The following is an 859,252-nucleotide window of genomic DNA, read 5'->3' on the forward strand; positions in this document are numbered from 1 at the left end:
GTGTGGATCGGCTTTACGCAGCCCGTGCAGTTGGAAACTCTGTCTGGTGGCTTGGTCCTAGCCGGCGACTATGTCATCAGCGACGCGTCATATGTGCTGGAAGACCTTACACCGGGCTATCTTGGCACCAGTATTTTTGCAGAAGATGAGGGATGAACATGTCTGATCAGACCCCACAATCTGAAACCCGCCCCCGCCGCCGCTGGTCACGGTGGGTCTTGGTTGCGTCATTGACGGTAAATTTGCTTGTTCTTGGGCTTGTGGTCGGGGCGAATTTCTCGGGCCATCGCGGGCATGACTTTGATCACCGGGGCCCAGAACGAGGGGCCATTCGGGATCTGGGTTTTGGTCCAATTGCCAAAGCGCTGGACGACAAGGACCGTCGCGAGATTGGCCGCGCGTTCCGTCGCGAAAGCGGATCGTTCAAGGAAAACCGCGCCGCACTCGAGCAGGATTTCAACACGCTTTTGCAGGTTCTGCGCAGCGACCGTTTTGATCCGGTACGCTTTGAAACGGCTCTATCCGCACAAGCCGACCGGTTGCGCGCCCGTGGTGAAACATTGCGCAAATTGGTGGCGGAAAAGGTTGCGGCCATGTCCGTTGATGAGCGAAATGCGTTTGCAGATCGACTGGAAGATGCAGTGGATCGTAAATCCAGTCGCAAATCCCATTGATGGCGATGCTGCCGCCAGATCAGGCGGCGGAACGACCAAAGGTCACAACATTCCGGCCATCGGATTTCGAGGCATAGAGCGCCTGATCGGCTGCTTGCGTCAATTCATGCGCACTGCGAGCATCATTTTTCATGTCGCCCCATACGGCGACACCAACCGAGACTGTGACACGGATTGGGAACGTCGCGTCGGCGACATCAATCGGGTGATCTCCAATGGCACGCCGCAAGCGCTCTGCCATGGTGGCCACGTCTTGGCTGCTGACATCGGGTAGGGCGACCATGAACTCTTCCCCGCCAAAGCGCGCCAGCAGATCAAACTCGCGCAGGTTGTTGCGCAGGCGGTTCGCCACCTCGACCAGCACCTGGTCACCGACACCATGCCCGAACCTGTCATTGATGGATTTGAAGTGATCCAGATCCAATACGAGGATTGCATAGGGTTGCCCGTTGGTCAGGGCCTCTTGCTCTAGCCGGTTCAAATAGCTTTGCGCATAGCGCCGGTTGTGAAGCCCCGTCAGAGGATCCTGCACGGCCAGTGACAAATCTTGGTCAAAGCGTTTGCGTAGCGTGTCCAGCTCTCGCTTGCGAGCCAGAAGGGCCTTCAGGCGTAACGCAAGTTCAGCAGCTTGAAACCCCACATGCAAAATGGCGTCGGCACCAAGATCCAATGCCATGGCACCATCGCTTGGCCGCTCCTCATCCGGCACAACGATGATGATAGCATGACGGGTACGCACACGCGCACGGAGTTCACTGACAAGACGAAGCCCATCGGAATCTTCGTCTAAGGATGCGCTGATGATGAAAGCGTCTGGCACAGTGTTAACGGCATTCATGTCGCCAAGTGCTTGCACTTTGGTCATGACATTTAATCGGTGTGGAAGTTCAGTTCCCAAGGTGCGCCGCCAAAGAAGACCCGTTTCCGGGTCAGGTGCAACTAGGGCGATATGCGCCGCAGGTACAAAGCTTGCCGCACTTTCTGCGCAGCCGAATTTTGCCGAAGTATCGCGATGGCGGGTGACTTCCTCGCAGGTGGCGCGGGCGCGGATAAGGTTTCGTACCATAGCCGATAGCGTGCTTTCCTTGACGCCGCGCGAATAAACATCATCCGCTCCAGCCTGTAGGGCTGCGTTGCGGGCAGCTGGGCCGTCTTTCTCGGCAAAGAGGATTACGGGGATTGAGCGCAGGATTGGGTCGCTCTTAAGAGACGTGCAGACTGACAGGTTTTGAACAGCCTGACCGCGACCCAAAATGATCAGGTCGGGCTGCGCCCGCCGTGCTGTATCCAGCACGTCATCAACCTGTTCGACCTGAATGACATCATAGCCTGAAACCGTCAGCTTAACTTTCAGGACAATGCGATTGGTCGCAAGGTCGTCAGCTATAAGGATCCTTCCGCTCATATGACCTGTCTGTTAAAAGTTGAACTAAGTGGTGTGGATATTGCGCGCTATTGGTTAAGAAATCCTTTCCAAATGAAAAGGAGTGTTAATGTGACATCTGATCAAGCGGAGCGGATTGCGCTGAATATGCTGGTCTGGCTGGTCTCGAATGACGAACTGCTGCCAGTGTTCATGGGAGCGACCGGAGCAGGGCAGGATGACCTCCGAGAACGAGCGGGCGATCCCGAGTTTTTGGCCGCAATGTTGGATTTCTTAATGATGGATGATCGATGGATCATTCAAGCCTGCGATGCGCAGGGATTGGCCTATGATCAAATTTTGCGGATTCGCAAAGCTATGCCCGGAGGGGCGGAAATGCACTGGACCTGAGCATCCGTTAGCGGCAGGGTGCCTTTGAAAACAAAGGTAGGAACCCTCATGACCATCAAAGCCCTTCTCTTCGACAAGGACGGTACGCTGTTCCATTTTAAAGCAACATGGGAGGCATGGGCTCACGCGGTTCTCCTGCGCTTGACAGATGGTGATCATGCGCGTGCGTCCGAGGTTGGGCGGGATGTCGGGTTTGATATGGAGTCTTGCTCTTTTGCCCGCGATAGCGTCGTGATTGCAGGTACGCCAGCCGAGATCGTCGAGGCGTTGAAAAAACATTTTGATATTACAACTATCGCACTGGAAACTATCCTTAACGACGAAGCCGCGACTGCGCCTCAGGTCGAGGCCGTACCCCTCGTTCCCTACATGGAAAGCTTGCGTGCTAGAGGTTTGGCCCTTGGTGTGGCAACCAACGATGCCGAACGTCCGGCGCGCCAACATCTGACCGGAGCGGGCGTGTCGGACCTGCTCGACTTCATCTCGGGCTATGACAGCGGCAATGGTGTCAAGCCTGATGCGGCCCCCTGTCTTGCTTTCGCGCGCGAAATTGACGTGCCAGCAGGGCAGGTCGCTATGGTCGGGGACAGTCTACATGATTTAAAGGCGGGTCGCGCGGCCGGTATGCGAACAATTGGTGTTTTGACCGGTTTGGCCACGCAGGACGAGCTATCCCCCTTCGCCGACGTGGTTCTCCGCGACATCGGAGAAATTCCAGCGTGGCTTGATCAACAAGCATAATCGATGTGCGCAGATTTCCGAATTGTTAAGATATCTTGCATAGCAATATCTATGTGAACTGACGCGTGTGATGATGATGCATGGCTTGATTCTTTGGATATTCGAATCCTTTGTGCGCCTGACCTATGGGGATCAGGTCTGGGAAAAAGTGCTTTCTGATCTTGATCTCCATCTTCACTCGGTTGAGCCGATGTTTCACTATGATGACCAGATTGGCTTGTCCATTCTGCGACAGTTGTCGATTGAACAGAAACGCGACAGGCATTCTTTGCTCGAGGATTTCGGCACGTTCCTTGTCACGGACGCGCGCGTCGAACGCGTGCGTCGCCTACTGCGGTTTGGCGGGGTCGACTTTACCGAATTTCTACACTCGCTCGAGGATCTCAAGGGGCGCGCACGGCTAGCTGTTCCCGATCTGATTTTGCCTGAGATGCAGGTGGATGAAACTCATCCCCATCGTTTTGAGATTACCTGTGAAAACATTCCGGTAGGCGCTCCGTACGTTCTTTTGGGCGCGCTGCGCGCATTGGCGGATGATTATGGCTCGCTGGTGTTTCTCGAGGTCAGCGAGGAAAAAAGTAGTGGCGTTGTGATATTAGCGAGCCTGCTGGAAAGCCAGCACGCCGAGGGTCGTGAGTTCCTTTGGGCGACGGAAGGTGCACCATGAATATCGAACGCCCCATTTCGCTGACTTATGGCGCTTTGGACCATGTGCTGCCAATGCATATGATGATCGACAGCAATGGTATTGTGCAGCACGCCGGGCCTACGATTCAGAAGGTGTTCTCGAACCGTAAAATTGTGGGCCGTAATGTTTTCGGGCTGCTTGAGCTGAGGCGTCCTCGGAACATCACTCGGATCGAGGACGTGGCGAAGATCGATGCTAAACGTGTGCAGCTGCGCACCCGCGATTCATTTCATACCCCGTTAACCGGGGCGGTGGCGTTGATGCCGGGTCTTGACTATGTGCTGCTGAACCTTTCATTTGGGTATTCAATCGCTGAAGCAGTCGTGCGATATGAGTTGGCGGGGTCGGATTTTGCACCGACAGACTTGGCTGTCGAGATGCTCTATCTGGTTGAGGCGAAGTCTGCCGCGATGGATATCGCCAGCCAGCTGGCCCATCGGCTGCAGGACGAAAAGGAAATGGCACAGTCCCAAGCGTTGACCGACGGATTAACCGGCTTGGCTAACCGTCGGGCCCTTGACGTTCGGCTGGATCGGCAGTTGTTGCGAAAAATGCCGTTCTCACTTATGCATCTGGATTTGGATTTTTTCAAATCTGTGAATGACACTTACGGCCACGCCGCAGGAGATGCAGTGCTGGAAGCCGTGGCGCAGATCTTATGTGATGAAACGCGTAGAGACGATCTGGTTGCGCGCGTTGGTGGTGATGAGTTCGTGATCGTCTTGGATGATCAAGTGGATCCCACGGTTTTAGAACAGATCGCAGCTAGATTGATCAAGTGTATTGAAGCACCAATTGTTTTCCAAGGGCGGGAATGTAAAGTTTCCGCAAGTATTGGTGTGGTGTCCTCAACAAGCTATACCTCTCCTGATCCGGCTTTGATGGCTGACGATGCAGACAAAGCGCTCTACGCATCAAAACACGCCGGACGCGCGGCCTACACGATTGCCGGGTCTTGAGTGCGCGTATGACTATGCTCGTTAGGTTGGGTATTGGACATAGCCTCGCCCCATCTAGCTCCCATACAGTCGGAGTTGCAGTGTCGTGACTATTGCGCGTAGGCCAATTCGTCGCGACGATGCCGACTTGCGCATCATTTATCTATACAACTGTTTGGTGGACGCCGATGAGATTACTCGGGCCATCTTGAGATGAAATCTGAACGGTTCGCGGATGTCTTAGGCCCATACCTGTTCGGAGAAATTGCTTAGGGTATCTGGCGTCAGAACGCGCGGGGACAGAAAAGACCTGCGATCTGATTGGCTGATAGGGCGCGTTGCACAGCGGATGAGCGGATCGGGTGTGTTGCCTTCGAAAAGGCTGCTGATCGAACTAAAGATAGATGCAGAAATGCGGTTAATTTGGGAATAGTTTCTAGTTTCAGTCTGCTATTCCGCATGAGCGACACAAGCTGCATATCGCAAGTCTCGAAGGGAATTCCAACTGGCAGCCCGTAGGGGAATCGAACCCCTCTTTCCAGGTTGAAAACCTGGCGTCCTAACCGATAGACGAACGGGCCACTCTGTTGGTAGGCGGGTTATTAGGCGAGCCAATTTGCAAGCGCAAGAGCTGAAATGCGCGAAGTGCAAAAAAGTTTTACAAAGACAGGAACCAATTGAAGTCGCGCAATAGAAGCGCAATCTGATGGAAAGGTGTCTTTGCTGTAGGGGAATAAATGGCAGCCCGTACGAGAATCGAACTCGTCTTTCCAGGTTGAAAACCTGGCGTCCTAACCGATAGACGAACGGGCCACGCTGTGGTGAGGGGTTTTTATGTCAAAGCCCTGTGTCGCGCAAGGGGCATTTTCACTTTTTTACACCTTCAGAAAGTCGATGAATTTCAGGCCTTTGCGGCGTCTTCCAGGCGAAGCTGGGGGCTAAGGCGTCCCTGCCATTGATTAACTTCGAGTCGCCCAGCCAAATGAAATCTGGCGCCGCTATGTTGCTCTAGCATCGGGCCCAATGGGCCATCAAACGCGCCAAACGCAATTGCATCAATGCGTGTGCCCAGCCCATCGCCAAAGCTGACTTTCAGATGGTTTTGCCCGACGCGTTTGGCAAACATGATCTGCACATCTGGAAAGACGAAACGCGGAGCAGGGGCAGAGGCGCCAAAGGGACCTGCCTCTTCCAAGCTTTCAATCAGCTCGATCGTAGCGGCCGAGGGCATGAGAATACCGTCGACACGCAGATCGGCAGCACCCAGATCGTCTGCACCCTGTTTCACCAGCAACTCGGTCAGGCGCTCCATTGCGGGGGCTAATTGATCGCGGGTCAGGCTGAGGCCCGCTGCCATCTTGTGCCCTCCGCCCTTTTCGATCAATCCGTCCGCCGCGAGCTTCTGGATGGCTGCACCAAGGTCAATACCCGATACGGACCGGCCCGAGCCTTTGCCGTCGTCGGCGTCAAAGCCGATGACAATTGCAGGTCGGTTTGTTGTTTCCTTCAGGCGGCTGGCGACAATGCCGACCACGCCGGGATGCCAGCCATCGCCGGCGGCCCAGACCAGCGGCGCAGTCAGCCCGCGGTCTTCAGCCTGTTCCAGCGCCAGATCTTGCACACGTGCTTCGATTTCGCGGCGTTCACTATTGAGTTCATTCAGCTTTTCGGCAATCGCGCTGGCTTCGTTCGCGTCAGTAGTGGACAGAAGGCGCGTGCCCAGATCCGCCTTTCCAATTCGTCCGCCGGCATTCACGCGCGGTCCCATCAGATAGCCAAGGTGATAGGCGCGAGGTGCTTCGTTCAAGCCAGCCACATCAGCCAGTGCGACCATGCCCGGGCGGGCGCGGCGGGCCATGATCTTCAAGCCTTGGCGGACAAAAGCGCGGTTGGCGTGGATCAGGGGCGCAACATCTGCGACTGTGCCAAGTGCGACAAGATCCAGCATAGAAATCAGGTCCGGCCCTTTGCGCCCACCTTCGCGCAGCAGGCGGCCGATCTCGACCAGCACAAGGAACACAACGCCCGCGGCGCAGAGGTATCCGGGCGCGTCGGCCTCGTCCTGACGGTTGGGGTTCACCACCGCATTCGCGTCGGGCAGGGTTTCCGCACCAAGGTGATGGTCCAGCACGATCACATCTGCCCCTTTGGCGCGCGCGGCCGCGATGGGGTCAAAGCTAAGCGTGCCGCAATCGACGCAGATGATCAGGCTGTGATCAACGGCAAGCGTCTCCATCGCGGGTGTGTTGGGGCCATAACCTTCGTCGATCCGATCCGGAATATAGAGCGTAATCTGACGCCCCATCTGACGGAACCAATCGATCAACAGCGTGGCCGATGTCGCGCCATCCACGTCATAGTCAGCAAACACAGCAATGCGTTCGTTGTGATCAAAACCCGCCAAAATGCGTGTGGCGGCTTTGTCCATGTCTTTCAGTTTTCGGGGGTCAGGAAGGAGCTCGCGCAGGGTTGGGTCGAGAAACCCGGTGGCTTCATGCGGGGGGATGCCGCGTTGGGCCAGTAATGTACACAGCGGCAGGGGCAGGGATGTGTGCTGAGAAATGGCCTCGGCCTGTCGTTCGACTTCGGTCGACGGACCAATCCATTTCCGCCCGGTCAGAGAGCTTTCGACCCCAAGAAATGCGCTCATGCAAGCACCTGATCGGTCGAGGTGACAGCGGCGAATTCGCCGTTCAACTGGTCCAATGCTGAGATATGGATTTCTTCTGCAGTCATGGCTGCCCCGGTACGCCAACTGTTGTCTGCGTTGCCCGCGAAGGTGGCGCAGGCGTCATGGACCAGCGTGGCGCTGAAGCCCAAATTGGCAGCCATGCGCGTGGTCGTCGACACGCAATGGGGGGTGGTCAGGCCGCAGATTGTGACCTGTTCGACACCCTGCTTCTGCAACAGTTTCTCGAGACGGGTGCCAATAAAGGCTGAATTTACATGTTTGGTTAGAACGGGTTCACCGTCGCGCGGCGCAACCATGGATTTCAGCGCAATCAGCCCGCCATCCGGGTTCAGGGGACTTCCCGCTGTGGTCGACAGGTGCTGGATGTGAAAGACGGGCGCGTCTTGCGCCCGCCAATGGGACAGAAGCCGGGCTGCATTTGCCTCGGCTTCTGGATTGTTGCGCGTACCCCAAACCGGGTCGTCAAACCCTTCCTGAATATCGATCAGGATCAGGGCGCCCAGCGTCATTTAGCGGTGACGGGGTTGCGATAAATCATGCGACGGACCGAACCGGTTTTCGAGCGCATCAGCAGCGTCTCGGTGGTCAGCCAGCCGGGTTCGCGCTTGATGCCGGACACGATCGAACCATCGGTGACGCCGGTGGCTGCAAAGATCACGTCAGCGGTGACCATTTCGTCGCGCGAATAGATGCGATCCAGATCCGTAATGCCGGCTTTGGCCGCACGGCCACGTTCGTCATCATTGCGGAAGGTCAGTTGCCCCCACATCTGACCACCCATGCATTTCAGCGCGGATGCTGCCAGAACGCCTTCAGGCGCGCCACCACGACCCATATACATGTCGATGCCGGTGATTTCGGCTTCGGCACAGTGGATCACGCCCGCAACGTCACCATCGGTGATCAGGCGAATGGCGGCTCCGGTCGAGCGGATGCCCTCGATCATATCTTCATGGCGCGGACGTTCCAGAACGCAGACAGTGATGTCCTTGGTTTCGCAGCCTTTGGCCTTGGCCAGAGCTTCGACGCGTTCTTTCGGCGACATGTCCAGCGATACCACGTCCTTCGGATAGCCCGGGCCGATGGCCAGCTTTTCCATGTAAACGTCAGGCGCATGCAGCAAAGTGCCACGCGGTGCCATCGCGATCACGGTCAACGCGTTCGGCATGTCTTTGGCGGTCAGTGTGGTGCCTTCCAGAGGGTCCAGTGCGATGTCCACAGCGGGCCCCTCGCCGGTGCCGACCTCTTCGCCGATATACAGCATTGGGGCTTCGTCCCGCTCGCCTTCACCGATGACCACGGTGCCTTGAATGTCCAGCAGGTTCAACTGGTCGCGCATGGCGTTAACGGCAGCTTGGTCTGCAGCTTTTTCATCTCCGCGACCCACAAGGTCGGCGCTGGCCGTGGCGGCGGCTTCGGAAACACGTGCCAGACCAAGCGAAAGCAAACGGTCGGCGAAAACGACTTTATCGGCCATAGGGGGCAATCCTCACTGTCTCTACTCGTGAATCGGTTTAAGGGCCGAGAGGGACAGGGGCAAGCGGATTACGCGGCGAAAGGGCGCTGTGCCCTATGTTTCAGGGCGTTTGTCGCAGATCCGGGCTGCGAATAAGGCCCTGAAACAGCAAGGCGATCATGACCCCGTTCAGGATATGCCAGATGAAATGGGTGCCGGTTGGCCAGATTTCGCATATATGCATGTCGAGCGTGCGGAATGTGAGCGATATCATGAAGGTGATCGTTGCCGCCGTGACCCAAGACGCGATCTGATGGCCACTGCGACGGGTCATAAAGGTAAATACCAGAAGCGCCAACACCGCAGGCAGATATTGCTCGGAACCGTTCAGAAGGCTTTTTTCGGCAGCGTGGCCGTGGTCATGATCATGAATCAGCGGGGTGGCGATCTCGTCCGATGTGGCGGGGGGGTGTTCGGATTGATTGTCGGCCCCGTCGCCTCCGAAGGCTATGAGCACGGCAATCAAGGTGGCGGCAATCGCGACGCCGATTCCGAGCGCTCCGGGTTTGATGCCTGCGATGCGACGCAATGCGACCAGCACGAACAGGGCGACGAATGTCCAGATTGGGATGACGTCTGCCAGCTCGGCCCAAGCGTTTGCTAAAGTGTGGAACAGGAAACTGCCCACGCCGATCATTGCGGCCAGCAGGATCAGGATGCCGGTCATCAGATCCAGCCGGTCACGGCGTTTTGCTTCAATCCAGCCCCAGACCGCCGCCAGAATGAATGAAATATTCGAAATCGCGTTCAGCGGCTCGGCCCAGAAAGCTGTGCCGACGCGTTCGCAATAGATGTCAATCGGTGTGAACCAATCCATAAGCGCCTCCCTTTCAGGTTGCACTTTGTCGGCTCGTTGCAAGCAGGTCCAGTATCAAGCGCGCTGACGTCGCGAAAGGCGCGGTGGCTGGTTGCCTTAAAGGTTTTCGATACGGATCGCGACGGGGGCGCCGTCCACGACACCCGTGTCTGCAAAGCCTTGGATCGCCGCGTCCAGCGCGTCGCGGGTGCATTTATGGGTCACGATCAAGACCGGGGCTAACTTCTCGTCATGGCTGGTCTGGCGCATGCGGTTGATCGAAACGCCGGCGTCGCCCAGAACGGCGGCGACTTTGGCCATCGCGCCGGGTTTGTCCAACAGTGACATGCGCAGGTAATAGGGCGCAGGCTTCGCGGCCTTCGCACCGGTGACCGGGCGCAGGGTTGTCGCAGGCTGTCCGAAGGTCGGGATCCGAATGCCACGTGCAATATCCATCACATCGCCCATTACCGCGCTTGCGGTTGGGCCTTCGCCCGCTCCGGGGCCACGCAGAACAACCTGTTCCACCGCGTCGCCTTCAACAACGACCATATTGGTGCCGCCTTCCAGCTGACCCAGCGGTGATGTTGCGGGCACAAGGCATGGCGACATGCGCTGCTCCAGCCCGCGGCCAGTCATCTGAGCGACCCCCAGAAGCTTGATGCGGAAGCCCATTTCGGCTGCGTGTTCAATGTCTTCTAGCTGGATGCGCTGGATGCCTTCCAGCTCGACCGCGTCGAAATTGACCTGTGTGCCAAAGGCGATGGAGGACAGGATCGACAGTTTATGACCCGCGTCAATGCCGCCGACGTCAAGGTTGGGATCCGCTTCCAGATAGCCAAGCTCGGCGCATTCATCGAACAGCGCGTTATAGCCACGGCCCGTCGCCTGCATCTGTGTCAGGATATAGTTACAGGTGCCGTTCATTACGCCCATGATGCGGGTGATCTCGTTCCCTGCCAGACCTTCCAGCAGCGACTTGATGATCGGGATGCCGCCGGCAACAGCAGCCTCATAGCGGATGCGCACGCCTGCAGCTTCAGCAGCCAGCGCCAACTCCTGGCCGTGATGGGCCAGAAGTGCTTTGTTCGCAGTCACGATGTCTTTGCCTGCGGCAATTGCGGCTTCGACCGAGTCCTTTGCCGGGCCGCCGTCGCCGCCCATCAGCTCGACAAATACGTCAACGTCGTCGCGTTTCGCCAGCGCGACAGGATCGTCTTCCCACGCATAGTCGGATAGATCCACGCCACGATCCTTGTCTTTTGATCGGGCAGAGACGGCGGTGATGACGACCGGACGGCCCGCGCGATCTTGCAGCAATGCAGCCTGACGACGAATGATTTTCACAACGCCGATGCCGACGGTGCCAAGACCTGCAATTCCAAGGCGCAGGGGGGCGGTATCTGTCATGTCGGTCTCCGTCGGCTAGATATGTGTCCAGCGACGTGTAGCCAAAGCGGCAAGGCTGTGCAATCCACGGCGCACTTGCAGGGTAGGATTTGTTGTTGAAATCATCGGCGAGCGCGCCGTGTCGTGGTTTACCCGTCCCCGACCGTCGTTCGGCGCAGGCGCTCGGCCCGTGCCCGTAATGCGGCGGCGCGAGTGGCGAGTGAATCTGTACCATAGCCCCCGTGATCCTCAGGGACCTGCGCCAGAAGGTCATTCATTGACACGATCTTGGGGTAGGGTGCATTCGCTGTCGCGTCGTCCGCGAAGTCGGGGATGTCAGAACAAGCTGTCAGCGCGACGAACCCAATAAATAAACAGGTCTGAAACGGGCGTGTCATGCTGGGGATCCTTAGGCAGTGCTCTTGCGTGACAATAGACAGGCGTGGCGGGCGCTGCAAGGCAACATGATATGCTCAGTAAGTAGTGGCGAAGCATTGCAAAAAGCTTTGATATGAACGTTTGTTCATTTAACACTACCCTATGGCGCGAAAAACTGGATCCCACAGCGAAATAACTGGCCCCCGCGTCCGTGCGGCGGCGCTGACCCTTTTTGCACAGCATGGCTTTGCGGCCGTGTCCATGCGCCAGATTGCGCGCGAGGTAGGGGTTCAGGCCGGTGCGTTGTACTTATACACAAAGGACAAGCAAAGTCTGCTTTTCGATCTGATGCGCACGCATATGGACGAATTGCTGGCGGCATGGGCGGATGAACCCAAGGGCCAAAGCGCGTTGGATGCGCTTCAAGCGTTTTCCCGCTTTCACATCCGATTCCACCTTGAACGCCCAGAGGCCGTTTTCATCGCCTATATGGAACTACGGAATCTGACCGACGAGAATTTTGCGGCGATCGAAGCGTTACGTCGTCAATACGAAGGCGAGCTAGAGGCAATCCTGCGTGCAGGGCAAGACGCGGGCGAACTGGATCTATCCGATATACGCTTAAGCTCGATGGCAATTATCGCCATGTTGACTGGGGTAAACACCTGGTATCGCGAGGGCGGGCGTCTATCGCGCGAAGCTGTTGCCGATCGTTACTGGGATATGGTGCGCGGCGCCGTCGGTGCGTGAGCACTGGACTCTTTGATCCATGACGACAATATATAGCCTATGTCTCTGCCACCCGGATTTTTGGATGAACTGCGCACGCGCCTCAGTCTGACACAGGTTGTTGGGCGCAAGGTTATGTGGGATCAGCGCAAGTCCAATCAGGCCAAAGGTGACATGTGGGCGCCATGCCCCTTCCATCAGGAAAAAACCGCGTCTTTTCATGTGGATGACCAGAAGGGATTCTATTACTGCTTCGGCTGTCATGCAAAGGGGGACGCGATCAGTTTCGTGAAAGAGACCGAGAATGTCTCGTTCATCGAAGCGGTTGAAATTCTCGCGGGCGAGGCTGGCATGAAGATGCCCGCCCGTGATCCGAAGGCGCAGGAAAAGGCCGACCGGCGCACTCAGTTGATCGAGGTTATGGAGATGGCGGTCAATCATTTCCGCCTTATGCTGAAGACCGGTGCCGGGGCCGAAGCGCGCGCGTATCTGACCCGCCGTGGACTGACTGAAGCAGCCTTGGATCGCTGGGAAATCGGCTTCGCGCCGGATGCGTGGCAGGGGTTGTGGGATCATTTGAAGGGCAAGAATGTCGAGGATGATTTGATCCTTGGCGCGGGGCTGGCCAAGCCCAGCCAGAAGGGCGGCAAGCCCTATGACACGTTCCGCGGTCGCATCATGTTCCCCATCCGCGATGCACGCGGCCGCGCGATTGCTTTTGGCGGTCGTGCGATGGACCCGAACGACAACGCCAAGTATTTGAATTCGCCCGAGACAGAGCTGTTTGATAAAGGCCGCAACCTTTACAACCACGGACCCGCCCGCGAGGCGGCGGGAAAAGGCCAGCCGCTGATCGTCGCCGAAGGCTATATGGACGTGATTGCCCTGTCAGAGGCTGGGTTTAATGCGACCGTTGCGCCGCTGGGTACCGCGATTACCGAAGACCAGCTGCGCCTTCTGTGGCGCATTGCACCCGAGCCGATCATCGCGCTGGATGGCGATACGGCGGGCCTGCGTGCCGCGATGCGGGTGATCGATAACTCTTTGCCCATGCTTGAAGCGGGGCAAAGCCTGCGCTTTTCAATCATGCCGGAAGGCAAAGACCCGGATGACCTTCTGAAAGAAAGCGGTGCCAGCGCGATGAAAACCTTGATCAACGGCGCAATTCCTATGGTTGATCTGCTTTGGCGGCGGGAAACCGAAGGCAAGGTTTTTGACAGCCCCGAACGCAAGGCCGCATTGGATAAAGATCTGCGCATTGCAATCGCCCGCATTCAGGATCCGTCGATTCGCAATCACTATGGTCAGGCCATCAAGGACAAACGGTGGGAGTTGTTCCGGTCCCGCCCGCCGCAACAGGGCGGGGGAAAGAAGCCATGGGCGCCCGGCGGGCGGCGCGGCTGGCAGGCAACGCCTCCGGTTTTGGCGTCCACCAAAGGATCAGTGCTGGCAAGCGCAGACGAGCGGGCACAGGATGCCCTGCGCGAGGCCGTGATTCTGGCCATTTTGATCCGCCGTCCCGATATGCTGGATCAAGTGGAAAGCCGGATGGAGCGTTTGGATATGATTGGTCCAGACCATGACGCGATGCTTGGCTGTATCCTGTCTGCCGCGCATGCTGGGGCTGACGCCTTAGAGGAGCGATTGCTGAACCATGTGGGCGGCGATGTGCTGGACCGCCTGTTCTCGCTGAACCATGTGCGTATCGCGCCGGGAATTCGGCTAAGCGAAGACGATGAGATCGTGCAAGCCTGCTTGAACGAAGAGCTTGCCAAGCTCGAGGCGAAACGCGGGGTGGTGCGGGAAATTCAAGATGCCGAAGCTGACATGGACGCCCTTCCTGATGAGGGCGTTACATGGCGTTTGGGGCAGGCAGCCGAGGCACGCAACAAGGCATTGCGTAGCCAGACGGAAGATAAAACCACTTACGAGATTGCCGACAACGGCACCCTGATGGACCGCGACGAACGGGAAGCGCTTGACGCATTGCTGGCACAGATCGACCCGTCGAAGGGAAAAAAACACTGATGCGCACGGCAGGTGCTGCCGTCTGCTTGCAAACAGGGCCTAAAGCACCCACCTTACCACTGTGGGCGAATCACTGATTCGGATCTGTGACGTCCAACCCGAATCACCCTAAGCGCGGGTGGCTGATGGCAGGGGGCACTCTGTCGGACCAGATCAGCCCATCACGCGCCTTTCGTGCAAGGAGAGCCCATGGCTGCCAAGGACACCGCCAACGATCAAAAAGACGAGCAGCACGCCGAGCCGATGACGGACATGTCGCAAGCTGCGGTCAAGAAGATGATCGCCGAAGCGCGCGAGCGTGGCTATATTACCTACGATCAGCTGAATCAGGTTTTGCCACCTGAACAGGTCAGCTCGGAACAGATCGAGGATGTGATGTCGATGCTGTCCGAGATGGGCATCAACATCATCGAAGATGAAGAGGCGGAAGAGGAAGACAAGGGCTCGACCGAAGTCGTTGTGAAGAACGCTGGCGGTGAAGTGGCCGTTGCGGGCGCTGAGACCGAAAAGCTGGACCGTACCGATGACCCGGTACGTATGTATCTGCGCGAAATGGGGTCGGTCGAACTGCTTAGCCGTGAAGGCGAGATCGCCATCGCCAAACGGATCGAAGCTGGCCGCAATACAATGATCGCCGGGCTGTGCGAAAGCCCGCTGACTTTCCAGGCGATTACCATTTGGCGCGACGAACTTCTGAACGAAGACATTCTTCTGCGTGACGTAATCGATCTTGATGCGACCTTTGGCAATCAGCTGGATGATGACGACGAAGAAGATGTCACACCCGCTGCCAATGGTGCTGAAGCACCTTCTTCCGAAAAGAAGGAAAAGGCACAAGAACTGGACGCAGACGGCAATCCGATTGCCAATGACGATGATGATGACGACGAGGATGAAGCAGCCAACATGTCGCTGGCTGCGATGGAAGCCGCGCTGAAACCGCGCGTGCTTGAGACCCTCGAATTGATCGCCCGCGATTACGAAATGCTGTCGGAAATGCAGGACCTGCGGATGTCCGCGACACTGAACGAAGATGACAGCTTCTCGAAGAAGGAAGAGGGTGCGTATCAGAAGCTGCGCTCGGAAATCGTGCTGCTGGTGAACGAACTGCACCTGCATAACAACCGTATCGAAGCGCTTGTTGACCAGCTCTATGGCATCAATCGCCGCATCATGTCGATTGACTCGTCCATGGTGAAACTTGCCGACCAAGCCCGTATTAACCGTCGTGAATTCGTCGAAGCCTATCGTGGCCGGGAATTGGACCCGACATGGCTGGACGAGATGGGTGAGAAGACCGGCCGTGCATGGCAAAGCTTCATCGAACGCTCAACTGACAAGGTTGAAAAACTGCGCGGAGACATGGCGCAAGTTGGTCAGTATGTCGGTGTCGACATTCCTGAATTCCGCCGCATCGTGCAGCAGGTTCAGAAGGGTGAGAAAGAGGCGCGTCAGGCCAAGAAGGAAATGGTGGAAGCCAACCTGCGCCTGGTCATCTCGATCGCCAAGAAATACACCAACCGCGGCCTGCAATTCCTTGATCTTATTCAGGAAGGTAACATCGGCCTAATGAAGGCGGTGGACAAATTTGAATACCGTCGCGGTTACAAATTCTCGACCTATGCGACGTGGTGGATCCGTCAGGCAATCACCCGCTCGATTGCTGATCAGGCCCGCACCATCCGTATTCCGGTCCATATGATCGAAACGATCAACAAGCTGGTCCGGACCGGTCGCCAGATGCTGCACGAGATCGGCCGCGAGCCGACCCCGGAAGAACTGGCCGAGAAGCTGCAAATGCCGCTTGAGAAGGTCCGTAAGGTGATGAAAATCGCCAAAGAGCCGATCTCTCTGGAGACGCCAATTGGCGACGAGGAAGACAGCCAGCTGGGTGATTTCATCGAGGATAAGAATGCCGTCCTTCCGTTGGACAGCGCCATTCAGGAAAACCTCAAGGAAACTACGACCCGCGTTCTGGCGTCGCTTACGCCGCGTGAAGAACGTGTGCTTCGGATGCGTTTTGGTATCGGCATGAACACGGATCACACTCTGGAAGAAGTGGGCCAACAGTTCAGCGTGACCCGCGAACGGATCCGTCAGATCGAAGCCAAGGCGCTGCGGAAACTGAAGCACCCCAGCCGGTCGCGAAAGCTGAGATCCTTCTTAGACCAATAAGTTTGCAGAAATCCTTGAAAACGCCCCGCTTTTGTGGGGCGTTTTTTGTTGGTTGTGCCCGCTGGTTGGTCTTTGGGATATGTACTTTCTACTTGCCAGCTTTCACTAAGGCGATCGAACGTCTGATTTGAATTGGTTGGCCGTGCCAATGCTTGCGGTGGATTGCCTTATTTAGAACAAATTGTTTCCTTGAGAGCCGTAAATACTCACAATCTTTTGATTTCCTTCTAATTTAAAATATGTCACAAATGTGACGGGGACGTTCAGGTCAGATATTTTACTGGCCGTATGACGGGTATTTAAAATGCATGATGTTGTGAGGGGAGAGCCGCTGGCGCTGCTGCCAGAATGGCAAATTGAAGACCCAAAGCGCCGGATGAGAGCAAACGGGGTGTTTGCAATCCGGCGCGGGCGGGTCCTTGCGTTGCAAGGGTTGGAAGATCGTAGACGTATGGGCGCTGCTGTGTTGCGGCCTATATATTCGCATCTCTAGTCGAACGCTTGCATACTTTGAAAGTAAGGTTTCCGCTTGTGCATTGCGTATGCGGGGCCGTCACCGATACATGATACACCATCGCCAATAGGGCGCTGGTTTATCATGTGTGGGGAAGATCGTGCAGAAATTTCAGATCGCTACGAACGGGTCAGGGCTTTACGAGTTTACAGACCAGGTACATGGATGGATTCGCGGCTCTGCGCGCAATGGTCTGCTGACGCTGTTTGTGCGCCATACCTCATGCTCATTGCTGATTCAGGAAAACGAGGACCCCGAGGTTCAGACGGATCTGCGGAATTTCTTTCACCGTTTGGTTCCACCGACGACGGATCCTTCCATGTCTTACCTGACGCATACCTATGAAGGCCCCGATGATATGCCCGCCCATATCAAAGCCGCCATGATGCCGGTCAGCCTATCCATTCCGGTCAGCGCCGGGCGCATGGTATTGGGCACTTGGCAGGGGATCTATCTGTTTGAGCATCGGACCGCGCCGCACCGGCGGCAGGTGGTGGCGCATCTTTCGAACTGATGCGAAAAGGAACGCGCCGTTAAGTGTTCCACATCGGCGCGTTCAATGCTTTTTAGGAAAAGATCAGTCTTCCAAAATGAAGGTTACCATCAGATTGACCTGATAGTGTTCGATCTTGCCGTCTTTAACCGAAACTGACTGTTCTTTGACCCAAGCGCTGACAACGTTGCGCAGGGTTTTCGCGGCGCGCTCGACGCCTGTTTCGACAGCGTCGTCGAAGCTTTTCTTGGATGTCGCGGAAATTTCGGTGACACGTGCAACGGACATTTGTGTTCCTCCTGTTTCTGATGGGACGAGTTATTATGCAAATAAATGCGCGTGGCAGGGGAATAATTTCTATCTTTCCCAGTTTAGCCTATTAGTCGCTCTATCTTGGGGTATGGGTTTTACCCCTACACAAGACCTAGGCGCTGCCCTATAGTGCCTGTGGATAAGTGGTTAAAGCCCACATCAACGGGGAACAGTGAAGGAAAGGGATCGCCCATGCGCTGTCCGTTTTGCGGAAATATAGACACTCAGGTGAAAGACAGCCGCCCAGCCGAGGATCACGTTGCGATCCGACGTCGGCGGTTCTGCCCGGCATGCGGAGGACGGTTCACAACCTATGAACGGGTGCAGCTGCGTGATCTGGTGGTGATCAAATCTAACGGTCGCCGCGAGGACTTCGACCGCGAGAAGCTAGAGCGTTCGATCCGCATTTCCATGCAAAAACGCCCGGTCGAGCCAGAGCGGATTGATCAAATGATCTCGGGCATCGTGCGGCGTCTGGAAAGCATGGGTGAAACCGACATTCAGTCGAAAACCATCGGCGAGATCGTGATGGAGGCATTGGCCCGAATCGACACGGTGTCCTATGTGCGGTTTGCCAGCGTTTACAAGAACTTCCAAGCCGCAGATGATTTCGATAAGTTCGTCAGCGAGCTGCGCCCGGACATCCCGACAGACGACGAGTAACCACTGATGCATTCGGATATTTCAGGCGCAGATCTTCGATACATGCGCCTGGCCTTGTCGCTTGCACGCCGTGGTCTTGGCCGTGTGTGGCCTAACCCGGCGGTGGGGTGTGTGATTGTGCGTGATGGACGCATCGTTGGGCGCGGTTGGACACAACCCGGTGGACGTCCCCATGCCGAGCCGATCGCACTTGAACAAGCCGGGGCCGCTGCCAAAGGGGCAACCGCCTATGTGACGCTTGAGCCTTGCGCCCATCACGGAAAGACACCTCCATGTGCCGAAGCATTGATCAGTGCAGGCATCGCCCGCGTGGTCTGCGCTTTGAGGGATCCAGATCCGCGCGTGGATGGCGGAGGTTTTGACATGCTCCGTGCTGCGGGGATCACCGTCGACACTGGTGTTTGTGAAGCCGCGGCGCGTGCCGATCAGGCGGGATTCCTAAGCCGGGTCACGCGCGGACGTCCGATGCTGACGTTGAAACTTGCCAGCAGCTTTGATGGACGCATCGCCACGGCCAGCGGTGAAAGCCAGTGGATCACGGGTCCTCAGGCGCGACGGCATGTTCATGCGATGCGGGCGACGCATGATGCAGTGATGATCGGTGCCGGGACGGCGCGCGATGACGATCCGTCTCTGACCGTTCGTGGCTTAGGGGTCGCGCATCAACCGGTACGTGTTGTCTTGTCGCGTCATCTGGATCTGCCGTTAGGAAGCCAGTTGGCCCGGACCGCACACGACGTACCCTTGTGGGTCTGTCACGGGCGCCGCGCCGCACCCGAGCTGATCGCCGCATGGAAGGGGATTGGGGCCACGTTGATCGAAGTGGCCGAGGCTCAGGCCACACTGGACCCAGTGTCGGTTCTGACAGCGTTGGGAGATCGCGGGTTGACCCGTGTCTATTGTGAAGGCGGTGGGGGGCTTGCGGCGTCGCTTCTCATGGCAGATGTGGTGGATGATCTGGTCGGCTATGGCGCAGGTGTGGCGCTGGGGGCCGAGGGCCGCCCGTCGCTTGCGGCTATGGGGATCAGTCGTCTGTTCGAGGCTCCGCGCTTTGGTCTGGTGGAGTGTCGTGACATCGGAGGTGATGTGCTGCATCGCTGGACGCGGATCGCGCGGGCCTAGTGGTCTAGCGCCATAGATAGGCATAGCTGGCGAAAAGCCCTTGTAGTTTTGCCAAAATCCGCGTGCCCGGACGACCTTTAGGGAGTGTGCCGGTTGCCAACCGATCCACCACCACTTCGACCGGACATGCAGTTTTTGTGATTGGGTCGAAATAGCGCGGATAGTCGATCAGAACGGCATGCACCAATGCGATCAGATCCGGGCGGGCTGTGCGACGTTCCGGAATGTCGCCCAGATCGGTGGTTAGACCCCACCCCGCATAGAACGGGGCCCCCAAGCAGGTGACCGGAACACCACGCAACAAAGCCTCAAACCCCATGGTCGATGTCATGGTCCATAACGCGTCTACGTGGTCCAGCAACGCGATCGGATCTGCCTGATCGGCAACCATATCGGCGTAATTGGCAGCTACGTCTGGCGGGATATGTCCATCACGCAGGCCCGCTTCGACATCCGGGTGGGGTTTGTAAATGATGACGGCATCCGGATTGTCCGCACGGGCGCGTTTCAGAAGGTCAAGATTGGTCGCAACCTCTGTCGCCCCCAATCGGATCGAGGCATCGTCTTCAACCTGACCCGGGACCAAAATGCGCAGTCCATCATGCAGATCCGTCAAGCCCACGGGCAGGGGGCGGTCCAGATTGTACTTGCCCAGCCGGTTCTTCGTGATCTGTGCCACCAAGCGGTGTGTTCGGTCACGGGCATGGTCGGGCAGGGTGGTGGACGCCGCGATATGATGTTCCAAGCGGCTCTCACGCGTTGGGTCATAATAGATCCCCAGATCATCGCGCACCAAAGACAAAGGCGGGACAAGCGCAGCCCCCAAACCACGCGAACGCAGAAAGCCATCTTCAACTCGCAAAGGGGGGCGGTGTGTGCTGTGGTCCGGGGCTTCTTTTCCAGCCCACACCATCAACGGGCGCTCCATCGTTTCCGCCCCATCGGCAGCCCGAACCGCGTTGTCGTCAAAGATCATCGCGGTATCTGCCTTGAAGAACTCAGCCAAGGGGCGGCGTTTCCACAGACGCATTCCGCTGGCGACATAGCCTTGATGATCCTCGCGCCATGCGCGGGCGCGGGCCTCGAGCGTGTCCAGAACCTGTTCAATCTCGCACAGTTGATCACGGTAGGGATCGTACCACGTGGGATAGAGCATCATGGCGCCTGCAAATAGCTGCGCACGGGTCAGCTTGCGCCCGCGTCGGTTCACGGGTTGCCGGTCTTCGGTCAGGCCCCATCCGGCATAGCAAGGTAAGCCGAACACATGGGGTTTATGACCGGCCAGAATGGCTTCGAACCCCATGCCAGAGCTGACGGTATAGACGGCCATGGCCCCGTCCATAAGCGCCCAAGGACTGACCGGGTCCGTGATTAGCTGTACCTGTTCATTCTCATCTTCTGGTCCGAAGTACCCATCGCGGTGGCCCGCCAAAGTCTCGGGATGCGTTTTGATCAGGATGCGCGCGTGCGGATGCTCGAGCCGTGCCGCGACAAGCATGTCACGGAAAGTGGCCTCGCTAGCGCCGCCGAAGCGGATTGACGCATCGCCTCGCGTTTGGTCCAGTACCAAAACGTAGGGGGCATCTGGGACGGGAAGGTCCGGATGGAAGGCGTTGTACTTGGATAGATGACCTGTTGCCATCCGTGCCATCGCCGCGCGGGCACGCTTGAGCAATGCGCTGTCGTCCAGCGGATCGTCAGTCAGTATTTGTTCCAGGCGTGAGCGTTCAGACCCATTAAAATGCACGCCGATGTCATCCAGCATCAAGCCCAATGGTGCCTCGCCTGACCGACCGGGCAGCACCGACCGCAGGAAAGCATCTTCGACGCACAGGATTGGGTTTTCTTTGCGGGATGCCACCGCCTCGCCCCGGCTTGATGTGGGGCTTTTTCCCCAGGTGCCGACCCAATCCCCGTCGCCGGGCAGGCCGAGGCGAATTTGCCAGCCTGCCAATTCAAGGATGCGCTTAATGCGTGTTTGGGTTAGAAATCCGCCATTATAGACGAAAAGCCGCCGGGGCTGTTCTGACCCAGCGGTGGAGCTAATTGACATGTCCATGGGAACGGGCAACCCCGCTTACTTACTCGAAAGGCTTTGGTTCAACGCCGAGATTGATCCGGCGGTGGACAATGTGCCTGTCAAGGCAGACAGCACCTTAGACCATTGAGTATAGGGGGCTTCGGTCACGTAGACAGTGTCGCCATCGCGGATCACGAAATCACGCGACAGAAACAGTCCGTTTGCTTCAGTCATGTTCAATACATAGACCATGCGCTGCGGGCCGATCAGATCGTTGCGGCCAAGGACCGAATTGGCGATTTCTGACACTTCATTGCGCAGCACAAACACGCCAGTTGGATCAGCTGACGCTGCGGAAAGTCCGCCCACCTGTGCAATCGCTTCGACGGCCGAGAGGGTCTGGCTTGCAAACCCGACACGGTTTTGCGCACCAGTCGCGCCAAGTGCAGTAAACGACCGGGTGTCAGCTTCGACCAAGATTCGATCGCCGCCGCGTAGGGCGATATTCATTTCGGGATGCCTGAACAGGTCATTGAACCAGATCTCGCCGGATTTTGCGCCCCGGATGACTTTGACTTTCGCGATTTCGGGTTCGATCGATACGCCGCCTGCACGTGCCAGCATGGCATTCAGCGTGCGTGTCGGACGTTCAATTGGATAAACCCCTTGTCCACCCACGGATCCCGTGATCGACACGGTTGCGCCATCTCCGGCCGTGCGACGTACTGTGACCTGCGGGTCAGGAGTCTGTTCTGCCAGTTTCCGAGTAATGATGCGGCGAATGGCTTCCGGAGAATTGCCCGAAGCTTTCACGCGCCCTGCATAGGGAATGAAGATGAAACCAGATCCGTCCACCTGCACCTGATCAAGAACCGCAGGGGCTCCGGCAGAGGTCAGAATTCCGTCTTCGACATTCTCCCAAATTGAAATGCTGAGCGTGTCGCCCGCGCGGATCGTATCGGATCCGACAAGGCCTCCGTCTTGGAATGCTTTGTCAAATCCAAGGGCAGGTACGACGGCTGTGGCACGAGTCACACGGTCATTTACGCGGACAACAAAGGCATCGCCCTGACGTTGGACCGAGCCAGCATTGATTTCGCTCTTTGTTGGGCCGGTGCGCGGAAGGCCACAGGCCCCAAGCGCCGCGACTGCGGTTGCCAAGATTAAGCTCTTGGCCCAATTGTTTTTTCTTGCCTGCACTGCCCGGCCCTATTTTCGAGGTAAGATTCATTTCAGGAAGGTTACATCGAGATGTGATTAAATTCCAGCCAAGCTGGCTTCTAGGAAGAGTTGACTACACTTAACTGTTGCCGTGGTGCCGCTGTTCCGCGTTCAAGGGCCTGATAGGGATCGTCCTTTGCCAGCATCATATCCACAACCTGCCGCAAAAGCTGTCGTCGTCCACGTGCCGAATAAAAACCGCCCGCCACCTGACTGGTTTCCAAAAGAAAATGGCGATAGTCGCGATAGGCGCGTTTGTCAGGGCGGGTGGGCGTGTCAAAGAATTCTGGAAGCGGCTGTTCAGAAACGAATTCCGGTTTGGCGTAGACCGCGTTGCCAAACAGTTTCAACGGCAGACCGCGCCACAGAACTTGCTGGGCTGCAGTCGAATTGATGGTGACCGCCGAACGCGCGTGATCGAGAAGTTTTGCCAGCTTACCTCCGCGCACATAGTGAACGCGATCCGACAATCCATATTCCTGCGCCAGCCTGTTGATCTCGCGACGTTGTGGGACGCGGCCATCTTCCAGCGGGTGGGCTTTGAAAACCAGGTGATGATGGGTCGGGGCACCTTCTGCGAAACCAGCGATGACGCGCTCAAGAAACTCGGTCATTGTGTCAAACGGGCTGTGCATTTGAAAGCTGGAGTCGTGCTCAAGCTGTAGCAGTGCAAGATGATAAGGGAAGCCGCCATATCGAATGCGCAGCGACGCAGAGATACGGTCAGCGGCGATTGCAGGCATTAGAACAAGGCGTTGAACATAAAGCAAGAACTCCTTTCCAACGCCGATGGCCCGATGGGGCCGAAAATTGCGATAGCGCTGGTTCAGGAACATCACGAACCAATGATACAAAGCGCCGTAAAACACGTGGTGGCGCATGTCCCCCCAATGGGCGGGTGCTTCGGGCATATCCGGGTCGGCGTCTTCAAGAATGCGCTGCATATGGGCAACGTCATACTTCATCAAGCGCGAGTTTCCATTCGATCCATCCCGCTCATACGTCACCCAATAGGGGCGCAGGTATCCTTCTTCAAACACATGGACGGTTAGGCCGCGAGCACGCGCAGCCGCGACGGCTTGTGCATGGATAGGTCGCGTATCGCCATATAGAACGATATCTGTGATGCCATGGGTCTCTACGATGCGCGCAAACTGATCAGCCCACCGATCCTGTGGCTGCGTGAATGGAATATAGCTGGATTGGTCCGACCAGAACGCTTGGTCCCCACGATTGAAGCCAACGCGCCAGACCTGTGCGCCCGAGCGACGCAGCATCTTGGCCAGACGTGAAAAAAACGGCCCATGAGGACCTTGCAGAAACAGGAAATTCCGATTTTCACCTGTTATGCGCGCCATGCCAGTCAATCACCAAATCGTTAAGCGTGAATGCGTTATAGACCTACAAGAGGTTGGTTAAAGGGGAAATAACAACGGCTTGCGGCAAAATTGGGGCCAAGTGGCGGGACCGAGCGCCGCAACGACACAAATGATCATCTTGGATGGCGAAAGGGCTATCGTGGCTTCAAACTTGCCCGCGTTTGCGCTAGATCAGGGCCAACAACCCGAAGCAGGAGGCGACATGTTTACAGGGATCATCACCGATATTGGCCGTGTCGAGGTGCTGGAGCAATCAGGCGATATGCGGGCGCGGATCGCGACAGCCTATGACACGTCAGGGATTGATCTGGGGGCGTCGATCGCTTCGGACGGTGTGTGTCTGACGGTCGTTGCTATGGGTGACAATTGGTATGATGTTGATATTTCGGCGGAAACCGTATCGAAAACCAATCTTGGGGATTGGGCGGTTGGCCGTCATGTGAATCTTGAGCGCGCACTGAAAGTGGGTGACGAACTGGGCGGTCATATCGTGTCTGGCCACGTGGATGGCGTGGCCGAAATCGTGTCGATGCAGGTCGAGGGCGACAGCACACGCGTACGTTTCCGCGCACCATCGGACTTGGCGCGTTTCATTGCGCCTAAGGGCTCGGTTTCTTTGAACGGCACATCTTTGACCGTGAACGAGGTCGAAGGCGACGAATTCGGCGTAAACCTGATTTCGCACACCAAAGAGGTGACGAATTGGGGGCAGGCGCAAGTCGGGGACCGTGTGAACCTCGAGATTGATACGCTGGCGCGCTATGTGGCCCGGTTGGCGGATTACGGGAAATCCTGAAACCCGATTGACGGGATCTCTGATTGAAATATTCGCAAGTGGGCATATGATTGGCGAAATCCTTTTCTGACGGAGATCGCCCATGCCCCTCATTCGCCCCACGCGCCGTGATCTGCTACGACTGGCTGCAGTCGCACCTGCCTTTGCCATGCCTTCCGCTGCGCGGGCTATGCTGGGGGCGCCAACTGACGGCAATCCGGCGCATTTCAGTTTCACGCTGGGGCAGGCGAAAATCACCATCGTCTCGGATGGCTATTTTACGCTGCCCTTTGGCGGGCAAGCGATCAATGCCGCTGAGGACGAAAAACTGGCCTTCATGGCCGCGCATTACATTGATCCTAAGGTCGGGTATTCCCACACCAACCACATGTATATTGAACTGGGCGACGCCAAGGTCTTGGTTGATGTCGGATCGGGGACGCGTTGGTTTGATACGACGGGCCAGCTGATGGGCAATCTGGAAGCTGCTGGGATCGACCCGATGGGCATCACGCATGTTGCAATTACCCACGCGCATCCCGATCATATTTGGGGCGTTCGCGACGATTTCGACGAGCCCATCGTCCCGGACGCGGAATATGTGATGGGGCAGGCCGAACATACGCATTGGATGCAAGATGGTTTGGTCGACCGCGTGTCGCCTGAAGACCAACAGTTCGTGTTGGGGGCGGTGAACTCGATCGACACCGAGGGACTGGAATGGACATTGGCGACGAATAATCACGAGATTGCGCCGGGTATCCGCCTGATCGACACGCCGGGCCACACGCCGGGCCATATGTCGGTCGCAGTGGAAAGCGAAGGTCAGCAGCTGATCGCGCTGGGCGATTGCATGACCCACGCCATCCTGAACTTCGCGCACCCGGAATGGTACTCGGGCCGCGATGCTGACGGCGCGCAAACAGGTGCGACCCGCAACCGCTTGCTGGACATGGCCGCCAAGGACCGCATCGCAGTACTGGGGTATCATTTCCCGTTCCCCGGCGTCGGCCACGTGCGCCGCGATGGAGATGCATATCAATTCGTCCCGGCTTTGTGGCGTTTTTGACGGTAGAATATTGGTCTTACCGCACTGATATGAGGCGCTACTCAATGCTCTCGCAGCCACCCGATGGATCGCGCCTGAAAAGCTGAATTTCGTTTCGGTGGCAACGCGGCCTTCAGACGCCTGTGTGCCAGAAGTCTTCTTCGTTTTGTCATAATCTGGGCGCATCGCAGGATTAACTGGCACCGAGAGGCCTGTTTGGGTAGATATCTCACGATTTGGAAACGAATTGGATGTATAGCACTGGGTAGGCTGTTGTGTTTGATGCCTCCGGGACGTGCTTCACGCCAACTGGTGATTGGATGGTTTAATGGTTGCGATTAATTTTGCCACGCTTCTTTCGAATGGGTCGCAGACTGTCACAGATGCAGACGGTGATACGGTTGTTGTGACCGCCACATTTAGCAGTGACTTCTATATCCACCCGTCCGGGATTGTACGCAGTGACGATGCTGTGGATACAGACGCAGATTCGTTTACGTTGTCTTTTTCCAAACCTGTCGAGAACCTAACCTTCACAGTGGGCGATCTTAATTCCAACGGGTACCAAGGCGGCTTCAATGACCGGATAGAGGTGCAGTCAACGCTAGACGGCACACCTGTTGTTACCAACCTCAGCGCGGGGACCAGCGGCACTACAGCTGTATACGAAGCGGCGTTCGGCACCAACATCACCGAAACCGTTACCGTCACCGGGCCATTTGACCAGATCACGCTGACAAACTTTGACCCTGATCAACAGCATGGTTGGCTGTATCTGACGACGGGCGATATCGGAAATGTCACCTGCTTTGTTGACGGCACACTTATCGAGACCGGGGGCGGGTTGATTGCAATTGAAAACCTGTCTCAGGGTGATTTGGTTGTCACACGGGATCGCGGCCTGCAGCCGATCCGGTGGATCGGCAAAACTACGCTGTCTCGGGAAACTCTTCTGAAAAGCGAAAAGCTTCGGCCAATCCGGATTAAGTCGGGTGCGTTGTCCGAGGGGGTGCCAAACCGGGATCTGTTGGTGTCGCGCCAGCATCGTATGCTGTCCGTATCGCAACTATCGAAGCGTATGTTCGGCGAGGCCGAGGTGCTGATTGCCGCGGTCAGGCTGACGGGTCTTCCCGACATTGCGATTGAGCCGTTGACCGGATCTGTGACCTATTATCATTTGCTGTTTGACCACCACGAGATCATCTATGCCGAGGGCGCGCCGACGGAAAGCCTGCACACTGGAGCTCAGGCGCTGACCAGTCTTCCCGCTGCAGCGAAAGACGAAATCTTCACCTTATTCCCGGAACTGACCGAACGTACCGAAAACCGGCGCTCAGCACGCCAGATTCCAACGGGCGGGCGTCAGAGGGAATTCATCACGCGCCTTGATAAGAACAAGAAGACATTCGTCTCGGCCTCTGTTTAAGGTTCCACGTAGAAAACACACTGTGTTGTGTGACGCGTTGCATGGCGAGCGTGCCGATTATATGGCGCTGACGTGGGGAATCTTGCCGGGTTTTGACTGGCAATAAAGGCGTCTCTGCGTTACTCAGCCTCGAGCTTTAGGGGAATGCGCTATGACTGAAAGCACCACGTACGAAACACCTGGCCCAATCGAAGCCGGTTTGTCCGATGCCATCGCGACGGCGGAAGAGATTATCGCCGAGGCGCGCGCAGGCCGGATCTATATCCTTGTGGATCACGAAGACCGCGAGAACGAGGGTGACTTCGTCATTCCGGCTGATGCATGTGATGCAGCGGCTGTGAACTTCATGGCGACCTATGGGCGCGGGCTGATCTGCCTGCCGATGGAAGCGGGGCGCATTGACGAGTTGGGCTTGCCGATGATGGCAACGCATAATTCCTCGCGCCACGAAACCGCATTCACCGTGTCAATCGAAGCACGCGAAGGTGTGTCCACCGGCATCTCTGCCGCCGACCGTGCGCTGACTGTCGCGACCGCCATCAACCCCGAAAATGGCCCGGCCGAGATCGCTACACCTGGCCATGTTTTCCCGCTGCGCGCGCGCAATGGTGGCGTGTTGGTGCGGGCGGGTCATACTGAAGCTGCCGTCGACATCTCACGCCTTGCAGGCCGCAACCCCTCGGGCGTGATCTGCGAGATTATGAACGAAAACGGCACAATGGCACGCCTGCCGGAGCTGGTTGAAATTGCGAATAAACACGGTCTGAAAATCGGCACCATCTCGGACCTGATCGCGTACCGCCGCCGCCATGACAATCTGGTGCGCGAGACAGGGCGCGAGAGCATTACCTCGGAATTCGGGGGCGAATGGGAGATGCGCATCTTCACCGACATGACGCATGAGATTGAGCATGTCGTGCTGATCAAGGGTGACATCACCACCGATGAACCCGTTCTGGTCCGCACCCACGCGCTTCAGGAAGCGCAGGATGTGTTGGGTCTTGGCCCAAAACCCGCAGACGAGCTGCCCCGTGCTATGCAGATCATTGCCGACGAGGGCAGGGGCGTTGTGTGCCTGTTCCGTGAGCCGCGCAAGACGCTGCACGCCGATGAAGAAGAAGGTCCACGTACCGTGCGACAGATCGGCCTCGGATCGCAAATTTTGTCCACTTTGGGCCTGAACGAGATGGTTCTTTTGACCGACAGCCCCGAAACCCGTTATGTGGGTCTGGACGCCTATGGGCTGACCATTACGGGAACTCGCCCCATTCAGAAGGACTGAACCATGGCCACCGCAGAACAGCATTATATTCTGGACCGCCCCAGCTTTGATAAGCCGGTGAAAATCCTGATCGTCGTCGCGCCGTACTATAAGGACATTGCCGACAATCTGGTGGCCGGCGCCAAGGCTGAAATCGAGGCTGCTGGCGGGACGTGGGATCTGATCGAAGTGCCTGGAGCGCTGGAGGTGCCCACCGCTATTGCCATGGCTGATCGCCTGTCAAATTTCGATGGCTATGTCGCGCTGGGCTGTGTGATCCGGGGTGAAACCACGCATTACGAAACTGTCTGCAACGACAGTTCGCGTGCCATTCAATTGATGGGTCTGAACGGTCTGTGCATCGGTAATGGCATTCTGACCGTGGAAAACCGCCCGCAGGCCGAAGTGCGTGCTGACGTGAACGATCAAAATAAAGGTGGTGGAGCGGCCGCTGCGGCCTTGCATCTGGTCGCGCTTTCGCGCAAATGGGCGTCTTCAAGCAAGGGCGTCGGGTTCAAGACACTTACGGATTCGATCAAGCTTGCTGGTGACACGAAGGATACCCCAACCGCATGACGCTTTCCGGCAATCAGAAACGCAAGATGAAATCCGCTGCTCGCTTGTTCGCGGTGCAGGCGTTGTTTCAGATGGAGGCCGCGGCCCAGACCATGGACCGTGTGATGGTCGAGTTCGAAGATCACCGTTTTGGCGAAGAGTTCGACGACTACACAATGGCCGAAGGCGACAGCCGCTTGTTTCGCAAGCTGGTAAGCGATGCGGTAAACCATCAGGCAAAAATCGACCAGATGACCGACCGCGCGTTGGTGGCGAAGTGGCCGATCGCACGCATCGATCCCACGCTACGCGCTTTGTTCCGTGCAGCGGGCGCTGAGCTGGTTGAAGGCGCCGCCCCGCCCAAAGTTGTGATCACCGAATATGTGGATGTGGCCCGAGCCTTCTTCCCGGAAGGGGACGAGGCGAAGTTCACCAACGCCGTTCTGGATCACATGGCCCGCGAGGCGAAGCCCGAGGCGTTTTAAGATTGGGGGGCCTTCGGTGGGATAATCCGAGTTTACTCTCGTTATTTATTGTATTGATTTCCTATTGTGGGTAGATGGTGATTATCGTTTATCCCTTGATCAGTGTTCATCTCGCGAAATGAAAAACTCGAGCTTTCAGGCTAGGTCCGTTGCATTTTTTGCCATTCTGATTGGTTTGCTTGCGCTTGGTTGTTGGGCCGTATTGCTTCACGAACTTCATGGTGGCCGAGTTCTGGCTCCAACCGCATTTGTTGCTCTGTTGGCCTACTCAGTGGTTTTGTATCTTCGGCCGCGATCAGGATCTCATATCAAGCGCCCAGTTGCTGTGATTTACTGGGTGTTTGCAGGTCTGTTTTACCCTTGGTTGGTTCTGCGTCAGTATTTTGGGCCGGTTACAGTAAGCGCTGTCATCTTTCATTGGGGTGAAGGTGTTGAGGGCGGCGTGACCATCGCATCCGTTTTGGCACATATTGCGGCCCTTATTCTTATCGCCATTCTGCTGCATGCGATTTATCTGTTTGTTGCTCAGTCGCGATGGGGCAACTTTTTGTTGTTGATTGCGGCCACGGTTTTTTTGATCTTAAATCCAGTCACGCGATATGCAGGTGAAAAATTTCGCTACTGGGGGAAAGCTGAACTCGAAGGCGTTCGCTCATTTGCATCAGATCCGATCATCACTGCCGAGCCTGATACGCCACGCAATCTTGTGATTGTCCTGCTTGAAGGGCTTGAGGCAACCTATGAGAACCCAATGTTCGGGGACGCATATGCGCCGCTTGCGGATTTGCGCGATACAGCAACCAGTTTTTCGAATATTCGTCAGTTTCCAATGACAGGTTGGAGCGTTGCAGGGTTGGTCGCATCGCAGTGTGGATATCCGACACCACCCCGTGGCGTGCGACCAACTTTTCTTATGGTCGACAAGAATCTGGACTTCATGTCTGACCGTGTATGCTTAGGGGATATTCTATCAAAACATGGCTATCAGGTTGAGATGCTGCTTGGAGCAAACGCGGTATTCGGCGGCTTCGAAGCCTTCCTGAATAGCCATTCCTTTGATCGTGTAACAGATCTTCAGGGATTGAAGGCATTTGGTGCAGCTGATTTCGGACCTTGGGGATTTCATGACGACGAGGTTTTTAAAGCCGGGCTTGCGCGCATTCGCGAGCTTGAACAGGCTGATGCACCCTATGCTCTGTCTTTGTTTACAATTGGTCCCCACGGGCCATATGGTTATCTGTCCAAGGTCTGCCGCTCCGATGGTATGCCTGATGCCGTTTCTGATGTGCTTTTGGCAGTGGAATGTACCGGCCGTTTGGCGCGCGACTTTATCAAAGAGGCACGTAAAGTTGCAGACCCATCGACGCTTTTTGTCGTGATGTCCGATCATTTGGCGCATCCAAATGTCAGTGCGATTGGTCAATTAAAGACACTGGAGCGCCGGAACACTGTGTTGTTTGTGAATGCGGGCGAAGAGGGAACTGTTTCTGACAAACCTGGAACCATGCTTGATGTCTATCCGTCCATCCTGGAAGCTCTGGGTTTTCAATTGAAAGGTCGAAAAGCCGGGCTTGGAACTTCGTTGTTCTCTAACCTAAAGTCCTTTGCAGACGGCGAGGATGGTTTAACCACGCAACAGCGACTCCGTCGGGACGTCAAGTTCGTTAAGTGGCTCTGGCGCAACGAAGGTGATGGCGAGAAAGAGTAGCCGGACCTGATCGGGTATAATCTGAACTTCCCAGATTATGAAATTAAGCATGCGGCCAGGCAAGCACGAGAAACAACCTACGCTGTGCTTATGTCCTGTACCTGCGACGCCATGTCTGCTTTCATGTCTTTTTGCATCGGAATAATGCTGGTCGTGTATTAGGGGAAAAATATGCCAAAACTCGTCCGTGTATACATCCAAAATGTTCTTGTTGGCTTCGGTTTGTCCGCTGCCTTCGTGGTTGCACTGCTCTACATGAACATCGGCAATCTGTGGCACCTGATCTCGACCTCGGACATGGGGTGGATTGCGGTTTTGATGCTGTTCATGTTTAACGGGATCGTCTTTGCAGGCGTCCAGTTTGCCTTTGTCATTATGCGGATGGGCGGGCGTGACGACACGCCAAAGGGCGGCAAACGTCAACCGGTGATCACCGGCGAACCTGCCCGTGTGAAAGTGGCCGCCAACCGCTGAGCATTTTGCAGGGCAGGCTGATTGCGGTAATGATCACCTGTCAGTGAAGGGGATCCCATGGCCGGTGGTTGGGCGCGTGATGGCGCAGTAAGCGAACAGATTGAAGCGTCGGTTTCCGATGAGCTGGCCCGCATGAAGGCCAAGACCCAGCCCGTAGGCGAGAGCTTCACTCATTGCGCAGAATGCGAAGAAGAAATCCCACAAGCCCGCCGCGAAGCAGTGCCCGGTGTGAAGCTGTGCATCGATTGTGTGCAGGAACGCGATGCGGCGTTCAAGAAACGCCCGGGGATCAATCGGCGCGGGTCGAAAGACAGCCAGTTAAAGTAAATCCATCAATTTCAATAATTTGAGTTTTCCGAGAACCCAATGACAAACGACATTTCTGCGTTGTTCCAAAAACTAACCATACAAGTTCGAGAAGCGCTCGACCCATTAGGGTATATGGACGGGGCGAATGGTGCGTTTAAGACAGGCCACGTTCCCGGTATCGCTCCTCTTGCTTATCTTGCCACTTTTTATGCTGGTTTGGACGACAATGGGATTCAAGCGGCTGAGGCGGAGTGTGACCGTTTCATTCCCGATCTTTACCGTGCACTGTTGAGGCACACGAATGGGCTGCGTTTAGGTAAGCTGAGTTTGCATGGAACGACGTTCCAGTCGGCCTACACATCGGGTCCGGGAATTGGGCAACCGATTAGCCTCGTCTATCAAAACGTCTATGAACGCCCTAACTATATTCCAAATGGGCATTTGGGGATTGGGGCGATGAACGGCGAGTGGCATTCGCAGGGTCACTTCTACCTCGCCTCTACTGGCGAGGTGGAAATGTACCATCGCGACGCGAATCTATTAGGCGCGCGATGGGCGTCGATTGAAGAGTTTCTTCAGAGCGAGATCCCACGCCAGCTGTCTTTATATGATGCTGAAGGACGGATTAAGTCGGATGTTAAGCAGCTTCCGGGGGATACAGAAACTTGGGAAGCCATCGCGGAAGCAAAGAAAGGTGAACAGGCTCGAGCGTCTGGTCTTCGCGGCAAGATTGCCGACATGTTCAGGCGGTAGGTTTCAAGCAGAGAAACAAAACCCGAATACTTCCATAACAGAATTCGTAGTGCTAAAAGCCTTTTGGGACACGGCGATGGCGTCGCTGCGGGGCATCCTCCCCGGTTCCTTAACCACGCTCCTGTACGCCGGGACTTTCAATCGGGAGATTGAAGGCCCCGCCTTGCCTCCCACCAGACAGGAGGCGTCCATGGCTTGGTCACCGGACAAAACTGAAGTCAAAAGCTGGAATGAATGGGACACGCTGCGCCATGTGATCGTGGGCCGTGCCGACGACTGTCACATCCCGCCGGAAGAACCTGCACTGGATGCGAAAGTGCCGGAAGACAGCGATATGCGGGGCCAGTGGGGCCGTCGCCCGCAGGAAACCATCGATCGTGCGAACGAGCTTTTGGACAACTTCGCCGATCAGCTGCGCAAGCGCAGTGTTCGTGTGGATCGTCCCGTCTCGATCGACCATTCGCAGCCCGTAGCCACCCCCGATTTCCACACAGACAGCCAGTTCGGCTGTATGCCGCCGCGTGACGTGTTGTTGACCGTCGGACACGAGATGCTGGAAGCGACCATGTCTTATCGCTGTCGTTGGTTCGAGTATCTGAATTATCGCCCGCTGTTGAAGCAATATTGGGAAGAAGACCCGAATTTCCGTCACGAGGCGGCTCCCAAGCCGCGACTGACGGACGCCGATTACAATCCGGATTACCTGTCCGAGAAGATCGGCGACGCCCAGCGTCTGGAATGGGCCGCCGAGAAGTTTTTTGTCACCACCGAGGAAGAGCCTCTGTTCGATGCTGCAGATGTGCTGCGTTTCGGCAAGGATCTGGTCGTGCAACACGGGTTCACCACGAACCTGAAGGGCATCGAATGGCTGCGTCGTCACTTCCCCGATCACCGCGTGCACACGGTGAATTTTCCGGGCGATCCGTATCCGATCCACATTGACGCGACTTTTACACCGCTGCGTCCGGGCCTGATCCTGAACAATCCGCAGCGCCGTTTGCCAGAAGAGCAGCGCGGCATGTTTGAAAAGAACGGGTGGGAGATCGTGGACGCCGCTCAACCTGCGCACAACACGCCGCCGCCGCTGTGCTATTCGTCGACTTGGCTGTCGATGAACGTTCTGGTTCTGGACCCGAAAACTGTCTGCGTCGAGAAATCCGAGGTCTATCAGGCCGAGCAGATGGACGAGCTGGGCATGGAAGTGGTCGAAGTCGAGCTGCGCGACGCCTATGCGTTTGGTGGCGGTCTGCACTGCTGCACGGCGGACGTGTATCGCGACGGGGATTGCGAGGATTACTTCCCGAAGCAGTAAGTTCTGCACTCGGAAAATAAGTAACCCGCGCTTTTGGCGCGGGTTTTCTGTTTGGGGGAATGCACCTTTGCGTGCCTCACTCCATTGCTACGAGTTCGTCAATGAAACCTTCGATCATCGACAGACCTTTGGCCCAGAAGTTGGGGTCTGAGGCGTCCAGTCCGAAGGGGGCCAAAAGTTCTTTGTGGTGTTTTGACCCACCGGCTTTCAGCATCTCGAAATACTTCTCTTGGAAGTCAGCGTCGCCTTCTTCGTAAACGGCGTAAAGCGCGTTCACTAAGCCGTCGCCGAACGCATAGGCGTAGACGTAGAAGGGCGAGTGGACGAAGTGGGGGATATAGGACCAAAAGGTCTCATACCCTTCCATGAAATCAAAGGCTTCGCCAAGGCTTTCGGCTTGAACGGACATCCACAGAGCGTTGATGTCATCCGGGGTCAGTTCGCCCTCGGCGCGGGCGTCGTGCAGTTTGCATTCGAAGTCATAAAAGGCGATCTGGCGCACGACCGTGTTGATCATGTCCTCGACCTTGCCCGCCAGCATGACTTTCTTTTCTTCGGGCGTTTTTGCCTCGGACAGAAGTTTGCGGAAGGTCAGCATTTCACCAAAGACGGATGCGGTTTCGGCCAGCGTCAGCGGGGTCGAGGACAGCATCTCGCCCTGTTCGGCGGCCAGAACCTGATGCACGCCGTGGCCCAGCTCGTGCGCCAAGGTCATCACGTCGCGCGGCTTGCCCAGATAGTTCAGCATAACGTAAGGGTGGGCATCAGTGACGGTGGGGTGAGCGAAAGCGCCGGGGGCTTTGCCGGGTTTTACGCCCGCATCGATCCAGCCATCAGTGAAGAAGGGTTTGGCGATTTCGGCCATGCGTGGATCAAAATCGGCATAGGCGTCCATGACGATCTTCTCGGCCTCGGGCCAGTTCACAAGCTTGTCGTCTTCCATCGGAAGTGGCGCGTTGCGGTCCCAAACCTGCATCCGGTCCAGACCCAACCATTTGCGTTTCAACTCGTAATAGCGGTGCGACAAGCGCGGATAGGCGTCGACAACCGCGTTGCGCAGGGCCTCGACCACTTCGGGTTCCACGTGGTTGGACAGGTGACGTCCGGTCTGCGGGCTGGGCATGTTGCGCCACTGATCCTCGATGGCCTTCTCCTTGGCCAAAGTGTTGTGAACACGCGAGAAAATCTTGATGTTTTCGCCCAGAACGCGGGCGATCTCTTCTGACGCAGCCTGACGCGTGGCGCGGTCGTGTTCGGTCAGTAGGTTGGCGGTGGCTTCCAGCCCGCGCTCTTCGCCGTTCACTGTGAACATCAGCCCAGCAACGGTTTCATCAAACAGAGTGTTCCACGCCGATGCCCCAACCGAGGACTTGTCATGCAGGAACTGCTCCAGCTCGTCTGACAACTGATAGGGGCGCATGGCACGCAGGCGGTCGAAGACAGGCTTGTAGCGGGCCAGATCTGCGTTGTCCGCGAACCAGCTGTCCAGCACTGCGTCGTCAATCCGGTTCACTTCCAACGAGAAGAAGACCAAAGGTGCGGTGAAGACGGTGATTTGCTCTTGGCAGTTCTGGAAGAACTGCGCGCGGTCCGCATCGGTTGTTTCTTGGTAATAGCGCAGTCCCGCGAAGGACATGATGCGGCCGCCGATCATCTCGATCTTCTCATAGGCCAGCACGCAATCCAGCATGCCCGCAGCGTCCAGATCCGCCAGTTTCCCCTGATAGGTCTGGGCGAAATCAGCGCAGGCGTTTTCCAACCACGTCAGATCGCGCTCAAGTTCGGGTGCGTCTTCAGACGGGTACAGATCTGACAGATCCCATTCCGGCAGGTCCCCGAACGGGGTGTCGCCCGTACCGGCCGTGGCGTCGCGCAGAATTTGAGGGGTTAGGGTGGAAAACATGGGACCTCCAGAATGTGGTTTCCCAAGACATAGGGGGTGGCGTGCGCGGTTGCAATCAGCCGGTCACGACTTGGCGATCATGCGCGAAAGGGGCGGGATATGGCCGAATTTCCCCCCTTGGGGGTTTTGACCCCGCTTCGTGGTCCCTTTATACGGAGGGTGACTTTCCGTAGGAGCATTTGGCGTGGTCAGATTCGTACTTGGCATTTTCGGTGCCGTCTTTACCGGCATCACACTTGCGATCTTCATGGCAGCCTTGGCCATCGGGGGCGTTTTCTGGATGTATTCCAGGGACTTGCCCAGCCACGAGCAGCTTGCGAACTATACGCCTGCCACGATTAGCCGCGTGTATTCGGGTGAGGGCCAATTGATGGATGAGTTCGCACGCGAGCGCCGCCTGTTTGCACCTGCCGATGAAATCCCGGATCTTGTGAAGCATGCCTTCATTTCGGCTGAGGATAAGAATTTCTATAACCACGCTGGTTTTGACCCTCGTGGGATCGCTGCGGCGGCCATTGAAGCGGCGCGGGGGGGGGCCTTGCGCGGGGCGTCGACCATTCCGCAGCAGGTCGTGAAGAACTTCCTTCTATCGTCCGAACGTTCGGCAGAGCGGAAGATCAAAGAGCTGATCCTGTCTGTGCGTTTGGAAAGCACTCTGTCCAAGGATGACATTCTGGCCTTGTATCTGAACGAGATTTTCTTGGGGCAGAACTCGTATGGTGTGACCGCTGCGGCGCAGACCTATTTTAACAAGACGCTTGATCAACTGGCCCCGCACGAGGCGGCTTATCTGGCGACGCTTCCGAAGAAACCCGCGAAGCTGCATCCGGTGCGCAACAAAGAGGCCGCTTTGGGGCGCCGCAACTATGTTCTGCGTGAGATGTATCAAAACGGTTATCTGGATCAGGCAGTCTATGAGGCAGAAAAAGAATTGCCGCTCCGCTCGGTTCAGAATGGTGATTTCGAGGGCTTCCGCACCGCTTTGCCGGATCGCGACTATTTCTCGGACGAGATCCGTCGGCAGTTGAGCCGTGATTTCGGCGAGGAAGAGTTCTTTACTGGCGGTCTTACGGTGCGAGCGACGGTGAACCCGGATCTGCAAAAAATAGCTGCGGCAAGCCTGCGACAAGGGCTAGAGGAATATGACCGTGGTCGCGGCGTTTGGCGCCCGACCGGCGTCACATTGCCTGAAAGCGTTCTGGGCGATGAAGCAGGCTGGCGGCAGGCGCTGGCTGATACGAAGTTTTCGCGGGATATCGAGGGCTGGTATCCGGCTGTTGTGCTGGAAATCAGCGGCGGCAACGCACGGATCGGTATTGAAGGCGTCGAGGATGACGGCGATGGTCACTGGGTTCCGGCCAAAGATGCGACATGGGCCCGCCGCTTGAATGAAGATGGCAGTCTTGGCCGTCGTGCGCGTGGGGCGGGTGACCTGCTGAAAATCGGCGAGGTCGTGCATGTGCGTCGCATGGTGAAAGATGCTGATGGCAGCTTCATCCGCTGGACCTTGCGCCAGATCCCGGAAGTGCAGGGCGGGTTCATGGCGATGGACGTGAACACTGGTCGTGTGATCGCGATGCAGGGCGGGTTCAGCTATCAGCATTCGGTTTATAACCGCGCAACTCAGGCGCAACGCCAGCCGGGATCAAGCTTTAAACCCTTTGTGTATGCGGCTGCTTTGGACAGCGGGTTCTCGCCCGCGACCATCGTGATTGACGCCCCGATCGAGGTGGAAAGTGGTGGCAAGATCTGGCGTCCGAAGAACGCCTCGAACCAGTTCTATGGCCCGACGCCGTTGCGTACCGGGATCGAGCAATCACGAAACCTGATGACCGTACGTCTTGCGCAGGAAATTGGGATGGATACCGTAGCGGGCTATGCCGAACGCTTTGGTGTCTATGACCGGATGAACCCGTTCCTTGCGAACTCGCTTGGGTCGGAAGAGACCACTCTGTTCAAGATGGTTGCGGCCTATGCCATGTTTGCCAATGGTGGCGAACGGGTAGAGCCCACATTGGTTGACCGTGTGCAGGACCGTTGGGGGCGTACGGTTTATCGCCACGACCGCCGCGACTGTGTAGATTGTAAAGAGCCCGTGCTGGCCGCCGGAGCCGAGCCCCGGATTGAAAGCGACCGCGAGCGTGTGATGGACGCGATCACGGCTTATCAGCTGACCTCGATGATGCGCGGTGTTGTGCAGCGTGGTACCGCCCGCCGCACCGTGAACCTGCCGGTGCCGACAGCAGGTAAAACCGGAACCACCAACGATTCTCGTGATGTCTGGTTCGTGGGCTTTACCTCGAACATCGTGGCTGGTTGCTATATCGGTTATGACCGTCCGCGCCACATGCCCGGCGCATCGGGTGGCGGAATGTGTGGCCCGGTCTTTAATCGCTTCATGAAAGAAGCGGTGAACCAGCTGGGCGGCGGAAGCTTTGATGTGCCCCAAGGCGGACACTTCATCAAGATCGACCGTTTCTCGGGCGCGCGCCTTCCAAACGACGCCAGCGGCGACCATGTTGTGGCTGAATACTTCCGCGATGGCGAAGAGCCGCTGTTCGGCGTGATGTTCGATGGTGGCTTTGCGATGGGATCTAACTTGCCGTTGTTCGACCGTGGTGGAGCAGGGGGCGAACAGGTCAAGACCTCGACCGGGAAAACCGTCGTTGTGCCAGACAAGGCCGATTTCGGATCGCTGTCATCTGGTGGTCTGTACTGATCGGTCAAAGCAACCTTAAATAGAATGTTTTTTGCACCTCCAAACGGGGTGCGCATGAAACTTCTGCAAAGAAACGCATTTTGCCCATTGTCTTTCCGTCCCCTCAGCACTTATGTTCAGGGGACGGAGATGCGTTATCCAAAGGCACTCCGATCACAGAGTTTCGCTGTCATGGCGACGGATGCCGGCCCGAAAATGCCGCAGACCACATCATGACAGGCTAAAAGCGCTTCGGGACGCAGCCGCAGGACGGCTGGCCGCCGAAGCCGGAAATTGATGACACGGCAGCAGGTTTACAACGATCTGCCCCGGCGTCTGAAAATACGCCGACGCTTTGCGGTGCAAAGGGTGGGTACATAAATGGGTTTCGTGCGAACCGCCGGGATAACCGGACAGGATAGACGAGGCCGGAGAAGAAACGCGATGATGCGTGCGAGGATCGAGCAAGGACAGGCACAGGGGCATTCGCCCCTTCAGCTGTTGTCCCATCCCCCGCATCTGCTCGCCCTGACAAGTCACCCCTTTCCTCAAGCGCGTCCTCCGGGGCGAGCGCGGCGATCCGGGTGCGGAAAGACAACATGGCAAAGAAGATGCTTATCGACGCCACCCACGCCGAGGAAACTCGGGTTGTGGTGGTCGACGGAAACAAGGTTGAGGAATTCGACTTTGAATCCGAGAACAAACGCCAGCTCGCTGGCAATATTTATCTGGCAAAAGTAACACGGGTCGAACCGTCGCTTCAGGCGGCGTTTGTAGACTATGGCGGAAACCGCCACGGGTTCCTGGCCTTTTCGGAAATCCACCCGGATTACTATCAGATTCCGGTTGCAGACCGTGAAGCGCTGCTAGAAGAAGAGCGTGCCTATGCAGAAGCAATGGCCGCCGAAGAAGATAAACCCAAATCCCGCCGTCGCCGCCGGTCGCGCTCGCGTTCCAAAGCGGAAGAGACCAAGACGGATGATGCGGTCGCCACCAAAGAGCTGGACCAGTCCAGCAATGGAATGGATGTGATTGATCTGGACGAAGGCGGGGCGAATGCCGATGAAGGCCATTCGCCAATGGATCTGGTTGCGGATACGCCGGTGGAAGAACCGGCTGAGGCTGCTGATACCGAAGCAGAAGACAATGCAGCCAAAGATGCTGACGCTGAAACAACATCGGATGATGATGCTTCGGCAGCGGACGCGACAAAGTCTGATGAAGACGTTGCCCCGGCAGAAGCCCAGCACGTATCGGACGAAGACGAGGCCGATTCTGATTCTGACAGCGATGATGACGAAGACGAACCGCTGGAAGCGTCCGAGAAGGATGACCAGATCGAACGCGTGGCGGACGACGATTCAAGTGACGACATCCGCCCGCGTCGCAAGCCGCGTCCCAAGCGCTATAAGATCCAGGAAGTGATCAAAGTGCGCCAGATCCTTCTGGTGCAGGTTGTGAAGGAAGAACGCGGCAATAAAGGCGCTGCGCTGACCACCTATCTGTCTTTGGCAGGCCGGTATTGCGTTCTGATGCCCAACACCGCGCGTGGTGGCGGGATCAGCCGCAAGATCACCAATGCGTCCGACCGTAAGAAGCTGAAAGAAATCGCTGCCGAGATCGACGTGCCCAAAGGGGCAGGCCTGATCGTACGCACGGCAGGTGCCAAGCGCACCAAGTCCGAGATCAAGCGCGACTATGAGTATCTGCAACGCCTGTGGGAACAGATCCGCGAGCTGACGTTGAACTCGATCGCGCCTGCGAAGATCTATGAAGAAGGCAACCTGATCAAACGCACCATCCGCGACCTGTATTCGCGTGAGATTGACGAAGTGTTTGTGGAAGGCGAGGCCGGCTATCGCGTGGCCAAAGACTTCATGAAAATGATCATGCCGTCCCACGCCAAGAACGTGAAACACTATCAAGACGCGATGCCGCTGTTCGCGCGCTATCAGGTGGAAAGCTATCTGTCGGGCATGTTTAACCCGACGGTTCAGCTTAAATCCGGTGGCTATATCGTAATCGGAGTGACCGAGGCCTTGGTCGCGATCGACGTGAACTCGGGCCGAGCCACCAAAGAAGGCTCGATCGAGGAAACCGCGCTGAAGACCAACCTTGAGGCCGCAGAAGAAGTCGCGCGTCAGTTGCGTCTGCGCGACCTTGCGGGCCTGATCGTCATCGATTTCATCGATATGGATGAACGTCGCAACAACAACGCCGTTGAAAAGCGGATGAAAGACAAGCTGAAGACCGACCGCGCCCGCATTCAGGTGGGCCGCATCTCGGGCTTTGGTCTGATGGAGATGAGCCGTCAGCGTCTGCGTCCCGGCATGATCGAGGCAACGACCCAGCCTTGTAACCATTGTCACGGCACTGGCTTGATCCGTTCGGACGACAACCTTGCCCTGAACATCTTGCGTCAGCTGGAAGAAGAGGGCGTACGCCGTCGTTCGCGCGAGGTTCTGGTGAAAGCGCCCATCGGGATCGTGAACTTCCTGATGAACAACAAGCGCGAGCATATCGCGCAGATCGAAGCCCGCTATGGCATGTCGGTTCGGATCGAAGCAGATCCGTTCCTGATCTCGCCGGACTATACGATCGAGAAGTTCAAGACTGCCACGCGCATCGTGCCCGAAGCGGCTCCGGTTGTGTCTGTTGATGCGTCGATCATGGCAGACATCGACGATGTTGAAGAGGCCGAGGTGATCTCGGATGAGACACCGGAAGCCGAAGGCGAGGGTAAGCCCAAGAAGCGCCGCCGTCGCCGTCGTCGTCGCCGCGGTCGCGGTGGGGATGACCAGCAAGAGAATGGCCAGGCCGAGAACGGAGAAGCCGAAGAGGTTGCTTCGGAAGCTGATGCGAAAGCCGATGACGCCTCGGGCGCTGAAGACGCGCCCAAGGATGCTGCGGACGAGGCACCGGAAGAAAAGCCCAAGCGCAAGCGGGCCACGCGGTCGCGTAAGAAGAAGACGGACGAGGTTGCCGCGGACGTTGACGCTGCTGATGCCGTTTCGACGGAATCTGTAGATCCCGAAGCCGCTGCTGAGGAAGAAAAGCCCAAGAAGCCAGTGCGCAAGCGCCGGACATCAAAGGCGAAGGCCGAGGAAGACGCGAAAGCCGCCGAGGCCGAGGCGTCCGACGAGGCAAAGCCGGAAGCTTCCGAAGAGGCAAAAGAGGAAAAGCCCAAGCGCAAGCGGGCCAGTCGCGCGAAAAAGCCGAAGGCGGACGAAGCGCCGGCCGAGGTTGAGGCAGACGCCAAGACGGAAGAGGCCCCGGCTGAGGAAGAGAAGCCGAAAAAGCCTGCGCGCAAACGCGCGCCGCGTAAAAAGGCTGAACCGGTCGCAGAAGAAGCTGTATCTGAACCTGCCGAGGCCCCCGTTGCGGAACCTGCACCGGTCCCGGTAGAGGCCGCCGTCGCTGAAGCGCCGACCGCCGCACCCGAGCCTGCACCAGTGGCCGAGGTCGCACCGGACGAGCCGCCCAAGCCCAAGCGCAAAGGGTGGTGGTCGCTGAACCGCTAATCGAAGGCACAAAACGAAAAAGCCGGGCATCGTGCCCGGCTTTTTTTGTTTTGCGCTTCATTCACTTGTGTTTGATGAAGTAATAGGTCACGCCGTCCGGGCCTGATGTCTCATCCTGCCCGACAAACTCGTGTCCCTGTTCAGCGCAGAAATGCGGCACGTCGATCACGGCTGCGGGGTCAGTGGCCTGTAGGCGCAGAATTTGACCCTTCTCAAGCGATTTCAAGCGCTTGCGGGCTTTTAGAACGGGCAGGGGGCAGAGCAGCCCAATGGCATCCAGATCGTCATCATAGGTCATAGTTTTGCATAATCCCTGCGGAAATCTCTGTCCATCCATTGCGTGATCGCAACTTGTCGCGCAGATGTGACAAAGCGGCAGGTGACGCCGCGCTGAACCCGCGCTATGTCGGGTGTTATGTTTGGAATTGAACTTATCGACGCAAGCCTTGTGCCCGCTCTGACCATCGCGTTTTTCGCGGGCATCTTGAGCTTCCTCAGCCCCTGTGTGCTGCCCATCGTGCCGCCTTATCTGGCCTATATGTCCGGCATCAGCATGTCAGAAATGAACGAAGGTGAATCGGGTCGGGGAAAAGTGTTTCTGACGGCGCTGTTTTTTGTTCTCGGGCTGTCGACGGTATTTCTGTTCCTTGGTTTTGCTGCTTCGGCTTTCGGTGCGGTGTTTCTGTCCAATCAAACGCTCTTTGCGGGAATTGCTGGTGTGGTCGTCATGATCTTTGGCGCGCATTTTCTGGGCGTGATTTCGATCCCGTTTCTGAACCGCGAGGCGCGTTTGGATGCAGGCGATCAGGGCGGCAGTGCTTTTGGGGCTTATCTGCTTGGGCTGGCCTTTGCCTTTGGGTGGACGCCCTGCATTGGACCGCAACTGGGGGCCATTCTGGCCCTCGCAGCGAGCGAAGGATCGGTTGTGCGGGGCACAGTTCTGTTGGCCGTCTATGCGATCGGCCTGGGTATTCCATTTCTGCTGTTTGCAGCCTTCTTTACGCGTCTTGGTGGCCTTATGGCCTTCATGAAGCGCAACATGGAACGGATCGAGCGGATCATGGGGCTGCTGCTCTGGACCATCGGGCTGTTGATGCTGACCGGTGGTTTCTCGCGCTTTTCGTACTGGCTGCTGGAAATGTTCCCGGCTATGGCCACGTTGGGCTGACCCAAGCTGCGAATTCTGCATGCCGGGGGTTATGTCCTTAATCAATCCGGTTTAACCTGCCTCAAAACACAGGCCGGGCAGATGAGTAACCACGCCGAGACATCGAAGATCGTGCGCCGCCGCCGGGTGTTTTACATCCCCGGCTACGACCCGATTCACCCGCGCCGCTATCGCGAGCTTTACCGCAAGGAAGGGGCCACGCAGGCCGAGATCTCGGACTATGAGCTGGACCTGATCGGACGCCAAGGCGCGGCGACCTATGGCTGGCAAGTGTTGGGTCGGATTGGTGGTCATGAAGTCGAGGCCGAATTTGACGTTCTGGTTTGGTCCGACATTGTTCGCGACAGCATGAACCTGAACATTGCCCAAACCTATCTGATGATGGCCCGTACCGCGTGGACCTATATCAGCACGGGCGCGCTTCGCCGGTTGATGTGGTTGCGCAAGGGGCCGGTGATTGCTGCGCTCTATCCGGTGGTGGCACTGGTCTTGCAGCTGTTGCTGGCGGTAATCGTCGGCTGTATCCTTGGCGGGCTGACACAATGGGTCGTGGGCGAGGTTTCTCTGCTTCTGGGGCGCGTTTTGGGCTGGGCGGTTGCGCTAGCCGTTGTAACTGCACTGCTGGTGTGGTTTCGCAAGATCGACAACAAGCTGTTCATTTACTATTTGATGCATGACTATAGCTATTCCGCGTCAACTAAGGGGGCGAACCCACCTGCGCTTGAGGCAAGGATGGCCCAGTTTGGTAGCCAGATTGCCGACGCACTGACCACTGATGTCGACGAAGTGCTTGTGATCGGTCACAGCTCGGGTGCGCATCTGGGCGTGTCGATCCTGTCGGATCTTCTGGCGCAGGGCAGAGTGCCGACGGGTGGCCCGCAGCTGAACTTCCTAACCCTCGGCCAAGTTGTCCCGATGGTCAGCTTCCTGCCCAAAGCAGGGCGTCTAAGACGGGATTTGCATTTGCTGAGCCAACAGAACCAGATTGCGTGGGTGGACGTAACTGCGCCGGGGGATGGCTGCGCCTTTGCGCTGTGCGATCCTGTGTCTGTGTCAGGCGTTGCACCAGGGCAAGGTAAGCGCTGGCCGCTGGTTTTCTCTGCGGCCTTCACCCAAAGCCTTAGCCCCGAACGCTGGGCCGCGCTGCGCTGGCGATTTTTCCGACTGCATTTCCAGTATCTCTGCGCCTTTGATCGCCCACGGGACTACGACTATTTCCAGATCACCGCCGGGCCGAAAACGCTTCGGGATCGGTATAGGGATCGCAATCCGTCGAAAAGCCGCATTGACGTCCCGGCCTCGAAATACACATCAATGGTGTCATGACGGACCCGTTGCCACCCAAACCGCCCTCGCGCCCCGGACGGGTGTCGCTGTGGCGCTATGCGAAGCTTTTTCGCAAAGACATCTTGTCGGCCCAGCCCGCCCGGTTGTACCGCGCGTGGATGGCCGAGTTTCGGACCCCGTTTTTTCGCAGTTATATGTGCAACGACCCGGAACTTGTGGATCTGGTGCTGAAAAAGCGCCCGGACGACTTCCCGAAATCCGATCGGATCCGCGAGGGGCTGGCCCCGCTGTTGGGTAACTCAGTTTTCGTGACAAATGGCGAGGTTTGGAAACGGCAGCGCCGTATCATTGACCCGGCCTTTGAAGGCGGACGCCTGCGCGAGGTGTTTCCTGCCATGTGGGACGCGGCCACTGCAGCGGTGGAACGGTTTGACGCGCACGCCACAGGCCAGCCGGTCGAGATCGAAGGCCATACCAGCCACGCTGCCGCCGATGTGATATTTCGCACGCTGTTCTCGATCCCCATCGAACACAAGGTTGCGGGGCGTGTATTCGACGAATTCAAGAACCACCAGCGCGCCCAGCCCGTGTTGAACCTTGGGGCATTTCTGCCTCTGCCCAAATGGGTCCCGCGCTTTCACAAGCGCGACACCAAGCGTACGGCCAAGGTCATCCGCGGGTTGATCCAGCAGCTGACGCAGGACCGCATGCGCGCCATTCAGGCGGGAACCGCGCCGGATGATCTGGCCACCAAGATCATGACCACCCCGGACCCGAAGACGGGGGCGTGTTTTGACACGGATGAGATGGTCGATCAGGTTGCCATCTTCTTTCTGGCCGGGCACGAAACCAGTGCCTCGGCCCTGGCCTGGGCACTGTATTTGCTGGCGATGCATCCCGAATGGCAGGATCGGGTCGCAAAAGAAGCGCAGGACCACATCGACCCCGAGAAGGTCTATTTCTCGGTTATGTCCAAGCTGCGCCTGTCGCGCGATGTGTTTCGCGAGACGATGCGCCTGTATCCACCTGTCCCCATGATGGTGCGCGAAACCACCTGCCCCGAGGAATTCCGGGCCCGCAAGGTTCCCGTCGGAAGCCAGATTGTGCTTAGCCCTTGGCATCTTCACCGGCATGAACGGTTGTGGGACAGGCCCGACGAATTCGATCCCGAGCGGTTCCAAACCCCGAATGGCAAAGACTGCCTGCGCGATGCCTATATGCCGTTCTCGGCCGGGCAAAGGGTGTGCCCGGGGGCGGGCTTTGCGATGATCGAGGGGCCTTTGATCCTGTCGATGCTGGTGCGCGCCTTTCGGTTCGAGTTGGTCGAAAAACGTCCCGCGATGCCCGTCGCGCACCTGACTGTGCGCGGAAAATCGGGGATCTGGCTGTCAGTATTCCCTCGGAAGAATCTGGAAAATTAGTTTAAAACAAACCCTTGCTGGATGACGTGCGTGTCCGGTGACAAGCGGGCCGCTTTTCCCCGTTTACGCTTACGTCAACTGATCCAATATGTTGCCCACTAGGGGAAACACATTGGGGAATGTGATGATGTCAAATTTGGGCAAACCGACGTTGCGCAAGAAGCTTAGCTATCGCATGGCACTGCCGACCTGGCGCGTCTTTGGTGTCCAGCGGCATAAGCGCGTTGAGGACGAAACGATCTCGCGTGAAGAGATTGAGGGGATCTTCGAAGATGAATTGCGCCGAAAACGGCGTAGCAAGGGGCCGAAATCGCAGGCCCCCCAAAAGAGCCGTAACACAGCTGTTCCCCTCATCTTGAAAAACTGACAACAACCCGGTCAACTTTTGGCGTGCGTTTTGGTGTATTCCAATACATAGACGCGAATGGCCGACGCCAGCCCACGATCCACCCCGCGCGCGTTATCAATCTCGGCAGCTAAGGCATTTAGGGGCATTCCCCGGGCGGCTGCGATCTCTTGAAACGCTTTCCAGAACTCGGGCTCCAAGGACACGGAAGTGCGGTGTCCATGCAGGGTGAGTGAGTGTTTTTGCGGACGATGTGTCAAAGTAGGGATTCCCTGAATATGAACCAGTTCTTGCGGTCAACCGTTTGGGTGCAGGACCCCTTTTCGGTCCATTGTGGCAGAGATGGCCAGCTCCAATTTCCAATGTATCCGTGTGTTCGATGGGTAAGAGAGACTGCAAGGATGAAAACCGAAACGACGATCGGGGGCAAGCTCGCAGCGGTTAGGATCGTTATTGTTGCTCTTTTACTAAGTCCAAGCCGGTTGACGAACCACAAGAGCACAAAACAGATAGGAACACCAAAAATGACCGCGTTCAGGAATAGCGGAGGGTAGTAGATATAGTTGTTGGTCCAACCTCTGGGATTGTGACTTTCTAGGAAGTTCCAGAAATTCCCGTAGGATTTATAGTAGGGGATTTTTGCGTCCGGCACTTCGCAATGGATGGACACCGAAGCAAACAGAAAGTTCAAACAGATCCCAGTAGCGAGAGCCGTGATCATGAAGGTGATGATGCCGATCGAACGGCGCCCCATCAATCTCGATCCTGTTTATGGCCGTCGAACAGGCGCTTTACGCGCGCCGCGTCGGACTTTTCTGCGTCTTTCTGGGCCTTGGTCCGCCCAAATGTCACGGCATTATTGTCTGCGCGGGCCTTCTTTTCGGCCCGCGCTTTGCCTTTTCGATACCGGTTCAGGTTGACCGGCTTTTCCATCAGGCTTTCGGGCCGATCATCTGTTCTGGACGGACCACAGCGTCGAAGGTCTCTTCATCCACGAAGCCAAGGGCGATGGCCTCTTCCTTCAGGGTGGTGCCATTCTTGTGCGCGGTCTTGGCCACTTTGGTTGCGTTGTCATAGCCGATGGTGGGGGCAAGTGCTGTGACCAGCATCAGGCTTTCCTTCATCAGCTTGTCGATGCGCGGCTCGTTGGCTTTGATGCCGTTCAGCATACGCTCGGTGAAGCTGTCGGTGGCGTCGCCCAGAAGCTGGATCGACTGCAGAAGGTTATAGCTCATCATCGGGTTATAGACGTTGAGTTCAAAGTGGCCTTGCGACCCGGCGAAGGTCATCGCAGCATTGTTGCCCATGACGTGGGCAGCGACCTGAGTCAGCGCCTCGGCCTGCGTCGGGTTCACTTTGCCCGGCATGATCGACGAACCGGGTTCGTTTTCCGGCAGTATTAGCTCGCCCAGACCCGAGCGTGGGCCGGAGCCCAAGAAACGGATGTCATTGGCGATCTTGTAGCAGCTGCCAGCAACGGTTGCCAAAGCACCTGACATGAAGACCATGGCGTCATGGGCTGACAGGGCTTCGAACTTGTTGGGGGCGGTGACGAAAGGCAGGTCGGTAATGCGTGCCATATTGGCAGCGACTTCTTCGCCCCAGCCTATTTTGGTGTTCAGGCCAGTGCCAACAGCTGTACCGCCTTGGGCCAGTTCATAGATGCCGGGTAGGGTGGATTTCACGCGGGCGATGCCCTGACGGATCATGTGGGCGTAACCCGAGAACTCCTGACCCAATGTCAAAGGCGTCGCGTCCTGCGTATGCGTACGGCCGATCTTGATGATGTCTTTGAATTCTTCTTCCTTGGCCTCAAGACCTTTCAGGAGCTTCTCCAGACCGGGCAGCAGCACGTCACGGACCGACATGGCGGTGGCGATGTGCATAGCAGTCGGGAAAGTGTCGTTCGACGACTGACCCATGTTGCAGTGATCGTTCGGGTGCACCGGATCTTTCGATCCGATGACGCCGCCCATAATTTCAATCGCGCGGTTGGCGATGACCTCGTTGGCGTTCATGTTCGACTGGGTGCCCGAACCGGTCTGCCAGACCACCAGCGGGAAGTTGTCGTCGAACTTGCCGGCAACCACTTCACTGGCGGCTTGAATGACCGCATCCGCGATGTCAGCGTTCATCGCGCCCGAGGCTTTGTTGGCTTCGGCACAGGCTTGCTTGATCACGCCAAGCGCGCGCACGATGGCGACGGGCTGTTTTTCCCAACCGATGGGGAAGTTCATGATCGAACGCTGCGTCTGAGCGCCCCAATACTTGTCGGAAGGAACCTCGAGCGGGCCAAAGCTGTCGGATTCGGTGCGGGTCTGGGTCATGTCTTTGCGCCTTTGTCAAAAATACCGCGTTCTTCATAGCGGAACGGGCGCAAAGTTCAATCGTGTATACCGTGGGATACCGCTAACGTTGGCGGTATCCCAAGCGTATTTTTGCTTAATGGGTCTGGCGGCGGAACTCGTAGACGCGTGCGGGGGGCAGGTTGTTCCACACGACACCGCGATGGTGGGCGAAGATCCCCAGCTCAATCTGCATCTCCTCTGAGATCGGGCTGTTGGGCGCATAAGTGATTTGCGTAAAGAACCCAGTGGGGGACATGACATCGAAGGCGCGCCCCACAACTTCGCGTTGGATCTGGGGGCGGGCAAGAACGGGAACGCCCGAAATGACTGCGCCGATGTCACGTAGCCCAAGATCCCGGATGTCCTGTGCCGGACGGTTCAGGACGGTGACGCCCGGAAAATCCCGTGCCAAGGCTTTGCAGAATTCCGGGTTGGTTTCCAGCAATGTCAGGCGTTCGGGGGCGACGCCTCGTTTCAGAATGGCGCGGGTGAAGCTGCCTGTGCCCGGCCCAATTTCCACCACTGGGCCGGTCGAGTTTTCCAAGCCCTCGGTCATCTTACGTGCGACTGCGGCCGACGAGGGTGCTATTGCCACCACCTGCGTCGGGCGACGCAGCATTTGACCAAGAAAAAGAGAGATATTTGCCGCCATCACAGCCTCCGAAGCTTACATTTTGCCCAGTCTGTCGGGGGAATGTAACGGCTGTGTGGCGCGCGGACGGAAACCGCACTATTTGCGGAAGCTGTCCAGACTGACGATCTCGGCGTCTTGGTGCTGTTCCTCAACATCCTCGGCAAATCCGGCCTCAGTGTCATCATGCTCGGGGTCAGTCACCGGCTGTTCTTCTTCAGCCAAAAGGTCCTCATCCCCAGCCACATGCAGATCAGGGTGGTGCTCTTCCTGAAGTTCAAACCGCAGGCCGAATTCGACCGAGGGATCCACAAAAGTGCGAATCGCGTCGTAGGGCACATAAAGCGTTTCTGGAACGTCACCGAAATTCAGGGTGACCGAAAAGCCGTCGTCCCGCACGTCCAGATTTTCGAACCAATGTTGCAACACGATGGTCATGTCGTCGGGAAACCGGTCATGCATCCAATCGGCGATTTCGACATCTTCATGATGCGTGTCGAAATTGATGAAGAAATGATGCTCGCCCGGTAATCCATTTAGGGACACGTCATCCAGAACCTTTTGGATCAGACTGCGCATGGCGTCATGCATCAGATTGCCATAATCGATCTGGTCGGACATGCGGGGATCCTCCTGCGCTTTGGGTCAGAATAGGGGGTGGATGCAGCGAAGGGAAGACGGGAAGTGATTAGAAGATCAATAGATTGCCGGTTAATCCTGCCAGCGCCATACACATCAGCGTGAGCGGAAGCGACAGGCGCGTCAGCAACAGTGCGGATAATGCGCAAAGCCCGGCGGCCATCGGGTCTACGCTTGATAAGATAGGGCGTGCACCGGGCAGGCCGTCCCAGATGGGTTGGGTCTGGTCGAAAAAGACGTTCAGTGCGAACCACAGCATCAGATTGGCGATGACGCCCACGATGGCAGCGGTAATGGCACGCAAGGCAGCATCTAGCCGGGGTTGGCTTGTCAGCCATTCTACATGGGGGGCTGCGGTGAAGATCCACAGGAAGCAGGGCATGAAGGTGGTCCAAAGCGTCATCAGCCCTGCAGCGAAGGCCAAACCGACGCCTGCCAGGTTGTAGCCTGCCATGAAACCCACAAACTGTGTGACAAGGATCAGGGGACCGGGCGTCGTCTCGGCCAACCCCAGCCCATCAACCATCTGTCCTGCGCTGATCCAGCCCTCGGCCTCGACCGCGGCTTGCGCCATATAGGCCAGCACTGCATAGGCGCCGCCAAAGCTGACCACGGCCAGTTGCGAGAAGAAAAGCCCCACATCCACAAGGAAATCTGCGCCCACCACAAATGCCAGAGCGATAGGGGCGATCCAGAGCCCGCCCCAAAGGGCGATGGTGGACAGTGTGGTGCGGCTTTGTGGGGTAGGTGCTGGCACGGTGGTGCTTGAAGAGACAGGGCGCAAAGCGCCAAACAGCGCTGCCATGGCAATGACCAGTGGGAAGGGCAGGCCGAACAGGTAAAGCGCCACGAAGGCCATCAAAGCGATGATCCAATGCAACGGGCGCTTCAGGGTCTTTCGCCCCAACCGCCACAGGGCTTGCAGGACCACCACAACAACGGTGGCCTTGATCCCAAGGAAAAGAGCCTCGACCGCTGGGATGTTGCCCCAGTTCGCATAGGCTAGAACCAGCGCAAACATGACGGCAGCTCCGGGCAGGACGAACAGCAGTCCGGCGATCAACCCGCCCAACGTGCCACGCAACCGCCAGCCCGCATAGGTGCACAGCTGCATGGCTTCCGGGCCGGGCAAGAGCATGCAAAAGGACAGGGCGCGCAGGAACTGATCCTCGTTCAGCCACGGGCGTTCTTCCACCAACTCTTTATGCATGACCGCAATCTGCGCCGCAGGTCCGCCAAAGGACATCAGGCCAATGCGGGTGAAAATGCGGGTCAGCTCCGCCAAGCTGGGAGGTGTCATTTTGTCCCCCGGTTGTCGGGCCAGTCATGGGTTTCGTCCGCCCCGTCGCGCGCCCAGCGATAGAGCGCATCATAGAAGGGCATCGCCGCGTCCAGCTGTTCGGTGTCGCTTTTATATTGCCGCGACAACCCGACCGAAAGCGCCAGCAGCCCTGCGGCCTCGGGCACCTCGGCAAGCCGGTTGGTGTCCGCCGCGCGCACGACATCCGCCAGACGGGACAGGGCGGGGGTAGCCAGCGCAAACTCCTCGATCATCGTGTCAAAGCTGCATCGTGGGCCGCGATGGGACCAAAACGTGTCCTCGATATCGAACGGGGTGGCGTCATAGCGCGCGGCCACATCCACGACCTGCGCCGGCGGGACAAACAGGAACCGCGCGTCCGGGTCGACAAAGCGACGGATCAGCCACGGGCAGGCGATGCGGTCGATCTTGGGGCGGTGACGGGTGACCCAAAGCGTGGCGCCGCCCTGTTTGGCTGGGATCGAGGCCGCAGGGATGCGCGGCAGTTTGGCGTCGCGCCATCCATAGTTGCCGCCTGCCAAAACCTCGGCTCGCAATCCGGCGTCTCGCAATATCGCGGCCGCTCCGTGGCTTAGCTTCCCGCCTTTCTGGCAAATCGTGACAACGGGGCGGTCCCCCAAGGAAGGCAGCAAGGTGCGGATATCAGTGTGTGGATGGCGGACCGCGCCGGGGACCAGAAACGGGTCGGCGTCAAAGTTCTCGTCGATCGAGACATCTATTAAAACCGGCGCGTCGGGCGTGCCGATCAAGCGCATCAGCTGGGCGGGGGATATTTCTGCAAAAGCAGGCATGGCTGGGCATCCTTCAAACGGGCTTGGTGATGGATGCGAACCTTGAGCCTTGGCCTCACGGGGTGGTCACGCGAACCCCATAGGCAGTTTGTGCCAGACCCAAGGGGCAGGGGTCAAGGTCTTGAGGTGCCTAAGAAATGGAAGTGCAGGTTTCTGTTGCCAGGTACCTGCGAACCCCGCCCAAGGCGGCTAGGCCAAGGGACTTAGTTTCGGCAACCCGAACTGCTTACGCAGCCAGAGCCATAGCCGGAGCTTTGTTGTCATTTGCAACTAGCTTAAATGAACCGATAACGGTGGTATCTCACCGAAACAAAGCTAACCCCTTTAGACGTCCGTCGATCCTATTTCGTCCCCATGATCCCCAAATGAAGGATGTTTGGTGGAGACGCCGGGTACCGCCCCCGGGTCCGATCCGCTTATTACGAGCGCGTTTATGTCCATAGTCCCCGAGGGGACAGGCAACATATAAATATGGTGGATGTGCTTTGAAAGGGGAAAACGGAAAGTTTCGTGCCCTATGGTCTGATTTTTGCAATGGAAACTAGAATGGGCGAAGTCGCCCAAACCAACATTAATCGTCCAACAAATGCTGATGGAGGGTCTGCTAAGAAGTGTTCATAGCAGTGTCTTTCCAAAGTTAGCTAAGTCTCTGAGGTTGGTGAAACGTTGATGCAAGCCGCTATCAATCTCTGCCCAGATCCGCAGTCAGCCGATAGTGCCCCGTTATTGGGAAAGCGAACAAAATATCGTCTTCGTGTGTGCCGGCTCCAATATTGTGGATCACCAGAGGATGCGTGCCCGCGCGGTTCATGCGGTCCGACAGGATGCCAATGTGCGGCAGGGTGCCGCTGACGGTCCAGGTGACCAAATCTCCGGGCTGATAATCGGCAGGGTTTTGCGTCACGGCCATATCCATGCCCTTGCGCTGAAAGAAGCGCTGTTGATTTGGAACGCGGCGGTGATCGATATTCTTATCGGGACGGGTAAGTCCCCAGTTCTTGGGGTAGGCGTTGAAATTGCGGGCCATGTCTTCATGCACGGTCTTTTGCAAATCGACCCCGTGGGCGTCACGCAAGGCGCGTACAATGACATCGGTGCAAACCCCGGTTTGGCGGTCGACGTCTCCGTTAGGATAGGCAAGTCGCACATAGGCCCCGCTATAGCGCGTGGTTACGCCAATCTGGCTGCGCGCGGCGGTGATCAGGGCTTGGGACCATTCAGATATGGGGCGCGATTGGGTAACGGAATCAGGCCCACTGCTGTTAGGTGCAGGTGGGTTGGCCGACGTTGCGGTGTAGAGAAACCCACGCACCACCAGCTTGTGCTGATGTGGCAGGGCGGCCCAGCCGATAACAGGCAAAGCAATTAGTGTGAGGGGAAGAAGCAGTTTTCTCATTGCCGCATCATGGGACCCTTTGTCCCCAATGGCGAGCCGCGCCTATTCAGATGGCGAGGTTTTGCCTGTCGCTGTCGCAGACAATCGAGAACGCCCCATCTCGATTGTATATTGCGCAAGCTTCTGCAGTGAAGCGTCGGTTTGCTCTGGTATTTGCGCCTCGATCGCGTCGGTGATTTCGGTATGCAGACCCACGATGCGCTCGCGATCCCGTTGCGTATAAGTGATCATGTTCATCAGGGGCTGCATCGCCTCGACCGCACCCGCCAGTTGATAGGACAGCACTGGATTGCCCGCGCCATCCACCAATGCCCGGTGGAAGGCCACGTCTGAGGCGCAGAAGGCCTCGTCTGTCAGGCCGGGCTGGGATTGGCGGTGGATTTCGGCACGCATGGTCGCCAATTGGTCTGGTGTTCGGCGCTGGGCCGAGAGCGGCGCGCAAGAGCGTTCCAGCGCGTATCGCGCCTCGCAGGCAGTTTCAAAGTCCACGCTATTCATCGATAGGAGCAAGGTCGAGGTCGTGATCTGCTGGTCATAGGCATCTTCGAACGACATGCGGTTCACGAAGGCCCCACCCGTGGCGCCGCGCTGGGTGCGGATCAGGTTCTGTGCGGCGAGCCGTTTCAGCGCCTCGCGCACGGTGGAGCGACCTACGTCAAATTTTTCGCACAGCTCCGCCTCGGACGGCAGGCGTTGATCGACGATCAGGTTGCCCTCGATAATGGCATCGCGGATGGCCTCGGCGATCTGTGCTGACAGGTCTTTATTCTCGTCCAGTTCTGTTTTCACGCCGCGTCACATCCCACAATTGTCGTAATTGTCTGACAATTCATTTGCTCGATTTGCAATTGTCAGACATTATCAATCCCGACTCGCAAGATGGGGGAAGCATGTCCGTTTCGTCAAGGATAAGAACCATGGGTGCGCCGCATTGGCTGGCGCTGTTCGGGTTGATTCTTGTGGGGTGGGTGCTTCTGTATGCGATGGCGCTGCCACCCGACGCGCTGGAACTGTCGCGCATCTATGGTGCTGACTTCTGGCGCTCGCTCTGCGTGGTCGAGCCTGACAAGGCTGGGTTTATGGGGCTCTTTGCCATGTGGGCGGTGATGTCCGCCGCGATGATGGCCCCGACGGCCCTGCCGACCTTCGCCACCTATGACGACATGATCGCTTCGGGTGCCGGGTCTCAGCGCGGGTTTTTGGAACTGGTCGCGGGCTATCTGGTGATTTGGCTGGGCTTTGCAGCCATCGCGGCTGCCGGGCAGTTGGCACTGTTCCGCGCTGGGCTTCTGTCACCGCTGGGCCAAAGCATCTCGCCGTGGCTGACGGGCGGATTGCTGATCGGCGCAGGAGTGTATCAATTCTCGTCCCTGAAGGACCGCTGCCTGAGCCAATGCCGCCAGCCGATGACCTTCTTCATGCAATATTGGCGCGAGACCCGTTGGAACGCGGTCGCGCTGGGCCTGCGTTTGGGGGCGATTTGCCTTGGTTGCTGTTGGGCGCTGATGCTTTTGGGCTTCGTGGGCGGGGTGATGAACCTCGCCTTCATGGGGCTCGCCACTCTCATCATGATTTTTGAAAAACTGCCGGATCTCGGCCGCTATCTGACCTGCCCCTTGGGCTGGGCGTTGATCGCGGGTGGGATCGTGGCGCTTGTCCAGGGAGGATAACATGGACGGATCGCAAATAGGAACGGTCGAATGGACCATCAAAGGGGAGCTGATCCTCAACTGTAACTGCACGGTGTTCTGCCCCTGCGTGGTCAGTCTTGGCGACCACCCGCCGACCGAAGGCTACTGCATGGGCTGGGCGGGCATCCGCATCGACAGCGGTCAATATGGCGACGTGGACCTTTCGGGTCTGAATGTCGGTCTACTACTGGAAATCCCCGGCCGCATGGCGCGGGGGAACTGGAAAGCAGCGGCCTATATCGATGATCGCGCCAATGACGAGGCGTTCGAAGCGCTTTGCCATATCTTTACCGGGGCCGCCAAAGGCACTACCGGCTTGTTCAAAATGCTGGTCAGTGAGTTCTTGGGCGCCGAGCGTGCACCCGTATCGTTTGAAACCGAAGGCAACACCCGTCGTCTGATCGTCGGCAAAGCCATTCGTGGCTCGGTCACGCCGGTGCCGGGTAAAGGCGGGGCTGAACAGGTGATCACCAACACCAACTACTGGATGGGCCCGGATATCACCGTCGCCAAGGCAGACGAGGCCCGCGTGCGCGCCTTTGGACGCGTATGGGATTTTGACGGCAAATCCGCCGAGATCTGCCAGATCGATTGGAAAGGCCCCGGTCGCTAACGCGGCCGGAGGACCCCACGGGAGCGCGACCCATGGCCCTGATTTCTCCGTCCCGCCGTCTGCGGCGCACCCCTTTCTCTGACGGCGTCGAAGCTGCCGGGGTCAAAGGGTACACGGTATATAACCACATGTTGCTGCCGACCGTCTTTCGGTCGGTGGAGGAAGACTATCGTCACTTGAAGTACGCCGTTCAGGTCTGGGACGTCGCTTGTGAACGTCAGGTGGAAGTGCGTGGCCCCGATGCAGCCCGCCTGATCCAGATGCTGACCCCGCGAGACCTGTCCAAGATGCAAGACGGGCAGTGTTTCTATGTCCCTATGGTGGATGAGACCGGCGGGATGCTGAACGACCCGGTGGCTGTGAAACTGGATGACGACCGCTATTGGATCTCGATCGCTGACAGCGATCTGATCATGTGGGTGAAGGGGCTGGTTTATGGGTTCCGGCTGGACGTTCTGGTTGATGAACCTGACGTGTCGCCCTTGGCCATTCAGGGGCCACTGTCCGATGATCTGGCGGCGGCTGTCTTTGGCGATGCTGTGCGCGATATCCGCTTCTTCCGCTATAAACGGCTGGAGTTTCAGGGGCGTAGCCTTGTCGTGGCACGTTCGGGATATTCCAAGCAGGGCGGTTTCGAGATCTATGTCGAAGGCAGTGACATCGGAATGCCGCTGTGGAACGCGCTTATGGAAGCTGGCAAGGGCATGGATGTGCATGCGGGCTGCCCCAACGGGATTGAGCGCGTCGAGGGCGGACTTCTGTCCTATGGCAACGATATGACCCGCGAAAATACACCGCACGAAGCCGGGCTGGGGCGGTTTTGCTCCACGGAAAGTGCGCTGGGCTGCGTGGGGCGCGATGCGCTGTTGCGTGTGGCCAAGGAAGGCCCCGTGCAACAGGTGCGCGCAATCGAAATTTTGGGCGGCGTGCCACCTTGTGACCGCGCGTGGCCCCTTATGGATGGGGATCGGCAGGTGGGTCAGGTGACCTCAGCCGCGAACTCGCCCGATTTTAACACTGGCGTTGCGATTGGCATGGTGCGGATGACCCATTGGGACACGGGCACCGAGCTGGATGTGATGACACAAGACGGACCGCGTGCGGCGACCGTCTATGACACTTTTTGGATATAAGGACATGACGATGTTTAAAGCACTGGTAATGGAACAAAATGACGAGGGGTTGGCCCAAGCGTCGATCAAGGACATCGGTGAAGACGCGCTGCCCGAGGGCAATGTGACCGTCGCCGTGGAATACTCGACCGTGAACTACAAGGACGGGCTGTGCTTGTCGGCCAAGGGCGGGGGCCTTGTGCGCAACTACCCCCATGTGCCGGGGATCGACTATGCGGGCACTGTGGAAGCGTCGGAAGATGACCGCTATAAACCCGGCGACAAGATTGTGCTGACCGGCTGGCGCGTGGGCGAGGTGTCTTGGGGCGGGTATGCCCAGAAGGCGCGCATTTCGGCTGACAAGCTTGTGCCGCTACCTGAAGGCCTGACCACCCGTCAGGCGATGGCCGTGGGGACGGCGGGTTTCACCGCGATGCTTGCTGTTATGGCGCTGGAGGATCATGGTTTGAAGCCGGGGCAGGGACCGGTGCTGGTTACCGGTGCGGCTGGAGGTGTTGGGTCCGTTGCGACCGCCATTCTGGCCAATCTGGGCTACGAAGTCGCAGCTGTCACAGGCCGACCGGATCAGGCGGACTATCTTAAAGGGCTTGGCGCCACCACTATTGTCGCACGTGAAGAACTGAACGAGACCACCAAGCGTCCGCTTGAAGCCGAGACATGGGCGGGCTGTGTGGACGCTGTGGGTGGTGATATGCTGGCGCGCGTTTTGGGACAGATGAAGTACGGGGCGTCCGTGTCCGCCGTGGGCCTTGCTGGCGGCGCTGGGCTGCCAGCGACCGTCATTCCCTTCCTTCTGCGTGGTGTGAACCTTCTGGGCATCGACAGTGTTATGCAACCCTATGACAACCGTGTGCGTGCATGGCAGCGCATCGCCAATGACCTACCGATGGACAAGCTGGAAGCTATGATCACCCCTGCGACATTGAGCGACCTTCCCGGATTGGGGGGCGATATCCTAAAAGGGGGTGTCAAAGGTCGTGTCGTGGTGGATGTAAATGCCTGAAGAACATGAGGGGCGCGTGATCGCGCCCCTCGCCAACAAAACACTGGAAGAGATTGACGGGCAGCGCTGGGGAACACCCTGCTGCGCGTCCTATATCGAGGCGACATGTGCCTCGCTACGCAAGAAACCCATTGGACAATTCACCACTGAAAACCTGCGCATGATGATATCGCAGGATATCGGCACGGATGTATTGAAGCCCTTTGCACTGGCAGTGTTGCAGGACGATCCCATGGCCGAGGGGGACTATTACCCCGGCGATCTGCTTGAGGCCGCGGCCAAGCGGTGGCCAGATGATCCCGAGCTTCAAACCCTGACATAGAAACGGCGCCGGAAACCCGGCGCCGCATTTGTTTTCAGATGTTGGAGCTGCGTTACTCAGCCGGCTCTGCCTGAGCATCTGCGTGCTTGTCACGCAACCCGTCGCGGTAAAGCGCTTTGGTCAGCGACACCATCATCAGCCCCATGACCGCAGTAAAGGGTAGCGCGCCAATGATCATCGCGTTTTTCAGCGCGTCCATCGGGTTGTTTTCCCCTGCCGCCAGAAGCAGCGTGCCAATTACGGCAGTCAGGACGACACCCCAGACGATGCGGTGTTTGATGCCCGTTTCCTGCTCGCCGCCCGACATGATGGTGTTCATCACAAGGATGCCACTGTCTGCCGAGGTGACTAGGAAGGTTAGGATCAACACAACACACATGATGGTGATGGCCGACAGGAATGGCCCCGAGATCATTTCGCCCAGAGTTACGAAAAGCTTCGCAGTGTTCGATGCACCAATGATAGCTCCTTCTGCCGCGCCACTTAGCTCCAGATCAATTGCGGTGCCGCCAAGGATAGTCATCCAAGCAAAGCAGACCAGTGCCGGAGCGAACACACAGCCGATGATGAATTCGCGAACCGAGCGACCCTTGGAAATGCGGGCTAGGAACAGGCCCACGAAAGGTGAGAATGCGATCCACCATGCCCAATAGAAGGTGGTCCATCCCGCCTGCCAGCCGAACTGACGGGCGGGTTCACCGGCAGCGTAGACTTCGCGTAGGACGTCCTCGGGCAGAGCGGCTGCGTCGCCTTCCAGACCGGATACGAAGCCACCATAGCTGCCCCAAGCGTTGGTTGCGCCACCTTTTAGGACGTCGGCCAACGGTGCGGCGGCTTCAGGCAGGTTTGCCACAAAGTCACCTGCAGGCTGTGGGCCATAGGCACCGAAGGACAGTTGCACTATATGCAGTATATAGTCGATCAGGGCCGATCCATACGTTGTCATCGCAAAGAAGAACGACCCGAAGATGATGAAAGTCATCAGTAGGATCAATGACAAAACGAGGTTCAGGTTCGACAGGTATTTCACTCCGCGACCAACACCAGAAACAGCCGAGATGATCGACAACCCCATGATGCAGACCAGACCCGTAATCAGGCCAACCTTACCCGGAGCAGGCGCTTCACCCGACATATCCATCATCCACTCCATGCCGGTGATGGCATACAGGCCGTCGATAAACTGGCTGACACCGAAGCCGATGGTAACCGATACACCCAGAATGGTGGCGACAACGCCCAGAACGTCTACGATATGGCCGAAGAATCCATTCACGTATTTGCCGAATAGCGGGGTCAGGGCCGAGCGGATGGTCAGCGGCATATCACGCGTATAGGCATAATATGCCAGCGATAGGCCGGTCATCACGTAGATGGCCCAAGCGTGAAACCCGTAGTGTAGGAAGGTGTAGCGATATCCCGACTGCAGGCTTTCTGGTGTGTTGGGCGCGACATCGCCGGTCAGAATGACAGGGTTCGATCCCCAAAGGCCCAGTGGCTCGGCAGTTGCGAAGACCATCAGGCCCACGCCAAGACCAGCACCAAACATCATCGAAAACCACGAGAAGTTCGAGAACTCGGGTTTTTCACCAGGAAGTCCCATCACGCGACTTCCTGTAGACGGAATTATGGCCACAATGGCCAGAAAGAAAAGAAACATGCCTACAATGATAATGTAGAAGCTGTTGAACCCTTCAAGCAGGCGCCAGTTCAGGCTACCGAGGGTGGAATTTGCGTTTGCTGGGAAAACTAGTGCCCAGATCACCAATGCGACCATGACCCCTTTCGAGATCAGCGCAATCGGGAGGCTGTTGCCTTCGTAAAAACCTGACGGTGCCTTCGGAATGTGAAGATCCGTGAAAGGTGGTTTGATACTCATGTTCCCTGTCCTTGATTGTTTACCTAGCTCAATCGGTTGCTCCGAGTGGCCCCTTATGAGCCTGAAGGACGTGGTTTGAGCGACATTCGCCAAAACGGACAGGATTGTGTTCAGATGCGACAATTTGTCGTTTTCCAGCTGGTTTGAGACCGTGTCTTTGGTGTGCGAATGTATGCAGAACTTGTTGGCCTTGACGCTTAAAACAATGCGGTTTAGCCAGGTCGTGTCCTCGTATCTGTCGAGGGCTGCCCGTTGTTCTGAAATGTTACGGGTTGGCTGGAAGACCTGCCGGATCTGGGGTGGCTCTGATCTGAAAGGCACCTCTCGAACATGACTGAAGGAGCCTACAATGGCCGAACTGGACATCAACTGGGTGCGCGCGCAGTTTCCCGCTTTTTCCGAACCCACACTGCTGGGCCAGGCGTTTTTCGAGAATGCAGGCGGGTCCTATACCTGTAAGCCGGTGCTGGATCGTCTGAACCGCTATTATACGCAGCGCAAAGTGCAGCCCTATGCGCCCTATGGTGCCTCACGCCTAGCAGGCGAGGAAATGGACGAAGCGCGCGCGCGCCTTGCGGCCATGATGGGGGTCAAGACAGACGAACTGTCTTTCGGGCCGTCCACCACACAGAATACTTATGTTTTGTCGCAAGCCTTCCGGCAGCACCTGACGCCGGGTGATGCAATCGTTGTGACCAATCAGGATCACGAGGCGAATTCTGGCCCTTGGCGGCGTTTGGCAGACGAGGGATTCGAGGTTCGCGAATGGAAGGTCGATCCCGAGACCGGACATTTGGATCCTGCAGATCTGGATGCACTTTTGGGTGACGGGAAGGTTAAGCTGGTATGCTTTCCGCATTGCTCGAACGTGGTAGGCGAGCTGAACGACGTGGCTGCGATCTGCGCTAAGGCCCGCGCCGCTGGGGCCTATAGCTGCGTTGATGGCGTCAGCTATGCGCCGCATGGGTTTGTGAACGTGGATACGCTGGGGGCGGATATCTATTTGTTCTCGGCCTATAAGACCTATGGCCCGCATCAGGGGATCATGGTGATCCGTCGCGCATTGGGGCAGGCGCTGCCAAATCAGGGGCATTATTTCAACGCGGACAGCTTGTATAAGCGCTTTACACCAGCTGGCCCCGATCACGCACAGGTCGCGGCGTGCGCAGGGATGGCGGATTATATCGAGGCCTTGGCGACGCATCACGGCGCAACGGGCGACGCAGCCGAATTGTCCGCATCCGCGCATAAGCTGATGCGCGACCACGAGGTCGAATTGCTGCAACCCTTGTTGGATTACGCGTCAGCCAAGAACTCGGTCCGGCTGATTGGGCCGTCTGTGGCGGCCAATCGCGCGCCGACCGTATCGCTTTTATCGGCCCAGAAGGGCGAAGATCTGGCGGCTGCTTTGGCTCCGAAGGGCATCATGGCGGGCGGCGGCGACTTCTACGCTGTGCGCGCCTTATCCGCACAAGGTGTGGACCCGGATCACGGCGTCCTGCGCGTCAGTTTCACGCATTATACCAGCGCCGAAGAGGTCACAAAATTGATCGACGCCTTGGACCAGGTGCTCTGATCCTGCTGCCCTGGTCCTAACGGGCTGGGGCAACCCATAGGCATACTGCGCCTGCAAACAGGTTTCCGCAGTTGCATAGCAGCCATCTTGCCAGCCTGCCTGTCCACGACATAGCCTTCCCATAGCATTCATATGTTTTTGGGAGGGGACATGATCCTGACCGATACAAAAAACCAAGCCGATCTGCCGCGCTATTTCGCGCAAGTCTTTGCTGTTGCCAAACGAATGAATAAAGGGCGGTTAGAGTTTGTGATGCCCGATGGACGCCGCTTTCGCGCGGACGGGGCGCAGCCGGGCTATGTCGCCGAGCTGCATGTGCACGACCCGGATGTCTTTGCACGCCTGATCCGCGAAGGTGATCTTGGCTTTTGCGACGCCTATATCGAGGGGGGGTGGTCCACGCCGGATCTTCAGGCCTTTCTGGATTTGGTGCAGGATGACAATGACATGGTCTATGACGGCTTTCCGGGCCAGATATTCCTGCGTGCTTACGAGCGGATGCGCCACCTGATGCGGGAAAATACCAAGAAACAGGCGAAGAAGAACATCTCGGCTCATTACGATTTAGGTAATGATTTCTATGGCTTGTGGCTGGATGATACCATGACGTATTCGTCCGCGCTGTTTCGCACTGGGCAAGAAAGCCTTGAGCGCGCTCAGGAAGAGAAATACGCGTCGATGATCGACGAGATGGGCGTGACGCCGGGCGATCATGTTCTGGAAATTGGCTGTGGCTGGGGGGGCTTTGCGGAACATGCTGCCCGCAAAGGGATCCGTGTCACCGGGTTGACCATCAGCCAAGAACAGCACGATTTCGCGGTCGAGCGGCTGGAGAAGGCAGGCCTGTCCGATATGGTCGAGATCAAGCTGCAGGATTACCGTGACGAAACCGGGCAGTATGACGGAATCGCCTCGATCGAGATGTTTGAAGCTGTCGGTGAGAAATACTGGCCCATCTATTTTGAAACGGTAAAGTCCTGTTTGAAGCCCGGTGCGAAAGCAACACTTCAGATCATCACCATCGCCGAGCGCCGGTTTGCTGCCTATCGCAAGGGGGTTGATTTCATTCAGAAATACATCTTCCCCGGTGGAATGCTGCCGTCAAAGACGATATTGCAGGATGAGGTGGCGAAGGCAGGGTTGGACACGCGTAACCGGATCGAATTCGGTGAAAGCTACTCGGTCACCCTGCGTCGCTGGTTTGAGCGGTTTAACGCAAGCTGGGCAAACATTGCCCTCATGGGGTTTGACGACAAGTTCCGTCGGATGTGGAACTTTTACCTCACTTCCTGTGCCGCGGCGTTCCATTCCGGCAGTTGTGACGTCGTTCAGTTGACGGTGGCCCGTCCTTCTGGATAAATCGGTGCAACTACCGAACTTTATGTCATATTGTGGCTATAAGTAATCCTGAAGACCTGACACACAAAGAGGGCAGAAAGCCTATGCCAACAGCTGCGAAGTTTATTTCTGCCGTCATCCTTGCTGCGATCGGCTGGATGTGCGCCGAGATGGTGAAACCGTTGATGCCCGAGGGCAGCGATCCCAGATATTTTTCCCAAACCTGTGCCATCGCGGGATGGTTGGTGGGGTGGTTCTATTTGGGGCCGCGCGCTGATCGCGAGCTGGGTACAATGGGTTCCAATGCGGGAACGACCACTTTTGTTCAGGTGATTTTCACGCTTTTTATTTTTTCCTTCGTCGAGATGATCGAGCGCTCGCTAAAGAAACGCTACGATGGTCCAATTGAAGGATTACAAGACATCTTTGTTATCGGTGGTGAAATGATGCTGGAATATACCACCGCCGAGATTGTTGCCGTTGCAATTCTTGGCGGGTTTATCGCCTCTAAGGTTGCCTTCTATGCCGCGCGCAAATGGGGCTAGCGACGTCACCCGACCCAACAGGCTTTGCATGTAAGTTGAAAGGGATCCTGTGAGCTCTATGTTTTTTTATGGCACGCTGTGCCATCGCCCGCTTCTTGGCGTTGTTTTAGGAGCGGAAAGCACTTGTCGTGTTCGACCGGCATCCTTGTCGAACCATGTTGCACATTGGGTTTGTAACCAACCTTTTCCAATGATTTCGTCAAGTGTTGAAGGCGACGTAGTACACGGGCTTCTCGTACAGGATTTGTCTCCCAGTGATGTGGCCCGTTTGAACTTCTATGAGGGCGGGTTTGACTATGCATTGGGCGACGTAACAGTACAGCCTGATGCGGGCGGGCCTTTGGTGCCAACACAGGTATATTACCCAACGCCGGGGTTGTGGGCGCCGGGGGGCTTGTGGGATCTTGCCGCTTGGGACGCGCGTTTTGGCGCAATGGCTGTGGAAGCCGCGAAAGAGGTGATGGATTTCTATGGTCAGGTCACGCCCGAGGATATCGCGCGACGCTTTCCGATGATCCGAACTCGCGCCAGCAGCACGCTGCGCGCGCGTCAGGAGCCCGCTCCGACCGCATTGCGCACGCATTACGGCCTGCAGGATGTAGACGTGCAAGACAAGCGGACACCTTACGCACAGTTCTTCTCGATGGAAGAGCAGGTCTTGTCCTTCCGCAAATATTCCGGCGAGATGAGCGACGTGGTTGACCGCGCCGCCTTCGTGGGTGGGGATGCGGTCATCGTGCTGCCCTATGATCCCGCGCGCGACCGCGTGCTGCTTGTCGAACAGTTCCGCATGGGGCCTTTGGTGCGCGGGGATCAGTACCCTTGGACATTGGAACCCATTGCGGGGCGGATCGACGGTGGTGAAGTGCCCGAGGAAAGCGCCCGTCGCGAGGCGATAGAGGAAGCTGGCCTTGAACTTGATCGCTTGATCCCTTTGACGCCAAACTATCCCAGCCCGGGCGCCAGCACCGAATTCTTTTATCCCTTCATCGCCATATGCGATCTGCCCGATGATGCAGGCGGCATTGGTGGTGTCGAAAGCGAAGCCGAGGACATCCGAAGCCATGTCATCCCCTTTAATCAATTGATGTCTCTGATCGCTACAGGAGAGGCGAATTGTGGCCCCTTGGTCTTGGCTGGTTGGTGGTTGGCTGCAAATCGTCAGGAATTGCGCACGCATTCGTGATGGTCGGCCCTTGAACCGCCTATGTTCAGGTCATACAGATGATAGGAACGACGCGCGATAAGGGGCTGAAACAATGGACATCAAACGCGATCTTGAAGCAACCGTGGGCAACACGCCCCTGATCCGATTGAACGCGGCCTCCGAGGCAACAGGCTGTGAAATTCTGGGCAAGGCCGAGTTCATGAACCCGGGCCAGTCCGTCAAGGACCGTGCGGCGCTGTTCATCATCCGCGATGCCGTTGCGAGTGGCGCGTTGAAGCCGGGTGGCACGATTGTGGAAGGGACAGCTGGTAACACCGGGATCGGGCTTGCGCTGGTTGGCGCGTCGATGGGGTTCAAAACGGTGATTGTGATCCCGGAAACCCAATCCGAAGAGAAGAAGGACATGATCCGTCTGGCTGGGGCTGAATTGGTTCAAGTTCCTGCAGTGCCTTACAAGAACCCCAATAACTATGTGCATTATTCGCGCCGTCTGGCAGAGAAGCTGAATGAAAGCGAGCCAGCGGGTGCGATCTGGGCCAACCAGTTTGACAACGTGGCCAATCGTCAAGCGCATATCGAAGGCACCGGGCCCGAGATCTGGGCGCAAACTGGTGGTAAAGTCGATGGTTTCACATGTGCCGTTGGTTCTGGCGGGACGCTTGCAGGCGTTGGTATGGCATTGCAGCCCAAGGGCGTGAAAGTCGCGCTGAGCGATCCAATGGGATCGGGGCTGTTCTCGCTGTATGAAACCGGGACTGCGGCCGCAGAAGGTGGTTCGATCACCGAAGGGATCGGGCAGGGGCGGATCACTGCGAACCTTGAAGGTTTCACGCCCGACATGCGGTTCCAGATCCCCGACGACGAAGCCTTGCCAGTCATTTTTGACTTGTTGCAGGACGAAGGTCTGTGTCTTGGTGGCTCGTCCGGTATTAACGTGGCGGGTGCAATGCGGATGGCGCGTGAAATGGGGCCGGGCCATACGATCGTGACGGTTCTGTGTGACTATGGCACGCGTTATCAGTCGAAGCTGTTCAACCCCGACTTCCTGCGTGAAAAAGGCTTGCCGATCCCCGCGTGGCTGGAACGTGCGCCTGCCTTTATGCCTGAGGTGTTCGAGGATATCTGATGAGCTCTGAACTGCGCCGTTCGACTCTGCCTTCCCGGTTCTTTTGGCTTTTGCGGGTGTGGCTGTGCGCTGTCATGCTGTTGATGCCGATAGGGGCCAGCGCGCAAGACGCAGATACAAGCACGGATATATCCAGTTTTGTTCTGACAAAGGAAGGCGCGCCGGATTATCTGGCATGGTCGCGCGTAGCAGAGCGGGGCGAACGTGTGCTCGAAATTGGGCGGGCCTCGGACCAAGCTCTTAGCGAGCTACGTAGCGAAATTGCCCAATGGCGCGGCCTGTTCAAATCTGCGCAAGACGAGAATTCTATCCGTATTGATACGCTGAAAACACAGCTCGCCACTTTGGGGCCAGAACCTGAAGATCTCGGAAGTGAGCTGGCGGTGCTGGCACAGCGCCGCAAAGAGCTGAATGCTGAACTTAGCAAAGCACAGGCGCCGGTTAAGGAGGCGGAAGAATCCTATGCGCGGGCGGATTTTCTTGTTCGTGAGATCGACAGCATGTTGCGGACGCGCCAGACAGATCAATTGTTCAAGCTCGGTCCGACTCCGTTGAACCCAGCGGCTTGGTCAACTGCATTTGCTGCGCTGAAAAAGACCTTTGCGACTGCAGCGTCTGAGACACGCAATGCTTGGGGAAGCGACGCGCAGAGACGAGACCTGCAAGCAGATTTGCCGGTTACCATCGCCTTGCTGGTTATCGGCCTTGTGCTGCTCACGCAGTCGCGCGGATGGTTGATCCGACTTGGGGGGCGTTTGCGCCAAATGCGCAAAGGGCCATCGCGTGGCGTTGTGGGGTTTGTCATTTCACTAGGCCAAGTCATCGCGCCTATGTTGGGATTGTCAGCCTTCCTGATTGCCTTGAACCTTGCCGGTGTCCTGGGGCTGCGTGGTCAAGCGATCGCGGATGCATTACCTGCGGCAGGACTGCTATTCTTCGTCGCGTTGTGGATTGGTACACGCGTTTTTGGGGCCGAGGCATCGCATGCATCTCTTTATCTGCCCAGCTCGGTGTTGCGGGCCGAAGCGCGGATTAATGTCACGCTTCTTGGCCTGTTGCTGGGTATCTTGGTCGTCCTTCGGCAAGTTGGTGCGGCGGAAGCATATTCGGAAAGCACAGTGGTTGTTCTGGCGTTCCCGGTGCTTGTGGGCGCGAGTGTTCTGTTGGTGCGTATGGGGCGTTTGCTGCGGCGCCATCTGGGCGCGCAGGATTCTGGAAACCATAGTGCGTTCAGGACGCGCGTGATCTCGGGAATTGGTCGCGTATGTGAAGCGGTTGGGTTCGTTTCTCCGATTGCAGCGGCTGTAGGCTATACCGCCTTTGCCGAAGCGTTGCTGCTGCCGACCATTCTGACCCTGGCAGTTCTTGCTGTTCTCGAGATCCTGAATGTATTTGTGAAAGCAGTCTATGCCACCGTCATCCGTGCGGATGATGAGATCGCGGATCAGGCGCTCTTTCCTGTCATCGTCAGCTTCTGCCTATTGTTGGCAGCTTTGCCTTTGCTAGCTTTGATTTGGGGTGCACGAGCAACAGATCTGGCCGAACTCTGGGCGCAGTTCCTGAACGGCTTCCAGATGGGAAGCACGCGCATTACGCCACGGGCTTTCCTCGTCTTTGCAATTATATTTGTCGGTGGCTATGCGGCGACCCGCGCGCTTCAGGCAACTCTGCGAAGTTCAATTCTTCCCAAGACCAACTTGGACAAGGGCGGGCAGAATGCCATCGCGGTTGGTACCGGATATGTGGGCTTATTTCTTGCAGCGGTGATTGCGATCACCGGAGCAGGGATCGACCTGAGCTCAGTCGCGATCATCGCGGGTGCTCTATCAGTCGGGATCGGGTTTGGCTTGCAGACCATCGTTTCCAATTTTGTCTCGGGCATCATTCTTCTGATCGAGCGCCCAATTTCTGAAGGCGATTGGATCGAAGTGAATGGCCAGATGGGCTATGTGCGCGACATTTCTGTCCGCGCTACGCGGATCGAGACGTTTGACCGTTCGGATGTGATCTTGCCGAACTCCGACTTGGTATCGGGCGTTGTAACGAATTATACGCGCGGCAATTCGATTGGGCGGGTGATCATTCCGGTTGGCGTGGCATATGGCACCGACACAAGGTGCGTAGAGACCATTCTGCGCGAGATCGCCGAAGCGCACCCAATGGTTACCGTAAATCCATCGCCAGCGGTGATTTTCCAGGGGTTTGGTGCAGATAGCCTTGATTTTGAGATCCGTGCGATCTTGTCAGACGTGAATTTCATGCTGTCGGTCAAAAGCGAGATCAACCACGAGATCGCCCGCCGCTTTGTCGAAGAAGGGATCGAGATTCCGTTCGCACAGCGGGATATCTGGCTGCGCAATCCCGAGGCTTTGAGCGGAGGGGCAACCACGCCGAAAGCGGACCTTGCAGACGTGCCAGCACAGAATTTAACTCGGGATTCCTTCACGGTCGAAGACATGAATGGTGAGGGGGAGGGCGATGAGTAAACCTTTGGATCAGGACGATGCCTAGTTGACCGATGTCGCCGACAAGGATCTGCTGCAAGTTGCCATGATGTTTCACAATGGCTGAATTGAGATTTGCGCCTGCGCCACATGCGGATGCACACGGCGCTGAATCCTCGGTCGGTTGTGGCTCCATTGTCCGTCGCTGCTGGGGGATCTGGACCGAGAGTTCTCGATTGAACTTCTCTATCGGATATCCCTAATGGATAAGCAGTCCATTGAGGACTTACTGAATGCCCGACTTTCCGCGATTTTGAGCCGGTGAAGAACTGAAACTTGGACCCAAATCATACTGGTCGATTTGCAACCGTTTGGCGGACCCCCTTGTGCGCTGCATCTGAAAACCTAGCGTGGTCGCGCAGGATTGCCCCCGACCGGCGGCACCCACTTAGCGGCGGCCCCAGCAGGCTGCTGAGGATCCGAGGTCTTGGGTAGGTGATTGTTGCGGCCAATGGTGCTCGATTGGTTCAGCTTTCCTTCGTGTTGGTCTATCGAAAATCAATCCATGAAAAGTGACAATGACGGCTTGAACCCTGAAGCACTTCCGAATAACAACGTCGGCGGAGCGGTGGCCGAGTGGTCGAAGGCGCACGCCTGGAAAGTGTGTAGGCGGGGAACCGTCTCGAGGGTTCGAATCCCTTCCGCTCCGCCAGAAATTTTTGTTTATGTTGTGAAACGTACAAAATTCAGCTCACCAACAGCCATATGAGGTGTCGGTGTTGGCTGGGTTTTTGTCAGCGGTGACGCTCCAGAAATCTCTGTTTTGGCTTGTATTGCTTCCTATAGCTCTGATGGCGTGCGTGCGTTAGAAATGTGCGCCCCATCTAGGGTGTGCATCATCTATGACCAACGCGTGGGAATGTCTGCGATGCCCCTGAAGATGCGGGTGGTCAAGTGGTAGATTATCGTGTGTATGCGGCACCTCGACCGGGTCATCTGCTGGCCAGAACTGAAGGGCAGCAGCGATCCCGGTGGCTGATAGCGCAGCAAGGGTCAGCAGCGTTGGTACTGTGCCAAACGTGGTGAGAAGCCAGCCCGACAACGGATACGTAAACAGCCAGCAGGCGTGGGATAACGCAAATTGCGCGGCAAAGATCGCTGGGCGGTCTTCAGCATGTGCGGATCGCGCCAGCAGGCGACCCGAAGGGGTTAGAACGGTCGAGTAGCCCAGTCCGATCAACACCCATGCAGCCAACAGTGCCATCCAGCTTAGTCCGATCATCGATACCATCACACCAAACCCCAGAAGTGTTGCCACCATCAAACTGGCTCCGGTCAGCATCAACGGACGCTCGTTCCAGGTTTTTAGCGCTTTGGGCAGGGCAAAGGCGGCGACCATACTGCCCGATCCGAAGGCAAACATGGTCCAAGCCAAGGCGCTTTCCTCTAGCCCCAAGTGACTGCGCACCAAGATGACCGAGTTCACCAGCACCATTGCCCCGGCGCTGGACACGGCAAGGTTCAGCCCCAAGAGCCCGCGCAGCCGCGGAGTGGCCAGATAAATGCGGACGCCCAATGTGGTGCGCTCATAGAAGCCGCGCGGCGCGGCTGGTTTCGGGTTGGGCAGGCGTGTGCTTATCACCATAAACGCCGAGATCAGGAAGCCAAATGCCGTGCCAAGAAACAGGCTGCTATAGCTGGCAACGGTCAAGATCAAAGCGGCAAGGGTGGGGGAGAGGATGTTTTCAAGATCAAAGGCCAGACGCGACAGCGACAGCGCTTTTGTATAGCGCTCTTCATCCGGCAATACATCCGGGATGGTGGCCTGAAAGGTGGGCGTGAACGCCGCCGAGGCGGCTTGCAGAACGAAGATCAAGCCATAGACCTGCCATAGCGTTGTAGCAAAAGGCAGACATAGCACGACGGCTGCGCGGATCAGATCGAGCACGACCAACAAAGCGCGTCGGTTCATCAGGTCTGCCACGGCGCTGGCGATCGGGGCAAGTCCGACATAGGCGACCATCTTGATGGTAAAGATCGTGCCCAACACCAGCGCCGCATTCTCGCCCGCCATATCGTACGCCAGAAGCCCCAGCGCGACGGTGGCAAGTCCGGTACCCAGAAGGGCCACAATCTGCGCCATGAACAGGTTGCGATAGGCTTGGTCGCCGAGAACTTCGAACATGCGTGCCTCACAGATACCGGGTGATGGCTTTAAGTTCAGCCACGGCGGCCGAAGTTTCATCTCCAAGGCAGTGATCTAGATGGTCGTGGATCAGCGCCTGTTTCGCATTTCGAATGGCGCTTTCAACTGCTTGTAATTGCTGGGCAAGGTCGACGCATGGGCGGCCTTGCTCGATCATCTCGATCACCGACTGAAGATGCCCACTGGCGCGTTTTAAGCGGGCCGAGATCTTAGGGTGGCTGGCATGTGTATGTGTCTGTTCCATCAGGCAATGATATCCCCCCTAGGGGGATGCGACAAGCCCGGCGGCGACACCGTGATCCGTGATCAAGACCGGTTTCGCTTTCCCCCAGCCGGTCAAGCGCGTATGCGGGGGCATGACACAAAATCGCGGAATTCTACTGAAACTAGGATCGGTTGCGTTTTTCATGTCCATGCAGGCCATGATCAAGGCGGCATCGGGCCATATTCCGCCGGGCGAGATCGTCTTTTTCCGCTCTGTCTTTGCGTTGCCGGTGATCGCCGCATGGCTGGCCTATGAAGGCCGGTTACATTCAGCGCTGCGCACCACCCAGCTTTGGGGGCATATCAGTCGCGGCACCGTGGGGGGTATGGCGATGGGGCTGAATTTCACGGCCGTCGCGTATTTGACTCTGCCTGACATCACCGCGATCCTTTACGCTTCGCCCATTATCACCGTGGTCTTGGCCGCCATCATATTGGGCGAGCAGGTGCGCGCGGTGCGGATCGGGGCGGTGCTGGCTGGTCTGGTGGGTGTGTTGATCACTATGTGGCCGCAGCTTCAGGGCTGGGGGGACGGCAACGACATGCGGGCCTTTGGCGCAATGTTGGCGTTGACGGCGGCCTGTTTTATCGCGGTCGCCAAGATCCTTGTGCGCAAGCTGGTGGGGGTGGACCCGCCGTCGACCGTCGTGATCTATGCGTCTTTTACGGCAATTGCCCTGTCACTGCTGACTCTGCCATTCGGTTGGGTCTGGCCAACGGGGCCGGAATTTACTCTGTTGCTTGCTGCTGGTTTGGCGGGTGGTGTCGGGCAGCTGATGCTGACCACCGCCTATACCCATGCCGAGGCATCTACGATTGCGCCGTTCGACTATTCCTCGATGATTTTCGCGCTGGCCTTCGGATACCTCTTCTTCGGAGATCTGCCCACCGCGCAAACCCTTCTGGGCGCGGGTATCGTGATTTCCGCCGGTCTGGTGATCATCTGGCGCGAGGCGCGTCTGGGTAAAGACCGTTCGAAATCCCGCGCCGCCGGTTCGTCAGGCGGCTGATTGCCAATAGGTTTTACTGCTCACGTAAATTCACTGGAAATATTGGGAAAACCCAACTATTATTGGCGCAAGCCCTCGCGTAAGACGAAGGCACAGGCGCCGGCACCAAGAACCCGCAAAGGGGTGGGCCGGATTTTATGAGCGGTACAAGTAAATTGCAGGCGGTTACTCATGACTGAAATGGTGTATGGCGCGGTCCCCGCACAAAGCGGCGATCCCATTCTTCCCCGTTGGTGGCGCACGATCGACAAGTGGTCGGTTTCGTGCATTTTGATCCTGTTTGGCATTGGTATGTTGCTTGGCTTTGCCGCCTCGCCACCGCTCGCCGAGCGCAACGGGCTGGGTTATTTCCACTATGTCGAACGTCAGTTGATCTTTGGTGTTGCAGCCCTGATTACTATGCTTGCTTTCACCATGCTAAGCCCCAGAATGGTGCGCCGCTTGGGCGTGCTTGGGTTTGTGGTGGCGATGATCGCCGTGATGTTACTTCCCGTACTGGGAACCGATTTCGGAAAAGGGGCCACGCGCTGGTATTCGCTTGGATTTGCGTCGGTCCAGCCGTCTGAGTTTCTGAAACCCGGCTTTGTGGTGGTCGCCGCGTGGCTGATGGCAGCGAGCCAAGAAATCAACGGACCACCCGGACGCGCCATGTCCGCCGGGCTGGTCACCGTGATCGTGCTGTTTCTGGCGATGCAGCCAGACTTCGGTCAATCCGCGCTGATCCTCTTTGGCTGGGGTGTGATGTATTTCCTTGCCGGTGCCCCGATCCTTTTGCTGGTGGGTGCTGCTGGATTGGTCGTGCTGGGCGGCACGTTCGCCTATCACAACTCGCAACACTTTGCGCGCCGGATTGACGGCTTCCTGAACCCAGAGGTCGACCCCACAACACAGCTTGGCTACGCCACCAACGCCATCCGCGAAGGCGGCTTCTTCGGCGTTGGTGTTGGCGAGGGGCAGGTGAAATGGTCGCTGCCGGATGCGCATACGGATTTCATTATCGCCGTCGCGGCCGAGGAATATGGCCTGCTTCTGGTTCTGATCATCATTGCGCTTTACGCCACTATCGTTGTGCGCAGCTTCCTGCGCCTGATCCGCGAGCGGAACACATTTATCCGACTGGCTGGGTCTGGCCTGGCCGCCATGTTTGGCGTGCAAGCGCTGATTAATATGGGCGTGGCCGTACGCCTTCTGCCGGCAAAAGGCATGACCTTGCCGTTCGTCAGCTATGGCGGTTCGTCTTTGATCGCCGGGGGTATTGCACTTGGCATGCTTTTGGCTTTTACCCGCACGCGGCCTCAGGGCCGGATGCAGGACGTATTTGCAAATAGGCAGGGCAGATGACAACGACACAACCGCTTCTTGTGATTGCGGCCGGAGGCACCGGCGGCCACATGTTTCCCGCGCAAGCGCTGGCCGAGGCGATGCTGGCCAAGGGCTGGCGGGTGAAGCTGTCGACCGACGCACGCGGCGCACGCTATACGGGCGGCTTTCCCCATGTCGTCGAGATCGAGCAGGTCTCGTCTGCCACCTTCCAGCGCGGCGGCATCTTGGCGAAGGCAATCGTGCCGTTCCGTATTGGCGCAGGCGTGCTGGGCGCAGTTCTGAAAATGCGCCGGGATCGCCCAAAGGCTGTCGTTGGGTTCGGAGGCTATCCGACCATCCCCGCTTTGGGCGCTGCCAAGCTTTTGAACCTGCCGCGTATGATCCACGAACAAAACGGCGTGCTGGGACGGGTGAACACACTATTTTCTAGCCGCGTGAACCGCGTGGCCTGTGGCACTTGGCCAACTGATCTGCCCGAAGGGGTCGAAGGCGTCTATACCGGAAATCCCGTGCGCGGGGCTGTCATGGCGCGTCAGGGCGCGGGCTATATTGCGCCGGGCGATTACCCCATGTCGGTGCTTGTGATTGGTGGCTCGCAGGGCGCGCGTGCCCTGTCCGATCATGTCCCTGCGGCTTTGGCCAGCCTGCCGGATCATCTGCGCCGTCATATCTCGGTCAGCCATCAGGCACGCGAAGAAGATATAGAGCGCGTCAGTGCATACTATAGCGAGCACGGCATCCGCGCTGATGTGCAAAGCTTCTTCACCGACATTCCACGCCGCATGTCCGAAGCGCAGCTGGTCATCAGCCGGGCCGGGGCCTCGTCGGTCGCGGATATCTCGGTTATTGGGCGTCCCTCGATCCTGATCCCGCTGCCGACCGCCACAGATGATCACCAGACCGCCAATGCCCGCGGGCTGGTGGACGCAGGTGCGGCGATCTTGCTGCCTGAAAGCATGTTGACGCCCGACAGCCTGGCCGAGCAGGTCGCGCTGGTGTTGGGAACCCCTGAGGGGGCCGAGCAGATGGCCCGCGCCGCGCTGGCCCATGGCCGCCCGGACGCCACCGATGCGCTGGTCGCTTTGGTCGAAGATCTGGCCGCGCAGGCCTAAGTATTGAATTCGAAGGATAAATAGATGAGTGCAGCAGCGACCAAGCTTCCCACCGAAATGGGTAAGATCCACTTTGTGGGCATCGGCGGGATCGGTATGTCCGGCATTGCCGAGGTGCTGTTGAATCACGGTTATCAAGTGCAGGGCTCGGATTTGAAGACCTCGAAAATCACGGATCGCCTGACTGATCTGGGCGCCGAGATTTTCATTGGCCAGCGTGCCGAGAACCTTGAGAATGCCGAGGTCGTGGTGATCTCGTCCGCGATCAAACCGGGCAATCCAGAATTGGACACCGCGCGCGCCCGTGGCCTTCCCGTCGTGCGTCGGGCCGAGATGCTGGCCGAATTGATGCGCCTGAAATCAAACATTGCTGTTGCGGGAACGCATGGCAAAACCACGACCACAACCATGGTGGCCGAGTTGCTGGTCAAAGGCGGTATCGATCCAACCGTGATCAATGGCGGCATCATCCATGCTTATGGCTCGAACGCGCGGATGGGGCAGGGCGAATGGATGGTGGTCGAAGCTGATGAAAGCGATGGCACCTTCAACCGTCTTCCCGCCACCATAGCCATCGTGACGAATATCGACCCCGAGCATATGGAGCACTGGGGCGACTTTGATACGCTTCGCCAGGGGTTTCTCGATTTTGTGTCGAATATACCTTTCTATGGGCTTGCGATCTGCTGTACCGATCACCCCGAGGTGCAGGCGCTGGTCGGCAAAGTCACTGACCGCCGTGTCCTGACCTATGGTTTCAACGCGCAGGCCGACGTGCGTGCCGTGAACCTGACCTATAAGCGCGGTGTTGCGCATTTCGATATCGAGCTGAACCACGAAGGCACCAAGATCGAGGGCTGCACGCTGCCGATGCCGGGGGATCACAATGTCTCGAACGCATTGTCCGCGGTCGCCGTGTCGCGTCATTTGGGCATGAAACGTGATGAAATCCGCGCAGCACTTGCCAGTTTTGGCGGTGTGAACCGTCGCTTCACCAAAGTGGGCGAGGTGAACGGCGTCACCATCATCGACGACTATGGGCATCACCCGGTCGAGATTGCAGCGGTTCTGAAAGCCGCCCGTCAGGCGACGGAGGGGCGCGTGATTGCGGTTCATCAGCCCCACCGCTTTACCCGCTTGCACGACCTGTTCGAGGATTTCTGCGCCTGTTTCAACGAGGCAGACGTCGTTGGCATCGCCGAGGTCTTCGCCGCAGGTGAAGCGCCCATCGAAGGCGCATCACGCGATGATCTGGTGGCGGGCTTGGTTCGTCATGGCCACCGCCACGCCATGGCCGTGGAGGATCAAGATGCCTTAACTGCGCTGGTCAAGGAGCACGCCAAACCTGGCGATATGGTTGTCTGTCTGGGCGCGGGCACCATCAGCGCTTGGGCGAACGGGCTGCCGGTGCGTTTGGGGTAAAGCGGGATCGAAGGTGCAAACACTCTATCAAATTGTGTTCTGGCCAGTGATTATTGCGCCTTGGGCGTCCATTCCAGTTTGCGGATACATGACCTATCGGGGACGGCCTGTCCGGGCGCTGCTCACCGCAATGTTCCTGTGCTTTGGGCTCTGGTTTGCACATTTTGAAGTCGTATCCTATTTGGAAGGGGGGAGCATCGACCGAGGGCCCGCTTTTGTACTGCATCTTGTGCTGGATTACGCGACCATGGCTTTTGGGATCTGCGTTGTCGTCATGTGCGCCATATGGATTTGGCACCGCTGGCGAGGGTCCAATCGGCAAAAGGGAGCCTGATCTATGTCCCTAGCGCTTGTTTGCGCCGCATTGTGGGTGATTGCGGCCAGCTTTGTTGCGATGCTTCCGATGCGGATGCAGTTCCCCCCCGGCTTGGCCCTGCTGATCCTCGCACCTGCCCTGATCATCTGGATCGGAATGAACCATGGCTGGCTGTGGGTCTTGGTTGGCACCTTTGGCTTTGTATCCATGTTCCGTCGTCCCCTATGGTACTTCGTCCGAAAATGGACGGGGCGCATATGACACTATCGTTGATTCTAGCCTGCCTTTGGGTGGTGGGCGCGCAGGTGATCGCGCTTACGCCATCGCGTGATCACCATTGGCGGGTGGCTTACGCCTTGATCACGGTGGGCATTCCGTTATTGGGGTATGTGGTTTATGAGAACGGCCCTTGGGTAGGGCTTCTGGTTATGTTTGGTGCGATGTCGATCCTGCGCTGGCCGGTGATCTACCTGACGCGCTGGTTAAGAAAGAGGTAAACATGCCCCGTCCCGATCAGATTGACATTCGTGGCAGCCTTATGGTGGACAAAGAGCTGGCAGGATTGACCTGGCTTCGTGTTGGCGGTCCTGCAGACTGGCTGTTCATGCCCGCCGATGAAGATGATCTGGTGCATTTCCTGTCCGAACTGGATGTGAATATCCCTGTTTTCCCTATGGGCGTAGGCTCGAACCTGATTGTCCGCGATGGCGGGATCCGAGGGGTCGTGATCCGCTTGGGCCGCGGCTTTAACGGGGTTGAGATTGACGGTCAGACGGTGACCTCTGGCGTTGCGGCGCTGGATGCACAGGTTGCCAAGAAGGCCGCAGCCGAGGGCGTGGACCTGACATTCCTGCGCACAATTCCCGGTGCAATTGGGGGGGCAGTGTGCATGAACGCTGGCTGCTATGGGTCTTATATCGCTGATGTTTTTCAATCGGCGATCGCTGTCACGCGGGCCGGTGAACGTGTGACGTTAACCGCTGAAGATTTGCAATTCCAGTATCGTCAAAGCGCCTTGCCAGACGGTTGGGTACTGACCCAAGCCGTGTTGAAAGGCCCTGCTGGGGATCCCGATGCTTTGGCCGCGCATATGGACGCGCAGCTTGCCAAGCGCGATGAAACCCAGCCCACAAAAGATCGCACAGCGGGATCAACGTTCCGCAATCCTGCGGGCTTTAGTTCGACCGGGCGGGCCGATGATAACCATGAATTGAAGGCCTGGAAGGTGATTGATGACGCCGGAATGCGCGGCGCGACCAAGGGCGGCGCGCAAATGAACCAGATGCATTCGAATTTTCTGACCAACACGGGGGATGCCTCCGCCGCCGACCTTGAAGGATTGGGCGAAGAGGTCAGAAAAAAGGTTTACGAACACAGCGGCATAAAGCTAGAATGGGAAATTAAGCGCGTAGGTGATCCGGCAGCAGAATAAGTCGGACGCCAAGATACGAGACAACGCGAAAATTACGGCCGAAATGGCCGAAAATTGAGGGGTCGGGCAGGCCCTGAACGCCGAAAACAGACGCAGATAACTGCGCAATCCTTCGGTTCGGGGCGGTACGCCTCATGGCAGACACCGTGGTTGCACGGGATTAACGCCGGAAACGGCAGGGCATTTTGGCCGCTTTGCGGTCATGTACGAGGCATTACAGGCATGTCGGGTTCTTCCGTCAGCAAAGTTGTGGTTTTGATGGGCGGTCCATCGGCCGAGCGCGATGTGTCGCTAAGCTCGGGCGGGGAGTGCGCCAAAGCGCTTGCGGGCGAAGGGTATGACGTCGTGAAGATCGACGCGGGCTCAGACCTGGCCGAGCGTCTGAAGGCCGAAGCCCCGGATGTTGTGTTCAACGCGCTACATGGTCGTTGGGGCGAAGACGGCTGCGTGCAAGGCCTGCTGGAATGGCTGCAAATCCCTTATACGCATTCGGGCGTTTTGGCGTCGTCGCTGGCGATGGACAAAGAACGTGCCAAAGAAACGTTCCGCGCTGCGGGTCTTCCCGTGGTCGCCAGCATTCTAGCCGACAAAGATGAGGTTCAGGCGCAACACGTTATGGACCCGCCTTATGTGGTGAAGCCTTACAACGAAGGCAGCTCGGTTGGGATTTATATCGTCAACGACCGAGCAAATACTCCGCCGAAACTGGCCTCGAATATGCCGGACACGGTGATGGTTGAAACCTATGCCCCCGGGCGCGAGCTGACCACCACCGTGATGGGGGATCGCGCGCTGGGTGTCACCGATATCATCACCGACGGTTGGTATGATTACAACGCAAAGTATGCCGAGGGCGGTTCACGCCACATTATTCCCGCCAAGATACCTGCCGAAATCGAGGCTGCGTGTCTGGACTATGCCCTGCGTGCCCATTCTGCCCTTGGATGTCGCGGTGTCAGCCGTACTGATTTCCGCTGGGATGAAACTCGTGGGCTGGATGGGTTGATCATTCTGGAAACCAACACCCAGCCTGGAATGACGCCAACCTCGCTTGCGCCTGAACAAGGTGCACATCAGGGGATAAGCTTTGGCCAGTTTTGTGCTTGGATGGTGGAGGATGCGTCGTGCAACCGATGAATTCTTCACAACAGGATAAGACCGACGTACAGCGCCGCGACCCTGCGCCTTCGCGTCTTGCCTATAAGGCCCACCGTTTGTGGCTGACCCCGGTGTTTCGCGCGTTCCTGCGCGTCGGGCTTCCGGTCTTTGCCGTCCTGATGGCGACGGGCTGGTACTTGGCCAACCCGACCAACCGCTATGCAATCGGCGAGAAGCTGACCAATGTGAAGCGCTCGGTTCAGGAACGGCCCGAGTTTCTGGTCAAACTGATGGCCGTCGAAGGCGCGACCCCTGTGGTCGACAACGCTGTGCGTCAGATCCTGCCCATCGACTTCCCGATTTCCAGCTTTGATCTGGATCTCGAACGGATGCGCGTCGAGATCATGAAGCTTGATGTGATCGAAGATGCGGATCTGCGCATCCGCCCCGGTGGGGTGCTTGAAGTTGCGTTGACAGAACGCCAGCCCGTCATCCTGTGGCGCCACGGTGGCGTCATTGACATGCTGGATGCAGGGGGACATCGGGTGGCCAGCTTGCTGGACCGGTCGGCCCGGTCGGATCTGCCACTGATCACGGGCGAGGGGGCTGCCGATGCGGTCCCTGAGGCGCGTGCGATCCTCAGTACCGCTGGACCTCTGCGCAGCGAATTGCGTGGGTTGATCCGCGTCGGAGAACGCCGTTGGGACGTTGTTTTGAAAAGCGACCAACGCATTCAGCTTCCTGCTGACAACCCAGTCGCAGCCTTTGAGCAGGTGATCGCATTGCATCAGGCGCAAGACCTGATCGGCCGCGATCTGGTTGTGATTGATATGAGAAACCCCCAGCGTCCCACGTTGCGTCTTGGCGAAACTGCCATGAATGAGCTGCGCCGCATCAATGGGGTCGAGATTGAAGAGGTTTCCCAATGACCGATATTTACAGCCAGCAACGCGCCATGCGGGCCATGCGCGAAGCCGCCATGCAGCGCGGCGTGATTGCCATTCTGGATATTGGCAGTGCCAAGGTCGGATGCTTGATCCTGCGCTTTGACGGACCGGATCAGTTCCGCGACAGCGATGGGGTAGGGTCCTTGGCCGGGCAAAGTGCTTTCCGTGTGATTGGTGCTGCGACGACGCGTTCGCGTGGTGTCCGTTTTGGCGAGATCGATGCCATGGCCGAGACCGAGCGCGCCATTCGCACTGCGGTGCAAGCCGCGCAGAAGATGGCGAACTTGCGTGTGGATCACGTGATTGCCTGTTTCTCGGGCGCGAACCCGCGCAGCTATGGTCTGGACGGCGTGGTCGAACTGGACGGACGCGCCGTGACTGAAGACGATGTAGCGCGTGTTTTGGCTGCTTGCGATATGCCCGACATTGGCGATGGCCGCGAGGTGCTGCACGCACAGCCAGTGAACTTCGCGCTTGATCATCGCTCGGGCCTTGGGGATCCGCGCGGACAGATCGGCAATCGGCTGGCGGTCGATCTGCATGTACTGACCGTTGATTCCGCGGTTATTCAGAACCTGCTTTACTGTATCAAGCGATGCGATCTTGAGGTCGCAGGTCTGGCAAGTTCGGCCTATGTGTCTGGCATTTCAGCGCTGGTCGAGGATGAACAAGAGCTGGGTGCTGCCTGTATTGATTTAGGTGGTGGTTCAACTGGCATCTCTATCTTCATGAAAAAGCACATGATCTTTGCAGACAGCGTGCGTTTGGGCGGAGATCATGTGACGTCGGATATCTCGAAGGGGTTGCAAGTGCCCTTGTCGACAGCGGAGCGGATCAAGACGTTTTACGGAGGCGTCATCGCCACCGGCATGGATGATCGCGAGATGATCGAAATCGGCGGTGACTCTGGCGATTGGGAGCATGATCGCCGCACCGTAAGCCGGGCTGAGCTGATCGGCATCATGCGTCCGCGCGTCGAAGAAATCTTGGAAGAGGTGCGGATGCGCCTTGACGCTGCTGGGTTTGACCACCTTCCCAGCCAATCTATCGTGTTGACCGGAGGGGGCAGCCAGATCCCCGGTTTGGACAGCCTGGCTCCGAAAATTCTGGGGCAGAATGTCCGCAGCGGCCGGCCGCTGCGGGTGCAGGGACTTCCGCAGGCCGCAACCGGGGCGGGGTTTTCCTCTGCTGTGGGGCTGTGCCTGTTTGCGGCGCATCCGCAGGACGAATGGTGGGACTTCGAAGCGCCCGCCGAAACCTATCCGGCGCGCAGTTTTCGACGGGCGTTTAGGTGGTTCAAAGACAATTGGTAGGCAGAGCAGGAAGCCACAATATGCGGTGTATTCGGCGAAATCCTGCTGAAAAACCCATCAATTCCTCAATATTTTGCGTTAAAACGCTCCTTTTGCAGGTGACGCACACTGCAAAATTGGGGTAACATGAAAAAAAAGAGGCAGTCTCCGGCGATTCAGTCGGAATAAGAAACATAGAAGCCGCCTTCGGGGTACATCGAAGCGGCGAGGACCTATACAGGCGGAAAAATCATGACTTTGAACCTTACCATGCCCGGTCAGGAAGAGTTGAAACCTCGTATCACAGTGTTCGGTGTAGGCGGTGCTGGTGGCAACGCTGTCAACAACATGATCGAGAAAGAACTTGAGGGCGTAGAATTTGTCGTAGCTAACACGGATGCGCAGGCTTTGCAGCATTCGCACGCTAAAGATCGTATCCAGATGGGTGTGAAAGTCACCGAAGGTCTGGGCGCGGGCGCGCGGGCAACAGTCGGCGCTGCGGCAGCAGAAGAAAGCATTGAACAGATTGTGGACCACCTGGCGGGCGCACACATGTGCTTTATCACCGCTGGAATGGGTGGGGGAACTGGGACGGGGGCAGCTCCCATCATCGCGCAAGCCGCGCGTGAGCTTGGCGTTCTGACCGTGGGCGTTGTCACCAAACCCTTCCAATTCGAAGGTGCCAAGCGGATGCGTCAGGCTGAAGATGGCGTTGATGCTCTGCAGAAAATGGTCGACACGCTGATCATTATCCCAAACCAGAACTTGTTCCGCCTGGCCAACGAGAAGACGACCTTCACCGAAGCGTTCTCGATGGCAGATGATGTTCTGTATCAAGGCGTTAAGGGTGTCACGGATCTGATGGTTCGCCCAGGTCTTATCAATCTCGACTTTGCGGATGTACGTGCCGTAATGGACGAGATGGGCAAGGCGATGATGGGTACTGGCGAGAGTGAAGGCGAAGATCGCGCGGTTCAAGCTGCCGAGAAGGCCATTGCCAACCCGCTTCTGGACGAAATCAGCCTGCGCGGCGCGAAAGGTGTGTTGATCAACATCACTGGCGGCAGCGATCTGACCCTGTTCGAATTGGACGAAGCAGCCAACCGCATCCGTGAAGAAGTGGACCCGGACGCCAACATCATCGTTGGCTCAACGCTGGATGATGGCCTGGAGGGCGGCATGCGTGTGTCGGTTGTGGCCACTGGAATCGATGCGTCAGAGGTACCGATGGACATCCCGGTTCCGCGCCGTTCGTTGGCACAGCCGCTGCAAGCCCCGATTGAGGTCGAGCAAAAAATTGAAGCCGAAGCCCCTGCCGCTGTGGCTGCTACGGCTGAAGTGGACGAAGTTGTTGCTGAGACCGCTGAACCGACGCTGTTTGGAGAGATGGACAGCACTGCTGGGGTTGCTGAGACTGATATTCAGAGCAGCTTTCCCGCTGAAGCCGCGGGTGGCGATGTTCCTCCGCCTATTTATCAGGCACGCGAAGAGGAAACCGTTGAAGCGACACCCGTCGCCGAGACCCGTTTTGATGACGAACCTGCTGTGGCTCAGTTCGTAGCGCCCAAGGCTCCAGCCCCTGGTACTCCGTCGCCCGAGGCGATGGCGCGTCTGCAGGCAGCTGTTCACAACCAGCCCCGCGTTGGTCAGCCAGAACAGCCGGTTGATTCGATGGAATCATCCGTTCCGCAAGAGAAAGCACGCTTTGGAATCAACTCGCTGATCAACCGGATGACTGGGGCAAGTGCTGCTGATGGCACTGTCCGCTCGCAGCCGCCGGTACATAGCGAGCAACCCGTTCAGCATCAAGCCCCTACGGCTGATCCTGAGCAGGAGAAAGTCGAGATCCCCGCGTTCTTGCGCCGCCAGGCCAACTAAGCCGGGCAAAATCGATCGGAAAGTCAAACCGCTGCGCAGAGATGTGCGGCGGTTTTTCGTTTTTATCCGAGCCGTTCCGCGTGAGTGGAACGGGAGTTTTGATTTCGTTGTGTTTCACCGGCGAAGCTTTGCCGGTAGGGGGGGGGCGGAGAAATCCGGGGACTTCATCACACGATTTTGAAAAAAATATATATTTCAGATTGTTATCCTACTTCTTGTTTTTGGTGCGCAGTTTTTCGCGCACGAACTGGACCATGTTACAAACCGTTACAGAGGTTTGAATTGTGAATGATCTCTTGGGGGCGTACCCACAGTGGTGCCAGTCGAACCTGATTGGAGCGCATCGTTTGGGCACTTGCCTAAAGAATTTGCAACCGCCATTGATTGCCGCCTTGTTGTTTCAAACGGATAGCTGGGCTTTAGGCCGATCGAACAGATTGGATGGCAGCGGATAGCGGTGCGCACGAAGAAATAAGAAGGCGGGACTGTCCAAGGGCAGAGCATCGCGAGCGGATCGAGGCAAAGAAAGAGGCGTCACGTGCAGACAACTGTAGCCAGCACAGTCAGTTTCAATGGCACTGGATTGCATTCCGGTCGTCCGGTTCGCATGAAAGTTCAATCTGCCTCGGCGGAGTATGGCATCTGGTTCAAACGCGTCGACGTCGAGGACCGTGATAACCTGATCGCGGTGCACTGGGCGTCTGGCGTGCCGTCACCTCTGTGTACGGTGATCCGTAATGACGCAGGTGTCGAGGTTCGGACGATCGAACATATTATGGCTGCCCTTGCAGGCTGCGGTATTCACAACGCGCTGATTGAGATTGACGGTCCTGAAGTGCCGATCATGGATGGCAGCTCGGCCCGGTTTGTCGAAGGATTGATTAAGGCAGGGCAACGCAGGTTGGCCGCGCCAGTACGCGTGATCGAAGTGCTTGAGCCTGTGGAATTCCGTGATGGCGATGCTTGGGCGCGGCTTGAACCCGCGGACGGGTTTTACATTGATTTCCACATCTCATTCCCAGATGCCGCGATTGGCACGCAAGAGATGAGTCTGGATATGTCCAACGGCAATTTTGTGCGCGAATTATCAGATTGCCGGACCTTCTGCCGTCAGGCAGATGTCGACGCCATGCACAAGGCCGGGCTGGCACTTGGCGGTACCTATGAGAATGCTGTTGTGGTAGATGGCGACCAAGTTCTGTCCCCCGGCGGTCTGCGTCGGATGGATGAAGCTGTGCGACATAAAATGCTGGACGCATTAGGTGATTTGGCTTTGGCTGGCGCACCCTTGCGCGCACGCTATTCCGGCCATCGTGCGGGGCATGCGATGACAAACAAATTGTTGCGTGCGCTGTTTGACACTCCCGGCGCTTGGCGTTTGGCGGAGTGCAGCGATCAAGATGCGGGCAAACTTCCCGGCGTTGGTGTGTGCACCTCTGACTTTCCCATGACGGCATGATCCGGTATTCGGAATAATTGCATTATCGCGCGTGGTACGCCGCTACCGGCTGGCGAATTTCGGCTTGCCGCCTGATAAACTCTTCTCGAAGATCGAATTTTGACGCGCAAACCATTTTGCACTGAAAAATTCTGTGTTAGGACTTTCTGGAAGATGCCGGAACTATTCTATCGGCCGCAAAAAATTGGGGTTACTCGGGTTATGATCCGCGTGAAATTATGTAAGACCGTCAGCGTTACATTGGTATCTGGTATGGTTCTGGCGGGCTGCAGTGGCGGTTCTGGGAGCTTGGGATTCGGCAGCTTGGGCGGCGGTTCCTCCAATCAGGGCGTTTTGGGAAGCCGCGTCGAAAAGCGTCCAATTGATCAATGGAGCGCCGAAGAGATTTTCAAACGTGGCGAATATGATCTGGAGAGCGGCGATCCTTCGGAAGCAGCCAAGTGGTTTGGTGAAGTCGAGCGTCTGTATCCCTATTCGGAGTGGGCCAAGCGCGCATTGATCATGCAGGCGTTCTCGCACCATAAAGACCGCGAATACGAATTGGCCCGTGCCAGCGCGCAACGCTATATTGACTTCTATCCCGGCGATGAAGATGCCGCCTATGCGCAGTATCTTCTGGCTATCAGCTATTACGATCAGATTGACCTGATTGGGCGCGATCAAGGCCTGACCTATCAGGCGCTTCAGGCGCTGCGCGTGGTGATTGAACGGTATCCCGATACGGAATACGCCAAGTCGGCCATTTTGAAATTTGACCTTGCCTTTGACCACCTCGCTGCGAAAGAGATGGAAATCGGGCGTTACTATCTGAAACGCAAGCATTACACGGCGTCGATCAACCGCTTCCGCGTGGTGGTCGAGCAGTTCCAGACCACCACCCATGTGGCCGAGGCGTTACATCGTCTGGTCGAAGCTTATCTGTCACTTGGGCTGGAAAGCGAAGCCCAAACTGCTGCGGCCATTTTGGGGCATAATTTCAAGTCAACCGAATGGTACCAAGACAGCTATCGTCTGCTGACCAATCGTGGACTGAAGCCGGAAGCCAAAGGTGACAGCTGGTTGCGCAAAGTGCACCGTCAGATGATCAAGGGCGAATGGCTCTGACCGGGTCGGGCCAAACGGCCCGCATGATGGGTCTTGGGCGTATGATGGGCGGGGCATAGGATGCTGCGGTCTCTGGATATTCGGGATATGCTGATCATTGACCGGTTGGAGCTTGAGTTCCAGCCGGGCCTTAACGTGCTGACGGGGGAAACCGGAGCCGGTAAATCCATCTTGCTGGACAGTCTTGGGTTCGTTCTGGGCTGGCGTGGCCGGGCCGATTTAGTGCGCACGGGTGCCGAACAGGGCGAGGTTGTGGCCGTCTTTGATCTGCCCGTTGATCACCCCGCGCATGCGGTGTTGGACGAGGCAGGGATCCCTGCTGACGACGAAGTGGTCCTGCGCCGGGTGAACCGCTCGGATGGGCGCAAGACAGCATGGGTGAATGATCGCCGCGCCAGCGGTGAGGTATTGCGGGCCCTGTCGGATACACTGGTCGAGCTTCATGGCCAGCAGGATGACAAAGGTCTTTTGAACCCACGTGTTCATCGGCAATTGTTGGACGAGTTCGCCGGGCTTTCGGGCAAGGTCGATCAGGTGAAAACCGCCTGGCGATCGGTCGCACAGGCATCAAGTGCCCTTGACGAGGTCCGCCTGCGGATCGAGGCTGCAAAGGCAGAGGAAGAGTTTCTGCGTCATGCGGTCGAAGAGCTGGACGCGTTGGATCCGCAACCCGGCGAGGATGCAGAGTTGGATGCGCGACGTCGGTTGATGCAGGCCTCGGAACGGATCGGGGAAGACATCTCGCGTGCACATCAGGCGCTTGGCGTGGGCGAAGGGGCTGAAGCACGTCTTGGCGATGCGTTGCGGTGGTTGGAAGGTGCAGCCGAACAAGCAGGCGAAACGCTGGACGCCCCTATTGCGGCGCTTGGTCGAGCGATGGATGAACTGGGCGAGGCCGTCTCGGGCGTGGAAAGCGCGATGGACAGCCTGTCGTTTAACCCCCACGAGCTGGAGCAGGTCGAGGAACGCCTGTTTGCCATTCGTGCAATGGCCCGAAAACACATGACCACGCCGGACGAGCTGGGTGTGTTCGCTGAAGACCTGCGAAGTCGGTTGGCGGCATTGGATGCGGGCGCGGACGAAATCGCCGGATGCGAGACGGCTTTGGCTGATGCGCGTGCGCACTATGACACGGCGGCGCAAGCGCTATCCAACGCACGGCGTGAAGCTGCCGCGCGTCTGGATCAGGCCATGGGGGCTGAGTTGGCGCCGCTGAAGATGGAACGCGCTGTTTTCACAACGGATATTACAAATTCAGATCCCGGCCCGGATGGCATCGATGCCGTAACCTTTACCGTCGCCACAAACCCCGGCGCGCCGTCTGGACCGTTGAACAAGATTGCCTCGGGTGGCGAACTCAGCCGGTTCCTGCTTGCCCTGAAAGTTTGCCTGACACGTGATGCGGCAGGCCTGACCATGATCTTTGATGAGATTGATCGCGGCGTCGGTGGTGCGACTGCGGATGCGGTCGGGCGCCGGTTGGCCGACCTGGCGGCAGCCGGGCAGGTGTTGGTCGTGACTCACAGCCCGCAAGTGGCGGCCCTTGGTGGGCATCATTGGCGCGTCAGCAAAGCCGTGACGGATGGTGTTACCCTGTCAACTGTATCACCCTTATCCTCAGATCAGCGCGTGGATGAAATCGCGCGCATGATCTCGGGGGATACAATCTCGGATGCGGCGAAGGCCGCCGCGAAAGAGCTGCTGGCAGGTTAGGTGCCCTGCGGTACCAGTTTGCCGGGGTTCAGGATATTGCGCGGATCCAGTGCGGATTTGATATCCCCCATAACAGCCCAGCCATCGCCGTGTTCTTCTGCCATCAAGTGCAGTTTCCCCATGCCGATACCATGTTCGCCAGTAATCGTGCCGCCAAGCGCCAATGCACGGCGGCTCATTCGTTCGGCAAGATCCTTGGCAACCGCCAGTTCCTCTGGGCTTTCGGGATCTATTAGCAAGATGGCGTGAAAATTCCCATCTCCGACATGTCCCAGAATGGGACCGGGCAGGATTGAGGCTTCGATGTCATCACGCGTTTCCTCAACCGCGTCCGCCAGTTTCGAGATCGGGACACAAATGTCGGTGACAAGTGCATGTGCGCCAGGCCGCAGACTTTGCACGGCATAAAAGGCGTGATGTCTGATCTTCCACAGGGCATTGCGATCTTCGGTCTTCGTTGCGTGTTCATATCCAGTTGCGCCGAAGTCCTGGCTTATTTCATCAAAAAGCGTGTTCGCTTCTGAAACCGCAACGGGGCTTCCGTGGAATTCCACCAACAGATGCGGGCATTCTGCCATTTCTGTGCCTGCATATTGATTGAAAGCGCGGGCGGTGGCGTCATCCACGAACTCGATCCGTGCGATGGACAGCCCCATCTGGATCACCTGCTGCACAGCCCCCACCGCCGAGGCCATGTCAGGGAACGCGCAGATTCCTGCGCGGATTTCTTCGGGCTGACCATGCAGACGTAGCGTGAGCTCGGTAATGATGCCCAGCGTACCCTCAGAGCCAAGGAATAAGGCGGTCAGATCATACCCGGACGACGATTTGGGCGCCTGCGATCCGGTGCGGATCACCCGCCCATCTGCCAGTACCACTGTTAGCCCCAACACGTTTTGCCGCATTGAACCATAGCGTACCGTTGTGGTGCCCGACGCACGGGTGGCAGCCATCCCCCCCAGCGTGGCATTCGCACCCGGATCAACCGGGAAGAACACACCAACTGCGCGCAATTCATGGTTAAGCTCTTCACGTGTCAGGCCTGCTTCAACCCGTGCAATCATATCCCCTGGATCATGGGACAACACGCGGTTCATCCGGGCCATGTCCAAGCAAACACCGCCTTTCGTGGCGCTTGTATGCCCCTCAAGTGAAGTGCCAGCCCCAAACGGGATCACGGGAATGCCAGCTTGATTGCAGATCCGCAGGATTCGGCTAATTTCGCTTGTATCCTTGGGCCAGACCACAATATCGGGTGGCGCAGGGGCGAAATGTGTCTCGGACCCGCCATGTTGATCCAGAACGGGCTTGGACCGGCTGATCCGATCGCCTAGAAATGACGAAAGCTCGGTAAACGCGGTGTCGATGGCCATCCCATCCCTCCCTGAGAAACCGGAACAACTTATGGTAAATGACGGGCCTTGGGAAGGGTTCTACACACGCAGCGCAATGATAAAACAGATAAAATTGATAATGGTTGAGCGCATGCAAAATCTGACTGCAAACATGCGCAATGCGTGGCACCTATTGGTCGAAAAAGGGCCAAGCCAAATACAGTTCTGGCTGATTGCCCTTATCATCGGTGTTGCGTCGGGTACGGCCGCCTTAGGGTTCCGTAAGGGGATCGAGATTTTACAGGCATCGCTTTATGGGACCGATGATCTGACCCGGTTGCACAGCTTTGCGGAAACCCTGCCATGGTACTGGATTTTGCTGCTGCCAACAGTAGGTGGTTTGATTGTAGGGGTGATCTTGAACTGGTTTACCCATGACGGGCGTGTGCGCTCGGTCGCGGATGTGATTGAAGGCGCAGCCCTGTGGGAAGGCCGCGTGGAAAAACGCGCAGGGCTGGGGTCTGCGCTGGCGTCATTGGTGACTCTGTCCACGGGCGGATCCTCTGGTCGCGAAGGGCCGGTTGTCCACCTGGCCGCCGTGATCTCGACCTGGATTTCCGTGCGCATCAATGCAAGTGGTATCACCGGACGCGACCTTTTGGGGTGCGCAGTCGCGGGCGCAGTTTCGGCCAGCTTTAACGCGCCGATTGCCGGAGCGCTCTTCGCGCTCGAGGTTGTATTGCGCCACTTTGCTGTCCACGCCTTTGCTCCGATTGCCATTGCCGCCGTGTCGGGCACTGTGATCAATCGGCTGGAATACGGCGGCGTAACGGAGTTTATATTGCCCGAAGAAGGCTCTCTTGCCTTCTATATCGAACTGCCCGCATTCCTGATTCTTGGTCTCATTTCGGGAATGGTCGCAGTGATCCTCATGCGCTCGATTTTCTGGGCCGAGGATCTGGGAAACGCTGTTCAGCACCGCTTACGTCTGCCGCGGATTCTCCGCCCAGCCCTGTCTGGTTTCTTGCTGGGGGGCATCGCAATCTATTTTCCGCACATCATCGGGGTTGGGTATGAAACGACGTCGGCTGCGCTGACTGGTCAAATGACGGCAGGCGTCGCGATCTTATTCGTCGCAGTAAAGGTCGCGGCCGTTGCGATTACCATGGCCGGCCGGATGGGCGGAGGTGTGTTTTCACCTGCGCTAATGGTAGGGGCTTTGACAGGGCTGGCCTTCGGCATCATCGCCACGGCGATATTCCCGGATGTCTCTGGGTCGGAAACGCTTTATGCACTCGCTGGGATGGGGGCGGTGGCCGCGGCAGTCCTTGGCGCTCCGATTTCTACCACGTTGATTGTGTTCGAGTTGACAGGAGATTGGCAAACCGGGATCGCCGTCATGTCTGCGGTTTCGCTGTCAACGGCCCTGTCCAGCCAGCTGGTCGATCGCAGCTTCTTCCTGACCCAGCTGGAACGGCGCAACATCCATTTGGCGGCGGGGCCACAAGCCTATTTGCTGTCGACCGTGCGCGTCGCGCAGGTGATGCGTGATCTCGAACACACGCGCGCTGCCGGGGAAGAGCATTGTTGGGAACTGATCGAGGCAGGCGTTTATGTCGATGGAAACACAACGCTGGATGTCGTGATGCCCCTCTTCGAAGCGACCGGCGAACGCTATATCCCGGTCGTTACGCTTGGCGGCGAAGGCGACCCGCCCGAGCTGTGGGGCGCGGTCTTCCACGTAGATGCATTGAAAGCGTTCAACCGCGCGCTATCGGAAACAGCGGCCGAAGAACATTCGTAGCGTCTCTTTTTTCTTGTCCAAAATATCCCGGGGTGAATGCCGCAGGCAGAGGGGCAGCGCCCCTCCAGGCTCACAACGTGAGCCACCAAATGCGTTTATCCCAAGGCGCGTGACAATGCGCAAAAGGCTTCGACATCGATCTCTTCGGCCCGTGATGTGGGCTTGATTCCAACCGATGTCAGTACGTCCTCGATCTCGGGATGCATTCCCTTCAGTGACGCGCGAAGCATCTTGCGGCGCTGTCCAAAGGCTTTCGCCACGACAGCTTGTAATTTACGCGCATCTGCCTCGAAGCGGGGGGCGGGCAGGGCGTCCAGATGCACCACGGATGAATGGATTTTGGGCGGAGGTGTGAAAGCCTCGGGTGGCAGTTCCATCACTATACGTGGCGTGGTGCGCCACTGGGCCAGAACAGCCAATCGACCATATTTTTTCGATCCCGGCTGCGCGACAATGCGTTCCGCCACTTCCTTTTGGAACATCAGTGTCAGGCTGGACCACGCGGGCGGCCAGCTGGGTGGAGTCAACCAACGGACCAGAAGTTCGGTCCCAACATTATAAGGCAGGTTTGCCACGATGCGGATGGGCGGGGTCAGATGCTCAAGCGGATCCAACTCCAGCGCATCCGCGTTCACGACCTCAAGCCGTCCTGGGTAAGCGTCCGAGATCTCTGCCAGTGGCGCCATGGCACGGCTGTCTTTTTCCACGGCCAACACCTTGCGCGCACCTTCCACCAGAAGTCCGCGGGTCAACCCACCGGGGCCGGGGCCAACCTCTAACACGTCACATCCCGTTAGATCCCCCGCCTGACGCGCGATTTTGGCGGTCAGGTTCAAATCCAGAAGGAAGTTCTGACCCAGTGACTTCTTGGCCACCAGTCCATGGGTGTTGATCACCTCGCGCAAGGGGGGCAGGCCGTCAATCTGGCTCATGAATTGTCCTCGTTTCGGCGCGCAAGGCCCAACTGATGGGCCATGCGCAGCGCATTGATCAGCGATGTTGCGTCTGCTTTTCCGCTGCCTGCGATGTCATACGCTGTGCCATGATCTGGCGAGGTGCGCACGAAAGGCAGGCCAAGCGTTACGTTGACACCGCCCGCGAAATCAATTGTCTTGATCGGGATCAGCGCTTGATCGTGATACATGCATACCGCAGCGTCATATCCTGCACGTGCGCTGGCGTGAAACATGGTGTCGGCTGGCAGTGGGCCAAGCAGATCCAACCCCTCGGTACGCAGATCGTCCAGCAGAGGCGTGATCATATCAATCTCGTCCATCCCCATTGTGCCGCCTTCGCCCGCATGGGGGTTTAGGCCAGCAACCGCAATGCGGGGCGTTGCATGGCCAAAATCACGGATCAGCGCGGCGTGGGTGGTACGGATCACTTGGGTCAGTTTTTCACGGGTCAGTTGCGTGGGCACGTCCGACAGAGCGATATGGATCGTTGCAGGCACAACACGCAGCTCGTCACATGCCAGCATCATGACGACGTCTGCATCCCCAGCGAGATGCGACAGGTATTCTGTATGGCCCGGAAAGGGAAACCCGGCACCGTCCTTAAGGGCCTTCTTGTTGATCGGGTTGGTGCACACGGCCAAAGCCTGCCCCTGTTGGGTCAGCTCGACCGCGCGGGCAATCACGTCGATCACCGGTTGGGCATGTTCAGGTTGCGCCTCTCCGGGCACACGGGGCGAAGCGAAATTATGGGGCAACACAGGAAGCGTTGTTGCACCCAACGCATCGGACGGGCGTTCAATGGGCGTAAACGCCACGCTGCCGGGCAGGTGACTGGGATCTCCGATCAGAAAGAACGGAACGTCACCCTGCAATGCTCCAAAGGCCTTGGTAGCGATTTCTGGTCCAATGCCTGCAGGTTCGCCCATGGTCAAAGCCACCGGCGGAACAGGACCAGACGCACCGTGATGCAAGGTCATTGGCCGCGATAGTCTTCGATAAATGCCGCCGCCCGCAGTTCTTCTAAATAGGCGGTCGAGTAGGCTTGCAGCCGTTGGTTCTGCAGGCGCACACGCAATTGATCTCGGCTGACCTCTTCCGGCAGATCGCGGCTGCGCGAACATAGCATCAGGAAGACCAAGTTTTGCCCGTTTTCGGTCGTAAGCGCGGTCGAAACTTCACCTTCGTCAAGCTGAGCCAATTCAACAGCATAGCGCGTAGGCAGTTCGCCAATCGGAAGAGATTGATGCCGGATCTGTGCCTCGGTCGAGCCGGGGAATAGGCCGAAAAGATCATTGCAACCGTCTGCCTTCGCGCGAAGCTCAGCGGCTTGCGCAAGCGCCTCGGCGCTACGACCGCCGGGGATCATCAAAGCGGAATAAGTGACCGTTACGTCTGCAGGAATTGGGCGATCGAGTTCTTCAATGGCACGCAGCTGAAATACTGCGACACCGTTTTTCACGGGAACCGGTTCAGTGACGTGCCCCGGTGCGAGCGCCACAACCTGCGCCACAATGGCGGGCGGAAGATCCGCAGCATCGATCCAGTTCATCCGCCCCGAAACCTTACGCGAGGGGGCAACCGATACGCTACGCGCCGCAGTGGCGAAAGCGCCCAGAGTCGTAATCTTAGACAGTTCCGAGGCCCGGAGGTTTGCTGACTGGAGCTCTTCCGGATTCCGCGCAGGCAAGATGATTTCGGATAGCAATACACGGACGTTCTGCCCAGGCGCTGTCAGCGAAAGCTGGCGGTCAATCTCGTCATCCGTAATATTCACACGTCCACGCCACCGTGCACGTACAACGCCACGCCAAGCCAAGCCATGCGATACGAAATCGCGGAAGGTTTCTGGCGCGACACCTGACTGGGCGATGATGTTGTTAAATGCCTCAACCTCCAGATTGAAGCGCCCGGTGAATTCGGACATCCCGGCCAGAACTTCCTCGGCAGTGACCGACACGCCGGCCGTATCCGCCGCTTGCTGCTGCAGCGCTTCGTCAGTTAGCTGTTCTATCGCCAATTCGCGCAGGTTTCCGGGTGCGCGCAGCACGGTTAGGAATGCAACTCTCTGTTCCAACTCGTAGGCAGTGATCACCCGATCATTGACCTTTTTCACTGGGGCAAACAAATTTTGAGCGTGCACCGGGGAAGCCCCCAATCCAAGCAGCGATACCAAGCCCAATACCACGCCTGAGGCGGCGCTGGTCCATGCGGAAGCTGTCGATTTACGCGGAGCGCTTTGCTTGTTCAGTTGGCGAAAAGATCCCATTGGTGTTGTCCTGTCTCGCATAATGCTCGTATCTTCAGGCCTTGCATGGTCGCGTCTGGAGCGCCTTACTTAGCCGTTACACTTATTCACGGTGGCCCCGCGGCCGCTTCCAAATCCGATAAGATCGAATTGCAGACCAAAATCAGTTGTTGGCCTCACATTAGTAGAGGTTGTGAAGCGACGCGAGAGGGAAAGATCAACCGAAAGGCATTCATTTCGGTATCCGACCCCCAAACGTGCGCGAGTGGCCTGTTTTGCGTCGACATCAAAGCTTCCGTCGGCGGAAACTGTCCAGAAGTCGCCAACCTTCCACCGGCTGTCCACACGCAATTCGTGGGTTGGTTTCAACCTGTTTTCGTCCGGATCGTCAATAACCCAGATATGTGCAGCACCCAATTGAAAATCTTCGGTCAGCCACGCGGCGCGGGTCTCCGATTTGGTCAGGCCAAAGTCATCGCCCAGAAGTGCACGCCCCTGGACCGAAAACCGCCCACCGAGATTAACAGCTGCCCCGAGCAGCCAGTCAGATTGGGTGCCGCCAAGGCCGGACGCCTTGGTGAACTGACCAAGGTCCAGATCGTGATACACGCGTCCCACGGCCAGCGTGTAGCCCCAGCCCGAAAGTGTACTGCGTGTCCAGTTCAGACCAACGGCTGCCCGTGTTCCTTGTTCGCGCCGGTCGCTTCCAGGGAACCGATTTAGGTCAAAAAGATTCCCCTGGTCGAACTCGACGAAACGGCTGTCTTCATTGGGAACATCTGCTCCGACTTGCTCAGACCATGCCAACGAGACAACCGGTTCCAAGACATCAACCGCACCGTTTCTGGTGACGCGTGACAAGGGCCAGCGTAGCGTCACACCCGCAGATGGTGTCGCAAAGCTTTGCTGCCTTTGATAGGTACTGTCCTGCTCGATCCAATAGATGTCGGCATCAATCGCTGCATGCGTTTCGAGCACCAGCCCACCAAAGCCAATCCAGTCGCGTCGCCAGTTCAGCCCGGCGCTCATACGTGCCACGTCTCGACCGAGTATGTCTTCTTCACTTTCCCGGAAATGTGCCTGCCAAGACAGGTTAGTGCGCAGTTCGCCTCCGATCCCCCAACTGGGGAAAACGCGGCGCTCGTAGAATGCGTCAATCTGGCCAAACGCCAGCTCTTCCGACGTGTTCAGCTCGGATGCGCGCAGCGTTTCGTACCGGGTAACCCCGGCAAAGGCGAACTCATCACGACGTGCGCGCATCACTGCAATAGCATTGCGTAACCGGTCTTGGTCAGAATAGCCATAGTCCAGCAGGTAACTTGGGTCCGAGACCTCTTGCAACTGAAAGGACAAGGTGAAGTCGTTCGGCAGATCAAATGTGCCTTCACCAAAGACGTAGAAACGTGTTGTGTCTTGTCGGATGCTGTCGCGGCTGATTGCGCCATTAAACAGTATTTCGCCTTTGCGGAAGGCTTGACGATAGCGCAGCTCAAGCGTGCGGGATTTGTCTGCGAAATACGGCGAGACTGTTAGGTCCGCGTGATTACCAAGCTTGATGAAGTATGGAACTGCAAGGCCAAAGCCTAGCGTGGTATTTGTGCGGATTCTAGGCGGCAAAAAACCAGTTGCGCGGGTTTGTGTTGGGTCTGGTAGGCGTAAGCGCGGCAGATAGAAGATCGGCACGTCGGCCACGCGAAGCTGTGCACCATGGAAATAAAGCTGTCGGGCCTCTTCGTCATGAACCACACGTTCAGCCCGGATTTGCCACAGAGGAACCGGGTTTTTCAGGCAGACATGACAGGATGAGGCTGTAACGCGCGAAAGCTGGGTGTAGCGATCTTCAACGCGGTTGATCTGGGCCGCCGCGATCTGCAACTGTTGGTCTAAAACCAAGCGCGCGCTGGACAGAATGCCGTTGCGCAGATCGGAAGATAGTTGGGCGGCTTCTGCCACCAACAATGTGCCATTTGGGCGCGTGATGGTGATCGGTCCGGAAATGGTTAGCTTGCTGCCGGACTTGTCATAGGTCACCCGAGAGGCTGTTAGGCGTGTGCCATCAAACAGGACTACCACATTGCCTTCCGCCACTAAGCCGCTATTGCCCATTACGCGCACGTGATCTGCAATCAGATTTGCGGTCTGTGCTAATGCAGTTTGTGCGCAAAGCGTCGCTGCACTGGCAGATACAGCTAAAAGAGTCAGCGCCAACCGACCTGCGCGCAGACGTTGTGCCAAGCCCATCATCCATCCTCCAGATGAAGTAGAATTCCTAGCGGTAAAAGGATGGCTGCTATGGGAGGCGCCCAGGCTGCCAGAATGATCGGGATTTGCCCATTCTCTCCGAGAATTTGAGCAAAATTTCGTATGAAATAGATGCCAAATCCCATCATCAGGGCATACAGGACCATGACCCCGGTGCGTCCAAACCGCGTATGGCGCATCGTGAAACCTGCACCAATCAATACCATCGCAACCAGAAACACCGGCATCGCAAGCTCCATATGCAGCCAAACACGATGCGATCTGGCTGAGAAACCGGCGGCTTCTAGTTGACGAATAAAGGCGGGCAGGTCCCAGATCGGGATGGTGCTTGGCTTCCCAAAGCTGTCGAGGATCTGCTCCAAGGTCAGGTTCGAGGCTAGTGTGAACATGGGATATTCAATGGCAGTCATTTCAGGGTTTTTTTCACTGATCAGATCCCAAACCTTTGCGCCACGAATGGCCCAGTAACCGGGTTCCAGTTTGGCACTGTCGGCTTCGATGCGCAGGGTTGGCGGACCTTCGGGCGAGAAGGAAAAGAAAGTGACTTCGAATAGCTCGGTTCCCTCCAGATTGGCTCGGTCCGCACGGATCACTGTCTGTCCCGATGCGATTCCCTGACGTAGCCACACACCGTCAGATGCAATCGACAGAACCGATGCACCGCGCCCTTCATACTGGGCCGAGATACGTTCATACTTCTTGGTTGTGCCTGCGGCGATTGGATTTCCAATGGCAACAGCCAGAATGCCAAACAACAGCACAGTTAGCACCGGAGAGATCAGGGTCATCAAAGCCGAGCGACCGGCTGCTCGCGTCACCACCATTTCCGAACTGCGTGACAGGCTGAGGAACATCCAGACCGTGGATAAAATCACAATCAAGGGCAGAATGCGATACATCCAGACAGGCGCGTTCAGCAGTGTTAATCCAAGCACATTCATGAATCCAACAGATGCTGCATCGAATCTTCGCATGCCTTCAACCATGTCCAGCAGGACAAAGATCATAGCCAGCACGATGAGCATGCTGAAAAACGCGCGCAGAAAGCGGCGCGCGATATAGAGATGCAACCTCATGCACGAGCCTCGGAGAGTTGGCGGTCGCGTTCGCGCTGGGTGCGGCGACGGCGGCGTAAATCAGAAAATGACGGGCGCGTAGCCAGGTAAAGAACGATCACGTTGAACACGACACCTATTAGAGTGGCAACGTAGACTAGCCATACGCGGCCCTCGGTTCGGCGGGCCGTATCGAGCATCGTGTTGTCCACGGATTGTAGTGTGGCTACCACGGCCAGCGCGATTACCACCTGTCGCCACAGCCCGAAGCGACTAAAACCTGCGACGATCAGCATCGAAAAACCGGACATCGCTGTAACTACGGAGTAAAGAGCCTGAGCGTTACGGAAATGCCCTTCTGCGCGCAGTGCTGCACGCGTCTGCCCGGTTTCTTCCAGCGTGGCGACCGGCGGATCAAGCAATTCGGGCGTGTAAATTTGAGCAATATAGCGCGCGCCTTGCTGGCCTGCGGTCAACAGGGTTGCAATGTTATAGGTGAAATCTTCAAATCCTGTTGTGGTCAGTCGCTGGCTTGCTGTGTTGATTACCTGCGCCAATCCATCAAACATCACGAGGCGCGGACCGAACTCGGTTTTCACAATCAGCGCGCGACGGGCGGTATAAGTGTAGTGCTGTTCTTCGTCCCGTTCATCAGACAAGAATATGTCAAACAGCTCACCTGCTGGGCTGATCTCGCGGATATAAAGCGTGATTCCGTGCGCGGGATGGACAAAGCTGCCCTCGGTCAAAAAACGCGCGGTGACGTTCTCAGCGATCTCAGCCTGACGTTCAGCAAATCGCAATTGGCTCATCGGGACAAGGATATGGGTGAGTAATAGCATGAACAGCGCCGTAAGCAGACCAAAAACAAGTACCGGTCGGGCCAGTCGAAAGGGGCCATAGCCCGCCGCCTGCGCTACGACCAATTCGCTTTCCGAATTCAGTCGATTGGTGACGGACACCGCTGATGCAAAAGACGCAATCGGGGTGATGAACACGATTACGCCGGGCAGGATCATCGCTGAAAATTCAAGGAAAACCAGCGCCGTTTGACCGTTGGCGATTAGCTGGTCAAACAGCTGAACTGCCCGGTTCACCCAAAAGAGCAACACAAGGACAAGCCCGTAAAAGCCGAACAGCACCACAAGCTGCGACAGCATATACCGGTCGAATCTAGCCACGTTCCCCCCTGAGAACTCAATATCTTGTGGTTTGGTTTCTAAACCATCCGACGGGCGGGGAAAACTGCTATCTGGTCAAACCCGCGACAGGGGGCTACCAATGGCAGAAACCTGCCAGACAAAGGACCTGTCATGACCGCTCCGATCCTTCCAAGTTTTACCGAAATCGACCTAGAATCGATTGGCACCCATACGGGCCGCGTTGCCGTGGTTCTGTCCGAACCCGGCAAGCTGCATCCGGCCGCGCGGCGTGTAAACAAGCTGATGCGTGGGGCGTTGGTGCGCTTCACCGAAAGCGATGCATTCTCGAAAATGAAGGATGGCGAGGCGCAGGATCTGGCCTGGCCCGTAGGGATGGAGGCCGAAGCCGTTCAAGTTGTCCGCCTGTCACCGCGCGCCGACGAGAATACCGCGCGTAAAGCGGGGGGTAAGATCGGTAAGTCTCTGCTAGGCAAGGATGTTCTGGTGCTGGCAGGGCCGTTGAAGTCGCCCGACGAACTGGCACTTGGCGCAAGTCTGCGAGCCTATGCGTTTGACGATCATCAAACCAATGACGATGCGCCCGAAGGGGGCAGCCTGAAGATCATGGTGTCGAAACCCGAAAACTTCTCGGGCGCAACTGACTCCGTCAAGGCGCTGGTTGAAGGTGTCTTCTTCAGCCGCGATCTTGTGAACGAGCCGGCCAATGTGCTGACCACCAGCGAATTCGCGGCGCGTCTTGAGGCGCTGAAGGATTTGGGCGTAACCGTCAAAGTGCTGGATGAACCCGAGCTTGAGGCACTTGGTATGCGTGCTCTTTTGGGTGTGGGGCAGGGTTCGGAAAGCCCGTCGAAAGTGGTCATCATGGAATGGCTTAAAGGCGAGGCGGGCGAAGCGCCGCTGGCGTTGGTAGGCAAAGGGGTTGTGTTCGACACCGGCGGGATCAGCTTGAAGCCCGGTGCAGGCATGGAAGATATGACCATGGATATGGGCGGTGCGGGCACCGTTTCGGGTGTCATGAAAACGCTCGCGCTGCGCGGGGCCAAGGCCAATGTGGTCGGGCTGGTCGGGCTGGTTGAAAACATGCCGGACGGTCGCGCACAACGTCCCGGTGACATCGTGACCTCTATGAAGGGCACGACGATCGAGGTGATCAACACTGACGCCGAGGGTCGCTTGGTTCTGTGCGACGTGATGTGGCATGCGCAAGAGGAATATAAACCCGCCGCGATGGTGGATCTGGCCACGCTGACCGGCGCGATCATTATCGGCTTGGGCCATGAAAACACGGGCGTTTTCTCGAATGATGATGCGTTCTGCAACAACTTCCTGAACGCGGCTTCCGCAGAAGGTGAAGGCGCGTGGCGGATGCCGATGGGACCGGGCTATGACAAGCTGATCAAGTCGCACAAGGCGGATATCAAAAACGTCGGCGGGCGTGCCGCTGGTTCGGTTACGGCCGCCCAGTTCCTTGGCCGTTTCGTAAAAGAAGATCAGCCTTGGATCCACTTGGACATCGCGGGGACCGCCCAACTGTCCAGCGAAAGCCCGCTTGCGCCCAAAGGGGCGACGGGCTGGGGTGTGCTGGCGCTGAACCGTCTGGTGAAAGACCAGTTCGAAGGCTAGGCACATGACGGATACAGCGGAAACCGGAATGAAAGAGGGAAAGGACGACGCGTCGCAAGGCGAAGTCTTCTTTTACCATCTGACCCGGTCTCCGCTGGAAGCCGCACTGCCCATGCTGCTTGAGCGAAGCCTTCAGGCCGGATGGCGTGTGTGTGTTCGTGGGCCGAATGCAGCGCGGTTGAACTGGCTAGATGAACGGCTGTGGCTGTTCCCTGAAGACAGTTTTTTGCCGCATGGGCAGGCGGGTGGCCCACAAGACGCCCTTCAACCTATCTTATTGACCAACGCGACGGATAATCCCAATGACGCCGAGGCGCTGATGGTCATTGATGGGGCCGAGATTTCTGCGGAAGACATGCGCGGCCATACCCGTGTATTTGTTGTCTTTGATGGCAATGACCCCGACGCGGTTGCGCATGCGCGGACCCAGTGGATGGCCGCCAAAACCGCGGGCGTTACTGCAAAATACTGGAGCCAGGAAAGCGGACGTTGGGAAATGAAGGCCAGCACCGCGCCTGAAGATGCCTGATCCTGTGCGTCGCTTGGCCCAGATACCAAAAACGTGGAACTGGCGCGCGTTAGTTGCGCGTCAGGATCAACTTGTTACGGTTGATCTCGATCTTTTCGAAACGTTGAAGATAGTCATTACCCAGAAGCGAGCGCGGCATCTCGCCTTCGTTTACCCAGACCTCGACTCCGTAATCATGCACGCCCATAAGCTGGACATTTGCGATGCGGGCCGGGGCTGTACGGACCTCTCCGTTTGCGCTCATCGCGCGGCCATAGAAGCGTAGGGCGTTCATTTCCACCCCGACGCGGGCGGCGTCTTCTTTGGTCAAAACGATGTTGCTGGCCCCGGTATCGACAATGAAATCAACAGGTTGCCCGTTCATCTTCAAAGTCGCGTAGAAATGACCATCAAGGGCACGCGGCAATACGATCTGGCCGGTATCTTGTACAAGGCTTTGCCGCGGAGAGATGTCGTCGCGGATATCGTTCCAAAGCCCGACGCCTGCTAAAACACCAATGAAGATCAGCGCCCAAATCAGTGCATAGCGCAAATTCTGCCCAAGATTGGCGCGGCTCTCGGCCACGAAATACCCCCCCACTGCCGTCAAAAGCAGGGCAAGATAAGCAAGTCTGGCGATATCGTCTCCGGTCATGGTTTCGATATAGGCACACTGGCGCGCAATGTCACCGGGTCAGCGTGACGCGTCAGAACCTAAATCACCCCATCAGCCCGAAATCGCGCAAGCCTTCCAGCACAAACTGAACCGCCAGCGCGGCCAGCAGCATGCCCAGAAGCCGGGTCACCACTTTGATACCAGTTTCGCGCAATAGGCGCTCAAGAAGGGGGGCTGCGTTGAACAGAACAAAGGCAATGATCAGTACAAGGGACATGACGACCAGCGCCAATCCGACGCCCGCCAAACCGTCCCCTTGGCCCGCCAGCAAGATCACCGTGGCAATGGACCCCGGTCCCGCGATCAAGGGCATGGCCAACGGGAAAACGGAAGGGTCGTCATCGCTTTCTGTCTCTTCCGACTGGTCCTTACGGCGCTGCGTGCGCCGTTCAAATAACATGTCCAAAGCCGTTAGCAGCAGCAAGATCCCACCAGCGATGCGGAAGGCCGGCATCGAAATGCCAAGGAAATTCAACACCCCTTCACCAAGGAAGGCAAAGAGTGTCAGAAGTACGCCCGCAATGATGCAGGCGCGTATCGCGACGGCACGGCGTTTGGCTGCACTCATCCCCTGGGTCAGCGCCATGAACAGGGGCGAAATCCCGATCGGGTCCATCACGACAAACAGGGTCACAAAGGACGGGACGAATAGATCAAGATCCATGCCTAAGCCTCTGCCTTTTCAAGTTTATCTTGCGCGGACATCCAAAGATCCTCGGCCTTGTCCATAGCCTCCATCACTTCGGCATATTTCTTTTGCCAGACCCCCAGATCACCGGCACGCCCATCTTCATACAGCTCGGGATTGGCAAGTTTCGTGGCCAGCTTGTCGCGCATTTCTTCGATCTTCGCCATGCGGGCTTCGCATTTGCGCACCTCGGCGCGCAGGGCCAACACCTGATCACGGCTTGGGCGTTTTGGTTTGGGCTTTGTGGCCGCTTTCTTGTCTGTCTTCTTGGCCGTATCGGGCGCCAACAGCAACTTACGATAGGCCTGCAGGTCTTCCTCATACGGAGCGACATGGCCGTCCTTCACAAGCCACAGGCGATCTGCGACCATCGACAACAAATGCATGTCGTGGCTGACCAGAATAACCGCACCGCTGTAAGCGGTCAGCGCTTCGACCAGCGCTTCGCGGCTCTCAATGTCTAAGTGGTTGGTCGGTTCATCGAGGATCAACAGATGCGGGGCGGGCAGAGTGGCCAACAACAGCGACAGACGCGCCTTTTGGCCGCCGGACAGGCGCCCAACTTCTGTGTCCGCCTGATCCGGCCCCAGACCGAACCCCGCCAAACGTGCGCGAAGCTTGGCTTGCCCTTCCGACGCACGCTCGCGCATCAAGTGTTGCAGGGGTGTTTCGTCGACATACAGCTCGTCGACCTGATGCTGCGCAAAGAACCCGATACGCAACTTGCTTGAGGACACCATTTTGCCGTCCATCAGATCCAGCCGACCCGACAACAATTTGGAGAGCGTGGATTTCCCTTCGCCATTGCGCCCCAAAAGAGCGATGCGGTCGTCTTGGTCAATGCGCAGGTTCAGATTGCGCAGAACGACAGTTTCGCCATAGCCCACAGCTGCCTTTTCCGTGGCGATGATGGGGGGCGACAGCTCTTCTGGTTTGGGGAAGGTGAAGACGGTGCGCGCGGCATCTTCGGGCGCACGGATGGTTTCCATCCGCTCCAACGCTTTTACGCGCGATTGCGCCTGTTTCGCCTTTGATGCTTTGGCTTTGAAGCGATCCACAAAAGCTTGCAAATGCGCCCGTTGCGCATCTTGTTTCTTGGCCGCAGATGCCTGCAAAGCACGCTTTTGGGCGCGCTGCTTGGCGAACATGTCATAGGTGCCAGTGTAATAAATCAGCCCCTTGTCTTCGAGGTGCAGAATACCCCCGACCGAGCGGTTCAAAAGCTCGCGGTCGTGCGAAACGATCAATACAGTGTGGGGATATTTGACCAGATAGGCCTCAAGCCACAATGCGCCTTCCAAATCCAGATAGTTGGTCGGTTCGTCCAGCAGCAGAAGGTCAGGTTCGGAAAACAGCACCGCCGCCAACGCCACGCGCATCCGCCAGCCGCCCGAAAAGGCCGAACAGGGCATTTGCTGCTCTTCATGCGTAAACCCAAGACCTTTCAGGATTGACGCGGCCCGCGCCTCGGCCGACCACGCGTCGATATCAGACAATCTCGTTTGGACTTCGGCGATCCGGGTCGGGTCTGTGGCGGTCTCGGCCTCGGCCATCAAAGCTTCGCGTTCCGTGTCCGCGCGCAAGACCGTGTCGATCAGTGACACTTCGTTGCCCGGCACTTCTTGGCTGACACCGCCGATCTTCCAGCCTTTGGGCAGTGAAACCGTGCCCGTGTCCAACACCATCTCGCCGCGGATGACCTTGAACAGCGTCGTTTTGCCCGAGCCATTGCGCCCCACAAGGCCCACTTTGTGACCTGCCGGAATGGTCACGCTCGCGTTTTCGACCAAGGTGCGACCAGAGATGGAATATGTGATGTCTGAGATTTTAAGCATGACCCCATGTGCCTGACATGCGCCAGCCCGTCAATCGCCGCTTTTCAAAATGCTGATCCCATGCTACGGGGGCGCAAATCACACGCGCATCGGGGCAGGGGTCTTGGTGCCACAAACGCAAAGAGGACCATCATGGCCATTCAACGCACATTCTCGATCATCAAACCCGACGCAACCAAGCGCAACCTGACCGGCCAAATCGCCGCCAAGTTCGAAGAAGCAGGCCTGCGCATCGTCGCGTCCAAGCGCATTCAACTGACTCTGGCACAAGCCCAGAAGTTCTATGGCGTCCACTCTGAGCGTCCGTTCTTTGGCGAACTGTGTGAGTTCATGATCTCCGAGCCGATCGTTGTTCAGGTTCTGGAAGGTGAAGACGCCATCGCGAAAAACCGCGAAGTTATGGGCGCAACCAACCCGGCTGAAGCTGCCGAAGGCACCATCCGTAAAGAGTTCGCCCTGTCGATCGGCGAAAACTCGGTCCACGGTTCGGACGCCCCGGAAACCGCAGCAGAAGAAATCGCATTCTTCTTCTCGGGTCTGGAACTGGTTGGCTAAGCCGATTTATCAGATTGTCGAAAGGCCGCGCGGGGTAACTCGGGCGGCTTTTTCATATCTTGGGTCCGAAACTATCCCGGGGTGAGGCCGCAGGCCGAGGGGCCGCGCCCCTCAGGCTCACGATGTGAGCCACCGAAAGCTATGAGGATTGGCGAATGCCAATCTCGTCCAGAATGGCTTTCATCTTGTCTTCGGGGGGCTTGTTGGTTGCGGCTTCGGCCTTCAACGCATCAAACCGCGCACGCAGGGCGTCTTTTTCTTTGCCTTTGCAGTCATTCCACGGACGGCCCTGCAAGCCCATGACCATGGCGTAGTAGGCGATGAAATGCGCGCGCGAGCCGGTGGCCAGAAGGCGGCGATAGGCCTCGTCCGGGCCAAGGGTGCGCAGCTCTTCGGCGGTATGGATGCCTGCGCGGGCATAGACCGCGTCGGAGGCTTCGCCAAGATTTCGAATGGATGATACAGGGTCGCTCATGCGCCGAGGTTAATCGGAACAATAAAATTCTTAAACCCGTCTCAAGCCCAAATCTTAAATGCTGGCCCAATCGGTAAATAGAACCGTCGGCTCTTTCGGCTCGTCCGTGCGGGTGCGATCCCGCTTGGGCGGTGCCTTGACATGCACGTAACGCGTGCCGCCAGACGGTGGTTTATGCTTTTCTTCGGTCTTTTCCCCAGCCATATCCTTGCTCCATTACTCATCCAAAACGCGTCAAAATAGACGCAAAAATTCCCCACAGGAGCCTTTCGGCTTTCTCATATTAACATATTGTTGCGCAATATTCGTAAAAAATTGAACACAAATTGTTTCCAAAGTGGAAAGGTGTGGCGTCGCGGCGACAACGGGTGCAGCACGGAATTCCTTTGAGCAGAACTGATCTGGTCCTGTGGCGTGTCGCTAAATTACGGAAAACAAGGGATATTGCGGATCAATAGTCCCGTTCGAAATACACGCCGACACCTGTGTTGCCATCCGAGCCCAAAGTGCCGCGTGCGGTCAGCGACGGGGTTAGCGTCAGGTTCAGATTAACTTCGGCCTTGCCCTCGGCGCCGACAGTCACGTCAGTATAGATGTTTTCCGAGATGTACTTGCCTGCTCGGACAGAAGCAGCCCCCGTTTCATCCGTGGTTACATCCAAGTCATCCAGGGCGAATTCTCCGCGCAGGCGCCCCAACACGCCTTCGCCACCCTTACCGGCCAAGGTGCGGACGGCTGCGGCCAGCCGCAGGGCCTGTATGGCTGAGATCTGCGTGATATCCTTGCCAAACAAAAGCCGCGCAAGCACTTCGTCCTCGGGCAGTTCAGGCGACGAGGTGAAGCTGATTTCGGGGGCCGAGGCCGGGCCAGTCACGCCAATCCTGATATCGGTATCTTCCGCTTTGGCCGTTGCCAGAAAGCGCAGGTAGGCGTTGAAATCACCTTGCAGGCTGACGTCGCCTTCGGTCAGGGTCAGGCGCTTACCCAGCATGTCCAGACGACCCCGAATTAGGTTGAATTCGCCTTGTGGGATAACGTTGGCGCTGGTGCCTGTGACACGCAAAGATCCGCCCAGCTCAGCATCCAACCCACGCCCACGGACGAAAATCTGACCGGGTGCATTCAGGGTGATGTCCAGGGGATAGGGACGTGCAGGGGCGGTGGTGCTGGGGGCGACGATCAGGCCTGCAAATTTCCGGGTCTGGCGCACGGCCGTAGGTTCACCCACATGTTCGAGCCCCTCCATCACCGGCAAGGTGCCGGGTGCGGTTTCTGGAATGCGCAGTTCGGTGCGCCCTAGGGTTAGGGCGGCCCGCAATGTGGCTCCGCCTTGCAGTGGGCCGCGCAGGTTGGCTGTGCCATCTATTGTGGTTTCAAACAGTGCTCCGTCCGTCAGGCGAAGTTGGTTCAGGAAAAGTGACAGATCCGCCTGCATGGGGGCGGTCAGGCCAATTGATCCGCTGGTTGAAATGCGCCCACCCGCGGGGATCGAGCTTTGAATGTTCACGTTCGCTGTGCCGTTGTCCAAATTGACCTGTCCGCTGTCAATATCGATGGATTGCCGAAGCCGTGGCAGCGCGAGACGTGCGTTTTGAGTGGCGATTGAGCCTGTCAATGACGACAGATCCAGCGGTCCGCGCAGGGCAAGGTCATAGCTTGCGGTACCTGTGGCCAGACGTGGGCGGATTGCTGGGTTGGCCAATGCCAGTGGAGCCGTGCCTGACATGGTCAAATCGGCGCGTGCGCCATCAGTGCTGATAGTGCCGTTTACACGTCCGTTCACGCCTGCAGGGCCGGTGCCATCCACGCTGATACGCCACGTATCTGCGGCCAGCTCGGCGCTTCCCTGTGCTTGCGCCGGGCCTGTGATTCCGTCGGCCAGAAGGCCAAGATTTGATAGGCGAGACTGGAAGGTAACGCGCGTGCCATCATCCGAAGGCTGGCCCTCGGCAGTTAACGTCAGCGCTTCATTGCGCAGGTTGAGCCGATCCAGCAAAATGGGGGCATCACCGTCTCGACCCGCTTTCAAGGACAGGGTGGTCGTGCCGCGCAGGATGGCATCTACTTGTGATTTGCCGGTGCCCAATGACTGTGTCGTGCCATCGAGAGAGACCGAGAAGCTGCCAGTGTCAGGGCGCATATTGCCGGTGGCTTCGAAGGTTAACCCACCGGACAAGCGACGCTGCGCCTGCCCGCTATAAGGGGCGAGTTGGGCAATCTTGCCCTGTGCGGATATGTCGATCTGGTCCAACACTCCATCCACAAATCCCAGCAGAGATGATGCTGTAAGTTCTGCATTGCCGGGGCCGGTAAAGCTTTTATTCACCTGCCAGTTCGCACCCGCTTGTGTCAGGATTGCAGACAGCTGTGCAGGCCCGGTCAATTTGGGATCAACAGCGCCAGAATTTGGCAAGTTTAACGTGAGGGCAGCGGTGGATCCTTGGGTTTTCAGGTCGGCAGAACCGTCCAGCCGCGCTTTGTCGGTTTCAAGTTTGAACACCGAAACACGCGTGCCGTCGGCATCGCGCACGGCCTGGACATCCAAGCTGCTTTGTCCCCCGACCAGTGCGTCCAGTTGCGGTTGGTTCACGCCCAGATCTGCGCCGCGCCCATTCAGCGCGATGTTAAACGCACCGCCTAGAAGGTTGGTTTCTCCGCTGACGTCCAGCCCAACACGCCCCGAAAGTGGCGCGCCTGCGACGCCCGAGAAACGTGACAGGTCGTGTGCGGTCAAACGCAACTCTTCGCTGCGCAAAACCACGCCTTCGGCAAAGTCAGATAAGGTCAGTGCACCGGTCAGGTCATAGTCAGCCCCAGCCAGATTAAGCCCCGAGATCGCCAGGATTGTGTCGTCCAACCAGTCAAAGCGCAATGTGCCGCTTAGGTCTGATCCAATGGCAGCGGCCAGTTCGGGACTGCCGGGATCAATGGAGCGTAGGTCGACTTGGAGTGCGCCATTGATGACGGGGTCCGTTTCCGCGTTGCCTTGGACCAATTGGCCCGAACCGGTCAGACGCGCGGCGTCAAGGCGCAGAGCGTCTTGGGTCAGGTTCGACAGGTTGGCGCTAGCGGTCCACAGATCTCCGGTTTGCGCGTCATAGGCCAGGTTCAAATCGACCGAAGACACCAGAGTAGGCGGGCCGGACATTGGCAAGCGCACGGGACTGCCATCGGGCGATGCGATCTGTCCATTCAAAGCCAAGCGTTCGGGCCAGCCACCGGGGGCAAGGGTCATGTCACCGGTCAGCGACAGGGACGCCGATGTCAACGACAGCGTCTCGATCCGTGTCGCGCCATTCGCCGCCTGTGCCGCACGCGCCGTCAGATTAACAGCATCGCCAAAGAAGCCGTGATAGTCAGAATGCACAAGTGGGGTTAGGTCGCCGGACAGGTCCACCGCGAATTGCCGGTCGGGTTTGGTGTCACCGGCCTGTTCCGACGCAGCCAGAGTTTCAAGCACTGTGACACTGCCGCTTAGTCGTTCCTGTCCATCCGTCGCCAATGCGATCTGCGCTTTGAAATCAGCGAGGGGGCCATCACCTTTGACGCTTAGGCCAAGGGCAGGGCGGTCAGGGATGTTCAGAATGGATGCCGCAAGCCCGTTTTCAGCTTCGTCCAATGCCAGTGCCAGTGACAAGATACGGGTCGTGTTGTCATAGCTGCCCGCCAATTCAAGTGCGCCCGTTGGGCCATCCAGACGGGTGACGTCGAAGTCGATATGCCCAGCACCTGACTCCAGCGATGCAGAACCTTGAAGCGAAATTGCGGCGGCCGCACCCAAGATGTCTTCGCCCAAGTTTACCCGGCCTGCGCGGATCGATCCGATGTTCAGAGATACCGGAAGTTCGGGCAAAGCAAACCCAGACGCTTCGGGTGACGGAAGGCCGGGGTCGGGGATAGGCTGGCGTAATAACGAAATCTCATCGGCTTCCAGTGCGTCGATTTTCACGTTTCCAGTCAGCAACGCGCTGCGTGTCCAAGACAGCGTCAGGCCGCGCATCGACAGCCAGATGCCCTCGCTATCGGCGATGGTGATCTCGTCCACCGTTGCTTGCGAACTGAGCGCACCCTGAAACCCAATAATTTTGATCTCGCGCCCGGTGTCGGACAGGTTGTCTTCCAGAAGTGCCTGGATATAGCCACGGTCATCGACGGCCGAGGCGTCGTTGCTTTGCCCCATCGCCATGAATGGCAAGATGATCAGCGTGATCAGGACCGGTAAGATACGGTGAAACATCAAAACGCCTGCCCAATCCCAAGATAGATCTGAACTCCGTCACCTGTGTCGCCGGAAACCGGTCCGGCCACATCCAACCGCAGCGGCCCGATGGGTGTTTTATAGCGCAGTCCCAACCCCGCGCCTGCGTGCCAGTCTCCGTTCCCTGCAAACAGGCTGTCATCACTGATATGCCCGGCATCTGCGAATGCCACGACGCCGATTGTGTCGGTGATGGTCGCGCGCAGCTCGGTCGATACGGCCAAATACGATCGCCCACCGCGCAGCCCGTCTGTTCCGACAGGAATGCCCAAAGATTGATACGGTTGCCCGCGCACGGAATTTCCGCCGCCCGAGAAGAACAGGTATTCCGGCGGGATGTCCTGTACACTGTCGGAATAGACTGTGCCCGCGTGCACACGCCCTGCCAGCACAAAGCGGTCGCCTGCTCCCAGCCCACGATAGGCGCGGGCATCGACAAAGCCGCGCGCGCCGCTTCCACCATCGTTCAAGGACAAAAACGGTGTGATTTCAGCCCGGACATAGGTGCCGTCTGTGGCATCCAACATGTCATTGCGTCGATCCCAGGTCAGGCCCACGGGTAAAGTCAGGTGGAAAAACTCTCGGTTTCCAAAGACATCTGTCGTGTCCGAGTAATGAACGCCAACACCGATTTCGCCCGTCAACGTATCTGAGAATATACGCGTCATGCCGACACCCAAATTGACGTTGCGCGAGATATAGGCCGGTTCGTCCTCGTAGGCCGCATTCACAAAGCCAAAAGCCGTGGTGTCAGGTCCAAAGGTGGCGGGTTGTTCCAGTCGCGCGCCAAGGCGGTAATCGATGCCGCCGCTTTGCCCCCCGATCCCGGTGACCTCGCCCTCGACGCGGAACCTTTCGGCACCGCCCAGAAAATTGCGGTGCATCCAGAAACCGGATAGGCCGATCCCTTCAAGGGACGAAAGCTCGGCCCCGAACCCAAAGCGGCGCGGCTTTTCATCGGCCAGCGCCAAATCGACATCCAGCGTGTTGTCGGGGTTTAGAACCTCGGCCTCGGTCAGGGCGACGGACGAAAACGCGCCCGTACGGCGCAGCCGGTTGGCGACCTTATCCAGCGCTTCGGGCGAATACACGGTTCCCGTCGGAAAGCCAGCAATTCGCGCGATGCGATCAGATCTGATGGTGCTGTCAGACGTTTGGGTCATTGTGCCAAAACGGGCTTTGGGGCCGGGTGAAAATCGTAGATCAGCGGACAAGGTCTTGCGGGTGTGATCGGCGGTGACGCGTTGCCCCGTCAGAGTGGCCTTGGGGTGTCCGGCTTGGCGCCACGACAGATGGGCTGCGTCGGCGGCGGCCTGGATTTGCGTGCTTTCGGCGCGCTCGCCACTGCGAAACCCCTTGGGCAACACGGTACCCTGCGCCAGTGGGGCCACACGTGCAGTGCCAAAGGTAAAGGGGTGTCCCGGGTCGACCGTGACGGCGATCTTGTTGATACGTGCGGGCAGGTGGAACACCGGAATGCGCCCGGCTTCGCGCCCGTCGACCAAGACCCGTACCACGCCGCCATAGTACCCGTTGGCATAGAGCACCTCGGTCAGGCGGCCATATTCTGCCAAGGCGGCGGCCATGACATCACGGGGATCGGTTTCGTCGTCCGCTTTGGCAGTTTGCACCAAAGAAGCTGCGTTGATTGCGCTTTCAAGATCGCTGTCAGCGCCCAGTACGGTGATCTCGACTTCGTCCAACGCCAGCGCAGCTTGCCCAAACACGGCCAAAGCAGCGGGCACACACACGTGGCGCCATACCGGCGCGACACTTAACTTTTTCAAACTAAAGTTCCTTGCGAGCAGCACAACATTCCCCAATGAAGAAAGCCTAGCCCGTCGGGGGGGAAAGCTCCACAGGAATTGCCGGGTCGGCAGGATTTCGCCTTGCACCCTACACGGGCTTAATCTGCAAGTTCCACATCGAACAACCGGCAGATCTGAGGTCGCCGATCTGACACGCCTGCAAGCCTTAGCATGTGCCAGACAAGTGCGGTGTTGCTGGACAGAACAGGGATCCCCAGCTCGGCCTCTAGCTGCGGGATGATGTTCAGGCACCGCAGATTTGTGCAGGATATGACCAATGCGTCGCACGGTGTGGCTTTGGGGGCGGCATTGGCAACGTGTCGGGCGGCGTTTTGAATGGCTTGTTCGGAAATTCGCGCAACCACGCGGTCATCGCTTTCCTCGAACGATCCACCAGCAGAAATGTGAAACCCCGCCTCTTCCAGCTTGTCCCGCATCCGCTGCGAAACGTCGGGGATGTAAGGTGTGATGAAGCCAAGGTTTGTCACGCCTAGGGCACGTGCAGCCGCAATCAGCGCGGCCAAGGGGTCGGTCACTTTCACGTTTGGGCGCACGCTTTGAATGGCAGCGGCCACTTTGTCGGACCCGATCACGGTCGAGGCCGACGTGCAGCCATATCCGATCACATCAAAATCCAACGATGACGGCAATAGACGGGTCGAGGCGGGCAGGTCCTTCAGCATCATCGCCAGCGTATCCGGGCGGATCTCGGTCACCATGGGGATGCGGCTGTGATAGCGCGCAACGCCGTCGATATCCGCCATTCGGGCAAACTCGGCCTCGAGCGTCTCGTCTGTTTCCAAAACGATCATGCCCAAATTGGCGCGGGTCCCGATGCCGTCATCTGTGTCAAACTCAAGTTTCAGCATAAGTGCCTCATATCACCGGCAGATCCACAGGCGCGCGCTTCGTCAACAGCTTTGCGCCGTCTGCCCGCACAACGATGTTTTCTTCATGAACCATGATGCGCCCATCCCCATAAGAAAGCGAGGGTTCCAGTGTCAGGACCATGTTTTCCTCGATCACCGTGTCGTCAAACGCGGCGTGGGATGGCCATTCGGTCAGCTGCATGCCCAACCCGTGCCCCAATCGCCCGACATCTCCGCCCTGATCATCAAGTTCTGCGATCACGGCCTGCATGGCGTGAAACAGTTCGCGACAGGTGGTGCCGGGGCGTGCAGCAGCAATGCCGGCTTCTGTTGCGCGCCACAGAACATCATAGGCCCGGCGCGAGGCATCGTCGGCGCGTCCAACGGCCCAGTTCCGGTCAAAGTCGCAGTAATACCCATCCCACGTGGCACCGGTGTCCAGCATGAAGATATCCCCGCGTTGCAACGGTCGGGGCGAGGGCGGCGAGATCACATCGTGATACCCCCCCTGATCCGCGCCGCCGACCAGATAGGGCACGTCATCTGCGCCCTGATACAGCGCCTCGCGTCGGAACAGCCGGAACAGATCTTCGAATGCCAGCCCCTCGCGGGCAAGTTTCGGTACTTCGTCGAATGTGCGGGACCCGATAGAGCAGATATGGGTCAGTTTTTCGATTTCGGCCTCGGATTTCACCATGCGCAGGGCGCGGATCAACGGTGTTGCGTCCGTAACCTTCAAGCCGGGCAGGGCGGCCATCAATCGTTCATAGTCGCCCAATGGCATGCGAAGATGGGTCTCGTGCCCCTTCAGCATGCCCAACCGTCCGCCTGTGTCGGCGACAGGGGCCAAAAGCTCGGTCAGCAAGCTGATCCCATCATCGGACGGGGCGGGCGCGCTCCAGGTGCGGATGTCGTCAATCCACGTCTGGTGCATCAGCTCGGCTCCGATTTCCGGGATGATCGCGATGGGTTTGCCAGCTGCCGGGACGAACAAGAACCACGGTCGCGTGGGGCTTTGCCAAAACAGCGTATGGAAACCGCTGAAATAGCGAATTTCCGGTTCGGTCAAAAGCAACAGCCCGTCCAGCGCGTGCTGCGCCATAAGGGCTTGCAGCTTTTGGGTGCGCAAGGCGAACTCGCTGGCTGGAAACCCGCGTATCGGCGCGTTTGGCGCACCAAGGGGAGGCTGCACATTAGACATGATCAGCACCAGCCATGATGGCTTCGAAAATGGCCGGATCGGTGACACCTTCGGAACCAATCAGCAAAACACGTGAATTTGCATCCAGACCAAGCGTGTCAGACAGTGCCGGATCCTGCCGTGCAGCGATCAGCGCTGCCAATCCCGCCACCGCGCTTTCACCTGCCTCGACCACGTGATCTCCGGTTTCGCCATTTGCCAGCAGACGCACTGTCGGGGCGACTATGCTGTCGGGAATGGTCAGGAAATCTGCGGCCTCTTCCGTCAGGATGCTCCACGCCATTTCGGAAGGCTCTCCGCAAGACAGACCCGCCATGATGGTTTCTTCGGCGATCTCGAACGTTGTGGGCTTGCCGGATTTCGCGCTGTCGAACAAACAGGCCGCCAGTTCTGGTTCAACGATCACCACACGAGGCGAAATATCTTTGTAATACTGTCGCAGGCCTGCTGCGACCGAGGCTGCCAGCCCGCCCACGCCGCCTTGCAGGAAAACATGTGTGGGCGGCTGTTCCAGTGTCTCGCAAACCTCGCGAGTCATGACGCCATAGCCCGCCATCACATCGCGGGGCGGTTCGGTATAGCCGTCCCATGATGTGTCCGAAACCACGAACCAGCCGTTTTCTTCGGCCTCGGTTTTGGCCAAGATGACCGATGCGTCATAGTCGCCGTCGATGCGGATCACGTCGGCACCCAAATTGCGCATCGCCTCGGCGCGGCCTTCGCTGACCTCGGCGTGGATATAGATGCGGCAGGGTGCGCCGAACCGCTGACAGCCCCACGCCAAGGATCGCCCGTGATTGCCATCGGTGGCCGACACTAAGGTGATCTTTGCGCAGGCCTCGCGGTGTTCGCCGCTGCGGATCTCTTCCAAGCTGGCATCACGGCCCAGCTGCGTAGTTAACTGGCGTTGTAACACGCGCAGGGCGGCATAGGATCCCCCCAGTGCTTTGAAGCTGCCCAGCCCAAAACGGGCCCCTTCGTGTTTATAGTCGATCCGGGCAACGCCCAGCTGGTCGGCCAATCCGTCAAGCGACACCAATGGGGTTGGCGTGTATCCATCCCAGGCCATGATCTCGTCGCAGGCATTTGCGAAGTCTTGTTCGGACAAAACACGAAACGCAGCTTTCGCAGCGGTTGGGTTTCCTGCCGTGTGGCACAAGGTGGCCGTATTGAAAATATCTTTCATGATCAGTCCTTTCGGGCGGGCAGGCGATCCTGCACGAGCTGTGTCCAGAACGCGGCCCCAATGGGCAAAAGCGCGTCGTTAAAGTCATAATCCGAGGCGTGCAAGGGCTGGCCATGCGCGCCCTCGGTGCCATTTCCAAGCAGCAAAAAGCAGCCCGGAACGGCGGCAGAGAAATGAGCGAAATCTTCCGAAAAGCTCATTGGTTGGCGATCCGGGATAACGTCACATCCTGCCTCTTGCGCAGCGCGGCAGACGGCTTGTGTTGGAATGTCTGCATTTATGGTTTCGATGAACTCGGTTTGGAAACCGACGGTCGCAGTAACCCCATGGGCCGCGGCTACTCCATCGGTGATCTGGCGCATGAAACGCTCGATCGCGTGACGGTCATCCGGCGTGCGGGCGCGCACATCTCCTTTCAATACGGCACGCCCCGGCAACACATTGCGCTGTCCGTCTGTCACGAACTCGGTCACCGAGACCACAGCCCCCGCACCGGGGGGAAGTTTGCGCGACACGATGGTCTGCAGGGCTTGCACAAGTTCGGCTCCGACGGTGATCGCATCCACCCCAACCTGCGGCATCGAGGCATGGCCCCCCTGACCTTGAACGGATATTTCAAACAGGCTTTCGCTGCTACAGATAAGGCCGGGCCGGGTCGACACCTGACCCACCGGCGCACCCGGCAGATTGTGAATGGCATAGACCTCGTCGATTGGGAAACGTGTCAGGGTGCCATCGTTGATCATGGCCTGAGCACCAAGCCCATGTTCTTCATTCGGTTGGAAGATGAACACCACAGTGCCGTCAAAATCCGCGTCATTTACCAGCGTTTCAGCCGCGCCCAGCAACATGGTCATATGTCCGTCATGCCCGCAGGCATGCATCACGCCAGGGGTGTCCGACGGGTAATCGTGATCCGAGGTTTCAAGGATCGGAAGCGCGTCCATATCTGCCCGCAAGCCGATGGCGCGATTTCCTGTGCCTTTGCGCAATATGCCGATGACGCCAACACCTTCATGCACTTCAATCCCCATATCGCGAAGATGCTGGGCAACCATGGCTTTGGTTGCGTCTTCTTTAAAGCCAAGCTCGGGGTGGCGATGAAACTGTCGCCGCAATTCAACCAAGTGATCCACGTAGTTCTCCTGTTTCGTCTGCATATCATAGCGAGCTTCCAGGCATGTTGATCGTCGAAATTTTTCAAAGGCTTTCTGAAAATTCTTGTATATCGGATCAGATGATATGATTTTCGGACCATGGACGACAAAGACCTTCAAATCCTCAGCTTGGTGCAATCGAACGCGCGCCTAACCGCAGATACCCTTGGCGAACAGGTGGGCCTGTCCCCGGCGGCGGTTCAAAAGCGCCTGAAAAAGCTGAAAGAGACTGGCGTGATCGAACGTGAAATCGCAGTGCTTTCTCCGTCCAAGTTGGATCGGGAACTCACTGTGATTGTTGAAGTCATTTTAGAGCGAGAGAACCGGCAGAAACTGGATGCTTTCAAGAAGAAGATGCGCAATACGCCGTCGGTTCAGCAGTGCTATTACACGACCGGCGAGGCGGATTTCCTGCTGATACTATCCATGCGTGACATCAAGGAATATGAAGCTTTCACGCAGGAGCATTTCTTTGAGGCCTCCAATATCAGCCGTTTCAAAACCTCGATCGTAATGGACCGGGTGAAGACGTCTTTGGATGTGCTTTAGCGCGGTTCTTGTACTGGTTTGACGATGTATCCTGCCTTCCCTGCGACTGGCGTGCACCTCAAAATGTCCCGTGACATTATGGCGGCGATCTAATGTGGCAATGGCGGGTCCTGAAACTCGCGGCAGAGTGGTTCAGACAAGGCAACCTTTGATGCTTTCATCAGCTTAGCAAAAGTCGCGAATGGTAGCAGGTGTTTTGCTTGCTCGTGTGGGTGGCGAGCACTGCCTGCAGCGCGTTGGGAGCGTGGGGCGTCGTCAGTTTCGGGGCAGGTGATGCCAATAGTGCCCTCCATGGGATGGCCCAGCTCGGTTGTCCAGTTAAATGGGGTGTCGTGATCTCGGGATGCATATCTGTCTCCGCGTTAAAGTGGAGCTCTCTGATTATCATCAGTCGACGGGCACGCTCTGCGGACACGCGGGGGACGTGGGTTCGCGGGGAAAAACAGAAAATGCATGTGTGGACCGGCTTGATCGCGGGCAGGAACGCGCCTGCGCCAGTAAAAACCGGTTTTTCAAAGTTTGAGGTGGGGTAATGAAATGGTCAAATGCACCTCTTAAGAATAGGAGGTGCCGGGCAATGGGTCAGAAGTTCTGTGCAAGCTTTTGTGCAAAGCTTTGTGCAACAAAAAAACCCGCCCGATTTCTCGGAGCGGGTTTTTTGTTTTCAATCAATGCCTTGCGGTGTGATTGGCTCCGGCGGTAGGGATCGAACCTACGACCAATTGATTAACAGTCAACTGCTCTACCGCTGAGCTACGCCGGAACATGGGGGGCTTATAGCTAGGGCGATTTCGGGCTGCAAGAGGCGAATTTAACTTTTTTCGTCCATCATTCGGAAAAATGCATTGGCCTCGAGATGTGGAGCGGCGCTCACGATTTCGCGGGTCGCCAGGTCAATCAAATGGGCAAAGACATTTCGCTCGGCGGCGGGGATCAAGGCGCCTGGTGTATCGGTGTAGATTTCCCGAGTTAGGCTGGACACAGATGCTGTTTTCATTCGTGTCAAAGCGGTACGGATCTCGGCCTCGCGTGTTAGACGGTGCTGAATCAGCCAGTTCAACCTTGTCGCCGGATTATCAATTTGACCGCCATGAGCCGGATAGAAAACGCGGTCCTTACGGGCGGCCAATTTGTGGCACGAGGCCATAAACGCAGTCAGGTCACCATCGGGTGGTGACACAAAAGAACTGGCCCAAGCCATAATATGGTCGCCTGTAAAAACAGCGCCTTGCGTGGCGAAGCATAAGTGGTTGGCGAAGTGGCCGGGGGTCCAGATGGCCTCGATTTGCAGTCCGCCTGCGGTGAAGATCTCTCCATCCGACAGGGTGATGTCGCACTTGAACGATGCATCCACGCCCTCGCCGCCGGAACTCAACCCGCGTTCCACGAGATCACGCATGACGTCGCTGCGACCTGACTGCGCGTCTCCAAAGGCTAGGACGGGGGCTTTGGTTGACTCAGACAGGATGCGTGCCAGTGGAGAGTGGTCCAGGTGGGCATGAGTCACAAGAATATGCGTGATACGTTCGCCTTGCTGAAGCCCGTCCAGCAGGGCTCGCATGTGCGAAAGATCAGGTGGCCCAGGATCGATCACAACCACATCACCTTCCCCCAGAACGAATGTATTGGTGCCCCAATAGGTCATGGGTGAGGGGTTGGGCGCGATGATCCGGCGTATGCCGGGTTCGATCCGTTGCATGATACCTGTACCGGGCGGTGTTGCGTGATCAGGTGCCATCAGCTTGCCTTTCGATGTCCTAACTCTTCCTGACGTGCGACCTGCCGCTTGGCAAGCGCGCCGCCGCGTCATAGGGTCGAGCCATGTCGCAGGTAAATCGTTCTTCTCGCGCAAGTTGGCGTGATTTTGCTTGGCTGAAACGGGCCATGCCGCGCGGGCTATACGGCCGTGCAGCTCTGATTTTGATCGTGCCCATCGTCACCTTGCAGCTTGTTGTTTCTGTGGTTTTCATACAGCGGCACTTCAACCGGATCACAGTACAGATGACCGAGGCGGTGGTTGCCGAGGTGCAGCTGATCGTCAATCGGGTGAACGCAGCCCGCACAGTTCAAGAGGCCTTGGTGCGTGCTGAAACCATCGCTTTGCCGCTAGGTATCCATTTGACCTTACCGACGGAACCTGTGGAATCTCAGCGCCGCCTGACGGATTTCACCGGTCCAAGGGTTGAAAGCACATTGCAGCAAGGGGTGCCGGGGTTCATCGGCGTTGATCTTCTGACAAATCGTTCATTGGTGTTCATCGCGGTTGCCACGGATCACGGGGTTTTGGGGGTTGTGTTGGATCGTGGGCGGGTTTCGGCTACCAATCCCCACCAACTGCTGGTCCTGATGGTCGTCACGGGCTTTTTGATGACGTTGATCGCATATCTGTTTTTACGAAATCAGCTGAGACCGATCCGCCGTCTTGCACGTGCGGCGGAAGCATTCGGGAAAGGGCAGGTGGTGCCCTATCGCCTGGCCGGCGCGACCGAGGTTCGGGCTGCTGGCAAGGCGTTTCTAGACATGCGCTCGCGTATTGATCGACAGATCGAACAGCGCACCTTGATGTTGTCCGGGGTCAGTCATGACCTGCGTACGCCTTTGACGCGGCTACGCCTTGGGCTTTCCATGGTCGAGGATGAGGCACGCGTAGATCTTGAGCGGGATGTTGAAGATATGGTGCGTCTTGTGGACGGTTTTCTTGGGTTCGCACAGGCTGACGCGCTTGAAGATGCCCCCGAGTCCGTGGATCCCGTCGGCCTTATTTATCATTTAGCAGAGAACGCACAGCGCGCCGGAATGAATGTGGCTTTGGGCGAGGTCGCGGATCTTGGCAAGCGCCCATTCCGGCGGGCAGCACTTGAGCGGGCATTGGACAACCTTCTTGCGAATGCAACCCGCTATGGTTCGCGCGCACGTCTGTCGTTGCTTCTTGGGCGCGCAGACATGCGCTTTGTTGTTGAAGATGACGGGCCAGGGATTGCTGTCGAAGACCGTGAAGAAGCTATGAAACCTTTCGCGCGGCTCGACAAATCCCGCAATCAAAACAAAGGCTCGGGCGTTGGTTTGGGGCTTGCGATCGCCAGCGACATCGCCCGCAGCCATGGCGGTCATTTGCGTCTGGGGCTAAGCGAGGATTTGGGGGGATTGAAGGTTCAGCTTGTCTTGCCGTTGTGAACCTGCGCAGGTGTGCAACTAGCGCTGGTCCCAATCTGATGCTTTGATTTTGAAGCATATACCATTGCTAGGGACGACGGTCAGCCCGTCGCATGCTGCTCTCTACGGTATCGGATTTGGAATGAACGAGACGAATTCGCGGGTGGAAATGGGTGTCGCAGGTGAGCTTGTCCAAAGCGATGGTGAACTTCTTTGTCGCACATGGAATGTGGTATACAGCTTTTTGCAAGGGGTTAGCCCGTTTTGCATAAAGCAACAGAATTACCCAGGTGCTGGCAACCGTGTGTTGAAGGTAGGGTGAGCTTCGTCATCAAGTTGCAAGACGGCACCGGAGATACCGTACGTTGTGGTCCGCCGACCTAATCGCGGATCAATTTTCACCGGGTGCTCGTCGTACAGGCACATATTTGGCGAAAAATGACGCTGAGCGTAAGACTGTTGACAGATACCGTACAGTTTTAATACCAAAGGTGTATTGATGACATTGGATATGATAGCCAATGGGCTTTCCGGCTGCGCACTCGTGATCGCAGTCTATATTGGGCAATGGGAGGGTTGTATGTTTGGTTTGGTCCTTTGGTACAACGAGAAAAACCAAAACGGCTTAGTCTGGTGCGAAGACCAGGGGCCATTGGCCTGCATTTGCCAGAAAAACACGATTCTGGAGGATTTGGAAACGTTAAGGCAAGGGCAGCTCATTCGCTGTAAGGTTGCCAAGCGTGATGGCATACGCACCGTCTTGATCGTTTCCGAAGTTGAAAAGGACATTCCGTCAGAGGTGCTTCGCGAAATCTTGACTCGTAAACGGACAAACTTTGGGAAGTCGTCGCTGCAAGTCGTCGCCTAACCCCCCGGTTCTTAAAGAGGAACGCCCGGTTGAAGTTCCAGCCGGGCGTTCTTTGTTTTTGTAGAGGTTTTTACGCGCCGCGCGACAAGGCGGCGACACCGGTGCGCGCGACGTCGCTTAGCCCCAAGGGCCGCATCAGATCCGCGAAAGCATCGATCTTCTCGGTCGTGCCGGTGATTTCAAACACGAAGCTGTCCAGCGTGCTGTCCACAACATTGGCACGGAAGATATCAGCCAGACGCAGGGCCTCGACGCGCTTGTCGCCTGATCCCTCGACCTTCAGCAAGGCAAGTTCACGCTCTACCGCGGGGCCTTCGACGGTCAAATCGTGGACTTCGTGTACTGGAACAATTCGGCCCAGCTGCGCTTTGATTTGCTCGATCACGGCAGGGGTGCCCGTCGTCACGATGGTGATACGCGACAGGTGACCTTCGTGGTCAACTTCGGCCACGGTCAGGCTTTCGATATTATACCCACGTCCGGCAAATAGGCCAATTACCCGCGCCAAAACACCCGCTTCGTTATCGACCACACAGGCCAGCGTGTGGCGCTCAATGATGTCCGAGTTTGGGTCACGTAGGTCATAGGCTGACTTGCGGGAAGAGCCTTTTTTGATTTTTAGTGCAGACATTTAGAGGCCCTCCTTAAACCAGTGTTGCGCCAGCGGAACCGATAACGCCTTGCGTCTCGGCTTCGCCCATCAGCATGTCGTTATGCGGTGCGCCCGACGGGATCATCGGGAAGCAGTTGGCGTGTTTCTCGACCAGCACGTCCAGAATGAACGGGCCGTCATAATCCAGCATTTCCTGAATGGCGTCGTCCAGTTCGGCAGGGTCAGAGACCTGACGGCCTTTGCAGCCAAACGCCTCGGCCAGCTTCACGAAGTCCGGCAGGCTTTCCGACCAGCTGTGCGAATAGCGTTCGCCATGCAGCAGTTCCTGCCACTGGCGCACCATGCCCAGACGCTCGTTGTTCAGGATGAACTGCTTGATCGGTGCGCGGAACTGAACCGCGGTGCCCATTTCCTGCATATTCATCAGCCATGACGCGTCGCCAGCCACGTTGATCACGCAGGCATCGGGATGCGCGATTTGCGCACCCAGTGACGCGGGCAGGCCATAGCCCATCGTGCCCAGACCGCCCGAGGTCAGCCACCGGTTCGGGTCCTCAAACCCAAGGAACTGCGCGGCCCACATCTGGTGCTGGCCCACTTCGGTGGCCACATAGCGATCCTTGTCTTTGGTCAGTGCTTCAAGGCGTTCCAATGCGAACTGCGGCTGGATGATCTTATCGGTGTTGGAGTAGCTCAGGCAGCGGCGCTCTTTCCATTCGCCAATCTGCTCGGACCATTTGCCCAGACCGTCTTTGTTGGTTTTGCGCCCGCGTGCTTTCCAGACCTTCAAAAGATCCTCCAGTACATGGCCCACATCGCCAACGATCGGCAGATCAACATGAACTACTTTGTTGATCGAGCTGGGATCAATGTCGATATGCGCCTTTTTCGAGTTCGGGCTGAACGCGTCAAGGCGACCGGTGATCCGGTCGTCGAAGCGGGCGCCAACGCAGATCATCAGATCACAGTCATGCATGGCCATATTGGCTTCGTACAAACCATGCATGCCCAACATGCCCAGCCAATGTTCACCCGAGGCAGGGTAGGCGCCCAGACCCATTAAGGTCGAGGTGATCGGAAAGCCAGTTGCATCCACCAGTTCACGCAGAAGCTGGCTGGCTGCAGGCCCCGAGTTGATCACGCCGCCACCGGTATAGAAGATGGGGCGCTCGGCCGTTTCCATCAGCTCGGCCAGCTCGGTGATCGCGGCAATATCGCCGCGCACCTGCGGCTGATAGTGGCCGATTTCGGTCTTAGCGGGCGGCGTATAGCTGCCGGTTGCGAACTGAACGTCCTTGGGGATGTCTATCAGCGTTGGTCCCGGACGACCTGACGTCGCCACATGGAACGCCTGATGCAGCGTCTCGGCCAGCTTATCGGTTTCTTTCACCAGCCAGTTATGTTTGGTGCAGGGGCGGGTGATGCCAACGGTATCGGCCTCTTGGAAGCCATCTGTGCCGATCATGAAGGTGGGCACCTGTCCGGTCAACACAACCAGCGGGATCGAATCCAACAGCGCGTCGGTCAGGCCCGTCACAGCGTTCGTCGCGCCGGGTCCGGACGTTACCAGAACAACACCGGGTTTACCTGTCGCGCGGGCATATCCTTCGGCGGCGTGAACCGCACCTTGTTCGTGACGCACAAGGATGTGACGAATGTCGTTTTGCTGAAAAATCTCGTCATAAATCGGTAGGACAGCGCCCCCGGGATAGCCAAAGACTGTGTCCACACCCTGATCCTTCAGGGCTTGGACTACCATTTTCGCTCCGGTCATCTGACGTGTCATCTTCTTCTCCATTCCACGTGCGCTTCTCATAAAAAAGCCCCCGATCATCTCGGGGGCGCATGGGGTTCCAATATGGTTCCGTTACCGGCCCATGCGCCAATTTCCAACAAGTACTAGGACGCTGCGCATTGCAGTTTTTCCCGTGTTCTTGCCCAAGGGGATCCTTGAAGGCTTCATCAATCTGTGCGCGGGACATTATGAGGGCATGTGGGGGGCGTCAACAGCGAAAGCGCGTATAAAATGTCGCGCAGACGAAAATTTTGTAATTTTCGGTCTGTTTTTGGCGGGTTTCTGGAAATTTATGGAAATGGGGCGCCGGATTTCATCCACGTGCATGCAGAAATGGGGATCTGTGCACTGCTCTGTTGGGGATCACGCGTCGCGGTGGGGCTTTCCAGCTGTGTCGGGCAGGGTAATGCCAGCCACCTGTTCGGCAATCGGGTCCGTAGACAGGGGATGCAGTTCGGCCGAATAATCTTCGTCGACATTCAGAGGCGTCCAATGATTGTCGCGATAGATTTCAATCGCCGAAAAGGATGCCTTGTAATCCATCTTCGGACTGCCAGGCACCCAATAGCCAAGATACACATAAGGAAGGCCCGCGTCGCGCGCGATGTCGATATGATCAAGGATCATATACGTGCCCAAAGATTTGCTTTGCCATTCTGGGTCATAGAAGGAATAGACCATCGAAAGCCCGTCTTCCAACACGTCCGTCAAACACACAGCGCGCAGGGGGCCAATGGCATCGTCTCCGGGGTGTTGATCGGGGCCGCGCTCGGCATATTCAATCACCCGGCTTTTGATCGGCGTTTCCTCGATCATTGCGGCGAACTCGAACACATCCATGTCTGCCATGCCCCCTTCGGCATGGCGCGTGTCCAGATAGCGTCGGAACAATTCATATTGGTCTTCGCTGGCCCAAGGCGCACGGGCACGCCGTTCCAGCATTGCATTGCGTTTCGCCGTGCGGCGCTGGCTTTTGCTGGGTTTGAAATCTGCAACGCGGATTCGCGCTGACAAACAGGCCGAGCATTCTGCGCAAGAGGGCCGATACAGCACGTTCTGCGATCGGCGAAATCCTTGCTTTGACAGCGTGTCGTTCAACGTCTCGGCATGCTCGCCTTGAAGGGCTGTAAACAGCTTACGCTCCATCCGGCCGTCAAGATATGGGCACTCTTGTGGTGCGGTCACATAAAATTGGGGGGCAAGCGGAAGGGTATGGCGCATGGTCACTCGAAATCACGTCAAATCGTGACGAGCCTAGCCTGTCCATATGGGGTCGGGCAAGCCCCCGTCGTTCCACAGAGTAAACAGGACCCGAGAACGGGGGCTTGGGGGAGGGGTTTTAGCGACGTTCCGCCGTGCGATTGATGGCGGCTGTCCCCAGCACCATGTCGGCCAAACCTTGGCCACGCGCTGTGGTGAACATCATGACGATCGAGATGATCTGAAGAACAAAGGTGGTCATGGACAGATAATAGCCCAACGTGTGCAGCGCGGCGGTCTGGCGGTCAAAGCGTTGCCCGTCGTGACGACGCAGTTCGATCGCTGTGAAACGCATACCGATCGTCGCAGATCTACTGTTCAGCGTGGTCATCCGATAGACAAATCCGACGGCCAGATAGACCAAGCCCCACAGGAAAAAGCCAATGCCAAAGGTCAAAAGTCCGATCAGGATACACATCCCGACGATCAGAACGACATCAATAAACCAGGCCAAAAGACGTTTCAGTGTCACATCCTGATAGAACTCGGCCTGCGTATCAGGATCGGGTAGGCCCCAATGGTCCGCGCTGTGAGAATGGCCGTGATAATCGAAAGACTGCGTCATGAGTTCAAAAGATCTCGTTTCAGGTTAAAGGAAACCCGGCCCGAAGGGGCCGGGGGAACAGTAAGCCTGCGTTCAGCTTACTTCTTTTTGCGCGTGGGTTCATCCAGGATTTCGACATCTTCAGCCCGGTCGTCTGCGTCGTCGTCCATATCCTCGTCTTCAATATGCGAGCTGCGGGCGGCTTCGGCGCGTTCGTCCATGAACTGGTCGAACTCGGACTTGTCCTTGGCAGCGCGCAGGCGCTCAAGGAAGGCTTCAAAAGCTTCCTGTTCGCTCATCAGGCGGCGCAGGGTTTCAGCCTTATAGGCGTCAAACGCGGTGTTGCCCGAGCTTGCAAAGCCGTGGCGATGCGACATGTGACGGTCCTGCCAAGCCTGGCTGTCATGGTTGCGGCGGTGAGAACAGGATTTAGAAAACATGCGTTTGCTCCAGATCATATAGGCCAGAAGGGCAAGGCCGACGGGCCAGAACAGGATGAAGCTGACGACCATGGTGGCGATCCAGGCGCCTTTGCCACGTTCGTCCAGCCACGCCTCGGTGCGGGAAAACCAACCACGTGGGGCGTTTTCGTAGCGGGTGGTGTGGGCGGCGGTGTTCATATTGGTCTCCATCGTTCTGTCTGCGTTACGTTTAATGTGAATGTCTTTCACATGACTAAGATGTGGGGTTTTCGTGGTTGGGTTCAAGGATGTATGTGAAAGTATTTTACATTATTTTTCTAAGGGGTTGAAGACACACAAAAAAAGCCGCCAAAACTGGCGGCTTTCAATGGTGCGTGACGTTGGATTAGCTGCGCGAGCCAAACCACATGCGGCTAAGAAGCCCATTTTTCAACTTGAATTGGTGATAGGCCCAGCCGGCCAGGTGGGCCAGAATGGTCAACATAAGAAGTTTTGACAGGATACCATGCGCTGTACGCGGAATAAGGTGATCAAAGCTTTCGGGCAAGGGCGCACCGGATCCGAAGAACACGATATCTGGCAGGCCCGCGCCGATCGAAATGCCGATGCCGCTGGCGACCATCAAGAACACAAGAATATAGAGAACCCAATGCGCTGCGCCGCCAGCAAAATTCAACAGACTGTTGCCGGTATCTGCTTTGGGCGGATGCGTGCTGCGCAAACGCGTGACAAGGCGCACAATCATCAGCACGCCGACAATAATACCGATCGACATATGCCCGCGCAGGCTGAACATTTTGTCTGGGTGATCGTTCGGAAGGGCGGCAAGAACATTCGAGCCCATGACCAAGGCGACAATGATCATCAGGGCAAGAAGCCAATGCAGGGCGACAAGTAATGGGTGATAACGTTTCATGGCTTTTCTCATTGGCTAGTAACTTTCAACACGATACTTGCAATTGCAAATATTGCAAGCAGAAAGTTGCAATTGCAAATGTTGGCGCTTATATTGAGGCCGAAAGCAGAAACAGACTTGCCAAAGTGTGACCATGAACAAGCCCACCCCAGTCCACCCAGAATTGCGCGACCAAGCGCATCAGACGCGTACCACCAGCGCTGGTTGGATGCTGCAACGCCTGGCGTGCATGACTGAAACGCAGATGCAGACCCGTCTTAAAGTGCACGGGTTGAAGATGGATCATTTCATCGTGCTTATGGCGCTTACCGAGAAAGAAGGCGCCAGCCAGACCGAAATCGGCGAGGGACTGCGACTGGCGGGCTATACAGTTTCGCGTGCACTGGATGCGCTGGAAAAGCAGGGGCTGGTTGAACGCAAACAAGACGCGCAATCCCGTCGCACACATCGTGTGTTTTTGACGGATGATGGTCGGGCGCTTATGCCCAGTATCTTTGGGATCATCGGCGATCTGAACAAAGATCTGCTGGATCAGTTGCCCGCCGAAGACCAGCAAGAATTTCTGCGCCTGTTGACAGTTTTGACGCAGGCAGTGGGTTCTGGATGCGGCTGAAACCTAAGTAAAGTCGCCGGGAACTGCGCCACATATGCGGATCAGATCCGCGGGGGGCGCAGGGAAAACGTGCCGCGGCGTGCCTGCAGCAGCCCACACTTCCTCAAATTCCAAAAGACGCGCGTCATAGAAAGCGCGAACCGGACTGGTCAACCCGACAGGGGACACACCTCCGATCGCAAATCCAGTTTCGGCGCGGATCAGTTTCGCATCTGCTTTGCCCAACGTCTCGCCCGCCAGCGCCGAGGCTTTCACCGCATCCACCTGATTTCCGCCCGCCGTTAGAAACAACACCACATGACCCGAGCTTTCGCCGCGAAAGATAATGGATTTTGCAATCTGATCTATCTCGCACCCACAGGCGCGGGCGGCATCCGCAGCGGTGCGCGTGCCTTCGGACATTTCCACCACATCAATGGCGATGCCTGCGTCTTCAAGCGCAGCTTTGACCCGTTTTAGACTTTTGGACATATTGGTTCCTGTCGTGTTCAGCGATCCTTAACGGGACAGTAGCCATTCATCTCCCATGATCAAGCTGGTCCGTATGGTCGCAACCTGCTTTCCCATGTTGACCCGCCCCGCCGCCCGGCGCAATTTGCGCATATGAGCCAGAATTCTTTCGCTGCCCGCATCACCCGTACTCCCATCGCATACGAGGCCGAACCCGCCGCGGATATCGACGCGCTGTTTGCGGATTTAACGCCTGATCTGCGTGGAGTGTTGTCGGGAGCGGCTGGCTGCTCACCCTATCTGAAGGGATTGATGGAGAAACAGGCGGGTTGGCTGCGCGAGGCGCTGAGCATTGCTCCTGAAGACGCCATCCGCACCGCGATGAACGACATGAACCGCGACAGCGACAGCACCTTGCGCAAATCCCTGCGCGTGGCAAAGCAGCGCATCGCGCTTCTGACCGGGCTTGCCGATTTGGCAGGGGTTTATCAGCTAGAGCAGGTGACCGGTGCGCTGACAGATCTGGCGGATTTCGCCACCCACTCGGCAATGACCTTTCAGGTGGGCAACGAAATCCGGCGCGGCAAACTGCCGGGTATGACTGAGGATGATGTTGAGATCGCCGGGGGAATGGTCGCGCTGGCCATGGGCAAGATGGGGGCGCACGAGCTGAACTATAGCTCGGACATTGATCTGATCATGCTGTTTGACGACAGCCGCTTCGAAGGCGCCGATTTCCACGAGGCACGTGCCAGCCACGTCCGCGCCACCCGCAAGATGAGCACAATGCTGTCTGAACTGACGGAAGATGGCTATGTTTTCCGCACGGATCTGCGGCTGCGCCCGGACCCGTCCGTTACGCCGGTCTGTGTCTCGATGGAGGCGGCAGAGCGCTATTATGAAAGCCTTGGCCGCACGTGGGAGCGTGCCGCCCATATCAAGGCGCGCCCTTGCGGTGGCGATATTGCAGCGGGCGAGGCCTATTTGGCACGTCTGCGCCCTTTTATCTGGCGCAAGCATCTGGATTTCGCGGCCATTCAGGATGCCCACGACATGCGTTTGCGTATCCGCGAGCATAAGGGGCTGCATGGCGATATCACACTGCCCGGCCATGACATGAAACTGGGCCGTGGTGGCATTCGCGAGATCGAGTTTTTCACGCAGACCCGTCAAATCATTGCCGGGGGGCGCGACGAAGGATTGCGGATGCGTGGCACAGTACCGGGATTGGCTGCGCTCGCAGACAAAGACTGGATCCCCTCGGATGTGGCCGAAATTCTGACCCGACATTACCGCTTCCACCGCGAGGTTGAACATCGTGTGCAAATGTTCCGCGATGCTCAGACCCATAACCTGCCCAAATCAGATGATGAGTTCGACCGTTTGGCGCGGATGATGGGCGAGGGGGATACCGATGTTCTGAAGAGCCAGATCCATGATGCGTTGGCCGAAGTGCACGAGGTGACCGAAGGCTTCTTCGCGCCCGATGACACAACTGCTGATGGTCGCGAACTGACCGAAAGCGAGGTCGAAATCGTGAGCCGGTGGGAGACCTATCCCTGTCTGCGTTCGGCCCGCGCGGTCGAGATCTTCAATCGCTTGAAACCTGATCTGTTGGCGCGGCTGGCCGATGCGCCACGTCCGCATGACGCGCTGATCCAATTCGATGGGTTCCTGAAGCGGTTGCCCGCAGGCGTTCAGCTGTTTTCCCTGTTCGAGGCAAACCCAACGCTGGTTGATCTGATCGTCGATATCGCGGCAACGGCACCGGCGCTGGCTGCTTATCTGGGACACAACGCCCAAGTTCTGGACGCGGTGATCGGGGGTGGCTTTTTTGAACCGTGGCCGGGCGGTGAGGCGCTTGAGGCAGAGCTGGCCGCGCGTCTGGAAAAGGCACCTGATTACGAGGCGAAACTGGATGGCGCCCGCCGCTGGATGAAAGAATGGCATTTCCGTATCGGCGTGCATTTCCTGCGTGGCCTGATCCAGGCACGTGAGGCGGGGGCTCAGTATACCGACCTTGCCGATGCTGTCATTCGCGGGCTTTGGCCAATAGTTGTGGACAATTTCGCGCTGAAACACGGCACTCCGCCTGGGGCGGGGGCTGCGATCATCGGAATGGGATCCTTGGGCGCGCGGTCGCTGACGGCCACATCAGATCTGGATCTGATCATCATTTATGACCCGCAAGGCGTGGATATGTCGGACGGACGCCGCCCCTTGGCGACACGCCCGTATTATGCGCGTTTGACGCAGGCCTTTCTGACGGCTCTATCTGCACCGATGGCGGAAGGACGGCTCTACGAAGTCGACATGCGTTTGCGCCCCTCGGGGCGGCAAGGGGCTGTTGCCACCTCGATTGAAAGCTTCAAGTCCTATCAACGAGACGAAGCCTGGACGTGGGAGCATCTGGCCCTGACGCGGGCGCGCGTGGTTGCCGGACCAGATGTGCTTGCACAGGATTATGAAACCGCGCGGGCCGAGGTGCTTGCGGTTAAGCGCGACCCGTCCAAGGTGATCTCGGATGTGATCGAGATGCGCAACCGGATCGCAGACGCGAAGCAGGCGGGCGGCGCATTGGACGCCAAGCTGGGTGAAGGCCACCTGCAAGATGTCGAGCTGGTTGCCCAGGCCGCAGCGCTTTTGTCGGGTGACACGCCTCGCACGCCAGATCAACAGATCGCGCAGGGTGTCGCCATTGGGTGGTTTTCTGACGCGCAGGGGCGCGATATGGCGCAGTCCCACGACTTAATGTGGCGCTTACAGGCCGCGTCGAAACTTCTCTCGGATGGTCCTTTGGATCTGGACAGTTTAGGGCAGGGCGGGCAAGGCTTGCTTTTGCGCGAGACCGGGGCAGAAAGCGAAGCCGCCCTGATCAGGGATCTGGAGGACAAGGCGCGGGCGGCAGCCCTTGCCATCGACGAAGTGCTGGCAAACCCACCCGGGTGACGCCGCCGGAGGGACATATGACCGAGCTTATCCAAGCCATCGACCAGCGCGGGTTGATCCGCGACAGCTATGTGATCGAAGGGATCTCTGCGGGCGAATGCCGGTCCATTTTTTTAGATTGGGCGCTGTTTGAAGATCACGACATGCCGCAGGCGGATCGGATCAAGGCTTTGTTGGATCATTATGGTGCCACTGCGCCTGACCATCCGATGACCGATGTCCTGACCGCCGCACTTGAAACGCCCACCGCGCCCAAGCGGCGCGGTGGGCGCAAGGGGCGGGTTGGGTGATCCCACATTTGGGCACCTCGGCAGTCGGGTCTGCATTCGGGTGTTATCAGTGGGCGAAGATAACTATTTTATAGAAAATACATGACAGCGCCTTGGTGTCCGGTCCAGACTAGATCCTATCACGTAGTATAGGGCGCTTCGGACCCACCAGTCTTGGTCGCCCCTGAGGGTGCGAGAGTGGGAGTTGAATGGACGCCATAGTATTCACGACAGAGATGGGGGTCGTGCTTGGCCTTCTTTCATTTACAGTTTTCCTATTTGTTTCCGAGATAATTCGAATAGATTTGGCCGCCTTGCTTGTTCTTGTGACGGTCGGCATCCTAAGTTACCTGCCCGGTCTCGAAAGTTTGGCAGACGTCAATCACCTGTTTGACGGGTTCGCCTCAAACGCAGTGATATCGATCATCGCGGTTATGATAGTGGGGGCCGGACTTGACCGGACCGGGATCATGAACAAGGTCGCCGCGGCGATCCTGAAACATGGCGGCACATCCGAAACCCGTGTGCTTCCCATTGTGTCAGGAACTGTGGGCTTCATTTCCAGCTTTCTTCAAAACGTCGGCGCGGCGGCATTGTTCCTGCCAGTTGTCAGCCGGATCTCGGTGCGTTCAGGCATACCGCTAAGCCGTCTGCTGATGCCAATGGGGTTCTGCGCGATCCTGGGTGGCACCATGACCATGGTGGGGTCGTCGCCCCTTATTTTGCTGAATGACCTGATCCTGACGGCCAACGAAGGCTTGCCTGACCATTTGAAGATGGAGCCGTTCGGACTGTTTTCAGTGGCGCCGGTGGGCGCTGCATTGATCGTGACTGGCATCGTGTATTTTCTTGTCTTGGGCCGCTGGGTGCTGCCCGGATCATCCGATCCGATCGAGCCAAGTTCCGGGCAGGGGACGACAGAGTATCTTGAACGCGTCTATGGACTTCATGCGCAGGTCTTTGAGGTGGATGTGCCCGCCGACAGCCCCTTAGTCGGTCAAATCCTTGCCGACATCAATAACGAAAACAACATCTATATTATCTCGACTTTCTATCGTGGTAAGGCGTCGATGATCCAGATTTTAACCGCCGAGATCGCCGCCCCGTGCCGGTTGGCGATCATCGGAAGTGACCAGGCGGTTCATGAGTTTGCAGAGCGCTATAAGCTGATGGTGCGCCCTGATTTGGATGTGTTCATCGAAGAATTCGCCCCAACCAATGCGGGGGTGGCCGAGCTGGTCATTCCGCCGGATTCCAAACTGATTGGGAAAAGCCCTCGTGACATCTTGCTGCGTAAAACCTATGGGCTGGGGCTGATGGCCATACACCGCGGTGAAGAGACGTTAAGCCATGTGAAGACTGAAGATCACGAGGCAACTCAGATTGGTCTGGTTCCCTTTCATGCAGGTGACATGCTGGTGGCGCATACACGTTGGGACAACCTGACGCGATTGAAGCGCGACCGCGATTTCATCGTGGTGACCACAGACTTTCCACAAGAGGAGCTTCGTCCGCACAAGGTCAGCTGGGCGTTGTTTTTCTTCTTGATTTCATTGTCGTTGATCTTGTTCACGGATGTGCGCCTGTCATTGTGTCTGCTGACGGGCGCTGTCGGGATGCTGCTGTCGCGCGTCCTCAGCATTGACGAGGCGTATCGCGCTGTCGGCTGGAACACAGTTTTCTTGTTGGCCAGTTTGATCCCGTTGGGGCAAGCGGTGCAGAATACGGGCACGGCTGAATGGATTGCCCAGCAAATCCTGACGGTGCTGGACGGATGGCCGATTTGGTCGCTTCAGGCGGGTGTCGCCGTTTTGGCAACGGTGTTTTCGCTGGTCATGTCGAATGTGGGGGCGACGGTTCTTCTGGTGCCCTTATCCGTCTCGATTGCTGTGGCTGCCGGTGCCAATCCGGCGATATTTGCCCTGACGGTGGCGATTTCGACGTCAAATTCCTTCATCATTCCGACCCATCAGGTGAATGCGCTGATCATGGGGCCTGCGGGCTATAAGGTGATGGACTTCGTAAAAAGCGGAGGGATCATGACGATCCTGTTCCTGCTTGTCTCGCTGGTCATGCTGAACGTCGTCTTCTAACGGTCGCGCGGGTGGCTGCGTTTGGGTTGTGACGTTTAGGTCAGCTCGTCTTGTGGGCGCATCATCAGCCAGATCAGCGATGCACCCGCAAGGGCCAAGAAGGGCACCATGGCAATGTTCACGGCGCTCCAGCCTTCGACAGCTGACCCACCCGAGCAGTTCATCAGCCCGCCCGACGCCAGCGACGCCACGGTTACGCAGCCGAAGACGATCATGTCGTTCATGCCTTGAACGCGGCCGCGTTCTTCAGGTGCGTGGGCACCTGCCAGCATCGAGGTGGCCCCGATGAAGCCGAAGTTCCAGCCGACGCCCAACAGGATCAGGGCGATGAAGAAGTTCTCAAGCTCGACCCCCTGCAAGGCGACGATGCCCGCCAAGCCCAGAATGACCAGACCCGCGGCAATGACCATGCGTGTCCCGTAGCGGGCGATCAGGTGGCCGGTAAAGAAGCTGGGCACGAACATTGCCAAAACGTGGGCGGTGACGATATTGCCTGCCATATCGGTTTCAAACCCGCATCCCACAACCGCCAAAGGTGTCGAGGTCATGACAAGGTTCATCAGCGCATAGGAGACCATCCCGCAGATGATCGCCACGGCGATCACTGGATCGCGCAGAAGTTCCATCCGGGTCCGGCCCTTCGGCGCGTCCTCGTGCGGTTTTTCGGGCTTGGGAATGTCCAGCCCCAGAAACAGAAGCGATCCCAGAAGGTTGATCACGATGATGGTCAGATAGGCTCCGAGGAAGGGCACGACCATGGCGTCATTGGTCAAGTTGAAAAGTTGCGGACCGATAATGGCGGACGCAAGGCCGCCTGCCATAACATAGGAAATCGCCTTGGGTCGGAAGGCAGCCGACGCCGTGTCTGCCGCCGCAAAACGGTAAAAGCCCTGCGCAGACTGATAAAGCCCCATAAAGAACGACCCGATCAGAAAGATCGTGAAGTCATATTGCATCAAGCCGTAAGCGCTGATCGCTGCACCAAACGAGCCCCCAAGCGTGCCCAGCCAGAACCCGACCCGACGTCCATAGGTCTGCATGACCCAGCTGACTGGATTGGCGAAGACCATCGAACCGCCGACCATCAAGGATATCGGCAGGGTCGCCCAGCAGGGGTTGGATGCCAGCGATTGCCCCGCCAGACCGGCCATGGTGAAAATCATCGGCATCTGCGCACCCAGAATGGCCTGCGCAAGCACAAGTATCGTTACATTGCGCTTGGCGCGGGCGTCGTCGGCTGGTGTCAGGGTCACATCGGTCATGCGCATATGCGTATCCATGCATGTGGGTTTTGACCAGAGCGAAATTGTACCCCTGAATGTGGGCGGATGTCGCAGTTAGGCTTGATCAATCAGGTGGGCGAAGCTGCCGGACACATGGCCCTCGATCAGTCCCATTGGGGCAAGCGCACGGCCTTCGGCATCGGTGGCGTCAAATAGCGGCGCACCTTCGGCCAAAAGCGTTGTGGCATAGTGGAATTCATGCGCGTTCCAGCGTCCTGAGAACGGGCCGTCGGTCGCGTGCAGCGCGCGGTATCCAAGATGCAGCTTGCGCTTGGCAAAGCTGGTTTCCAGCCCCAAAAGCCCCAGCATTTCATGGCGATTGCCGTTTTTGTCGGTGATCGCTCGACCAAGAGTCATATAGCCACCACACTCGCCATAAATCGGGCAGGTTGCGGATTTCATACCATGCTTGAAACCCTGTGCGGCAGCCAGTTTCCCCGCGTGAAGCTCTGGGTATCCGCCGGGTAGAAAGATGAAATCAGCATCTGGGGCCGGGGCGTCGTCCGCAAGGGGTGAGAAAGGCAAAACCTCGGCCCCGGCGGCGCGCCAGTCTGCCAAGATGTGCGGATAGGCAAAGGCGAAGGCCTTGTCCGAAGCAACAGCTATCCGTTGCCCCGGAGGAGGCAGGCGTTTGGCAGCACCCGGAGTGTCCGCAACATGGCCCGCCAAAGCGACCAGAGCATCAAGGTCGATCGCGGCCTCAACCACATCTGCGACCCGGTTAAGATAGGCTTGCAGATTGGGATGTTCCTCGGCCTGAACCAAGCCCAAATGACGCGAGGGATGTTCCAGCCCCGCCTGACGATAGACCGCGCCCAGAACCGGGATCAGGCTGTCTTGCAGGCTGGCCCGCAGCATAGCTTCGTGTCGCGGGCTGCCTACGTGGTTCAGAATGACACCCGCGACGCGCACGTCAGAGTCGTGTTGGGCAAAGCCGTTCACCAAGGGCGCGACCGAATGTGCAAGGCGGGCGCAATCGACCACCAGAACAACGGGAAGGGCAAAAATGCGTGCCAGATCCGCTGTGGCACCGCGCCCTTCTGGGGGCGCGCCGTCAAACAGGCCCATCGCCCCTTCAATCAAAAGAAGCTCGGCACCGGATCGTGCTAAATCATGCAGCCGCGCAGGCCCCATCGCCCACGCATCAAGATTGGGGCATTCGCGTCCGCAAGCAGCAGCATGAAAACGCGGGTCAATATAGTCTGGGCCGGATTTCGCACCGCTGACATCCACACCGCGCCGCGATAACGCGCGCAGCAGGCCAAGCGTCAGGGTGGTCTTCCCGCTGCCCGATGAGGGCGCGGACAGAATCAAGCCGGTTGGCGACGACATCAGCGATCCTCGGCCGGGCGTCCACGGCCCAGAGGATCGGTGTCGCGGGGTTCCAGACCAGCGGCCATCGCTTGCCAGTCCAAGGCCTGTCGCATCAAGACGGCACGCCCGACGCAGATGATGGCCGGGGCACCAATGCCTTCGCGGTCTGCATCTTCGACGCAGGTGCCAAGCGTAGTTTCCAGCACGCGCTGATCCGGCGTCGTCGCGTTCATGGTGATGGCCACAGGTTCGTCTTCCGGGCGGTCAGCTGCAATCAGCTCGGATCGGATGCGGTCCAGATGCTTCATGCCCATATAGATAACAATGACTTGCGACCCCTGTGCGATCGCTGGCCAGTTCAAAGATCCGGTGGCGTTGCCAGACTGGTCGTGACCCGTGACAAATGTCACGGACTGGTTCACATCGCGGTGGGTGACGGGAATACCTGCATAGGCCAGCCCGCCAATTCCGGCGGAAATGCCGGGGATGATACGGATCGGAACGCCATGCTGTACAAGCGTCTGACCTTCCTCGCCACCACGCCCAAACACGAAAGGATCGCCGCCCTTCAGGCGCAATACGCGCTTGCCGTCCTTGGCCAGATCCACAAGCCTAAGCGAAATATCGCGCTGTTTTGCTGACGGTTTGCCGCCACGCTTGCCGGCATAGATCACGTCGGCCTCGGGACGGGCCCAATTCAGGATCTCGGGCGAGACCAGCGCGTCATGCACAATCACATCCGCCTGCATCAGAGCATTCACAGCATGAATGGTCAAAAGTCCGGGATCCCCGGGGCCAGCACCGCATAACCAGACCCAGCCGGGTTCCAGTGTGGGCCAATCATGGCCGGGCAAAACAGGTGTCGTATATGCGTGCGAGTCGGTCATGTGCCCCTTATGCACCCGAACGCGGCGGGCGAAAAGCGCAACTGCGACGTCACAGAACGGATTGGCGGCGCTGGATTGTCGACATATAGTCGTTCGTATGAATGATGTTTCCCCACCTGAACTACGCCGTGGCTGGACCACCGGCGCTTGCGCCACCGCTGCGGTGAAGGCGGCTTTGGATGCGCTGTGGGGGCAGGGCGCGCCGTCGCGTGTCACCATCACCTTGCCGCGTGGCGAGACACCGGATTTTCTGGTCTATGACCTTGTGCAAGGTCAAGGCTGGGCCGAAGCTGCAATTGTCAAAGATGCGGGCGATGATCCGGATGTTACCCATGGTGCGGTCATTCGCGCGCGTGTGGCGCCCGCGAAACCCGGTCAGGGCGTATTTTTCGTCGCAGGTGAAGGCGTAGGCACAGTGACGAAACCCGGCTTGCCGATCCCTGTCGGTCAACCCGCCATCAATCCGGTGCCGCGCCAGATGATAAAAGGCGTCGTGCATGACGCAGCGGCGACCTATGACCAAAGGGCAGATGTCATCGTTACGATTTCTGTCGAAGATGGCGCGGCCTTGGCTGAAAAGACATGGAACCCACGGCTTGGCATCAAGGGCGGGCTGTCCATTCTGGGCACGACGGGCATCGTGCGCCCTTTTTCCTGTTCTGCGTGGATCGCCTCGATCCATCGGGGGATTGACGTGGCGCGGGCCGAGGGGTTGACCCATGTGGCGGGCTGCACCGGAGCGACCTCTGAGAAAGTGGTGCAAGAGCTGTTTGGCTTGTCCGAAGGCGCGATGATCGACATGGGTGATTTCGCGGGTGGGATGCTGAAATATCTTGCGCGCAATCCCGTCGAGCGTGTGACCATCGGCGGTGGGATTGGCAAGCTGACCAAGCTGGCGCAGGGCGCACGGGATTTGCACTCGGGCCGCAGTCAGGTGGATTTCGAAACCCTGTCAGATTGGTTGTCTGACCCAGAGGTGGCACGTATGAACACCGCGCTTCAAGCGTTTGAAAAGCATGGGGAAAGAATGTCTATGATGATTGCCGAAAAGGCGCAAGCGCAAGCGCTTCAGCTCCTTCGCGGTGCGCCCGTGTCGGTCGACATTACCGTCATCAATCGAAAGGGCGATGTGATCGCGCAGACCCGGTGAAGATCCTGCTTCTGGCGGGCACATCCGAAGCGCGAGAATTTGCGGAACTGGCAGCGACAGACGGGCATCAGGTGCTGGCTTCTTTGGCGGGCGTGACGCGTTTACCGAAACCCTATCCCGTTCCGACACGTCACGGCGGGTTCGGGGGGCAGAAGGCGCAGTTGGACTTCCTGCAAGAGGGGGCGTTTGACGCGATCATCGATGCGACGCATCCCTTTGCCACGCGGATCGCGCCGCGCAGCCAACGGATCGCAGAGCGATTAGACGTGCCATATCTCCGCTTACTGCGCCCGGCATGGACGGCCGGCCCAGAGGATCGCTGGCACGTGATTGCCACCCCTGGCGAGGCCGCACAACACATTCCAATCAGCGCGCGCGTGCTGCTTGCGACCGGCGCGATGTCTTTGGAAGAATGGTCAGGACTGGCAGGTGACCGCATACTCTTTTGTCGCCGCGTTGATCCGACCGACACGCCATTTCCCTTTGAAGGGGGCTGGATCATCGGACGTCCACCATTTTCAATTGAAGATGAGGTCGAGGTGCTGCGTGGGCGTCAGATCACGCATATTGTGTGCAAGAATGCTGGCGGACCTGCACGCGCCAAGCTGGACGCGGCGCGACAACTTGGGTTGCCCGTGATTATGCAATCACGACCGCCCATGCCTGACTGCCCCATCGCTGAAACCCCGCAGGAGGCCATGAGATGGCTGAACACTCTGAAACGCTGATCCGCGGGCAGGATTGCCTGAGGCGGGAAGCGCGGGCGCTGTGTGTGAACGAGCCCCGCTTTCAGCCCATTCTTGATCAGATGGACGAGATCCCTTTACGGCTGCGCCCAGACGGGTTTGCGGCCTTGATGTTTGCCATCGTCGGACAGCAGGTTTCGACCGCATCTGCGGCGGCGATCTGGTCGCGGGTGCAGGCGGCAGGGTTTGATGCCGTTCAAAATGTCGAACGCGCCAGTGATCAAGACCTCGCAGATGTGGGCCTGTCACGTCCCAAAATCAGATATGCGAAGGCGTTGGCAGAAGCGCAGATCGACTATCCCGCGTTGCATGACCTGCCCTCTGATGAGGTGACGAAGACCCTGACGGCGGTTCCCGGCATTGGAACGTGGACGGCGGAAATCTATATCCTGTTCGCATTGGCGCGTACAGACGTGTTCCCCGCAGGTGATTTGGCCCTGCAAGAAGCTGCGAGGCGGCTGTTTGATTTGGCCGAGCGGCCCAATGAAAAAGCCATGCGCACCCTGGCGCAGGACTGGTCCCCCAACAGGGGCGTTGCGGCGCGGTTGCTGTGGGCCTATTACCGGATGGAAACAGATCGCGAAGGGATAGGCGAATGACCCGCATTTTGGAAAGCAAACGGCGCGAGGCCGCCTCGGGCGTCGCAAACTCGGTTGTGGTATTCTTGCACGGATACGGCGCGGATGGTGCGGATCTGTTGGGCCTTGCCGATCCCTTGTCCGAACACATGCCCGACACCACATTCATCGCGCCTGACGCGCCCGAGAAATGCTTGGGCAATCCGATGGGATACCAGTGGTTTCCCATCCCGTGGCTGGACGGATCGTCGGAAGAAGACAGCATGCGTGGCGTTGAAATGGCGACCGCGGATATCAACGCGTTTCTGGATCAGGTGCTGGAAGATGAAGGCATTGAACCGTCGCAATTGATCGTCTTCGGCTTCTCGCAAGGCAGCATGATGTCGATGCGCGTGCTGCCACGCCGGGACGAACCGATTGCCGGTCTTGTCGCCTTTTCCGGCCGCATGCTGGAACCTGACCAGTTTGCCGAAAACGTGGTCTCAAAACTGCCGATCCTGCTTGTTCATGGGGATCAGGACGACATGGTACCTCCGGGTCATTTCAGCGAAAGTGGCGAAGTGCTGCAAGCTGCCGGGTTCGAGACCTATGGCTTTATCATGAAGGAGACCGGTCATGGAATCGCGATGGACGGCCTGTCTGTCGCGCTTAGCTTCATGATGGATAAACTGGGTCTGGCTTCGGACAAACCCTCTGATTGATCACATCTGACGCGCGCGCTGTCACATCCCTGAGATAATCCAATGTTATCCCGCTGATGACCCCATATGTTGGGGTTGTCAGGTTGTCGTATCAATATATAGTCAACCTATAAGCATGGGGCGGCTGTCCCGCCCCGACAACCGATTGAGGGTGTATACGGGCGAGGATTGGATGCGTCATGGATGGAGATTTCAGGACTGACTTTGTACGGGAAGGCGGCGGTGCCAAACAGCACTCGGCCTTGGTGCTGAACGCGGATTTCAGGCCTTTGTCTTATTATCCGCTGTCGTTGTGGCCATGGCAGGAAGCCGTGAAAGCTGCGGTGTTGGATCGGGTCAATATATTGGCTGAATATGACGAAGTGGTCAGAAGCCCGTCGCTTGAGCTGAAGATCCCGTCGGTCGTGCTTCTGAAAGACTATGTGAAACCTCAAAAGCGCGTTGCTTTCACACGCTTTAACTTGTTTTTGAGGGACCAGTTCTGCTGTCAGTATTGCGGCGCAAAGGGCGACCTGACCTTTGATCACGTGGTGCCACGGGCCGCAGGGGGCGTCACCTCGTGGGAGAATGTCGTAGCGGCCTGTCAACGCTGCAATCTAAAAAAGGGCTCGAAGCCCCTTCGTCATTCGGGTCTGACCTTACGCCGACCGGCGCGCCAGCCCACAGCGGAAGAGCTGCGCAATGTCGGACGCAAGTTCCCACCCGGCCATCTGCATGCCAGTTGGATGGACTTTTTGTATTGGGACGCCGAGCTGGACGTTTCTTGAGCGCAATCTGTGACTTTCTGAGAGCAGATGCTCGTCATCTGCTTGTGACCCACACGAAGGGTGCTAGACTTAGCCGAACGAAGCGGTTAGAAGGCCATGAGCAACGTGGTTAGCGCTAACATATCTGGAGTTCCCAATGGTCTCGCGTGTTATTCCTGTGGATCCTTTTGATCTGGTGATTTTTGGCGGGACGGGGGATCTGTCGCGCCGCAAAATCCTTCCCGGCCTGTATCGTCGTTTCCGTGATGGGCAGATGCCCGAAGGTGCCCGTATCATCGGTGCCGCGCGTGGTGATCTGGACAATGAGGGCTTTCGTGACTTCGTAGAAGAGGCCGTGCGCAGCTTCGTTTCAAAGCGCAAATGTGACCCGGAAACTCTGGCCGCATTCCGCGAGACGCTCAGCTATGTGCGTGTGGATGCATTGGGCGATGACGGCTGGGACGATCTGAAAGCCATCTGCAAATCCGACCGCGTGCAAGCCTTCTATTTCTCGGTCGGGCCGCGTCTGTTCGGACCGATTGCCGAGCGGTTGCATACACGCGGCATTGCGGGACCCGAAGCGCGGATCGTAGTGGAAAAACCTTTCGGTCACAATCTGGAAACAGCCCGCGCCTTAAATGCAACGCTGGCCGAGCATTTCGACGAAAGCCAGATCTATCGCATCGACCACTATCTGGGCAAAGAAACCGTTCAGAACCTGATGGCGCTGCGTTTTGGCAATATGCTGTTCGAGCCGCTTTGGAATGCGCAATACGTGGACCATATCCAGATCACGGTCGCCGAGTCTGTCGGTGTTGAAGGGCGGGGCGGTTATTATGATAAGTCCGGCGCGATGCGGGACATGGTGCAAAACCACCTGATGCAGCTTTTGTGTCTGACCGCCATGGAGCCTCCATCCAAGTTTGATCCGGATGCTGTGCGTGATGAAAAGTTGAAAATTATCCGTGCTTTGGACCCGGTGTCGCCGGATGACATCGTGCGCGGCCAGTATTCTGGCACGGATGATGTGGCCTCGTATCTGTCGGACGCGGAAGCCGAGGCCAGCACGACGGAAAGCTTCGTTGCGATGAAGCTGCAAATCTCGAACTGGCGCTGGAATGGAACGCCGTTCTATCTGCGTACAGGTAAGCGTTTGAAGGCCCGGATGTCCGAGATTGTCGTGCGGTTTAAAGAGCCGCCGCATTCGATCTTTGAAGCCGATACGGGACAATCCGCCAATGAATTGTCCATCCGGTTGCAGCCGAACGAGGGCATGGATCTGAAGGTCACGATTAAAGAGCCGGGGCCGGGCGGAATGCGTCTGATTGACGTGCCGCTGGACATGACCTTCGCCGAAGCTTTGGGCGAGGAACTGGCCGATGCGCCAGATGCGTATGAGCGCCTGATCATGGACGTGATTCGAGGCAATCAGACCCTGTTCATGCGCGGGGACGAGGTCGAGGCCGCCTGGGCTTGGACTGATCCAATCATCGAAGATTGGGAGCGCCGCCGCGACAAGCCGTACAGCTATGAACCGTCCTCGACCGGACCAGAAGAGGCACTGATGCTGCTGCACAAAGATGGCCGTCGCTGGAGGGAGATTCGCGAATGAAATTTGTAGAATACGCAGATCGCGACATGATGATGCTGGATCTGGCTGATGTGCTGGCGTCTGAATTGTCCTCGATGTTGGATCATGAAGAGCGTGCGTCTCTGGCTGTGCCCGGCGGGACCACGCCGGGGCCGGTTTTCGATGCGCTCAGTGCGGTGGATTTGGATTGGGCTCGGGTGGATGTCCTGTTGACCGACGAGCGTTGGGTGCCGGAAAGCAGCCCGCGTTCGAACACTGCGCTATTGCGGTCGCGCCTGCTGGTTGGGCATGCCGCCAAGGCCAATTTGGTTCCGCTTTACGCCGAGCACGCAAAGCCCGAAGATGCCATGTCTGCGCTGTCACAAGCGATCGAAGCGATCACGCCGATTTCGGTTGTGTTGCTGGGGATGGGGGAAGACATGCACACGGCCAGCTTGTTCCCGGGGGCTGACCATCTGGACGAAGCGCTGTCACGCCACGCGCCGCCATTGCTGCCCATGCGTGCACCCGGAGCCGATGAACCGCGTGTGACCCTGACCGCGCCGATCCTGAACGGGGCGATGTCCAAGCATCTTCTGATTCTAGGTGATGCAAAACGGTCGGCTTTGGAGAAAGCTACCGCCGAGAAACACTCTAGGCTTGCACCCGTGAAGGCGGTGATGTCAGATATGACTGTCCATTGGGCAGAATAATATCGGGCTAATCCAAGCCCTTGGGGAAGAACATGACGATTAACGATTTGATTGCCCATCGCGGCAAGCTGAAGGACGTGCGCCTTCAGGACCTGTTTGATGCCGATCCGAAGCGTGCTGATCGTTACAGCTCGCAGATGGGAAATCTGCACTTTGATTGGTCGAAAACCGGGTTGGATGATCAAGCGGTCGAACTGCTTCAGGGCTTTGCTGATAAGGCCGGTGTGGCCGCGCGGCGTGATCAGATGTTTCAGGGGGATAAGATCAACCTGACCGAAGATCGGGCGGTTTTGCATACTGCTTTGCGTGCTGCGTCTGATGCGGATGTCCGGGTGGGTGGTGATAACGTCATTCCCGAAGTTCACGAGACTCTGGCCCGCATGCGGGATTTCGCGACGCGGCTGCGCTCGGGGCAGATTCGCGCGCCAGGGGGCGGGCGGTTTCGCGATGTGGTGAATATCGGTATCGGTGGCTCGGATCTTGGCCCCGCCATGGCCACGCAGGCGCTGTCGCCCTATCACGATGGGCCGCGGGTGCATTTCGTCTCGAATGTGGACGGGGCGCAGATCGCGGATGTGCTGCGCAAGCTGGATCCGGCGGAAACGCTGATCATGGTGGCCTCGAAGACGTTTACGACCATTGAAACCATGACCAACGCTGCCACCGCGCGCGATTGGCTGGCGCGCGATGTGCCCGCTGAATCTGTTGGGCTGCATTTCGCGGCGTTGTCCTCAAACCTTGAAAAGACTGCCGAATGGGGCATCGCCGACGAGCGTGTCTTCGGCTTTGAGGATTGGGTCGGTGGGCGCTATTCCATGTGGGGGCCGATTGGTCTGTCGCTGATGGTTGCCATTGGGCCGGATCGATTTGACCAGATGTTGGCTGGCGCCCGCGCGATGGATCAGCATTTTCAGTCCGCCGAGGGTCGGGCGAATATGCCGCTGATGCTGGCCTTGGTTGGCTTTTGGCATCGCCAAGTCTGCGGCTATCCCACCCGTGCCGTTCTGCCTTACGAACAGCGTCTTGCACGACTTCCCGCATATCTTCAGCAGCTCGAGATGGAGAGCAACGGCAAGCGCGTGGGTTTGGATGGCACAGCGCTGGATCTGCCGTCCGGGCCGGTCGTCTGGGGTGAGCCGGGGACCAACGGGCAGCACGCGTTCTATCAGTTGATCCATCAGGGCACGGACATCATTCCATGCGAATTCATGGTTGGTGCCGAAGGGCACGAGGCCGATCTGGCGCATCAGCACCAATTGTTGGTCGCAAATTGTCTGGCGCAGTCTCAGGCCTTGATGGCCGGTCGCAGCCTGGAAAAAGCACGTGCATTGATGCATGAGAAGGGGTTTGAAGGCGACGAACTTGAACGCCAAGCCGCCCACCGTGTCTTCCCGGGCAATCGTCCCTCGACCACGCTGCTCTATCCGAAGCTGACGCCCGAGGTTCTGGGCGCGATTGTCGCGCTGTATGAGCATCGCGTGTTTGTGGAAGGCGTTCTGCTTGGCATCAACTCGTTTGACCAATGGGGCGTCGAGCTGGGCAAGGAGCTTGCCGTCGCGCTTACCCCTGTATTGCAGGGTGAAACGTCAGCTGAAAATCTGGATGGCTCTACCCAAGCCCTGATTAAGCGATTGGATCAGATGTCGACCGTAAGCGATTGATATGTATTGATATCAGGCGACATCCTGATTTTCGCTATCCTGCGTCAATACATCCAACGCGTCATAGACTTGCGACCGGATCGGCTCGGCCTCCATCAGCACTTCATGTTCACAACCGGGCATCAGCTGAAGCCGTCCGTTGTGCCAGCGGCGCATCAAATCGTGGATCGGTCCCGGCTCGACGATGCGTTCCTGCGTGCCAAGGAAGGTGACCGTTTGCACATTCGGTGCAGGCTGCTTCATCAGGTCTGACGTCTCGCGCAGAGCGGCATAAAGCCATCCCGCCGTCGGGCCGCCCAAGGTTAGCTCGGGACGCGCGCTGGCCTGCAGTTGCATCAGCGCATACATCTCGGGGTCGGTGGTCAGCATGTTGTCGTCGAAGGGCTGAATATCGACATAGGTTTTACGTGCAGTGCCGGGGGTCAGCATCAGCTTCCAAGGCGTGTTATGCAGGGCCCAAGAGATACCCCAAGCGACAGGGCGCAATGCCGACGCGATGGTGATCCCCCACATGGGCGCCGAGAAACAGGCACCTTTCACGTCCAGCCCTTCATGAAGTGACCGCAACCCGATGCAGCCCCCCATGGAATGGCCCAGCAAGATAAAGGGACGCGGCAGGTCAAGCTCGTCCGCCAGTGCCATCATGGCGGCAACATCAAGCTGATATTCCGAAAAATGGCCGACATGGCCCAGCAAACGATCTTTATCGGCACGATCCGACAGGCCTTGCCCCCGCCAGTCGATGCTCAGCGTCGTGTATCCACGATCTACCAGTTCAGCGGCGACCAGGCCGTATTTCTCAATATATTCAGTACGACCGGGGAAAAGCAGGATGGTTCCGGCTGGCGCACTGTCTTCGGCGGCAGGCCACATGGCCAGCCGAATACGGACCCCATCCGAGGTCTTGCGCCAAAAGGCCCGCCCGTGGGCGGGACCTTGTGCAATGTCGTCGAACAAAGGGGCGTCAGAGTGGTGCATGCCGCATATCCTTGTCGAAGCAGGGGAAACCCTTGCGGTTTTTAAGCGAGAACTGCGCCCAATTGCATGGCCAGCCCCATGTTGCCGTCCACAGCCAGTTTGCCGGTCATGAAGGCGGTGGTCGGGTTCAATTCGCCCGACAGCATCTCTTGAAACACATCCGCATCGGCGGTCAGCGTCACATCCGCTTCGTCATCACCAGCGCGCGCGCCGTCGGCGTCGATGATGATACCACCTTCGCCGTTAATCACAAACTTGGCCGTGCCGCCGTCAAATCCGTTAATTTTCTCGTTCAAAGCGGCCACCGCCGTATTGATTACATCACTCACCGTGTTTCCTCCGAAATTGGCCCATTGGGCGTTGGTGTCCCGCTTATGCTAGATCAAAGTTTCCGTGAACGTAAACCTGTTTTCTGGCGTCCGACGCAAGGGAACCTGCGTGGCTTCTTAGGGTCAGGTGCAGGATTACACACGAATGTCACTATGCCCGAACGTTTTTGCGCGGTAGCATTTCATATGCGCATTTTCTTGCTGATCATGGTGTTCGTTTTTGGGGTGGGGGTTGTCGTCCCTTCCGTGACCTACGCGCAAGACCGGCAAGAGCAGCTGGATGCGCTGTTTGAGCAGCTTCAAACCGCAGATGACAGCAATTGGGAAGCACTTGAGACCGAGATATGGGAGCTGTGGGCCCGATCCGGGTCGGACGCGATGGATCTGTTGTTGCAGCGCGGGCAAGATGCGCTGGAAAGCGGGAAGCTTGATCACGCCATCTCGCATCTTAGTGCCCTAACCGATCATGCGCCAAATTTTGCCGAGGGATGGAATGCCCGCGCCACCGCATTTTATCTGGCAGGTGAATTGGGGCTGTCGCTGGATGATATTGCGCGTACGCTGGTCTTGGAGCCAAGACATTTCGGGGCTCTGACTGGGCTTGGTCTGATCTTGGAAGAACTTGGCGATGACGTCCGCGCACTGGACGCTTATCGTCATGCCCTTGCTATACATCCGCAGAGTGACGACATAAAAGGCGCCGTGGCCCGTTTGGAACAGAAGCGGGTGAAGGATATTTAGCACCCGCTTAGGGTGCGGCGTCGAAAGGGCAGAATATGGTTTCCGACAGCGCACGTGGTGGCCCGCGGATCACTGCCGTATTGGGTCCAACCAACACCGGGAAAACCCATTATGCGCTTGAACGCATGCTGGGCTATCGCACGGGGGTGATTGGTCTGCCGCTGCGCCTGCTAGCGCGCGAGGTCTATGACAAACTGGTCGGTTTACGCGGTCCAAACGCCGTGGCGCTGGTCACCGGCGAAGAACGGATCGTTCCCGACCGTGCCCAATATTGGGTCGCCACGGTCGAGGCCATGCCGCTGGGATTGGGCGCTGATTTTGTCGCCATTGACGAAATCCAGCTGTGCACAGATGCCGAGCGGGGCCATGTCTTTACAGACCGCCTGTTGCATATGCGCGGCACGCAGGAAACCCTGTTCATGGGCGCAGACACAATGCGTCCGGTGATCGCGGGGCTGATCCCGGATGTTCAGTTTCTGCGGCGCGAGCGATTTTCCGAGCTGATCCATTCCGGATCAAAAAAGCTCAGCCGGATGCCGGGGCGGTCTGCCATCGTCGGGTTCTCGGTCGATAACCTTTATGCAATTGCAGAGCTTATGCGCCGTCAGAAGGGGGGTGTGGCCGTGGTAATGGGCGCGCTTTCCCCTCGCACGCGCAACGCGCAGGTCGAGATGTATCAAAATGGCGACGTGGACTATCTGGTGGCCACCGACGCCATCGGTATGGGGCTGAACCTTGATATCGACCACGTGGCGTTCTCGGCCTTGACCAAGTTTGACGGCCACCGCATGCGCCCATTGCTGCCCAGTGAGCTGGCCCAAATCGCCGGACGGGCAGGGCGGCATATGAACCACGGGTCTTTCGGGGTGACGGGCGAAGCCCCGCTTTTGTCGGACGAGGTTGCGGATGCGATCTGTTCGCATCAATTCGCGCCCGACAAAAAGATTTTTTGGCGCAACCGCGACTTGGCTTTCGGATCGGTGCCCGCGCTTATTCGGTCGCTGGAAGCGCCGACCAGCAATGATTGGCTGACCCGTGGGCGGGACGCGGACGACGTTATGGCGTTGAAACTTCTGGCAAAGGATGCCGAGGTGACGGCGCGCGCCAGCGACGGGCGCTCGGTCTCTTTGCTGTGGGAACTGTGCCAGTTGCCAGATTTTCGGGGCATCAGCCACGGTGAACATGCAGGCCTGATCACCCAGCTTTTCAACGATATTCACCAGTTTGGCCGGGTGAAACGCGATTGGTTTGCACGTCAGGTCAAGCGCATCGACCGCACGGATGGCGACATAGATATGCTGTCCAAACGCTTGGCATATATCCGCACATGGACCTATGTCGCGCAACGTCGGGACTGGCTGGATGATGTTAGCCATTGGCGGGACGAGACTCGTGCTGTAGAAGATCGCCTGTCGGATGCACTACACGAGCGTCTGACCCAAAGATTTGTTGATCGGCGCACCAGCGTTTTGCTGCGCCGATTGAAGCAGAAGGAGAGCCTTGTGGCTGACGTGAACGATAATGGTGAAGTGACGGTAGAAGGCCAATTCGTTGGCCGTTTGGAAGGGTTCCGATTCAGTCAGGACACTGCCCAGACACCGGAAGAGGCCAAGACCCTGCGGGCAGCCAGCCTGAAGGCATTGGCACCGGAATTTCATCTGCGGGCGGACCGCTTTTACAACGCGCCCGACACGGAAATGGATTTCACCGAACAAGGTGGCCTGATGTGGGGCGAACATGCCGTGGGCAAGCTCGTCAAGGGCGACGACGTGGCCAAGCCGCGTGTGCAGGCCTTTGTTGATGACGAAGCGGGCACGGATGTGGCCGAGAAAGTCACGCGCCGTCTGCAGCACTTCATCGACCGCAAGGTGCAGGCTCTGTTCGAGCCGCTAAGCGCGATCGAAAAAGACGAAACCATGACCGGCATTGCCCGTGGCTTTGGCTTCCGCTTGATCGAAAACCTGGGGCTTATCCCGCGCGACCAAGTTGCGGGTGAAGTGAAGGATCTGGATCAGGACGCTCGTGGCGCGCTGCGCAAACATGGCGTGCGTTTCGGCCAGTTCACCATCTTTATGCCGCTTCTGCTGAAACCTGCGCCGACCCGTTTGCGTCTGGTTTTGGACAGCCTGTGGAAAGGCCTTGCTGAGTTCCCGGAAAGCCCGCCCCCCGGTCTGGTTACGATTCCGGTGATCGAAGGTGTTGATCACTCGGCTTATATGTTGTCGGGCTATCGCCCCGCAGGTGCCCGTGCGATCCGCATCGACATGTTGGAACGTCTGGCCGATCAGTTGCGGGTGGAAGACAGCCGTGGTGGTTTCGAAGCCAAAGCAGACATGCTGTCGATCACCGGCATGACACTGGAACAGTTCGCCGACCTGATGCAGGGTCTGGGCTATAAGGCCGAGAAGGGCGAGCGCGAGAAGGTGAAAGCTGTGGTTGAAGGCGCTGATGCGCAAGCAGAGGCCCCGGCTGCTGAAGAGGCTCCGGCTGAAGCAGCTGCCGAGGCACCTGTCGCCGATGCCGCGTCGTCAGACGCTGCAGAGGATACCGGTCCTGAAATGGAAACCTTCTTCACCTTCACATGGGGCGGCTTCGGTCGTGCCCGTCAAGGTGGCGCTGGAAACCCCCGCGGTGAACGTGGCCAGGGGAACGCTGGTGGCAAACCGGGCGGAAAGCCGCGCGGAGACCGGTCGGGTGGCAAGCCCAAGCGTGGCAAGGGGCCGAACAAGGGCCCGCGCGACATGAAGCCGAAAAGCTTCCATTCTGGTCCGAAGAAGGAAAAAGCCATCGATCCGGACAACCCGTTCGCTGCGGCCCTTATGGGGCTGAAAGACAAGGGGTAATCCGCAATGGCGGAGACACAGGGGAAGGGCGGTCAATCGCCCGCCCCATCAGGATCAAAGATGCGCGTGGACAAATGGTTGTGGCACGCGCGTTTTTTCAAGACCCGAGGGCTTGCCAGCAAATTGGTTTCGGCAGGTCACGTGCGGGTCAACAGCGATAAGATCGCAAAAGCATCATATGGAATCACCGAAGGCGATGTCCTGACCTTTCCGCAAGCCAAGCAGGTGCGTGTGATCCGCATTGTCACCCTGTCGACGCGCCGAGGGCCAGCGCCGGAAGCTCAAGCGCTGTATGAAGACCTTGATCCGCCCTCGGATCGTGCGGACAATGTTCCGAAAACAGATGCGGCTGCGCCGAAAACGGTCGGGAAGGGCCGTCCGACAAAGAAAGATCGTCGCATCTTCAATCAAACCCGTGGGTCGATGCTTGATTGATCCCCCGCACTGTCCTAAGTGAGGCCGAGACCAACTTGAAGGTGCCACAATGACTTATGTCGTCCAAGACAACTGCATCGCATGTAAATACACCGATTGCGTGGAAGTTTGCCCCGTAGATTGCTTCTATGAAGGTGAAAACATGCTGGTGATTCATCCGGATGAATGCATTGACTGCGGCGTCTGTGAACCGGAATGCCCGGCAGATGCCATCCGTGCTGATACCGAGCCGGGGACGGAGAAATGGGTCGAATTCAACCGAAAATACTCGGAGCTGTGGCCGGTGATTGTCGAGCGTAAGGATCCTTTGCCTGAGGCAGAAGAACGCGACGGTGAAGAAGGCAAGCTTGAGAAATATTTCTCGGAAGCTGCAGGCGAGCAGTAAGCAGGCTGGGGTATAGGGCGCAAACCGCCCTGCGCCAAGCTTGACCGATCGGTCAAACTTCTGCGCTGCAGCGCTTTTCCAACCCCTGTTTTTGTGATATACTGGTTCCAAATATCGGGTCAGCTGTGACGCCCTGTTCTTTCGGCAGGGCGTTTTGTTTCGGTGAATCGCATCTGTGTCGCGCGCTTTATTGCACTGCATAACAGGATCACCAGACAACGAACTCATGGCGCCCGAATGTAACAAAGACGCAAAGGATTGCTGTCATGAGCAAGAAGAAACTGGATTTCCGCCCGAACGAATACGTTGTCTACCCCGCCCATGGCGTGGGTCAGATCGTGTCGATCGAAGAGCAGGAGATTGCGGGGATCGAGCTTGAGCTATTCGTCATCTCGTTTGAGAAAGACAAAATGACCCTGCGGGTGCCCACCAACAAAGCCACAGAAGTCGGCATGCGCAGCCTGTCCAGCCCGGACGAGATTTCGCAGGCAATGACGACGTTGAAAGGCAAGGCCCGTGTGAAACGCGCCATGTGGTCGCGCCGGGCGCAGGAATATGAACAGAAGATCAACTCGGGCGACTTGATTGCCATCGCGGAAGTCGTGCGCGACCTGCACCGCACCGACGATCAGCGTGAACAAAGCTATTCCGAGCGTCAGCTTTACGAAGCCGCGCTGGAGCGTCTGACCCGCGAAGTTGCTGCCGTGGGTGGTGGGGACGAGCTTGCCGCCCAGAAGAAAGTCTCGGACGTTCTGATGTCGCGGGCTGCTGCGGCCTGATCACGTCATACCTATTCTGAAAAGCCGCCTGCCACTAAGTAGGCGGCTTTTTCTATGCGACCAGGCTGACGATGACGGCCAATCCTATGATTTCGGCGATTTGTTGGGATGCGCCCAAAACGTCTCCGGTTTGGCCACCGATTTTCGCCTTGGCTAGTGCGGTCAGCGCAAGGGTGCCTAGTCCAGTGAACACCAAAAGCGCGGGCAGGGCGCTTGGCATCAAGATCAATACAGCCAGTGCCGAGATACCGCTTGCCAACCATGCAGTGGCGGCAGGGGGGCGACCGACCTGACTGGCCAGACCATGCCCGCGCGCATTGGGTATGGCAGCCATAAGAAGGACCATGGGAAGGCGGCTGCTGATGGCGATGACGATCAGCGCAGGCAGCCCGCTTGATGTGGCAAGCAAGACAGAAAGAGCTGAGGCACGTAGCCCAAGCGACAGGATCAACGCAATCACCCCATAGGCGCCAATCCGGCTGTCTTTCATGATCTCAAGCCGCCGTGGCCGGTCATACCCGCCCCAGAACCCGTCTGCGACATCTGCCAAACCATCCTCGTGCAGGGCACCGGTGACCATGATCTGACCAAGCAGCGCCAGACAGGCTGCGAATAGTGGTGAAAGCCCGGCAGAGATGGCCGCACAGCCCAGCCCCCATCCGATCACGGCCGGCACGACACCGGCCAAAGGCCACGCCCAGGCCGAAAGTGATGCGCGTTGCGTTGCCTGCGTTAGATCTACGCGTATCGGTAGACGGGTCAAAAGCCCTATCGCCGCAGGGATATCTGCCAGATGAAGGATCGGCTGTGAACTGTCGCGTTTGGTCATATTTGGTCTTTTGCAGTCTGGTTGCAGCTGATGCTCATGGGTAAAGAGGGTTAGGAAATGAATCAATCAAGGAGTCTCGCCATGTCGCAACAGCCATTCTCGTCTCTGGCCGAGTTCAAGGCGCTGCTTGAGGCGGCAGAGGGTCCAGACGCTTCTGCTCTCCACGCAGCAGAGGACCGCAATGGGCAATTGACCAAACCCCCCGGAGCGTTGGGGCGTCTGGAAGAGCTGGCGATTTGGGTCGCCGGTTGGCAGGGCAATGGTCGCCCCGCGATCAACGCGCCTCAGGTTGTTGTCTTTGCGGGCAATCATGGCGTGACTGCGCAAGGCGTGTCGGCCTTCCCGGCTGAAGTCACCGAACAGATGGTGCTGAACTTCCAGCACGGCGGAGCTGCGATCAATCAGCTGTCTAAGGCGGCTGGTGCGAAGATGGATGTCCACGCGCTGGAGCTTGATCGCCCCACACAGGATTTCACCCAAGGCCCCGCAATGGACGAGGCCGAGGTCGTATCGGCTTTGTTGGTTGGCTGGAATGCCGTTGATGAGGCAACGGATCTATTGGTCACGGGCGAAATGGGGATCGGCAATACGACTTCTGCCGCTGCATTGTTCCTGGCGCTCTATGGTGGCGAGGCTGAAACTTGGGTTGGCCGTGGAACAGGCGTAGATGATGCTGGGCTTGCCCTAAAGGCCCGCGTGATCCGCGACGGGGTCAATGTGAACGCTTCGGCAAGCGAAGATGGGTTAGAGGCGCTACGCTGTCTGGGTGGCCGTGAAGTTGCGGCTATGGCTGGCGCAATGGCACGGGCGCGTGTGCTGCGTGTACCGGTCATTTTGGACGGTTTCATCTCGACCGCAGCCGCCGCATGTCTGCAGGCCAGCGTGCCCGGGGCACTTGATCACGTGGTCGCCGGGCATGTCTCGGCTGAGTCTGCACACGCATCAGCGTTGGACCATCTGGGCAAAGAGCCCTTGCTGTCGCTGGGTATGCGGCTTGGCGAGGGATCCGGTGCTGGGGTAGCAATCAATATCCTGAAATCGGCGGTCGCCTGTCATTCCGGCATGGCCACATTCGCCGAGGCCGGCGTGTCTGACGGATAAGCACCTGGTCCAGAAAGAAAGTGTAAGGCCGGGGCGCGAATGCGTTTCGGCCATTCTTCAACTCGGGATCAACCGAAGGGTAGAATGTTCAGTGTGACGGTTTTACGGCCCTTCTGATAGATCAGTTTGGTTGTTGAAATCGACACAACCTTGCCGCCATCAAGGCGGCTTCCCACACCTACTTTGACATAGCGGCCCGACGGCATACGCACCAAGGCGCGGCGAGACGAGGCTGATCCATAGATACCGATCAGGCTGACCTTGCGCAGGTTTATCGCATTCTTGATCGTGGCCTGTTTAGCGACCGAGGCGCGGGTCGGGATCGAAGGGCCAGCAGAAGGCGCCGCGGCGACCGCAACGCTGCCATCAGACGCATTGTCGCGATTGGGACGTGCCCGCGCCACAATGCGCGAGAAGTTTTTGGGGCGTGCCTTGGGCGTCGTTGAGCGTTCAACCGCAAGAGCCGTCGGGGCTATACCCGCCGCCGCAGCGTTTGCACCGGACAGGGCTGCTGCGATTGCGTCAGCTTGCGCCTGCGCTTTTTCTTGCGCTGCGGCAATAATGGCGTCAGGGCGCGCGCGCGGACGTAGGGCCGCCAATTCGGTCCGGGTGCGGCCACCCAGAACGCGGCGTTCGTTTCCTTCCACCAACCCCTCAGGGCGCGCGCGGGGGCGGATTTTTGTTGCAACTTCGAAGGTTTCGGTTGTTTCAGCGGCAATCTCTTCGAGCACTTCCGTGCCCGTGTTTACTTGCTCAGGACGGGGCGCAGGGCTTGGAACAAGCCTAGGGCGGCCGGCAATCACAATAGCCCCTTCAGGGGTCAGAGTTCCGCCAGGAGTTGCCTGTACAAAGCCACGCTCATCCAAGTCAAAAACAGTCCCCGGAGGCGGAGGCGGCGTCGTATTCGGCATGGGGCCGCCAAATTGATCCAATCGCAATGGCGTCAGTGCGATGGCATCGTGCCCGAATGTGCGCGGATCGATGGATGCCACATAAAGATCATCAATTCGATCAATCTTCGCGTCCGCCAGCGGTTCGGGCGCACGTTGCCATATTCCGGTTGCGGCATACCGCGCCTGCGCGGCTTCCTCGGATAGCGGTTCCGGGGCCTCAAGCTTCGATACCTCTTCTCCTTCAACCAACGCTGGGTCGATCAGATCGCTGTTCGTGCCAAATACCGTGGATTCATCGGTGCCGGTTTGACCGGTGGTGATCGCGGATTCAAATGGGTCGGCGCTCTGTGGGTTATTCGCGGTGGTGTCCGACAGAAACAGCATCGACCAGATGGCCAGGATGGCCATAAGCAGCACCAGGCCCAGCACAAGGTACAACGCAAGGAAGCGAGGTTTGCCGCCTACTTGCTGAGGCTGTCGCGCGCCGAAGATGGTGAGGGATTCTGCCTCTCTGGCTGGGCTGTTCGAGACATCCGCCGCTTGTCCGATCATGTCGGCAGCTGGTGGGGGGGCAACAGCTGTGACTACAGGGGCAGGGGTAACTGGCTGCGCCTCGTTCTTTTTGCCCGCTGCTTTCGCCTTCTTCGCGGGTTTGAGGTCGTCTTCGAAGGCGACTGGCGCTGTTACGGGGACATGAACCTGAGTGGGGGGGGATAGCTCAGACTCGGAATTCTCACTAAGGGGGAGGCCAAAGGACAGGCGTGGCTCGGGTTCTGTCTCTGTCGTGTGTGGTGCGCTCTTGGGGGCATCACGGTCTTCCCAAGTGCTATCCGCAGCCGTCTCGGTCGTTCGGCTGGAGGAGAACCCGACAGGTGTCGCGGCATCTTCGCTTTTGGCCGCAGAGTTTGAGCGGTTTGACTTCTTTGGTGAGTTTCCAGAGCGAGATTTGGCATGTGATGCGATACGGTGCGCGGGAGTGTCCGGCGTCGGTGGGAATGGGGCCAGTTCAGGAATGTCAGTGGGGGCCGGTTCTGACGTCGAAGTCTTTGGCTCTGCTACGGCTATGACCGGATCGATAGATTCTTCGATGACTTCTGGTGCGGGATCCGTATCCAAAAGTTTGGGGACAGGATGTTTTTCGCGGTCCAATTCGGCACCGCTTCCTTTCACCGATCCCAAATAGACCTCACCCGTGAACGCGCCCTTTGGGCGGGCCACGAATCCCACCGGATTCATCCCATGTTCCTGAGCAAAGCCCAAGGCTTCGTCCAGTGTGACCTGAGCCACGACCGCTACATGAACCGTTGCGGTGTCATTCACATCGGGTTGCCAGTCAAAAATAAGATCCTCGACCGGATAGGGGGTGAGGCCTTCCAACCCCTCACGGATGCGTGCTTCGCGGGTGATGTTGTCAGGGCCCGCTGCGGTCATCGAGGTGAACAGGATCTGCGTGCCAGGAACGATCAATTTGCTGGACAGAGCTCCTGATCCCAGCGCAGTCGCGGTATCACGCAACGTGGACATCGCCGTGCCAAGATCCGGATCATCCAGTGCAACCTTGCCAACAAGTTGCCAGCCGCCCTTGCCGCGATGAACAAGGCCGATCCCGTCGTGATTGAGATCAAGCGCAAAGCTTGGTTTCATACAGCCCCTGTCCTTCTCAATACCAACGACGACTAGGCACACCTTTTGCGGCTTTGCAGCCGCCGAATACTCGCTTGAAACTATAGCAGGAAATTGCCAATGGGAAGGGGGCGTGTGGTCGCGGGGTTGCCCGCGGCGGAAGACTGCGCAATCTGGCCATAATCAAAGGAGCACATAATGCGCAAACTCTTATCCATACTTGCAATTTCCATCGCTGCGACGGGAATTGCGCATGCAGACACGGCGAATGTGTCGCAGTTGACAGTAAGCGGGCAGGGCGTGGCGCAGGTCGTCCCCGATATGGCGCGGATCAGCCTAGGGGTAAGCGAGCGCTCGGACAATGCAGGGCAGGCGCTTGATGCGGTCTCTGTGTCGATCTCGGCCATGCTAACCAAGCTGACCGAGGCTGGGGTTTCTGAGCGCGATGTTCAAAGCACGCAGGTAAACCTGTCCCCGCAATATGACTATAACCGCAAGAATGACGGCACACCCGTTCTGGCCGGGTTTGTTGCCAGCTCGACCCTGTCGGTCAAGCTGGATGATTTGTCAAAGCTTGGGGCGATCATGACCGCAGTGACGTCCGTTGGCGCGAATGAGATCCACGGGTTGCAATTTGACGTGCAGGACCGCGCCGGGGCCGAAGACGCTGCGCGCGCATTGGCCGTCAAAGACGCGATGAGTCGCGCCAAAGTGCTGGCCGAGGCGGCCGACTTGAAACTTGGATCCGTCCTGATGATGCAGGAAGGCGGGGCATCGCCCGTGCGTCCTGTCATGATGGCGATGGAGCGTGCGTCGGCGGATATGCCAATTGCCGCGGGTGAAATGGGCATCAACTCTGGCGTTACAATGGTGTTTGAGCTGATTGAATAATATTCAGTAAGGTGCTGAGAATAAAAAGAACCCCGTCAGATTGGCGGGGTTCTTCATTTGAGATGGCGCGACTTATGCAGTCGCAGCTGCCAGCGCCTGATCCAGATCGGCGATGATATCCGCAGGGTCTTCCGTCCCGATCGAGATGCGAACCACGTTGGGGGCAGCGCCTGCAGCGACCTGCTGTTCTTCGCTCAGCTGACGGTGCGTGGTTGATGCCGAGTGGATGATCAGCGAGCGTGTGTCGCCAAGGTTGGCCACGTGGCTGAACAGCTTCAGGCTGTTGACCAGCTTCACGCAAGCCTCGTATCCGCCTTTCACACCCACGGTGAACAGGGCACCCGGCCCTTTCGGCGCAATCGCCTTGGCGCGGTCGTGATAGGGCGAGGACGGCAGGCCAGCATAGCTGACGCTTTCGATGCGATCATCGGCTTCCAGCCATTCAGCAACCTTCTGGGCATTCTCGACATGTTTCTGCATGCGCAGCGACAGGGTCTCGATCCCCATCAGCGTGTAGTGCGCGCCTTGCGGGTTCATGGTCATGCCCAGATCGCGCAGGCCGATGGCGATGCCGTGGAACGTATAGGCCATTGGGCCAAGGGCCGCACCGAAGGTCAGGCCGTGATAAGCCGGTTCCGGCTGGCTGAAGGATGGGAACTTGTCGGACGCCATCCAGTCAAACTTGCCCGAGTCGACCACACAGCCACCGGTCACGGTGCCGTTGCCGGTCAGGTATTTGGTGGTTGAGTGCACGACGATGGTCGCGCCCATTTCAATCGGGCGCACCAGATAGGGCGTCGCCGAGGTGTTGTCGACGATCAACGGAACGCCTGCCTTGTCAGCAATTGCGGCCATTGCCGGGATGTCGGTGGGCATACCAGCCGGGTTCGCGATGCTCTCGCAGAACACAGCGCGGGTGTTTTCGTCGATGGCGGCTTCTACAGCGGCCGGATCGTCGAAATCCACCAGTTTGGCTTCCCAGCCGAAGCGTTTGAAGGTCTGGGTGAACTGGGTGACGGTACCACCATACAGCTTGTTTGACGCCACGATGTTCAGGCCCGGGCCCATCAGCGGGAACAGCGCCATGATCTGGGCTGCGTGACCGGACGAGCAGCAGAACCCGCCTGCGCCGCCTTCAAGCGCCACGATGCGATTGGCGAGTGCACCAACGGTTGGGTTGGTCAGGCGCGAATAGATATAGCCGACCTCTTCCAGGTTAAACAAACGCGCCGCGTGGTCTGCGTCTTGAAAGACGTATGCGGTGGTCTGATAGATCGGAACCTGACGGGCGCCGGTGGCGGGATCAGGTTCGGTGCCTGCGTGGATTTGCAGTGTGTCAAAGCCCTGTGGGCGCGCGTCGGACATGGTTCTCTCCCTCATTCTTGGTCGCGGAAAGGCTAGGGGAAAGGGGGGCAAGCTTCAACGCCTCAGCGGTGCTTACTCCGCGAATTTTTGCGCTTTAGACGGCTTGTCGCGTTTTCCATGTGGGCTGGTCCTTCGTTCTGGATTTGCTAAGTTAGGCGGGAAATCATTCCGGAGGTCCCTATGTTGACGCCCTTTCACCTTGCCATCAATGTGACCGATCTTGACGAAACCCGCGCGTTCTATGGCGATCTTCTGGGTTGCACCGAGGGACGCGCGACCGCCACATGGGTCGATTTCAACTTCTTTGGTCATCAACTCAGTTTCCATCTGGGGGAACCATTTGTGACGGCGAACACCGGAAAAGTCGGCGCGCATATGGTCGCAATGCCGCATTTCGGCGTGGTGCTGACCTATGACGATTGGCGCGCTTTGGCAGACCGGTTAGAGGCCGCGGGCATCGACTGGGTCATCGCCCCAACCGGACGGTTTATTGGCGAGCCCGGCGAGCAATGGACCATGTTCTTTCGCGATCCGTCAGGCAATCCGATTGAGGTGAAGGGGTTCAAAGATTTAGAGGGTGTTTTTGTGGGGTAACGGAGACAGCCTAGCCGGGATCACGGACAAAACTGCCTCCGGTCTCGATCATTCGAAAGACCGAATTCGCAAAGGAACTGCCTGACGATCCGTCATACTAGATCGATTTGCAGATGGGGTTTGCCATCGCTTGTGACCTCTTTGGAATAGCCCTTTGGCCCAACGATGCCACGGACGCGCTTGCGAAAGTTCGAAAAGCTGTCGGACGTGACCACATCTACTTCCTCTTCGAGCTGCAATCCCAGTTTGAACCACCCAGGCGTAAGAGCCGACACCGAAATTATGTGGGCAGAGAATGGTTGTGACAGGTAGGTGCCGGTTACACGATCACCGACTGCCCACCCATGCTTCTGGCTGCTCTCGATGGCAGCCAGCATTGTGTTCCAGTCTCGGAACCCATGCTGATGGGCGACAAGTTCCAAGGACCGCGCATGGCCAACCTCAGTCCCATCCGCGAGCATCTTCGTCCGCAGACGTTTGGCTTGGTCCTTGGCGTGCATTACTGAAGGCAATTGTGTGTTCATTGCACTGCTCCTTCTTCCGTGTGGAAAATTCCCCATTTTAGCTTCGAGCCCTTCGATGCATACCAAAGCACAATTGCCGTCAAAGCCAGCATCAACACCTCGGCGACTGGGCCCGCATACCAGATGCCAGCTTCACCAAACCAAACAGGTAACAAAAAGGTAAGCGGGATCGCGAAAGCATAGGGTTTTGTCAGTCCCAAAAACGCAGCTTTGCCCGCGGATCCAATGGCCTGAAAATAGGTCGCTATCATCATCAGTGGGCCGATCAGAAAAAACACGCAAGTCATGATCGGTAAGATCCGAGCGACCTCTGCAATGACGGCGGCGTCATCAACAAATGCGCTGGCAATACGGCTGGGAGTACTCATCACGACAACCTCGATCACGCAACAATATACCAAGGACACCCAAAGCGCGGTGCGCAGGCTTGTATCTGATCGCTTCCACAGACCTGCACCGTAATTGTTCCCGGTGATCGTTTGCATTGCAAACGACAACCCAAGCAGAGGCAGGAATGCAAAGGTAATGACACGGGTGATGATGCCATATGCCGTAACTGTGTCTGCGTAACCCGGTCGCCCAACCCATTGCAGCGCCGTGATAATTGCCGCGGATCCAAGCGCCAACCCAATGAAACTCAGGCTTTGTGGCGCGCCCAATGCAAGTATTCGCCCCCATTTCGCGTACAGAGAGTGCGATAGCAACGTGGCCGGACGCAATGTCGTGTCCCCAAAGAAGCGGAAGGACACAATGATCGCAAATGCAAGCGCCTGGGCTGCCGCTGTGCCGTAGGCCGAGCCAGCCACCCCCATGTCCAATAGTACGATCAAAACGAAATTGAACCCGATGTTTGAGATCGACACCAGAAGGCTCATCGCCGCCATGAAACCAACACGTCCTTCGTTGCGCAGTGCGTCAGAATTGACTGAAAGCACAAATAAGAGGGGCGAGAAGAGAACCGTAATGGACAGATAGACCAACCCCATCTGCGCCAATGCTTCTACTCCCCCGGCAGCAAGCAACGCGACGGACTGCCCAGAGAGGAAGAACAACAGGATCAAGCAAAAGCCCAACCCGACAGCAAGCCCATGCGCGCCTGCAAAGGTCGCGCGCGCTTGGTCTGTGTCACCTGCACCAAGTGAGCGTGCCAAAATGCTCGACATACCGTTTGCCACCAACGTGGAAAGTGCCACGATCAGCATATAGATTGGGAACATCAACGTTACAGCCGCCAGCGCATCCGGGCCGACATAAATGCCAAGAAACAGGGCATCTGCGACGGACAGTAATCCGTTCATACTCATTACGAAAATGATAGGCAAAGCGGTCTTAAGATAGATGGCGCCAAGCGGTCCATCGGTGAATGTGTTCGAAGGGGTATCTGTCATATCCCATTTCTCTCTAGCCAAATCGCGCAGTATGAGATGGGGCCCGCATTGCCATCCGCGCGATATGCGGAAAGAGGAAGATCGAGATATCGATGTGTAGAACTTAACCAAGACAGATGTCAGCGGAAGGCAGGCGTCCACAGCCTACGAAATTCGTAGTCGGGATGTCTTCCGCCGTCAAGTGTCTGGAACAACGAACTCAGATTGCTGTGGCTGCCGTTCGTTGCAACGCGGAAGAGGGGGGCGGTCTGACCTCGAACTTGATCCTCATGTATGCTTTGCCGATCTCTTGGCCGTCGACCCGCCCCTCACCGCATCCAAAACCCTTCGCGCTTAATGGTGTTGCGGATGGTTTGTTCTTTTTTGGGCAGGTTGCCCTGGTCAAACAAGGCCCGCACTTTCTGACCGCGCCCCTGAAAGATCATCCGTTTCATCGGATCGTATTCCTTCAGGACTTTCTTGATCTTGTTGGGTGCGGTGGCCGCCTCGATCACGTCGATCACCCGGTCGCTTTCGCGGGCATAGGCCAAGGGCAGGATGCGCCAGTGACAGCTGACATCGCCGTCCAGACCGTCCAGTTCCGGTCCAGGGCGACCTCCGCCAAAGCTTGAGACCACCAAGGGCAAGGCAATTTGATCTAGCCACGGGTAGAGCGTCTGGCAGACCAGTTCGTCGGGGCCGTCATGGTGGATCGCGATGGCGTAGTCTTTGAAGCGGCGACCAAACTCGCGCGGGCAGGGGCCAAAGAACCAACCGGCGTTGAAATACATATAGCGCTGCCAGTATTCGTCGGGATGGCTTTTATCCAGCGAAGCTTCGAAATCCAGTTCGAACTTGTCGTAAAGCGATTTCCAAATCTGGGAATATCCCGGACCATAAAGTTCGATCGTGGGCCATGTGTTTTCACGCTTCATCGAGGCCGATGGGCGATCATAGGGGATCGGCAAATCGGACAGTTTTCCGGTGATGACCGTGTCCGTGTCAAAGAACAGAAATGGCTCGCCCTCGGGCAAAGCCAGGAGCGCTTCGATCTTGTTACCGTGGGGATAATGACGGCCGAATTGCTGACATTCGAAAGGGGCGATTTCGGCCCCCAGCATTTCCAACGTTTCGCGTATATGCGGTTTCAGGCGGGGGTCTTCCAGCCACAGGTCTCCGGGCTGGGGTTCGGCCACCAGCAGGCGGCCCTGAAACTCGGGGTCACTGTGGCGCAGACTGGCGGCAAACAGGATCGCCTCATAGCCAAGTCGCCCGTCCTGCGCGACGATGACAATATTGGGCGCGTGTGTGGTGCTCGGTGCCGCCATGCCATTGGATTTGCCTGATTTCGTCGTTTTCGCCATCACTGCTTTGCCCGCGCTGTCATTTCAGGCAGTATAGTCAGTAAAGGGCCGAGTCTGAAAGGCGTGATCACGGCATCGGACAAGAATATGGGCCGCCCCTGAAGGAGGATCTTATGCATAAAGTCATCGTATTGGCTGGGGTGTTGGTCACAACTGCGCTTCCAGCATCCGCGCAAAATTTCACAACGGCGGCTGAGGTGCGTCCAATCCTGAACGCCACGCAAGGCAATTGGGTGGCCGTTCGGGAATATGATGGGCAGGACTTGCTGTACTTTACGCATCTTTTGGCGTGGCGCTGCGGATTGGACGCCATTCATTTCAGTGTGAATGGCGGGGTCGAACAGAAGTTTGACGCCGAGCCTTGCTATGAGGGCGAAGCCACGCCCAATGCGCTGAAGGTCACAGATATGCTGCCCTACCAGCGGTTCGATCTTCAGTCGGTCGACACCGTAGATGTCCGCATCGTTTACGATGACGGAGAGGAATCAGCCGCAGGTTTCAACCGCGGGCAGATTCAAATCCAGTAGGGACTGACGTGTTGCGCTAGCTGGTCTGCGTGAACCGCCCGAAATGTCCGGCTTGAAATGCCAGCGGAGCGCCCGGCTCCAGCGTTACCCGCAGGACCTCTCCGACCAGGATCGAGTGATCTCCTCCGGGGTGGACTGTATGTGTTGCGCAATCGAAACGCGCCAAGCAGTCTTCGAAAACCGGGACATCATGGGCGCCATGGATCAGATCGACGGGCGAAAAATCCGCACCATTGGTGGCGAAATGGCGGGCCAGATCGGTCTGGCCTTCCTTCAGGACATGAATTGCGAAATGCGAAGCTTTGACGAAGGCGTCATGGCGTTCGGACACATGCGCGGGGCACCACAGGATCAGCGGTGGATCCAGCGAGACCGATGTGAAGCTGTTCACCGTCATGGCAATCGGACCTGTGTCTGACGCAGCAGTCACCACGGTCACGCCGGTTGCGAACTGCCCCAAAGCTTGACGGAATGCGCCCGCGTGGTCGGGGCTTGGTGTGAAGCTGCTCATCGGCAATCCGTCCTGTGTTCGCGCAGTCAGAACAAGGTGCGCCAAAGAGGGAGGCGACCAAAGGTTTCGGCGCGGACACTAGCCCGAGCGATCAGGTGAGGAAAGGGCGAAAAGCGACCAAAATGAACTGGAAATGTCATTCCGCCACGGCAAAGCCATGGATCAGTTGCCGCAGGCCCAGTGCGGCCCCTGCGATGATCGCCATGAAGGTCACCGGGGCGCCATAATAAAGGATCGAGAATGCTGACAACCCTTGCCCGATTGAGCAGCCAAAGCCGATGACAGCCCCAAAACCCATAATGACCGCACCACCGATTTGGCGTTTCAGCTCGCGCGGGTCTTCGCAGGCTTCCCACCGAAAATGCCCTTTGAACAAGCTGCCGATAAATGCGCCAGCCAGAACGCCAACCACAGACCCGACGCCGAAGTTCAGATTATTGCCAGACGATGTCATAAGATAGATCATCATGTCGCCCAATGGCGCGGAATAGGTGTGGCTTTCCACAGGGATGGCCGAGAACCCGTTGGCCAGCACCCACGCGGTGCCACCCCAGCCAATAACGACGGCAACGCCCGCTGCACTGGCCCAAAGAAGCTCGGTCTGTGCATTGCGCAGTTCCCTGTTGGCCAGCATGGCCGCAAGCAAAATCAACCCCAGACCTATCCCGACATGGGCCGCGGTCAGGCCCGTCAAATGCTCAAGCGTAGTGGAAATTGAGGGCAGGGCGGATGGATTTGCCGGTGCTTCGGGAAACAGCGCGATGCGCAGCCCCGCCAGCGGCCCCGAGATCATGACATAGGCGGACAGGCCCATCACTAGTACAATCACAAACGACCGCAGGTCTCCGCCACCCAGTCGCGCCAATGCGCCGAACCCACAATTTCCGGACAGCGCCATACCATACCCGAACAGCAGGCCGCCGATGATCGAGGCGAGCGGGTTCCAGCCCAAACGCAGGTAAATCGCCTCGGATGCGGGCAGGTGTCCAATGGCCATCAAGGCATGGCTGCCGATCATCGCCACACCGATTGCGACGCCCCACATGCGCATCCGCAGACCGGACCCTGCATAAAGCGCGTCTTCGATGGCACCCAACGTGCAAAACCGCCCCAACCGTGCCGCCAGCCCCAGCAATACACCACCAATCAGCCCAACAAGGGCGGCAAGTGTGGCGTCGCTAATCCAGTCGTACATGGAACCTCACAATTCCAAAGGGCGTTGGACGGGCTTGTGACCAAGGGGCCGTTATTCGGCCGCTTTAGGCTCTTCCGAAGCCGGCGTGTCGATCGAACAGAACAGTTCGTAAATCACTTCCAAGATCCGACGCGGTCGGTCATCGGTCAGCGAATAATAGATGGTCTTGCCGTCGCGGCGCGGTGTCACAAGACCTTCAAGGCGCAGACGCGCCAGCTGTTGCGAGACTGCCGCCTGTCGGGCGTGCAGAAGCTTTTCCAGTTCGGTCACAGATTTTTCGCCGGTGACCAAATGGCACAGGATCATCAATCGCCCTTCGTGGCTGATCGCCTTCAAAAGGGTCGAGGCATCGCAGGCGCTGGTCATCATCTTGTCCAGCTCGTCGCGCGACATGTCTTCTTTTATGACGGGCAGTGCCATTCCGACAGGTCCTTATGCTCCGTTTCCGTTACCGGCCTGTCTTAATAGGCAGGTTATAAATTTGCAATCATCCTTGCAGTCAGATGACTAAGTCGTGTTCTTGCTGCAACCCTTAAAACAAGGGCTTCGGGCGTGGTTTCAGCTTCCTTGGTCCAAGGATGGCGCGACGTAATCTGTGTGCTCGATCAGCATCTGTTCGAGCAGCCCCCAGAAAAAGTCCTCGCCGGGATAGCCCTGAAGCCGGGCAATTTCCTTGCCGTCATCAACCAGCAGAAAGGTCGGAGTGAAGACAACGGGCGTGGTAGGCATCACGCCCAAAACCTCGGGGCCGTCTTTGCGTTTCAGGTCGCTCAGTTCCACTTTGCGCAACGGCGCATATTTGCCTTCCGAGGTCTTTGGATAGATCTCGCCCAGTTCGTTTTCCCATTTCGCGCACCACGCGCAGCCGGGTTCCTCGACCATAATCAGCTCGGCCGCCTGTGCCGTAAAACCAATTCCAATCAAGGCGGTGGTCAGAAAACTTAATGTATACTTCCGCATTTCGCCGCCTGTGTCTTGACATCTGGTTGATCTTTAACTCATGCAATAGATAAATTGAATATGTTGTGATTTCAAGGAAGCCTTCATGCTGGACATATCCTTTGCCGGGGCGGCGCTTGCGGGGCTTCTGTCGTTCTCTTCGCCCTGTATCCTGCCGATGGTTCCGTTTTATCTGTGCTATATGGCGGGTCTTTCGATGACCGAGCTGACGGGCGCGGGAAAGATCAATCCCGGTGCGCAACGACGGCTGGTTGTGGCAGCCATCGCCTTTGCATTTGGTGTGACCACGATCTTTATGCTTCTCGGCTTGGGAGCGACAGCTTTAGGGGCAGCTTTCGCGCAATATCAGCAGGAACTCAGCTATGTTGGGGCAGCTATCCTTGTGCTGTTCGGGACGCACTTTCTGGGAATCATGCGCGTTCCGTTTTTGTATCGCGAAGCCCGGATCGAAGGCCCGTCGCAGCCAAGCTCGGTACTGGGGGCGTATCTGATGGGACTGGCGTTTGGGTTCGGTTGGACACCCTGCGTGGGCCCCGCGCTGGCATCCATCTTAATGATTGCTTCTGGGTTGGGGGATCTGTGGCGCGGTGCGCTTTTGCTGGCCGTCTATGGGCTTGCGATGACGCTGCCTTTTGTCCTGGCAGCGATGTTCGCGCGCCCGTTTCTGGCATGGGTTGGGCGCAATCGAAAATACTTGCCCTGGGTCGAGAAAATCATGGGTGCCATGCTGATCCTGTTTGCGCTCCTGATCGTCTCCGGGCGGGTGAACAAGATCGGGCAGTGGTTGCTTGAGACATTCCCGACACTGGGAAATGTCGGGTAGATCAGATTTCCGGCGGCATCGAAATTTCGCATGAAATTAGAGCGCTAATGCCTGCTTGCGGGCGGTGAGATAATAATAATTCAAATAACGGAATTTGATGTTGCGAAAATTGCTTCACATGCGTAGTTTGGCCGCACAACGGATACGGGAGGAAACATGAAGCGGACAACGATCTCGCTTTGCACCCTGCTTATTGCAGGTCTGGGAGCGGCACAAGCCGAGACGGTGGTACCTACCGCCGTCGCATTCGAAGAAGGGGCCGTGGCCCAATCACTGACTGGCGTTGCAGGGGATCCTGTTGAAGGCGCGAAAGTGGTCTCGACAAAATCGCAGGGGAACTGCGTTGCATGTCACGAAATCACTGATCTAGCGGACATCCCGTTCCACGGCGAAGTTGGTCCCATGTTGGATGGGGCAGGCGATCGCTGGAGCGAGGCAGAGCTGCGCGGCATTCTTGTGGATGCGAAGATGACATTCGATGAATCGATGATGCCATCATTCTACAAGACGGAAGGCTTCATTCGCCTTGGCAAAGCCTATACCGGGAAAGCCCATGAAGGTGACGTCGAACCGCTGCTGAGCGCTCAGCAGATCGAAGATGTTGTTGCCTATTTGATGACGCTCAAAGACTGAGCGGGCCGGGCATAGAAATACACTCACAGGAGACAAGAGATGAAATTCACTCGACGTGATGCTCTGGCACTTGGGCTTGGCGCAACCGCCGTTGCCATGTTGCCGATGCGCGCACTGGCTGCTGCAGACGAGGCTATCGCGGCCTTCACTGGTGGCGCTGAGACCGGCGAAGGTGGGATCACCCTGACTGCGCCAGAAATCGCCGAGAACGGCAATACTGTTCCGATTTCGGTCGACGCCCCCGGCGCGGCATCGATTCTTATTCTGGCAGCGGGCAACCCGACGCCGGGCGTGGCCCAGTTCACCTTCGGTGAGGCTGCTGGCTCGCAAGCTGCATCAACCCGTATTCGTCTGGCCGGAACACAAGACGTTGTGGCCATTGCCAAAATGGCTGACGGCAGCTTTGTGAAAGCGCAATCGACCGTAAAAGTCACCATCGGCGGCTGCGGCGGCTAAGTTAGGAGATCAGAGATATGGCAAAAGGTTCAAAACCCCGCGTAAAGGTCCCCAAGACGGCTGCTGCCGGCGAAGTTGTGACCATCAAGACCCTGATCAGCCACAAGATGGAATCGGGTCAGCGCAAGGATAAAGAGGGCAACCTCATCCCGCGTTCGATCATCAATCGCTTCACCTGCGAGTTTAACGGCAAGTCGGTCATTGACGTGACGCTGGAGCCCGCAATCTCGACCAACCCTTACGTCGAATTTGACGCAAAGGTTGATGAAGCCGGTGATTTCAAATTCACATGGTACGACGACGATGGTGACGTGTACGACACCACCAAGTCGATCGCCATCGGCTAAGGCCAGCGCAGGGAGGAATATATAATGAAAAAAGGCATCGCAGCTATTCTGGCCGCCTCGACCATCTTCGGGGCAGCCACAGCCACGGCCGACGAAAGCGCTGAACTTACCGTGAACGGTGAAATTGACATCGTAACGAAGACGGCCGCGCCTGCACATCTGTCGGATGTGCTGGACGAAGTAATGTCTGGCTGGCGTTTCCGCTCGGACCAGACGCAAGAAATGCAGATGGACGACTTTGACAATCCCGGCATGCTGGGCGTTGAAAATGGCGCGGAAATCTGGGCAACGGTAGATGGCTCGGAAGGAAAATCCTGTGCGGATTGTCACGGCGAACCCGAGGAGATGGCAGGCGTCAAAGCTGTTTATCCGAAATGGAACGCCCAGGCCGGGAAGGTCTTCACCCTGCAGATGCAGGCGAATGATTGCCGGACCAATCGTATGGGCGCAGAAGCCTGGGGCACAGACAAGGGTCCGGCGATTGACGTCGAAGCACTGTTGGCGTCAGTGTCGCGCGGTATGCCGGTTAACGTGGCGATTGACGGCCCCGGTCATGAGACCTGGAAGCTGGGTAAAGAGCTTTACTATACCCGCACTGGGCAGCTCGAGCTGAGCTGTGCAAATTGTCACGAAGACAATTACGGCAACATGATCCGCGCTGACCACTTGTCGCAGGGCCAGATCAACGGTTTCCCGACCTATCGTCTGAAAAATACCAAGCTGAACGGGGTGCAGTCGCGCTTCAAGGGCTGCGTACGTGACACGCGTGCCCAGACCTACAAGCCCGGTTCGGACGAGTTCGTGGCGCTGGAAATGTATGTCGCGTCGCGCGGCAATGGTCTGTCGGTCGAAGGCCCGTCGGTCCGCAACTAAATTCACAACCCCGCCCGAACTGGTTTTGGGCGGGGCTTTCTTTATTCGAACACATTCAATCCCAAGCATGGGTTAAGCTTGCAAGGGGTTGGGAACAAGGAAAACCGCACATGATCTCTCGCCGCGACTTTCTTCAGGTCTCGATGGCTGCGTCAGCGCTTTACGGTACGTCGGGCTTTGGCAACTGGGCCAAATTGGCCGCACAGCAGGCGCTGACCCAAGATGACCTTCTGAAGTTTGATACGTTTGGCAATGTCAGCCTGATCCACATCACTGACATTCATGCCCAGCTGAAACCAATCTATTTCCGCGAGCCCGAGATCAATCTGGGCGTCGGCGCGGCCAACGGCCAGATGCCGCATGTGACCGGTGCTGATTTCCGCAAAGCCTATGGGATCGAAGATGGTTCGCCTTCGGCTTATGCACTGACATATAACGACTTTTCCTCGCTGGCGCAGGGATATGGCAAAGTGGGTGGCATGGACCGCGTCGCAACCGTTGTGAACGCTATTCGCGCCGATCGCCCCGATGCGTTGCTGCTGGACGGCGGTGATACGTGGCACGGGTCATACACCTGTCATCACACCGAAGGGCAGGATGTGGTCAACGTGATGAATGCGTTGAAGCCAGATGCGATGACCTTCCACTGGGAATTCACGCTGGGATCCGAGCGTGTGAACGAGATCGTAGAAGGTTTGCCCTTCGCAGCGCTTGGCCAAAACATCTTTGACGCTGAATGGGACGAGCCTGCCGAGCTGTTCAAGCCCTATAAGTTTTTCGAGCGTGGTGGCGTGAAGGTGGCCGTGATCGGTCAGGCCTTCCCCTATATGCCCATTGCCAACCCGCGTTGGATGTTCCCGGAGTATTCGTTCGGGATCCGCGATGAAAACATGCAAGCCATGGTCGATGAGGTCCGCGCGGCAGGCGCCGAGCTTGTTGTCTGCCTAAGCCATAATGGCTTTGACGTGGATAAGAAAATGGCGGGCCGCGTGAAAGGCATCGACGTGATCTTGTCGGGCCATACACATGACGCGCTTCCCGAGCCGGTGCAGGTCGAGCAGACGTTCATCATTGCTTCGGGCTCGAACTCGAAATTCGTCAGCCGCATCGATCTGGATGTGCGCGACGGGAAGATGATGGGCATTCGCCACAAGTTGATCCCGATCTTTGCGGACGTAATCACGCCGGATGCCACGATCACCAAGCTGATCGACGACCAGCGCGCGCCCTATAAGGCCGAGCTGGAAGAGGTAATCGGCACCACTGACACGCTTCTCTATCGTCGCGGTAACTTTAACGGATCGTGGGATGACCTGATCTGTGACGCGCTGATCAATGAACGCGAGGCGGACATCGCCATGTCACCCGGCGTCCGTTGGGGGCCGTCGATCCTGCCGGGTCAGGAAATCACCCGCGAGGACATCTGGAACGTGACCTCGATGTCTTATGGCGAAGCTTACCGCACCGAAATGACGGGTGAATTCATCCACACGATCTTGGAAGACGTCGGTGACAACTTGTTCAACCCGGACCCGTATTATCAGCAGGGCGGCGATATGGTGCGCATCGGTGGCATGGGCTATCGCATTGATATCAATAAGCCACAGGGCGAACGCATCACCGAAATGACCCTGTTGAAGACTGGCGAGGCGATTGACCCATCCAAGACCTATGTGGTCGCGGGCTGGGCCAGTGTGAACGAAGGCACCGAGGGTCCGCAGATCTGGGATGTCGTTGAAAGCCACATCAAGAAACAAGGCACCATCAAGCTGGATCCGAATAACTCGGTTCAGGTTGTAGGCGCCTAAAAAGGTTCGGCCCGGGCGCAGCTGCATCCGGGCCATTTTTCAAGCTTATTTATGCAAATAGGCGAATATGGATATGTAATGGGAGAGATGCCAGATGGGTGACAGCTCGAACAATCACGGACCCAGCCGGCGCGGGTTCCTGAAAGGGGCCGCTGCGACAGGTGCAGCCCTTGGCGCTGCGGGTGCAGTAAAGGCAGAAGGTGATCCGCTGATCACTGAAGTACAGGAATGGGCTTCTAGTCTGGGCGAGGGCGTGGACGCTACGCCTTATGGCATGCCGATTGAGTTCGAAAGCGATGTCGTGCGCCGGAATGTGGAATGGTTGACGGCGGATCAGATCAGCTCGATCAACTTCACGCCGATCCATGCGCTGGACGGCACGATCACCCCGCAGGGTTGCGCGTTCGAACGCCACCACTCGGGCGCGATCACGCTGAAGAAAGAAGACTATCGCCTGATGATCAACGGTCTGGTCGATACGCCGCTGGTGTTCACCTATGAAGACCTCGAGCGTTTCCCGCGTTCGCAGCAGACTTTCTTCCTTGAATGCGCGGCGAATACCGGCATGGAGTGGGCGGGCTCGCAGCTGAACGGCGCGCAGTACACTCATGGCATGATCCACAACATGGAATATACCGGCGTGTCGCTGCGGACCTTGTTGGAAGAGGCTGGCCTGGATGCCGCTGGCGATCTGAAAGACAAATGGGTTTACGTCGAAGGCGCAGATGCGTCGTCGAACGGTCGCTCGATCCCGATGGAAAAGGCGCTGGACGACTGCATGGTCGCCTTCAAAGCCAACGGCGAAGCCCTGCGGATGGAGCATGGCTATCCGGTGCGTCTGGTTGTGCCCGGCTGGGAAGGCAATATGTGGGTCAAATGGCTGCGTCGGATCGAGGTGATGGACAAGCCGGTTGAAAGCCGCGAAGAGACTTCGAAATACACAGACACGCTGGAAGACGGCACCAGCCGCAAGTGGACATGGGCGATGGATGCGAAATCCGTCGTGACCAGTCCCAGCCCGCAGATGCCCATCAAACACGGCAAAGGCCCGCTGGTTATCACCGGCTTAGCATGGTCCGGCAACGGCGCGATCACCGCGGTTGATGTCTCGCTGGATGGTGGCGTGACCTGGCAAGAGGCGCGTTTGGCCGAGCCCGGCAAGAAGATGGCGCTGACCCGCTTCTATCTGGACATCAACTGGGACGGATCCGAGATGTTCCTGCAATCCCGCGCGATGGACGAAACCGGCTATGTGCAACCCACCAAGGCGCAACTGCGCGAGGTACGCGGCCTGAACTCGATCTATCACAACAACTGCATCCAGACGTGGCACGTGAATGCAAAAGGAGAGGCGAACAATGTCGAAGTTTCCTAAATTCCTGATGGTGGCCTCGGTTGCCGCTTTGACCGCCGCGCCTGCGATGGCCGAAAAACTGGGCCTGGGTCGCGCTGCGACCGAGGCCGAAGTGGCGGCTTGGGATCTGGATATCTTCCCGGACGGATCAAACCTGCCTGCAGGCAAGGGAGATGTTTGGACCGGAGAAGAAGTGTTTGCAGACGCTTGTGCGGTGTGCCACGGCGAATTCGCAGAAGGCGCGGGCAACTGGCCGAAACTGGCCGGGGGTGCGGATACGCTAGATCACGAAGATCCGCTGAAAACCGTTGGGTCCTATTGGCCGTATCTGTCGACCACCTTCGACTATGTGCGCCGTTCTATGCCTTTTGGTGCCGCTGGCACGCTGTCGGATGATGATGTCTATGCCATCGTGGCTTACATCCTCTATTCAAACGACCTTGTGGATGATGATTTCGTTCTGTCGAAAGAGACGTTTTCGGATGTGGTTCTGCCCAATGCAGAAGGCTTCATCGTCGATGATCGTGCTGAGACGGAATATGGCACGTTCACCAATCGCTGCATGAGCGACTGTAAGCCCGGCGCGGTCGAAATCACGACAACCGTGGTGTTCCCCGGTGATCCGAACTCGGGTTTTGATGCGACGCCAATCAGCCAGGCTGTGATGGGCACCGCCGGAGCAACACCTGATGCGGCGGCCTCGACAGAAGAGGCGTCCGCTGAAGACGCGCCGGCCGAAGAAACCGCAGTCGTAGGAGAGGTTGCAGCACCCGCTGTGATGGCGCTTGACGAAGAACTGGTCGCCAAAGGCGAGAAGGTCTTTAAGAAGTGTAAGGCTTGTCACAAGGTGGGCGACAAGGCCAAGAATGGAACCGGTCCAATCTTGAATGGTGTCTTTGGCCGTGCGGCAGGCACGGTTGATGGGTTTAAATACTCGAAGCCCATGCTGGCAGCAGCCGAAGGTGGTCTGGTCTGGGATGAGACTGAGCTGTCCGGCTATCTGGCCAACCCACGCAAATATATGAAGGGGACGAAGATGTCCTTTGCGGGGTTGAAAAAGGACAAGGATGTCGCGGCAATTTTGGAATTCCTGAAGTCGCACAGCCAATAATCTGGCAAAGGTCGTCATGAGGCGGGCGTGGCCAACTTGGCTGCGCCCGTTTCTGTTTGCTGCGCAATAATTGTGCGCAATATGCATGCATCAGTATATGAAAATTATTGAGTGGATTTGCTTCACCCGTTAAACTCGCGTCTATGGGACGGATTCGAAACGCTGCGATAGGGCTTGTGATAGCGATTTGCGCCGCAACGCCTTCTTTTTCAAACGAAATCGGCAGTGCCGAGGATGGCGAGACGCTGTGGAAGGAATGCAAGTCCTGTCACGCGATAGGTGAGGGGGCGAAGAACCGCGTCGGCCCGCATCTCAACGGTATATTTGGCCGTCGTGCGGGGGCCGAGGACGGGTTTAAATACTCGAATGGTCTAACCCGAATGGGCAAAGATGGCCTGATTTGGGAATTTGATCTGCTAGATCGGTATATCGAGAACCCAAAGGCTTTCGCGTCGGACACGCGCATGTCGTATCGAGGGCTGAAAGACGAACAGAAACGCGCAGATTTGCTGGCATTCTTGCGCCGTTACTCGGACAATCCGGGCGATATACCCGAAGCAGCCCCCACTGTGGCGGGCACAGATCATTCCGTCGATCCGACCATTCTGGCCATTCAGGGGGACCCCGAATATGGCGCGTACCTGTCGTCGGAATGTACGTCCTGCCATCAGCTGTCAGGGGAAAATGACGGCATTCCGGGCATTGTTGGCTGGCCTGCCGAAGACTTCGTGATTGCAATGCACGCCTATAAGGACAAGTTCCGCCCGCATCCCGTGATGCAGATGATGGCTGGTCGCCTGTCCAACGATGAAATCGCCGCGTTGGCGGCATATTTTGAAGCACTCGATTCTTAACGAATTAATGCGCGCCAGGAAGGGTTCGCGAGTCTGCGATGGCGGTGCGCTTATACCGCCAATAAGGGAGGAAGAAATGAAGATTAACAGACGTTTGTTCATGGGGGGCGCTGCCGCTGGTGCGGCCGCCACAACCCTTTCCGCGCCGATGGTCCATGCGGCCGGTCATGGGAAGCCGAAGGTCGTTGTGATCGGTGGCGGTGCCGGTGGTGCAACTGCCGCGCGCTATATTGCGAAGGACAGCAAGGGCGAGATCGAGGTCACGCTGGTAGAGCCGACGCGCAGTTACTATACCTGTTTCTTCTCGAACCTATATATGGCGGGCTTCCGCGAGCTGGGGTCTATTGCGCATAGCTATGGTAAGCTGGCTGCCGAATACGGCATTAACGTCGTTCATGACTGGGCTGTTGGGATCGACCGCGAGGCGCGTACTGTGTCGCTGGCGGGCGGTGGCACGCTGAGCTATGACCGTTTGGTTCTGTCGCCGGGTATCGACTTTATCGATGGTGCCGTCGAGGGATGGGACATCAGCCACCAGAATGCCATGCCGCATGCCTATAAGGCTGGATCGCAGTCCGAGCTGCTGAAAGCACAGGTCGAAGCTATGCCCGAAGGTGGGACGTTTGCGATGGTGGCTCCGCCCAACCCGTTCCGCTGCCCTCCTGGGCCGTATGAGCGTATCTCGATGATCGCGCATATCCTGAAAGACAAGAACCCGACGGCGAAGATCATCATCGCTGATCCGAAGCCCAAGTTCTCTAAAATGGCGCTGTTCCAGGAAGGGTGGGGCAAGCATTATGACGGAATGATCGATTGGGTTGGTCCAGATTTCGGCGGCGACAATGTGTCGGTGAACCCGCATGATATGACCCTCACCATTGATGGCGAAGTCACCAAAGTTGATGTGTGTAATGTCATTCCCGCCATGAAAGCGGGCAAGATCTGCGATATGGCAGGCATCACAGATGGGAACTGGGCCCCGGTAAACCCGCATACAATGCAATCGCGTGTTGACGAGAACATCCACGTTCTGGGCGATGCAAGTTCGCAAGGCGATATGCCTAAATCCGGCTTTGCCGCGAACAGCCAAGCGAAAGTGGCTGCAATGGCAGTGCGGTCGGCCCTCACAGGGTCGAAGCTTTTCCCCGCCAAGTTTACCAATACGTGCTGGTCGCTGATTGACACCGATGATGGTGTCAAAGTCGGCGCAAGTTACGAGGCCACAGACGAGAAAATCGCCAAAGTGGATGGCTTCATCAGCCAGACTGGCGAGGATGCTGAGCTGCGCAAAGCAACATATGAGGAAAGCATCGGCTGGTACGCCGGGATTACCTCGGACATGTTTGGCTGATCTTCTTGCCTGTATTCGCCCTGGCGAATATGTTTAACACAATGCGGGGTCCGGTTGTCCGGGCCTCGTTTCAGTTTGGGGCTTCGCGCGAACGGCCCTCATTACAGGAGGATACTTAATGCGCAATTACCTTGGATTGGCTATGCTGGCGGCAACGGTTTTCGCCACGCCGAGCTTCGCAGATGGTCATGGAAAGCAGATGACGGACCACGCTGTTACCTATGCTTTTGATGGCGAATTCGATGATGCGACCTTTGCTGTGGAATCTGCGATCGTAGGGCAGGGGCTGGTGATCGATTATGTCAGCCACACGGGCGAGATGTTGGAGCGCACCAAGGGTGATGTCGGGTCTGACATTACGATTTTCGATGCTGCGGACATCTTCTTGTTCTGCTCGGCACGGGTTAGCCGCGAGGTGATGGAGGCGGATCCGCAGAACATCGCGTTCTGCCCGTATAGCATCTATGTGACCCAGACAGATGGCGAGGTGCGCGTGGGATATCGCACCTATCCTAACGGCCCCATGCAAAAGGTTCAGTCACTTCTGGATGGGATTGTTCTGGAAGCGGTCGCCGAATAGGATAGATTTGGCTTGAATATCAAGGCCTCGCATGTCGCAATGACGAGCGAGGCCTTTTTGCTTGACGTAGGGTTGTAGAAAAAACATTCAAAAAAATGAATGTATGTCTTGTTCCTGCGATGGGGCTGCCCTAAGTTTAACACGCGAACAGAAAACCTGGTGAGGCATGATATGATCGAAACTGAATTCACACCGCTGGCGGCATCATTCGGAGGCGCGCTGATTGGCTTGGCCTCGGTGCTTCTGATGTGGGTCCGCGGCAACGTGCTGGGCGCCACAGGCATCTTGGCGGGGTTCATGCAGCCCAACAGCTCGGCTGATTGGGCTTGGCGCGCGGCTATTCTGGCCGGTATGCTGACGGGCCCGTTCGTCTATCTGTTTATCACAGGCGGGTTTCCTGAAATCCAAGTTCCCGTCAGCACTCTGTCGATGATCATCGGCGGTGTCATTGTCGGGATCGGCGTGACCTATGGGTCGGGCTGCACCTCGGGGCATGGTGTCTGCGGCATGTCGCGCTTTTCTCCGCGCAGCTTCGTGGCCACGCTAGCCTTCATGGCAGGGATCACCGTCATGGTGTTCGTCACCCGCCACGTTTTTGGCCTGTAAGGAGGGACCGTTATGCAGTTGATCGTCATCTATGCCATCGGCCTTATCTTTGGTCTTGGAATCTCTATCTCGGGCATGGCTAACCCTGCCAAAGTATTGAACTTCTTCGACTTTGCGGGGACATGGGATCCCAGCCTGATCTTCGTGATGGGCGCGGCCATTCTGGTCACCGCTCCGGGATATTTCTTGGTTCTCAAAGGGCCAAAGCCTGTTTTTGGCAATGCCTTCACGCTGCCTGGCACCAAGTTGATTGACCGCCGTCTGGTTGGCGGGTCCTTCACGTTCGGTTTGGGGTGGGGGCTGGCCGGCTTCTGCCCGGGTGCCTCTCTTCCTGTGATCTCGACGGGTAACCCGGATGTTCTGATTTTCACAGTGTCTCTTATAGCGGGCATTTTCATCGCCCGCTTCTTGATCCAGCGGAGTGCGCAGCAACGCGACGCCGCACAAGCAAGTTAACCCGGAATTTATCCCGGACCTCAAAGAAAGGACATGTCATGACCGACAATTCCGTACACACAGACCTGATCCCCGAAGTGAAAGCCTTCTTCGAGCCGGATTCGAATACGATTTCCTATGTGGTCAAAGACCCGACTTCGAACGCTTGCGCTGTGATCGACAGTGTCATGGATATTGATTACGCCGCTGGCCGGATTTCGCATGAACATGCGGATGAGATCATCGACTATATCAAATCCGAAGGTCTGAAACTGGAATGGCTGATTGAAACGCATGTTCATGCGGATCACCTGTCAGGCGCCCCCTATATTCAACAGGAACTTGGCGGCAAGATCGGTATCGGCAGCCAGATTACTGTTGTGCAGGATGTGTTCGGCAAGGTCTTCAATGAAGGCACTGAGTTCCAGCGTGATGGCAGCCAGTTTGATGCCCTGTTTGAAGACGGGGACACCTACATGATTGGCAACATGAAGGCGCTTGCCCTTCACACGCCGGGTCATACGCCAGCATGTATGGTGCATGTGATCGGGAATGCCGGGTTTGTTGGCGACACGCTGTTCATGCCGGACGGAGGATCAGCCCGTGCTGATTTCCCGGGCGGAGATGCGGGTATCCTTTATGATTCGATCCAGAAGGTGCTGGCGTTGCCGGACGACACCCGTCTATTCATGTGCCACGATTACGGCCCCAACGGCCGTGACATCCAGTGGGAGACCACCGTGGCTGTAGAAAAAGAGCACAATATTCACGTCGGCGCTGGGAAAACGCGCGAAGAGTTCGTGAAGTTCCGTACGGAACGGGATGCTCAGTTGGATATGCCGCGCCTGATTATTCCCTCGCTTCAGGTCAATATGCGTGCGGGCGACATGCCCCCCGCGGATGAGGACGGAAACACCTTCCTGAAGGTACCGGTAAACGCGCTTTAAGAGGTTCCAATGCAAACCAAAAAACTGGATGACACCATCACTGTGTCCCATCAGATCGCGATCGAGGATGTACAGACCATTCGCGATCAGGGCTTCACTCTGCTCATGTGCAACCGTCCGGATGGCGAAGATCCGGGACAGCCCGCATGGGGCGAAGTGAAAGCCGCCGCCGAGGCCGCCGGCCTGAAAACAGCGTTCCTGCCCGTTAGCTCGCGGGATGAAGCAATCGCGATGAAAGAGCCGTTTCAGGTGGAAATGGCGTCTGCAGATGGACCGGTCTTTGCATACTGCCGTACCGGCACGCGTTGCGAGATTTTGTGGACGCTCTCGAAAAACTGATCCGGTCTGACTTTTGCTAACTGGACTGAAATAAACGGAAAACTGCCATGAATGTGATCAAGGCTCTGGCAGCGCGCGGCGCTGCCCTAGGACAATTCGTGCCTATTCTTGACTGGGGGCGTCGCTATGATCAGGGGGCGTTTTCCGCCGACCTATTGGCGGCGGTGATCGTGACGATCATGTTGATCCCGCAGTCACTTGCCTATGCGCTTTTGGCAGGGCTTCCGGCGGAAATGGGGCTGTACGCATCTATTCTGCCGCTTTTTGCCTATGCGGTTTTTGGCACCTCGCGGGCCTTGGCTGTGGGGCCGGTCGCAGTGGTCAGCCTGATGACCGCTGCTGCCATTGGTAATCTGGATCTACCCAGTCAGGCCGATTACATTTCCGCTGCTGTGACGCTGGCATTTCTGTCGGGCTTGATCCTGCTTGTCATGGGCGTGTTTCGTCTGGGCTTTCTGGCAAATTTCCTGAGCCATCCGGTCATTGCTGGCTTCATTACAGCCTCGGGGCTTTTGATTGCGACCAGCCAGTTGAAGCACGTTCTGGGGATCGAGGCGCATGGCCATTCACTGATAGAACTGGCAGGGTCACTGCTGGCGCATCTGGGTCAGACGAATGTCATCACGTTGCTCATAGGCGCGGGGTCTGTTGCGTTCCTGTTCTGGGTTCGCAGGGGCTTGAAACCTTTGTTGATAAAACTTGGGCTTGGTGAACGACTGGCAGACAGCCTTGCCAAGGCAGGCCCCGTCGCAGCTGTCGTGGTCACGACGTTGGTCAGCTGGGGCTTTGATTTGCAGGCGAAGGGCGTTGCAATTGTGGGCGATGTTCCGCAGGGCGTGCCGCCGTTGACCATGCCCAGTTTTGACGCGGATCTGTGGAGCAGCCTATTTGGATCGGCGCTTCTGATCTCAATCATTGGCTTTGTCGAATCCATCTCGGTTGCGCAGACATTGGCCGCAAAGAAACGCCAGCGCATTGTCCCGGATCAAGAACTTGTCGGGCTGGGTGCGTCAAACGTTGCCGCAGCGATGTCAGGCGGCTATCCGGTGACAGGTGGCTTTGCGCGTTCAGTTGTGAATTTCGACGCTGGCGCGGAAACGCCAGCCGCAGGGATGTTCACCGCCATCGGCATTCTTCTGGCCGCGATGTTTCTGACACCGCTTTTGTATTTCTTACCCAAGGCGACCTTGGCGGCCACAATCATCGTTGCTGTTCTGGGGTTGGTAGACTTCCACATCCTGAAGGCAACGTGGCGCTATCACCGCGCGGATTTCACCGCGGTTCTGACCACCATTTTGCTAACGCTTGGCTTTGGCGTCGAGATCGGAGTTTCGGCGGGCGTGGTCCTGTCGATCGTGCTTTACCTGTACAAAACCTCGCGCCCGCATATCGCCGAGGTTGGCCTGGTTCCCGGCACGCAGCATTTCCGAAATATCGATCGGCACCACGTTCTGACACATCCAGAACTGGTCACATTGCGGCTGGACGAAAATCTGTATTTCGCCAATGCGCGCTATATCGAAGACTACCTTCTGGCCCGCACCGCGCGTGGTGGTTTGAAACATGTCGTTCTGATGTGCTCGGCCGTAAACGAGATCGACCTTTCTGCCCTTGAAACGATTGAGGAATTGGACCGGCAACTTGCGGACAGCGGCATCACGCTCAGCCTGTCCGAGGTCAAAGGACCCGTGATGGATCGTTTGAAACGTACGGATTTCATGGATCACCTGTCTGGTGATGTCTATCTGACCCAATACGCCGCAATGCGTGCATTGGGCCCTGTGGACTAAGGGCGACGCTGCGTCATCTGGGGCAGGGCTGTCGGATTTATTGAACGCTTGTGCAATTCTTGCTAGGGCGAGCCAACATCGAACGGAGGCTCGCCCATGCAAATTACTGAAAACACCGTTGTCACCATTTCTGGCGGGGCATCCGGCTTGGGCGGCGCTGTCGCCGAAGCATTCGCTGCTGCTGGCGCCAAGGTCGGCATCTTCGACCTGAATGAAGAGGCCGGTCAGGCAATGGCCACAAAGCTGGGCGGTGCGTTTGCCAAGGTTGACGTGTCTGATCCTACATCGGTTGCTGACGGGTTCAAAACCCTGCGTGCAGCCCTTGGGCAAGAACGCGTGATGGTAAACTGCGCAGGCATCGCACCCGCCGCAAAAACCCAATCCAAAGGCGAACCCCATGACGCGGGCCTTTATGCGAAAGTGATCAGTGTAAACCTGATTGGGACCTTCAATTGTGCCAGTCAGGCCGCTGCCGGGATGGCGATGACCGATCCCGTGACCGATGATGGCGAACGTGGCGTGATCATCAATACCGCATCAGTTGCCGCAATGGACGGCCAGATTGGCCAGCTTGCTTATGCGTCGTCCAAAGCTGGCGTGGTTGGTTTGACCCTGCCGATGGCGCGCGATCTGATGCGTGACGGCATTCGCGTTATGGCGATTGCACCGGGCATTTTCATGACCCCCATGCTGGCCGGACTTCCTCAAGAGGTTCAGGACAGCCTTGGGGCGCAGGTCCCGTTCCCGTCACGTCTGGGTGATCCGACCGAATACGCAGGAATGGTGCGCCACATTGTCGAGAACGCGATGCTGAACGGTGAAGTGATCCGGTTGGACGGTGCCATTCGCATGGCTCCACGGTAAATCGTAAGCGGAGTTTATACGCAGCGCGTGGCGTATTGGGTTTGTCTGCAGACCCTTCCGGCGACCGGGTTGGGGAAAGCTTGGCAGTGCAGGGTGGGTGCGCCAACGAATTGCGCCACAAGTGGTTGTCCCCCCGTCCCGAACAAATCGAAGCCTTAATTTCTGTGATTGCAGCGCCCCGTGTGTCGAATAACTCAGCACGCGATCCGGGTCTTTAACGAAAAGTGTTAGCTCAAGGGCACGCATGTGCTTCGACCGACGGGATGCTGCTGGGAGCTTCCGGCGGTTTAATGTTGGATAAGCAGTTGCTTAGGTTGCATTTTACCTCCGGCTGAGGTGGTCAGATGTGTAAAGGTAGCCGAGAACCTCGTCGGGAGCTTTTCAGCAGTGATAGCCGCTTGCATCTGCCATCACGGATCGTCATGCCCTTCATGAACCATGTCTAACTGATAGCGAAGCGGATCCATACCCGGGGGCGCGTTTAGGAAAAAGGCAGGAGAGTTGTTGGTGAAATCATGCATGTGAACGGTGACGCTCTGGTCATCCACCAGCACGACCCCATAGGCTGGGGCCTCGAAGTTGCCAGGGATCTCGGTTTGCCCTGCTGTCAGGTTAAGGGATACCTGATGATTAAGACCCCGCATACATGAAAAACTGATGCCGCGCCAGTTGCCGAAAATCGCACGGTGGATGTGCCCAAAAAACAGGTGCCGGATGCGGGGTTTGTGGGGGCGGATGACGTCGTAAAGAGCATCTGCGTCCAGCATCATGATCTCGTCCATTGCCGTGATGCCGACCTTAAACGGCGGGTGGTGCATAAACAGCAGAACCGGATCATCCGACCCTTGCAGCTGGTTGTGCAGCCACTCCAACCGCGCTTGGCAGTAGCCGCCAGCGTGGGAGCCTTGGCTTTTCGTATCAAGACAGATTGCGCGGCCATGGCGCATGTCGAAGGTGAATTGGACAAAGCCGTTTTCGTCGCGTGGAGCGTCGGGGAAATGCGTTGCAAATGCGGCTGTGTCGTCATGGTTTCCGACAAGAAGGTGGACTGGCATTTCCAGGCGGGAAATCTGTTTCTGAAACGCTGCATATGCGTCCGCATCCCCCCAATGTGTCATGTCCCCGGTCACCATAACAAATTCTGCATCACCATGTTCAGCGTTGATACTATCGACAGCCAGTTTCAAACGCTGTGCAGGGTTAGCGCCATAGAGCAAACGATTTCCGCCGATGATATGCGTGTCGGTCAGATGGATGAACTTCATTCCGCATTCTCCTCTGGTTTGGCCCAATCATTCCAAGCCGTACCTGCAGTTATCACTGGGCCGTCCCAGGCAAAGGGAATCTGGTGAATGGTAGTGTCATTCTGGTCGATCAAAAGCACCGAATAAGCCGGTGGCAACGGCGCACCTTTCAACAACTTGGATTCGTTTAAGTCGGGGATGGACTGGTTGCCGGTTGAAGGGGCGCTGGCGAAAGAAACCCCCGCAAGGCGCCCGTGGATCGGTGCGTGTACGTGCCCGAAATGGAGGTAGTCGATCTTACCAGCATACTGGCGGATCAACTCAAGGAACGGGCCGCGATCTTCTTCGATTAAGGCGATTTGATCTTCGGCTGGAAGGCCCAAAGGCATCGGGTTGTGATGCAGGAAAACGCGCGCCCGTTCGCATGCCGCCAGCTCCTCGCGCATCCACGCGCGTCGCAAGTCACAGAAATGCCCAGCATGGGTCTTTTCTCCCACGCTATCGAGATACAAGAACCGCACACCGTTCAGAGTTTCGGCATGGTTGACGAAGCCATTCGCATCAACCGGATGTTCGGGAAACACAGATCGGAAGGTTGCGCGGTTATCGTGGTTGCCTATCAAAAGCCGCACCGCAACTGGCAGGTCTGCAATCGCATGTTGAAGTGCCTCATAGGCGCGGGTTTCACCCCAATGGGCCAAGTCGCCTGTTATGATGATCCGCGCTGCGTCTGGATGGTGTGCGATGACATCGGCCAGCGCACGGGCAAAACGTTTATGAGGGTTCAGCCCCCCCATCGGTTCGCCTGGGATCGTGAGGTGAATGTCTGAAATATGGATGATTTTCATGATCTTTGCCCGAAACAGGAAACGGCCGCGCAAACATGGTCGCGCGGCCGGAAGTTGAGATTAGCTGGTTGGCAGTAGATCGTTAACTTCTTCGACCAGCTCTTCCTGCAGTTCTTTCATGTCGGTTGCGTCGCCGGTGACAATGCGTTCGATCCCGTCATAGATCACCTGGGTGATCGCCAATCCGTTGTCGCCGGGATAGGCCAACCAGTCGCGCAGCAATGGCAACTGATCGACAGCGGTCTGCTTGTTCGGGTTCTGCTCGTAAAAGTCGGCCAAGATTACCTCGTTGGCAGCCTTGTTCGGCGGCATGTAGCCCGTGGTCTTGGCCACTTCTGCCGCGCCTTCACCCGAGGTGATGAACTTCAACCACGCCCAGGCTGCTTCCTGCACTTTGGGATCCTCTGAAGTCGACGTGAAGAGGGCTGCGTTGCCACCTGCAGGCAAACCTTTGGGCGTTTCGCCCATCCCCGGGAAAGGGCCGGTTACAAGTTCGAAATCGCCTTGCGAGCGTTCGACGGCACCCAATGCCGAGGTTGACCAGAACATCATGCCGATCTCGCCGGCCGAGAAAGACGACAGCGCGGCTTTCCACTCAAGGTTCTGCATGTCGCATTTGGTGAAAATTTCCTGCATCTGCTCAAGAGCAGCCAAGGCTTCAGGGGTGTCTAGCTTCACCCGACCATCTTCAACAATCGCTTTGTCTTGCGACCACAGGAGAGCCTGCATGAACCAGTTGCCGGTAATGCTCCAACCCCAGAAGATCGGGTTGTCAACGCCATTTGCCTTCATTGTCTCGCACGCGCCGATCACCTCGTCCCAAGTGGTGGGCAGTTTGTCCACGCCGGCCTCTGTCAAGATGTCCATGTTGTAGTATCCGACGGGCAACGACACCGAGAACGGCAGCCCATGCACATCACCATCGAAGGTTGACAGCGACAGCATCGCGTCATGATACCCTTCCTTGGCGAAATTGGCTTCCTTGGCGATAAAGGGTTCCAGCGACTTTGCGATGCCCTTTTCAACCAGGATCTGCTGACGGTTCAGGCCTTGCATGGTGACGTCAGGTAGGTTGCCAGAGACAGCTTCGCGCAGGATGGTATTGGTTCCGTCTTCATACGACTCGTAGGTTGCACGGAACTTCACTTCGATGTTCGGATGCGCTTGCTTGAAAGCTGGCATCATGGCTTCGTAGGTCACGTCGAACAGGTGGCTGTAGGGATAGGCAAATTCGATGGTTACTGTGTCGTCGGCCATCGCAGCGGTGGCGCTCAGCACCAAGGCCATTGCGGACAGGGTAGTTTTCATGGAAGTGTTCCTCTCATTCCTGACATGGAGCGCTTGTGTTTGGCGATGCACGCTCCTGGTTGATCCCATGTGGGATTTCGGGTGGGTGCGGGGTGACCCGCACCCGTATTCATTTCATGCCGTTCAGGGTGATCCCCTCGATGAAGCGCTTCTGTGCTAACAGAAAGGCGACAATCAAAGGGGTGACGATCACCGTGGCCGTGGCCATCATCGGCCCGAAATACGATCCATCCCCATCGCCTTTGAATTCGCGCAGACCTAACGGAGGCGTGAACAGGTCGCGATTGCCGGTCACCACGATGCGGGGCCAGAAATAGTCGTTCCAGTGGGCCACGATAGAAAAGATCGCAAAGGCCAGCAGTGCCGGGATCGCCGTAGGCAACATCACGCGCCAGACGATGGCAAATTCACCCATCCCGTCCATGCGGGCCGCGTCAATTAGGTCATCGGGCACGGTCATGAAAAATTGCCGCATCAAGAAGATACCAAAGACCGAAATCGTCCACGGCACCACCAGTGCCGCATAGGTGTTGGTCAGCCCAAGTTTCGCCAGCATGATGTAAAGCGGCAGCGCAATCGCATGGACCGGGATCAACAGGCAAAATAAGACCAGGGCGAATACAGCGTCTCGCCCCCAGAACTTCAGCTTGGCGAGCGCATAGGCCGCCGGTAGTGCGACCACGACCTGGATCAGGAAAATCGACGCAGTGACGATCACCCCGTTGAGCAGGTAGCGCAGGAGGGGGGCCTCGCTAAACGCCTTTGTATAGTTGAAGACCACAGGGCGCACGGCGCAGTCGGCCTCGGCCTCGGCAACCAATGCGTTGCGAATGTTCCCATCCGTGGTGTCGGGGAAGCGAAGTGCGGCGGCAGCAATGTCTTCGCGGCTCGGGTCGCGCAGTTTCACGCAGCGTTCATCCACCATCATCTCTTGGCGCCCAAAGAAGCCGCCTTCGCCTCGGTCGATTTCACCCGGAGATTTGAAAGAATAGCTTACCATCATGTAGAACGGCGCAATGACAATGATCACGCCAAGGATCAGTATCAAATGTTTCCACCAGTCGCGGGTCATCAGTAATGGACCTTTCGTTCTACCAGCCAGCGCTGGATCAGTGTGAGGAACATGACGAACGCCAGAAACAGCATGGTGATCGCAGAGCCGATGCCGATCAGGTTCTGCTGTACGCCCTTCTCAAAAATGGCAAACATCATCACATAGGTGGACTTGTTCGGCCCGCCACCTTGCGGCCAGAAAGCTTCGATTGTGTCAAACACCTGAAAGGCGCGGATGCATGTGATGGTGACAACAAAGACTGTTGTCGGCCCCAATGCCGGCCAAGTGACAAGACGAAACCGTTCCCAAGCCGATCTGACGCCGTCCATTTCAGCAGCGTGATACAGTTCGCGGTGAACGCTTGTAAGTCCGGCCAGATACAGCACCATATTGAAGCCGAAACCCTGCCAGATGCCAATAAAGCAGACCACCCATATTGCATAACGTTTGTCGCCAAGCCACAGCGGGAAACGTTCAGCGCAGCTATTTGCCATGAACGGCCAAATACGTTCTAGAACTGTTCCGCAACCCATCTCTAGCGTCCGGTTGATCATTCCGATCGACGGATGCAGCATGAATTCCCATGCAATCGCCATCGCCAAGAGCGTCGCCATGACTGGCAGGAAATAGATCGTTTTGTAGAATTCGCGAAACCGCCCTAACGAATTGATAAGCAATGCAGCCCCAAGGCCCAACCCCACTGAGATTGGCACCACCGTCACCACATAGGTCAGCGTGGCGATAAACATCTTTTCATAGGTCGAGCGGGTGAATAATTTTTCGTAGTTGTGAATGCCAACCCAATCGAAACTGCCGTTCCCAAGCGAATAGTTTGTGAAGGAAAGCAGCCCCGCGATTACGACCGGTGCCAGCAGAATAACCACCATCAGCGACAGGGCAGGCGCAGTTAAAATCCATGCGGCGCGGCGTTCTTTGGTTGCGTGTCTAATGGCAGCTGCTGGCGCAACGCATGTAACAGGTGGTTCGGTGGCTGACATCTCAGGCCACCTCGCTTGTCGTTGCGCTTAGATTGCGAAGCTTGCGCAAACGTGCGCCATCTGCATCGAAAACCAAGGCCTTTGCAGCGTCGAAATCAAGCGCAACCGGTGTCCCAAGGGTAAGCGCTGAGCGCCGGTCTGGCATGGTGCGCAGAGTGACTTGCTCCTCTAGCCCAGTAACTTCGACCTGAACATACAATTCGGAACCTAAGTTTTCGCTGTGCACAACGTGGCCGTGAATGGGGGCACCTTCGCCAGATAGGCGCAGAGCTTCGGGGCGTAGGCCAAGTGAAGCTACCCCCCTGTTTGCGCCAGGAACTGCAAGGTTCAGCGGTTGATCTAGTAAACTCAGTCTTCCCTCGCCAGACACTTCGACTGGAAGGATGTTAATCTTGGGCGAGCCGATGAATTCTGCCACTTCGATCCGGTCGGGGTCTTCATAGACCACATCAGGTGCAGCGCATTGCAAAATGCGCCCTCCCATCATCACCGCGATCCGGTCCGACATGGTCATCGCCTCGACCTGATCATGGGTGACATAAATGAATGTGGCGTCCAGCTGACGATGCAGTTGAGCGATTTCGGCACGGGTCTGCACGCGCAGTTTGGCATCAAGATTTGACAAGGGCTCGTCCAGCAGGAATGCTGCTGGGTTTCTAACCAAGGCCCGGCCAAGCGCAACGCGCTGACGCTGCCCTCCCGAAAGCTGTCCCGGCTTGCGATCCAGAAGGTGCCCGATTTCCAGTATCTGAGCTGCGTGGCTGACGTCCTGCTCAATTGTTCCTCTGGCTTCACGTGCTCCTGGCATGATATTCCCAAGCAGGGGCAGGCGTTGCAGCCCGGTCATGCGGCGCATCTTCAGCGGTACGGCGATATTCTCGCCCACGCTAAGATGCGGATAAAGCGCATAAGATTGAAAAACCATCGACAGGTTGCGATCCGCGGCCCGCTGACCCGCCACCGATTGACCTGAAATGCGAATATCGCCCGAGCTCTGTTCTTCGAGCCCTGCAATGATCCTAAGCAGAGTGGATTTCCCGCACCCTGAAGGCCCGACGAGTGATACAAACTCTCCGTCAGAGATATCAATTGATATTCCCTTGAGCACCTCGGTTTCGCCAAAGCGTTTGGCTATGTTTTCGATGCTTAGCTCGGCCATCTGATTCCTCCATCTGACGGAGGCGTTGTACGAAGGTGAGCTTTCATTTTTGTGACGTCATATTAGTGAAACTAATGGGTGATACGCGCCCTCCGACAGGGGAAGAGAGATGCGCGCCAATCACCATCAATTTGTTGCTTTTGCATATGTGGTCCGCGAGGGCAGTTTCTCGGCCGCAGCCATCCGACTGGGCGTGACGCAGTCTGCAGTTACTCAGCACGTCGCCAAACTTGAAAAACAAGTCGGCTCAAAACTGCTTCTGCGCGGTCGCGAAGGGATTTCCCTCACCCGGACCGGGCAGGAGTTCTATGATCTTGCAGACCGTATGGTTACGCTGGATTCCGAAATCAATGAAAGACTCGAGGGCTTTGAGGCCATGGCGCGTGGCCATATCAAAGTCATTGCCAATGCACCGCTTCCAGCCCTTAAGGCGATCAGTGTGTTCCGGAAAACCTACCCTGACGTCGAGATCGACTTTGCACTTTACGCTTGGACCACAGCGACACGGCTGTTGCGGGAACGCAGAGCCGATGTCGGGTTGATCACTGATCCACCCAAGGCTGATGATTGGGAGCGGGTGCCCGTGCAAACGACACATTATGTCGCTTATCTTCTGCCTTCCTCACCCCTTGCCAGTCGGGACTTGCTGTACTTCAAGGACTTGGAGCAGGAAACGATCATCTTGCCTGAAAACGGCTCCCTGACCGAGCGCATTGTGCGCGAAGCGCAAGATAAGTACGGAATTCAATTTCAACGCACCATAAAAATGACGACCTTTCCTCTGATGTGTGAGGCCGTATTTCAAGGGGCCGGTATCGCCATTTTTCTTGGCAATAGCGGGTTGATTTCGCATGGGTTGGTCGAGGTGCCGGTTTCAGAACTGTCAGAAACGCACGAGATTGCTGTCGTTGCGCCAAAAGACCGAGCTCGATTGCGATTGGTCAAAGCCTTCATCGACATCGCATCTTCCTCGGATTTTCGATAGCCAATGAAGTTAAAGGGGACTCGTTGATGAGAGGCTTACAGGTAAACCTTGCCTCATAGCAGACCCGGTTCGAAGCCTTTCATAGGCCCGTTATCCTTCTTGCTCGCATCTTGAAATTGATGCTCTGACGGCAAAAGGCGACACCATACAACTGGGTTGCTTTTGTATTTTTCAGCCTGCATCCATTCCGTAAAATTCAGAGCATGCATTGGCTCTGCGATGGGGGGCAATCTGGCGGCTGTCCGTGCTGTGAAGATGTGCTACACGGTAGCACATCAGAATCGCCCCCTCGAAAGTTCGCGGAAAATTATGGAAGTCGCGCAAATCCGCATATAATAGAGTATGGATCTAACACTTTGAAGAGTAACGCACAAATAGCTGCGCGTTTCAGTGTGGCACCCATGATGGACTGGTCTGATAGGCATTGCCGGTATTTCCACCGGCTGATGAGCTGTCACACCTTGCTGTATACGGAAATGGTCACCGCGCCTGCCTTGGTGCGCGGAGGAGCTGTGCATCTTCTGGACTATAACGTCGAGGAGCATCCGGTTGCCGTGCAACTTGGTGGTTCAGACCCGAAAGAGCTGGCTGCGGCGGCGAAGCTGTGTGTCGAGCGCGGCTATGACGAGGTAAATCTGAACGTAGGCTGCCCGTCGGATCGGGTACAGTCAGGGACGTTTGGCGCGGTGTTGATGCGCGACCCGTGCTTGGTTGCTGATTGTGTGGCGGCTATGAAGGATGCGGCCCAAGATATTGAAGTTACAATTAAATGCCGCATTGGGGTTGATGATCAGGAACCAGAAGTGATCCTTCCAGATTTCCTTGAGAAAGTTTCGGCTGCAGGGATCAATCGCTTCACCATCCACGCGCGCAAAGCTTGGCTTCAAGGCCTCAGCCCGAAGGAAAACCGGGATATCCCGCCCTTGGATTATCCGCTGGTGCACCGCATGAAGACGGCCTTTCCGCATCTACATCTGTCGATCAATGGGGGCATCACCACATTGAACGAAACCTGCGCACATCTGGATGTGATGGATGGCGTGATGATTGGGCGGGCGGCCTATCACGATCCGGCAACCGTACTGTTGAATGCCGATCAGGCGATCTTTGGCGACACCACTCCCGCACGTTCGGCGCATGAGGCAGTCGAGGCCATGTACCCCTATATCGAGGCCCGCATGGCCGAGGGCATCCGATTGCATTCAATCACCCGCCATATGCTGGGCATTTTCACGGGTCGTCCCGGCGCACGTAAATGGCGTCGTATTCTATCCGAAGGCGCGACGAAACCGGGGGTAGGGGTTGCTTTGGTCGCCGAAGCTTTGTCATCTGTGCCTGAACACATCCCCGCTGATTGAGGACTTTATGCCTGATCTATCCTTGCTTCTCCTAATGGCTGCGGTTTTGGCTACGATTGGGGCCATTGCGGGTGTCCTTGCCGGGTTGCTGGGCGTGGGTGGTGGCATTGTTCTCGTGCCTGCGTTCTTCTATACGTTCTCGGCGCTTGGCTACGGATCGGACCAGTTGATGCAGATCTGCTTGGCGACCTCGCTGGCGACGATCGTTGTGACCTCGGTGCGCTCAGTCCTGTCGCATCACAAAAAAGGCGCGGTGGACTGGGGGATCCTAAGGGTCTGGGCGCCTGGAATCGCAGCTGGGGCATTAATCGGTGTTATCGTGGCGTCGGGGCTCAAGTCAGTTGTTTTGCAGGCGATATTTGGCGTCTTAGGGCTGTGCATCGGAGTATATATGGGCCTTGGCAGAACCCACTGGCGTTTGGCTGAGGATATGCCTAAAGGTCCGCGGGTCGCTATGATCGCGCCGCTTATCGGATTTCTATCGGTCTTAATGGGGATCGGAGGCGGTAGCTTCGGCGTGCCGTTGATGACCTTGCATGGTCGCTCTATCCACAAGGCCGTGGCGACCGCAGCAGGGTTCGGTGTGCTGATTGCTGTGCCTTCGGTTCTTGGGTTTATGTTCGTTCAAATTGACCCGGCAGGACGGCCACCATGGACGATCGGGGCTGTAAATCTGCCTTCCTTTTTGCTGATTGTATCGATGACGCTTATTACGGCACCGTTGGGTGTGAAGTTGGCACACGCGATGAACCCGAGGCCGCTAAAGCGTGTTTTTGCTGTGTTTCTTACACTTGTTGCGCTTAGCATGTTGCGAAAATCGCTGGGATGGTAGCAGAACTGCCCACGACGTTTGCCCACTGTTTCTAGGTCAGTGGCCTTTGTCGCAGGGATCTTTGCCACCTGAGGTGATCATGTCGGTCTCCTCGTGCTCGAGTTATGAAACCATCCAGATCAGATCAGAACGGGCCTCAGATCGGGCACGACCTGCCGGTGTGAGACTGTGGAATTTTGTGGGATAAGAGGGAGGGCGTTTTGACTGGCACGAGTTGCCCTGGTCATGGCCGTCGATAACCCAACCAGTCCTGCGCACCTGCTCACCCGGCCTTAGATGCGCCATCCGCCGTTAGTGCGGCAATAACCTCGGAGCTTAGCACACGTTTTGTTTTCCCATCCTGTTCCAGTGTGACAATCACCGTTTCGCCACCACAGCGAAGCTCTCCGTCCACGAAAATCCCGTATTCCAGCACAAACGAGCTGTTGCGGAAGCTGGTCGCTCGGGCGGCGATGACATAGGTCTCGCCCAGAAACATCGGTTTGAAATAACGGGCAAAATTGGTGGCCAACACGACCTGGGGGTCGTCGCGGCCGTCATAGCTTGTCACCGCATAAGCATGAAAATAGGGGATGCGGATATCTTCGAACCAGCGCAGATAGGTGATGTTGTTGACATGGTTCAGCGCGTCCAGCTCGTGAAAGCGCACACGATCCATCTGCCCGAAATTCCAGCCTTCTGGGACGCCTGCTTGGCGCAGTTTCTGGGCGGTCAGCGGCGTGACCAGCGGAATGTCGGCAAGGGGATCGGACATGGTTGGCTCGTACGCTTGTCTGGTGGGAAAAACTGGAGCGGGTGAAGGGAATCGAACCCTCGTCGTCAGCTTGGGAAGCTGCTGCTCTACCATTGAGCTACACCCGCATTCCCCCTTGAGCTATGCCAAGGGCTAGGGAATTTCAAGCGCTTATCGGTTCATCCCCGACGGCGACGTCGGCGGCGTCCGCCACCGTCTTCGTCACCTCCACCAGTATTGAAGCTGGGGTCGGGCAGCTGGACCACTGAACGCAAGATCGGGAACGGATCGGACGAATTCGGCATGGCCGAGGCATTGACGAAATGCTCTTGGAACTTCTCTTCGACGGCGGTTTCGATCTTGGTGATCTTGCGCACGGTGTCTTCGATTTCAGCCCGTGCAGCACGGTTCAGCAGCGCGATCCGCGCACCGGTGCCCGCCGCGTTCCCGGCGGATGTCACCTTATCCAGCTCGCAATCGGGGATCATACCCAGCACCATCGCGTGTTTGGCCGAGATATGCGCGCCAAACGCGCCTGCCAGCACCACGCGATCGACGTGATCGACTTCGCGCTTGTCCATCAACAGGCGCGCGCCGGAATAGAGCGCAGCTTTTGCCATCTGAATGGCGCGGATATCCGCGTTGGTGACCGTAATGGGTTTCTGATCTTCGTTGCCATCCCACAGGCGATAGGCGTTGGTGCGACCGTCAGCAAAGCAACGGTCGGTGCCGGTCTGCTCGGACGATCCGATCAGCCCGCCTGCATCCACAAGACCCGCCATACGCATTTCGGCAATCGCTTCGATAATGCCGGATCCGCAGATGCCAGTTACACCCGTGACGGCGGTTGCGGCGTCAAAGCCTTCCTCATCCGACCATAGATCCGAACCGATGACGCGGAAGCGGGGCTCTTTGGTGACCGGATCGATCTCGACCCGTTCAATTGCACCGGGGGCTGCACGCTGGCCCGAGCTGATCTGTGCACCCTCAAACGCGGGGCCAGTGGGCGAGGAGCAGGCCAAAACGCCGTTTTTGTCGCCCAGAAGGATCTCGGCATTGGTGCCCACGTCGACGACCAGCACAAGGTCGTCGGATTTATCCGGGGCTTCGGACAGCGCCACCGCGGCGGCATCCGCACCTACATGGCCCGCAATGCAAGGCAGCATGTAAAGGCGGGCAAGTGGGTGGATCGTCAGATCCACATCCGTGGCGCGCAGACGCAGCGCGTCCGAGGTCGCTAGCGCGAAAGGCGCTTGTCCCAGTTCAAACGGATCAATGCCAAGGAACAGATGGTGCATGACCGGATTGCAGACAACGACCACATCCATGATCAGGTGTTTGTCGATCTCGGCATCAGCAGCGATCTGGGTGAACAGAGCGTCCATGCCTTCACGCACGGCGTCGGTCATTTCCTGCGCGCCGTCGCTGTTCATCATGGAATAGCTGACGCGGCTCATCAAATCTTCGCCAAAACGGATCTGAGGGTTCATCAGACCGGACGAGGCGACGACATCGCCCGTCGTCATGTCGCACAAATGCGCGGCGATGGTGGTCGATCCAAGGTCCACAGCCATGCCGTAAACAGCGCCTTCGTGATATCCCGGCCAGACATGCATGATGCGTGGCGGGTTTTCTTCGTCGCCCAGATGGACGGCAACAGTGACCTTCCATTCGCCCTTGCGCAGGCAAGGTTGGAGCGTCGAGAGAATGTGAAGGTCGGCGCGTACACCTTTGATTTCCCACTGTTCTTCAAGGGCGATGACAAGGCGTTCCAGGTCGCCCGAGGGTTCGTGCATGTCGGGTTCTTCGACCTCGACATAGAAAAGCTTTACAACCGGGTCCAGCGTGATGTCGCGTGCCTCGGCCCGTTTGCGGACCACCTGTTTGTGAACTTGGCTTTCCGGGGGCACATCGACCACCACGTCGCCTTGCACCGTCGCCTGACAGCCCAGACGGCGCCCCTTGGGCAGGCCGCGAATGTCGTCATAACGCTGCTCAACTTTGTTCCATTCGGACAGTGCGTCCTCGGACACGGTCACGCCGTGTTTTGGAAACTCGCCAAAGCTAGGGGTAATCTGACATTTCGAGCAGATGCCGCGCCCGCCGCATACGGAATCCAGATCAACACCCAATTGACGGGCCGCGGTCAAGATGGGGGTGCCGACCGGAAAATGCCCCCGTTTGCCGGAGGGCGTAAAGATGACCAAAGGATCCTGAGACATTGCGCGCGTCTTTCCTGTTGATTTTCAACCAATTTAAGGAACGTACAGGCGCGCGCAATGCCTGCTAGCGGCATTACTTGTCCCAAAACGCCGTTTTTTCGACTTGCTGCCAGATTTAGGCTTCGCGTTGTACCAACCAGTCCAAAATCGCGACGCGGTTTTCATCTAACAGCGGCGCGGCCTGTGGCTGTCGCGCATCGTCGATACTGTCCATTTTGATTGGGTTGCCAGCGGCAGCGAAAGGTGCGCCGCCGTCTGGGGCAGGCAGGTGTTTGACCATGTTGCGGGCCAAGATCTGAGGATCTTCCATTGCTTCGGCCACATTCTGGATCGGCGCACAGGGAATACCTTCGGCGGCGAGAAGGTTTAGCCAAAACTCTCGCGGATGGGCCAGTGTTACGGTTTCGATCCGCCGACGCAGCAACATCACGTTCTGGCAGCGGGACAGATTGTCTGCAAATTCGGGCAGAGTGGCCCATTGCGGCTTGCCAATCACCTCGCACAGCTTGGCGAAAAGCACGTCATTTCCGCAGGCGATGACCATCAGGCCGTCAGCGGTGTGATAGGTCTCGAACGGGGCAATTGAAGGGTGGCGTGCCCCCGACGGTTCGGGTGGAATGCCGGTTTCACCGGTGATGGCGATGGCGTGTTCCATGATGGCCAGCTGGCTGTCCAGCATCGCCACATCCACTTTTTGCCCCTCGCCGGTTTTTTCACGCTGATAGAGCGCGGCCAACAGCCCGTGGCCCAGAAACATGCCTGCGACAATATCCCCAACAGATGCCCCCACGCGCACCGGCTCGCGGTTCTTTTCGCCGGTGATCGACATAACACCGCCGCGCGCTTGCACCACCATGTCATAGGCCGGCCGCAGGGCATCAGGGCCGGTATGGCCAAAGCCCGACACGGCGCCGTAAATTAGGTGCGGATGGCGTTCAGACAGGTCGTCCCACCCATATCCCAAACGCTCCATCACGCCGGGGCGATAGTTTTCCATCACGACATCCACCTGCGCCAAAAGCCGTTCGAACACCGCGCGGTCACCATCGTCTTTCAGGTTCAGAGCGATGGATTCCTTGTCACGATTGATCGTGGCGAAATAGGCGCTGTGCCCGTCGCGGAAGGGCGGGAAGTGACGTGTGTCGTCGCCGGTGCCAGGCTGTTCCACCTTGATCACCTTCGCGCCCAGATCTGACAGGATCATGGAACAATAGGGGCCTGCCAGCACGTGGGTCAGGTCCAGAATGGTGATGTCGCAGAGCGGCGGCCGATACGTCTGTTCTATGGGAGTGTCCGTCATTTGAACGATCCTTATGTTCGCGGGTTTATGCGACAGATAGCGTTCGGTTTTGAGGCGCACATTGAGGGAAATCAAGTTCCCGATTGGACCGCCAAATAACAGCGATCAAAGACCGGCAGGTTTTCCGGTCTTTGTCGTGGTAGCGGGATCAGTTGGTCCGGTTACCCAGTTTGTCATAGGTTGCGTCTGGGACGATCGGCGCAGGTGCCGGCTCGGGCTCTGATGCGCAGGCGGCGAGTGTTACAGTAGCGATCAGTGCAAGGGCAGCTGTCAGTTTCATGGTCGGCTCCATCGTTGGTTGTTGAGGGTTTAGGCCTGCGGGGATTCGCAAGTTTCCCAACTGCGAAGCTTAGAGGTCGGAGCAGTCGCAGCAAGCGTTAATCTTTGTGGCTAGGGGGGTGGCAGATGTTCGCATGCAATCGCACAGGAAAAACAGAAGCAGGCCCACCAATTGGGCGGGCCTGTTTTGATGTTGACGTATAGGCGGAACATTACATCTTGAACCGAAGGTGTGTAAACATGGTGTCAGACAGTTTGATCAACGCGTCATATCACCCCCGACGGCGGCGGCCTCCGCGGCGGCCACCAGCTGCACCAGCGGCCCCGGAATTGGTCGAGTTGAACTTGATCCACTCGGCGCCGCCTTCGTCATTGTTGGTCAGGAAGTTGGCGGCGCGGATGGCCTCCATTTCCTTCCCGGCTTTGGGTTGGGTCGAGCCAAGTCCGAACAGCTGACAAAAGGTTTCATCATCCATGTCGGCCGGAACGATGATGCCTTTGGCTTCGATCTCGGCTTTCTTCTCGGCCAGTTTTTTTGGGCCAACGGGCAGGGCGATCGGGTTCATGATCGCCGAGGTCATACCAGTTGCCATCGCCATTGGCAGGAAGGCGTTGTTGATGCCATGACGGTTGGGCAGACCAAACGAGATGTTGGAGGCACCACAAGTGGTGTTCACGCCCAGTTCATTGCGCAGGCGGTTGTTCAGTTCAAAGACCTGCAGGCCAGCTGTGCCCATGGCGCCGATCGGCATGACCAGCGGGTCGACCACAATGTCATGTGCCGGGATGCCGAAATCAGCCGCGCGTTCCACGATCTTCTTGGCAACCGCAAAGCGCACCTCGGGGTCTTCCGAAATGCCGGTGTCGTCGTTCGAAATCGCAACAACAGGCACGTTGTATTTCTTGACCAGCGGCAGAACCAGTTCCAGACGTTCTTCTTCACCAGTGACCGAGTTCAGAAGCGGGCGACCATTGGCGGCTTCCAGACCTGCTTCCAGAGCGCCGGGAACTGACGAGTCGATGCAGAGCGGGCAATCGGTGACGGCTTGCACCACTTCGACCAGTTTGCGCATCAGGTCCGGTTCAACAAAGTTGTTGTCGGCGTAACGCGGATCTTCGGCCATTTTGTTCGAGAATACAGCGCCCGAGTTGATGTCCAGAATGGTCGCGCCGGCAGCCACCTGTGCCAGTGCATCGCGCTCCACGCGGCTGAAATCGTCGCGCTCCAGCTCCTCGTTCAGGATCTTGCGGCCGGTCGGGTTGATGCGCTCGCCGATCACCGAGAACGGCTGGTCAAAGCCGATGATCGAGGTCTTGGTCGCGCTTTCGACGATGGTACGTGTCATTCTTGATTATCCTTTGGTCGCGTTCACGGGGGCAGTGTTGTCACCGCCATGCTCGATGGCCCAGTTGGCATTGGTTTTGATCCCGCCCAGCGGGAAGAAATGCACCTGGGTGATGTTGAAGTCGGGGTTGGCGGCTTTGTGCAGCGCCAGATCGTTCAGAACTTCGGTCGGCTCGTGCGGCAGCAGCAGCTTCGATACGTCTTTGGCGCGCTTTTGCAGCACTTTCAGCGACGGACCCACGCCGCAGGCAATGGCGAACTTGATCATGGTTTGCAGCTTGGCCGGACCTGCGATGCCGATATGGATCGGAAGGTTCATGCCACGCTCGGCCAGTTCGTTCGCCCATTGGATGACCGGTTCAGATTCAAAGCAGAACTGGGTGGCCAGCGCCATCTCGGCGTCGGTGCGTTTCGAGAACTCTTGTTTCCAGTCCAGCGCCGCATAAGTGTTGGCGCGCCCGCCCTTAGGGTCGATGTCCAGATTGGGCTCGGGGTGACCGGCAACGTTCAAGTGGGTAAAGCCCGCCTGATCAAAGAGACCCGTTTCCAGAAGTTGCATCGAGCTGTCGAACTCGCCAACTGGCTGGGCCACACCACCGGCAAGGATCAGGCCCTGCTTGACGTCTGCTTCACCCTGATACTGGGCGATCCAGTCAGCCAAGGTTGCTTTGTCTTTGATGATACGCGCCGGGAAATGCGGCATCACGTCAAAGCCTTCTTCCTTGATACGCTTGGCGGTGGCAACCATGTCTTCGATTGGCGTGCCTTCGATATGGGCGATATAGACGCGCGTGCCCTCGGGCAGAAGGTCGCGGAAGTCTTCGACCTTGCCAGCTGTGCGGGGCATAACTTCGATTGAATAGCCCTTCAGAAAGGCTTGAAGTTCGGGGCTTGCTGCATTGGCCTGACCATCGTCAGACTTTTTGCGGAAGTTCAACAGCGCCATGGCTGCCTCCTTGATAGAGGGTGGGATCAAGCCCATCCGTCGTTGCCAATCAGAGCGACAAGGCGCTCTTTGTCATATTCCGCATCCAAACGCGCGGCTTCAGCCGTTGCGATTTCCCGCGGATCACCGTCAACCGAGAAAGGGTCAGCCTTGCGCCATTCCGCCAGATAGGCGTCGCTGTCTTTTGCGTTCACCTTCATGGCAGCCCGGTCAATGGCTTGTTCGAACCGCTCGGGCAGGGGGGCTTTGGCCCCACGGCGCCCTTTGCCCACGATCACTTGGGCGGGGATGTCCCTCCAGTAAACGATGGTGACGTCCGGCATTGCGATTCTCCCTTTTCCTCGTTCTCTATTCCTAAGCGCGCTTGCCCGTTGCCTTGTGTCGAATTTCGACACGCCGCGTTTCAACAGCGACTTCGCAGGCATCGCGGGATCACGTTCGAACGATCCGCGCCAAAGGAATACGAAAAAGCACTGGCGCAGGCTATGCCCTGCGCGGTGAAAACCATTCATGTTGATTATGACCTAAGAGTGTCACATTTGCCGTCCAGCAGGGATTGCCAGCACCGGTCATGCACCCTATCTTGGGGATAACTCGAAAATGGAGGGCGTGACCAATGGCGCCCAAGCGTCCCAAAGGTGCGGGCGTGTTCCCGAAAGCGGTAGTAGCCCCCGTGCCATCCCCCGTGGATCCGGCAAGCCTGTATGCGGCGCTGGACCTCGGTACAAATAGTTGTCGGATGCTGATTGCCCAGCCAAAGGGCAGTCAGTTTCACGTCGTGGACAGCTTCTCGAAATCGGTGCAGCTGGGCCGGGGGCTGGAAACGTCTGGTCGCCTAAGCCGTTCATCCATGGCGCGGACGATCCAAGCCCTGCGTATTTGCCGTAAAAAACTGATCAAACATGATGTGAAACGGATGCGACTTGTCGCGACCGAAGCCTGTCGTCGCGCCTCGAACGGTAAGAACTTCATGGCCAGTATCCGGCGCGAGACCGGGTTGGATCTGGAGATCATCAAGCCGGAAGAAGAAGCGCGTCTGGCCGTGGTGTCCTGCGCACCTTTGGTGTCCACCAAGACCGAACAGCTTTTGGTGGTGGATATCGGTGGCGGCTCGACCGAGCTTGTCTGGATCGACCTGTCGAAAGTTCCGCCGCTGGATCGTGCGCAATCCATTATGCGGATGGGACGCGGATTTTCGGGTGGTGTGGGCGATTTCCCGGCCGCCAGCGTGGTTGACTGGATTTCGGTTCCATTGGGCGTGGCGACATTGCGCGAGATGTTTGACGATGTGGAAGACGATTCCGGGCGCTATGCGCTGATGTCGGTTCATTTCGAAGAACAGCTGGCCGATTTCAGCCCGTTCCACCATGAACCCCCGCGTGAAGGTTTTCAGATCATTGGCACCTCGGGCACGGTCACAACCGTGGCCGCGACCCACCTGGGCCTGCGTCGCTATGACAGGACCCGCGTTGATGGGCTGCGCATGACCTCGGAACAGATCGAGCGCGTGATCCAAGGGTATCTGGCGATGGGCCCCAAGGGGCGGCGCGTGAACTCGCATATCGGACGGGACCGGCAATCGCTGATCATGTCCGGCGCGGCGATTTTGCAGGCGCTTTTACGGGTCTGGCCGACAGATCGCTTGTCAGTTGCCGATCGTGGCCTTAGAGAAGGCATCCTTTATTCTCAAATGTCCTCGGACGGCGTGTTGGAAGGCGGACCTTTCTGATGTCTCAAGACGGTGGTAACTCCGGCGGCTCCCAAGGGGGCGGCAATAAATATTCAAAACGGACGCGCAAAAGCTCGGGCCGGGGGCAGCGCGATCTGACTGTGAAGGTGAAAACCGCACGGGGCCGTCGCAGTTCGTCGACACGTTGGTTGCAGCGCCAGTTGAATGACCCCTATGTGCAACGCGCTCAGGCCGAGGGCTATCGCGGTCGTGCGGCCTATAAGATCATGGAATTGGACGATAAATACCGGTTCCTTGTGAACGGCGCCCGCGTTGTTGACCTTGGCTGCGCGCCGGGGGGCTGGGCGCAGGTTGCCGTGCCCCGCATCAATGCACTGGGTGAGAAGTCTGGCAAACGCGTCGGCACCTATCTGGGCGTGGATTTGCAAGAGGTCGAACCTTTTGCAGGTGCCCGTTTCGAGCAGCTTGATTTCATGGACGAGGGTGCCGACCAAGTCGTGCGTGACTGGTTGGGCGGCAAAGCGGATGTGGTCATGTCCGATATGGCGGCGTCCAGTTCGGGCCATAAGCAGACCGACCATTTGCGGATCATCTCGCTGTGTGAAGCAGCCGCCTATTTCGCGTTCGACGTGCTGGATGAAGGTGGCACTTTCGTGGCGAAAGTGCTGGCCGGCGGGGCTGAAGGCGAGCTTCAGAAGCTGTTGAAGACAAAGTTCAACAAGGTGATGAACGTAAAACCGCCCTCAAGCCGCTCGGACAGTTCGGAAAAATTCGTGGTCGCGATGGACTATAAGGGCTAAGCCAGATGCCGGGCCACGCGGCGCGTGCTGGCCTTAGCTTGTCGTCTTTTGAACAGCCCCCTAAATCCCATCGTGACACAAAGTATTCAAAATGAATGTACCGCCCGTGCGCATCGCCGGGCGCAGATCTGAAAGGTGCAACATGCGCGCACAACCTCAAGCCAGCCATTTCATCAATGGTGCCTATGTCGAAGACACGGCAGGTGCAGAAATCGATGTGATCTTCCCCGCCACCGGCGAGGTTATTGCAAAGCTGCATTCCGCAACCCCTGCAATCATCGAACAGGCCATCACATCGTCGTTGGCAGCGCAGGCGGACTGGGAAGCGATGACCGGAACCGAGCGTGGACGCATTCTGCGCCGCGCTGCTGACATCATTCGCGAGCGCAACCACGACCTGTCGGTGCTTGAGACACTCGACACCGGTAAGCCGTATCAGGAAACCAGCGTTGCCGATGCGACCTCGGGTGCGGATGCGCTGGAGTATTTTGGCGGTTTGGCAGGGTCGCTGACAGGCGAACACATCCAGATGCCAGACGGGGATTTCGTCTATACGCGCCGTGAAGCGCTTGGGGTTTGCGTTGGCATCGGCGCGTGGAACTATCCGACCCAGATCGCCTGCTGGAAAGCCGCACCTGCATTGGCCTGTGGCAACACATCGATCTTCAAACCCTCTGAAACCACACCGCTTTCTGCGTTGAAAGTGGCCGAGATCATGATCGAAGCGGGCGCGCCGGCGGGTATCTTCAATGTCATCCAAGGCTATGGTGATGTGGGCGCTGCGCTGGTCACCGACCCGCGTGTGGCCAAGGTTTCCCTGACCGGATCGGTGCCAACTGGCCGCAAGGTTTATGCTGCCGCCGCAGAAGGCATGAAACATGTCACGATGGAGCTGGGCGGCAAGTCACCGATGATCGTCTTTGACGACGCCGATGTGGACAAAGCCGTCTCGGGCGCCATTCTGGGCAACTTCTATTCGTCGGGGCAGGTCTGTTCGAACGGCACGCGCGTGTTTGTGCAGAAAGGCATCAAGGAAGCGTTTTTGAAGCGCCTTTCTGAGCGTCTGGAGGGCGCTGTGATTGGCGATCCGCTGGACCCCGAAACATCGTTCGGACCGATGGTCAGTGAAGGGCAGATGAATATCGTTATGAACTATATCGAGAAGGGCAAGGAAGAGGGCGCGCGTCTGGCCTTCGGCGGTGCCCGCATCGACGGCGACGGGTTCTATCTGCAGCCCACGGTCTTTGCGGATGTGACTGACGATATGACGATCGCCCGTGAAGAGATCTTTGGGCCAGTCATGTCGGTTCTGGATTTCGAGGACGAAGACGAGGTGATGGCCCGGGCCAATGACACCGAATTCGGTCTGGCCGCTGGTGTGTTCACCAACGACTTGACCCGCGCGCACCGCGTGGTTGCCGGGTTCGAGGCAGGCACCTGCTTTATCAACACTTATAATGATGCGCCGGTTGAGGCGCCGTTTGGTGGCTCCAAAGCTTCGGGCGTCGGGCGTGAAAACTCGAAAGCAGCGATCGAACATTACTCCGAGCTGAAGACTGTTTATGTGCGTTTGAGTGATCTGGAAGCGCCGTTCTAAGCTACAATAGCGGGGTGAGGGGCGTTGCCCCTCGCGCATGCGCGCTCACCCCAGGATATTTTGAACAAGAAAAAGTGCGCAGCTATTGGTTGCGCGTTTTTTGTGGGTGTATCGGAGTGGTTGGTTACTGGAGGACGGGCCTGTTGTCAGGCGTCGCGTTCTGCGATTTGCTTGACCTCGGGCGCCAGTTCGAACCGCCATTTGCGCAGCGGGCCTGCCATGACGTTCAAATAATACATCTCGAACCCATAAGGTGCGCCGCAGGGGTGGTGGCCCTTGGGCACGCAAACAACATCGCCATCAGAAACAGCCATCGTTTCATCCAAGGATCCGTCGTCAGTATAGACGCGCTGTATGCCAAACCCATCCGCCGGGTTCAGTCGGTGGTAATAGGTTTCTTCCAGATAGGTGATGTGCGGGTAGTCGTCTTCGTCATGCCGATGGCTGGGGTACGAGGACCAGTTGCCCGCAGGCGTGAATACCTCGGTCACCAGCAGGCTGTCGCAGAAATCTTCTGCCTCCATCGCGATGTTGTTGATGTAGCGTGTATTTGCGCCAGTTCCGCGTTGGGTCAGGGTGATCCCGTCCGGGCCGATTTTGCGGGCAGGATGACCACCTTTGCCCGGGGCCGCGCAGACGGCGATCACGCAATCCGTCTGGGCCGCGACCTGCCAGTCGCTGCCATTGGGCAGATACAGGCTGTGGGGCGGGGTCTTTTCGAACACGTTCATGCGGTCGCCCAAAACACCCCAATCCTGCCCTGCACCGGTGATTGCGGCCTTGCCTTCGACCATGACCAGAATGACCTCATTCTCGCCAGTGGCGTCGGACACGCTGTCGCCCGCCTTCAGCTTGTGAAGGCCAAACCCGACATAGGTCCAGTCCGCGCTTTCGGGCGTGATGTCATGGACCTTGCCATTGGACCGGATGGGTTTGTGCAGTAGCTTTGACATGACGTGTCCTTTAAATTACGAGTGCCCGCCGAGATCCCCGGCGGGCAAAGCTTTTATGCCGATTGCCTGATTTGCAAGGCTAGCAGATCGTTGTGCAGCTTGTCTGTGGCCCATTGCTCGGCAACCGCTTGGCGCAGGATGTCGGCCTGCGTTTGCGGGGCATTGCCTCCGACGGGCGGATCCGTGTCCAGATTGGTCGGAAAGGAATACCCCTCGGCCGTGGCGGCGATTGCGGCTTGCAGGTCCGGCGCGCTGAGCGTGTCCTCCAGCCCCAACAGGGCCGGGAAGATCGCATTGGCCATCGCCTGCCGATCCACGCTTTCCATGGCGCGCCCGAAGGCAGACGAGATCTGGACCAGATTGGCCATACGCTCGATGTCTTCGGTACGGTTTTCGCCTGCTGCGTGGAAGAGCGCGGGGTTGAAGAACACAGCGTCGCCTTTTTCCAGCGGTAATTGGATGCAGGCCTCTTCGAAATATCCGGCAAAGGCCGGATCGTGAAAGGCCAGATAGCCCGGCCCATAGCTTTGCGAGAACGGCAACAGTTTGGTCGGCCCGCTGTCGACCGGCATGTCGCAATGGGCAATCGCGCCTTGCAGGGTCAGGCTTGCAGTCAGCAGATGCGCGTGGGCGGGGAAACGGGCTGCGACCTCGGCGCTTTGGAAGCCAAGATGATAGTCCCGATGCGCCTGCTGCGCTTTGCCACCGGGACGTACCTGATTGACCTGCGCAGTCATCTGATAATGCGGCCCTAGCCAAGCTTCACAGGCCGCGGCAATGGTGGCGTTTCCAAAATACAGCGCAAAGCCTTCCGGGTCGCGCAAACAGTGCTTTTGCAGCGCATTCCAGATCCGATCATTGGCCCCAGCTGCCGCGAAGTGATCCCCTTCGCCCGAGCCGCTGGCCCGTTCGTCGGCGATGATGGCGCGGAACACCCGGGTCGCGCGGTCGATCACCGCAGTGTCTGCATAGGCCGATTTCAGGACGATAACACCGGCACTTTGTCCCAGTACTTTGCCCCATTCGGTCAGCAATCTTTGACGCGCATCCGCATCGGCCAGCGACAGCCGCAGTGCATTCATATCATAGATCGGAACATTCTTCTGAACATCCGCGGCATAGGGCACCATGTCAGGCGTAAGGCTTTGTGAGGTCAGCACCTTGAACTCGTCCAGATCGCAGGACTCGCGATCAAAATAAGGGATATATCCAAGTTCAGTATCTACCATGATAACCTCCATTGTCATGGTTGGTGTTGACCCCAAATGGGGCAGCGAAATCAGGTCTGGATGGTCAGGCCAGACGCAGAGCAGATCGTCTTGATATGTTCATATCCAAGCTTTGAGTACGCATATGGGTTGGCCTTGGCCGGGTCCTGTTCGGCCTCGACAACAATCCAGCCCTGATAGTCGATCGCCGCCAGCTTGTCGGTCACGGCCTGAAAGTCGATACATCCTTCGGGATCGCCGGGCACTGTGAAGGCGCCCGCCACGACGGCATCAAGGAAGCTTTTGTTGTCAGTGCGGATCATCGCGGTCACATCCGGGCGGACGTCCTTGTAATGCACGTGCCGCACCCGATGCCCCCATTTGTCCAATGTGCTCAACACGTCTGCACCGCCGAACTGCAAATGGCCCGTGTCGAACAGAAGCGTGACCTCGTCCGAGCTGCCCTCCATCAGCCAATCCACATCATGCTGATCTTCGATCATCGACCCCATATGGTGGTGATAGGCCAGAACCATGCCCTGATCGGCCATCCATTTTGCCAATTCGGACAGCTTCGCAGCATAGGCCGTGATCTCGTCACGTGTCAGCTTTGGGCGGTTGTTGACGGGCGTGGTCAGATCACCCTGAACCGTATTGGAACACTCGGCATAGACAAGCGCGGGGCTGTCCAAAGCGACGAACTGGTCGACCTGCTGGCGCACTGCGTCGATTTCGTCGGCGACGCTATTCACCATCAGATTGCCCGAGCACCAGCCGCCACACAGCGCGATGTCATTCGCGGCCAGATAGCGGCGCAGACCTTCAGTATCTTGCGGCATGCGGCGTCCGCGTTCGACACCGGTATAGCCGATCTGACGGGCTTCCTGAAGAGCTTGCTCCATGCTGTAAGCCGCTGTCAGGTCGGGCAAGTCATCGTTTTGCCACGCGATGGGGGAGATGCCGATTTTCACGCTCATGGGCTTGCCTTTACTTAGTCCAGATCCGACAGGCGTACCGGTGCGCCGGTCGCCAATGATCGCGTTGCGGCCTCGGCCATTGCAAGCGCATTTACCCCGTCTTGCAGGCTGACGGGGATATCGGCCTTGCCGGTGGCGGCGTCCACAAATGCGCTCCATTCCGCTTTATAGGCGGGCATATAGCGTTCGAGGAAGAAATAGGTGGGCTTGGCCCCGATCACGCCGTCTGCCGTTGATTTTACCACCGTGTTTTCCAGCACATTTTGCGCCTGCAACATGCCTTTGGCCCCTAGAACCTCGATCCGCTGGTCATAGCCAAAGGCGGCGCGGCGCGAGTTCTTGATCACCGCGATCCGGCCATCCGCATAGGTCAGGGTCGCAACGGCGGTGTCTACGTCGCCCGCATCTCCAATTGCGGGATCAACGATGGCGCTGCCTGTCGCCATAATGGTTTGGGGCAGGGCGCCCATGATGAAGTTTGCCATGTCAAAGTCGTGGATCATCATGTCGCGAAACAACCCGCCGGAGACTTTGATGTATTCGATTGGCGGCGGGGCCGGGTCGAACGAGGTGATGGCGAGGAGTTCTGACTTGCCAATTTCACCTGCGTCTAACGCGGCTTTCAAATGCCCAAAATTTGGATCAAAGCGACGGTTGAACCCAACCATGACGGGCTGCCCGCTGTCTTTGGTGGCGTTTAGACAAGCGCGTGCACGATCAAGGCTTAGGTCCACGGGTTTTTCACAGAAGACGGCTTTGCCGGCGGCAGTTGCGGCTTCGATCAGGTCCGAATGGGTGTCGGTGGGCGTCGCGATGACCACTGCATCAATATTGGGGTCCTGCAGGATGTCGTCTGACGTGGCCGTGGCAACGCCATATTGCGAAGCTAGCTTTTCAGCGTTTTCTGCGAACGCGTCCGAAATCGCCACAAGTGCGCTGTCACGGTGTGCGGTGATTGCGGCAGCGTGGACAATGCCAATGCGTCCCGCGCCAAGAAGTCCGATACGAAGCATCATGTCCCCCCAAGGAATCTGTCATTTGCCATACGATGCCGCGTTGTGCACGCGCGTGCAATCAAAATGTGCACGCGCGTGCAAAGTGCTGGTGCAGTAAGGCTCGGCACGTTAGACAGAAGGGAACAAGAAGGGGCGTCATGGCATCCACTCCTAAATCCAAACCGGCCACGGCCGAAGATGTGGCTGAACTGGCCGGTGTATCGCGATGGACGGTTAATCGTGCGTTCAAAAAGGATGCCTCGATTTCGAAGCGCACATTGGATCGGGTGATGAAGGCGGCGGCGCGGCTGGACTATGCTCCGGATCTTTTGGCAGCCAGTCTCGCCTCAGATCGCAGCAATCTGGTGTCGCTTCTGATCGATGATTTTGCCAATCCGCATAAGCTTGTGATGCTCGAAGCACTGACGCGTGTTTTGGGGGCGCATGGGTTGGATGTGTTGTTGGTAAACACTGCCAGCCAGAAAGATACACAGGATGCCCTGCGCACAGCGCGACAGCGGCGGGTGGATGCTGCTGTGTTGATTGGCAGTCAGTTAAGTGACGACCTGATTGCGCAAGCGAAAGGTACGGATCACATTGGAAAACTGATTGTTTTCGCACGCTTGTCGTCAGAAGTTCAGGCGGTTTCGATTTGTGTGGATGATCGATCAGCAATGGCTGTTATGACAGATCACGTCTTGTCTGGCGGGTATAGTCGACCTCTCTTTTTGGCCGGTCCTCAGACACGGTCTGCCCATTTGTTACGCCAGCAGACCTTCGTTGAAGGTTGGCAGTCCGCAACGGGATTTAGGCCAGAAGATCACGTGGTGGGGTCGTATGATCCAAGACAGGCATATCGGCAAGTCACCTCGTTTCTGAAGGGCTGCCCGGAAGACAGCTGGCCGGATGTGATCGTGTGCGAAAATGACGCCTTGGCCGTTGGCACGATTGATGCTTTGCGCCACGAGTTTGGTCGAAATGTTCCGGGCGATTTGGCGGTAACGGGCTTTGACGATACGCCTCAGGCGGCGGATCAAAGCTATCAATTGACGACGTATCGCCAACCCATAAGCGCCATGGCAGAGGCTTTGGCACAGGTCGTTTTGGGGCAACGTGACGAGGTTGGGCTGGATAGGTTCACTGGCGAGTTGGTCATCCGCCGCTCGGCGTGACGCTGGTTAATGATCGTTGTGGCGATCCAGTTGCATCAGTGCCAAGGCCAAGCCTGAGCAGATCGTGACGCCGGTCAACAGGGGCAGGGGCGTGCCGTTGAATGCAAGGCCAACAGGCGCTGCGATGGCAATCGCAGCCATGGTCGGAATTGCGCCGATAACCGCGCTTGCAGTGCCAGCCACATGGCCCAGGGGTTGGATTGCCAAAGCGTTCAGGTTCCCAAAGCTCAATCCGTTCAGGAAAAACAGCGTTGTGGCCCAAAGGCAAAAGACGATCAAAGCAGTCTCGCCTTGTGGCATATAGAACGACCAATAAATCAATGTTAGCCCGGCCAGTACCGTCTGCACGGCAAATCCTGCCTGCGCCAAGCGACGCATTCCAATCCGCATCACAAGACTGGCATTCAGAAGCCCTGAAGCCGCAGAGAATATCGTGATAACGGCAAAGTAAATCGGAAATTTCGTACCCGCCCCCAACACATCGACAAAAATCTGCTGGGCCGAGCTGATAAAGGCCATAAGCTGTGCGAATGCAAAGGTGATGACCCCCATATAGATCAGCGTCACTTTGCTTTTCATCACGATGGCAAAGGCTTTGACTGTCGGGCGCGGAGACAACGGGCGACGGCGGTCGGGGGGGAGGGTTTCTGGCTGGCGCAGCAGAAACCACGTCAAAATGACGATGGCCAGCAGAATATAGGTGGTGAACATATGCCGCCATCCGAAGCCCAGAACGACCCATTGACCGATCAGTGGGGCAATCGCTGGAACCAGTACGAAAAACGTGAACGCCATCGAGTTGACGCGCGCCATTTGCCGCCCCTCATAAAGGTCACGCGTCATGGCCATGCCACAAGTACGCGGCCCCGCGGCCCCAGCACCTTGCACAAAGCGCCAGAACAGAAGCGCCTCAAGCGATTGTGCCCAAAGCGCGGCAAACGCGGCAATCATGTAAAGCGCCATGCCCAGCGCAAGGGACCACCGTCGGCCAATCGAGTCAGACAGGGGCCCAAAAATCAGCTGTCCGGCACCCGCTCCGATTACGAAAGCGCTGATCAACAGCTGCGCGCGATTAACATCCTCGGGCACAAGAAGGGCCGCGATCTCGGGCAGGGCGGGCATGATCGAATCGATCGAAAATGCCACCATCGAAAATAGTGCGGCCATCAGCAGCACATATTCTCGCAAGCTTAATGGTTTGACCGGAGATGCGGGCAGGATGCTCACGAAGCGGGGCCCTCGTCCTCTGTTTCAGCCGCGTCCAATTGGGCTGTGATGTCATCAATCACTTGCTGCCACAGTTTGATGGGTTGCGCGCCTGGAACCACATGCTGGTTGGCAATCAGGAAGGTCGGGACCGAGTTTACGCCCTTGTGACGCGCATCCATATCGCGGGCCAGAAGATCGCTGGCGTCTGATGACGAGTCTAACAGGCGTTTCACCATGTCAGCGTCCATCCCAGCACCTGCCGCGATGTCGCACAGGACATCAGCCTGACCAATGTCTTTGCCATCAACGAAATAGCCGCGGAACAGCCGGTCAACGATTGCGTTTTGCTTGCCTTCCAGCCCAGCCCAGTGAATTAGCCGATGCGCGTTCATCGTGTTTGGCGTGCGCTTAATAGCCTCTAAATTGATGTCGAGGCCGGACGCCGCAGCTTCTTCGATCACGGGCAAATACGCTTTGACGGCTTTCTCCTTGCCGCCGAATTTGCCTTCCAGATAGGCGCGCCGATCCATGCCTTCGGGCGGCATTTCCGGGTTCAGTTGGAACGGGTGCCAATGGACCTGAAACGGATGATCCGGGCGCGACTCCAATGCGAAATCAAGGCGAGTCTTGCCAATGTAACACCACGGGCAAATTGGGTCAGAAAAAATGTCCAGGCGGATCATAAATTACTCCTATGGCGGTTAGCTCTATCTGGGATTGACAGGGATGGGAAGAGCTCACTTGTTTTTTGTGTCATTTGCAACGATCAGCCGACGCAAAGCGGCGCGCGACAACTTGTTATTGGTAGATCTGGGCAGAGCGTTTACGGCTCGAAACAGCCTTGGGCATTTGTAGTGAGCCAGCAGAGAATGAGCATGGCGCGTCAACTCCTCCTCGGCGATTGGGGCGTCTGACGGGATATAGAAGCAGCCAATCACGGATGCATCGGCTTTCACGGAAATTTCAATACAGGCGGCTTCGCTGATGCCGGGATGCAGGGTCATGGCGGTTTCGACTTCGATTGGCGAGACGCGGTAGCCGCCAGCATTCATGATGTCATCACCGCGCCCGTCATAGATGAACGCGCCTGCTTGCGTCATTGATACGCTGTCACCAGTTAGAAACCAGTCGCTTAAGAACTTGTCCGCTGTCGCTTCGGGTGCATTCAGGTACTCAAGCATCAAGCCGGGATCGCTGCGATGGATGGCCAGTGTTCCGGTGGTGCCAACGGGAACGGGTGAGCCGCTTCTGTCCAGAACCGCCAAATGGCGACCTGTTTGCCCAAAGCCCAGCGCGCCGTCTGGCGCGGGCTTTGACGGGGACCCCGATATGAAGGTCGAGCATTCTGACATGCCAAATGCTTCGTGAATTGGGGTGTGGGTCTGCTCCTCCCACCGGGTGCGGGTGATTTCGGGCAGTTTTTCGCCGGCGGACAGGCCATGGCGCAGGTGGGGCAGCGTCGGCAGCGTCGCTTTCAATATTTGGCGATATACGCCGGGGGCTGCCGCGAAAATCGAGACGTTTTCGCGGGACAACAGCGCCGAAAGGTCATTGGGTGTGTTGCCTGCGGCCGGGATTAAAGCGGTTGCGCCAACAGACCATGGATCCATCAACCCCGTGCCCAGTGTGTAAGTCCAGTTAAAGGCACCTGCATGCATGACGCGGTCGTTTTCGGTGATTCCATACCAGCCGTCCCACATCATTTGACGTGCCCAGATGGCGCGATGTGCGTGCAGCACGGCACGCGCTTGCCCCGAGGTGCCAGAGGTGAAGATAATATAAGCAGGTCGTTCCGGGCATCCTTGGTGATAGGCGGCTGGGGAAAGGTCCGTGAAGCCATGCAGGGTCTTCGTCTCAATCACGCTGCAGGGGGCGGGATCAGGCAATGCGATGCCGGGTTCTGCGATGATCAGAGACGGGGTGACCAGCTTGGCCATGCGCGTGATTTCCGATCCGGTCAGCTGGGACGAACTGGGGATAGGAACCAGCCCGGCCGCAATGGCCCCTAGAAACCCCAACGGAAAGTCCACCGTGTTGCCCAGCCGAAGCAGCACGCGATCTCCGGGCTGCAAGCCTTGGTCCAGCAGACCTGTCGCAACGCCCAAAACAGCACGTTCAAGCTGCGCATATGTCCAGCGCGCATTTGGTAAGGTGTCAGCCGACACGATCTCTAACGCGATCTTGCCCCCTAAACGGGCTGCATGTTGCAGCACATATTGTGCCATGTTGAACGACGCGGGAGCGGGTGGCAGCGGTGACGAAGGTCTTAATTCCGAGATCATAAGTCTGATGTGCCAAGGGTTGGTCCCGGATGCAAGCCGTGCGGTTGCATCGCGACAGATTGTCTGTATTCAAGGGACATGACCAAGACCAACCAACCCAGCCTGATCAAGCTTGCCCGTGAAACCGGGGAAGATCTGCCCGACCCCAGCCCGTTGAACTTGGGCGAGCGTGTGCGCGAGCTTCGTAAGTCGCGTGGTTGGACGTTGGAACAGGCAGCGGGGCAAGCCGGGCTTGCGCGCTCCACCCTGTCCAAGATCGAGAACGGTCAGATGTCGCCAACCTATGAGGCGTTGAAGAAGCTGGCCGTTGGGCTTGAGATCTCGGTGCCGCAGCTGTTTACCGCGCCCAAATCTGCGCAGGTCTCGGGCCGGATGGTGGTCACAAAATCCGGCGATGGAAACGAACACCCCACCGCCACTTACGAGCATGAGATCCTGGCGGGCGCGCTGACCAAGAAGTCTATGCTGCCCTACCGCGCCCGTGTTCGTGCGCGTTCGTTTGACGAATTCGACGGCTGGGTGCGTCATGATGGTGAAGAGTTTCTGTATGTGCTGACCGGAGCCGTGCGTCTGATTACCGAGTTCTATGAACCGGTTGAAATGCGTCGCGGCGACAGTGCTTATTACGACGCCTCGATGGGGCATAACGTGGTTTCGGTCAGCGAAGAGGATGCGATGATCCTGTGGGTGACCTCGCTGACCTAAGGGTCAGGCTTCGGGAAACCAGTGGCGTGTGCGGTTGGCAATGGCGACCAGCGACAGCATCACTGGCACCTCGACCAAGACGCCGACCACTGTGGCCAGCGCCGCGCCCGAGTTCAGCCCGAACAGCGAGATTGCCACCGCCACTGCCAGTTCGAAGAAGTTTGACGTACCGATCATGCAGGCTGGTGCCGCGATGTTGTGCGGCAGCTTCATCGCCTTCGCCGCACCATAAGCAATGGCGAAGATGCCATAGGTCTGGATCAGCAGGGGCATTGCAATCAGGACAATCGCCAACGGTTTCGCCAAAATAGTTTGCGCTTGAAATCCAAAGAGCAGCACCACAGTGGCAAGCAGCCCCACGACCGACCATGGCTTTAGGCGGGCGAGGAAGGCGTCTAGCTGGGCTTCTCCGTTCTTCGCCAGCCGTGCTCGCGTCACGATCCCGGCGGCAAGCGGCAGAACCACGTAAAGAATTACCGAGAGCACCAATGTTTCCCACGGGACGGTGACGTCCGAAATGCCCAGCAGGAAGGCGGCAATGGGGGCGAAGGCGAAGATCATGATCACGTCATTCACGCTGACCTGAACCAGCGTATAGGCCGGGTCGCCCTTGGTCAGCTGGCTCCAGACAAAGACCATGGCTGTGCAGGGGGCCACACCCAGCAGGATCATGCCCGCGATGTATTCATTGGCGGTTTCGGGCTCGACAAGCCCGGCAAAGATCACACGGAAGAACAGCCAGCCAAGGGCGGCCATGGTGAAGGGCTTGATCAGCCAGTTGATCACCAGCGTCAGCACCAGCCCCTTGGGGCGGCGGCCAATGTCTTTGATCGATGCGAAGTCGACCTGCACCATCATCGGATAGATCATCACCCAGATCAGCACGGCGACCACAAGGTTCACCTTGGAAATCTCAAGCGCAGCGATGGTTTGGAAAAGGCTGGGCATCAGATTGCCCAGAAGAACGCCTGCAATGATGCTTAAAGCGACCCAGACGGACAGGAAACGTTCGAAAATACCCATGTGACCTCCGGGCGGCGGATGTTCGCGTTATGCGATGCGTAGTCGCCGCCCGAAATCAGTTCAAGCTTATTCGTCGTACCACCAGATTTCCGGCTGGAAGCCCAGATAATCGCCATACATCGGAATGCGCTGGGGGAAGTGCAGTTCCTTGGCATGGGCGATCCACGAGACATCGCGATACCAGATCGGAATGACATATCGACCGGCCATCAGCAGGCGATCCAGCGCCTTGGTGGCGGAGCGGAAATCCTCTTGCGACTGTGCGGATGGGATCGCGTCGATCATCGCATCAATAGCCGGGCTTTTCACGCCCATCAGGTTGCGGCTGCCAACTTCATCTGCGGCAGCACTGCCCCAGTTGAACTTCTGTTCGTTGCCCGGCGACAAGGACGCGCTGCGCTCGATATAGGTCATATCGAAGTCAAATGCCCGGGTGCGTTCCTTGTATTGGGCGCTGTCGATCGAGGTGACTGAGGGCGTGATCCCCATCCGGCTCAGCGCGGCCATGAAAATATCCATGGTCTGGCGGGTCTCATTTGCACCTTGCTGAAGAACGATTTCGAATGTGAAGGGCGCGCCTGCCGCGTTTTTCATTTGGCCGTCCTGGACCGTCCAACCCGCGTCCTCCATCAGGGCTATGGCCTTGCGAAGGCCGGCGCGGTTACGCTCGGATCCGTCGGAAACGGGCAGGGCATAGCCATCAAGAACGTCAGCCGGGATCTGGTCCGCGAAGGGTTCCAGAAGGGCACGGACTTTGCCTTCGGCCGGGGCGCCGACGTCCATGCCCAGAACCGAGTTGCCGAAATAGCTGGGGATCCGCTTGCGGTCGCCGTCATTGATCGTCTGGTTGATGAACTCATAGTTAAACGCGTGGATCATCGCGTCGCGAACGCGGATATCTGCGAAAACTGGGTTGCGCGTGTTCATCACATAGCCCCACAGCCCGCTGGGACGCTGGTGCTTGATCTCAGACAGAACCACATCACCTGACTGAACTGCGGGGAAATCAAACTGCGTGGCCCATTTCTGCGCGTTGAATTCGCGGTGAGTGTTGGCTTCGCCAGCTTTGAACGCCTCAAACGTCACGCCGCCATCGCCGTAATAGTCAAAGCGAATCTCATCCAGATTGGCCTGACCTTTCATAAAGGGAACGTCCTTGCCCCAGTAATCGGGGTTGCGTTTCAGGGTCAGATATCGGCCCGGCTCGAAATCCCCGATTGTGTAAGGGCCCGAGGTGATGGGCAGTACGTCGATGCCAGATGCCTCGAAATCTTTGCCTTCCCATTGTGCCTTTTTCAGGATCGGGCGCATGCCCGCCAGCAAAACCAGTTCGCGATTGTCTTCTGTGAAGGTGAACTTCACGCTGCGTGGACCCGTCTGTTCAAGCGTCTCGACCTGTTTCCAGAACCCGTGATATCGGGGATGGCCGATGGTGCCTAAAGTCTCGTAGGACCACATGACATCTTCGACCGTGACGGGCGACCCATCCGAGAACGCGGCTTCCTCGCGCAAGGTGAACTCGACCCAGCTGCGATCGCCGTCGGTTTCGATAGTCTCGGCCAGCAGGCCGTACAGCGTGAACGGCTCGTCCCAACTGCGGCCCATCAGGCTTTCAGCCAGCATGAAGCGCAGCTGCCACGGGGTGCTGCCCTTACGAATATAGGGATGCAAACTGTCAAAGCCGCCCGATTCTGCGAAGACAATGCGCCCGCCTTTAGGCGCGTCCGGGTTCACATGCGGCATTGCCGCAAAGTCGGCGGGCAGGGCGGGGGCACCGTACATGGCAATGCCATGTTGCGGTTCGGCATGCGTAGCCAACGCCGCCGACAACGTCACCGCGCCGGTTGCGATGATGCCACGAAGCTTTTGGGGTAGAATTATTCTCATTGCGCTGTGATCCTTCACATCCCGGATTTACTTGGGGCCTGATTTATTTGGGGCCTGATTTAGTTAGACAAAGACTAGAGGTGGAAAACAGTCTTTTCAAACTTTTAGCTTGGATAAAGGCGCCCAACCGCTTATAAAGAATGCACTGCTCGATAGGTTTCTTGCCTGTATGAAACCTGCCTCAATAACTTTGCGCCCGCCTTGTGCGGGCGTTTTTTTTATGGCGAATCCGGGTGGTGAGCTCAAAACAGAAGCCGTCACGCGACACTGAAGAATCGGGTGATTCCAAAGGCGAATTTCCCCGCGCAAAAGCACTGGTACCTTGGATTCCTTGCGTTATGCTGCACTGCAACAGATTTCATGACGTGGATAAGGAACGCAGTTATGGCCATTACAACTTCGCTGGAAGGTAAAACCGCCGTCATCACGGGTTCGAATTCAGGCATTGGCCTTGGCGTCGCGCGAGAGCTTGCGCGCGCAGGTGCGGATGTTGTCCTGAACTCCTTCACCGATTCGCCCGACGATCACGCCATTGCGGACGCTGTCGCGAAAGAATTTGGTGTAAACGCGCGATATGTGCAGGCGGACATGTCCAAAGCCGAAGATTGCCGCGCACTGATTGAAAAGGCCGGGCGCTGCGACATTCTGGTGAACAATGCAGGCATTCAGCACGTCGCCCCGGTTGAAGAGTTTCCGGTCGACAAATGGAATGCAATCATCGCCATTAACATGAGCTCGGCTTTTCACACCACGGCGGCAGCGGTTCCGCAGATGCGCGCCAACGGGTGGGGACGGGTGATCAATGTTGCCTCGGCACACGGGTTGACCGCGTCGCCCTATAAATCCGCCTATGTCGCAGCCAAGCATGGTGTGGTGGGCCTGACCAAGACCGTGGCCTTGGAAACAGCCGAAGATCCGATCACCGTGAACGCAATTTGTCCGGGTTATGTGCTGACCCCGCTGGTGGAAAGCCAAATCCCAGACACGATGCGTGAATATGATATGTCGCGCGAAGACGTCATCAAAAATGTCATGTTGAAGCGCCAGCCGTCGAAAGAGTTCGCAACGGTCGAGCAGATGGGCGGAACCGCCATTTTCTTGTGCTCGGATGCGGGTGCTCAGATCACCGGGACGACGATCTCGGTCGATGGCGGCTGGACGGCTCTTTAAATCATGGCCTCGCCCAAGCGTATAAATCTGGCGCTCCAAGGGGGCGGTGCACATGGTGCCTTCACTTGGGGCGTGCTCGATTGCCTGTTGGAAGATGAAGGGATCGAGATTGCTGCGATTACCGGAACTTCAGCGGGCGCATTGAATGGTGCAGCGCTGAAGGCGGGGCTGGTGTCGGATGGTAAGGGCGAGGACCGCGATGCGGCACGGGCATCTCTGGATGCACTGTGGCATCGGTTGGCGGGCGTAAATGACCTGCGTTTGACCACTTGGTTTGCGCAGTTTGCACCGCATAGTGACATGATCAGTCAGGCGCTTGAAGCAACGCCGATCTTTGCATGGGCTGATATGGCCAGCCGGATGGTCAGCCCTTATGATTACGGTCTTTTCTACGCGAACCCGCTGAAACCTGTGGTCGAGGTATTCGACTATGATCAGGTTTGCGCCCATACCGGTCCGCAGCTTTATGTTTCGGCCACCAATGTGCGCACGGGTAAGATCCGGGTGTTCCAAGGGGACGAGATCTCGACCGAGGCGATATTGGCATCGGCCTGTTTGCCAACCTTGTTCAAGGCGGTCGAACTTGAGGATCCCAAAACAGGCACGGTCGAGGCTTACTGGGATGGCGGCTATACCGGCAACCCAGCGCTGTTTCCGCTGTTTAACCGTGCACTACCCGCCGACGTGGTGGTAGTGAACATCAACCCTTTGTTCCGGCCGGACATCCCGACCTCTGGCCAGGACATTCAAAACCGCATCAACGAGATCAGCTTCAATTCATCGCTCCTGCGCGAGTTGCGGGCGATCCGCTTCGTCAAACGTCTGATTGAGGAAGGTCAGATGTCGTCAGACCAGATGCGTGATGTGTTGGTGCATATGATCGCAGATGATGCCTTGATGCGGGACCTGTCGGTGGCCACGAAGCTCATTCCCGCGGCGGTAATGCTGTCGCGGTTGAAAGAGGCCGGGCGCAAAGCGGCCAAGACCTTCTTGGCGGCGCATCGCGGGGATCTGAACACTAGAAGTACGGTGGATCTGGAAGAGATGTTTGGTTAGTTCGGTGCCCTGGTCACGACGCCCCACTGTTGCGCCTCCATAGTTGTCGGCAACGCAATAGCACCGCACAGATCGCGGGCGCTATAGTCTCGAGAAATGATGGAAGGGCTGCGTTCTTACAAACTCTGTTTGTGACCTTGGAGACCTATATACGATGGAAGTCGGTTCCTGATTGATTCAGCCATGATCCCCCCTGCTGCCAAAAGCTTTGAAGCCCCTCAACAATAGTACCACCCGCAGGCCCAAACAAATACCCGACCGCACTGGTAATAGCGACGCCACCAGCCGCTCCCAACGCGCCCACCAGAATCTGGCCTTTGGCACTTGGCATATTTTGGATAATACATGTAAGCCGTTCGATTTCTTCCTTTTGCTGCTCGATAATGGCTACAAGCCGTTCAACATCGTTTTCCCCGTGCTTCTGCTGCTGCATCGTATGCCCCAAGACACGCAAAGCGACAGCGAAATCAATAAATACGCTTCCGTCGTCTGGGTCATTTAGGCGGGCCTCTTGGACCGAGACTTCGATTTGTTGTGCCGTGTGCAGCGCTACTTGAGCACAGCTCGGTGCTGTGCGCAGTAGGAAACGGACATGTTCACGCAGCCCAGTGCTTCCGCTAGGGGGCGATGGCCGTTTCGGGTTCGCTTGATACGCGGCTTCCTCATTCATGGTATGACGTTCTTCCGAATAGGCGGAAGCCTTTGCGACACCATGAGCGATGAAATTTACGGCATCATATCGAGTAATACCTTGCTCTAGCAGAAAGTAGGCAGCGTTGGACTCCCTTTCTGCGAAGATCGCGACCAAGACGTTCGCTCCAGTCACTTCTGTTCGTCCCGAGCTCTGAACATGGATTGCGGCGCGTTGGATAACCCTCTGAAATGCAGCTGAAGGAACGGCTTCTGTTTCATCTTCTTCGATCAGCGATGCGAGATCATTATCAACAAAGCTTTCGATAGTTTCTTTTAGTTCGGGAACGTCTACCGCGCAGGCAAGAAGCACACGGTTGGCAGCCGGTTCATCTGCGAGGGACAGAAGCAGGTGCTCAAGCGTCGAAATGCTATGGTGCCGGTCATTGGCAAGTGCCAACGCGTGGTGAATGGATTTTTCTAGTGGAGGTGAGAAACTGGGCATTCTGAAAGTGTATTCATTCTTGGGTCAAATTATGAATATACTCTCATTGCTGACTGCCCAATATGCAAGAACGATTTGGGATCGATGTTTTGCTAGGGCTTAGTGTAGCGTGCCATTCAGAACACCTAGTAACAGCTTTGCGGCAATCGCCCACATAACTCCGCCGATGATCACATCAAGCCCGCGCCACGACGCGGGTTTTTGCATCACCGGGGCCAAGAAGCGTGCGCCATAGCCCAGCGAAAAGAAGAAGACGAAGCTGGCAATGACCGCCCCGGTGCCAAAGGTGATCCGGGTGGGCCAGTCGGGATAGGATGTGGAAATCGCCCCGATCAGACCCAGCGTGTCCAAATAGACATGGGGATTGGCCCACGTGAACGCAGCAGCGATGGCCAACGTTGCCCACAGCCCGCGCGACTGACCCGCGATTTCCATGGCATAGTCGCCTTTCCACGCGGCCCAAAAACGCATCAATCCATAGACAAATAAAAAGCCCGCACCTGCAAGCGCCATGACCGTGGGCAGGGATGGCATCGCTTGGACCAGCGCACCAAATCCTGCAACGCCGGCTGCAATCAAGATTGCATCCGAGGTTGCACAGAACAGGCACAGCCAGAATACATGTTTCTTCATCAGCCCCTGGCGCAGAACGAAGGCGTTCTGCGCCCCGATCGCCAGGATCAGAGAGAACCCAGTGGCAAAGCCGGTCAGGGCAGGGGCAAGGGTCATGTGTCGGGGGTCTCTTCCGGCGGCTGGCTCGGGTCTTTGGAATTCGGATAGACCAGCCCGGCCGAGATTACCAATTTCGCGGCGTCTTCAACCGACATGTCCAGTTCGACCACGGAATGGCGCGGTACGAACAGTAGAAAGCCCGAGGTCGGGTTCGGCGTGGTCGGCAAAAAGACCGAAATGATATCTTCGTTCACCGGAATACGCGCGTCGATTTCGCCCTTTGCTTTGGTCGAGATGAAGGCAATTGCCCAGATCCCTTTGCGGGGGTATTCGACCAAACAGGCTTTGTCGAACTTGGTGTCTGTGGATTGGCTGAACACAGTCTCAGCGATCTGCTTCAGCCCGTTATAAAGGGAACGCACAACAGGCATACGGTCCACCAATCCCTCACCCCATGACAGGAATGACCGGCCAATCAGCCCCTTGGTGATCCAGCCGACCAACACGGTGAATATCAGGAATACCACCACGCCAAGACCGCGCACGTTGACACGCACATCTTCGCCAAACAGCATCTTGAACCACTCGCTGTCGCCAAAGAACCGGTCAATCAGCGCATCCGGGTGATAAACACCGGGCACGAAGGGCAGAACCCAACTGTCGATCCAGCCCACGAAGGTCCATATCAGCCAGATGGTGATGGCGATGGGAACCACGACGACAAGTCCCGCAAGGAAGTTGTTGCGCAGACCTGTAAAAGGGCGCCACTTACGCCTGTTCTGGTCGTTGTTTTCGCTCATGTAGGAGGGTTCCCATTTCGTCTCGCGTGAAACTTATGTGCTCGAAGCGGGATCGGCAATAGCGCGCGTCATCAAATTCGCGGATGAAGTTGGGAATTTCAGGGGCTTGATCGTACTGCGCGTGGGTTGGGGCTGGACGACATGTTACCGATACGCCTATCACTTTCTTATGTGATCCAATCAGAAAGTAGCCACCCTGAAATGACTGCGCCCAGCCAAATTTCCGTATCTGACCTGACTGAAGCACAGGCGAAAGACGAACTTACACGCTTGGCCCAGCTTCTGGCCTTAGCGAATGTGGCCTATCACGGCAAAGATACCCCCGAGATTTCGGATGCGGATTACGATGCGGCCAAACGCCGTAATGCGGAAATTGAAGAGCGCTTCGCGCACCTGAAGCACGTCGACAGCGCGTCCGATCAGGTTGGGGCGGCACCGTCTGACGGGTTCGGGAAGATTACGCATGAAGTGCGGATGCTTTCGCTGGGTAACGCCTTTACTGATGAAGATGTCGAAGAATTTACTGGGCGTATCCGGTCGTTTCTGGGGCTTCCCGATGATGCGCCCTTGGCCCTGACTGCCGAGCCAAAGATCGACGGTCTGTCCCTGTCGATTCGTTACGAGCAGGGCAAACTGGTTCACGCGGTCACGCGCGGGGACGGATCTGTCGGTGAAAATGTCACGGAAAATGCGCTGACAATCAAAGACATACCGCGGGTTCTTAAGGGTGCTCCGGATGTGCTTGAGGTACGAGGCGAAGTCTACATGTCCCATGACGACTTCGCGGATCTGAATGCGCGCTACGCGGAGCGCGGGGGCAAAGCCTTTGCCAACCCACGCAATGCGGCTGCGGGGTCTCTGCGCCAGTTGGATGCGACGATAACGGCAGATCGGCCCTTGCGTTTCTTCGCCTATGCTTGGGGTGCGCTGTCCGCACCGCTGACCGAGACCCAGATGGGCGCGGTCGAGCGGCTGGCGCAGCTTGGGTTCCAGACCAACCCTCTGACGCAGCGATTCACCGATCTGAAAGACCTGCTGACGCATTATCGCAGCATCGAAGCGCAGCGGGCCACGCTGGGCTATGACATTGACGGAGTGGTCTACAAAGTGGACGATCTTGCGCTTCAGGCGCGGCTTGGTTTCCGCTCGACCACGCCACGTTGGGCGATTGCGCATAAATTCCCGGCCGAGAAGGCTTGGACACGGCTAGAGGCGATCGACATTCAGGTCGGGCGCACCGGTGCGCTGTCTCCGGTCGCGCGGCTGCATCCGGTAACTGTGGGCGGTGTGGTCGTGTCCAACGCCACACTTCATAACGAGGACTACATCGCGGGGCGCGACAACACAGGCGGAGAAATCCGGGGCGGCAAGGATATACGCGTTGGCGATTGGGTCGAAGTCTATCGCGCGGGCGATGTGATCCCCAAGATCTCGGACGTTGATCTGTCCAAGCGGCCTGATGATGCGCAAGCCTATGAGTTTCCAGAAACCTGCCCGGAATGCGGATCAGATGCGATCCGCGATGAAGGTGACGCGGTGCGCCGCTGTACCGGGGGCATCACTTGCCCGGCGCAGGCAGTTGAAAAGCTGAAGCACTTCGTGTCGCGTGGGGCGTTTGATATTGACGGGTTGGGTGCCAAACAGGTCGAGATGTTCTATCACGATGAGGTTCTGCCCATCCGTGAACCGGCCGATATTTTCACGCTAAAGACTCGTGATGCCGGGCAGCTGGCGCGGTTGAAGAACCGCGACGGCTGGGGCGAGAAAAGCGCCGAGAAGCTGTTCGTTGCGATTGAGGAGCGGCGTGTAATTCCCTTGAATAAAGTGATTTTTGCGCTTGGTATTCGACATGTGGGCGAAAGTGCGGGCAATCTTTTGGCGCGCCACTATGGCACGTGGGATGCGTTCGAGACCGCCGTGACCGCCGCCAAGCCTGACACGCCCGAATGGGACGATTTGGTGTCCATCGACGGTGTGGGTGCGGTGATGGCAGGGTCACTGGTCGCGGCCTTCGCGCAAGAGCGCGAGCGCGCCTCGATCGACCGTTTGGTCACCGAATTGGACATTCAATCTGTTGAAGCGCCGAAAGCCGATGGAAGCCCTGTCGCGGGCAAGGTCGTCGTCTTCACCGGTTCACTAGAAAAAATGACCCGCGCGGAAGCCAAGGCGCGGGCTGAATCCCTTGGGGCGAAGGTCTCGGGTTCGGTGTCTGGCAAAACGGACCTTTTGGTGGCCGGGCCCGGTGCAGGATCGAAAGCAAAAAAAGCCGCGGATCTGGGCGTCGAAACCATTGACGAAGACGGCTGGCTTGAGCTGATCGGGGACGCCTGATGTCGAACCGGCCCGAAATCCTGTTCCCTTTGTTCGCCAAGCTGGAAACGCTGGGCGGGATCGGGCCGAAGACGGCGAAGTCGCTGGAAACGCTTGGGATCACTCTTCCACGTGACCTTCTGTTCTGGCTTCCCCATGCGGGGATTGACCGGAAATTTCGTGCTTCTGTCACCGAGGTTCAGCCGGGTGATATGGCCACGGTCGAAGTTGAAGTCGGCCCGCATCGCCCGGGCCGGTCGCGCAATGCACCCTATCGGGTCGAGGTTTCGGACCCACTGACCACGTTTGAATTGGTGTTCTTTCACGCCAATTCGAATTGGCTGGAACAACAGCTTCCCGCGGGTGGGAACCGCGTGATCTCGGGCAAGGTCGAACATTTCGAAGGGCGTGCGCAGATTGTACATCCAGACTTCATCCTGCCGCCGGGCGAGGTCGGGCAGATCCCTGACTTCGAACCCGTTTATCGCCTGACGGCGGGCGTGACAGGCAAGACGGTGATCAAGGGGGTGGGCGACATCCTGACCCGTCTGCCAATGCTGCAGGAATGGATCGATCCTGCGCTGAAGGAACGTGAGCATTGGCCGGACTGGCACGAAGCCTTGCCAGCGGCTCATGCGCCGGACGGCCCGGATGATCTGTCGCCGCAATCACCAGCGCGCCGTCGACTGGCCTATGACGAATTCTTTGCGCATCAACTGACGCTCGCCTTGGCACGCGCGACTGTGCGCCGTGGCAAAGGGCGCGTCAGCATTGGCACCGGTGCGTTACGCGACAAAGTATTGTCCGCGCTGCCCTATACGCCCACAGGCGCACAATCCCGCGCGGTTGACGAGATCGAAGCGGATATGGCTGCGGGAACCCGGATGAACCGCTTGCTTCAGGGCGACGTGGGGGCGGGCAAGACGCTGGTTGCACTGATGTCGCTGCTGATCGCCGTCGAGGCGGGCGGGCAGGGCGTCATGATGGCTCCCACTGAAATCTTGGCGCGTCAGCATCTGGAAGGGTTGCGTCCGCTGGCCGAGGAAGCAGGTGTCGTGGTCGAGATCCTGACCGGGCGCGACAAGGGTGCTGAACGTCGCCGTAAGCTTGAGGCGTTGAAGGCCGGCGATATTCACATTCTGGTAGGCACGCATGCGGTGTTCCAGAAAGATGTGGAGTTTCAAGACCTTCGCCTTGCTGTCGTGGACGAGCAACATCGGTTTGGAGTGGCCCAACGGATGGAGCTGGGCGCGAAAGGTGCAGCCTCGGACGTTCTGGTGATGACCGCAACGCCGATCCCGCGCAGTCTGGCCTTGGCGCAATATGGCGATATGGATGTCTCGGTGCTGGATGAAAAACCGCCCGGGCGCAAACCCATCAAAACCGTGCTGATCAACACGGGCCGATTGGATCAGGTGGTCGAACGGTTGCGCAGTGCGATTGCCGATGGTGCGCAGGCCTATTGGGTATGCCCACTGGTTGAGGAAAGCGAGGTCATGGACATGACCGCCGCCGAAGAACGGTTCAAACATCTGCGTGCCGAACTGGGTGAGGGCGTCGTGGGGATGGTCCACGGTCAGATGCCCGTCACCGAAAAAGACGCTGCGATGGCGGATTTCGTCGCTGGCAAAACAAAGCTTCTGGTCGCGACTACGGTGATCGAAGTGGGTGTGGACGTACCCAATGCTTCGATCATGGTGATCGAACGGGCCGAGCATTTCGGGCTGGCACAGTTGCACCAGCTGCGCGGGCGCGTCGGTCGTGGGCAGGCGGCCTCGACCTGTTTGCTGATGTATCAGGCGCCTTTGACGGAAGGTGGCGAGAAGCGACTGTCGGTCATGCGCGACACCGAAGATGGGTTCGTAATTTCCGAGGCAGATCTGGAGATGCGCGGGGCGGGCGACGTTCTGGGAACCGCGCAATCGGGTCTGCCGCGCTTCTGGGTTGCGGATCTGGAACATCAGGCCGGGTTGATGGCTGTGGCGCAAAAAGACGCGCGGTTACTGCTGCAACAGGACCCGGATCTAAGCACCCCACGCGGACACGCCGCGCGTGTTCTTCTTTGGCTGATGCGGCAGGACGAAGCGATCCGTTTGATTTCAGTGGGTTAGGGTATTTGTTCTCGTAAGTTCACAAATGTTCCTAAAAAGTTCTTTACAAGTGGTTACCGATTGTGCGAACAAAATAGCAACACGGATGCAGTGACACACACTGCCCAGAACGTCAGAGAGCAGGAGCAACCCCATGTTGAACGATGTCAAAATCGCATTGTCCCGGTCACACACTACAATCGTGTCGGACACGCTTGGGGCGATTTCTTTGCTTGTGCTGCTTCTGGGCGCGCTGCATCTGCCCGGGATGATCTAATCCCACACAGTTTTCTGCCTGCGGATGGTCTGATCCTGCATCATGTCCCAATGAATGGTTCTGTCCCGAACTTTTCTTGATGCTTATATGACCTGCCTGTCATTTGCCTGTCGGTGCGTCTGCCTCTTGCGCCGTTCCGGTCGACCTAAACCGCATCACTTCCGCCGCCTCCCTGCCAGGAGCGCGGCGGTTTTTTTATGCGTTTGCCTTAGCGTCATCAAAGGCGCCAATCGCAGCGTCAAATGCCAGCAGGATCGAGGCATGACGGTTTTTAAAATCCCGTGCAGGCTGCAGAACTTCGTAGCCGTGGAAAGGGTCCGTGGGGACGTGGCCCGCATCCTTCAGCATGGTTTTCAGTTCGTCGCGGCCACGTTCCAAAGTGGGGCGATCCAAGCCGACGACAACTTTACCAAGGATCGACGCCGAAGCCTGACCCAGCGCGCAGGCTTTGACGTTTTGTGAGAAGCCCGAGATGCGATCCCCTTCGAGCGTAAGCGCTGCCGTTACAGTCGACCCGCAAAGCGGCGAACGCACCTTGGCCTCGCCCTGGGGGGCTTCCAGCGGGGCTTGGTGCGGGATCGTTGCCGCCAAAGACAGGATCTGCTTTGAGTAAAGCTTGATCAGGTCGGTATCGCTCATATCCGGGCCTTTCGTCGCGCGTTCATCCGCTCTACATAGAAGCGCAGTACCGGAAAGAAAAGGACGGGCCATGACATTTGATGCAAGCCAATTGAAGTTTGACGACAAGGGCCTGATCCCGGCCATCGCACAGGATGACGAAACCGGTGAGGTTTTGATGATGGCCTGGATGAACCTTGAGGCGGTGGAGAAAACGCTTGAGACAGGCCGCGTGACCTATTGGTCGCGCTCGCGCCAGTCTTTCTGGATCAAGGGCGAGACTTCGGGGCACATTCAAGAGCTGGTGGATTTCAGGTTTGACTGCGACAAGGATTGTTTGCTGGTGCGGATCCGTCAGACCGGGGCAGCATGCCACACCAATCGCCGTTCGTGTTTCTATACCGCTGTGCGGAATGGGGAAGAGGTCGAATTGATGGCGCCGATGGCGTGATCAAGCCGGGGGTTTTGCACCCCCGCAGGATATTTCTAACAAGAAAAAGAGCGAGTTACAGGCCGACCATCCGGCGGATGTCGTCGGGCGTTTTGCCTTCGGCGCGATAGGTCGCGATGGCGCGTGCGTCGTCCCGTTTGGCAAGGCGTTTGCCATTTTCGTCGCGGATCAGGCGGTGGTGATGGTAGGTGGGAGTGGGTAGGCCGAGGAGTTTTTGGAGCAGGACGTGGATGGGAGTGGCAGGCTGGATATCCTTGCCGCGCACGACATGGCTGATCCCTTGGGCCGCGTCGTCCAGAACGACCGACAAGTGGTAAGAGCCAAGGAAATCGCGGCGTGAGAGGACGATGTCTCCGACGTCGTGCACCATGCTTTTGGCGGGTGTGCAGTGGGTTTGGTCCGTACCTGATGAGTGTTCCGTATAGCAGAATTCGGGCTGATCTGCAGCGCTGAGTGCATCCTGCATGTCCAAACGAAGGGCATCGTGTTTCGGAAAGCTTGAGCTACGGATATATTGTTCGCGACAGGTGCCCGAATAGATCAGTCCGTCGGGTCCAAAGGCGGGTTCCGCGCCTTCTTGCGGGGCGCTGACGGCGGCGCTGATATCGCGGCGGGTACAGAAGCAAGGATACAGAAGCGCACGGTTCCATAGGTCGTGTAGCGCCAGTTTGTATTCTGACAACCGATCGGATTGGCGCATGGGTTTTTCGTCCCATGAGATGCCCAGCCATGCAAGGTCATCATAAATTTGATCCTCCCAATGGAGGCGTGAGCGCGTCCGATCAATATCCTCTATGCGCAGCAGGAAGGTTCCACCTGCGGCACGCGCCATATCATGCGCCAGAAGTGCAGAATAGGCGTGACCCAGATGCAAGGGGCCAGTGGGGCTGGGCGCAAATCTGGTTATGAAATCCGTCATTTGCGCGCCACCTTTATGCGAAGTTCGACAGCCAGTCTGACCATTCCGTCTTGGCGCGGTCGGTATAGGCTTTGTAGCGGTCCTTGCGCCCGCGACGTCCGCCTTTCAGGCCGTCGACAGGCTGGAACAGGCCGAAATTCACGTTCATCGGCTGGAAGGTTTTCGCCTCGGCCCCGCCGGTGATGTGGTGAATTAGGGCACCCATGGCGGTGTCTTGCGGCACGGTTGGCAGGTCGAGGCCGAGGATCTCGGCCGCAGCCAGACGACCTGCCAGCAAACCCATGGCCGCGCTTTCAACATAGCCCTCAACGCCTGTGACCTGACCTGCAAAGCGCAGGTTTCGCCGGGAATTCAGGCGCATCTGGTTGTCCAGAAGCGTGGGCGAGTTCATGAACGTGTTGCGGTGGATGCCGCCCAGACGTGCGAAAGAGGCGTCTTCAAGGCCGGGGATGGTTTTGAACACCTCGGCCTGCGCGCCGTATTTCATCTTGGTTTGGAAGCCCACGATGTTGAACAGCGTTCCCAGCGCGTTGTCGCGACGCAATTGGACCACGGCGTAGGGTTTGTTCTCGGGATCATGCGCATTGGTCAGGCCGACGGGTTTCATCGGTCCGAAGCGCAGCGTCTCGCGACCGCGTTCGGCCATTACCTCGATCGGCAGACAGCCATCGAAATAAGTGGCAGTCTCGCCTTCGTGGAACTCGGTTTTGTCGGCCGCCAGAAGCGCGTCGATGAATGCCTCGTACTGATCCTTGGTCATTGGGCAATTCAAATAGGCTTTCTGTTCTTCTTCAGTCTCGCCTTTGTCATAGCGGGACTGGGCCCACGCCACGTCCATATTGATCGTATCCGCATAGACGATGGGGGCAATCGCATCGAAGAAGGCCAAACGCTCTGCCCCGGTCTCACGGGCAATTGCTTCGCCTAGCGCGGGCGAGGTCAGGGGGCCGGTGGCAAAGATCCAGTTGCCGTCTGCTGGCAGGTCCGAGATCTCTCCGTATTCCACACGGATGTTGTCACGCGCCCGCAGTTTTTCTGTCACGGCGGCGCTAAAGGCATCTCGGTCCACGGCAAGAGCACCGCCTGCGGGCAGGCGATGCTGATCAGCGGTGGCCATGATCAACCCATCCGCCTGTCGCATTTCCCAATGCAAAAGGCCGACCGCGTTTTGCTCGTCATCGTCCGAACGAAAGGAATTGGAACACACCATTTCGGCAAAGTCGCCGGTTTGGTGGGCGAAAGTTTCGACCTTGGGGCGCATTTCGTGCAGAACCACGTCCACACCCAAATGCGAGGCCTGCCAAGCTGCTTCCGATCCGGCCATTCCGCCGCCGACGATATGTAAAGTCTTGTCTGTCATGCCCCGCAGATAGGACATCCCCTGACAAATGAAAAGCCCGCCATGGGGAATGGCGGGCTTTTCCGGGTGAGGGGAAATTCACCCGTGCCCCGATAATTCGGGGACGTCCTTTCTGATCAGTTGGGGTGGGGTGGATCAGAAAGGAATTAGTACAGAAGGCAGACGTTTACGGAATCATGAACAAAGATCGGGCGTCCGAATTCTGATTGAATAGAGTGTGTTTTTCGGTCCCAGTGAGCGTTAGGGTTGTAGGCAATATATCGGCAAATTAGGCGAAATTATGATACAAGATGGCGCAATTGTGGATTGCATCCAAAAATGGTGGATAAAGTGTCAAGTTTTTGTCCTGCGCGAATAATCAAGTGAGATCAATCCCCAATAGGTTGAGTTAGATCCCACGGATTTCCGTGAAGATCTTCGAAGACAACGACTTTTCCATAAGTTTCGTTGCGCGGGGATTCGCGGAAGAGCACACCGTTGCGTTGCATGTTCTCGTACATTTCGTCGAAATCATCTGTGGTCAAAACATGGCCGACGCGGCCGCCTGCTTGTTTTCCGATGGTTTTTGTCTGATTTCCTATGGCTTTGGCGATCAGAAATGCCGTCTCGGCCTTTGCATGAGGGGCCATGCGCACCCAGCGTTTGCCATTGCCCATATCGGTGTCTTCCAGAAGGACGAAGCCAAGCGCCGTCTGAAACCACGCAATCGCTTTGTCATAGTCGTCTGTCAGGAAAGCCACGAGCGCGAGGTTATTCTGCATTACGCGCTTCCAGTGCAGCTGCGATGCGTTCCTGCGCTTCAGCTTGGCGGATCGAGAGCGCGATCAGCTTATCTTGCCCTTGCCGAATTTCATCGGTTTTCGCGACATGTTCAGACAGGTAACGACGATACGAGATTTGCTGATAGCGCGACAGGGCGACCATTGCGATGATGATCGCCCCGCCGAAAATGATTAGCGTTAGCGAATAGCTCATTCTTCTACGTTGTTGCCATCGTCGTCTTCGTCTGATGATTCCACAATCCGCGCGACCGAGACGACCTCTTCGCCTTTCCCGGTGTTGAAGACCTTCACGCCACCTGCGCTGCGTGACCGGAAGCTGATGCCGTTTACGGGACAGCGGATCGACTGGCCTTTCGAGGTCGCCAGCATGATCTGATCTTCCATCTCGATCGGGAAGCAGGCGACGATATTGCCGCCTTTCATGGCGCCCACGCCCTGACCGCCACGCCCGCTGACGCGATAGTCATGGCTGGATGTCAGGTTGCCAATTCCGCCCTTGTTAATGGTGACCAGAAGGTCGTTGGCTGCACGCATTTCCTGATAGCGCTCGTCGCTTAGATCACCCGAGGCCTCTTCACCGGTGTCCTCGTCTGAATCGCTGCCGAATTCGGAGCGGAAACGCTTGATAAAGGCACCGCGTTCGTCCGGGGTGGCGTCGAAATGCTGGATGACCGAGGCCGAGACAACCTCGTCCCCGTCATTGACCAGCTTGATGCCCCGTACACCGGTGGACGCACGCGAGTTGAAGACACGTACATCGGTGACAGGGAAACGGATCGCCCGGCCGCCCGAAGTTACCAGCATCACGTCATCATTTTCATCACAGATGCGGGCGTTGATCAGGCGGGTGCCTTCGTCATCGCCTTCGAATTTCATCGCGATTTTGCCGTTTGATTTCACGTTGGTGAAGTCTGACAGGCGGTTACGACGGACCGAGCCTTTGGACGTTGCAAAGACGATTTGCAGGTCGTCCCATTCTTTCTCGTCCCGATCTACTGGCAGAATGGCGGCAATTGATACACCGGTCGGGATCGGCAGGATATTCACCAGTGGCTTACCCTTGGCGGTACGGCCGCCTTGGGGCAGGCGCCAGGTTTTCAGTTTGTATGCCATACCGTCATCGGTGAAGAACAGAAGCTGCGTATGGGTGTTGGCTACGAAGAGCGTCGTAATCACGTCCTCGTCTTTGGTTTGCATGCCAGACAGACCTTTACCGCCACGCTTCTGTGCGCGGAAGTCAGCCAGAGGCGTCCGTTTGGCCCAGCCCGAGGCGGTGATGGTGACCACCATATCTTCACGCTCGATCAGGTCTTCGTCATCCATATCGCCTGACCAGTCCACGATCTGAGTGCGACGCGGGACGGCAAACGCGTCCTTAACCTCGATCAACTCGTCTGAGATGATCGACATGATCCGCTCGCGCGAACGAAGGATGTCCAAGTAATCCCGGATCTTTGCAGCAAGTTCCTGAAGTTCATCCGTGACTTCTTTTACGCCCATTGCGGTCAGACGCTGCAGGCGCAGTTCCAGAATGGCGCGGGCTTGCGTTTCAGACAGGTTATAGGTCCCGTCCTCGTTCATCTTATGGGTCGGATCGTCGATCAGCTGGATATATTCCGCGATGTCGGCGGCGGGCCAGCGGCGGCTCATCAGCTTTGCGCGGGCGTCTGCGGGATCTTGCGATGCCCGGATCGTCGCGACGACTTCGTCCACATTCGACACGGCCACGGCCAGACCACACAGGATGTGGCTGCGTTCGCGTGCTTTGCGCAGTTCGAACGCGGTGCGGCGGGTGACAACTTCTTCACGGAAGGTGATGAAATAGCTTAGGAAATCACGCAGGGTCAGCTGCTCGGGGCGACCGCCATTCAGGGCCAGCATGTTACAGCCAAACGAGGTCTGCATCTGCGTATAGCGGAACAGTTGGTTCAGCACGACTTCGGGCGTCGCGTCGCGCTTCAGCTCGACCACCACGCGGACACCGATCCGGTCACTTTCATCTTGAACCGCAGAAATACCTTCAAGCTTTTTGTCCCGCACGCCCTCGGCGATACGTTCGACCAGCGTCGCTTTGTTCACCTGATAGGGGATCTCGTCCAGAACGATTGCATAGCGGTCTTTACGGATCTCTTCGATCCGGGTCTTGGCGCGCATGATGACGCTACCACGACCTTCCAGATAGGCTTTTTGCGCACCAGAACGACCTAACATGATCCCGCCGGTTGGGAAATCGGGGCCGGGGATGTATTCCATCAACCCTTCCGAGGTCAGATCCGGGTTTTCGATCAGTGCCAGCGTGCCGTCGATGACTTCTCCCAGATTGTGCGGCGGGATGTTGGTGGCCATGCCGACCGCAATACCACCAGCGCCGTTAACCAGCATGTTGGGGAAGCGGGCGGGCAGGACGGTAGGCTCAAGGTCCTTACCATCATAGTTGTCTTGGAAGTTGACCGTGTCTTTTTCAATGTCGGCTAGCAGCGACGCGGCGGGCTTGTCCATCCGCACTTCGGTATAACGCATAGCCGCCGGGTTATCGCCGTCCATCGAACCAAAGTTACCCTGACCATCCAACAGCGGCAAAGACATCGAAAACGGCTGCGCCATACGGACCAGCGCGTCATAGATGGCCGAGTCGCCATGCGGGTGGTACTTACCCATCGTGTCGCCGACCGGACGGGCCGATTTGCGATAGGGTTTGTCGTGACCGTTATTCGTTTCATACATCGCATACAGGATGCGCCGGTGGACCGGTTTTAACCCGTCGCGCAGATCAGGGATGGCCCGGCTGACGATCACGCTCATCGCGTAATCGAGGTAAGAGCTTTTCATCTCCTCTTCGATGGCAATCTGGGGGCCATCATAAGTGGGGCGCTCTGGGGGCATTTCGTCCATGTTTTCCGGGGTATCAGGGGTATCTGTCACGTTGTCCGCCGTTTTTGTGCGTTTCACACTATATTTAGGTCAGGCCACCTTAGCGAACGCCCGATCTGGGGGCAACCAAAAGGGCCGGATTGATGGCGGGCGCGGGCGATTTTTTGCGTCATTTTGCGCGGATTGGCCTCTTGGCTTTCCGGGTTGCCGACGCCATTATCGCGCAAACGCGAAACGGAGAGCCAGATGTCCAAGCCCCGCAGCATTTTCGAGGAAGTCAGCGACACCAAAGACGAGGTGCGCGATACCCCCCAAACAGGCGCGATCGAGCGCGGATCAGGTGGCGGCGGTGCGCGGGGGGCCATACGTGTGTGGCTGATGATCCTGTTTGCCTTGGTTGCCATTATGGTTGTCGTGGGCGGGCTAACACGCCTGACCGATTCTGGCTTGTCGATCACCGAATGGGCGCCGTTCACTGGGGCGATGCCGCCCATGGATCAGGCTGCGTGGGAAGCTGAATTCGCCAAGTATCAGGAAATTCCTGAGTTCAAACTGCAAAACAGCCACATGGATCTTGAGGCCTTCAAGAGCATCTATTGGTGGGAATGGGGCCACCGTCAGTTGGGCCGCTTCATTGGTCTGGTCTGGGCCATCGGATTTTTCGGCTTTCTCGCCGCCCGCAAGATCCCCAATGGTTGGACCGGTCGGTTGCTGCTTCTGGGCGCACTTGGCGGGCTTCAGGGGGCTATTGGGTGGTGGATGGTCTCATCTGGTTTGTCGGGGGATCGTGTCGACGTCGCCTCGTACCGCTTGGCGGTGCATCTGGGGCTGGCCTTTGTTATACTTGGTTTCATCACATGGTATGCGCTTCTGTTGGGTCGGAAAGAGGCCAGCCTGATGGCGGCCCGTCGTCTGCGTGAACGCAAGCTTTTCGGCATGGGAACGGGGCTTCTGCATCTGGCATTCTTGCAGATCCTGCTGGGGGCCTTGGTCGCGGGCATTGATGCCGGGCGATCCTTTGTCGACTGGCCGTGGATGGGCGATCAGTTCTTCCCGCCCGAAGCCTTTGATATCGCGCCGATCTGGCGTAATTTCTTTGAAAATGCAGGCCTTGTGCAGTTCATGCACCGGATGGTGGGCTATCTGCTTGTGATCTTCGCGATCATTGTTTGGCGTGCTTCGCGCAAGTCGGGCAACCAGATGGTGCGCATGGGCTTTAATCTGGCCTGTCTGATGATCGGCGCACAAGCCGTACTGGGCATCGCAACGGTTTTGCAAGCCTCCCCCCTTCACGTGGCCATTACCCATCAGATCGGCGCAATGCTGGTTTGGGTTCTGGTTCTGAACGCCCGTTTCCTTGCGGGCTATCCGACTGAACAAAGCATCCGGAGCTGATCATGAGCGCCTTTGACGAACTGATGGAATTTGCACGCGACACCCAAGCCCTGGGCGAGGTTGCGGGCCGACTTGGCTGGGATCAGGAAACGGTCATGCCCGATGGGGCAGGGCCACAGCGGGCCGAGGAAATGGCCGCATTGGAAAAGGTGCTTCACGCACGGCGCAACGATCCCCGGATCGGTGATTGGCTGGAAGCCATTGACGAAGCGGGTTTGGACGATGCAGGGCACGCTCAGATCCGCGAAATCCGCCGTGCACGCGACCGTGCCGCCAAAGTGCCAGTGGCACTTGCGGCCGAACTGGCCCGTGTGACCTCGGCCGCGCAAGGCAAATGGGCCGAGGCGCGGGCGGGCGATGATTTCGAAGCCTTCAAGCCGGTTCTGGAAGAGGTCGTCAATCTGCGCCGCGAAGAGGCCAGTGCCTTGGCAGATGGCGGTGATCTGTATGACGCCTTACTTGATGATTACGAGCCGGGTCTATCGGGCAGTGACATCCAGAGCTTGTTCGATGCCATGCGCCCTCGTCTGGTGACCTTGCGCGACAAGGCTCTTGGAGCCTCGAACCAGCCTGAAACCCTTGTCGGTAATTGGGCCGAGAAAAAGCAACTTAAGCTGTCGACGAAGCTGGCAAAGACGTTTGGCTATGACCTGGCCCATGGGCGGATCGACAAGGCGGTGCATCCGTTCAGCTCGGGCTCTGGCTTGGATGTGCGCATCACCACGCGGACCTCGGAAGAGGACCCGTTCAACTGCTTCTATTCGACGATCCATGAAGTCGGGCATGCCTGTTACGAGCAAAACATCGACAATGCCTATCTGCTGACACCGATTGGGCGGGGCGCGTCGATGGGCGTACATGAAAGCCAATCGCGCATCTATGAGAACCAACTGGGCCGCTCGCGTGCGTTCACGGGGTGGCTGTTTGATCAGATGGAAGCGCGGTTCGGGAAGACACCCGCAAGCGATGCGGATGCGTTCTATCGCATGGTGAACCGGCTTCAGAAGGGCTTTATCCGCACCGAGGCGGACGAGGTACAGTACAATTTGCATATCATGCTGCGTTTCGATCTTGAGCGTCGCTTGATTGGTGGCCAGCTGGACGTCGCAGATCTGGAAGCGGTGTGGAACGAACGGTTTGCCGCTGATTTCGGATATGAGGTCGATAAGGCTTCGAACGGCGTATTGCAGGATGTGCACTGGTCGGTTGGCCTGTTTGGGTACTTCCCTACATATGCGCTTGGCAATATTTATGCGGGCTGCCTGTATGACGCTTTGCGCAAGGATCTGTCAGATCTGGACATGCGTCTGGGGCAGGGGGACGCGACCTATGCGACGACTTGGCTGGCGGACAAATTGCAGCAACACGGGACTTTGCGAAACCCGCGACAAACGATCGAGCATGCCACAGGTGCGGCGGTCACTGTCGAGCCACTGTTGCGCTATCTTGAGCAAAAGTTCGAAGGCATATACTTTTAATGATATTCTTTGGGTCAGGGGGAAATCCTTTAGCGGTTTTCCCTGACTGAAAGCGATGATTCTTTGCCATACGGTCGGTCGTGGTCGGCGGATTTATGCGTGAGTCAAGGGCATGCCCTTGGCTAAAATCGCGAAAATGATGCATTAAGGCCCTTGGTAGGGCCGAATTTCGCCATTTTTGGTTATCAGTGTTAAGGTTCTGCTGGGGGGACAGCGAGGGTGCTGACCACAGATGCACAAATTGTAAAGATTTGTGCTTTAGGGTTTGCAGCCTATGGAGGTTACGGATGACCAATCGCTCTGGTCCCGCCAGGATAGCTTTGCCTGGTCGCACTATCTTAAGCGCGGTGGCGCTATCGACTATGGCAATCTTTGCCGCTCCGCTTGATGGATTTGCAAGCGGGTCGAATTTTCTTAAATCGCGTGGACAGGGCGCGGCCCCTCCGGGGGCAAGCGGGCTGTGTTCGACATACAGTTGGGCCTGCGCGCGCGGTTCGGCCAACGGCACCCTCTCTGCTGGCGACATGAAAGTCGTCCAAGCGGTTAATCGGCAAGTCAATCGGACGACCCGTGCGATTGAGGATCGTCAGCAATATGGCGAGGCCGAGCGTTGGGCGATTCCGACACGCCGTGGTGGCGATTGTGAGGATTACGCGCTAGCCAAAAAGCGCGCGTTGATCGGCAAAGGCATTGATCCTCAGCGCCTATTGATCGCGACAGTACTGGATCGCAGCCGCCGACCGCATGCCGTATTGGTTGTTCGTACGGATCAAGGTGACGTGGTGTTAGACAATGTCACCAATTCGATCCGAAGCTGGCGCGATACGCGCTATGTTTTTCTTCGCATGCAGGATCCTAATCGCCCGTCGCGATGGGTGAATGTACAAGCTGGTGGCTAAGAGTATACGATCCCTGTTGTAAAGAAAAAAGGCGCGCATTTTGCGCGCCTTTCTGGATTTAGCCATTAGCTTGGCACTAGCAGCCTTCACCTGAACCAGAGCCAGCATTTTGCGCGCTGGATCCTCCTTCAGATCCACCACCGCTGCAACCACCTTCAGAAGCAGGTTTGTCGCCGGGTGTGTCGCCGCCCTCTTTCGGCTGTGGCTTATCTCCCGGGGTGTCGCCGCCACCTTCGGCGCTGGGATTGTCACCCTCGCCGCCTTCCGGATTCGGTTTGTCACCCGGCGTTTCACCCTCGTTGCCTTCAGGATTTGGCTTGTCCCCCGGAGTGTCGTCGCCATTCTTGGGCTTCGGTTTTTCACCTCCGCCATCTTCAGGCTTAGGCTTGTCCCCTGGAGTGTCACCGTCATCGGATGGCTTCGGCTTGTCCCCAGGTTTTGGCTTCGGCTTGTCGCCGGGCTTCGGCTTCGGTTTGTCGTCAGGATCGCCACCTCCACCAGGCTTGGGATCGACCTTCGGCTTAGGGTCGGGCTTCCTTGGCTGTATAGGTTTTGGCGTTCTAGCCGGTTCATCGTCATCCTCTTTGTCGCGCTTTACGCGATCCGGTGCGGTAGCGGTTGGCAGTGCGTTCAATGCATTCGCAAAGGCAGGACATTGATCTGTTACCTTCTCAAGAACGAACAAAAATTCGTCCTGACGCTGAATATACCGCAGCATCTGAGTTGTTACGATTTTGCATTCACAAAGTATCGCTGGATCAAGTGACAGTTTCGCCGTCGCTAGATTACAATACTTTTGAGCATGCGCGGATTGTGTGGTTCCCCCCCACACGGCACCAGCCATCGCAAGTGCGATGAGCACCTTCTTCTTCACAAGCATTTTCACCCCTCTTAAAGCTATGCTTTTCAAATTTAGTGCGGCCAACAAAGACTCAGGCCTGTAGAAAATAATCACAATGATGCCACAATTGGCGTCGAGTTGCCACAATTCAAATCGAATTTCAGGAAAATTGCCGGTAAATGGTCAAAGTAAAACGAGAAAAGGACTGTTTCCGAAAAGCAGGATTACTTTCGACCGCAAAAATTATCATGGGTGCCCCAATGCAGGTGGCATCCAAGATTTGGTAAAATTGGGTGGACTAGCCTAGCGTTTCATTTTGCAAAAGTGTCCGCAGTTTTTCGCGCCCGCGCGCTTCGGCACGGCGGATTCGGATCGCGGTCATATAGGCCTCTTCCAACGTCGTAGACGAAGCCCCAATGGTTTTCTTAACGGCTTCCACCAGATCTTCGTTGCCGGTCATATGGGTTGCATCCAGCACTTCCTGAGCCAGCTTGTCAGCGACTTGTTCCAGCAGATCCATGGTGGCCTCAGCGGGTGGTTTCGGTCAGCCGGCGACGGACGTATTCGTCGACATTGGTGATCATCGAATCCATATGGTCATCTTCGAAGAAGTGGCCTGATCCCTGAATTTCTTCATGCGTGATCGTGATGCCCTTCTGTTCGTGAAGCTTGTTGACCAGCGTGTGCGTGTCAGCCGGAGGCGCCACACGGTCAGCGGTGCCGTTGATGATCAGACCCGAGCTGGGGCAGGGCGCTAGGAAGCTGAAATCATACATGTTCGCCGGCGGGCTGACTGAGACAAATCCAGTGATCTCGGGGCGACGCATCAACAGTTGCATGCCGATCCACGCTCCGAACGAAAAGCCTGCCACCCAGCAATGCTTGGCGTTCTGGTTCATCGATTGCAGATAGTCCAACGCCGACGCGGCATCCGACAGCTCGCCCACACCCTGATCATATTCACCTTGGCTGCGGCCTACGCCACGGAAGTTGAAGCGCAGCACGTTGAAGCCCATGTTGTGGAAGGCATAGTGCAGATTATAGACGACCTTGTTGTTCATCGTACCGCCGAATTGCGGATGGGGATGCAGGATGATGGCGATCGGGGCGTCTTTTTCTTTCTGTGCGTGATAGCGGCCTTCAAGTCGGCCTTCGGGGCCTGCAAAAATCACTTCGGGCATTGGGTCTGGGCCTCTTTCTCGTCTGTCTGGGGCAGCCTTGGTTGGTCGCGCGGTTTTCTTGACGCTGGCTGACCCGCACCATAATACGGGGGTGGTGATCCGTGCAGGCCGAGACCGCCGTCGTCACCAGTCTTATGTGACCTAGTGGTCGGGGCCGAAAAGGTCAATGTTTTTGCAGGGGGAACGGTATGAAGCTGTCCACAAAAGGTCGATATGCAATGGTTGCGCTGGCGGATCTGGCGATGCAAGACGATGGTGCGCTTCTGTCGCTGACCGATCTGGCGAAGCGTCAGGATATCTCACTTCCGTATCTTGAACAGCTATTCGTCAAATTGCGCCGTGCTGGGTTGGTGGAAAGCGTCCGCGGTCCGGGTGGCGGGTACAAATTGGCCCGTTCTGCATCTGATATCCGTGTTTCCGAGATTCTAGAGGCCGTGGATGAGACGGTATCCGCGATGCACAAGGGGGCGGGCGCGTCCGGCGCCTCGTCAGGGTCACGCGCGCAATCCATGACCAACCGGCTGTGGGAAGGTCTGTCTGCCCATGTTTATGTGTTCCTGCACCAGACCCGCCTGTCGGATGTGGTGAAGAATGAACTGACCCCATGCCCTGCCGTACCCACGTTGTTCTCGGTGGTGGACGAGGAATAAGCTGCTGCGCAGCCGATTTCGCCTTCGGCGAGGATATTTTTGACAAGAAAACGCGAAGGAGTGCATTGGTGAGCCGTGCTTATTTGGACTGGAACGCCACGACACCTTTGCGTGCCGAGGCCAAGGTCGCGATGATCGACGCGATGGAGCTTGTGGGCAATCCGTCCTCGGTGCATGCCGAAGGGCGCGCGGCAAAAGGCCTGATCGAGCGTGCGCGCAAGGACCTGGCAGCGGCACTTGGAGCAGACGGGGCGGACATCATTTTCACATCGTCAGCAACCGAAGCTGCGGCACTCGCCTTGGCAGGGCGAAATCTGTCTTGCGCGGGGATCGAGCATGATGCTGTGCGGTCTTGGTGCACAGAAGGTTTGGCAATTGACCGGCAGGGCGCTGTGAATGTCCCGACACCTGCGCAAAGCACATTACAGCTGGCCAATTCCGAGACCGGAATCATTCAGGCGCTGCCCGAAAGGCTGTTCATGACCGATGCCACGCAGGCCTTCGGGAAGATCCCATTTGCCTTCAACTGGTGCGGAGCGGATATGGCCATCGTGTCGGCCCATAAGCTGGGCGGGCCAAAAGGCATCGGGGCGCTGATCGTCAAACGAGGCACCGAGATTGAGGCGCGAATCAAGGGCGGCGGGCAAGAGATGGGCCGCCGCTCCGGAACCGAGAATGTCATCGGAGTAGCGGGCTTTGCAGCCGCGGCATTGGCCGCACAGAGGGATCTTGAAACGGGTGTTTGGTCGCGGGTTGAGAAACTTAGAAAGATTCTAGAAAACACCATTGCGGAATCGGCGAATAAGACTATTTTTGTCGGGAAAGACGCGAACAGGCTTCCCAACACATCGTGTTTCGTCACTCCGGGATGGAAGGGTGAAACGCAGGTGATGGTGATGGACCTGGCCGGATTTGCGGTTTCCGCAGGCTCGGCCTGTTCCTCTGGGAAGGTAAAAACCAGCGCTGCCTTGGCGGCAATGGGATTTGACCGGGATCATGCGGGATGCGCTTTGCGCGTCTCGCTTGGCCCTTTGACAAGTGAGGATGAAGTCCGGGCTTTTGCACAAGCCTGGCTTCGCGAACATGACAAATTTCGGGCGCGTGGCCGCTAGGGTGCGTGGGTCCGGGTGAAAGGAAAACATGGCCGGTGTTGATGAACTGATCGCCAAAGAAGGCGTTGAAGAGGAAACCGTTGAAGCGGTGAAATCTCTTGCCGGGACGTATAAATACGGCTGGGAAACCGAGATCGAGATGGAATACGCCCCCAAAGGCGTGAACCCCGATATCGTCCGTCTGATTTCCGGAAAGAATGACGAACCCGAATGGATGACCGAATGGCGTCTAGAAGCGTTTGCGCGATGGGAAAAGCTGGACGAACCGGCATGGGCGCTGCTGAACTATCCGGAAATCGACTTTCAGGACCAGTATTACTATGCCCGTCCGAAATCGATGGAAGAAAAGCCAAAGTCGCTGGATGATGTGGATCCCAAGTTGCTGGAAACATACCAGAAACTCGGCATTCCGCTGAAAGAACAGATGATCCTTGCTGGCGTTGAAGGTGCCGAGGATATGCCAGCCGAGGGCCGCAAGGTCGCTGTGGACGCTGTGTTTGACTCGGTATCCGTTGGGACCACTTTCCAAGAGGAGTTGAAAAAGGCTGGCGTCATTTTCTGTTCGATCTCGGAAGCGATCCGCGAGCATCCTGAGCTGGTGAAGAAATACCTTGGGTCCGTGGTGCCAGTGTCGGACAACTATTATGCGACGCTGAATTCGGCCGTATTCTCGGACGGGTCGTTTGTTTACATCCCGCCCAACACGCGCTGCCCGATGGAGCTGTCGACCTATTTCCGTATCAACGCGGAGAACACTGGCCAGTTCGAACGTACGCTGATCATCGCCGATAAAGGCAGCTATGTCAGCTACTTGGAAGGTTGTACTGCGCCGCAACGTGATACCGCACAGCTGCACGCCGCCGTGGTTGAAATCATCATCGAAGAAGACGCTGAGGTGAAATACTCGACCGTTCAAAACTGGTTCCCCGGTGATGAAGAGGGCAAAGGCGGCATTTATAACTTCGTGACGAAACGTGCGGATTGCCGTGGGGATCGGTCGAAAGTGATGTGGACGCAGGTGGAAACCGGTTCTGCCGTGACGTGGAAATACCCGTCCTGCATCCTGCGCGGCGCGGAAAGCCAGGGCGAGTTCTATTCGATCGCGATCACCAACAACTATCAGCAGGCTGATACAGGCACGAAGATGGTGCATCTGGGGCGCGATACGAAATCGCGGATCGTGTCGAAGGGGATTTCGGCCGGCAAGGCGCAGAATACCTATCGTGGGCTTGTGTCGATGCACCCGAAAGCCAAGAACTCGCGCAACTATACGCAGTGCGACAGCCTTTTGATTGGTGACAAATGCGGGGCGCATACCGTTCCCTATATCGAGGTGAAGAACAACTCCTCCCGCGTCGAGCACGAAGCGACCACGTCGAAGGTGGACGAAGAACAGATGTTCTATTGCCGCCAGCGGGGCATGGACGAGGAAGAGGCGGTAGCCCTGATCGTCAACGGCTTCGCCAAAGAGGTGCTGCAAGCCCTGCCGATGGAATTTGCCATGGAAGCCCAACAGCTTGTGGCGATTTCGCTGGAAGGATCCGTTGGATGATTGTTTCCAAATTCGCATATCATAGTGCTCAAGTTGGTATGAGGGGAGTACTGGTCTCTTCATTCGACGTTGGCTATGCTGTGTGTGGGAACTACGCGTCAGGGAATAAGTGCGGTGGAAGATCATCAAAAGCAGCATTTCGAAGAGCGGATCGCAAGGATTGGCACTCAAAAAACGGGGCACGGGCCTTCAGGGCGGGGCAAACCGTCTGCATTGAAGAGAATGTCGGCTCCACTGCTCACCATCTTGGCGTTTATGATCGGTCTAAGTGCGGTGGTGCTGGCCCGGTATCTTCGGTTCAACTTTGGAGTGGACACGGTCACCGGAGAGACCGCCGACACCATGATGTTGGCGGATATCGGTATCGGGGTCGCGATTGGCATTCTGGTGAAAATCGTACTGCGCATCAGGTCACCCAAATACTACTCGGCGATGATCGTCGGAGTTCTGTTGTCTGTGGTGATGATGCACAATGTGGTACACTCGTCTCCAGAACTCTTCAGAACGTACTTTTCACCGGAATGGACCCAGATGGTCGTCGAGAACACAAAGCCGAACTCGGTTTTGTTTCGCGGAGAATCCTATTCGGCGCAGGACATGTCGAGTGGACAGGTTGCAGGCGAGGGCGCCCAGAGCAACGAGGCCGCAGAACCGGCCGAAGTCAAGGTAAACCAGTTGCCGCAAGTGCGCTAGTTTACTACCCTTCCGGGTGCTGTTTTACATATAGAACTGAGTATCACGAGATGGGGCAGCGTGCTTACTGCCTAGTCGTGAATGGTGCTGATCAAACAGAAAGGGCTGCCCGGTCCTTTTGATCGGCGCGCATGAGGAAGAAGAATGCTGAAAATCAACAATCTGCACGTCAAACTTGAAGAAGAAGACAAGCAAATCCTGAAAGGTGTTGACCTTGAGGTGCCTGCGGGAAAAGTGCACGCAATCATGGGTCCGAACGGATCGGGCAAGTCGACCTTGTCATACGTTCTGTCTGGCCGCGATGGCTATGAAGTGACCAAAGGCGACGCGACGCTGGACGGGGAAGAGCTGCTGGACATGGAGCCGGAAGAGCGCGCCGCTGCTGGTCTGTTCCTGGCCTTCCAATACCCGGTCGAGATCCCCGGTGTTGGCAACATGACCTTCCTGCGTACAGCGGTAAATGCTCAGCGCAAAGCACGCGGCGAAGCGGAAATGTCGGCTGCGGACTTCCTGAAATTCATCCGTGCCAAGGCAAAAGACCTGAAGATCGATGCAGACATGCTGAAACGCCCGGTCAATGTGGGCTTCTCGGGTGGCGAAAAGAAGCGCAACGAGATCCTGCAGATGGCGATGCTTGAGCCCAAGATGTGCATCCTGGACGAAACGGACTCGGGCTTGGACGTGGACGCAATGAAGCTGGTGTCGGAGGGCGTGAACGCGCTGCGTGACGAAGGCCGGTCCTTCCTTGTGATCACCCACTATCAGCGTCTGTTGGACCACATCAAACCGGACGTTGTGCACATCATGGCTGCTGGCCGCATCATAAAATCGGGTGGACCCGAGCTGGCACTGGAAGTTGAACATAACGGCTATGCCGACATTCTGGCGGAGATCGACGCATGAGCACCGCTGTGAAAGCACAGGCAGCTTTGATCAGCGCGGATGCGCGTCCGGCCTCGGGGGCATGGGCGGCGGATGCGCGTGCGGATGCTGCAAGCCGTCTGGCTGCGATGGGATTGCCCACGCGCCGTGACGAATATTGGAAATGGACCCGCCCCGACAGCCTGATCTCGGCAGAACCTGCTTCTGCTGACGTCTTCGACAACCAGGGCGAAACGCTGGTCTTCCACGATATTGACCGCCTGAAGCTGGTCTTTGTGGACGGTGTGTTTGACGCGGATGCTTCGGACGCTTTGGACGGTGAAGGGCTTGAAATCGAACGCCTCTCAATGGCCGCGACGAAGGATATTCATTGGGCCAAAGATCTGTATGGCGTGCTGGAAACGGCTGGTCAGACTCCGGTACAACGTCCGCTTGCGGTCTACAACTCGGCCATGGCGACGGATGGCGTCGTGATCCGCGTCACCAAAACACCCACGCGTCCAGTGTCGCTGATCTATCGCCACGAAGATCCGGTATCTGATGTGATCCTGCACCACGTGATCCGTGTGGAAGAGGGCGCAAGCCTGACGCTGCTGGAAAACGGCGCCGCCGCCGCGCGCTTCAACCAAGTGACCGAGGTGGATGTGGCTAAGGGCGCGCAGTTCCATCACGTCCGTGCACAGGGCCGCGACCACGACCGGCAGGCAGTGACGCATATCTTCGCGCGTGTAGATGCTGAATCAGTGTTCAAAAGCTTCACCATGACGGTGAACGGCAAACTGACGCGCAACGAATGCGTGATCGACATCATCGGAGACGAAGCTGTTGCGCATATCGCCGGCGCGGCGCTTGGGGATGGGGCAGAAAGCGAGTTCCATCACGACGACACCGTGTTCATTACCCATGATGCGGTTGCGTGTGAAAGCCGCCAGGTCTTCAAGAAGGTGCTGAAAAACGGCGCAAAGGGCGTGTTCCAGGGCAAGATTTTGGTGAAGCCCGATGCACAGAAGACGGATGGTTATCAGAAGTCTCAGTCGCTTCTTCTGGATGATGACGCAAGCTTCCAAGCCAAGCCCGAGCTTGAGATCTATGCCGATGACGTGATCTGTTCACACGGCTCGACCACGGGTGCGATCGATGAAGAGGCGCTGTTCTATCTGCGGTCGCGTGGGGTTCCCACGCCGATTGCGACCGACCTTTTGGTGCTGGCGTTCCTTGCCGATGCCATTGAAGAGATCGAGGATGAAGACATCGCTGCCGAAATCACTGGGCGTCTCGACGCTTGGTTGACACGGCGCCGCGGCTGATCTGAGGGGGGCGTCTGGTGTCGGTCCTGCAAGATATGGTGCATGCCTATCGCCGCCCGCGCGCGGTGTTTCGCCAGCGCGTGGGCGACAGTCCGCGGGAAGATCGGGCGCTGGCGGTTCTGATCTTCGCCTGCGCCTTGGTCTTTGCCGCGCAAATGCCGCGTTTAGCGCGGCAGGCATATGAAACTGGCGAAGAATTGAACATGCTGTTGGGGGCGACCTTGCTTGGGTGGCTCTTTATCATGCCCTTGGTACTTTATGCGCTGGGAACCTTCAGTCATGTGATCGCACGGATGTTCGGCGGTAAGGGAAGTAGCTATGCTGCACGCTTCGCGCTGTTCTGGGCACTTCTCTGCGCTGCACCGGTTTGGCTGCTCTGGGGGCTTGTGGCTGGGTTCATCGGGCCGGGCGTCCAATTGTCGCTGGTGGGCCTTCTGGCCCTTGTGGTGTTTATCCTGTTCTGGTCTATCAATCTGCGCGAGGCTGAACGCGGCCCGCAAGAGACAAGCAAGGCTATGTGATGCAATTCACCCCCGGATATCTGTTTGGAATGGCGCTTCAGACTGTGCCCGAGCCACGCAAAGTGGCGCGCGATCTGTTCGCGCTAGGTCTGAGCCGCGAGTTCCTGTGGACAGCCTTGCTGCTGATGGTGGTTCTATCCACCTGTCTGATCATCATTGGATCTTTACTGCCGTCAGTTGGAACTGAACCCGTATCCCCGGCGTTGATCAGCCCCATCACGCTCGGTGTCCTTAACGGTATTCTCACATTTGGTATGGCCGCTGCCCTATATTTCGTAGGTCGACTAATGGGCGGGCAAGGCAATCTTGAAAACGCGATTGCCACAGTCGTTTGGGCACAGTTCATGTTGCTGGGAATTCAGGCGCTAACTGTGGTATTGTTGCTGTTCGCGCCGCTCATGGCAGCAATGCTCACCTTCGCTTCGGCCTTTATCTCGTTTTGGGTCCTTAGCCACTTTACGGCTGAGAACCACGGCTTTCGGTCTGCGGGTTTGGTCTTTGCGTCAATCCTGATCTTTATAGTTCTGTCAGCGTTTCCGTTGTCCCTTTTCCTGATGATTCTTGGGGTCGAACCGCCCCCTTTGCCGGTACAATGATCGGAACCAACCATGTATGACATAGACAAGATCCGCAGCGACTTCCCGATCCTGTCGCGAGAGGTGAACGGCAAGCCCTTGACCTATCTGGACAATGGCGCGTCAGCACAGAAGCCTCAGGTGGTGATTGATGCGATCACGCGTGGCTATGCCGAAGAGTATTCGAACGTCCATCGCGGGCTGCATTACCTGTCAAACCTGTCGACCGAGCGCTACGAGGCGGTGCGCGGGATCGTGGCGAAGTTTCTGAATGCCGGGTCCGAGGACGAAATCATTTTCAACTCGGGGACAACCGAGGGCATCAATCTGGTATCCTATGCTTGGGCCGCGCCCCGGATGCAGGCGGGGGACGAGATTATTCTGTCCACAATGGAGCATCACGCCAACATCGTTCCCTGGCATTTCCTGCGCGAACGTCAGGGCGTGGTCCTGAAATGGATCGACCCTGAACTGGACGGATCACTGGACCCGCAGAAAGTGTTGGACGCGATCACGGATCGAACCAAACTGATCGCTGTGACACAGTGTTCAAACGTGTTGGGGACCATTGTTGACGTCAAGGCGATCTGTACGGGTGCGCGGGCCAAAGGTGTGCCGGTGATGGTTGATGGCTCGCAAGGGGCGGTGCATATGCCGGTGGATGTTCAGGACATTGGATGTGATTTCTATGCAATCACAGGGCATAAGCTTTATGGGCCGTCGGGTTCTGGTGCGATCTATATCCGCGCCGAACGTCAGGCTGAAATGCAGCCGTTCTTTGGTGGCGGCGATATGATTAACGAGGTTACGAAAGATACCGTGACCTATGCCAAGCCCCCCCTGAAATTCGAAGCTGGCACGCCGGGTATCGTTCAAACCATTGGTCTGGGTGCCGCGCTGGAGTATATGATGGATCTGGGCATGGAAAATGTCGCAGCCCACGAGGCATCGCTGGCAGCCTATGCAGCCGAGCGGTTTGCCGGGTTGAACTGGGTGAATGTGCAAGGTCACGCGCCGGGCAAGGCTGCCATCTTCTCGTTGACCATGGAGGGGGCGGCGCATGCGCATGACATCTCGACCATTCTGGACAAGAAAGGCATCGCTGTGCGAGCCGGGCATCACTGCGCCAAACCCTTGATGGAGCATTTGGGCGTCGCCGCAACGGCGCGTGCGTCTTTTGGGCTGTATAACACGACCGAAGAAGTTGACCGGTTGGTTGATGGACTGGAGTTGTGTCACAAGCTATTGGCATAATGCATCGGTGGCTCACGTTGTGAGCCTAGGGGGCGTTGCCCCCGTCCGAGGTCATACGGCCTCAGACTCCCCCAGGATATTTTCAACAAGAAAATGCGGATGGTTGTCCGGCGGGAGGAGTGAAAATCAGCTGTCTGCCTTGATCAATCCAAGCCCGCGCAGATAGATTCCGATCCCGCTTTCCAGAAGCTCTTCCGGTGGAAATGGGCTTTTCTGGCCGGGGCTGCCGCGACCAAAAAGTTCGACTACGCCGTGGCTCATGGCCCAAATATGGGCGCTGACCATGCGGGAGGGCGGGCGCTTATCTTCTGGCATGTTCTCGGTCAGTTTCGACGCCGCTTTTTCCAGCACGCCCATTGCGCGGGAAGACACCATGGCCAGTTCGGGCGAATGGTTGACCGAAATTCCGCTTTCGAACATCGAGATATAGTGGCCCGGATATTTGCGCGCGAAGGCCAGATAGGCGCGGCCGGTTGCTTCGAAACTGGCAAGTGCCGACGGTTGGCCCTTATCAAAGGCGTATTCCATAAGGTCCGCGAAGATTTCGTACCCTTGGCGGGCGGCTTCCGCGATCAGGTCTTCGCGTCCGGCGAAATGGCGATAAACGGCAGCTGGGGTCACGCCAGCCTGTTTGGCGGCCTCGGACAGGGTGAAGCCTGTGGGGCCTTTCTCCTCGATCAGGGCAAGGGCTGCATCGACCAAAGCCTGCCTGAGGTTGCCGTGATGATATCCGCGCTTAGGCATTGCCACCATCGGTCCAGATTTCGGGTCCACCGCAGATGTTTTCGTCTGGCGCGTTGGCGACGTTTCCGTCTTTCCCAACATAGTCAATGCCTTGCAATACTGCTTTCAGGGCAGCCAAACGCGCGCGTTTTTTGTCATCAGATCTAATCACGGTCCAGGGCGAGACGTCGCGGTGGCTGCGGTTGAAGGTCTCTTGAATGGCATCAGAATAGGCGTCCCATTTTTTAAGACCTTCGACATCGATCCAGCTAAGCTTCCATTGCTTCAGTGGGTCTTTCTCGCGGGCAAGGAACCGCCGCAGCTGTTCTGCGCGTCCAACATTCAGCCAGATCTTTACAAAGTGAATGCCTTCATCGACCAACATATCTTCGAATTCAGGAAGTTGGCGGAAGAACGCTTCGCGCTGAGTGTCTTCGCAAAACCCAAACACCTTTTCGACCACTCCGCGATTATACCAGCTGCGATCAAATAGGACGAGCTCACCTTCGGTCGGCAAGTGTTTGATATAGCGCTGGAAGTACCATTCCCCAGCTTCGCGGTCCGAAGGTTTGGACAGCGCCACGACACGCGCCACACGCGGGTTTAGGTTTTCGCGAAAGCGTTTGATTGTGCCCCCTTTGCCGGCGGCATCGCGCCCTTCAAAGATGACCACCACGCGCTTTCCAGTGGCCTTCACATCCGCCTGAAGCTTAACCAATTCCAGTTGAAGCGCTTCGATTTCGGCCTCGTAGGTGTCCTTGTCGATCAGTTTTTCGTAAGGATAGCTGTCGGACAGAATATCTTTCTTGGATGCGTTTTTGATCGCGTCGCGCACCGCATTAGGGGCGGTTTCGCGAAAGAACTCCGATATGGCTCCGTCAAAAGGCAATGACATGGCAAACTCCTGATTTCACACCAATATGGGGACCGTGGGTGCGTTTGGCAATTGGCTTAGCCCCGGCGGTCTTTTACGGTTTGACCAATCTGGGTGATGTCATAGGGCGTCGTCATGTACATTTCCGAAATCCAGTTTTGATACAGAAGATGTGCGTGACTGCGCCAGCGGTTCTCGGGGGGCTGTGTCGGGTCATCATCAGGATAATAGTTCATCGGCACATTGATCGGTGCACCTTTGGCCACGTCCCGATCATATTCCCCCTTTAACGTCATGTCGTCATATTCGAAATGGTTGAAGATATAGAGCGCGCGATGGGCGTGATCTTGAATAAGGCACGGGCCGGTATCGTCTGAACCCAATAGGGTTCTTAACCCCGAAGCCGCATCAACTTCGTCTTGCTTCATTTCCGTCCAGCGACTAACTGGCACTACGCAACTATCAGAAAAACCGCGCAAATATGGCGATGTAGGGGCCATATTCTTTTGTGGAAAACAGCCAAATGCCTTGGCCTCCAGCATGTGCTTCTGAACTTTGTGAAAGTAATAGATCATTGCCATCCCGCCCCAGCACACTCCAAAGGTGGAGTGTACATTGGTCTGAGTCCACTCAAGGATCTGCGTCAGCTCGTCCCAATATGTGACCTCTTCAAACGGCAGGTGTTCGATCGGGGCGCCGGTGATGATCAGACCATCAAATTTCTGGTCCTTTACCTCGTCCCACGGCTGATAGAACGCGCCGATATGGGCTTCGCTGGTATTTTTCGAGATATGTTCAGATGGGCGCAGAAGCGTAAGCTCGATCTGCAGAGGATGCGATCCAATCAAGCGTGCGAATTGCGTCTCGGTTTCGATCTTCTTGGGCATCAGGTTCAGCAGGGCGATCCGCATCGGGCGGATGTCCTGTTTCGAGGCCTGTTCCTCGGGCATGACCATCACGCCTTCGTCTTTCAGCACGTTCACGGCTGGCAGAGTCGAGGGGATCTTGATGGGCATGGAACCGGTCCTTTTTGTTTTACGTAAGGGGTATAGATGGTGTCAGATCAGCGCGCGTCAATGGCGGCGGCGATCAGGCGGTCAAAGTCATCTGGCGTTTTGATCTGTGCCATGTCATGCGCGCAGAGGGTCACGCCATATCGGGCCATGTGTTCATAAAGCGGCTGACGGTGGTTAAGCGCTTGAGCATAGGTCCAGCGGATGAAATTGTCGGGATCAACGTCATCTTCTTTCACATTGAATTCGCTCAGATATGTGCCCCAAATTCGCGCCAGAAACTCGGGCTGATAGGCCATGGGTTTGGGCGCGCGGTCAAAGCGTTCGACCAGTTTTTGGGTATGTGCGTCGTCGCCGCGCAACCAGACAAGCAGACAGTGCTGGCTGAGTTCTGCAAGCATTGGATCATGTTCACCAAGGGCTGGATCAATCCATTCGCAGATCGAGCCGCCGCTATCACAGATGAAATGCGGATAGCCATAGATGCGTTCAGCGCGGTCGATGAAATCGGCCGTATCCATCAAGGCGGCGATCTCGGCGGCTTTGAACTGGTCCTGACGGCGGCGATATTCGTCGAAGGGAAGGCCGCCTTTGGTCACGTCGCCGGGTTTTCCCAGATATGTGGCGACAGGTGTCAGATTCTCAAAACTGATTTTCGAGGTGATACGGATCGAGTCCGACATCAGAAGCTCCCGAAGGAAAGGAACCTTCATCGCCTCGGCTTTGAAGTTATCAGCGATATGTTCGCCCATATAACGCGTGCCGATGCGATAATCGGCCGAATAATGGAACCAATCGCCTTGATCGCGCAGAAGGTTGGACAGATAGGTTTTCCCAAGGCCAGACATGCCGAAGAACAGCACGCGCTTGTGCGGGGCATTCTGCCAGTCCTGAGCGGTTTGATAGATCATCTGCGGCCTCTTGTCGTTCAGCCTTTGGTAAAGTGCGGCGCAAGGCGGGTCAAACCCTTAGCCCCAAAAGAAAACGCCCCGCGTGTTGGCAGGGCGTTTTTTGTCTTATTTGGTGTCGGATCAGAAGCTAAAGCCGACTTTCAGTCCGAATGCGACCGCGTCGCCGCCCGAGAAGGTCGTCGGTCCAATAGCGGTGGTCACGACTTTATCGTCGATCATCGAGTACTGAACACCTGCTTGGATTTTCATGTTCTCGTGGGTATAGGTCCCACCAACGCCGATGCTTTTGGTCGCTCCTGCTGGGGCAAGCAGTGTTGTGCCTTCACTTGCACCATCAGTATACGAAAATGACGCGGCGACTGACCAATTGTCGTTCAGCTTGCGACCAACGCCCAGCTGGTAAGACGTTACGTCATCAACGAAGTTAACCCAGTTCACGTCGCCGAAGACCGGGCTGTTGGACGTCAAGGATTTTCCATCCCATTGAGCATGACGGATTGAGCCGAACAAAAGGGTGTTCGCCGCAATTCCAGTTTGGAAATCCAGATTAAATGCTGATGGCATTTCCACGGTTGCAGTTGCTGGCAGACCGTTATGCGTTCCGGTCAAACTATGCTCGACGGCTGAGAAGTATGTCAGTGCAACACGTAGAGCAATGTCTGGGCGTTCATAGGCAACACCTACGAGACCACCAAGTTCGTTGCCGCTAGCAGCTTCCAGTACCCCGTCACCTGAAATGATGGAACCGGACAGTTTCTGCATGCGAAGGCCGCCGTGAACACTGAAACCGTTTCCAAGTTGGTAGCGCAGAATGCCGCTATAAGCGCTACTGTTTACTTCTGCCATAGCAGGGACAGCGCCTGTGGGAAGTGGGATCTGGATCGGTGTGTTTGCATAGCTGATATCTGCGCCATAAGGCTCATCATAGATCACGGCGAAACTTAGTCGCTCGTTCAGCTGCATTTTGATACCCAAGCCGAAAGTCGAGTAGTCTACGGCGGATTGTGATATGGGGCCGGCAAATGGGTTATTACCAGCGATGCTGGGAGCAACATTTGCAAAGCTCAGCTCAACATAGTTGCCCTCCTCAAAGATGATCCCAATATCCTGACCTGAGCGGTCGATCCCGGCATGTGCGGATGTTGCGGCGGCTGTTAATGCTGCCGCAATCGTTAGGGTTTGCTTGTTCATGTATCCTCCCTGGGGCTTATAGTTTCCGCCGTCTCCTCCGGTGCGGCAGTGTTCTAAAAAGGTATTTTGTGCGATGTTTCCCGGTCAATCTTTACTTTGGGTCATGTGACGTCAGGTCGTGAATTGCCCGATGAACGATGTGAAATTGACACGATTTACCAAATTTCACGCGTGTTTTCAGACGTTTGTTTGGTCAATTGCTGCGGCTTTTCGGACAGACGAATGCTGGTTACGTTGGCCGCGACGATGATTGTGCCTCCGATGATCAGCGCGGCTCCGATTTGTTCACCATAAAGCATGGCACCTGTAACTGCAATCAGGGGTAGATGTGTGAAGTCGATCGGTATCACGATCGAGGCGGGCGCAAGTGACAAGGCCTGTGTCATACAGGTATGGGCCAACAACCCAGAGCAGCCGATAATGAACAGCCACACGGCGTTCACAGCATGCGGTAATGCAATGGTGCCATCAAATCCAGCGAAGACGATGCCGAGGCCAAGTTGCATGCTGGTTAGCCAGAAAAGGATTGAGAGTGTTGAGTGGGTTCTCGTTAGCTTACGGGTGAAAACGGCGGTAAGTGCAAAGCAGACGGCCGAGAGGGCCGCGGATAAAGTGCCCGCAGATGTCGTGGGCTCGCTTAGCGCTGGCGCTGTGGTGATGAGAATGCCAAGAAAGCCCGCGAGCACGCAGAGGATCTGTGTACTTTTCAAGGGTTCGCCCAGCAGAAGTGGCGCAAGAAACACCACCCATAAAGGCGAAGTGAACTCCAGCGCGAAGACCTGAGCCAGCGGAATCAAAGTTAGCGCATAGAACCACAAGTTCTGCCCGGCAAAATGGGCGAGGTTGCGAGCGCAATGTGTGCCGAGATTTTGGCGTGAGACCCCGTGCCAGCGGCCTGTAATCGTCAAAAAGGAAAGCACGATGCAAAGCCCAACCAGCGAGCGGTACATCATCAATTCAAACGTATCTAATTGTAGTGTAAACGGTGCGCCCTGCAACGGCCATAACCGAGAACGACCCAATCGCACCGGTCATCCAAATCGCGGCGCGGGCAGTTGGCGTCACGCGTCGACCTCGGTCACAGTGTAGTGCCGGGGGATCCCGGCAGTGATCGTGGCCCAGTCCGACGCTTTAGTGCGCGCTTGGTGTGCGTCAAAAGCACTGCGGTGGGTGAAGCGTTCCGAGACATTGAAACGTCCGGGGTGGCACCGATCCTCGACCACCAGAAATGACAGGCAGCCCGGTTCGGCGCGGGTAAGCGCGATATGGGCGGGCAGGGCAGCGCGGACGGCCTCGATCCGGTCTTGGGGCACGTCGATATGGCCGGTCAGAACAATGTTTGGTTTCTGTGTCATGCTCCAAGGGCTAACAAGCAGGTCTCGGGTTGGCGAGCGGAAAATCAAAACGCCGCCCGACTGGACGGCGTTTTGATGATTTCAGTGCGTAGTAGCGCTAGCCTTCGGCGGGCACCCCGGGTGTTCGGTGCTGAAATCGATATTCAACGGATCGATTTCCGGACGCACCTTACTCCCATTCGATCGTGCCTGGAGGCTTCGAGGTCACGTCGTAGGTCACGCGGTTGATGCCTTTCACCTCGTTGATGATGCGGGTTGCGGTTTCCCCAAGGAATTCGTGACTGAAAGGATAGTAATCCGCCGTCATACCATCCACCGACGTTACGGCGCGCAGCGCACAGGCATAATCATAGGTGCGCCCATCACCCATCACACCCACAGTGCGCACGGGCAGGATGGCCACGAAGGCCTGCCAGATCTCATCGTAGAGACCATGCTTGCGAATTTGGTCGATATAGACCGCGTCCGCCTCGCGCAGAATATCCAGCTTGGCGCGGGTGATTTCACCTGGGCAGCGAATTGCAAGCCCCGGTCCGGGGAAGGGGTGGCGGCCAATGAAGCTTTGGGGCAGGCCAAGTTCACGACCCAATGCACGCACTTCGTCTTTGAAGAGCTCACGCAGAGGTTCAACCAGTTTCAAACCCATCTTTTCGGGCAGGCCACCCACATTGTGGTGCGACTTGATGGTTACTGATGGGCCGCCAGAAAAGCTAACTGATTCAATGACATCGGGGTACAGTGTGCCTTGAGCTAAGAACTCCGCACCATCAATGGTGTCGGCATGCTTCTGGAACACGTCGATGAACAGCTTGCCGATGATCTTGCGCTTCGTTTCCGGGTCGGACCGACCGTCCAGCTCGCCCAAGAACAGCTCTTGTTCATCCGCGTGGATCAACTGCATGTTATAGTTGTCGCGGAACATGGTGACGACTTCTTCGGCCTCGCCTTTGCGCAGAAGGCCGTGGTCCACGAACACGCAGGTCAGCTGATCGCCGATCGCTTCGTGGATCAAAACGGCCGCGACCGAGCTGTCGACGCCGCCGGACAGGCCACAGATGACCTTCTTGTCGCCGACCTGTTCTTTGATCTGGCGTATGGCTTCTTCGCGATAGGCACCCATGGTCCAATCGCCTTTGAAGCCGGCCAGCTTAACGAACTGTTCATACAGCTTCGCGCCGTTGGGCGTGTGGTGCACTTCGGGGTGGAACTGCACCGCATAGAAGTGACGTTCCGTGTCTGCTGTGATCGCGAAAGGGGCGTTGGGCGATGTGCCGTAAACCTCAAAACCCGGTGCGATTTCCGAGACATGGTCGCCATGGCTCATCCAAACTTGCTCGTCCCCGTCTTCGAACCAACCCTCCAGCAAATCCAGTTTGGCTTTGGGGGTCACATAGGCGCGTCCGAACTCTGCCGTGCCGTGGCCACTTTCGACCTTGCCGCCCAGCTGGGCCATCATGGTCTGTTGGCCATAGCAGATGCCCAAGATTGGCACGCCATAGTCAAAGATTTCTTGCGGCGCGCGCGGAGACCCCTCGCGGGTCACGCTGTCAGGCCCGCCCGAGAAGATCACCGCTTTGGGTGCCATCTCGCGCACGAATTCCATCGTGACGTTCTGATAGGGGTGGATTTCACAATAGACGTTCAGCTCGCGTAGGCGGCGCGCAATCAGCTGCGTCACCTGGCTTCCGAAGTCGATAATAAGAAGGCGGTCGTGGCTCTGATCTGTCATGTTGACCGCTTAGGGCAGGGAACAGGTTTTCGCAAGCCCCAAGCAAGGTGCATCCGACATATCCCGCAAAACGAGTTCACTAAATCATTAGGTTTGGGGTATTCAGACGTTCAGACCGTCGCAATTGCCCCAGAAACGCGGGCAACTTCAGGCAAGACTGGCTGGGAGGAGAAAAAGAGCATGATAACAGAAGCCATTACACTAGATGTGGCCGCCCTGAACCTGACTGCGGCAGTGATTTTGGGCGCATTGGTTGGATCGGAACGGCAGGTGCGGCAACGCATGGCGGGGCTGCGCACAAATGCGCTTGTGTCGTTGGGTGCCGCAGGCTTCGTCGTTTTCGCAGCGCTTTTCCCGCACGAAGTCAGCCCAACCCGTGTGGCGGCTCAGGTCGTGTCGGGGATCGGTTTTCTGGGCGCGGGCATCATCTTTCGCCACGGGTTCACCATCCATGGTTTGAATACGGCGGCGACGCTGTGGTGTTCGGCTGCCATTGGGGTCATGGCTGGCGTAGGTGCTATCAGCTTTGCGGCACTGATGTGCGGCTTGATTATCTTTGTAAACCTTGGCTTGCGACCGCTTGTAAAGTTCATGAAACGCAAGACCCGTGCGGGCAAACCGCTGCTTTTGGAGTTTCGCCTATGGGTGTCGTGCCGGGCCAAGCATGAAAGCAAGGTCCGATCGACCATTGTCCATAAACTGGCCCTTCCGGGACTGGCTCTTGTATCGATCGAGGCGACTGAAAGCGGCGAAGACAGCACGCTAGAGGTACTGGTCAATGTCGAAGACAACAGTGACAGTTTGATCAAGACCGCCGTTGCTCCGTTGATGTTGGACGCCAATATCCGGTCCTTGTCGTGGGAAGCCGCGAATGACGACTGACGGCGCGCCAAACTAACCGGGAAAACATCAAATCCGCCGGAATGTCGTTTTTGCCCCTGCATGGCCGTTTGGGGACAGCTTTACGTGGCCGCGTCACCTATCAAAGATACAACAGGTTAAATTGGAGGTTTCCCATGGCCGAGGCTCGAACACGCCGCCGTGGTGGCGGTGGTGCCGCCCGTCGCGCAGAACGCACTGCCGTTAAGATCGAATGTGCCAAGTTCATCACGCGCAACATCCCGAATCTCGAGATCCTCAATGAAGAGGCAATGGAGATCATCGAATACAACGCCGAGACCGTCCTTGAAGAGGTCGGCGTAAACTTCGTCGAAAACCCTGCCGCGCTTGAGCGTTGGAAAGAAGCAGGTGCGGATGTCGACGGTGAACGCGTGCGTATTCCGCGTGGTCTGGCTCGTGAGCTGTGTAAGACAGCGCCCTCCAGCTTTACGCAGCACGCCCGCAACCCCGAACGCAATGTCGAGATCGGCGGGAAAAATCTGGTGTTGGCACCGGTTTATGGCCCTCCGTTCGTGCGCGATGCAGAGGGTGGTCGTCGCTATGCCACCATGGAAGATTTTCGAAAATTCGTGAAGCTGGGCTATATGTCCAAGTGGCTGCACCACTCGGGCGGTACTGTCTGTGAACCGACGGATATTCCGGTGAACAAGCGTCACCTGGATATGCTGCACGCTCATATGACCCTGTCGGACAAGCCGTTCATGGGCTCGGTGACCGCGCCTGAACGTGCGCAGGACACTGTGGACATGTGTGGCATCCTGTTTGGCAAAGAGTTCGTTCAGCAAAACACCGTGACCACGTCGCTGATTAACATCAACTCGCCGATGCAGTTCGATGATGTGATGATGGGCGCGCTGGAAGTATTCGCCGCCAACAATCAAGCTGCCATCATCTCGCCCTTCATCGTGGGTGGCGCGATGGCGCCCGTGTCGGTGGCAGGGACGCTGACACAGGTTCTGGCCGAGGTTCTGGCCGGTGTAGCCTATAGCCAGCTGATCCGCAAAGGCGCGCCGGTGATTGCAGGGACCTTCGTGAGCTCCATTGACATGAACTCTGGCGCTCCGACCTTTGGCACGCCCGAGGCCGCAAATGTGACCTATGGGGCAGGGCAACTGTTCCGCCGTCTGGGCCTGCCCTATCGTTCGGCAGGGTCGTTTAACGGCTCGAAACTGCCGGATGCACAAGCCGCATACGAGACCGCAAACAGCCTGAATATGGGCCTTCTGTCCGGCGTGAACTTCATGCTGCACTCGGCGGGCTGGCTGGAAGGCGGTCTGGTGGCGTCGTTTGAAAAATTCGTGATGGACGCCGATCAGCTTGGCGTTTTGCATGGCATCGCAAAAGGCGTTGAGGTGGATGTGAACGGTCAAGCCATGGATGCGATCCGCGAAGTGGGGCCGGGCGGTCACTATCTGGGCTGCGAACATACGCAGAAGAACTTCAAATCCGCGTTCTGGCGGTCAGAGTTGCTTGACTATAAGCCTTTCGAGACGTGGGAAGAAGAAGGCGCACGCGATACGCAGGCTTTGGCCTCTGAAAAGGTTAAGAAGATGCTCGCCGACTATCAGGAACCGGCGCTGGATCCGGGGATTGCAGAGGGTCTGAACGACTATATTGCCGAGAAAAAGGCGTCGATGCCGGACGCGTTCAGCTAACGCGCTGCACGTTCACCATGATTAACACATCGGAAAGGGGGCTTAACGGCCCCCTATTTCATTCGGGGTCATTTTTAACTCGCTATGCGAGATTTTCTCCACGAGGGAGTAATTGCAATTCGGCCAGCAATGCAATCAGCACCTCGACGTGACGGGCGCAGGAATAGGAGGCATCCCCGGATTTTCGTGTATCTTCCAACTGCGCCTCGGTCAGCAAAAGGCCATCCACGGCCTGCGATGGCGATGGTGTCGTATTTGTTTTCATTAGTTTTTTCAAATCTTTATCACGATTATATTCGCTTAGTCCGAAACGCGCAGCACGTACCAGAAGACGGGGGCGACGCAGAGATTTCAGCATATCAGTGGTGGATGTCATGGGGACCTCGCTGTTGTGATTCAGCGCAATCATGACTCAACCATTGGGGGTGTTGCGTGAGGTAAAGGGCCGTACGCCAACGTTAACAGTTGTTATGATTTTGGAAACTAGTGTTGAGAAGCGACAACTTAGTTAACGAACCAGTAACCAAAAATCGATAGGCCTGTTCGGCTCGAAATCAGCCGATGGTTGCGTGTTCGAACGGGTCTGTGCGTACCACGGTTTTTCAATCTGGAAGGGGCGTAGATGCAACACACACTATCTACCGAGATCGAATGCAAATCCATTATGAATTGGTTGCCGAACGAGGTGCAAACCTATCTGAAGCATACGGAAGAAGGCGAATCTATCCGGGCGATAGCGCGCCGCATGGGGGTCCACGCGTCGACTGTTCTGCGTCAGGTTCGCAAGACCGAGGCGCGTCGCGACGATCCTTTGGTTGACTCCCTCTTGTCGCGTTTGGGCGACGAAATGCGCGACAGTTCTGAGCAAGACATCGCGTTCTCATTCGGGGCGGCGAATGAAGACCCCATGACACCTCATTTGGTGCGCGTCTTGCGGGCATTGCTATCGCCAGACACAAATCTTGTTGTTGGCGCTGGGGTCGAGACGGCAGTCGTATTGCGATCCGCTACTGATGGTGAACCTGTCGCGCTTGCCAAGGCACCGGTCAGCGTGGTCGAGCTGATGGCGCTGCTGGACTGGATCAAGGGGGGGACGATTGGCCGTGTTGCGCGCTATCAGATCACGCAATCTGGACGACAAGCGCTGAACAAGTTGCTTGCACATCAGGAAACCCGCGCGACGGGCTTTGCCGAGAGTCAGGCAGGTTTTTTGGCGGCAACCTCCCATCAAGAAAACGTCGGTGTTCAGATGGCGCGCGCGTCCACACGTGGGCATCGCAAAGTCCGCGCCGTCGGTGCCGAGACGCCGGTTCGCGTACTCGCACGCAGGCGGGGCAGGGATAAACCTTATTTGGGTGAGGATCTTGTCAGTGCAGCTGAACGTTTGAACCGTGACTTCGCACTAGGCCAGTTCGAGCATTCCGAAATGCAGGGCAATTGGGCGTCATGGATGCGCGAAGGTGCGGCCTCGGCATCCGTCGATCCGTCTAAGAACCGGTCAGACCGAAAACTTGATGCTCGCCGCCGGTTTGCCGAGGCGATCAAGGCGATTGGCCCCGAGTTGGCGGAGTTGGCGGTTGCCGTTTGCTGTCATGAGAAGGGCATGGAATGCGTCGAACGAGAGATGTCCATGCCAGCGCGTTCAGGTAAGTATATGCTTCGGATCGCACTGAAGTATCTGGCGCGCCACTATGGGGAACAGCCTGGTCAGGATCATGAATTGATCTACTGAAGTTAGGCTATTCGTTCAGCATATTTGTGACGACATGTATGTTGATCTCGGGGCAGGTTTGACGGATTTCATCTGCTATAATCTGCGGATCCGGAAGATCGGGTACTATTACATAGTATCGTCCAGAGAAACCGGAAGCGATCAGTCGTTGGCTGATGTCCAGACAGTCGAGTGCTCCGCAGACAAACTTTGAAATAACCATGTCTGGGGCAAGGTCCGATATCTGTCCTGCGCTCATCTTTTCAAATACTGAACATGCCATCAGGATTTCGTGGCCGGTGCCTTCATCCATGGTGACCAACTCGTGGACACGTCCCAGTAATAAAATCTTTGGCGATGGAGGCACGATCCACTCTTTATTCTTAATGGTTTGAAATAATTGGCGAATTTAGATCCATGTATTGTCTGAGCTTACGGAGGTATCATCTTTTGGGGTATTGATGAAGGGGTAATACTACCTTCGGGAATAAAACTCTGATTGACCCAAGACGGGCGACAGGTCATGTCTTGCGTAGTTGCAGAGGAGTCACCGAGGCAAGGGGCAGGATCGGTTATGGTTGCACGCAGTATGCTGGAAGCAATGCCGATTGCGGCAGTCTTTATCGGCGAAGACAATCGTATCCGCTCATCCAACGAAAAAGCGCAGAACCTGCTAAAAATGACCGTGGATGGCCGGCACTACGTAACCGTACTTCGGCAGCCATCTTTGTTGGATCAGATCGAAAGCACCATGTCGGAAGGCATCTCGGGGCAGGTAAGTTTCAATACGACTGAAGCCGGCAGAGATGTAGTGTATGAAGTACATCTTGAGCGCGTTGTGGGCGGGCCAGGGCGAGAGAACGGAGTTCTTTTGTCCTTCATGGATGTCAAACAACATGAAGAAGCCGGGCAGATGCGATCGGACTTTGTGGCGAATGTCAGTCATGAACTCCGGACACCGCTGACAGCTTTGACAGGTTTCATTGAAACCTTACGTGGCCCTGCGCGCGATGATGTCGAGGCACGGGACCGCTTTCTGGGCATTATGGAGGCCGAGGGTAAGCGTATGAACCGGCTGGTGTCGGATCTATTGTCGCTAAGTCGCGTCGAAGATATGGCGCGCATTCGGCCAACCGATTCTGTAGATGTCCTTGCTGTCTTACAGTCGGTACGTAATGCTTTGTCACAAACGGCAGAAACCAAGGGCGTAACGATCTCGATCGAATCGCAAATCGAGCCTCCGGTGCAGATTGCGGGGGATTTGGATCAGTTGGCGCAGGTCTTTACCAACTTGATCGAAAACGCCCTCAAATATGGACGGTTGGGCGGTGGCGTGTCCGTTGTGATTTCGCGTATGCCGATGATGCCCGCATTCAAGGGGCCTGCGATATGTGTGTCGGTCAAAGATGATGGGCCAGGCATCGCCGAACATCACTTATCGCGCTTGACCGAACGATTCTACCGCGTGGACAATCACCGCTCGCGCGAGTTGGGCGGAACCGGACTGGGACTTGCGATTGTAAAACACATCATCAACCGCCATCGGGGTCGTCTACGCATAGAAAGTGATGAAGGTCAGGGCAGTAAGTTTTCAGTCTTGCTGAGAGATGATCTGTAACCGCGAAATGCGACGCACTATCCTAGCATCGTCACCATGGGTATTGGATTTTCTGGCCAAATTTGATGATTGTCACACTGTTGTTACAAAACATTCACAAAAGCTTTGAGCATCGACTTTAGGACGGCGCTATGTCGTCCAAGGGGCGTCACAATGTATTAACAGGAGATATCCATGTCCTTCGTGAAACTGACCGCCTCTGCTCTGGCGATCGCTGCCGTTTCCGCCACCGCTGCTTCTGCCCGTGATCAGGTGCAGGTTGCTGGTTCCTCGACCGTTCTGCCTTATGCTTCGATTGTTGCTGAAGCTTTCGGCGAAAACTTCGACTTCCCGACCCCCGTTGTTGAATCCGGTGGTTCGTCGGCTGGCCTGAAGCGCTTCTGTGAAGGTGTTGGCGAAAACACCATCGACGTAGCCAACGCATCGCGCGCCATCAAGGACAAAGAAATCAAAGCATGTGCCGAAGCTGGCGTGACCGACATCGTCGAAGTCCGCATCGGCTATGACGGCATCGTGTTTGCTTCGCAAATCGACACCGCTGGCTTCAATGCATTCGAACCTGCCGACATCTATAACGCTCTGGGCGCTCAGGTGATGGTTGACGGCAAGCTTGTCGACAACAGCTATAACCAGTGGGCTGACTTCAACGCTGACCTGCCGGCTGTCGACATTGCTGCGTTCATCCCCGGCACCAAGCACGGCACCCGTGAAGTGTTCGAAGTGAAGGTTATGGAAGCCGGCTGTAAAGCAACTGGCGCCTATGACGTGTTCCTGGCTGCTGCCGAAGGTGACAGCGACAAGGCCAAATCCAAAGCCGCCAAAAAGATGTGCTACAAAGTGCGCACCGACGGCAAATCGGTTGATATCGATGGCGACTACACCGAGACTCTGGCGTCGATCGACGCCAACAAAGATGGCATCGGCATCTTCGGTCTGGCCTTCTACGAAAACAACACCGACAAGCTGAAAGTGGCGACCATGTCGGGCATCGTTCCGTCGACAGAATCGATCGCAACTGGCGAATACCCGGTATCGCGTCCGCTGTATTTCTACATCAAGAAAGCCCATATCGGCGTGATCCCCGGCCTGAAAGAATACGCTGAGTTCTTCATCTCGGACGAGATCGCTGGCCCGGATGGCCCGCTGTCGGAATACGGTCTGGTTGCCGATCCCGAGCTGGCTGCCACGCAGGCTTCGGTTGCAGCTGAAGCTGTGCTGACCAACTAAGACCATCGAGTGGCGCAGGGCGGTTTGCTTTGCGCCACTTTCCCTTCCCGCAGGTTGGGGTAAAGACCTGCACCTCTTCTGCTGCAAGAGCTTTCCATGTCCGCATTCTGGCTTCTCATGATCATCTTGGCGCTGGCCGCCATGGGATTTATCTTGGGTCGAAGCCGCGCCATATCCTCGGTTCAAGGGGATCGCCGCCAGCTTCACTCTCTTCCAAACTATTACGGTTTCAATGTCGCGATGCTGGCCTTCGTGCCGGCTGTTCTGATGTTGGGCGCGTGGGTAATCATCCAACCCATGCTGATCAGCGGTCAGGTTTCGACGCATATTCCCGAGGCGCTCTATGAAGATGCCGGTCAATTGAACCTGATCATGAGCGACGTGAAACGCGTCGCTGACGGGCTGGATCTGGCGGTGGCACTGGGTGCCATGACGGCCGATGCGTCCAGCCAACTGAACACCGATACAACAGATATCCGCGCCATGTTGGGCGAGGTCGGAGTCGCCCTTGGTGGCGACGTTGATCCGTCGGTCCTGACAGCGGCGCAAGAGATGCGCGCCAAGACGGTCAGCGGTAACTTGTTCATGACCATCGTCGTGCTGGTTGTCGCAGGCGCTGGATTTATCGCAGCCATGATGATGACGCGCGGTGATTTCCGCGCACGTAATGCGGTCGAGGGCGGGGTGAAAGCCTTGCTGATCGGCGCGGCGTCCATTGCGATCCTGACAACGGTTGGTATCGTTTTGTCGCTGATCTTCAACACGATCACTTTTTTCGGTCTGTTCCCGGCGGGTGACTTCCTGTTCGGCCTAACATGGTCGCCCGAGGGCCGCGGTGGATCTGAACATCTGGGCATTCTGCCGCTGCTGTGGGGCACGATCTATATCTCGATTGTGGCTCTTTTGGTGGCTGTGCCGATTGGTCTGTTCGCCGCTGTGTATCTGTCGGAATATGCCAGCCGCGCGACCCGCGCATTCGCCAAGCCTCTCTTGGAGGTTCTGGCCGGGATCCCGACCATCGTTTACGGTCTGTTTGCGCTGACCGTTGTCGGTCCGCTGCTGGTGAACTTTTTCGGCGCAGATGGCCTTGGCTGGATGCAGGGCGCACGCTCGGTCATGACGGCGGGATTAGTGATGGGCATTATGCTGATCCCCTTCGTCTCCTCGTTGTCTGACGACATTATCAACGCGGTGCCACAGGCGATGCGCGACGGCTCTTACGGGCTGGGCGCGACGCGATCTGAGACTGTGAAACAGGTGGTTCTGCCTGCCGCATTGCCCGGTATTGTGGGGGCTGTCCTTCTGGCCGCCTCGCGCGCCATCGGGGAAACCATGATCGTGGTGATGGGGGCAGGGGCTGCGGCCCGTCTGGACCTTAACCCGTTCGAAGCCATGACCACCGTGACCGCCAAGATTGTCAGCCAGTTGACCGGCGACAGTGACTTTGCCAGCCCAGAAGCCCTTGTGGCCTTCGCGCTTGGCATGACCCTGTTCCTTCTGACCTTGGGTCTTAACGTTCTTGCGCTGTACATCGTGCGCAAATATCGGGAGCAATACGAATGAGCGACGCAAGCCTTCAGAACGGTCCCGATATGGGAACGCCGCGCGCCAAAAGCTCGATCCTTCAGCTGGATCAGCGCACCAAGAAACGCAATGCATCGGAAACTCGCTTTCGCGCCTATGGCATCGCTGCCATCGCTGTGGGGTTGGTGTTCCTCGTTGTCTTGATCACGTCGATCATCTTCAAAGGTGTGGGCGCGTTTCAACAAACCTTCATCACGCTGGATGTCGAGCTTTTGGAAAGCAAGCTGGATAAAACCGGAGAGCGTGACATCGAGGAAATCAAGAAGGTCACGACCTTTGGTTATAACCCGCTGATCGAAAACGCGCTGAAAGCCGCTATGGACGAGGCGGGCGTGGACAATCCCTTTGCGAAGGGGAAAGACCTGCGCAAGATGCTGTCATCTGGCGCGGCCGCAGAATTGCGCCGCTTCGTTGTCGCCAACCCGGACCGGATCGGGGATACCGTGCAATTCCGTTTGCTGGCTTCGTCGCGTGTGGATGGTTATCTGAAAGGCCGTGTCACGCGCGACAGCCTTGCCCGTGACAAGAACCTGACCCCGGTGCATCTGGATGTGGTGGATCAACTGAAGGATGCAGGCGTTGTGGCGAAAGGATTTAACCTTAGCTTCATCACTGGCGCCGATGCTTCCGAAAGCCGCCCCGAGCAAGCCGGGATCGGCGTCTCGATGCTGGGCAGCTTATATATGATGCTGGTGGTTCTGGCCTGTGCGCTGCCCATTGGGGTTGCAGCCTCGATCTATCTTGAGGAATTCGCGCCGCAGAACTGGTTCACTGACCTGATCGAGGTGAATATCTCGAACCTGGCGGCTGTTCCGTCCATTGTCTTCGGTATTCTGGGTCTGGCCGTGTTCATCCAGTTTGCGCATCTGCCGCAATCGGCCCCGCTGGTCGGTGGTCTGGTGCTGACGCTGATGACACTGCCGACGATCATCATCTCGACCCGTGCATCGCTGAAATCGGTGCCGCCTTCGATCCGCGAGGCCGCATTGGGCATCGGTGCATCAAAAATGCAGACCGTGTTCCACCACGTCTTGCCACTGGCCATGCCGGGTATCCTGACCGGGACCATCATCGGTCTGGCGCAAGCGCTTGGCGAAACTGCTCCGCTGCTTCTGATCGGGATGGTCGGCTATATCGCGTCGAACTATCCCGGTGGGATCATCGAGGGCTTCATGTCCCCGAACTCGGCCATGCCGGCCCAGATCTATGAATGGGCAAAACGCGCTGACCCCGCATACTATGAACGCGCATGGGGCGGCATCATCATCCTTCTGGTCTTCCTGATGACCATGAACATTATTGCAATCATTCTGCGCCGCCGTTTCGAGCGCCGCTGGTAGAAAGGGCTGCAGACATGAATGATATGACGAAAATCGAAAGGGCTATTGAGATGAACGATATGAAAATCTCGGCCAAAGGCGTGCAGGTCTATTACGGCGATACGCATGCAATCAAAGATGTCTCGGTGGAGATCGAAGACAAGACGGTCACCGCCTTTATCGGTCCCTCGGGCTGCGGGAAATCGACCTTCCTGCGCTGCTTGAACCGCATGAATGACACGATTGATATCTGCCGCGTTGAAGGAGACATCCTGCTGGACGGCGAAGACATCTATGACAAGCGTGTCGACCCGGTGCAGCTGCGTGCCAAAGTGGGGATGGTGTTTCAGAAACCCAACCCGTTCCCGAAGTCGATCTATGACAACATCGCCTATGGTCCGCGCATCCACGGCTTGGCCAAGAACAAGGCGGAACTGGACGAGATCGTCGAGAAATCCCTGCGCCGCGGCGCCATCTGGGACGAAGTGAAAGACCGCCTGCATGCGCCGGGCACCGGTCTGTCCGGTGGTCAGCAACAGCGTCTGTGCATCGCGCGTGCCGTAGCGACCGAACCGGAAGTCCTGTTGATGGACGAACCATGTTCGGCCCTTGACCCAATCGCCACCGCGCAGGTCGAAGAACTGATTGATGAGCTGCGCCAAAGCTATTCGGTGGTGATCGTTACCCACTCGATGCAGCAGGCCGCACGTGTCAGCCAGAAAACTGCCTTCTTCCACCTTGGAAATCTGGTCGAGTATGACGACACGACCAAGATCTTCACCAACCCAGAAGACCCGCGCACTGAAAGCTACATCACCGGCCGTATCGGTTAAGCCCTTTCAAGGGCAGGAGAAAAGACATGATTGATCAACATATTGCATCCGCTTTCGACCGCGATCTGGAAGAAATTCAGGCCCATCTAATGAAGATGGGCGGCATGGTCGAGGACTCGATCCGCGAAGGTGCGAAGTCGCTAAAACGTCGTGACGAGGAACTGGCCGAGGAAGTCCGCCGCGCAGACAAGAAAATCGACTCCCTGGACATCCAAATTCAGGAAGAATGCGCACGCCTGATTGCGCTGCGCCAGCCGATTGCCTCGGATCTGCGCACAGTGCTGACCGTGATGAAAGTGGCCGCGAACCTTGAACGGATCGGTGACTATGCCAAGAACATGGCCAAACGGACCACAGTTCTGGTGCATATGCAGCCGATCGATGGTGCCTCGGGCGCGATCAAGCGGATGGCCAGCGAAGTGGGTCAGATGTTGTCAGACGCACTGGATGCCTATATCCGTCGCGATGAAGAGCTTGCCCAAGACGTGCGTCACCGCGATCTGGAAGTGGACCAGATGTATAATGCACTGTTTCGCGAGTTCCTGACCTTCATGATGGAAGACCCGCGCAATATCTCGTCCTGTATGCATTTGCATTTCATCGCCAAAAACATCGAACGTATGGGCGATCATGTGACCTCGATTGCAGATCAGGTGATTTATCTGGTCAGTGGTGAATTGCCTGACGAAGCCCGTCCGAAGGGCAACTCGGCCAATTATGAATTGCCAGAAGAGGGCACAGATGAGGCCGAAGCATGAGCACAGACAAACCATGTGTTTTGCTGGTTGAAGATGAACCGGCACAACGTGAAATTCTACGATATAACCTGACCTCGGAAGGCTATGATGTGACCTTAGCCGAAAACGGGGATGACGCACTTATTCTGGTGGATGAAGTCATGCCAGATCTGATTTTGCTGGATTGGATGCTGCCGGGTGTGTCAGGGATCGAGATCTGCCGGCGGGTTAAAAGTCGCAAGGAAACCCGTTCCATTCCAGTGATTATGCTATCTGCTCGGTCTGAAGAGGTGGACCGTGTGAGGGGCTTGGAAACCGGTGCGGATGACTATGTGGTCAAGCCATACTCGGTTGGCGAATTGATGGCCCGTATCCGCACGCAGTTGCGTAGGACGCGTCCTGTGTCTGTAGGGCAAAAGCTGGAATATACCGACATTGTGCTGGACGGCGAAAGTCACCGCGTTACACGTGCTGGCGAACCTGTGAGGCTGGGCCCGACTGAGTTCCGCTTGCTGACGACCTTGATGGAAAAGCCGGGTCGAGTTTGGAGCCGCGAACAACTTCTGGATCGGGTCTGGGGGCGTGACGTCTACGTCGACACCCGCACGGTTGACGTTCATGTCGGGCGCCTGCGCAAGGCTCTGTGCCGAAATGGTGGTGATGATCCGCTGCGCACAGTGCGTGGCACGGGATATGCGTTGGGCTAAGTAAGCCTCGCGTGGTAAGATTGAGATAACAAAGAGAGAATCCGCCCAGCTATACAAGTGGTTTCTCTACATCCATGCTGCTGGTTTCATTCGGGAATGCTTCGCAGCGCCCTCTATACATACCGATACTGCCAAGAACAGAAACCAATTCCCAAGATGATAGTTGTGACGCCACTGGGATTCTTACGTTTGATTGGCATACACCGATAACGGTTTTCGAGACCGTTTGTGAGGTATCGTAAGATAGTTACATTTCAAGTAATTGGGGTTTGAAAGCTCGCGGCAGAAAGCGGATAGCCCCAGGGGCTTATGGTCGTGAAGACGTTATAGAGCAGATAGGTCGGGTCGGAGTTGTTCGGCGCATATTCCAGATAGATATCCGCCCCACCGATCTTGAAATAGCTGTCGTAATAGACGCCGTTGTCTTCGATCTCGATGTTTTCGATCACAAGCGCAGGATTGACTTCGGAGCGGAACGAGATCCGGTGCTCACCCAGTTTGGTGAATCTGTCCTGATCTAGCTGAAGGAAATCCGACTTGTTCTGGTCATACTGTTTGAGCGCCGCAATCGCACTGTCCGCATTTCAGGGCGTTCCATCCGTGGAATTCATCCCGCCCTGCAAAGTGACGGTATAGACCTTATCTGCATAGTCCCAGCCGCTGAACAACGGCGGACTCGGGTTGAAGTTTGCATCAGGCCGCACCGCAGGTTTGGCATTCTGGGCGGCTGGACGGCGCGTGGTGAATGTGAACTTATCCGTTTTGATACTGTAACGATCTGATTTTACAGCAACTGTCAGGGATGTTTCGGAAAACATCGGAGCAAGCGCCAGCGGCAGAGCCAGCGTCGCAGCCACAGCAATTTGACCGGTCTTGGTCAGGAATGTCATGAGATTTGATCCTTGTGAGTTGATTTCGGTTTGGTCGAATTCAGCTCACAAACGGGCGCGCGGCGCATTGGATGTTCTGCTGATCTGCCCGGTGTGCAAATGGACCACCGCCATGGAAACAAAGCGGGAAGGGGCTTGATCCTCGTGAAATCAGAGCAAAAGCAGACGGACGCGCGTATAATCCGTGCTGAGCGCACCCAGTTAGACAAGAGAATTCAAGGACTGCAGGATCGGATCGTTGAAGCCGATAGCCTAGCGGTCATTGCGGCCTTAGAAAAACGGTTTGGAAAGATGGAGTGTGAGAAATTGACTTTGGACGAGAAACGACAAAGTCAGAACACACCACCGCATAGCTTCGAGCGAATGTTCGAACACGCCATGCACTTTCCGGCAAACCCATGGAAACTCTAGAAAAGCGAGAACATGACCGCCCAGACAACCGTCCCGAGACTGGCCTTTGCAGATCATATTTCATATTCAAGAGACGGGGACTTCGAACGCCCCAAACCACCTTACCGTTCAAGGTGTTAGCAGGGTTTGGTGGTTAGAAAAGAAAAATGGCGGAGAGACAGGGATTCGAACCCTGGGTGGGCTTGCACCCACAACGGTTTTCGAGACCGCCCCGTTCGACCACTCCGGCACCTCTCCGCGGGGGTCTGTGAAGGGGGAGATAGATTGACCGTGCAGCATGTGCAACCACTTTTTTCGCTATTTTTGAATTCTTGGAAAAATCGTGATCGCATTGCGCTTGGCAAGGTATCAGGGGGGCGCTACTCTAAGGCGATACTTTTGTTGGGAAATGTGCATAACATTATGATTGTAAGCAGAATTGCAAGCTTTGCAGCCGCCATTTTAGTGACTGCTACCAGCGCTTTGGCAAGCGACCAGGGTCAAATCCGGGACTTTCTAAAGATCACTGGTTTTGATGTCGCCATTGAATCGATTCAATTGGGGGCAATGGCTGGACCTGGCCTGACAGGGGAAGATCCCGATGTATTTGGCCGCCAGTGGCAGGATTTGGCTCGTGACGTGTTTGAGCCCTCGGCTATGGTAGATGATGCGGTCAAGATGCTATCTGCCGTGATGCCGCAGGAGGTTTTGGATCACGGGATCGAGTTTTATGAAAGCCCACTTGGTCAGCGGCTGGTTGAAGTCGAGAATGAAAGCCATTTAACCGATGACGAGGTGAAGTACACGGAAGGCGCCGAGATTGCTGCGGAATTGCTGGAAAGTGACGATCTGCGGCTGCAGCTTTACAAAGCCATGGGGGATGCCATCGGCTCGACCGATGTTGCGATCCGTTCGTTGATCGAAATTCAAGTTCGGTATCTGATGGCAGCCATGTCTGTGGGTGCCAGCGATTTGGAGCTGGACGAAAGTGATCTGCGTGCCATTCTTCAAAGCCAATCAGATATCATGCGGGATGGGATTGAGGAAAACTCGTTGGTCGCAAATGCATATGCCTATCGTATGATCGACGAGGCCGACTTGATTGACTACCTAGCCGCACTTCAGGATCCGCGTATGGGGCAAGTTTATGAAATCTTGAACGCAGTCCAGTTCGAAATTATGGCGAACCGCTATGAAGCGATGGCGAGCCGATTGGACAAGCTCACCCCCGAGACCGAGTTGTGATTGGTCGTCTGAACAGTCTCTATGGTGCCGGAGTGGCGCTTGCTCTGACATTTGGGGCGGGTGTGGCGTGTGCGACCGATGTCGCACAAGGGCTGCGCTTTGTGTCGGGGCAGGTGCAGCCGGGCAAACAGCAAAGTGTTGAAGAACTTTGGCGCCTTTTGGCTATGCCTGAGATGGTTTCGATTCTCCATGATGAAGGTGTGTCTATGGCATTGGATGCCGACGTTGATCTTCTTGGCCACGAAGGTGGACAGCGGTGGAATGCTGCGGTTCAGGCCATCTATGACGAAAGCACATTGTCTGAAGAAGTGCATGCGGCGTTTGAACAGCATTTCACCGCACTTGATCTGCCTGTGCTTTGTTCATTCTACAAAGATGACGAAATCCAGTTAATTATTGCCAAGGAAGTCGCCGCACGGCGCGCTTTTATGGATTTGGAGTTTGAGCAAGTCGCGCGTGAACGGTGGTTGCGCGGTGAAAACTCGGATCAACTGGATGATATGATCCGGGATCATGTCGAGCAAAATGACCTGATCGAACTGAACGTGATGGGCGCGCTCAACTCGAATTATGCATTTCTCAGCGCACTTAGCCAAAGCCTTCCTGACGAAGTAGGACACATGACCGAGCACGAAATTCTTGCTCAGGTCTGGACGCAAGAGGTTGATATCCGCGGTGATACAACGGAATGGATGTATGCATTTCTTCATACAGCATACGAGGATGTCGATCCGGTCTCGTTGGAGCGTTATGTGACATTTTCCGCGTCCCCAAGCGGCAGAGCGCTGAATACAGCGTTGTTTGCTGCATTTGATTCTGTTTATTTACGCCTTTCCAGTGACTTGGGGCGATTGGCCGGGAAGATGGGGCAAGAGGAAGAACTGTAAATTTTACGCGCCGTCGATGGTTTTCAGCCCGTCCAGCAGCTCGCTCAGGTGCTTGGCATAGGGCTCCCATTTTCCGACCGAGCTTTTGTAAAGCGGCTGGCGCACCTGCGCGACGGACAGAGTTTTCACGTCGCGTTTGGTCTTGTGGAAGTCCAGACAGGCGTCTTCCCATTCTAGATCGCAAAACTGTAGAAGCTTACGGATCTCGGTTTCGGGATTCTCCACCAGATCTTCGTATGAGATCTCGTAGATCCGATCAGGCGCCAGTTCGCGCCACAGGTCCAGATACTCAGTATACAGACGATAGGTCTGGACCAGAGCTGCCTGTGAGTTGCTATAGCGATGCAGTCCGGGCAGGAAGCGGTTCTTGAAGATCGACCACAGATTGTCCCGTGGATCACGGCGCAGCGCGACGATCTTGGCTTTTGGCATAGCCAGCCACACCAGCGGTGCGATCTGATAGGTCGAGATGGTTTTATCAGTGATCCTGTCTGCGCCCGGCAGGCGGGTGTCAATCGCGTCTTGATAGCTTCGCCCCAGCTCTTCGAATTGTGCATCGGTCATATCACTGATGGTGCCGCCAGCGCGCGCCACTTGTGCCACCTGTTCGAAGCCCAGAGGGTGGAAGACGCCCAGTTCGTCGCCACCAGTGACGGTCGAGTGGCTGGCCAATATTTGTTCAACCAACGTGGTGCCCGAGCGGGGCAGGCCCGTAATGAAAATGGTGCTGTTCTGTGCATAGCCGCAGGTGCCGATCCGCGATGCGTCGAACCCTTTCAGGAAGGCCGTAAAACGATCGAAATCACCTTGCTCTTTCGTTGCATCATGTGGATAGAGCGTCGACATCAGTTCATTCGCGCGTGACAGATAGGTCCACGCAGCCTCGGCGTCATTTTGGTCTTCCATGACCTTCACTAGCCCGTACCCCAGATCGATGCGTGCGTCGTCTGGCAGGTCCGGGCGCTCCCACAGGGTCTTCATCTCGTCAATGATTGGGTCGTCAGTGGACAGCTTTCGTCCCTGTGTGATCATCCGATAGATGCCGCCTGATTTCACACCGCGCGCAACGGCGCCACGAAGTACCTTCTCGGCTGCGTCGAAGTCTCCGCTTTGTTGATAAAGATTTGCGGCCATGGTGATGACACGCAAGTGATCGGGGTCGGCCTCGAGCGCACGTCCAATTACGTCTCTGGATGCGTCCAGATTTCCCAGAATCTTCTCGGCCATCGCGCGTAGGGCCAGTATTTCCCCGGTGGGCGCGGCCTGTGCAGCCAGTGCGTCCAGATCTTCCAATGTACCGGCTGCGTCTTCCAGAGTCAGGCGCGCCTGTGCTCGGGTGAATAGACCGGCAGTATTGTGGGGGGACTGCTTTAGAAGGGCGTCCAGACAAGCGATAGCGTCTTGCGGCGCGTTGATGTCGGTATAGACCCTGCCCAGATTACCCAGAACAATCGGATTGTTCGGGATGATGCGACGGGCCTGCTCCAGCACTGTGCGGGCCTCGGCCCGGCGAGACTGCGCAGCCAGAAACTGGCCATATTGCGCCAGTGCCTCACCATAGTCCGGGTCCGCGGCGAGTGCGGTTTTGAAGGCCGCCTCAGCGGGCTCGGATTTTCCCAACGCAGCCAAGGCAACTCCGTAGATCATCGAGACAGCTTCATTCGGGCCGCGGGTAAGAAGGGACTGGGCTTGTTTTTCCGCGTCAAGCGCTCGCCCCGTGTTTATGAGGGCCGTCAGAGCTTCGATTTCGGACTTGGTGGCCGTCTTGCTGACACGCGATGTCTTGGTGCCCGAACCTTTCAGAAGCCCATTGAATTTTTTCCGTTCGGCAGCCGGGAGGTTGGCCGACTTCAGTTGTTTGGCCACCTTCGAGCGCACGGATGCCTCTTGTCCAAGCGCCAGCGTAACATAAGCGCGCCAGACTGCAGGTTCTGCTGGGGCAAGCTTGGCGGCCTTTTCATAGGCTTCCAGAGCTTTGTCAATGCGCCCCATCTGCTGCTGGATCTGTGCGATCTGAAAGGGCACTTCGCCGCGAGAGGGTGCCATGGTTTGTATCTGCGCCAGTATTTTCAACGCCTCATCGGGCTTTCCAGATTGCGCCAACTGGCCTGCGCGCCGAAAAAGGGTTGGGATCTGGTTCGAGTTCAAAGGCAGCATAGCGGATCCGTTCAGACTGGAGCTTTCTTATGCTCTTGGCTACTGTGCTGGAAAGCCAGCCGCAAGACCTTGCCGTTATACGTGCGAATATGCGCTGCGCGTGCGCTTAAAAGCCTTGACTTTAAGACCAATCCGCCCGATAAGCCGCAATTCCTGCCGGGATTTTCCTGTGTGGGGATTGAAAACTATGTCCAAAACGTGAGTGGCGGGCGCGCAGTTCGAGGCAATGGAAGGGATGGGCCCTTCGACAAACACCAGAGCAATCTGGGGCCATAGGACGCGGATTATGAAGGAAGATCAAATGTTTGCGGTTCTGAAAACCGGCGGCAAGCAGTATAAGGTCCAAGCTGGCGACGTTCTGCGCGTTGAAAAGCTGGCGGCCGATGCTGGCGAAACAGTCCAGTTCAACGAGATTCTGATGGTCGGCTCGACTGTTGGTGCCCCCACCGTCGCAGGTGCTGGCGTCCAGGCAGAAGTCATCGACCAGATCAAAGGCGAAAAAGTCATTCACTTCGTGAAGCGTCGCCGTAAGCACAGCTCGAAGCGCACCAAGGGTCACCGTCAGCAACTGACGCTCTTGCGCGTGACCGACATCCTGGAAAAGGGTGCCGACAAGTCGGGCGTGAAAGCTGCAATCGGTGCAGGTTCGGTATCGGGTGCTGCTGTTGCAGCTGCCGCTCCGGCCAAAGCGCCCGCGAAGAAAGCAGCTCCGAAGAAAGCCGCTAAAGCAGAAGCACCCGCCGGTGCTGACGATCTGAAAAAGCTGTCGGGCGTTGGCCCCGCACTTGAGAAGAAACTGCTGGCAGCTGGCGTCACCACTTTCGCGCAGATCGCCGCTTGGGGCGAAGCTGATATTGCCGAGTTCGACGAGAAACTGTCGTTCAAAGGCCGTATCGAGCGTGAAGGCTGGGTAGAGCAGGCCAAAGAATTGGCCAAAGGCTAAGAAGAGCTAAGGAGAGATAGCATGGCACATAAAAAAGCAGGCGGTTCATCCCGTAACGGCCGCGACTCAGCCGGTCGTCGCCTTGGTGTAAAGAAATACGGTGGTCAGGTTGTGATCCCGGGCAACATTATTGTGCGTCAGCGCGGTACTAAGATGTGGCCGGGCGACAATGTGGGCATGGGCAAAGATCACACCATCTTTGCAACCAGCGAAGGCACCGTCAAATTCCACAAAGGCCTCAAGGGCCGCACCTTTATTTCGGTTCTCCCAGTGGCGGAGGCCGCTGAGTAAGCCGAACCTAACAAGGTTGTGAAAAACCAGGGGCCGGCTGTGATAGCCGGCCCCTTTTCTTTTTGTTTGTAATACTTACTTGCCTGTTCATCCAACGTTCACACGAACGCCCTAAAAGCGCCGAAAATGCCGGTTAGGCGTTGGTCTTCATGGGCGGAACGCATGGTGCATTCAGCGCTTTTCAGAGGAGGGAAAGCCATGAAGCATGTAGACATCAGAACCCAGCCGATTATTCAGGCTGAACGCTTTGTGCTGCGTCCTGTGCGGCTTTCTGACCTTGGGGCATTGGTCCTGTCAGCGTCGGATAAACGCGTGGCGCAAGGCACGCGTTCGATCCCACATCCGCTACCAGCCGGTGTAACTGAAGCCTTCATTGAACGCGCTATGTCGGAAGACCGGGACGAGGATGTCTGGGTTATGGACAGCCTTCACGAAGATCAAGACGATGTGTTGGGCGTGATCACGCTGAACGCTCTGGATCGCGGTCAAAGCCAGCTGGGATATTGGGTCGCGCCCGGTTTCTGGAACGCTGGCATCGCATCCGAAGCCGTCTGTGCGCTGATGGAGGCCAACCCGCAGGGCAATAGCTCGATTTTTGCTGAGGTCTTTCAAGATAACCCTGCCTCGGCCCGGGTGCTGACCCATGCTGGGTTTGAGTATATCGGGGATGCGGAAAGCCATTCAGTGGCGCGCGCCGTAAGCGTTCCAACTTGGACCTACATCAAGAAGATGGCGTAACACTTTGCCATGGAACAAGATATCTCTATCCGGACGGAGCGATTTACGCTCCGCCCGCTGACGCCGGCCGATGGCGATCAGGTGGTCTTACTTCTGGATGATTTCGAGGTTGCACGATGGCTAACCGTCGTGCCGCACCCCTATACGCATGCCGACTATGACAGGTTTCTTGGATATCTCGCAGGGACCAATCCGCTGGGTGGTTTGGCCATTGACGACGGGACCGAGGTTCTTGGCGTGGTCGGGATTGATCCGACACTTGGATATTGGCTTGGACGCAAACATCACGGCAAAGGCGTTATGCCCGAAGCCGCGGCTGGATTGATCGCGCATGTCTTTGCGACCACTGATCTGGATCAGATCGGGTCTGGGCATTTCCCTGACAATCAGGCCTCGCGGGCTGTGCTGACCGGTTTGGGATTCCGCGATACCGGTGAAACCGAAACGGCGCATTGTGTCTCGCGTAAATGTGACGAGGTTCTGATCAAGCTGCGTCTGTCACGTGCTGACTGGGAGGCACGGCAATGAAGACATGCCTTAAAACCGAACGCCTTGAGCTACGTCTGACGCAACCCGAGGACTTCGATGCGGTGCATGCGATGGTTTCGGACTATGATGTGACGCGCATGACGGGGACGTGGCCCTATCCGGCAGATCCCGAGTTCACCAAATCACGCTGCGTGCCTGCGGATATCGAACTGGGTCTGACCGGCGCCATATTCTGCGATGGTGCTCTTGTGGGAACCATTGGTATCGCTTCACGCGATGGTGGCGATCCCGAGATGGGATATATGTTCGCCCGCGCGCATTGGGGGCAGGGCTATGCATCGGAAATGGGGCGGGCGTTGATTGCACATTGCTGGGCGACCTATGATTGGCCGCTGATCCGCGCTGGGGTGTTTGCCGACAATCCCGGTTCGACCCGCGTGTTGGAAAAGCTTGGCTTTACCGAACTTGAACCGGGCACAGCGGAAAGCCTTGCACGCGGTGGAAGCCATCCGTTGCGCAATTTCCAACTTTTGCGACCACAAAGCTAAGCCAATTGCCCGCGCCACAGGCTCGCCCCTTGAGCCTTGGCGCATTTCCCTCTATCGCCTGTGTCACAACAGAAAGGCACGTGTCATGAAGTTTCTCGATCTTGCAAAGGTCTATATCCGCTCCGGCTCGGGTGGCGGCGGCTGTGTGTCTTTCCGTCGCGAAAAGTACATTGAATACGGCGGGCCAGATGGCGGAGACGGCGGGCGCGGCGGTGACGTCGTGGTCGAGGTGGTCGAGGGGCTGAATACCCTGATCGACTTCCGCTATCAGCAGCACTTCTTCGCGGGCAACGGTGTGCCCGGCATGGGCAAGCAGCGGACAGGCGCGGATGGTGACGATATCGTACTTCGCGTGCCTGTCGGCACAGAAATTCTGGACGAAGACGAAGAGACGGTCATTGCCGATATGACTGAAGTCGGCCAGCGCGTTGTGATCGCCAAGGGCGGCAATGGTGGCTTCGGCAATCTTCATTTTACCAGCTCGACCAACCGCGCACCGCGTCGCGCCAATCCCGGTCTGGCAGGGGTCGAGCGCACGATCTGGCTGCGCCTGAAACTTATTGCAGATGTGGGCCTTCTGGGGCTGCCCAATGCGGGCAAGTCGACCTTCCTTGCGGCGACCTCGAACGCGCGACCGAAGATTGCGGATTACCCGTTTACCACGCTGCATCCTAATCTGGGTGTTGTGGGTGTTGATGGCGCTGAATTCGTTGTGGCCGATATTCCCGGCTTGATCGAAGGCGCTTCTGAAGGACGCGGCTTAGGCGATCTGTTCCTTGGTCACGTCGAACGGTGTGCTGTGCTGCTGCATCTGGTCGATGGCACTGCCGAGGATGTGGTTGCCGATTGGCAGACCATCATAACCGAGATCGAGAACTACGGCGATATTCTGGGTGACAAGCCCCGCGTGACCGTTCTGAACAAGATTGACGCGTTGGATGACGAAGAACGTGCCGAAAAACTGGCCGCGCTCGAGGCTGCCGTCGGCGGACCTGTCATGCTGATGTCTGGCGTTGCCCAACAAGGGACGACCGATGTTTTGCGCGCATTGCGCAAGGAAATCTCGGAAGACCGAGTTCGTCAAACGCCGCAAGAGGAAGAAGAGACGTGGCAGCCCTAAGCAAGGCAAAACGTGTCGTCGTCAAGATCGGCTCGGCACTGTTGGTGGATGCGAAAACCGGTGCGTTGAAGGCGGATTGGTTGGGGTCGCTTTGCGCGGATGTCGCTGCGCTGAAAACACGTGGTGCAGATGTTGTTCTGGTCTCGTCCGGATCCATTGCATTGGGGCGGGGCGTCCTTGGCTTGCCCGCTGGTGCGCTTTCATTGGAGCAATCGCAGGCGGCTGCTGCCGTCGGGCAGATCCGTTTGGCCCGTGCGTACGAACAGGCTTTGGCCCCGCTGGGTGCGATCACGGCGCAGGTGCTTGTGACGCTGGAAGACAGCGCGGATCGTCGCCGTTACCTGAATTCGCGCGCGACACTTGAAACGCTCCTGTCGCTGGGTGTGGTGCCGATCGTCAACGAAAACGACACCGTTGCGACGGACGAAATCCGATTTGGCGACAACGACCGGCTGGCTGCGCAGGTGGCGGTTACCATCGGTGCTGATCATCTGGTGCTGCTTTCTGACGTGGACGGGTTTTACTCGGGCAACCCCAAGGACGACCCGACAGCCACACGCTATGATGTGATCACCCAGATCACGCCTGAGATCGAGGCGATGGCTGGTGACGCAGGGACCGGGTTGTCCAAAGGCGGTATGAAAACCAAGGTGATCGCGGCCAAGACCGCAACCGGGGCCGGGTGCGACATGACAATCACCGAAGGGTCGCGCCTTAACCCTCTGACAACGCTAATTAAAGGCGCCGCGTCCACGCTGTTCACAGCGCGCACCACACCCAAGGCCGCGCGCAAGCACTGGATTTCATCAATGAAGCCTCAGGGCGTGCTGGTTCTGGATGATGGTGCTGTAACTGCCTTGCGTTCGGGCAAGTCGCTGTTGGCGGCAGGGGTCACGGATGTGATTGGAACGTTCCTGCGTGGTGATCCAGTGGATATTCAGGGCGCCGATGGGACGCATCTGGGGGCGGGGCTGGTTGCTTATACGGCTGACGAAGCACGCGCCATCAAAGGGCAGAGGTCCGATCAGATCGAACCAATACTGGGACATCCGGGCCGGGCTGCCCTTATCCATCGGGACGATATGTCCCTTTAATATTAGTAAGTTGAAAGACTATCTTAACGGAGAAAGCAAGATGAGTGACGACATCAAAACCATGATGACCGACATTGGCACCCGCGCCCGCGCGGCCGCACGTGAGCTTGCTTTCGCCCCATCTGATGCCAAAGAGAAGGCATTGATGGCCGCCGCTGATGCCTGCTGGACACGCCGGGACGAAATCATCGCCGCCAATGCGAAGGATATGGAGTTTGGTCGAAATAGGGGGCTGTCGGACGCTATGATGGACCGCCTGATGCTGGACGAGGACCGTATCAAGGGCATGTGCGACGGTCTGCGAGCCGTAGCCGCTCAGGATGATCCGGTGGGCGAGGTGATGGAAGAATGGGACCGCCCCACGGGTCTGGATATCCGCCGCGTGCGCACCCCTTTGGGTGTGATTGGCGTGATCTATGAAAGCCGCCCGAATGTGACGGCTGATGCAGGTGCGCTGTGTCTGAAAGCCGGGAATGCCGTGATTTTGCGTGGCGGCTCTGAAAGTTTCCACTCGGCTGGGATGATCCATGAATGTCTGCAGGAAGGACTTCGTGCAGCCGGACTGCCCGAGGATGCAATTCAGCGCATTCCGACGCGCGATCGCGCAGCCGTTAGCGAGATGTTAACCATGACCGACCATGTGGACGTGATCGTTCCGCGTGGGGGCAAAGGCCTTGTTGGTCTGGTTCAGCGCGAAGCCCGCGTGCCGGTTTTCGCGCATTTGGAAGGTATCGTACATATTTATATCGACGAGGACGCCGATGCCGAAAAGACGCGAAAGGTCGTTCTGAACGCCAAGACACGCCGCACCGGGATTTGTGGTGCTGCGGAATGCCTTCTGATCCATCGCAACTCACAAGCGCTGGGGCAAGCTGTGATTGATGATTTGATGGCAGCTGGGGTCGAAGTGCGCGCGGGCGACGGGCTGCGCGGTAGTGTTCCCGCAACCGAAGATGATTGGGGAACGGAGTATCTGGACAGTATCATTGCCGCTAAGTTGGTCGATAATGTGGACGCTGCGATTGATCATATCAATCACTACTCGTCATCCCATACGGATGCGATCATGACGGAAAATGACGCAACCGCGGATCACTTCTTTACCCGCTTGGACAGCGCCATTTTGATGCGCAATGCCTCGACCCAATTTGCTGATGGTGGCGAATTTGGCATGGGGGCCGAGATCGGGATCGCGACCGGAAAAATGCACGCGCGCGGCCCCGTGGGTGCCAAGCAGCTGACATCGTTTAAATATCTCGTTGTCGGCGACGGCACCACACGCGGGTGAAATATGGAAGAGCCGCCCGAGTCTGGGCGGTTTTTCCTTAGAAGGACAGGGTAATCGTCTGATCTGTTGTCTGAACGACCGCGGCGCGTTTTTGCCGTTGCAGTTCTGGCCGTATCAAGGCGAAATGGACCTGAGCCGGTGGGACGTCAATCTCGGCATTGGCGGTGGACAGCAGCGACCAGAGATCAGCATTGACGTTCAATCTGTCGCCGCGCGCCGACATGGTCCAACGCCCATCCTGCCGCGTGATTGTCACCTGACCACCCCAGGGCATCGCGGTTTCGAAACACTGCAGGGCAAGGAAAGCCAGCTTAACCTCCATCCGGGGCAAGTCGCCCGCGGGCTGCCAGTCATATTCAATCTTGCGCCCATCCGCACCCGGAGCCAGCACGGCGCGGATCTCGCGCTCGGCCAGAGATTGGCCCTCTGCGGCAGCGCCAAAAGCCACACGAAAGAAGCGGATCCGCAGATTGGCATTGGCCACGCTTTCCGCAATCAACGCCATTTCCGGGCTATCGCCCAATCCAGACAATTGTAGCAGCTCTACCCCATTGCCGATTGCGCCCAAAGGGCTGATAAGGTCATGGCAGATGCGGGATCCGATCAACGCGGTCAGGTCGCGGTCTTGTTTGGTCATGTGAGAAGCCTGATAGGGAATAAGGTCATGGGATTGGGATCACTACTGGAGCCGGGAATGCTGGTACGCCACCCCGATAAACCCGATTGGGGGCTGGGGCAGGTGCAATCCAACGTGGCTGGTCGTGTCACTGTGAATTTCGAACATGCCGGAAAGCAAGTGATCATGATTGAACATGTTGACTTGATGCCTGTATTTACCACTCCTGAACGCTAAGATGCTGTGCGGGGTCGTTTGACACTCGCCGTCTAGGCCATATGAGCTGAACAAGGTTATCAAATGGTTAATCCCGTATGACTGCACCCGATTTTGAACTAAGACTGGCCCAGAGTGACGCAGATCTCATTGCAGCACAACGGTTGCGTTACGATGTATTCGTGCGCGAGCTGGGCGGGAACGGGTCTTTGGTGGATCACGAGCGGGGGCTGGAACGCGATGCGTTTGATCCGTTTTATGATCATCTGATCCTGTTTGACAACGCGCGCGAGGGATCGCCGGCGGTAGGCGTTTATCGGCTGTTACGGGGTGATAAGCTGAAGACGCCTGGCGGACCGGATCACTTCTATTCCGAGGCGGAATACGACCTGAGTATCTTGAAAGCTTCGGGCCGTAAGTTGTTGGAATTAGGACGTTCTTGCTTGCACCCAGATTATCGTGGTGGTGCGGCCATGATGCATTTGTGGACCGGACTTGCCGCGTATGTTGAACAGCACAAGATCGAGATCCTGTTTGGTGTGGCCTCGTTCCACGGGACAGATGTCGAGGCGTTGAAAGCGTCTTTGTCCGTGCTGCATCATCGCCATCTTGCGCCGGCGTCCATCCGGGTTCGTGCCCAGCCTGATGCATTTCAGCCCATGGACTTGTTGCCCGAAAGCCAAATCGATCGTCCTGCCGCGATGCGGGCTGTGCCTGCGCTGATCAAGGGCTATCTGCGTCTGGGGGGCTTCGTGGGCGAGGGTGCGTTCGTCGATCACGCCTTTAACACGACGGATATTTGCCTGATCATCGATATGGCGCAGGTCAATGATCGTGCGCGCGCCATCTATGCCGGGGGGGCCGCATGAGCGCGACGTGGCTAGGAGAGCATGAACCGAACGAGTTTCATCCGTCAGGGATGGATTATCTCAGGATCATACGGCGGGGGCTTCCGCTGGGCCTACTTGTGCTCTGCGGGCTGATCCTTTTGTTGCTGATAAGGGTGTTTGAACGCCCCATTTTCGGACGGCATCGCCCGCTTACACCGCATATTACACAGTTTGTGTGTCGGAACGCCTTCCGTTTCTTGGGCATTCGGTTCACCACAACGGGCGCGCCAATGCGCCAGAAAGGTGCTGTGGTTGCCAATCATGCGGGGTGGTTGGACATATTTTCGCTGAACGCACGCAAGCGGGTGTATTTCGTATCGAAGTCCGAGGTCGCAGCCTGGCCCGGCATCGGTTGGTTGGCACGAGCGACGGGAACCGTGTTTATCAAGCGTGACCGGAAAGACGCGCAAAACCAGATCGAGATCTTCCGGACCCGTCTGATGGCGGGCCACAGGCTGTTGTTCTTTCCCGAAGGAACATCATCGGACAGCCAGCGCGTTCTTCCATTTAAATCAACGCTTTTTGCGGCATTCTTTACACCCGAGCTGCGCGATTTCATGTGGGTACAGCCGGTGACACTTCGGTATTTCGCACCCGAAGGTCGCGACCCGCGCTTTTATGGCTGGTGGGGCGATATGGAATTTGGTCCGCACCTTCTGCAAACCCTTGCAGCAAAGCGACAAGGCCAGGTCGAACTCGTGTATCATACTCCTGTCAAAGTGTCTGACTTTGCTGGCCGCAAAGAACTGGCCGCCTATTGCGAGGCAGCCGTCCGGAATGGTCTAGGAGAGCTGAACGTCGACCGTTAGGCGTCCATCGCAGACAGAAGGCGGGCAAGCGTCGCGGCCGGGTCTTCGGTGCGCCAGATTTCCTCTCCGATTGCGAAGAAGTCGGTGACGGGGGTTAGGGCGCGGATCGTGTCTTCGTCCAATGCACCTTCCGCGACCACCGGAACCTCGATCATCTGGCTCCACCATGCAAACAGGTCCTGCTCGGCGCGGGTGCCGTCGCCCAAGGGCGTTGCCCCAGCTGGGCCAAAGCTGACATAGTCTGCGCCGACCTCGCCTGCGTTCATGCCGTCATGGCGCGAGGCTGCGCAATAGGCGCCCACAATCGCGTCTGCCCCCAGATCGTCACGGGTCTTGCGCACGCGGCGCGCACCGTCGCCAAGATGCACACCATCAAGGCCCAGACGCTCGACCAGAAGCGCGTGTTCGGAAATCACAATCGGCACGTCGCGTGCATGGGCCACCTCGCGGCAGGCGTCCGCGGCACGCATGATGCGATCTTCGTCAGTGGTGGCCAGCGATAGACGCAAGCATGCTGTTTCATGCGCATCCAGAACTTTTGCCAGTTCGATTGGGAAACGCGACAGCTCGATCTCGGGTGGCGTCACAAGATAAAGCTGGGGGCGGTCCATTTCAGACTCTTGAGTGTTCTGGGCCATCTGCGCGATCCTCATCATGTTGCCTGACAGGCTTCTTAGCCGGGTTTGCTGCTATTGCAAGTGCAGGTGTCACTTTGCAGGCAGGGTTGTCACGAAATCTATGGACAGTCGCAGCAATTCCGCACGCGTACCATCATCCGACATGGCCTCTTCGCCGGCATCAATGAAACCGCCCATGGGGCGTCCGGTGAAATCCATTTTGCGGGCGCCGGGCAGGGAAAGCGCCTTTGCCTCGTGCGTTTTGCCGACCCGGTACATCGCGCCATTTTTGTGAACACCGCACAGCATATTGCCGTTCAACATAAATGCGATACCGCCAAACATCTTCTTTTCAGACATATCAGGGCGGTCGCCCAAATCGTCTTTCAATAGTTCGTAAAGACCGTTGTCATAGGCCATGGTGAGCTCCTGCTTGCCGAATGATCCTGCTCAGCGTATCACGCGGCAGTCCGATGGACAGAGGCCAAATGAAAGAGACTGCCGCGATGAATACGCCCGAGACTAATTTGGGACCACAGCCCGAGATCGTACTGGTACGCCCTCAGATGGGGGAAAACATCGGCGCAGCAGCGCGGGCGATGTTGAATTTCGGGTTAGAGCGGATGCGGATCATTGCGCCGCGTGACGGCTGGCCGAACCCATCTGCGGTGGCGATGGCATCGGGGGCCGGGCGCGTATTGGACGCGGCAGGGGTCTATGACTCGCTTTCCGATGGGATCGGCGATTGCGACTATGTCTATGCAACGACAGCGCGGTCGCGCGATTTGGCAAAACCGGTCCTAAGCCCGGAACGTGCCATGGAAGAGGCGCGTGCGATGCGGCTTCAGGGCAAGAAGGTTGCCGTGCTGTTTGGGCCGGAACGCACCGGGCTTGAGAATGACGAAATCGCGCGGGCAAACGCCCTGATCTCGGTCCCCGTCAATCCTCAGTTTGCGTCGCTGAACCTTGCGCAATGCGTGCTTCTGACGGCCTATGAATATCGCCGTCAAAGCCATGAAACTGCCCATCACGTGATGGAATGGGCCAGCAGCGAACCTGCCAGCGCGATCGAGGTTGAAAAGCTGGCCGAGCATTACGAGGCGCGACTGGACGAGGCCGGGTATTTCTTCCCCGAGACCAAAGCCGAAGTGATGAAAATCACCCAGCGTAATATGTGGAGCCGCCTTAACCTCAGCCGTTTGGACGTGCAAATGTTCCACGGCATCCTTCGTCAGCTTTTGCGCAACAAAGACTAACTTAGTCTGGGCGTCGCGCTGCCACGATCCACATAACCATCAAGGCCAAAGACCCAATTGCATTGAAGTTGGCCATGGTGATGTCCAGCGCGTCAATGGGGATCATGTCTGACAGGCGCCACGGAATTTCATCGCAGCGCACCAGCGGTGCGGCTTTGATTTGGGCCATCAGGTCTTCAACCGACAGGTTGCCGACGCCTCCGCCCGAGCAGGACGCAGGACCATCCCACCATTTTCGTTCGACCCCGGAGTGAAAGATGCCAAGGCCTGCAGACACGGCCATGGTGACCGCACCCACCCAACGCAGCAGTCGCATTTTGGTCGCCAAAGCTGCCCCGCCAAGGATGACAGCAATCGCGTGTGGCCAGCGTTGCCAAAAGCACATCTTGCACGGAGCATAGCCAAGTGCCTGGAATACGAAGGCCCCGCCCAGAATACCGGCTGATGCGACGGCGGCTGTGATGATCAGGTTTTTTGTCGACAGTCGATCCAGCATGCTCATAGGAATTTCACCATATAGAATCCACCAAGCAGAAGCGCACAGAAAAGGGCAAACATCAGGCCCAGCCTGCGTTCGATGAAGTCACGGATGGGTGCACCAAACTTCCACAAAAGTGTGGCGACGATGAAGAAGCGCAAACCGCGTGCGATGACGCTGGCGACCATGAAGACACCAAAGTTCAGCCCGGTCGTGCCTGACAGGATGGTGATCACCTTGTAAGGGAACGGGGTCACGCCCGCGACAAGAACCGCCCAAGCGCCCCATTCGTTATATCGCTCCGCGAATTCGCCGAAATACGCGTCTTTGCCATAGAATTCCAGCACCGGACGGCCGACCGTTTCAAATAGCCCCCAGCCGATATAGTACCCGAACATGCCGCCCAGAACGGATGCTACCAGAGCCACACCTGCGACGACAAACGCACGCGAGGGGCGCGCGATGATCATCGGGATCATCAGAACATCTGGCGGGATTGGAAAGACCGAGCTTTCCAGAAATGCCACCACTGCCAGCGCCCAAAGCGCGTGTGGCGTGTTGGCCAGACCCATCGTCCAATCGTAAAGCCGTTTGATCATGCTCGTGCTCGCGTAACTTTTCTTGCCCCTGACGAAACACGTGTAGGGCGCAAGGTCAAGTCAGCGATGCTTGAAGCTGTGGGTCAGGTCGGTAAACTGGCTGTGATTGTTGTTGGTTGCTGGTGAGGGAGACGAAACATGAAATGGCAGGGTCGGCGCGGAAGCCGTAATATTGAAGATCGACGGCGCGCGGGTGGTGGTAAGGCACAAGTCGGTGGGCTTGGATTGCTGGCCATTTTGGCGATCGGCTATTTCATGGGTGTGGATGTCACGCCACTTTTGCAAGGCGGCGGTGGCGTTGGAAGCACTGCAAACAGCGAAATTACCGAGGCCGACCGTCAGGCAGGCGAATTCGTATCCGTAACGTTGGCCGATACGGAAGAGGTATGGGCCAGTCTTTTCCAGTCTCAAGTGGGTGAACCTTATAATCCAGCAGTTCTGGTACTGTACAAAGGTGTGACACAAAGCCCCTGTGGCGGCGCCTCGGGTGCGACGGGTCCGTTCTATTGCCCCGGAGATCGCAAAGTCTATCTGGATACGTCGTTTTTCACGACCATGTCGCGCAAATTGGGCGCCGGAGGAGACTTTGCCGCAGCCTATGTGGTCGCGCATGAAGTGGCACATCATGTCCAGAACGAACTTGGTATCCTGATGCAAGCCAATCGCGTTCGCCAACAAGTCAGCCAAGAAGAAAGCAACGCCATTTCGGTACGGATTGAGCTTCAGGCTGATTGCTTCTCGGGCATTTGGGCACGCGAAGCGCAGGCGCGATTTGGGTCGCTTGAGCGTGGCGATATTGCCGAAGCAATGAATGCCGCACGCCAGATCGGCGATGATACATTGCAGCGAAATGCTGGGCGGGTGCCGATGCCACATACCTTCACGCATGGAACGTCAGATCAGCGCGAACGTTGGTTCACACGCGGTTTGGAAAGCGGTGATATGCGGGTCTGCGATACGTTCTCGGCCCGCAGTCTGTGATTCTCTGCCGGTTCATTATGTGATCCGACATTGGGTGGCCAGCCTTTAAAGACACGTGTTTCGGGCAGCAAAAGCGTAGAAATACTTGGCAATCGGAAATAATGTTGCGAACGCAACGAAATTTGACTACAAAAATTTCAGCGACAGGATCAACAAAGCCGACCGCGTGGTCAAAAAAGCTTGCACGAGTCAGCCGAGCCTGTTTGTATTGACGCCAGTTGCCGGGGCGGGTGCCCGGGCAGTTGACACACACTCGCGTTTGGGAGGAAGCGAAATGAAATTTACCATGAAAGCCACATTGGCAGGCGCCTTTGCATTGGGGCTGAGCGCCACCGCCAGCGTTGCACAGGACGTCACGCTGCGCTGCCAGCACTTCCTGCCGCCAAAGGGTTCGACCCCGCTTTATTTCATGACACCGTGGGCCGAAAAGATCGAGAAAGACTCGGGCGGTCGCATCAAGGTTGAACTGTATCCGGCGATGCAGCTGGGTGGTAAGCCGCAAGCGCTGTATGACCAGATCCGCGATGGCGTGATCGACTGTGGCTGGGCGCTGCCTGCCTATACACCCGGTCGTTTCCCCGAAGCCGAAGCATTTGAGCTGCCCTTTATGACTGCGCGCAACGCAGAAGCTTCGTCGAAAGCTGCTTGGGAGTTTTCGGAAAAATATCTGATGGAGCGTATGGGCGACGTCAAACTGCTGGCCGTTCACGTACACGGCCCGGGCGTCATTCACAAAAAAGGCGAGCCGGTGATGGCTCTTTCCGATTTCGAAGGTCTGAAACTGCGCGGCCCGTCGCGTCAGGCAAACACCCTGTTTGAAACGCTTGGCGCAACGCCCGTTGGCATGCCTTTGCCGACCTTCCCGGAAAGCCTGTCGAAAGGCGTTGTTGAAGGTGGCGTAATTCCGTGGGAAATCGTTCCGCCGCTGAAAGTGCATGAACTGGCAGACAGCCACACCGAGATCCCCGGTGACCGTTCGCTGTACAACACGTTCTTTATCTGGGCGATGAACAAAGACACCTATGCTGGTCTGCCGGATGATCTGAAGGCTGTGATCGACGCGAACTCGGGGCTGGAAGCCTCGGCTTGGGCGGGCGCGTCCTTTGACAAAGGGGATGTGATCGGCCGCGAGATCGTCGCAGGCACTGACAACAAGATCCACGAACTGGATCCTGAACTGGTGGCTGAAATCCGTGCCATGGGCGACAAGCAGGTTGAAGCCTGGGCTGCCGACATGACCTCGAAAGGTTTGGATGGCGAAGGTATGGTTGCTTATGCGAAAGAGCTGGTTGCCAAGCACTCGGCCCAGTAATCTGCACCACATCACTGCTCCGGGTGGCCTGACCGGCTGCCCGGAGTTTTTCTTACGAAGCTGCCAAACAGGTGCAGCACGGGATCAAGAAGGGGGAACGTCGTGGCGATCGCGAAATCTGCCGAGCTCCGGGTGGGGCGCATCATGGAATTCCTAAGCCGCTGGATGGCGTATTCGGGTGGCGCCGTGCTGGTCGCCATTGCCATGACCACAGTGGTCTCAATTATCGGACGGGCGTTGTCGGGCTATGGTCTGTCGCCAGTCAAAGGTGATTTCGAGATTGTCGAGATGGGCTGCGCCATCGCCGTCTTCGCCTTTATGCCGTGGTGCCAGTTTAAACGCGGCCATGTGACCGTAGACATCTTCATCACACGCCTTCCGGAACGTATCCAAGCCTTCCTTGGTTTTATCGGGGACCTCTTCTTGACCGGGGCAGCGTTCATCATCCTTTGGCGTCTGTGGTTGGGCTTTGGCGAGAAATTCCCCTTCGGTTCGGACGCGTTCAGAACGGCCCTTGGTATGGGTTCGAAGCCTTTCTTTGCAGAAAGCACATATGAGCTGGAAGTCCCTTTGTGGATCCCATTTGGCCTGTGCCTGATCGGCGCGGCGTTTTTCCTTGTGGTCGCCGTCTATACGACATGGCGGTCTTTCAACTGGGTGCTTGACGGTAAGGAGCAACACGTATGACCGGCATCGAACTTGCGATCATCGCTTTTGCGCTGATGCTTCTGGCGATTTTTCTGCGCCTTCCGATTGGTCTGGCAATGGGTCTGACCGGATTTTTCGGAATTTGGTATATGATGGGGCGTCCCAATGTGACGCTAAGCCAGTTGAAAACTTTGTCCTATGACACGTTCTCTAGCTATTCGCTGTCGATTGTGCCGCTGTTTTTGCTAATGGGACAATTTGCGACTAAATCCGGCATGTCAGGCGCGCTGTTCAATGCGGCCTCGGATTGGTTGGGGCACCGCAAGGGCGGTGTGGCGATGGCTGCGGTTGGTGCCTGTGCCGGTTTCGGCGCGGTCTGCGGCTCGTCGCTGGCGACCGCTTCGACCATGGGGCAGGTGGCGCTGCCCGAGATGCGGAAACGCGGCTATTCGGACGCCTTGTCGACAGGGGTTTTGGCGGCAGGTGGCACATTGGGTATCTTGATCCCGCCATCCGTCATTCTGGTGATCTATGCGATCTTGACCGAGCAGAACATCGTGAAAATGTTCATTGCGGCGCTGGTGCCGGGCATTCTGGCGGCCCTCGGGTATATGTTGACCGTGGCCGTGATGGTGCGGATCAACCCCGACAGCGCCACGACGGCGGAACGTGTTCCATATGTTGAACGTTTCAAAACGCTGTTGTCGATCTGGCCGGTTGTTGTGATCTTCGGCCTTGTGATGGGCGGGATTGCTGGTGACTGGAACTGGTCGAAAGTGGGCGTGCAGGCGCTGTTCACGCCGACGGAAGGCGCTGCTGTTGGCGCGGTTGCAACGGGCCTTTATGGTGTGATGACGGGTGGCCTGACCTGGAAAGGCTTTCTGGACAGTGTTCTGGCCACCGCGCAATCCACTGCGATGATCTTTTTCATTGTTCTGGGTGCACAGATCTTCAACTCGTTCCTGGCCTTCACCCAAGCGCCGCAGATGCTGGCCGATTGGGTCTCGGCGCAAGGCTATGCACCGCTTCTGGTCCTGACCATGATGCTGATCGCTTATCTGATCTTCGGATGTGTCATGGACAGCCTGTCGATGATCCTTCTGACCATTCCGATCTTCTATCCGATCATCGAGATCTTGGACTTCGGCCTGACCCCGGAAGAGGCCGGCATCTGGTTTGGGATCCTCGCGCTGATCGTGGTCGAGGTCGGCCTGATCACGCCCCCTGTTGGGATGAACCTGTTCATCATCAACTCGATGGCCCGCGACATCCCGATGAGCGCAACCTATCGCGGTGTCGCTCCGTTCGTGCTGTCCGACCTGATCCGTGTGGTCGTTCTGGTGGCTTTCCCCGGGATCACGCTTTGGCTGGTTGGGGTGTTGTTCTGACCAGATAAAATTTGCACGGGGCAGGGGCGGAAATGCCGTTGACCTTGCCCCGTGGCTTGGGTATCTCATCCCAACAGTGCCCAAGTGGCGGAATGGTAGACGCAGGGGATTCAAAATCCCCCGATGGCAACATCGTGTGAGTTCGAGTCTCACCTTGGGCACCAACTTCCCGCCGAATTCGTGATCCATGTATGCCGGTGGCCGACCGGAGCATGTCATGAGCGAAACACCCAAAGATCTCAATCCGTTGAGCCGCGCGGCCGAGCTGTTGCATCATCGTGGAAGGGCGCTGTCCAAAGGTGAGCCGATTGCCCTCCCGATCACGACCAGCTCGATGTTTCATCTTCCCGGAGATCCAGCAGACAGCCCCGCCTATGGCCGTGTCGACAACCCGACATGGGAGGCGCTGGAAGATGCTCTGTCTATTTTGGAAGACGCACCATGCGTGGCGCTGCCATCGGGAATGGCGGCGATCTCGGCTGCGTTATTTGCCAGCCTAGGGGCTGGGAAGCGGCTGTTGGTGCCGTCGGATGGGTACTATGTCACCCGTGTACTGTCGTCTGAGTTTCTGGCCGGTTTCGGGGTAAGCGTCACCGAACGCCCGACCGCCAGTATTGCCGAAGGTGGGTTTGCTGATTTTGACGTGGTGTTTATCGAAACGCCGTCGAATCCCGGACTGGATCTATGCGATCTTCCAGCGATTTGTGGGCAAGTACGCGCGGCGGGCGGGATCACAATCGTGGATAACACCACAATGACGCCCTTTGGGCAGCGCCCGTTGGATTTGGGGGCAGATATCGTCGTTGCCTCTGACACTAAAGCGCCGGGCGGCCACTCGGATCTTCTGATGGGGCATGTTGCTACGCGCGATCCTGCGTGGTTGGCCCGCGTCAAGGACTGGCGCAAAATGTCAGGCTGCATACCGTCTCCCCACGCTGCGTGGGCGCTGTATCGCGGACTTGAAACGCTAGAGCTGAGGTTCTCGCGTATGTGCGACAGCGCCGCGGTCATCGCCCCGGTGCTTGCTGCGCATCCAGCAGTCAGATCAGCACGCTTCCCGGGATTGCCAAGTGATCCATCGCATAATCTGGCAGCAGCACAGATGGAGCGCTTTGGTTTCCTGATCGGTCTGGATCTCGGCACAGAGGCCCGCGCCGAGCAGTTTATCAACACCAGCAATTTTCTGCGCCCTGCGACGTCATTTGGCGGTGTTCACAGCTCGGCCGAGCGGCGTGCACGCTGGGGGGATGATGTGTCGGCAGGCTATGTCCGCCTTTCTGTCGGCTGCGAGCCGGTCGATGTGCTGATGCAGGATTTGGTTGATTCTTTGGGGAGGCTGGAGGACTGAAGGGTATGTCATATTTCTGTCACATTGTGATTTATCCACGCCTTCCGGACCACTATAGATCAGATAGAAACCGGCGGTCTCTCTGAATGCGTGTTGTGTATCGGTGGTGGAGGGTGGATTTTTCGTCCAACGCGTGGAAAATAGGAAACAACCTCTAGGCGTAATGCAATATCTCAGTTGACCAAAAGGGTAATCTGCATGGTATTTATTTAAGTTTATCATAAACTTAATTCTAAGGTGATTTATTTTGGCTGACGTCGCAGAAATACCTGATATTTCATTTCGTCGCAGGTGCCTATTTCTTTTGATCATTTTCACACTTTGGGCATGATTTCCCGATAAATTCCCCTTAGTGAGAGCTGGAAAAACAGTTATCCAGCCAAGCATGACGAGTTGTAGGTGTCCAATTTGGTACTTCGTGATTTCAGAATTGAGGACGATGTGAGCGTATCGTGGCCGGGGGTGCCGGTCGTTCGATTGGGCGCGTCTGTGTCGGCGCAAAATGAATCGCGCCGCGCCAAGCTTGGTGGCGCATTGTCTGGGGTTTCAGCGAACACGATGGTCGAAACAGATCGCGGTGTCGTGGATGCGCGTAGCTTGAACGCCGGGGATCGCGTCAAAACATTAAAAGGCCGATTTGCGCCAATCCGTTGGGTGGGGCATTCAACAATGTCAAAGACCAACAATTCTGCCGCCATTCGATTTGCAGCGCTTTCCGACGGACAATCCGGCGCGCTTCTGACGCCGGGCAGTCTTGTGCTTGTGGACCATCCATTTTGTGAAATGCTAACCGGTGAGCCGCAAGTGGTTTGCACAGCAGAGATGCTGGCAGAAGCAGGGCAGGCACAGGCCGATGGCTCTGTATCGCCATTGATGGTGCACATTCTGCTCGACAAGACCGAGATGATCCGCTGTGGCGATTACTGGGTGGAAAGCCTGATCCCCGAGATTGATCAAATTCGCCGCGACGCGCCAGAAGCCGCGCAAGAGATTTTGGATGCCTGCCCTAGGCTGCGCAGTCAGCAGGGGATCGCGTCCTATCTGCGAGACTATCTGGTGATCGATCAGCGCGAGGCCAGTGTCATTTTCGCGGCGACCTAACCGTCTCTTTTTCCCATTCGGCCCAGTCTTCGGGCGTATCGAGATCCAGAACGGCATTCTGTCCGGGCAATCTATGCAGGGTGACCGGGCTGTTTTGAAGCACGTCCTGGGCCCCCTTGTCGCCGGTTATCGTCATCAGTTGAGTTCGATATGTCATCGGAAAGATCACTGGATGGCCGGGGATCCCGTCTTCACTTGCGCCGCGTAAGATGCTTGATCCATCGAATTGCGCCATCATTGCAGACAGATCGTTGGATGTTAGATCTGGAAGATCACACAGCATGACCATGATCCCGTCAATCTGTGCCGGTATGGCGGCCACCGCTGTGGACAGGCTATGCCCCAGTCCCAATGTCTGATCCTTCACCGGAACAACGACAGCCGGAAGCGTTTCAAGAAGCCGTGTTCGTTGGGAGTTTTCAGGAAGCGCCACGAAGGGGGTTACACCAGTCGCTGCAATCATTCGAATGCGGTCTTCCAACAGGCTTTTCCCATTTGGTAGCGTCTTCAAAAGCTTGTCTTGCCCCATTCGGCGGGACTGACCGGCGGCCAATAACACCACTGCGATATTGGCCGCGGTCATGGCTTACTTCTCTGGGATCAAGCCGCGTGGGCTGAAACGAAGAACCAACAGAAGCACGATCCCCATCGAGAACAGGCGCATATGCGCAGCGGAATCGATCAGGTGCGTCTTCAGGGCTGATCCATCTTCCATTCCATAGGTCACAACAGACATCAGCCAGTTACCGATAGGCTCCACCTGGATCCACAAAAACCAGATCAGGAAGGCTCCCAGAACGGACCCCAGATTGTTGCCCGATCCGCCGACAATCACCATGACCCAAATCAGGAAGGTAAATCGCAGCGGCTGATAGGTGCCCGGCACCAGCTGGCCGTCCAGCGTGGTCATCATGGCACCCGCCAGTCCGCACAGCGCGGACCCCAACACAAAAATCTGCAGATGTCGTTTGGTCACGTCTTTGCCCATGGCTTGGGCGGCGACTTCATTGTCGCGAATGGCCCGCATCATCCGGCCCCACGGGGAATTCAGCGAAAGCTGGGCCAGAATGATCAGAGCAACCAGAACCACAGTGAACAGTGCTGAATAGGACAGCTTTACCGCCAGTGTTGACGCCGTCGTTGCATCCAGCCCAAGACTGTCCGCGCGGGCGACGAAATCGGCGCTTTGCTGCAGGTCGACCTCGTAAGGAACGGGGCGGGGCAGGCCGATCACGTTCTTCACGCCGCGCGCCATCCAGTCTTCATTTTTGATGACTGCGATGACAATCTCGGAAATCCCAAGCGTCGCGATGGCCAGATAATCCGAACGCAATCCCAAAGCTGTTTTGCCGACGACCCAAGCTGCGCCCGCCGCCAAAATCCCCCCGACAGGCCAAGCCAACAGGGTCATATAACCATGTGCTTTATAGTTCTCGGGCCCACCAGGGTTCAGCCCACCAAGATAGCCGGTTTGTGCAGGGTTGATCGCTTCAACTCCGGCAACACCTGCATCAAAGATGAAGCGATAAAGGAAAAAGCCCACCACCAGCGTGCCAATCGTGGCCAAGGTGCGATTGCGTCCCGCGGCCATGCGGGTGTTGATCAGCACCGCGGCGACCACGGTCGCGGCCCCCACCAACAAGCCAAATACGATGCCAACGCCGCCTTGGCTCCAGGCGCCGGGCGTTGCGGGCATCGAAACCAGCACAGTTGCCAGACCACCAAGGGCGACAAAGCCCATGATGCCGACGTTAAACAGGCCCGCATAGCCCCATTGCAGGTTCACGCCCAAAGCCATGATGGCCGAGATCAGCGCCATATTCAGGATCGTCAGAGAGGCATTCCAACTGCCTGCAAAGATCCACCAGTCAGTCGAACCCTGAAGGATGAACAGCAGCGCAACAGCGCCAAACAGAAGCGGTGTACGAAGAGAATAGCTCATACCGATTGCCCCTTGAATAGACCCGTAGGTTTGAACAGCAGAACGACGATCAGGATCACAAAGCTGACGGCGAATTTATAGTCGGTGGACATCAGCTGGACGAGGCCTGTTGGTTCAAGGCTTTCGGGCAGCAAATAGACTGCAACTTTCTTCCAGGCGTAGGTGATCGTGACCTCGGAAAACGCAATCACGAACCCGCCTGCGATGGCGCCCAGCGGGTTGCCCAGACCGCCCACGATGGCCGAGGCGAAGATGGGCAGCAATAGCTGGAAATAGGTGAACGGTTTAAAGGTCTTGTCCAGTCCGTACAGCGTGCCTGCGATGGTGATCAGGGCAGCGACGATGATCCATGTGATCATCACAACGCGTTCTGGGTTGATACCAGACAGAAGCGCCAGATCCTCGTTGTCTGAAAACGCGCGCATGGATTTACCCGTGCGGGTCCGGTTGAGGAACCAGAACAACACAGCAACCACGATGATCGCAGTTACGATGGTGATGCCCTGTGACGTTTTGAAAGCCAGTCCTTCGCTCAGGCCGGTGGCATTCTTAAAGTCGCGGGCTTTGATGATGAAGCGTTCTCCATCGGCAAAGCGCTGATCCCCCGGTCCAATGATGAAACGGACGACACCGTTCATGATGAACATCACACCCATCGAGGCCATGACGAACACAATCGGCTTTGCTTTCACACGACGATAGAACCTATACACGGTCCGGTCTGTCAGGATCAACAACATCGCCGTGACGACAATGCCAAAGGGCAGGGCCAGAAGGGCGGTCGGCAGCGGGTGAATAGACAGACCCATTGACTGGAACCACCACGTAAACAGGATCGTCACCATCGCCCCGAAGGCCATCGTGTCGCCGTGCGCGAAGTTCGAGAACCGCAGGATCCCATAGATCAGCGTGACCCCCAACGCGCCAAGCGCCAACTGGCTGCCATAGGCGATCGCGGGGATCAGTACAAAGTTGGAAAGCGCGACAAGCGCGTTCAGAAAGTCCATACTCAGCCTCCCAAGAACGATTGGCGGACTTCGGGGTCGGCAAGAAGTTCTTTGCCCGAGCCCGTATGCGCGTTGCGGCCTTGCACCAGAACATAGCCTTTGTCAGCAATCTCAAGCGCTTGGCGGGCGTTCTGTTCCACCATCAGGATCGAGATGCCGGTGCGGGCGACCTCGATAATCCGGTCAAATAGCTCGTCCATCACGATGGGGCTGACGCCTGCGGTGGGTTCGTCCAGCATCAAAACCGTCGGTTTGGTCATCAGCGCGCGGCCCACGGCCACCTGTTGACGCTGCCCACCAGACAGTTCTCCCGCGGGTTGGTTGCGCTTTTCACGCAGGATCGGGAACAGCTCATAGACCTGTTCGATCGTCTCGCGGATGTCATCTGTGCGGATGAAACCACCCATTTCCAGGTTCTCTTCCACCGTCATCGCGGTGAAGATGTTGTGGGTCTGCGGCACAAAGCCCATGCCCTTGCGTACCCGGGCCTGAGGCGACAGTTTGGTGATGTCTTCACCATCCAGCCGCACCGCGCCCGAGCGCACGTCCAGCATACCAAACACGGCTTTCATGCCGGTAGATTTGCCCGCACCGTTGGGGCCAACGATCACTGCGATCTCGCCCTTGTCGACGGCGATGGTGCAGTCGTGCAGAATGTCCGGGCCTTTGCCGTAGCCGCCGGTCATGCTGTCTCCGATGAGGAAAGGTTCGCTCATTATGCGTCCTCTTTCTTATTCTTCAGGCCGGTGCCCAGATAGGCTTCGATCACTTGTTCGTTGGCCTTAATTTCGGCCAAAGTGCCTTCGGCCAGAACTTTTCCTTCGGCCATACAGATCACTGGATCACAGATCTTCTCGATGAAATCCATGTCGTGTTCGATGACGACGAAGGTGTAGCCGCGCTCTTCGTTCAGACGTTTGATCGCATCCGCGATGGTGTAAAGCAGCGTGCGGTTCACACCGGCGCCGACCTCGTCCAGAAAGACGATCTTGGCGTCGACCATCATGGTGCGACCCAGCTCCAGAAGCTTCTTCTGTCCACCCGAGATTTCGCCCGCCCGCAGGTTCGAGATGTGCGAGATCGTCAGGAACTCAAGGACTTCATCCGCTTTCGCCTTCAAAGCGCGTTCTTCGTCCGCAATCCGTTTGCGGCCAAACCATGTGTCCCACAGGCGTTCGCCAGATTGACCGCCGGGCACCATCATCAGGTTCTCGCGGCAGGTCATCGATCCGAACTCATGCGCGATTTGGAAGGTGCGCAGAAGACCTTTGTGGAACAGTTCATGCGGGGGCAGGCCGGTGATGTCTTCACCCGCCATGGTGATCCGACCGGATGTCGGCTTCAACACGCCCGCGATGACGTTAAACAGCGTCGTTTTGCCCGCGCCGTTAGGGCCGATCAGGCCGGTAATGGACTGATCCTGGATGGTCAGGGTTGCCCCATCGACGGCGCGAAAGCCGCCAAAATGTTTGTGGACATCCTCGATGACGATCATGTGAATTCTCCTGCCACTTCAAGTTTATGGCGTAACTTACGGAAACAGCCCGGAAAAACCGGGCTGTTTCGTTGATTTTCAGGTCGGTTTAGTGGAAGCCGACTTCTTTGAATTCGCCACCTTCGATGACAACTTCACGGAAGCTACCGCCGCTTTCACCGGGGCCGACCAGTTCGACGTCCGAGCCACCGACATAGTCGATGTCGCCGCCATTCGACAGGATTTCCAGCGCTTTGGCCAGTTCACCCGGTCCAATCGGCTCGCCCGGAGCGTTGGCCACTTCGGTGATCGCAGCAGCAACGGCTGCGCCATCGGTGGTGCCTGCTTTGTGCATGCCCAGAAGCAGAACAGCTGCCGAGTCGTAACCTTCTTTGGCATAGACCGACGCGCCATCGATACCGGCATCTGCCAGCAGCGCTTCCAGTTTACCGGCACCGTCGGTTTTCGATGCGGGGTGCTGACCAAAGCTGCCGTCCAGATCCGAACCGAATTTCTCGGTCAGAGCGTCCGACACCATGCCGTCGGGCAGGACGAACAGGTCAAATGCACCGCTGTCCAAAGCACCTTGGATCACGCCTGCACCACCTTGGTCCGAGTAACCCGCAACAACCAGAGCGTCGCCACCGGCCGAGGCCAGAGCGCCAACTTCAGCCGAATAATCGGCTTTGCCGTCTTCGTGGGCTGCGTTGATGGTGACGGTGCCGCCAGCAGCTTCAAACGCAGCGGCGAAGCTGTCAGCAAGACCTTTGCCGTAGTCGTTGTTGGTATAGGTCAAGGCAACCGACTTGACGCCTTTGCCCATGATGATGTCGGCCATCAGTTCACCCTGACGGGCGTCCGACGGGGCCAGACGGAAGAACAGGCCGTTGTCTTCCAGCGTCGACAGAGCAGGCGAGGTCGCCGAGGGCGATACCTGAGCAACACCGTTCGGCATCGACACGCCGGTCAGAACAGCGCCGGTTGCACCCGAGCACATTGCACCAACGATACCGGCTACGCCGTCACCGGTGACCAGACGTTCAGCCGCAGCGGTTGCAGCAGCCGAATCCACACAGGTCGAATCGCCACGGATCGCCATGACTTCTTTTCCGCCCATGAACGTACCGCTTGCGCTGACTTCAGCGATTGCAGCTTCTGCACCGCCAGCGATCGGCGGAGCAAGGCTTTCCAGCGGGCCAGTGAAGCCCAGCAGAACGCCGATTTTGACAGCGTGATCATCGGCAAATGCCGCGCCACAGGTCAGTGCGGTGGCCGCAGTGGCCAGCAAGAGTTTTTTCATATTTGTTCTCCCAATTGGAAAATTCCGGTCTCGACCCTAGGCGCGCATCTCAGAAAAGGAAAGACCGAAGCCGGGCATCTGCTCAAAAAACCGCTTGATTTATGGATTGTCTTTTCGCGAGCGCTCTAGGGCATAATAGTCGCTGTCGCACCATTCACCATTGATCTGGATGGTCGCGGGCGCGGAATGCGTCAGCCGGAACCCAAAATGCGTCAGCAAACGGGCTGAAGCCATATTTCGCGGGTCGATCTCGGCTGTGATGTCTCGAACCGTGGGGTGAACGTCCCATGTCGCGCCAAGAATGGCTGCCAGCGACTCGCGCGCGATTCCTTGGCCCCAATACTTAGGATGCAGGATGTATCCCAGCTCGGCCAATCGCCAGATCCCAGCCTTGCCGATGACCTTACCGTCGAACTCGATCACGAATTCCAGCCCGGTTTCCCGGTTGGACGCGATCATGCCGTCGAGCGTTTGCTGGGTTCGAGCAAGCGTATCATGGGCCAGATGGCTCCAATATCGCATGGCATCAGAGTTTGAGAAGATGTGGTGCAACGCTTCAAGATCGTCTTGCCTCGGCGGGCGCAACACAAGACGCTCGGTTCGCAAGATCACGCAGGCTTGGCCCCGCGGCTGCCACGCTCGCGATAGGGCGTTGTGTCGTAATGCGACCGATAGCATTTTGAGAAATGTGAGGGGCTTGAGAAACCGCAGGACAAGGCCACGTTGATGACGCTCATGTCCGTTTGCATCAGAAGATTGCGCGCTTTCTGAAGGCGCAGCTCCATGTAATAGCGTTTCGGGGACCGGTTCAAATACCGGCGAAACAGGCGTTCAAGCTGGCGGGTGGACATACCAACCTCGCTGGCCAAAACAGAAGGAGAGATGGGTTCTTCGATGTTGGTTTCCATCTTGCGGATCACATCGGAAAGCTTGGGGTGACGCACCCCGATCCGGGTGGGCACAGACAGACGTTGCGTGTCACTTTCGGTTCGGATCGTCGTATAGATCTGTTGATCCGCAACTACATTTGCGATGTCTTCGCCCTGATCCTCAGCGATGATTTTCAAAATCAGATCAATCGCAGAGGTGCCGCCTGCGGCAGTCATAATTTTACCATCCACAACAAACACGCGTTTGGTCAGCTCTACATCATCGAATTCTTCCGAGAAGCTGTCGTGATTTTCCCAGTGAATCGTTGCACGCTTTTCATTCAGAAGCCCTGCTTTGGCCAGAATATGCGCAGCCGTACAAAGGCCTGCGATACGTACTCCGCGACGCGCCTCGCGACGCAGCCAATTCAGCAGTTTCGTGCTGCATTTGCTTTGGACATCCACGCCGGACACAAGAACCAGCGTATCGTCCCGGCGCAGCTCTTCCAGTGGACCATCCGCTAGAAAGCTGGGGCCGGCGGATGATTCAACCTGACCACCGTCTTCGGACAGGATCACCCAATCATAAAGCTTCTTTCCGCTGGCGCGGTTGGCAATGCGCAGTGCATCCACAGCCCCTGCAAAACTGAGAAGGGTAAACCCGTCCACCAGAACGAAAACAAACCTGCGCGTGGCTGGCTCATCCATATGTGTCAGTCTGGTCATCCGACTCACCCTTTTTTCTTCATGGGTTCATTAAAGGTAGCGACGTTATCAGCAGGTTTAGCGACCCACAGCAAGACGCTTTTTTATCAATCATACCGCACGAGTCCTTTTGCGACAATCGATGCGAAAAACCCGTCACAATCTGGTTACACAACTCTGTTTGCACGTTAGCGCCGGACAGGATAAAAGAGGCATCGCCCGACATCTGGGCGAAGATATACAGTTTACGGAGAAAATCATGACGGAGTGGGACAAGTCGGCCTGGCGCAACAAGCCAAGGGTACAGATGCCAGACTATACCGACCCGGCCGCGCTGGCCGAGGTCGAGGCGCAACTTGCAAAGTATCCGCCATTGGTTTTTGCCGGCGAGGCCATGCGCCTGCGCGAAGAATTGGGACGCGCATCGCGGGGCGATGCATTCCTTCTGCAAGGCGGCGACTGCGCCGAGAGCTTTGCTGATTTTTCTGCCGACGGCATTCGCGACACATTCAAAGTGATGCTGCAAATGGCCATGGTTCTGACCTTCGGAGCCAAGGTGCCGGTGGTGAAAGTTGGCCGCATGGCAGGCCAATTCGCCAAGCCGCGTTCGGCACCGACTGAAACCGTGGAAGGCCTTGAGCTGCCCAGCTACCGTGGTGATATCATTAACGAGCTGGACTTCACCTCGGACGCCCGTATTCCGGACCCGAAAAAGATGCTGCAGGCCTATACGCAATCGGCGGCGACGCTGAACCTTCTGCGCGCGTTTTCAACCGGAGGTCTGGCCGATGTGCATCAGGTCCACAAATGGACGCTGGATTTCACCGCTTCGGGTGAAGCTGAAAAGTACCGCACCATGGCCGAGCGTATTCAGGATAGCCTTGATTTCATGCAATCCGCCGGTGTGACCGCTGATCGGATGCATTCGCTGCAGACAGTGGATTTCTACACCTCGCATGAAAGCCTGCTTTTGGAATACGAAGAGGCGCTGACCCGTCTGGACGCAACCACTGGCAAGACTGTTGCGGGGTCCGGCCACATGCTGTGGATTGGTGACCGTACCCGTCAGCCCGATGGCGCACATGTGGAATTCCTGCGTGGTGTGATCAACCCGATCGGCTTGAAATGTGGTCCGACCACCACCGCCGAAGATCTGAAAGTTCTGCTTGAAAAGCTGAACCCGGAAAACGAAGCAGGTCGCCTGACCCTGATCGCGCGTTTCGGTGCTGGAAAAGTTGGCGAACACCTGCCGCGTCTTATCAAGACCGTTCAGGAAGAAGGCGCCAATGTTGTGTGGTCCTGTGATCCGATGCATGGCAACACGATCAAGTCGGCTTCGGGCTATAAAACCCGTCCGTTCGATAGCGTGTTGAAAGAGGTGCAAGAATTCTTTGCTGTGCATAAGGCTGAAGGTTCGGTCCCCGGTGGTGTGCATTTCGAAATGACCGGTTCGGACGTGACCGAATGCACTGGCGGCGTACGCGCCGTAACCGACGAAGATCTGTCGGATCGCTATCACACCGCTTGCGACCCACGCTTGAACGCCAGCCAATCGCTGGAACTGGCCTTCTTGGTCGCGGAAGAGCTGTCGTCGCGTCGCAACGGAAGCGCTTTGGCCGCAAAGGCGAGCTAAACAACTTAAGTGTTGTACATGAAAAGGCCCCGACGGTGTCGTCGGGGCCTTTTCTTTGCCTGATGCGGTGCAGAACGCCCCGTATGCTCCTGCGATCAGGTAAATTCAGTCGGATGTCACAAGTCTGAGATAGGTGCGCTGGGACGTCCGCTCGTGTTCGGACGTTTCGGTATCCTCGCGCAGATCAAAATGCCGTCGGGCTTCGGCAAAGGCGTGAAAGGCGTCATCACCTGCCGCGTTGGTGTCGCGAAATACATGTCCGGACGACGGGTTTGGGGTAGTGCTCAGGCGAACATCCAGCTTTTCCGAGGTGCGTTTCACTGCACTCTGACCTTCGTCATAGGCTTTCTGGGTAAGGCTCATGGATGGCGTCACATCAGCGTCCGCAACAATTGGGGTCACTTCAACGGATTGGATCGAGAACCGCTGTGGTCCACGCTTTACGTCTCCGTCCATCTGTAAGGCTCCCAGAACACGAGTGATCTGACCATCTTCGTCGCGAAGCGGCAGCATCACCATCTGTGCATCGCGCGTTTTGCGAAAAGCGCCCGCTTCGGTGCGCAACGACAACGTGACCTGAGCGGGCATGTCAAACAATGCCTCCAGCGCACGGTGCAGTTCCTTGCGCGCCTCGGTTTGGAAAAAGACCGAGATGGGCATCCCGCGCACTTCCATATCCAGAATGTCATTCAGATGCTGCCCGGCCAGCCGGATGCGTGCCAATCCCGGAGCGATCTTTTCAAGGATGAACGCTTCGTGCAACGCGCCCGCCATGCCGCGCGGGTCAACCTCGTGCCGGGTGGGGCACAGACGCCCGTTGCGCAACCCGTGCCAATAGGCCTCGACCAGAGAAATTGCCGGAAAACTTGTCGAATGCCGGGCCGACGACAGTGACACCACATTCCCGTTACGCAGATACTCGATTTTCATCACAGTGTTCCCGACAGCTTGGTCCCAAAACGGATCCGACTGATCCTTGTTCATCTGGTGACCGTTTGTTAACGAATAAGTAGGTAATGCTTACCGATGTCTTAATATGTCATATTCTGATCGAATTTGGCGGAAAATCTTATCAAATGGTTAACCTCTCATGATCTACTCGATGACCGGATATGCCAGTGCCACTGGTGAACTGAACGGATTTACCTGGGTTTGGGATATGCGATCGGTCAACGCGCGAGGGCTGGATATCCGCCTGCGGTTGCCCGATGGGCTGGACGGGGTCGAGGACGCTCTGCGCAAGTCATTGAAACATAAGATCGCGCGCGGAAATGTGTCGGTGACGTTGCGTGTCTCGCATCCTGAAGATGAGGGGCAATACGCTGTGAACCCTGAACGGCTGGGGCAGGCAGTCACGCATCTGATGTCCATCGCGGCCGAGGCTGAGATGCGTGGGTTAGTCGTCTCGCCGGTTTCAGCGGCAGATATCGCACAGCTGCGTGGCGTGATCGAAATGCGGGCCGCAGACGCGGATAGCCGTGCGCCGCTGATTGAGGCGCTGAGGAAACAGATCCCGATGCTCATCGACGCGTTTGTTGCGTCGCGGCAAGAGGAAGGGCAGGCGCTTGCCAAAATCATGACGGGGCAGGTGGATCAGGTCGAAACCCTTGTCGGGCAGGCCGAGGCCCTGCTGAACGACCGCAGCCAAGCACAAGCCGACGGACTGCGTGCGGCTTTGGCCCGCATTATGGATGCAACCGAAGGGGCCGATCCCGACCGGGTGTCGCAAGAGCTGGCCCTGATCGCCGTCAAAACCGACGTGCGCGAAGAACTGGACCGGCTGAAAGCCCATGTTTCGGTCGCGCGCGCGCATTTGACCGCCGGGGACCCTGCGGGCCGCAAGCTGGATTTCCTGATGCAGGAATTCAACCGCGAAGCCAATACATTGTGTTCCAAGGCGCAATTTAACGAACTCACCCGCGTAGGGCTTGACCTGAAGCATGTGATTGATCAGATGCGCGAGCAAGTTCAGAACGTGGAGTGACCGCATGAGTGCCGCAGAAAATACCCCGGAAAACCGTCGCGGTCTTCTTATCATCCTGTCCTCGCCCTCGGGTGCGGGGAAATCGACGCTGGCAAAACGGCTGATGGAATGGGATCCGACGCTCAGCTTTTCGGTTTCGGCCACGACACGTGCACCGCGTGACGGCGAGGTTGATGGCGAGCATTATCACTTCGTGGAAGAACACGCATTCAAAGACATGGTCATTCAGGGCGAGATGTTGGAGCACGCCCACGTATTTGGTAATTTCTATGGCTCGCCCGCGGAACCGGTGCGTCGCGCGATTGAAAGCGGCCGCGACGTGCTGTTTGACGTGGATTGGCAGGGCGAGGTGCAGATCCGCAATTCGTCCATGGCGTCGCATTCGCTGTCGATCTTCATCCTGCCGCCTTCGATCACCGAACTGCGGTCACGTCTGGTTGGACGTGGGCAGGACAGCGACGAGGTGATCCAGAAACGGATGCAGAAAAGTTGGGACGAGATCAGCCACTGGGGCAGCTATGATTACGTGCTGGTGAACGATGATCTGGAAGAGACCGCGCAAAAGCTGATCACCATCGTCGAAGCCACCCGCCAGCGCCGCAATCAGCAACCAACTTTGCTGGATCACGTGCGTAAGCTGCAGGCCGAATTCGAGGAGGGAGACGCATGATCTATGAACTGGACGGGATCGCCCCCGAGATTGCCAGCGATGTTTTTGTCGCGTCTGACGCCAATGTCATCGGACGGGTGAAGATTGGGGCCAAAGCCTCGGTCTGGTTTGGCTCGACCATTCGTGGAGACAATGAACAAATCACCATCGGCGCGGGCACGAATGTGCAGGAAAACAGCGTGTTTCACACCGATCTGGGCTTCCCGCTGACCATCGGCGCGAATGTGACCGTCGGCCATAAAGTTCTGCTGCATGGCTGCACCATCGGAGACAACACTCTGATCGGCATGAACGCCACCGTGATGAACGGCGCGGTGATCGGCAAGAACTGCCTGATCGGGGCAGGGGCCTTGGTGACCGAGGGCAAGGAGATCCCCGACGGGTCGATGGTTCTGGGTGCGCCGGGCAAAGTGGTGCGGGAGTTGGATGACGCGGCGATCAACGGGATCGAGGCGTCCGCGGTGCATTATCAGCAGAATGCGGCGCGGTTTTTGACGGGGTTGCGGGCACTTTCGCTTTAGGTGTCCGAAAAAATCTGAGCTTGGTGCTCGTCGGAGTTTTCTAAATTTTTCGGCGTTCCGCAATTATTTACTGCTGCACTTCAAAATACCGATACTCAGGCTCTGGTAGTTCATCTTTAGCTCGGTAAACAACCCTTTCAGACAGGGGAACTAAGAAATTGCACCCGAATATTGTGATGTTAGCTATCTCAGCATCTTCGAAGGGCATAATTTGAACACTCGTGGCATTGTTGCGACCTCCGTCAGAATTAGGATCATAACGGTACATAAACCACCAGCGGTCTCCGACTTTTGGGTTGCGCGCAAACCGCCGTGGTTCTCTGTACTTGATCGTAATTGCGTCAAGAGCTGTATCTCTCGCAACACACTCTAATGCCACTTTCAGGAGAAATCTGCACATTAGCAACGGATTTTTTGTTTCCGCAACCACTCTGAATTGTGAAATTTTACCTGATAACACCAAGTTTTCGGCCTCTTCGCTAATAGGATCAAGGCCGATTACGCTATCGTATGGCGATGCTTTAAGCTTCCCTAGTGGGTGATCAATACTGGCCCATTTTTTCTTCTTGGTAGTAACTCCAGAGAAAAGTCTAAGCATGTTTAGAGGATAGTCCTGTAGGACCTTGCTTTCGATTTTTGAGCCGAAGTAGTGGTTGCAGCTATCGCAAACTGTATCAGGTGTCAAAATGGCCCAATCACCTCCGCCAAGAGACTCTGGGATGATGTGCTCCACGGAGCATTGGTTCTCTTTTTGTTGTAGGCAGAAAATACATATCATAACTAAAGCCGAGATTTTCTCAGAAGCTAGCGAACTAAGAAGTTTTCATCACATGATCAAACGTCAGAATTGTACACGACAGATTTGAACAATGTTACATTCGTTTCTTTATAAGCAAAAAGGGCCACCCAATCGGGCGGCCCTTCGTCATTTCTACAGCAATCGCTTATGCGACGGCTTCTTTGGCCTCTTTCAGCCATGCCAGAACGGTTTCCGGGGCGCTTTCGCCATAGGGGTCTTCGCCGTGGTTGTCTTCGCGGCCGGGCTCTTCGAACCATGCTTCAACCACGCCGTCATTGATGACAGCAGCATAGCGCCACGAGCGGGCGCCGAAGCCCAGGTTGTCTTTCTGAACCAGCATGCCCATCAGGCGGGTGAATTCGCCCGAGCCATCGGGGATCACTTTGACGTTTTCCAGTTCCTGATTGCGGGCCCAAGCGTTCATTACGAAGCTGTCATTGACCGACATGCAGTAAATCTCGTCGATGCCTTCGGCGGCGAAATCGGCAAATCCGTTCTCGTAACCGGGCAGCTGATAGGTTGAGCAGGTCGGGGTGAACGCGCCGGGCAGCGAGAAGAGAACAACGCGCTTGCCTTTGAAGTAATCGTCCGAGGTCATGTCCTGCCAGCGGAACGGGTTCGGGCCTTCGATGCTGTCATCACGAACGCGGGTGCGGAAGGTGATGTTGGGGACGTTAACGCCTGCTTTCATTGGGGAATTCCTTTTCAATAGCTGCGCGTGGCTGGGAATCGCTTCGCGCGTTGACATAACGATTAGAACGATTCCAAATGCCACTCAACGGAGATTTTATGCTTCGCGACAATTTGGTGCGGTACCACTTTCGGCTATGCGCGGGTTGCATATCAGAAAAGCAGGCTTTCAAGGTGACTTGGGGGAACAGGACACGTATATAGGTCAGAACTACTGGCCCGGAGGAAAGCCATGCGTGATCTGAACATCCCTGAAAGCCGCCATCCCGAAAAGGCGCATCGCAAGGACAACGCACAGCCTAAGAAACCCAGCTGGATCCGCGTGAAAGCACCCGGTGGCAAAGGCTATGCCGAGACGCATAAGATCATGCGCGAAAACAATCTGGTCACGGTGTGTGAAGAAGCTGGCTGCCCCAATGCGGGCGAGTGTTGGAGCCAGGGCCACGCCACCATGATGATTATGGGCGAAATCTGTACCCGTGGCTGCACCTTCTGTAACGTGGCGACGGGCAAGCCTGACACGCTGGACGCATTCGAACCCGGCCGTGTCGCTCATGCGGTTAAGAAACTAGGGCTTAATCACGTTGTGATCACATCCGTAGACCGCGACGATCTGAAGGACGGTGGGGCCGAGCATTTCGCCCAAACTATTCGCGCGGTGCGTCACCAATCGCCTGATACGACAATTGAAATTCTGACGCCGGATTTCCTGAAATGCGATGACATCGTGCTGGAAACCGTCGTTGAGGCGCGTCCTGACGTGTTCAACCACAACCTCGAGACCGTGCCCGGCCTCTATCCCGAGGTCCGCCCCGGTGCGCGTTACTTTCATTCGCTGCGGCTGTTGCAGCGCGTGAAAGAGCTGGACCCGACGATGTTTACCAAATCAGGCATCATGGTTGGTCTGGGCGAGGATCGCCAATCCGTTATGCAAATCATGGATGACATGCGTGCAGCCGACATCGACTTCCTGACCATCGGACAATATCTGCAACCCACGCCCAAGCACCATGCAGTTGAACGTTTTGTGCACCCGGATGAATTCAAGGATTACGAGACGGCGGCCTATGGTAAAGGCTTCTTGATGGTTTCAGCGACACCGCTGACGCGCTCGTCCTATCACGCTGGCGATGACTTCGCGCAGCTGCGTGCCGCGCGGCTTAAGAAGTTGGGGCAGGCCTAATTGGGTTCAGCCCCCTATACTGGGGGCTGAGGCCATCAGAATTCGTAGCGCAGCGAAACATCGGTCAGCTCGTTATCGCCGATGGATACATAAGTGGCTTCGAGCGCGACACCATTCTGGAAGCGCCACGCACCGCCAAGGCTATAATAGTTGTCGCTCGGCGTGCCCAAAAGTTCGGCGGTTAGGGTGACGTTATCAGTGGCATGATAGTCCAGCCATGCGCGGTGGTAGCCCGTTCCAATAAGGTCATTATGTGCATAGCTAGCACCGTATCCGAACTGGCTATAGCGCCCATCCAAGCCGAGGATCCAGTTTGTCGCGCTGTCTGCAGCCTCGATACGTTCGATCGAGCCGAAGAAGGCGACCGAATTCTGTTCTGTTAGCAGTGTCATTTCATGGCGAATAGCCGCAGCATAGACATGCGCATTGGCCGGAGCGCCATCCGCAGTAATGCGGTTGTAGGACGCGCCCACCTTGGTGTTCCCAAACTGCCCATCCCAGCGCAGGCCAAGATTGGTCATGTCACTTTCCTGAAGAAGCAGCGCAGAAGTCGTACTGCCGTTGATCGAAGAAAGCTGCGTATCGATATACGTGCTGGCCAGAATAATTCGTCCATCCAGATAGGTCCGGTCCGGGACCGGGCGCGTCATACCGGCCGAGAAAACATGGTCGCCAAAGCTATACGTCACAGCAGGGTACAGATTGCTTTGAGTCACCCCTTCTAGATGTCGTGCATCCCAGCCAAGCGAGACACCCCAGTTTCCCAAAATTCGGTCGAAGGACAGATCGACCTCGGCGGTCGTCAGAAATGTGCTACCGGACTCAAATTCGAGATAGCTGTGATCCACATATCCTGAGATGTTAAAGTTACTTGCCAGCGATCCAAACGCACTGTCCTGCGCAACAGCCGCTGAATGCCCCACCATCACCAATACGCCAGCGAAATTAAGAGTATATCTATACATATCATACCTTTAGGTTCAATTTGTGATGGCGCATATCAGCCAACTTTTAGTCGGCATAGCTAAGAGCCATGGCACAAATCAACACGTAATGCATGTAAATGCATACGTGCAGAACTGTCCTGCGTGTTGTGGGTTACCGAAGCCGTTTCAAGCTGCTGTTGAGCCGTCACAATGACGAGAAATGCGCCGCACCTGTTGACGTCGTAGGCAATTCAAAATCAGCTTGCTTCTCAAGCAGTTTCAAACGGCTTTCAGGTCGTCAGGGACGTCGGATGCGTTCGATTTCCATCCAGTCTGGCGCGCCTATGAAATACTCATAGGCAAACAGGGCCAGACAGATCGCAAGCACAACAATGCCCAATATAACCCGTCTGGCGGATGGCGGGTTCCGCGCCCATTTCGACATTCTAAGAAGCCAGCGCGGATCCATGCCTTAGCTTTCGTTGTCCGGGGTATCTAGGAACCGCACCTTGCCGATATGGGGCAGGTTTCGGTTGCGCTGCGCATAGTCGATGCCATAGCCCACGACAAATTCATCGGGGATCTCAAATCCGGTCCAATCGGCCTTTACATCCACCTCGCGGCGCGATGGCTTATCAAGCAGGGCGATGGTTTTCAGCTTGCGCGGCCCTTTGGCATGCAACAGCTTCATAACGTGTTTCAGGGTGAACCCGGTGTCGACAATATCTTCGACCACCAGCACATCACGTCCAGAAATCTCGCCGCGTAAGTCTTTGAGAATACGGACTTCTCGGCTGCTTTCGGTCGAGTTCCCATAGGATGATGCCTCAAGAAAATCGACCTCGACGGGCAGGTCCAGTTCTCTCACAACATCTGCGATGAAGACGAACGAACCCCGCAGTAACCCGACAACAATCAATTTGTCGGTACCATCAAATTCGTCGTGAATTTCTTGTGACAGTTCCTCAACCCGCGCAGCGATCTGCTTGGCAGAAATGAGCGTATCAATGACATATGGTCGCTGTGCCATAGCTTCCCCCTTGATTCTCGCTTGCATAACTAAGACATGTGCGTCTCACAGAGAAGGAAAAAGCCGACCATGCCCACCCATGGTGAAAAACGTGTCATGCCGTATACAGCCGATCAGATGTACGATCTGGTCGGTGATGTCGGTCGCTATCCCGAATTCTTGCCGTGGAACGCAGCCGCGCGGGTGCGCAAAGTGGTGCCGATGGATGATGGACGTCAGCTGATGGAGGCTGATTTGGTTATCAGTTTCAAAGTGTTTCGCGAACGTTTTACCAGCCGTGTGACACTGGATCAGGCGGGCAGGCGGATTGACACGGAATATCTGGATGGGCCGTTCAAGTATCTGAAATCATATTGGACCTTCACGGATCATCCGCAGGGATGCGAGGTCGAGTTCTTCGTGGATTTCGAATTCAAAAGCCCGATGCTACAAAAGGTCATTGGTCTGGTCTTCAACGAAGCCATGCACCGGATTGTTGCCGCGTTTGAAAAACGTGCAGCCGCGCTTTACGGCGCCTGATCACGAGATCAGAAGAGCCGCGATGGCGATGAAAGCGGGCAGGGCTTGCACATAGAAGATCCGTTTAGACGCGGTTAACGCTCCGAATACACCTGCCACAGCGACGCAAAGCAGGAAGAACAGCGCGACATTCCACGACCAATCGGCGTCCGAGATCAAGCGCGACCAAATCAATCCTGCCGCCAGAAAACCGTTATAAAGCCCCTGATTGGCGGCCATGGCTTTGGTGGGGGCAAACAGGTCGCGCGGGAAGCTGCGAAAGACCTTGGGGCCACGACTTTCCCAGGCGAACATCTCGAACCACAGGATATAGAGGTGAAGGGCTGCGATCAGCAGGATCAAGGTAGTTGCTACAATGCTCATGGTCAGTCCTTTTCCGCTAGCGGGTGGTGGGTGAACACCAGATCCTTCAGGCGCTCTTCCAGAACATGCGTGTAAATCTCGGTCGTGGCTAGATCTGCATGGCCGAGCAGAGCCTGTATTGACCTTAGGTCAGCGCCATGGGCCAGCAAATGCGTGGCAAATGCGTGGCGCAACCGGTGCGGTGTCACGTCATTCGGGGGCACGCCGGCAGAGACAGCGATTTCCTTGATGATCCCATAAAAGCGATGACGGGTCAGGTGCCCCGCAGAACCGTTGGACGGAAACAGGAAAGGTGACGGTTTAACACCTTTTTCGATGCGTGCGGTTTCTTCCGCCTCATCCCGGCAGGTAAGCCATTCATTCAGAACCATGCGGGCCTCGCGGGATAATGGGACCAGCCGGTCCTTATCACCTTTGCCGCGGATCAGCAGAAGTTGTGGGTCGCCACGCGTGGCCGAAACGGGCAGGGTGACAAGTTCGCTGACGCGCATTCCTGTGGCGTAGAGAAGCTCCATCAGGCATGTGTTGCGAAGGCGATCTGACTTGCTGCGACCAACGGTGCGGGCCGCAGTCAGAAGGGCGTCAACTTGATCCTCTGAAAGGGTTTTAGGCAGTGATTTCATCTGCCCCGGACCCCGAATTTTCAGCGCGGGATTGTCCTTGCGCCATCCTTCTTCATACGCAAAGCGATAAAGCTGTTTGATAGATGAAAGCCTGCGTGCACGGGTCGAGGTTGCAAGCCCTTGCAGATCGCAATCAACCAAAAACGCTTCGATTTCGGCACGCGATAGGGTGTCAAAGGCCAGCTTCTTACGCTCGAGATACTCGGTAAACGCCTTCAAATCTCGGCCATAAGCTAGACGTGTGTTCTCGGACGCGCCCAGTTCGGCCGCTTGTGCTTCAAGAAACCCGGAAATCCAGCGCGCGTGATCGGGCGTCATCCGCGCCTCTCAAGGATCAGAACCTCCAGCGCGGCTTGGCGGGCGACGCGTTCCAACCCGATGTGACGGAAGAAGGCCAGCGCATCCGCAATCTCATCCAGATTGCCGTGGCTGCCGCTTTCATACAGCGTAATGGCGCGCAGGATCGCTTCGCCCATCCGGTCACTGTCCATCATAGACTTCAGGCGGGTGGGGACCTCAGTGGCGTTCAATCCCTCAATCACTGCACGCGATGTTGCGTCATAGGCCGATGCGCCCTCGGTGTCACCCAATGCAATTGAGGTCAATAGGGTTTCCTTTTGATCGTCTGGCTGGGTTGGCCACGAGGCAGCAAACTCTTCGCTGCTGGATGACAACAATCCTAGCGACAGAGCGACAGTGCGGGCCTGCGGGTCTTTGGGAGGGGGCGACATGAGTCGTTCGCCAAACAACCTCGCAAACGGAACCTCCAGCGCGGCGTCTTCGATCTGCGGCCACAGTGCCTTCAGTGACGCAGATAACGCAGCCTCATTTCCGCTGTTTAGGCTCTGCTCGAACCTTCGGACGGTTTGCATTCGGTCCCAGATCCCACCCGAGGCCGCGGGACGGCGTTCGGTGTAAAGCCCCAGCAGCTGGTTTGGCGTCGCCGCGCCTACGCGCGCCAGACGTTCTCCGGCTTCGGCACGGGCCTTCCATCCGATATTGGCGCGCAGATCGGCTTGTGCAAAAGCAAGAGGCAAATTACCCGTGGGGATGTGTTCGCCGATGGCTTCAAACATCCGATAGTTCAGAGGAGTCAAGTCTGGGGGGCGTCGCAAGGGCGGCTCCCCCTCGAATAGATCCGGATCAAGAAAACGCGCCAAAAGGGCATCTTCGAAGTCCGAAATATAGCCCAAGGCTCGACCGGTTTCGAGTGTCAGAACAGCGGCTTCCCAGTCGCCCGAGCGGGCTAGGCAAAAGACTCGGGCCGGAAATGTGGGGCTAAGATCGGGCGAGTTTTTCAGAACCTCGCAGAACCGATCTTCGACGCCCAATAGCAAGGCCGTGTCGAATCCTCGGCGAAAAACGTTCGCATTGGTGTTGCCCGCTCGCTTCAAAAGGGCTTCGGCCTGATCCAACGCCCCAATGGCTAACAGCCGATCAACGCGCGCCATGAACAGGCGATCGTCACCCGTGCGCGCACCTTTGGGTGGATTCAGTTCGGTCAGAAGCAGCGTGTTCAGAAGATCCTGCATCGCTGGATAAAGGTGCAAAGGCATGCTAGTGATGCGGCGCGCCAGATCGTCGGGGCGCGATTGTCCCCAAAGATCACGCGAAAAACCAGTGGTCGCGTTGGACAGCAGACCGACGGAATCCAGCACCGGCGCTTCCAGAAGACTCATTGTAACCTGCGCAACGGCCGCGCCACTTGCCGTTTCGGGCTCGCTTGGGTCTGGTGGTAGTACAGCGCTGTTGATTGATGGTACTGGAAGGGCAACGCTGTCTGACAACCAGCCAATCGCAGACAGGGGGGCGTTACCGTCTGTGACTTGCGCTTGCCCCAGACCCGCCATCATAGTCAATGCTGCGCCAATAAGCGCTGCGATTGTGATCCTATCAGCTTTCATTCAGGATCACTGTGGTGCTTTGCGGCTCGCTGGGGGGGGACATATCGCCTAAATAGGCATAGCCCGACAACCCTATTACGCCAAGAATTGCAAGAAAAAACAAGAGTTTGATCAAGCGCATACGCATGGAGAGTCACCTACTTTCTGCCTCGGAATTCGTTTTGATGATTTTATATATGGTATTTTCCGTAAGATCACGCCATTCAGGAAAGAAATCTGTATTTTGGGCAAGTGGATGCCGTTTTGGCTTTCAACGTGAAAAAATCCATCGTTATGGTGGGCATGATGGGTGCGGGAAAAACCGCGGTGGGGCAGGCGTTGGCTGCCCTGCTTGAAGTGCCATTTCTGGACAGCGATGAAGAGATCGTGCGCGCGGCTAATATGACCATCGCCGAGATCTTTGAGCGCGACGGAGAAGCTTTCTTTCGCGACCGGGAGACCGAGGTTATCGGTCGACTTCTGGATGGCGAACGCGCCATTCTGTCGACCGGTGGCGGGGCCTTTATGGCCGAGCGCAACCGCCGCATGATCAGCGAACGGGGCGTTGCGGTTCTGCTGCGCGCGGATCTCGAGCTATTGTGGAACCGTGTGAAACACAAGGACACACGTCCGTTGCTGCGCACGCCGGACCCAAAGGCCACATTGACCGAAATCTATGATGCGCGCGTGCCGATCTACGAACTGGCAGATCTGGCCGTGGACGCACATCCAGACTATACCATCGCGCAGATGGCCGAGGCCGTGATCAACGTGTTGAAAACGCGCCCTGACGTGCTTGAGGAGCTTCCGGAATGACAACAGTTCACGTCCCACTGGGGGATCGCGCCTATGATGTGCGGATCGCGCCGGGTTTGATTGCGCGCGCGGGGGCCGAGATCGCGCCGCTTTTGCCGCGTCCCAAAGTGTGGATCGTGACCGAGGAAACTGTCTCTGGGCTGCATCTTGATGCGCTGAATGCCGGTCTATCTGCCGAGGGTATCACCACTGAGGCACTTATACTTCCAACCGGGGAATCGACCAAAAGCTGGCCGTTCCTCATGCAAACCGTAGAATGGCTGCTGGAGCAGAAGGTCGAGCGTAAAGACGTTGTGCTTGCCTTTGGTGGTGGTGTGATTGGCGATCTGGTGGGCTTTGCGGCGGCCATTTTGCGCCGTGGCGTGCGCTTTGTGCAACTGCCTACATCCTTGCTGGCGCAGGTCGACAGCTCGGTCGGGGGCAAGACCGGGATCAACGCGCCTCAGGGCAAAAACTTGATCGGCGCCTTCCATCAGCCGTCTTTGGTTCTGGCCGATATCGATGTGCTGGGAACACTGAAATCTCGCGATTTTCTGGCGGGTTACGGCGAGGTTGTGAAGTATGGTGGCCTAGGCGACGCAGATTTCTTCGACTGGCTGGAAGTCAACGGACCCGCCTTGGCCGGTGGTGATCTGGTGCTGCGGGAAGAGGCCGTGCGTCGATCCGTCCAGATGAAAGCCGACATTGTCGTGCGCGACGAGACCGAGCAAGGCGACCGCGCGCTTTTGAACCTCGGTCACACATTTGGTCACGCGCTTGAAGCGGCAACAGGCTATTCCGACCGCTTGTTGCATGGGGAAGGCGTCGCCATCGGTTGCGCGCTGGCATTCGAGACCTCAGCCCGTCTGGGGCTGATGAGTCAAGAAAGCCCCTCGCGCTTTCGCGCGCATCTGGCGGAGATGGGAATGAAAAAGGATATTCTGGATATTCCCGGCGATCTGCCCGATGCAGATGGGCTGCTCGAGCTGATGGGGCAAGACAAAAAAGTCGAACAGGGAAAACTGCGCTTCATTCTGGCCCGTGCCATTGGCGATGCATTTGTCGCCGATGATGTCGATCTAGGCGTTGTGAAAGGCGTGCTGGAAGACACGCTTTCGGAGCGTCAATCCTAAAATATCATGTTACTTCAGTGATATGTGGGTCATTTTGAAACCATATCGAGACTTTAGACCATAGCCAACTGCTCGGTCCAAACCGATATGGCCCAACCAGACGACGCCCATAACCCACAGATCTGCGGGCCCAAGCGCGGCCAAAATGGCCAGTAGCATTGGGATCAAGTAGGTATGGGCTAAGTTATAGCACCACGCTCCAACGTGTTTGTTGATCAGATAGCCCAAGGCTGACAGGTCTGGGATCGAGAACAACACGGGGTACAGCCACCACGTCGCCCCCAAACCTGCGTAAAACCATAAAGATACGCCAAAAATCGCAGCGCCTTCGAGGCGAAGCAGGATATTGACAGGGCGTTCAGTTATCGGATGCGTGTGGGCCATATCTGCTACATGGGGCGGGCAAAATGTTGAACAACCGTGGCGCGCAAAAAAAGGCCGCCAAAAGGCGACCTTTTTGAAAATCATGTGTTCGGATCAGAACGGGATTTCGTCATCAAACCCGCCGCCAGCGGGGGCCGGACCGCTGTCACCGCCGCTAAAACCTCCCTGGTTTCCGCCGCCGTAGCTACCGCTTTGGCCACCTTGTCCGCCGCCACCCTGGCCACCGCTGCGGCCGTCCAGCATGGTCAGCGTGCCGCCAAAGCCTTGCAGTACGACTTCTGTCGAATAACGATCATTGCCCGACTGATCCTGCCATTTTCGGGTTTGCAGCTGACCCTCGACATAGACTTTCGAGCCTTTGCGTAAGAATTGCTCACACACGCGCACAAGCCCCTCCGAGAAAACGGACACGGTGTGCCATTCCGTCTTTTCGCGGCGTTCGCCGGTGTTGCGGTCTTTCCAGGTTTCGGACGTGGCAATGCGCAGGTTACACACTTTGCCACCATTCTGGAAGGTCCGCACCTCGGGGTCTGCCCCCAGATTACCAATAAGCATGACCTTGTTAAGCGAACCCGCCATCCTGCGTCCTTTCGATTCTAAATTGGGCCATATGGTTACACCATATACGGGCGAGTGGAACGTGATTTCTGCGATCTGAAGCGCGAGATGCGCTGAGATCTGCAGCTTGTGACGTGCAGCACTTTGCACCAGCGTACAATGCACCTATATTGTCACCGTATTCAAAGTGGGGGCGGGGAAGTTGCGCCAAAGAGTTTTCTCAATTGCCGGGCTGGGTATTGTCGCTACCCTTGCGTTAGACGCACCGGGAAATATAGCGGCGGCCGAAGATCTGTTTGGGTCGTCGGGCGGGCGGAGCAGTTTCAAATCTCAGCTCAATGTGCTCGATTCTCGAGCAGCACAACAGTATTCGAATTCGATTAAGCTGACACCGAACGGGCCCGAGACACCTACCAGTTATGGAATTCCCAGCTATCGGGGCAATTACAAAGGCCAGTTCTTGCCGATTGCGCAGGCAGTGGCACGGCGGCATGGTATTCCCGAAGATCTGTTTTTGCGACTGGTCCAGCAGGAAAGCGGCTGGAACCCCAAAGCGAAAAGCCATGCAGGGGCCATCGGTCTTGCCCAGTTGATGCCCTTTACAGCACGCAAGCTTGGTGTGGATCCGTGGAATCCAGCGCAGAATCTTGAAGGTGGGGCGCGGTATCTGCGGCAGCAATATGACCGTTTCCGGTCTTGGCGCCTTGCGCTTGCAGCCTATAACGCAGGGCCTGAGGCTGTGGCAAAATACAATGGCGTGCCGCCTTATAAAGAGACCCAAGGCTATGTGAAGGCCATTCTGGGCAGCTAGATTTTCGGCAGAGCGTGACCTACGGGTCCCGAATAGCTGCGTTCCAATTAAGCGAGCCGCAAATGATACTGCGCATGCCAGCGCGTTTGCCCCTGCTTCTGCGCCATCTTGAAAATCTTGCCTGCCAATTGCGTGTATCCGTGGGCGGACGAAGTCGGCAGGTTTGTAAAAACCTCTGCGTAGCATGGCGACTTGAGTAGCGAGGTAAATCGAGATCCATCAAAACGACATGGACGCATCCTTTGAAGACACGCCCATTCATAGATCATCCAAAATTTTGCGTGAACCCGAGATCATTCGATGCTCGACAGCTCTTTCTTGTGCAGCCATTCCGCGTGCTTTGGCGCCCGTTTTGTCTGGGACCATTCATGCAGCATGTCCCACTTTATTTCGTTCATACGTTTAAGCATGGCCTCTTCCTCGGGATCTGGACAGGCAAGCTCAATGCGGTGACCATTAGGATCGAAGAAATAGATCGAATGGAATATCGAGTGATCTGTGACGCCCAGAACATCAACGCCATTGGCTTCGAGATGCTCTTTGAATTCAATTAATTCCATTCGGTCTTTTACTTTGAAAGCAATATGCTGCACCCAGATCGGGGTGTTTGGATCGCGACCCATTTCGGGCTTTGTGGGCAATTCGAAAAATGCCAGAACGTTTTCATTTCCTGCATCAAGAAACACGTGCATGTAAGGGTCAGGTTCGTGCGTCGATGGGACGTGGTTTTCAGCAATGGCCAGAATGAAATCCATCTTCAGCATCTTGCCGTACCATTCGACCGTCTCTTTCGCATCTTTGCAGCGATACGCGACGTGGTGAATCCGTTCGATTTTCATGAAGTCCTCCTGTTTTGATAAGTCATACACTATAATCGTTGTAAATGCAACGAATTGGGTGTGCTGATATTATTGCAGGGTAGGGGGTGTCTATCCCTGTTTGCGAAATGCCGAAGGAGTAAGCCCGGTTTGCTTCTGGAAAGATCTGGTAAAATATGCGGCTGATGCGAAGCCCAATGAGGCGGCAATATCTTTGATCGGCACTCGTGTCTCGGTCAGTAAGCGTCGCGCCTCATAGGCTATACGGTCTTGCAGAATGGCCGAAGCCGGACGCCCACAGGCATTGTTGCACACTCGGCTCAGATGGGTGGGCGTGATTCCAAGCTCAGCCGCATAGTCGCGCACGGTCTTCACGCTGTGGAAATCCTGCTCAACAAGTGCTGTATAGGCGTTGACCAAACGAGCTCCAGACTTAGGCCGTCGATCGTGGTCTTCCATCGACGCAATTTGACGCTCTAACCACACCGCAATTAGGCCAGCATGACACATCATGGCGCGCTCAGCACGCGGCGCGCCCCTCTCCATTTCGCGCTGCAGATCATCAACCAGATTACTAAGGTCAATCTGACGATCTGCGTCGCGTAGACGCAGGTGCTCTGCGTCTTGGGGCAGGCCAAGTTGTACTTCGCTTCCTTGCGGAAATACAATGATTGTGCCTGCGACTTGCGCGTTCATTTCGAACCCGTGCATAGTACCTGCCGGCAAATAGACGCAATTATGCGGGCCGTAGCCTGAGGTCACGCCGTTGATGGTGATCCGACCCTGACCGCGAGTGAACCACAGTAAAACTGGTGCGCCATAGGATCGCATAGCTTCAGTGCGCCAGCGCCCACCAGCACCTAAACGCGCGAGCGGTAGCACGCGAAACGGGGAATTTGGATGTGAGAGTTCAGACATATCATACAATCGCAGCAACATAAAAATCTAACGAACTGCTCGAATGCTAGCTTACGCTGTTTGACCTGTCTCAGCTTTTTTCACAGAATACATCTTTTCCACAGATCTATCCACAAGAATGCGCGAAGCAGTGTGGATAACTCTTTCAGAGCGGGGGCTGATGATGTCACGCCACCACCCCAAGGGGAATCGCGCTCCAGGCGTTCATCCGTTTTCGAAACCAAGTCCGTTGACGTTTTGCATATTGTTGGCTGGCTATAATGGCTGCGGCTCGTGTATCTTCCAATGTCACCTCGCCCTTCAGGTGCGCGATCAGTTCAGGCGCGCCGATGGCCTTTGACGACGGTGCCTTCGGATCCCAGCTTGAAAGGTTGTGTTGCGCCTCATCCAACGCGCCATCTTCTAACATAAGATCAAACCGCAGCGCGATCCTGTCACGCAACCATTCGCGCTCTGCGTCCAGATGGAATGCTCGCGCCTCCGAAAGCGGCAAAAGGGGTGGGGGCGTATCATCCTGCCAGCTGGCCAGGCCCCGACCCGTTGAGTGCTGCACTTCCCACGCACGGGCGACGCGCGCGGGATTGCGTATATCGATGCGGGCAAGGGTTTCAGGGTCTAGATCCGCCAACAGGGCCGGCAAGCCCCCTTCGGCCAGTCGTGCCTCGCCATCTTTGCGAATGGCAGGCGGCGTCAGTGGAATATCCGCAAGCCCCTCGGTCAGCGCAGATAGGTTCAGACCCGTGCCGCCGACGATGATGGGGCGGGACGGGCCATTCAGGATCGGTGCAACCTCACGCAGCCAATGCCCGACCGAGTATTCTTGATCCCCCGGAATATGCCCGTACAGCATGTGCGGCGCACGCGCTTCGTCCTGAATGGATGGGCGGGCGGTTACGATGCGCCAGTTTTCAAAGACTTGCAGGGCGTCCGCATTTACGATTACCCCGCCAGAGGCTTCCGCAATCGCCAATGCCAGCGCAGATTTTCCCGATGCCGTTGCGCCAGCGATCAACACTGGCTGATCTGCACCGACCTGACGGGCCAGTTCTGTAATGCTGTGCTGTGCGTTTGACACGTGCCTTTGCCCTCACTTTTTTCAGCCCGACCGGCGGATCGTACATTGAAACTTCCGCCCTAATCGGTCAAATTGCCCGGCAACACAATCACGACAATTAGAGAGTGGCAACAGATGAGCGATCAGGCCCAGACCACGGCAGAGGGTGAAACCCCGGAGCCGACCTATAAACGTGTCATGCTGAAAATCTCGGGCGAAGCCCTGATGGGCGATCAGGGGTTCGGTCTGAACCCGCCCACGGTCGAGCGCATTGCGCGCGAAGTGAAGACGGTCCACGACATGGGCGTCGAGATCTGCATGGTGATCGGCGGCGGCAACATCTTCCGGGGTCTGCAGGGTTCCGCACAGGGGATGGAGCGCACGACGGCAGACTATATGGGGATGCTGGCCACCGTGATGAACGCGCTGGCGATGCAATCCGCCTTGGAAGGTTTGGGGGTATTTACCCGTGTGATCTCGGCCATTCCGATGGATCAGGTCTGCGAACCCTATATCCGCCGCCGCGCCGTGCGCCACCTTGAGAAAAAGCGCGTCTGCATCTTTGCAGCAGGAACCGGGAACCCGTATTTCACCACAGATACCGCGGCGACCCTACGGGCCAACGAAATGGCCTGCGAGGCTATTTTCAAAGGCACCAAGGTTGATGGGGTATATGATAAAGACCCCGTGAAGAATGACGACGCCGTGCGGTATGACACAGTGTCCTATGATGACGTGCTGACCAAACGTCTGGGCGTTATGGATGCGTCGGCGATTGCACTGGCCCGCGACAATAATCTTCCAATCATTGTTTTTTCTCTAGATGAACCGGGTGGTTTCCGCGGCATCCTGGGCGGCCAGGGCACCTATACACGTGTCGGCGGCTAGCCGTTGCATTCAGACGAAACTAGGGGCGGAATTTCGCCAAGATAAACTTCTTTGCCACCGTCAGTGGAGCGGGACCTATACAATCGGGGGGCGGTGGCGTTATACCGGGCGAAACACGCTCGGAAATATAAGAGCTTGAGAGACGAAGGGATTGGCTTGCAATGGCTGACGAAGAGTTTGAACTGGATATCGACGATCTGGAACGCCGTATGGAAGGTGCCATTGGTTCTTTGAGGACCGAATTTGCGTCACTGCGTACGGGGCGGGCCTCGGCCTCGATGCTGGATCCGATCACTGTGGAAGCTTACGGTCAGCGCACGCCGCTAAACCAGGTTGGTACCGTGAACGTGCCCGAGCCACGTATGGTGACCGTGAATGTCTGGGACAAAAGCATGGTGCAGGCCGTCGAAAAGGCCATCCGAGAAAGCGGTCTCGGGATTAACCCGCAGCTTAATGGCACCATCATCTTGCTGCCGATTCCCGAACTAAATGAAGAGCGCCGTCGCGAATTGACCCGAGTTGCCGCGCAATACGCCGAGCATGCGCGTGTCGCTGTGCGCAACGTCCGTCAAGATGGTATGCAGCAGATTAAAAAGGGCAAAGATAACATGTCCGAAGATGATGCGAAAATGTGGTCGGACGAGGTGCAGGAATTGACCGACAGGTTCGTTAGCGTTGTTGATAAGGCCTTGGAAACCAAACAAGAAGAGATCATGCAGGTCTAACCTGCCTGGACTTTGAATTAGTATTGGATCAGTGATGGACTTGGCACAGATGGACAGTGGCGCTGGAAGCGCGTCCCCACAGCATGTAGCCATCATCATGGATGGCAACGGTCGCTGGGCGCAGCGGCGTGGCAAGCCTCGGCTGTTTGGGCACCATGCTGGGGCCAAGCGCGTGCGTGAAGTTGTGCGCGCTTGTCCCGATCTGGGTGTAAAGTATATCACGATCTTTGCCTTCTCGACCGAAAACTGGAAACGTTCCGAGGCCGAAGTCACAGGTCTGATGAGTCTGTTTCGCCGTTATATCACCAAAGAAGCACGTGCTTTGGTAGAGGAGCGCGTGCGCGTGCGTTTCATCGGTGACCGCTCACGTCTTGGCAAGAAGCTGATCAATTTGATGGGCGAGTTGGAAGAGATGACGGCGCATAACGACCACGTCCATCTGACCATCGCACTGAACTATGGTGGGCGGGACGAATTAGCCCGCGCGTCAAAACGGCTGGCGCAAGACGTCGCCACAGGCGCATTGTCGCCAGATAACGTAGGTGAAGAAACGATTGCAAGTTATTTGGACACAAGTATTTTGCCAGATCCAGACCTCGTCATCCGCACCTCAGGAGAATCGCGAATTTCGAACTTTCTTTTGTGGCAATCAGCTTATTCGGAATACGAGTTTATCAACACTCTCTGGCCGGATTTCTCGGCCGAAGTGTTTGGTGACGTTGTAGATCGCTTCGCAGGTCGAGATCGCAGGTATGGTGCGGTGCAGCCCGCTGCAGAATAGGAAACATATGGGCGTTACTTTGACTTGTGACCCATGCGTGGCAATGCGATAACCCCCAAATGAATTCTGAGACATCATCTTCGAAATGGGCGGACCTTGCGCCACGCCTTCTGTCCGCGATTGCCATGGCATCGGTTGCAGGGTTTTCGATCTGGTATGGTGGATCTTTCTACCAAGCACTGATCATTTTGGTGATCGGCCTATGTATGTGGGAATTTATCCGCCTGTTGCAGCCCGCACCACTATGGCTACCAGTTGCACTTGGTTTCGCCGCATCTGGAAGCTTAGTCCTATCAGTTTTCTGGTCACAGGCCGCGCCAGGGATTTTGTTTTCACCAAAGATTCTGGTCCTTTTAATCGTGCCCGTTCTGGGTGCAGCCCTTCTGGCGCAGCATCGCCTTCTCTGCTTTTCTTATGGGCTGCTGATCATGCTGGCTGGGCTGGGATTCATCGCCATGGGGCCAGGGCCACTGCTGATCTGGTTCATCTTGATTATCGTTATGTCAGACATTGCAGGTTACTTCGCGGGGCGTTTGATAGGCGGTAAAAAATTCTGGCCACGTGTCAGCCCTAAGAAAACTTGGTCGGGCACGATTGCAGGTTGGATAGGAGCGCTTGCGCTTGGGGTGATCGGCCTGTCGCAGGGCATGTTCTCGCCGCTAGAAGTGATTTTTATTCCGCTCATCGCCTTCGCTGGGCAGATGGGTGATATCGTTCAAAGCGCGATCAAGCGTATGGTCGGTGTTAAAGACAGCTCTCAGCTGATCCCTGGTCACGGTGGCGTTCTGGACCGGTTCGACGCAATGATCGGAGCAGCCGGGGCCTTGGTTGTTCTGTCTGCTATCGGGTCCTTGATCTTTGCAGGGTAAGGGCACGACATGAGCGAACCGACGGGTAAACGCCGCATCTCGATCTTTGGCGCTACGGGATCTATTGGGCAATCCACCGTGGACCTGATCCGTCGCGACTCCGAGGCCTATGACGTCGTCGCGCTGACGGGCGGGAAAAACATTGCGCAGCTCGCCAAGGACGCCGTCGATTTGCGCGCCAATATCGCCATAACCGCACATGAAGAGAATCTGGACCAACTGAAGGATGCACTGTTTGGCAGTGGTGTAGAGGTCGCAGCAGGCCAAGCAGCTATTGAAGAGGCCGCCACACGACCATGCGACTGGGTTATGTCCGCCATTGTTGGTGCTGCGGGGCTGCTGCCAGGGCTTCGCGCGCTTGAGTCGCGAGCGACACTTGCCCTTGCCAACAAAGAAAGCCTTGTGACCGCTGGACCGTTAATCATGGCGACGGCGCACGCCCATCATTCACAGATTTTGCCGGTCGACAGTGAACACTCTGCTGTGTTCCAGGGGATAGTAGGCGAGGACATGGACGCCGTCGAGCGGATTATCATCACCGCATCCGGCGGCGCGTTTCGCGATTGGCCTTTGGAAAAACTGGCAACTGCAACGCTGGCACAAGCCAGCGCACATCCGAACTGGGATATGGGGCAACGGATCACCATCGACAGTGCGTCGATGTTCAATAAGGCACTGGAAGTCATTGAGACCAAAGAGTTCTTTCAGGTCAGCCCAGATCAAATCGAGGTTCTGGTGCATCCTCAAAGCTTGGTTCACGCGCTGGTCGGCTTCAACGACGGCGCTTTGATGGCGCATCTTGGCGCGCCAGATATGCGCCACGCCATTGGCTATGCGCTGCATTGGCCCGAGCGGCGCAATCTGCCCGTCGAACGACTTGACTTGGCCACGGTTGCCAAACTGGAATTCCGCGCGCCCGACGAAACGCGCTATCCCGCCTTACGCCTTGCACGCGAGGTGATGGCGGCAGGCGGATTGACCGGAGCAGTCTTTAATGCAGCCAAGGAAATCGCCTTGGACGGTTTCATTGCAGGGCAGATCGGATTTATGGACATGGCCGGTCTGGTTGAGGACACATTGACCCAATTGGACGGCGATACCAGCCTTATTCACGCGGCAATGACCCTTGATAATGTGCTGGCCGCTGACCAGATGGGACGAGAGGTCGCGCGCCGGCTTGTCGCTACGAATAACTCATAAGAACGAACCATTGCGCGCTGCGCTTCCGCTTCTAAAGGACAATTCATAGACATGGATCTGATCAGCCTTCTGCCCGATTTCGGCAATCTTGCCTTCACGATCCTTGCGTTTATCGCAGCCCTTACGGTGATCGTCGCTGTCCACGAATATGGCCACTATATCGTTGGGCGTTGGAGCGGCATCAAAGCGGATGTGTTTTCGATCGGAATGGGGCCAGTTCTTCTGGCACGCACGGATAAACATGGCACGCAGTGGCAGATCGCAGCCTTTCCCATTGGCGGATATGTGAAATTCCGCGGCGACGCGAATGCAGCCTCAGGCGGGGCAGATGACGAGGTGATGGCCGAGCTTTCGGAAGAAGACCGGCGACATACCATGCACGGCGCCCCCCTTTGGGCACGCGCAGCAACTGTCGCGGCCGGGCCGATTTTCAATTTCGTCCTCTCGTTCCTGATTTTTGCAGGTTTGACGATGTCCTCAGGTGTTGCACGCGATCCGCTGTCTGTAGACACGGTTTTGGATATACCGGGAATGGAGCAGGGGTTGCGCACCGGAGACGAAATTCTGTCGATTGCCGGTGTCCCCATACCTCCGGTATCGGACTTCGGCCAATTGGTAGACAAATTGCCGGAAACAGCGCTTGTCGAGTATGGAGTTATGCGTGGTGGGCAGAAGATGACCGTAACCGCACCCCATCCCTTCCCAGCATTGGTTGGTTCGGTTAACCCGCAATCTGCCGGGTTTGAGGCAGGGTTATTGCAAGGCGATTTAATCCGAACTGTTAATGGGATTCCAGTACCGACCTTCAACGCGTTGCGGGACATCGTTGTGAATGGGAATGGAGAAGAACTCGCGCTTGACATCCTTCGCGAGGGAACGCCACTCAACATCGTTTTGACGCCCCGCCGACAAGACATCCCAACCGCCGATGGTGGATTTGAAACACGTTGGCTGATTGGAATTACTTCGGGAATGGTTTTTGACCCGGCGACGCGTTCTGTCGGGGTTTGGGAAGGGGTAACTTCTGGTGTAGATCGCGTACTTTATATCATTCAAAGCAGCCTGTCTGGCCTGTGGCATATGATAACCGGTGCGATTTCGACGTGTAACTTGTCGGGGCCGATTGGGATCGCTCAAATCTCGGGTCAAGCCGCGGCGCAAGGCGCAATCAGTTTTGTGGGTTTCATCGCTCTGCTGTCGACCGCTGTTGGCATGCTGAACCTCTTTCCGGTTCCGCTTCTGGATGGGGGGCATTTGGCTTTCTATGCTTGGGAAGCCGCAACTGGAAAGCAACCATCGGAAAAGGTATTGAAAGCCCTACTGACCATCGGATTGGCGGTTGTACTGTCGTTAATGGTGTTTGGCGTCACGAACGATTTGTTCTGTCCGTGATTTTGCTCAGGGCTTCGCCGCGCGTTTCACACATTCCGCCATCCTGTAAAACTGTTCAGCTAAAGGAGAGCTTGCGCGCCAGACCATCCCGATCGTCCTATTGGGTTTCGGCGAGTTGAAACGGGACACGCTGACCGGCGCCGAGCGCGTCTCGACCCCCACAGCCATATCGGGGATCAACGTCACGCCCATCCCCGCACCAACCATCTGGACCAGAGTGGTCAGCGCGCTGCCATCCAAAGTCTCGCGTGGGTTGGTGCTTTGCATGTCGCAAAAAGAAAGGGCTTGATCTCGGAAACAGTGGCCCTCCTCGAGCAGCAAAAGCCGCATTTCACGCAGCCCATCGCGATTGGGGACCGGCTTGTCCTTGTCAGCCAGCGGGCGCACCAAAACGAACTCTTCTTCAAACAGCGGGACCTCGGTTAAGGAGGGGTCAGAAATCGGCAGCGCCAGAATGGCATTGTCTATCCGCCCATCCGTCAGCTCTCGGATCAGGTTCGAGGTCATCGTTTCGCGCATGTGGATCTGTGCGCCGGGGAATGTGTCCGTTAACTCCTGCACGATTTTGGGCAGAAGATAGGGCGCAATGGTGGGAATGACACCGATCCGAAGTTCGCCCACCCAATGGTCCTGTGCCGCGCGTGACACATCCTCAAGCTCGTCAACCGCGCGCAGGATATCGCGCGTGCGCCGTAAAAACTCGCGCCCCAACGTGGTCACGCGGACCTGACGCGGCATCCGTTCACACAACACACATCCCAATGCCTCTTCCAGCTCTTTGATCTGAACCGAAAGGGCAGGCTGCGAGACGGAACAGGCCTCGGCTGCACGGCCAAAATGGCCATGTTCAGCCAAAGCATCAAAATAGCGCAGCTGGCGGAGTGTTATGTTGCTCATAATCTTGACCTATCGCAGGGATTAAAATGTACAATTTCCTCTTATCGCACGCTGGGCCTAAACTGAACCCCATATTCAGGGCAGCTTTCGCTGCCTGACAATTAGACAACCTGTCAAACATGGGAGCAGAAGATGGATGGAAACAGCATGGGCAAATGCCCTGTCGCGCACGGTGCTACGAATGTGGGGATGCGCTCGAACAAGGATTGGTGGCCCAATCAGTTGAACCTCAGAATGCTGCATCAGAACACCGCCAAGTCGGACCCGATGGGGCGCGACTTTGACTATGCTGAGGCGTTCAAATCACTGGATCTTGAAGATCTGAAGGCGGACTTGACCGCATTGATGACGGACAGCCAAGATTGGTGGCCAGCCGATTATGGCCATTATGGCGGGCTTTTCATTCGCATGGCATGGCACAGCGCTGGCACATATCGCACTGCGGACGGACGTGGTGGGGCAGGGACCGGACAGCAGCGGTTTGCGCCCCTGAATTCGTGGCCGGACAACGGAAATTTGGACAAGGCCCGCCGTCTGTTATGGCCGATTAAGCAGAAATACGGCAACAAAATCTCTTGGGCGGACCTGATGATCTTGGCGGGCAATGTGGCCATCACATCAATGGGCGGACCGACCTTTGGCTTTGCCGGAGGCCGCGCCGATGTGTGGGAACCGGAAGAGGATACCTATTGGGGCGCCGAAACCGAATGGCTTGCGGCGGACGACAACCCCAACAGCCGCTATTCAAGCGAACGCGTTCTGGAAAACCCGTTGGCGGCCGTGCAGATGGGTCTGATTTATGTAAACCCGGAAGGCCCAAACGGAGAGCCCGACATCTTGGCTTCGGGGCGCGATATCCGCGACACGTTTGCCCGCATGGCGATGAACGACGAAGAGACCGTGGCGCTGGTTGCCGGTGGGCATACCTTTGGCAAGGCACATGGGGCAGGGGACCCGTCTTTGGTCGGTCCCGAACCCGAGGCCGCCGGGATCGAAGAAATGGGGCTTGGCTGGATCAACGCACACGGCACAGGTCACGGCGATGACACCACCACCAGCGGGATCGAAGGCGCGTGGACCGCAAACCCGATCCAGTGGGACAATGGCTATTTCGATCTGCTGTTCGGCTATGATTGGAACCTGACCAAATCACCCGCTGGCGCCTATATCTGGGAACCCGTCGGTGTCACCGACGAAGACATGGCCCCGCAGGCGCATGATGCGTCGAAGAAGGTGCCGACCATGATGACCACGGCAGATATGGCGATGCGCATGGATCCGATCTATGGCCCGATATCCAAGCGGTTCCATGAAAATCCGGACGCGTTCGCAGACGCCTTTGCCCGTGCATGGTTCAAATTGACCCACCGCGATATGGGCCCGCGCGCACGCTATCTGGGTGCGGATGTTCCGGGTGAAGAGCTGATCTGGCAAGACCCGATCCCGGCATCAGAAACGGATCTGAACGATGAGGACGTGAACACGCTGAAGGCCGCTGTTTTGGATACCGGGCTGAGTGTTTCGGACCTTGTGAAAACGGCGTGGGCGTCTGCCTCGACTTTCCGTGGATCGGACATGCGGGGAGGGGCCAATGGCGCCCGCATCCGCCTTGAACCCATGAACAGCTGGGACGTGAATGAACCAGACGAACTAAATTCTGTCCTGTCCCGACTGGACAAGCTGCGCAGCACCTTTAGCAAGCCCGTCTCGATGGCGGACCTGATCGTGATCGCCGGGGCCGCTGCGGTCGAACAAGCCGCTGCCGACGCGGGTCATTGTGTTCTGGTGCCATGCACCTTGGGCCGTGGGGATACCACGCAAGACATGACCGATGTGGAAAGCATCGGCCATCTGGAACCGGCCGCAGATGGCTTCCGCAACTGGCAGCGGACTGAATTCACGATCTCTCCTGAAGAGCTTCTGATCGACAAGGCCCAACTTCTTGGCCTAAGCGCACCCGAGATGACGGTTCTGGTCGGCGGTATGCGTGTTCTTGGCGCAAACCATGGCGGGAGTGCACATGGCGTCCTGACGAAGAACACTGGCAAACTGAACACGGATTTCTTCGCCAACGTGCTGGACATCAGCACCAAATGGGCTGATCAGGGCGATGGAACCTATGTCGGTACAAACCGCGCCACGGGCGACCTGAAATGGACCGCCACACGGGTCGATCTTGTCTTCGGATCAAATTCGCAACTCCGCGCGATTTCCGAGGTCTATGCTCAGGAAGATGCCGGGCAGAAATTCGTCGAAGATTTCGTGGCTGCCTGGACTAAGGTGATGAACGCAGATCGCTTTGATCTGGCCTAGGGCCTGTATACCGAGGCTCTTGTAAACGAAGCAAAGGGGCAGTGATTTGCCCCTTTAATTCATCGGCGAAAGCTCATCGCAGCTTGCGTGATCAAGGCGTGTCAGCCCGAAGCCCTTTCAAGTCGACGGGGTGCAAAGCCTTGTGGGGCAGATTCTGATAGCGCATCATAATATCGCTCAAGATCATAAAGTGCCTGGGCGTGGTTTCGCCGCCGATGAATCGCGCTCGGGTCAATTCCAACCGCGCGTTCGAATAGGGTCAAAGCCAGCTCGGGTGCATCTTGATCTGGAAAGATATTACCCAGATTGTTTAGGGCTCCGACATAGTTTGGATCTGCCGTTAATAGGGAATTGTAGTCAGCTTTGGTCTGTTCAGGATAATGTGGCTTTACCGCGAATGCGCGTCGAAACAGCACGTCAGTTCGCTCGTCCGACGAAAGCCTATCGCGCTTAAGCAAGTTAGAACAAGCCTCTGCCACTGGCCCCAAGGCGCATATCTTTCGAAACAAAGCTGCCCTTCGCTTTTTGCGTAGTTTACCGAATAGATCAAGGCCGCCGCGGCAAGTGTCAAAATGGATGACAATCTAATTTTGTTCATACCATCCCTATAGGGGGCGATTCCGGCTGGGTGCAGAATAGGGCGTTAAGCCCGGATCGGGGTACTGTCTTCGCGCTCAGCCTTCGTTTTCGGTGAGATAACGGTAGATGGTAGCCTTAGAGAGGCTGTATTCCGCCATGAGGTCTTTGATCAGCACGCCTTGCACGCGTTTCTCTCGGAGTTCCTTGATTTGCTCGCCCGACAGCGCAGGCCGCTTTCCGAACTGGACACCTCGATCCTTGGCTTTCTTAATCCCATCCATCTGACGCTCGGCGCGGATCTCGGTCTCGAATTGCCCGATAGCGCCCAGCATGTTGAACAGGAGACGGCCGGTCGCATCGGATGTGTCGATGTTCTGATCAATGACGACAAGATCGACGCCCTTCTCCCGCAATGTCTCAGCAATCTGACAGAGGTGCAAAGTGGATCGTGCCAGCCGATCAATGCGCGTGACAATGAGGTGGTCGCCCTCGCGCACGTAATTCAGGCATTCCTTCAGCTGAGGGCGGGCATCCGTTGTGCCACTGCGCTTTTCCTCGAAGAGCTTGTCACAGTCATGCAGCTTTTCACGCTGCACATCCAGAGATTGTCCAACTGAACTGACACGGGCATATCCGACTTTGGCCATGGGGGCTCATATAGATTAAGGATTTGTGCGATCGACATATTGAGACATTGAAAAAGACATGGCAAGCCGATGGTCTCAATATGTGTACTTTCAAAGGCTCCATTTCATAAAGAAAGAACAATCCGATGGCACACCGAGCGGTTCTGACCGCGCGACAACGCGCGGCTCTTTTTGATCTTCCCACAGACGAGGTGGCGTTGCTTCGGCACTACACCTTAGATGATGAAGACATAGAGCACATCCGCACGCGACGGCGACCGGGAAATCAGATCGGCTTTGCACTGCAACTCTGCGCCTTTCGATATCCAGGACGGCTGCTGAAAGCTGGCGAGGTAATCCCGGAGCCAATTTCCCGTTTCGTGGCAGCACAGCTCGGATTGAAGTCGGAAGATCTACGGATACCAGATGTTTAAAGGCAAGGCCGCCAAGAAGATGCTGAAATGGCTGGATCAACATGCCGAGGCAGCGGCGTCCAGTGAAAGCCTGGTACGTGGCTTCGTTGAAGAGTGTCGCAGGCGGCAGATCATCCTGCCTGGAATGACGGTGTCGAACGTCACTGTGCTGATGCGTTGGTCGCTGCTGAACAACGGGTCGAGGCACGGATTGCATCGGGCCTCTGCTGCAAAATGCGTGCACGGTTGAATCAATTGCTGACCGAAGAAATGGAAGGGCGGATCAGCCGGTTTATTTGGTTGCGAAAATTTGAAGTGGGTAAGAACTCTGCCGATATCAACCGTCAGATTGATCGGTTGGAGTTTCTTGCGTATTCCAATAACACGCAGCAACTCGTCCATTTTAGCGACAGCATGTAATCCATTTCGTTTCAGCAAGCGCAAAGATAGCAAAGGCGGGAAGCGCGGAGACCTCAACTATCGCAGCGGTTCCCGCCTTTGCGGCCATTTGAGCACCGCAGGAACATTGGGCATACATTTTTTTAAACTAGTTATAGATCGGACCCCTGCCGAACTCGGAAGCAGCGTGACATCTGGGTAGCAAATTGTCGCCAGCGATATCGTGAACGGCCTATTGCGGCTGTTCGTCGACTGGTCAAGATGCTGCGGTCGCAGCCCGCTTTGCAGTCATTCGCTGCATAAGCACGTAATTTACGTAAAGACGCCATGCGTAGCTTATTGTGGTCAGTTGGACAGTGGTTGGTCATGATCAACGGACGTTCATCTTTCGCGACACTAATGTGCCTTTTGGGAGTATAGATCAATGGTCAACGAACAGCCAACATCGATGAAAGATGGAGAGCTTCTACGACATCCTGAATGAAACCGACGCACAGATATCAGCGAAGCCGCGATCCGTGCAGCAACGCCATTCGTCACCGTTTGACCAGAAGATAGATCAGAAACGGCGCGCCGACAGCTGCGGTATAGATCCCAACGGGTATTTCGGTCGGCACAAGGGCAGTACGCCCAAAAAAATCAGCTGCTTGCACGATTGCCGTGCCTGTAAACGCAGCGATGGGAAGCATGGTTCGATGATTGCTGCCAGCTATCATGCGGGCAATATGGGGCGACATCAGGCCGACAAATCCTATTGGGCCAGACACGGCGATGCATGTCGATGCCAACGCCACCGCCAGCAGCAGGAACACGACCCGGTCACGCTCGACCGAGCAGCCAAGTCCGACGGATATTCCGCGTCCCATCATCATAACATCAAGCGTTGTCACTGACAGGAAACTAAGGGGGACCAAGACCGCAGCAGCTACAGCGATGGTGGCGACATCAGACCATTTTGCACCATAGATGCTGCCTGATATCCAAAGCATTGCCTGGCTAACCAGCTGCAGTTTTCCAAAAATCATTACGACGGATATCAAAGCGCTGAAAAACACACCAACACCGACACCAGCCAAAATCAACCGGGTGGAGGACGAGGATCCCGTCCAGCCGACGGCATAGGTACAGGTTGCGGCGATCACGCCCCCCCCAAATGCTGCCAATGGCAGAAGCGACAAAGGCAAATCGGGAAAGACCACAAGGACAGTCACTGCCCCCAAGCTGGCCCCCGCATTGATGCCTAAAGTTCCGGGCGATGCCAGCGGGTTTCGACAAATCGCCTGCACGATCACCCCGGATAACGCAAGGCCTGCACCTACAAATACGGCCAGAAGCGCACGCGGCAATCTTAGGTCCAGTACGATGAATGTGCTTGTATTGTCCCCAAGGCCCAGTGTTGCAAACAGCACCTCCTGCGGGCTGGCCTGAAACGGACCAGAGGTCATTTGGCTGTAAAACAGCACCAAATTTAGCAGCAGAAGACCGCTGCAAACGTATAAGACCTTCCGTCCGGCAGGCCACGCCCGCCCTTTCGGGAACCAGTTACGGATTGTCACGATAAACTACCTTTTCTCACCTGCGCCAAGAAGAAGGGTATCCCAATCAGCGCAGTCATAATGCCGACAGGGATCTCCTGCCCCGGAACCACAAAACGCGCGGCAAGATCGGCAAAAAGCAAAAGCGCAGCCCCCGCGCTTGCTGACAATACGATGATCCAGCGATGATCGGCCCCAGCAAGCCCGCGCACCATATGCGGCGCAGCCAGACCGATGAATGCAATCGGCCCCGCAAGAGCGACAGCGGAACCCGCAAGAAGCACAACTGCAGAAACAGCCATAACCCGAACGGTCACGATGTGCAGCCCAAGGCTTTGCGCCGTGATGTCGCCGGACGCAAAGATGTTTAGTTTTGGGCCGACAAGCACCGATATCAGCCCCCCCACAACCAAAATGGGTGCCACGCTACCAAGCGCTGTTATGTCTCGACCAATCAGGGACCCGGCCAACCAAAACCGCATCTCGTCCAGCGTTTGGGCATGCAAGATAAGGATCAATTGTATCAGCGCCGCACTGATCGACGTAACCGCTGCCCCCGCCAATACCAGCTTGGTTGAGGATGTCCTGCTCGGCCCCAATAGCGAGATAAGATATGATAACGCAGCCGCGACACCTGCGCCCGCCAACGCCAAAAGCACAAAATGTCGTGCGTTTGCCGCAGTAAGCAGGAAAGACCCCGCCGCGACGAACAGCGCGGCGCCGTGATTAACGCCCAACAGCTCGGGCGCCGCGATTGGGTTGCGCGCCAAGGCCTGCATGATTGCACCCGCCGCTCCAAGGGATGCCCCGACAATAACAGCCAACACAGCGCGGGGTAGGCGCGTATCGATGATGATAAGGTGCTCTCGCGATCCGTCGAATGCGATGAAAGCATCCAAAACTCCGGACGCAACCAGCGAAACGACACCATAGGCCAAGCTGCACCAAAACAATGCAGCAACAGCGACAGCATTAATAAAAAGAAAGATGATTTGCTTTGAGGGCTGCACGCGAAGACTGCCTGTGGTTGAGTATTCTGGATCAGGCATTATTGGTATTCTTCACAGACTTCAATTACCCTAGTCTTTTTATAAGATATTGACAGCAACTTTTCATAGATGTAGCTCCGGCTGCATCTGCCCCGAAACGGTCTCGCAACGGTTGAGGGGTGGGATGACATAGCAGCACCAAAGCCCAAGACAATTTCAAATATCCAGGGTTCGACCAGCTTGCATTGAACAATCAATGTCGTTGGACGTGGTCTGTTTCAATCTGAAGCATATACACGAACTGGAGTATTTTATGATCACGACCCGCCGAGGCCTCTTCTCCCTCGTAACCGCCTTGACCGTCAGCATTTCCGCGGTCGGAAACGCCCATGCCGAAGACGCCCGAGTTATCGAGCATGCAATGGGTTCGACCGAGATCTCTGGCACACCCGAACGCGTCATCGTTCTGGACAACGGTGCGCTGGACAACCTTCTTGCACTTGGCGTCAAACCCGTCGGCGCGGCCCCGATCTTCCTGGACAAGCCGTTCACCGGATATCTTGTCGAACAAGCCGAGGGCGTCGAGAAAGTCGGTACGATCAACGAGCCAAACCTTGAAAGCATCGCGGTGCTGGCCCCCGATCTGATCATCGGCTCGAAGGATGTGCACGAAGCGATCTATGATCGGCTGTCGCAGATTGCACCTACGGTTTACACGGAAGATCTTGCCGCCGATTGGCGCGGGCGCTTTGCGCTTCATGCGGCAGCGGTAAACAAAGCCGAAGCCGCCGAAACGGCGCTAACCCAATATGACGCGGCAGTTTCAGAGTTCAAAGAAAACGCCAACCCAGCCGAAATTTCAGTATTGCGCGGACGCGGTGATGGGATTGTCATCTATCTGGAAGGGTCGTGGAGCGGCGGCTTGATCGAAGAGCTGGGTCTGGCACGACCTGAAGCGCAAAGCGCCGAAGGCTTCTCGACCAAAGTGACTGAAGAACAGATCGCCGATCTAGATGGTGATCATATCATCTGGTTCAGCCGCAGCGACGACAACTACATGCTGTCCACAATTCAACAAAGCCGCCTGTGGAACACGCTTAAGGCGGTCGAGGCCGAGCACGTGCATCGCCTTGATGCCGGCACATGGTTGAGTGGCATGGGCATTCAGGCTCGGACGATGATGGTCAATGACATGAAGACCGTTCTGGCGAAATAAAACATCTGATCGGGCGGGGCCGCTGGCCTCGCCCGTCGATAGCCAAGGGGTGTGACATTTGCTGAAAATCATTGAAGATACATCGCCAACCAGCTGCGCACCACTTGCCGGGCAGGATCTGACGGTCTGCTACGATCACGAAACCATCATCTCTGATCTAGACATCTCGATTCCCAAAAGCGGCTTCACGGCCATTATCGGGCCAAACGGTTGTGGCAAGTCCACGCTCCTTCATACCTTGGGCCGGGTGCTCAGCCCGAAGTCGGGTACGGTATTGCTTTCGGGTGAAAACATACGGTCTAAACCCACTTTGGACGTTGCCCGAAACCTGGGCCTTCTGCCGCAAATGCTGATCGCGCCGTCGGGTGTCACCGTTCGTGATCTTGTCGCACGTGGCCGCTATCCCCATCGGAAATTCATGCGCTCATTCACGCGCGAAGATGAAAAAGCTGTGCAATACGCGCTTGAAGTCGCTGGGCTGCAGGAATTGGCAGAGCGCTCGGTGGACACACTGTCCGGAGGGCAAAGGCAGCGTGCATGGATTGCAATGGTGCTTGCCCAAGATCCTGAAACGCTGCTGCTTGATGAACCGACCAGTTATCTGGATATTGCGCATCAGATTGATCTGCTGCGGTTATTGCGTCGGCTGTGCGATCAGGATCAGAAGTCCATTGTCGCAGTACTGCACGACCTGAACCAGGCAAGCCGCTATGCGGACTTTCTTTTTATCATGAAAGCTGGCCGCCTGATTGCAGCGGGCAAGCCAGCGGATGTGTTAGATCGTGAAATTGCCCGGGACGTATTTGGCCTAGACTGCGTCGTCATCGCGGATCCGGTTGCGGGTACGCCAATGCTTGTCCCTGCGAACTAACGACCTAAGATTCGCACGGCGATCGGCCTTGGTCGCCTCGTTTCTGACCCAGTCCTTCGAAAACTACGCTCTCACGTCCAGCTCAGCGCTAGCTGAGCGTCGTTCGATCGGCCCGCGTTCATTAACTGTATCTTGCTCGCGACTTGTCTGTATTTTCTGTATCCCCGAACGCGGTTTGATGTTCTGAACACCACGGTGCTAGCGTCGATATAGCCAACGCCAACACCTTTTAAACCTCTGTCACACAACAGAAATGGTCCCTTTAGGCTATGAATATCCACACATATCCAAGTTCAAAAGACGCGTATTCTGATTGGAACGACCTGATCAATGATGACGCGTATTGGCGCATAGATCTCGTCGATGACGTCACGACCTATGTGAAGTTCGAGGGCCTCAATCCTGCTGGTTCGATCAAGTTGAAACCCGCGTTGCGGATGCTGCAAGGCCTTGAGGAAACAGGCGCGCTGCAACCCGGCGGAAAGGTTATTGAGTCCTCGTCAGGAAACCTTGGCATCGCGTTGGCAATGGTCTGCGCAAGACTGGGTTACCACTTTACCTGCGTGGTCGACCCCAACACGCCAAAAGACAGCATCAACCTGATCAAAGCACTTGGGGCAAACATTGTCCTGATCGAGCAGCCCGATGCAAATGGCGGGTATCTTGAAAGCCGCATCAACTATATCAAACAGCAGATCCATCTTGATCCATCCTTGGCGTGGACCAATCAATACGCCAGCCCAGACAATCCAGCCGCGCATGAACATCAAACCGCACGATCGATCCATACCGCGCATCCCGACCTAAACTACCTGTTTGTTGGTGCGGGCACGACGGGCACCCTGATGGGATGCGGCGCTTACTTCAAAAAGCGGAACCTGCCTGTCAAAGTGATCGGCGTCGACGTATTTGGTTCGGTGACCTTCGGTTCCGAGCCTGCCAAACGGCGGATCCCGGGCCTTGGCACAAGCCGCCGCCCCGAGATCTGTGACAACGACCTTGTCGACGACGTGATCTGGGTTTCAGAAACCGCCACAATATCGCGCTGTCGCTGGTTCGCGCACCAGTATGGGCTGCCGCTTGGGGGATCATCGGGATCCGTGATGGCTGGTATTCAGCAATATGCGCCCAATATCCCTGCTGGTTCCAAGGTGGTGTTCATCAGCCCGGATCGTGGCGACAAGTATATCGACACCATCTATAATGATGACTGGGTACAACAGCATTTTGGCCGTCACTGGGACGAGGCCATCATATGCTGAACTATTCCACAACCCCGCATGCTCATCTGCCAAAAGCAGCCTGTGCCGAGATCGAACTGTATGACATTGCCAAAATTCGTCCGCACGAAGAAATCGATCTTGGTTATGCGACAGAACTGGCTCGAAAAATCGGAAGCTCGCGTGTGTTCACGACGCCTGTCGTCGTCGAGCGTAAGCACGGCGTATTGCTTGATGGACATCACCGGTTCCACGCGATGCGATGCGTTCTGAAAGCCGCGCGGATCCCGGCCGTGGTCATTGACTATGATGACATAAGCTTCACCGCAGTCGGCTCGTGGCGCGAAAACATCAGCGTCACAAAACAAGACGTCATCAACGCGGGCCTGAAGGGACCGCTCATGCCCAAGAAAACTTCAAGACACACATTCTTCTTCACAATCGAAAATGTGTCGACCCAGCTCCACGAGCTGCAGTGAAAGACAATATCATGACAACTGAATATCTCTGGCGAAATGCATCGCAACTTCAATATGTCGCGGCCAACGACATTAATCACATCTTGCAGCAGAACCGATCCGAGCTAATTGATTTAGTCGCGAAATGCTATGCGACATTCTATGATGGGCATGCGATCAACCCAGATACCTACTCGCTGAAATTCCCGCAGAAACCAAACAGTCGTATCAACGCGCTGCCGGCCTATGTTGGCGAAGAGTGCGACCTGGCAGGGCTTAAATGGGTGGCGTCCTTCCCCGACAATGTCGCCGGAAACCTGCAACGGGCGTCGGCCTCGATCATTCTAAACTCGTTTCAGACCGGCTATCCGCTTGCCATTCTTGATGGCACTTTGATCAGCTCTGCCCGGACTGTGGCCAGTGCCGCGCTGGCGGCACGTTGCCTGCGACCCGAAAAATCCATCGATACGATCGCTTTCTACGGCGCGGGTGTCATCAACCGTCATCTTCTGGAGTTTCTGAGAGATGATCAGTGGTCGATTGCAAAGGTGGTGATCTCGGATCTCGATCCGGGAAGCGCAACGCGGTTCATTCAGTTCTGCGAAGAGCTTGGATATTCCTGCGAAAACGCCGGTGCCAGCTTCGCGTCTCAAGATGCCGAGATCATTTCATTCGCCACTTCGGCGCTAGAACCTTGGTATGATCTAGAGGTTCTCGATCATCAGGTTCTGCTGCACATGTCGCTGCGAGACATCCTTCCCGCGCGGCTGAAACCTGTGCGCAACATCGTTGACGATGTCAATCACGCCGTCAAAGCGAATACCTCGTTGCATCTTCTTGAACAAAGTGAAGGCAGCATTCCATCGATCGAGAACTTCTCGCGCATCCTGCAGGACCCCCCGCAGGAACCCACGGCCACTGTCGTGTCCGCGTTCGGGATGGGACTGCTCGACGTGGCATTTGGTGGGTACGTCATGAACAAAGCCGAAGGGCTGGGTCATGTCAGCGTCGTGCCAGACTTCCTGCCCTCGCCCCATCGTTGGTAGCGGCCAGATCTGGCCTCTTCAACAACGCCAAAGCCGCGAGAATGGTGCATTCGCCACTTCCATTTCGCCGCTCAGCTCCACTCGAAATCCAAGGGCGCTGATACCTCAGATCAACGACCCTTTCGCATCTGGCAGAACCATGGCCGGTTAAACCGGCTTGGTTTTGCCATCAGGATCAACAGGAGACTGATAAATGCCAAAGCATCAGAACGCACGCTGGACGAAGAAACTGTTCGAGCAGTATTTGAATACGTTCTTCCGTGAGACCCATGTCGACATTCTGCAACATTTCATCGCGTCGGATGCGATCCCCGCGGCCATCGTAAGCGGTTCCAACGATCCATATTCTTGGTTCGCTTACCGCTTCCCGGCGACTGGCATCACACTTTTCGCTCAGATCGAAGATCTGTCGCTGACGGGGTATCATCAGTACGGTGAAGCCCTTTTCCTGCAACACCCAAATACGCGACAGCCCGAACAGCTGACCGATATCGACGTATTGCTGGTTCTGATTGCCGATGAACTGGCCGCAGTTGCCAGCAGCCACGAAGATCCGCAAAAGGCAGCCACTGATCTGCTAGCGAAGATGCGCAACAGCGTCGCGAAATCGGGGTTCTTCGCGCAAGAACGGCAGATGCAACCTGATCGGCCCTCGGCTTCCGGGGATTTCGTCGCGGCCGAGCAGGGCATGGTTTTGGGGCACCCGTTTCACGTCACATCAAAGGCGAGTAACGGGTTTTCTCAGGAGGATCTTGAACACTACAGCCCCGAGCTTGGCACATCATTTCAGCTGCACTATTTCGCGATCATTCCCGATTTGATCGAGACCGCATCCAGTGGCGTTGATGTGGAACAGCTGATTGATCCCATTGCAACGCAGCAGGCCAAAGAGCTATTATCGGATCAATTCGCACAAAACTTTCAACTGCTTCCCTGCCATCCTTGGCAAGCCAACTACCTGCTTTCCAAGGCCGCCGTTCAGACAGAACTCGCCAAGGGGAACCTCGTTCATCTCGGCGCCATCGGCGAAGTTGTGTGGCCGACCTCGTCCGTGCGAACCGTCTGGATGCCCGGTTGCCAGCAGTTTCTAAAGCTTTCTCTGGACGTTCAGATCACAAACTTCATTCGCAACAACCCCAAAGACCAAAGACAGCGAGCAATTGACGTCAGTAAGGTGATCAATCGGTTGGATCTGGGGGAACTGAACAGCTCGATCGAGCTGCTGTGCGAACACGTTGCGCAGTCCGTCAAGCTGCCTGAGCTGGATGCATCATTTGGCATTCTGTATCGCGCAGGCCTAAGCCCGGAAGATCAGAACAACACCCGCATTCTGGGCAGTTTGGTAGAGGAATGCTTGGACACAGGGGAATTGCCGCTGCTCGACTTTGTCAAAGAAGCGGCCCGCCAGGCCAACCAACCGATTGACGAGAATTTTATGGTGCGGTGGTGGTATCGCTACGCGTCAGCGGCGCTTGTCCCGACGCTGAACCTGTTTGCAGACTTCGGCATCAGTCTTGAGGCCCATCTTCAGAACAGCCTAATGCAGTTCCATGACGGATTTGCGGCAAAGCTGATCGTGCGCGATATGGAAGGCGCCAGCATGGTGCAGTGCGACGCGCTGAGCCAGTTCAGCAGCGACATCACGCCGGACAGTCCCGCGTGGTACTCCGCAGATGATTGCTGGTTCCGCTTCCAATACTATGTCGTTGTAAACCATATCTCACATGTCATCGCCGCCGTCGCACGCCACAGCCCCGCGACTGAACGTGCGCTGTGGCGTGCGACACGGAATGCCATCGCTGACGCGCCTCTTTCCTCCGCAGGACGTGCCTATGCCGAGAAACTGTTCGCAACGCCGACGCTTCCCGTGAAAGCAAATATGCTAAGCACATTCGATCAGCGCGGTGAGAAACCCAGCTGGATCGCGACGGCCAACCCACTGGCAATTGACCGAAGCACATCGCTGACACCGCTTGTAGAAGGCGACGAGCAGGAAGCCTGGACGCGGGCAGAAGATCGGGTGCTCACCCAATTGATCGAGGCACTTCTGTTTGAGGGAGTGGTGAACTTCACACAATGTGATGACCGCCTTTCAATACAAGCGTCTGACAGAGTGCAATATTTCTGCACTGTTCAAGACGATCTAGGCTTCGACCGTATCCGCATTAAGCGCAGAACGCTCCGTCGGGTCGCGAATGGAGAGCTGTCCGTATGTTTCGTCGCGCAGTTTCTGACAGACATCCGCCGGACCCTCATCACGGATCCACAGCGCTGGCCGATTTTTGAACGCGAGCTTGCCGAAACCTTGGCAAAGCACAGCCAAAGCCTGGCCAACCCGACACGCCTGCCTCTGAGGGACCTAGACTACATCGAACAGGAGGCCAGGGTTTCGAACGGCCACCTGTATCACCCCTGTTTCAAGTCCAGAACGGGCTTCACGCTGGATGACAACACGAAATTTGGGCCCGAGCACTCAGAAGGGTTTGCGGTCATTTGGATCGCGGTTAAGGCCGACACGGTCTCCGCGAATTGCAGTGCAACCACCAACATTGAATGCCTCGCCCACCAGCACTTCTCGAAAACCGAGCAGCACACCATCAAACGGCAATTCAGGGATCTGGACCGTAAAGCTGCCGATTATGTCATCGTGCCTGTTCACCCTTGGCAGTGGACGCATTCGGTCGAGATGCTCTATCGGCCCCAGATCATCGCAGGTGACATCATACGGCTTGATGTCGCGGGGCCGACCTATCTGCCACAGCAATCGGTCCGTACCCTCTCAAACCTCGACGACATCCGGCTTCCGTCGCTCAAATTGTCGATCAACATGAGCAACACTTCCACGTCTCGTGTCCTAGCAAAACATACAGTCCTGAACAGTGCACCCATCAGTGACTGGCTGGCGGAAATGCTGCGCGATGATCCTATCATACCCGACACGCAGAAGCCCGTAATCCTGAAAGAGTTTGCAGGCCTTTCAGTGAATTCGGCCGCAGCGATTTCGGCACAATACGGAAGTTTGGGCTGTATTTGGCGCGAAAGTGTCTATGCGCATCTCAACGCGGATCAATCTGCGACACCAATGACGGCGCTCACTCAGATTGACACAGACGCCAAACCGCTAATCACACCGTGGATCGAAACACATGGCGCCAAGCTGTGGGTGGCGCAGCTGATTTCATGTGCTTACCTGCCCGTGCTGCACATGCTTTGGTACCACGGAGTTGCCCTTGAGGCCCATGCTCAGAACATGGTGTTGATCCATCGTGACGGATTGCCGGTCAGGGTCGCGCTCAAGGATTTTCACGATGGTGTTCGCTATAGCCGGAAATGGCTACGGGCACCGGACGCTATGCCAGAGTTACAGGATTCTCCGCCCGCACATCAGGCCATCAACCCCAACTCCTATCTTGAAACTGATGACGCTGATGAGCTGCGGGATTTCATGTTCGATGCGTTGGGTTTTGTAAACCTCGCCGAGCTTGGATGGTTCATTCAGTCCCATTTTGATCTGGAAGAAGCACGGTTCTGGCAGATCATAGCAGATTGCATCCAGACCTATCAGGCGGAGCATCCCCAATTGGCCGAGCGGTTTGAGCTTTTTAACGTCTTTGACGACACCCTTCAGGTCGAACAGTTGGCAAGCCGCCGGTTCCTTCCTGAAATCCGCTTGCGCGTCATGCCGGTCGCCAATCCGTTAATAACCCATCTGCGCCACCAGAACACCAAGCTTAAGGAGGGTCAGGATGACCAAATCGCTGTCTCTTGAACCATTGAACCAGCTTCTTTCTGACACCCAGCAGCCAATCTGCGCCTATTACTACGACCTTGATGCTCTAGCCGAGCGCACCAAGCGTATCGTCAGTCAACTGCCTAAACAGGTTCGTTTCTACTATGCGATAAAGGCGAACTCGGACTTGCCGGTGCTGTCGACCCTCGCGCCGCACATATTCGGTTTCGAGGTGGCGTCACTGGGCGAGGTCACAAACGCCCGGGAAGCCGCCGCCGATGCTCCGATTGCATTTGGCGGCCCAAGCAAAACCAATCCCGAGCTTGAAGGTGCGCTTCTTGCGGGTGTCGAGCTTTACCACATTGAAAGTGCATTTCAGCTTGCCAGGCTGAGTGCACTCGCGGCCACACACGGACGCTCGGTGAATGTACTCCTTCGGGTGAACCCGCGGTTCGAACTACCTGACGCCACGCTTCAGATGGCTGGAAAACCCACGCAATTTGGAATCGATCAGCTGCAAATCGACGACATCCTGGCGTCTCGTGACCAGTTCGAGCATGTGAATATCATCGGTTTCCATTTCCATGCGCTGTCGAACAACTTGAATGCGGCCAGCCATTTGAAGTTGGTTGAAACCTATCTGCAGACATGCGGCAGCTGGCAGGAAACACACAGGCTCGATATCAAACTGATCAATGTCGGGGGCGGCATAGGTATCGACTATTCTGCGGCTGACACACATTTCGACTGGGGCGCCTATTGTTCGGGGCTGCAAACTCTTTTGGACAACGCTTTGCCCCAAGGTGTCGAGATTGCGATGGAATGCGGGCGTTTCGTGACCGCCGACTGCGGGATCTATCTGACAGAAGTCGTCGACATAAAGCAAAATCATGACCAGCATTTCGCGGTCTTACGCGGTGGCACCCATCAGTTCCGCTTGCCCGCCTCATGGCAACACAATCATCCGTTCCACGTCGTGAAGCGGGACCAGTGGGACTATCCGTATCCCAGGCCACATATCACGCAAGACGCCGTGACTCTGTGCGGAGAGCTTTGCACGCCGAAGGATGTTCTGGCCCGGAATGTCATGATCGGCGAATTGCGGGTTGGGGACCTTGTCGTCTTTGATAAGGCTGGGGCCTATGGCTGGCATATTTCGCACCACGATTTCCTAAGCCATCCGCATCCAGATCGCTACTATATGCGCAATGGATGTCTGTTTAGTTAGCCTTAGATCTAGCACGCAAAGACCATGGAAAAGGCGCGACCTTCATGTCGCGCCTTTCATCGTTTGCAGGTCTAGCTTGGCGTTCATGTTCCCGCAGACGCGATGCAGAAGAAGAACCAGCATGACCGCCGTCGCCCCCAAACCAAGTGCCAAGCCCCACCAGATCCCACTGACCCCGTCTATGCGCGACAGCAAAAAGGCCGCCGGAAGCCCGACCAACCAATAACCAGATACAGTCAGAATGGTGGGCATATATGTGCGGCGCAGCCCCCGCAGCGCACCCATTGCGATGACTTGCAAGCCGTCGGCAAGCTGGAAAGCTGCCGCGATCGCCAACAGAACCGTCGCCGTCTGTATCACGGCAAAGTTTTCAGCAGAATTTGCCGACACAAATATGCTGACCAGCACGTCAGGAAACACCAAAAATACGAAACTGGACAGCACGCTGTAAGCGGCCCCCAAAACCAACCCGGACATCGCGAATGCTCGCACCATCTGGGGCTGCGAAGCTCCAAAGCTCTGCCCAACCAACGCAGATGTCGCCTGCGCGATTGCAGCCGGGATCCGAAAGGCGACGATCGAGCATTGCAGCGCGATGTGATGTGACGCCAGCGCGACCGCTCCCAAGCTGCCAGCCAGCAGCCCTGCTACGGCGAAAAGCCCAGCCTCCATCCCATATGCCACGCCGATCGGCAGGCCCATTTGCAGAACATTCCGCACCGCGCAACTGAGCGACTGATATGAGGTTCTAACCCGCCAGATCTGCCAGTTTCTGAAGCGCTCGCGCTTATAGATATCATATAGAAACGTGACCAGCATCAGCAGCGCGACGATCGAGGTCGCTATTCCTACACCCAAGATCCCAAGCTGGGGAACGAACAAGACGCCCTCCATCAGAGCATAGCTAAGGGGAAAGTTAAGTAGCGCTCCAAACACACTGACTTTGAATATGGAAATACGATGCCCGACCCCTGTGGACAGCCCCCGAAAGACCCTCAGCAGCAAGATCGGCAAAACAGACCAGACCGCAACAGACATATAGGCATATGCATCGCGAACCAGCCCATCACCTTGCCCGAATGCAGCCAAAAGCTGTGGACTGACCGCGACCACGCACAGCGCCATGCAGAACAAAACGAGTGAAACAAGAACTCCGGCCTGAACGGTTGCGTTTATCTCATCATCCCGCTGCGCACCGTAGGCGATCGCAACCAAGTTTCCGACGCCCGCGACCAAGCCCATAAAGACGATGGTCATGAAATGAAGCATGCTGGTTCCCAGCCCTGCGCCGGCCAAGGTCTCAACACCAAGCAAGCTGAACAGAAACGTATCCGTGAATGCCATCGAGATATATGCAAGTTCGGCCATGGCCAAGGGCAGCGTGAATGTGAATGTTCTGTTGATTTGGGCCTTCATAGCACTCGGGTCTCTCGGGTCAGTGACGGGGCGCAGACGGTCACAACACAGCCACGCTTTGAACCGGTAACTAGAAAGGCGGGCAAGATACATCCATCGCAAAGCATTGATACACTTAATTTATTATCGCAAAGGCCGATTGGAACTGCTCTTACTGTTGGCGAATGAAATCAGCTTGCTGTCGACGACACGGTTGGCAAAGCAAGTAAAGAATGCAGGCCGAACCATGTCTTTGTCATCCTTCGATACGTCAAAACTGCTGCAAGACGCCCTTACCTCACCTGCATATGATCAGGTGCAGCGCCGCCTATTTCGCCAATTGATGGAGGCTCTGATCTACGAAGGGTTGGTCCCTGCGGAATGCACCGAGCTGGGCGGCAAAAACCGCTACACATTCCACAGCGAAAACTCTGATGGGATGAAGGTTCGTTATGAAATCCAGGGCAAAGTCGCGGTCAGTTTTGATCGGATCCGCTTGGATGAGGAAACTGTCGCGAAATACACGAACGGAAACACGAAAGCCCCCCTGTCCATCTTGAACTTCATCGACGACATGCAAAGCCAACTCGGCTCGGATCAATTCCATACCAATCGTCTTAAACAAGAGCTGGAGCTTACGCTGGTCAATGACAGTGTTGCTCAGTTTCAGCGTTCGGATCAGGTCCGCCTTCTAAGGGGCGAAGACTATGACATGATCGAAACGCATCTTGCAGATGGTCATCCCTATCACCCATGCTACAAATCGCGCGTAGGCTTCACTTTCGAAGACAACTTAGCCTATGCGCCGGAATTCGCACAAACGATCCACCCAGTTCTATTGGCGGCCCACAAAGATATTGCTGAAACCCTGCATTCTCGGAACGTCGAGCCTGAAACCTTCTATGGTCAGGAACTGCCCGCCTTCGCGACATCTCGTCGGCGCGAACAGGCCCAGCGGTTTGGCCGTCTGGCCACAGACTACCTGTTCGTGCCCGTGCACCCATGGCAATGGGACAACGTCATCGCGCGGTATTACGCTGGCTATTTCAACACTGGCAGCCTGCTATATCTTGGCGTTCTTGAAGACGGATATCTTGCGCAGCAGTCCATACGCACTTTGGTAAATCGCAGCAATCCCGAGCATTGCTATCTCAAGTGTGCGATGAGTATTCAGAACACGTCCTCGTCGCGTATTCTGTCGCCGCATACCGTCAAAAACGCTCCGATCGTCAGCGACTGGTTGATGCAGCTATATCGGAATGATCCCTACCTGGCAGAGCAGCTGGGACTTATTCTGCTGCCCGAAATTGTTGGTACGACCGTTCACCTGAATGGCACCGATGGGTCGGATGTGAAATATGGTGCCCTATCATGCATCTGGCGAGAAAGCTTAATACCGCATCTGAAAGAGTGCGAAACCGCCTTTCCCTTCAGCGCCATCACCAGCATCGACGGCGACGGGCGTCCAATCATTGATGATTGGATAAGTGATCATTCAGTTGAAACCTGGGTTACAGCCTTTCTGGAGGTTACGATCCGGCCGATCATTCACCTGCTGTACAGCCATGGCGTCGGCGTCGAGGCGCATAGTCAGAACTCTATCTTAGTCTGCGAAAACGGTATGCCCGCAAGACTTGCCTTGAAAGACTTTCATGATGGCATCCGCTATGTCCCGTCGCTCCAGAAGGACGCGGATAGCCGTCCGAAAATTCACCATGTCCCGTCATATCACCAGAACATCAATAGGAATTCCTATATCGAGATTGAGGATTTCGAATATGTAAGGGACTTTGTGCTCGACGCCGTGTTCTTCATCAACCTGTCGGAAATCGCCCATTTTCTAGAGAAGCACTTTGACTTCCCCGAGCGCTCATTCTGGCAATGCGCTTATGACGTCATCACCGACTATCAATCGTCCAACACGGCACTGGCAGACCGGTATCAAGAGCTCGACATGTTCGTCGAAACAGTGGAGGTCGAACAACTGGCCAAACGACGACTATTTCCCGACGATGGCAGTAGATCCCACCATGTCAAAAACCCGCTTTGGGATGTTCAGGCCCGGTCTCTATAGGCTGTGGCCCCACTTCCACCGCACTGCGGTTTTTCAAGGCACCAATCTCCGACAGAAACCGCCCAAGGTTCTGAAAGTATATTTTAACCGAGGCGTCGATTACTTCGCACAGACAAATTTGCAACATATTTGTCGGGTAAGTGCGGCTGTAAAAAGCGCCCAGATCACAGATCGGGAAATCCTGCGCGTGAAGAGTTTCAAAATCATCAGGCGACAAATCGAACGGCAACCGCAGCAATCTGGAGTATCCGCATCTGGCGCCTAGTATTTGAGTCTTCTGCGGAAAGTAGGACGATATGATGTCTTCGAAGATATGATCATTTCGCCGAATTTTTGACTGCAGCACCATCCCGTGGTCCTTGTCGTAGCCGCGGCGCAGGAACTCTATTAATAGCTGTTGGTTAAGCGTGGAAACGGAATACGAGCGCTCGACAAGCTTGCTGGCGATTTCACCTGCATATTTCCTGCTCGCACACCACCCCACCGAAACTGACGACGCGATGGTACGATTGAACGATCCCAAATAAATCACATCTCCTGTTTTGCTGAGCGACGCCAAGGCGGGTGGGCGACTTTCATCTGGTACTAGATCTGCAAACATATCATCTTCGACTATTGTGACCCCGTAGCGCTCGGCAAGTTCAACAATGCGGGCTCTGTGCACAGCCGGCATTACGAAACCGAGTGGAACTTGAATTGTTGGGCTGAGATAAAGCGCCTTCGCTGATGTGTTCTGTATCGCCTGCTCAAGATGTCGAAAATCAATGCCATGTTGAAAATCCGTTTCAATGGTATGCACTTTCAAGCCAAGCCGACGCGCTGCTTCCAGCACGCTGTGATTGGTGGGATGCTCAACAAGAATGGCATCGTCGGCATCGCATAACACATCCAGCACTGCCTCCAGCGCCGTGTCGTCACCTTGGGTCACCACAATGTCGGCTGCACGACTATTCACGCGCCGATCAAACATGATTCCAACCAACCTACGCCGCAGCTCAGTCAGTCCTGCAGCGGGCGCTTTGATATTAAAGCTCTGCGGATCACTTGTTCCCAAACTGCGCAGGCATTTTTGGATGAACGGGCTGGCATCAAGGCTTCGACCAAGAAAGGCGCGGTTAAATGCCGCCATGTCTGTCGTCTGAGACAGAAATATCAACTTCGCGGTTCTGCTAAGACAATCGGTTTTGTCGCACTCCGTATCTACATCCACAGGTGAGAATTCGGAAAAGTAGAAACGCTTCTTTCCGTTAGAATATATCAGCCCTTGCCGACGCAGTTCCCGCATCGCTCTCTGAACCGATGAGATGCTTAAGTTGAATTCGGAAGAAATTTGACGAATGCTTGGAACTTCAGAATGTGGTGAAACCCGCCCCGATGTAAGCTGCGTTTCATACCAGCGAATGATTCTTTCGTACTTAAACTCTGCCTCAAGATACATTTTGGTCCCCACCAGTAGCAGCCAAAGGCCCTTCATTCGAGCCGAGTTGAAAGAATGGCTTGCTAGCACCTGATGCGGGCTACCCTTTAGGTTGATTCCATCATTCGTCAAACACCCTTTGAATGGCAACCCAATTTTCTGGTGTGGGCTGATTTAAGCAGGAAACTGCGGCTTCTTCAGTGCCTCGTCAGTACTTTTATCCGAGGTCATTTCGATCCAAGCAGACACAGTATTCCTTTCTGAAATTCAACATAGTCCGGCTGAGTATCACTGAATGTCTGCTTCAACTCACGATCAAACGGCCTTCTCTTCCGCAGCGAAAGTCTGCTTTCCGCCGATTCTGTTGAAAAACAACGTGTTGCTGGCGCAGAAAGTGGGGCGCTGAACAGCGCTCGAGCGCCTTTTCTATCAGGCATTTCGCGTTTGCTGCGCTGCAGGAAAGATCTTGGCTAGTTTGCGGAGGTTTTGGGCTGTGGCGGCGAGCAGGAATTCGTCATTTGCCCCGCACGGTCCACGCAATCGGAGGCGGCCCAACCCGAGAATACGTTTGAGGTGAGCGAAGAGCATCTCGACCTTCTTCCGCAGCTTCATCGAGATGTCGTACTGGTGGGTCTTGGCGATGTCGCGAGCAACCTGGCGAGCATCTTCAGTTTCTTCACGGGTGATCTTGCGGGCACCTGCATTTGGACAGCACTTGGTTTTGGAAGGGCAAGCCTGACAGACTTCTTTCAAGGCGCGATAGCGCGCCGTGCCTTTGCCAGTAGGACCCCGGTTTGGATCTGAGTAGTTGCGGCGAAATTGCTTCAGAGCATGACCTTCGGGACAAATGTATTGGTCGTTCTCGGCATCCCATTCGAAGTCCGCACGGGACCATGTGCCGTCACTTCGTCCCGCTTTGTCGATGACGGGGAGATGCGGTGCGATGTTGCGCTTCACCAACCAATCCAACATCGGACCGGAACCGTAGGCAGTGTCAGCAATCAGACGTTCGGGGTGCAGATCAAACCTTTCCTTCACTCGCCTCAGCATCGTTTTAGTTGACCCAACCTCAGCTTGCCGAATGGACCTGGTCGCTTCGACATCGATAATGACGCCATGATCTGTGTCGATCAGGTAATTGTCGGAATAGCTAAAGAATGCTGGCCCTTTGCGTGCTGCGGTCCATTGGCTCGCCGGGTCAGAATGCGAAGTGAACTTGGGCTGCTCTGTGCTGGCAGCGCCGAACGCAGCCTCATCCAAGGTGTCGAGATATTCACGCACAGCACGCGGCACTTCAGTTGGATCAATGGCCGATGCGTTCCATTCGTCCTTGGGCATCGATTGCCATGCGCTGACCGCTGACCAGGCCTTCTTCAATGCACCGCGTCACGGTCGTCTCGCACAGATGGCGCAGCAGTTCGCTGTCGCGGAAACGGCCATGTCGGTTCTTCGAGAACGTTGAATGGTCAGGAATGCGATCATTCAAATCGAGGCGGCAGAACCAGCGATAGGCAAGGTTCAAATGGACCTCTTCGCAAAGCCGCTGTTCGGACCGAATGCCAAAGCAATAGCCCACCAAGAGCATCCGGATCAGCAACTCGGGGTCGACGGATGGACGACCTGTGTGGCTGTAGAAGTCCGCCAGATGCCCGCGGATGCTGCCCAGATCGACAAAGCGATCAATCGAGCGCAAAAGATGATCTTGGGGAACGTGATCTTCCAGCGAGAACTCATAGAACAATGCCGCCTGCGCTTCCTGTCTCGGTCCCATCATCGCCAATCCTCACATCCCTCAGAAGAATTGAAGCAGCAACCAGTGCCTCGATCAAGCTCGAGTTTTTCAACGAAATAAGCCGAAGCCTGCATTATTGCTTCAAATCTCCACAACAAGTTCTTCGTTAAAATCGGTTTCTTCGCTGGGATACCCGCGCTGGTTCATCACAAAGCGGATCTGCCCGTGATCCCCATCACCGATCCAGCTTCGTGTTTGATGGCTATGGCCGCAAATCCAAGTATGGATGTCATGTTGTTTGATTCCATCCCAAAGATCGCAGGCGAAACCATTGTTCAATGCCCGCTTCTGATCGCCGCCGATGGTCCGGCATGGGTCAATCAGTTCACGCACGGGCAGATGGTGGCTCATGACCACTGTTGGGCCATCATGCGGGACACGAAGGGCGGCGACAATCGCCTCTTTGTCCTGCCGGTGGCGTTTCAACATGTCATCAATGGTAAACCTTGTTTCCGGTGCAGTGTGGATTGCACGAAAGTCCTGCATGTGCGTGGAAACCATGATCCGGGCGAGATGACTTAAAGCCGGATATAGCTGCAAGTCGGTCCAGAGGGTTGCGCCGATAATCCGAACACCGGCGATTTCAGTCTTGGCACCGTGCAATACACGGATGTCCAACCCTTCCGCTCGCAATACGGCGAGCTGGCGGCATTCATCTTCCAACAATTCCGACCAGATTGAACCGTATGGTTCGTGGTTGCCCCAGATCAGCGCAACGGGACAGTTGTACTTTCGCGCGGCCCGTGCCGGGATTTCCAGATGCCGCCCCTGCGTGTGGGTGTCACCTGCAATCAGAACGCCGTCCACGGGCTCGGACAGGTCAGGAAGGTCAAACCTTCCCCAAAGCTCATCGTGCAGATCGCTCCAAACCAAAAACCGTGCCATTTTGCCTGTTCACGCTACCAATTCCTTGGCGATACCGTAGTCGGCCAGTGCGAAAAGCACCACATCAAGGCTGGATACACCCAATTCCTCGGCCTTGCGCATGATTTCGACCTGAGCGCTCATCGGCACACGCAGCTCCATCACGGATTCGAAATCGCTATCCGGGTTTTGTTGCAGGAAGTCTAACCACTCAGTCATGTTTTGAACGCGATCTTTGGGTGTTGTCATAGCTTCATATCCGATGGTTGGGTGTCTGCATTGAGTTTGCCGTCGATCTGCGCATTTGCGGCGTCATGATCTTGAACGACCAGATTGTGATCAATCAGCCGAAAGTTCATAGTGATGGTGTCGCCCTTGGGCAGGTGTTCTGCTGTGTAGCTGACGCCGCATCTGCGGCCCTCGCCAAGCGCAGGATTGAGCTGATACGCGTAGCGACCATCATTTGGCAGGCTATGACTGCAGGCCTGATAAGAATAAGGATCATACGGTTCCGGCATTGGAATGGGAGCGAAACTGAGATCCTGCGCCCACCGCCACTTCTGCCCGAGAGAACCGCCGGGTAAATCAGACGGCGGGCCGTACAGGCCCTCAAGCTGCGCCCGCAACGCAGCTCCGTCTGGTCCATCGCTGGCCGAAATTCGAACCTCACGCTGAACGGCCGTCACCACAGATCCGGTCGCCGGTGTCGACACGTCGATCTTGATGTTGTCGAAGGGGTCTTGGCTTTGATTGCGCAGAAAGAAACTGATGCCGGGCGTTTCATAACCGACGCTGAGATCTGTGCGAAATACTGTTCCGCCGGAACTTGTGACCTGCAACGTGCCGCCAACCGGCGACAACTCAGTTCCCAGATGCTCCTCGATGAGCGCCAACGCATCCTCAATTTGCATGCCGGGTTTTACGCCTAGAATGGTGAAATCGTAGGGGCGTGGGGCAACGGACGCAGTTGCAGTCAACGTATCGTAGCCATCCGGCTGGGGAAGAGACTGGGCAACGGCACCATTTGGAACAAGGTTGATAAGTAATATTGGGCAGATGAGGGCTGCCAATCGAATATATTTGATCATGAGGCTCTCGTTGTACAACACACTGTGCTTCAAAAGTCGGCACGGCGCAGATAGCTAGTGGCGGCAATTCACATATTATAGTTGATAAACTTATAGTATGTAAATCGCGATCTTCTGGCGTATGGATATGCGCAAACTAGTTGGACAGAATTTTGCAAGACTGCGTCGGGAAAAAGGCCTGACACAGGAAGAGGTTGAAGCACGTTCTGGATTTAGCCAGCAATACCTCAGCGGTTTGGAGCAAGGTAGAAGAAACCCGACGGTCATCACGTTGTATGAGCTGTCTCAGGCTTTGGAAGTTAGTCACGTAGAACTGGTCCGGCCTGAGGGTCAGAAGTAGACATGTAGACCTCGTTTTCATGTTCCGCTTCGAGGTCTATAGAATTACAAGATGTAATTTTATAGAGTAAAAACAATTACTTGATGAATTTCCGATAAACTCTTAGCCTGTCAAAATACGACAAGGCGGACCCATATGATTCTGGATGAAAGTCAAAAGCGTAACCGGCATGAGCTGATTAAATATGAGCTGAGAAGGCGCGGTTTGTCGTTTGCGAAACTGGCTGTCGCAGCCAATCGACATCGGTCTGTCTTCGCCGCTGTTTCCGCAACAACCAAGCGGTCAAGAAGAGCCGCGTGTATTATTGCGAATGCGATTGACACCACGCCAGAAGAACTATGGCCGGAAATTTATGGAGGAACAGATGAGTAGATAGCAAAAGAAAACCGTCGAATGCGTTACAGCGCACCGACGGCTTCCCGAGAATGTCTCGTAAGGTTCTACCCCTTTCGACGACTCTCCACAAGTCACCAAACAAAGTCAAGCCGAGCGACGCGCGGATCAATCCCGTGCGGCCTGTTCCGTTTGGCAAAATTCCTAAGGAGAGCACTATGAAAAGTGATCTACGTCGCCTCGTGGAACTGCTGTTCCGCGACAATGAAACCAACAGCGGGATCGGGCGTAAGCTCGGCAAACATCGCGATACCGTTGGTCGAATGCGAGCCAAACTCGGTTTGCCTGGACTGACCGAGCAACAGTGCCAAGAAATGTCAGACGATGAACTGTCGTCCGTCTTCGGGCCAACACGCAGAAAGAATGTCGGGATATCAGTACCTGATTTTGACGCACTGATATTGGAACTACGAAAACCTGCGAAAAATAGAGATCATCTTTTCAAAGAGTATGTTCAACAGGTGGAAAGCGATCCTGCAAGCAAGCTTCGTCCGATGAAGCGGGCCAAGTTTTACCAAGAGCTACGAAACCGTCACAAATCGCGCGGTCTCGAATATCGGCATATCCATCAACCCGGTGCCTGTATGCAGTTCGATTTTACTGGGAAGAAGCCGTTTTACATTGATAAAAACGGACAAAAGTGTTCCACGGAATTGGCGGTCTCAATCCTGCCTTACAGCAACTTAATTTTTGCTGTGGCGCTGCATTCGCAAAACCTGCGTGACACTGTGACAGCATTTGTCAAAACTCTTGGGTATTTTCAAGCTATTCCACGTGATGCAGTTTTTGATAACTTCAAGGCGGCTGTGACGACACCACGACGCGGAAGAAAACCGGCCGTGATTAACCGCCACTTCCGAGCAATGCTGGACCATTACTCAATTTTTCCAGATCCTGCGCGCGTTTTCGAAGCACGAGACAAAGGGTCAGTGGAGAACGCTGTGAAGATCATTGAGGCTGATTTTATAGGTGCGGAACGTTTCTTGGGCTGCTCATCTTTGAAAGAATTGAACACACGTTTGCTTGCCGTGGTCAATCAGCTGAATGATCGCCCAATGCCAACCTACCAAAATCGTTCCCGGCGAGAAATCTATACCGCCGATGAACGTCCACATATGCGGCCCCTTCCAGCGATGCGATATGAATATGGCGAATGGCAAGAAGAGGTTACCGTCCCACTACACTATTATATCCGTGTCGGAGCAACTGAATATAGCGTTCCGCACCGAAGCGTCGGAAGCAAAGTCAATATCAAGGTGACATCACAGACCGTCGAGGTTTACTCGGCTGGCATTTTGATTGCCGTTCACGCCATCGCTGATGAAACTAAACGCCGTGTTACTTCGCCTGAACACCTTCCTGACAATCATCTGGCAATGACAGGCGATGATCATGAAAGCGTTCTTGAGCGGGCGCGTCGACTTGGCAATATTGTGTTGGAGTTCGTCGAAAAACATCTGGAAATTCACTCAAATGGAAAGGCTGCTCGCGACATGTGCAGACAGTTTGAGCGCAAGATCCGACACTACGGCAATTCAATTTTCTTCGATGCTGTCCGTGAGGCTATCGACAGGGACCAGATTACCGCGAAAGCGGTTTATAGCCTTCTTGAACGACCACGTCCTCTTATCGGGGATGATGACACCGATGCAGCGCCGCTGCCTTCGGGGAATGTCAGAGGACCACGATACTATGACGAGGGGGAAGATTGATGCAGCATCATACTTTAGTAGAAATGGCGCGTGAATTGCGCCTTGCTGGGCTTGCCGATGCGCTGGAACTACATGCAGACAATCCAACCATTGATGAGCTACCGTTCACGGAGCGTCTGGGCATGCTGTTTCTTGCGGAGCGCGAGAAGCGGCACACCAATATGATCAACAGGCTCCTGAAGGCTTCCAAGCTGAAACATGCAGCTCTTCCAGAGGAAGCCAATTTGTCCGTGGAACGCGGATTAGATCCCGCGAACATGCGAGAACTTTATAAATGCGCATGGATCGGAAAAGGTTGGAATATCGTGATCTCCGGTAAGACAGGGACCGGGAAAACCTGGATTGCCTGTAGTCTTGGCCGTGCCGCAATCCGTCTGACACATAAAACAAAATACTACCGCATCGACGATTTGCTCTACGAAATGAACCTTGCACGAAAAGATGGCCTGTTGTTCAAACTTCGGGAACGACTGTCCAAGTATGCGTTAATGATATTGGATGACTTTGGCGTCAGGTCGATGAACCAGCAAGCCAAAGCGGATCTCCTTCAGGTTCTCGATGATCGCGTCGGCAAGGGATCAACCATCTTTGTCGGGCAACGCCCCTACAATGACTGGCACGAGTTCATTGATGATCCGCTGATCGCTGATGCGGTTCTCGACCGACTTTCCAGCAATCGGTTCCACATCAAACTTAAGGGCGATTCAAAACGTCGATCTGAAGCGAAACTAAGCGAGGCCGGAGAATAGTCTGCCGCATCCACAATGGATTCGCCGCCGCATCTATTTTGGATACGGCGGCGGTCTTAAGAAATTCTGAATGCTGGTGTGTCGTGGATTATGCAGTTTCTGCAGGAGATCGCGTTATCACCTGCCATCCTAGACGATGTTCCTGCACATCGGATTGCGCGCTTGCGCCGCCAAGGCGAGCGATATTTTACCGATGGCCTGTTGGACATCACCAGTGATCGTCGCCTGGCCATTCTCGCCAGCTGCGTCGTGGAATGGTCGGCTGCTATTGCAGACACTGTAGTCGAAACCCATGATCGGATCGTGGGATCGGTTTTTCGGGAGGCCTAGAAAATCTGTGACACGCGTGTCGCCGAGGCGCAATCTGCGATCGCCGCCACGCTGGCTAGGTTCGAGACGTTAGGTTCGACGTTGTTACTGGCCAAAGGTGATGAGGCGGCCATCGCTGGTGCCTTTGCGCGCAAGACCTTTGAAAATGACGTCTGGCTCGATTTTGGCCTCACATTAGGAAAATATAGTGGGAATAGCGTTCAATCGGTTAACCACAATTTGGCGGCCAACGGGCTCGCAACATTAAACACCAGTTACAACACGACGTTCCGCGCTCCAGAGGTTGGGGTTGGCCGATCGTTTGAACTCGGACCCTATAAAATGCATCCGTCTCTAAAATTACGATACACTGAACAAAGAACACGAGATGTAGACGCCGTAATCTTGGGGCGGGACATCTCGTTTTCCAACTTCAAAACAACAACAGAAGAAGCGATCGCCGGCCTCACAATCCAGCGCAGCGTGGAGGATTGGGACTTGAGCGCAGGAATGTCGCTGACATGGCGCAATACAAATTCTGATCTGGCCACAGCCGAAGGTGCGCGCGTTCGGTCGACCGACACAATCGGAACGCTCAAACTCGGTGCGCTCTATCATGCGACTGATAAAATCAACCTAAATGGATTTATCGAGGTAGGTCACGGCTCAAAAGATTTTCGGTCCGTTTCTGGCGGCTTATCGGTGTCAATGGAGTTCTAGACAGTCAATTGGCCGCAGTCTTATCGATAGATTGTTGCCGCATCAGTTCGGTCGGACATGCATTTGAGCAATGCCATTTGAGTGGTCCATTTCGGGGATATTTTCCGAGATGGGCCTAGACACCATTCTGGCCGAAGCTGGCACGATAGTGGATGATGGACCGAAATCAGTTTCTCTTGCGATGGCGCTATAAGCTTCCAAGTATTCTACCCCGCCAATGCATACAGGTGTCTATCTACTCAGCCTGCATATTATAACCCCGATTACTCGAGTGGAATTCGTAAGATTGGGGATCAGGAGGCGATTAACACGTACTGCATAAAATTGAACGGTCATTTATTATATGGGTGTGGTGCTGGTTACTTCCTGCCTAAAGTCAGCATCCTTCAGGCAAATCTAGAGGATTGAGTAACCGAAGATTTCTGATTCACCGAAGCCATTAAGGAACGAATTTGAACAAGAAATCCGGAACATCGGAGAAGGTTGCTGACTAATTGATCTGAGGCTTCATGCGCAAAGCGTTAAATCACAGAGATTATTTCGCGATTTGTCATAAAGCAGCCATCTGTTTCGGCGACGCGAAAGGTCGCGAAGGCCGCATTGCCGTCATTGGATTCCAAAAGACGCTGCGCACCCAGCTAATGGCTGCTTTGAGGGATCGCACTGCAGCAATGGCATGTAATGTTCAAGGTCGGCTTTGGGCCGTCCTCATCGAGGCGTAGGCAACAGTTTTGGTTGACCAATCGCCAACGCCGAAAGTCGCGACGCACCTGCTCTTCGAAGCTGCTAAATAACTGATTTCTTCAAAAATGGGTTGACGCACACACACCTTATACATAAATAGGTTATAACTTAATTGGATATTAGATATGACCAACCTTGATAAATACACAAAACCCAGTGTCGCAGTCGACCTCGCGATCATGACTGTGATTGACGGAGACTTGCACGTTTTGTTGGTGAATCGTCCCGAAGATGACGTTGCCGGTTGGGCGATGCCCGGTGGTTTTGTTCATATTGATGAAGCGCCAGAAGACAGCGTTGAACGTGTGCTGAGCGAAAAGGTTGGCGCCAAACCGGTCCACTTTGAACAGCTTGCCACTTACGGCGCGCTTGGGCGCGACCCGCGTGGTCGCGTGGTCAGCATCGTATATCTCGCGCTTTGCCCACCTGAGGTGTTGCGAGACGCCGATCTTGCAAAGGTCGTTATCGATTGGGAAGGCGAGATCGGCGGCCCAGCGGTTGCGCAGATGAACGGTGCGCGTTTGCCGCTTGCCTTTGATCACGCCGCCATCCTTGGTGATGTGGTCAAGCGGCTGCGCGGCAAACTGGATTATTCGCCCATCGCATTTGCGCTGCTGCCTGACCGCTTCACTCTGCGTGAAGTTCAGGAAGTCCACGAAGCGATTTTGGGCAAGCCCCTGAACAAACCCCCGTTCCGGCGTAAATTGCTGGATCGCGGCATGATCGTCCCAACCGGCGAGTTTGAGACCGGCAGCGCATATCGACCTGCCAAACTGTTTGAAGTCAAGTCAAAGGAGTAAGGACCATGGCACAGATCAAACGCTACGTTTTCGCCAACCAGCTGCGCGCAGAGGCGTCACAGCACATTCAATACTTCCGCAAAGGGACACTCAAGAAATCCGGCAAAGGTCTGTCGTTCTGGTTTGACCCCAATGGCGCGTCACTGACTGAAATCCCGATGAACGACCGCGAGCTGATCTTTATGATCAAAGGTCAGTCGTCCGACTATCAGGATTTGGCCGTCCAAGGGTCCGTCATTTGGCGGGTTGGCGATGCGGACAAGATCGCGTCTCGCGTGGATTTTGGCATCGACATCAACAAAGGCGGTCGCTTGGGCAAACCAGAGGAACAGATCAAGTCAGTTCTGACTGGGTTGGTTCGTGAATTTGCCGACGCGTACCTGAAAGACAAAGGCGTGCGTGATCTGCTTGAAGCCGGCCTGTCCCCAGTTCAAGCCGCGATTGCCGCAGGGTTTGAGGCTGATCCGACTTTGGACGGGATGGGCTTGGAGGTGGTGAGCATTCGTGTGTCTGCCTTGTCCCCAAGTTCAGAGCTGTACCGCGCCTTGCAGGCTCCAACTTTTGAAAGCTTGCAGCAAAAGGCGGATGAGGCGACTTTCTCGCGTCGTGCGTTGGCTGTGGATAAGGAGCGGGCGATTGCCGAAAACGAGCTGCGAAACCAGATTGAGCTGGCGTCCCGCCGCAAAGATCTGATTGCGCGCGAAGACGCAAACGCACGCTCTGAGGCCGAAGCGAAAGCCGGTGCAAAGCGCATCATGGTTGAAGCTGACAGCGCGGCCAAAATCGTTGGGGCCGAAGCCGAAGCCAAGCGTATCCGTGCGGTCGAACAGGCCGCCGCCGATATGGAGAAGGCCCGCATGGACGCCATCGCATCGGTTCCCCCTGCGGTCATGTTCGCCCTTGCCGCACAAGAGTTCGCGGGCAAGCTGGAAAAGATTGATAGCTTGACCGTTAGCCCTGACATGCTGTCCGGGATCGTTCAGCAGGCCAAAGTATTGATGGCCCCACAAATGATGGAGAAGTAAGATGAGCAGCCTGAACCCGCGTGTTGTGCTTGTGTCCAGAGAGACAGAATATGCCGCTTTGTTGGCCAAGCACGGCACACGGGGGCAAGCTGAATTCTTTCTGTCCACCCGTGGTCAAAAGATCGCCGAATTGGAGGTCCGCGATACGTTGCAATCCCGCGCCCTGACAGCAGCCAAAGACGCCGTGCCTGCCGATTGGTCCTTTGTTCATGTGGCCCGCGAGGATTTGAACCGCTTTTTGTTTAGCCCAGAGGACATAATCGTGCCCATCGGCCAAGACGGGCTTGTTGCGAACATTGCCAAATATCTGAATGGTCAGCCGGTGATTGGAGTCTCGCCTGATCCGGCTTCATCCGAGGGCGTGTTGACCCGTCACAGCATTGATCGTTTGCCGGGATTGCTGAAATCAGCCGCGCACGCGGATGTCGACATCCAAGCCCGTGCGATGGTGGAAGCCAAAGCAGGCGAAGGTCTGTCATTGCTGGCCTTGAATGAATTGTTCATCGGTCATCGCTCCCACCAGTCCGCACGCTATATTGTGCAATCTGGTGGAGCAGAGGAATTTCAGTCTTCAAGCGGGATGATCGTTGCCACCGGTACCGGCCTGACAGGCTGGGCCAAGTCAATCATGACCGCCACCCATCGTCCGTTTGAAATTGCCCCGGAAGAAAACCGTGCTGCGTTCTTTGCCCGCGAACCTTGGCCCAGTCGGACCAGCGGCTGCGAAATTGCTGCGGGTGAGATCAATGGTGACGCGCAACTGTCGATGCTGTCGCGCATCAATGAAGGCGGCGTGATCTTTGCCGATGGGATCGAACAAGATTTTCTGCCTTTCGATTGGGGCGTCCAAGCACAGATCACAATGGCGGAAAACCGACTGTCATTGGTGGTTTGAAAGGGCTCGTTTCAATTCATTTTTTCAATGTCTGCAGTGAACTTCAAATGCAGGACTTTAGCAGCGAATTGATGTAAAGCTCAGCAGACTGTGAGTTCCGCTAGTTCGGGATTTTGCTGCTGCAGCGAATGGCCGCTCTGACGGGCCGCACCGCAGCATGCCGAGCCGTGAGTGAATGTCTCTTATGGGCCGCAAGCGATCAGGGCAGGGCACCTATTCGCCCAACAATGTTTAGCAAATGATCTTACGCCGTGAAACTAGTAGTTTGAGAGCCGTGTCTGCTTTCGGATGTGCTCAATGCGTGTCGCAGTCGACAACCGTATTGTGCATGGTGCGACAAGTTTGATAAGCCTAAATCAGCCAAATCCATTAAAATAGGTAAAAATCTTAAGTCGTTGAATTCTAGGGATGACGGGTCTCATTAGTTCGGTCTCATTATTTACGTACTCCGACAGGGGTTGTCGGATCACCTAATTAGTGAGACTTCGGATGCAACGAAATCAAGTACTTAGGAATCCTATTTTTTGAGATTCAAGCACCTGTTTTTTCAATCTGAATATATCGAGAAGCAACCAGTCGTTTAACGCGCAAAGAATGACAGTTCTGAGCCCTTCGTGCCCAGTGCAGCCGATTCATGAGTGCCTACTCTAGTGAAAATCTCTACTTGGAAACAAACGCTTCGCCTGATCGCGTGGATGCATGGCACGGGAGGGATAACGCGATTGCTTGAGAGTATCATCAGCCCGCGGACCTTCGGTGGTCAGGGCTTCTGGCTCTGGGTGGCCCAGTTCGAAGAGCTTATGTGACATATCCTGAATGTCCTGTGCGATCAGATGCACAACGATGCCTTCACGTTGCAGGTAGCCTGTGACGCGCAGCAATCGCCCGCCCATGACTATACGCCGGAAGCGTTCATAGACATTGCGCCAAACGACCACATTGCTGACGCCTGTTTCATCCTCAAGCGTCAGGAAGATCACGCCAGAGGCCGTGCCTGGGCGCTGTCTGGTAATGACGAGGCCGCAGACGCTGTAGCGCCCCAGAGCAACATTTTGCAAAGCCGCATGTGTGACGAGGCCGGGAAGCGCAGGGCGCAGCAGCTCCATCGGGTGAGCACGCAGGGTCAGGCGGGTGGAGACGTAATCTTCGACCACCTCTTCACCCAATTGCATATTGGGCAATATAACGGTTGGCTCGTGTACGATTTCCCCATCAATCGGATCGTTGAACAGGGGCAGGGGGCTGGGGCTTTTGATTGCCTTGACCTGCCACAGTGCGTCACGTCGGGTCAGCCCCATATCCGAAAACGCATCGGCCTCGGCCAGCCGTGTCAACACATCCGGGCGCAGACCCGCGCGCAGCCACAAGGCCTGCGGGTCCTGATAGCCATTGCCACGCGCAGCAACGATCCACCCCGCGTCCTCTTCCTTGAACCCTTTGATTTGCCGAAAGCCCAATCGCAGCGCTAAAGCGCCATCGGGCCGCCGTTCCAGCGTGTTGTCCCAGCTTGAATGGTTGACGCAGATCGGGCGGGTTTCCACCCCATGTTCGCGCACATCGCGGACAATCTGGGCTGGTGCGTAAAACCCCATTGGCTGAGAGTTCAGCAGCGCACAGGCAAAGATCGCCGGGTGGTGGCATTTCAGCCAGGCCGAGACATAGGCCAGCATGGCAAAGGCCGCCGCGTGGCTTTCGGGGAAACCGTAATCGGCAAAGCCCTCGATCTGGCCAAAGCAACGCTCTGCCACCTCTTGCGAGTAGCCGTTGTTCAGCATCCCGGCGATAAATTTGTCGCGGTATTTTCCAATTGTGCCCATCCGGCGGAAGGACGCCAGAGAGCGGCGTAGATGGTCAGCCTCTTCGGGCGTGAAGCCCGCGCCGACCTCAGCAATTCTCAGGGCCTGCTCTTGAAAGAGCGGCACACCCAGTGTGCGTTTGGTCACTTCCTCCAGAGCGGGACCGAAGGGTTCTGCCTTTTCCTGCCCGTTCCGCCGCCGGATATAGGGCTGCACCATGTCACCCTGAATGGGACCTGGGCGCACGATGGCGACCTCGATCACCAGATCGTAAAACTCACGGGGGCGCATACGGGGCAGAAAATTCATCTGCGCGCGGCTTTCCACCTGAAACACTCCTATCGCATCAGCCCGGCACAGCATGTCATAGGTGGGTGTGTCGCCTTGGGGCACCGAGGCGATGCTGTGGCTGATATTGTCGTGTTTCTGCATCAGCGCAAAGGCCTTGCGAATGCAGCTGAGCATGCCCAGCCCCAGCACATCCACCTTGAGGATGCCCAGAGCGTCAATGTCGTCTTTGTCCCAGCAAATCACGGTGCGATCTTCCATGGCCGCATTTTCGATTGGGGCCAGTTCATCCAGCCGCCCACGGGTGATCACAAAGCCGCCCACATGCTGTGACAGATGACGCGGGAAGCCGATGACCTCGCCAATCAGGCACAGGGTTTGCATCAAGCGGCGGTCATTTGGATCAAGGCCAAGCTCGCGGATGCGTTCCAGATCAACGCCACCATTGCTCATGCCCCATATCTGGCTGGACAACCCGGCGGTCACGTCCTGACTAAGCCCCATGACCTTGCCCACCTCGCGGATGGCTGCACGGGTGCGGAAATGAATGACCGTTGCGCAAAGCCCGGCGCGATGGCGGCCGTATTTTTCATAGATCCACTGGATCACCTCTTCGCGCCGTTCGTGTTCAAAATCGACATCAATATCCGGCGGTTCACCGCGATGCTTGGACACGAACCGCTCAAAAACCATTGCAATCATGTCGGGGCTGACATCGGTGATGCCCAAGAGATAACAGAGGATGGAATTGGCGGCAGACCCGCGCCCCTGACATAAAATGCCCTTGGATTTTGCGAATTGCACAATGTCATGCACGGTCAGGAAATAGGCCGGGAAGTTCAGTTCCTTGACCACGGCCAGTTCTTTTTCCATCAACTCAATAGCACGGTCAGTCGGCCCATTGGGGTAACGACGTTTCAGCCCCTCTTTTGCCAGCCGTTCCAGCCGTGCCAGCGGGGTTTCCCCTTCGGTTTTCTCATGAGGGTATTCATAGGACAGCTCGCTCAGGTCAAAGCTGCATTTGTCCGCAATTTCCAGGGTCCGGTGCAGCGCTGTCGGATGGTTGCGAAAGACACGCGCCATATCTGCCCCCGCCTTCAGACGACGTTCGCCATTGGGCAGCGCACGGGTGCCGATCTGGTCGATGGTGATATGCTCACGCATACAGGTCAGGACATCGGCCAATTGACGACGACCCGCGCGGTGCAACAGCACATCACCCACAGCCACCATCGGGGCAGACGCCCTTTGCGCAGCTTGCGCACAGGCATTCAGATAGTCTTGGTCGCTGCCGTTATACCGGGGGGCTGCCCCCAGAAAGACGTGACCCGGGAAATGGCAAGCGAGTATTTGAATATCCGCGATGGCCGCGTTCAAGCCTCCTTGCGGCAAGGCAATCATGATCATGCCTTTGCAGGCGGCAACCATATCTTTGGTGTAAAGAGTACAGTGCCCTTTTTCTGCGCGCCGCTTGCCTAAGGTCAGCAGGCGCGTCAGCCGTTTATAAGCGGCCCGGTCACGTGGCAGAGCAACCCAATCCACTGAACTATCCTGCAAAATCAACCGGCACCCTACAATGAGCTTGGGCAAAATTATCGTATCAGGCTTGGTGAGGGGAACGCCCTGATCGCAGGCCTGCCGGGACGAGCTGTCCATACGCTGCTGAGATCGTATCGTTACAGCATCCTGCGTTTCACGTTTCAGTTCCTTCAACGCAGACCAGGCCCGCACCACACCAGCCAAAGAATTGCAGTCTGTAATGGCAATGGCCGCAAGGCCCAGCTCGGCCGCCCGCACCACCAATTCTTCGGGATGCGATGCCCCAGTCAGAAAGGTGAAGTTTGTGGTGACACAAAGTTCGGCATAATCCTGCCCCCGCATCCGGGCGTCCAACATATCCCGTCTGAATGCTTCCACTGGGCGGTGGGTGCGATTGACCTCAATCATGCGAATTCCCCCTGCACAAACCAGCCGGGGTTTTGCGGCGTATAGAATAGCCACAACCTGCGTCCCTCACGTGTTTCCACCCGCCAGTAATCCCGCAGGCCTGAACGCCAGTTGTCATCTTGCAGCCACCATTCGGGGGCGATGCGCTCGGGTCCGGTTGTGCGGCCTGTGGTGAGCGACATCCGACGCCAGCGAAAGCGCCTAGGGGGACGCGCGCCTGTTGCGGCGATGGGCTCTGGGGGGAACAGAGTGATTGGCCGCGAGTGTGTACTGACCCAGCCACCTGCCGGGTCAGAATAGGCCGCGGGTGCAATGATAAAACTGCGCTCGGGAATATGGCTGTCAGCGGGTAGGAACCGCTGGATGTTTTCCAATCCGATCCGCGTGCCAAGACGCGAGATAAGATCCTCCAATTTGCCTTGTTCGCCAGCCGAAACATGGCTGATCTGCTGCACTGGCAGGGCCTCTACCTGTGTGGCTTCCAACCGTAGCTGATCAATGCCAAAGCCGGCATCAACCTCGCCCAACCCTCGCTCAAAGAGCGGCAGGATACGCTGCGGGTCGCGCAGAGGGCGTGCCAAACGCAGTTCAACCTGCTGCTGGCCTTGATCCACCCGGCGCAGTGACATGCACAGGTTTCGCGCGCCCATTTCCTGCGCTTTCAACTTCGCACAAAGCTGAACAAGCAGTCGCTCGGCCCCGGCCATCACGTCCGACAGCAGACCGATTGGTTCTGGCAGGGTCATACGCACCGCATAATGGGGTGGGTCAGCATAGGGGGAAATCTCTTCGGGCCGTGCGCCCAAAGCCTGATCCAATCGCAGCAAAAGACCGGGGCCAAACCGGCGGGTCAGCGGCGCACGCGCGGCCCTTGCCAAGTCGCCGATGCTGCGCAATCCTAGGCGTTGTAACGCAATTGATATGCTGTCTTCGATCCGCAAAGCCGCAACTGGCAGGGCAGCCAGAGTGGCCAGCGCCTCGCCGCTGGGGGCAACACCTTCGCCATAATGCGCCAAGGCCCAGGCCGCCCCTCGCGTATCTGCCAGACCGATCTGTGTCGAAATCCCGGCGCGCATCAGGCGCAGGCGCATGTCGGTCAGCATGGCCGCCTCTCCGCCAAACAGATGCGCCGAACCGGTGATATCCATCACCAGCCCATTCTTACCCTCAAGCCCAACCCACGGGCAGTACCGCGTCGCCCAGCGACGGAGCGTGTGCAAAAACCGCTGGTCCTGCTCAGGCTGCGCCACCCAGCTTTGCAGGTGTGGACAAAAGGCACGGGCATCCGCATAGGGCATACCCTGGTGCAGGCCGTGTTGTGTAGCGGCGGCATTCAGGCAGTAAATGCGGTTGGCGTTTCGCTGTTTCAACGTCAGGACAAATGGTCCCTCGATTGGGTGCTGGCGTAAAACCCGGTCACTCGCGAGCCGGGGGAACCATAATGATACGACGCGACGCTGTATCCCATCGAACATGCCAGACACCCAATGTTCCTGATTTGTTCTTTATAAGATCCCACTTCTGCAAAGTCGAGTCTTTGGGGTCGAACATAGGGGTGCAGCGCCAACGCGTTTCCGCCGCATTGCTGCCCATGCCTTCGGGAATAATTGCCAGTCCGGTTGATTGACCATCCCGTGCTGCAAGCTGTAACCGCCGCCCCTCGGTCAGCCCGATGGGCTTATTTAATTGCATTACAACCAAAGAAATCGCACCCGACCGCAAGGCCTCTTCGGCAACTGCAAGCGTTTCGGATTGATTTCCTGTGTTGCAGACTGTTAGTGCCGCAGGCTCTAGGAAATCGGCAAATCCGGTAGGATTGATTTGCGTGTTATCCCAGTTTTCGCGAACCCACATAGTGTTGCTACCCAATCGCGCTGCGAGCGCAAAGGCGAACACATATGCGCCCGCCCCACACACCTCATGTGTGCGGGATGTGGCAGGGGGGAAAAATGGAACCTCGGCATTTAGCATGGGCAGAATGTAGCGAGAAGTACGGGCACCAAACAATACCGGACCTTGGTATGACCGCAGCGAATTCATCCTTTGTCTGGCGTCTTACCAATTCAGGCGAGGTGCAGCAAACGGCCGGTCTCGCGCAAAGTGAGGCGAAAAGGACCCTTTTTGCGGCACTTTTTGCGTACCCGACAAGTCATTGATTCCAATTGCGCTGGACTGCTGCAAAAACCCTATGCAAAAATAGATACATGAAAATTGGCTATGCACGAGTGTCAACGGAGGAACAGAACCTTGATCTACAAATCGAGGCGCTGACCGAAGCCGGGTGTGACCGGATCATAACCGACCAGGCGCAGAGCGGCGCGACGGCGGCGGAAAGTCGCGAAGGTTTTGCCGAGGCTATGGAGTTGTTGGGCAATGGTGATCTTCTCATTGTGTGGAAACTTGACAGGGTAGGGCGGTCCATTGCTGACCTCATACACCTTCTAAAGCTCTTCGGGGATCGAGGGATCGAGTTCCGTAGCCTGACGGACGGGATCGACACGACGACCGCGGGCGGGCGGTTGGTTTTCCACATTATGGGGGCCCTGGCCGAGTTCGAGCGGGATTTGATACAGGAGCGGACCAAGGCCGGGCTTCAAGCAGCAAAGAAGCGTGGCAAGCGGCTTGGGCGACCAGCAGCGCTTACGCCTGCACAGATTGCTCATGCAAAGAAGGCAATCGAGGCAAAACGCGAGACCGTTTCTGGAATGGCGGAGATCCTTGGTGTGAACCGTAGCACCCTTCAACGTGCCATGAATCGGTACGCTTTGAGCTAGAGCTGCGAGAGCCGGATTTACTATTGTCCTTCCCGGACAATGTTCCAGCAAATCATAACGATGTTTAGGGTAGAGTTAAATGTTGTTGCACTTTGGGTATTTAGCTATTTTAGCTAAATTATCCTGCCGCCTGTTTTACTAGACCGGTGAGCTCAAACGGGAAGAAGAAGTACCATGCGACAGTTTTCCGCCACAGATCTTGCCAATAAGACCGGAGATGTTCTGGCCCTCGCCGCACAACAGCCTGTTGTCATCACGCGCCATGGCAAGCCGCGCTTCGTTGTTCTGTCCACGGAAGAATTTGAAGCCTTGCGTCAATGCAAAGATAGCCAAACTGCGCACCATATAGATGATCTGAATGATGCCGAAGCCATCCGTCTTGCGGGTGAACTACAGGCCAGCATCGACAACGACTAAGAGCAAATTTCACCTCTGCGCGCCGACGGCGATGTATTTGAATGGTGGAGACAACGCCGGCGAGGTTTCTCGGCATGTGCAATATAGTAATATTGCAATAATAACAATTGGTTGACTCGAATCCTCTGGAAGCTTTCACTCTGAATATAAGCTTCCAGAGTTCAAGATGACCAACGCATATTCCAAGCTGAAAGCAGATCTGAAATCTGCCGGTGTTACGCTCAGATCCATCGCGCGTGATGTGGGAGTGTCGCACACGGCCGTCACGGATGTAGCCCGAGGAGCCAGACGTTCAAAGCGTATAGAGCAGGCCATTGCCGATAGTTTGAACACGACCCCTGAATTGCTTTGGTCTGATCGCTATGGGCAAGAGGGAGGTGCGACATGAACTGGCCCTAGAAAAGCAAAAACCTATGTGCTCCAACACATAGGCTTTCACATGGTCGAGTGACTATTCGTACCAGTCACCTCGATCATCTCCAATCAAATCTCAAAGTCAAGGCTGTCACTCGATTTTTCGAGCCTGTTGACGTGCCTTGCTGTCAAGGAGACGATCATGTCGAAGAACGACATTGCGCGCGATGAGCGCGAGTGGGAAAGGGCGTTTGCGCTTCGTAAAGACCTGGCCCCATACATTCACACCGGTTTTCAATCAAATGCGGCCGTGCAGAGTATTTGCAGAGCCTATAAATTCTCAAGAGCCACCGCATACAGATTACTCAAACGACTACAATCTGATGACCGGGCGGCTGCATTGCGGCGCATAAAACCCGGACCAAAAAACATGAGCACCAAGCTCAGTGTGCAGCAAGAAAGTATTGTTGATAAGCACCTTCGCAAAGAATTTCTCACCCGAAACAAAATCTCCCCGGCCAATGCGTTGGCAGGCGTTAACCGTGAGCTTAGAGAGCTTGGCTGCCCGGAAATTTCAAAAACTGCTTTGATCAACAGGATTAATGCGATCCCGGACAGGGTGCTTAAACTGAAACGTCATGGCGGGAAAGCGGCTCGGCAAGCCTACCAGATCATCCGCGGCAGATATGTTGTGAGAGAACCACTCGCTGTTGTTCAGATTGATCACTCTGAACTGGACGTGATGGTTGTTGATCCAGACACAGGCGAATGTATCGGACGGCCATATTTGACGGTTCTTCTGGATATCGCCACGGCGATGCCAACGGGAATTTACCTCTCGATGGAGGCGCCATCGGCCATCAATCTCATGACAGCCTTTCATCGTTCGGTTTTTCCTAAGTCGGAATACCTCGCCGAAATGGGTATTCCGTATCACTGGCCAGTTTATGGGCTGCCACGCGTGATCAGCAGCGACAACGGGGCCGATCTCAAGTCAAAAGCCTTTAACTGGGGGCTGGAACAGTATGGCGTTGAGCACATTTTCCGCCCTGTAGCACAGCCGCATCTGGGCGGGCATGTCGAGCGATTTATCGGAACGATCCAAGCCTTCGTTCAAACCCTTCCCGGAACCACATTCTCAAACATCGAAAAGAAGGGAACCTATCAACCGGAAAAGCAAGCAGCACTCACCTTGCGCGATGTTGAAAGGTTCCTGCTCGAATTTATTCTTCGGGATTATGTTCACGACAGGAAGCGCCGGTTGCTGACTTCCCCAATCAACGCCTGGAATGTCAGCTGGCGAGAAAGCAAGTCATGTCCGCATTTGCCGATGGATCCAGAACGTTTCCGGCTGGATTTTCTGCCGTTTGAAAAACGCAACATCCAGCGTGAAGGCCTAGAATTGTTCGGGATGTTTTACCGTTCAGAACACCTTCAGAAGATGAAAAACTGCGGCATTCAGAATGTCACCATTAAATATGATCCAACCGACATCCGAACAGTTCACTTCAGCGCTGACAACGAAACGTACTATGAGGCGCGGGGGGAACATTTTCCACGCAACCCATTGTCGGTCGACGACTATCAAGAGCTGCGAAAAAAACGCGAAGAGCGGCTGAATGCATCACTGAGCGCTCCAAACCCCGCCGATGCGCATGATTTAAGAAAACAGATATTGGCTGATGCACGCAAACGTAAAAAAGCTGTAGGCCGAATTGGAACAGGTTCCCTAGCGCAAGGTCGTGACATTCGCGATCTTGCCGGGCTTCGAGAATTTTCCAAACGGGGGGATTTTTCATGAGTAGGAATCCCGCGCAGCAGTTTCCCGATATGTCGAAGGCATCGGTTCCGGAGCGCATTCACTATATCCGTGAAGGTACCTATTTCGATACATCGGCAAGACGTGCGCTTCGAAACAGTCTCGACGAATTGGTTCGAACGCCGTCTGATTGCGATAACAAGCTTATGTTTATAACCGCGCCAGCAGGGATGGGCGTCACGCGCATTCTAGACGAGTTTGCAGCCCAACACCCTAAGACGACCTGCGGGCGAAGTGGAAAACAAATAGTCCCTGTCGTGAATGAACTCATCCATCCGAGTGGTGACATCATCGACTATTGCGACGCTCTCCGCGTCGATCTTGCCATCCCGGGTTATGGCCCCCTCGTTCGTCAAGTTTCATACTCGAAAACCCTCGAACTTCTCGGGCATTTGCACACTCGCATCGTGATCCTGGAAGATTTTCACCAGACCGATAGCTTCCAGAAACATCAACGGGTCTCGTATCAAAACTACGTCCACTATCTGATTTCGAAATACGATATCCGGGTTGTCCTGACAGGTGCCCCACGCATTTGGAGGTGGGCAATGGAAGATGAGCAGACCCTTGGCCGATCTCTCCACCTTCAGTATCGGGCATGGACGCCCCATGAGGACGATTTCATTGAGTTCCTTGAAGGGTTTGAGCGATGGTGCCCGATCAGCAACAAGGGAGCGTTGACCAGCGACCCAAAGCTAAGAAAGGCCATCATAACCAAAACGCATGGCATCTGCAGAACCGTGATGCAGGTTCTCACAGGCTTTGCGATCTATGCCATCGTTTCCGACAGTGAGCGTCTGGACCTCGATACCTGGTTACATTACCGCGATCAGGACCAGCCTTTGTGAAGGTCACGCCTTATGACATGGAAAGCCTGATGTCATTTGTAGGTCGAGCCGCCGCCATGAACTCAATGGATGTCCGTTCATACCTTCGAACTCTATTCGAGACTGATGACTACATGAACCCGGTTCCATTGCCTGAAGATCTGGATTCATTGGAAAAGGGGGACTTCCTCGCTGGCCTTAACGATGCGCTGGACCCCGAAAAACGCAGGCTGGAGCTGCTTACGCTTCCATCCACCAAGCCCGGTGTTCATACAAAGTGGTTGAGGCGGGCAGGGGGCATCAAAATGGATGGTGACCGCTTCCGCGGGACGCCATCATTTGCATGGTGTCCTCGCTGCCTGCTCGTGGACCAACTCAACGGCCACGATCAGTTCCTGCGCTTGTCATGGCGCCTCATTACACGGACATTTTGTTGGAAGCATAGAAGGCCGCTCACAACGCATTGTCTGGCCTGCAATGATCGACAAGCAGAAACAGCATTTGTCTTCAACGGCGACAATGTCGTGCTCACATGTGGTGCATGCGGTTCTCCCTACGGGACACAGCTTGGATTGCCTGACATGTCGTCCGCCACCACGATACAGTTGCGTGACAACAAAAATGTGCAGTTTGCGTGGAATGGTGCGATCCAATTGGAAATGGCACTCGAAAAGAGTCTGAGCGAGCATTCAAAAACCGTGAATAATCGAGAACTTCGGAACTTTATTTTGGCATTCGCGAATATCCTGATGAAAGCAAATCCTCACAGCCGCGCTCCGATCGATCTGTTTTCCAGCGTCGCATTTCCGGCGCGACCAAATTCGCGCAACATCACATCACTGGACCGACCATATCGCGCGTCATCCATCGCTGTACGTCGTAAAACGCATGGGCTTATGGCTGCCATTCTGAAGCGCCGTATGAACCTGTTTTCAATCAAAGGCGTGCATGAAAAACGATGGGGTAGGGACCCCACACTACCAGAGCTCCGCGCCGAACTCGAACCCGAACAAAACGCGGAACTTGATCGACTGCTGCTGATGTTCCCAGCCAGCTGGGTATGAGGCATGGGCGGAAAGCGGTCATTCGCTGCAAAAACATCAGGTCAATGCCTTGATTGAGAAAGCAGACGTTGATCGATGTGTTATTGCCCAGTTACTTGTTTGTCCGTTTCATCGTGATTAGGCCAGCAGCGTTCAGTCCATGGTTCCATGACCGGTTTTGCCAGTATTGTCCCTGAAGTTCAGTCGCGTCCTCGCTCACGATGAGTACAGCAGAGCCGTGGAACTTCGGCTGGTCAGTAACTGCAAGGCGCCGAGTGTTATCTTGCTTGTTGGTCTGCTCATAAATCCACGCAATAGACTTCTTCCCACTGTCGGACTTGAAGAATTCGACAGAAATCGTTTCGGAACTCAGCAAGGGTGTCTTGTCATTGGGCAGGAATACCACGTCTGTCCGAAACCACGATTGCTTGATCTTCACGTCAAAACTTGCGTCGAGCAGATTGGGAAGATCGTTGGTGAAAGGATCGAAAGTGATCTCTTTACTCGTGGCGGCCGTCTTCAGGTGTTCCACAATTGGCCAATTGGATTGGATCGTCACAACCCAATCGCCGTTCAGGTCAGGAAAGTAGCGATTTGCTAGCCATGGACCCGCCAAAGGCAGCTTCCAAAGTAGGCGCCAGCCAGGCGCGACGATGAATAGCGCAATACTTCCCCAGATAACACCTGCGACGAATCTAGAAGTCAGAAGGTTGGCAACTGGCGATCCCAGAACAGGCACGTTGGCAGCAAGCCATGTCTCAATCCAGCCCACGGCAAGCGGTGAAGCCAAAGCCAAATAGACCGTCAAGGTGATCCAGAACGAAAGGGAAACAAACTTTGCCATGCAGCTCAACCTTTGGTATTGAAGACTCGACACGATGCCCCCAAGTATATGGGTAATCAGCGTCATAACCACAAGATACGACCTCAGAAGGGACAGTTTAATGCCAGTTAACGCACATAAAGCCTTCGTGTCCCGGCCCTCGGGTTACAAGTTCGCATTGAACCTTTCAGAGGAGCAGGAACAGACACTGCGAAACGCGCGGGATGACATTCGCAGCGAAATCTCCTCTCAGTTTGGGTCATTTGCTAAGGCTCTGGGTGATCAGGCTCTCTTCGAAGATCAAGCGCCAGTAATTGTGCGGAGCTACCAGACACCGAAGTTCAAGATGCAGGGCAGCTTCTCATACCACACGTGCAACCAACCTGCGCATGTGCCGCCTCAGGAGATTGACTTGGACGATGGGCTATTCATGCCCGTTTCCTATTTTCAAAAGGGCGGAGACAGATCCCCTGTGATCCAAAGTGCAGCCTACTTTTCCATTATCGAACGCATCCTAGCGCCACTTTGCGACAAGAAGGGTTGGCAACTCGTAACGGACAAGCCTTCGTGCATCCGAGTCAAGATTGACAACACCATGCACACTGACCTCGCGCTTTACTCGGTGCCTGATACGGATTTTCAGCGCATCGTGAAAGATGCCCAAAGTCGTGGTGTAGACTTCACAGCCGAACTGATGATGGAAGATACCGCGTATCGAATGTTGTCTCACGACGAGATGATGCTCGCGCACCGCAACGATGGGTGGATGAAATCTGACCCGCGAAAACTCGAAGACTGGTTTGTCGAAGCCGTGAAACAATACGGCGAACAGGTTCGAACCGTCAGCCGCTATCTTAAGGGCTGGAAAGACTTCCAATGGCCCGAAGGAAGGTTGGCATCGATTGCACTCATGGCCGCAGTCGTGTCGGTCTTTGAGAAGGCGTCAGCAGAAATTGCTAGCGACAGGGACGATCTGGCGTTGTTGCGCGTCGCGGAAGACTTGCCCGACTTTCTCGCCAATGACATTCCAAACCCTGTCGTAGAAGGCGCGCGCTTGGATCAGGGTTGGTCACCTGAGGAACGCAGCGATTTCGTTGCGAAGGCCAGAGTACTTGCTGAGCGTCTGAAAAACGCGCTGACACAGACGTCAGACCGCGTGGCAGCTTTCGAAGCCCTACAAAACCAATTTGGCGGGCGTATCCCAGACGATCTTACCCTCTATGTGCCCGACGCTGGCCTTGAGACAAAGGCAAGCGAGTTGGCTGCGCCCGCTGCCCTTACTTTGGGGATGGTGGACAAGGTCGAGGCAGAACAAAGCAATGACCTCGCCGCAGTGAACAAGCAGGGCGGAGGCCGATACGGGTAATCGGCGTTGACTGGGTCGTCTGAAACTACCGACCTCATGATAGCTGAGTTATCCCGCTGGGTGCTCGCTCAATGTCCGAATGCGCGAGACCTTACGCGGGATGAATTGTCTCGATACCAGGCCAAGCACCCAATCCACGGATGGGTTGTTCCTTTTGAGTACCAAGCTGACCGCTTTGATCTGCAAGTGGTGCTCTTGCAGGATTTCCCGTGGGAAAAGCCGCGCGTATACTGCACTGAAAAGTTTCAATTCATGCAGTTTCCGCACGTCGAAAAAGATGGTGCATTTTGCCTTTACCCACCGGGGACAGAGCACAATCCTTTGAACCCCAAAGGGTTAATTTGGGACGCTATCAAAGAGGCTACTCGATTGATCGTCGCTTCATACGACGACGCGTTCATCAGTGATTTCGCGGACGAGTTCGATTCTTATTGGAGCAAAACAGAGGGGGGCAGAAACATTGTCAGCCTGCTGTCGCCCGGCGGTAACTCTCGTAGAGTATCCTTGTGGCGCAGCATAGCGGACTACCATCTAGCGGATGACGACGCAGCTTTGGAGAATTGGCTTCGCAACCGATTTCCGGGGAACAAGAAGAACTACAGCTTCACTACCGCAGTGCACATCGTCCTTAAAAGGCCTATTCTGCCTTCGGAATACCCGAAGTCGGGTGCGGAGATTCTACGCTTTTTGCAGGAGCTGGCACCAGAATCCATAAAGCTGCTGGAAGACGCTGCTGTAACCGTTGATGACAAGGTCACCGTTTCTTTCGAGGGGCGCACGGATGATGGGCCGGTTTTTTTCGCCGTCGAAGTTATGCCTCCCGTCAAACAGGGTATGAAAACCGGGCGACGCCCAGACATGGTGCAGAAGGGCTTTCGGCCTGGAAAAGTACCGATCCATATCCGAATGAAGCGGCTGTTCGGGGGGAACAAGGTTGAGCGCCACGAGACTATGCGCGCGGACCCATCGTGGATACATGGGCGTGACACCCCTGCAGTCGCCCCTTTGTTTAACAAGCGTGTTCTGATGATCGGCGCAGGGTCATTGGGAAGCGAGGTTGCTCTGCTTCTTGCCAAGACGGGTGTTGGCTCGATCACATTGGTCGACCCGGAACTTCTGGACTACCCCAATGTTGGGCGTCATATGCTCGGGGTCACGCAAGTCAGGAGATTTAAAGCCAAGTCACTGGCAGAAAAACTGGCTGGTGACTTCCCGCATATGCGCTCGATCAAGTATTTTGCCGAGGACTGGCAATCGCTCTACGGCAAACGTCCTGAGGTTTTCCATAACACCGATTTGATAGTGTCCACGGTTGGCAGTTGGGTGGCTGAAGGCATGCTCAACCAAGTGGCTAGGAACGAAGCGGATTTCCCCCCTGCGATCTATGGGTGGGCAGAACCTTTTTCTGTGGCGGGACACGCCGTATTGATCGGCTCCAATGGCCCATGTCTTGCCTGCGGAATGGACAAGCTCGGGACAGCACTACAAACAGTTTGTGAGTGGGACACCGAAACGACGCGCAAACAGCCCCATTGTGGGGCCAGTTTTCAACCATATGGTCCCGTATCGCTGTCGGGTGTGGCGGCCTTGGTGGCGAAGGCCACAACGGAAGCGCTTCTTGGTGAGGTGCAGCCCGGCACTGAGGCGGTTTACTGGGCTTCGAAAGAAGAAATCGCCGGGCAAGGTGGGTGCTTCACCTTGGACTTCTTGAATTGCTTTTCCGACGTTCCTGAATTCGGCGGAAGGAGGAAATTTCAGTGGAGGCAAAAGGGAGATTGTGTTTTTTGCGGAGAGGCATGAGTGTTCGCTACCCCATTGGAGAAAGTGGGCAATTTCTGATTCTAGAACAGAATGTTCTCGATCACTTTGTTAAATGGCGACAGTTAGACCCGAAAATGCCTGAAGCTGGTGGGCAGCTATTTGGTGCGGTCGAAGGTCAATGCATCCAAGTCAAGCTGGCAACCGGTCCGAGGCGTTCCGACCGACGAGGACGCTTCATTTTTATCGCGGACCGTCTTGCAGAACGTCGGGAGATCAGCACGTTACACAAATCTGGACTGCACTACTTCGGAGATTGGCACACTCACCCGCAATCCATTCCCACACCCTCTGGAACTGACACTTCATCAATGGCTGACCTGTTCGCTCGCTCAAAGCATGATTTGAACGCATTTGCGATGGTGATCGTCGGAACAGCCGGGCCTCCAACGGGTTTGCATGTTTCACTTCACAGTGCCAGCGCATGGTCGAGACTTGAGGCTGATGTTGTAGTCTAACATCCAATGGTCGCAAACAAGAATGTCCGAAATGGGCCGTAAATGCATGGGGTAGGGTTGTCGATTATCTAGCAATCTCCAAAGGAACATCAGGTGCCAGCAACCAGGCAACGCGAAAGCCGTTTAGGCGCTCCTAATATTCATGACAGTTCCAATCCTGGGGGAGAACGCTGTACGGTGTGTTGGTGCCAACTTGGAGTTTCTGGAGCCGTGAAAATCGCAGAAAGTTAGAAAATCTTATGCCTATGATTTCCTGAGAAGACGAATCTCATTAATTCGGTCTCATTAATTACGTACTCCGACAGGGGTAAGGTTGTATCCTGAAGAGTCGTATAATCCATATTATGTAAAGAGACGAGCTAGGCTCGGACGTATGTCGGATCAGACTGGCGAGGTCCCGGCCGATGGCGTCGCGCAAAATTTCGCTGGCTCCGCCCCAAATGGACTGGGGGTTGCGCTGTCCAGCATGTCCTGTGTTGTGGTTGCACCTGAGGGGCCGGTGATGACGGCAGCACCGTGATACTGTACGCCAGCGGCGGCAGCTTTGCGCAGGATTTCGGTGGTGCGAAGTTTGGCGATACAGGACGCTTTGGGATCTGGTTTTCCGGCATCTGCATCCTGGATACAGCCGTCGACAAAGGCCCGATTGACAGCACTTTCACTGTAAAGATCAGACAGTGTAAAGCGCGTATTCTGAAACGAGATTACCGAGCCGTCCGGCGTTTACCGCTCGCCGAAATCGACAATCAGATCCAGTAGAATGCGTTCGTAAAATGCCTGAGCATAGATCGCCAGCGCCAGCCGTTCGATACCCAGAAATGTCATCAGATAGGTAAAGCCTGTCCCCTTGGACCCAGCAGATTGCCGGGCGGAACCTTGCAATTGTCAAATGTGATTTTACCGGTATTCAGCCCCCCGATTTTCGCCAGGATTTCCGTTGGATGCCGGGGGTGTTCGCATCAACTAACACCAGACTGATCGCAGGTGACGCAGACTGGCCCTGATCGCCCTGGCGCGCTGCAATGATGAAAAAGTCGGCCACCGCGCAACCGGTCAATAAGCGAATTAAATGCGTGACAAAACATGGTCAGGACTCGCGGGTTTGTAATCTGTGCGCAGCGCTAAATTTGACTATTTCGCACGGTTCCAACACAATTCTAAACATCTGTTTCAGATCACCGGATCGCGTGTCCGGGTCTTTGGTCAGCGCCAGGCTCTGGCAAATGGTGGATAGGGCAAAGGTCAGTTGTTGGTTCACCACAATTGATCCCGGGCATATGCGCCCGCCCGCGCCAAAGGGCAAATACGCATCACGCCCTGCCCCCTGCCAGTTCAAAAAGCGGATCGGATTATCCCAATGCGCTGGGTTCAGATGCACCAGAAGTAGCTTAACCGTACAACAAATCAGAAGCAGATCAGAAACAATCGTTTTTATTGGTTTTGTGGCCTTGGGAGGTGACAAGTCCAAAATGATTGCACTGTTTCATAAGTTATTCAATTCTCTCGACATCATCCACAATAATGTCGATAACACGACAAGGTGTCCGTATAAGGAATAGACTATGAGCTCTTTGTTGATCTTGAATGGCCCTAATTTGAATATGCTCGGCGTCCGGCAGCCCGAGATCTACGGCGCAACCCGTTTACAAGACATCAAGACCTTATGCATCGCCCGTGCAAAGGAGCTGGGAATTAGTTGTGCGTTTGAGCAGACAAATATTGAAGGCGAACTGGTCACAATGATCCAGGATGCACGTGGCGTTCATGACGCCATCATCCTTAATGCAGGCGCTTACACACACACCTCAATTGCACTTATGGACGCAATTCTCGCGTCTGAAGTTCCTACAATTGAACTGCATTTATCGAACATTCACGCGCGGGAAAGCTTTCGCCAAACTTCCTATGTCGCGACTGCGGCAATTGGGCAAATCTGCGGCTTTGGTGCAAAGGGCTATTTACTCGCTATCGATGCAGCTGCTGGATTATCCGAGATTCCCTGATGCTTCAATATATTACAAGCATTTGTCGAAGTGAAAGCATGGACGATATCTGGGACGTCCATTGCGAGAAGATGGAGAGTTTCGGTTTCGATCGCCTGATCTATGGCTTCACGCATTTCATGACATCGAACTCTATCGGACCGCGTGAAGATGTAATGACACTGTCGTCCCATGATCCAGAATATATGGAACACTACTATGGTCTTGAGCTTTACCGCTCGAGCCCAATGTTGTTGTGGGCTGCCGAAAATACCGGCGCGTGCAGCTGGTCGTGGATTCGTGACAACCTAGGTATGATGAACGAGAGTAATCGAAAGGTGATGGAGCTTAACCGCAAGATGGAGGTCACAGCCGGTTACACCCTTTCCTTTCAGGAAACTTCGCGTCGGTCCAAAGGCGTAATCGCGCTCACGGCGAAACGCGGTCTCAGCCAAGACGATGTTGACGCCATTTGGCAAGAGCATGGCAATGAGATTGAGGCGATGAACAATGTCACACACCTGAAAATTATCTCACTTCCGCTAAGCACCGAACGTGCACGACTGTCTAAGCGTCAACGCGAGGTACTTGAATGGGTTGGTGATGGCAAAACCAATCAGGACATTGCCACCATTCTGGGTGTAACGCCGGCGACCGTAGAGAAGCACCTGAGAATCGCGCGGGACAAACTTGGGGTTGATACGTCCGCTCAAGCTGTCCTAAAAGTGTCATTTCTCAATCAGATATTCACACCTGACGATACATAACCAAAACGATACGATCAGAGATTTGGTGAGTGTTTAGAGCACAATAGCAGCGCATGTGCGATATTGTGGAAAACTTTGCCACAACAGTAGGGATTCCCGTACTTCCAAAACCCTGCCGAATCATGCATCCTTAATGTGTTCCGTGAGTGGTGGCTTTGGCCTTGGGACATTTTGGGGTGAACGGACTGCGATTTCAGAATACGTTTCATTCTTCCGGTAACACGGAGCTGGTGTCGATGGAATATTTGTCCCAAAGGCACCAGCGCACCGGTTCCAGAAGGCAGTTGACGCGCTGACATGAGTCAGCGCTTTTTTATGCGCTGAGATCACATAGAACTTATATTTCGCCATAAAAAAGGCCGATCATGACAATCGGCCTTTCGTATACGCGAAGGCGAGCACGCGCCCTACCCTATCAGAATTAGCCCTTAACAGCAGCAGCAACTTCAGCTGCAAAATCGACTTCTTCTTTCTCGATACCGTCGCCAACTTCCATACGCACATAGCCGACGATTTCGGCACCTGCTTCTTTGGCAGCAGCTTCAACGGTCAGATCGGGGTTGATGACGAAGTCTTGGCCCAGCAGAGTTACTTCTGCCAGGAACTTCTTCATACGGCCCTTGATCATGTTCTCGATGATGTTTTCGGGCTTGCCGCTTTCACGTGCTTGATCGGTCAGAACCTGACGCTCTTTCTCGACAATGGCCGGATCCAGAGCTGCTTCGTTCAAAGCCTGCGGGTTAGCAGCAGCGATGTGCATAGCAACCTGACGGCCGAATGCTTCGTCGCCACCGTTCATGGCAACCAAAACGCCGATCTTGCCCATGCCGTCTGTGACAGCGTTGTGCACATAGGTCACGACGTTTTCAGCTTCTACCGATGCCATGCGACGCAGCGACATGTTTTCACCGATGGTGGCGATCTTGTCCGTGATGGTTTCAGCAACCGATTTGCCGCCCATGTCAGCAGCGTTCAGCGCATCAACGTCAGCCGCGTTCAAAGCAGCGGATGCAATGCCCGAAACCATGTCTTGGAATTCAGCGTTCTTCGCAACAAAGTCAGTTTCCGAGTTCACCTCGACAGCGACGCCTTTGCCGCCAGCAACGGCGACCGCAACCAGACCTTCAGCGGCTGTACGGCCAGCTTTCTTGGCAGCTTTCGCCAAGCCTTTGGTGCGCAGCCAGTCCTGAGCGGCTTCCATGTCGCCATCGTTCTCGACCAGGGCTTTTTTCGCGTCCATCATGCCAACGCCAGTGGATTCACGCAGTTCTTTTACGAGTGCAGCGGTGATTGCCATGTCTCTACTCCTTGGGGTCTCCGGCCGGGTAATAAACCCGCCGGGTATCAATTCAGTGACAGTTGCGCGGGCCAGTCCCCTGCCCCGCGCACGCGGTCTGTCTTATTCTGCCGGAGCAGCTTCTTCAGCTACGGCTTCTTCGACGGGAGCTTCTTCCATCTCACCCAGATCGAAACCAGCCGCGCCCATCTGAGCCGACATGCCGTCCAGAGCAGCACGGGCTGCCAGGTCGGTGTACAGCGCGATAGCGCGTGCGGCATCATCGTTGCCCGGGATCATATAGTCCACGCCTTCCGGCGGGCAGTTGGTGTCGACAACAGCAACAACCGGGATACCCAGTTTGTTGGCTTCTGCGATGGCCAGGCTTTCTTTCTTCACGTCGATGACGAACAGCAGATCAGGAACGCCGCCCATTTCGCGGATCCCGCCCAGCGAGGCTTGCAGTTTCTGCTGGTCACGTTCCATGCCCAGACGCTCTTTCTTGGTCAGGCCTTCAGCGCCAGATGCCAGTTTCTCGTCCACCTCTTTCAGGCGGTTGATCGACTTCGACACGGTCTGCCAGTTGGTCAGCGTGCCGCCCAGCCAGCGGTGGTTCATATAGTACTGAGCCGACTTTTCAGCCGCATCAGCGATCGGGCCAGCAGCCTGACGCTTGGTACCAACGAACAGAACGCGGCCGCCTTTAGCAACGGTTTCGCGAACGGCGTTCAAAGCGGCGTCCAACATCGGCAGGGTCTGGGTCAGGTCAAAAATGTGGATCCCATTGCGTTCACCATAGATGAACGGAGCCATACGGGGGTTCCAACGTTGGGTCTGGTGACCAAAGTGAACACCAGCTTCGAGCAGCTGGCGCAGCGAGAAATCAGGCAATGCCATTTCTATATCCTTTCCGGTTTCATCCTCGGCGCTGCGTTTCGAAGGTTTCCCTTCAACCGGTGGACACGATGGGGATGTCTCCCCCATAGGCCCGCACAGCACCTGTGGTTTGTGAGCGCGCGTATACAGGCAGTGCTTACGCCGCGCAAGCCCTAAACGGTTGCTGCGTGTCTTGACTTGTTCTTCCTTGGAAATCACGGCACATAATCACGAATGACACAGGATATTCTTTGCATTGGCTCGGTTCTTTGGGATGTGATCGGGCGCACACCTCACCAAATGCATCTTGGCTCGGACGAGCCTGGACGCATCACCCGTCTGCCTGGTGGCGTCGCGATGAATATCGCGATGACGCTTCATCGCTTCGGATTGCGATCTGCACTTTTGACGGCCGTTGGGCAGGACGCCGAGGGTGACGAGCTGTTGGCAGACTGCACAGCGCGCGGCATGGTGACCACGTTTGTTCATCGCTCGTCGGGACTGCCAACCGACCGCTATATGGCGATCGAGGGGCCTTCGGGCCTGACCGCGGCGGTTGCAGACGCGCATACGCTTGAAGCCGCAGGTGATGCCATTCTTGCACCGCTCGAAGATGGGCGTTTGGGAAGTTCAAAGGCCCCCTACCAACATGTGATTGCACTGGACGGAAACCTGACGCAGGACCTTTTGCAGGACATCTGCACGCGTGCAAGCTTTGCTCAAGCAGATCTGCGCGTGGCCCCGGCAAGCCCGGGCAAAGCACGCAGGCTAGCCCCTTTGATGCATCACAAAGGCGCAACACTTTATGTGAACCGCGAGGAAGCTGGCTATCTCACCGATACGCTCTTTGACACGGCCGCGCAGGCCGCCGAGGGGCTGATTGCAGCGGGCGCGCACCGCGTTTTGGTCACTGATGGCAGTGACGCAGCAGCCGATGGACATCACCTGCGTGGTGTGATCCAAGCGCCCTGCCCCGAGGTGCAGGTACGCCGCATCACCGGGGCGGGCGACACATTTATGGCAGCGCATATTGCCGCCGAGATCGAGGGCCAACTCCCTCAGGATGCCCTTGAAACCGCTCAGAAAAGCGCTGCGCGCTATGTATCAGGAGAAGACCTATGACCCTGCAATTGCATTTTTCGGACGAGGTAGCCGCCGCGCGCGCCGCTAGTGCTCCTATCGTTGCGCTAGAAAGCACCATCATCACCCATGGCATGCCATTCCCGCAAAATGTTGAAACCGCGCGCATGGTCGAGGCCGTCATCCGTGAAAACGGCGCGACCCCTGCGACGATCGCCGTGTTAGATGGCAACCTGCATATCGGCTTAAACGACGCGCAGCTTGATGCTTTGGGTCAGGCAACTGGCGTCGCAAAACTGTCACGCGCGGACATGGCGGCTTGCATCGCGACAGGCGGAACTGGCGCGACAACTGTTGCCGCCACGATGATCGCCGCGCATTTGGCTGGGATCTCGGTGTTTGCAACAGGCGGAATTGGCGGCGTGCATCGCGGTGCCGAAACAAGTTTTGATATTTCTGCAGATTTGCGCGAGTTGTCGAAAACTCCCGTTACCGTGGTGGCCGCCGGTGCGAAAGCCATTCTGGACTTACCTAAGACCTTGGAAGTATTAGAAACCCTGGGGGTGCCTGTCATCGCCTATGGGCAGGACACATTCCCAGCCTTCTGGTCGCGCAGTTCGGATCTGGCGGCGCCTTTGCGCATGGATGACGCGAAAGACATCGCTGCGGCCGCCGCAACACGTGCTCAGATGGGGCTTGAGGGCGGACAGCTGGTCGCCAACCCCATACCCGTCGACGCCGAAATACCACGTGATGCCATCATGCCTGTCATTGAAGAAGCACTGTCAGCCGCCGAAGCCGAAGGCATTTCCGCAAAGAACGTCACACCTTATTTGCTTGATCGCATCTTCCACGCCACCGAAGGTGCTTCGCTGGCTGCTAATATCGCGTTGGTTAAGAACAATGCGCAGCTCGCATCGCGAATTGCATGTGCTTCCGCAAGGGCGTCATGAAAAAGGGCGGTCAAACCGCCCTTTCTTACAACCAATCGCTGGACAAATTACGGACCTGCCCGCTTAGGCACCGATTGCAATCTGTGAATCCAGCTCAACCGGATCCGGGTCGCGCAACACATAGCCGCGGCCCCATACGGTTTCGATATGGTTTTCACCACCCGTAGCGTTCGTCAGCTTTTTACGCAGCTTGCAAATGAACACATCGATGATCTTTAGTTCCGGTTCATCCATGCCGCCGTAAAGGTGGTTCAGAAACATCTCTTTCGTCAGAGTTGTTCCCTTGCGCAGTGACAGAAGTTCAAGCATCTGGTATTCCTTGCCGGTCAAATGCACCGGACGACCGTCCACGTCCACGGTTTTCGCATCCAGGTTGACCGACACCTGCCCGGTTTTAATCACAGACTGTGAATGGCCTTTCGAACGGCGGATGATCGCGTGGATGCGGGCAATCAATTCCTCGCGATGGAAAGGCTTGGTCATATAATCGTCTGCACCGAAGCCAAAACCTTTGATTTTGTTTTCAGTGTCATCAGCACCCGACAGGATCAGGATTGGCGTGTCAATCCGCGCCATGCGCAATTGGCGCAGCACCTCGTGGCCGTTCATATCGGGAAGATTGAGATCAAGAAGAATTAAATCGTAATCATAAAGCTTTGCCAGATCGATCCCTTCTTCGCCTAAATCAGTTGCATAGACGTTCAAGTTCGCATGGGTCAGCATCAGTTCAATGCTGCGCGATGTGGTCGGATCATCTTCAACAAGAAGGATTCGCATGGTGGGGTTCTCCGCATCTGGTTCTGTCCTGGGTAGAACATTGCGTGAAATGGTTAATCACAGGTTACCCTAATAGAACTTTTAGCGAATTCCACCTATAGTTGTCTATATCTTTGTAGCGCGGTGGCTTTCAAAGCCGATTCCCCATGGTTCTCTACAGCGTTCATCCATTCTGCCAGTTCTTCCTCAGATAGAGCATATTCTACGCAGGCTTCCTCGGACGTTAATAGACCGTGCCGTATCCCCTTGACGACCGAGGCTTTTCTGCTGGCGACCCAGCGCCGGGTGTCTTTTGATGGCAAATCCGCACGCGTCATGATCGAGCCGTCCGGCAATGTCACGGCGCGCGGTCCTTCGATTTTCTTTAGATACATAACGAACCCTCATTTACGATCAGGGCCAACTCTGCCCAGCCAGGCTTAATGATCCGTGAAGCCCCCTCTTGTTGTTCGTTCGAATTTTCCTATATTTCGTTACGCTTCACAAAGGATCCCACTATGTCGGTTAACGCACCAAAGGCGCATGCGCTGAATTCTCTTGGTTTTGCCAAGCCCCCTGCAGACACGCGGGTTGTCGTTGCCATGTCTGGTGGGGTCGACAGCTCGGTCGTGGCGGCACAACTGGCTGAAGAAGGCTATGATGTGATTGGTGTCACGCTGCAACTCTATGACCACGGCGCGGCGCTTGCCAAGAAAGGTGCCTGCTGTGCGGGGATCGACATTCACGATGCCCGCCGCGTGGCCGAAGACATGGGCTTCCCGCATTATGTTCTGGACTATGAAAACATTTTTCAGGACGCGGTGATCGATGAGTTCGCCGAAAGCTATCTGGGCGGCGCGACCCCTGTCCCGTGCATTCGGTGCAATGAGCGTGTGAAATTCAAGGACTTGCTGGAAACCGCGCGTGATTTAGGGGCCGATTGCATGGCGACCGGACACTATATCCAGCGCGCGATGGGCGATCATCGCGCGGAACTGCACCGCGCGGCGGACCCTGTGCGCGATCAAAGCTATTTCCTGTTCTCGACCACGCCCGAGCAGCTTGATTATCTGCGCTTCCCACTTGGCCACTTGAAGACCAAGGCGGAAACCCGTGAATTAGCTAGAAAATATGGGCTTGAGGTTGCGGATAAACCGGACAGCCAAGACATCTGCTTTGTGCCCGATGGCAACTATGCTGGCGTGATCGAAAAGCTGCGCCCGGGCGCAGCTGAACCCGGAGAGATCGTCCATGCCGACGGTCGGGTTCTGGGCACGCATGAGGGCGTCATCCACTATACGATCGGGCAACGTCGGGGGCTTGGCATCGGCGGACTGTCCGAGCCGCTTTACGTGGTGAAACTGGACGTGGACAACAAGCATGTCGTTGTCGGCCCGAAAGAGATGCTGGCCACCCGCGTCGTTCCCGTACGCGAGATCAACTGGCTGGGGGATGAGCCGTTCACGTCACGTGCCGAATGGCACATGGGCGTAAAAATCCGATCGACCCGCCCCCCGCGCGAGGCGATCATCCGCCCGATTTCGGACACCGAGGCTGAAGTCGAACTGCTGACCCCTGAAGAAGGTGTCAGTCCTGGTCAGGCCTGCGTGTTCTACGATATGGACGGTCCGCGCATCTTCGGTGGTGGCTGGATCTGGCGCGGCGCACAGTAAGAAACGGCACCTAACGCACGATCACGCGGATGATGCCGCAGCCTCAAGCCAGTTACGGCTGGCTTCATCTGCAGGCATCATCAGTTCCACTTTCAGATCCGTCAGCGACAGATCCTCGGCCCCGCCGATTTGCAGATAGGTCGAAAACAGGCTGAGACGTACATCACCCACACGATAAATGGTGGGAAGCACCGGGGACACGGGCCCCTTTGGTGTATAACGCTGGACATCGGGATCGCGTTCCAACAGGCGGATCGCGTGATCAAGACTGGAAATGCCGCCTGCTGCCCGGCTTTCGGCCTTAAGTCGCAGCAGCATATGATGCCCAACCTCGGGCCAGTTTTCGATCATCGACGCCATCAACCCGGGCGTCTCAAGCAGACGCAGTGTGCTATCACCCTCGGACAGACCGCTGAGGGAAAAGAGACGCTTTGCCATGGCGTTGAAGCGCAGAAGTCGCCACTCACGATCCAACAGAATACCCGGAAAGGGATCATGCCGCTCCAGAACCCGTACTAACCCCTCACGAGCGGGCGCGATTTCCGCGCTGTTCAGCGCAGACACAGGATAAATCGCAGCAAAACCCGCGGCTTCCAGCATGCGGTTTCGATCCGCATTTGGGATGCTCAGCGCATCGCAGAGCGAAATCACCATGTCCCGGCTTGGCCGCGCACGTTCGCTTTCAAGAAACGACAGGTGGCGCGCCGATACGCCCGCCTCGCTTGCCAGCGCCAATTGGCTATAGCGTCGTAATCCGCGCCAATGACGCAGGCTTTGTGAAAACTTATCCATGTGGCCACCCTAGTGCAGGCTTATGGTGAATTCACTTACCTTACAGGTAATTGCTTTGCATCACTGGGCGGATCAGCCTGGCCCTGCACATAACAGGAGCTTTCGCATGACAGATTGGACCGTAAACACCCGCCTGCGTTTTGGCGCTTATTGGGTCATCGCCTTTGGTGGTTTGATGAGTCTATCGCTCTTTCCGCCAGTCAGCGGCGTGCTAAACTTCGCGGTCGATATGGTATTCTGGCCGTTGGACGGGCTTCAGATCACAGACAGTTCGGCCTCAAAGCTGCTGACGGCCGTTATCGGCGGGATCACTTCCGGTTGGGGCGTCACGGTTTTACTGCTGAGCGGAGACATCGCGGATCGCGCGCCAGAAAGTGTACGTCGCGTGGCGTTGTCTGGCTATCTGACATGGTTTACCGTCGATGGCGTCGGGTCCGTGATCGCAGGCGCACCGTGGAACCTGCTGGGCAACACGCTATTCCTGTGCCTTCTGGTGGTTCCGCTGCTGAAAGCTTACCCGCGCGACGCAGTCGCCTGAGCGCTGTCTTCAACCACATGAAGCACGGCACGGGCGGCCCGCAGCCCAGGGGCTTCGCCGCCCCGCCCCAAACGTTCCATGGTGATCCGCATTGCCTCGTTCTGCACCTCTGGCGCGTCGAGAACGGACAGAAGCGCAGGCGTGATGCGGTCGGGCGTGCAATCCGCGCCCAGAAATTCCGGGATTGCGCGGGTATCGGACACCAGATTGACCAGCGTCACCGTGTCGATCTTCAGCATCCGTCCGATCAGGAACCGACTAAGCCAGTTCATGTCATAGGCGATGACCATCGGCGTATGCGCGGCTGCCAGCTCCAACGACACCGTACCCGAAGCCGCCAGCGCCACATCCGCCGCTTTGAACGCGGCCGTCTTGTCGTCCGGCGCGGATGCCGGGATCAGAATCGGGGCGACAGACCATTTAGCAACCTCTTCGCGGACAAGGCCCTCGACCCCTTGCGCCATGGGCAACACCACCTGCAAATCGGGCTTGGCCCGTTTTGCATGTGCAATCACCTCGCCAAACCGTTCGGCCAGTCGCAAGACTTCGCCCTTGCGCGAGCCGGGCAGAACCAAAAGCAGCGGCGCGTCACCGATGCCATGCGCTTCGCGGAAGGTCTGAGCCGCTGCGTCATCCGCCTGCGTCTCGGCCACCACAGGATGCCCAACGAAATCACATCCCATGCCCGCCGACTGCATGTATGGCGGCTCGAATGGCAACAGCGCCAGAACATGGTCAACCCAACGTGCCATCTTGGTTGCGCGTTTGGGTCGCCATGCCCAGACCGATGGTGCTACATAATGTACGATCGGAATGTCGCGACCAAAGGTCTGACCCTCGATCTCTTCTTCCTTAACGATCCGCGCCACACGCAAGCAAAAATCCGGGCTGTCGATGGTGATCAGCACGTCCGGGTTGGCCTTGATCACGGCCTCTGCCGTCTCGCGGATCCGGCGTTTCAAATGGGAGTATTTCGGAGCGACCTCGGCAATGCCCATGACCGACAGTTCGGACATAGGAAAGCGCGAGCTCAATCCCTCGGCCGCCATCGCAACCCCACCAACACCCAGAAACTCGATATCAGGATGCAGCGTTTTCAGCCCCGCCATCAGGGCCGCGCCCAGCCGGTCGCCCGAAGGTTCGCCCGCAATCAAAAAAACCTTCATGACGTCCCCTTCCGAACTTCAAGGAACAAGTCATACTGGTCTAAAAGCTGAGCGACTGCAGCGCGATCCAGCACAATCACACCTTCTTCAATGACAATGCCGCCCAGCCCGGCGGCGGCGACACCGCGTACCGTGTTGGCACCTATGGTGGGAATATCCATACGCCCATCCTGTCCGGTTTTAGGGCGCTTCACAAAGACACCGCGTGCGCCTCGCTTTAGGTTAGTGGAGGCCTGACCTGCAAATGCCAAAAGAGCATCCGTACCCTGAATGCTTTCGATGCCCAAACACTGCCCGCCCGCAAAAACAACGCCCTGTGCCACATCCTGATCAGCCAGTACATCCAGTAGCTGCCAGCCACGATCCGCATCTTCGCGATCCTGCGCGCTGGTCGCGCGACCGGCGTGACTGGCCTCGATGGCCAGCGCGGCGGTCACTTCGGTGGCAGCAACGACAGTAAACCCTTGTTCCTCAAAAACCTCTGCCACCAAACGTAGTAACGCATCATCGCCCTTGCCCAGAACAGCTTTCACCCGCGGGAACAGCCCCATGGTTACACGGTCCATCCTCAGGGGGTTAAGCTTTGGTCGGTCAACCTTTCCTGCAAAAACAACGCGCGAGACCCCTGCCCCGCGCATCGCTTTGAACAACGCGCCCAGCTTTTCGTAACTGGCGGCGATGTGCTCGGCCCCATCTGGAACCGAAACGTCAACGCCTTTGATTGATACGAAAAGTGCAGTGGGATTTGCCTTAGCAACTTGCTGCGGCAGATCCCCGGCTCCGGCGATGATGGCAAGACGATCCGACATGACAGGCTATTTGGGCGTCAGGAAACCGCGGTCGCTGTCCCCAGTGATGAACGCAACCATTTCACGGACATATTCGCTGTCGCTTTCTTCAGCCAAACGCGCCGCGCGCTCTTGGAACGAGCCTTCGCCCTGCTTCAGCATCAAGAAAGCTGCCCGCAACGCGGTGATATCCGCCCGCGCCACGCCGCGGCGTTTCAGGCCGACGAGGTTCAGTCCATCCAGCTCACCGCGCGGTCCCTGCACCAAGGCATGCGGCAGAACATCCGCAGTGACCATGGACAAAGCGCCGATGATGGCCCCGCGCCCGATCCGCACCCATTGATGCAGGCCCGACAAGCCGCCGACGATGACGTCATCTTCAATCACCACATGGCCTGCAACGGCCACGTTGTTCACCAAAATCACGTTGTTCCCGATTTGCGCGTCATGGGCTACATGGCAGCCCGCCATGAATAACCCGTCATCTCCGACGCGGGTGACATTCCCCCCACCGGCCGTGCCCGTGTTCATCGTAACGTGCTCGCGGATGCGGTTGCGTTTACCGATGATCAGCTTGGTGTTTTCGCCCGCGAACTTCAGATCCTGAGGGATCTCGCCAATGACAGAGAACGGAAAGACCACTGTCTCGTCGCCGATCTCGGTGTCACCCGTGACAACAACATGCGATTTCAATTCAACGCCTGTACCCAGTTTGACCTGCGTGCCGATGGTGCAAAACGGCCCAACAGTGCAATTTGCTCCGATCGTCGCGCCGTCTTCTACGATGGCACTTGCATGTACTTTGGCCGAGGGATCGATCCCCATGATCAGCCCTTTCCGGCAGTGACGTCGATCATCGCCATAAAGGTCGCAGTACAGGCGACTTCGCCATCAACCTTGGCAACGCCGTCAAACTTCCAGACCTTCGCCCCGCCGCGCACGGTGGTGACTTCCAGTTCCAGCTTGTCGCCCGGAACTACTTTGCGGCGGAACTTCGCGGTATCAATGCCCATGAAGTACACCACAGCGCCCGAGCCAACCAGATCCAGCGAAAGCGAGACCATCACCGCGGATGTCTGCGCCATTGCCTCAATGATCGTCACGCCCGGCATAATCGGCAGCCCTGGGAAATGGCCCTGAAAATGCGGTTCGTTCATGGTGACCATCTTGATACCACGCGCGAACTCGCCTTTACGGATGTCTTCAACCCGGTCGACCAGCAGGAAGGGATAGCGATGAGGGATACATTCCTGAATAAGCTGAATATCAGCAATGCTAGGCACGTCGACCATAAGTTTCATTCCTTTTGTCCAGGCGCTTGGCACGCCGTTTATCTGACGACAGTGATTACCAGCCCCGCCCCTGCGAAACAATCGGATTCAGTTCGCGTCGGAGGGTTCTGGCTCTGATTGGGCTGGCTGATTGGGTGCGGGCGCTCCCTCGGGGTCCGGGTTGGGTACGGCCGTTTCTTCTGATCCATCGCCCAATCGGTCGTTAATCCGCTGCACCGCCAATTCCGTTATATCAATGTTGCTGGTCGACAACAAAATCGCCCGACGATCAAGGATCACCACCGCACCAAGTTCCCGAACAAGCTCGCCTAGGATCGGACCGATCCTTTCAAAAAACGCAGACTGTTCGCTCTCGAGCGTCTTTACGAAACCTTGCTCTCTCACTTCAGCTTCGCGCCGCAACTCACTGACTTTACTGTCAAAAGCATCTGCGAGAACACGAAAAGACTGAGGGTCCAGTTTTGCACGTTGATCAGTCAACGCGCGCTCCTCCTGTTCCAGTGCTATCTCGGCGCTGCGTGTTTCATTTATCAAACGCTCTCGCTCGGCCTTAACCGAAGCCAATACGCGCTTGCCATAAGAGGTCAGATTGAACAGGCTTTGGCGGTCGATCGTCACGATCTGCGATACTGGCTGCGTCTCAGACTGCTGCGCCACGGCCCCTTGGGGCAGCAAAAATGCGCAACTCACAAGCATAAAGGCAACAGCGAAGAGCGGATGACTGAAAGAGGTGCTCCGGCTGGCCCGAAACACCTTTCGATCAGAACTGAGCCGAGATTGTGAGTTCGAAGTTGTTCTCTGCGTCATAGCTTTCCTTAGCCAGAACCTTGGAGTAATTGAACCGCAATGGGCCAATTGGCGTGTCCCAGAAAATCGACGCACCAATTGACGAGCGCAGATGTGCACTGTCGTCAATCGTACCGCCCAGCGTGTCATCCAGCCCCCAGAGCGTACCAGCATCCGCAAACAGACCGCCCGTAATGCCGTATTCTTCAGGCAAGCCCAACGGGAATTGCGCTTCAAGCCGTGCAACAGCGAACATATTGCCGCCCAGCGTGTCCTGGTTAACGGCATTCAGATCCCGCGGACCAAGTCCATTGGTTGAGAAACCACGCAGTTTAGATGGACCGAGACGGAAACGGTCGGTCACACGAGAGCTGGCTCCGTTCAAGCTGTGAAGCAGGCCACCTTCGACCGTTGCTAGCAGGGTCACCTGATCATTCCAGACCTTGGTTTGCGCCTGAGCCAACGCGGTTGCGCGCGCATATTGATAGTCCGATCCGATACCGCCGATATCCCCGTCCAATTTAAACAAGAAACCGCGGCTCGGATCCAGCCCAGTGCGCCGCGTATCATAACTGTAAGACAGCCCTAGCCCGCCGCCAATCTGACGTCCGCGTGCGGCGTCGTCTTTCAACAGTTGCGAGCTGTCAGCGCTTACGCCCGTGATCTCTGTTCCATCGGCGTATACACGGACCCCAAGCCGAGAGTATTCACTGATCGGAAAGGCCAGTGATGGGCGGAATGCAAGCGAACGCGTGTTGTACCTTGCTGATGCCTGATTTGTAGATTGATAGAACGTCTCGAAGCCAAATTCCAAGTCGCGACCGAGAAAGGCTGGTTCCGCAAACCGGAACGAGAAATTCAGGTTGTCAGACCCACGCTGGAAGCTCGCTGATAAAAATTGACCACGTCCAAGAAAATTCCGTTCCGTGAAGGCGATATTGAAACCAATCCCGCTTTCCAGGCTATAAACAGCACCAATGCCAAGCGAGCCTGTAGGTGCCTCTTCGACATCAACGTCAATGACAACTTGGTCTGGTGCCGACCCGGGGCGTGCTTCGACCTGAGCATCGGCAAAGAACCCAAGCGCACGTACACGTTCGGTTGCTTCCCGAATCTCACGCGGGTTGAAGGGATCGCCCTCGACCACACGGAACTGATCGCGCACGACGCGATCCAAGGTGGTCGCGTTGCCCTCGATGTCGATGCGCTCGACGATGATGCGCGGACCACGGGTCAGAACCAGCTCGACATTCAAAAGTTGATTGCGTTCATCACGCGTTACACGCGGTTCAACACGCAGAAAGTCCAGCCCGTTGCGGATGGCCAGTCGCTCCATTCGGGCAACGACATTGTCCAACTGGGCCGGGCTGAACACATTACCAGACCTAATATTTTGGATAGCCTCGAATTCGGCAGCGTCGACGCCGTTGACCTCGGACACAACAGTGATATCGCCGAAACGGTACTGAATCCCTTCCTCGACTTGGAACGTGATGAAAAAAGCGTCGCGTTCGCGCGAGAATTCGCTGGTCACACCCGTAGTTTTGAAATCCACATATCCGCGCGACTGATAAAAGTCTTTCAGGACTCGTTTATCAAACTCGATCCGGTCCGGAACGTATGAGTCTTTCTGAACCAGCGCACGCAGAATACCTGCCTGCTTGGTCGCAAGCACCCGGCGCAGACGGCTATCCGAGAACTTCCGGTTGCCAACAAAAGAAAGACGCTCGACTTCGGTGTTCTTGCCCTCGATCACCTCGAACACAAGGTCCACACGATTATTCGCACGGCGGATGATCCGAGGCGTCACACGCGCAGCTAAACGGCCCTGCGCTTGGTACACCTCCACAATGGTCTGAACGTCCTGCTCTGCCGCAGCAGGGCTAAAAACACGGCGCGACTGTGATTTCAACAAAGGAAGAAAGACGCTGTCCTTCACCTTGCGGTTACCTTCGACCGAGACAACGTTGATGGTCGGATATTCGCGCACCTTCACGACAAGCGTGTTTCCACGCGGAACGACCTGTACATCCTCGAAGAGGCCTGACCCCACAAGACGTTGGTATCCGTCGTTCAGCTGTGCGGCGCCAACTGTTTCACCTTGGGCGATTCCCAAATAGGATAGGATGGTCGCAGCTTCGATCCGCTGTGTCCCTTCGATCTCGACGCGACTAAACGAATAAACCTGTGCTTGTGCAGGTGTCGGGGTGGTGGCAGCCCCCCCTGAAATTGCAAGGAAAATAGCCAATCCGCTGCTGTTGGCCAATCCCTTGAGAGTCTTAAACGCAGGTGCACCGGCAACGCTGCCCCACCCCTCAATAAATGCCATAATTCTATCTTTCTTCAGACATCCCAGTACCAACGTGGATAAGGGGTCGCAAACCACTTGTCAAAGTGCGAAACGTCGTGTTTGCAAGGACATGCAGATCAGGCTGAATTACATGACGAAAGCGACCCAATACCCGCACGATCCCGTCCCGACCTTATCGCTTTTTCTCAAAGAGAATTATGGCTTCCCCAAGAGGCACTCCAAAACGCGATACATAGGCGCGATTTAGCAAACGATCATCCGACAGAAGCCACATCCAATCGTCAAAATCGACACGCATGGTGCTACCATCGCGCCCTGGAAGGTCAATTTGATAGGTCCAATTGAAGGTATCGCCCTTTTCGGTCCCGGTGGCTTGCCCCTGCACGCCCGGTGCAGTGCCGACCCAGCTATCCTCTCCGGTTTTTCGCAAGGTCCATGTCCGCTGCTCGGTGCCGCCGTCGGAATAAGTGAAGTCTTCGACCAATGTTAGGGTGCGACCATCCCACGAGCCTGCAATTTCAACATCGAAGCGCCGTTTGACCGTCCCGAACAGATCTTGAAACTGACCACGTGCGACCGTGCGGCCTTCGAAGAATTCTTCAAGGTTCAGCTCGCGATCTGACAAGGTTTCATCAGACAGATCCGGTGCGCCGGAACAGCCCAGAAGCAATGAAAGCGCTGCAATTTTCAGGATCGTCTTCATAGCGGATTCCTTTCAGGTCAATTCACCTCTTGTGGGCGCATTGTCGCGACAAGTTCGGCAGCTTTTAGACCGAATTTACGCAGTTCGGATCGGTTCAGGATTACGCCGCTTTCGGTCAGGTAAAGCCAATCGGTTACGTCCAGCTGATGCCCCCCTGCCTCGTCGGGTAGGACGATCCGGTAATGCATCTGAATGGTGGATCCTGAAACGGTTCCCGTCGCTTGCCCCACGATGTCATCCGCTGTTGCGATGAAGGTCGTATCGCTGGTCTGGGTCAAAAACCACTTACGGCTTTGTTGGCGACCGTTTGAGTATGTGAACTCTTCGCTTAACGTGCCGGTATCGCCCGTCCACTGCCCCTCCATCCGGGCAACAAAGCTGTTGGTAACGCGCCCGTTTGGGCCATAAATCAGCCCTTCGGACAGGATTGTACCGGACAGGTGCTCTTTCAACGAAATTTTCGGGCCCGTATCGGCATAATCGATTGGCGACTGGGCGCGGAAGCTAAGGAAGTAGCTTTTATAGATTAGCGCCACGATGATCAGGATCAGAACGGTGCTTAGCAGTTTCATACGGAATGTTCCTTTGACGGAAGGGTCAGGACAAGGCCGAAGGCCAGAAGTTTCAACAGACAGGGAAGGATCGCATAGGCCAGCGTCAGGGTGGACAACGCACTGGTCGAGTTTTCCGCTCCGGGCACAAAGCCCCGCATTTCCAGCAGCGGCAACACAAGAAACGCAGCCAACGCCAGCCCGAATTTTCCGGCAAAGGACCAGATGCCGAATGCGAGCGAGGCTTGCAGCCCGGCCTGTGTCAGTGCCACCGAAAAAAGCGCAGGCAAGACCACCATATCCGCCCCTAATGCCGCGCCGGACGCAATGCAGATCAGTGCAAACCCCACCGCGTTGCCGGGTGACAGCAGCGCGGCACCTATGAAGCCCAGAATGGCCAGAGGCATGGCGACCATCAGCACCTGTTTGCCACCGAACGTGCGGGCAAGACGCGTCCATACAGGCACGCTAAGCCCTGCGCTGAGAAAAAATAGCACCAGCAATGGGCCAGCAAGCCCGCTCAACATCATTCGATCCTCGACGAAAAACAGAAAAAGCGTCGAGGTGATGGCGACCGGTAAGCTGTTCACCAATGCCAGCAGCAGCAGCCTAACCGCGCCGGACTGCCCAAGGGCGGGCAGCGAAGGGCGCTGCGCAGGAACCACCGGGCGCGTCCAGATGGGCCAGCTCAGCACAGCAGCCACCACCGCCAACACCCCAAGCGCCAGCCCATATGCCGCGTATCCCTGCCCGCCAGCCCCCAAGCCCACCAGTATCGCTGGTGCCATGGCGGCCAAGATGACACCTGCCAGCATCCCACCTTCCCGGAAGGCTGCAAGGCGCAGCAACTCGGACGGCGTCGGTGCTGCGGCCAATGTCGCGCTACGCCCATATAGAAGAATGGACCCAAGGCTATAGGCCGAGAACAACAAGACAAGAATGCCAACCAAAACCGGCAAGCCCCCTGCCCCAGCGGACAGGTTGAACAGAACGGGGAACCCAACGGCCAACCCACCTGCGGCCATCAACGCAAAGCCAAGCTGCGCACGCGGCCAGCGATCAATGACCCAGCCAAGAAGCGGATCCTGCGCGAAATCCACGACGCGGATCACCAAAAGAAGCGTGCCGATTGTGCCCAATCCGATCCCCAAGTCGACCGAGGCAAAACGCGGCAGATGGATGTAAAGTGGTATCCCCGCCGCTGCCAGCATCATGGCGTAAAGACTGACGCGTGGGTACAGCATCACCCGGCCTTCAATGCGCGGGTGAAGGATTTCGAGCGGGTTTTTTCACCCAGAAAGATCTCCATAAACCGGCGCGAGATATTGGGATGATCCAATGTGCAGGTTGCTTGGCCATTCAGCCAGAACCCAATCGTGTTTTTGGCTTTGGCTACAGCGGTGAAACGATCCCCCTTGCGGACGTCTTTGAAGCATCGGGTCAACCCATCGCGCACATCAATCGCACCGCCGGTGCGCTTCAGCTCTCGCATCGTGCTTTCCACCAGATCGAACTGGGTCAGGTTGCGGCGATATCGCAATTCAAGCGCGAAGGGCTTTGCCCAATCCAGCGCAGCCCCACCCGGTGTAAACAGACGCGCATCGTACAGCGGAAATCCGAGATAGCGAAACGTGGCTTCGCCGCGCAACGATGACCCCGGAAGTTGCGGCGCGGATTGCGCACAGGCAGCAATCGGCGCTGTGACCAACAAAAGCACAAGCGCAATCTTCCGCATGGCCAGCGGCATCAATGCGCCCTTGCCTATGGGATGCAGGTTACGCATGAGCCAGCTCCACCTGCACGACATTAGTGTGGCCGACCGCGAACGACGCTGCACAGATCTCTAGATAATATTGCCAGTTGCGAAAGAAGTTCTCGCCGTATCCCATGCTCAGGATACGTTTTTGCTGTGCGGCTAGCCGTTCGGCCCAAATTCGACAGGTTCGGGCATAATCCAAACCAAAAGCAAAGTTGTCACGTACCCGAAGCCCCGCGCGCTTTGCCTGATCAGCGATCACCTGATCAGACAGCAGCATCCCGCCGGGAAACACATATTGCCGAATATAATCCGACGACGTTTGATAGGTCGGGAAAAAGCTATCGCGCACGGTAATGGCTTGCACCAGCGCCCGTCCACCGTCCGCCAGCGCAGTTTTCAGCATTTGAAAATAACTGGGCCAATATCGTTCGCCCACGGCCTCGATCATCTCGATCGAGACGATATTGTCGTATTTCCCTTGAATATCGCGATAGTCGCGCAACTGAATATCGGCCCGCCCGTCCAGGCGGCATTCAGCATAGCTGTGCTGGTTGCGCGAAATGGTAACGCCAGTCACATCCCGACCTTCGGACACGGCGTGCTCGGCGAAACCGCCCCAACCACAGCCGACCTCAAGAACCCGCGATCCATTTCCCAACCGTGACAGAGCGCGGGCATTCTTGCGGGACTGCGCGCGGGTTAGATCATCATCTGAGCTGTTGAACAGGCCCGAGGAATAGGTCATCCCCTCGTCCAGCCACAACGCATAGAACTCGTTCCCGACATCATAATGCGACCGGATGTTCTTGCGCGATCCCCGCCGCGAATTCGCACGCAAAATAGTATCGACCATACGAAACTTGGCTTTGTTCAAAGGGCTTGCGTGATCATAGCTGCCCAAATGCTCGCGGTTCCTCATGGCCATGGCCATCAAACCCTCGACAGATGGCGTATCCCAAAGACCCTGAACATAGGCTTCGCCCAGCCCGACCTGTCCATGCGCCGCCATCGCCGAGATCGCAGACCAGTCGCGGATCACCATTTCAGCCTCATCCCCCTTATCGCCAAAGCGATAGGTCTCGCCTTCGGGGGTGCGCAGGGTTAGGCGGCCGTCATGCAGGCGCGTGCATGTTGACAGGAACTCGCGTTTCAAGGCTTTGGTCGTAAGGCGCATGATCGGTCCTTTCTATATGTAGTGTGTCAGTCAACGCGCGCACTATGCGGATCGCGCTGGCAATGCCATCTTCGTGAAAGCCGTGGCGGTTATAGGCGCCGGCAAACCATGTGCGGTTTTGGCCCTGCATCTTGCGAATGGCCAGCTGCGCACGAAGGGCTGCTTTGTCGAAGATCGGATGATCAAATTCGACCTCGTCATAGATCGCGTCCGAGGTGATCGGGGTCGACGGGTTCAAGGTGACGAACATGGGGTCGTCATCTGGAATATTCTGCAACCGGTTCATCCAATAGGTAACGCCAATATCCCCTTTTTGCGAACGATAGGACCAACTGGACCAAGCTTTACGTCGCTTGGGCATCTGGCTGGTATCGCAATGCAACACGGCTTTGTTTGGTTGATACCGGATCGCACCAAGGGCCCGTTCTTCATCCATAGTTGCACCGGTCCCAAGGATCTTCAGCGCTTGGTCTGAATGACAGGCAAAAATCACTTGATCATAGGTCTCGGCCCCCTGCCCTTGAATTGCGACCGTCACGCCATCCTTCGATCGCGTGACGTTGTCGACCGGAGATCCCATGCGGATGTCACACCCGCGTGCACGTAAGGCGGTTTCGATCCGACGGACATATTCGATGCTACCGCCTTTGACGGTCCACCATTGATGCTCGCCCATGCCGGCCAACAGCGCATGGTTGCGGAAGAACTGAACCAGAGATTTTGCCGGGAACTGGTCGATACTGTCCACCGGGGTCGACCAGATCGCACCGCACATAGGCATCAGATACTTGTTGCGAAACCAATCGCTTAACCGAAGTTCATGTACCAGTTCACTGATGGTCATGTCGTCCGATGTGGCGGTGCTTTCTGCATTTCTGCCAAACTTCAGAATATCCGCGATCATCTTGTAATAGCGCGGCCGCAGCAGATTACGGCGCTGCGCTGTGATGGCGCTGATCGTGTTCAGGCCGTATTCCAACGCGCCATCATCGATACTGGCACCAAAGCTCATCTCACTTTTGGTCACCGGCACATCAAGCTCGTTAAACAGGCGCGTAAGATATGGATACGTCACATAGTTAAAGACGATAAATCCCGTATCCACTGGCTGATCCCCACGCTTCCCCGCCAGCACAGTGCGCGCATGCCCCCCCAAACGCGGAGCCGCTTCGATCAAAGTAACGTCATGGTGCGGGGTCAGATAATAGGCAGCAGAAAGGCCTGATATCCCTGCGCCAATAACTGCAATTTTCTGGCGTGTTCCCTGAGCATGGTCAAACATTGAGACCTCATTTTCTTGTGTTTCTTAGGGGGATTACGCAGCCGGATCGTGTTCAGATCACATTGCATGAAAATTTATTCTGAAGACGGTAATGCGTCGCGCGTGCTAAATTCGAGAAAAAGGTGATCCATTCCACCAGCACGCGCGTAATACCCTTAAGATGCTAGACCACATTCAAGCCACAACCCTTCATGCCCGTCTCGGCAATCTGAAAAACGCCTTTCGCTATGGTGTTGATTTCGTGCTGACGGACCTGTCCGGCCCACACCCTGCTGTGTTGTCCATGGATCGGTTCAATCTATGGTCTCTGCGGTCTCGCCACCACGGTGGTGCGCGGGGCGATGGTCACGGTGTGGTGTGGTTTCGTGACCAACTGGCGGCGCGGCAGTTCCCTGTCGAACGCGCCACATTGTATCTGCTCACTCAGCCCAGCTTTCTATGGTTTCACTTCAACCCGGTCAGTTTCTGGATTGCCGTTATCGACGATCAGCCCTGCGCATTCATCGCTGAAGTGAACAGCACTTTTGGACAGCGGCATTGCTATTTCTGTGCACATTCCGATTTCCGCCCGATCCAGCCAGCAGACAAGCTTGAGGCCAAGAAACTTATGCATGTCTCGCCCTTCCAGAAAATCGAAGGGCGCTACCTGTTCAACTTTGAACTTTCAAACACTCGCGTAAATATCCGTATTTCTTACGAGAACAAGGGTCAGGGCGTATTGGCAACCCTTCAGGGGCCTCGCAAACCCGCCACCAATGGATCGCTTCTGTGGGCTGCCACCCGCCGCCCTTTCGGCGCCGCGCGTGTGGTTGCGCTGATCCACTGGCAAGCAGCTATCCTGTATCTGAAACGTGCGCCCTTCTTGAAAAAACAACCCGCCCCCGAGCCTCTGGTCTCGGACGGGCATACCGTGGATGCGTCGGGAAAATGAGAAAATTTGCAGGAAAAACCCTATGGCTGGTCGGTGCCAGCGAAGGTTTAGGGCGCGAGATTGCTCGCAAGCTGGATGCAAAAGGCGCACGTGTCATTCTTTCTGCTCGCAATGCAAAGCGAATTGAAGCGCTGGCAAGCGAACTGACACATGCCACCGCCCTGCCGTTGGATGTCACTGACTTACCTTCCGTGCGCGCAGCCGCAGCCAAGATCCCGCATCTCGATGGCGTTATCTATAACGCGGGCACCTATGATCCGATGCATACGTCAGATTGGGACACAGAGGCCGCATTGCGCATGGTGGATGTGAATTTCAAAGGCGCGCTGCATGTGTTGGGCGAAGTCACGCCCCGTTTTCTGGCGCAGGGATCGGGCGACATCACCCTGATCGGATCTTTGGCTGGATATCGCGGTCTACCGGCCTCGATCGGGTATAGCGCCAGCAAATCCGCGCTTATCAGCTTGGCTGAAACCATGCGCTTTGATCTGCGCGGTTCGGGCGTCGCTGTACGTATCGTCAATCCCGGCTTTATTAAAACGCGCCTGACGCAAAAGAACAGTTTTCAGATGCCAATGCTTATGGAGGCTGATGCCGCGGCGGATAAGGTACTGGCCGCAATGCGCAAACGCCGCTTTCGCACCGATTTCCCGGCCCCTTTTTCGTGGGTCATTCGCCTTGTGCAGCACTTGCCGGATTTTGTTGTCTATCGCGGTCAATAACCCCAAAGACACGAAAAAACGGCGCGGCTATTGATAACCGCGCCGCAGGTGTGGTGCCCGACCTGATCGTCGAACACCGGGGGGCTCAGTGACATGCTGGGCGTTTACCGGGCAACAGAACCTTATCGACAACATGGATCACACCGTTATCTGCCATGATATCGGCAATGATGACGTTCGCGGATTCACCTGTTCCGTCTGCAATCGACACACCACCGGACCCAGCGGTGATGCACAGACGTTCGCTGGCCAAGATCGGTTTGAAATAGTTAGAGCCTGCGGGGATCATACCCGCTGTCAATTTGCGGTCGTCCACATGATACAGCAACACATTGGTCAGCTGCCCTTTGTTTTCTGGCTTCAGAAGCGTTTCAACCGTTCCATCAGGCAGTGCGGCGAAGGCATCGTTGACAGGAGCATAGACGGTGAAAGGCCCCGGTCCCGACAGTGTTTCGGCCAACCCAGCGGCCTGAACGGCGGCAACCAGCGTGGTAAAACGCTCGTCCCCGGCGGCAATTTCGACGATGTTTTTTGCATGAGAAACCCCAGCAGATACAACAAGTGCGGCAGCAGCCAGTGTGGTTTTCAGAACGGTTTTCATTGCGAATTCTCCCTTGTTTGAACTTGGTTCGTATGAGGGATACGCGGACGTTAACCATGCGGTTCACATCCTCACGCTTTCGTGTTTAAGTGTGATCCTTAAAGTCCTGTTTAAAATGAAAAAACCGCCACTCGAGGTGGCGGTTTTTCTGTCATTTTCTGTACCTGTCAAATTCGAAATAGCGGCTGTAAAAGCCTGGGTATTAAGGCATGAAAACGCAAAGGCGCGTCAGTCGCTGCAAGACAGATACAGGGAATATCACCCCCAGCGATCGGCGTATGATCCAACGTTTCATCTGCCACCTCAAGATCACCCACACCAAACGTGCCGGTTTCGTCATGGAAGCTGCCCTGAAGTACCAATGTCAGCTCAAGCCCATTATGACCGTGATCCGGCACCGCTTGCCCGGGAGGGATATACAAAAGCCGCACAGATCCGGAACGATCCGCCTGGATAATATCCTGACGCACCCCCATACCAAGCTTCTTCCACTGTGGCGCACGCCCCTTAAGCGCCTGCACCAGCGGTCCGGGAAAGATGCCATCGGCCTCGAATACGGGATCGGGGATTACAACATCGTCCAGCATCGCCAAAGTCGCCGACTTAAGCCCGTCGGTTAGCGCGGTGCATTGCGTGTCTTCCAGCACAAGCCCACCAACCGCTTGATGTGCCTCGAGGCTTGCACGACAGGTTGCGCACATCGAGATGTGAGCTGCAACGACAATTGCAAACGGGTGCGGCAACGTACCCGCAGCATAAGCCGCAAGCATACTGTCTGGTGTGTGATGGGTGATACCACTCATCGGCTCAAATCCTTCAACTCGTGTCTTAACCGCTCCAACCCCAGTCGGATGCGGGATTTGATTGTCCCCAATGGAAGCCCGGTCTGAGTGCTGATTTCTTGATGTGTCAACTCGCCCAAATAGGCCTTTTCTATGATCGCACGCTGATCGCAATTCAGTGTGCTCAGCGCTTTGCGCAGAAGTCCGGCCTCTTGTTCGACGGCCATGATCTGTCCTGCGTCCGGTTCTAACCCCGGCTCTTCTTTCAGCGCCTCAGGAACCGGGCGATTCTCCTTGCGCATCACATCAATCTGGCGATTGCGCGTGATCTGATAAATCCAGGCGGACACCTGCGCCCGGTGCGGGTCAAACGTCTCGGCCCGGCGCCACACTGTTAACATGACATCCTGCACGACCTCTTCCGCTTGTGCGGCAGACGTTCCGGTGCGCATGACAAACCCTTTCAGGCGCGGCGCAAAATGGTCAAATAAAGCCGCAAACGCTGCTTTATCCCTTTTGTCGCGCACCGCGATCATCCACTGGGTTTCTTGCGACAGCCCCTGTTCTTCTTTCGACACAATATGCCTTTCGGAAAGCGTGAAGCCTTCGTGCCGCCGACTAGTCCGGCGTGAAATATTCAACTCTTGTGTCAACATACCCCTGTTACGGGGCATCACAAAGCATGGATCATTTTTTTCTGTCGGTGTGCCGGAAACCGAGTTCTCAGGGGCTTTTATCGCGCGCTTTGGCTTCTTTGACCTTCACTGCAAGATCCTGCGCGATGGCAAAGGCCCCTTTGATCTTGTCCGAGGTTTTGCGCCAGTCGCGCCGCACCACGATCTTGTTGTCGCGGACTTTTGCCAACCCATTCTGGGCCTGAATGAACTCGACCAACCCAACCGGAGACGCGAATTTGTCGTTATGGAACTGGATGGTTGCGCCCTTAGGACCGCCATCCAGTTTCGCAATGCCTGCGCGTTTACACATGCCCTTGATGCGCACGATCAGCATCAGGGTGTTTACCTCTTTCGGAAGCGGGCCGAAACGGTCGATCAGCTCGGCGGCGAACCCTTCTAGCTCGACCTTCTTGGACAGCGACGACAGGCGGCGATACAGACCCAATCGCACATCAAGGTCTGGCACATAAGTGTCTGGGATCAATACGGGAACACCAAGGTTGATCTGCGGTGCCCAGCTGCTGTCCGCATCCGACAGGCCTTCCAGCTGTCCAGATTTGATCTTCGATATCGCCTCTTCCAGCATCTGCTGGTAAAGCTCGTACCCCACTTCGCGCATCTGGCCGGATTGCTCTTCCCCGACAAGATTGCCCGCCCCGCGAATGTCCAGGTCCTGACTTGCCAGCGTGAACCCTGCCCCAAGCGTATCCAGAGACCCCAGAACGCGCAGACGCTTTTGCGCTGTTGGGGTCAACGGCACGCGGGGTTTGGTCGTCAAATAGGCATAGGCGCGCGTCTTTGATCGCCCGACCCGACCGCGGATCTGGTAAAGCTGTGCCAACCCGAACATATCTGCGCGATGCACGATCATCGTGTTGGCCGTGGGAATATCAATGCCGCTTTCCACGATGGTTGTTGCCAGCAGCACGTCATATTTGCCGTCATAGAAGGCGTTCATGCGGTCATCCAGCTCGCCTGCGGCCATTTGGCCATGCGCGGTGACGAAGCTGACCTCGGGCACCTGATCTTTCAAGAAAGCCTCGATATCCGGGATGTCTTTGACGCGCGGAACCACATAGAAGCTTTGACCGCCGCGATAGTGTTCGCGCAACAACGCCTCGCGGATGGTCACCCCATCAAATTCCGACACATAGGTGCGGATCGACAGGCGGTCGACAGGCGGCGTGCCAATGATCGACAGATCCCGCACCCCGGACAAAGACATCTGCAACGTGCGTGGGATCGGAGTGGCCGACAGCGTCAGCACATGCACATCCGAACGCATTTCCTTAAGGCGCTCTTTATGGCTAACGCCAAAGCGTTGTTCTTCATCAACAATCAGCAGGCCGAGGTTCTCGAACCGCACATCTTTCGCGAGCAATGCATGAGTACCCACGACGATATCCATCGTGCCGCGTGACATGCCATCCCGTGTACGCTTGGTTTCGGCCTGCCCAACAAAACGCGATAGCTGCCCGACATTAATCGGAAAGCCCCGGAACCGTTCCGAGAAGCTTTTGAAATGCTGGCGTGCCAGCAGCGTTGTTGGCGCGATCACCGCGACCTGCTGGCCGGACATGGCCGCGACGAAAGCCGCACGCATTGCAACTTCGGTTTTTCCAAAGCCCACATCACCGCAAATCAGACGATCCATTGGTCGACCCGAGCCCAGATCCTCGATCACGTCTTCAATGGCAGACAATTGATCATCGGTTTCCTGATACGGAAAACGGGCCGAGAACTCCTCCCACGCATGATGCGGGGCTTCCAGCAGCGGCGCTTTGCGCAGCTCGCGTTCAGCAGCCAAACGGATCAGTTTATCCGCGATCTCGCGGATGCGTTCTTTCAGCTTGGCTTTCTTGGCCTGCCATGCCCCGCCACCCAGCTTGTCCAGAAGACCTGTATCGGCCCCAAACTTCGACAGCAGCTCGATGTTTTCAACGGGGACGAACAGGCGATCCCCGCCTGCATACTCCAGTGCCAGACATTCATGCGGAGCACCCATCGCGGTGACAGTTTCCAGCCCGTTATACTTGCCAACGCCGTGATCGACATGAACGATCAGGTCACCCGGCGATAGGCTTTGCGCTTCGGTCAGAAAGTTCTCAGCGCGGCGTTTCCGTTTGGGCGCGCGGATCAGGCGATCCCCCAGAACGTCTTGTTCTGAGATCACGGTCAGGCCCGGCCCCTCGAACCCATGTTCCAGCGCCCAAACCGCCAAATAGATGCCAGAGCTGTCATCCGGCACGTCGCGATAATTTGTGATCACATCACTTGTGATCACGCCTTCATCTGACAACAGACCCTGCAGACGCTCGCGCGCGCCTTCCGAGTATGAGGCGACGATCACCGGGGCATCGCGCTTTGCCTCAATATGATCCGCTAGTGATTTGAAAAGGTTTATATTCTCTTGCTGGCGCTCGGGGGCAAAATTGCGCCCAATGCGCCCACCTCCGTCGATAGCGCCTGCACCTGTGGGTTGGGGCAGCGCGGACAGCTGGACGACACGCCGCCCGTCTAATGCCGTCGCCCATGCAGGATCATCCAGATAAAGCAAATCCGGCGGACAGGGTTTATAAACGCTGTCCATTCGGTTTTTCGCATTCATCGCGATCTTGCGGGTCTCATATTGATCGGTGATCGCGTCCCATCGCGCCAGACGCGCCGGGTCCAGCCCATCATCCAACATGACGGACGCGTCAGGCACATAATCAAAGAGCGTTTCCAGTTCTTCGTGAAAGAACGGAAGCCAATGCTCGATCCCTTGATGTTTCCGCCCGGCCGAGACGGCTTCGTAAAGGGGATCATCTGAACCAGCGGCGCCAAACTCGATCCGATAGTTTTGCCGGAAGCGCGTGATGGCGGTTTCATCCAAAATGACCTCAGAGACCGGAGCCAGCTCGATCCCTTTCAGGCTTTCCGTCGTACGCTGCGTGGCGGGATCAAATCGGCGCACGCCGTCCAGAACGTCGCCAAACAGGTCCAAACGAACCGGGCCGCTTTCACCCGGCGGGAAGATGTCAATGATCCCCCCCCGCACAGCGAAATCACCGGGTTCCATCACCGTCGGCGACTGCGCAAACCCCATACGCACAAGAAACGCACGCAGCGCATCAACATCAAGCAGCTGATCCACCTGCGCAACAAAGCTGGCTTGCGCCAATGTTGACCGGGCAGGCAAGCGCTGCGTGACCGCGTTTAGCGTCGTCAGAAGCACGAACCGACCAGAAATCTGCCCCGTGGCAAGCCCTGCCAGTGTGGCCATACGTGCCGCCGACACATCGGCATTGGGCGACAGACGATCAAAGGGAAGACAATCCCATCCGGGAAAGCTGATACAGACCACATCCGGCGCAAAGAACTGCAACGCAGCCTGCATGGATGCCAGCCGCTTTTCATCCCGCGCCACATGCACCACCGGTCCACCCGCACGGTCCAGCTCTTTCACCAAAAGTGTCGCGTCAAAGCCCTCGGGGGCGCCAGAAAGAACAAGTTTATTCATGCGGCGGATGTATCCGTGCGGTTAAGGCGGTGCAAGGGCTGGTCAGGCTATCGAAGGACGCCGTAGCTAAGAATGTGAAACATCCCCCAAGTCGATGTTACCGCAATCGAGATCATACCGATGATCTGGATTGCCAGACGGTGACGGCCCAGGCGATCCCGGAGTTCTTTCCCCTTAAGATCTGCACTACGGATTCTACCCGCTGTACGCACGGACAGAAACGCAACAAGGATCATCGGAAGAAGAAGAAGAAACACCGCCTGCGCGAATTCCATCCCATACCAGAACCCCAAGATTCCTAAAGACGTAAGCAGAGCAGATGTCGTGGCAATCAACCCGATTCCAGATTGCTCGGACAGAGACAGCAAACGGTTGCAACTCACCCGAGCGATCGCCTCGAGATCCTCTTGTGCCTGCCCTTCATGCCTTGCTGCGCGGTGCACCAAATCGTAAGGAACCCCCAATACCCAGTGGCTTGCAATCGACCAAGCCACGGCAAGCGCTATCCAATACCACAGGTTGGAAAAAGACCGCATATCAATTACTTCAAAAACAGTTGCGTAGAGATCCAAACGGCGGTCCTTCATCATTGCGAAATGTGGCTCACCCTAACGCCGGGGCAAACTGGATGCCAGACGGTATCACAGGAAATCCGGACAAATTGCAGACTTGTGATGATACGCCTCACGTGGCACTTAAGCTCAGATAGATGTTTAGCCCGCATGCCCCAATTGGCAGCTGCACAGGAGAGCCACGTGAGCCGCACCCCTCAGCCCAACACCATCGCCCCCTTCCCCGCAATGCGCCTGCGCCGCACAAAGTCATCCGGCGCGTTGCGTGATCTTGTGCGGGAGAATACGCTGACCGTGGCCGATCTGATCTGGCCGGTTTTCGTGGTTGAAGGCGAGAATGTTGCCCAAGAGATCCCGTCGATGCCCGGAGTCGTGCGGAGATCGGTGGATCTGGTGGTAAAGGCCGCAAAAGAGGCACGCGCACTGGATATCCCTGCGATTTGCATATTTCCATATACTGACCTCGCACTGAAGACCGAACGCTGTGAAGAGGCGTGGAACCCTGACAACCTGTCGAACCGCGCCATTCGTGCGATCAAGGCGGAAGTTCCCGATATTGCTGTGATGACCGACATTGCGCTGGACCCCTACAACGCCAATGGCCATGACGGAATTGTTCGCAACGACGAGATTGTAAATGACGAAACGGTAGCGGCATTGGTCAAAATGGCACTGGCGCAGGCTGAAGCGGGCGCTGATATCCTTGGGCCGTCGGACATGATGGATGGCCGCATCGGCGCGATCCGCACCGCGATCGAGGCCGCTGGGCATCACAACGTGACCATCATGAGCTATACCGCCAAATATGCCAGCGCTTTCTATGGCCCGTTCCGTGATGCAGTTGGGGCGTCTAGCGCCTTGAAAGGTGATAAGAAAACCTATCAAATGGATCCGGCCAACAGCGACGAAGCCATGCGCCTGGTCGAGCGCGATCTGCGCGAGGGCGCTGATATGATCATGGTGAAGCCCGGCATGCCCTATCTGGATATCTGTCGTCGAGTGAAGGACAGTTTTGGCGTGCCAACCTTCGCTTATCAGGTCTCGGGTGAATACGCGATGATGATGGCCGCTGCGCAAAACGGCTGGTTGGACGGCGATAAGGTGATGGCCGAAAGTCTGATGGCATTCAAACGCGCAGGTTGTGACGGAATTCTGACCTATTTCGCCCCGCGTATGGCGCGGATTCTGGCTGGAAACTAACCAATCTCATGCCTCAGGCGAATTTTTGCGGGCGCACATACTTATTGGTGACACCGCCTGCACACTCCGCTATATTTTGTGCTAGGCGGACATAGATCTGCGTTCGAGCAACCCGGTCGCTCCCCGTTTGTGGCATAGCGTCCCAGCATGAGGCACAAAGGCAAAGACATGCAAAACTCAATTCTTTCTCGCCGCGGTTTTCTGGTCGGCGTTGGCGGCGCAAGCGTGGCGCTTGCCGCCTGTGACAACAGCATTGGATCGAGTGGTGGCGCGAAGATCGACGCGCGCGTAAACAGTACCCTAAGCTATCTGTACGACCGTTATCCAGGCACACGGCAATTGGCTGAAAAGTCCAATGGTCAACTGGTCATGCCCTTGGTGACAGAGGCTGGCTTCGGATTTGGCGGCGCTTATGGACGTGGCGCGCTGCGCATCAACGACGTTACTGTCGATTACTACTCGCTGACACAAGCCAGTGCGGGTCTGCAAATCGGCGCTCAGCAATATGCACATGTACTGTTCTTTATGACGAACAATGCTTTGCAGGGTTTCCGCTCAAATGCCGGATGGGTTGCGTCAGCCGATGTGAAATACGCCTTCCAGAACGAAGGCGACCGCTTGACTGCAGATACCATCACCACGACCTCGCCGGTTGTTGCTGTGGTGTTCGGTCAGACGGGTCTTATTGCTGGTGCCGCTATCGAGGGCGCGAAATATTCGCGGATCATCCCCTAAATCAACTTAGGTCGTCAAACTTGCAAAGGGCGGCTTGAAGCCGCCCTTTTTCGTTTAGTCCAAGGCGCGCAACCGCTTGATCAGGCTAGAGGTATCCCAACGCCCGCCGCCCAGCTTTTGCACGTCCTTGTAAAATTGATCGATCAGCGCTGTTGTCGGAAGGCTGACACCGTTTTCATTGGCAGTTTCCAGACAGATACCCAGATCCTTGCGCATCCAGTCCACAGCGAACCCGTGGTCGAAATGGTCGTCTGCCATGGTCTGGTGCCGATTGACCATCTGCCAACTGCCTGCGGCACCGCCCTGGATCACGTCGACCACCTCGCGAATATCCAGACCGGCCTTCTCGGCGAAGTGCAGCCCTTCTGACAAGCCCTGTACAAGCCCTGCGATACAGATCTGGTTGACCATCTTGGTCAGCTGCCCTGCACCGCTGTCTCCAAGGCGCTTCACCGTTCGACCGTAGCATTGCATGATCGTCTCAGCGGACAGATACGCGTCCGGGTCCCCGCCACACATGACAGACAGAACTCCGTTTTCAGCACCAGCCTGACCGCCGGACACCGGTGCATCCACGAACGAGACACCTGCGGCTTTCGCCTGATCATACAGTTCGCGCGTCACAGCAGCCGAAACCGTCGTGTGATCGACAAAGATCGCGCCTTCACGCATGCCAGCCAGCGCGCCATCCGCGCCCAGAACGACAGACCGCAGATCGTCATCGTTGCCGACACAGGCCATCACAAAATCCGCACCTTCTGCGGCTTCGCGTGGGGTGACAGCCCACTTGCCGCCATGCGCGTTCGCCCACGCCTGGGCCTTAGTGGCGGTACGATTATACACCGTGACATCATGCCCTTGCGCCACAAGATGGCCCGCCATGGGATATCCCATCACGCCTAAGCCCAAAAACGCACATTTTGTCATACCAAGACCCTTTCGTTGAATTCCCGTTCAGTTCACAGTAGTTACCGCTCACGTAGGTAAGTTCAACCAGCGTTTCAGGCATATAGACAGAATCTGGGATTGAGTATGGGCAGAATTATTCTGTGGATGATCCGCGGCATCGCCGCCTTGGTGGTGATAGCGGTCCTGCTGTCGGGGATGGTCTATTATCTGGCCTCGCAATCTCTGCCTGACTATGACGTCACACGCGAAACACCCGGCATCACTGCCCCCGTCGAAATTGTGCGCAACAACGCCAATATCCCCCATATTCTGGGCGAGAATGATAGCGATGTATTCTTCGGTCTTGGCTATGCGCATGCGCAGGACCGGCTGTGGCAGATGATCATCATGCGCCGCACCGTCCAAGGCCGCCTGTCCGAGGTCTTCGGGCGTCGTACGTTGAAAACGGACGAGCTGCTGCGACGGCTGGATCTGTACAATTTGGCGCGCGCGTCGCTTGAGTATCAAGATGACGACACCAAGATGGCGCTAGAGGCCTATGCATCAGGTGTGAATGCCTATCTGTCGCGCGTGAATACCGAGGCCCTGGGGCGTGGTGCCCCCGAATTCTTTTTGTTTTCAAACGAGATCTCGCCGTGGCAACCCGCCGACAGTCTAGCCATCCTGAAATTGATGGGCCTGCAATTGGCAGGCCATCTTGAAGACGAGGTTCTGCGCGCGCGCGTGTCCCTGACACTGCCTGAAGATCGTGTACGCGACATCCTGCCAGACATGCCTGGGCATGGTATTGCGGCGCTGCCCGAATACGCATCATTCTTTGATCAAGCGGCCCCGCAATTCGCAAGCCTAGGTGAACAGGATCGTCCCGCCATGTGGCCCAGCCCACGTCGTGGATTCGCAGGCGCGTCGAACGGATGGGCAGCAGCCCCCACACGCTCGGCTGCGGGTGGCACGCTTCTGGCAAACGACCCGCATCTGGGTTTCTCGGCGCCCGCGATCTGGTATCTGGCGCGGCTTGAATTGCAAACCGGAGGCGTCATTGGTGGCACCATCCCGGGAATGCCCCTGATCCTGGCCGGGCGGAGCGACAGCTTCGGATACGGCATCACCTCATCCTATCTGGACGATCAAGATTTGCATCTTGAACAGTTGAACCCGGACAATCCCGACGAAATACGCACGCCTGATGGCTTCACCCCGATCACCACACGCGCCTCGATCGTGCGCATCAAGGATGAGGCCCCGATTACTCTGACGCTGCAATGGACACCAAACGGTCCGATCCTTCCGCCTGAAATGTATGATCTTGGCCTGATCACGCCAGTCGGCCACGCGATGTCGCTGTCCTGGACGTTGTTGACCGAAAAGGACCGCTCGATGAGCGCAGGCATCGGCTTGATGCGTGCGAAAACAGTGATGGAAGGCATCGCAGCGGGTGCCGATTACGTCGCCCCCAGCCAGACCTTGACCATGGTCGACAAAGACTCGATTGCCATGAAGGTGATCGGCGTTATGCCCGGCCGCAATCCGCGCAACCAAACGCAGGGCCGTATCCCAAGCCCGGCCTGGAACGCAGTAAACCTTTGGGGCACACCGCTGAGCTATAGCGCGAACCCCAAATTTGTGCAGCCGACGGGCGGGATTGTCGGCAACACCAACAACAAGATCATCGACCGCCCCTTCCCCGAGCACATGAGCTTCAATTGGGGCGACAGCCAGCGCATCCAACGCTGGCAGCGCCTGATGCAAGCCCGCGAGGTGCACACGCGCGATAGCTTCATCGAAGCACAGCTGGATACCGTCTCGGTGACCGCGCGTACGTTATTGCCGCTGGTGGCTGCAGATCTTTGGTTCACTGGCGAGGCCGCGCCCGCCGGCACGCAAGATCGAAATCGCCAAGATGCGCTAACATTGCTTGCCAACTGGAATGGCGAGATGAACGAGCATATGCCCGAACCCCTGATCTATTCTGCATGGATGCGCGCGCTTCAAAGCCGACTGATCCGCGACGAGTTAGGACCGCTCGCCACGGCTTTCAAACATGTCGACCCAGTCTTTGTCGAGCGTGTGTATCGTGATGTAGATACCGCATCGGTTTGGTGCGACGTCATCCAGTCGGCTGCGCGCGAAACCTGCTCTGACATTGCACTTGTTGCGCTGGACGACGCGCTTTTGTGGTTGTCCGAGAATGCACGCGGCAAACAGGAAAGCTTGCGCTGGGGGGACTATCATCTGGCCGTTCACAAACATGCAACGTTGGGCGAGGTTCCGTTTCTGAAATGGTTCGTGAATATCCGCCAATCAACATCCGGCGGTGACAATACCCTGCTACGCGGTTTGACGTCGGGTGTTGGCAAAAACCCTTTTCAGAACGTACATGGCGCAGCCTATCGCGGGATCTATGATTTCTCGGATCCGGACAGCTCGCTTTTCGTGATCTCGACCGGGCAATCCGGCCACCCCCTGTCACGTCACTACGACGATTTAGGAGAGCTTTGGCGCCGTGGAGAATTCACCCCAATGTCACTGGATCCTGAATTGGCGCGAGCGGCAGCCGTTGGGATAACGCACCTGATTCCAATAAATTAGGGATTTGGGCCGTCAGAAAACACCCGTTTAGATATAGCAATCAAACCTCGGCTTGGTACTCGCCCTATCCCAAGTTGTTTCTGAGGAAGTTTACGCTAGGGCAACGTTGACCGATCATAGTGGAAAGCTATTTTTTCTGCACCTGCAAAGTGAGGTAATTATGGCAACGTTTATCGCTAACGGCTCAGACATTCTTAGTAACCCAAACGTTTCTTCGAACAGCAGCGGGGGACAAGATGGCGCAGGTCAGATGACCGTCCAAGGCGGTCAACAGATCTTTCCTGATGAGTATCTGGTCGAGTTCGAAGTTCAGGATGTCCTTCCCTCGGGCGAGTTTGATGGCCAAACCAAGTTCGTCAAAGTTACAGTATATGCGTCTGTCGCCGATTATAACGCGGGAAATGCGACCTATACGTATAACCCGCAAAACCCCGGACAATGGGCAAACGTTCAGTCATCAGTCGATGGCATCGGTGACAGCTATGTTCGCTTCAACGCGAACGTGCTTGTCTCATCTGATCCCAATGCGCCCTCGCTGAATACCATTTTCGTGGCACCCGGCAGCAACGTTGCGAACACCCCGAATATGGTCTTCGATCACCACACGGATATCGACTATGATAACGACGGGTCCATTGATGCAAATACGACAGAAGACGGAAACGGCTTCTTCAATATCGCGAACTCGCAAGTGGTATGCTTTACCAACGGAACTTTCATTCAGACGCCAGCTGGGGAGCGCCCAATTGAAACCCTGAAAAAAGGGGATTGGGTCACCACAGCAGATAATGGCCCGCAAAGAATCCTCTGGATTGGTGGGCAACCCGTTCATCGAAATCTTCTGAAATTGGTTCCCAAGTTGCGCCCTATCCTCATTCCAGAAGGTGTTCTTGGCGCGACAAGACGAACACTGGTGTCGCGACAGCACGCAATTCTCGACAGTGATCAAAGCCGTTTGGTGAGAGCCATCCGAATGACCAAAAAAACCGGCAGCAGAATGCGCATAGCCAATGGGGTACGAGAGGTCACCTATTTCCATATCCTTTTCGAAAACCATGAAGTCATTTTTGCCAATGGCGTCGCTTCGGAAAGCTATTTCCCCGGAAATCAAGCGCTTCGTATGCTCACTCCGCGCCTGCGCCGTCAAGTATACGAGATATTCCCGCGCCTTTCGCAGACCCTGAACGGCAGGCAAGATGTACATGACGTCTATGGGGCACATGCACGGCCCATGCTGTAAACGCCGCTAACGCAGCGCCTTTGTTGCAAGAACAACTCGAACGCAGATCGATCCCAGCCCAACCCGTATGGGTAATTGCGGCGTTCTTTTCCCCTTATTCTTGTCCTACCCCCTTCGTTACATCAGCCCAACTGATCAACAAACGCGAATGGGGGGATGTCATGGATAACGTCTCGCAAGGAATGAGTTGGCTACAGGCCAACACACTGAACGTCGTATATGTCGTCGCCATCGCAATTGCGGCGTATTGGCTGGCAAGTTTGGTGAAGCGGCTGATTATCAGCTTTGGCCGCAGCCATGAAGCGCTGGACGAGACTCTGTTCCATTTTCTGGGGTCGATCGCCCGGTATGCGGTTTTGGCCTTCGCGGGCCTTATGGTTCTGGATCGCTTTGGCATCCAGACCACATCGCTTGTCGCCATTCTGGGCGCGGCGGGTCTGGCCGTTGGGCTGGCCCTGCAGGGCACACTTTCAAGCCTTGCGGCAGGAATTATGTTGATCTTGTTTCGCCCGTTTAAAGTTGGTGATTTCGTCGACGCTGCGGGTACGTTCGGCAAGGTGGACGCAATCACGCTGTTCACCACGGACATGATCACATTCGACAATCAGCACATCATTATTCCGAACTCCGAGATCTGGGGTGCCAAGATCATCAACCACTCGCACCACGCGATCCGTGGGGTGGATCTGACGGCATCCGTGGCCTATGGAAGCGACATCAAAAAGGTCAAAGCCTCGATCGCTAAGGTTCTGAAAGCAAACAAACATGTGTTGGCTGATCCCGCCCCTTTCGTCGAGGTCGAGACGCTGAACGCGTCATCCGTAGACCTTTTGGTCCGCCCCTTTACCGAAGGCGAACATTACTTCGACGTAAAATACAGCCTGCCCCAAGCGATCTATGAACAGTTCAAGAAAGACGGGATCGAGATTCCGTTCCAGCAGATCGTCGTCCACAACGCCATCTAGCGTACCCCAACACTTGGGCGATGATGGCCGCCACTCAAGGCCATGAAGACCACCCTTCGGGGTGGTCTTCTCACGTTTGGCTAGAGGATCTAAATCGCCGCGTATTCAGCCGACTGCCGCTCGGTCCAGGTCACGGTGACGCTCCACCCTTCTTCCCCTGGCTCTTCGTCTTCGACGATACCTTTTTCGAAAAGCCAAGCGCGTTTCTTACCCTCGGAGAAGGCCAGTTGCAGAACCTCCGTCCGGCGCGGCTCATCAAGGGCCGCATCGATGGCCGAAACCAAATCATCAAAACCCTCGCCGGTGATGGCCGACAGTGTCAGAATGTGATCCGAGCGTGATGCTTCCTTGCGGCGTGCGTCAGCGTCATCGTCGTCTAACAGATCGAGTTTGTTCCAGATCTCTAACTGCGGCGTTTCTTCATTCACGCCAAGTTCAGCCATAATGGTCGCTACATCCTGCGCTTGCTCATCTGTGCCTTCATGGCTGATGTCGCGCACATGCAGGATCAAATCGGCGGCCAACACCTCTTCCAACGTGGCGCGGAAGGCGGCAACCAACTGCGTTGGAAGATCCGAGATAAATCCCACTGTGTCCGACAGAATAACCTTGCGGCCACCACCCTGCCCCGGTGTTTTGCCCAAAGCGGGCAGTTCGATTTGCCGCATGGTCGGATCGAGCGTCGCGAACAGCATGTCTTTCGCCAGCACCTTCGCCCCGGTCATCCGGTTGAACAGCGTAGATTTTCCAGCATTGGTATAGCCAACAAGCGCAACAATCGGGAACGGTACCTTGGCGCGGGCGGCGCGGTGCAGCTCGCGGGTTTTTACGACCTTTTCCAACTGCTTGCGCAGACGGTTCATGTGATCATCAATGGCGCGGCGGTCAGCCTCGATCTGGGTTTCACCAGGACCACCGACAAAGCCAAGCCCGCCACGCTGACGTTCAAGGTGGGTCCACGCCCGCACCAGACGTGTGCGCTGATAGGACAGCGCGGCCATTTCGACCTGTAACACACCTTCGCGGGTGCGCGCACGGTCCGAGAAAATCTCGAGGATCAAGCCCGTCCGGTCCAGAATCTTGACGTTCCATTCCTTTTCCAGATTGCGCTGCTGAACCGGGCTGACAGGCCCATCAATCAGCACAAGATCCACCTCGGCCAGCTTAAGTCGTTGGCTCAGGTCATCAAGCTTACCTTTGGAAAACAGCTTACCAGGATGCGGGTCGCGCAAACGCACAATTTCTGATCCCGCTACCTCGAGATGCGGAAGCGCCGCGGCCAAAGACACAGCTTCGTCCAACGCGGGACCAGCGGTCCGGCGGTTGAGGTCTGAGGTCAGTTCTGGGTGAAGGACCCAAGCGCGGGTGGCCTTCTCCTCTTGTTCAATGAGGTCAGTCAGCTTTCTTCGCCGTCATAAAGATTGATCGGTTGGCCCGGCATAATGGTCGAAATCGCGTGCTTGTACACAAGCTGCGACTGCCCATCGCGACGCAGAAGGACGCAGAAATTGTCGAACCAGGAAATCACGCCCTGAAGCTTTACGCCGTTGATCAGAAAGATCGTTACCGGAACTTTCGATTTGCGCACATGGTTCAGGAATGCATCTTGCAAGTTTTGCTTATCCGCAGCCATTATTATTGCCTTTTTTGTTTCGTGCTGCCGGAAAACGGCAGGAATTTCACCTGATTGTCACTATGGCTTGCTCTTTTGACGGTTTCCACCCCCAAATTGCCCGCAGATTTGGAAGGTATGGCATGTAAACCACAGACAACTGAAATTTGGTCCAAAACTGCCTTGTTTATCGCCGCCAGATGTCGGGGCTGAGCAACGCAATAATCGCCAACGTTTCTAGACGCCCCAGGATCATCGACCCAGTCAAAATAAGCTTGGCAGGCATGTTCAGATCGACGACCGGCAGAGGTTCGACCGCGACGATTTCAACCAAGGGACCTGTTGTTGTCAGCGTGGCAATGGCAAGGATCATCGCGCTTTCGAAATCCTGTCCAGTCAGGGCCAGCAGCCCCATGATCAGCGCGACCGACATTGCCATCAGCATGAAGAACACCCATGCCATATAGGCGCCACGGCCACGCAGGTGGCGCGCCTCGGTCCCTGCCCCGCCGACCGAGTTTGGATGCACCAGCTTTTGCATCTCACGTAGACCATGCAGGTAAAGCGCATAGACGCGCATCAGTTTCGCCCCACCAGCAGTCGTTGCAACACCCCCACCAAGCATCGCCAACCCCATGAGCAATAAGCCAGGAGTGTCGAGCCCTGACCAATTCTGGCTAGCCTCCCATGCCTGACTTTCAAACCCGGCTGTCGTTAGAAAAGACAAAACGGTAAACAGCGACCCCCACAATGAAGTCAGCCCTGCTGTTAGGTTCAGTTCTTCGTCTACCTCGTAGGCGCCGATCCAATGGCGCAGGAATAAAAAGCTGGTCAATGACACAACGATCACAGCGGCAAGTCGAATTTCGGGATCTCGCCACAGTGATGGCGTCTCGCTGGACTGCATGTCGCTGGCAAATGTTTGACGCGAGATCGCAAAGATAAGGAACGCAGCAATCATCACTTCGCCGCCAAAGCCAGCGACACCGCCGGATAACCCACCAACCGGAGAGATCCCGCTTGTTGCCAGTGTCGACATGGCGTGGCACAGGCCCACAAAAGCGCTTTCGCCCGCGATGACCAGTCCGACCCAAAGCGCCGCCGTCAGGCCGGTATAAATTGGCAACAGCCGTATGCCATAGGTGCGAATACGATCTGAGAAATCAGCCACCCGCGTAATCTGGCTATAGCCCGCCCCATACCGCACATCGAACGCAGATGCGCGCACTCCGAACCGGGTTCTGACCTCGAATCCGCCAAGCGCCATAGGGGCCAGAATAGCAATCGCGCTAACCCAGATGAAAAATCCACCCATCCAGCCGACCAACGCCCGCCACAGGTGCAACGACAGTGGCAGGCGGTCGGGGTCGGGAAACAGTGTCAATCCTGTGGTTGTCAGGGCCGATACCATTTCGACATAGGCGTTCAGAAATGTCGTCGTGCGCAAAGCTTGGTGAAAAGGAACAGCCAGCATCACTGGCAACAGCACGAACAGCCCCAGAAGTGCCATCAAATGGCGCCGATGCCTTGTGGATCTGGGTTGATCCGCCATCGCAATCGCCAGAAAGAAGGTCAGAAACCCAAACAGCAAAGCACCATACAGGAACACCCGCCCCTGATAATACTCGGCCACGGTCCAGGCGAATCCGGCGGGCAGCAGCATTGCCAGCACGCTGATCCCCATCAGGATCACAAGCAGCGGCAATTTGGTGATCTGGGTCAGCATGGCACGCCCTAGAAAAAGTCGATCGAGACCTGCAACAGACGCTCGACCTCGGGCACGTCGTCGGCCATGCAGAACAAGGTCACGACATCGCCTTCATCTATGCGCACAGCCCCGGTCGGTTTGACGACAGTTTCGCCCTTCAACACGGCACCGACCAGCACACCTTCCGGAAAATCCACATCACGAATGGCCTTCCCGGCAATCGGTGACGTGGACAGAACTTGTGCTTCGATCACCTCTGCCTCGGCATCCCCAAGCGAATAGACCTCGCGCACTTTACCGTGCCGGATATGGCGCAGGATCGAGCTGACCGTTTGGGTCCGTGGGTTGATATAGGCGTCAATATTCAACGGCTCCATCAGCCCGACCAGTGACGGATCGTTGACCAGCGCGATAGACATCGAACACCCTTCGGCCTTGGCCCGGACCGAGGACAGAAGGTTCACCTTGTCATCATCCGTCACGGCCAGAATGGCGTCCGCACGGGGCACGCCTGCTTCTTTCATAAGCTCACGGTTCATACCGTCGCCATGAAGCACCACTGTGCGCTCCAGCGTGTCAGCAGCGCGTTCGGCCACGCCGCGATCCAGCTCGATCACCTTGGCGCGAATCCGGTCGGTGCGTGTCTCAAGCTCGCGCGCAACAGCCAAGCCAACATTGCCGCCGCCAAGGATCACGACGCGCTCTTGTCGTTTGGTCGATTTGCCGAACACTTCCAACGTGCGCGTGACGTCCTCGCTGCGGGTGAACACATAGATCTGATCGCCCGCGAACAATTGATCGCCCGGTTCGGGTGCGAAAAGCCCCTTCTCGCGGCGTACGCCGACGACAATCGCGCTGAGGGTCGAGAACAGGTCCGTCAACTGGCGCAGGGGCGTATTCAAAACGGGGCAATCTTCGCCCAGCTGGATGCCCAACAGCTGCATCCGTCCACCCAGAAAGCTCTCGATGTCAAAAGCCGACGGCGCCTGAATGCGTTTCAAGACGGCCTCGGCGACCTCGCGTTCTGGGCTGATGACCACGTCAATCGGCAGGTGATCACGCCGATACAGATCCGCATAGATCGCATCCAGATAGCTTTGCGAACGCAACCGCGCGATCTTGCGTGGGATCGAGAAAACAGAATGCGCCACCTGACAGGTGACCATGTTCACCTCGTCAGAATAGGTCGCAGCGATGATCATATCCGCGTCACGCGCATTGGCACGATCCAGCACATCCGGGTGCGAGGCATGTCCCGCGATCCCCTGAACATCCAACGTGTCGGTCGCCCGCGCCACAAGCTCGGGATTATTATCGACCACGGTCACATCATTCTGTTCATTTGAAAGATGGCGGGCGATTTGCCAGCCCACCTGGCCAGCCCCACAAATGATAACCTTCATCCGGCTCTCCTTGGAACGCAGTCTGCTGTTGTGCAGGCCCCGTGTCATGCGCGTGGGTTACGCGCGATCCATATGCAGGGATGGCAGAAGGGCGCGGCTGGGTCAATGGCCCGACCACGCCGTAGGATCACAGCGACAATGCCGTCACAGCAGGGTCACGCCTCGGCAGTTTCTTCCTCTTCGCCCGCGACATAGGCCATGCGGGCCCCGGCTTTTGATCCGGTCACGACACCCAGAGACTTCAGCTTGCGGTGCAATGCCGAGCGCTCCATTCCGACGAAATTCGCAGTGCGCGAGATATTGCCTCCGAAACGGTTGATCTGCGTCAGCAGATACTCCCGCTCGAATGCCTCGCGTGCCTCGCGCAGCGGCATCATGGCAAGCGCGCCGGACACCACAACAGCCTGATCCGCTTCTTCGGTCGTTGTGGCTTCCTGCCCCGGAAGCTCGGCCGCACCGATCGGATCGGTGCCATCGCCCAGAATCAACACCCGCTCGACCACGTTTTTCAACTGCCGCACATTGCCCGGCCACTGCATGGTCTGTAGCATTGCTTGCGCATCTTCGGCCAGGTCGCGCAATGGCAAGCCTTGCTCGGTGTTGAACATTTGGATGAAATGTGCAGCCAGTTCAGGAATGTCTTCACGGCGTTCGTCCAAAGGCGGCACAGCAATCGGGACCACGTTCAGGCGGTGATACAGCTCTTCCCGGAAGTTCCCAGCCGCAATCTCGGCCTGCAAATCACGGCTGGTCGATGAAATTACCCGCAGATCGACCAAGATTTTATCTGTCCCGCCTACCCGCTGGAAACGTTGATCCACAAGCACACGCAGGATTTTTGACTGCGTGCCCATGGGCATGTCGGCCACTTCGTCGAAATAGACAACGCCGCCATTCGCCTCTTCCAGCAGACCCGGTTCGATTCCGCGTTCGTCGCTTTCACGCCCAAACAGAACCTCTTCCATGCGATCCGCTTCGATCGAGGCAGAGTTCACCACAACCATCGGGGATGAGGCCCGGTCAGAATTGGCGTGGATAAAGCGCGCCGCCAATTCCTTGCCGACGCCCGCAGGCCCGGTCAGCATCACGCGGCCATTCGACTTGGTGACTTTTTCCAAGTTAGATTTCAACATCTTGAAGGCCGAGCTTTGCCCAACCATTTCAGACGGCGGGCTGTCGCGACGCTTCAGTTCGGTATTCTCGCGGCGCAGACGGCTGATCTCCATCGCGCGTGTGATCACAACCATCAGTTGGTCAATATTAAAGGGTTTCTCGATGAAGTCATAGGCACCCTGTTTGATGGCCGCGACAGCGATCTCGATATTCCCGTGGCCCGAAATGATAACCACCGGAACCTCTGGATGCTCGCGCTTGACCATCTTCAGGATGTCGATCCCGTCCATCGCGCTGTCTTTCAGCCAGATGTCCAGGATCATCAGGGCCGGCAGCTCTGACTTCACCTGCGCAACCGCCTCGTCCGACGTTCCCGCCAACCGGGTGGTAAACCCTTCATCCTCGAGAATATCGGAAATCAGTTCGCGAATGTCTCGTTCGTCATCAACAATCAGAATATCGCTCATAGGGCTCCTCCTGTATCTACGGCGTTGGCGTCGCGACCTGCCCGGCTCACAGGCAGGAAGATGCGGGCCATGGCGCCGAAATGGGCGCCGCCTTTTTCTTGTTCACTTTCAAAAATGGGGGCGTCTTCCAGCGTCAGACGCCCGCCATGTTCCTCGATGATCTTTTTCACGATAGGCAGCCCCAGCCCGGTGCCCTTTTCGCGCGTTGTCACATATGGTTCAAACAGCCGTGCACGGTCTTCAGGCAGTCCGATACCGTTGTCCGCGACGGTAATGCACACCCCGCCATCAGCGTCTTCCATGACAACTTGTATCTCGGCCTGATGGCCACCAGGTTTTCCATTTTCATATAAACTTTCAATAGCCTCCCCAGCGTTCTTAATCAGATTGGTAAGCGCCTGACCAATCATGGTCTGATCAATCTCGATCAGAACCGGATGGTTCATGATCCGCGAGACAAAGCGTACGTCCTCTTGCCCAGATTCCTGCAACAGAAGGATGTCGCGCAACAGCTTGGTCAGATCGGTTTCACGCCGTTCAGGCTCGGGCATCCGTGCGAATTTCGAGAACTCGTCGACGATCCGACGCAGATCATTCGTCTGACGCACGATCACATCCGTGTATTGCTCTAACGCATCCACGTCGACGCCGTCCACGCGCGAGAATTTGCGTTTGATCCGCTCGGCGGACAGTTGGATTGGCGTCAACGGGTTCTTAATTTCATGTGCAATTCGTCGCGCTACATCTCCCCACGCCGCCATACGCTGGGCAGATACAAGGTCGGTGACGTCATCAAAGGCAATCACATAGCCTTCCAACCCGCCCTCATCATTGCGGCGCGTTGCGATACGCACCAACAGGTTTTCTTGCTTTCCGTTTCGGGTCAGATGCATTTCCTGCTGCGCGGTCGGCAATCCGTCGCGCGTAACCGCGTCCAGAAGCGGCTGGAACTCGGGCACCACAAGCGACAGGTCGTGTTCTTGTCCGTTCTCGTCCTGCACATCAAGAAGCGTCTCTGCGGCACGGTTCAGAAAGGTCACCTGCCCGGCACCGTTCAGGCCAATGACGCCACCGGTGACCGACCCAAGAACGCTGTCAAACAGGCGGCGGCGGCGTTCGATCTGCTCGGTATTTTCGAGCAAACGATCGCGCTGCCCCTTCAAACGGCTGGTCATTTGGTTGAAATAGCGCCCCAGCATCGAGATTTCGTCGTCACCGCCTTCTTCGATCACACGCACGTCCAGATCCCCGGCCCCAACACGCTGCGCCGCACTGGCGAGCCGACCCACCGGGCGTGATAGGCGTTCTGCGAACCTCATCCCCATCCAGATCGCGGCAAGGATCAGAATGGCAGCAAAACCCAGATAAATAAGCCCGAATTGGAACAGACGTTTCCCCCGCTGCGCTTCGAGCTGGTTGTAGACCCTTGCAGCTTCTTGCGTATCATCCACCAGATTCAGAATGTCGCCATTCACGTCTCGGGTCAGCAGGATGTAGTGATCGGCGAAGCTCCTTAAACGGACCAAAACTCGAAACTCGTTGATGCTCCAATCCTCGATCACAACCGCTTCACCGGCATCTGCCAATGCAATTTGTTCTTGGGTCGGCTGCTCATAATCAAACAGATAGGATCGCGTTCCGCGGACCCGGATTGATCCATCGCCCGCGATTACGTAGGCCTCGCGCAGACCACGCTGAATGCGATCTTGGGATTGCTTCAGAAGTTGTCCAAGCTCGGCGTCTACCAAAAGCAACTGATTTTGTTTCTGCCGCTCCAAGAACGCAGCAATGGCACGCGCATCCTGCACCAACCCGTCTCGGCTTTCCTGTTGATAGGCTTCAGCTGCAGCACGTGAGTTTCCAACAACCGTACGCACACGATCCGAAAACCAGCCCTCGAGTCCCATATTCAAGGTCAGCATGGCGAAGATGGCCACAAGGATCGTCGGGCTAAGCGCAATCCCAGCGAATACACCGGTCAGACGGATGTGCAAACGCGATCCAGCGCTTTCCTTACGGCGCGCCACAATCATTCGGCTAACGCCTGATAGCACAAACCCTGCAACCAAGATCACATAAATGATATCGGCCAAAAGAACGAATCGGAGCGCCCGGCTATCTGCGCCTTGCGCAAACGGTCCCATCACCAAAAAGGTGATTACGGCCAGAATCGGGCCGAATAAGATCATTCCAAATGCGCCGTAAGAGCTGTACTTGCGCCAGCGACGCAAGGACAAATAACGCTCGTAATTTGACTTCCGCACCGCGCGTTGCGCCACTGTGCTCGCCCCTATTAAACTTCTATCTGCAGTTTCATGCAGACAGTTACCGCCAATGTGACTCGGATCTTGTGCCCGAATGCCACGCTATGTTGCCCTTTTACATCAACTTGCGGCGTCTTGTCACCTCGATTTCAAGCTCGGTGATCTTTTTGCGCAAAGTATTGCGGTTGATGCCCAGCAAATCGGCACATCTAGCTTGATTTCCGCCAGTAGCATCCAAGGCAATTTCGATCAAAGGAAGCTCCATTTCGCGCAAAATACGCTGATAAAGCCCTGTTGGGGGCAATGCGCCCCCGTGCAAATCGAAATATCGCTGCAAATGTTGTGCGATCGTGTCAGTCAGCCGCGCGTCGCCAATGTCCTGCACATGCGAGGTGTTGCTGGGCGCGAAACTTGCCGGTGAAGCACCCGGCGCGCCCAAGGCGGTCTCGACCTCAGCTGCCGTGATCGTATCATCCGCCCCCGTCACCGCGAGACGGCTGATCAGATTCTCAAGCTCGCGCACATTCCCAGGCCATGGATAAGCGCGCAGCATCGACGCGGCATCATCTGGCAAATGCCGTTTGTTCATCCCATCCTGCGCCACGCGGGTCAGGAAATGCTCTGCCAAGCCCACGATGTCCTCAATCCGATCCCGCAAAGGCGGAACGGGAATGACGATCCCAGCCAAACGGTAATACAGATCGGAACGGAATGATCCGTTGGCCGCGGCTTGCCCCAGATCTCCTTGCGAAATTGACAAGATCCGCGTGTTATTCGCCGATACTGCATCCAAAACCCGCGCCAATCGCCCTTGCGCGGCGTCGTTAAGATCCTGAATGCCATCAAACAAGATCACGCCATCGCGTGCGCGTGCCAGCAGCGACTGCACCGCGTCTGGGCGATCCAAATCATCCGGTGATGCGATGACAAACGGGGCGCTGCCCCGATCCGAGAAATCATGCAGCGCCTGCGCGATCAGCGATTTCCCAACCCCGCTTTCGCCGGTGATCAACACGGGCAGATCCACATTTAGAACCCGCGCAACAAGTCGATACAGCTCTTGCATCGCGGCGCTGTGCCCAACCAATGGCAGGTCATCTACATCGCGCTCGGTCCTGACCGGTGTTGGTGTGGGATCAACAGGCCGCACGCGCTTGCGCTCAAGCGCTTTCGCAGTGCGCTTCATCAGCTCGGGCAAATCAAAGGGTTTCGGCAAATAGTCAAACGCATCCGCTTCTGCTGCCTGGATGGCCGTCATGATGGTGTTCTGGGCCGAAATCACGATCACCGGCAAATCCGGGCGCAGCTTCAGAATACGCGGAAGCGCCTCAAGCCCATTCCCATCTGGCATCACCACGTCGGAAATCACCACATCCCCGCGCCCCTCTTCCACCCATTTCATAAGGGTTTGCATCGACCCGGTGGCATGAACGCGACAGCCCGCGCGCGTCAGCGCTTGCGTCAAAACCGTGCGGATCGTGCGATCGTCATCGGCAACCAGAACTGTTCCATCCATGTGTGGGCTCCTTATGGTTTAGCGTTTGGGTGAAGTTGGGATTTGGCGACCGGCAAGCTGATCCGAAACGCGGTCCGCCCCGGAACCGAGTTAACCGAGATCAGAGCACCGTGATCGGTCACGATCTTAGACACCAACGCCAACCCAAGCCCGGTGCCGTTCTCGCGACCGGATACGAAGGGTTCGAAAACGTTCTCGGCAATATCGGGCGGCAGCCCAGGACCATCGTCAATCACTTCCACCTGAATGGGCAAATGGGCTTGGTCTCCGCCTGGCAGGGCCACGCGCAAACCGCCATCGTAGAAAGTCTTGAGCGTAATGTTGCCTTTGTTGTCAGCGGCTTCCGAGGCGTTCTTTATCAAATTCAGGAAGATCTGCTGAATCTGGTCGGCGTCAACAAACACATCCGGCAAAGACGGGTCATACAGCTTCTCGCACCCCATTCCTGATGCATAGCCCAACTGTGCAGTCGCCCATGCCCGGTCCAAAAGGTCGTGAATATTGGTGGGTTGCCGCTCGGGGGGGCGGAGGTCACCGAACCGTTCAACTTGGTCCAGCAAGGCGACCACTCTGCGGGTTTCGGCAACAATCAGATCGGTCATTTCCTGATCTTCGGGTGGCAGCGACATTGACAGAAGCTGCGCAGCACCCGCAATCCCTGCCAGCGGGTTCTTGATTTCGTGTGCCAGCATCTCGGCCATGCCAATCGCCTGCCGCGCGGCGGATTTCGCACCTTGCACCTGCCCCAATGCTTCGGGCCCGTTGCGTGGGTTCAAAACCGCGACATAGCCTTCGGACACATCCTCGCCGCCAGGCAATGGCGCTATGTGCAGATTAACTTCACGCTGATCTCCACCTGCCAGCCGCAGATTAACGCCGTCAACATACAGGGCACCTTCGCTTTGACGCACGCGGGCCAGCAGATCGTCGAAATCGAGCGAAAACCCCAAGGCAACGTTGGGGTGCTTCCCGATCAGGCGCTTTTCCGAGAGGTTCAGAAAGCTTTCAGCAGCCCCGTTCATCCTGCGCACCAAACCAGACACATCCAGCTCAAACGCTGGAACGGGCAACACCGACCAAATGCGATCGTCATGGGTCATGCGGCAGTCCTTTCAGGTTGGAGCGCGTGGGGGATCAGGTCCACAACCTCGACTGGATCACGCGACGACAGAATTTGACGGCGAAGATCTGGGGCGGTGTCGACACCGTCCATATACCATCCCAAATGCTTTCGAACGACGCGCGCGCCCAGTTCGGGACCATAGAAATCAAGGCTGGCGCGATAATGATCGACAACAAGTTTGGCCAATGCCTCGCCCGTCGGAATATCAGGTGCCACTGCGCCGTAAAGGTCATGCGCCACCTGCGCAAGCAACCAGGGCTTCCCGCCTGATCCACGACCAATCATCACGCCATCCGCGCCGCTTTGCGCCAACGCCTTGCGGGCGGTTGTGCTGTCTATGATATCGCCATTGGCAATAACCGGGATCGAGACTGTTTCTTTCACAGGACGGATCGCGGCCCAATTTGCGGTGCCTTTGTAGAATTGGCAGCGCGTGCGCCCGTGTATTGTGATCAACTGAATGCCCGCCCCTTCTGCAAGCCGTGCCAGTTCAGGCGCGTTCAAGCTGTTATCGTCCCAGCCCAAACGGGTTTTCAGGGTCACCGGGATACTGACCGCGCCGACAATAGCCTCGATCAGGCGCAGCGCGTGGTCCAGATCGCGCATAAGTGCCGAGCCCGACATGCCGCCGACGACCTTTCGCGCCGGGCAGCCCATGTTGATATCAATCAGCCGTGCACCGTTCTGTTCGACCATCCGTGCAGCCTCGCCCGCCCAATAGACATCCCGCGCCGCCAACTGGACCGAGGTTTTGTCCAGCCCGAACCCCAGCTCGGCCCGTTCGCGCACGCCGGGCTTGGCTTGCACCATTTCTTGACTGGCCACCATTTCCGACACGACAAGCCCCGCCCCAAACGAGGCGACCAGATTACGAAACGGCAAATCTGTGATCCCAGCCATCGGGGCCAGAATCACGGGCGTTTCCAATTGAAGGGGTCCGATGGAAAGAGACATGCTTATTCCTTGTGCACTGCCGAGAGATTGGGCTGACACCCCGAAATATATCAACAATTTGCGTGGGTTTCGAGCGTTTGATTTGCACGTTGCACAATTTTTGTGCAGTTTTTACGTCTCAGACTGCCCTGTTGTTCTTCCTCTAAGCACAGCCTAAACAACTTGTATGACGACAGCAGCCATCATCGTGGCCGCCGGGCGCGGAACGCGCGCAGGTGGCGAAGTGCCAAAGCAATGGCGCCAGATTGCCGGAAACAGTGTTGCAGCCCACACGGTCCAAGCGTTTCAGGCGCACCCCGAAGTTTCGCAGATCATTCTTGTGATCCACCCGGATGATCACGGGTTTGCTGATCCGATCGCGGGTGTCACATTGGTTCACGGCGGCGCAACACGCGATGCCAGTGTTCATGCCGGACTTCAAGCGCTGACCGCCGACGCTCCTGACCACGTTCTGATCCACGATGTCGCGCGGCCTCTGGTTTCCGATCGGGTGATCCATGATGTGATCGATGCCTTACAGCGAAGCCAAGGAGCGGCCCCTGCCCTTCGGGTAACAGACGCGCTGTGGCGCGGCGAAGACGGCAAAGTCGCCGGCACGCAAGATCGCGAAGGGCTGTTTCGTGCGCAGACACCTCAGGGCTTTCGCTTCGCCGATATTTTGGCCGCGCATAACGCGCATCCGGGCAATGCGGCCGATGACGTCGAAGTCGCCCGCGCTGCCGGGTTGAACGTCGCCATTGTTGATGGCGACGAACAGAACCTGAAAATCACCACGCCCGGAGATTTCGCCCGGGCCGAGCGACTACTTTTGCAGCGCCAACATAAGAACAAGGAGAGCCAGATGGATATTCGGGTGGGCAGTGGCTACGATGTGCATGCGTTTGAAGATGGGGATCACGTGATGCTCTGCGGTGTTAGAATCCCGCATGACCGCAAGCTTAAGGGGCATTCTGATGCAGATGTGGGTATGCATGCGCTGACAGACGCCATTTACGGCGCACTTGCGGATGGCGATATCGGGCAGCACTTCCCGCCATCCGATCCGCAATGGAAGGGCGCGGCCAGCGATATCTTTCTGCGCCACGCGGTCAAACTGGCGAGCGAGCGCGGGTATCGGATCTCGAATATCGATGTGACTCTGATTTGCGAGCGCCCCAAGATTGGCCCCCACGCACTTGCGATGCGTGAAGCTCTGTCGGACATCATGGGATTGGCCGTGGATCGGATCAGCGTGAAAGCCACGACCAGCGAACGGCTTGGCTTTACTGGCCGGTCTGAAGGCATTGCCTCGATGGCGACGGCAACCCTGATCGGAGCGTGACATGCCCCCTGCAACCGCCAAACTGATCGCCACCTTCTTTTATTCGGGTCTTTTGCGCCCCGCACCCGGCACGTGGGGCAGCTTGGCCGCCCTGCCCGTCGCATGGCTGTTGCACCAGATCGGCGGCCCTGTCGCCCTGACCGGCGCCACCCTTCTGGCCTACCTGTTCGGTGTGAAAGCAACCAAAGCCTATACCGCAGGCAAATCCGATCACGACCCGTCAGAAGTTGTGATTGACGAGGTGGTGGGCATGTGGATCGCGCTTTTCCCGGTGTCCTTTGGGGCGCGGATGATGGGCGTGGACATTCTGGCACTCTATCCCGGCTGGATCGTCGCCTTCTTGGCGTTCCGTCTGTTTGACATCACCAAATGGGGCCCAATTGGCACAGCCGACCGGCGCGGAGACGCAACGGGTGTGATGATGGATGACGTTTGGGCGGGTGTTGCGGCTGCTTTCGTCGTCGTCATCTTGGCCTACGCAGCGCATGGTTTGATGGTATGAGCCCATCCGCCGCCCTTCTTGACCTCTGCCGCACGCATGAACTGATGCTGGCCACAGCAGAAAGCTGCACGGGCGGCATGGTTGGCGCATGGCTGACCGAGGTTCCGGGCAGCTCGGACGTGTTTGATCGCGGCTTCATCACCTATTCCAATGCCGCCAAGCAAGACATGTTGGGCGTAAAGCCTGAAAGCTTGGATGCACACGGCGCGGTGTCCGAACACGTCGCCGCCGAAATGGCCTCTGGCGCACTTGCCCGATCTGAAGCGGATATCGCTGTCTCGATCACCGGGATCGCTGGCCCCGGCGGGTCCGAGCATAAGCCCGAGGGGCGCGTCTGTTTCGGGCTGGCCTATGAAGACATCGTGCACATTGAGACACTGGATTTCGGCCCATTAGGTCGGGAACAAGTCCGCATCGCCGCCGCGCAACATGCTTTAGAACTGCTCAGACAAGGGGCAGTTGCTAAATCAAAGCAGCCCTGACGCGTTCGCATTGCGCGCAATCTCCAAGCAAGGCGCTAGGCATATCGCCTGATATTTAATCAGTTAGAGAATTCTGGCCTCGTATCAAACCGGAAACGCGCGTTCCGGATGCGCGACGCTGGAAATTGCATCACACCCCGTCCTCAAAGGTTTAAAACCCAAGGAGGGGATTATGAACGGCGCAGATACCGCCTGGATCATCGTAGCAACCGCACTGGTTCTATTCATGTCATTGCCGGGGCTGGCGCTGTTTTACGGCGGGCTTGTTCGGGCGCGTAACGTTCTAAGCGTCTTCATGCATGTCTATGCCATCGCCTGTTTGATGAGCATACTGTGGCTCGCCCTTGGCTATACCATCGCGTTTGGGGATGCCACGCATGGCTGGTTTGGTTCGCTAGATAAAGCGTTCCTGTCCGGCGTCTCCGCCGACAGCCTGTCGGGCACCCTGCCCGAAGTTCTGTTCTTTGCCTTCCAGATGACCTTCGCCATTATCACGCCTGCGCTGATCGTCGGTGCATATGTGGAACGCGTGGGCTTTGGCTTCGTTCTGGTCTTCTCGTCCCTGTGGATGCTGCTGTGCTATGCGCCTGTGGTCCACTGGATCTGGGGCGGTGGCGCCTTGGCAGATGGCGGTATCTTTGGCGAGGTTGGCACCCGCGATTTTGCGGGCGGCATCGTTGTGCACGAAACCGCAGGTATCGCAGCCCTAATGATCGCCGTGGCCCTTGGCCCGCGCAAGCATCGCACTACCCCGCCCCACGCACCGTGGATGGTCTTTGTGGGCGCAGCCATGCTGTGGGTCGGTTGGTTCGGCTTCAATGGCGGCTCGCAACTGGCCGCAGATGGCGGTGCTGCCATGGCCATCACCGTGACGCATATCTCGGCCGCCACCGCGTCGCTGACATGGGCACTTTGGGAGCGGATCAAATACGGCAAAGCCAGCCTTGTGGGCATTGTGACCGGGACCATTGCAGGCCTTGCCTCGATCACCCCAGCATCCGGCTTTGTGGGGCCGATCGCAGCTTTGATCATCGGCGCTGTTGCCGGGATCCTGTGCCAAGAGGCTGTGAACTTTGTCCGCAACAAGCTGCAAATTGATGACACGCTGGACGTATTCGCCGTTCACGGTGTGGGCGGGATCTTCGGCACGATCATGATCGCCGTCTTCGGTCATGGCAGCTTTGTGGCCCAGTTCGGAGCGCTTGCCATTGTTGGCGTCTTCACCTTCGTCGTCACCTATGTGCTGATCAAGCTGACCGCCGCGATTACGCCGCTGCGTGTTGATCTGGAAACTGAAGTTAACGGGCTGGACTTGTCCGCCCACGGCGAACGCGCCTACGACATCACGTCATAACACCATACACTCACGGCACTTGGAAAGGCGAAGGCGCAGGCTTTCGCCTTTTTCTTTTGCCTGTCAGGGGCGCTCTCTTGAAAGCGCGGCGCTGGGTGCCCATAAGTGGAACAAACGAGGAGAGCGTGATGGACTTGGACAGCGGATTTTGGATTTCGTCGGCAGCGATTGCCGGGCTATTGGTGTTGTCCGCCTTCTTCTCGGGCTCGGAAACGGCGTTGACGGCTGCGTCGCGTGGCAAGCTGCGTTCGCGCGCTGACAAAGGGGATCGTGGCGCCGACCGTGCGCTGAGCATCACCGAAGACAATGAACGTCTGATCGGCTCGGTCCTTTTGGGCAACAACCTTGTGAATATCCTTGCGACTTCGCTTGCGACCGCTTTGTTTACCCGCCTGTTTGGTGACAGTGGTGTGGCACTGGCCACCCTAGTCATGACCCTGTTGGTGCTGATTTTCGCCGAGGTCCTTCCGAAAACCTATGCCATCACACGGCCAGAAATGGCGGCGTCGCGGGCATCGGGTCCGATCTCGTTAATCATTCTTGTGTTCGCGCCGATCGTATCTGCCGTGCGGATGATTACCCGCGGCGTTTTGCGCCTGTTTGGCGTGGAGACCGATCCGGACAGCCAGATCCTTGCCGTGCGCGAGGAAATCATGGGCGCGATTGCACTGGGCCACTCGGAAGGTGCGGTGGAAAAAGAAGACCGCGACCGTCTGCTGGGCGCTTTGGATCTTGGGGATCGCGCGGTTGAAGAGATCATGCTTCACCGTAGTCAGATCGAAATGATCGACGCCGATGCCCCTGCGGTCGAGGTTCTGGAACAAATCCTGGAATCGCGCCACACGCGCCTACCTGTTTACCGCGACGAACCTGAAAACATCATCGGTGTTATCCACGCCAAAGACCTTAGCCGGTCCATGTATGCCTTCCAGCGTGAAGGCAAACAGATCGATGAATTTGACGTTCTTCAGGTGGCAATGGAGCCCTATTTCATCCCGGAAACCACCACACTGGACGACCAGATGCGCGTGTTTTTGAAACGTCATACGCATTTTGCCTTGGTGGTCGATGAATATGGCTCGCTCGAGGGTCTGATCACACTCGAGGACATTCTGGAAGAAATCGTGGGTGAGATCACCGATGAATTTGACGTTCAGACCGAACACGAGATCAAATCACACAGCGACGGAAGCTTCATGGTCGAGGGAAGCGTCACCATCCGCGACCTGAACCGTGCGAAGGACTGGAATCTGCCAGATGAAGAAGCCAACACAATCGCAGGTTTGGTCATCCACGAAGCGCAGATGATCCCAAATGAAGGTCAGGTGTTCAGCTTCCACAGCTTCCGGTTCGAGGTGGTGAAACGTGACGGCAACCGGATCGAGCTGCTTAAGATCCGCCCGCTTTGATCAGCGACCGACGTGCGACGGTCAGCAATGCCCGCGAATAGAGTTTGTGAAACCCCATCAGCGCGGTGAAGACCGGGCCAATGGAGTGCGTGCCCCCGGCGGGTGGAACAACGACAGACCCAAAATATATCTTTGTCTGATCTTCTGCGGGTTCGACCATAAACCACGATCGCGTCCGCCCAGATATGTCGCATAAAAGCAATTGGTTATCGGTGCGTCCCTCAAGTTCCCAGACAGCAAATTTTTGGCTGGTTCCATTGGCAATGGCCCGCGCGTCTGCATCAGTTGAGGGTTTCTTCACCCCGCGTGCAAGCAACCAGCGCTCGATCCGAAACAGCCATGTCTGATAGAAATGCGTGATGAACACGGGCAAATTCACCTGCCCCGGCACCACGCTTACATAACAATCAACATAGCAGCCTTCCCGCGCCAAATAGTCTGCATGTAACGCATATTCGGGCGGGGATTGACGGCGAATGGTGGGCGCAAACATCCTAACGCCCCTTGAACAATGAGCCGAGAATACCACGCACGATACGTTTTCCGGTTGTCCCTTTAAGCTCTTTCAGAACAACGTCGGTGACAGCTTTACCAAACCCGCCTGATGACGACGTTCGTCGCGAACTAGATCGCCCAACTTTGCTGCCGGAGTACCGCCTTCCCGCACGATATTCCCGTTCGGCGACACTTTCTGCTTCTTCCTCAAGGCGCTCAGCCTCTTCCGCGGCCTTAGCAGCGTCTGCAGCACGTTTCGTCAGCACCTCATACGCGCTTTCACGATCCTGAACGGTTTCGTATTTCCCAGCAATCGGAGAGGCGTCAATCAGCGCCCGGCGTTCAGAAGCCTCGATCGGGCCAAGCTGCGATGATGGTGGGCGGATCAGCGTGCGCTCGACCACACCCGGCGCGCCTTTGGCCTCCAGGAATGATGTCACCGCCTCGCCCACGCCAACCTCGCGGATGGCGTCTTCTGTCGAAAAGCGCGGATTGTCGCGATAGGTTTCGGCAGCCTGTTTCAATGCGCGGCGATCCTTGGCGGTGAAGGCACGCAGGGCGTGCTGCACACGGTTGCCCAGCTGGCCAAGGATGTCCTCGGGCACGTCAGCCGGGTTCTGGGTGACGAAATAAACGCCAACGCCTTTTGACCGGATCAGACGCGCGACCTGTTCGACTTTGTCCACCAGCGCTTTTGGGGCGTCATCAAATAGCAAATGGGCCTCGTCAAAGAAGAAAACCAGCTTGGGTTTATCGGGATCGCCGACCTCGGGCAGTTCCTCGAACAGCTCAGACAGAAGCCATAGAAGGAAGGTCGCATACAGGCGCGGCGCGCCCATCAGCTTGTCGGATGCAAGGATCGAGATCCTGCCCCGCCCATCCGTGTCTGTCCGCATGATGTCAGAAAGCTCTAACGCGGGTTCGCCAAACAGCTTGTGCCCACCTTGGTTTTCCAGAACCAAAAGTGCGCGCTGAATGGCACCGACCGACGAGGTCGACACGTTGCCATAACGCAAGGACAGATCCTTACCGTTTTCGCCCACCCAAACCAAAAGCGCCTGAAGGTCTTTCAAATCCAGAAGCGGCAAACCTTGTTCATCCGCCACACGGAACGCAATGTTAAGGACACCTTCCTGCGCATCTGTCAGCTCCAGCAGCCGTGCCAGCAGAAGCGGTCCCATCTCGGACACAGTGGTGCGGATGGGGTGGCCTTGGTCGCCAAAGAGATCCCAGAAGGTTACCGGGAAGGCATCATAGCTGTAATCCGAGAACCCGATCTTGTCGGCACGCGAGGTGAACGCTTCGTGCAGCTTGAACCCGTCGCTTCCGGCTTTCGCAAGCCCGGACAGATCGCCTTTCACGTCAGACAGGAACACCGGCACACCTTGTGCGGCGAAGTTTTCAGCCATGATTTGCAACGTGACGGTTTTGCCGGTTCCGGTTGCCCCAGCCACAAGCCCATGGCGGTTGGCGTATTTCAGCAATAGCCCCTGTTTCTCGGCATAGTTTTCGCCACCACCACCAATGAAAATCGTACCGTCCATATGCCTGTCTCCTGGCCAAATAGTAATTCTTATTCGAGACAATACTAAATTAACCACTACAGGCCATACTGTAATCATTCCTACAGCCCTTTGAGGCTGGGAAGACTTCCTCCCTGTCAGACTGCCGCGCCTTCGGGCGCGGTTTTTTTAACCCGTTCAGCGACTTGCGCGATGGGATCCAAAACACAATCAGATGGCGCTAAAAGTCCAAACTTTGTCGAAAACGCGCCAATTTGACGCTTGACCCCCACAATCAAGTGACATAGCGTCACACTATAAGCCGGTCAGTCCGGCAGGGAGAGACATTCGAAAGAGATCCGCTTGTGCGGGTCTCTTTCTTTTTTTCGGGGGAAATGAATGGGTTCGACCGGCGGAGTGCCGCCTGCCTCTAAGATCCTCTGCCAATTCCCGCGTAGCGCACGGATTTCTACCTGACACCCCGTGAGGCTCATGGTATCCCACTCTTAAATTTCGATTTCGCAACAAGGAAAGATCATGAAGATCGAGCTGATTAAATCCCTCTCACTAGTGGCGGCCTTATCGCTTGGCACAGCCGCCATCGCGCAGGACAATTCCGATGCTTCGACCGAGGACACCCCAGCAGCCCAACCGAGTGTTGATCTTGGCGAACCAGTAGACGCCACCCGTCAGCCCGGCCAGACTTATGTAGAAAAGGTCACCGGTGATTGGGAACGAAAATGCATCACGATGCCTGAGGGCCGAGGTGACGATCCCTGCCAGATGTATCAGCTTCTAAAGGACGAAACGGGCAATCCCGTAGCCGAAATCTCGCTAGGCAAACTTCCAGAAGGAAATCAGGTTGCAGCAGGCGCAACTGTCGTGGTTCCGCTTGAAACGCTTTTGACACAACAGCTAACCATCGCCGTTGATGGCACTCAGGGCCGTCGCTATCCGTTCCGGTTCTGCACTCAGCTGGGCTGCGTAGCGAATATCGGCTTCACCACAGAGGAAATCTCTGGTTTCAAAAAGGGAGCAAAAGCGACTTTGACAATCACGCCAGCTGCTGCACCTGACCAACGCGTAAACCTGAACATGTCACTGACAGGCTTCACCGCTGCCTATGACGAGCTGATCGTTCCAGCTCTGGCCCCAGCGGCTCAGTAAACCGCCATCAAAAGCGCAGAACGCCGCCCACAGGGCGGCGTTCTTGTAACATATATGATATGAAATTAATGTGCCCGCAGGGCCAGCACCGCATTAAGCCCGCCGAACGCGAAAGCGTTAGAAAGTACCGCGTCAATTTTCACGTCGCGCGCTACATTTGGCACCACATCCAGCGCGCATTCCGGGTCCGGATCTTCATACCCGATGGTTGGCGCAATTACGCCGTCTCGTAACGCCATAATACATGCCAAAAGTTCGACCGCGCCGGTGCCGCCAATCAAGTGCCCATGCATGGATTTCGTGGACGAGATCATCAGTTCATCCGCGTGATGACCAAACGCATCTGCCACGGCCGCACATTCGGTTTTGTCATTCGCCGCCGTCCCCGTTCCATGCGCATTGATATAGCACACTTCTTCGGGGTTCATGCACGCATCCCGCATCGCACCTGCAATTGCTCGGGATGCACCCTGCTTTGACGGCATAACAATATCCGCAGCGTCCGAGGTCATGGCAAAGCCGACCACCTCGGCCAAGATGTCCGCCCCACGCGCTTTCGCGTGCTCATACTCCTCGAAGACAAACATGGCCGAACCTTCGCCCTGAACCATCCCGTTCCGATTGGCCGAAAACGGACGGCAGGCATCTCTGGACATGACCCGCAGCCCTTCCCAAGCCTTGATGCCACCAAAGCACAACATCGCCTCGGCCCCGCCAGTGACCATGACATCTGCCATGCCTGCCCGGATCATCTGCATCGCCTGCCCCATCGCATGGTTCGAGCTTGCGCAGGCGGTCGCCACGGTAAAGCTTGGTCCCTTTAGGTTCCACTCCATCGACACGTGGCTGGCAGCGGCGTTGTTCATCAGCTTAGGAACGACAAACGGGTGCACGCGGTTCTTACCATCTTCATAAACCGAGCGGTAATTCTCATCCAACGTGTTCATACCACCGCCCGACGTGCCCAGCACGACTCCTGACCGCGTCGCAAGCTCGCCCGAGAATGTCAGGCCGGACTGCGTGATGGCTTGGCGTGCCGCGATCAGAGTGAACTGGGTAAACCGGTCATATAGCGCGATTTGCTGGCGGTTGAAGGTCTCTTCGGGTTCATATCCCTTGACCTGCGCGCCAATTCGGATGGACAGACGCTCGACATCCTGAAACTCAAGATCCGAGATCCCACACCGCCCTTCGCGCATCGCTTCAAGCGTTTCCGGGACATCGCGGCCAAGTGCATTAATCGTGCCCTGACCAGTGATAACGATACGTTTCATATGATCTATGCGGCTTGATCCGCGACCAAACCCTGCACCGCCTGAATGATGGCGGCGACGGACGAAATGTCAAAGTCGCTCTCTGATGGATCATTGGCATTGAATGGCACCGAAATATCGAAAGCTTCTTCGATGGCGAAGATGCTTTCAACAAGGCCAAGGCTGTCAATGCCCAGATCTTCCAAAGTTTGATCGAGGCTGACATCACCCGGTTCAAGCACTGCTTGCTCGGCGATGATGGCGATGACGCGGTCCTGAATGCTTTCAGACATAATGTCCCCTTTCGCGATGGCGCGTTTCTAGCCCTTGTCCACGAGTTTTGTAACCGTTTTTTGAAGTTCACGTAACGTATCAGCCAAGCGTGGCAAACGACGCAGTTCGCGGCGGATGGCCATTTCCGTTTCGATCTTAACTGCCGGGCTGCCCAGTACTGCGCGACCTGCGGGAACATTGGTGTAAATATTGGTGCCACCGCCTGCGATCACGTCATCTCCGATGAAGATATTGTCGCTGACGCCAACTTTGCCGCCCAATACAACGCGATTGCCGATTTTAGCCGACCCTGACACGCCCACGTTGCCACACATCATAACGTCTTCGCCCACTTCGGCGTTATGGCCCACCTGAACCTGACAGTCGATCTTTGTGCCTCGCCCGATCCGGGTCGCGCGGATGGTGCCCCGGTCGATGGTCGAGCTTGCGCCCAGCTCAACGTCGTCTCCGATCTCAACCCCGCCCAACGAATGCACCCGCGCCCAATGAGCAGACCCTTCGACAGAGGCCGTCGTTTCGCCTTCCGCCATCCCCCCGCGCAGGCTTTCAACCGCGCTTTCCTTATCCAAAGTGACGAACGAAAACCCGTCCCCGCCGACAACCGAATTCGACTGACCAGTAAAGCGGTCCCCAATACGACACTGATGCGCGATGCGCGCACCAGGATGCAGGGTCAGCTCGTCACCAATCACCGTGCCATACCCAATCGAGGCATGGGACCCAACTTGGGCATTCGCGCCAATCTTCACATCGGCACCGATTACGGCCAACGGACCAATGCGGGCGCCTTCTCCAATTTCGGCGCTGTCATCGACGACTGCACTTGGGTGAATGCCCGGCGCGATCCCCAACCCCGGATCCAAAGCACGGGTCAAAAGCGGCATCGCAGTCTTACCGCGCGCCATGCAAATCGCACCATCAAGACCAAGCGATTGCCAGTCAGCGCCTTCCCACAACAAAGCGGCGCGGGCTTGCCCACCGGCAATGCCATCTGCGTATTTTGGGTCAACGGCCAAAGCCAGTTGATCCGCGCGTGCGTCCTTCGGTTCGGCGGCCCCAGACAACGTGATGGTCCCATCGCCTTGGAATTCGGTCCCCAATGCGGTGGCTATCTCGGAAAGAGTGAAAGTCATTCAGCGCTCCTATTATGGCGCCGGGCAATTGCACCCGAGCGCCGCACTAAAGGATTTAACCATCCACGCCAGGAAGCGCCACCCCAGCATTCTTCAAAGCCTCCCAGACCTTTGCGTCACGACCATAAATATCGCGGCGATAAGTCACGCGGCCCTTTGCCGGGGCAATCGCTGTGCGATAGACGATGTGCACTGGCACGTGCTGCTCCAGCGCAATCTGAGTCTCACGTCGTGTGTCCAGCGCGTTGTGGAAGGTCGCTTTGGGATTTCTACTTTGCTTTGCCAACAATGCATAAGCAAAATCAAACGGATCCCCCAATCGAATACAGCCGTGACTAAAGGCGCGGACCTCGCGCGCGAACAGGCTTTTGGACGGCGTGTCATGAAGATAAATGTTGTATTTGTTTGGGAACATAAACTTCACCAACCCCAGCGCATTGCGCGAAGACGGAGGCTGTTTAATTGCAAAGGGGAAGCTACGCGCTGTAAACTTGGTGAAATCCACTGCATCGCGCTTCACCACACGTCCTCGGCGATCAATCAGTTTCAGATGGCTGACCGCATTGGGATTGCGCTGCAACATCGGCAGGTATTCTTTGGTGGCAATCGAGCGCGGCACGTTCCAAGTTGGATTAATCACCATATGCTCCATCACATCAGAAAACTCGGGACTACGCTGGTCCGAAACATTCTTTCCAATGACCGAGCGGGTCTGAAAGGTCACTGTGCCCCCATCAACGATTTTCGCTGTAAAATCCGTCAGGTTCACCCAGATATGGCGCGCGCCACGCTCGAAATTTGTCCAGCGCTCACGTTCCATCGCAACCAAAACCGAAGCCAAACGCTTCTCAGGCGAAACATTAACCTGCGCGAGAGTTCCGGCCCCGGCAACACCATCATTGGTCAACCCGTGATCGGCTTGAAGCTGCTGAACGGCTTCTTGAATGGATGCATCATAAGTACGACTTGCAGACCGGTTAAGATATCCCATCCGCACCAAGCGATTGCGCAAGGCAATCACAGCATCACCCGACTGGCCCGGTTTCAATGCCTTAGCAAGTACTTTCGGACCCCAGCCACCATGCTGAATCGCCGCTTCAAGACGCAGCTTCTCTCGCATCAACCGACTGTACTCGGCATTCTTTGGCGGAAGCGTTTTCAGGTAGTTATCAGGAGATGTTAACGTAAACCCCTTCAATACCTCTGCGCCATCCAAGCGATTAACCTTGCGCACGATCCCTTCGTCAATCCGCCCAGGCGTCAGTATGCCGGAATTCACATTTTGCGCGTAATCGACAAGCAATTTGGAAAACTCAACCTCGATTGCGCCAAGGTCACGCACAGAGCCCACATTGGATATCCGTGTTTTCAGCGCTTCAAGATCGATCACAGGCAGGCCGTGATCGCCCGCCTTCGACAGCGCTGCGAAAAGCGCTTTGCGACGAGCTAGATCCTCCTCGCTATCGCCGGTCCAAATCGGCTGATAGGCGTTCGCACGATAGAATGCGGCAACCTCGCCCTCACGCGCAGCGGCCTCGGCCACGGATTGCGCGAATGCGGAAACCATGCTTTGGGCATAAACAGGTTCACCCGAAGAAGCACTGACTGCAATGGCATTGACCGCCACAAAAGCATAGCTGAGAAAGGTCGAACGCATACGCGCGGGCAATGGTTTCGTCATGTCATGTCCGAAATAAATGGATCTTGCTGCCCATCAGTTTTCCAACATCTGACCGCGGCTGTCTATTCATAATCAAACCATTCTGACCAAGATGTTACCAAAGACACAAAAGAGTTTCAGGAATACCCCACCCCGGAGCCCCGATTGACGCACATGCGCCACGGTTAACCCGAGCTTCAGAATTTTCAGCAAATTCCCGCCGATTTTTCTTGAACCCGTTAAGGGGCTAAAAACTCTACTTGGCGCACGATTCGAGTTGTGCAATAAGAAGTCACGTCTGGGGTAAAGGTAATCGCATCACCCTGATTTGACCTCAGAGTCAGGCGGGATTGATGACAGGCAAGCGACGGGACACGCTACGACAATGACCTACGAGACTAAGAACGGCTTGAATTCGGGCATCACTCGGCGCGGACTTCTGGGTGCTTTTGCAGCAACCGCTGTAACAGCCGCCCCAATGTATGCCAATGCAGCTGGTTTCCTTCGCGGTGGCGGCGATGTGCGCCGTCTGGCGATGTATTCCGGTCGCACCGGTGAAACAATCAACATGATCTATTGGATTGAAGGCAAGTACATCAAAGATGGCTTGAAAGAGATCAACCATTTCATGCGTGATTGGCGGACCGACACGTCGATCAAGATCGACACGCGCACAATCGACATTATGGCCGCCGCCCATGGCCTGATGGATGTGCGCGAACCCTACACGATGCTGTCGGGCTATCGCTCGCCTAAAACCAATGCAATGCTGCGCTCGCGTTCTCGCGGCGTTGCAAAAAACTCGCTTCACATGAAAGGTCAAGCCGCTGACTTGCGCCTGAAGTCCCGTTCAGTGAACCAGATGTTCAAAGCGGCTGTGGCCTGTAACGGTGGTGGCGTCGGCAAATATTCGGGGTCGAACTTCGTGCATATGGATTGCGGCGTGGTCCGCTCGTGGGGTCGCTAAGCTTCGACGATCCTTCCCTCATAAAGCAATGCAAAGCGCCCTCGGGCGCTTTTTTTGTTGTGGCGTGGTAGGTTGTTTGGCATCAAGCTTTGAACGACTGACGAGGCCCTAGTGAAACCTTTCCTGATCCTGCAACTGCGCCCGGAAACCGATGCCTCGGATGACGAGTTCCAAGCTTTTTTGACCAAAGGCGGCCTGAATGCAGATCAGGTCCACCGCATTCGCTTGGATCAAGAGGACATCCCCGCTGATCTGGACCTGTCCAACTATGCAGGTGTCATCGTAGGCGGCGGCCCCGGCTGCGTGTCGGACGCGCCCGAGAAGAAGTCAAAGATTGAGGCCAAGATCGAAGCGGAATGCCTGTCGTTGATGCCGCAGATCACGGCACAAGATATTCCATTCTTAGGATGCTGCTACGGCATCGGCATTCTTGGCCACCATCTGGAACCCGGCGCCGTTTCAAAAGAGAATTATGGCGAGCCTGTCAGCGCCAGCCCCTGCCGCGTGACCGATGAAGGGCGTAAGGATCCTTTGCTGTCAGGAATACCCGATGCGTTCGAAGCATTCGTCGCCCACAAGGAAGCGATGCAACATCTGCCCCAAGGCTGTGTGCAACTGGTTACTTCTGCCCCCTGCCCGTTTCAAATGATCCGCTTCGGCCAAAACGTCTATGCCACGCAGTTCCACCCCGAGGCCGACGCGCACGGGTTTGAAACCCGCATCGGCATCTACAAGCACCATGGATATTTCCCACCGGAAGAAGCTGAAGCGCTGGTCGACATGGTCCATGCCGCTGATGTGCATGCGCCAGCTAAGATCCTGAAAAACTTCGTAGATCGGTATCGCGCGTAAATTTCAAGTTGGGAAACTGGCGCACCCGAGAGGATTCGAACCTCTGGCCTCTGCCTTCGGAGGGCAGCGCTCTATCCAGCTGAGCTACGGGTGCCTAGGTCGGGGATATAGGCCATCGCCGAGCCCCCCGCAACATGAAACCGCGGCAATTCAGACCGGCGCAAAAGAAAAGGGCCGCCAAACCGGCAGCCCTTCCCAAAATCTGTTTCCCGGCGATTAACGCTTCGAGAACTGGAACGAACGACGTGCTTTGCGGCGGCCGAACTTCTTACGTTCAACAACACGCGAGTCACGGGTCAGGAAACCAGCAGCTTTCAGTGCGCCACGCAAGCTCGGTTCGTAAAGCTGCAGAGCTTTCGAAATCCCGTGCTTAACCGCACCAGCTTGGCCCGACAGACCGCCGCCTTTAACGGTGGCAACCACGTCGAATTCGCCTTCAACACCAGCAACCTGTGCTGGCTGACGAACGATCAGCTGCAGCACGGGGCGTGCGAAGTATTTGTCCATTTCTTTACCGTTCACGGTGACCTTGCCGGAACCCGGCTTGATCCACACGCGGGCGACAGCGTCTTTACGCTTGCCGGTGGCATAAGAGCGACCCAGCTCGTCACGGACGGGCTCACGGGGGGCGGCAACTTCAACAACAGCTTCGGTGCCTTCTGCGACGGCGTTCAGCTCGTCCAGCGATTTGATCTCTTCAGTCATGATCAGCCCTCACGTGTGTTTTTGGGGTTCATCGACTTGACGTCCAGCACTTCGGGGCTCTGGGCCTCGTGGGGGTGCTCGGCGCCGGCGTAGATGCGCAGGTTGGTCATTTGCTGACGGCTCAGTTTGCCGCCCGGCAGCATGCGCTGCACGGCTTTGGTCAGCAGACGCTCGGGGTGGTCACCCTCGAGGATCTGACCGGCTGTGCGCGACTTGATGCCGCCCGGGTAACCGGTGTGCCAGTAGTGCACTTTGTCGGTGCGCTTTTTGCCGGTCATTTGTACTTTGTCCGCATTGATCACGATGACATTGTCACCCATGTCCATGTGCGGCGTGAACGAGGCTTTGTGTTTGCCACGAAGACGCATTGCGATGATCGATGCAAGACGACCAAGAACAACGCCTTCGGCGTCGATGATGATCCACTTTTTGTCGATATCTGCAGGCGTTGCAGAGAAGGTTTTCATTGATTCAGCCCTGATTGGGTTTCGGATGGGGTGGTTTTAGTGATTTTGCACTGCGGGTCAAGCGCAGTATGTCTAATTTTACCGCGTCTTTTCAATTGGTTATAAATAAGGTATTATTTTACCCCACCTCACAGCCACCAAATCAGCCCCTATACGCTTAATGTATCCGTTGGATTGTCCAAAAGCTCGACCAGTTCTGCAAGAACGGATCGGAACCGATCAAGCGGCATTTGTCCATTGACCGAGATGCGCACGGCCTGCGGGGAGGGCCCGTCGCGCAGCGCAAAATCATCCCCGGGACGTACCCGAATGCCCTTGTTTTCAGCCTTCTGGCAGAAGTTTGATACGCGCCAGCCATAGGGGAGTTTCAGCCAGAAGAAGGGGACATCATGGCTCCAACCAAGCTCAAACCGCCCCAACGTGTTGACGGCGACTTGAATATACTCGCGATTGCGCTGACGCATTTCCATCATCGAGCGCTCCAAATCGGGGTGGGACAACACTTGGTACAAGACCTCGGCAGTTGGCGAGGAAACACCGAAGTAATTGACGTCCACAACCCGACGCAACTTACCCGCCCAACCCGATGGCGTCACGACATACCCCGCGCGAAGCGCCGGCGATATGGTCTTTGAAAAGGATGAGATGAACCAGGATTGCTCGGGCAACAGGGCCCGATAGCTTGGGCCGCGTGCAGGGCCAAGCCGATAACAATCATCCTGAACGACGTGAAAACCGAGGGTGCGTGCCACATCAACCACCTCGTGCCGCCTGGCGGTATCGGTCACGCGGCAGGTTGGGTTATGCGCTTCAGGCATCGTGAACAGCAGGCTCGCGCCAGAACTTCGAGCGACATGCGCCAAGGCCTGAGGGTCCACGCCCTGCTCGTCCATAGGAACCGCAACAACCTTTGCCCCCAAAAGCTCGACCGCGCGGCGCAGGCCGGGATACGAGTGTTCTTCCACCATCACCACCCGCGTACCTTCGGCCAGCAATGTCTGCATCGACAGCATGATGGCATTTTGCCCGCCATTCGTGACGACAATGTCATCAGCAGTGATCCCGCCCCTTTCTTGTTCGGGGATATGGGCCAGCAGGGCTTCGCGCAGATAGGATTGCGATCCGTAGAACGGATAGCGCAGCAACAGGGACTCGGGCAGCTCTGCCGTGGCACGAAGGGCGTCACGTATGATATCGACCTGCCCGACATCAGGAAGGCGCGGCGCGAACAGGAAGTCAGTTTCGGGCTCGCTGTGCAATGCATGCGCCTGATGCTTTACATTACCGGTGCGGGATGAAGGTCTTGAATTCGGGCACGCGTTCTGAGGACGCACAAAGGTGCCTCGTCCAACCTCGGCCGAGACCCACCCACCATTGCCAAGAATGGAATAAGCGCGCGCGACCGTACCGGGTGTGATCTTGAGCTCCCACGCCAGTTCGCGCACAGGCGGAAGTTTTTCACCCTCTGGAAGCGTCCCGGATCTGATGGCCGCCATAAGACCATCCGCCAATCGCTGATACTTGGGGCCCCGCCCCTCCATAAGCTCTTCCGAGAAAATTGTACCCATAACAATATTCCAATTGTGTGGCGCAGATTCGATTTGTATCAATACACCATGGCACAATAGCCGCATTGTATCAATACAATACTTGGAGTTTAAGATGGAACACGGAAACACGTACCGGCATGACCGGCTCGCCTTTCTTGACACAAACCGCCCACTGCCCGCTTTGGCAGAGGTCGCACTGATTGTCGCCGTTTCCGTCACCAAATGGCGCATGAACCGAAGCACTCGACGTGCGCTAAGGGATCTTCCGGATCACCTTCACAAGGACATCGGCATCAGCAAAACCGAAGCGCAGCTTGAGGCGGAAAAGCCCTTCTGGCGCGGCTGACACCGAACCGAAACCTTTTCCTGGGCCGGGGTATTCCCCGGCCATTTTTTATTCCGGAACGCAGATTTCGCCGCGAAGCATGGCTTTTCCAGTACGCCAGATCAGACCCGCAACTACCAAAACCAGTACAATCAATAGGATGAAGCCAATATTGTGATGCGTTCGTGAACCGTCCAGCTGCGCAAACCGGAAAGATGCGATCGACAGCGCAGCAATGGGAAAACTCAGCGCCCACCAGCTGAGCGCGAAGGGGAGCTTTGCCAGGCGTGGCACCTGCGCGACCACAAGCGCCGCAAAGATATAGCCCGCATAAATCAAAAGCCGCGCGACGCCGTCGACGTCTCCGGTCATACTGACATAGGCCAGAAACGCGACCGAGGGTGGTGCAATCAGGATGACCATGGTTGGAAACAGGCGCGCAACGATTGGGTCGTGAAAGATCAACCGGTTCATCACCAGTGTCAGCAACACAATCCAGAAGATCATACCGCCGGAAAAGAACAGCCAGGACGTTTCGATATATCCCATACGGGCCCCCAGAACGGGTACAATCACATTGCCGACCGCCGGGATGAACCATGCCGGCGTCAAATGCCCCACCTGAAACGACCGATGGCTGATCCAGCCCGAGATCACAGCGATGGTCAGCACGCCCTGCCCAACAACACCGGCCAGCCACAAATACTCGGCCAGCACTTCATTGTAAGGGAAGGTTGCGGTGGCCAGGAGCAGAAGCGAGATCGAAATCGTGGGGAAGAACGCCAATTTCACCGGATGATGCCATTCCTCGGCCACGGCGCTGGGATGGCGCAACGCTTTTGCGATATAGACCAATGAAGTCGCGACCATTATCGCCGCACCAATCAGCAACATCAGGGAAGAGGCATGCTTGAGAACCGGCATAGACGGTGCGCCTGCGTGCAACGCAAGCGTCAGCCCCATCACCCCCATCACAATGGCGAAAAACGTAACGGGGAAATGCGCCAATCGGTCGAACTCTTCCGGGGGGATGTTTGGGTCAGGAACCTGTGTCGTGTCATCCATGGCGGGCACCTCGCGCAACATATCTTGTTTTTCTAATGTGGTGCGCCTTTCCCCTGCCCGGGTCAACCCCGTTCCGGCGGGATTGAATACGTCAAACTGGCGCGGGCCACGAGTTGGTCGCTGCCCTCGGAATAGATCAGAACATCACCTACGGCCAATACCTTGCCCAGCTTGTGGATTGTCGCATGCGCAAGCAGATCGGCACCCGACGCTGGCTTGCGCATGAAATCAATTGAACAGTTGGTCGTGACCGCCAGCGCCTTGGGGCCAATCATCGCCAACACCGCCAGATACATCGCGACATCCGCCAGCGCGAACATGCTGGGGCCTGACACGGTGCCGCCGGGGCGCAGATGCTTTTTGCCAATACGCTTTCGGATGGTCGCACGCATCGGCGCAACTTCTGCCACTTCGAAATCGTCCGAGACCTGTGGGAACTGTTCGACCAAGAAGGCCTGCAATTCACGTTGCGTCATTTTCAATTGCATTGTTTCCCCCAAGTCACTTCACGCCTATCGTGGGCCCGACTTTGAGGGAGGACAAGATGGCAGATCCAATTCTGATCCGCGAGGACGCAGCGTCAATTGCGCGATTGACGTTAAACAACCCCGGCGCGCTGAATGCGCTGTCAGACGCGATGCTCGCCGCGCTGAAATCCGAACTTGAAGCGCTGGCCGAAGATAGCTCGATCCGGGCAATTGTGATCGCAGGCGCGGGTAAAGTGTTCTGCGCGGGCCATGACCTGAAGGAAATGACCGCAGGCCGCGCAGCCGAGGATTGCGGACAGGCCTATTTCAAAGATCTATTCACCCGCTGTGCCGAGGTCATGACCCTGATCCCCCGCCTGCCCCAGCCCGTCATCGCAGAAATCCACGGCATCGCCACCGCCGCGGGCTGCCAACTGGCTGCGACCTGCGATATGGCCGTCGCCGCCGAGGGCACGCGATTTGGCGTAAACGGTGTGAATATCGGGCTCTTTTGCTCAACCCCGATGGTCGCGCTGACCCGCAACGTGCCGCGCAAGGTCGCCTTCGAGATGCTGACCACCGGCGAATTTATCGACGCGGCCCGCGCCCGCGAAGTTGGATTGGTCAATCGCGTCGTGCCCCATGAGGACTTGCGCGCCGCAACGGACGAGCTGGCAGCGACGGTCGCTTCGAAACTGGGGGCGGCCGTGAAGATCGGTAAGTCTGCCTTCTATGATCAGGCCCTGATGAATCTGGAAGAGGCGTACGCCTTCACCGGCAACGTGATGGCCGAAAACATGATGCTGCGCGATACGGCCGAGGGCATTCAGGCTTTTATTGAAAAGCGCAAACCAAACTGGCCTCAGAACGAAGACGCCTAAGGCTGAAACGGCTCTACTGTCACATCGCACCCGTGGAACTGCGCGATGTGACCGGGCTGCAAACAAATCCAACCATCTTCGTTCCGGTCCAAAGGCTCGGATACGACGGCCCAGCCCTGACGGCTTTCCGACCACCGATAATATACCGACGGTGCATATGTGTCTGACGCACAACGTGCCGCCCAAAGGGATGTGCCGTCAGACAAAGCGGCCGACAGGCGTAAGTGTGGCGCATAACCGAATTCACGCGACAGACCCGCAAGCTCCCGCGTCGCGTGCTCTAAGGCTTGCGGCACGTTTACCCCCTGCCCGATCGCGTCCATTGTAAGCAAAAACAGGACTTCGCTGTCTGTGGCCCCCTGCCGTTTGCCGTAAAGCGCATCGGGGATCAGCATGTCTGCCTGTTTGCGGAAGGTTTCGAACCCTCCGATCTGCCCATTATGCATGAAGCTCCATTGCTTATGGGAAAACGGATGGCAGTTGTTGCGACTGGTCGCCGATCCAGTAGACGCCCGCACATGGGCCAGAAACAGGCGCGATTTCACCTGATGTGCAATGGCCCGTAAATTTGGATCAGACCACGCAGGAAGCACATCTCGATACAACCCCGGCTCGGCGCGGTGGTCGTACCACGCCACCCCAAACCCATCGGCGTTGATGGCGGTTTTCGCCTCCTCCGCTTCCTGACTTTGCTGAATCAAAGAATGGCCGGGCTGGACCACAACCTCTTCCATGAAAATAGGTGCGCCCAAATAGGCTGCCCAACGGCACATACTGCCCCCTTGCGTTCCAATCTTACCCTAACGGGATTACTGGCCCCGATTATGGGTCTTTGCGTAAAGCTTTGCGATAATGCGGCTGCCTGTCTTCTCAAATGCTGCCGGAATGATCGCGTGTATAAGGGCTGCGCCTGCCGCCAGAAAGAGCCAGAAACTGAACGTCGCCGCAAATTTGGCGTGTTCCAGATAGGTCTCGTCGACGGATTGCGGGTGCTCGATAAAAATGCGGTTGATCATGATATGTCTCCTGTCAGCGTGGCAACATGATACCAAGCATCGCGCTACATATGTCCCAAAGTTACGCGCATACGCGTTGATTGCGTGACATTTTCCCACTATCATCCCTACATGGATAACATTGACACAATAGATCGCAGAATCCTGAGTGCCCTTCAACAGGACGCAGATCAAAGCCTCGAAGATCTGGGCGCGAAGGTGGGCTTATCGCGCAATGCGTGCTGGCGGCGCGTCCGTATCCTTCAGGAAAGTGGCGTCATTCGCAAACGCGTCGCGCTGTTAGATCCGCAGAAATTGGGGCTTGGCCTATCTGTGTTTATTCAGGTCCGCACCTCGAACCATGACCCTGACTGGTTGGACAAATTCGCGCGCGCGGTCAAGCTGATGCCCGAGATCCTGGGCGCCTATCGCATGACCGGCGATCTGGACTATTTGATCCACGCCCGCGTCAGTGACGTGAAAGACTATGACGCGCTGTATCAACGTCTGATCGCGAAAGTAGACCTAAGCGACGTCTCTGCCAGCTTTGTCATGGAAGAGTTGAAGGAAACGACAGAATTGTCGCTTTGAAGCCTGACAGAACAGGCGGCGCGACGTAGATGGGGTGAAACATCGAAAGCAGCGCCATGCCCTATCTGATCCTAATCCTCGCCGTCATTGCAGAGACCATTGGCACAACCGCACTACAAGCCAGCCAACAGTTCACGCGTCTCGGCCCATCGCTGACGGTTGTTGTGGCTTACGCCATCAGCTTTTTCCTGTTGGGGTGGGCGCTGAAATACATGGCGGTTGGTGTGGCCTATGCCATCTGGTCGGGGCTTGGGATCGTCCTGATCGCTGCGATTGGCTATGCCTTATTTGGTCAGAAACTGGACATGCCCGCGCTTCTGGGTCTGTCCATGATCCTCGGCGGTATTCTGGTCATTCACTTGTTTTCGCAGTCCGCCCAGCACTGAACACGCGAAATACCTGCATTTGCGCGCATTTCTACTGGCAATCGCGCCACAACCGGGCTATGCGCGCCCTAACTTATCCCTTTTCATTCGAAGGTGGCCCTTATGGACCTGCGCAATATTGCGATCATCGCCCACGTTGACCACGGCAAGACGACCCTTGTTGACGAGCTTCTGAAACAATCCGGTGCGTTCCGGGAAAACCAGGCCGTGGCCGAACGCGCCATGGACAATGACGCCATCGAGCGCGAGCGTGGCATCACGATTTTCGCCAAGCCGACATCGGTCGAATGGAAGAACACCCGCATCAACATCGTTGACACCCCCGGCCACGCCGACTTCGGTGGCGAGGTTGAGCGCATCCTGTCGATGGTTGACGGTGTTGTGCTGCTGGTGGACGCCGCTGAAGGCCCGATGCCGCAAACGAAGTTCGTGACCGCGAAAGCACTGGCGCTGGGCCTGCGCCCGATCGTTGTTCTGAACAAAGTGGACAAACCCGACGCGGAACCTGACCGCGCGCTGGACGAATGCTTTGACCTGTTTGCCAGCCTTGAAGCCACCGAAGACCAGCTCGATTTCCCGCATATGTATGCCTCGGGCCGTTCGGGCTGGGCCGATCACGAGCTGGACGGACCGCGCGAAGACCTGCACGCCTTGTTTGACCTGATCGTCAACCACGTCCCTGCCCCCAAGCAGATCGCGTATCAGGACCAAGATTTCCGCATGCTGGCCACCACGCTGGGATCCGACCCGTTTGTGGGCCGTATTCTGACCGGTCGCGTTGAAAGCGGCACGCTGAGAGTCGGCGCAACCGTTCAAGCCCTTAGCCGCATCGGCCAAAAAATCGAACAATTCCGCGTCACGAAAATCCGCGCGTTCCGCGGCTTGGAAGAGGCCGACATCGAAGAAGCACAGGCCGGTGACATCGTTTCGATCGCAGGCATGGCAAAAGCCACGGTTGCAGACACGATCTGTGCGCTGGCAGTTGATACTCCGCTAGATGCCCAACCCATCGATCCGCCTACCATCACCGTGACGTTCGGCATCAATGACAGCCCCCTGGCGGGCCGCGACGGCAAGAAAGTTCAGTCGCGCGTCATCCGTGATCGCTTGATGAAAGAAGCGGAATCGAACGTTGCCATCAAAATCGCAGACACCCCCGGCGGTGAGGCTTTCGAAGTCTCAGGCCGCGGCGAACTTCAGATGGGCGTTCTGATCGAAAACATGCGTCGCGAAGGGTTCGAGCTGTCGATCTCGCGCCCGCAGGTGATCATGAAAGAAGAAAACGGTGTCCGCATGGAACCCGTCGAAGAAGCCACAATCGATGTGGATGACGAATATTCCGGTGCCGTGATCGAGAAACTGACCGGCGCCCGCAAGGGCGAGCTGGTCGAGATGAAACCCGCTGGCGCAGGCAAAACACGTATCATCGCGCATGTGCCATCGCGTGGCCTGATCGGCTATCACGGCGAGTTTCTGACCGACACCCGCGGAACCGGCGTTCTGAACCGCGTGTTCCACGGCTGGACTGCGCATAAAGGCGCCATTCCCGGCCGTCGCGCTGGCGTTCTGATCTCGATGGAGAACGGCCAATCGGTCGCCTTCGCCCTTTGGAACCTTGAAGATCGCGGCAAGATGTTCATCGGCGCGCAGGAAGACGTCTATCAAGGCATGATCATTGGCGAGCATTCGCGTGAAAACGATCTGGAAGTAAACCCGCTGAAAGGTAAGAAGCTGACCAACGTGCGTGCTTCGGGCACCGATGAGGCGGTTCGCCTGACCACGCCCGTAACCCTGTCGCTGGAAGAGGCCATCGCCTATATCAACGACGACGAGCTGGTTGAAGTCACGCCCGAAAACGTGCGCCTGCGTAAACGCTATCTGGACCCGCATGAACGCAAGCGGATGGCAAAAGCCGCGCAGTAAAATGAAAGGGGCCGCAAGGCCCCTTTTTCCTATCTAGGTGTATCCGAAAACGGATCGGCGACAACTTGAACATTGTCCTCATAAATAATCCGACCGGGTCGTCGCGTTTTCAGCACCTCGACTGGATAGTCCCACTCACCCAACAGGGTTTTAAGCTGCCACATCTTTTGAACATAAACGGTAGCAGAAGGTTTGAACCAACTTAGTCCTCTGGTGAAGTCGCTGTGAGAGTCGTTCTTCTTCCTGCTAAATTTGTCTGGAGCGTCAAGATACTCTTCAAACCACCCCAGAAGATCGAGAAGGATCTCTAAGCTAATTTTGTCGACGTCATTCCGGTATTTGAGCTCATAGGCAGCACAGAAAATCCCGGGCCGCGCATCAAATCCGTCGATATTTCCCGGTACGACCATCCGTACGTAAACCGGTTGAGTTTCACTCATCCGTCTCGACAATCAAAAGCTCGCGCTCGGACGCGTTGCGCGCATGGCTGAGCGCCTCCTGATACTCTGGAGAGTGATAGCAAGCTTCGGCGGCTTCAACGCTTTCAAACTTGGCAACGACATTGCGCGGGCGGTCTTTGCCTTCGAGCTGCACATAGCGTCCGCCACGGGCGATGAACTTGCCGCCATGTTTGGCGACCGCGGGTCCGGCCAGTTTGGCGTATTTACCGTAAGATTCTTCGTCTGTGACAGTGACGTGAGCAATCCAAAGGGCGGGCATGATGTGTCTCCTTAACGAAAAAACCGCGTATCGGGGAAACGATACGCGGCCTTTTTGTGTTTGGAAAGGGTGGTTTAGCCCGCCAGAACGGCCTCGGCGGCCTTGATCGCGTCTTCCGACTTCGACGCATCTGCACCGCCGCCCTGCGCCAGCTCGGGACGACCACCGCCGCCCTTGCCACCCAGTTCGGGCACCGCCGCCTTCACCAGATCGACCGCCGACAGATTGTCGGTCAGATCGGGGGTCACACCAGCAGCCACAGCAACCTTGCCGTCATTGTCTGAAATGATCAGAACCGCACCAGATCCCAGAGCGTCTTTCTGTTCATTCACAAGCGCTTGCAGGTCTTTTCCGCCCACGCCGGAAATCGACATGGCCAAGAACTTTACGCCATTGATGTCTTTGGCTTCCGCTCCTGCACCCGCAGCTTTGGCAAGTTCGCGTTTCAGCGCAGAGATCTCGTTCTGCAGCGCCTTGCGTTCGTCCATCAGGCCTTTCACGCGGTCCACAACTTCTTCTGGTTTGGCTTTCAGCATGCCTTGAAGTTCGGACCCACGTGCGGCCTCGGCCTCAATATGGGAGACAGCGGCCTTACCAGTCAAAGCCTCAATGCGGCGAATGCCAGCGGCAGATGCGCCTTCGGACAGGATCACGCAGATGCCGATATCGCCGGTCTGTTTGACATGAGTACCACCACAAAGTTCAATCGAGTAGGTTTCACCACCTGCACCTTTACCCGTCGCCGCATGTCCCATCGAGACCACGCGGACCTCGTCACCATATTTCTCGCCAAACAGCGCCTGCGCACCAATGTCGCGCGCGTCATCCGGGGTCATGATCCGGGTTTCAACAGGCGTGTTTTGACGGATATAGGTGTTCACCTCGCGGGCGATATTACCAAGCTCTTGCGCACTCACCGCTTTGTTGTGGCTGAAATCGAAACGCAGACGGTCCGGTGCATTCAGCGACCCGCGCTGCGCGACATGTTCGCCCAGCTCATTGCGTAAAGCCTCGTGCAGCAGGTGCGTAGCCGAATGGTTGGCCCGAATAGCCGTGCGGCGCAGGTGATCCACGGCCAGCTCAGCGCCCTGCCCGCGTGTGATTTCTCCGCTGTCGACTTTCGCGATATGGATGAACACATCCGCCACCTTCTTGGTATCTGTCACATGAACCGAACCGCTTTCCGTACGGATCAGACCGGTATCGCCGACCTGACCACCACTTTCGGCATAGAACGGTGTCTGATTGACGACGATCTGCACGTCGTCACCCGCCTTTACGCAGTCAACGGGTTTACCGTCCTGAACCAGTGCCCGAATCTGCCCTTCGGCATGCTCGGTGTCATAACCAAGAAACTCGGTCACGCCGTGTTCTTCGGCAATGTCAAACCAGATGGTGGCGTCCGCAGCTTCGCCCGAACCGGACCATGCCGCGCGGGCGCGCGCTTTTTGTTCTTCCATCGCGGCGTCAAAACCGGGCTGATCTACGCCCAGCCCTTTTTCGCGCAGCGCATCCTGCGTCAGGTCCAGCGGGAAGCCGTAAGTGTCATAGAGTTTAAACGCCGTTTCGCCGGGAAGGTCCGCACCTTCAGCCAGACCAGACACTTCGTCATCCAGCAGTTTCAATCCACGGTCCAGCGTCTTCTTAAACCGGGTTTCTTCGTTCAGAAGCGTTTCTTCGATCATCGCCTGACCGCGCGCCAGCTCGGGATAGGCCTGCCCCATCTGGGCCACAAGCTCGGGCACTAGACGGTGCATGACCGGGTCTTTCGCACCCAACAGATGCGCATGACGCATCGCCCGGCGCATGATGCGGCGCAGCACATAACCACGGCCTTCATTCGACGGCATTACACCATCCGCAATCAGGAACGAGGTCGAGCGCAGATGGTCCGCGATCACACGGTGATGCACGTTCTTGTCCCCAAAGGGATCTACGCCTGTCGCGTGGGCAGAAGCCTCGATCAACGCCTTGAACAGGTCCGTGTCATAGTTGTCATGGCTGCCCTGAAGCAGCGCGCCGATACGCTCCAGCCCCATGCCGGTGTCGATCGACTGCATCTCAAGATCGATCATCGAACCGTCTTCGAACTGCTCGTTCTGCATGAACACGATATTCCAGATCTCGATGAAACGATCGCCATCTTCTTCCGGGCTGCCGGGAGGGCCGCCCCAGATGTGTTCGCCGTGGTCGTAGAAAATCTCGGTACACGGACCGCAAGGGCCGGTCGGGCCCATTTGCCAGAAATTGTCGGACGTCGCGATGCGGATGATCCGGTCCTCGGGCACGCCCAGGCTTTTCCAGATGTTAAACGCCTCGTCATCGGTGTGATAAACCGTGACATACAGCTTCTCTTTCGGGATCCGAAATTCCTTGGTGATCAGGTTCCACGCGAACGGAATGGCGTCCTTCTTGAAGTAATCGCCGAAGCTGAAATTCCCCAGCATCTCAAAGAACGTGTGGTGACGCGCCGTATACCCCACATTGTCCAGATCATTGTGCTTACCGCCAGCGCGCACACATTTCTGGGCAGTCGTCGCACGCACATAGTCGCGCTTTTCGACCCCGGTGAAGAGGTTTTTAAACTGCACCATGCCCGAGTTCACGAACATCAGTGTCGGGTCATTTCGCGGCACCAGCGGAGAGCTGTCCACGATCGTATGCCCTTCGCGTTCAAAATAGTTCAGGAAGGTCGAACGGATATCGTTGAGGCTGGCCATTTTGTCTCGTCTCTTATGCGCTTTCTCACCCGTTTACCCGCGTGCGTGCGTGCTGTCCACAGGGGGAACCGATCGCGGATGGGCAAAGAAAAAGGGCCGGCGCAGTTGCCAGCCCTTTGATCAAATTTTCAGGTCTGATTACGCCTCAAGCAGACCGTCATCGTCATCGCCTTTCTCATGTTCTGGCATATCGAAATCCAGACCATGTGCGGCACGGATCTTGTCTTCAATCTGAAGCGCAGTGCGTTTGTGTTCACGCAGGTAGTTCTTGGCGTTCTCACGCCCCTGCCCGATCCGTTCATCCCCATAGCTGAACCACGCGCCGGATTTCTCGACCACGCCAGCTTTCACGCCAAGGTCCAGAAGCTCGCCCATCTTCGAGATGCCTTCGCCATACATGATGTCGAATTCAACCTGCTTGAAGGGCGGTGCCACCTTGTTTTTCACGACTTTCACGCGGGTGGCGTTGCCGACAACCTCATCACGATCCTTGATCGCGCCGATGCGGCGGATGTCCAGACGGACCGAGCTATAGAATTTCAGCGCGTTACCGCCGGTCGTCGTTTCTGGGCTGCCAAACATCACGCCGATTTTCATGCGAATCTGGTTAATGAAGATCACCATGCAGTTGGATCGAGCGATGGACGAGGTCAGCTTACGCATTGCTTGGCTCATCAAGCGGGCCTGAACGCCAACATTGCTGTCGCCCATATCGCCTTCTAGTTCGGATTTCGGCGTCAACGCCGCAACCGAGTCGACCACAACCATGTTTACAGCGCCCGAGCGCACCAGCGTATCGACGATTTCCAGCGCCTGTTCACCGGTGTCAGGCTGCGAGATCAGCAATTCGTCCAGATCAACGCCCAGCTTCTTGGCATATTGCGGGTCCAGTGCGTGCTCTGCATCCACAAAGGCACAAACACCGCCCTTTTTCTGTTCTTCTGCCACACAGTGCAGTGTCAGCGTCGTCTTACCCGAGCTTTCGGGGCCATAGATCTCGACGACCCGACCTTTTGGAAGACCACCGATGCCAAGCGCAATGTCCAACCCAAGCGACCCGGTCGAGGTCGATTCGATCTCGGACACCGGGTTATCCGCGCCAAGCTTCATAATCGAGCCCTTGCCGAACTGACGTTCGATTTGGGCCAGCGCACTGTCGAGCGCCTTTTTCTTGTCGCTGTCTTTCTTCATTTCAAAAATGTCCGCCGTTGCCATGTCTTGCCCTCACTTATTCCACACCCGCCGACAAGCGGCAATCAATGGATTGTTCTTGACTTGTTCTTCATGACTGTATGAGTACAAAATAGGAACAATTCAAGTTAAGTTTTCAGATAGGACGATTTTAGAATCTATTGGTAACCAAGACCTTAACAGACGAGAGGCTTCATCTCTTCTGCCATTCAGGTGAAAATTATCGTTTTTTATCTGACACCTGCAGCAACTCACCAGGCCCGCCAGACCCATTAGTGCATCTGTTCGTTCACCGTTGCCGTTAAATCCGTCAAAGAAAACGGCTTCGGCAAGAAAACAGAATTGGGAATGCGGGCCTGATGATCAGAAACCGAATCCTCGGCATATCCCGATACGAAGACCACTTTGACATCGGGGCGATCAATAAGTGCTTTGGCCACCCAAGTTGGACCATCCATCCCGGGCATTATGACATCCGTAACAAACACATCTACCTTCAAAGCCGTATCATCCAGAATCTGCAAGGCTTGCTCGGCGCAGTCGGCTTCAAGAACGGCAAACCCACGCATCCTGAGCGCGCGCGACGCAAAAGCGCGCACCGGCGCCTCATCCTCGACCAACAATACGACTCCACCACCTTCGTCCTCATGCTGTTGGGCGATGACCGGCGCAATCTGTGATGCGTCTGAGACCTGAATTCCGGTGCTTGACGCGAGCGAAGCCGCATCCGTCTTCAACAATGTAGACGCTTCTTGCCCAGCAGGATCAATGCCGGCATCTGACGCAGTCGGGGCATCTTCTGGCTGCGCATCTGTCGCTTCGGCGTCTTCAAATGGCGTATCCTCGTCACGGCTGACCGGAAAATACAGCGTGAATGTCGTACCTTGATCCAACAACGAGTCGACAAAAATATAGCCCCCCATCTGCTTGACGATTCCATACGCCATGGACAATCCCAACCCGGTGCCTTTGCCTGCTTTTTTCGTAGTAAAGAACGGCTCGAAAATCTTGCCAATTTTGTCCGCCGGAATGCCTGTCCCCTGATCGATCACCCGAATAGCGACATATTCCCCGGCAGGCACGCTGGCCCGATCCCGTAGAAGTGCGCTTTCCAACACCACATTGCGGGTCTCTACGCGAACTGTCCCACCGTCCTGCATGGCGTCGCGCGCATTTACCACCAGGTTCATTATCACCTGATCCAGCTGTCGACGATCAGCGCGAATGGGCAACAGAGCAACGTCGTGATCCAGCTGCAACGAGATTTTCTCGCCCACCAAACGGTTTAGCAGGTGGGTGAGATCGGACAGGGAATCGGTCAGCAGCAGGCTCTCGGGCCGCAATGTTTGCTTGCGAGAGAATGCGAGAAGCTGGCGCACCAACGCCGCCGCACGATTGGCGTTCTGAATAATCTGAGACAAGTCGGAATAGGCAGGGTCCTGTTCATCCCGCCCCATCATAAGAAGATCGCAGTGACCTGAGATGGCAGTTAGCAAGTTATTGAAATCATGTGCAACGCCGCCCGCCAATTGGCCAATCGCCTCCATCTTCTGGCTTTGAACGAACTGGGCTTCAAGCGATTTCAGTTCGGTCGCATCTTGCAGTACCGCGACCAGTGCCGTGCCGTTTTCTTCGGTGATCTGCGCAAGCGAAATCTGGATGAACACATCTTCGTCCAGACGGGTTGCGCGGACAATCTCGGACCGGCCCAGATGGCGGCCTGAATGCGCCTCGCGCAGCCATTCGGACACAGGTCGCCCCAACCCTTCAACCTGATCTGCCATCAGCGAGCCAATAGCGTCGCAATCGCCTAAAAGGTCGCGAGCACGCCGGTTGGCCATGGTGATGCGTCCAGCCACATCTAATTTCAGCAACGGAACAGGCAGTCCATCAATAAATGCCCATTCTTCTGACGACAGCTCGGGCGCTGAACTGGGCGGCAACAAATAGATCTCGCGCCGTCCGGCAGTGGTTGGAATTTCGCATACCAACGCAGGAACTTTACCGTCGCGGCCGGACACGTGCATGATTGTTCCGGGCTGAATGGGCAATTCAGTGAAAACGCGATCCAGTGTGGTTTCACGCCCACCCAGTAGATTTCGAGCGGCTTCATTCATGAACAAAACCGTCCCGGTCTTTGACACCGTCATCATGGGAAGGCTGATATGTTCACCAACCTGTACACCCGCGCCACCATGAGAAAGCTGATCAATTCGCCAAAGGAAGCCATCATTGCGCACAAGATGAGCCTGTACACGCAAGCGCCCACGCGCCGTATTGACCTCTTCCCTCGCAGTGCCTTTTGCCTGCGCGCGCCCCTGCAAACGATACAGAACCGAGGCAGGCGCTGCGAAGACATCGGACAGCTGTGAAGACAGCGCGTCGATACCCGTCGTATCCAGCAATTGGTCCGCGGCGCGGTTGCGGTAAATCACTGCACCGTCCGGGTCAGTCAGGACGACTGCTGTGCTGTCGTCTTCGGCCAAATCGGTCAACACACCCCTGAATCGTTCACGGCGCATGTTCTGGACGGCAGACAATGTCCGCACGATCACGGCCAGGCACACAAAGGTCAGCCCGGTGACAACAAGTCCTAATCCAAGCGACGGCGCCGAAACAAACCAAGACGCCCCTAAAAGCACGGCCCCGATCATCATCAGGGAAAGGGTCCGCGGCGCGAGCCGAAGCGCGGCATGTGTAAAGGGGTGCGAGGTGAAGGCAGTACTCTGCACGATTGACCCTCCTCAGAATCGCCCTCTTTTCTGAAAGAAGAGGGTTAAAGCCCGATTAATATAGGAAGGTTAGCAACCTTAGGTAGTTTTTGCCAAGCGCTAACTGCTTGTAAGTTGGGCGATATAAAAACCGTCCCCACCATCACGCGGCGTGAATTGGCGTTCTGCTATCAAAGAAAAGCCTGCATTTCTTGACAGAAACGCCTGAACTTGAGCACTGTTTTCGTCCGTCAAAACCGAGCAGGTCGCATAGGCCATCGTCCCGCCAGAACACACAAAATCCGGCATCGCAGTCAGGATGTCACGTTGTGCTGCATAGATCTGTTCCAGCTTTTCAGACGTCAGCAGCCACTTTCCATGTGGCGCACGTCGCCAAGACCCACTTCCCGAACATGGCGCGTCTGCCAAGACCAAATCGAAACCGGACAAGTCTACCATATCTGAATTCCGGACCCGTTGAATGCTCACACCCGCCCGTGCGGCGCGGTCCGGGATGTCTTTCATCCGCTCCCACGACAGATCATGCGCGGTCACATAGGCCCCAAGCGCGGCCATCGCCAATGCCTTGCCGCCGCCCCCTGCGCAATAATCCAGAACACGCATGCCGGGCTGAATATCCAGCGCCTCGATCACCGCCTGTGAGGCCGCATCTTGAAGCTCAACATACCCGTCAAGAAAGGCGCGTGACAGTTTGATTTTGCGCGGATTTTTCACAATTTCAAGCGCAGTGCCAGCCAGCTCACACAGTTGCGCCTCGATCCCATCCTCGGCCAGAATCGAGGCGGCTTGTTCGCGAGTGCATTTCGCAAGATTGGCGCGGACAAACACGGGTGCCCGGCTGCGCAAACTGCCCAGAACGGTATCTGCATCAGCCCCTAAACTGCGATCGAACTGGGGTAAAAGCCAATCCGGGCAATCCAGCGCCTCGGCGCGCGACATCTGGGCGTTCACGGCCAGCTCAGCATCGCTCAGCTTTGCGGGCGCGTGCCCCTCGCCCGAGAAAAGCTCGGCGGGATCCAACCCCTGCCCGCGCAGAAGCCCAATCATCACCGCACGCCCATCCGTGCCGCCACCAAGCGCTTGCGCGGACCGCAGCCGACGCAGCGCGTCAAAGACGTGATCACGAATGGCTGCACGGTCTTTTGACCCCGCAAAACGGTGGCCGCGTGCCCAGCCGGTCAGAGCTTGCTCGACCGGTGTGCCGGACAGATAGCTGTCCAGCACTTCGATCGCAGCGGCCACACGCGCGCCGGGCGTCATATCAGGATCCCCATCACCGGCTTAGCCGATCCGATAGTTCGGGCTTTCGCGGGTGATCTGAACGTCATGCACATGGCTTTCCTTCAGACCTGCGCCCGTAATTTTGACGAACTTGCAGTTCTTACGCATCTCGTCCACGGTGGCACAGCCAGTATAGCCCATGGCCGCGCGCAGACCGCCAACCAGTTGGTGGATCACGGTGCCAGCGGGGCCTTTGTAAGGCACCTGCCCCTCAATCCCTTCCGGCACCAGCTTGTCAGACGCCGCATCCTTCTGGAAATAGCGATCCGCCGAACCACGGGCCATCGCGCCAAGCGATCCCATGCCGCGATAGGCTTTGAATGACCGGCCCTGATACAGGATCACCTCGCCCGGGCTTTCGTCGGTACCTGCGATCATCGAGCCAACCATAGCACAGCTTGCGCCCGCCGCGATGGCTTTGGCGAAATCGCCAGAGAACTTGATGCCTCCATCGGCGATGACCGGTATGCCACCAGCGGCTTCGGCACAATCCGAAATGGCCGTCAGCTGAGGGACACCCACGCCGGCCACCATCCGCGTGGTGCAGATGGAACCGGGGCCAATGCCCACTTTCACCGCATCCGCGCCCGCGTCGATCAGCGCACGCGTAGCATCCCCAGTGGCCACGTTGCCCGCAATCACCTGAACAGAGCTGGACAGCGCCTTCACACGCTTCACAGCTTCGATCACGCCTTCCGAGTGACCGTGGGCGGTATCGACCACCACGATGTCCACGCCCGCATCGATCAGCATCTCGGACCGCGCAAAACCGCTGTCACCAACCGAGCTGGCAGCAGCGACGCGCAGACGGCCCAGATCATCCTTGCACGCAGTGGGGTTCAGAACGGCCTGCTCGGTGTCTTTCAGCGTCAAAAGGCCCGTCAGCTTGCCTTCGCCATCTGTGACCAGCAGCTTTTCAATCCGACGCGCGCGCATCAGGCTTTTGGCCTCTTCCAACTCGGCGGGCTCTTGCAACATGGCCAGATTGTCCGAGGTCATCATAACGCTGACCGGCGTGTCATCGCTTTCGGCAAAACGCATGTCACGGTTGGTCACGATCCCCACGACATGGCCATCGGGACCAACAACCGGGAAACCCGTGACGCGATACCGTTCCTGAAGCGCCTTGGCGTCTGCCAATGTCTGATCCGCAGTCAGCGTAATGGGGTTATAGACGATCCCGCTTTCAAAACGCTTCACGCGACGCACCTGACGGGCTTGTTCTTCCGCATCCAGGTTCTTGTGGATCACGCCCATGCCGCCAGCCTGCGCCATTGCAATAGCCATGCGCGCTTCGGTCACCGTATCCATCGCCGAGCTGAGCAGCGGTATGTTTAGCGCGATCGAGCGGGTCACATGGGTTGCCGTATCCGCAGTCGAGGGCAGCACGTTGCTGGCTGCCGGGACCAGCAGGACGTCATCAAAGGTAAGGGCCTCGCGAATCTCCATGAGCGTTCTCCTTGGGAGTTTTCGTTTGGCACGTCCCTATCTCATGGGTTGGGCCATTTGGAAAGGGGTGAGGTGATATTTCTGCCTCGAAAAGCCCTGTTTTCCATAGACCACCCAATTCAAACGATGCGCAGGGGTTTGACAATCCGCCTGCGCCGTGGGCTTCTAGACAAGAACAAATGTGAACACAGAGAGGCGCAGATGGAATTGTCGACCCGCATTCGCGGTATTCTGGACGGGGGCGATGACGGCTGGGGTGTATTCTATAAAGCCCGCGAGATGCGCACGGCTGGCATAGATGTGACCGAGCTGACCATCGGTGAACATGACATCCGCACCGACCCCAAAATCCTGACCGCCATGTATGATGCAGCCATCGGGGGCCATACGGGTTATGCGGATATTCCCGGCACGCCCGCGCTGCGCGACGCGGTGGCCCAGCGGGTCAAGGATCACACCCACGTGCCAACCACGCGCCAGAACGTGCTGATCACGCCCGGTGGGCAAGCCGCTCTGTTTGCGTCCCATATGGCTGCCTGCGATGATGGCGACACAGCGCTGTTCATTGATCCACACTATGCCACCTATCCCGGCACGATCAGGTCAGTCGGGGCTAAAGCGGTGGCGGTGCCTGCGCGATCTCGCGACGGGTTCCAGCCTGATCTAGACGCAGTGCGCGATGCGGCCAAGGGGGCCAAAAGCCTACTGATCAACACACCAAACAATCCAACCGGTGTGATCTATTCCGACGACACGCTGCACGGTCTGGCCGAAATCTGCCGGGATGAGGATCTGTGGCTGATCTCGGACGAGGTCTATGACAGTCAGGTGTGGCACGGCGCCCACCTGTCGCCTCGCGCCCTGCCCGGCATGGCCGAGCGCACACTGGTCGTTGGCTCGATGTCGAAAAGTCACGCGATGACGGGAAGCCGCCTTGGCTGGATCATCGGCCCGGACGAGGCCATTGCCCATCTGGCGACGCTGGCGATCAACACCAACTACGGCGTCGCGGGATTCATTCAAGACGCGGCCCTTTTTGCCCTGCGCCAAGGGCCAGGGTTCGAGGCTGAAATCGCCGCCCCGTTCCGCCGCCGTCGTGACGCAGCAACGCCGCTCTTCTCGGGCCAAGAGGCCGCCCGCCTGATCCCGTCTGACGGCGCGATGTATCTGATGGCAGACATCCGCGCCACCGGCCTATCCGGCGAGGAATTCGCCCTGCGCCTGCTGGATGAGGAACACATCGCCGTCATGCCCGGCGAAAGCTTCGGACACGCCGCCGCGGGCCATATCCGCATCGCCATGACCATCAACGATGATCGCTTTCTGGACGCAGTTGAGCGTCTGATCCGATTTGCAAACGCGTTGACAGCTGGAGACAAAACATGACCGACACCAATCGCGGCACCGCCTTTCGCGCCCTGCACCAGAAGGGCAATCCGTTCATCCTTGCCAATGCATGGGACATTGGCAGTGCCAAGATGCTGGCAGCCTTGGGAGCCGAGGCCATCGCGACATCCTCGGCCGCGCATGCATTTACGCTGGGTCGCCCCGATATGGGCCATGTGACCCGCGACGAGGCTTTGTCCCACGCGCAGGATCTGGTGGCGGCGGTCAATGTCCCAGTCTCGGGTGATTTCGAAAATGGGTTCGGAGATGACCCAGACACCTGCGCCGAAACCGTGAAACTGGCCTATGAGGCGGGGTTGGCTGGCATCTCGATCGAAGATACCGCCCTGCCCGCTGCAACGCCTTACGCCCGCGACTTGGCTATCGAGCGGATCCGCGCGGCCAGCGCCGTCGCCCGCGCCCTTCCGGGCGATTTCGTACTGGTCGCCCGCGCGGATGGCGTGATGAACGGGCAATATGATCTGGACGAGGCGCTGGCGCGAATGAAAGGGTATGAAGAGGCAGGGGCCGATTGTCTTTACACACCTCTGCCCGGCACGCTTGAAGATCAGGCGGCGATCTGCGCGTCAACAGATCTGCCGGTAAATGCTCTGGCCGCAGGCCCATTCACCCAGCATAGCCGTGCTGATTTTGCCAAAGCAGGCGTCGCCCGGATCTCGCTGGGCTCAGCGCTGGTGCGCGTGACGCATCGCGCGATCTTTGACGCGGCACAGGACATGTTTGGAAGCGGAGATTTCAGTCTGCTTGGTCAAGGGATCTCTGGCGGACAGATCGATACACTGCTTAAGGGTTAGCCCCTAAGTCGTTACATCAAAATCATAAATCCAATCGTATCGCCGCATCAAAGCTTGCGGCGCTAAATGCCCAACCAACCGCATCGCCGTGTGTCCAGCGCTGCGCACCAGCGGGTTGGAATAGTGATAGTTGCGCGCATTCTTATGTGCTTCGGCCACAATCTTGGCCGTGCGCGGGCGGCGCTTGTCCTGATATATCGCCGGTCCTTGCTTGATCCCGAAGCGATCCAAACAATCTGCCAGAACCCACGCATCTTCCAGCGCCATCACCGCGCCCTGCGCCATGAAGGGCAAGGTGGGATGGGCCGCGTCGCCCAGCAAAACCGCTTGCCCTTGATGCCAATGCTCGGCCACCGGGTGCAGGAACAAGCCCCAAATATGCGCCTCGTCTATGCGTTCCAACAGCGCCATAGCGTCGTCACAAAAGCCCGAGAAAGCCGCAAGAACGTTGGCAGGGTCATCTTTGTGAAACCAGCCCTCGGCCGCCCAGTTCTGCCGTTCTTCGACGGCAACGATGTTGACAACGCTGCCTTCGCGCAACGGATATGTCACCATGTGACGGCCCGGGCCCATAAAGACCGTTGCCTCGCTTTGTTCGCGCCCCGTGGCTGGCACCAACGCACGCCACGCCACCTGCCCGGTAAATTCTGGTGTTGCCGCACCATTCAGCGCAGACCGCATCACCGAATGCAGCCCATCTGCCCCAACCACGAACCCCATATTCACGGGATCTTGCCCGTCAAGCGTGACCTCGGTTCCGTCGGCGCCCGGCTGTACGGATTGAACCCGTTGACCGCATGTCACCGTCACCCCAGCCTCACGCGCTGCATCAAGAAGGATCTTCTGCAGATCCGCGCGGTGAAACAGCAAGAACGTGTCGTCCGGCTTCAGCTTGTTAAATTTCATGTCCAGCACGCCGTGCCCCGACACACCGTCGCGCAGCCAAACACCCTGGCCCCGAACCGAATGAGCACGTGCCTTAGCGCCCAGACCCAACGCATCCAGCACCCGAACACCGTTTGGGCTGATCTGAAATCCCGCGCCGACCTCGGTAATGGCGGGTGCCTGTTCTAAGACCGAAACGACAGCACCGCGCTGGGCCAACGCCGTTGCCACCGCCAGCCCTCCGATTCCGGCGCCCAAAACGGTGATCTGCTGATCTTTGATCATGCTGCTTCTCTGTCCCTGTTGCGCGCCTAAAGCGCTGAACTGGCATCGGGGCGTCATCTGCGCAAAAACAAAGGCGACGGAAAGCCCGCCGCCTTTATGACATGGTTCTTTTTCAAAAGGTACGCGACAAATTGCGCGGCCAATCGGCCAGCACGCGCACCCAAATCAATCGTCGCGGTGTACTTTCTCGCGACGTTCATGACGCTCTTGTGCTTCAAGGCTTAGCGTTGCGATCGGACGCGCATCCAGACGCTTCAGCGAAATTGGCTCGCCCGTGTCTTCGCAATAGCCATATTCACCTTCATCAATCCGGCGCAGGGCCTGATCGATCTTGGAAACCAGTTTACGTGCACGGTCGCGGGTGCGCAGCTCCAACGCGCGATCCGTCTCTTCCGAGGCGCGATCAGCAATGTCGGGAATGTTGCGCGTGCCGTCTTGCAGGCCCTCAATCGTGTGGCGGCTTTCATCCAGAAGCTCGGCTTTCCAAGCTTCAAGCTTGCGCCGGAAATACTCCAGCTGCCTGTCATTCATGAACTGTTCGTCTTCGGCTGGCCGATAATCGTCGGACAGGAAAGTCTCGGCTTTCATACCAACTCCCTCTTCTACCGGATCGCAGTTCCTGTCGAACCCATTCGCCAGTGGACGCCCGGTTTCTTATGGCGCTGATGTACACCCGCTAACATGGATTGTCACGCCTGAAAAACTTAACCCCGACAAGCTTTCCCGCACCCACCCTTAAGCCCCTGATAGCGCATAACAATAGCTGCATCTTCTTAGAGCACGGCGTCATGTTCGCAGGATTATCCGCCGATATGAATGCTGTGAATCACCCCGCATCGCAGCGTCAAAACGGCCTGATACTTGCCAAAAGGCGTAGGCACAGTTAGGCCCCATCCAAGACAAGAACTTGATCCGAGGGATGTTATGACCAATCGCTTTGACGGAACCGACAGCTATGTAGCCACCGATGACCTGAAAGTCGCGGTGAACGCAGCCGTTACTTTGGAGCGTCCGCTTCTGGTCAAAGGCGAACCCGGCACGGGCAAGACCGAGCTTGCGCTTCAGGTCGCCAGCGCATTGGGCGCACGGATGATTGAATGGAACATCAAGTCCACTACTAAGGCCCAACAGGGTCTTTACGAATATGATGCGGTTAGCCGTCTGCGCGACAGCCAGCTGGGCGACGAACGTGTTCACGATGTGAAGAACTACATCAAGCGCGGCAAGCTCTGGGAGGCCTTTGACGCGGACGAGCGTGTCGTTCTGCTGATCGACGAAATCGACAAGGCGGATATCGAGTTTCCGAACGATCTGCTGCAAGAGCTGGATAAGATGGAGTTTCACGTCTATGAGACCGGTGAAACCATCCGCGCCAAGCATCGCCCGATCATCATCATCACATCCAACAACGAAAAAGAGCTGCCCGACGCCTTTCTGCGTCGCTGCTTCTTCCACTATATCCGCTTCCCGGACGCGGAAACGATGGCCAAGATCGTCGAGGTCCACCACCCCGGCATCAAGCCACGCCTGCTGACCGAAGCGCTAACCCAATTCTATGAAATTCGAGAGCAGCCGGGGCTGAAGAAAAAGCCCTCGACCTCAGAAGTTTTGGACTGGCTGAAGCTGTTATTGGCCGAGGATATCGACCCGGCCGAGCTGAAACGCGATGGGGCCAGCGCACTGCCAACGCTGCATGGAGCGCTTTTGAAGAACGAACAAGATGTACACCTGTTCGAGCGGCTCGCCTTTATGGCACGTGGACAGCGCTAGACCTTAGTCCAGCTGCAGTACAAGCGTGTCGCGTGTCGAAAGCTCGACACGCCAATTTGCGCTATCCTGATCAAAGACCTGCATAATCCCACTCAGGTTCGAGGGCTCATCAACGATGATCGCCCAACCAGTGAGGCGAATATTGGATAGCAAACGCGAAAGAAGTGCGTGACGATCTGGCGCGGCGATCATGTGTAGCGTCCGGTCGCTCATCAGCACGTCAAACAGCGCGGTCGGATGGTATACCAACAAGTCGGCGACCTCGCCGGTCAGTGCCAAACCCTCCGCTTTCGCGACAGCCTCAAGATCGCTAATCCCATGTGGCGAGATATCCACCCCATGCACCTGATGTCCTCGGCGCGCGATGTCTATGGCATCACGCCCTTGACCACACCCGATATCCAGTATGGAAAGAGACTGCCCATCAAACGCATCAAACTGCTTGGCAATAAGCGTGTTTGGCGTCCCTAACGCCTGCGGCGTATCGCGGTAGAGCACGTCATAGTCATATCCCATCCCCACAAGATAGCGCGCTTCCGGCCAACCTGAAACCCGTGCTTTGGGGCGACTTTCTGCGGCATAGGCGATTCGCAGTTTTCAGATCAATACGCCCCTCACCCAACAAATCAACTAGTATGTCTGTGAACGCCCCCCCACAACATATTGACAGAAATTACTTTTCTCACGCCGAATACCCCAAAGTCACTGGGTTTTCCTTGGTCTGGCAACACCTGCCCCTTATGCTCACTCATTGCCTGGGGGGGCATAAAAACGGTGTGTTTGTATTGTTATGGGAAACAATGCCTGCATTTCCGTTCGGAGATTAACGTGGCGCGCCAATGTGGTGCCGTGTGCCCGGTGGGACGGTCGCAGGCTGCATAGTGTGAAACGCGCGGGAATTGGGGGACATGAAACCACCCCACCCTGCGCATCCTTGTTACTTCCGAACGTGACCCTGTGTGATCAGGCCTCGCCTGTCAGGGATCGCGTCGACCAGACGCGAAAAATCTGGCGATCTGATATCAGATCGACCGGGTGCTTGCATGTATTTGGGCGTCTTCGCCCTCTCCTGACACATCACATCCGCGGTGGTCCGCCTTGGCGCGTGGCCTCTGACCGTTGTGAAAGGAGCCTTGCATGCGGCTTTATCGCTCTTCCGTCTTGATCCCCGTTATTATTTTGTTGGCAAGCTGCATGGCGCCGGTGTCCAGCACACACACAGCCGCCCCCGGAAATGCTGTTCAGCGCGGCGCAGGCGCAGTCGACGTCACCAGCAGACGAGACGGTCTGCCCAGTACACTACCTGCGATGAAGGCGTTTCCTGCCGCACGAACACATGGCCCAATCCGCGCAAACAGCTTGATTATGGGTGATTTTCTGGATCTGGCGTTTCAACTGGAAAGTGGACGCCCCCTGCCCGTTTTATCGCGTTTTGAAGGCCCGATCGGAATCCGTGTATCGGGCCGAGCTCCGGCCCGGATGCAGGCCGATCTAGATCAGCTTCTCAAGCGTTTGCGCCAAGAAGCCGGGATCGACATTCAGCGCGGAACGTTGGCTTCGGGCAACCATATCACCGTTGAAATGATCCCCAAGCGCGCGCTTCAACGGCAGGTCCCGCACGCCGCCTGTTTTGTGGCGCCAAATGTGACAAGTTGGAGCGACTATTTACGCAACCGTGGCACTGCGCGCACCGACTGGGCGCAGCTGCGCCAACGCAGGCAGATGGCCGTGTTCATCCCATCAGATGTCAGTCCTCAGGAAATGCGCGACTGCCTGCACGAAGAGATTGCCCAAGCACTGGGCCCGGTGAACGACTTGTACCGACTAGAAAACAGCGTTTTCAATGACGACAATTTCCACGCCGTACTCACCGGATTCGATATGTTGATATTGCGCGCCTTCTACGCGCCCGAGATCAAATCCGGCCAATCCCGGGCCGACGTTGCAGACCGCCTGCCCGCATTGCTGATGCGTTTGAACCCAGCGGGGGGGACAGGCACCCCTCGGATGACACCAGCTACGCCCGCGCCTTGGAAACAAGCCATCGCAGATGCGCTGGGACGCGAAAAACCGATCCGGCTACGTCAGGCGGCCGCGCAACGTGCCGTCACAATCGCGCGTGAACGCGGATGGCAGGATACGCGTATGGCCTTCAGCCTGTTTGCAATGGGTCGGCTTTACATGCGCTCCAACAGCCACACTGCGTTCACCGCCTTTCAAGAGGCTGAAGCGATCTATCGTGACCGCGTGGGAACCGACCTTCATGCGGCACATATGGGGGTGCAGCTGGCGGCGTATGCCCTTTCTGCTGGCCACGCCGATCAAGCAATCGCAACAATCGACCGGCATGTGCCAGCGGTCACACAGGCACAGAACGCAGCCCTTCTGGCCACGCTTTTGATGATCAAAGCCGAGGCGCTTGATCATCAAGGGCACCAAAGTGACGCTGCGCGCGTACGGCTCGACAGTTTGGGCTGGGCACGGTATGGCTTCGGCTCGAACGCCCAAGTGGGTGCACGGCTTCAGGAAATCGCAGCCATCGCACCCGGTTAGGCAGAAAACGGCCCGGTTCGGGCCTCAGGCTGGGGATGCAAATATGGTTGTGATTGTGGCTTTCCTTCTTGGCGCGGCACTTGGCGCGACACGTGCGAAAAAACGCGGCGGGAACCGTTTGGACATGACGCAATATGGTGCAGTCTATGGGATTGGTTTCGCGTTGATTGCGATTTTCCTGACCATCCCGTTCACCCGCCTATAAGGCCTGCCTATGTTCCTACCCTTCTTTGAAAATCTCCGCGCCGCAAACGTGCCGGTTTCCCTGCGCGAATACCTGTCCTTTCTGGAAGCGATGAAGGCTGGGCTGGTCACTTATGATGTCGAAGGGTTCTATTACCTTGCCCGCACCGCGATGGTGAAAGACGAGCGGAACCTTGACAAATTCGACCGTGCGTTTGCCGCCAGTTTCGAAGGGTTAGAGGCCATCAGCGCCGATCAGATGCTTGAGGCCGTCGACATCCCGCGGGAATGGCTAGAAAAAATGGCCGAGAAATTTATGACCCCCGAAGAAAAGGCCGAGATTGAGGCCTTGGGCGGCTTCGATAAGCTGATGGAGACGTTGAAAGAACGGCTGAAGGAACAGGAAGGCCGTCACCAAGGTGGCAACAAGTGGATTGGCACCGCCGGCACCTCGCCCTATGGGGCCTATGGCTATAACCCCGAAGGCGTGCGCATCGGGCAGGATCGGTCGCGTCATCAGCGTGCGGTGAAGGTCTGGGACAAGCGCGAATTCAAGAACCTCGACGACTCGGTTGAACTGGGCACCCGCAACATCAAAGTTGCCCTGAAACGCCTGCGCAACTGGGCCCGTGACGGCGCCCATGACGAGCTGGATCTGGACGGCACCATCCGCGCCACGGCCGAGCATGGCTATCTGGATGTCAAAACGCGTCCTGAACGAAGAAACTCGGTCAAGGTATTGTTATTTCTTGATGTTGGTGGATCCATGGACCCACATATCAAAGTGGTGGAAGAGCTGTTTTCCGCCGCGCGAGCCGAGTTTAAACATCTGGAATACTACTATTTTCACAACTGCCTGTACGAAGGTGTCTGGCGCGACAACTCCCGCCGCTGGACCGAGCAGATCCCCACATGGGACGTGCTGCGCACATATGGGTCCGACTATAAATGTATCTTCGTCGGTGACGCCTCGATGTCGCCCTATGAAATCGCCTATCGCGGTGGTGCGAATGAACATTGGAACGACGAAACCGGTCAAGTCTGGCTGGAACGCGCGCGTGAACAATGGCCCGACCATATGTGGATCAACCCCCTTCCCGAGCAACACTGGCGCTATACGCAGTCGGTTCAGATGATCAGCCAGATCTTTGAAGGGCGCATGGTCCCAATGACCATCGACGGGATCGAACGCGGTATGAAAGAGCTGGGGCGTTAAACCGCCCCTTGCCTGCGGACGACCTGTTCTTCGCGCTTCAAATACGGGTCATGTACGAAGGTGCCGAAGGGTAGCAGGCTGGCCAAAATAGCCCAGCTTACCCGCGCCATCGACAACCCACCATAGGATGAGGCAACAACCAAAGCCCCCATATAGGCAATGAACAACCAGCCATGTGCCATCCCGACCGTTGGGACAATTTCGCTCATACCTGCCCAGTATTTCAAAGGCATGGCGACAAACAGAAGCAGCAAATAGCTCCACCCTTCGATGGAAGCGATTTTCCTAAACATCCAAATTGATCGGGCCTTAGTCACGAGATGCTCCTTACAAGTGCCTCTCGGGAATACACACGATGTTCACATCCCGACAGCCAACCGATTGTCGCACCTTTTCGCACGACGTTTTCTGCCCCATATAGGGGGCATGACCAAGCTTTTGCCGATCCTTCTGCCCATCCTTTATGGACTGATCCTTTACAGGTTCTCGGTCTGGCGCACCCATCGCGAGTTGGATGCAAAATCGACCCGGCTGGCGGACCCCAGATTAAAAGCACTGACGGATCGCATGGCAGCCAGCTTGGATCTGGCGGATATCCCGGTACACATCTATGAAATCCAACCCGTCAACGGGCTGGCTGCACCCGACGGTCGGATCTTCATCACGCGTGGGTTTTATGAGGAATACCTGAAGGGACGCGTCACCGCCGAAGAGCTGTCCAGCGTTATCGCGCATGAACTGGGTCATGTTGCGCTTGGCCACGCACGCAAGCGGATGATTGATTTTTCTGGCCAGAATGCCTTGCGCACTGTGCTGACAATGATGCTGTCCCGTATTCTGCCGGGCGCAGGTGTTTATATCGCAAGGATCCTGACGCGTCTGGTGGCCGCAGGCCTTAGCCGCGGCGACGAATACGAAGCTGACGCCTATGCCACGGCCCTGCTTATCAAGTCAGGGATCGGGGCCGAGGGTCAGAAAAGCCTGTTTGGCAAGCTGGACGAGTTGACCAAGGGGCGCGGTGGCGTCATGCCTGCATGGCTGATGAGCCACCCGAAAACCGCTGATCGCATCGCTGCGATTGAGAAAAACCAAGAAAAATGGGCTTAGGCCTGATTTTCCAACGCCTTCCCCAAGCGGGGCAGTCGCGCCTTCTTCATCAGTTTGCGCAGGGTCCAACTGTCATCGCCTGACAGGCGAATAGCTTCATCCAGAACGCGATCGGCCAGCATCACCATGTCAGCTGGATGACTGTCCACAAAACCCCGCAGAAAAAGATCCGGGCTTTCACGGCGCAGTCCTTCTTCCGCCAACGTGTGGCGCGGGAAATCGGCGTTGTTAAGCGTCAACAGCACATCCGCTCCGCCGGATATTGCTGCCGCCAATACATGAATGTCGTTCTGATCCGGCAACCAAAGGCGCGCTTCAACGCCATCATGCGGACGAATGCTTGCCTTTGGCCAATTGGCGTTGAGAAGCGCGATCTCTCCGCGTGCGAAAGTCTCTTGATCAGGGCCAAACCGCGCGGCCGCACGCGCCCATTCTTCCAGAATACGTGGGGACCAAAGCGGGGTGAACAGCCCCAGTTTTGCCGCGCCCAGTACCATTTCGCGCATGACGGTCGGGTACAGAACGCAGGCGTCGATCAGAACCTTCACGGCAAGATCCGGAAGAAGAGCGACTTCAGATAACCGCTTTCAGCCAATTGCGGGTGCATCGGATGATCAGCCCCGGCAAAGCCTGTGTGGATCAGTTGGCTGTTTCGCTCTGCCCGCCCGATCCCCCGGATCGAGGCATTGCGGAACTTGTCGATTGTCGCGGCGTGTGAACACGAACACAGACCCAGATAGCCTCCGGGGACCACCAAAGGCGCAGCCAGGCGGGCAATACGTTCATACGCACGCAACCCCGGCTCCAAAGCTTTCTTCGAGGGGGCGAAGGCAGGCGGATCACAAATGACCACGCCAAACTGGGCACCTTCTTCATTCAACGCAGTCAATACGTCAAACGCGTCACCCTTCCGGGTGTCGAAACGGTCAGACGCGCCCATCGCATCAGCGCCCCCTTCCGCCAGTGCCAACGCCGCAGCCGAGCCATCGACAGCGACTGCCGACGACGCCCCACCAGCCAAAGCTGCCAAAGAGAACCCGCCCACATGCGAAAATACGTCCAGAACACGTGCATCTTTCGACAGGCCGGCTGCAAAGGCATGGTTCGGGCGCTGGTCATAGAACAACCCGGTTTTCTGCCCGCCCGTCAGGTCGGCCAGATAGGTCGCACCATTCATTGGCACATGGACCGGCGCGTCAGGGGCTGCACCACGCAGGACCGCGTTTTCTGCGTCCAACCCTTCCAATTGCCGCGCGCGGCCTGATGCATTTTTTAAAACCGTCGTCACCCCGGTGACGTCCACCAAAGCCTCGGTCAGCTGATCCAGAAGCGCGTCGGCCCACGCCGCATTGGGTTGCACCACCGCCGTGTCTCCGAACCGATCAATGATGACGCCCGGCAGGCCGTCAGCCTCGGCGTGAATCAGGCGATAGAACGGGGCTGCGAACAGCCGTTCACGATGCGCCAGCGCGGCTTGCAGCTTGTCCCTCAGCCAATCAGCATCGATCTGTGCGTTCGGATCGCGATCCAAGATCCGCGCGAAAATGCGCGAACCCGGTGTGACTGCGACGGTGCCGATCACCTCGCGCCCGGCATCTTCCAGCGTTGCAATACTGCCTGCTGCGATTTTTTTGGTGCGGCGATCTGTGACCAGCTCGTTATCATAGACCCACGGCGCGCCGTGCCGAATGGCACGCGCATTGGCCTTGGGTTTCAGGCGGATCACGGGGCGGTCGGTGTCATCTGTCATGGGGCAGCCTGTAATGTTCAGTGCATTTCGTGCCTTCCCTAGCGCGTGGCCGGGACAACGGAAAGGCAATTTCCACTCCCCTAGCCTTTCAACAATCTGACTTGGTTTTGAAACCAACTGTTGTTAGCGCTATCATATTCTGTTATCCGGGTCACGAACACGGTATCTTTACCGCACCGCGAAACCGTAAGCACTTGGAAAGGCGCAACATGGCCACCCATCCGACCCTTACAGCCATCACCGACCGCATCATGGAACGTTCGCGCGATAGCCGCGACACCTATCTAAAGAAGATATCCGGCGCAATCGAAGATGGGCCGCGACGCGCGCATCTAAGCTGTTCTGGCCAGGCGCATGCATATGCCGGTGCAGGGGCGGATCAGACCAAACTTGCCACGGAACGCGCGCCCAATATCGGGATTGTCACGGCCTATAATGACATGCTGTCAGCCCATGCCCCATTTGCCTCATACCCTGATTTGATCAAGCGTGTGGCCCGCGAACATGGGGCCACGGCACAGGTCGCAGGCGGTGTTCCTGCGATGTGCGACGGGGTTACCCAAGGCGAAACCGGGATGGAGCTGAGCCTCTTTTCCCGCGACGTGATCGCTATGGCCGCCGGGATCGCAATGAGCCACAACACCTTTGACGCGGCGGTTTATCTGGGTGTCTGCGACAAGATCGTACCGGGACTGATCATCGCCGCGGCCAGCTTTGGACATATCCCAACAGTCTTCCTGCCCGCAGGCCCCATGACGTCGGGCATTTCGAATGACGAAAAGGCCGAAACGCGCAAGAAATTCGCCACCGGCGACGCCACACGGGAAGAGCTTATGGCCTCCGAGATGGCGGCCTATCACGGTCCGGGCACCTGCACCTTCTATGGCACAGCAAACACCAACCAAATGCTGATGGAATTCATGGGGCTGCACCTGCCCGGCGCGTCCTTTGTTACGCCGCATACACCTCTGCGCGATGCGCTGACCGCCGAAGGCACCCGCCGCGCGCTGGACATCGCACATGGCACCGAACAGTTTACGCCTGTGGGGCATGTGTTGGGCGAAAAAGCCTTTGTGAACGGGTTGGTTGGGCTTATGGCAACGGGTGGCTCGACGAACCTTGTTCTGCACCTGCCGGCAATGGCGCGCGCCGCTGGCGTCATCCTGACGCTCGAAGATTTTGCCGACATCTCGGCATTGGTGCCGCTGATGGCACGGGTCTATCCCAACGGGCTGGCCGACGTGAACCATTTCCACGCGTCGGGCGGTCTGGGCTATATGATCGGCAACCTGCTTGAGGAAGGCCTGCTGCACCCTGACGCGACCACAAACGCGGGCGATTTGACCGCCTATGCGCAAGAGGCAAAGCTGGACGGCGACCGCGTACGCTGGGAACCAGCCCCGCGCGAAAGCTTGAACGACAAGATCCTGCGCCCCGCAAACGATCCGTTCCAAAAAACCGGCGGGCTGGCGCAGCTTTCGGGCAATCTGGGTCAGGGCGTGATCAAGATCTCGGCCGTCGACCCCGAACGCCACGTAATCGAAGCCCCTGCCCGCATCTTCCACGATCAGGAAAGCGTGAAAACCGCATTCAAAGCAGGCGAGTTGACCGGCGACATCATTTTCGTCGTCCGCTTCCAAGGCCCGCGCGCCAATGGTATGCCCGAGCTGCACGGGCTGACCCCTATCCTGTCGATCCTGCAAGGGCGTGGACAACAGGTGGCTCTTGTCACCGATGGGCGCATGTCTGGTGCCTCGGGCAAAGTGCCCGCAGCCATTCACGTCGCGCCGGAAGCCGCTGACGGTGGCCCCATCGCACGCATTCGCGATGGCGACATCATCCGCTTGGATGCAACCAATGGCACGCTTGAAGCCGTAACAGACGGCGCCACTGACCGCGCCGCTGTTCAGGTTGACCTGACACACAACACCGACGGCTGCGGCCGCGAACTGTTCGAAACCTTCCGCCGGGCCGCACGCCCTGCCACGGAAGGCGCATCGTCGATTTACTAAGGATTACAATGATATGACCCCAGAAGTCGCAAGCAACGCCGCCGAAAAAATATGCCGACTGGCCCCTGTGGTTCCGGTCCTAGTCGTCAAAGACGTCGCCTACGCTGCGCCCTTGGCGCAGGCTTTGGTCGATGGCGGTTTGCCCGCGCTGGAAGTAACCCTGCGCACCCCGGCCGCACTGGATGTGATCCGCGAAATGGCACAAATTGAAGGCGGCGCCGTGGGCGCAGGCACATTGTTGACGTCCGACGATGTCGAGAAAGCCAAAGCCGCAGGCGCGACCTTCGGCGTGTCTCCGGGCGCCACTGATCGCCTGCTGGATGCCTGCGAAGCCAATGACTTGCCCTTACTGCCAGGCGCGACCTCGGCGTCTGAAAGCATGCGCCTGCTGGAGCGCGGCTATAGCGTGCAGAAATTCTTCCCAGCCGAAGCCGCAGGCGGCGCGCCGTTCCTGAAATCGCTGTCATCGCCCCTACCCCAAATCCGGTTCTGCCCGACCGGTGGGGTTAGCCTGAAAAACGCAAAGGACTATCTGTCTTTGCCCAACACGCTCTGTGTTGGCGGGTCTTGGGTTGCGCCCACCAATCTGGTCGAAGCCGGAGATTGGGCAGGTATCGAGGCACTGGCCGCAGAAGCCGCCGCACTTTAATCCGCCCGTGCCTCCTCGGCCCCTTTTTGGCGCAACCACTTGCAAAATATATGTGCGTTCTGGGTCAATGACCCGGGACGCGTAACGATATAGTATCCCAGCTTGGTCTGGCGAAAGCGGTGCAGCGGCACCATGGCTCCTGATTTGAGATGCAGTTGGATCAGCGATCTGGGCTGCACAGATACACCAAGCCCCGCCACCACAGCGGACGAGACCAGATCGCTGGTCTGCATCATCGTTAAAGCGACCTTATCCAGATCAATGCCTTCTTTTTCGACGATGCGGCGCCGCTCCATCATGTGGGCTTCCATGACCCATGGCAGATCAACCAGATCCGAAAGCGACTGCACCTTACGGCCCTGAACCAGATCTGGATGCGCAACCACGACGAATTCGCCGTCGGTCAGCAGCTCTGCCTCCACACCCGGCCATTCTCCATTCCCATAGCGCACTGCCAGATCCACCCCGTCCCGGCGCAGATCGACCAGCTCTTCGCTGGGGTTAATATTGACTGTGACCCCAGGGAACTCTGCCCAGAAAGCTCCAATCCGGGGCATCAACCAGTGCGACGCAAAAGCAGGCGTGACCGAGATCTGCACGGGGCGATCCTGTCCACGCTGCCTGATCTGCTCAACCCCATCCGCGATGGTCGCGAACCCAGCCCCAAGACTGTCGGCCAGCAACCGCCCCGCATCGGTCAGCGCCATACCGCGCCCCTGACGCAGCAACAGCGCTTCGCCCAGCTCGTCTTCCAGCTTGCGTACATGCTGGCTGATTGCTGCATGCGTCACGTTCAATTCGCGCGCAGCTTGGCTTAGGCTTTGATGCCGCGCTGCGGCCTCGAACGCACGCAACGTCGCAAGGGATGGCAGGGATCGCCATTCCATATTGTTACCTCTGCTTACATTACGAAAATCATACTGCTTTGCCAGAAAGCCCATTTCAACCCTAATTTAGTATCAAGACTTTCAAGCAAAGGAGACATCCAATGATTACGATCCTGTCAGACAGCTTCCGCACTGCCACCCGTTTAGAACGTCAGACGGGCGGGCAGAAACGTGTGTTTCGTGACGAAAGAGAGCTGCATGATGACCGCCAAGCACAGGCCAAGGCCCAATTGAAGCGCTGGCGTCAACGGTGGTTCGCTGGGTGAAATTCCAAGTGGTTACCAGCGGCCAGTTATACTCAGCCACAACATATGGCCGCGGCGTGAGATCTCAGCGCCGCCAAGTGCACCGTCAGCCACCAGCGCAGGCTGCTTCAGGGCCTGCCTTAGAATGCCTTGCGCGCGCCAAGCGCTGCGCAAGGCGGGATTGCCCTGTCGCCCTAACACCTTGCGTGCACGCGATAATTTCGAAATTTCATCAGAACAGAGCGCCTGAATGACATCGACCTCCGGCGTGACATGCCCCCGCCCGGTCTTGGCCAGTGCGGGCTGTGCCAGCAACCAATTTGCCAGCCCGGCCGCCTCGCCCAGATCCTCAAGCGCGGTGTCAATTTCGAAGTCTCCGGCGTACTCGGTCATGCCGCACAGCTGCCCGCCTGCCAGCATCAACGCACCGGATGTCGCACGCAGATAAGTCTGAATTTGATCTGACGTACGAGGCTGCTCTCCTTGCACCTCGCCCTCCCGCGCTTCAATGATGCGCAAAAGCGGTTCGACCCGCATATCCCCCCAAGTCACCAATTGCGACACAGGTGTCGCCACATCATGGCGTGGTGCTTCGGTGCCATCGACGGCATTTGTCAAAACATCACGCCAAAACTGAAGGCGGATCAGCGCCACCATCGGTTCCTGCGACATGTAAGGCGCGCGCGCGACTTCCAGATTAAACGCATAAAGCGGGAAAAGCCGCCTTCGTTCTTCGACAGAGCCGCTCATTACTGCCAGAAAGCGGTCCGGGTCGCCCTTCATGACCTGCTCGGCGCAGGCGGAAATTGGATCGTAATCGTCGGACGTAGCCGTCATGCCGGGCTGGCCCCGTCGCGCAGAAGTTTCCAGATGATCGCGTCCAGCAGCGCCTCGAACGAAGCATCGACGATGTTCGGGCTGACCCCGACCGTGGACCAGCGATGGCCCGCCCCGTCTTCACTGTCGATGATGACACGGGTCTGCGCCTCGGTCCCGCCTTGGGTGATACGCACTTTGAAATCAACCAGTTGCATATCTTCGATAACGTGCTGATAGGGGCCAAGATCTTTCGCCAGAGCTTTGGCCAGCGCGTTCACCGGGCCGCGATCTGTGCCCGTCTCATCCACGCTTTCGGACACGGACAGTTTCTTGTCATCCCCGATCTTCACGACCACGATTGCCTCGGACAGGCTGATCATCTTGTTGCGCTTGTTCTTGCGCCGCTCGACCGTGACCTTATAGCGCTTCACCTCGAAGAACTGCGGCAGTTGCCCAAGAACGTCACGCGCGACCAATTCGAAACTGGCCTGCGCCCCATCATAGGCATAGCCCTGATCTTCCCGAGTTTTGATGCGGTTCAGGATGTCGCCCAGACGCGGATCACCCTTTTCCACAACGATCCCCGCGTCTGACAGGCGGGCACGCAGGTTTGACTGCCCGGCCTGATTGGACATGGGTACAATACGCGTGTTGCCGATGGTCTCGGGTGGAATGTGTTCGTAGGTCGTGGGATCTTTCAAGATCGCCGACGCGTGCAACCCGGCCTTATGCGCAAAGGCCGATGCACCTACGAAAGGGGCCGATTTGTTGGGCACGCGGTTCAGGATGTCATCCAGCTGGCGCGAAACACGGGTCAGCCCCGACAGAGCCTCTTTCGTAACACCCAACTCGTAGCGGCTGGCATAGGGTTCCTTGGTCAGAAGGATCGGGATCAGCGTGACCAGGTTGGCGTTGCCGCAGCGCTCACCCAGACCATTCAGCGTACCCTGTATCTGCCGCGCGCCTGCGTCGATGGCCGCCAACGTGCAGGCAACGGCATTGCCGGTATCGTCATGGGTGTGAATGCCCAGATGGTCACCGGGAATGCCCGCGGCGATCACGGCCTTGGTGATCTCGTGCACCTCATGCGGCAGCGTGCCGCCATTGGTGTCGCACAGAACAATCCAGCGCGCGCCCGCGTCATAAGCGGCTTTTACGCAGGCCAGCGCATAGTCGGGATTGGACTTATAGCCATCGAAGAAATGCTCGGCATCATACAGCGCCTCGCGTCCTTCGCGCACCATATAAGCCATTGTTGCACCTATATTTTCGACGTTCTCTTCCAGTTCGATCCCCAGCGCGGTGGTGACATGGAAATCGTGGCTTTTGCCAACCAGACAGACGGCAGGCGTGCCAGCATTCATCACACCCGCCAACACGTCGTCATTTTCAGCCGAATACCCTGCCCGTTTGGTCATGCCAAAAGCGGTGAAGGTCGCACGAGTCTTAGGGGCCGCATCGAAGAAATCGCTGTCGGTAGGGTTCGCACCGGGCCAGCCGCCTTCGATATAGTCGACACCAAGCGCGTCCAGCGCCTGCGCGATCTGGTGTTTCTCAGCTAGCGAAAACTGAACCCCTTGGGTCTGCTGACCGTCACGAAGCGTGGTGTCGTAAAGATAGAGGCGTTCTGTCATAGTGTATCCTCGCAAACCTTATTGCCTGGACGAAGGCCAGGCAGCCCCCGACCCTCCCCACGGGAGGGGGCTTCCCCCCCACCCAGGGTCGTGGGCTGTCCTTTGCATTTTGGCAATAAGGTCATCGCAGCCCCTCCAGCTTCAAAGCATCGAAACCCGGCCCCGGCTCCAGCTCGACATCCTCTTTCGACATGCGCACCTGAACCCCCGCCTCGGTCAGCGCGGTTTTCAGCGCATCAACGGCCGAGAAATCTTTGGTTTGCATGGCTTCAAGACGTGTCTCGTGGAGCCTTCTCGAAAGAAAATCTAAGATTTCTTTTTCGCTGTCGAGAATGAGCGACCACATCTCATCGTCTATGGTTCGCAGACCCATGATTTCTAGCCCTGCGAGCAAGCCCGAAATGTCTCCCTGCTTCTCGCATTCGCGCAAAACTGATATCGCCTTTGGAGTGTTCAAGTCATCGCTTAGAGCATCTAGAACCCCCGCAGGGACCAGTCCGGGAGAGTTATCTCCCTTCATGCGATGCCACTTTCCAAGTTCTTTTAGCGAAGACGCTGCTTTGTCCTCAGTCCAATTCATCGGCTTACGATAGTGGGTTTGAAGCAGAACATACCTGATCACTTCACCCGGATATTTTGCGTCCAACAGATCACGTACCGTAAAGAAGTTGCCCAGTGACTTGGACATCTTCTTGCCTTCAACCTGCAGCATCTCGTTATGCAGCCAATAGCGTGCGAACTGCCCTTCCGGGTGGGCGCAGCAGCTTTGCGCAATCTCGTTTTCATGGTGCGGGAACTGAAGGTCGTTGCCGCCGCCGTGGATGTCAAAGGACGCGCCCAGCAGGTCGTGGCTCATGGCCGAGCATTCGATATGCCAACCGGGGCGACCGCGCCCCCAAGGACTTTCCCAGCCGGGCAGATCATCGGTGGATGGTTTCCACAGCACGAAATCCATCGGGTCACGCTTATTGTCCGCAATCTCGACCCGTGCGCCGGCGATCATGTCGTCAACCGAGCGACCAGACAGTTGGCCGTAATCCTTGTAGCTTTTGACCGAGAACAGCACATGCCCCGCCCCGTCGGGATAGGCATGCCCCTTAGCGATCAGATCCTCGATCATGTCGATCATCGGTTGGATGAACTCGGTCGCGCGGGGCATCTTGTCGGGATCCATTGCGCCGAGCGCGCGCATGTCGTTCAGATACCACTCGATAGTTTCGTTCGAGCGTTCGTGGACCAATTCCTCCAATGTGCCCGCCGCGCCCGCTTCCTTGCGGGCCAGCGCGGTTGCGTTGATCTTGTCATCCACATCCGTGAAGTTGCGCACATAGGTCACATGATCCGGCCCATAGACGTGGCGCAACAGACGATACAGCACATCAAACACCACAACAGGGCGCGCGTTGCCCAGATGGGCGCGGTCATAGACCGTCGGCCCACAGACATACATGCGGACGTTATTGGGGTCGATCGGGGTGAAGACCTGCTTCTTCCGCGCCATCGTGTTGTAAAGTTTGATGTCCGTCATGTTGTCCTCGTGCGTCCGCGCATGCGTTATCCCACAGAATTTCCCGTGCGGGCTTACCAAGTTCCTGACATGTATGGAATAGAAGAACGGCCCGCCTGACGATGTCAGCAGGTAATGCAGCAGATAATAATGATGCTTTTCCGTTTCATTGGCGGCACGCTAGCACTCTTCCCAGCCCCTGCCAAGCCTGTTAGCGTGACCTCATGACACGTGATCAAGTGAAAACGATTTGCGATGCCCTTCCAGCTACGGAATGGTCCGAGCCCTTTGGCCCCGGCCATGATGTGTGGAAAATTGGGGGTAAAATTTTTGCGGCCATTGGGGCGAAAACACAGGGTATCTCGGTTAAAACGCCGGATATCGAAACCGCCACGATGCTGATCGAGGCAGGCGTCGGCGTGAAAGCCCCGTATTTCCACCGCTCATGGGTGAACCTGCCGTTCGGCGCGGACAAAGACGAGCTGATCCACCGCATCCATCGGTCCTATGCGTTGGTACGGGGCAGCCTGACCAAGAAAGCCCAAGCCGCCCTTCCGCCGTTTGAAGATCAGGCCAACGGCTAGGCCTGTGCTGCGTTGGTTTTGACCGCAAGCACCCCTTTGGACCACATCATCAAAACCTTATAGGCAATGGGCGGAATGATCAGGCTGGCCGCCACAAGGCTGAGCCCAGCTATGATCCGCAGAATGTCTGATCCTGTATGTACGGCAGTAATTTGCATCACAGTCGAGAATGCAGCGAGCGGGAATGTGAACGCGCCCCAAAGCGGGCTGAATCCGGCCACGGTCAGCCAGCGCGCGCGTATGACCAACAGTGTCAACAGCACAACGGCCAGAACGCACAGCACATAAGCGATTTGCACGTACCCCGTTAGAAACGCGACCGGGCCCAACACGCTGGCCGGGGCCAAATGAATCGCCAAAAGCGGGCGCAAAGGTGGTGGTACGTCTGCGCGGATGAACTGCGCAAGGCTCGCCCCCCAAATGGCCAGCGCAATGGCAAGGCTGATCCAGAAAACGGCAATGGAATAGATGTGGAAACCAAGCGGCAGGGCCGCCAAGGGGCTGAGGATGAAGCCCACGAAGATCAGGTGCCAGACCGGAGTAACCGAGCGTGCTTCGACCGGACCCGTGATCAGACTGTACGCGACACGCAGCACTACGACCACATGGGCTGCCAGCGCTAATCCGAAAGCGACGGTCGCCAAACCGGTCGAAAACGGGACGACGGTTGCCGCCATCAGATATCCCGACAGAACCATCGCGATAATACCAGCGCGGCCGGGAAGGATTTTCAGATCCTCCAAAAATGTTGCCGGCCTTTGCATTAACTTCATCACGTAAGCTACGAGACAAAATAGGTAAAGAATGGTTGCTGCGCCAAGTATCATGTCCCCGAAAGCATCTGGAACACCAAACCCGTCTGCCGCACGCCGCCATGCCAAACCCAATCCGAACGCGCCCATGATCGGTGGAAAGATCGCAGGTGGGGTACGCTGAAACAAGCGTGTCTTTTCAGGGGTGGGCGGCGGAGGCGGGAAGTATGGCGCTTTGCTCATAAGGATTCCTTTCAGCTTGCCTTGATGTAACGCGCGCTTTTGCGTTGTGAAACCCTGCCCAAAGCGCGCTATTGTCGCATCCCGACGCCTGCATCAGTCACTGACCGCTTTTCGCGCACTCAGCAGTGTCTGGTGCACCGCCGCCCGCAACAGCGAAGCCTCGGATCCAACGCCAAGGAAGGTCACACCAAGATCACGGTAGTAGGCAAAATTCGTGCTGTCATAGTGCAGGATACCCGCGGCCTTCCCTGCAGTTCGGATTTTTGCAACGCCGTCTGCGATCGCCGCCTTCACGTCGGGATGACCAGGATTGCCACGATGCCCCATATCTGCGGAAAGATCGGCGGGACCAATGAAGACGCAGTCGACGCCCTCGACGGCCGCGATCTCGTCCAGATTTTGCATCGCAAGTCGGGTCTCAGCCTGCACGATTAAGCAGATCTCGTCATTGATGTTGTCATTGTAATCCGCGACCCGGCCCCAACCCGAGGCACGTGCCACCATCGCCCCCATCCCCCGACGCCCCTCTGGCGCATAGCGCGTGGCGGCCACCATCTGGCGGGCGTGATCAGCCGTGTCGACCATCGGGACCAACAGGCTTTGTGCCCCCAGATCAAGGGCTTGCTTGATCACCCAGTCTTCTCCGATGGGAACGCGTACGATGGGGGGGCTGTCATAAGCCATCATAGCCCGCAACTGGTTTTGGATCGTCACCGGATCATAGGGTGCATGTTCGCCGTCAATCAGGCACCAATCGAAACCGGCAGCTGCGGCGATTTCGGTCGCCGAGGGGTCACCCAAATTCAGCCACAGGCCAATTTGCATGTCGCCCGCGGCCAAGTTCTTTTTCAGCGGATTGGGTGATGCTGGCATTGCGCCCTCCATTGCTTAACATCGCAACAATAAGGCTAGAACATCCCTGCCCGCGCAGCAAGCCCTTCTGACAGTCAGTTCAGATAGTCAGACCGCTGCAAACCGTATTTCGCCATCTTCTCGTTCAACGTCCGGCGCGGCAGACACAGCTCGTCCATCACGCCCACGATGGACCCTTTATGACGGCGCATCGTGTTGTCGATCAGCATCCGCTCGAACGCTTCTACGTATTCTTTCAAGGGCTTGCCTTCGGTGGTCATCACCGGCTGCACCTCGTCATGATCCGACATCAGAAGCGACGAAATTGTGCCGGACCCGCGACGCGATTGCAGCACGGCGCGTTCGGCGATGTTTTCCAGCTGACGGATGTTACCGGGCCACGGCGCTTGCAAAAGCTGGGCAGCCTCTTGCGCGCTAACACCCGGCGCCGCACAACCATATTCGTCAGCGAATTGGTCCGCGAAGACGGTGAACAGCATCAGGATATCTTCGCCACGCTGGCGCAAGGGCGGCAAGGTGATCTTCATGGCTGCAAGGCGATAGTACAGATCCGGGCGCAGGCAATCCTCGCAGGTTTTGCCCTGCTCTTGCAGATTGCAGATCGCCACCACGCGGGTCTCTGCCGGCGCGCCTTGATCGTTCATCCATGTCAGCAGCCGGGCCTGAAGCCCCATCGGCATGCCCTCGATATCTTCTAAGACCAACGTACCACCGCGGGCTTCCTCGACCAGAGGGATCGCGCCGCCTTCATCAATCGGCCCGAACAGACGGCGGGTCAGCTCGTCTTCCTCGACACCAGCGCAGGACGCGACAACAAAGCGTTTGCCTGCTTTGGCGCCAACCGCGTGCAAAGCGTGCGCCACAAGGGTCTTCCCAGTGCCGGTTTCGCCTTCGATCAGCACATGACCATCTGATTGGCCGATATCCAGAATATCTTCGCGCAGACGCGACATGACCGGAGACGCCCCGATCAGTTTCTTCATAATCGTGGACCCATCGCCCAGCTCGCGACGCAAGGCACGGGCATCCATCGCCATGCGGCGCTTATGCGTCGCCGTTTTCACCAGCTTGGTCAGCTGATCCGGGTTGAACGGCTTTTCAAGGAAATCATACGCGCCCACGCGCATCGCCTCGACCGCCATCGGCACATCGCCGTGCCCCGTGATCATGATGACCGGCAAGCTGCTGTCCTGGCTCATCAGCTTTTTCAAAAAGCCCATGCCATCCAGCCCCGGCATCCGAATGTCCGAGACCACAATCCCCGGATAGTCCGGTCCGATGGATTTCAATGCGTCCTCGGCCGAGGGGAATGTATCGGTTTCAAACCCCGACAGAGACAGCCACTGAGAAATGGACTGTCGCATATCCTGTTCGTCATCGACGATCGCGATTTTAATTGCCTGTGCCATGTCGCTCTCCTGCGCTTCTTTTGTGCTATTCAGCAGCTTCGATATCGGCGTCTTCAGCTTTTAAGATAGGAAGCTCGACTTCGAATACAGCCCCCCCGTCCTGACCATTGCGCGCAGTCAAGCGCCCGCCAAGGTCCGATACGATACCGGATGAGATCGCCAAGCCCAGCCCAACCCCGTCACCCGGAGCTTTGGTCGTATAGAAGGGTTCAAAAAGACTGTCCAAATCATCCACGCCGTTTCCGTTGTCGCGCACCGAGATCAAAGCGTAGTCCCCAAGGCTGACAATGATGTCCACCTGCGGCAACTCAACCGATTTGGTCGCGTCCAATGCGTTTCGCAGCAAATTGATCAGGACTTGCTCTAAACGCAAGCGATCGCCGATCACCATCACCGGATCGCGCGGAATATTGCGCGTGATGCGCACTTCGCGGCGTTTTAGCTGTGGTTCCATCATGGACAGAGCCGAGGATACACAGTCACGTACATCCATCGGTTCGAACGTGTCGCCGCCTTTGCGGGCATAGGATTTCAACTGACGCGTGATCGCCCCCATCCGCCCGATCAGATCGTCGATTCGCTGGAAGCTGGACAATGCCTCATCTGGACGTTTGCGTTGCAGCAGCAGACGCGCACCAGCCAAATAGGTCTTCATCGCCGCCAAGGGCTGGTTCAGTTCATGACTGACCGCAGCAGACATTTCCCCCAAGGCGGCCAGTTTCGAGCTTTGCGCCAGCGTTTGCTCGGCAACCTGCAAGTTCTCTTCGGCCCGCTTACGCTCGGCAATCTCGCGCTGAAGGGCGAGGTTCAGCTGGCGCAGTTCCGCCGATTCCTGTGCGAACTCAGCGCTGCGCCATTGGGCGCGGCGGCTGATCAAATAGAATAGGAATGAAAGAATCATAGCGAAGGCCATGATTTCCAAAGACAAAACCGTATTCACCTTCTCGCGCACAGATCCATATGACGTGAACGACGTCATGCGCCATCCCTGAAACGGCACCCGCGTTTCGTGGCGCATCACCGCCTCGCCCAAATACAAGACCTCGGCAGGCAACCCGGACCAATCGATGGCCTGCCGGGCCGAGCGACGGATGGCTTCCGGCGCGGATACCGTCGCCAGTGCTTCGCCTTCGGGTTTCCCCCGCCAGCGTGGCTCGGTCGATAGAATTACATTGCCCTCGCTGTCCGTGACCAGAACTGCGTCCGAGATCCCTGCCCAGCTGTTTTCAAACTTCTTCAGATCCACACCCACGACGATCACACCCAGCGTATTTCCCGCCTGTTCGATCTTGCGTGAATAGGTAAAGACATACTGCCCGGCTTCCGTCTGCACCGTGGTGAACACGGTGTCATTGCTGCGCAGCGCCTCGATAAAATAGGGGTCGGATCGGTGCTGCGAGCCAAGGATCTCGCGGTTTGTGGTCGCCACGGCGCGGCCATCCCGATCCAAAAGCAAAAGCGACGCAGCCTCGATGTCATCCAAATATGAAATCAGCCGGGCCGTACTTTGCGCGAAATCCGAGCTGCTTAGCGCCGTAATCAACGCCGGATCGCGTGACAATAGCAGCGGGACGACCGAATTTCGCTGAAGCTCGCTGATCAGGTTCCCGGAATAAAGCGCAACCCGCAATTCGGCCCGATTGCGGGTGGTTTCTGTATAGCGTTCGGTCAGAAGGTTGTTGGAAACATAGACCACCGCCACGGCAAATGTGATCAGAGCGATCAGCACAAGCCGTGCGCGCATGCTGACACCGGGGCGCGGAGGCCGCGGGGTGGGCATGGTGTGTGTGGTCTCATCCCCCATAGGGGAAAGATAGGGCGCATCACGCCCCATCACAATCAGGCAGCCACTACGGTGTCGACAAGCGAGCGGAACATTGCCACCCCGTCTGTGCCGCCATGCAGCTCGTCCACGCAGCGTTCCGGGTGCGGCATCATGCCAAGAACGCGACGGTTCTTGGATATTACTCCCGCGATGTCGCCGGTCGAGCCGTTAGGGTTGTCAGCATAGGTAAAGGCGATCCGGCCTTCGTCACGCAGCTGCGCCAGCTTCTCATCCGTGACGTTATAGTTGCCGTCGTGATGCGCCACCGGCACTGTGATCTCTTGCCCAACTTCATAGCCAGACAGGAAGTCGCAATCCGTGGTTTCCACTTTCAAACCAACAGGTTTGCAGATGAACTTTAGGTTCGCGTTACGCATCAACGCACCGGGCAGAATGCCGGTTTCGGTCAACACCTGAAAGCCGTTGCAGATACCGATGGCATAGCCGCCACGTTCAGTATGCTTGATCAACGAGCGCGTGATCGGCGATTGCGCCGCGATAGCACCGCAGCGCAGGTAATCCCCAAACGAGAAACCTCCGGGCACACCCACGATATCCAAATCGGTGGGCAGCTCGGTTTCTTTGTGCCAGATCATCTGGACCTGAGCACCCGCGCGCTCAAATGCGACCGCCAGATCGCGGTCACAGTTTGAACCGGGAAAGACAATGACACCCGCCTTCATCACAGCACCTGAATGGCGTAGTTTTCGATCACGGTGTTGGCCAGAAGCTTCTCGCACATATCTTTGATCTGCGCTTCCGACGTGCCTTCTGCCACATCCAGCTCGATCACTTTGCCCTGACGGACTTTTTCAACGCCTTCAAAGCCCAGATTGCCAAGCGCGTGGCGCACGGCCTCGCCCTGAGGGTCCAGAACGCCGGTTTTCAGCATGACGTCAACACGTACTTTCATCGGTACACTTCCTTAGTTAATCAGGGTCGGTTTAGTGGCGGCGTGGGTCACGTTCGAGGGCAGAACCCCCAGACGCCGCGCAACCTCGGTATAGGCGTCGTTCAGGCTGCCCAGGTCGTGACGGAACACGTCTTTATCCAGCTTCTGACCGGTTTCGATGTCCCACAGGCGGCAACTGTCGGGGCTGATTTCATCGGCGACGATCAGGCGCTGGAAATCGCCGTCGTAAACGCGCCCGAATTCGATTTTGAAGTCGATCAGCTTGATGCCGACGCCATACATAGTTCCCGACATGAAATCGTTCACACGCAACGCCATGGCAACGATATCATCCATGTCTTGCTGCGACGCCCACCCAAAAGCGATAATGTATTCTTCGGGCACCAGCGGATCGCCAAGCGCATCGTCTTTGTACGAAAACTCGACGATCGGGCGCGGCAGCCGGGTGCCCTCTTCCATCCCCAGACGTTTTGCCATGGATCCAGCAGCATAATTGCGCACGATCACTTCCAGCGGCACAATTTCGGCCGCGCGTACCAGTTGTTCGCGCATATTAAGGCGTTTGATGAAGTGGTTCGGGACACCGATTTGTGTCAGGCCGTTCATGAAGAATTCAGACAGGCGGTTGTTCAACACGCCCTTGCCGTCAATCACATCCTTCTTTTCAGCGTTGAACGCAGTGGCGTCATCTTTGAAATACTGAACGATGGTTCCGGGCTCGGGGCCTTCATACAGAACCTTTGCCTTGCCTTCATAAAGCTTCTTGCGCCGTGCCATGTGGTCCCCCGCATCAGGTTTGGCGGGCCTGCGCAGGCCGGGCCCCCTGCCCGACTGCGACTCCGCCGTTGCCCGCCCTATAAGCGAAAGGCCCTAGTGGGGCAAGAATATCGCCCCCTGAATCCTCGAGGAAACAACAAATACAGGAAATCACCGCCTTGAGAGCGCTAGCGGGGTTGCGATGCGCGCCTACGATTGGCATATCAGACAGGAACACGGCGACAGGTTTATGGCCTGAATCCCGCCGATCTCGACCTCGACTGGTTAAAAGGGAACACCATGACCACCTTTGACGATCGCGAAAGCGCATTTGAAGCAAAATTTGCCCATGACGAAGAAATGATCTTCAAGGCAGATGCCCGTGCCAACAAAAAACTTGGCCTTTGGGCCGCCGAGAAGATGGGCAAGACCGGCGACGACGCCGAAGCCTATGCCCGTGAAGTCATCACGTCGGATTTCGAAGAACCTGGCCACGAAGATGTGGTCCGCAAAGTCACCGGCGACCTCAGCAGCGTCACCGCTGACGAAGTTCGCGCCAAACGGGCCGAACTTCTGGCACAGGCCAAGACCGAGATCATGAACGAAGCCTAAGTTTCGCTTCAAAATCTAAACGAACGAAAAGGCGTGCTCGAAGGGCGCGCCTTTTTGGCACCTCAGGGCTGTTTGCGTTAACCCTGTACAAGATCATCCAAAAAATCCTTAAAGTTGGAGATGTTAAGACTTCCTTCGGCAGATTTTTAGATGCTGGTCATCAGTTTTCTGGGGGCGCGTTGCGGGGTCGTTGTGGTGATGAAACAGGCAAAAGACACAACAAGTGGATCGGCCAAACGTGGGTTGTCCACAGCGCTTGCACGGGGGGCCGAAAACGGGATGGACCTGCGCCGCGCTGCGTTGCGCCAGCTGCTTCCGATCGGTCTGACCTTCGGGCTGGTCGTGCTTCTGTGGCAACGCGCGGGCGGGCTGGACTTTGGTTATATCTATGCGTCGCTGAAAACGGTTTCCCCTTTGCAGTGGCTTGGGGCTGCCCTGTTTTCGGCCATCTCGTTTTGGGCCTTGGGGAAATATGATGGGGTTGTCCATCGTTTGATCGGTTCGGATGTCACTGATAAGGCGGCCGAGCGCGCTGGCATCACCGCCATCGCCCTGTCGCAGACCGTCGGTCTTGGCGTCATTTCTTCCGCTTTCGTGCGCTGGCGCATGTTGCCCAAGCTGTCATTGATGCAGGCAATGCAGATTTCAGCCATTGTGGCAGTGTCATTCCTGTCGGCTTGGGCAGTTGTGGCGTCGCTGGTCGCTTTGACCGTCCCTATGACATTGCCATGGGCGGGCTGGGTCGCCTGGGCCGTATTGGGCGGCGCCACTTTATTTGCTGGCCTGTCCGTCCTGCGGCCATCCTTCATGTCCTCACTGCATATTCCATCCTTGCGGGCAATGTGCGCGTTCCTGGCTTTAGCGTTGATCGACACGGCCGCGGCGGGTACGGCGTTGTGGATGGTTCTTCCCGATGGATGCGACTGCGCCCTTTTGCCCCTGATTGCCGCCTATCTGTTGGCGCTAGGCGCTGGCCTGATCAGCAGTGCGCCCGGCGGCATGGGAGCGTTCGAGGTTACGCTGCTCGCCCTTTTGCCCGCGCTCGAGGCCGAGCCACTTTTGGCGGCAATCCTGGCCTTTCGCACGATCTATTATGTGCTGCCCGCTTTGATCGCCGCGGTTGTAACCATCCGGGGGCCGCGAACAGATCGGCAGACCGACCATGGCGCCAGCAGGCCGACACTGACCCGGCTGATCAAAACACCGAACCTGCCAGCCCATGTGGCAAAAACCGTCGCCGAAGCCCCGAGGGCCGAAGCTGGTCTATTGCGCCATGGACGTCTGTCCTTTCTAACCACGTCCCACGGGCAACCCAAGGCGATGGCGGCGGCCTCGGGTCAAAGTCTGCTGGTTCTATCTGACCCACTGTCCAAGGCAATAAACCGCAAAGATCTGCTTGCGGATGTGCAGGCAATCGCAAGGCGCAGTTTTCTGACCCCCTTCCTGTACAAAGCAGGCGGCCGTTGGGCAGCCGCTGCGCGACGTGCGGGATGGCAGATCCTTCCGATTGCACGCGAAGGCTGGATCAATCCAACCACGTTTACTCTGGACGGATCGGCAAAGCGCCAACTGCGCCGCAAGCTGCGCCAAGCCGATGCCGCAGGCCTAATCATCTGCGAAGCTGGCGCTGAACTGCCTTTGCCTGAAATGCACCAAATTGCTGAAGAATGGCAGCGCATGCGCGGCGGCGAGCGTGGGTTTTCGATGGGGTCTTGGCACCCTGACCAACTGCCTCACGCGCGCGTTTATCTTGCCCGAAAAGAGGGCCAGCTTGTTGGGTTCTTGACCCTACATGAAAACCTCTCAGAGCAGGCGTTGGACCTGATGCGCATGCGCGCGGATGCACCAGATGGCACGATGCATGCGTTGCTGACATTCGCCATTACCCAAGCGGCACGTCAGGGCTGTACACGGCTGTCACTTGCGGCTGTCCCTTTGGATGATCAAAAGAACGAACCATGGGTTTTCCATCAGACCCGCCAGAAGCTGGATCACATCAGCGGGGCCGCAGGACTGCGGCAGTTCAAGACAGCCTTCGCACCCCAATGGGAAACGCTCTATGCTGCGGCCCCGACGCGTGCCGCCCTAGCCTTCGGCGCACTGGATGTGACACGCGAAATCTGCCGCAAGGTGCAGACTGGCAGCTAAACGCAAGTGCGCGAACCACCGCTTAAGCTGATTTGAAGTTGTGTGCCAAGTCCACGCTACTGGTCTGCACCGGGCATCACAACAATGAACGCCATTCAAACGCAACATGAGCGCATTGCATTTGCACCGCCGCGCATTCCATGGCAGTTAGCGCCCAGACCAGCGGTGAACGGAGACACCCATGACTGATGCCCTGACGAAACTGATGAACGAACGCGACTGGCTGATGGCGGATGGCGCCACAGGCACAACCCTGTTCAACATGGGACTTGTGTCGGGTGACGCCCCGGAACTGTGGAATGTCGACAAACCCGACAACATCCGTGCGCTGTATCGTGGCCCGGTTGACGCAGGATCGGACATTTTCCTGACCAACACATTTGGCGGCAATGCCTCGCGCCTAAAGCTGCATGACGCGCAGGATCGCGTCGGCGAGCTGAACCGCGTCGGCGCGGAATTGGCACGCGAAGTGGCCGACGCCTCCGGGCGCACTGTCATCGTCGCCGGATCGGTTGGCCCGACAGGCGATATCATGGAACCGATGGGATCTCTGACTTTCGACAGCGCGGTTGAGATGTTCCACGAGCAGGCCGAAGGTCTGAAAGAGGGAGGCGCGGATGTGCTGTGGGTTGAAACCATTTCGGCCCCCGAAGAATACAAGGCCGCTGCACGTGCGGCTGAACTGGCGGGCATGCCTTGGTGCGGCACGATGAGCTTTGACACAGCAGGCCGGACCATGATGGGTGTGACCTCGGCCGATCTGGCGAAAATGGTCGAATCTCTGCCCAACCCACCGTTGGCTTTCGGGGCCAATTGCGGTGTTGGCGCGGCAGATCTTCTGCGCACCGTATTGGGCTTCGCGGCCCAAGGGTCTGAGCGCCCGATCATCGCCAAAGGAAATGCCGGAATCCCGCAATATGTGGACGGTCATATCCACTATGATGGCACACCTGAATTGATGGCCGACTATGCGGTTCTGGCACGCGATTGTGGCGCCAAGATCATCGGCGGTTGCTGCGGAACCACCCCAGAACATCTGCGGTCGATGCGTGAAGCGCTTGAGGCCCGGCCAGCAAGTGGCACGCGCCCGACATTGGATCAGATCTCGGAAGCGATTGGTGGGTTCTCGTCGGCGTCGGATGGTACAGGCGACGACGCTGGCCAACCCGCGCGCCGCACACGTCGCCGTCGCGGCTGATCTCCACGGCGATTACACAGATCAGGCGCACGCGCAGCGTGCGCCCCTGCCCGCCGCAGGCGCAGGTCCAGATCTCTGGATCTAAAACGTTTCAAGATCTACTTGGGCAAGCTGCGCACGAAAAGCCCGCGACGCCCAAAGGCACCGCGCGTATCCTTACATGGCAACGCCTTCACACCACGCCGAGACGCTCTAAAACAAGCTCAGCTGATCGCCCGCTGCCAACGGTGGCACAAACAGATCACAACGCATGTCTGGCAGCGTTTTGGTCACCCCCAATCGTCGGCAGGCTTTCTGATACCGTTGCTTTAGAAGCTCGGCCACCACGCCGCGCCCAACAAATCGTTCGCCAAACCCGGACTGATAGTCCTGCCCATCCCGCATCTCACGCATCTGGTTCATGACGCGTTGGGCCCGGTCTGGATAATGCTCCTCGAGCCAGTCCTGAAACAAATCAGAAACCTCGCCTGGAAGGCGTAACAGGATATACGTCGCTGCGATCGCGCCGGCATCGCGCCCAGCCTCTAGAATGGGTTCCAGTTCGTGATCAGTCAGGCCAGGAATGACGGGTGACGCCATGACACGGACCGGCACGCCAGCATCAGACAATGTCCGGATCATCCTCAACCGCCTTGCGGGGCTTGGCACCCGTGGTTCCATCCTGCGGGACAAATCTGCCTGTAGGCTCGTGACCGAAATTCCCACCTGCGCCAGACCCTTCGCCGCCATCCGAGACAAGATATCCACATCCCGCTCGATCAAAGCCCCCTTGGTGATGATCAAGACAGGATGCTGAAAGCGTTCCAGAACCTCCAACACCTGTCGCGTAATCTGATACTGCCCTTCGATTGGCTGGTAAGGATCGGTATTGGTTCCCAAGGCCAAGGGCGCCACCTGATAGGATTTTCGCCGCAGCTCTTTTTCTAACAAAACCGCCGCGTCTGGCCGTGCGATCAGGCGCGTTTCGAAATCCAACCCAGCAGAATAACCCAGCCATGCATGCGTCGGGCGCGCATAGCAATATATGCAGCCATGTTCACAGCCGCGATACGGGTTCAGCGACCGGTCAAAAGCCAGATCAGGAGAGCTGTTTTTCGTTATCACCGATCTGGGCTGTTCGATCGAAACCTCGGTGCGAAAGGGTGGCAAGGGCTCTTCCGTCCAGCCATCATCGACGCGTTCACGCTGAAATTCTTCGAATCGACCAGCCCGATTGGTTACCGCGCCCCGCCCGCGTCGGATATCTGCATCAATTTTGTCGGAACCCATATCATCCATCCCTCAAGGATAGGAACATTTGCAGAACAATCAAATGGAATTCACAATAAACACGCAGAATATTCATTTGCCTTAGCGTCGGTGACAGGGCACTCCATGTCGCAAATTGTCCAGACCCGGTGCGCCTTCTTGGCGCATTAGGGAAGATGAAACAGACCTCCAGCCAGGGAAAGACGCACATGTCTGATCAAGAAGAAGATATCATCCTGAGCGAACTCAATGATGAAGAGTTGGTGCAACAGATGCATGACGACCTTTACGACGGTCTCGCAGAAGAGATCGAAGAAGGCGTCAATATCCTGCTTGAAAGGGGCTGGCAGCCCTATAACGTCCTGACCGACGCATTGGTCGGCGGCATGACCATTGTCGGCGTCGACTTCCGTGATGGCATCCTGTTCGTCCCCGAAGTTCTGCTGGCCGCCAACGCGATGAAAACCGGCATGGCCATCCTGAAGCCGCTTTTGGCCGAAACCGGTGCACCGCGCATGGGAAAGATGGTGATCGGCACTGTAAAAGGCGACATCCACGACATCGGCAAGAACCTTGTGTCGATGATGATGGAGGGCGCCGGGTTCGAGGTTGTCGACATCGGAATCAACAACGCTGTCGAAGCTTATCTGGAAGCTTTGGAAAAAGAAGAGCCCGATATTCTTGGTATGTCGGCCCTGCTGACCACCACGATGCCATACATGAAGGTGGTCATCGATACGCTGGTCGAAAAGGGCATCCGTGACGATTATACCGTTTTGGTTGGCGGCGCGCCGCTGAACGAAGAATTTGGCAAGGCCATCGGCGCAGACGGGTATTGCCGTGACGCAGCCGTCGCGGTTGAAACAGCCAAAGACTTCATGTCGCGCAAGCACAATCAGATCGCCGCTGGCTGATCCGATTTCGGGATGATCCCAAAGAATTCGGGCCTCGCCATACGGCGGGGCCTTTTCATTTTCGTTCCTGACCCCACATGAAGATCATGAGCAAAACACGTTTCATTTTTTTGATCACTATGGTGATCCTTGCTGGCGGCCTGACTGTTGCTGTGGCCGGCTGGGCAGCCTCTGCTGGGCAGCTGAATGGGCAAGTGGCAATGGCGCTACTGCCCTTGGTTATGCTGGCGTCGATCGCATGGCGTGCGCTGACAGCGGAGCGGGACAAATGACGCTGAACGATGAGGTGCTGACTCATAACGGGCTAGAAGTACAGCACGGCGCTGGCTCTGTCCTAATCTTGGCATGTGGGGCTTTGGCGAATGAGATTTTGGCCCTGATCCGCGTGAATGGCTGGGATCACATGAGCCTGACCTGTCTGCCCGCCATTTTGCACAACGCCCCCGAAAAGATCCCCAACGCCGTGCGCGAGGCCGTCGAAAAGCATCGCGCTGATTTCGATCAGATCTTTCTGGCCTATGCGGATTGCGGCACAGGTGGGCAGCTTGAAACGCTATGCGCCGAGATGGGGATTGAGATGATCCGCGGGCCGCATTGCTATTCGTTCTTCGAGGGCAATGATACCTTCACCACGCGCACTGATGGCGAAATTGACGTGTTCTATCTGACAGATTTTTTGGCGCGCGGGTTTGAGAATTTCGTGATCAAGCCACTGGGCTTGGATCGACACCCACAACTGCGCGACATGTATTTCGGCCACTATACCAAGGTCATGTACCTGGCACAGACCAACAATCCAGAACTGGATAAATTGGCGGAAGCGGCGGCAGAGCGGCTGGGGCTGGCCTATGAGCGGCGGTTTACCGGCTATGGTGATCTAGAAGCCGCATTGCGCGGGCAACATTGATATTGGGTCGGTGGCTCACGTCGTGAGCCTGAAGGGGCGCAGCCCCTCTGCCTGCGGCATTCACCCCGGGATATTTTGGACAAGAAAAAGAGGCGCTATACCGCTTCCGATGCGTATTGGCGGATGCGCTCGACCATGGCACGCAGACCATTGGAACGCTGCGACGACAGGTGTTCATTTAGGCCAAGGCGGGCAAGTTCGGATGGGGCATCGATCTGTGCGACCTCGGACAAGGGCTGATCGGTGTAAAGCGCAGATAGAACGGCAATCAACCCTTTCACAATCATCGCATCGCTGTCACCCGAGAAGCGAAAACGGCCTTCTTCGATTTCCGGGTGCAACCAGACCTGGCTGGCACAGCCTTCAACCTTTGTGGCGGGCACCTTAAGAGCCACATCCATATCCGGCAGCGCTTTTCCCATGTCGATCACCGTCGCATAGCGGTCTTCCCAATCCTCGAGGAAGGCAAAGTCTTCGACAATCTCTTCAAATGCAGGGCTAGTCATGGGTATTCCTTTCGTCTTTGTCCCTGACCTAAGTGCTGTAGCGGAAAACGTCCAGCCTTGTGGCGGATGCTGTCTTTTCAAAGCCCGCAACTTGGGCTAACCCTTGGGGCATAGATAAAGGAGCCGACATGATTTTCCGCCGAATTGCAGCCCCTGCCCTGCTGACCGCGTCTTTGCTTGCGTTGACGGCCTGTGGTGGAAGTGCGAACCTGAACCCTCTGGGTTGGTTCCGGTCCGGCGGCGTTAAAGAGGTCGCTGTGATTCCCGAGGGCGGCTTTCTGGATGAACAGGAAAATCGTGGCTTGGTAGCTGATGTTGTCGAACTTCAGGTTCTACGCACCCAAGGCGGTGCAATCATTCGCGCCAAAGGCTTGCCACCGCGTTTGGGGTATTGGAATGCTGAATTGGTGCCCGAGAACTTTGAACGTCCGGAAAATGGAACCCTGACTTATATGTTTCGCATTACCGAACCCTACTACCGCACCGAAACCGGGCGACCTCGGCAGCGCGATGTCTATGTCGGACGTTTTGTGTCTGATACCAAGCTGCGAGGTGTCCGTACCATCCGCGTAGTTGGCGCAAACAACACTCAATCGGCCCGTCGCTAAGCCCTTATTTTACTTCAAAAACTTCCACGCGCTGGCCTTTGGCCGCCAGCGCAAGCTTGCCTTCGCACAGGCGCAGGGCATCATCACCAAATACTTCGGCACGCCACCCCATCAGGGCCGCGACATCGCGTTTTCCAGCCGCCAGAGCATCTAGGTCAGCAGCAGAGGCGATCAGCTTCTGCGCCACTTTTTCCTGCTCGCACCGCGCCTTTAGAAGCACGCGCAGCAGATCCGCCAGCGCTGGGTTTACTTGCAGCTTCTCTTTCGAGCGATCGGGCGCTTTGGGCAGCTTATCCTGCGGCAGGTCCAATCCAGCGGCAATCGCCTTCAGGATTTCCTCAGCAATTTCGCCCTTCCGCGCCTCGCGCAGCAGCAAGCGCGACCGGTTCAGCTCTTGCAGATTGCGGGGCTTAGTCGAGGCCAATTCCAGCAGCGCGTCGTCTTTCATAACCCGGTTACGCGGCACATTGCGCGATTGGGCATAGCCTTCGCGAAAGCGGGCAAGCTCTTTCGCGACACCAAGGAAGCGGCCGGAATTCGTGCGTGTTTTCAGGCGCTTCCACGCATCTTCCGGATGAATCGTATAGGTCGCTGGATCGGTCAGGCCTGAAAGTTCTTCCTGAACCCAATGGGCGCGGCCCGTTTTTGCCAGCTCGTCTGCGAGATATTCATAGATGCCGCGCAGATGGGTGACGTCACCCAGAGCATAATTCTTTTGCGCATCGGTCAGCGGGCGGCGTGACCAGTCCGTGAACCGGCTGGATTTGTCCAATTGCGCGCGCGCAATCTTGCGCACCAAGGTTTCATAGCCCACCTGATCGCCAAAGCCGCAGACCATCGCAGCCACCTGCGTGTCAAACAGAGGGCGCGGAAAGACATTGGCATCAACAAAGAAGATTTCCAGATCTTGGCGAGCGGCGTGGAAGACTTTCACAACGCGCTCATCGCGAAACAGCTCGTAAAGCGGTTCCAGCGACAGGCCCTCGACCAGAGGATCCACAAGCACTGCATCCTGTTCCTGATCGCCCGGCACCGCCAGCTGAATCAGACACAGTTTTGAGTAATAGGTGCGTTCGCGCAGGAATTCGGTATCAACGGTCACATAGGGGTGCGAAGTCGCGCGGATGCAAAATTCTTCCAGCGCTTCGGTCGTCGTGATCGTGATCATATATTTATACCTGCTCTTTACGCGCCAAATGTCGGCTGCGCACGGGTTTACGAGGAAACGGCCCGAAAGGGAAGCCTTGCGCAAGGTCACGCGCGCATCGCGACGCTAGGGCAGCAGAATCGGGGTTCTGTCACCCTCGGCAAATCGACGCAAAACCTGTGGATAAAGCTTGTGTTCTTGCACCAGAACACGTGCGGCCAATGTGTCCGCAGTATCGCCCTGCTCGATCGGCACAAGTGCCTGTCCAAGGATCGGGCCGCCATCCAGTTCGGCAGTGACCTCGTGCACAGAACAGCCTGCTTCACTATCGCCCGCATCCAACGCGCGCTGGTGGGTGTGCAGCCCTTTGTATTTCGGCAAAAGCGACGGGTGGATGTTCAGGCAGCGCCCCGCCCAATACCCGGTAAAGCCTTCGGTTAGAATACGCATGAAGCCAGCAAGACAAATGATGTCGGGCGTGGCGCCATCAAGAGCCGCATTTAAGGCAGCCTCGAATCCCGGGCGATCACCTTTATAGTCGCGGTGATCAACAACAGCGGTGGGAATGCCCATCTCGCGGGCCTTGGCAAGGCCACCGGCATCCGGCACGTTCGACAGCACAAGACACGGACGCGCCGGATGATCGCCAGTCATGGACTTGGCCAGCGTCACCATATTCGAGCCGCCCCCTGAAATCAGAATGGCGACCCGTTTCTTCGGGCTGTCGCTCACGCGAGCGATCCCAGATAGCTGACGCCCTCGCCCTTTTGGATACGGCCCAGCTGGGTCACAGTCTCGCCTGCTTTGGTCAGCAGATCGGTCAGCGGTTGCGCGGCTTGCGCATCAACGACAAGCACCATGCCTTGGCCCGCGTTGAAAGTCTTCAGCATTTCAGCTTGGTCCATCCCGCCGGCTTCTGCCAGCCACTTGAAGACAGGCGACAGCGCCCATTCGTCCAAATCAACCAACGCACCCAGGCCTTCAGGCAATACGCGCGGCAGGTTTTCGGTCAGACCGCCGCCGGTGATATGGGCCAGAGCATGCACGCCCCCTGCCCGTACGGCATCTAGCGCCTGACGGACATACAGGCGTGTCGGTGCCAGCAAGGCTTCACCCAGCGTGATATCCGCATCCCACGGACAGTCCGCATCCCACCCAAGACCCGAGACCTCGACCAGTTTGCGTACCAGTGAATAGCCGTTTGAATGCACGCCGTCCGAAGCCAGTCCGAGAAGAACATCGCCTTCGCGCACGCCCTTGGGCAACTCTTCACCGCGTTCCATCGCGCCGACCGAGAAGCCGGCAAGGTCAAAGTCGCCGTCTTCATACATGCCCGGCATTTCAGCCGTTTCGCCACCGATCAGCGCACAGCCCGACAGCTCGCAGCCCTTGGCAATGCCTTCAATGATCCGCGCGGCCTTGTCGGTTTCCAGACGGCCCGTTGCAAAGTAATCCAAGAAAAACAGAGGCTCGGCGCCCTGGCACACAAGGTCATTCACGCACATGGCCACCAGATCGATGCCGATCGTGTCCACATTGCCGGTATCAATCGCGATGCGCAGCTTCGTGCCCACACCGTCAGTGGCCGAGACCAGAACCGGGTCCTTGAAGCCAGCGCCTTTCAGATCAAACAGTGCACCGAAGCCGCCAAGCCCGGCCATGACGCCCGGACGATTGGTGCGTTTCGCTGCGGGTTTGATCCGCTCGACAAGTTCGTTGCCCGCGTCGATGTCCACGCCTGCATCCGCATAGGTAATACCGTTCTTGCCGTCGCTCATGTCTATCCCCCAGATGGCGCCTAAAGAAATCTGCGCATCCGATAACTTAAGGCACGCTAAGAGTCCACGCCCCGCTTGACGCTGGCGGCCAGTTTGCTAGCTATAGCGGCACCGAGAGAAACAGTGGGCCTGTAGCTCAACGGTTAGAGCAGAGCGCTCATAACGCTTTGGTTGGGGGTTCAAATCCCTCCGGGCCTACCACTCGTCCCCATCGGAATCCCTGCGACCTCTCACAGTGCACGATTGAGTGACAAAAGCTCTTGCCGAAGAAAATCCACGAAACGGCGTACGCGCACGGTTTTTTGCAGGTCAGAATGCAGTAAGATCCACAGCCAAGGGCCATCAAACAGGCCGGTTCCCGGCACCCGGCACAAAGTTGGAAAGGTTTGTTCGGTCAAGGTTGGCATATATGACATGCCGCAATGCTGTTCCATAAGACAGGCCCGCATAAAACCATCACGCACCCGGTGCCGATTTCGCGCAAGCGGAAACGGATGCGCGCCTTGTGACCCGTCCGCATCCTCGTCATATCCGATCCAATTCAACCCCTCTCCCCGTTCGCTGAATCGCGCCACATGATCATGCACATATCGTTCACTGGCATAGACCCCAAGTTTCAGGCGAAACAGTTTCTGAGCGATCACATCATCATTTACTGTTTCAGCAGCACGCAACGACACATCAGCTTCGTTATTTGGAATGCTCTCAATATTGCGGTTTAGGCTTAGATCAATGTCGATCCCCGGATATTTCGCATGAAATCTTCCAATGATTGGTGCCATTACATCATAGGCAAGCGTTGGCGTCAGCGTGAACCGGATGGTGCCAGCTTCACTTTTGTCCATCCCTTCAACCCGTTTTCGTGCAGAGCCAATGCTTTTTTCGATTTCTTCGACTATGGGAAGCAATCTCTCTCCAAACTCGGTCAGAGAAAACCCACGCTGCGAACGCTGAAACAGGCGCGCGCCATAGCTGTGTTCCAGCGCGCTGATGTTGCGATTGACGGTACCATAACTGGTATTCAGCAATTCTGCCGCTGCCCGCAGGCTTCCTGCTCTTGCGAGTGCGAGAAAGAAGGGCAGATGCTCCCAATCGGAGGTTTTGATGTCCAAGCTCATGTTACACTTATATAACGATATGTTCTATTATGTGATGTTTATGTATTATCGCAAGCCACGTAACTTTATCCCAGCAGCGAATGATACAGATTGTTCGCAAAATAGCTGGGAATCTAAACATGAAACGATATCATCCTCTTCTCGTCTCAATTCACTGGATCGTCGCGCTGATGGTACTTCTGGCTTTGCTGGTGGGCGGCCCTGCACTTGCCGAACTTGAGAACTCAGATCCCGACAAGATCTTTGCACTGGCTGGTCACATGATCTGGGGAATAGTCATCGGGACGTTGATGATCATTCGACTGATCACACGATTCAGCACCCAGACACCGCCCGAAGCAGATGCAGGCCACGCTATGCTAAACTTTGGGGCGAAGCTGGCACATTGGGGGTTATATCTGCTGATCTTCGGTATGGTCGGAAGTGGTCTTGGCCTTGCCTTGTCAGCAGATCTATTCGCAATCTCCTTTGGCAGTTCAGCTGCGACACTCCCGTTAGATTTCAAAGACTTAACAGCGCGCCAAGCCCACGGGTTAATCGCCAACCTGTTGCTTTTGCTGGTTGCTTTGCACCTGCTAGGCTGGGCTTATCACCAATTCATCCGCAAAGATCACCTATTCCGCCGGATGTGGTTTGGGAAGCGGGCCGAATAAGCTCTGCCTTGTCTAAGACACCCCCAAAACCTGCGTGCGTCCTGGAAAGAGCTCGCCTAGCTGTCGCCCTTTTCATCGGGAAAAGCCTTCAGTTCCACCAAATTTCTGACTGCCAGATTGTTCGCCGAGAAGCGCATCAGGCCAGCATCTCAACGATTGGAACAGAGCGCTCAAAGGCTTTGGCTGGATCAGGGGCAGATCGCCGTCGGGCCGGCCAAAATTTGCTTGTCCAACGTCGCTGGCACCATACACCACCACAAGCTGAAATCAGCCCTTGGAATTCGCAAAGCAATGTTTCATTGTCGCGACAGCAACGGCAACTCAAGGACCGCTTGTTTTCTCAATGAATCAAGCAGGTTGGGGCATCCCCAACTTTACCTATGACCTCTGCATACACGGCATCACCGACACTGGGCTTCGCCCAGCACAGGTGACGCAAGACCGAGATTGGCTTGAGTTGTACGTTGCGCCTGACGATGGAGCGGCACGAGCGACATATGAACGACCAACACCTAGCGCTTTTGCTGGCAACCAGGCTGACTGGTCCATGGTCAGTTCAAGATATCACTCAGTCGCTTTGCAGACATTTGCCCGCTCCCCTGCACACACAGGCCGAAGCAATCAGCCAAAAACTGCTTCGGATACATCCAGGACCATACGCCCCGCCAATCAAGCAGATCGCGCGAACACTGCGCAACGCGGATGAATTCCCCCGCATTAAGGCACACTGCGTTCGTTACAATGTCTGGCCCGCCGCAAACCTGACCCCGCCGCAGATGATGCCAATCGGCGCGCTTGCATCATTGGATCTTCCACAGATCCCGACGTTGGAAGATCTGGCCGACTGGCTGTTGATACCAACGGATCAACTGAACTATCTCGCGGATCCTCAGAAACGGCACGAGGCGCATAACGAGATGGCGGTAAATCACTACCACTATCACATTCACCCGAAATCAAACGGCGCCTCACGGCTGATCGAAGCCCCAAAACAGCGCCTGAAAGCAGCGCAAGCCCAGATATTGCGGGGCATTCTGGCCCATGTGCCAGACCATGACGAGGCGTTCGGCTTTACCAAAGGGCGCAATTGCATGTCTGGCGCAACGCGCCATGTCGGCGAGCAGGTCGTGGTGGGTTTCGATGTCAAAAACTTCTTTCCGTCGATCGGTGCGGGACGCATCTTTGGGCTGTTTCGATGCCTCGGATACCCCGAGAGCGTAGCCCGCTTTCTGACAGCGATCTGTACCAATGTGACGCCCAGTCGTATTCTGAATCGGCTGCAAGCGCCCGAACGCCAACAGTTCCGACACCCACATCTTCCGCAGGGCGCCCCGACATCCCCCGCCTTGTCCAACAAAGTCGCATTTACGCTTGATCGCCGCCTATCGGGATTGGCAACGCGACTTGGTGCCAACTATAGCCGCTATGCCGACGATATCAGCTTTTCCGGGGATGTGGGGATTACACATCCGCTGCTTCAACAAGTCCCACGTATTTTGCGCAACGAGGGATTTGCCCCGAATCCCGCAAAAACACGGGTCATGCCCAGAGGTGGGCGTCAAAGCGTCACTGGGATCGTCGTCAATCAGCACCTGAATATCAGCCGCGAGAAGTTTGATCACCTTAAAGCCGTGATTCATGCCTGTCGCCTACCCACAGATCTGCGACTTGATGACTTGGCGTTTCGGATGAAGCTTGAGGGACAGATCACGTGGATCGAATGCATCAATCCTGTTCGTGGCTGCAAGTTACGGCGTCTTCTAAAAAAGTCCCTGAAGGCTCGAATCGCAGAGACCACGAAGACAGGTCGCGCCTTGTAAGTACTCCCCTCACCACCCAAAATCGCATTAAGCTCCGCCATCCCCACCGCTCAGGGTAGCCCTCCAAATCCTGCACGGTTTTCTCGGCGATATTGTCTGATCGCATGCGCAAAATTCGGCCAGTTTACAGCCCACGGAGTTAGGTCTCGCCAGCGCGTTCGAATTCGTAGATCCGCTTGTGGTATTTGCAACGCCGTCTCCGATCACCAGAACGCCTGCACGCACCCGCAATGCAGAAGAGCTCAACGTGTTCAGGCAGTTCGAGGCTGAGATCCCCGCAAAATGCCGTCGTTCGCCCCGGTGCGACACTGGTTTGTACGGATCAAACAGAAGTAAGCTCCACACCGCACAACATCATTGGCGAACGCATAGCACTACTGCACATTCGCTTTGACCTTCCCAAAATGTGATCACAAACAATTATTCGAAAAAAGAGCCTCGATCGGAGATTGAATTTCACACGCCACCAGCCAGCCCCAAACAGATTGGAAGCTCGCAGTTACACCCTCCATCAAAGAAAAATGGAGTGCCCAAGGACACCCCAGTTTCACCGATAGGGCTCTTCATTGGTACCGCCCGGTATTTATTGCCTGCGGCCCTATCTGTGTCTGGGGCAAGCGCACCTGCCCCGTGTCAGGATGGCGGGCATCCCCCGGAACCCACCCTAACCTTGTCCGGGCTGCCACTTGGGACACAGCAGCCCAGACGAAAGCGTTAACTACAGCCCGTGGTCGACCCACAAGTGTTGCACTTCATGCAGGTGCCGTTGCGCACCAGCGTATAGTTTCCGCATTCACCACAAGGATCCCCCTCGTAGCCCTGCATCTTGGCTTTGGTCCGCGCATCGATGGAATTCACCGTCCCGGTCGATACCGAAGCCTCGGTCACCGCTGTGTCGACCACGGCGGTGTCGCCACCGGCGGTTTCCGGCACCAAAGTATTCAGCGTTGCGACCGGATCTGTACCCGCAAGCGCTGTTCCCCCCGCTTCAGCACCACCTTGCAGCACCACTAGCTCTTGCGGCAGGCGCTTACGCAAATACCCTGTCGAGCTGATTTGTTTCAGCACTTCCAATGACTTGGTTGCGGCACTTTCGGACGGCTCCTGAACATTGGATACGCCTTCTTCCTCACCACGACCCAGATCATCGAATGCAGCGCCTTGCGGTTTCACATGCGCCAGATCGGTGCGGTCCAGATAGGACACGGCCAGTTCGCGGAAGATATAGTCCAAGATCGACGTCGCGTTCTTGATCGAGTCGTTGCCCTGAACCATGCCCGCCGGTTCGAACTTGGTGAAGGTGAAGGCGTCTACGAATTCCTCAAGCGGAACGCCATATTGCAGGCCAACCGACACGGCGATGGCAAAGTTGTTCATCATCGCGCGGAAGCCAGCACCTTCCTTGTGCATGTCGATGAAGATCTCGCCCAGATTGCCATCTTCGTACTCGCCGGTGCGCAGGTAAACCTTGTGACCACCCACGATGGCTTTCTGGGTATACCCCTTACGGCGTTCCGGCAGCTTCTCGCGTCCGCGAGCGACCTCTTTGATCACAACTTTCTCGATGATCTTCTCGGCCAGTGTCACGGCTTTTTCGTGGGCCGAACCCGACGCCAGAATTTCTTCTGCCTCTTCATCATCCTCGACCAAAGCGGCTGCCAAAGGCTGGCTGAGCTTCGATCCATCGCGATACAGCGCGTTGGCCTTCACACCCAGCGACCAGCTAAGCTCGTACGCCTTCTGGCAGTCCTCGATCGTCGCGTCATTCGGCATGTTGATCGTTTTCGAGATTGCGCCCGAAATGAACGACTGTGCCGCCGCCATCATGTGGATATGGCTGTCAACACTCAGGAAACGCTTGCCTTTTTTACCGCACGGGTTGGCGCAGTCGAAGACGTTATAGTGCTCTTCCTTAAGGTGAGGCGCGCCTTCCAGCGTCATCGTGCCCAGTACGTGATCATTCGCAGCTTCGATGTCTTGACGGGTAAAGCCAAGGTGACGCAGCAGGTTAAACTCGGGATCGTTCAGCTTTTCGGTCGGGATGCCCAGAACGTTGGTGCAGAACTCCTCGCCCAGTGTCCACTGGTTGAACACGAAACGGATGTCGAAGGCCGACGAAAGCGCCGCCTCGATCTTTTCGATCTCATTCTGACCAAAACCATGGCCGATCAGCGTGGTGTGGTTGATCGCAGGTGCATTGCCCATGGTGCCGTGGCCGACGGCATAGGCGATGACTTCCTCGATCTGCGCGCTGTCATAGCCCAGCTTTTCAAGCGCTGCGGGCACCGAACGGTTGATGATCTTGAAGTAACCGCCACCGGCCAGTTTCTTAAACTTGACCAACGCGAAGTCCGGCTCGATCCCGGTTGTGTCACAATCCATCACCAGACCGATGGTGCCAGTGGGGGCGATCACCGACACCTGCGCGTTGCGATAGCCGTGCTTTTCACCCAGCGCATAGGCTTCGTCCCACGCGCCCATGGCCAGATCAACCAGCTTGGCATCGGGGCAGTTTTTCAGATCCAGCGGAACCGGCTTCACCGCCAGATCCTCGTACCCTTCGCTTGCCCCATATGCGGCGTTGCGGTGGTTGCGGATCACGCGCAGCATGTGATCTTTGTTGCGCTCATAGCCCTCAAAGGCGCCAAGTTCTCCGGCGATTTCAGCCGAGGTGGCGTAGGACACGCCGGTCATGATCGCGGTCAGCGCACCACAAAGCGCACGACCCTCGTCGCTGTCATACCCATAGCCCATGTTCATCAGCAGACCGCCAATATTCGCGTAGCCCAGCCCCAAGGTGCGGAAAACATAAGACAATTCCGCGATCTCTTTCGACGGGAACTGCGCCATCATGACCGAGATTTCCAGCGTGATGGTCCACAGGCGTGTCGCATGCATATAGTCTTCGGCCTGGAACGTGCCATCCTTCAGGAAAGTCAGCAGGTTCATCGACGCCAAGTTACAGGCCGTGTCATCCAGGAACATATATTCCGAACACGGGTTCGATCCGCGGATTGCCCCATCTTCCGGGCAGGTGTGCCACGCGTTTACTGTGTCGTGATACTGGATGCCCGGATCGGCACAGGACCACGCAGCGTGGCCAATCTGCTCCCACAGATCACGCGCTTTGATGGTCTTGGCAACCGAGCCATCGGTGCGGCGGATCAGTTCCCAGTCAGCGTCGTCTTCAACGGCTTTCAGAAAGCTGTCGGTCACGCGGACCGAGTTGTTCGAGTTCTGCCCTGAAACGGTGGCGTAAGCCTCTGAATCCCAGTCAGTATCGTAGGTCGGGAATTCGATCGAGCCAAAGCCCTGCTTTGCATAATCCAACACGCGTTTGACGTAGTTTTCAGGTATTGCCACCTTCTTGGCGGCCCGAATTGCACTTTTCAAACCTTCGTTGGTTTTCGGGTCATAGGCGTCTTCTTCTTTCCCATCCCAAGCACGAATGGCAGCGAAGATGTGGTTCAGATGCTCTTCATGCATCTTCGATCCAGCAACCAAGCTGGCCACCTTCTGCTCTTCCTTGACCTTCCAGTTGATGTATTCCTCGATATCCGGGTGATCCGCATCAACGATCACCATCTTGGCTGCGCGACGTGTGGTGCCACCAGATTTGATCGCGCCAGCTGCGCGGTCACCGATCTTCAGGAAGCCCATCAAGCCCGAGGATTTGCCGCCACCCGACAGTGGTTCCTGGGCTGCGCGCAGGGAAGAGAAGTTGGTGCCGGTGCCCGAGCCGTATTTGAACAGGCGTGCTTCGCGGACCCAAAGATCCATGATACCGCCCTCGCCCACCAGATCATCACCGATCGACTGGATGAAGCAGGCATGCGGCTGCGGATGTTCATAGCTGGATTTAGAGCGGGTCAGCTTGCGGGTCTTGTGGTCGACATAATAATGGCCCTGTGCTGGACCATCAATGCCGTATGCCCAATGCAGACCGGTGTTGAACCATTGCGGGCTGTTGGGCGCAGCGCGCTGACTGGCGAGCATGTGACGCATTTCGTCGAAATAGGCACGGGCGTCTTCTTCGGTGGTAAAGTAACCACCTTTCCAACCCCAATACGCCCACGCGCCCGCCAAACGATCAAACACCTGCTTCGCCGAGGTTTCGCCCCCAAAACGTTCGTCTTCAGGCAGATCCGCCATCGCCTTGTCATCAGGAACCGAGCGCCACAGAAACTCGGGGACGTCTTTTTCTTTTACTTTCTTCAGTGCAGCGGGGACGCCAGCCTTGCGGAAGTATTTCTGCGCAATCACATCGGATGCCACTTGGCTCCAACTCGAGGGAACTTCGCATTCGTCGAGTTTAAATACGATGGTGCCATCCGGGTTTCGAATTTCCGAAGACGTCGTATTGAAGTCCAGCTCGGAATAAGCGCCTTGTCCTGCTTTTGTGAATTTGCGTTCAATCTTCATTGTGCCCTGTCCAGTCCCTTAAGTGGTTCCCCGCAACCTTCGGATGCGCGATACCTGCCCGCTTCGGTCAAATCTTTGCTGGTCGGATTCGCGAGAGAGCAGGCAAAGGATCAGCGTTGGCCGCCGCGCACAACAAAGTGCCGCACCTTGTTTACTTCCGTCATCGAAGCTTTCCCCTGCGCCGTCCCGCAAGCCACTATATATTGTGGCCCTTTTGACTAGCCCCCACAATCTGGCGTAGTCGGCCCTATTAGGTCAACGACAAATACTGAGATATCCCCAACTCTTTTCTATTGACGGTATTTGGAAACGTGACCCCAGCTCTGCAAGAATTGATTCCCAGCGCCAAACCACCTAAGGGCGAGCCGTGCTTTTGCTAGAAATTTAGATACGTTAGGTGAGGATCAGAAGACTCAACTTGAAGCGACGTCACACGTTTCACCGTTTTGCCCCGATCGGCGGCGATTGCGGAGAATTGGCAACATGAACATTCGAATTTGTTTTCATATAGGGGAAAATGGTGCCAAGCGCGCGTGTTTGATCATCTCTCAAGGCGACTCACATTTTGTGGACACACCTCAAACAGTTGGCAGATCGGGCAATCATGGCGCTCCGTATACTCCACGAACCCGTGGAAGCTTACAGCGCGATATTTATACAGGAGGAAAGTGGTCGGGACGGCAAGATTCGAACTTGCGACCCCCTGTACCCAAAACAGGTGCGCTACCAGACTGCGCTACGCCCCGAACGCCCCCTCCTTACCGATCTGTTCTGGCAATGAAAAGACCGAAACAGCACAAAATGTGCAGCTGGGAAATTAATCTGATACATTTCCGTCGCATGGCCACAGCGCGATAGACTGATCAAGTGATAAATGCTGCATTTCGCTGCCTTCCGAGATGCCAAGACGCTCGGCCATCCCACCGTTCACTTCCAGCACAGCGATCACCCCGCGCCCTCCGTCAATCGAAGTAAGATCATGCGGGACGGCGTTATGGTGGACTCGTGATATCGTCCCGTCCGATTGCACAAAAATCATGTCCAATGGAATCAGTGTATTTTTCATCCAAAAGCTGACTGGCTGTGCGATTTCAAACAGAAACAGCATCCCATGTGTCATGGGCATCTCTTCTCGGAACATCAACCCCTGCGCACGCTCTTGCGGATCATCAGCAACTTCGACACGAAAGGCCGCTTGCCCCCAAGGGCCGCGTAGGCTGACGCGATCCCGCGTACATTCTGCGGCAAGTACAGCCGATGAATTCACAAAAGCAGCCAGTCCGAGGGCGACAGCACCTGTAGACCGCGGGATCATCAGGCCTCTGATCCGCTTTCGACTGCAGCATCCCACGCATGTACAGACACGGCCATCCGACCTCGTTTGCCATCAGCCGCGCGAATGCTGATTGCTTCGCCCGGCTGAAGATCTGCCAAGCCCGAGCGACGAAGCACCTCGACATGCACAAAAATATCGGCTGAGCTGCCGAAGGCATTGGCAAAACCGAACCCTTTTGCCTTGTCGAACCACTTCACACGAGCTGGCTCCATTTCACCGATGCTATCAGGGTCAACCAAACCATCAGCGAGTTCTTCCAACTGCTGGACGCTCTCGCCTTCAGGGGGAGAAATCGACAGTACACTAACAGCCTGACGACCGCGATCTGTGGCTTGAACCATGATCTCGATGCTAGAACCATCAGCAACTGAACTTTGACCAAAGTTACGCAACACATTGGCATGCAACAGAATATCTGCTCCGCCTTCGTTCGAAACAACGAATCCAAACCCTTTACTCGGGTCGAACCACTTTACCTGACCATGTACAACATCTGAAACGCGAGCGTCGCCGATCTGCGCCATATCAACCTCTAGCAATTACCTACCCCGCTACACTATTGGTGTGTTTACTCGGGTGACGCAAGCCCCAACGCCCTGTATTTTTGGATAGGTATTTCTTGTAAGTAATTTATTTTCAAGGATTCAGGCGCGTTACCTGCCATGCTGAGCCATCTGCCTCGCGCGTCCACCGGAACCGATCATGCAGGCGGAAAGCGCCGTCTGCCCAGAACTCGATTTCGCTGGGTCGAAGCCGATATCCACCCCAAAACTCAGGGCGTTTCGGATACGCACCATGCTGTGTTGTTGCTCTCGCGACTTGCGCCATAAGGCTCGCGCGGGATGACAAAGGCTGGCTTTGTCGAGACGCCCACGCTCCTAACTTGCTTTTGAGCGACCGCGAAGCAAAGTACTCGTCCGCCAGCGCTCCGTCCTCCCGGGTCACGGTGCCTCGCACCCGAATCTGCCGGCGCAGAGATTTCCAATGCATGACAAAAGCGGCCTTTCCCACCTGCTCAATCTCTTGTGCCTTGATTGATCCATAATTCGTGTAGAAGACGAACGCATCATCCTCAATATCTTTCAACAACACCATCCGCGCGTTCGGCATTCCATCAGCATCGACCGTGGACAGCGCGATGGCATTGGGGTCGTTCAACTCCGATTTCTCTGCCTCGGCCAACCAATTGCGGGCAATGGCAAACGGGTCTTCGCCTTCAAATATTCCGTCACGTTCAGGCATTTGTATTCCTTTTCACTCGGACCATAATCGCATTAGCACCCAAAATAGGTGGGCCAAATCCCGCCCTTTCACAAGCACATAGCGCCATGCCGGACTTGAAGACGTACCGTCAATCGCATAAACGGTCTTAACGCAGTATCGCGGGACGAGGAATATTTATGTCGACCGAATTGATGAAGGGAAAGCGCGGCCTGATTATGGGTCTCGCGAATGATAAATCCATTGCATGGGGAATTGCGAAAGCCTGCGCCGAAGCCGGGGCCGAGCTTGCATTCTCTTATCAGGGTGAGGCGCTGAAGAAGCGCGTGGTGCCTTTGGCCGATCAGCTTGGGTCTGACCTTGTGCTGGAATGTGATGTGTCTGATCAGGGGTCGATCGACACCCTGTTTGCCGAGCTGGAAAAAACATGGGGCAAACTGGACTTCATCGTTCATGCCATCGGTTTCTCGGACAAAAACGAGCTTCGTGGCCGTTACGTCGACACCAGCCCCGAGAATTTCCGCATGACCATGGACATTTCGGTTTACAGCTTCACCGCTGTGGCGCGCCGCGCAGCCGATCTTATGTCCGATGGTGGCTCGATGCTGACGCTGACATATTACGGGGCCGAACAGGTAATGCCGCATTATAACGTCATGGGCGTTGCGAAGGCTGCTCTTGAAGCTTCCGTGCGCTATCTGGCCGAGGATCTGGGCAAAGACGGCATCCGCGTCAACTCGATCTCGGCTGGCCCGATCAAGACATTGGCTGCGTCGGGTATCGGAGATTTCCGCTATATCCTGAAGTGGAACGAGCTGAACTCGCCCCTGCGTCGCAATGTATCCACCACAGATGTCGGCAATTCTGCTTTGTATCTGCTGTCGGATCTGGGATCTGGTGTAACCGGCGAGACCCATCACGTTGATGCGGGATATCACGTGGTTGGTATGAAAGCCGTCGACGCCCCCGACATCGACGTGACCACCGGCCGCAAGTAAGGAGCGCATGCCATGAGCGATCGTCTTCCGCATGAAAAAGGCTTTCACATCAGCTGGGATCAAATTCATCGTGACAGCCGTGCGCTGGCTTGGCGTCTGGACGGACAGGGGCCGGATGACGGCGCATGGCGCGCGATTGTCGCAATTACCCGCGGTGGCATGGCCCCGGCGATGATCGTGAGCCGCGAATTGGATGTCCGCACCGTCGATACGATTTCGGTTCGATCCTATCACCATCAGTCGCAAGGCGAAGCCGAAGTGCTGAAAGCACCTGACGCGACGATTATGGGCGATGGCGAGGGTATTCTGATTATCGACGATCTGGTCGATAGCGGCAAAACGCTTGAACTGGTACGTGATATGTATCCCAAAGCGCATTTCGCCACGGTCTATGCCAAGCCGAAAGGCCGCCCGCAGGTGGATACGTTTATTACGGAAGTTAGCCAAGACACGTGGATCTTCTTCCCTTGGGATATGGCCCTTCAATATGTCGAGCCTTATCGCGGAACGGACTAAACGCTTCCCATAGAAACCAAAAAGCCCCGGCAGTGCCGGGGCTTTTTGGTTTCCACTGTCAGGCCACTTATTCAGCAGCCTCCCCCGAAGGGTCAGAAGCCTCGGCCACAGGAGCTGGCGCAGCATCTGTCGAGGCTGCATCATCTTTGCGAGCTGCAGGTTTGCGCGGCTTTCGTGCACGCGAGGGCTGTCGACGTGGCTTGCTTTCCGGCGTCTCGACCAATCCATTGTCACTTGTTTCAGCCACTTCAGGCTGAGGGGCCTGCCCCAGATCGGGCTGATCGCCTTCACCCGGCACGGATTGCTCTGGTGTGGGATTGGCCGATGCATCAGCCCGGTCGGCACGTGCGCCCTTGTCACGTTGCTGGCGCTCGCGATTTTGCTGATCAGCCTGCTGGCGGCGTGTTTCAATTTCGCGCTGAGCTTCGCCCAGAAGACGGGTGTAATGCTCGGCATGTTGCTGGAAATTCTCTCCGGCCACACGGTCGTTCGACAGGAACGCATCGCGGGTCAGCTGGTTATATTTGTCGATAATCTGCTGCGGCGTCCCGCGCACCTTACCCTCGGGGCCCGAGCTGTCAAAAACTCGGTTGATAATGTTTCCCGGGTTGTTCCGGTTGCGGTTCGACTTGTTGCGCGAACGTGATTTCGACGATCTCATATAATGTATCCGATTTCAGCACAGTCTTGCGGCGCGTGCCGCGCTGTTGTCTCGGTCATTGGCTGCTTCACAGCCGGATGATCCGATTTTTAGGGCTTGCTCTCAGCGGCGGTCCGTTGGGACTGCAGCGCTGATACCCTTGCTAACCATGTGGCTGGACAAAACACAAGCCTTATGTGGAAACTTTGCCAGATTTGGCAATGTTTTGCATCATAACCTGTGGTCAATGACACAGCCTAAAGGTTACGGACCCGAAAACCCCGCAGCGGCGACAACGCGATCTTTTCCCGCGAGATCCTGATGAACACTGACATCCCGAAAGCCTGCGCTGCGGCAAAGTTCGGACACAGCCTGACCTTGCAGGTATCCAATCTCAAGCAACAACCGCCCGCCCTGCACCAAGTGATCTGGCGCGTTTCGGGCAATTTGCCGATACGCATCCAACCCATCCCCGCCCGGCGTCAGCGCCATATGCGGCTCCCACTCGCGGACTTCAGGGGAAAGATCACCCATCTCATCTTGGGTGATGTAAGGCGGATTTGATACAATCAGATCAAACTGCGCCTCATCGCCAAGCGGGCCAAACCAGCTGCCAGTGTGAAACACGACACGATCCTGAACGCCAAGCTGCATTGCGTTGCGTTTTGCGACGGATACGGCCTTGTCTGACACGTCCACCCCCTGCCCAACTGCCCCAGGGCATTCAGCCAGCAAAGACAATAGGATACAGCCAGACCCTGTCCCAAGATCCAAAACTGATCGAAATGGCCCAGACAAAGCCAGATCGACCAGAAGCTCGGTATCTGGGCGCGGGTCCAGCACGTCGGGGGTCACAATGAATTCCCGCCCATAGAAAGCGCGCTGACCGACGATTTGAGCGACGGGCTGGCGATTGAGGCGGGCCTCGATGGCCCGCTCGAACGCACATGTCTGATCCGCGGTAACATCGTCATGCAGCACCATTGTCAGGCGGCTGCGATCCACATCCAGCGCATGGGCCAACAATATGCGCGCGTCGCGGGCCGGATCTTCAATCCCCGCCTGCCGTAATCGCGGCACAGCACCGGCCAGCAGCACGGACCCCGTCGTCACGCGTCCAGATCCGCAAGTTGCGCTGCTTGGGCTTCTGCAGTCAGGGCGTCCACAATCTCGTCCAGATCGCCATTCATGACCTGATCCAACTTATAAAGCGTCAGATTGATACGGTGATCCGTCATCCGGCCTTGGGGGAAGTTATAAGTGCGGATCCGCTCGGAACGATCCCCAGACCCAACCTGAGACTTCCTGTCCGCCGCACGTTCGCTGTCGACCCGTTGACGTTCCAGATCATACAGCCGCGCCTTCAAAACCTGCATCGCAATCTCGCGGTTGCGGTGCTGAGACTTCTCGGAACTGACCACCATGATCCCCGTGGGCAGGTGGGTGATGCGCACAGCCGAATCTGTCGTGTTCACGTGCTGACCGCCTGACCCAGACGCGCGCATTGTGTCGATCCGCAAGTCACCGGGCGCGATCTGAATGTCGACATCCTCGGCCTCGGGCAGCACAGCAACGGTGGCAGCCGAGGTATGGATCCGCCCGCCGCTTTCCGTTTCCGGCACGCGCTGAACGCGGTGCACGCCGCTTTCGTACTTCAGTCGCGCAAAGACGCCCTCGCCCTTCACATGGGCCGTCACGTCCTTGACGCCGCCAAGCTCGGACAGATTTTGTTCGACGATATCAAAGCTCCAACCGCGAGCTTCGGCATAGCGTTGATACATCCGCAGCAGGTCACCGGCGAACAAAGCTGCCTCGTCCCCGCCCGTGCCGGGGCGGATTTCGATCATTGCCGGGCGCGCATCTGCCGCGTCTTTGGGCAACAGGGCCAGCCGCATGGATTGCTCTATCTCGGGCAGACGCAGGCGCAGATCAGGCAGTTCTTCCTCGGCCAGCTCCCGCATATCTGGGTCGTCCATCATCGCCTCAGCCTCGGCGATATCATCAAGAAGCCGCTGATAGAGGGCGATTTCATCCACCACCGGCTTCAGCTCGGCATATTCGCGTCCAAGTGCGGCAATCTCGTCCCCTGACAGACCTTCGGCCATGCGGGCTTCGAGATACTGAAAGCGCTCGGTGATCGCGTTGAGTTTTTCCATAGGAACCATGGGGATGGTGTCCATCATTCCGTGGATTTGGTCAAGAGGCGCAGGCGTGTTAGACTGACCATATGACGTATCGTATCGCGCTTGCTTGTCTTCTGATTGCCGCGCCGGTCCATGCCGATGTGACCGGGCCGGGCGGTAAGGTGATCGACTGTTATTGCACCGACAGCACAGGTGGCCGGGTCGAGCTGGGTCAGTCGATCTGCCTGTATGTCAACGGTCGCGCCTTTACCGCACGCTGCGAGATGAGCCTGAACGTCCCAATGTGGCGTGAGACCGGCGATGGCTGTGTCTCAGCGCAAGGAACCCCGCAGCGCTTTATCCCACTGCCCAACACGCACCCCGTTGACCCCAAGATCTGACTTTCCGATCACAAGATGTGCATAGATATGCAGATTACCATCTGCCTGCCAGATCCGCGTGACATCGGGAAAGCCGAAACCGCGCGAGCGGGTCACGAAGCTATGGCCATGGTTGGTGGCGACCTCGGTGGTGCGGGGCGTTTGGCGCACGATGTCCAGAAGACGTGCAAGCGCATCTTCAGAAAGCTCGGACAGAGGTATCACATATTTCACACCGCCGCGAAGCGTGTGGACGCCTGGCTCCATCGGGCCGGGCTGATCAGAGAACCGCGCTGGTTCAAGGGGTCTTAGGCGGGCATAGATCGCAAGCAAGGCCGCCAAAACCGCCATTGCCGCAAATATCCAGATGGTAAGTTTCATAAACGGGCCTTTTCAACTGTCATAGAAAGCCCGCTAATGCGCGCCTTAACCACGCCTGTTATACGCCCAGAGGTTCAGGATCTCCATCGCCACATGCGCACCCGCAATCGCGGTTGCTCCGGTGGTATCGAATGGGGGCGAGACCTCGACCACATCCCCGCCGATCACATTAATCCCCGCAAGATCGCGCAGCATGATTGATGCCTGCGCAGACGTCAGCCCGCCCCAGACCGGGGTGCCGGTTCCCGGCGCAAAGGCAGGATCCAGCGCATCAATATCGAAGGTCAGATAGGTCTTGTTGTCGCCCAGAATGGATTTGATCTTGTCCACCACCGCTTTGGGGCCGGCTTCATGCACTTCACGGGCGTCAATGATGTTAACACCCAGCGTGTCTTCGTTCGTGGTGCGGATCCCGACCTGAACCGAGCGTGCGGGATCAATCAGCCCCTCTTTCACCGCTTTATAGAACATAGTGCCATGATCCACGCGGGTCATGTCATCATCTGGCCACGTGTCTGTATGCGCATCGAATTGCAACAAGCTGAGCGGCCCGTGTTTCTTCACATGCGCACGCAAAATCGGGAAGGTGATATAGTGATCCCCGCCCAGCGTCAGACAGGCGGCATCCTGATCAAGGATCGACGAAATATGCGCCTCAAGCGTCGCAGGGAACTGGTCGATATGGGCATAATCGAATGCCAGATCACCATAGTCTGCGATAGCAAATTCCGACAGTACGTCGAAATCCCAGCCATAGGCCGGATCCGGGGATTGCAGGCTTGATGCTTCGCGAATGGCACGGGGGCCAAGGCGGGTTCCGGGCCGATTGGTCACGGCTTGATCAAATGGAACGCCCGTTACCGCGATGTCTACGTTGCTCAGGTCCTTCGCGTAGGAACGGCGCAGAAACGATGTCACTCCCCCAAAGGTATTTTCAAAGGAAAGCCCTTTAAATCCGTCGCGTGTGATCGCGGTATCCACCTGCTTCGCGGCGTCTTCCAATGCCATGACAATCCTCCTTATTGCCTAGGGTGACTAGCATATAAGCGCCGCGCACTCCAGGTATTTGATCATATTATTGAGTGGCGGGATTCAACCGCTCGATCAGTCGTGCGAAGAAACTGGCGCCATAGGCTGAAACCTCGTCATTGAAGTCATATTCTGGGTGATGGACATAAGGTCCGTCGCCCTGCCCCAAGAACAGATAAGCCCCGGGACGCTCATCCAGCATATAGGCGAAATCCTCGGCGCCCATGGACACACCACCGTTCCCATCCACCCGGCTTTCGCCCGACAGATCCCGCGCAACCTCAAGCGCCACCTCGGTCTGATCGGGATGGTTCACAGTGGCAGGATATCCGCGATCATAGATGATCTCGGCGGAGACATCGAAGGCAGCAGCCAGCCCGCCAATAACCTCGCGCGTTCGCTTTTCGGCCATGTCCCGAACTTCTGGCGTAAAGCTGCGAATGGTCGCCTCAAGCCAAGCGGTTTCAGGGATCACATTGTCGACCGTACCACCATGAACCTGCGTTACGGAAATCACCAACTGTTCCATCGGGGGAAGATTACGGCTGACAATGCTTTGCAGGGCCTGCGCCATAGACACAAGCGCCATGATCGGGTCTTTGCATTCATCCGGGTGTGCACCATGACCACCAACGCCGGTAACGTTGACACGCAACGTGTCCACGGCAGCCATAAGCGGCCCCGGCGAGGTAATAAAGCTGCCAAGTTCCACGCCCGGCAGGTTGTGAAGCCCATAGACCTCTTTGATATCAAAGCGATCCATCATGCCCTCGTCACACATGTGCTTGGCGCCGCCGAAATTTTCTTCAGCCGGTTGGAAAATCAGCGCAACACGTCCCCTAAAGTTCCGCGTTTCCGCCAAATAGCGCGCCGCACCTAGAAGCATCGTGGTATGCCCATCATGGCCACAGGCGTGCATAAGCCCCTGATTCTGCGAAGCATAGTCAAGCCCGGTCATCTCATCCATCGGCAAGGCATCCATGTCTGCGCGCAAGCCAATGGTCGGCCCGTCGCCCTGCCCGTTTATGATCGCAACGACGCCCGAAACCCCGATCTTCTCGTGAATTTCATCTACGCCAAATTCCCGCAGGCGGTCGCACACAAAGGCGGCGGTCTGGTGACATTCCAGCCCAAACTCGGGGTTCTGGTGCAACGTGCGGCGCCAGCCCTTCATATCTTCGTCAAAATCAGCGATACGGTTGATAACTGCCATGGGCCCCTCCAGCTTTGGGGCGAAGGTTTCCTGAATACGGGGCAAATGCAATGACCAAATCGTCCGACCAGCTTGTACATGACCCAAAAGGCGGCATGGACCGCCTGCGCGAAATCATGCGTCGGCTGCGCGATCCAGAAACGGGCTGTCCGTGGGATATCGAGCAAGAGTTTCGGACCATCGCACCCTACACGATCGAAGAGGCCTATGAGGTCGCGGATGCGATCGAACGCGAGGCATGGGACGAATTGAAAGGCGAACTGGGCGATCTTCTGTTTCAATCCGTCTTTCACGCGCAAATGGCCGAAGAAAAAGGACTGTTCAGCTTTGACGACGTGGCCAACACCATGTCCGACAAGATGGTCGCGCGTCACCCGCATGTGTTCGGCGGCGAGAACCGCGATAAATCCGCTGAACAGCAGACCCGCGATTGGGAAACCATTAAAGCGGCTGAACGGGCCGCGAAGGCCCAACAGGGCGTCTTAGACGGTGTGGCTATTGGCCTGCCCGCCCTTCTGCGCGCCGTGAAACTGCAAAAACGCGCTGCACGCGTTGGGTTTGACTGGCCAGAAATTGGCATGGTCTTAGATAAATTGACCGAAGAAGCGCAAGAAGTCGCCGAAGCCCGCGACACGTTGGGCCATGAAGAACTTAAGGAAGAGGTCGGCGATTTGCTGTTCGTCGTCGCCAATCTGGCACGACATCTGGACGTCGAACCCGAGGAAGCCCTGCGCGCTGCAAATACCAAATTTGAACGCCGTTTCAAGGGGATAGAGCGCCGCCTTGCCGCGCATGGGCGAGCACCAGAACAGTCCACGCTCGACGAAATGGATGCTTTGTGGGAGGCCGAAAAGGCCGATGAACGGTCCCAAAAGTAAGTGCGACATTTTCTCTGATTGTTTCAATCAGGTATTGACCCTAGTAAATGACTCGGATTTAAGCACTTCATCAAATCTAAGGAGACCCGCGAGATGAAATATATTCGTACGCTGGCATTGGCCCTCACTTCTGCCACTGCTCTCACTCCCGCCGCAGCAAGCGCCGACGAAGTGAACGTTTATTCCTATCGCCAACCCGAGCTGATCCAGCCGCTTGTGGACGCATTTCAAGATGAAACCGGCATCACAGTTAACGTCGCCTTCCTAAAAAAAGGTATGATCGAACGTCTACAGGCCGAAGGCACCCGCAGCCCGGCAGACCTGATCTTCACCGTCGACATTTCGCGTCTTGCCGGAGTGGTTGACGCTGGCCTGACACAACCGGTGCAATCGGAGGCGCTGGAAGCCAACATCCCCGCCACCTATCGCGACCCGGCAGACCAATGGTTTGGCCTGACCACCCGCGCGCGCATCGTATACGCTTCGAAAGCGCGCGTGGCCGATGGCGAAGTAACCACTTACGAGGATCTGGCCGACCCAAAATGGAAAGGCCGCATCTGCACCCGTTCGGGAACTCACGCCTATACGCTGGCGCTGGTCTCGGCCCATCTGGCACACCACGGCGCGGAAGAAACCAAGACCTGGCTGGAAGGCGTGAAAGCCAACCTCGCCCGCAAACCGCAGGGCAACGACCGTGCGCAGGTCAAGGCGATCTGGGCCGGCGAATGTGATATCGCGGTCGGCAACACCTATTACATGGGCAAAATGCTGGCCGATGAAGAACAAAAAGCCTGGGCAGACAGTGTAAACGTCGTCTTCCCGGTTTTCGAAGGTGCCGGCACCCACGTGAACGTCTCGGGTATGGCGCTGGCCAAGAATGCGCCGAACAAAGACAACGCCATTAAATTGATGGAATACCTTGCGTCCCCGGCTGCACAGGAAATCTATGCCTCGCAGAACTACGAATATCCGATAGCACCGGGCACCGAAGCTGATCCGCTGGTGCAAAGCTGGGGCAGCTTCACGGCGGATGGCCTGAACCTGATGGACGTAGCCGGTCACCGCGCCGATGCTCTGAAGCTGGTTCAGGACGTCGACTTCGACGGCTAAACGTCACCCTACCAAACAGAAAACGCCCGGCAATGCCCGGGCGTTTTTCGTTATGTGATCAATTTATTGAAGCGCGAAGCTAAACGGCTTGGCGCAACATATCCCCCACCCCCGGGCACAAATCGAGCCGCGATTGGAAAATATCGTCAAACGATACAAAACGCGCTTCAAGCGCATCATCAGCCGCCAAAGGTTCCTCGCCAACATAGTCGCACAAAACACCCAACAATAGGAAATGATGCTCAGGCAGTTGATCCTTCGTGACATCCAAAGGGCGAAAAGCTTCCTGAACATCGACCAGCGGACCGGGTATTGCGGTGATCCCGGTCTCTTCCAACAATTCACGACAAGCACCCTGCCCCAGCGTCTCGCCAAACTCCAATCGGCCGCCGGGCCCCCCAAAGCCCTGCATCGGGCGGATTCTTGCGTCGCACCAAGACTGTCTGACCTTCGCGCAACACGATTGCCAACACAGCGACGGTTGGTTGTCTGATCGTCACAGCATGTCTTTCAGATAATGGCCCGTATGGCTTTCGGATACCTTTGAAACCTGTTCAGGCGTTCCTTTGGCAACGATCTGCCCTCCGCCATCGCCACCTTCAGGTCCGATATCAATGATGTGATCGGCGGTTTTCACGACGTCCAGATTGTGCTCAATCACAACGACAGAATTACCTTGATCGACCAGTTCATGCAGCACTTCCAAAAGCTTACGCACATCCTCAAAATGCAAACCCGTTGTTGGTTCGTCCAGAATATAGAGGGTTCGGCCGGTTGATCGCTTCGATAGCTCTTTGGACAACTTCACGCGCTGCGCTTCGCCACCTGACAGCGTGGTCGCCTGTTGGCCCACCTTGATATAGCCCAACCCAACACGCATTAGCGCGTCCATTTTGTCGCGAATGGATGGCACCGCCTGGAAGAACTCCTGCGCGTCTTCCACGGTCATATCCAGCACGTCTGCGATGGATTTTCCCTTGAACTGCACCTCAAGCGTTTCGCGGTTATAGCGCGCACCTTTGCAGGTTTCACATTGCACATAGACATCCGGCAGGAAGTGCATCTCAATCTTGATGACCCCATCGCCCTGACAGGCCTCGCAGCGACCGCCCTTCACATTGAAACTAAACCGGCCCGGCTTATAACCGCGGGTCTTTGCTTCGGGCAGCCCCGCGAACCATTCACGGATCGGAGTAAACGCCCCGGTATAGGTCGCCGGGTTCGAGCGTGGCGTGCGCCCAATCGGGCGCTGGTCGATGTCGATCACCTTGTCCAGATGCTCCAACCCCTTGATGGTCTCGCAAGGTGCGGGCGTCTGGCGCGCACCGTTCAGCCGCATCGAGGCCGTCTTGAACAGCGTTTCGATCGTCAGCGTGGATTTCCCCCCACCCGAAACGCCAGTCACACAGACAAACTTGCCCAGTGGAAAGTCGGCCGTCACGTTCTGCAGGTTGTTGCCCGTGGCCTTCTTCACCGTGATCTTCTTACCATTCCCCTTGCGACGCTTCGCAGGAACAGCGATTTCACGCACGCCGGTAAGATACTGACCTGTAATAGAATTCTTATTTTCAGCAATATCCTTCGGCGTGCCCTGAGCGATGATTTCGCCGCCATGCACACCCGCACCAGGACCGATATCCAGGACGAAATCGGCCTCGCGAATGGCCTCTTCGTCATGTTCAACCACAATCACGGTATTGCCTTGGTCGCGAAGATTTTTCAGCGTGGTCAGGAGTCTGTCATTGTCGCGCTGATGCAGCCCGATCGAAGGTTCGTCCAACACATAGAGCACGCCCGTCAGGCCCGATCCGATCTGGCTGGCCAGACGAATCCGCTGACTTTCTCCGCCCGACAACGTGCCCGAATTCCGGCTGAGGGTCAGGTATTCAAGCCCCACATTGTTCAGGAAGCCAAGGCGCTCGCGGATCTCTTTCAGGATCGCGCGGGCGATTTCGTTCTTCTGCGCGGTCAAGTGGTTGGGCGCGTCTTCTACCCACGCCAAAGCCTCGCGGATGGACATTTCCACCACCTGCCCGACGTGCAAAAGCCCATCACCAGATCCGATCTTAACCGCCAGCGCTTCGTCCCGCAGGCGATACCCACCGCATGCACCACAGGGGCGGTTGTTCTGATAGCGCTCGAATTCTTCACGCACCCAGTTCGAATCCGTTTCGCGATAGCGGCGTTCCATATTTGGGATCACACCCTCAAAAGGACGCGTGACTTCGTAAACACGGCCGCCTTCATCAAAGCGGAACTTGATCACTTCCTCACCCGATCCATACAGGAACAGCTGCTGCACATGGGCGGGCAGGTCTTTCCACGGGGTGTTCTTGTCAAACTCGTAATGTTTCGCAATCGATTCAATCGTTTGCAGAAAATACGGTGACTTTCCCTTCCGCCATGGGGCAAGGGCACCATCATAGACTTTCAGCGTCGCATCCGGCACCACCAAACGTTCGTCAAAGAACAGCTCTTTGCCCAAACCGTCACAATCCGGGCAGGCCCCGAAGGGCGCGTTGAACGAGAAGAGGCGCGGTTCGATTTCGGGGATCGTGAAGCCTGATTCCGGACAGGCGAAGTTTTCCGAGAAGGTGATGATCTCGGGGTCCCCTTCTTTCGGCGCAGTTTCAAACAACGCAATCCCATCCGCCAGATCCAGCGCGGTGCGGAAACTGTCGGCCAACCGCTGCTCCATCCCCTCACGAACCACAACACGGTCGACCACCACGTCGATATTATGGCGGAACTTCTTGTCCAACGTGGGCGGCTGGTCCAGCTCATACATCTCGCCGTTCACTTTGACGCGCTGGAAGCCCTTCTTTTGAAGCTCTTGAAATTCCTTGCGATATTCACCCTTTCGGTCGCGCACGATGGGCGCCAGAAGATAGGCGCGGGTGCCCTCTTCCATCGCCATGACGCGGTCCACCATGTCTTGGACCTGCTGGGCTTCGATGGGCTTGCCAGTGGCAGGCGAATAAGGCGTCCCCGCACGCGCAAAGAGAAGACGCAGATAGTCGTAAATCTCGGTCACCGTACCGACGGTTGAACGCGGGTTTTTTGACGTGGTTTTCTGTTCGATGGAGATCGCCGGAGACAGGCCAGCGATGTGATCAACATCGGGTTTCTCCATCATATCAAGGAATTGGCGCGCATAGGCGGACAGGCTTTCCACATAGCGCCGCTGCCCTTCCGCATAAATCGTGTCAAATGCCAAAGACGACTTGCCGGACCCGGACAGACCGGTGATCACCACCAGCTGATCGCGCGGAATATCCACATCGACGGATTTCAGATTATGCTCGCGCGCACCGCGCACCTGGATTTCTTTCAGCTCGGCCATTCTGACCCCCAATTCCTGTATGCATAACCGTTAGGGCAAAGAAAAAGCAGGCACAATGGAAAAGTTAGAACATTAAGGGAACAATCCGCCAGATCCTGACACTTGAAAATACACATTCATCATTTTGAATATTATTGCTGGGACTGTATTGATCTACCAACGACATGCATTATATCCAGCGTAAGGCGCGACAAGAGCGAAAGGATGTATCATGTTTGGATTTTTGATGGGCGGGTCGAAAATGGACCCGAAAGAGGCCGTCGCCAAAGTCAATGCAGGCGAGATAACTCTGATCGACGTGCGTGATCATGGCGAGGTACAGATGACCGGGAAAGCAAAAGGGGCCCTTGTGGTGCCCCTGTCAGTCATGCCGCTCCAATGCGATCCAAAAGGTCCAGATTTCAACGCTGACATCGACATGTCAAAACCCGTGGCACTGTATTGCGCATCGGGGGCACGGTCGGCGCAGGGCGCGCAGGTCCTAAAGCGGCTGGGGTTTGAAGAAGTGTACAACATCGGCGGATTGGGCCACTGGCATAAGGCCGGCGGCGAGGTCGTTCGGTAGCCCCCCCTTCTTTCTGAGGACACAATAACCGCGCCGGTCTGATCGAGCGCGGTTTTTCTTTGTCAATCCATCATTCACCCAAACGGTTGACTGACTTGCCGCCTCATGTTATTCACCCATATGGTTGAACGACAAGAAGCTGATCGACTCGCCGCGATTTTAAAGGCGTCTTCTGATCCCTCACGCCGCTCCATCCTGACGCTTCTTGCGCAGGAAGGGCCGTTGAGGATTACAGATATTGCCGCGCGTTATGACATCAGCCTCAACTCTGTTTCTAAGCATATTAAAGTGCTTGAAGCTGCAGGGCTGGTGACACGACGCACTGAATGGCGCGAACATCTGATCGAAATTCAGATGGAGCCACTTTCACTTGTTGATCAATGGTTTAACGAACTCCGGTCGATCTGGGCGCTGCGCCTGGACGCCCTTGAAGCTGCCTTGAAGGAGGACGACAATGACTGAGCTTTCCCTTGAAATCACCCGCCACATCCCGCACCCGCCCGAGCGCGTGTTTGACGCGTGGCTGGACCCGAAGATGCTGGCGAAATTTATGATCCCCGGCCCCGACATGACGGTACCCGAGGTCAGCTCGGACGCCACGGTCGGCGGCCGTTTCCGCATCGTAATGCGCGCGCCAGAAGCAGGTGATCTGCCACATGAAGGCGAATATCGGGTGATTGATCGCGCCAACCGCCTGCAGTTTACATGGGAATCGCCCTACAGCACGTCCGAGGATTCTCTGGTCACACTGGATCTGACACCAAAAGATGGCGGCACGGATCTGACGCTGCATCACATGCGCTTCGAGACGGAAGAGCTGCGCGACAATCACCAACAGGGTTGGGGCACGATCCTGACCTCGCTTGAGGGGGCGTTGGCATGATCAACTGGCTGGCGTTTGGCAGCGGCGTGATTGCCGCATTCGTATTGGGCTTTGTGATCTACGGTCCTTTTCTTGGGCTACAACGCCGCTGGGCCGAAGGCACGCGGATCAGCCCTGAGCCACCTGAGAAGCTGCCCGCGGGGCCCATGCTTGCCCAGATCATCGCGCTATCACTGCTGGCACTGGTGATCGCGATCACGGAAACCACAGGCGCTTTGGGGGCCGCAATGGTTGCCATTCTAGCTGTCGCCGCACAGACTGCTTCTGTTGGGGCGTGGGCAAAGAAATCTGGCTTCGCGATTGGCGTCGATGTGGGTTATGCGCTGCTATCTGGCGCTGTGATGATCATCGCGCACGCAGCACTTTAACGCAGAAGGCCGGGCGATTGACCCGGCCTTTTGTTTGATTTCTCTATGCCTTAGATGTGAATGACACGGTCATAAGCGTCCAACACCGCCTCGTGCATGCTTTCGGAAATCGTCGGGTGCGGGAAGACGGTGTGCATCAGCTCTTCTTCCGTGGTTTCCAGCGTTTTTCCAACCACATAGCCTTGGATCATCTCGGTCACTTCCGGGCCAACCATATGGGCGCCCAAGAGTTCGCCGGTCTTGGCGTCGAAGATGGTTTTGATCATGCCCTCGGGGTCCCCCATAGCGATGGCTTTGCCATTGCCGATGAAGGGGAAGCGGCCGACTTTGATGTCAAAGCCCTGCTCTTTCGCTTTCGCCTCTGACAGACCCACACTTGCCACCTGCGGGTGGCAATAGGTGCATCCGGGAATGCTTTCAGGTTTCACAGGATGGGCGTGCAGACCGGCGATCAGCTCGGCCACCATCACGCCTTCATGGCTGGCTTTGTGGGCAAGCCACGGGGCACCGGCGATATCACCAATCGCATAGAGGCCATCCACACCCGTACGGCAATGCGCGTCGGTCACGACATGGGTGCGGTCAATCTTCACGCCAAGCGCTTCCAAACCCAGACCTTCCACATTTCCAACGATACCAACGGCGGAAATCACCGTGTCGAACTCTTGCTTTTCGACCTTGCCACCCACTTCGATATGAGCGGTGACTTTACCCTTTGCACGGTCCAGCTGCTTGACCATGGCTTTCTCCATGATCTTCATGCCTTGCTTGACGAAGGACTTCTTCGCGAAGGCCGAAATCTCGGCGTCCTCTACCGGCAGGACGCGATCCATCACCTCGACCACTGTGGTATCAGCGCCCAACGTGTTGAAGAAGCTTGCGAATTCAATCCCGATGGCACCCGAACCAATCACCAGCAGCTTCTTCGGCATGCGGGGTGGGTTCAGCGCGTGTTTGTAGGTCCAGACCAGATCGCCGTCAGCTTCCAGGCCCGGCAACTCACGTGCACGCGCGCCGGTTGCCAGTACGATGTTCTTCGCCGTCAGATCTTCCGTGCCCTTGTCCGTTTTGACCGAGACCTTACCCTTTGCCGGGATCGTCGCCTCGCCCATGAAAACGGTGACTTTGTTTTTCTTCATCAGGTGGCCGATACCGCCCGACAACTGCGCCGCAACGCCGCGCGAGCGCTTCACGATCGCGGGCAGATCATAATCGATCTTACCTGCCGACAGGCCGAACTCTTTGGCGCGATGCATCAGGTGGAACACCTCGGCCGAACGCAAAAGCGCTTTGGTTGGGATACAGCCCCAGTTCAGGCAGATACCGCCCAAATGCTCGCGTTCGATAATGGCCACTTTCTGGCCCAGCTGCGCCGCCCGAATGGCTGCCACATAGCCGCCCGGCCCGGCGCCGATCACGATCGTATCATAGGTCTGTCCTGCCATGGGTGGCTCCTCCTCATCCAAAAAGTAGTTTGGCATTAAACTATTTTGTTCAACGGATCAATTACCTCAGCGAAACCCTGCTAGTCGCTCAGCGAAACCCGTTGAAAATATCGTACTATGCATCATTCTTCTGCATCTTTTCACGTATGCTTGCATAGCCACCGCCCTGGATAAACGCGATTTCTTCGGCGCTGCTTTGCCGTTCCAACACATCGTTGCGATACGGGAAGCGACCAAACTTGCGGATGATTTCGCGGTGGACACGGGCGTGAAGCGTATCCCCTGCCCCACGTGGGTCAGACATGCGATCTTGCATCAATTCGATACACCGGTCCTGCATCGCCATCTCTTCGCTGTGCATGAAGGGCATGTAAAAGAACTGCCGCGTTGGCAGATCTATTTGCAGGTCCAGATCTGCGGCAATGGCTTTTTCAGCGCAGGCCAAAGCGGCGGCATCCGTCGCGAAGGATCGCGCATCCCCCCGAAACATATTACGCGGAAACTGATCGGTCAGGATCAGGAACCCAAGTGCGCCTTCTGCAGTGTCTTGCCAGTGATCACGCTGGCCTGCGCGGGCGGCTTCCCAATCCGCCAGAAACCTGTTGCGGATCGTGCCATCCAGATCGTCGGAACCGTTATACCAGCCTTCGGGCCCGGTCTCGTCGACCCAGAAGTGGATGATTTCTTGTGTTGTGGGCATTGCATCCTCCCTGTCCCACCACCCTAGCGGGACAGGGGACTTCTGCAAGCCCCCCCCGGATCAGCTCTCGTCTTCGTCGCTGGCCTCGGCTTCCTCTGCCCAGAACTCTTGCGCCATATCGACCGCCACAGGCGAGGTCGCAGGCGCCATCGTCACATATGCACCGGTATCTGCGGGCGCTGGCGCAGAACGTTGGGTCGACCGCCACAGGCCATAGGCCAACAGGGCCAGCAAAAGGACGGCCATGTAGGACCAGAACCCGCTGGGGCCGACAACGCCCATGACCCAGCCCGAAATAATCGGTCCGGCGATTGCGCCGATCCCATTGATAAAGATCAGGCCAGCCGACGCGGCGGGCATGTCGTCCGGTTCAAGAAAGTCGTTCACATAGGCCAGAAGAAGAGCATAGAGCGGGTTGGTCATCCCACCCATGATGAATGCAGCAACCAAGAGAACGTCATAATTCGACGACAGCAGCACGGGCAGGAAACCAGCCATAGCCGCGACGGCCGTCACGATCAGGATCAGGACGCGGCGATCCATGCGGTCTGAAATCCAGCCAATTGGATATTGCAGCACCAAGCCACCGATATAGAAGGTCGACACAAATCCAGAGATCTGCGCGACGCTCAACCCTGCCTGCTGGCCAAAGACCGAGGCCATGCCAAACTGAGCCGCAAACACCCCACCAAGAAGGAAGAAGCCGACACATCCCAATGGGGAAATCGTGTAAAGCTCGCGCAGGCTTAGACCTTTGGTCGTTTCAAATGCGGGTGTCGGGTTGATCGACAAAAGGATCGGAGCAAAGGCGATGGACACCAGCACCGAGGGAATGATGAACAAGATAAAATCCTGCGGGTCACCGATCACCAACAGACCTTGTGCCGCGATGATGCCTACCATCTGCACAAACATGTAAAGAGACAGCGCTTTCCCACGGTTTTCGTTGTCAGCCGCGTTGTTCAGCCAGCTTTCCGCCGTGACATACACGCCAGAGAAACAAAATCCGACCACAACGCGCAGAAGCGTCCACGCGATCGGATCGGTCATTGCCGGATACAGAATAAGCACAGCAGAGATGAACGACCCAAGGGCCGCAAAGACTCGCACATGCCCAACGCGGCGGATCATCACCGGCGCCATACGCGACCCAAATAAGAAGCCTGCGAAATAGCCGGACATGACCAAAGACAGTTCGAAGGTTGAAAACCCTTCCAACCCGCCACGGATTCCCAACAGCGTGCCCTGCACCCCGTTGCCGACCATCAAAAGCATAACGCCCAACAAAAGCGCCCAAGAGCTTGCAAGTACCTGAAGCATCGCTGTCTCCGAAATCCCGAGAGGTTCAGTCTAGACCGGAGATCCCAGGAAAGATCGCTTTTTCGCGACGTTGCAGAGTCGTGTTCCGGCCTTCAGGTCCCGTCAGGCAGCAGAAGCGAACTGTCCCCATAAGAGAAGAAGCGATATTTCTGGGAAATCGCATGATCATAGACTTGGCGCATCCGATCCTGCCCCATCAGCGCCGAGACAAGCATCATCAGCGTGGATTTGGGCAGGTGGAAATTGGTCATCAGTCCCGAGGCAATCGAGAAGTTGAAACCAGGTGTAATGAAGATGTCCGTTTCACCTGTCCAAGGCGCAATCTGCCCTTTCGCAATAGCCGCGCTTTCGATCAGGCGCAGCGCCGTCGTGCCAACGGGGATCACCCGCCCACCAGCGGCAAGGGTCGCGTTGATCTGATCCGCTGCGTTTTGGCCGACCTCTCCCCATTCGGCATGCATCTTGTGTTTCGAGATGTCGTCGACCTTCACCGGCAAAAACGTGCCCGCGCCAACATGCAAGGTCACATGGGTCAATCCAACGCCCATCGCGGCGACCCGCGCCAGCAAATCGGTGTCAAAATGCAGAGAGGCCGTCGGGGCCGCAACAGCGCCGGTATTGCGCGCGAACACCGTTTGGTAATCCTCGTTATCCTGCGCATCTGCCGCACGTTTGGCTGCAATATAGGGCGGCAAGGGCATCTTGCCGGCATCCTCGATTGCGGCGCCAAAGGCGTCGCCCTCCAGATTGAACCGCAACACGGCCTGATCGTCGTCTCGGCTAAGGAATTCAGCATTCAGCGCGTCCGAGAAGACAATCACATCGCCCTCTTTCAGCTTGCGTAAGGGCTTTGCCATCGCATGCCACCGACCTTGTCCGTCGGGCGACAAAAGCGTCACTTCGATATGGGCAATCCCCTCGCCCGGAGCCTGCCCCGGTCGCGTACGCGTCCCAAACAGCCGCCCCGGGATGACTTTGGTATCGTTCAGAACCAGCCGGTCGCCCGGGCGCAGCCAATCGGTCAGATCCCCCACATGGGCGTCAGTCAGGCAGTCCGCAGTTGCAACCAACAGACGGCTTGCCGTGCGCGGGCGTACGGGGCGGGTCGCGATCAGCTCTTCAGGCAGATCAAAGTCAAAATCACTAAGCTTCATGGCCGCGCACATAGGTCCGATCCGACGAAAGGTCAATCATTGCGGTTTCGGCGGCGGTGAGCGGCGGAAGATATCTCGGAAGATGCCTGGAGTTAGGATTGACAATGGGTTGACCAAAACCTTGGGTGCCGAGGGAGTGCCGCCCAAATTGTAATTGAATCCGACAAGCCCCTCGCCGCGGCGGGCAAAAATCCGCCCCGCAGAGTTTACAATATAGAAGGGTGAGATCACGCCCTGCATCTCCATCTGCTCAGAACCGAGGAAGTAATACCCATCCATGGAGATCCCCATAGAATGGCCTGAAGCAGAGCTTTCATAGATGGTTACTTTCTCTGGATCCAAACGGAAACGCGCATCCACATCGGTAAAGGTGATACCTTTTCCACCCAATTGTTGCAGTAACCCAATTACGGATATTGCGGATAACAATTCTGCCATGGCTGGTGCATCGTGGATGTCTATATCATCTGTGATGGTAAGGCTGCCATCATAGACCCCTTTACCACCGGTGGGCGTCATAACAAGCACAAGCTTGCCATTGCGTGCAGATTTGAACAACCCGGCTTCACGCAGTACAGCGCCCGCATCCCCAGATTCAATTCTGAAGGCAGTGCCATTGTTTTGGCGAGCCGCAACGCCTTGAATTCGAGGTTTTCCGGATACCCGACCTTCGAACCGGCCAGACAAACCGCCTGATTTCGCTGTCAGGTTCGCCTTGAACGGGGCTAGGATGATACCTTCCGAAATCGTCAGCCGATCCAGATTTAGGTCAATCGGTATTTGGCCATGCGTCACGCCACCGCCCTTGCCAGAACCGACCGTTGCCCTTCGCATATCCATTGAGCCTCCGGTCACATTCACCGCAACGGGGATGCCCGCGCCACGTCCGGTCAACGTGACCTGCGCATCCAGCCATCCACCCAATTTCACCCGGTCGAATACAGCGGTATCTAATCCGCCATCCGGCTGTACCGAGACACGCCCAGCTGCGGATAACCCCGGCGCAGTCAACACCATCTGATCAACCTGAGGCACAGTGCCAAGATTGGCGGTCAGCGTGATCTTCCCATCTGTTTTTCGGGACTTTACCCAGCCCAACGCAGGGATCGACAGGCCGACTCCCTTCAAGTCTCCCTCAAGAGACAAACGCGGCGCAGCGCCCTTAGCCAGATCAATTCTATAGCTGCCGCGGCCCTCACCGCGCACGCTTCCCGACGGCAGTCCCACCTTGAACACGTCCAGCGCTTCGGCCCCCAAAGGAAAGGTACCGAAGACTGTAGAGTTTTCCGCGGCTTGACGCGCATGAAGTGGCAGTTCCCAAGTGCCTGACACTGACAAACCGGAAAGATCGCCCTGCCCTTTGAGCGAAAGCAACGTATCCGTGACACGCAAAGAAGCCGTCGGCAAACTCAGTTTATGCCCTCGAACAATTTTGTCAGTTTCAACATTGCGAAGTTCGCCGTCCAAATTATATGTGATCTGATCCCGCTCGTCCCCTGACTGCATCAGAATATCGACATGCCCACGAACTGTCGCATGCCCGGTAACCATATTTGGCCCGAACTTAACCTCGCTTGAACTGAAAACGTCAAAAGGCTTAGCATTCAGCAAGTGTAGAACAGCTCCTAACTGGCCAGCGACGGCCAAATCGACCTCGGCTGGCACTGGTGGGTCGAGAGTGCTTGGCGCAGCATCCACCCGCTTCGGCTCTTCCAGTTGCGGAATGGTGAATTGCGTACCCGATATATCCAGCACCCCAGCGACCTCTCCCTTCGCATTGCGCGGGTGCACAACCCCACGATCAGCCACGACGGACAAACGGCGGCCTTCGATCACCAAACGGCCGGCAGCATGTTCGATCGGCTGCATTTTCTTGACCGCGTGAATAGTCATATCTTGATAGGAGGCGGACAGATTAATCTGCGCAGGAGCGGACCCGTATTTACGCCACGCGACCGAAACGTCGCGGAATTTCCCAGAAATCACGTTCTGGCGAATCCACGCGCGCGTTTCCGCACCGTACTTTTCCGGCCAGAGGGCAATAACTTGTGCTGGAGAAACCTCATCAGCAACACTATCAAAACCGAGCGACCACCCGTCGCTATTAGCCGAGATCCGGCCAGTCCCTGCGATGTGCCGCTCTTCATGCGTAACATAGGCGTGCCCGATCGTGATCTCGAACGGATCAAGCCGTAGACGGAAATCCCCGCCGCCATCGCCCAACAAAACCGTTTCTTCAAACAGCTCGGAAGGATTAAGTTCGGCTGCCGACAACTGGATCTGACCAATTAGTTCTGTCGGCCAGCCATCAGACCAACCACGTAGATAGGCATGCCCCGCAGCGCTGGCCTGCAGCCAGTCTGACGACATCGCCATTTCAGAGAAATCCATACGCTCGCGCTCGGGATCGTAGTCGATCTGGACGCGCCCGCCATTAAAGCGCACGGGCTCAACCCCTGTCCCAGGCGACAGCCCCCCTGCGCCGAACTCCAACACACCAGCAAGATCCGAAATCGCACCGTCTTCGTCTACAGTCGTTAGCAACTCGCCCGAGATCGGGGCATCCACAACCCCGAGAAAGGTCAAAAGGGGCGATTGCGCGGCAATGTCTGCAGACAATGCGTTTTTGAACCGCGCTGCGAATTGGGCGGCGGAACTATCTTTGGCACTACGGAACTCCAGCACGGTCTCGGCCAGAGTTTCGGTCTGATTGAAGACATCAAATGACAACGACATTGTGACATGCTGTTCGTCTTGAGTAATCACCAGCGCACCGTCGGTGACCTGCCAAATCCGCCCCGTACGTGCGTCTTCTAGCGTAATGGTCAGCGCATCGGCCCGAATTTCACCAGTCTGCGACAGCGCACCTTTTTCAAAGACCCGGTCAATTCCATCCAACATCGAGGCAAAATCGCCGCTTGCGCCAATACCCTGCCCAAAGCTCAGTGCGAATCCGCCGTCGGCTTGCCGCCGGACTGTGATCTGTGCACCCGTTAGGGCCAGATTTGCAGGCTCGATCCGACCGGCCAGCACCGGCCAGACCAACACTGAGCCCTCCACAGCGTTCAAACGACCAATTTCAAGCCCGGTTTCGTCGCGCACCCCCAAATCAACTAAACGCAACCGTGGCCGTCCACTTTCAGCCACACCCAGTTCGATCCGCGACAACGACAGGCCTATCGCGTCAGACTGCGCATTCAGCTGCGCTTCAACTTTACGCGCCACCCAGTCCGGTAGCGTGACGACACGGCCAGTTGCCGACATGGACACGAGCGCCAGAAACAAAGCGGTGGCTCCAAACAAGAAAACCGTCCAGATACCCAAACGACGCTTCAGCTTTCGCGGTGTTTTGCGCTTTGGCACAATCGGCTCGGCATTCGCAGGCGCATCAGGCACATCACGCGAAGGTACCAGCTCTAAACTGACCGCATCCGCATCGAAGCTTCCGGTTTCTCGAAGCCGTGGGGGACTGCGGCCCTCCATGCCCGCTCCGGTCTCAACCGCAAGCGAAGCTTTTCGTGTGCGCCGTCGGCGCATCAGTGCGCGTTCCAACAATCCGCGTAGGGGCATTCTTCGGACGCTTGATGCAACAACTGCAGCTTCGGCCTGTTCGGCCGTCATTTCATCGGGCCTACCCCGTCTAAGCGACACCGAATCCAGCGCCCCTCCATTCCGAGGCACATCTGTCAGGTCATCATCTGGCGCGTTGTCATTAGTCATTCTGCCTGTCCGACCGGCCTTGCAGCCCCCTGTAATTTCGATCATTCTGCCCAAAACACCGGAACGGTGAAAGACCTGAATGCGTGCTTATGCCTGGTTTTCCATGCACAAGCTTTGCAATGGCTCTAGCGGCTTAACGGAAGGAATTCCAGAAACATGACCCAAACCTTGCCGTCAGTTGGCGACATCGCGCCAGATTTCACCCTTCCGCAAGACGGCGGCGATCCGATCAACCTGTTAGACCTCGCAGGCGGTCCCGTCGTTTTATTTTTCTATCCGAAAGACAACACCCCTGGCTGCACCACCGAAGCGTTGGACTTCACCGCATTATGGCACGAATTTCAATCCCTCGGCGTGCAGGTGCTGGGCGTCTCTAAGGACAGCCTGAAAAAGCACGAGAACTTCCGCAACAAACACGCACTGGCCGTTCCGCTTTTGTCAGACGCCGAGAGCGACGTCTGTGAGCGCTATGGTACCTGGGGCGAGAAGAAAAACTATGGCCGTACCTATATGGGCATCACCCGCACCACCTTCCTGATCGGTGCAGATGGCCACATCGCGCAGGTCTGGGAGAAGGTGAAGGTCAAAGGGCACGCTCAAGAGGTGCTTGAGGTCGCGCACGAACTGGCAAAAACCACATGACTGGCATTCCCAAACCACTGGCACAAATGGCCAACGATGTACTGCGCACCGCTGATGGGCACGAGAAGACTGCGCTGGCCCGAAAATACGCCGCGGCTTGGTTTGCTGCGCGCGAATCTGGGCAGATTACCTCTCCACTTCAGGATCGGGATGTTATCATCGGTCAGGTCACGCCGCCGGATTTCCCCGCCCGCCCCGATAAGCCCGAACTGAAGGACCCGCGCGATGTTCCGCGTCGTCGCCCCGGATCACGCCCCGGTCAGGTCGCGCTGCTGCACGCAGTTGCGCATATCGAACTGAATGCGGTGGACCTGCACTGGGATATCATCGCACGCTTTTCTGACACATCTATGCCGCTCGGATTCTATGATGACTGGGTGAAGGCCGCTGACGAAGAATCAAAACATTTCAATCTTGTATGTGATTGCCTTGAAGCATTAGATAGCCACTATGGCGCGCTTACTGCGCATGCCGGCATGTGGCGCGCGGCCGAGGATACCGCGACGGATTTTCTGGGGCGGCTGGCCGTCGTGCCCATGGTGCTTGAGGCACGCGGCCTGGACGTTACTCCCGGCATGATCGACATCTTCCGTAAAGCCGATTTGCACGACACTGTGGCCGCGCTGGAAGTCATCTATGCCGAAGAAGTCGGCCATGTCGCCTATGGTTCGAAATGGTTCCACTTCCTGTGTGGCCGCCACGAACTGGATCCGAAAGAGGCATTCCACAACCTGGTGCGCACTTATTTTCACGGCGCGCTAAAACCACCGTTCAACGACGAAAAGCGCGCCGAGGCGGGATTGCCGCCCGATTTCTATTGGCCACTAACAAATGAAGAACCGGATCGGCAGCGTGGCACACCATCATAGAACCCGCTTAAGGCGAAATTACCACTTACAACATCACCAAATGTAGTAGGTCAGGAATACCCGACCACACCTTGCACACCCCAAAAGGTTAAGATCGGCAGAAATCTGCCCGTTTCGCAGCGGCAAGTTAATGAATTTCCCAAATTTTCTTGCGTGAAGAACAGCTCCGCGTTAAGCACCTCGGGTCTGCTGGCACGCCGTTAAGAGCGAACCAATGCCGCAAGACAGGGACAAAGGGAAGACACTGGGAACTGCACATTGCATAACCGCTTGATCACCAAGACCAACCATTTGCTCGAGCGGGCGTTCCCCGAGCAACACCTGTTTCTGAGATCGGAGGACGGGACCCGGTTCATTCGGCTGTCGCCTCTGACGCAGGCCATCGGTTGGACCGGTTCCGCAGCGTTCTTTGCTTGGTCGATCATCGCGACCGCCGTCCTTCTTATGGATTCCATCGGATCAGGAAATCTGCGCGATCAAGCGCAACGCGACAAGCAGCTTTATGAGCTGCGCGTCCAAACTTTGTCCGATGAACGCGACGCCCGCAGCTCAGAGGCAATCGCCGCACAGGAGCGATTTAACCTCGCCCTGTCTCAGATCTCAGTAATGCAAAGCGAATTGCTGGCCTCGGAAGAGCGCCGCCGCGAGTTGGAAACCGGGATCGGCGTGATCCAGTCAACATTGCGTCGCACCATTGGTGAACGAGATCTGGCCAAAGGCAGCTTGGAAGATGTCCTGGCGGAAGCACGTGAAAATGCAGAAAATGCGTTGACTGGCGCGACAGCCGCCGCCGATAACGCGACCCTCACCTTCATGACCGAAGAACTGACCCGCACAGCGGCCGAGCGCGATAAGGTCGCTGCCAACGCAGCCGAGGCCGAGAGGTTCGCTCAGGACATGGTGTACGAGGCGCGTCTGCGCGAAGAGCGCAATGATCAGATCTTCCGTCAACTGGAGGACGCTGTTTCGATCTCGCTGGAGCCGCTGGACAAGATGTTCGCAAAATCCGGTATGTCGGTCGATAGTATTTTGGGCCAGATTCGTCGTGGCTATTCCGGTCAGGGCGGTCCCCTGACCCCGCTCATCCTATCCACCAGTGGCGGTGCCCCTGACCCGGATACGGAGCGCGCGAACCGCATCTTAGGCGAGTTGGATCGTATGAACCTCTATCGCATTGCGGCCCAGAAGATGCCCTTCGGCATGCCAGTAAAATCCGGCTTCCGATTTACGTCGGGATTCGGGAAACGCTGGGGTCGGATGCATAATGGTACCGATTTCGCAGCCCCCATTGGCACTCCGGTCTATGCGCCGGCCGATGGGGTCGTAGTACATGCCGGATGGTCTTCGGGCTATGGCCGGCTTATCAAGATCCAGCACGAATTCGGCGTCGAAACCCGCTATGCCCATCTGTCACGTATGACCGTGCAGAAGGGACAAAGGGTCTCGCGTGGTGAGAGAATTGGTGATATTGGAAACAGTGGACGCTCGACTGGCCCGCACCTTCACTACGAAGTGCGCGTGGGCGGACGTCCGATCAACCCCATGATCTATATCAAGGCAGCCCGCGATGTTTTCTAAAAGCAAGATCAATGAGCCTGGCCCCAAAGCTGGCGGACAGGATAGCAATACCACGACGGCACCCGCCGCCGACAAACCGGCAATCCCGCCGAAGGCGTCGAACCCGCCTGTGCCGTCTTCGACCCCGAAAGCTAAGCCACCCGCGTCGACCCTATCCTCAGACATTGTCATCAAAGGCGACGTCAAATCGACAGGCGATATCATCGTCGAAGGCACCGTTGAAGGCGACATCCGCGCCCACCAACTTACCGTTGGCGAAGGTGCAACTGTGCGTGGCGAAGTTGTTGGTGATGACGTTGTGATCAACGGTCGCATCATTGGCCGCTTGCGTGGTCTGAAGGTTCGACTGACTGCCACGGCACGTGTCGAAGGTGACATCATCCACAAGACGATCGCCATTGAAAGTGGTGCACATTTCGAAGGCTCGGTTCAGCGTCAAGACGATCCGCTTTCGGGAGGCTCGAAAAAGATAAAAACCGCATCCCCTGCGGCCGAGAAAGCCTAGAATTAGCTATCAGAATACCTAATGCAAAGGCCGCCTCTTGGGCGGCCTTTTGTTATCTGAGCGGTACGCCGGATTAATCATCAAATGACATAACCTTGCGATACAGATGCCATGTTGCGTGCCCAAGCACAGGCAGCACGATGAACAACCCTAGGAACAGCGGGATCATTGCCAGCACCATCATGAAGGTGATCATCGCCCCCCAAAACAGCATCGGCACCAAGTTCTGCAAGACCGACTGGAAGGAATAAATCATGGCCGAGATGAAATCCATTTCGCGATCAAGCAGCATCGGCAGGCTGCACACCGTCAGCGCGAAGGCCACAAACGCCATCGCGCCCCCTACCGCACTGCCCACGGCCAGCATCGTTATCCCGTTCGAGGTCAGCAAGGAATCCTGCCAGTTCGACGTGATATTCGTCATGGGCTGAAGCCCCATAAACAGCATGAACACGATATGCGCCACGAAGATCCAAAACAGGAACCCCATAATCAACACCATTGCGATTGAGGGAAACTGGCGGTCCTTCTGGTTGAAGACAACGCCAAGAATCTGCGCCCAGTCTAAGGGTGTTCCGTTCCCCAGACGGCGGCTGACTTCGTACAGCCCAACCGCCAGAAACGGCGCAAGAAAGGGAAAGCCGAAAGCCACCGGGATGATCCAATAGCTTTGCCCCATCACCTCGAATTCAAGAAACAGCACAATTCCGCCCAGCACGAAGAACAGCGCAAAAAACAGCCCAAACGCAGGGGCCGTTCTGAAATCCTGTAGTCCTGATTTAAAAGCTGACAGCACATCCGATATGGAAATGGATTGAATATTTGGGGGCGACGAGGCCTCCAAAGTGGTTGCGTCAGACATAGTTCCTCCCTGCACGTGTATTTTTGTTTTTTTCGCGCGTAGAGGAAGTGTTGCGATTGAAGTTGCATCCGTCAAGTTCATGAACGCGTTAATCTTAGCTGCCAAAGATGTTTGGGGATGCACGTTTCGGCAAACCAATAACGGGAAACGACTGGGACTTGACCCGGATAAAGCAAACGGGCTTTGGTTGGACAGGGCCTGAACAAGCCGGTATCGTATTGAATACGTTGTGCCAATCTATTGTGTGACAAGGATATTGATATGCCATTTTTTAGAAAAATCTTCGCCATCGGATTTACCATCTGCCTGACTTCTGGGGCGGCGATGGCTGCCAAATGCGGAAACACTTCCTCGGGTTTCGAGGCATGGAAAGCCAGCTTCGCGAAGGAGGCGCAAAGATCAGGCGTTGGAAAACGCGGCCTTCAGGCACTGGCTGCGTCCAAATATTCCAGCGCCACGATCAGCGCGGACCGGAACCAAAAATCTTTCCGCTATTCTCTGTCCAAATTCATGCAGATCCGCGGATCCGCCACGATCGAGGCACAAGGGCGCAAGCGTCTGGCCAAGAACCCAAAGTTCTATGCCTCACTCGAGAAACACTATGGTGTTCCGGCGGGCGTCCTGCTGGCCATTCATGGTATGGAAACCGGCTTCGGAGGCTTCATGGGCGACACGCGTGTCGTCTCGGCCATCGTGACGTTAACCTATGATTGCCGCCGTTCAGATTTCTTCAAACCGCACGCGATTGGCGCATTGAAATTGGTGGATCAGGGCATGATCACCGGGAACACACGCGGCGCGAAACATGGAGAGCTTGGCCACACCCAGTTCCTGCCCGGCAACGCCTATAAATACGGCGTCGATGCTTCGGGCGACGGGCGTGTGGACCTGTACAATCTAGCAGACGCGATGGCGACCACCGCAAATTTCCTGCGAAAGAACGGCTGGAAGCCCGGAAAAGGCTATCAAGAGGGCCAACCCAATTTCCGCGTCATCAAGGAATGGAATGCCGCGACCGTTTATCAGCAAGCAATTGCAATCATGGCTGCGAAGATCGACGGGTAGATACTTTAAGATCGGCACAAGTGTAGGCTGCCCCTTCTTGATACCTAACCGCAGAACTAAGCGTACTATGAGCAGCGGCCCGAGATAACGCAATCTGGACCCCTGTTCGTGGCGCACACGTCACTTACGTGCGTCGACCAAAGCGCAAAGATATCGAACGCCAGATTGTCTGCCCAAAGTCATAGATCCATTCGACGACAATGAAAATGGCACGCGGCCCCGGCCCGCCTAGCTCTTCATAGAACGCATCCTCATCACGCGGAGGATGCAGGCTGAACAATCGATCTGGGGTTTTGAGGTTTTTCACGGGAAACTCGGGATCAGTTCACTTGACCAGAACACTCTATCCACGGAAGATCACCTCATAAATGATCCATAATGAAAGCATCATTTCATGAATGAAAAGGCTATAAACTGGAATGACCTATCCCTTTTCTTGGCTGTAGCACGCGCAGGCGGCCTGTCGCCTGCAGCCGCGGCAACCGGCAAAAGCGCCGCGACACTGGGCCGGCGTATGCTCGCGCTGGAACGCGATATCGGTCAGGATCTGTTTATCCGTCATGATCGTGGCTATAGCCTTACACAGGACGGTCAGGCGCTGCTGAACAGGTTGAAAGACGTCGAGGTCAGCCTCTCCGATCTTGGCCCCAATTCGGTGGGCAATGCATTACCCACAGTTAAGATCTCGGCAGGGACATGGATGACCCTGTTTTTGCTGCATCACATGACGTATGTCGCTGGCCCGGCTTACGACACGCCGCTGCGCTTCGTGTCGACAGAGAAGACCTTGGACTTACCTCACCGAGAAATCACCATTGGATTTCGCAGCAAACGCCCGACCCAGCACAATCTGGCCGCACGAAAGTTTCAACGCGTGGATTTTGCACCATATGCCATCTCTGGTGCACCGGACATCTGGATCAAAACACTGACCACCACCGCATCCTCGCGCTGGTTGCAGCAGCATGTCGGAGACAATGCAAGTTGCGAGGTCAGCCACCCCCGCAACAGCCTTGATTTGGCCCTATCCGGCCATGGAATTGCACTGCTTCCAACCTTCATTGGAAAGCTCTACCCTGAACTTCTGTGCGTCGGGGATACAATCGAAGAGCTGTCAAATGACCAATGGATTGTAACGCACCAAGACGACCGACACCTACCCGAAGTTCGGCGGATCATCGATCGCCTCCACCAGCTGCCGAAGACCGGCAGGCAAGGATAAACGGTTACGACATGCACTTTGGTCGGGCGGCAGGGCCCGACAGCAGGCCCGAAACGTTAGTCTTCAGAATTGGCCTCGGCGCGAGATTTACCGGCGACATCTTGTGCCAGAACTGCGGCCATGAACGCATCCAAATCACCGTCCAGAACACCCTTCGTGTCCGAGGTTTCATGCCCAGTGCGCAGATCTTTCACCATCTGATAGGGCTGAAGCACATAGGACCGGATCTGGTTGCCCCAACCAGCATCACCCTTGTTTTCGTGGGCGGCGTTGATGGCCTCGTTTCGGCGATCCAGCTCCATCTGGTACAAGCGCGATTTCAGCGCCTTCATGGCGATGTCGCGGTTTTGGTGCTGCGACTTAACCGAGCTGGTTGTAACGATCCCGGTCGGGATGTGCGTGATCCTTACGGCCGAGTCCGTTGTATTCACGTGCTGGCCACCCGCCCCCGAAGACCGATAGGTATCGATGCGGATGTCCGAGGGGTTCACCTCGATCTCGATATTATCGTCGACCACTGGATAGACCCAGACCGAGCTGAAGGATGTGTGGCGCTTGGCCGCCGAGTCATAGGGCGAAATCCGCACCAAGCGGTGCACGCCGCTTTCCGATTTCAGCCAGCCATAGGCGTTATGCCCGGAAATCTTGTAGGCGGCAGATTTAATGCCCGCCTCTTCACCCGCGCTTTCCGACTGAAGCTCGACCTTATAGCCCTGTTTTTCGGCCCATCGAACATACATCCGCGCCAGCATCGACGCCCAGTCGCAGCTTTCCGTACCGCCCGCGCCCGAGTTAATTTCAAGGAATGTGTCGTTGCTGTCGGCCTCGCCATCCAGCAAAGCTTCCAGCTCGGCTGCTGCGGCTTTTTCGACCAGCGCTTTCAGACCGGCCTCAGCCTCAGAGACAACCTCGTTATCGTCTTCCATTTCGCCCAGTTCAATCAGGTCGATATTGTCCTGCATGTCCTGCGCCATGGATTTATAGCTGTTCACGCTGTCCAGCAGCGACTGACGCTCGCGCATCAATTTCTGCGCACGCTCAGGGTCGTTCCACAGGTCCGGGTCCTCAGTCATCGCATTGAATTCCTCAAGACGATGTTCTGCCGTCTCCCAACCGATCCGCTGACGCAGCAGCGCCAGCGACTTTTCGATTGCGTCAACGTTGTTCTGAGCCTCTGCCCGCATGGGTCATTCCCCTGTCCGAAACTTCGTCCCCCGCAATAGCAACAGGGGCCGAGATGGGCAAGCAATTCAGCGCATCAGCATCAATCGCGCATGTTCAGACCATTGTGGAACAGATGCAGCTTCGATGCGTCAGCTGTCAGCCGCACGGTCTGAGCTTTAAGGTGCTCATGAATGCCCGGCAGTTTGGCAATCAAATGGGTTTGATTGGCGCTGTCCGCGCCTTCGCCCACCGACATGTTCGCCGGGATATACAGGAGCGACACCTCGCCCAAAGCTTCGACAATTTCGACATGACCTTCAAAGATCGCATCGCCTTCAGCCAGTACGAAATCTTCAGGCCGAACACCCAGATTGACCACACGGCCCATATCGGCTTCGGTCGTGGGAACTTCGGTCACGGCGACACCCCCGGCGTCCAGTGTAACTTCGGTATTGGGGCCAGTTGCGGTGATCTTACCCGGAAGCAAGTTCATCGCAGGCGAGCCGATAAACTGCGCCACGAACTCGGTCCGGGGGCGTTCATACAGTTCCAGCGGGCTGCCGACCTGGGCAATACCTTTATTGGCCAGAACGACAATGCGATCCGCCAGCGTCATTGCTTCAACCTGATCATGGGTCACATAGATCATGGTGCTGTCCGGCATCGCCTCTTTCAACTGTGCGATTTCGATCCGCGTGGCCACACGCAGGGCCGCATCAAGGTTCGACAGCGGTTCGTCAAACAGATAGACCTTGGGGTCACGCACAATGGCGCGACCAATGGCGACCCGCTGGCGCTGCCCACCGGACAAGGCCTTGGGCAGACGATCCAGATAAGGTTCCAGTTGCAACGCCTTGGCTGCACGATCAATCGCCGCGTCGATCTCGGCCTTGGGCTTTTTCGCAATGTTCAGTGCAAAGGCCATGTTATCGCGCACCGTCATATGCGGATAAAGCGCATAGGATTGGAATACCATCGCGATACCGCGCTGGCTGGGGGGCACGTCATTGACAACCTGCCCTTCGATTTCCAACGTCCCATCGGTGATCTTTTCCAGCCCGGCAATCATCCGCAGCAGCGTCGATTTCCCGCAACCTGACGGGCCAACAAACACAATCAGCTCGCCCGTGTCGATGTCCAGATTGATGTCCTTCAGGACATTCACCGGACCATAGCTTTTCACCACATTGGTCAGTTTCAGCTCTGACATTATGCCGCCCCCCCAGCTTTGATGACGATCGACCCCCATGCGGGCAGATCGACCGTTGCGCCGCCCTGAACAGCTTTCAGAGTCACACCGATGTCGCCATCAGCCACAACCCAAGTGCCGTTCGGCAGTGTCACAGATACTGGAGCATTGCCCAGATTGAAGGCACAGAACAGCTTGTCCTGATCCTGTTGGCGCGAGAACTGCAGAAGCGTGCCCTCGGCCGACATATCCCCCATCGTGCCTTTCAGCAGCGCAGGATGCGCGTGACGAAGGGCGATCACACGGCGATAGTGGTGGATCAAAGCGTCGGGATCGTTGCCTGCCTTATCGGCGGCACGCGACAGATGCTCGTTCGCGACCGGCAGCCACGTGCGATTGGCGCTTGAGAAGCCACCATTTGGCGCGTCTGCTTCCCACACCATCGGGGTGCGGCAACCATCACGGCCCTTGAATTCCGGCCAGAATTCAATACCATAGGGGTCCTGCAGATCCTCGAAAGCGACATCAGCCTCGCTAAGACCTAGTTCTTCGCCCTGATAGATACAAGCCGAGCCGCGCCAACACATCATCATGGTCGCAACGGTCTTCAACCCGTCCGTTCCCAGCTCCCAGCGCGAGGCATGGCGCAGCACGTCGTGGTTGGAAAACGCCCAGCATGGCCAGCCATCCGCCGCGACGGTGGCAATGCGGTCCATAACCTGAGTGACTTCAGTTGCTGTGGGGCAGTCATTGGCCAGAAACTCGAACGCATAACACATCTGCATCATGTCATCGCCAGCGGTGTATTCGCCAAGGATTTCCAGACCACGCTGCGCGTCGCCAACCTCACCCACGGCGGCAGCGCCATAGGGATCCATCACTGCGCGCAATCTGCGTAGGAATTCAAGGTTCTCAGGCTGGTTTTTGTCGTAGAGATGTTCCTGATGGTTATATGGATTCACCTGCGGCGCGATGGTCGCATTGCGCTGATCCATCGGCAGCGGGGGATTATCGCGCAACTCTTTGTCATGGACATAGAAGTTAATCGTATCCAGGCGGAACCCGTCCACACCGCGATCCAGCCAGAACCGTGCCACATCCAGCAGGGCATTCTGCACATCCGGGCAATGGAAGTTTAGGTCGGGCTGCGAGGCAAGGAAGTTGTGCAGGTAATACTGCTGGCGCTGACCATCCCACTGCCACGCCGGGCCGCCGAAGATCGACAACCAGTTATTGGGTGGATTGCCATCGGGCTTGGGATCTGCCCAAACATACCAATCAGACTTCGCATTGTCGCGCGAGACGCGGCTTTCGCCAAACCACGGATGTTGATCCGAGGTGTGGCTGAGCACGAGATCGATCATCACGCGCAGGCCTTGCGCGTGGGCCGCATCAATCAGCGCGTCGAAATCAGCAAGTGTTCCGAACATCGGATCTACGTCGCAATAATCCGATACGTCATAGCCGAAATCCTTCATCGGAGAGGTGAAGAACGGCGAAATCCAGACCGCATCCACGCCAAGAGACGCGATATGCGGCAGGCGGCGTGTGATGCCACGCAAATCACCAATGCCGTCGCCGCTGTCGTCCTGAAAGCTGCGCGGATAGACCTGATAGATGACGGCACCGCGCCACCATTCTGCGTCGCCGCCTAACTGCTTCGCCTGAGAAACACTGGTTTGCATGTTCATATGCTCTCCTTTCCTACACAAGGCGCGCGCGCCTTGCGGTATCACTTCGGCCCACTTTCGGGGCAATGTTACTTGACCGAGCCGGCCAAGAGGCCGCGCACGAGGTATTTCTGCATCGCGAAAAAGACTGCCAGCGGTACCGCAATGGATACAAACGCAGCGGTCGCGAGGATCTCCCAATTGCCACCGCGCGTACCAAGCAGTTCGACAATCTGATTGGTCATCACTGTGGTCTGCCCTGTCGCGTCGATCAGGAAGACTTTGGCCACCAGCAGGTCATTCCATGTCCATAGGAACTGGAAAATCGCAAAGCTGGCCAATGCCGGGAAGGACAAGGGCAGGATGATCTTGGTGAAGATCTGAAACTCGGTCGCGCCATCGACACGGGCGTTTTCGATAATGTCATGTGGCAGGCCGACCATGTAATTTCGCAGCAAATAGATCGCCAGTGGTAGCCCGAACCCGGTATGCGCCAGCCAGACGCCCAGATAGCCCTTACCAATGCCAATCGCCAGATGCAGCTTTAGCAATGGGATCAGCGCCAGCTGTAGCGGCACGACCAGAAGCGCGACGACGAACGCGATCAACAGCGCGCGCGCCGGAAATTCCATCCATGCCAGCGCATAGGCCGCGAAGGCCGCGATCAGGATTGGAATGATTGTGGCAGGAATGGTCACAGTCAGCGTGTTGAAGAACGCCCGCGCCATGCTTTCCGAGTTATCTTCGTCAAACAACATCGAGTTATAGTTGTCAGTGGTGAATTCGGGCGGCGACACCGCGGTGGTAAAAACACGCGGCAGGCGCTTGCCCTCTTGGCTGGCTTCGGACGTGAAGCGGAAGGCGCCCGCCGCGTCCACGGTGACGGTCCGGCCTTTGCTGAGCTCAGCAATTTCGCCGGGCGCATAGGCTTCGGTATCGCGCGAGGATGTACCCCAGCGCTGCACCTCGGCCCCTGACGCGTCAAACAACTGCCCTTCAATGACAAACAGACCGTCCTGTTCGACCTCATCCCCGCTGAGACGGATGGCCGGGTTTTGGCGCTGTTGCGTGGTCAGAGATTTCCACCAGCCCGAGGTCGCGATCTGATCCCCCGTCCGGAACGAGGACACAAACAGCCCCACAGTTGGCAACAGCCACAGCACCACAAGCACCGCAACCGAAATATGTACAGCCCAGGTCAGAGACGATTTTTTACCGGCAATATTGTCCATGACGACCCCCTCAGCGCATTTCTTTACGCGCGTTATAGACGTTCCACACTAGGATGGGCGTCACCAACAACATGATGACCATCGCCGCCGCCGAGGCCATACCCCAGTCCAAGCCGCGCAGCATCTTGTCATACATGTAATTGGCCAGCACCTGCGTCTCCCACTGGCCATTGGTCATGGCGAACACGATATCGAAGACTTTCAGCGTGGCGATGGTAATCGTGGTCCAGACCACGACGATCGTTCCCATGATCTGCGGCACTTTGATCTTGAAGAAGATCTTGAAAGGCCCTGCCCCATCGACAATCGCGGCTTCGACCGTTTCTTCGGGAATTCCACGCAAAGCGGCGGACAGGATCACCATGGCAAACCCGGTCTGAATCCAGACCAATACGATCATCAGGAAGAAGTTGTTCCAGAACGGCACGGTCAGCCATGTCTGTGGCTCGACGCCGCCAAACCAGATGTAGACCGCGTTCAGAATGCCAATCTGCTCAGCCCCCTCAGGTCGTGCGTCATAGATCAGTTTCCAGATCACGGATGCCCCGACGAACGAGATCGCCATCGGCATAAAGATCAGCGACTTCGCGATGCCGCCCCAACTAATGCGGTCTGTCAACTGTGCGACCAAAAGACCAAACCCGGTCGATGCGGCAGGCACCACTAACAACCACAGGAAATTGTTGCGCATTGCCTCCCAGAACTTGGGGTCTTCGCTCATGCTGACATAGTTCTGAAGGCCGATGAACGAGCCGTCGCCACGCGTGTCGGTCAAGGACAGCCGCAGGGTCTCGATCACCGGATAGGCCAGATAAAGGCTGAGGGCGAACAGGGCGGGAAACAGAAACAGCCACGGACGCACCATATTGGCGCGGTTAATATTGCGACCCGCATTCGGGCCCTTCGCCGGGAAGATCACCTTATCCAGCAGCTGGTTCGAAAAATAGAAATAGGACAGGCAGGCACCGACACCTACGGCAATCGTGACTATTCCAAGGATGGCTGGATGCATGGTGGTCCCTCCTGCAATGGTCTGATCCCCTCCGGATCAGAGCCCCCCGCACCAACGGCGCGAGGGGCATTCTTAACACCTAGAAATTACTTCAGTGCGTCCCAGGACGTTTGGATGTCCGAGGCGACCGCAGTGGCGTCTTTGCCACCGGTATAGTCAACCATACCTGTCCAGAACGTTCCTGCACCAACTCCGCCCGGCATCAGGTCCGATCCATCAAAGCGGAAGGTCGTCGCGCCCAGTAGAATTTCACCCAGACCACGCAGAGTGTCGTCTTTATAGGCTTCAAGCTTAACGTCCTTATGTGGTGTCAGGAAACCGGTCTGCGCCATCATAACTTCGTGCGAAATGGGCAGCTTCAGGAACTCCATAAAGGCTGATGTCGCATCCGATGGGTTGGTAACTGCCATCAGTGTGCCACCGCCGAGAACCGGGTTGCCTAGATCTTTGTCAGCGTAAGCCGGCAAATAGAAGAAATCAGCATCAACGCCGAACTCGGTACCTTCAGGGAAGAAGGCCGGAACGAACGAGGCCTGGCGGTGCATATAGCACTGCGGAGGCGACGTGAACATGCCTTTCGGGCTGTCGCGGAAGTCGGTCGAGGCCACGGCCCCTGCTCCGCCCGACACTTTGGCGTCATCACGCGCAAACCAGCCGAATTCCTCGATTGCGTTGATCACGCGCGGATCGTCGAACGGGATCTCGTTGGAAACCCACTGGTCATAGACATCGGGCGATACAGTGCGCAGCATCATATCTTCGACCCAGTCGGTCGCTGGCCAACCGGTTGCTGCACCGGAACCCAGACCAATACACCAAGGCGTTTCACCATCTGCAACGATCTGCTCGGTCAGCGCTTTCAGCTCTTCCATCGTGGTCGGAACTTCATAGCCCGCATCCTCGAAGTTTTCGGGGCTGTACCAGACCAGCGACTTAACGTTCACGTTATAGAAAAAGCCATACATCTGATCGTTACCGTCAGCGTCGGCATAGGTGCCTAGATCAACCCACGACTGGCCAGCAGCATAGTTGTCAGCAACCCATTGCGCCATATCACTGCCCAAAGGCGACAACTGGCCTTTCGAAGCCATCACAGCCGCTAGACCCGGCTGCGGGAACACAGCAACGTTAGGAGCGGAACCGGCCTCGGCATCGATTACAATCTGCTGCTCGAAACTATCCGAACCTGTATAGATCGCGTCAGCGCCGGTCGCCTCTTCAAAGTAGGCCAGCATGTTGCTGAAATATCCGTCCTCGGGATTCAGCCATGGACCAAAAATTGTAACAGTCTGCCCGGATAGATCCGGCGCATTGTCGGCCCATGCTTTATAGCTATCCCAGCTGAAGTCACCCTCACCGGGCTTGAATGTTAGATGGCCATCAGCCATTGCCGCGCCTGCGGTTAGCGCAAGAGCAGCCGCGCTTGCATAAAAAATTGTCTTCATTTTTTCCTCCCAATGGCCCGGAATGGACCTCCCAGGCTTGATCTCAGGTCCATCGCATCGTCGCACATGCACCAAAACTTTCACCACAGATCCAAATTCCCATCGTGAGAATCGAAATCCAAAGCGCTTTGAGTGTCTCACCGTCACCCAAATTCAGGCGAGTGTCAACATTTCTGTTAGCGCAACCATATTTCTTGATCTGCGCCTTATTTCCTGCGATAAGAGCCAAACGACCGGCGCTCATGCGCGATGTTAAAAAATACGATCAGGCACTCAAATCGCTTTGAAAGGCATCGATGACACTTAAGGAACTCTCGGATCTTCTCGGCCTTTCACCGACAACCGTCAGTCGCGCACTGAACGGGTATCCCGAGGTATCCGAGGCCACGCGAATAAAGGTTGCCGCCGCCGCTGACGCCCATGGCTACGCCCCGAATACACGGGCCCGCGCCTTAGCGACGGGACGCGCGATGGCAATTGGCCATGTCATTCCGATCAGTGCAAAGCATGAAATGGTGAACCCCATTTTTGCAGATTTCACCGCAGGAGCTGGCGAAGTTTATTCGCGCAACGGGTATGATATGCTGATGTCCGTGGTGTCCGATCAAAATGAAAAACAAGCCTATCGCAGCTTTGCCACCAAGCGGAATGTGGATGGTCTGATCATCCACGCACCCAGCCTTAATGATGAACGCATTCCGTTCCTGAATGATCTTGGCCTTCCCTATGTGGTGCATGGGCGAAGCTCGCGCGCGACCGCGCCATACGCTTGGGTCGACGTAAATAACACCCGCGCCTTCCGCCGCGCGACGGAACTTTTGCTGGATTTGGGACACACGCGGATCGCATTACTGAACGGTCTTGAACATATGGACTTCGCTGCCCGCCGTCGCGCGGGATACGAAGCTGCATTGACTGCACGAGGGATTACACCGGATCCCGCGCTGATGTTTTCGGCCGAAATGACCGAGGCCCAAGGCCATGACCTGACCCGCCCCCTTCTGGCCACCTCAGACCGGCCCACCGCAATTCTTGTCAGTTCAATGATCATGGCGATCGGTGTTCGGCGCGGAATCGAGGAACTGGGCCTGACCATGGGGCGCGATGTGTCGCTGATCACCTATGACGATGATCTTAGCTATTTCCGCAACGGCTCGGACATACCCGTCTATACCGCAACGCGATCGTCAGTCCGGCAGGCCGGGCAGCATGCGGCCCAATTGCTGATTGACATCATCAACGGAAACGACAGCCCATCCGAGCTGCTACTGGAGGCCGAACTAACGCTTGGCACCTCCACCGGCCCCAATCGCAAATCCTGAAAAACCCTTATATGAAGGAACACAGTAGATGTTGCCACATCGCTCTGAATTTCCGACCGACTTCCTCTTCGGCGCAGCAACCTCAGCGTATCAAATTGAGGGTCACGCCCAAGGCGGTGCAGGACGCACCCATTGGGATGATTTTGCGGCCACACCCGGCAATGTTGCCGGGGCTGAAGACGGTGCAATTGCCTGTGATCACCTGAACCGGATGGACGAAGATCTGGACCTGCTGAAGGATGCAGGCTTTGATGCTTATCGCTTTTCGACCAGCTGGGCACGCGTGTTGCCCGAGGGGCGTGGCACCCCAAATGCTGAGGGGCTGGATTTCTATGACCGTCTGGTCGATGGGCTGCTTGAACGCGGCATCAAACCCGCAGCCACACTTTATCACTGGGAACTGCCCTCGGCCCTGTCCGATCTGGGTGGCTGGCGCAATCGCGATATTGGCGACTGGTTTGCGGATTATACCGAGGTCATCATGTCCCGGATCGGCGATCGTATCTGGTCGGCGGCCCCGATCAACGAACCGTGGTGTGTCTCGTGGTTGTCGCATTTCGAAGGCATCCACGCGCCGGGCCTGCGCGACATCCGTGCCACCGCCCGCGCCATGCATCACGTATTGCTGTGCCACGGGCGCGCGACCGAGGTCATGCGCGGGTTGGGGATGAGCAACCTCGGCGCCGTTTGCAATATGGAATACGCGGGCCCCGCCGCTGATACCGACGCTGCACGCAAGGCCGCGCGTGTTCAGGACGCGATCTATAACCGTTTCTTCATATCGGGCATCATGAAGGGCAGCTACCCGGACGAGGTCGTGGAGGGTCTTGGAGACTATCTGCCCGACGGATGGCAGGACGATTTCAAAACGATCTCGCAGCCGATCGACTGGATCGGGCTGAATTACTATACGCGCAGGCTTCATGACGCGGCCCCTGAAAGTGCGCCATGGCCAGCAACGGTTGGTGTCGATGGTCCCCTGCCCAAAACCGCGATGGGTTGGGAGATCTATCCCGAAGGGCTGAGCCATTTCCTGACCATGATGCAGCAAGAATATACCGGCGACCTGCCAATTTACGTGACCGAGAACGGTCTGGCGGGCAATGACGAACTGACCGGCGACCCGCTGTCAGACCCCGACCGCATCGCCTATCTTGCCGCACATTTGAAGCAGGTAAAGCAGGCAGCGGCCGATGGGATACCCGTTAAAGGATATTTCGCATGGTCCCTGATGGACAATTACGAGTGGGCCGAAGGATATGCACCGCGATTTGGTCTGATACATGTGGACTGGGCGTCGTTAAACCGTTATCCGAAGGCATCGTTTAGCGCTATCAGAGAGGCTTTGAAAAGCTAATGCCCCACCACTCAATCGTCGCGGATGTCGGCGGCACCAACACCCGTGTTGCCATTTCGCAAGACGGGTCGGTTCTGCCCGATAGCATTCGCAAGTTTGCCAATGCAGATCACGACAGCCTGACTGCAATCCTTAGAATGTACTGCGCAGACAATGATACGGTTGAGTTTGAACAGGTTGCCGTTGCGATTGCGGGCCCAGTGCGCGACGGGCAAGGCAGTTTGACCAATCTGGATTGGACAATTGACTGCGCCGCGCTGAGCGATGCGACCGGGGCAAGTGATGCGCATGTTCTGAACGATTTGCAGGCACAGGCCCATGCTGTAGGGCGGTTGGATGCGAAATTCGTGGAAGAAATTCGTCCGGGCAGCGTCGCCAGCCCCGAAGCCGCCCATCTGGTTGTGGGTATCGGGACCGGCTTTAATTCGGCCGTGGCCTATCATGCGCCGGGTGGACGATTGGTGCCGCCGGCCGAAAGTGGCCACGCCACCCTTCCCGTCTGCTCTGAAGATCAGTTCGCCTTTGCCCAATACGCCCAAGAACGATTTGGCCACGCCGCGATCGAAGACGCTTTGTCTGGTCGTGGGCTGGGCCACTGCCACGACTGGTTGCGCCATGTTGCAGGGCAGCCGACCGGCACCAAATCAGCCCAAATTTTCGCCGAGGCCGAGGCCGGAGACGCCATGGCAAAACAAGCCATTGACTTGTTCAGCCGTTTTCTTGGTACGGTTCTGGGCGATCTCACCCTGACCTCCCTTCCGTTTGGAGGTGTCTATCTGGTGGGTGGCATGTCGCGCGCCATTGCACCGTGGCTTGGTCAGACAGGCTTTGAAGCTGCCTGGCAGGACAAGGGGCGCTTCGGCCCCTTCCTTGATCAGTTCCCGATCCGACTGGTCACAGACGACTATGCCGCATTGACGGGGTGCGCCGGTTTCTTGGAAGAATTCCGCATCGCGCATTGATCCGATCCGGGTCAGATTAACGAACTGAAAAGTGGGAGCGGGCCATGCTTGACTGGATCACCTATATCATTGCGATCATTTTGTTTTTCCTGACCCACTCACTGCCCGTGCGTCCTGTCAGCAAAGCGAGGATCGTCGCACGAATAGGCGCGCCTGGCTTCACTATCGGCTATTCGGCCCTGTCCATCGCGGCCCTTGGATTCGTAATCTACGCAGCAAACAACGCTCCAATTACCCAGCTTTGGCCGTGGGCGCCGTGGCAAAACCACGTGACGCTTCTGGCAATGGCGTTTGCTGTCGCCATCGCTGCTCTGGCCATTGGGCGACCCAACCCACTGTCATTTGGCGGGCGCCACAATGGCAGCTTTGATCCCAACGCACCCGGCATTGCCGGCTGGATCCGTCATCCTCTGCTGGCGGCGCTACTAATCTGGGCGCTGGGACATCTGGTCCCCAACGGCAATCTTTCCCATGTGATTTTATTCGGTATTTTCGGTGTCTTCGCGGCGTTTGGAATGCGGATCATCGACCGACGCCAGAAACGCATTTTGGGTGCTGAGACATGGGCGCATCTGTCCCGCACACGCCACCAAATTCGCTTCAACATTGGTGGCTTGATACGGCTTGCGATTGGGCTGGCTGTCTATTTGGCCCTCATCCACCTGCACGGCCCCGTCATCGGAGCCTACCCATTGCCCTAGCCGATCCGATACCGTCGTGAACCGTTGGAGAATGCCGCCCCTCAGAGTGCCACTTGAAGGTGAACATGCTTTAGCCGAGAGGCGTGCCCCGGTGTGATAGGGTAGATCTCCACATCCGAGGCAAAGAAACGGGCGCCTCCATAGCCGCCCGTTCACATTTAAGCTTATCGTATTAGGCGTGCATCGCAGCAACTGCATCAGCCAGATGCACCTGCCCAGTAACTTTACCCGACGCATCCTTAACCGGCACGATATGTCCTTCGGCGCCAGCAATAGCCTCCAGAGCGTCCTCAAGAACCATGCTGTCGGCCAACGGATCACCCGCTGGAACCGCCCCATTCAGCGGCTTTTGCAGTGCACGCAGGCGCACCACCTTGGCGCGGTTGATCTCGCGCGTGAAGTCCGCAATGTAGTCATCCGCCGGGTGCAACACAATGTCCTGACCGTCGCCAGTCTGGATCAACGCACCATCCCGCAGGATGGCGATATTGTCGCCAAGACGCAGCGCTTCGTCCAGATCGTGGGTGATGAAGACGATGGTCTTGTGCAGCTCTTCCTGAAGCTCCAGCAAGATCCCCTGCATATCCATACGGATCAGCGGATCGAGGGCCGAGAACGCCTCGTCCATCAAAAGGATATCAGCGTCAGTGGCCAGAGCACGGGCCAGACCCACACGCTGCTGCATGCCGCCCGACAGCTGGCCGGGATAGTAATCCTCATACCCCGTCAGCCCCACACGATCCAGCCAATGGCGCGCGCGTTTGGACGCCTCATCTTCTTTGATCCCTTGAATAAGCAACCCATAGACTGCGTTTTCAACGACCGTCCGATGCGGTAAAAGCGCGAATTTTTGGAACACCATCGACATCTTGAAGCGACGCAGATCGCGCAGTCGTGTGTCGTCCATTGCCAGCACATCTTCCCCATCGACGATGACTTCGCCCGCGGTGGGGTCGATCAACCTGTTCAGATGCCGGATTAGGGTCGACTTACCCGAGCCAGACAGGCCCATGACCACCTGGATTTTGCGATCACGCATATCGAGTGAAATATCGTTCAGGCCCAGAACATGTCCCGTCTGATCCAGCAGATCATCCTTCGACATGCCCTCACGCACTTTCTCCATCGCTTTTGCGGGATTGTTGCCGAAGATCTTATAAAGGTTGCGGATCGAGATTTTGATGTCATCAGTCATGGCCGCTCTCCCGGTAAGCTTGCAGGCGTTTGCCGTAGGTCTGGCTGACGCGGTCAAAGATGATGGCCAGCGCGACAATGGCCAAGCCGTTCATCAAGCCAAGTGCCAAATACTGATTTGAAATTGCACGCAAAACTGGGACGCCCAGCCCCTGCACACCGATCATCGACGCGATCACAACCATGGACAGCGCCATCATGATTGTCTGATTCACGCCAGCAAAGATATTGGGCAGCGCAAGCGGGATTTGAACGCCGAAAAGCTTTTCTTTATAGGACGCTCCGAAGGCCTCGGCGGCTTCCATAACCTGCTTGTCGACCAGTCGGATGCCCAGATTTGTCAGGCGCACGATCGGCGGAAGCGCATAGATGCACACGGCCAGAAGCCCTGGCACTTTGCCGATGCCCAGAAGCATGACAACCGGGATCAGATAGACGAAGCTGGGGATGGTCTGCATCACGTCCAGAATGGGTGTAATGATGGATTGTGCACGATCATAGCGTGCCATCAAAACCCCCACCGGAATGCCCACCACGATACATAAAAGCGTCGCGACCGATATGATTGCAAGCGTCGACATCGTGTCTTCCCACATGCCAAAAATGCCAATCACAACAAAGCAGATCGCGGTGCCCAGTGTGATTTTCCAAGATCTCGATCCAGCCCAAGCCAATGCGCAAAGAATGATGATGATCAAAGGCCAAGGCGTCGCCAACAGCACATCTTCGAACCAAACCAAGAAACGCAAGAGCGGGTTAAAGAAGGCTTCGATTGTTTCGCCCCACGTGCGTGTGAACTCGCGAAATGCGCCATCAACGGCACGACGAATGGCACTTAGATCGGATCGACCCAAGGACGGAAATTCGGTCAGAAACTCCATGTTCTGCCCTTTCAAATTACATTCTGAAACGGATGAAAGTGTTGCGGGCAGAAAGACTTCTGCCCGCGAAAGCGCAGTTTACAATGCGCCTTTAACTTTCTCTGCGACATCTGCGGGGACCCACTGGGTCCAGATGTCTTCATGCGTTGACAAAAACTCGTACGCCGCGTCTTCGCCATTGGCCTGATTGTCGGTCATGAACACCAGCATTTCGTTCATTACCTCACCAGGGAAAATCCGCGCTTTGAAATAGTCCTGCGCAGGTCCCGCTTTGGCAACGAAATCATCCGTCACAACTGTACGCACCTCGGACACGGTCCAGGATGACGGCTTGGGATCCGCACAGTCCTGTTCAGACTTCACAATGCATCCATCCCAGTTTTCGGATCCAGCCCATTCTGCTTCAAACGGCAATTTCACCATGCCGTATTTCCCGATCAGGGCAGTAGGAGACCAGTAATAGCCGAACCATGGATCGCCACGTTCAGCGGCTTTTGCCATGGATCCGTCCAGACCCGCAGCCGAGCCCGGATCAACCAGAACCCACCCTTTTTCTTCCATATCGAAGGCGCGGAACAAATTGGCATTGGCCAACTGACAGCCCCACCCCGCAGGACATCCTACAAACGCCCCTTTCGACGGATCTTCGACATCCGGGAACAGGTCGGGCCGGGCCAGAACCTTCTCTACTGTGTTCAATTCTGGGTTAGCTTCTGCAAATGCAGGGGTGATCCACCACCCCTCGCCCAGATCTGTAATCGGACCGTCATTGATCACCACCAGCGACCCCTCTTCGGTCGCAACAGCCAGCGGTTCACGCACGGCATTGATCCACAGTTCGGGCGCCACATCGGGCTGCCCTTTTTCATTCATTGACGCAAATGTTGTGTTGGTCGCGCCGGGGATACGTTCGACATCACAACCGTATCCTTCGCTCAGGATAATGGTGTCGACATTCGCCATCAACTCGGCCGACGCCCAGTTCATTTCTGCGATCGAGACCTTGCCGCATTCGTCGGCAAACGCTCCGCCAGCACCGGCGAATAAAATAGAAGCTGCACCAACGGTGCCTTTAAAAGTATTGTTCATGGGGGGATTTTCCCTTCCAGATCTTTTCGACTTTAAGGGCCGCGGATCTACGGTTTCACGGCCAGTCACCAGCCCACATGGCTGATTTCCCGGATGTATCGACCTTTCGGCGTCAATGCTCCGAGCTGCATATTCAGTGAAACATGGGGGGCGTAGCATTGCAACATCTTTGAATTATTATCTGCATTTAGACGCCTCATCTACAACATATAGTGGTGGTGCACGCGCTTGATCAAAGCTGCGCATTATCTGTCTGCCACTTCGCGCAGGTGAATCCCAAGGATCATCAGGGCGGGCCAAAGCAGATAGACCTCGATCTCGATATTTTCGCCAAAGGACAGCAGGATCAACGTCAGCATGATGCCCAGAGGCAAGCGGCCCTGTGGGTGTCGGGCGGCGTCATACATCGTGAACAGCGTGTGCCACAGGAAGGGTCCCAGCAACGCAATGAACCCGATCACCCCTTTGACAAAGAGCAGACCATACCACGTGTGGTGACTGCCAATCGGCATGTACTCGACCAGATGTGGACCGGGCTGCACCCGCCCATGCCCGAACCAGACCGCCTCGGTTTGCCATCGCTCATAGGCGATGCGTTGAAGCGTATCGCGCACGCGTGTGCTGTCTGCGCGGGCCCCTCTGAAGGCGGCTGTGACGTCAAGAAAAACCCGCCAGATTGCCCCTCCGAAAACAGCTAGTGACGCTGTAATCCCCGCCAATGCCATCCATGCCCAAGTCTTCGCGATTAACGGCATCAAACGTGGCAGTGTGGTGCAGAACACCAAACCCACCATCCCCATTCGCGATTTCGAGGCGAGTATCATCAACACCCCAGCGGCAACCCCAATAGCGCGCCATTTCATGCTTTTCTCTTCCAGTGCCATCAGCACTGACACCACGCCCAAAAGCGCCGCAAAGGGGGACCATGGTGCGTAGAACTGCCAGCGCGGGGCCCAACTGCCGGGATCAATCGTAAACAGGTAGACAGTGAAATATTCAGGCCCCGGCCCGCCCACCACTTTCAAAGGCGAGGTGAAGATGCGCTCGGGCAATCCGATATAGGGTGCAGCAAGCATCAAAGGGGCCAACAGAAGCGTACAAGCCCCAACCACGCTTTGCCCGCGGATGATCACCTGCCGACGGATAGGAAGCAGCGCGCCGGCCAGTGGGAATAGCGACAGAAGCGCCCAACCCTTCGCCCAGCCAATCGAGGATTTAACAAGGGTCTTCGTCCCAAGATCCCAGTTCAGATGCCCGATCCAAAGCGCGACCAGCATCACGCTCATCCCCGCGCCCCACGCCCAGATCAAGGGAGGGATGTTGCCAGTAACGCGAAGATCTTGGCGCACGGCGTTGCCTAAATAGAGGCAGAGCAGTGCAAAGACAGCAATCACCCACCCCAGCACCGGCCCCACCACATAGAGCGCGCCAAAAGCGTAAAAGCCCCATGTGTACGCCAGCGCGCGGAAGATAAAGCGCTCAATCGGGTTCATCTGCATCACGCGCGCGCCTTCGGGCCCTGCAGCAACCGGCTAATCAATGCCTGACGGACCCAGCCCAACATCAGACCGAAAAACAGAAACAAGGACGCAGCAACCCCAGCAGCCAATGCAAGTTTGCGGTTTGGTGACGAGGGCTTTTCCGGGCGCGATGGGTTTTCAAGCACCTGCACCAGTGGATAAGACGCATAGGGATCAGATTTTCCGGACTGCGCGCGCGCAATGGCAGAGGCAAAAATCGCCTCTGCGACCGAAAAGTCACGCTGGAGATCCTGAAGCCGCGCGGCGGAGTCTGCCAACCGCGTCAACTCGGCATGCTGGCCCGCAAGCTCGGCGCTTAACGTATCATATTTCTGCTGAACGCCTGCCCGCTCGGCCTCGAGCCGCACCAACCGCGCGAGCAGATCTGCTCGCGCTCCGTTTTGGGCGAAGTCGAGCGCCCGCAACGCCTGCCCACCCATTCCGGTTATCTCTTCCGCACGCGCCTTCGCAGCTAGCGACACCGCATCATATGCGCGTTGCGTTGATTGCGCCCGTGGGTGCTGTGGGCCAAAGCGCGAGGTCAGTTCGGCAAGCAACGCTGCCTGAACCGATCGTTCTTTGCACAGCGCCACATAATCTGGATCCGCAAACGCCTTCAAGCTTGCAGCCGCAAGTGCGGCATTCAGGCCAAGCGCGACCTCAAGCGCGCGAACGGATTGTGTCCGATCACTAAGCGTCCCCGCCAGAACTGTCAGGTCGACTTCTAACGCGCTCGCATTGTCTAGAAGGACGTCATACTGATCCACCGAGAACAGTCCCGAAGACGCCTGCAGCGCCTCGATCTTGTCGCGGGTCTGCGCAATCGAGCTGCGGTAATCATTGATCGCCCCCCGCCCACCATCTTCCCGCGTGCTCAGTTCATCCGAACGCAGCGCATCCAGCTCGACAAAGAAGGCCTCCAGCAAAGCCTCGGCCCGGGCCTGAGATTGCTCGGGGCTTCCACCGGTCATCTCAAGATGGATCAGCCCCGTTTGATCGACCAAGCTGATGCGCGGCCTGCCAAAATCCCTGCGTGTCTCGCCGATGCTGATCGCCGCCGCATTCAAGATGCGATCAGCACCGATCAGGCGTTTATAGGTCTCGGTCGGACTTACGGAATTGCTGGCAAAGGCTGAGTTGGCATATGATGTCGCCTGCCCGATCCCATTCAAATTCATCGAGGCAGACGCCCCCGACCCGGGCAGGATAAGCGATACAGTGGACTTGAAGACCAAAGGCGTGGTCTTAAGATACCCGGTGATCGGCGCCCAGATCAACGTCAGCCCCAGAAGCGCAAAAGCAGTATAGCGCGGCAGCCGCCCAAGATCTCCAAGGCTACCACCCAGAAAGATCCGTTTGAAATCTATGCGCCAATTGAAAAGTGGTCGGGGTAGAACCCGCGCCCTTTCGGTTGAATTCATCATGACATGTTCTCCATGTCATAAACATAGCTGGCGAGGATGTCGCGCACCTCTGCGCCCAAGGATAGCCTGTCAGGGCAGTCGGTCAGCCATACCTATCCGACAGGCTATCTGCGAACAGACCAGCCTCGCGCGCGATCAGGGCCGCCTGCGTGCGATTGGATGCGTCGATCTTGCGGTAAAGCGTTTTGACGTGAAGCTTGACCGTAGGTTCCTGAATCCCAAGATCTCGGGCAATTTCTTTGTTGGATTTGCCCTCTGTCAGACCACGCAGCACCTGATACTCACGTGGGGACAATTTCTCGGTCAGGGCGTTCTTGGGTTCCTCAACCGGGGCCGTCATGAAATCGATCGGAGCATATTGCTCGCCCATAGCCATGAAACGGATCGCGTTCACCATGGACTGCGCTGGCAGCGTCTTGGGAACAAAACCTGCAGCCCCAGCATCAAGCGCCTGTTCGGCAATATCGCGCGTGGCTTGCCCAGACATAAGCGCAACGCGTTGCCCGCCCTCATGCGCCATTGCCCTCATCATCCCGGCTAGGCCATTCATGCCCGGCATATTGTAGTCCAGCAAAAGCAGATCAAATGGGGCCTCGGCAGATACTTTATCAAGCGCCGCATCAAGATCTGCTGCCGTTTGGGCCTCGATATTGTCCTGCCCCGCCAGGAACATAACCAAGGTGTCCCGCAAGAGATCGTGATCATCAGCAATCAATACACGCATTAAGAAAATCTCCTTGTGCCCAAGACTACCCACAGAATGCGCCATTATTGGGGCAATTTAAATGCCCGATTGGCTACCCCCCTAGCCAATCGAATAGCCCAAAACATCTTAAGATATTCTTTCACGCCATTCGCGCGCACCGCTCATCCCTTGTTTCCCCCACCTGTCCGTCCGCTTGGTTGTGCCACAAGCAAAGCCGCGCCAGCCTTGAACCAACGCAACTTGTGAAAGGCGAAGATAATGACCAATGCTGTTCGATTTGAAACACATTCTGCCACAGCCGTATTTCCACGTGTTACCTTACGATCCAGGCATATTCCATCGCTAGAGACCGAACTAATGGATGCGCCAAGCAAGGTCGCCATCATGGCTTTGCTTGCACCGGGGCGTCGCCGCGCCTGCTTTCTAAACGCGCATTGCGTAAATATCGCACGTAAAGACAGCGCCTATCGAGCAGCGATTGGCACTGCGAAATATCGCCTGCCGGACGGTGTCGGCATCGAATTGGCCGCTCGGATGGATGGCCTTCATCTAGCCGAAAACTTGAACGGAACCGACTTCATTCCGAAGCTACTGGAGAAAGCCGCAAAAATGGGCAAGTCGGTCTTCCTGCTGGGCGCAAAGCCCGGCACTGCACAACTGGCCGCACATCGTTTACAGAACGACATTCCCGGCCTGCAGATTGCGGGCACCGCAAACGGCTATGGCGACATGAGCAACGAAGCCGCCCTAATCACCCGGATCAACGAAAGCAACGCAGATATCCTGCTGGTCGCACTTGGCGTCCCGCATCAAGAGACCTGGCTGGCCCGGCACGCACAGGCCTTGACCCCGTCTTTATTGATGGGCGTCGGCGCATTTTTTGACTTCTACGCAGGCAACGTACGGCGAGCCCCGAAGCCCGTGCGGACCGCCAAACTGGAATGGGTTTGGCGCTTGGCGATGGAGCCACGCCGCATGGCGCGCCGCTATCTTCTAGGCAACATGACATTCCTGGTAGGAAGCTTCATGCGCTCGAGACTTTTACCCAGCAAGATGCGCATCGCACGGCGGGCAATGGATCTGGCGATCTCGGGCGGTGCGCTTCTTGCCCTTTCTCCGGTTTTCCTGACACTCACCGCGCTGATCAAGCTTGACAGCAAGGGGCCTGCCTTCTTCTCGCAAACACGCATTGGCAAAGACGGGCAGCCGTTCCAGGTTCTAAAATTTCGCTCGATGCACACAGATGCTGAAAAACGACGTACAGCGCTTTTGGCGCATTCCGAACGGGACGGCATTTGCTTCAAGCATAAAAACGATCCGCGCATCACACGGATGGGTAAGCTGCTGCGCAGGGCCTCTCTGGATGAACTACCACAGCTGATCAATGTACTACGCGGGGATATGTCGATCGTGGGGCCTCGCCCTGCCCTGCCCTCGGAGGTCGCGCAATATCCAAAGCGCGCATTAAAGCGTCTCAGCGTGAAACCCGGCATTACCGGCATCTGGCAAGTATCGGGTCGTGCCGATATCGGGTTCGACAAGATGATTGACATGGATCTCGCCTATACAAGGTCGCACAGCATCTTGCTGGACATCATCCTTATTTGCCTGACCTTTCGTGCGGTTATCACGGGCCGCGGCGCCTACTAGTCAAAGTCGGGTACTAATGGGTGTTTTTGTGACCGCAGATTTGAATCTATTCGGTAGATTTCGCGGAGAAACGAACACAGCAACGATGGGGAATGCGGTCAATCCGGATTCTCCTCAATCCTGAGGATTAAAATAGCCCCCTCTCTCTTTGGGAAGTTTTCTTTCCAAGAAATAAGATAACCCCCAAGCAATTGAGAACGTAACGTTACTCAAATTATTTGGTCAGATGTCCGGAAAATGTGTTCAAGTAATGCAGACATACGGCTTGGGAGGGTCCTATGGAATTTGACTTTGTTATTGTTGGGGGTGGATCAGCTGGCGCGACGATTGCGTCGCGGTTAAGCGAGGACCCGAACACAAAGGTTTGCCTGCTTGAGGCGGGCGGCACCGGCAAAGATATCTTCATCAGGACACCCATGGCAGTTGTTGCGATGTTACCGGGGCGTCCGAAGATCAACAACTGGGCCTTCAACACCGTGCCGCAACCCGGCCTGAACGGGCGCAAAGGGTATCAACCGCGCGGCAAGACCTTAGGCGGATCCAGCGCGATCAATGCGATGCTGTATATTCGCGGCCAGAAAGAAGACTATGACAGCTGGGCCGATCTTGGAAACGAAGGTTGGGGTTGGGATGACGTCCTTCCTTATTTCCGCAAAGCCGAAAACAACGTGCGCGGGGCTGACGAGGCACATGGAGGCAGCGGTCCGCTGCAGGTTTCTGACCAAAAGGCTCCTCGCCCGATCTCGCTGGCTTTCATTGACGCCAGCAATGAGATGCAGGTGCGTCCGACAGCGGATTTCAATGACGGCGACAACGAAGGCGCTGGCATGTGGCAAACCACCCTGTTCCACACACCAGACAAAAATGGCGAGAGATGCTCGGCGGCTGCGGCCTATTTGCATCCCATCATGGATGAGCGTCCGAATCTGACGGTGATCACCAGGGCGCATGCAACCAAGGTGATCTTCGAAGGCAAGCGGGCCGTGGGCGTGGCCTATCGGCACGGCAAAAACGTCAGAGAAGTACGCGCAAGCAAAGAGGTCATCTTGTGTGGTGGCGCGTTCCAATCCCCACAACTGCTAATGTTGTCAGGCGTGGGTCGGCCTCAGGACATCACACCGCACGGTATCGAGATGACCCATGAACTGCCCGGTGTCGGACAGAACCTTCAGGATCATCTTGATTTTGTAATGGGATACAAAACCAAGGACACTGACAACCTTGGCATTGGCTTTCGGGCCGGGGTCAAACTGCTGGGCGAGATCCTCAAATGGAAGAAGCACGGCAACTCGATGGTGGCATCAACCATCACAGAATGTGGCAGCTTCTTCAAAAGCGATCCGTCGATTGATCGCCCGGACCTTCAGACCCATTTCGTGATTTCTGTCGTCGACGACCACGCACGCAAACTGCACATGGGCCATGGGTATTCCTGCCATGTCTGCAACCTACGCCCCTACTCGCGTGGCGAAGTCTTCCTGCAAAGCGCAGACCCGATGGATGCACCGGGCATTGATCCGAAATTCCTGTCGGATGATCGAGACCTCGATATCATGATCAAAGGGGCCAAGCTGACACGCGCGACGCTCGAGGCGCCAGCCTTGGCCAAATATAAGCACAAAGAGCTTTTCGGCGTGCACGACAACATGACCGATGCCGAATGGGAAGAGGTCATCCGCAATCGGGCCGACACGGTCTATCACCCTGTCGGGACCTGCAAAATGGGCACTGACGACATGGCAGTCGTCAGCCCCGAGCTGAAAGTGCGCGGGCTTGCGGGGTTGCGCGTTGCTGACGCCTCAATCATGCCGCTGCTGGTGTCCGGAAACACAAACGCCCCTACCATCATGATCGGCGAAAAATGCGCCGACATGATCAAGGCTGAATATGCTGCGTAAGCGGAACAAAGAACACGGAGAGCGACAATGCTGGGCGCAATGATGAAACAAGAGCTGCTGATCAGCTCGTTGATTGAACACGCTGGAAAGTATCACGCCGACACCGAGATCGTGTCGCGCGAAACCAATGGTGATCTTCACACGACCAATTGGGGCGAAACCGCAATTGAAGCCCGCAAACTGGCGTCCTCATTAAGCAAAATGGGCCTTGATCAAGGTGACCGGGTGGCCACAATTGCGTGGAACAATCATCGGCACCTGAAGATCTGGTTCGCGTTGTCGGGCAGCGGGCTGGTCTGCCATACGCTAAACCCGCGGCTGTTCCCCGAACAGCTGATCTTCATCATCAATGATGCTGGCAACAAGGCGATCTTCTTTGACAAGACGTTCATGCCCTTAATCGTCGGCACACGAGAGCATCTGAAAGCAGTCGAGCATTTCATATACATGGGGCCTCATGATGAAGAAGTTGCCGCAGCGGTCCCCGGCGCAATCTTCTTTGACGATCTCATGGGGGGGGGCGATGGCGACTATCAGTGGCCACAACTGCCCGAAGATACCCCCTGTTCGCTCTGCTATACTTCGGGAACCACCGGACACCCCAAAGGCGTGCTCTACACAAACCGTTCTACAATGTTGCACAGCTTTGCCATTTCCCTGCCCGATGCCCTGTCCTTGTCCGCGAGCGAGATCATCCTGCCCGTGGTTCCGATGTTCCATGCCAACGCATGGGGCATCCCCTATTGTGCGGCCATGACCGGGGCCAAATTGGTGATGCCCGGACCGGGCTTGGATGGCGACAGCTTGCTGGGCCTAATTGATAGCCAGAAGGTCACGCTGGCCCTTGGCGTTCCAACGATCTGGATGATGCTTTTAGACGCCGCCGAAAAATCCGGATCCAAAATGGAGACGCTACGCCGAAACGTTATTGGCGGGTCTGCTGCCGCACCATCCATGATCGCAACATTCCGGGACAAATACGACTGTGACACCATCCACGCCTGGGGAATGACCGAAACCAGTCCACTTGGCACCGCCAACATGCCGAAAGCGAAACACGCCGATCTTGCGCCTGATGCGAGGGCCGCCTTGCGGTTGGGTCAGGGTCGCCCGCCCTTTGGGATCGATCTGCGCATCGTCGATGAGAACGGCGTCGCATTGCCACATGATGGGGTTGCCGAAGGTGCCCTTCAGGTGCGCGGGCACTGGGTTGTTGATACCTATTTCGGCATGACCGAAACCGCGATGACAGACGACGGCTGGTTCGACACTGGCGACGTGTCCACAATCGACGCGGATGGGTACATGGTGATCAGGGATCGCACCAAAGACATCATCAAATCAGGTGGCGAATGGATTTCATCGGTCGACCTGGAAGGGATTGCGGTAGCCCATCCCGGCATCGCGATGGCCGCTGCAATCGGCGCGAAACATCCGAAATGGGATGAACGCCCGATGATTGTTGCCGTGAAGGCTGACGGAGCCAATCCGACCGAGGAAGAGGTCATCGCGCTTTTCGCAGACAAGGTCGCCAAGTGGCAAATCCCGGATGCCGTGGTCTTCACCGATGCCATTCCGCTGAACGGCACGGGTAAAATGCTCAAGAACAAGCTGCGCGAACAGTTTGGCGACACTCTGATTGAAAGGGGTGTGTAAGATGGATGGCGCACAAACAGACATCGAAGGCCAGGACGCGCTTTTTGACGAATATGATGCAGCCCTTGCAGAGTTGAATGAAGCCAAGGACGCTTGGGTGAAAGTATCCCCCACCGAGCGCATCGCGCTTCTTGCTGGCATGAAAGACGGCATCATGAAGGTGGCTGAAGGCTGGGCCGATACGTCGGCACGCAAAAAGGGGTTGGTCGCCGGGACGCCGATTGCTGGCGAAGAATGGCTCGCCGGCCCTTATGCCACCATCGCGGGCGTGAATGCCTTTATGGCGACGCTGAACGAGATTGAAGGCAAAACCTTCGTCGATCATCTGCCGCAACGCGAACTTGCAACAGGTCAATTGGGGGTGAAGGTTCTGCCGCATTCGATCTGGGATCGCCTGCTCTTATCCGGAGTACGTGCCGAGGTCTGGATGCAAAAAGGTGTAACGCCCGCCAACCTTAAGAAGCATGTAGCAATTGCCTATGATATTCCGGAAAAGGACCGCATCGGCAAAGTCGCCTTGGTTCTAGGCGCAGGAAATGTGGCGGCGATCACCCCACTGGATGTGCTGCAAAAACTGCTGCTCGAAGATCAGGTTGTGATCCTAAAAATGAACCCCATCAATGACTACCTGATCGATTTCTACAAAATCGCGATGAAGCCGTTCATCGATGGCGGCTTTTTGCGGGTCGTCAAAGGCGATGCCACTGGGGGTGCGTATCTGTGCGAACACCCAATTGTCGAAGAGCTGCACATCACCGGATCAGACGCGACCCATGATGCGATTGTCTGGGGCGTCGGGGGCAAAGGGGCAGCCAACAAAAAGGCAGGCACACCCAAGAACACCAAACGCTTCACGTCGGAACTGGGGTCGGTCAGCCCAACCATCGTGGTGCCGGGCCCTTGGACTTCCGCCGACATCAGGTTTCAGGCCGAGAACATCGCAACGATGAAGCTGCACAACTCGGGGCATAATTGCATCGCGACGCAAGCGCTGGTCATGCCCAAGGACTGGGCCAAAGGTCCGGCGCTCTTGGACGCTCTGAAATCAGTGATCGCGTCCTCGACCCGCCCTACATGGTATCCTGGCGCGGAACAACGCTTGAACAGCTACGCAGAACATGGCGGCAAGGTCGAAAAAATCGCGCGCGGGGAAAATGCGCCACCCGTGATGATCGGAGAGATCTCGGAAGATACTTACAACCGCTCTTGCGAAGTATTTGGCCCTGCGCTTGGCATCAAGGAGCTGGATGCTTCGGATGCGGAATCCTATTTGGTTGCCGCGATAGAGTATGCCAACACCGAACTTTGGGGGACGCTGGGGGCGAACATCCTTATACATCCCAAGACCATTCGGAAGATTGGCAAGAAGCGGTTTGAGGAAATCCTCGCAGCCCTCCGCTATGGGACGATTGGCGTAAACGGCTGGTGCGGTTTAGGATTTCTGATCACAGCCTGCCCGTGGGGCGCGTTCCCCGGCCACACGCTAGAAAACATTGGGTCTGGCATTGGCACGGTGCACAATTCTTTCATGCTAGAGAAAACCGAAAAAACTGTCATTCAAGCACCTTGGCGACCATTCCCGCGCGGGGTGCTATCGGGACAACTCTCGATTTTGCCACGGCCACCATTCTTTATAACCAACAAGCGGCAGCACAAAATCGGAAGGCTTTTGACACGCTTCCAGTACAGGCCAAGCTGGTTCAAGCTGCCCCGCATCTTTCTGAATGCATTGCTGGGGTAGGATCCGCTGCGGGCTGGTTGTGTGTTGCATCCAGCCGACAAGATAGCCAAATTTGTAAGATGAATGAAATGCCTACAAAGCTTAAAGACCGCGCAGATCGGAAAACGGCGAAACGCGATGCAAAGAAGCGCCAAATCGCCGAAAGCGCGATATTGGCGCTGAAAGAGCTGGGCTATGCAAATACCGGCCTGCGGGACATCGCCGCCCACAGCGATTTGTCGTTGGGTATGCTGCATTATTACTTCGAAGATCGCGCCGAGCTGATCATCTATTGCGTCGAAATCTACAAACAGGAATTCGTACGGAAGTTTGTAGACGCCTTAGAAACGGCCCATGGCCGTGATCAGGTGATCGACGCATTCACCGAAGCTCTTGTGGCATCAATTGTCGACGACAACATGACCCATCGGCTTTGGTATGACATCCGAACACAGGCCATGTTCGACGAGGCCTTCCGCCCAGTTGTCGCGAATATCGAAGAGGCGCTAATCGGCATTTTGCGCACAGCGTTTGACAAAGCAGGTCATGGCGCACCGTCGAACATAGATATCCATTATGCGCTGCTTGACGGTGCATTCAGGTACATCATGCAAGCCCAAATCGGTGCGCCCGCTCGGACCCGAGATGAGCTAACAGCGCTATTCCAGAAGTTGCTTTCCCAAATTCTATAGTGGCCGCATCTATGCCCCCCCACTCTCCTTTGCGCTATGGGTTCGCATTATTAGCCAGCCCATAACTCCGGTCCGAAAGAGATGCTGCCGTTGATCGATTGTTTGCTGCTCATATGTGTGATCGGTGACGCATGCGAAGCGGCGTTGAATGTTCACAAAGGACATCTCGACACGATCTGGGCAGATCTTAGCCCCGATTTGCACAAACTCCTTCAATCTAAAGAGATTCCCATTCCAAGCGGCATGACAAATGATTGCAGCCTATCCGATCGGGTATGCCGCTATACTGAATAGAGGATTTCAGTGGCATCAAGTATTTCGTAAGGTCTGATCAGTAAGAGGAGTTTCCAATGTTGTCTAAAGCAATTGCCGTTGTGACCTTTATCTTCGTTGCCCCCTTCACGTTGATTTCGGCAGAATTCAAATCACCCGAAGGGGACGTGATATTAACGATTAACTATGACGGCGCTACAGGCACGGAAACGATCGAACTAGACCTTGCGGGAATAGAGGATTTGGGGCTGACAACAATCGAAACGTCAACCATCTGGACAGAAGGCGTGCAAAGTTTTGTAGGCATTGAACTTGCCACGCTGACCCGGGCGCTTGGAATCGCGTCAGGGACGATCCGCGCAGTTGCTCTTAACGACTATGCGGTTGAAATCCCGGTGAGCGACGCTGTGACAGGTGGCCCAATTCTGGCCGTCATGCGAAATGCAGCCCCAATGTCGGTGCGAGACAAAGGTCCGGTGTGGGTTATTTACCCCTATGACGCCTCATCGGACTACCGGACCGAAGTCATCTATTCCCGCAGTATCTGGCAGCTCACAAAACTCGATTTCCAGGAGTAACTCGTATGACACCAGAGCCTTCCCGGGTCGAAGCAACTCTGTCCCGGATGGTCAACAGTAAGACTGGTTTGATAGGCCTGGCGATCCTCGCCGGGCTTACACTCTTTTCCATAACCGTATTGTCGATAAATGTAGCTCGCGACATTGGGCAGCTCGACTCTGCGAGATCCGACAATATCCAATGGACACTTACGCAAGCCGAGGTAGAGTTTCTGGAGCTTGAGCGCGCTGCGATGCTAGCTCGCCAGAGCGACGCTCCAGATCTGACCGGGCTACGGAGAGAATTTGACATTTTCTATAGCCGGATCAATACGCTAACCCAGTCTAGCATCTATTCGAATCTCCGAGAAGACGAAACCTTCGGCCAAAGCCTGCTGGCACTTAGAACATTTCTGAACGAGACCACACCTGAGATTGATGGGACAGATGCAGACCTGTTGACTGCGCTGCCACAACTCCTAGATCGCACCCAAAAAACCGGTCCCTCAGCGCGCAGGCTCTCAAACTCGGCACTCAGTTATTTCGCAAATCAGGCGGATATTCGGCGCGCAACTCTACTGGCCACGCTCAGAAACCTTGCGGCTACGATGGGAATACTGACGTTTGCTTTGATTGGGCTACTGCTTTTGTTGAATTCGGCAAATCGGCGCAACCGGCTGAACATGATCGCAGCCCAAAACTCTCAGAGCCGGACCGAGACAATCATAAACACCTCGCTGGACGCAGTGATTGTTACCGACCTGACTGGCAAGGTTCTAGATTACAATAATGCCGCCGAGCTGATTTTTGGCCACACGCGTGAAACCGCATTAGGCAAAGAACTGGGAGAGCTGATTATTCCCGAAAAATATCGTGCAGCACATGCCGCCGGGATGGAACGCATGCGCGCATCTGGCGATCGCAATGTTGTTGGACGGGGTCGTGTCCAGCTTGAGGGGCTACGTGCGAATGGGGATGTTTTCCCCGTCGAGCTGGCGCTTCAAGCGGCCAAGACTGCTGATGGCGAAGTGTTCGTAGCCTTCCTGCGCGATATATCGGCCAAGATCGCTGCGGACAAAGAACTAATTCAGGCACGCGATTCAGCGCTGGAAAGCGAGCAGGCCAAGAACAGTTTTCTCGCAACAATGAGTCACGAAATCCGCACGCCTTTGAACGGATTACTGGGCAGCCTCGCCTTGCTGCGCGACACAGCGCTTAACACTAAACAGTCAACCCACGTAGCGAATATGGAGAAGTCGGGACGACTTTTGATGAACCATATCTCGGATGTTCTGGACATCACAACCTATGACGCGGGAAAACTGGAACCACACCTTGGCCCTGTGAATCTCAGCAAACTTCTAAAAGACATCGTAAGCAGCCAGTCTGGCGCGGCCATGGCTCATCACACCACGCTGGAGTGGGGGTGGAAAGGCAACCCCGTGGATTGGATCGAGACCGATAAGCGAAAGATCCAGCATATTCTGGTCAATCTCATCGGAAACGCGATCAAGTTCACCCATGCAGGCCGTATCGTACTTGAGACCGAGCTCCGGGCAGATGCGCCTGGGAAGATGACTGCATATCTTCGTGTCTCGGACACCGGGTGCGGCATTCGTCCGGATATGATCGAGAAGATCTTTGACGATTTCGTAACTGGTGATGCTTCTTATAACCGTAATACCGGCGGTACCGGGCTTGGCCTGGGCATCGTAAAACGCTTCGTAGATTCGCTTGGTGGAACCGTGACGGTTGACAGCACTGTGGGTGCTGGAACCGTTTTTGAGGTGTCGATCCCCACCCGCCGCGTTGCGAACCCAGCTACGCCTCATGCTGAGGAAGGCAGCCCGAACGCCATGGCATCATTGGATATCCTTTTAGTTGAGGACAACGAGATAAATCAGTTTGTTGCAAAAGAGATGCTGTTGAAGGCTGGCCATCAGGTGGCTACAGCCGCGAACGGGAAACTTGGTGTCGATCAGGCCCACGCACATCCGTTCGACCTGATCTTCATGGATATCAGCATGCCTGTCATGGATGGGCGCGAGGCAACGCGAGCCATTCGCGCAGGCGCCGGGGCGTCAAAAACAACACCTATCGTAGCCCTAACCGCAAACGTGCTTCCACAAGAACACGAGGCGTTTCTGGCCGATGGCATGAATGATTTGATTACCAAGCCACTGGACGCCGACACCCTCAGTCAGATCACAAGAAAGTGGGTTCTTGAGATGTCGCCGCCCCCCTCGCACCGCACACCATCACTATTGTCGGAGGAGCATTTCACAGAGATGCGCGAGATGATTGGGCCCGCGCAGCACGCCGCGCTGTTTGATCGCGTATCCGGAGAAATTTCCGACTTTCTTGCAACGCATGGAAATCCGACACAAAACACATTGCCGAACATCATAGAACCAACACATAAAATCGTTGGAAGTACATCCGCCATCGGGGCGACTGACGTCTCTGATCTTTTGCGCTCTATCGAAAGAGCAGCAAAGATGGGTGACTTTCACACTGCATCGCAAAACATTGATAATATTCAACGGGTTTGGGACAAAACTCACGCGGAATTCGTCGTTCGTAGCGCCGGTAGCCTATAGAGTTCCTAAGCTCAAAACTCCAAGAACGCGACCAACTTCAGCGACATTCGTAACAGAACTATCATAACACGCCATCGCATCTCCGGGCAAAAGGAAGGGATCAAAATCATCCCGTTCGGATCGGCGCATCAGCTGCTCGATATTGCGCTCGATCACCACGGACACCTGCGTCTCGGGGTTGCGCGAAAACAAAACAACCGACCGGTTCGCACTGGTCGTTTTTGCCCCGCCAACACAGTTCATGTTGATCGCAGCCTGCAGGAACCTCGTTCCATAGGGTACTTGTCGCGTCTCACGCCCATTGGCCGATGGCGCGTTTCCTGTCGCGGGCTGCGTCAGGTTCGACACAAACAATGAGATCCCCGGTGGGCTGATGGGACCAGGGCGCATCAGATCATCCTGAAAACACCTGCGGCTCGGGACCCGCACCTGATCCCCGGACAACAGCATGATATCGACATTGTTGTGCCCTTCGAACACGCCGCGCATGTCGATTTTATAGACCATTGCACCGCGCGCGACCTCAATCGCAGACAAATCCGCATCCGGACGAACCCCCCCCGCCGCACGCAAAGCCGCAGACAGGTTGCGCCCTTCGGACGACGCCCCCAAAGCGTCCTGCCGCCGCGCGTCGATGTCTTTTCCGGTGACCGATCCGATCTCGACCGCGTGTGGCTCAAACACGGCACCAGACACCCCTATCGTGACCGAGGCAAAATCGCGCACTCGGACCGAAACACTTGGCACTTCAGTAAAGAACTCGCGGGCGCGCAATTTTGCTGCGATATCTGTTTCAATCTCGGTGGTTAAACGCCCCTGTGCACGGACTGAATCAAGAAACGGAAGCTTCAGTGTTCCATCGCGTGACACAACATAAGGTCCGCTGAACGTATCGTCGCCACTGACAAAAATCTCGACCAGATCATTCCGGGTCAGGCGCTCTCCAATCAGACGACTCGTCCCTTTGCCCCCATCCCCGCCACGTGGCGCAAGACATTTCTGCGCATTCATCCGAGCGGACCTCAGGAAACCTTCTTCATCTTCTGCGGCATTCGGCGCGCGATACTGCGCCTGATAGGCATCACCTTGCTTCACCGGTTCCAGGTTCTCAGGAGGGTCAAGACTGGCACATCCAGACAGCAGGATAAGCGCGGTAGTGGCAGAGAGGGACTTGGCAACTTTGGACATTTCAAACCTTCAAATCGCTATCACTTAAGGCTTAACCCAATTCCACATAAACAACCAATGGTCGTTTGGATCAATTCCCCTATCCGCTTGGATAGGTCTACCCCCAAACGCGTTCCGCGCCTGTCCATGGGCGGCCAAGTCACGCGGCCAGTTACAAACTAGACTGAGAACATCGGCAAAACGGATGTTCAAAATGACCACGACCTCACAACTCAGCACGCTTACCAAAGGCCTGATGGCCTATGGTGCGTCAGAGATTGCCGCCAAAGCCTCGCGCTTGTTCGTGGTTGTGGCGGTTGCCCGATCGCTTGAGCTGGCCGAAATTGGCATGGCCGCAGCAGCCATGGCGGCCGGTGACATCGTAAAATCTCTGACCGAGAACGGTGTTGGTCAAAGGATCATCGCTGCCCGCAAGGACATGTTGCAAGCGACCTGTAACACCGCACACAAGATTTTCTGGTTCTGGTGCATTGGGTTATTCACTCTTCAAACCAGCATCGCGGGTGTTGTTTTCTTAACAGGGGGCAGCACGACCTTATCCGCGCTGATCCTGTTTCTGGCCGTCGAATATCTGTTCATGCCTGGGGGTCTGGTTCAAGTCGCCTTGGCAATGCGGGCGGGCAAACTTCGGCAAACCGCCGCTATATCAGGTACGCAGATCGTGGGGACCAATCTGGCAGCCGCTGCGCTTGCTGTGATCTGGGCCAGCCCACTGGCATTGATCTTGCCGCGCGTATTGTCGGCCCCGTTCTGGTTGATAGCACAACGCCGCCTGCACCCTTGGTCTTCAGACTCTGCAGCGGGCCATGTACCGGTTGGCCCTTTTATACACTATGGGCGTGCTGTCTTGGGCACAGAAGTCACCAAAGCTCTGCGCATGCAGGCGGACAAAGTGATCATTGGCGCTCTGATGGGCCCCGAGATACTGGGCCTTTATTTCATGGCCTTCAATGCGGGGCTCAGCTTGGCGAACTCGGTTTCGGTTGCGCTGGCGACGGTGGTTTTCCCACACCTTTGCAACGCTCAAGACAAAGCCGAGGCGCTACGTCAGAGTATCTTGCTACCACTCACGGTCGTCGCCCCCATCGTCACACTTCAAGCTATGCTGGCCCCGTTCTATGTGCCAGTGCTGTTTGGTGACGGATGGGACGCGATCAGCCCGGTTGTATCGATCCTGTGCCTTGTGGCCATCCCAACGACGCTTTGGACCGCCACCGCAGGCTGGCTGCGGGCACAAAACCGGCCCGAAGTGGAGCTTTGGGTAACTCTTGCCCTTACGGCGGCCCTGCTGGCGAACGCAACCCTGCTGGCACCCTTTGGACTGACACCGGTCGCAGCGGGATACGCCATCGTCACCACCGCAATCTTGCTCACCGCATCTGCCCCGGCGCTTCAGCTGGCCTATGGGCGGACCAAACAGAAAGCATAAGCGATGACCAAATTCTCGATCATAATCCCCTGCTTCAACGCGGAAGCCACACTTGGCACCACGCTGGACAGCATTCGCGCTCAATCCTACACGGATTGGGAGGCAATCATCGTCGACGACGGCTCGACGGACAAAAGCGGCCAGATCGCTCGCTCATTCGCGCAACGAGACAGTCGCATCACGTCTGTTCGCAACAAACTCAAAAATCCAAGCACCGCCCGAAACTATGGGGCGATGAACATCGCGCATGGCGAAATCTTTGCCTTTTGCGACGCCGATGATGTTTGGAGCACCGGCAAGTTGGCGTCACTTGCTCAGGCCTTCACCGATCCGAAAATTCACGGTGCATTCGGGCAAATTGCGTTCTTCAAAAACACACCACGCGATGCATCTGTCTTTTCAACCGTTCCAAATGGCAATCTGACAATCGAGATACTGCTTGGTGAAAACCCGGTTTGTACCTGCTCAAACCTTAGCATCCGACGCGACAGTTTTATAAGATCAGGCGGTTTCGCAATCGACATGGTACATAACGAGGATCTAGACTGGCTGGTCCGTGCTGTTGGTCAAGGGCTGCAGATCGTTGGCCTGCAAGAGCTTCACACCTATTACCGCAGCAGTCCTGGCGGATTGTCATCAGATCTCGAGGCCATGGCCACCTCACGACAGCGCGTCTTCGCCACCGCGGCGCAGTTCGGCGTCTGCCCAAGCCCGCAAAACCACGCGATCTATCACCGCTACCTGGCCCGCCGCGCGTTGCGCATGTGCGACAACCGGCGGCTGCCACTGCGTTTCACCCTTGCTGGCATAAAAAGCAGCCCCTTAGGCTTCTTTTCCTCGCCACGCCGTGGTGCGCTGACCTTGATCGCAGCGCTTGGCGTTTTGGTGATGCCCCGCCCTCTTATTCGCTCTCTTTTTGCCTAGAAAGGACTTTTTCATGACCTTCGCGTCAATCATTGTTCCCGCCTATAACGCGGCCAGAACCCTGCCTGAAACCATCGAGGCCCTTCTAGCTCAGACCCACGACAGTTTCGAGATCATCATCATCAACGACGGATCGACCGATGAGACGATCGAAATCTCGAACCGCTATGGCGCTGACGAAAAGATCCGCGTTGTGCACCAACGCAACCGCGGGCTTGCTGGCGCACGCAACAGTGGCATTCACGCTGCGGCAGGCGAATTCATTGGATTTTGCGATGCTGATGATATCTGGCAACCCGAAAAACTGGCACAACATATTGCACATCTGCGTGCGAACCCGTCGATAGGGCTTAGTTATTCCGGATCATTGCTGATCGACGACTTGGGCGCGCCACTTGGCCAGACCCAATCACCCAAACTGACCCGCGTCGACACGGCACATGTCTTCAAGCGAAATCCGATTGGCAATGGATCAGCTGTCATTGTCCGCCGCGACGTCTTTCGCGACATCGCTTATCGCCCCAATCGCGCCCATGATCGAGACTGGTACTTTGACGAGACTTTCCGCCAATCCGAAGACATCGAATGCTGGCTGCGCATTGCCCTGACCACAAACTGGGAGTTTCAGGGGATCAAAGGCCACCTGACACAATACCGGATTAATGCAAATGGTTTGTCGGCCTCAATTGAGAATCAACTTCAAGCCTGGGAACAGATGGTCGAGAAACTGCAGCCATTGGACCCCGATTTCTTCGCCGAGCATCTGCCTGCTGCGCGTGCATATCAGCATCGTTATTTGTGCCGCCGGGCGCTGAAATCTCTGGATGTCACCCGCGCACACAAACACGCCAATGACTGGATGCGCAGCTCTGCCCGTCCCTTCCTCGAAGAACCGCTGAAATCCGCGGCGACATGGGGCGCTTTGCAGCTGATGTCCCTGTGCGGCGCAACCGCGATGCAGCGCCTATTCACCCTTATTGCATCAACCAACCGCCAAGGAGCCGCCTAATGACCCGCAGAACCATCCTTCACCTCTGTGACGATCAAACCGCTGGCGGTGTCACCCGCGTGCTAGAGCACCTGACCACCTGCCCGATCATTGCTGCCTCAGGCGATAGCCATATCACCAAATTTATCTCGCGCGGCACAGCGCGGCTTGGGCGGCTTAAGGCCGACGTGATTGTTTCTCATCTGTCAGTTTCATGGCGGATGCTACCGACCCATATAACCTTGCGTGCAACCAATCCTACAACGCCTCTGGTTCATGTCGAGCACAGCTATACCCAAAGCTTCTTGGACAATAATGTCCGCCACGAAGGGCGGTTCAAAACACTCCTACGCACGGTATATGCACTTTACGACAGGATCATCGCGGTGAGTTTCGCGCAGGGACGTTGGCTGACCGACGCACGGCTGGTGCGCCCTCGGTTGCTAGACGTCATTCAATCGACAACATCATACAAAGATCTGCGCGCCCTTCCCGCACGTTCGGGCCCTGCCCGCATCCTTGCCCTGATCGGGCGTCTAGATCGTCAAAAGGGGTTCGACACCGCGATAACGGCTTTCAGGCAGACCCCAAACCCGAAACTGCGCCTGCGCATCTATGGAAACGGTCCCGAGAAGAACAATCTCACACAGCTCGCACTTGGGGATGCACGGATTTCGTTCGAAGGACATCACAGCGATCCCTGCGAGATCTATGGAAGTGTCGATGCGGTTCTAATGCCCTCGCGCCGCGAGGCCTTTGGCTTGGTCGCAGCCGAAGCGCTTGCCGCCCGTCGCGTTGTTCTGGCCCACAAAGTAGATGGGCTTGCGGATCACGCCGAATGCGGTGCAATTATGCTTGCGTCTGAGGACCCCGTCGTCTGGGCGCACGCCATCGAAAATCTTACGCATACTGCTCCTAAACTCGATGCATCGCATGCATCTGCGACCACGCCGGAACAGATCTTTGCCGCAGCATGGGAGCATCTTATCGATACGCTCTGCCATCCGTCAAAGGTGCCAACAAAACATGAATACAATGTTTTAGCGACATAGTTTAGCTTCCCGATCGCCTGCCAGATCAATGGGGCATCCGACGTCAAGCTCTTACCTGTTGACCAAAAACACGCGTTGCATATCTTGGGCATTCAAATAATTTCGTACTGCGGAACCTTCTCCACCACTCACCGAAAGCCCCTCGATGCCCCCAAAGTTCGGAACCAGCGGCCTGCGCGGCCTTGTCACGGATCTGACACCTCAGCTTGTCGGCAGCCACGTCGCAGCCTTTATCCGCGCCTGCCCCACTGGATCCGGGCTGTTTGTCGGACGCGACCTGCGCCCGTCTTCAGCGGACATTGCGGGCATGGTTGCACAAGCTGCGCATGCGGCTGGGTTGCAAGTTACCGATTGCGGCGACATCCCAACACCGGCGCTGGCGCTCGCCGCAATGTCCGCCGGAGCCTCTGCTGTGATGATCACCGGAAGCCACATCCCTGCGGATCGTAACGGATTGAAATTCTACACCCCTGAAGGCGAGATCACCAAAGCGCACGAGACGGCAATTTTAGCGACCCTGTCGCAAGCCGACAGCCCTGCCCCCAGCACAGCTGCGTTCCGAAACACTACTGCTGGGCAAGAGTATGCCGATCGCTATGTCACCGCATTTGGTACGTCAGCGCTGGAAGGGCTGCGAATTGGTGTTTATAGCCACTCAGCCGTAGGACGTGATCTGCTTATGGACCTCGTCGTGGCATTGGGTGGCGAAGTGATCGAGCTGGGCCGCAGTGCCCATTTCATTCCCGTTGACACCGAGGCCGTCTCGCCCGAGCTGCGTAGGCAACTGCGGCTATGGGCAAGAGAGCATGAATTGTACGCGATCATCTCGACCGATGGTGACGGCGACCGCCCCTTGCTGACCGATGAAACTGGGTGGGTCATTGTCGGCGACGTGTTGGGGCAGATCACCGGCGCGGCACTTGGCGCAGCAGTCGCCGTCACGCCCGTATCCTCAAATTCAGGCGCAGAGACTGTCTTTGATCATGTCATTCGGACCCGCATCGGCTCGCCCTATGTCATCGCAGGAATGGAAACAGCGGCAGAGCAAGTGGTCGGATATGAGGCGAATGGCGGCTTTCTGCTGGGGTTCCATGCAAACGGCCTGCCACCGTTGATGACCCGGGACGCTGTATTGCCGCTGCTGGTTCCGTTGATTCAAGCGCGTACGGCCGGGGCACTGTCAGCCCTTGTTGCCCAGCAACCTGCACATTTCACGGCGTCGGACCGACTGCAAGAGGTACCAACAGAGCGGTCCAGAACGCTGATTGCGTCCTTGTCCACGGGGCGATCTGCACAAGCCGCATTTCTTGCGAAATTCGGGGGGGCGCTGGGCAGCACCGATCAAACAGATGGGCTGCGTATGACACTTAAGGACGGTCGGATTGTACATCTGCGCCCGTCGGGCAACGCGCCCGAGTTGCGCCTGTATACCGAGGCGTCCAGCCCTGACGTGGCACAAGAGATGCTGTCACTTGGACTTGCGACGCTGAAAGAGCTTCTGGATAGCTAAACGGTAAAGGGCCGCGCGATCGGCGGCCCCCATTCCCCTAAGTACAATGCGGCTAGTCGCGGGCGTAAGCGTCCTCGAACCGGATGATATCGTCTTCGCCCAGATAGGACCCAGTCTGCACCTCGATCAATACCATCGGAAGTTTCCCAGGGTTTTCAAGCCGGTGCATGGCACCAAGCGGGATGTAAACGGACTCGTTTTCAGACACCAGTTTCACGTCATCATCAACCGTCACGCGCGCAGTGCCTTCGACCACGATCCAGTGTTCTGACCGATGGTGATGCGATTGCAACGACAACGCAGCCCCCGGACGCACCACAATCCGCTTCACCTGAAAGCGATCCCCGATCACAAGGCTTTCGAACCAGCCCCAAGGGCGGTGATCTTTCGGGAAAGCCTCGGCCTGCGGTGCCTGCTTTTCTTTCAGCGCGATGACCGCCTGCTTCACCTCTTGCGTCCGTCCCTTATGGCTGATCAGAACCGCGTCGGGCATGGCCACGGCCACAATATCCTCAAGTCCAATCCCGACAATCTGCTGACTTTCGACTTCAGAGCGCAGCAGAGTGTTCTCGCAATCGATCGACGTGGCGGGGCCTGACAAGGACACCCCTTCAGATTGGGTTTCCCGCCACACCGCCGCCCAATCGCCCAGATCGGACCAGCGGCCCGCGAAGGGTACAACGGACAGGTTGTCGGCCTTCTCCATCACTGCAAAATCGATCGAGATCGCATCAGCGCTCGCCCATGCCTCGGGGTCCAGACGGATGAAACCCAGATCTGTCGTAGCCGCGTTAATCGACGCGTCGACGGCTGTGATCAGATCGGGCGCATGCGCCTTGAACGCCTCCAGAATGGTCGGAACAGAGAATAGAAAAATCCCGGCATTCCAAAGATAACGCCCTTCTGCCAGCATCTGTGCGGCCGTCTCGGCATCAGGTTTTTCGACAAACGCCTTCAAAGGCAAGGCGCTTAGGTCACTGGTCGGGGCCGCATCCAGTTCAAGATAGCCGTACCCTGTTTCGGGACGGTCAGGACTGATCCCAAAAGTGACCAACTGCCCCTCCTGCGCCGCAGGAATGGCTGCATGCACGCAGGCCGAGAAAGCGTCCGCGTCCGGGATCACGTGGTCAGATGGGGCCACCAGCATCAGCCCGTCAGGATCACTTTGCGCCAAATGCAGTGCCGCTGCCAAAATTGCAGGTGCCGTGTCACGGCCCGCAGGTTCGATCAAAACCGCATCCGCCTCGATCCCGGCGCCAGCCAGCTGTTCTGTCACAATAAATCGGAAATCATTGGTCGTTACGACCAACGGCTTTGCATAACCTTCGCCCGACAAACGACGCGCGCTGTCCTGGAACAGGCTTTCGTCGCCCAACAGGGATGAGAACTGCTTGGGATAGCTTTTGCGCGATAAGGGCCACAAGCGGGTGCCGGAACCGCCGCAGAGCAATACTGGTGTAATCATGGAACCGTTCTTTTTTGCCTCTCGCCCAGTTTAGCGATGACTAACCACTTGGCAACTGGGGTTTCTCGCGCCGACAGCTCGTATCCTGCTATTCATCATAGACGGCATCAGCCGCCGCACACCATTGTCGGAGTTTTTTGTTTCCAGTTTCTGGTCTCAAGGCGGTTGTTCATTGGAAGCTAAGCAGCTTGGGTCCTTTTTATTTCCCGGCCACAAGGTATCGAACACAGATAAGATAGGACGAGTTGGACTGCCGCTCCCCGTAAGAGCGCGCGCCACTGCTTAGCATGCAACGCACATAGGAACTGAGACCTTGGGGACATTTGAAGTGCTGTAGGCGTTTACTCGCGATCATCAACGTACATTCAACCGATTATTGCAGGCCGGGCACATTCGCATTTCCGCCATCAATCACACATGGAGCAAACTGGAATCTGCCCCTCTGCGCAGCTAACCCGAAACGCAAAACGCCCCCGAAACTGGGGGCGCTTCACATTATTTTCAGCCTGACTTACTGGATCAGCGTTAGAAGCGTATCCAGCGACTGTTTGGCGTCGCCATAGAACATGCGCGTGTTCTCTTTGAAGAACAGCGGGTTCTCGATGCCCGAGTATCCGGCACCCTGACCACGTTTCGACACGAAGACCTGCTTGGCCTTCCAGCATTCCAGAACCGGCATGCCGGCGATGGGGCTGTTGGGGTCGTCTTGCGCAGCCGGGTTCACGATGTCGTTTGAGCCGATGACGATGGCAACATCCGTTTCCGGGAAATCGTCGTTAATCTCGTCCATTTCCAGCACGATATCATAAGGCACTTTGGCTTCCGCCAGAAGCACGTTCATGTGACCGGGCAGTCGGCCTGCAACCGGGTGGATTGCGAAGCGAACGTTCTTGCCCTTTGCGCGCAGACGACGAGTCAGTTCGGCCACGTTCTGTTGGGCTTGTGCCACAGCCATACCGTAGCCGGGGATGATAACCACACTGTCGGCCTCTTCCAGAGAAGCGGCCACACCTTCGGCGTCGATGGCGATCTGTTCGCCTTCGATTTCCATGGCCGGGCCGTCCGAGCCGCCGCCAAAGCCACCCAGAATAACCGACACGAAGGACCGGTTCATCGCCTTACACATGATGTAAGACAGGATCGCACCCGACGAGCCAACCAGCGCGCCCACTACGATCAGAAGATCGTTGCCCAGCGAGAAGCCGATGGCCGCAGCCGCCCAACCCGAATAGCTGTTCAGCATCGACACAACCACCGGCATGTCCGCACCGCCGATGCCCATGATCAGGTGATACCCAATGAACAGCGCCGCAATGGTCAGGATGATCAGCGGCAGGAAAGCTGCCGTGTTCAGATACCAGATCAGACACAGGACCGAAATCGCCGCAGCGCCCGCATTCAGCATGTGACCACCCGGCAGCTTCTCCGCCGACGAGGTTACTTTGCCCGACAGTTTGCCATAGGCGATAACCGAACCAGTGAAAGTCACGGCACCGATCCAAACGCCCAGCGACAGTTCGACCAACAGGATGTTGATCTCGACTGCCGATTTCTTGGCAATCAGCTGACCAAAGGCGCCCAGCTCTTTGACGGCGTCTTTGCCGATGGCCAAAGCCTCGGCCGCGTTGCCAATTTCAAAGTGGGCATTAAAGCCAACAAACACAGCGGCCAGACCGACCAGTGCGTGCATCCCGGCAACCAGTTCCGGCATCTGGGTCATCTCGACCTTGGAGGCCAGTTGATACCCGATATAGCCGCCCGCTGCGATCAGCGGGATCGACAGCCACCACAGACCGGCACCGGGGCCGATCAGGGTTGCAACAACGGCCAGCGCCATGCCGACAATGCCGTACCATACTGCGCGTTTCGCGCTTTCCTGCCCCGACAAACCGCCAAGGGAAAGGATGAACAGAACTGCTGCAACAACATATGCAGCTGTGGTGAAACCAAATTCCATGATCCCTACCCCCTTAAGATTTCTGGAACATGGCGAGCATGCGCCGTGTCACGAGGAAGCCGCCGAAAATGTTGATCCCAGCCATGAAGACCGAGGCCGCCGCCAGCAGGATCACCAAGAACGAGCCCGAGCCAATCTGCATCAGCGCGCCCAGAATGATGATCGACGAAATGGCGTTGGTCACAGCCATCAGAGGCGTGTGCAGCGAGTGCGACACGTTCCAGATCACCTGGAAGCCCACAAACACGGCCAGAACGAACACGATGAAGTGCTGCATAAAACTGGCGGGCGCATATAGACCCAAGAGAAGCAGCAACGCGCCACCGGCAGCCAGCAGGGTCACCTGCTGTTTGGTCTGCGCTTTGAACGCAGCAGCTTCTTGCGCCTTGATTTCCTCAGGCGTCAGTGCCTTGACCTCGGCCTTCGGCTGGGCCGCAATGGCCTGCACTTTCGGCGGGGGTGGCGGGAAGGTGATTTCGCCTTCGTGGGTCACGGTCGCGCCACGGATCACGTCATCTTCCATGTCGTGATTGACCTTGCCGTCCTTCTCGGGCGTCAGGTCAGTCATCATGTGACGGATGTTGTTGGCATAAAGCGACGACGATTGCGAAGCCATGCGCGATGGGAAGTCGGTATAACCGATGATGGTCACGCCATTATCGGTCACGACCTTCTCGTCCATCACGGTGCCTTCAGCGTTGCCGCCCTTTTCAGCCGCAAGGTCAACGATGACCGAGCCCGGCTTCATCGCGTCGATCATATCCTTCAGCCAAAGCTTCGGAGCTTCGCGGTTCGGGATCAGCGCGGTGGTGATGACGATATCAACTTCGGGGGCCAGCTCGCGGAACTTGGCCAGCTGAGCTTCGCGGAACTCTGGCGAAGACACAGCAGCGTAACCACCAGTGGCGGCGCCGTCCTGCTGTTCTTCCTCAAAATCCAGATAGACGAACTCGGCGCCCATCGATTCAACCTGTTCGGCCACTTCGGGGCGCACGTCGAATGCATAGGTGATCGCACCCAGCGAGGTCGAGGTGCCAATGGCGGCCAGACCGGCAACGCCTGCACCGACAACCAGAACCTTGGCGGGCGGAACCTTACCAGCAGCGGTCACCTGACCTGTGAAGAAACGGCCAAAGTTGTTCCCGGCTTCGATCACAGCACGGTAACCTGCGATGTTCGCCATGGACGACAGAGCGTCCATCTTCTGCGCACGCGAAATACGCGGCACCATTTCCATCGCAATCACGCTGGCACCGGACTTCTTGGCCTTCTCAAGCCCGTCCTCATTGCCGCCCGGATTGAAGAAGCTGATCAGCGTCTTGTCAGCGGTCAGGCGTTTCAGCTCTGTATCATTGGGCTGACGCACTTTCGCGATGATGTCAGCAGCTTTCCAAAGTGCTGCAGCAGTCTTTACGACCTCGACACCTGCTTCTTTATATACCGCATCCGAGAAGCCGGCATTTGCGCCCGCTTTGGTCTCGATCACGCAGTCATAGCCCAGCTTTTGCAGCATCTTGGCGCTTTCAGGCGTCATCGCAACGCGATTTTCGCCCTCGAACACTTCCTTGGGTACACCGATCTTCACAGTCTCTTCCTTCTCCCGTCGTGTGCCGAACGAGGGGTCATCCCCCGGCCCCGGCGGTTTCATGGCGCATCAGGCACGCATCGGACGCGCAAGATGTTGTCGTTTCAACGATCACAGCAACAATATTATTTCAATACGTCACCAAAAGTCGCGACGCAATGCCGCTTTGCAGCAAATTAAAGCCAGCGACGTACCGTCGCGGCCCAATTTTCATATTCCTCTCCGAACAAGGTGATCAGCCCCTCCTCTTCCCCAAGGATGAAGCGTGTCGTTATGATTCCCATGAACACAGGCACCAGAACCAACGCTGGAAGCACGTCCCAACGCAAGACCAGCCCGCCCAACACCATGGCATCTGCTAAATAAATAGGGTTGCGCGTTAGCTGATAGATACCTGATCTTAGAAAAGCCGACGGACGTTTGCGCGGGATGATCGTGGTGCGGGCGCGCAGAAACTCCCATACTGCCAGCGCCATCACCCCAAGCCCGATACAGATCAAACCAGTGCCAGCCCCTTGGGTCCAGTTCAAACCAAAGCCAAGCCCCGGAATAAGACGGTCCACTCCAAATGCAGCAACGGCCATCGCGATCAACCAAAATGGAGGCAAATCAAGGAAGCGGAACAATCGGGCCATGGGTCCTATCAAAAAGGGCAGAGTCCCTGCCCTTGTAACAATTCGACAGATTTATGCAATGACCGACAAAACGAATTCCCTTTGCGACATTTGTTAGTGTGCAGGCTGAATGAACGTCCCGTTACGCAGATCACGCATCGCTTGGCGCAGCTCGTCCTTGGTGTTCATGACGATTGGACCGTGCCAAGCAACGGGTTCACCGATAGGAGCTCCGGCAACAAGCAGGAAACGAATGCCTTCTGGCCCCGCCTGCACGCGCACATCATCCCCGGCGCCAAACCGTATGACCATACGATTGCCTGACAGATCGCGGATGTTGACTTCGTTCCCCATCACTTCTTTTTCAAGCAGTACGCCTTGGGGTGCGGCGGCGTCGGTAAACGCCCCTGCCCCTTCAAACACATAGGCAAATGCCTGTCGGCGCGTGTCGACCGGCAATGTCTTGGTGACGCCCGCCGGGATAGTTACATCCAAATAGAGCGGATCTGCAGCGATCCCATCCACCGGCCCCTTGCGGCCCCAGAAATCCCCCACGATCACACGGACCTTGGTGCCGTCGTCTTCTTCGATGACAGGGATCTCAACCGAGGGGACATCCTGATAGTTAGGTGCCGTCATCTTCAAATCACGTGGCAAGTTGGCCCACAGCTGAAACCCATGCATCTGCCCGCGCGTGTTTGCAATGGGCATTTCCTGGTGCATGATGCCAGACCCGGCTGTCATCCACTGAATATCACCTGCCCCAAGCGTCCCCTTGTTGCCAAGACTGTCTTCATGCTCGACCTCGCCGGCCAGTACATAAGTGATAGTTTCAATCCCGCGATGTGGATGCCACGGAAACCCTTTTTCGGACAGGCGCGGATCATCGTTGCGGAAATCATCGAATAGAAGAAATGGATCATACGCCGTTGGGTCCTGAAACCCGAATGCCCGGTGTAAATGGACCCCGGCCCCCTCGATCGTAGGATTTGATGGATCGGCCGAAAGAACTGGTCGAATGGACATTGGTATCTCCTTACGAATGACGCGCTTTGTATGGATATGGGGTAAACACCCCACCCAGCCAACTCCGCGAAAACGAACAGTACTGTCTGCAGCTGTGCACAGGATACAAAAACGCTCCGGCCTTTGGAGGACCGGAGCGTGAAGGAACATCAACATTTAGGCTCTGTTTGAATCAGACCAAAACTATGCTTTCCATTGCGACACCTTATGCATCCGGGTCTTTGCATACCTTTCCAGGCTTCTCGAAGCATAGAAATTCATATTCGCGAGTGCTGGTCACAACCGTGTTGTGAAAAAAGGTTTCATGTAGACCAGTCCATTCTGTTGGAAAGATCGGCTTAAACCTAGCATGTGTTTCCACAACAAAGAGATATTCGCCCTCATACATGTTTGGGATACGTCCTCCAAGCTGTTTCAACATCTCTGCAGTGTCTGCAAACACCTTGCCGCCGTTCGCTTCCGCACCCAGACTAGCCGCAGAGTTTGCACGCAAAAAGGTTAACTCACGTTTCTCTACATTGTCGGGATCGTCGGCATTGTTGCACTTATCCTTCTCAACAGCACAATGCACCACGCTCACGCGGATCCAGCTTTCGTTGCCGGTATTTGACATGTAGCGAAATAGCTTATCAACGCCATTGAACGTTTTGCGATCATACTTATAGACCCGGGATAGATAGTCAGAAATCGCGTAATTCGCCCGCAAAGCGAGGGACTGCTTGCGAAATGCGTCGAAAAACGCGAAAAACGCCATCAGTGCAAAGAAGAGCAACGGCAAAATTATCACGCTCTCGACTGTGACAGTCCCTGACTCGTTCTCACAAAACCTGCAAAAGCGGTGCTTCAGCGTGGGTCGGGAGGATCCAATATTGGACAACATGCGCATCCTTTACGGTTCATTCACAAAGGTGGTTGTTGCTGAAATGGCAACGCCACCAGAAGGATCAAGCGGCAAGCCCAAGATCCACGGGGTCGTTTGGAAGAACGGATCTGCCACAAGGCAAGCCCGAAGCAGCAACAGATCACCGGCTCCACCTGGCCCGTACTCGACATCCTCTGGGGGTTTGAAATCGTCATTTCGATCCACGCAAACCCGAGAAACAGTGGGCATACTCCACGCCACCTGATCAATTCGACGCATCTCAATTGTAAGAGATTTCTCACAATCGTCGAAAATTAACCCCTTCTCACATATTGTTTTCTTAAGATCATCGACCTCGCTGGGCCGAACGGTCCCTAGCCGCAATCCACGCACCTGCAAATCGATAGCTCGATCCAGAAGAACCGTTCGAAAACCAAAGTATGTTAGCTCGAATGACATCAGGAATAACGTCAGATAGAGCGGGAACCAGATTACAAACTCAATCGTCGAAGATCCACGCGTAGATCTGCGAAAGTCCCGCAGTTCAGACCATTCACGTTTCATACTGAATGCATCAACACACAATCTGAGACGCCTGCGCGCCAAATGTCGATAACGTCTCATCACTGTCCTATTCCGTCAGGCGAAGCTTGTTGATGTCATTGGCGAGTTTCGAAAAAGTGGCAGCAATGTTTGTCGTTGACACCTTGTAGTACTGCAGTACCCGCGTTGCGCTACCATCAAGTGACGCTCTTGAGGCACATCGGCGCATGTAATAATTCCCAGAGCTGGTCATATCGATTGAGATGATGATCATCCCATTCCTCTTCGCAGCATTGCATTGCTGGATAAGCCGCTCATTCTTATCATCCCTTCTCACGACATAAGTTGCTTCTTCATCTCGATTGATAGGTCGGTTGCTGCCATCAGAGGTCAGAAGCCACGGGAACTGTTTCTCTAGGAACTTGACGTCATAGTTTTCTTCAGACCAGAACTGCTCGTAGGTAAGCTTTCTCGGTTTTGATGCTGGATCCTTGAAACCCGCGCATATTTTACGAACACGATCCCGTTGCAAGCAATCGGTTGGGAGCGTTCCAAAGGGATGATCGCTCCATGCTTGAATGCGGTCCGTCACGTCAGTTCCATAGCGGTTAGTACGCAGAACATAGTGCCAGCGATACTGATTTCGAACCGGATAGTATACCGACAACACTGAACCATCACGGGCGTTTCGCCAACGCCCGTCTTGCCAACGCTTAGTTCCCGAGTTTGTAGTCCAAATTGGAGATTCGCCAGACCGCGTAACGGGCTTCATTTGAAGCGCCTCGGTATTTTGGCCGTCAGTCATAAGCACAACAATTTTGCGCGACGATTTGATGGCAGGATCAAACGGGCGATCTTTGTACACTTTGTGGATTAGCCCGCTTGTCTCAAGGGGGTTGCCATCTGCGTCCAGCACAGGATTACCATCACCGTCAAGCAGAGGCTTCGTCTCCGAAAGCTTTTCAACTACCGGCTGAGCAGCTTTGTGCAACAGCGTTGTTCCCCACTTCAAGCCGACCTCAATCGACGTGTTACCACTCGCTTGCAATGCGTTGACCAATCCCCTGACCTGCTCGGCGCTATGCTGAAGCGGCGCAATCTGGCGCCACGTCTCAGATCCGGTATGACACGGTGTAAGGTCCGGTTCGTAGACCTGTTCTCTATAGGCACCGGAGTTTCGGCTTTGGTAGTTACCCCTGGAACTTCTCGCCATTGCCGCTGTAGACTGATGCATCAAGAGATCGCGTTTTTGGACGGCTGTCATAAGCAACAGTCCTTCTGGAGGAGGGGTGGGAGCAACTCCCACTTTACGAAAAGACTGCTTCGAGAATGTCACGCAGCTATTCCGATTATGCGCACCAATTGGATTGAACGCTTGCAGAACTTCGTCACCCGCATTCACATAAGCGGCATAGGGCACCAAGGAAATTGAAATGGGTGCGCCTCCGCTGCCAGAACTGGTGGGTGCTGGGACCGTACAATCCGTGTATTTGTCTGCATCACTTGGGTCACACAGAAGGAGATTGCTAAACTTAATTGCGGCGCCCTTCAACGCAGTCAACTTGCTACCGCCCATTGACCCGGATACGTCAAGCACAAGTGAAATCTCAGTAAGCGATACGCCTTTCTCGGCGCGTCCGGCGGCCGGTGCCTCAAGGTAGTTCACCCCAGACCAGCTCAGGAATGGCGTATTAACCCGAAGCCTGGCACTCGCCTCAACGGCGTTAAGGTTAGAATCCTTGTCGACAATAACATCTTCGCGCTTGATCGTATCACCCAGCCCTGCACGCTTGAAATAGTCCATCACGACGTCTACGCGATCATTCTCTTGATCAGGGTGTGCAGCGACCAAGATCGCGCGGTCCAATGTGGCCTGCAGGCGTGTTCGATGCAGTTCGTACTTCATAAAGTCGATCGCCAGTCCCGAAAAGACCAACATCGTAACAAGGAAGAAAATGGTCAGAATATACATCGCCCCGTCTTCCTGAGCGACGAACCGCCGCCCACGAGACAAAGGCCCGCGCATTGCTTGCTTCAGTTTACTGCCAGTAGTAGATTTACGCATATTTTTACGCTCCAAAATACGAGCCATCGAACTTCCATTCCGGTTTACGCCATTGCGTCCTACAGGACTCAGTAACCCATTATTAAGCACGGCGACAGACAACAGATTTCCTGTGTCAAAATTAAGGCGCACTCGACAACAATGAAACCAAAAAACGACCTTTGGTCAGGTGTGGCGTTGTTTTTGTTTACTTTTCGAAGGTCAAAACAACATTGAAGCCCCATTGAGTCAACCTGGGAAACAATGCGACATGATATAAATGCGCATGAGCAAATTTGTTATGGGGTGTTACTTTGATCAATTCTTCATAACCTCTGTGCCGTAATGTCGCACGTAGAAACGATTCTGCGGCATCGCAGCAAAGCAAATGCAAAATATGTACAGAGGTACAAAATGTCCCTTACGAATGAGCCGAGTTTTCGAGAATCCGTTGAACTGATGTTCAATCGGGCCGCGTCCCTGATGAACCTGCCTTCTGGTTTGGAAGAGAAGATCCGCGTCTGTAACGCGACCTATACGGTCAGGTTCGGCGTCCGATTGCGAGGCGAGATCAAGACGTTTACCGGCTATCGCTCTGTCCATTCAGAGCATATGGAGCCTGTGAAGGGCGGCATCCGCTATGCGGTTGCCGTCGATCAGGACGAGGTCGAGGCGCTGGCCGCGCTCATGACGTTCAAATGCGCGCTGGTCGAGACCCCGTTTGGCGGCTCGAAAGGCGGACTGTGTATCAACCCGCGCGAATATGAAGAGCACGAACTGGAACTGATCACCCGCCGTTTCGCGTATGAATTGGCCAAGCGGGACCTGATCAATCCATCGCAAAACGTCCCTGCCCCCGATATGGGCACCGGCGAACGCGAGATGGCCTGGATCGCCGACCAATATGCTCGCATGAATACAACCGACATCAACGCACGAGCCTGTGTGACCGGCAAGCCGCCCCATGCGGGCGGGATCGCCGGGCGTGTGGAAGCCACCGGGCGCGGCGTGCAATATGCCCTGCGCGAGTTCTTCCGCCACCCAGAAGACATCAAGATCGCCAAACTGGATGGCAAGCTGAAAGACAAACGCGTTGTCGTGCAGGGTCTGGGCAATGTAGGCTATCACGCTGCCAAGTTTCTGTCGGAAGAAGATGGCTCTAAGATCATTGGCATCATCGAGCGTGACGGAGCGCTGTTTGACGAAAAAGGCCTTGATGTCGAGGCAGTGCACCAATGGATCGCAGGCCATGGTGGCGTCAAGGGTTTTGCCGATGCGCAGTATGTTGAAGACGGTACAGAACTACTGGAAGTGGACTGCGATATCCTAATCCCGGCCGCGCTTGAAGGTGTGATCAACCTAAGCAATGCCGATCGCATCAAAGCTCCGCTGATTATCGAAGCCGCGAATGGCCCAATCACCTCGGGTGCGGACAAGGTCTTGCGCGACATGGGCACGGTGATCATTCCCGATCTCTATGCAAACGCAGGCGGTGTGACCGTGTCGTATTTCGAATGGGTCAAAAACCTAAGCCACATCCGTTTTGGCCGCATGCAGCGTCGTCAGGAAGAGGCACGTCACCAATTGGTTGTCGACGAGCTGGAGCGTCTGGATCGGTATCTGGGGGATGCCTGGTCGATGACACCAGCATTCAAGGATAAATACCTGCGCGGCGCTGATGAGCTGGAGCTGGTGCGCTCGGGTCTGGATGACACGATGCGCACAGCGTATCAGGCCATGCGCGAAGTCTGGCATTCCCGCGAGGATGTGGATGACTTGCGGATGGCGGCCTATATCGTGGCAATCGACCGCGTATCTGCCAGCTATCGCGCCAAGGGCCTCTGATCAAAGCGAAAAGTCGGAATTGGCTGCCCAAGCGGACGGCCAATTTTCCATTTAGCATCAATTTATTAAGGTCCGCTATTGACGCAAAAGCTCAACCCGTCCTGCATCCTCCATCACCCAATACTGTAACGCCTCGCGGATCCCTCTCGCAGCATCTGCCCGCCACGCACGCGACGTCAGGCGTTTACGATCACGTTCGGACGACAGAAAGCCCAGTTCAATTAGAACTGACGGAATATCTGCGGCCTTCAAAACTGAAAACCCAGCTTGCAAACGCGGTGTCTTATAGGTAGAGCCGGTCGCGCTGTGGATGCCCTCAACGATACTATCTGCCAAAGCATCCGTCCGCGGTGCCGTGTCTGCCCGCGCCAGATCCATCAGGACCAATGCGACGGCGTCGTCTTGTTGGGACAAGTCAACCCCGGCCAGAATATCACCCCTGTCATGTCGCTCTGCCAGCTTGCGCGACGCCTCGTCCGACGCCTCGTCTGACAAGGTATAAACACTGGCTCCGGTCGCTCGCCCCTGCGCCAAGGCATCCGCATGCAGAGACAGGAACACATCTGCACCCGCACGACGCGCGATGGTGACACGTTCCTCCAGAGGAACAAACTTATCCTCATCACGGGTGAGAACCACATCGAAGCCCCCTGCCCGCAACAGCTCCTCCTTCAGTTCGCGCGCGAAACTCATCATCAGATGCGCCTCGACCACACCGCCTCGTTCCGCACCTGGATCAATCCCGCCATGCCCCGGATCCAATACCACGGTTACGTTCCCATTTTCTTGTTCACGCCCCTTTGGTGATGGCATCGGTCGCGCAGGCAGGTCGAACAACGCATCTTTTGGCGCTCCTGCTGCCGCTGCGAATTCCGCCTCAGACGTCGCGGTCAGCTCGATCCGCAACCGAGCGGATTCGACACGCTGACTTACCGATACTGCGCGATCTTGCGTTTTCAGCCCGGCCGACATCACCTGCATGGGGCCCTTCATTTCAAAGACAATCCGCGTCCATCCGGGGCGAAAAAGGCCGGCACGAATATCTGTGAACCACTCAACTTTGGTAAGGAGAGACGGAACATCGATGCCTTGCCAATCCAACTCAGAAAAATCGACGACCAATCGTTTGGGGTTGTCCAATGTGAAGAAACGCCACGGCACAGCCCGCGTCATCGGAATCTCAATCGCGGCGCCGCGCCACCGATCCAATATCTCGACTCCGTCTCCGGCTAGATATGCTAACCCGCTCAACTGTGCCGACGATTGTGGAACTGCAACTACTGTCGACCTGCTTGGCGCTTCAGAGGGGCGAGAAACTACTGAAGCGCGCGACGCCGCCACCTCGGGACGTGGCTTGGGCGAGACCGATCGTACAGGCGCAAGTTCGCTGGCCACCGCCGTGATCGGCAGAAGCGCAAAGACGCAGCCCGTGACCCATCTTTTTCCCCAGCCCCCGAGCATTCCTACGGCCATATGTCCTGACTTCTTGTTGGCTCTGACATTACTGGGCTCAGCTCACTGAGCGGCTCGGCCTTGCGCGACAAGATGCTGCATCTGATCCAGCTCCATAAACCCACGCGCCATTGTGTCATTCATGACAAAGGCAGGTGTGCCAGAGATCTGCAGCCGCTGACCCAAAGCACGGTTTTCGGCCAGAATACGTTCAACTTCGGGTGCATTCATCCCCGCAGCGATTGCTGCGCCGTCCAGCTCCAATTCGTTTGCGATCTCGATCAACCGCTGCTCGGTCAGGGTGCCGCGCACCGAGATCAGTTCGTCATGCAGCTTGCCATAGGCCGCTTCCCCGAATTGCTGTTGGGCCGATAAGGCGAATTGCGCCGACATCAAGCTGGCTTCGCTTAGGATTGGAAACTCTTTTAAAATCAAACGGATATTACCGTCCTCTGCCAAGAGATCCTGCAGTACATCATAGGCTTTGCGACAATAGCCACATTGGTAGTCCACAAACTCGACGATGGTATAGTCCCCATCCGGATTACCAGCTACATGCGAATAGCCGTCGCTAAACAGCGCATTGGCATTTACCGCGACAAGATCTTTGTCCTCTTGAACCTGTGCCTGTGCCTGCCGCTGCTCCAAAACGCCGATTGCTTCCATCAGCACCTCAGGATTCTCCAACAGATAGGCGCGCACCTCGTCACGAAAAGCGTTGCGCTCGTCTTCGGTCAGCGCCTCCAAATCCAGCGCGGATGCAGGCAGAGCTGTCGCCAAGCCTAGAACTGCTGTCAAAGTGGCAAGGCGCAGGGCGCGAGGCAAAGCAAATGTCATCTGGATGATGTTTCCCGTTTGGTCGCCCAGAAGGCGGTAAAAGATTTCGTTAAACAGGATGTACGCTAAACAGGTCGCGCTGCCAACCATCGCATATCGCTGCATCGCGCTAATCGGTGCATTCTGGCGCATTGACTTCCAGTGCCGCGAAAGGCAGGCAATGGGCGAAGTCCTTGGGGTACTAGCCTGCCTCTGGATCAGGTTGCAGAGGCACTCAGCGCCAATTACCGCACAGAAGTTGGGGGAAACAGTATGAAAGCATCTGACCGGGGTAAGGTGGATCCGTTCATCGTTATGGATGTCATGGAAGCCGCCCGCGCCGCCGAAGCATCGGGCCGCCACATCATTCATATGGAGGTCGGTCAGCCGTCCAGCCCCGCCCCCGAACGCGCACGTTCAGCCCTGACACGCGCGATGGGCGATGATGCGCTGGGATACACTGTTGCCCTGGGCCTTCCCGAACTTCGAGAAGGCATCGCAAAGCTTTATAAAGATTGGTATAATTTAGATCTCAACCCTGAACGCGTCGTGGTGACGCCCGGCAGTTCGGGGGCGTTCATTCTGGCCTTCACGGCCTTGTTCAACGCAGGTGACAAAGTGGGGCTGGGCGAGCCGGGATACCCGTCCTATCGCCAGATCCTGAAGGCGCTGAATTTGACGCCGGTCGGGCTGCAAACCAAGCCCGAGAACCGCCTGCAACCGGTGCCGTCAGACATTCCCGACGGATTGGCTGGATTGATCACTGCTTCACCCGCGAACCCGTCGGGCACCATGCTGGACCACGCCGCCCTTCAAGCCCTGATCGAGACCTGCCGTGCCAAAGACACCAGCTTCATCGCGGACGAGATCTATCACGGCTTGCAGTACGAAGGACGCGCCGTTTCAGCGCTGGAAGTGTCCGATGACATCTATGTGATCAACAGCTTTTCCAAGTATTTCTCGATGACCGGCTGGCGCGTTGGCTGGATGGTCGTGCCCGAGGATCACATTCGCATCATCGAACGCCTCGCCCAGAACATGTTCATCTGCCCGCCCCATGCCAGCCAGATCGCCGCACTAGCCGCATTGGATGCCCGTGACGAGCTTGACGCCAATCTTGCCACTTATCGTACCAACCGAAGGCTGATGCTGGACGAGCTTCCAAAAGCCGGGTTTGATAAAATTGCTCCGCCAGATGGCGCCTTCTATATCTACGCTGATATCAGCGCTTATACGAATGACAGTCGCGCCTTTGCCAAAAAGATCCTTGATCAGGCCGGTGTGGCCGTGACCCCAGGCATGGATTTTGACCCTGTGCGTGGACACCAGACGCTGCGGTTTTCCTATGCCCGTTCGACCGAGGATATACGCGAAGGTTTGGCGCGGCTGAGTCGTTTTATGAACGATCGGCAGCCCCAAAATATCTCGCAAAAATCGTAAACTTTTGACGGTATCACCACCCTTGGTTTATCAGTGGTCAACAATGAGGGGATTCCGCCAAGACTTTCCCCCAAAAGGTACTGAAAACCATGCATATTTGCCTTGAATTTGACGTATTTAAATTGTCTTTATCGATTAGTTTTACGTTGGGTGAACTAAAGGCCGATAGCGTGACTTGGGGAACGCAGTAGAAGAGATTTCCGATCGGCCGAAAGGGAAATGTACGAGTGGGAAGTGCCCGGTTGGTGGAGCCGGCGCAGTGGTATGTAGCGAGTAAGATAATTTTGGGGAAAATATCATGGCGACATTAGACAATGCCATTTGGCTGACGGGTACCAGTGGTGAGGCTGAGAACGGAAGCACGGTCATCTCTGACGGTGCGAATGACACGACCGTAACGGCATCTTTCACTGGCGACTGGGCTCCTGTCACGAATGGTGGCAGTACGATCGCAGACTTTGGTGGAAAATTCATCTCGTCGCAGAATACGGCGAATTACGAGTTTTCCAGCCCTATCGAGAACGTGTCATTTGATTTCCAACACGTGAATTCAAGTGGCTCGGCTAACGACGATTCCTGGACCATTCGTGCCTATGATGAAAATGGCGACCTCATCGACAGTGACGATATTGTCGCGTCCATCAGTGGACTTGATCAAGACACGGTAACGGTCAATCCAGATGGCTCGGTCACCATCGAAGCCGAAGGCAGTGCCGTCAATGATGTCTCCTTCAATTACACTGGTGGCTTTGTCTCTGAGATCAACCTGACATTCGAACCAGGCGACGACGCCTCTATCACCGGCGGCTCCGGCATTTCGGATTTGACGTTCGATATTGCACCGGACCTTGACGGTGACAACGTCCCCGACGCGATCGACATTGACGTGGATGGCGATGGCATCCTGAACGAAGATGAAGGCGCCGGCGACACAACGTTGACCGTCACGTTCGACGGTGATTTCTACTCGGGCTCCGAAAACTCGTGGGAGATTTTGGACGAGAATGGAAATGTCGTCGCATCAGGCGACGTCACATCTTCGGGCGTTGAAACGTGGGATGTTTCAGTTCCGCCGGGCTCCAACTACACGTTCAAAGTGGTTGATACCTTTGGCGATGGTTTGGGCTGGACAAGCGGCGACTCAAACTCGGATGCTGGTTTCTCGTTGTCTATTGGCGGCACAACGGTGCTCGACAATGGTGGCAATCCCATCAGCAGCACGGGATATGAAGACTTCGGAAGCGAGACGTCGTTCACGTTCGATCTTGATCCGCTAGATACAGACGGTGATGGAGTTGCCGACTATCTGGATCTGGACAGCGACAATGACGGCATTTTGGACAATGTCGAGGCACAAACCTCGACCGGCGATGTCGCCCCGACGGGCGTGGACAGCGATGGCGACGGTCTGGACGACGCCTATGACGCGACGCCAACAACAGGTGCTGTGGGATCGAACGGACTGTCCCCGGAAGACACGGACAATGATGGCGTAGACGACTATCTGGATCTGGACAGTGATAATGACGGTATCACGGATAACGTCGAGGCGCAGACCAGCACAGGTTATGTCGCTCCGACGGGCATCGATACAGATGGCGACGGAATTGACGACGCTTATGACGCGACCCCCACGACTGGATTGGCAGGCTCTAACGGCCTGACCCCGGAAGACACGGATGGGGACGACACGGAAGACTACCGCGACACGGACAGTGACGGTGATGGTATTTCCGACACGGATGAGGCCGGGCATGGTGTCGACCAAGCCGCCATTGACGCATCTGGTGATGCAGATGGCGACGGCATCAAAGACGTTGTCGATGACGTGGATGGTTGGGATGTCAACGACGATGATGTTGACGGTTCAGGCAATATCACCTTGGACGATACCGATGGGGACGCGGGCTCTGGCGGCGATTTCGACTATCGCGATGTGATCTGCTTTACGACGAACAGTCTGATCCTGACCGATCGTGGCGAGCGTCCCGTACAAGATTTGCGGGTCGGCGATATGGTCGTCACACGCGACCACGGTCTGCAGCCCATTCGCTGGACTGGCCGAAAAACCACGATTGGAGCAGGCCGTCTTGCCCCGGTCCGCATTCAGGCGGGAACATTTGGCAATCACAGCGATCTGATCGTGTCACCTCAGCACCGTATGGTGTATGAAGGACCGCAAGCGAACCTTTTGTTCGCCCAGCCCGAGGTCATGATCCCTGCCGTACATCTGCTGCATAGCGGAAGCGCCAAACAGACCGAGATGGAGCAGGTTACCTATTTCCATATCATGTTTGATGCGCATCAGGTGATCTTCGCCAACGGAGCAGCAACCGAAAGCTTCCACCCCGGCCACCAAGGCCTGAGCGCGGTACATGATGCCGCACGGGACGAGCTGTTCACCCTGTTCCCGGAATTGCGCAGCGAACCGCGCCAGTACGGAGACACGGCGCGCATGGTTCTGAAGGGCTATGAAGCACGCGTGCTGGACCTGACACGCTAAACTTCGCGTCACGTTTTGCAAAAGGGCCCCAGATTTCTGGGGCCCTTTTGCGTTCAGGAAATCCCGTTGGCTCGCTGAACCGCACGAAGGTATTTCACGATCTCAGCCATCTCGGCGCGGGTGATCCCGTTTACCGGCGGCATGTTGCCAAAGGTCCAATGATGCGCACGTACGCCGATCTCGGCTGCGCGGAAGAACGCAGCGTCCCCGTGATGCGAGGGTTCATAGATCTTATGGATCAGCGGCGGACCAGCCCCATCCAATCCCCCCGCTGACGGTCCATGACAGGCCGCACATTTCGCCGTGAACGCGCGGGCGCCAATCGTGTAGTCACCCCCCAGTTCGGGCAATGCTACCTGCACCATCTCGGTCGGTATGGTCGCAGATTGGACTGCACTGCCTGTCTGTTTGGTTCCAGACGCGTCGGGATCGGGGGACGCCCCCAACCCAATCCAAACCACCACGGCAATTCCGGCAAGTGCTGCCGCACCATAAAAATACGCTGGCCTCATCCTGATTATATCCCCGTCGAACTGTCATCTGACACAGCGATACGGGTTCCCGTAGGGGGAAGGTCAACGGCGCAGCAGGGCAAATTGGCTTGGTCACACGGAAGTGATCACGCGGGCCTGTCTGCGGCCCAGGCCCGAACCGCATCGCCAAACGCCGTGAACAACACGCGCGAGACGGGATCCTCGGCCGCCTGATACTCGGGATGCCATTGCACCGACAGCGTAAAACCCGGTGCATCTTTGATCACAATCGCTTCGGGCGTGCCGTCATCGGCGTGACCTTCAATAATCACCCGGGGGCCTGACGTCTTGATCCCCTGCCCGTGCAACGTGTTGGTCCGCACGCTTTCCCCCAGCAAATCGCAGAACACGCCGCCCTTGTCGAAATGCACGTCATGGCGAATGGCAAACTTTTCTTCCAGCGTTCCATCCGGCGGCATACGGTGGTTCATCCGTCCCGGAAGCTCACGAATTTCAGGGTACAGCGAACCGCCCATGGCCACGTTGACTTCTTGAAAGCCGCGACAGATCCCGAAAAACGGCTGGCCCCGATCCACGCATGCACGGATCAACGGCAGTGTGATGGCATCACGGCAGCGGTCGAATTCTCCATGCGCTTCGGTTTCATCTTCGCCATATTCTGCTGGGTGGACGTTGGGGCGCCCGCCGGTGAACAGAAACCCGTCGCAGGTCTCTAGCAGCTCGTCCACCGTGACAAACCGCGGATCAGTTGGGACGATCAGGGGCAAACAGCCCGCCACCTGTGCCACCGCCTCGGAATTCATGGTGCCGCCCGCATGGGTCGGATAGTTGTCATTCAACAAATAGGAGTTGCCGATAATGCCGACGATTGGGCGTTTCATGTATGCTCCGACGCTTTTGATATATTCATTTCCCGGAACGTAAAACAGCGCAAAGGGAAGTTCAAACCCCTTGCGCTGCGTCTTGTTCACACGTGATCAGCGGTGATCAACCGTCTGCAATCAGCCCCACCGCATGGATGCCCGCAGTGCCCGCAGCCAGATCGTTTTCCGACGTGTCCCCAGTCACCCCGACCGCCCCGATCACGTCGCCTGCATCATTGCGCACCAAAATGCCGCCCGGCACCGGCACCAACTTGCCATCATAGGCCGCCCCTGCGGCCGCGACGAAATAGGCCTGTACCTCGGCCCGATCGCGTTGCGCCGTCCCGCCGATCCCAAGCATGACCGAGCCATAGGCCTTGCCGCGTGCGATCTCGAACCGACCCGGAGGTGCCCCATCCGCACGCTCAAAGGCCTGCACATGCCCACCGGAATCAACAACAACCACGGACAGCGGCTTCATACCTTTTTCGCGTCCATAGGCCATCGTATCGTGAATGATAACGCGGGCTGCGTCCAAAGTGATACGGTTCATTTCGTCCCTCAAGCCTCTGATTTCTTTTCCAAACGCCGCGCATGCAGCACGGGTTCAGTATAGCCTGACGGTTGCACACGTCCCTTGAACACAAGGTCGCAGGCGGCCTGAAATGCAACACCATCATAGCCGGGCGCCATGGGCAGATAATCGGGATCACCTTCGTTCTGTGCGTCAACCTTTACCGCCATCTTGCGCAGGGCTGACATAACCTCGTCTTGGTGCACCACGCCGTGGTGCAGCCAATTGGCCAGCGCCTGCGAGGAAATCCGACAGGTTGCGCGGTCTTCCATCAGGCCCACATCGTGAATGTCGGGCACTTTCGAACAGCCAACACCTGCGTCAACCCAGCGGACCACATAGCCCAGAATGCCTTGGGCATTGTTTTCAATCTCTTCACGGATCTCGGCTTCGGACCAGTTCACACCGGTGGCGACCGGGATCGTCAGAAGATCGTCCAACGTTCCCCGCGCCCCGCCTTCCAGCAGCTCGTCTTGGCGCGCCAGAACATCCACTTGGTGATAATGTGTAGCATGCAAGGTCGCGGCGGTGGGGCTTGGCACCCAAGCACAGGTTGCGCCTGCCATCGGATGGCCGATCTTCTGTTCCAGCATGTCCGCCATCCGATCCGGCGCGGCCCACATGCCTTTGCCGATCTGTGCCCGGCCTTTCAGCCCACAGGCCAGACCAATGTCGACATTGCGATCCTCGTAAGACGCAATCCACGGCGCATTCTTCATGTCCCCCTTGCGGATCATTGGCCCCGCTTCCATCGACGAATGGATTTCGTCCCCCGTCCGGTCAAGGAAACCTGTATTGATAAAGGCCACGCGGTGTTTGGCAGCGCGGATGCATTCCTTCAAGTTCACCGAGGTGCGGCGCTCTTCATCCATAATGCCCAACTTTACGGTGTAGCGCGGCAATCCCAAAAGAGTTTCAACGCGGTCGAAGATCTGATCCGAGAAGGCGACTTCCTCGGGGCCGTGCATCTTAGGCTTCACCACGTAGACCGAGCCTGTGACCGAATTCCCGCCTTCGCGCTTCAGATCATGCATGGCACACAGCGTGGTGATCACAGCATCCATCAACCCCTCGGGCACTTCTGACCCATCGGGCAGCAGGATCGCCGGATTGGTCATCAGATGCCCGACATTGCGCACCAACATCAGGGCGCGGCCCTTCACAGTCACCTCGCCGTCCGGGCCGTCAAATGTCAGGTCGTCATTCAATTTGCGGGTAAAAGTCTTGCCGCCTTTGCTAACCTCTTCGGTCAGCGAACCATCCATCAATCCCAGCCAGTTGGAATAGGCCAGCACTTTGTCTTCAGCATCAACGGCGGCAACGCTGTCTTCGCAATCCATAATTGCCGACAATGCGCTTTCCAGCCGCACATCAGACAAACCAAGGGGATCCGAGGCGCCGATCTCGGTCGTGTCATCAAAGTCAAGAATGATCTTCAAGCCATTGCTTTCATAGAAGAACAACGTATTACGACCGCCCAGAAACTGCCCCGGATTGGCCAGCGTCGGGGGTGTCATTCCAATGCGCATTGCCTCGGCCCAACTGCCATTGGCCAGCGGCAAAACCCCATCAAGGAAGCTTTTGGCGGCTGCGATCACCCGCGCACCACGCGCCGGATCATACCCCTTGCCCGTTGGCAGATCGCCCAAGGCGTCCGAACCATAAAGCGCGTCATACAGGCTTCCCCAGCGTGCATTCGCCGCGTTCAGCGCATAGCGCGCATTCATAATCGGCACCACCAGTTGCGGGCCGGGAATTGAGGCGATCTCGGGGTCCGTGTTTTGCGTCTCGATCGAAAAATCCGGCCCTTCCGGAACAAGATATCCAATCTCTTCCAAGAATGCGCTATATGCGGCTGCATCATGTGGCTGACCAGCGCGGGCTTTGTGCCAATCGTCCAGTTGGGTTTGAATCTGGGTGCGTTTCTCAAGCAGTGCACGGTTGACCGGTGTCAGATCAGCCAGAATTTCCGCAAAGCCCTTCCAGAAATCATCATATCTTAGCGCGGTCCCAGCCAGCGCACGAGTTTCCAGAAAACGGCCCAGTTCGCGATGAACCTGAAGCCCTGCCCGTTCGATATAGTCGCTCATCCCGACCCCTTTCTTGAAACTTTTGTCCGGGCAAGAGTTTCCGATAAGAAACAGATGCGCAAGTATGTTTATTTTGACGTCGGTTAAGCTGAGCCTAACCGCACTGACGCCAGTTCCCGCCACCCGGGCTTGCAGCCCTGCGACTGTGCGCATAGGTTTCTGGCCTGGACACATCCCTGAAGGACATCCCATGAAAGACGCTGCCCCCCAACCGATCTATCTGGCCGACTATACGCCCCCCGCATACTTGATCGACGGGGTCGAGCTGGAGTTTCATCTGCACCCGACAGCCACGCGGGTCGTGTCGAAAATCCGTTTCACACCGAACCCCAAAGCAGTCAGCCGAGATTTTTTCCTGCATGGCGAAGGCCTTACCCTGATCCGCGCCGCGATTGATGGCACCGATATTACCCCCGATCTGGTCGAGGGGGGATTGAAAGCCGATGTCCCAGACGCGCCGTTTCTGTGGGAAGCCGAGGTCGAAATCAGCCCCGAAACCAACACGGCGCTGGAAGGGCTTTACATGTCGAATGGCATGTATTGCACCCAATGCGAGGCCGAAGGCTTTCGCCGCATCACCTATTACCCGGACCGCCCCGATGTGATGGCCCCGTTCAAGGTGCGCATCGAAGGTCGTGAACCGGTGATGCTGTCCAATGGCAACCCGATCGCGTCGGGTGAAGGTTGGGCCGAATGGGATGACCCATGGCCAAAGCCCGCCTATCTGTTCGCGCTTGTCGCGGGCGATCTGGTTGCCCGCGATGACAGCTTCACCACCATGTCCGGCAAAGATGTGGGCCTGAAACTTTGGGTGCGTCCGGGTGACGAAGGCAAGACCGCGTTTGGCATGCAGGCGCTGAAGGATTCGATGAAATGGGATGAAGAGGTTTACGGCCGCGAGTACGATCTGGACATCTTCCAGATCGTCGCCGTCAGTGACTTCAACATGGGCGCGATGGAAAACAAGGGGTTGAATATCTTCAACACCTCGGCGGTGCTGGCCAGCCCTGAAACCTCGACCGATGCAAATTTCGAGCGGATCGAAGCCATCATTGCCCATGAATATTTCCACAACTGGACAGGCAACCGGATCACCTGCCGCGACTGGTTCCAGCTGAGCCTGAAGGAAGGGCTGACCGTATTCCGCGACCAGCAATTCTCGGGCGATATGCGGTCGAAAGCGGTGTGCCGTATTAATGATGTGTCAGCACTGCGCGGGCGGCAATTCCGCGAGGACAATGGCCCGCTGGCGCACCAAGTGCAGCCTGACAGCTTTGTCGAGATCAACAATTTCTACACGGCTACCATCTATGAAAAAGGGGCCGAGCTGATCCGCATGTTGCGGGTTCTGGTTGGTGATGATGCCTATGACAAAGCGCTGGATCTGTATTTCACCCGTCACGACGGCGAGGCCGCCACGATCGAGGATTGGGTCAAGGTCTTTGAGGACAGCACCAGGCGCGATCTGACGCAGTTCCGCCGCTGGTACAAACAGGCCGGCACCCCGCGTGTTGCTGTGTCCGAGGATTGGGCCGACGGCACCTATACGATGACGTTCAAGCAGTCGACGCCCCCCACCCCGGGTCAGGACGAAAAACTGCCGCAGCACATCCCGCTGGCCGTTGGTCTTCTGGGCCCCAATGGGGACGAGGTTCTGCCCACGCAGATCCTTGAAATGACCGAGGCAGAACAGAGCTTCACCTTCGAGGGGCTGGCGGCCAAGCCCGTGCCCTCGATCCTGCGCCACTTCTCGGCCCCGGTGATCCTTGAACGCGACAGCACCGCACAGGAACGCGCATTCCTGCTCGCACATGACACGGACCCGTTCAACAAGTGGGAAGCTGGCCGGACGTTGGCCAAGGACGTGCTGGTTGCCCTGATCACCGGCGAGGACGCGCCGCTCGAGGACTATCTAAGCGCCATCACCGTAATGCTGCGCGACGACAGCCTTGACCCCGCCTTCCGCGCGTTGACGCTGGGCCTGCCCAGTCAGGATGATCTGGCGCAAACGCTGTTTGATGCGGGCCTGACACCGGATCCGATGAAGATCTACCGTGCGCAGCAAACGCTTAAACAAGCGATGGCCGAGCATCTTCAGGATCTACTGCCGCGCCTGATGGCAGACATGGATGTGACCGAGCCGTTCCAGCCGAATGCCGAGCAAGCAGGCAAACGCGCGCTGGGTCTTGGTCTTCTGAACCTCTTGAACCGTCTGGATGGTGGCGCGGCAGCGCAGGCGCTTTACGATCGCGCAGATAATATGACGCTTCGTCTGGGCGCTTTGGGTGATCTTCTGCAAGCCCAGAAAGGCGACGCGGCACTGGCGGATTTTCGGGCACAGTTTGAAACGGACGAGTTGGTGATGGACAAGTGGTTTGCGATGCAAGTCACCCATTCCGCCCCGGAAGACACTGCCCAGATCGTCGCCAAACTGACCGAAGACAGCGCCTTCAACTGGAAAAACCCCAACCGCTTCCGCGCCGTCTTTGGTGCCTTCATCATGAACCCGGCCGGTTTCCACAATGCCTCGGGCGAGGGTTATAAACTGTTTGCCGATTGGTTGATCAAACTGGACCCGGTGAACCCGCAGATCGCCGCGCGCATGTCATCAGGGTTTGAGACGTGGCGGCGCTATGATGCGGATCGTCAGGGCATGATGAAAACCCAGATCGAACGGGTTCTGGCGACCGAAGGACTAAGCCGTGACAGTCAGGAAATGCTGGGCCGCATCCTGAACGGTTAACCCTTTACAAATCATTCAATATTCGCTCAATCTTCGAGCGAATATTGAAGCAAGGGATTCATCTATGCCCATTCTAGGCTTGCTTGGCACGCTGATTGTCGCCGGAATTTTCTGGTATGTCCGAAATCGCGGGGCTGTCGGGACTGTTGAAGATGTCGTTGAACTGGCTGGCGAGGCGCGGCGCGCGCCCCGTCGCATGCGCTTCAAACGGCAGGCCAACATCCACCCGGTGCAGCAATGCGAACATCCGGACGAGCTGGTCGCCGCTTATGCGGCCGCCTTCATGGAAATGGATGGGCTACCCAGTCGGGACGCGCAACAGGCCAGCGTCGCCAGCCTGAGCCGCCTCTACAACACAACCCTGCAAGACGCGGAAGAGCTACAAGCCTATGGGCGCTGGTTGATGGCTGAGTGCGGCACGCCCGAGCAGGCCATCGCGCGTCTTGGCAAGCGCCTGTACAAACTTGATGGCAGCGGATCGTTTAACAACCTGATGTCTGTAGTTTCAGACATCACGACAGCCAGTGGCGGTTTAAGCGCGCGCCAGAAAGAGGCGCTTGGTCAAATCCAATCGGACTTCCGCATCCAATAAGGACATAGACATAAGAGAAGGGCGGGAAATACTCCCGCCCTTCTCTTTTCACACCGACCCTAGGGCCGTTGTATTCAATATTCCGCCAGCGCTTAGCTGGTTGTGCAATAGTTCTGTTCGCGCACCCATGCACGCATTTGCTCGCGCTTACGCTTGGAATGGAATGGCCCCCAATCAGCGGCCACGCCCTTCATCCCACGCGATACCACGTTGTCACGCGGCACAGTCACGGACATAATCCGAACAGCACAGCTGAGGTTCATTTCACCGTTTTTCAGTGCCTCGCCCGAGCGCGCCTCGCAGCCATATCCGCGAGCGGTCGCAGGTAGGATTTGCACCAGCCCATACCATTTTCCACCGCCACCTACGGCGGTCTGACGCCATGTGCTTTCATAAAATGACAGTGACGACAGAAGCCCAGCCCAGAACGCATTGCGCCCGGCGGTATCCTGATTTTCGTAATCCGGGCACCATTCCCCGATATCAGATGGCACACTTTGCGACAAAGCCGCACCATGGTTTTCCAAAGCCGCAATAGTCGCTTCGGTCCAGGCTTTGGCATGAGGCTTCTCATCCCACTGCATCGTCAATACCGGCTGACGTGGTGCGCTTGTGCCATAAAAACCTTCGGCCATAGCGGTTTCAGACAGCATTACTGCTGCCACAAGGCCCATAGTGATCCGTTTCATTTTTCCCACCTACATCGGTTGCAGACGTTCCCCGGCGTCCGATCAGCGCCAGATAAGGCGCTTACTTGCGTTCTGCAACCCCTAGATTGCGGCACCGCAGCAATAAGCCAAAAATTGCTGATATACCTTTAACGCAGAGCTGCCATGCATCGCACCAACCTCAGCTCCCTGAATATCGCGACCGACCTGACCCGCTTGCGCCGCGCCTGCCCTCTTGCCCCTGCCCGTCACCTCAACTAGAACCCGGTCAGGTTTTGACACTTGGGAAAACACACATGCTTGATCATCTCGCCTATGAAAGCCCGCAGCCGAAAGTGATTGCTGGGGCGAAGGACGACTGGGAACTGGTCATTGGGATGGAAATCCACGCGCAGGTCAGCTCGAACGCGAAGCTGTTTTCGGGCGCGTCGACCAAGTTTGGGGCGGAACCCAATTCAAACGTGGCCTTCGTGGACAGTGCCATGCCGGGCATGCTGCCTGTGATCAATGAATTCTGTGTCGAGCAAGCCGTGCGCACGGGTCTGGGCCTGAAGGCGGATATCAACCTGTTCTCGGCCTTTGACCGCAAGAACTATTTCTATCCGGACCTGCCGCAGGGCTATCAGATCTCGCAACTCTATCACCCCATCGTGGGTGAAGGCGAAGTGATCGTCGATATGGGGCCGGGTGTCGCGCGCAAAGTGCGGATCGAGCGGATCCACCTTGAGCAGGACGCCGGTAAATCCGTGCACGACATGGACCCGAACATGTCCTTCGTTGATCTGAACCGTACGGGCGTTGCGCTGATGGAAATCGTCAGCCGCCCCGACATTCGCGGGCCCGAGGAAGCCGCCGCCTACGTCACCAAGATGCGCCAGATCCTGCGTTATCTAGGCACGTGTGATGGCAACATGCAAAATGGCAACCTGCGCGCGGATGTGAACGTGTCCGTCTGCCGCCCCGGGCAGTATGAGAAGTACATGGAGACGCAGGACTTCGGTCATCTGGGCACCCGCTGCGAAATTAAGAACATGAACTCGATGCGCTTCATTCAGGCGGCAATCGACTATGAAGCAAAACGTCAAATCGCCATCCTGGAAGATGGCGGCGAGGTCGTGCAGGAAACCCGCCTGTATGATGCGGATAAGAACGAAACCCGTTCGATGCGCTCGAAGGAAGAAGCACACGACTATCGCTACTTCCCCTGCCCCGATCTGCTTCCGTTAGAGATCGAGCAGGAATGGGTGGACGACATCGCCAAAACCCTGCCCGAACTGCCGGACGAGAAGAAAGCGCGTTTCGTGACCGAGTTTGGTCTGTCGGAATACGACGCCGACGTGCTGACCGCCGAAGCCGAGAACGCTGCCTTCTTTGAAGAAGTGGCCGATGGCAATGACGGCAAGTTGGCCGCGAACTGGGTCATTAACGAGCTGTTCGGCCGCCTGAAGAAAGAAGATCATTCGATCACCGATAGCCCGGTCAGCCCGGCGCAGCTGGGTGGCATCATCAAGCTGATCGCAAAGGGCGACATCTCGGGCAAGATCGCCAAGGATCTGTTCGAAATCGTCTATACCGAAGGCGGCGACCCGGCAGAAATCGTGGAAGCGCGCGGTATGAAGCAGGTCACCGACACCGGCGCCATAGAAGCTGCCGTGGACGAGGTGATCGCCGCCAACCCGGCACAGGTCGAGAAAGCCAAACAGAACCCCAAGCTGGTGGGATTCTTCGTCGGTCAGGTGATGAAAGCCACCGGTGGCAAGGCCAACCCGAAGGCCGTGAACGAAATTGTGACGGCCAAGCTGGGTCTCTGATTTCACACGGAAAAACTCAACCCGAAGACCCCGGCAGGTACTGCGCGGGGTTTTCGCAATTTACGTCAAGCCGCCAAATGCGCGAACAAAACGGTGATGCCATGACCAACCAGACCACAGTGAATACCCCCGGGCGCCGCTCGGAACTTCTGATGCCTGCGGGCAATTTGCGGAAACTGAAGATGGCCGTGCTGTACGGCGCGGACGCGGTGTATTTGGGCACGCCCGATATGTCGCTGCGCACCAAGTCGCAGTTTTCACTGGAAGAGGTGATCGAGGGGGTCGAGTTCTGCCACGCCCATGGTCGCCGCGCCTATCTGACGCTGAACCTGTTCAGCCATAACAAAGATATTCCGAAGCTGGACGAATACATCGACACGGTGCGCAAGGTGAAGCCTGACGGGCTGATCATCGCGGATCCGGGCGTGTTCCAATACGTGCGTACCCGCGCGCCAGAACTGCCCCTGCATATCTCGACCCAGGCTAATGTCTGTTCGTGGTTGTCGGTGAAATTCTGGGAAGATCAGGGCGCGGAACTGGTCGTTCTGGCGCGCGAAGTGTCCTATCCCGAGCTGGTGGAAATTCGTGAAGAATGCCCGGATGTGAAGCTTGAAGCCTTCGTCCACGGCGCCATGTGCATGACCTATTCCGGGCGCTGCCTGCTATCCAATTTCATGGCCGAACGCGGCGCAAACCAAGGCAACTGTGCGAACTCGTGTCGTTGGAACTATGGCGTGCGGATGCGCCTGAAAGACGGCACGATCGAAGATCTGAACATCACCGAAGACAACGCGGATATGTTCGAATTCCTGCTGGAAGAAGGATGCCGCCCCGGTGAATTCATGCCGATCGAGGAAGACGGGCGTGGTTCCTACATCCTGAACTCGCGCGATCTGTGCATCATGCCGAAGCTGGACGAGTATCTGAAAATCGGCGTCGACAGCCTGAAGGTCGAAGGGCGCGGCAAGTCGGAATACTATTGCGCCATCGTCGCCCGCGCCTATCGCATGGCCATCGATGACTACTATGAGGACCCGGAAAACTGGGATCCGAAACCTTACATGCGCGAGCTGGAAGCGGTTGGAAACCGGGGCTATACGCTGGCCTTCCACCACGGTCGCCTGACCAACTATGCCCATGACTACGAACACACAGCCGCACTGGCCCAGTGGGAATATGCAGGCGTCGTGACCGATGTGACCGAGGACGCGTTCCTGGTCGAAGTAAAGAACAAGCTGGAAGCAGGTGAGGTGCTGGAATTCATCTCACCCATCGCGCGCGACACCGTTCTGCTGCGGATGTATGAGTTCGAGGACTACCACAAGGGTGACATCAAAGAGGTCGTCCATGGCAGCACCAAGACTACAATCCGCGTCCCTTTCGCGCTGTTCGATCACGAGGATCTGGACGATCTGAAAGCCCGCTTCCCGGCCTTCACTGTCTTGCGCAAGGAAAAGGCGCTGACAGACGAACAGTGGAAACGCATCCGCTTTGATAAGCTGACGCAAGGGCTTGAAATGTCGGAAAAAGAGAACCCTAAAGCCTATGAAAAGCGCCGCGATGATCTGGCCGATGCGATTGCTGCGGATGGTCGAGAAACGCGTTTGAAGACCAATCGCGTGGGGACTGATGGCTGCTGTGGTAAAGGCTGCAATGGTTGCCTGATCTTCTGGGAAGACGACCAATACGCCCGTGCCCGCGAGGTGCTTCTGAAGCGCAAACAGGGCGAACAGTTGTCACGCGCCGAAGCAACGGCCCTGAAACAGGACACCCCGCCACGTTTGGTCAGCTAACCCAATCGGGGGATCCCGCCGCTGGGGGTATCCCTCACTTGGCGCTGGGACCACAATCCGTCTATACGGCGTGCAGCCGGACAAACTGAAAAGGTCATCTTATGACGCGTTACGAATACCAAGTGATCCCGGCCCCACGCAAAGGCAAGAAAGCCCGCGGCGTTAAGGGGACCGAGGCCCGTTTTGCCTATGCAATGCAAGAGGCGCTGAACGACGAGGCCGCAGAGGGCTGGGAATATGTGCGCACTGACACGTTGCCCAGCGAAGAGCGCTCGGGCCTGACGGGACGCACCACGATCTATCAGAACCTGCTGGTGTTCCGCCGCCGAGTTGAAGAGCTGTCGGATGATGTCGAATCTGCAGCCGATGCAGCCCCAGCCGAGGCCAAGACGCCAAAAGTCGAGGTCAAGGATGAGGGCGACAACAACGCGCCTACCCTGCCCTCGGCCACGGATGCGAATGAAGCCGGCGACGCCGCCCCCAGCATTGAGCGCGACGACCGCTAACTCGGCGGCGCCTAGCCGGAAATCTCAAGCGCAAGGGCGTGAATCTCGGCCACGAGATCTGCGCCCAGTGCCTTGTGCACAGCGCGGTGACGGTTGATGCGTGTCATATCGGCAAATTCTGGCGCACGAAGGATCACACGAAAATGGCTCTCTCCGCCGTCCTGATACCCCGCATGCCCGCGGTGTTGCTCGCTTTCATCAATGACTTCAAGCAATTCTGGATGAAACGCGGCGGACAGAGCTGCGTGAATTCGTTCAGATCTATTCATTTATTCGCAGTTCCCTCTTCAATCCCGGTGAAAAAGCACTAAACTCTCGGGTCCGAGTCGAAAAGAGAAGATTACGATGTCCAACGATGATCCCTTTGGTTTTGACATGTCCGTCTCGGCGGCGAAAAAACGCAATCCGCGTGGCAAACGTGGCATGTCTGGCGCGTTTGAAACCTCGAAACGTGTCTGTGAGCACCCCGGCTGTAAAGAAGCTGGTCAATACCGCGCGCCCCGCTCGCCCGATCATTTGGACGAGTTCAAGTGGTTCTGCAAAGACCATGTGCGCGAGTATAACTTGAAATGGAATTTCTTCGACGGCGCGACCGAAGAGGAAATGGACGAGCAGATGGAAAAGGATCGCGTGTGGGAGCGTGAGACGAAGCCATTGGGCACCAAGGACGAACAGCGGGCTTGGGCACGTCTTGGCGTGGATGACCCACATCAGGTTCTGGGTGCTAATGCGACGCAGAACCCGGGGAAATCCATCACCGGCACGCGCAAGCTGCCCCCTACGGAACGCCGTGCCATCGATATTCTGGAAGCCAAGGATCACTGGACCAAGGCCGAGATCCGCAAATCCTATAAAAAACTGATCAAAGTGTTGCACCCGGATATGAATGGCGGCGATCGCAGCCAGGAAGATCAGCTGCAGGAGGTTCGCTGGGCGTGGGACCAGATCAAAGAAAGCCGCAGCTTTAAGTGATTCACCTGCTGCACGGCCCAACTGAGGTCTGCAAACAATCAGATTGAAGGCGGGCGCCTTAGCCCCCTTCGTGTCGGAATTTTACCAATTGGTCAGGCCAGACACGCTACGTCATTAGGGCCAGCCTTGCCTTGCGTCACCTTTTCCCCGCGCTTCCCCTTGCACGCGTGATCTTCATCGGGCATCACGTCCATAACAACAGTAATTGGCGCGTAATGGGGCGTGCGACAGAAGGATCCAACACATGGCAGACGGCACTCTGGATATGAACGCGAAACCAACCGAAGACATTTCGGTACGCGAGGTTTTCGGCATTGACAGCGACATGGTTGTAAAAGGCTTTGCCGAGCGCACAAGCCGTGTGCCAGAGATCGACAGCACCTATAAGTTCGATCCGGACACCACGCTGGCCATTCTGGCGGGCTTTTCGCATAATCGCCGCGTGATGGTTCAGGGCTATCACGGGACGGGTAAGTCGACCCATATCGAACAGGTTGCGGCGCGTCTGAACTGGCCCGCCGTGCGCGTGAACCTCGACAGCCACATCAGCCGGATCGACCTGATTGGTAAGGACGCGATCAAGCTGAAAGACGGCATGCAAGTGACCGAGTTCCAGGAAGGCATCCTGCCTTGGGCGCTGCGCAACCCGACTGCGATCGTGTTCGACGAATACGATGCGGGCCGCGCGGACGTGATGTTCGTTATCCAGCGCGTGCTGGAGCATGACGGCAAGCTGACCCTTCTGGACCAGAACGAGGTCATCACCCCCCACCCGTCCTTCCGTCTGTTTGCCACAGCGAACACCGTGGGTCTGGGCGACACGACGGGGCTGTATCACGGCGTGCAGCAGATCAACCAAGCGCAGATGGACCGCTGGTCGCTGGTCGCCACGCTGAACTATCTGTCGCATGACGCGGAAACCAACATCGTGTTGGCGAAAAACCCGTTCCTGAACACCGAAACCGGCCGCCAGACCGTCAGCCAGATGGTCACCGTCGCAGACCTGACCCGCACCGCGTTTATGAATGGCGATCTATCCACAGTGATGAGCCCGCGGACCGTAATCAACTGGGCCCAAAACGCATCGATCTTCCGTTCAGTCGGCTATGCCTTCCGCCTGTCCTTCTTGAACAAGTGTGACGAACTGGAACGCCAGATCGTGGCCGAGTTCTATCAGCGGTGCTTTGACGAGGAGCTGCCGGAGAGCGCGGTGAGTATGAGCCTTGGTTAAGAATTACTCCTATGTACTGCTGATCGGCTTGCTCGGCTTCGGATGCACCAATACTGGAGACAGTGGCGGATGTGACGAATGGTACGAAGTTGAAGTGATCGAAGATGGTCAAGTGGTGTCTCGTGATTATATCTGCGGGCAATACGATCCTGCGTCAACTGATCATTCGGTACTGCCAGACAATGAAGCGGTTGAAGCATCGGACGAGGGAGCACTGCAGAGCAATCCAACGACAGAGCAATCCAGCGCCGACACGTTGGCAGCTGCCCATCCCGAAGCTAAAAACCGCGCTTTCTGACCATGAAAAAACCCACCGACAACCCTGCTGATCCGTTCAAGAAAGCGCTGGCTGAGGCGACGAAGACGCTTGCCGACGAGCCGGAGCTGTCGGTCAGCTTTACGGTGGACCCCTCGGGCGTCAGCCGCGACGCGATGCGCCTGCCTCAGGTCACGCGGCGGATGACCAAGGACGAGGTCTTGTTGGCGCGTGGCACGGCGGATGCCTATGCCATGAAGCTGCGCTATCACGACGACGCGACCCATGCGAAATACGCCCCAGCGGGCAACATGGCGCGGGACATCTATGAAGCGATGGAAACCGCGCGGTGCGAAGCGCTGGGTGCACGCGACATGCCGGGCACGGCGGGCAATATCGACGCCAAGATCGGGCACGAGGCTGACCGCGCAGGCTATGACCAGATCACCGCCGCCGCAGACGCCCCCCTTCCCGTTGCCGCCGGATATTTGATGCGCCATCTAGCGACGGGTCGCGATCTGCCCCCAGCTGCGGACAACGTGATGGGCCTTTGGCGCGACTTCATCGAAGCGCAATGTGGTGAACATCTGGATGACCTGACCAGCGCTTTGCATGATCAGCAAGCGTTCTCGCGTTTTGCGCGCCAGATCATCGAAGATCTGGGTTATGGTGATCAGTTGGGCGATGACCCCGACGCCGAGGATGACGAGACCGAGGACGAAGCCCAGCCCGAAGACGACGAGGCACAGGACGATCCGAATTCGGAACAGTCGCCGGACGAGGAAGAGGCCGAAGCCGATCCCGAACGGTCGCAAGACGAACAGATGGACCCGTCCGAGGCGCAGGTCACTATTGATGACATGGCCGAGGATGACGTTGGCGAAGAGGCAGAAATGCCCGATGCGGACGCGCCGCCTGAGCCGCCGACGCCTCAGCCCGCGTCGGACGCGGACCCGGACTATCTGGTCTATGACAACGCCCATGACGAAGAGGTTATGGCAGAGGATTTGGCAGAACCCGCCGAATTGGAACGCCTGCGCGCCTATCTGGACCAACAGCTTGAGCCGCTGAAGGGCGCCGTAAGCCGTTTGGCCAATAAGCTGCAACGCCGTCTGCAGGCACAACAGAACCGTTCGTGGTTGTTTGACTTGGAAGAAGGCATTCTGGACGCCGGACGTCTGGCCCGAGTGGTGGCGAACCCGACGACGCCGCTGTCCTTCAAGCAAGAAAAAGACACCGAATTCCGCGACACTGTTGTGACGCTGCTTCTGGACAACTCGGGCTCGATGCGCGGACGTCCGATCTCGATCGCAGCGATCTGCGCCGACGTGTTGGCGCGCACGCTGGAACGCTGTCAGGTAAAGGTCGAGGTTCTGGGCTTCACCACCCGTGCGTGGAAAGGCGGGTTGGCGCGTGAAAAATGGCTGGCCGATGGCCGCCCTCAGCAGCCGGGCCGTCTGAACGATCTGCGCCACATCATCTATAAACAGGCCGATGCCCCCATGCGCCGCACGCGGGACAATCTGGGCTTGATGATGAAAGAGGGGCTTTTGAAAGAAAACATCGACGGCGAGGCGTTGGAATGGGCGCATCGCCGGATCGTGGCGCGTCCTGAACAGCGTAAAATCCTGATGGTGATTTCGGATGGTGCGCCGGTGGACGATTCAACGTTGTCCGTTAACCCCGCGAATTATCTGGAAAAACACCTGCGTGACGTGATCGAGATGGTCGAGAAACGCAAACAGGTCGAGCTGCTGGCCATCGGGATCGGGCATGATGTGACCCGCTATTACGAGCGTGCGGTCACGATCACCGATGCGGAACAACTGGCCGGAGCGATCACCGAACAACTGGCGGCGCTGTTTGACAGCGATCCCCGCGCCCGCGCGCGCATCATGGGGATCAAGAAAGCCGTCTGACCCCCTTTTCACCGCGCTCGTTTCGCGGCATGTTGCCCCAACACGCGCCCGCCTTTCGCGGGCGTGTCTTGTTTTCGCCACCCGATTTCGGAGACAGAGATGTTCCAGACCTTCACCACCACCGCAGATCCAAGCAAAGGGGCTGGACGGCTTGAACGTCTGCGCCGCGCAATGGGCATGAAAGGGCTGGACGGGTTCTTTGTTCCCCGTGCGGATGCGCATCAAGGCGAATATGTCGCCGCGTGCGACGCACGACTGGCGTGGCTGACCGGGTTCACCGGCTCGGCCGGGTTCTGCATAGCGCTGACCGATGTGGCTGGGATTTTTGTCGACGGACGCTATCGCGTACAGGTGCGCGAACAGGCAGATATGGCTGCATTCTCTGCCGTAGATTGGCCCGAGGTGCAGCCCGGCGACTGGCTGAAAGACCAGATTTCTGGCAAGGCGCGCATTGGGTTCGACCCATGGCTGCACACCAAATCCGAGATCGAGAAGATCGAGAAAGCGCTGGATGGCACCGGTATCACACTGGTTCCCACGGACAATCTGGTTGATCAGATCTGGGAAGACCGCCCCGCCCCGCCATCCGGGAAGATCGTCGAGCAACCACTTGAATTCGCGGGTCAATCCAGCACCGCAAAGCGCGGAGAACTGGCGGACGAGCTGTTGGCGAAAGGACAAAAGGCCTGCGCCATTACCCTGTCAGACAGCATTGCATGGCTTTTGAACATCCGCGGCGATGACATTCCTTGCATTCCCGTGGTGCAGGGGTTTGCAATCCTCAGCGATGATACCTCGGTCCAGTTTTTCACAACTGAAGGCCGCAATATCGACGCGCGGTTCGATGCGGATGTCACGCTGAACCCAATCCGCGACTTCCGAAAGGCGCTGACCCGTCTGGACGGTCCCGTCCGCGTCGATCGCGCCTCGGCCCCTTATGCGGTTTGGCAAATCCTGACCGAGGCTGGGATCGAAATTGATTGGGCGGAAGATCCTGCGATCCTGCCCAAGGCGCAAAAGAACCCAACCGAGCTGAAAGGAGCACGCGCCGCCCATCTGCGCGATGCCGCGGCAGTAGTCGAGTTTCTGGCGTGGTTTGACGCCGCAGACAAAGCCAGCCTGACCGAAATCGATCTGGTCAAACAGCTTGAAGAAAAGCGTCGTGCCACCAATGCACTGATGGATATCTCGTTCGAGACCATCGCGGGCGCGGGTCCCAATGGCGCGATCATGCATTACCGCGTGACTGAAGACACAAATCGCACGCTTGAGGGTGGCAATCTGGTCGTTCTGGACAGCGGCGGGCAGTATCGCGACGGCACCACAGACATCACCCGTGTCTTGCGTGTTGGCGAAGTCGCCGAGGATGAGAAACGCTGTTTCACACGTGTCCTGCAGGGAATGATCGCCCTGTCCCGCACCTATTTCCCAAAAGGTCGTACAGGGCGGGATCTGGACGCAGTTGCCCGCTATCCGCTGTGGGCTGCGCATCAGGATTTCAACCATGGGACCGGTCACGGCGTTGGCGCATATTTGTCGGTGCATGAGGGTCCGCAACGTTTCTCTCCGATTTCCGAAATCGAACTGCTGCCCGGCATGATCCTGTCAAACGAACCCGGCTATTACCGCAATGGGGCTTTTGGGATCCGCCTTGAGAACCTCGTCGTGGTACAAAACGCCACTGCGCCGGCTGGCGGTGACAGTGATCGTAGCATGCTGAATCTTGAAACTCTTACTTATGTGCCCATCGACACGTCGCTGATTGTACCGGGGATGTTGTCCGGGGAAGAGCGTGACTGGCTGAATGCCTATCACGCTAAAACACTGGAATTGCTGTCGGATCACGTCTCTGACGTTGCGTCGAGCTGGCTTGAAACAGTCTGCGCGCCGATTTGACACGCGATTTTTACACGGGATCTGATAGGGTGCCGCAAAACAACCCCGGGGGATAAGAAAAATGGCTGACCACATCTCAATTCGTGCCGCTGAAGGCAAATGGACCGTGCGCGCCGGTGGTGCCGTGATTGGGGAAAGCCGTGATGCACTGGAACTCCGTGAAGGTGATCTGCCCCCGGTGATCTATTTCCCACGCACCGACATTGCGATGGCTTTTCTGGACGACAGCGCCACGGTTACAACCTGCCCCTATAAGGGCGAGGCAAAACATTTCTCGATCCAGACCAAATCCACCGTGATCGAGGACGCGGCGTGGTCCTATGATGCGCCGATCGAGGATCTGGAGCAGATCAAGGGATGCATCGCATTCTATGCAGACAAGGCCACCGTCGCCCGCACCTGATTGTGGGGACTAGCCTTTAGCGGGGCACGAGGTTTTTCCACCGCCAGTCGCCTGACCAACACCTGTGGTCGTCGGCGCCGAAGTTGGCATGCCACGCGCCACGCGCACCGCAAGATAGGCAAAGGCCTGCGCCTCGAGCATATCCCCATCTAGCCCGGTATCGTTGATATCTTGCACCGGGACATTCAGGCGCGATGATAGCTCAAACATCAAAGCCGCATTTCTACGCCCACCACCCGTGACAAGCAGCCGGGTTGGCGCGCTTGGGCAGTGGGCCATGCCGATCGCCACAGCCTCGGCCGCGCAGGCGGTTAACGTGCGTGCAGCTTCAGCATCCGAAAGCGTCGCGACAGATGGCAGAAGGCCGGGAAATTGGTCCCGGTCAAGCGATTTGGGCGGTTGGCGCTTGAAATATGGATGCTCTAAAAAGTCGCGAACAACGCTATCATCCACAGCACCAGACAACGCAAGCGTGCCGCCTTGATCCAGTGCTAGCCCCATTCGCGTCTGCATCAGGTCATTGATCGGCGCATTTGCAGGTCCGGTATCGAAGGCCAGACAGGCATTGGGATCTTCCGGCGCATCAATTCGTGGATCAACCCAAGTAACATTGCCCACCCCGCCAAGGTTCAGAAAGGCAATCGGGCCGTCCGCCCCGATGAAACGGGCGCAAGCATGATGGAAGAACGGCGCAAGCGGTGCGCCTTCACCGCCCTCGGCCACATCCTTGCTGCGAAAATCCCAGATGACCGGCACGCCAAGCGTATCAGCCAGAACCTGTCCGTCTCCTGCCTGATGGGTGCGCCCCATCGCCGGATCATGTGCCAATGTCTGCCCGTGATACCCCAAAAGATCCGCAGGGCTGTCCGCCAGCAGCGTCTTCGCCAATGCAATATGCGCCGCGTCGCCCACGCGGGCCGCGTTGTGGACATCGTGCCCACCCGGCCATTGCCCCAGCGCCGCACGCAGATCCGCCCGCTGCGTGTCCGAATAATCCGCATAACCACTTGGACCAAAGGCGTGAATGCAGGTTCCGTCCGTCTGCACTAGGGCCGCGTCCACCCCGTCAAGCGATGTGCCAGACATCATGCCCAGGGCCCAGATCGGGTCATCCGTTGCGCCTATTCTATCCGCCATCGCCAACACGCTCTTTCCCTTTTGGCGGCCCCCGTCTATACGGAAAGCCAACATAGACAGGATGGACTGAAAAACGATGACCTACCACCCGAAATCCGACTTCATGCGTGTGATGATCGAGCGCGGCTTCCTGGCCGATTGCACCGATTATCAGGCGCTGGACGAAGCTTTGGTTGAAGGTGTCGTTCCGGCCTATATCGGCTATGACGCCACGGCGCAGTCGTTGCATGTCGGGCACCTGATGAACATCATGGTTCTGCGGTGGCTGCAGAAATGCGGGCACAAGCCAATCACCCTGATGGGCGGTGGCACCACGAAGGTGGGCGACCCGTCTTTCCGTTCGGATGAGCGCCCCCTGCTTGGACCCGAGCAGATTGACGCGAATATCGCCGGAATGCAGCAGGTATTTGCGAAATTCCTGACCTATGGTGACGGCGCGTCTGATGCGATCATGCTGAACAATGCGGAATGGCTGGACGAGCTGAACTATCTGGATTTCCTGCGCGATATCGGGCGGCATTTCTCGGTCAACCGGATGCTGTCCTTTGAAAGCGTGAAGTCGCGTCTGGATCGCGAACAGAGCCTGAGCTTTCTTGAGTTCAACTATATGATCCTGCAGGCTTATGACTTCCTTGAGCTGAACCGCCGCTATGGCTGCTTGCTGCAGATGGGTGGCTCGGATCAATGGGGCAATATCGTCAACGGGATCGACCTGACCCGTCGCGTGCTGGACAACCAGATTTTCGGTCTGACGACCCCGCTTTTGACGACCTCGGACGGGCGCAAGATGGGAAAAAGTCAGGGCGGCGCGATCTGGCTGAATGGCGATATGCTGAGCCCCTATGAGTTCTGGCAATTCTGGCGTAACACAACAGATGCGGATACCGGCAAATTCCTGAAGATCTTCACCGAGCTTCCCGTCGAGGAATGCGACCGGTTGGGCGCGTTGGAAGGGGCCGAGATCAACGAAGCCAAGATCATTCTGGCCAATGAGGTTACGGCGCTTTTGCACGGGGAGGAGGCCGCCGCCGCTGCCGAATCTACGGCACGTGAAGTGTTTGAGAAAGGTGGCGCCGGTAAGGACCTTCCGACCGTCACGTTGTCGGCTGATGATTTGGGCGACGGGATTTCGGTTATCCAACTGTTTGTGAAGGCTGGTCTGGTGAAATCTGGCAAGGAGGCCAAGCGCTTGATTGCTGAAAACGGCGCCAAGGTGAATGACGCCGCGCTGACCGAAACCGAACGGATGATCGCCGCAGCGGATCTGGCGGCACCTATGAAGCTGTCAGCAGGAAAAAAACGCCATGCGCTTGTGGTGCTAGAAGGCTGAGACCTCGGGTAGCACTTTCGGTGGCTCACTGCGTGAGCCTGAGGGGCGCTGCCCCTCGCCCTAACGGGCTCACCCCGAGATATTTATGACAAGAAAAAGAGGGGTGCTGACATGGATTGTCGCGCCCCTTTGTCGTTGATAGGGTCTGCGTGAACTCCCGGGAACGAGGACCCAGATGCTGTTAAATCCCAACCTTGCCAACACATTTTCGCCACCAGTGATGGAGGCACGGCGTTGGCTTGAGGGAAAGAGCTTCTCGTCCGATTTGCCCTTGATCAATGTCTCGCAGGCCGCACCGGTGGATCCGCCCCCGGAAGCGATGCGGGCTGCCATGGCAGATGCGATCATGTGTCAGCCGGAAACCCATCTTTACGGCCCTGTTCTGGGTCTGTCTGCGTTGCGCGATGAATTGGCCTTTAACATCAATCGGCATTATGGGGCGGAAGTGACGGCTGCCAATATCGCGATCACATCGGGATGTAATCAGGCCTTTGCCGCGACGGTGGCCACGCTCGCCGCACCGGGGGATGAAGTCATTCTGCCAACCCCATGGTATTTCAACCACAAAATGTGGCTTGATATGGGGGGTATACACGCCGCCGCCCTGCCCACTGGGGCAGATCTGCTTCCGGACCCGGATGAAGCGGCAGCAATGATTACGCCCCGCACCCGCGCCATTGCGCTGGTCACACCGAACAATCCGACAGGGGTCGAGTATCCGGCCGATCTGGTGACGGCGTTCCGCGATCTGGCGCGCGCGCGCGGAATTGCTTTGATCATCGACGAAACCTATCGCGATTTTCACAGCTGTGGCGGTGCACCGCACGCGCTGTTTTCCGATCCCGATTGGGACGATACGGTGATCCAACTGTACTCGTTCTCTAAATCTTATCGCTTAACGGGCCATCGGGTTGGGTCTGTGTTGACCTCGCCCGCCCGCTTGGCCGAAATCGAGAAGTTTCTGGACACCGTCACCATCTGCCCGGCGCAACTTGGCCAGCATGCGGCCCTGTGGGGCTTGCGCAATCTGGATGGGTGGCTAGCCGAAGAACGTATTGAAATTCTGTCCCGAGCGCAGGCGATGCGCGATGGCTTCGCCCCTTTGGCCGAACGCGGGTGGAAATTGATGGGGTGCGGGGCCTATTTTGCGTATCTGCAGCACCCGTTCGAAATGCGCTCGGATCAACTGGCACAGGCCTTGGTCGATCAGGCCAGCATTCTTGCCCTGCCTGGGACCATGTTCACGCCCGAGGGGGACAAAAGCGGTGCGCAGCAGCTGCGCGTGGCCTTTGCCAATATCGATGCGACAGGCATTCAAACCGCTCTGAACCGATTGGTTGCGTTTCAACGCTAACACAGCAGATGCAGGGCGCTTGGCATTCGGCCATGAACCGCCTACAACCCCGTTAACAGTCTGATGAAAAGGAAAGTGTCCATGGCGACTGGCAAGGCTTCTCGTACCTTCGGTTGGATCCTGATGGGTCTGGTGATGGTGGGACTCGTAGGGTTCGGGTCAACGAATTTCGGCGGCTCGGCCCGGTCGATTGGTACGGTGGGTGACACCGAAATCGACGCGCGCCGCTATTCCCGCGAACTTCAGTCCGAGCTGAATGCATTTCAAGCCCAGACCGGTCAGCGCCTGACCATGCAACAGGCGCAGGCTTTTGGAGTGGATCAGCAGGTGCTGGCACGTGTGATTTCAGCCGTCGCACTTGAGGACGAGACCGCACGCCTTGGCATTTCCGTGGGCGACGATCAACTGCGTGCCCGCATCGTTGACATCCCTGCTTTCGCCGGCGTGGACGGCCAGTTCGACCGTGAAAGCTATCGCTTTGCGTTAGAGCAATCGGGGCTTACCGCATCCGAGTTTGAGCAAACCTTGCGCGCCGAAGTCAGCCGCCAGATCTTGCAAGCCGCTGTCACCAACGGGATTGTGGCAGATGAGACCTATGTTGATACGCTGTATGGGTTTGCCCGAGAGGCACGGAACTTCACTTGGGCCGAACTGCCTGTATCGCGTCTGACCGCAGCCCTGCCCGACCCGACCGAGGACGAGCTGACCGCATATTACGACGCGAACCCAGCCGCGTTCACGTTGCCCGAGACCAAACAGATCACCTATGCGTGGCTTGACCCGCAGTCTCTGATCAGCGAGATCGAAGTGGACGCGGCGCAAATTGAAGCGCTCTATGCCGAGCGTGACGCACAGTATAACCAGCCAGAGCGCCGTTTGGTTGAACGTCTGGTTCTGGGGTCCCAAGAAGAAGCACAAGCCACTGCCGATGCGATTGCGGCTGGTGAAACCAGCTTCGAAGACATGGTGGGTGAGCGGCAATTGGAACTGGCGGATATTGATCTGGGTGATGTCAGCAAAGCTGAACTTGGTGCCGCCGGAGACGCCGTTTTTGCCTTGGACGAACCGGGCATTGTCGGCCCGCTTCCAACGGATCTGGGTCCGGCCCTGTTCCGTGTAAATGCGATCTTGCTGGCCCAAAGCACTCCGCTTGAGGATGTACGCGCAGATCTGAACGCCGAACTGGCCGCTGATGCTGCACGTCGTCGCGTCGGCGACTTGGTCGCAGAACTGGACGACCTGATGGCCGGTGGCGCAACGCTGGAAGAACTTGGAGAAAGCCACGCAATGACATTGGCGCAAATCGACTGGACGGCTGACAGCTCGGACGGGATTGCCGCGTATGAAGCCTTCCGCGACGCCGCAACTGCAGCCGTCGAAGGCGATTTCCCAGAAATCACTCTGATGTCCGATGGTGGTGTTTTTGCCCTGCGTGTGGACGCGGTCGAACCGACCCGCGTGCAAGACCAAAGTGAAGTTGCCGATGCCGTGTTGGCTGGGTGGCAAGACGAGAAGCGTCTGCAACTGCTGGAAGAAGAAGCACGCGGTATGATTCCATCGCTGCAGGGTGAGGAAAGCCTGGCATCGCTTGGCCTGACCGAGATTGTTGAGGAAGGTCAGGAACGTGATGCGTTCGTCGCGGGTACTCCGCCTGCTTTCCTGACCGAAGTCTTCCAGATGGAAGCTGGTGACTGGCAGGTTGTACCGTCAGTGGATGGGGTTCTTCTGGTGCGTCTTGATGCCGTTGTGCCGGTTGATCAGAATGGCGATGAAGCCACTGCGATCAAAGCCAATTTTGCGTCGCAAACCGCGCAGGAAATTGCCATCGATATCGAAAACGCCTTTGCGCGCGCTGTTCAAACCAAGGCAGGGATCGAGCTGAACCGCCCGATGATTAATGCCGTGAACGCGCAGTTCCAGTAAACTCTGACCGGGAAGACATCCATGGCCCTTACGCCCTCGTTTGAAGAGTTCGAAGCCGGCTGGAATGCGGGCAAAAATCAGGTGGTCTATACCCGCTTGGCGGCGGATCTGGACACGCCGGTTAGCCTGATGCTGAAACTGACCGAAGCACGGCGGGACAGTTTCATGCTGGAAAGTGTGACAGGTGGCGAGGTGCGGGGTCGGTATTCGATCGTCGGTATGAAACCTGATCTGATCTGGGAATGCCGGGGCGAGACGTCACGTGTGAACCGCATGGCGCGGTTTGATGCGGAAGCCTTCGAGGATATGCCGGGCAATCCGCTGGACGCGCTGCGAACTGTTCTGGCCGAAAGCGCGATTGATCTGCCTGACGATCTGCCGCAGGCATCCGCTGGGCTGTTTGGGTATCTGGGCTATGACATGATCCGTCTGGTCGAGCATTTGCCTGATGTGAACCCCGACCCTTTGGGCGTGCCAGATGCGGTCATGATGCGCCCGTCTGTCGTGGCCGTTTTGGATGGGGTGAAGGGGGACGTGACACTGGTCTCGCCCGCCTTTACGAGCTCTGGGCTGAGCGCACGTGCCGCCTATGCCCAAGCCGCCGAGCGGGTCATGGATGCGTTACGTGATCTGGATCGCGGCGCGCCGGGTGAGACACGCAATCTGGGCGAAGCGCAAGAGCTTGGTCCGCTGGTGTCCAATTTCTCGAAACCCGAATATTTCGCAGCGGTCGAGAAGGCCAAAGAATATATCCGAGCGGGCGACATCTTTCAGGTGGTCCCAAGCCAGCGCTGGACGCAGAACTTCCCTCTGCCGCCCTTCTCGCTTTATCGCAGCCTGCGACGCACCAACCCGTCGCCTTTCATGTTCTATTTCAACTTTGGTGGCTTTCAGGTCGTGGGTGCAAGCCCCGAAATTCTGGTCCGCGTCTTTGATGGCGAGGTCACGATCCGCCCCATCGCAGGCACCCGTCCACGCGGTAAGACCCCCGAGGAAGACAAGGCGCTGGAGGCAGATCTGCTGGCCGACCAGAAAGAGCTGGCCGAGCACCTGATGCTTCTGGATCTGGGGCGCAATGACACGGGTAAAGTGTCCAAGATTGGCACCGTCCGACCAACCGAAGAGTTCATCATCGAGCGCTACAGCCACGTCATGCACATCGTGTCAAACGTTGTGGGTGAGCTGGCCGATGATCAGGATGCCCTGTCCGCCTTTATGGCAGGAATGCCTGCTGGCACAGTGTCTGGCGCGCCCAAAGTACGTGCGATGGAGATCATTGACGAGCTGGAACCCGAAAAGCGCGGTGTCTATGGCGGTGGCTTGGGCTATTTCAGCGCGGGTGGCGACATGGACATGTGTATCGCCCTGCGGACTGCCGTCGTGAAGGACGAGAAGCTTTATATTCAGGCAGGCGGCGGCGTTGTCTATGACAGCGACCCGGATGCCGAATATGAAGAGACGGTGAACAAGTCCAAAGCCATCCGACGCGCGGCCGAAGATGCAGCGATGTTCACTGGGCGCGGCAATGGGTAAGGGGCTTTGCCCCTCTGCGCGTCGCGCATTCACCCCAGGATATTTCTGACAAGAAAAAGAGGGCGCGGTGGTTTACTGCGCCCTCAATTAGGACGCGGGGTATTATCCCCCCAACATCCAGCGTCCATCCGGCCAGAACGCGTGAAATGCGAAGGCAAAGAGCACGTCATGGGGGACGTCCCTGCCCTGCGCATCGCGCACGCGGATCGTGCCGACGTCGCGCCCTTTCGAGATCTGCGCTGTGTCTAGTGCCGAGGCTTGCCCGGCAGTCCAGCTGATTGTTACGCCAGCTTCGCTGATCTCGCCCTCTTTTGAAAGGCGTGTGACGGGCCACGCACGATCCCCCACGCGGACAACACGGGCCAGCGCGGGGACGCCGTGAGGTGGCTGTTCACCAGTAAAGAAGCCATAGGGGCGGTTGCGGCTGTCATAGCCAGCGTAAGGATTGCGGCCATAAGATCGGTTCGCACGGGGTTGGTCCATGACAAGCCCGTCTGGGTTGCGGCGGGCGAACTCGGCCCAGCTTTCCATCCAGGCAGGCAGTTGTTTCAGCTGGGTGCCGGTATGTTTACCGACAATCCCCTGCCCCAACGCCTGTTGCCACCAGCTTTCTGTCTGGTGGTCATACATCACCATGTCAGAGTTGCGCAGCTTGCCTGTCACGCCGAAGCTCAGCTTCTGACCGCCCACGCGGCGGTCAAACACCATGCCCGAATTGCAAAGCGGGCAGAAGGTTACGGCGACGGGCACGCCGCCCACTGTGTCGTTCACGATTTCATGCCAAGTCAGATAGCGCAGCGGATAGGCACGCGGAGTGGCGCCCTTGATCTCGACCGTCAGGACGGGTTCACGGGGATCGATGCGCGTCTCATCGCTGACGTTGCGAAAGGCAGGATCGGACAGGGCAGGAATGCCATCGCGGCCCGGACCGCCCGACAGGATCTCCTGCCACCCACCAATATCAGATCGCGAGAAGTCAGTTTTCGGAAACTCTCGTTCCCACTGGGTCGGGTTGGCGCGCACATCCTGCACCCAAAGCCCAACGGTGATCGCAAGCATGGTCATCAGAATACGCATAGGGCCGCTCCTTTATTTCTGTCGGCCACAGCCTGACAGAGAAAGAAGCGGCCCCATAGCCCCCCTCACGAGGGTTTGAGTATTCGTGCGCGGGGTTATTCCACCACGCGCATCGAGGTCATAACGTCGGGCTTACCCAGCACAGACCCGTTCGGGCCTTCACCGCGCTTGATCGCTTGCACGACGTCAAAACCAGAAGTCACGTTGCCCACAACGGTATATTGCCCGTTCAGGAAGTCGCCGGGGGCAAACATGATGAAGAACTGGCTGTTGGCCGAGTTTGGGTTCTGCGAACGCGCCATGCCAACCGTTCCGGCCACATAGGGCTCTTCCGTGAATTCGGCGGGCAGGTCGGGATAGGTTGATCCCCCCATGCCTGCACGACCGCCATTGCCATCAGCTTTACCGAACTCAACATCACCCGCCTGCGCCATGAAGCCGTCGATCACGCGGTGAAAGACGACGTTGTCATAGGTGCCTTCCTTTGCCAACGTGATGATCCGCTCCACATGCTGCGGGGCCAGATCGGGACGCAGGGTAATCTCGATCACGCCGTTGGCTTCGCCAGCGACCGTAATCTCGACCTTCGGGAAGTCGCTTTGCGCGATTGCGGCGTTGGGTTCAAAGCTTTGCGGCCATAAGGAGTAGACAGCATAGCCGACCACAAGCGCCACGCCTGCAAGGAACGCGGCCCAGAAGGTGCGGCGTTCACGCGGGGTGTAGTTGCCGTCAGACATCTGCGGCAACCTTGACCGAAACCATCATGTCGGGCTCTGCAGGCGGCTCGCCACGGGTGATGGCGTCGACATGCTCCATCCCCGACGTCACGCGGCCATAGACCGTGTACTGACCGTTCAGGAAGTGGTTGTCCTTGAAGTTGATGAAGAACTGGCTGTTGGCCGAATTCGGGTTCTGCGAACGGGCAGCACCCAGCGTGCCGCGGTCATGCGGCAGCTTCGAAAATTCTGCAGGCAGATCCGGCAGCGACGATCCACCAGTGCCAGCGCGGCGCAGGGACATCGGGTCTTTCCCATTAGCCACGTCGCCAGTCTGCGCCATGAAGCCATCGATCACGCGGTGGAAAACTACGCCATCATACTCGCCCGAGCGGGCCAGTTCTTTCATGCGCTCGGCATGTTTGGGGGCGACGTCGGGCAGCAGCTCGATCACCACGGTGCCGTCTTTCAGCTCCATCAGGATGGTGTTTTCGGGATCTTTATATTCGGCCATCGGGGCCTCCTTCTAAGATTATGTGTTTCGTTGGCGCCAAACTAAGCACGCAGACGAAAAGATGAAAGGGCAAGCGGGCTCTTTTCGCCCGCGCCTGTTGACCCGCGCACGCTTTTGGTGTGCAACACGACCAACACCTTATGGAGGGACTGATGGCCTGGAAAACACTCGACGAGATGGACCTGGACGGCAAAACCGTTCTGACCCGCGTAGACATCAACGTACCGGTGAACGATGGTGTGGTGACCGACAACACCCGCATCCAGCGCATCCTGCCCACCATTCACGATATTCTGGCTGCTGGCGGCAAACCGGTTTTGCTGGCGCATTTTGGCCGTCCCAAAGGCGAACGCGTGACTGAGATGAGCCTGTCCGTCGTGCGCCCTGCCCTTGAGGCCGCGCTTGGCCGCCCGGTGAAATTCGCAGATGATTGCATTGGCCTGCCAGCGAAACAGGCCGTGTCCGAGCTGGAGGCCGGCGATGTGCTGCTTCTGGAAAACACCCGCTTTCACGCGGCTGAAACCAAGAACGATCCTGCTTTTGCGGCTGCTTTGGCTGCTTTGGGCGATATCTATTGCAACGATGCGTTTTCGGCTGCGCACCGCGCCCATGGCTCGACCGAAGGGGTTGCACGCCTGCTGCCATCCTGCGCTGGGCGGCTGATGCAGGCCGAGCTTTCGGCGTTGGAAACCGCATTGGGTGAACCGGTGCGCCCGGTTGTTGCCGTGGTCGGCGGGGCCAAAGTGTCCACCAAGCTGGACCTTCTGGGCAATCTGGTCGCCAAAGTTGATCATTTGGTCATCGGGGGCGGCATGGCCAACACCTTCCTTGCCGCACAGGGCATCGACGTTGGTAAATCACTGGCTGAACACGACATGACCGATACCGCATCCGAGATCCTGACCAAGGCGCAGGATGCTGGGTGCGAAATCATCCTTCCCACGGATGTGGTCGTGGCGCGCGAATTCGCGGCAAATGCCGCCAATGAAACCGTACCAGCAGATGCCTGCCCTGCTGACGCGATGATTCTGGATGCTGGCCCTGAAACGGTTGCCAAGATCTCGGCCGTCTTCGAGCACGCAAATACGTTGATTTGGAACGGCCCCCTCGGTGCGTTCGAGATCGAGCCGTTTGATGCCGCCACCAACGCCGCCGCCCTGAAGGCCGCAGAACTTACATCTGCTGACGAGCTGACGTCGGTCGCGGGCGGAGGCGATACCGTGGCTGCCCTGAACAAGGCAGGCGCTGCCGAGCGTTTCACCTATATCTCGACCGCAGGCGGTGCATTCTTGGAGTGGATGGAAGGCAAGACATTGCCCGGTGTCGCTGCCCTGGGATAAGCCCCTTTCAAGTCTCAGAAATTCAACGTCCTGCGCAGAAATGCGCGGGGCGTTTTTCTTTTTGAGATTCTGCCTTGACTAGTATCCGAGTATTTTTGTAAGAATTGCACATCAGCCAGTCGCACCCCCTGCGATCAGCCGGAGACCTGAGGGACATCCACCGTCCCACCCCCATCAGGAGCGCGACACATGACTGATTTTAACACCGGGTGCCTGACCGCACGCACCGACATTCCAAGCCCCGTCCCTTTCATCCCCGGCCTGAAAGCTCTGGCCGCGTGGATCGAGGCTGCCATTGAAGGAGACCGCACATGACCGCCCCACTGACCAGCGCCGCATTTGATACCGCCCTGCGGACAACGCCGCCAGAACATGATGCGCTTGAACTGACCCAGTCTGGTAAGACCGCACGCATCGTTCTGAACGATATGGTCTATACGCTGACCATCACGCGCGCTGGCAAGCTGATCCTGACCAAGTAATCCCGCATCCTTTGCGAACGCACAGGCGCGTGACGGCCAAAGTTCCCCTTTGCCGTCCGAAATTCCCTCGCGCCCGTCGCAAGAGGGGCAAGGCCCATATCCGTTTCATCCAACCTTGCCCCTCACCCTATTTCCTATCTCCCACATCCCTGTTAGCGCCAGCAGAATTGCATGCCGCCGCGCCCTCGCCTATGAACGGGGTAATTCAGACCTTTATTCACACGTGGGATCGACATGCCGAACCAAGCACAAATGGACAAGATCAAAGCCTGTCAGGGCTTCATCGCAGCACTGGACCAGTCGGGCGGATCGACCCCGAAAGCACTGCGCCTTTATGGCATCGAGGAAGACGCCTATTCCGGCGATGCCGAGATGTATGACCTGATCCACGGCATGCGTTCACGGATTGCACAGGCCCCGGCCTTTACAGGCGAGAAAGTCGTCGGTGCAATCCTATTCGAAATGACCATGGACCGCGAAATCGACGGCAAGCCGACCGCCACCTACATGTGGGATGAGCGCGGCGTGGTGCCCTTCCTGAAAGTGGACAAAGGTCTTGCCGACGAAGAAAACGGTGTTCAGGTGATGAAGCCGATGCCCGAACTGGACGGCCTGTGCGAACGCGCTGTGAAAGCAGGTGTTTTTGGCACCAAGATGCGTTCGGTCATCAATGCAGCCAACGCCGAAGGCATCAAGGCCATCGTCGCGCAGCAGTTTGACGTGGGCAAACAGATCATCGGCCACGGGCTGGTCCCGATCATCGAGCCTGAGGTGAACATCACCATCGCCGACAAATCTGCTGCCGAAGACATTCTGCTGACCGAACTGACCGTTCAGCTTGATGCCCTATCTGACGACCAGACCGTGATGCTGAAGCTGACCCTGCCCGAGGCTGCCAACCACTATAAGTCGCTGGTGGATCACCCGCGTGTGGCATCCGTCGTGGCCCTGTCGGGTGGCTATTCTCGCGAAGAAGCCAACACCCGCCTTTCGCAGAACACTGGCATGATCGCCAGCTTCTCGCGTGCGCTGACCGAAGGCCTGTCAGCCCAGCAAAGCGATGACGCGTTTAACACCATGATCGGCGACACGATCGACAGCATCTATCAGGCGTCGATTGCCGGGTAAGCCTTTGTGGCGATTGCAATTTGAAACGGCTCGCGATTTCGCGGGCCGTTTTTTCTTGTGGGCTCAAAAAAACTTTCCAACCGATTCGTTTTTGGGATTCACAAGCCGAATCACCTGTGGCATAGTCCCCTTGCACCGCCCGAAAAGAGGTGGGCAAGAGGCAGTACATACAGGCGGGAAACCTATGGGCGCACCTCGCGCACAAGCTGGAATTGGTGGAGTGATCTACTTTGTCGGGGCCGTTGGCCTTGGCCTATACTTCACATTTGCCAGTGTGCAGGGCGACTATGGCGTTTTCCGACGTGTACAGATCGAGGCCGAGACGCAAGCGCTTTTGAAAGAGCGTGATGCGCTCTCGGCTCAGATCGCTGAACTGCGCAACAAGACCCAGCGCTTGTCAGATGGCTTTCTTGATTTGGACTTGCTGGACGAACAAGCCCGCAATGTGTTGGGCGTTGTCCGCGCGGACGAAGTCGTTCTGCGCTAACCCCCCCCTGCCACCACAAAGAATTCCAGCCCTGCGTGCAGTGCAACCCTGCCCAACGCAAGGATTTGCAAGTTTTTGTCGACCCATGACGCGCAACCCTGTATAAGATAGTTTAACACTAAACTATCACCCAGTCGCCAGTTGACGCCAAGAGGAGGACGCCACATGGCCGCCCGGAAAAGCGCCAAAAAATCAAACACATCCAAAGAAGAGCTTCTTGAATACTATCGCGAGATGCTCTTAATCCGTCGATTCGAAGAAAAGTCCGGCCAGTTGTATGGCATGGGCCTGATCGGCGGGTTCTGCCACCTGTACATCGGTCAAGAGGCCGTTGTGGTTGGATTGGAAGCCGCTGCGAAAGAAGGCGACAAGCGCCTGACATCCTATCGCGATCACGGCCATATGTTGGCCTGCGGCATGGATCCCAAAGGCGTCATGGCCGAGCTGACCGGCCGCGAAGGCGGCTATTCGCGCGGCAAAGGCGGCTCGATGCATATGTTCTCGAAAGAGAAGCATTTTTATGGTGGTCACGGGATCGTCGGCGCTCAGGTGCCAATCGGCACCGGCTTGGCCTTTGCAGACAAGTACAATGAAAATGGTGGTGTCACCTTCACCTATTTCGGTGACGGTGCGGCCAACCAAGGTCAGGTCTATGAAAGCTTCAACATGGCCTCGCTATGGCAGCTTCCAGTGATCTATGTCATTGAAAACAACCAGTACGCCATGGGTACCTCGCTGCAACGCGCCAGCTCGACTCCGGATATCTACACCCGTGGTGAGGCCTTTGGCATTCCCGGCGAAGCGGTAGATGGCATGGACGTTCTGGCGGTGAAAGACGCAGGCGAACGCGCAACCGAACACTGCCGTTCCGGCAAAGGGCCTTATATTCTGGAAATGAAGACCTATCGCTATCGCGGCCATTCAATGTCGGACCCGGCCAAATACCGCACGCGCGAAGAGGTTCAAAAAGTCCGTGAAGAACGCGACGCGATTGAGCATGTGCGCGAGCTGCTGTTGCAGGGCAAACATGCGTCCGAGGATGAGCTGAAAGCCATCGACAAAGAGATCAAGGCCGTTGTGAATGATGCCGCAGAGTTCTCGAAAACCAGCCCCGAGCCCGCGCTTGAAGAGCTGTGGACCGATATTTACGCCTGAGCCCCGGACGAGGAGAGAAGAAATGGCTATTGAAGTATTGATGCCCGCCCTGTCCCCGACGATGGAGGAAGGCACGCTGGCCAAATGGCTGGTCAAAGAAGGTGACGAGGTCGCATCGGGCGACATCCTTGCCGAGATCGAAACCGACAAGGCGACGATGGAATTTGAAGCCGTTGATGAAGGCATCATCGGCAAGATCCTGATCGCAGAAGGCTCTGAGGGTGTGAAAGTAAACACGCCGATCGCCGTGCTGGTCGAAGAAGGTGAAAGCGCGGATGCGGTCCCGGCGGCCCCTGCCGCCGCGGGCAACGAGGCCGTGGCACAAGCCACGCCCGAGGCGCCCGCCCCTGCCCCTGTTGCAGCACAGCCGGTTGCCTCGGAAGATCTGTCCGACCCGGAAATCCCGGAAGGCACCGAGATGCGCTCGACCACCGTGCGCGAAGCTCTGCGCGACGCGATGGCCGAAGAGATGCGTGCCGACGAAACTGTCTTCCTGATGGGCGAAGAAGTCGCCGAATATCAAGGGGCCTATAAGGTCAGCCAAGGTCTGCTGGATGAATTCGGCGCCAAGCGCGTGATCGACACGCCGATCACCGAACATGGCTTTGCCGGTCTGGCCACGGGTGCCGCTTTTGGCGGTCTGAAGCCGATTGTTGAATTCATGACCTTCAACTTCGCGATGCAGGCGATTGACCACATCATCAACACGGCTGCCAAGACCCGCTATATGTCGGGCGGCCAGATGTCCTGCCCGATTGTCTTCCGTGGTCCGAACGGTGCCGCCGCCCGTGTGGGTGCGCAGCACAGCCAAGACTACGCCGCATGGTACGCGCAGATCCCGGGCCTGTATGTGGCGATGCCCTATTCGGCAGCCGACGCCAAAGGCCTGATGAAAACCGCGATCCGCGACGAAAACCCCGTTGTGTTTCTGGAAAACGAACTTCTTTACGGTCAAAGCTTCGACGTGCCGGTGATGGATGACTACGCCATCCCATTCGGCAAGGCGCGTATCTGGCGTGAAGGCTCGGACGTGACCATTGTCAGCTTCGGCATCGGCATGAAATATGCCTTGGAAGCCGCCGATGAACTGGCGAAGGAAGGGATCTCGGCCGAGGTGATCGACCTGCGCACCCTGCGCCCGATCGACTATGATACGGTGATCCGTTCGGTCCAGAAAACCAACCGCTGTATCACGGTGGAAGAAGGCTTCCCCGTCGCATCGATCGGCAACCACATCACCGCCCAGATCATGGAGCGCGCGTTCGACTACCTTGACGCGCCGGTGATCAACCTGACGGGCAAAGACGTGCCGATGCCTTACGCCGCGAACCTTGAAAAGCTGGCGCTTGTGACCACCGTCGAGGTGATCGAGGCCGCCAAAGCCGTAACCTATCGCTAAGGAGACCGAGATATGGCAACCGAAATTCTCATGCCCGCCCTGTCCCCCACGATGGAGGAAGGCACGCTGGCCAAATGGCTGGTCAAAGAAGGTGACGAGGTCGCCTCGGGTGATCTTCTGGCCGAGATCGAGACTGACAAGGCAACGATGGAGTTCGAAGCCGTTGACGAAGGCATCATCGGCAAAATCCTTGTGGCTGAAGGCACCGAAGGCGTGAAGGTGAACACCGCCATCGCTGTGCTGATTGAAGAGGGCGAAAGCGCTGACGTCATCGCCGCAAGCGCACCCGCAGCGCCTGCTGCTGCCGAAGCCGAGGCCACCCCTGAGGTGGTTGAGGCTACGGCACCTACCGCAGCACCAGCGGCCCCTGCCCCGCAAGCTGCTGATGGTACACGCATTTTCGCCTCCCCGTTGGCCCGCCGCATCGCCGCAGACAAGGGTCTGGACCTGACGCAGATCACCGGATCGGGCCCGAAAGGCAGGATCGTGAAAGCAGATGTGGAAAATGCAACGGCAGCTCCCACTGCGGCGCCTGCCGCTGCTGCTCCGGCTGCAGCCCCCGCTGCTCCGGCGGCTCCTGCGGGCCCCTCGGCCGATATGGTGGCCGCGATGTATCAGGACCGCGAGTACGAGGAAATCAGCCTCGACGGGATGCGCAAGACGATTGCCGCCCGCCTGTCGGAAGCCAAGCAGACCATCCCGCATTTCTATCTGCGTCGCGACATCAAGCTGGACGCGCTTCTGGCCTTCCGCAGCCAGTTGAACAAGCAATTGGAAGCGCGCAGTGTGAAACTGTCGGTCAATGACTTCATCATCAAGGCCGTGGCCAACGCGCTGCAAGCTGTGCCGGAAGCCAACGCTGTCTGGGCGGGCGACCGTGTGTTGCAGATGAAGGCGTCGGATGTGGCGGTTGCTGTCGCGATCGAAGGTGGCCTGTTCACGCCTGTCTTGCAGGATGCCGATCAGAAGTCGCTGTCCAGCCTCTCGGTCCAGATGAAAGATCTGGCGTCGCGTGCACGTGAACGCAAGTTGGCCCCGACCGAGTATCAGGGCGGCAGCTTTGCGATCTCGAATCTTGGCATGTTTGGCATCGACAATTTCGACGCCATCGTGAACCCGCCGCATGCAGGTATTCTGGCGGTCGGTGCTGGTGTGAAGAAGCCGGTTGTAGGTGAAAACGGTGAGCTGACCACCGCCACGGTGATGAGCGTCACCATGTCGGTCGATCACCGCGTGATTGACGGCGCTGTGGGTGCAAACCTGCTGAAAGCCATTGTCGACAATCTGGAAAACCCATTGACGATGCTGGCATAACTTGAAGAGAAGCATTTGGCCCCTAGATAATCTCCGTAAAGTAGAGACAGAGGGGCCAAATGGACCAAGAGGCAAAACGACGCGATTTTCTAGCTATCGTACAAACAACTTACATTGCACACGGAATTAACACTCTTTCAAAAGGAGTGCCTATCCGCGATGAAGTACGACATGAGATTAGCGGACTAGGCGTCAAGAATGAAATGTGTGACGCAGTTCGTGCATCCTATCTGATTCCAGACGATCTAACCGGTGTTGATGCAGCTGACGAGTACATCAGCTGGAAGCTTTTTTCTCGAGAAAGCGGAGCAGTCGATCCAGACGAGCAGCCAAATTGGATCACACCAGGTTTCGAAGGATGGGATAGATAAGTATTCGCAATCGCGAATTTACTGACATGGCTCAAGGCGGTCCTCCCCGCCTTGGGCCATTTGTTTTTCCGAACAGTCAAATTCGGAGAGACTCAATGGACTTCAAAGCCCTGCTGGACGACACAACAAAAAACACCAAATCCTTTGCTGCGGCACATCCTGACGGTGCCAACGGCTTTCGCGCCATGCACAAAGCTGCGCTGGTTGACGGTGCATTGTCGGTAAAAGACAAAGAACTGCAATGCATCGCCATTGGGATCGTCAAGCAGTGCAATGACTGCATCGGGTTCCATGTCCGCGCAGCTATCAAAGCCGGTGCGACCCGCGAAGAACTGGCCGAGACCGTGTCCGTCACCATCCTGATGGGTGGAGGCCCCGCCTATATGTATGGCGCACGCGCAATGGAGGCCTTCGACCAGCTTTCAGCCTGACCAACACCTCTGAAACACAAAAGGGCGGCGCGGATGCGTCGCCCTTTTTGTTCTTTGACCGTCTGTGCGGTCTATAAATTCTGCCTCTTTCATTGTGTGGATTGGACCCGTGGTTCAGGTCGCCCGCACGACGATTAACCGGCCACTGCTACAAGAAACACTGCAGAAAACGCCACGACGGTGGCGAGCCAGATTTGCTTCATCTTCGGGATCTCCCAGGTTATCACCCGGTTCCTATAGATGAATCTTCCATGGCATTACATTGATTTAGCGCAAGGTTGCGGAAAGTCGCCGATGACGCGGGGCCACCGGCGGAAATTTCCATCTATTGGATGAGCGTCTGATCCATTTCGACCGAGGGGCAATCACACCCTGCTTCACCAACAATTCTTGCAGGCACACCTGCCACGGTTACGTTGCAGGGAATTTCTTCCAACACGACAGATCCCGCTGCAATCCGCGAACAATCCCCGACCTTGATGTTGCCAAGAACCTTGGCCCCGGCCCCGATCAGAACACCATCGCCGATCTTGGGGTGACGATCCTCGTCTTCCTTGCCGGTCCCGCCCAGCGTGACCGAGTGCAGCATGGACACATTGTCGCCAACCACAGCCGTCTCGCCAATCACGATGGAATGCGCATGGTCGATCATAATGCCACGCCCGATCCGCGCGCCGGGGTGAATGTCGATGCCGTAAACTTCAGAGCACCGCATCTGGATGAAGTAAGACAGATCCTTGCGCCCTTCCTTCCACAGATAATGCGCCAAACGATAGGCTTGCATGGCTTGAAAACCTTTGAAGTACAGCACGGGCTGCAACATACGGTGGCAGGCCGGGTCACGATCCAAAACGGCCGTGATATCGGCGCGCGCAGCTTCCGCGAGCTCGGGGCAGCTGGCATAGGCCTCGTCCGCGATTTCGCGCAGCAGCACCATGCTCATCTCGTTCGAGCTGAGCTTGGCGGCGAAGCGATAGGACAGCGCCTTCTCAAGCGTCTTGTGATGCAGAACGCAAGCCCCGACCAATCCGCCCAGAAGGGGTTCGTCGACGACGGCTTGCTTGGCTTCTTCGGTAATCCGATCCCAGACCGGATCAATCTGGGTGATAACAGCGCGTTGCTCGGCCATGGTGTCTCCTGCGTTTGAGAACATAGACTACACCAGATAGGGCTGAATTTCAAAAATGCAAAGCAGGTTTCGCGAGGATTTTACGGTATCGCCCAGCGCGGTGCTAAAATCTTTAGGAGAGCCGGAAGGGCCGCCGGGGTCTTACGTGGCGGCCCTTTCATGGTTTAGCTGCTCCGCCGGGTGCGGCGGGTATGACGCGCCTTCAGCGCCGCATAGACAGTCAGCAGACAATCCAGAAAATCAGGGTCGTCATGCAAGGGTTCCGATTGTCTGGGCAGAGACATGGCAACCGAGCCCAGACTTCCATTTCCCCAGCGCGGTTGCACCCGGCCCAGCGCCCGACGATAGCGGTCCGCCGCGTCCGCCCGATGCAACATCTCCAACATTGCACCGGGACGTTTGGGCTGCCCGAGCGCCAAAAGCGCACAGGCCGCTGCGATAGCATCACCCGGCAGAACCGGCCGCATCTACAGATCGACCTCAAGGCGCGTAAACGGCCCAGCCCCAAAGCGTTCTGACACCTGAGCCACTTCGACCGCATATGCACCGCTGACCAACTCGGCCGCGCGCAATGGTGCAATATAGGTCCAGCTTGGGCTTGAGACATCAAACTCGCGTTTCACAGTAGGACCGTCAACGATCCTGACCCTGTACTGTTCGGACGTCTCTCCAAGCGGGACGTCGCCGTCCCCCCACGGATCGCCATCAACTCGGGTACGGCGCACCCAGTTGATTACATGATCTCCTGCGTCGTCCCTGACCGACAGATGGACAGGTGCATAAGGCCGCAACCCGATGCCTTTGAAGGCATAAACGTTATGTAGATAGGACGCGTCGGAATAGGCTTTGCGCGCAGGTCCAATACGATAATGCCGGTTCAGGCCGCGTGCAGATGATGCCAGGGGGATTTGATCCGGAGTGCCATCCAGCACAACCACATAGCTTCCTGCCGGCCAATACGATGGCATGGCCGCATCAGTGCCCAACTGTCCTCGAAGGCGCAGGCTCAGATCATAGGTTTGTGTATCAATCAGATCAGCAGTGGCAAATTGAAGGACCTCCCAGTTATCTGGGCTACCATCCCCGATGGCCAAGACATTGGCGCCGTTCAGCATGTCGTCAACTGACACCGAGAACAGGTTGGACAGCGACGATAGTTTCACACGCAACGCAGCCCCTCGATCCAATACCCCCGGCGAGGCTGCCAGAAGATCGTTTTCCGTAACCCCGACAATCGACCGCGATTTGACGGTATCAATCCGCTTGAATCCATTGTCAGTCGGCGATCGATACAGCGCCACATTCCCCGGCCACGGGTCCGCCGTGATCGCAATATGCGGCGCGTGCGGCACCTCGTCCCCCGTTAGCAGTGGCAGATCCATGAACAGCGGGAAGACCGGAGCGGGAGGGATATAGGGCTTCACCGCAGGTGCGGGTTCATTGCTGTCCGAGGGCAGAAACAGGCCCGGCTCGACCCTGACCGCGCGGATATTCTGAACACCTGCATGCTCAACATGGTCGACACGGAAATGCTCGGTCCCTGCGTCGGTCTCCAGCTTCAATACATCCCCTGCCCCTTTGGACAGCTCTGACGGCGGCAACGCGAAGCTGGCGGTGTCGCGGGCCACACGGGCTTCGGACAACCAGCGTTCCGTAATCGCACGTGCCTCGGCCCGTGTCAGGATCAGCGGGATCTCGGATGCCGAGACTGAATAGCTGGTCTCGTCCGGGAAAATCGCTTCGACCGCACGGATGTCATAGCTTCCGCCATTCTCGATATAGTTCAGGCGGACGCGGCCTGCGATTTCAGCCTCGGGCGCACGAATGCGCTCCAGCGTCGTCTCGCGTTCGGTGGACAAGGCCATCTTCTCGGGGTCCAGAATATGGTCGGGGCGACCTGTGCGTGAGGCGAAGATCAACACGCCTTCCCGTTCTGAGACCTCGAACCCATAAGCCAGCATAAGCGGCTGAAGGGCCGCACGCGCGCCCCCGATCTGATCCACCACATAGCCGCGCACCAAGCCATACAGCTTCGATACGTCATAGCGCGTCACGCCGGACCGTTCGCAGATTTCGCTGACCACAGAGGCCAGGGACCGGGACGAGGCGCGTCCGTTCAGCCAGTGGCCACGTTCGTAGTTCCCACCGTCGCTCCACAAACCCTTGCGGTTCGGGAATTGCGGGAAAGGACGCGTATCCCATGCCCAGACATGCGCGCGGTCCATATCCAGCATCTTCACACCCGTTGCGCCATGCGTCGGGTTACGTGCAGCACCCCGCCAATAGTCGTACATGGCCCGCAGATACTGCGCCTGCATAAGATCGTCACGGCGCCCGCTGGAATAGCGCGGCAAAGCGCTTTCCGAGCTTTTGGGATCAAGGAACTTGTTGGGCTGATTGGTGCCCTTTTCGATCGCCGCACATCCCAGTTCGGTGAACCAGAAGGGTTTGGAGCCGGGCTGCCAATCCGTGGGTGTCACGTCGCGGACACCGCCCACGCGGTTGTGGTGCGGGTTCTCCCACCAGCCACGCAGATCCTTATACCGATAGATCCAATCTTCGCCATGCGCGCCATCGGTGATTGGGGTACGGATCTGCAGTTCACGTGCGTCCGCGGTCTTGTAATACCAATCGTACCCCTCACCGCCTTCGATATTGGCCTTGAGGTAGTCTAGGTTATAGATGGTCCCGTATCCGGCATCCGCATGGTCAAACCCATCGCGCCAATCGGACAGCGGCATGTAGTTGTCGATGCCGATAAAGTCGATGTCGTTGTGGCTCCACAAAGGATCGAGGTGAAAGAACACGTCCCCCGTCCCGTCCTGCGGCTGATAGCCGAAATACTCGGACCAGTCGGCGGCATAGGACACCTTGGTTCCCGCGCCCAGAATACCCCGGACATCTGCGGCCAATAGCATCAGCTGCTCGACCACGGGGAAGCTGTTCCCCGGCCCCCGGATCTGGGTCAGGCTACGCAGCTCGGAACCAATCAAGAAGGCATCCACGCCCCCTGCGGATTTACACAGATGCGCATAGTGCAAGATGAAACGGCGATACGAGAACTCGGAGGGACCAGAATAATCCACCCCCTGAGCTGTCACTGTGAAGTCGCTGGGCTGCGCATCCCCAAAGAACGCATCAACCTGCGAAACGGCCCCAGCGCTACCATCCGGCGATCCCGGATGATGCGGCGCCAATGCGGTGGTGATCCGCCCACGCCATGGAAGCTCTGGCTGCCCGATCTGAGCTGACCAAGGATCAAACAGCGTGTTGCCCTCCATCTGCTCCATCAGAATGAAGGGATAGAATGTGGCCTTCAGATTGTTGCGAGAGGCATGCGCAATCGCCTCCTTTACGGCCTGATCCGACGGCGTACCACCATAGACCGGGCGGTCATCATCGCCACGCGGCACAAGCCCAGCCTGCGCACGCGCCACACCGCTAACGGCCCACGGCATGGATTTTCCGTCGACCTGTTTTTGCTCAACCCGAGGGCGGATCTGACAATTTCCACAGCGCAGATCATCGCCAAACCACGAGACGACCAAAGCCGTATTCCGACAGTTGGGCATCTCTTGCCGCATCTGTTGATAAGACGTCACAAAATCGGTCATGCCCGACGGCGAGTTCAGGTTCGATCCCGCGCTCACACCGGGTCCGCCATCATAGTGGACCTTGGAGGTCGCCATGGCATATTCACCCGTCCCGGGGATCAACGCCACTGCCTTGGTCCCGCGTGCGACTTCTTTGTCCTGACCCGGTTGCTCGGGGCGGAACACCTCGAAGCTGAACTGGGGCACCCGGTTGCCAAACTGCGTGACGTCCAGATCCTCGATCACCACATAAGCAATCCCGCGATAGGCCGGTGCCTTACCGGCCCCTTTCACGGCTTCGATCTTCGGGTCCGGAAGCTGCGTCTCCGTCCCCTTATAGACGCGGATAATCAGATCGGCCTTCGACACCTCATTTCCATCCGCCCAGATCCGCCCAACGCGTGTAATTTCGCCCTCGCACAGGGCGACGGCCAGGCTGATGGAATAGCTATAGGACGTCACTTCCGGCTCGGGCGGGCTGGGAGGCCCCTTGCCCCCGCCACCGCCGGACACGGTGGTGTTTTCCTTGAACCGGGTTGACCAGATAACCTGCCCGCCCAGACGCGCTCGGCCATAGACCATCGGGATCGCTGTGCCTTCAGATGCGCCGCTTAGGCGAAGCCGATCCACGCGTCCGGTCTCGATCGGTTCGGACCCCTGCCCCAAAAGACGGTTATCAATGGCCTGACCAAGTGTTGCACCAATAGCTTTGCCGATCACGACGGACGAAAGACCCAGAAAGCCCCCACCGACCGAGGCGCCGGCCGCAGCACCTACAGCAGAAAGAAGTATCGTTGCCATCAGCTTGTCCTTTCAGGAAATTCAAAACACGCCACAATGCGGCGCGCCCATGGGGCCGAAAGCGGGCTTTCGACCACCCCATGCCCGCTATATGCGTGGATAAACGTTGGCGCCGGGCCAGTGCTGGCCAGAAAGCCAAGATGCTTGGCCACCGCGTCTGACCGCATCCGAAACAACAAGATGTCGCCCGGTTGACGGTTCTCAAGCGCTTTGGGCCTTAAATGCGCCGTTGCGGCCTGCCACAGGGCCTCTTGCCCGTCGGCTTCTGACCAGTCAGACGTGTATGGCGGCACTTCGGCAGGTTCTTGTCCCAAAACGGCGCGCCACACACCGCGTACCAGCCCCAAACAGTCACAGCCAGCGCCCTTGCGCGACGCCTGATGCACGTAGGGTGTTCCCAGCCAGCCTTGCAGCTCGTTCAAGATCAGCGCATGTGTTGTACCCATGTCAGACCCCGACAATTGGGTTGAAGGGGTTGTCATCTTCGCCCATCTCACCGGTTTCACGACCGTCGCCGCCATCATTGCGTTCAGCGGGGATTGGGTATGCCATCAGCCAATCCTCGCCCGGAATGTCGGGAAAACCGCGAAAGTTCAGGAAATTGTTGAACTTCTTACGACAGGTTCCGGGCAGCTTGTCGCAACCAGCCTCAAGGCGCACGCGATCACCCGGCTGCATTTCGGCCCGCAGCGCCTCCCACAGTTCAATTGTCCGTGCGCCATTCTCTCCCTTGGTATCGTTCTTGATGAGACCGTTCAGCCCTTGCGCCGCACCAGTCAGGACCTTGAAGCGTCCACGAACGAACCAATTCTTCGGATAGGTCCCCAAATCGGCAAATAGAAACACTGTTTCCTCATCATTGCTTACCAAATCCAGCTCGACCGAGTATCCGGTCTGGTTCATATCAAATCGACACTTACCATCCCCAAGCACGGCAGAGCATGGCGATTGATAGGATCGTCCCTGCGGCTGGTTCATGGCTTCGCTTAGCCCGTTCAGTTCGGCACGGAACCCGCCAGCTTCACGGGCAAGCTCTCCGACCTTTCCACGAAACCGTAAATACCGCTGAGACACATCGCGCCAGTTGACCAGCCAAGCTTCGACCTCGGCCCCGTCATAGCGGCCTGCGCGAATGTCCTCTTCGCTGATCGCGTCGGTTGACAGAACACCCAGTGCCTCGGTGTTGTCGACCGACAACCCGGTCGTCTGGCTCAGCGCATGGGCGGTCATGCCCGTGTCGGCCTTATAGGCAATACCATCCATCTGGACGTCCAGATCATGATCGGTGAAGCCATAGACCACCCCGTCTCGCCGCGTGACCTTCCACAACCGCGCAACAGTAGTGACACCTTCGCCAAGATGGGCCTGAAATTCGTTTGAAACTGACATCAGCTACGCACCTCGACCACGGGAACATTCGGAGCCTCACCCGCCTGAAACGACGCAACCGAGGTATGAACACGGTCCGTGTCGAACCGTACCGGCACATCAAATTCATAGCCTGCCGTGACTTCGGCCCCCAATTCCGGAGCCGTAGCGAACGTGACAACCCCAGTGGTCAGGTCCACGGAATACTGAGTGCCCTCGATCTGCGGATCCCCTTTTAGGCCCATCTTCACAGTCCCATCGACCGGCTTCTGGATCGGGCGTGCATAGGTGTCGGTGCCAGACCGATAGGTCTTGATCAGCTGATACTCGGTCTGAACACCGTCTCCCCAACCAATAATCTGATCGATATATGCCGGATCCGCCGAAGGCAGCCCGCTTTTGTAATCCGACCAGTCCTTCCAGCGAAACGCATAAAGCTGGCCACGCCGCGCCTCGAAAAAGGCGATCAGCATTTCAACATCATCAAGCGAGCGCATGCCAATCCCGGCGTCATAGCGACGGCGCGAATGTTCCCACGGGGTGTTGCGCTCTTCGAACCCATTGGCCAGGGTCACAACTTCTGTGCGCCGTTCAGGACCACCGACCGAGCCGAAGCTTAGATTGGCGGGGAAGCGGATTTCGTGAAAGGACATGGTGAACCCTCCTAAGGTCGTAAAATCAGGGGATCAGCGGTGACGTTGCCCACGCGCGAGCGCACGTTGGACATTGGCCGCGATCTGGCTTTGCGACCGGCGGAAGCTTTCCACATCCGGGGTCGAGATATTCATGGTGATGTTGACAGGTGCCCCGCCGCCCCCTGCACGCACGCCCAAGCGGCCGTCAGCGCCCCGGCTTAGTGGCATGATCGCCTCTGGCCCCGCCTCGCCCATCAGCCCCGTACCGCCACGCATTGGGAAAGTCGTCGCCTGCGAGACGACGCCACCCTTGGCAAAGGGCATCACACGGCCTTGACTGAAGGCACCTCCGTTGGCGAACGGCAGAAAAGCATTCATGATCGCGCCCGCGCCCTGCCCCAGAATATCGCCAAAATGATCGGTCACAGGGTTGATCACGGCATTGAACGCCGCATCGGTCATAGACCGCGCAACCTCTTTCAACGCGTCCGACAGCTTCATGCCATCAAAGGCCAAGCCCTCAAACGCACGCCGCAATCCCGAGGAAATGCCCGACGACAAAGTGCTGACATCGGCGCTTAGATCCGAGACGGTCGAATGCATGCCCTTCAGTTCGAAAATGAATCCAGCTGTCATCTGTTGCGCTCCGCCTAAGGCGGATTCCAGCGCGTCGAGCTGATCGTCAAAACTGTCAATACTGTCCAATCCAGCCATCACATGCCCTTTCCTATGGGTTCACGCGGCTCGTCTGGGAACGCGCGTGCAAGCTCATCCAGCCGGGATCGCAGGCAGGTGGCAGGTTGCCCCTCTAGCCCGGCCATCACAGCCAATTCGATGGGGGTGAGCGCCCAGAACTGATCCGGGCGCAGCCCCAGTTTTCCAAGGCCAAGGCGCATCAGCCCTGGCCAGTCGAACCCAGCAGCCTCAGCCACCTGCGGCCTCGTTGGGCGACAGGGCAAAGGCGCGCGTCAACAGCTGACCAGCAGCTTTTGCGGCCTCAACCGGCCCGCCCTGAATTTCCGCCGCTAGAAGATCCTGCGCAGTCCCCTGCCAGCCCCCCCCGCGCAGCCCAGCCACGATCAGCGCCAGCACGTCACGGCTTGAGAACTGCCCGCTTTCAAACCGCTCGACCAAAGAGACGATCGAGGCTTCGCCAAGCTGTTCTTCCAGCTCGGCCAATGCCCCCAACGTCAGTTTCAGCACATAGGATGTACCATCGATCACCAGCGCCACTTCGCCCGTCCACCGGTTTGTCATGATCACAGCGCCGTAAAGGTCAGTTCACCGGCCGACGCCATCGACAGCTCGTATGTCGCTTCGCCGTTATGCGACCCCGCATACTCGATCGAGGTGATCATGAACGGGCCTTCGACCACGCCAAATTCGGGCACAATTACCTGAAAATTCGGCACTTCATTGTCGAAAAAGATCTGACGTGCCCGTTCATCGGTCGATGCGTCCTTGAACACGCCCGAGCCCGAGATCGACGCCGATTTCACGCCCGCCCCGCCCAGCAGTTCTCGCCAACCGCCTGTGCTTTCCAGACTGGTCACATCAACGCTTTCCGCGTTGAAGCTCAGGCGCGTGGCCCGAAGGCCCGCAATGGTCTCGAACACGCCGGTATCGGTCATGTCGAGCTTGATCAGAAGGTCTTTGCCGTTTTGCGCAGCCATAGGATCACTCCGTTTTGAAAGGTTTAGTTGTCTTCGACACGTGCGCGGAAGATCAGGTCGATGCGACGCACATCCGCGTCTTCAACCCGCCGCGCCCGCGCACGATGAAAGTTCAGATACACAAGCCGGCCACGCGCCAGGATCAGACTGGCATCCACCAGCGTATCACTGACCGCCGCAGCGACCTCTTTGGCGGCCTGAAAGCCCGCCGCATCGGTGACCACACTGATCGTGACCTCATGCAGCGCGCCCTGCCCGGTCATATCTGACCGTTCACGCACATCCTCTGGTCCGAGGCTGACATAGGTGCCCGTGATGATACCCGCGGGCACTGCGTCATAGATCGCACCGGGCACCAGCGTGGCCAGGGTCGTATCCGCCGCAAGGCGCTGATAAATGGCCTGTTGCAGGGCCGCAGAAACGCCATAACTCATGCCGAGACCTCCTCTTGCGCGAAGCAGGTCAGGTAATGCGCACCAGCATCTGCCTCGGTCACCGCGAGGATGCGGAAAATCCGGGATCCATCACGGAAGCGCTGATCCGGTTTGGGGCGGGACGGCGCGCCGTCGGGGGCCGCGCGCACCGTGATCCGAAACGCGATGGACGACACCGTGGCAAAACCTGCGGCGCGCTCGCGTCCCGAGCCCGGCTTGATCTCAGCCCATAGGGTGCCAAGTGTCTGCCAACTTTGGGTAAAGCCACCCGCGCCATCTGGTGTGCGCACAGGCTCTTCCAGCGACAGTTTGCGGTTCAGGATGGGGCGCTTCATGCTGCGCCTCCACCGCCAAACAGGCGCACGGTGCGATAGCGTTGCAGCAGGGCTGCAATCGCCGCAGGCAGTTCACCCTGCCCAGTCATCGCGCCATCCGCACGGTTTTCATAATAAGTCGCGGCCAGCATCATCACCGCCTGCGACAGATCGGCAGGCAGATCGCCCCAGGCGGCACCAAAGCCAGCCTCAAAACCAATCACCGCCTGTCCGCCCACAGGGATCGCGGGCAAACACAGCCCCGTCGACACAAGGCGCGGACGATGCATGTCTGGCTCCAGCCCGAAACGGGCGGTGTCGATCGCCTCGGTCCCGCCCATACGGTCATGGATTTCGAGGCTGGTAACTTGGGTGACAGGCGCCACCGGCAAAGCTTGTGACGCCAGATCGCGCCATGCGGTCAGGGTCCAGGTAAATTCGCGCGACAGAAGGATCTTTCCGGTGCGGGCCTCGATCGCGGCCATGGCGGCCCGAAGGTAGGTTTCCAGCACCTGATCCTGCACCCCGTCATCGGCAAACCCGGTCCCCAGCCGCAGGTGGTCCTTGAATTGGGCGACCGGAATGGCCGTGCCCGGCACTGTGGTCTGCTCGACTAACATCATGGATCATCTCCGAAATTCGGGCCCCTCACGTCATGTGGGAAAGGGTGGGCGCGCACCGTCCGTATTGCTCGGACGGAGGGGGAGCAGCTAGACAACACGGGGGTGGTCGGTGCGCGCCCTGCCCCGTGACAACCCGAAGGCCGCCACGGGATCAGGTCCGGCTCTTACGAGGCCGAGAACTTGAGCAGCTTGATCGCAGCAAAGTCGCTGACATCACCGCCTACGCGCTTGGTGGCATAGAACAGGACATGCGGCTTGGCCGAGAACGGGTCACGCAGGATGCGCGTGTCGGGACGTTCCGCGATGGTGTAGCCGTTGGCGAAGTCACCAAAGGCGATCGACATGCTGTCAGCACCGATATCGGGCATATCTTCGACGATCAGGACCGGATAGCCGATCAGACGGGCAGGTTCGCCTGCCACAGTCGCATCCGACCACAAGAAGCGGCCATCCGCGTCTTTCAGCTTGCGCACAGAACCCACGGTTTTCGAGTTCATCACGAAGACTGCGTTTGCACGGTAATCCGCACCCAAGGCATAGATCAGGTCGAAAATCGCATCTGCCGGATTGGTGGCGTTAAAGTCACCTGCTTCGCCGGTGGCCACATAGCCCAGATTACCCCAGGTCCAGCTGCCGTTGTCCACAGCGGTGTGGTTCAGAATGCCCACGGGCTTTTCAACACCGTCGCCGTTGATGAACGCACCGCTTTCCGCGCGCGAGAACTTGTCCGCGATACGACCAGCCAGCCAGTTTTCGATGTCAAAAGCGCTGTCGTCCAGCAGGCGTTGCGACACTTTCGGCAGGGCCGACAGCTCGTGCAGCGGGATCGAAATACGGTCGATCTGTGGGGTGCCGGTTTCAGCTGTCGAACCGGTTTCCGAAGCCCAACCGGTGATCAGGTCGCCTTGGTCGATCAGCACGTCATAAGCGGTGCCTTCGACGTTCACCACATTGGCGACCGAACGCAGGGATGCTGCGTTGTTCAGCACACCTTTGATGGTGTCAGCGGTAACCGGGTCAACCAGATAGCCACCGTCAGCGGCGACCGCCGACGACATCGCTTTGCCTTCCAGATCAATACCGCGCAGCGCGTCATCGTCACCCGAACGGACATAGGCCTCGAAGGCTTTCTGGTGCGGCGCTTCCAGATCGGCAGCGGCGGCAAGATGCGGGCGGCCCGCGATAGTGTTAGATTTGCGATCCAGCATGGTCAGTCGCTCTTCCTGTTGTTGAAGTTTAATGGAAATCTCTTCGTGAAACTGATTGATATCGCTCACGAAACCAGCCAGCGCGGTCTTCACCTCGGCAGCCGGAGTGGGGCCTGAAACCTGGCCAGCAGGCGTCGCCGACTGGCCCAGAGCCTTCGTCTCTTTGTTGCTCATCATTGGGTCCTTTTCAGGGGTTCAGATCGCTGGCTCAGGCGTTGCGGGCCAGCATCAAGCGCGCATCCTCAAGGGTCGCGGCCAGTTCACGCAAGGTGGTGTCATCGGCGTCAGGCACGTCGCCCTTTGCCCCCACTCGCGCTGTCGGAAGCATGGGGAACGTGACAAGCGACACCTCCCACAGCTCCAATTCCGTCAGGCGACGTCCGCCCGTCTGGGTCTTCGTCGACTTCTTGGTGCGATAGCCGATGGATAGCCCGTCAATGGCGCCGGCCTCGATCAGGGCGGCTGCCTCGCGGCCCTTTTCGACATCGCTCAGGATGCGGCCTTTGACGTACAAGCCCTTGGCATCCTCGCGCACCTCGTCCCAGATCCCGATGGGCTGGGCCGGATCGTGCTGCCACAACATCTTGACGCCGCGCCCCTTGGCCTTCAGCTCGTCCAAAGATTTGCCATAGGCCCCGCGGGCCACAACATCGCCGCCATTGTCGACCTGATCAAAGAAGCTGGCATAGCCGTCAATCTGGATTCCCTCGGCGGTCTGAACTGTCTCGCCCAGCTTGACGAACTTGTGCTCAAGTCCGAAATCGGTGTGGTAGTCACTCATGGAACGCACCTTTCTTATTGGTCTTTGGTCAGTGGCGGCAGGCCCAGCAGGCTGCGCTTCTCGGCATCTGACAGGAAACTGGCCTCGGCCACGCGAGACCATTGCTGGTCACGCTCCGCAGCTAATGCGGGTACCTGATCCAGATCCGGCTTCAGCTTCACCGCCTCGTCCGAGAACCCGGCCAGCCAATGGCCGACACTGGCCGCGACACGGGATACCAACGGCACCACGGTCAGGCGATAGAAGGCACGACTGGCCTCTTGATAATTGGCGTAAGTTGCGTCGCCCGGAATGCCGATCAACATCGGCGGCACACCGAAAGCCTGCGCGATCTCGCGCGCCGCGGCTTCCTTGGTTTTCTGGAATTCCATATCCGAGGGACTGAACCCCATCGGCTTCCAATCAAGCCCGCCTTCCAGCAGCATCGGTCGTCCGGCATTGCGCGCGCCCACGTGATGGCTCTCCATCTCGCTCAGCAACCGGTCATATTGATCCGTGCTTAGCTGCGCCTGCCCCTCGGCCCCTTTATAAACAATTGCCCCTGACGGTCGCGCCGCATTGTCCAACAGCGCCTTTGACCAACGGCTGGCCGCATTGTGCACGTCAATTGCCGTGGCTGCCGCTTGAAGCGGAGACAGACCGTAATGGTCATCCTGCGGATGGAAGGCTTTCACATGGCAGATTGGCGACACCCCATCCCCGACATGGAACCGGTGCTTGCGCGACCCGACCGTATAGTCATAGGCCACTGGCCAGCCATCCGCCCCCGGTACCAGCGCCATTCGGTCCGAACGCAGAACATGCAGCTCACGCGGCTGGCCTTCTTCGTCCCTGACGGCTTCCAGGTAACCATTGCCGGTCAACAAAATCTGACCAAAGAATGCCTCAAACAACTCGGCCCGGCTTTGCGCTGCATTTGGGCGCGCCAGCAACTCCAGAAGCGGGTGAACATCATAGCGCTGCTGGTCGTCCTGCAGCACCAATGGGAGCGCGCTGGCGGCCTCCGCAATCAGCTTAACCGAGCGAAAGCCGACAGGGTTTGCCGAAAACCCGGTGCGGGTCAGGCTGACCGTGTCGCGCGGGCTCCAGGCCACGCGACCTGCATTTCCGTAAGCGATGACCGGCCCGGTGGCCGATGCTTTTGCCTCATTCGGCATCTCGGCCTTTGCGTCATCCGCGCCTCGCTTGAGAAAATCAAATACCATGCGCCTTGGCTCCTTGGTTTCGGTTTCCGGTCCCCCGGCTACACCGGGCAAACCTGTCCTGTCCGGGTGCGCAGCCTCGCACGACCCGAGCGGTCAATTCTGTTATCTCGTGATCAGGTGGGGCCCGTGTGCCGGGTGGGCATCAAGGCCCCGCCTTTCGATGTTTGGCACTTTGCCAGTGAGGGTTAAAAAAGCCTTTAACCGAGCGTACGCACCTGCGGTCTGCGATAGGACGCAACGGGTTCAATGATCAATTCGTGCAGGGCCCAGACCAACGCATCCACGCGGTCCGGGCTACCCTTGCCTTCGTATCCCTGACTGGTCATACGGCACATCTGATCTTCTAGCGCGGCCATGTTGCCCGCATGGCTGACACGCCCTTGTTCATACAAAGCAGCCACAGGCTCGGCCCGCGTGACCTTGCCCCGCGTCGCGCGCACGGCCTTATAGGGCACCGTTGCGTCGATCTGACGGATCACGCTTTCCACCAGATCACCGCCTTGGTTGACCTCGGCTACCAACCGGTCCGCCTGATGCCGCTCCATCGCCGCCAGCGCGGCCTCAGCCCATTCCGAGGGGCTGGCCGCCGTCACACTAGCATCTTCCAGCACCACAGCCTTCCAGTCGCCCGGAGGCCCCTTTGCAAAGACACCCGCGACCACGATCCCACATTCGTCCGAGCCTTTATGTCCGGTAACCGGGGGATCCACCGCGACCACGATCCGATCCAAAACAGGCGTGTCCGCCCCCAAACGGTGCTTATCCAGCATCGCCATGGTCCACAGCGCCCCTTCCGTATCTTCCAATAGCACGCCGTCCAGCTCTTGCCGCCCCAACCGCGTATCCGCGTATCGCGAACGTACTTCCTCAAGAAAGCTCTTCGCCAGATAGGCGCGGTTGGCCTCGGTCGGGGCGTGCGTCGTCACGGTCGAGGGGTTTTTCAGGATCTGCTTCAACACCCCCACATTGCGCGGCGTTGTCGTCACGCATTGGCGCGGATGCGTTCCAAGACGCAGTCCGAATTGCAACATATCCCATGTGTCCTCGGCCTTCTTCCACTTGGCCAACTCGTCCACCCACGCTGCATCAAACTGCGGGCCACGTAGATTTTCTGGCTCATGCGCTGAAAACACCTGCGCGATTGCACCGTTGGGCCAGACCAGCCTGCGCCGGCCAGCCTCCCATACCGGGCGGCGATCTGGGGGCGAGCATGCCAGAATGCCGCTTTCACCAAATACCATCACCTCGCGCACCTGATCGATGGTTTCGCCCACCAACGCGACACGGCGCGAGCGGCCGGGGTCCAGCGGCCCTGCCCCTTCGACCTCCGCGCGCACCCATTCGGACCCGGCGCGGGTTTTCCCCGCGCCACGCCCGCCCATGATCACCCATGTGCGCCAGTCCCCCTCGGGCGGCAATTGGTGATCCAAGGCCCAGAATTCAAATAGATAGGGCAACGCCATCAGCGCCCCATCGCTTAGATCATTCAGGAAGCTCTCGCGTTCGTCTTGCGTCGCGCAGGCAAGCCAATCGGCGCCCGATTTCATCTCGGGCCTGAGCAAGGTCAAGCTCTGCTGCTCGCCCCCCGCCAAAGCCGGTTTTACCACTTTGTTCAAGACGTTTCCTTTCCTCAAATACCGTTTGCATAGCGCGGCGCACTTCCGTCATGGCCTTCGCCAATTCCGGCGTCGTTTCGCACCCATCTGTTTCAGCCGCAGACAACTGGCGGTCCAACTCTTTCAAAACACGTAGAAAAAACGCATCCGCAATCTTCAGGTAGTCTTCCGAAGCTGCGTCCTTCCCCAAGGGCGTGATAATTGTCATTCTTGTTTGTTGCCTCTCATGCTCTTGTCCGCACAAGCGACATGAAAAAACGGCCCCGGGCGGATGCCCAAGGCCGTTGAATTCACGTCTTCTAGCGTATGTCAGAGACTACACGGGACCGTACGTTCGGTCAAAATGCAACGGGCGTGACCCGCCCGCTGCGGTAAGAAACGCTTTACTGGTTGGCGCGCTCGGCTTCGATCTTGCGCCATTCCGCCACATTGGCGTTGTGTTGTGCCAAGGTCTCCGCAAAGGCGTGACCGCCAGTGCCGTCAGCCACAAAGAACAAATACGGCGTGCTGTCCGGGTTCAACGCGGCTTCAATCGCGGCGCGGCCCGGATTGGCGATCGGGGTCGGTGGCAACGCGTCGATCACATAAGTGTTGTACGGCGTTTCACGACGCAATTCGCTTTGACGCAGACCGCGCCCAAGGCTGCCCTGCCCTTTGGTGATGCCATAGATGACAGTCGGGTCCGTCTGCAGACGCATCCCTTGGTTCAAACGATTCACAAAGACACTAGCAACCTGACGGCGTTCCTCGGCCAGTCCGGTTTCTTTCTCGACGATGGACGCCATGACCAAAGCTTCATCTGCGCTCGCATAGGGCAGATCCGCCGCGCGGTTGTTCCATGCGTCAGCCAGAATGTCGACCTGTGCGTCCTGCATCGACGCGATTAAAGCCGCGCGGTCCGCACCGGCCTTCACTTCATAGCTGTCTGGCGCAAGGCTGCCCTCGGCAGGCAAGCCAGCGATTTCACCCGACAGGAAATCGGCCCGGTTCAAGCTGTCCACAACTTGCCAGCTGGTCACACCTTCCGCCAGGGCGATCCGGAAACGGGTATCGCTTTCGTCGCGCTTCTCAAGGTATGTTGCGGGCACTTCGCCCTCAAGCTCCGCCGGGGTAAACTCGGCAGTGATCTTGTAATCCTGCGTCGCCGGATCCAATTCACGTACCTGGACCTCGGCTGCAAGAATACCGACGCGATACAGGATCTCGGTGCCACAAGTCGATGCCCCACCGCGCGTGACGATGTCCACGATCTCTTCCATCGAGGCACCGTCCTGCACAAGGAACGATCCGGCCTTCAGTGCAGATTTCTTGTCGGAATACTCTACACCGATACGGAAAATGGACGCGTTCGAAATCGCACCCTGTGCTTCCAAATCCCGCGACACGCGCGAGAACGAGCTGCCGCGCTCGACACGCAGACAAATGGTTTGCGCCAGAGGGCCGTCAGCTGTGTATTGTTTTTGGCCCCAGGCCACCACACCGACCGCGACGATCAGTACGACAATGAACAGGCTCAGCGCGTTCGAGGCGATATTGCGCCACATCAGTCAGAAACCTTCCCCATGACAAGGCTGGCATTTGTGCCGCCGAAGCCAAAACTGTTGGACAGCACCACGTTGATCTCGCGCTCTTCCGCCTTGTTGGCAGCAAGCGACAGGCGCGGCGCGATTGCCGGGTTGTCCAGGTTGATCGTTGGTGGCGCGATCTGGTCACGAATGGCCAGAATGCAGAAGATCGCCTCCACAGCGCCTGCGGCCCCCAACAAGTGACCGATCGAGGATTTGGTCGACGACATGGTCGCCGTGTCAGCCGCATCGCCCAGCAGACGCTCGACCGCGCCCAGCTCGATCGTGTCGGCCATTGTCGATGTGCCATGCGCGTTGATATAGTCAATCGCCGACGGCTCCAGTCCGGCTTTGCCAAGCGCCGCTTGCATCGCACGGAAACCACCGTCGCCATCTTCGGCTGGTGCCGTGATGTGATAGGCATCGCCCGACAGGCCATAGCCCAGCACTTCGGCATAGATCTTCGCACCACGCGCTTTCGCGTGCTCGTATTCTTCCAGAACCACGATGCCTGCGCCCTCGCCCATAACGAAACCATCACGGTCTTCGTCATAGGGGCGGCTTGCGGCCTGCGGATCGTCTTCGCGTTTGGTCGACAGTGCTTTGCAGGCATTGAACCCTGCGATGCCCAGCTCACAAATCGCGGCCTCGGCACCACCTGCAACCATCACATCCGCATCGCCCGATTGGATCAGACGGCTCGCGTCGCCGATAGCATGCGCACCAGTCGAACAGGCCGTCACAACCGAGTGGTTCGGCCCTTTGTAGCCAAACTTGATCGAGACCTGACCCGAGATCAGGTTGATCAACGATCCAGGAATAAAGAAGGGCGACACACGACGCGGACCGCGCTCGTTCAGCAGGATCGACGTATCCGCAATGGTCGACAGACCGCCAATACCCGACCCGATGATTACGCCCGTACGGCACAGGCTTTCTTCATCTTCGGGCATCCAATCCGCGTCTTTCACAGCCATTTCAGCCGCAGCCAGGCCATACAGAATGAAATCATCGACTTTGCGGCGCTCTTTCGGCGCCATCCAGTCATCCGGGTTGAACGTCCCATCCGTCCCGTCGCCCAATGGCACTTCGCAGGCATATTTCGTGGTCACACGCGACGCATCAAACTTTGTGATCGGCCCAGCACCGGACTGTCCGTCCAGAATACGCTCCCATGTTTCCTCGACGCCGCTTGCCAGCGGAGAAACCATACCCAATCCTGTTACAACCACTCGACGCATTCTGGTGCCCTTTCTCAGGTTTTCAAATGTCTCGGAGGTGATAGCGCGGCTGGGCATAGCGGGGCAAGCCGAATCCGATCAGCGGTGGATGCCCGCCTATCGTTCTAAGCCCTTATCCAAGCAATGCAGGGTGGCGACCGCAGAACACCCGCGATCACCAGCAGTTGCGCCCGCCCTCAATGCTTAGATGAACTCTGCCTTGGCTTCCGGTTCGGGCCGTGCGACGGCCAAAGCTTCGTTCAGATCAACGTTCTTGGAAAACAACGCACGCCCGATCAATGTACCGGCAATGTTCGGGATGTATTTCAGCCGCGCCACGTCATCCAGCTCGTGGATGGTGCCAGCCGCAATCACCTGATGCTTTGTCTCGCCCGCAAGTGCGCTCAGCAGACCAAGCTGAGCATCCGGCTGTTCGATATCGCTGTCGATATCCGTGATCAGAACACTGGCCAGCGGTACGTCTGCATATGACGCAAGGAAGCTTTCCGGGGACATGGCGACCGGATTGCGCCATCCGTCCGTCATCAGGTTCCCCTGCCAGACATCTGCCGCCAGAACGATCTGATCCGGGTATCGGTTGGCAAGCTCTTTCACCATGGCTGGATCGCGTGCAGCGACGGTTCCGACAACCACACGCCCTGCGCCTTTCTCGATCCAGGTTTCTGCCATATCTCGGGTACGTATGCCGCCTGCGACCTGAACGGAACAACCGGCCGAGTTGATAATCGCCTCGATCAGCTCGGCATTATCGCCTTCGCCTGCGACGGCATCAAAATCGGTCACTTGGATCCATTCAGCACCTGCTTCGGCAAACCCCTGTGCGGTTTCCACCGGATCCACATGCCAGATCGAGGGCTCTTCAAGACGACCGCGATGCAACGTCACACAACGACCGTTCTGCAATTCGAGTGTTGGATAAATAATCATGGAACGCCTCCTTCGCCAAACCAGTGATGGTTTAGTGAAGTTTAGCACATCCTCGCATGTGCGCCCAAATTCGGCCCAATACGCACTGAAAGCGGCCTGATGGGGCGATTTCGCACAAAAAAACGGCCCACCCGATGGTAGGCCGTTTTTGAAACTGTTGCGTCCTGAAAGATCAGGCAGCTTCGGTGATGAATTTCACAGCGTCGCCGAAGGTCTGAATGGTTTCAGCAGCGTCGTCCGGGATTTCAATGCCGAACTCTTCTTCGAAAGCCATAACCAGCTCTACAGTGTCCAGGCTGTCTGCGCCCAGGTCATCGATGAACGAGGCGGTCTCGGTGACCTTGTCCTCTTCAACACCCAGGTGCTCAACTACGATTTTCTTCACACGATCTGCGACGTCGCTCATGATCAATCCTCACGTTAGTTCAGGGCTTGGCCCTTTTCGTTTGACCCGTTTGGGCCGCTAAGTTTCCCGCGCGTAACGCCGAGATCCCCAGCCCATATGGACTGCCCAGTTTGGGCTGATGGGGTAAACCTGCGCCGCCTATAACACATCGAAGAAGATAGGCAAACGCTTTCGCTGTGCAAGGGCCAAGTCGGAACTTATTCCACTTAGCCGCGCACAGTTACAACATGGCCATGCCGCCATTGACATGAAGTGTGGCGCCAGTCGTATAGCCTGCCTCGTTCGATGCAAGGTATAGAACGGCTGCTGCGATTTCATCGGGCGCACCCATGCGGCCAGCAGGGATTTGCGCCAGCGTGCCCGACTTTTGATCATCGGTCAGCTTGTCCGTCATCGCCGTACCGATAAAGCCCGGCGCGATGCAGTTCGCAGTGATACCACGGCTGGCAACTTCATAGGCAATGGATTTGGTCAAACCGACCATACCGGCCTTCGATGCCGCATAGTTCACCTGCCCCGGATTGCCGGTTGCACCAACAATCGAACCGATATTGATAATCCGCCCCCAGCGCGCCTTCATCATCGGACGCATCACGCCCCGACACAGACGCATGGTCGAGGTCAGGTTCACGTTGATCACGTCATCCCAATCCTGATCCGACAGGCGCATGAACAGCTGGTCGCGGGTAATCCCGGCGTTGTTCACCAGAATATCGACCCCGCCCATGGCTTCCACGGCCTGTTTGGGCAGGGCGTCAACAGCTTCGGCGTCCGACAAGTTGCAGGGCAGCACATGGGCACGCTCGCCCAGCTCAGCGGCCAACGCCTCAAGCGGCTCGACACGCGTTCCCGACAGCGCCACAGTTGCGCCCGCCGCGTGCAGCGCCTTGGCGATTGCGCCGCCAATACCGCCGGAAGCGCCAGTAACGAGGGCATTTTTTCCAGTCAGATCAAACATCTGCTTATCCTTCTTCACGTTTCCGGCCACACCCAACTTTAGGGCATTGGACCGGCTAATATGTTGTGATTATCCGTTCAGCGCTTCAGCAGCGGCCTTCACATCATCTGGGTTTCCGATTGCACGCGTCGCGACCGTCTTGTCGATCCGCTTAATCATACCGGACAGCGCCTTGCCGGCGCCGATCTCCCAAATCTCGTCCACGCCATGTTCGGCCATCCACGCCACGCTTTCACGCCAGCGGACGGATCCCGTCACCTGTTCGACCAAAAGCGAGCGGATTACGGCAGGATCTGACACCTCTGCTGCGCGAACATTTGCCACCAATGGCACAACAGGACGTTCCATTTCCACATGTGACAGTGCTTCAGCCATAGCTTCGGCGGCGGGCTGCATCAAGGCGCAATGGAACGGAGCGCTTACCGGCAGCAAGACAGCGCGTCGTGCGCCCTTGCCCTTGGCAATCTCGACCGCACGTTCGACCGCTTCTTTGTGTCCTGAGACAACAACCTGCGCAGGGTCATTGTCATTGGCCGCCTGACAAATCTGGTCATGCGCCGCTTCTGCAGCGACCTCGGCCGCAGTTTCAAAATCCAACCCCAACAAGGCCGCCATCGCACCAACGCCGACCGGCACGGCGTCTTGCATGGCTTTTCCACGAGTCCGCAGCAAACGCGCGGTGTCTGAAACACTCAGCGTTCCAGCGGCAGCCAGTGCCGAATATTCGCCCAACGAATGCCCCGCAACGTACGAGGCCGCGTCGCTTGTGACACCTTCTGCCTCAAGCGCACGCAACGTAGCCAAAGATGTGGCCATCAAAGCTGGTTGCGCATTCTGGGTCAGGGTCAGTTCGTCTTGCTCACCCTCCCAGATCAAAGAGGACAGCTTTTCACCAAGCGCCTCGTCAACCTCGTCAAACACTGCTTTAGCGGTGGGATAGGCGTCTGCAAGGGCTTTGCCCATGCCGATACTTTGGGCCCCTTGCCCGGGAAATACGAATGCGCGGCTCATGGCCCCTCCTCTTCGTCCTATGACTTTAGGGAAGGAGATACCGTGCGCCGCGCCGCTGTGCAATCTGTTTGGAGTAGTTCTGGCTCGGATCAGGCCACACGAAGCGCAACACCGTCAGCGCCCAGGAACTTTCCACCGGTTCGGCGGCTTTCAAAGCTGGGCACCGGCAGACCGCCACGAGCGTTTTTCAAATCGCGCAGAAGGCGTGCGCGGATGGGGCGCAATTGCTCTTCCGAACCAGACAAAATCTCAATCGCAGTCATATTGTCTGCACCGTCTTCAAGGCGTAGATACAAGCTAGCCTGACCACAGTCCCCACCAAGACCTTGTACATCTTCTGCGACTAACAAAACGCCGGTGACATCCTCGAATGGCACCGCTTCGTCCACCTCAAACTCATTCTTTGATGTGACATAACCACGACGGAAATAGCGTTTGAACAGGTCGACTTGCGTCACAGCATCCCCACGGCAGCGACCGAACATAAAGAGCAGCCCCCCCAGACCGACGAAGAAGCACGTCAGGCCTAGCTTCATTACCAGAAGCACAAGATCAGGCACAACTGCAGTGTGGGATACAGTCCACAAACCCGCGGAAGACAAGGCCAGCGTAATACCGAAGAACCGACAAAACTTCCGCAACAACGGCCCGCTGGCTTCCTCATCCAGCTGATCTACCAGTGAATAGCCCCACTTAGCTGGGCTTAATAGAACCGGCTGAGCCGAATTCACGTTAGCTGCATCAATATAAGGTAGCGGAGAAACCATTGTCATGGGAACAGACCTTCCTGTTTCAACGTTCGGTCAGATACGATCTTCTGTATCCGAGATAAGTACTCTTGCCCGACTGGGGCGTTGGTTAAGAAATCAACCTGAACTGTGACGGAAGTTGGGCGGCAGATTGGTCAATGCGAGGCCATAGTTTGCGCAAACTGGACCAGCGCCACAAACGTCACCAAATCCCTAACGGCGGCGCACCAACACCTGCAAAAGCCTTGCGCCACTTGGCGAGACGTGTATAAGGCACCGTCCTTTCCGTAAGTGAATGAACCGCGTTGCCTCTCGTGGATGGGTCGCGGAAAGGTTTTGACCCATTCTTTGAAGCGCGCTTGAAAATAGAACTGGAGTTCACATGCCCCTTTACGAGCATGTCTTCATCTCGCGTCAGGATCTGTCCAACGCGCAGGCTGAGAACCTCATCGAACATTTTGGCACCGTACTGGGTGACAACGGCGGTAAAGTCGTTGACAGCGAGTACTGGGGCGTCAAGACGATGGCTTACAAGATCAACAAGAACCGCAAAGGCCACTATGCCTTCCTGAAGACCGACGCACCGTCGGGCGCTGTTCAGGAAATGGAACGCCTGATGCGCCTGCATGACGATGTTATGCGCGTTCTGACCATCAAGGTCGACGATCACGCCGAAGGCCCGTCTGTTCAAATGCAAAAACGTGACGAACGCGGCGACCGCCGTGGCCGTGACCGTTAATCGGAGGTCTAACTCATGGCAGCTAAACCGTTTTTCCGTCGCCGCAAGGTATGTCCCTTCTCGGGCGACAACGCACCGAAGATCGATTACAAAGACACCCGTCTTCTGCAGCGCTACATCTCTGAGCGCGGCAAAATCGTTCCTTCGCGTATCACCGCCGTTTCGGCAAAGAAGCAGCGTGAACTGGCCCGTGCTATCAAGCGCGCCCGTTTCCTTGCTCTGCTTCCCTACGCCGTTAAGTAAGGGGACCTGATCAATGCAAGTTATCCTTCTGGAACGTGTGGCCAAGCTGGGCCAAATGGGCGACGTCGTTGACGTAAAGCCCGGTTACGCACGCAACTTCCTGCTGCCCCAGGGCAAAGCCCTGTCGGCTTCGGACGCAAACATCGCGTCGTTTGAAGCTCAGAAAGCTCAGCTGGAAGCCAACAACCTTGAAACCAAGAAAGAAGCAGACGCACTGGCTGAAAAGCTGGGCGGCGAGCAGTTCATCGTGATTCGCTCGGCTTCGGATGCTGGTGCACTTTACGGCTCGGTCACCCCGCGTGACGCCGCAGATGTTGCCACTGAAGCTGGTTTCACCGTCGACAAGAAGCAGATCATCCTGACTGCTCCGATCAAATATCTGGGCCTGCACACCGTCACCGTACGTCTGCACCCGGAAGTCGAAACCGAGATTGGCCTGAACGTGGCTCGCTCGGAAGAAGAAGCCGAATTGCAGGCTTCTGGCAAGTCGATCCAAGAACTGGCCGCTGAAGCAGAAGCTGAAGCCGAGTTCGAGATCGCCGAGCTGTTCGACGATATCGGTGCTGCTGCATCGGAAGACGACGACCTGGCCCCGGCTGGCGACGACGCTCCTGCCGCAGAGGCTTCGGAAGAAGAGTAATCTTCCCCGACACAAGACCAGAAAGGCCGCTCATACGAGCGGCCTTTTTCTTTGGAAGTGTCCTTTCGCAGACGACACCTGTTTGACATTCCTGCTACCCACAGCAATGAATTCCGGCAAAGAACGGGAATCAAATGATAGTCAAAGACCAACCCTCGTCGTTCCAACTGTTCTTAGAGATGCAGGGATCAATTGTTCCCAAGATCAGCCCGAAGGTCCTGCTGATTTCAGCACTATCATTCGTGGTCTTCCTGATAGACCTGCTCGTAACACCACTTCCGCGTATTTCGATCACGGCAATGGGCATTTTCGGTGTCGCTCTGTCTTTGTTTTTGGGCTTTCGCAACAACGCAGCCTATGATCGCTGGTGGGAGGGACGTGTCCTGTGGGGCAAGATGATCGCCGATATGCGCAGCCTGGGTCGCAATGCGCAGATCTTTATGGTTGATTCCGATGCGAAGGGCCGCCTTATCTCGACCGTCATGGCCAGCATCCATCTACATCGGGGCTTTCTGCGCAAACTGGATGCACGCCCTGAAGCCGAGCCGTGGATTGGGCCTGATCTCAGCGAAAATCTCTGCCAGCATCAAAACCCCGCCAATGCAGCTCTTCAACACGCGGCGCAGCAGATTGGCGATCTGGCGCGGGCCGAGCAGATCTCGGGCTTTGGACAGATCGAGCTGTCACGCAGCCTTGCAGCACTGACCCTGTCCCAAGCGGGCTGCGAACGGATCGCCAGCACGCCCCTTCCCTTCGTCTATTCGCTTCTGGTCCGTCGCACGACCTATATCTATTGCTGGCTTCTGCCTTTCGCGCTGCTGGACGCGACCGGAGGTTTCGCGCCCGTACTGGCCGCTGCCGTTGCCTATGTCTTCTTCGGACTGCAAGCCGTGACCAATGAGCTGGAAATGCCCTTCCAGAACATCGAAAACGGGCTTCCGCTTGACGCGATGTGCCGGACGGTTGAAATATCCATGGCAGAAGCGCTGGGACGTGTCCCACCTGCCCCAATGCAACCCATCAACCAAGTGATCACCTAGCCATGCCCCAAATCTCTCGACGTTCCCTTATTTCCTGTGCACTTGCGCTGCCCCTGATGTCCTGTGGCGGCGGGGGCGATGACGACTTCACAAGCCCGCTCGTGTCGGACAGTTTTGACCCGCCCCTGTATCCCAATGAAACACCCGAGCTGCGGGCATTGATCAACAAATGGGCTGACCACTATGACATCCCGCGTGAGCTGGTCCATCGTCAGGCCATCCGTGAAAGCACGCACCGCCCTTGGGCGCGCAATGGACCCTATTGGGGACTTCTGCAGATCCTGCCCCAGACCGCGCGCACCATGGGCCATCGCGGCCCGGCAGAAGAGCTTCTGGATCCAGATGTGAACCTTCAGTACGCGGGCAAATACCTGCGCGGTGCCTATATTGTATCTGGTGGAGACATCGATGCTGCGATGGGCTGGTATGCGCGCGGGTATTATTATGAGGCCAAACGACTAGGTCTGTTGGTCGAAACGGGGTTGCGGCCAGGTTAAGGGCTGTTGGTGGCTCACTTCGTGAGCCTATAGGGGCTTTGCCCCTCGGCCACTCGAAATTCGAGCGGCCTCACCCCAGAATATTTTCGACAAGAAAATGCGCACAAAAACGAAAAGGCCGCCCCGATTTGGAGCGGCCTTTTTAGTGTCTGGCGGTAAGACTTACTCGTCTTCCAGAGCCTCAACGGCTTTCTGCAGATCGTCTTTCGAAACTTCTTTTTCCGAAACCTCGGCCAGTTCGAAGACATAGTCCACGACCTTGTCTTCGAAGATCGGCGCTTGCAGTTGCTGACGCATCTGCGGATTTTGCTGAACGAATTCAAAGAACTGACGTTCCTGCCCCGGGTACTGACGGGCTTGATTCATCACGGCCTGCGTCATCTCGGCATCGGTGACTTCGATCTCGGCCTTTTGGCCCAGTTCGGCAAGCAACAGACCAAGGCGCACGCGGCGACCGGCAAGTTTCTTGTGCTCGTCGGTGGCTTCGATTTCCGGGTGATCGTGGCCCTGCACATCAGGGTTTTCTTCGTGCCACAGCTGGTGTGCAATCTGACCAGCTTCGGCGTCCAGCAGCGACGGCGGCAGGTCGAAGGAAACCAGCTTGTCCAGCTCGTCCAGCAGACCACGCTTCATAACGGCACGGGCCGCACCAGCGAATTCTGCTTCCAGACGCTCGCCGATCTGCTCTTTCAGAGCATTCAGGTCTTCGGCACCGAATTTGGTGGCCAGTTCGTCGTTTACTTCGGCGGCAACAGGCTCTTTGACCTCTTTCACGGTGCATTCAAACACAGCGTCTTTGCCAGCCAGATTTTCTGCACCATACTCGGCAGGGAAAGTCACTTTGACTTCAACTTCCTCGCCAGCTTTGGCACCAACCAGCTGCTCTTCGAAGCCCGGAATGAACGAGTTCGAACCAAGCGTCAGCGGGTAGTCTTCAGCAGCACCACCGTCGAAGGCTTCGCCGTCAACTTTGCCCAGGAAGTCGATCACAACCTGGTCACCGTCTTTCGACTTCGACCCTTTTTTGCGATCTTTGAAGTCCTGAGCGGTCTCGGCCAGATTGGCCAGCGCTTCGTCAACTTCGCCTTCACCGGCTTTCACAACCAGCTTCTCAAGCTTGATGCCTTTCAGGTCGACCTCGGGGATCTCGGGAAGGGCTTCGTACGACATTTCGATCTCGACGTCGTCGCCTTCTTTCCAGTCCTCGTTGGTCATCTTCACGTCAGGCTGCATGGCCGGACGGTCACCCGAATCTTCGAAGTGCTTGTTCATGGCGCCATCAACAGCTTCCTGCATGGCTTCGCCCATCAGGCGCTGGCCAAACTGCTTTTTCAGCAGAGCCATCGGCACTTTGCCTTTACGGAAGCCTTTCATTTCGACTTCGGGCTGCGCTTCAACCAGCTTTTCGTTGACTTTAGCGTCCAGATCAGCGGCCGGAACCACAATCTTGTAGCCGCGTTTCAGACCTTCGTTCAGGGTCTCGGTGACCTGCATCGTCTCGTCCTTCTTTCAATTTTGGTGCGGGTGGAGGGACTTGAACCCCCACGCCTTGCGGCGCCAGAACCTAAATCTGGTGCGTCTACCAATTTCGCCACACCCGCTAAAACCGAGGACGGCCCACGTTTTGTGGACGGGGCCGTCCGAATTCGCGCCCTTCTAGCACCAGTGCGCGCAGGATGCGAGAGGAAAAGCGCCCTTATCCGGCGGGAGTTTGCGCAATTTCATGCTCTTTCGTCTGGGTGGTCCGGTAGAGCACCCAGAATCAGGCGGTCACGCTCCTAATCTGCGAAAGACCGAGGGCAGTTGTTCCGGCAAATCCTCGGCGATCAGCCCCGGCCCAAACTCCAGCGCACATTCCACATGCAGCCACGCGGCGGTTTCCGCGGCGGGCATCGGAGCGAAGCCCCGCGCGAGCAATCCGGTGATAAAGCCCGCAAGCACATCGCCTGATCCGGCGGTGGCCAACCACGGAGCGGACCGTTCATAGGCCGCCGAGTTGATCGAGCACGCCCCATCCGGTGCCGCAATCACCGTGTCCGGCCCTTTGAACAAGACCACACAGCCAGCCTGCGCAGCAGCGTCTCGGGTCGCGTCCACCTTGGAATAGGCGGGACCCTTGGCGGCAGGCGCGTTCAGCTTTTTGTCAATATCCGGGAACAGCCGCGCGAACTCGCCCGCATGTGGGGTCAGCACGCAGTTTTCGTGTAGCATGTCGAACAGCGCGGAGGGATCATCTTTGAACGCCGTCAGAGCATCCGCATCCAGCACAGTCGCACGTTTCGCGGCCAAGGCCACCGGCACCAAGTCCCGCGCACGTTCCACGCCCAAGCCGGGACCAAGGCACAACGCATTGAAGCGCTCGTCCGCCAGCACAGCCTGCAATGTCTGTGCGTCCCCCACTGGAGACAACATAACCGCATCCAACCGCGCTGCATTTTCTTGCAGTGCACCGGGTGTCGGGGCGACAGTGACAAGCCCTGCCCCGATGCGCAGCGCACCACGGGCCGAGAGCCGCGCCGCGCCGCCTTTGCCCGACGTGCCAGAGAGGATGAGGGCGTGGCCGTGGGAGAATTTGTTCCACCCGTAGTTTTTTCCAATCCAAGTGGGCTTGCTGACCAACTTAACAATCCCGTTCACCTGCCCAGCTCCACGAGTTGCGTCCGGAGTCGAGATTGGCGTCGTTTCCTCCCATCTTTGCTTAAGATCGCGCCCAATTCCGATGGATTTAACAACGATTTTCTGCACACCTATCGGCCCTAGGGACAACCGATGTCCAAGCTTTTCGCTATGAAAACTGACCGTCAGGTTTGCCCAAACACAGCTATCAAATGGGTTTTCATCATCGTACCCAATATATCGACCGCTGTCGGCGCAAATACCGCTCGGGATATCCACTGAAACTACATTGGGCATATCTTTGCTTGAAGAATAATAGTTCAATGTGTCTTGTACTACTCCAATCGTGTAAAATGGGCGGCTTAGACCTGTTCCGAAAATCGCATCAATGACGACTTTCGCCCCCATGTCGTGGTCAATGTCGAAATCGGCATCACCTAAAGGCTTCACCTCACCCAACTCCACCCACCGCCCATAACTCACCCGCGCGTCCGGGGGTAGCTTCTCGGCGTCCCCATAGAGGAACACCTCAACCTCCCAGCCCCATTTTTTCAACAGCCGCGCGACCACGAACCCATCGCCACCATTGTTCCCCGGTCCGCACAGCACCACCGCTTTGTGAGAAGTCTTGGCAAGCTCGGGCCATTCTTCAAAAATCGCCTCGACCACGCCCCTGCCCGCGCGCTCCATCAGTTCCAGCCCGGTGACCTCGTCCGACTCAATCGCGGCTTGTTCAATGGCGCGCATTTGGGCAGCTGTCAGCAATTCGCTCATCTCAATCTTCTCACTCTGCTCAAACTTCGCGCGCACTGCTTAATTTTTGGGCACATGCTTGTTTTTTCACATTGCTGCGTGCGCTACCACCACCCTAGCCAATTGCCCATCCCCAAGGAAAGTGGTCACTGATGCCCAACACGATGTTTCGACACTCAACGTTTCAATCTGGGGGCTATCCATGAAAAAGATCGAAGCCATCATCAAGCCGTTCAAGCTGGATGAAGTAAAAGAAGCGCTGCAGGACATTGGTGTGCAGGGCCTGTCGGTGATCGAAGTGAAAGGCTTTGGCCGTCAGAAAGGCCACACCGAGCTGTATCGCGGCGCCGAATATGTGGTCGACTTCCTTCCCAAAGTGAAGATCGAGATCGTTCTGGCCGATGATCAGGTCGACGAAGCCGTCGAAGCCATCATCGAGGCCGCCAAGACCGACAAAATCGGTGACGGCAAGATCTTCGTCAGCCCCGTTGAACAAGCCATTCGCATCCGCACCGGTGAATCCGGCGACGATGCTCTGTAAATCACACGAATATACACGAACCAAAGGAACCTGATATGAGCGCTCAAGACGTACTCAAGCAGATCAAGGATGAGGACATTGCCTATGTTGACATCCGTTTCACCGATGTGCGCGGCAAGCTGCAGCACGTAACCGTGGATTGCGACCTTGTCGACGAAGACTTCCTGGAAGAAGGCTTTATGTTTGACGGCTCGTCGATCGCCGGCTGGAAGTCGATCGAAAGCTCGGACATGAAACTGATGCCCGACACCGCCAGCGCCTATGTCGATCCTTTCTACGCCGAGAAAACTCTGTGCGTTCACTGCTCGGTCGTCGAACCCGACACCGGCGAGAAATACGGCCGTGACCCGCGCGGCACCGCCGAGAAAGCCGAAGCTTACCTGAAGTCCTCGGGCATCGGTGACGTGGCCTATATGGGTCCGGAAGCTGAATTCTTCCTGTTCGACGACGTACGTTTCTCGAATACGATGAACAAAGTGTCGTTCGAAGTTGATGCGATCGACGCCGCTTGGAACACCGACGCCGAGTACGAAATGGGCAACACCGGCCACCGTCCGGGCGTCAAAGGCGGTTATTTCCCCGTGAACCCGATTGACGACGCACAAGACCTGCGTTCGGAAATGCTGACCACGATGAAGAACATCGGCATGAAAACTGACAAGCACCACCACGAGGTTGCGTCCTGTCAGCACGAGCTGGGCTTGATCTTCGACAGCCTGACCAAGCAGGCCGACGAGCTGCAGAAATACAAGTACATCATTCACAACGTGGCGCACGCTTACGGCAAGACGGCAACCTTCATGCCCAAGCCGATCGCAGGCGATAATGGCACCGGCATGCACGTGAACATGTCGATCTGGAAAGACGGCAAGCCGCTTTTCGCAGGCGACAAATACGCTGACCTGTCGCAGGAAGCTCTGTGGTTCATCGGCGGCATCCTGAAGCACGCCAAGACCCTGAACGCCTTCACCAACCCGTCGACCAACAGCTACAAGCGTTTGATCCCGGGCTTTGAAGCCCCGGTTCTGCGCGCTTACTCGGCCTCGAACCGTTCGGGTTGCGTGCGTATTCCGTGGACCGAAAGCCCGAAAGCCAAGCGCGTTGAAGCGCGCTTCCCTGATCCGGCCGCCAACCCCTATCTGTGCTTCGCAGCGCTGCTGATGGCTGGCCTTGACGGCATCAAGAACAAGATCGATCCGGGCCCCGCTCAGGACAAAAACCTCTATGACCTGCCGCCAGAAGAGCTGGAAGGCATCCCGACCGTTTGCGCAAGCCTGCGTGAAGCTCTGGAAAGCCTGGAAGCCGATAACGACTTCCTGACCGCTGGCGACGTGTTCACCAAAGACCAGATTCAGGGTTACATCGACCTGAAATGGGAAGAGGTCTACGCCTACGAGCACACACCCCACCCAGTTGAATATCAGCTGTACTACAGCTGCTAATCACAGCAATACGACAAAAGGGCACCGAATTCGGTGCCCTTTTTTCTGTTTAGGCCATGCGCTTCTAAATCACTCCAGAAAACAAAAAAGGCGCCCAGTAAGGCGCCTTGTTCAATCTTTCTGGCGGCCACTCAAGGTCAAGGTCATTGCCTAATCAGCTGGCCGGACGTACGCGATTGTGCGTCGAACGGAACTGACGGTGCCCTTCTTGGATGCACAGCGCATCCCCTTCCGCCTTGGACATTCCCGGCGGCACAGCAATCGATTCATCCCACTGCACACGATCACGTGTATACAGCTGACACGTCACCTCCCCCTTAGGCGACTTAATCTTGACAGGATTGCTTTCATATGCCGATCTATCGACGCAACCTGCCACTACACTAGTGGCTGCAACCGCCACACCCAATGCAAAAATTTTCATATCTCGCTTCCGCTCCACATTTCACTCATGAGTCCCCCACCTGGGCACAACACGCCCGCAACTCTCATATGCTTGATTTTTCTCCAAATCAAGCGTGTCCATCTGGCGGTATATCACACGAGTGTTAATCATTCCCCCACAGGTTGCTGAATACCCAATTCCTCCAACCTTTGCCTTGATAAAACAAAGGTATGGATCGAAAAAACGACAGCGCCTGTCGTCGGAAGCCGTTTCATCGTCTGCCGTTCCACCCGCAGCCAACGTGGGTGACACGCATCAAAGCCCCGCCGGTCTTCCTCGCGTCGTGGCTGGAACAGTTCTGGGTCATTATAGAACAGATGGTTTGCCCGCCACATCGGTCGCCCAACTTGAATACCATCAAACACACGCTGGACCCGGCGCGCGATATCCGGAGTGTATTCGCTGACGGGATCATGTATTTTGTCTAATGTTTTCATGAATTTTTGGTCCAGAGACCAACTGGCCGGAAAACACAGGATCGCACCTGTCATGATGTGCTCATCACCGCTTTTTTGCATAAGAACGAAGTCCTCTTGAACCAGCGTTCCAAGCGTCAAAAGAGGCTGCCCGCGATCCAGATCGGCCTGGCGACCGTCGGGGCAGAGCACACACTCCTCGTGAACGTCAAATCCTTCTGTCTCTGCAAGCTCTGCCAGCACCGTATCCAAAAGCTCTTCCGCGGCAGGGCGCGCCTGTTCCGACAGCTTATGCACGCAATCAGCATGTTCCTGCATCAGAAACAGTCTGTGTGACATTTGCATGCAATACGCGTCATCAATCAGCAGCCATTCCCCCGGCGCGACGGGGTTCAGCCCCGGAAGACGCGCGGTTTTGGGGTCTGCCCAGGGCAGAATTGGAAGTTCTTGCTGGCAAATCTCGACCATTCAGCCTCCTATCGCTCAATAGCCCGAACACTGAGCGGCAAGTCCCAGTCACGCAAGAGTTTTGTCACCTGCAGACTCACCGTTTCCTACGTTTCTTCACCCTTGCGTGAACTTCCAAACCTCCCCCTTGTCCACGCCCGCACCATACGCCACCTTCATGGAAACAACCCATATTACTGCTGCGGACGAACGCGCGCTGGTCGCGCTTTGGATCATTTGACCGCACAACGGCCACGACAGGAGCATCCATGCCAACCGAGAAGTTCACCTTCCCCGGCCACGCGGGCCACGATCTTGCCGCTCGGCTAGATTTTCCCGATGGTCCACATCTTGCGACTGCGCTTTTCGCCCATTGCTTCACATGTGGAAAAGACATCGCTGCCGCCCGCCGTATCTCGGCCCGGCTTGCCGCACTTGGCATCGCTGTTTTACGGTTCGACTTCACCGGTCTTGGCCATTCGGACGGGGATTTCGAAAACACCAGCTTCACCTCGAACGTGCAGGATTTAGAGAACGCCGTAGAAGCCCTGCGCGAACGTGGATACCCGCCCGCTCTTTTGATCGGGCACTCCTTGGGGGGCGCTGCGGTAATCAAAGCGGCTGCGCAGCTGACCGACATCCAAGCCGTCGTCACGATCGGCGCGCCTGCTGATCCCTCGCATGTGATCGAGAATTTCGCCGACGCCCTGCCCGGCATTCAGGCCGAAGGTGCAGCCGAGGTCTGTTTGGGCGGGCGCCCCTTCCGCGTTGGGGCAGCATTTGTAGAGGATGTTCAGGAAAGCCAGCTGGACGACGCGCTAAAATCCCTGAATGCGGCCCTTCTGGTCCTGCATGCCCCACGCGATCAAATCGTGTCGATCGACAATGCCGCCACGTTGTTCATGGGGGCTAAACACCCGAAAAGCTTCGTCACATTGGATGACGCAGACCATTTGATCAGCGGCGCTGGTGATGCTGAATACGTGGCCGACGTGATTGCCACTTGGGCTGCGAAATATGTAAATCTAACCCCACCGGCCCCGCCCCCCGGTGCCCCCGAGGGCATTGTGCGCGTGTCCGAGGCCGACCCCCGTGGTTTCCTGCAAGACATCCAATCTGGTCCCAAGCATCACACGGTCGCCGACGAACCGCTGGCCTATGGCGGCACCAATAAGGGCATGTCGCCCTATGGGTTCTTGTCGGCGGGTCTGGGTGCTTGTACCTCAATGACCATCCGCATGTATGCCCGCCGCAAGGGCTGGCCGCTGGAACACGTCCGTGTTGAAGTCAGCCATGACAAAGTGCACGCACAAGACGCTGAAACCGGCGCAAAAAACCGGATCGATACGTTCCGCCGCGAGATCCACCTGACAGGTGATCTGGACGCCGAGCAACGCCAACGCCTGCTTGAAATCGCAGACCGATGCCCGGTTCACCGCACGCTCGAAAGCTCCAGCTTGATCCAGACCGTTTTGGCGGGCTGACAGCGGGGAAAACCGCGTGCAGCCCTACGCAATCCGCTTTTTACCTTGACCCGAGCCATCGCTCCGTCAACAACGCCTTTATGAGTACGGGCAGACTAACAATTGATCTGGATGCAGTAGTCGCAAACTGGCGGGCGCTGGATGCAAAAAGCAGGGCAGAGGTTCAGACCGCTGCCGTGGTAAAAGCCGATGCCTATGGGCTTGGCGTGGGCAAAGTTGGGCGGGCTTTGGCCGCTGCTGGCACACGGCGTTTCTTTGTGGCCGCCGCGGAAGAAGGGGCTGCATTGCGCGAAGCCCTTGGCCCCGGCCCTGAAATCAGCGTCTTCTCAGGCCATATGTCCGGCGACACTGATATGGTCCACGATCTGGGCCTTGTCCCGATGCTAAACTCGGTCGAGCAAGTCACCCGCCACCTTGAAGCCCTTCCCGGCCATCCGTTTGGCATTCAGCTGGACACGGGAATGAACCGTCTGGGGATGGAACCCGCCGAATGGGCCGCCCTGCGTGACATTCTTCTGCCGCAGAACCCGCGCCTGATCATGAGTCATCTTGCCTGCGCCGATGACCCTGACCACCAAATGAACCACCAGCAGCTGTCTGCGTTCCACGATATGACCGCCGGTGTCGACGTCCCGCGCAGCCTTGCGGCGACGGGCGGCATCCTGTTGGGGCCGGATTACCACTTCGACCTGACCCGTCCGGGCATTGGCCTTTATGGCGGCTTGCCGTTCGAAGACGCTCAAACCGTCGCCCATCTGGACCTGCCGGTCATTCAGATCCGCGATGTCGCTGAAGGTGAAACCGTCGGCTATTCCAACACATGGCAAGCCGAGCGCCCCTCGCGTGTTGCAACTGTCGCTGCGGGCTATGCGGATGGTTTGAACCGCCACCTGTCGAACCAAGCCGTCCTGTTTCACGAAGATACACCCTGCCCCATTCTTGGCCGTGTCTCGATGGATATGATCGGCGTGGATGTGACGCATCTGCGCGACACGCCGAAAACCCTGACCATGCTGTCTGATCACCAAACAGTCGATGATCTGGCTGCAATTGCGGGGACCATTGGTTATGAATTCCTGACCCAATTGGGCAACCGCTATCACCGCCATTACGCACGGGGGCGCACATGACCGCCTTGACCAAACCGCTGGCCACAATTGGCCGTGTCACGCTGGGGTTTCTGGCCCTTGTCGGGCGCGTGGCAATCTTTGCGGGCCAATCCATCGGCCACATCGTCCGCCCGCCCTTCTATCCGCGCGAGTTTCTGAACGCGATCCTGAATATCGGCTATTTCAGCCTGCCCGTTGTCGGCCTGACCGCGATCTTTACCGGCGCAGCGCTGGCGCTTCAAATCTATTCTGGTGGGCAGCGTTTCTCGGCCGAGGCTGTGGTGCCCCAGATCGTCGCCATCGGCATGGTGCGCGAACTTGGCCCGGTGCTGGTTGGCCTGATGATCGCTGCGCGTGTGACGTCCTCGATTGCCGCCGAAATCGCCACCATGAAAGTGACCGAGCAGATCGACGCCCTTGTCACCCTGTCCACGCACCCAATGAAGTATCTGACCGCCCCACGCGTACTTGCCGCCACGCTGGTTGTGCCTGTCCTTGTGGGCATCGGGGACATTATCGGTATCATGGGCGGCTTCATCGTCGGCACCCAGCAGTTGGGTTTCGCCACCGGGCCTTACCTGAACAACACGTGGAGTTTCCTCGAAACCCCGGACATCGTGTCGTCGCTGATCAAAGGCGCGGCCTTTGGCTTTATCGCCGCCGTCATGGGCTGCTATCACGGGATGCGCTCTGGCCGTGGCGCACAGGGTGTCGGTCGTGCTACTAAAACCTCGGTCGAGGCCGCAGCCGTCCTGATCCTTGCCGCCAACTTCCTTCTCACAAGCTTCTTCTTTGCCACATGATTGAACTTACAAACGTCCACAAAGCCTTTGGCCCGAAACGCGTGTTGGATGGGGTAAACCTGACCATCAACCGTGGCGAAAGCATGGTGATTATCGGCGGCTCCGGCACCGGGAAATCCGTTCTATTGAAGTGTATTCTTGGCCTGATGACGCAAGATAGCGGATCCATCACTCTGGATGGCGAAGACACTGCAAAAGCCGAACGCGACGCCTTTCTGGCCCGTTTCGGAATGTTATTTCAGGGCGCAGCCCTCTTTGACAGCCTGCCCGTCTGGCAAAACGTCGCCTTCCGCCTGCTGCGTGGATCGCTGGCGAAACCCAAAGACGAAGCCCGCGACATCGCGATCGAGAAGCTGCGCCGCGTGGGCCTGACGCCCGACGTGGCCGACCTGTTTCCGGCGGAACTCTCGGGCGGCATGCAAAAACGCGTCGGCCTTGCCCGCGCCATCGCCGCCGAGCCCGAGATCATCTTCTTTGACGAACCCACCACCGGCCTTGACCCGATCATGTCCGGCGTCATCAACGATCTGATCCGCGAGATCGTCGTCGAAATGGGCGCCACCGCCATGACCATCACCCACGACATGTCCTCCGTCCGCGTGATTTCTGACCACGTCGCAATGCTGCACGCGGGCAAGATCCAATGGACCGGCCCCGTGAGCGACATGGACAACTCGGGCGACCCTTACGTGACGCAGTTTATTTCAGGAAGCGCTGAAGGGCCGATTGAGGCCGTGCGATAGTGTAACGTGCCCTGAACTCGAAAAGTCTCAGACAAAGAGTTGTTACTGCCGCAATCACCCCTAGATATCATCCAAATGTATATTTTACCGAATTCGCTTTCGTGAACTTTTCGCGGCAGCCTGGATTCAGGACGAAACACTGATGATTGAACCCTCTGTCTTTTTGGAAATTCTGATTTTTCCTCTGAGCCTTCCGATCCCAATGAATCTGCTTATCTCTTCCGTGTTACTTGCTAAAAGACAGACAAGGTTTTTCCGCCTTGCTTACTATTCTTCTGCTATTTGCTGGGCATATCTTGCAAGCGTACCCTTGTTGTCTCTGGCCACCGAGTGGAGCGCGAGTGAACTCTCATTAATCTATCCAAAACTTGGTTTGTCAGCCGCGTTTGTCATTGGATTGTTGGGGTTGTTCGCGCCTCTTATCGGCGAACCACGCAAACACGATTCCGCAAGCGCCGATGATTTCCAATATTTCTGGCCTTCAACCGCCTTGAGCATTCTTCTCATTTCCTTTGCTGCTTCGTTCTCGTCCCTTCAGCCTCAATCACCCTCGTTAAAGAACGGAATTTGCAACGACGGCGGAAAACAACTCATTGAGGCAATGGACGCCAATCTCCCAGATGTTATGCATGACATTGAGGCGAACACTGGCAAACGCCTCACAGACCTGCTTGCATGTAGCTAGAAAGTCCATTCTGTGTCGAAACTTTTCCGTTACCTCAACCTCGCCCTCCTCATCGCCTTCCCTATCGCGTGGTTCGCACCGCTTATGCGGGCAGGCATCAACCTCCCGCTCTTTGGCTTGAAAGAGGTCAGCGTGATTTCGGGCCTGCAAGCGCTGTGGGACACCGACGTGGTCCTCGCGCTACTCGTCACGTTTTTCGCAGTCTTTGCCCCGATCATGAAAGTACTGGGCTTGGCGCTGATCCAGTTCGGCATGATGCGCCGCAAGATGCTGCCCGTGTTCAACATATTGGGCAAACTCGCCATGGCCGACATCTTCCTGATCGCGCTCTATATCGTGCTGGTCAAAGGCATCGGACTTGCCAAGATCGAGACCGGATGGGGCCTTTACCTCTTCACCGCCTGTGTGATCACCTCAATTGCCCTCAGCATAACGACAGCGAAACGCCAGAAAGCCTGACGCAACCGCCGCGCGCGCCAGCGCGCGGCCACCCCCAACCGAAGGCGATCCCTTAAGGGGTCAACGCCGGGCAGGAGCCCTCGATTCCATCACGCGCTCTACAGGCCAGATGCAATCATCTCGCGTATTTTCTTGGCTTTCTCAAAGTGGTCAAGCTCGTGTGTCTTGATCCACCATTCCGCTGCTTCCATCAGCAGCTCTGGGTCATCATTCTTATTTGCGAAGAACGCGTAGAAAGACAGGCCAACCGTGTCCCCCTTCTTGGCGATTTTCGCATCACAGATCTCGATTGCCTTTGCCCTCAAGCCTTCACGCATTGTGTTCGTCCTTGGTTTAGCCCCCCTGAAGACGACCTCGCATTACATCAGGAAAGCGCATGCCATACGACACAATCAAAACGCGGATCAAGGGCTTGCCTGTCCAAACGCAACCATGCACAAACACTGCATGGCAAAAGCACAAAAAACCTTCACCTGTTCGGCCTGTGGGGCCAGCTCTTCGAAATGGTCCGGCCGTTGCGAAGCCTGCGGTGAATGGAACACAATTTCGGAAGATACGCCCCTCAGCGCAGGTCCAGCGACGAAGTCTCTTGGCGGCACGCGCGGGGCGTCCATCACGCTGACCGACCTGTCCACTGAAGAGGCACCGCCGCCGCGCACCGAATGCGGCGTGGGCGAGCTGGACCGCGTATTGGGCGGTGGCTTGGTGCCGGGATCCGCCATTCTGGTGGGCGGTGATCCTGGCATCGGGAAGTCCACGCTTCTTTTGCAAGCCGCCGCGCGATTCGCTCAGGTGGGCCTGCCCACGATCTATGTCTCGGGCGAGGAAGCCTCGGCCCAGGTGCGCATGCGCGCCCAGCGTTTGGGCCTTACGGACGCCCCGGTCCGGCTGGCGGCGGAAACCAATCTGCGCGACATCCTGACGACACTGGATGCCGAGCGCCCTGCCCTTGCCATTATCGATTCGATCCAGACCATGTGGGCCGACAACGTAGACAGCGCGCCGGGATCGGTCAGCCAGGTCCGTGCCGCAGCGCATGAACTGACCACTTTTGCAAAGAAACGCGGTATCTCGGTCATTCTGGTGGGGCACGTCACCAAGGAAGGCCAGATCGCTGGCCCACGTGTGGTCGAGCATATGGTCGATACAGTGCTCTATTTCGAAGGCGAACGCGGCCACCAGTTCCGCATCTTGCGCGCGGTGAAGAATCGTTTCGGCCCAGCAGATGAAATCGGCGTATTTGAAATGACCGGCGCGGGCCTATCTGAGGTCGTGAACCCCTCGGCCCTGTTCCTGTCAGATCGCGAAGATCCGGCACCCGGATCCGTGGTGTTCGCAGGCATCGAAGGGACGCGCCCGGTGCTAGTCGAATTGCAGGCATTGGTTGCACCCTCGCCGCATTCGCAGCCCCGCCGGTCCGTCCTTGGTTGGGATAGCGGCCGCCTTGCAATGATCCTTGCCGTGTTGGAAGCCCGCTGCGGCATCCCCTTTGCCGGGCTTGATGTCTATCTGAATGTGGCCGGCGGCATGAAAATCTCGGAACCCGCGGCGGATCTGGCTGTGGCGGCGGCGCTACTGTCCGCGCGCGAGGATGCTTCGATCCCCAAAGACACTGTGGTTTTCGGAGAAATTAGTCTATCAGGCGCCCTAAGACCTGTCGGTCAAACAGAAAACCGGTTGAAAGAAGCGCAAAAACTTGGTTTCACTTCCGCGATAGCGCCAACGCGCAGCAAGACTGGCTCAGGATCTGGGCTGAACGTTCAGAAGATGTCGGACCTTGCCGGGTTCGTCGGTGAAATATTCGGAGCCGGATAGGCTCAAAACAGGGACGGTATCGGGCTAAGACCTGAACCGAAGTGAAGAACATGGAAGGTTTTACACTAGTTGATGGGGTCGTAGCCGCGGTCATCCTGATTTCGGCGATTTTGGCCTATTCGCGCGGTTTTGTGCGCGAGGGTATGTCTATTGTTGGTTGGGTTGCGGCCGCAGTGCTTGCCTACATTTTCGCGCCGCGCGCGCTGCCGTTGATCAAAGAGGTCCCTGTGCTGAAGGATTTCATCGGAGACAGCTGCGAGTTGTCGATGATCGCCGCATTCGCAGGCGTCTTCGCCCTTGCACTGGTCCTCGTATCGATTTTCACACCACTATTCTCCTCCGCAGTGCAACGCTCAGCACTTGGCGGGCTGGATCAGGCGCTTGGCTTCATTTTTGGCGTTTTGCGCGGTCTGATTCTCGTGGCAATCGCGCTGGTCGTCTATGACCGCATTGTTACCACTGACACCATTCCGATGGTCGATGACAGTCGCACCGCCAAAATCTTTGCTCGCACGCAGGATCAGATTAACGAACAGATCCCAGAAGATGCACCGGGCTGGATCGTTGAGAAATACGAAAACCTGGTCGGCACTTGTTCGGGTGGCGAAACCCCTAGCACCGCACCAGCGGAACCGACAGGCACCGACTCCTAAACCTCTTGCACAACGCGCCTTCGGGCGCGTTGTTTCGTTTTGGGCCGCAGAAATCGCACGCGGATTGTGATAGTTTGATGACATGGCGGAACCCGTCCAGTAAGAGAGGCCCAACGCCACGGAATCGGAGACCGCTGCTCATGTCCGACACCTCGCCTGCCTGCCCCTCCACCATGCCATTTGCGCATCCGTTTGATGACGACAAGCTGAAGGAGGAGTGCGGCGTTTTCGGCGTCATCGGCCTGAAAGACGCTGCGAATTTCGTCGCTCTTGGCCTTCACGCCCTACAACATCGCGGACAAGAGGCTGGCGGCATCGTCTGCCACGACCCTGACGAAGGCTTCAATTCGGCCCGCCGCTTTGGATATGTCCGCGACAACTTTACCAAGGCCAGCGTGATGGAGACCCTTCCGGGCCCGCTTGCCATTGGCCATGTCCGCTACTCCACTGCTGGATCGAAAGGGGCCGTCATCCGCGACGTGCAGCCCTTCTTTGGCGAGTTCTCCATGGGCGGGGCAGCGATTGCCCATAACGGCAACATCACAAATGCCGACGCCCTGCGCCGCGAGCTGATCGAGCGTGGCTCGATCTTTCAAAGCTCATCTGACAGTGAATGTATTATTCATCTGATGGCGCGGTCGCTTCAGCGCAACATCCCCGAACGTATGGAAGATGCGCTGCGCCGGGTTGAAGGCGCATTCTCGGTCGTGGCCATGACCCGCACAAAACTGATGGGCGTGCGCGACCCGCATGGGGTGCGTCCGCTGGTATTGGGCAAGCTTGGCGAAGGTTGGGTTCTTTCCTCGGAAACCTGCGCGCTTGACATCATCGGCGCTGATTTCATTCGCGAGATCGAGCCAGGTGAAATGGTCGTCATCACGGACCAAGGTGTCGACAGCAGCTTCCCGTTCCGCCCACAGCCGTCCAAGTTCTGCATCTTCGAGCACGTCTATTTCTCGCGCCCTGACAGCATTTATGGCGGTCGTTCCGTCTATGAAACCCGCCGCCAGATCGGCGTGGAACTGGCCCGCGAAACTGCGGTCGAAGCGGATCTGGTTTGCCCGATCCCAGACAGCGGCGTGCCCTCGGCGATCGGGTACAGTCAGGAAAGCGGTATTCCTTATGCGCTGGGGATCATCCGCAACCAGTATATGGGCCGAACCTTTATTGAGCCGACCGAGCAGATTCGCAACATGGGTGTGCGTCTGAAGCTGAACGTGAACCGCGCCCTGATCCGCGGCAAGCGCGTGATCCTGGTCGATGACAGCGTGGTGCGCGGCACCACCACACGCAAGATCAAAGATATGCTGCTGGATGCAGGTGCCAAAGAAGTCCACTTCCGCATCGCAAGCCCGCCCACCGCATGGCCCTGCTTCTATGGCGTCGACACGCCCAATCGTGACAAGCTTTTGGCGGCCCAGATGACCGAAGACGAGATGTGCGAACACCTGAAGGTCGACAGCCTGAAATTCATCTCGCTCGACGGTCTTTATCGCGCCGTTGGCGAAGCCGAAGGCCGCAAGAAAGACTGCCCGCAATATTGCGATGCGTGTTTCTCGGGCGAATATCCGGTGACACCCGCAGATCAGATTGAAAAAGGGTTCGAGCTGAAGGCGGCGGAGTAGGATGGACAACATCGATGTGCTGATCGAAAAGCTGCGAAAGCGCATTCCTCGCATCGATGGGCATCTGACTGGCCCACTGCCCCAGCCAGCACCAATCTTGACGGATACAGAATTGGCCGACTGCGAAGCTCAACTAGGATTCGCGCTTCCGCCGCTATTGGTCCGCATCTACAAAGACATTGGCAATGGCGGTTTTGGACCGGGATGTGGGCTGATGGGCGTCGGGTCAAGCGGCTTCCCCGATGACCTAGATGCCACGGTAGATTCTCGATATCTGGAGGACACGCGATCAGTCCCCGGCAGACGATCCTTCGGATGGCCCAGAAAGCTTCTGCCGATATGCCATCATGGGTGCGCGATGTACTCGTGCGTCGAGGCCGACACAGATCAAATGATCTATTGGGAGCCGAACCACTGGAAAGATGGAAGGCCCGCCCGCACTGCCCTCTACCCCATGAGCATGACGCTTCATCAGTGGCTTGAGCGATGGGCCGATGGGCATGACCCGTTCGAGTTTCCGTTCGAACCCGGCACTGGAACGCCGAAGATTCCGTCGCTATACGAGCTGAATCCCCCCGCGAAGCGAAAGCGCGGCTACCCTCGTTCGCAGCTGAATTTCTTTGACGAGCTTGAGTAGCCTTAACAAAGTCTCGACATTTATCCTGATCAGCACTAAGCCGCCTCTATGACCGACACACAGAAAATCGCCCTCGTAACCGGTGCATCGCGTGGCCTAGGGGCCGCGTTGGCGCTGGAGCTTTCCAAAACCCATCACGTTGTCGCCGTGGGCCGCACCACAGGTGCGCTGGAAGAGCTGGATGACAAGATCAAGGCCGCTGGTGGCTCCGCCACGCTGGCGCCGATGGATGTGACCAACAAGGATGCGATGGCGCATCTGTGCCGTTCGATCCATGACCGTTGGGGACCGATTGATGTCTGGGCGCATACGGCGATTTATGGCCCCGCGCTGATGCCGACACCTGATCTGGACGACAAGGGCTGGACGCAGGCGTGGAATACGAATGTCGAGGCGACGCGCAACCTGATCTTTATGGTCAACGCGCTGATGACCGATGACAGCACCGCGATCTTCTTTGCGGATGACCACGCGGGCGAAAAGTTCTTTGCAGGCTATGGCGCCACCAAGGCAGCCCAAGTTGCGATGGTGCGCAGCTGGGCGGCTGAGAACGCCAATATCGGCCCGCGTATTGTCGTTGCGGAACCCAAGCCGCTGGCGACGTCAATGCGCGGCCGCTTCTTCCCCGGCGAAGACCGCAGCACCTTGGCCCCGGTCGAGGACGAAGCCAAGCGCATCTTGTCCGAGGCAAACCCGGCTTAAACGCTGACCTGATCGCAACGGTTTTCACTTCCTAGCCCCATCTATGTCCGCTGCGCTTGCTGCACCGGCGTCCCTGCCCTATTGAATGGCAAAAGGCCACCAAATCGGGGCTCGGCGGAAAGGGCAAACTATGCGCATTCTCATCACCAATGACGACGGGATTAACGCTCCTGGCTTGAAGGTGGCCGAAGCGATTGCCCATCAAGTCGCGCAAGACTTGGCCGGCGAAAAGGCCGAAATCTGGACCGTCGCCCCAGCATTCGAGCAATCCGGTGTCGGCCACTGTATTTCCTATACCAGCCCCTTCATGATCGCCGAGCTTGGCCCGCGTCGCTTCGCGGCTGAGGGCAGCCCCGCCGACTGCGTTCTGGCCGCGCTTTACGACGTCATGCCCGGGCGGCCGGACTTGGTGATCTCCGGCGTGAACCGGGGCAACAACTCGGCCGAGAATGCGCTATACTCTGGCACGCTGGGGGCCGCGATGGAGGCCGCACTTCAAGGCCTTCCTGCCATTGCCTTATCGCAATATATGGGCGACGGCACCAAGGATCTGGACAGCGTGTTTCAGGCGGCCGCCGCGTATGGACCCGAGATCGTGCGCAAGCTGGTCGAGGCCGGTCCCTGGGACAAAGGCAGCAACTATCCGATCTTCTACAACGTGAATTTCCCGCCCGTTGCCGCCGATTTGGTCAAAGGCATTCGCTCGGCCCCGCAAGGGTGGCGGCATGATGCTTTCTTCGGAACTCAAGCTCGTCACAGTCCGTCAGGCCGAAAGTTTCTGTGGGTCACAGGAGGGGTGCAATCCAACCCCTCGGAACCCGGTATGGATGTGACCGTAAACTTGGAAGGCTATGTCTCGGTCACACCGATGCGGGCGGACCTGACCGCATATGACCATCTGGCGGCGCTGGAGGGCTTGTTCGAATGAACCAAGCAGACGGACAGGCGCCCGTGGCGTGGGACCCAGAACAGAAGATGCAATTTCTGTTCGCACTCCGATCAAAGGGCGTGACAAACCCGCGCGTGCTGTCCGCCATGGAAGAGATCGACCGCGGCCCGTTTGTGCGCGGCGTCTTCGCCCGTCGCGCTTATGAAGACATGCCCCTGCCGATTGCCTGCGGGCAGACAATTTCGCAGCCGTCGGTCGTTGGGTTGATGACGCAAGCCGCCGACATCTCGCCTCGCGATAAGGTGCTCGAGCTGGGGACCGGATCTGGTTATCAGGCGGCAATCCTGTCAAAGCTTGCCCGCCGGGTCTATACGGTCGACCGTCACCGCCGCCTCGTTGCCGAAGCACGCGAGCTGTTCGAAGCGATGGACCTGCACAATATTACTGCGATCACCGGCGACGGATCGCGCGGCCTGCCCGATCAATCCCCGTTTGATCGCATCATTGTCACGGCCGCTGCAGAAGACCCGCCCAGTCCGCTCTTGGCGCAGCTGGCCGTTGGCGGTATCATGATTGTACCGGTGGGTCAGTCCGATGCGGTTCAGAGCCTGATTAAGGTCACAAGAACCGAAACAGGATTTGACTATGACGAGCTTCTGCCGGTGCGGTTCGTTCCCCTTTTGGAAGGGCTGGGGCGCGATTAATCAATTTTCCCGCGACGGCGGGATCAGGTTGGGATTTCCCGACCATATCATGACAAGGCCCCCAATAAGGGTCACATGCAGTGCCTGACAAACGGGCCCATGAACTGAGGAAGAGACGAGCAATGCCACTCCACAGCACATTTGCGTGCAAGACCCCGTGCGTGACCATGCCCTGCGGGACTAAAATACGAGCACTACTTTTGACCGGATCGTTGCTGACGCTATCCGCCTGTTCCAACGGGTTCGACATGGATATGCGCGGATTGGCTGGGGGCGAGCTGTCCACCAGTCAAGCAGCCAAGTCGGCAGGTACGGCGGAGCGCCCCCAACCTGACGCACGCGGTGTAATTTCTTATCCGGGCTATCAAGTCGCGCTGGCCAGGCGCGGTGATACCGTGGCACAAGTTGCAGGCCGGATCGGCATGAACCCCACCGAGCTGGGCCGTTATAACGGCCTTAAGCTGGACGCGCCCCTGCGAGACGGCGAGCTTCTGGCCCTGCCACGGCGCGTCACGGAACCTGTGGATGGAGTGATCCAGCCCTCCAGCGATATTAACATCACCACATTGGCTGGCGACGCCATCGACCGCGCTGGCGATACACCACAAAATTCCAGTACGTCCAAAGTCTCGGGTGAACAACCCGTACGCCACCGCGTTCAGCGCGGCGAAACCGCCTACTCCATTGCACGCAGTTACGGCGTATCGGTCCGCTCGTTGGCGGACTGGAACGGCTTGGGCGGCGATTTGAGCATCCGTGAAGGCCAGCACTTGCTGATTCCGGTCAAGGTAGCAACGTCCGCCACCGGGACGCCGGTTACACAACCCGGTCAGGGATCTTCAACGCCAACGCCGCCTTCAGCTGCTGCAGCACTTCCAACAGACGAAGTGAAACAAGATGCACCAAAGGCTCCTGCCGCTCCGAAACTTTCCGACACACGCACCAAGGCCAGTGCCGCGCGCATGTCCCTACCCATCGCGGGCAAGGTTACCAGTGTGTTTGATGCCGAAAAGGCGGGCTATATCCTAATCTCGGCCAAACCCGGCGATCCAGTCAAAGCCGCAGCCAGCGGCACGGTTCGGTTGGTGTCTAAGGATGTCGAAGGTGAAGAGATCGTGGTGATTGACCACGGCAACGGCACGCAAACCGCCTATAGCTTCATCTCGGGGATCACCGTGAAGAAGGGTCAGAAGATCAAACGCGGGCAGCAAATCGCGGTGGCCACCAAGAACCGCTATAACGCGATCCAGTTCCTGGTCTTCAAAGGCACTGAACCGGTAGATCCGATGCCATATTTGAACTGACGGAGTTAGGGGCGCTGCCCCTCGCCCCTGTTGGGCTCACCCCGGGATATTTCTGACAAGAAAAAGGGGCCGCTGATTTCAAGCGGCCCCTTTTGTGTTATCTTAGAGCGAGATGCGGAAGAGCGCAAAGCCAGTATCGCTGTTGCCTGCTTCTTCGATCGAGACGCCCTCAACGTTACCTGCATGAGGTGCAGCAGCCGGTCCCGTTTCAAAGAGAACCGTTGTACCGTCCATCGGAGAAAAGCGCCAGTTGGCGTCAGCTTTCGGGCTTACAGTGCCTTGCTCGACAATATAGCGTACGATCACATCTCGGTTGGTATCCGGGCCTTCAAAGACCGTGGTCGAGCCATCCGCGCCAGGGAAACTTCCCCCGCCGCCCGCACGATAGTTATTGGTCGCGACAATGAACTCTTGTGCGTCATCAATCGGTTTCCCGTTGAAGCTAAGGTTCACGATGCGATGCGCGTCTGGGGCCACGACCTCGCCCTTCTTGTTGTAGCGGGACGGTTGGCTCAGGTCGATTTCATAGGTAACGCCATCAATCACGTCGAAATTATAGGACGGGAATTCCGGGTTCAGAAGGACAGCATCTTCGCTGCCTGCTTCGACCTGATTGAATATGCCCGCGGAACGTTCGAGCCATTCGCGCACCGTCGCACCGTTGATCCGAACCGCCCGAACCGTGTTGGGATAGAGGTAAAGGTCAGCGACATTCTTGATCGCCACATCACCAACAGCGACGTCAGTGTAATAGTCCGGACCACCCCGACCACCCGCCTTGAAGGGCGCGGCGGCAGACAGGATCGGCAGGTCTTCGTGTTGTGTTCCCTGCATCATCTGCTGGATGTACCAAGTCTGCGCGTTGGACACGATTTGCACCGACGGATCATCTGCCACCAGTGCGAAATAGCTGTGCAGAGGTGCGTCTGTCTTACCCACTGCGCGGCGCACATAGGCCAGCGTTTCGTCATGCTCGGCCTGAACCGACGCCAGAACCGGCGCAACGTCTTCAACCAGTGCGGTGATCGAGCGGTCCTCTTCACGCTTATAGATGGGACGCGCTTCCGAGGTGTGTGACACAACGCGCCACGCACCGCCATCATGTTCGATCAACAGATCGATCAGCCCCATATGCGAGCCCCAGAAGCCGCCCATGACGGCAGGGGTGCTCATGATCGTGCCGCGTTCGACATCCACACCAGGGAAGTCAGCATAGGTCGATGACGGGAAGACAAGATGCGAGTGTCCAGTCAAGATCGCGTCAATGCCGTCGATCGCTGCCAGCGGGATCGACGCATTCTCCATCCCGTCGGTATGATCCGCCGCACCAATGCCCGAATGGGACAGCGCGATAATCAGATCCGCGCCCTCTTCGCGCATTTGAGGGATATAGGCCTTCGCCGCTTCAATGATGTCGCGGGCTTGTACGTTGCCTTCCAGATGACGGCGATCCCAGTTCATGACCTGCGGCGGCACGAAGCCGATAAAGCCGATCTTGATGGGCTGCGTTGTCCCGGCCCCGTTGGTGATGGTGCGTTCGACAATCACGTAAGGCGGCAACAATGTTTCGTCCTCGCGCGGCGTCGCGCCCAGTGTCTTGGCCACGTTGGCACACACCACCGGGAAGTTCGACCCGGCCAAAGATTTCATCAGGAAATCAAGGCCATAGTTAAACTCGTGATTGCCCAGCGTCGATGCGTCATAGCCCAACGTATTCATGGCGGTGATGACCGGATGAGTGTCGCCTTCCTTCATACCACGCTCATAAGCGATATAATCGCCCATCGGGTTACCTTGCAGGAAGTCACCATTGTCCAGCAGAAGCGAATTGGTCGCTTCGGCCCGGACATCTTCGATCAATGCTGCAGTCCGCGACAGGCCAACGCGGTCGGTTTCGCGATCGGAATAATAGTCATAGGGGAAGACATGCACGTGCAGATCTGTTGTTTCCATGATGCGCAGATGTGCTTGGTTTGTAGAAGCCTGCACAGAATAGGGATGAAGGGCGATAAAGCCAGCCGAGCCGGCCAGAAAGCCGCGACGTGTCAATGAAATGGGCATTGGAACCTCCTTCTGGTGTAGCATTTTCGCTGCAATAAGGAACCAACATGACAGAGAAATGACGCAAAGCGCGAGTCATTTTTCAAAAAAATAAAAACTCCACCCGTTTTGAAGCGGGTGGAGTTTCAGAGTTTGCTACTAAATTAGCGCAGCCCCTATTCGTCCGCGCGACCTTTCCCAAGGTGCTTGCGCAGTCGAGAAGGTGTTGATTTCTTGCGGTTTTTATAGGGGTTCTTGTCCCCTTGCCCGCGCATGGTCAGACGAATGGGAGTGCCCGGCATGTCAAAGTCTTCACGCAACCCGTTGACCAAGTAGCGCGAATAGCTTTCGGGCAGCTTGTCAGGGTGCGAGCACATGACCACGAAGCCCGGTGGGCGGGTTTTGGCCTGAGTCATATAGCGCAACTTGATGCGACGGCCGCCCGGTGCGGGGGGCGGGTGCGCCGAAACCATCTCGGCCAGCCAGCCATTCAGATGCGCAGTTTTCACGCGACGGTTCCAGACGTCATATGCACGCATTACAGCCTCGTGCAGGCGATCCATCCCCCGGCCCGTCTTGGCCGAGATTGTGATCAACGGAGCACCGCGCAACTGCGGCAGAAGGCGGTTAAAGGATTCAAGCAAGCCTTTCAGTTTTGCCTGTTTCTCGGGTTCGACGTCCCATTTATTCACGGCGATCACGACGGCGCGGCCCTCGCGTTCAGCCAGATCGGCGATGCGCAAATCTTGCTGTTCAAACGGAATAGCCGCATCCAGAAGAACAACAACGACTTCCGCGAACTTCACCGCACGCAGACCGTCGGATACTGACAGTTTTTCAAGCTTTTCCTGCACCTTAGCGCGTTTACGCATGCCGGCAGTATCAAAGATCCGCGTCGGTGTCCCGTTCCAGTCAAACTTCACCGAGATCGAGTCGCGCGTGATGCCAGCTTCGGGCCCGGTCAGCAGGCGATCTTCGCCGATCAACTTATTGATCAGAGTGGATTTTCCAGCATTTGGGCGACCAATGACGGCAACCTGAAGTGGCTTTTCATTGGTTGGAACTTTCGGGGCGTCATCATCGCTGTCCGCGTCCACATCGACTTCGACTTCCGGCGCAGTTTCTGCCGCACGGGCTTCGAACTCTTTCGCGATGGGTTGCAGTGCCGACAGCAGCTCGCCCATGCCTTCGCCATGTTCGGCTGACATACGAACCGGCTCGCCAAGACCCAGCGAATACGCCTCGATCACGCCTGCATCGGCAGCTTTGCCTTCGGCCTTGTTGGCACCCAGAATAACATGAGCGTTCTTTCGGCGCAGGATGTCGGCGAACACCTCGTCCGCGGGCAGGATCCCGACGCGCCCATCCACAAGGAACAGACAGGCATCGGCCATTTCCACGGCGCGTTCGGTCAAACGGCGCATCCGGCCCTGAAGGCTTTCATCCGTCGCTTCTTCAAGACCCGCTGTGTCGATCACGGTAAAGCGCAGATCACCCAACCGTGCCTCGCCTTCGCGCAGGTCACGGGTTACGCCTGGCTGGTCATCCACCAGCGCAAGACGCTTGCCAACCAGACGGTTGAACAGGGTCGATTTGCCCACATTTGGGCGTCCCACGATGGCGAGGGTGAAGCTCATTTTGCTCCCCGTGTTTTGTCATGCGTCACATCAAGCGCCCCGCATACACGGTTTTTAACTCAGCGCAAAGCCAGAAGTTTGCCGTCACGCGCGACCACATAGGCCACGCCATTCACAACGACCGGGCGCGTCGCCGCACCACCGGGAACAGCCGTCTGTGCAATCAGGCTGCCATCCACTGGATTATAGCCACGCATAATCCCGTCTGACGACGCAACCCACAGCTTTCCGCCTGCAAGAACTGGACCAAGATTGGCATGGACGCGCTTGATCTGACGGGCTTTCCGCTTGGTGAAATACGGCAGGCGCGTGCCCCAAATCCGCGCGCCAGTGGCGGCGTCTAGGCGCACGATCTCGTTCTCATCCGACACCAAGAAGACCGACCCACCCGAAACCCAGACAGGGCTTGTCGCCCCTTCTTTTGCGGTCCACATACGTTCGCCCGACAGGTTCAGGGCAACAGTACGCCCGGCCGAGTTGCCAGAATAAATCACACCGTTCTTTACGACCGGTTCGCCCGTGATGTCGCTAACTTGTGTATATGCGCGGCCCACGCGTTCACCTGCGATCAGGCTGGACCACGTACGCGTGCCGCCTTTGCGCAGCGCGGCCACGATTTCGCCCGAGGCGAACGGCAGCAAGACAATGCGGTCGGTTACAGCAGGCGATGATACGCCCACGATTCCGTCTTGGCTAGGCGTCCCGGTCAACCGCCATTTCACCTTGCCGGTCGCAGCGTCCATGGCCCACGCGGTGTTGTCGCGGCTAATCACATAGACCAGCCCGCCAACAGCCGCAGGCGCGCCTGACCCAGGCGCGTCCATCCGCTGCTGCCACTTCACCTTTCCGGTCTCGGCGTCTAGCGCGGATATGATACCAAAGCCAGAAGAGACAAAAACCGTACCGCCTGCGTAAGCCAGCCCACCACCAGACGCGTCATCCGAACTGTCCGAAGACGGTGTCAGGTCACGTGCCCAGAGCGTTGCCCCCGAGGTCCCAGTGGCCACAACTTGAGCGCGGCTGTCCAAAGTGAAGACCCGGCCATCCGCCACAACGGGTTCCGCCGTGATACGGTGCTTGCGATCGTTGCCTTCGCCAATTGACGCACTCCAGACCAGTTGAGGGTGCGCAGAAAGGGCTGCGTGCTGAACCTGATGGGTCAGCGACCCTCCCAGATGGGTCCAGCTCGCGTGATTTACCGCCCGCGGAAGCGAAATCGGGCGTGCACCATCTTGCTGCTCGGAAGCGTCACGGGATGCAATCACGTTTGCGACCGCATCCGCTCCAAGCGTCTGAGGGTTCGGACTCCGCAAATCCTCACGCTCGCCTTGAAGAATGACTTCCGGGGTGGAACAGGCGGCCAAAATGCTCATCGACGTCAAAAGCGCGGCACTAATTTTGAATTTCACGACAATCCCCCCAAGGATTACTTATAAATTTCATCAAAGGCTTGTAGCAAATCCTGTCTGTCAGGATGCCTCGGGTGTGCCCCCTAGCGCCACAATCAACTGAGTTGCCCGACGACGCAAGGCCTGCGATGCCTCGTCATCCAGCAAAAGGGCCTGAAGACGGGTGACCGCAGCGTCTTGATCGCCCGCGCGCAGTTCGGCCAATGCCAAAGCTTCTTCGCCAAGAACACGATAAGGACCGCCTGCAACAACAACCGGGGCCAAAAGTGTTCGAACATCGTCCAACGTCGCGGTCTGATCCTGCGCCTGTGCAAGACGCAACATGGCCAGGTGACGGAAATGGTCTGGCAGGGATGCATCAGCCGCAATCTGCTTCAGAGCCTCCGACGACGGCGTGGTCTCGCCCCCAGCGACAAGAAGATTAAGAACGGCAGATTGCTCGCCTTCGCGGGCAATCCCGTTCAAAGCCGCATTTCTTTCCTGCGGATCCTCTATGCCTTCAGCGGCCAAAATCGCATCACCGAAAGCTTGCGCTGCAGTGCGTTCATTCGCCTTGCGCCATTCGTTATAGGCTGCTGCGCCCACAACCGCGACGACAGCCACAACCGCGATCCAGCCATAGCGTCGCATTGCCGTGTAAAGCTTGTCCCGGCGAACTTCTTCGCTCACTTCGTCAATGAAACTGTCTGTGTCGCTCACGGGCGGTGCCTCCGATTTCAGTCGCTTTCTTTTGCCCCAACCCGACGCTGTTGCCAAGAGGGATCAACCAGAAGCGATGAACGGCACGAAGAAACAGCCAATACGTGTCAGTAGTGTCTAACTTTCCACCACCACGAACTTGTTACCGCGAACACAAATGCCTATGTTTCGTCATAAAATATAGCCCATCAGGAGGGGTCATGCGTCTATTCCCTATTGTCACTGCTGTTCTGGTCGTTGCTGGCCTGTTCATGCTTGTCTTTCAGCGCGACACCCTGGACGAGGCTGCAGGCGTCCCAGAAACGCCCGAAACCATAGAAACAGCCGCGGCGGAAACGGCAGACACGGAAGGATTGTCCGTCGTAGTTCTGAAATCTGAAGCGCGCGAAATCGAAATGCCCATCGTAATCCGCGGTCGCACCGAAGCGTCGCGCCGGGTTGAACTGCGTTCCGAAACCTCGGGTCTGGTCATATCCGACAAGCTTTCCAAGGGCCTTACCGTCGCCAAAGGCGATGTCCTGTGCCGTCTGGATCCCGGCACCCGCGCGGCCGGTCTGGCCGAAGCGAAGGCCCGCTTGGCCGAAGCAAAAGCCCGCGCCCCCGAAGCTGGCGCCCGCGTGATCGAAGCGCAGGCCCGTTTGGACGAAGCGACCATCAACCTGACCGCCGCCGACAAGCTGTCGCAGGGCGGATTTGCATCGGACACCCGCGTTGCCAATGCGCGCGCTGGTGTGGAAACTGCGCGTGCGGGCGTTATCTCGGCCCAATCGGGGGCGGCCAGTTCTGACGCGGCAATCCAATCGGCCAGCGCTGCTGTCGCGGCCGCCGAACGCGAGATCGAACGCCTTGAGATCCGCGCGCCCTTCGCGGGCGAACTGGAAATTGACACTGCTGATATTGGCACCTTGCTTCAGCCCGGCGCCCATTGCGCGACGCTAGTACAATATGAACCCGTCCGCATTGTTGGGTTTGTATCTGAATTGCTTGTCGATCAGCTTTCATCCGGTTTGGTGGCGAATGTCCGTCTGGCCTCGGGTCGCATGTTGCTGGGCGCAGTTAGCTTTGTGGCGGACACCGCCGATCCTGTCACCCGCACATTCCGGGTTGATGTCGAAGTACGTCCTGCCGACGGCGACATTCCCGTCCGCGCAGGACAAACCGCAGAAATCGTAGCGACTGGGAAAGGTACAGAAGCCCATTTACTGCCGCAAAGCGCTCTGACTTTAAACGATTCAGGTACGCTTGGCGTACGTATCGCACTTGAGGGCGCTACCGCAGGATTTAAACCCATCACCGTTGTGCGTGACAGCATTGAGGGGGTTTGGGTGACTGGTCTGGGCAATGCGGCAGAGGTCATCATCATCGGCCACCACTATGTCACTGACGGCGTGCCCCTTGCCATCACCTATCAGGAGGCCGGCTTATGACCGCCATAATCGACTGGGCCTCTGAACGGGCCCGAATGGTCATAGCCTTCGTGATCCTGTCCGTGCTGGCAGGAACGATCGCCTATGTCAGCCTGCCCAAAGAAGGTGAGCCGGATATTGAAATTCCGGCTTTGTTCGTTTCCGTCCCCTTCCCCGGCATTTCGGCTGCTGACGCCGAACAGCTTCTGGTCCGCCCGATGGAGACCGAGCTGGCCGATATTGATGGCTTGAAAACCATGTCCAGCACCGCCGCTGAAGGTTATGCTGGTGTGGCGTTGGAGTTCGAGTTCGGCTGGGACAAAACCAAAGTCATGGCGGACGTCCGCGATGCGATGAACAACGCCGAAGCGGATTTCCCAATGGGGGCGGACAGCTATTCGGTGAACGAGATCAACTTCTCGGAATTTCCAATCATCATCGTAAACCTGACCGGCAATGTCCCTGAACGCACATTGGTTCAGATCGCACGCGACCTGCAGGACCGGCTTGAAGGGCTGGACAGTGTTTTGGAAGCCTCGCTCGCTGGGTACCGTGACGAGATGATCGAGGTCGAAATCGACCCTCTGAAGCTGGAAGCCTATAATGTGACCGCAGGCGAGCTGATCTCGGTTGTTCAGAACAACAACCAGTTGATCGCGGCGGGCGACATCAAGACACCCACGGGCTCCACAGCAGTTAAGATCCCGTCATCCTTTGACGAGCTTCAAGATATTTACGATCTGCCGATTAAGGTAAATGACGACAGCGTTGTGACACTGGGCGATCTGGCGACAATCCGCCTGACCTTTGAAGATCGCGAAGGCACCGCACGGTTCAACGGCGATACAACCGTGGCGCTTCAGGTGGTCAAACGCAAAGGTTTCAACCTGATTGGCACCGCAGCCGAGGTCCGCCGCATCGTAGACGAAACCCGCGCAGACTGGCCGGCCGAATTGCAACAGGCCATTGGCGTCGGTGTATCGAACGACCAATCCATCATTGTGGACAGTATGGTGCGCCAGCTGGAAGGCTCGGTCGTGACGGCGATTGCGCTGGTGATGATCGTGGTCTTGGGGGCCCTTGGCACCCGCCCTGCCCTATTGGTTGGCTTTGCCATCCCGACTTCATTCCTTTTGACCTTCGCGCTGTTCGGGGCGTTGGGAGTGACGATTTCGAACATCGTCATGTTCGGATTGATCCTTGCTGTGGGGATGCTGGTCGATGGGGCCATCGTGGTGGTCGAATACGCGGATAAGAAGATCAAGCTGGGGGTCGGCCCGATGCAGGCCTATACGATGGCCGCCAAACGGATGTTCTGGCCTATCGTCAGCTCGACCGCGACCACCTTATGTGCCTTTCTGCCGATGCTGTTTTGGCCCGGCATTCCTGGCCAGTTCATGGGCTGGCTGCCAAAGACGCTGATCTATGTGCTGTCAGCCTCACTTCTTGTGGCTCTGGTCTATCTGCCTGTCGTTGGTGGCGTGTCTGGCCGGATTAGCCGTCTGTTTGGCACCCTGTCCAAGGCACTGTCCTATGCGCCGATCTGGATACGCCTACCATTGGCCGTCGTCTCTGCTTACGTGCTGTTCCTGTCCGGGCTGCAATTGCTGAACCCCGGCTATATTTTCGGCGGCACCAGCCCGTTCTCGGGAATAATGGCCATTCTTCCCGGCGCATTGATGTTCATCATCGGGGCATCCGGGACGTCGATCGCGATGGGATCCATAGACTGGCACATGCCGTGGTATCGCAAGGATGATCACATCCACGGGGGCTATCAGCGTACCCCGTTTGGGCGCGTGATTCACTTTATTGCCGGCAACCCGATCATGCCAATCGTCAGCATCGCCGCCGTTGTTGCTTTCGTGGTGGCCACATTTGCCACCTTTAGCCAAAACAGCCTTGGGGTCGAATTTTTCACCGATAGCGAACCGGAACAAGCCATCGTGTATGTCCGGGGGCGTGGTAACCTGAGCGTCGCGGAAAAAGACGCTATGGTCCGTCAAGCAGAAGAGATCGCGCTGAACACTAAAGGCATCGAAAGTGTCTTTGCCTTTGCTGGCGCGGGCGGGTTGAACCAGAATACCGGTGGGGCCTCGGGACCGCGCGACTCGGTCGGACAATTGCAGATCGAGCTTGTGGCGTGGGACGACCGTCCCTCGGTCGAAACCGATGCGCCGCTCTTTGGCATCATCCCTTTTACCACCAGCGAAATCGACCCGGAATATGACGGCGATTACGTGATGAATGTGCTGGAACAGCGTCTGAAAACCATTCCCGGCATTCGGATCGAGGTTCTGAACCTAAACCGTGGTCCTGCGTCGGCCAAGCCGGTGCACCTGCGCCTTAAGGGCGACAATTGGGACGCGCTGCAAGCCGCAACCGCCGCCGCGGTGGCCAAGTTTGAAAGCACTCCGGGCTTGAACGCGATCGAAGACACGCTGCCTCTTCCCGGCATTGATTGGGAGCTTCAGGTCGACGTGGCCGAGGCCGGGCGCTTTGGCACCAACGTCGCCACTGTCGGTGGAATGGTTCAGCTGATCACCAACGGGATCTTGCTTGATACCATGCGGGTCGACAGCTCGGACGAGGAAATCGAAATCCGCGTGCGTCTGCCGGAAGAAGACCGCGTGCTGTCTACGCTTGATACGCTGCGCCTGCGCACGCCGGGTGGCTTGGTCCCGCTGTCAAATTTCGTCACCCGCACCCCCGTGCCCAGCTTCGCGCAGATCGACCGTGTAGATCAAAGCCGGTACTATGATGTGAAATCTGCGGTGGTCAGCGACCTTGTGCGCTTGACCGATGAAGATGGGTTCGACCAGGTTGTCCCGCTTGAGGACACCGAGGCGCTGATGGCAGAAAATCCCGATCTGACCCGCACGCCCGTCACACCTGCCGAACGCATTGCAACCCTGACAGATTGGATCGAAAGCACCGACCTGCCTGATGGTGTGACCTATGAATGGACCGGCGATCAAGAGGACGAGGCCGAAAGTCAGGCCTTCCTTGGCAAGGCCTTCATTGGTGCACTGGGGCTGATGTTCATCATCCTTCTGGCACAATTCAACAGCGTCTATAACTCGGTTCTGGTGCTGCTGGCCGTGGTTCTGTCCACAACCGGCGTTCTGATTGGGATGATGGTGATGCAACAGCCCTTCTCGATCATCATGACTGGCACCGGGATCGTCGCGCTGGCAGGGATCGTGGTGAACAACAACATCGTCTTGATTGATACCTATCAGGACTATGCCCGCCACATGCCCCGGATCGAGGCGATCACCCGCACGGCCGAGGCACGGATCCGTCCCGTTCTGCTGACCACCATCACCACGATGGCCGGTCTGGCCCCGATGATGTTCGGCCTGTCGCTGGACTTCTTTGGCGGCGGCTATTCCATCGACAGCCCCACGGCACTGTGGTGGAAACAGCTGGCGACGGCTGTGGTCTTCGGCTTGGGCATCGCAACTGTGCTGACGCTGGTCTTTACGCCGTCAATGCTGGCGCTCAGGGTTTGGATTTCGGCGGGTGCCTATCGGTCGCTTACTTTGCTGGAAAGCGTTGCACACAGCTCGGGTCAGACAGCCCGTGACCGGATGCTTGAAAAAGCCGCGAAAAAGCAAGACCTGCACGAGCTGCAATGGGTCGACGATGACCCCGTCGCAGCACCCGTCGTCGCAGCAGATCCCAAAGCCATGCGCAAGGCGACCCCGCCCCCGGCCACAGCAGAGGCTTTGCAAGATCCATCTGATCCCGACCCAAAGCCGCTCAAATCACGCGGCGGTAAGGAAGCGGCAGAATAAAAGAAAGGCGCGGAACACTCCGCGCCTTTTTTGTTTCCATGACGTGTCTGGCGTCTTAGCCCGCCAGTGCCTCCGGCTCGTCCTCGCTGGCCTGACGCGCCCACATTGCGGCATAGCGGCCACCCTGTTCCAGCAACGCGTCATGCGTGCCTTGTTCGACGATGACGCCATCCTCTAACACGACGATTTCATCCGCATCCACAATGGTGGACAGACGGTGGGCGATAGTGATCACCGTACGCCCCTGCCCCATCTCGCTGAGACTGTCCTGAATGTCGCGCTCGGTCTGGCTGTCCAAAGCCGAGGTCGCTTCGTCCAACAGCAGGATTGGTGGGTTCTTCAGAAGCGTCCGCGCAATACCGACGCGCTGCTTTTCACCACCCGACAGCTTTAACCCACGTTCACCGACCTGCGTTTCATAGCCTTCCGGCAGCTCGTTGATAAAGTCGTGGATCTTGGCGGCCTTCGCGGCGGCCTCGATCTCGGTCCGTGACGCCTCGGGGCGACCATAGGCGATATTGTACAACACCGTGTCGTTGAACAGGACCGTATCCTGCGGGACCACACCGATCTGCGCATGAAGGCTGTCTTGGGTCACGTCGCGCACGTCTTGCCCGTCGATGGACAGACTGCCGCCGTTCACATCATAAAATCGGAACAACAGACGTCCGATGGTGGACTTCCCAGATCCAGACGGGCCAACGATGGCCACGGTTTTTCCCGCCCCCACCTCCAACGACACACCTTTCAGAATGGGCCGCGCAGCATCATAGCCGAAATGCACATCCTTGAAGGATAGCGCCCCGCCGGTCACGGCAATCTCAGCCGCATCTGGCTTATCCGTGACGTCAGCAGGCTGTTCAAGCAGGTCAAACATCTCGCTCATATCCACCAGCGCCTGCCTGATCTCGCGATAGACAGTGCCAAGAAAATTCAAAGGCATGGTGATCTGGATCATATAGGCGTTGACCATGACAAAATCGCCAACCGTCAGCTGTCCGTTCTGCACGCCGAGCGCCGCCAGAACCATCACAGCCACCAAACCGCCGGTGATCAAAAGCGCCTGACCGAAGTTCAGGAATGCCAACGAATACGAAGTCTTCAGGGCAGCTTGTTCATACCCCGCCATCGCGCCGTCATACCGCGCCGCCTCGCGCTTTTCGGCACCAAAATACTTGACAGTTTCAAAGTTCAACAGGCTGTCGATGGCTTTTTGGTTGGCGTCCGTGTCTTGATCATTCATTTCCTTGCGGATCTTCACGCGCCATTCGGTCACTTTGAAGGTGAACCAGACATAGGCCCAGATCGTGACCACCACGACCGCCAAATACCAAACGTCGAACGTAGCGAAGAGGATCAGGGCAATCAGGCCAAGCTCTAGGATCAGTGGCCCCATGGAAAACAGCATGAAGCGCAGCAGGAACTCGACCCCTTTCACACCGCGCTCGATGATGCGGCTAAGGCCACCAGTCTTTCGCGTGATGTGATAGCGCATGGACAAGCGGTGGATGTGGGTGAATGTCTCAAGCGCCAATTGGCGCAGCGCGCGCTGGCCAACACGCGCAAAGATGACGTCGCGCAGCTGTTGGAACCCGTTGGTCATCAGGCGCGCCATGCCATAGGCCAATGTCAGGCCGACAGCCCCCGCCCCAAGCATATATGCCGGCGCGGTGCTTTCTCCGGCCAGCTCGTTTACTGCCCAGCCATAGAACCACGGCGTTGCCACGGCGACAATTTTGGACAGAAGCAGCACCAACATCGCCAGCACAACACGGCGTTTCACCCAAGGGTGATCCGCGGGCCATAGGTACGGAGCGACGCGCTGGATGGTGCGCCAATTGTTGTCTGGAAGCTCGGTAGACGTGATGCGGCTGGGCGCCATAATATCGGGTCCTGGCTGTTGTGGATCGTTAGGCGGTGCAGGTTCTGACTTGCATCGTTTCAATATTTCATTAATATTTGAAATATGGAACAGAGTCGAGTCCTGAAATCCCTTGCCGCCATGGCTCATGATACACGGCTTGAGATCGTGCGGCTTCTTGTGCCTCGCGGTGACGACGGGCTGTGTGCAGGCGAGATTGCGCAGACGCTTGAGGTATCGGCCTCGGGTCTGTCATTTCACCTGTCACAGCTAGAACACGCCGGGCTTTTGACATCGCGCAAGGAAAGTCGCCATGTGATCTATGCGGCAGACCGGGCGGCACTGGGTGGCGTCATTTCCTATCTTCTGAACGATTGCTGCGCTGGTGCGGCCGATGTATCGGGTTGCATTATGCCCTCTGCGAAGACCCGATAAGCGGCGTTGCCCCTCGCCCCTCGGGGCTCACACCCGAACATTTACAACAAGGAAGATCAGCCCTATTTGATCAATTCGGGATAGTGAAGACCTGGCCGGGATAGATCAAATCCGGATCGGTAATTTGGTTGCGGTTGGCATCGAAGACGCGCACATAAAGCGGCCCGTCACCCAACGTATCGCGCGCAATAGCCCACAATGTGGATCCGGGCTGAACAGTTACAGCCTCGACCTGCGCACCCGTGCCCGACTGAGCAGTCGCCGCTGCGATCTGGGCCACGTCTTCGCGTTTGAACGGGGTTTCCGTGCGTGACGTGACCGTGCCGTCTGCGGCAAGTTCATCCACACGCAGCGTATATACGCCAGACGCCACATCAGGCAGAGGCAGGCGCCATTGGCCGTTTTGCGGGATGGGTGCAGTTTTGATTGGCGCATTGTCCAGATAGACCCGCAACGCTCCGCCGCCCGAGGCGCGGCCGGACAAGGCGACCTCGCCCTGTTCATCATATGCGATCGAGTCGATGATCACGTTCTGTACAGCGACGCTGCTAAACCCATCTTGCAAAACGGTAATGCCCTCATCATCCGCCAGCAAAACACGCGGGGTTTGCAGGGAGGGCTGAGTATCCTCAGTGACCTCTGCTCCATTCGCCGGGTCAGCAGGTGCATCTGGTCCTTCAGAAGCGACCTCCGCAGTAACCGCATCAGTCGCTTCGTTCTCGGCGCTTGGGGCCGCAGTGCTCGGCTCGATCAACACAGTCGATGCTTCGGCCAGTTCGGCAATTACCTCGCCCGCTTCGTTCAGCCCAAGCAGGCTGAGCTGGCCCGAGCTGCTGACGGGCAAGTCCAAGAAGGCCACGAAGTTGCCTGCGCCATCCACCTCGACAGTTTCTACTGGGGCACCGTTCAGGAACAATTGTACGGTCGACCCCGGCGCGGCTTGCCCCGCGATTACCGTATTGCCATCGGGGTCAACACGCACAACGTCAAAGGACGGCACAATCGCAGAAGGCGTTGGTGCAACTTCTGGTGCCTCATCCTCGGCGCTTTCCGGTGCTGACGCGGGCGCTTCGGTTTCGATCGTGTCAGCTAGAATGTCAGGTTGAGCATCAGTCGATGCAGAGCTGTCATCGGAGGCCTGCTCGTGGGGCGCAACGGCGGTCGGTATGTCCGCAACGGGCACAGGACCCTTCGCCTGATCGCGCGTACCCAAAGTTAAATACCCAAGCACCGCCGCGATCACTGCAGCGCCAATGCCAATCCAGATTTTGCCAGCGCCAGCAGCACTGTGCGTCTCGTCCGTCATCTTCATCCCCTGTTGCGATCTTCGTGCCGCTGCTATCTTGCCCGACCCTAGCAATCCCGGTAACACCGGTCAAAAGATCATTCATTTCTCGCGTTCTAGGAGACCCCAATGACACACCACACAGCCTCGATCTGCGTCTATTGCGGTTCGCGCATGGGCAGCGACCCCGCCTATCGCGCGTCAGCCGAGCGCCTTGGCAAAGCGCTGGCAGAAAACACCTGGCGGCTGGTTTATGGCGCGGGCGATGTGGGGCTGATGGGTGAGGTGGCAAAGGCGGCCCAAGATGCAGGCGCTGACACGTTCGGCGTGATCCCCGAACATCTTCTGAACTGGGAAGTCGGCAAGCGTGATCTGACCAGCTTTATCGTCACCGAGAACATGCATGAACGTAAGAAGGTCATGTTCATGAACTCGGACGCTGTTGTCGTGTTGCCCGGTGGCGCTGGATCGCTGGACGAGTTTTTCGAGATCCTGACATGGCGCCAGTTGGGGCTGCACAAAAAACCGATCCTGCTTTTGAACGTAAACGGGTTCTGGGATCCGTTGGTCGGGCTAATTGACCACGTAATCGATCAGGGTTTTGCCGAGGACAGCCTGAAAGGCTTCATCACCGTCGTAGATGACACGGATCAGGCGATTGAGGCTTTGCGCAACGCTCTTTCCTGACGGATCGCTGATACGGAATAGATCGCGAGTGCGACCCAAATCAGCGGCAACGCAAGGCTGTGCCACACCGTGATCGGCTCGGCAAAAATGAAGGCTGCACATAGAAATTGCAGGCTGGGGTTCAGGTATTGAATCACGCCAATTGTCGCCAGCGGCAGTTGCTTTGAGGCATAGCTGAACAGCATCAACGGCCCCGCCGTCAGAGCCCCAGATCCAATCAGCATAAGCGTGTCAAAAAGGTCACGGCCGAATGTGGCAAGGTGACGATCAAACAGCCCCGTCCAGCCCTGCGTGTGAATGCCCCACAGCCAGAACAGCGCCAAGGGCGATATCAACAGCACTTCGCCCGTCACCGACACAACAGGACCAGCGTTGACGGATTTCTTGATCGCACCATATATGGCAAAGGTCGCTGCAAGGAACAAAGAGATCCAGGGCGGCACACCCAGACCATAGGTCAAGAGAAGCACAGCCAGCGCTGCAACCATCACAGCGATGGACTTTCCGCGGCCCAGCACCTCGCCAAAGATCAATCGACCCAGAAGGACGGCGACCAGAGGGAAGATATAGTACCCAAGGCTGGCCTCGACCGCTTTGCCGATCTGGATCGATATAATAAACCCGCCCCAATTGGCCGAGATCATCAGGCCGGCCAGTGCCACCAGCCCGATCGTGCGCGGATCGCGAAACAGGCGCGGCACTTCTCGCAACCGTCCTTGTAATAGAAGAAGCGCGCTGAACAAAACCAGCGACCAAACACTACGGTGGCTTAGCAGTTCCAGCGGCGGAATATGCGCCAGTGCTTTATAGTAAAGCGGCGAAAGGCCCCAAATCGTACAGGCCAGCAGCACTGCCAACACAGCTTTTCGGCTGTCGCTCATTCCTGTCTCCTGTGGGTTGTCATCCGGGCGTTTTTTTCCACGCCACCAAACAATCCCACTATGCGGATTTGGTCGTCCGCAACAAGCGTAGAAATGCAGCCGCGAAGGCGATCTCGGTCACGACCGCGATCAGGATCCCAGGACCCGCCATACCGCGCGCCATTTCAAACAGACCTAAAATTGCCAGCCCCAGCATCATGACGCCAAGGCCAAGTGCGATCGCATGTTGCGCGGCAAGTTCTGAAATGCCCCTTGCAAGGAATGCCGTTGTGGCCACCCCAAAGAACATCACCGCAGCGCGGCGTGCGAAGAATGTCCCGCTTTCATGAGGAGTAACTTCGAACAGGAAATAGATCAGCGCGGGGGTGACCATCAATACAATGCTCAGCGCACCGCAAAGCGTCGTTGTTGCAATCATCGTGGTTTTAAAGCTCATCTACCCTATCCATCTTCATCTGGCCGTAGCCAGTGTTCCAAAAAAAACGGCCCCGTCAGAGGGGCCGTTTTAAGAAGATATGTGCTTATCCCAGTCGGGAGGCCACGTTCTCCCAGTTCACCAGATTGTCGAGGAAGTTCGACAGGTAAGCCGGGCGCTTGTTGCGGAAGTCGATATAGTATGAATGTTCCCACACATCACAGCCCAGCAGAGCAGTCTGACCAAAGCACAGCGGGTTCACGCCGTTTTCGGTCTTGGTGACTGCCAGCGAACCGTCAGCATTTTTAACCAACCATGCCCAGCCCGAGCCGAACTGACCAGCGCCAGCAGCCGAGAATTGCGACCTGAATTCGTCAACAGAACCGAAGCTTTCGGTGATCGCTTTTTCCAGCTCACCCGGCATGGCAACCTTGCCCGGACCCATCATTTCCCAGAACTGGTTGTGGTTCCACAGCTGCGAGATGTTGTTGAAGATACCGTTCTGCGCAACAGCTTTGTCGTCATAGGTGCCAACGATGATCTCTTCGAGGGTCTTGCCCTCCCACTCGGTGCCTGCGATCAGCTTGTTGCCGTTATCGACATAAGCTTTGTGGTGCAGGTCATGGTGAAACTCCATGGTTTCAGCCGACATGCCGAATTCGGCCAAAGCATCGTGTGCGTAAGGAAGATCGGGAAGTTCAAAAGCCATTTTAGGGCCCCCTGTTCATGCGTGTTTCCGTTGCCCCTTAGATGGGGCAGCGGAAGGGGGAAGGTCAAGAGGCACAAGGCGTGCTACACCAACTTTAGTCCTTGATCTGGCAGCGCCCGGTATCACGGAACGTATTGCTGTAGCCCAGTGGCGTCATCGTGATCACAGCTTTCATTGAGGGCTTGAAAATGGACAGGCGATAGGACTGATTTGCATAGCTTACACCGCTGGCATTCGTGGCCGAGCCTTTAACATCGCCCAGCTTGTATTTGAACGAGATTTTCTTCGCACTCTCGGCGATCTTGGACGTTACAACCGGACTGCCCATATAATGATCAATCACGCCGTCAATTATCTTAGCTTTTCCGGTTGACCGATCATAGTCGACATAGATGGTTGGCCCCATCCAGTTGCCGCCTGAACGCTTCATTTGCAGGTCACATTTATAGGTTTCTGAAAATGCTGGGCTAACAAAAATATTTGCAGTGATTATCGCTGTCTGAGCCAATATCAATTTCATAAATAAAATCCTCTCGCCATAGTCGAGCAAGGATCTAAAGGATGTCGCATAATTGCAACCTAGTTCTCGGATCAATGGGCGGTTTGTACCGAAGGACCGGTAGCCCCCAATCGCATCGACTGACGTCTGGCTATTTAATGATGCTCGCCAGCGCGCCGAGTGGACAAGCTGCACATACACATAAAAAATCTCGCCCTACACCGGCATGGTGTGAGGGCGAGATAAGCAATCGCTACACTGTTACGCATGGCATAACGGTAAGCATATTCACCTTATGGTTGCAAGTGATTTATATCCTAAGGATCAGGTCGACGCTACCAGACTTCTCCTCCGGGCTTTGCCGCGTCCTTTAGCAAATCGAACGCATATTGAGCGACCGAACGGAAACAGACCAGAACTGCAGTCTCGTCATCCTCCAGATAGAAGGCGGCCGGAATTTGCGCGATGCGCGTGCGGCGCAGCATGCCGGGTTGCATGACCGAGGTGTCGGCAGGCGTCAGTTTGGCAATCACTTCGCGGCAGGCAGCGCCCTTCACGCGGTACACGGCACGGGCGTCCGAGACGTTGACGACCAGCGAATGCTCATCGCCCAGCGACTTGGCCGCCGCCTCGACAATGGCCGCCGCTTCGGCATGATCGACAATCAGCAACAGCTCGTCCGGTGACATCCAGCCCACACGGCCTTTGGCGCCTTCCGTAACCTCGCCCTGCCCTGGCATGGCAGCACCCGTGGCGGCTTTCACCGCCTTGGCAACACCTTTCGAGGCCAGATCACCGCGCAGGGTAATCATGCCGGTTAGGCCTGCCTCTTCGACTTTACAATAGCCGTCAAACGACGCGCCTTGGAGTGCGGATACAGCGTTAGACATTCTGCTTCTCCCCGTCCTTGTCATAGAAAACCGGATCGCAAATCCGCGCCTTGATCACCGTGTTCGTACCATCCACCGTCGGGAAGTCGACGACTTCGCCCATACGGTCGGGACCGTGCAGCACAAGCCCCATCGCGATGCCTTTCTTCAGCGTCGGTGAATAATAGGTCGAGGTCACGCGGCCAATCATGTTGCGTTGACCGTGGACATTGTCGCCCTCGCCCACCGCGTAAGCCCCATCCGGCAAGACAGACCCGTCCAGCGTTTCCAGCCCCACCAGTTTCCAACGTTCGGGATCGGTCATGTGCGACCGTTGCTGTGCGCGTTTACCAAGGAAGTCTTCCTTCTTCTTGGAAATCGCCCAGTTCAGCCCCAGATCCTGCGGGATCACGGTGCCGTCGGTCTCGTCGCCGATCATGATAAAGCCCTTCTCGGCGCGCATGATGTGCAGACACTCGGTGCCGTAAGGCATGACGCCGAACTCTTCCCCGGCCTCAAGCAACGCATCCCAGAAGGCGCGGCCTTGGCTGGCAGGCACGGCGATCTCGTAGGACAGTTCGCCCGAGAACGAGATACGATAGACGCGAGCGTCGAACGCGCCGATCTTGCCATCGGCCCACTGCATGAAGGGCAACGCCTCTTTCGAGACATCCATGCCGCCGCCAGCTTGTGCATTGAGCTTCTCAAGCACCTTGCGGGCGTTCGGACCAACCACGGCGACCTGCGCCAGCTGCTCGGTCACGTTGGCAACATAGACTTTCCAGTCCCACCACTCGGTTTGCAGCCATTCCTCCATCCACGCGTGGATGCGATCAGCACCGCCCGAGGTCGTGTGACACAGCCACGTGTCTTCTTCGATACGGGCGACAACTCCATCATCCGACAGGAACCCGTTTTCCGAGCACATCAGACCATAGCGGCATTTACCGACAGCCAAGTTCGACATCATGTTGGTGTACATCATGTCCATGAACTTGCCCGCGTCGGGGCCTTTCACGATCAGCTTACCCAGTGTCGAGGCATCCAGCAGGCCGAGGTTTTCGCGGGTGTTTAGCACCTCGCGGTTTACAGCCTGTTCGTTGGTCTCGCCCGGTTTCGCGTAGCAATAAGGGCGACGCCAGTGGCCGACAGGTTCCATATAGGCACCCGCGTCTTCGTGCCACTGATGCATCGGCGTACGACGGATCGGCTGGAAGATTTCATGGCGCGCTTCGCCTGCAATCGCACCGAAGCTGATCGGCGTGTAAGGCGGGCGGAACGTGGTGGTGCCGGTGGTCGGGATCTCTTGATCCAACGCATCAGACAAAATCGCCAAGCCATTGATGTTGGAAAGTTTCCCTTGGTCCGTCGCCATACCCAGCGTGGTGTAGCGCTTGGTGTGTTCGACGCTCTCATAGCCTTCACGCGCGGCCAGTTGAACGTCAGAAACCTTCACGTCGTTCTGATAATCCAGCCACATTTTCATGCGTTTCTTAATGCTGGCACCTTGCGGCATGATCCAGACAGGCGCCATCGGCTGGGCCTCTTCTGCATCGGCCTTGGGGCCTGCCTTGCGGATGGCCTTACCACCAGCTGCCTTGGCCGCAGCCTTGCCAGCCTCATAGGCATTTTCCAGCACTCCGGCCAGATCCAGCGGACCCGAGGCCGAACCAGCGGTAACAACGAATGCTTCGCCATCGTGACCGGTCGGCGCGCGGTCGGGATCGGGGCGGAAATGGGTTTGCGCCTCGTCCCAGATCAGCTTGCCGCCGCAATGCGACCACATGTGGACGACCGGAGACCAGCCACCCGACATGGCAACCGCATCACACGCGATCTCTTCCAGCGCCGCGCCTTCGCCTGCCTGCAAGCAGATCGAGACGCCGGTAACGCGCTTGCCGCCATTCACCTTGGCGATGGCACGACCCGGTTCGACCCGGATACCAGCGGCACGGGCGGCTTCGGCCAGCGGGCCGGTTGCCTCGGGACGGGCATCCAGAACCACGGGCACGTCCAGCCCGGCTTCTTTCAGCGTCAGCGCGGTGCGATAGCCGTCGTCATTGTTGGTCACAACCACAGTGCGGTCGCCAACCGACACGCCCCAGTTCACGGCATAATCACGCACGGCCGAGGCCAGCATGACGCCGGGAATATCGTTGCCCGCGAAGGACAATGGACGTTCGATTGCGCCGGTTGCGGTAACGATCTGCTTGGTGCGAATGCGCCACAGACGGTGACGCGGACGCCCGTCGCCCGGCGTGTGATCTGCCACACGCTCGTAGCCCAGCACATAGCCGTGGTCATAGACGCCCGACGCCATCATGCGGGTGCGCAGGGTGACGTTCTCCATGCCTTCGAGCTCGGCGACGGTGGCGTCGATCCATGCCTCAACGGACTGACCGTCGATTTCGCCACCATCTACGGCAGCGCGGCCACCCCAGTGATGGGTTTGCTCCATCACCAGCACTTTCGCGCCCGAACGGCCAGCAGCCAGAGCCGAAGCCAAACCGGCCACACCGCCGCCGATGATCACAACATCGGTGTGGTGATAGTAATGCTCGTAACGATCCGCGTCGGCTTCGGTCGGGACTTGACCCAGACCGGCAGATTTACGGATCACCGGCTCGAACACGTGCTTCCACGCGGCCGCAGGTGCCATGAACGTCTTGTAATAGAAGCCAGCTGGCAGGAAGCGCGCGGCATAGTTGTTCACCACACCCACGTCGAACTCGAGGCTCGGCCAGTGGTTTTGCGACGTACAGGTCAGACCGTCAAACAGCTCGGTCGTTGTGACCCGCTGGTTGGGTTCAAAGCGATCGCCCTGCCCCAGATTGACCAAGGCGTTCGGCTCTTCCGCGCCAGAGGCCACGATCCCACGCGGACGGTGGTATTTGAACGAACGACCCACCAGCATCTGGTCTTCGCCCAGAAGTGCGGCGGCCAGCGTGTCGCCCTCATAGCCCTTCATACGTTTGCCGTTGAAGGTGAAGTTTTTTGGTTTCGAACGGTCGATCAGGCGACCGCCGCTTGCCAGACGGGTGCTCATTTATAGCCCTCCCAGTCAGGGTGTTTCGCCTTCACCGCGTCGATCACATCCTGCGGTGGTTCGGTGGTTTGCGCCGAGTAGGTCGCGTAGACTTCAAGCGTCATCGTGTTACGCGCCGCATGGAACCACTTGCCGCAGCCCGAGACATGCCGCCAGCGTTCAAAGTGAACACCTTTCGGGTTCTTGCGGTGGAACAGATAGGTTTCGAACTCGTCATCAGACGAGCCGGGACCAAAGCGCTTCAGATGCGCTTCGCCGCCGCCATGCAGGTCCGTTTCATCGGCCATTACGCCGCAATAGGGGCATTCAAGGATCAGCATGGCTGTACTCCTTCCAAGAAAAACAGAGGATCGCGCCCGGCCCGAGGGGGGGCGTATTCACGCCCGCCCTGTGGGGCGGGTCGGGCGTGATCCGTCGCGGCGAGCGCGACGGAAACAGGCTTATGAGACAGGTTCATACGCATCAGTGCGCCACCCCCGCAGCCACGCTTTCATCGATAAAGCGTCCTTCGGTGAAGCGGTTCAGGCCGAACTCGGCGGCCAGCGACCCCGGCTCGCCTTTCGCAACGGTCTCGGCCATGGCCCAGCCCGATCCGGGGATCGATTTGAAGCCGCCGGTGCCCCAGCCACAGTTGATGAAGCAGTTGCCCAGTGGCGTCTTACCGATGATGGGTGATCGGTCTCCGGTCACGTCCACGATGCCGCCCCATTGGCGCAGCATTTTCAGGCGCGAGATGATCGGGAAGGTCTCGACCAGCGCGCGCACGGTTTCTTCCACGTGGTGGAACGATCCGCGCTGGGTGTAGTTGTTGAACCCGTCGGTGCCGCCGCCAATCACAAGCTCGCCTTTGTCCGACTGGGACATATAGCCGTGCACGGTGTTGGCCATGACGACCACGTCGATGCAGGGTTTGATCGGCTCGGACACCAGCGCTTGCAGGGCGACGCTTTCCATCGGCAGACGGAAACCTGCCATCTCGGCCAGATGGCCTGCGTTCCCGGCCACAACCATCGCCAGCTTGTCGCAATCGATCTGACCATGGGTGGTGTCGACACCGGTGACGTTGCCGTTTTCCTGACGCACGCCGGTCACTTCGCATTTCTGGATGATGTCCATACCCATGTCGGAACAGGCACGGGCATAGCCCCACGCCACCGCATCGTGACGCGCGGTTCCCGCACGGGCCTGCCACAGCGCACCCAGAACGGGATAGCGCGGGCCGTGGATGTTCATGATCGGCACCAGTTCTTTCACGCGCTCGGGCGAAATGAACTCGGTCGTGACACCTTGCAGCGCGTTGGCATGGGCCGTGCGCACATATCCGCGCACTTCGTGCTCGGTCTGCGCCAACATCATAACGCCACGGGGGCTGAACATGACGTTATAGTTCAGGTCCTGCGACATCGTCTCGTAAAGCGAGCGCGCCTTCTCATAGATCGCCGCCGAGGGATCCTGAAGATAATTCGAGCGGATGATGGTGGTGTTACGGCCCGTGTTGCCGCCACCCAGCCAACCTTTTTCGATGATCGCCACATTGGTGATCCCGAAATTCTTGCCCAGATAAAAGGCGGTGGCCAGACCATGGCCCCCTGCCCCTACGATCACTACATCGTATTTCTTCTTGGGTTTGGGCGATTTCCACGCCCGCTCCCAACCAGTGTGATAGCGCGCAGCTTCCCGCGCGATGGCAAATGCCGAATAACGTCGCATGCGATTCCCCTGTCTGGGTTTTCGGTTTGTGTCGGTTTTACGCCGAAGCGACATGACACCATCCAAGATCAGCGTCATTTGATTGGAAAAAGACGACATAATCTACAAAACACGTCACTTTTCCGGCATTCTGATTGTCGCAGCCCCGGATCTGGGGTTTTGCGATGGCCCATCGCGCATTACATGGGGTGAGCTACTATTTGCAAAGCCACGCGGAGGATACATGGAAAACTTGGCATTCTGGGCCATTGTTGGGGCAACCACCCTGGCCACGATCCTTTTGCTGGCGCGCTGCTTGCTGACAGTTCCGCCGTCTGATCTTCCAGACGAGACCGCGATGAGCTCAGATATGAAGGTTTATCGCGATCAATTGGCGGAACTGGATCGCGACATCGACCGTGGCATCTTGTCAAAAGACGATGGTGACCGCGCCCGCGTTGAAATCTCGCGACGTTTGCTTGAAGCCGACAAAACTGCGCAAGCCCGCAAGGCAGGGGCTGAAACGCCCACGGGTCTGACCCGTGCAACAATGGGCATTATTGCCATAGCTCTGGTTGCAGGAAGCTTTGGTCTTTATTTGACCATCGGTGTGCCGGGGGCACCGGACTTTGGCCGCGCAAAACGCATCGCGCTGAGTGAAGAGATGCGCCAAAGCCGCCCGTCACAAGACGTAGCAGAGGCGCAGATGCCCGTGTGGGCGGGACCACCACAGGACGCTCCGGCAGATTACCTGAAACTGGTCGAAGGATTGCGTACTGCCGTTGCCAGTCGCCCCAATGATCCGCAAGGTCTTGATCTGCTCGCCACCCATGAAGCCGCCATCGGTAATTTGGTCGCGGCACGCGCGGCTATGGGGCAACTTCTTGACATCAAAGGTGAAACCGCAACCGCCAATGACTATGCGCGTCACGCCGAGCTGATGATTAACGCTGCGGGCGGATTTGTATCGCCAGATGCCGAAGCCATGCTGCGCCGTGCACTTGAAGTCGCGCCGAACCACGCGCTGGCCCGTTTCTATACCGGGCTGATGTTCGCCCAGAACCAGCGCCCGGATTTGGCATTCCGACTGTGGCGCCGGTTGTTGGAAGACGGCCCGACCGATGCCATCTGGTGGCCCGCAATCCGCGACCAAATCGGGGATCTGGCGGTGCTTGCAGGCGAAAACTATACCCCGCCCGCAGCGCCAATGCCCCCAGTTTCTGGCCTGTCAGGACCAAGCGATGAAGATATTGAAGCCGCATCCAGCCTGTCAGGCGAAGAGCGGGCCGAAATGATCCAGTCCATGATCACCCGCCTGTCAGACCGTCTGGCGACCGAAGGTGGTACGCCTGAAGAATGGGCGCGGCTGGTATCCGTCCTGGGTGTGGTGGGCGACACACAGCGTGCAACCGCAATCTGGGCCGAAGCGCAAACGATTTTCGCAACTCATCCAGAAGCCCTTGAAACAGTGCGCGCCGCCGCCAAGCAGGCAGGAATCGCGCAGTGATTTTTGATAGCATCGAAGAATTCGCAGCCACCTTGCCCCCAATGACAGCCTTGGCTGGGCTGGATCTTGGCACCAAAACCATCGGCGTCGCGGTCTCGGACAGTTTTCGGCAGGTTGCAACGCCGCTTGAGACCATCAAGCGCAAGAAATTCACGCTGGACGCCGAGTGCCTGCTTCAGATTGCCAAGGGCCGGCAGTTGGGCGGGCTGGTGCTTGGCCTGCCGCGCAATATGGATGGGTCCGAAGGCCCACGCTGCCAATCCACCCGCGCTTTCGCGCGTAATCTTGAAAAACTGACCGATCTGCCAATCACCTTCTGGGATGAACGCTTGTCCACCGTCGCCGCGGAACGCGCACTTCTCGAGGCGGATACGTCCCGAAAGCGTCGCGCAGAGGTCATCGATCACGTCGCCGCTGGGTATATCCTACAAGGCGTATTGGACCGATTGGGACACCTGACATGACGGACGACGTCTGGAAACGAAATGAGATCGCAAGCCCCTGCATAAAGATCTGCGTGGTCCATCCCGAGGCCCGGATCTGCACCGGCTGCTATCGGACGATCGAAGAGATCGGCGGTTGGTCCGGCATGACCAATGACGAACGCGCCCGGATCATGGACGAATTGCCCAGCCGCAAATCCAACCTAACCAAACGGCGCGGCGGGCGACGTGCACGGTTGAACAAAAGCTGATCACCCTCTTTCACCGCATCGTGACAGCGCGACGCCGCAATTGGGGCTATGACTGTCTGACACAGATCGGAGATCATAATGCGCCTTGTCACGACAACAGCTCTTCTAGGCCTGCTTTCCAGCACTGCCTTTGCCGCCGATTGGAACACACGGCCAGATGATCAGCTTCTGTCTCGTGCGGATCTCGAACAGCAATTGGTCGGACAGACCCTGACCTTTTTCGACGATGGGCAGTCTGTGTATTCGGAGAATGGCGAATACGCGTACACCTATGGCGGTGGCGGCACATGGCTTGGGCATTACGAGCTGAAGGATGACAGCAGTGTCTGCGTCACCTTTGTTACAGGCGTCAGACGGTGTGATCTGATCGTCGAAGCAAATGATCGTCTGGTTGTCATCACTGAAGACGGATTGCGGTTCCCGATCCGTTAGCGCCGGGAACCGCTAGGGCATTAGCCGTCGTTGCCGTGCAATGCGCGGACCAGTTCCATCACCGCGTCTTTCCCAGCCAAAATATCCGAACCAAGGATAGGCGCGTCCACATCCAGCGGTACGCCTTTGCCCTCGTGGTTGCCGCCGTCCATGTCCAGATAGCGTTCGTTTGAAATCGTCGCGACCCACCAGTTTGGCAGCACCACAAAAAACTTGTCCGAAAAGATGCCATTCGACGGTTCGCCAAGGATTTTCACCTGATCGAAATGCCCCAGTGCAAGCGCAAATGTCTCGGCCGCGCTGGCGGTATAGCCACTGGTCAGCACATAGATCGGCTTGTCATAATGCACCCCTTCCGTCGGCGTGATCTGCAAATCCATAAGCTGGTGCCATCCGTCGGCGGCCTTTACTTGCTTGCTTCCCACTGGCACGGGCTGGTCTGTGAAGCGCCCGGCGATATAGTACCCAACCCGGTCATCCCCGCCGCCATTCATACGAAGATCGATGATCAGCGCGTCCGTGTCCGACAGCTCGCTAAGCAACTGATCCATCGCGGCAGCCAGTGGTGCAGAGTTATCTGCCAGAAGCGTTCCATCCATGCCGATAATTGCCACATAGCCCATGTTGTCGGCGGTGCGCCCATAGGCGATCGTATCGGCCGCCATGCTGGGCTCGCCTTCGATGGTGTTGCCCAACCATTCCCGCGCCATGCCCTCGAACCGCTCTTCGCCGATGTCGCTGATCCAGGCAGGATTCTCGCCAAACTCGGCTGAGTTCACGATGGTTTGCAGCGACACGTGGTCATCATTCAGAGGCTGCGACATCTCGACAAGGATTTCAAATAGGCGACCACGGCCTATGCCCGCCTCAACCTCGGGCCGGTATTTAGCACGCATGGCCTGCCAGTCGACGCCACGCTCTTCAAAATACGCGTAGTTTTCGTTGAAATAGCTCCAATAGACGTCAAAATTCTCTAAGGCACCCCAGCCGGGACGATCATCGCATGACGGCGGAAGCCCCTTAACCGGCGTAAATGTAATGTCGCTGAGTTTTCCGATCTCAAGCGCAAGATCATTGCCCCGTGGGATCAGCTCAAACTCAAACGCATCTCCAAACCACCCCATGCCCGATAGCTCCAGAGCGCCGTGAAGGTGGCCATCCTGTACAGCCTCAAGGCTTGACGTGCCAAGCTCGACACAGCCGCCGGCGCTGACTTGGTCAAATTGCACATAGTCCTGCGTTTTGGTCATGTACATGCCATAGCCAATTGACTGCCACACGCCGTCTTGGGCGAACGCCAAGCCCGGCAACGCTGTGGCCAGCACAACCAACCCATGTTTCATAGACATCAGATACAACTCCCTGTGATGCGTTTTCCCACAGATGGGTGCGCCGCGTCACAGGTTCAACTGCAAAATGTTAATCTTTTAAACATTTTCGGAATTTATTTCCGCGGCGCGTTTTTCGACCAGCTCGACGATGTGATCCACCATCTTTTCGTTGTCCAACTTGTGGTCTTGTTTGCCCGCCATATAGACCATGCCCGAACCTGCCCCACCGCCAGTAAAGCCCACATCGGTCATCAAAGCCTCGCCCGGACCATTCACCACACAGCCAATGATCGACAGGCTCATCGGGGTGTGGATATGCGCCAGACGTTTCTCCAGTTCAGCCACAGTTTTGATCACGTCAAAACCCTGTCGTGCGCAGGATGGGCACGAGATGATGTTGACGCCGCGATGGCGCAACCCGAGGGATTTCAGGATCTCGTAGCCCACTTTCACCTCTTCCACTGGATCGGCGGACAGGCTGACGCGGATGGTGTCCCCAATCCCCGCCCAAAGAAGATTACCCAGACCAATGGCAGATTTAATGGTGCCGGACACAAAACCGCCCGCTTCGGTGATCCCAAGGTGAATTGGGGCATCTGTTGCTTCGGCAATCCCGTGATACGCGGCCGCCGACAGGAACACGTCCGAAGCTTTCACGCTGATCTTGTATTCGCGAAAATCGTTGTCTTCCAGAATGCGGATATGCTCCAAACCGCTTTCCACCATCGCCTCGGGACAAGGTTCCCCATATTTTTCAAGCAGATGCTTTTCCAGCGATCCAGCGTTCACCCCGATCCGGATCGAACAGCCATGATCCTTCGCAGCCTTGATCACCTCGCGCACGCGGTCTTCGTTCCCGATGTTTCCGGGATTGATCCGCAAGCAGGCCGCGCCTGCCTCGGCTGCCTCAATCGCACGTTTATAGTGGAAATGGATATCCGCAACGATAGGCACAGGGCTTTCGGCCACGATCTCTTTCAACGCGGTGGTTGATCCCACATCCGGGCAGGAAATACGCACAATATCAGCGCCCGCTTCAGCAGCGGCAAGCACCTGCCCCAGCGTGGCCTTCACGTCCGAGCTGTCCGTATTGGTCATCGTCTGCACCGCAATCGGTGCCCCGCCCCCAACAGGCACATTGCCCACCATGATCTGCCGGGACTTCCGGCGCTCGATATCACGCCATGGACGAATGGGATTGTGAGACATTGTAGATTTCCTACTGGCTGTACGTGCTCAGACAGATAACCTGCGTTCCAGAGCGCCACAAGGCGCGCCCGAAAATAGATCTGTAATTGTGCGGGTTAAGGTGCAGCTTGAAGTTCAGCCACGACCGTGGCCAGATCTGCGTCGCCGTCCAAATCTGCCAGCGCAAAGTTTTCAAGCAGTTCATCATGGGACAATATGATGTTCTTAACAACCGTAGGGCCGTCACCTGCCGGGCCATACGCCGCCCCATTCAAGGCGAAATAGATCGATCCAGCATTGCCCGATCGCATAACCGCTGCTTGCTCGGTTTTTGGCAGAACGTAATGCTCTCCTGCATCAAGAATCTTTTCGAAAATCACGCTGCCATCGGCAGTCTGGATCCGTACCCAAGATGGGCGCACAGCAAAGACAGCAACATCCGCTGCATCCGCACCCAGAACCTGCACACCATTTTCAGACGAGGCCTCAGCTAGGCGAGTACTATTCTCCGGAAGGGTTCCTTCGGCATGGTGAACTTCAGGCGTTTCCAGTCCAGCCCAGACCCCAACCGAGTTGGGGTTCAGCGTTGAGATCGGTGCATCGCGATGCGTCAGCAACGGAACATCTAACGCCTGAGGTCGATAGAGACGATCCAACGCTTCGACCGTTGGAGGTGTCACAAGACCAGCTGTAACGACGGAGGTACTGTCATCCGTTTCAATCAGCGCAGACCCGCCAATATCCGGCAATTCCGACAGAACTCCAGGTGTTTGCTCAATCGGCGCGAAATCCACGCGCTGCACTTCCTTCAGCAGCGCCCAACCACCATAGCCGAGCCCGCAGATCAGCAAAAGCAACATGGAAACTGACCCAATAGCACCCGGTTCAACCCCGTTGAAAACGCTTTCTCGTTGCGGCACCCAAGTCGCATTGGGATTTGCCAAAGGATCACCGCGAAGATCAGATTTGCGCGGCGTTTTCTTTTCGCTGACCAGACTGTTGGAAAGGCCGCGATCCACTTCGAAACCTGCCTCCTTACAGAAGGTCGAAAATGCCCATTCCGGGTCAAGTCCCAGATACCGCGCATAAGAGCGCACATAGCCTGCGACAAACCCTTGCGAGGCAAAGGCCGTAGGATCTGCGTTTTCGATGGCTGAGATGTAGGACGCCTTGATCTTCAACTCGCGCTGGACATCCAGAAGCGACTTACCAAGCGTCGCACGTTCGCCGCGCATCACGTCGCCCAACAGGACCTCGAAGGAATCGAACCCCGTAGGTTGTTCTTCTTCCTCGACCTGAGACGTACTCCAACGCCCGATCATACGACTGCTCCTGATGCCTTACATTGTCCTTAGGAAACGATTCGTTGCCAAATCTTGCCCTAAAGGGAAAGTAACACATCACGCAAAATTGTGTATATTAACTTTTCTACCTACGCAGAAAGTTCGGCGCGATTTAGCTCACAATGTGACCATAGGCTGTCCAGGGCCCGGACCAGCTTGTCCATTTCATCCGGTCCATGCACCGGCGACGGCGTAAACCGCAGGCGCTCTGTGCCCCGTGGAACGGTCGGAAAATTGATGGGCTGGACGTAAATTCCAAAGCTTTCCAACAACATATCCGACAGCTGCTTGGTATGGACGGGATCGCCCACGATGACCGGAACAATATGCGAGCCATGATCAATAATTGGCAGCCCCATCCCCTTCAGGCGGGTCTTCAGGATCTTGGCTTGCGTTTGATGTTGCTCGCGCAGCGCCTGATCTGTCTTCAGATGCTTCACCGACGCAGCCGCTGCGGCCGCCACCGACGGCGGCAAAGACGTCGTGAAAATGAACCCCGGTGCATAGGATCGCACCGCGTCACACATCTTGGCCGAGGCAGCAATATAACCACCCATCACGCCGTAAGCTTTGGCCAGCGTTCCATTGATAATGTCGATCCGGTGCGCAAGGTTATCGCGTTCGGTCACCCCTGCCCCGCGCGGTCCGTACATACCCACTGCGTGGACTTCGTCGATATACGTCAATGCGCCGAATTCATCCGCCAGATCGCAGATCTCTTCAATTGGGCCGAAATCGCCATCCATCGAATACACGCTTTCAAACGCGATCAGTTTCGGGGCGGCAGGATCGTCAGCTTCCAGCAGCTCGCGCAGATGGGTCACATCATTGTGGCGGAAGATACGCTTGGCGCCCCCGTTGCGGCGCACACCTTCGATCATCGAAGCATGATTCAGCGCATCCGAATAGATGATCAGCCCGGGGAACAGCTTGGGCAGCGTCGACAGCGTCGCGTCATTGGCAATGTAGGCCGACGTGAAAATCAGAGCGGCTTCTTTGCGGTGCAGGTCGGCCAGTTCGGCCTCTAGTCGCTTGTGGTAAACCGTAGTGCCCGAGATGTTGCGCGTCCCGCCGGAACCAGCGCCGGTGGCATCGATCGCTTCATGCATGGCCTCAAGCACAGCCGGATGCTGCCCCATGCCCAGATAGTCATTGCCGCACCAAACGGTAACCGGTGCTTCGCTTCCATCAGGCTTGGTCCAAGTTGCATGAGGGAACTGCCCTTTGCGGCGTTCAATCTCGATGAAGGTGCGGTAACGCCCTTCCTCATGCAGGCGCGACAGCGCCTCGTCCAGCTTGTGATCGTAGTCCAAATTACCCTCCCGGGCCGTTTCATCCTGTTCCCTGCACAGTCTTATACAAGGATTCCCCCGCATTACGCATTCAAAAAAACGTATATTGCGCCTGTTCGCTTGCCCAACTATCGGGACTGGGGTGGGTTTTACATTGATCCATCTCAAACGGAAGAGATTTCCGTCCTGTCGCGACAACTCGTCCCGGTCGGGATCCAGCCGATCGGATCTGGACAGTCGTGGCCGCAATGATAGGCTTGGCTCAAATTTCCCGACACCGGAGACACGACATGTCGCTTGATCACGTATTGAACCGCATTGATGCGGAGCTTCCCGCCGCACTCGACCGCCTGATGGAGCTTCTGCGCATCCAGTCGATTTCCACCGACCCCGCCTTTGCTGATCATTGCGTGACCGCAGCAGATTGGCTGGTCAATGACTTGAAAACAATCGGCTTTCAGGCCGAGCGGCGCGACACGCCGGGGCATCCGATGGTGGTGGGTCATGGTGGCGACGGTGACCGGCACCTGTTGTTCTATGGCCATTATGATGTACAGCCCGTGGATCCCCTGGACAAGTGGGATCACGACCCGTTTGCCCCCTTCATCGAAGACACCCCCAACGGTAAAATCATCCGTGCGCGTGGGGCATCAGATGACAAGGGCCAGTTGATGACCTTTGTCGAAGCTTGCCGGGCCTGGAAAGAGGTGCACGGCGCGCTTCCCGCAAAACTAACGATCTTTTTCGAAGGCGAAGAGGAATCAGGCTCGCCTTCGCTTGTTCCCTTCATGGAGCAGAATCGCGATGAGCTGAGCGCCGATATCGCGATGATCTGTGACACAGGCATGGTCAGCCCCGGTGTACCGTCGATTGCCAGCCAATTGCGCGGGATGCTGAAAGATGAGTTCACACTCGTCGGCCCAAAGCTTGACCTGCATTCGGGGCATTATGGCGGCCCCGGCCTGAACCCACTGCGCGAAATGTCCCGCATCATCGCCAGTTTCTATGATGAAGAAACAGGTAAAGTTGCCATTGATGGGTTCTATGACGGCGTCCACGACACGCCGACCCAGCAATTGCAGGGATGGGAAAATTCGGGCTTCGACGAAAAAGCCTATCTGGACAATGCAGGCTATACGCAATGCCACGGCGAAAAAGACCGCTCGTGCCTTGAACAGCAATGGGCGCGCCCAACGCTTGAGGTAAACGGCATCTGGGGTGGCTATAACGGGGTGGGGTCGAAGACGGTGATCCCGTCCGAAGCCCATTGCAAAATCACCTGCCGTCTGGTGGGCGATATGGACGCTGACAAACTGCGCGACCGCCTCCGCGCACATGTCGAAGCGCAACTGAAGCCTGATATGAAAGTGATTTGGGACAACGATCTGGAAGGCTCGCCTGCCTCAGTGATGGACATCACCCGGCCCGAATTCAGTGCCGCACAGAAGGCCCTGTCTGACGAATGGAAACGCGAGGCTGTCTTTGCCGGCATGGGCGGTTCGATCCCGATTGCAGGCTATTTCAAGACGATCCTGGGCATGGAAAGCATGTTGGTTGGCTTTGCCAATGATGACGACAAGATCCACTCGCCAAACGAGAAATATGATCTTGAGAGCTTCCATAAGGGCATTCGCAGCTGGGCCCGCATTTTGGCCGAACTGGCGTAAACATCCCGTCTGGTCATACAAGACCCCACGCGCCAACTCCGCGCCTCGCCCTATATCGGCGGGGCGCTTTGTTTTGCGGGTGCAGTGCACCACCGCTGGATTTAGGATTGGCTTGATAGGGAAAGACGCCGCTGACCTGCCCGACACATGGAGTGTCGAAGACTGAACCGAGACCGCAATAGTTCATTGCCCCCCAATCCGCCCCGCTCGCAGTTGTCAGGGCCCAAGCGAATTGATTTTCGGACAGGCCGTTAACCCGCCCGGCTAACACGGACCTACAACCAAGGAGCGGCGAAAGAGGGGAAGAGCCCCAAGCGACTGATGCTGCGTTGTGGGCGCATGTTCACCGCTTGTGAAACAAGCCGTTAGCCTTGCTTCTCAGCGAACTCGATGTCAGGGAAGAAGACGGCAAGGGCGCTTGCATTTACGCCATCAGATCCGCGCCACCAGATCGCGGGATAACCCCAGTCATTATTGTGCTGACCTGTGTGTTGACGCTGAGATGGGTTTACAAACTCGCGATCGTAGCTTGGTCTATTCCGAGGCTTCAAGACGCCGGCCATACTCAAAATCTCAATAAGAACACGCCGCTCATCCAGATTAGACTTAACAGCCTCGCGAAGTTCGCGGGCCAAAACACTGGGGCTCGCATCATCCGGCAGGTTTGCTGCAATCCCGAGAATAGTCTGGAAAATTTCCACGTCCGCCTTTGTGGGGCTAATTTGGGGCTCGCGCCTGAATTGCGACAAATCGAACCAAGCGTAAATGACGTCGTCATGCCTCACACCGCCCCACTTATGTCTCTCAAAGTTTAGAACATTTAGATCTTCTGCCTGTGGTTCGTTGAAGCCATAATGCCCACATACCTGACATTGAACGGCACCAGAGGGTACGGTGCGGATTTCACTGGGCGACATTTTGTGATCCGGGAATTGCCTTGCGAATGCAAAACTTCCCAGAGCAGATCTAAGTTCAAGGCGCCTTGATGAAAGACTCGCAAGGAAAGCATCCCCGACTTCTTTGGGTGTGATTTCCCGCCGCGCTCTGGCCAGCTTGAGGACTAAGTCATCGTGGTCGGTCCTGATGGGATCGAACCAATACCCTTTGGATTTGGCGTACAGGATGTCATCATCGCTTGCGCCAACCGCAGTTTTGTCGAGCCACCCAGATTTCCAATGTGCATCCAGTAGAATCTTTACGGCTTTCTTGTCAAAATGCTTCATCGGTGAATTTTCCAACTCGCGAATAGATTTTTCAAGTCCTTCGAATGCCCGACCTTCAAAAATATCACCAGAACATCAGCTCCGTCCGCCAGGCTGACCGCAACGGTGATGTTGTGAATGGTGAATTTCATTAAACCTCACTCAGCGGCCACCCCACGCTGAAAAAGAGGCGATTAGCTGCTCCATACAGATGTCAAACGTCGGTACGTCAATGGGTTAATGGATGCGTCGGTGTCAAACTATCCTGCAAGGCACAGAAGCAGAAACTTTCCATCAGATACAACAGCATACACTACAGTCACGCCTGTCAAAAATTGAGAACTGGAAGTGAAGTGGCGCGGTTGACGGGGCTCGAACCCGCGACCCCCGGCGTGACAGGCCGGTACTCTAACCAGCTGAGCTACAACCGCGCGTGGCGGCTGGAATAGCCCGAGGTCGCCGAGGGGTCAATGGGAAAAACTGTTATTACTGGTGAAAACTTTCAACGCTTTCAGCAGGGGCGTTTCAGCACCTAGGAACGAAAAAACCCCGCCAAAGGCGGGGCTTCTTTCGGGCAGTGGTGGCGCGGTTGACGGGGCTCGAACCCGCGACCCCCGGCGTGACAGGCCGGTACTCTAACCAACTGAGCTACAACCGCTCACTGCCAGTCTTGCGACTGTTTGGGCGTTCTAGGCGTACCCGCCGGGGGCGTCAAGCGGCCTTTTGCAGTTTTCGAATTATTTTTCGATCACACGGTGCCCATGGTCAGGATGAAGATGGAAAATGATCCCCTGCCCGCCTGGCNGCTGAGCTACAACCGCGCGTGGCGGCTGGAATAGCCCGAGGTCGCCGAGGGGTCAATGGGAAAAACTGTTATTACTGGTGAAAACTTTCAACGCTTTCAGCAGGGGCGTTTCAGCACCTAGGAACGAAAAAACCCCGCCAAAGGCGGGGCTTCTTTCGGGCAGTGGTGGCGCGGTTGACGGGGCTCGAACCCGCGACCCCCGGCGTGACAGGCCGGTACTCTAACCAACTGAGCTACAACCGCTCACTGCCAGTCTTGCGACTGTTTGGGCGTTCTAGGCGTACCCGCCGGGGGCGTCAAGCGGCCTTTTGCAGTTTTCGAATTATTTTTCGATCACACGGTGCCCATGGTCAGGATGAAGATGGAAAATGATCCCCTGCCCGCCTGGCAAATCCATCATGCCGCCCTCGTCCAGCCCCAACCAACGGGCGCGCAACACGCGCGACAGAACGCCGTGGATAAAGATCACCGCGGGTTCTCTCAGGCTGCTCAGAAAACTGTCCGCACGCGTCTCTATGTCTAACAGCGCCTCACCTTCTGGCGCATTGAAATGCCAACTGACCATGTCCTGTTCAGCAAGTGTCGCCAGTTCCGGCCAGCTTGCGCGAATTTCCCGCATGGTTTTTCCTTCCCATGCCCCGAATGCGATCTCGGCAAGGCGTGCATCCTGTTTGATAGGGGCACCCATCCCTGCGGTCGCAATCCGCGCCGTGTTCAATGACCGCCCTTGTGGAGAGCTGAACGCCGTCACTCCCTCTAAATTCCCGATCTCACGACGCAGCATCCCGGCCATCGCAACGGCCTGACGCTGGCCTTTTGCGGTCAATGGCGAATCCAATCGTCCTTGATGGCGACCAGCCGCGTTCCATACAGTCTGCCCGTGGCGAACAACGAAAATCTCAGGGAATATATGCGTCATGAGCCCACTCAAACTGCCCAAGGATGAACGGCTAGGTCTAACAACTCGTGGTGAGCTAGGCAAGTTGGGCGCTGCTATCTGACGAAAGGGGATGTTGTTCAGATTCAGCAGAAAATCCGCTCTTTCAGCTGTTGCACGGAAACACATCTGCCAGCAACTGGACACCACCACTGCATGGGCGCATCTCATCGCTGTTGGCGCTTAGCCAGATATGCCTTGAGATGTGTCTGATAGTCAGAAGAACTGCGCCCAACCAGCCCGTGAACTCCGCGAATTGCTCCGGCACATAAATCACCCTCGATGAATGCGCGCATGATCTGGTTCGTGATGTTGGTACCGGCAAAATGCTGAACAGCCGTATGCCCCCCAAATGGCAAAGCGACAGGCCGCAGATCTGGATGAAGCGCACGGATGCGATCGGCATGCATACGATCTTGCGGGGTAAGTCTTGGATCATACGCGATGACCCCTTGAAGGCGCACCCCGCCGTCCATCGCCTCGAGATGATCAAGTGTGGGGTCCAATGTTGAAGCTTCTTTCAGGTATCCGGCCTCAAAAGGAGCCTTGTCTGGCATGATCGAATACTGCGGAGAGAAAAGCAAAACACGCCGCAATCGCAACGCATTTGCAAAAAGCAACGCACCATATCCTCCCATGGAAAAACCAATCGCACAGCTTTCCTTGTCGCGGCAAAACTGAGCTAGAAAAGACCGAAGCTGCTCGGTCTCGCTGTTCAGGAACCAGTCATTCCTACTGCTGCGGATACTAATATGCCCATAACCATTCTCGAGTCCCGTTTTTGACGGCTGATACTCGGGGAACGAATTCCGATCTCGTCGCCATCGGTCTAGCGTGACAACAAGCTTGGAACGATCGGTTTCGCTGCCTACGACCCGCAGCGCTTCTCCGTCAAAAAGAAGTTTAGGCAATCCGCTCTCCAAGCACATTAAGAGTTGTCGCTCGCCACGCGAGGCATGTGAACGCACATCTAAGCCTTTGACCTAGGGGCATTCAAGGTAAAGCTCCCACCAGCCATGCGTCGGATCACATGTATTATCAGCTGCTTTTAATTCCCGACGCTTTATGCCAGCTTCACGCTATCCCCTACCGGCAGAGAAACGGTGCGGGGACATGCCGAAAGCCTCGCGAAACCGTTTCGAGAAATAGGCAGATGAATCATACCCACATGCGACGGCAACCTCGACGACGGGCATATCGGTTTCTGCCAGCAAGATCCTAGCACGCTGCAGGCGCAGATCCTGCAAATACTTCTTGGGCGTCGTACTCAAATGGTGGCGAAACAAGCGCTCAATCTGGCGTCGGGAAATACCCAGTTCTTCAGTGACATCATCCAGATTGATGCTGTCTTCGAGGTGCTCTTCAAAATAGGTCAGCACACGCACCAGCTTGTCACTCCTCACACCGATTGACGCAGACGTTGAAGTCTGCTGGCGGTCCGTGTCAGATCGCTGGACTGTATGAAGGCACATGTTCAAAACGGCCTGCGCCAGAACAGGTCCATGTGTATCATAGATCAAGCGCAAGAATAGATCCGTCGCCGCGGCACCGCCACCACAGGTCAATACACGATTGTCGATCGTGTAAAGCTGCTCGACCGGATCCAGGTTTGGGAAATGCTCGCGAAATGGGGCAATGTTTTCCCAATGTAGTGTAAATTTCTGCCCGCTCAGAATGCCTGCTTTCGCCAGCGTATACGCCCCGGTGCACAGCGATCCGACTGTGCGCCCAAGGCGCCATTGCAGCCGAATCCAGTCCGAGACCTTGGTGGATACTGATTTCTCGGGTTGAACGCCCGAACACACGAAAATACGGCTATTGGCCGGCGTGTCGCCAATGGGCCGATCAATGCCAATTTCAATCCCGTTTGAGCAACGGGCATTCTCGCCATCCTCCGACATAGTTGTCCAACGATAGAGAAGCTGCCCCGTCAACTGATTTGCAATACGCAGGGGCTCAATCGCAGAGGTAAATGCCAGCATCGACAAGTTGTCGAGCAACACAAACACTATCGGCTCGGGCTCAGCGTTGGTGTCGATTGCGACATGGGCTACGCCCTTGGGAACGACAGGTTCTTGCATGACAATCCTGATTGATAATGGGTTCATATTAGTGGTCAGCGCGACAAAAACAAATGCCGACTGCGGCCTGTTAAATGCTGTCAGCGTCAGATTCTGAAAAAAGTGAAATTCACCTCTTGCCAACCCCTGATGAATAGAGATATGTCGCATCCCACGGAACGGGTCGTTAGCTCAGTTGGTAGAGCGCTTCGTTTACACCGAAGATGTCGGGAGTTCGAGCCTCTCACGACCCACCATCCGTTCCTCTTAAATATCAAGATGTTAGACAGCTGGGTATCCTTCACTCTTTGTTCTACTTGGAGAATTGCAATTTCGCACTTCGCGGGGACAAAGCCGTAGAACGACTATTTTATCACTCTGAACGCTTTTCGGATGCCTGCTTGAGGCGACTTCAACGCTCCCAGTGGAAGACTGGATTGCCCCCCTCTGTTTCAGCGTCACCATGGCCAACGATGAGCTACATACGTGACTTCCTGATGCATATGTATTCGTGTCGCCAAAACAGTTTTCACCATACTGAGTGACTTTTCTGAAAGGCGCATTGCAGCAGTGAACACACGAGAAATAATTTGACCTGCTGCACGCTTCAATCACCACATAAAATTGCGTCTGTGTGCGAGTGGGCGTTTCGCGTTACAGTCAGAGACAAGTCTGGTAAAAAACTCAACGCATCGCGACCCACCGGATTTAGGGGCACGGCCCGCTCAGGTCTGATGCCGTTCATAGAAGGCGCAGATATTCTTTTGCACTCGCTTCAGTTTTTAGTTGTTCCGTGCACAATCAACAGTGCTTTCGTCGACCGGGTCGATCTGCCAGACAGATCAGACAACGCTCGACTTATCGCGAATTGGTTCTACTAGGTCTAAATTGGCCATAAACCTTGGTAGGTATTGCGGGGGAGCAATTTCTCGCCCCCCCCCCGGCGTCTTTAAGGTCAAATCAGGATCAATGTGCAGCCGCACCCGGTCCGCCTGCGCCTTTGGCCAGTGCTTGCGCGGCGGCCTCTTCGGCGACTTCGTCCCATTCGACAGCTTCCGGTTTGCGCACCAAAGCGTGTTCCAGAACCTCGGACACATGGCTGACGGGGATGATGGTCAGCCCCTCTTTCACGTTGTCCGGGATCTCGCGCAGGTCTTTTTCGTTTTCCTGCGGGATCAGAACCGTCTTGATGCCCCCGCGCAGCGCGGCCAGCAGCTTTTCTTTCAAGCCACCGATGGCCAGCGCATTGCCGCGCAGCGTGACCTCGCCGGTCATGGCGATGTCTTTCTTCACCGGAATGCCCGTCAGGACAGACACGATCGACGTCACCATGGCCAGACCGGCCGATGGACCATCCTTGGGCGTTGCACCTTCCGGCACATGCACGTGGATGTCCCACTTTTCGAACTGGGGTGGCTTCACACCAATCTCGGGCGCAATCGAGCGGACATAGGAACTGGCTGCATCAATCGATTCCTTCATGACGTCACCCAGTTTCCCGGTGGTCTTCATCCGGCCCTTGCCCGGAAGGCGCAGCGCTTCGATCGACAGAAGATCGCCGCCCACGCTGGTCCAGGCTAGTCCGGTGACGACACCCACCTGATCGGCCTCTTCCGCCAGACCAAAGCGATGCTTGCGCACGCCCAGATAGTCGTCCAGCAGATCCGGCGTAACCTCGACGGTATCGACCTCTTTCTTCACCAGCTTGGTCACGGCTTTGCGCGCCAGTTTCGCCAGCTCACGCTTCAAGTTCCGCACACCAGCTTCGCGAGTGTAATAGCGGATGATATCCGTCAGAGTGCTTTCTGAAACGGAAAACTCACCCTTTTTCAGACCGTGATCCTTGATCGTCTGGGGCAACAGGTGCCGCGAGGCAATCTCGCGTTTCTCATCCTCGGTGTAACCGGCCAGCGAGATGATCTCCATCCGGTCCAGAAGCGGGCCCGGCATGTTGTAGGAGTTCGCTGTGGTCAGGAACATCACATTCGACAGGTCGTATTCCACTTCAAGATAGTGGTCGACGAAGGTCGAGTTCTGTTCCGGATCAAGCACTTCCAGCATCGCCGAGGCAGGGTCGCCACGGAAATCCTGACCCATCTTGTCGATCTCATCCAAAAGGATCAGCGGGTTCGTGGTTTTCGCCTTCTTCAGCGCCTGAATGATCTTACCGGGCATCGAACCAATGTAAGTCCGGCGGTGACCGCGGATCTCAGATTCGTCACGCACACCACCCAGCGAGATGCGAATAAACTCGCGTCCCGTGGCTTTGGCAACCGATTTACCCAAGCTGGTCTTACCCACGCCCGGAGGGCCAACAAGGCACATGATTGGGCCTTTCAGCTTTTTCGAGCGCTGCTGGACAGCAAGATATTCGACAATGCGTTCCTTGACCTTCTCAAGGCCATAGTGATCAGCGTCCAATACCTTCTGGGCATTGTGCAGGTCTTTCTTCACGCGGCTTTTCGTGCCCCAAGGCAGACCCAGCATCCAGTCCAGATAGTTGCGCACGACCGTGGCTTCCGCCGACATGGGCGACATGTTTTTAAGCTTCTTCAGCTCGGCATCTGCCTTTTCGCGGGCTTCCTTGGAAAGCTTTGTTTCCTCGATCTTTTCTTCCAACTCGGCCAGTTCGTTCTGACCTTCTTCGCCGTCGCCCAGTTCCTTCTGAATGGCCTTCATCTGCTCATTCAGATAGTATTCACGCTGGGTGCGCTCCATCTGAGACTTTACGCGAGTCTTGATCTTCTTCTCGACCTTCAAGACGGACATTTCACCCTGCATCAGGCCATAGACCTTCTCAAGCCGCTCAGACACGACAAAGGTTTCCAAAAGCTCTTGTTTCTGGTCCACTTCGACACCCAGATGACCAGCCACAAGATCGGCCAGCTTATCGGGCGCACGCGTCTCGGACACGGCAGCAAGCGCTTCTTCGGGGATGTTCTTCTTGATCTTGGCGTAACGCTCGAACTCTTCGCCGACCGAACGCAACAGCGCCTCGATCTCGTTCGGGTCGCCCGGACGTTCGTCGATCAGCTCGGCAAAAGCTTCGAAGTAATCGGCATTGTCCAAATAGTCGGTGATGCGCACGCGCGACTGACCTTCGACCAGCACCTTCACGGTGCCATCCGGCAGTTTCAGCAATTGCAGCACATTGGCCAACACACCAACCTGATAGATGCCGTCCACGTCCGGGTCATCAACCGATGGGTCGATTTGACTGGACAGCAGGATCTGCTTGTCATCCGCCATCACCTCTTCCAGCGCACGTACGCTTTTCTCGCGCCCTACGAACAGCGGCACGATCATGTGGGGGAAAACCACGATGTCGCGCAGCGGCAGGACGGGGAAGGATTGGCTCAGTTGCTCACTCATTGATCTTCCTTATAGTTGGGCAGTCCGCTTGTCCCCGAATGTCGGCAGATCACGCGTCCTCCTGAAATACGGTCTTGGGTTTCAGACCGGTCACGCCGAAATGGGGGCGCGAATTGGGGTTTTCAACCGCCACCGACCAGAGCCTGACCTTATTGTGGCCAGCAAAATCCCGTTTCACAAGGCGCGCCGGGCACTTATCCACAGGAAAAGAGCGTTTCAGCTCAGAAGACGCCCAGCGCCAGCCCGGCAGACAAGGCCGCGCCAAGTTCGGCACAGGGGGCAAGTTGGGCATCCGTCAGATGTTTGTCGGCCAGAATTTCAGCCTGAGTTTGCGCCTTGGTACACAGGATTAACGGCGGCTGGACCTCGCGCAGACGCCACCCCGTGGCGATCCGGGCCAGTTGGCGTGCCGCGCCCTGCCCGTCTGAACCCGCACAGATCATCTGCGCATAGGGTCGCCCTTCGATCTGCCCAAGAACGGGGTAATAGCAGCGATCAAAGAACTCTTTCATCTGGCCCGACAAGCTTGCCAAGTTTTCCGGGGCGCAGAACAGATAACCCGCAGCGCCCAACAGGTCGTCAGGTCCAGCCTCTTCCGCCATCAAGATCCGCGCCGATCCTTCTTTGCGAGCCGCGTCATAGGCGGCGTCGGCCATCTGTCGAGAGCCGCCCGTGCGCGAGTGCCATATGATCAGAAGTTCAACCATAACACTTTATAGCGGATCGATATCCCCTTGCGCACGATTTGCGTGGAAATCGGCCTCCCACGCGTCAAAGCGCCCTTCGGAAATCGCATCGCGCATCCCCTGCATAATCTCTTGGAAGTAATGCAGGTTGTGCCATGTCAGCAGCATGCCCGAGATCATCTCGTTCGAGCGGAACACGTGATGCAGATAGGCACGCGAGTAATTCTGACAGGCGGGACAGGTACAGTTTTCATCAATCGGACGTGGGTCATCTTGGTGACGCGCGTTCTTGATGTTCAGAACACCATGACGTGTCCAGACCTGCCCCGTACGGCCAGACCGTGACGGCAACACGCAATCCATCATATCGACGCCACGCTTTACGGCGCCCACGATGTCATCTGGTTTGCCCACGCCCATCAGGTATCGCGGTTTGTCTTCGGGCAGATATCCGGGGGCATAGTCCAGACAATCGAACATCGCCTCTTGCCCCTCGCCCACGGCAAGACCGCCAATGGCATAGCCGTCAAATTCGATCTCGCGCAGGGCTTTGGCCGATTCTTCGCGCAGATCCGCCTCGAGCCCGCCTTGCATGATGCCAAATAACGCATGCCCCGGACGATCCCCAAACGCGTCGCGCGAGCGCTGCGCCCAGCGCATGGACAGGCGCATGCTTTCGGCAATCCGTTTGCGGTCAGCAGGCAGCGCGGGGCATTCGTCAAAGCACATCACAATGTCCGACCCCAGAAGCTTCTGGATCTCCATCGACCGCTCAGGTGTCAGCTCGTGCTTGGAACCATCGATATGCGATTTGAAGGTCACGCCCTTCTCAGTCAGCTTCCGCAAGCCAGCCAAAGACATAACCTGAAACCCGCCGCTATCCGTCAGGATGGGCTTATCCCAGTTCATAAACTTGTGCAGCCCGCCCAGACGGTCGATCCGTTCAGCTGTTGGGCGCAACATCAGGTGATAGGTGTTCCCCAGCAGAATGTCCGCGCCTGTGGCCGCAACGCTTTCAGGCATCATCGCCTTTACTGTGGCCGCGGTACCCACGGGCATGAATGCGGGCGTGCGAATATCGCCACGCGGCGTGTGAATCACTCCGGTACGCGCGCGTCCATCCGTGGCCTTCAGCGTATACGAAAACTTTGTGGTGCTTTGATCAGTCATGCCCGAGATGTGACCCAACACGGCCCGAATGCCAAGAGCAATTGTCAGATCCGCCTACCCCTCGGGCAGCGGGTCTGGCGTCTCTTCACCTTCATCCAATTGAGCCAAAGCGGCAACCACTTGCGGCTCTTTTGCCAAACGCTGCGCCAAACGCTCCAGCCTGCGGCTGGTCAGCATCAACTCGGTTGTGGTGATCGGATCCAGATGCGCTGCCAGATCATAGGTAAAGCCCTGTACCATCTGCGCCGCATCGAACAGTTGATCAATCCTGTTCACATCTTCCTCTCCTCGCACCGAGGAGTCCTCAATTTCCGTGGTCATGCTGCCACGATCCCCTTATCAATCTTTTGCTCCACGCAGGCTGGTCGCCCGAGAGGTCATTTTCAGATCACAGTTGAACTGCAACTATGGCGAAATTTGGCCGCCACTTCGTCAATATAAAGCTGTGCGCATTCTAACATATCCAAACACACAAGTTGAACCTTCAAAGGCATTTTTCTTGCTCTTCCTGCACCCCCTCTGGACCTTGGCAGCCGAGAACCCTATATGTTCGCTCAGGATTAGAGCGAGACCAGCATGACCGATACAGCCGACACCCGGATCGAAGGGGACCCCCTGATCAAACCGTCCAGCGTAGAGCACCCTCTTTATGACGCGGTGGTCGAAGCTTGCCGCACGGTTTATGACCCTGAGATCCCGGTCAACATCTTCGACCTTGGTCTTGTCTATACGATCGAGATCAACGACCAGAACGAGGTTGATCTGATCATGACCCTGACCGCGCCCGGCTGCCCTGTAGCTGGTGAAATGCCCGGCTGGCTGGTGGAAGCGGTCGAACCGGTCGCGGGCATCAAACAGGTGAATGTCGAACTGACATGGGAGCCACCCTGGGGGATGGAGATGATGTCAGACGAAGCGCGGCTGGAACTGGGCTTCATGTAGGCCCACCCACCGCCGAGTTTATGCCGATTCCAATTGGCCCCATGCAACCCAATTGGGTTGCGTTTTGCATTTCGCAACCCTTTTTGGATGCATAGCGCCCAACGCAACCCAAAAAGGTTGCAATTAACCATTCGCAACCTATTATGGGTGCACTATGGATGACACCTTAACGAATATCGCTGTCCTGACCGGAGACATCATCGGTTCGACCCAAATGTCGCCCGAAGATCTGGAACGCGCGTTCGACGCACTGACCACCTCGGCCGAGGTACAAGCCGAATGGCATGGAGAGAGCCTCCACTTCACCCGCCAGCGGGGGGATGGATGGCAGGTCCGGCTTGCGCGCCCGGAATTGGCGTTGCGGTCTGCGCTCGCCTTCAGGGCCGCGCTGCGCTGTGAGGGGAAAGAGTTTTCGACCTATATGGGACTGGCCACCGGGCACGCAAAACCGCATATTTCTGGAGTTGACCTAAACACTTCCACCGAGCAGGTTTTCGTTGGAAGCGGTCATCAGCTAGATTGTATGAAATTGATCTACGCTAATATCGAAATGCTTCACGCTACAAACGGCAGCGTTGGCGCAGCATTCGTTTTGGCCGATCGAATCTCGCAAAGCTGGACCCCTGCCCAAGCCGCAGCCATGCTCCCAATGTTGGCACCGGGAAACTCGCCAAGCCATTCAGAGGTTGCACGCGCTTTGGGAAAGTCGCGTCAAGCCGTCGCAAAGGCACTTGAAGGGGCTGGTTACGACGCTGTTTGGATGGCCCTAGGAAACATCGAAAACGAAGAGGCTCAAGATGATTGAAACCTTCACAGCCCTCCTCTTTGCCCATGTGCTGGCTGATTTTGTCTTTCAGACCAAATGGATAAATGACAACAAAGCGCGACCTCAGGTGTTGCTGCTTCACGCGGTGATCGTTCTCTTCACTGCGCAACTTGCGCTGGGCATCTATGACGCACCGCAACTCTTGATGCTGGCGCTGGTTCATCTGATCATCGACGCGTTGAAGCAATGGGGTGATTTTCGCAAACTGTCAGGGTTTCTTTGGGACCAAGCCGCGCATCTTCTGTCGCTTCTCGCCCTTGCAGCCTATGCCCCTACCCTTTGGGGCGCGTGGCCGGACGTCGCCCTGCCCCTTATGGCACTGACCACAGGAGCCATCATAGCGACACGCGCAGGGGGCTTTGCCGTCGGGCTGCTCATGCAGCCACACTCCATGCGCATCCGCAACAATGGGCTGAAGGGCGGCGGCTGGACCATCGGCATCCTCGAACGCGGACTGGTCTTCGTTCTGATCCTGGCAGATCTGCCGCTTGGGGTCGGCTTTCTGGTCGCTGCCAAATCCATCCTCCGCTTTGGCACCGCCAGTCGCGATCAACGCACTGCCGAATATGTGATCATTGGCACGCTGGCCAGCTTCGGATGGGCCATCCTTGCAGGTTTCGCCACCCAAGGTCTTCTTTCCCGACTCCCCACGCTTGAGATTACCGCCCTGCTTCCCTAAATTAAGGAGAGGCGACAAGGATCACAGACATGTTCGGCATTCCCGGCAAATCTCCCATCACCATGACCCCAGCGGCCGAAGCACAAATCGCCCGGCTGATGGAGAAGGACGGCCATAAAGGCCTACGCATTGGCGTCAAGAAAGGCGGCTGTGCGGGGATGGAGTACACGATGGACTATGTCGATCAGGTCGACACTCATGACGAAGTTGTCGAGCAGGGCAACGCCCGTGTGATGATCGCCCCTATGGCGCAGATGTTCCTGTTCGGGACCGAGATCGACTATGAAATCTCGCTTTTGGAAAGTGGATTCAAGTTCAACAACCCCAACGTGACCGAAGCCTGCGGCTGTGGTGAATCGATCAAGTTCGACGACACGCTCTCGACTGCGCCAACGGATCTGAGCGCCCCTCCCAAGTTCTAAGTAGCGCCCAATTACGCACCCGCATTTCCTTACTCAGAGTTTCTAACGTGTAGCCCTAGTCACCCCAGCGCCAACACAAGCTTGAAGAATGAGTGTGTCGACGCCAAACATCGGAACGCTCTTGTTCCATACGACTTCTGCAACGAAGCGTTCGTGTTTGCGCCGCGACATGGAAATACCGCCCGGTGGCTAATATGTAGGCGTCACCGTTGAAACGGTGAGCCAAATAAGTCAAGGCAGGCCATGTTGTTCCGTAGATTAAGGCGTGTCGGCAGTGCCGTTCCCCAAAATTACGCTGTGACTAGTTGCCATCTTGGGTGTCAGGCTTGATAATTTGGCAGTTAGCCGCTGCGCATTTTCTTATGATGTCGGCGCTCAGATCAGCCCCCGTCACGACAACATCATAGTCCCAGATTTGATGCATCACACAGGGAAGGTCGCGGTCGAATTTGGCACTGTCGACCACAAGGATTTTCTGCTTTGCGCAGTCTGCAACTGACATACGCGCGGCGATTTCGTCAGAGTTATAGTCCAGCACCTCGCCACTTGATGAAACGCCACCACAACTGAAGATGGCGTGATCCATTCTGAAGCGGGAAAAGAAATCCCGGCTGGTGGGGCCAATGACGTCCAGATCACGTAATCTGACCGTCCCGCCGGCCATTTCGACCACCGCCCCGGGTGCATTCTGCAATGCCATCACTGCATGAATGCTGTTTGTCGCCACAAACAGGTTATTCTGGGCCGACAGCGCATGGGCGCAATGCTCGACTGTTGTGCCCGTTCCCAATGCAATTCGCGCACCTTGCTCAATCAGGGCTGCCACCGCGCTTGCAATTCGTTGCTTTTCTGCGGTCGAGGCATCACGTCTGGGGGCATAGGCGATGTTCTCTAACTGTCGAAGGCGCACAGCACCGTTTTTGCGCTGCACCATTGCGGCGGCGTCCAAATCGCGAAGATCTGTACGGATTGTCTGCACCGATACGCCAAGTTGATCGGAGAGCTCGCTGGCCGATAGCTCACCAGCATCTGAAACCAACGCCAAGATTTTATCACGCCGCTGTTCTAAAGTATCGCGCGCCATTTCTTTCCTTCGAAAGCAATTTATCTTTCTTTAAGGTAGAGTTCCCTGTTTTTTGCGGTGTGTAAAGAAAAACAGCGGCTTGTCACAAAAATTTTGCACAAATCCTCAATAAGCACCGCATCGAATGACTTTCGTTCGAAAGGCCAATCCTCAGGAGAACTGTGATGAAAACCTTTTTGACAGCCGCAGCATTTGCCTGCATCGCCTCTGCAAGCTTTGCAGATACACTGACACTCTATACGTCGCAGCCCAACGCGGATGCGCAGAAGACCGTCGATGCCTTCATGGCGGCAAACCCCGGCACCGAAGTTGAATGGGTGCGTGATGGCACCACGAAACTGATGGCGCGCCTGCGGGCCGAGATCGAAGCGGGCAACCCGCAACCCGATGTCCTGCTGATCGCTGATATGGTCACGCTGGAGGGTATGGCCCAAGACGGGCTGCTGACGGCGTATCAATCCCCGCAAGCTGCCGACTATGATGCAGCGCTTTATAGTGCCGATGGCTATTACCACTCGACCAAGCTGATCACGACCGGCATCGTCTATAACACCGGCGCCGCCAAAGCACCTGCGTCCTGGGCCGATCTGAAAGACGCCTCCCTGAAGGGTCAGATCGCGATGCCATCACCGCTTTATTCCGGTGCTGCGCTGATCCACTTGGCCACTCTGACCGGCGATGAAACGCTGGGCTGGGATTTCTATAACGACCTTGCTTCAAACGAAGCCCGCGCCAAAGGCGGCAATGGCGGCACGTTCAAAGCTGTGGCCGCTGGCGAAAAACCTTACGGCATGGTTGTCGACTTCCTGGCCATCCGCAACAAAGCCAAAGGCTCTCCTGTTGAGTTTGTCTTCCCGGAAGAAGGTGTATCTTATGTGACGGAACCTGTCGCCATCATGTCATCGGCCAAGAACGTAGAAGGCGCGCAGAAATTCGTGGATTTCGTTCTGAGCCAAGAAGGTCAGGATCTGGTGCTGGATATGGGTTATATCCCTGCGCGCAATGGTGCAGGCGTCCCGGAAGGCTTTCCCGCACGTGAAAACATCAAGCTGATGGCGTTTGATCCGGCGGTCGCTTTGCAAAACGCCGAAGCGAACAAAGCAAAATTTGCTGAACTCTTTGGCGCAAACTAATGCTTGCTCGTCATAAACTAGGAGGCAGCCGATCCGAGGATCGGCTGCTTTCTTTGGTCTTACTTGTGGCGATTGCCCTAACGCTGGCACCGGTTCTGCGGCTGTTCTCAGAAGGTGTCACGCAGGGCGATCACTTTAGCCTTGCCTTGATGCGCGAGGTTCTGAGCCAAAGCTCGACGCATACCGCCTTACTACACTCACTGACCACTGCTGGGTTCGGCACGCTGGTCTCGGTTGTGATCGGCAGCACCTTCGCGTTTCTTGTGGCGCTAACTGATCTGCGCGCCAAGGTCGCATTGGTGTTTTGCCTGATGATCCCCATGATGATCCCACCACAGATCACCGCATTGTCGTGGACACAGGTCATGGGGCCGTCTTCGGTTTTGCTGAAAACGCTTGGAATCGCCCCGCCGCTTGGTGCGCCGCAGCCTCTTTATTCACCGCTGGGCATCATCTTGTTGCTGGGGGTTCAGCACACGTCGATTGTCTTCCTGACCCTGCGTGCAGGATTGCGGGCAATCCCGCAAGAAGCGGTTGAAGCCGCCCGGATCAGCGGGGCAAAGGGACTGCGCGTCTGGTGGCAAATCATTGTGCCCCTGTGCTTGCCCAGCCTTGCTGCGGGCACGGCAATTACCTTTGTAACAGCGCTTGGCAACTTTGGAATTCCGGCCATGCTGGGTATCCCGGCAGGCTATGTGACCTTGCCGACATTGATCTATCAAAAGCTTGCTGGACTTGGCATCAGCGTGCTTGCCGAAGTCGCCGTATTGGCCATGCTGATCGGAGCCGTCGCCATTTGCGGCATCCTGCTTCAGCGTTTCTTTCAGTCCCGCCAACGGGTGCATTTGGTTGGTGCGACAGCGCACCCCTTGGCCATTCCACTGGGACGGGCGCGATTGCCAATCGAAGCCGCGCTTTGGAGCGTCGTTTGCGTTATTCTTGTTCTGCCCATGCTGGGTCTGTTGGCCACATCGCTTGTCCCAGCCTATGGCGTTGCCCTGCGGTTTGACACCATTACTCTTTCATCGTGGTACGAGGCCCTCTTTCGGCAACCTGCGACCAGCCGCGCCTTTGTCAATTCCTTCAGCCTGTCAATCGGGGCCGCGCTGGTGTTGATCGCCATTTGCCTTCCGCTTGCGTGGTTGATGGAGCGCAATCCAACACGGTTGGGGCATCTTTTCGACAGTTTGGTCGACTTGCCCTATGCGCTGCCCGGTGTGGTTCTCGCCATTGCGATGATCCTTTTGCTGATCAACCTACCGTTCACAGAGGCAACTCTTTACGGCACGATATGGATCATTTTTCTGGCCTATCTGGCGCGCTTCCTGACGGTAATGTTCCGCCCCATTCAGGCCAGTATTCGCCAGCTAGATCCCGCGATGAATGAAGCTGCGCAATCTGTTGGTGCAAACCTGTTTCAACGTCTGCGGTCGATCATCCTGCCATTGTCTGCGCCCTCAGCAGCAGCCGGTGCGATTCTGGTTTTTCTGACTGCATTCAACGAGTTGACCGTTTCAGCCCTGCTTTGGTCTTCGGGCACGGAAACACTGGGTGTCATGATCTTTAATCTCGACGACAGCGGCGAAACCGTCATGGCCTCGGCCCTTGCGATGACCATTGTTTTGGTGGTGATGGCCCTGATGGGTTTGGTCCAGCTGGCTGCACGTCGCCTCCCAAAAGGAGTTGTCCCTTGGCAGACATAAACCTTACTGCCGTTGAAAAGCATTTCGACGGCGTTCCCGCCCTTCAATCCATCACGGCCCATCTAAATGACGGCGAGTTCGTCGCGCTTCTTGGGCCGTCCGGCTGCGGAAAATCAACGCTCTTGCGGTTGCTTGCGGGTTTTGAAACTCCAACTCAAGGCGCCGTTTCGATTGGTGCAGCAGAGGTTGCAAATGCGGCAACCGGGCTGGCAGTGCCGCCAGAAGCGCGCAATATCGGGTTTGTGTTCCAGTCCTATGCGCTGTGGCCACATATGAGCGTGCGCCGCAATGTTGCCTATCCATTGGACGTGCGCGGTATCTCGAAAGCCGACAAGATCCGGCAGACGGATGCCGCCCTCGCGGCGACGGGGCTGCAGCACTATGCTGACCGCATGCCAGCCGAGCTTTCGGGCGGGCAGCGCCAGCGCGTGGCGCTTGCGCGATGTCTGGTGTCTGCCCCTGACGCTGTGCTGCTGGATGAACCGCTCGCCAATCTCGATGTGGCCTTGCGCGCTTCGATGCAGGACGTGTTCAGCGATTTTCACGACCGGACAGGCGCAACGATGGTCTATGTCACCCACGATCAGTCCGAAGCCATGGCCATGGCGGATCGCATCGCGGTGATGTCTGAGGGCAGGATTGTGCAGCTGGATACGCCAGAAATCCTGTACAACCAGCCACGCAGCAAATTCGTCGCCGGGTTTGTCGGAGAAGGCACAGTGCTGCCGATCGGCGATGTCGACCACAGTGGCAACATGGTTCAAGCGCGGCTTCTGCGCAAAACCATCACCATTAAAACCGATACCCAATCCCCCAATCTGATCTGCCTTCGGCCCGAGCATATCAGCATCACAGAAACTGGTGATCTGCGCGCTGAAGTGCAGCGCTGCACTTATCTGGGTGGCCGCTATCGTCTGACCCTTCACCTACCTGATGGCACTCCGATCCAAGCTGAAAGCCGTGACCGCTATGCGCTGGGCACACAGCTGGGCGTGTCCATCAAAGCCCCATGGGCATTCACCGAGGTATAAATGAACGACATCGAAATCTTATCAGGCATCGGCGAAAAGGGTCCGGCGTGCATGCGACTGCGCGTAAATGGGAAAACCTGGTTGCTGGACTGCGGCCACGGACCCGAAGCGAATGCCCATTTCGATCCCAAATGGCTGGACGGTGCTGATGCAGTCTTTATCACCCATGACCATATCGATCACATTGGCGGGGCTGCATATGCGGTCGAAGCGGGCTTGCCGATCTATACCACGCCGCAAACCGCAAAGGCATTGCCACCCGCGGCCGAGGTTCGACCATTGCCGGAAAAAGGGACCGTCGACATCAATGGCGTGCGCCTAACGACGGGTCGCAATGGCCATGCGCTTGGTGGGATTTGGATGCATTTCGACACTGGCGAAGGGCTTTTCTTTTCGGGCGACTGGTCTGAAGAATCCGGCTGGTTTGCCTTTGACGCGCCACCCCCGGCGGCCACGGCGATTTTGGATTGCTCTTACCATCTGGACAACACCAACCAGCAGGATCGTTTCATTGCTTTTGATCAGCTGATTGACAGTTTGCAGGGGCAGATACTTTTGCCGGTTCCCCCCTCGGGCCGGGCCGGAGAGATGGCTTTGCATCTTGTGAACCGATTTGGATTGGATGCGGTTATTCTGGATCCCGAATGCCGCAGCGCGCTGCGCGCCGCATTGGCCAGCAACGGGCTGAACCCACGCGCTCAGAACATCGCGCCGCTTCTGGAGCGGGGCGACCTTGAGGATGCACGTTTCCTGATCTGCGACACGCCGAATGCGGATGGCGGAGCGGCTTGGGGATATGCCCGCGCCTGGCGCGAAAGTGGCCGTCTTGGACGGGACGCCCATGTGGTTTTTACCGGTCATATGACGGCACATGCACGCGGGATCTGTTCCGTTCCGGGGGGATATTTTCAACGATGGAACGTGCATCCCCCATTCTGTGACCAAATCAAAATGCTCGACAGGCTCAATGCCAAACGGTTCGCACCCGCTTTCTGTTCCGCACCCGAGGAATATCTGCTGGAACGCGGGCTGAAAGCCGAAGTTTTCATGCATGAAAGGATCGTACTGTGACGGACTTCCTTCCCAAAACGACGTTCTGCCTGATCCGACACGGGGAAACGACGGCCAATCGCGATGCAGTCATTGCCGGGCGCACAGATGTCGAGCTGACGGATACAGGCCGCGCTCAGGCGCGCGCGCTTGTGGGGGGCGAGTGGCCCAGCTCTCGCATGTTGTTCACCAGTCCCATGCAACGCGCCCGCGAGACATCGGAACTGGGTTTTCCTTCGGAACAGCCGCAGGTTCATCCCGGTCTGAGAGAGCGGGATTGGGGCGTTTTCGAGGGGCAACCCCTTTCCGCACTTCCTCCGCGTGAAGGTCGGCCCGAGCAAGGGGAGGACTGGAAAGAGATGATCGATCGTGTATCGGCGGCCATTCACGATTGCTGCGCGTGTGCACAAGGAAGGCTTCCCATCATGATTTGCCATTCCGGCGTGATCCGCGCAGCCCGCATTTTGGCCGGGGACACGCACACAAGCACCCGCCCTGAAAACGCACACCCGATTTACTTTGATTGGACCGGCACCCGCCATCAGGAGAGATCTCATGACGTCTGATACCTTAAAACCCTGCGTTGTATTCGACGTGGACGGGACGCTTGCCCATTTTGACGCTGATCGCCTTGGGCATTTGGTCCATGGGGAAGAGAAAAACTGGCAGGAATTTCACGAAGCCATGGCAACTGCGGATGTGATCTTTCCCGTCGCGCGGCTGTTCAGGTTGTTGAAACAGGCCGGCGAAACCATGGTGATCTGTTCTGGCCGCCCCGAGGCTTGGGTGGAATACACCACAACTTGGCTGCAAGAGCACAATCTGGCATTCGATGCCATATATTTGCGTCCCACCGGGGCAGACACTGCAAGCGACCCCGATGTCAAACGTGCTTTGTTGGCGCAGATGAAGGCGGATGGGTTTGATCCATGGATCGTGGTTGACGACCGCAGTAGCGTCGTAGAGGCGTGGCGCAACGAAGGCCTGATCTGCCTGCAATGCGCGCCGGGGCAGTTCTAGCCACAGGCAAGCGCTTTGCGACAGTGGACACTGCTAGCGGCAAACGTTTGGGGTCCGTGCAGGGCTCTGAGGGAGCTAACTAATACAGGCGCACCTTCATCACGTGGACGTCCGTTGGCAACTTCAGTTCTTGCTTGGATTGCTGCCATTCGGGCTGAGACATGGCAAAGGTCGGGGTATGGGCATTGTTACCAATTGAATATCCCGCGATATCAGAGAGCTCAGTCTCAAGCCTTTTCGACGCAACTATGGACACGCTGCGCATTGTGCCTGCAATTGCCAACCAATTAAGTCAGTATTAGCCTGCGGGTACCAGCGTGGCACCAATGCTTGAACATCAAGTGAGGTTTGAAGGCAACTGCAACAAGGTAAGCCACCAAAGGCGTCAGCTATCCCTCTGCGCCATCAGGTGCAGATACGTCTCGTCAAACCGCTTCTTCATATGATCCCCTGCCAGAATGACGTGATCCGCGCCTTTCGGGGCCACATTCGTGTCGTGGTTGGGGTTGAAGAACATCGGGACCGAAATCCGCTCATCGCCGCTTCCGACAACCCGGTGCAAGGTCGCTTTCACCCGTCCGCCGGTCCACATCTCAAGCATCTCGCCGAAATTGATGACGAAATCGCCCAGGGGTGCGTTAACCGGCAGCCATGTCTTATCAGCGCCCAGCACCTCAAGCCCGGCCACCCCGTCCGAGGCCAGCAGCGTCACACACCCGTAATCCGTATGCGCTGCAATCCCGAAATCCTTATCCCCCGCCCAATCCGGGCGCGGCGGATAATAGTTCCCGCGCAAAAGCGCCATCGGACGGGTGAAGGCCGCATCGAAATAGGTCTCGTCCTCGCCGATCGCGGCTGCAATCCCGCGCAGAACCCCCATCGCAACGCCCAGTGCGTTGGCATAATAGGCCTGAATGACCTCGCGAAACCCTACAAGCTCAGGCCATTGATTGTCGCCGTAAACCGACAGGTCCTGCGCCCGAAGCGGGTCATCCGCAGCCAGCTGAAACCCGCAATCGAAGACCTCTTTGAAATCAGGGTTGGCGTTGAGGTCCACTTGCTCGCTGCCCGCCGCGCCCCAGCCGCGATTGGCCCCGGTGCGCGCCATATTGACCGCGTCCTTCACATTATCTGGCTGATGAAAGAAACGGCGATATGTGTCCAGAACATGCCCCAGTTCTTCCGGCGCGATCGCCGTGTTATGTACCGTCAGAAATCCCACATCCTGCACGCCGCGCAAAAGTTCGGCCATCGTGGCTGGGTCACGTGCATCAATCAGGGCCGCATCAAGTCTTGGGATCATCGAAAGCCTCGCAAAACAAAGTTAGTTGCTTCTACAGAAGATACCCCGTGGATCAACGACAAAACCGCCCCGGGGCTTGACGCCCCCTGCCCCGCGTCGGAAAACGGGCTAACATAACAAGGGAGATCGACATGCGGCGCAAGATGGCAGCAGGCAATTGGAAAATGAACGGCCTGCAAAGTAACCTGGCCGAGCTTAAGGCTCTGGCACAGGAATTTGGCAACGCGGACTGCGACATTCTGATTTGCCCCCCCGCCACGTTGATCCACAGCGCAGCGTCAACCACCGCAGACGCCGTCGATATCGGTGGGCAAGACTGCCATCAATCCGAGACCGGCGCGCATACGGGCGACATCTCGGCGCAGATGCTGAAAGACGCAGGCGCGACGCATGTCATTCTTGGCCATTCTGAACGTCGTGAAGATCATGACGAAAGCGATCACGACGTGCGCCACAAGGCAGTTGCAGCGATCCATGCAGGGCTAAAGACCGTGATTTGCTGCGGCGAGACTTTGGAAGAACGCGAGGCAAACAACACGCTGGACATCATTGGCGGGCAGCTGGCGGGTTCGATCCCAGACACGGTGACCGGGGAAAACCTGATTGTTGCCTATGAACCCATCTGGGCGATCGGCACCGGAAAAGTGCCAACGCTGGATCAGATCGGCGAGGTCCACGATTTTATCCGCGCCCGGCTGGAACGCCGTTTTGGCGAAGGCGTCGGACGTTCGACCCGCATTCTGTATGGTGGTTCGGTCAAGCCGGGAAATGCCGCTGACATTTTCGGCGTGTCTAATGTTGATGGGGCTTTGGTGGGCGGCGCAAGCCTGAAGGCCGAGGATTTCGGCCAGATCATCACGGCGCTTGCAGCGTCCTGATCCCTCGTTGGCATCAGGTGCTCTTAACCCCGGCCATTGCGTCGGGGTTTTTCATGTCTTGACAGAACGCCCCGCTTAATTAACATCGCAATTAAATGTGATGGGAGCCCGCAATGAACTATGATGATCTGGCCGACTGGCAAAAACGCGCTGCAGACTGGGCACGCGATTATCATGCTGGGCTACGTGATCGTCCCGTGCGCCCAAACATCGCGCCCGGCGCATTTCTGTCCCTGATCGAAGCACCCGTTCCGGAAGCCCCCGAACCGGTCGAGACGATTTTCGACGATTTCACCCGCCTTGTGCCGGATGCCATGACCCACTGGCAGCATCCGCGCTTCTTTGCCTATTTCCCAGCCAATGCAGCCCCTGCGTCAATGTTGGCCGAACAACTAGCCAATGCCATGTCCGCCCAGGCGATGCTGTGGCAAACAGCCCCGGCCGCCAATGAAATGGAGGATCTGGTGATCCGCTGGCTGCGCGACGGGATGGGCCTGCCAGCCGATTTCACCGGCACTATCCATGACAGCGCGACGACCGCCACCTTCTCGGCTGTGACCACGATGCGAGAGCTAGCGCTGGATCACACAGGCATCACCCAGGGCTTGTCCGGTGCGCCTCAGCTGCGCATCTATGCCAGCGCACAGACCCATTCCAGCGTCGACAAGGCTGTGCGCCTGTCGGGGATCGGGCAGGACAATCTTGTGAAAGTCCCCACCATTCCCGGCCACCCCACCTGGTCGATGGACCCCGACGCGCTGGATCGTCTGATACGCGAAGACATCGCCGCTGGGCGCAAGCCCGCGGGCGTTGTGCTCTGCGTGGGCGGCACCTCGATCGGGGCATGCGATGATATTGCGGCCTGTATCAAAGTGGCACATGGCCATGAGCTGACCGTTCATGTGGACGCCGCTTGGGCCGGGTCTGCGATGATCTGCGAAGAGTTCCGGCATCTATGGGCGGGCATCGAGGCTGCCGACAGCATTATCTTCAACCCGCATAAATGGCTGGGCGCGCAGTTTGACTGCGCCGTGCAATTCCTGCGCGATCCCGGCCCACAGATCGGGGCGATGGGCCTACGCCCGGAATATCTGAAGACGCAGGGCGCGGATGAGATCGTAAACTATAACGAATGGACCCTGCCCCTTGGCCGCCGCTTCCGGGCGCTGAAGATCTGGTTCCTTCTGCGTGCCGAAGGGCTGTCCGGCCTGCGCTCTCACATCCGCAACCACGTCGCATGGTCGAACGAGGCATGCGACGCCATCGCCGCCCTGCCCGGCTTTGACATCACCACGCCCCCAATCCTGTCGCTGTTCAGCTTCCGTTATCAGGATGACGCGAAAACCGCCGAGTTGCTTGAGCGCGTGAACCGCGACGGGCGCATCTATTTGACCCAGACGCAACATGATGGGCAATTCGTCATTCGCGTCACTGTAGGACAATTCAACTGCACGCGAGAAGACGTGATGACCATCCCCGCCGTTCTATCCGAACTTGTAAAAGATCTGTAACGTCAGGAAATCTTTACATTTTCATGAATATCCTCTATCTTGAAGAGGCTGATGTCACGGGCAACTGACTTTTTATTGACCAAAGCCCGGCACATCAAAGCCTGTATCGCCCCTTATATTAGAGGCAAGCGAGAAAAGGATATTCCATGGAACAGATCCGTGACCACATCCTGGGCCGCCACGCTGAAAACCTGACGGAAAGCTGTGCCGCCCGCCACGTTCACACCCAACCTGACATACGTCATTTCGGGCAAGATTTCACTTTTCGCGAATATGTGGCCGATGGGGTCGTGCACGGGCTTGGGGTGATTTCTGCGCTGATTGGCTCGATCACGCTGATCCTGTGGGCATCTGGGGATGCGCCCATGGGGCATCTGCCGCCCCTTCTGGTGTATGGGATCGGCATGGTCGCCAGTTTTGCACTGTCAGCTGCCTATAACATGACCCTTCATACCTCTGCCCGTTCTGTCCTTCGCCGCTTTGATCACGCGGCGATTTTTCTTTTTATTGCAGCCACCTATACGCCCATTGCGCTGATTGGGATTGGTGGAAGCACGGGCGTCGCATGGGCGGCCCTGATCTGGAGCATTGCTTTATTCGGCATGCTCCTAAAGCTTTTCTTCCTGTGCCGGTTTGAACGTACAGGTTTTATGCTGACCCTGATGTTGGGTTGGATAGGCGTTCTTATGATCGGCCCTCTGCTGGCGAGTGTCAGTTTATGGGTTCTGGTTCTTCTGGTCGGTGGCGGCTTTCTGTTCACCATTGGTACGTTGTTTCATCTGCGTGACCACTGGCCCTTCAACCGCGCAATCTGGCATGTGCATGTTCTGCTGGGGGCTGCGGCGCATTATGCTGCTGTCGTGATGGTCGTTTGGTCCTGACCGCGATCCACAATCGACCAATAAGATACGGAAAGCGTCATGTTAAATGACGCAAACGGAATAGAATCCTGCGCGCACGTCTCCAATATTTAACATGTGGAGGAACCAGATGGACCGGTTAGACTGGAAGATCTCAATCGTTGTACGCACCATTGGTGCCGAACGCGGTCGCGCGGCGCGTGGACGCCCCTGCTAATGTCATTTCCCTTGAATTGACACTACAGCAGGAAGGACATCCCACTTATGACAGCAAGAACTTCACGCCGTGCAGGCGGCCGGCAGGCCCGTCAGGCGCTTCGCGCAGCCCCCTTGGCAAAGGACAGCCGCCCCGTCCATGCCGGCCTGGAAGGCGGCACCTATAAGCCCCTGACGCCCGAAGGAATGAAACGCATCCACCAAGCGGCATTGGACGCGCTTGAGCAGGTCGGTCTGGCCGACGCGCCCCCATCCGGCATCGAGATCATGACGCGAGCCGGGGCTATTCTGGGCGATGATGGGCGCCTGCGCTTTCCCCGTGCTCTGGTGGAAGACATGTTGGCCAAGGCCGCAAAGGATATCACACTTTGTGGCCGCGATCCGCAGAATGATCTGAACCTGTCTGGCAATCGCGTGCACTATGGCACCGCCGGTGCCGCAGTACATCTGGTGGATGCCGAAGGGCGCGAATACCGCGACAGTACCGTACAGGACCTGCATGACGCGGCCCGCATTGCCGACCGGCTAGACAACATCCACTTCCTGCAACGCCCTATGGTGTGCCGTGACATCCCCGACAACCGCGAGATGGATCTGAACTCGATCTATGCCTGCGTTGCGGGCACGACCAAGCACATCGGGACGTCGTTCACCGAACCGGATTTCGTTGATGACGGGATCGAGCTGTTGCACATGATTGCAGGCGGCGAAGACAAATGGCGCGCGCGCCCTTTCGTGTCGAATTCGAACTGTTTCGTTGTGCCCCCGATGAAGTTCGCCACAGAAAGTTGCGAGGTGATGGAGAAAGTCATCGCGGCAGGCATGCCGGTTCTGTTGTTGTCTGCAGGCATGGCCACCGCAACCGCCCCGCCCACGCTGGCAGGCACCATCGTGCAGGCCGTGGCGGAATGTCTGGCGGGCGTGGTCTATGTGAACGCCATTTCTCCGGGTCATCCGGCAATCTTCGGCACCTGGCCTTTTGTGGTCGACCTGCGTTCGGGCGCGATGTCCGGCGGTTCGGGCGAACAAGCGCTGCTAACGGCGGGCTGCTCGCAGATGCACCAATTCTATGGCCTTCCGGGCGGCGCGGCGGCTGGATTTTCGGACGCAAAGCTTCCTGACATGCAGGCCGGGTGGGAGCAGATGTGCTCGAACGTCATGGCCGGCCTTTCGGGGCTGAACATGGTGTACGAGGCCGCAGGCATGCACGCATCCCTTTTGGGGTTCTGTCATGAAAGCCTGATCCTTGGCGATGACATCATCGGGCAGGCCCTGCGCTGCGTACGCGGGATCGAGGTGACCGAGGATGCGGTCAGTTTGGACATGATGAAGTCGGTTTGCTTGGGTGGCCCCGGCCATTATCTGGGCGAAGATCAGACGCTAAGCCTGATGCAGACGGAATACGCCTATCCCACGCTTGGCGACCGCACGTCGCCCAAAGAATGGGCCGAGGTCGGCAAGCCTGATCTGGTTCAGGCCGCCAAGGCGCGTAAAGAGGCCATCTTGGCCGAACCGTCGCGCGCGCATCTGGACCAAGCGCTGGACCAGGAAATCCGCGCTCGGTTCAACATTCATCTTCCGACATAGGCTGAAGCGGCAGGACCGGGGGTTTTGCACCCCCGGACCCCCGCAAGATATTTCAGACAAGAAAAAGAGGTTAGCTGGAAGTCTCGGCCTTCTCTTCCAACTCGAGCCATTCTTCTTCGGCGGCAGCAAGTTTCTGTTGCCGCTCGGCCAGCCCTTCTGAAGCCTTCTTGAACTTCACCGGCTCTTTGGTGAACAGATCAGGGTCCATCAAGAACCCTTCCAGCTTTGCAATCTCGGCCATCAGACGGTCGATTTCACCGGGCAAGGCTTCCAGCCGGTGTTTTTCTGTGAAGCTCAGGCCAGATGTGGCCGGGTGGTCCGTTGCCTTGTCTTTGGCCTTATCTTTCGGTGCAGACCTCGTTTTCCCGGGCTTTTTCGCAGCCGGGACGTCATCCTCTTGGCGTTGCGCGCGATAATCCGACCAGCCACCAGCATAGGCCGTGGCAACACCATTGCCTTCCATGGCAATCGTCCGCTCGGCCACGCGGTCCAGGAAATCGCGGTCGTGGCTGACAACCAGCACGGTACCATCAAAGCCCGAGATCAGTTCCTGCAGCAGATCCAGCGTTTCCACGTCCAGATCGTTGGTGGGTTCATCGAGAACCAAAAGATTCGATTGCCGCGCCATAATGCGGGCCAAGATCAGTCGTGCCTTTTCGCCGCCCGACAGCGAGCGTACCGGCGCACGGGCTTGTTCATCCGAGAACAGGAATTCTTTCAGATAGCCCACCACGTGCTTCGGGTTTCCGCGCACCATCACCTGATCGGATTTGCCCGAGATGCGCATCTCGGGATCCGAAGTCAGGTTCTCCCACAGGCTGGCGCTTTCATCCAAGGTGGACCGGTTCTGATCGAACACCGCCATTTCGATGCCCGCTCCGTGCGAGACGCTTCCCGTGTCCGGCTCTTCCTGCCCGGTCAGAATTTTCAGAAGCGTGGTTTTGCCTGCCCCGTTCGGGCCAACAAAGGCGACCGTTTCGCCACGCATGACACGCAGATCAAAGGATTTCAGGATCACCTTATCGCCGTAAGCTTTTGAAATTCCTTTTGCCTCGATCACCTTGCGACCGGATTTTGGCCCCGCCTCAAGCGCCATTTCGGCAGCCCCCTGCCGTTTGATCTGAGAGGCCCGTTCAGCCTTCAAATCTCCCAAAGCACGCAGGCGGCCCTGGTTGCGTTTACGCCGGGCCGAGATGCCTTCGACGGCCCAGCGGGCCTCGGATTTGATTTTGCGATTCAGCTTGTGACGGTTTTGGTCTTCTTCTTCCCAAACCTTGTCACGCCATGCCTCAAAGTTCTCAAACCCCTTTTCCTGTCGGCGCACCTGCCCCCGGTCGACCCAAAGCGTCGCGCGGGTCAATGCCCGCAAGAAGGCGCGGTCGTGGCTGATCAGGACAAATCCCGCGCGGGTTTGTTTCAGCTCGTTTTCCAGCCATTCGATGGCCTGAATGTCCAGGTGGTTGGTGGGTTCATCGAGCAGCATCAGCTCGGGCGCTTCGGCCAGAAGTTTGGCCAGCGCAGCGCGACGGCGTTCCCCGCCCGAGGCCGTTGCCACAGGCGTATCAAGCTTCATCTTCAACCCTTCGGCCACCCGTTCGACTAGATAGTCATGGCCCGGTTCAAGTCCCGACGCCGCGAATTCGCCCAGCGTTTCAAAGGCGGACAGATCGGGATGCTGGTCCATATAACCCACGGTGACACCTGGCGACAGAACGCGCGTGCCGGTATCAGGCTCTACCATCCCAGCCATGATCTTCATCAGGGTCGACTTGCCCGACCCATTGCGCCCAACCAGCGCCACGCGGTCACCTGGCTGCACCACAAGGTCCAGACCATCAAAGACAGGATCGCCGCCAAAGGTCAGCGCGATATCGTTCATCTGCAAAAGGGGTATACGTGCCATAGGGCCGAGTTACGGGCTTGTACCGGTCTGGTCAAGCGGGTGACGACACTGCCCGAAGCAATCGCGCCCGCGCAGGAGGAACGGCGGCGATCTCGACCCCGGTAAATACGTGAAGCGTATCCAAATCGTGATCCACAACAGCATGGTCCGACACCCAGCCCCCCATCATCAGATAGGTGCGCAAAAGGGGTGGCAGGCCCAACATGGCGCGTTTGGCATCCGGTGCGCGGCGCAATCGCTGGGCAAAGCGAAACACTTTGGGCGCTTTGACACGCGGCAGCCAGCGTTTAGGGGCAATATGGCGGTCCCTCAGCAGTGCGAATGTGTCCAAATAGCGTGCCTCGTCCGTGCCCTGAAATGACGAACAGCCAAACATCAGCCCGATCTTTTCCTGATCCACATAGCGCGTCATCGCCCCCCACGCGACACGCAGGATGTCAGCCCCACCTTGCACATCGGGGTCAATACAGAAACGGCCCATCTCGATTAACGGGTCGGAATAGTCTCGTAGCGCCGACAACTCATAAAACTGGGCCGAGTAGCTGTCACCGATCGCGTCACCATTCGAAAACGGCATGAGGCGAAAACAGGCGACCAAATCGCCGGTTGTTATGTCTTCGACCAAAACGTGGCGACAAACTGCATCATAGGCATCCGCATCCAGCCCCTGCCCTCCGCGAAAACACCGATGGCGCAGCTCCTGCGCAGCCAGAACATCTGCCTGCGTTTCATCAAACCGAGCCTGATAGCGAGGCGGATTCCCTGTCGGCATGTGTAGCCTCCGGTCTTCGTGCAAAGCGCCAGTATTGTCCCACTTGTCTGCCTTCAGAATATGACAGATCGGTGACTGCGCGAAAGGGGCAATGATATTCAGCCGTGCTCCCGAAACGAAAAAGGCGCTGGAAGCCCGGCGCCCATTTCAAGTTTCGGCAGAGATCACCCCCCGCGGAACTGCTCAGCAATGTCGATCCGGCCGAAGGAACCAAAGAGCTGTCGCAGGAAGCTGACCCCCTTGATGTTGCTGTCAGTCACGCGGCGCTCAAGTGTGACGACACGGCCATTCTCCAACCCGAAACGCTCTATGTTCTCGACCCGCCCCCGGCTGTCAAAACTGATGGCCAGAATCTGGCGGTCAATTTCTTTGGGCGCGTTATACAGGTAATGCTCGAACCGCGAGCGGACATAGTAATACCCGCTTTCTGACAAAAGACCCGCAGTTCCCGGTTTGCCGATCGCCTCGGCTACGGTTTCGCGTGTGTCTTTGCCCACAACCAAGGCATCCACGTCCTCTTGCACGGGCATATAGCCGTGATTGCGATAGGTCGCAGAACACGCGGTCAAGGTTACGCCAAGCACAACAATGGCAATCGCCTTGCCTGCGCGTTTCACCCGATCGGTCAGATAAGCCATATGCTCCCCTTGCGTTCTGCCCTTGCTTCTGGGTATCGGCTTATCGCAGGAATAGCTTTGGTTCAAGAAACGATACCGCTTGTGCTTGCCAGTGGTTAGGATTCCCACCATATCCGGTTTGCTACGACGATCAGGAGACATCAACATGAGCTCAGATACATCCCCAGACAACTCGGGCGCCCCCGTGTATCAGCACATTTTGCGGGTGGCGGATCTGTCGACAAAACTGGACACCACATTCGAGCTGATCCCGACCGAAGCTGAGTGCAAGGCCATTGCCGCGGATCTGGGCCTGCCCGGCCTTCGAAAGCTGCGTTTCAAGGGGACGCTGGCCGCGCGAGGCAAGACTGATTGGCAGCTTACAGCGCATCTGGGCGCGACCGTCGTGCAGGATTGCGTTGTCACGCTGAACCCCGTCACCACGCGTATAGAAGAACCAGTGCGCCGCCGCTGGGTGCGCGATCTGCCCGAGCTTGAAGCGGGGGACGAGATCGAAATGCCGGATGACGAGACGCTGGAACAATTGGGATCCGAGTTCGATTTGGGCACGGTGATGACCGAATCCCTTGCGCTGTCTTTGCCCCTCTTCCCGCGCGTCGATGGGGCCGAATTGGATCAGGCCAATTTCTCGGCCCCCGGAATCGCCCCGATGAGCGACGATGACGCCAAACCCTTTGCGGGTCTGTCCGCTTTGCGCGATCAAATGACGGGCAAAAGCGACTCGGAAAATAGCGACAAGTAACCGGCGCAGACGTTACACGACCGGGATTCACGTGAAAAACTTTGGTTTTCCGCGAAATCCGGCCAATCGGCACTTGCAAGACAGAAGAAACCCAGTATTTTCCCGGCTTCTTCCACAAGATGGGTTGGACAGCGCCCCGCAAACAGCGTATGAGGCGCCAGACTCAGACACGAGGATAAGCAGGCTTCGCCGAAGCCTAAAGAAATCACCGGGCCATGCGCCCCCAAAATCGAAGGTTGAGACCATGGCCGTCCAACAGAACAAAGTATCCAAGTCGCGCCGCAACAATCGCCGCGCACATGACGCTCTGGTTGCTGCGAACCCGAACGAATGCTCGAACTGCGGCGAGCTGAAGCGCCCTCACCACGTGTGCCCGTCCTGCGGCCACTATGACGACCGTGAAGTTGTTGCCATGGCCGACGAAATCGACCTGGATGACGAGGACGCGGCGTAAGGCACTTGCCCCGCGCGGGTGGGCATGTCAGAAAATCCCCGAGCATGGGATAAAGAATGACAATGAACGCCCCCAAACGCACAATCGTATCGGTCGACGCCATGGGCGGAGATCTTGGACCGGCAGCCGTCGTTGCCGGTCTTGCGCTGTCTGCAGATAAGAACCCAAATATCGGGTTCATTCTGCACGGCAACAAACCCGAACTCGAAAAACTCGTCGCGCGCACCAAAGGGTTGGATGAGGTTTGCGAGATTCGTCACGCCGACGAAGTCGTAACGATGGACGCAAAACCCAGCTATGTGATGCGCAATGGTCAGAACACCTCGATGTGGTCGACCATTGATGCCGTGCGCAATGGCGATGCCGATGTGGCCGTCAGCTGCGGCAATACCGGCGCGCTGATGCTGTTGTCCATGGTGCGCCTGCGTAAGTTGCCTGGCGTGAATCGCCCTGCGATTGCATGTCTGTGGCCCTCGCGCAATGCGGCGGGCTTTAACGTGATGCTGGATGTGGGCGCTGACATTCGCGCCGATGACACTGATCTTCTGCAATATGCCATGATGGGCGCGTCCTACGCCCGCAACGGGCTTGGTATGGCACGCCCGCGTGTCGGCCTTTTGAACGTCGGCACCGAAGAACACAAAGGCCGCCCCGAACTGAAAAGCGCACATGAGCTGATTGGCAACGTCGCTGACGATGCGAATATCGATTATGTGGGTTTTGTAGAAGGCGGGGACATCCCATCGGACCGCGTAGACGTCATCGTCACCGATGGCTTTACCGGGAACGTGGCGTTGAAAACCGCCGAGGGTACTGCAAGCCTTGTTTCGGGACTGCTGCGGGATGCATTCAATGCAACGATTCTGTCGAAGATCTCGGCCCTCTTGGCGCTGACCTCTCTGAAGCGTCTCAGCAAACGCGTGGATCCGCGTCGCAACAATGGCGGCGTGTTTCTTGGATTGAATGGCACCGTGGTGAAAAGTCATGGATCAGCCGATGCGACGGGCATGTCCGCTGCGGTAAAGCTGGCCTTCCGTCTGGCCGAAAGCGGCTTCAATGAGAAACTCGCAGCCCGGGTTGCGTCCGCAGGCGTGCAGAACCAAGATAATAAGAACAAGAAACCGGAAGGTAAGCAGCCAGAATGACACTTCGCGCCGTGGTCAAAGGCGTCGGGCACTATCTGCCCGAACGCGTGGTTCCAAACTCGTATTTCGAAGAGATTGTCGACACGTCCGATGAATGGATTCGCACACGCTCGGGTATTGAGCGCCGCCACTTTGCGGCAGAAGGCGAAACCACCTCGCAAATGGGCGCACATGCTGCCCGCGCGGCGCTCGCAGATGCAGGGCTTAAACCAGACGACATTGATGCCATTGTTGTGGCCACATCGACGCCGGATCTGACCTTTCCGTCCGTCGCCACGATGGTGCAGAATGAACTGGGCATGACGCGCGGATATGGCTTCGATGTCCAAGCGGTTTGCGCCGGGTTCGTTTTTGCCCTGACCAATGCAAACGCGTTGGTCGTTTCGGGGCAAGCCAAGCGTGTTTTGGTCATCGGCACTGAAACGTTTTCGCGCATTTTGGATATGACCGACCGCGCCACGTGCGTTTTGTTCGGAGACGGCGCAGGTGCGCTTGTGCTTGAGGCACAGGATGGCACCGGCACCAGCGATGATCGTGGCATCCTGTCTGCGGATCTGAACTCGGACGGCAGCATGCGCGAGATGCTTTATGTGGACGGCGGGGTGTCAACCACGCAAACCTCGGGCCATTTGCGAATGCAGGGCAATCCCCTGTTCCGTCAAGCCGTTGGAAAGCTGGCCCAAACCGCGGAAGCGGCCTTGACCAAAGCGGGTCTGACCGATGACGACGTGAACTGGATCGTGCCCCATCAAGCCAATATCCGCATCATTCAGGGCACTGCCAAGAAGCTTGGCGTCCCGATGGAGCGCGTGGTCGTGACCGTTCAGGACCATGGCAACACCTCGGCCGCGTCTATCCCTCTGGCAATGTCGGTTGCGCGAAGCGAAGGCAAGATCAAGGACGGTGATCTTCTGGTTGCTGAAGCCATCGGTGGCGGCTTGGCCTGGGGCGCTGTGGTTCTGCGCTGGTAACACCCGCCCCCAAATTCAGGAAATTCTTCCATGACTTGCATAAGCGGGCAACTGCTTTTGCAAGCCATTGATATTGACTCGGAATTTCAAACCTTCCATGCTCTGAAAACTATCTGAACATGCCCAGAGCCTGTATACGGATAAATGGGGCTAAAATATTTGTAGGGGGACAATATGAGTGAAAAGACTTTGACCCGCATGGACCTAAGCGAGTCCTTGTTTCATGAGGTCGGCCTGTCGCGCAATGAAAGCGCGCAGCTGGTGGAAAACGTGTTGAACCACATCTCGGACGCATTGGTTTCTGGCCAAAGCGTTAAGATCTCGTCATTCGGAACCTTTTCGGTGCGCGATAAAGCTGCCCGCGTGGGGCGCAACCCCAAAACAGGGGAAGAAGTGCCGATCCTTCCGCGCCGTGTTCTGACGTTCCGCCCATCGCATCTGATGAAAGATCGGGTTGCCGCCGGAAACAAGCGCTGATCCGCATCTGACCGCTCACCACTTTGCATTCCTAACGGGCAGACACCATCATGGACAAGAAGTCACCTGACGCCTTTCGCACCATCAGCGAGGTGGCCGATTGGCTGGGCGTGCCAACGCATGTGTTGCGGTTTTGGGAAAGCCGGTTCACGCAGGTGAAACCGGTCAAGCGCGCGGGCGGACGGCGGTATTATCGCCCAGCCGATATGGAGCTTTTGGGCGGCATTCGAAAGCTGTTGCACGAAGATGGCATGACTATTCGTGGCGTTCAAAAACTGCTGCGCGAACATGGTATCAAACATGTAGCTGCCATGTCGCCACCGCTGAACAGCGACGAGATGCGGGAAGAAGCCGAAACAAATGTTGTGCTTCTTACCTCGCAAGATGCCGAAGAGCAGGAAGAGGCGCCGCCCGCAGAGATTGCCACCGAGCATGAAACAGCGTTCAGAGACCAAATGGGTGTCAACAACCCTGGGCCGGAAACTCCAGACGAGTTCGTCGAACTCTCAGGCGAAGAAACAGCTGCTAACCCCGCCTCACAAGAGGAGCTCTCCCCCCCCGTGAGGCCAGAGGCCTCTGATGCCGCAGAAGAACCGGCAACCGAACCAGACCTGTTCTCGACCTCTTATGAGGCAGAGCTGGAAGTTACAGAAGAGACAACTCCGCAACACACGCTTGCGCTTTCTGCGTCTGATCCAGAACCATATGAACAGGAAGCAGATGTTATTTCCGATGCTCCAAAATCGGAGGCCCACGAACTCGTGGCCACACAGGGCACCAAGCAAACTGAACCTGAACCCACTTCAGAGGAAACGGCCGAGGATCTCACAGCCGCCGCCCCTGCCCCAATTGATGTTTCGCACGTCGCGCCAGACGCAGCGGATGACGCTATTTCCGTCGCTTCCAACGCCATGCCAAGCGTACAACTTCGGTCCTTCCGGGCAAGTGGCGGGACACTGTCTGAAGATGTATTACGCGACCTGGCTGACCGACTGGTTCAGTTGGCCTCACGGATGCCTGCCGCGCCGGCAGCCAATCAAGTGGACAATGGATAGGTGGAATGACGCGGTTAACGCCTTCGACAGACGCATTGGAAAGAAAGCGCATTCTCCGCGCTTTTCCCGCTTGCCCTACCCGCGAAAATCACTATGTAAGGGCCTCAGTCGGGCTATGGCGCAGCCTGGTAGCGCGTCCGTCTGGGGGACGGAAGGTCGCAGGTTCGAGTCCTGCTAGCCCGACCAAATCAAAAAACGCCCGCCCGGCATTCGGGCGGGTGTTTTTGTATGGATCAGGCCGCTATTCGGCCTGCGGCGAAGGAGGAACGCCATGAAATCCGGTGTGCTAGCCGATCACCAGATCCGGCAAATGATCACGGAAGGCGGTATCTCCGCGTCCTCGCCCATTCTGAACGAACAGATCCAACCTGCGTCACTTGACCTGCGTCTGGGTGAAAAAGCCTATCGCGTACGCGCGTCGTTCTTGCCCGGCAAGGATGCGACGGTGGCCGATCGATTGTCGGAACTGACCATGCACGAGTTGTCCCTGACCGGTGGCGCTGTGCTGGAAAAGGGCTGCGTCTATGTGATTCCGCTGATGGAGCGGCTAAACCTGCCCGGGGGCATGACCGCTGCCGCCAGCGCCAAAAGCTCGATCGGGCGGGTCGACCTGATGACCCGCGTGATTACCGATCAGGGGATCGAATTTGACCGCGTGCCCGAAGGCTATGACGGCCCGCTTTATGCCGAGATTTGCCCGCAGAGCTTTTCCGTCGTGGCGCAACCCGGCCAACTTCTGAACCAGATTATCTTCCGGCAAGGCAAAACCATCCTGTCCGATGACGAGCTGCGCGCCGTGCATACCCGCAATCCGATTGTGTCGGGCGATCCGGTGATCTCGGACGGATTGGGCTTTTCGGTCGACTTGCGCCCCGAAACAGGTGACCTGGTCGGCTATCGCGCAAAACGCCATTCCGGTGTCGTGGACCTGTCAAAACTGGCGTATTACGACCCTGCCGATTATTGGGAAGAGGTCCGCACGACCGAAGGCCGCATCATCCTTGACCCCGGCGCATTCTATATCCTTGTTAGCCGCGAAGCCATCGCCATCCCACCCGATTGCGCAGCAGAAATGGCCCCCTATCTGGCGATGGTCGGCGAGTTTCGCGTGCACTATGCAGGCTTCTTTGACCCCGGCTTTGGCTATGACGCGGCGGGAGGATCAGGTTCACGCGGTGTGCTTGAAGTGCGCTGCCACGAGGCCCCCTTTGTCTTGGAGCACGGTCAGGTCGTCGGTCGCCTTGTCTATGAAAAGATGAGCGAAATCCCCGAGGCGCTCTATGGTGTCGACATCAAGTCGAACTATCAGGGGCAAGGATTGAAATTGTCGAAACACTTCAGGTAGCCCGCTCAACCGGTTGCCCACTTCAAAGGCAGAGGCAGGTCAAATCCCGCATAATCAAACCGAAACACCCGGCGGCTGGACTGCGTCACCGCAGGTTTCGACGCATGCAGGGTCAGCATATTCATAATCAATACGTCGCCCCGGCGCGCATCGCCCGTGTCGATTGGAAACCCAGCAGTGGCAGCTTCGGCCTGCTCCGACGGGACCACTCCCAGCACGTGAGTGCCCACGGCCGTTTGCATCGCGCCGTTCCGTTCGTCGGTATCGTCCAGATGAACGCGCACAAATAACATCTGTTGCAGCAACTCGGCTGGCGGCTCGCAATGCACGATGCCAGCCTTCTCGGTCCAATTGGTGAATCCCGGCACATCATGTTTCTGGTCAACACAAATGACCCGATCCTGATGCCACGGAACACCCCAGTTTGCATGTTCGGATTTGTTGAAAGAAACAGCGCGAACGGGGCGCGCTTTAGGATCGACCTCGTTGATCAGCGCCTGTAAATGAGCATCGCCTGCAAGGACCCCGGCAAGCCCCAGGCCGTTAACGGACAAACGTTGCCCCGCACGAGCGTTCTGTTCGGCGACAGCATCAAATGGTGCAAGCTCTTCTTCTGACAAGGCGCCACGCAGCCACAGATGGCCGGTTTCCTTGAACTCGGATTTCCTGCTCGGGGGATTTGCAGTCACGCTGCCACCCACTATCTTCGGCGCAAAATCCGCATGGTTTGGCGTGTGCGTTTGGCTGTTTCTTTGGTGTTGCGCGCGGCCTTTCGCTCTTCCGGCGTCATATCTTCAGGCCGTTTCCCCCGACGGGACGCCGCATCAAGACCTGCATTCACGCCCTTGTTGATCAGGCGGCGCGTTACGATCCGAATAACCATGTTGATCAGCTGATTGGCATTCATATCTTCAATCCTCGAACAGTTCTGACTGGCCTTCCGGGCTTTCGTCGTCTTCGTCGCTGCTGGGTCCGGGCATCGCACCGGGTGGGGGCCGGCTTTCCAACAGACCGGCCGAGCGCAGCTCTTTCAGTCCCGGCAGATCGCGTGCGCTTTCAAGTCCGAAATGATCAAGGAACCCAGGCGTGACCACGAAGGTCACGGGACGGCCGGGCGTCATTCGACGGCGACCAAAGCGGATCCATTCCATTTCGATCAGTTGATCAATGGTGCCACGGCTGACAGAGACGCCGCGAATCTCTTCGATCTCGGCACGGGTAACGGGTTGATGATAGGCGATAATCGCCAAAGTCTCGATCGCGGCGCGGGACAGCTTTCGCTGCTCGACCGTTTCCTTCTGCATCAGATACCCAAGATCGGGAGCGGTGCGGATCGCCCATGCGTCGCCGACTTTCACGACAGTCACGCCGCGCCCTTCATAGCGTTTTCGCAGATGGACCAATGCCTCGGCAGCGTCGCATCCATGGGGCATGCGGTCTTCCAGCTCTTTCACGCTGACGGCCTCGGTCGAGGCAAAGAGGATGGCTTCGACCATCCGCTCTTGTTCGCCCATCGGGGGGGCTTCAAACAGGCTTTCCTCGCGGGCATCTGCACCCTGTTCGTCACGGGGCCCTTCACGAGGCGTGTCACTGATTACATCATCCGTCATTCGATTTCCTGCGGATTTGAATGGGCGAGAACGTATCGCCCTGTCTAAGTTCAAGTTCGCCCCGTTTGGCCATTTCCAGCGTTGCGGCGAAATTTGCAGCCATGGCCGAACGGCGCTTGGCGGGTTCAACCTGCCACCCTTCGGGCAGGTACGAGGTCAGTTCAGTCCAGTCGCCCGCATAGTTGATCAGCCCACGCATCCGTTCCAGTGCCTGCTCCATCGTCATCAGCGCGTCGCGGTCCATGACAAAGGGGCGGAATTCATCCTTGGTGCGGATGCGCGCATAGCCTTGCATCAGATCAAGCAGCGTCGCGGTATAGGTGACGCGGCGCACGCGGGTCACGTCCTCGGGTACGCCACGGGCAAAGAAGTCGCGCCCCAACTGGTCACGGGCCATCAGCTTGGCGGCGGCATCGCGCATGCCCTGCAAACGTTCCAGCTGGAAAGCAAGGTGTGCGGCCAGCTCTTCCCCCGATGGGCCTTCTTCGGTGGGATCGGGTGGCAGCAGCAAACGTGATTTCAGGAAAGCAAGCCACGCCGCCATCACAAGGTAATCCGCAGCCAGCTCGATCCGCAGGTGACGCGCACGTTCCACGAATGCAAGATATTGCACCGACAGATCCAGCACCGAGATCTTGCGCAGATCCACCTTTTGCGTCCGTGACAACGTCAAAAGAAGATCGAGCGGGCCTTCAAACCCCTCGACATCGACGATCAGCGCCTCGGCGGCCAACCGCTCGGACACGGACATCTTGTCTTCCTGAAACGCGTCAGTCTCGCTCATCACCTGCCTGTGCTGCTGTTTCACCAGTCATCAGGCTTTGAAATTCAGCGTCTAGGGCGTCAATGTCAATGGAAAGGGGCGGTTTGCGCCAGGAAAGCGCGGCATCGGCGCGTGAAAGCGCTTCGCCTAAAAGATCGCCGCAGGCCTCGGCGACCTCTTCCATCTGCTCCAGCACACCATTGCAGTGCAAAACAATGTCACACCCGGCGCGAAGTGCGGCACGGGATCGCACGGACAAAGCACCCGACAGCGCCTGCATCGAGATATCATCCGTCATTAACAGCCCACCAAAGCCGATCTTGCCCCGGATCAGGGCGATCATCTCGGGGCTTTGTGTGGCAGGGTGGTCAGGATCAATGTCGTCAAAAACGATATGTGCGGACATGCCAAGGGGCAGTCCAGCAAGCGGCTCGAACGCCATGAAGTCGGTCCAGCCCAACTCCTTGGCTTTGGTTTTGACGCGCGGAAGTTCCAGATGGCTGTCCAACGTTGACCGACCATGCCCCGGGATGTGTTTCACCACGGGCAGCACACCGCCATCCAACAGCCCCTGCGCCACGCTGGCGGCACGCTCGGCCACTTTGACCACGTCTTCGCCATAACAACGATTTCGCAAAATGGGATGCGTGTCGGCGCTGGTAATATCAGCCAAGGGTGCGCAATTCCCATCGATGCCAACCGCCAAAAGCTCGTCCGCGATCAGGCGATAGCGGATATACAAACTGCGGACCGATCCCTTGGGATTCAGCTTCACCTGATCCAGCGCAGGCAACCATTCGCGCCAGTGAGGGGCCCCCATCCGCGCCACACGCCCGCCTTCTTGGTCAATAAAGATTGGGACGTTTCGACCAACAGCACCGCGCAATTCGCTGGTCAGGGCGCGCAACTGCTGGGGCGTGTCCACGTTGCGCGCAAACAGAATAAATCCCCAAGGCTGCGCACGTTCGAAAAAATCCCGCTCGGCGCGCGAAAGCGCGGTGCCGTCGCAGCCCAGGATATATGCGCCAATGCGGGACATGATTTACCGCGTAGCGACCGGGATGCAGGCCGCTTTGGCCGCCATCAACACGGAACAGAAGCGACGCGAATCCGCCAGATCAGCAAAGCCCATCGCACGCAAACGATAGAACGTCTTGCCACCAGTCTGCGCCTTTTCGATCACGCGGGATTTGCCGCCCATATAGTCTTCGAAACGCGCGGCCAGAACACTCCATTGTTGGCGTGCGACCTCGGGGCTGTCATATGCCCCCAGCTGCACCAAACGGGTGCCTGAAGGCAAAGTAGACGGGTCGACATCCAAAGTGGGCGCTGAGGTGGAAGGCGCTGGGGTGGACAGTTTGGTATTCAACCCGGCGGGGCGGTGGGCTGGTCGAAGCGACGTGCTGACTCCGGGCAATGACGCCGGAACAATCTTGATACCTGCCGCATCAGCCGCAGCGGGAGCAGGGTCGACCGCAGGAGAAAGGGGCGTGGACGCGATGGAAGCAACCCGCTCGCCCGGTTGTTCGGCACCAGTCGCAGCCAAAGGCGCTACATCTGCCGCGATCTGCTCGGCGATGGACAGCGCCGCAGCAACGGGATCAAGTTCTCTACTCGGGTCCTGCACATAGGCTTGAATGGCTACAGCTGGCATTGTTTGATCTGTATCAGCACGAGCCACGTCAGCGACCAGGGCTTCGTCGCCGGTCAGTGACGCAGGCTCGGGCGCAAGGACCAGACGATCCGCCGGCGCCGATGCCTCACCTTCTGCTTGCACAGCGTTGACAGCTAGCCCCTGATGGTCGGCCGATTGTCCACCCGGATTATCTGGCTGCACACGCATCGGGCCTTCCAGCGCACGCACGACCGGAATGCCAGTTACATCGCGAACCGCCAATTTATAACCCCACACGGCAAGACCAACGATTAGGGTCAAAGACACAGCTGCGCCTGCATAGTTCAGAAACCCAGCAGCTCCGCGTCCACTCGGCGCGGTTGGCGTGGCATAGGCGTGGTGACCATGCTCATCCTGATATTCATATGAATGGGTCTGCATCGGCGCTGGTTGAGGTGCCGGGCCACCATGCGCGGGATGTACGTAAGCAGACCCGCTTGCAGGTGCCGCCACGGGACGATGCCCATAGTTTGGTTGATTTTGATACGCCGGATTCGGGGCGCCATGCCCCCAATTTGCTTCTGCCATCTTGCCTCACACCCGGATTTCAGGGGCTTGGCCTTATGGCTCTTTCCACACCCTGCGCCGGTCAAACTGCTCTACTCGTACTCGACCGGGGCGCATTTTGTCAGCGCATTTCCTCGGCCGGAGTTACGCCCAAAATACCCAATCCCGACGAAATGACAACGGCCACTGCACGCGGTAGGGCAATTTTTGCCGCCGATGAGTCATTCTTGCCATCCTGAAGGAAGCGCAGCTCGGGCTTGTCGTTGCCGCGGTTCCACAGCGCATGGAATTCCGAGGCCAGCTCGTACAGATAGAACGCGATCCGGTGCGGTTCGTGGGTCCGTGCGGCGATTTCGACCAAACGCGGCCATTCGGCCAGTTTCTTGGCGACCGCCAGCTCGGCTTCGTCTTGCAGATTTGGCGTGTCAGTCAGGGTCACGCCCTGCTCGTCCGCCTTCCTCAGAACCGAGCGCACACGCGCATGGGCGTATTGCACATAGAAGACCGGGTTGTCCTTGGATTGCTCCAGCACCTTATCGAAATCGAAATCCAGCGGCGCATCGTTCTTCCGTGTCAGCATCACGAAACGGGTTACGTCTGCCCCCACCTGCTCGACCACATCGCGCAAGGTCACAAAGGTCCCTGCCCGCTTGGACATCTTGAACGGTGCACCGTTTTTATAGAGCTTCACCAGCTGGGTCAGCTTGATATCCAGCGGCACCTTACCGTCGGAAAGCGCCGACACAGCCGCCTTCATCCGCTTCACATAGCCACCGTGATCAGCGCCAAACACGTCGATCAGCGCGTCAAAGCCGCGCTCGACCTTATCGAAGTGATACGCAATATCCGGTGCGAAATAGGTCCAGCTGCCGTCCGACTTTTTCACCGGGCGGTCGACATCATCCCCATGCTCGGTCGACTTGAACAGGGTCTGCTCGCGCGGCTCCCAATCCTCGGGCTTTTTGCCTTTGGGCGGCTCAAGCACGCCCTCATAGATCAGGCCTTTGCCCTCAAGCGTTGCGATCGCGCCTTCAATCCGGCCCGTGCCATACAGCGATTTTTCCGAATAGAAGACATCCATCTTCACACCCAACATGGCCAGATCTTCCCGGATCAGGTCCATCATGGCTTCGGTGGCGTATTCGCGGATCTCGACCAGCCAATCGGCTTCGGGTTTACCGACATAGGCGTCGCCCACCTTGGCCTTCAGCGCCTCGCCCAACGGGATCAAATAGTCGCCTGGATAGGTGCCGTCTTCAAATGCGACCTCTTGGCCATGTGCTTCGAGATACCGCAGGTAAACAGACCGTGCCAACACGTCGACCTGTGCGCCACCATCGTTGATATAGTATTCGCGGGTTACATCGTGACCGGCATAGTCCAACAGGCTGGCCAGCGCGTCGCCAAAGACAGCGCCCCGCGTGTGACCCACATGCAGGGGCCCCGTCGGGTTGGCCGAAACATATTCCACATTCACTTTCTGCCCGGCGCCCATGGTCGAACGACCATAGCTGGGATCGGCCAGAACGCCTTCAACAAGTCCGGTCCAGACAGATGCGTCCAACCGCAGGTTCAGAAAGCCCGGCCCGGCAACTTCAGCCACGTCAACGCGCGCGTCTTGGGCCAGCTTCGCGGCCAGCACATCCGCGATATCGCGGGGCTTCATCTTGGCAGGTTTCGCCAAAACCATGGCCGCATTCGTCGCCATATCCCCATGCGCAGCATCGCGCGGAGGTTCGACCGCCACATTGTCAAAGTTCAGCCCCTCGGGCAAAGCGCCTTCGCTGACCATCGTGGTCAGGGCATCAATCACAAGCGCGCGAATATCGGCAAACAGGTTCATCGGTCTGGTCCTTTTCTCTCAGGCGCACTCCTAAAGCGTTTCGACACACTATTAAAACACAATAGTATGGCGAAACGCCCGGAACTCACCAATCTCGAGGGCGTTTCGAAATCAAGCTGCGGCCCAACTTGATCTCGAAACGCTTTATCAGCCCCGCCCCAAAGGTCAAGCGATGCGGGGTCGGAACCGGGTTACGGCACGCGTTCTTATCGAGAATTACAGGGAAGTGATGCGCGCGGGCGCAAATGGGACGACATCCGGCCCCAAAGCCAGAACCGAGCGGGACTGCCCGCTCGGCCCGCTGTTCGGACGCGGATCAGAGAATTGCGCGGATCTTTTCAAGCGTCGCAGCATTCACCGCAACACCGTCCTGTGCGGCCTGTACGCGCTTCGTACCGCGCCCGTCGCCGGGGACACGCACCCCATCCTCAGCCCGCACAGCCTCGGTCAGTGCGGCCAGTTGCTGGGCGAATGCCCCGCCCGAGGTCGCATCCGGGTCAATCGCGATGAAGAACTGGCCGGTCTTGGGCGGCCCGCCCTTGGTGCCGGAAAACGGGCTGGCATCCTTGCCAAGCGTTGCGCCGGACATGGCTGCGGCCATCATCTCGACCATCAGCGCAATCCCTACACCCTTGTACCCGCCCGACGGCACCATCGAGCCTTTCAGGCCTGCCTCGGGATCGGTTGTCGGGTTGCCGTCAGCATCCAGAACCCAACCCTCAGGAACCGGCTTGCCCTCGCGCGCGTGTTTCATCACTTCGCTTTTGGCGATGGTCGACGCGGATTGGTCGATCAGAACCTCCGCACGCCCATCCGGGCCCGGTGCTGCGACCGAGAACGGGTTGGTGCCTACCACAGGCTTAGCCCCGCCCGTCGGCGCAATGGACGCAGGCGCGTTGGTGAAGCCAATGGCCATCAGCCCTGCCTGCGCAAGGCGCTGCGTATGCACGCCCAGAACACCGCAGTTATACGAGTTGTTGATTGCCAGAACCGCAACGCCCTGCTCTTTCGCTGCCGGGATCAGTTTCTCAAAGCCCATATCGATGGCCGCATGCGCAAAACCCGTCGCCGCATCCACCGTCACCACCGAGGGTTTGGGCTGCGACAGAACCGGCTTTGCATTGCCATCGACTTTGCCGCATTGCACGTGCTCGGCATAGATCGGGATATAGGCCAGACCATGCGAGGCGACGCCGTCGGCCTCGGTCATTGCGGTGGCTTTCGCCAGTGGCGCTGCGTTCTCGGGCGAGGTCCCCGCCGCAACCAGCGCGTCCTGGGCCAGCGTTTCAATCTCGGCCAATGTAAGGGTTTCAGTGGCAGTCATTTGCGATCCCGTCTCTGTTATTTTGATTAATGCGTTTCGGCTTCAACCTGAAGCAGGGAAAAGCCGCAACGCAGTGCAAGAAATCTAAGTTGCGGGCGTTTCACGACAAACTTGTGTACCAAGTTTATCCCGAAACGCTTTAATCGTTGTCGTTCAGGCCAGCCCCGGCCCCAAGCAGGCGTGACGCTTCCGTGGCGGGCGCATAGGTACGATGCGCAAACGCGCCCAGACGGTCCCAACAGGCGTCGGTGACATTCGCCCGCATGACCGGTTTCGTCGGTGCCATCATCTGCGCCGGTGCAGAACAGCGCACCTCGGATGTATGTGTGGTCAGAACGCCCTCTTTCGCGCCTTGAACGCAAAGCTGCTTGCCGTCCGTGGTCAGACACACATCATTCCATTCGACCGCAACGGGCTGGCCCAAACGAAGCGCCGCGCCCGAAGCGAAGGGGACTATCAGCAACGGCTGACTGACCTCGGCAATGGTGATGGCCTGACCGTCCAGCATGCGCACGGCGCAATCCGACATGGCAGCGCCGGCGATCAGTGGGCTCATCCGTCCGGCAGGCGCACGCCACAGGCCGTCCAGAGAGGTGGGCGAGAAATCGATGGCTGGCAGCCGGTCATTCAACTCTAGAAGATCCGCCAGCAGATCCGGTCCCGGATAGCCATAGCCTGCCAACCAACGGGTGCCCTTCGCGGCTTCCTCGGCCAGCCCCCATGACAGGCCCGCCCCACGCGCGGCCCGTTTGCTCATGGCTTCGATTTCGTTCAGCGAGTGGCTCATGAATTAGACCTCTTTGCCGTCAGGATAGACCCAGAGATCCGCATCGCGCGATTGGATCTCTTCCGGGAATGGCGCGTTTCCATACATGCAAATTCGAACCCAGCGATCCGAGCGCGGGTCGAAATGGACAGCGCCAAAGAAGGCCAGCTTGCAGCGCAGCATGTCGATAGGCAGCACATCTTTCGAGATCGTGTTGTCGCGGATTTCCGCATAAGGCGCACGTCCAACAATCTGGGCGCGGCGCACAATGTGGCGATACTCGGGATGACGCAGCAGGAACTCGGCGACCGAAGTCTCTTTCGGCCAATGGGCAAGCGCCTGATTCAGGGTTGCCGCGTCCAATCCGGGCGCAAGCGGCTGTTCGTAATCCTCGATCGGCTCCTCAAAACGCTCGCCAAGACGCGGCTCAAGCTTCTCTTCCGAAACATACCACGCGCGCGCTTTGTTATCGGGCTGCTTCCAGTCGGTCGTGACCGCCCACCCATAGGCATCTTGCAGGATCTCGCTGAGCTTGCCCAAAGTCATCGCACCGGCGATGCGGAATGTCGGAGTGTTATCCGCCGCCATGTGATCCGCCAGATCATCCACCAGCGCGCCGTAAGGTTCAAGGATCAGCGAGGCGAGGCATTCCTGCGCATCAACGCCCAGATGTGTCTCGGCCCATGTATACAGGCGGTTCCACGGATAGTCCGCTGAAAGGTCGGCGGTCGTGATGTGGTTTTCCAGCGCATCAAGATCAGCTTTCAACGCGGCAAGCTTCTTTACCTGAATGGGATGTTCGGAATGCCAATGCCCGACCGAGTGCAGGCTGCGATCGAAAACATCCCGGAAAACGGCGACCTCGTCCGCGCTGGCGGTTTCGACACTGCGCACACGGGCAATCGCGGTTTCGCGCGCGGCAACCCAGTTGTTGAACAGCACCGGATGGTTCAGCAGGAAAGGCGCCATACCCAGCCCCGTCGAATTCCCGATCCCCATCGAGCGGGCGATCTCGGGATCCAGCTTGGCTGCCGTTTTGCCATCGCCCGCCGCACGCTGGTTGGCCATATGCTGAACAAGATCGCGCACAAAGGCACGGGTCAGGAAGACGGACAGCATCTCGACCTGGAACGGGGTTGCGAATTCGGCGCGATCCGCGATCATCTCGCGATCCGCAGCACCCAATTTGCCCGATCCGTAGACGGCGGTTGTGCGCATAAGATAGCCAACCGCATCGATTTTTTCAGGATCCGGTTGCTGGCCCTTTGCCAGAGACGAGACCACATGCTCCCACAGACGAACAGACCGGTTCGCACGTGACACCGACAGCTCGGACCCTGTGACGCGGCCTGCCTCTTGAAGGGGAATATTCTTAGAAAGGCGCGCGATATCATCGGGCGTGGGCACTCCGTCAAACAGGGTGAATGTGCAGTCCCACGCTTCGGCAATCACGCGGTCAGAGCGCATGTCAGCCGGCAGGTCATGGGCAAAGGCGACAAGCGAATAAGTGCGATCTGGGGTGTGAGTAGACAACACCGCATGCCCGACACCCTTCGCATCAATGTCGAACACCGGACGGTCAAATGTCCAGCCTTCGCGCGCTATCCGGCGCGTCAGAATGCGCATGAAAGACAGGCGAGACTGATGCAATGATCCAAGGCGCGCAAGGCGCATCACTTGCGCGGGATCGCGCAGAGGGACCGTTGTGGAGTGCGTTGCCGCTGTGTTCATCCTGTCCTCCTCAGAATTAGTGGCCAAGCGGATACTTCCCGGCCGATCATATTGTTCCTTGCAGCCGTTCGTCGGTGTGATGCACAGCGCGTCCCATAAGGATAACCACACGGTCAGCGATGCCTAGGCAACAGTAGTCGCGATAAAGCCTTTCAACTTGGGCACGCCGCTGGGTTTCTCGTCTGCTACTCCCGTAGATGCGTCTGACATCTACCTCTCCCTAGATTTCGCCCCTCTGTTCGCTCAGGGCCAAGTCTCCGTTCTCAGGCTCTTTAACGTCCCGTCTGAGAACCAAAATTATCTGCGAAAAAACGATACCAATTACGTCCCATGATGTCGGCAACTTCGCCGTCATTCATGCCCACAGCCTTCAGGCCGTTTTCGATGTTGCCGAAATGACGGTTATCTTCAAACCAGCAGGGCATTCGGGGGAAACCGGGTGCGGATTTGGATCCTTCGCCATAGTCGGTTTCCTTGGTCCAACGGCCCACGCGCATCCATTCCACTACGCTGTCGGGCTGATCCTGACATAGGTCTGTGCCGATCCCCAAATGCTCCATCCCGTACCTGTCCGCCGTGCGCGCGATCATCCCGCAGAAGCTTTCCAGCGTGCAATCTGACTTGTCTTTCAGGTGGTGCGGATAAATCGAGAAACCGAACATGCCGCCGTTTTCAGTAACAGCGCGGATCACCGCATCTTTCTTGTTACGCAGGGCGGGCGACCAGTCATACGGGTTTGCGTGCGTAATGGCGATGGGACGCTCGGACAGCTCGGCGGCCTCGATGGTCGAGCGATCCGCCGAGTGGCTCATGTCCACCACAAGGCCCACGCGGTTCATCTCTTTGATGACCTGTTTGCCCATGCGGGTGATGCCCATGTCTTCGGCTTCGTAACAGCCGGTCGCCAGAAGCGACTGGTTGTTATAGGTCAGCTGCATGAAACGGGCGCCAAGGGTGTGGGCGATCTCGACCAGACCGATGTCATCTTCAATGGGCGACGGATTCTGGAAGCCAAAGAACACAGCCGTGCGTCCAGTTTCGCAGGCCACGTCAATATCACTGGCCCACAGCCCCTTCATGATTAGGTCCGGATATTGTTCGAACCAGCGGTTCCACCTTTCAAAGTTCAGAACCGTTTCGCGGAAATTCTCGTGGTACGAGATGGTGACGTGGATCGCGTCCACGCCCCCTTCACGAAGCTGGTGGAAGATCTTCTCGGACCAGTTGGCGTATTGAAGACCGTCGATCCGCATCAGACAGGGCCTGCGCTGATGTAAGCGGTCTTGACCGTGGTGTAGAACTCAGCGGCTGCCTTGCCCTGTTCACGCGGACCGTACGAGCTGTCGCCACGCCCACCGAACGGCACGTGATAATCCGTGCCTGCGGTCGGCAGGTTCACAGTGACGACACCGGTCTGAGCGTTGCGGCGGAAATGCGTGGCGCGGGCCAGCGATTTCGTCACGATACCCGAGGTCAGGCCGAAGTCAGTGTCGTTGACGGTGGCCAGAGCTTCTTCATAGCTGCCTACCTTGATCACGGCGGTCAGCGGCGCGAACATTTCTTCGCGGTTGATGCGCATGTCATTGGTGGTGTTCAGGAACACGCCGGGCGACATGTAGAACCCTTGATGCGGCATCTCAAGACGCGCACCACCGCAGGCCAGTTCAGCACCTTCCGACTTGCCCAGATCCACATAGGCCAGATTTTCCGAAAGCTGCTGTTCGCTGACGACGGGGCCCATCTGCGTGCCCTCTTCCAGTGCGTGGCCAACCCTCATTGCCTGCGCCCCCGCTACCAGCTTTTCTGCAAAGGCATCATGGATGGCTTCATGCACAACCAAACGCGAGGACGCGGTACATTTCTGACCGGTGCCACCAAAGGCACCGCCCAACGCCAGCGTCACGGCCAGATCCAAATCGGCGTCATCCATCACAGCCAGAGCGTTCTTCGATCCCATCTCCATCTGGACTTTGGTCAGGTTCTGAATGGCCGCAGTCGCGATACCCTTGCCCACAGGAACCGAGCCCGTGAAGGAAATGGCGTTTACTTTCGGGCTTTCCACCAGACGCTGGCCGATTTCGCGACCTGCGCCCATCACCAGGCTAAACAAACCCCTGGGGATGTCCTGCCGGTTGATGATTTCCGCCAATGCAACCGCCGAAGCAGGTGTCACGTTGGCTGGCTTCCACACCACGGCGTTGCCATAGCAAAGCGCCGGAGCAATCTTCCATGATGCGGTTGCAGTCGGGAAGTTCCAAGGTGAGATGATAGCGACAGTGCCGATAGCTTCGCGACGGACGTCCACTTCGATATCTGGGCGAACCGAGTCGGCATTCTCGCCGATCTGCCGCAGCGTTTCTGCTGCATAATAGGTGAAAAACTGACCTGCGCGGTAAACTTCGCCCTTGCCTTCCGCCAGAGGCTTACCCTCCTCCCGCGACAGCAAAGCGCCAAGTTCCTCAGCACGCGCCATCAGCTCGTTGCCAATAGACATCAGCACCGAATACTTGCGTTCGATCCCATAAGAGGCCCATTCAGTCTGTGCGATCTTCGCTTGATCAAGCGCAGCTTCCAACTGATCCGACGATGCCTGTGCAAACATTCCGACCAGATCAGAAAGATCGGATGGGTTTCGGTTCTCGACCTCGCTGACACCTGCTGTCCAAGTGCCCGCGATAAGGTTCAGTTTGGTATCGGTCATCCGAGAGTCTCCGCTCAATTCTGCGCAATTTCTGGACCAGTATGGACAAATCAGAATATTTCAGTCAAACTAAAATAAGTGAACTAAATTTCAGAAAACTTGAAGATGGCACTAAAGATCGAAATGCTCCGCTGTTTTGCCGCCGTCGCCAGGACCGGGAAACTGTCCGAAGCCGCGCTCCAACTCAACCGCACGCCATCGGCGGTCTCAATGATGCTCAAACAGCTTGAGGAGCATCTGGGAGAACCCCTATTTAAGACGGATCGCAAAAACCGGCTGACCGCCTTGGGCAGTTTTGCTTTGGAACAGGCCGAGCGCGAGCTGTATCAGTTCGACAGCACGGTGCACGCAATCGAAAGCTTCGCGAATGCACAGCACGGGCACGTCCGTGTCGCGGCGGTCCCATCTGTCGCCGCAACGGTGCTTCCGCGCGCAATTACTGAATTTCTAAACAGATTTCCGGGAGTCCAGATAGAATTGCGCGACATGGACTCGACCACGATCCTGCATGAACTATCGCGCGGCAGGGTAGATATCGGCATCGCGACTGCTGGTCTCAGCGCAAGCACTCTGCATTGCGAAGATCTTCTGTCGGACCAATTTGGATTGATCTGCTCGGCGCATCACCCCTTGGCAAATCTGGACCAAGATTTGACTTGGGAGATGATCTCGCAGCACCCATTCATCGCCAACAATCTGTCCCGTGTCATCACCGCACCTGCATTCCAACGCCTGCATTCAGGGGCAACTCTGAGCGTGCACAACATCACGTCGCTTCTCGCCATGGTGCGCGCTGAACTGGGAGTGACAATCCTGCCTGAAATGGCACTGAAAACCGTTTCAAGCGAAGATTTTGTATTCACCCCCCTGCCAGAGTCCCCGCCCGAGCGCCAAATTCACTTGTTACGAAACGCTGATTCTCCTGCATCCCCCGCCGCACGAGAGTTGGAAAGCCAGATATTTGCTACGGTTTCGGAGTTCGAGATGGAGAAAGCCTTATGACTCGCATTGTCACCTTGGGTTTCGTCATCTTTCCTAGTTTCCCGATGGCCTGCCTAACCTCGGCGATTGAACCGCTGCGAGCTGCGAACGAAATCTCTGGGACCGAGAGCTTTCGCTGGCAAGTATTGGGTGAAACCGGGCAGCCTGTCACCTCATCCGCCGGTGTGGTATTCGCCCCTGATCACATAATGACGGATGTCGGAACTCTGGACTACCTCTTCCTGTCGTCAAGCCCCGACGGCATATTCAAGCAACGTGCAAAAGCACAAGCTTGGCTGCAACGTCATCTCCGCAAGGGGGGGACAATTGGCGCGTTCAGCGGTGGCGTGTTTCCACTGGCCCGGACAGGATTGATGAAGGGACATCCAGCCTCGGTCCACTGGTGTTACGATTCAGCCTTCGCAGCCGAATTCCCCGATGTCGACGTCGTGAAAACAGTAATTTGCGAAGGTCACCAACGCCTTACAGTAGCAGGCGCAGCGGCAGTCTTTGATCTGATGCTCAGCCTGATCGAGAACACCTGCGGCGCAGAGGTCATGACCGAGGTCGCCTGTTGGTTCCAGCATCCCTTTGTCCGCACCGGCGAAGTCTCGCAAAAAACACCCTCGCTGACGACGGAAGCAACAATCGACACCCTGCCGAAGCAAATCAGCAAAGCAATTCAAATGTTTGTCGAGCATATTGAAGACCCGGTCCAAATCAAAGACGTGGCCGAAGCCGTGAATATGTCAACGCGCAGTCTTGAGCGCAGCTTTCGTCGTGCAACCGGGGAAAGCCCGCTAAAATACTATCGCCTTCTGCGTTTGAAGCAAGCGCGGCAGCTGGTTCTGTATTCAAGCGACACCCTGACCGAGATCGCCTATTCGGTGGGCTATGCGTCAACCGCGCCGATGATGAAACACTACAAAGCCGTCTACGGCGTGACGCCCCATGAGGACCGTAAGAACAGCAACAGTTTCCGCGTCACTGATGGCAGCTGCCTGCCATCAGTCTAAGCCGCAAACGGATTGGGCGGTCTGCATCAAAGCGTGATGCAGCGACCCGGCGGACGAACGCGGTCCGATCACAGTGAACACGCCGTCCTGCCGCCACATGAAACACCCAAGATGATGGATCTGCGTCCGTGTCACTGCGCCGACGGCCATCTGCTGGCAATCGGCGTTACACAGACGCTCCAGCACCGCGATTGTGGCCTCGCCGCTCAGGTCAAATCGGCACCAGCCATCGGTCTGCTCGACCACGGATGCGCTGCCTTCCACTGCAGCTTTCACCTGCCGCGCCAAATCCTCGTTTCCGCCATAGGGCGCGTCCACCATCCAGCTTTCTGGGCCAATCCAGAACGCCGCATAGGCACTTCCCGCAGCCGACTGCCCCACGGAAGGCAATTCAAAGCCAAGGAAAGCACTGGCCTTTTCCCTGAATTCTTTGCACCCTTCACGCGCTGTCAAAGACGCCAGAGCCCGATCAGGGACTTCCGCAATTGTAAGGGCCGAGAACTGATCCACACGCGCGGTTTCGGCGCCCAGCGGAGTGATTGGTTTCAAATTATGCACGCAAACGCTCCCCGTCTGGATCTACAAAATGGGCGCTAACGACTTCCGCGCGGATGTCTTGCCCCTCCAACGGGTTCACCACCCGAAGGATTTCGCCCATGCGATCCGCCCCCCCCTTCAGGAAAGCCAGCCCGATCGAGCTTTCAAGGATCGGAGAATAGGCCGCCGAGGTGACATAGCCCTGATCGGTCTTCGCACTGACATCCCCGTCAGCGTTCATCAAATGCGCCCCCGCCGGGATTGCATCACGCGCATCTACGGGGCGCAAGCCAACCAAACGAAGCGCATTGTCTTCGTTCAGCCCCTCACGCTCGCTTAAGACGTTGCCGATGCAGTCTTTCTTCTTGCTGACCATCCGACCAAGCCCAAGGTTCAGCGCCGTCGTCGTCCCGTTCAGTTCGTTTCCTGCCGCATGTCCCTTTTCGATCCGCATAACGCCCAGCGCCTCGGTTCCATAGGGGGTGACGTCGAACTCTTCGCCCGCTTCCATCAAGGCACGGATCATCGCGTCACCATAACGTGTCGGCACAGCGATTTCATAGGCCAACTCGCCCGAGAACGAGATCCGGAACAGCCGCGCGCGCAGCCCGCCGCACACTGTGACCTCGCCACAGGCCATGAACGGAAACGCGTCATTGGAAATGTCGAACTCGGGATCGACGATCTTTTGTAGCAGATTGCGCGCATTCGGACCCGCCACGGCATATTGCGCCCAAGCTTCAGTGGTCGAGATCAACTGTACATCCAGATCCGGCCACAGACACTGACGGGCAAACTCCATGTTGCGATAAACCAGAACCGCATTCGCCGTTGTCGTGGTTACCACAAAATGATCCTCGGCCAGACGGGCGGCTGTGCCGTCATCGTAAGCGATCCCATCCTCGCGCAGCATCACACCATAGCGCACCTTGCCTATGGCAAGTTTTGCAAAACCATTGGCATAGATCTTGTTCAGGAAGGTCGCTGCATCCGCGCCCTGCACGTCGATTTTACCCAGCGTTGTGACATCACACACGCCCACGGAATTCCGTGTCTGCCTCACCTCGCGTTCGACGGACTGCCGCCAATGGGTCTCGCCCGGTTTGGGGAACCATTGCGCACGCATCCAGTTGCCAACCTCGACAAAGACTGCGCCCTGTTCGGTCGCCCATTTGTGGCTTGGCGTTTCGCGGGTGGGGTGGAAGTCCTTCCCGACCGAGCGTCCGGCCAGCGCACCCATGGTGACAGGCGTGTAAGGCGGTCTGAAAATCGTGGTTCCGGTTTCGGGAATGGACTTTCCGGTCAGCTCGGCCATGACGGCCAGACCGCCCATATTCGAGGTCTTGCCCTGATCGGTTGCCATCCCCAGCGTGGTATAGCGCTTCAGATGCTCGACCGAACGGAAGTTTTCCTGATGCGCCAGCTTGATGTCCTTCACGGTCACATCGTTTTGCTGGTCAATCCACGCCCGGCCTTTGCTCGCTTTCACATACCAAAACGGCGTCAGCGAAATTTTGGCATCCTCGGCCTTGGGCAAATCAGGCAATTGGGCTCTTATGCCCAGATCATCCAGCGCATCCTTGGCGGCCTGCGCGCCCGTCTTCAGCGCGCCCATCGTGGACAGATCACCATTGGCGGCACCTGCGACACGCATTCCAAAGGGCAGCTCTCCGCCCGGAATGAAAGCCGCAATGGCGTCGTTCCACACCGGCTTGCCGCGCTGATGGCAGGTCAGATGCACATTCGGGTTCCACCCGCCCGATACGGCCAGCGCGCCGCAGTTCAAATCGCGCAGCTCGCCCGAGGCGAGACGCAGCTTGACCGAGCGAAGGCCCAGACGGCCCGTACTGTCGACAACCTGTGCGCCAGCAAAGACCTCGGCTCCAGACAGCGATGGGGCATCGGGACGGATGTCGATCACGCCGGTGACAGTCACGCCTTTGGCCATCAGATCCGCAGCCGTTCGGTGTCCGTCATCGTTATTGGTAAAGATCGCCACCTGTTTATGCGGCGTGACAGCCCAACGGTTGGCGTAGGCGCGAACGGCCCCCGCCAGCATAACGCCGGGACGGTCGTTGTTTTCGAACGCAATCGGGCGTTCCGTAGCACCTGCCGCCAGAACCGCACGTTTCGAATAGATCCGCCACAGCACCTGACGCGGCTTGCCGCTTTCCGGCACCGCCAGATGGTCCGAGACACGTTCGACCGCGCCATAGATCCCGTGATCAAACGCTCCAATCACTGTGGTCCGAGTCAGAATACGAACATTCGGTAGCGCCACCAGTTCGGCCACAACAGACGCAGCCCAGTCAGACCCAGCCATATCCCCGATCTGGTGGGTTTCTGCGTTCAGACGTCCGCCAGTGACGAAATCTTCCTCGGCCAAGATCACGCGTGCGCCCGCGCGTCCAGCCGTCAGCGCCGCCATCAATCCAGCGGGCCCCGAGCCGATCACCAGCAGGTCGCAATGCCGGAACCCCTTGTCATAGCAATCCGGGTCGTCTTGAAAAGATACCGACCCCAGCCCCGCAGCCTTACGGATCACGGGTTCATAGAGCTTCTCCCAGAACGCTTTAGGCCACATGAAGGTTTTGTAGTAAAACCCGGCTGTCAGGAAATTGCTGAACCGATCATTGATCCCCATGAAATCGTATTTCAACGAAGGGAACCGGTTTTGTGATCGCGCATCCAAACCGTCATACAGCTCGGCCACAGTGGCGCGAGTATTCGGCTCCTGACGCGCGCCGCTCCGCAGTTCGACCAAGGCGTTGGGTTCCTCGGATCCGGCGGTCATCACGCCGCGCGGGCGGTGATATTTGAACGACCGGCCCATAAGGCGCACACCATTGGCCAGCAGCGCCGAGGCAAGCGTGTCGCCTTGGTGCCCCTGATACTCGGCACCATCAAATGAGAATGACAGGCGCGTGGACTGATCGACCAGACCGCCGCCAAGGCGATTGCTGTGTGTCATGTGCTGCGTCCCTCGTTCCGGGCCACGTCGCGGGCCAGTTGGACATCCGTTATTTCGTGCGTGACGGTGTTGCGGGTCACAACCAGCCAAGAACGATCCCCTGCCTCGTGAAACCAAAGCTCACGATGCAGGCCAGCCGGATTGTCGCGCAGATAGAGATACTCGTGAAACTGATCGGCTGCGTCATCTGCCTGCCAATCCGGCCGCTGGATCAGTGCCGCATCGCCCAGATAGGTAAACTCTTGCGCGTCACGCGGACCTAGAAGCGGGTGATTAATCAGCATGTGTCACCTCGGCGGATTTGTGTTGAATGTTGATGTTGTTGATCTGCCGCATCCATTGGGCACGCAGCTCGTCGCTTTCGGCGCCGACATCATAGGCTGGGCTGCATGTCGGGCGACAGCTCGTGACCGAGATGACCACGATGGCCGTCGCGTGCAGGGTCAAGTCGGGCCACAGCTTGCGATAGGGGCGCGACAGAGCGGGGAAGTCCGATGCATCCTGCGTGACAATCCGCGCCTGCCCTTTAAGCAGCACAGAGCGTCGCGTCAGGATGTCCACGAAGCTGACCTCGACCTCGGGCCGCACGGCGATGTTTGCCAACGTATCGGGCGAGCGGATGGCCGCAAAACCGATCGTCGCATCGTCATGCACGACAAACGTCCCTTTCGGGGACAGGTTTGGTCGCCCCTCCTGATCTGCGGTGGCAATATGCCCAAGCCGCCAGTTGGCAATCATGTCTTTTGCAAAATCTGGGATCATCGATACGCCCTTAATGCAGGTTGGGCTGTGCGCCCTGCCCTTTTTCATCAATCATGTAGCCGCGACGGAAGCGGTCAAAGCGATAGGCCGTTGCCGTTTCATGTGGCTGATCGGTTTTCAGAAGATGCGCAAAGCACCACCCGGCTGCCGGGGTCGCTTTGAAGCCGCCGTAACACCAACCACCGTTGAAATAGAGGCCGTCGATATCGGTCTTGTCGATGATGGGCGAGCCGTCCATCGACATATCCATAATGCCGCCCCAGCCACGCAGAAGGCGCACACGCCCCAGCGCCGGGATCAACGAGACGCCGCCTTCGACGACATCCTCGACCACGGGAAGGTTTCCGCGCTGTGCATAGGAATTGTAGCCGTCGATATCGCCACCAAACACCAGCCCGCCCTTGTCGGACTGGCTGCAATAGAAATGGCCCGCGCCATAGGTAATCACGCCGGGCAGGACGGGTTTCAAACCCTCGGACACGAAAGCTTGCAGCACATGACTTTCGATCGGCAGACGCACCCCGGCTTTCTCCATGACGCGCCCGGATGACCCAGCGACCGAGACCCCCACCTTGCCCGCACCGATGAAACCACGGTTTGTTTCCACCCCAAGGCATTTGCCGTTTTCGGTCCGGAAGCCTGTGACCTCGCAATTCTGGATGATGTCCACGCCGCGTATATCTGCCCCGCGCGCATAGCCCCACGCCACCGCATCATGGCGCACGGTGCCACCCCGACGGTGCAGCAAGCCGCCTTTGATCGGGAAGCGTGCGTTGTCGAAATTCAGGAACGGATACAGCTTGCGCACACCGTCTTGATCCAAAAGCTCGGCATCGGAGCCATTCAGGATCATCGCATTGCCCCGCCGCCGCGCCGCATCCCTTTGCGCATCCGTATGGACAAGGTTCAGAATCCCACGCTGGCTGACCATAGCGTTGTAGTTGAAATCCTGTTCAAGATTTTCCCAAAGCTTGAGCGAGAACTCATAGAAAGGCTCGTTCCCGTCCAGCAGATAGTTCGAGCGGATAATCGTGGTGTTGCGCCCGACATTGCCGCCGCCAATCCAGCCTTTCTCCAGAACCGCAATCTTGCTGGCACCGAATTCTTTCGCCAGATAATAGGCCGTCGCCAGACCATGCCCGCCTCCGCCAATGATGACAAAGTCATAATGGGATTTCGGTTCGGGATCGCGCCAATGCGGCGTCCACCCTTTATGGCCGCTCAGGGCCTCTTTGATCACTCTAAAGCCAGAAAAGCGCATCTCTCATCCTCTGCAATCAAGGTATTGAAACCCGCAAAGACGTCAGAGAAACAGATTTCGTTCGGACAGAAAGTCGATCAAATGCGACAATAGCTCGTCATTCCATGCGTGAAATGACATCACGACAAGTGTTGTGACGGCTTGGCACAAAACCCAGCCATAGCACCGCATTAGTGTTACTTGTGATCAGATCACGAGGCAGACAGGCCCAGACGTGCATGTTCTTGCAGTGCGAAACGGTCGGTCATCCCAGCAATATAATCCGACACCAGACGCGCCAATGCGGTTTCATCCGCGGCTTCGTCAACTTCGCGACACCAATCCTCGGGCAGTTCCATCGGATGGGATAGAAAGTGCCCGAACAAATCGTCCACAACCGCCGTTACGCGATTACGCATTTCGACGACCGATGGTGCGCGATACATGCGGGTGAACAGGAAGCTGCGGATGACCTTCAGATCGGCCCACAAGTCGGGCGAGAAACGTATGACCGCGTGATCCAGCGCGCGGATGTCTTCGACCGACTGCGGATCAGCGGCGCTTAGCAAGCCGCGCGATGTCTCTAGCACGTCCTCGACCATCACGCCAAAGACGCGGCGCAGCGCCTCGTGCCGGCGGCGGCCCGCGTCCAAACCGGGATAGAGCCCGTCCACCTCGGAAATCGCAGCACCGACGATTGGCAGCTCGGCGATTTCTTCCATCAAGAAAAGGCCTGCCCGCAGTCCGTCGTGCAGATCGTGGTTGTTATAGGCGATGTCATCTGCCAGCGCCGCCACTTGCGCCTCGGCCCCCGCATGGGTCGACAGCTCCAGATCGTGCAGTGCGTTATACTCGGCCAGTGCGTAGGGCAGATCGCCGGTCACCGGGCCATTGTGCTTTGCAATCCCTTCCAGCGTCTCCCATGTCAGGTTCAGCCCGTCCCAATTGGCATAGTGCCTCTCCAAGGACGTCACGATCTTCAGCGCCTGCGCGTTATGATCGAACCCGCCAAAGGGGGTCATCAGCTCGTCCAGCTTATCCTCGCCCGTATGGCCAAACGGCGTGTGACCCAGATCATGGGCCAGAGCCACGGCCTCGGTCAGGTGCGAATTCAGCCCCAACGCGCCCGCAATCGTACGCGCAACCTGCGCAACTTCGATGGAATGCGTCAGGCGGGTACGGAAATAATCGCCCTCATGTTCGACAAAAACCTGCGTCTTATGCTTCAACCGCCGAAAGCCCGACGAATGGATGATCCGATCACGATCCCGTTGATAGGGTTCGCGAAATTCGCTTTCGCCTTCATCGTAAAGCCGTCCGCGGCTGGCGCCGGGATGGGTTGCAAAACTGGCCAGCATCTCTGCCCCTTTCCGCCTGTCATCTTCGGCGCGTCCCGGATGTCCCGTCCGCACGCGCTCGTTCAAGGCGTCTTGTCGCGCCCGTCAGGCCAACCTATATTCCCTTTGGCGTGAACATGAAACGGATTTCCCGATGGACCTGACCCTGCCCCCCAAAGTCACTGACCGAGCTTTCGCCCGCCTGTCTGAGATCGGCGCGAATGCGCAGGGCAAGGCGTTGCGCGTCGCTGTCGAAGGCGGCGGCTGTTCAGGGTTTCAATACGAAATCTCGCTGGATGACCCCGCCGAGGGTGACTTGGTCCTGAACGGGGGCGGCGAACAGGTTGTGGTGGATGAAGTGTCCCTGCCGTTCCTGGCAGATGCAGTCATCGACTTCACCGAGGAACTGATCGGCGCGCGGTTCGTGATCGACAATCCGAATGCCACAGCATCTTGCGGCTGTGGCACTTCGTTCTCGATGTAGAACTTACGCCGCCATCAGCTCGGCTCCCAACGCCATCGCATCCATGGCATCTTCCTTGGCGATCCGCCACGCATAGGCGAAATCCGCTTGCCATGAATTGCCAAGCTGACGCTTTAGCGTGCCGATCAACGTGTTGGCCAACAGCTCGGCATGGTCAGACCGCATACCGCGCATCGCCATTCGGAACCCAATCAAGCGCATCCCGGCGGTCAGCGTGACGTCGTTCCCGGCAAAGGCCATCATCATGCGATACAGCACCTGAACCTGTTGGGCAGGATCGTCGATATTGTCGCCAAACAGCACCTTCAGCTCGGGTGCGCGACTGAACAGCAGGGGAAAAAATGCCTGAGCAAACACATCTTCGCGTCCGACCAGAAGGTCCAGGCTGTGCAAACATTGTGCGCGGGTCAGATGGTCCATGGCAGTGTTCCTTCCAGTAATACCTCAGATTTGCCTCAAACTTGACGGGTCAGAGTTAACAAACCCTGACCATCACTCCAGAAAATCGCACCTACGCGCATTTTTCTTCCCCCCGCCTCGGGAACACGCTAGGACCCGCGCATGAAAACGGATTGGCATACGATCATCATCGGCGCGGGTGCCGCAGGGCTGTTTGCCGCACCCTATGCCGCAAAGGCAGGCGCAACGCTGGTGATCGACCACGCCAAGAAACCGGGCGAAAAGATCCGCATTTCAGGCGGTGGGCGCTGCAATTTCACCAACATGTATGCCGAGCCGAAGAATTTTCTGGGCCAGAACCCGCATTTCCACAAATCCGCGTTGGCGCGGTTTGGGCAGTGGGATTTCGTCGAACTGGTCGATCAGGCGGGCATCGCGTGGCACGAGAAGACGCTGGGACAGTTGTTTTGCGACGGGAAATCCACGCAGATCGTCGAGATGCTATCCACGCGCCTGACGCAGGCCGGGGCTGAACTGTCGCTGGAAACCTCGGTCGACACGATTGACCGAACCCAAACGGGGTTTCGTCTTGCGACCACACAAGGCGTGCTGACGTGCCAAAACCTTGTTCTTTCTACGGGCGGAAAATCGATCCCCAAGATGGGCGCAACGGGATTTGCCTATGATATTGCGCGACAATTTGGACATCAGATCGTCGAGACCAGCGCAGGTTTGGTGCCCTTCACCTTCCCGGATGGACGCTTTGCGGCGATATCTGGCGTGTCTCTGCCGGTGCGCGTCTGGAACGACCGCGCCAGCTTTGAAGAGTCGCTGTTGTTCACCCATCGCGGCCTCTCTGGCCCTGCGATCCTGCAGATCTCGTCCTATTGGCAGCCGGGCGAGGCGGTGCATATCGACCTGACCCACGGGCTGGAGTTGCGCGAGATCCTGCGTGCACAGCGCCAGACCGAAGGGCGGCGGCAGCTATCGACCGAGTTGTCCCGCCACCTGCCCGCGCGTCTGATCGAGCACCTCACCACCGAATGGGCGGGCCGTTTTGACCTGACGGAACGGCTGGCGGATCAATCCGACAAGGCACTGGACGCATTGCTGGGCCAGCTATCCAACTGGCGACTCACCCCATCCGGCACCGAAGGCTATCGCACTGCCGAGGTCACCCTTGGCGGCGTGTCCACCGACGGGCTGGACAGCAAATCCATGATGTCGAAAACCGTGCCCGGTCTCTACTTCATCGGCGAATGCGTCGACGTCACCGGCTGGCTGGGCGGGTTCAATTTCCAATGGGCTTGGGCCAGCGCCCACGCCGCCGGGCGGCATATCGCCGAAGCTTGACTCGCGCCGCTTGCGCCCACCCGCATTTGCCCCCACAGTACCGCCAACGACAGGAGAGCCCCATGAAAATTGCCAGCTTCAACATCAATGGCATCAAGGCCCGTTTGCCCGCTTTGATGGACTGGCTGGGCGAGGCACAGCCAGACGTGGCGATCTTGCAGGAAATCAAATCAATTGACGAGAACTTCCCCCGCGAAGCCTTTGAGGACAAAGGGTATAATGTCGAAACCCACGGGCAGAAAAGCTTCAATGGCGTGGCGCTTCTGTCCAAGCTGCCGCTTGAGGATGTGACCCGCGGCCTGCCCGGCGACGACAGCGACGAACAGGCCCGTTACATTGAAGCGACCGTGGTTGGTGATCAGGCAGTTCGGATCTGCGGGCTGTATCTGCCCAATGGCAATCCCGTGCCGGGTCCGAAATACGATTACAAGCTTGCATGGATGGAGCGTCTGCGCGCCCGTGCGGAAGAGTTGCTGGCCGAGGAAATCCCCTTCCTGATGGCGGGTGATTACAACATCATCCCCCAGCCCGAAGATGCCGCCCGCCCGCAGGACTGGACCGAAGATGCGCTTTACCGCCCCGAAAGCCGCGAGGCATGGCGCAAGATCCTGAACCTTGGCCTGACCGAGGCATTTCGCGCACGCAACCAAGCGGCTGAACAATATTCGTTCTGGGATTTCCAGCGTGGGTCGTGGCAGCGCAATGATGGTATTCGGATCGACCATTTTCTGCTGTCACCGGAATGCGCCGATATGCTGGAAGACTGCCAGATTGATAAAGAGGTGCGCGGACGCGAGAAGCCCTCGGACCACGTGCCGATCTGGGTCAAACTGGCCGCATAAGGGTTTACCATGACAAGAAAAATCATCATCGACACCGACCCTGGTCAGGACGACGCCGTCGCCATTCTTCTGGCGCTGGCCAGTCCCGAGGATGTCGACGTTCTGGGCATCACATCGGTCGCGGGCAACGTGCCTTTGGCCCTAACAACCAAGAACGCACGCATCATCTGCGAACTCGCGGGTAAACCCGACACCAAGATTTTCGCAGGCTGCGATCGCCCCCTGCGGCGTGATTTGGTGACCGCCGAATATGTGCATGGCAAGACTGGGTTGGATGGCCCTGACTGGAGCGAACCAACAATGCCTGTACAAGATCAGCACGGCGTCGATTTCATCATCGACACGTTGCGATCCGAGGCCCCCGGCACGGTGACGCTGTGCCCACTTGGGCCGCTGACCAACATCGCCACAGCCTTCGAACGTGCACCCGATATCGTGGATCGCGTTCAGGAAATCGTCTTGATGGGCGGCGCTTATTTCGAGGTTGGAAATGTGACCCCAGCGGCGGAATTCAACATTTACGTTGACCCGCAAGCTGCTGATATCGTGTTTAGGTCCGGGGTTCCGCTTGTGGTCATGCCGCTGGATGTGACCCACAAGGCGCTGGTCACCAAACCACGCAATGACGCCTTCCGTGCGTTGCCCGGTGCAGTGGGCCACGCCGTGGCCGAGATGACCGATTTCTTCGAGCGTTTCGACAAGGAGAAATATGGATCCGAGGGCGCACCTCTGCATGATCCGACCGTCATCGCCTATCTGATCCGCCCTGACCTGTTCACAGGTCGCAATATCAATGTGCAGATCGAAACCCAATCCGAGCTGACCATGGGCATGACCGTTGCCGATTGGTGGGGCGTCACCGACCATCCCCCCAATGCCACCTTTATCGGGGATCTGGATGCGGACGGCTTTTTTGACCTTCTGACCGAAAGGATCGCCCGCCTATGAGCAGCCTGCGCCTTGCCACTTTGGAAGACCTTGATCGGCTTTTACCCCTTGTGGCCGGGTTTCATGCCGAAGGTGGCATTGAGCAGGATGACGACACACGTCGCGGTGCTTTGACCCCACTTCTCGAGGGCTCGCCCCACGGAGCGATCTGGATGATTGGCCCGCGCGTGGCACCGGTTGGATACATCGCGGTCAGCTTTGGCTGGTCGATCGAGTTCGGCGGCATCGACGCCTATCTGGACGAGCTTTATGTGCGTGAACGTGTACGTGGCCGCGGCATGGGATCCGAGGCGCTGGCCGCATTGGTTCGCGCCCTGTCCGGGCAAGGTATCACCGCGATGAGCCTTGAGGTCGACACCGATAATGACCGCGTCCGTGCGCTCTATGAACGCATGGGCTTTCAGTCCCGCAACCGCTATCATTTAATGACACATCGTTTCTAAGACGCGCCCGGGCGCTTGGCTATGGATCTGAAAATCGCCACCTATAACATGCGCAAAGCCATCGGGCTGGACCGCAGACGTGACCCGCACCGCATTCTGAACGTGCTGAACGACCTGAATGCCGATGTGCTGGTCCTGCAAGAGGCTGACCGCCGTCTAGGCCCCCGTCCCACGGCCCTGCCCTTCAAAATGATCGAGGGCGAGACCGATTTTATCCCTGTCCCCTTTGCCACCAATGGGCTGTCCCTTGGCAGCCATGGAAACGCGGTTCTGGTACGCAAAGGGCTGACCTTTCACGACGCACACACAGTTGAATTGCCCGGGTTGGAGCCGCGTGGCGCGGTGTCTGTTGGGATCGAAGGTAAGATGCAGGTCATCGGCACCCATCTGGGCCTGCTTCGCCCCTATCGCCATCAACAGATGCGCGCATTGGCCAAGCATTTCGATCATGTCGACCTTCCCACGGTGATCCTTGGGGATTTCAATGAATGGTCCCCAAAACGCGGCTTCGAGCCGCTAGAAGTGCATTTCGACGTCCATTCGCCCGGTCGGTCCTATCATGCCTCGCGCCCCATGGCAGCACTGGACAGGATAGCGACATCCGAAGGCGTCGAACTGCGCGACGCCGGTGTGGACCAGTCCAAGCTTGCACGCATCGCCTCGGACCATCTGCCGGTCTGGGCCAAGCTGCGCATCACAGACTGAGTAAATCCGTCGCAATTTCTGATGTTTGTCGAAGCTGCCTCTCGTGTTAAGAGGCGCGCACACGCGGCGTATGGATCACACGGGGCCAACAATGACTTTTCTGCAAATTGCATCACTTTTGATCGTTTTGGCCGGCCTTTTTGGGGCCATTAACTATCTTTTCCTGAAACTGCCGTCGGCCATTGGGATCCTTGTGGTTTCGCTGTTTGCATCCGTTGCGATCCTTCTGCTGGATCTTGCCGCACCCGGTCTGGGTGTCGCGGATCAGGTGCGCACGCAAGTGACCAGCATCGATTTCTCGGACGCTCTGTTGGAGGGTATGCTTGGGCTATTGCTGTTTGCCGGTGCGCTGCATGTAAAGATCTCGGACCTGCGGGAACAGTGGCGGCTGGTCTTTCTTATGGCCACGATGGGCGTGGCCCTGTCGACGGTCGTCGTTGGCGTTGGGTTCAGCTGGATTACCGGCATGCCGATCCTGATTGCGCTGGTCTTTGGGTCGCTGATTACCCCCACCGATCCGGTTGCCGTTCTGGGTGTCTTGCGCGAAGCCAATCTGCAAAAATCGTTGGAAACCAAGATCGCGGGCGAAAGTCTGTTTAACGACGGCGTTGGTTATGTTGTCTTCCTTGTGCTGGTCGGGTTGGCCTTCCCACATCATGGCAGCCACGGCGGCGGGCATGAAGAAAGTGCGGCCATGGGCGCAATCGTGTTGTTCCTTCAGGAAGCAGTGGGTGGCGCAGTTCTGGGTGTCGTTCTGGGCTGGCTAACGTTCCGCATTATGCGTCGGATCGACGACTACTCGCTTGAGGTTTTGCTGACCCTTGGGCTTGCGTTCGGCGGGTATGAACTGGCTGTCGCCCTGCATTTCTCGGCCCCAATCATGGCCGTCTGCGCGGGGCTGCTGATCGGCGACGTGGGCGCAAAACATGGGATGAGCGAGGAGACCCGCAAATATGTAGACGCGTTCTGGAAGCTGATTGACGAGATCCTGAACGCCGTCCTGTTCCTGATGATCGGGTTCGAGGTCTTCGCCGTCGCCTTCACCATGGACGCGGTTGTCGCCGGAACCATGGCCATTGCGCTGGCGCTGGTGGCCCGCCTGACCGCTGTGGCTGTTCCTGTGATGCTGCTGAAACCTTTCCGCAGCTTCTCGCGCGGGGTGATCCCGATCATGACCTGGGGCGGGTTGAAAGGCGGGATCTCCGTTGCTTTGGCCCTGTCCCTGCCGGACAATGAATGGAAACCGCTGATCCTGACCGCGACCTATATCGTCGTGATCTTCTCGATCATCGTGCAAGGACTGACCGTCGCCCCTATGGCAAAACGCGTTGGTCGCGAACCGGAGCTGGTATGATGCGCGACTATGCCGTCTATGATGTGTTTACGGACACGCCGTTTGGCGGCAACCAGCTGGCTGTGATCCCGGATGGCGAGGGAATGTCGGACACGCAGATGCAGACCATCGCGCGTGAGTTCAACTTTTCGGAAACCACATTCGTTCTGCCGCCCGAGGATCCGGCCCATACGGCCCGCATCCGAATCTTCACCCCAATGCGCGAGCTGCCCTTTGCAGGGCATCCCACCATCGGCACCGCAGTGATGCTGGCCGAAATGGGGTACGGCCCTGACATGGTTCTGGAATTGGGCGTCGGTCCCCTGCCTGCACACGCCGAAGCCGGTCAGGCCCGTTTCGTGACCGAGGTGCCGTTGGAGCGCAAAGGTAAACCCGAAATCGACCTAGTCGCCCGTGCCATTGGCTGCACGCAAGATCAGATCGTGGCCCAGCCCGAGATTGCCTCGCTGGGTGGGGATTTCGTCTATGCGCAGCTGGATAGCCGCGAGACGCTTTCGGCGTTGTCGCCCAATGTGGACGCCATGCGCGAAGGCACACAGCTTTTTCCCGGCAATCACGACTTTGCAGTCTATGCATGGGTCGAGGATGCAGACGGCACAGTTCATGCCCGGATGTTTGCCCCGTTGGACGGCATCCCCGAGGACCCAGCCACCGGGTCAGCTGCGGCCCCGCTGGCCGCGCTTCTCTGCGCGGATCGCGGACAAAACCAAAGCCTGACCATCCATCAGGGCTATGACATGGGCCGCCCATCGCAAATCCATCTGCAAGCAGGGCCGGGAAAAGTGACGGTCGCGGGATCGGCCGTGCGCATGATGTCAGGCAAGCTGATCCTTTAACCTTGCCGACGCGGCGACATCACTGCCTCAAGGATCAAACGCGCCGAGGGTTCGAAACTGGGCGCGAAAGCATGGCTGGCAAAGGCCTCGCGCATGTCGTCTGGCAGGCCTTGGGGGTCGCGCTGTGCTGAGATGTCGAACTGTGCCGCCCCCAGCATGGTCATCGTAATGGTACGGGCCAAAGGCTCGGCCTGATCAGGACCGACACCGGTAACGACCGCCAGATGTGCACCCCATTCGTGCCCCAGCGCAATCAGTCGGCGTTTGGCAGCAAACAGCGGCTCATCCGCCACGTTCGCCTCGATCACCGCGATCAGGCGCGCATATAGCGGCAGGAACAAAGGTGTGGTTTGCGCATTCAACGTCATAAGATGCGCCAATTGCGCGGCGCTGTCGCCGGGTCGAGCGCGATGCTTGAACTGCGTCACAACGGCGTCCATCGCTTCGATGAATAACAGCAGATACAACTCTTCCTTCGACCGCACATAAAGATACAGCGTTCCCTTGGCCAAGCCCGCCCGCTTCGCCAACGCGCCCATTGTTACACCGTCAAGGCCGACCTCATCGATCATGTCGCGGGCCGCTGACAGAATCATGGCCTGCCGCTCGGCTTTTTGGTCTTTGGACCGGGCGCGTTTCATACCGTGATCAACAGTCACCTTAGACACCTTCCTTCAGGTACTGACCGCCGGTCACTTGGCGATCCTGTGTATACTTAGAAAATACCGCGCGATAAGTCACCCCATTGCGCGGTGTCATCACCCCTTTGCCTGCCCGAATTTTCGCGGCATAAGGGGGCGGGCAATTCAGAACCGGGGGGCATATGTCAGGCGCATCCATTTTAAAACGTTGTGAAGATATGGGGCTGCGCATGACCGAGCAGCGCCGCGTAATTGCGCGTGTGCTGGAAGATGCCCATCACGACCACCCGGACGTTGAAGAACTGCACGCCCGCGCCGCCGCCGTCGACAGCCGAATTTCACTGGCGACAGTATATCGCACTGTAAAACTGTTCGAAGAGGCCGGCATTCTGGTCAAGAACGAGTTTGGTGATGGGCGCGCGCGCTATGAAAGCGCGGATCGGGACCATCATGACCACCTGATCGACTTAAGCACCGGCGAGGTGATCGAATTTCTGGATCCCGAAATTGAAGCACTTCAAGAAAAGATTGCCGCCAAATTGGGCTATGATCTGAAGGGGCACCGGCTGGAACTTTATGGTGTGCGCAAGAAAGACGGGTAAACACACACACCCATCACATCTTTTGATCTGACCCATCAGCGAAATCCCACTTGCCGCGATTTCGCAAATCGGGTTCTGTCGCCTGACTGCGCAGACGGGATTGGACATGCAAAACATACGCGGCATCGTTTTTGTGATTTTCTCGATGGCGGTCTTCGCCGGAGAAGATGCGTTCATCAAATCGATGTCGCACGGAATCCCCGTGTCCGAGGTTCTGATTTTTCTGGGCATCGGCGGGATGGTGTCCTTTGCCACCCTGACCTTTCTGAAGCGTGGCACGCTTGCGCCCTTGGTGCATCGTGACATGCGCTCGCCGCTTATGTTGTGGCGCAACGCCTCCGAGGCCGTCGCCGCCATGTTCTTCATCACCGCCTTGTCATTGGTGCCGCTGTCGACCGTCGCCGCCGTATTTCAGGCAACCCCGCTTGCAATCACCGCAGGGGCGGCGCTGTTTCTGGGCGAACATGTCGGCTGGCGTCGTTGGAGCGCCATTGGTGCTGGTTTTATCGGCGTTCTGGTCATCATTCGCCCCGGCAGCGATACGTTCCAACTGGCCGCCCTTCTGCCTTTGGGGGCCGTGATTACCATTGCCATACGGGATCTGCTGACCCGGCAGATGGACCCCTCGATTCCGTCGCTTAGCGTGGCCTTCTATGGCTTTGCAGCAGTCATCCCGGCTGGTCTTCTTTTGGCCCCGATCAACGATCCGTTTGTTATGCCGTCGGGCATCGAATGGGCGTATATGCTGGGCGCTGTGATCTGTGGCGTCTCGGGATATTACGCCATTGTTCAGGCGATGCGGATCGCCGAAACCTCGATCATCATGCCATTTCGCTATATGCGCCTGATCTTCTCGATGGCGCTTGGAATGTTGGTTTTCGCCGAACGTCCCGATTTCTGGACCTATGTCGGTGCCACCATCGTCATCGGCACAGGCGCTTACACGTTCTGGCGGGAACAAAAGACACGCGCGCGCTAACATTCCCCTGCCCTGTTGTCGTACCGCGCTGAACGCGCTAAAGACGCCCTAACTGAAGTTTTCTTCTTATTGGGAGCGCTAACATGAGCACCATCATCGATATTCTCGCCCGTGAAATTCTGGACAGCCGCGGCAACCCCACCGTCGAGGTGGACGTCATTTTGGAAGACGGCACCTTGGGCCGCGCCGCTGTGCCCTCGGGCGCATCGACCGGTGCCCACGAAGCCGTGGAAAAGCGTGACGGCGACAAGGCGCGCTACTTGGGCAAAGGCGTTCTGGCGGCTGTTGAAGCCGTGAATGGCGAGATTGCTGAATTGCTGATCGGCTTTGACGCAACCGAACAAGAAGCCATCGACGCCGCAATGTGCGAACTGGACGGCACCCCGAACAAAGCCCGTCTGGGTGCAAACGCCATTCTGGGCGTATCGCTGGCTGTGGCCAAAGCCGCCGCTGATGCCTCGGCCCTTCCGCTTTACCGTTATGTTGGTGGCGCATCGGCCCGCGTTCTGCCCGTTCCTATGATGAACATCATCAATGGCGGCGAGCACGCCGACAACCCGATCGACATTCAGGAATTCATGATCATGCCGGTGGCTGCGGAAAACATCCGCGAGGCCGTGCGCATGGGCGCAGAAGTGTTCCACACCCTGAAGAAAGAACTGACGGCCGCTGGCCTGTCGACTGGCATCGGAGACGAGGGCGGCTTTGCCCCCAACATCGCGTCGACCCGCGACGCGCTTGATTTCATCATGAGCTCGATCGAGAAAGCTGGCTACAAGCCCGGCGAAGACATCTATCTGGCGCTCGATTGCGCCGCGACCGAGTATTACAAAGACGGCAAATACGTTCTGTCGGGTGAAGGCAAATCGCTCACCTCGGAAGAGAACGCCGCCTATCTTGCAGCACTTTGCGACGACTATCCGATCATCTCGATCGAAGACGGTATGGACGAAGACGATTGGGACGGCTGGGTCGCGCTGACCAACGCCATCGGCGACAAGGTTCAGCTGGTGGGTGACGATCTGTTCGTGACCAACCCTGCCCGTCTGGCCATGGGCATCGAAAAGGGCGCTGCGAACTCGATGCTGGTGAAAGTGAACCAAATCGGATCGCTGTCGGAAACGCTTAAGGCCGTCGACATGGCCCACCGCGCACGCATGACCAACGTGATGTCCCACCGCTCGGGCGAGACCGAGGACGCCACCATCGCAGACCTTGCTGTTGCCACCAACTGCGGCCAGATCAAAACCGGCTCGCTGGCCCGTTCGGACCGGTTGGCGAAATACAACCAACTGATCCGTATCGAGGAAAGCCTGGGCGCGACCGCCGAATATGCAGGACGCTCGATCCTGAAGTAAGGCAACCACCACATATAAACATCAAGGTCGGGGGTCCCCCGGCCTTTTTTCGTTGTGCACGGTTATGATAACTCCACCAGCCCCGTCACCCCTGAACTAGGAATGGATGGCATCAAAGATGCGCAATATGTCACAGCTACCATCTCTGTGCTTGAACTAATACACCCATATTACCATGCTGCCTATGAAGCGCGAACAGAGGTAAAGACATGACACTTATCAAAAATATCGCACAGTACCTCGTCCGACGGGCCGAGCGTCGGGTCGGGGTTCAATTCGACTATGTCCATGCGATCGCTGACACCAGTATTGGCCTGCTGTCACGATACAACAGGTTGTTCGGCTTTCTGGATCCACGCAAGCACCTTCCACCCCACGCCTATCACGCCGCGCGCCTGCGAGGGGCGCTGGCCGCAGATTGCGGCACCTGCGTCGAGGCCGAGATCAATCTGGCCATTTCTGCCGGGTGCGAGGCTCCTTGGATCAAAGGGGTTTTGTCGGGTAATGGAGATGGGCCCATCGCGGATGTCATCGCATTGACAGATGCTGTGGTGCGGGACCGCACAGACCTGCCCGAAGCACGCGACGCAATCGCACGCGCATATGGGCAGGCCGGATTGATCGAGTTAACTTTTGCCATGAACGGTGCTGCTTTGCTGCCCGGTGTCAAACGTGCGATGGGCTATGCCACGGCCTGTGACCTGTCGATGATGAAGAAACTGGCATGACCCCTGATCAGATCATCGCTCACCTGAGTCTTACCCCGCATCCCGAGGGCGGGCATTATCGTCAAACCTGGGTGGATTCAGACAGCAACGGGCGCCCGACCGGAACGTGCATTTACTTTCTATTGAAAGAAGGAGAGCGCAGCCATTGGCACATGGTTGACGCAACCGAAATTTGGCTTTTCCACGCGGGCGCACCATTGGTCTTGTCGTTGTCGGAAACAGACGGGGGGCCCATAGCGGACCACATACTCGGTCCGGATTTTGCGGATGGGCAATCACCCCAGATCATCGTGCCCAAGCACCATTGGCAGGCGGCGCGCACGACCGGCGAATACACGCTGGTAAGCTGCATTGTCTCGCCGGGCTTTCAGTTCGAGGGCTTCACCCTTGCCCCGCCCGGCTTTGACATTGCGCGCAGTTGATTACGACCCGCCCAACAGCACCGCTGACACGGGCACCATCGCGACCGAGCTGATACGACTGCCGAGGCTCCATTCGACCAACGCACCAAGCGTCTGCGGAGCTGCGCGCCCCATCAGGATCACACCTACCTGCTGATCCGCCTTGAAGGCGGCATTGTCTAGAAACCGGCGGATCACGTCGTTGTTCTGCTTACCACCATCCAGTTCGCGAAAGACCAATCCAGCTGGCACTCCGATTTTCAGCGCATTTTTGTGGCCGGTATTTAGCCCCTCGGCCTGCGAGATCAGCCCATGCCCGGATGCGATCAGTATTTCCGAGATCTGACGCGACAGAGGCGCATTGGTCTGGAACCCGCTATTGGGGGGCATATAGACGGCAACTCCTTGATCCAGAACAGGTTGCTGGACCTGCAGATTCACCTCGGCATCCGTTGGCGTGGCCCCGGGCGGCAGATCCGCCTGAATAACAATCTCAGCCCCGGCCTGACGATAGAATTGAATAGCGGCATCCAAATCTGGCGCGTTCACATCTACGATGACACTGACCGGAAACGGAAACTGCGCAAGGCTGTCCAGCTGCGTGCGCTCGGGTCCCATATCGGCCAGAACAATCGCCATCAACGGCCGCCCTTCAATACCCGGCGCCGGGACGGCGTTACGTTCGATGGCCAAAGGCGAATCCGATAGATCCGGCAGGACAGCTTCCAACCCTGCGGCTGTAGTGTTCAGGCCCTGATCCTGTTCACCGTCGCCAATGCTGGGCAACCGGTTCTTCGTGACGTCGAGCGCTTTGTCTGCCAGAGGCCCAACCGACGTTCCCAACCCAGCGCGTAGGTCCGACGATACCTCGGGGTCAGTGACCGAAGGCAACGTTTGTGGCGTAGGTTCAGGCGTGACTTCAGCCAGCACATCTTCGTCCGGGGACGCCTCGGGCTGCGCATCCAAAACCGGAACCTCGGCAACCGGTGTATCTTCGGCGGGGATTTCCAGTTCGACAATCTCGGCTTCAACGGCAGGGATTTCGGCAGGAGTCGCCGGGATAATTGCATCGGCGACAATGGCCTCGTCCTTGATAACAGGAGCGATTTCAGGCTCTACCGCCACAGCGGGCTCTTCTGGGATCTGCACCTCTTCGATTGGCGCATCGGCAGCAACCTCACCCACCTCTACGACCGGCTCATCGACCTCAACAATCACATCCGGCTGAGCCTGAGCCACGTCATCGGCCATGGAAGCTTCGGCAGCGGTTTCGATCTCGGGTTCCGAGATTACTTCAGGCGCATCAGGCACAATCACATCGCCTGCATCTGATGCCTCTTCGCCCTCGGTCTCCGGCTGTTCAGCAGGCGTATCCAAGGTGTTCTCATCCACTGATGAATCAGCATCGACCGGCTCTGGAGCAGGCGCCTCAACGACAGGATCGGCCTCGACTTCCGGCTCTGCCGATTGCGCATCCACAGCAACATCATCATTTGGCGCCTGTGCAGTACCACCTTCGCTTTGAACCGGCGTATGCTCAGTTATTGGTTCAGTCACAACGGGGGCCGCATCCGTTTTCACAGGGGGCAACATCGGTGATACCAGCCCTATTCCAGCTGCCGACACCACACCGCCACAAATAACACCTGTCAGGAAGCCTTTTGCCATGGCTATTACCCCCAAATACTCGATTGATCCTGCGCCGCTCTTGACCCTCGGCGCTTGCTTGGATCATGTATAGCCGGACAGGGACATAACGTAACCCCTTCAGACACAACTTTGGCGAAAGGCCGCGACATGATCCTGCTGATCGATAACTATGACAGCTTTACCTACAACCTCGTCCATTACCTTGGCGAGCTTGGGGCCGATGTGGTCGTCCGCCGCAACGACGCGCTGGATGTGCAGGAAGCAATGGGAATGGGCGCCGACGGAATCGTGTTGTCCCCCGGCCCGTGTGACCCGGCTCAGGCAGGCATTTGCCTGCCTTTGACCATGGCTGCGGCCGAGGCTGGCGTCCCGCTTCTTGGCGTCTGCCTAGGTCATCAAACGATTGGCAAAGCATTCGGCGGTGATGTGATCCGCGCATCTGAAATCGTGCATGGCAAGATGGGCTCGGTCCGCCACGAAGGCAAAGGTGTCTTCGCAGGCCTGCCCTCGCCCCTTCAGGCAACGCGCTATCACTCGTTGGTGGTAGATCGCGCCACCCTGCCCGACTGTCTGGACATCACGGCAGAGCTGGACAATGGCTTGATCATGGGCCTGCGCCATAAGGAACTTGAGATCGAAGGCGTTCAGTTCCACCCCGAAAGCATCCGGTCTGAACACGGCCATGCGATGCTGGAAAACTTCCTGAAGAAGACAGTTCAGAAAAATGTGGGGGTGCCGGCATGAGCGACGCGATGAAACCTCTGATCTACGCCGCCACGGAAGGCCCGCTGTCACGCGCCCAAGCCGAGGCTGCGTTCGAGGAACTGTTTGAAGGTCGCGCCACCCCTGCCCAGATTGGCGCGCTTCTGGCCGCAATGCGGGCACGTGGGGAAAGCGTTGCCGAATATTCAGCCGCAGCTGCCGTCATGCGCGCAAAATGCGCCAAGGTGAACGCGCCGGAAGGGGCGATGGACATCGTGGGCACAGGCGGCGACGGGATGGGCACACTGAATATCTCGACCGCGACGGCCTTTGTTGTGGCGGGCGCAGGCGTCACGGTCGCCAAACACGGCAACCGTAATCTGTCGTCGAAATCCGGCGCAGCGGATGCGTTGACAGAAATGGGCGTGAACGTGATGGTCGGCGCGGATGTGGCCGAACGCGCCATCAACGAGGTCGGCATCGGCTTCATGATGGCCCCGATGCACCACCCCGCAATGAAACACGTCATGCCCGTCCGTCAGGAAATGGGCTGTAAGACCATCTTCAACATCCTCGGCCCGCTGACAAACCCCGCTGGTGCCAAACGTCAGTTGACTGGCGCCTTCGCGGCCGACCTGATCTTCCCGATGGCCGAGACCCTGCAAGCGCTGGGATCGGAAAAGGCGTGGCTGGTCCACGGTGCGGACGGGATGGACGAGATCTCGATCACCGGGGCGACCTCGGTCGCGGCGCTGGAAGGCGGCAAGATCCATGCCCGCGAGATCCACCCAGAAGATGCAGGGCTGCCCGTGCACCCTCTGGCGTCCATTCTGGGCGGAGAACCCGCAGAAAACGCCGTCGCATTCCGCGCCCTGCTCGACGGGGATGCCTCGGCTTATCGCGACGCGGTTCTGTTCAACGCCGCCGCGGCCTTGGTCGTGGCCGACAAGGTGAGTGACTTGAAATCTGGCGTCGAAATCGCTGCGGAAAGCATCGATAGTGGCGCTGCGAAAGCGAAGATCGAAGCATTGGCCGCGCTGACTTCGGCGACATAAGCACTATGGCCGGTCGCCAGACCGGTCACGCGCCGACCGCCCCCATGGGCGGCGCGTTTCGCGCCCTCGCGGTCGACTTCCACCAAGAAACAAGTTCCACTTCCATCCGCCCCCTGCTCGCGCTAGAACCAGCGCATGAGCACCGTTCTGGATAAAATCAAAGCCTACAAACTCGAACATGTGGCCGCGTGCAAAGCCGCCTGCCCCCTGTCCGAGGTCGAGGCCGCCGCCCGTGACGCAAGCCCCACCCGTGGCTTCGCGACTTCCCTAATGAAAGACGCCGAAAACGGCTATGGCATGATCGCTGAGGTCAAAAAAGCCAGCCCGTCCAAAGGCTTGATCCGCGAAGACTTTAACCCGCCCGAGATCGCAACCGCCTATGAGGCCGGCGGTGCATCTTGCCTGTCTGTCCTGACCGACGCACCGTCATTCCAAGGCGCAGACGAATTCCTTGTGGCTGCCCGCTCTGCCGTGTCGCTGCCCGCGCTGCGCAAGGATTTCATGTATGATACCTATCAGGTCGCCGAGGCGCGTGCCTTGGGCGCTGACTGCATCTTAATCATCATGGCTTCGGTTGAAGACTCGCAGGCGCAAGAGCTTGAAGATGCGGCTTTTTCCTGGGGCATGGATGTGCTGGTCGAGGTGCATGACGAGGAAGAGCTGGACCGCGCGACGATCCTGAAATCACCGCTTTTGGGCGTCAATAACCGCAACCTGAAGACCTTCGAGACCACACTGGACACCACCCGCCGCCTGTCAAAACTGGCCGGGAAGGAACGCCATCTGGTCTGCGAAAGTGGCCTGTTCACGCCGCAAGATCTGGCCGATATGGCCACACATGGTGCGCGGTCATTCCTGATTGGCGAAAGCCTGATGCGTCAGGATGATGTCGAGGCCGCAACCCGCGCCCTTCTGGCCAACCCGGTGCCCGCATGACGCCCCCCCCCTGACCCACTTCGACGCCGACGGACAGGCCCACATGGTCGATGTCTCGGGCAAGGCTGTGACGGATCGCGTCGCGCTGGCCGAAGGGTTTGTGCGCATGACGCCCCAGACACTCGCGCTGGTCACGTCAGGCACCGCCAAGAAAGGCGACGTTCTGGGCATTGCGCGTCTGGCGGGCATTATGGGGGCCAAGAAGACCTCGGACCTGATCCCACTGTGCCATCCGCTGCCAATCACCAAAGTTGCATTGGAACTTGAGCCGCAACCCGATCTGCCCGGTATACGCATCGCCGCAACTGTCAAAACCGGCGGGCAAACAGGCGTGGAAATGGAAGCGCTGACCGCTGTCTCAACCGCCTGCCTGACCGTCTATGACATGCTGAAAGCGGCCGAAAAGGGCATGGAAATCACGGGCATTCGCCTTCTGCGAAAAGAAGGCGGGAAATCGGGAACTTACGAGGCAGACTGATGATTACCGTGACCGAGGCTTTAGACGCGATTTTCAAGCTGGTCGGGCCTCTGGGCACCGAAAATGTCCGCTTGGCCGAGGCTGCCGGACGCGTGCTGGCAGCACCTGTCATCGCCACACGGATGCAGCCACCATTTGCCGCCTCTGCGATGGACGGCTACGCGCTGAACGGGGTCGAGGCTGATCCCGAAGCCATGTTCCGCGTCATCGGTGAAAGCGCAGCCGGTCATGGGTTTGACGGCCGCGTCGGCCCGGGTGAATGCGTGCGTATCTTCACCGGAGCGCCCCTTCCCGAGGGCACAAACCGTGTGATTATTCAGGAAGATACCGACCGCAAAGGCAACCTGATCACGCTGGCCCGTAAGCTGGACAAAGGCCCGCATGTGCGCCCGGCCGGGGCCGATTTCAAACCCGGCGACACGATCCCCGCCCCTCGCGTCCTGACACCTGCCGATCTGGCACTTGCTGCTGCGATGAACGTGCCCAACTTGACCGTCACCCGCAAACCCGTGGTGGCGCTTCTGGCCACTGGGGACGAACTGGTCATGCCCGGCGAGGCCCCCGGCCCGGATCAAATCATTGCCTCGAACAGCTTCGGTCTGAAAGCCCTGATCGACGCGAACGGAGGCCACGCCCGCATGCTGCCCATCGCACGCGACAATGCGGACAGTCTGCGCACGGCGTTCGAACTGGCAACAGATGCAGATCTGATCGTCACAATCGGCGGGGCTTCGGTCGGCGATCACGACATCGTTGCCGATGTTGCCGCCGAATTGGGCATGGATCAAAGCTTCTATAAGGTCCTGATGCGCCCCGGAAAGCCCTTGATGGCGGGACGGATGGGTGATGAAGCTATGATTGGGTTGCCGGGCAATCCCGTATCCTCGATGGTATGCGGCCACGTCTTTCTGATCCCTGCCCTGCGCGCCATGTTGGGACTTGGCGCCAGTGCCGCACCGCGCAAGACTGCGCGTTTGGCGCATGATGCAGCCCAGAATGGCCAGCGTGAACACTATATGCGCGCCCGAGTGGATGGCGATCAGATCACCATCTTTGACAGTCAGGACAGCGCGCTGCTGTCGGTATTGGCCCAAGCCAACGCACTTGCCATCCGCCCTGCGTCGGACCCTGCCCGCAGCGCCGGCGATGAAATCGCCTATCTTCAAATCTGACGGTGCATGCTTTGGCGGCTTCGGGCGCAACTGTTGACACAAATCAAGAACATGCGTAGAACATCCCTTGAACGCTCTGCTAAAAGAGCCACGGAAGAAGGCTGCATACGACAGGTCTGGCGGCTGACTTCCCCCAAGTGAACGAGGATGGAGGAACGCAGATGCTGACCCGCAAGCAGTTGGAACTTCTGGAATTTATCCACAAGCGGATGCAGAAGGACGGGGTATCCCCATCTTTTGACGAGATGAAAGAGGCGCTGGACCTTCGTTCGAAATCCGGCATTCACCGCCTGATCACCGCCTTGGAAGAACGTGGCTTTATCCGTCGTCTGGCGCACCGGGCCCGCGCGATCGAGATCGTCAAGCTGCCCGAAACCATGGACACTGGCGGGCGCGCAGGGTTTGAACCCCGCGTGGTCGAAGGCGGGCGTCCCGAAAGCACCCCCTCCAGTGCATTGCCATTGGAGGCGCTTGGCGTGAACGAACTGCCCCTTCTGGGCCGTATCGCCGCGGGTACTCCGATCGAAGCAATCACCGATGGTGCACAGCACGTATCAGTGCCTGGTGCGATGTTGGGGGCTGGTGGCCGCCACTATGCGCTTGAGGTTAAAGGGGATTCAATGGTCGACGCCGGGATCAACAATGGCGACGTTGTGGTGATCCGCGAAACCAACCAAGCCGATAATGGCGACATCGTCGTGGCACAGGTTGATGGGTATGAAGCGACCCTGAAACGTTTTCGCAAGAACGGCGACATGATTGCGCTTGAAGCTGCAAACCCTGCCTATGAGACCCGCCTTCTGCCGGAAGGTCAGGTGAAAGTGCAGGGCAAGCTGGTCGGGCTTATCCGCACGTATTGATCCCTATCACAGCCACAGAACGAAGAAAGCCCGGCCATTGTGCCGGGCTTTTTATGTCGCTTTACGCATTGGACCTTAACTGAGCTTAGACAATTGCGACTGAAGTTCGGTCAACTGTTTTTTGATCTTGTCCAATTCGTCCGTGTCACCAGATTTATCCGAGGCTTCATTCGCATCACTGTCCTGCCCCGGACCGGAAGATCCAGAAAAGCCACCCATCATGGCCTTCATAAAGGCCTCTTGCTGCGCCTGCATGGCTTCGAACCCGGGCATTTTCGCCATCGGATTGCCCATCGTGCCAAAGTTTTCCATCATCTGCGACTGACCATCGCGCAGCATTTCAAAGCTGGCCGCCAGAAACTGTGGAACGACGCTTTGGGCTTGCGTTGTGTAGGACCGAACCAGATCTGTCAGTACATCCACGGGCAAGACATTCTCGCCCCGGCTTTCATGTTCTGCAATGATTTGCAGCAGATACTGTCGCGTCAGATCATCACCCGATTTCAGGTCAATGATCTGCACCTCACGCCCATCGCGGATGAACCCCGCAATGTCGTCCAAGGTGACGTAATCGGACGTCTCCGTATTATAGAGCCGCCGACTTGCATATCGCTTGATCAGCAGCGCGTCCTGAGACTTGTTCATATTACCTCCCCGCAGATTTTCCTTTCTGCACTGCAAAAGCCTAACAGCGCCGGGCACAAAGGCAAGAGTTTTGCTCAAATTCAACACAACATGCCCAAACGGAAAAGGACGGGCCATTGACCCGTCCTTTCAGGAATTGCCGGGGGGAGGAAAGCTCCGGCAGAATTTCCTGCTTATTTGGCAGTTGCCTTCTTGGTGGCTTTCGACACTTCGTCGGTGGCTTTCTTGACGGCAGCCTGAGCTTCTTCGCCCAGTTCTTTGCCAGCAGCCATCATCAGTTCAACGGTTTCAGCCTGAACTTTTTTTGCAACTTCGGCAAAAGCAGCCATGTTCTCGGCGGCCAGCTCAGCCTGAGCCGAAGCGAAGTCGGTCATGGCTTTGGTGTAGTCAGCGGCGTCTTCTTTGGCAGCAGCAACGTCGCCCATTTTGGCCAAAGTTTCTTTGGTCCATTTGGTCGAGATCTCGGCCGATTTGTCAGCAGCTTGCAAAGCAACTTTGGTCATTTTCTCGCCCATAGCAGCTTGGTTTTTGAAAGCGTCTTGGGCAACCGACATGTCCACAGGGAAGTTGGCCATCATGTCCTGGAACATCTTGGTAAAATCTTGGGTCTTAGTCATCGTATTACTCCTAGAGTATCGGGAGCGCTGGGAGGATGCGCTGTTTTGTTTCTGCACCCAATATGGATGCTGCAGCGCAGCAATTCAAGCTTTTTCTGCACTGCAGCATGTAACACTTTTAAGTTGTTTGCTTCCAAACCCTTATGACCGCCTAATCGCGCGATTTTGCAATGACATATGTACCGGGCGCAGGCGCCAGCGACTTATGGGACGAATCACCGGGCTGGCGCGCATCCACCTTTTTGCCCGACTTTTTTGCCAGCCATTTGTCCCAACGCCCCCACCACGATCCCTCATGGAAGCTGGCAGCGGCATGCCAATCCTCGGGACTGTCAGGCCAGTCGTCGTTGGTATAGTGGCCGTATTTCTTCTTTGTCGGCGGGTTTACAATGCCCGCGATATGGCCGCTTTCAGACAGGATAAAGGTCTTGTCCTTGCCGGACATCTGCCGCATCCCAGCGTATGATGATTTCCACGCCGCGATATGGTCCGTCTCGCAGGCGATGGCGCAGATCGGCGTATCTACATCTGGCAGTGACAGCGTTTCGCCCAGCAACTCGAACCCATCTTCTGCGAATTCGTTGCCCACGCACAGCCCGCGCAAATACTCCACCGTCATTTTGGCAGGCAGATTGGTGCTGTCACCATTCCAATAGAGCAAATCAAATGCTGGTGGGGTCTTTCCCAACATGTAACTGTTGATCGCCGGACCATAGATCAGGTCATTCGGCCGCAAATAAGAAAAGGTGCGCGACATGAAGAAGCTATCCAAATAGCCGCGTTCCGTGACCTCTTCTTCAATTCCATCGACAAAATCGTCATCCAGAAACACGCCGACCTCGCCCTGATCCGAAAAATCGGTGAGCGTGGTAAAGAATGTGGCCGAGTTAATAGACTTGTCCCCACGCTTCTTCATCAATGCCAACGTCAGGGACAGCGTGGTGCCCGCGATGCAATAGCCAACCACGTTCACTTTCTGCTGGCCGGTGATGTCTTTCACCTCGCGGATCGCAGCCATATAGCCGTCTTCCACATAGTCCCCCAACCCCACATCGCGATAGGATTCATCTGGGTTCACCCAGCTGACGACAAACAGTGTATAGCCCTGATCGACGATCCATTTGATCAGACTGTTCTGTGCCTTCAGATCCATAATGTAGAATTTATTGATCCATGGTGGGAAAATGATCAGCGGCCGCGCGTGCACTTTTTCCGTGGTTGGGGCGTATTGAATCAACTCGATCATACGGTTGCGGAAGACCACCTCGCCCGGCGTGGTGGCGATGTTGCTACCCACCTCGAACGCGCTTTCATCTACGAGCTTTACCAGAAGTTCACCATCATTGGCTTCCAGATCCGACACGAGGTTTTCAAGCCCATCCACCAGCGACTGCCCGTTGGTTTCGATGGCGCGTTCCATCGCGTCGGGATTGGTGCCCAGAAAATTGGTCGGGCTCATCATGTCGATCATCTGCTGGGTAAAGAAATCCAGCCGCTTACGTTCCTCGGCATCCAGCCCCTCGACACCATCCATTGCCTCGGCCATTGCGCCCGATGTGATTTGATATTGCCGCTTCAGATAGTTGAAATAGGGATGGGTTTGCCAAAGGGGGTTGGTAAAGCGGCGATCCTTGGGGGAGTGATCTTCGGGCGCATTGAAATCGCCAGCCATCAGAGCAGACTGTGCTTCGACCGCGTGTTCCAGTGTCTTACCCCAAAAGGCCGCCTGCTGTTCGATCATTTTCGCGGGGTTCGCCATCATATCCGACCACATGGAACTGGCCGCTTTTAGATAAAATTCCTGCCCCGGCCCTTGCAGGCTGGATCGGACGGGTTTGCGGTGTGACATGATTTCGCCAAGGCGGGCAGACAACGCTTCTATCTTGGCGAGATTCGCGCCCAGTTCGCTTGCTTCCAGCGCCTCTGACGTCGAACTTTCCTTTTGATCTGTTGTCATGAAATGATTTCCCCCCTATCCTTTCGCTGTTGCAGCATATCAAAAACCGCATATGTTTATGACTATGCGAATGCAGAAACGAAAAAGCAAAGCCTAATTGAGGGGCAGCACATGCGTTACATGGCGACCTACGACCTGATGGAGACCATCCGAAACACGAATCAGTGGCTTGGTGCGACGGCGGCTGCGATGGGGTCTTACCCCGCAACATCCTTGTTCCCCAGCCCGATTTTCCAGATGATGGCCGCGTGGGGTGAAGTGACGGAACGCAGCTTTCACCGCATGATTGTAAAGCCCGACTGGGGCATTACCAGCGTGGTGGCCGAAGATGGCCGCGACCACATGGTTGAGATTGAAAAACTGGTTGAACGCCCCTTCGGTGACCTGATCAAATTCAATGTTCTAGGTCGCCCGGAAAAGGCCCGCCGCGTGATGCTGGTTGCGCCGATGTCAGGCCACTATGCAACCTTGCTGCGCTCTACCGTTGCAAGCCTTCTTCCCGACGCTGAAGTTTATGTGACCGACTGGCACAATGCCCGTGATATTCCGGTCAGCAAAGGCAAGTTCGACGTCGAGGATTACACCCTCTATCTTGTTGATTTCATGCGACACCTTGGTCCAGACGTCAACATCGTTGCGGTTTGCCAGCCTGCCCCGCTGACACTGGCTGCCACGGCCTATCTGGCCGAGATTGACCCCGAGGCGCAGCCCCAAACGATGACCCTTATCGGGGGCCCGATTGACCCAGATGCTGCGGCCACTGACGTGACCGACTTTGGCCACCGCGTAACGATGGGGCAACTGGAAGAGACAGCAATCCAGCGTGTTGGTTTCAAATATGCTGGCGCAGGCCGTTTGGTTTACCCTGGCCTTCTGCAACTCGCGGGTTTCATGTCGATGAATGCCGAAACGCACTCGAAAGCATTTGCCGACCAGGTAATGCGCGCCGCTAAGGGTGAAGCGTCGGACCATGACAAACACAACCGGTTCTATGACGAATATCTTGCCGTGATGGATATGACCGCCGAATTCTATCTGTCCACCGTCGAACGCATCTTCAAAAATGGCGAGATCGCGAAGAACCAATTTGTTGTCGATGGTCACAAGATCGATATTGGAAAGATCACAGATGTTGCGGTCAAAACCGTTGAAGGGTCCAACGATGACATCAGTGCGCCGGGCCAATGTGTCGCCGCACTGGACATGTTGACCGGCCTATCCGACGACAAAAAGGCCAGCCATCTTGAGGAAGGCGCAGGCCATTACGGGATTTTCGCGGGCAAAAGCTGGCGTAACAATATCCGCCCGCTTGTGTTGGAGTTCATTGATCAGAACGCTGGGCGGCATGCCGCCCAAGCCGCCAAGAAAAAAGCGTCCAAGAAGAAGCCAGTTAAGATCAAAGCGGTCAGCTAATACGAAAACCTTCGATACAAAAAGACGCGCCCGATGTGGCGCGTTTTTTTGTTCTTGGAAGGGGGGTGGACCATCGGGGTTAGGCGATGGCACGCTCTCGCAGCTGCAACGGCAATCCCATCCATGCGCGGAGACCGATATTCACATGTTCCGGCATTTCCAGTGTGGGCAGGTGGCCGGCCTCGGGCAGGATCACCAATTCGGCATCTTGGATAAGCTCTGACATGGTTTCATGCCGCTTAGGCGGGGTCAGCGTGTCATGCGCCCCACACATAACCATCGTTGGAATTTTCAATCGCTGAAGTGCGCGCTGCGCGTCTGACCGGCGCTGAAGTGCGCGGGCCTGCCGGACAAACAACTCTGGCCCCAAATCCCGCGCCATTTGATACACCAGATCCATGATCTCTGACCGTTGCTCGGTTGGGGCAAGGCAATTCGGTGAAAACGCATCTGCCATCGCTTCGTCCAGTCGACCGGCAATGGCGCGCACGATCTGAGGCTCACGCCAACCGGCCTGTGCGGGCGTATCTGACAGCGGAGTAGTCGAAATCAACGCCAGCCGGTTCACCCGATCAGGTGCACGTCGTGCCATCTCCATCGCGACGATGCCACCAAGGCTAAGCCCCGCCAGCGCAAAGCGTGTGGGCAATTGATCCAGCAACAGCGACGCCATCTCGCGCACAGTGTCGCCTTGCGTTGGAGCAGCCACGATCACGGTGTGATCGCGTGATAAATCATTGATTTGTGGGCCGAAAACCCGTGCATCGCACATCATTCCGGGGATCAGAACCAAGGGTTCCTTCATGCCTGCCTCGTCTGTTTTTTTATCTTCGTTGGCAGAACTGTGGTCGCTGACCCGAATGGGCGCAAGTTATAACCCGCGCGCCCAGTCCAGAATTTTGGCAACCGTGGGATCTGTGCCATCTGGGCTGACGATATCCCCGGCCAACACATGCGCGGAAGCGTCAAGGCCAGGTGCCGGCGTGACCACATGGCGATGCACGATCCCACCCCAATCAGCGGCGACCTTTTCCGTCGCCTTTGCCGATACAACCTGATCTTCCTTGGCATAGATAAACAGCGCGGGCACGTCCACGATCCCATAGCCCGAATTTTCCGCCACCTTCACCATCGCTGCCATCGGCATCAAGGCAGTGGTGGGATAGCTTTCGGTCCAGAACTGCGCTTGCGCGTCGTTCATCGGGGTAAACCCACGGGTCGCACCGGTTACAACAGGCACCCAGTAACGTGCTGCTGGGAAGGTTAAAAGCGGCGCGGCAGCGTGGTTGATCCCAAAATTGGGCGACATGAAGGTGATCCCCTTCACCCCTTCCGAGGCCGATTTGTCAAACATCCCCAGCGCTGCAATCGTCCCGCCGGTCGATGTCGCAACGATCAGCACCTCGTCCCCTAGGGCACGGCCGATTGCCATCGCTTCAGCAAAGTCGATCATCCAGTCATTGACAGTTGGGCCGTCCATCGCTTCGGCGCTTCGACCATGCCCGGCCAGACGTGCATTATAAAGGTTCGCCCCCAGCCCCTCGGCCACGCGGTGTTGGACGGGGCTGATTTCCTGATGGGTCGCCGAGAAACCGTGGATATAGACAACAGACAAAGGCGTCTTCCGCCCCACTTCACCCGCCCAGATGATCTGTTTCTCGGTGCCCTCGATCAGGTCATCAAACACGGCTTCCCGCCGTGCCAGATAGACTTCAGGATCCGGGCCGACGGCAGAGGCATCAAACTGAACCTCCAGATCAACTGGCTCGTACGGGCCGATGACAAACAGGGCTGCAACGACTGCGGATACGCCCATTGCGGCGCGCAACGCCCCCCTCATGCTGCACCTCGGGTCAGAACGACCTTCACCATTTTCTGGATCGTGCGCAGGCATTCATCATCCGAGAACCGATGATCCGCCCCTTTCACAAGAATCAGACGGATGTCATCGCCTTCGACATGCTCCAGCAATTTCACAGCCTGCGATGTCGGAACGGCGGTATCTTCGGTTCCTTGCAAAAAGCGCACCGGCATATCCAAGCGCAAAGGCGAGCGCAGCACCAGTTGATCGCGACCATCCTCGATCAAACGTTTGGTGATGATGTAATCCTCGTCATAGTCGGACGGGATCGACACGGCCCCTTCGCGTTCCAACTCAGCCTTCTGGTCATCCGTGAACCCGGCCCAATACCCGTCCTCGGTAAAGTCTGGCGCGGCGGCGATGGTGACAAGCCCCATGATCCGCTCTGGCCGCGCACGTGACAGCAAAAGCGACTGCCAGCCGCCCATCGAGCTGCCGACCACCAGAATTGGCCCCTCGATCAGTTTATCCATCACTTCCAGCGTGTCTTCGTGCCAGTCGCCAATAGAACCGTCGATGAAGTCCCCCGAACTGACACCGTGACCGGAATAGTCAAAGCGCACAAACGCCCGGCCCTGCTCTTTCGCCCATGCCTTAAGCGCGACGGCCTTGGTGCCTTCCATGTCCGATTTCAGGCCGGACAGGAACAAGATCGTCGGCCCCTGCCCTTCGGTCTTCACATAAGCAATGCGACGCCCCTGCGCCGTGTCCAGATATGCGGTCAATCCTCTATCCCTCTTAGTCGATACTATATGCCAAAACGCGCGAGATTTCTGTGAAGCTGCGCCCGCTTTCTTCGTGCCAAGTGTTGAATGCATCCTGAACTGCGGCCTTGGCGGCTTTTGATGTTGGGGCTTTATCGATCACGCCTTCCGCAACCAACCGTGCCACCACATCCCGTGTCATCATAAATCCATCGCGCCCCATCATGCGCAATGCATATGCGCCGGTATTTCCACCCAGCCGCGCGCCATTCGCTTTCAACCAATCCAAAAGCCCAAAATAGTCTTCTGCTGGCCATTCCCCGATCTTCCGTCCAAAACTGCCAGCCTCGGCGGCGACTGATTGAATGAAAACAGCGTTCTCTTGAATCGACCGAATTTTCGGCGCGCTGCGAATGACGCGGGTATCGCCAAGAAGCTGGTCAAACCAATCGTCAGACATCAATGCACAGCGACCAACATCAAAGCCGAAGAAAGCGTCTTCAATCCCGTCCCATTTGTTGACGATAACTTGCCAGGCCAACCCTGCTTGAAAAATTCCTTTAGCGAAACACGCCAGCCAGGCGCTGTCATCCAGCGCCGCCAACTCGTCTGCGGATTTCGGTGCGTCGATGTCGCCCAATACCGCCCCGAAAGAGCCTTTGCGCTCGACCGCCATCATGAGAATGTCGTCAAATTTTTGCATTGGATCCTCCTGCCCCGCATCTTGCCCCCGGCCTTCGTGAATGCAAGCCGATTTTCCAAAGGCAGGCGTTGACTTCGCAACGCATGCGCGTAAAAACACGCCCACACATAACCCGCAACCGGGCGTTCCGTGGGCGCCAAAACGACGAGGAGCTAGGCCAATGAGCCAGATTTCCCTTACATTCCCCGATGGCAATGCGCGCGCGTACGACGCAGGCGTCACCCCTGCCGACGTCGCTGCCAGCATTTCCAACTCGCTGGCCAAGAAGGCTATCTCCGCCACAGTAAATGGGTCCCACTGGGACCTGCAATGGCCGATCACTGATGATGCGGACATCGCGATCCACACGATGAAAGACGCCGATCAGGCACTGGAATTGATCCGCCACGACTTTGCCCACGTGATGGCACGTGCCGTGCAAGAGATCTGGCCGGACGTCAAAGTCACCATCGGCCCGGTCATCGACAATGGCTGGTATTATGACTTCGACCGGGAAGAACCGTTCACGCCCGAAGATCTGGGCGCGATCGAAGCCAAGATGAAAGAGATCATCAACAAGCGCGATCCGGTCACGACCGAAATCTGGGAACGTGACCGTGCGGTGAAATTCTACGAGGCCAACAACGAACCTTATAAGGTCGAGCTGATCGAAGCCATTCCGGGCGACGAGCCGCTGCGCATGTATTGGCATGGGCATTGGCAGGATCTCTGCCGTGGTCCGCACCTGCAGCACACGGGCCAACTGCCCGCTGACGCGTTCAAACTGATGAGCGTGGCAGGTGCCTATTGGCGTGGCGACAGCGACCGCGCGATGCTGCAGCGTATCTATGGCGTGGCCTTCCAGAACAAGGACGGGTTGAAGAAACACCTGCACATGTTGGAAGAGGCCGCCAAGCGCGACCACCGCAAGCTGGGCAAGGAAATGAACCTGTTCCACATGCAGGAAGAGGCCCCCGGTCAGGTGTTCTGGCACCCGAACGGCTGGACCATTTATACCGAGCTGCAGGACTATATGCGCCGCCAGCAACGCAAGGGCGGCTATGTCGAGGTGAACACCCCGCAAGTAGTAGACCGCAAACTGTGGATCGCGTCGGGTCACTGGGACAAGTATCAAGAAAACATGTTCATCGTTGAGGTGGACGAAGATCACGCACGCGAAAAGGCCGTGAACGCGCTGAAGCCTATGAACTGCCCCTGCCACGTACAGGTGTTCAATCAGGGTCTCAAATCCTATCGCGACCTGCCCTTGCGCATGGCCGAGTTCGGATCATGTGCGCGCTATGAACCGTCGGGGGCTCTGCACGGGATCATGCGGGTACGCGGGTTTACACAGGATGACGGGCACATCTTCTGTACCGAGGATCAGATCACCGACGAAACCGCACGTTTCATCGAATTCCTGTCCAAGGTCTATGCAGATCTGGGCTTCCACAACTGGACCATCAAGCTGTCGACCCGCCCGGAAAAGCGCATCGGTGAAGATGAAAGCTGGGACCGCGTGGAAAAGGCTCTTGGGGATGCCTGTAATGCAGCGGGCTATGAATATGAGATCCTTGAGGGTGAAGGGGCATTTTATGGACCGAAGCTTGAATTCACCCTGACCGATGCCATCGGCCGCGACTGGCAATGTGGCACGCTGCAGGTGGACCCCTTCCTGCCGGAACGTCTGGACGCGACCTATGTCGGCGAAGACGGCGCCAAGCACCGCCCGGTCATGTTGCACCGCGCGACGCTGGGTTCGTTCGAACGGTTTATCGGCATTCTGATCGAAGAACACGCAGGCAAGCTGCCCTTCTGGTTGGCTCCGCGTCAGGTGGTTGTGGCCTCGATCGTGTCGGATGCGGATGATTATGTGCACAAGGTCGTCGAGACCCTGAAAGCACAAGGCATCCGGGCAGAGGCCGACATCCGAAACGAGAAGATCAACTATAAGGTCCGCGAACACTCGGTCGGCAAAGTACCGGTCATTCTGGCTGTTGGCATGAACGAGGTCGAAGAGGGCACCGTGTCAATGCGTCGTCTGGGTGAAAAGCACTCGAAAGTGCTGCCACTGGACGAGGTTGCCACGGGTCTGGCCAAGGAAGCGACTGCTCCTGATCTGGCCTAAGCGCCCAACACCCAAACGAAAGCGCCCTTTGACCCGGTCAGAGGGCGCTTTTTTGTGTGATCCGCTGTTACAATGGCTCACGAAAGACGTGAGCCCCCCTGTGCTGCCCCCCAGAAAACTGTAACATTACAGAATTTCGCCCGGCTTTCCTTGAAAGATGTGATCGCCGAGGCGGAGAATTTCGTTACAATCCATCACACCACGCCATGGGATAACCTTACGGAAATCCAAGTTTTACTGACCCTGCGCAATTTTCCCATCCGACCGAAACCTCACGCCCACGTTATAATCTGCTCGCGCTGACATGACAGGACCGTGATCTACGTTTTCGTGAGTGGAGACGGCCCAGTTCCCCGCTTAGCTTTTCCTTACCGCCAAACGGTGGATCGAATTACAAACCCGAAAGGAAATACGATGTCGAAAAAAACTGTAGCCATCCTGGGCGCCGTCACCGCTGCTGTTGCTGCTAACGCTGCTCCTGCTTTTGCTGAAGACAACGAAAAGTGCTTCGGCGTTTCGCTGGCCGGCCAGAATGACTGTGCAGCTGGTCCCGGTACCACCTGCGCCGGCTCGTCGACCGTCGACTATCAGGGCAACGCATGGAAACTGGTTCCGGCTGGCACCTGCGAAACCATGGAAATCACCGATGCAGACGGCAAAAAGCACATGGGTTCGCTGGAAGCGACCGAAATGAACCTGCCCAGCTAATCCTCAAGGATAAGCTGAACAGTCCCAAGAACACTGCTTTGGCCAAATTCAATTGGCCAAAGCACACTTAAGACATGAACACGAAGGGCTTTGACATGCTGGATCAACGCAACAATACAACGCTTCCCGATGGCGCTGGCGTTGGATATAAACCGCAGCATTTCCAAGACCTTCTGCATGCACCCGGTGCCGTCACCTGGCTGGAAATTCACGCCGAGAACTATATGAGCGACGGTGGACGCCAGATCGCACAGCTTCGCCATCTGGCCGAGCACTTCCCGATCTCGGTTCATGGCGTGGGTGCTTCAATCGGTGGCGAAAGCCGGCTGGACCCAGAACATCTGGCCCGACTGAAAAAGCTGGTTGATTGGCTGAACCCGGCCAGTTTTTCAGAACATCTGGCATGGTCGACCCATGACAGCGCGTTTCTGAACGACCTGCTTCCCCTGCCCTATACAAACGAGACGCTGACCCGCGTCACCTCGCATATTAACGAGGTACAGGATCTGCTGGGCCGCAAGATGCTTTTGGAAAACCCGTCCTCATATCTGGCCTTTTCCGAGTCCACGTGGTCCGAACCTGACTTCATCCGCGAGGTTGCCCGCCGCACCGGGTGTGGCCTGCTTCTGGACGTGAATAACGTGTTCATCTCGGCCACCAATCTCGAATTCAAGGCGCTGGACTATCTGGATGCCTACCCGTTGGAACTGGTCGAGGAAATCCACCTTGCCGGACATGACGAAGACGCAGACGAGCTGGGCCGCAAGCTGTTGATCGACAGCCATGGCAAACCGGTGGACGAGCCTGTCTGGGCCCTGTTTGACCACGTCATCGCCCGCACTGGCGCGCGCCCGGCCCTGATCGAATGGGATAATGACGTGCCAGAATGGGACGAGTTGGAAAACGAAGCAGCCCGTGCCATCGCACAGATGGAGCACGTCATCGCAGATCAAGCCCAACGGGTGTCAGCATGACCCAAAGCTCGCTCATCAAGACACCATCGCGCACGACCGTCTCGCAAAGCGCGTTCCGCACCGCGATCCTGAACGCGCAGGCCGACGTGCCCGAAGGGTTGGTCAATCCCGATGGCCAGCAGGCATCAAAACGCTTCTCGGTCTATCGCAACAATGTAGTGCACAGTCTGTCTGAAGCGATGCTGACCGGCTTCCCGGTTTTGGCCAAGCTGCTGGGTGACGAGTTCTTTCGCGAGATGGCGAAGGTCTATCTGCGGATCCATCCGCCAACATCGCAACTCATGATGCATTACGGCGCGGCCCTGCCCGGCTTTCTGGAAAGCTTCCCCGGTACGCTGCATTTGAAATACCTGCCCGATGTAGCCCGGTTAGAGCTTGCCCTGCGCCGCGCTTATCACGCGGGCGATGCAGATCCCATTGATCCGGCAGCTTTAACCGAACTGGATCAGCACGAGCTGATGGAGGCGCATCTGACCCTCGCCCCGGCCTGCGAAGTATTGCAAGCCAAATGGCCAGCCAAGTCGATCTGGGACTTCAATATGGCCGACGGCCCGCAACCCAATGTCGGCGCCGAGGATATTCTGATTTCGCGGATTGGGTTCGAACCGCGCACCTATCTGCTGCCCGACGGCGCGGCCGAATTCATCACGTCCCTTCTGAAGCGCCGCAGCTTCGGCACCTCGCTGGGGCTGGCCACGTCGAACACCCCGGATTTCGATTTGGCGGCCACGTTAACGATCTTGATCGCGGCACAGGCTATAACCGGCATAGACCGGAAATAATGAAGAAGGAAGGACATCACCATGCAAGCCTTGGTGCACATTCATAACCGGCTGGCCAGACTGGCTGATCGCGCGGCACCCGAAGCCCTGCCCCTGTTGGCGCGCTTTACATTCGCCGCGACGCTTCTGGGATATTTCTGGGCCTCGGCGTTGACCAAGGTTGGACCGGGTCTTTTCGGGATCTTCAAACCATCGCTGGGCGCTTATGCTCAGATCTTCCCCAAAGCGATGGAGGCCGCCAGCTATAACGTCGGCGATCTTAGCTTCTTTCACTGGGCGGTCGTCTTTGCAGGCACCGTGGCCGAGTTCGTCCTGCCGTTGTTGATCGTGATCGGGTTGTTCACCCGTCTGGCGTCGCTGGGAATGATCGGATTCGTTATCGTGCAAAGCCTAACAGACCTTTATGGGCATGGCGGTATCGAACATGCAGAAGCGCTGGGTGCGTGGTTCGACCGGATCCCTGACAGCCTTATTCTGGATCAACGCCTGCTCTGGGTGGTCATCCTGCTGATCCCCGTCCTGAAAGGTGCAGGTGCACTGTCTGTGGATCGTCTTATTAGACTTAAGTAACGAGTGTTCTGTTGCTAGTATGAAAGGGCGCCGGGGTGGGCGCCCTTTCTTTATTGTATGACTTATGCGTCCAGATCGTCAGGCAGCAACAGGTTTAGGACGATGGACAGGAAAGCTGCCGGCAACAGACCCGACGTCAGCAGGATCTGCCATGTCCGCCCCATATGCTGAAGCGCTTCAGGTACCAACTGAAGGCCAAGCCCCATCGACAGCGACACGGCGAAAATGACCATGTTGCGACGGTTCCATGTCACTTCAGACAGCATGTTCAAACCGGCTGCGGCCACCATGCCAAACATCACAATCACACCGCCACCCAGCACGTTGATTGGCACGGTCGCCACGATCGACCCGATCTTGGGCACCAGTCCACAAATAATCAGGAACAGTGCCCCGATGGTCACAACATGGCGGCTCATCATACCTGTCATGCTGATCAATCCGACATTCTGACTGAACGATGTATTGGGCAATCCGCCAAAGATGCCGGCAATCGCCGTGCCCAGACCGTCTGCATAGGTTGCACCCGAGACTTCCTGATCCGTAGCCTCTCGCCCTGCGCCACCTTTGGTGATGCCGGATGTGTCTCCGACAGTTTCGATGGCCGAAATCACGGCCATGAAGCACATGCCGATGATGATGGCACCATTAAAATCCATGCCCCATTTGAAGGGCATTGGCATGGCGAACCAAGACGCGCCTCCGACATTTCCGAAGTTAACCTGCCCCATCATAAGGGCAACGACGTAGCCCGCGATCAAGCCAATCAACACCGCAGCGACAGCCATGAAACCGCGGGTGAAGAACTTGATTGCCAGGGTGACAATGATCACAACCAGCGCCGGGATCCACATGGCAAGGCTGCCAAATTCAGGCTTACCCATCAAAGGTACGCCGCCCGCTGCATACTGAATGCCAACCTTCACAAGGGACAAACCGATCATCAACACGATCAGTCCCGTGACCAATGGCGGCAAAGCGAAGCGGATCTTACCGATCACCGCGCCCAGCAAAAAGTGGAACACGCCACCGATCATCACACCGGTCATCAATCCGGCCATTCCGGCCACGCCCTGCCCGGCCACTGCCGGGATCATCACGGGCAGAAAAGCAAAGCTCGTTCCCTGCACAATGGGCAAACGCGCGCCCACGGGGCCCATGCCAATTGTCTGGAACAACGTTGCAATACCTGCAAACAACATCGACATTTGGATCATATACAGCATGACCGGAAAATCTGGCGAGTTTGATCCAAAGCCAAAACCCGCCGCCCCTGCGACGATGATGGCCGGTGTCACATTCGAGGCAAACATCGCCAGAACATGTTGAATACCAAGCGGAACCGCCTGTCCCAATGGGGGCATATAGTTGGGGTCCCGCAGGGCCTCTGCGTTACTTATATCTGTCATTTCACTTCCCTGTTCGCTGGGGCTTTGCCCGTTTCTTCGAGCGGGTTTTCCGCTTCTTTTATGAAAGTGAGACTGGCCGGGATCGCCGCGTATTGCAAATTCTGATCACGCAGACGCAGAAAGCGCTGCGCTGCACGGCAGCAAAAAAGCGCCCATAGGATGTACCCATAGACGCTTTTTCAACTCACTTCTATCGATAGAGTTAGTGTGGGTCGGGCCGAAGGGCAGCCAATGCCAAGATGCCACCTAGCGCGGCCAACGCGATCGGGAACATGGTGAAGACACCATACCCAAATGCAAAATACATCCCAGCTGCCGAGGCAAGCATCAGCCCGCCGCCGATCTGTGCAACAGACCGTGCCATCGCGCCTCCTGCCAGCGCCAACAACGGCGCGATCAAGGCAAACGCGCGTATGCGACCGGGGTTCTCGACCTGCTCAGCCAGATCCGGAACCTCGCCAAACCGGTCGATCACTTCCGTATACCCATATCCAAAAAATCCGACGATCATGCCCAGCACACCTGCAATCACACCCAAAACCAACGCGGCATTACGCATCATATATCTCCTGTTCTTTCATCCCAGATAAGGGATCACACGTCGTTCTCCAACCACTTCGCTTGCGTTTTTGCATCCCACCCCAACGTCAACTGGCCATCAGCCTCGATCACAGGGCGCTTCATCAATGTGGGATGCGCCGCCAACAAAGCCACCGGGTCGGCGGCACGGCCGTCTTCAGACAACCCGCGCCACGTGGTCGAGCGCTTATTCACCAGTGCATCGCCGAACGCATCGAAAAACCGGCTAAGATCGTCGCCTGCAACCCCATCGGCACGTACGTCGACATAGTCCAGATCACGCCCGGCATCCCCCAACGCCTTCACCGCCTTGCGGCAGGTATCACAATTCTTCAACCCCCAGATGCGCATCTTCACCTCTGTCATACTCCTGTCACGCGACACCCTGATGGTGCCAGTTGCGTCATTTATGACCTCATAAGGCGTGAAACGAAAGGATGCAGAGTTCCGCTGCAAACAAGGCGCTTCCAAGGTTTTTCTTGCATTTCGCCGCCCCACGGCCCATGTCAAAGGGGTAAGACAGAACTATCTACCGCCTCCTTTCATGCAGTCGGACGATACCTGATTGCGAACGAAGGCCCGCAAAGTGCAGGGCTACATTAAGGAGAAGCGGACATGTCCGATAAACAAACCGGAACCGTGAAATGGTTCAACACCACCAAAGGCTATGGCTTCATCGCACCCGACAATGGCGGCAAAGACGTGTTTGTGCACATCTCGGCTGTTGAGCGTTCGGGCCTGACCGGTCTGGCCGACAACACCAAAGTGGCTTACGAGCTGCAAGAAGGCCGTGACGGTCGCCAGTCGGCGATTGATCTTGAGGTTCAGGGCTAATTAGAAGCAAACCCTGATACGATCATAAGCGTATTCACCGACCATTCGAGGCAGCGATTGCCCGTAATCGCGTTCGAATGAGAGTGGAATGCTGCAGATCGGATTTGCTTTGAGCCTACCGTTTAAAGTTGCGAAACCCCGCTGCGATTGCTGCGGGGTTTTTCTTTGGGGAGTGTGAGACACCCTCGCGCGACATCTACAAAGGGCGGCGCCTGACCCTAGGTGGGTGCGAAGCGCCCTGTCACGCCGGAGGCGTGCCTCTGGCACGACGGGGAGGGTCGGGCGCTGCCCGTGCGTGGCACGGGCACAATCGAGAAACATCCGCTTTCACATGTCGGAACAAACCCTTTTTGCCCCAGACATCATCAACATTGACCTCAGGTTGATTCCACATTTCTATGCTCCCAGATTTCCAAAGCAGGAGCATTCAGATTGACATTAGATACCGAAGATCGGATCGGCCTTCTTGAGAAAGAGGTGTCGCGCTTAAATGAGGTCGAGCCCAAAGCCCTTAAATACTTTCAGGCCGCGGTTAGCTTAGCAATGGCAACGTCAGCAGTCATTATCACTATCAACTTCTTTGACGGTAACAACGCAGACAGGGAACTGGAGCGACTTAGGGAAGAAATTAGCTTCATGCGAATGGAAGTCGAGCGAGCAAAAGGGCACTCACTGCCGACACATGTGCAGCTCGAACAACCAACTGGTTATGAAACTGAAGAAAAATACCCTCTGCGTGTGTCTGTGCATTACGACAATCATGAAATCGATGGCAGTCACGAAACTAAGTACACAGTCAGAGCAACGCTCTATCTAGGCTTGGTTTCTGCAGAAACCACTATATTGCGAGGGTTTCAGTACCAGTTGAGCGGGAAGCTCGCAGAGTTTTCAGAAGGGCGAATGCATCCAGGCTTTCGCGACATTCTGACAAAGAATGCAAACAAGCCCAGCGATGATCAAACGGATGAAGATAAATATCTGTCGCGTATGAATAGCGCAGGTTACTCTGCTACAGGGGGCGAAGAAAATCAGCGCACATTGGTCAAAGACACGAAAACTCATAGATCTATTAGCACAGACCAATCTCAGCTAACATGCGATGAAGCACTTGAACTCCAAGAAACCTTAGTCCGTGAAATTAATGCAGAGACTGGCATCAAGCAAAAGATTAGACTAGTTTTGGACTCAGGTCCCGCCCCCCGGAAACACGAAATTTCAATCAAAGCAACCGTGGACAAAGCCAACTGGATTGAGCGGCTAGGGTGCCCGGAAAAAAACAACTGAAGCGAATTCTGTTAGAACTTCTCTTTACCTATTAGCTTTGTGCAAGACACGAAATTCATCAAGTGAATTGCCAGATTGCAGAGCCAACGTGAAATCAGCACCGCATTGAAGGAAGGTACAAACATGTCGGCGACGTGGCAAAAACATAGCCACGTCGTCTAGCAGGTACTGCATCACCCCTTCAACTCCGCTTCAAACTCGCGCCATTCGCCCTTCGACATGCCCGAGTTCTCCTGCGTGACCTCTTCGCCCTTCAGCATCCGGCGGACGCAATCCATTGCACGGCCGGAGAGGTTGGCGCCGCCAAGGCGGTAGTCCTCGAACGCGCCGTATGCGGCGGGGACCCAGTCGGCGACGACTTTGCAGATCGCGTCCGCATAGACGCGGATTTCGTATTGGGCATGGTGGTCGGCGCGCAGGCGCAGGAAGTGGAACAGGTTGTGCAAGTCCACCTTCCAGTACCATTGGGTATAGATGTTGGCGGGCAGGTTCATCCGCGCCAGTTCGCGGGCCAGACCGTCCTGCCCGTCATCTGAAATCATTTCTTCATAGTGATCATAGGCGCGGTTGCTGTCGGCCTTCAGAATCTCCAGAACCCGCGCAGCTTCCTCGCCTTGAAGCGCGGCACCCCGGCCTTGGTTGTTCACCACCGATTGCGCGGCGACATGTTCGGGGGCCGGGATATAGAACTCGCGGTCAAGGATCGAATAGCGCGCCGAGTATTCGTTCACATTCGCGGTCCGGTGACGGATCCACTGGCGGGCCACGAAGACGGGCAGTTTGACGTGCAGCTTGATCTCGCACATCTCGAACGGGGTCGAGTGCCAGTGGCGCATCAGATACCGGATCAGCCCTTCGTCATTCTGCACCGATTTGGTGCCCTTGCCGTAAGACACCCGCGCGGCCTGACAGATCGCGGCGTCGTCGCCCATATAGTCGATCACCCGGACAAACCCGTGATCCAGCACCTCATGCGCGGTATACAGGTGTTTTTCCATCCCCTCGCTGACCACACGGCGGGTCTGGGCGCTTTGGGCGCGTTGCTCTTCGATTTCCTGGATCTGCTCGGGGCTTAATGACATTGCGAATCTTCCCTTGGTTGCCTGCCCCGCCACTATATCTAGGTGTCGCCCGTCAAAAAACACCGATATGCCGCAAGGGCAATCATTCTGCTTTTCAGACAGGCTGCGCCTGATATGGTAGCGCCAACACACACATTTTACAGGGACGCCAATGACACTACGCTATCTGCACACGATGGTCCGGGTGAAGGATCTTGAGGCCAGCATGAAGTTCTATGAGCTTCTGGGGCTTGAGAAAACCCGGCAACATGATTCCGAAGAAGGTCGCTTTTCGCTGATCTTTATGGCCCCTCCCGGCCAGCCCGACTGCCCGGTCGAACTGACATATAACTGGGATGGCGACGACGAGCTGCCGTCGGACAGTCGGCATTTTGGGCACTTGGCCTATGAGGTCGACGATATTTACGCCATGTGCCAGCACCTTCAGGACAACGGTGTTGTAATTAACCGCCCGCCGCGTGATGGCCGCATGGCCTTCGTTCGATCGCCTGACAATGTCTCGGTCGAGCTGCTTCAGGCTGGCGGATCTTTGGCACCACAAGAGCCGTGGGCCAGCATGGGCAACACCGGTCACTGGTGATGTCCGTCTGGGGCGCAATTGGTCGGGTGGTGATGCGCAGTTTTACACGCGCATCACTTATCGCCATGGCAGCCCCGCATATCGCTTTTTCTCAACCCCAGTGCAGGCAGGCGCTTGCGCTGGGGTTGGACGTTTCAGGATCGGTAGATCTGCAAGAATACCGGTTGCAGTTGGATGGTGTGGCCGCAGCGCTGCAAAGCCCGAAAGTCGTGGAAAAACTGTTGGCGTCAAAGGACACCTTCATTGAACTCAGCGTGTATGAATGGAGCGGCCCAGGGCATCAGCGCTTGTTACAGGGGTGGACAGCTGTGACATCACGCGAGGTGATCACCGATATCGCCAATACATTGCGTGGCGTTGAACGCATCCCGGTGGATCCCTCGACAGGTTTGGGGCGGGCAATGCTCTATGGCGCAGATGCTTTAGCACAACGCCCCGATTGCTGGTCCCACAGTTTGGATCTGTCCGGAGACGGGCAATCAAATTCCGGAATCCACCCGCAGGACGCACGCATCGACCCGGCGCTGGACAATGTTGTGGTGAATGCGCTGGTCGTGGGGGCCAATGTCCCAGGACGCGATCTGACCGCCTATTTCGAGGCATATGTCCTGCATGGGATTGGAAGCTTCACCATGCAGGCCAGCAACTTCAAGGAATTCGAAACCGCTATGATCAAGAAACTGCTGCGCGAAATGCAGGGTATCGTGGTGTCATACGCCCCGCCACCGGCAGATCAATAGATATAGCGGATTTGATCCGTCCAATACCGTTCAACGCGTTTCAATGCGGTGTTGATATCGTTGATCCCGTCAGAAGACAGTACATCGCGCGATTGCAGCCCGTCTGCGTGACGTTCAAACAGTCCCGCCACCGTGTCGCGAATCGAGCGGCCTTTTTCTGTAAGCCGGACCCGAACAGACCGCCGGTCAATCTCGCAGCGTTGATGGTGCATATAGCCCATTTCAACCAGCTTTTTCAGATTATAGGACACGTTCGAGCCCTGATAGTATCCGCGGCTTTTAAGCTCGCCCGCGGTCACCTCGTTGTCGCCGATATTGAACAGAAGCAACGCCTGTACCGCGTTCACTTCCAACACACCGACGCGTTCAAATTCATCCTTGATCACATCCAGAAGCAGCCTGTGCAAACGTTCGACCAACGCCAGAGCTTCAAGATATTGCACGACGAAGCCGTGATTGACCGATTGCCCAATGGGGGAATGCATACTCATTCGTCTCTCCGAACCATTAATGGAACGAACTTAGAGGCCGAAAGAAGAACATTCGGTTAAATATGTTGATAGTCCGCCGCGAAGATCGGAACAATTTTCAGAAAACAGCCTGATGTTCAGCGCGCTTGCATGTGCTCGGCAATCCGCGCAACCAGGTCTGACAGTCCGGCAGGTGCGTCCTGCTGGCCAGACACCCATTGATACAAATCCTGATCGTTCTCACCAAGAAGCGCCTCGTACAAGTCCAGTTCGTCTGTGCGCATCCCGTCAAGATGATCATCGGCATATCGCGACAGGATAATGTCCATTTCCTTGATCCCGCGCCGCATCGAACGCATCGCCAATCGTTTCACACGATGTTCGTGGGTTTCGCCCTCGCGGGCGCCGGGTGTTTCTTTCAACTGATCAAGGTGAATGCCGCTCATCTTTTATCCTTCCAACCGCTTGCGCAGGCGTTTCTCCAAGCGGCCCAACTGATCCGCCGAACGGTTCATCTGCATTTTGATATCGCGGATTTCAAGCAGAAGATCGCGCACTTCCGGGGCATCGGCTCCATTCTGCGACGGCTCTTCAACCCCTTCCCCTTCGCCAGTCAAAAGCCAACGCATCGACACGTTCAGGACGCCCGACACCATCTGCAGTTTATTGGCGCGTGGTTCGGAAAGATCTTCTTCCCATCCACGCAATGTCTTCAGCTTGATACCCAGCCGTTTTGCCAAAGCGGATTGCGACATACTTTCGGCTTCGCGCGCGGCAGCAAGGCGATCCCCGAAGGTCGCGGCATCCTCGGAATACCAATCACCGTTTGTTGCTGTCTGTTCCATGCCTGTCTCTCCTCATACAATGTCGATACGTGGCACCTGTTGATGCTTGATCAGCCTCGCGGCGCACCCTAGAAGAAATGCGATGAACATACAAACCGAGGCCGCCATGTCTTTCCTCTCCGCGACACTTGACCGCGTAAAACCCTCTCCGACCATCGCTGTTTCCACCTTGGCGGCCGAGTTGAAAGCCGCTGGGCGGGACGTGATCGGCCTTGGCGCCGGCGAACCGGATTTCGACACGCCCGATCACATCAAAGCCGCCGCGAAAGCCGCAATTGATGCGGGCAAGACGAAGTACACGGCACCGGATGGGATGCCCGAACTGAAGCAGGCCATCTGCGACAAGTTCAAACGCGAAAACGGGTTGGTGTACACGCCCGCTCAGGTCTCGGTTGGGACGGGCGGCAAGCAGATCCTGTATAACGCACTGATGGCCACGCTGAACCCGGGGGACGAGGTGATCATCCCGGCCCCTTATTGGGTCAGCTATCCCGATATGGTTCTGTTGGCCGGTGGCGAACCGGTTGTGGTCGAGTGCCCCATTGAAACCGGCTTCCGCATGACGCCCGAACAGCTTGAGGCTGCGATCACCCCCAAGACCAAATGGCTGATCTTCAACTCGCCCTCAAACCCAACCGGCGCGGGCTATACGCGCGAGCAGTTGAAAGCTTTGACCGACGTGTTGATGCGCCACCCGCATGTCTGGGTGATGACGGATGATATGTATGAACATCTTGCCTATGGCGATTTCGAGTTCTGCACCCCGACCGAGGTCGAGCCCGGCCTTTATGACCGCACGCTGACCTGCAACGGCGTGTCGAAAGCCTATGCCATGACCGGCTGGCGCATTGGTTATGCGGCTGGTCCGGTGGAACTGATCGCAGCCATGCGCAAGATCCAATCGCAATCGACATCGAACCCCTGTTCGGTCAGCCAATGGGCTGCTGTGGAAGCATTGAACGGAACGCAGGACTTCATCGCCGAGAACAACAAAATGTTCGTGCGCCGCCGTGATCTGGTGGTCGAGATGCTGAACGCAGCAATAGGCATTGACTGCCCGGTGCCCGATGGCGCGTTCTATGTCTACCCGTCAATCAAGGGCTGCATCGGCAAAACCACGGCGGGTGGCGTGAAGATCGATACGGACGAGGCATTCGCCAAGGCGCTTTTGGAAGAGAAAGGCGTGGCTGTGGTCTTCGGATCGGCCTTTGGCTTGTCGCCGAACTTCCGTGTCAGCTATGCCACGTCGGACGACGCCTTGAAAGAAGCCTGCACCCGCATTCAGGACTTCTGCGCCTCTTTGGTATAGAACGGCAGATAATTAGATTCGAAAGGCCTATTATGTCCGCTGCGCTTCCAGACTATTATTTCCGCATCCGCGAGAACGGCGCTTTTGTCTTTAAGGTGGACACGGAAAACCGGCAGCGCCGGATCGAGCTGGATCAGATTGCCGTTGTAAACGTCAAGAACGGCGAGGTGAAGCCAAGCGGCAATCACACGCTGTCAGACGAGGATACTGCGGCAATCACCGACTGGCTGGACAAGCGACAGGCGCAGCTACGGCAGCGTGATATTGACGATATCCTACGGACGGTCGATCACCTGAACCTGACCACCCACTGGGCACAAGCCCGCGCGTCGGATGAGGATCTGGAACAGGTGACTGATGCACTGCTTCTGGCAATGCATGACCTGCGCACGATGCTGGTCCGCAAAAAGGCAGATCGCCTGATCAAAGACTAGCAGGAACAGGCTAGCAAACATGCCCCACCTGCACCGGGGGTAAGGGGCGCCGCCCCTCGCCTCAAAGAGGCTCACCCCGGGATATTTTCAACAAGAAAATGCGGCGCGCCTGCCACCTTCGCCGAGATATCTTTTTCTTGTTCCAAATATCCTCGCCGAAGGCATGGAATTCGCCGCGCAACAGCGCGGCCAGCGGACACCTAAACGCGCCCACACCGGTCGATTGGTTCAGCCCGCTGAGTTGATCCGCGAGGATTGCATCCAAAACCGCCACGACATGAAAGCCCCAGCGCAGATTAGCCCCAATAGCAGCCCCCACCAGACCCCGATCGCACCAAAACCGAATGTGATCGCAAGAAGGTATGACGATCCCATGCCAACCACCCAATAGCTGAGGCTTGCGATGATCATCGGAACGCGGGTGTCCTGCACACCGCGAAGAAGCCCCATTGCGATGGCCTGCGCCCCATCAGCAAACTGGAACAAAGCCGCCACCACCAACAAGGATGTGCCAACGACCACGATCTGATCGCGCAGCGGTTCAGCCGGGTCCAGGAACAGCTGGATCAGCGGGGCCGGGAAAAACAGGAACAGAATGACCGTCAGCCCGCCAAACAATACGGAGGCCAAAGTCACAGCCAGCGCCCCGCGCCGAAGTCCGATTTCATCATGACGCCCCAGTGCGCGACCTGCACGCACCGTTGCCGTCATCGACAGACCCAGATGTACCATGAAGAACAGAGCTGTGATCTGCAGCGCGATCCCATGAGCGGCCAGCTCAAGTGTGCCTATGAGACCCACAACGATGGTAGAAGCCGAGAACATTCCCACTTCGGCAAGCGTCGTCATTCCGATTGGAATGCCTAGCTTCAACAGTGCCCACAACGCTTCCCAATCGGGCTTCCAAAGCCTTTGGAACAAAGCTTGTTCGGGGTTCAGGCGGGCTGCATAGATCGACAACACAAGACCTGCTGCGACCTGGATCGTGACGGATGCAATTGCTGCCCCTCGCACTCCAAGTTCAGGTGCACCCCAATTCCCGAAGATCAGCGCATAGTTGATAACACCGTTCATCACGGCGGCAACAACCGTAGCCCACAGAACAATTCTGGCATGCTCAAGCGCTGATAAATAGCTTCTCAGCGCCATAACAGCCAGCGCCGGGATCATTCCAAACCCGGCAATCCGCAGATAGCTTTGGGCAATATTGCTCAGCTCTGCATCCTGCCCCATTGCGCGAAGCACAGGCGCTGAAAACCACATCAACGGCAGAACGGTTATTGCAAAACCAAGCGAGATCCAAAGCGCCATGCGGGTCAGGCGGCGCACGCGAACGTCATCCCCAGCCTCGTGGGCTTCGGCAACCATCGGCATCAACGCAAAGGCAGGGCCCGATCCCATGATCAGGAAGATGAAGAAGAAAGTGCCCGCCAGTGTGACCGCGGCCAGTTCGTCAACCCCGTACCAGCCCAGCATAATCGTATCGGTGATCTGCACCGAAAACTGCGCCAATTGCGAGGCCACCAGAGGCGTGCCAAGCACCAATATCGCCCGCATGTGCTGGGGAAGAGTCATTACCTGTGTCATATCCCACCTCTATTCCTGGTGGTCGGGCGGGGCAAGCACAGACTGACGATGCTATCGCAGCATTGCCAGCAGAGCTTTGGACGGTGTTCCCGTCACGGCCAACCCACGCGCGCGCTGGAAGGCTTCGATGGCGGCGAAGGTTTTTTTGCCTAAAACGCCGTCCGCCTCTCCGGCGTCAAAACCCGCGCGTGTCAGTCCACGCTGCAAGGCCTTTCGATCCGCCAATGTCAGCCCATGTTCATCCGGTCCAAACGTGGCACGTAGTGCGGGTCGCCCTGCAAGGCGATCAGACAGATGGCCCACACCGATGATATATTTCTGCGCATTGTTATAGCGGCCAATGACCGAATAATTGTGATAGACTTCGAATACTGGGCCGCTATCCCCTGCGGGTTTGACCACACGACCACGACCCGAAGGCGCACGTCCCGTGATCTCGTCCCCCCATCGCTGCCCGCGTTTCCAACCAGATCTGCTGAGATAGGCTGCGGTCGAGGCCAGCGCATCCGTCGGATCATCCGACCAAATGTCGCGCTTGCCATCGCCCCGGAAATCCACCGCATATGCCAAATAAGATGTCGGGATGAATTGCGTATGCCCCATAGCGCCAGCCCAACTGCCGGTCATCCGGTCGGCTGAGACGTCACCACGCTCGAGGATCTTCAAGGCAGCCATCAACTGCCCCTCAAAGAACCGTCCGCGCCGACCATCATAGGCCAGCGTTGACAGGGCCGAGATCACCGGCACATCCCCGCGCCGCTCGCCATAACGGCTTTCTAGCCCCCAGACAGCGACGATCACCTCTTTCTCGACGCCGTATTTAGCTTCCAGCTGTTTCAGAAGGCTTGCATGTTTGCGCAGCATTGCGCGCCCTTTGTCGATCCGCGCATCTGAGGCGGCAATGGCAAGATAATCTTCGAAACTGCGAACAAATTCGGCTTGATTGCGGTCACGTTCGACGACGCCCGGCAGGAAGCCTACGCCTCGAAAAGCACGGGTGACAATGGACGCGCTGATCCCCTGGGCACGCGCACGTGCTTTGGCCCCTTCCACCCACGCATCAAACCCCGCATTTGGCACAGCCCGCATTGACGATCCAGCCGCCCGCGTCGGTGCCGCCACAGCCCCTGCGCCACCTGATTGACAGGCTGCCAAAGACAGTGCTGATAACCCGGCCAAAAGATAACGTCTGGAATAGTTCATAAAATCACCTGTACTGCTTAATCTCGTGCGGCCCATTGGGAATGCAGGCCCCTTTTGGCCCAGACTATCCCCCCTGTGTAAAAGTTTGAACGAAAAAGGGACGCCGAAGCGCCCCTAAGTCATTCTCTGCCGATGTTAATTATGCGCGGCGCTGATCGGGATGCAGGCTTGCCCCCAAAATATGCTCGGAATTATGGATCACCTGACTGGCGTGGCCCACAATCAACGGGTCGGGGGCACGAACGATGTCATGGTCCTTGTCGGGATAGTCTACGGTCGACAGGAAGTGACGCATGCATTCCAAACGCGCGCGTTTCTTGTCGTTCGACTTGATGATGGTCCACGGCGCATCGGCGGTGTGGGTGTAGAAGAACATTGCCTCTTTCGCTTCAGTATAGTCGTCCCATTTCGACAGCGATGCCAAATCGACCGGGCTCAGCTTCCAGCGCTTCAAAGGGTCATCCTTGCGGCTGTCGAAGCGGCGTTTCTGTTCTTCGCGCGTGACCGAGAACCAGTATTTGTACAGTCGAATACCGGACCGTGTCAGCATCCGCTCATATTCGGGCGTCTGGCGCATGAATTCCAGATACTCGGTCGGCGAACAAAACCCCATGACCCGCTCGACACCAGCGCGGTTGTACCACGAGCGGTCATAGAAAACCATTTCACCTTCGGTCGGCAGCTGGCTGATATAGCGTTGATAAAACCACTGGCCGCGTTCTTCATCGGTGGGCTTGTTCAAGGCCACCACACGGGCCTCGCGCGGGTTCAGATGCTCCATAAAGCGTTTGATCGTGCCGCCCTTCCCGGCCGCATCACGGCCTTCGAACAACAGAACGAACTTCTGACCCGTTTCACCAACCCAACGCTGCACCTTCAACAACTCAGCCTGCAAACGCGCCTTCTCGGCCTCGTATTCCTTGCGGCCCAGCTTGACATCATAGGGGTACTTGCCGTTTTCGAATGTCTCGCGGATTTTGTCAGCACTGACCTTGGGAAACGGCTTTGCCGCGGGCACTGGCTTGGCTTCTGGGGCTGCCTTTACCGCTGTTTTCGGCGCACTGGTACGGGTCTGTGTAACGCTCATTCGCATCTCTCCTTCTTTGTTTGCTTTGCCCTTAGCAGCAGCGCCAAACAGGTGCTTTGATCCGCATCAATAAATTCCCAGTTGACGGGTCAAATCGCGCGTAGAGAAAGGAAAAGACCCACCAAAAGGCAGGCCTTTCCAGCGCGGAACCGTGCGGAAGATTCAGTTCGGGCGATCCACCCGGATGGTCACATGAGCCGTGCCCCGCACGGGCTTGGGCCATTTCAACTGCGCCAGCTGGGCACTGCTGCCCTGATTGACCAAAACATGTGGATTGCTCCAGACTTGGGCGTTGGAGTTATCTCGCAGGTCGCCCTCGATCACGACTGAAGACACCGTACGCGCATTGCCACCGAAAGGAAGATAATCTGACGCATCCAAAGTCCATGTACTTGCGCCAGTATTCTGATTGAACTCCAACGTCACCGGAGAAATCGTACGTTGATCGATCCCTACAAAAACGTTGTCCTGAAAGGTAACATCCCGCGTTCCCCACCCATTCAACGTGCCATGAGTTGTCGATACGCTTTCGATCCGGTCAATCCGTCCGTTCAGCGTGCGAAAGGTATTGTTGCAGACATGGAAGCCCGACAGATAGTGCCCGGTACCAAAGGGCTTGATTACAATCCAGTTAAACCACGATGCCACGTCGTTGGCTGTAAAGATATTATCCGTGACCGTCATGCCGCCAAAGGCAAGTTCGACACCGAAATTCGGGCTGGCGTCGTGTTCGTTGTTCCACTCGATGAAACAGTTGTCGACATAGTTGCCTGTCACAACAGTCTTATTATTCTCAAGCGTGAAGACCAGACCTGCCACACGTGGTCCATCGGTCACTTCGTCCCCTTGAAACAGGTGATTTCCTTGGATGATGTGACCCGCACCATGAAGCACCATAGACGTGCCCATACGCTGAAACCGCGTATCGCGAATTTTCGTATCATTTGCGTTCACGTTCAACGCAACAGAAACCCGGTCTGTGGCAGGCATGCTTTGCTCTGCCGAGATAAACTGGCAGCGATCCACATGCAAATCCTGACATGCGCGCCCGGTCGAACTAATTCCGTGGTTTTTAGGTTTGATGAAGTGACAATCCTGAAACACCATATTTTCGCCATCACGTGCCAGCATGACCGCCGAGGCATGTGAATTGCACTGAAACTCAACCTCAATCAAGTTCATGCGCCGCAGCTCAGCGAATCCTCCGAAATCCAGCACATACTGGTGGCGCGTAAACGTATAGGTCTGGCTAGCCCCAGCCCCCCACAGCGGGCGGCTCAGTGTGATTTCTTCTGCACCAACGTCTACTGATTTTACATAAACTTCACGACCGACCCCATTGCCAGTCACGATCGCCCCAGGTCGAACAGCTGAAATGCCCACAACATTGGTCAATTTCATTGGATTGGCAGGATTATATTGTGCAGCAGATGTCGTGACATCATCATCCCACGCAGAGCCCCCAATAACATAGAATTGCCCGTTGCGGATTGCGCGGCGAATTAGGAAACTGTCTGCCGTAGAATATGCGCTCTGCATATCGATGGGCTCGGTTACGTCGATACGCCGACCACACATGTCCAGAACCTTGTGATCAGCATAATGCAACAGAGCTTGAAACGCTTTTCGGAAGCCCAAAAGCTCGCTACCGAATGCGTCGATGTAAGTGGGCAGATCAAAAGACCGTGTCAGCGACAAATAGACGTTGTCCGCCATCGTCATCGTACCCTCGAAGCGGATATCCGTATGCAGCGTCAGGTTTGCGCCGATGTGAAACACCCCATCGGGCACCAGAAGGGTACGCCCCCCCGAGGCAGCATCGGCGGCTTGGAACGCCGCGCGGTCATCTGTGACGCCATCACCAACCGCCCCAAAATCCCGCACATCTACCCAGTCCATCATGTCGCGCAGATACGCCCCGGTAACGTCTTCAACGATGATATCGTCAATGCGCACTGAAGCCCCGTTCGACCCCGTCATATCCAGCCCGATATGGGCATAGGCCACATCAGCACCCCAAACCATGTCGACGCTCGACCGGCTACCCGATCCGATGATCGCCGATACTTCGACCACTTCGCCATATGACGTCAGCGCGACATCGGATCCAGTTTCGACATATCCGGCTGCGTGGCCTCCACCTGACAGGCTGGGTCGCGCGGCGATGCGCACCGAAGGCAGCGGCCCCGAAATCGCCTTGACCCGCGCACGCACCCGTAAATAGCACCCCTGCTCGAACGGGGTTTGGCCCATATAGCGCAGGGTCTGCGTGTTCTGATCCTTGAACAGCTCTAGACAGCTGTCGAAATCCTGATCGGCCGGAACAATCGCCGCATTACCCGCCCCGTCATAGGTCAGAGTGCCGGGCGTGCCGTCCTCGCTTGACCAGACTGCCAGCCCATCCGCAAATTCAGGCGGCATGAACACCACCCCTTCGGTAATCGCCTTGTTCATAAGGTTCCCTTTCCGGTCGATATCCACGCAAAGCCCCGCGCAGACGCGACGAAGGCGCAGGTCGGGGCGAGAAACGCCAAAAGGGGTAAGTGGCTGGGGTTAATGGGCCATAAGACCGGCGTGCGTTGCGCCCACTGCCAAAGAAAAAACGGCGCCCAAAACGCTGGGCACCGTTAATAATTTCAAAGCCTTACAGGCCTTATTTCACCAGATCTCCGGCCAGAGCTGTGTCGATCAGAACCGCAGTCTCTTTTGCCCCATAAAGGGCTGCAAACCCACCAAACCGTGGGCCTTGGCTGGTGCCCAACAGCACCTCATACAATGCCTTGAACCAGTCGCGCAGGTTGTCGAACCCGTGCAACTTGCCCACCGCATAGACCACCGATTGCAGGAACTCATCCGAGCCGAAATCGACCTCGGGCAGCGGATCTTCATTGCCCATCATCTCATTCTTCTTCGCGATCAACGACAATGCCGCGTCGCCATCACGGAAACCATTGGCCAGTTCTTCAAGCGCGCCACGCTCTTGATCCGTGGGCAGGCGGAACTCTTTCGCGGGTTCCACGAAGTCCTTGTAGTAGGAAACAGCATAACCCGCTGCTGCATCCAGATCCGGGTGCGTCGAAGGGCTGGCATCGGGCGCATAGCGCTGAATGAAACCCCAAAGCTGCGCTTTGTCATCCGCATGTGCGACCGATGCCAGATTGAGCAGCATCGAGAACGGAACCACCATATTCGACACCGGCACGTCGCCGCCGTGGATATGCCACACCGGGTTGTTCAACTGCTGCTTCAGATCCTGCTTGTGATACGCATTCAGCTGCTGGTGATACTCGTCCATCGCCTTGGGGATCACATCGAAATGCATCCGTTTTGCGGTCTTGGGCTTCAGATACATGAAATAGGCCAAGCTCTCGGTCGACGCATAGGTCAGCCACTCGTCGATCGAAATCCCGTTGCCCGAGGTTTTCGAGATCTTCTGACCATTGGCATCCAAGAACAGCTCATAGGTGAAATGTTCTGGCGCACGGTGGCCCAGAATGCGGCAGATCTTGTCATAGATTGGCGTATTGGTGCTGTGATCCTTACCATACATCTCGAAATCGACTTCCAGCGCCGCCCAGCGCGCGCCAAAGTCCGGCTTCCACTGCAACTTCACATTGCCGCCGGTGACGGGCAGCGTCCACTCACGGCCGTCCTCGTCATCAAAGGTGATCGTGTGATCCTCGGCGTTCACCTCTTTCATCGGGACATACAGAACACGACCGGTCTCCGGGTGGATCGGCAGGAAGATCGAATAGGTCTGGCGACGCTCTTCTCGCAGAGATTTCAGCATCACCTCCATGATATCGCCATACTTCTCGACCGCACGCTTCAGCACCTCGTCAAACTGGCCCGAGCCATAGAATTCAGTTGCCGAGTAGAAGTCGTACTCAAACCCAAACGTGTCCAAGAACCGACGCAGCATGGCATTGTTATGATGGCCAAAGCTTTCATGGGTGCCGAACGGATCCGGCACGCTGGTCAGCGGCTTTTGCAAGTGGTCATGAAGGCTTTCCGAGTTCGGAACGTTGCCCGGCACCTTGCGCATCCCGTCCAGATCGTCCGAGAAGCAGACCAGCTTGGTCGGAATGTCCGAAATCACCTCGAAGGCCCGCTGGATCATCGTGGTGCGTGCGACTTCGCCAAAAGTGCCGATATGGGGCAGACCCGACGGGCCATAGCCCGTTTCAAACAGCACATATCCCTTCTCAGGCGCGCCCTTCTGATAGCGTTTCAGCACCCGGCGCGCTTCTTCAAAGGGCCAGGCTTTTGACGCCATCGCGGCGTCACGCATTTCAGGGCTGATCTGATCAGTCATCTGCTGTTTCCTTTATCACTCGGCGCATATCCGCGCCCTTTTGGGGCCTCGTGCCCCTAAGTCCCTCTCCCTATTGCCTAGGGGCATCGGGGTCAATATTCTGCACTGCAACGAATAGGAGCCCAACGTGCAAGACATTCCCCATTCCCTGACCCCACAAGACAGCCTGATTGCCGTGATGATGGCTGTGTCGGCGTCGGATGAACACATTACCTCGGCCGAGCTGTTGACCATCGAGCGGATCGTCAACCACCTGCCCGTCTTCGCCACCTATGACCCGGACCGTTTCAAAACCGTCTCGCAAACCGTGTTTGATCTTTTCGCGGTCGAAGACGGCTTGGACGCGCTGTTCGGGTTGGTCCGCGACAACCTGCCGGAAGATCTGTGGGAAACGGCCTATGCGCTGGCCTGCGATGTAGCCGCCGCTGATGGCGTACTGCAGGGACCCGAGCTGCGTATTCTGGAAGAGATCCGGTACGAGCTGAACATTGACCGCCTACACGCCGCAGCCATCGAACGCGGCGCACGGGCGCGGCACATGACGTTGTAAGCCGGATTGCCCGCCGGTTTTCGGCGGGCAGCATGCGCTCGACAGATCGAGACTCGATCAGCCGCGCCGGCCTGACAGTCGTCGTCGACAGGCAAGCTTCAGTCAAGCGGCTAGGTTCAGAAGGATCGCGCTTACCCACAGCCCCAGACCAAACACGCCATGTGTGATCACGCTTTTCAAGCGCATTTTCCAGGGATTGGGCAGTTTCGCGACGGCAATTCCCCAGCCAAACAAAGGCTGAAAGACCAGCCACGGCACCAGAACGGTCGCCAGCCCAAAGCTTAACCCTTGCCAGATCTGCGGCACTTTCACCGCAGACGGTCCAAACATCGCCAGAAAAGCCACTCCGAAAAGCGCCCCAAGCAAAATATGCGCACCCCATCCAAGCGGCGCCTCGAAGTGTGCAGTGTGCGCAGCGCGAATATCTTGATGTACAAATCCGACATCTGGAACCCTTGCGATCCAACGCCCTACCAAGCAATAAAACCCGTTGGTTGCACCCCAGCCTTGGCGCAAAACTGCGACCACATCCATGATTATCGTTGCACATAAGCCAAGGGTGCCTCCTGCGATCAGGGTCTCGACGAAACTCATAGGCTTTCCTTTCTTTGATGAATCCCGCACTATCCCTGCAACTTGAAGTCAGGTTTAAGTCAACATGTATGTTCTGGACATTGCCGAGGTCGCCGAGCGCAGCGGCCTAACCGCATCAACTCTGCGGTATTATGAAAAGCGGGGGCTCATCGCTTCCGACAGCCGCAATGGGCTGCGGCGTCAATATGATGACACTGTCTTGACCCAGCTCGCACTAATTAGATTGGGTCAAAAGGCAGGTTACTCTCTTGACGAAATCGCAGAGCTCTTTCGCCCTCGCGACGGCGTATTGAAGCTCAGCCCTTCTGAGCTACGCCGACAAGCTGACGACCTGCGCATGCAAGCAAAGGATTTGCACACGACAGCGGCCCTTTTGGATCATATTGCGGCCTGTACCGCGCCATCGCATCTGGAGTGTCCGCGCTTCCAAAACCTGCTTAAGGCCACGCATTCCGCGCGACCTTTGACATGAAAGTCTTTGATCGCCCGCTTGCGGCTACCAAGTCATCGCCTCGCCGACTATGCAACCGAATTGGACATGACATATCGGTGAACTGCACGCGATTGAAACGCGCCGTCACGCACACCATATCCAGCATCAACGCAGCACCCCCAGAGGTTTGAAGACCTCGACCTACTCATGCTGCTGAACGCATAACATTTAGGAAGATCCATGCTGCAAGATTTCAAGATTACCCAGCGCTGGCCTGCCACGCAGCCGGACGTCATCCAGCTCTATTCACTGCCCACGCCGAACGGTGTGAAAGTTTCAGCCATGTTGGAAGAAACTGGGCTGCCATACGAAGCGCATCGCGTCTCGATCATGGACGGCGATCAGTTCACACCCGAGTTCCTGTCGTTGAACCCCAACAATAAGATCCCCGCGATCATTGATCCCAACGGGCCAGACGGCAAACCACTCCCCTTGTGGGAGACCGGTGCCATTTTGATTTATCTGGCTGAAAAATCAGGTAAGTTTCTGCCCACCGACGCGGCGAAACGCGCGGAAGTCATTCAATGGCTGATGTGGCAGATGGGCGGTTTTGGCCCAATGCTGGGTCAGTTTGGCTTCTTCTATGCGTTTGGCGGGAAAGAGATCGAAGACAAGCGTCCCATGGAACGGTATCGCGACGAAGCCAAGCGCCTGCTGGGTGTGTTGGACAAGCGACTGGAAGGGCGCGAGGTTGTGGCCGGTGACGAATATTCGATCGCAGACATCGCCATTTGGCCCTGGGTCCGCGCGCTGTTCACCGCGTATAATGCCAGTGACGTCTTGGAGCTTGAAAGCTTCCCGAACGTGCTACGCTGGCACACGGCATGCGCGGATCGTCCAGCGTCAAAGATCGCAGTGGACATGCCACCGAAACCCTAAAGCTGCGGGCTTTTCTTAAACACCAAAGGGGCCACATGGCCCCTTTTTTACGTTCCGAACAGCACGGACCAGCGAGCGATCAGATCATGCTGCAAACGCCGTGATCGGCGGCTCCAAACACGTGCCCCTTTTGGCCGCTCGCGTGCGGCGCGTTGGATTGCAGCGCGGCGTTCCAAATCACCGGTAAAGATCGCGAAGGCCAGCTCGCGGCCGTTGGGTGCGGTGACGTACCCCGCCAAGGTCGACACGAAATTCAACGTGCCCGTCTTGGCACGGATCACATGATTGCCGCCGTTGGGCAGCAGCTCGGATTTCGGCGGGATGTTTTTCAGCAGCGGGGCAAGGGCTCCGTCCGGCCCCAAAGATATCAGCGCCTTGACCATATCCCGTGCCGTCACGATCGACTGATCACTTAGCCCGCTATGATCAACAAACCGCAGACGGTTGGTGCCCAGCACCTCATGCGCCCAGTCCGACATCATGGCTGCTGAGCCATCCAAATCCCGTGGCGCCCCACGCGACTTGACGCTTGCGGCAAGCCCGACCACCTCGGCCGTCAGGTTCGTCGAATACTTTAGCATTCCCTGCACAATATCCGAGGTTGGCACCGAAGAATGCGTGACCAACGTCATGCCCGCCGCTTCCCCCGATTGCATCTCGGGCCGTGGCAGTTTTACCCCCTGCCCACGTGCAAGTACCTGAAACACCTCGCCAGCATAGATGTCAGGGCGCCTCACCGGCAGCCACCGCGACCCGCCCTTGCCCAGCGCGGCCTGCGCCACGGTCCAGCTGTCCACGCCCGCCGCGTCCTGATACGTGAAGATGGGCGACTTGCGATCCACAACTTGCATGCGTGCAACTTTCACGGCTGGGCGCAATGTCTCGGATCGTGCGTCCATCGCCACGTTCCAGCTTTGTCCGTCGCGCTTCCATTCGAAATGGACCCGGTTGAAGTTCAAATTCAGCCCAGAGATCGAGGGGTTGTACCCCAAGTGATCTGGCTGACCTGAATCAATCACCCGCTGATACGGCAAATAGGTTCCGTTCACATAAAACCGTCCGGTGATGCCTTTCACGCCCTGCGCATGCAAATCCTTTGCCATCTGCGCCAGCGCATCCGTATCCAAAGTTGGATCGGCTCCACCCCGAAGGATCAGGTCCCCCTGCACCAGTCCACCCTGCACAGGACCAGTCGCAACCAAACGCGTTTGAAACACGTGATTTGCGCCCAATGTGTCAAGCGCATAGGCCGCCGTAACTGCTTTGGCCACGCTTGCCGGCGGCAAAGGAAGCACGGGGTTGCGCACCTCAAGCACCTCACCCGTGCGGGCGTCCGCCACCATAAACCCGATCTTCCCCCCCAGCGCAGTTGCCGACACCAAAGCATCGACCGAAGGAAGACTTTTCTTGGCATAATCCCAAGGTTTTGGTTCTGGAAAAAGCGAGGTCGCAGGTGCGTTTGACCATGCGGGCGTTGAAACGCCTGCTCCGAGTCCAACCAAAAATGCGCGTCGTGAAAAGGTCATCGTCATGGGGGCGAGTTAACCGTCTGGCCCCGGTGCAATCAAGTCAGAAACCCACCCACGGGCATGTTATTTCCGATCGGTCTACCAGTCCCCACGCGCGCGGATCTGGGAAGACGAGACATCCAGCATGGGCACATTCACCAAGGACCATGCAGGCGCGTGCGACATGCGCAATTTGCTGGCCTGTCGCCCCGGAATCTGAGCCAACCGAAATCTGCGTGCCGCATTGGACATTCTGGCCGCCCCGCGATCCCCTGGCCGGGCCAAGATGCCCACGGGAACGTTCGACATAATCCAATCCCAGCGCTCCCACCGATGGAAATCCGCCAAATTGTCGGCCCCCATCAGCCAAATGAATTGCACACCGGGATAAAGCGTGATCAGCCTCTCAAGCGTTTCAGCGGTATAGCGCGTGCCGGTATAGGCCTCGATCTGCGTGACCTTCACCCGCGGGTGCTGCATCACGTCGCGCGCATGATCCACGCGCTGCGCCAACGGTGCCGGCCCGTGTTCCTTCAATGGATTGCCGGGCGTCACCAGCCACCAGATCTGATCCAACCCGAACCGTTTCAGAGCTTCACGCGTGATGTGCACATGCCCTTCATGGGCGGGATCAAACGATCCCCCCAAAAGACCAATGACCTGACCGGGCCGCGCATATGGGAAGTTGTGACGCATCGTAGACAAGGGGGCTTAGTCTGTTTCCGACGACGCGGCCCACAGGTTCGCGGTCTCTTCATTGATACAGGCGTCGATCTCGACCAGTTCATCATCTGTGAAATCAAGACGCGCTACTGCGCCAGCACAATCCACGACCTGTTCGGGCCGTGAGGCACCGATCAGCGCCGAGGTGATCCCCCCCTCGCGCAGAACCCATGCAAGCGCCATCTGTGCCAAAGTCTGCCCGCGCCGTTCAGCAATCGCTGCCAGCGCGCGCAGGCTTTCAACGACGGTATCGGACACCAGATCACGCGCCAGAGACTTGCCTTGGCTGGCGCGACTATCCGCCGGAATACCCTTCAGATATTTCCCGGTCAGAAGCCCCTGCGCCAGCGGTGTAAAGGCAATGGATCCCACGCCCAGCTCGGACAGGGTATCTTTCAACCCGTCCCTCTCGACCCAACGGTTCAGCATATTATAGCTTGGCTGATGGATCAGGCAGGGCGTGCCCAGATCTTTCAAGATCGCCACAGCCTCGCGGGTGCGTTGACTGTTATAGCTTGAAATCCCCACATAAAGTGCCCGCCCCGAGCGCACAATATGATCCAACGCACCCATAGTTTCTTCAAGCGGCGTATCTGGATCAAACCGGTGGCTATAGAAGATATCGACATAGTCCACGCCCATGCGTTTCAGGCTTTGATCACAGGATGCGATCAGATATTTTCGGCTGCCCCATTCTCCGTAAGGGCCGGGCCACATGTCGTACCCCGCTTTGGAACTGATGATCAACTCATCACGAAACCCAGCGAAATCACTGCGCAGGATCTCTCCAAACGCTTCTTCCGCGCTGCCTGCGGGCGGGCCGTAATTGTTGGCCAGATCGAAATGCGTAATCCCGTGATCAAACGCCGCCCGGCAAATCGCCTGCTTCGTCGCATGAGGAAAGTCATGTCCGAAATTGTGCCACAACCCCAAACTAATCGCGGGCAGCTTCAGCCCGGACGCGCCACAGCGCCGATACTCCATCTTTTCATAGCGATCTTCAGCGGGATGATAGGTCATAACTGCTCCTTCGGGATTGCCCTGCGCCCTTTGTCTGGCTAAGACAACCGGAAGTCAAACACGAGGACGCGCAACATGGCCGCATATCAGTACGTTTACCACATGGACGGGGTGTCCAAGACCTATCCCGGTGGCAAGAAATGCTTTGAGAATATCCGCCTCAGCTTCCTGCCCGGCGTGAAGATCGGCGTTGTTGGTGTGAACGGCACCGGTAAATCGACGCTGATGCGCATCATGGCGGGCATCGACAAGGAATTTCAGGGCGAGGCATGGGCCGCTGAGGGGGCCAAAGTCGGCTATCTGCCGCAAGAGCCCGAGCTGGACGCGTCGTTGGATGTGCGCGGCAACGTCATGCAGGGCGTGGCCGAGAAAAAAGCCATCCTTGAGCGCTATAACGAACTGGCCATGAACTACTCGGACGAAACCGCCGAGGAAATGGCAAAGCTGCAAGACGAGATCGATGCACAGAACCTGTGGGATCTGGACGCGCAGATTGATGTGTCGATGGAGGCACTGCGCTGCCCCCCCGATGACGCCGACGTCACGACCCTGTCGGGTGGTGAAAAACGCCGCGTCGCGCTGTGCAAGCTGCTTCTGGAAGCGCCTGACATGCTGCTTTTGGACGAACCGACCAACCACTTGGACGCTGAAACCATCGCGTGGCTGCAACAGCACCTGATCGACTATAAGGGCACCATCCTGATCGTCACTCACGACCGTTACTTCTTGGATGACATCACCGGCTGGATCCTTGAACTCGACCGCGGATCGGGCATCCCTTACGAGGGCAACTACTCGGCGTGGCTGGAACAGAAAGCCAAACGGCTGGAACAGGAAGCCCGCGAAGACAAATCCAAACAGAAAACGCTGGAGCGCGAACTGGAATGGATGCGTCAAGGCCAAAAAGCCCGTCAGGCCAAATCCAAAGCCCGTATCGCTGCCTATAACGAAATGGCCGGCCAGTCCGAGCGTGACAAAGTCGGCCGTGCCCAGATCGTCATCCCCAACGGCCCCCGAATGGGATCTAAGGTGATCGAGGTCGAAGGCCTGAAGAAAGCCATGGGCGACAAGCTGTTGATTGAAGGGCTGGATTTCAGCCTGCCCCCCGGCGGTATCGTCGGCGTCATCGGCCCCAACGGCGCGGGTAAATCGACGCTCTTTAAGATGCTGACCGGTCAGGAACAGCCCGATGAAGGCACTGTGGAACTCGGCGACACCGTGAAACTGTCCTATGTGGACCAGTCGCGCGACGACCTGAACGATGGCGACACCGTCTGGGAAGCCATTTCAGGCGGGGCCGAGATCATCGAACTGGGCGACGCGCAGGTGAACTCCCGCGCATATTGCTCCAGCTTCAACTTCAAAGGCGGCGACCAGCAGAAGAAGCTGAACCTGCTGTCAGGCGGTGAACGCAACCGTGTGCACATGGCGCGTCTGTTGAAAGAGGGCGGCAACGTGCTGCTGCTCGACGAACCGACCAACGACTTGGACGTGGAAACCCTGCGCGCACTCGAAGACGCACTGGTGGATTTCGCCGGCTGCGCCGTCGTCATCTCGCACGACCGCTTCTTCCTTGACCGTATCTGCACCCACATCCTGGCCTTCGAAGGCGACGCCCATGTGGAATGGTTCGAAGGCAACTTCGAGGATTACGAAGAGGACAAAAAGCGCAGGCTGGGCCCGGACGCGCTGGAGCCCAAGCGCTTGAAGCATAAGAAGTTTACGAGATGAACAAAGGGCCCCAATTTCGGGGCCTTTTTTATCAGCGCGAGGCAGCGGATTTGACTTCAAATCCGCGTTCGCGCACCCTTGAATTGACGAACAACACTAACCATCTAGTAGTTGTTCGAGTCGCGGCGGCCCTGTGGGCTGCCCTCTCGAAAAGCGCTTAGCGGTGCTATGTCGAAACCTTTGCGGGAAGTAGGCTAAGGCGGTCCGACAGGACTCGCGGCGGAGCTGCGAATAATCTGAGCGGGTGGCTGCCGACCGAGCAACCAATCGGCCGAACGGTTACTCGAACTGCTAGCAAGGGCAGTATAATCCACTGAGTGTTCTTTAACGCTCGTGCGCATGAGCATCGCTAAGGACAATTCCAATGCGATTTTCATACAAAATAGAGGGGCGAGTGTCATATGGCGACGTTATCGGAACCATTGCTCTCTTGCTGACAATACTAGGATTCTTCCTTTAACGTCGGGCGGTCTTCGGGCCGCCCCTCTTCTTTTCACCCATAGGACATCGCCTGACCCTAGGTGGGCGGAACGCCCTGTCACGCCGAAGGCGTGCCTCCAGCAAAATTGCTTTGCGTGCCTCTGGAACGACGGGGAGGGTCATCTCTCGGCAATTGCCAAGCAATCACCTGCCGATCAGCGGGGCGTTGTCCGGTCTGTCGACCGGACGAAAGGGCAATAGGCAAACGCTACCCCTTCTCCACTGCCACCGGCTGACCCTCTTCATCCAACGCGACAAACACAAACACGCCCTCGGTCACCTTGTGTTTGGACCGGCCGCGATCGCGTTCCGACCACGCCTCCAGCGTGATGGACATTGACGTGGTACCGACCTTCGTGACCTCGCCATAAAGGCACAGCACATCCCCCACTTTGACCGGAGAGATGAATTTCATCGCGTCCACCGCAACGGTCGCCACACGCCCGCCTGCGTATTCCGCGGCCAAGACGCCACCTGCAATATCCATTTGGGACAGGACCCAGCCGCCGAAGATGTCGCCTGCCACGTTGGTGTCCTTGGGCATGGCAAGCGTGCGCAGGATGATGTCGCCTTCGGGGGCGGATTGAGTATCAGACATCTTGGTGGACATTGGGGCCTCGTTCATTGCTTCCCTTTGGGTAAGCTGCACCAAGGCCCCGCGCAAGGAGGTCCTTACGTTATGCCCCTATCAGGCCGCGCGTGCGACGTCGTATAGCTCGTTCAACAGATCCAGAAGCGTTTCCATCTTCTCGGCCCCGAACTTCTCTTCCAAATCCTCATAGATGCCAGCCGCTTTTTGCGACATCGCGGTGTACCGCCGGCAGCCTTCCGTGGTGATCTGCACACGTCGGCGGCGTGCGTCGGTGTCCTCGATCCGCTCGATCAACCCGCGTTCGGTCAGGGTTTTCAGGATGCGCGACAAGCTGGGGGGCATCAAAACGCAGCGCTCGGCCAATTCGGTGGCGCAGCAGGGTTTGCCTTCTGCCAGAACGCGGATGACGCGCCATTGCTGGACGGTCAGGCCGATGTCATCCAGCTCCTGCCGGAAGGGCTTGAGGGTCGCCTCACGGGCGTGGAGGAGCGCCAGAGGCAGCGCGCGATCGAGTTTCTTCAGTGTCATCTTGGGTCCTTTCGCGGATAACCGCGTGGATCGTGCTCCAGCTTTTGCGGCTAAAGCGGGTTTCAATTTCCTGAACCTCAAGGCTTAGAATAAAGGGCGTATCGCCCAACTGCGGGCGCAGCGCGTCCTCAACCGCGCTGTAAAGGGTGTCGGCGATGGCCTCGCGCGTGGCCTCGTCCCGTCCCTGCCCAAGCCTTAGGATCATATCGACGAAGTGATACCCGCCTGCCCCGTCTCCGATGGCATCAACATCGGCTTCAAACCCACGCACGCGGATACCGCCGATGGGGCATTGCCCCGTGGCGACCAAAGCGGCGCGCATGGTTTCGGCCAGCACAGGCAAGTTTGCCTGTTGGCCCAGCCCGTTGCTGTATTCAAATGACAAATGCGGCATGTTCACTCCTTAACACTGGTAATAAATACCGGACGTTGGGAAATTGCAAATCATTGCAGGTGCAACAAGTTGTCTCAGGTGTTAAGTACCCCCGCTGCGACCCACGCGTCAAACTCGGCCAGCACCCGATCCGAGAATGCCGCGTCGTTGATATGGCTGTCCAACTCAATCAGGGTCACATTGTCCGGGCAATGCGCGCGGATCTCATCAACGAAAGCCGCCAGCCCGTCGGCATCGTGCAGCGGGCCACCCGGGCGGTCCCATTCATTGCCGCCTTCAAGAGGTAGAATTAGGTTCACTGGGCCATTTGCGAGGGCCAGCTGAATGCACATGGCCTGCGCCATCTCGCGCCGCTGCTCAGGCGTCATCATAACCGAAGACAGCAGCCGGTTATGGGCGTGCACTTCTTGGCCCTTCAGCTTCGGCGGGGCGTCCTGCCAGCCGATAAAATCCACAAGGTCATAGCAGCCGATGGATACCATCTGCGGCGTTCCAGACGCGCCCGCATTGGTCATCCGGTCCGGGCCCGCCGAGATAGTGGACCCCATGATGTGATTGCCAAGTTCCTGCGGGGCGAAATCCAGAACGGCCGCAAAAGCACCTCCGCCCGCAAGGCTTTCGAACGCCCTTCCGCCCATGCCTGTTGCGTGGAAGACGGCGACCTCGAACCCGCGTTTTTCCAGCGCCGGTTTCAGGCTGACCATATAGCGCAGCACAGTTTTACCGAAGCTGGTCATACCGATGAGTGGCTTTTGAAAGTCCGGTTTCTCGACCGCGCGGGCGGCACCCAGAACGGCACCAGCGGCTTGTGACAACGACGCTTTGCAGATCGAGTTCAACCCATAAAGCCCGCCCGCCCACAGGATCATCTGCACGTCCGCTGGCAAGCGCTCTGGCGGGATCAAGGGCGAGAAACTAACGGTGGACACGACGTATTTCGGCACCCCAATCGGCAATGCCTGACACAGATCCAACGCCGCATCCGTGCCCATGGTTCCACCCAGCACGATCAACCCGTCGAACACGCCTTCACGATAGAGCTTCAACGCCAGAGCGGCAGACCCCTGCGCCATGATCTGCATGGCCGTGTTCTCGTCCCCGCTGTCGATGGCGGCTTGGATAGACGACCCACCCGCCTCGGCCACGTCATGTTTGGAATAGTCGCACGGCGCGCTTGGATCGCCCAGAACCGAGATGTCCATCGTGGCCACGCCACCACCCTGCGCCCGGATCACATCGGCGATATAGTTCAGCTCGTCATCTTTGGTGTCATAGGTCCCGACGACCAGAATTACCTTATCGCTCATAGCTGCATCCATGCTGTCTTGAGGTCGAAATACTTGTCGAACGCGTGCATCGATTTGTCATGGCCGTTGCCCGATTGCTTGACGCCGCCCAAGGGCACCGTGCCATCCGCGCCGCCATAGGTGTTCACGTGCACGACGCCTGCCTGAATGTCGCGCACCATGTTATGCGCGCGTGACAGGTTCGACGTCCAAACCCCTGCGGCCAAACCAAATTTCGTGGAGTTGGCCATGGCAACGGCTTCTTCGTCTGACTTGAACGACGTGACGGCCAGCACCGGACCGAACACTTCGTTCTGGGCCACATTGTCTTGCGGCTTCACGCCTTTCAGAACGGTCGGCTCCATGAAATAGCCACCTGTGTCTTCCATGATACGCGAGCCACCCAGCGCAATCTCGGCACCTTCTTCGACGGCCTTGGTGACGAAGTTCAGGTTGCCTTCCAATTGGGTCAGGTTGTTAACGGCACCGATATTGGTGTTCAGATCCAGGGGGTTGCCTACCTTCATCGCAGCTGCATGACGAGACAGCGCCTCGACAAACTCGTCATGAATGTTCTCTTCTACCAGCAACCGAGACCCGGCCACGCAGACCTGCCCCGCGTTGCGGAAGATCCCAGCGGCGGAAACCTTTGCCGCCTGTTCCAGATCTGGGGCGTCGGCAAAGACCACGTTGGGGGACTTGCCGCCCAGCTCCAGATAGCAGCGTTTCAGATTCGAGCGTGCCGAGTATTCCAACAACCTGCGCCCCACCCCGCCAGACCCGGTAAAGACCAACACGTCCACATCCATCGACAAGGCCAGCGCCTCGCCGGTGACGGACCCCGCCCCGGTGACGACGTTCAAAACGCCATCCGGCAGGCCAGCCTCAGCCGCCAGTTCGGCCAGCCTGAGCAATGTTAAAGAGGCCGTTTCCGCCGGTTTCAACACCACCGAGTTCCCCGCTGCCAACGCAGGCGCCAATTTCCACGCGCCAATCATCAACGGGAAGTTCCACGGTACGATCGCGCCGACAACGCCCACGGGTTCCTTATGCACCAAACCCAGCACATTGCCCGCCGTCGGAGCAATCTCACCATAGACCTTGTCCAACGCCTCGGCATAGTAGCGGAAGGTTCCCGCCGCTGAACCCGGCTCGGCCTTTAGGGCCATACCGATCTCGGTCCCGTTATCGCGCACGCCCAGAACCGCCAGTTCCAGAGCATTCTGCTCGATCAGATCCGCCAGCTTGTGCAGCACCTTCTTGCGATGCGCCGGGGCCGCGCGCGACCAACGCCCGTCGTCAAAGGCTCGACGTGCCGCCGCAACGGCCCGATCAACATCCGCAGCGGATGCCCGCTCAATCGTGGTCAGTCTTTGCCCGTCAATCGGCGAGAGAACGTCTTGCGCTTCGCCCTCAGCGTCTTGCCACGCTCCGTCAATATATAGTTTCTGCGGCGCGACAGGATTGCGGGAAAGCTCGTTGATGCGTGACTGGTCTGCCATTCGTCAGTCTTTCTTTCTTTATAGTCCAGCCAGACCCGGCGGAAATGCAGGAGCAGGACAAGGACAATCATTCCGAACAGGATCGCCGCGATCGGGCGATCAATGAAATCAAGCGGGGTCTTCACGCGCGCCATCGCGCTGCGCAGTTTCACTTCCATAATGCCGCCCAGAACCATGCCCAACACGATGGGCACGACGGGCAGTTGCATGCGTTTCATGATGAAGCCAAAGATGCCGAAACCGGCGGCGATGATACAGTCCGTCAGCGAGTTGCGAAGCGAATAGACCCCCACGAAGCTGAGGATCAGGATGCAGACGCCAAGGAACCGGTTGGGGATTTTCACCACCTTGATCAGCTGGTTTGTCGCGACCAACAGGAAGGCCACCACCAGCACGTTCAGGATCAATAGCGCAAGATAAAGCGCCACCACAAAATCCATATCGTTTTGGAAGAGCTGCGGGCCGGGGATCACATTGTGGACATAGAAAACGGACAGCATCATCGCCGTCAACGCCTCGCCCGGGATGCCCAGTGCCAGAAGCGGCACCATGGCGGCGCCGGGAACGGCGTTGTTCGCGGTCTCCGCCGCGATCAGTCCCTCGGAAGAGCCATGCCCGAAATCCTCGGGCCGTTTCGACGACTTCTGCGCGTAGGTATAGGACATGAATTGCGCGGTGAACTCGCCCACGCCAGGGATCATGCCCATCACCACACCAAACGTGGCCGAGATGCCCGCGATGCGCGGATGGCGGGCCAACTCGCGGAAACCCTGAAAGAAGCTGCCTTTTAACTTGGTCAGGCGCACTTTTTCGTCGTCGCCGTGAAGAAGTGTGAAGGCTTGGCTCAGTGCAAACAGGCCCAGAACGACAACGATCAGATTAACTCCGCCCGACAGCCAGCTTTGGTCAAACGTATAGCGTTTTGAATAGCTCGCCGGGTGCAGGCCGATCGTGTTCAGCCAGATGCCAAAGCACGCCATAGCGGCGGCAATCAGCGTGTGTTTGCGGTGCGCGGTTACGACAAGGATGATGCCCAGAAGCGCCGCCAAGAAGATCTCTCGCGAGCCAAACATCGGGGCGATTTTCGCCAGAATGGGCGCGAAGAAGATCAGGCAGACGACCGAGAAGATGCCGCCAAAGAAAGACGAGCTATAGGCCAATGACAACGCACGCCGCGCCTCGCCCCGCGTTGTCATCGGGTATCCGTCATAGGTTGTCAGCGCATTCACCGCCGTGCCCGGCGTGTTGATCAGGATCGCAGGTATCGACCCGCCATACATCGAGCTGCCATAGATGCCCAACAGCACGGTCAGGCCCACAATGGGGTCCATACTGAAGGTGGCGGGCAAGAGGATTGCGATGGCCACAGCCGGGCCAACGCCGGGGATCGCACCAATCAGAACGCCGCCGACAGAGCCAACAAGCAGCGCGAGCACCACATCCCAGCGCGCCAGAACCGAGGAGCTGGCCTGCACCTGTGCAAGGAAATCGTAGATCAGGTCCATGCTGCCCTCAGAAATTCAGGATGAAGAACGAACGCAGCGCGCCCGGAAGATATTCATAAATCGTCGCGCCGGGGATCTTCACTTGCAGGAAGCTTTTGAAGATTAGAACGACCAGAACAGCGAAGATGCCCGCACTCCACATCATCAGGCGAGAGCGATAGCCAACGCGCCATGTCAGGATCAACGAGAACGCGATGGTGACCGGCAGATAGCCAATCAGCGGCACCAAAAGCACATAGGCCAGGAACCAACCGGCCCATTCGAAGACAGACGCCCAAATCTTGGCTTCGCGCCGGTCGGTCCAATGTTGGTACAGCCATGTCACGCGGATAATCGCGACCAGAAACACAAAGGGGGCCGCGGCAATGGGGCCAAGCCAGAGCGCCAACCCAATCGCCAGCACAGCCCAAGACAGGCTTTCGGCCCATTGGAACCAATCCGCTTCGCGCATCCAACGCGGCAAAAGGCGGGGCTTGCGTGGCAAATGCCAGAAATGCAGCGCGGTGAACACCACCATGCCCCCCACACCAATCGCTGGCCAAAACCGAGGCTGCGCGAAGAAGTCTTTGCCTTTCAGCCACTTGGTTTGATCTTCAATGGCTGCCAACAAAAGCGTGGCACAGATCAAAAACAAGGCCGCGAACAACACCTGACCGCGCTGTGGCCGGTCGGGATGTTCTGTGATTTCGTCGCTCATATCGGGCGCTTTCCGGGGCTTTTGCGTCACACGGGGCCAGCCAAAGCCAGCCCCGCGAAAGATCGTGTCAGCTTAGGTTATTCAAGGATACCGCTAATGACAGCGCCGGTTTCCTGATCCGCCGCAATCCGCGCGGCCGAGGCGTCGGCGTCCATCCAGTAAACCAGTGCCCCGGTTTCCTTGGCGACGGCCTGCGCACGCTCGCTCATCACGGTTTTCGCGGCGACTGCTGCGATTTTCTCGCGCACGTCAGCCGGCGTGTCCTTGGTCACAAACAGACCGTTCCACAGGGCGATGTTCAGCTGTTGGTCCAACTCGCCGATGGTGGGCGTATCCGGCACAAGGCTGATACGCTCGTCCGTGACGGCCATCAGGACTTTGACATCCTCCAAGCAGGGCAGGATCAGTTGCAGCGTGGTGTTGATCACATCCGCATCGCCCGAGGCCAGCGTATTACAGTCAAGCGCATCAAATGCGGCGTCCGAGCCCCACTCGAAACCGGCATTCTTTGCGTAAGCCTTTGTCACCTGCGTCGGTGTCAGCACGTCGCCAAAATGGCCCAGCGCCACGTCGTTTTCCTTGGCATAGGCGGCCAGCTCTTCCATCGAGCTATAGGGCGCATCGCCCGAGGTCGCGACCACGAAGGGATAGGTCAGGAAGATGCCGATCGGGTCGAACTTGGCCGGGGCCAACTCGTCGATACCGATCTCGTGGCCGATCACGGGCACGGCGGGAACGAAGCTGCCAATTGTGTAACCGTCAGCCGGAGCCGTTGCCACGTCGATCGCGCCGGGGAACGGACCACCGCCGCCGCCGGGTTTGTTCACAACAGCCGCCGAGACTCCGTACTCGGCCTGAAAATCCTCGGCAATCATGCGGGTCAGCACGTCTTCCAGATCACCGGGAGGCCACGGGACGATGAAGCTGACCGGCTTTTCCGGATATTCGGCCATGGCAGGTGCGGCGACCATGGTTGCGGTTACGGCCAGCGCGCCAGCCAGAATGGATTTGGTGTTCATGACGGTCTCCCTATTGCGTCAGGTCTGATCTTCAAGCCGGTTCATTATTTGAACCATTGGTTTTAAAATAGATTGACAGATGCGGGTAATTCCTGTCAACAAAACAATGAACATGTGAACAGAAAATCGCGGCACCCCCCGTATGGGCACCGCGCAAAACACAAGAGACACCGAATGGGAACCGCCTCTAAGGCACTGTCGTTGCTAAATTATTTCAGCCGATCCACGCCACAGATTGGGCTAAGCGACATTGCGCGACTGTCCGGAATGAACAAGGCTACGGTGCATCGCCTTATGAGCGAACTGGCCTCGCATGGATTCGTTGAACAAGTGGGCGCAGGCCGTGAATATCGTCTCGGCCCTGCCTTTCTGCGCCTTGCAGCGCTGCGTGAAAAAGCAGTGCCGATGCGCGAATTGGTCATGGCAGAGCTGAAAACACTCAGCGAAGTGACCGGAGAAACTGCACATATGTCGCTGCTGAACGGTGATGTCCTGTCCAACCTTGCCTATAGCTATGCGCATCTGCATGGCACCATGGTGATGATGGAAGATGCCGAGGTGCTTGAGCTGCATTCAACCGGATCCGGATTGGCTGTACTTGCATTTTCGCCCACGTCATTTGTGGACACAGTGCTGAACAAACCCTTGGTGGCTCGCACATCCGAGACCATCACCGACCCCAAGGCCATTCGGGCCCAACTGCCACAAATCCGTCGTGTTGGGATGGCCCAATCCATTGGCGGCTTCGAACAAGATGTTCATTCCCATGCTGCACCAATATTCGATGCCACATCGCATTGTATCGGCGCGATGGCAGTTGCGGCACCTGTATCACGCATGACCGACACATTGCGCACCACCATTCAAACCGAACTTGCCCATGCGGCACGGCGCACGACGCGCGTGCTGGGTGGCTTCCCCCCTGACACGTTCCCCCTTCCTGATCTCGCAGCCCCTGCTGCAGAAAGCGAGCTGACATGAAAGATTCCAACTTCCTGAAAGAGAAAAACGCCCGGTCGCTTTGGCATCCCATGGCGCATCCTGCCGATAGTCTGAACAATCCTCCGACCATCATCGCCGGCGCGTCTGGTGTGAAAATCACCGATGTGGATGGTCACGAAGTTGTCGACGCGGTTGGCGGGCTTTGGAACGTCAACCTTGGCTTCTCGAACCAGCCTATCAAGGACGCCATCGCCGCCCAGCTGGACACCCTGCCCTACTATTCCACGTTCCGCGGCACCACGAATGACAAGGTGATCGAACTGTCAGAGATCCTGCGTGATTTCTTCGCTCCTGACGGGCTGACGCGTGCATTCTATACGTCGGGTGGATCAGACAGTGTGGAAACGGCGCTCCGTCTGGCGCGTCAGTATCACAAGGTGAAGGGAAACACGGGCCGCACCAAGTTTCTGAGCCTAAAGAAGGGCTATCACGGCACGCATATGGGTGGCGCATCAGTAAACGGAAACGCCAATTTCCGCACCCAATATGAGCCCCTTCTGCCCGGATGCTATCACATCCCCGCGCCCTATACCTATCGCAACCCATTCAACGAGACGGATCCCGAGCGTCTGGCCCAGCTGTGTCTGCAGGCGATGGAAGACGAGATCGCGTTCCAAGGTGCGAACACAATCGCCGCCATGATCATGGAGCCCATTCTGGGCGCTGGCGGTGTCATCCCGCCCCATAAAAGCTTCATGCCCGGCGTGCGCGAGATCTGCTCGCGCCACGGCATTCTGTTGATCGCGGACGAGGTTATTACCGCCTTCGGCCGCACCGGCGGCTGGACTGGTAGTCGGTACTGGGGCGTGCAGCCTGATTTCATGTGCACGGCGAAAGCGATCACCAATGGCTATTTCCCCTTTGGTGCCGTGATGATCGCGGATCATGTGGTTGAAACCTTTGAAAGGGACACGACTGGTGCTGCCAATATCGGTCATGGCTATACCTATTCGGGCCACCCCGTCGGGGCCGCCGCCGCCGTGGCCTGCATGGCCGAAACCCAACGCCTGAAGGTGAACAAAAACGCAGCCGCGCGCGGGGCCGAGCTGTTCGCAGGTCTGCAGGAGATTGCCGCCGCCAACGACATCGTGGGCGATGTGCGTGGCGGGCACGGGCTGATGTGCGCGTTAGAGCTGGTGTCGGACCGCGCCACGAAAGCGCCTATCGACAAGAAGGCCATCGGCACCCTGCAAGAGGTCGCCTATCAGAACGGCGCGATGGTACGCGTATCCGGCCCGAACGTCATCATGTCACCTCCGCTGGTGCTAAGTTCGGACGATGTGCAGACGATTTTGAACGCGTTGAAAGCTGGTTTTGCTGCGCTTTAAGTCATTCCAATCAACGACAAGGCCGCCCAATCGGGCGGCCTTTATCTGTGCTGGTCGATCAGTATCGGGTACCCGTCAGGATCGGTGACCATGAAACTTCCCGGCCCTTCCTCGCCGCCCTGCTCTTGCGTCACCTCAACCCCAGAGGCGGCCAACTTCGCCTTTATCGCGCGCACATCATCAAACGGGTCGACATTCGTGGCGTTCTGGTCCCAACCGGGATTGAAAGTCAGCATCGCGCCCTCAAACATCCCCTGAAACAGCCCCACCAACGTGTCGCCGTTCTTCATAATTAGGTAGTTATGCTCTTCCGTGCCCGCATAAGCGGTGAAGCCCAGCGCTTCATAGAACACGCGTGATGCCGCCAAATCCTTGACGCCAAGACTGACCGAGAATGCTCCGAGTTGCATGATGTGATCCTCCTTTTTCAGATCACCTTATCACACTCGGCGGGACAAGACTGTCAGACAGGTACAATCAGGCGGATCCCATCCAAATCGTCTGAGGCCTCGATCTGGCACGACAGGCGCGAGGCATCGGTCACTTCGCCATCTGCCATGTCCAGCATTGCTTCTTCGAAGTCGCCTTTCTCGCCGGCTTTCGCCAGCCAGTCACCGTCCACATGCACATGGCAGGTCGCGCAGGACAGCGAGCCCCCGCATTCACCTTGAACACCCGCGATATTATGCGCTTGGGCGGCTTCCATCAGGTTCACGCCCGTCTGGACATCAGCCACAACTTCCTCGCCCCCAGGCAGGACCCAGGTTACTTTCATCTCGTATCTCCTTGTTTTATCGTTTTGATCAAAGTCGATTGAGCAGGATCAGAATTCGCTGCCTCTCAATCAGCTAGGTGCTGATTTCGAACGCGATTTCTGATGCGCATTTGTTTCGGTGAAATCGACAATGATCTAGACGAAGTTCACATAGAAATCGCGCAGCCCATCGCCTTCCAGATCACGGGTCTTGATGACCTCTTTGCGCTTCATGAAAATGTGGTTATCGACCAGCAGGCGCCCGACGCGATCGCCCAGAACGGTGTCGGCCTCTAGGTCCTTCATGGCAGCTTTCAGGTTCACTGCGGTGCCATCCTTGGCCTCGGTCCGATCAAACCCGTCACCACCTTCGATGGGGCCCATTGGATAGTTGTTTTCAAGCCCCAAAAGCGACGCCTGCAGCACTGCAGCCACCGCCGTATAGGGGTTCGCTGTCGCGTCCGCCATTCGGTGTTCAAGCCGCGACTTCGCGCCGCCTTCGCCAGAAATCCGCGTGGTGACGTTTCGGTGATCCCCGCCCCAGTTGCGCCAGTACCCGGACAGCGATCCCGGCTGCAAACGCTGATACGAATTCGTCGTCGGAGCGACCAGTCCTGCCAGCCCCTTATGGTGATGCATCAGGCCTGAAATACAGCCGCGCGCCAGATCGTTCATGTGATCGGGTCCGCCCACGGGTCCATTGTCCAGCGCATTGCCGCCAGACCGATCCCGGAAGCTATAGTTGATGTGCATGCCTGACCCGCCCGCTTCGGCAATCGGTTTGGGCATGAAGGTCAGGACCAGCCCGTGTTCCAGCGCCACTTCGCGGGCCATCTGGCGGAACAGCACAATGTCATCCACATGTTTCAGCACCTCATCAAAGGTCAGCGTGAACTCGAACTGAGGGCTGTCATATTCGCCCGTCATCATTTCAAGGTTAAAGCCCAGCTTCTCAGCCCGTTCCCAGATGTCGTCGGTGAAGCGCAGTGGATCGGTGAAGGGGCCAGTGCCATAAACCACACCGCCCGGCGCGTCATAGGGCACAAGGCGGCCAATTTCATTGGCCATCAGGGCAAAGCATTCCAGCTCGATCCCAACCATCGGGGTCAATCCGCGCTCTTCCCATGCCGCAACCGCGCGCTTCAGCGCTTGCCGTCCGCACAACTCCAATGGCGCGCCGTCTTGGTCATACAGGTCACCGATGACAATCTGCGTCGAGGCCTCCCATCCCTCGCGAATGTCTTCCGCCCGCCAGCGCAGCTCCATATCCGGCAGACCTTCCTTCATCATCGCGCCGGGCGCATCCAGAAGGTCCTTGTCGTAATGCACACCATAGGTCGAGCGGCAAAACCGCGTCTCGCTGGTGCCAATCTTTGACCCGGGCAGATACTTGCCGCGCAGAATACTCAGGTGATCGAGCCAAAGGGCCCGCAAACGGTCTTTCATCAATCCTCCCTGCCCGGTTTTCCGGGTCGTCCCCTTTTGGGGTTACTTGGCCTGCATCGTCACAGGCAATTCCTTGATCCCACCCACAAAGTTCGAGCGCAGGAATTTGTGGTCCCCGGCAGGTTCCACCATTTTCACGCGTTTCGCCAGTTCTTCGAACAGAACCCGGACCTCAAGCCGCGCCAGATGCATACCCAAACAGACATGCGGGCCGCCCTGCCCAAAGGACATATGGCGGTTGGGGCTTCGGTACAGATCAACGCGGTTGGGGGCGTCGAACACGTTCTCATCGCGGTTGGCTGAGGACCACCAGTAAAGCACCTTGTCGCCTTCGCGGATCAGCTTCCCGTGCATCTCGTGATCGCGGGTGGCGGTGCGGCGGAAGTAAAGCGCGGGTGTGGCCCAGCGGATAATCTCGTCCGGCGCAGTGGCCCAGATATCGCCGTCGTCCTGCATTTGACCTAGCAATTCTTGCTGATGCGCCATCGCCTGAATACCTGCCGCGATCGAATAGCGGGTGGTGTCGTTTCCTGCGGCAACCAACAAGCAGAAGAAATTGCGGAACTCCTGCTCTGGCATCACGTTGCCGTCACGGTCCGGCTGCATAATCATATGCAGCACGCCGTCCGTGTCACCCTTGCGGTTCTTTTCTTCGATCAAACGCCTGGCATAGTCGAACAGCTCAGCCCCGGCGGGCGAGTTGAACGGCATCATCCGGTATTCGTCGGTCTCCATCTTATCAAGCACGTGATCGGTGAAATCCGGGTCCGTGTTGGCGATCAGAGCGTCACCTTTTTCCACAAGCCAGGGCAGATCCGCGTCCGGTGTGCCAATGATCCGGCCCAACATCATCATGGGCAGCTGACGGGCGATTATCTTGGTGGCGTCAAATGTGCCCGCTTCCAGCGCCGCGTCCAGAATGGGATGGCACAGCTCGCGAATTTGATCTTCAAACCCAGCGACCACGGGGCGCGAGAATGCCTTCCCTACCTTCACGCGGGTCTTCATATGTTCGGGCGGATCGGTTTCCTGAAAGGTGCGGCGGGCCAGATATTCCTCGTAAGTCTGATCCTCCATTCGGATCCCACGGGCAGAGGACATCAGCTCGTAATTCCGGTTCAACTCGGTGATATCTGCGTGGCGCACCACGTTCCAGAAGCCCTCGCCCCCGTCCCAATCGGTCCAACTGAGCGGGTCTTCGCGGCGCAAGCGTGCGAACGTGCTGTGCGGAGCACCGTTTGCAAAGGTGTCGTGGCTGGACAAATCCGCGAAACCATCATCATTTGGGGTCCAAACGGTCATGCGCTCCTCCTTGGCGTTTTTGCTATTGTATGCAGCGCGTCTATAAATATATTATAGAACATGTTAAATATGTAAAGGGCGAAATCATGCATATCGCAATCCTGATGGCAAACACGGATGAAAGCGAGTTTGCGCAGCTCCATCCGAAGGATGGCGAAAAATGGACCGAGCTTTTGGCAAAGAAGCGGCCAGATTGGACATATGCCGTGTTCGCGGTCAAAGACGGCGACTTCCCACGCGATCTGACGTCATTCGATGGTTTCGTGATTACCGGAAGCCCCGCGTCGGTTCATGATGGCGCGCCATGGATGTCAGATCTGTTTGCGTTGATCCGCAAACTGAATGATCTGCAACTGCCGATGTTTGGGGCCTGCTTTGGGCATCAGGCAATTGCCAAAGCCCTTGGCGGGAAGGTGGAAACCAACCCCGATGGCTGGGTGTTCGGCTCGACCGAAATGGAGATCACCGAAGCTGCCCCATGGCTCGAGGTTAAACGCTTTTGGCTGTATGGCGCCCATATCGAACAGGTCACGAAGATGCCCAACGGGGCGTTAAACATCATGTCATCTGAGGGTTGCCCGATGGGGGGATTTCGGATCGGCGACCACGTTTTCACCACGCAGAACCATCCCGAAATGACGCGCCGCTTCATTGTCGATCTGATCGAAGAGCTTGCGGATGACAAGCCTGCTGAGGTCATCGCGAATGCCCGCGAGTCTCTGCGCCTTCTTGCAGATGGCCCGATTTTCGCGTCTTGGATCGTACGGTTTTTCGAACACGCAAAGGCGGCGCAGGGCTAGTTGCTGCTCTGCACATTTCTGGCGCTCAGCCCAAAGCCGCCAGCAGGTCCATGACTGTTACGCGGTCAAACAAAACGTGCTCGGTCATCAGTGCCCGCGCTTTGTCTGCGTCATGCGCCAAGATCAATTTGGCGATTTGGCGATGCTCGCGCGCGCTTTCAGCAATTGCGCCGGGATTACGATACCGCGCCCGGTAATAGGCCAGCAACTTGCGCCCATTCAGCTTGATCATGTCTAGCAGAAAGGGATTCCCCGCAGCTTCGGCCACCGTCTTGTGGAACTCGAGGTTCAGCGCGTAGTACCCGTGTGGGTCCCCATCGCCCTTGTCACGGGCATGGGTCTCGCAAGCCTCAACAATACGCATCAGTGCTGCGCCGTCTTCAGCTGAAATTCGACGCGCTGCCAGCCCGGCAGCCTGCCCTTCCAGTTGGGCATTCACCTCGAGAATGGCCAGAAACTCTTCAAAACTGGGCTTGAACAGCACAGCCCCTTTGCGTGGCGGGCGGGTAATCAACCCCATCGCCTCAAGCCGTAACAGCGCTTCACGCAAGGGTGTACGGGACACATCATATTGTGCGATCAACGCATTCTCGTCGATCGTTTCACCGGGCGACAGCTCACCCCTGTCGATAGACGTCAGGATTGCGTTCAGTACGATTTCAGTTTGACCAGCCATGTGGGCAGTTAAGCAAATCTTGCGGTGAATTCCAGCTTTCGCTGACATTCTGTGCTATATTTCAAGCAGAACCATCCGATGGCCCCGCGCATCCCGAGACCACCCACATATTCTGGACATATTCTAATAGCGGGCTGGCCCTATTTTCGCTTCCAAATTCCGAGAAGATATTTGATCAAAGAATCTCTGTTCCCACGGCCCGCTTCGCACGGGGAACCTTCAGCACCGGAGGACGTCATGGACGGTCAAATCAAAGAAAACGATATCAGCCACGTGGTCGAGGCCGACAAAGCGCATGTTTGGCACCATCTGACACAGCACAAGCCTTTTGAAACCGGTGATCCGCGTATCATCGTGGAAGGCAAAGGCATGCGGGTTTGGGATCAGAACGGCAAAGAATATATCGACGCCGTATCTGGTGGTGTCTGGACCGTGAATGTTGGCTATGGCCGCGAAACCATTGCGGATGCGGTGCGCGACCAGCTGGTGAAGATGAACTATTTCGCCGCCTCCGCTGGATCGATCCCAGGCGCGCTCTTCTCGGAGAAACTGATTGAAAAGATGCCAGGCATGAGCCGCGTCTACATCACGAATTCAGGATCCGAGGCCAACGAAAAAGCCTTCAAGATGATCCGCCAGATCGCACATAAAAAATACGGCGGCAAGAAAACCAAGATCCTGTACCGCGACCGCGATTATCACGGATCGACGCTGGCGACGATGTCGGCAGGCGGTCAGGACGAGCGCAACGCACAGTATGGCCCCTTCGCGCCGGACTTCATTCGCGTGCCCCATTGCATGGAATACCGCAAGCACGAACTTGGGCTGGAGCATCTGTCGGGTGCCGAGTTCGGTCGCGCCGCTGCAGACGCCATTGAAGAGGTCATTCTGCGTGAAGGCCCGGATACTGTCGGCGCGCTCTGCCTGGAACCGATCACCGCTGGTGGTGGCGTTATTGAAGCGCCCGAAGGGTACTGGCCGCGCGTGCAGGAGATTTGCGAAAAGTACGACCTTTTGCTGCATATCGATGAAGTCGTCTGCGGCCTTGGCAGAACCGGCACTTGGTTTGGCTATCAGCATTACGGCATCAAGCCCGACTTCGTGACGATGGCGAAGGGCGTGGCCTCTGGCTATGCGGCAATTGCCTGCTGCGTGTCCAACGAGCGCGTGTTTGACATGTTCAAGGAAGACGCATCGGATCCGCTGGGCTATTTCCGCGACATCTCGACCTTTGGTGGCTGCACCGCCGGTCCTGTGGCGGCGCTGGAAAACCTGCGTATTATCGAAGACGAGGGCCTGTTGGAAAACACCACAAAGATGGGCGAGCGTATGTTGGCCAATCTGAACGCTCTTGCTGAAAAGCACAGCGTGATTGGCGACGTGCGCGGCAAAGGTCTGTTCCTTGGCGCAGAACTGGTGAAAGACCGCGAGACCAAAGAGCCGGTTACCGAAGCCGAGGTCGGCGCAGTGGTTGCCGATTGTGGCGCACAAGGTGTGATCATCGGAGCGACCAACCGGTCCCTTCCCGGTCGCAACAACACGCTGTGCTTCAGCCCGGCCCTGATCGCAACCGAACAAGACATTGATCGGATCTGCGAGGCCGTCGACAACGCGTTGACCAAGGTTTTCGGCTGACAGCGCCGCAGTTTGACCTCATAGTCTGTTTATAGGCGGCCCTGTCACCGGGGCCGCCTTTTTCATGCGAGCTGAAAGGACATTAGAAATGTGGCCTGCCCCCGTTACTCTGACCGGAGATCACGTCAAGCTTGCCCCGCTAAGCGCTGATCACGCCCCCGCGTTGAAAGAGGCCAGCAAAGACGGTGAACTTCACCGCCTGTGGTATACCTCTGTCCCTACCCCCGAGGGCATGGAGGACGAAATCGCCCGTCGATTGGATCTGCAAAATGCTGGGTCGATGTTGCCATTCTGTGTAATGACACCGGACGGAACCCCCGTTGGGATGACCACGTTCATGAACATTGATGCCGCAAACAAACGTGTTGAAATCGGGTCGACGTGGTATCGCTCATCCGTTCAGCGCAGCCCTCTGAATACCGAAGCCAAACGTCTGTTGCTGGCCCATGCCTTTGAGGATCTGCACTGCAACGCGGTCGAATTCCGCACCCATTTCATGAACCATCAAAGCCGTGCGGCGATCGAACGACTTGGCGCAAAGCTGGACGGCGTATTGCGTAGCCATATGGATCAGGGGAACGGCGTTTTGCGCGATACGGCGGTCTATTCGATCATCGCGTCTGAGTGGCCAGCTGTGCGGGCGAACCTGACTTGGCGGCTTGAAAAGCCCCGAAAATAGGGCCGTTCACCTTCACGTGACCCGGTGCGTCTGGACAATTAACCATTTTGTTCTATATTTGTTCTCATTCGCATGAAGCAAAGGAACACGCCATGGCCCAACCCAGAAGCCTGCCCCCGACGCCGAAACAGACGGACTATGCCCGTGCAATTGCATCAAAGCTTGGCGCGGCAATTCCTGCCGATGTTGCGCAGGACCGTGCGGCACTGTCGGGGTGGATTGGCGAACATCAGGCGCGGCTGAAAGCCCGTACCATCCAACCGCGCGACACGCGTGCGACCTCGAAACAGGTCGCCTTTGCCGAACGGATCGCACGCGCCAAACGCCGCTCGGTCCCGGATGAGTGCTTTCGTGATGCGGGGCTGATGTCGGCGTGGATTTCATCAAATCGTTAAAGCGTTTCTCGTCGACCTGACGTATGGGCGAAAGACGCGCCGCGACATGACCGCATCTGAGGGATTTTTTTGCGAAATCCATACTGGGTTTGCGAAAACCGCGTAAGAAGTCGAGTATATCCAGATTGCACCCCAACTAGGTCCAATGTAAGGTAACATCTATGGCTGCACCCGTAGAGACCTTTTTTCTGGACCCGGACGCCCAAGGCACGCTCCAGGCCCAGATCCAACAAATGATCGCCGAGGCAATCCTGTCCGGGCGTTTGCCGCGCGGCGAAAAGCTTCCTTCGACCCGGAAATTGTCGACACATCTTGGGGTCAGCCGGATCACGGTCACGCTTGCCTATACGGAACTTCAGGCGAATGACTATCTGTCATCCAAGGGACGCTCCGGCTTCTATGTCTCTGAAAACGCACCAGAACCGCCAAGCTTTCAACCACGCGCCCGCGGCGAAGACAAAGTCGACTGGCATCGTGCCATTGGCAACCACTTCACCGGAGGCAGCACGCCCCAGAAACCGCAAAATTGGCGGCAGCACAAATACCCCTTCATCTATGGTCAGGCCGATCCAAAGCTGTTTGACCACAATGCCTGGCGTCTTTGCGCCTTGCGTGCACTGGGACATAAAGACCACGCCGTGATGATGGGCGATTATTATGATCAAGACGATCCCCAATTGATTGAATTCATTGCCCGCCACATTCTGCCCCGGCGCGGCATTCTGGCCCGTCCGGAAGAAATCCTGATCACGCTGGGCGCCCAGAACGCATTGTGGATGGCCGCGCAAATCCTTTTGACCCAGCGCCGGACCGCCGCAATCGAAGATCCCTGTTATTACTCGCTGCGCGATGTTTTGACCCAAAGCCGGTGCCATCTGGTGAATATCCCCGTTGATCGTGACGGCCTTCCCCCAGAATTGCTGCCCGACGGCACTGATGTCATCTTCTCGACACCCAGTCACCACAGCCCTACCACAGCCACCATGCCTATCGAGCGTCGAAAGGCGCTTTTGGCACGCGCCAAAGAACTGGACGCGGTGATTGTTGAAGACGACTATGATTTCGAAATGTCGTTCCTGAAGCCGCCCTCGCCCGCGCTGAAATCCTTGGACCGTGAGGGACGGGTGATCTATGTAGGCAGCTTCTCGAAATCGCTATTTCCGGGGCTGCGCCTTGGCTACATGGTCGGGTCCGAGCCTTTCATTCGCGAAGCCCGGGCGCTGCGCTCGGCTGTGCTGCGCCATCCACCGGGGCTGATTCAGCGCACGGTCGCCTATTTCCTGTCCTTAGGCCATTACGACGCTCTTATCCGCCGCATGGGAAGCGCCTATCAGGGACGGCGCGAGGTGATGAATCAGGCGATCGAAGATACCGGGCTGACCATCGCCGGGCGTGGCGTTTTTGGCGGATCAGCATTCTGGATGCGCGCGCCTGAAGGCGTAGACATGATCCAGCTTGCCGGTCAGTTGCGCAAAAAGGGTGTGTTGCTTGAACCTGGCACGCCCTTTTTCCGCGGCCCCAATCAGCCGACGAATTTCTATCGGATCGCCTATAGCTCGATCCCTGCGTCGCGCATCCCTGAAGGGATCTCTCTGATCGCGGACGAGATCGCCAGCACGGATGTATCTGGCGCCAGATAGCCCAGACAACTGGCCCTATAGGCGCGCCGTCGCGCTGCATAATAAAGTATCAGGAAACTCGACTGGGCGGACGAAGTGATTTCGCCACCCCATCACCAATTCTAGGGAGAGCGTCACAATGAAAATGACCACCGAAGAAGCCTTCGTCAAAGTGCTTCAGATGCATGGGATCGAACATGCCTTTGGTATTATCGGATCTGCCATGATGCCGATTTCGGACATTTTCCCCGATGCGGGCATTACGTTCTGGGACTGCGCCCACGAAGGTTCGGGCGGCATGATGGCCGACGGATACACCCGTGCCACCGGCAAAATGTCGATGATGATCGCGCAAAACGGCCCCGGTATCACCAACTTCGTGACCGCGGTGAAAACAGCCTACTGGAACCACACCCCTGTGCTGCTGGTCACCCCGCAGGCCGCCAACAAGACCATCGGTCAGGGCGGCTTCCAGGAAATGGAACAGATGCGCATGTTTGCTGACTGCGTCGCATATCAGGAAGAAGTCCGCGATCCGACCCGTGTTGCCGAAGTTCTGAACCGCGTCATCATGAACGCCAAACGCGCATCCGCCCCTGCCCAGCTGAACATCCCGCGCGACATGTGGACCCAAGTGATCGATATCGAGCTGCCGGCGATTGTTGAGTTCGAACGCCCCTCGGGCGGTGCAGAGGCCGTCACAGAGGCTGCCAAGCTGATGTCAGAGGCCAAGAACCCCGTCATCTTGAACGGCGCAGGCGTTGTTCTGTCGAAAGGTGGCATCGAAGCCTCGAAAGCACTGGCTGAACGTCTGGATGCTCCGGTCTGTGTTGGCTATCAGCACAATGACGCCTTCCCCGGCTCGCACCCGCTGTTTGCAGGTCCCTTGGGCTATAACGGCTCGAAAGCTGGTATGGAGTTGATCAAGGATGCAGATGTTGTTCTGTGCCTCGGCACTCGTCTGAACCCATTCTCGACCCTGCCCGGCTATGGCATGGAATACTGGCCGTCGGACGCCAAGATCATTCAGGTCGACATCAACCCCGACCGTATCGGTCTGACCAAGAAAGTTTCGGTTGGCATTATCGGTGACGCCGCGAAAGTGGCCGAAGGCATCCTTGCACAGCTGAGCGACACTGCCGGTGACGCAGGTCGTGACGCACGCAAATCCAACATTGCACAGAAAAAGTCGGCTTGGGCACAACAGCTGACCGAAATGACCCACGAGGATGACGATCCGGGCACAACCTGGAACGAACGCGCCCGCGCGGACAAGCCCGAGTGGATGAGCCCGCGTATGGCATGGCGTGCCATTCAGGCTGCCCTCCCGAAAGAGGCGATCATCTCGTCCGATATCGGCAACAACTGCGCGATCGGCAACGCCTACCCGTCGTTTGAAGAAGGCCGCAAATACTTGGCCCCCGGCCTGTTCGGCCCCTGTGGCTATGGCCTTCCGGCTGTTGCTGGCGCCAAAATCGGTTGCCCAGACGTGCCGGTTGTTGGCTTCTCGGGCGACGGCGCTTTCGGCATCGCGGTGACTGAACTGACCGCCATCGGCCGCGAAGAATGGCCCGCAATGACACAAGTGGTCTTCCGCAACTATCAATGGGGTGCTGAGAAACGTAATTCGACCCTGTGGTTCGATGATAACTTCGTCGGCACCGAGCTGGATCAACAGGTATCCTATGCTGGCATCGCCAATGCTTGTGGCCTGAAAGGCGTTGTCGCCCGCACGATGGACGAGCTGACCGACGCGCTGAACCAAGCCATCAAGGACCAGATGGAAAATGGCGTTACCACGTTGATCGAAGCCATGATCAACCAGGAGCTGGGTGAACCCTTCCGTCGCGACGCAATGAAGAAGCCGGTTCGCGTGGCAGGCATCAGCAAAGACGACATGCGGCCCCAACAGGTCTGATTGAACTCTTCGGGCGCGGGATCCCTCGCGCCCGAAGCTCTTCCGGTTACTGCCGGCCCCTTTTCTCTGAACGCGAGGCCCCGATGAAACCGCTTGAAACCCTTCTGAAAAACGCGGCCCGTACCAACCTGCGGATTATCCTGTCGGAAGGCAGCGACCCGCGTGCTGTCAGCGCTGGTCATCAGGCAGCGGCGCAAGGGATCGCGCGTATTGGTCTTGTGGGAGACAGCGCATCAATCAAGGCCGAGTTCGAGGCACAGGGGATTGAAATCATTGACGGGATTGACATTCACGACCCGTCAACATCGCCCTTACGGAACGAATTGGCCGCGCTGTATTACCAGTTGCGCCAGCACAAGGGCGTAACCCACGATGATGCACAGGCTGCCGTCGACCTGCCCCATATTTTTGCGGCCTTGCTGGTGAAATCTGGTCACGCGGATGGCACTGTCGGCGGCGCAGTGGCAACCACAGCCGACATCGTGCGCGCCGCCATCCAAATCATCGGCACAAAACCTGATACCAAGCTGATCTCGTCCTTCTTTCTGATGCTCTTTTGCAAAGAACATCACGACCGGAAAGGTGCTATGATCTTTGCGGATAGCGGGCTGGTGGTGGATCCCAGCGCTGACGAGATGGCACAAATCGCGCTTAGTTCGGCCAATTCTTTTCAGCGGTTGATCGGCGAAACGCCTCGTGTTGCGATGCTGTCCTTTTCGACACGCGGCAGTGCGGAACATGATGCGGTATCAAAGGTCGTGACTGCCACCGAAACCGCCCGCAGCCGCGCGCCCGAGCTGTTGATCGACGGCGAGCTTCAATTCGATGCGGCGTTCGTACCAGACGTCGCCGCGCGCAAAGCGCAAGACAGCCCCCTTCAGGGCAATGCCAATGTCTTCATCTTTCCCAATCTGGAAAGCGGCAACATCGCATACAAAATTGCACAACGCATGGGCGGGGCCGAAGCCATCGGCCCAATCCTGCAAGGTCTGGCAAAACCTGCCAACGATCTGTCACGCGGATGTTCGGCCGAAGATATCCTGCACATGATCGCTGTGACAGCCGCACAGGCAAGCGACAGCGATTAAAGCCCGTCTGACCCCGCAATGGAAAGAACGGTGGCGGCCACAATCTCGTCGACGGTGGCGCCTCGGCTCAGGTCGCAAATTGGGCGCTTGAAGCCTTGAAGAATGGGGCCATAGGCTTTCGCCCCGGCGAGATGCACCAGAAGTTTATAAGCGATATTCCCGGCGTCTAGGTTCGGGAATATCAAGACGTTCGCCTTTTCGGTCAGTCCAGCCTGCTTTTTCTGCGCCGTAAGTAGATCCAGCGCGGCATCGGCCTGAACAGGGCCTGCAAACCCAGTCAAATTTGCTGCTTCACGCACTTTTTCAACCGACGCTCCCGCGCCGGAATGCCCGGTCGAGAATGATAGGAGTGCGACCTCGGCCCGCCCCCAGAACGCCCGTGCAGTTCCCGCGCTTGCAGTTGCGATATCCGCCAGCTCTTGTGCGTCCGGGTCAACATTCACGGCGCAATCCGAGAATATGAACTCCTGGCCATCCGACAGAACCATCAAGAAGTAACTCGAGGGCGTGGCGATACCCTTCTTTAGCCCGATGACCATTGACGCGGCTTCGATCACGCGGCGAGTGGGGGCGATGGCACCAGCGACCATCAAGTCCGCCTCGCCCGTTGCGACCATGGCGGCGGCCCGCATCAGGGGGCGTTGCAACAGGCGTGTGGCGATCGCGGGACGCATGGCGCGCGTCGATATCAGCGCATCGACATGATGCGCGGCACAATCAGCAAGTGGCACCGGGCTGGCCAGCCCTTCCGCATGCAGACGCGCTGCAGCTTCAGCGATACGCGGATCTTCCATTTCTGGCAACACGACGCGCGGTTTGCGCTTTGCGGCGATCTCGAAGGCGCGATCCAGCGTGGCCGTCATGGGGGCTGTCCTGTTATGCGATTTGGTTGCGGATCGTCCTATACCCGGTTGTCAGCACAAAGATCAACGCCGCTGCGACGATGATCGACGGACCGGCCGGTGTGTCCAGCCGCAGCGATGCCCAAAGCCCCGCCCCGCTGGCGGCCCAACTGACCAGAACCGACGCAACCACCATTTGCACGGGGGATGACGCAACCCTTCGCGCGGCAGTGGCAGGAATGATCAACATGGCCGACACCAAAAGCGCTCCGACAACTTTCAGGGACACCGCCACCACGACCGCAATCGACACAGTGATGACAAGGCTTTCGCGGTTTGGCTTCACGCCCGAAGCCGCCGCCAAATCAGGACTGAGCGTCGACAATAGAAGTTTCGACCAGCGCCACGCAATGACTGAAGCCACCAAAATCCCGCCGCCCCAGACCAGCAAAAGATCCGAGCGGGTAACCGTCAAAATGTCGCCAAACAGATAGGCCGCAAGATCGACCCGCACCCCAGGCGCGAAAGAAATCGCGACAAGGCCAGAAGCAAGCGCACCGAAGGACAACACGCCAAGTCCGCTATCGGGCGACTGGCCGCGCGCCATCATCCAGCTGATCGCACCAGCCATCGCCAAGGCCACCACCAGTGTGCCAAGGCTGATCGGGACCGAGAAGATCAGCGCGAATGCCACACCCAGAATGGCCGCATGTGCTGTGGCATCTCCGAAATAAGCCAACCGCCGCCAAACCACGAACGCGCCCAATGGGCCAGTGGCCAGAGACAGACCAAACGCGGCCAACGCTGCGCGCACCAGAAAATCATCCAGCATGTTCAATATCATCCTTGCGGGTCACGGCGTTGTGGACGTGATCATGGTCATGATCGCAGCCATGGTCGTGGTTGTGGTCGTGGGCATGCTGATACAACGCCAGCGCGCCCTGCGTACCATAGCCGAACAAAGCACGATATTCTGGCGCATTCTGAACGACATGTGGCTTGCCTTCGCAGCAGACATGACCGTTCAGACAAATCACCCGATCCGAGGCGCTCATCACCACATGCAGGTCGTGTGAAACCATCAAAACGGCAACACCCGAGGCTTGCCGTACATCTTCGATCAGACGGTAAAATCCCGCCTCTCCCATCTGGTCCAGCCCTTGGGTAGGTTCATCAAGGATCAAGATGTCAGGGCGCTCAAGCAACGCACGAGCCAATAGCACGCGTTGCAACTGCCCGCCTGAAAGATCGGCCACCTGACGTGTCTCGATCCCTGGCACACCGACACGATCCAGCATCTCGGCGATCTGTTGAGGGGTGTGGGATCTTGGCAAGTTTAGAAACGACCGGACAGGTAACGGCAATGTGGGATCTAGCGCCAGCTTTTGCGGCACATATCCAATGACCAGCCCCGGCTTTTTCTGGACTTTACCTTTGGCTGGCGTCAGCCCCAGAAGCGCGCGAAGCAACGTAGTTTTGCCCGACCCGTTGGGGCCAACGATCGTCACAATCTCGCCCGGCGCGACCGACATGTCGATCTTGTTCAGCACCTTCTGCGTGCCGTATTTTACGGTTAAACCCGTGGCCGAGATCAAACTCATGCCGCAGCCTCGGCCTGACAGCTAGGGCACAAGCCCATCGCTTCAACATTGGCCCGTTCAACCGCGAACCCAAGCGACGCGCCGGCCGCGTCGATCTGGGCCCGCAATTCTGAGGCCGGGATCTCGGCCACAGCTTTACAGGCTTTACAAATAAAGAATGCAGGCGCGTGGTCGCAGTCGAACGTCGTGCAGGCTGCGAAAGCATTCAAACGTCGGATACGATGCGCAAGCCCTTGATCCACAAGAAATTCCAAAGCGCGATAAGCGACAGGGGGCTGGCTGCCAAATCCATCTGCGGCCAGACGCTCCAGAACATCATAGGCGCCCATAGCGCGGTGTTCTTCCAACAGAATTTCCAGTGTGCGGCGACGAACCGGCGTCAGGCGCGCGCCTGCCTCGCGGCAGATTTCCTCGGCCCGGGTCAGCGCCGCACTGGCGCATGTAGAATGGTCATGACTGTGAAACGCACTGGAAAGATCCGGCATAGGTTGACACCATGTTTATGTAATATTATCACCTTCGCCAATGCTATAACATCACATTACCCGGAGCAAGACCCGATGACACTGACCCGCACCACCATGGCGCTGTGCCTCAGCCCGACACTGTTGATGGCAGAGGCCCCGAAAGTTGTGACCGATTTCGCACCGATCCATTCGCTGACAGCACAGGTGATGGACGGCGTTGGTGAACCTGAATTGCTGCTGCCTCAGGGTGCCGATCCGCACGGGTTCCAGATGCGCCCGTCGCAAATGCAGTCGCTGTCAGATGCAGATCTATTGGTCTGGGTTGGCCCGGCAATGTCACCATGGCTTGAACGCGCGATCGAAGCGGCTTCCTTGGACCATAGCATTGCTTTGCTATCTGCACCCGGCACCGTTTTGCGCGAAGGCCACGATCATGATCATGACCATGGTTCGCAAGACGCGCATGGACATGACGATCACGCGGATCATGACCACAAGGATCACGCCAAAGACGACCGCGCCGATCACGACCATGAGCATGGGCACGACGAAAAAGACGCACATGCGGACCACGATCATGAAGATAAGGATACGCATGCAGACGACAAAGATCATGACCACGAAAAGCATGAGGATCACGCAGATCATGATCATGACAAGCACGAAGACCATGACGAAGACGGCAAAGATCATGACGCACATGCAGAACATGTCGAGCGTGTAGACCCTCACGCATGGTTGTCGCCGAAGAACGCTCAAATCTGGTTGGAAGCGATCGCCGAAGAGCTGTCCGAATTGGATCCCGAAAACGCCGAGCGCTATCACGAAAACGCACATGAGGCGCAAGAAAAGATTGCCGCACTGGACAGCCGCATTCAAGCGCGTCTTGAACCCATCCACGAAAAGGGTTTCGTCCTGTTCCATGACGCGTTTGGGTATTTCTCGGACCACTATGACCTGAACAATCTGGGCTCGATCCGGGAAGGCGATTCCGCGCCTCCCTCGGCCGCGCAGCTGGCCGCGATCTCGGCACGGATTGAAGGGGGCGAGGTCTCGTGCATCTTCTCGGAACCTGCGCAAGGGGATGCGCAGGTGCTGGAACTAGCCAAAAGTGCAGGCGCAGGTACTGGGGTTCTGGATCCATCCGGATCATCCCAAGACGTAGGTCCGATGCTGTATGAGAACCTGATGTGGTCCACAGCAGACACGATCGCGACCTGCCTGGAAGGCAAATAAACAGAAACGGGCGCCACTGCGGCGCCCGTTTTCGTTCATGGGAAGGCATCAGTCGCCCCACCCCCCGCCGCCGGGTGTGCACATTTCGAACACGTCACCGGGGGCCAATGTGACTTCGCTATTTCCCGGCATCGGAATGCGTGTTCCATCGGCTCTCTCGGCCGTATTCACCCCCACCTGACCCGGCATCCCGCCGTCTTTGCCAAAGGGCGGAACCGTGCGATGCGAGCTTAGCGTTGTGACCGTCACCGGCGCGAGAAAGCGCAGCCGACGCACGACGCCATCACCGCCACGCCACTGACCTGCCCCGCCCGATCCTTGACGCAACAAGAATTCCTCGAGCCGGACCGGGAAGCGCTTTTCTAAGATCTCGGGATCGGTCATGCGAGTGTTCGTCATGTGGCTTTGCACGCCGTCACACCCGTCAAAGCCCGGCCCAGCGCCGGTGCCCCCCGCAATAGTCTCGTAGTTCTGGAAGTCTTCGTTGCCCCAGATGAAGTTGTTCATCGTGCCTTGCGACCCCGCAATCACACCCAGCGCTCCGTAAAGCGCATTACAGGCGGCTTGACTGACTTCTGTATTGCCCGAAATCACCGCCGCCGGATAGCGCGGGTTCAGCATCGAACCTTCGGGAACGATAATATTCAGCGGCGCCAGACAGCCCTCGTTCAACGGAATGTCGGCACCGACCAGCGTGCGGAAGACGTAAAGCACTACGGCACGGCTGATCGACAGGGGCGCGTTATAGTTGCCCGCCTGCTGATCCGAGGTCCCTGTGAAGTCGACCGTGGCCGAGCGTGTGGCTTTGTCGACGCTGACAGAGACGCGGATCTCGGACCCGCCATCCATTGGATAGACAAACGCCCCATCGCGCAGTCGGTCGATCACGCGGCGCACGCTTTCATCAGCATTGGCCTGCACGTGGCCCATGTAAGCCTGCGCGACGGCCAGCCCATAGTGATCGACCACCCCCAACAGCGCCTGACGCCCTGTCTCGTTCGCCGCCACCTGTGCCTTCAGATCCGCCATGTTCTGCTCGATGTTCCGGCACGGGTACTTACCCGATGCCAGAAGCGCGCGCATGTCACCTTCCAGAAGCAGCCCTTCGGCCACCAACCGGGTGTTTTCGATCAACACGCCTTCGTGCTCGATATGCGTACTGTCAGGCGGGCCGGAGCCCGGCGTGCGCCCTCCGATATCCGCATGGTGCCCGCGTGAGCCCAACCAGAAGGCAATGCTGTCACCCACGAACACCGGTGTCACGACGGTCACATCCGGCAGGTGGGTGCCGCCGTTGAAAGGACTGTTCAGGACAAATGCATCGCCCGGCTTCACCTGCCCTGCGTTGTCACGCATCACCGTCCGGATGCTATCGGACATCGACCCCAGATGCACCGGCACATGCGGTGCATTCGCGACCAGATCGCCCGATGCATCAAAAATCGCGCAGGAAAAATCGAGCCGTTCCTTGATGTTCACCGACCACGAGGTATTGGCCAGCGTTGCCCCCATCTGATCGGCCACAGACATGAAAAGGTTGTTGAAGACCTCGAGCAACACCGGATCAACATCGGTTCCTGCGGCATGGGCGCGGGCCAAAGCCTCGACCCGTTCAAGGATCAGGTTGCCATGTCCGTCTTGCCGCGCCTGCCAGCCCGGTTCGATCATATTCGTGCCGGTGGGCTCGCGAATGATCGCGGGGCCGAGGATACGGGCCTCGGCAGACAGGTTCGCCCGATCGTATAGCGGCACATCCTGCCAGCCCGCTTCGGTGCACAGTTGCACGGTATCGGCTGGTTGATCGTTACCGCCGGTCGCATGACCACGCGGCGCTTCGCCCGATGTTCCAATGGCCTCAACGGCCAGCACTTCGAACAGGATCGCGCGTTCGGGGGAATGGAAGCCAAAACGCGCCTCGTGTGCGGCTTCGAAATCCGCCCGCATCTGGACGGCATCGCCAAACGGCACTTCAAGCGCTTGATGCGAGCCATCGTATCGCAGATGCGCAATGTGTTCGACGTGGATGTCCGTGACGCCCTGCTTGGCGACTTCGGCTTCTGCATCGGACGCCAGTGCCTGCAACCGCGATGTGGCATCTTCCATCGCATCGAGCGACGCATCAAACTGTTCCTGACGCAGGGCGCGGATCTCGGCCAGCCCCATGCCGTAGGCAGACAACACGCCTGCAAACGGATGCAAAAACACGGTCTTCATACCCAGCGCATCGGCAACCAGACAGGCGTGCTGCCCCCCTGCCCCACCAAAGCACTGCAGCACATATCGGGTTACATCATGCCCACGCTCGACCGAGATTTTCTTGATCGCGTTGGCCATGTTGTCGACCGCAATACGCAGGAAGCCACGGGCCACATCCTCGGGCGTTTGAGCTGGCTGACCGGTCTCGGTCGCGATGTCTTGCGCCATTGCTTCGAATTTCTGCCGCACCACATCCGCATCCAGCGGCTGGTCTCCATTGGGGCCAAAGACGTGTGGGAAGTGGGCGGGCTGCAAACGCCCCAGCATCACGTTGCAATCGGTGACCGTCAGGGGCCCACCACGCCGATACGCAGCCGGACCGGGATTGGCGCCCGCACTTTCGGGACCGACTTGAAAGCGGCCATCACGGAATTGGCAGATCGAGCCGCCGCCCGCCGCGACAGTGTGAATATCCATCATCGGCGCGCGCATACGCACACCCGCGACCTCGGTCTCGAAGCTGCGCTCGTAGCTGCCCGCATAATGGCTGACATCGGTTGAGGTTCCGCCCATGTCGAACCCGATCAGGTGCTCAAACCCGGCGACCTCGCCCGTTTTGACCATGCCGACAATGCCGCCGGCCGGGCCGGACAGGATCGCGTCTTTGCCTTGAAACATCCCCGCATCGGTCAGACCGCCATTCGACTGCATAAAGAGCAGTCGATCACAGGCGGTGCCAATGTCCAGCGCCCCCGCAACCTGTTCCACATAGCGGCGCAGAATGGGCGACAGATAGGCATCGACCACGGTCGTATCGCCCCGACTGACCAGCTTGGACAAACGTGACACTGCGTGGCTTTCGGACACCTGTGTGTATCCAATGTCCCGTGCGATTTTAGCCACCTGCGCTTCATGAACGGGGTTCAGATAGCCATGGAGGAAGGCAATGGCGACGCCACGAATGCCCGCATCGAAATGGCGCTGCAACAACATGCGCACGGCCTCTTCGTCAATAGCACACAGGATATTTCCATCCGCGTCCAGCCGCTCGTCCACTTCCTCGACCGCTGCATAAAGCAAATCCGGGCGTTTGATGTGCAGATCAAATAGACGCGGACGGGTTTGATAGCCGATGCGCAGCAGATCACCGAACCCTTTGGTGATCAAAAGCAGCGTATCGTCGCCCTTCCGTTCAAGAAGCGCATTGGTTGCCACCGTCGTGCCCATTTTGACCGAAGCAATTGCCCCGTTCGGGATCGCCTGATCCGCGCCCAGCCCCAACAGCTCGCGAATGCCCTGCACCGCCGCGTCGCGGTAACGTTCAGGGTTTTCACTGAGAAGCTTATGGCTTTGCAACCCGCCTTCTGGATCACGCGCCACGATGTCGGTGAACGTGCCGCCACGATCCACCCAGAACTCCCACTTGCTGTCCGACATGCACGCCTCCCTGATCCGTCAGACAGAGGTCGGGCATGGGCCGGGAAATGTCAATTGCGCAGACGAAAAAGGGCGCCCCGAAGGGCGCCCCAATTTACTAGATGATCCAGCGATCAGAAGAACGCTTGCAGCCCGGTCTGCGCACGGCCCAGGATCAGGGCATGCACGTCATGGGTGCCCTCATATGTGTTGACCGTCTCCAGGTTCACCATGTGGCGGATGACGTTGAATTCCAGCGAGATGCCGTTGCCGCCGTGCATGTCACGGGCGTGACGCGCGATCTCAAGCGCCTTGCCACAGTTGTTGCGCTTGATGATCGAGACCATCTCGGGCGCGGCTTTAGCTTCGTCCATCAGACGACCAACGCGCAGCGCGGCCTGCAGGCCCAGCGAAATCTCGGTCTGCATGTTGGCCAACTTCAGTTGGAACAGCTGGGTTTGCGCCAGCGGTTTGCCGAACTGCTTACGATCCAGACCGTACTGACGCGCAGCATGCCAGCAGCTTTCAGCAGCGCCCATAGCGCCCCACGCAATGCCGTAACGCGCACGGTTCAAACAGCCGAACGGACCTTTCAATCCTTCCACATTGGGCAGCAGCGCATCTTCTGACACTTCCACGCTATCCATGACAATCTCGCCGGTGATCGACGCGCGCAGGCTCAGCTTGTTTTCGATTTTGGGCGCGGACAGACCCCTCATGCCCTTTTCCAACACGAAGCCACGGATCTTACCTCCATGGGCGTCCGACTTGGCCCAGACCACAAACACATCCGCGATCGGTGCGTTCGAAATCCACATTTTCGAGCCATTCAGCACATAGCCGCCATCGACCTTCTTGGCCGTGGTTTTCATGCTGCCGGGATCCGAGCCCGCATCCGGTTCGGTCAGACCAAAACAGCCAATCCATTCGCCCGAGGCCAGCTTCGGCAGGTATTTCTTGCGCTGCTCTTCGGTGCCGTAAGCATAGATCGGGTACATCACCAAGGACGACTGCACCGACATCATCGAGCGATAGCCGCTGTCGATACCCTCTACCTCGCGGGCGACCAGTCCATAGGTCACGTAACCAGCTCCGATGCCGCCGTATTCTTCTGGGATGGTGGTGCCCAGCAGACCCATTTCGCCCATCTCGGCGAAGATTTCCGGGTCGGTGGTCTCGGTCGCATAGGCCTCGGTCACGCGGGGGGCCAGTTTCTCGGCGCAATAGGCTTTCGCCGCGTCGCGGATCATGCGTTCGTCTTCATTCAACTGGTCTTCCAGCAGAAACGGGTCTTCCCAGTTGAAGCTGGACAGTTCGGGGCGGGATTGAGGGGCAAGATCGGCCATGTCTCAGACTCCTTTCGCGTTGATGGCGGCCTCGATTGAGGCTTCCAGAATATCAAGGGCTTCGTCCAGCTGATCGGCTGGAACAGTCAGGGGCGGCAACAGACGTACGGCGTTGCCACGGGTGCCGCAAGGCAGGATGATCAGACCGCGCGCCTCGGCCTCGGCCACGATGGCCATGGTCAGGGCAGCGTCCGGCGCGTTGGTGTCGCGGTCGGTGACCAGTTCAAAGGCCACCATTGCGCCCAGACCACGCACATCGCCGATGGCTTCCATGCCTTGACGGGAAGCGAGTTCGGTCAGGCGGGCGTTGATCTTTTCACCAATTTCAGTGGCGCGATCGCACAGTTTTTCTTCGTCGATCACATCCAAAACGGCGTGCGATGCCGCAACGGCCAGCGGATTCCCGGCATATGTCCCGCCGATGCCACCCGCAGGGGCTGCATCAACGATTTCGGCCCGGCCCGTCACGGCGGACAGGGGGAAACCCCCGGCCAGACCCTTTGCCATTGTCACCAGATCAGCGGCAACCCCCGCATGATCGAAGGCAAACATTTTGCCGGTCCGGGCAATCCCAGCCTGAACTTCGTCCGCGATCAGGATGATGCCGTGCTCATCACAAATGGCGCGAATGGCCTTCAGGAACTCGGGTGGCGCGATGTTGAAGCCACCTTCGCCCTGTACGGGCTCGATGATCATCGCGGCAACACGCTCGGGATCAATCGAGCTTTTCAGCATGTTGTCCAGAATGGCCAGCGACTGCTCGACCGAAACTCCGTGGAAGGCGTTCGGGAACGGGGCGTGCAGGACTTCGGGCGGCATCGCACCGAAGGCTTTCTTATAAGGGTTCACCTTGCCGCACAGCGCCATGCCCATCAGGGTGCGACCGTGGAAGGCGCCGGAAAAAGCGATCACACCCGACCGGCCCGTGAATGCGCGGGCCATTTTCACTGCGTTTTCAACCGCTTCCGCACCCGTGGTCACCAGCATGGTTTTCTTGTCGAAATCGCCCGGCGTGGCAGCATTCAAACGTTCGGCCAGCGATACATAGCCTTCATAAGGCGCAACGTGGAAACAGGTGTGGGTAAACGCCTCGGCCTGTTGGGCAACGGCGGCCATCACTTTGGGGTGGCGGTGACCCGTATTGTTCACCGCAATCCCTGCAGCGAAGTCGATGAATCGCTTGCCATCCACGTCCCACAGCTCGGCATTCTCAGCGCACGCGGCATAGATGCCACGGGTGGCAACACCATTTGCCACGGCATCCGCGCGGCGGGATTTGAGAGCGTCAGTATTCGACATGCGAACCCCCTGTCAGAATTTGATTCCATGCCATATTGCGCAAAATCCTGAGCAATGCTATCAAAATTTTGCGCAGTATATTGAAAAGCAGAGACTCGCCGCAGGGCCAAGTGAACGTAGGCAAAGGGGATCAGGTATGCATGATGAGTTTGACGTTGGCACCCGCCTGAAAGAGCTGAGGCAGCAATTCGGCTTATCTCAAAGGCAGCTGGCCGAAGCAGCGGGTGTGCCCCACGGCCAGATCTCAATGATCGAGCGCAACCACTCGTCACCGTCTGTTGCAAGCCTGCGCAAAATTTTGGGCGGATTTCAGATGTCCATGTCCGAGTTTTTTGAGCCTGAAGCCCCGACCACCCAGCAAGTTTTCTTCACGCCGAGCGAGCTGCGCGACCTGACCTCGGCGCTGTATCAGGACAACGAAGCCGCACAACGGATGATCACCATTAAGCAGGTGGGCGACGCGAAAGCGCACGGGCTTCAGGTGCTGCAAGAGTTCTATGAACCCGGCGCAGACACTGGCGAAACCATGATTGAACACGAGGCCAACGAAGGCGGCATCGTGATCGAGGGCGAGTTGGAAATAACCGTGGGCGAGGAAACCCGCGTGTTGAAAACCGGCGATTCCTATCTGTTCAACTCGCGCGAGCCACACCGGTTCCGCAACATCTCAGACCGGCCGGCCCGGGTCATCTCGGCCTGCACGCCGCCATATCTATAGGAGCTTCCATGCACCCGCTTGAAGGACTGAAAGTCGTAGAACTCGCGCGCATTCTGGCTGGGCCATGGATCGGTCAATCGCTGGCCGACTTGGGCGCAGACGTGGTGAAGGTCGAGGCAGAAACCGGTGATGACACCCGCGGCTGGGGACCGCCCTTTATCGAGCGTGATGGGGATAAAACCGCCGCCTATTACTACTGTGCTAACCGGGGCAAGGACGTGATCACTGCCGATTTCCGCACACCCGAAGGGCAAGAGAAGGTACGTAACCTGATCAAAGACGCCGACATTCTGGTCGAGAACTTCAAGGTCGGAGGGTTGGCGAAATACGGGCTGAATTATGATAGCCTGTCCAAACTAAACCCGCGCCTGATCTATTGCTCGGTCACCGGGTTTGGACAGGATGGGCCGTGGGCCAAGCGGGCGGGATATGACTTTCTTCTGCAAGGGCTATCGGGGCTGATGTCCGTGACTGGTGACCCGGCAGGACAGCCCCAGAAAGTGGGCGTGGCAATCACTGACATCGTCACGGGACTTTACGGCACCATCGGCATTCTTGCAGCTGTCGAACAGCGCCACCGCACAGGTCGCGGTCAACATATCGACATGAGCCTTCTGGACTGTGCCACTGCCTTGATGGCCAATCAGGCGATGAACTATCTGGTCACCGGAACCAGCCCCGACCGGTTGGGCAACGAGCACCCAAATATCGCCCCTTATCAGGTGTGCCCGGTGAAAGACGGGCATATCATTCTGGCAGTTGGCAATGACGGGCAGTTCCAGCGGTTCTGCAAAGTCATCAACCGTACAGACTTGGCGACAGATGCGCGTTACAGCACGAATTCCGACCGCGTTGCCCATCGCGACACGTTGACCCCCGCGATCGAAGATAGCCTGGCGAATTGGACCATGACGGACATCTTGGCGGCCTTGGAAGATGCGACTGTTCCAGCAGGTCCAATCAATACGATGGAGCAAACCTTCCAAAACCCACAGATCCAACATCGCGAAATGCACATCACGCCAGAAGGCGTACCGGGCGTACGCGGACCGTGGGTGTTTTCAGACGCAGAACTGAAGCTTGAAAAAACCGCCCCAATGCTTCCCAAATCGGACTAAGCCGCACACGGAACGCCTGACGGCAGCGCGTATGGAACGTCTCGGAAAATGAAAAGGGCAGACGCGCCGCGCCTGCCCTCACTGCTCAACCTTGCCTTTGGTTCTTATTCGAACACAGCGGCTTCGTTGTCCAAGCTGTCCGAACCCTCAACTTCGATTTCACCAGCGCCGACAGCGGCAACTGCACGTTCGATGTTGCGGGTCTGCGCGACAAGGTGATCAATTGCGTTCTGAACCAGTGCACCGCCTGCATGGCCTGCACCCAGCATCTGGTCATAGGACGTGCCGCTTTCTGCAGCGGTGCGGATGTCACCCAGCGCGATCATCGTCGCGTTCATTTCGCCAAGCAGATTGTCGGCCAGCGCACCATCAGCAGCTTTCACCAGATCATAGAGCGACGCACCTTCAACAACCGAACCGTCGATGCGGACATAACGACCAGTATAGACATTGCGGATGCCCAACCCGTCGAAATAGTGCGAATTGTGAGTGTTGTCCGAGAAGCAGTCATGCTCTTCTTCTGGATCGTTCAACAGAAGGCCCAGCTTCATACGCTCGCCAGCCTGTTCGCCATAGGACAGCGACCCGATGCCAGTGAAAGCCATCTTCACACCTTTGGCGGCGTCGGTGGTCACGTCGGTACGGCCTTGCCCACCTTCCGACCAGTTGGCAACCGCGTCTTCCAGATCCGAAATCAACAGGTCAGTCGCAGCGACAAGATACTGAACGCGGCGGTCACAGTTGCCGCCTGTACAATTCGCAGCATCAAAATCCGAGGCCGGACGCGTACCTGCGCCGTGATCGGTGCCCGACAGGTCTTGGCCCCACAGCAGGAATTCGATGGCGTGATAGCCGGTTGCGACGTTTGCTTCGATGCCTTCAACTTCGTGCAGGCCTTCCAGCAGCGCGGGCGTGATGGTCGCTGCGTCGATTGTGGCTCCACCAACATTCAGCTGGGCGTTGGCAATCACGTTTGCGGTCGAAAACGGGTTTTCGTCATTCGCGCCAAAGTCTGCTGCAACATAGTCGATCAGGCCTTCGTCCAGCGGCCAGGCATTTACTTTGCCTTCCCAGTCATCGACGGTCGGGTTGCCGAAACGGAAAGCCTCGGTCTGTTGATAGGGAACGCGGGCTTCCAGCCATGCTTCCTTGGCGGCTTCCAGCGTGGCGTCAGACGGCGCTGAGGCCAGAGCCTCGACAGACGCTTTCAGGGTCTTTGCAGTGGCTAGGCTGTCTTCGTAGCCAGCCAATGCAATGTTGGCATAGTTCGATACAACCTCTTCAGGAGTTGCTGCAAAGATAGCCGAAGCGGATAGACTGGCAATACACGTTGCCAGCAGAGATGTGCGGATCATGGGGAAACCTCGTGAAATAATGTCTCAGCCGAGGTAGCAAAGTCTTTTTGTCGGGTAAAGCTTATTCTTATCTTTTTTATCAGATTTACAATTCCGTTACGAAACAGAACACGCCCTTAGGTCAGGCCGCATCCATAGCGCAGCCTCTTCTATGCTGGAACCCGCTAGCGTCGCTCCGCACTCCGGTCTCCAACAGGGAATCAAGATTCTGAAACCAGTTCTGATGATCGCTAAGAAGCTGCTGAAGGGCAGACATGACGAACTTGATCCCATGCTCCACCTATAGATTTCAAGTAGCGCGGGGGGCCTGCCAGGTACGATTATCCTTCCAGCACTGTGCGCACCGTCAAGAGTGCCCAAATACTCGACCTCGACAGGCCTCGTTGGGAACAGATCAAATATTGTTCCGAGCAGTTGGGCTGGAGCAATCACACCCCACCATACTGTCGTCTTCGCCAGCTACTCAATACATAGCACCCGCCCGATAATCACAAAGCACCCAAGAACGGCCAAAGACATCATCAGCTTTGTTATCGTCATGGCCGACGCAACCAATGCAGCCAATTCGTGACCTGCCCCCGAGACTTCCCTCGCTTCAATGTGGAGTTTGCTCAACCTTTTGAAGGAGCAAATGAATGCGAAAGGGCCGATTCACGGAAGCCCAAACCATCGGGGTGATCAAAGAGCAGGAAGCCGGAATCACATGGTCATGCGCAATATTGATCAGATTGCGATTTTCTTATTGATGTCTTTGTACTTGATGTATCCAAGCCGAACTGACGGCGTCTGACGCCCCTTCGATTGGGCAAATTTGCGCCGAGGACTGCTGTTTTTGGATGATATCAAGACTGCAGGTGGTCCGAATCAAGAAACCCAAATTCGTGCAGTTTCCGCTCGAATTCAGGTTCAGAAACCATCGAAATGATGATGCCCAAGATAATATCTTCGATTTGCTTTTTCCTACGGCTTGGAAACGCCTTTCTAAGGTCATCGATTTTCGTTCCAAAGCGTAACACATCCCGTTGCACGGGAGCAGGATTATGTACGCGAAATGCGCCGTGGTGGGATTGCCGCCACCTATGCCACATTAATCCACCAATGCCTGCTTGAGCACCATTTCGATCTGGCTCACCGCCTCGCGCCAGAAATATTCCCAGAGACACCAGAGCAACGCTGGTAGGCGATCGTAAACGAGCGTGCAGTATTGATCAGCTCTGGGCGGGTTCTTAATTCTTCACCCTAGTCGACGGTTTCAGCCATTGCGAACCGGCGGAAAGCATATTGCATCATGACTACCGTCAGAAGCACGATCAAGGTCAAGGTTATCCAGCTAGCCAACACTGGTAGAGCCAAAGAGGTTCCAAACGCTGTTAATGTAAAATACCCTACGGCAGCCGATGCCGCAGCAGCAGCCAAAACGACAATCGTCTTCGCAATGAACTCGACAAGTGAGCGTCCAAGAAATTCGAAGTCTGCCCGCCCCATCGGAACCAGTTTTTTCGGAAACAAAAGATGTATCGTGTTCTCGACTGTATAGATGAGCACAATCAAAGGGAGTGCAAAAGCCGCAAGGACTAGTGCGCCAGATGTGACGGAACCTTTTTCAAAGACGATGATGCTGACGATCAGGGGCAAAGCGATGACATAGGTAACAAGCACCTGAACTACGAGTTGGCCTGCGCAGATGCGCCACGGGGCGATGGGCAGGGTCTTGTAGATTTCCATCCTGCTCAGGTCGCCGCGAAAATCGCAAACCAGTGTGCGCGGCAGGATGAACCCGAAAAAGGTGTAAATAACTGTCAAAACCCGCGGGTCTGAAAGGGGTATACCGACCGCCGCAACAAGCGGCCCGGCACAGGTGGCGATGCCAACGAACACGACGACGACTTTCAAAGAATTTCGGGCAACGTTCAAGGCCTGTCGCCAAGCAATGGGGCCTAGCCCCCCCCAAGTTGGCGAACGGCGGATCGAGCGCACCTCGGCTCGTTGGGTGGCCCAGTAAGATCCTCCTTGCTTAACGCGCTCCCATCGGTTGCTCGCTCGGGCGTTTTCGCTTAGGGCGCGGTCTGTCGTGCGGGCGTCAAGCACAATAATCGCGCGCAGCAGTGCAGTGTTGATGAGGAGCGCAATGCAGGCCCAAAAGGCCTGTTGCGGCAGCGATGACGACACGAAGAGTTCCGCAAACACAATGTACGGTATCAGGATTATGGTGCCGATCCACGAATGTCGAAACGCGGATAAGAGGTCAAAGAGGCTACGGTCGGGCACTGTCCATGCATAAACGATGCTGGCTGCTGCAGCTGCGAAAAACAGCACAATTACGGGATATCGTATCCGCGCAAGCCTGCTGCCTTCCAGCGTCTGAGCGGCCATGACGATGACGGCGCTGTTTAACTGAACGAATATGATCGTCAGAAGCGACGCGAAGAAGGCAGAAAGGGCTGAGCCTGTTTGCCCCTGCGCAAGAACGGCGATCAGCGCACTGCTTAGGGTGGCCCCGGCAACGTAGGCACTAAATTTGTAGATGATTAGGTCGCGCCGATGGAACGGCCCAGTGTAAAGAAAATTGATCTCGGCTGGCGAAAAATGAAATGTGGGCCCGGTCGTCAGCGCTACTGTCAGCAGCGACATCGCAAGCATGCTGATCGGCATGAAAGTGCTGATCTGCGCGCTTAAAGTTTGCCGATTCAAGGCTGCATCAGACATGGCCCCCATGTCCGACGAGGCGCCGCTGGTTGCGACGAGCAGCCAAATGATCCCGAAAAATGCAAGAAAGAAAAGCAAGCCACGCAAGCTTGTCAACTGCATCAGGCGCAGGCGGAAACCGCCGCGCATTCGCATCATAAGAAGACGAAAAAGCGCTTGATCCATAGCTTATGCCTGATCCATCTCTTTGTTCTGGGTGATTGTGAAATACGCCTCTTCAAGGGCTGAGCTATCGTCGTTCTGGCCGAACTCGCTCAGTACGCTGCCCATCGTGCCGAATAGACGGCATTCACCCAGGTTCAACACCATGATATGCGTACATAAATCCTCGAACAGGCTCAAAAGGTGCGAGCTAATGATGATAGCTGCACCGGCTTGCGCACGTTCGCGGATCGCCTGCTTGATACCCCGGATGCCTTGAGGATCGAGCCCCGTCAGCGGCTCATCAAACAGGATGACCTTTGGATCGTGCAAGAAGGCGCAGGCGATCGCCACTTTTTGGCGCATACCGCGAGACAAATTATGGACGAGCGTATCGCGCTTGTGTGTAAGTTCGAATGACATAAGAAGCGCTTCGGCAGATTCCTCAAAATCTGCGACTTTGTAGGCCGCCGCCGTGAACGCCAGATGCTCCCAGACTGTCATGGTATCAAATAGCCGCGGATCGTCGGGAATATAGCCAATGTTCTGTTTGGCTGCTATGGGTGCCTCGGCAATATCATGGCCGGCAATCAAAAGGCGTCCCGAGGTCGGAGGGATAATCCCGCACAAAGTACGCAAAGTCGTTGTCTTGCCCGCCCCGTTCGGCCCGAGCAACCCAAGGATCTGGCCGGGTTCAACCGAAAAGCTCAGGTCCTTCACGGCCGTGAAGCCTTTGTACTGCTTGCTGAAATTTGTGACTGTGATCATATGTTCTTTGCTCAAGATTTTCCGGTTCACCTGCGGCCGAGCGGTCAGATGTATACTCCAACATCACTCAAGCCAGCGGCATTTTGCACCAATTCATGGCAACTCTATGTCCAAATCATAAACTGTTCCTCTATTTGAGCGGGAATGCGGAGAACCTCGGGCAAATCACCACTGCCAAAACGATCCGCTATGCACTTAGCCGGATACCAAAAGCACGCGCATATCTCAGCAACGGTCAATTGGGCCTCGACAACAACACAGCCGAAAGGGCCGTCAAGCCCGTCGCCATAGTCTAAAGAACTGAATGCTCGCAGGTTCCGAGGGTGGCGGAAAAGCCATGGCCATCGCCTATACGTTGATCTAAACTGCCAGGCTGAACGACATTGATCCACAAGCTTGGCTCACATGGAATCCCGCACCGTTCACAGACCCCAAGATCACACGCCTCGACGAGCCCCTCCCCTGGCATTACGCTGCCAAGGCAGCGGAACAGGGCGTGTCCTGTCGCAACAGCCCGGGCTCATCATTATGGAGCATGAGCGCCAGTATATTCTGACGCAGACCGTCAAAGTCGCGGCGTCAGAGGTGATTGATGCTTTTCGTTTGGAACTCAGCATTGACCCCAATGAAGCCATCACCCGGAGGCTTCGGGCCTGTATCGAAGATCACAGCACGATCAGTAATCCGTGCGAAGTTTGGGCCAATGACCTGCGCATCCGAGGCATAAAGCCAAGCACTTGTCCACGTCTTGGTTCAGCATCTCAAGAAAGATAGCGGGCTGGCGGAGTGTTTTAGCCGCAATTCGTAAACACCCGGCGGGCGCATTGAGTGGGTTTCGAGGATATCCCGGCTTTCGCAGTCTTCAAAGTACGGACCGGTATTGGCCTGGTTGATCTCCCATGCCTTCGCCAGCTCGCAATCAATCTGATCTCCATCACTGAACTGGATTTCATAATCCACAACATGATCACCCCAGTTGTTACGGCTCTTGCTTGCCTTGCCGGCGTAGTCTTCACGGCTTTTGTCGTAGAGCACGTTGGCGGTGATGTCATAGGATTCGGCATGTAGGATGGCATCGTCTTTCTCCTCTCATTTATGACTGGTTGCGTCTGCAACCGTCTGGCCTCCGACGAGGAGCGGGTGTGCAAGGATCAAAGGTGGCCCAAAGAATGACGGCGGCAGCCCAAGCAGGATACTTTGCATCCATTTGGTTGCTGTCGGTGCTCTGAGATCGGACAAACCTTGATGCGGCAGCATCAGTGCTCAGCGCCTGGGGAGGAGCACAGCCCCGTGGGTGTGTCCCCAATTGTCGCAGACCATATAAGTGAATGCTCACGGCCCCCTGGTTGGTCCCCCATGTGAAAATGACCAGGAATCTGGAAGCCAACCGGGATCACAACAGCGCCAACTGATCAATGTCACGCTTGTAAAGGCTTGCTAGTGGCCAATGCGCTCTTGTTCAGGTATCGCCTTAGACATTGGTTTCGCAGGTGCTCCGAATGCAGGCTCAACCCGAACTGAAAAAAGATCTCGTGTTAATCGGGGGGGGGCATGCTCATGCGCTCGTTCTGCGGGAATGGGGATTAAGGTCCTTGGCGGGTGCGCGGTTAACGCTGATTAACCCAGCCCCCGCAGCCCCGTATTCCGGCATGTTGCCGGGGCATGTCGCTGGGCATTACACACGTGAAGAACTGGACATTGATCTGGTAAAACTGGCGCGGTTTGCGGGTGCCCGTCTGATCATTGGCCACGCGACAGCGATCGATCCAAAGGCCCAGGTGATTTCTGTCGATGGGGGGCGTCGGATTGGGTATGATGTTGCTTCGGTCGATATTGGAATCCATGCGCAGATGCCGGACATCTCTGGCTTTGTAGAACATGCAAGTGGTGTGAAGCCATTGGATGTCTACGCAGCACGTTGGCAAGCTTTCTTGGCCGGCGTAGCGGCGGGCGAGACCTTGGCGCATGTTGCGGTCATCGGGGCCGGTGTTGCCGGTGTCGAACTGGCTTTGGCTATGGCTTATGCATTGCAGAGCAACGTGGATAAGCAGGTGCATTTGATAGAGGCAGGGGGTGACATTACCGCCCGTGCTAGGTCTGCGCGAGGTCCGTTGCGCGCAGCTATGCGCGATTTAGGGGTGCAGCTACATGCCAACGCCACTGCGGTACGGATCACGGCGGGTGACGTCGAGCTGGCAGATGGCACGAGATTGAACTCTCGCTTCACAGTCGGGTCAGCGGGTGCATTTGCTCATGGCTGGTTGCAACAGACGGCTTTGCCTCTCACGCCTAGCGGCTTCATTCTTGTGGATCCAGCGCTTCAAGTCGAAGGATGCCCAGGATTGTTTGCTGTCGGAGACTGTGCCGAGATGGTACATAATCCTCGCCCGAAAGCAGGGGTGTTTGCAGTGCGTGCGGCCCCCGTGCTGGCACATAATTTACACGCTTCTCTGACAGGTGGTGCGTTGCGTCCGTTTAAACCGCAGCAAGACTATCTGAAGCTTATCTCGATGGGGGGCAAGCGTGCCTTGGCAGAAAAGTGGGGGCTGGCCATGACGTTACCGGGGCTGTGGCGATGGAAGGATTACATTGATCGGGCGTTTATGAAGAAGTTTCAGAATCTTCCATCGAAAGAGCCTGAGCGATCTCCCAAGGCGCGCTAGAGAAGTCCCGCAATTCTCGCAGGCCAATGTACCGACGTGTCTGGGCGGCAACGCAGCGATTGTGCAGGATGGTGGCGTGCTTCAGGTTCTGACCACGGGTCGCCAGTCGCGGTGTCGGCGAACACTAAAACGAACGTAGTTTTCTCTCCCATCGGCCAAGATCGTAGTATCTGGACAGATCCCATTGGCGATCCAAGCGCTCATAATCTGGTCCACTATGAAGTCCAAACATGGTGCTTATACTAACCTGATCCCCACCACTCGAAAAACAATACACCCGCTCGACCGGAAGAGAACCGTTGAACTCCGCCAGATAGCGGCGATACCCGGCAGGAAGCGTTTTCCCGATCAGAGTCTCAAATTCCGAAATCGCACTTTCTGTGTCTGACGTCAGCGCCTATGGGTCCAAATAGGGTTATTTGCTAAGAGAGTGTTTGTTGCTCATCGTAGCCACCGAGGAGTAGACGATGAGAAAGACAACGAAGAGCCCTGGCGAGAAGATCGTCAAAGATATCAAACGCGCCACGCGCAAGCATTATTCATCCGAAGAGAAGATCAGGATCGTGCTTGATGGCCTGCGTGGTGAGGACAGCATTGCAGGGCTGTGCCGTCGTGAAGGCATATCCCAAGGCATCTATTACAAATGGTCGAAGGACTTCATGGAGGCTGGGAAGAAGCGGCTGGCAGGTGACACAGCGCGTGCAGCAAACACCGATGAAGTCAAAGCACTGCGCCGCGAGGCAAAGGATCTCAAGGAGGTGGGGAACAGACGCTTGAGCTGCGTCTTCTCAAAAAAGCACACTCGGGGATGGGGACGACCACGAATGAGGTATGCCGCATCAGAGAAGCTGGAGATTATTCGGCTCGTGGAAGAAAGCCATCTGTCAGCGCGTCGGACACTGGCCAAGTTGGGTATTCCACGCACCCCTGAGCCTCCCCAACTGAACTGGT

The 859,252-nt window shown here is 57.0% G+C and carries 816 protein-coding genes, 16 tRNA genes, 1 other RNA gene and 7 pseudogenes (1 of these 840 running past the window's edge); 413 read left to right on the forward strand and 427 right to left on the reverse strand.

All coding sequences use genetic code 11. The annotated features are described in order from the left end of the window. Positions 1–156 carry the 3' portion of a dihydroorotate dehydrogenase gene (locus FIL88_RS04805; protein ID WP_142852656.1) on the forward strand. The gene continues 249 nt to the left of window position 1, outside the view, so 156 of the gene's 405 nt are visible here — the last part of the coding sequence; its start codon lies beyond the left edge, outside the window; the stop codon is at positions 154–156. A gap of 2 nt (positions 157–158) precedes the next feature. After that, positions 159–674: a periplasmic heavy metal sensor gene (locus FIL88_RS04810; RefSeq protein ID WP_185960841.1), complete on the forward strand. Its 516-nt coding sequence runs from the start codon at positions 159–161 to the stop codon at positions 672–674. Positions 675–693: 19 nt separating this feature from the next. On the opposite strand, the gene FIL88_RS04815 is transcribed toward FIL88_RS04810, so the two are convergent. Continuing rightward, positions 694–2,079 (reverse strand): diguanylate cyclase, encoded by a 1,386-nt coding sequence (locus FIL88_RS04815; protein WP_142852658.1) that lies wholly within the window; start codon positions 2,077–2,079, stop codon positions 694–696. 90 nt (positions 2,080–2,169) lie between these two features. Between FIL88_RS04815 and FIL88_RS04820 the strand changes: the two genes are divergently transcribed. The 4 genes from FIL88_RS04820 to FIL88_RS04835 all read left to right on the forward strand — a co-directional run bounded on the left by FIL88_RS04820 (position 2,170) and on the right by FIL88_RS04835 (position 4,836). Then, the gene (locus tag FIL88_RS04820) at positions 2,170–2,448 is read left to right on the forward strand and encodes a DUF3572 domain-containing protein (RefSeq protein WP_407642330.1); all 279 of its coding nucleotides are present in this window, start codon (positions 2,170–2,172) and stop codon (positions 2,446–2,448) included. Positions 2,449–2,496: 48 nt separating this feature from the next. Then, positions 2,497–3,189 (forward strand): HAD family hydrolase, encoded by a 693-nt coding sequence (locus tag FIL88_RS04825; RefSeq protein ID WP_142852659.1) that lies wholly within the window; start codon positions 2,497–2,499, stop codon positions 3,187–3,189. A gap of 70 nt (positions 3,190–3,259) precedes the next feature. Next, the gene (locus FIL88_RS04830) at positions 3,260–3,856 is read left to right on the forward strand and encodes a heme NO-binding domain-containing protein (RefSeq protein ID WP_142852660.1); all 597 of its coding nucleotides are present in this window, start codon (positions 3,260–3,262) and stop codon (positions 3,854–3,856) included. After that, a complete protein-coding gene (locus FIL88_RS04835) occupies positions 3,853–4,836 on the forward strand; it encodes a GGDEF domain-containing protein (RefSeq protein WP_142852661.1) in 984 nt (327 codons plus the stop codon). Before FIL88_RS04830 ends, FIL88_RS04835 begins: the two co-directional genes overlap by 4 nt. A gap of 485 nt (positions 4,837–5,321) precedes the next feature. On the opposite strand, the gene FIL88_RS04840 is transcribed toward FIL88_RS04835, so the two are convergent. The 8 genes from FIL88_RS04840 to FIL88_RS04875 form a co-directional block, all read right to left on the reverse strand. After that, positions 5,322–5,396, reverse strand: a tRNA-Glu gene (locus FIL88_RS04840). Positions 5,397–5,553: 157 nt separating this feature from the next. Continuing rightward, positions 5,554–5,628 (reverse strand) — tRNA-Glu (locus FIL88_RS04845). A gap of 88 nt (positions 5,629–5,716) precedes the next feature. After that, positions 5,717–7,465, reverse strand: a complete 1,749-nt coding sequence (recJ, locus tag FIL88_RS04850) for a single-stranded-DNA-specific exonuclease RecJ (RefSeq protein ID WP_142852662.1) — start codon at positions 7,463–7,465, stop codon at positions 5,717–5,719. After that, complete coding sequence (locus tag FIL88_RS04855; RefSeq protein WP_142852663.1) at positions 7,462–8,016, reverse strand: cysteine hydrolase family protein; 555 nt, start codon at positions 8,014–8,016, stop codon at positions 7,462–7,464. The genes recJ and FIL88_RS04855 overlap by 4 nt, the downstream gene beginning before the upstream one ends. Continuing rightward, positions 8,013–8,984, reverse strand: coding sequence for a class II fructose-bisphosphatase (glpX, locus tag FIL88_RS04860; protein ID WP_142852664.1), 972 nt, complete (start codon positions 8,982–8,984; stop codon positions 8,013–8,015). Before glpX ends, FIL88_RS04855 begins: the two co-directional genes overlap by 4 nt. Before the next feature lie 100 nt (positions 8,985–9,084). Further along, positions 9,085–9,840 (reverse strand): ceramidase domain-containing protein, encoded by a 756-nt coding sequence (locus FIL88_RS04865; RefSeq protein ID WP_142852665.1) that lies wholly within the window; start codon positions 9,838–9,840, stop codon positions 9,085–9,087. 96 nt (positions 9,841–9,936) lie between these two features. Further along, entirely contained in the window at positions 9,937–11,229 is a 1,293-nt protein-coding gene (locus FIL88_RS04870) for a homoserine dehydrogenase (RefSeq protein WP_142852666.1), read from the reverse strand. A 128-nt stretch (positions 11,230–11,357) separates the two neighbouring features. Then, positions 11,358–11,606 carry a hypothetical protein gene (locus FIL88_RS04875; protein WP_142852667.1) on the reverse strand — a complete coding sequence of 83 codons (249 nt, stop codon included), beginning with the start codon at positions 11,604–11,606 and terminating at the stop codon, positions 11,358–11,360. A 142-nt stretch (positions 11,607–11,748) separates the two neighbouring features. Here FIL88_RS04875 and FIL88_RS04880 point away from each other — a divergent pair, with 142 nt between their 5' ends. From FIL88_RS04880 to FIL88_RS04895, 4 genes are all read left to right on the forward strand, one after another. Then, entirely contained in the window at positions 11,749–12,336 is a 588-nt protein-coding gene (locus tag FIL88_RS04880; RefSeq protein ID WP_142852668.1) for a TetR/AcrR family transcriptional regulator, read from the forward strand. Positions 12,337–12,375: 39 nt separating this feature from the next. Then, entirely contained in the window at positions 12,376–14,343 is a 1,968-nt protein-coding gene (gene dnaG, locus FIL88_RS04885) for a DNA primase (RefSeq protein ID WP_142852669.1), read from the forward strand. Between the two features lie 189 nt (positions 14,344–14,532). Continuing rightward, positions 14,533–16,518 carry an RNA polymerase sigma factor RpoD gene (rpoD, locus tag FIL88_RS04890; protein WP_142852670.1) on the forward strand — a complete coding sequence of 662 codons (1,986 nt, stop codon included), beginning with the start codon at positions 14,533–14,535 and terminating at the stop codon, positions 16,516–16,518. A gap of 611 nt (positions 16,519–17,129) precedes the next feature. Beyond that, positions 17,130–17,546 (forward strand): secondary thiamine-phosphate synthase enzyme YjbQ, encoded by a 417-nt coding sequence (locus FIL88_RS04895; RefSeq protein ID WP_142853451.1) that lies wholly within the window; start codon positions 17,130–17,132, stop codon positions 17,544–17,546. A gap of 63 nt (positions 17,547–17,609) precedes the next feature. Here FIL88_RS04895 and FIL88_RS04900 read toward each other — a convergent pair whose 3' ends face one another. Next, positions 17,610–17,813 (reverse strand): dodecin family protein, encoded by a 204-nt coding sequence (locus FIL88_RS04900; RefSeq protein ID WP_142852671.1) that lies wholly within the window; start codon positions 17,811–17,813, stop codon positions 17,610–17,612. A gap of 216 nt (positions 17,814–18,029) precedes the next feature. Here FIL88_RS04900 and nrdR point away from each other — a divergent pair, with 216 nt between their 5' ends. Then, positions 18,030–18,500, forward strand: coding sequence for a transcriptional regulator NrdR (gene nrdR, locus FIL88_RS04905; RefSeq protein ID WP_142852672.1), 471 nt, complete (start codon positions 18,030–18,032; stop codon positions 18,498–18,500). Positions 18,501–18,542: 42 nt separating this feature from the next. Continuing rightward, positions 18,543–19,622, forward strand: coding sequence for a bifunctional diaminohydroxyphosphoribosylaminopyrimidine deaminase/5-amino-6-(5-phosphoribosylamino)uracil reductase RibD (gene ribD, locus FIL88_RS04910; RefSeq protein ID WP_246066610.1), 1,080 nt, complete (start codon positions 18,543–18,545; stop codon positions 19,620–19,622). Positions 19,623–19,626: 4 nt separating this feature from the next. Here ribD and FIL88_RS04915 read toward each other — a convergent pair whose 3' ends face one another. From FIL88_RS04915 to FIL88_RS04925, 3 genes are all read right to left on the reverse strand, one after another. Further along, positions 19,627–21,675 carry a capsular polysaccharide biosynthesis protein gene (locus tag FIL88_RS04915; RefSeq protein ID WP_142853452.1) on the reverse strand — a complete coding sequence of 683 codons (2,049 nt, stop codon included), beginning with the start codon at positions 21,673–21,675 and terminating at the stop codon, positions 19,627–19,629. Positions 21,676–21,699: 24 nt separating this feature from the next. Beyond that, positions 21,700–22,803: a polysaccharide biosynthesis/export family protein gene (locus tag FIL88_RS04920; RefSeq protein WP_142852674.1), complete on the reverse strand. Its 1,104-nt coding sequence runs from the start codon at positions 22,801–22,803 to the stop codon at positions 21,700–21,702. A 119-nt stretch (positions 22,804–22,922) separates the two neighbouring features. Then, a complete protein-coding gene (locus tag FIL88_RS04925) occupies positions 22,923–24,221 on the reverse strand; it encodes a capsule biosynthesis protein (RefSeq protein ID WP_142852675.1) in 1,299 nt (432 codons plus the stop codon). Positions 24,222–24,444: 223 nt separating this feature from the next. On the opposite strand from FIL88_RS04925, the gene FIL88_RS04930 reads away from it, so the two are divergent. The 11 genes from FIL88_RS04930 (at position 24,445) to FIL88_RS04980 (ending at position 34,348) form a co-directional block, all read left to right on the forward strand. Further along, positions 24,445–25,038, forward strand: a complete 594-nt coding sequence (locus tag FIL88_RS04930) for a riboflavin synthase (RefSeq protein ID WP_142852676.1) — start codon at positions 24,445–24,447, stop codon at positions 25,036–25,038. An 82-nt stretch (positions 25,039–25,120) separates the two neighbouring features. Next, positions 25,121–26,086: an MBL fold metallo-hydrolase gene (locus tag FIL88_RS04935; protein WP_142852677.1), complete on the forward strand. Its 966-nt coding sequence runs from the start codon at positions 25,121–25,123 to the stop codon at positions 26,084–26,086. Between the two features lie 307 nt (positions 26,087–26,393). Then, on the forward strand, positions 26,394–27,491 hold the full coding sequence (locus tag FIL88_RS04940; protein WP_142852678.1) for a Hint domain-containing protein: 1,098 nt from the start codon (positions 26,394–26,396) through the stop codon (positions 27,489–27,491). A gap of 151 nt (positions 27,492–27,642) precedes the next feature. Further along, the gene (gene ribB / locus FIL88_RS04945) at positions 27,643–28,773 is read left to right on the forward strand and encodes a 3,4-dihydroxy-2-butanone-4-phosphate synthase (protein ID WP_142852679.1); all 1,131 of its coding nucleotides are present in this window, start codon (positions 27,643–27,645) and stop codon (positions 28,771–28,773) included. Positions 28,774–28,776: 3 nt separating this feature from the next. Beyond that, positions 28,777–29,328 carry a 6,7-dimethyl-8-ribityllumazine synthase gene (locus FIL88_RS04950; protein ID WP_142852680.1) on the forward strand — a complete coding sequence of 184 codons (552 nt, stop codon included), beginning with the start codon at positions 28,777–28,779 and terminating at the stop codon, positions 29,326–29,328. Continuing rightward, positions 29,325–29,792 (forward strand): transcription antitermination factor NusB, encoded by a 468-nt coding sequence (nusB, locus tag FIL88_RS04955; protein ID WP_142852681.1) that lies wholly within the window; start codon positions 29,325–29,327, stop codon positions 29,790–29,792. The genes FIL88_RS04950 and nusB overlap by 4 nt, the downstream gene beginning before the upstream one ends. 64 nt (positions 29,793–29,856) lie before the next feature. Then, the gene (locus FIL88_RS04960) at positions 29,857–31,500 is read left to right on the forward strand and encodes an LTA synthase family protein (RefSeq protein ID WP_142852682.1); all 1,644 of its coding nucleotides are present in this window, start codon (positions 29,857–29,859) and stop codon (positions 31,498–31,500) included. Positions 31,501–31,671: 171 nt separating this feature from the next. Continuing rightward, positions 31,672–31,974 (forward strand): hypothetical protein, encoded by a 303-nt coding sequence (locus tag FIL88_RS04965; RefSeq protein ID WP_142852683.1) that lies wholly within the window; start codon positions 31,672–31,674, stop codon positions 31,972–31,974. Between the two features lie 57 nt (positions 31,975–32,031). Next, positions 32,032–32,301, forward strand: coding sequence for a DksA/TraR family C4-type zinc finger protein (locus FIL88_RS04970; protein WP_142852684.1), 270 nt, complete (start codon positions 32,032–32,034; stop codon positions 32,299–32,301). A 39-nt stretch (positions 32,302–32,340) separates the two neighbouring features. Continuing rightward, positions 32,341–33,036 carry an SMI1/KNR4 family protein gene (locus FIL88_RS04975; RefSeq protein WP_142852685.1) on the forward strand — a complete coding sequence of 232 codons (696 nt, stop codon included), beginning with the start codon at positions 32,341–32,343 and terminating at the stop codon, positions 33,034–33,036. 190 nt (positions 33,037–33,226) lie between these two features. After that, complete coding sequence (locus FIL88_RS04980) at positions 33,227–34,348, forward strand: serine/threonine protein kinase (protein WP_142852686.1); 1,122 nt, start codon at positions 33,227–33,229, stop codon at positions 34,346–34,348. Positions 34,349–34,424: 76 nt separating this feature from the next. On the opposite strand, the gene FIL88_RS04985 is transcribed toward FIL88_RS04980, so the two are convergent. Beyond that, positions 34,425–36,251, reverse strand: a complete 1,827-nt coding sequence (locus FIL88_RS04985; RefSeq protein ID WP_142852687.1) for a M3 family oligoendopeptidase — start codon at positions 36,249–36,251, stop codon at positions 34,425–34,427. Positions 36,252–36,435: 184 nt separating this feature from the next. Between FIL88_RS04985 and FIL88_RS04990 the strand changes: the two genes are divergently transcribed. Both FIL88_RS04990 and FIL88_RS04995 read left to right on the forward strand, forming a co-directional pair. Further along, entirely contained in the window at positions 36,436–38,970 is a 2,535-nt protein-coding gene (locus FIL88_RS04990; RefSeq protein ID WP_142852688.1) for a penicillin-binding protein 1A, read from the forward strand. Between the two features lie 578 nt (positions 38,971–39,548). After that, the gene (locus FIL88_RS04995) at positions 39,549–42,470 is read left to right on the forward strand and encodes an Rne/Rng family ribonuclease (protein WP_142852689.1); all 2,922 of its coding nucleotides are present in this window, start codon (positions 39,549–39,551) and stop codon (positions 42,468–42,470) included. Positions 42,471–42,531: 61 nt separating this feature from the next. On the opposite strand, the gene FIL88_RS05000 is transcribed toward FIL88_RS04995, so the two are convergent. Beyond that, positions 42,532–42,768: a sulfurtransferase TusA family protein gene (locus FIL88_RS05000; protein ID WP_142852690.1), complete on the reverse strand. Its 237-nt coding sequence runs from the start codon at positions 42,766–42,768 to the stop codon at positions 42,532–42,534. 117 nt (positions 42,769–42,885) lie between these two features. Here FIL88_RS05000 and FIL88_RS05005 point away from each other — a divergent pair, with 117 nt between their 5' ends. The 4 genes from FIL88_RS05005 (at position 42,886) to FIL88_RS05020 (ending at position 46,713) form a co-directional block, all read left to right on the forward strand. Then, complete coding sequence (locus tag FIL88_RS05005; RefSeq protein WP_142853453.1) at positions 42,886–43,638, forward strand: cytochrome c biogenesis CcdA family protein; 753 nt, start codon at positions 42,886–42,888, stop codon at positions 43,636–43,638. A gap of 81 nt (positions 43,639–43,719) precedes the next feature. Continuing rightward, positions 43,720–44,964, forward strand: coding sequence for a hypothetical protein (locus tag FIL88_RS05010; RefSeq protein ID WP_142852691.1), 1,245 nt, complete (start codon positions 43,720–43,722; stop codon positions 44,962–44,964). Further along, positions 44,961–46,346: a cytochrome P450 gene (locus FIL88_RS05015; protein WP_142852692.1), complete on the forward strand. Its 1,386-nt coding sequence runs from the start codon at positions 44,961–44,963 to the stop codon at positions 46,344–46,346. The genes FIL88_RS05010 and FIL88_RS05015 overlap by 4 nt, the downstream gene beginning before the upstream one ends. Positions 46,347–46,470: 124 nt before the next feature. Beyond that, entirely contained in the window at positions 46,471–46,713 is a 243-nt protein-coding gene (locus tag FIL88_RS05020; protein WP_142852693.1) for a hypothetical protein, read from the forward strand. An 11-nt stretch (positions 46,714–46,724) separates the two neighbouring features. On the opposite strand, the gene FIL88_RS05025 is transcribed toward FIL88_RS05020, so the two are convergent. The 10 genes from FIL88_RS05025 to FIL88_RS05070 form a co-directional block, all read right to left on the reverse strand. Beyond that, a complete protein-coding gene (locus tag FIL88_RS05025; protein WP_142852694.1) occupies positions 46,725–46,952 on the reverse strand; it encodes a ribbon-helix-helix domain-containing protein in 228 nt (75 codons plus the stop codon). Between the two features lie 493 nt (positions 46,953–47,445). Continuing rightward, the gene (locus FIL88_RS05030; protein WP_142852695.1) at positions 47,446–47,625 is read right to left on the reverse strand and encodes a DUF4169 family protein; all 180 of its coding nucleotides are present in this window, start codon (positions 47,623–47,625) and stop codon (positions 47,446–47,448) included. Next, positions 47,625–49,019 carry a class II fumarate hydratase gene (gene fumC / locus FIL88_RS05035; protein WP_142852696.1) on the reverse strand — a complete coding sequence of 465 codons (1,395 nt, stop codon included), beginning with the start codon at positions 49,017–49,019 and terminating at the stop codon, positions 47,625–47,627. Before fumC ends, FIL88_RS05030 begins: the two co-directional genes overlap by 1 nt. Before the next feature lie 115 nt (positions 49,020–49,134). After that, the gene (locus FIL88_RS05040; protein WP_142852697.1) at positions 49,135–49,692 is read right to left on the reverse strand and encodes a class I SAM-dependent methyltransferase; all 558 of its coding nucleotides are present in this window, start codon (positions 49,690–49,692) and stop codon (positions 49,135–49,137) included. 78 nt (positions 49,693–49,770) lie between these two features. After that, positions 49,771–50,292, reverse strand: a complete 522-nt coding sequence (locus FIL88_RS05045) for an SspB family protein (protein ID WP_142852698.1) — start codon at positions 50,290–50,292, stop codon at positions 49,771–49,773. A 67-nt stretch (positions 50,293–50,359) separates the two neighbouring features. Next, positions 50,360–51,610 carry a chromate efflux transporter gene (gene chrA / locus FIL88_RS05050; protein WP_142852699.1) on the reverse strand — a complete coding sequence of 417 codons (1,251 nt, stop codon included), beginning with the start codon at positions 51,608–51,610 and terminating at the stop codon, positions 50,360–50,362. Further along, the gene (locus tag FIL88_RS05055) at positions 51,607–52,422 is read right to left on the reverse strand and encodes a chromate resistance protein ChrB domain-containing protein (protein WP_142852700.1); all 816 of its coding nucleotides are present in this window, start codon (positions 52,420–52,422) and stop codon (positions 51,607–51,609) included. The genes chrA and FIL88_RS05055 overlap by 4 nt, the downstream gene beginning before the upstream one ends. 142 nt (positions 52,423–52,564) lie before the next feature. Beyond that, positions 52,565–52,917, reverse strand: a transfer-messenger RNA (tmRNA) gene (ssrA, locus tag FIL88_RS05060). A gap of 187 nt (positions 52,918–53,104) precedes the next feature. Beyond that, positions 53,105–53,818 carry a DUF1287 domain-containing protein gene (locus tag FIL88_RS05065; protein ID WP_142852701.1) on the reverse strand — a complete coding sequence of 238 codons (714 nt, stop codon included), beginning with the start codon at positions 53,816–53,818 and terminating at the stop codon, positions 53,105–53,107. Positions 53,819–53,860: 42 nt separating this feature from the next. Then, a complete protein-coding gene (locus tag FIL88_RS05070) occupies positions 53,861–54,607 on the reverse strand; it encodes a FadR/GntR family transcriptional regulator (RefSeq protein ID WP_142852702.1) in 747 nt (248 codons plus the stop codon). 128 nt (positions 54,608–54,735) lie between these two features. Here FIL88_RS05070 and FIL88_RS05075 point away from each other — a divergent pair, with 128 nt between their 5' ends. Genes FIL88_RS05075 through FIL88_RS05095 form a run of 5 tightly spaced genes read left to right on the forward strand, consistent with a single transcriptional unit; the run spans position 54,736 to position 58,580 of the window. After that, complete coding sequence (locus FIL88_RS05075; RefSeq protein WP_142852703.1) at positions 54,736–55,488, forward strand: DUF2182 domain-containing protein; 753 nt, start codon at positions 54,736–54,738, stop codon at positions 55,486–55,488. 1 nt (position 55,489) lies between these two features. Continuing rightward, entirely contained in the window at positions 55,490–56,122 is a 633-nt protein-coding gene (locus tag FIL88_RS05080; RefSeq protein ID WP_142852704.1) for a DUF1326 domain-containing protein, read from the forward strand. A gap of 32 nt (positions 56,123–56,154) precedes the next feature. After that, positions 56,155–57,255 (forward strand): dimethylsulfoniopropionate demethylase, encoded by a 1,101-nt coding sequence (locus FIL88_RS05085; RefSeq protein ID WP_142852705.1) that lies wholly within the window; start codon positions 56,155–56,157, stop codon positions 57,253–57,255. 10 nt (positions 57,256–57,265) lie between these two features. Further along, positions 57,266–58,258, forward strand: a complete 993-nt coding sequence (gene acuI, locus FIL88_RS05090; protein WP_142852706.1) for an acryloyl-CoA reductase — start codon at positions 57,266–57,268, stop codon at positions 58,256–58,258. Next, positions 58,251–58,580, forward strand: coding sequence for a contact-dependent growth inhibition system immunity protein (locus FIL88_RS05095; protein ID WP_142852707.1), 330 nt, complete (start codon positions 58,251–58,253; stop codon positions 58,578–58,580). The genes acuI and FIL88_RS05095 overlap by 8 nt, the downstream gene beginning before the upstream one ends. A gap of 52 nt (positions 58,581–58,632) precedes the next feature. Here the strand turns inward: FIL88_RS05095 and FIL88_RS05100 are convergent, their stop codons facing one another. Next, positions 58,633–60,459, reverse strand: a complete 1,827-nt coding sequence (locus FIL88_RS05100; RefSeq protein ID WP_142852708.1) for a BCCT family transporter — start codon at positions 60,457–60,459, stop codon at positions 58,633–58,635. Positions 60,460–60,808: 349 nt separating this feature from the next. On the opposite strand from FIL88_RS05100, the gene FIL88_RS05105 reads away from it, so the two are divergent. The 7 genes from FIL88_RS05105 to FIL88_RS05135 all read left to right on the forward strand — a co-directional run bounded on the left by FIL88_RS05105 (position 60,809) and on the right by FIL88_RS05135 (position 69,368). After that, positions 60,809–62,035 (forward strand): aminotransferase class V-fold PLP-dependent enzyme, encoded by a 1,227-nt coding sequence (locus FIL88_RS05105; protein ID WP_142852709.1) that lies wholly within the window; start codon positions 60,809–60,811, stop codon positions 62,033–62,035. 150 nt (positions 62,036–62,185) lie between these two features. Then, the gene (locus FIL88_RS05110) at positions 62,186–63,394 is read left to right on the forward strand and encodes an SAM-dependent methyltransferase (protein WP_142852710.1); all 1,209 of its coding nucleotides are present in this window, start codon (positions 62,186–62,188) and stop codon (positions 63,392–63,394) included. Positions 63,395–63,477: 83 nt separating this feature from the next. After that, positions 63,478–63,918: a TrgA family protein gene (locus FIL88_RS05115; protein WP_142852711.1), complete on the forward strand. Its 441-nt coding sequence runs from the start codon at positions 63,478–63,480 to the stop codon at positions 63,916–63,918. Between the two features lie 58 nt (positions 63,919–63,976). Further along, the gene (locus FIL88_RS05120; RefSeq protein ID WP_246066662.1) at positions 63,977–65,104 is read left to right on the forward strand and encodes an NUDIX domain-containing protein; all 1,128 of its coding nucleotides are present in this window, start codon (positions 63,977–63,979) and stop codon (positions 65,102–65,104) included. 73 nt (positions 65,105–65,177) lie between these two features. Further along, the gene (locus FIL88_RS05125; protein WP_142852713.1) at positions 65,178–66,212 is read left to right on the forward strand and encodes a cysteine synthase A; all 1,035 of its coding nucleotides are present in this window, start codon (positions 65,178–65,180) and stop codon (positions 66,210–66,212) included. After that, positions 66,212–68,698: a DUF3772 domain-containing protein gene (locus FIL88_RS05130; RefSeq protein ID WP_142852714.1), complete on the forward strand. Its 2,487-nt coding sequence runs from the start codon at positions 66,212–66,214 to the stop codon at positions 68,696–68,698. The genes FIL88_RS05125 and FIL88_RS05130 overlap by 1 nt, the downstream gene beginning before the upstream one ends. Before the next feature lie 580 nt (positions 68,699–69,278). Then, a tRNA-Ser gene (locus tag FIL88_RS05135) sits at positions 69,279–69,368 on the forward strand. A 153-nt stretch (positions 69,369–69,521) separates the two neighbouring features. On the opposite strand, the gene FIL88_RS05140 is transcribed toward FIL88_RS05135, so the two are convergent. Then, positions 69,522–70,841: an MFS transporter gene (locus FIL88_RS05140; protein ID WP_142852715.1), complete on the reverse strand. Its 1,320-nt coding sequence runs from the start codon at positions 70,839–70,841 to the stop codon at positions 69,522–69,524. Between the two features lie 7 nt (positions 70,842–70,848). After that, positions 70,849–71,106 carry a metal-sensing transcriptional repressor gene (locus FIL88_RS05145; protein WP_142852716.1) on the reverse strand — a complete coding sequence of 86 codons (258 nt, stop codon included), beginning with the start codon at positions 71,104–71,106 and terminating at the stop codon, positions 70,849–70,851. A 112-nt stretch (positions 71,107–71,218) separates the two neighbouring features. On the opposite strand from FIL88_RS05145, the gene FIL88_RS05150 reads away from it, so the two are divergent. The 14 genes from FIL88_RS05150 (at position 71,219) to recN (ending at position 87,232) form a co-directional block, all read left to right on the forward strand. Next, complete coding sequence (locus FIL88_RS05150; protein WP_142852717.1) at positions 71,219–72,136, forward strand: DMT family transporter; 918 nt, start codon at positions 71,219–71,221, stop codon at positions 72,134–72,136. Between the two features lie 171 nt (positions 72,137–72,307). Then, on the forward strand, positions 72,308–73,477 hold the full coding sequence (gene ftsW, locus FIL88_RS05155) for a putative lipid II flippase FtsW (protein ID WP_142852718.1): 1,170 nt from the start codon (positions 72,308–72,310) through the stop codon (positions 73,475–73,477). Continuing rightward, positions 73,474–74,571, forward strand: coding sequence for an undecaprenyldiphospho-muramoylpentapeptide beta-N-acetylglucosaminyltransferase (murG, locus tag FIL88_RS05160; RefSeq protein WP_142852719.1), 1,098 nt, complete (start codon positions 73,474–73,476; stop codon positions 74,569–74,571). The genes ftsW and murG overlap by 4 nt, the downstream gene beginning before the upstream one ends. A 24-nt stretch (positions 74,572–74,595) precedes the next feature. Beyond that, the gene (gene murC, locus FIL88_RS05165) at positions 74,596–75,993 is read left to right on the forward strand and encodes a UDP-N-acetylmuramate--L-alanine ligase (RefSeq protein WP_142852720.1); all 1,398 of its coding nucleotides are present in this window, start codon (positions 74,596–74,598) and stop codon (positions 75,991–75,993) included. A 337-nt stretch (positions 75,994–76,330) separates the two neighbouring features. Then, positions 76,331–76,570 carry a DUF2484 family protein gene (locus FIL88_RS05170; RefSeq protein ID WP_142852721.1) on the forward strand — a complete coding sequence of 80 codons (240 nt, stop codon included), beginning with the start codon at positions 76,331–76,333 and terminating at the stop codon, positions 76,568–76,570. Continuing rightward, entirely contained in the window at positions 76,567–76,806 is a 240-nt protein-coding gene (locus tag FIL88_RS05175) for a DUF2484 family protein (RefSeq protein ID WP_142852722.1), read from the forward strand. Before FIL88_RS05170 ends, FIL88_RS05175 begins: the two co-directional genes overlap by 4 nt. Before the next feature lie 2 nt (positions 76,807–76,808). Beyond that, positions 76,809–77,741, forward strand: a complete 933-nt coding sequence (gene murB, locus FIL88_RS05180) for a UDP-N-acetylmuramate dehydrogenase (RefSeq protein ID WP_142852723.1) — start codon at positions 76,809–76,811, stop codon at positions 77,739–77,741. 222 nt (positions 77,742–77,963) lie between these two features. Then, positions 77,964–78,878 carry a D-alanine--D-alanine ligase gene (locus FIL88_RS05185; RefSeq protein WP_142852724.1) on the forward strand — a complete coding sequence of 305 codons (915 nt, stop codon included), beginning with the start codon at positions 77,964–77,966 and terminating at the stop codon, positions 78,876–78,878. Continuing rightward, complete coding sequence (locus FIL88_RS05190) at positions 78,875–79,768, forward strand: cell division protein FtsQ/DivIB (RefSeq protein WP_142853454.1); 894 nt, start codon at positions 78,875–78,877, stop codon at positions 79,766–79,768. The genes FIL88_RS05185 and FIL88_RS05190 overlap by 4 nt, the downstream gene beginning before the upstream one ends. Further along, a complete protein-coding gene (gene ftsA / locus FIL88_RS05195) occupies positions 79,765–81,099 on the forward strand; it encodes a cell division protein FtsA (protein WP_142852725.1) in 1,335 nt (444 codons plus the stop codon). Before FIL88_RS05190 ends, ftsA begins: the two co-directional genes overlap by 4 nt. A 231-nt stretch (positions 81,100–81,330) precedes the next feature. Beyond that, positions 81,331–82,956: a cell division protein FtsZ gene (gene ftsZ, locus FIL88_RS05200; RefSeq protein WP_142852726.1), complete on the forward strand. Its 1,626-nt coding sequence runs from the start codon at positions 81,331–81,333 to the stop codon at positions 82,954–82,956. Between the two features lie 538 nt (positions 82,957–83,494). Further along, positions 83,495–84,415 carry a UDP-3-O-acyl-N-acetylglucosamine deacetylase gene (gene lpxC / locus FIL88_RS05205; protein WP_142852727.1) on the forward strand — a complete coding sequence of 307 codons (921 nt, stop codon included), beginning with the start codon at positions 83,495–83,497 and terminating at the stop codon, positions 84,413–84,415. Positions 84,416–84,616: 201 nt separating this feature from the next. Further along, the gene (locus FIL88_RS05210; protein WP_142852728.1) at positions 84,617–85,519 is read left to right on the forward strand and encodes an outer membrane protein assembly factor BamD; all 903 of its coding nucleotides are present in this window, start codon (positions 84,617–84,619) and stop codon (positions 85,517–85,519) included. Positions 85,520–85,579: 60 nt separating this feature from the next. Beyond that, positions 85,580–87,232: a DNA repair protein RecN gene (gene recN, locus FIL88_RS05215; protein WP_142852729.1), complete on the forward strand. Its 1,653-nt coding sequence runs from the start codon at positions 85,580–85,582 to the stop codon at positions 87,230–87,232. Here the strand turns inward: recN and FIL88_RS05220 are convergent. Then, positions 87,229–88,605: an FAD-binding oxidoreductase gene (locus FIL88_RS05220; RefSeq protein WP_142852730.1), complete on the reverse strand. Its 1,377-nt coding sequence runs from the start codon at positions 88,603–88,605 to the stop codon at positions 87,229–87,231. The genes recN and FIL88_RS05220 overlap by 4 nt on opposite strands. 112 nt (positions 88,606–88,717) lie before the next feature. Between FIL88_RS05220 and FIL88_RS05225 the strand changes: the two genes are divergently transcribed. Continuing rightward, positions 88,718–90,370, forward strand: coding sequence for a chloride channel protein (locus FIL88_RS05225; protein ID WP_246066611.1), 1,653 nt, complete (start codon positions 88,718–88,720; stop codon positions 90,368–90,370). Between the two features lie 95 nt (positions 90,371–90,465). Here FIL88_RS05225 and rsmA read toward each other — a convergent pair whose 3' ends face one another. The 6 genes from rsmA to FIL88_RS05255 all read right to left on the reverse strand — a co-directional run bounded on the left by rsmA (position 90,466) and on the right by FIL88_RS05255 (position 98,069). Further along, complete coding sequence (rsmA, locus tag FIL88_RS05230; RefSeq protein ID WP_142852732.1) at positions 90,466–91,302, reverse strand: 16S rRNA (adenine(1518)-N(6)/adenine(1519)-N(6))-dimethyltransferase RsmA; 837 nt, start codon at positions 91,300–91,302, stop codon at positions 90,466–90,468. Then, positions 91,299–92,303 (reverse strand): 4-hydroxythreonine-4-phosphate dehydrogenase PdxA, encoded by a 1,005-nt coding sequence (gene pdxA / locus FIL88_RS05235; RefSeq protein ID WP_142852733.1) that lies wholly within the window; start codon positions 92,301–92,303, stop codon positions 91,299–91,301. Before pdxA ends, rsmA begins: the two co-directional genes overlap by 4 nt. Continuing rightward, positions 92,300–93,592: a peptidylprolyl isomerase gene (locus FIL88_RS05240; protein WP_185960843.1), complete on the reverse strand. Its 1,293-nt coding sequence runs from the start codon at positions 93,590–93,592 to the stop codon at positions 92,300–92,302. Before FIL88_RS05240 ends, pdxA begins: the two co-directional genes overlap by 4 nt. A gap of 69 nt (positions 93,593–93,661) precedes the next feature. Continuing rightward, positions 93,662–95,806: an LPS-assembly protein LptD gene (locus FIL88_RS05245; RefSeq protein ID WP_221931123.1), complete on the reverse strand. Its 2,145-nt coding sequence runs from the start codon at positions 95,804–95,806 to the stop codon at positions 93,662–93,664. A 5-nt stretch (positions 95,807–95,811) separates the two neighbouring features. Beyond that, a complete protein-coding gene (gene lptG / locus FIL88_RS05250; RefSeq protein ID WP_142852736.1) occupies positions 95,812–96,909 on the reverse strand; it encodes an LPS export ABC transporter permease LptG in 1,098 nt (365 codons plus the stop codon). Then, positions 96,906–98,069, reverse strand: a complete 1,164-nt coding sequence (locus FIL88_RS05255; protein ID WP_246066612.1) for an LptF/LptG family permease — start codon at positions 98,067–98,069, stop codon at positions 96,906–96,908. Before FIL88_RS05255 ends, lptG begins: the two co-directional genes overlap by 4 nt. 132 nt (positions 98,070–98,201) lie before the next feature. On the opposite strand from FIL88_RS05255, the gene FIL88_RS05260 reads away from it, so the two are divergent. Together FIL88_RS05260 and FIL88_RS05265 are read left to right on the forward strand one after the other, a co-directional pair. After that, positions 98,202–99,674, forward strand: a complete 1,473-nt coding sequence (locus tag FIL88_RS05260) for a leucyl aminopeptidase (protein WP_142852737.1) — start codon at positions 98,202–98,204, stop codon at positions 99,672–99,674. Positions 99,675–99,678: 4 nt separating this feature from the next. Then, entirely contained in the window at positions 99,679–100,203 is a 525-nt protein-coding gene (locus tag FIL88_RS05265; RefSeq protein ID WP_246066613.1) for a DNA polymerase III subunit chi, read from the forward strand. A gap of 49 nt (positions 100,204–100,252) precedes the next feature. On the opposite strand, the gene FIL88_RS05270 is transcribed toward FIL88_RS05265, so the two are convergent. From FIL88_RS05270 to FIL88_RS05280, 3 genes are all read right to left on the reverse strand, one after another. Then, the gene (locus FIL88_RS05270) at positions 100,253–100,837 is read right to left on the reverse strand and encodes a retropepsin-like aspartic protease family protein (protein WP_142852738.1); all 585 of its coding nucleotides are present in this window, start codon (positions 100,835–100,837) and stop codon (positions 100,253–100,255) included. A 64-nt stretch (positions 100,838–100,901) separates the two neighbouring features. After that, complete coding sequence (locus FIL88_RS05275) at positions 100,902–101,522, reverse strand: MarC family protein (protein WP_142852739.1); 621 nt, start codon at positions 101,520–101,522, stop codon at positions 100,902–100,904. A 2-nt stretch (positions 101,523–101,524) separates the two neighbouring features. After that, positions 101,525–103,381, reverse strand: coding sequence for an ABC-F family ATP-binding cassette domain-containing protein (locus tag FIL88_RS05280; protein ID WP_142852740.1), 1,857 nt, complete (start codon positions 103,379–103,381; stop codon positions 101,525–101,527). 132 nt (positions 103,382–103,513) lie between these two features. Here FIL88_RS05280 and ndk point away from each other — a divergent pair, with 132 nt between their 5' ends. Then, positions 103,514–103,936: a nucleoside-diphosphate kinase gene (gene ndk, locus FIL88_RS05285; protein WP_142852741.1), complete on the forward strand. Its 423-nt coding sequence runs from the start codon at positions 103,514–103,516 to the stop codon at positions 103,934–103,936. Between the two features lie 139 nt (positions 103,937–104,075). Here ndk and FIL88_RS05290 read toward each other — a convergent pair whose 3' ends face one another. The 8 genes from FIL88_RS05290 to FIL88_RS05320 form a co-directional block, all read right to left on the reverse strand. Beyond that, entirely contained in the window at positions 104,076–104,411 is a 336-nt protein-coding gene (locus FIL88_RS05290) for a TfoX/Sxy family DNA transformation protein (RefSeq protein ID WP_142852742.1), read from the reverse strand. A gap of 54 nt (positions 104,412–104,465) precedes the next feature. Continuing rightward, complete coding sequence (locus FIL88_RS16630) at positions 104,466–104,615, reverse strand: hypothetical protein (RefSeq protein WP_185960845.1); 150 nt, start codon at positions 104,613–104,615, stop codon at positions 104,466–104,468. 247 nt (positions 104,616–104,862) lie between these two features. Next, on the reverse strand, positions 104,863–108,648 hold the full coding sequence (locus FIL88_RS05295; RefSeq protein WP_142852743.1) for a translocation/assembly module TamB domain-containing protein: 3,786 nt from the start codon (positions 108,646–108,648) through the stop codon (positions 104,863–104,865). Continuing rightward, positions 108,648–110,456, reverse strand: coding sequence for an autotransporter assembly complex protein TamA (locus FIL88_RS05300; protein WP_246066614.1), 1,809 nt, complete (start codon positions 110,454–110,456; stop codon positions 108,648–108,650). Before FIL88_RS05300 ends, FIL88_RS05295 begins: the two co-directional genes overlap by 1 nt. Before the next feature lie 119 nt (positions 110,457–110,575). After that, positions 110,576–111,346 carry a maleate cis-trans isomerase family protein gene (locus FIL88_RS05305; protein ID WP_246066615.1) on the reverse strand — a complete coding sequence of 257 codons (771 nt, stop codon included), beginning with the start codon at positions 111,344–111,346 and terminating at the stop codon, positions 110,576–110,578. A gap of 7 nt (positions 111,347–111,353) precedes the next feature. Then, complete coding sequence (locus FIL88_RS05310) at positions 111,354–112,547, reverse strand: M24 family metallopeptidase (RefSeq protein WP_142852744.1); 1,194 nt, start codon at positions 112,545–112,547, stop codon at positions 111,354–111,356. Further along, positions 112,540–113,733, reverse strand: a complete 1,194-nt coding sequence (locus tag FIL88_RS05315; protein WP_142852745.1) for a diaminopropionate ammonia-lyase — start codon at positions 113,731–113,733, stop codon at positions 112,540–112,542. The genes FIL88_RS05310 and FIL88_RS05315 overlap by 8 nt, the downstream gene beginning before the upstream one ends. Positions 113,734–113,735: 2 nt before the next feature. Next, positions 113,736–114,893, reverse strand: a complete 1,158-nt coding sequence (locus tag FIL88_RS05320; protein WP_142852746.1) for an amidohydrolase — start codon at positions 114,891–114,893, stop codon at positions 113,736–113,738. Between the two features lie 96 nt (positions 114,894–114,989). Here FIL88_RS05320 and FIL88_RS05325 point away from each other — a divergent pair, with 96 nt between their 5' ends. Next, entirely contained in the window at positions 114,990–115,439 is a 450-nt protein-coding gene (locus FIL88_RS05325; protein WP_142852747.1) for an Lrp/AsnC family transcriptional regulator, read from the forward strand. A gap of 688 nt (positions 115,440–116,127) precedes the next feature. Here the strand turns inward: FIL88_RS05325 and FIL88_RS05330 are convergent. Further along, positions 116,128–116,202, reverse strand: a tRNA-Asn gene (locus tag FIL88_RS05330). Positions 116,203–116,250: 48 nt separating this feature from the next. Beyond that, positions 116,251–117,177: an MBL fold metallo-hydrolase gene (locus tag FIL88_RS05335; protein ID WP_185960846.1), complete on the reverse strand. Its 927-nt coding sequence runs from the start codon at positions 117,175–117,177 to the stop codon at positions 116,251–116,253. 146 nt (positions 117,178–117,323) lie between these two features. Between FIL88_RS05335 and FIL88_RS05340 the strand changes: the two genes are divergently transcribed. After that, positions 117,324–118,613: an ATP-binding protein gene (locus tag FIL88_RS05340; protein ID WP_142853460.1), complete on the forward strand. Its 1,290-nt coding sequence runs from the start codon at positions 117,324–117,326 to the stop codon at positions 118,611–118,613. A gap of 478 nt (positions 118,614–119,091) precedes the next feature. Further along, the gene (locus FIL88_RS05345; protein ID WP_142852748.1) at positions 119,092–119,460 is read left to right on the forward strand and encodes a hypothetical protein; all 369 of its coding nucleotides are present in this window, start codon (positions 119,092–119,094) and stop codon (positions 119,458–119,460) included. 70 nt (positions 119,461–119,530) lie between these two features. On the opposite strand, the gene ilvN is transcribed toward FIL88_RS05345, so the two are convergent. The 6 genes from ilvN to FIL88_RS05375 form a co-directional block, all read right to left on the reverse strand. Continuing rightward, positions 119,531–120,091: an acetolactate synthase small subunit gene (gene ilvN / locus FIL88_RS05350; protein WP_142852749.1), complete on the reverse strand. Its 561-nt coding sequence runs from the start codon at positions 120,089–120,091 to the stop codon at positions 119,531–119,533. Between the two features lie 13 nt (positions 120,092–120,104). Further along, positions 120,105–121,859 (reverse strand): acetolactate synthase 3 large subunit, encoded by a 1,755-nt coding sequence (locus FIL88_RS05355; protein ID WP_142852750.1) that lies wholly within the window; start codon positions 121,857–121,859, stop codon positions 120,105–120,107. Between the two features lie 372 nt (positions 121,860–122,231). Next, positions 122,232–123,089: an arginyltransferase gene (locus FIL88_RS05360; protein ID WP_142852751.1), complete on the reverse strand. Its 858-nt coding sequence runs from the start codon at positions 123,087–123,089 to the stop codon at positions 122,232–122,234. A 118-nt stretch (positions 123,090–123,207) separates the two neighbouring features. Next, positions 123,208–123,693, reverse strand: coding sequence for an RDD family protein (locus FIL88_RS05365; protein ID WP_142852752.1), 486 nt, complete (start codon positions 123,691–123,693; stop codon positions 123,208–123,210). Between the two features lie 77 nt (positions 123,694–123,770). Beyond that, positions 123,771–124,292 (reverse strand): DUF2852 domain-containing protein, encoded by a 522-nt coding sequence (locus FIL88_RS05370; protein WP_142852753.1) that lies wholly within the window; start codon positions 124,290–124,292, stop codon positions 123,771–123,773. 187 nt (positions 124,293–124,479) lie between these two features. Continuing rightward, positions 124,480–125,010, reverse strand: coding sequence for a cytochrome b (locus FIL88_RS05375; protein WP_142852754.1), 531 nt, complete (start codon positions 125,008–125,010; stop codon positions 124,480–124,482). Between the two features lie 133 nt (positions 125,011–125,143). Between FIL88_RS05375 and FIL88_RS05380 the strand changes: the two genes are divergently transcribed. Continuing rightward, positions 125,144–125,623 (forward strand): MarR family winged helix-turn-helix transcriptional regulator, encoded by a 480-nt coding sequence (locus FIL88_RS05380; protein ID WP_142852755.1) that lies wholly within the window; start codon positions 125,144–125,146, stop codon positions 125,621–125,623. A 3-nt stretch (positions 125,624–125,626) separates the two neighbouring features. Here FIL88_RS05380 and FIL88_RS05385 read toward each other — a convergent pair whose 3' ends face one another. Next, entirely contained in the window at positions 125,627–126,094 is a 468-nt protein-coding gene (locus FIL88_RS05385; RefSeq protein ID WP_142852756.1) for a YbaK/EbsC family protein, read from the reverse strand. Positions 126,095–126,226: 132 nt separating this feature from the next. Here FIL88_RS05385 and FIL88_RS05390 point away from each other — a divergent pair, with 132 nt between their 5' ends. From FIL88_RS05390 to FIL88_RS05400, 3 genes are all read left to right on the forward strand, one after another. Continuing rightward, positions 126,227–129,022 (forward strand): [protein-PII] uridylyltransferase family protein, encoded by a 2,796-nt coding sequence (locus tag FIL88_RS05390; RefSeq protein WP_142852757.1) that lies wholly within the window; start codon positions 126,227–126,229, stop codon positions 129,020–129,022. Between the two features lie 17 nt (positions 129,023–129,039). After that, on the forward strand, positions 129,040–129,312 hold the full coding sequence (locus FIL88_RS05395) for a hypothetical protein (protein ID WP_142852758.1): 273 nt from the start codon (positions 129,040–129,042) through the stop codon (positions 129,310–129,312). Positions 129,313–129,500: 188 nt separating this feature from the next. Further along, positions 129,501–131,384, forward strand: coding sequence for an SLC13 family permease (locus FIL88_RS05400; RefSeq protein ID WP_142852759.1), 1,884 nt, complete (start codon positions 129,501–129,503; stop codon positions 131,382–131,384). A gap of 35 nt (positions 131,385–131,419) precedes the next feature. Here FIL88_RS05400 and FIL88_RS05405 read toward each other — a convergent pair whose 3' ends face one another. The 3 genes from FIL88_RS05405 to cobA form a co-directional block, all read right to left on the reverse strand. Beyond that, a complete protein-coding gene (locus FIL88_RS05405; protein WP_142853461.1) occupies positions 131,420–132,646 on the reverse strand; it encodes an MFS transporter in 1,227 nt (408 codons plus the stop codon). Between the two features lie 75 nt (positions 132,647–132,721). Next, a complete protein-coding gene (locus FIL88_RS05410; protein WP_142852760.1) occupies positions 132,722–133,999 on the reverse strand; it encodes a cobyrinate a,c-diamide synthase in 1,278 nt (425 codons plus the stop codon). Further along, positions 133,999–134,868: a uroporphyrinogen-III C-methyltransferase gene (cobA, locus tag FIL88_RS05415; RefSeq protein ID WP_142852761.1), complete on the reverse strand. Its 870-nt coding sequence runs from the start codon at positions 134,866–134,868 to the stop codon at positions 133,999–134,001. Before cobA ends, FIL88_RS05410 begins: the two co-directional genes overlap by 1 nt. 97 nt (positions 134,869–134,965) lie before the next feature. On the opposite strand from cobA, the gene FIL88_RS05420 reads away from it, so the two are divergent. From FIL88_RS05420 to pgi, 8 genes are all read left to right on the forward strand, one after another. Further along, positions 134,966–136,018, forward strand: coding sequence for a cobalt-precorrin-5B (C(1))-methyltransferase (locus tag FIL88_RS05420; protein ID WP_142852762.1), 1,053 nt, complete (start codon positions 134,966–134,968; stop codon positions 136,016–136,018). Then, a complete protein-coding gene (locus FIL88_RS05425) occupies positions 136,015–136,746 on the forward strand; it encodes a precorrin-6A/cobalt-precorrin-6A reductase (RefSeq protein WP_142852763.1) in 732 nt (243 codons plus the stop codon). The genes FIL88_RS05420 and FIL88_RS05425 overlap by 4 nt, the downstream gene beginning before the upstream one ends. Continuing rightward, complete coding sequence (locus FIL88_RS05430) at positions 136,722–137,363, forward strand: DNA-3-methyladenine glycosylase family protein (RefSeq protein ID WP_142852764.1); 642 nt, start codon at positions 136,722–136,724, stop codon at positions 137,361–137,363. Before FIL88_RS05425 ends, FIL88_RS05430 begins: the two co-directional genes overlap by 25 nt. Next, positions 137,360–138,043, forward strand: coding sequence for an alpha/beta hydrolase (locus tag FIL88_RS05435; protein WP_142852765.1), 684 nt, complete (start codon positions 137,360–137,362; stop codon positions 138,041–138,043). Before FIL88_RS05430 ends, FIL88_RS05435 begins: the two co-directional genes overlap by 4 nt. A 179-nt stretch (positions 138,044–138,222) precedes the next feature. Further along, positions 138,223–138,810: an HNH endonuclease gene (locus FIL88_RS05440; RefSeq protein ID WP_142852766.1), complete on the forward strand. Its 588-nt coding sequence runs from the start codon at positions 138,223–138,225 to the stop codon at positions 138,808–138,810. 136 nt (positions 138,811–138,946) lie between these two features. Next, the gene (gene zwf / locus FIL88_RS05445) at positions 138,947–140,401 is read left to right on the forward strand and encodes a glucose-6-phosphate dehydrogenase (protein ID WP_142852767.1); all 1,455 of its coding nucleotides are present in this window, start codon (positions 138,947–138,949) and stop codon (positions 140,399–140,401) included. Further along, positions 140,398–141,072, forward strand: a complete 675-nt coding sequence (gene pgl / locus FIL88_RS05450) for a 6-phosphogluconolactonase (protein ID WP_142852768.1) — start codon at positions 140,398–140,400, stop codon at positions 141,070–141,072. The genes zwf and pgl overlap by 4 nt, the downstream gene beginning before the upstream one ends. Positions 141,073–141,104: 32 nt before the next feature. Beyond that, positions 141,105–142,733 (forward strand): glucose-6-phosphate isomerase, encoded by a 1,629-nt coding sequence (gene pgi / locus FIL88_RS05455; protein ID WP_142852769.1) that lies wholly within the window; start codon positions 141,105–141,107, stop codon positions 142,731–142,733. A 12-nt stretch (positions 142,734–142,745) separates the two neighbouring features. On the opposite strand, the gene FIL88_RS05460 is transcribed toward pgi, so the two are convergent. Both FIL88_RS05460 and FIL88_RS05465 read right to left on the reverse strand, forming a co-directional pair. Then, entirely contained in the window at positions 142,746–143,711 is a 966-nt protein-coding gene (locus FIL88_RS05460) for an alpha/beta fold hydrolase (RefSeq protein WP_142852770.1), read from the reverse strand. 41 nt (positions 143,712–143,752) lie between these two features. Further along, on the reverse strand, positions 143,753–144,040 hold the full coding sequence (locus FIL88_RS05465; RefSeq protein WP_142852771.1) for an SCP2 sterol-binding domain-containing protein: 288 nt from the start codon (positions 144,038–144,040) through the stop codon (positions 143,753–143,755). 186 nt (positions 144,041–144,226) lie between these two features. Between FIL88_RS05465 and FIL88_RS05470 the strand changes: the two genes are divergently transcribed. From FIL88_RS05470 to FIL88_RS05490, 5 genes are all read left to right on the forward strand, one after another. Next, entirely contained in the window at positions 144,227–144,781 is a 555-nt protein-coding gene (locus tag FIL88_RS05470) for a tetratricopeptide repeat protein (protein ID WP_246066616.1), read from the forward strand. Between the two features lie 35 nt (positions 144,782–144,816). Then, on the forward strand, positions 144,817–147,624 hold the full coding sequence (locus FIL88_RS05475; protein ID WP_142852772.1) for a helicase-related protein: 2,808 nt from the start codon (positions 144,817–144,819) through the stop codon (positions 147,622–147,624). Positions 147,625–147,630: 6 nt separating this feature from the next. Next, complete coding sequence (locus FIL88_RS05480; protein WP_142852773.1) at positions 147,631–148,059, forward strand: RNA-binding S4 domain-containing protein; 429 nt, start codon at positions 147,631–147,633, stop codon at positions 148,057–148,059. A gap of 49 nt (positions 148,060–148,108) precedes the next feature. Continuing rightward, a complete protein-coding gene (gene fdxA / locus FIL88_RS05485) occupies positions 148,109–148,444 on the forward strand; it encodes a ferredoxin FdxA (RefSeq protein ID WP_142852774.1) in 336 nt (111 codons plus the stop codon). Between the two features lie 266 nt (positions 148,445–148,710). Beyond that, positions 148,711–149,223, forward strand: coding sequence for a CarD family transcriptional regulator (locus tag FIL88_RS05490; RefSeq protein WP_142852775.1), 513 nt, complete (start codon positions 148,711–148,713; stop codon positions 149,221–149,223). Between the two features lie 52 nt (positions 149,224–149,275). Here FIL88_RS05490 and cobS (FIL88_RS05495) read toward each other — a convergent pair whose 3' ends face one another. Beyond that, positions 149,276–150,052: an adenosylcobinamide-GDP ribazoletransferase gene (cobS, locus tag FIL88_RS05495; protein WP_142852776.1), complete on the reverse strand. Its 777-nt coding sequence runs from the start codon at positions 150,050–150,052 to the stop codon at positions 149,276–149,278. 81 nt (positions 150,053–150,133) lie between these two features. Here cobS (FIL88_RS05495) and cobT (FIL88_RS05500) point away from each other — a divergent pair, with 81 nt between their 5' ends. Then, a complete protein-coding gene (gene cobT, locus FIL88_RS05500; protein WP_142852777.1) occupies positions 150,134–151,153 on the forward strand; it encodes a nicotinate-nucleotide--dimethylbenzimidazole phosphoribosyltransferase in 1,020 nt (339 codons plus the stop codon). 68 nt (positions 151,154–151,221) lie between these two features. Here the strand turns inward: cobT (FIL88_RS05500) and FIL88_RS05505 are convergent, their stop codons facing one another. Continuing rightward, positions 151,222–153,690: a hypothetical protein gene (locus FIL88_RS05505; protein WP_142852778.1), complete on the reverse strand. Its 2,469-nt coding sequence runs from the start codon at positions 153,688–153,690 to the stop codon at positions 151,222–151,224. A 177-nt stretch (positions 153,691–153,867) separates the two neighbouring features. Here FIL88_RS05505 and FIL88_RS05510 point away from each other — a divergent pair, with 177 nt between their 5' ends. Beyond that, positions 153,868–154,560, forward strand: coding sequence for an SIMPL domain-containing protein (locus FIL88_RS05510; protein WP_142852779.1), 693 nt, complete (start codon positions 153,868–153,870; stop codon positions 154,558–154,560). Between the two features lie 72 nt (positions 154,561–154,632). Here FIL88_RS05510 and FIL88_RS05515 read toward each other — a convergent pair whose 3' ends face one another. Beyond that, entirely contained in the window at positions 154,633–155,925 is a 1,293-nt protein-coding gene (locus FIL88_RS05515; protein WP_142852780.1) for an O-acetylhomoserine aminocarboxypropyltransferase/cysteine synthase family protein, read from the reverse strand. A 180-nt stretch (positions 155,926–156,105) separates the two neighbouring features. Here FIL88_RS05515 and FIL88_RS05520 point away from each other — a divergent pair, with 180 nt between their 5' ends. After that, entirely contained in the window at positions 156,106–156,519 is a 414-nt protein-coding gene (locus FIL88_RS05520; RefSeq protein ID WP_142852781.1) for a VOC family protein, read from the forward strand. A gap of 92 nt (positions 156,520–156,611) precedes the next feature. Here the strand turns inward: FIL88_RS05520 and FIL88_RS05525 are convergent, their stop codons facing one another. The 3 genes from FIL88_RS05525 to FIL88_RS05535 form a co-directional block, all read right to left on the reverse strand. Further along, positions 156,612–157,043, reverse strand: coding sequence for a glyoxalase superfamily protein (locus FIL88_RS05525; RefSeq protein WP_142852782.1), 432 nt, complete (start codon positions 157,041–157,043; stop codon positions 156,612–156,614). Beyond that, the gene (locus FIL88_RS05530) at positions 157,040–158,431 is read right to left on the reverse strand and encodes an MATE family efflux transporter (protein ID WP_142852783.1); all 1,392 of its coding nucleotides are present in this window, start codon (positions 158,429–158,431) and stop codon (positions 157,040–157,042) included. The genes FIL88_RS05525 and FIL88_RS05530 overlap by 4 nt, the downstream gene beginning before the upstream one ends. A 308-nt stretch (positions 158,432–158,739) precedes the next feature. After that, positions 158,740–159,738, reverse strand: coding sequence for a hypothetical protein (locus tag FIL88_RS05535; protein WP_142853463.1), 999 nt, complete (start codon positions 159,736–159,738; stop codon positions 158,740–158,742). Between the two features lie 149 nt (positions 159,739–159,887). Between FIL88_RS05535 and FIL88_RS05540 the strand changes: the two genes are divergently transcribed. Continuing rightward, the gene (locus FIL88_RS05540) at positions 159,888–160,301 is read left to right on the forward strand and encodes a hypothetical protein (protein ID WP_142852784.1); all 414 of its coding nucleotides are present in this window, start codon (positions 159,888–159,890) and stop codon (positions 160,299–160,301) included. A 16-nt stretch (positions 160,302–160,317) separates the two neighbouring features. Here the strand turns inward: FIL88_RS05540 and FIL88_RS05545 are convergent, their stop codons facing one another. From FIL88_RS05545 to FIL88_RS05560, 4 genes are all read right to left on the reverse strand, one after another. Then, a complete protein-coding gene (locus FIL88_RS05545) occupies positions 160,318–160,812 on the reverse strand; it encodes a flavin reductase family protein (RefSeq protein WP_185960847.1) in 495 nt (164 codons plus the stop codon). Between the two features lie 136 nt (positions 160,813–160,948). After that, the gene (locus tag FIL88_RS05550) at positions 160,949–162,007 is read right to left on the reverse strand and encodes a YeeE/YedE family protein (RefSeq protein WP_142852785.1); all 1,059 of its coding nucleotides are present in this window, start codon (positions 162,005–162,007) and stop codon (positions 160,949–160,951) included. 51 nt (positions 162,008–162,058) lie between these two features. Beyond that, positions 162,059–162,427 carry an ArsR/SmtB family transcription factor gene (locus FIL88_RS05555; protein ID WP_142852786.1) on the reverse strand — a complete coding sequence of 123 codons (369 nt, stop codon included), beginning with the start codon at positions 162,425–162,427 and terminating at the stop codon, positions 162,059–162,061. Between the two features lie 138 nt (positions 162,428–162,565). After that, positions 162,566–162,967 (reverse strand): thioredoxin domain-containing protein, encoded by a 402-nt coding sequence (locus FIL88_RS05560; RefSeq protein ID WP_142852787.1) that lies wholly within the window; start codon positions 162,965–162,967, stop codon positions 162,566–162,568. An 85-nt stretch (positions 162,968–163,052) separates the two neighbouring features. Here FIL88_RS05560 and FIL88_RS05565 point away from each other — a divergent pair, with 85 nt between their 5' ends. From FIL88_RS05565 to FIL88_RS05645, 17 genes are all read left to right on the forward strand, one after another. After that, a complete protein-coding gene (locus FIL88_RS05565; protein WP_142852788.1) occupies positions 163,053–163,790 on the forward strand; it encodes a cytochrome c biogenesis CcdA family protein in 738 nt (245 codons plus the stop codon). A gap of 156 nt (positions 163,791–163,946) precedes the next feature. Further along, entirely contained in the window at positions 163,947–164,423 is a 477-nt protein-coding gene (soxX, locus tag FIL88_RS05570; RefSeq protein WP_142852789.1) for a sulfur oxidation c-type cytochrome SoxX, read from the forward strand. A 39-nt stretch (positions 164,424–164,462) separates the two neighbouring features. Continuing rightward, positions 164,463–164,879, forward strand: coding sequence for a thiosulfate oxidation carrier protein SoxY (gene soxY / locus FIL88_RS05575; RefSeq protein WP_142852790.1), 417 nt, complete (start codon positions 164,463–164,465; stop codon positions 164,877–164,879). 17 nt (positions 164,880–164,896) lie between these two features. Beyond that, entirely contained in the window at positions 164,897–165,226 is a 330-nt protein-coding gene (gene soxZ, locus FIL88_RS05580; RefSeq protein WP_142852791.1) for a thiosulfate oxidation carrier complex protein SoxZ, read from the forward strand. Between the two features lie 24 nt (positions 165,227–165,250). Beyond that, positions 165,251–166,099 carry a sulfur oxidation c-type cytochrome SoxA gene (gene soxA / locus FIL88_RS05585; protein ID WP_142852792.1) on the forward strand — a complete coding sequence of 283 codons (849 nt, stop codon included), beginning with the start codon at positions 165,251–165,253 and terminating at the stop codon, positions 166,097–166,099. 110 nt (positions 166,100–166,209) lie between these two features. Continuing rightward, entirely contained in the window at positions 166,210–167,907 is a 1,698-nt protein-coding gene (gene soxB, locus FIL88_RS05590) for a thiosulfohydrolase SoxB (protein ID WP_142852793.1), read from the forward strand. A 94-nt stretch (positions 167,908–168,001) separates the two neighbouring features. Next, positions 168,002–169,282 (forward strand): sulfite dehydrogenase, encoded by a 1,281-nt coding sequence (gene soxC / locus FIL88_RS05595; RefSeq protein ID WP_142852794.1) that lies wholly within the window; start codon positions 168,002–168,004, stop codon positions 169,280–169,282. Then, positions 169,266–170,372 (forward strand): c-type cytochrome, encoded by a 1,107-nt coding sequence (locus FIL88_RS05600; RefSeq protein ID WP_142852795.1) that lies wholly within the window; start codon positions 169,266–169,268, stop codon positions 170,370–170,372. Before soxC ends, FIL88_RS05600 begins: the two co-directional genes overlap by 17 nt. A 143-nt stretch (positions 170,373–170,515) precedes the next feature. After that, complete coding sequence (locus FIL88_RS05605; protein WP_142852796.1) at positions 170,516–171,226, forward strand: c-type cytochrome; 711 nt, start codon at positions 170,516–170,518, stop codon at positions 171,224–171,226. Between the two features lie 76 nt (positions 171,227–171,302). Continuing rightward, the gene (locus FIL88_RS05610) at positions 171,303–172,577 is read left to right on the forward strand and encodes an NAD(P)/FAD-dependent oxidoreductase (protein WP_142852797.1); all 1,275 of its coding nucleotides are present in this window, start codon (positions 171,303–171,305) and stop codon (positions 172,575–172,577) included. A gap of 199 nt (positions 172,578–172,776) precedes the next feature. Next, positions 172,777–173,157, forward strand: coding sequence for a DUF302 domain-containing protein (locus tag FIL88_RS05615; protein ID WP_246066663.1), 381 nt, complete (start codon positions 172,777–172,779; stop codon positions 173,155–173,157). A gap of 171 nt (positions 173,158–173,328) precedes the next feature. After that, positions 173,329–173,763 carry a YeeE/YedE family protein gene (locus FIL88_RS05620; RefSeq protein ID WP_142852799.1) on the forward strand — a complete coding sequence of 145 codons (435 nt, stop codon included), beginning with the start codon at positions 173,329–173,331 and terminating at the stop codon, positions 173,761–173,763. A 12-nt stretch (positions 173,764–173,775) separates the two neighbouring features. Beyond that, positions 173,776–174,219 (forward strand): DUF6691 family protein, encoded by a 444-nt coding sequence (locus FIL88_RS05625; RefSeq protein WP_142852800.1) that lies wholly within the window; start codon positions 173,776–173,778, stop codon positions 174,217–174,219. 38 nt (positions 174,220–174,257) lie between these two features. Further along, positions 174,258–175,145, forward strand: coding sequence for an MBL fold metallo-hydrolase (locus tag FIL88_RS05630; protein WP_142852801.1), 888 nt, complete (start codon positions 174,258–174,260; stop codon positions 175,143–175,145). A gap of 9 nt (positions 175,146–175,154) precedes the next feature. Further along, on the forward strand, positions 175,155–175,484 hold the full coding sequence (locus tag FIL88_RS05635; RefSeq protein ID WP_142852802.1) for a protein tyrosine phosphatase family protein: 330 nt from the start codon (positions 175,155–175,157) through the stop codon (positions 175,482–175,484). 47 nt (positions 175,485–175,531) lie between these two features. Then, positions 175,532–177,274, forward strand: a complete 1,743-nt coding sequence (locus FIL88_RS05640) for a SulP family inorganic anion transporter (protein ID WP_142852803.1) — start codon at positions 175,532–175,534, stop codon at positions 177,272–177,274. A gap of 96 nt (positions 177,275–177,370) precedes the next feature. Continuing rightward, a complete protein-coding gene (locus FIL88_RS05645) occupies positions 177,371–178,138 on the forward strand; it encodes an SDR family NAD(P)-dependent oxidoreductase (protein ID WP_142852804.1) in 768 nt (255 codons plus the stop codon). Positions 178,139–178,548: 410 nt separating this feature from the next. On the opposite strand, the gene FIL88_RS05650 is transcribed toward FIL88_RS05645, so the two are convergent. The 6 genes from FIL88_RS05650 to FIL88_RS05675 all read right to left on the reverse strand — a co-directional run bounded on the left by FIL88_RS05650 (position 178,549) and on the right by FIL88_RS05675 (position 184,749). After that, the gene (locus tag FIL88_RS05650) at positions 178,549–179,403 is read right to left on the reverse strand and encodes a phosphodiesterase (protein ID WP_142852805.1); all 855 of its coding nucleotides are present in this window, start codon (positions 179,401–179,403) and stop codon (positions 178,549–178,551) included. Continuing rightward, positions 179,400–180,230 carry a metallophosphoesterase gene (locus FIL88_RS05655; RefSeq protein WP_142852806.1) on the reverse strand — a complete coding sequence of 277 codons (831 nt, stop codon included), beginning with the start codon at positions 180,228–180,230 and terminating at the stop codon, positions 179,400–179,402. Before FIL88_RS05655 ends, FIL88_RS05650 begins: the two co-directional genes overlap by 4 nt. A gap of 60 nt (positions 180,231–180,290) precedes the next feature. Beyond that, the gene (locus FIL88_RS05660) at positions 180,291–181,538 is read right to left on the reverse strand and encodes an ABC transporter substrate-binding protein (protein WP_142852807.1); all 1,248 of its coding nucleotides are present in this window, start codon (positions 181,536–181,538) and stop codon (positions 180,291–180,293) included. A 109-nt stretch (positions 181,539–181,647) separates the two neighbouring features. Next, positions 181,648–182,610 (reverse strand): carbohydrate ABC transporter permease, encoded by a 963-nt coding sequence (locus FIL88_RS05665; protein WP_142852808.1) that lies wholly within the window; start codon positions 182,608–182,610, stop codon positions 181,648–181,650. Then, positions 182,610–183,479 (reverse strand): carbohydrate ABC transporter permease, encoded by an 870-nt coding sequence (locus tag FIL88_RS05670; protein ID WP_246066664.1) that lies wholly within the window; start codon positions 183,477–183,479, stop codon positions 182,610–182,612. The genes FIL88_RS05665 and FIL88_RS05670 overlap by 1 nt, the downstream gene beginning before the upstream one ends. Before the next feature lie 112 nt (positions 183,480–183,591). Continuing rightward, entirely contained in the window at positions 183,592–184,749 is a 1,158-nt protein-coding gene (locus tag FIL88_RS05675; RefSeq protein ID WP_142852809.1) for an ABC transporter ATP-binding protein, read from the reverse strand. Between the two features lie 109 nt (positions 184,750–184,858). On the opposite strand from FIL88_RS05675, the gene FIL88_RS05680 reads away from it, so the two are divergent. The 3 genes from FIL88_RS05680 to FIL88_RS05690 all read left to right on the forward strand — a co-directional run bounded on the left by FIL88_RS05680 (position 184,859) and on the right by FIL88_RS05690 (position 187,924). Then, entirely contained in the window at positions 184,859–185,734 is an 876-nt protein-coding gene (locus FIL88_RS05680; RefSeq protein ID WP_142852810.1) for a LysR family transcriptional regulator, read from the forward strand. A gap of 356 nt (positions 185,735–186,090) precedes the next feature. Beyond that, the gene (gene dusA, locus FIL88_RS05685) at positions 186,091–187,092 is read left to right on the forward strand and encodes a tRNA dihydrouridine(20/20a) synthase DusA (RefSeq protein WP_281281284.1); all 1,002 of its coding nucleotides are present in this window, start codon (positions 186,091–186,093) and stop codon (positions 187,090–187,092) included. A gap of 7 nt (positions 187,093–187,099) precedes the next feature. Then, positions 187,100–187,924, forward strand: a complete 825-nt coding sequence (locus FIL88_RS05690) for a sulfite exporter TauE/SafE family protein (RefSeq protein WP_142852812.1) — start codon at positions 187,100–187,102, stop codon at positions 187,922–187,924. Between the two features lie 262 nt (positions 187,925–188,186). Here FIL88_RS05690 and FIL88_RS05695 read toward each other — a convergent pair whose 3' ends face one another. From FIL88_RS05695 to FIL88_RS05725, 8 genes are all read right to left on the reverse strand, one after another. Then, positions 188,187–188,678 carry an acyl-CoA thioesterase gene (locus FIL88_RS05695; protein WP_142852813.1) on the reverse strand — a complete coding sequence of 164 codons (492 nt, stop codon included), beginning with the start codon at positions 188,676–188,678 and terminating at the stop codon, positions 188,187–188,189. A 33-nt stretch (positions 188,679–188,711) separates the two neighbouring features. Next, positions 188,712–188,785 (reverse strand) — tRNA-Gly (locus FIL88_RS05700). A 51-nt stretch (positions 188,786–188,836) separates the two neighbouring features. Next, the gene (locus tag FIL88_RS05705; RefSeq protein WP_142852814.1) at positions 188,837–190,879 is read right to left on the reverse strand and encodes an ASKHA domain-containing protein; all 2,043 of its coding nucleotides are present in this window, start codon (positions 190,877–190,879) and stop codon (positions 188,837–188,839) included. A gap of 115 nt (positions 190,880–190,994) precedes the next feature. Continuing rightward, positions 190,995–192,179 (reverse strand): CaiB/BaiF CoA transferase family protein, encoded by a 1,185-nt coding sequence (locus tag FIL88_RS05710; RefSeq protein WP_142852815.1) that lies wholly within the window; start codon positions 192,177–192,179, stop codon positions 190,995–190,997. Positions 192,180–192,327: 148 nt separating this feature from the next. After that, positions 192,328–192,459: a hypothetical protein gene (locus FIL88_RS17005; RefSeq protein WP_281281285.1), complete on the reverse strand. Its 132-nt coding sequence runs from the start codon at positions 192,457–192,459 to the stop codon at positions 192,328–192,330. Positions 192,460–192,730: 271 nt separating this feature from the next. Beyond that, positions 192,731–193,804: a methyltetrahydrofolate cobalamin methyltransferase gene (locus tag FIL88_RS05715; protein ID WP_142852816.1), complete on the reverse strand. Its 1,074-nt coding sequence runs from the start codon at positions 193,802–193,804 to the stop codon at positions 192,731–192,733. A 6-nt stretch (positions 193,805–193,810) separates the two neighbouring features. Next, positions 193,811–194,749, reverse strand: coding sequence for a methylenetetrahydrofolate reductase (locus tag FIL88_RS05720; RefSeq protein ID WP_142852817.1), 939 nt, complete (start codon positions 194,747–194,749; stop codon positions 193,811–193,813). Between the two features lie 26 nt (positions 194,750–194,775). Next, on the reverse strand, positions 194,776–195,072 hold the full coding sequence (locus tag FIL88_RS05725; protein ID WP_142852818.1) for a virulence factor: 297 nt from the start codon (positions 195,070–195,072) through the stop codon (positions 194,776–194,778). A 293-nt stretch (positions 195,073–195,365) separates the two neighbouring features. On the opposite strand from FIL88_RS05725, the gene FIL88_RS05730 reads away from it, so the two are divergent. The 3 genes from FIL88_RS05730 (at position 195,366) to betB (ending at position 198,836) form a co-directional block, all read left to right on the forward strand. Next, positions 195,366–196,478: a Ppx/GppA phosphatase family protein gene (locus FIL88_RS05730; protein ID WP_142852819.1), complete on the forward strand. Its 1,113-nt coding sequence runs from the start codon at positions 195,366–195,368 to the stop codon at positions 196,476–196,478. Continuing rightward, positions 196,478–197,239, forward strand: coding sequence for an RlmE family RNA methyltransferase (locus tag FIL88_RS05735; RefSeq protein WP_142852820.1), 762 nt, complete (start codon positions 196,478–196,480; stop codon positions 197,237–197,239). Before FIL88_RS05730 ends, FIL88_RS05735 begins: the two co-directional genes overlap by 1 nt. Before the next feature lie 142 nt (positions 197,240–197,381). Then, a complete protein-coding gene (betB, locus tag FIL88_RS05740; RefSeq protein ID WP_142852821.1) occupies positions 197,382–198,836 on the forward strand; it encodes a betaine-aldehyde dehydrogenase in 1,455 nt (484 codons plus the stop codon). Positions 198,837–198,982: 146 nt separating this feature from the next. Here the strand turns inward: betB and iolB are convergent, their stop codons facing one another. The 4 genes from iolB to iolG are packed head-to-tail and all read right to left on the reverse strand — an operon-like array spanning position 198,983 to position 202,987. Beyond that, positions 198,983–199,789, reverse strand: a complete 807-nt coding sequence (gene iolB / locus FIL88_RS05745; protein WP_142852822.1) for a 5-deoxy-glucuronate isomerase — start codon at positions 199,787–199,789, stop codon at positions 198,983–198,985. Between the two features lie 53 nt (positions 199,790–199,842). After that, on the reverse strand, positions 199,843–201,018 hold the full coding sequence (locus FIL88_RS05750) for a phytanoyl-CoA dioxygenase family protein (RefSeq protein ID WP_142852823.1): 1,176 nt from the start codon (positions 201,016–201,018) through the stop codon (positions 199,843–199,845). 50 nt (positions 201,019–201,068) lie between these two features. Further along, positions 201,069–201,974, reverse strand: a complete 906-nt coding sequence (iolE, locus tag FIL88_RS05755) for a myo-inosose-2 dehydratase (protein WP_142852824.1) — start codon at positions 201,972–201,974, stop codon at positions 201,069–201,071. Positions 201,975–201,988: 14 nt separating this feature from the next. Then, positions 201,989–202,987, reverse strand: a complete 999-nt coding sequence (iolG, locus tag FIL88_RS05760; RefSeq protein WP_142852825.1) for an inositol 2-dehydrogenase — start codon at positions 202,985–202,987, stop codon at positions 201,989–201,991. 140 nt (positions 202,988–203,127) lie between these two features. Here iolG and FIL88_RS05765 point away from each other — a divergent pair, with 140 nt between their 5' ends. After that, positions 203,128–204,141 (forward strand): LacI family DNA-binding transcriptional regulator, encoded by a 1,014-nt coding sequence (locus FIL88_RS05765; RefSeq protein WP_142852826.1) that lies wholly within the window; start codon positions 203,128–203,130, stop codon positions 204,139–204,141. A gap of 6 nt (positions 204,142–204,147) precedes the next feature. Here the strand turns inward: FIL88_RS05765 and FIL88_RS05770 are convergent, their stop codons facing one another. Genes FIL88_RS05770 through FIL88_RS05780 form a run of 3 tightly spaced genes read right to left on the reverse strand, consistent with a single transcriptional unit; the run spans position 204,148 to position 207,575 of the window. After that, positions 204,148–205,368 (reverse strand): multidrug effflux MFS transporter, encoded by a 1,221-nt coding sequence (locus FIL88_RS05770; protein ID WP_142852827.1) that lies wholly within the window; start codon positions 205,366–205,368, stop codon positions 204,148–204,150. Continuing rightward, positions 205,365–206,033, reverse strand: a complete 669-nt coding sequence (locus FIL88_RS05775) for a DsbA family oxidoreductase (protein ID WP_142852828.1) — start codon at positions 206,031–206,033, stop codon at positions 205,365–205,367. The genes FIL88_RS05770 and FIL88_RS05775 overlap by 4 nt, the downstream gene beginning before the upstream one ends. A 54-nt stretch (positions 206,034–206,087) precedes the next feature. Next, positions 206,088–207,575 carry a class I adenylate-forming enzyme family protein gene (locus tag FIL88_RS05780; RefSeq protein ID WP_246066618.1) on the reverse strand — a complete coding sequence of 496 codons (1,488 nt, stop codon included), beginning with the start codon at positions 207,573–207,575 and terminating at the stop codon, positions 206,088–206,090. 135 nt (positions 207,576–207,710) lie between these two features. On the opposite strand from FIL88_RS05780, the gene FIL88_RS05785 reads away from it, so the two are divergent. Beyond that, positions 207,711–208,337, forward strand: a complete 627-nt coding sequence (locus FIL88_RS05785; RefSeq protein WP_142852830.1) for a helix-turn-helix domain-containing protein — start codon at positions 207,711–207,713, stop codon at positions 208,335–208,337. Between the two features lie 3 nt (positions 208,338–208,340). Here FIL88_RS05785 and arsB read toward each other — a convergent pair whose 3' ends face one another. Continuing rightward, complete coding sequence (gene arsB / locus FIL88_RS05790) at positions 208,341–209,360, reverse strand: ACR3 family arsenite efflux transporter (protein WP_142852831.1); 1,020 nt, start codon at positions 209,358–209,360, stop codon at positions 208,341–208,343. A gap of 66 nt (positions 209,361–209,426) precedes the next feature. Beyond that, positions 209,427–211,247, reverse strand: a complete 1,821-nt coding sequence (locus FIL88_RS05795; RefSeq protein ID WP_142852832.1) for an extracellular solute-binding protein — start codon at positions 211,245–211,247, stop codon at positions 209,427–209,429. A gap of 384 nt (positions 211,248–211,631) precedes the next feature. Here FIL88_RS05795 and FIL88_RS05800 point away from each other — a divergent pair, with 384 nt between their 5' ends. Next, positions 211,632–212,417, forward strand: a complete 786-nt coding sequence (locus FIL88_RS05800; protein ID WP_142852833.1) for a 3-hydroxybutyrate dehydrogenase — start codon at positions 211,632–211,634, stop codon at positions 212,415–212,417. A 3-nt stretch (positions 212,418–212,420) separates the two neighbouring features. Next, a complete protein-coding gene (locus FIL88_RS05805; protein ID WP_142852834.1) occupies positions 212,421–213,473 on the forward strand; it encodes a patatin-like phospholipase family protein in 1,053 nt (350 codons plus the stop codon). A 676-nt stretch (positions 213,474–214,149) separates the two neighbouring features. Here FIL88_RS05805 and FIL88_RS16900 read toward each other — a convergent pair. The 3 genes and pseudogenes from FIL88_RS16900 to FIL88_RS05820 all read right to left on the reverse strand — a co-directional run. After that, a pseudogene (locus tag FIL88_RS16900) lies at positions 214,150–214,608 on the reverse strand (Clp protease N-terminal domain-containing protein); the annotation flags it as partial. Between the two features lie 99 nt (positions 214,609–214,707). Further along, a complete protein-coding gene (locus FIL88_RS05815) occupies positions 214,708–215,337 on the reverse strand; it encodes a LysE/ArgO family amino acid transporter (protein ID WP_142852836.1) in 630 nt (209 codons plus the stop codon). Further along, the gene (locus FIL88_RS05820) at positions 215,334–216,080 is read right to left on the reverse strand and encodes a DUF502 domain-containing protein (protein WP_142852837.1); all 747 of its coding nucleotides are present in this window, start codon (positions 216,078–216,080) and stop codon (positions 215,334–215,336) included. The genes FIL88_RS05815 and FIL88_RS05820 overlap by 4 nt, the downstream gene beginning before the upstream one ends. A gap of 201 nt (positions 216,081–216,281) precedes the next feature. Here FIL88_RS05820 and ligA point away from each other — a divergent pair, with 201 nt between their 5' ends. The 3 genes from ligA (at position 216,282) to FIL88_RS17010 (ending at position 220,757) form a co-directional block, all read left to right on the forward strand. After that, positions 216,282–218,411 (forward strand): NAD-dependent DNA ligase LigA, encoded by a 2,130-nt coding sequence (gene ligA / locus FIL88_RS05825; RefSeq protein ID WP_142852838.1) that lies wholly within the window; start codon positions 216,282–216,284, stop codon positions 218,409–218,411. Next, positions 218,411–220,501, forward strand: a complete 2,091-nt coding sequence (gene recG / locus FIL88_RS05830; RefSeq protein ID WP_142852839.1) for an ATP-dependent DNA helicase RecG — start codon at positions 218,411–218,413, stop codon at positions 220,499–220,501. Before ligA ends, recG begins: the two co-directional genes overlap by 1 nt. 133 nt (positions 220,502–220,634) lie before the next feature. Next, positions 220,635–220,757 (forward strand): hypothetical protein, encoded by a 123-nt coding sequence (locus tag FIL88_RS17010; protein WP_281281286.1) that lies wholly within the window; start codon positions 220,635–220,637, stop codon positions 220,755–220,757. A 195-nt stretch (positions 220,758–220,952) separates the two neighbouring features. Here FIL88_RS17010 and FIL88_RS05835 read toward each other — a convergent pair whose 3' ends face one another. After that, positions 220,953–221,396 (reverse strand): iron-sulfur cluster assembly scaffold protein, encoded by a 444-nt coding sequence (locus FIL88_RS05835; protein WP_142852840.1) that lies wholly within the window; start codon positions 221,394–221,396, stop codon positions 220,953–220,955. Between the two features lie 70 nt (positions 221,397–221,466). On the opposite strand from FIL88_RS05835, the gene hisI reads away from it, so the two are divergent. Beyond that, positions 221,467–221,826, forward strand: a complete 360-nt coding sequence (hisI, locus tag FIL88_RS05840; protein ID WP_142852841.1) for a phosphoribosyl-AMP cyclohydrolase — start codon at positions 221,467–221,469, stop codon at positions 221,824–221,826. 55 nt (positions 221,827–221,881) lie between these two features. On the opposite strand, the gene gluQRS is transcribed toward hisI, so the two are convergent. The 5 genes from gluQRS to gyrA all read right to left on the reverse strand — a co-directional run bounded on the left by gluQRS (position 221,882) and on the right by gyrA (position 227,809). Beyond that, positions 221,882–222,745 (reverse strand): tRNA glutamyl-Q(34) synthetase GluQRS, encoded by an 864-nt coding sequence (gluQRS, locus tag FIL88_RS05845; protein WP_142852842.1) that lies wholly within the window; start codon positions 222,743–222,745, stop codon positions 221,882–221,884. Positions 222,746–222,758: 13 nt separating this feature from the next. Continuing rightward, on the reverse strand, positions 222,759–224,105 hold the full coding sequence (trmFO, locus tag FIL88_RS05850) for a methylenetetrahydrofolate--tRNA-(uracil(54)-C(5))-methyltransferase (FADH(2)-oxidizing) TrmFO (RefSeq protein ID WP_142852843.1): 1,347 nt from the start codon (positions 224,103–224,105) through the stop codon (positions 222,759–222,761). Between the two features lie 368 nt (positions 224,106–224,473). Then, a complete protein-coding gene (locus tag FIL88_RS05855; protein WP_142852844.1) occupies positions 224,474–224,866 on the reverse strand; it encodes a VOC family protein in 393 nt (130 codons plus the stop codon). After that, the gene (locus FIL88_RS05860; protein ID WP_142852845.1) at positions 224,856–225,080 is read right to left on the reverse strand and encodes a hypothetical protein; all 225 of its coding nucleotides are present in this window, start codon (positions 225,078–225,080) and stop codon (positions 224,856–224,858) included. The genes FIL88_RS05855 and FIL88_RS05860 overlap by 11 nt, the downstream gene beginning before the upstream one ends. Then, the gene (gyrA, locus tag FIL88_RS05865) at positions 225,077–227,809 is read right to left on the reverse strand and encodes a DNA gyrase subunit A (RefSeq protein ID WP_142852846.1); all 2,733 of its coding nucleotides are present in this window, start codon (positions 227,807–227,809) and stop codon (positions 225,077–225,079) included. Before gyrA ends, FIL88_RS05860 begins: the two co-directional genes overlap by 4 nt. Before the next feature lie 195 nt (positions 227,810–228,004). Here gyrA and ctaA point away from each other — a divergent pair, with 195 nt between their 5' ends. The 3 genes from ctaA to FIL88_RS05880 all read left to right on the forward strand — a co-directional run bounded on the left by ctaA (position 228,005) and on the right by FIL88_RS05880 (position 231,530). Next, positions 228,005–229,153 (forward strand): heme A synthase, encoded by a 1,149-nt coding sequence (gene ctaA, locus FIL88_RS05870; RefSeq protein WP_142852847.1) that lies wholly within the window; start codon positions 228,005–228,007, stop codon positions 229,151–229,153. Positions 229,154–229,155: 2 nt separating this feature from the next. Then, positions 229,156–230,631 carry a carboxypeptidase M32 gene (locus FIL88_RS05875; protein ID WP_142852848.1) on the forward strand — a complete coding sequence of 492 codons (1,476 nt, stop codon included), beginning with the start codon at positions 229,156–229,158 and terminating at the stop codon, positions 230,629–230,631. A gap of 362 nt (positions 230,632–230,993) precedes the next feature. Further along, entirely contained in the window at positions 230,994–231,530 is a 537-nt protein-coding gene (locus FIL88_RS05880) for a transglutaminase-like cysteine peptidase (RefSeq protein WP_246066619.1), read from the forward strand. 76 nt (positions 231,531–231,606) lie between these two features. Here FIL88_RS05880 and FIL88_RS05885 read toward each other — a convergent pair whose 3' ends face one another. From FIL88_RS05885 to FIL88_RS05895, 3 genes are all read right to left on the reverse strand, one after another. Then, positions 231,607–232,518 (reverse strand): hypothetical protein, encoded by a 912-nt coding sequence (locus tag FIL88_RS05885; protein WP_185960848.1) that lies wholly within the window; start codon positions 232,516–232,518, stop codon positions 231,607–231,609. Between the two features lie 151 nt (positions 232,519–232,669). Beyond that, a complete protein-coding gene (locus tag FIL88_RS05890) occupies positions 232,670–232,891 on the reverse strand; it encodes a hypothetical protein (RefSeq protein ID WP_142852851.1) in 222 nt (73 codons plus the stop codon). A gap of 7 nt (positions 232,892–232,898) precedes the next feature. Then, positions 232,899–233,552, reverse strand: coding sequence for an alpha/beta hydrolase (locus FIL88_RS05895; protein WP_142852852.1), 654 nt, complete (start codon positions 233,550–233,552; stop codon positions 232,899–232,901). A gap of 188 nt (positions 233,553–233,740) precedes the next feature. Here FIL88_RS05895 and iscR point away from each other — a divergent pair, with 188 nt between their 5' ends. From iscR to FIL88_RS05940, 9 genes are all read left to right on the forward strand, one after another. Next, the gene (gene iscR / locus FIL88_RS05900) at positions 233,741–234,202 is read left to right on the forward strand and encodes a Fe-S cluster assembly transcriptional regulator IscR (RefSeq protein WP_142852853.1); all 462 of its coding nucleotides are present in this window, start codon (positions 233,741–233,743) and stop codon (positions 234,200–234,202) included. Between the two features lie 68 nt (positions 234,203–234,270). Beyond that, entirely contained in the window at positions 234,271–235,314 is a 1,044-nt protein-coding gene (locus FIL88_RS05905; RefSeq protein WP_142852854.1) for a cysteine desulfurase family protein, read from the forward strand. A 28-nt stretch (positions 235,315–235,342) separates the two neighbouring features. Further along, the gene (gene sufB / locus FIL88_RS05910) at positions 235,343–236,866 is read left to right on the forward strand and encodes a Fe-S cluster assembly protein SufB (protein ID WP_142852855.1); all 1,524 of its coding nucleotides are present in this window, start codon (positions 235,343–235,345) and stop codon (positions 236,864–236,866) included. Positions 236,867–237,088: 222 nt separating this feature from the next. Beyond that, the gene (locus FIL88_RS05915) at positions 237,089–237,559 is read left to right on the forward strand and encodes a hypothetical protein (protein ID WP_142852856.1); all 471 of its coding nucleotides are present in this window, start codon (positions 237,089–237,091) and stop codon (positions 237,557–237,559) included. Positions 237,560–237,703: 144 nt separating this feature from the next. Beyond that, positions 237,704–238,462, forward strand: coding sequence for a Fe-S cluster assembly ATPase SufC (gene sufC / locus FIL88_RS05920; RefSeq protein WP_142852857.1), 759 nt, complete (start codon positions 237,704–237,706; stop codon positions 238,460–238,462). Further along, positions 238,459–239,748, forward strand: coding sequence for a Fe-S cluster assembly protein SufD (sufD, locus tag FIL88_RS05925; protein ID WP_142852858.1), 1,290 nt, complete (start codon positions 238,459–238,461; stop codon positions 239,746–239,748). The genes sufC and sufD overlap by 4 nt, the downstream gene beginning before the upstream one ends. 17 nt (positions 239,749–239,765) lie before the next feature. Further along, the gene (locus FIL88_RS05930) at positions 239,766–240,269 is read left to right on the forward strand and encodes a YIP1 family protein (protein WP_142852859.1); all 504 of its coding nucleotides are present in this window, start codon (positions 239,766–239,768) and stop codon (positions 240,267–240,269) included. After that, positions 240,269–240,865 (forward strand): Yip1 family protein, encoded by a 597-nt coding sequence (locus FIL88_RS05935; protein ID WP_142852860.1) that lies wholly within the window; start codon positions 240,269–240,271, stop codon positions 240,863–240,865. The genes FIL88_RS05930 and FIL88_RS05935 overlap by 1 nt, the downstream gene beginning before the upstream one ends. 12 nt (positions 240,866–240,877) lie before the next feature. Beyond that, complete coding sequence (locus tag FIL88_RS05940; RefSeq protein ID WP_142852861.1) at positions 240,878–242,098, forward strand: cysteine desulfurase; 1,221 nt, start codon at positions 240,878–240,880, stop codon at positions 242,096–242,098. Positions 242,099–242,224: 126 nt separating this feature from the next. Here FIL88_RS05940 and FIL88_RS05945 read toward each other — a convergent pair whose 3' ends face one another. From FIL88_RS05945 to guaA, 8 genes and pseudogenes are all read right to left on the reverse strand, one after another. Next, positions 242,225–242,842, reverse strand: coding sequence for a TetR/AcrR family transcriptional regulator (locus FIL88_RS05945; protein ID WP_142852862.1), 618 nt, complete (start codon positions 242,840–242,842; stop codon positions 242,225–242,227). Further along, positions 242,835–243,716, reverse strand: coding sequence for a polyphosphate kinase 2 (gene ppk2 / locus FIL88_RS05950; protein ID WP_142852863.1), 882 nt, complete (start codon positions 243,714–243,716; stop codon positions 242,835–242,837). The genes FIL88_RS05945 and ppk2 (FIL88_RS05950) overlap by 8 nt, the downstream gene beginning before the upstream one ends. A 56-nt stretch (positions 243,717–243,772) precedes the next feature. Next, on the reverse strand, positions 243,773–244,711 hold the full coding sequence (gene metA, locus FIL88_RS05955) for a homoserine O-acetyltransferase MetA (RefSeq protein ID WP_142852864.1): 939 nt from the start codon (positions 244,709–244,711) through the stop codon (positions 243,773–243,775). 47 nt (positions 244,712–244,758) lie between these two features. Continuing rightward, on the reverse strand, positions 244,759–245,619 hold the full coding sequence (locus FIL88_RS05960) for an ATPase (RefSeq protein ID WP_142852865.1): 861 nt from the start codon (positions 245,617–245,619) through the stop codon (positions 244,759–244,761). A 120-nt stretch (positions 245,620–245,739) separates the two neighbouring features. Then, on the reverse strand, positions 245,740–246,810 hold the full coding sequence (locus FIL88_RS05965; protein ID WP_142852866.1) for an OmpP1/FadL family transporter: 1,071 nt from the start codon (positions 246,808–246,810) through the stop codon (positions 245,740–245,742). Positions 246,811–246,965: 155 nt separating this feature from the next. Next, positions 246,966–247,845: pseudogene (locus FIL88_RS05970) on the reverse strand (DMT family transporter). Positions 247,846–247,871: 26 nt separating this feature from the next. Beyond that, positions 247,872–248,165 carry a putative quinol monooxygenase gene (locus FIL88_RS05975; RefSeq protein WP_142852867.1) on the reverse strand — a complete coding sequence of 98 codons (294 nt, stop codon included), beginning with the start codon at positions 248,163–248,165 and terminating at the stop codon, positions 247,872–247,874. Between the two features lie 169 nt (positions 248,166–248,334). Next, a complete protein-coding gene (gene guaA / locus FIL88_RS05980; protein ID WP_142852868.1) occupies positions 248,335–249,894 on the reverse strand; it encodes a glutamine-hydrolyzing GMP synthase in 1,560 nt (519 codons plus the stop codon). A gap of 180 nt (positions 249,895–250,074) precedes the next feature. On the opposite strand from guaA, the gene FIL88_RS05985 reads away from it, so the two are divergent. Together FIL88_RS05985 and FIL88_RS05990 are read left to right on the forward strand one after the other, a co-directional pair. After that, positions 250,075–250,776 carry an MgtC/SapB family protein gene (locus tag FIL88_RS05985; protein WP_142852869.1) on the forward strand — a complete coding sequence of 234 codons (702 nt, stop codon included), beginning with the start codon at positions 250,075–250,077 and terminating at the stop codon, positions 250,774–250,776. Positions 250,777–250,910: 134 nt separating this feature from the next. Next, positions 250,911–252,449: a trimethylamine methyltransferase family protein gene (locus FIL88_RS05990; protein WP_142852870.1), complete on the forward strand. Its 1,539-nt coding sequence runs from the start codon at positions 250,911–250,913 to the stop codon at positions 252,447–252,449. A gap of 82 nt (positions 252,450–252,531) precedes the next feature. On the opposite strand, the gene FIL88_RS05995 is transcribed toward FIL88_RS05990, so the two are convergent. Then, positions 252,532–252,858: a DUF6477 family protein gene (locus FIL88_RS05995; protein ID WP_246066620.1), complete on the reverse strand. Its 327-nt coding sequence runs from the start codon at positions 252,856–252,858 to the stop codon at positions 252,532–252,534. Positions 252,859–253,071: 213 nt separating this feature from the next. On the opposite strand from FIL88_RS05995, the gene FIL88_RS06000 reads away from it, so the two are divergent. Beyond that, positions 253,072–254,181, forward strand: a complete 1,110-nt coding sequence (locus FIL88_RS06000; RefSeq protein ID WP_142852872.1) for a DUF6456 domain-containing protein — start codon at positions 253,072–253,074, stop codon at positions 254,179–254,181. Between the two features lie 7 nt (positions 254,182–254,188). On the opposite strand, the gene FIL88_RS06005 is transcribed toward FIL88_RS06000, so the two are convergent. Then, entirely contained in the window at positions 254,189–254,473 is a 285-nt protein-coding gene (locus FIL88_RS06005; RefSeq protein ID WP_142852873.1) for a hypothetical protein, read from the reverse strand. 261 nt (positions 254,474–254,734) lie between these two features. Here FIL88_RS06005 and FIL88_RS06010 point away from each other — a divergent pair, with 261 nt between their 5' ends. The 7 genes from FIL88_RS06010 (at position 254,735) to phoB (ending at position 262,185) form a co-directional block, all read left to right on the forward strand. Continuing rightward, positions 254,735–255,778, forward strand: a complete 1,044-nt coding sequence (locus FIL88_RS06010; RefSeq protein ID WP_142852874.1) for an ATP-binding protein — start codon at positions 254,735–254,737, stop codon at positions 255,776–255,778. Between the two features lie 174 nt (positions 255,779–255,952). Further along, a complete protein-coding gene (locus FIL88_RS06015; RefSeq protein WP_142852875.1) occupies positions 255,953–257,005 on the forward strand; it encodes a substrate-binding domain-containing protein in 1,053 nt (350 codons plus the stop codon). Between the two features lie 96 nt (positions 257,006–257,101). Continuing rightward, a complete protein-coding gene (pstC, locus tag FIL88_RS06020; RefSeq protein ID WP_142852876.1) occupies positions 257,102–258,568 on the forward strand; it encodes a phosphate ABC transporter permease subunit PstC in 1,467 nt (488 codons plus the stop codon). Further along, positions 258,565–259,929, forward strand: a complete 1,365-nt coding sequence (gene pstA, locus FIL88_RS06025) for a phosphate ABC transporter permease PstA (protein WP_142852877.1) — start codon at positions 258,565–258,567, stop codon at positions 259,927–259,929. Before pstC ends, pstA begins: the two co-directional genes overlap by 4 nt. Positions 259,930–259,943: 14 nt before the next feature. Next, on the forward strand, positions 259,944–260,741 hold the full coding sequence (pstB, locus tag FIL88_RS06030; protein WP_142852878.1) for a phosphate ABC transporter ATP-binding protein PstB: 798 nt from the start codon (positions 259,944–259,946) through the stop codon (positions 260,739–260,741). A 26-nt stretch (positions 260,742–260,767) separates the two neighbouring features. Next, positions 260,768–261,499 (forward strand): phosphate signaling complex protein PhoU, encoded by a 732-nt coding sequence (phoU, locus tag FIL88_RS06035; protein ID WP_142852879.1) that lies wholly within the window; start codon positions 260,768–260,770, stop codon positions 261,497–261,499. After that, entirely contained in the window at positions 261,496–262,185 is a 690-nt protein-coding gene (gene phoB, locus FIL88_RS06040; RefSeq protein ID WP_142852880.1) for a phosphate regulon transcriptional regulator PhoB, read from the forward strand. Before phoU ends, phoB begins: the two co-directional genes overlap by 4 nt. A 254-nt stretch (positions 262,186–262,439) precedes the next feature. Here phoB and FIL88_RS06045 read toward each other — a convergent pair whose 3' ends face one another. After that, on the reverse strand, positions 262,440–262,634 hold the full coding sequence (locus tag FIL88_RS06045) for a hypothetical protein (RefSeq protein WP_142852881.1): 195 nt from the start codon (positions 262,632–262,634) through the stop codon (positions 262,440–262,442). A 135-nt stretch (positions 262,635–262,769) separates the two neighbouring features. Then, complete coding sequence (locus tag FIL88_RS06050) at positions 262,770–263,075, reverse strand: hypothetical protein (protein ID WP_142852882.1); 306 nt, start codon at positions 263,073–263,075, stop codon at positions 262,770–262,772. Between the two features lie 30 nt (positions 263,076–263,105). On the opposite strand from FIL88_RS06050, the gene FIL88_RS16635 reads away from it, so the two are divergent. After that, the gene (locus FIL88_RS16635; RefSeq protein WP_185960849.1) at positions 263,106–263,486 is read left to right on the forward strand and encodes a hypothetical protein; all 381 of its coding nucleotides are present in this window, start codon (positions 263,106–263,108) and stop codon (positions 263,484–263,486) included. 147 nt (positions 263,487–263,633) lie between these two features. On the opposite strand, the gene FIL88_RS06055 is transcribed toward FIL88_RS16635, so the two are convergent. After that, positions 263,634–263,723 (reverse strand) — tRNA-Ser (locus tag FIL88_RS06055). Positions 263,724–263,930: 207 nt separating this feature from the next. Between FIL88_RS06055 and FIL88_RS06060 the strand changes: the two genes are divergently transcribed. Next, positions 263,931–264,710 carry a DUF2059 domain-containing protein gene (locus FIL88_RS06060; protein WP_185960850.1) on the forward strand — a complete coding sequence of 260 codons (780 nt, stop codon included), beginning with the start codon at positions 263,931–263,933 and terminating at the stop codon, positions 264,708–264,710. Beyond that, positions 264,707–265,597, forward strand: a complete 891-nt coding sequence (locus tag FIL88_RS06065; RefSeq protein ID WP_185960851.1) for a hypothetical protein — start codon at positions 264,707–264,709, stop codon at positions 265,595–265,597. The genes FIL88_RS06060 and FIL88_RS06065 overlap by 4 nt, the downstream gene beginning before the upstream one ends. Positions 265,598–265,600: 3 nt before the next feature. On the opposite strand, the gene FIL88_RS06070 is transcribed toward FIL88_RS06065, so the two are convergent. Further along, positions 265,601–267,754 carry a tetratricopeptide repeat-containing sulfotransferase family protein gene (locus tag FIL88_RS06070; RefSeq protein ID WP_142852885.1) on the reverse strand — a complete coding sequence of 718 codons (2,154 nt, stop codon included), beginning with the start codon at positions 267,752–267,754 and terminating at the stop codon, positions 265,601–265,603. A 301-nt stretch (positions 267,755–268,055) separates the two neighbouring features. Between FIL88_RS06070 and FIL88_RS06075 the strand changes: the two genes are divergently transcribed. The 8 genes from FIL88_RS06075 (at position 268,056) to FIL88_RS06110 (ending at position 274,265) form a co-directional block, all read left to right on the forward strand. Beyond that, positions 268,056–268,697 carry a 50S ribosomal protein L21 gene (locus FIL88_RS06075; protein WP_142853466.1) on the forward strand — a complete coding sequence of 214 codons (642 nt, stop codon included), beginning with the start codon at positions 268,056–268,058 and terminating at the stop codon, positions 268,695–268,697. Between the two features lie 21 nt (positions 268,698–268,718). After that, positions 268,719–268,988: a 50S ribosomal protein L27 gene (rpmA, locus tag FIL88_RS06080; RefSeq protein WP_108856322.1), complete on the forward strand. Its 270-nt coding sequence runs from the start codon at positions 268,719–268,721 to the stop codon at positions 268,986–268,988. A 198-nt stretch (positions 268,989–269,186) separates the two neighbouring features. Next, positions 269,187–269,726: a GNAT family N-acetyltransferase gene (locus FIL88_RS06085; protein WP_142852886.1), complete on the forward strand. Its 540-nt coding sequence runs from the start codon at positions 269,187–269,189 to the stop codon at positions 269,724–269,726. A gap of 9 nt (positions 269,727–269,735) precedes the next feature. Continuing rightward, positions 269,736–270,254, forward strand: coding sequence for a GNAT family N-acetyltransferase (locus FIL88_RS06090; RefSeq protein WP_142852887.1), 519 nt, complete (start codon positions 269,736–269,738; stop codon positions 270,252–270,254). After that, positions 270,251–270,763, forward strand: coding sequence for a GNAT family N-acetyltransferase (locus FIL88_RS06095; protein WP_142852888.1), 513 nt, complete (start codon positions 270,251–270,253; stop codon positions 270,761–270,763). Before FIL88_RS06090 ends, FIL88_RS06095 begins: the two co-directional genes overlap by 4 nt. An 85-nt stretch (positions 270,764–270,848) precedes the next feature. After that, positions 270,849–271,883, forward strand: a complete 1,035-nt coding sequence (obgE, locus tag FIL88_RS06100; protein ID WP_142852889.1) for a GTPase ObgE — start codon at positions 270,849–270,851, stop codon at positions 271,881–271,883. Next, positions 271,871–272,977 (forward strand): glutamate 5-kinase, encoded by a 1,107-nt coding sequence (proB, locus tag FIL88_RS06105; RefSeq protein ID WP_142852890.1) that lies wholly within the window; start codon positions 271,871–271,873, stop codon positions 272,975–272,977. The genes obgE and proB overlap by 13 nt, the downstream gene beginning before the upstream one ends. A 40-nt stretch (positions 272,978–273,017) precedes the next feature. Next, on the forward strand, positions 273,018–274,265 hold the full coding sequence (locus FIL88_RS06110) for a glutamate-5-semialdehyde dehydrogenase (protein WP_142852891.1): 1,248 nt from the start codon (positions 273,018–273,020) through the stop codon (positions 274,263–274,265). A 37-nt stretch (positions 274,266–274,302) separates the two neighbouring features. On the opposite strand, the gene FIL88_RS06115 is transcribed toward FIL88_RS06110, so the two are convergent. Beyond that, complete coding sequence (locus FIL88_RS06115) at positions 274,303–274,902, reverse strand: histidine phosphotransferase family protein (protein ID WP_142852892.1); 600 nt, start codon at positions 274,900–274,902, stop codon at positions 274,303–274,305. Between the two features lie 27 nt (positions 274,903–274,929). Here FIL88_RS06115 and FIL88_RS06120 point away from each other — a divergent pair, with 27 nt between their 5' ends. The 3 genes from FIL88_RS06120 to FIL88_RS06130 all read left to right on the forward strand — a co-directional run bounded on the left by FIL88_RS06120 (position 274,930) and on the right by FIL88_RS06130 (position 276,796). After that, complete coding sequence (locus tag FIL88_RS06120) at positions 274,930–275,118, forward strand: DUF3553 domain-containing protein (protein ID WP_407642333.1); 189 nt, start codon at positions 274,930–274,932, stop codon at positions 275,116–275,118. A 77-nt stretch (positions 275,119–275,195) separates the two neighbouring features. After that, positions 275,196–275,966: an L-ornithine N(alpha)-acyltransferase gene (locus FIL88_RS06125; RefSeq protein ID WP_142852893.1), complete on the forward strand. Its 771-nt coding sequence runs from the start codon at positions 275,196–275,198 to the stop codon at positions 275,964–275,966. Next, positions 275,963–276,796, forward strand: coding sequence for a lyso-ornithine lipid O-acyltransferase (locus FIL88_RS06130; protein WP_142852894.1), 834 nt, complete (start codon positions 275,963–275,965; stop codon positions 276,794–276,796). The genes FIL88_RS06125 and FIL88_RS06130 overlap by 4 nt, the downstream gene beginning before the upstream one ends. On the opposite strand, the gene FIL88_RS06135 is transcribed toward FIL88_RS06130, so the two are convergent. Continuing rightward, entirely contained in the window at positions 276,793–277,434 is a 642-nt protein-coding gene (locus FIL88_RS06135; RefSeq protein ID WP_246066621.1) for a thiamine phosphate synthase, read from the reverse strand. The genes FIL88_RS06130 and FIL88_RS06135 overlap by 4 nt on opposite strands. Positions 277,435–277,503: 69 nt before the next feature. Further along, positions 277,504–277,833, reverse strand: coding sequence for a TfoX/Sxy family protein (locus tag FIL88_RS06140; RefSeq protein ID WP_142852895.1), 330 nt, complete (start codon positions 277,831–277,833; stop codon positions 277,504–277,506). Between the two features lie 68 nt (positions 277,834–277,901). Here FIL88_RS06140 and FIL88_RS06145 point away from each other — a divergent pair, with 68 nt between their 5' ends. After that, positions 277,902–278,669 (forward strand): RNA methyltransferase, encoded by a 768-nt coding sequence (locus tag FIL88_RS06145; RefSeq protein ID WP_246066622.1) that lies wholly within the window; start codon positions 277,902–277,904, stop codon positions 278,667–278,669. A 1-nt stretch (position 278,670) separates the two neighbouring features. Here the strand turns inward: FIL88_RS06145 and FIL88_RS06150 are convergent, their stop codons facing one another. After that, positions 278,671–279,171 (reverse strand): disulfide bond formation protein B, encoded by a 501-nt coding sequence (locus FIL88_RS06150; RefSeq protein WP_185960852.1) that lies wholly within the window; start codon positions 279,169–279,171, stop codon positions 278,671–278,673. Continuing rightward, on the reverse strand, positions 279,168–279,746 hold the full coding sequence (locus FIL88_RS06155; protein ID WP_142852896.1) for a YqaA family protein: 579 nt from the start codon (positions 279,744–279,746) through the stop codon (positions 279,168–279,170). Before FIL88_RS06155 ends, FIL88_RS06150 begins: the two co-directional genes overlap by 4 nt. Before the next feature lie 138 nt (positions 279,747–279,884). On the opposite strand from FIL88_RS06155, the gene ypfJ reads away from it, so the two are divergent. From ypfJ to FIL88_RS06190, 7 genes are all read left to right on the forward strand, one after another. After that, entirely contained in the window at positions 279,885–280,727 is an 843-nt protein-coding gene (gene ypfJ / locus FIL88_RS06160; protein ID WP_142852897.1) for a KPN_02809 family neutral zinc metallopeptidase, read from the forward strand. Positions 280,728–281,001: 274 nt separating this feature from the next. Next, positions 281,002–282,039, forward strand: coding sequence for a TRAP transporter substrate-binding protein (locus FIL88_RS06165; RefSeq protein ID WP_142852898.1), 1,038 nt, complete (start codon positions 281,002–281,004; stop codon positions 282,037–282,039). A gap of 102 nt (positions 282,040–282,141) precedes the next feature. Next, positions 282,142–282,726: a TRAP transporter small permease gene (locus tag FIL88_RS06170; RefSeq protein WP_142852899.1), complete on the forward strand. Its 585-nt coding sequence runs from the start codon at positions 282,142–282,144 to the stop codon at positions 282,724–282,726. Beyond that, the gene (locus tag FIL88_RS06175; RefSeq protein ID WP_142852900.1) at positions 282,723–284,075 is read left to right on the forward strand and encodes a TRAP transporter large permease; all 1,353 of its coding nucleotides are present in this window, start codon (positions 282,723–282,725) and stop codon (positions 284,073–284,075) included. The genes FIL88_RS06170 and FIL88_RS06175 overlap by 4 nt, the downstream gene beginning before the upstream one ends. 78 nt (positions 284,076–284,153) lie before the next feature. Then, positions 284,154–284,239, forward strand: a tRNA-Leu gene (locus tag FIL88_RS06180). Between the two features lie 53 nt (positions 284,240–284,292). Continuing rightward, entirely contained in the window at positions 284,293–285,423 is a 1,131-nt protein-coding gene (locus FIL88_RS06185; RefSeq protein ID WP_142852901.1) for a cystathionine gamma-lyase, read from the forward strand. A gap of 441 nt (positions 285,424–285,864) precedes the next feature. Continuing rightward, positions 285,865–286,524 (forward strand): Hint domain-containing protein, encoded by a 660-nt coding sequence (locus tag FIL88_RS06190; RefSeq protein ID WP_142852902.1) that lies wholly within the window; start codon positions 285,865–285,867, stop codon positions 286,522–286,524. On the opposite strand, the gene FIL88_RS06195 is transcribed toward FIL88_RS06190, so the two are convergent. From FIL88_RS06195 to FIL88_RS06230, 8 genes are all read right to left on the reverse strand, one after another. Further along, positions 286,505–287,107 (reverse strand): nucleotidyltransferase family protein, encoded by a 603-nt coding sequence (locus FIL88_RS06195; protein ID WP_142852903.1) that lies wholly within the window; start codon positions 287,105–287,107, stop codon positions 286,505–286,507. The genes FIL88_RS06190 and FIL88_RS06195 overlap by 20 nt on opposite strands. A 3-nt stretch (positions 287,108–287,110) precedes the next feature. Next, positions 287,111–288,466: a branched-chain amino acid ABC transporter permease gene (locus FIL88_RS06200; protein WP_142852904.1), complete on the reverse strand. Its 1,356-nt coding sequence runs from the start codon at positions 288,464–288,466 to the stop codon at positions 287,111–287,113. Then, positions 288,463–289,473 (reverse strand): branched-chain amino acid ABC transporter permease, encoded by a 1,011-nt coding sequence (locus FIL88_RS06205; RefSeq protein ID WP_142852905.1) that lies wholly within the window; start codon positions 289,471–289,473, stop codon positions 288,463–288,465. Before FIL88_RS06205 ends, FIL88_RS06200 begins: the two co-directional genes overlap by 4 nt. A gap of 2 nt (positions 289,474–289,475) precedes the next feature. Continuing rightward, the gene (locus FIL88_RS06210; RefSeq protein ID WP_142852906.1) at positions 289,476–290,189 is read right to left on the reverse strand and encodes an ABC transporter ATP-binding protein; all 714 of its coding nucleotides are present in this window, start codon (positions 290,187–290,189) and stop codon (positions 289,476–289,478) included. After that, positions 290,189–290,968, reverse strand: a complete 780-nt coding sequence (locus FIL88_RS06215; RefSeq protein ID WP_142852907.1) for an ABC transporter ATP-binding protein — start codon at positions 290,966–290,968, stop codon at positions 290,189–290,191. Before FIL88_RS06215 ends, FIL88_RS06210 begins: the two co-directional genes overlap by 1 nt. Positions 290,969–291,056: 88 nt before the next feature. After that, a complete protein-coding gene (locus tag FIL88_RS06220; protein WP_142852908.1) occupies positions 291,057–292,247 on the reverse strand; it encodes an ABC transporter substrate-binding protein in 1,191 nt (396 codons plus the stop codon). Between the two features lie 99 nt (positions 292,248–292,346). Beyond that, the gene (locus tag FIL88_RS06225; RefSeq protein ID WP_221931124.1) at positions 292,347–292,859 is read right to left on the reverse strand and encodes a GNAT family N-acetyltransferase; all 513 of its coding nucleotides are present in this window, start codon (positions 292,857–292,859) and stop codon (positions 292,347–292,349) included. Next, positions 292,856–293,842, reverse strand: coding sequence for a GlxA family transcriptional regulator (locus tag FIL88_RS06230; protein WP_142852910.1), 987 nt, complete (start codon positions 293,840–293,842; stop codon positions 292,856–292,858). The genes FIL88_RS06225 and FIL88_RS06230 overlap by 4 nt, the downstream gene beginning before the upstream one ends. Before the next feature lie 238 nt (positions 293,843–294,080). Here FIL88_RS06230 and FIL88_RS06235 point away from each other — a divergent pair, with 238 nt between their 5' ends. Continuing rightward, positions 294,081–295,454 carry a class II 3-deoxy-7-phosphoheptulonate synthase gene (locus FIL88_RS06235; protein ID WP_142852911.1) on the forward strand — a complete coding sequence of 458 codons (1,374 nt, stop codon included), beginning with the start codon at positions 294,081–294,083 and terminating at the stop codon, positions 295,452–295,454. A 105-nt stretch (positions 295,455–295,559) separates the two neighbouring features. On the opposite strand, the gene FIL88_RS06240 is transcribed toward FIL88_RS06235, so the two are convergent. After that, the gene (locus FIL88_RS06240) at positions 295,560–296,438 is read right to left on the reverse strand and encodes a PAS domain-containing protein (protein WP_142852912.1); all 879 of its coding nucleotides are present in this window, start codon (positions 296,436–296,438) and stop codon (positions 295,560–295,562) included. 106 nt (positions 296,439–296,544) lie between these two features. Here FIL88_RS06240 and FIL88_RS06245 point away from each other — a divergent pair, with 106 nt between their 5' ends. From FIL88_RS06245 to FIL88_RS06255, 3 genes are read left to right on the forward strand one after another with little or no spacing between them, the layout of a single operon-like run. Further along, on the forward strand, positions 296,545–297,438 hold the full coding sequence (locus tag FIL88_RS06245) for a YicC/YloC family endoribonuclease (RefSeq protein WP_142852913.1): 894 nt from the start codon (positions 296,545–296,547) through the stop codon (positions 297,436–297,438). Between the two features lie 4 nt (positions 297,439–297,442). After that, a complete protein-coding gene (gene gmk, locus FIL88_RS06250; protein ID WP_142852914.1) occupies positions 297,443–298,108 on the forward strand; it encodes a guanylate kinase in 666 nt (221 codons plus the stop codon). Then, positions 298,105–298,629, forward strand: coding sequence for a gamma carbonic anhydrase family protein (locus FIL88_RS06255; protein WP_142852915.1), 525 nt, complete (start codon positions 298,105–298,107; stop codon positions 298,627–298,629). Before gmk ends, FIL88_RS06255 begins: the two co-directional genes overlap by 4 nt. 67 nt (positions 298,630–298,696) lie before the next feature. Here FIL88_RS06255 and FIL88_RS06260 read toward each other — a convergent pair whose 3' ends face one another. Together FIL88_RS06260 and FIL88_RS06265 are read right to left on the reverse strand one after the other, a co-directional pair. Then, entirely contained in the window at positions 298,697–299,407 is a 711-nt protein-coding gene (locus tag FIL88_RS06260) for an HNH endonuclease (RefSeq protein WP_142852916.1), read from the reverse strand. A 166-nt stretch (positions 299,408–299,573) separates the two neighbouring features. Next, complete coding sequence (locus tag FIL88_RS06265) at positions 299,574–300,119, reverse strand: peroxiredoxin (RefSeq protein WP_142852917.1); 546 nt, start codon at positions 300,117–300,119, stop codon at positions 299,574–299,576. Between the two features lie 231 nt (positions 300,120–300,350). On the opposite strand from FIL88_RS06265, the gene lipA reads away from it, so the two are divergent. Beyond that, entirely contained in the window at positions 300,351–301,301 is a 951-nt protein-coding gene (gene lipA, locus FIL88_RS06270) for a lipoyl synthase (RefSeq protein WP_142852918.1), read from the forward strand. Between the two features lie 35 nt (positions 301,302–301,336). Here lipA and FIL88_RS06275 read toward each other — a convergent pair whose 3' ends face one another. From FIL88_RS06275 to hpt, 3 genes are all read right to left on the reverse strand, one after another. Further along, on the reverse strand, positions 301,337–302,266 hold the full coding sequence (locus FIL88_RS06275; protein ID WP_142852919.1) for a hypothetical protein: 930 nt from the start codon (positions 302,264–302,266) through the stop codon (positions 301,337–301,339). Positions 302,267–302,525: 259 nt separating this feature from the next. After that, positions 302,526–302,696, reverse strand: a complete 171-nt coding sequence (locus FIL88_RS16825; RefSeq protein WP_221931125.1) for a hypothetical protein — start codon at positions 302,694–302,696, stop codon at positions 302,526–302,528. Positions 302,697–302,699: 3 nt separating this feature from the next. Further along, entirely contained in the window at positions 302,700–303,257 is a 558-nt protein-coding gene (gene hpt, locus FIL88_RS06280; RefSeq protein ID WP_142852920.1) for a hypoxanthine phosphoribosyltransferase, read from the reverse strand. Positions 303,258–303,326: 69 nt separating this feature from the next. On the opposite strand from hpt, the gene FIL88_RS06285 reads away from it, so the two are divergent. Beyond that, positions 303,327–303,776: a type II toxin-antitoxin system RatA family toxin gene (locus FIL88_RS06285; RefSeq protein WP_142852921.1), complete on the forward strand. Its 450-nt coding sequence runs from the start codon at positions 303,327–303,329 to the stop codon at positions 303,774–303,776. Here FIL88_RS06285 and FIL88_RS06290 read toward each other — a convergent pair whose 3' ends face one another. Genes FIL88_RS06290 through FIL88_RS16640 form a run of 4 tightly spaced genes read right to left on the reverse strand, consistent with a single transcriptional unit; the run spans position 303,777 to position 306,793 of the window. Continuing rightward, complete coding sequence (locus tag FIL88_RS06290; RefSeq protein ID WP_142852922.1) at positions 303,777–304,139, reverse strand: DUF1304 domain-containing protein; 363 nt, start codon at positions 304,137–304,139, stop codon at positions 303,777–303,779. Positions 304,140–304,141: 2 nt separating this feature from the next. Further along, entirely contained in the window at positions 304,142–305,080 is a 939-nt protein-coding gene (locus tag FIL88_RS06295; RefSeq protein WP_142852923.1) for a site-specific tyrosine recombinase XerD, read from the reverse strand. Continuing rightward, a complete protein-coding gene (locus tag FIL88_RS06300; RefSeq protein WP_142852924.1) occupies positions 305,077–306,666 on the reverse strand; it encodes a hypothetical protein in 1,590 nt (529 codons plus the stop codon). Before FIL88_RS06300 ends, FIL88_RS06295 begins: the two co-directional genes overlap by 4 nt. Then, complete coding sequence (locus tag FIL88_RS16640) at positions 306,656–306,793, reverse strand: hypothetical protein (protein WP_185960893.1); 138 nt, start codon at positions 306,791–306,793, stop codon at positions 306,656–306,658. The genes FIL88_RS06300 and FIL88_RS16640 overlap by 11 nt, the downstream gene beginning before the upstream one ends. A 104-nt stretch (positions 306,794–306,897) precedes the next feature. On the opposite strand from FIL88_RS16640, the gene FIL88_RS06305 reads away from it, so the two are divergent. Further along, the gene (locus FIL88_RS06305; RefSeq protein WP_281281288.1) at positions 306,898–307,461 is read left to right on the forward strand and encodes a shikimate kinase; all 564 of its coding nucleotides are present in this window, start codon (positions 306,898–306,900) and stop codon (positions 307,459–307,461) included. Further along, positions 307,458–308,573 carry a 3-dehydroquinate synthase gene (gene aroB, locus FIL88_RS06310; RefSeq protein ID WP_142852926.1) on the forward strand — a complete coding sequence of 372 codons (1,116 nt, stop codon included), beginning with the start codon at positions 307,458–307,460 and terminating at the stop codon, positions 308,571–308,573. The genes FIL88_RS06305 and aroB overlap by 4 nt, the downstream gene beginning before the upstream one ends. A 9-nt stretch (positions 308,574–308,582) precedes the next feature. Here aroB and FIL88_RS06315 read toward each other — a convergent pair whose 3' ends face one another. Beyond that, positions 308,583–308,957, reverse strand: a complete 375-nt coding sequence (locus tag FIL88_RS06315; protein WP_142852927.1) for a DUF4260 domain-containing protein — start codon at positions 308,955–308,957, stop codon at positions 308,583–308,585. 93 nt (positions 308,958–309,050) lie between these two features. After that, entirely contained in the window at positions 309,051–309,536 is a 486-nt protein-coding gene (gene ssb, locus FIL88_RS06320) for a single-stranded DNA-binding protein (RefSeq protein ID WP_142852928.1), read from the reverse strand. Positions 309,537–309,738: 202 nt separating this feature from the next. Here ssb and FIL88_RS06325 point away from each other — a divergent pair, with 202 nt between their 5' ends. Continuing rightward, on the forward strand, positions 309,739–310,326 hold the full coding sequence (locus FIL88_RS06325; RefSeq protein ID WP_407642353.1) for a lytic transglycosylase domain-containing protein: 588 nt from the start codon (positions 309,739–309,741) through the stop codon (positions 310,324–310,326). Positions 310,327–310,619: 293 nt separating this feature from the next. On the opposite strand, the gene FIL88_RS06330 is transcribed toward FIL88_RS06325, so the two are convergent. The 3 genes from FIL88_RS06330 to miaA all read right to left on the reverse strand — a co-directional run bounded on the left by FIL88_RS06330 (position 310,620) and on the right by miaA (position 313,137). Further along, on the reverse strand, positions 310,620–311,165 hold the full coding sequence (locus FIL88_RS06330) for a VOC family protein (RefSeq protein WP_142852930.1): 546 nt from the start codon (positions 311,163–311,165) through the stop codon (positions 310,620–310,622). 90 nt (positions 311,166–311,255) lie between these two features. After that, on the reverse strand, positions 311,256–312,083 hold the full coding sequence (locus FIL88_RS06335) for an AraC family transcriptional regulator (RefSeq protein WP_246066623.1): 828 nt from the start codon (positions 312,081–312,083) through the stop codon (positions 311,256–311,258). Positions 312,084–312,228: 145 nt separating this feature from the next. Beyond that, entirely contained in the window at positions 312,229–313,137 is a 909-nt protein-coding gene (miaA, locus tag FIL88_RS06340) for a tRNA (adenosine(37)-N6)-dimethylallyltransferase MiaA (RefSeq protein WP_246066624.1), read from the reverse strand. Between the two features lie 114 nt (positions 313,138–313,251). On the opposite strand from miaA, the gene pyrH reads away from it, so the two are divergent. The 6 genes from pyrH to rseP all read left to right on the forward strand — a co-directional run bounded on the left by pyrH (position 313,252) and on the right by rseP (position 318,971). Beyond that, a complete protein-coding gene (gene pyrH / locus FIL88_RS06345) occupies positions 313,252–314,004 on the forward strand; it encodes a UMP kinase (protein ID WP_142852932.1) in 753 nt (250 codons plus the stop codon). A gap of 161 nt (positions 314,005–314,165) precedes the next feature. Continuing rightward, the gene (gene frr / locus FIL88_RS06350) at positions 314,166–314,729 is read left to right on the forward strand and encodes a ribosome recycling factor (protein WP_142852933.1); all 564 of its coding nucleotides are present in this window, start codon (positions 314,166–314,168) and stop codon (positions 314,727–314,729) included. A gap of 34 nt (positions 314,730–314,763) precedes the next feature. Continuing rightward, positions 314,764–315,510: an isoprenyl transferase gene (locus FIL88_RS06355; RefSeq protein ID WP_246066625.1), complete on the forward strand. Its 747-nt coding sequence runs from the start codon at positions 314,764–314,766 to the stop codon at positions 315,508–315,510. Positions 315,511–315,569: 59 nt separating this feature from the next. Continuing rightward, positions 315,570–316,379, forward strand: coding sequence for a phosphatidate cytidylyltransferase (locus tag FIL88_RS06360; protein WP_142852934.1), 810 nt, complete (start codon positions 315,570–315,572; stop codon positions 316,377–316,379). A gap of 9 nt (positions 316,380–316,388) precedes the next feature. Further along, positions 316,389–317,579, forward strand: coding sequence for a 1-deoxy-D-xylulose-5-phosphate reductoisomerase (dxr, locus tag FIL88_RS06365; RefSeq protein ID WP_142852935.1), 1,191 nt, complete (start codon positions 316,389–316,391; stop codon positions 317,577–317,579). Positions 317,580–317,630: 51 nt separating this feature from the next. Then, positions 317,631–318,971: an RIP metalloprotease RseP gene (gene rseP / locus FIL88_RS06370; RefSeq protein WP_142852936.1), complete on the forward strand. Its 1,341-nt coding sequence runs from the start codon at positions 317,631–317,633 to the stop codon at positions 318,969–318,971. A gap of 6 nt (positions 318,972–318,977) precedes the next feature. Here rseP and FIL88_RS06375 read toward each other — a convergent pair whose 3' ends face one another. Further along, positions 318,978–319,868, reverse strand: a complete 891-nt coding sequence (locus tag FIL88_RS06375; protein ID WP_142852937.1) for a LysR substrate-binding domain-containing protein — start codon at positions 319,866–319,868, stop codon at positions 318,978–318,980. A gap of 132 nt (positions 319,869–320,000) precedes the next feature. On the opposite strand from FIL88_RS06375, the gene katG reads away from it, so the two are divergent. Continuing rightward, entirely contained in the window at positions 320,001–322,181 is a 2,181-nt protein-coding gene (gene katG, locus FIL88_RS06380) for a catalase/peroxidase HPI (RefSeq protein WP_142852938.1), read from the forward strand. Positions 322,182–322,855: 674 nt separating this feature from the next. On the opposite strand, the gene FIL88_RS06385 is transcribed toward katG, so the two are convergent. Beyond that, positions 322,856–323,407, reverse strand: coding sequence for a recombinase family protein (locus tag FIL88_RS06385; protein WP_142852939.1), 552 nt, complete (start codon positions 323,405–323,407; stop codon positions 322,856–322,858). Positions 323,408–323,532: 125 nt separating this feature from the next. On the opposite strand from FIL88_RS06385, the pseudogene FIL88_RS16905 reads away from it, so the two are divergent. Then, a pseudogene (locus FIL88_RS16905) lies at positions 323,533–324,168 on the forward strand (DUF4158 domain-containing protein); the annotation flags it as partial. A 566-nt stretch (positions 324,169–324,734) separates the two neighbouring features. On the opposite strand, the gene FIL88_RS06400 reads toward FIL88_RS16905, so the two are convergent. Together FIL88_RS06400 and FIL88_RS06405 are read right to left on the reverse strand one after the other, a co-directional pair. After that, positions 324,735–325,754, reverse strand: a complete 1,020-nt coding sequence (locus tag FIL88_RS06400) for a FecCD family ABC transporter permease (protein WP_142852942.1) — start codon at positions 325,752–325,754, stop codon at positions 324,735–324,737. Beyond that, positions 325,751–326,782: a FecCD family ABC transporter permease gene (locus tag FIL88_RS06405; protein ID WP_142852943.1), complete on the reverse strand. Its 1,032-nt coding sequence runs from the start codon at positions 326,780–326,782 to the stop codon at positions 325,751–325,753. Before FIL88_RS06405 ends, FIL88_RS06400 begins: the two co-directional genes overlap by 4 nt. A gap of 253 nt (positions 326,783–327,035) precedes the next feature. Here FIL88_RS06405 and FIL88_RS06410 point away from each other — a divergent pair, with 253 nt between their 5' ends. The 7 genes from FIL88_RS06410 to FIL88_RS06440 all read left to right on the forward strand — a co-directional run bounded on the left by FIL88_RS06410 (position 327,036) and on the right by FIL88_RS06440 (position 336,491). Next, positions 327,036–327,938: an ABC transporter substrate-binding protein gene (locus FIL88_RS06410; protein ID WP_185960856.1), complete on the forward strand. Its 903-nt coding sequence runs from the start codon at positions 327,036–327,038 to the stop codon at positions 327,936–327,938. Positions 327,939–327,996: 58 nt separating this feature from the next. Next, on the forward strand, positions 327,997–328,809 hold the full coding sequence (locus FIL88_RS06415) for an ABC transporter ATP-binding protein (RefSeq protein ID WP_246066626.1): 813 nt from the start codon (positions 327,997–327,999) through the stop codon (positions 328,807–328,809). Between the two features lie 269 nt (positions 328,810–329,078). Next, positions 329,079–330,071, forward strand: a complete 993-nt coding sequence (sbnA, locus tag FIL88_RS06420) for a 2,3-diaminopropionate biosynthesis protein SbnA (RefSeq protein WP_185960857.1) — start codon at positions 329,079–329,081, stop codon at positions 330,069–330,071. Further along, positions 330,065–330,508, forward strand: coding sequence for a ParB N-terminal domain-containing protein (locus tag FIL88_RS06425; RefSeq protein ID WP_142852945.1), 444 nt, complete (start codon positions 330,065–330,067; stop codon positions 330,506–330,508). The genes sbnA and FIL88_RS06425 overlap by 7 nt, the downstream gene beginning before the upstream one ends. 11 nt (positions 330,509–330,519) lie before the next feature. After that, on the forward strand, positions 330,520–331,533 hold the full coding sequence (locus tag FIL88_RS06430; protein ID WP_142852946.1) for a 2,3-diaminopropionate biosynthesis protein SbnB: 1,014 nt from the start codon (positions 330,520–330,522) through the stop codon (positions 331,531–331,533). 193 nt (positions 331,534–331,726) lie between these two features. After that, complete coding sequence (locus FIL88_RS06435; protein WP_142852947.1) at positions 331,727–335,302, forward strand: IucA/IucC family protein; 3,576 nt, start codon at positions 331,727–331,729, stop codon at positions 335,300–335,302. Further along, positions 335,280–336,491, forward strand: a complete 1,212-nt coding sequence (locus tag FIL88_RS06440; RefSeq protein WP_185960858.1) for a type III PLP-dependent enzyme — start codon at positions 335,280–335,282, stop codon at positions 336,489–336,491. Before FIL88_RS06435 ends, FIL88_RS06440 begins: the two co-directional genes overlap by 23 nt. 42 nt (positions 336,492–336,533) lie before the next feature. On the opposite strand, the gene FIL88_RS06445 is transcribed toward FIL88_RS06440, so the two are convergent. Further along, a complete protein-coding gene (locus FIL88_RS06445) occupies positions 336,534–337,859 on the reverse strand; it encodes an MATE family efflux transporter (protein ID WP_185960859.1) in 1,326 nt (441 codons plus the stop codon). Positions 337,860–338,046: 187 nt separating this feature from the next. Between FIL88_RS06445 and FIL88_RS06450 the strand changes: the two genes are divergently transcribed. Next, a complete protein-coding gene (locus tag FIL88_RS06450) occupies positions 338,047–339,960 on the forward strand; it encodes an IucA/IucC family protein (protein ID WP_185960860.1) in 1,914 nt (637 codons plus the stop codon). Here FIL88_RS06450 and FIL88_RS06455 read toward each other — a convergent pair. The 5 genes and pseudogenes from FIL88_RS06455 to FIL88_RS06475 all read right to left on the reverse strand — a co-directional run bounded on the left by FIL88_RS06455 (position 339,920) and on the right by FIL88_RS06475 (position 345,121). Further along, a complete protein-coding gene (locus FIL88_RS06455; RefSeq protein ID WP_185960861.1) occupies positions 339,920–341,398 on the reverse strand; it encodes an aminotransferase-like domain-containing protein in 1,479 nt (492 codons plus the stop codon). The genes FIL88_RS06450 and FIL88_RS06455 overlap by 41 nt on opposite strands. 408 nt (positions 341,399–341,806) lie before the next feature. Then, positions 341,807–343,151, reverse strand: a pseudogene (locus FIL88_RS06460) (transposase). 99 nt (positions 343,152–343,250) lie between these two features. Continuing rightward, positions 343,251–344,054 (reverse strand): metallophosphoesterase, encoded by an 804-nt coding sequence (locus tag FIL88_RS06465; RefSeq protein WP_142852951.1) that lies wholly within the window; start codon positions 344,052–344,054, stop codon positions 343,251–343,253. Between the two features lie 9 nt (positions 344,055–344,063). Then, a complete protein-coding gene (locus tag FIL88_RS06470; RefSeq protein WP_185960862.1) occupies positions 344,064–344,252 on the reverse strand; it encodes a hypothetical protein in 189 nt (62 codons plus the stop codon). 26 nt (positions 344,253–344,278) lie between these two features. Further along, the gene (locus FIL88_RS06475; protein ID WP_142852953.1) at positions 344,279–345,121 is read right to left on the reverse strand and encodes a hypothetical protein; all 843 of its coding nucleotides are present in this window, start codon (positions 345,119–345,121) and stop codon (positions 344,279–344,281) included. A 127-nt stretch (positions 345,122–345,248) separates the two neighbouring features. Between FIL88_RS06475 and FIL88_RS06480 the strand changes: the two genes are divergently transcribed. From FIL88_RS06480 to FIL88_RS06520, 9 genes and pseudogenes are all read left to right on the forward strand, one after another. Then, entirely contained in the window at positions 345,249–345,461 is a 213-nt protein-coding gene (locus FIL88_RS06480) for a helix-turn-helix domain-containing protein (RefSeq protein WP_246066627.1), read from the forward strand. A gap of 135 nt (positions 345,462–345,596) precedes the next feature. Beyond that, positions 345,597–345,833: a helix-turn-helix domain-containing protein gene (locus tag FIL88_RS06485; RefSeq protein ID WP_142852955.1), complete on the forward strand. Its 237-nt coding sequence runs from the start codon at positions 345,597–345,599 to the stop codon at positions 345,831–345,833. Between the two features lie 179 nt (positions 345,834–346,012). Beyond that, a complete protein-coding gene (gene istA / locus FIL88_RS06490) occupies positions 346,013–347,566 on the forward strand; it encodes an IS21 family transposase (RefSeq protein ID WP_185960863.1) in 1,554 nt (517 codons plus the stop codon). After that, positions 347,566–348,315 (forward strand): ATP-binding protein, encoded by a 750-nt coding sequence (locus FIL88_RS06495; RefSeq protein ID WP_142852957.1) that lies wholly within the window; start codon positions 347,566–347,568, stop codon positions 348,313–348,315. The genes istA and FIL88_RS06495 overlap by 1 nt, the downstream gene beginning before the upstream one ends. A gap of 135 nt (positions 348,316–348,450) precedes the next feature. Continuing rightward, positions 348,451–348,642: pseudogene (locus FIL88_RS06500) on the forward strand (hypothetical protein); the annotation flags it as partial. Positions 348,643–348,726: 84 nt separating this feature from the next. Continuing rightward, positions 348,727–349,344 (forward strand): autotransporter domain-containing protein, encoded by a 618-nt coding sequence (locus FIL88_RS06505; RefSeq protein WP_142852959.1) that lies wholly within the window; start codon positions 348,727–348,729, stop codon positions 349,342–349,344. Positions 349,345–350,213: 869 nt separating this feature from the next. Then, positions 350,214–350,888 carry an NUDIX hydrolase gene (locus FIL88_RS06510; RefSeq protein WP_142852960.1) on the forward strand — a complete coding sequence of 225 codons (675 nt, stop codon included), beginning with the start codon at positions 350,214–350,216 and terminating at the stop codon, positions 350,886–350,888. 5 nt (positions 350,889–350,893) lie between these two features. Further along, positions 350,894–351,913 carry an SPFH domain-containing protein gene (locus tag FIL88_RS06515; RefSeq protein ID WP_142852961.1) on the forward strand — a complete coding sequence of 340 codons (1,020 nt, stop codon included), beginning with the start codon at positions 350,894–350,896 and terminating at the stop codon, positions 351,911–351,913. Position 351,914: 1 nt separating this feature from the next. Continuing rightward, positions 351,915–352,808, forward strand: coding sequence for an NAD(+)/NADH kinase (locus tag FIL88_RS06520; RefSeq protein WP_142852962.1), 894 nt, complete (start codon positions 351,915–351,917; stop codon positions 352,806–352,808). A gap of 647 nt (positions 352,809–353,455) precedes the next feature. Here the strand turns inward: FIL88_RS06520 and FIL88_RS06525 are convergent. Genes FIL88_RS06525 through FIL88_RS06535 form a run of 3 tightly spaced genes read right to left on the reverse strand, consistent with a single transcriptional unit; the run spans position 353,456 to position 358,693 of the window. Beyond that, positions 353,456–356,839, reverse strand: a complete 3,384-nt coding sequence (locus FIL88_RS06525) for an error-prone DNA polymerase (protein WP_142852963.1) — start codon at positions 356,837–356,839, stop codon at positions 353,456–353,458. Then, on the reverse strand, positions 356,836–358,314 hold the full coding sequence (locus FIL88_RS06530; protein WP_142852964.1) for a Y-family DNA polymerase: 1,479 nt from the start codon (positions 358,312–358,314) through the stop codon (positions 356,836–356,838). The genes FIL88_RS06525 and FIL88_RS06530 overlap by 4 nt, the downstream gene beginning before the upstream one ends. Continuing rightward, on the reverse strand, positions 358,256–358,693 hold the full coding sequence (locus FIL88_RS06535) for a hypothetical protein (RefSeq protein ID WP_322788890.1): 438 nt from the start codon (positions 358,691–358,693) through the stop codon (positions 358,256–358,258). The genes FIL88_RS06530 and FIL88_RS06535 overlap by 59 nt, the downstream gene beginning before the upstream one ends. Before the next feature lie 350 nt (positions 358,694–359,043). On the opposite strand from FIL88_RS06535, the gene FIL88_RS06540 reads away from it, so the two are divergent. The 6 genes from FIL88_RS06540 (at position 359,044) to FIL88_RS06565 (ending at position 364,094) form a co-directional block, all read left to right on the forward strand. After that, positions 359,044–359,613 carry a recombinase family protein gene (locus FIL88_RS06540; protein WP_142852965.1) on the forward strand — a complete coding sequence of 190 codons (570 nt, stop codon included), beginning with the start codon at positions 359,044–359,046 and terminating at the stop codon, positions 359,611–359,613. Positions 359,614–359,787: 174 nt separating this feature from the next. Next, a complete protein-coding gene (locus tag FIL88_RS06545; protein WP_142852966.1) occupies positions 359,788–360,030 on the forward strand; it encodes a type II toxin-antitoxin system Phd/YefM family antitoxin in 243 nt (80 codons plus the stop codon). Between the two features lie 166 nt (positions 360,031–360,196). Further along, entirely contained in the window at positions 360,197–360,418 is a 222-nt protein-coding gene (locus FIL88_RS06550; RefSeq protein WP_142852967.1) for a helix-turn-helix domain-containing protein, read from the forward strand. A 168-nt stretch (positions 360,419–360,586) separates the two neighbouring features. After that, positions 360,587–362,185 (forward strand): Mu transposase C-terminal domain-containing protein, encoded by a 1,599-nt coding sequence (locus tag FIL88_RS06555; protein WP_142852968.1) that lies wholly within the window; start codon positions 360,587–360,589, stop codon positions 362,183–362,185. After that, the gene (locus FIL88_RS06560) at positions 362,182–363,051 is read left to right on the forward strand and encodes a TniB family NTP-binding protein (protein WP_142852969.1); all 870 of its coding nucleotides are present in this window, start codon (positions 362,182–362,184) and stop codon (positions 363,049–363,051) included. The genes FIL88_RS06555 and FIL88_RS06560 overlap by 4 nt, the downstream gene beginning before the upstream one ends. Then, positions 363,048–364,094, forward strand: coding sequence for a TniQ family protein (locus FIL88_RS06565; protein WP_142852970.1), 1,047 nt, complete (start codon positions 363,048–363,050; stop codon positions 364,092–364,094). The genes FIL88_RS06560 and FIL88_RS06565 overlap by 4 nt, the downstream gene beginning before the upstream one ends. 91 nt (positions 364,095–364,185) lie before the next feature. Here the strand turns inward: FIL88_RS06565 and FIL88_RS06570 are convergent, their stop codons facing one another. Continuing rightward, positions 364,186–364,917 (reverse strand): hypothetical protein, encoded by a 732-nt coding sequence (locus FIL88_RS06570; protein ID WP_142852971.1) that lies wholly within the window; start codon positions 364,915–364,917, stop codon positions 364,186–364,188. 100 nt (positions 364,918–365,017) lie between these two features. On the opposite strand from FIL88_RS06570, the gene FIL88_RS17015 reads away from it, so the two are divergent. From FIL88_RS17015 to FIL88_RS16910, 4 genes are all read left to right on the forward strand, one after another. Further along, positions 365,018–366,262 (forward strand): CBASS cGAMP synthase, encoded by a 1,245-nt coding sequence (locus FIL88_RS17015; RefSeq protein ID WP_281281290.1) that lies wholly within the window; start codon positions 365,018–365,020, stop codon positions 366,260–366,262. Between the two features lie 36 nt (positions 366,263–366,298). Further along, the gene (locus tag FIL88_RS06580) at positions 366,299–368,062 is read left to right on the forward strand and encodes a ThiF family adenylyltransferase (protein ID WP_142852973.1); all 1,764 of its coding nucleotides are present in this window, start codon (positions 366,299–366,301) and stop codon (positions 368,060–368,062) included. Further along, positions 368,059–368,538 carry a Mov34/MPN/PAD-1 family protein gene (locus FIL88_RS06585; protein WP_142852974.1) on the forward strand — a complete coding sequence of 160 codons (480 nt, stop codon included), beginning with the start codon at positions 368,059–368,061 and terminating at the stop codon, positions 368,536–368,538. The genes FIL88_RS06580 and FIL88_RS06585 overlap by 4 nt, the downstream gene beginning before the upstream one ends. A 373-nt stretch (positions 368,539–368,911) precedes the next feature. Further along, positions 368,912–369,058 (forward strand): hypothetical protein, encoded by a 147-nt coding sequence (locus tag FIL88_RS16910; RefSeq protein ID WP_246066628.1) that lies wholly within the window; start codon positions 368,912–368,914, stop codon positions 369,056–369,058. A 38-nt stretch (positions 369,059–369,096) separates the two neighbouring features. On the opposite strand, the pseudogene FIL88_RS17100 reads toward FIL88_RS16910, so the two are convergent. Beyond that, a pseudogene (locus FIL88_RS17100) lies at positions 369,097–369,243 on the reverse strand (acyl-CoA dehydrogenase family protein); the annotation flags it as partial. 382 nt (positions 369,244–369,625) lie between these two features. Next, complete coding sequence (locus FIL88_RS17105; RefSeq protein ID WP_407642334.1) at positions 369,626–370,006, reverse strand: cytochrome P450; 381 nt, start codon at positions 370,004–370,006, stop codon at positions 369,626–369,628. Positions 370,007–370,100: 94 nt separating this feature from the next. Between FIL88_RS17105 and aroQ the strand changes: the two genes are divergently transcribed. Together aroQ and FIL88_RS06605 are read left to right on the forward strand one after the other, a co-directional pair. Then, the gene (aroQ, locus tag FIL88_RS06600; RefSeq protein WP_142852975.1) at positions 370,101–370,541 is read left to right on the forward strand and encodes a type II 3-dehydroquinate dehydratase; all 441 of its coding nucleotides are present in this window, start codon (positions 370,101–370,103) and stop codon (positions 370,539–370,541) included. Between the two features lie 38 nt (positions 370,542–370,579). After that, positions 370,580–371,287, forward strand: a complete 708-nt coding sequence (locus FIL88_RS06605) for a helix-turn-helix transcriptional regulator (RefSeq protein ID WP_246066629.1) — start codon at positions 370,580–370,582, stop codon at positions 371,285–371,287. Positions 371,288–371,708: 421 nt separating this feature from the next. Here the strand turns inward: FIL88_RS06605 and tsf are convergent, their stop codons facing one another. Beyond that, the gene (tsf, locus tag FIL88_RS06610; protein ID WP_142852977.1) at positions 371,709–372,584 is read right to left on the reverse strand and encodes a translation elongation factor Ts; all 876 of its coding nucleotides are present in this window, start codon (positions 372,582–372,584) and stop codon (positions 371,709–371,711) included. A 102-nt stretch (positions 372,585–372,686) separates the two neighbouring features. Then, positions 372,687–373,460, reverse strand: coding sequence for a 30S ribosomal protein S2 (gene rpsB / locus FIL88_RS06615; protein WP_142852978.1), 774 nt, complete (start codon positions 373,458–373,460; stop codon positions 372,687–372,689). Between the two features lie 213 nt (positions 373,461–373,673). Between rpsB and FIL88_RS06620 the strand changes: the two genes are divergently transcribed. Beyond that, complete coding sequence (locus tag FIL88_RS06620) at positions 373,674–374,561, forward strand: PfkB family carbohydrate kinase (RefSeq protein WP_142852979.1); 888 nt, start codon at positions 373,674–373,676, stop codon at positions 374,559–374,561. Next, the gene (locus FIL88_RS06625) at positions 374,558–375,472 is read left to right on the forward strand and encodes a pseudouridine-5'-phosphate glycosidase (RefSeq protein WP_142852980.1); all 915 of its coding nucleotides are present in this window, start codon (positions 374,558–374,560) and stop codon (positions 375,470–375,472) included. Before FIL88_RS06620 ends, FIL88_RS06625 begins: the two co-directional genes overlap by 4 nt. A 63-nt stretch (positions 375,473–375,535) precedes the next feature. On the opposite strand, the gene ctrA is transcribed toward FIL88_RS06625, so the two are convergent. Together ctrA and sciP are read right to left on the reverse strand one after the other, a co-directional pair. Next, entirely contained in the window at positions 375,536–376,249 is a 714-nt protein-coding gene (ctrA, locus tag FIL88_RS06630; protein WP_142852981.1) for a response regulator transcription factor CtrA, read from the reverse strand. 95 nt (positions 376,250–376,344) lie between these two features. Beyond that, the gene (sciP, locus tag FIL88_RS06635) at positions 376,345–376,623 is read right to left on the reverse strand and encodes a CtrA inhibitor SciP (protein ID WP_142852982.1); all 279 of its coding nucleotides are present in this window, start codon (positions 376,621–376,623) and stop codon (positions 376,345–376,347) included. A 123-nt stretch (positions 376,624–376,746) separates the two neighbouring features. On the opposite strand from sciP, the gene mnmA reads away from it, so the two are divergent. Continuing rightward, complete coding sequence (gene mnmA / locus FIL88_RS06640) at positions 376,747–377,901, forward strand: tRNA 2-thiouridine(34) synthase MnmA (protein WP_142852983.1); 1,155 nt, start codon at positions 376,747–376,749, stop codon at positions 377,899–377,901. A gap of 21 nt (positions 377,902–377,922) precedes the next feature. Here the strand turns inward: mnmA and FIL88_RS06645 are convergent, their stop codons facing one another. Further along, entirely contained in the window at positions 377,923–378,693 is a 771-nt protein-coding gene (locus FIL88_RS06645; RefSeq protein ID WP_142852984.1) for a helix-turn-helix domain-containing protein, read from the reverse strand. A gap of 106 nt (positions 378,694–378,799) precedes the next feature. Between FIL88_RS06645 and FIL88_RS06650 the strand changes: the two genes are divergently transcribed. Then, positions 378,800–379,231, forward strand: coding sequence for a hypothetical protein (locus FIL88_RS06650; protein ID WP_142852985.1), 432 nt, complete (start codon positions 378,800–378,802; stop codon positions 379,229–379,231). Here the strand turns inward: FIL88_RS06650 and lpxB are convergent. The 12 genes from lpxB to FIL88_RS06710 form a co-directional block, all read right to left on the reverse strand. Continuing rightward, positions 379,207–380,397, reverse strand: coding sequence for a lipid-A-disaccharide synthase (gene lpxB, locus FIL88_RS06655; RefSeq protein WP_142852986.1), 1,191 nt, complete (start codon positions 380,395–380,397; stop codon positions 379,207–379,209). The two genes, FIL88_RS06650 and lpxB, sit on opposite strands and share 25 nt — an antisense overlap. Beyond that, positions 380,394–381,206 carry an LpxI family protein gene (locus tag FIL88_RS06660; protein ID WP_142852987.1) on the reverse strand — a complete coding sequence of 271 codons (813 nt, stop codon included), beginning with the start codon at positions 381,204–381,206 and terminating at the stop codon, positions 380,394–380,396. The genes lpxB and FIL88_RS06660 overlap by 4 nt, the downstream gene beginning before the upstream one ends. A 6-nt stretch (positions 381,207–381,212) precedes the next feature. Further along, entirely contained in the window at positions 381,213–382,010 is a 798-nt protein-coding gene (gene lpxA, locus FIL88_RS06665; protein ID WP_142852988.1) for an acyl-ACP--UDP-N-acetylglucosamine O-acyltransferase, read from the reverse strand. 2 nt (positions 382,011–382,012) lie between these two features. Next, on the reverse strand, positions 382,013–382,477 hold the full coding sequence (gene fabZ, locus FIL88_RS06670; RefSeq protein WP_142853479.1) for a 3-hydroxyacyl-ACP dehydratase FabZ: 465 nt from the start codon (positions 382,475–382,477) through the stop codon (positions 382,013–382,015). 87 nt (positions 382,478–382,564) lie between these two features. Continuing rightward, complete coding sequence (locus tag FIL88_RS06675; RefSeq protein ID WP_142852989.1) at positions 382,565–383,284, reverse strand: OmpH/Skp family outer membrane protein; 720 nt, start codon at positions 383,282–383,284, stop codon at positions 382,565–382,567. Next, positions 383,238–385,592: an outer membrane protein assembly factor BamA gene (bamA, locus tag FIL88_RS06680; protein ID WP_142852990.1), complete on the reverse strand. Its 2,355-nt coding sequence runs from the start codon at positions 385,590–385,592 to the stop codon at positions 383,238–383,240. The genes FIL88_RS06675 and bamA overlap by 47 nt, the downstream gene beginning before the upstream one ends. Before the next feature lie 154 nt (positions 385,593–385,746). Next, on the reverse strand, positions 385,747–386,277 hold the full coding sequence (locus tag FIL88_RS06685) for a DUF3833 domain-containing protein (protein WP_142852991.1): 531 nt from the start codon (positions 386,275–386,277) through the stop codon (positions 385,747–385,749). Between the two features lie 17 nt (positions 386,278–386,294). Beyond that, positions 386,295–386,849, reverse strand: a complete 555-nt coding sequence (locus FIL88_RS06690) for a DUF3833 domain-containing protein (protein ID WP_142852992.1) — start codon at positions 386,847–386,849, stop codon at positions 386,295–386,297. Continuing rightward, positions 386,846–388,072, reverse strand: coding sequence for an MFS transporter (locus tag FIL88_RS06695; protein ID WP_142852993.1), 1,227 nt, complete (start codon positions 388,070–388,072; stop codon positions 386,846–386,848). The genes FIL88_RS06690 and FIL88_RS06695 overlap by 4 nt, the downstream gene beginning before the upstream one ends. After that, positions 388,072–388,611: a hypothetical protein gene (locus FIL88_RS06700; RefSeq protein WP_246066631.1), complete on the reverse strand. Its 540-nt coding sequence runs from the start codon at positions 388,609–388,611 to the stop codon at positions 388,072–388,074. The genes FIL88_RS06695 and FIL88_RS06700 overlap by 1 nt, the downstream gene beginning before the upstream one ends. Then, complete coding sequence (locus FIL88_RS06705) at positions 388,604–389,761, reverse strand: SAM-dependent methyltransferase (RefSeq protein ID WP_142852994.1); 1,158 nt, start codon at positions 389,759–389,761, stop codon at positions 388,604–388,606. The genes FIL88_RS06700 and FIL88_RS06705 overlap by 8 nt, the downstream gene beginning before the upstream one ends. Beyond that, positions 389,700–391,043, reverse strand: coding sequence for an NAD(P)/FAD-dependent oxidoreductase (locus tag FIL88_RS06710; protein ID WP_142852995.1), 1,344 nt, complete (start codon positions 391,041–391,043; stop codon positions 389,700–389,702). The genes FIL88_RS06705 and FIL88_RS06710 overlap by 62 nt, the downstream gene beginning before the upstream one ends. 160 nt (positions 391,044–391,203) lie before the next feature. Between FIL88_RS06710 and FIL88_RS06715 the strand changes: the two genes are divergently transcribed. Continuing rightward, a complete protein-coding gene (locus FIL88_RS06715) occupies positions 391,204–391,974 on the forward strand; it encodes a DUF1365 domain-containing protein (protein ID WP_142852996.1) in 771 nt (256 codons plus the stop codon). Continuing rightward, positions 391,971–392,696: an SDR family NAD(P)-dependent oxidoreductase gene (locus FIL88_RS06720; protein WP_142852997.1), complete on the forward strand. Its 726-nt coding sequence runs from the start codon at positions 391,971–391,973 to the stop codon at positions 392,694–392,696. Before FIL88_RS06715 ends, FIL88_RS06720 begins: the two co-directional genes overlap by 4 nt. An 85-nt stretch (positions 392,697–392,781) precedes the next feature. On the opposite strand, the gene FIL88_RS06725 is transcribed toward FIL88_RS06720, so the two are convergent. The 5 genes from FIL88_RS06725 to FIL88_RS06745 form a co-directional block, all read right to left on the reverse strand. After that, positions 392,782–393,297 carry a fasciclin domain-containing protein gene (locus tag FIL88_RS06725; RefSeq protein WP_142852998.1) on the reverse strand — a complete coding sequence of 172 codons (516 nt, stop codon included), beginning with the start codon at positions 393,295–393,297 and terminating at the stop codon, positions 392,782–392,784. 167 nt (positions 393,298–393,464) lie between these two features. Next, the gene (locus FIL88_RS06730) at positions 393,465–394,100 is read right to left on the reverse strand and encodes a ChrR family anti-sigma-E factor (RefSeq protein ID WP_142852999.1); all 636 of its coding nucleotides are present in this window, start codon (positions 394,098–394,100) and stop codon (positions 393,465–393,467) included. Next, on the reverse strand, positions 394,097–394,615 hold the full coding sequence (locus FIL88_RS06735; protein ID WP_246066667.1) for a sigma-70 family RNA polymerase sigma factor: 519 nt from the start codon (positions 394,613–394,615) through the stop codon (positions 394,097–394,099). Before FIL88_RS06735 ends, FIL88_RS06730 begins: the two co-directional genes overlap by 4 nt. Positions 394,616–394,802: 187 nt before the next feature. After that, positions 394,803–398,258 (reverse strand): transcription-repair coupling factor, encoded by a 3,456-nt coding sequence (mfd, locus tag FIL88_RS06740; RefSeq protein WP_142853001.1) that lies wholly within the window; start codon positions 398,256–398,258, stop codon positions 394,803–394,805. Between the two features lie 47 nt (positions 398,259–398,305). Beyond that, positions 398,306–398,794, reverse strand: coding sequence for a component of SufBCD complex (locus tag FIL88_RS06745; RefSeq protein WP_322788891.1), 489 nt, complete (start codon positions 398,792–398,794; stop codon positions 398,306–398,308). A 264-nt stretch (positions 398,795–399,058) separates the two neighbouring features. On the opposite strand from FIL88_RS06745, the gene hemB reads away from it, so the two are divergent. Then, a complete protein-coding gene (gene hemB / locus FIL88_RS06750; RefSeq protein ID WP_246066668.1) occupies positions 399,059–400,030 on the forward strand; it encodes a porphobilinogen synthase in 972 nt (323 codons plus the stop codon). 168 nt (positions 400,031–400,198) lie between these two features. Next, positions 400,199–400,765, forward strand: a complete 567-nt coding sequence (locus FIL88_RS06755; protein WP_142853003.1) for a lipid-binding SYLF domain-containing protein — start codon at positions 400,199–400,201, stop codon at positions 400,763–400,765. Positions 400,766–400,819: 54 nt separating this feature from the next. Here the strand turns inward: FIL88_RS06755 and FIL88_RS06760 are convergent, their stop codons facing one another. After that, positions 400,820–401,692, reverse strand: coding sequence for an NAD(P)-dependent oxidoreductase (locus tag FIL88_RS06760; protein ID WP_142853004.1), 873 nt, complete (start codon positions 401,690–401,692; stop codon positions 400,820–400,822). A gap of 105 nt (positions 401,693–401,797) precedes the next feature. On the opposite strand from FIL88_RS06760, the gene FIL88_RS06765 reads away from it, so the two are divergent. The 3 genes from FIL88_RS06765 (at position 401,798) to FIL88_RS06775 (ending at position 406,468) form a co-directional block, all read left to right on the forward strand. After that, a complete protein-coding gene (locus FIL88_RS06765; RefSeq protein ID WP_142853005.1) occupies positions 401,798–404,263 on the forward strand; it encodes a penicillin acylase family protein in 2,466 nt (821 codons plus the stop codon). Positions 404,264–404,315: 52 nt separating this feature from the next. After that, complete coding sequence (locus FIL88_RS06770; RefSeq protein ID WP_221931127.1) at positions 404,316–405,503, forward strand: Hint domain-containing protein; 1,188 nt, start codon at positions 404,316–404,318, stop codon at positions 405,501–405,503. A 161-nt stretch (positions 405,504–405,664) separates the two neighbouring features. Beyond that, a complete protein-coding gene (locus FIL88_RS06775; RefSeq protein WP_142853007.1) occupies positions 405,665–406,468 on the forward strand; it encodes a mechanosensitive ion channel family protein in 804 nt (267 codons plus the stop codon). Positions 406,469–406,557: 89 nt separating this feature from the next. Here FIL88_RS06775 and hflX read toward each other — a convergent pair whose 3' ends face one another. The 9 genes from hflX to dusB form a co-directional block, all read right to left on the reverse strand. Next, a complete protein-coding gene (gene hflX / locus FIL88_RS06780; protein WP_142853008.1) occupies positions 406,558–407,856 on the reverse strand; it encodes a GTPase HflX in 1,299 nt (432 codons plus the stop codon). Between the two features lie 8 nt (positions 407,857–407,864). Then, on the reverse strand, positions 407,865–408,101 hold the full coding sequence (gene hfq, locus FIL88_RS06785; protein ID WP_133488330.1) for an RNA chaperone Hfq: 237 nt from the start codon (positions 408,099–408,101) through the stop codon (positions 407,865–407,867). 166 nt (positions 408,102–408,267) lie between these two features. Further along, positions 408,268–409,806: a TrkH family potassium uptake protein gene (locus FIL88_RS06790; protein ID WP_142853009.1), complete on the reverse strand. Its 1,539-nt coding sequence runs from the start codon at positions 409,804–409,806 to the stop codon at positions 408,268–408,270. 8 nt (positions 409,807–409,814) lie between these two features. Then, a complete protein-coding gene (gene trkA, locus FIL88_RS06795) occupies positions 409,815–411,191 on the reverse strand; it encodes a Trk system potassium transporter TrkA (protein WP_142853010.1) in 1,377 nt (458 codons plus the stop codon). A 155-nt stretch (positions 411,192–411,346) separates the two neighbouring features. Next, entirely contained in the window at positions 411,347–412,771 is a 1,425-nt protein-coding gene (gene ntrX / locus FIL88_RS06800; RefSeq protein WP_142853011.1) for a nitrogen assimilation response regulator NtrX, read from the reverse strand. After that, entirely contained in the window at positions 412,768–414,960 is a 2,193-nt protein-coding gene (locus tag FIL88_RS06805; RefSeq protein WP_142853482.1) for a sensor histidine kinase NtrY-like, read from the reverse strand. The genes ntrX and FIL88_RS06805 overlap by 4 nt, the downstream gene beginning before the upstream one ends. 190 nt (positions 414,961–415,150) lie before the next feature. Further along, the gene (locus FIL88_RS06810; RefSeq protein ID WP_142853012.1) at positions 415,151–416,551 is read right to left on the reverse strand and encodes a response regulator; all 1,401 of its coding nucleotides are present in this window, start codon (positions 416,549–416,551) and stop codon (positions 415,151–415,153) included. Positions 416,552–416,562: 11 nt separating this feature from the next. Beyond that, positions 416,563–417,651, reverse strand: a complete 1,089-nt coding sequence (locus FIL88_RS06815) for a two-component system sensor histidine kinase NtrB (protein WP_142853013.1) — start codon at positions 417,649–417,651, stop codon at positions 416,563–416,565. After that, positions 417,648–418,628 (reverse strand): tRNA dihydrouridine synthase DusB, encoded by a 981-nt coding sequence (gene dusB, locus FIL88_RS06820; RefSeq protein WP_142853014.1) that lies wholly within the window; start codon positions 418,626–418,628, stop codon positions 417,648–417,650. Before dusB ends, FIL88_RS06815 begins: the two co-directional genes overlap by 4 nt. A 166-nt stretch (positions 418,629–418,794) precedes the next feature. Here dusB and FIL88_RS06825 point away from each other — a divergent pair, with 166 nt between their 5' ends. The 5 genes from FIL88_RS06825 (at position 418,795) to FIL88_RS06845 (ending at position 423,696) form a co-directional block, all read left to right on the forward strand. After that, entirely contained in the window at positions 418,795–419,949 is a 1,155-nt protein-coding gene (locus tag FIL88_RS06825; RefSeq protein ID WP_142853015.1) for a bifunctional 2-C-methyl-D-erythritol 4-phosphate cytidylyltransferase/2-C-methyl-D-erythritol 2,4-cyclodiphosphate synthase, read from the forward strand. 1 nt (position 419,950) lies between these two features. After that, positions 419,951–420,451, forward strand: coding sequence for a phosphatidylglycerophosphatase A family protein (locus FIL88_RS06830; RefSeq protein WP_142853016.1), 501 nt, complete (start codon positions 419,951–419,953; stop codon positions 420,449–420,451). After that, a complete protein-coding gene (locus FIL88_RS06835; protein ID WP_142853017.1) occupies positions 420,448–420,933 on the forward strand; it encodes a CinA family protein in 486 nt (161 codons plus the stop codon). Before FIL88_RS06830 ends, FIL88_RS06835 begins: the two co-directional genes overlap by 4 nt. Before the next feature lie 172 nt (positions 420,934–421,105). Further along, positions 421,106–422,287 (forward strand): ammonium transporter, encoded by a 1,182-nt coding sequence (locus FIL88_RS06840; protein ID WP_142853018.1) that lies wholly within the window; start codon positions 421,106–421,108, stop codon positions 422,285–422,287. Positions 422,288–422,415: 128 nt separating this feature from the next. After that, positions 422,416–423,696 carry an HlyC/CorC family transporter gene (locus FIL88_RS06845; RefSeq protein WP_142853019.1) on the forward strand — a complete coding sequence of 427 codons (1,281 nt, stop codon included), beginning with the start codon at positions 422,416–422,418 and terminating at the stop codon, positions 423,694–423,696. Here FIL88_RS06845 and FIL88_RS06850 read toward each other — a convergent pair. Continuing rightward, positions 423,677–424,189: a hypothetical protein gene (locus tag FIL88_RS06850; protein ID WP_221931128.1), complete on the reverse strand. Its 513-nt coding sequence runs from the start codon at positions 424,187–424,189 to the stop codon at positions 423,677–423,679. The two genes, FIL88_RS06845 and FIL88_RS06850, sit on opposite strands and share 20 nt — an antisense overlap. 1 nt (position 424,190) lies before the next feature. Beyond that, entirely contained in the window at positions 424,191–425,735 is a 1,545-nt protein-coding gene (locus tag FIL88_RS06855) for a helicase HerA-like domain-containing protein (RefSeq protein WP_142853020.1), read from the reverse strand. A 495-nt stretch (positions 425,736–426,230) separates the two neighbouring features. Here FIL88_RS06855 and FIL88_RS06860 point away from each other — a divergent pair, with 495 nt between their 5' ends. Continuing rightward, positions 426,231–426,860, forward strand: coding sequence for an invasion associated locus B family protein (locus FIL88_RS06860; protein ID WP_142853021.1), 630 nt, complete (start codon positions 426,231–426,233; stop codon positions 426,858–426,860). Between the two features lie 65 nt (positions 426,861–426,925). On the opposite strand, the gene FIL88_RS06865 is transcribed toward FIL88_RS06860, so the two are convergent. From FIL88_RS06865 to FIL88_RS06880, 4 genes are read right to left on the reverse strand one after another with little or no spacing between them, the layout of a single operon-like run. Continuing rightward, positions 426,926–428,134, reverse strand: a complete 1,209-nt coding sequence (locus tag FIL88_RS06865) for a beta-ketoacyl-[acyl-carrier-protein] synthase family protein (RefSeq protein WP_142853022.1) — start codon at positions 428,132–428,134, stop codon at positions 426,926–426,928. A gap of 5 nt (positions 428,135–428,139) precedes the next feature. Beyond that, positions 428,140–428,406 carry an acyl carrier protein gene (locus FIL88_RS06870; protein ID WP_142853023.1) on the reverse strand — a complete coding sequence of 89 codons (267 nt, stop codon included), beginning with the start codon at positions 428,404–428,406 and terminating at the stop codon, positions 428,140–428,142. 27 nt (positions 428,407–428,433) lie between these two features. Continuing rightward, entirely contained in the window at positions 428,434–429,540 is a 1,107-nt protein-coding gene (locus FIL88_RS06875) for a UDP-3-O-(3-hydroxymyristoyl)glucosamine N-acyltransferase (RefSeq protein ID WP_142853024.1), read from the reverse strand. A gap of 55 nt (positions 429,541–429,595) precedes the next feature. Next, entirely contained in the window at positions 429,596–431,221 is a 1,626-nt protein-coding gene (locus FIL88_RS06880) for a L,D-transpeptidase family protein (RefSeq protein ID WP_246066632.1), read from the reverse strand. Positions 431,222–431,585: 364 nt separating this feature from the next. Here FIL88_RS06880 and FIL88_RS06885 point away from each other — a divergent pair, with 364 nt between their 5' ends. Both FIL88_RS06885 and FIL88_RS06890 read left to right on the forward strand, forming a co-directional pair. Further along, complete coding sequence (locus FIL88_RS06885) at positions 431,586–432,167, forward strand: YcbK family protein (RefSeq protein ID WP_142853025.1); 582 nt, start codon at positions 431,586–431,588, stop codon at positions 432,165–432,167. 111 nt (positions 432,168–432,278) lie between these two features. Further along, the gene (locus tag FIL88_RS06890; RefSeq protein ID WP_142853026.1) at positions 432,279–433,019 is read left to right on the forward strand and encodes a glutamine amidotransferase; all 741 of its coding nucleotides are present in this window, start codon (positions 432,279–432,281) and stop codon (positions 433,017–433,019) included. 17 nt (positions 433,020–433,036) lie between these two features. On the opposite strand, the gene FIL88_RS06895 is transcribed toward FIL88_RS06890, so the two are convergent. The 4 genes from FIL88_RS06895 to FIL88_RS06910 form a co-directional block, all read right to left on the reverse strand. Continuing rightward, positions 433,037–433,113, reverse strand: a tRNA-Arg gene (locus FIL88_RS06895). A gap of 122 nt (positions 433,114–433,235) precedes the next feature. Further along, a complete protein-coding gene (gene rpsI / locus FIL88_RS06900) occupies positions 433,236–433,724 on the reverse strand; it encodes a 30S ribosomal protein S9 (RefSeq protein ID WP_142853027.1) in 489 nt (162 codons plus the stop codon). A 2-nt stretch (positions 433,725–433,726) separates the two neighbouring features. Further along, positions 433,727–434,191 (reverse strand): 50S ribosomal protein L13, encoded by a 465-nt coding sequence (gene rplM, locus FIL88_RS06905; RefSeq protein WP_142853028.1) that lies wholly within the window; start codon positions 434,189–434,191, stop codon positions 433,727–433,729. Between the two features lie 149 nt (positions 434,192–434,340). Further along, the gene (locus FIL88_RS06910; RefSeq protein ID WP_185960868.1) at positions 434,341–435,759 is read right to left on the reverse strand and encodes an aminotransferase-like domain-containing protein; all 1,419 of its coding nucleotides are present in this window, start codon (positions 435,757–435,759) and stop codon (positions 434,341–434,343) included. 94 nt (positions 435,760–435,853) lie between these two features. Here FIL88_RS06910 and FIL88_RS06915 point away from each other — a divergent pair, with 94 nt between their 5' ends. Continuing rightward, positions 435,854–436,087: a DUF1127 domain-containing protein gene (locus FIL88_RS06915; protein WP_142853030.1), complete on the forward strand. Its 234-nt coding sequence runs from the start codon at positions 435,854–435,856 to the stop codon at positions 436,085–436,087. A gap of 48 nt (positions 436,088–436,135) precedes the next feature. Here FIL88_RS06915 and FIL88_RS06920 read toward each other — a convergent pair whose 3' ends face one another. Continuing rightward, on the reverse strand, positions 436,136–437,131 hold the full coding sequence (locus FIL88_RS06920; protein WP_142853031.1) for an SLAC1 anion channel family protein: 996 nt from the start codon (positions 437,129–437,131) through the stop codon (positions 436,136–436,138). A gap of 62 nt (positions 437,132–437,193) precedes the next feature. After that, on the reverse strand, positions 437,194–437,619 hold the full coding sequence (locus tag FIL88_RS06925; protein ID WP_142853032.1) for a PaaI family thioesterase: 426 nt from the start codon (positions 437,617–437,619) through the stop codon (positions 437,194–437,196). Between the two features lie 56 nt (positions 437,620–437,675). Here FIL88_RS06925 and FIL88_RS06930 point away from each other — a divergent pair, with 56 nt between their 5' ends. Further along, on the forward strand, positions 437,676–438,479 hold the full coding sequence (locus FIL88_RS06930) for an enoyl-CoA hydratase (protein ID WP_142853033.1): 804 nt from the start codon (positions 437,676–437,678) through the stop codon (positions 438,477–438,479). Here the strand turns inward: FIL88_RS06930 and FIL88_RS06935 are convergent. Together FIL88_RS06935 and FIL88_RS06940 are read right to left on the reverse strand one after the other, a co-directional pair. Beyond that, complete coding sequence (locus FIL88_RS06935) at positions 438,476–439,252, reverse strand: class II glutamine amidotransferase (RefSeq protein ID WP_142853034.1); 777 nt, start codon at positions 439,250–439,252, stop codon at positions 438,476–438,478. The two genes, FIL88_RS06930 and FIL88_RS06935, sit on opposite strands and share 4 nt — an antisense overlap. 36 nt (positions 439,253–439,288) lie before the next feature. After that, positions 439,289–439,495: a DUF6356 family protein gene (locus FIL88_RS06940; RefSeq protein WP_142853035.1), complete on the reverse strand. Its 207-nt coding sequence runs from the start codon at positions 439,493–439,495 to the stop codon at positions 439,289–439,291. A gap of 111 nt (positions 439,496–439,606) precedes the next feature. Between FIL88_RS06940 and FIL88_RS06945 the strand changes: the two genes are divergently transcribed. The 3 genes from FIL88_RS06945 (at position 439,607) to typA (ending at position 442,374) form a co-directional block, all read left to right on the forward strand. Continuing rightward, a complete protein-coding gene (locus tag FIL88_RS06945) occupies positions 439,607–440,065 on the forward strand; it encodes an Lrp/AsnC family transcriptional regulator (RefSeq protein WP_142853036.1) in 459 nt (152 codons plus the stop codon). 56 nt (positions 440,066–440,121) lie between these two features. Further along, positions 440,122–440,451: a DMT family transporter gene (locus FIL88_RS06950; protein ID WP_142853037.1), complete on the forward strand. Its 330-nt coding sequence runs from the start codon at positions 440,122–440,124 to the stop codon at positions 440,449–440,451. Between the two features lie 102 nt (positions 440,452–440,553). Further along, entirely contained in the window at positions 440,554–442,374 is a 1,821-nt protein-coding gene (gene typA / locus FIL88_RS06955; protein WP_142853038.1) for a translational GTPase TypA, read from the forward strand. 29 nt (positions 442,375–442,403) lie between these two features. On the opposite strand, the gene FIL88_RS06960 is transcribed toward typA, so the two are convergent. From FIL88_RS06960 to guaB, 7 genes are all read right to left on the reverse strand, one after another. Next, positions 442,404–442,814 (reverse strand): hypothetical protein, encoded by a 411-nt coding sequence (locus tag FIL88_RS06960; protein ID WP_142853039.1) that lies wholly within the window; start codon positions 442,812–442,814, stop codon positions 442,404–442,406. Continuing rightward, on the reverse strand, positions 442,807–443,094 hold the full coding sequence (locus FIL88_RS06965; RefSeq protein WP_142853040.1) for a DUF1330 domain-containing protein: 288 nt from the start codon (positions 443,092–443,094) through the stop codon (positions 442,807–442,809). Before FIL88_RS06965 ends, FIL88_RS06960 begins: the two co-directional genes overlap by 8 nt. Positions 443,095–443,168: 74 nt before the next feature. Then, entirely contained in the window at positions 443,169–445,814 is a 2,646-nt protein-coding gene (alaS, locus tag FIL88_RS06970; protein ID WP_142853041.1) for an alanine--tRNA ligase, read from the reverse strand. Between the two features lie 138 nt (positions 445,815–445,952). After that, on the reverse strand, positions 445,953–447,029 hold the full coding sequence (recA, locus tag FIL88_RS06975) for a recombinase RecA (RefSeq protein ID WP_142853042.1): 1,077 nt from the start codon (positions 447,027–447,029) through the stop codon (positions 445,953–445,955). Positions 447,030–447,277: 248 nt separating this feature from the next. Beyond that, positions 447,278–449,662, reverse strand: coding sequence for an ATP-binding response regulator (locus FIL88_RS06980; RefSeq protein WP_407642354.1), 2,385 nt, complete (start codon positions 449,660–449,662; stop codon positions 447,278–447,280). Between the two features lie 174 nt (positions 449,663–449,836). Further along, positions 449,837–450,997 (reverse strand): RsmB/NOP family class I SAM-dependent RNA methyltransferase, encoded by a 1,161-nt coding sequence (locus tag FIL88_RS06985; protein ID WP_142853043.1) that lies wholly within the window; start codon positions 450,995–450,997, stop codon positions 449,837–449,839. Between the two features lie 21 nt (positions 450,998–451,018). Beyond that, on the reverse strand, positions 451,019–452,467 hold the full coding sequence (guaB, locus tag FIL88_RS06990) for an IMP dehydrogenase (RefSeq protein WP_142853044.1): 1,449 nt from the start codon (positions 452,465–452,467) through the stop codon (positions 451,019–451,021). Positions 452,468–452,668: 201 nt separating this feature from the next. Between guaB and FIL88_RS06995 the strand changes: the two genes are divergently transcribed. Next, entirely contained in the window at positions 452,669–453,853 is a 1,185-nt protein-coding gene (locus tag FIL88_RS06995; RefSeq protein WP_142853045.1) for a pyridoxal phosphate-dependent aminotransferase, read from the forward strand. Beyond that, positions 453,850–454,668, forward strand: coding sequence for an isocitrate lyase/PEP mutase family protein (locus tag FIL88_RS07000; protein ID WP_142853046.1), 819 nt, complete (start codon positions 453,850–453,852; stop codon positions 454,666–454,668). The genes FIL88_RS06995 and FIL88_RS07000 overlap by 4 nt, the downstream gene beginning before the upstream one ends. 3 nt (positions 454,669–454,671) lie before the next feature. Here FIL88_RS07000 and FIL88_RS07005 read toward each other — a convergent pair whose 3' ends face one another. Continuing rightward, positions 454,672–455,838, reverse strand: coding sequence for an FAD-dependent monooxygenase (locus FIL88_RS07005; RefSeq protein WP_142853047.1), 1,167 nt, complete (start codon positions 455,836–455,838; stop codon positions 454,672–454,674). A 165-nt stretch (positions 455,839–456,003) separates the two neighbouring features. Beyond that, a complete protein-coding gene (dksA, locus tag FIL88_RS07010; RefSeq protein WP_142853048.1) occupies positions 456,004–456,426 on the reverse strand; it encodes an RNA polymerase-binding protein DksA in 423 nt (140 codons plus the stop codon). A 336-nt stretch (positions 456,427–456,762) separates the two neighbouring features. Here dksA and FIL88_RS07015 point away from each other — a divergent pair, with 336 nt between their 5' ends. Beyond that, on the forward strand, positions 456,763–457,608 hold the full coding sequence (locus FIL88_RS07015) for an AAA family ATPase (protein ID WP_142853049.1): 846 nt from the start codon (positions 456,763–456,765) through the stop codon (positions 457,606–457,608). A gap of 3 nt (positions 457,609–457,611) precedes the next feature. Here FIL88_RS07015 and FIL88_RS07020 read toward each other — a convergent pair whose 3' ends face one another. Beyond that, a complete protein-coding gene (locus FIL88_RS07020; RefSeq protein WP_142853050.1) occupies positions 457,612–458,124 on the reverse strand; it encodes a class I SAM-dependent methyltransferase in 513 nt (170 codons plus the stop codon). Positions 458,125–458,745: 621 nt separating this feature from the next. On the opposite strand from FIL88_RS07020, the gene FIL88_RS07025 reads away from it, so the two are divergent. Genes FIL88_RS07025 through FIL88_RS07030 form a run of 3 tightly spaced genes read left to right on the forward strand, consistent with a single transcriptional unit; the run spans position 458,746 to position 461,560 of the window. Beyond that, positions 458,746–460,161, forward strand: a complete 1,416-nt coding sequence (locus tag FIL88_RS07025) for a DUF2927 domain-containing protein (RefSeq protein WP_246066634.1) — start codon at positions 458,746–458,748, stop codon at positions 460,159–460,161. 43 nt (positions 460,162–460,204) lie between these two features. Next, a complete protein-coding gene (locus FIL88_RS16655; RefSeq protein WP_185960869.1) occupies positions 460,205–460,366 on the forward strand; it encodes a hypothetical protein in 162 nt (53 codons plus the stop codon). A gap of 9 nt (positions 460,367–460,375) precedes the next feature. Continuing rightward, positions 460,376–461,560 carry a vWA domain-containing protein gene (locus FIL88_RS07030; protein ID WP_142853051.1) on the forward strand — a complete coding sequence of 395 codons (1,185 nt, stop codon included), beginning with the start codon at positions 460,376–460,378 and terminating at the stop codon, positions 461,558–461,560. On the opposite strand, the gene FIL88_RS07035 is transcribed toward FIL88_RS07030, so the two are convergent. Beyond that, on the reverse strand, positions 461,557–461,877 hold the full coding sequence (locus FIL88_RS07035) for a DUF3817 domain-containing protein (protein WP_221931129.1): 321 nt from the start codon (positions 461,875–461,877) through the stop codon (positions 461,557–461,559). The two genes, FIL88_RS07030 and FIL88_RS07035, sit on opposite strands and share 4 nt — an antisense overlap. Before the next feature lie 109 nt (positions 461,878–461,986). Between FIL88_RS07035 and FIL88_RS07040 the strand changes: the two genes are divergently transcribed. Then, positions 461,987–462,667, forward strand: a complete 681-nt coding sequence (locus tag FIL88_RS07040) for a M48 family metallopeptidase (RefSeq protein ID WP_142853052.1) — start codon at positions 461,987–461,989, stop codon at positions 462,665–462,667. Here FIL88_RS07040 and FIL88_RS07045 read toward each other — a convergent pair. After that, positions 462,664–463,215, reverse strand: a complete 552-nt coding sequence (locus FIL88_RS07045) for an RSP_2648 family PIN domain-containing protein (RefSeq protein WP_142853053.1) — start codon at positions 463,213–463,215, stop codon at positions 462,664–462,666. The genes FIL88_RS07040 and FIL88_RS07045 overlap by 4 nt on opposite strands. Further along, complete coding sequence (locus FIL88_RS07050) at positions 463,212–464,417, reverse strand: RSP_2647 family RNA methyltransferase (protein ID WP_142853054.1); 1,206 nt, start codon at positions 464,415–464,417, stop codon at positions 463,212–463,214. The genes FIL88_RS07045 and FIL88_RS07050 overlap by 4 nt, the downstream gene beginning before the upstream one ends. A gap of 209 nt (positions 464,418–464,626) precedes the next feature. On the opposite strand from FIL88_RS07050, the gene edd reads away from it, so the two are divergent. Both edd and eda read left to right on the forward strand, forming a co-directional pair. Beyond that, positions 464,627–466,429, forward strand: a complete 1,803-nt coding sequence (edd, locus tag FIL88_RS07055) for a phosphogluconate dehydratase (protein ID WP_142853055.1) — start codon at positions 464,627–464,629, stop codon at positions 466,427–466,429. Between the two features lie 13 nt (positions 466,430–466,442). After that, positions 466,443–467,078, forward strand: coding sequence for a bifunctional 4-hydroxy-2-oxoglutarate aldolase/2-dehydro-3-deoxy-phosphogluconate aldolase (eda, locus tag FIL88_RS07060; protein WP_142853056.1), 636 nt, complete (start codon positions 466,443–466,445; stop codon positions 467,076–467,078). Here eda and FIL88_RS07065 read toward each other — a convergent pair. Then, on the reverse strand, positions 467,075–467,965 hold the full coding sequence (locus FIL88_RS07065) for a LysR family transcriptional regulator (protein WP_185960870.1): 891 nt from the start codon (positions 467,963–467,965) through the stop codon (positions 467,075–467,077). The genes eda and FIL88_RS07065 overlap by 4 nt on opposite strands. A gap of 101 nt (positions 467,966–468,066) precedes the next feature. Here FIL88_RS07065 and FIL88_RS16660 point away from each other — a divergent pair, with 101 nt between their 5' ends. Next, entirely contained in the window at positions 468,067–468,231 is a 165-nt protein-coding gene (locus FIL88_RS16660) for a hypothetical protein (protein ID WP_185960871.1), read from the forward strand. Positions 468,232–468,243: 12 nt separating this feature from the next. Here the strand turns inward: FIL88_RS16660 and FIL88_RS07070 are convergent, their stop codons facing one another. The 3 genes from FIL88_RS07070 to cysS form a co-directional block, all read right to left on the reverse strand. Then, on the reverse strand, positions 468,244–469,047 hold the full coding sequence (locus FIL88_RS07070) for a squalene/phytoene synthase family protein (RefSeq protein WP_142853058.1): 804 nt from the start codon (positions 469,045–469,047) through the stop codon (positions 468,244–468,246). Then, positions 469,044–470,663 (reverse strand): citramalate synthase, encoded by a 1,620-nt coding sequence (gene cimA / locus FIL88_RS07075; protein ID WP_142853059.1) that lies wholly within the window; start codon positions 470,661–470,663, stop codon positions 469,044–469,046. The genes FIL88_RS07070 and cimA overlap by 4 nt, the downstream gene beginning before the upstream one ends. 121 nt (positions 470,664–470,784) lie before the next feature. Then, positions 470,785–472,191, reverse strand: coding sequence for a cysteine--tRNA ligase (cysS, locus tag FIL88_RS07080; RefSeq protein ID WP_142853060.1), 1,407 nt, complete (start codon positions 472,189–472,191; stop codon positions 470,785–470,787). A 203-nt stretch (positions 472,192–472,394) separates the two neighbouring features. Between cysS and FIL88_RS07085 the strand changes: the two genes are divergently transcribed. Further along, a complete protein-coding gene (locus FIL88_RS07085) occupies positions 472,395–472,754 on the forward strand; it encodes an MmcQ/YjbR family DNA-binding protein (protein ID WP_142853061.1) in 360 nt (119 codons plus the stop codon). Here FIL88_RS07085 and FIL88_RS07090 read toward each other — a convergent pair. The 7 genes from FIL88_RS07090 to purC all read right to left on the reverse strand — a co-directional run bounded on the left by FIL88_RS07090 (position 472,751) and on the right by purC (position 479,546). Further along, on the reverse strand, positions 472,751–473,749 hold the full coding sequence (locus FIL88_RS07090) for a TDT family transporter (RefSeq protein WP_142853062.1): 999 nt from the start codon (positions 473,747–473,749) through the stop codon (positions 472,751–472,753). The two genes, FIL88_RS07085 and FIL88_RS07090, sit on opposite strands and share 4 nt — an antisense overlap. A 93-nt stretch (positions 473,750–473,842) precedes the next feature. After that, positions 473,843–474,622, reverse strand: a complete 780-nt coding sequence (locus FIL88_RS07095) for an HpcH/HpaI aldolase family protein (RefSeq protein WP_142853063.1) — start codon at positions 474,620–474,622, stop codon at positions 473,843–473,845. Positions 474,623–474,696: 74 nt separating this feature from the next. Then, the gene (locus tag FIL88_RS07100) at positions 474,697–476,031 is read right to left on the reverse strand and encodes a sigma-54-dependent transcriptional regulator (protein ID WP_142853064.1); all 1,335 of its coding nucleotides are present in this window, start codon (positions 476,029–476,031) and stop codon (positions 474,697–474,699) included. A gap of 25 nt (positions 476,032–476,056) precedes the next feature. Then, on the reverse strand, positions 476,057–477,811 hold the full coding sequence (locus FIL88_RS07105) for a sensor histidine kinase (RefSeq protein ID WP_407642338.1): 1,755 nt from the start codon (positions 477,809–477,811) through the stop codon (positions 476,057–476,059). A gap of 59 nt (positions 477,812–477,870) precedes the next feature. Beyond that, a complete protein-coding gene (gene purQ, locus FIL88_RS07110) occupies positions 477,871–478,539 on the reverse strand; it encodes a phosphoribosylformylglycinamidine synthase subunit PurQ (RefSeq protein ID WP_142853065.1) in 669 nt (222 codons plus the stop codon). Further along, positions 478,539–478,769, reverse strand: coding sequence for a phosphoribosylformylglycinamidine synthase subunit PurS (gene purS / locus FIL88_RS07115; RefSeq protein WP_142853066.1), 231 nt, complete (start codon positions 478,767–478,769; stop codon positions 478,539–478,541). Before purS ends, purQ begins: the two co-directional genes overlap by 1 nt. A gap of 12 nt (positions 478,770–478,781) precedes the next feature. After that, positions 478,782–479,546, reverse strand: coding sequence for a phosphoribosylaminoimidazolesuccinocarboxamide synthase (gene purC, locus FIL88_RS07120; protein WP_142853067.1), 765 nt, complete (start codon positions 479,544–479,546; stop codon positions 478,782–478,784). 279 nt (positions 479,547–479,825) lie between these two features. On the opposite strand from purC, the gene FIL88_RS07125 reads away from it, so the two are divergent. The 3 genes from FIL88_RS07125 to bmt all read left to right on the forward strand — a co-directional run bounded on the left by FIL88_RS07125 (position 479,826) and on the right by bmt (position 483,483). Beyond that, positions 479,826–480,137, forward strand: coding sequence for a DUF1476 domain-containing protein (locus tag FIL88_RS07125; protein ID WP_142853068.1), 312 nt, complete (start codon positions 479,826–479,828; stop codon positions 480,135–480,137). A 150-nt stretch (positions 480,138–480,287) separates the two neighbouring features. Next, the gene (locus FIL88_RS07130) at positions 480,288–482,285 is read left to right on the forward strand and encodes a phosphatidylglycerol lysyltransferase domain-containing protein (RefSeq protein ID WP_142853069.1); all 1,998 of its coding nucleotides are present in this window, start codon (positions 480,288–480,290) and stop codon (positions 482,283–482,285) included. A 181-nt stretch (positions 482,286–482,466) separates the two neighbouring features. Beyond that, positions 482,467–483,483, forward strand: coding sequence for a betaine--homocysteine S-methyltransferase (gene bmt, locus FIL88_RS07135; RefSeq protein WP_142853070.1), 1,017 nt, complete (start codon positions 482,467–482,469; stop codon positions 483,481–483,483). Positions 483,484–483,675: 192 nt separating this feature from the next. Here bmt and FIL88_RS07140 read toward each other — a convergent pair whose 3' ends face one another. Then, positions 483,676–484,752 carry a PA0069 family radical SAM protein gene (locus FIL88_RS07140; protein WP_246066636.1) on the reverse strand — a complete coding sequence of 359 codons (1,077 nt, stop codon included), beginning with the start codon at positions 484,750–484,752 and terminating at the stop codon, positions 483,676–483,678. Between the two features lie 188 nt (positions 484,753–484,940). On the opposite strand from FIL88_RS07140, the gene FIL88_RS07145 reads away from it, so the two are divergent. The 3 genes from FIL88_RS07145 (at position 484,941) to FIL88_RS07155 (ending at position 486,552) form a co-directional block, all read left to right on the forward strand. Continuing rightward, a complete protein-coding gene (locus FIL88_RS07145) occupies positions 484,941–485,645 on the forward strand; it encodes a corrinoid protein (protein WP_142853072.1) in 705 nt (234 codons plus the stop codon). An 86-nt stretch (positions 485,646–485,731) separates the two neighbouring features. Then, positions 485,732–485,917 carry a hypothetical protein gene (locus FIL88_RS07150; RefSeq protein WP_142853073.1) on the forward strand — a complete coding sequence of 62 codons (186 nt, stop codon included), beginning with the start codon at positions 485,732–485,734 and terminating at the stop codon, positions 485,915–485,917. Beyond that, the gene (locus FIL88_RS07155) at positions 485,914–486,552 is read left to right on the forward strand and encodes a DUF1638 domain-containing protein (protein ID WP_142853074.1); all 639 of its coding nucleotides are present in this window, start codon (positions 485,914–485,916) and stop codon (positions 486,550–486,552) included. The genes FIL88_RS07150 and FIL88_RS07155 overlap by 4 nt, the downstream gene beginning before the upstream one ends. Before the next feature lie 95 nt (positions 486,553–486,647). Here the strand turns inward: FIL88_RS07155 and FIL88_RS07160 are convergent, their stop codons facing one another. Further along, the gene (locus FIL88_RS07160) at positions 486,648–487,058 is read right to left on the reverse strand and encodes a SufE family protein (protein WP_142853075.1); all 411 of its coding nucleotides are present in this window, start codon (positions 487,056–487,058) and stop codon (positions 486,648–486,650) included. 128 nt (positions 487,059–487,186) lie between these two features. Here FIL88_RS07160 and FIL88_RS07165 point away from each other — a divergent pair, with 128 nt between their 5' ends. Continuing rightward, entirely contained in the window at positions 487,187–487,666 is a 480-nt protein-coding gene (locus tag FIL88_RS07165) for a hypothetical protein (protein WP_142853076.1), read from the forward strand. Positions 487,667–487,670: 4 nt separating this feature from the next. On the opposite strand, the gene rnd is transcribed toward FIL88_RS07165, so the two are convergent. The 3 genes from rnd to purM form a co-directional block, all read right to left on the reverse strand. Continuing rightward, a complete protein-coding gene (gene rnd, locus FIL88_RS07170; RefSeq protein ID WP_142853077.1) occupies positions 487,671–488,834 on the reverse strand; it encodes a ribonuclease D in 1,164 nt (387 codons plus the stop codon). A gap of 105 nt (positions 488,835–488,939) precedes the next feature. Continuing rightward, a complete protein-coding gene (purN, locus tag FIL88_RS07175; protein WP_281281291.1) occupies positions 488,940–489,545 on the reverse strand; it encodes a phosphoribosylglycinamide formyltransferase in 606 nt (201 codons plus the stop codon). Continuing rightward, the gene (gene purM, locus FIL88_RS07180; protein WP_142853078.1) at positions 489,542–490,591 is read right to left on the reverse strand and encodes a phosphoribosylformylglycinamidine cyclo-ligase; all 1,050 of its coding nucleotides are present in this window, start codon (positions 490,589–490,591) and stop codon (positions 489,542–489,544) included. The genes purN and purM overlap by 4 nt, the downstream gene beginning before the upstream one ends. Before the next feature lie 125 nt (positions 490,592–490,716). Here purM and FIL88_RS07185 point away from each other — a divergent pair. After that, positions 490,717–490,792 (forward strand) — tRNA-Ile (locus FIL88_RS07185). A gap of 29 nt (positions 490,793–490,821) precedes the next feature. Here the strand turns inward: FIL88_RS07185 and FIL88_RS07190 are convergent. Beyond that, on the reverse strand, positions 490,822–491,709 hold the full coding sequence (locus FIL88_RS07190; RefSeq protein WP_221931130.1) for a LysR family transcriptional regulator: 888 nt from the start codon (positions 491,707–491,709) through the stop codon (positions 490,822–490,824). Positions 491,710–491,828: 119 nt separating this feature from the next. On the opposite strand from FIL88_RS07190, the gene FIL88_RS07195 reads away from it, so the two are divergent. Then, the gene (locus FIL88_RS07195; RefSeq protein WP_142853079.1) at positions 491,829–492,362 is read left to right on the forward strand and encodes a cytochrome b; all 534 of its coding nucleotides are present in this window, start codon (positions 491,829–491,831) and stop codon (positions 492,360–492,362) included. 587 nt (positions 492,363–492,949) lie between these two features. After that, the gene (locus tag FIL88_RS07200) at positions 492,950–494,182 is read left to right on the forward strand and encodes a reverse transcriptase family protein (protein ID WP_185960872.1); all 1,233 of its coding nucleotides are present in this window, start codon (positions 492,950–492,952) and stop codon (positions 494,180–494,182) included. Positions 494,183–494,896: 714 nt separating this feature from the next. Here the strand turns inward: FIL88_RS07200 and FIL88_RS07205 are convergent. From FIL88_RS07205 to pdxH, 5 genes are all read right to left on the reverse strand, one after another. Beyond that, positions 494,897–498,604: a vitamin B12-dependent ribonucleotide reductase gene (locus FIL88_RS07205; RefSeq protein WP_142853081.1), complete on the reverse strand. Its 3,708-nt coding sequence runs from the start codon at positions 498,602–498,604 to the stop codon at positions 494,897–494,899. Between the two features lie 669 nt (positions 498,605–499,273). Then, positions 499,274–499,350, reverse strand: a tRNA-Pro gene (locus FIL88_RS07210). 71 nt (positions 499,351–499,421) lie between these two features. Next, the gene (locus FIL88_RS07215; RefSeq protein ID WP_142853082.1) at positions 499,422–499,919 is read right to left on the reverse strand and encodes a DUF192 domain-containing protein; all 498 of its coding nucleotides are present in this window, start codon (positions 499,917–499,919) and stop codon (positions 499,422–499,424) included. Next, positions 499,919–500,464 (reverse strand): cold-shock protein, encoded by a 546-nt coding sequence (locus FIL88_RS07220; protein ID WP_142853083.1) that lies wholly within the window; start codon positions 500,462–500,464, stop codon positions 499,919–499,921. Before FIL88_RS07220 ends, FIL88_RS07215 begins: the two co-directional genes overlap by 1 nt. A 112-nt stretch (positions 500,465–500,576) precedes the next feature. Beyond that, the gene (gene pdxH, locus FIL88_RS07225; RefSeq protein ID WP_142853084.1) at positions 500,577–501,182 is read right to left on the reverse strand and encodes a pyridoxamine 5'-phosphate oxidase; all 606 of its coding nucleotides are present in this window, start codon (positions 501,180–501,182) and stop codon (positions 500,577–500,579) included. 158 nt (positions 501,183–501,340) lie between these two features. Between pdxH and fabI the strand changes: the two genes are divergently transcribed. Together fabI and gpt are read left to right on the forward strand one after the other, a co-directional pair. Beyond that, a complete protein-coding gene (gene fabI, locus FIL88_RS07230; protein WP_142853085.1) occupies positions 501,341–502,159 on the forward strand; it encodes an enoyl-ACP reductase FabI in 819 nt (272 codons plus the stop codon). A 12-nt stretch (positions 502,160–502,171) separates the two neighbouring features. After that, the gene (gpt, locus tag FIL88_RS07235; RefSeq protein WP_142853086.1) at positions 502,172–502,675 is read left to right on the forward strand and encodes a xanthine phosphoribosyltransferase; all 504 of its coding nucleotides are present in this window, start codon (positions 502,172–502,174) and stop codon (positions 502,673–502,675) included. A 67-nt stretch (positions 502,676–502,742) separates the two neighbouring features. Here gpt and FIL88_RS07240 read toward each other — a convergent pair whose 3' ends face one another. The 3 genes from FIL88_RS07240 to prfA form a co-directional block, all read right to left on the reverse strand. Beyond that, on the reverse strand, positions 502,743–503,336 hold the full coding sequence (locus tag FIL88_RS07240) for a DUF4167 domain-containing protein (RefSeq protein WP_142853087.1): 594 nt from the start codon (positions 503,334–503,336) through the stop codon (positions 502,743–502,745). A 243-nt stretch (positions 503,337–503,579) separates the two neighbouring features. Further along, positions 503,580–504,428, reverse strand: coding sequence for a peptide chain release factor N(5)-glutamine methyltransferase (gene prmC, locus FIL88_RS07245; protein WP_142853088.1), 849 nt, complete (start codon positions 504,426–504,428; stop codon positions 503,580–503,582). Next, positions 504,425–505,480 (reverse strand): peptide chain release factor 1, encoded by a 1,056-nt coding sequence (gene prfA, locus FIL88_RS07250; RefSeq protein ID WP_142853491.1) that lies wholly within the window; start codon positions 505,478–505,480, stop codon positions 504,425–504,427. Before prfA ends, prmC begins: the two co-directional genes overlap by 4 nt. Before the next feature lie 62 nt (positions 505,481–505,542). On the opposite strand from prfA, the gene FIL88_RS07255 reads away from it, so the two are divergent. Next, complete coding sequence (locus FIL88_RS07255; RefSeq protein ID WP_142853089.1) at positions 505,543–505,839, forward strand: hypothetical protein; 297 nt, start codon at positions 505,543–505,545, stop codon at positions 505,837–505,839. On the opposite strand, the gene FIL88_RS07260 is transcribed toward FIL88_RS07255, so the two are convergent. The 3 genes from FIL88_RS07260 to FIL88_RS07270 all read right to left on the reverse strand — a co-directional run bounded on the left by FIL88_RS07260 (position 505,771) and on the right by FIL88_RS07270 (position 508,441). Next, complete coding sequence (locus FIL88_RS07260) at positions 505,771–506,199, reverse strand: DUF1499 domain-containing protein (RefSeq protein WP_142853090.1); 429 nt, start codon at positions 506,197–506,199, stop codon at positions 505,771–505,773. The genes FIL88_RS07255 and FIL88_RS07260 overlap by 69 nt on opposite strands. 45 nt (positions 506,200–506,244) lie before the next feature. After that, positions 506,245–507,207: an agmatinase gene (speB, locus tag FIL88_RS07265; protein WP_142853091.1), complete on the reverse strand. Its 963-nt coding sequence runs from the start codon at positions 507,205–507,207 to the stop codon at positions 506,245–506,247. Positions 507,208–507,274: 67 nt separating this feature from the next. Then, positions 507,275–508,441, reverse strand: coding sequence for a M20 aminoacylase family protein (locus tag FIL88_RS07270; protein ID WP_142853092.1), 1,167 nt, complete (start codon positions 508,439–508,441; stop codon positions 507,275–507,277). Positions 508,442–508,491: 50 nt separating this feature from the next. Here FIL88_RS07270 and mazG point away from each other — a divergent pair, with 50 nt between their 5' ends. Both mazG and FIL88_RS07280 read left to right on the forward strand, forming a co-directional pair. Next, positions 508,492–509,319 (forward strand): nucleoside triphosphate pyrophosphohydrolase, encoded by an 828-nt coding sequence (gene mazG / locus FIL88_RS07275; protein WP_142853093.1) that lies wholly within the window; start codon positions 508,492–508,494, stop codon positions 509,317–509,319. 93 nt (positions 509,320–509,412) lie between these two features. Then, positions 509,413–510,429, forward strand: coding sequence for a Fe(3+) ABC transporter substrate-binding protein (locus tag FIL88_RS07280; RefSeq protein ID WP_142853094.1), 1,017 nt, complete (start codon positions 509,413–509,415; stop codon positions 510,427–510,429). Positions 510,430–510,508: 79 nt separating this feature from the next. Here FIL88_RS07280 and FIL88_RS07285 read toward each other — a convergent pair whose 3' ends face one another. Beyond that, complete coding sequence (locus FIL88_RS07285; protein ID WP_142853095.1) at positions 510,509–510,841, reverse strand: NUDIX domain-containing protein; 333 nt, start codon at positions 510,839–510,841, stop codon at positions 510,509–510,511. Positions 510,842–510,925: 84 nt separating this feature from the next. Then, positions 510,926–513,772, reverse strand: coding sequence for an excinuclease ABC subunit UvrA (uvrA, locus tag FIL88_RS07290; RefSeq protein WP_142853096.1), 2,847 nt, complete (start codon positions 513,770–513,772; stop codon positions 510,926–510,928). 211 nt (positions 513,773–513,983) lie between these two features. On the opposite strand from uvrA, the gene FIL88_RS07295 reads away from it, so the two are divergent. The 4 genes from FIL88_RS07295 (at position 513,984) to FIL88_RS07310 (ending at position 515,588) form a co-directional block, all read left to right on the forward strand. Next, positions 513,984–514,337 carry a rhodanese-like domain-containing protein gene (locus FIL88_RS07295; RefSeq protein WP_142853097.1) on the forward strand — a complete coding sequence of 118 codons (354 nt, stop codon included), beginning with the start codon at positions 513,984–513,986 and terminating at the stop codon, positions 514,335–514,337. A 105-nt stretch (positions 514,338–514,442) separates the two neighbouring features. Continuing rightward, positions 514,443–514,799, forward strand: a complete 357-nt coding sequence (locus FIL88_RS07300) for an ArsR/SmtB family transcription factor (RefSeq protein ID WP_246066637.1) — start codon at positions 514,443–514,445, stop codon at positions 514,797–514,799. Further along, complete coding sequence (locus FIL88_RS07305; RefSeq protein WP_142853098.1) at positions 514,792–515,220, forward strand: SRPBCC family protein; 429 nt, start codon at positions 514,792–514,794, stop codon at positions 515,218–515,220. Before FIL88_RS07300 ends, FIL88_RS07305 begins: the two co-directional genes overlap by 8 nt. Further along, a complete protein-coding gene (locus tag FIL88_RS07310) occupies positions 515,217–515,588 on the forward strand; it encodes a DUF1761 domain-containing protein (protein WP_142853099.1) in 372 nt (123 codons plus the stop codon). The genes FIL88_RS07305 and FIL88_RS07310 overlap by 4 nt, the downstream gene beginning before the upstream one ends. A gap of 50 nt (positions 515,589–515,638) precedes the next feature. On the opposite strand, the gene lpdA is transcribed toward FIL88_RS07310, so the two are convergent. The 5 genes from lpdA to FIL88_RS07335 all read right to left on the reverse strand — a co-directional run bounded on the left by lpdA (position 515,639) and on the right by FIL88_RS07335 (position 523,927). Then, entirely contained in the window at positions 515,639–517,033 is a 1,395-nt protein-coding gene (gene lpdA, locus FIL88_RS07315; protein WP_142853100.1) for a dihydrolipoyl dehydrogenase, read from the reverse strand. A 115-nt stretch (positions 517,034–517,148) separates the two neighbouring features. Continuing rightward, positions 517,149–517,733 carry a DUF924 family protein gene (locus FIL88_RS07320; RefSeq protein ID WP_142853101.1) on the reverse strand — a complete coding sequence of 195 codons (585 nt, stop codon included), beginning with the start codon at positions 517,731–517,733 and terminating at the stop codon, positions 517,149–517,151. Positions 517,734–517,793: 60 nt separating this feature from the next. Then, entirely contained in the window at positions 517,794–519,053 is a 1,260-nt protein-coding gene (locus tag FIL88_RS07325; RefSeq protein WP_142853102.1) for an MFS transporter, read from the reverse strand. Positions 519,054–519,145: 92 nt separating this feature from the next. Then, complete coding sequence (gene queA, locus FIL88_RS07330) at positions 519,146–520,207, reverse strand: tRNA preQ1(34) S-adenosylmethionine ribosyltransferase-isomerase QueA (RefSeq protein ID WP_142853103.1); 1,062 nt, start codon at positions 520,205–520,207, stop codon at positions 519,146–519,148. Between the two features lie 36 nt (positions 520,208–520,243). Then, positions 520,244–523,927, reverse strand: coding sequence for an AsmA-like C-terminal region-containing protein (locus tag FIL88_RS07335; protein ID WP_185960873.1), 3,684 nt, complete (start codon positions 523,925–523,927; stop codon positions 520,244–520,246). A gap of 156 nt (positions 523,928–524,083) precedes the next feature. Between FIL88_RS07335 and bcp the strand changes: the two genes are divergently transcribed. The 4 genes from bcp (at position 524,084) to FIL88_RS07355 (ending at position 527,521) form a co-directional block, all read left to right on the forward strand. After that, the gene (bcp, locus tag FIL88_RS07340) at positions 524,084–524,569 is read left to right on the forward strand and encodes a thioredoxin-dependent thiol peroxidase (RefSeq protein ID WP_142853105.1); all 486 of its coding nucleotides are present in this window, start codon (positions 524,084–524,086) and stop codon (positions 524,567–524,569) included. Further along, complete coding sequence (locus tag FIL88_RS07345; RefSeq protein WP_246066638.1) at positions 524,566–525,438, forward strand: ferritin-like domain-containing protein; 873 nt, start codon at positions 524,566–524,568, stop codon at positions 525,436–525,438. The genes bcp and FIL88_RS07345 overlap by 4 nt, the downstream gene beginning before the upstream one ends. Before the next feature lie 258 nt (positions 525,439–525,696). Then, the gene (locus FIL88_RS07350) at positions 525,697–527,016 is read left to right on the forward strand and encodes a M23 family metallopeptidase (RefSeq protein ID WP_142853106.1); all 1,320 of its coding nucleotides are present in this window, start codon (positions 525,697–525,699) and stop codon (positions 527,014–527,016) included. Beyond that, the gene (locus FIL88_RS07355) at positions 527,006–527,521 is read left to right on the forward strand and encodes a bactofilin family protein (protein ID WP_142853107.1); all 516 of its coding nucleotides are present in this window, start codon (positions 527,006–527,008) and stop codon (positions 527,519–527,521) included. The genes FIL88_RS07350 and FIL88_RS07355 overlap by 11 nt, the downstream gene beginning before the upstream one ends. Positions 527,522–527,594: 73 nt before the next feature. Here FIL88_RS07355 and FIL88_RS07360 read toward each other — a convergent pair whose 3' ends face one another. Beyond that, positions 527,595–528,383, reverse strand: a complete 789-nt coding sequence (locus FIL88_RS07360; protein ID WP_142853108.1) for a DUF2189 domain-containing protein — start codon at positions 528,381–528,383, stop codon at positions 527,595–527,597. 324 nt (positions 528,384–528,707) lie between these two features. Here FIL88_RS07360 and FIL88_RS07365 point away from each other — a divergent pair, with 324 nt between their 5' ends. Next, positions 528,708–529,448, forward strand: coding sequence for a lytic murein transglycosylase (locus FIL88_RS07365; protein ID WP_246066670.1), 741 nt, complete (start codon positions 528,708–528,710; stop codon positions 529,446–529,448). A gap of 124 nt (positions 529,449–529,572) precedes the next feature. Here FIL88_RS07365 and FIL88_RS07370 read toward each other — a convergent pair whose 3' ends face one another. Then, positions 529,573–529,755, reverse strand: coding sequence for a hypothetical protein (locus FIL88_RS07370; RefSeq protein ID WP_142853110.1), 183 nt, complete (start codon positions 529,753–529,755; stop codon positions 529,573–529,575). A gap of 87 nt (positions 529,756–529,842) precedes the next feature. Here FIL88_RS07370 and FIL88_RS07375 point away from each other — a divergent pair, with 87 nt between their 5' ends. Beyond that, complete coding sequence (locus FIL88_RS07375; RefSeq protein ID WP_142853111.1) at positions 529,843–530,670, forward strand: LysR family transcriptional regulator; 828 nt, start codon at positions 529,843–529,845, stop codon at positions 530,668–530,670. Positions 530,671–530,726: 56 nt separating this feature from the next. Here FIL88_RS07375 and prfB read toward each other — a convergent pair whose 3' ends face one another. The 6 genes from prfB to FIL88_RS07405 all read right to left on the reverse strand — a co-directional run bounded on the left by prfB (position 530,727) and on the right by FIL88_RS07405 (position 538,382). Next, the gene (gene prfB, locus FIL88_RS07380; RefSeq protein WP_142853112.1) at positions 530,727–531,854 is read right to left on the reverse strand and encodes a peptide chain release factor 2; all 1,128 of its coding nucleotides are present in this window, start codon (positions 531,852–531,854) and stop codon (positions 530,727–530,729) included. Between the two features lie 80 nt (positions 531,855–531,934). Next, positions 531,935–533,044, reverse strand: coding sequence for an ABC transporter ATP-binding protein (locus tag FIL88_RS07385; RefSeq protein WP_142853113.1), 1,110 nt, complete (start codon positions 533,042–533,044; stop codon positions 531,935–531,937). Next, positions 533,044–534,714, reverse strand: coding sequence for an alpha-amylase family glycosyl hydrolase (locus FIL88_RS07390; protein WP_142853114.1), 1,671 nt, complete (start codon positions 534,712–534,714; stop codon positions 533,044–533,046). The genes FIL88_RS07385 and FIL88_RS07390 overlap by 1 nt, the downstream gene beginning before the upstream one ends. 68 nt (positions 534,715–534,782) lie before the next feature. After that, a complete protein-coding gene (locus FIL88_RS07395) occupies positions 534,783–535,925 on the reverse strand; it encodes a carbohydrate ABC transporter permease (protein ID WP_142853115.1) in 1,143 nt (380 codons plus the stop codon). Between the two features lie 10 nt (positions 535,926–535,935). Beyond that, positions 535,936–536,937, reverse strand: coding sequence for a carbohydrate ABC transporter permease (locus FIL88_RS07400; RefSeq protein ID WP_142853116.1), 1,002 nt, complete (start codon positions 536,935–536,937; stop codon positions 535,936–535,938). A gap of 86 nt (positions 536,938–537,023) precedes the next feature. Further along, positions 537,024–538,382 (reverse strand): ABC transporter substrate-binding protein, encoded by a 1,359-nt coding sequence (locus FIL88_RS07405; protein WP_142853117.1) that lies wholly within the window; start codon positions 538,380–538,382, stop codon positions 537,024–537,026. Positions 538,383–538,678: 296 nt separating this feature from the next. On the opposite strand from FIL88_RS07405, the gene FIL88_RS07410 reads away from it, so the two are divergent. Genes FIL88_RS07410 through FIL88_RS07425 form a run of 4 tightly spaced genes read left to right on the forward strand, consistent with a single transcriptional unit; the run spans position 538,679 to position 542,724 of the window. After that, positions 538,679–539,704 carry a substrate-binding domain-containing protein gene (locus FIL88_RS07410; RefSeq protein WP_142853118.1) on the forward strand — a complete coding sequence of 342 codons (1,026 nt, stop codon included), beginning with the start codon at positions 538,679–538,681 and terminating at the stop codon, positions 539,702–539,704. A gap of 28 nt (positions 539,705–539,732) precedes the next feature. Next, on the forward strand, positions 539,733–541,061 hold the full coding sequence (locus FIL88_RS07415) for a GH1 family beta-glucosidase (RefSeq protein WP_142853119.1): 1,329 nt from the start codon (positions 539,733–539,735) through the stop codon (positions 541,059–541,061). After that, positions 541,061–542,023 (forward strand): glucokinase, encoded by a 963-nt coding sequence (locus FIL88_RS07420; RefSeq protein ID WP_142853120.1) that lies wholly within the window; start codon positions 541,061–541,063, stop codon positions 542,021–542,023. The genes FIL88_RS07415 and FIL88_RS07420 overlap by 1 nt, the downstream gene beginning before the upstream one ends. Before the next feature lie 44 nt (positions 542,024–542,067). Continuing rightward, the gene (locus tag FIL88_RS07425) at positions 542,068–542,724 is read left to right on the forward strand and encodes an NnrU family protein (RefSeq protein ID WP_142853121.1); all 657 of its coding nucleotides are present in this window, start codon (positions 542,068–542,070) and stop codon (positions 542,722–542,724) included. A gap of 172 nt (positions 542,725–542,896) precedes the next feature. On the opposite strand, the gene FIL88_RS07430 is transcribed toward FIL88_RS07425, so the two are convergent. From FIL88_RS07430 to FIL88_RS07455, 6 genes are all read right to left on the reverse strand, one after another. Beyond that, positions 542,897–543,919, reverse strand: coding sequence for a quaternary amine ABC transporter ATP-binding protein (locus FIL88_RS07430; protein WP_142853122.1), 1,023 nt, complete (start codon positions 543,917–543,919; stop codon positions 542,897–542,899). After that, positions 543,912–544,799: an ABC transporter permease gene (locus FIL88_RS07435; protein ID WP_142853123.1), complete on the reverse strand. Its 888-nt coding sequence runs from the start codon at positions 544,797–544,799 to the stop codon at positions 543,912–543,914. The genes FIL88_RS07430 and FIL88_RS07435 overlap by 8 nt, the downstream gene beginning before the upstream one ends. Before the next feature lie 78 nt (positions 544,800–544,877). Next, entirely contained in the window at positions 544,878–545,888 is a 1,011-nt protein-coding gene (locus tag FIL88_RS07440) for a glycine betaine ABC transporter substrate-binding protein (protein WP_142853124.1), read from the reverse strand. Between the two features lie 245 nt (positions 545,889–546,133). Then, complete coding sequence (locus tag FIL88_RS07445; RefSeq protein WP_142853494.1) at positions 546,134–547,387, reverse strand: O-antigen ligase domain-containing protein; 1,254 nt, start codon at positions 547,385–547,387, stop codon at positions 546,134–546,136. Then, positions 547,387–548,832: a GumC family protein gene (locus FIL88_RS07450; RefSeq protein WP_142853125.1), complete on the reverse strand. Its 1,446-nt coding sequence runs from the start codon at positions 548,830–548,832 to the stop codon at positions 547,387–547,389. Before FIL88_RS07450 ends, FIL88_RS07445 begins: the two co-directional genes overlap by 1 nt. A gap of 82 nt (positions 548,833–548,914) precedes the next feature. Further along, positions 548,915–549,556: a response regulator transcription factor gene (locus tag FIL88_RS07455; RefSeq protein WP_142853126.1), complete on the reverse strand. Its 642-nt coding sequence runs from the start codon at positions 549,554–549,556 to the stop codon at positions 548,915–548,917. Positions 549,557–549,895: 339 nt separating this feature from the next. On the opposite strand from FIL88_RS07455, the gene FIL88_RS07460 reads away from it, so the two are divergent. The 7 genes from FIL88_RS07460 (at position 549,896) to FIL88_RS07490 (ending at position 560,584) form a co-directional block, all read left to right on the forward strand. Beyond that, positions 549,896–551,188, forward strand: coding sequence for a WecB/TagA/CpsF family glycosyltransferase (locus FIL88_RS07460; protein ID WP_246066639.1), 1,293 nt, complete (start codon positions 549,896–549,898; stop codon positions 551,186–551,188). A gap of 278 nt (positions 551,189–551,466) precedes the next feature. Beyond that, the gene (locus tag FIL88_RS07465; protein WP_142853128.1) at positions 551,467–553,086 is read left to right on the forward strand and encodes a GMC family oxidoreductase; all 1,620 of its coding nucleotides are present in this window, start codon (positions 551,467–551,469) and stop codon (positions 553,084–553,086) included. Positions 553,087–553,113: 27 nt separating this feature from the next. After that, positions 553,114–554,742, forward strand: coding sequence for a long-chain-fatty-acid--CoA ligase (locus FIL88_RS07470; protein WP_142853129.1), 1,629 nt, complete (start codon positions 553,114–553,116; stop codon positions 554,740–554,742). Between the two features lies 1 nt (position 554,743). After that, complete coding sequence (locus FIL88_RS07475) at positions 554,744–556,483, forward strand: aldehyde dehydrogenase family protein (RefSeq protein WP_142853130.1); 1,740 nt, start codon at positions 554,744–554,746, stop codon at positions 556,481–556,483. 68 nt (positions 556,484–556,551) lie between these two features. Further along, positions 556,552–557,154 carry a TetR/AcrR family transcriptional regulator gene (locus FIL88_RS07480; protein WP_185960874.1) on the forward strand — a complete coding sequence of 201 codons (603 nt, stop codon included), beginning with the start codon at positions 556,552–556,554 and terminating at the stop codon, positions 557,152–557,154. Positions 557,155–557,504: 350 nt separating this feature from the next. Further along, a complete protein-coding gene (locus FIL88_RS07485) occupies positions 557,505–558,005 on the forward strand; it encodes a putative pterin-binding protein (protein WP_142853132.1) in 501 nt (166 codons plus the stop codon). 5 nt (positions 558,006–558,010) lie between these two features. Next, on the forward strand, positions 558,011–560,584 hold the full coding sequence (locus FIL88_RS07490; RefSeq protein WP_142853133.1) for a hybrid sensor histidine kinase/response regulator: 2,574 nt from the start codon (positions 558,011–558,013) through the stop codon (positions 560,582–560,584). Here FIL88_RS07490 and FIL88_RS07495 read toward each other — a convergent pair. Beyond that, a complete protein-coding gene (locus tag FIL88_RS07495; protein WP_142853134.1) occupies positions 560,579–561,772 on the reverse strand; it encodes a polysaccharide biosynthesis/export family protein in 1,194 nt (397 codons plus the stop codon). The genes FIL88_RS07490 and FIL88_RS07495 overlap by 6 nt on opposite strands. Before the next feature lie 193 nt (positions 561,773–561,965). Here FIL88_RS07495 and FIL88_RS07500 point away from each other — a divergent pair, with 193 nt between their 5' ends. From FIL88_RS07500 to FIL88_RS07520, 5 genes are all read left to right on the forward strand, one after another. Further along, positions 561,966–563,201 carry an oligosaccharide flippase family protein gene (locus tag FIL88_RS07500; protein ID WP_142853135.1) on the forward strand — a complete coding sequence of 412 codons (1,236 nt, stop codon included), beginning with the start codon at positions 561,966–561,968 and terminating at the stop codon, positions 563,199–563,201. 3 nt (positions 563,202–563,204) lie between these two features. Then, a complete protein-coding gene (locus FIL88_RS07505; RefSeq protein ID WP_142853136.1) occupies positions 563,205–564,125 on the forward strand; it encodes a glycosyltransferase family 2 protein in 921 nt (306 codons plus the stop codon). 13 nt (positions 564,126–564,138) lie between these two features. Further along, a complete protein-coding gene (locus FIL88_RS07510; protein ID WP_142853137.1) occupies positions 564,139–565,134 on the forward strand; it encodes a glycosyltransferase family 2 protein in 996 nt (331 codons plus the stop codon). Then, positions 565,134–566,165, forward strand: coding sequence for a glycosyltransferase (locus FIL88_RS07515; protein WP_185960875.1), 1,032 nt, complete (start codon positions 565,134–565,136; stop codon positions 566,163–566,165). Before FIL88_RS07510 ends, FIL88_RS07515 begins: the two co-directional genes overlap by 1 nt. Before the next feature lie 145 nt (positions 566,166–566,310). After that, positions 566,311–567,675, forward strand: a complete 1,365-nt coding sequence (locus tag FIL88_RS07520; RefSeq protein ID WP_142853139.1) for a phosphomannomutase — start codon at positions 566,311–566,313, stop codon at positions 567,673–567,675. A gap of 52 nt (positions 567,676–567,727) precedes the next feature. Here the strand turns inward: FIL88_RS07520 and FIL88_RS07525 are convergent, their stop codons facing one another. The 9 genes and pseudogenes from FIL88_RS07525 to FIL88_RS07560 form a co-directional block, all read right to left on the reverse strand. Then, on the reverse strand, positions 567,728–569,140 hold the full coding sequence (locus FIL88_RS07525; protein ID WP_142853140.1) for a mannose-1-phosphate guanylyltransferase/mannose-6-phosphate isomerase: 1,413 nt from the start codon (positions 569,138–569,140) through the stop codon (positions 567,728–567,730). A gap of 511 nt (positions 569,141–569,651) precedes the next feature. Next, positions 569,652–571,097, reverse strand: a complete 1,446-nt coding sequence (locus tag FIL88_RS07530; protein ID WP_142853141.1) for an NAD(P)(+) transhydrogenase (Re/Si-specific) subunit beta — start codon at positions 571,095–571,097, stop codon at positions 569,652–569,654. Between the two features lie 13 nt (positions 571,098–571,110). Beyond that, positions 571,111–572,682 carry a Re/Si-specific NAD(P)(+) transhydrogenase subunit alpha gene (locus FIL88_RS07535; RefSeq protein WP_142853142.1) on the reverse strand — a complete coding sequence of 524 codons (1,572 nt, stop codon included), beginning with the start codon at positions 572,680–572,682 and terminating at the stop codon, positions 571,111–571,113. A 176-nt stretch (positions 572,683–572,858) separates the two neighbouring features. Next, positions 572,859–573,317 carry a methyltransferase family protein gene (locus FIL88_RS07540; protein WP_246066640.1) on the reverse strand — a complete coding sequence of 153 codons (459 nt, stop codon included), beginning with the start codon at positions 573,315–573,317 and terminating at the stop codon, positions 572,859–572,861. Positions 573,318–573,410: 93 nt separating this feature from the next. Next, positions 573,411–574,322, reverse strand: coding sequence for a pirin family protein (locus tag FIL88_RS07545; RefSeq protein WP_142853143.1), 912 nt, complete (start codon positions 574,320–574,322; stop codon positions 573,411–573,413). 205 nt (positions 574,323–574,527) lie between these two features. Next, positions 574,528–575,202, reverse strand: a complete 675-nt coding sequence (locus tag FIL88_RS07550; RefSeq protein ID WP_142853144.1) for a hypothetical protein — start codon at positions 575,200–575,202, stop codon at positions 574,528–574,530. Positions 575,203–575,211: 9 nt separating this feature from the next. Next, on the reverse strand, positions 575,212–575,433 hold the full coding sequence (locus FIL88_RS16915; protein ID WP_246066641.1) for a hypothetical protein: 222 nt from the start codon (positions 575,431–575,433) through the stop codon (positions 575,212–575,214). A gap of 177 nt (positions 575,434–575,610) precedes the next feature. After that, a pseudogene (locus tag FIL88_RS17110) lies at positions 575,611–575,808 on the reverse strand (TadE/TadG family type IV pilus assembly protein); the annotation flags it as partial. 7 nt (positions 575,809–575,815) lie between these two features. Continuing rightward, positions 575,816–577,819 carry a Tad domain-containing protein gene (locus tag FIL88_RS07560; protein ID WP_142853146.1) on the reverse strand — a complete coding sequence of 668 codons (2,004 nt, stop codon included), beginning with the start codon at positions 577,817–577,819 and terminating at the stop codon, positions 575,816–575,818. Positions 577,820–578,185: 366 nt separating this feature from the next. Between FIL88_RS07560 and FIL88_RS07565 the strand changes: the two genes are divergently transcribed. Beyond that, positions 578,186–579,616 carry a Glu/Leu/Phe/Val family dehydrogenase gene (locus FIL88_RS07565; RefSeq protein ID WP_142853147.1) on the forward strand — a complete coding sequence of 477 codons (1,431 nt, stop codon included), beginning with the start codon at positions 578,186–578,188 and terminating at the stop codon, positions 579,614–579,616. A gap of 75 nt (positions 579,617–579,691) precedes the next feature. On the opposite strand, the gene FIL88_RS07570 is transcribed toward FIL88_RS07565, so the two are convergent. Further along, positions 579,692–580,825, reverse strand: coding sequence for an N-acetylmuramoyl-L-alanine amidase (locus tag FIL88_RS07570; RefSeq protein WP_246066642.1), 1,134 nt, complete (start codon positions 580,823–580,825; stop codon positions 579,692–579,694). A gap of 306 nt (positions 580,826–581,131) precedes the next feature. Next, entirely contained in the window at positions 581,132–582,037 is a 906-nt protein-coding gene (locus FIL88_RS07575) for a DsbA family protein (RefSeq protein WP_246066643.1), read from the reverse strand. Positions 582,038–582,157: 120 nt separating this feature from the next. Between FIL88_RS07575 and FIL88_RS07580 the strand changes: the two genes are divergently transcribed. Together FIL88_RS07580 and FIL88_RS07585 are read left to right on the forward strand one after the other, a co-directional pair. Further along, positions 582,158–583,324, forward strand: coding sequence for a pyridoxal phosphate-dependent aminotransferase (locus FIL88_RS07580; RefSeq protein ID WP_142853148.1), 1,167 nt, complete (start codon positions 582,158–582,160; stop codon positions 583,322–583,324). Positions 583,325–583,622: 298 nt separating this feature from the next. Continuing rightward, positions 583,623–585,827: a Hint domain-containing protein gene (locus FIL88_RS07585; protein WP_142853149.1), complete on the forward strand. Its 2,205-nt coding sequence runs from the start codon at positions 583,623–583,625 to the stop codon at positions 585,825–585,827. Positions 585,828–585,880: 53 nt separating this feature from the next. Here the strand turns inward: FIL88_RS07585 and FIL88_RS07590 are convergent, their stop codons facing one another. From FIL88_RS07590 to FIL88_RS07605, 4 genes are all read right to left on the reverse strand, one after another. After that, positions 585,881–586,339, reverse strand: a complete 459-nt coding sequence (locus tag FIL88_RS07590; protein WP_142853150.1) for a c-type cytochrome — start codon at positions 586,337–586,339, stop codon at positions 585,881–585,883. A gap of 107 nt (positions 586,340–586,446) precedes the next feature. Beyond that, positions 586,447–587,202: a gamma-glutamyl-gamma-aminobutyrate hydrolase family protein gene (locus tag FIL88_RS07595; RefSeq protein WP_142853151.1), complete on the reverse strand. Its 756-nt coding sequence runs from the start codon at positions 587,200–587,202 to the stop codon at positions 586,447–586,449. A 106-nt stretch (positions 587,203–587,308) separates the two neighbouring features. Next, a complete protein-coding gene (locus FIL88_RS07600) occupies positions 587,309–587,737 on the reverse strand; it encodes a GlcG/HbpS family heme-binding protein (RefSeq protein WP_142853152.1) in 429 nt (142 codons plus the stop codon). 8 nt (positions 587,738–587,745) lie between these two features. Further along, on the reverse strand, positions 587,746–589,848 hold the full coding sequence (locus FIL88_RS07605) for a malate synthase G (protein WP_142853153.1): 2,103 nt from the start codon (positions 589,846–589,848) through the stop codon (positions 587,746–587,748). A 190-nt stretch (positions 589,849–590,038) separates the two neighbouring features. Here FIL88_RS07605 and pepN point away from each other — a divergent pair, with 190 nt between their 5' ends. Together pepN and FIL88_RS07615 are read left to right on the forward strand one after the other, a co-directional pair. Next, entirely contained in the window at positions 590,039–592,591 is a 2,553-nt protein-coding gene (gene pepN, locus FIL88_RS07610; RefSeq protein ID WP_142853154.1) for an aminopeptidase N, read from the forward strand. Between the two features lie 64 nt (positions 592,592–592,655). Beyond that, positions 592,656–593,183 carry a hypothetical protein gene (locus tag FIL88_RS07615; protein WP_142853155.1) on the forward strand — a complete coding sequence of 176 codons (528 nt, stop codon included), beginning with the start codon at positions 592,656–592,658 and terminating at the stop codon, positions 593,181–593,183. Positions 593,184–593,275: 92 nt separating this feature from the next. Here FIL88_RS07615 and FIL88_RS07620 read toward each other — a convergent pair whose 3' ends face one another. Then, the gene (locus tag FIL88_RS07620) at positions 593,276–593,872 is read right to left on the reverse strand and encodes a transglycosylase SLT domain-containing protein (protein ID WP_246066644.1); all 597 of its coding nucleotides are present in this window, start codon (positions 593,870–593,872) and stop codon (positions 593,276–593,278) included. A 275-nt stretch (positions 593,873–594,147) separates the two neighbouring features. On the opposite strand from FIL88_RS07620, the gene gatB reads away from it, so the two are divergent. The 3 genes from gatB to FIL88_RS07635 all read left to right on the forward strand — a co-directional run bounded on the left by gatB (position 594,148) and on the right by FIL88_RS07635 (position 597,961). Next, positions 594,148–595,662, forward strand: coding sequence for an Asp-tRNA(Asn)/Glu-tRNA(Gln) amidotransferase subunit GatB (gatB, locus tag FIL88_RS07625; RefSeq protein WP_142853156.1), 1,515 nt, complete (start codon positions 594,148–594,150; stop codon positions 595,660–595,662). Between the two features lie 77 nt (positions 595,663–595,739). Beyond that, positions 595,740–597,455 (forward strand): U32 family peptidase C-terminal domain-containing protein, encoded by a 1,716-nt coding sequence (locus FIL88_RS07630; protein ID WP_246066645.1) that lies wholly within the window; start codon positions 595,740–595,742, stop codon positions 597,453–597,455. 101 nt (positions 597,456–597,556) lie between these two features. Continuing rightward, positions 597,557–597,961, forward strand: a complete 405-nt coding sequence (locus tag FIL88_RS07635; protein WP_142853158.1) for a DUF4177 domain-containing protein — start codon at positions 597,557–597,559, stop codon at positions 597,959–597,961. Between the two features lie 11 nt (positions 597,962–597,972). Here the strand turns inward: FIL88_RS07635 and FIL88_RS07640 are convergent, their stop codons facing one another. Next, positions 597,973–598,230: a BolA family protein gene (locus FIL88_RS07640; RefSeq protein ID WP_142853159.1), complete on the reverse strand. Its 258-nt coding sequence runs from the start codon at positions 598,228–598,230 to the stop codon at positions 597,973–597,975. A gap of 76 nt (positions 598,231–598,306) precedes the next feature. Between FIL88_RS07640 and FIL88_RS07645 the strand changes: the two genes are divergently transcribed. The 6 genes from FIL88_RS07645 (at position 598,307) to FIL88_RS07670 (ending at position 604,638) form a co-directional block, all read left to right on the forward strand. Further along, positions 598,307–598,933, forward strand: a complete 627-nt coding sequence (locus tag FIL88_RS07645) for a DnaJ domain-containing protein (protein WP_142853160.1) — start codon at positions 598,307–598,309, stop codon at positions 598,931–598,933. A 244-nt stretch (positions 598,934–599,177) separates the two neighbouring features. Then, positions 599,178–600,164: a cobaltochelatase subunit CobS gene (gene cobS, locus FIL88_RS07650; RefSeq protein WP_142853161.1), complete on the forward strand. Its 987-nt coding sequence runs from the start codon at positions 599,178–599,180 to the stop codon at positions 600,162–600,164. Continuing rightward, positions 600,157–600,462 (forward strand): hypothetical protein, encoded by a 306-nt coding sequence (locus FIL88_RS07655; protein WP_142853162.1) that lies wholly within the window; start codon positions 600,157–600,159, stop codon positions 600,460–600,462. The genes cobS (FIL88_RS07650) and FIL88_RS07655 overlap by 8 nt, the downstream gene beginning before the upstream one ends. Positions 600,463–600,464: 2 nt before the next feature. Further along, positions 600,465–602,339: a cobaltochelatase subunit CobT gene (gene cobT, locus FIL88_RS07660; RefSeq protein ID WP_142853163.1), complete on the forward strand. Its 1,875-nt coding sequence runs from the start codon at positions 600,465–600,467 to the stop codon at positions 602,337–602,339. A 99-nt stretch (positions 602,340–602,438) separates the two neighbouring features. Beyond that, positions 602,439–604,235, forward strand: coding sequence for an aminopeptidase P family protein (locus FIL88_RS07665; RefSeq protein ID WP_142853164.1), 1,797 nt, complete (start codon positions 602,439–602,441; stop codon positions 604,233–604,235). A 61-nt stretch (positions 604,236–604,296) separates the two neighbouring features. Then, a complete protein-coding gene (locus FIL88_RS07670; RefSeq protein ID WP_142853165.1) occupies positions 604,297–604,638 on the forward strand; it encodes a DUF427 domain-containing protein in 342 nt (113 codons plus the stop codon). Between the two features lie 9 nt (positions 604,639–604,647). Here FIL88_RS07670 and FIL88_RS07675 read toward each other — a convergent pair whose 3' ends face one another. Beyond that, entirely contained in the window at positions 604,648–605,727 is a 1,080-nt protein-coding gene (locus tag FIL88_RS07675; RefSeq protein ID WP_246066646.1) for an anhydro-N-acetylmuramic acid kinase, read from the reverse strand. Positions 605,728–605,851: 124 nt separating this feature from the next. On the opposite strand from FIL88_RS07675, the gene tyrS reads away from it, so the two are divergent. From tyrS to trpE, 4 genes are all read left to right on the forward strand, one after another. Continuing rightward, complete coding sequence (gene tyrS / locus FIL88_RS07680) at positions 605,852–607,105, forward strand: tyrosine--tRNA ligase (protein ID WP_142853167.1); 1,254 nt, start codon at positions 605,852–605,854, stop codon at positions 607,103–607,105. A 175-nt stretch (positions 607,106–607,280) separates the two neighbouring features. Further along, a complete protein-coding gene (locus FIL88_RS07685) occupies positions 607,281–608,459 on the forward strand; it encodes an aminotransferase (RefSeq protein ID WP_142853168.1) in 1,179 nt (392 codons plus the stop codon). 81 nt (positions 608,460–608,540) lie between these two features. Beyond that, positions 608,541–610,382 (forward strand): SurA N-terminal domain-containing protein, encoded by a 1,842-nt coding sequence (locus tag FIL88_RS07690; RefSeq protein WP_142853169.1) that lies wholly within the window; start codon positions 608,541–608,543, stop codon positions 610,380–610,382. Between the two features lie 21 nt (positions 610,383–610,403). Then, a complete protein-coding gene (gene trpE / locus FIL88_RS07695; protein ID WP_142853170.1) occupies positions 610,404–611,915 on the forward strand; it encodes an anthranilate synthase component I in 1,512 nt (503 codons plus the stop codon). A 102-nt stretch (positions 611,916–612,017) separates the two neighbouring features. On the opposite strand, the gene FIL88_RS07700 is transcribed toward trpE, so the two are convergent. The 3 genes from FIL88_RS07700 to FIL88_RS07710 all read right to left on the reverse strand — a co-directional run bounded on the left by FIL88_RS07700 (position 612,018) and on the right by FIL88_RS07710 (position 614,222). Next, the gene (locus FIL88_RS07700; RefSeq protein WP_142853171.1) at positions 612,018–612,992 is read right to left on the reverse strand and encodes a DUF3179 domain-containing protein; all 975 of its coding nucleotides are present in this window, start codon (positions 612,990–612,992) and stop codon (positions 612,018–612,020) included. Between the two features lie 95 nt (positions 612,993–613,087). After that, positions 613,088–613,729, reverse strand: a complete 642-nt coding sequence (locus FIL88_RS07705) for a peptidylprolyl isomerase (protein WP_142853172.1) — start codon at positions 613,727–613,729, stop codon at positions 613,088–613,090. After that, positions 613,722–614,222 carry a peptidylprolyl isomerase gene (locus FIL88_RS07710; protein ID WP_142853173.1) on the reverse strand — a complete coding sequence of 167 codons (501 nt, stop codon included), beginning with the start codon at positions 614,220–614,222 and terminating at the stop codon, positions 613,722–613,724. The genes FIL88_RS07705 and FIL88_RS07710 overlap by 8 nt, the downstream gene beginning before the upstream one ends. Positions 614,223–614,374: 152 nt before the next feature. On the opposite strand from FIL88_RS07710, the gene FIL88_RS07715 reads away from it, so the two are divergent. From FIL88_RS07715 to FIL88_RS07755, 10 genes are all read left to right on the forward strand, one after another. After that, complete coding sequence (locus FIL88_RS07715) at positions 614,375–615,562, forward strand: phosphoglycerate kinase (protein ID WP_142853174.1); 1,188 nt, start codon at positions 614,375–614,377, stop codon at positions 615,560–615,562. A 189-nt stretch (positions 615,563–615,751) separates the two neighbouring features. Continuing rightward, positions 615,752–615,877 (forward strand): hypothetical protein, encoded by a 126-nt coding sequence (locus FIL88_RS17020; RefSeq protein WP_281281292.1) that lies wholly within the window; start codon positions 615,752–615,754, stop codon positions 615,875–615,877. After that, positions 615,874–616,044: a hemin uptake protein HemP gene (gene hemP, locus FIL88_RS07720; protein ID WP_142853175.1), complete on the forward strand. Its 171-nt coding sequence runs from the start codon at positions 615,874–615,876 to the stop codon at positions 616,042–616,044. Before FIL88_RS17020 ends, hemP begins: the two co-directional genes overlap by 4 nt. Before the next feature lie 252 nt (positions 616,045–616,296). Next, positions 616,297–617,172: a fructose bisphosphate aldolase gene (locus tag FIL88_RS07725; protein ID WP_246066647.1), complete on the forward strand. Its 876-nt coding sequence runs from the start codon at positions 616,297–616,299 to the stop codon at positions 617,170–617,172. A 184-nt stretch (positions 617,173–617,356) separates the two neighbouring features. Beyond that, positions 617,357–617,659: an FtsB family cell division protein gene (locus FIL88_RS07730; protein ID WP_142853177.1), complete on the forward strand. Its 303-nt coding sequence runs from the start codon at positions 617,357–617,359 to the stop codon at positions 617,657–617,659. A 165-nt stretch (positions 617,660–617,824) separates the two neighbouring features. Then, positions 617,825–618,814 carry a pyruvate dehydrogenase (acetyl-transferring) E1 component subunit alpha gene (pdhA, locus tag FIL88_RS07735; RefSeq protein ID WP_142853178.1) on the forward strand — a complete coding sequence of 330 codons (990 nt, stop codon included), beginning with the start codon at positions 617,825–617,827 and terminating at the stop codon, positions 618,812–618,814. A gap of 22 nt (positions 618,815–618,836) precedes the next feature. Continuing rightward, complete coding sequence (locus tag FIL88_RS07740; protein ID WP_142853179.1) at positions 618,837–620,213, forward strand: pyruvate dehydrogenase complex E1 component subunit beta; 1,377 nt, start codon at positions 618,837–618,839, stop codon at positions 620,211–620,213. Between the two features lie 12 nt (positions 620,214–620,225). Further along, positions 620,226–621,527 (forward strand): pyruvate dehydrogenase complex dihydrolipoamide acetyltransferase, encoded by a 1,302-nt coding sequence (locus FIL88_RS07745; RefSeq protein WP_142853180.1) that lies wholly within the window; start codon positions 620,226–620,228, stop codon positions 621,525–621,527. A 59-nt stretch (positions 621,528–621,586) separates the two neighbouring features. After that, the gene (locus FIL88_RS07750; RefSeq protein ID WP_142853181.1) at positions 621,587–621,898 is read left to right on the forward strand and encodes a hypothetical protein; all 312 of its coding nucleotides are present in this window, start codon (positions 621,587–621,589) and stop codon (positions 621,896–621,898) included. A 95-nt stretch (positions 621,899–621,993) separates the two neighbouring features. After that, a complete protein-coding gene (locus FIL88_RS07755) occupies positions 621,994–622,329 on the forward strand; it encodes a carboxymuconolactone decarboxylase family protein (RefSeq protein WP_142853182.1) in 336 nt (111 codons plus the stop codon). 325 nt (positions 622,330–622,654) lie between these two features. On the opposite strand, the gene cysE is transcribed toward FIL88_RS07755, so the two are convergent. The 25 genes from cysE to FIL88_RS07875 all read right to left on the reverse strand — a co-directional run bounded on the left by cysE (position 622,655) and on the right by FIL88_RS07875 (position 644,590). Further along, positions 622,655–623,458: a serine O-acetyltransferase gene (cysE, locus tag FIL88_RS07760; protein ID WP_142853183.1), complete on the reverse strand. Its 804-nt coding sequence runs from the start codon at positions 623,456–623,458 to the stop codon at positions 622,655–622,657. 164 nt (positions 623,459–623,622) lie between these two features. Then, on the reverse strand, positions 623,623–623,925 hold the full coding sequence (locus tag FIL88_RS07765) for a DUF7742 family protein (RefSeq protein WP_142853184.1): 303 nt from the start codon (positions 623,923–623,925) through the stop codon (positions 623,623–623,625). Continuing rightward, complete coding sequence (locus FIL88_RS07770; protein ID WP_142853185.1) at positions 623,926–627,852, reverse strand: baseplate multidomain protein megatron; 3,927 nt, start codon at positions 627,850–627,852, stop codon at positions 623,926–623,928. Continuing rightward, positions 627,852–628,298, reverse strand: a complete 447-nt coding sequence (locus FIL88_RS07775) for an NlpC/P60 family protein (protein ID WP_142853186.1) — start codon at positions 628,296–628,298, stop codon at positions 627,852–627,854. The genes FIL88_RS07770 and FIL88_RS07775 overlap by 1 nt, the downstream gene beginning before the upstream one ends. Position 628,299: 1 nt before the next feature. Further along, complete coding sequence (locus FIL88_RS07780) at positions 628,300–629,241, reverse strand: DUF2163 domain-containing protein (protein WP_142853187.1); 942 nt, start codon at positions 629,239–629,241, stop codon at positions 628,300–628,302. After that, positions 629,241–629,873, reverse strand: coding sequence for a DUF2460 domain-containing protein (locus tag FIL88_RS07785; protein WP_142853188.1), 633 nt, complete (start codon positions 629,871–629,873; stop codon positions 629,241–629,243). The genes FIL88_RS07780 and FIL88_RS07785 overlap by 1 nt, the downstream gene beginning before the upstream one ends. A gap of 33 nt (positions 629,874–629,906) precedes the next feature. After that, entirely contained in the window at positions 629,907–630,569 is a 663-nt protein-coding gene (locus FIL88_RS07790; RefSeq protein ID WP_142853189.1) for a phage tail tape measure protein, read from the reverse strand. Then, positions 630,569–630,787: a rcc01693 family protein gene (locus FIL88_RS07795; protein WP_281281293.1), complete on the reverse strand. Its 219-nt coding sequence runs from the start codon at positions 630,785–630,787 to the stop codon at positions 630,569–630,571. Before FIL88_RS07795 ends, FIL88_RS07790 begins: the two co-directional genes overlap by 1 nt. Continuing rightward, positions 630,780–631,112, reverse strand: coding sequence for a gene transfer agent family protein (locus FIL88_RS07800; RefSeq protein WP_142853190.1), 333 nt, complete (start codon positions 631,110–631,112; stop codon positions 630,780–630,782). Before FIL88_RS07800 ends, FIL88_RS07795 begins: the two co-directional genes overlap by 8 nt. Positions 631,113–631,114: 2 nt before the next feature. Further along, entirely contained in the window at positions 631,115–631,528 is a 414-nt protein-coding gene (locus tag FIL88_RS07805) for a phage major tail protein, TP901-1 family (protein WP_108856579.1), read from the reverse strand. Between the two features lie 23 nt (positions 631,529–631,551). Next, positions 631,552–631,962: a DUF3168 domain-containing protein gene (locus FIL88_RS07810; protein ID WP_142853191.1), complete on the reverse strand. Its 411-nt coding sequence runs from the start codon at positions 631,960–631,962 to the stop codon at positions 631,552–631,554. After that, complete coding sequence (locus FIL88_RS07815) at positions 631,959–632,297, reverse strand: phage head closure protein (RefSeq protein ID WP_142853192.1); 339 nt, start codon at positions 632,295–632,297, stop codon at positions 631,959–631,961. Before FIL88_RS07815 ends, FIL88_RS07810 begins: the two co-directional genes overlap by 4 nt. Further along, positions 632,294–632,899 carry a head-tail connector protein gene (locus FIL88_RS07820; protein WP_142853193.1) on the reverse strand — a complete coding sequence of 202 codons (606 nt, stop codon included), beginning with the start codon at positions 632,897–632,899 and terminating at the stop codon, positions 632,294–632,296. Before FIL88_RS07820 ends, FIL88_RS07815 begins: the two co-directional genes overlap by 4 nt. Before the next feature lie 164 nt (positions 632,900–633,063). Beyond that, entirely contained in the window at positions 633,064–634,281 is a 1,218-nt protein-coding gene (locus FIL88_RS07825; RefSeq protein ID WP_142853194.1) for a phage major capsid protein, read from the reverse strand. A gap of 34 nt (positions 634,282–634,315) precedes the next feature. Next, the gene (locus FIL88_RS07830) at positions 634,316–634,888 is read right to left on the reverse strand and encodes an HK97 family phage prohead protease (RefSeq protein WP_142853195.1); all 573 of its coding nucleotides are present in this window, start codon (positions 634,886–634,888) and stop codon (positions 634,316–634,318) included. Positions 634,889–634,902: 14 nt separating this feature from the next. Beyond that, positions 634,903–636,093 carry a phage portal protein gene (locus tag FIL88_RS07835; RefSeq protein WP_142853196.1) on the reverse strand — a complete coding sequence of 397 codons (1,191 nt, stop codon included), beginning with the start codon at positions 636,091–636,093 and terminating at the stop codon, positions 634,903–634,905. A 197-nt stretch (positions 636,094–636,290) separates the two neighbouring features. Beyond that, positions 636,291–637,640, reverse strand: coding sequence for a DNA-packaging protein (locus FIL88_RS07840; RefSeq protein WP_142853500.1), 1,350 nt, complete (start codon positions 637,638–637,640; stop codon positions 636,291–636,293). Then, a complete protein-coding gene (locus tag FIL88_RS16665; protein WP_185960877.1) occupies positions 637,576–637,917 on the reverse strand; it encodes a hypothetical protein in 342 nt (113 codons plus the stop codon). Before FIL88_RS16665 ends, FIL88_RS07840 begins: the two co-directional genes overlap by 65 nt. Before the next feature lie 175 nt (positions 637,918–638,092). Further along, complete coding sequence (gene mltG / locus FIL88_RS07845) at positions 638,093–639,253, reverse strand: endolytic transglycosylase MltG (RefSeq protein ID WP_142853197.1); 1,161 nt, start codon at positions 639,251–639,253, stop codon at positions 638,093–638,095. Continuing rightward, positions 639,253–640,515, reverse strand: coding sequence for a beta-ketoacyl-ACP synthase II (fabF, locus tag FIL88_RS07850; RefSeq protein WP_142853198.1), 1,263 nt, complete (start codon positions 640,513–640,515; stop codon positions 639,253–639,255). The genes mltG and fabF overlap by 1 nt, the downstream gene beginning before the upstream one ends. Positions 640,516–640,698: 183 nt before the next feature. Next, on the reverse strand, positions 640,699–641,442 hold the full coding sequence (locus FIL88_RS07855) for a 1-(5-phosphoribosyl)-5-[(5-phosphoribosylamino)methylideneamino]imidazole-4-carboxamide isomerase (protein ID WP_142853199.1): 744 nt from the start codon (positions 641,440–641,442) through the stop codon (positions 640,699–640,701). 172 nt (positions 641,443–641,614) lie between these two features. Continuing rightward, the gene (locus FIL88_RS07860) at positions 641,615–641,848 is read right to left on the reverse strand and encodes an acyl carrier protein (protein ID WP_108856591.1); all 234 of its coding nucleotides are present in this window, start codon (positions 641,846–641,848) and stop codon (positions 641,615–641,617) included. Between the two features lie 220 nt (positions 641,849–642,068). Further along, on the reverse strand, positions 642,069–642,806 hold the full coding sequence (gene fabG, locus FIL88_RS07865; protein WP_142853200.1) for a 3-oxoacyl-[acyl-carrier-protein] reductase: 738 nt from the start codon (positions 642,804–642,806) through the stop codon (positions 642,069–642,071). Between the two features lie 69 nt (positions 642,807–642,875). Continuing rightward, positions 642,876–643,817 (reverse strand): ACP S-malonyltransferase, encoded by a 942-nt coding sequence (gene fabD, locus FIL88_RS07870; protein WP_142853201.1) that lies wholly within the window; start codon positions 643,815–643,817, stop codon positions 642,876–642,878. Positions 643,818–643,906: 89 nt separating this feature from the next. Beyond that, a complete protein-coding gene (locus tag FIL88_RS07875) occupies positions 643,907–644,590 on the reverse strand; it encodes a hypothetical protein (RefSeq protein ID WP_142853202.1) in 684 nt (227 codons plus the stop codon). A gap of 358 nt (positions 644,591–644,948) precedes the next feature. On the opposite strand from FIL88_RS07875, the gene rpsF reads away from it, so the two are divergent. The 5 genes from rpsF to FIL88_RS07900 all read left to right on the forward strand — a co-directional run bounded on the left by rpsF (position 644,949) and on the right by FIL88_RS07900 (position 647,725). Further along, a complete protein-coding gene (gene rpsF, locus FIL88_RS07880; protein WP_142853203.1) occupies positions 644,949–645,305 on the forward strand; it encodes a 30S ribosomal protein S6 in 357 nt (118 codons plus the stop codon). A gap of 15 nt (positions 645,306–645,320) precedes the next feature. After that, positions 645,321–645,548 (forward strand): 30S ribosomal protein S18, encoded by a 228-nt coding sequence (gene rpsR / locus FIL88_RS07885; protein ID WP_005982441.1) that lies wholly within the window; start codon positions 645,321–645,323, stop codon positions 645,546–645,548. A gap of 13 nt (positions 645,549–645,561) precedes the next feature. Continuing rightward, positions 645,562–646,188 (forward strand): 50S ribosomal protein L9, encoded by a 627-nt coding sequence (gene rplI / locus FIL88_RS07890; RefSeq protein WP_142853204.1) that lies wholly within the window; start codon positions 645,562–645,564, stop codon positions 646,186–646,188. A gap of 134 nt (positions 646,189–646,322) precedes the next feature. Next, positions 646,323–647,228 carry a bestrophin family protein gene (locus FIL88_RS07895; protein WP_142853205.1) on the forward strand — a complete coding sequence of 302 codons (906 nt, stop codon included), beginning with the start codon at positions 646,323–646,325 and terminating at the stop codon, positions 647,226–647,228. A 2-nt stretch (positions 647,229–647,230) separates the two neighbouring features. Further along, on the forward strand, positions 647,231–647,725 hold the full coding sequence (locus FIL88_RS07900; RefSeq protein ID WP_185960878.1) for a lytic transglycosylase domain-containing protein: 495 nt from the start codon (positions 647,231–647,233) through the stop codon (positions 647,723–647,725). A 162-nt stretch (positions 647,726–647,887) separates the two neighbouring features. Here FIL88_RS07900 and tig read toward each other — a convergent pair whose 3' ends face one another. The 3 genes from tig to FIL88_RS07915 form a co-directional block, all read right to left on the reverse strand. Further along, the gene (gene tig, locus FIL88_RS07905; RefSeq protein WP_142853206.1) at positions 647,888–649,219 is read right to left on the reverse strand and encodes a trigger factor; all 1,332 of its coding nucleotides are present in this window, start codon (positions 649,217–649,219) and stop codon (positions 647,888–647,890) included. Positions 649,220–649,241: 22 nt separating this feature from the next. Beyond that, positions 649,242–649,326, reverse strand: a tRNA-Leu gene (locus FIL88_RS07910). A 169-nt stretch (positions 649,327–649,495) separates the two neighbouring features. Next, positions 649,496–651,115, reverse strand: a complete 1,620-nt coding sequence (locus tag FIL88_RS07915) for an NAD(P)H-hydrate dehydratase (RefSeq protein WP_142853207.1) — start codon at positions 651,113–651,115, stop codon at positions 649,496–649,498. Between the two features lie 181 nt (positions 651,116–651,296). Between FIL88_RS07915 and FIL88_RS07920 the strand changes: the two genes are divergently transcribed. Both FIL88_RS07920 and glnA read left to right on the forward strand, forming a co-directional pair. Beyond that, entirely contained in the window at positions 651,297–651,635 is a 339-nt protein-coding gene (locus FIL88_RS07920; protein ID WP_142853208.1) for a P-II family nitrogen regulator, read from the forward strand. Between the two features lie 35 nt (positions 651,636–651,670). Next, on the forward strand, positions 651,671–653,077 hold the full coding sequence (glnA, locus tag FIL88_RS07925; RefSeq protein ID WP_142853209.1) for a type I glutamate--ammonia ligase: 1,407 nt from the start codon (positions 651,671–651,673) through the stop codon (positions 653,075–653,077). A 552-nt stretch (positions 653,078–653,629) separates the two neighbouring features. Here the strand turns inward: glnA and FIL88_RS07930 are convergent. Beyond that, a complete protein-coding gene (locus FIL88_RS07930; RefSeq protein ID WP_142853210.1) occupies positions 653,630–654,406 on the reverse strand; it encodes a heme-dependent oxidative N-demethylase family protein in 777 nt (258 codons plus the stop codon). Positions 654,407–654,654: 248 nt separating this feature from the next. Here FIL88_RS07930 and FIL88_RS07935 point away from each other — a divergent pair, with 248 nt between their 5' ends. The 6 genes from FIL88_RS07935 to FIL88_RS07960 all read left to right on the forward strand — a co-directional run bounded on the left by FIL88_RS07935 (position 654,655) and on the right by FIL88_RS07960 (position 659,668). Further along, entirely contained in the window at positions 654,655–655,869 is a 1,215-nt protein-coding gene (locus FIL88_RS07935; protein WP_142853211.1) for a bifunctional alpha/beta hydrolase/OsmC family protein, read from the forward strand. Between the two features lie 80 nt (positions 655,870–655,949). Beyond that, positions 655,950–656,999, forward strand: a complete 1,050-nt coding sequence (gene alr, locus FIL88_RS07940) for an alanine racemase (RefSeq protein ID WP_142853212.1) — start codon at positions 655,950–655,952, stop codon at positions 656,997–656,999. Beyond that, positions 656,996–657,781 carry an MlaE family ABC transporter permease gene (locus tag FIL88_RS07945; RefSeq protein WP_142853213.1) on the forward strand — a complete coding sequence of 262 codons (786 nt, stop codon included), beginning with the start codon at positions 656,996–656,998 and terminating at the stop codon, positions 657,779–657,781. Before alr ends, FIL88_RS07945 begins: the two co-directional genes overlap by 4 nt. Next, complete coding sequence (locus FIL88_RS07950) at positions 657,778–658,524, forward strand: ABC transporter ATP-binding protein (protein ID WP_142853214.1); 747 nt, start codon at positions 657,778–657,780, stop codon at positions 658,522–658,524. The genes FIL88_RS07945 and FIL88_RS07950 overlap by 4 nt, the downstream gene beginning before the upstream one ends. A gap of 142 nt (positions 658,525–658,666) precedes the next feature. Further along, positions 658,667–659,209, forward strand: coding sequence for a hypothetical protein (locus FIL88_RS07955; protein ID WP_142853215.1), 543 nt, complete (start codon positions 658,667–658,669; stop codon positions 659,207–659,209). Positions 659,210–659,221: 12 nt separating this feature from the next. Further along, complete coding sequence (locus FIL88_RS07960) at positions 659,222–659,668, forward strand: paraquat-inducible protein A (RefSeq protein WP_142853216.1); 447 nt, start codon at positions 659,222–659,224, stop codon at positions 659,666–659,668. 98 nt (positions 659,669–659,766) lie between these two features. On the opposite strand, the gene FIL88_RS07965 is transcribed toward FIL88_RS07960, so the two are convergent. After that, the gene (locus tag FIL88_RS07965) at positions 659,767–659,985 is read right to left on the reverse strand and encodes a DUF6500 family protein (protein WP_142853217.1); all 219 of its coding nucleotides are present in this window, start codon (positions 659,983–659,985) and stop codon (positions 659,767–659,769) included. A gap of 130 nt (positions 659,986–660,115) precedes the next feature. On the opposite strand from FIL88_RS07965, the gene radA reads away from it, so the two are divergent. The 8 genes from radA to FIL88_RS08005 all read left to right on the forward strand — a co-directional run bounded on the left by radA (position 660,116) and on the right by FIL88_RS08005 (position 667,997). Further along, positions 660,116–661,483 carry a DNA repair protein RadA gene (gene radA / locus FIL88_RS07970; RefSeq protein ID WP_142853218.1) on the forward strand — a complete coding sequence of 456 codons (1,368 nt, stop codon included), beginning with the start codon at positions 660,116–660,118 and terminating at the stop codon, positions 661,481–661,483. A gap of 50 nt (positions 661,484–661,533) precedes the next feature. Next, the gene (locus tag FIL88_RS07975) at positions 661,534–662,136 is read left to right on the forward strand and encodes a CvpA family protein (protein WP_142853219.1); all 603 of its coding nucleotides are present in this window, start codon (positions 661,534–661,536) and stop codon (positions 662,134–662,136) included. Positions 662,137–662,309: 173 nt separating this feature from the next. Then, the gene (gene purF / locus FIL88_RS07980) at positions 662,310–663,761 is read left to right on the forward strand and encodes an amidophosphoribosyltransferase (RefSeq protein ID WP_142853502.1); all 1,452 of its coding nucleotides are present in this window, start codon (positions 662,310–662,312) and stop codon (positions 663,759–663,761) included. A gap of 1 nt (position 663,762) precedes the next feature. Further along, positions 663,763–664,398 (forward strand): SMI1/KNR4 family protein, encoded by a 636-nt coding sequence (locus tag FIL88_RS07985; protein ID WP_142853220.1) that lies wholly within the window; start codon positions 663,763–663,765, stop codon positions 664,396–664,398. Positions 664,399–664,446: 48 nt separating this feature from the next. Next, a complete protein-coding gene (locus FIL88_RS07990; protein WP_142853221.1) occupies positions 664,447–665,100 on the forward strand; it encodes an SDR family NAD(P)-dependent oxidoreductase in 654 nt (217 codons plus the stop codon). Positions 665,101–665,230: 130 nt separating this feature from the next. After that, on the forward strand, positions 665,231–666,028 hold the full coding sequence (surE, locus tag FIL88_RS07995; protein WP_142853222.1) for a 5'/3'-nucleotidase SurE: 798 nt from the start codon (positions 665,231–665,233) through the stop codon (positions 666,026–666,028). Then, positions 666,025–666,693, forward strand: coding sequence for a protein-L-isoaspartate(D-aspartate) O-methyltransferase (locus FIL88_RS08000; protein ID WP_142853223.1), 669 nt, complete (start codon positions 666,025–666,027; stop codon positions 666,691–666,693). Before surE ends, FIL88_RS08000 begins: the two co-directional genes overlap by 4 nt. A 200-nt stretch (positions 666,694–666,893) precedes the next feature. Continuing rightward, positions 666,894–667,997 (forward strand): LysM peptidoglycan-binding domain-containing protein, encoded by a 1,104-nt coding sequence (locus tag FIL88_RS08005; RefSeq protein WP_246066648.1) that lies wholly within the window; start codon positions 666,894–666,896, stop codon positions 667,995–667,997. 102 nt (positions 667,998–668,099) lie between these two features. Here FIL88_RS08005 and FIL88_RS08010 read toward each other — a convergent pair whose 3' ends face one another. The 4 genes from FIL88_RS08010 to FIL88_RS08025 all read right to left on the reverse strand — a co-directional run bounded on the left by FIL88_RS08010 (position 668,100) and on the right by FIL88_RS08025 (position 673,782). After that, a complete protein-coding gene (locus FIL88_RS08010; RefSeq protein ID WP_142853224.1) occupies positions 668,100–670,058 on the reverse strand; it encodes a bifunctional 2',3'-cyclic-nucleotide 2'-phosphodiesterase/3'-nucleotidase in 1,959 nt (652 codons plus the stop codon). Between the two features lie 155 nt (positions 670,059–670,213). Then, on the reverse strand, positions 670,214–671,674 hold the full coding sequence (gene der, locus FIL88_RS08015; protein WP_142853225.1) for a ribosome biogenesis GTPase Der: 1,461 nt from the start codon (positions 671,672–671,674) through the stop codon (positions 670,214–670,216). A 59-nt stretch (positions 671,675–671,733) separates the two neighbouring features. Further along, positions 671,734–673,083 carry a PQQ-like beta-propeller repeat protein gene (locus FIL88_RS08020; protein ID WP_322788892.1) on the reverse strand — a complete coding sequence of 450 codons (1,350 nt, stop codon included), beginning with the start codon at positions 673,081–673,083 and terminating at the stop codon, positions 671,734–671,736. Positions 673,084–673,143: 60 nt separating this feature from the next. Next, complete coding sequence (locus FIL88_RS08025) at positions 673,144–673,782, reverse strand: hypothetical protein (RefSeq protein WP_142853226.1); 639 nt, start codon at positions 673,780–673,782, stop codon at positions 673,144–673,146. 200 nt (positions 673,783–673,982) lie between these two features. Here FIL88_RS08025 and FIL88_RS08030 point away from each other — a divergent pair, with 200 nt between their 5' ends. Both FIL88_RS08030 and FIL88_RS08035 read left to right on the forward strand, forming a co-directional pair. Next, positions 673,983–675,209: an efflux RND transporter periplasmic adaptor subunit gene (locus FIL88_RS08030; RefSeq protein ID WP_142853227.1), complete on the forward strand. Its 1,227-nt coding sequence runs from the start codon at positions 673,983–673,985 to the stop codon at positions 675,207–675,209. Further along, positions 675,206–678,988, forward strand: coding sequence for an efflux RND transporter permease subunit (locus FIL88_RS08035; protein WP_142853228.1), 3,783 nt, complete (start codon positions 675,206–675,208; stop codon positions 678,986–678,988). Before FIL88_RS08030 ends, FIL88_RS08035 begins: the two co-directional genes overlap by 4 nt. 55 nt (positions 678,989–679,043) lie before the next feature. On the opposite strand, the gene FIL88_RS08040 is transcribed toward FIL88_RS08035, so the two are convergent. Next, positions 679,044–680,870 (reverse strand): ABCB family ABC transporter ATP-binding protein/permease, encoded by a 1,827-nt coding sequence (locus FIL88_RS08040; protein ID WP_142853229.1) that lies wholly within the window; start codon positions 680,868–680,870, stop codon positions 679,044–679,046. Positions 680,871–680,954: 84 nt separating this feature from the next. Here FIL88_RS08040 and FIL88_RS08045 point away from each other — a divergent pair, with 84 nt between their 5' ends. Beyond that, a complete protein-coding gene (locus tag FIL88_RS08045; protein WP_142853230.1) occupies positions 680,955–681,284 on the forward strand; it encodes an ArsR/SmtB family transcription factor in 330 nt (109 codons plus the stop codon). A 70-nt stretch (positions 681,285–681,354) separates the two neighbouring features. Here the strand turns inward: FIL88_RS08045 and FIL88_RS08050 are convergent, their stop codons facing one another. Next, a complete protein-coding gene (locus FIL88_RS08050) occupies positions 681,355–682,590 on the reverse strand; it encodes a LysM peptidoglycan-binding domain-containing protein (protein WP_185960879.1) in 1,236 nt (411 codons plus the stop codon). A gap of 108 nt (positions 682,591–682,698) precedes the next feature. Here FIL88_RS08050 and FIL88_RS08055 point away from each other — a divergent pair, with 108 nt between their 5' ends. Further along, the gene (locus FIL88_RS08055) at positions 682,699–683,256 is read left to right on the forward strand and encodes an LOG family protein (protein ID WP_142853232.1); all 558 of its coding nucleotides are present in this window, start codon (positions 682,699–682,701) and stop codon (positions 683,254–683,256) included. Here the strand turns inward: FIL88_RS08055 and rarD are convergent. The 8 genes from rarD to FIL88_RS08095 all read right to left on the reverse strand — a co-directional run bounded on the left by rarD (position 683,220) and on the right by FIL88_RS08095 (position 691,385). Further along, positions 683,220–684,137: an EamA family transporter RarD gene (gene rarD / locus FIL88_RS08060; protein WP_142853233.1), complete on the reverse strand. Its 918-nt coding sequence runs from the start codon at positions 684,135–684,137 to the stop codon at positions 683,220–683,222. The genes FIL88_RS08055 and rarD overlap by 37 nt on opposite strands. Before the next feature lie 58 nt (positions 684,138–684,195). Next, positions 684,196–684,573, reverse strand: coding sequence for a hypothetical protein (locus tag FIL88_RS08065; protein WP_142853234.1), 378 nt, complete (start codon positions 684,571–684,573; stop codon positions 684,196–684,198). A gap of 85 nt (positions 684,574–684,658) precedes the next feature. Beyond that, the gene (locus FIL88_RS08070) at positions 684,659–685,261 is read right to left on the reverse strand and encodes a superoxide dismutase (RefSeq protein WP_142853235.1); all 603 of its coding nucleotides are present in this window, start codon (positions 685,259–685,261) and stop codon (positions 684,659–684,661) included. 94 nt (positions 685,262–685,355) lie between these two features. Further along, positions 685,356–685,691, reverse strand: a complete 336-nt coding sequence (locus tag FIL88_RS08075) for a hypothetical protein (RefSeq protein WP_185960880.1) — start codon at positions 685,689–685,691, stop codon at positions 685,356–685,358. A gap of 404 nt (positions 685,692–686,095) precedes the next feature. After that, positions 686,096–686,650 carry a sarcosine oxidase subunit gamma gene (locus FIL88_RS08080; RefSeq protein ID WP_142853237.1) on the reverse strand — a complete coding sequence of 185 codons (555 nt, stop codon included), beginning with the start codon at positions 686,648–686,650 and terminating at the stop codon, positions 686,096–686,098. Further along, on the reverse strand, positions 686,643–689,675 hold the full coding sequence (locus FIL88_RS08085; RefSeq protein WP_142853238.1) for a sarcosine oxidase subunit alpha family protein: 3,033 nt from the start codon (positions 689,673–689,675) through the stop codon (positions 686,643–686,645). The genes FIL88_RS08080 and FIL88_RS08085 overlap by 8 nt, the downstream gene beginning before the upstream one ends. Then, a complete protein-coding gene (locus FIL88_RS08090) occupies positions 689,672–689,995 on the reverse strand; it encodes a sarcosine oxidase subunit delta (RefSeq protein ID WP_142853239.1) in 324 nt (107 codons plus the stop codon). The genes FIL88_RS08085 and FIL88_RS08090 overlap by 4 nt, the downstream gene beginning before the upstream one ends. Positions 689,996–690,137: 142 nt before the next feature. Continuing rightward, positions 690,138–691,385 (reverse strand): sarcosine oxidase subunit beta family protein, encoded by a 1,248-nt coding sequence (locus FIL88_RS08095; protein ID WP_142853240.1) that lies wholly within the window; start codon positions 691,383–691,385, stop codon positions 690,138–690,140. A 223-nt stretch (positions 691,386–691,608) separates the two neighbouring features. Between FIL88_RS08095 and ccmI the strand changes: the two genes are divergently transcribed. The 4 genes from ccmI (at position 691,609) to FIL88_RS08115 (ending at position 693,997) form a co-directional block, all read left to right on the forward strand. Further along, positions 691,609–692,871, forward strand: coding sequence for a c-type cytochrome biogenesis protein CcmI (ccmI, locus tag FIL88_RS08100; protein ID WP_142853241.1), 1,263 nt, complete (start codon positions 691,609–691,611; stop codon positions 692,869–692,871). Then, complete coding sequence (ruvX, locus tag FIL88_RS08105) at positions 692,868–693,335, forward strand: Holliday junction resolvase RuvX (RefSeq protein WP_142853242.1); 468 nt, start codon at positions 692,868–692,870, stop codon at positions 693,333–693,335. The genes ccmI and ruvX overlap by 4 nt, the downstream gene beginning before the upstream one ends. Continuing rightward, the gene (locus FIL88_RS08110; protein WP_142853243.1) at positions 693,332–693,565 is read left to right on the forward strand and encodes a DUF1289 domain-containing protein; all 234 of its coding nucleotides are present in this window, start codon (positions 693,332–693,334) and stop codon (positions 693,563–693,565) included. Before ruvX ends, FIL88_RS08110 begins: the two co-directional genes overlap by 4 nt. A 78-nt stretch (positions 693,566–693,643) precedes the next feature. Further along, entirely contained in the window at positions 693,644–693,997 is a 354-nt protein-coding gene (locus FIL88_RS08115; RefSeq protein WP_142853244.1) for a hypothetical protein, read from the forward strand. Positions 693,998–694,017: 20 nt separating this feature from the next. Here the strand turns inward: FIL88_RS08115 and FIL88_RS08120 are convergent, their stop codons facing one another. The 4 genes from FIL88_RS08120 to hemA form a co-directional block, all read right to left on the reverse strand. Continuing rightward, the gene (locus tag FIL88_RS08120) at positions 694,018–695,346 is read right to left on the reverse strand and encodes a S41 family peptidase (RefSeq protein ID WP_142853245.1); all 1,329 of its coding nucleotides are present in this window, start codon (positions 695,344–695,346) and stop codon (positions 694,018–694,020) included. 78 nt (positions 695,347–695,424) lie between these two features. Further along, positions 695,425–696,537 carry a flavodoxin-dependent (E)-4-hydroxy-3-methylbut-2-enyl-diphosphate synthase gene (gene ispG, locus FIL88_RS08125; protein WP_142853246.1) on the reverse strand — a complete coding sequence of 371 codons (1,113 nt, stop codon included), beginning with the start codon at positions 696,535–696,537 and terminating at the stop codon, positions 695,425–695,427. A gap of 95 nt (positions 696,538–696,632) precedes the next feature. Next, entirely contained in the window at positions 696,633–697,838 is a 1,206-nt protein-coding gene (locus tag FIL88_RS08130; RefSeq protein WP_142853247.1) for a helix-turn-helix domain-containing protein, read from the reverse strand. A 110-nt stretch (positions 697,839–697,948) separates the two neighbouring features. Next, positions 697,949–699,172, reverse strand: a complete 1,224-nt coding sequence (gene hemA, locus FIL88_RS08135) for a 5-aminolevulinate synthase (RefSeq protein WP_142853248.1) — start codon at positions 699,170–699,172, stop codon at positions 697,949–697,951. A gap of 269 nt (positions 699,173–699,441) precedes the next feature. On the opposite strand from hemA, the gene FIL88_RS08140 reads away from it, so the two are divergent. Further along, positions 699,442–700,818 carry a M20/M25/M40 family metallo-hydrolase gene (locus FIL88_RS08140; protein WP_142853249.1) on the forward strand — a complete coding sequence of 459 codons (1,377 nt, stop codon included), beginning with the start codon at positions 699,442–699,444 and terminating at the stop codon, positions 700,816–700,818. 365 nt (positions 700,819–701,183) lie between these two features. Here the strand turns inward: FIL88_RS08140 and FIL88_RS08145 are convergent, their stop codons facing one another. The 8 genes from FIL88_RS08145 to FIL88_RS08175 form a co-directional block, all read right to left on the reverse strand. Continuing rightward, entirely contained in the window at positions 701,184–702,041 is an 858-nt protein-coding gene (locus FIL88_RS08145) for a hypothetical protein (protein ID WP_142853250.1), read from the reverse strand. Beyond that, positions 702,038–702,172 (reverse strand): hypothetical protein, encoded by a 135-nt coding sequence (locus FIL88_RS17025; RefSeq protein WP_281281294.1) that lies wholly within the window; start codon positions 702,170–702,172, stop codon positions 702,038–702,040. Before FIL88_RS17025 ends, FIL88_RS08145 begins: the two co-directional genes overlap by 4 nt. A gap of 202 nt (positions 702,173–702,374) precedes the next feature. Next, positions 702,375–702,451 (reverse strand) — tRNA-Asp (locus FIL88_RS08150). Positions 702,452–702,601: 150 nt separating this feature from the next. Continuing rightward, a tRNA-Asp gene (locus FIL88_RS08155) sits at positions 702,602–702,678 on the reverse strand. Between the two features lie 313 nt (positions 702,679–702,991). Beyond that, a tRNA-Asp gene (locus FIL88_RS08160) sits at positions 702,992–703,068 on the reverse strand. 79 nt (positions 703,069–703,147) lie between these two features. Then, positions 703,148–703,744 (reverse strand): histidine phosphatase family protein, encoded by a 597-nt coding sequence (locus tag FIL88_RS08165; protein WP_185960881.1) that lies wholly within the window; start codon positions 703,742–703,744, stop codon positions 703,148–703,150. Positions 703,745–703,929: 185 nt separating this feature from the next. After that, the gene (locus tag FIL88_RS08170) at positions 703,930–704,730 is read right to left on the reverse strand and encodes an alpha/beta fold hydrolase (RefSeq protein WP_142853252.1); all 801 of its coding nucleotides are present in this window, start codon (positions 704,728–704,730) and stop codon (positions 703,930–703,932) included. A gap of 111 nt (positions 704,731–704,841) precedes the next feature. Next, positions 704,842–705,843, reverse strand: a complete 1,002-nt coding sequence (locus FIL88_RS08175; protein WP_142853253.1) for a GlxA family transcriptional regulator — start codon at positions 705,841–705,843, stop codon at positions 704,842–704,844. 160 nt (positions 705,844–706,003) lie between these two features. On the opposite strand from FIL88_RS08175, the gene FIL88_RS08180 reads away from it, so the two are divergent. Then, positions 706,004–706,079 (forward strand) — tRNA-Val (locus tag FIL88_RS08180). Positions 706,080–706,788: 709 nt separating this feature from the next. Here the strand turns inward: FIL88_RS08180 and lon are convergent. From lon to FIL88_RS08200, 4 genes are all read right to left on the reverse strand, one after another. Beyond that, a complete protein-coding gene (gene lon / locus FIL88_RS08185; protein WP_142853254.1) occupies positions 706,789–709,194 on the reverse strand; it encodes an endopeptidase La in 2,406 nt (801 codons plus the stop codon). A 221-nt stretch (positions 709,195–709,415) separates the two neighbouring features. Continuing rightward, positions 709,416–709,901 (reverse strand): flavodoxin family protein, encoded by a 486-nt coding sequence (locus tag FIL88_RS08190; RefSeq protein ID WP_142853255.1) that lies wholly within the window; start codon positions 709,899–709,901, stop codon positions 709,416–709,418. Positions 709,902–709,907: 6 nt separating this feature from the next. After that, on the reverse strand, positions 709,908–711,050 hold the full coding sequence (tgt, locus tag FIL88_RS08195) for a tRNA guanosine(34) transglycosylase Tgt (RefSeq protein ID WP_142853256.1): 1,143 nt from the start codon (positions 711,048–711,050) through the stop codon (positions 709,908–709,910). A 54-nt stretch (positions 711,051–711,104) separates the two neighbouring features. Then, positions 711,105–711,371, reverse strand: a complete 267-nt coding sequence (locus FIL88_RS08200; protein ID WP_142853257.1) for a hypothetical protein — start codon at positions 711,369–711,371, stop codon at positions 711,105–711,107. Between the two features lie 255 nt (positions 711,372–711,626). Here FIL88_RS08200 and FIL88_RS08205 point away from each other — a divergent pair, with 255 nt between their 5' ends. The 4 genes from FIL88_RS08205 (at position 711,627) to FIL88_RS08220 (ending at position 713,919) form a co-directional block, all read left to right on the forward strand. Then, positions 711,627–711,992: an SUF system Fe-S cluster assembly protein gene (locus FIL88_RS08205; RefSeq protein WP_142853258.1), complete on the forward strand. Its 366-nt coding sequence runs from the start codon at positions 711,627–711,629 to the stop codon at positions 711,990–711,992. Between the two features lie 154 nt (positions 711,993–712,146). Then, entirely contained in the window at positions 712,147–712,797 is a 651-nt protein-coding gene (locus tag FIL88_RS08210; RefSeq protein ID WP_142853259.1) for a MarR family transcriptional regulator, read from the forward strand. Next, a complete protein-coding gene (locus tag FIL88_RS08215; protein WP_142853260.1) occupies positions 712,790–713,497 on the forward strand; it encodes a DUF3307 domain-containing protein in 708 nt (235 codons plus the stop codon). Before FIL88_RS08210 ends, FIL88_RS08215 begins: the two co-directional genes overlap by 8 nt. A 29-nt stretch (positions 713,498–713,526) precedes the next feature. Beyond that, entirely contained in the window at positions 713,527–713,919 is a 393-nt protein-coding gene (locus FIL88_RS08220) for a HesB/IscA family protein (RefSeq protein WP_142853261.1), read from the forward strand. Positions 713,920–714,220: 301 nt separating this feature from the next. Here the strand turns inward: FIL88_RS08220 and FIL88_RS08225 are convergent, their stop codons facing one another. Further along, positions 714,221–715,003: a DeoR/GlpR family DNA-binding transcription regulator gene (locus FIL88_RS08225; protein ID WP_142853262.1), complete on the reverse strand. Its 783-nt coding sequence runs from the start codon at positions 715,001–715,003 to the stop codon at positions 714,221–714,223. Positions 715,004–715,167: 164 nt separating this feature from the next. On the opposite strand from FIL88_RS08225, the gene FIL88_RS08230 reads away from it, so the two are divergent. From FIL88_RS08230 to FIL88_RS08255, 6 genes are read left to right on the forward strand one after another with little or no spacing between them, the layout of a single operon-like run. Then, positions 715,168–716,136, forward strand: coding sequence for an ABC transporter substrate-binding protein (locus FIL88_RS08230; RefSeq protein ID WP_142853263.1), 969 nt, complete (start codon positions 715,168–715,170; stop codon positions 716,134–716,136). Further along, positions 716,136–717,839: an ABC transporter permease gene (locus FIL88_RS08235; protein ID WP_142853264.1), complete on the forward strand. Its 1,704-nt coding sequence runs from the start codon at positions 716,136–716,138 to the stop codon at positions 717,837–717,839. Before FIL88_RS08230 ends, FIL88_RS08235 begins: the two co-directional genes overlap by 1 nt. Continuing rightward, complete coding sequence (locus tag FIL88_RS08240) at positions 717,827–718,870, forward strand: ABC transporter ATP-binding protein (protein ID WP_142853265.1); 1,044 nt, start codon at positions 717,827–717,829, stop codon at positions 718,868–718,870. Before FIL88_RS08235 ends, FIL88_RS08240 begins: the two co-directional genes overlap by 13 nt. Further along, positions 718,871–719,941, forward strand: a complete 1,071-nt coding sequence (locus FIL88_RS08245; RefSeq protein ID WP_142853266.1) for an MBL fold metallo-hydrolase — start codon at positions 718,871–718,873, stop codon at positions 719,939–719,941. Beyond that, on the forward strand, positions 719,938–720,486 hold the full coding sequence (locus FIL88_RS08250; protein WP_246066649.1) for a histidine phosphatase family protein: 549 nt from the start codon (positions 719,938–719,940) through the stop codon (positions 720,484–720,486). The genes FIL88_RS08245 and FIL88_RS08250 overlap by 4 nt, the downstream gene beginning before the upstream one ends. Beyond that, complete coding sequence (locus FIL88_RS08255; protein ID WP_142853267.1) at positions 720,476–720,940, forward strand: phosphatase domain-containing protein; 465 nt, start codon at positions 720,476–720,478, stop codon at positions 720,938–720,940. Before FIL88_RS08250 ends, FIL88_RS08255 begins: the two co-directional genes overlap by 11 nt. A gap of 79 nt (positions 720,941–721,019) precedes the next feature. Here FIL88_RS08255 and FIL88_RS16670 read toward each other — a convergent pair whose 3' ends face one another. Both FIL88_RS16670 and FIL88_RS08260 read right to left on the reverse strand, forming a co-directional pair. Beyond that, positions 721,020–721,205, reverse strand: coding sequence for a hypothetical protein (locus tag FIL88_RS16670; RefSeq protein ID WP_185960882.1), 186 nt, complete (start codon positions 721,203–721,205; stop codon positions 721,020–721,022). A 120-nt stretch (positions 721,206–721,325) separates the two neighbouring features. Continuing rightward, entirely contained in the window at positions 721,326–722,243 is a 918-nt protein-coding gene (locus tag FIL88_RS08260) for an isopenicillin N synthase family dioxygenase (protein ID WP_142853268.1), read from the reverse strand. A 131-nt stretch (positions 722,244–722,374) separates the two neighbouring features. On the opposite strand from FIL88_RS08260, the gene tpiA reads away from it, so the two are divergent. The 4 genes from tpiA to FIL88_RS08280 all read left to right on the forward strand — a co-directional run bounded on the left by tpiA (position 722,375) and on the right by FIL88_RS08280 (position 727,295). Then, the gene (tpiA, locus tag FIL88_RS08265) at positions 722,375–723,121 is read left to right on the forward strand and encodes a triose-phosphate isomerase (RefSeq protein ID WP_142853269.1); all 747 of its coding nucleotides are present in this window, start codon (positions 722,375–722,377) and stop codon (positions 723,119–723,121) included. Between the two features lie 113 nt (positions 723,122–723,234). Continuing rightward, entirely contained in the window at positions 723,235–724,632 is a 1,398-nt protein-coding gene (locus FIL88_RS08270; protein ID WP_142853270.1) for a pyridoxal phosphate-dependent decarboxylase family protein, read from the forward strand. A gap of 146 nt (positions 724,633–724,778) precedes the next feature. Next, positions 724,779–725,513 carry a PAQR family membrane homeostasis protein TrhA gene (trhA, locus tag FIL88_RS08275; protein ID WP_142853271.1) on the forward strand — a complete coding sequence of 245 codons (735 nt, stop codon included), beginning with the start codon at positions 724,779–724,781 and terminating at the stop codon, positions 725,511–725,513. Between the two features lie 243 nt (positions 725,514–725,756). Continuing rightward, on the forward strand, positions 725,757–727,295 hold the full coding sequence (locus FIL88_RS08280) for a trimethylamine methyltransferase family protein (protein ID WP_142853272.1): 1,539 nt from the start codon (positions 725,757–725,759) through the stop codon (positions 727,293–727,295). A 70-nt stretch (positions 727,296–727,365) separates the two neighbouring features. On the opposite strand, the gene FIL88_RS08285 is transcribed toward FIL88_RS08280, so the two are convergent. The 3 genes from FIL88_RS08285 to FIL88_RS08295 form a co-directional block, all read right to left on the reverse strand. After that, complete coding sequence (locus tag FIL88_RS08285) at positions 727,366–729,198, reverse strand: ABC-F family ATP-binding cassette domain-containing protein (RefSeq protein WP_142853273.1); 1,833 nt, start codon at positions 729,196–729,198, stop codon at positions 727,366–727,368. Positions 729,199–729,229: 31 nt separating this feature from the next. Next, entirely contained in the window at positions 729,230–729,970 is a 741-nt protein-coding gene (locus FIL88_RS08290; RefSeq protein ID WP_142853274.1) for a GNAT family N-acetyltransferase, read from the reverse strand. A gap of 164 nt (positions 729,971–730,134) precedes the next feature. Then, positions 730,135–730,608, reverse strand: a complete 474-nt coding sequence (locus FIL88_RS08295) for an outer membrane protein assembly factor BamE (RefSeq protein WP_142853275.1) — start codon at positions 730,606–730,608, stop codon at positions 730,135–730,137. 145 nt (positions 730,609–730,753) lie between these two features. On the opposite strand from FIL88_RS08295, the gene FIL88_RS08300 reads away from it, so the two are divergent. From FIL88_RS08300 to FIL88_RS08335, 8 genes are all read left to right on the forward strand, one after another. After that, positions 730,754–731,350, forward strand: a complete 597-nt coding sequence (locus tag FIL88_RS08300; RefSeq protein ID WP_142853276.1) for a YceD family protein — start codon at positions 730,754–730,756, stop codon at positions 731,348–731,350. A 244-nt stretch (positions 731,351–731,594) separates the two neighbouring features. Further along, complete coding sequence (gene rpmF / locus FIL88_RS08305) at positions 731,595–731,804, forward strand: 50S ribosomal protein L32 (RefSeq protein WP_108856658.1); 210 nt, start codon at positions 731,595–731,597, stop codon at positions 731,802–731,804. A 56-nt stretch (positions 731,805–731,860) separates the two neighbouring features. Further along, complete coding sequence (gene plsX, locus FIL88_RS08310) at positions 731,861–732,949, forward strand: phosphate acyltransferase PlsX (RefSeq protein WP_142853277.1); 1,089 nt, start codon at positions 731,861–731,863, stop codon at positions 732,947–732,949. Continuing rightward, positions 732,946–733,920: a beta-ketoacyl-ACP synthase III gene (locus tag FIL88_RS08315; protein ID WP_142853278.1), complete on the forward strand. Its 975-nt coding sequence runs from the start codon at positions 732,946–732,948 to the stop codon at positions 733,918–733,920. Before plsX ends, FIL88_RS08315 begins: the two co-directional genes overlap by 4 nt. 174 nt (positions 733,921–734,094) lie before the next feature. After that, positions 734,095–734,397, forward strand: coding sequence for an integration host factor subunit alpha (ihfA, locus tag FIL88_RS08320; RefSeq protein WP_142853279.1), 303 nt, complete (start codon positions 734,095–734,097; stop codon positions 734,395–734,397). 50 nt (positions 734,398–734,447) lie between these two features. Beyond that, positions 734,448–735,452, forward strand: a complete 1,005-nt coding sequence (locus FIL88_RS16920) for a MerR family transcriptional regulator (protein ID WP_246066650.1) — start codon at positions 734,448–734,450, stop codon at positions 735,450–735,452. A 109-nt stretch (positions 735,453–735,561) separates the two neighbouring features. Next, positions 735,562–735,638 (forward strand) — tRNA-Pro (locus tag FIL88_RS08330). An 85-nt stretch (positions 735,639–735,723) separates the two neighbouring features. Further along, positions 735,724–736,797 carry a 2'-deoxycytidine 5'-triphosphate deaminase gene (locus FIL88_RS08335; RefSeq protein WP_142853280.1) on the forward strand — a complete coding sequence of 358 codons (1,074 nt, stop codon included), beginning with the start codon at positions 735,724–735,726 and terminating at the stop codon, positions 736,795–736,797. A gap of 5 nt (positions 736,798–736,802) precedes the next feature. On the opposite strand, the gene FIL88_RS08340 is transcribed toward FIL88_RS08335, so the two are convergent. The 12 genes from FIL88_RS08340 to FIL88_RS08395 form a co-directional block, all read right to left on the reverse strand. Further along, complete coding sequence (locus FIL88_RS08340) at positions 736,803–737,486, reverse strand: phytanoyl-CoA dioxygenase family protein (RefSeq protein WP_185960883.1); 684 nt, start codon at positions 737,484–737,486, stop codon at positions 736,803–736,805. Positions 737,487–737,497: 11 nt separating this feature from the next. Then, positions 737,498–737,704, reverse strand: coding sequence for a hypothetical protein (locus tag FIL88_RS08345; RefSeq protein WP_142853282.1), 207 nt, complete (start codon positions 737,702–737,704; stop codon positions 737,498–737,500). Between the two features lie 4 nt (positions 737,705–737,708). Next, positions 737,709–738,407, reverse strand: a complete 699-nt coding sequence (scpB, locus tag FIL88_RS08350; protein ID WP_142853283.1) for an SMC-Scp complex subunit ScpB — start codon at positions 738,405–738,407, stop codon at positions 737,709–737,711. Beyond that, a complete protein-coding gene (locus FIL88_RS08355) occupies positions 738,397–739,191 on the reverse strand; it encodes a segregation and condensation protein A (RefSeq protein ID WP_142853284.1) in 795 nt (264 codons plus the stop codon). The genes scpB and FIL88_RS08355 overlap by 11 nt, the downstream gene beginning before the upstream one ends. Beyond that, positions 739,178–740,209: a glycoside hydrolase family 3 N-terminal domain-containing protein gene (locus tag FIL88_RS08360; protein ID WP_142853285.1), complete on the reverse strand. Its 1,032-nt coding sequence runs from the start codon at positions 740,207–740,209 to the stop codon at positions 739,178–739,180. The genes FIL88_RS08355 and FIL88_RS08360 overlap by 14 nt, the downstream gene beginning before the upstream one ends. Positions 740,210–740,212: 3 nt before the next feature. Continuing rightward, positions 740,213–741,226, reverse strand: coding sequence for an SPOR domain-containing protein (locus FIL88_RS08365; protein ID WP_185960884.1), 1,014 nt, complete (start codon positions 741,224–741,226; stop codon positions 740,213–740,215). 247 nt (positions 741,227–741,473) lie between these two features. Continuing rightward, complete coding sequence (gene argS, locus FIL88_RS08370; protein WP_142853287.1) at positions 741,474–743,195, reverse strand: arginine--tRNA ligase; 1,722 nt, start codon at positions 743,193–743,195, stop codon at positions 741,474–741,476. A 316-nt stretch (positions 743,196–743,511) separates the two neighbouring features. Further along, positions 743,512–744,519 (reverse strand): Ldh family oxidoreductase, encoded by a 1,008-nt coding sequence (locus FIL88_RS08375; RefSeq protein ID WP_142853288.1) that lies wholly within the window; start codon positions 744,517–744,519, stop codon positions 743,512–743,514. Between the two features lie 139 nt (positions 744,520–744,658). Continuing rightward, positions 744,659–745,306 (reverse strand): DUF3726 domain-containing protein, encoded by a 648-nt coding sequence (locus FIL88_RS08380; protein ID WP_142853289.1) that lies wholly within the window; start codon positions 745,304–745,306, stop codon positions 744,659–744,661. Positions 745,307–745,309: 3 nt separating this feature from the next. Further along, positions 745,310–747,016 carry a hypothetical protein gene (locus FIL88_RS08385; RefSeq protein WP_142853290.1) on the reverse strand — a complete coding sequence of 569 codons (1,707 nt, stop codon included), beginning with the start codon at positions 747,014–747,016 and terminating at the stop codon, positions 745,310–745,312. Between the two features lie 272 nt (positions 747,017–747,288). Next, positions 747,289–748,269, reverse strand: a complete 981-nt coding sequence (locus tag FIL88_RS08390) for a membrane dipeptidase (RefSeq protein WP_142853291.1) — start codon at positions 748,267–748,269, stop codon at positions 747,289–747,291. Continuing rightward, positions 748,269–749,717 carry an aldehyde dehydrogenase family protein gene (locus tag FIL88_RS08395; protein ID WP_142853292.1) on the reverse strand — a complete coding sequence of 483 codons (1,449 nt, stop codon included), beginning with the start codon at positions 749,715–749,717 and terminating at the stop codon, positions 748,269–748,271. The genes FIL88_RS08390 and FIL88_RS08395 overlap by 1 nt, the downstream gene beginning before the upstream one ends. Before the next feature lie 105 nt (positions 749,718–749,822). Between FIL88_RS08395 and FIL88_RS08400 the strand changes: the two genes are divergently transcribed. Beyond that, a complete protein-coding gene (locus FIL88_RS08400) occupies positions 749,823–750,719 on the forward strand; it encodes a LysR family transcriptional regulator (protein WP_142853293.1) in 897 nt (298 codons plus the stop codon). Continuing rightward, positions 750,716–751,714 (forward strand): GlxA family transcriptional regulator, encoded by a 999-nt coding sequence (locus tag FIL88_RS08405; protein WP_142853294.1) that lies wholly within the window; start codon positions 750,716–750,718, stop codon positions 751,712–751,714. Before FIL88_RS08400 ends, FIL88_RS08405 begins: the two co-directional genes overlap by 4 nt. On the opposite strand, the gene FIL88_RS08410 is transcribed toward FIL88_RS08405, so the two are convergent. The 6 genes from FIL88_RS08410 to FIL88_RS08435 form a co-directional block, all read right to left on the reverse strand. Further along, the gene (locus FIL88_RS08410; RefSeq protein ID WP_142853295.1) at positions 751,706–752,272 is read right to left on the reverse strand and encodes a sarcosine oxidase subunit gamma; all 567 of its coding nucleotides are present in this window, start codon (positions 752,270–752,272) and stop codon (positions 751,706–751,708) included. The genes FIL88_RS08405 and FIL88_RS08410 overlap by 9 nt on opposite strands. Further along, a complete protein-coding gene (locus tag FIL88_RS08415) occupies positions 752,265–755,222 on the reverse strand; it encodes a sarcosine oxidase subunit alpha family protein (protein WP_142853296.1) in 2,958 nt (985 codons plus the stop codon). The genes FIL88_RS08410 and FIL88_RS08415 overlap by 8 nt, the downstream gene beginning before the upstream one ends. Beyond that, positions 755,219–755,506, reverse strand: coding sequence for a sarcosine oxidase subunit delta (locus tag FIL88_RS08420; protein ID WP_142853297.1), 288 nt, complete (start codon positions 755,504–755,506; stop codon positions 755,219–755,221). The genes FIL88_RS08415 and FIL88_RS08420 overlap by 4 nt, the downstream gene beginning before the upstream one ends. Further along, positions 755,496–755,984, reverse strand: coding sequence for a pyridoxamine 5'-phosphate oxidase family protein (locus tag FIL88_RS08425; RefSeq protein WP_185960885.1), 489 nt, complete (start codon positions 755,982–755,984; stop codon positions 755,496–755,498). The genes FIL88_RS08420 and FIL88_RS08425 overlap by 11 nt, the downstream gene beginning before the upstream one ends. 10 nt (positions 755,985–755,994) lie before the next feature. Beyond that, entirely contained in the window at positions 755,995–757,245 is a 1,251-nt protein-coding gene (locus tag FIL88_RS08430) for a sarcosine oxidase subunit beta family protein (RefSeq protein ID WP_142853299.1), read from the reverse strand. Positions 757,246–757,436: 191 nt separating this feature from the next. Continuing rightward, positions 757,437–758,582 carry a deoxyguanosinetriphosphate triphosphohydrolase gene (locus FIL88_RS08435; RefSeq protein WP_142853300.1) on the reverse strand — a complete coding sequence of 382 codons (1,146 nt, stop codon included), beginning with the start codon at positions 758,580–758,582 and terminating at the stop codon, positions 757,437–757,439. Positions 758,583–758,721: 139 nt separating this feature from the next. Here FIL88_RS08435 and FIL88_RS08440 point away from each other — a divergent pair, with 139 nt between their 5' ends. Then, positions 758,722–759,045 (forward strand): HesB/IscA family protein, encoded by a 324-nt coding sequence (locus FIL88_RS08440; RefSeq protein ID WP_142853506.1) that lies wholly within the window; start codon positions 758,722–758,724, stop codon positions 759,043–759,045. Between the two features lie 3 nt (positions 759,046–759,048). Here FIL88_RS08440 and FIL88_RS08445 read toward each other — a convergent pair whose 3' ends face one another. Beyond that, positions 759,049–759,465: a globin family protein gene (locus tag FIL88_RS08445; RefSeq protein WP_142853301.1), complete on the reverse strand. Its 417-nt coding sequence runs from the start codon at positions 759,463–759,465 to the stop codon at positions 759,049–759,051. A gap of 141 nt (positions 759,466–759,606) precedes the next feature. On the opposite strand from FIL88_RS08445, the gene FIL88_RS08450 reads away from it, so the two are divergent. From FIL88_RS08450 to FIL88_RS08480, 7 genes are all read left to right on the forward strand, one after another. Next, positions 759,607–760,797 carry a BaiN/RdsA family NAD(P)/FAD-dependent oxidoreductase gene (locus FIL88_RS08450; protein WP_142853302.1) on the forward strand — a complete coding sequence of 397 codons (1,191 nt, stop codon included), beginning with the start codon at positions 759,607–759,609 and terminating at the stop codon, positions 760,795–760,797. A gap of 62 nt (positions 760,798–760,859) precedes the next feature. After that, on the forward strand, positions 760,860–761,639 hold the full coding sequence (gene xth / locus FIL88_RS08455; RefSeq protein WP_142853303.1) for an exodeoxyribonuclease III: 780 nt from the start codon (positions 760,860–760,862) through the stop codon (positions 761,637–761,639). Positions 761,640–761,648: 9 nt separating this feature from the next. Continuing rightward, the gene (locus tag FIL88_RS08460) at positions 761,649–762,587 is read left to right on the forward strand and encodes a nucleoside hydrolase (protein WP_142853304.1); all 939 of its coding nucleotides are present in this window, start codon (positions 761,649–761,651) and stop codon (positions 762,585–762,587) included. Then, positions 762,584–763,030: a GNAT family N-acetyltransferase gene (locus FIL88_RS08465; protein ID WP_142853305.1), complete on the forward strand. Its 447-nt coding sequence runs from the start codon at positions 762,584–762,586 to the stop codon at positions 763,028–763,030. The genes FIL88_RS08460 and FIL88_RS08465 overlap by 4 nt, the downstream gene beginning before the upstream one ends. Positions 763,031–763,051: 21 nt before the next feature. Then, a complete protein-coding gene (locus tag FIL88_RS08470; RefSeq protein ID WP_142853306.1) occupies positions 763,052–763,735 on the forward strand; it encodes an endonuclease/exonuclease/phosphatase family protein in 684 nt (227 codons plus the stop codon). Between the two features lie 91 nt (positions 763,736–763,826). Beyond that, entirely contained in the window at positions 763,827–765,089 is a 1,263-nt protein-coding gene (locus FIL88_RS08475) for a cation:proton antiporter (RefSeq protein WP_142853307.1), read from the forward strand. Next, complete coding sequence (locus FIL88_RS08480) at positions 765,086–765,925, forward strand: PhzF family phenazine biosynthesis protein (RefSeq protein WP_246066651.1); 840 nt, start codon at positions 765,086–765,088, stop codon at positions 765,923–765,925. The genes FIL88_RS08475 and FIL88_RS08480 overlap by 4 nt, the downstream gene beginning before the upstream one ends. Here the strand turns inward: FIL88_RS08480 and FIL88_RS08485 are convergent. After that, entirely contained in the window at positions 765,922–766,584 is a 663-nt protein-coding gene (locus tag FIL88_RS08485) for a TetR/AcrR family transcriptional regulator (protein ID WP_142853308.1), read from the reverse strand. The two genes, FIL88_RS08480 and FIL88_RS08485, sit on opposite strands and share 4 nt — an antisense overlap. Before the next feature lie 164 nt (positions 766,585–766,748). On the opposite strand from FIL88_RS08485, the gene FIL88_RS08490 reads away from it, so the two are divergent. The 5 genes from FIL88_RS08490 to FIL88_RS08510 all read left to right on the forward strand — a co-directional run bounded on the left by FIL88_RS08490 (position 766,749) and on the right by FIL88_RS08510 (position 770,655). Next, positions 766,749–767,168 carry a Fur family transcriptional regulator gene (locus FIL88_RS08490; protein ID WP_142853309.1) on the forward strand — a complete coding sequence of 140 codons (420 nt, stop codon included), beginning with the start codon at positions 766,749–766,751 and terminating at the stop codon, positions 767,166–767,168. Between the two features lie 106 nt (positions 767,169–767,274). Then, positions 767,275–768,147 (forward strand): DMT family transporter, encoded by an 873-nt coding sequence (locus tag FIL88_RS08495; RefSeq protein WP_142853310.1) that lies wholly within the window; start codon positions 767,275–767,277, stop codon positions 768,145–768,147. Positions 768,148–768,230: 83 nt separating this feature from the next. Further along, positions 768,231–769,505: a phosphopyruvate hydratase gene (eno, locus tag FIL88_RS08500; protein ID WP_142853311.1), complete on the forward strand. Its 1,275-nt coding sequence runs from the start codon at positions 768,231–768,233 to the stop codon at positions 769,503–769,505. A gap of 209 nt (positions 769,506–769,714) precedes the next feature. After that, positions 769,715–770,233 carry a hypothetical protein gene (locus tag FIL88_RS08505; protein WP_142853312.1) on the forward strand — a complete coding sequence of 173 codons (519 nt, stop codon included), beginning with the start codon at positions 769,715–769,717 and terminating at the stop codon, positions 770,231–770,233. Further along, positions 770,230–770,655, forward strand: coding sequence for a cupin domain-containing protein (locus tag FIL88_RS08510; RefSeq protein WP_142853313.1), 426 nt, complete (start codon positions 770,230–770,232; stop codon positions 770,653–770,655). Before FIL88_RS08505 ends, FIL88_RS08510 begins: the two co-directional genes overlap by 4 nt. On the opposite strand, the gene FIL88_RS08515 is transcribed toward FIL88_RS08510, so the two are convergent. Further along, positions 770,656–772,302, reverse strand: a complete 1,647-nt coding sequence (locus FIL88_RS08515; RefSeq protein ID WP_142853314.1) for a divergent polysaccharide deacetylase family protein — start codon at positions 772,300–772,302, stop codon at positions 770,656–770,658. A 129-nt stretch (positions 772,303–772,431) separates the two neighbouring features. Between FIL88_RS08515 and FIL88_RS08520 the strand changes: the two genes are divergently transcribed. The 6 genes from FIL88_RS08520 (at position 772,432) to lexA (ending at position 777,487) form a co-directional block, all read left to right on the forward strand. After that, positions 772,432–773,028 (forward strand): anthranilate synthase component II, encoded by a 597-nt coding sequence (locus tag FIL88_RS08520; protein WP_142853315.1) that lies wholly within the window; start codon positions 772,432–772,434, stop codon positions 773,026–773,028. Beyond that, positions 773,025–774,041, forward strand: a complete 1,017-nt coding sequence (gene trpD / locus FIL88_RS08525) for an anthranilate phosphoribosyltransferase (protein ID WP_142853316.1) — start codon at positions 773,025–773,027, stop codon at positions 774,039–774,041. The genes FIL88_RS08520 and trpD overlap by 4 nt, the downstream gene beginning before the upstream one ends. Before the next feature lie 135 nt (positions 774,042–774,176). Then, positions 774,177–774,977, forward strand: coding sequence for an indole-3-glycerol phosphate synthase TrpC (gene trpC / locus FIL88_RS08530; RefSeq protein WP_142853317.1), 801 nt, complete (start codon positions 774,177–774,179; stop codon positions 774,975–774,977). Then, entirely contained in the window at positions 774,928–775,455 is a 528-nt protein-coding gene (moaC, locus tag FIL88_RS08535) for a cyclic pyranopterin monophosphate synthase MoaC (protein WP_142853318.1), read from the forward strand. Before trpC ends, moaC begins: the two co-directional genes overlap by 50 nt. Then, positions 775,455–776,627 carry a molybdopterin molybdotransferase MoeA gene (locus tag FIL88_RS08540; RefSeq protein WP_142853319.1) on the forward strand — a complete coding sequence of 391 codons (1,173 nt, stop codon included), beginning with the start codon at positions 775,455–775,457 and terminating at the stop codon, positions 776,625–776,627. Before moaC ends, FIL88_RS08540 begins: the two co-directional genes overlap by 1 nt. Positions 776,628–776,788: 161 nt before the next feature. Then, entirely contained in the window at positions 776,789–777,487 is a 699-nt protein-coding gene (gene lexA, locus FIL88_RS08545) for a transcriptional repressor LexA (protein ID WP_142853320.1), read from the forward strand. A gap of 75 nt (positions 777,488–777,562) precedes the next feature. Here lexA and phaR read toward each other — a convergent pair whose 3' ends face one another. The 3 genes from phaR to FIL88_RS08560 all read right to left on the reverse strand — a co-directional run bounded on the left by phaR (position 777,563) and on the right by FIL88_RS08560 (position 780,706). Then, positions 777,563–778,132 (reverse strand): polyhydroxyalkanoate synthesis repressor PhaR, encoded by a 570-nt coding sequence (gene phaR, locus FIL88_RS08550; RefSeq protein WP_142853321.1) that lies wholly within the window; start codon positions 778,130–778,132, stop codon positions 777,563–777,565. 173 nt (positions 778,133–778,305) lie between these two features. Further along, positions 778,306–778,749 carry a Phasin gene (locus FIL88_RS08555; protein ID WP_142853322.1) on the reverse strand — a complete coding sequence of 148 codons (444 nt, stop codon included), beginning with the start codon at positions 778,747–778,749 and terminating at the stop codon, positions 778,306–778,308. Positions 778,750–778,900: 151 nt separating this feature from the next. Beyond that, positions 778,901–780,706, reverse strand: a complete 1,806-nt coding sequence (locus tag FIL88_RS08560) for a PHA/PHB synthase family protein (protein ID WP_142853323.1) — start codon at positions 780,704–780,706, stop codon at positions 778,901–778,903. A gap of 111 nt (positions 780,707–780,817) precedes the next feature. Between FIL88_RS08560 and phaZ the strand changes: the two genes are divergently transcribed. Further along, positions 780,818–782,119 carry a polyhydroxyalkanoate depolymerase gene (phaZ, locus tag FIL88_RS08565; RefSeq protein WP_142853324.1) on the forward strand — a complete coding sequence of 434 codons (1,302 nt, stop codon included), beginning with the start codon at positions 780,818–780,820 and terminating at the stop codon, positions 782,117–782,119. A gap of 79 nt (positions 782,120–782,198) precedes the next feature. On the opposite strand, the gene FIL88_RS08570 is transcribed toward phaZ, so the two are convergent. From FIL88_RS08570 to FIL88_RS08585, 4 genes are all read right to left on the reverse strand, one after another. Then, positions 782,199–782,924 (reverse strand): alpha/beta fold hydrolase, encoded by a 726-nt coding sequence (locus tag FIL88_RS08570; protein ID WP_142853325.1) that lies wholly within the window; start codon positions 782,922–782,924, stop codon positions 782,199–782,201. Between the two features lie 66 nt (positions 782,925–782,990). Then, a complete protein-coding gene (locus tag FIL88_RS08575) occupies positions 782,991–783,959 on the reverse strand; it encodes an alpha/beta hydrolase (protein WP_185960886.1) in 969 nt (322 codons plus the stop codon). After that, complete coding sequence (locus FIL88_RS08580) at positions 783,956–784,705, reverse strand: alpha/beta fold hydrolase (RefSeq protein WP_246066652.1); 750 nt, start codon at positions 784,703–784,705, stop codon at positions 783,956–783,958. Before FIL88_RS08580 ends, FIL88_RS08575 begins: the two co-directional genes overlap by 4 nt. Before the next feature lie 13 nt (positions 784,706–784,718). Further along, a complete protein-coding gene (locus tag FIL88_RS08585) occupies positions 784,719–785,387 on the reverse strand; it encodes a DNA-3-methyladenine glycosylase I (RefSeq protein WP_142853328.1) in 669 nt (222 codons plus the stop codon). Positions 785,388–785,547: 160 nt separating this feature from the next. Between FIL88_RS08585 and thrS the strand changes: the two genes are divergently transcribed. The 5 genes from thrS to FIL88_RS08610 all read left to right on the forward strand — a co-directional run bounded on the left by thrS (position 785,548) and on the right by FIL88_RS08610 (position 790,528). Then, positions 785,548–787,494 carry a threonine--tRNA ligase gene (gene thrS, locus FIL88_RS08590; RefSeq protein ID WP_142853329.1) on the forward strand — a complete coding sequence of 649 codons (1,947 nt, stop codon included), beginning with the start codon at positions 785,548–785,550 and terminating at the stop codon, positions 787,492–787,494. A 414-nt stretch (positions 787,495–787,908) separates the two neighbouring features. Then, positions 787,909–788,202 carry a BufA1 family periplasmic bufferin-type metallophore gene (locus FIL88_RS08595; protein WP_142853330.1) on the forward strand — a complete coding sequence of 98 codons (294 nt, stop codon included), beginning with the start codon at positions 787,909–787,911 and terminating at the stop codon, positions 788,200–788,202. Positions 788,203–788,297: 95 nt separating this feature from the next. Continuing rightward, the gene (bufB, locus tag FIL88_RS08600) at positions 788,298–789,176 is read left to right on the forward strand and encodes an MNIO family bufferin maturase (RefSeq protein ID WP_142853331.1); all 879 of its coding nucleotides are present in this window, start codon (positions 788,298–788,300) and stop codon (positions 789,174–789,176) included. Continuing rightward, on the forward strand, positions 789,173–789,958 hold the full coding sequence (locus FIL88_RS08605) for an HvfC/BufC N-terminal domain-containing protein (protein ID WP_142853332.1): 786 nt from the start codon (positions 789,173–789,175) through the stop codon (positions 789,956–789,958). The genes bufB and FIL88_RS08605 overlap by 4 nt, the downstream gene beginning before the upstream one ends. 21 nt (positions 789,959–789,979) lie before the next feature. Next, entirely contained in the window at positions 789,980–790,528 is a 549-nt protein-coding gene (locus FIL88_RS08610) for a DoxX family protein (RefSeq protein ID WP_142853333.1), read from the forward strand. A 62-nt stretch (positions 790,529–790,590) separates the two neighbouring features. Here the strand turns inward: FIL88_RS08610 and FIL88_RS08615 are convergent, their stop codons facing one another. The 3 genes from FIL88_RS08615 to FIL88_RS08625 all read right to left on the reverse strand — a co-directional run bounded on the left by FIL88_RS08615 (position 790,591) and on the right by FIL88_RS08625 (position 792,882). After that, on the reverse strand, positions 790,591–791,937 hold the full coding sequence (locus tag FIL88_RS08615) for a uracil-xanthine permease family protein (RefSeq protein ID WP_142853334.1): 1,347 nt from the start codon (positions 791,935–791,937) through the stop codon (positions 790,591–790,593). Between the two features lie 202 nt (positions 791,938–792,139). Beyond that, positions 792,140–792,496: a hypothetical protein gene (locus FIL88_RS08620; protein WP_142853335.1), complete on the reverse strand. Its 357-nt coding sequence runs from the start codon at positions 792,494–792,496 to the stop codon at positions 792,140–792,142. Between the two features lie 35 nt (positions 792,497–792,531). Beyond that, a complete protein-coding gene (locus tag FIL88_RS08625; RefSeq protein WP_407642345.1) occupies positions 792,532–792,882 on the reverse strand; it encodes an arsenate reductase family protein in 351 nt (116 codons plus the stop codon). A gap of 249 nt (positions 792,883–793,131) precedes the next feature. Between FIL88_RS08625 and FIL88_RS08630 the strand changes: the two genes are divergently transcribed. Then, complete coding sequence (locus tag FIL88_RS08630) at positions 793,132–793,350, forward strand: cold-shock protein (RefSeq protein ID WP_142853336.1); 219 nt, start codon at positions 793,132–793,134, stop codon at positions 793,348–793,350. Between the two features lie 432 nt (positions 793,351–793,782). Then, the gene (locus FIL88_RS08635) at positions 793,783–794,634 is read left to right on the forward strand and encodes a hypothetical protein (RefSeq protein WP_142853337.1); all 852 of its coding nucleotides are present in this window, start codon (positions 793,783–793,785) and stop codon (positions 794,632–794,634) included. Between the two features lie 173 nt (positions 794,635–794,807). Here the strand turns inward: FIL88_RS08635 and thyX are convergent, their stop codons facing one another. After that, a complete protein-coding gene (gene thyX / locus FIL88_RS08640; protein ID WP_142853338.1) occupies positions 794,808–795,716 on the reverse strand; it encodes an FAD-dependent thymidylate synthase in 909 nt (302 codons plus the stop codon). Between the two features lie 151 nt (positions 795,717–795,867). On the opposite strand from thyX, the gene FIL88_RS08645 reads away from it, so the two are divergent. Together FIL88_RS08645 and FIL88_RS08650 are read left to right on the forward strand one after the other, a co-directional pair. After that, positions 795,868–796,296: a VOC family protein gene (locus tag FIL88_RS08645; protein WP_142853339.1), complete on the forward strand. Its 429-nt coding sequence runs from the start codon at positions 795,868–795,870 to the stop codon at positions 796,294–796,296. After that, positions 796,296–797,036, forward strand: a complete 741-nt coding sequence (locus FIL88_RS08650) for a DUF1194 domain-containing protein (RefSeq protein ID WP_246066653.1) — start codon at positions 796,296–796,298, stop codon at positions 797,034–797,036. Before FIL88_RS08645 ends, FIL88_RS08650 begins: the two co-directional genes overlap by 1 nt. Here FIL88_RS08650 and FIL88_RS08655 read toward each other — a convergent pair. From FIL88_RS08655 to FIL88_RS08665, 3 genes are all read right to left on the reverse strand, one after another. Beyond that, positions 797,030–797,527, reverse strand: a complete 498-nt coding sequence (locus FIL88_RS08655; protein ID WP_185960887.1) for a MarR family winged helix-turn-helix transcriptional regulator — start codon at positions 797,525–797,527, stop codon at positions 797,030–797,032. The genes FIL88_RS08650 and FIL88_RS08655 overlap by 7 nt on opposite strands. Before the next feature lie 116 nt (positions 797,528–797,643). Continuing rightward, positions 797,644–797,952 (reverse strand): succinate dehydrogenase assembly factor 2, encoded by a 309-nt coding sequence (locus FIL88_RS08660; RefSeq protein ID WP_142853340.1) that lies wholly within the window; start codon positions 797,950–797,952, stop codon positions 797,644–797,646. Positions 797,953–797,955: 3 nt separating this feature from the next. Continuing rightward, positions 797,956–798,351, reverse strand: a complete 396-nt coding sequence (locus tag FIL88_RS08665) for a helix-turn-helix domain-containing protein (protein WP_142853341.1) — start codon at positions 798,349–798,351, stop codon at positions 797,956–797,958. A gap of 106 nt (positions 798,352–798,457) precedes the next feature. Here FIL88_RS08665 and FIL88_RS08670 point away from each other — a divergent pair, with 106 nt between their 5' ends. Both FIL88_RS08670 and FIL88_RS08675 read left to right on the forward strand, forming a co-directional pair. Continuing rightward, complete coding sequence (locus FIL88_RS08670) at positions 798,458–799,660, forward strand: pyridoxal phosphate-dependent aminotransferase (protein WP_142853511.1); 1,203 nt, start codon at positions 798,458–798,460, stop codon at positions 799,658–799,660. 32 nt (positions 799,661–799,692) lie between these two features. Next, positions 799,693–800,094, forward strand: coding sequence for a hypothetical protein (locus tag FIL88_RS08675; protein WP_142853342.1), 402 nt, complete (start codon positions 799,693–799,695; stop codon positions 800,092–800,094). Between the two features lie 228 nt (positions 800,095–800,322). Here FIL88_RS08675 and FIL88_RS08680 read toward each other — a convergent pair whose 3' ends face one another. From FIL88_RS08680 to FIL88_RS08700, 5 genes are all read right to left on the reverse strand, one after another. Further along, entirely contained in the window at positions 800,323–801,681 is a 1,359-nt protein-coding gene (locus FIL88_RS08680; protein WP_142853343.1) for an MATE family efflux transporter, read from the reverse strand. A 51-nt stretch (positions 801,682–801,732) separates the two neighbouring features. Then, the gene (locus tag FIL88_RS08685) at positions 801,733–802,884 is read right to left on the reverse strand and encodes a lytic murein transglycosylase (protein ID WP_142853344.1); all 1,152 of its coding nucleotides are present in this window, start codon (positions 802,882–802,884) and stop codon (positions 801,733–801,735) included. Between the two features lie 139 nt (positions 802,885–803,023). Continuing rightward, positions 803,024–803,971, reverse strand: coding sequence for a polyphosphate kinase 2 (gene ppk2 / locus FIL88_RS08690; protein ID WP_142853345.1), 948 nt, complete (start codon positions 803,969–803,971; stop codon positions 803,024–803,026). Positions 803,972–804,133: 162 nt separating this feature from the next. Next, on the reverse strand, positions 804,134–806,425 hold the full coding sequence (locus FIL88_RS08695) for a glycosyl hydrolase family 28-related protein (RefSeq protein ID WP_142853346.1): 2,292 nt from the start codon (positions 806,423–806,425) through the stop codon (positions 804,134–804,136). Between the two features lie 199 nt (positions 806,426–806,624). Further along, positions 806,625–808,286 (reverse strand): lysine--tRNA ligase, encoded by a 1,662-nt coding sequence (locus FIL88_RS08700; protein WP_142853347.1) that lies wholly within the window; start codon positions 808,284–808,286, stop codon positions 806,625–806,627. Between the two features lie 127 nt (positions 808,287–808,413). Between FIL88_RS08700 and FIL88_RS08705 the strand changes: the two genes are divergently transcribed. Next, complete coding sequence (locus FIL88_RS08705) at positions 808,414–808,836, forward strand: tellurite resistance TerB family protein (protein WP_142853348.1); 423 nt, start codon at positions 808,414–808,416, stop codon at positions 808,834–808,836. Positions 808,837–808,938: 102 nt separating this feature from the next. Here the strand turns inward: FIL88_RS08705 and FIL88_RS08710 are convergent, their stop codons facing one another. Further along, the gene (locus tag FIL88_RS08710; RefSeq protein WP_142853349.1) at positions 808,939–809,430 is read right to left on the reverse strand and encodes a DUF2938 family protein; all 492 of its coding nucleotides are present in this window, start codon (positions 809,428–809,430) and stop codon (positions 808,939–808,941) included. Between the two features lie 64 nt (positions 809,431–809,494). On the opposite strand from FIL88_RS08710, the gene FIL88_RS08715 reads away from it, so the two are divergent. Beyond that, the gene (locus FIL88_RS08715) at positions 809,495–809,902 is read left to right on the forward strand and encodes a helix-turn-helix domain-containing protein (RefSeq protein WP_142853350.1); all 408 of its coding nucleotides are present in this window, start codon (positions 809,495–809,497) and stop codon (positions 809,900–809,902) included. Positions 809,903–810,103: 201 nt separating this feature from the next. Next, a complete protein-coding gene (locus tag FIL88_RS08720) occupies positions 810,104–810,802 on the forward strand; it encodes a glutathione binding-like protein (protein WP_142853351.1) in 699 nt (232 codons plus the stop codon). 47 nt (positions 810,803–810,849) lie between these two features. On the opposite strand, the gene dacB is transcribed toward FIL88_RS08720, so the two are convergent. The 3 genes from dacB to mgrA form a co-directional block, all read right to left on the reverse strand. Beyond that, positions 810,850–812,328: a D-alanyl-D-alanine carboxypeptidase/D-alanyl-D-alanine endopeptidase gene (gene dacB / locus FIL88_RS08725; RefSeq protein ID WP_322788893.1), complete on the reverse strand. Its 1,479-nt coding sequence runs from the start codon at positions 812,326–812,328 to the stop codon at positions 810,850–810,852. Positions 812,329–812,409: 81 nt separating this feature from the next. Next, positions 812,410–813,006: a nicotinate-nucleotide adenylyltransferase gene (locus tag FIL88_RS08730; RefSeq protein WP_142853512.1), complete on the reverse strand. Its 597-nt coding sequence runs from the start codon at positions 813,004–813,006 to the stop codon at positions 812,410–812,412. A gap of 15 nt (positions 813,007–813,021) precedes the next feature. Further along, positions 813,022–814,053: an L-glyceraldehyde 3-phosphate reductase gene (gene mgrA, locus FIL88_RS08735; RefSeq protein WP_142853353.1), complete on the reverse strand. Its 1,032-nt coding sequence runs from the start codon at positions 814,051–814,053 to the stop codon at positions 813,022–813,024. Positions 814,054–814,128: 75 nt separating this feature from the next. Here mgrA and ettA point away from each other — a divergent pair, with 75 nt between their 5' ends. After that, positions 814,129–815,784 (forward strand): energy-dependent translational throttle protein EttA, encoded by a 1,656-nt coding sequence (ettA, locus tag FIL88_RS08740; RefSeq protein WP_142853354.1) that lies wholly within the window; start codon positions 814,129–814,131, stop codon positions 815,782–815,784. A gap of 688 nt (positions 815,785–816,472) precedes the next feature. Here the strand turns inward: ettA and FIL88_RS08745 are convergent. The 8 genes from FIL88_RS08745 to FIL88_RS08780 all read right to left on the reverse strand — a co-directional run bounded on the left by FIL88_RS08745 (position 816,473) and on the right by FIL88_RS08780 (position 823,787). Beyond that, on the reverse strand, positions 816,473–816,862 hold the full coding sequence (locus tag FIL88_RS08745; RefSeq protein ID WP_142853513.1) for an acyl-CoA thioesterase: 390 nt from the start codon (positions 816,860–816,862) through the stop codon (positions 816,473–816,475). Positions 816,863–816,952: 90 nt separating this feature from the next. Continuing rightward, positions 816,953–817,384, reverse strand: a complete 432-nt coding sequence (gene hpaR, locus FIL88_RS08750) for a homoprotocatechuate degradation operon regulator HpaR (protein ID WP_142853355.1) — start codon at positions 817,382–817,384, stop codon at positions 816,953–816,955. Beyond that, positions 817,329–817,778, reverse strand: a complete 450-nt coding sequence (locus FIL88_RS08755) for a 5-carboxymethyl-2-hydroxymuconate Delta-isomerase (RefSeq protein WP_142853356.1) — start codon at positions 817,776–817,778, stop codon at positions 817,329–817,331. Before FIL88_RS08755 ends, hpaR begins: the two co-directional genes overlap by 56 nt. Positions 817,779–817,852: 74 nt before the next feature. Next, complete coding sequence (locus FIL88_RS08760; protein WP_142853357.1) at positions 817,853–819,085, reverse strand: Tm-1-like ATP-binding domain-containing protein; 1,233 nt, start codon at positions 819,083–819,085, stop codon at positions 817,853–817,855. Next, a complete protein-coding gene (locus FIL88_RS08765; RefSeq protein ID WP_142853514.1) occupies positions 819,082–820,548 on the reverse strand; it encodes an aldehyde dehydrogenase in 1,467 nt (488 codons plus the stop codon). Before FIL88_RS08765 ends, FIL88_RS08760 begins: the two co-directional genes overlap by 4 nt. Beyond that, complete coding sequence (locus FIL88_RS08770) at positions 820,431–822,071, reverse strand: tripartite tricarboxylate transporter permease (RefSeq protein WP_142853358.1); 1,641 nt, start codon at positions 822,069–822,071, stop codon at positions 820,431–820,433. Before FIL88_RS08770 ends, FIL88_RS08765 begins: the two co-directional genes overlap by 118 nt. A gap of 7 nt (positions 822,072–822,078) precedes the next feature. Continuing rightward, the gene (locus tag FIL88_RS08775) at positions 822,079–822,768 is read right to left on the reverse strand and encodes a tripartite tricarboxylate transporter TctB family protein (protein WP_142853359.1); all 690 of its coding nucleotides are present in this window, start codon (positions 822,766–822,768) and stop codon (positions 822,079–822,081) included. A gap of 77 nt (positions 822,769–822,845) precedes the next feature. Beyond that, positions 822,846–823,787, reverse strand: coding sequence for a tripartite tricarboxylate transporter substrate-binding protein (locus tag FIL88_RS08780; RefSeq protein ID WP_142853360.1), 942 nt, complete (start codon positions 823,785–823,787; stop codon positions 822,846–822,848). Positions 823,788–823,961: 174 nt separating this feature from the next. On the opposite strand from FIL88_RS08780, the gene FIL88_RS08785 reads away from it, so the two are divergent. After that, the gene (locus tag FIL88_RS08785) at positions 823,962–824,768 is read left to right on the forward strand and encodes an IclR family transcriptional regulator (protein ID WP_142853361.1); all 807 of its coding nucleotides are present in this window, start codon (positions 823,962–823,964) and stop codon (positions 824,766–824,768) included. Then, complete coding sequence (locus FIL88_RS08790; RefSeq protein ID WP_142853362.1) at positions 824,765–826,117, forward strand: aminotransferase class III-fold pyridoxal phosphate-dependent enzyme; 1,353 nt, start codon at positions 824,765–824,767, stop codon at positions 826,115–826,117. Before FIL88_RS08785 ends, FIL88_RS08790 begins: the two co-directional genes overlap by 4 nt. A gap of 41 nt (positions 826,118–826,158) precedes the next feature. Here the strand turns inward: FIL88_RS08790 and FIL88_RS08795 are convergent, their stop codons facing one another. From FIL88_RS08795 to FIL88_RS08810, 4 genes are all read right to left on the reverse strand, one after another. After that, on the reverse strand, positions 826,159–826,527 hold the full coding sequence (locus tag FIL88_RS08795; RefSeq protein WP_142853363.1) for a VOC family protein: 369 nt from the start codon (positions 826,525–826,527) through the stop codon (positions 826,159–826,161). A gap of 53 nt (positions 826,528–826,580) precedes the next feature. Next, positions 826,581–826,892, reverse strand: a complete 312-nt coding sequence (locus FIL88_RS08800) for a 2Fe-2S iron-sulfur cluster-binding protein (protein ID WP_142853364.1) — start codon at positions 826,890–826,892, stop codon at positions 826,581–826,583. A gap of 135 nt (positions 826,893–827,027) precedes the next feature. Then, positions 827,028–828,317, reverse strand: coding sequence for a type I glutamate--ammonia ligase (locus FIL88_RS08805; protein WP_142853365.1), 1,290 nt, complete (start codon positions 828,315–828,317; stop codon positions 827,028–827,030). 42 nt (positions 828,318–828,359) lie between these two features. Next, entirely contained in the window at positions 828,360–829,619 is a 1,260-nt protein-coding gene (locus FIL88_RS08810; RefSeq protein ID WP_142853366.1) for a cytochrome P450, read from the reverse strand. Between the two features lie 86 nt (positions 829,620–829,705). Between FIL88_RS08810 and FIL88_RS08815 the strand changes: the two genes are divergently transcribed. Further along, positions 829,706–830,419 (forward strand): type 1 glutamine amidotransferase, encoded by a 714-nt coding sequence (locus FIL88_RS08815; RefSeq protein WP_142853367.1) that lies wholly within the window; start codon positions 829,706–829,708, stop codon positions 830,417–830,419. A 25-nt stretch (positions 830,420–830,444) separates the two neighbouring features. Here FIL88_RS08815 and FIL88_RS08820 read toward each other — a convergent pair whose 3' ends face one another. After that, positions 830,445–831,095 carry a GntR family transcriptional regulator gene (locus FIL88_RS08820; RefSeq protein WP_142853368.1) on the reverse strand — a complete coding sequence of 217 codons (651 nt, stop codon included), beginning with the start codon at positions 831,093–831,095 and terminating at the stop codon, positions 830,445–830,447. Between the two features lie 237 nt (positions 831,096–831,332). On the opposite strand from FIL88_RS08820, the gene FIL88_RS08825 reads away from it, so the two are divergent. The 6 genes from FIL88_RS08825 to pta all read left to right on the forward strand — a co-directional run bounded on the left by FIL88_RS08825 (position 831,333) and on the right by pta (position 838,429). After that, the gene (locus tag FIL88_RS08825; RefSeq protein ID WP_142853369.1) at positions 831,333–832,730 is read left to right on the forward strand and encodes an aminotransferase family protein; all 1,398 of its coding nucleotides are present in this window, start codon (positions 831,333–831,335) and stop codon (positions 832,728–832,730) included. Positions 832,731–832,818: 88 nt separating this feature from the next. Next, on the forward strand, positions 832,819–833,409 hold the full coding sequence (locus tag FIL88_RS08830) for a GNAT family N-acetyltransferase (RefSeq protein ID WP_142853370.1): 591 nt from the start codon (positions 832,819–832,821) through the stop codon (positions 833,407–833,409). Positions 833,410–833,501: 92 nt separating this feature from the next. After that, positions 833,502–833,804, forward strand: a complete 303-nt coding sequence (locus FIL88_RS08835; RefSeq protein ID WP_142853371.1) for a hypothetical protein — start codon at positions 833,502–833,504, stop codon at positions 833,802–833,804. A gap of 161 nt (positions 833,805–833,965) precedes the next feature. Beyond that, entirely contained in the window at positions 833,966–835,444 is a 1,479-nt protein-coding gene (gene pdxR, locus FIL88_RS08840) for a MocR-like pyridoxine biosynthesis transcription factor PdxR (protein ID WP_142853372.1), read from the forward strand. Positions 835,445–835,562: 118 nt separating this feature from the next. Further along, positions 835,563–837,341, forward strand: coding sequence for a sulfoacetaldehyde acetyltransferase (xsc, locus tag FIL88_RS08845; protein ID WP_142853373.1), 1,779 nt, complete (start codon positions 835,563–835,565; stop codon positions 837,339–837,341). Between the two features lie 83 nt (positions 837,342–837,424). Then, a complete protein-coding gene (pta, locus tag FIL88_RS08850) occupies positions 837,425–838,429 on the forward strand; it encodes a phosphate acetyltransferase (protein WP_142853374.1) in 1,005 nt (334 codons plus the stop codon). Here pta and FIL88_RS08855 read toward each other — a convergent pair. The 4 genes from FIL88_RS08855 to FIL88_RS08870 are packed head-to-tail and all read right to left on the reverse strand — an operon-like array spanning position 838,426 to position 841,357. Then, positions 838,426–839,292, reverse strand: a complete 867-nt coding sequence (locus FIL88_RS08855) for a phosphate acyltransferase (RefSeq protein WP_142853375.1) — start codon at positions 839,290–839,292, stop codon at positions 838,426–838,428. The two genes, pta and FIL88_RS08855, sit on opposite strands and share 4 nt — an antisense overlap. Before the next feature lie 13 nt (positions 839,293–839,305). Beyond that, a complete protein-coding gene (locus FIL88_RS08860) occupies positions 839,306–840,103 on the reverse strand; it encodes a metal ABC transporter permease (protein ID WP_142853376.1) in 798 nt (265 codons plus the stop codon). Continuing rightward, entirely contained in the window at positions 840,093–840,872 is a 780-nt protein-coding gene (locus FIL88_RS08865) for a metal ABC transporter ATP-binding protein (protein ID WP_142853377.1), read from the reverse strand. The genes FIL88_RS08860 and FIL88_RS08865 overlap by 11 nt, the downstream gene beginning before the upstream one ends. Beyond that, positions 840,869–841,357, reverse strand: a complete 489-nt coding sequence (locus FIL88_RS08870) for a Fur family transcriptional regulator (protein ID WP_142853378.1) — start codon at positions 841,355–841,357, stop codon at positions 840,869–840,871. The genes FIL88_RS08865 and FIL88_RS08870 overlap by 4 nt, the downstream gene beginning before the upstream one ends. 75 nt (positions 841,358–841,432) lie before the next feature. On the opposite strand from FIL88_RS08870, the gene FIL88_RS08875 reads away from it, so the two are divergent. Then, positions 841,433–842,575: a zinc ABC transporter substrate-binding protein gene (locus FIL88_RS08875; protein WP_185960888.1), complete on the forward strand. Its 1,143-nt coding sequence runs from the start codon at positions 841,433–841,435 to the stop codon at positions 842,573–842,575. Between the two features lie 48 nt (positions 842,576–842,623). Here FIL88_RS08875 and FIL88_RS08880 read toward each other — a convergent pair whose 3' ends face one another. The 3 genes from FIL88_RS08880 to gabT form a co-directional block, all read right to left on the reverse strand. Further along, on the reverse strand, positions 842,624–846,208 hold the full coding sequence (locus tag FIL88_RS08880) for a hydantoinase B/oxoprolinase family protein (protein ID WP_142853380.1): 3,585 nt from the start codon (positions 846,206–846,208) through the stop codon (positions 842,624–842,626). Positions 846,209–846,321: 113 nt separating this feature from the next. Beyond that, complete coding sequence (locus tag FIL88_RS08885; protein ID WP_142853381.1) at positions 846,322–847,533, reverse strand: acyl-CoA dehydrogenase; 1,212 nt, start codon at positions 847,531–847,533, stop codon at positions 846,322–846,324. Between the two features lie 3 nt (positions 847,534–847,536). Next, positions 847,537–848,832 carry a 4-aminobutyrate--2-oxoglutarate transaminase gene (gene gabT / locus FIL88_RS08890; RefSeq protein WP_142853382.1) on the reverse strand — a complete coding sequence of 432 codons (1,296 nt, stop codon included), beginning with the start codon at positions 848,830–848,832 and terminating at the stop codon, positions 847,537–847,539. Positions 848,833–848,968: 136 nt separating this feature from the next. Between gabT and FIL88_RS08895 the strand changes: the two genes are divergently transcribed. Together FIL88_RS08895 and FIL88_RS08900 are read left to right on the forward strand one after the other, a co-directional pair. Then, on the forward strand, positions 848,969–849,550 hold the full coding sequence (locus tag FIL88_RS08895) for a cupin domain-containing protein (RefSeq protein WP_142853383.1): 582 nt from the start codon (positions 848,969–848,971) through the stop codon (positions 849,548–849,550). Between the two features lie 8 nt (positions 849,551–849,558). Beyond that, on the forward strand, positions 849,559–850,668 hold the full coding sequence (locus FIL88_RS08900) for a CaiB/BaiF CoA transferase family protein (protein ID WP_142853384.1): 1,110 nt from the start codon (positions 849,559–849,561) through the stop codon (positions 850,666–850,668). 104 nt (positions 850,669–850,772) lie between these two features. On the opposite strand, the gene FIL88_RS08905 is transcribed toward FIL88_RS08900, so the two are convergent. From FIL88_RS08905 to FIL88_RS08915, 3 genes are all read right to left on the reverse strand, one after another. Continuing rightward, the gene (locus FIL88_RS08905) at positions 850,773–852,023 is read right to left on the reverse strand and encodes an imelysin family protein (protein ID WP_142853385.1); all 1,251 of its coding nucleotides are present in this window, start codon (positions 852,021–852,023) and stop codon (positions 850,773–850,775) included. A 1,239-nt stretch (positions 852,024–853,262) separates the two neighbouring features. Further along, a complete protein-coding gene (locus tag FIL88_RS08910; protein WP_142853386.1) occupies positions 853,263–854,894 on the reverse strand; it encodes a putative ABC exporter domain-containing protein in 1,632 nt (543 codons plus the stop codon). A gap of 3 nt (positions 854,895–854,897) precedes the next feature. Next, positions 854,898–855,638: an ABC transporter ATP-binding protein gene (locus FIL88_RS08915; protein ID WP_142853387.1), complete on the reverse strand. Its 741-nt coding sequence runs from the start codon at positions 855,636–855,638 to the stop codon at positions 854,898–854,900. Positions 855,639–855,733: 95 nt separating this feature from the next. Between FIL88_RS08915 and FIL88_RS17115 the strand changes: the two genes are divergently transcribed. Beyond that, positions 855,734–855,934 (forward strand): IS66 family transposase, encoded by a 201-nt coding sequence (locus FIL88_RS17115; protein WP_221931131.1) that lies wholly within the window; start codon positions 855,734–855,736, stop codon positions 855,932–855,934. A 457-nt stretch (positions 855,935–856,391) separates the two neighbouring features. Here FIL88_RS17115 and FIL88_RS08925 read toward each other — a convergent pair whose 3' ends face one another. Further along, entirely contained in the window at positions 856,392–856,673 is a 282-nt protein-coding gene (locus FIL88_RS08925) for a hypothetical protein (protein ID WP_142853388.1), read from the reverse strand. A 464-nt stretch (positions 856,674–857,137) separates the two neighbouring features. On the opposite strand from FIL88_RS08925, the gene FIL88_RS08930 reads away from it, so the two are divergent. After that, a complete protein-coding gene (locus tag FIL88_RS08930; RefSeq protein ID WP_142853389.1) occupies positions 857,138–858,301 on the forward strand; it encodes an FAD-dependent oxidoreductase in 1,164 nt (387 codons plus the stop codon). Between the two features lie 467 nt (positions 858,302–858,768). Beyond that, a partial coding sequence (locus FIL88_RS08935) for a transposase (protein ID WP_142853390.1) occupies positions 858,769–859,252 on the forward strand: 484 nt, incomplete at its 3' end.

It is taken from the genome of Aliiroseovarius halocynthiae, from assembly GCF_007004645.1.
GTDB lineage: Bacteria > Pseudomonadota > Alphaproteobacteria > Rhodobacterales > Rhodobacteraceae > Aliiroseovarius > Aliiroseovarius halocynthiae.

Bases quoted from the DNA above. Each gene is read 5' to 3' on its own strand.
- trhA (WP_142853271.1), top strand. From the start codon at position 724,779: ATGGAACAGATCCGTGACCACATCCTGGGCCGCCACGCTGAAAACCTG.
- rarD (WP_142853233.1), bottom strand. From the start codon at position 684,137: ATGAGCGACAGCCGAAAAGCTGTGTTGGCAGTGCTGCTGGCCTGTACG.
- gmk (WP_142852914.1), top strand. From the start codon at position 297,443: ATGAGTGCCGCAGAAAATACCCCGGAAAACCGTCGCGGTCTTCTTATC.
- FIL88_RS05360 (WP_142852751.1), bottom strand. From the start codon at position 123,089: ATGCGCCATACCCTTCCGCTTGCCCCCCAATTTTATGTGACCGCACCA.
- FIL88_RS08710 (WP_142853349.1), bottom strand. From the start codon at position 809,430: ATGAGTTTCGTCGAGACCCTGATCGCAGGAGGCACCCTTGGCTTATGT.
- ribD (WP_246066610.1), top strand. From the start codon at position 18,543: ATGCGCCTGGCCTTGTCGCTTGCACGCCGTGGTCTTGGCCGTGTGTGG.
- bamA (WP_142852990.1), bottom strand. From the start codon at position 385,592: ATGGCATTTATTGAGGGGTGGGGCAGCGTTGCCGGTGCACCTGCGTTT.
- FIL88_RS05880 (WP_246066619.1), top strand. From the start codon at position 230,994: ATGGCAATCTTTGCCGCTCCGCTTGATGGATTTGCAAGCGGGTCGAAT.
- iscR (WP_142852853.1), top strand. From the start codon at position 233,741: ATGAAGCTGTCCACAAAAGGTCGATATGCAATGGTTGCGCTGGCGGAT.
- FIL88_RS06690 (WP_142852992.1), bottom strand. From the start codon at position 386,849: ATGAAACTGCTAAGCACCGTTCTGATCCTGATCATCGTGGCGCTAATC.
- FIL88_RS06110 (WP_142852891.1), top strand. From the start codon at position 273,018: ATGAGTGACGACATCAAAACCATGATGACCGACATTGGCACCCGCGCC.
- FIL88_RS08895 (WP_142853383.1), top strand. From the start codon at position 848,969: ATGCATGATGAGTTTGACGTTGGCACCCGCCTGAAAGAGCTGAGGCAG.
- FIL88_RS07965 (WP_142853217.1), bottom strand. From the start codon at position 659,985: ATGCGTGAAGGCTTGAGGGCAAAGGCAATCGAGATCTGTGATGCGAAA.
- FIL88_RS06715 (WP_142852996.1), top strand. From the start codon at position 391,204: ATGCTAGACCACATTCAAGCCACAACCCTTCATGCCCGTCTCGGCAAT.
- FIL88_RS07705 (WP_142853172.1), bottom strand. From the start codon at position 613,729: ATGTCTGACGGCAACTACACCCCGCGTGAACGCCGCACCTTCTGGGCC.
- FIL88_RS05690 (WP_142852812.1), top strand. From the start codon at position 187,100: ATGCCTGATCTATCCTTGCTTCTCCTAATGGCTGCGGTTTTGGCTACG.
- FIL88_RS08010 (WP_142853224.1), bottom strand. From the start codon at position 670,058: ATGCCCATTTCATTGACACGTCGCGGCTTTCTGGCCGGCTCGGCTGGC.
- cysE (WP_142853183.1), bottom strand. From the start codon at position 623,458: ATGGCCGAGCAACGCGCTGTTATCACCCAGATTGATCCGGTCTGGGAT.
- FIL88_RS05890 (WP_142852851.1), bottom strand. From the start codon at position 232,891: ATGGATCTGCTGGAACAAGTCGCTGACAAGCTGGCTCAGGAAGTGCTG.
- FIL88_RS06910 (WP_185960868.1), bottom strand. From the start codon at position 435,759: ATGGGTACAATTTTCTCGGAAGAGCTTATGGAGGGGCGGGGCCCCAAG.
- FIL88_RS08450 (WP_142853302.1), top strand. From the start codon at position 759,607: ATGAAAACGGATTGGCATACGATCATCATCGGCGCGGGTGCCGCAGGG.
- FIL88_RS08700 (WP_142853347.1), bottom strand. From the start codon at position 808,286: ATGACTGATCAGATCAGCCCTGAAATGCGTGACGCCGCGATGGCGTCA.
- FIL88_RS05325 (WP_142852747.1), top strand. From the start codon at position 114,990: ATGGACGACAAAGACCTTCAAATCCTCAGCTTGGTGCAATCGAACGCG.
- metA (WP_142852864.1), bottom strand. From the start codon at position 244,711: ATGCCCATCAAGATCCCCTCGACTCTGCCAGCCGTGAACGTGCTGAAA.
- soxC (WP_142852794.1), top strand. From the start codon at position 168,002: ATGGGTGACAGCTCGAACAATCACGGACCCAGCCGGCGCGGGTTCCTG.
- aroB (WP_142852926.1), top strand. From the start codon at position 307,458: ATGACAACAGTTCACGTCCCACTGGGGGATCGCGCCTATGATGTGCGG.
- ftsW (WP_142852718.1), top strand. From the start codon at position 72,308: ATGACTGAAATGGTGTATGGCGCGGTCCCCGCACAAAGCGGCGATCCC.
- FIL88_RS05115 (WP_142852711.1), top strand. From the start codon at position 63,478: ATGCCAACAGCTGCGAAGTTTATTTCTGCCGTCATCCTTGCTGCGATC.
- FIL88_RS06445 (WP_185960859.1), bottom strand. From the start codon at position 337,859: ATGGCCGAACTTGCATATATCTCGATGGCATTCACGGATACGTTTCTG.
- FIL88_RS05800 (WP_142852833.1), top strand. From the start codon at position 211,632: ATGGCCATTACAACTTCGCTGGAAGGTAAAACCGCCGTCATCACGGGT.
- FIL88_RS05775 (WP_142852828.1), bottom strand. From the start codon at position 206,033: ATGATCCGCCTGGACATTTTTTCTGACCCAATTTGCCCGTGGTGTTAC.
- FIL88_RS05875 (WP_142852848.1), top strand. From the start codon at position 229,156: ATGAGCGCCTTTGACGAACTGATGGAATTTGCACGCGACACCCAAGCC.
- gluQRS (WP_142852842.1), bottom strand. From the start codon at position 222,745: ATGACGGATTTCATAACCAGATTTGCGCCCAGCCCCACTGGCCCCTTG.
- FIL88_RS05620 (WP_142852799.1), top strand. From the start codon at position 173,329: ATGATCGAAACTGAATTCACACCGCTGGCGGCATCATTCGGAGGCGCG.
- FIL88_RS07390 (WP_142853114.1), bottom strand. From the start codon at position 534,714: ATGAACATGCAAACCAGTGTTTCTCAGGCGAAGCAGTTAGGCGGCGAC.
- FIL88_RS08035 (WP_142853228.1), top strand. From the start codon at position 675,206: ATGACCGCCATAATCGACTGGGCCTCTGAACGGGCCCGAATGGTCATA.
- FIL88_RS08560 (WP_142853323.1), bottom strand. From the start codon at position 780,706: ATGACAACAGATCAAAAGGAAAGTTCGACGTCAGAGGCGCTGGAAGCA.
- FIL88_RS07040 (WP_142853052.1), top strand. From the start codon at position 461,987: ATGACCAAGCTTTTGCCGATCCTTCTGCCCATCCTTTATGGACTGATC.
- FIL88_RS05015 (WP_142852692.1), top strand. From the start codon at position 44,961: ATGACGGACCCGTTGCCACCCAAACCGCCCTCGCGCCCCGGACGGGTG.
- FIL88_RS08435 (WP_142853300.1), bottom strand. From the start codon at position 758,582: ATGCTGGCCAGTTTTGCAACCCATCCCGGCGCCAGCCGCGGACGGCTT.
- FIL88_RS08000 (WP_142853223.1), top strand. From the start codon at position 666,025: ATGAACCAAGCAGACGGACAGGCGCCCGTGGCGTGGGACCCAGAACAG.
- rsmA (WP_142852732.1), bottom strand. From the start codon at position 91,302: ATGAGCCAGATTGACGGCCTGCCCCCCTTGCGCGAGGTGATCAACACC.
- FIL88_RS05820 (WP_142852837.1), bottom strand. From the start codon at position 216,080: ATGAGCGAAAACAACGACCAGAACAGGCGTAAGTGGCGCCCTTTTACA.
- FIL88_RS05275 (WP_142852739.1), bottom strand. From the start codon at position 101,522: ATGGATCTTGATCTATTCGTCCCGTCCTTTGTGACCCTGTTTGTCGTG.
- FIL88_RS07645 (WP_142853160.1), top strand. From the start codon at position 598,307: ATGTCCAACGATGATCCCTTTGGTTTTGACATGTCCGTCTCGGCGGCG.
- FIL88_RS06255 (WP_142852915.1), top strand. From the start codon at position 298,105: ATGATCTATGAACTGGACGGGATCGCCCCCGAGATTGCCAGCGATGTT.
- FIL88_RS08670 (WP_142853511.1), top strand. From the start codon at position 798,458: ATGTCTTTCCTCTCCGCGACACTTGACCGCGTAAAACCCTCTCCGACC.
- FIL88_RS08095 (WP_142853240.1), bottom strand. From the start codon at position 691,385: ATGCGACGTTATTCGGCATTTGCCATCGCGCGGGAAGCTGCGCGCTAT.
- FIL88_RS05380 (WP_142852755.1), top strand. From the start codon at position 125,144: ATGAACAAGCCCACCCCAGTCCACCCAGAATTGCGCGACCAAGCGCAT.
- FIL88_RS06775 (WP_142853007.1), top strand. From the start codon at position 405,665: ATGGATAACGTCTCGCAAGGAATGAGTTGGCTACAGGCCAACACACTG.
- mfd (WP_142853001.1), bottom strand. From the start codon at position 398,258: ATGAATAAACTTGTTCTTTCTGGCGCCCCCGAGGGCTTTGACGCGACA.
- FIL88_RS08770 (WP_142853358.1), bottom strand. From the start codon at position 822,071: ATGGACCTGATCTACGATTTCCTTGCACAGGTGCAGGCCAGCTCCTCG.
- FIL88_RS05260 (WP_142852737.1), top strand. From the start codon at position 98,202: ATGACCGCTCCGATCCTTCCAAGTTTTACCGAAATCGACCTAGAATCG.
- FIL88_RS07875 (WP_142853202.1), bottom strand. From the start codon at position 644,590: ATGACAATGGTTTCTCCGCTACCTTATATTGATGCAGCTAACGTGAAT.
- FIL88_RS05765 (WP_142852826.1), top strand. From the start codon at position 203,128: ATGGCATCCACTCCTAAATCCAAACCGGCCACGGCCGAAGATGTGGCT.
- FIL88_RS06700 (WP_246066631.1), bottom strand. From the start codon at position 388,611: ATGCGTAACCTGCATCCCATAGGCAAGGGCGCATTGATGCCGCTGGCC.
- FIL88_RS06705 (WP_142852994.1), bottom strand. From the start codon at position 389,761: ATGCGCCTTACGACCAAAGCCTTGAAACGCGAGTTCCTGTCAACATGC.
- surE (WP_142853222.1), top strand. From the start codon at position 665,231: ATGCGCATTCTCATCACCAATGACGACGGGATTAACGCTCCTGGCTTG.
- FIL88_RS07450 (WP_142853125.1), bottom strand. From the start codon at position 548,832: ATGATGAATTCAACCGAAAGGGCGCGGGTTCTACCCCGACCACTTTTC.
- soxY (WP_142852790.1), top strand. From the start codon at position 164,463: ATGAAATTCACTCGACGTGATGCTCTGGCACTTGGGCTTGGCGCAACC.
- FIL88_RS08870 (WP_142853378.1), bottom strand. From the start codon at position 841,357: ATGCCGGATCTTTCCAGTGCGTTTCACAGTCATGACCATTCTACATGC.
- FIL88_RS08345 (WP_142853282.1), bottom strand. From the start codon at position 737,704: ATGAATGCCAATCAGCTGATCAACATGGTTATTCGGATCGTAACGCGC.
- FIL88_RS08295 (WP_142853275.1), bottom strand. From the start codon at position 730,608: ATGGCTTATCTGACCGATCGGGTGAAACGCGCAGGCAAGGCGATTGCC.
- FIL88_RS05550 (WP_142852785.1), bottom strand. From the start codon at position 162,007: ATGTACGACTGGATTAGCGACGCCACACTTGCCGCCCTTGTTGGGCTG.
- FIL88_RS06220 (WP_142852908.1), bottom strand. From the start codon at position 292,247: ATGAAAAAACTCTTGCTGGCCACTGCGGCCACCGCACTGACCTGTGGC.
- FIL88_RS05735 (WP_142852820.1), top strand. From the start codon at position 196,478: ATGTCTCAAGACGGTGGTAACTCCGGCGGCTCCCAAGGGGGCGGCAAT.
- FIL88_RS08055 (WP_142853232.1), top strand. From the start codon at position 682,699: ATGACACACCACACAGCCTCGATCTGCGTCTATTGCGGTTCGCGCATG.
- hpt (WP_142852920.1), bottom strand. From the start codon at position 303,257: ATGGCACAGCGACCATATGTCATTGATACGCTCATTTCTGCCAAGCAG.
- FIL88_RS07025 (WP_246066634.1), top strand. From the start codon at position 458,746: ATGCGGCTTTATCGCTCTTCCGTCTTGATCCCCGTTATTATTTTGTTG.
- FIL88_RS06920 (WP_142853031.1), bottom strand. From the start codon at position 437,131: ATGGATGACACGACACAGGTTCCTGACCCAAACATCCCCCCGGAAGAG.
- FIL88_RS05710 (WP_142852815.1), bottom strand. From the start codon at position 192,179: ATGACGGACACTCCCATAGAACAGACGTATCGGCCGCCGCTCTGCGAC.
- FIL88_RS06720 (WP_142852997.1), top strand. From the start codon at position 391,971: ATGAGAAAATTTGCAGGAAAAACCCTATGGCTGGTCGGTGCCAGCGAA.
- FIL88_RS05750 (WP_142852823.1), bottom strand. From the start codon at position 201,018: ATGGTAGATACTGAACTTGGATATATCCCTTATTTTGATCGCGAGTCC.
- FIL88_RS08420 (WP_142853297.1), bottom strand. From the start codon at position 755,506: ATGCTGATTAATCACCCGCTTCTAGGTCCGCGTGACGCGCAAGAGTTT.
- FIL88_RS07750 (WP_142853181.1), top strand. From the start codon at position 621,587: ATGGACCAAGAGGCAAAACGACGCGATTTTCTAGCTATCGTACAAACA.
- FIL88_RS16920 (WP_246066650.1), top strand. From the start codon at position 734,448: ATGGACAAGAAGTCACCTGACGCCTTTCGCACCATCAGCGAGGTGGCC.
- FIL88_RS08385 (WP_142853290.1), bottom strand. From the start codon at position 747,016: ATGAACACAGCGGCAACGCACTCCACAACGGTCCCTCTGCGCGATCCC.
- fabF (WP_142853198.1), bottom strand. From the start codon at position 640,515: ATGCGTCGAGTGGTTGTAACAGGATTGGGTATGGTTTCTCCGCTGGCA.
- FIL88_RS05030 (WP_142852695.1), bottom strand. From the start codon at position 47,625: ATGGAAAAGCCGGTCAACCTGAACCGGTATCGAAAAGGCAAAGCGCGG.
- ntrX (WP_142853011.1), bottom strand. From the start codon at position 412,771: ATGAGCGATATTCTGATTGTTGATGACGAACGAGACATTCGCGAACTG.
- der (WP_142853225.1), bottom strand. From the start codon at position 671,674: ATGAGCTTCACCCTCGCCATCGTGGGACGCCCAAATGTGGGCAAATCG.
- bcp (WP_142853105.1), top strand. From the start codon at position 524,084: ATGACCCAAACCTTGCCGTCAGTTGGCGACATCGCGCCAGATTTCACC.
- FIL88_RS07345 (WP_246066638.1), top strand. From the start codon at position 524,566: ATGACTGGCATTCCCAAACCACTGGCACAAATGGCCAACGATGTACTG.
- FIL88_RS16670 (WP_185960882.1), bottom strand. From the start codon at position 721,205: ATGCGCAGCGTGTCCATAGTTGCGTCGAAAAGGCTTGAGACTGAGCTC.
- FIL88_RS05540 (WP_142852784.1), top strand. From the start codon at position 159,888: ATGCATAAAGTCATCGTATTGGCTGGGGTGTTGGTCACAACTGCGCTT.
- eno (WP_142853311.1), top strand. From the start codon at position 768,231: ATGAGCACCATCATCGATATTCTCGCCCGTGAAATTCTGGACAGCCGC.
- FIL88_RS05675 (WP_142852809.1), bottom strand. From the start codon at position 184,749: ATGGCCGAGCTAAGCATCGAAAACATAGCCAAACGCTTTGGCGAAACC.
- FIL88_RS06130 (WP_142852894.1), top strand. From the start codon at position 275,963: ATGAGCGCGACGTGGCTAGGAGAGCATGAACCGAACGAGTTTCATCCG.
- FIL88_RS05305 (WP_246066615.1), bottom strand. From the start codon at position 111,346: ATGCTGAAACTTGAGTTTGACACAGATGACGGCATCGGGACCCGCGCC.
- FIL88_RS04825 (WP_142852659.1), top strand. From the start codon at position 2,497: ATGACCATCAAAGCCCTTCTCTTCGACAAGGACGGTACGCTGTTCCAT.
- FIL88_RS08080 (WP_142853237.1), bottom strand. From the start codon at position 686,650: ATGTCTAACGCTGTATCCGCACTCCAAGGCGCGTCGTTTGACGGCTAT.
- FIL88_RS05985 (WP_142852869.1), top strand. From the start codon at position 250,075: ATGATAACAGAAGCCATTACACTAGATGTGGCCGCCCTGAACCTGACT.
- FIL88_RS05080 (WP_142852704.1), top strand. From the start codon at position 55,490: ATGGACGGATCGCAAATAGGAACGGTCGAATGGACCATCAAAGGGGAG.
- FIL88_RS08755 (WP_142853356.1), bottom strand. From the start codon at position 817,778: ATGCCGCATTTGTCATTTGAATACAGCAACGGGCTGGGCCAACAGGCA.
- sciP (WP_142852982.1), bottom strand. From the start codon at position 376,623: ATGTATCTAAAGAAAATCGAAGGACCGCGCGCCGTGACATTGCCGGAC.
- FIL88_RS08425 (WP_185960885.1), bottom strand. From the start codon at position 755,984: ATGATCCCAGATTTTGCAAAAGACATGATTGCCAACTGGCGGCTTGGG.
- FIL88_RS07480 (WP_185960874.1), top strand. From the start codon at position 556,552: ATGCCTACAAAGCTTAAAGACCGCGCAGATCGGAAAACGGCGAAACGC.
- lpxA (WP_142852988.1), bottom strand. From the start codon at position 382,010: ATGGGGATCGATCCCTCGGCCAAAGTACATGCAAGTGCCATCGTAGAA.
- FIL88_RS05680 (WP_142852810.1), top strand. From the start codon at position 184,859: ATGCGCGCCAATCACCATCAATTTGTTGCTTTTGCATATGTGGTCCGC.
- FIL88_RS05855 (WP_142852844.1), bottom strand. From the start codon at position 224,866: ATGCAGAATAACCTCGCGCTCGTGGCTTTCCTGACAGACGACTATGAC.
- phaR (WP_142853321.1), bottom strand. From the start codon at position 778,132: ATGAACAAGTCTCAGGACGCGCTGCTGATCAAGCGATATGCAAGTCGG.
- FIL88_RS07140 (WP_246066636.1), bottom strand. From the start codon at position 484,752: ATGGGTTCCGACAAAATTGATGCAGATATCCGACGCGGGCGGGGCGCG.
- purQ (WP_142853065.1), bottom strand. From the start codon at position 478,539: ATGAAGGCGGGTGTCATTGTCTTTCCCGGTTCAAACTGTGACCGCGAT.
- FIL88_RS05000 (WP_142852690.1), bottom strand. From the start codon at position 42,768: ATGACCTATGATGACGATCTGGATGCCATTGGGCTGCTCTGCCCCCTG.
- FIL88_RS05240 (WP_185960843.1), bottom strand. From the start codon at position 93,592: ATGGGATCTTTTCGCCAACTGAACAAGCAAAGCGCTCCGCGTAAATCG.
- FIL88_RS07575 (WP_246066643.1), bottom strand. From the start codon at position 582,037: ATGCGCCAGAATGCACCGATTAGCGCGATGCAGCGATATGCGATGGTT.
- FIL88_RS08225 (WP_142853262.1), bottom strand. From the start codon at position 715,003: ATGGCGCGCGATACTTTAGAACAGCGGCGTGATAAAATCTTGGCGTTG.
- FIL88_RS06985 (WP_142853043.1), bottom strand. From the start codon at position 450,997: ATGACGCCCGGCGCGCGTGTGGCCGCTGCGATCGAAGTGCTGGACAGC.
- FIL88_RS07530 (WP_142853141.1), bottom strand. From the start codon at position 571,097: ATGGAATTTGGTTTCACCACAGCTGCATATGTTGTTGCAGCAGTTCTG.
- FIL88_RS07595 (WP_142853151.1), bottom strand. From the start codon at position 587,202: ATGAAACGCCCAATCGTCGGCATTATCGGCAACTCCTATTTGTTGAAT.
- FIL88_RS07470 (WP_142853129.1), top strand. From the start codon at position 553,114: ATGCTGGGCGCAATGATGAAACAAGAGCTGCTGATCAGCTCGTTGATT.
- FIL88_RS06880 (WP_246066632.1), bottom strand. From the start codon at position 431,221: ATGACGAAACCATTGCCCGCGCGTATGCGTTCGACCTTTCTCAGCTAT.
- betB (WP_142852821.1), top strand. From the start codon at position 197,382: ATGCGCGCACAACCTCAAGCCAGCCATTTCATCAATGGTGCCTATGTC.
- FIL88_RS08235 (WP_142853264.1), top strand. From the start codon at position 716,136: ATGCTTGCTCGTCATAAACTAGGAGGCAGCCGATCCGAGGATCGGCTG.
- FIL88_RS06140 (WP_142852895.1), bottom strand. From the start codon at position 277,833: ATGGCCTATGACAACGGTCTTTACGAACTATTGAAAGACGATTTGGGC.
- cobA (WP_142852761.1), bottom strand. From the start codon at position 134,868: ATGACCGACTCGCACGCATATACGACACCTGTTTTGCCCGGCCATGAT.
- FIL88_RS08615 (WP_142853334.1), bottom strand. From the start codon at position 791,937: ATGACAGATATAAGTAACGCAGAGGCCCTGCGGGACCCCAACTATATG.
- FIL88_RS07690 (WP_142853169.1), top strand. From the start codon at position 608,541: ATGGCGACTGGCAAGGCTTCTCGTACCTTCGGTTGGATCCTGATGGGT.
- FIL88_RS08400 (WP_142853293.1), top strand. From the start codon at position 749,823: ATGGCACTAAAGATCGAAATGCTCCGCTGTTTTGCCGCCGTCGCCAGG.
- pstC (WP_142852876.1), top strand. From the start codon at position 257,102: ATGTCCGCATTCTGGCTTCTCATGATCATCTTGGCGCTGGCCGCCATG.
- ispG (WP_142853246.1), bottom strand. From the start codon at position 696,537: ATGTCTCACAATCCCATTCGTCCATGGCGTGATATCGAGCGCCGGAAG.
- FIL88_RS07600 (WP_142853152.1), bottom strand. From the start codon at position 587,737: ATGAACCGTATCACTTTGGACGCAGCCCGCGTTATCATTCACGATACG.
- FIL88_RS05510 (WP_142852779.1), top strand. From the start codon at position 153,868: ATGCGCAAACTCTTATCCATACTTGCAATTTCCATCGCTGCGACGGGA.
- hpaR (WP_142853355.1), bottom strand. From the start codon at position 817,384: ATGACACTGAAGAAACTCGATCGCGCGCTGCCTCTGGCGCTCCTCCAC.
- FIL88_RS08585 (WP_142853328.1), bottom strand. From the start codon at position 785,387: ATGCAAAAATTTGACGACATTCTCATGATGGCGGTCGAGCGCAAAGGC.
- FIL88_RS07165 (WP_142853076.1), top strand. From the start codon at position 487,187: ATGATTTTCCGCCGAATTGCAGCCCCTGCCCTGCTGACCGCGTCTTTG.
- typA (WP_142853038.1), top strand. From the start codon at position 440,554: ATGGACCTGCGCAATATTGCGATCATCGCCCACGTTGACCACGGCAAG.
- FIL88_RS07740 (WP_142853179.1), top strand. From the start codon at position 618,837: ATGGCTATTGAAGTATTGATGCCCGCCCTGTCCCCGACGATGGAGGAA.
- FIL88_RS07420 (WP_142853120.1), top strand. From the start codon at position 541,061: ATGCCCCACCACTCAATCGTCGCGGATGTCGGCGGCACCAACACCCGT.
- scpB (WP_142853283.1), bottom strand. From the start codon at position 738,407: ATGACGGATGATGTAATCAGTGACACGCCTCGTGAAGGGCCCCGTGAC.
- FIL88_RS08050 (WP_185960879.1), bottom strand. From the start codon at position 682,590: ATGACGGACGAGACGCACAGTGCTGCTGGCGCTGGCAAAATCTGGATT.
- FIL88_RS07540 (WP_246066640.1), bottom strand. From the start codon at position 573,317: ATGGCCCGATTGTTCCGCTTCCTTGATTTGCCTCCATTTTGGTTGATC.
- FIL88_RS06570 (WP_142852971.1), bottom strand. From the start codon at position 364,917: ATGGCAAAGTTTGTTTCCCTTTCGTTCTGGATCACCTTGACGGTCTAT.
- FIL88_RS06830 (WP_142853016.1), top strand. From the start codon at position 419,951: ATGCCCCCTGCAACCGCCAAACTGATCGCCACCTTCTTTTATTCGGGT.
- rpsB (WP_142852978.1), bottom strand. From the start codon at position 373,460: ATGGCATTGCCTGATTTCTCGCTGCGCCAGCTGCTCGAAGCTGGTGTT.
- FIL88_RS06995 (WP_142853045.1), top strand. From the start codon at position 452,669: ATGGAATTGTCGACCCGCATTCGCGGTATTCTGGACGGGGGCGATGAC.
- FIL88_RS08140 (WP_142853249.1), top strand. From the start codon at position 699,442: ATGTCGCTTGATCACGTATTGAACCGCATTGATGCGGAGCTTCCCGCC.
- trkA (WP_142853010.1), bottom strand. From the start codon at position 411,191: ATGAAGGTTATCATTTGTGGGGCTGGCCAGGTGGGCTGGCAAATCGCC.
- FIL88_RS07985 (WP_142853220.1), top strand. From the start codon at position 663,763: ATGGACAACATCGATGTGCTGATCGAAAAGCTGCGAAAGCGCATTCCT.
- FIL88_RS07840 (WP_142853500.1), bottom strand. From the start codon at position 637,640: ATGAAATCGGGCGCCGATTGGCTTGCCTGCGCGACGCAAGACGAACGC.
- FIL88_RS05390 (WP_142852757.1), top strand. From the start codon at position 126,227: ATGAGCCAGAATTCTTTCGCTGCCCGCATCACCCGTACTCCCATCGCA.
- FIL88_RS07310 (WP_142853099.1), top strand. From the start codon at position 515,217: ATGATCAACTGGCTGGCGTTTGGCAGCGGCGTGATTGCCGCATTCGTA.
- FIL88_RS06980 (WP_407642354.1), bottom strand. From the start codon at position 449,662: ATGATGATCGGGGCCGTGCTTTTAGGGGCGTCTTGGTTTGTTTCGGCG.
- FIL88_RS08680 (WP_142853343.1), bottom strand. From the start codon at position 801,681: ATGACACAGGTAATGACTCTTCCCCAGCACATGCGGGCGATATTGGTG.
- FIL88_RS08260 (WP_142853268.1), bottom strand. From the start codon at position 722,243: ATGATCCCAAGACTTGATGCGGCCCTGATTGATGCACGTGACCCAGCC.
- FIL88_RS05600 (WP_142852795.1), top strand. From the start codon at position 169,266: ATGTCGAAGTTTCCTAAATTCCTGATGGTGGCCTCGGTTGCCGCTTTG.
- FIL88_RS07900 (WP_185960878.1), top strand. From the start codon at position 647,231: ATGCCCCAAATCTCTCGACGTTCCCTTATTTCCTGTGCACTTGCGCTG.
- FIL88_RS05555 (WP_142852786.1), bottom strand. From the start codon at position 162,427: ATGGCACTGCCCGTCATAAAAGAAGACATGTCGCGCGACGAGCTGGAC.
- FIL88_RS05095 (WP_142852707.1), top strand. From the start codon at position 58,251: ATGCCTGAAGAACATGAGGGGCGCGTGATCGCGCCCCTCGCCAACAAA.
- FIL88_RS06455 (WP_185960861.1), bottom strand. From the start codon at position 341,398: ATGTATCTTGAGGCAGAGTTTAAGTACGAAAGAATCATTCGCTGGTAT.
- FIL88_RS08220 (WP_142853261.1), top strand. From the start codon at position 713,527: ATGTTCGGCATTCCCGGCAAATCTCCCATCACCATGACCCCAGCGGCC.
- FIL88_RS05935 (WP_142852860.1), top strand. From the start codon at position 240,269: ATGCAATTCACCCCCGGATATCTGTTTGGAATGGCGCTTCAGACTGTG.
- FIL88_RS06810 (WP_142853012.1), bottom strand. From the start codon at position 416,551: ATGGATGGAACAGTTCTGGTTGCCGATGACGATCGCACGATCCGCACG.
- FIL88_RS05655 (WP_142852806.1), bottom strand. From the start codon at position 180,230: ATGAAAATCATCCATATTTCAGACATTCACCTCACGATCCCAGGCGAA.
- queA (WP_142853103.1), bottom strand. From the start codon at position 520,207: ATGAAGCTTAGTGATTTTGACTTTGATCTGCCTGAAGAGCTGATCGCG.
- FIL88_RS07320 (WP_142853101.1), bottom strand. From the start codon at position 517,733: ATGCCCACAACACAAGAAATCATCCACTTCTGGGTCGACGAGACCGGG.
- radA (WP_142853218.1), top strand. From the start codon at position 660,116: ATGGCAAAAGCACAAAAAACCTTCACCTGTTCGGCCTGTGGGGCCAGC.
- FIL88_RS06560 (WP_142852969.1), top strand. From the start codon at position 362,182: ATGAGTAGGAATCCCGCGCAGCAGTTTCCCGATATGTCGAAGGCATCG.
- FIL88_RS08230 (WP_142853263.1), top strand. From the start codon at position 715,168: ATGAAAACCTTTTTGACAGCCGCAGCATTTGCCTGCATCGCCTCTGCA.
- FIL88_RS05505 (WP_142852778.1), bottom strand. From the start codon at position 153,690: ATGAAACCAAGCTTTGCGCTTGATCTCAATCACGACGGGATCGGCCTT.
- FIL88_RS06580 (WP_142852973.1), top strand. From the start codon at position 366,299: ATGATAGCTGAGTTATCCCGCTGGGTGCTCGCTCAATGTCCGAATGCG.
- gpt (WP_142853086.1), top strand. From the start codon at position 502,172: ATGAGCGATCGTCTTCCGCATGAAAAAGGCTTTCACATCAGCTGGGAT.
- FIL88_RS05190 (WP_142853454.1), top strand. From the start codon at position 78,875: ATGAATTCTTCACAACAGGATAAGACCGACGTACAGCGCCGCGACCCT.
- FIL88_RS05435 (WP_142852765.1), top strand. From the start codon at position 137,360: ATGACCCGCATTTTGGAAAGCAAACGGCGCGAGGCCGCCTCGGGCGTC.
- ftsA (WP_142852725.1), top strand. From the start codon at position 79,765: ATGACCGATATTTACAGCCAGCAACGCGCCATGCGGGCCATGCGCGAA.
- FIL88_RS05125 (WP_142852713.1), top strand. From the start codon at position 65,178: ATGGACATCAAACGCGATCTTGAAGCAACCGTGGGCAACACGCCCCTG.
- FIL88_RS05220 (WP_142852730.1), bottom strand. From the start codon at position 88,605: ATGGCCATCGACACCGCGTTTACCGAGCTTTCGTCATTTCTAGGCGAT.
- FIL88_RS05225 (WP_246066611.1), top strand. From the start codon at position 88,718: ATGCAAAATCTGACTGCAAACATGCGCAATGCGTGGCACCTATTGGTC.
- FIL88_RS06425 (WP_142852945.1), top strand. From the start codon at position 330,065: ATGCTGAACTATTCCACAACCCCGCATGCTCATCTGCCAAAAGCAGCC.
- FIL88_RS06440 (WP_185960858.1), top strand. From the start codon at position 335,280: ATGACCAAATCGCTGTCTCTTGAACCATTGAACCAGCTTCTTTCTGAC.
- FIL88_RS08415 (WP_142853296.1), bottom strand. From the start codon at position 755,222: ATGACACACAGCAATCGCCTTGGCGGCGGTCTGGTCGATCAGTCCACG.
- cysS (WP_142853060.1), bottom strand. From the start codon at position 472,191: ATGACGGACATCAAACTTTACAACACGATGGCGCGGAAGAAGCAGGTC.
- rnd (WP_142853077.1), bottom strand. From the start codon at position 488,834: ATGATCACGATCACGACGACCGAAGCGCTGGAAGAATTTTGCATCCGC.
- FIL88_RS07475 (WP_142853130.1), top strand. From the start codon at position 554,744: ATGGATGGCGCACAAACAGACATCGAAGGCCAGGACGCGCTTTTTGAC.
- fdxA (WP_142852774.1), top strand. From the start codon at position 148,109: ATGACTTATGTCGTCCAAGACAACTGCATCGCATGTAAATACACCGAT.
- FIL88_RS06835 (WP_142853017.1), top strand. From the start codon at position 420,448: ATGAGCCCATCCGCCGCCCTTCTTGACCTCTGCCGCACGCATGAACTG.
- FIL88_RS06870 (WP_142853023.1), bottom strand. From the start codon at position 428,406: ATGTCTGAAAGCATTCAGGACCGCGTCATCGCCATCATCGCCGAGCAA.
- FIL88_RS08520 (WP_142853315.1), top strand. From the start codon at position 772,432: ATGATCCTGCTGATCGATAACTATGACAGCTTTACCTACAACCTCGTC.
- FIL88_RS08820 (WP_142853368.1), bottom strand. From the start codon at position 831,095: ATGGCTGGTCAAACTGAAATCGTACTGAACGCAATCCTGACGTCTATC.
- FIL88_RS07090 (WP_142853062.1), bottom strand. From the start codon at position 473,749: ATGAGCAAAGCGCCATACTTCCCGCCTCCGCCGCCCACCCCTGAAAAG.
- FIL88_RS07105 (WP_407642338.1), bottom strand. From the start codon at position 477,811: ATGCCCACCCCGCGGCCTCCGCGCCCCGGTGTCAGCATGCGCGCACGG.
- FIL88_RS06050 (WP_142852882.1), bottom strand. From the start codon at position 263,075: ATGACATTCCTGACCAAGACCGGTCAAATTGCTGTGGCTGCGACGCTG.
- plsX (WP_142853277.1), top strand. From the start codon at position 731,861: ATGACAATGAACGCCCCCAAACGCACAATCGTATCGGTCGACGCCATG.
- FIL88_RS07255 (WP_142853089.1), top strand. From the start codon at position 505,543: ATGACGTATCGTATCGCGCTTGCTTGTCTTCTGATTGCCGCGCCGGTC.
- FIL88_RS07835 (WP_142853196.1), bottom strand. From the start codon at position 636,093: ATGGTATTTGATTTTCTCAAGCGAGGCGCGGATGACGCAAAGGCCGAG.
- FIL88_RS06205 (WP_142852905.1), bottom strand. From the start codon at position 289,473: ATGGACTTTCTGAACGCGCTTGTCGCGCTTTCCAACTTTGTACTGATC.
- FIL88_RS05725 (WP_142852818.1), bottom strand. From the start codon at position 195,072: ATGCCGGACGTCACCATCGTTTACTGGAGGGACATCCCCGCCCAAGTG.
- pgi (WP_142852769.1), top strand. From the start codon at position 141,105: ATGACGATTAACGATTTGATTGCCCATCGCGGCAAGCTGAAGGACGTG.
- FIL88_RS06755 (WP_142853003.1), top strand. From the start codon at position 400,199: ATGCAAAACTCAATTCTTTCTCGCCGCGGTTTTCTGGTCGGCGTTGGC.
- FIL88_RS04875 (WP_142852667.1), bottom strand. From the start codon at position 11,606: ATGACACGCCCGTTTCAGACCTGTTTATTTATTGGGTTCGTCGCGCTG.
- FIL88_RS07285 (WP_142853095.1), bottom strand. From the start codon at position 510,841: ATGCAGGGCTTTGGGGGGCCCGGCGGCCGATTGGAGTTTGGCGAGACG.
- FIL88_RS06555 (WP_142852968.1), top strand. From the start codon at position 360,587: ATGTCGAAGAACGACATTGCGCGCGATGAGCGCGAGTGGGAAAGGGCG.
- lexA (WP_142853320.1), top strand. From the start codon at position 776,789: ATGCTGACCCGCAAGCAGTTGGAACTTCTGGAATTTATCCACAAGCGG.
- FIL88_RS08405 (WP_142853294.1), top strand. From the start codon at position 750,716: ATGACTCGCATTGTCACCTTGGGTTTCGTCATCTTTCCTAGTTTCCCG.
- FIL88_RS06240 (WP_142852912.1), bottom strand. From the start codon at position 296,438: ATGAACAAGGATCAGTCGGATCCGTTTTGGGACCAAGCTGTCGGGAAC.
- rpsI (WP_142853027.1), bottom strand. From the start codon at position 433,724: ATGACTGAAGAGATCAAATCGCTGGACGAGCTGAACGCCGTCGCAGAA.
- FIL88_RS07550 (WP_142853144.1), bottom strand. From the start codon at position 575,202: ATGTTGTCCAATATTGGATCCTCCCGACCCACGCTGAAGCACCGCTTT.
- katG (WP_142852938.1), top strand. From the start codon at position 320,001: ATGGATGGAAACAGCATGGGCAAATGCCCTGTCGCGCACGGTGCTACG.
- FIL88_RS04950 (WP_142852680.1), top strand. From the start codon at position 28,777: ATGGCCACCGCAGAACAGCATTATATTCTGGACCGCCCCAGCTTTGAT.
- lpxB (WP_142852986.1), bottom strand. From the start codon at position 380,397: ATGAAGGTTTTTTTGATTGCGGGCGAACCTTCGGGCGACCGGCTGGGC.
- FIL88_RS17115 (WP_221931131.1), top strand. From the start codon at position 855,734: ATGGCAACTCTATGTCCAAATCATAAACTGTTCCTCTATTTGAGCGGG.
- FIL88_RS06925 (WP_142853032.1), bottom strand. From the start codon at position 437,619: ATGCAATTGAAAATGACGCAACGTGAATTGCAGGCCTTCTTGGTCGAA.
- FIL88_RS08805 (WP_142853365.1), bottom strand. From the start codon at position 828,317: ATGAAAGACCGTTTGCGGGCCCTTTGGCTCGATCACCTGAGTATTCTG.
- FIL88_RS16660 (WP_185960871.1), top strand. From the start codon at position 468,067: ATGATTACGATCCTGTCAGACAGCTTCCGCACTGCCACCCGTTTAGAA.
- FIL88_RS05665 (WP_142852808.1), bottom strand. From the start codon at position 182,610: ATGACCCGCGACTGGTGGAAACATTTGATACTGATCCTTGGCGTGATC.
- FIL88_RS08070 (WP_142853235.1), bottom strand. From the start codon at position 685,261: ATGGCTTTTGAACTTCCCGATCTTCCTTACGCACACGATGCTTTGGCC.
- rpmA (WP_108856322.1), top strand. From the start codon at position 268,719: ATGGCACATAAAAAAGCAGGCGGTTCATCCCGTAACGGCCGCGACTCA.
- FIL88_RS07130 (WP_142853069.1), top strand. From the start codon at position 480,288: ATGCTGGTCATCAGTTTTCTGGGGGCGCGTTGCGGGGTCGTTGTGGTG.
- FIL88_RS06965 (WP_142853040.1), bottom strand. From the start codon at position 443,094: ATGCCCGCCCTTTGGATTGCTCACGTCACTGTCACAGACGAAGAATCT.
- FIL88_RS04855 (WP_142852663.1), bottom strand. From the start codon at position 8,016: ATGACGCTGGGCGCCCTGATCCTGATCGATATTCAGGAAGGGTTTGAC.
- FIL88_RS05315 (WP_142852745.1), bottom strand. From the start codon at position 113,733: ATGAAAGATATTTTCAATACGGCCACCTTGTGCCACACGGCAGGAAAC.
- FIL88_RS06430 (WP_142852946.1), top strand. From the start codon at position 330,520: ATGACAACTGAATATCTCTGGCGAAATGCATCGCAACTTCAATATGTC.
- FIL88_RS06070 (WP_142852885.1), bottom strand. From the start codon at position 267,754: ATGCTGCCTTTGAACTCGAACCAGATCCCAACCCTTTTTCGGCGCGCA.
- FIL88_RS17005 (WP_281281285.1), bottom strand. From the start codon at position 192,459: ATGAAACTGACAGCTGCCCTTGCACTGATCGCTACTGTAACACTCGCC.
- FIL88_RS08200 (WP_142853257.1), bottom strand. From the start codon at position 711,371: ATGACCACGGAAATTGAGGACTCCTCGGTGCGAGGAGAGGAAGATGTG.
- FIL88_RS06485 (WP_142852955.1), top strand. From the start codon at position 345,597: ATGATTCTGGATGAAAGTCAAAAGCGTAACCGGCATGAGCTGATTAAA.
- FIL88_RS08875 (WP_185960888.1), top strand. From the start codon at position 841,433: ATGACACTGACCCGCACCACCATGGCGCTGTGCCTCAGCCCGACACTG.
- FIL88_RS06660 (WP_142852987.1), bottom strand. From the start codon at position 381,206: ATGTCGGATCGTCTTGCCATCATCGCCGGAGCCGGGGATCTGCCGCAG.
- sbnA (WP_185960857.1), top strand. From the start codon at position 329,079: ATGAATATCCACACATATCCAAGTTCAAAAGACGCGTATTCTGATTGG.
- FIL88_RS16655 (WP_185960869.1), top strand. From the start codon at position 460,205: ATGGTTGTGATTGTGGCTTTCCTTCTTGGCGCGGCACTTGGCGCGACA.
- FIL88_RS05270 (WP_142852738.1), bottom strand. From the start codon at position 100,837: ATGACCGGAGACGATATCGCCAGACTTGCTTATCTTGCCCTGCTTTTG.
- FIL88_RS08630 (WP_142853336.1), top strand. From the start codon at position 793,132: ATGTCCGATAAACAAACCGGAACCGTGAAATGGTTCAACACCACCAAA.
- FIL88_RS08090 (WP_142853239.1), bottom strand. From the start codon at position 689,995: ATGCTGATCCTTGAATGCCCCTATTGCGGCGTAATGGCCGATGAAACG.
- FIL88_RS07355 (WP_142853107.1), top strand. From the start codon at position 527,006: ATGTTTTCTAAAAGCAAGATCAATGAGCCTGGCCCCAAAGCTGGCGGA.
- FIL88_RS08210 (WP_142853259.1), top strand. From the start codon at position 712,147: ATGGATGACACCTTAACGAATATCGCTGTCCTGACCGGAGACATCATC.
- FIL88_RS08685 (WP_142853344.1), bottom strand. From the start codon at position 802,884: ATGAACTATTCCAGACGTTATCTTTTGGCCGGGTTATCAGCACTGTCT.
- FIL88_RS08655 (WP_185960887.1), bottom strand. From the start codon at position 797,527: ATGAGTATGCATTCCCCCATTGGGCAATCGGTCAATCACGGCTTCGTC.
- FIL88_RS06805 (WP_142853482.1), bottom strand. From the start codon at position 414,960: ATGATCTTATTCGGCCCGATTCTGGCCGTAATCACCTTTTTGGTGATG.
- FIL88_RS05170 (WP_142852721.1), top strand. From the start codon at position 76,331: ATGTCCCTAGCGCTTGTTTGCGCCGCATTGTGGGTGATTGCGGCCAGC.
- FIL88_RS06385 (WP_142852939.1), bottom strand. From the start codon at position 323,407: ATGGCCAAAGTCGGATATGCCCGTGTCAGTTCAGTTGGACAATCTCTG.
- FIL88_RS16665 (WP_185960877.1), bottom strand. From the start codon at position 637,917: ATGACAATTATCACGCCCTTGGGGAAGGACGCAGCTTCGGAAGACTAC.
- FIL88_RS05525 (WP_142852782.1), bottom strand. From the start codon at position 157,043: ATGAACACACAATTGCCTTCAGTAATGCACGCCAAGGACCAAGCCAAA.
- soxB (WP_142852793.1), top strand. From the start codon at position 166,210: ATGATCTCTCGCCGCGACTTTCTTCAGGTCTCGATGGCTGCGTCAGCG.
- FIL88_RS05410 (WP_142852760.1), bottom strand. From the start codon at position 133,999: ATGTCGTCGCCAACCGGCTTGATTCTGTCCGCGCCCTCATCGGGCAGC.
- FIL88_RS07065 (WP_185960870.1), bottom strand. From the start codon at position 467,965: ATGGAATGGCGATCCCTGCCATCCCTTGCGACGTTGCGTGCGTTCGAG.
- FIL88_RS04835 (WP_142852661.1), top strand. From the start codon at position 3,853: ATGAATATCGAACGCCCCATTTCGCTGACTTATGGCGCTTTGGACCAT.
- FIL88_RS05610 (WP_142852797.1), top strand. From the start codon at position 171,303: ATGAAGATTAACAGACGTTTGTTCATGGGGGGCGCTGCCGCTGGTGCG.
- FIL88_RS06475 (WP_142852953.1), bottom strand. From the start codon at position 345,121: ATGATCAAATATATTCGATTGGCAGCCCTCATCTGCCCAATATTACTT.
- FIL88_RS05940 (WP_142852861.1), top strand. From the start codon at position 240,878: ATGTATGACATAGACAAGATCCGCAGCGACTTCCCGATCCTGTCGCGA.
- FIL88_RS05335 (WP_185960846.1), bottom strand. From the start codon at position 117,177: ATGGCACCTGATCACGCAACACCGCCCGGTACAGGTATCATGCAACGG.
- FIL88_RS06185 (WP_142852901.1), top strand. From the start codon at position 284,293: ATGAGCGAAACACCCAAAGATCTCAATCCGTTGAGCCGCGCGGCCGAG.
- FIL88_RS08605 (WP_142853332.1), top strand. From the start codon at position 789,173: ATGACCCAAAGCTCGCTCATCAAGACACCATCGCGCACGACCGTCTCG.
- FIL88_RS08270 (WP_142853270.1), top strand. From the start codon at position 723,235: ATGAACTATGATGATCTGGCCGACTGGCAAAAACGCGCTGCAGACTGG.
- FIL88_RS08110 (WP_142853243.1), top strand. From the start codon at position 693,332: ATGACGGACGACGTCTGGAAACGAAATGAGATCGCAAGCCCCTGCATA.
- FIL88_RS06360 (WP_142852934.1), top strand. From the start codon at position 315,570: ATGAATTCTGAGACATCATCTTCGAAATGGGCGGACCTTGCGCCACGC.
- FIL88_RS08575 (WP_185960886.1), bottom strand. From the start codon at position 783,959: ATGAGGGGGGCGTTGCGCGCCGCAATGGGCGTATCCGCAGTCGTTGCA.
- FIL88_RS06960 (WP_142853039.1), bottom strand. From the start codon at position 442,814: ATGAGTGAAACTCAACCGGTTTACGTACGGATGGTCGTACCGGGAAAT.
- eda (WP_142853056.1), top strand. From the start codon at position 466,443: ATGACCCCAGAAGTCGCAAGCAACGCCGCCGAAAAAATATGCCGACTG.
- rplM (WP_142853028.1), bottom strand. From the start codon at position 434,191: ATGAAAACCTTCTCTGCAACGCCTGCAGATATCGACAAAAAGTGGATC.
- trpE (WP_142853170.1), top strand. From the start codon at position 610,404: ATGGCCCTTACGCCCTCGTTTGAAGAGTTCGAAGCCGGCTGGAATGCG.
- FIL88_RS07300 (WP_246066637.1), top strand. From the start codon at position 514,443: ATGTTATTCACCCATATGGTTGAACGACAAGAAGCTGATCGACTCGCC.
- FIL88_RS06535 (WP_322788890.1), bottom strand. From the start codon at position 358,693: ATGTGGGTTCGCGAAAACTGGGATAACACGCAAATCAATCCTACCGGA.
- fabZ (WP_142853479.1), bottom strand. From the start codon at position 382,477: ATGGTCGACGTGCCTAGCATTGCTGATATTCAGCTTATTCAGGAATGT.
- FIL88_RS07700 (WP_142853171.1), bottom strand. From the start codon at position 612,992: ATGCGTATTCTGATGACCATGCTTGCGATCACCGTTGGGCTTTGGGTG.
- FIL88_RS07670 (WP_142853165.1), top strand. From the start codon at position 604,297: ATGGCTGACCACATCTCAATTCGTGCCGCTGAAGGCAAATGGACCGTG.
- FIL88_RS06230 (WP_142852910.1), bottom strand. From the start codon at position 293,842: ATGACCAGACTGACACATATGGATGAGCCAGCCACGCGCAGGTTTGTT.
- tyrS (WP_142853167.1), top strand. From the start codon at position 605,852: ATGACCTACCACCCGAAATCCGACTTCATGCGTGTGATGATCGAGCGC.
- FIL88_RS07020 (WP_142853050.1), bottom strand. From the start codon at position 458,124: ATGGGATATGACTATGACGTGCTCTACCGCGATACGCCGCAGGCGTTA.
- FIL88_RS06695 (WP_142852993.1), bottom strand. From the start codon at position 388,072: ATGCTGTACCCACGCGTCAGTCTTTACGCCATGATGCTGGCAGCGGCG.
- FIL88_RS08395 (WP_142853292.1), bottom strand. From the start codon at position 749,717: ATGACCGATACCAAACTGAACCTTATCGCGGGCACTTGGACAGCAGGT.
- FIL88_RS05625 (WP_142852800.1), top strand. From the start codon at position 173,776: ATGCAGTTGATCGTCATCTATGCCATCGGCCTTATCTTTGGTCTTGGA.
- recG (WP_142852839.1), top strand. From the start codon at position 218,411: ATGTCGAACCGGCCCGAAATCCTGTTCCCTTTGTTCGCCAAGCTGGAA.
- FIL88_RS05795 (WP_142852832.1), bottom strand. From the start codon at position 211,247: ATGAGAATAATTCTACCCCAAAAGCTTCGTGGCATCATCGCAACCGGC.
- tig (WP_142853206.1), bottom strand. From the start codon at position 649,219: ATGCAGGTCACCGAGACCCTGAACGAAGGTCTGAAACGCGGCTACAAG.
- FIL88_RS08800 (WP_142853364.1), bottom strand. From the start codon at position 826,892: ATGAAAGTAACCTGGGTCCTGCCTGGGGGCGAGGAAGTTGTGGCTGAT.
- FIL88_RS06885 (WP_142853025.1), top strand. From the start codon at position 431,586: ATGACCTACGAGACTAAGAACGGCTTGAATTCGGGCATCACTCGGCGC.
- FIL88_RS07190 (WP_221931130.1), bottom strand. From the start codon at position 491,709: ATGAGCTTGGACATCAAAACCTCCGATTGGGAGCATCTGCCCTTCTTT.
- FIL88_RS05295 (WP_142852743.1), bottom strand. From the start codon at position 108,648: ATGTTTCACCGTATCTTACCGGTCCTGATCACGCTGATCATCTTGCCA.
- FIL88_RS04880 (WP_142852668.1), top strand. From the start codon at position 11,749: ATGGCGCGAAAAACTGGATCCCACAGCGAAATAACTGGCCCCCGCGTC.
- hfq (WP_133488330.1), bottom strand. From the start codon at position 408,101: ATGGCTGCGGATAAGCAAAACTTGCAAGATGCATTCCTGAACCATGTG.
- FIL88_RS05640 (WP_142852803.1), top strand. From the start codon at position 175,532: ATGAATGTGATCAAGGCTCTGGCAGCGCGCGGCGCTGCCCTAGGACAA.
- FIL88_RS07435 (WP_142853123.1), bottom strand. From the start codon at position 544,799: ATGGAGTTTCTGACCGAATTTCCGTCCTTGGGTCGATCCGATCTAAGT.
- FIL88_RS08865 (WP_142853377.1), bottom strand. From the start codon at position 840,872: ATGAGTTTGATCTCGGCCACGGGTTTAACCGTAAAATACGGCACGCAG.
- FIL88_RS05835 (WP_142852840.1), bottom strand. From the start codon at position 221,396: ATGAGCGATACCGACCTGATCAAGCTTTACTCAAAGCAGATCCTGTCT.
- mgrA (WP_142853353.1), bottom strand. From the start codon at position 814,053: ATGACCTATCATCCCGCTGAAGATCGCTATGAAAAGATGGAGTATCGG.
- FIL88_RS17010 (WP_281281286.1), top strand. From the start codon at position 220,635: ATGTTGAACGATGTCAAAATCGCATTGTCCCGGTCACACACTACAATC.
- FIL88_RS06405 (WP_142852943.1), bottom strand. From the start codon at position 326,782: ATGCCTGATCCAGAATACTCAACCACAGGCAGTCTTCGCGTGCAGCCC.
- FIL88_RS06515 (WP_142852961.1), top strand. From the start codon at position 350,894: ATGGCACAGATCAAACGCTACGTTTTCGCCAACCAGCTGCGCGCAGAG.
- FIL88_RS07785 (WP_142853188.1), bottom strand. From the start codon at position 629,873: ATGTCCTTTCACGAAATCCGCTTCCCCGCCAATCTAAGCTTCGGCTCG.
- cobT (WP_142852777.1), top strand. From the start codon at position 150,134: ATGTCGCAACAGCCATTCTCGTCTCTGGCCGAGTTCAAGGCGCTGCTT.
- FIL88_RS04870 (WP_142852666.1), bottom strand. From the start codon at position 11,229: ATGACAGATACCGCCCCCCTGCGCCTTGGAATTGCAGGTCTTGGCACC.
- fabG (WP_142853200.1), bottom strand. From the start codon at position 642,806: ATGTTTGATCTGACTGGAAAAAATGCCCTCGTTACTGGCGCTTCCGGC.
- FIL88_RS08835 (WP_142853371.1), top strand. From the start codon at position 833,502: ATGGCCCAACCCAGAAGCCTGCCCCCGACGCCGAAACAGACGGACTAT.
- sufB (WP_142852855.1), top strand. From the start codon at position 235,343: ATGGCCGGTGTTGATGAACTGATCGCCAAAGAAGGCGTTGAAGAGGAA.
- FIL88_RS05860 (WP_142852845.1), bottom strand. From the start codon at position 225,080: ATGAGCTATTCGCTAACGCTAATCATTTTCGGCGGGGCGATCATCATC.
- FIL88_RS07460 (WP_246066639.1), top strand. From the start codon at position 549,896: ATGGATGCGCCAAGCAAGGTCGCCATCATGGCTTTGCTTGCACCGGGG.
- purC (WP_142853067.1), bottom strand. From the start codon at position 479,546: ATGGCACGGCGCAAGAAGCTTTATGAAGGCAAGGCAAAGGTTCTGTAT.
- FIL88_RS06200 (WP_142852904.1), bottom strand. From the start codon at position 288,466: ATGAGCTATTCTCTTCGTACACCGCTTCTGTTTGGCGCTGTTGCGCTG.
- FIL88_RS08795 (WP_142853363.1), bottom strand. From the start codon at position 826,527: ATGCAACTCGGAGCATTCTCGGTCAGTCTTGGCGTCAAGGATTTGGCG.
- FIL88_RS06510 (WP_142852960.1), top strand. From the start codon at position 350,214: ATGACCAACCTTGATAAATACACAAAACCCAGTGTCGCAGTCGACCTC.
- FIL88_RS08165 (WP_185960881.1), bottom strand. From the start codon at position 703,744: ATGACGCATATATTCCCTGAGATTTTCGTTGTTCGCCACGGGCAGACT.
- FIL88_RS05210 (WP_142852728.1), top strand. From the start codon at position 84,617: ATGATCCGCGTGAAATTATGTAAGACCGTCAGCGTTACATTGGTATCT.
- FIL88_RS06470 (WP_185960862.1), bottom strand. From the start codon at position 344,252: ATGACTGAGTGGTTAGACTTCCTGCAACAAAACCCGGATAGCGATTTC.
- FIL88_RS07805 (WP_108856579.1), bottom strand. From the start codon at position 631,528: ATGGCTGCGCAAAACGGCAAAGACCTTCTGATCAAGCTCGACATGACC.
- obgE (WP_142852889.1), top strand. From the start codon at position 270,849: ATGAAGTTTCTCGATCTTGCAAAGGTCTATATCCGCTCCGGCTCGGGT.
- FIL88_RS06155 (WP_142852896.1), bottom strand. From the start codon at position 279,746: ATGATCAAACGGCTTTACGATTGGACGATGGGTCTGGCCAACACGCCA.
- FIL88_RS08665 (WP_142853341.1), bottom strand. From the start codon at position 798,351: ATGGAACAGACAGCAACAAACGGTGATTGGTATTCCGAGGATGCCGCG.
- FIL88_RS07685 (WP_142853168.1), top strand. From the start codon at position 607,281: ATGCTGTTAAATCCCAACCTTGCCAACACATTTTCGCCACCAGTGATG.
- FIL88_RS06765 (WP_142853005.1), top strand. From the start codon at position 401,798: ATGGGCAGAATTATTCTGTGGATGATCCGCGGCATCGCCGCCTTGGTG.
- FIL88_RS08380 (WP_142853289.1), bottom strand. From the start codon at position 745,306: ATGAGCCACTCGCTGAACGAAATCGAAGCCATGAGCAAACGGGCCGCG.
- FIL88_RS16630 (WP_185960845.1), bottom strand. From the start codon at position 104,615: ATGGCTGGGGAAAAGACCGAAGAAAAGCATAAACCACCGTCTGGCGGC.
- FIL88_RS16825 (WP_221931125.1), bottom strand. From the start codon at position 302,696: ATGGATCCGCGCTGGCTTCTTAGAATGTCGAAATGGGCGCGGAACCCG.
- zwf (WP_142852767.1), top strand. From the start codon at position 138,947: ATGGTCTCGCGTGTTATTCCTGTGGATCCTTTTGATCTGGTGATTTTT.
- FIL88_RS07770 (WP_142853185.1), bottom strand. From the start codon at position 627,852: ATGGCAACGATACTTCTTTCTGCTGTAGGTGCTGCGGCCGGCGCCTCG.
- FIL88_RS07415 (WP_142853119.1), top strand. From the start codon at position 539,733: ATGTTGCCACATCGCTCTGAATTTCCGACCGACTTCCTCTTCGGCGCA.
- FIL88_RS08675 (WP_142853342.1), top strand. From the start codon at position 799,693: ATGTCCGCTGCGCTTCCAGACTATTATTTCCGCATCCGCGAGAACGGC.
- sufD (WP_142852858.1), top strand. From the start codon at position 238,459: ATGAGCACCGCTGTGAAAGCACAGGCAGCTTTGATCAGCGCGGATGCG.
- FIL88_RS07000 (WP_142853046.1), top strand. From the start codon at position 453,850: ATGACCGACACCAATCGCGGCACCGCCTTTCGCGCCCTGCACCAGAAG.
- FIL88_RS05965 (WP_142852866.1), bottom strand. From the start codon at position 246,810: ATGAACAAGCAAACCCTAACGATTGCGGCAGCATTAACAGCCGCCGCA.
- FIL88_RS07935 (WP_142853211.1), top strand. From the start codon at position 654,655: ATGCCAACCGAGAAGTTCACCTTCCCCGGCCACGCGGGCCACGATCTT.
- FIL88_RS07240 (WP_142853087.1), bottom strand. From the start codon at position 503,336: ATGAGATCGTCGAAATCACGTTCGCGCAACAAGTCGAACCGCAACCGG.
- FIL88_RS08860 (WP_142853376.1), bottom strand. From the start codon at position 840,103: ATGCTGGATGATTTTCTGGTGCGCGCAGCGTTGGCCGCGTTTGGTCTG.
- FIL88_RS07445 (WP_142853494.1), bottom strand. From the start codon at position 547,387: ATGCAGATGAACCCGATTGAGCGCTTTATCTTCCGCGCGCTGGCGTAC.
- FIL88_RS07860 (WP_108856591.1), bottom strand. From the start codon at position 641,848: ATGAGCGACGTCGCAGATCGTGTGAAGAAAATCGTAGTTGAGCACCTG.
- FIL88_RS08445 (WP_142853301.1), bottom strand. From the start codon at position 759,465: ATGGACCATCTGACCCGCGCACAATGTTTGCACAGCCTGGACCTTCTG.
- FIL88_RS05085 (WP_142852705.1), top strand. From the start codon at position 56,155: ATGGCCCTGATTTCTCCGTCCCGCCGTCTGCGGCGCACCCCTTTCTCT.
- pta (WP_142853374.1), top strand. From the start codon at position 837,425: ATGAAACCGCTTGAAACCCTTCTGAAAAACGCGGCCCGTACCAACCTG.
- FIL88_RS06730 (WP_142852999.1), bottom strand. From the start codon at position 394,100: ATGAGTGGTATCACCCATCACACACCAGACAGTATGCTTGCGGCTTAT.
- FIL88_RS05705 (WP_142852814.1), bottom strand. From the start codon at position 190,879: ATGTCTCAGGATCCTTTGGTCATCTTTACGCCCTCCGGCAAACGGGGG.
- FIL88_RS06735 (WP_246066667.1), bottom strand. From the start codon at position 394,615: ATGATCGCGGTGCGCGACAAAAGGGATAAAGCAGCGTTTGCGGCTTTA.
- FIL88_RS08810 (WP_142853366.1), bottom strand. From the start codon at position 829,619: ATGACCGTTTGGACCCCAAATGATGATGGTTTCGCGGATTTGTCCAGC.
- FIL88_RS06645 (WP_142852984.1), bottom strand. From the start codon at position 378,693: ATGGATAAGTTTTCACAAAGCCTGCGTCATTGGCGCGGATTACGACGC.
- FIL88_RS06330 (WP_142852930.1), bottom strand. From the start codon at position 311,165: ATGAAAATCGAACGGATTCACCACGTCGCGTATCGCTGCAAAGATGCG.
- FIL88_RS08720 (WP_142853351.1), top strand. From the start codon at position 810,104: ATGCTGCAAGATTTCAAGATTACCCAGCGCTGGCCTGCCACGCAGCCG.
- FIL88_RS07790 (WP_142853189.1), bottom strand. From the start codon at position 630,569: ATGGCTGGATTGGACAGTATTGACAGTTTTGACGATCAGCTCGACGCG.
- recA (WP_142853042.1), bottom strand. From the start codon at position 447,029: ATGGCAACGGCGGACATTTTTGAAATGAAGAAAGACAGCGACAAGAAA.
- FIL88_RS07955 (WP_142853215.1), top strand. From the start codon at position 658,667: ATGATTGAACCCTCTGTCTTTTTGGAAATTCTGATTTTTCCTCTGAGC.
- ettA (WP_142853354.1), top strand. From the start codon at position 814,129: ATGGCCGCATATCAGTACGTTTACCACATGGACGGGGTGTCCAAGACC.
- FIL88_RS07520 (WP_142853139.1), top strand. From the start codon at position 566,311: ATGCCCCCAAAGTTCGGAACCAGCGGCCTGCGCGGCCTTGTCACGGAT.
- FIL88_RS08880 (WP_142853380.1), bottom strand. From the start codon at position 846,208: ATGTCGGACAGCAAGTGGGAGTTCTGGGTGGATCGTGGCGGCACGTTC.
- ssb (WP_142852928.1), bottom strand. From the start codon at position 309,536: ATGGCGGGTTCGCTTAACAAGGTCATGCTTATTGGTAATCTGGGGGCA.
- FIL88_RS07640 (WP_142853159.1), bottom strand. From the start codon at position 598,230: ATGAATAGATCTGAACGAATTCACGCAGCTCTGTCCGCCGCGTTTCAT.
- FIL88_RS06135 (WP_246066621.1), bottom strand. From the start codon at position 277,434: ATGGCCCAGAACACTCAAGAGTCTGAAATGGACCGCCCCCAGCTTTAT.
- FIL88_RS07215 (WP_142853082.1), bottom strand. From the start codon at position 499,919: ATGATCCCGCGGTCTACAGGTGCTGTCGCCCTCGGACTGGCTGCTTTT.
- FIL88_RS05815 (WP_142852836.1), bottom strand. From the start codon at position 215,337: ATGACCCTTGCCCCTGCCCTGACCGGCTTTGCCACTGGGTTCTCTCTG.
- FIL88_RS06290 (WP_142852922.1), bottom strand. From the start codon at position 304,139: ATGAGCATTGTAGCAACTACCTTGATCCTGCTGATCGCAGCCCTTCAC.
- FIL88_RS06790 (WP_142853009.1), bottom strand. From the start codon at position 409,806: ATGCTGACCCAGATCACCAAATTGCCGCTGCTTGTGATCCTGATGGGG.
- FIL88_RS05915 (WP_142852856.1), top strand. From the start codon at position 237,089: ATGTCGGCTCCACTGCTCACCATCTTGGCGTTTATGATCGGTCTAAGT.
- FIL88_RS08360 (WP_142853285.1), bottom strand. From the start codon at position 740,209: ATGTCCCGCATTGGCGCATATATCCTGGGCTGCGACGGCACCGCGCTT.
- FIL88_RS06585 (WP_142852974.1), top strand. From the start codon at position 368,059: ATGAGTGTTCGCTACCCCATTGGAGAAAGTGGGCAATTTCTGATTCTA.
- rpsF (WP_142853203.1), top strand. From the start codon at position 644,949: ATGCCCCTTTACGAGCATGTCTTCATCTCGCGTCAGGATCTGTCCAAC.
- lipA (WP_142852918.1), top strand. From the start codon at position 300,351: ATGCGTGATCTGAACATCCCTGAAAGCCGCCATCCCGAAAAGGCGCAT.
- FIL88_RS05110 (WP_142852710.1), top strand. From the start codon at position 62,186: ATGATCCTGACCGATACAAAAAACCAAGCCGATCTGCCGCGCTATTTC.
- FIL88_RS05145 (WP_142852716.1), bottom strand. From the start codon at position 71,106: ATGGAACAGACACATACACATGCCAGCCACCCTAAGATCTCGGCCCGC.
- FIL88_RS06855 (WP_142853020.1), bottom strand. From the start codon at position 425,735: ATGGACGGTACGATTTTCATTGGTGGTGGTGGCGAAAACTATGCCGAG.
- FIL88_RS07070 (WP_142853058.1), bottom strand. From the start codon at position 469,047: ATGACGGCTACGTCCGACGATTACGATCCAATTTCCGCCTGCGCCGAG.
- FIL88_RS07155 (WP_142853074.1), top strand. From the start codon at position 485,914: ATGACGCTGAACGATGAGGTGCTGACTCATAACGGGCTAGAAGTACAG.
- FIL88_RS08570 (WP_142853325.1), bottom strand. From the start codon at position 782,924: ATGAAGGAACCCTTGGTTCTGATCCCCGGAATGATGTGCGATGCACGG.
- FIL88_RS05365 (WP_142852752.1), bottom strand. From the start codon at position 123,693: ATGACGCAGTCTTTCGATTATCACGGCCATTCTCACAGCGCGGACCAT.
- FIL88_RS08745 (WP_142853513.1), bottom strand. From the start codon at position 816,862: ATGTCTGATACTCAATCCGCCCCCGAAGGCGACATCATCCTGCGCACG.
- lptG (WP_142852736.1), bottom strand. From the start codon at position 96,909: ATGAGGTTGCATCTCTATATCGCGCGCCGCTTTCTGCGCGCGTTTTTC.
- FIL88_RS06865 (WP_142853022.1), bottom strand. From the start codon at position 428,134: ATGAAACGTATCGTTATCACTGGTCAGGGCACGATTAATGCACTTGGC.
- FIL88_RS06300 (WP_142852924.1), bottom strand. From the start codon at position 306,666: ATGAAAGCTGATAGGATCACAATCGCAGCGCTTATTGGCGCAGCATTG.
- FIL88_RS08595 (WP_142853330.1), top strand. From the start codon at position 787,909: ATGTCGAAAAAAACTGTAGCCATCCTGGGCGCCGTCACCGCTGCTGTT.
- FIL88_RS04980 (WP_142852686.1), top strand. From the start codon at position 33,227: ATGGCTTGGTCACCGGACAAAACTGAAGTCAAAAGCTGGAATGAATGG.
- FIL88_RS06175 (WP_142852900.1), top strand. From the start codon at position 282,723: ATGACCGGCATCGAACTTGCGATCATCGCTTTTGCGCTGATGCTTCTG.
- FIL88_RS08205 (WP_142853258.1), top strand. From the start codon at position 711,627: ATGACCGATACAGCCGACACCCGGATCGAAGGGGACCCCCTGATCAAA.
- FIL88_RS08475 (WP_142853307.1), top strand. From the start codon at position 763,827: ATGACTTTTCTGCAAATTGCATCACTTTTGATCGTTTTGGCCGGCCTT.
- FIL88_RS06195 (WP_142852903.1), bottom strand. From the start codon at position 287,107: ATGACCGCGGCCAATATCGCAGTGGTGTTATTGGCCGCCGGTCAGTCC.
- FIL88_RS06815 (WP_142853013.1), bottom strand. From the start codon at position 417,651: ATGACCCATGACGATCGCATTTGGTCGGTGTTGCCCGTTCCAGCGTTT.
- pstB (WP_142852878.1), top strand. From the start codon at position 259,944: ATGAATGATATGACGAAAATCGAAAGGGCTATTGAGATGAACGATATG.
- FIL88_RS05960 (WP_142852865.1), bottom strand. From the start codon at position 245,619: ATGATCTATCAAACCGCTCAGGACTGGCAGAATGCCCCGCACAAGCGC.
- FIL88_RS06315 (WP_142852927.1), bottom strand. From the start codon at position 308,957: ATGGCCCACACGCATCCGATAACTGAACGCCCTGTCAATATCCTGCTT.
- dnaG (WP_142852669.1), top strand. From the start codon at position 12,376: ATGTCTCTGCCACCCGGATTTTTGGATGAACTGCGCACGCGCCTCAGT.
- FIL88_RS06940 (WP_142853035.1), bottom strand. From the start codon at position 439,495: ATGATCAACCGCATTTTTATCGAGCACCCGCAATCCGTCGACGAGACC.
- FIL88_RS05535 (WP_142853463.1), bottom strand. From the start codon at position 159,738: ATGGCGGCACCGAGCACCACACACGCGCCCAATATTGTCATCGTCGCG.
- FIL88_RS07630 (WP_246066645.1), top strand. From the start codon at position 595,740: ATGCGCGAACAAAACGGTGATGCCATGACCAACCAGACCACAGTGAAT.
- pdxA (WP_142852733.1), bottom strand. From the start codon at position 92,303: ATGACCTTGCATCACGGTGCGTCTGGTCCTGTTCCGCCGGTGGCTTTG.
- FIL88_RS07405 (WP_142853117.1), bottom strand. From the start codon at position 538,382: ATGAAGACAATTTTTTATGCAAGCGCGGCTGCTCTTGCGCTAACCGCA.
- FIL88_RS08315 (WP_142853278.1), top strand. From the start codon at position 732,946: ATGACACTTCGCGCCGTGGTCAAAGGCGTCGGGCACTATCTGCCCGAA.
- purS (WP_142853066.1), bottom strand. From the start codon at position 478,769: ATGAAAGTACGTGTTGACGTCATGCTGAAAACCGGCGTTCTGGACCCT.
- FIL88_RS08930 (WP_142853389.1), top strand. From the start codon at position 857,138: ATGCAGGCTCAACCCGAACTGAAAAAAGATCTCGTGTTAATCGGGGGG.
- soxZ (WP_142852791.1), top strand. From the start codon at position 164,897: ATGGCAAAAGGTTCAAAACCCCGCGTAAAGGTCCCCAAGACGGCTGCT.
- FIL88_RS07160 (WP_142853075.1), bottom strand. From the start codon at position 487,058: ATGACTAGCCCTGCATTTGAAGAGATTGTCGAAGACTTTGCCTTCCTC.
- FIL88_RS07675 (WP_246066646.1), bottom strand. From the start codon at position 605,727: ATGATGTCTGGCACATCGCTTGACGGGGTGGACGCGGCCCTAGTGCAG.
- FIL88_RS16915 (WP_246066641.1), bottom strand. From the start codon at position 575,433: ATGCCCACTGTTTCTCGGGTTTGCGTGGATCGAAATGACGATTTCAAA.
- FIL88_RS08830 (WP_142853370.1), top strand. From the start codon at position 832,819: ATGTGGCCTGCCCCCGTTACTCTGACCGGAGATCACGTCAAGCTTGCC.
- FIL88_RS08465 (WP_142853305.1), top strand. From the start codon at position 762,584: ATGAGCAGCCTGCGCCTTGCCACTTTGGAAGACCTTGATCGGCTTTTA.
- FIL88_RS06745 (WP_322788891.1), bottom strand. From the start codon at position 398,794: ATGCGGTCTTTTTCCAACCTGTGGTATTGGATAGCGCTTGCCGTGGCT.
- FIL88_RS07425 (WP_142853121.1), top strand. From the start codon at position 542,068: ATGCTTGACTGGATCACCTATATCATTGCGATCATTTTGTTTTTCCTG.
- FIL88_RS05515 (WP_142852780.1), bottom strand. From the start codon at position 155,925: ATGTCCGACGCGCGCCCACAGGGCTTTGACACACTGCAAATCCACGCA.
- FIL88_RS08190 (WP_142853255.1), bottom strand. From the start codon at position 709,901: ATGGTTGAACTTCTGATCATATGGCACTCGCGCACGGGCGGCTCTCGA.
- edd (WP_142853055.1), top strand. From the start codon at position 464,627: ATGGCCACCCATCCGACCCTTACAGCCATCACCGACCGCATCATGGAA.
- pdxR (WP_142853372.1), top strand. From the start codon at position 833,966: ATGGCTGCACCCGTAGAGACCTTTTTTCTGGACCCGGACGCCCAAGGC.
- argS (WP_142853287.1), bottom strand. From the start codon at position 743,195: ATGAACCTGTTTGCCGATATTCGCGCGCTTGTGATTGATGCCCTGACC.
- FIL88_RS07855 (WP_142853199.1), bottom strand. From the start codon at position 641,442: ATGATTATTTATCCAACACTCGAATTGCAGAACGGTCGTTGTGTGACG.
- rpoD (WP_142852670.1), top strand. From the start codon at position 14,533: ATGGCTGCCAAGGACACCGCCAACGATCAAAAAGACGAGCAGCACGCC.
- gatB (WP_142853156.1), top strand. From the start codon at position 594,148: ATGCTTGATCATCTCGCCTATGAAAGCCCGCAGCCGAAAGTGATTGCT.
- guaB (WP_142853044.1), bottom strand. From the start codon at position 452,467: ATGGAGATTCGCGAGGCCCTTACCTTTGATGACGTCCTGCTGGTCCCG.
- murB (WP_142852723.1), top strand. From the start codon at position 76,809: ATGCCCCGTCCCGATCAGATTGACATTCGTGGCAGCCTTATGGTGGAC.
- FIL88_RS06850 (WP_221931128.1), bottom strand. From the start codon at position 424,189: ATGTTTGCGCCCACCATTCGCCGTCAATCCCCGCCCGAATATGCGTTA.
- dacB (WP_322788893.1), bottom strand. From the start codon at position 812,328: ATGACCTTTTCACGACGCGCATTTTTGGTTGGACTCGGAGCAGGCGTT.
- FIL88_RS08780 (WP_142853360.1), bottom strand. From the start codon at position 823,787: ATGAACACCAAATCCATTCTGGCTGGCGCGCTGGCCGTAACCGCAACC.
- FIL88_RS06710 (WP_142852995.1), bottom strand. From the start codon at position 391,043: ATGTTTGACCATGCTCAGGGAACACGCCAGAAAATTGCAGTTATTGGC.
- FIL88_RS07005 (WP_142853047.1), bottom strand. From the start codon at position 455,838: ATGATCAAAGATCAGCAGATCACCGTTTTGGGCGCCGGAATCGGAGGG.
- ppk2 (WP_142852863.1), bottom strand. From the start codon at position 243,716: ATGTCATTGCCTTTTGACGGAGCCATATCGGAGTTCTTTCGCGAAACC.
- FIL88_RS05975 (WP_142852867.1), bottom strand. From the start codon at position 248,165: ATGACACAGAAACCAAACATTGTTCTGACCGGCCATATCGACGTGCCC.
- FIL88_RS07485 (WP_142853132.1), top strand. From the start codon at position 557,505: ATGTTGTCTAAAGCAATTGCCGTTGTGACCTTTATCTTCGTTGCCCCC.
- FIL88_RS08245 (WP_142853266.1), top strand. From the start codon at position 718,871: ATGAACGACATCGAAATCTTATCAGGCATCGGCGAAAAGGGTCCGGCG.
- purF (WP_142853502.1), top strand. From the start codon at position 662,310: ATGCCATTTGCGCATCCGTTTGATGACGACAAGCTGAAGGAGGAGTGC.
- hemB (WP_246066668.1), top strand. From the start codon at position 399,059: ATGCGCCTGCGCCGCACAAAGTCATCCGGCGCGTTGCGTGATCTTGTG.
- FIL88_RS06620 (WP_142852979.1), top strand. From the start codon at position 373,674: ATGACACAGGATATTCTTTGCATTGGCTCGGTTCTTTGGGATGTGATC.
- FIL88_RS04970 (WP_142852684.1), top strand. From the start codon at position 32,032: ATGGCCGGTGGTTGGGCGCGTGATGGCGCAGTAAGCGAACAGATTGAA.
- FIL88_RS08885 (WP_142853381.1), bottom strand. From the start codon at position 847,533: ATGGCCGATCTTGCCCCTCAATCCCGCCCCGAACTGTCCAGCTTCAAC.
- FIL88_RS07950 (WP_142853214.1), top strand. From the start codon at position 657,778: ATGATTGAACTTACAAACGTCCACAAAGCCTTTGGCCCGAAACGCGTG.
- mazG (WP_142853093.1), top strand. From the start codon at position 508,492: ATGACCAAATCGTCCGACCAGCTTGTACATGACCCAAAAGGCGGCATG.
- trpC (WP_142853317.1), top strand. From the start codon at position 774,177: ATGAGCACCGTTCTGGATAAAATCAAAGCCTACAAACTCGAACATGTG.
- FIL88_RS06410 (WP_185960856.1), top strand. From the start codon at position 327,036: ATGATCACGACCCGCCGAGGCCTCTTCTCCCTCGTAACCGCCTTGACC.
- FIL88_RS06235 (WP_142852911.1), top strand. From the start codon at position 294,081: ATGACGGAGTGGGACAAGTCGGCCTGGCGCAACAAGCCAAGGGTACAG.
- fumC (WP_142852696.1), bottom strand. From the start codon at position 49,019: ATGACCCAGACCCGCACCGAATCCGACAGCTTTGGCCCGCTCGAGGTT.
- FIL88_RS08115 (WP_142853244.1), top strand. From the start codon at position 693,644: ATGCGCCTTGTCACGACAACAGCTCTTCTAGGCCTGCTTTCCAGCACT.
- FIL88_RS07560 (WP_142853146.1), bottom strand. From the start codon at position 577,819: ATGGCTCGTATTTTGGAGCGTAAAAATATGCGTAAATCTACTACTGGC.
- cobS (WP_142853161.1), top strand. From the start codon at position 599,178: ATGGCAGACGGCACTCTGGATATGAACGCGAAACCAACCGAAGACATT.
- FIL88_RS05130 (WP_142852714.1), top strand. From the start codon at position 66,212: ATGAGCTCTGAACTGCGCCGTTCGACTCTGCCTTCCCGGTTCTTTTGG.
- FIL88_RS08470 (WP_142853306.1), top strand. From the start codon at position 763,052: ATGGATCTGAAAATCGCCACCTATAACATGCGCAAAGCCATCGGGCTG.
- FIL88_RS06095 (WP_142852888.1), top strand. From the start codon at position 270,251: ATGAAGACATGCCTTAAAACCGAACGCCTTGAGCTACGTCTGACGCAA.
- FIL88_RS06540 (WP_142852965.1), top strand. From the start codon at position 359,044: ATGAAAATTGGCTATGCACGAGTGTCAACGGAGGAACAGAACCTTGAT.
- FIL88_RS08610 (WP_142853333.1), top strand. From the start codon at position 789,980: ATGCAAGCCTTGGTGCACATTCATAACCGGCTGGCCAGACTGGCTGAT.
- FIL88_RS05370 (WP_142852753.1), bottom strand. From the start codon at position 124,292: ATGAACACCGCCGCCCACACCACCCGCTACGAAAACGCCCCACGTGGT.
- FIL88_RS05895 (WP_142852852.1), bottom strand. From the start codon at position 233,552: ATGCCCGAAGTGATTTTTGCAGGCCCCGAAGGCCGACTTGAAGGCCGC.
- FIL88_RS07710 (WP_142853173.1), bottom strand. From the start codon at position 614,222: ATGGCCGAATATAAAGATCCCGAAAACACCATCCTGATGGAGCTGAAA.
- FIL88_RS05045 (WP_142852698.1), bottom strand. From the start codon at position 50,292: ATGTCCGACCAGATCGATTATGGCAATCTGATGCATGACGCCATGCGC.
- FIL88_RS07465 (WP_142853128.1), top strand. From the start codon at position 551,467: ATGGAATTTGACTTTGTTATTGTTGGGGGTGGATCAGCTGGCGCGACG.
- FIL88_RS08555 (WP_142853322.1), bottom strand. From the start codon at position 778,749: ATGACTAAGACCCAAGATTTTACCAAGATGTTCCAGGACATGATGGCC.
- ftsZ (WP_142852726.1), top strand. From the start codon at position 81,331: ATGACTTTGAACCTTACCATGCCCGGTCAGGAAGAGTTGAAACCTCGT.
- FIL88_RS04995 (WP_142852689.1), top strand. From the start codon at position 39,549: ATGGCAAAGAAGATGCTTATCGACGCCACCCACGCCGAGGAAACTCGG.
- FIL88_RS04940 (WP_142852678.1), top strand. From the start codon at position 26,394: ATGGTTGCGATTAATTTTGCCACGCTTCTTTCGAATGGGTCGCAGACT.
- ligA (WP_142852838.1), top strand. From the start codon at position 216,282: ATGACTGCGCCCAGCCAAATTTCCGTATCTGACCTGACTGAAGCACAG.
- FIL88_RS05695 (WP_142852813.1), bottom strand. From the start codon at position 188,678: ATGTCCGATCCCCTTGCCGACATTCCGCTGGTCACGCCGCTGACCGCC.
- FIL88_RS05650 (WP_142852805.1), bottom strand. From the start codon at position 179,403: ATGAAGTTCATCCATCTGACCGACACGCATATCATCGGCGGAAATCGT.
- FIL88_RS05345 (WP_142852748.1), top strand. From the start codon at position 119,092: ATGACATTGGATATGATAGCCAATGGGCTTTCCGGCTGCGCACTCGTG.
- trpD (WP_142853316.1), top strand. From the start codon at position 773,025: ATGAGCGACGCGATGAAACCTCTGATCTACGCCGCCACGGAAGGCCCG.
- frr (WP_142852933.1), top strand. From the start codon at position 314,166: ATGGCTGACGAAGAGTTTGAACTGGATATCGACGATCTGGAACGCCGT.
- FIL88_RS17025 (WP_281281294.1), bottom strand. From the start codon at position 702,172: ATGAAATTCACCATTCACAACATCACCGTTGCGGTCAGCCTGGCGGAC.
- FIL88_RS08855 (WP_142853375.1), bottom strand. From the start codon at position 839,292: ATGACGGCCACGCTGGATCGCGCCTTCGAGATCGCCGCAAAGCGCAAA.
- soxX (WP_142852789.1), top strand. From the start codon at position 163,947: ATGAAGCGGACAACGATCTCGCTTTGCACCCTGCTTATTGCAGGTCTG.
- FIL88_RS05945 (WP_142852862.1), bottom strand. From the start codon at position 242,842: ATGCCTAAGCGCGGATATCATCACGGCAACCTCAGGCAGGCTTTGGTC.
- FIL88_RS04935 (WP_142852677.1), top strand. From the start codon at position 25,121: ATGCCCCTCATTCGCCCCACGCGCCGTGATCTGCTACGACTGGCTGCA.
- mnmA (WP_142852983.1), top strand. From the start codon at position 376,747: ATGTCGGTTAACGCACCAAAGGCGCATGCGCTGAATTCTCTTGGTTTT.
- prfB (WP_142853112.1), bottom strand. From the start codon at position 531,854: ATGCGGGCAGAGGCTCAGAACAACGTTGACGCAATCGAAAAGTCGCTG.
- iolG (WP_142852825.1), bottom strand. From the start codon at position 202,987: ATGCTTCGTATCGGACTTCTTGGCGCGGGACGCATTGGCATTGTCCAC.
- xsc (WP_142853373.1), top strand. From the start codon at position 835,563: ATGAAAATGACCACCGAAGAAGCCTTCGTCAAAGTGCTTCAGATGCAT.
- rseP (WP_142852936.1), top strand. From the start codon at position 317,631: ATGGATCTGATCAGCCTTCTGCCCGATTTCGGCAATCTTGCCTTCACG.
- pgl (WP_142852768.1), top strand. From the start codon at position 140,398: ATGAAATTTGTAGAATACGCAGATCGCGACATGATGATGCTGGATCTG.
- FIL88_RS07525 (WP_142853140.1), bottom strand. From the start codon at position 569,140: ATGATTACACCAGTATTGCTCTGCGGCGGTTCCGGCACCCGCTTGTGG.
- FIL88_RS16910 (WP_246066628.1), top strand. From the start codon at position 368,912: ATGTCGGATCAGACTGGCGAGGTCCCGGCCGATGGCGTCGCGCAAAAT.
- FIL88_RS08515 (WP_142853314.1), bottom strand. From the start codon at position 772,302: ATGGCAAAAGGCTTCCTGACAGGTGTTATTTGTGGCGGTGTGGTGTCG.
- acuI (WP_142852706.1), top strand. From the start codon at position 57,266: ATGTTTAAAGCACTGGTAATGGAACAAAATGACGAGGGGTTGGCCCAA.
- FIL88_RS05470 (WP_246066616.1), top strand. From the start codon at position 144,227: ATGCGCATTTTCTTGCTGATCATGGTGTTCGTTTTTGGGGTGGGGGTT.
- FIL88_RS05780 (WP_246066618.1), bottom strand. From the start codon at position 207,575: ATGGCACAATATGTGCTGCAACATGCAGCCCGTTTAGGGGGCAAGATC.
- FIL88_RS05055 (WP_142852700.1), bottom strand. From the start codon at position 52,422: ATGCCTGCTTTTGCAGAAATATCCCCCGCCCAGCTGATGCGCTTGATC.
- FIL88_RS06465 (WP_142852951.1), bottom strand. From the start codon at position 344,054: ATGGCACGGTTTTTGGTTTGGAGCGATCTGCACGATGAGCTTTGGGGA.
- FIL88_RS07280 (WP_142853094.1), top strand. From the start codon at position 509,413: ATGAAATATATTCGTACGCTGGCATTGGCCCTCACTTCTGCCACTGCT.
- FIL88_RS07510 (WP_142853137.1), top strand. From the start codon at position 564,139: ATGACCTTCGCGTCAATCATTGTTCCCGCCTATAACGCGGCCAGAACC.
- FIL88_RS05420 (WP_142852762.1), top strand. From the start codon at position 134,966: ATGAATGATGTTTCCCCACCTGAACTACGCCGTGGCTGGACCACCGGC.
- FIL88_RS04830 (WP_142852660.1), top strand. From the start codon at position 3,260: ATGATGATGCATGGCTTGATTCTTTGGATATTCGAATCCTTTGTGCGC.
- alaS (WP_142853041.1), bottom strand. From the start codon at position 445,814: ATGGCCAGCCTCAACGATATCCGTTCGACCTTCCTGAACTATTTTGAA.
- FIL88_RS08355 (WP_142853284.1), bottom strand. From the start codon at position 739,191: ATGAGCGAGACTGACGCGTTTCAGGAAGACAAGATGTCCGTGTCCGAG.
- FIL88_RS06605 (WP_246066629.1), top strand. From the start codon at position 370,580: ATGGACGATATCTGGGACGTCCATTGCGAGAAGATGGAGAGTTTCGGT.
- FIL88_RS06015 (WP_142852875.1), top strand. From the start codon at position 255,953: ATGTCCTTCGTGAAACTGACCGCCTCTGCTCTGGCGATCGCTGCCGTT.
- FIL88_RS07765 (WP_142853184.1), bottom strand. From the start codon at position 623,925: ATGCGGCCGGTTCTGCCGGGTGATGCTATCGCAGCGGCCTGTGCGCTT.
- FIL88_RS07615 (WP_142853155.1), top strand. From the start codon at position 592,656: ATGCCCATTCTAGGCTTGCTTGGCACGCTGATTGTCGCCGGAATTTTC.
- FIL88_RS07590 (WP_142853150.1), bottom strand. From the start codon at position 586,339: ATGAGGCCAGCGTATTTTTATGGTGCGGCAGCACTTGCCGGAATTGCC.
- FIL88_RS06125 (WP_142852893.1), top strand. From the start codon at position 275,196: ATGACTGCACCCGATTTTGAACTAAGACTGGCCCAGAGTGACGCAGAT.
- FIL88_RS07395 (WP_142853115.1), bottom strand. From the start codon at position 535,925: ATGGACAATATTGCCGGTAAAAAATCGTCTCTGACCTGGGCTGTACAT.
- fabI (WP_142853085.1), top strand. From the start codon at position 501,341: ATGTCGACCGAATTGATGAAGGGAAAGCGCGGCCTGATTATGGGTCTC.
- FIL88_RS06000 (WP_142852872.1), top strand. From the start codon at position 253,072: ATGCAACACACACTATCTACCGAGATCGAATGCAAATCCATTATGAAT.
- prfA (WP_142853491.1), bottom strand. From the start codon at position 505,480: ATGGTTCCTATGGAAAAACTCAACGCGATCACCGAGCGCTTTCAGTAT.
- FIL88_RS08030 (WP_142853227.1), top strand. From the start codon at position 673,983: ATGCGTCTATTCCCTATTGTCACTGCTGTTCTGGTCGTTGCTGGCCTG.
- dusB (WP_142853014.1), bottom strand. From the start codon at position 418,628: ATGTCTCTTTCCATCGGACCCCTTCAATTGGAAACGCCCGTGATTCTG.
- FIL88_RS04900 (WP_142852671.1), bottom strand. From the start codon at position 17,813: ATGTCCGTTGCACGTGTCACCGAAATTTCCGCGACATCCAAGAAAAGC.
- FIL88_RS05480 (WP_142852773.1), top strand. From the start codon at position 147,631: ATGGCGGAGACACAGGGGAAGGGCGGTCAATCGCCCGCCCCATCAGGA.
- FIL88_RS08790 (WP_142853362.1), top strand. From the start codon at position 824,765: ATGAAAGATTCCAACTTCCTGAAAGAGAAAAACGCCCGGTCGCTTTGG.
- FIL88_RS07800 (WP_142853190.1), bottom strand. From the start codon at position 631,112: ATGACAAACCGGTGGACGGGCGAAGTGGCGCTGGTGATCGATGGTACA.
- FIL88_RS05475 (WP_142852772.1), top strand. From the start codon at position 144,817: ATGGTTTCCGACAGCGCACGTGGTGGCCCGCGGATCACTGCCGTATTG.
- FIL88_RS17015 (WP_281281290.1), top strand. From the start codon at position 365,018: ATGCCAGTTAACGCACATAAAGCCTTCGTGTCCCGGCCCTCGGGTTAC.
- FIL88_RS08645 (WP_142853339.1), top strand. From the start codon at position 795,868: ATGACACTACGCTATCTGCACACGATGGTCCGGGTGAAGGATCTTGAG.
- cobT (WP_142853163.1), top strand. From the start codon at position 600,465: ATGAAAAAACCCACCGACAACCCTGCTGATCCGTTCAAGAAAGCGCTG.
- FIL88_RS07830 (WP_142853195.1), bottom strand. From the start codon at position 634,888: ATGAGTGACTACCACACCGATTTCGGACTTGAGCACAAGTTCGTCAAG.
- cimA (WP_142853059.1), bottom strand. From the start codon at position 470,663: ATGACAGAACGCCTCTATCTTTACGACACCACGCTTCGTGACGGTCAG.
- FIL88_RS06550 (WP_142852967.1), top strand. From the start codon at position 360,197: ATGACCAACGCATATTCCAAGCTGAAAGCAGATCTGAAATCTGCCGGT.
- FIL88_RS07015 (WP_142853049.1), top strand. From the start codon at position 456,763: ATGACCAATCGCTTTGACGGAACCGACAGCTATGTAGCCACCGATGAC.
- recJ (WP_142852662.1), bottom strand. From the start codon at position 7,465: ATGAGCGCATTTCTTGGGGTCGAAAGCTCTCTGACCGGGCGGAAATGG.
- FIL88_RS07815 (WP_142853192.1), bottom strand. From the start codon at position 632,297: ATGAAGCGCCCCATCCTGAACCGCAAACTGTCGCTGGAAGAGCCTGTG.
- glnA (WP_142853209.1), top strand. From the start codon at position 651,671: ATGAGCGCTCAAGACGTACTCAAGCAGATCAAGGATGAGGACATTGCC.
- FIL88_RS07455 (WP_142853126.1), bottom strand. From the start codon at position 549,556: ATGCGTGTATTGATTGCTGATGATCACGATCTCTTGCGGGACACCTTG.
- FIL88_RS05720 (WP_142852817.1), bottom strand. From the start codon at position 194,749: ATGGCGCTGTTGAACTTCCGCAAAAAGTCTGACGATGGTCAGGCCAAT.
- FIL88_RS06525 (WP_142852963.1), bottom strand. From the start codon at position 356,839: ATGATTGAGGTCAATCGCACCCACCGCCCAGTGGAAGCATTCAGACGG.
- FIL88_RS05150 (WP_142852717.1), top strand. From the start codon at position 71,219: ATGACACAAAATCGCGGAATTCTACTGAAACTAGGATCGGTTGCGTTT.
- FIL88_RS06930 (WP_142853033.1), top strand. From the start codon at position 437,676: ATGGCAGATCCAATTCTGATCCGCGAGGACGCAGCGTCAATTGCGCGA.
- FIL88_RS08900 (WP_142853384.1), top strand. From the start codon at position 849,559: ATGCACCCGCTTGAAGGACTGAAAGTCGTAGAACTCGCGCGCATTCTG.
- FIL88_RS06725 (WP_142852998.1), bottom strand. From the start codon at position 393,297: ATGAAAACCGTTCTGAAAACCACACTGGCTGCTGCCGCACTTGTTGTA.
- FIL88_RS06375 (WP_142852937.1), bottom strand. From the start codon at position 319,868: ATGAGCAACATAACACTCCGCCAGCTGCGCTATTTTGATGCTTTGGCT.
- FIL88_RS07820 (WP_142853193.1), bottom strand. From the start codon at position 632,899: ATGATGTTAGTCGAGCAGACCACAGTGCCGGGCACGGCCATTCCGGTC.
- bmt (WP_142853070.1), top strand. From the start codon at position 482,467: ATGACTGATGCCCTGACGAAACTGATGAACGAACGCGACTGGCTGATG.
- rplI (WP_142853204.1), top strand. From the start codon at position 645,562: ATGCAAGTTATCCTTCTGGAACGTGTGGCCAAGCTGGGCCAAATGGGC.
- FIL88_RS07730 (WP_142853177.1), top strand. From the start codon at position 617,357: ATGGGCGCACCTCGCGCACAAGCTGGAATTGGTGGAGTGATCTACTTT.
- FIL88_RS05805 (WP_142852834.1), top strand. From the start codon at position 212,421: ATGGCCTCGCCCAAGCGTATAAATCTGGCGCTCCAAGGGGGCGGTGCA.
- phaZ (WP_142853324.1), top strand. From the start codon at position 780,818: ATGCGTTACATGGCGACCTACGACCTGATGGAGACCATCCGAAACACG.
- FIL88_RS05395 (WP_142852758.1), top strand. From the start codon at position 129,040: ATGACCGAGCTTATCCAAGCCATCGACCAGCGCGGGTTGATCCGCGAC.
- FIL88_RS07400 (WP_142853116.1), bottom strand. From the start codon at position 536,937: ATGCATCCAGCCATCCTTGGAATAGTCACGATTGCCGTAGGTGTCGGT.
- FIL88_RS05265 (WP_246066613.1), top strand. From the start codon at position 99,679: ATGACGGATACAGCGGAAACCGGAATGAAAGAGGGAAAGGACGACGCG.
- recN (WP_142852729.1), top strand. From the start codon at position 85,580: ATGCTGCGGTCTCTGGATATTCGGGATATGCTGATCATTGACCGGTTG.
- FIL88_RS06090 (WP_142852887.1), top strand. From the start codon at position 269,736: ATGGAACAAGATATCTCTATCCGGACGGAGCGATTTACGCTCCGCCCG.
- FIL88_RS08650 (WP_246066653.1), top strand. From the start codon at position 796,296: ATGTCCGTCTGGGGCGCAATTGGTCGGGTGGTGATGCGCAGTTTTACA.
- FIL88_RS05280 (WP_142852740.1), bottom strand. From the start codon at position 103,381: ATGCTTAAAATCTCAGACATCACATATTCCATCTCTGGTCGCACCTTG.
- FIL88_RS07810 (WP_142853191.1), bottom strand. From the start codon at position 631,962: ATGAGTTATGGCGTTTCTGCGGCCCTGCAACAGGCCATTTATCAGCGC.
- FIL88_RS05995 (WP_246066620.1), bottom strand. From the start codon at position 252,858: ATGATTGCGCTGAATCACAACAGCGAGGTCCCCATGACATCCACCACT.
- FIL88_RS05005 (WP_142853453.1), top strand. From the start codon at position 42,886: ATGTTTGGAATTGAACTTATCGACGCAAGCCTTGTGCCCGCTCTGACC.
- FIL88_RS06150 (WP_185960852.1), bottom strand. From the start codon at position 279,171: ATGAGCATGCTGGATCGACTGTCGACAAAAAACCTGATCATCACAGCC.
- FIL88_RS07565 (WP_142853147.1), top strand. From the start codon at position 578,186: ATGTCCCTTACGAATGAGCCGAGTTTTCGAGAATCCGTTGAACTGATG.
- pepN (WP_142853154.1), top strand. From the start codon at position 590,039: ATGAAAGACGCTGCCCCCCAACCGATCTATCTGGCCGACTATACGCCC.
- FIL88_RS05715 (WP_142852816.1), bottom strand. From the start codon at position 193,804: ATGACACGTACCATCGTCGAAAGCGCGACCAAGACCTCGATCATCGGC.
- FIL88_RS07725 (WP_246066647.1), top strand. From the start codon at position 616,297: ATGGACAAGATCAAAGCCTGTCAGGGCTTCATCGCAGCACTGGACCAG.
- pstA (WP_142852877.1), top strand. From the start codon at position 258,565: ATGAGCGACGCAAGCCTTCAGAACGGTCCCGATATGGGAACGCCGCGC.
- FIL88_RS07895 (WP_142853205.1), top strand. From the start codon at position 646,323: ATGATAGTCAAAGACCAACCCTCGTCGTTCCAACTGTTCTTAGAGATG.
- FIL88_RS08040 (WP_142853229.1), bottom strand. From the start codon at position 680,870: ATGGCGCCCAGCCGCATCACGTCTACCGAGCTTCCAGACAACAATTGG.
- ilvN (WP_142852749.1), bottom strand. From the start codon at position 120,091: ATGTCTGCACTAAAAATCAAAAAAGGCTCTTCCCGCAAGTCAGCCTAT.
- FIL88_RS07920 (WP_142853208.1), top strand. From the start codon at position 651,297: ATGAAAAAGATCGAAGCCATCATCAAGCCGTTCAAGCTGGATGAAGTA.
- FIL88_RS08065 (WP_142853234.1), bottom strand. From the start codon at position 684,573: ATGAGCTTTAAAACCACGATGATTGCAACAACGACGCTTTGCGGTGCG.
- FIL88_RS06075 (WP_142853466.1), top strand. From the start codon at position 268,056: ATGTTTGCGGTTCTGAAAACCGGCGGCAAGCAGTATAAGGTCCAAGCT.
- FIL88_RS08335 (WP_142853280.1), top strand. From the start codon at position 735,724: ATGAAATCCGGTGTGCTAGCCGATCACCAGATCCGGCAAATGATCACG.
- guaA (WP_142852868.1), bottom strand. From the start codon at position 249,894: ATGACAGATCAGAGCCACGACCGCCTTCTTATTATCGACTTCGGAAGC.
- FIL88_RS07385 (WP_142853113.1), bottom strand. From the start codon at position 533,044: ATGTCAGAGCTGAAACTGACCAATGTGGTGAAAAGCTATGGTCCGGTG.
- FIL88_RS04985 (WP_142852687.1), bottom strand. From the start codon at position 36,251: ATGTTTTCCACCCTAACCCCTCAAATTCTGCGCGACGCCACGGCCGGT.
- FIL88_RS08280 (WP_142853272.1), top strand. From the start codon at position 725,757: ATGACAGCAAGAACTTCACGCCGTGCAGGCGGCCGGCAGGCCCGTCAG.
- FIL88_RS07945 (WP_142853213.1), top strand. From the start codon at position 656,996: ATGACCGCCTTGACCAAACCGCTGGCCACAATTGGCCGTGTCACGCTG.
- FIL88_RS08300 (WP_142853276.1), top strand. From the start codon at position 730,754: ATGAGCTCAGATACATCCCCAGACAACTCGGGCGCCCCCGTGTATCAG.
- pdxH (WP_142853084.1), bottom strand. From the start codon at position 501,182: ATGCCTGAACGTGACGGAATATTTGAAGGCGAAGACCCGTTTGCCATT.
- FIL88_RS04815 (WP_142852658.1), bottom strand. From the start codon at position 2,079: ATGAGCGGAAGGATCCTTATAGCTGACGACCTTGCGACCAATCGCATT.
- FIL88_RS05530 (WP_142852783.1), bottom strand. From the start codon at position 158,431: ATGACAGATACCCCTTCGAACACATTCACCGATGGACCGCTTGGCGCC.
- FIL88_RS08540 (WP_142853319.1), top strand. From the start codon at position 775,455: ATGATTACCGTGACCGAGGCTTTAGACGCGATTTTCAAGCTGGTCGGG.
- chrA (WP_142852699.1), bottom strand. From the start codon at position 51,610: ATGACACCTCCCAGCTTGGCGGAGCTGACCCGCATTTTCACCCGCATT.
- iolE (WP_142852824.1), bottom strand. From the start codon at position 201,974: ATGAGCGTGAAAATCGGCATCTCCCCCATCGCGTGGCAAAACGATGAC.
- FIL88_RS06545 (WP_142852966.1), top strand. From the start codon at position 359,788: ATGCGACAGTTTTCCGCCACAGATCTTGCCAATAAGACCGGAGATGTT.
- FIL88_RS05140 (WP_142852715.1), bottom strand. From the start codon at position 70,841: ATGTTCGAAGTTCTCGGCGACCAAGCCTATCGCAACCTGTTCATGGCG.
- ctrA (WP_142852981.1), bottom strand. From the start codon at position 376,249: ATGCGAATCCTTCTTGTTGAAGATGATCCGACCACATCGCGCAGCATT.
- purM (WP_142853078.1), bottom strand. From the start codon at position 490,591: ATGAGCGACGGCAAGAACGGTATTACCTATGCGGATGCAGGCGTGGAC.
- FIL88_RS06685 (WP_142852991.1), bottom strand. From the start codon at position 386,277: ATGAAGACGATCCTGAAAATTGCAGCGCTTTCATTGCTTCTGGGCTGT.
- phoU (WP_142852879.1), top strand. From the start codon at position 260,768: ATGATTGATCAACATATTGCATCCGCTTTCGACCGCGATCTGGAAGAA.
- arsB (WP_142852831.1), bottom strand. From the start codon at position 209,360: ATGGGTATTTTCGAACGTTTCCTGTCCGTCTGGGTCGCTTTAAGCATC.
- FIL88_RS05990 (WP_142852870.1), top strand. From the start codon at position 250,911: ATGGCCGAGGCTCGAACACGCCGCCGTGGTGGCGGTGGTGCCGCCCGT.
- FIL88_RS07145 (WP_142853072.1), top strand. From the start codon at position 484,941: ATGTCTGATCAAGAAGAAGATATCATCCTGAGCGAACTCAATGATGAA.
- FIL88_RS05635 (WP_142852802.1), top strand. From the start codon at position 175,155: ATGCAAACCAAAAAACTGGATGACACCATCACTGTGTCCCATCAGATC.
- FIL88_RS07030 (WP_142853051.1), top strand. From the start codon at position 460,376: ATGTTCCTACCCTTCTTTGAAAATCTCCGCGCCGCAAACGTGCCGGTT.
- FIL88_RS06520 (WP_142852962.1), top strand. From the start codon at position 351,915: ATGAGCAGCCTGAACCCGCGTGTTGTGCTTGTGTCCAGAGAGACAGAA.
- FIL88_RS07085 (WP_142853061.1), top strand. From the start codon at position 472,395: ATGACACGTGATCAAGTGAAAACGATTTGCGATGCCCTTCCAGCTACG.
- FIL88_RS06945 (WP_142853036.1), top strand. From the start codon at position 439,607: ATGGATAACATTGACACAATAGATCGCAGAATCCTGAGTGCCCTTCAA.
- FIL88_RS07580 (WP_142853148.1), top strand. From the start codon at position 582,158: ATGAAAGCATCTGACCGGGGTAAGGTGGATCCGTTCATCGTTATGGAT.
- FIL88_RS04965 (WP_142852683.1), top strand. From the start codon at position 31,672: ATGCCAAAACTCGTCCGTGTATACATCCAAAATGTTCTTGTTGGCTTC.
- FIL88_RS06145 (WP_246066622.1), top strand. From the start codon at position 277,902: ATGAAAGAGACTGCCGCGATGAATACGCCCGAGACTAATTTGGGACCA.
- FIL88_RS07295 (WP_142853097.1), top strand. From the start codon at position 513,984: ATGTTTGGATTTTTGATGGGCGGGTCGAAAATGGACCCGAAAGAGGCC.
- moaC (WP_142853318.1), top strand. From the start codon at position 774,928: ATGTCGAGGCCGCAACCCGCGCCCTTCTGGCCAACCCGGTGCCCGCAT.
- FIL88_RS08285 (WP_142853273.1), bottom strand. From the start codon at position 729,198: ATGGCACGTATACCCCTTTTGCAGATGAACGATATCGCGCTGACCTTT.
- FIL88_RS07505 (WP_142853136.1), top strand. From the start codon at position 563,205: ATGACCAAATTCTCGATCATAATCCCCTGCTTCAACGCGGAAGCCACA.
- FIL88_RS06120 (WP_407642333.1), top strand. From the start codon at position 274,930: ATGGGATTGGGATCACTACTGGAGCCGGGAATGCTGGTACGCCACCCC.
- FIL88_RS08490 (WP_142853309.1), top strand. From the start codon at position 766,749: ATGTCAGGCGCATCCATTTTAAAACGTTGTGAAGATATGGGGCTGCGC.
- FIL88_RS07915 (WP_142853207.1), bottom strand. From the start codon at position 651,115: ATGAGCGAATTGCTGACAGCTGCCCAAATGCGCGCCATTGAACAAGCC.
- FIL88_RS08785 (WP_142853361.1), top strand. From the start codon at position 823,962: ATGGGAACCGCCTCTAAGGCACTGTCGTTGCTAAATTATTTCAGCCGA.
- FIL88_RS08695 (WP_142853346.1), bottom strand. From the start codon at position 806,425: ATGAACAAGGCGATTACCGAAGGGGTGGTGTTCATGCCGCCTGAATTT.
- FIL88_RS07410 (WP_142853118.1), top strand. From the start codon at position 538,679: ATGACACTTAAGGAACTCTCGGATCTTCTCGGCCTTTCACCGACAACC.
- FIL88_RS08775 (WP_142853359.1), bottom strand. From the start codon at position 822,768: ATGAGCGACGAAATCACAGAACATCCCGACCGGCCACAGCGCGGTCAG.
- FIL88_RS07745 (WP_142853180.1), top strand. From the start codon at position 620,226: ATGGCAACCGAAATTCTCATGCCCGCCCTGTCCCCCACGATGGAGGAA.
- FIL88_RS08510 (WP_142853313.1), top strand. From the start codon at position 770,230: ATGACCCCTGATCAGATCATCGCTCACCTGAGTCTTACCCCGCATCCC.
- FIL88_RS05040 (WP_142852697.1), bottom strand. From the start codon at position 49,692: ATGGCGGCAAATATCTCTCTTTTTCTTGGTCAAATGCTGCGTCGCCCG.
- FIL88_RS07495 (WP_142853134.1), bottom strand. From the start codon at position 561,772: ATGTCCAAAGTTGCCAAGTCCCTCTCTGCCACTACCGCGCTTATCCTG.
- FIL88_RS07095 (WP_142853063.1), bottom strand. From the start codon at position 474,622: ATGCCAGCATCACCCAATCCGCTGAAAAAGAACTTGGCCGCGGGCGAC.
- FIL88_RS07775 (WP_142853186.1), bottom strand. From the start codon at position 628,298: ATGGGTACAACACATGCGCTGATCTTGAACGAGCTGCAAGGCTGGCTG.
- FIL88_RS07665 (WP_142853164.1), top strand. From the start codon at position 602,439: ATGTTCCAGACCTTCACCACCACCGCAGATCCAAGCAAAGGGGCTGGA.
- pdhA (WP_142853178.1), top strand. From the start codon at position 617,825: ATGGCCGCCCGGAAAAGCGCCAAAAAATCAAACACATCCAAAGAAGAG.
- FIL88_RS06335 (WP_246066623.1), bottom strand. From the start codon at position 312,083: ATGTTGCTGCGATTGTATGATATGTCTGAACTCTCACATCCAAATTCC.
- FIL88_RS08430 (WP_142853299.1), bottom strand. From the start codon at position 757,245: ATGCGCTTTTCTGGCTTTAGAGTGATCAAAGAGGCCCTGAGCGGCCAT.
- FIL88_RS06115 (WP_142852892.1), bottom strand. From the start codon at position 274,902: ATGACCAAACAAGACCGCGACCTGACCGCGTTGATCGGATCCCGCATC.
- FIL88_RS08175 (WP_142853253.1), bottom strand. From the start codon at position 705,843: ATGCAAGAACCTGTCGTTCCCAAGGGCGTAGCCCATGTCGCAATCGAC.
- FIL88_RS07490 (WP_142853133.1), top strand. From the start codon at position 558,011: ATGACACCAGAGCCTTCCCGGGTCGAAGCAACTCTGTCCCGGATGGTC.
- ctaA (WP_142852847.1), top strand. From the start codon at position 228,005: ATGTCCAAGCCCCGCAGCATTTTCGAGGAAGTCAGCGACACCAAAGAC.
- FIL88_RS07715 (WP_142853174.1), top strand. From the start codon at position 614,375: ATGGCCTGGAAAACACTCGACGAGATGGACCTGGACGGCAAAACCGTT.
- FIL88_RS06010 (WP_142852874.1), top strand. From the start codon at position 254,735: ATGGTTGCACGCAGTATGCTGGAAGCAATGCCGATTGCGGCAGTCTTT.
- FIL88_RS05670 (WP_246066664.1), bottom strand. From the start codon at position 183,479: ATGGTGGTTATTCTGCTGGCACCGGTCGTAATCGCGGGGCTGCTTTCC.
- FIL88_RS05545 (WP_185960847.1), bottom strand. From the start codon at position 160,812: ATGAGCAGCTTCACACCAAGCCCCGACCACGCGGGCGCATTCCGTCAA.
- FIL88_RS07635 (WP_142853158.1), top strand. From the start codon at position 597,557: ATGACGCGTTACGAATACCAAGTGATCCCGGCCCCACGCAAAGGCAAG.
- FIL88_RS06260 (WP_142852916.1), bottom strand. From the start codon at position 299,407: ATGATATGTATTTTCTGCCTACAACAAAAAGAGAACCAATGCTCCGTG.
- rpsR (WP_005982441.1), top strand. From the start codon at position 645,321: ATGGCAGCTAAACCGTTTTTCCGTCGCCGCAAGGTATGTCCCTTCTCG.
- iolB (WP_142852822.1), bottom strand. From the start codon at position 199,789: ATGTCAAAGCTACTGCACAAACCCATCCGGTCCAATGGCAAGGTCCAT.
- FIL88_RS07365 (WP_246066670.1), top strand. From the start codon at position 528,708: ATGGCTGCCAAATGCGGAAACACTTCCTCGGGTTTCGAGGCATGGAAA.
- FIL88_RS06005 (WP_142852873.1), bottom strand. From the start codon at position 254,473: ATGGATGAAGGCACCGGCCACGAAATCCTGATGGCATGTTCAGTATTT.
- alr (WP_142853212.1), top strand. From the start codon at position 655,950: ATGAGTACGGGCAGACTAACAATTGATCTGGATGCAGTAGTCGCAAAC.
- gabT (WP_142853382.1), bottom strand. From the start codon at position 848,832: ATGTCGAATACTGACGCTCTCAAATCCCGCCGCGCGGATGCCGTGGCA.
- FIL88_RS05615 (WP_246066663.1), top strand. From the start codon at position 172,777: ATGACGGACCACGCTGTTACCTATGCTTTTGATGGCGAATTCGATGAT.
- FIL88_RS05175 (WP_142852722.1), top strand. From the start codon at position 76,567: ATGACACTATCGTTGATTCTAGCCTGCCTTTGGGTGGTGGGCGCGCAG.
- glpX (WP_142852664.1), bottom strand. From the start codon at position 8,984: ATGGCCGATAAAGTCGTTTTCGCCGACCGTTTGCTTTCGCTTGGTCTG.
- FIL88_RS06275 (WP_142852919.1), bottom strand. From the start codon at position 302,266: ATGTATAGATATACTCTTAATTTCGCTGGCGTATTGGTGATGGTGGGG.
- FIL88_RS06495 (WP_142852957.1), top strand. From the start codon at position 347,566: ATGCAGCATCATACTTTAGTAGAAATGGCGCGTGAATTGCGCCTTGCT.
- FIL88_RS07930 (WP_142853210.1), bottom strand. From the start codon at position 654,406: ATGGTCGAGATTTGCCAGCAAGAACTTCCAATTCTGCCCTGGGCAGAC.
- FIL88_RS08660 (WP_142853340.1), bottom strand. From the start codon at position 797,952: ATGAGCGGCATTCACCTTGATCAGTTGAAAGAAACACCCGGCGCCCGC.
- thrS (WP_142853329.1), top strand. From the start codon at position 785,548: ATGAGCCAGATTTCCCTTACATTCCCCGATGGCAATGCGCGCGCGTAC.
- FIL88_RS05565 (WP_142852788.1), top strand. From the start codon at position 163,053: ATGCTGGACATATCCTTTGCCGGGGCGGCGCTTGCGGGGCTTCTGTCG.
- FIL88_RS05730 (WP_142852819.1), top strand. From the start codon at position 195,366: ATGGCGCCCAAGCGTCCCAAAGGTGCGGGCGTGTTCCCGAAAGCGGTA.
- FIL88_RS07150 (WP_142853073.1), top strand. From the start codon at position 485,732: ATGAGCAAAACACGTTTCATTTTTTTGATCACTATGGTGATCCTTGCT.
- lon (WP_142853254.1), bottom strand. From the start codon at position 709,194: ATGAGTGAGCAACTGAGCCAATCCTTCCCCGTCCTGCCGCTGCGCGAC.
- pyrH (WP_142852932.1), top strand. From the start codon at position 313,252: ATGAGCGATCAGGCCCAGACCACGGCAGAGGGTGAAACCCCGGAGCCG.
- FIL88_RS06935 (WP_142853034.1), bottom strand. From the start codon at position 439,252: ATGTGCCGTTGGGCAGCCTATTTGGGCGCACCTATTTTCATGGAAGAG.
- FIL88_RS05100 (WP_142852708.1), bottom strand. From the start codon at position 60,459: ATGAGTATCAAACCACCTTTCACGGATCTTCACATTCCGAAGGCACCG.
- FIL88_RS06760 (WP_142853004.1), bottom strand. From the start codon at position 401,692: ATGACAAAATGTGCGTTTTTGGGCTTAGGCGTGATGGGATATCCCATG.
- FIL88_RS06245 (WP_142852913.1), top strand. From the start codon at position 296,545: ATGATCTACTCGATGACCGGATATGCCAGTGCCACTGGTGAACTGAAC.
- FIL88_RS07545 (WP_142853143.1), bottom strand. From the start codon at position 574,322: ATGTCCATTCGACCAGTTCTTTCGGCCGATCCATCAAATCCTACGATC.
- FIL88_RS08085 (WP_142853238.1), bottom strand. From the start codon at position 689,675: ATGAGCACCCGTCTGGCAAGCGGCGGTCGCCTGATCGACCGTTCGAAA.
- FIL88_RS06860 (WP_142853021.1), top strand. From the start codon at position 426,231: ATGAAGATCGAGCTGATTAAATCCCTCTCACTAGTGGCGGCCTTATCG.
- FIL88_RS07755 (WP_142853182.1), top strand. From the start codon at position 621,994: ATGGACTTCAAAGCCCTGCTGGACGACACAACAAAAAACACCAAATCC.
- FIL88_RS05120 (WP_246066662.1), top strand. From the start codon at position 63,977: ATGTTTTTTTATGGCACGCTGTGCCATCGCCCGCTTCTTGGCGTTGTT.
- FIL88_RS07990 (WP_142853221.1), top strand. From the start codon at position 664,447: ATGACCGACACACAGAAAATCGCCCTCGTAACCGGTGCATCGCGTGGC.
- FIL88_RS04975 (WP_142852685.1), top strand. From the start codon at position 32,341: ATGACAAACGACATTTCTGCGTTGTTCCAAAAACTAACCATACAAGTT.
- FIL88_RS05020 (WP_142852693.1), top strand. From the start codon at position 46,471: ATGATGTCAAATTTGGGCAAACCGACGTTGCGCAAGAAGCTTAGCTAT.
- FIL88_RS07360 (WP_142853108.1), bottom strand. From the start codon at position 528,383: ATGTCTGACGCAACCACTTTGGAGGCCTCGTCGCCCCCAAATATTCAA.
- FIL88_RS04865 (WP_142852665.1), bottom strand. From the start codon at position 9,840: ATGGATTGGTTCACACCGATTGACATCTATTGCGAACGCGTCGGCACA.
- FIL88_RS06875 (WP_142853024.1), bottom strand. From the start codon at position 429,540: ATGACTTTCACTCTTTCCGAGATAGCCACCGCATTGGGGACCGAATTC.
- phoB (WP_142852880.1), top strand. From the start codon at position 261,496: ATGAGCACAGACAAACCATGTGTTTTGCTGGTTGAAGATGAACCGGCA.
- FIL88_RS07195 (WP_142853079.1), top strand. From the start codon at position 491,829: ATGAAACGATATCATCCTCTTCTCGTCTCAATTCACTGGATCGTCGCG.
- FIL88_RS06210 (WP_142852906.1), bottom strand. From the start codon at position 290,189: ATGAGCGAACCTTTCCTCATCGGAGACAGCATGACCGGCGGCTACGGC.
- tgt (WP_142853256.1), bottom strand. From the start codon at position 711,050: ATGACTGATCAAAGCACCACAAAGTTTTCGTATACGCTGAAGGCCACG.
- FIL88_RS06480 (WP_246066627.1), top strand. From the start codon at position 345,249: ATGCGCAAACTAGTTGGACAGAATTTTGCAAGACTGCGTCGGGAAAAA.
- FIL88_RS07260 (WP_142853090.1), bottom strand. From the start codon at position 506,199: ATGAAACTTACCATCTGGATATTTGCGGCAATGGCGGTTTTGGCGGCC.
- FIL88_RS06435 (WP_142852947.1), top strand. From the start codon at position 331,727: ATGCCAAAGCATCAGAACGCACGCTGGACGAAGAAACTGTTCGAGCAG.
- FIL88_RS08715 (WP_142853350.1), top strand. From the start codon at position 809,495: ATGTATGTTCTGGACATTGCCGAGGTCGCCGAGCGCAGCGGCCTAACC.
- FIL88_RS16640 (WP_185960893.1), bottom strand. From the start codon at position 306,793: ATGCGTATGCGCTTGATCAAACTCTTGTTTTTTCTTGCAATTCTTGGC.
- FIL88_RS06285 (WP_142852921.1), top strand. From the start codon at position 303,327: ATGCCCACCCATGGTGAAAAACGTGTCATGCCGTATACAGCCGATCAG.
- FIL88_RS06845 (WP_142853019.1), top strand. From the start codon at position 422,416: ATGGACTTGGACAGCGGATTTTGGATTTCGTCGGCAGCGATTGCCGGG.
- FIL88_RS07975 (WP_142853219.1), top strand. From the start codon at position 661,534: ATGGAAGGTTTTACACTAGTTGATGGGGTCGTAGCCGCGGTCATCCTG.
- dxr (WP_142852935.1), top strand. From the start codon at position 316,389: ATGAGCGAACCGACGGGTAAACGCCGCATCTCGATCTTTGGCGCTACG.
- FIL88_RS06215 (WP_142852907.1), bottom strand. From the start codon at position 290,968: ATGATCGTCATCGAGGATGTCCACAAACATTTTGGCGGCTTTCGCGCC.
- FIL88_RS05075 (WP_142852703.1), top strand. From the start codon at position 54,736: ATGGGTGCGCCGCATTGGCTGGCGCTGTTCGGGTTGATTCTTGTGGGG.
- FIL88_RS08075 (WP_185960880.1), bottom strand. From the start codon at position 685,691: ATGAAGCGTTCAGGCGGCAACTGGATGGGGCCAACCATCTATGTCGAC.
- FIL88_RS08915 (WP_142853387.1), bottom strand. From the start codon at position 855,638: ATGATCACAGTCACAAATTTCAGCAAGCAGTACAAAGGCTTCACGGCC.
- ihfA (WP_142853279.1), top strand. From the start codon at position 734,095: ATGAGTGAAAAGACTTTGACCCGCATGGACCTAAGCGAGTCCTTGTTT.
- FIL88_RS06355 (WP_246066625.1), top strand. From the start codon at position 314,764: ATGGACTTGGCACAGATGGACAGTGGCGCTGGAAGCGCGTCCCCACAG.
- xth (WP_142853303.1), top strand. From the start codon at position 760,860: ATGAAAATTGCCAGCTTCAACATCAATGGCATCAAGGCCCGTTTGCCC.
- FIL88_RS07375 (WP_142853111.1), top strand. From the start codon at position 529,843: ATGAATGAAAAGGCTATAAACTGGAATGACCTATCCCTTTTCTTGGCT.
- tsf (WP_142852977.1), bottom strand. From the start codon at position 372,584: ATGGCAATCACCGCTGCACTCGTAAAAGAACTGCGTGAATCCACTGGC.
- FIL88_RS06840 (WP_142853018.1), top strand. From the start codon at position 421,106: ATGAACGGCGCAGATACCGCCTGGATCATCGTAGCAACCGCACTGGTT.
- FIL88_RS17020 (WP_281281292.1), top strand. From the start codon at position 615,752: ATGACTGATTTTAACACCGGGTGCCTGACCGCACGCACCGACATTCCA.
- FIL88_RS07325 (WP_142853102.1), bottom strand. From the start codon at position 519,053: ATGCTTCAGGTACTTGCAAGCTCTTGGGCGCTTTTGTTGGGCGTTATG.
- speB (WP_142853091.1), bottom strand. From the start codon at position 507,207: ATGGCATTGGAAGACGCCGCGAAGCAGGTGGATACCGCGATCACACGC.
- bufB (WP_142853331.1), top strand. From the start codon at position 788,298: ATGCTGGATCAACGCAACAATACAACGCTTCCCGATGGCGCTGGCGTT.
- FIL88_RS08145 (WP_142853250.1), bottom strand. From the start codon at position 702,041: ATGAAGCATTTTGACAAGAAAGCCGTAAAGATTCTACTGGATGCACAT.
- fabD (WP_142853201.1), bottom strand. From the start codon at position 643,817: ATGAGCCGCGCATTCGTATTTCCCGGGCAAGGGGCCCAAAGTATCGGC.
- FIL88_RS06625 (WP_142852980.1), top strand. From the start codon at position 374,558: ATGACCCTGCAATTGCATTTTTCGGACGAGGTAGCCGCCGCGCGCGCC.
- FIL88_RS08905 (WP_142853385.1), bottom strand. From the start codon at position 852,023: ATGATCCGCACATCTCTGCTGGCAACGTGTATTGCCAGTCTATCCGCT.
- FIL88_RS05355 (WP_142852750.1), bottom strand. From the start codon at position 121,859: ATGACACGTCAGATGACCGGAGCGAAAATGGTAGTCCAAGCCCTGAAG.
- FIL88_RS05460 (WP_142852770.1), bottom strand. From the start codon at position 143,711: ATGCACCACTCTGACGCCCCTTTGTTCGACGACATTGCACAAGGTCCC.
- sufC (WP_142852857.1), top strand. From the start codon at position 237,704: ATGCTGAAAATCAACAATCTGCACGTCAAACTTGAAGAAGAAGACAAG.
- ppk2 (WP_142853345.1), bottom strand. From the start codon at position 803,971: ATGAGCGTTACACAGACCCGTACCAGTGCGCCGAAAACAGCGGTAAAG.
- FIL88_RS05310 (WP_142852744.1), bottom strand. From the start codon at position 112,547: ATGTCTAATGTGCAGCCTCCCCTTGGTGCGCCAAACGCGCCGATACGC.
- FIL88_RS06165 (WP_142852898.1), top strand. From the start codon at position 281,002: ATGAAATTTACCATGAAAGCCACATTGGCAGGCGCCTTTGCATTGGGG.
- ypfJ (WP_142852897.1), top strand. From the start codon at position 279,885: ATGAAATGGCAGGGTCGGCGCGGAAGCCGTAATATTGAAGATCGACGG.
- FIL88_RS06295 (WP_142852923.1), bottom strand. From the start codon at position 305,080: ATGACGCCCGATCACGCGCGCTGGATTTCCGGGTTTCTTGAAGCACAA.
- FIL88_RS05605 (WP_142852796.1), top strand. From the start codon at position 170,516: ATGGGACGGATTCGAAACGCTGCGATAGGGCTTGTGATAGCGATTTGC.
- FIL88_RS07515 (WP_185960875.1), top strand. From the start codon at position 565,134: ATGACCCGCAGAACCATCCTTCACCTCTGTGACGATCAAACCGCTGGC.
- FIL88_RS06650 (WP_142852985.1), top strand. From the start codon at position 378,800: ATGACAGATTGGACCGTAAACACCCGCCTGCGTTTTGGCGCTTATTGG.
- cobS (WP_142852776.1), bottom strand. From the start codon at position 150,052: ATGACCAAACGCGACAGTTCACAGCCGATCCTTCATCTGGCAGATATC.
- murC (WP_142852720.1), top strand. From the start codon at position 74,596: ATGAGTGCAGCAGCGACCAAGCTTCCCACCGAAATGGGTAAGATCCAC.
- FIL88_RS05490 (WP_142852775.1), top strand. From the start codon at position 148,711: ATGAGCAAGAAGAAACTGGATTTCCGCCCGAACGAATACGTTGTCTAC.
- FIL88_RS08620 (WP_142853335.1), bottom strand. From the start codon at position 792,496: ATGCGTAATGCCGCGTTGGTTTTGGGTGTGATTGCAGGTGTGCTGGGC.
- tpiA (WP_142853269.1), top strand. From the start codon at position 722,375: ATGCGGCGCAAGATGGCAGCAGGCAATTGGAAAATGAACGGCCTGCAA.
- FIL88_RS08390 (WP_142853291.1), bottom strand. From the start codon at position 748,269: ATGCGGATCGACGGTCTTCAATACGCCAACTGGTCCGAGAAGATCTTC.
- FIL88_RS08815 (WP_142853367.1), top strand. From the start codon at position 829,706: ATGCATATCGCAATCCTGATGGCAAACACGGATGAAAGCGAGTTTGCG.
- FIL88_RS08910 (WP_142853386.1), bottom strand. From the start codon at position 854,894: ATGGATCAAGCGCTTTTTCGTCTTCTTATGATGCGAATGCGCGGCGGT.
- FIL88_RS07305 (WP_142853098.1), top strand. From the start codon at position 514,792: ATGACTGAGCTTTCCCTTGAAATCACCCGCCACATCCCGCACCCGCCC.
- FIL88_RS05660 (WP_142852807.1), bottom strand. From the start codon at position 181,538: ATGAAAACTACCCTGTCCGCAATGGCCTTGGTGCTGAGCGCCACCGCT.
- FIL88_RS05785 (WP_142852830.1), top strand. From the start codon at position 207,711: ATGACCAAGACCAACCAACCCAGCCTGATCAAGCTTGCCCGTGAAACC.
- FIL88_RS05645 (WP_142852804.1), top strand. From the start codon at position 177,371: ATGCAAATTACTGAAAACACCGTTGTCACCATTTCTGGCGGGGCATCC.
- FIL88_RS05440 (WP_142852766.1), top strand. From the start codon at position 138,223: ATGGATGGAGATTTCAGGACTGACTTTGTACGGGAAGGCGGCGGTGCC.
- FIL88_RS07585 (WP_142853149.1), top strand. From the start codon at position 583,623: ATGGCGACATTAGACAATGCCATTTGGCTGACGGGTACCAGTGGTGAG.
- FIL88_RS06530 (WP_142852964.1), bottom strand. From the start codon at position 358,314: ATGTTCGATGGGATACAGCGTCGCGTCGTATCATTATGGTTCCCCCGG.
- lpdA (WP_142853100.1), bottom strand. From the start codon at position 517,033: ATGGCAGGACAGACCTATGATACGATCGTGATCGGCGCCGGGCCGGGC.
- FIL88_RS05185 (WP_142852724.1), top strand. From the start codon at position 77,964: ATGTCGGGTTCTTCCGTCAGCAAAGTTGTGGTTTTGATGGGCGGTCCA.
- FIL88_RS07050 (WP_142853054.1), bottom strand. From the start codon at position 464,417: ATGACAGATGACACCGACCGCCCCGTGATCCGCCTGAAACCCAAGGCC.
- FIL88_RS06825 (WP_142853015.1), top strand. From the start codon at position 418,795: ATGACGACAGCAGCCATCATCGTGGCCGCCGGGCGCGGAACGCGCGCA.
- FIL88_RS07125 (WP_142853068.1), top strand. From the start codon at position 479,826: ATGACCACCTTTGACGATCGCGAAAGCGCATTTGAAGCAAAATTTGCC.
- FIL88_RS06085 (WP_142852886.1), top strand. From the start codon at position 269,187: ATGAAGCATGTAGACATCAGAACCCAGCCGATTATTCAGGCTGAACGC.
- FIL88_RS05375 (WP_142852754.1), bottom strand. From the start codon at position 125,010: ATGAAACGTTATCACCCATTACTTGTCGCCCTGCATTGGCTTCTTGCC.
- FIL88_RS04925 (WP_142852675.1), bottom strand. From the start codon at position 24,221: ATGGCGCGCATAACAGGTGAAAATCGGAATTTCCTGTTTCTGCAAGGT.
- FIL88_RS07430 (WP_142853122.1), bottom strand. From the start codon at position 543,919: ATGACTGATGACATCAAAATCTCGATCCGCAACCTTTATAAGATCTTC.
- FIL88_RS07220 (WP_142853083.1), bottom strand. From the start codon at position 500,464: ATGGCGCAGATCGGCGACGCTCGCGTTTCAGATGTTGTACATGGTCAG.
- FIL88_RS08460 (WP_142853304.1), top strand. From the start codon at position 761,649: ATGACAAGAAAAATCATCATCGACACCGACCCTGGTCAGGACGACGCC.
- FIL88_RS08130 (WP_142853247.1), bottom strand. From the start codon at position 697,838: ATGATCGGGCGTTGGAGTACGTCTCAGGTCGAGGAAGAAGAACAACCT.
- FIL88_RS05560 (WP_142852787.1), bottom strand. From the start codon at position 162,967: ATGCGGAAGTATACATTAAGTTTTCTGACCACCGCCTTGATTGGAATT.
- FIL88_RS05340 (WP_142853460.1), top strand. From the start codon at position 117,324: ATGCCGCGCGGGCTATACGGCCGTGCAGCTCTGATTTTGATCGTGCCC.
- FIL88_RS06265 (WP_142852917.1), bottom strand. From the start codon at position 300,119: ATGAAAGCAGGCGTTAACGTCCCCAACATCACCTTCCGCACCCGCGTT.
- uvrA (WP_142853096.1), bottom strand. From the start codon at position 513,772: ATGGCCGAGCTGAAAGAAATCCAGGTGCGCGGTGCGCGCGAGCATAAT.
- FIL88_RS05290 (WP_142852742.1), bottom strand. From the start codon at position 104,411: ATGAGCGACCCTGTATCATCCATTCGAAATCTTGGCGAAGCCTCCGAC.
- FIL88_RS08365 (WP_185960884.1), bottom strand. From the start codon at position 741,226: ATGCAGACCCATTCATATGAATATCAGGATGAGCATGGTCACCACGCC.
- FIL88_RS07335 (WP_185960873.1), bottom strand. From the start codon at position 523,927: ATGACTAATGACAACGCGCCAGATGATGACCTGACAGATGTGCCTCGG.
- FIL88_RS04915 (WP_142853452.1), bottom strand. From the start codon at position 21,675: ATGTCAATTAGCTCCACCGCTGGGTCAGAACAGCCCCGGCGGCTTTTC.
- FIL88_RS05010 (WP_142852691.1), top strand. From the start codon at position 43,720: ATGAGTAACCACGCCGAGACATCGAAGATCGTGCGCCGCCGCCGGGTG.
- FIL88_RS05385 (WP_142852756.1), bottom strand. From the start codon at position 126,094: ATGTCCAAAAGTCTAAAACGGGTCAAAGCTGCGCTTGAAGACGCAGGC.
- FIL88_RS05430 (WP_142852764.1), top strand. From the start codon at position 136,722: ATGGCTGAACACTCTGAAACGCTGATCCGCGGGCAGGATTGCCTGAGG.
- FIL88_RS06950 (WP_142853037.1), top strand. From the start codon at position 440,122: ATGCCCTATCTGATCCTAATCCTCGCCGTCATTGCAGAGACCATTGGC.
- FIL88_RS07100 (WP_142853064.1), bottom strand. From the start codon at position 476,031: ATGGCACAGGCAATTAAAATCGCGATCGTCGATGACGAACAGGATATG.
- FIL88_RS07205 (WP_142853081.1), bottom strand. From the start codon at position 498,604: ATGAAGATTGAACGCAAATTCACAAAAGCAGGACAAGGCGCTTATTCC.
- FIL88_RS05065 (WP_142852701.1), bottom strand. From the start codon at position 53,818: ATGAGAAAACTGCTTCTTCCCCTCACACTAATTGCTTTGCCTGTTATC.
- hisI (WP_142852841.1), top strand. From the start codon at position 221,467: ATGACATTTGATGCAAGCCAATTGAAGTTTGACGACAAGGGCCTGATC.
- FIL88_RS08730 (WP_142853512.1), bottom strand. From the start codon at position 813,006: ATGCGTCACAACTTCCCATATGCGCGGCCCGGTCAGGTCATTGGTCTT.
- FIL88_RS08375 (WP_142853288.1), bottom strand. From the start codon at position 744,519: ATGACTGCCACTGAAACCCTTACATTGGCCGAGATTGAAACGCTGGCC.
- FIL88_RS07270 (WP_142853092.1), bottom strand. From the start codon at position 508,441: ATGGCAGTTATCAACCGTATCGCTGATTTTGACGAAGATATGAAGGGC.
- FIL88_RS08215 (WP_142853260.1), top strand. From the start codon at position 712,790: ATGATTGAAACCTTCACAGCCCTCCTCTTTGCCCATGTGCTGGCTGAT.
- FIL88_RS08505 (WP_142853312.1), top strand. From the start codon at position 769,715: ATGACACTTATCAAAAATATCGCACAGTACCTCGTCCGACGGGCCGAG.
- dksA (WP_142853048.1), bottom strand. From the start codon at position 456,426: ATGAAAGCCGAGACTTTCCTGTCCGACGATTATCGGCCAGCCGAAGAC.
- hemP (WP_142853175.1), top strand. From the start codon at position 615,874: ATGACCGCCCCACTGACCAGCGCCGCATTTGATACCGCCCTGCGGACA.
- FIL88_RS05400 (WP_142852759.1), top strand. From the start codon at position 129,501: ATGGACGCCATAGTATTCACGACAGAGATGGGGGTCGTGCTTGGCCTT.
- FIL88_RS06675 (WP_142852989.1), bottom strand. From the start codon at position 383,284: ATGACGCAGAGAACAACTTCGAACTCACAATCTCGGCTCAGTTCTGAT.
- FIL88_RS05105 (WP_142852709.1), top strand. From the start codon at position 60,809: ATGGCCGAACTGGACATCAACTGGGTGCGCGCGCAGTTTCCCGCTTTT.
- FIL88_RS08495 (WP_142853310.1), top strand. From the start codon at position 767,275: ATGCAAAACATACGCGGCATCGTTTTTGTGATTTTCTCGATGGCGGTC.
- FIL88_RS08290 (WP_142853274.1), bottom strand. From the start codon at position 729,970: ATGCCGACAGGGAATCCGCCTCGCTATCAGGCTCGGTTTGATGAAACG.
- FIL88_RS07440 (WP_142853124.1), bottom strand. From the start codon at position 545,888: ATGAACAATACTTTTAAAGGCACCGTTGGTGCAGCTTCTATTTTATTC.
- FIL88_RS08625 (WP_407642345.1), bottom strand. From the start codon at position 792,882: ATGACAGAGGTGAAGATGCGCATCTGGGGGTTGAAGAATTGTGATACC.
- ccmI (WP_142853241.1), top strand. From the start codon at position 691,609: ATGGAAAACTTGGCATTCTGGGCCATTGTTGGGGCAACCACCCTGGCC.
- FIL88_RS07780 (WP_142853187.1), bottom strand. From the start codon at position 629,241: ATGTCAGTTTCAAACGAATTTCAGGCCCATCTTGGCGAAGGTGTCACT.
- FIL88_RS05630 (WP_142852801.1), top strand. From the start codon at position 174,258: ATGACCGACAATTCCGTACACACAGACCTGATCCCCGAAGTGAAAGCC.
- FIL88_RS07825 (WP_142853194.1), bottom strand. From the start codon at position 634,281: ATGAGCAACAAAGAGACGAAGGCTCTGGGCCAGTCGGCGACGCCTGCT.
- FIL88_RS05405 (WP_142853461.1), bottom strand. From the start codon at position 132,646: ATGACCGATGTGACCCTGACACCAGCCGACGACGCCCGCGCCAAGCGC.
- FIL88_RS08825 (WP_142853369.1), top strand. From the start codon at position 831,333: ATGGACGGTCAAATCAAAGAAAACGATATCAGCCACGTGGTCGAGGCC.
- FIL88_RS05520 (WP_142852781.1), top strand. From the start codon at position 156,106: ATGTTGACGCCCTTTCACCTTGCCATCAATGTGACCGATCTTGACGAA.
- murG (WP_142852719.1), top strand. From the start codon at position 73,474: ATGACAACGACACAACCGCTTCTTGTGATTGCGGCCGGAGGCACCGGC.
- ndk (WP_142852741.1), top strand. From the start codon at position 103,514: ATGGCCATTCAACGCACATTCTCGATCATCAAACCCGACGCAACCAAG.
- FIL88_RS07620 (WP_246066644.1), bottom strand. From the start codon at position 593,872: ATGAAACGGATCACTATGGGCCTTGTGGCAGCAGTAATGCTGTCTGAA.
- FIL88_RS08480 (WP_246066651.1), top strand. From the start codon at position 765,086: ATGATGCGCGACTATGCCGTCTATGATGTGTTTACGGACACGCCGTTT.
- trmFO (WP_142852843.1), bottom strand. From the start codon at position 224,105: ATGACAGACAAGACTTTACATATCGTCGGCGGCGGAATGGCCGGATCG.
- FIL88_RS04930 (WP_142852676.1), top strand. From the start codon at position 24,445: ATGTTTACAGGGATCATCACCGATATTGGCCGTGTCGAGGTGCTGGAG.
- FIL88_RS08045 (WP_142853230.1), top strand. From the start codon at position 680,955: ATGGAACAGAGTCGAGTCCTGAAATCCCTTGCCGCCATGGCTCATGAT.
- FIL88_RS07605 (WP_142853153.1), bottom strand. From the start codon at position 589,848: ATGAGCGACTATATCGAACGGGCAGGGCTTCAGGTTCATCGCGAACTG.
- FIL88_RS04810 (WP_185960841.1), top strand. From the start codon at position 159: ATGTCTGATCAGACCCCACAATCTGAAACCCGCCCCCGCCGCCGCTGG.
- FIL88_RS05320 (WP_142852746.1), bottom strand. From the start codon at position 114,893: ATGCAGACGAAACAGGAGAACTACGTGGATCACTTGGTTGAATTGCGG.
- FIL88_RS08760 (WP_142853357.1), bottom strand. From the start codon at position 819,085: ATGAGCGATAAGGTAATTCTGGTCGTCGGGACCTATGACACCAAAGAT.
- FIL88_RS06915 (WP_142853030.1), top strand. From the start codon at position 435,854: ATGGAACACGGAAACACGTACCGGCATGACCGGCTCGCCTTTCTTGAC.
- thyX (WP_142853338.1), bottom strand. From the start codon at position 795,716: ATGTCATTAAGCCCCGAGCAGATCCAGGAAATCGAAGAGCAACGCGCC.
- FIL88_RS08255 (WP_142853267.1), top strand. From the start codon at position 720,476: ATGACGTCTGATACCTTAAAACCCTGCGTTGTATTCGACGTGGACGGG.
- nusB (WP_142852681.1), top strand. From the start codon at position 29,325: ATGACGCTTTCCGGCAATCAGAAACGCAAGATGAAATCCGCTGCTCGC.
- nrdR (WP_142852672.1), top strand. From the start codon at position 18,030: ATGCGCTGTCCGTTTTGCGGAAATATAGACACTCAGGTGAAAGACAGC.
- aroQ (WP_142852975.1), top strand. From the start codon at position 370,101: ATGAGCTCTTTGTTGATCTTGAATGGCCCTAATTTGAATATGCTCGGC.
- ribB (WP_142852679.1), top strand. From the start codon at position 27,643: ATGACTGAAAGCACCACGTACGAAACACCTGGCCCAATCGAAGCCGGT.
- soxA (WP_142852792.1), top strand. From the start codon at position 165,251: ATGAAAAAAGGCATCGCAGCTATTCTGGCCGCCTCGACCATCTTCGGG.
- rpmF (WP_108856658.1), top strand. From the start codon at position 731,595: ATGGCCGTCCAACAGAACAAAGTATCCAAGTCGCGCCGCAACAATCGC.
- istA (WP_185960863.1), top strand. From the start codon at position 346,013: ATGAAAAGTGATCTACGTCGCCTCGTGGAACTGCTGTTCCGCGACAAT.
- mltG (WP_142853197.1), bottom strand. From the start codon at position 639,253: ATGTGGCGCAATATCGCCTCGAACGCGCTGAGCCTGTTCATTGTCGTA.
- FIL88_RS08120 (WP_142853245.1), bottom strand. From the start codon at position 695,346: ATGTCTATGAAACATGGGTTGGTTGTGCTGGCCACAGCGTTGCCGGGC.
- FIL88_RS07500 (WP_142853135.1), top strand. From the start codon at position 561,966: ATGACCACGACCTCACAACTCAGCACGCTTACCAAAGGCCTGATGGCC.